General features: G+C 39.2%; 805 protein-coding genes, 2 tRNA genes, 1 other RNA gene, 3 pseudogenes and 3 riboswitches (1 of these 814 only partly in view). Of the genes and pseudogenes, 458 read left to right on the top strand and 353 right to left on the bottom strand.

The genetic code is table 11. The features are described from left to right. From IL355_RS10405 to IL355_RS10360, 10 genes are all read left to right on the top strand, one after another. A protein-coding gene (locus IL355_RS10405; RefSeq protein ID WP_094997570.1) for a hypothetical protein crosses the window boundary here: on the top strand, positions 1 to 700 show its 3' portion. The gene continues 344 nt to the left of window position 1, outside the view; 700 of the gene's 1044 nt are visible here — the last part of the coding sequence; its start codon lies beyond the left edge, outside the window; it ends in the stop codon at positions 698 to 700. Continuing rightward, positions 700 to 1410 carry a hypothetical protein gene (locus IL355_RS10400; protein WP_099545115.1) on the top strand — a complete coding sequence of 237 codons (711 nt, stop codon included), beginning with the start codon at positions 700 to 702 and terminating at the stop codon, positions 1408 to 1410. Before IL355_RS10405 ends, IL355_RS10400 begins: the two co-directional genes overlap by 1 nt. Then, the gene (locus IL355_RS10395) at positions 1400 to 2200 is read left to right on the top strand and encodes a PRTRC system ThiF family protein (protein ID WP_158657149.1); all 801 of its coding nucleotides are present in this window, start codon (positions 1400 to 1402) and stop codon (positions 2198 to 2200) included. The genes IL355_RS10400 and IL355_RS10395 overlap by 11 nt, the downstream gene beginning before the upstream one ends. A 635-nt stretch (positions 2201 to 2835) precedes the next feature. Further along, positions 2836 to 3438, top strand: a complete 603-nt coding sequence (locus tag IL355_RS10390; protein WP_094997573.1) for an AbiEi antitoxin N-terminal domain-containing protein — start codon at positions 2836 to 2838, stop codon at positions 3436 to 3438. 11 nt (positions 3439 to 3449) lie between these two features. Further along, on the top strand, positions 3450 to 4478 hold the full coding sequence (locus IL355_RS10385; RefSeq protein ID WP_225621182.1) for a nucleotidyl transferase AbiEii/AbiGii toxin family protein: 1029 nt from the start codon (positions 3450 to 3452) through the stop codon (positions 4476 to 4478). A gap of 613 nt (positions 4479 to 5091) precedes the next feature. Continuing rightward, a complete protein-coding gene (locus IL355_RS10380) occupies positions 5092 to 5880 on the top strand; it encodes a hypothetical protein (protein WP_099545116.1) in 789 nt (262 codons plus the stop codon). Further along, the gene (locus IL355_RS10375; protein ID WP_099545118.1) at positions 5877 to 6362 is read left to right on the top strand and encodes a hypothetical protein; all 486 of its coding nucleotides are present in this window, start codon (positions 5877 to 5879) and stop codon (positions 6360 to 6362) included. Before IL355_RS10380 ends, IL355_RS10375 begins: the two co-directional genes overlap by 4 nt. A gap of 172 nt (positions 6363 to 6534) precedes the next feature. After that, on the top strand, positions 6535 to 6876 hold the full coding sequence (locus tag IL355_RS10370) for a plasmid mobilization protein (RefSeq protein WP_099545120.1): 342 nt from the start codon (positions 6535 to 6537) through the stop codon (positions 6874 to 6876). Continuing rightward, positions 6873 to 7901, top strand: a complete 1029-nt coding sequence (locus tag IL355_RS10365) for a relaxase/mobilization nuclease domain-containing protein (protein WP_099545121.1) — start codon at positions 6873 to 6875, stop codon at positions 7899 to 7901. Before IL355_RS10370 ends, IL355_RS10365 begins: the two co-directional genes overlap by 4 nt. 6 nt (positions 7902 to 7907) lie before the next feature. Further along, the gene (locus IL355_RS10360) at positions 7908 to 8105 is read left to right on the top strand and encodes a hypothetical protein (protein ID WP_099545123.1); all 198 of its coding nucleotides are present in this window, start codon (positions 7908 to 7910) and stop codon (positions 8103 to 8105) included. Between the two features lie 73 nt (positions 8106 to 8178). Here IL355_RS10360 and IL355_RS10355 read toward each other — a convergent pair whose 3' ends face one another. Together IL355_RS10355 and IL355_RS10350 are read right to left on the bottom strand one after the other, a co-directional pair. Next, positions 8179 to 9459 (bottom strand): tyrosine-type recombinase/integrase, encoded by a 1281-nt coding sequence (locus IL355_RS10355; RefSeq protein ID WP_099545125.1) that lies wholly within the window; start codon positions 9457 to 9459, stop codon positions 8179 to 8181. A 42-nt stretch (positions 9460 to 9501) separates the two neighbouring features. Continuing rightward, positions 9502 to 9574: transfer RNA gene (locus IL355_RS10350), tRNA-Met, on the bottom strand. Between the two features lie 187 nt (positions 9575 to 9761). Here IL355_RS10350 and IL355_RS10345 point away from each other — a divergent pair. The 4 genes from IL355_RS10345 (at position 9762) to IL355_RS10330 (ending at position 14084) form a co-directional block, all read left to right on the top strand. Next, on the top strand, positions 9762 to 11126 hold the full coding sequence (locus tag IL355_RS10345; protein WP_192462067.1) for an alanine/glycine:cation symporter family protein: 1365 nt from the start codon (positions 9762 to 9764) through the stop codon (positions 11124 to 11126). Continuing rightward, a complete protein-coding gene (locus IL355_RS10340; protein WP_192462066.1) occupies positions 11113 to 11583 on the top strand; it encodes an RNA methyltransferase in 471 nt (156 codons plus the stop codon). The genes IL355_RS10345 and IL355_RS10340 overlap by 14 nt, the downstream gene beginning before the upstream one ends. A 3-nt stretch (positions 11584 to 11586) precedes the next feature. Then, positions 11587 to 12474, top strand: coding sequence for a GTPase Era (gene era, locus IL355_RS10335; protein WP_192462065.1), 888 nt, complete (start codon positions 11587 to 11589; stop codon positions 12472 to 12474). A gap of 86 nt (positions 12475 to 12560) precedes the next feature. Further along, a complete protein-coding gene (locus IL355_RS10330) occupies positions 12561 to 14084 on the top strand; it encodes a choice-of-anchor I family protein (protein WP_192462064.1) in 1524 nt (507 codons plus the stop codon). 65 nt (positions 14085 to 14149) lie between these two features. Here the strand turns inward: IL355_RS10330 and IL355_RS10325 are convergent, their stop codons facing one another. Then, the gene (locus IL355_RS10325; protein ID WP_192462063.1) at positions 14150 to 14656 is read right to left on the bottom strand and encodes a GTP-binding protein; all 507 of its coding nucleotides are present in this window, start codon (positions 14654 to 14656) and stop codon (positions 14150 to 14152) included. An 81-nt stretch (positions 14657 to 14737) separates the two neighbouring features. On the opposite strand from IL355_RS10325, the gene der reads away from it, so the two are divergent. Further along, positions 14738 to 16042: a ribosome biogenesis GTPase Der gene (der, locus tag IL355_RS10320; RefSeq protein ID WP_192462062.1), complete on the top strand. Its 1305-nt coding sequence runs from the start codon at positions 14738 to 14740 to the stop codon at positions 16040 to 16042. A gap of 133 nt (positions 16043 to 16175) precedes the next feature. Continuing rightward, the gene (locus tag IL355_RS10315) at positions 16176 to 18935 is read left to right on the top strand and encodes an outer membrane beta-barrel protein (protein ID WP_192462061.1); all 2760 of its coding nucleotides are present in this window, start codon (positions 16176 to 16178) and stop codon (positions 18933 to 18935) included. Positions 18936 to 18941: 6 nt separating this feature from the next. On the opposite strand, the gene IL355_RS10310 is transcribed toward IL355_RS10315, so the two are convergent. Beyond that, on the bottom strand, positions 18942 to 19391 hold the full coding sequence (locus tag IL355_RS10310; protein ID WP_192462060.1) for a hypothetical protein: 450 nt from the start codon (positions 19389 to 19391) through the stop codon (positions 18942 to 18944). Positions 19392 to 19525: 134 nt separating this feature from the next. Between IL355_RS10310 and IL355_RS10305 the strand changes: the two genes are divergently transcribed. Then, positions 19526 to 20002 carry a nucleoside deaminase gene (locus IL355_RS10305; RefSeq protein WP_192462059.1) on the top strand — a complete coding sequence of 159 codons (477 nt, stop codon included), beginning with the start codon at positions 19526 to 19528 and terminating at the stop codon, positions 20000 to 20002. A 143-nt stretch (positions 20003 to 20145) separates the two neighbouring features. Continuing rightward, positions 20146 to 20547, top strand: coding sequence for a DUF4174 domain-containing protein (locus IL355_RS10300; protein WP_192462058.1), 402 nt, complete (start codon positions 20146 to 20148; stop codon positions 20545 to 20547). Positions 20548 to 20565: 18 nt separating this feature from the next. Here IL355_RS10300 and IL355_RS10295 read toward each other — a convergent pair whose 3' ends face one another. From IL355_RS10295 to IL355_RS10285, 3 genes are all read right to left on the bottom strand, one after another. Beyond that, the gene (locus IL355_RS10295) at positions 20566 to 21201 is read right to left on the bottom strand and encodes a hypothetical protein (RefSeq protein WP_192462057.1); all 636 of its coding nucleotides are present in this window, start codon (positions 21199 to 21201) and stop codon (positions 20566 to 20568) included. 476 nt (positions 21202 to 21677) lie between these two features. After that, a complete protein-coding gene (locus IL355_RS10290; protein ID WP_192462056.1) occupies positions 21678 to 23093 on the bottom strand; it encodes a glycoside hydrolase family 71/99-like protein in 1416 nt (471 codons plus the stop codon). 286 nt (positions 23094 to 23379) lie between these two features. After that, positions 23380 to 23820 (bottom strand): hypothetical protein, encoded by a 441-nt coding sequence (locus IL355_RS10285; protein WP_192462055.1) that lies wholly within the window; start codon positions 23818 to 23820, stop codon positions 23380 to 23382. 245 nt (positions 23821 to 24065) lie between these two features. Here IL355_RS10285 and IL355_RS10280 point away from each other — a divergent pair, with 245 nt between their 5' ends. The 6 genes from IL355_RS10280 (at position 24066) to IL355_RS10255 (ending at position 37026) form a co-directional block, all read left to right on the top strand. Further along, positions 24066 to 27389, top strand: coding sequence for a transglutaminase family protein (locus IL355_RS10280; protein WP_192462054.1), 3324 nt, complete (start codon positions 24066 to 24068; stop codon positions 27387 to 27389). A 6-nt stretch (positions 27390 to 27395) separates the two neighbouring features. Beyond that, positions 27396 to 29954 carry a circularly permuted type 2 ATP-grasp protein gene (locus IL355_RS10275; protein ID WP_192462053.1) on the top strand — a complete coding sequence of 853 codons (2559 nt, stop codon included), beginning with the start codon at positions 27396 to 27398 and terminating at the stop codon, positions 29952 to 29954. A 1-nt stretch (position 29955) separates the two neighbouring features. Continuing rightward, complete coding sequence (locus tag IL355_RS10270; RefSeq protein WP_192462052.1) at positions 29956 to 30855, top strand: transglutaminase family protein; 900 nt, start codon at positions 29956 to 29958, stop codon at positions 30853 to 30855. 257 nt (positions 30856 to 31112) lie between these two features. Further along, positions 31113 to 35564, top strand: coding sequence for a chemotaxis protein CheB (locus tag IL355_RS10265; protein ID WP_192462051.1), 4452 nt, complete (start codon positions 31113 to 31115; stop codon positions 35562 to 35564). A 145-nt stretch (positions 35565 to 35709) separates the two neighbouring features. Then, the gene (locus IL355_RS10260; RefSeq protein WP_192462050.1) at positions 35710 to 36591 is read left to right on the top strand and encodes an aldo/keto reductase; all 882 of its coding nucleotides are present in this window, start codon (positions 35710 to 35712) and stop codon (positions 36589 to 36591) included. Between the two features lie 54 nt (positions 36592 to 36645). Next, positions 36646 to 37026 (top strand): DoxX family protein, encoded by a 381-nt coding sequence (locus IL355_RS10255; protein ID WP_192462049.1) that lies wholly within the window; start codon positions 36646 to 36648, stop codon positions 37024 to 37026. Positions 37027 to 37036: 10 nt separating this feature from the next. On the opposite strand, the gene IL355_RS10250 is transcribed toward IL355_RS10255, so the two are convergent. Then, positions 37037 to 37501 carry a response regulator gene (locus tag IL355_RS10250; protein ID WP_192462048.1) on the bottom strand — a complete coding sequence of 155 codons (465 nt, stop codon included), beginning with the start codon at positions 37499 to 37501 and terminating at the stop codon, positions 37037 to 37039. A gap of 314 nt (positions 37502 to 37815) precedes the next feature. Here IL355_RS10250 and IL355_RS10245 point away from each other — a divergent pair, with 314 nt between their 5' ends. From IL355_RS10245 to IL355_RS10225, 5 genes are all read left to right on the top strand, one after another. After that, positions 37816 to 40863: a SusC/RagA family TonB-linked outer membrane protein gene (locus IL355_RS10245; protein ID WP_225621181.1), complete on the top strand. Its 3048-nt coding sequence runs from the start codon at positions 37816 to 37818 to the stop codon at positions 40861 to 40863. A 29-nt stretch (positions 40864 to 40892) separates the two neighbouring features. Next, a complete protein-coding gene (locus tag IL355_RS10240) occupies positions 40893 to 42536 on the top strand; it encodes a RagB/SusD family nutrient uptake outer membrane protein (protein ID WP_192462047.1) in 1644 nt (547 codons plus the stop codon). A 192-nt stretch (positions 42537 to 42728) separates the two neighbouring features. Then, complete coding sequence (locus IL355_RS10235; RefSeq protein WP_192462046.1) at positions 42729 to 45041, top strand: GH92 family glycosyl hydrolase; 2313 nt, start codon at positions 42729 to 42731, stop codon at positions 45039 to 45041. A gap of 1 nt (position 45042) precedes the next feature. Then, a complete protein-coding gene (locus IL355_RS10230) occupies positions 45043 to 46611 on the top strand; it encodes a glycoside hydrolase family 28 protein (protein WP_225621180.1) in 1569 nt (522 codons plus the stop codon). 63 nt (positions 46612 to 46674) lie between these two features. Continuing rightward, positions 46675 to 50709, top strand: a complete 4035-nt coding sequence (locus tag IL355_RS10225) for a hybrid sensor histidine kinase/response regulator transcription factor (RefSeq protein WP_192462045.1) — start codon at positions 46675 to 46677, stop codon at positions 50707 to 50709. 26 nt (positions 50710 to 50735) lie between these two features. On the opposite strand, the gene IL355_RS10220 is transcribed toward IL355_RS10225, so the two are convergent. Then, positions 50736 to 51149 carry a response regulator gene (locus tag IL355_RS10220; RefSeq protein ID WP_192462044.1) on the bottom strand — a complete coding sequence of 138 codons (414 nt, stop codon included), beginning with the start codon at positions 51147 to 51149 and terminating at the stop codon, positions 50736 to 50738. Between the two features lie 668 nt (positions 51150 to 51817). Here IL355_RS10220 and IL355_RS10215 point away from each other — a divergent pair. From IL355_RS10215 to IL355_RS10165, 11 genes are all read left to right on the top strand, one after another. Continuing rightward, positions 51818 to 54925: a SusC/RagA family TonB-linked outer membrane protein gene (locus IL355_RS10215; protein WP_192462043.1), complete on the top strand. Its 3108-nt coding sequence runs from the start codon at positions 51818 to 51820 to the stop codon at positions 54923 to 54925. Between the two features lie 51 nt (positions 54926 to 54976). After that, complete coding sequence (locus IL355_RS10210) at positions 54977 to 56470, top strand: RagB/SusD family nutrient uptake outer membrane protein (RefSeq protein WP_192462042.1); 1494 nt, start codon at positions 54977 to 54979, stop codon at positions 56468 to 56470. A 54-nt stretch (positions 56471 to 56524) separates the two neighbouring features. After that, entirely contained in the window at positions 56525 to 59212 is a 2688-nt protein-coding gene (locus IL355_RS10205) for a c-type cytochrome (RefSeq protein WP_192462041.1), read from the top strand. A gap of 217 nt (positions 59213 to 59429) precedes the next feature. Continuing rightward, entirely contained in the window at positions 59430 to 60236 is an 807-nt protein-coding gene (locus tag IL355_RS10200) for a 3-keto-disaccharide hydrolase (RefSeq protein ID WP_225621179.1), read from the top strand. A gap of 32 nt (positions 60237 to 60268) precedes the next feature. Continuing rightward, entirely contained in the window at positions 60269 to 61336 is a 1068-nt protein-coding gene (locus tag IL355_RS10195) for an aldose 1-epimerase family protein (RefSeq protein ID WP_192462040.1), read from the top strand. 25 nt (positions 61337 to 61361) lie between these two features. Further along, positions 61362 to 62576, top strand: a complete 1215-nt coding sequence (locus IL355_RS10190) for a class I mannose-6-phosphate isomerase (protein WP_192462039.1) — start codon at positions 61362 to 61364, stop codon at positions 62574 to 62576. Between the two features lie 32 nt (positions 62577 to 62608). Beyond that, entirely contained in the window at positions 62609 to 63637 is a 1029-nt protein-coding gene (locus tag IL355_RS10185; protein WP_192462038.1) for a sugar phosphate isomerase/epimerase family protein, read from the top strand. Positions 63638 to 63675: 38 nt separating this feature from the next. Beyond that, on the top strand, positions 63676 to 64482 hold the full coding sequence (locus tag IL355_RS10180; protein ID WP_192462037.1) for an alpha/beta fold hydrolase: 807 nt from the start codon (positions 63676 to 63678) through the stop codon (positions 64480 to 64482). Between the two features lie 20 nt (positions 64483 to 64502). Further along, positions 64503 to 65315 (top strand): sugar phosphate isomerase/epimerase family protein, encoded by an 813-nt coding sequence (locus IL355_RS10175; RefSeq protein ID WP_192462036.1) that lies wholly within the window; start codon positions 64503 to 64505, stop codon positions 65313 to 65315. Positions 65316 to 65354: 39 nt separating this feature from the next. Continuing rightward, positions 65355 to 66503, top strand: coding sequence for a Gfo/Idh/MocA family protein (locus IL355_RS10170; RefSeq protein ID WP_192462035.1), 1149 nt, complete (start codon positions 65355 to 65357; stop codon positions 66501 to 66503). A gap of 397 nt (positions 66504 to 66900) precedes the next feature. After that, on the top strand, positions 66901 to 67161 hold the full coding sequence (locus tag IL355_RS10165; protein ID WP_192462034.1) for a hypothetical protein: 261 nt from the start codon (positions 66901 to 66903) through the stop codon (positions 67159 to 67161). A gap of 55 nt (positions 67162 to 67216) precedes the next feature. Here the strand turns inward: IL355_RS10165 and IL355_RS10160 are convergent, their stop codons facing one another. Continuing rightward, entirely contained in the window at positions 67217 to 67825 is a 609-nt protein-coding gene (locus IL355_RS10160) for an NAD(P)H-dependent oxidoreductase (protein ID WP_192462033.1), read from the bottom strand. 90 nt (positions 67826 to 67915) lie between these two features. Between IL355_RS10160 and IL355_RS10155 the strand changes: the two genes are divergently transcribed. Further along, positions 67916 to 68827, top strand: a complete 912-nt coding sequence (locus IL355_RS10155; protein WP_192462032.1) for a LysR family transcriptional regulator — start codon at positions 67916 to 67918, stop codon at positions 68825 to 68827. An 84-nt stretch (positions 68828 to 68911) separates the two neighbouring features. On the opposite strand, the gene IL355_RS10150 is transcribed toward IL355_RS10155, so the two are convergent. Together IL355_RS10150 and IL355_RS10145 are read right to left on the bottom strand one after the other, a co-directional pair. Then, positions 68912 to 69454, bottom strand: coding sequence for a DinB family protein (locus tag IL355_RS10150; RefSeq protein WP_192462031.1), 543 nt, complete (start codon positions 69452 to 69454; stop codon positions 68912 to 68914). Between the two features lie 56 nt (positions 69455 to 69510). Beyond that, positions 69511 to 70539 (bottom strand): substrate-binding domain-containing protein, encoded by a 1029-nt coding sequence (locus IL355_RS10145; protein ID WP_192462030.1) that lies wholly within the window; start codon positions 70537 to 70539, stop codon positions 69511 to 69513. A gap of 134 nt (positions 70540 to 70673) precedes the next feature. On the opposite strand from IL355_RS10145, the gene IL355_RS10140 reads away from it, so the two are divergent. The 4 genes from IL355_RS10140 to IL355_RS10125 are packed head-to-tail and all read left to right on the top strand — an operon-like array spanning position 70674 to position 76484. Next, on the top strand, positions 70674 to 72500 hold the full coding sequence (locus tag IL355_RS10140; RefSeq protein ID WP_192462029.1) for a sodium:solute symporter family protein: 1827 nt from the start codon (positions 70674 to 70676) through the stop codon (positions 72498 to 72500). Continuing rightward, entirely contained in the window at positions 72500 to 73453 is a 954-nt protein-coding gene (locus IL355_RS10135; protein ID WP_192462028.1) for a DUF4434 domain-containing protein, read from the top strand. The genes IL355_RS10140 and IL355_RS10135 overlap by 1 nt, the downstream gene beginning before the upstream one ends. 1 nt (position 73454) lies before the next feature. Then, on the top strand, positions 73455 to 74621 hold the full coding sequence (locus IL355_RS10130) for an AGE family epimerase/isomerase (RefSeq protein WP_225621199.1): 1167 nt from the start codon (positions 73455 to 73457) through the stop codon (positions 74619 to 74621). Positions 74622 to 74633: 12 nt separating this feature from the next. After that, the gene (locus tag IL355_RS10125; protein ID WP_192462027.1) at positions 74634 to 76484 is read left to right on the top strand and encodes an FAD-dependent oxidoreductase; all 1851 of its coding nucleotides are present in this window, start codon (positions 74634 to 74636) and stop codon (positions 76482 to 76484) included. On the opposite strand, the gene IL355_RS10120 is transcribed toward IL355_RS10125, so the two are convergent. The 4 genes from IL355_RS10120 to IL355_RS10105 are packed head-to-tail and all read right to left on the bottom strand — an operon-like array spanning position 76485 to position 81577. Next, on the bottom strand, positions 76485 to 77882 hold the full coding sequence (locus IL355_RS10120; RefSeq protein ID WP_192462026.1) for a TolC family protein: 1398 nt from the start codon (positions 77880 to 77882) through the stop codon (positions 76485 to 76487). It abuts the gene before it with no gap. Further along, positions 77879 to 79228 carry an HlyD family secretion protein gene (locus IL355_RS10115; RefSeq protein WP_192462025.1) on the bottom strand — a complete coding sequence of 450 codons (1350 nt, stop codon included), beginning with the start codon at positions 79226 to 79228 and terminating at the stop codon, positions 77879 to 77881. Before IL355_RS10115 ends, IL355_RS10120 begins: the two co-directional genes overlap by 4 nt. A 6-nt stretch (positions 79229 to 79234) precedes the next feature. Continuing rightward, complete coding sequence (locus tag IL355_RS10110) at positions 79235 to 80899, bottom strand: peptidase domain-containing ABC transporter (protein WP_192462024.1); 1665 nt, start codon at positions 80897 to 80899, stop codon at positions 79235 to 79237. A 3-nt stretch (positions 80900 to 80902) separates the two neighbouring features. After that, a complete protein-coding gene (locus IL355_RS10105) occupies positions 80903 to 81577 on the bottom strand; it encodes a TetR/AcrR family transcriptional regulator (protein ID WP_192462023.1) in 675 nt (224 codons plus the stop codon). 726 nt (positions 81578 to 82303) lie between these two features. Between IL355_RS10105 and IL355_RS10100 the strand changes: the two genes are divergently transcribed. The 8 genes from IL355_RS10100 (at position 82304) to IL355_RS10065 (ending at position 98358) form a co-directional block, all read left to right on the top strand. After that, the gene (locus tag IL355_RS10100) at positions 82304 to 85285 is read left to right on the top strand and encodes a SusC/RagA family TonB-linked outer membrane protein (protein WP_192462022.1); all 2982 of its coding nucleotides are present in this window, start codon (positions 82304 to 82306) and stop codon (positions 85283 to 85285) included. A 13-nt stretch (positions 85286 to 85298) separates the two neighbouring features. Then, complete coding sequence (locus IL355_RS10095) at positions 85299 to 86858, top strand: RagB/SusD family nutrient uptake outer membrane protein (protein ID WP_192462021.1); 1560 nt, start codon at positions 85299 to 85301, stop codon at positions 86856 to 86858. 12 nt (positions 86859 to 86870) lie between these two features. Further along, positions 86871 to 88184 (top strand): SusF/SusE family outer membrane protein, encoded by a 1314-nt coding sequence (locus tag IL355_RS10090; protein WP_192462020.1) that lies wholly within the window; start codon positions 86871 to 86873, stop codon positions 88182 to 88184. Between the two features lie 11 nt (positions 88185 to 88195). Beyond that, positions 88196 to 90481, top strand: a complete 2286-nt coding sequence (locus IL355_RS10085) for an alpha-amylase domain-containing protein (RefSeq protein WP_192462019.1) — start codon at positions 88196 to 88198, stop codon at positions 90479 to 90481. A gap of 196 nt (positions 90482 to 90677) precedes the next feature. Beyond that, positions 90678 to 92591: a helix-turn-helix domain-containing protein gene (locus tag IL355_RS10080; protein ID WP_192462018.1), complete on the top strand. Its 1914-nt coding sequence runs from the start codon at positions 90678 to 90680 to the stop codon at positions 92589 to 92591. 115 nt (positions 92592 to 92706) lie between these two features. Then, the gene (locus IL355_RS10075) at positions 92707 to 94545 is read left to right on the top strand and encodes a glycoside hydrolase family 13 protein (RefSeq protein WP_192462017.1); all 1839 of its coding nucleotides are present in this window, start codon (positions 92707 to 92709) and stop codon (positions 94543 to 94545) included. A gap of 373 nt (positions 94546 to 94918) precedes the next feature. Next, the gene (locus IL355_RS10070) at positions 94919 to 97660 is read left to right on the top strand and encodes a T9SS type A sorting domain-containing protein (RefSeq protein WP_192462016.1); all 2742 of its coding nucleotides are present in this window, start codon (positions 94919 to 94921) and stop codon (positions 97658 to 97660) included. After that, positions 97657 to 98358, top strand: coding sequence for a hypothetical protein (locus tag IL355_RS10065; protein ID WP_192462015.1), 702 nt, complete (start codon positions 97657 to 97659; stop codon positions 98356 to 98358). Before IL355_RS10070 ends, IL355_RS10065 begins: the two co-directional genes overlap by 4 nt. Positions 98359 to 98423: 65 nt before the next feature. Here IL355_RS10065 and IL355_RS10060 read toward each other — a convergent pair whose 3' ends face one another. After that, complete coding sequence (locus IL355_RS10060; RefSeq protein ID WP_192462014.1) at positions 98424 to 98972, bottom strand: NUMOD4 domain-containing protein; 549 nt, start codon at positions 98970 to 98972, stop codon at positions 98424 to 98426. A 619-nt stretch (positions 98973 to 99591) separates the two neighbouring features. Between IL355_RS10060 and IL355_RS10055 the strand changes: the two genes are divergently transcribed. From IL355_RS10055 to IL355_RS10045, 3 genes are read left to right on the top strand one after another with little or no spacing between them, the layout of a single operon-like run. Beyond that, positions 99592 to 103122 carry an alpha-L-rhamnosidase-related protein gene (locus IL355_RS10055; RefSeq protein ID WP_192462013.1) on the top strand — a complete coding sequence of 1177 codons (3531 nt, stop codon included), beginning with the start codon at positions 99592 to 99594 and terminating at the stop codon, positions 103120 to 103122. Between the two features lie 50 nt (positions 103123 to 103172). Continuing rightward, positions 103173 to 104291 carry a glycoside hydrolase family 88/105 protein gene (locus IL355_RS10050; RefSeq protein ID WP_192462012.1) on the top strand — a complete coding sequence of 373 codons (1119 nt, stop codon included), beginning with the start codon at positions 103173 to 103175 and terminating at the stop codon, positions 104289 to 104291. 17 nt (positions 104292 to 104308) lie between these two features. Next, positions 104309 to 105616, top strand: a complete 1308-nt coding sequence (locus tag IL355_RS10045; protein WP_192462011.1) for a Gfo/Idh/MocA family protein — start codon at positions 104309 to 104311, stop codon at positions 105614 to 105616. Positions 105617 to 105687: 71 nt separating this feature from the next. Here IL355_RS10045 and IL355_RS10040 read toward each other — a convergent pair whose 3' ends face one another. From IL355_RS10040 to IL355_RS10030, 3 genes are all read right to left on the bottom strand, one after another. Then, positions 105688 to 106770, bottom strand: a complete 1083-nt coding sequence (locus IL355_RS10040) for a GDP-L-fucose synthase family protein (RefSeq protein WP_192462010.1) — start codon at positions 106768 to 106770, stop codon at positions 105688 to 105690. Position 106771: 1 nt separating this feature from the next. Further along, entirely contained in the window at positions 106772 to 107884 is a 1113-nt protein-coding gene (gene gmd / locus IL355_RS10035; RefSeq protein WP_187458706.1) for a GDP-mannose 4,6-dehydratase, read from the bottom strand. 238 nt (positions 107885 to 108122) lie between these two features. Next, positions 108123 to 109484, bottom strand: a complete 1362-nt coding sequence (locus IL355_RS10030) for a Gfo/Idh/MocA family protein (protein WP_192462009.1) — start codon at positions 109482 to 109484, stop codon at positions 108123 to 108125. Positions 109485 to 109602: 118 nt separating this feature from the next. Here IL355_RS10030 and IL355_RS10025 point away from each other — a divergent pair, with 118 nt between their 5' ends. From IL355_RS10025 to IL355_RS10000, 6 genes are all read left to right on the top strand, one after another. Further along, complete coding sequence (locus tag IL355_RS10025) at positions 109603 to 110988, top strand: sialate O-acetylesterase (protein ID WP_192462008.1); 1386 nt, start codon at positions 109603 to 109605, stop codon at positions 110986 to 110988. Positions 110989 to 111045: 57 nt separating this feature from the next. Further along, positions 111046 to 113157, top strand: a complete 2112-nt coding sequence (locus IL355_RS10020) for a thioredoxin domain-containing protein (RefSeq protein ID WP_192462007.1) — start codon at positions 111046 to 111048, stop codon at positions 113155 to 113157. Between the two features lie 119 nt (positions 113158 to 113276). Next, positions 113277 to 114995, top strand: a complete 1719-nt coding sequence (locus IL355_RS10015) for a GMC family oxidoreductase (RefSeq protein WP_187458711.1) — start codon at positions 113277 to 113279, stop codon at positions 114993 to 114995. A gap of 2 nt (positions 114996 to 114997) precedes the next feature. Beyond that, on the top strand, positions 114998 to 115723 hold the full coding sequence (locus IL355_RS10010) for a gluconate 2-dehydrogenase subunit 3 family protein (RefSeq protein ID WP_192462135.1): 726 nt from the start codon (positions 114998 to 115000) through the stop codon (positions 115721 to 115723). A 106-nt stretch (positions 115724 to 115829) separates the two neighbouring features. After that, positions 115830 to 116651 carry a sugar phosphate isomerase/epimerase family protein gene (locus IL355_RS10005; protein ID WP_192462006.1) on the top strand — a complete coding sequence of 274 codons (822 nt, stop codon included), beginning with the start codon at positions 115830 to 115832 and terminating at the stop codon, positions 116649 to 116651. A gap of 101 nt (positions 116652 to 116752) precedes the next feature. Next, positions 116753 to 118384: a sulfatase family protein gene (locus tag IL355_RS10000; RefSeq protein WP_192462005.1), complete on the top strand. Its 1632-nt coding sequence runs from the start codon at positions 116753 to 116755 to the stop codon at positions 118382 to 118384. Here the strand turns inward: IL355_RS10000 and IL355_RS09995 are convergent. After that, positions 118381 to 120165: an arylsulfatase gene (locus tag IL355_RS09995; protein ID WP_317175485.1), complete on the bottom strand. Its 1785-nt coding sequence runs from the start codon at positions 120163 to 120165 to the stop codon at positions 118381 to 118383. The genes IL355_RS10000 and IL355_RS09995 overlap by 4 nt on opposite strands. Before the next feature lie 199 nt (positions 120166 to 120364). Here IL355_RS09995 and IL355_RS09990 point away from each other — a divergent pair, with 199 nt between their 5' ends. The 6 genes and pseudogenes from IL355_RS09990 (at position 120365) to IL355_RS19445 (ending at position 124873) form a co-directional block, all read left to right on the top strand. Then, a complete protein-coding gene (locus tag IL355_RS09990) occupies positions 120365 to 121087 on the top strand; it encodes a M15 family metallopeptidase (RefSeq protein WP_192462004.1) in 723 nt (240 codons plus the stop codon). Positions 121088 to 121102: 15 nt separating this feature from the next. Next, positions 121103 to 122017, top strand: coding sequence for an alpha/beta hydrolase (locus IL355_RS09985; protein ID WP_192462003.1), 915 nt, complete (start codon positions 121103 to 121105; stop codon positions 122015 to 122017). 171 nt (positions 122018 to 122188) lie between these two features. Beyond that, positions 122189 to 122262, top strand: a tRNA-Pro gene (locus tag IL355_RS09980). A gap of 290 nt (positions 122263 to 122552) precedes the next feature. Beyond that, positions 122553 to 123743: a site-specific integrase gene (locus IL355_RS09975; RefSeq protein ID WP_192462002.1), complete on the top strand. Its 1191-nt coding sequence runs from the start codon at positions 122553 to 122555 to the stop codon at positions 123741 to 123743. Positions 123744 to 124515: 772 nt separating this feature from the next. Beyond that, positions 124516 to 124665, top strand: a pseudogene (locus IL355_RS09970) (single-stranded DNA-binding protein); the annotation flags it as partial. A gap of 82 nt (positions 124666 to 124747) precedes the next feature. Then, complete coding sequence (locus tag IL355_RS19445; protein WP_380081232.1) at positions 124748 to 124873, top strand: DUF6876 family protein; 126 nt, start codon at positions 124748 to 124750, stop codon at positions 124871 to 124873. A 557-nt stretch (positions 124874 to 125430) separates the two neighbouring features. Here IL355_RS19445 and IL355_RS09965 read toward each other — a convergent pair. Next, positions 125431 to 129375, bottom strand: coding sequence for a hybrid sensor histidine kinase/response regulator (locus IL355_RS09965; RefSeq protein WP_317175484.1), 3945 nt, complete (start codon positions 129373 to 129375; stop codon positions 125431 to 125433). Between the two features lie 206 nt (positions 129376 to 129581). Here IL355_RS09965 and IL355_RS09960 point away from each other — a divergent pair, with 206 nt between their 5' ends. The 15 genes from IL355_RS09960 (at position 129582) to IL355_RS09890 (ending at position 153377) form a co-directional block, all read left to right on the top strand. Beyond that, positions 129582 to 131414, top strand: a complete 1833-nt coding sequence (locus IL355_RS09960) for a glycoside hydrolase family 2 protein (protein ID WP_192462000.1) — start codon at positions 129582 to 129584, stop codon at positions 131412 to 131414. A 43-nt stretch (positions 131415 to 131457) separates the two neighbouring features. Then, positions 131458 to 132564, top strand: a complete 1107-nt coding sequence (locus IL355_RS09955) for a glycoside hydrolase family 43 protein (protein ID WP_192461999.1) — start codon at positions 131458 to 131460, stop codon at positions 132562 to 132564. A gap of 646 nt (positions 132565 to 133210) precedes the next feature. Further along, positions 133211 to 136357: a SusC/RagA family TonB-linked outer membrane protein gene (locus tag IL355_RS09950; RefSeq protein WP_192461998.1), complete on the top strand. Its 3147-nt coding sequence runs from the start codon at positions 133211 to 133213 to the stop codon at positions 136355 to 136357. A 13-nt stretch (positions 136358 to 136370) separates the two neighbouring features. After that, positions 136371 to 138260: a RagB/SusD family nutrient uptake outer membrane protein gene (locus IL355_RS09945; protein WP_192461997.1), complete on the top strand. Its 1890-nt coding sequence runs from the start codon at positions 136371 to 136373 to the stop codon at positions 138258 to 138260. Positions 138261 to 138279: 19 nt separating this feature from the next. Then, entirely contained in the window at positions 138280 to 138969 is a 690-nt protein-coding gene (locus IL355_RS09940; RefSeq protein WP_121847678.1) for a DUF3823 domain-containing protein, read from the top strand. A gap of 228 nt (positions 138970 to 139197) precedes the next feature. Further along, positions 139198 to 140316 carry a glycoside hydrolase family 43 protein gene (locus IL355_RS09935; RefSeq protein WP_225621178.1) on the top strand — a complete coding sequence of 373 codons (1119 nt, stop codon included), beginning with the start codon at positions 139198 to 139200 and terminating at the stop codon, positions 140314 to 140316. Positions 140317 to 140410: 94 nt separating this feature from the next. Then, positions 140411 to 142051 (top strand): arylsulfatase, encoded by a 1641-nt coding sequence (locus IL355_RS09930; protein ID WP_192462131.1) that lies wholly within the window; start codon positions 140411 to 140413, stop codon positions 142049 to 142051. An 11-nt stretch (positions 142052 to 142062) separates the two neighbouring features. Beyond that, positions 142063 to 143235, top strand: coding sequence for an aldose epimerase family protein (locus IL355_RS09925; protein ID WP_192461996.1), 1173 nt, complete (start codon positions 142063 to 142065; stop codon positions 143233 to 143235). Positions 143236 to 143246: 11 nt separating this feature from the next. Then, positions 143247 to 144230: a glycoside hydrolase family 43 protein gene (locus tag IL355_RS09920; RefSeq protein ID WP_192461995.1), complete on the top strand. Its 984-nt coding sequence runs from the start codon at positions 143247 to 143249 to the stop codon at positions 144228 to 144230. Positions 144231 to 144241: 11 nt separating this feature from the next. Continuing rightward, the gene (locus IL355_RS09915) at positions 144242 to 145462 is read left to right on the top strand and encodes a Tm-1-like ATP-binding domain-containing protein (RefSeq protein ID WP_225621177.1); all 1221 of its coding nucleotides are present in this window, start codon (positions 144242 to 144244) and stop codon (positions 145460 to 145462) included. 54 nt (positions 145463 to 145516) lie between these two features. Then, positions 145517 to 146377 (top strand): phosphoenolpyruvate hydrolase family protein, encoded by an 861-nt coding sequence (locus IL355_RS09910; RefSeq protein WP_187458751.1) that lies wholly within the window; start codon positions 145517 to 145519, stop codon positions 146375 to 146377. Between the two features lie 10 nt (positions 146378 to 146387). Continuing rightward, entirely contained in the window at positions 146388 to 146795 is a 408-nt protein-coding gene (locus IL355_RS09905) for a cupin domain-containing protein (RefSeq protein WP_121847683.1), read from the top strand. 49 nt (positions 146796 to 146844) lie between these two features. Continuing rightward, positions 146845 to 149556 carry a PVC-type heme-binding CxxCH protein gene (locus IL355_RS09900; protein WP_192461993.1) on the top strand — a complete coding sequence of 904 codons (2712 nt, stop codon included), beginning with the start codon at positions 146845 to 146847 and terminating at the stop codon, positions 149554 to 149556. Positions 149557 to 149595: 39 nt separating this feature from the next. Beyond that, positions 149596 to 150351, top strand: coding sequence for a ThuA domain-containing protein (locus tag IL355_RS09895; protein WP_192461992.1), 756 nt, complete (start codon positions 149596 to 149598; stop codon positions 150349 to 150351). A 338-nt stretch (positions 150352 to 150689) separates the two neighbouring features. After that, complete coding sequence (locus IL355_RS09890) at positions 150690 to 153377, top strand: DUF7133 domain-containing protein (protein ID WP_225621176.1); 2688 nt, start codon at positions 150690 to 150692, stop codon at positions 153375 to 153377. Between the two features lie 217 nt (positions 153378 to 153594). Here the strand turns inward: IL355_RS09890 and IL355_RS09885 are convergent, their stop codons facing one another. From IL355_RS09885 to IL355_RS09870, 4 genes are all read right to left on the bottom strand, one after another. Continuing rightward, positions 153595 to 154920, bottom strand: coding sequence for a vanadium-dependent haloperoxidase (locus IL355_RS09885; RefSeq protein ID WP_192461991.1), 1326 nt, complete (start codon positions 154918 to 154920; stop codon positions 153595 to 153597). Between the two features lie 73 nt (positions 154921 to 154993). Next, on the bottom strand, positions 154994 to 158509 hold the full coding sequence (locus IL355_RS09880) for a VCBS repeat-containing protein (RefSeq protein WP_225621175.1): 3516 nt from the start codon (positions 158507 to 158509) through the stop codon (positions 154994 to 154996). A gap of 663 nt (positions 158510 to 159172) precedes the next feature. Beyond that, positions 159173 to 161110 (bottom strand): peptide-N-glycosidase F-related protein, encoded by a 1938-nt coding sequence (locus tag IL355_RS09875; RefSeq protein ID WP_192461990.1) that lies wholly within the window; start codon positions 161108 to 161110, stop codon positions 159173 to 159175. A gap of 283 nt (positions 161111 to 161393) precedes the next feature. Continuing rightward, the gene (locus IL355_RS09870) at positions 161394 to 162002 is read right to left on the bottom strand and encodes an RNA polymerase sigma factor (protein ID WP_225621174.1); all 609 of its coding nucleotides are present in this window, start codon (positions 162000 to 162002) and stop codon (positions 161394 to 161396) included. 106 nt (positions 162003 to 162108) lie between these two features. Here IL355_RS09870 and IL355_RS09865 point away from each other — a divergent pair, with 106 nt between their 5' ends. The 6 genes from IL355_RS09865 (at position 162109) to IL355_RS09840 (ending at position 172140) form a co-directional block, all read left to right on the top strand. Further along, positions 162109 to 163299 (top strand): FecR family protein, encoded by a 1191-nt coding sequence (locus tag IL355_RS09865; protein WP_192461989.1) that lies wholly within the window; start codon positions 162109 to 162111, stop codon positions 163297 to 163299. Between the two features lie 86 nt (positions 163300 to 163385). Beyond that, entirely contained in the window at positions 163386 to 167126 is a 3741-nt protein-coding gene (locus tag IL355_RS09860; RefSeq protein WP_192461988.1) for a SusC/RagA family TonB-linked outer membrane protein, read from the top strand. An 18-nt stretch (positions 167127 to 167144) separates the two neighbouring features. Then, the gene (locus tag IL355_RS09855) at positions 167145 to 169001 is read left to right on the top strand and encodes a SusD/RagB family nutrient-binding outer membrane lipoprotein (RefSeq protein ID WP_192461987.1); all 1857 of its coding nucleotides are present in this window, start codon (positions 167145 to 167147) and stop codon (positions 168999 to 169001) included. An 861-nt stretch (positions 169002 to 169862) separates the two neighbouring features. Further along, positions 169863 to 170750: a mechanosensitive ion channel family protein gene (locus IL355_RS09850; RefSeq protein WP_225621173.1), complete on the top strand. Its 888-nt coding sequence runs from the start codon at positions 169863 to 169865 to the stop codon at positions 170748 to 170750. A 115-nt stretch (positions 170751 to 170865) separates the two neighbouring features. After that, positions 170866 to 171885, top strand: coding sequence for an AI-2E family transporter (locus IL355_RS09845; protein ID WP_317175483.1), 1020 nt, complete (start codon positions 170866 to 170868; stop codon positions 171883 to 171885). A gap of 99 nt (positions 171886 to 171984) precedes the next feature. Beyond that, positions 171985 to 172140 carry a lmo0937 family membrane protein gene (locus tag IL355_RS09840; protein WP_192461984.1) on the top strand — a complete coding sequence of 52 codons (156 nt, stop codon included), beginning with the start codon at positions 171985 to 171987 and terminating at the stop codon, positions 172138 to 172140. Between the two features lie 126 nt (positions 172141 to 172266). Here the strand turns inward: IL355_RS09840 and IL355_RS09835 are convergent, their stop codons facing one another. After that, positions 172267 to 172638 (bottom strand): hypothetical protein, encoded by a 372-nt coding sequence (locus IL355_RS09835; RefSeq protein ID WP_192461983.1) that lies wholly within the window; start codon positions 172636 to 172638, stop codon positions 172267 to 172269. 968 nt (positions 172639 to 173606) lie between these two features. Here IL355_RS09835 and IL355_RS09830 point away from each other — a divergent pair. Further along, on the top strand, positions 173607 to 176132 hold the full coding sequence (locus IL355_RS09830; protein WP_192461982.1) for a PAS domain-containing protein: 2526 nt from the start codon (positions 173607 to 173609) through the stop codon (positions 176130 to 176132). A gap of 459 nt (positions 176133 to 176591) precedes the next feature. Here IL355_RS09830 and IL355_RS09825 read toward each other — a convergent pair whose 3' ends face one another. Beyond that, positions 176592 to 177641 carry a helix-turn-helix domain-containing protein gene (locus IL355_RS09825; RefSeq protein ID WP_192461981.1) on the bottom strand — a complete coding sequence of 350 codons (1050 nt, stop codon included), beginning with the start codon at positions 177639 to 177641 and terminating at the stop codon, positions 176592 to 176594. Between the two features lie 272 nt (positions 177642 to 177913). Between IL355_RS09825 and IL355_RS09820 the strand changes: the two genes are divergently transcribed. Together IL355_RS09820 and IL355_RS09815 are read left to right on the top strand one after the other, a co-directional pair. Next, positions 177914 to 179362 (top strand): BLUF domain-containing protein, encoded by a 1449-nt coding sequence (locus IL355_RS09820; RefSeq protein WP_192461980.1) that lies wholly within the window; start codon positions 177914 to 177916, stop codon positions 179360 to 179362. Between the two features lie 468 nt (positions 179363 to 179830). Continuing rightward, on the top strand, positions 179831 to 181972 hold the full coding sequence (locus IL355_RS09815) for a catalase (protein WP_192461979.1): 2142 nt from the start codon (positions 179831 to 179833) through the stop codon (positions 181970 to 181972). Between the two features lie 64 nt (positions 181973 to 182036). On the opposite strand, the gene IL355_RS09810 is transcribed toward IL355_RS09815, so the two are convergent. Next, entirely contained in the window at positions 182037 to 182471 is a 435-nt protein-coding gene (locus IL355_RS09810; RefSeq protein ID WP_192461978.1) for a BLUF domain-containing protein, read from the bottom strand. A 159-nt stretch (positions 182472 to 182630) separates the two neighbouring features. Between IL355_RS09810 and IL355_RS09805 the strand changes: the two genes are divergently transcribed. Beyond that, the gene (locus IL355_RS09805; protein WP_192461977.1) at positions 182631 to 183041 is read left to right on the top strand and encodes a hypothetical protein; all 411 of its coding nucleotides are present in this window, start codon (positions 182631 to 182633) and stop codon (positions 183039 to 183041) included. Between the two features lie 20 nt (positions 183042 to 183061). Then, entirely contained in the window at positions 183062 to 183196 is a 135-nt protein-coding gene (locus IL355_RS19315; protein ID WP_262892182.1) for a hypothetical protein, read from the top strand. Between the two features lie 130 nt (positions 183197 to 183326). Here IL355_RS19315 and IL355_RS09800 read toward each other — a convergent pair whose 3' ends face one another. Then, positions 183327 to 183851 carry a DUF421 domain-containing protein gene (locus IL355_RS09800; protein WP_192461976.1) on the bottom strand — a complete coding sequence of 175 codons (525 nt, stop codon included), beginning with the start codon at positions 183849 to 183851 and terminating at the stop codon, positions 183327 to 183329. A gap of 203 nt (positions 183852 to 184054) precedes the next feature. Here IL355_RS09800 and IL355_RS09795 point away from each other — a divergent pair, with 203 nt between their 5' ends. The 3 genes from IL355_RS09795 to IL355_RS09785 all read left to right on the top strand — a co-directional run bounded on the left by IL355_RS09795 (position 184055) and on the right by IL355_RS09785 (position 185716). Further along, positions 184055 to 184498: a hypothetical protein gene (locus IL355_RS09795; protein WP_192461975.1), complete on the top strand. Its 444-nt coding sequence runs from the start codon at positions 184055 to 184057 to the stop codon at positions 184496 to 184498. An 85-nt stretch (positions 184499 to 184583) separates the two neighbouring features. Continuing rightward, positions 184584 to 185069 carry a YciE/YciF ferroxidase family protein gene (locus IL355_RS09790; protein WP_192461974.1) on the top strand — a complete coding sequence of 162 codons (486 nt, stop codon included), beginning with the start codon at positions 184584 to 184586 and terminating at the stop codon, positions 185067 to 185069. Positions 185070 to 185197: 128 nt separating this feature from the next. Then, on the top strand, positions 185198 to 185716 hold the full coding sequence (locus tag IL355_RS09785; protein ID WP_192461973.1) for a hypothetical protein: 519 nt from the start codon (positions 185198 to 185200) through the stop codon (positions 185714 to 185716). Positions 185717 to 185841: 125 nt separating this feature from the next. Here IL355_RS09785 and IL355_RS09780 read toward each other — a convergent pair whose 3' ends face one another. Together IL355_RS09780 and gntA are read right to left on the bottom strand one after the other, a co-directional pair. Beyond that, positions 185842 to 186435 carry a DUF1989 domain-containing protein gene (locus IL355_RS09780; protein ID WP_192461972.1) on the bottom strand — a complete coding sequence of 198 codons (594 nt, stop codon included), beginning with the start codon at positions 186433 to 186435 and terminating at the stop codon, positions 185842 to 185844. Further along, on the bottom strand, positions 186425 to 187165 hold the full coding sequence (gntA, locus tag IL355_RS09775; protein ID WP_192461971.1) for a guanitoxin biosynthesis heme-dependent pre-guanitoxin N-hydroxylase GntA: 741 nt from the start codon (positions 187163 to 187165) through the stop codon (positions 186425 to 186427). The genes IL355_RS09780 and gntA overlap by 11 nt, the downstream gene beginning before the upstream one ends. Positions 187166 to 187317: 152 nt before the next feature. Here gntA and IL355_RS09770 point away from each other — a divergent pair, with 152 nt between their 5' ends. After that, positions 187318 to 187773 carry a DUF305 domain-containing protein gene (locus IL355_RS09770; RefSeq protein ID WP_192461970.1) on the top strand — a complete coding sequence of 152 codons (456 nt, stop codon included), beginning with the start codon at positions 187318 to 187320 and terminating at the stop codon, positions 187771 to 187773. On the opposite strand, the gene IL355_RS09765 is transcribed toward IL355_RS09770, so the two are convergent. Then, entirely contained in the window at positions 187770 to 188354 is a 585-nt protein-coding gene (locus IL355_RS09765; RefSeq protein ID WP_192461969.1) for a hypothetical protein, read from the bottom strand. The two genes, IL355_RS09770 and IL355_RS09765, sit on opposite strands and share 4 nt — an antisense overlap. Positions 188355 to 188538: 184 nt before the next feature. Here IL355_RS09765 and IL355_RS09760 point away from each other — a divergent pair, with 184 nt between their 5' ends. Then, a complete protein-coding gene (locus IL355_RS09760) occupies positions 188539 to 189396 on the top strand; it encodes an SDR family oxidoreductase (protein WP_225621171.1) in 858 nt (285 codons plus the stop codon). A gap of 105 nt (positions 189397 to 189501) precedes the next feature. On the opposite strand, the gene IL355_RS09755 is transcribed toward IL355_RS09760, so the two are convergent. Beyond that, complete coding sequence (locus IL355_RS09755; RefSeq protein ID WP_192461968.1) at positions 189502 to 189693, bottom strand: hypothetical protein; 192 nt, start codon at positions 189691 to 189693, stop codon at positions 189502 to 189504. Positions 189694 to 190018: 325 nt separating this feature from the next. Between IL355_RS09755 and IL355_RS09750 the strand changes: the two genes are divergently transcribed. Continuing rightward, positions 190019 to 190510: a hypothetical protein gene (locus IL355_RS09750; protein WP_192461967.1), complete on the top strand. Its 492-nt coding sequence runs from the start codon at positions 190019 to 190021 to the stop codon at positions 190508 to 190510. Positions 190511 to 190539: 29 nt separating this feature from the next. Then, positions 190540 to 192360 (top strand): alpha-amylase family glycosyl hydrolase, encoded by a 1821-nt coding sequence (locus IL355_RS09745; protein ID WP_192461966.1) that lies wholly within the window; start codon positions 190540 to 190542, stop codon positions 192358 to 192360. Between the two features lie 66 nt (positions 192361 to 192426). On the opposite strand, the gene IL355_RS09740 is transcribed toward IL355_RS09745, so the two are convergent. The 4 genes from IL355_RS09740 to IL355_RS09725 all read right to left on the bottom strand — a co-directional run bounded on the left by IL355_RS09740 (position 192427) and on the right by IL355_RS09725 (position 194869). Continuing rightward, positions 192427 to 193077 (bottom strand): phosphatase PAP2 family protein, encoded by a 651-nt coding sequence (locus IL355_RS09740; RefSeq protein ID WP_192461965.1) that lies wholly within the window; start codon positions 193075 to 193077, stop codon positions 192427 to 192429. 249 nt (positions 193078 to 193326) lie between these two features. After that, positions 193327 to 193758, bottom strand: coding sequence for a response regulator (locus IL355_RS09735; RefSeq protein ID WP_192461964.1), 432 nt, complete (start codon positions 193756 to 193758; stop codon positions 193327 to 193329). A gap of 267 nt (positions 193759 to 194025) precedes the next feature. Next, complete coding sequence (locus IL355_RS09730; protein WP_192461963.1) at positions 194026 to 194496, bottom strand: DUF4199 domain-containing protein; 471 nt, start codon at positions 194494 to 194496, stop codon at positions 194026 to 194028. A gap of 7 nt (positions 194497 to 194503) precedes the next feature. Further along, positions 194504 to 194869: a DoxX family protein gene (locus IL355_RS09725; protein WP_192461962.1), complete on the bottom strand. Its 366-nt coding sequence runs from the start codon at positions 194867 to 194869 to the stop codon at positions 194504 to 194506. 525 nt (positions 194870 to 195394) lie between these two features. Here IL355_RS09725 and IL355_RS09720 point away from each other — a divergent pair. The 4 genes from IL355_RS09720 (at position 195395) to IL355_RS09705 (ending at position 198443) form a co-directional block, all read left to right on the top strand. Continuing rightward, positions 195395 to 195616 carry a hypothetical protein gene (locus tag IL355_RS09720; RefSeq protein WP_187456022.1) on the top strand — a complete coding sequence of 74 codons (222 nt, stop codon included), beginning with the start codon at positions 195395 to 195397 and terminating at the stop codon, positions 195614 to 195616. 425 nt (positions 195617 to 196041) lie between these two features. Then, positions 196042 to 196296, top strand: a complete 255-nt coding sequence (locus tag IL355_RS09715; RefSeq protein ID WP_192461961.1) for a two-component regulator propeller domain-containing protein — start codon at positions 196042 to 196044, stop codon at positions 196294 to 196296. Positions 196297 to 196752: 456 nt separating this feature from the next. Further along, complete coding sequence (locus IL355_RS09710) at positions 196753 to 197508, top strand: SDR family oxidoreductase (protein WP_192461960.1); 756 nt, start codon at positions 196753 to 196755, stop codon at positions 197506 to 197508. Positions 197509 to 197591: 83 nt separating this feature from the next. Then, positions 197592 to 198443, top strand: coding sequence for an AraC family transcriptional regulator (locus IL355_RS09705; RefSeq protein ID WP_192461959.1), 852 nt, complete (start codon positions 197592 to 197594; stop codon positions 198441 to 198443). Positions 198444 to 198666: 223 nt separating this feature from the next. On the opposite strand, the gene IL355_RS09700 is transcribed toward IL355_RS09705, so the two are convergent. After that, entirely contained in the window at positions 198667 to 199047 is a 381-nt protein-coding gene (locus tag IL355_RS09700) for a Fur family transcriptional regulator (protein WP_192461958.1), read from the bottom strand. 80 nt (positions 199048 to 199127) lie between these two features. Here IL355_RS09700 and IL355_RS09695 point away from each other — a divergent pair, with 80 nt between their 5' ends. The 13 genes from IL355_RS09695 to IL355_RS09645 all read left to right on the top strand — a co-directional run bounded on the left by IL355_RS09695 (position 199128) and on the right by IL355_RS09645 (position 208231). Then, the gene (locus tag IL355_RS09695) at positions 199128 to 199532 is read left to right on the top strand and encodes a MerC domain-containing protein (RefSeq protein ID WP_192461957.1); all 405 of its coding nucleotides are present in this window, start codon (positions 199128 to 199130) and stop codon (positions 199530 to 199532) included. Then, positions 199525 to 200181 carry a GTP cyclohydrolase I FolE gene (folE, locus tag IL355_RS09690; RefSeq protein ID WP_192461956.1) on the top strand — a complete coding sequence of 219 codons (657 nt, stop codon included), beginning with the start codon at positions 199525 to 199527 and terminating at the stop codon, positions 200179 to 200181. The genes IL355_RS09695 and folE (IL355_RS09690) overlap by 8 nt, the downstream gene beginning before the upstream one ends. Positions 200182 to 200222: 41 nt before the next feature. After that, positions 200223 to 200852 (top strand): ABC transporter ATP-binding protein, encoded by a 630-nt coding sequence (locus IL355_RS09685; protein WP_192461955.1) that lies wholly within the window; start codon positions 200223 to 200225, stop codon positions 200850 to 200852. Beyond that, complete coding sequence (locus IL355_RS09680; RefSeq protein ID WP_192461954.1) at positions 200849 to 202153, top strand: ABC transporter permease; 1305 nt, start codon at positions 200849 to 200851, stop codon at positions 202151 to 202153. Before IL355_RS09685 ends, IL355_RS09680 begins: the two co-directional genes overlap by 4 nt. Further along, positions 202143 to 202580, top strand: coding sequence for a hypothetical protein (locus IL355_RS09675; protein WP_192461953.1), 438 nt, complete (start codon positions 202143 to 202145; stop codon positions 202578 to 202580). Before IL355_RS09680 ends, IL355_RS09675 begins: the two co-directional genes overlap by 11 nt. A gap of 73 nt (positions 202581 to 202653) precedes the next feature. Further along, positions 202654 to 202962, top strand: coding sequence for a hypothetical protein (locus IL355_RS09670; RefSeq protein ID WP_192461952.1), 309 nt, complete (start codon positions 202654 to 202656; stop codon positions 202960 to 202962). A 163-nt stretch (positions 202963 to 203125) separates the two neighbouring features. Beyond that, a complete protein-coding gene (locus IL355_RS19200) occupies positions 203126 to 204418 on the top strand; it encodes a TonB-dependent receptor (RefSeq protein WP_225621170.1) in 1293 nt (430 codons plus the stop codon). Next, the gene (locus IL355_RS19195) at positions 204394 to 205104 is read left to right on the top strand and encodes a TonB-dependent receptor domain-containing protein (RefSeq protein WP_380081227.1); all 711 of its coding nucleotides are present in this window, start codon (positions 204394 to 204396) and stop codon (positions 205102 to 205104) included. Before IL355_RS19200 ends, IL355_RS19195 begins: the two co-directional genes overlap by 25 nt. After that, on the top strand, positions 205082 to 205465 hold the full coding sequence (locus IL355_RS19440) for a hypothetical protein (protein ID WP_380081226.1): 384 nt from the start codon (positions 205082 to 205084) through the stop codon (positions 205463 to 205465). The genes IL355_RS19195 and IL355_RS19440 overlap by 23 nt, the downstream gene beginning before the upstream one ends. 35 nt (positions 205466 to 205500) lie before the next feature. Beyond that, complete coding sequence (locus tag IL355_RS09660) at positions 205501 to 206274, top strand: DUF4625 domain-containing protein (RefSeq protein WP_192461951.1); 774 nt, start codon at positions 205501 to 205503, stop codon at positions 206272 to 206274. A 67-nt stretch (positions 206275 to 206341) separates the two neighbouring features. Further along, positions 206342 to 206818, top strand: a complete 477-nt coding sequence (locus IL355_RS09655) for a DUF4625 domain-containing protein (protein ID WP_192461950.1) — start codon at positions 206342 to 206344, stop codon at positions 206816 to 206818. A gap of 129 nt (positions 206819 to 206947) precedes the next feature. Further along, positions 206948 to 207409, top strand: coding sequence for an aminotransferase class V-fold PLP-dependent enzyme (locus IL355_RS09650; RefSeq protein ID WP_192461949.1), 462 nt, complete (start codon positions 206948 to 206950; stop codon positions 207407 to 207409). Positions 207410 to 207412: 3 nt separating this feature from the next. Further along, positions 207413 to 208231 carry an aminotransferase class V-fold PLP-dependent enzyme gene (locus IL355_RS09645; protein ID WP_317175491.1) on the top strand — a complete coding sequence of 273 codons (819 nt, stop codon included), beginning with the start codon at positions 207413 to 207415 and terminating at the stop codon, positions 208229 to 208231. A 243-nt stretch (positions 208232 to 208474) separates the two neighbouring features. On the opposite strand, the gene IL355_RS09640 is transcribed toward IL355_RS09645, so the two are convergent. From IL355_RS09640 to IL355_RS09630, 3 genes are all read right to left on the bottom strand, one after another. Continuing rightward, positions 208475 to 208984 (bottom strand): YybH family protein, encoded by a 510-nt coding sequence (locus IL355_RS09640; RefSeq protein WP_192461947.1) that lies wholly within the window; start codon positions 208982 to 208984, stop codon positions 208475 to 208477. Positions 208985 to 209196: 212 nt separating this feature from the next. Continuing rightward, on the bottom strand, positions 209197 to 209646 hold the full coding sequence (locus tag IL355_RS09635) for a carboxymuconolactone decarboxylase family protein (RefSeq protein WP_192461946.1): 450 nt from the start codon (positions 209644 to 209646) through the stop codon (positions 209197 to 209199). A 64-nt stretch (positions 209647 to 209710) separates the two neighbouring features. Then, positions 209711 to 210286, bottom strand: coding sequence for a Crp/Fnr family transcriptional regulator (locus IL355_RS09630; RefSeq protein WP_192461945.1), 576 nt, complete (start codon positions 210284 to 210286; stop codon positions 209711 to 209713). Between the two features lie 211 nt (positions 210287 to 210497). On the opposite strand from IL355_RS09630, the gene IL355_RS19460 reads away from it, so the two are divergent. Continuing rightward, positions 210498 to 211079 carry a hypothetical protein gene (locus tag IL355_RS19460; RefSeq protein WP_449401711.1) on the top strand — a complete coding sequence of 194 codons (582 nt, stop codon included), beginning with the start codon at positions 210498 to 210500 and terminating at the stop codon, positions 211077 to 211079. Positions 211080 to 211172: 93 nt separating this feature from the next. Beyond that, positions 211173 to 211541 (top strand): succinylglutamate desuccinylase/aspartoacylase family protein, encoded by a 369-nt coding sequence (locus IL355_RS19455; RefSeq protein ID WP_449401710.1) that lies wholly within the window; start codon positions 211173 to 211175, stop codon positions 211539 to 211541. A gap of 388 nt (positions 211542 to 211929) precedes the next feature. Here the strand turns inward: IL355_RS19455 and IL355_RS09620 are convergent, their stop codons facing one another. Beyond that, the gene (locus IL355_RS09620; RefSeq protein WP_192461944.1) at positions 211930 to 213378 is read right to left on the bottom strand and encodes a BLUF domain-containing protein; all 1449 of its coding nucleotides are present in this window, start codon (positions 213376 to 213378) and stop codon (positions 211930 to 211932) included. A 405-nt stretch (positions 213379 to 213783) separates the two neighbouring features. Between IL355_RS09620 and IL355_RS09615 the strand changes: the two genes are divergently transcribed. From IL355_RS09615 to IL355_RS09600, 4 genes are all read left to right on the top strand, one after another. Continuing rightward, a complete protein-coding gene (locus IL355_RS09615) occupies positions 213784 to 216294 on the top strand; it encodes an ATP-binding protein (protein WP_192461943.1) in 2511 nt (836 codons plus the stop codon). Between the two features lie 101 nt (positions 216295 to 216395). Further along, positions 216396 to 216848: a ferritin-like domain-containing protein gene (locus tag IL355_RS09610; protein WP_192461942.1), complete on the top strand. Its 453-nt coding sequence runs from the start codon at positions 216396 to 216398 to the stop codon at positions 216846 to 216848. 676 nt (positions 216849 to 217524) lie between these two features. Beyond that, positions 217525 to 218799, top strand: a complete 1275-nt coding sequence (locus IL355_RS09605; protein ID WP_187455929.1) for a ribonucleotide-diphosphate reductase subunit beta — start codon at positions 217525 to 217527, stop codon at positions 218797 to 218799. A 3-nt stretch (positions 218800 to 218802) separates the two neighbouring features. Further along, positions 218803 to 220587: a ribonucleoside-diphosphate reductase subunit alpha gene (locus IL355_RS09600; RefSeq protein ID WP_192461941.1), complete on the top strand. Its 1785-nt coding sequence runs from the start codon at positions 218803 to 218805 to the stop codon at positions 220585 to 220587. Positions 220588 to 220669: 82 nt separating this feature from the next. Here IL355_RS09600 and IL355_RS09595 read toward each other — a convergent pair whose 3' ends face one another. Next, entirely contained in the window at positions 220670 to 221701 is a 1032-nt protein-coding gene (locus IL355_RS09595; RefSeq protein WP_192461940.1) for a substrate-binding domain-containing protein, read from the bottom strand. Positions 221702 to 221860: 159 nt separating this feature from the next. On the opposite strand from IL355_RS09595, the gene IL355_RS09590 reads away from it, so the two are divergent. Next, on the top strand, positions 221861 to 223546 hold the full coding sequence (locus tag IL355_RS09590; protein WP_192461939.1) for a beta-N-acetylhexosaminidase: 1686 nt from the start codon (positions 221861 to 221863) through the stop codon (positions 223544 to 223546). A gap of 311 nt (positions 223547 to 223857) precedes the next feature. On the opposite strand, the gene IL355_RS19310 is transcribed toward IL355_RS09590, so the two are convergent. Then, positions 223858 to 223986: a hypothetical protein gene (locus IL355_RS19310; protein ID WP_262892181.1), complete on the bottom strand. Its 129-nt coding sequence runs from the start codon at positions 223984 to 223986 to the stop codon at positions 223858 to 223860. 154 nt (positions 223987 to 224140) lie between these two features. Between IL355_RS19310 and IL355_RS09585 the strand changes: the two genes are divergently transcribed. Continuing rightward, the gene (locus tag IL355_RS09585) at positions 224141 to 224299 is read left to right on the top strand and encodes a hypothetical protein (RefSeq protein ID WP_192461938.1); all 159 of its coding nucleotides are present in this window, start codon (positions 224141 to 224143) and stop codon (positions 224297 to 224299) included. Positions 224300 to 224417: 118 nt separating this feature from the next. Here IL355_RS09585 and cydB read toward each other — a convergent pair whose 3' ends face one another. The 12 genes from cydB to IL355_RS09525 all read right to left on the bottom strand — a co-directional run bounded on the left by cydB (position 224418) and on the right by IL355_RS09525 (position 234951). Then, entirely contained in the window at positions 224418 to 225455 is a 1038-nt protein-coding gene (gene cydB / locus IL355_RS09580) for a cytochrome d ubiquinol oxidase subunit II (RefSeq protein WP_192461937.1), read from the bottom strand. A gap of 10 nt (positions 225456 to 225465) precedes the next feature. Beyond that, on the bottom strand, positions 225466 to 226842 hold the full coding sequence (locus IL355_RS09575; protein WP_192461936.1) for a cytochrome ubiquinol oxidase subunit I: 1377 nt from the start codon (positions 226840 to 226842) through the stop codon (positions 225466 to 225468). Positions 226843 to 227070: 228 nt separating this feature from the next. Beyond that, entirely contained in the window at positions 227071 to 227733 is a 663-nt protein-coding gene (locus IL355_RS09570; protein ID WP_192461935.1) for a peroxiredoxin, read from the bottom strand. A 189-nt stretch (positions 227734 to 227922) separates the two neighbouring features. Beyond that, positions 227923 to 229185: an NAD(P)/FAD-dependent oxidoreductase gene (locus tag IL355_RS09565; RefSeq protein ID WP_192461934.1), complete on the bottom strand. Its 1263-nt coding sequence runs from the start codon at positions 229183 to 229185 to the stop codon at positions 227923 to 227925. Positions 229186 to 229280: 95 nt separating this feature from the next. Further along, positions 229281 to 229484, bottom strand: coding sequence for a YgaP family membrane protein (locus IL355_RS09560; protein WP_192461933.1), 204 nt, complete (start codon positions 229482 to 229484; stop codon positions 229281 to 229283). 30 nt (positions 229485 to 229514) lie between these two features. Then, on the bottom strand, positions 229515 to 229808 hold the full coding sequence (gene trxA / locus IL355_RS09555) for a thioredoxin (protein WP_192461932.1): 294 nt from the start codon (positions 229806 to 229808) through the stop codon (positions 229515 to 229517). A gap of 7 nt (positions 229809 to 229815) precedes the next feature. After that, positions 229816 to 230424, bottom strand: a complete 609-nt coding sequence (locus IL355_RS09550) for a Tll0287-like domain-containing protein (RefSeq protein ID WP_225621168.1) — start codon at positions 230422 to 230424, stop codon at positions 229816 to 229818. Between the two features lie 15 nt (positions 230425 to 230439). Further along, positions 230440 to 230706, bottom strand: coding sequence for a heavy-metal-associated domain-containing protein (locus tag IL355_RS09545; RefSeq protein WP_192461930.1), 267 nt, complete (start codon positions 230704 to 230706; stop codon positions 230440 to 230442). 20 nt (positions 230707 to 230726) lie between these two features. After that, positions 230727 to 231071, bottom strand: coding sequence for a rhodanese-like domain-containing protein (locus IL355_RS09540; RefSeq protein WP_192461929.1), 345 nt, complete (start codon positions 231069 to 231071; stop codon positions 230727 to 230729). A gap of 141 nt (positions 231072 to 231212) precedes the next feature. Next, positions 231213 to 232628: an MBL fold metallo-hydrolase gene (locus IL355_RS09535; protein WP_192461928.1), complete on the bottom strand. Its 1416-nt coding sequence runs from the start codon at positions 232626 to 232628 to the stop codon at positions 231213 to 231215. Positions 232629 to 232707: 79 nt separating this feature from the next. Then, positions 232708 to 234429, bottom strand: coding sequence for a SulP family inorganic anion transporter (locus IL355_RS09530; RefSeq protein WP_192461927.1), 1722 nt, complete (start codon positions 234427 to 234429; stop codon positions 232708 to 232710). 120 nt (positions 234430 to 234549) lie between these two features. Beyond that, positions 234550 to 234951, bottom strand: coding sequence for a DUF983 domain-containing protein (locus IL355_RS09525; protein WP_192461926.1), 402 nt, complete (start codon positions 234949 to 234951; stop codon positions 234550 to 234552). Between the two features lie 179 nt (positions 234952 to 235130). Between IL355_RS09525 and IL355_RS09520 the strand changes: the two genes are divergently transcribed. The 6 genes from IL355_RS09520 (at position 235131) to IL355_RS09495 (ending at position 241144) form a co-directional block, all read left to right on the top strand. Beyond that, positions 235131 to 235625 (top strand): hypothetical protein, encoded by a 495-nt coding sequence (locus IL355_RS09520; RefSeq protein ID WP_192461925.1) that lies wholly within the window; start codon positions 235131 to 235133, stop codon positions 235623 to 235625. A 262-nt stretch (positions 235626 to 235887) separates the two neighbouring features. After that, entirely contained in the window at positions 235888 to 237033 is a 1146-nt protein-coding gene (locus tag IL355_RS09515) for a sensor histidine kinase (protein ID WP_192461924.1), read from the top strand. Further along, on the top strand, positions 237033 to 237446 hold the full coding sequence (locus IL355_RS09510) for a response regulator (RefSeq protein ID WP_225621167.1): 414 nt from the start codon (positions 237033 to 237035) through the stop codon (positions 237444 to 237446). The genes IL355_RS09515 and IL355_RS09510 overlap by 1 nt, the downstream gene beginning before the upstream one ends. 366 nt (positions 237447 to 237812) lie before the next feature. Beyond that, positions 237813 to 238115 carry a hypothetical protein gene (locus tag IL355_RS09505; protein WP_192461923.1) on the top strand — a complete coding sequence of 101 codons (303 nt, stop codon included), beginning with the start codon at positions 237813 to 237815 and terminating at the stop codon, positions 238113 to 238115. A gap of 109 nt (positions 238116 to 238224) precedes the next feature. Next, positions 238225 to 240579, top strand: coding sequence for a TonB-dependent receptor (locus IL355_RS09500; protein ID WP_225621166.1), 2355 nt, complete (start codon positions 238225 to 238227; stop codon positions 240577 to 240579). A gap of 10 nt (positions 240580 to 240589) precedes the next feature. Next, the gene (locus tag IL355_RS09495; RefSeq protein ID WP_192461922.1) at positions 240590 to 241144 is read left to right on the top strand and encodes a type 1 periplasmic binding fold superfamily protein; all 555 of its coding nucleotides are present in this window, start codon (positions 240590 to 240592) and stop codon (positions 241142 to 241144) included. Between the two features lie 79 nt (positions 241145 to 241223). On the opposite strand, the gene IL355_RS09490 is transcribed toward IL355_RS09495, so the two are convergent. From IL355_RS09490 to IL355_RS09475, 4 genes are read right to left on the bottom strand one after another with little or no spacing between them, the layout of a single operon-like run. Beyond that, a complete protein-coding gene (locus IL355_RS09490) occupies positions 241224 to 243542 on the bottom strand; it encodes a glycoside hydrolase family 3 protein (RefSeq protein WP_192461921.1) in 2319 nt (772 codons plus the stop codon). Positions 243543 to 243551: 9 nt separating this feature from the next. Beyond that, positions 243552 to 244472 carry a sugar phosphate isomerase/epimerase family protein gene (locus tag IL355_RS09485; protein WP_192461920.1) on the bottom strand — a complete coding sequence of 307 codons (921 nt, stop codon included), beginning with the start codon at positions 244470 to 244472 and terminating at the stop codon, positions 243552 to 243554. Between the two features lie 32 nt (positions 244473 to 244504). Beyond that, positions 244505 to 248116, bottom strand: coding sequence for an alpha-L-rhamnosidase (locus tag IL355_RS09480; RefSeq protein ID WP_192461919.1), 3612 nt, complete (start codon positions 248114 to 248116; stop codon positions 244505 to 244507). A gap of 38 nt (positions 248117 to 248154) precedes the next feature. Further along, positions 248155 to 248859: an NUDIX hydrolase gene (locus IL355_RS09475; protein ID WP_192461918.1), complete on the bottom strand. Its 705-nt coding sequence runs from the start codon at positions 248857 to 248859 to the stop codon at positions 248155 to 248157. Positions 248860 to 248943: 84 nt separating this feature from the next. Between IL355_RS09475 and IL355_RS09470 the strand changes: the two genes are divergently transcribed. Next, positions 248944 to 250572, top strand: a complete 1629-nt coding sequence (locus IL355_RS09470) for a carboxylesterase/lipase family protein (protein WP_192461917.1) — start codon at positions 248944 to 248946, stop codon at positions 250570 to 250572. Between the two features lie 6 nt (positions 250573 to 250578). Here the strand turns inward: IL355_RS09470 and IL355_RS09465 are convergent, their stop codons facing one another. After that, complete coding sequence (locus IL355_RS09465) at positions 250579 to 251430, bottom strand: AraC family transcriptional regulator (protein ID WP_192461916.1); 852 nt, start codon at positions 251428 to 251430, stop codon at positions 250579 to 250581. A gap of 100 nt (positions 251431 to 251530) precedes the next feature. Next, a riboswitch (TPP riboswitch) is annotated at positions 251531 to 251623 on the top strand. A 61-nt stretch (positions 251624 to 251684) separates the two neighbouring features. Here IL355_RS09465 and thiM point away from each other — a divergent pair. From thiM to IL355_RS09440, 5 genes are all read left to right on the top strand, one after another. Beyond that, the gene (gene thiM / locus IL355_RS09460) at positions 251685 to 252482 is read left to right on the top strand and encodes a hydroxyethylthiazole kinase (RefSeq protein ID WP_192461915.1); all 798 of its coding nucleotides are present in this window, start codon (positions 251685 to 251687) and stop codon (positions 252480 to 252482) included. Beyond that, positions 252482 to 253117, top strand: a complete 636-nt coding sequence (gene thiE, locus IL355_RS09455) for a thiamine phosphate synthase (RefSeq protein WP_192461914.1) — start codon at positions 252482 to 252484, stop codon at positions 253115 to 253117. The genes thiM and thiE (IL355_RS09455) overlap by 1 nt, the downstream gene beginning before the upstream one ends. A 54-nt stretch (positions 253118 to 253171) precedes the next feature. Beyond that, entirely contained in the window at positions 253172 to 254005 is an 834-nt protein-coding gene (thiD, locus tag IL355_RS09450; RefSeq protein WP_192461913.1) for a bifunctional hydroxymethylpyrimidine kinase/phosphomethylpyrimidine kinase, read from the top strand. After that, on the top strand, positions 253992 to 254639 hold the full coding sequence (tenA, locus tag IL355_RS09445; RefSeq protein WP_192461912.1) for a thiaminase II: 648 nt from the start codon (positions 253992 to 253994) through the stop codon (positions 254637 to 254639). Before thiD ends, tenA begins: the two co-directional genes overlap by 14 nt. Before the next feature lie 95 nt (positions 254640 to 254734). After that, positions 254735 to 255250, top strand: coding sequence for a DUF5004 domain-containing protein (locus IL355_RS09440; RefSeq protein ID WP_192461911.1), 516 nt, complete (start codon positions 254735 to 254737; stop codon positions 255248 to 255250). 74 nt (positions 255251 to 255324) lie between these two features. On the opposite strand, the gene IL355_RS09435 is transcribed toward IL355_RS09440, so the two are convergent. The 10 genes from IL355_RS09435 to nirB form a co-directional block, all read right to left on the bottom strand. Continuing rightward, positions 255325 to 256548, bottom strand: coding sequence for a glycosyltransferase (locus tag IL355_RS09435; RefSeq protein ID WP_192461910.1), 1224 nt, complete (start codon positions 256546 to 256548; stop codon positions 255325 to 255327). Between the two features lie 288 nt (positions 256549 to 256836). Beyond that, a complete protein-coding gene (locus tag IL355_RS09430) occupies positions 256837 to 257889 on the bottom strand; it encodes an MATE family efflux transporter (RefSeq protein ID WP_192461909.1) in 1053 nt (350 codons plus the stop codon). 403 nt (positions 257890 to 258292) lie between these two features. Continuing rightward, the gene (locus IL355_RS09425) at positions 258293 to 258496 is read right to left on the bottom strand and encodes a hypothetical protein (RefSeq protein ID WP_192461908.1); all 204 of its coding nucleotides are present in this window, start codon (positions 258494 to 258496) and stop codon (positions 258293 to 258295) included. 139 nt (positions 258497 to 258635) lie between these two features. Continuing rightward, positions 258636 to 259352, bottom strand: a complete 717-nt coding sequence (locus tag IL355_RS09420) for a LytR/AlgR family response regulator transcription factor (RefSeq protein ID WP_192461907.1) — start codon at positions 259350 to 259352, stop codon at positions 258636 to 258638. A 281-nt stretch (positions 259353 to 259633) separates the two neighbouring features. Continuing rightward, entirely contained in the window at positions 259634 to 260035 is a 402-nt protein-coding gene (locus IL355_RS09415) for a response regulator (protein WP_192461906.1), read from the bottom strand. Between the two features lie 175 nt (positions 260036 to 260210). Continuing rightward, complete coding sequence (locus IL355_RS09410) at positions 260211 to 260582, bottom strand: DUF7009 family protein (protein ID WP_192461905.1); 372 nt, start codon at positions 260580 to 260582, stop codon at positions 260211 to 260213. After that, entirely contained in the window at positions 260579 to 262354 is a 1776-nt protein-coding gene (locus IL355_RS09405) for an ATP-binding protein (RefSeq protein ID WP_225621165.1), read from the bottom strand. The genes IL355_RS09410 and IL355_RS09405 overlap by 4 nt, the downstream gene beginning before the upstream one ends. Positions 262355 to 262449: 95 nt before the next feature. Continuing rightward, positions 262450 to 263040 (bottom strand): DUF4202 domain-containing protein, encoded by a 591-nt coding sequence (locus IL355_RS09400; RefSeq protein ID WP_192461904.1) that lies wholly within the window; start codon positions 263038 to 263040, stop codon positions 262450 to 262452. Positions 263041 to 263124: 84 nt separating this feature from the next. Beyond that, positions 263125 to 263502 (bottom strand): nitrite reductase small subunit NirD, encoded by a 378-nt coding sequence (gene nirD / locus IL355_RS09395; RefSeq protein ID WP_192461903.1) that lies wholly within the window; start codon positions 263500 to 263502, stop codon positions 263125 to 263127. A gap of 20 nt (positions 263503 to 263522) precedes the next feature. Then, positions 263523 to 266039, bottom strand: coding sequence for a nitrite reductase large subunit NirB (gene nirB, locus IL355_RS09390; RefSeq protein WP_192461902.1), 2517 nt, complete (start codon positions 266037 to 266039; stop codon positions 263523 to 263525). A 125-nt stretch (positions 266040 to 266164) separates the two neighbouring features. On the opposite strand from nirB, the gene cobA reads away from it, so the two are divergent. The 4 genes from cobA to IL355_RS09370 all read left to right on the top strand — a co-directional run bounded on the left by cobA (position 266165) and on the right by IL355_RS09370 (position 270768). Continuing rightward, complete coding sequence (gene cobA, locus IL355_RS09385) at positions 266165 to 266938, top strand: uroporphyrinogen-III C-methyltransferase (protein WP_192461901.1); 774 nt, start codon at positions 266165 to 266167, stop codon at positions 266936 to 266938. 254 nt (positions 266939 to 267192) lie between these two features. Continuing rightward, positions 267193 to 268608 carry an MFS transporter gene (locus IL355_RS09380; protein ID WP_192461900.1) on the top strand — a complete coding sequence of 472 codons (1416 nt, stop codon included), beginning with the start codon at positions 267193 to 267195 and terminating at the stop codon, positions 268606 to 268608. 63 nt (positions 268609 to 268671) lie between these two features. Next, entirely contained in the window at positions 268672 to 269961 is a 1290-nt protein-coding gene (locus tag IL355_RS09375; RefSeq protein ID WP_192461899.1) for an alginate export family protein, read from the top strand. A gap of 135 nt (positions 269962 to 270096) precedes the next feature. Continuing rightward, on the top strand, positions 270097 to 270768 hold the full coding sequence (locus tag IL355_RS09370) for a response regulator transcription factor (protein WP_192461898.1): 672 nt from the start codon (positions 270097 to 270099) through the stop codon (positions 270766 to 270768). Between the two features lie 5 nt (positions 270769 to 270773). Here the strand turns inward: IL355_RS09370 and IL355_RS09365 are convergent, their stop codons facing one another. After that, a complete protein-coding gene (locus IL355_RS09365; RefSeq protein ID WP_192461897.1) occupies positions 270774 to 271379 on the bottom strand; it encodes an ankyrin repeat domain-containing protein in 606 nt (201 codons plus the stop codon). Positions 271380 to 271491: 112 nt separating this feature from the next. On the opposite strand from IL355_RS09365, the gene IL355_RS09360 reads away from it, so the two are divergent. From IL355_RS09360 to IL355_RS09350, 3 genes are read left to right on the top strand one after another with little or no spacing between them, the layout of a single operon-like run. Then, the gene (locus IL355_RS09360; protein WP_192461896.1) at positions 271492 to 272916 is read left to right on the top strand and encodes a DUF1593 domain-containing protein; all 1425 of its coding nucleotides are present in this window, start codon (positions 271492 to 271494) and stop codon (positions 272914 to 272916) included. A gap of 35 nt (positions 272917 to 272951) precedes the next feature. Further along, positions 272952 to 273200 carry a hypothetical protein gene (locus IL355_RS09355; protein WP_192461895.1) on the top strand — a complete coding sequence of 83 codons (249 nt, stop codon included), beginning with the start codon at positions 272952 to 272954 and terminating at the stop codon, positions 273198 to 273200. Positions 273201 to 273250: 50 nt separating this feature from the next. Further along, entirely contained in the window at positions 273251 to 274441 is a 1191-nt protein-coding gene (locus tag IL355_RS09350) for a glycoside hydrolase family 28 protein (protein ID WP_192461894.1), read from the top strand. A 42-nt stretch (positions 274442 to 274483) separates the two neighbouring features. On the opposite strand, the gene IL355_RS09345 is transcribed toward IL355_RS09350, so the two are convergent. Further along, the gene (locus IL355_RS09345; protein WP_192461893.1) at positions 274484 to 275764 is read right to left on the bottom strand and encodes a serine hydrolase domain-containing protein; all 1281 of its coding nucleotides are present in this window, start codon (positions 275762 to 275764) and stop codon (positions 274484 to 274486) included. A 199-nt stretch (positions 275765 to 275963) separates the two neighbouring features. Here IL355_RS09345 and IL355_RS09340 point away from each other — a divergent pair, with 199 nt between their 5' ends. The 3 genes from IL355_RS09340 to IL355_RS09330 all read left to right on the top strand — a co-directional run bounded on the left by IL355_RS09340 (position 275964) and on the right by IL355_RS09330 (position 282440). Next, positions 275964 to 277313, top strand: a complete 1350-nt coding sequence (locus IL355_RS09340) for an alpha-amylase family glycosyl hydrolase (protein ID WP_192461892.1) — start codon at positions 275964 to 275966, stop codon at positions 277311 to 277313. Positions 277314 to 277450: 137 nt separating this feature from the next. Further along, complete coding sequence (locus IL355_RS09335; protein WP_192461891.1) at positions 277451 to 280984, top strand: nitrate reductase; 3534 nt, start codon at positions 277451 to 277453, stop codon at positions 280982 to 280984. Between the two features lie 13 nt (positions 280985 to 280997). After that, positions 280998 to 282440: a rubredoxin gene (locus IL355_RS09330; RefSeq protein WP_192461890.1), complete on the top strand. Its 1443-nt coding sequence runs from the start codon at positions 280998 to 281000 to the stop codon at positions 282438 to 282440. A 56-nt stretch (positions 282441 to 282496) separates the two neighbouring features. Here the strand turns inward: IL355_RS09330 and IL355_RS09325 are convergent, their stop codons facing one another. Further along, positions 282497 to 283765 (bottom strand): MFS transporter, encoded by a 1269-nt coding sequence (locus IL355_RS09325; RefSeq protein WP_192461889.1) that lies wholly within the window; start codon positions 283763 to 283765, stop codon positions 282497 to 282499. 369 nt (positions 283766 to 284134) lie between these two features. Here IL355_RS09325 and IL355_RS09320 point away from each other — a divergent pair, with 369 nt between their 5' ends. Genes IL355_RS09320 through galK form a run of 4 tightly spaced genes read left to right on the top strand, consistent with a single transcriptional unit; the run spans position 284135 to position 289390 of the window. Next, positions 284135 to 285484, top strand: a complete 1350-nt coding sequence (locus IL355_RS09320) for a Gfo/Idh/MocA family protein (protein ID WP_192461888.1) — start codon at positions 284135 to 284137, stop codon at positions 285482 to 285484. Positions 285485 to 285494: 10 nt separating this feature from the next. Next, positions 285495 to 287075: an arylsulfatase gene (locus tag IL355_RS09315; RefSeq protein ID WP_192461887.1), complete on the top strand. Its 1581-nt coding sequence runs from the start codon at positions 285495 to 285497 to the stop codon at positions 287073 to 287075. 25 nt (positions 287076 to 287100) lie between these two features. Continuing rightward, positions 287101 to 288237 (top strand): formylglycine-generating enzyme family protein, encoded by a 1137-nt coding sequence (locus IL355_RS09310; RefSeq protein ID WP_192461886.1) that lies wholly within the window; start codon positions 287101 to 287103, stop codon positions 288235 to 288237. 16 nt (positions 288238 to 288253) lie between these two features. Beyond that, complete coding sequence (galK, locus tag IL355_RS09305; RefSeq protein WP_192461885.1) at positions 288254 to 289390, top strand: galactokinase; 1137 nt, start codon at positions 288254 to 288256, stop codon at positions 289388 to 289390. On the opposite strand, the gene IL355_RS09300 is transcribed toward galK, so the two are convergent. Both IL355_RS09300 and IL355_RS09295 read right to left on the bottom strand, forming a co-directional pair. Further along, positions 289387 to 290091, bottom strand: a complete 705-nt coding sequence (locus tag IL355_RS09300; protein ID WP_192461884.1) for a LytR/AlgR family response regulator transcription factor — start codon at positions 290089 to 290091, stop codon at positions 289387 to 289389. The genes galK and IL355_RS09300 overlap by 4 nt on opposite strands. Before the next feature lie 207 nt (positions 290092 to 290298). Then, on the bottom strand, positions 290299 to 290988 hold the full coding sequence (locus IL355_RS09295) for a LytR/AlgR family response regulator transcription factor (RefSeq protein WP_192461883.1): 690 nt from the start codon (positions 290986 to 290988) through the stop codon (positions 290299 to 290301). Positions 290989 to 291220: 232 nt separating this feature from the next. Between IL355_RS09295 and trxB the strand changes: the two genes are divergently transcribed. Continuing rightward, entirely contained in the window at positions 291221 to 292189 is a 969-nt protein-coding gene (trxB, locus tag IL355_RS09290; RefSeq protein WP_192461882.1) for a thioredoxin-disulfide reductase, read from the top strand. Between the two features lie 76 nt (positions 292190 to 292265). On the opposite strand, the gene IL355_RS09285 is transcribed toward trxB, so the two are convergent. Then, positions 292266 to 292712 (bottom strand): hypothetical protein, encoded by a 447-nt coding sequence (locus tag IL355_RS09285; protein WP_192461881.1) that lies wholly within the window; start codon positions 292710 to 292712, stop codon positions 292266 to 292268. Between the two features lie 272 nt (positions 292713 to 292984). Here IL355_RS09285 and IL355_RS09280 point away from each other — a divergent pair, with 272 nt between their 5' ends. Both IL355_RS09280 and IL355_RS09275 read left to right on the top strand, forming a co-directional pair. Next, a complete protein-coding gene (locus IL355_RS09280) occupies positions 292985 to 296056 on the top strand; it encodes a SusC/RagA family TonB-linked outer membrane protein (protein ID WP_192461880.1) in 3072 nt (1023 codons plus the stop codon). Positions 296057 to 296100: 44 nt separating this feature from the next. Next, a complete protein-coding gene (locus IL355_RS09275) occupies positions 296101 to 297516 on the top strand; it encodes a SusD/RagB family nutrient-binding outer membrane lipoprotein (protein WP_192461879.1) in 1416 nt (471 codons plus the stop codon). Positions 297517 to 297526: 10 nt separating this feature from the next. Here the strand turns inward: IL355_RS09275 and IL355_RS09270 are convergent, their stop codons facing one another. The 6 genes from IL355_RS09270 to IL355_RS09245 all read right to left on the bottom strand — a co-directional run bounded on the left by IL355_RS09270 (position 297527) and on the right by IL355_RS09245 (position 303422). Continuing rightward, complete coding sequence (locus IL355_RS09270) at positions 297527 to 298582, bottom strand: aminotransferase class I/II-fold pyridoxal phosphate-dependent enzyme (protein WP_192461878.1); 1056 nt, start codon at positions 298580 to 298582, stop codon at positions 297527 to 297529. Then, entirely contained in the window at positions 298582 to 299592 is a 1011-nt protein-coding gene (locus IL355_RS09265) for a dipeptide epimerase (protein WP_192461877.1), read from the bottom strand. Before IL355_RS09265 ends, IL355_RS09270 begins: the two co-directional genes overlap by 1 nt. Positions 299593 to 299715: 123 nt before the next feature. Continuing rightward, the gene (locus IL355_RS09260) at positions 299716 to 300447 is read right to left on the bottom strand and encodes a head GIN domain-containing protein (protein WP_192461876.1); all 732 of its coding nucleotides are present in this window, start codon (positions 300445 to 300447) and stop codon (positions 299716 to 299718) included. A gap of 127 nt (positions 300448 to 300574) precedes the next feature. After that, positions 300575 to 302389: a PspC domain-containing protein gene (locus IL355_RS09255; RefSeq protein WP_192461875.1), complete on the bottom strand. Its 1815-nt coding sequence runs from the start codon at positions 302387 to 302389 to the stop codon at positions 300575 to 300577. A gap of 46 nt (positions 302390 to 302435) precedes the next feature. Continuing rightward, a complete protein-coding gene (locus IL355_RS09250; RefSeq protein WP_187456035.1) occupies positions 302436 to 302765 on the bottom strand; it encodes a PadR family transcriptional regulator in 330 nt (109 codons plus the stop codon). 174 nt (positions 302766 to 302939) lie between these two features. Then, a complete protein-coding gene (locus tag IL355_RS09245) occupies positions 302940 to 303422 on the bottom strand; it encodes a DUF4870 domain-containing protein (RefSeq protein WP_192461874.1) in 483 nt (160 codons plus the stop codon). A gap of 133 nt (positions 303423 to 303555) precedes the next feature. On the opposite strand from IL355_RS09245, the gene IL355_RS09240 reads away from it, so the two are divergent. The 3 genes from IL355_RS09240 (at position 303556) to IL355_RS09230 (ending at position 305445) form a co-directional block, all read left to right on the top strand. Further along, positions 303556 to 304017 (top strand): DUF4442 domain-containing protein, encoded by a 462-nt coding sequence (locus IL355_RS09240; RefSeq protein ID WP_192461873.1) that lies wholly within the window; start codon positions 303556 to 303558, stop codon positions 304015 to 304017. Positions 304018 to 304084: 67 nt separating this feature from the next. Beyond that, complete coding sequence (locus IL355_RS09235) at positions 304085 to 304882, top strand: TIGR00266 family protein (protein ID WP_192461872.1); 798 nt, start codon at positions 304085 to 304087, stop codon at positions 304880 to 304882. Between the two features lie 143 nt (positions 304883 to 305025). Further along, entirely contained in the window at positions 305026 to 305445 is a 420-nt protein-coding gene (locus tag IL355_RS09230; protein ID WP_192461871.1) for a response regulator, read from the top strand. Between the two features lie 8 nt (positions 305446 to 305453). Here IL355_RS09230 and IL355_RS09225 read toward each other — a convergent pair whose 3' ends face one another. After that, positions 305454 to 307016 carry a M81 family metallopeptidase gene (locus IL355_RS09225; RefSeq protein ID WP_192461870.1) on the bottom strand — a complete coding sequence of 521 codons (1563 nt, stop codon included), beginning with the start codon at positions 307014 to 307016 and terminating at the stop codon, positions 305454 to 305456. Between the two features lie 161 nt (positions 307017 to 307177). On the opposite strand from IL355_RS09225, the gene IL355_RS09220 reads away from it, so the two are divergent. From IL355_RS09220 to nudK, 3 genes are read left to right on the top strand one after another with little or no spacing between them, the layout of a single operon-like run. Then, complete coding sequence (locus tag IL355_RS09220) at positions 307178 to 308878, top strand: GMC oxidoreductase (protein ID WP_192461869.1); 1701 nt, start codon at positions 307178 to 307180, stop codon at positions 308876 to 308878. Between the two features lie 3 nt (positions 308879 to 308881). After that, positions 308882 to 309475, top strand: a complete 594-nt coding sequence (locus tag IL355_RS09215) for a gluconate 2-dehydrogenase subunit 3 family protein (RefSeq protein ID WP_192461868.1) — start codon at positions 308882 to 308884, stop codon at positions 309473 to 309475. Positions 309476 to 309484: 9 nt separating this feature from the next. Beyond that, positions 309485 to 310081, top strand: a complete 597-nt coding sequence (gene nudK / locus IL355_RS09210) for a GDP-mannose pyrophosphatase NudK (protein ID WP_192461867.1) — start codon at positions 309485 to 309487, stop codon at positions 310079 to 310081. Here nudK and IL355_RS09205 read toward each other — a convergent pair. After that, positions 310078 to 311346, bottom strand: a complete 1269-nt coding sequence (locus IL355_RS09205) for a D-alanyl-D-alanine carboxypeptidase/D-alanyl-D-alanine-endopeptidase (RefSeq protein ID WP_192461866.1) — start codon at positions 311344 to 311346, stop codon at positions 310078 to 310080. The two genes, nudK and IL355_RS09205, sit on opposite strands and share 4 nt — an antisense overlap. A gap of 150 nt (positions 311347 to 311496) precedes the next feature. Between IL355_RS09205 and IL355_RS09200 the strand changes: the two genes are divergently transcribed. After that, on the top strand, positions 311497 to 311694 hold the full coding sequence (locus IL355_RS09200) for a hypothetical protein (protein ID WP_192461865.1): 198 nt from the start codon (positions 311497 to 311499) through the stop codon (positions 311692 to 311694). Between the two features lie 52 nt (positions 311695 to 311746). Here the strand turns inward: IL355_RS09200 and IL355_RS09195 are convergent, their stop codons facing one another. Then, the gene (locus IL355_RS09195; protein ID WP_192461864.1) at positions 311747 to 312685 is read right to left on the bottom strand and encodes a LysR substrate-binding domain-containing protein; all 939 of its coding nucleotides are present in this window, start codon (positions 312683 to 312685) and stop codon (positions 311747 to 311749) included. Positions 312686 to 312792: 107 nt separating this feature from the next. Here IL355_RS09195 and IL355_RS09190 point away from each other — a divergent pair, with 107 nt between their 5' ends. Both IL355_RS09190 and IL355_RS09185 read left to right on the top strand, forming a co-directional pair. Continuing rightward, on the top strand, positions 312793 to 313272 hold the full coding sequence (locus tag IL355_RS09190; RefSeq protein ID WP_187455853.1) for a Dps family protein: 480 nt from the start codon (positions 312793 to 312795) through the stop codon (positions 313270 to 313272). Positions 313273 to 313394: 122 nt separating this feature from the next. Next, entirely contained in the window at positions 313395 to 314450 is a 1056-nt protein-coding gene (locus IL355_RS09185) for an NAD(P)-dependent alcohol dehydrogenase (RefSeq protein WP_192461863.1), read from the top strand. Positions 314451 to 314488: 38 nt separating this feature from the next. Here the strand turns inward: IL355_RS09185 and IL355_RS09180 are convergent, their stop codons facing one another. Beyond that, positions 314489 to 314848, bottom strand: a complete 360-nt coding sequence (locus IL355_RS09180; RefSeq protein WP_192461862.1) for a TfoX/Sxy family protein — start codon at positions 314846 to 314848, stop codon at positions 314489 to 314491. A gap of 107 nt (positions 314849 to 314955) precedes the next feature. Between IL355_RS09180 and IL355_RS09175 the strand changes: the two genes are divergently transcribed. Continuing rightward, on the top strand, positions 314956 to 315786 hold the full coding sequence (locus tag IL355_RS09175; RefSeq protein WP_192461861.1) for an alpha/beta fold hydrolase: 831 nt from the start codon (positions 314956 to 314958) through the stop codon (positions 315784 to 315786). 11 nt (positions 315787 to 315797) lie between these two features. Continuing rightward, positions 315798 to 316982: a M23 family metallopeptidase gene (locus IL355_RS09170; RefSeq protein ID WP_192461860.1), complete on the top strand. Its 1185-nt coding sequence runs from the start codon at positions 315798 to 315800 to the stop codon at positions 316980 to 316982. Here IL355_RS09170 and IL355_RS09165 read toward each other — a convergent pair whose 3' ends face one another. Further along, positions 316983 to 317816, bottom strand: a complete 834-nt coding sequence (locus tag IL355_RS09165; RefSeq protein WP_192461859.1) for an endonuclease/exonuclease/phosphatase family protein — start codon at positions 317814 to 317816, stop codon at positions 316983 to 316985. Positions 317817 to 318017: 201 nt separating this feature from the next. Between IL355_RS09165 and IL355_RS09160 the strand changes: the two genes are divergently transcribed. After that, on the top strand, positions 318018 to 319046 hold the full coding sequence (locus tag IL355_RS09160; protein WP_192461858.1) for an AI-2E family transporter: 1029 nt from the start codon (positions 318018 to 318020) through the stop codon (positions 319044 to 319046). Positions 319047 to 319054: 8 nt separating this feature from the next. Here IL355_RS09160 and IL355_RS09155 read toward each other — a convergent pair whose 3' ends face one another. Genes IL355_RS09155 through IL355_RS09145 form a run of 3 tightly spaced genes read right to left on the bottom strand, consistent with a single transcriptional unit; the run spans position 319055 to position 322877 of the window. Continuing rightward, on the bottom strand, positions 319055 to 320350 hold the full coding sequence (locus tag IL355_RS09155) for a DEAD/DEAH box helicase (protein WP_192461857.1): 1296 nt from the start codon (positions 320348 to 320350) through the stop codon (positions 319055 to 319057). A 53-nt stretch (positions 320351 to 320403) separates the two neighbouring features. Beyond that, entirely contained in the window at positions 320404 to 321954 is a 1551-nt protein-coding gene (locus IL355_RS09150; protein WP_192461856.1) for an NAD(P)/FAD-dependent oxidoreductase, read from the bottom strand. Positions 321955 to 322010: 56 nt separating this feature from the next. Further along, on the bottom strand, positions 322011 to 322877 hold the full coding sequence (locus IL355_RS09145; RefSeq protein ID WP_225621164.1) for an AraC family transcriptional regulator: 867 nt from the start codon (positions 322875 to 322877) through the stop codon (positions 322011 to 322013). A gap of 159 nt (positions 322878 to 323036) precedes the next feature. On the opposite strand from IL355_RS09145, the gene IL355_RS09140 reads away from it, so the two are divergent. From IL355_RS09140 to IL355_RS09130, 3 genes are read left to right on the top strand one after another with little or no spacing between them, the layout of a single operon-like run. Continuing rightward, complete coding sequence (locus IL355_RS09140; protein WP_192461855.1) at positions 323037 to 326534, top strand: PVC-type heme-binding CxxCH protein; 3498 nt, start codon at positions 323037 to 323039, stop codon at positions 326532 to 326534. Positions 326535 to 326559: 25 nt separating this feature from the next. After that, a complete protein-coding gene (locus IL355_RS09135; RefSeq protein WP_192461854.1) occupies positions 326560 to 327417 on the top strand; it encodes a sugar phosphate isomerase/epimerase family protein in 858 nt (285 codons plus the stop codon). Between the two features lie 10 nt (positions 327418 to 327427). After that, positions 327428 to 328555, top strand: coding sequence for a Gfo/Idh/MocA family protein (locus tag IL355_RS09130; protein ID WP_192461853.1), 1128 nt, complete (start codon positions 327428 to 327430; stop codon positions 328553 to 328555). Between the two features lie 4 nt (positions 328556 to 328559). Here IL355_RS09130 and IL355_RS09125 read toward each other — a convergent pair whose 3' ends face one another. Further along, a complete protein-coding gene (locus tag IL355_RS09125) occupies positions 328560 to 329555 on the bottom strand; it encodes a DUF1028 domain-containing protein (RefSeq protein ID WP_192461852.1) in 996 nt (331 codons plus the stop codon). Positions 329556 to 329809: 254 nt separating this feature from the next. Here IL355_RS09125 and IL355_RS09120 point away from each other — a divergent pair, with 254 nt between their 5' ends. From IL355_RS09120 to IL355_RS09100, 5 genes are all read left to right on the top strand, one after another. Then, positions 329810 to 331147: a 2TM domain-containing protein gene (locus IL355_RS09120; protein WP_192461851.1), complete on the top strand. Its 1338-nt coding sequence runs from the start codon at positions 329810 to 329812 to the stop codon at positions 331145 to 331147. 135 nt (positions 331148 to 331282) lie between these two features. Further along, positions 331283 to 331585: a 2TM domain-containing protein gene (locus tag IL355_RS09115; RefSeq protein WP_192461850.1), complete on the top strand. Its 303-nt coding sequence runs from the start codon at positions 331283 to 331285 to the stop codon at positions 331583 to 331585. Between the two features lie 13 nt (positions 331586 to 331598). Then, complete coding sequence (locus IL355_RS09110; protein WP_192461849.1) at positions 331599 to 331922, top strand: 2TM domain-containing protein; 324 nt, start codon at positions 331599 to 331601, stop codon at positions 331920 to 331922. A gap of 29 nt (positions 331923 to 331951) precedes the next feature. Further along, on the top strand, positions 331952 to 332296 hold the full coding sequence (locus tag IL355_RS09105) for a 2TM domain-containing protein (protein ID WP_192461848.1): 345 nt from the start codon (positions 331952 to 331954) through the stop codon (positions 332294 to 332296). Positions 332297 to 332332: 36 nt separating this feature from the next. Beyond that, positions 332333 to 333088 (top strand): LytR/AlgR family response regulator transcription factor, encoded by a 756-nt coding sequence (locus IL355_RS09100; RefSeq protein WP_192461847.1) that lies wholly within the window; start codon positions 332333 to 332335, stop codon positions 333086 to 333088. An 80-nt stretch (positions 333089 to 333168) separates the two neighbouring features. On the opposite strand, the gene IL355_RS09095 is transcribed toward IL355_RS09100, so the two are convergent. After that, positions 333169 to 334356, bottom strand: coding sequence for an LETM1-related biofilm-associated protein (locus IL355_RS09095; protein ID WP_192461846.1), 1188 nt, complete (start codon positions 334354 to 334356; stop codon positions 333169 to 333171). A 296-nt stretch (positions 334357 to 334652) separates the two neighbouring features. Between IL355_RS09095 and IL355_RS09090 the strand changes: the two genes are divergently transcribed. The 4 genes from IL355_RS09090 to IL355_RS09075 all read left to right on the top strand — a co-directional run bounded on the left by IL355_RS09090 (position 334653) and on the right by IL355_RS09075 (position 339318). Continuing rightward, complete coding sequence (locus IL355_RS09090; RefSeq protein ID WP_192461845.1) at positions 334653 to 335333, top strand: DUF4331 family protein; 681 nt, start codon at positions 334653 to 334655, stop codon at positions 335331 to 335333. A gap of 25 nt (positions 335334 to 335358) precedes the next feature. Further along, positions 335359 to 336183 (top strand): DUF4331 family protein, encoded by an 825-nt coding sequence (locus tag IL355_RS09085; protein WP_225621163.1) that lies wholly within the window; start codon positions 335359 to 335361, stop codon positions 336181 to 336183. 138 nt (positions 336184 to 336321) lie between these two features. Further along, positions 336322 to 337599 (top strand): tetratricopeptide repeat protein, encoded by a 1278-nt coding sequence (locus tag IL355_RS09080; RefSeq protein WP_192461844.1) that lies wholly within the window; start codon positions 336322 to 336324, stop codon positions 337597 to 337599. Positions 337600 to 338220: 621 nt separating this feature from the next. Beyond that, positions 338221 to 339318 (top strand): BamA/TamA family outer membrane protein, encoded by a 1098-nt coding sequence (locus IL355_RS09075; protein ID WP_192461843.1) that lies wholly within the window; start codon positions 338221 to 338223, stop codon positions 339316 to 339318. 9 nt (positions 339319 to 339327) lie between these two features. On the opposite strand, the gene IL355_RS09070 is transcribed toward IL355_RS09075, so the two are convergent. Beyond that, positions 339328 to 340116, bottom strand: coding sequence for a DUF547 domain-containing protein (locus tag IL355_RS09070; protein ID WP_192461842.1), 789 nt, complete (start codon positions 340114 to 340116; stop codon positions 339328 to 339330). A 108-nt stretch (positions 340117 to 340224) separates the two neighbouring features. Between IL355_RS09070 and IL355_RS09065 the strand changes: the two genes are divergently transcribed. After that, positions 340225 to 340950 (top strand): TIGR04283 family arsenosugar biosynthesis glycosyltransferase, encoded by a 726-nt coding sequence (locus IL355_RS09065; protein ID WP_192461841.1) that lies wholly within the window; start codon positions 340225 to 340227, stop codon positions 340948 to 340950. A gap of 57 nt (positions 340951 to 341007) precedes the next feature. Here IL355_RS09065 and IL355_RS09060 read toward each other — a convergent pair whose 3' ends face one another. The 6 genes from IL355_RS09060 to IL355_RS09035 form a co-directional block, all read right to left on the bottom strand. Beyond that, positions 341008 to 341811, bottom strand: coding sequence for an anti-sigma factor (locus tag IL355_RS09060; protein WP_192462121.1), 804 nt, complete (start codon positions 341809 to 341811; stop codon positions 341008 to 341010). After that, on the bottom strand, positions 341811 to 342353 hold the full coding sequence (locus IL355_RS09055; protein ID WP_192461840.1) for an RNA polymerase sigma factor: 543 nt from the start codon (positions 342351 to 342353) through the stop codon (positions 341811 to 341813). Before IL355_RS09055 ends, IL355_RS09060 begins: the two co-directional genes overlap by 1 nt. Before the next feature lie 69 nt (positions 342354 to 342422). Beyond that, positions 342423 to 343031: a superoxide dismutase family protein gene (locus IL355_RS09050; protein ID WP_192461839.1), complete on the bottom strand. Its 609-nt coding sequence runs from the start codon at positions 343029 to 343031 to the stop codon at positions 342423 to 342425. Positions 343032 to 343216: 185 nt separating this feature from the next. Next, on the bottom strand, positions 343217 to 343858 hold the full coding sequence (locus tag IL355_RS09045) for a hypothetical protein (RefSeq protein ID WP_192461838.1): 642 nt from the start codon (positions 343856 to 343858) through the stop codon (positions 343217 to 343219). Positions 343859 to 343936: 78 nt separating this feature from the next. After that, complete coding sequence (locus IL355_RS09040; RefSeq protein ID WP_192461837.1) at positions 343937 to 344629, bottom strand: DUF2490 domain-containing protein; 693 nt, start codon at positions 344627 to 344629, stop codon at positions 343937 to 343939. An 85-nt stretch (positions 344630 to 344714) separates the two neighbouring features. Next, positions 344715 to 345305: a YdeI/OmpD-associated family protein gene (locus IL355_RS09035; RefSeq protein ID WP_192461836.1), complete on the bottom strand. Its 591-nt coding sequence runs from the start codon at positions 345303 to 345305 to the stop codon at positions 344715 to 344717. A 121-nt stretch (positions 345306 to 345426) separates the two neighbouring features. Between IL355_RS09035 and IL355_RS09030 the strand changes: the two genes are divergently transcribed. Further along, positions 345427 to 348831 (top strand): ThuA domain-containing protein, encoded by a 3405-nt coding sequence (locus IL355_RS09030; RefSeq protein WP_192461835.1) that lies wholly within the window; start codon positions 345427 to 345429, stop codon positions 348829 to 348831. A gap of 81 nt (positions 348832 to 348912) precedes the next feature. On the opposite strand, the gene IL355_RS09025 is transcribed toward IL355_RS09030, so the two are convergent. The 3 genes from IL355_RS09025 to IL355_RS09015 all read right to left on the bottom strand — a co-directional run bounded on the left by IL355_RS09025 (position 348913) and on the right by IL355_RS09015 (position 354070). Further along, on the bottom strand, positions 348913 to 350535 hold the full coding sequence (locus IL355_RS09025; RefSeq protein ID WP_192461834.1) for a M1 family metallopeptidase: 1623 nt from the start codon (positions 350533 to 350535) through the stop codon (positions 348913 to 348915). Between the two features lie 3 nt (positions 350536 to 350538). Further along, on the bottom strand, positions 350539 to 351732 hold the full coding sequence (locus IL355_RS09020) for an MFS transporter (protein WP_192461833.1): 1194 nt from the start codon (positions 351730 to 351732) through the stop codon (positions 350539 to 350541). Between the two features lie 130 nt (positions 351733 to 351862). Next, the gene (locus tag IL355_RS09015) at positions 351863 to 354070 is read right to left on the bottom strand and encodes a bifunctional alpha,alpha-trehalose-phosphate synthase (UDP-forming)/trehalose-phosphatase (RefSeq protein WP_192461832.1); all 2208 of its coding nucleotides are present in this window, start codon (positions 354068 to 354070) and stop codon (positions 351863 to 351865) included. 102 nt (positions 354071 to 354172) lie between these two features. Here IL355_RS09015 and IL355_RS09010 point away from each other — a divergent pair, with 102 nt between their 5' ends. Next, on the top strand, positions 354173 to 355975 hold the full coding sequence (locus IL355_RS09010) for a glycoside hydrolase family 15 protein (protein ID WP_192461831.1): 1803 nt from the start codon (positions 354173 to 354175) through the stop codon (positions 355973 to 355975). Between the two features lie 81 nt (positions 355976 to 356056). On the opposite strand, the gene IL355_RS09005 is transcribed toward IL355_RS09010, so the two are convergent. The 6 genes from IL355_RS09005 to IL355_RS08980 form a co-directional block, all read right to left on the bottom strand. Continuing rightward, positions 356057 to 357871: an acyl-CoA dehydrogenase family protein gene (locus tag IL355_RS09005; protein WP_192461830.1), complete on the bottom strand. Its 1815-nt coding sequence runs from the start codon at positions 357869 to 357871 to the stop codon at positions 356057 to 356059. Between the two features lie 60 nt (positions 357872 to 357931). Further along, positions 357932 to 359122 (bottom strand): thiolase family protein, encoded by a 1191-nt coding sequence (locus IL355_RS09000; protein WP_192461829.1) that lies wholly within the window; start codon positions 359120 to 359122, stop codon positions 357932 to 357934. A gap of 44 nt (positions 359123 to 359166) precedes the next feature. Continuing rightward, a complete protein-coding gene (locus tag IL355_RS08995) occupies positions 359167 to 359529 on the bottom strand; it encodes a four helix bundle protein (RefSeq protein ID WP_192461828.1) in 363 nt (120 codons plus the stop codon). Between the two features lie 72 nt (positions 359530 to 359601). Then, on the bottom strand, positions 359602 to 362007 hold the full coding sequence (locus IL355_RS08990) for a 3-hydroxyacyl-CoA dehydrogenase/enoyl-CoA hydratase family protein (protein ID WP_192461827.1): 2406 nt from the start codon (positions 362005 to 362007) through the stop codon (positions 359602 to 359604). A gap of 27 nt (positions 362008 to 362034) precedes the next feature. After that, the gene (locus IL355_RS08985; RefSeq protein WP_192461826.1) at positions 362035 to 362502 is read right to left on the bottom strand and encodes a MarR family winged helix-turn-helix transcriptional regulator; all 468 of its coding nucleotides are present in this window, start codon (positions 362500 to 362502) and stop codon (positions 362035 to 362037) included. 132 nt (positions 362503 to 362634) lie between these two features. Continuing rightward, the gene (locus IL355_RS08980; protein ID WP_192461825.1) at positions 362635 to 364407 is read right to left on the bottom strand and encodes an AMP-dependent synthetase/ligase; all 1773 of its coding nucleotides are present in this window, start codon (positions 364405 to 364407) and stop codon (positions 362635 to 362637) included. Between the two features lie 243 nt (positions 364408 to 364650). Between IL355_RS08980 and IL355_RS08975 the strand changes: the two genes are divergently transcribed. After that, positions 364651 to 367251: a T9SS type A sorting domain-containing protein gene (locus IL355_RS08975; RefSeq protein ID WP_192461824.1), complete on the top strand. Its 2601-nt coding sequence runs from the start codon at positions 364651 to 364653 to the stop codon at positions 367249 to 367251. Positions 367252 to 367302: 51 nt separating this feature from the next. Here IL355_RS08975 and IL355_RS08970 read toward each other — a convergent pair whose 3' ends face one another. The 3 genes from IL355_RS08970 to IL355_RS08960 all read right to left on the bottom strand — a co-directional run bounded on the left by IL355_RS08970 (position 367303) and on the right by IL355_RS08960 (position 372896). Beyond that, complete coding sequence (locus IL355_RS08970) at positions 367303 to 367758, bottom strand: GNAT family N-acetyltransferase (protein ID WP_192461823.1); 456 nt, start codon at positions 367756 to 367758, stop codon at positions 367303 to 367305. Positions 367759 to 367761: 3 nt separating this feature from the next. Continuing rightward, complete coding sequence (gene purL, locus IL355_RS08965; RefSeq protein WP_192461822.1) at positions 367762 to 371457, bottom strand: phosphoribosylformylglycinamidine synthase; 3696 nt, start codon at positions 371455 to 371457, stop codon at positions 367762 to 367764. 227 nt (positions 371458 to 371684) lie between these two features. Beyond that, positions 371685 to 372896, bottom strand: coding sequence for an RsmB/NOP family class I SAM-dependent RNA methyltransferase (locus IL355_RS08960; protein ID WP_192462120.1), 1212 nt, complete (start codon positions 372894 to 372896; stop codon positions 371685 to 371687). Positions 372897 to 372975: 79 nt separating this feature from the next. Between IL355_RS08960 and IL355_RS08955 the strand changes: the two genes are divergently transcribed. Next, complete coding sequence (locus IL355_RS08955; RefSeq protein ID WP_192461821.1) at positions 372976 to 374004, top strand: WD40/YVTN/BNR-like repeat-containing protein; 1029 nt, start codon at positions 372976 to 372978, stop codon at positions 374002 to 374004. Positions 374005 to 374052: 48 nt separating this feature from the next. Here IL355_RS08955 and IL355_RS08950 read toward each other — a convergent pair whose 3' ends face one another. From IL355_RS08950 to IL355_RS08915, 8 genes are all read right to left on the bottom strand, one after another. Beyond that, complete coding sequence (locus tag IL355_RS08950) at positions 374053 to 374400, bottom strand: DUF6515 family protein (RefSeq protein WP_192461820.1); 348 nt, start codon at positions 374398 to 374400, stop codon at positions 374053 to 374055. Positions 374401 to 374514: 114 nt separating this feature from the next. Next, positions 374515 to 374850, bottom strand: coding sequence for a hypothetical protein (locus IL355_RS08945; protein ID WP_192461819.1), 336 nt, complete (start codon positions 374848 to 374850; stop codon positions 374515 to 374517). 100 nt (positions 374851 to 374950) lie between these two features. Then, a complete protein-coding gene (locus IL355_RS08940; protein ID WP_192461818.1) occupies positions 374951 to 375466 on the bottom strand; it encodes a hypothetical protein in 516 nt (171 codons plus the stop codon). 33 nt (positions 375467 to 375499) lie between these two features. Then, positions 375500 to 376042 (bottom strand): RNA polymerase sigma factor, encoded by a 543-nt coding sequence (locus IL355_RS08935; protein ID WP_192461817.1) that lies wholly within the window; start codon positions 376040 to 376042, stop codon positions 375500 to 375502. Between the two features lie 72 nt (positions 376043 to 376114). Then, positions 376115 to 377938 (bottom strand): ABC transporter ATP-binding protein, encoded by a 1824-nt coding sequence (locus tag IL355_RS08930; protein WP_192461816.1) that lies wholly within the window; start codon positions 377936 to 377938, stop codon positions 376115 to 376117. Then, positions 377938 to 379647, bottom strand: coding sequence for a phospho-sugar mutase (locus IL355_RS08925; RefSeq protein ID WP_192461815.1), 1710 nt, complete (start codon positions 379645 to 379647; stop codon positions 377938 to 377940). Before IL355_RS08925 ends, IL355_RS08930 begins: the two co-directional genes overlap by 1 nt. A 32-nt stretch (positions 379648 to 379679) precedes the next feature. Beyond that, entirely contained in the window at positions 379680 to 380654 is a 975-nt protein-coding gene (locus tag IL355_RS08920; protein WP_192461814.1) for a glycosyltransferase family 2 protein, read from the bottom strand. 41 nt (positions 380655 to 380695) lie between these two features. Beyond that, positions 380696 to 381217, bottom strand: coding sequence for a DUF4199 domain-containing protein (locus tag IL355_RS08915; RefSeq protein ID WP_192461813.1), 522 nt, complete (start codon positions 381215 to 381217; stop codon positions 380696 to 380698). Positions 381218 to 381393: 176 nt separating this feature from the next. On the opposite strand from IL355_RS08915, the gene IL355_RS08910 reads away from it, so the two are divergent. The 3 genes from IL355_RS08910 (at position 381394) to mtaB (ending at position 384458) form a co-directional block, all read left to right on the top strand. Continuing rightward, entirely contained in the window at positions 381394 to 381666 is a 273-nt protein-coding gene (locus IL355_RS08910) for a type B 50S ribosomal protein L31 (protein ID WP_187455799.1), read from the top strand. 170 nt (positions 381667 to 381836) lie between these two features. Then, positions 381837 to 383012 (top strand): GlmU family protein, encoded by a 1176-nt coding sequence (locus tag IL355_RS08905; RefSeq protein ID WP_192461812.1) that lies wholly within the window; start codon positions 381837 to 381839, stop codon positions 383010 to 383012. A 117-nt stretch (positions 383013 to 383129) separates the two neighbouring features. Continuing rightward, entirely contained in the window at positions 383130 to 384458 is a 1329-nt protein-coding gene (mtaB, locus tag IL355_RS08900; RefSeq protein ID WP_192461811.1) for a tRNA (N(6)-L-threonylcarbamoyladenosine(37)-C(2))-methylthiotransferase MtaB, read from the top strand. 68 nt (positions 384459 to 384526) lie between these two features. Here mtaB and IL355_RS08895 read toward each other — a convergent pair whose 3' ends face one another. Continuing rightward, positions 384527 to 384820, bottom strand: a complete 294-nt coding sequence (locus tag IL355_RS08895; protein ID WP_192461810.1) for a GNAT family N-acetyltransferase — start codon at positions 384818 to 384820, stop codon at positions 384527 to 384529. Positions 384821 to 384985: 165 nt separating this feature from the next. On the opposite strand from IL355_RS08895, the gene IL355_RS08890 reads away from it, so the two are divergent. The 3 genes from IL355_RS08890 to cls all read left to right on the top strand — a co-directional run bounded on the left by IL355_RS08890 (position 384986) and on the right by cls (position 388215). Further along, positions 384986 to 385648, top strand: a complete 663-nt coding sequence (locus IL355_RS08890; RefSeq protein WP_192461809.1) for an alpha/beta hydrolase — start codon at positions 384986 to 384988, stop codon at positions 385646 to 385648. Positions 385649 to 385691: 43 nt separating this feature from the next. Beyond that, positions 385692 to 386651 carry a lytic transglycosylase domain-containing protein gene (locus IL355_RS08885; RefSeq protein ID WP_192461808.1) on the top strand — a complete coding sequence of 320 codons (960 nt, stop codon included), beginning with the start codon at positions 385692 to 385694 and terminating at the stop codon, positions 386649 to 386651. Between the two features lie 91 nt (positions 386652 to 386742). Next, on the top strand, positions 386743 to 388215 hold the full coding sequence (gene cls / locus IL355_RS08880) for a cardiolipin synthase (RefSeq protein ID WP_192461807.1): 1473 nt from the start codon (positions 386743 to 386745) through the stop codon (positions 388213 to 388215). A gap of 55 nt (positions 388216 to 388270) precedes the next feature. Here the strand turns inward: cls and IL355_RS08875 are convergent, their stop codons facing one another. Both IL355_RS08875 and IL355_RS08870 read right to left on the bottom strand, forming a co-directional pair. Then, positions 388271 to 388786 (bottom strand): DUF2892 domain-containing protein, encoded by a 516-nt coding sequence (locus IL355_RS08875; RefSeq protein WP_192461806.1) that lies wholly within the window; start codon positions 388784 to 388786, stop codon positions 388271 to 388273. 8 nt (positions 388787 to 388794) lie between these two features. Continuing rightward, positions 388795 to 389694, bottom strand: a complete 900-nt coding sequence (locus IL355_RS08870; RefSeq protein ID WP_192461805.1) for a DUF6263 family protein — start codon at positions 389692 to 389694, stop codon at positions 388795 to 388797. Between the two features lie 183 nt (positions 389695 to 389877). Here IL355_RS08870 and rpmH point away from each other — a divergent pair, with 183 nt between their 5' ends. Both rpmH and carB read left to right on the top strand, forming a co-directional pair. Further along, the gene (gene rpmH, locus IL355_RS08865) at positions 389878 to 390045 is read left to right on the top strand and encodes a 50S ribosomal protein L34 (protein ID WP_072991142.1); all 168 of its coding nucleotides are present in this window, start codon (positions 389878 to 389880) and stop codon (positions 390043 to 390045) included. Between the two features lie 128 nt (positions 390046 to 390173). After that, a complete protein-coding gene (gene carB, locus IL355_RS08860; protein WP_192461804.1) occupies positions 390174 to 393029 on the top strand; it encodes a carbamoyl-phosphate synthase large subunit in 2856 nt (951 codons plus the stop codon). Between the two features lie 42 nt (positions 393030 to 393071). Here carB and IL355_RS08855 read toward each other — a convergent pair whose 3' ends face one another. The 4 genes from IL355_RS08855 to gndA all read right to left on the bottom strand — a co-directional run bounded on the left by IL355_RS08855 (position 393072) and on the right by gndA (position 397775). Next, positions 393072 to 393413, bottom strand: coding sequence for a GIY-YIG nuclease family protein (locus IL355_RS08855; protein WP_192461803.1), 342 nt, complete (start codon positions 393411 to 393413; stop codon positions 393072 to 393074). A gap of 42 nt (positions 393414 to 393455) precedes the next feature. Further along, complete coding sequence (locus tag IL355_RS08850) at positions 393456 to 395681, bottom strand: tetratricopeptide repeat-containing hybrid sensor histidine kinase/response regulator (RefSeq protein ID WP_192461802.1); 2226 nt, start codon at positions 395679 to 395681, stop codon at positions 393456 to 393458. Between the two features lie 129 nt (positions 395682 to 395810). Then, positions 395811 to 396338 carry a DUF3124 domain-containing protein gene (locus tag IL355_RS08845; protein ID WP_192461801.1) on the bottom strand — a complete coding sequence of 176 codons (528 nt, stop codon included), beginning with the start codon at positions 396336 to 396338 and terminating at the stop codon, positions 395811 to 395813. 24 nt (positions 396339 to 396362) lie between these two features. Beyond that, positions 396363 to 397775 (bottom strand): NADP-dependent phosphogluconate dehydrogenase, encoded by a 1413-nt coding sequence (gndA, locus tag IL355_RS08840; RefSeq protein ID WP_192461800.1) that lies wholly within the window; start codon positions 397773 to 397775, stop codon positions 396363 to 396365. Positions 397776 to 397933: 158 nt separating this feature from the next. Here gndA and zwf point away from each other — a divergent pair, with 158 nt between their 5' ends. Both zwf and pgl read left to right on the top strand, forming a co-directional pair. Continuing rightward, positions 397934 to 399466, top strand: a complete 1533-nt coding sequence (gene zwf, locus IL355_RS08835) for a glucose-6-phosphate dehydrogenase (protein WP_192461799.1) — start codon at positions 397934 to 397936, stop codon at positions 399464 to 399466. 31 nt (positions 399467 to 399497) lie between these two features. Next, on the top strand, positions 399498 to 400211 hold the full coding sequence (gene pgl, locus IL355_RS08830) for a 6-phosphogluconolactonase (RefSeq protein ID WP_192461798.1): 714 nt from the start codon (positions 399498 to 399500) through the stop codon (positions 400209 to 400211). Positions 400212 to 400262: 51 nt separating this feature from the next. Here pgl and IL355_RS08825 read toward each other — a convergent pair whose 3' ends face one another. From IL355_RS08825 to IL355_RS08810, 4 genes are read right to left on the bottom strand one after another with little or no spacing between them, the layout of a single operon-like run. Continuing rightward, positions 400263 to 400808: an acyl-CoA thioesterase gene (locus IL355_RS08825; RefSeq protein ID WP_192461797.1), complete on the bottom strand. Its 546-nt coding sequence runs from the start codon at positions 400806 to 400808 to the stop codon at positions 400263 to 400265. Continuing rightward, positions 400808 to 401173 (bottom strand): 6-phosphogluconate dehydrogenase, encoded by a 366-nt coding sequence (locus IL355_RS08820; RefSeq protein WP_192461796.1) that lies wholly within the window; start codon positions 401171 to 401173, stop codon positions 400808 to 400810. Before IL355_RS08820 ends, IL355_RS08825 begins: the two co-directional genes overlap by 1 nt. Positions 401174 to 401184: 11 nt before the next feature. Further along, a complete protein-coding gene (gene rmuC, locus IL355_RS08815; RefSeq protein ID WP_192461795.1) occupies positions 401185 to 402552 on the bottom strand; it encodes a DNA recombination protein RmuC in 1368 nt (455 codons plus the stop codon). Between the two features lie 50 nt (positions 402553 to 402602). Then, on the bottom strand, positions 402603 to 404093 hold the full coding sequence (locus tag IL355_RS08810; RefSeq protein ID WP_192461794.1) for a reverse transcriptase/maturase family protein: 1491 nt from the start codon (positions 404091 to 404093) through the stop codon (positions 402603 to 402605). A gap of 469 nt (positions 404094 to 404562) precedes the next feature. Between IL355_RS08810 and IL355_RS08805 the strand changes: the two genes are divergently transcribed. Continuing rightward, complete coding sequence (locus IL355_RS08805; protein ID WP_192461793.1) at positions 404563 to 405249, top strand: hypothetical protein; 687 nt, start codon at positions 404563 to 404565, stop codon at positions 405247 to 405249. 35 nt (positions 405250 to 405284) lie between these two features. Here IL355_RS08805 and IL355_RS08800 read toward each other — a convergent pair whose 3' ends face one another. The 3 genes from IL355_RS08800 to IL355_RS08790 are packed head-to-tail and all read right to left on the bottom strand — an operon-like array spanning position 405285 to position 408244. Further along, positions 405285 to 406070, bottom strand: a complete 786-nt coding sequence (locus IL355_RS08800) for an ABC transporter ATP-binding protein (protein ID WP_192461792.1) — start codon at positions 406068 to 406070, stop codon at positions 405285 to 405287. Then, positions 406070 to 407101 carry a FecCD family ABC transporter permease gene (locus IL355_RS08795; protein ID WP_192461791.1) on the bottom strand — a complete coding sequence of 344 codons (1032 nt, stop codon included), beginning with the start codon at positions 407099 to 407101 and terminating at the stop codon, positions 406070 to 406072. The genes IL355_RS08800 and IL355_RS08795 overlap by 1 nt, the downstream gene beginning before the upstream one ends. Further along, positions 407102 to 408244 carry an ABC transporter substrate-binding protein gene (locus tag IL355_RS08790; RefSeq protein ID WP_192461790.1) on the bottom strand — a complete coding sequence of 381 codons (1143 nt, stop codon included), beginning with the start codon at positions 408242 to 408244 and terminating at the stop codon, positions 407102 to 407104. A 68-nt stretch (positions 408245 to 408312) separates the two neighbouring features. Then, positions 408313 to 408535: riboswitch (cobalamin riboswitch) on the top strand. Positions 408536 to 408569: 34 nt separating this feature from the next. Here IL355_RS08790 and IL355_RS08785 point away from each other — a divergent pair. Genes IL355_RS08785 through IL355_RS08775 form a run of 3 tightly spaced genes read left to right on the top strand, consistent with a single transcriptional unit; the run spans position 408570 to position 412437 of the window. Continuing rightward, positions 408570 to 410411 carry a TonB-dependent receptor plug domain-containing protein gene (locus IL355_RS08785; RefSeq protein WP_192461789.1) on the top strand — a complete coding sequence of 614 codons (1842 nt, stop codon included), beginning with the start codon at positions 408570 to 408572 and terminating at the stop codon, positions 410409 to 410411. A gap of 11 nt (positions 410412 to 410422) precedes the next feature. After that, the gene (locus tag IL355_RS08780) at positions 410423 to 411505 is read left to right on the top strand and encodes a YncE family protein (protein ID WP_192461788.1); all 1083 of its coding nucleotides are present in this window, start codon (positions 410423 to 410425) and stop codon (positions 411503 to 411505) included. A gap of 2 nt (positions 411506 to 411507) precedes the next feature. Then, positions 411508 to 412437 (top strand): ABC transporter substrate-binding protein, encoded by a 930-nt coding sequence (locus IL355_RS08775; RefSeq protein WP_317175482.1) that lies wholly within the window; start codon positions 411508 to 411510, stop codon positions 412435 to 412437. 32 nt (positions 412438 to 412469) lie between these two features. Here the strand turns inward: IL355_RS08775 and IL355_RS08770 are convergent, their stop codons facing one another. Beyond that, the gene (locus tag IL355_RS08770) at positions 412470 to 413951 is read right to left on the bottom strand and encodes a S41 family peptidase (RefSeq protein ID WP_192461787.1); all 1482 of its coding nucleotides are present in this window, start codon (positions 413949 to 413951) and stop codon (positions 412470 to 412472) included. 90 nt (positions 413952 to 414041) lie between these two features. Next, positions 414042 to 415559 (bottom strand): S41 family peptidase, encoded by a 1518-nt coding sequence (locus IL355_RS08765; protein ID WP_192461786.1) that lies wholly within the window; start codon positions 415557 to 415559, stop codon positions 414042 to 414044. A gap of 242 nt (positions 415560 to 415801) precedes the next feature. On the opposite strand from IL355_RS08765, the gene IL355_RS08760 reads away from it, so the two are divergent. The 6 genes from IL355_RS08760 to IL355_RS08735 all read left to right on the top strand — a co-directional run bounded on the left by IL355_RS08760 (position 415802) and on the right by IL355_RS08735 (position 419466). Then, a complete protein-coding gene (locus IL355_RS08760) occupies positions 415802 to 416311 on the top strand; it encodes an RNA polymerase sigma factor (protein WP_192461785.1) in 510 nt (169 codons plus the stop codon). Continuing rightward, positions 416298 to 416747, top strand: a complete 450-nt coding sequence (locus IL355_RS08755) for a hypothetical protein (protein ID WP_192461784.1) — start codon at positions 416298 to 416300, stop codon at positions 416745 to 416747. The genes IL355_RS08760 and IL355_RS08755 overlap by 14 nt, the downstream gene beginning before the upstream one ends. A gap of 14 nt (positions 416748 to 416761) precedes the next feature. Next, a complete protein-coding gene (locus IL355_RS08750; protein WP_192461783.1) occupies positions 416762 to 417304 on the top strand; it encodes a DUF4252 domain-containing protein in 543 nt (180 codons plus the stop codon). A 63-nt stretch (positions 417305 to 417367) separates the two neighbouring features. Then, complete coding sequence (locus tag IL355_RS08745) at positions 417368 to 417910, top strand: DUF4252 domain-containing protein (protein WP_192461782.1); 543 nt, start codon at positions 417368 to 417370, stop codon at positions 417908 to 417910. A 37-nt stretch (positions 417911 to 417947) separates the two neighbouring features. Continuing rightward, the gene (locus tag IL355_RS08740; RefSeq protein ID WP_192461781.1) at positions 417948 to 418487 is read left to right on the top strand and encodes a DUF4252 domain-containing protein; all 540 of its coding nucleotides are present in this window, start codon (positions 417948 to 417950) and stop codon (positions 418485 to 418487) included. Positions 418488 to 418650: 163 nt separating this feature from the next. After that, a complete protein-coding gene (locus IL355_RS08735; RefSeq protein ID WP_192461780.1) occupies positions 418651 to 419466 on the top strand; it encodes a mechanosensitive ion channel family protein in 816 nt (271 codons plus the stop codon). An 85-nt stretch (positions 419467 to 419551) separates the two neighbouring features. On the opposite strand, the gene IL355_RS08730 is transcribed toward IL355_RS08735, so the two are convergent. The 4 genes from IL355_RS08730 to IL355_RS08715 all read right to left on the bottom strand — a co-directional run bounded on the left by IL355_RS08730 (position 419552) and on the right by IL355_RS08715 (position 423293). Continuing rightward, positions 419552 to 420460, bottom strand: coding sequence for a mechanosensitive ion channel family protein (locus IL355_RS08730; protein WP_192461779.1), 909 nt, complete (start codon positions 420458 to 420460; stop codon positions 419552 to 419554). A 118-nt stretch (positions 420461 to 420578) separates the two neighbouring features. Next, complete coding sequence (purB, locus tag IL355_RS08725) at positions 420579 to 421922, bottom strand: adenylosuccinate lyase (protein ID WP_192461778.1); 1344 nt, start codon at positions 421920 to 421922, stop codon at positions 420579 to 420581. A gap of 105 nt (positions 421923 to 422027) precedes the next feature. After that, positions 422028 to 422588 (bottom strand): adenylosuccinate lyase, encoded by a 561-nt coding sequence (locus IL355_RS08720; RefSeq protein ID WP_192461777.1) that lies wholly within the window; start codon positions 422586 to 422588, stop codon positions 422028 to 422030. Positions 422589 to 422600: 12 nt separating this feature from the next. Continuing rightward, positions 422601 to 423293, bottom strand: a complete 693-nt coding sequence (locus IL355_RS08715) for an SIR2 family NAD-dependent protein deacylase (protein WP_192461776.1) — start codon at positions 423291 to 423293, stop codon at positions 422601 to 422603. A 35-nt stretch (positions 423294 to 423328) separates the two neighbouring features. Between IL355_RS08715 and IL355_RS08710 the strand changes: the two genes are divergently transcribed. Further along, positions 423329 to 423997, top strand: coding sequence for a TrmH family RNA methyltransferase (locus IL355_RS08710; RefSeq protein ID WP_192461775.1), 669 nt, complete (start codon positions 423329 to 423331; stop codon positions 423995 to 423997). Between the two features lie 102 nt (positions 423998 to 424099). Continuing rightward, positions 424100 to 424582 carry an SRPBCC family protein gene (locus IL355_RS08705; RefSeq protein ID WP_317175481.1) on the top strand — a complete coding sequence of 161 codons (483 nt, stop codon included), beginning with the start codon at positions 424100 to 424102 and terminating at the stop codon, positions 424580 to 424582. A 5-nt stretch (positions 424583 to 424587) separates the two neighbouring features. Here the strand turns inward: IL355_RS08705 and IL355_RS08700 are convergent, their stop codons facing one another. The 5 genes from IL355_RS08700 to IL355_RS08680 all read right to left on the bottom strand — a co-directional run bounded on the left by IL355_RS08700 (position 424588) and on the right by IL355_RS08680 (position 430302). Continuing rightward, a complete protein-coding gene (locus IL355_RS08700) occupies positions 424588 to 426294 on the bottom strand; it encodes an alpha-amylase family glycosyl hydrolase (RefSeq protein ID WP_192461774.1) in 1707 nt (568 codons plus the stop codon). 50 nt (positions 426295 to 426344) lie between these two features. Beyond that, a complete protein-coding gene (locus tag IL355_RS08695) occupies positions 426345 to 427118 on the bottom strand; it encodes a carboxypeptidase-like regulatory domain-containing protein (protein ID WP_192461773.1) in 774 nt (257 codons plus the stop codon). 78 nt (positions 427119 to 427196) lie between these two features. After that, the gene (locus IL355_RS08690; RefSeq protein WP_192461772.1) at positions 427197 to 428960 is read right to left on the bottom strand and encodes a DEAD/DEAH box helicase; all 1764 of its coding nucleotides are present in this window, start codon (positions 428958 to 428960) and stop codon (positions 427197 to 427199) included. Positions 428961 to 429119: 159 nt separating this feature from the next. Next, complete coding sequence (locus IL355_RS08685; protein ID WP_192461771.1) at positions 429120 to 429728, bottom strand: DUF4337 family protein; 609 nt, start codon at positions 429726 to 429728, stop codon at positions 429120 to 429122. Then, positions 429712 to 430302 (bottom strand): non-canonical purine NTP diphosphatase, encoded by a 591-nt coding sequence (locus IL355_RS08680; RefSeq protein ID WP_192461770.1) that lies wholly within the window; start codon positions 430300 to 430302, stop codon positions 429712 to 429714. The genes IL355_RS08685 and IL355_RS08680 overlap by 17 nt, the downstream gene beginning before the upstream one ends. Before the next feature lie 80 nt (positions 430303 to 430382). On the opposite strand from IL355_RS08680, the gene IL355_RS08675 reads away from it, so the two are divergent. The 4 genes from IL355_RS08675 (at position 430383) to serA (ending at position 434296) form a co-directional block, all read left to right on the top strand. Then, the gene (locus IL355_RS08675) at positions 430383 to 430835 is read left to right on the top strand and encodes a methyltransferase family protein (RefSeq protein ID WP_192461769.1); all 453 of its coding nucleotides are present in this window, start codon (positions 430383 to 430385) and stop codon (positions 430833 to 430835) included. Between the two features lie 109 nt (positions 430836 to 430944). After that, positions 430945 to 431553: a SatD family protein gene (locus tag IL355_RS08670; RefSeq protein WP_192461768.1), complete on the top strand. Its 609-nt coding sequence runs from the start codon at positions 430945 to 430947 to the stop codon at positions 431551 to 431553. A gap of 1 nt (position 431554) precedes the next feature. Beyond that, a complete protein-coding gene (locus IL355_RS08665; RefSeq protein ID WP_192461767.1) occupies positions 431555 to 432253 on the top strand; it encodes a DUF3307 domain-containing protein in 699 nt (232 codons plus the stop codon). A gap of 150 nt (positions 432254 to 432403) precedes the next feature. Next, entirely contained in the window at positions 432404 to 434296 is a 1893-nt protein-coding gene (gene serA, locus IL355_RS08660) for a phosphoglycerate dehydrogenase (protein ID WP_192461766.1), read from the top strand. Between the two features lie 70 nt (positions 434297 to 434366). Here the strand turns inward: serA and IL355_RS08655 are convergent, their stop codons facing one another. Together IL355_RS08655 and rlmH are read right to left on the bottom strand one after the other, a co-directional pair. After that, entirely contained in the window at positions 434367 to 435401 is a 1035-nt protein-coding gene (locus IL355_RS08655) for a bestrophin family protein (RefSeq protein ID WP_192461765.1), read from the bottom strand. Positions 435402 to 435478: 77 nt separating this feature from the next. Beyond that, positions 435479 to 435952, bottom strand: a complete 474-nt coding sequence (rlmH, locus tag IL355_RS08650) for a 23S rRNA (pseudouridine(1915)-N(3))-methyltransferase RlmH (RefSeq protein ID WP_192462118.1) — start codon at positions 435950 to 435952, stop codon at positions 435479 to 435481. A 109-nt stretch (positions 435953 to 436061) separates the two neighbouring features. Here rlmH and nadC point away from each other — a divergent pair, with 109 nt between their 5' ends. The 4 genes from nadC to priA are packed head-to-tail and all read left to right on the top strand — an operon-like array spanning position 436062 to position 440796. Beyond that, entirely contained in the window at positions 436062 to 436919 is an 858-nt protein-coding gene (nadC, locus tag IL355_RS08645; RefSeq protein WP_192461764.1) for a carboxylating nicotinate-nucleotide diphosphorylase, read from the top strand. Next, a complete protein-coding gene (locus tag IL355_RS08640; protein WP_192461763.1) occupies positions 436920 to 437888 on the top strand; it encodes a YihY/virulence factor BrkB family protein in 969 nt (322 codons plus the stop codon). Beyond that, positions 437885 to 438325, top strand: coding sequence for a DUF2147 domain-containing protein (locus IL355_RS08635; RefSeq protein WP_192461762.1), 441 nt, complete (start codon positions 437885 to 437887; stop codon positions 438323 to 438325). Before IL355_RS08640 ends, IL355_RS08635 begins: the two co-directional genes overlap by 4 nt. A 14-nt stretch (positions 438326 to 438339) precedes the next feature. Continuing rightward, positions 438340 to 440796 (top strand): replication restart helicase PriA, encoded by a 2457-nt coding sequence (priA, locus tag IL355_RS08630; RefSeq protein ID WP_192461761.1) that lies wholly within the window; start codon positions 438340 to 438342, stop codon positions 440794 to 440796. A gap of 52 nt (positions 440797 to 440848) precedes the next feature. On the opposite strand, the gene IL355_RS08625 is transcribed toward priA, so the two are convergent. Next, a complete protein-coding gene (locus IL355_RS08625; protein ID WP_192461760.1) occupies positions 440849 to 441541 on the bottom strand; it encodes a LytR/AlgR family response regulator transcription factor in 693 nt (230 codons plus the stop codon). Between the two features lie 233 nt (positions 441542 to 441774). Here IL355_RS08625 and rpsF point away from each other — a divergent pair, with 233 nt between their 5' ends. From rpsF to hisS, 6 genes are all read left to right on the top strand, one after another. Beyond that, positions 441775 to 442113, top strand: a complete 339-nt coding sequence (gene rpsF, locus IL355_RS08620; RefSeq protein WP_187457609.1) for a 30S ribosomal protein S6 — start codon at positions 441775 to 441777, stop codon at positions 442111 to 442113. Between the two features lie 5 nt (positions 442114 to 442118). After that, complete coding sequence (gene rpsR / locus IL355_RS08615; protein WP_100868856.1) at positions 442119 to 442415, top strand: 30S ribosomal protein S18; 297 nt, start codon at positions 442119 to 442121, stop codon at positions 442413 to 442415. Positions 442416 to 442427: 12 nt separating this feature from the next. Then, entirely contained in the window at positions 442428 to 442880 is a 453-nt protein-coding gene (gene rplI / locus IL355_RS08610) for a 50S ribosomal protein L9 (protein ID WP_192461759.1), read from the top strand. Positions 442881 to 442976: 96 nt separating this feature from the next. Continuing rightward, the gene (locus IL355_RS08605) at positions 442977 to 446135 is read left to right on the top strand and encodes a TonB-dependent receptor (protein ID WP_192461758.1); all 3159 of its coding nucleotides are present in this window, start codon (positions 442977 to 442979) and stop codon (positions 446133 to 446135) included. Between the two features lie 100 nt (positions 446136 to 446235). After that, complete coding sequence (locus tag IL355_RS08600) at positions 446236 to 446706, top strand: DUF6495 family protein (RefSeq protein ID WP_192461757.1); 471 nt, start codon at positions 446236 to 446238, stop codon at positions 446704 to 446706. A gap of 77 nt (positions 446707 to 446783) precedes the next feature. Then, entirely contained in the window at positions 446784 to 448160 is a 1377-nt protein-coding gene (gene hisS / locus IL355_RS08595; protein WP_192461756.1) for a histidine--tRNA ligase, read from the top strand. Here hisS and IL355_RS08590 read toward each other — a convergent pair. Together IL355_RS08590 and IL355_RS08585 are read right to left on the bottom strand one after the other, a co-directional pair. Next, positions 448155 to 448703, bottom strand: a complete 549-nt coding sequence (locus IL355_RS08590) for an NUDIX hydrolase (RefSeq protein WP_192461755.1) — start codon at positions 448701 to 448703, stop codon at positions 448155 to 448157. The genes hisS and IL355_RS08590 overlap by 6 nt on opposite strands. A gap of 33 nt (positions 448704 to 448736) precedes the next feature. Further along, complete coding sequence (locus tag IL355_RS08585; protein ID WP_192461754.1) at positions 448737 to 449825, bottom strand: M42 family metallopeptidase; 1089 nt, start codon at positions 449823 to 449825, stop codon at positions 448737 to 448739. Between the two features lie 104 nt (positions 449826 to 449929). Between IL355_RS08585 and IL355_RS08580 the strand changes: the two genes are divergently transcribed. After that, complete coding sequence (locus tag IL355_RS08580; RefSeq protein ID WP_192461753.1) at positions 449930 to 450616, top strand: DUF4294 domain-containing protein; 687 nt, start codon at positions 449930 to 449932, stop codon at positions 450614 to 450616. A gap of 1 nt (position 450617) precedes the next feature. Here the strand turns inward: IL355_RS08580 and IL355_RS08575 are convergent, their stop codons facing one another. The 9 genes from IL355_RS08575 to IL355_RS08535 form a co-directional block, all read right to left on the bottom strand. Further along, positions 450618 to 450866 (bottom strand): DUF6095 family protein, encoded by a 249-nt coding sequence (locus IL355_RS08575; protein ID WP_317175490.1) that lies wholly within the window; start codon positions 450864 to 450866, stop codon positions 450618 to 450620. Position 450867: 1 nt separating this feature from the next. Next, positions 450868 to 451704 carry a DUF4249 family protein gene (locus tag IL355_RS08570; RefSeq protein WP_192461752.1) on the bottom strand — a complete coding sequence of 279 codons (837 nt, stop codon included), beginning with the start codon at positions 451702 to 451704 and terminating at the stop codon, positions 450868 to 450870. Between the two features lie 3 nt (positions 451705 to 451707). Next, positions 451708 to 454107, bottom strand: coding sequence for a TonB-dependent receptor (locus IL355_RS08565; RefSeq protein ID WP_192461751.1), 2400 nt, complete (start codon positions 454105 to 454107; stop codon positions 451708 to 451710). Between the two features lie 110 nt (positions 454108 to 454217). Beyond that, positions 454218 to 456437 (bottom strand): NADP-dependent isocitrate dehydrogenase, encoded by a 2220-nt coding sequence (locus tag IL355_RS08560; RefSeq protein ID WP_192461750.1) that lies wholly within the window; start codon positions 456435 to 456437, stop codon positions 454218 to 454220. Between the two features lie 735 nt (positions 456438 to 457172). Further along, on the bottom strand, positions 457173 to 457523 hold the full coding sequence (gene rplS, locus IL355_RS08555; protein WP_187457620.1) for a 50S ribosomal protein L19: 351 nt from the start codon (positions 457521 to 457523) through the stop codon (positions 457173 to 457175). 122 nt (positions 457524 to 457645) lie between these two features. Beyond that, entirely contained in the window at positions 457646 to 458320 is a 675-nt protein-coding gene (gene trmD / locus IL355_RS08550) for a tRNA (guanosine(37)-N1)-methyltransferase TrmD (RefSeq protein ID WP_192461749.1), read from the bottom strand. Between the two features lie 9 nt (positions 458321 to 458329). Next, entirely contained in the window at positions 458330 to 458785 is a 456-nt protein-coding gene (locus tag IL355_RS08545; RefSeq protein WP_192461748.1) for a GNAT family N-acetyltransferase, read from the bottom strand. Between the two features lie 47 nt (positions 458786 to 458832). Next, positions 458833 to 459453: a tRNA (guanine-N1)-methyltransferase gene (locus IL355_RS08540; RefSeq protein ID WP_192461747.1), complete on the bottom strand. Its 621-nt coding sequence runs from the start codon at positions 459451 to 459453 to the stop codon at positions 458833 to 458835. Positions 459454 to 459706: 253 nt separating this feature from the next. Then, on the bottom strand, positions 459707 to 461089 hold the full coding sequence (locus tag IL355_RS08535) for a S1C family serine protease (RefSeq protein ID WP_192461746.1): 1383 nt from the start codon (positions 461087 to 461089) through the stop codon (positions 459707 to 459709). Between the two features lie 193 nt (positions 461090 to 461282). Between IL355_RS08535 and dapF the strand changes: the two genes are divergently transcribed. The 4 genes from dapF to IL355_RS08515 all read left to right on the top strand — a co-directional run bounded on the left by dapF (position 461283) and on the right by IL355_RS08515 (position 464401). Then, the gene (dapF, locus tag IL355_RS08530; RefSeq protein WP_192461745.1) at positions 461283 to 462059 is read left to right on the top strand and encodes a diaminopimelate epimerase; all 777 of its coding nucleotides are present in this window, start codon (positions 461283 to 461285) and stop codon (positions 462057 to 462059) included. Then, entirely contained in the window at positions 462059 to 462592 is a 534-nt protein-coding gene (locus IL355_RS08525) for a GNAT family N-acetyltransferase (RefSeq protein WP_192461744.1), read from the top strand. The genes dapF and IL355_RS08525 overlap by 1 nt, the downstream gene beginning before the upstream one ends. Continuing rightward, positions 462582 to 463625 carry an endolytic transglycosylase MltG gene (gene mltG / locus IL355_RS08520; RefSeq protein ID WP_192461743.1) on the top strand — a complete coding sequence of 348 codons (1044 nt, stop codon included), beginning with the start codon at positions 462582 to 462584 and terminating at the stop codon, positions 463623 to 463625. The genes IL355_RS08525 and mltG overlap by 11 nt, the downstream gene beginning before the upstream one ends. A 146-nt stretch (positions 463626 to 463771) precedes the next feature. Next, positions 463772 to 464401, top strand: coding sequence for a hypothetical protein (locus tag IL355_RS08515; RefSeq protein WP_192461742.1), 630 nt, complete (start codon positions 463772 to 463774; stop codon positions 464399 to 464401). 66 nt (positions 464402 to 464467) lie between these two features. Here IL355_RS08515 and IL355_RS08510 read toward each other — a convergent pair whose 3' ends face one another. From IL355_RS08510 to dnaA, 3 genes are read right to left on the bottom strand one after another with little or no spacing between them, the layout of a single operon-like run. After that, on the bottom strand, positions 464468 to 465190 hold the full coding sequence (locus IL355_RS08510) for an SAM-dependent methyltransferase (RefSeq protein WP_192461741.1): 723 nt from the start codon (positions 465188 to 465190) through the stop codon (positions 464468 to 464470). Between the two features lie 15 nt (positions 465191 to 465205). Then, positions 465206 to 465634 (bottom strand): low molecular weight protein-tyrosine-phosphatase, encoded by a 429-nt coding sequence (locus tag IL355_RS08505; RefSeq protein ID WP_192462116.1) that lies wholly within the window; start codon positions 465632 to 465634, stop codon positions 465206 to 465208. A gap of 26 nt (positions 465635 to 465660) precedes the next feature. Next, entirely contained in the window at positions 465661 to 467085 is a 1425-nt protein-coding gene (gene dnaA, locus IL355_RS08500) for a chromosomal replication initiator protein DnaA (RefSeq protein WP_187457630.1), read from the bottom strand. 205 nt (positions 467086 to 467290) lie between these two features. On the opposite strand from dnaA, the gene IL355_RS08495 reads away from it, so the two are divergent. Continuing rightward, positions 467291 to 467689 (top strand): acyl-CoA thioesterase, encoded by a 399-nt coding sequence (locus IL355_RS08495; RefSeq protein ID WP_192461740.1) that lies wholly within the window; start codon positions 467291 to 467293, stop codon positions 467687 to 467689. 1 nt (position 467690) lies between these two features. On the opposite strand, the gene IL355_RS08490 is transcribed toward IL355_RS08495, so the two are convergent. From IL355_RS08490 to ribD, 4 genes are read right to left on the bottom strand one after another with little or no spacing between them, the layout of a single operon-like run. Continuing rightward, the gene (locus tag IL355_RS08490) at positions 467691 to 468302 is read right to left on the bottom strand and encodes an IMPACT family protein (protein ID WP_192461739.1); all 612 of its coding nucleotides are present in this window, start codon (positions 468300 to 468302) and stop codon (positions 467691 to 467693) included. Next, positions 468302 to 469171 (bottom strand): EamA family transporter, encoded by an 870-nt coding sequence (locus tag IL355_RS08485; protein WP_192461738.1) that lies wholly within the window; start codon positions 469169 to 469171, stop codon positions 468302 to 468304. Before IL355_RS08485 ends, IL355_RS08490 begins: the two co-directional genes overlap by 1 nt. Continuing rightward, positions 469172 to 469777 (bottom strand): HAD family hydrolase, encoded by a 606-nt coding sequence (locus tag IL355_RS08480; RefSeq protein WP_192461737.1) that lies wholly within the window; start codon positions 469775 to 469777, stop codon positions 469172 to 469174. Then, positions 469770 to 470822, bottom strand: coding sequence for a bifunctional diaminohydroxyphosphoribosylaminopyrimidine deaminase/5-amino-6-(5-phosphoribosylamino)uracil reductase RibD (gene ribD, locus IL355_RS08475; protein ID WP_317175480.1), 1053 nt, complete (start codon positions 470820 to 470822; stop codon positions 469770 to 469772). The genes IL355_RS08480 and ribD overlap by 8 nt, the downstream gene beginning before the upstream one ends. Positions 470823 to 470924: 102 nt before the next feature. On the opposite strand from ribD, the gene prmC reads away from it, so the two are divergent. Both prmC and ligA read left to right on the top strand, forming a co-directional pair. Next, positions 470925 to 471773 carry a peptide chain release factor N(5)-glutamine methyltransferase gene (gene prmC, locus IL355_RS08470; protein WP_192461736.1) on the top strand — a complete coding sequence of 283 codons (849 nt, stop codon included), beginning with the start codon at positions 470925 to 470927 and terminating at the stop codon, positions 471771 to 471773. A 10-nt stretch (positions 471774 to 471783) separates the two neighbouring features. Further along, positions 471784 to 473781, top strand: a complete 1998-nt coding sequence (ligA, locus tag IL355_RS08465) for an NAD-dependent DNA ligase LigA (RefSeq protein WP_192461735.1) — start codon at positions 471784 to 471786, stop codon at positions 473779 to 473781. Between the two features lie 43 nt (positions 473782 to 473824). Here the strand turns inward: ligA and IL355_RS08460 are convergent, their stop codons facing one another. Both IL355_RS08460 and IL355_RS08455 read right to left on the bottom strand, forming a co-directional pair. Next, the gene (locus IL355_RS08460) at positions 473825 to 473992 is read right to left on the bottom strand and encodes a lmo0937 family membrane protein (protein WP_192461734.1); all 168 of its coding nucleotides are present in this window, start codon (positions 473990 to 473992) and stop codon (positions 473825 to 473827) included. Positions 473993 to 474074: 82 nt separating this feature from the next. Continuing rightward, positions 474075 to 475289, bottom strand: coding sequence for a hypothetical protein (locus IL355_RS08455; protein ID WP_192461733.1), 1215 nt, complete (start codon positions 475287 to 475289; stop codon positions 474075 to 474077). Positions 475290 to 475377: 88 nt separating this feature from the next. Here IL355_RS08455 and IL355_RS08450 point away from each other — a divergent pair, with 88 nt between their 5' ends. Next, positions 475378 to 475683 (top strand): hypothetical protein, encoded by a 306-nt coding sequence (locus IL355_RS08450; RefSeq protein WP_192461732.1) that lies wholly within the window; start codon positions 475378 to 475380, stop codon positions 475681 to 475683. On the opposite strand, the gene IL355_RS08445 is transcribed toward IL355_RS08450, so the two are convergent. Beyond that, complete coding sequence (locus tag IL355_RS08445; protein WP_192461731.1) at positions 475680 to 476591, bottom strand: bifunctional metallophosphatase/5'-nucleotidase; 912 nt, start codon at positions 476589 to 476591, stop codon at positions 475680 to 475682. The genes IL355_RS08450 and IL355_RS08445 overlap by 4 nt on opposite strands. A 4-nt stretch (positions 476592 to 476595) precedes the next feature. Continuing rightward, positions 476596 to 477363 (bottom strand): 5'-nucleotidase C-terminal domain-containing protein, encoded by a 768-nt coding sequence (locus IL355_RS08440; protein ID WP_192461730.1) that lies wholly within the window; start codon positions 477361 to 477363, stop codon positions 476596 to 476598. Between the two features lie 102 nt (positions 477364 to 477465). Between IL355_RS08440 and IL355_RS08435 the strand changes: the two genes are divergently transcribed. The 13 genes from IL355_RS08435 (at position 477466) to IL355_RS08375 (ending at position 490002) form a co-directional block, all read left to right on the top strand. Beyond that, positions 477466 to 477999 carry a DUF6913 domain-containing protein gene (locus IL355_RS08435; RefSeq protein ID WP_192461729.1) on the top strand — a complete coding sequence of 178 codons (534 nt, stop codon included), beginning with the start codon at positions 477466 to 477468 and terminating at the stop codon, positions 477997 to 477999. Next, entirely contained in the window at positions 477999 to 478892 is an 894-nt protein-coding gene (dapA, locus tag IL355_RS08430) for a 4-hydroxy-tetrahydrodipicolinate synthase (protein ID WP_192462114.1), read from the top strand. Before IL355_RS08435 ends, dapA begins: the two co-directional genes overlap by 1 nt. A gap of 179 nt (positions 478893 to 479071) precedes the next feature. Beyond that, positions 479072 to 479896 carry an outer membrane protein assembly factor BamD gene (locus tag IL355_RS08425; protein WP_225621161.1) on the top strand — a complete coding sequence of 275 codons (825 nt, stop codon included), beginning with the start codon at positions 479072 to 479074 and terminating at the stop codon, positions 479894 to 479896. A gap of 12 nt (positions 479897 to 479908) precedes the next feature. Then, complete coding sequence (locus tag IL355_RS08420) at positions 479909 to 480235, top strand: DNA-directed RNA polymerase subunit omega (protein ID WP_225621160.1); 327 nt, start codon at positions 479909 to 479911, stop codon at positions 480233 to 480235. Positions 480236 to 480244: 9 nt separating this feature from the next. Continuing rightward, complete coding sequence (gene coaBC / locus IL355_RS08415; protein WP_192461727.1) at positions 480245 to 481450, top strand: bifunctional phosphopantothenoylcysteine decarboxylase/phosphopantothenate--cysteine ligase CoaBC; 1206 nt, start codon at positions 480245 to 480247, stop codon at positions 481448 to 481450. Beyond that, on the top strand, positions 481443 to 482330 hold the full coding sequence (gene porD, locus IL355_RS08410; RefSeq protein WP_192461726.1) for a type IX secretion system protein PorD: 888 nt from the start codon (positions 481443 to 481445) through the stop codon (positions 482328 to 482330). Before coaBC ends, porD begins: the two co-directional genes overlap by 8 nt. Before the next feature lie 55 nt (positions 482331 to 482385). Beyond that, positions 482386 to 484038, top strand: a complete 1653-nt coding sequence (gene recN, locus IL355_RS08405; protein ID WP_192461725.1) for a DNA repair protein RecN — start codon at positions 482386 to 482388, stop codon at positions 484036 to 484038. A 114-nt stretch (positions 484039 to 484152) separates the two neighbouring features. Further along, a complete protein-coding gene (locus IL355_RS08400) occupies positions 484153 to 484962 on the top strand; it encodes an enoyl-ACP reductase FabI (protein ID WP_192461724.1) in 810 nt (269 codons plus the stop codon). Between the two features lie 81 nt (positions 484963 to 485043). After that, positions 485044 to 486066: a glycosyltransferase gene (locus IL355_RS08395; protein ID WP_192461723.1), complete on the top strand. Its 1023-nt coding sequence runs from the start codon at positions 485044 to 485046 to the stop codon at positions 486064 to 486066. Positions 486067 to 486185: 119 nt separating this feature from the next. Further along, positions 486186 to 487031 (top strand): CdaR family protein, encoded by an 846-nt coding sequence (locus IL355_RS08390; protein ID WP_192461722.1) that lies wholly within the window; start codon positions 486186 to 486188, stop codon positions 487029 to 487031. Further along, entirely contained in the window at positions 487028 to 487630 is a 603-nt protein-coding gene (gene coaE / locus IL355_RS08385) for a dephospho-CoA kinase (RefSeq protein ID WP_192461721.1), read from the top strand. Before IL355_RS08390 ends, coaE begins: the two co-directional genes overlap by 4 nt. Before the next feature lie 65 nt (positions 487631 to 487695). Continuing rightward, positions 487696 to 489279, top strand: a complete 1584-nt coding sequence (locus IL355_RS08380; RefSeq protein WP_192461720.1) for a sensor histidine kinase — start codon at positions 487696 to 487698, stop codon at positions 489277 to 489279. Positions 489280 to 489288: 9 nt separating this feature from the next. Then, positions 489289 to 490002 carry a response regulator transcription factor gene (locus tag IL355_RS08375; RefSeq protein ID WP_187457653.1) on the top strand — a complete coding sequence of 238 codons (714 nt, stop codon included), beginning with the start codon at positions 489289 to 489291 and terminating at the stop codon, positions 490000 to 490002. 53 nt (positions 490003 to 490055) lie between these two features. Here IL355_RS08375 and IL355_RS08370 read toward each other — a convergent pair whose 3' ends face one another. The 6 genes from IL355_RS08370 to IL355_RS08345 all read right to left on the bottom strand — a co-directional run bounded on the left by IL355_RS08370 (position 490056) and on the right by IL355_RS08345 (position 495392). Further along, the gene (locus tag IL355_RS08370) at positions 490056 to 490553 is read right to left on the bottom strand and encodes a gluconokinase (protein ID WP_192461719.1); all 498 of its coding nucleotides are present in this window, start codon (positions 490551 to 490553) and stop codon (positions 490056 to 490058) included. Continuing rightward, a complete protein-coding gene (miaA, locus tag IL355_RS08365; protein ID WP_192461718.1) occupies positions 490550 to 491452 on the bottom strand; it encodes a tRNA (adenosine(37)-N6)-dimethylallyltransferase MiaA in 903 nt (300 codons plus the stop codon). Before miaA ends, IL355_RS08370 begins: the two co-directional genes overlap by 4 nt. After that, the gene (locus tag IL355_RS08360) at positions 491452 to 492306 is read right to left on the bottom strand and encodes an ion transporter (protein WP_192461717.1); all 855 of its coding nucleotides are present in this window, start codon (positions 492304 to 492306) and stop codon (positions 491452 to 491454) included. The genes miaA and IL355_RS08360 overlap by 1 nt, the downstream gene beginning before the upstream one ends. Position 492307: 1 nt before the next feature. After that, positions 492308 to 493675, bottom strand: a complete 1368-nt coding sequence (locus IL355_RS08355; RefSeq protein ID WP_192461716.1) for an exonuclease domain-containing protein — start codon at positions 493673 to 493675, stop codon at positions 492308 to 492310. Positions 493676 to 493739: 64 nt separating this feature from the next. Continuing rightward, the gene (locus IL355_RS08350; protein WP_192461715.1) at positions 493740 to 494396 is read right to left on the bottom strand and encodes a YggS family pyridoxal phosphate-dependent enzyme; all 657 of its coding nucleotides are present in this window, start codon (positions 494394 to 494396) and stop codon (positions 493740 to 493742) included. Between the two features lie 15 nt (positions 494397 to 494411). After that, on the bottom strand, positions 494412 to 495392 hold the full coding sequence (locus IL355_RS08345; RefSeq protein ID WP_192461714.1) for a Gfo/Idh/MocA family protein: 981 nt from the start codon (positions 495390 to 495392) through the stop codon (positions 494412 to 494414). Positions 495393 to 495554: 162 nt separating this feature from the next. Here IL355_RS08345 and IL355_RS08340 point away from each other — a divergent pair, with 162 nt between their 5' ends. After that, the gene (locus tag IL355_RS08340; RefSeq protein ID WP_192461713.1) at positions 495555 to 496196 is read left to right on the top strand and encodes a protein-L-isoaspartate(D-aspartate) O-methyltransferase; all 642 of its coding nucleotides are present in this window, start codon (positions 495555 to 495557) and stop codon (positions 496194 to 496196) included. Between the two features lie 3 nt (positions 496197 to 496199). Here IL355_RS08340 and smpB read toward each other — a convergent pair whose 3' ends face one another. Both smpB and IL355_RS08330 read right to left on the bottom strand, forming a co-directional pair. Then, on the bottom strand, positions 496200 to 496664 hold the full coding sequence (gene smpB, locus IL355_RS08335; protein WP_192461712.1) for an SsrA-binding protein SmpB: 465 nt from the start codon (positions 496662 to 496664) through the stop codon (positions 496200 to 496202). 80 nt (positions 496665 to 496744) lie between these two features. Continuing rightward, a complete protein-coding gene (locus IL355_RS08330; protein ID WP_225621159.1) occupies positions 496745 to 497338 on the bottom strand; it encodes a SixA phosphatase family protein in 594 nt (197 codons plus the stop codon). A gap of 62 nt (positions 497339 to 497400) precedes the next feature. Here IL355_RS08330 and IL355_RS08325 point away from each other — a divergent pair, with 62 nt between their 5' ends. Beyond that, positions 497401 to 499164: a PorP/SprF family type IX secretion system membrane protein gene (locus tag IL355_RS08325; RefSeq protein ID WP_192461711.1), complete on the top strand. Its 1764-nt coding sequence runs from the start codon at positions 497401 to 497403 to the stop codon at positions 499162 to 499164. A gap of 157 nt (positions 499165 to 499321) precedes the next feature. On the opposite strand, the gene IL355_RS08320 is transcribed toward IL355_RS08325, so the two are convergent. Together IL355_RS08320 and clpB are read right to left on the bottom strand one after the other, a co-directional pair. After that, positions 499322 to 499918, bottom strand: a complete 597-nt coding sequence (locus IL355_RS08320) for a TetR/AcrR family transcriptional regulator (RefSeq protein ID WP_192461710.1) — start codon at positions 499916 to 499918, stop codon at positions 499322 to 499324. A gap of 117 nt (positions 499919 to 500035) precedes the next feature. Beyond that, a complete protein-coding gene (clpB, locus tag IL355_RS08315) occupies positions 500036 to 502633 on the bottom strand; it encodes an ATP-dependent chaperone ClpB (protein WP_192461709.1) in 2598 nt (865 codons plus the stop codon). Positions 502634 to 502786: 153 nt separating this feature from the next. Here clpB and ytxJ point away from each other — a divergent pair, with 153 nt between their 5' ends. Beyond that, entirely contained in the window at positions 502787 to 503182 is a 396-nt protein-coding gene (gene ytxJ, locus IL355_RS08310) for a bacillithiol system redox-active protein YtxJ (RefSeq protein ID WP_192461708.1), read from the top strand. 33 nt (positions 503183 to 503215) lie between these two features. Here ytxJ and IL355_RS08305 read toward each other — a convergent pair whose 3' ends face one another. Together IL355_RS08305 and fahA are read right to left on the bottom strand one after the other, a co-directional pair. Then, positions 503216 to 504403, bottom strand: coding sequence for a hypothetical protein (locus IL355_RS08305; protein ID WP_192461707.1), 1188 nt, complete (start codon positions 504401 to 504403; stop codon positions 503216 to 503218). Between the two features lie 123 nt (positions 504404 to 504526). Further along, positions 504527 to 505804 (bottom strand): fumarylacetoacetase, encoded by a 1278-nt coding sequence (fahA, locus tag IL355_RS08300; protein ID WP_192461706.1) that lies wholly within the window; start codon positions 505802 to 505804, stop codon positions 504527 to 504529. 109 nt (positions 505805 to 505913) lie between these two features. Between fahA and glyA the strand changes: the two genes are divergently transcribed. Next, positions 505914 to 507188, top strand: a complete 1275-nt coding sequence (gene glyA / locus IL355_RS08295) for a serine hydroxymethyltransferase (RefSeq protein ID WP_192461705.1) — start codon at positions 505914 to 505916, stop codon at positions 507186 to 507188. A gap of 60 nt (positions 507189 to 507248) precedes the next feature. On the opposite strand, the gene IL355_RS08290 is transcribed toward glyA, so the two are convergent. The 8 genes from IL355_RS08290 to IL355_RS08260 form a co-directional block, all read right to left on the bottom strand. Next, the gene (locus tag IL355_RS08290; protein WP_192461704.1) at positions 507249 to 507908 is read right to left on the bottom strand and encodes a hypothetical protein; all 660 of its coding nucleotides are present in this window, start codon (positions 507906 to 507908) and stop codon (positions 507249 to 507251) included. 167 nt (positions 507909 to 508075) lie between these two features. Further along, positions 508076 to 508747, bottom strand: a complete 672-nt coding sequence (locus IL355_RS08285) for a response regulator transcription factor (RefSeq protein WP_192461703.1) — start codon at positions 508745 to 508747, stop codon at positions 508076 to 508078. Positions 508748 to 508759: 12 nt separating this feature from the next. Next, positions 508760 to 510502: a tetratricopeptide repeat-containing sensor histidine kinase gene (locus tag IL355_RS08280; RefSeq protein WP_192461702.1), complete on the bottom strand. Its 1743-nt coding sequence runs from the start codon at positions 510500 to 510502 to the stop codon at positions 508760 to 508762. 423 nt (positions 510503 to 510925) lie between these two features. Beyond that, the gene (locus tag IL355_RS19305) at positions 510926 to 511054 is read right to left on the bottom strand and encodes a hypothetical protein (protein WP_262892180.1); all 129 of its coding nucleotides are present in this window, start codon (positions 511052 to 511054) and stop codon (positions 510926 to 510928) included. A gap of 177 nt (positions 511055 to 511231) precedes the next feature. Further along, complete coding sequence (locus tag IL355_RS08275; RefSeq protein ID WP_192461701.1) at positions 511232 to 511963, bottom strand: LytR/AlgR family response regulator transcription factor; 732 nt, start codon at positions 511961 to 511963, stop codon at positions 511232 to 511234. A gap of 261 nt (positions 511964 to 512224) precedes the next feature. Next, positions 512225 to 513721, bottom strand: coding sequence for a hypothetical protein (locus tag IL355_RS08270; RefSeq protein ID WP_192461700.1), 1497 nt, complete (start codon positions 513719 to 513721; stop codon positions 512225 to 512227). 22 nt (positions 513722 to 513743) lie between these two features. Then, positions 513744 to 514142 (bottom strand): acyl-CoA thioesterase, encoded by a 399-nt coding sequence (locus IL355_RS08265; protein WP_192461699.1) that lies wholly within the window; start codon positions 514140 to 514142, stop codon positions 513744 to 513746. Then, positions 514143 to 515195 (bottom strand): glutaminyl-peptide cyclotransferase, encoded by a 1053-nt coding sequence (locus IL355_RS08260; protein WP_192461698.1) that lies wholly within the window; start codon positions 515193 to 515195, stop codon positions 514143 to 514145. Between the two features lie 131 nt (positions 515196 to 515326). Between IL355_RS08260 and ffs the strand changes: the two genes are divergently transcribed. The 3 genes from ffs to fsa all read left to right on the top strand — a co-directional run bounded on the left by ffs (position 515327) and on the right by fsa (position 517071). After that, positions 515327 to 515425, top strand: an RNA gene (gene ffs, locus IL355_RS08255) — signal recognition particle sRNA small type. A 113-nt stretch (positions 515426 to 515538) separates the two neighbouring features. Further along, positions 515539 to 516348 carry an SDR family oxidoreductase gene (locus IL355_RS08250; RefSeq protein WP_192461697.1) on the top strand — a complete coding sequence of 270 codons (810 nt, stop codon included), beginning with the start codon at positions 515539 to 515541 and terminating at the stop codon, positions 516346 to 516348. 66 nt (positions 516349 to 516414) lie between these two features. Next, a complete protein-coding gene (fsa, locus tag IL355_RS08245) occupies positions 516415 to 517071 on the top strand; it encodes a fructose-6-phosphate aldolase (RefSeq protein ID WP_192461696.1) in 657 nt (218 codons plus the stop codon). A gap of 57 nt (positions 517072 to 517128) precedes the next feature. Here fsa and IL355_RS08240 read toward each other — a convergent pair whose 3' ends face one another. After that, positions 517129 to 518511, bottom strand: coding sequence for a transaldolase (locus IL355_RS08240; protein ID WP_192461695.1), 1383 nt, complete (start codon positions 518509 to 518511; stop codon positions 517129 to 517131). 178 nt (positions 518512 to 518689) lie between these two features. Between IL355_RS08240 and IL355_RS08235 the strand changes: the two genes are divergently transcribed. Next, positions 518690 to 520318, top strand: coding sequence for an ABC-F family ATP-binding cassette domain-containing protein (locus IL355_RS08235; protein WP_192461694.1), 1629 nt, complete (start codon positions 518690 to 518692; stop codon positions 520316 to 520318). Between the two features lie 26 nt (positions 520319 to 520344). Next, positions 520345 to 521478: a hypothetical protein gene (locus tag IL355_RS08230; RefSeq protein WP_192461693.1), complete on the top strand. Its 1134-nt coding sequence runs from the start codon at positions 520345 to 520347 to the stop codon at positions 521476 to 521478. Between the two features lie 13 nt (positions 521479 to 521491). On the opposite strand, the gene IL355_RS08225 is transcribed toward IL355_RS08230, so the two are convergent. Further along, positions 521492 to 522208: a hypothetical protein gene (locus IL355_RS08225; protein ID WP_192461692.1), complete on the bottom strand. Its 717-nt coding sequence runs from the start codon at positions 522206 to 522208 to the stop codon at positions 521492 to 521494. Between the two features lie 201 nt (positions 522209 to 522409). Between IL355_RS08225 and IL355_RS08220 the strand changes: the two genes are divergently transcribed. Then, positions 522410 to 522955 (top strand): fasciclin domain-containing protein, encoded by a 546-nt coding sequence (locus tag IL355_RS08220; RefSeq protein ID WP_192461691.1) that lies wholly within the window; start codon positions 522410 to 522412, stop codon positions 522953 to 522955. On the opposite strand, the gene pheT is transcribed toward IL355_RS08220, so the two are convergent. Continuing rightward, the gene (pheT, locus tag IL355_RS08215; protein WP_192461690.1) at positions 522952 to 525378 is read right to left on the bottom strand and encodes a phenylalanine--tRNA ligase subunit beta; all 2427 of its coding nucleotides are present in this window, start codon (positions 525376 to 525378) and stop codon (positions 522952 to 522954) included. The genes IL355_RS08220 and pheT overlap by 4 nt on opposite strands. Positions 525379 to 525497: 119 nt before the next feature. Between pheT and IL355_RS08210 the strand changes: the two genes are divergently transcribed. After that, on the top strand, positions 525498 to 526724 hold the full coding sequence (locus IL355_RS08210; RefSeq protein WP_192461689.1) for a peroxiredoxin family protein: 1227 nt from the start codon (positions 525498 to 525500) through the stop codon (positions 526722 to 526724). Between the two features lie 5 nt (positions 526725 to 526729). Here the strand turns inward: IL355_RS08210 and leuB (IL355_RS08205) are convergent, their stop codons facing one another. Then, positions 526730 to 527848 carry a 3-isopropylmalate dehydrogenase gene (gene leuB / locus IL355_RS08205; RefSeq protein WP_192461688.1) on the bottom strand — a complete coding sequence of 373 codons (1119 nt, stop codon included), beginning with the start codon at positions 527846 to 527848 and terminating at the stop codon, positions 526730 to 526732. A 153-nt stretch (positions 527849 to 528001) separates the two neighbouring features. Then, the gene (locus tag IL355_RS08200) at positions 528002 to 529174 is read right to left on the bottom strand and encodes a 2-isopropylmalate synthase (RefSeq protein WP_192461687.1); all 1173 of its coding nucleotides are present in this window, start codon (positions 529172 to 529174) and stop codon (positions 528002 to 528004) included. Between the two features lie 146 nt (positions 529175 to 529320). Here IL355_RS08200 and IL355_RS08195 point away from each other — a divergent pair, with 146 nt between their 5' ends. Next, on the top strand, positions 529321 to 530865 hold the full coding sequence (locus IL355_RS08195) for a hypothetical protein (RefSeq protein WP_192461686.1): 1545 nt from the start codon (positions 529321 to 529323) through the stop codon (positions 530863 to 530865). A gap of 6 nt (positions 530866 to 530871) precedes the next feature. Next, positions 530872 to 531729 (top strand): DMT family transporter, encoded by an 858-nt coding sequence (locus IL355_RS08190; protein ID WP_192461685.1) that lies wholly within the window; start codon positions 530872 to 530874, stop codon positions 531727 to 531729. 3 nt (positions 531730 to 531732) lie between these two features. On the opposite strand, the gene IL355_RS08185 is transcribed toward IL355_RS08190, so the two are convergent. Genes IL355_RS08185 through panB form a run of 4 tightly spaced genes read right to left on the bottom strand, consistent with a single transcriptional unit; the run spans position 531733 to position 534325 of the window. Next, on the bottom strand, positions 531733 to 532272 hold the full coding sequence (locus IL355_RS08185) for a DUF4252 domain-containing protein (RefSeq protein WP_225621158.1): 540 nt from the start codon (positions 532270 to 532272) through the stop codon (positions 531733 to 531735). Positions 532273 to 532305: 33 nt separating this feature from the next. Continuing rightward, entirely contained in the window at positions 532306 to 533004 is a 699-nt protein-coding gene (locus IL355_RS08180) for an RluA family pseudouridine synthase (RefSeq protein WP_192461684.1), read from the bottom strand. After that, the gene (gene lspA / locus IL355_RS08175; RefSeq protein ID WP_192461683.1) at positions 533004 to 533498 is read right to left on the bottom strand and encodes a signal peptidase II; all 495 of its coding nucleotides are present in this window, start codon (positions 533496 to 533498) and stop codon (positions 533004 to 533006) included. The genes IL355_RS08180 and lspA overlap by 1 nt, the downstream gene beginning before the upstream one ends. An 8-nt stretch (positions 533499 to 533506) precedes the next feature. Next, positions 533507 to 534325 carry a 3-methyl-2-oxobutanoate hydroxymethyltransferase gene (gene panB / locus IL355_RS08170; RefSeq protein ID WP_192461682.1) on the bottom strand — a complete coding sequence of 273 codons (819 nt, stop codon included), beginning with the start codon at positions 534323 to 534325 and terminating at the stop codon, positions 533507 to 533509. Between the two features lie 143 nt (positions 534326 to 534468). Here panB and IL355_RS08165 point away from each other — a divergent pair, with 143 nt between their 5' ends. After that, a complete protein-coding gene (locus IL355_RS08165) occupies positions 534469 to 534924 on the top strand; it encodes a nuclear transport factor 2 family protein (protein WP_192461681.1) in 456 nt (151 codons plus the stop codon). A gap of 54 nt (positions 534925 to 534978) precedes the next feature. On the opposite strand, the gene IL355_RS08160 is transcribed toward IL355_RS08165, so the two are convergent. Then, positions 534979 to 536445 carry a Gfo/Idh/MocA family protein gene (locus tag IL355_RS08160; protein ID WP_192461680.1) on the bottom strand — a complete coding sequence of 489 codons (1467 nt, stop codon included), beginning with the start codon at positions 536443 to 536445 and terminating at the stop codon, positions 534979 to 534981. A gap of 173 nt (positions 536446 to 536618) precedes the next feature. Here IL355_RS08160 and IL355_RS08155 point away from each other — a divergent pair, with 173 nt between their 5' ends. After that, entirely contained in the window at positions 536619 to 537560 is a 942-nt protein-coding gene (locus tag IL355_RS08155) for a 3-keto-disaccharide hydrolase (protein ID WP_192461679.1), read from the top strand. 16 nt (positions 537561 to 537576) lie between these two features. On the opposite strand, the gene IL355_RS08150 is transcribed toward IL355_RS08155, so the two are convergent. From IL355_RS08150 to IL355_RS08140, 3 genes are all read right to left on the bottom strand, one after another. Further along, positions 537577 to 539007, bottom strand: a complete 1431-nt coding sequence (locus tag IL355_RS08150; protein ID WP_192461678.1) for an L-serine ammonia-lyase — start codon at positions 539005 to 539007, stop codon at positions 537577 to 537579. A 69-nt stretch (positions 539008 to 539076) separates the two neighbouring features. Then, positions 539077 to 540447: a glycoside hydrolase family 28 protein gene (locus IL355_RS08145; protein ID WP_192461677.1), complete on the bottom strand. Its 1371-nt coding sequence runs from the start codon at positions 540445 to 540447 to the stop codon at positions 539077 to 539079. A 27-nt stretch (positions 540448 to 540474) separates the two neighbouring features. Continuing rightward, on the bottom strand, positions 540475 to 541647 hold the full coding sequence (locus IL355_RS08140) for a Gfo/Idh/MocA family protein (protein WP_192461676.1): 1173 nt from the start codon (positions 541645 to 541647) through the stop codon (positions 540475 to 540477). Positions 541648 to 541851: 204 nt separating this feature from the next. Between IL355_RS08140 and dnaK the strand changes: the two genes are divergently transcribed. Next, the gene (gene dnaK, locus IL355_RS08135; protein ID WP_187457701.1) at positions 541852 to 543765 is read left to right on the top strand and encodes a molecular chaperone DnaK; all 1914 of its coding nucleotides are present in this window, start codon (positions 541852 to 541854) and stop codon (positions 543763 to 543765) included. A 73-nt stretch (positions 543766 to 543838) separates the two neighbouring features. Here dnaK and IL355_RS08130 read toward each other — a convergent pair whose 3' ends face one another. Beyond that, positions 543839 to 544546, bottom strand: coding sequence for a Bax inhibitor-1/YccA family protein (locus IL355_RS08130; RefSeq protein WP_192461675.1), 708 nt, complete (start codon positions 544544 to 544546; stop codon positions 543839 to 543841). 173 nt (positions 544547 to 544719) lie between these two features. Between IL355_RS08130 and IL355_RS08125 the strand changes: the two genes are divergently transcribed. After that, a complete protein-coding gene (locus IL355_RS08125) occupies positions 544720 to 545661 on the top strand; it encodes a hypothetical protein (protein WP_192461674.1) in 942 nt (313 codons plus the stop codon). A gap of 4 nt (positions 545662 to 545665) precedes the next feature. Here IL355_RS08125 and IL355_RS08120 read toward each other — a convergent pair whose 3' ends face one another. Next, on the bottom strand, positions 545666 to 546100 hold the full coding sequence (locus IL355_RS08120) for a YybH family protein (RefSeq protein ID WP_192461673.1): 435 nt from the start codon (positions 546098 to 546100) through the stop codon (positions 545666 to 545668). A 117-nt stretch (positions 546101 to 546217) separates the two neighbouring features. Between IL355_RS08120 and IL355_RS08115 the strand changes: the two genes are divergently transcribed. Next, positions 546218 to 547789 (top strand): sulfatase family protein, encoded by a 1572-nt coding sequence (locus IL355_RS08115; RefSeq protein ID WP_192461672.1) that lies wholly within the window; start codon positions 546218 to 546220, stop codon positions 547787 to 547789. A gap of 13 nt (positions 547790 to 547802) precedes the next feature. Here IL355_RS08115 and IL355_RS08110 read toward each other — a convergent pair whose 3' ends face one another. After that, positions 547803 to 548402, bottom strand: a complete 600-nt coding sequence (locus tag IL355_RS08110; protein WP_192461671.1) for an RNA polymerase sigma factor — start codon at positions 548400 to 548402, stop codon at positions 547803 to 547805. Between the two features lie 110 nt (positions 548403 to 548512). On the opposite strand from IL355_RS08110, the gene IL355_RS08105 reads away from it, so the two are divergent. From IL355_RS08105 to IL355_RS08065, 9 genes are all read left to right on the top strand, one after another. Then, positions 548513 to 549670, top strand: a complete 1158-nt coding sequence (locus tag IL355_RS08105; RefSeq protein ID WP_192461670.1) for a FecR family protein — start codon at positions 548513 to 548515, stop codon at positions 549668 to 549670. 137 nt (positions 549671 to 549807) lie between these two features. Further along, positions 549808 to 553302 (top strand): SusC/RagA family TonB-linked outer membrane protein, encoded by a 3495-nt coding sequence (locus IL355_RS08100; RefSeq protein WP_225621157.1) that lies wholly within the window; start codon positions 549808 to 549810, stop codon positions 553300 to 553302. 11 nt (positions 553303 to 553313) lie between these two features. Beyond that, positions 553314 to 554846 carry a SusD/RagB family nutrient-binding outer membrane lipoprotein gene (locus IL355_RS08095; RefSeq protein WP_192461669.1) on the top strand — a complete coding sequence of 511 codons (1533 nt, stop codon included), beginning with the start codon at positions 553314 to 553316 and terminating at the stop codon, positions 554844 to 554846. A gap of 28 nt (positions 554847 to 554874) precedes the next feature. After that, positions 554875 to 556374 (top strand): mandelate racemase/muconate lactonizing enzyme family protein, encoded by a 1500-nt coding sequence (locus tag IL355_RS08090; protein ID WP_192461668.1) that lies wholly within the window; start codon positions 554875 to 554877, stop codon positions 556372 to 556374. Between the two features lie 201 nt (positions 556375 to 556575). After that, entirely contained in the window at positions 556576 to 557511 is a 936-nt protein-coding gene (locus IL355_RS08085) for an RraA family protein (protein ID WP_192461667.1), read from the top strand. Between the two features lie 13 nt (positions 557512 to 557524). Continuing rightward, positions 557525 to 557953 carry a nuclear transport factor 2 family protein gene (locus IL355_RS08080; protein ID WP_192461666.1) on the top strand — a complete coding sequence of 143 codons (429 nt, stop codon included), beginning with the start codon at positions 557525 to 557527 and terminating at the stop codon, positions 557951 to 557953. A gap of 6 nt (positions 557954 to 557959) precedes the next feature. Continuing rightward, positions 557960 to 559075 carry a bile acid:sodium symporter family protein gene (locus IL355_RS08075; RefSeq protein ID WP_225621156.1) on the top strand — a complete coding sequence of 372 codons (1116 nt, stop codon included), beginning with the start codon at positions 557960 to 557962 and terminating at the stop codon, positions 559073 to 559075. Positions 559076 to 559228: 153 nt separating this feature from the next. Next, positions 559229 to 560269 (top strand): sugar kinase, encoded by a 1041-nt coding sequence (locus IL355_RS08070; RefSeq protein ID WP_187457712.1) that lies wholly within the window; start codon positions 559229 to 559231, stop codon positions 560267 to 560269. 44 nt (positions 560270 to 560313) lie between these two features. Continuing rightward, complete coding sequence (locus IL355_RS08065) at positions 560314 to 560982, top strand: bifunctional 4-hydroxy-2-oxoglutarate aldolase/2-dehydro-3-deoxy-phosphogluconate aldolase (RefSeq protein ID WP_192461665.1); 669 nt, start codon at positions 560314 to 560316, stop codon at positions 560980 to 560982. Positions 560983 to 560985: 3 nt separating this feature from the next. Here the strand turns inward: IL355_RS08065 and uxuA are convergent, their stop codons facing one another. After that, positions 560986 to 562185, bottom strand: coding sequence for a mannonate dehydratase (uxuA, locus tag IL355_RS08060; protein WP_192461664.1), 1200 nt, complete (start codon positions 562183 to 562185; stop codon positions 560986 to 560988). A 42-nt stretch (positions 562186 to 562227) separates the two neighbouring features. Further along, positions 562228 to 563034, bottom strand: coding sequence for an SDR family oxidoreductase (locus IL355_RS08055; protein WP_192461663.1), 807 nt, complete (start codon positions 563032 to 563034; stop codon positions 562228 to 562230). A gap of 130 nt (positions 563035 to 563164) precedes the next feature. On the opposite strand from IL355_RS08055, the gene IL355_RS08050 reads away from it, so the two are divergent. Next, positions 563165 to 563995: a fumarylacetoacetate hydrolase family protein gene (locus tag IL355_RS08050; RefSeq protein WP_192461662.1), complete on the top strand. Its 831-nt coding sequence runs from the start codon at positions 563165 to 563167 to the stop codon at positions 563993 to 563995. Positions 563996 to 564008: 13 nt separating this feature from the next. On the opposite strand, the gene IL355_RS08045 is transcribed toward IL355_RS08050, so the two are convergent. The 5 genes from IL355_RS08045 to IL355_RS08025 are packed head-to-tail and all read right to left on the bottom strand — an operon-like array spanning position 564009 to position 568409. Further along, positions 564009 to 564356, bottom strand: coding sequence for an L-rhamnose mutarotase (locus tag IL355_RS08045; RefSeq protein WP_192461661.1), 348 nt, complete (start codon positions 564354 to 564356; stop codon positions 564009 to 564011). An 11-nt stretch (positions 564357 to 564367) separates the two neighbouring features. Further along, complete coding sequence (gene fucP / locus IL355_RS08040; RefSeq protein ID WP_192461660.1) at positions 564368 to 565681, bottom strand: L-fucose:H+ symporter permease; 1314 nt, start codon at positions 565679 to 565681, stop codon at positions 564368 to 564370. Positions 565682 to 565715: 34 nt separating this feature from the next. Beyond that, entirely contained in the window at positions 565716 to 566510 is a 795-nt protein-coding gene (locus IL355_RS08035; protein WP_192461659.1) for an SDR family oxidoreductase, read from the bottom strand. Positions 566511 to 566555: 45 nt separating this feature from the next. Then, positions 566556 to 567383: an amidohydrolase family protein gene (locus IL355_RS08030; RefSeq protein WP_192461658.1), complete on the bottom strand. Its 828-nt coding sequence runs from the start codon at positions 567381 to 567383 to the stop codon at positions 566556 to 566558. 9 nt (positions 567384 to 567392) lie between these two features. Continuing rightward, positions 567393 to 568409 carry a zinc-binding alcohol dehydrogenase family protein gene (locus IL355_RS08025; protein WP_192461657.1) on the bottom strand — a complete coding sequence of 339 codons (1017 nt, stop codon included), beginning with the start codon at positions 568407 to 568409 and terminating at the stop codon, positions 567393 to 567395. A 329-nt stretch (positions 568410 to 568738) separates the two neighbouring features. On the opposite strand from IL355_RS08025, the gene IL355_RS08020 reads away from it, so the two are divergent. The 10 genes from IL355_RS08020 (at position 568739) to IL355_RS07975 (ending at position 589166) form a co-directional block, all read left to right on the top strand. After that, the gene (locus IL355_RS08020) at positions 568739 to 569755 is read left to right on the top strand and encodes a zinc-dependent alcohol dehydrogenase (protein ID WP_192461656.1); all 1017 of its coding nucleotides are present in this window, start codon (positions 568739 to 568741) and stop codon (positions 569753 to 569755) included. Positions 569756 to 569791: 36 nt separating this feature from the next. After that, positions 569792 to 570556 carry an SDR family NAD(P)-dependent oxidoreductase gene (locus IL355_RS08015; RefSeq protein WP_192462109.1) on the top strand — a complete coding sequence of 255 codons (765 nt, stop codon included), beginning with the start codon at positions 569792 to 569794 and terminating at the stop codon, positions 570554 to 570556. 287 nt (positions 570557 to 570843) lie between these two features. Further along, positions 570844 to 574968 carry a hybrid sensor histidine kinase/response regulator transcription factor gene (locus IL355_RS08010; protein WP_192461655.1) on the top strand — a complete coding sequence of 1375 codons (4125 nt, stop codon included), beginning with the start codon at positions 570844 to 570846 and terminating at the stop codon, positions 574966 to 574968. 681 nt (positions 574969 to 575649) lie between these two features. Continuing rightward, positions 575650 to 578718: a SusC/RagA family TonB-linked outer membrane protein gene (locus IL355_RS08005; RefSeq protein WP_192461654.1), complete on the top strand. Its 3069-nt coding sequence runs from the start codon at positions 575650 to 575652 to the stop codon at positions 578716 to 578718. Positions 578719 to 578726: 8 nt separating this feature from the next. Then, positions 578727 to 580538: a RagB/SusD family nutrient uptake outer membrane protein gene (locus IL355_RS08000; RefSeq protein ID WP_192461653.1), complete on the top strand. Its 1812-nt coding sequence runs from the start codon at positions 578727 to 578729 to the stop codon at positions 580536 to 580538. Between the two features lie 34 nt (positions 580539 to 580572). Then, positions 580573 to 583425 carry a SusC/RagA family TonB-linked outer membrane protein gene (locus IL355_RS07995; RefSeq protein ID WP_192461652.1) on the top strand — a complete coding sequence of 951 codons (2853 nt, stop codon included), beginning with the start codon at positions 580573 to 580575 and terminating at the stop codon, positions 583423 to 583425. Positions 583426 to 583445: 20 nt separating this feature from the next. After that, entirely contained in the window at positions 583446 to 585173 is a 1728-nt protein-coding gene (locus IL355_RS07990; protein ID WP_192461651.1) for a RagB/SusD family nutrient uptake outer membrane protein, read from the top strand. 42 nt (positions 585174 to 585215) lie between these two features. After that, positions 585216 to 586241, top strand: coding sequence for a DUF5627 domain-containing protein (locus IL355_RS07985; RefSeq protein WP_192461650.1), 1026 nt, complete (start codon positions 585216 to 585218; stop codon positions 586239 to 586241). An 8-nt stretch (positions 586242 to 586249) separates the two neighbouring features. Next, positions 586250 to 587842, top strand: coding sequence for a carbohydrate binding domain-containing protein (locus IL355_RS07980; RefSeq protein WP_192461649.1), 1593 nt, complete (start codon positions 586250 to 586252; stop codon positions 587840 to 587842). Positions 587843 to 587990: 148 nt separating this feature from the next. Next, entirely contained in the window at positions 587991 to 589166 is a 1176-nt protein-coding gene (locus IL355_RS07975; RefSeq protein ID WP_192461648.1) for a glycoside hydrolase family 5 protein, read from the top strand. Positions 589167 to 589200: 34 nt separating this feature from the next. On the opposite strand, the gene IL355_RS07970 is transcribed toward IL355_RS07975, so the two are convergent. The 4 genes from IL355_RS07970 to IL355_RS07955 all read right to left on the bottom strand — a co-directional run bounded on the left by IL355_RS07970 (position 589201) and on the right by IL355_RS07955 (position 593268). After that, positions 589201 to 590922 carry a phytoene desaturase family protein gene (locus IL355_RS07970; RefSeq protein WP_192461647.1) on the bottom strand — a complete coding sequence of 574 codons (1722 nt, stop codon included), beginning with the start codon at positions 590920 to 590922 and terminating at the stop codon, positions 589201 to 589203. A 61-nt stretch (positions 590923 to 590983) separates the two neighbouring features. Beyond that, complete coding sequence (locus IL355_RS07965) at positions 590984 to 592096, bottom strand: Gfo/Idh/MocA family protein (protein WP_192461646.1); 1113 nt, start codon at positions 592094 to 592096, stop codon at positions 590984 to 590986. 1 nt (position 592097) lies between these two features. Beyond that, entirely contained in the window at positions 592098 to 592787 is a 690-nt protein-coding gene (locus IL355_RS07960; RefSeq protein WP_192461645.1) for an SGNH/GDSL hydrolase family protein, read from the bottom strand. 13 nt (positions 592788 to 592800) lie between these two features. Further along, positions 592801 to 593268 (bottom strand): hypothetical protein, encoded by a 468-nt coding sequence (locus IL355_RS07955; protein WP_192461644.1) that lies wholly within the window; start codon positions 593266 to 593268, stop codon positions 592801 to 592803. Positions 593269 to 593583: 315 nt separating this feature from the next. Here IL355_RS07955 and IL355_RS07950 point away from each other — a divergent pair, with 315 nt between their 5' ends. The 3 genes from IL355_RS07950 to IL355_RS07940 all read left to right on the top strand — a co-directional run bounded on the left by IL355_RS07950 (position 593584) and on the right by IL355_RS07940 (position 598257). Then, entirely contained in the window at positions 593584 to 595125 is a 1542-nt protein-coding gene (locus tag IL355_RS07950; RefSeq protein ID WP_192461643.1) for a PhoX family protein, read from the top strand. A gap of 76 nt (positions 595126 to 595201) precedes the next feature. Continuing rightward, positions 595202 to 597061 carry a cytochrome-c peroxidase gene (locus tag IL355_RS07945; protein WP_192461642.1) on the top strand — a complete coding sequence of 620 codons (1860 nt, stop codon included), beginning with the start codon at positions 595202 to 595204 and terminating at the stop codon, positions 597059 to 597061. 95 nt (positions 597062 to 597156) lie between these two features. Continuing rightward, on the top strand, positions 597157 to 598257 hold the full coding sequence (locus IL355_RS07940) for a fasciclin domain-containing protein (RefSeq protein ID WP_192461641.1): 1101 nt from the start codon (positions 597157 to 597159) through the stop codon (positions 598255 to 598257). Between the two features lie 9 nt (positions 598258 to 598266). On the opposite strand, the gene IL355_RS07935 is transcribed toward IL355_RS07940, so the two are convergent. The 4 genes and pseudogenes from IL355_RS07935 to IL355_RS07920 all read right to left on the bottom strand — a co-directional run. After that, a complete protein-coding gene (locus IL355_RS07935) occupies positions 598267 to 598911 on the bottom strand; it encodes a DUF1801 domain-containing protein (protein WP_192461640.1) in 645 nt (214 codons plus the stop codon). Between the two features lie 23 nt (positions 598912 to 598934). Next, on the bottom strand, positions 598935 to 599270 hold the full coding sequence (locus tag IL355_RS07930; protein ID WP_192461639.1) for a n-acetylglutamate synthase: 336 nt from the start codon (positions 599268 to 599270) through the stop codon (positions 598935 to 598937). Beyond that, a complete protein-coding gene (locus IL355_RS07925; protein ID WP_192461638.1) occupies positions 599257 to 600003 on the bottom strand; it encodes a carbon-nitrogen hydrolase family protein in 747 nt (248 codons plus the stop codon). The genes IL355_RS07930 and IL355_RS07925 overlap by 14 nt, the downstream gene beginning before the upstream one ends. Positions 600004 to 600063: 60 nt before the next feature. Then, positions 600064 to 600252: pseudogene (locus IL355_RS07920) on the bottom strand (helix-turn-helix domain-containing protein); the annotation flags it as partial. Between the two features lie 222 nt (positions 600253 to 600474). Between IL355_RS07920 and IL355_RS07915 the strand changes: the two are divergent. The 6 genes from IL355_RS07915 (at position 600475) to IL355_RS07890 (ending at position 603502) form a co-directional block, all read left to right on the top strand. Beyond that, on the top strand, positions 600475 to 600663 hold the full coding sequence (locus IL355_RS07915) for a hypothetical protein (protein ID WP_192461636.1): 189 nt from the start codon (positions 600475 to 600477) through the stop codon (positions 600661 to 600663). 271 nt (positions 600664 to 600934) lie between these two features. Then, positions 600935 to 601555 carry a hypothetical protein gene (locus tag IL355_RS07910; protein WP_192461635.1) on the top strand — a complete coding sequence of 207 codons (621 nt, stop codon included), beginning with the start codon at positions 600935 to 600937 and terminating at the stop codon, positions 601553 to 601555. A gap of 21 nt (positions 601556 to 601576) precedes the next feature. Then, entirely contained in the window at positions 601577 to 601729 is a 153-nt protein-coding gene (locus tag IL355_RS07905) for a hypothetical protein (RefSeq protein ID WP_192461634.1), read from the top strand. 124 nt (positions 601730 to 601853) lie between these two features. After that, complete coding sequence (locus tag IL355_RS07900; protein ID WP_192461633.1) at positions 601854 to 602612, top strand: hypothetical protein; 759 nt, start codon at positions 601854 to 601856, stop codon at positions 602610 to 602612. A 61-nt stretch (positions 602613 to 602673) separates the two neighbouring features. Then, positions 602674 to 602985 (top strand): hypothetical protein, encoded by a 312-nt coding sequence (locus IL355_RS07895; RefSeq protein ID WP_192461632.1) that lies wholly within the window; start codon positions 602674 to 602676, stop codon positions 602983 to 602985. Between the two features lie 25 nt (positions 602986 to 603010). Then, the gene (locus IL355_RS07890) at positions 603011 to 603502 is read left to right on the top strand and encodes a hypothetical protein (RefSeq protein ID WP_192461631.1); all 492 of its coding nucleotides are present in this window, start codon (positions 603011 to 603013) and stop codon (positions 603500 to 603502) included. Positions 603503 to 603506: 4 nt separating this feature from the next. Here IL355_RS07890 and IL355_RS07885 read toward each other — a convergent pair whose 3' ends face one another. The 8 genes from IL355_RS07885 to IL355_RS07850 all read right to left on the bottom strand — a co-directional run bounded on the left by IL355_RS07885 (position 603507) and on the right by IL355_RS07850 (position 609605). Then, positions 603507 to 604421, bottom strand: coding sequence for a helix-turn-helix domain-containing protein (locus IL355_RS07885; protein ID WP_225621154.1), 915 nt, complete (start codon positions 604419 to 604421; stop codon positions 603507 to 603509). A gap of 6 nt (positions 604422 to 604427) precedes the next feature. Further along, positions 604428 to 605186, bottom strand: a complete 759-nt coding sequence (locus IL355_RS07880) for an SDR family NAD(P)-dependent oxidoreductase (RefSeq protein ID WP_192461630.1) — start codon at positions 605184 to 605186, stop codon at positions 604428 to 604430. 76 nt (positions 605187 to 605262) lie between these two features. Further along, positions 605263 to 605682, bottom strand: a complete 420-nt coding sequence (locus tag IL355_RS07875) for a DUF1801 domain-containing protein (RefSeq protein WP_192461629.1) — start codon at positions 605680 to 605682, stop codon at positions 605263 to 605265. A gap of 1 nt (position 605683) precedes the next feature. Then, a complete protein-coding gene (locus IL355_RS07870) occupies positions 605684 to 606145 on the bottom strand; it encodes a GyrI-like domain-containing protein (protein ID WP_192461628.1) in 462 nt (153 codons plus the stop codon). 78 nt (positions 606146 to 606223) lie between these two features. Next, entirely contained in the window at positions 606224 to 607498 is a 1275-nt protein-coding gene (locus IL355_RS07865; RefSeq protein WP_192461627.1) for a hypothetical protein, read from the bottom strand. 104 nt (positions 607499 to 607602) lie between these two features. Then, the gene (locus tag IL355_RS07860; protein ID WP_192461626.1) at positions 607603 to 608367 is read right to left on the bottom strand and encodes a TIGR02757 family protein; all 765 of its coding nucleotides are present in this window, start codon (positions 608365 to 608367) and stop codon (positions 607603 to 607605) included. Beyond that, positions 608364 to 608918 carry a CPBP family intramembrane glutamic endopeptidase gene (locus tag IL355_RS07855; RefSeq protein WP_192461625.1) on the bottom strand — a complete coding sequence of 185 codons (555 nt, stop codon included), beginning with the start codon at positions 608916 to 608918 and terminating at the stop codon, positions 608364 to 608366. Before IL355_RS07855 ends, IL355_RS07860 begins: the two co-directional genes overlap by 4 nt. A 9-nt stretch (positions 608919 to 608927) precedes the next feature. Continuing rightward, positions 608928 to 609605 carry an ABC transporter ATP-binding protein gene (locus tag IL355_RS07850; RefSeq protein WP_192461624.1) on the bottom strand — a complete coding sequence of 226 codons (678 nt, stop codon included), beginning with the start codon at positions 609603 to 609605 and terminating at the stop codon, positions 608928 to 608930. Between the two features lie 176 nt (positions 609606 to 609781). On the opposite strand from IL355_RS07850, the gene folE (IL355_RS07845) reads away from it, so the two are divergent. The 5 genes from folE (IL355_RS07845) (at position 609782) to IL355_RS07825 (ending at position 613757) form a co-directional block, all read left to right on the top strand. Then, complete coding sequence (gene folE / locus IL355_RS07845) at positions 609782 to 610381, top strand: GTP cyclohydrolase I FolE (protein WP_192461623.1); 600 nt, start codon at positions 609782 to 609784, stop codon at positions 610379 to 610381. Positions 610382 to 610449: 68 nt separating this feature from the next. Next, on the top strand, positions 610450 to 610749 hold the full coding sequence (locus tag IL355_RS07840) for a hypothetical protein (protein ID WP_192461622.1): 300 nt from the start codon (positions 610450 to 610452) through the stop codon (positions 610747 to 610749). Positions 610750 to 611127: 378 nt separating this feature from the next. Then, positions 611128 to 612348, top strand: coding sequence for a sulfite oxidase (locus tag IL355_RS07835; RefSeq protein ID WP_192461621.1), 1221 nt, complete (start codon positions 611128 to 611130; stop codon positions 612346 to 612348). Beyond that, on the top strand, positions 612348 to 612833 hold the full coding sequence (locus IL355_RS07830; protein WP_192461620.1) for a monoheme cytochrome C: 486 nt from the start codon (positions 612348 to 612350) through the stop codon (positions 612831 to 612833). Before IL355_RS07835 ends, IL355_RS07830 begins: the two co-directional genes overlap by 1 nt. A 42-nt stretch (positions 612834 to 612875) precedes the next feature. Continuing rightward, the gene (locus tag IL355_RS07825; protein WP_192461619.1) at positions 612876 to 613757 is read left to right on the top strand and encodes a sterol desaturase family protein; all 882 of its coding nucleotides are present in this window, start codon (positions 612876 to 612878) and stop codon (positions 613755 to 613757) included. A gap of 20 nt (positions 613758 to 613777) precedes the next feature. Here the strand turns inward: IL355_RS07825 and IL355_RS07820 are convergent, their stop codons facing one another. The 6 genes from IL355_RS07820 to IL355_RS07795 form a co-directional block, all read right to left on the bottom strand. Beyond that, positions 613778 to 614080: a DUF6787 family protein gene (locus tag IL355_RS07820; RefSeq protein ID WP_192461618.1), complete on the bottom strand. Its 303-nt coding sequence runs from the start codon at positions 614078 to 614080 to the stop codon at positions 613778 to 613780. A gap of 27 nt (positions 614081 to 614107) precedes the next feature. Further along, a complete protein-coding gene (locus tag IL355_RS07815) occupies positions 614108 to 614566 on the bottom strand; it encodes a DUF6146 family protein (RefSeq protein ID WP_192461617.1) in 459 nt (152 codons plus the stop codon). A 97-nt stretch (positions 614567 to 614663) separates the two neighbouring features. Further along, positions 614664 to 615287 carry a DUF937 domain-containing protein gene (locus IL355_RS07810; RefSeq protein WP_192461616.1) on the bottom strand — a complete coding sequence of 208 codons (624 nt, stop codon included), beginning with the start codon at positions 615285 to 615287 and terminating at the stop codon, positions 614664 to 614666. Positions 615288 to 615388: 101 nt separating this feature from the next. Beyond that, positions 615389 to 616339 (bottom strand): D-2-hydroxyacid dehydrogenase, encoded by a 951-nt coding sequence (locus tag IL355_RS07805; protein ID WP_192461615.1) that lies wholly within the window; start codon positions 616337 to 616339, stop codon positions 615389 to 615391. Positions 616340 to 616390: 51 nt separating this feature from the next. Continuing rightward, a complete protein-coding gene (serC, locus tag IL355_RS07800; RefSeq protein WP_192461614.1) occupies positions 616391 to 617455 on the bottom strand; it encodes a 3-phosphoserine/phosphohydroxythreonine transaminase in 1065 nt (354 codons plus the stop codon). A 130-nt stretch (positions 617456 to 617585) separates the two neighbouring features. Continuing rightward, a complete protein-coding gene (locus IL355_RS07795; protein WP_192461613.1) occupies positions 617586 to 618626 on the bottom strand; it encodes an acyl-CoA reductase in 1041 nt (346 codons plus the stop codon). Positions 618627 to 618737: 111 nt separating this feature from the next. Between IL355_RS07795 and IL355_RS07790 the strand changes: the two genes are divergently transcribed. Beyond that, complete coding sequence (locus tag IL355_RS07790) at positions 618738 to 619091, top strand: 4Fe-4S dicluster domain-containing protein (RefSeq protein WP_192461612.1); 354 nt, start codon at positions 618738 to 618740, stop codon at positions 619089 to 619091. Between the two features lie 69 nt (positions 619092 to 619160). On the opposite strand, the gene IL355_RS07785 is transcribed toward IL355_RS07790, so the two are convergent. Continuing rightward, a complete protein-coding gene (locus IL355_RS07785) occupies positions 619161 to 621839 on the bottom strand; it encodes a TonB-dependent receptor (RefSeq protein WP_192461611.1) in 2679 nt (892 codons plus the stop codon). A 122-nt stretch (positions 621840 to 621961) separates the two neighbouring features. On the opposite strand from IL355_RS07785, the gene ychF reads away from it, so the two are divergent. Next, positions 621962 to 623056 (top strand): redox-regulated ATPase YchF, encoded by a 1095-nt coding sequence (ychF, locus tag IL355_RS07780; RefSeq protein WP_192461610.1) that lies wholly within the window; start codon positions 621962 to 621964, stop codon positions 623054 to 623056. Between the two features lie 8 nt (positions 623057 to 623064). Here the strand turns inward: ychF and IL355_RS07775 are convergent, their stop codons facing one another. Then, complete coding sequence (locus tag IL355_RS07775; RefSeq protein WP_192461609.1) at positions 623065 to 623355, bottom strand: chaperone modulator CbpM; 291 nt, start codon at positions 623353 to 623355, stop codon at positions 623065 to 623067. Then, a complete protein-coding gene (locus tag IL355_RS07770; RefSeq protein WP_192461608.1) occupies positions 623355 to 624260 on the bottom strand; it encodes a DnaJ C-terminal domain-containing protein in 906 nt (301 codons plus the stop codon). The genes IL355_RS07775 and IL355_RS07770 overlap by 1 nt, the downstream gene beginning before the upstream one ends. A 222-nt stretch (positions 624261 to 624482) precedes the next feature. Here IL355_RS07770 and IL355_RS07765 point away from each other — a divergent pair, with 222 nt between their 5' ends. The 4 genes from IL355_RS07765 to IL355_RS07750 all read left to right on the top strand — a co-directional run bounded on the left by IL355_RS07765 (position 624483) and on the right by IL355_RS07750 (position 630565). Next, entirely contained in the window at positions 624483 to 626345 is a 1863-nt protein-coding gene (locus tag IL355_RS07765) for a DNA topoisomerase IV subunit B (RefSeq protein WP_192461607.1), read from the top strand. Positions 626346 to 626370: 25 nt separating this feature from the next. Continuing rightward, positions 626371 to 629061 carry a DNA gyrase/topoisomerase IV subunit A gene (locus IL355_RS07760; protein ID WP_192461606.1) on the top strand — a complete coding sequence of 897 codons (2691 nt, stop codon included), beginning with the start codon at positions 626371 to 626373 and terminating at the stop codon, positions 629059 to 629061. 3 nt (positions 629062 to 629064) lie between these two features. Continuing rightward, positions 629065 to 629496 carry a large conductance mechanosensitive channel protein MscL gene (gene mscL / locus IL355_RS07755; protein WP_192461605.1) on the top strand — a complete coding sequence of 144 codons (432 nt, stop codon included), beginning with the start codon at positions 629065 to 629067 and terminating at the stop codon, positions 629494 to 629496. A 112-nt stretch (positions 629497 to 629608) separates the two neighbouring features. Beyond that, on the top strand, positions 629609 to 630565 hold the full coding sequence (locus IL355_RS07750) for a sterol desaturase family protein (RefSeq protein WP_192461604.1): 957 nt from the start codon (positions 629609 to 629611) through the stop codon (positions 630563 to 630565). A 143-nt stretch (positions 630566 to 630708) separates the two neighbouring features. Here IL355_RS07750 and IL355_RS07745 read toward each other — a convergent pair whose 3' ends face one another. Next, positions 630709 to 631047, bottom strand: a complete 339-nt coding sequence (locus tag IL355_RS07745; RefSeq protein ID WP_225621153.1) for a DNA topoisomerase IV — start codon at positions 631045 to 631047, stop codon at positions 630709 to 630711. Positions 631048 to 631183: 136 nt separating this feature from the next. Further along, positions 631184 to 631567, bottom strand: coding sequence for a helix-turn-helix transcriptional regulator (locus IL355_RS07740; protein WP_192461602.1), 384 nt, complete (start codon positions 631565 to 631567; stop codon positions 631184 to 631186). Between the two features lie 284 nt (positions 631568 to 631851). On the opposite strand from IL355_RS07740, the gene IL355_RS07735 reads away from it, so the two are divergent. The 4 genes from IL355_RS07735 to IL355_RS07720 all read left to right on the top strand — a co-directional run bounded on the left by IL355_RS07735 (position 631852) and on the right by IL355_RS07720 (position 635026). Next, entirely contained in the window at positions 631852 to 632973 is a 1122-nt protein-coding gene (locus IL355_RS07735; protein ID WP_225621152.1) for a M14 family metallopeptidase, read from the top strand. 104 nt (positions 632974 to 633077) lie between these two features. After that, positions 633078 to 633557: an Lrp/AsnC family transcriptional regulator gene (locus IL355_RS07730; protein ID WP_187459049.1), complete on the top strand. Its 480-nt coding sequence runs from the start codon at positions 633078 to 633080 to the stop codon at positions 633555 to 633557. Between the two features lie 69 nt (positions 633558 to 633626). Continuing rightward, positions 633627 to 634142 carry a DinB family protein gene (locus tag IL355_RS07725; RefSeq protein WP_192461601.1) on the top strand — a complete coding sequence of 172 codons (516 nt, stop codon included), beginning with the start codon at positions 633627 to 633629 and terminating at the stop codon, positions 634140 to 634142. Further along, entirely contained in the window at positions 634139 to 635026 is an 888-nt protein-coding gene (locus tag IL355_RS07720) for a YihY/virulence factor BrkB family protein (protein WP_192461600.1), read from the top strand. The genes IL355_RS07725 and IL355_RS07720 overlap by 4 nt, the downstream gene beginning before the upstream one ends. 3 nt (positions 635027 to 635029) lie before the next feature. Here IL355_RS07720 and IL355_RS07715 read toward each other — a convergent pair whose 3' ends face one another. After that, positions 635030 to 635359 carry a hypothetical protein gene (locus tag IL355_RS07715; protein WP_192461599.1) on the bottom strand — a complete coding sequence of 110 codons (330 nt, stop codon included), beginning with the start codon at positions 635357 to 635359 and terminating at the stop codon, positions 635030 to 635032. A 116-nt stretch (positions 635360 to 635475) separates the two neighbouring features. After that, positions 635476 to 636540, bottom strand: coding sequence for a 3-dehydroquinate synthase (gene aroB / locus IL355_RS07710; RefSeq protein WP_192461598.1), 1065 nt, complete (start codon positions 636538 to 636540; stop codon positions 635476 to 635478). Positions 636541 to 636667: 127 nt separating this feature from the next. On the opposite strand from aroB, the gene IL355_RS07705 reads away from it, so the two are divergent. Next, positions 636668 to 637834 carry a proline dehydrogenase family protein gene (locus tag IL355_RS07705; protein WP_192461597.1) on the top strand — a complete coding sequence of 389 codons (1167 nt, stop codon included), beginning with the start codon at positions 636668 to 636670 and terminating at the stop codon, positions 637832 to 637834. Between the two features lie 41 nt (positions 637835 to 637875). On the opposite strand, the gene IL355_RS07700 is transcribed toward IL355_RS07705, so the two are convergent. The 6 genes from IL355_RS07700 to porX form a co-directional block, all read right to left on the bottom strand. Beyond that, positions 637876 to 638256, bottom strand: coding sequence for a DUF4258 domain-containing protein (locus IL355_RS07700; RefSeq protein WP_192461596.1), 381 nt, complete (start codon positions 638254 to 638256; stop codon positions 637876 to 637878). A 105-nt stretch (positions 638257 to 638361) separates the two neighbouring features. Then, positions 638362 to 639561: an alanine dehydrogenase gene (locus tag IL355_RS07695; protein WP_192461595.1), complete on the bottom strand. Its 1200-nt coding sequence runs from the start codon at positions 639559 to 639561 to the stop codon at positions 638362 to 638364. A 101-nt stretch (positions 639562 to 639662) separates the two neighbouring features. Continuing rightward, positions 639663 to 640322: a hypothetical protein gene (locus tag IL355_RS07690; protein ID WP_192461594.1), complete on the bottom strand. Its 660-nt coding sequence runs from the start codon at positions 640320 to 640322 to the stop codon at positions 639663 to 639665. A 93-nt stretch (positions 640323 to 640415) separates the two neighbouring features. Beyond that, the gene (locus IL355_RS07685) at positions 640416 to 640571 is read right to left on the bottom strand and encodes a hypothetical protein (RefSeq protein ID WP_192461593.1); all 156 of its coding nucleotides are present in this window, start codon (positions 640569 to 640571) and stop codon (positions 640416 to 640418) included. 202 nt (positions 640572 to 640773) lie between these two features. Continuing rightward, positions 640774 to 641184 (bottom strand): tRNA (adenosine(37)-N6)-threonylcarbamoyltransferase complex ATPase subunit type 1 TsaE, encoded by a 411-nt coding sequence (gene tsaE / locus IL355_RS07680; protein ID WP_192461592.1) that lies wholly within the window; start codon positions 641182 to 641184, stop codon positions 640774 to 640776. Between the two features lie 12 nt (positions 641185 to 641196). After that, a complete protein-coding gene (gene porX / locus IL355_RS07675; RefSeq protein ID WP_192461591.1) occupies positions 641197 to 642738 on the bottom strand; it encodes a T9SS response regulator signal transducer PorX in 1542 nt (513 codons plus the stop codon). Positions 642739 to 642880: 142 nt separating this feature from the next. On the opposite strand from porX, the gene IL355_RS07670 reads away from it, so the two are divergent. The 21 genes from IL355_RS07670 (at position 642881) to hisIE (ending at position 662269) form a co-directional block, all read left to right on the top strand. Further along, positions 642881 to 644110, top strand: a complete 1230-nt coding sequence (locus IL355_RS07670; RefSeq protein ID WP_192461590.1) for an HD domain-containing protein — start codon at positions 642881 to 642883, stop codon at positions 644108 to 644110. Positions 644111 to 644133: 23 nt separating this feature from the next. Then, complete coding sequence (gene lpxD / locus IL355_RS07665; RefSeq protein WP_192462106.1) at positions 644134 to 645183, top strand: UDP-3-O-(3-hydroxymyristoyl)glucosamine N-acyltransferase; 1050 nt, start codon at positions 644134 to 644136, stop codon at positions 645181 to 645183. Continuing rightward, positions 645164 to 646549: a bifunctional UDP-3-O-[3-hydroxymyristoyl] N-acetylglucosamine deacetylase/3-hydroxyacyl-ACP dehydratase gene (locus IL355_RS07660; protein ID WP_192461589.1), complete on the top strand. Its 1386-nt coding sequence runs from the start codon at positions 645164 to 645166 to the stop codon at positions 646547 to 646549. The genes lpxD and IL355_RS07660 overlap by 20 nt, the downstream gene beginning before the upstream one ends. A gap of 1 nt (position 646550) precedes the next feature. Next, on the top strand, positions 646551 to 647336 hold the full coding sequence (lpxA, locus tag IL355_RS07655) for an acyl-ACP--UDP-N-acetylglucosamine O-acyltransferase (RefSeq protein ID WP_187459063.1): 786 nt from the start codon (positions 646551 to 646553) through the stop codon (positions 647334 to 647336). Between the two features lie 49 nt (positions 647337 to 647385). Next, positions 647386 to 647952 (top strand): elongation factor P, encoded by a 567-nt coding sequence (efp, locus tag IL355_RS07650; protein ID WP_192461588.1) that lies wholly within the window; start codon positions 647386 to 647388, stop codon positions 647950 to 647952. A 22-nt stretch (positions 647953 to 647974) separates the two neighbouring features. Continuing rightward, the gene (locus tag IL355_RS07645; protein WP_192461587.1) at positions 647975 to 648907 is read left to right on the top strand and encodes a UDP-3-O-(3-hydroxymyristoyl)glucosamine N-acyltransferase; all 933 of its coding nucleotides are present in this window, start codon (positions 647975 to 647977) and stop codon (positions 648905 to 648907) included. A gap of 95 nt (positions 648908 to 649002) precedes the next feature. Beyond that, entirely contained in the window at positions 649003 to 649875 is an 873-nt protein-coding gene (gene sucD, locus IL355_RS07640) for a succinate--CoA ligase subunit alpha (RefSeq protein ID WP_192461586.1), read from the top strand. 116 nt (positions 649876 to 649991) lie between these two features. After that, the gene (fabG, locus tag IL355_RS07635) at positions 649992 to 650738 is read left to right on the top strand and encodes a 3-oxoacyl-[acyl-carrier-protein] reductase (protein ID WP_192461585.1); all 747 of its coding nucleotides are present in this window, start codon (positions 649992 to 649994) and stop codon (positions 650736 to 650738) included. A gap of 61 nt (positions 650739 to 650799) precedes the next feature. After that, entirely contained in the window at positions 650800 to 652824 is a 2025-nt protein-coding gene (locus IL355_RS07630; protein ID WP_192461584.1) for a vWA domain-containing protein, read from the top strand. Positions 652825 to 652833: 9 nt separating this feature from the next. Then, entirely contained in the window at positions 652834 to 653649 is an 816-nt protein-coding gene (locus IL355_RS07625; protein WP_187459069.1) for a prohibitin family protein, read from the top strand. A 201-nt stretch (positions 653650 to 653850) separates the two neighbouring features. Continuing rightward, the gene (hisG, locus tag IL355_RS07620) at positions 653851 to 654708 is read left to right on the top strand and encodes an ATP phosphoribosyltransferase (protein WP_192461583.1); all 858 of its coding nucleotides are present in this window, start codon (positions 653851 to 653853) and stop codon (positions 654706 to 654708) included. Next, a complete protein-coding gene (locus IL355_RS07615) occupies positions 654708 to 655001 on the top strand; it encodes a hypothetical protein (protein ID WP_225621151.1) in 294 nt (97 codons plus the stop codon). Before hisG ends, IL355_RS07615 begins: the two co-directional genes overlap by 1 nt. After that, entirely contained in the window at positions 654982 to 655131 is a 150-nt protein-coding gene (locus IL355_RS19435; protein WP_225621150.1) for a GNAT family N-acetyltransferase, read from the top strand. Before IL355_RS07615 ends, IL355_RS19435 begins: the two co-directional genes overlap by 20 nt. A gap of 2 nt (positions 655132 to 655133) precedes the next feature. Beyond that, positions 655134 to 656420: a histidinol dehydrogenase gene (gene hisD / locus IL355_RS07610; protein WP_192461582.1), complete on the top strand. Its 1287-nt coding sequence runs from the start codon at positions 655134 to 655136 to the stop codon at positions 656418 to 656420. A 12-nt stretch (positions 656421 to 656432) separates the two neighbouring features. Beyond that, a complete protein-coding gene (gene hisC / locus IL355_RS07605; RefSeq protein WP_192461581.1) occupies positions 656433 to 657479 on the top strand; it encodes a histidinol-phosphate transaminase in 1047 nt (348 codons plus the stop codon). After that, on the top strand, positions 657476 to 658612 hold the full coding sequence (gene hisB, locus IL355_RS07600) for a bifunctional histidinol-phosphatase/imidazoleglycerol-phosphate dehydratase HisB (protein WP_192461580.1): 1137 nt from the start codon (positions 657476 to 657478) through the stop codon (positions 658610 to 658612). The genes hisC and hisB overlap by 4 nt, the downstream gene beginning before the upstream one ends. 81 nt (positions 658613 to 658693) lie before the next feature. Then, entirely contained in the window at positions 658694 to 659284 is a 591-nt protein-coding gene (gene hisH / locus IL355_RS07595) for an imidazole glycerol phosphate synthase subunit HisH (RefSeq protein WP_192461579.1), read from the top strand. Between the two features lie 71 nt (positions 659285 to 659355). Then, positions 659356 to 660081 (top strand): 1-(5-phosphoribosyl)-5-[(5-phosphoribosylamino)methylideneamino]imidazole-4-carboxamide isomerase, encoded by a 726-nt coding sequence (gene hisA, locus IL355_RS07590; RefSeq protein ID WP_192461578.1) that lies wholly within the window; start codon positions 659356 to 659358, stop codon positions 660079 to 660081. Positions 660082 to 660207: 126 nt separating this feature from the next. Beyond that, positions 660208 to 660963 carry an imidazole glycerol phosphate synthase subunit HisF gene (hisF, locus tag IL355_RS07585; RefSeq protein WP_192461577.1) on the top strand — a complete coding sequence of 252 codons (756 nt, stop codon included), beginning with the start codon at positions 660208 to 660210 and terminating at the stop codon, positions 660961 to 660963. 92 nt (positions 660964 to 661055) lie between these two features. Then, positions 661056 to 661655, top strand: a complete 600-nt coding sequence (locus IL355_RS07580) for a GNAT family N-acetyltransferase (RefSeq protein WP_192461576.1) — start codon at positions 661056 to 661058, stop codon at positions 661653 to 661655. Between the two features lie 14 nt (positions 661656 to 661669). Continuing rightward, a complete protein-coding gene (gene hisIE / locus IL355_RS07575; RefSeq protein ID WP_192461575.1) occupies positions 661670 to 662269 on the top strand; it encodes a bifunctional phosphoribosyl-AMP cyclohydrolase/phosphoribosyl-ATP diphosphatase HisIE in 600 nt (199 codons plus the stop codon). A 17-nt stretch (positions 662270 to 662286) separates the two neighbouring features. Here the strand turns inward: hisIE and IL355_RS07570 are convergent, their stop codons facing one another. From IL355_RS07570 to IL355_RS07560, 3 genes are read right to left on the bottom strand one after another with little or no spacing between them, the layout of a single operon-like run. After that, positions 662287 to 663009, bottom strand: a complete 723-nt coding sequence (locus IL355_RS07570; RefSeq protein WP_192461574.1) for a head GIN domain-containing protein — start codon at positions 663007 to 663009, stop codon at positions 662287 to 662289. 52 nt (positions 663010 to 663061) lie between these two features. Beyond that, complete coding sequence (locus tag IL355_RS07565) at positions 663062 to 663244, bottom strand: hypothetical protein (protein ID WP_192461573.1); 183 nt, start codon at positions 663242 to 663244, stop codon at positions 663062 to 663064. Beyond that, positions 663244 to 663903, bottom strand: coding sequence for a hypothetical protein (locus IL355_RS07560; RefSeq protein ID WP_192461572.1), 660 nt, complete (start codon positions 663901 to 663903; stop codon positions 663244 to 663246). Before IL355_RS07560 ends, IL355_RS07565 begins: the two co-directional genes overlap by 1 nt. Positions 663904 to 664326: 423 nt before the next feature. On the opposite strand from IL355_RS07560, the gene IL355_RS07555 reads away from it, so the two are divergent. From IL355_RS07555 to IL355_RS07545, 3 genes are all read left to right on the top strand, one after another. Continuing rightward, positions 664327 to 664842 carry an ester cyclase gene (locus IL355_RS07555; RefSeq protein ID WP_192461571.1) on the top strand — a complete coding sequence of 172 codons (516 nt, stop codon included), beginning with the start codon at positions 664327 to 664329 and terminating at the stop codon, positions 664840 to 664842. 143 nt (positions 664843 to 664985) lie between these two features. After that, the gene (locus IL355_RS07550) at positions 664986 to 665552 is read left to right on the top strand and encodes a Crp/Fnr family transcriptional regulator (RefSeq protein ID WP_192461570.1); all 567 of its coding nucleotides are present in this window, start codon (positions 664986 to 664988) and stop codon (positions 665550 to 665552) included. Between the two features lie 51 nt (positions 665553 to 665603). Next, entirely contained in the window at positions 665604 to 666074 is a 471-nt protein-coding gene (locus IL355_RS07545) for a DoxX family protein (RefSeq protein ID WP_192461569.1), read from the top strand. Here the strand turns inward: IL355_RS07545 and IL355_RS07540 are convergent. The 3 genes from IL355_RS07540 to IL355_RS07530 are packed head-to-tail and all read right to left on the bottom strand — an operon-like array spanning position 666061 to position 668181. Next, entirely contained in the window at positions 666061 to 667149 is a 1089-nt protein-coding gene (locus tag IL355_RS07540; protein WP_192461568.1) for a hypothetical protein, read from the bottom strand. The genes IL355_RS07545 and IL355_RS07540 overlap by 14 nt on opposite strands. Next, entirely contained in the window at positions 667133 to 667675 is a 543-nt protein-coding gene (locus IL355_RS07535) for a hypothetical protein (RefSeq protein ID WP_192461567.1), read from the bottom strand. Before IL355_RS07535 ends, IL355_RS07540 begins: the two co-directional genes overlap by 17 nt. Continuing rightward, positions 667675 to 668181 carry an RNA polymerase sigma factor gene (locus IL355_RS07530; protein ID WP_317175479.1) on the bottom strand — a complete coding sequence of 169 codons (507 nt, stop codon included), beginning with the start codon at positions 668179 to 668181 and terminating at the stop codon, positions 667675 to 667677. Before IL355_RS07530 ends, IL355_RS07535 begins: the two co-directional genes overlap by 1 nt. Positions 668182 to 668439: 258 nt before the next feature. Between IL355_RS07530 and IL355_RS07525 the strand changes: the two genes are divergently transcribed. Together IL355_RS07525 and IL355_RS07520 are read left to right on the top strand one after the other, a co-directional pair. Further along, positions 668440 to 670845, top strand: coding sequence for a TonB-dependent receptor (locus tag IL355_RS07525; RefSeq protein ID WP_192461565.1), 2406 nt, complete (start codon positions 668440 to 668442; stop codon positions 670843 to 670845). Between the two features lie 6 nt (positions 670846 to 670851). After that, positions 670852 to 671700: a DUF4249 domain-containing protein gene (locus IL355_RS07520; protein ID WP_192461564.1), complete on the top strand. Its 849-nt coding sequence runs from the start codon at positions 670852 to 670854 to the stop codon at positions 671698 to 671700. A 17-nt stretch (positions 671701 to 671717) separates the two neighbouring features. Here IL355_RS07520 and IL355_RS07515 read toward each other — a convergent pair whose 3' ends face one another. After that, the gene (locus IL355_RS07515) at positions 671718 to 672524 is read right to left on the bottom strand and encodes a DUF1853 family protein (protein WP_192461563.1); all 807 of its coding nucleotides are present in this window, start codon (positions 672522 to 672524) and stop codon (positions 671718 to 671720) included. A gap of 135 nt (positions 672525 to 672659) precedes the next feature. Here IL355_RS07515 and IL355_RS07510 point away from each other — a divergent pair, with 135 nt between their 5' ends. The 3 genes from IL355_RS07510 to IL355_RS07500 all read left to right on the top strand — a co-directional run bounded on the left by IL355_RS07510 (position 672660) and on the right by IL355_RS07500 (position 676846). Further along, positions 672660 to 674057, top strand: coding sequence for a Gfo/Idh/MocA family protein (locus IL355_RS07510; protein ID WP_192461562.1), 1398 nt, complete (start codon positions 672660 to 672662; stop codon positions 674055 to 674057). Positions 674058 to 674164: 107 nt separating this feature from the next. Continuing rightward, positions 674165 to 675325, top strand: coding sequence for a vWA domain-containing protein (locus tag IL355_RS07505; RefSeq protein ID WP_192461561.1), 1161 nt, complete (start codon positions 674165 to 674167; stop codon positions 675323 to 675325). Positions 675326 to 675376: 51 nt separating this feature from the next. Next, positions 675377 to 676846, top strand: coding sequence for a magnesium chelatase (locus IL355_RS07500; protein ID WP_192461560.1), 1470 nt, complete (start codon positions 675377 to 675379; stop codon positions 676844 to 676846). 80 nt (positions 676847 to 676926) lie between these two features. Here IL355_RS07500 and IL355_RS07495 read toward each other — a convergent pair whose 3' ends face one another. Beyond that, positions 676927 to 678423 carry a sensor histidine kinase gene (locus IL355_RS07495; RefSeq protein ID WP_192461559.1) on the bottom strand — a complete coding sequence of 499 codons (1497 nt, stop codon included), beginning with the start codon at positions 678421 to 678423 and terminating at the stop codon, positions 676927 to 676929. After that, positions 678420 to 679118 carry a response regulator transcription factor gene (locus IL355_RS07490; protein WP_192461558.1) on the bottom strand — a complete coding sequence of 233 codons (699 nt, stop codon included), beginning with the start codon at positions 679116 to 679118 and terminating at the stop codon, positions 678420 to 678422. Before IL355_RS07490 ends, IL355_RS07495 begins: the two co-directional genes overlap by 4 nt. A gap of 234 nt (positions 679119 to 679352) precedes the next feature. On the opposite strand from IL355_RS07490, the gene IL355_RS07485 reads away from it, so the two are divergent. Beyond that, positions 679353 to 680867, top strand: coding sequence for a spondin domain-containing protein (locus IL355_RS07485; RefSeq protein WP_225621149.1), 1515 nt, complete (start codon positions 679353 to 679355; stop codon positions 680865 to 680867). A gap of 83 nt (positions 680868 to 680950) precedes the next feature. Here the strand turns inward: IL355_RS07485 and IL355_RS07480 are convergent, their stop codons facing one another. Then, the gene (locus IL355_RS07480; RefSeq protein ID WP_192461557.1) at positions 680951 to 681433 is read right to left on the bottom strand and encodes a hypothetical protein; all 483 of its coding nucleotides are present in this window, start codon (positions 681431 to 681433) and stop codon (positions 680951 to 680953) included. Positions 681434 to 681613: 180 nt separating this feature from the next. Continuing rightward, positions 681614 to 682048 (bottom strand): hypothetical protein, encoded by a 435-nt coding sequence (locus IL355_RS07475; protein WP_192461556.1) that lies wholly within the window; start codon positions 682046 to 682048, stop codon positions 681614 to 681616. A 67-nt stretch (positions 682049 to 682115) separates the two neighbouring features. Between IL355_RS07475 and IL355_RS07470 the strand changes: the two genes are divergently transcribed. From IL355_RS07470 to IL355_RS07455, 4 genes are all read left to right on the top strand, one after another. Beyond that, a complete protein-coding gene (locus IL355_RS07470; RefSeq protein WP_192461555.1) occupies positions 682116 to 682901 on the top strand; it encodes a tRNA pseudouridine synthase A in 786 nt (261 codons plus the stop codon). Positions 682902 to 682943: 42 nt separating this feature from the next. Then, positions 682944 to 684047 carry a magnesium/cobalt transporter CorA gene (gene corA / locus IL355_RS07465; RefSeq protein ID WP_192461554.1) on the top strand — a complete coding sequence of 368 codons (1104 nt, stop codon included), beginning with the start codon at positions 682944 to 682946 and terminating at the stop codon, positions 684045 to 684047. A 105-nt stretch (positions 684048 to 684152) separates the two neighbouring features. Continuing rightward, positions 684153 to 684656: a hypothetical protein gene (locus IL355_RS07460; protein WP_192461553.1), complete on the top strand. Its 504-nt coding sequence runs from the start codon at positions 684153 to 684155 to the stop codon at positions 684654 to 684656. A 96-nt stretch (positions 684657 to 684752) separates the two neighbouring features. Further along, entirely contained in the window at positions 684753 to 685550 is a 798-nt protein-coding gene (locus tag IL355_RS07455; protein ID WP_192461552.1) for an alpha/beta hydrolase, read from the top strand. A gap of 9 nt (positions 685551 to 685559) precedes the next feature. Here IL355_RS07455 and cysM read toward each other — a convergent pair whose 3' ends face one another. Both cysM and epsC read right to left on the bottom strand, forming a co-directional pair. Beyond that, positions 685560 to 686444 carry a cysteine synthase CysM gene (gene cysM, locus IL355_RS07450; protein WP_192461551.1) on the bottom strand — a complete coding sequence of 295 codons (885 nt, stop codon included), beginning with the start codon at positions 686442 to 686444 and terminating at the stop codon, positions 685560 to 685562. Continuing rightward, positions 686434 to 687228, bottom strand: a complete 795-nt coding sequence (gene epsC, locus IL355_RS07445) for a serine O-acetyltransferase EpsC (protein WP_192461550.1) — start codon at positions 687226 to 687228, stop codon at positions 686434 to 686436. The genes cysM and epsC overlap by 11 nt, the downstream gene beginning before the upstream one ends. A gap of 93 nt (positions 687229 to 687321) precedes the next feature. Here epsC and IL355_RS07440 point away from each other — a divergent pair, with 93 nt between their 5' ends. Then, positions 687322 to 688002 (top strand): DUF2461 domain-containing protein, encoded by a 681-nt coding sequence (locus IL355_RS07440; RefSeq protein ID WP_192461549.1) that lies wholly within the window; start codon positions 687322 to 687324, stop codon positions 688000 to 688002. Here the strand turns inward: IL355_RS07440 and IL355_RS07435 are convergent. Continuing rightward, positions 687999 to 688406 carry a glyoxalase gene (locus tag IL355_RS07435; protein WP_192461548.1) on the bottom strand — a complete coding sequence of 136 codons (408 nt, stop codon included), beginning with the start codon at positions 688404 to 688406 and terminating at the stop codon, positions 687999 to 688001. The two genes, IL355_RS07440 and IL355_RS07435, sit on opposite strands and share 4 nt — an antisense overlap. 219 nt (positions 688407 to 688625) lie before the next feature. Here IL355_RS07435 and IL355_RS07430 point away from each other — a divergent pair, with 219 nt between their 5' ends. From IL355_RS07430 to IL355_RS07420, 3 genes are read left to right on the top strand one after another with little or no spacing between them, the layout of a single operon-like run. After that, on the top strand, positions 688626 to 689981 hold the full coding sequence (locus tag IL355_RS07430) for an NAD-dependent succinate-semialdehyde dehydrogenase (protein WP_192461547.1): 1356 nt from the start codon (positions 688626 to 688628) through the stop codon (positions 689979 to 689981). A gap of 28 nt (positions 689982 to 690009) precedes the next feature. Continuing rightward, on the top strand, positions 690010 to 690906 hold the full coding sequence (locus tag IL355_RS07425) for a DUF72 domain-containing protein (RefSeq protein ID WP_192461546.1): 897 nt from the start codon (positions 690010 to 690012) through the stop codon (positions 690904 to 690906). 55 nt (positions 690907 to 690961) lie between these two features. Next, on the top strand, positions 690962 to 691360 hold the full coding sequence (locus IL355_RS07420; RefSeq protein WP_187458933.1) for an acyl-CoA thioesterase: 399 nt from the start codon (positions 690962 to 690964) through the stop codon (positions 691358 to 691360). Here the strand turns inward: IL355_RS07420 and IL355_RS07415 are convergent. Next, positions 691354 to 692634: a dipeptidase gene (locus tag IL355_RS07415; protein ID WP_192461545.1), complete on the bottom strand. Its 1281-nt coding sequence runs from the start codon at positions 692632 to 692634 to the stop codon at positions 691354 to 691356. The genes IL355_RS07420 and IL355_RS07415 overlap by 7 nt on opposite strands. A 196-nt stretch (positions 692635 to 692830) precedes the next feature. On the opposite strand from IL355_RS07415, the gene IL355_RS07410 reads away from it, so the two are divergent. Genes IL355_RS07410 through IL355_RS07385 form a run of 6 tightly spaced genes read left to right on the top strand, consistent with a single transcriptional unit; the run spans position 692831 to position 702090 of the window. Next, positions 692831 to 693556, top strand: coding sequence for an Hpt domain-containing protein (locus tag IL355_RS07410; RefSeq protein ID WP_192461544.1), 726 nt, complete (start codon positions 692831 to 692833; stop codon positions 693554 to 693556). A 3-nt stretch (positions 693557 to 693559) separates the two neighbouring features. Continuing rightward, positions 693560 to 693931 (top strand): response regulator, encoded by a 372-nt coding sequence (locus IL355_RS07405; protein ID WP_192461543.1) that lies wholly within the window; start codon positions 693560 to 693562, stop codon positions 693929 to 693931. 1 nt (position 693932) lies between these two features. Next, complete coding sequence (locus IL355_RS07400; RefSeq protein ID WP_192461542.1) at positions 693933 to 696944, top strand: HEAT repeat domain-containing protein; 3012 nt, start codon at positions 693933 to 693935, stop codon at positions 696942 to 696944. Positions 696945 to 696947: 3 nt separating this feature from the next. Then, positions 696948 to 698378, top strand: a complete 1431-nt coding sequence (locus IL355_RS07395) for a glycosyltransferase family 2 protein (protein ID WP_192461541.1) — start codon at positions 696948 to 696950, stop codon at positions 698376 to 698378. A gap of 5 nt (positions 698379 to 698383) precedes the next feature. Then, positions 698384 to 700744: a sulfatase-like hydrolase/transferase gene (locus IL355_RS07390; RefSeq protein WP_192461540.1), complete on the top strand. Its 2361-nt coding sequence runs from the start codon at positions 698384 to 698386 to the stop codon at positions 700742 to 700744. Positions 700745 to 700758: 14 nt separating this feature from the next. Further along, on the top strand, positions 700759 to 702090 hold the full coding sequence (locus tag IL355_RS07385) for a YaiO family outer membrane beta-barrel protein (RefSeq protein WP_192461539.1): 1332 nt from the start codon (positions 700759 to 700761) through the stop codon (positions 702088 to 702090). A 22-nt stretch (positions 702091 to 702112) separates the two neighbouring features. Here IL355_RS07385 and IL355_RS07380 read toward each other — a convergent pair whose 3' ends face one another. Together IL355_RS07380 and IL355_RS07375 are read right to left on the bottom strand one after the other, a co-directional pair. After that, positions 702113 to 703390: a PI-PLC domain-containing protein gene (locus tag IL355_RS07380; protein WP_192461538.1), complete on the bottom strand. Its 1278-nt coding sequence runs from the start codon at positions 703388 to 703390 to the stop codon at positions 702113 to 702115. A 672-nt stretch (positions 703391 to 704062) separates the two neighbouring features. Continuing rightward, positions 704063 to 704926, bottom strand: a complete 864-nt coding sequence (locus IL355_RS07375; RefSeq protein ID WP_187458942.1) for a sigma-70 family RNA polymerase sigma factor — start codon at positions 704924 to 704926, stop codon at positions 704063 to 704065. A 172-nt stretch (positions 704927 to 705098) separates the two neighbouring features. Here IL355_RS07375 and IL355_RS07370 point away from each other — a divergent pair, with 172 nt between their 5' ends. The 4 genes from IL355_RS07370 (at position 705099) to IL355_RS07355 (ending at position 709281) form a co-directional block, all read left to right on the top strand. Continuing rightward, positions 705099 to 705611, top strand: a complete 513-nt coding sequence (locus IL355_RS07370) for a DUF6155 family protein (RefSeq protein WP_192461537.1) — start codon at positions 705099 to 705101, stop codon at positions 705609 to 705611. A 179-nt stretch (positions 705612 to 705790) separates the two neighbouring features. Further along, a complete protein-coding gene (locus IL355_RS07365; RefSeq protein ID WP_192461536.1) occupies positions 705791 to 707302 on the top strand; it encodes a DEAD/DEAH box helicase in 1512 nt (503 codons plus the stop codon). Between the two features lie 56 nt (positions 707303 to 707358). Continuing rightward, positions 707359 to 708612 carry a glycosyltransferase gene (locus tag IL355_RS07360; protein ID WP_192461535.1) on the top strand — a complete coding sequence of 418 codons (1254 nt, stop codon included), beginning with the start codon at positions 707359 to 707361 and terminating at the stop codon, positions 708610 to 708612. 129 nt (positions 708613 to 708741) lie between these two features. Further along, positions 708742 to 709281, top strand: a complete 540-nt coding sequence (locus tag IL355_RS07355; protein ID WP_192461534.1) for a hypothetical protein — start codon at positions 708742 to 708744, stop codon at positions 709279 to 709281. Positions 709282 to 709302: 21 nt separating this feature from the next. Here IL355_RS07355 and IL355_RS07350 read toward each other — a convergent pair whose 3' ends face one another. Beyond that, entirely contained in the window at positions 709303 to 711921 is a 2619-nt protein-coding gene (locus IL355_RS07350; RefSeq protein WP_192461533.1) for a PAS domain S-box protein, read from the bottom strand. Between the two features lie 297 nt (positions 711922 to 712218). Between IL355_RS07350 and IL355_RS07345 the strand changes: the two genes are divergently transcribed. After that, a complete protein-coding gene (locus tag IL355_RS07345) occupies positions 712219 to 713061 on the top strand; it encodes a 1,4-dihydroxy-2-naphthoyl-CoA synthase (protein WP_192461532.1) in 843 nt (280 codons plus the stop codon). A 203-nt stretch (positions 713062 to 713264) separates the two neighbouring features. Here the strand turns inward: IL355_RS07345 and IL355_RS07340 are convergent, their stop codons facing one another. Beyond that, positions 713265 to 714593 (bottom strand): serine hydrolase domain-containing protein, encoded by a 1329-nt coding sequence (locus IL355_RS07340; protein WP_192461531.1) that lies wholly within the window; start codon positions 714591 to 714593, stop codon positions 713265 to 713267. 175 nt (positions 714594 to 714768) lie between these two features. On the opposite strand from IL355_RS07340, the gene IL355_RS07335 reads away from it, so the two are divergent. From IL355_RS07335 to IL355_RS07320, 4 genes are read left to right on the top strand one after another with little or no spacing between them, the layout of a single operon-like run. Then, complete coding sequence (locus IL355_RS07335; RefSeq protein WP_192461530.1) at positions 714769 to 716304, top strand: FG-GAP repeat domain-containing protein; 1536 nt, start codon at positions 714769 to 714771, stop codon at positions 716302 to 716304. Beyond that, a complete protein-coding gene (locus tag IL355_RS07330) occupies positions 716294 to 716707 on the top strand; it encodes a 3D domain-containing protein (RefSeq protein ID WP_192461529.1) in 414 nt (137 codons plus the stop codon). The genes IL355_RS07335 and IL355_RS07330 overlap by 11 nt, the downstream gene beginning before the upstream one ends. Positions 716708 to 716711: 4 nt before the next feature. Continuing rightward, complete coding sequence (locus IL355_RS07325; RefSeq protein ID WP_192461528.1) at positions 716712 to 717383, top strand: peptidoglycan recognition protein family protein; 672 nt, start codon at positions 716712 to 716714, stop codon at positions 717381 to 717383. Between the two features lie 3 nt (positions 717384 to 717386). Then, a complete protein-coding gene (locus tag IL355_RS07320) occupies positions 717387 to 718856 on the top strand; it encodes a M14 family metallopeptidase (protein ID WP_192461527.1) in 1470 nt (489 codons plus the stop codon). Positions 718857 to 719245: 389 nt separating this feature from the next. Here the strand turns inward: IL355_RS07320 and IL355_RS07315 are convergent, their stop codons facing one another. Beyond that, positions 719246 to 720073 (bottom strand): OmpA/MotB family protein, encoded by an 828-nt coding sequence (locus IL355_RS07315; protein WP_192461526.1) that lies wholly within the window; start codon positions 720071 to 720073, stop codon positions 719246 to 719248. A gap of 222 nt (positions 720074 to 720295) precedes the next feature. Then, on the bottom strand, positions 720296 to 721387 hold the full coding sequence (locus IL355_RS07310) for a vWA domain-containing protein (protein WP_192461525.1): 1092 nt from the start codon (positions 721385 to 721387) through the stop codon (positions 720296 to 720298). 236 nt (positions 721388 to 721623) lie between these two features. Here IL355_RS07310 and IL355_RS07305 point away from each other — a divergent pair, with 236 nt between their 5' ends. The 4 genes from IL355_RS07305 (at position 721624) to IL355_RS07290 (ending at position 724641) form a co-directional block, all read left to right on the top strand. Continuing rightward, a complete protein-coding gene (locus tag IL355_RS07305; protein WP_192461524.1) occupies positions 721624 to 722634 on the top strand; it encodes an XdhC family protein in 1011 nt (336 codons plus the stop codon). Next, positions 722634 to 723242 carry a nucleotidyltransferase family protein gene (locus IL355_RS07300; protein WP_225621148.1) on the top strand — a complete coding sequence of 203 codons (609 nt, stop codon included), beginning with the start codon at positions 722634 to 722636 and terminating at the stop codon, positions 723240 to 723242. The genes IL355_RS07305 and IL355_RS07300 overlap by 1 nt, the downstream gene beginning before the upstream one ends. Positions 723243 to 723359: 117 nt before the next feature. Further along, a complete protein-coding gene (locus IL355_RS07295; protein ID WP_192461522.1) occupies positions 723360 to 724373 on the top strand; it encodes a M4 family metallopeptidase in 1014 nt (337 codons plus the stop codon). Between the two features lies 1 nt (position 724374). Beyond that, positions 724375 to 724641 (top strand): protealysin inhibitor emfourin, encoded by a 267-nt coding sequence (locus IL355_RS07290; protein ID WP_192461521.1) that lies wholly within the window; start codon positions 724375 to 724377, stop codon positions 724639 to 724641. A 9-nt stretch (positions 724642 to 724650) separates the two neighbouring features. On the opposite strand, the gene IL355_RS07285 is transcribed toward IL355_RS07290, so the two are convergent. Both IL355_RS07285 and IL355_RS07280 read right to left on the bottom strand, forming a co-directional pair. Further along, positions 724651 to 724794 carry a hypothetical protein gene (locus tag IL355_RS07285; protein WP_192461520.1) on the bottom strand — a complete coding sequence of 48 codons (144 nt, stop codon included), beginning with the start codon at positions 724792 to 724794 and terminating at the stop codon, positions 724651 to 724653. 197 nt (positions 724795 to 724991) lie between these two features. Further along, a complete protein-coding gene (locus tag IL355_RS07280; protein ID WP_192461519.1) occupies positions 724992 to 725618 on the bottom strand; it encodes a GntR family transcriptional regulator in 627 nt (208 codons plus the stop codon). A 261-nt stretch (positions 725619 to 725879) separates the two neighbouring features. Here IL355_RS07280 and IL355_RS07275 point away from each other — a divergent pair, with 261 nt between their 5' ends. Then, complete coding sequence (locus IL355_RS07275) at positions 725880 to 726692, top strand: hypothetical protein (RefSeq protein WP_192461518.1); 813 nt, start codon at positions 725880 to 725882, stop codon at positions 726690 to 726692. A 488-nt stretch (positions 726693 to 727180) separates the two neighbouring features. On the opposite strand, the gene IL355_RS07270 is transcribed toward IL355_RS07275, so the two are convergent. Next, entirely contained in the window at positions 727181 to 728656 is a 1476-nt protein-coding gene (locus tag IL355_RS07270; RefSeq protein WP_192461517.1) for a c-type cytochrome, read from the bottom strand. A gap of 293 nt (positions 728657 to 728949) precedes the next feature. Here IL355_RS07270 and IL355_RS07265 point away from each other — a divergent pair, with 293 nt between their 5' ends. After that, positions 728950 to 729156: a hypothetical protein gene (locus IL355_RS07265; protein WP_187458963.1), complete on the top strand. Its 207-nt coding sequence runs from the start codon at positions 728950 to 728952 to the stop codon at positions 729154 to 729156. Between the two features lie 265 nt (positions 729157 to 729421). Here the strand turns inward: IL355_RS07265 and IL355_RS07260 are convergent, their stop codons facing one another. Further along, complete coding sequence (locus IL355_RS07260; protein ID WP_192461516.1) at positions 729422 to 730159, bottom strand: phytanoyl-CoA dioxygenase family protein; 738 nt, start codon at positions 730157 to 730159, stop codon at positions 729422 to 729424. Positions 730160 to 730320: 161 nt separating this feature from the next. Between IL355_RS07260 and IL355_RS07255 the strand changes: the two genes are divergently transcribed. The 5 genes from IL355_RS07255 to IL355_RS07235 all read left to right on the top strand — a co-directional run bounded on the left by IL355_RS07255 (position 730321) and on the right by IL355_RS07235 (position 734991). Continuing rightward, positions 730321 to 730947 (top strand): SDR family oxidoreductase, encoded by a 627-nt coding sequence (locus IL355_RS07255; RefSeq protein ID WP_192461515.1) that lies wholly within the window; start codon positions 730321 to 730323, stop codon positions 730945 to 730947. A 66-nt stretch (positions 730948 to 731013) separates the two neighbouring features. Continuing rightward, entirely contained in the window at positions 731014 to 731580 is a 567-nt protein-coding gene (locus IL355_RS07250) for a DUF4251 domain-containing protein (protein WP_192461514.1), read from the top strand. Between the two features lie 94 nt (positions 731581 to 731674). Further along, complete coding sequence (locus tag IL355_RS07245) at positions 731675 to 732793, top strand: alkene reductase (RefSeq protein WP_192461513.1); 1119 nt, start codon at positions 731675 to 731677, stop codon at positions 732791 to 732793. Positions 732794 to 732803: 10 nt separating this feature from the next. Next, entirely contained in the window at positions 732804 to 734201 is a 1398-nt protein-coding gene (locus IL355_RS07240; protein WP_192461512.1) for an NAD-dependent succinate-semialdehyde dehydrogenase, read from the top strand. Positions 734202 to 734310: 109 nt separating this feature from the next. Next, positions 734311 to 734991, top strand: a complete 681-nt coding sequence (locus IL355_RS07235; RefSeq protein WP_192461511.1) for a metal-dependent hydrolase — start codon at positions 734311 to 734313, stop codon at positions 734989 to 734991. Between the two features lie 93 nt (positions 734992 to 735084). On the opposite strand, the gene IL355_RS07230 is transcribed toward IL355_RS07235, so the two are convergent. Further along, complete coding sequence (locus IL355_RS07230; RefSeq protein WP_192461510.1) at positions 735085 to 735447, bottom strand: DUF779 domain-containing protein; 363 nt, start codon at positions 735445 to 735447, stop codon at positions 735085 to 735087. Position 735448: 1 nt separating this feature from the next. Beyond that, positions 735449 to 736972: an aldehyde dehydrogenase family protein gene (locus IL355_RS07225; RefSeq protein ID WP_187457248.1), complete on the bottom strand. Its 1524-nt coding sequence runs from the start codon at positions 736970 to 736972 to the stop codon at positions 735449 to 735451. Positions 736973 to 737171: 199 nt separating this feature from the next. Here IL355_RS07225 and IL355_RS07220 point away from each other — a divergent pair, with 199 nt between their 5' ends. From IL355_RS07220 to IL355_RS07205, 4 genes are all read left to right on the top strand, one after another. Continuing rightward, on the top strand, positions 737172 to 738077 hold the full coding sequence (locus IL355_RS07220) for an AraC family transcriptional regulator (protein WP_192461509.1): 906 nt from the start codon (positions 737172 to 737174) through the stop codon (positions 738075 to 738077). Between the two features lie 200 nt (positions 738078 to 738277). Next, positions 738278 to 740224: a hypothetical protein gene (locus IL355_RS07215; RefSeq protein WP_192461508.1), complete on the top strand. Its 1947-nt coding sequence runs from the start codon at positions 738278 to 738280 to the stop codon at positions 740222 to 740224. Next, entirely contained in the window at positions 740217 to 741050 is an 834-nt protein-coding gene (locus IL355_RS07210) for a DUF2490 domain-containing protein (protein ID WP_187457251.1), read from the top strand. The genes IL355_RS07215 and IL355_RS07210 overlap by 8 nt, the downstream gene beginning before the upstream one ends. A 32-nt stretch (positions 741051 to 741082) precedes the next feature. Further along, positions 741083 to 741928, top strand: coding sequence for an MORN repeat-containing protein (locus tag IL355_RS07205; protein WP_192461507.1), 846 nt, complete (start codon positions 741083 to 741085; stop codon positions 741926 to 741928). A gap of 16 nt (positions 741929 to 741944) precedes the next feature. Here IL355_RS07205 and IL355_RS07200 read toward each other — a convergent pair whose 3' ends face one another. Further along, complete coding sequence (locus IL355_RS07200; protein ID WP_192461506.1) at positions 741945 to 742841, bottom strand: AraC family transcriptional regulator; 897 nt, start codon at positions 742839 to 742841, stop codon at positions 741945 to 741947. A gap of 158 nt (positions 742842 to 742999) precedes the next feature. On the opposite strand from IL355_RS07200, the gene IL355_RS07195 reads away from it, so the two are divergent. The 12 genes from IL355_RS07195 to IL355_RS07140 all read left to right on the top strand — a co-directional run bounded on the left by IL355_RS07195 (position 743000) and on the right by IL355_RS07140 (position 752845). After that, positions 743000 to 743674: an NAD(P)H-dependent oxidoreductase gene (locus tag IL355_RS07195; RefSeq protein ID WP_192461505.1), complete on the top strand. Its 675-nt coding sequence runs from the start codon at positions 743000 to 743002 to the stop codon at positions 743672 to 743674. Positions 743675 to 743679: 5 nt separating this feature from the next. Continuing rightward, positions 743680 to 744513: a DUF4437 domain-containing protein gene (locus IL355_RS07190; RefSeq protein ID WP_192461504.1), complete on the top strand. Its 834-nt coding sequence runs from the start codon at positions 743680 to 743682 to the stop codon at positions 744511 to 744513. A gap of 221 nt (positions 744514 to 744734) precedes the next feature. After that, the gene (locus tag IL355_RS07185) at positions 744735 to 745187 is read left to right on the top strand and encodes a ferritin-like domain-containing protein (RefSeq protein WP_192461503.1); all 453 of its coding nucleotides are present in this window, start codon (positions 744735 to 744737) and stop codon (positions 745185 to 745187) included. 115 nt (positions 745188 to 745302) lie between these two features. Then, a complete protein-coding gene (locus tag IL355_RS07180) occupies positions 745303 to 745494 on the top strand; it encodes a cold-shock protein (protein WP_192461502.1) in 192 nt (63 codons plus the stop codon). A gap of 111 nt (positions 745495 to 745605) precedes the next feature. After that, a complete protein-coding gene (locus IL355_RS07175; protein WP_192461501.1) occupies positions 745606 to 746067 on the top strand; it encodes a cold-shock protein in 462 nt (153 codons plus the stop codon). 78 nt (positions 746068 to 746145) lie between these two features. Then, a riboswitch (TPP riboswitch) is annotated at positions 746146 to 746239 on the top strand. A 110-nt stretch (positions 746240 to 746349) separates the two neighbouring features. After that, positions 746350 to 746553, top strand: a complete 204-nt coding sequence (gene thiS / locus IL355_RS07170) for a sulfur carrier protein ThiS (RefSeq protein ID WP_225621147.1) — start codon at positions 746350 to 746352, stop codon at positions 746551 to 746553. 52 nt (positions 746554 to 746605) lie between these two features. Then, positions 746606 to 748465, top strand: coding sequence for a phosphomethylpyrimidine synthase ThiC (gene thiC / locus IL355_RS07165; protein WP_192461500.1), 1860 nt, complete (start codon positions 746606 to 746608; stop codon positions 748463 to 748465). Positions 748466 to 748475: 10 nt separating this feature from the next. Continuing rightward, on the top strand, positions 748476 to 749093 hold the full coding sequence (locus IL355_RS07160; protein ID WP_192461499.1) for a thiamine phosphate synthase: 618 nt from the start codon (positions 748476 to 748478) through the stop codon (positions 749091 to 749093). Positions 749094 to 749102: 9 nt separating this feature from the next. Further along, positions 749103 to 749753: a thiamine phosphate synthase gene (gene thiE / locus IL355_RS07155; protein ID WP_192461498.1), complete on the top strand. Its 651-nt coding sequence runs from the start codon at positions 749103 to 749105 to the stop codon at positions 749751 to 749753. A 4-nt stretch (positions 749754 to 749757) separates the two neighbouring features. Next, positions 749758 to 750531: a thiazole synthase gene (locus IL355_RS07150; protein WP_192461497.1), complete on the top strand. Its 774-nt coding sequence runs from the start codon at positions 749758 to 749760 to the stop codon at positions 750529 to 750531. 3 nt (positions 750532 to 750534) lie between these two features. Further along, positions 750535 to 751644, top strand: coding sequence for a 2-iminoacetate synthase ThiH (gene thiH / locus IL355_RS07145; RefSeq protein WP_192461496.1), 1110 nt, complete (start codon positions 750535 to 750537; stop codon positions 751642 to 751644). A 79-nt stretch (positions 751645 to 751723) separates the two neighbouring features. Next, positions 751724 to 752845: a DUF2254 domain-containing protein gene (locus tag IL355_RS07140; protein ID WP_192461495.1), complete on the top strand. Its 1122-nt coding sequence runs from the start codon at positions 751724 to 751726 to the stop codon at positions 752843 to 752845. Between the two features lie 55 nt (positions 752846 to 752900). On the opposite strand, the gene IL355_RS07135 is transcribed toward IL355_RS07140, so the two are convergent. Continuing rightward, positions 752901 to 753467, bottom strand: a complete 567-nt coding sequence (locus IL355_RS07135; RefSeq protein ID WP_192461494.1) for a DUF4494 domain-containing protein — start codon at positions 753465 to 753467, stop codon at positions 752901 to 752903. A 124-nt stretch (positions 753468 to 753591) separates the two neighbouring features. Next, positions 753592 to 755673: a helix-turn-helix domain-containing protein gene (locus IL355_RS07130; RefSeq protein ID WP_192461493.1), complete on the bottom strand. Its 2082-nt coding sequence runs from the start codon at positions 755671 to 755673 to the stop codon at positions 753592 to 753594. A 222-nt stretch (positions 755674 to 755895) separates the two neighbouring features. Here IL355_RS07130 and IL355_RS07125 point away from each other — a divergent pair, with 222 nt between their 5' ends. Together IL355_RS07125 and IL355_RS07120 are read left to right on the top strand one after the other, a co-directional pair. After that, on the top strand, positions 755896 to 756483 hold the full coding sequence (locus tag IL355_RS07125) for an ankyrin repeat domain-containing protein (protein ID WP_192461492.1): 588 nt from the start codon (positions 755896 to 755898) through the stop codon (positions 756481 to 756483). 25 nt (positions 756484 to 756508) lie between these two features. Further along, positions 756509 to 757603 (top strand): acyltransferase family protein, encoded by a 1095-nt coding sequence (locus IL355_RS07120; protein WP_192461491.1) that lies wholly within the window; start codon positions 756509 to 756511, stop codon positions 757601 to 757603. Positions 757604 to 757687: 84 nt separating this feature from the next. On the opposite strand, the gene IL355_RS07115 is transcribed toward IL355_RS07120, so the two are convergent. The 7 genes from IL355_RS07115 to IL355_RS07085 form a co-directional block, all read right to left on the bottom strand. Continuing rightward, positions 757688 to 758149: a hypothetical protein gene (locus IL355_RS07115; protein ID WP_192461490.1), complete on the bottom strand. Its 462-nt coding sequence runs from the start codon at positions 758147 to 758149 to the stop codon at positions 757688 to 757690. Positions 758150 to 759106: 957 nt separating this feature from the next. Beyond that, complete coding sequence (locus IL355_RS07110; protein ID WP_192461489.1) at positions 759107 to 759715, bottom strand: hypothetical protein; 609 nt, start codon at positions 759713 to 759715, stop codon at positions 759107 to 759109. Between the two features lie 248 nt (positions 759716 to 759963). After that, a complete protein-coding gene (locus IL355_RS07105; RefSeq protein WP_192461488.1) occupies positions 759964 to 762516 on the bottom strand; it encodes an HNH endonuclease in 2553 nt (850 codons plus the stop codon). A 685-nt stretch (positions 762517 to 763201) separates the two neighbouring features. Next, complete coding sequence (locus IL355_RS07100) at positions 763202 to 763588, bottom strand: hypothetical protein (RefSeq protein ID WP_192461487.1); 387 nt, start codon at positions 763586 to 763588, stop codon at positions 763202 to 763204. A gap of 793 nt (positions 763589 to 764381) precedes the next feature. Beyond that, complete coding sequence (locus IL355_RS07095; protein WP_192461486.1) at positions 764382 to 765329, bottom strand: hypothetical protein; 948 nt, start codon at positions 765327 to 765329, stop codon at positions 764382 to 764384. A gap of 906 nt (positions 765330 to 766235) precedes the next feature. Next, on the bottom strand, positions 766236 to 767009 hold the full coding sequence (locus IL355_RS07090; RefSeq protein ID WP_192461485.1) for a 3-keto-disaccharide hydrolase: 774 nt from the start codon (positions 767007 to 767009) through the stop codon (positions 766236 to 766238). Positions 767010 to 767154: 145 nt separating this feature from the next. Beyond that, the gene (locus tag IL355_RS07085) at positions 767155 to 768180 is read right to left on the bottom strand and encodes a LacI family DNA-binding transcriptional regulator (protein WP_192461484.1); all 1026 of its coding nucleotides are present in this window, start codon (positions 768178 to 768180) and stop codon (positions 767155 to 767157) included. Between the two features lie 166 nt (positions 768181 to 768346). Between IL355_RS07085 and IL355_RS07080 the strand changes: the two genes are divergently transcribed. From IL355_RS07080 to IL355_RS07055, 6 genes are all read left to right on the top strand, one after another. After that, the gene (locus tag IL355_RS07080) at positions 768347 to 770977 is read left to right on the top strand and encodes a TonB-dependent receptor (RefSeq protein ID WP_192461483.1); all 2631 of its coding nucleotides are present in this window, start codon (positions 768347 to 768349) and stop codon (positions 770975 to 770977) included. An 81-nt stretch (positions 770978 to 771058) separates the two neighbouring features. Next, on the top strand, positions 771059 to 771424 hold the full coding sequence (locus tag IL355_RS07075) for a glutaredoxin family protein (protein WP_192461482.1): 366 nt from the start codon (positions 771059 to 771061) through the stop codon (positions 771422 to 771424). A gap of 9 nt (positions 771425 to 771433) precedes the next feature. Then, positions 771434 to 772729: an MFS transporter gene (locus IL355_RS07070; RefSeq protein WP_192461481.1), complete on the top strand. Its 1296-nt coding sequence runs from the start codon at positions 771434 to 771436 to the stop codon at positions 772727 to 772729. Between the two features lie 32 nt (positions 772730 to 772761). Further along, entirely contained in the window at positions 772762 to 773682 is a 921-nt protein-coding gene (locus tag IL355_RS07065) for a carbohydrate kinase family protein (protein ID WP_192461480.1), read from the top strand. An 18-nt stretch (positions 773683 to 773700) separates the two neighbouring features. Continuing rightward, positions 773701 to 775266, top strand: a complete 1566-nt coding sequence (gtfA, locus tag IL355_RS07060; RefSeq protein ID WP_225621146.1) for a sucrose phosphorylase — start codon at positions 773701 to 773703, stop codon at positions 775264 to 775266. A 141-nt stretch (positions 775267 to 775407) separates the two neighbouring features. Next, positions 775408 to 776274, top strand: a complete 867-nt coding sequence (locus tag IL355_RS07055; protein WP_192461479.1) for a DUF808 domain-containing protein — start codon at positions 775408 to 775410, stop codon at positions 776272 to 776274. A 9-nt stretch (positions 776275 to 776283) separates the two neighbouring features. Here the strand turns inward: IL355_RS07055 and IL355_RS07050 are convergent, their stop codons facing one another. Next, the gene (locus tag IL355_RS07050; protein WP_317175489.1) at positions 776284 to 777024 is read right to left on the bottom strand and encodes a DUF5995 family protein; all 741 of its coding nucleotides are present in this window, start codon (positions 777022 to 777024) and stop codon (positions 776284 to 776286) included. A 199-nt stretch (positions 777025 to 777223) separates the two neighbouring features. On the opposite strand from IL355_RS07050, the gene IL355_RS07045 reads away from it, so the two are divergent. Further along, complete coding sequence (locus IL355_RS07045) at positions 777224 to 778123, top strand: EamA family transporter (RefSeq protein WP_192461477.1); 900 nt, start codon at positions 777224 to 777226, stop codon at positions 778121 to 778123. Between the two features lie 4 nt (positions 778124 to 778127). On the opposite strand, the gene IL355_RS07040 is transcribed toward IL355_RS07045, so the two are convergent. The 4 genes from IL355_RS07040 to IL355_RS07025 form a co-directional block, all read right to left on the bottom strand. After that, positions 778128 to 779432 (bottom strand): sensor histidine kinase, encoded by a 1305-nt coding sequence (locus tag IL355_RS07040; RefSeq protein ID WP_192461476.1) that lies wholly within the window; start codon positions 779430 to 779432, stop codon positions 778128 to 778130. 134 nt (positions 779433 to 779566) lie between these two features. After that, the gene (locus IL355_RS07035; protein ID WP_192461475.1) at positions 779567 to 780631 is read right to left on the bottom strand and encodes a leishmanolysin-related zinc metalloendopeptidase; all 1065 of its coding nucleotides are present in this window, start codon (positions 780629 to 780631) and stop codon (positions 779567 to 779569) included. A gap of 189 nt (positions 780632 to 780820) precedes the next feature. After that, the gene (locus IL355_RS07030) at positions 780821 to 781180 is read right to left on the bottom strand and encodes a hypothetical protein (RefSeq protein WP_192461474.1); all 360 of its coding nucleotides are present in this window, start codon (positions 781178 to 781180) and stop codon (positions 780821 to 780823) included. Positions 781181 to 781340: 160 nt separating this feature from the next. Continuing rightward, on the bottom strand, positions 781341 to 781697 hold the full coding sequence (locus IL355_RS07025) for a hypothetical protein (RefSeq protein ID WP_192461473.1): 357 nt from the start codon (positions 781695 to 781697) through the stop codon (positions 781341 to 781343). Positions 781698 to 781896: 199 nt separating this feature from the next. Here IL355_RS07025 and hpf point away from each other — a divergent pair, with 199 nt between their 5' ends. Beyond that, positions 781897 to 782199, top strand: coding sequence for a ribosome hibernation-promoting factor, HPF/YfiA family (hpf, locus tag IL355_RS07020; protein ID WP_192461472.1), 303 nt, complete (start codon positions 781897 to 781899; stop codon positions 782197 to 782199). A gap of 12 nt (positions 782200 to 782211) precedes the next feature. Next, positions 782212 to 782664, top strand: coding sequence for an arsenate reductase family protein (locus IL355_RS07015; RefSeq protein WP_192461471.1), 453 nt, complete (start codon positions 782212 to 782214; stop codon positions 782662 to 782664). 64 nt (positions 782665 to 782728) lie between these two features. On the opposite strand, the gene IL355_RS07010 is transcribed toward IL355_RS07015, so the two are convergent. Further along, a complete protein-coding gene (locus tag IL355_RS07010) occupies positions 782729 to 783064 on the bottom strand; it encodes a hypothetical protein (protein WP_192461470.1) in 336 nt (111 codons plus the stop codon). 132 nt (positions 783065 to 783196) lie between these two features. Between IL355_RS07010 and IL355_RS07005 the strand changes: the two genes are divergently transcribed. Then, positions 783197 to 783706, top strand: a complete 510-nt coding sequence (locus tag IL355_RS07005; protein WP_192461469.1) for a YceI family protein — start codon at positions 783197 to 783199, stop codon at positions 783704 to 783706. Here IL355_RS07005 and IL355_RS07000 read toward each other — a convergent pair. The 4 genes from IL355_RS07000 to IL355_RS06985 are packed head-to-tail and all read right to left on the bottom strand — an operon-like array spanning position 783703 to position 785932. Beyond that, positions 783703 to 784335, bottom strand: a complete 633-nt coding sequence (locus IL355_RS07000; RefSeq protein WP_192461468.1) for an NADPH-dependent F420 reductase — start codon at positions 784333 to 784335, stop codon at positions 783703 to 783705. The genes IL355_RS07005 and IL355_RS07000 overlap by 4 nt on opposite strands. Before the next feature lie 35 nt (positions 784336 to 784370). Next, complete coding sequence (locus IL355_RS06995) at positions 784371 to 784907, bottom strand: peroxiredoxin-like family protein (RefSeq protein ID WP_192461467.1); 537 nt, start codon at positions 784905 to 784907, stop codon at positions 784371 to 784373. Positions 784908 to 784924: 17 nt separating this feature from the next. Further along, positions 784925 to 785317, bottom strand: a complete 393-nt coding sequence (locus IL355_RS06990; protein WP_192461466.1) for a hypothetical protein — start codon at positions 785315 to 785317, stop codon at positions 784925 to 784927. Between the two features lie 3 nt (positions 785318 to 785320). Then, positions 785321 to 785932 carry a nitroreductase family protein gene (locus tag IL355_RS06985; protein WP_192461465.1) on the bottom strand — a complete coding sequence of 204 codons (612 nt, stop codon included), beginning with the start codon at positions 785930 to 785932 and terminating at the stop codon, positions 785321 to 785323. 176 nt (positions 785933 to 786108) lie between these two features. Here IL355_RS06985 and IL355_RS06980 point away from each other — a divergent pair, with 176 nt between their 5' ends. Continuing rightward, positions 786109 to 787074: a TerC family protein gene (locus IL355_RS06980; RefSeq protein ID WP_192461464.1), complete on the top strand. Its 966-nt coding sequence runs from the start codon at positions 786109 to 786111 to the stop codon at positions 787072 to 787074. A 4-nt stretch (positions 787075 to 787078) separates the two neighbouring features. Here the strand turns inward: IL355_RS06980 and IL355_RS06975 are convergent, their stop codons facing one another. The 11 genes from IL355_RS06975 to IL355_RS06925 all read right to left on the bottom strand — a co-directional run bounded on the left by IL355_RS06975 (position 787079) and on the right by IL355_RS06925 (position 796608). Then, complete coding sequence (locus IL355_RS06975; protein ID WP_192461463.1) at positions 787079 to 787510, bottom strand: hypothetical protein; 432 nt, start codon at positions 787508 to 787510, stop codon at positions 787079 to 787081. A 3-nt stretch (positions 787511 to 787513) separates the two neighbouring features. Beyond that, positions 787514 to 787762, bottom strand: coding sequence for a phosphopantetheine-binding protein (locus IL355_RS06970; RefSeq protein WP_192461462.1), 249 nt, complete (start codon positions 787760 to 787762; stop codon positions 787514 to 787516). 12 nt (positions 787763 to 787774) lie between these two features. Continuing rightward, on the bottom strand, positions 787775 to 789043 hold the full coding sequence (locus tag IL355_RS06965) for a beta-ketoacyl-[acyl-carrier-protein] synthase family protein (RefSeq protein WP_192461461.1): 1269 nt from the start codon (positions 789041 to 789043) through the stop codon (positions 787775 to 787777). Beyond that, positions 789033 to 789491: a 3-hydroxyacyl-ACP dehydratase FabZ family protein gene (locus tag IL355_RS06960; protein WP_192461460.1), complete on the bottom strand. Its 459-nt coding sequence runs from the start codon at positions 789489 to 789491 to the stop codon at positions 789033 to 789035. Before IL355_RS06960 ends, IL355_RS06965 begins: the two co-directional genes overlap by 11 nt. A 10-nt stretch (positions 789492 to 789501) precedes the next feature. Next, entirely contained in the window at positions 789502 to 790293 is a 792-nt protein-coding gene (locus IL355_RS06955; protein ID WP_192461459.1) for an SDR family NAD(P)-dependent oxidoreductase, read from the bottom strand. 14 nt (positions 790294 to 790307) lie between these two features. Then, positions 790308 to 791363 carry a type III polyketide synthase gene (locus IL355_RS06950; protein ID WP_192461458.1) on the bottom strand — a complete coding sequence of 352 codons (1056 nt, stop codon included), beginning with the start codon at positions 791361 to 791363 and terminating at the stop codon, positions 790308 to 790310. Continuing rightward, entirely contained in the window at positions 791360 to 792085 is a 726-nt protein-coding gene (locus IL355_RS06945; RefSeq protein WP_192461457.1) for a methyltransferase domain-containing protein, read from the bottom strand. The genes IL355_RS06950 and IL355_RS06945 overlap by 4 nt, the downstream gene beginning before the upstream one ends. Further along, on the bottom strand, positions 792085 to 793212 hold the full coding sequence (locus IL355_RS06940; protein ID WP_192461456.1) for an NAD(P)/FAD-dependent oxidoreductase: 1128 nt from the start codon (positions 793210 to 793212) through the stop codon (positions 792085 to 792087). The genes IL355_RS06945 and IL355_RS06940 overlap by 1 nt, the downstream gene beginning before the upstream one ends. A gap of 86 nt (positions 793213 to 793298) precedes the next feature. Further along, positions 793299 to 793994 (bottom strand): OmpA family protein, encoded by a 696-nt coding sequence (locus IL355_RS06935; RefSeq protein ID WP_192461455.1) that lies wholly within the window; start codon positions 793992 to 793994, stop codon positions 793299 to 793301. A 13-nt stretch (positions 793995 to 794007) separates the two neighbouring features. Continuing rightward, positions 794008 to 794487, bottom strand: a complete 480-nt coding sequence (locus tag IL355_RS06930; RefSeq protein ID WP_222937304.1) for a lipocalin family protein — start codon at positions 794485 to 794487, stop codon at positions 794008 to 794010. Positions 794488 to 794631: 144 nt separating this feature from the next. After that, positions 794632 to 796608 (bottom strand): alpha-ketoacid dehydrogenase subunit alpha/beta, encoded by a 1977-nt coding sequence (locus tag IL355_RS06925; protein ID WP_192461454.1) that lies wholly within the window; start codon positions 796606 to 796608, stop codon positions 794632 to 794634. A 120-nt stretch (positions 796609 to 796728) separates the two neighbouring features. Here IL355_RS06925 and IL355_RS06920 point away from each other — a divergent pair, with 120 nt between their 5' ends. From IL355_RS06920 to IL355_RS06890, 7 genes are all read left to right on the top strand, one after another. Next, positions 796729 to 797679: an isopenicillin N synthase family dioxygenase gene (locus IL355_RS06920; RefSeq protein ID WP_192461453.1), complete on the top strand. Its 951-nt coding sequence runs from the start codon at positions 796729 to 796731 to the stop codon at positions 797677 to 797679. Positions 797680 to 797686: 7 nt separating this feature from the next. Then, positions 797687 to 798016 carry a translation initiation factor gene (locus IL355_RS06915; protein ID WP_192461452.1) on the top strand — a complete coding sequence of 110 codons (330 nt, stop codon included), beginning with the start codon at positions 797687 to 797689 and terminating at the stop codon, positions 798014 to 798016. Between the two features lie 120 nt (positions 798017 to 798136). Further along, positions 798137 to 799069, top strand: coding sequence for a DUF1835 domain-containing protein (locus IL355_RS06910; RefSeq protein WP_192461451.1), 933 nt, complete (start codon positions 798137 to 798139; stop codon positions 799067 to 799069). A 1-nt stretch (position 799070) separates the two neighbouring features. Next, complete coding sequence (locus IL355_RS06905) at positions 799071 to 799943, top strand: nucleoside phosphorylase (protein ID WP_192461450.1); 873 nt, start codon at positions 799071 to 799073, stop codon at positions 799941 to 799943. Between the two features lie 56 nt (positions 799944 to 799999). Continuing rightward, a complete protein-coding gene (gene ppk1 / locus IL355_RS06900; RefSeq protein ID WP_192461449.1) occupies positions 800000 to 802039 on the top strand; it encodes a polyphosphate kinase 1 in 2040 nt (679 codons plus the stop codon). A gap of 103 nt (positions 802040 to 802142) precedes the next feature. Beyond that, positions 802143 to 802994 (top strand): substrate-binding domain-containing protein, encoded by an 852-nt coding sequence (locus IL355_RS06895; protein ID WP_192461448.1) that lies wholly within the window; start codon positions 802143 to 802145, stop codon positions 802992 to 802994. A gap of 89 nt (positions 802995 to 803083) precedes the next feature. Continuing rightward, the gene (locus IL355_RS06890; protein ID WP_192461447.1) at positions 803084 to 803518 is read left to right on the top strand and encodes a hypothetical protein; all 435 of its coding nucleotides are present in this window, start codon (positions 803084 to 803086) and stop codon (positions 803516 to 803518) included. Here IL355_RS06890 and ung read toward each other — a convergent pair. After that, positions 803508 to 804173 carry a uracil-DNA glycosylase gene (gene ung, locus IL355_RS06885; protein ID WP_192461446.1) on the bottom strand — a complete coding sequence of 222 codons (666 nt, stop codon included), beginning with the start codon at positions 804171 to 804173 and terminating at the stop codon, positions 803508 to 803510. The genes IL355_RS06890 and ung overlap by 11 nt on opposite strands. 1211 nt (positions 804174 to 805384) lie before the next feature. Here ung and IL355_RS06880 point away from each other — a divergent pair. The 6 genes and pseudogenes from IL355_RS06880 to IL355_RS06860 all read left to right on the top strand — a co-directional run bounded on the left by IL355_RS06880 (position 805385) and on the right by IL355_RS06860 (position 809432). Next, on the top strand, positions 805385 to 805588 hold the full coding sequence (locus IL355_RS06880; RefSeq protein ID WP_192461445.1) for a hypothetical protein: 204 nt from the start codon (positions 805385 to 805387) through the stop codon (positions 805586 to 805588). Further along, positions 805582 to 805908: a hypothetical protein gene (locus tag IL355_RS06875; protein ID WP_192461444.1), complete on the top strand. Its 327-nt coding sequence runs from the start codon at positions 805582 to 805584 to the stop codon at positions 805906 to 805908. Before IL355_RS06880 ends, IL355_RS06875 begins: the two co-directional genes overlap by 7 nt. Before the next feature lie 252 nt (positions 805909 to 806160). Then, positions 806161 to 806598, top strand: a pseudogene (locus IL355_RS06870) (transposase); the annotation flags it as partial. Positions 806599 to 806624: 26 nt separating this feature from the next. After that, a complete protein-coding gene (locus IL355_RS19300) occupies positions 806625 to 806750 on the top strand; it encodes a hypothetical protein (protein ID WP_262892179.1) in 126 nt (41 codons plus the stop codon). A gap of 474 nt (positions 806751 to 807224) precedes the next feature. Further along, positions 807225 to 807794, top strand: coding sequence for a hypothetical protein (locus IL355_RS06865; protein WP_192461443.1), 570 nt, complete (start codon positions 807225 to 807227; stop codon positions 807792 to 807794). Positions 807795 to 808190: 396 nt separating this feature from the next. Next, positions 808191 to 809432 carry a glycoside hydrolase family protein gene (locus IL355_RS06860; RefSeq protein ID WP_192461442.1) on the top strand — a complete coding sequence of 414 codons (1242 nt, stop codon included), beginning with the start codon at positions 808191 to 808193 and terminating at the stop codon, positions 809430 to 809432. Positions 809433 to 809947: 515 nt separating this feature from the next. On the opposite strand, the gene IL355_RS06855 is transcribed toward IL355_RS06860, so the two are convergent. Beyond that, complete coding sequence (locus tag IL355_RS06855; RefSeq protein WP_192461441.1) at positions 809948 to 810118, bottom strand: hypothetical protein; 171 nt, start codon at positions 810116 to 810118, stop codon at positions 809948 to 809950. Positions 810119 to 810293: 175 nt separating this feature from the next. Between IL355_RS06855 and IL355_RS06850 the strand changes: the two genes are divergently transcribed. Further along, on the top strand, positions 810294 to 812465 hold the full coding sequence (locus IL355_RS06850) for an endonuclease MutS2 (protein ID WP_192461440.1): 2172 nt from the start codon (positions 810294 to 810296) through the stop codon (positions 812463 to 812465). A gap of 180 nt (positions 812466 to 812645) precedes the next feature. On the opposite strand, the gene IL355_RS06845 is transcribed toward IL355_RS06850, so the two are convergent. Continuing rightward, complete coding sequence (locus IL355_RS06845; RefSeq protein WP_192461439.1) at positions 812646 to 814217, bottom strand: thiol-activated cytolysin family protein; 1572 nt, start codon at positions 814215 to 814217, stop codon at positions 812646 to 812648. A 306-nt stretch (positions 814218 to 814523) separates the two neighbouring features. Here IL355_RS06845 and IL355_RS06840 point away from each other — a divergent pair, with 306 nt between their 5' ends. The 4 genes from IL355_RS06840 (at position 814524) to IL355_RS06825 (ending at position 818621) form a co-directional block, all read left to right on the top strand. Further along, positions 814524 to 816425, top strand: a complete 1902-nt coding sequence (locus IL355_RS06840) for a tetratricopeptide repeat protein (RefSeq protein ID WP_192461438.1) — start codon at positions 814524 to 814526, stop codon at positions 816423 to 816425. An 88-nt stretch (positions 816426 to 816513) separates the two neighbouring features. Beyond that, positions 816514 to 817248: an FRG domain-containing protein gene (locus IL355_RS06835; protein WP_192461437.1), complete on the top strand. Its 735-nt coding sequence runs from the start codon at positions 816514 to 816516 to the stop codon at positions 817246 to 817248. A 102-nt stretch (positions 817249 to 817350) separates the two neighbouring features. Continuing rightward, a complete protein-coding gene (locus IL355_RS06830) occupies positions 817351 to 817755 on the top strand; it encodes a thiol-disulfide oxidoreductase DCC family protein (protein ID WP_192461436.1) in 405 nt (134 codons plus the stop codon). A gap of 83 nt (positions 817756 to 817838) precedes the next feature. Next, entirely contained in the window at positions 817839 to 818621 is a 783-nt protein-coding gene (locus IL355_RS06825; protein WP_192461435.1) for a DUF1206 domain-containing protein, read from the top strand. Here the strand turns inward: IL355_RS06825 and IL355_RS06820 are convergent, their stop codons facing one another. Both IL355_RS06820 and aroC read right to left on the bottom strand, forming a co-directional pair. After that, a complete protein-coding gene (locus IL355_RS06820; RefSeq protein WP_192461434.1) occupies positions 818622 to 819947 on the bottom strand; it encodes a dicarboxylate/amino acid:cation symporter in 1326 nt (441 codons plus the stop codon). Between the two features lie 97 nt (positions 819948 to 820044). Next, on the bottom strand, positions 820045 to 821115 hold the full coding sequence (gene aroC / locus IL355_RS06815) for a chorismate synthase (protein WP_192461433.1): 1071 nt from the start codon (positions 821113 to 821115) through the stop codon (positions 820045 to 820047). 232 nt (positions 821116 to 821347) lie between these two features. Here aroC and IL355_RS06810 point away from each other — a divergent pair, with 232 nt between their 5' ends. Then, positions 821348 to 822205, top strand: coding sequence for a UDP-2,3-diacylglucosamine diphosphatase (locus IL355_RS06810; RefSeq protein ID WP_192461432.1), 858 nt, complete (start codon positions 821348 to 821350; stop codon positions 822203 to 822205). Positions 822206 to 822208: 3 nt separating this feature from the next. Here IL355_RS06810 and IL355_RS06805 read toward each other — a convergent pair whose 3' ends face one another. Next, a complete protein-coding gene (locus IL355_RS06805) occupies positions 822209 to 825121 on the bottom strand; it encodes an FAD-binding and (Fe-S)-binding domain-containing protein (RefSeq protein WP_192461431.1) in 2913 nt (970 codons plus the stop codon). An 86-nt stretch (positions 825122 to 825207) separates the two neighbouring features. Here IL355_RS06805 and IL355_RS06800 point away from each other — a divergent pair, with 86 nt between their 5' ends. Together IL355_RS06800 and IL355_RS06795 are read left to right on the top strand one after the other, a co-directional pair. Beyond that, positions 825208 to 825720: a hypothetical protein gene (locus tag IL355_RS06800; RefSeq protein ID WP_380081217.1), complete on the top strand. Its 513-nt coding sequence runs from the start codon at positions 825208 to 825210 to the stop codon at positions 825718 to 825720. Positions 825721 to 825815: 95 nt separating this feature from the next. Further along, positions 825816 to 826946, top strand: a complete 1131-nt coding sequence (locus tag IL355_RS06795) for a TlpA disulfide reductase family protein (RefSeq protein ID WP_192461430.1) — start codon at positions 825816 to 825818, stop codon at positions 826944 to 826946. Positions 826947 to 827021: 75 nt separating this feature from the next. Here the strand turns inward: IL355_RS06795 and IL355_RS06790 are convergent, their stop codons facing one another. Next, positions 827022 to 828659, bottom strand: a complete 1638-nt coding sequence (locus IL355_RS06790) for an LVIVD repeat-containing protein (RefSeq protein ID WP_192461429.1) — start codon at positions 828657 to 828659, stop codon at positions 827022 to 827024. Between the two features lie 168 nt (positions 828660 to 828827). Continuing rightward, positions 828828 to 829478, bottom strand: a complete 651-nt coding sequence (locus IL355_RS06785) for a rhomboid family intramembrane serine protease (RefSeq protein ID WP_192461428.1) — start codon at positions 829476 to 829478, stop codon at positions 828828 to 828830. A 57-nt stretch (positions 829479 to 829535) separates the two neighbouring features. On the opposite strand from IL355_RS06785, the gene IL355_RS06780 reads away from it, so the two are divergent. After that, entirely contained in the window at positions 829536 to 830423 is an 888-nt protein-coding gene (locus IL355_RS06780; protein WP_192461427.1) for a lysophospholipid acyltransferase family protein, read from the top strand. 66 nt (positions 830424 to 830489) lie between these two features. Further along, the gene (locus IL355_RS06775) at positions 830490 to 831497 is read left to right on the top strand and encodes a sterol desaturase family protein (protein ID WP_192461426.1); all 1008 of its coding nucleotides are present in this window, start codon (positions 830490 to 830492) and stop codon (positions 831495 to 831497) included. Here IL355_RS06775 and IL355_RS06770 read toward each other — a convergent pair. Together IL355_RS06770 and glmM are read right to left on the bottom strand one after the other, a co-directional pair. Then, positions 831475 to 832257, bottom strand: coding sequence for an endonuclease/exonuclease/phosphatase family protein (locus IL355_RS06770; protein WP_192461425.1), 783 nt, complete (start codon positions 832255 to 832257; stop codon positions 831475 to 831477). The two genes, IL355_RS06775 and IL355_RS06770, sit on opposite strands and share 23 nt — an antisense overlap. A gap of 12 nt (positions 832258 to 832269) precedes the next feature. Beyond that, complete coding sequence (glmM, locus tag IL355_RS06765) at positions 832270 to 833658, bottom strand: phosphoglucosamine mutase (RefSeq protein ID WP_192461424.1); 1389 nt, start codon at positions 833656 to 833658, stop codon at positions 832270 to 832272. A gap of 81 nt (positions 833659 to 833739) precedes the next feature. Here glmM and IL355_RS06760 point away from each other — a divergent pair, with 81 nt between their 5' ends. Genes IL355_RS06760 through IL355_RS06750 form a run of 3 tightly spaced genes read left to right on the top strand, consistent with a single transcriptional unit; the run spans position 833740 to position 836502 of the window. Next, positions 833740 to 834330, top strand: coding sequence for an acyl carrier protein phosphodiesterase (locus IL355_RS06760; protein WP_192461423.1), 591 nt, complete (start codon positions 833740 to 833742; stop codon positions 834328 to 834330). Positions 834331 to 834348: 18 nt separating this feature from the next. After that, the gene (ggt, locus tag IL355_RS06755; RefSeq protein WP_192461422.1) at positions 834349 to 836046 is read left to right on the top strand and encodes a gamma-glutamyltransferase; all 1698 of its coding nucleotides are present in this window, start codon (positions 834349 to 834351) and stop codon (positions 836044 to 836046) included. Between the two features lie 21 nt (positions 836047 to 836067). Further along, positions 836068 to 836502, top strand: coding sequence for a GNAT family N-acetyltransferase (locus IL355_RS06750; protein WP_192461421.1), 435 nt, complete (start codon positions 836068 to 836070; stop codon positions 836500 to 836502). A gap of 3 nt (positions 836503 to 836505) precedes the next feature. On the opposite strand, the gene IL355_RS06745 is transcribed toward IL355_RS06750, so the two are convergent. Further along, the gene (locus IL355_RS06745) at positions 836506 to 837270 is read right to left on the bottom strand and encodes an XRE family transcriptional regulator (protein ID WP_192461420.1); all 765 of its coding nucleotides are present in this window, start codon (positions 837268 to 837270) and stop codon (positions 836506 to 836508) included. Positions 837271 to 837436: 166 nt separating this feature from the next. Between IL355_RS06745 and IL355_RS06740 the strand changes: the two genes are divergently transcribed. From IL355_RS06740 to IL355_RS06710, 7 genes are all read left to right on the top strand, one after another. Beyond that, positions 837437 to 838699, top strand: coding sequence for a putative DNA modification/repair radical SAM protein (locus IL355_RS06740; RefSeq protein ID WP_192461419.1), 1263 nt, complete (start codon positions 837437 to 837439; stop codon positions 838697 to 838699). Positions 838700 to 838730: 31 nt separating this feature from the next. Then, on the top strand, positions 838731 to 839507 hold the full coding sequence (locus IL355_RS06735; RefSeq protein WP_192461418.1) for a TIGR03915 family putative DNA repair protein: 777 nt from the start codon (positions 838731 to 838733) through the stop codon (positions 839505 to 839507). A 113-nt stretch (positions 839508 to 839620) separates the two neighbouring features. Continuing rightward, a complete protein-coding gene (gene uvrA / locus IL355_RS06730) occupies positions 839621 to 842458 on the top strand; it encodes an excinuclease ABC subunit UvrA (RefSeq protein WP_192461417.1) in 2838 nt (945 codons plus the stop codon). Positions 842459 to 842537: 79 nt separating this feature from the next. Further along, positions 842538 to 843224 carry an LOG family protein gene (locus IL355_RS06725; RefSeq protein WP_192461416.1) on the top strand — a complete coding sequence of 229 codons (687 nt, stop codon included), beginning with the start codon at positions 842538 to 842540 and terminating at the stop codon, positions 843222 to 843224. A gap of 78 nt (positions 843225 to 843302) precedes the next feature. After that, positions 843303 to 846086, top strand: coding sequence for a gluzincin family metallopeptidase (locus IL355_RS06720; protein WP_192462101.1), 2784 nt, complete (start codon positions 843303 to 843305; stop codon positions 846084 to 846086). 162 nt (positions 846087 to 846248) lie between these two features. Beyond that, positions 846249 to 848660, top strand: coding sequence for an alpha-ketoacid dehydrogenase subunit alpha/beta (locus IL355_RS06715; RefSeq protein WP_192462100.1), 2412 nt, complete (start codon positions 846249 to 846251; stop codon positions 848658 to 848660). A 202-nt stretch (positions 848661 to 848862) separates the two neighbouring features. Next, positions 848863 to 849237, top strand: coding sequence for a DoxX family protein (locus IL355_RS06710; protein ID WP_192461415.1), 375 nt, complete (start codon positions 848863 to 848865; stop codon positions 849235 to 849237). Between the two features lies 1 nt (position 849238). On the opposite strand, the gene holA is transcribed toward IL355_RS06710, so the two are convergent. After that, complete coding sequence (gene holA / locus IL355_RS06705; RefSeq protein WP_192461414.1) at positions 849239 to 850240, bottom strand: DNA polymerase III subunit delta; 1002 nt, start codon at positions 850238 to 850240, stop codon at positions 849239 to 849241. A gap of 81 nt (positions 850241 to 850321) precedes the next feature. Here holA and IL355_RS06700 point away from each other — a divergent pair, with 81 nt between their 5' ends. The 3 genes from IL355_RS06700 to IL355_RS06690 all read left to right on the top strand — a co-directional run bounded on the left by IL355_RS06700 (position 850322) and on the right by IL355_RS06690 (position 852742). Beyond that, complete coding sequence (locus IL355_RS06700; protein WP_192461413.1) at positions 850322 to 850768, top strand: type I restriction enzyme HsdR N-terminal domain-containing protein; 447 nt, start codon at positions 850322 to 850324, stop codon at positions 850766 to 850768. 12 nt (positions 850769 to 850780) lie between these two features. Then, on the top strand, positions 850781 to 851782 hold the full coding sequence (locus IL355_RS06695) for a glycosyltransferase family 2 protein (protein ID WP_192461412.1): 1002 nt from the start codon (positions 850781 to 850783) through the stop codon (positions 851780 to 851782). Between the two features lie 105 nt (positions 851783 to 851887). Next, a complete protein-coding gene (locus tag IL355_RS06690) occupies positions 851888 to 852742 on the top strand; it encodes an OmpA/MotB family protein (RefSeq protein ID WP_187457347.1) in 855 nt (284 codons plus the stop codon). Positions 852743 to 852815: 73 nt separating this feature from the next. Here IL355_RS06690 and IL355_RS06685 read toward each other — a convergent pair whose 3' ends face one another. From IL355_RS06685 to IL355_RS06670, 4 genes are all read right to left on the bottom strand, one after another. Further along, positions 852816 to 853436 carry an L-threonylcarbamoyladenylate synthase gene (locus tag IL355_RS06685; RefSeq protein WP_192461411.1) on the bottom strand — a complete coding sequence of 207 codons (621 nt, stop codon included), beginning with the start codon at positions 853434 to 853436 and terminating at the stop codon, positions 852816 to 852818. Positions 853437 to 853543: 107 nt separating this feature from the next. Next, positions 853544 to 853936 (bottom strand): VOC family protein, encoded by a 393-nt coding sequence (locus IL355_RS06680; protein ID WP_225621145.1) that lies wholly within the window; start codon positions 853934 to 853936, stop codon positions 853544 to 853546. A gap of 77 nt (positions 853937 to 854013) precedes the next feature. Next, entirely contained in the window at positions 854014 to 854589 is a 576-nt protein-coding gene (locus IL355_RS06675; RefSeq protein ID WP_192461410.1) for a Crp/Fnr family transcriptional regulator, read from the bottom strand. Positions 854590 to 854597: 8 nt separating this feature from the next. Further along, positions 854598 to 856925, bottom strand: a complete 2328-nt coding sequence (locus IL355_RS06670) for an ATP-dependent helicase (RefSeq protein WP_192461409.1) — start codon at positions 856923 to 856925, stop codon at positions 854598 to 854600. A 158-nt stretch (positions 856926 to 857083) separates the two neighbouring features. Here IL355_RS06670 and IL355_RS06665 point away from each other — a divergent pair, with 158 nt between their 5' ends. The 3 genes from IL355_RS06665 to IL355_RS06655 all read left to right on the top strand — a co-directional run bounded on the left by IL355_RS06665 (position 857084) and on the right by IL355_RS06655 (position 859912). After that, positions 857084 to 858358, top strand: coding sequence for an amidohydrolase (locus tag IL355_RS06665; RefSeq protein ID WP_192461408.1), 1275 nt, complete (start codon positions 857084 to 857086; stop codon positions 858356 to 858358). Positions 858359 to 858475: 117 nt separating this feature from the next. Next, positions 858476 to 859243 carry an OmpA family protein gene (locus tag IL355_RS06660; RefSeq protein WP_192461407.1) on the top strand — a complete coding sequence of 256 codons (768 nt, stop codon included), beginning with the start codon at positions 858476 to 858478 and terminating at the stop codon, positions 859241 to 859243. 150 nt (positions 859244 to 859393) lie between these two features. Continuing rightward, entirely contained in the window at positions 859394 to 859912 is a 519-nt protein-coding gene (locus IL355_RS06655; RefSeq protein ID WP_192461406.1) for a DUF7935 family protein, read from the top strand. A 36-nt stretch (positions 859913 to 859948) separates the two neighbouring features. On the opposite strand, the gene IL355_RS06650 is transcribed toward IL355_RS06655, so the two are convergent. Together IL355_RS06650 and IL355_RS06645 are read right to left on the bottom strand one after the other, a co-directional pair. After that, the gene (locus tag IL355_RS06650; RefSeq protein WP_192461405.1) at positions 859949 to 860869 is read right to left on the bottom strand and encodes a patatin-like phospholipase family protein; all 921 of its coding nucleotides are present in this window, start codon (positions 860867 to 860869) and stop codon (positions 859949 to 859951) included. Then, positions 860866 to 862926 (bottom strand): M1 family metallopeptidase, encoded by a 2061-nt coding sequence (locus tag IL355_RS06645; RefSeq protein ID WP_192461404.1) that lies wholly within the window; start codon positions 862924 to 862926, stop codon positions 860866 to 860868. The genes IL355_RS06650 and IL355_RS06645 overlap by 4 nt, the downstream gene beginning before the upstream one ends. Positions 862927 to 863037: 111 nt before the next feature. On the opposite strand from IL355_RS06645, the gene recG reads away from it, so the two are divergent. The 5 genes from recG (at position 863038) to leuB (IL355_RS06620) (ending at position 870137) form a co-directional block, all read left to right on the top strand. Further along, positions 863038 to 865182, top strand: coding sequence for an ATP-dependent DNA helicase RecG (gene recG, locus IL355_RS06640; protein WP_192461403.1), 2145 nt, complete (start codon positions 863038 to 863040; stop codon positions 865180 to 865182). A gap of 199 nt (positions 865183 to 865381) precedes the next feature. Continuing rightward, positions 865382 to 866803, top strand: coding sequence for a 3-isopropylmalate dehydratase large subunit (gene leuC / locus IL355_RS06635; protein ID WP_192461402.1), 1422 nt, complete (start codon positions 865382 to 865384; stop codon positions 866801 to 866803). 53 nt (positions 866804 to 866856) lie between these two features. Further along, positions 866857 to 867453, top strand: a complete 597-nt coding sequence (gene leuD, locus IL355_RS06630) for a 3-isopropylmalate dehydratase small subunit (protein WP_192461401.1) — start codon at positions 866857 to 866859, stop codon at positions 867451 to 867453. Between the two features lie 58 nt (positions 867454 to 867511). Continuing rightward, positions 867512 to 869023 (top strand): alpha-isopropylmalate synthase regulatory domain-containing protein, encoded by a 1512-nt coding sequence (locus tag IL355_RS06625; protein ID WP_192461400.1) that lies wholly within the window; start codon positions 867512 to 867514, stop codon positions 869021 to 869023. A gap of 58 nt (positions 869024 to 869081) precedes the next feature. Beyond that, positions 869082 to 870137, top strand: a complete 1056-nt coding sequence (gene leuB, locus IL355_RS06620; protein WP_192461399.1) for a 3-isopropylmalate dehydrogenase — start codon at positions 869082 to 869084, stop codon at positions 870135 to 870137. A gap of 74 nt (positions 870138 to 870211) precedes the next feature. On the opposite strand, the gene IL355_RS06615 is transcribed toward leuB (IL355_RS06620), so the two are convergent. From IL355_RS06615 to pxpA, 12 genes are all read right to left on the bottom strand, one after another. Beyond that, complete coding sequence (locus IL355_RS06615; protein WP_192461398.1) at positions 870212 to 871414, bottom strand: MFS transporter; 1203 nt, start codon at positions 871412 to 871414, stop codon at positions 870212 to 870214. 309 nt (positions 871415 to 871723) lie between these two features. Then, positions 871724 to 873304 carry an NADP-dependent glyceraldehyde-3-phosphate dehydrogenase gene (locus IL355_RS06610; RefSeq protein WP_192461397.1) on the bottom strand — a complete coding sequence of 527 codons (1581 nt, stop codon included), beginning with the start codon at positions 873302 to 873304 and terminating at the stop codon, positions 871724 to 871726. A 118-nt stretch (positions 873305 to 873422) separates the two neighbouring features. Beyond that, positions 873423 to 874673, bottom strand: coding sequence for a threonine ammonia-lyase IlvA (gene ilvA, locus IL355_RS06605; protein WP_192461396.1), 1251 nt, complete (start codon positions 874671 to 874673; stop codon positions 873423 to 873425). A gap of 67 nt (positions 874674 to 874740) precedes the next feature. Then, positions 874741 to 876216 carry a ketol-acid reductoisomerase gene (gene ilvC, locus IL355_RS06600; RefSeq protein ID WP_192461395.1) on the bottom strand — a complete coding sequence of 492 codons (1476 nt, stop codon included), beginning with the start codon at positions 876214 to 876216 and terminating at the stop codon, positions 874741 to 874743. Between the two features lie 106 nt (positions 876217 to 876322). After that, on the bottom strand, positions 876323 to 876853 hold the full coding sequence (gene ilvN / locus IL355_RS06595) for an acetolactate synthase small subunit (protein WP_187457365.1): 531 nt from the start codon (positions 876851 to 876853) through the stop codon (positions 876323 to 876325). Positions 876854 to 876901: 48 nt separating this feature from the next. Then, a complete protein-coding gene (locus IL355_RS06590; RefSeq protein ID WP_192461394.1) occupies positions 876902 to 877675 on the bottom strand; it encodes a class I SAM-dependent methyltransferase in 774 nt (257 codons plus the stop codon). Positions 877676 to 877682: 7 nt separating this feature from the next. Continuing rightward, the gene (locus tag IL355_RS06585) at positions 877683 to 878261 is read right to left on the bottom strand and encodes an O-methyltransferase (RefSeq protein WP_192461393.1); all 579 of its coding nucleotides are present in this window, start codon (positions 878259 to 878261) and stop codon (positions 877683 to 877685) included. 29 nt (positions 878262 to 878290) lie between these two features. Continuing rightward, positions 878291 to 880024, bottom strand: coding sequence for a biosynthetic-type acetolactate synthase large subunit (gene ilvB / locus IL355_RS06580; RefSeq protein ID WP_187457368.1), 1734 nt, complete (start codon positions 880022 to 880024; stop codon positions 878291 to 878293). An 87-nt stretch (positions 880025 to 880111) separates the two neighbouring features. Further along, positions 880112 to 881794, bottom strand: a complete 1683-nt coding sequence (ilvD, locus tag IL355_RS06575) for a dihydroxy-acid dehydratase (protein ID WP_192461392.1) — start codon at positions 881792 to 881794, stop codon at positions 880112 to 880114. Between the two features lie 421 nt (positions 881795 to 882215). Beyond that, entirely contained in the window at positions 882216 to 883058 is an 843-nt protein-coding gene (locus IL355_RS06570) for a 5-oxoprolinase subunit C family protein (protein ID WP_192461391.1), read from the bottom strand. Then, on the bottom strand, positions 883051 to 883788 hold the full coding sequence (gene pxpB, locus IL355_RS06565) for a 5-oxoprolinase subunit PxpB (protein ID WP_192461390.1): 738 nt from the start codon (positions 883786 to 883788) through the stop codon (positions 883051 to 883053). The genes IL355_RS06570 and pxpB overlap by 8 nt, the downstream gene beginning before the upstream one ends. Further along, positions 883789 to 884526 (bottom strand): 5-oxoprolinase subunit PxpA, encoded by a 738-nt coding sequence (gene pxpA / locus IL355_RS06560; RefSeq protein ID WP_192461389.1) that lies wholly within the window; start codon positions 884524 to 884526, stop codon positions 883789 to 883791. It abuts the gene before it with no gap. A 282-nt stretch (positions 884527 to 884808) separates the two neighbouring features. On the opposite strand from pxpA, the gene IL355_RS06555 reads away from it, so the two are divergent. Beyond that, positions 884809 to 885255, top strand: coding sequence for a hypothetical protein (locus tag IL355_RS06555; RefSeq protein WP_192461388.1), 447 nt, complete (start codon positions 884809 to 884811; stop codon positions 885253 to 885255). A gap of 12 nt (positions 885256 to 885267) precedes the next feature. Beyond that, on the top strand, positions 885268 to 885831 hold the full coding sequence (locus IL355_RS06550) for a hypothetical protein (protein WP_192461387.1): 564 nt from the start codon (positions 885268 to 885270) through the stop codon (positions 885829 to 885831). Positions 885832 to 885837: 6 nt separating this feature from the next. Here the strand turns inward: IL355_RS06550 and IL355_RS06545 are convergent, their stop codons facing one another. Next, a complete protein-coding gene (locus IL355_RS06545; RefSeq protein WP_192461386.1) occupies positions 885838 to 886926 on the bottom strand; it encodes a M12 family metallopeptidase in 1089 nt (362 codons plus the stop codon). Positions 886927 to 887473: 547 nt separating this feature from the next. Between IL355_RS06545 and IL355_RS06540 the strand changes: the two genes are divergently transcribed. Next, a complete protein-coding gene (locus IL355_RS06540) occupies positions 887474 to 888559 on the top strand; it encodes a Gfo/Idh/MocA family oxidoreductase (RefSeq protein ID WP_192461385.1) in 1086 nt (361 codons plus the stop codon). Positions 888560 to 889186: 627 nt separating this feature from the next. On the opposite strand, the gene IL355_RS06535 is transcribed toward IL355_RS06540, so the two are convergent. The 6 genes from IL355_RS06535 to IL355_RS06510 all read right to left on the bottom strand — a co-directional run bounded on the left by IL355_RS06535 (position 889187) and on the right by IL355_RS06510 (position 898475). Beyond that, positions 889187 to 890722, bottom strand: coding sequence for a YifB family Mg chelatase-like AAA ATPase (locus IL355_RS06535; protein WP_192461384.1), 1536 nt, complete (start codon positions 890720 to 890722; stop codon positions 889187 to 889189). Positions 890723 to 890755: 33 nt separating this feature from the next. After that, on the bottom strand, positions 890756 to 893137 hold the full coding sequence (locus IL355_RS06530; RefSeq protein ID WP_192461383.1) for a penicillin acylase family protein: 2382 nt from the start codon (positions 893135 to 893137) through the stop codon (positions 890756 to 890758). Between the two features lie 161 nt (positions 893138 to 893298). Beyond that, entirely contained in the window at positions 893299 to 895260 is a 1962-nt protein-coding gene (locus tag IL355_RS06525) for a protein-disulfide reductase DsbD family protein (RefSeq protein ID WP_192461382.1), read from the bottom strand. Beyond that, positions 895260 to 896564: a tRNA lysidine(34) synthetase TilS gene (tilS, locus tag IL355_RS06520; RefSeq protein ID WP_192461381.1), complete on the bottom strand. Its 1305-nt coding sequence runs from the start codon at positions 896562 to 896564 to the stop codon at positions 895260 to 895262. The genes IL355_RS06525 and tilS overlap by 1 nt, the downstream gene beginning before the upstream one ends. Positions 896565 to 896627: 63 nt before the next feature. After that, on the bottom strand, positions 896628 to 897929 hold the full coding sequence (locus IL355_RS06515) for an anthranilate synthase component I family protein (RefSeq protein WP_192461380.1): 1302 nt from the start codon (positions 897927 to 897929) through the stop codon (positions 896628 to 896630). Positions 897930 to 897941: 12 nt separating this feature from the next. After that, positions 897942 to 898475: an NADPH-dependent FMN reductase gene (locus IL355_RS06510; protein WP_192461379.1), complete on the bottom strand. Its 534-nt coding sequence runs from the start codon at positions 898473 to 898475 to the stop codon at positions 897942 to 897944. A 140-nt stretch (positions 898476 to 898615) separates the two neighbouring features. On the opposite strand from IL355_RS06510, the gene IL355_RS06505 reads away from it, so the two are divergent. Beyond that, positions 898616 to 899803 (top strand): acyltransferase family protein, encoded by a 1188-nt coding sequence (locus IL355_RS06505; protein ID WP_192461378.1) that lies wholly within the window; start codon positions 898616 to 898618, stop codon positions 899801 to 899803. Between the two features lie 72 nt (positions 899804 to 899875). Here the strand turns inward: IL355_RS06505 and lpdA are convergent, their stop codons facing one another. After that, positions 899876 to 901282 (bottom strand): dihydrolipoyl dehydrogenase, encoded by a 1407-nt coding sequence (gene lpdA / locus IL355_RS06500; protein ID WP_192461377.1) that lies wholly within the window; start codon positions 901280 to 901282, stop codon positions 899876 to 899878. A 134-nt stretch (positions 901283 to 901416) separates the two neighbouring features. On the opposite strand from lpdA, the gene nhaC reads away from it, so the two are divergent. The 10 genes from nhaC (at position 901417) to ribB (ending at position 911340) form a co-directional block, all read left to right on the top strand. Continuing rightward, complete coding sequence (gene nhaC / locus IL355_RS06495) at positions 901417 to 902904, top strand: Na+/H+ antiporter NhaC (RefSeq protein WP_192461376.1); 1488 nt, start codon at positions 901417 to 901419, stop codon at positions 902902 to 902904. 242 nt (positions 902905 to 903146) lie between these two features. Then, positions 903147 to 903791, top strand: coding sequence for a peroxiredoxin (locus tag IL355_RS06490; RefSeq protein WP_192461375.1), 645 nt, complete (start codon positions 903147 to 903149; stop codon positions 903789 to 903791). Between the two features lie 73 nt (positions 903792 to 903864). Next, the gene (locus IL355_RS06485) at positions 903865 to 904179 is read left to right on the top strand and encodes a thioredoxin family protein (RefSeq protein WP_192462098.1); all 315 of its coding nucleotides are present in this window, start codon (positions 903865 to 903867) and stop codon (positions 904177 to 904179) included. Next, on the top strand, positions 904160 to 904417 hold the full coding sequence (locus IL355_RS06480) for a DUF6952 family protein (protein WP_187457388.1): 258 nt from the start codon (positions 904160 to 904162) through the stop codon (positions 904415 to 904417). The genes IL355_RS06485 and IL355_RS06480 overlap by 20 nt, the downstream gene beginning before the upstream one ends. 130 nt (positions 904418 to 904547) lie before the next feature. Next, on the top strand, positions 904548 to 905054 hold the full coding sequence (tpx, locus tag IL355_RS06475; protein WP_192461374.1) for a thiol peroxidase: 507 nt from the start codon (positions 904548 to 904550) through the stop codon (positions 905052 to 905054). After that, positions 905047 to 905415, top strand: coding sequence for a diacylglycerol kinase (locus IL355_RS06470; RefSeq protein ID WP_192461373.1), 369 nt, complete (start codon positions 905047 to 905049; stop codon positions 905413 to 905415). Before tpx ends, IL355_RS06470 begins: the two co-directional genes overlap by 8 nt. Before the next feature lie 218 nt (positions 905416 to 905633). Next, the gene (locus IL355_RS06465; protein WP_192461372.1) at positions 905634 to 908006 is read left to right on the top strand and encodes a DNA translocase FtsK; all 2373 of its coding nucleotides are present in this window, start codon (positions 905634 to 905636) and stop codon (positions 908004 to 908006) included. A gap of 22 nt (positions 908007 to 908028) precedes the next feature. Then, entirely contained in the window at positions 908029 to 908679 is a 651-nt protein-coding gene (locus IL355_RS06460; protein ID WP_192461371.1) for a LolA family protein, read from the top strand. A gap of 79 nt (positions 908680 to 908758) precedes the next feature. After that, entirely contained in the window at positions 908759 to 910201 is a 1443-nt protein-coding gene (locus IL355_RS06455; protein WP_380081231.1) for an LptF/LptG family permease, read from the top strand. Next, positions 910198 to 911340 carry a 3,4-dihydroxy-2-butanone-4-phosphate synthase gene (gene ribB, locus IL355_RS06450; protein ID WP_192461369.1) on the top strand — a complete coding sequence of 381 codons (1143 nt, stop codon included), beginning with the start codon at positions 910198 to 910200 and terminating at the stop codon, positions 911338 to 911340. Before IL355_RS06455 ends, ribB begins: the two co-directional genes overlap by 4 nt. Before the next feature lie 72 nt (positions 911341 to 911412). On the opposite strand, the gene IL355_RS06445 is transcribed toward ribB, so the two are convergent. The 6 genes from IL355_RS06445 to IL355_RS06420 form a co-directional block, all read right to left on the bottom strand. Next, positions 911413 to 912198 (bottom strand): 3-keto-disaccharide hydrolase, encoded by a 786-nt coding sequence (locus IL355_RS06445; protein WP_192461368.1) that lies wholly within the window; start codon positions 912196 to 912198, stop codon positions 911413 to 911415. An 82-nt stretch (positions 912199 to 912280) separates the two neighbouring features. Next, entirely contained in the window at positions 912281 to 913474 is a 1194-nt protein-coding gene (locus tag IL355_RS06440) for a DegT/DnrJ/EryC1/StrS family aminotransferase (RefSeq protein ID WP_192461367.1), read from the bottom strand. A gap of 24 nt (positions 913475 to 913498) precedes the next feature. After that, positions 913499 to 914134 carry an NAD(P)H-dependent oxidoreductase gene (locus IL355_RS06435; protein ID WP_192461366.1) on the bottom strand — a complete coding sequence of 212 codons (636 nt, stop codon included), beginning with the start codon at positions 914132 to 914134 and terminating at the stop codon, positions 913499 to 913501. A gap of 215 nt (positions 914135 to 914349) precedes the next feature. Then, positions 914350 to 914991 (bottom strand): response regulator transcription factor, encoded by a 642-nt coding sequence (locus tag IL355_RS06430; RefSeq protein ID WP_192461365.1) that lies wholly within the window; start codon positions 914989 to 914991, stop codon positions 914350 to 914352. A 701-nt stretch (positions 914992 to 915692) separates the two neighbouring features. Then, on the bottom strand, positions 915693 to 917606 hold the full coding sequence (locus IL355_RS06425; RefSeq protein ID WP_192461364.1) for a PorP/SprF family type IX secretion system membrane protein: 1914 nt from the start codon (positions 917604 to 917606) through the stop codon (positions 915693 to 915695). Positions 917607 to 917724: 118 nt separating this feature from the next. Then, on the bottom strand, positions 917725 to 918990 hold the full coding sequence (locus tag IL355_RS06420; RefSeq protein WP_192461363.1) for a TolB family protein: 1266 nt from the start codon (positions 918988 to 918990) through the stop codon (positions 917725 to 917727). A 249-nt stretch (positions 918991 to 919239) separates the two neighbouring features. Here IL355_RS06420 and IL355_RS06415 point away from each other — a divergent pair, with 249 nt between their 5' ends. After that, the gene (locus tag IL355_RS06415) at positions 919240 to 920361 is read left to right on the top strand and encodes a glycerate kinase (protein ID WP_192461362.1); all 1122 of its coding nucleotides are present in this window, start codon (positions 919240 to 919242) and stop codon (positions 920359 to 920361) included. An 80-nt stretch (positions 920362 to 920441) separates the two neighbouring features. Here IL355_RS06415 and IL355_RS06410 read toward each other — a convergent pair whose 3' ends face one another. Then, positions 920442 to 921197: a tyrosine-type recombinase/integrase gene (locus IL355_RS06410; RefSeq protein WP_225621144.1), complete on the bottom strand. Its 756-nt coding sequence runs from the start codon at positions 921195 to 921197 to the stop codon at positions 920442 to 920444. Beyond that, complete coding sequence (locus IL355_RS19185) at positions 921198 to 921509, bottom strand: hypothetical protein (protein ID WP_225621143.1); 312 nt, start codon at positions 921507 to 921509, stop codon at positions 921198 to 921200. Positions 921510 to 921926: 417 nt separating this feature from the next. On the opposite strand from IL355_RS19185, the gene IL355_RS06405 reads away from it, so the two are divergent. After that, a complete protein-coding gene (locus IL355_RS06405; protein WP_192461361.1) occupies positions 921927 to 922598 on the top strand; it encodes a hypothetical protein in 672 nt (223 codons plus the stop codon). The last annotated feature ends 148 nt before the right edge of the window (positions 922599 to 922746 follow it).

Here is a 922746-nt window from a genome sequence, read left to right as displayed (position 1 = left end):
AAAGGAGGTATGTACACAAGAGGGAAATGATGGCATCCTTGTCATGAAACCCGTTTTTGAGGCACACCATATTTGGGCGATTCCAATGGCCCCCATATTTTCGCTGCGAATCCGCAGTCCAAAATTGTTCGCTAGCCTGCTGTCCTTTGTGCATTCATTGCCCTTTGACAATGTATTCAAGCGGATGGGCTACCTCTTGGAATGCTTGTTCGAATGGTCGTTGGGGGTTTCGGAATCCGAATCCGACCCCGAGACAGACTGTTGTGCCGAGGGGCCATGCGTCCTGTGCTTTATCGAGGCCCATGCTTCCGATTATGCGGAGTACGAGGATTTCGATTGGCTGGCCTGTATGCGTGGCTACCGTCCAAAGAACACCTTGTTCAAAATGATACGGGATTTGCTTTTGGAAGCCCCTATCATTGATTTCAATGCCTTTGCCAACCTATGTTTTTTGGAAGATGACATGGATATGGAAGTGGACGACCTGATCGTCTTTTTGGATAGGGAGGATTCCCAATTGGAGAATGGCTATATCAACTTTGTAAACGAGATCGCACAGTACGGCTACTCCCATACCATCTACGACACATCCCTTACCCTTGGGAACGATATCAAACCCTTTGTAATGCGAGAGGAAGGGCAGGTAAATGCCGTTTTCAATTTTATGGATCTTTTGAACGAACTCTTAAAAAAACTCTGATGGAAGAATGCACCCTTCACAACCCGAAATTTCATTTTGAACCCAAAATAGCCATCATAGGTTATGAGGCCATAAACGGGTATTACGGACGGGACGAATGTTACTTTTCAAGGCATACCGTTCGAAATGGGAAATTGGGGGTAGGGTCCCCGCTTACCATGGATATGGTAAGGGACATGCTCAAATTGGTCGATGTGGACCAAAGTGAGTTTTCCTTTAAGGGCCGGTTGCCCAAACAGTTGCTCTATTTCAGGGACAAGGGGACGTTGCAGTTGGTCTGGTCTTGCGACCGAACCACGGAAAGGCTTCTTTTTAAGGAGCAATTGGACATACCTACGGGAACATATCCCATACCCAAATTGGTATTTTCCCTTTCGGGGGAATCGCTTTCCGTTTTTGCCATAACACGAAAAAAGCCGATCCATGACGGCACGGAACTCTACCATGCCCCTTTTATGAACGTCTATGCCTCTGGAAAGGTGTGCATGGGCGATGCGATGTTGCAATATCGCCATTTGGACTTTTATGAGGACATCATTGCCTTTGTGGAAAAGCAATTTTTCCTGTCCGTGTTTACCCATACAAACCACGACCATCTGCTCAACGGAAACTACACGGAGTTAATGCTCCAAATGCAGGGAATACAGAATTTCGAGGAGTCCCTTTTACTCGCGAACCACCAACTTTTACAGCATGTCTATGAAAACTGATTTTCACTACGCCCCGAATTATTTTTTCGCTCCCACACATCCCATTACCATTGCATTGGTCGGGGCAGGGGGCAACGGTTCCCTTATATTGGCACGTTTGTCAAGGCTCGACCATGCCTTGGTGCAGTTGGGGCATCCAGGCCTCTATGTGACCGTTTTCGACGGGGACTTGGTACAGCCCTCGAACGTGGGCCGACAGCTCTATGCCCCACAGGACGTTGGGGGCAACAAGGCCATTTGTGCCGTAACCAAGGTCAACCATACCTTCGGACTGCAATGGGATGCCGTTCCCGAACGGATAGGTGCGGACGATAAAAGATTGCACGCCAATTTGATCATTAGCTGTGTGGACGGTGCCGATTTTCGGTTGGAACTGGCAAAGGTTTTGGAACACCCACACTCAAGTTCCTATCCCTATGAGAACCAACATTATTGGTTGGATCTGGGCAACGGAAAATACTTTGGTCAGTATGTCCTCGGAAATCTGCAACACAATGATCGGCCTTCGAATGGGGAGGTGCAAAACCAAAAGTTATATCATATCGTTGATTTGTTCCCCGACCTATTGGCGATGGAAAAAGAGGTCGAACAGGGAATGGGATGTAGCTATGCGGACAAGTTGCAGGAACAATCGCTGTTCATCAATGATGCCCTGTCATCGATGGCCGTCCATTGCCTTTATGAACTACTAACGAACAAAAAAATCAAATATCACGGGGCATTCGTAAACCTTGAAACGGGCAGGACGAATCCGCTTCCCATAAAATCCAATATACATGCTATCGCTTGAAATTCTTTACGAAAAACTTCCCTTTTTGGGATTCATTATTTTTATATGGATTATTTTACAGGGAATTCTCAGGCTCAAACGTTTTTTGGGAATACCGTTTCTACTTTTTCTTTTCATCATGGTCGGCATTCCATTTATAAAAGATCTGGTATGGCTCTTCGGTGCAATGGAACTATCGGTCTGGGGATATTATATCGCTAAAAGATGGCCGAGGCCATATTCCTGATCTTACCATTGGAATGATCGTTCTTATTGGTTCGTCTTTTTCTCTCCCTCCCCATGGTTTCTGCGGGAATTGAAAACCCTCCACCTTCAAGCCTGACCGAGCGAGCACGCTGCGCTGGCTCGCATTCGGTCGTCTTTCCGGCTACTGATTTTCAACCCCCTCGAAACGGGATGCAAAAGTATGGAAGCCCCTATCGGGGTCCCATACCTTTGCGGAACGTGTTTTGTAGTTCCATTCGTATAAGATTTTTGTTCAATGTTTTTACCATCCATTTCTGTGTGTAAGATATTTGGCCGATTTTTTTAGGTAAACAAGTTGGAACGCAATTATGGTAGGAATAGAATAATTATCCCAAAAGTATATTGTAACAAAAATTTACTAAATTTGTTACAGATAAGATGAATGTGTTATGCAGAGTGTTGAGTCCAAAATAAAAAAATCCATTTCCAAAAAGGAGCGGGGAGAATTAGTGTTCCCCGATGATTTTCGGGGATTAGGTTCATCTGAAGCTATACGGTTGGCCCTCCACAGGATTGAAAAAGAAGGTTATATAAAAAGAGTGGCCCAAGGAATCTATGTCCGTCCCAAGATAAGTAAATATGCGGGAGAGGTATTGCCAACGGCAGAGGAGATTGCCATGGCCATAGCCAAAAGGGACAAGATCAGGTTGGTACCTACCGGGGTATATGCTTTAAGTGCATTGGGGCTTAGCACACAGGTACCCATGAAACTTGTCTTTCTTACCGATGGAGCTCCCCGGGAAATAAAATTGGGGAAACGAAGCATAAAACTAAAGAAGACCACTCCCAAGAATTTATCGGCCAAGGGAGAGATAAGCAGACTTGTCATACAGGCCCTTCGCGAGATTGGAAAGGAACAAGTAACGGACGAGGAAGAATCTAAAATAATAGCCCTCTTGAAAAAAGAAGACCAAAAAGACCTGCTTCACGATATAGCACTGGCCCCGGCATGGATTCGGAAAATTATGGAAAAGAGCTTGGACAATGAATAAAAATGAATAAAATGAAATTTTACGATATACCCAAAGAAGATAGGCTTGCCATCTTTAAAAATGTAGAAGGCAAAACGGGAATACCAGATTTTGCGGTTGAAAAGGACTGGTGGGTCGTCAGTACATTGGGAATAATATTTGAAATGGGGATAGCGGAACATTTGGTCTTTAAGGGCGGGACGTCGCTAAGCAAGGCTTGGAAACTGATCGATCGATTTAGCGAAGATATCGACCTTGCCGTTGACCGGGGATTTTTTGGATATTCAGGGGAGCTATCAAAAAAACAGCTGACCAAGCTGAGGAAAGAAACGAGTTCCTATATTTCAGGGAAATTTTATCCAGAGTTGCAGCAGCGATTTAAGAGCAATGGATTTAAGGATGTGGGTTTCAATATCATTCCGGCCGAATCAAGCGACCAAGACCCTCGTATCATAGAAATCTATTATCCATTTCTGACCAAATCCCCCGGATACATCCAACCAAGGGTACAAGTTGAAATTGGCTGTCGTTCTCTAAGGGAACCATTTCAATCAAAACCGATAAGCTCCTTTGTGGACGAAGAATATCCCGATGCCGAATTTGTAGCGCCTCCAGTAAAGGTTCCATCCGTAACCCCTGAAAGGACTTTTTTAGAAAAACTTTTTCTATTGCATGAGGAATTCCAACGTCCCAAGGAAAAGATAAGGGTGGATAGGCTAAGCCGTCATTTGTACGATATTTTCCAATTATCGAAAACGGAATTTGCGGTCAATGCCATCCACGACAAAGGTTTATATGAAACCATTGTAAATCATAGATATGTATTCACAAAACTTGGTGGGGTCGATTATAATCTGCATCGACCTCAGGATATACGGCCCATCCCACCCCCTGAGTATGAGGACGATTGGAAGGCAGATTATAAAACCATGCAAGAGCAAATGATTTATGGGGATTCCCCAGCCTATGAAAATTTGGTCAAGGGAATCCAAGGATTTTTAGAAAAGATGAATGTTTTGGATTGGAGAATGGGAGTGGAATTTCCCTTACCCAAAAGTTGAGATCAATTTGGGCAGGACAACCATATAAACGAATCAAATAGGAATAAAGACTATATAATCGGAATCCATAATGGATGATGTTTGATATGAACACCTAAATTTAATCATCTTTGTTATCGATTAAAGAATCAATGAGTTATGGGAAAAATTAAAAAATTTAATTCGGACACCTTCTTAAGGATATTCGCCCTATTAATGTCCGTGTCGCTGTGTTCTTGGATCGCACCACTTGTTTTTGAATTAGAGGTTAATGAGATTAAAGTGGTCTACATGATAAGAACATTCACTTTCGTTATGATTACTTTAATGATTATTGTTCCGTTAATTTTATTCTCTTTCGAAAAACCAAAAAAGTACAAATAGGCAATTAAAACGAATAGGAATGCCAGAAGACGAATTTTCCATACAGGTAAAGTCAAAATAGCAAGGAGAATACCTTGATGGATTTGTACGGTCTTCCCATTTATAAGGAAGAAGTTATAGACTATCTTTTGGAGGGTAATTGCGATAATCAGTTTCTGCTATTTATGTTCTCTTCAAAAGGGTGGATACGGCCAAGAACGAAGTGATGTATTATTTGAATCTTTTCCGTTACATTGATTAAATTTATACCATGTCGGAAACCCTATATAAAGTACTGGATTTCAGTCGGCCGATAGGCCGACAGTCGTTCAGGGAAGTCATTAGTGAACTGGATGGTCATTCCCCTTCCCACAAAAAGTCTGCGCTTTCAGAAGGGCAACTGAAAACCCTTATCGCGGCCATCTTTACGTATGGACTTCATTATGACGAAGTCCCCAAAGAGCAAAGGGAACTGCTGTTAAAGGCAATTCTGGAAGATAAACAACCGCTGTTTGACCTGTCCCAAACCTTTGGAAGACATCTGATGAACAACCTGGGTAATTCCGCGAAATTACAGCTGGAAGCACTAAAAAATATCGAATATGACTTTAAACGGCCATTGTCCAATGAACCGCTAGTGGATTTTGTAGAAATGGAACTCTTGGATCAGACCACCTCGTACCGGAAATGGGAATATGGCCGATTCTCCGTAGTTTACATGGCCGCTCATTTATCGAAGCATGTCGGATGGGAAAGTATGGAGAAAACCGTGAAAGAAAAGAAGCTCTTTCCCGAAGGTTATCTCAAAAGTCTTGGTAAGGAATTGGAAAATGCCCGCTATGGTCTCGATGCCCACGAACAATTACTGCTACATCTTATCGTAAAGGCCAAGCTCTGGCCAAAAAAGACTACTATGGCCGATTATTTATTGGCGGGTTCGATAACACAACAACACATTTTGGGCCTCTCCCTCCGGTCCGAAAAACTTGCCAAGGCCTTGGTAAATGCCATGGAGCGAACACCAAACATAAACAAACGCAGGGGCGGCCCTAAATTATGATTCCGTCGGAAAAACTGCTCAGCTATCTGGAGGAATTGGCCAAGGAGGAACATCCCGAGGTCAACGGCAAGGAATATTCCCGATCACAGGTCCTATTGGCCGAGCGTTTGGTACGCGAGGTACAAAATGCCATCGGCATCGCTTCGCAGAAACCGAAACTTTCCCGCAGGAGGGCCTTTATCGTAATCTTGGAAGAACTTTATTACAATGTCCCTAAATATCCCAAAGATCTTACCCTTCAAGGTATCCACAGAAGGGCTTCCCAACGGTTCGAATATATGAACAGAGACGTAAAATCCTTTACAACGCCCATGGAGGTGCATCCTAAAGACCCCTGTACTTTTTATGAGGACAACGCACATGGCAAGGCACGCTATAGATCCGCATTAAAGCATCTCGTATTGGAATCCCATAGATACTTTGAGGTTCCTGAAGCGGAGGCTTCGCTTAAAATCCTTTTTGAGGACGTAAAACTCTGCTGAATCGATTTACCGTACAACACTCCGTGTACGGCAAAGCCCTTATTGACTTGCGATATGTTTTAGGTTTGGCCTAAGTTAATCGGAGGTCACGTAGCAAGCCATGTTTTTGCAAGCAAAAACCGCTCACTTTGTTCGCGAGGCTTGTTGGGGATCCTCCCCAAACCCCTGAATTATGGCACGGCCAAAAAAAGATATTGAATCACTCAAGGCGATACGGGTCAATGTACGCATGACCGTCAATGAATACCTAATCGTCTCCGGAAATGCAGCCACGTTGGGCATGGGCATACCGGATTACATCCGGAAAAAAGTTACGGGCAGACCCCTTCCCAGAACCAAGGTTACGCCAGAGGACAGAAGATTGTTCATTGAGTTGAGCCGAATCGGCAACAACATCAACCAACTGACTAAAAATTCCCATTTACGTATGCATTCACCTAAAATCTTATATCGTCAATTGGGAGAGCTACAGCACCTTTTACAGGAACTAAAGTCGAACATTACCAACAAATGATAGCAAAACAGATAAAGGGAAAGGATTTTTACGGACTGTTGGCCTACAACCAAAAAAAGGTGGAGCTGGGCCAGGCCGTTGTGTTGGATGCGAATATTGATTTGGGCAGTTCTGTCGATATGGCCAAGGAGTTCAATTTGGTTCGGCAGTTACGCCCTAGGCTTGGTAAAGCGGTCTATCATGTGTCCTTGAACCTGCCGCCTGGCGATAAGATGCGTGATAGTGAATTCGTTTCGATGGGACTGGACTATCTAAAGGGAATGGGATTCGATGACAACCAATACATTATGTACCGCCATGACGACCAAAGCCACCAACACATCCATATCGTTGCCAATAGGGTAAAACTATCCGGAGCATTGGTCAGCGATAGCAGAGACTATGAGCGCAGCGAACGCTTGGTGCGAAAGCTGGAAAAGAAATATGGTCTTTCACAACTGCCAGACGCAAGCTTGGAAAGAGAGGCGGCACTAACTCAAAAAGAGATAGAGAAATCGCTCAGGACGGGTAACCCACCAATTAAAAGCCTGCTTCAACATCAATTGAGGGAGGCATTAAAACGTTCAGCTACTACAGAGGAATTTCTCAATCAATTGCGTTCAAGAGATATTTGGCCAAAGTTCAATATCAGTAAAACAACGGGACGGGTTTCCGGTATCTCCTTCAAATATGAAGGAGTGATTTATAAGGGCAGCAGCCTAGGCCGAAAATATTCATGGAACAACATCATAAAACAAATCGATTATGAACAAATCAGAGACCGTACAGTTATTCTCGAAAATAATCATGCAGAACAAGGAAATAAAGGAGTTGTTGCTCCGGATTCAGGCCCATCAAGGAACACTATCGGAAAAGCAAAAGATGCTGAGGGAGGGACAGTCCAAATTAGTGAAAAACCAAAATACGATTTGGGAGGCAATCAAAAGGATGGCCTAGATGACGAATCTTTCACTCCGTTCAAGATGGAACTGGAAGATTTCGACCGTTGGGAGCGGAAGAAGAAGAAAAAAGGAATGAGTTTATAATGTATCATGGAAGGAGGCTTGGTCAGCGATAAATTGTTGAATGCCCTGTTGGATAGCTTATCCGTCGAGGATTTGGAATCTATTCTGTCCCAGAAGATAACCAAGGAATGTCCTGACCATAAACCAAAACCAATGACCGAAAGGGAAAAACTAAAAAAACATTATAGAAACCTTTTCATTTCCATGGGCAAGCTTCACTTATAAAAATAGGATTCGTTGTCATTAGCTATACAAAATTCAATTATTACAATAGTAATTTTCATTAGCTAATCCTGAATTAGGTTAAGGATAACAAACCGCTATAATCCTCGGGGAGTTCCGCATCGATATCCTTCAAATAAGATTTAAGTGCCTTCAATGTAGAATGACCCGTAATCAGCATCAATTTATCACAAGTTTCTGTATAGGTAAATTCTTTCCTGAACTTCCTAAAAAGCAATGTTATAAAAGTATGCCTGAAAGAATAGATGGTATATTCACCTCCCAATTGCATCGTTTTTCCTTGTGAAAGAAGATATTCGTTGTATTTCTTTTTAAGTTTCCAAAACCGTTTGGTAAAATAATCCCTTCTACTTGATTCCGTAGCTTCCCATTCTCCAATACCAGCAGGAGTAAACAAAAAGTGATTTTGTACGGAGAAGTCCAAATCCTTGATTTCATGGTGGACGATATCCGGTATAATTTTGGTCTTTTCAGGTTTGTTCTTTGCTTGAACCCGTAATAGCTTTTGAGCAAGAAAAATATCCTTGACTTTTAGCCTGCATACCTCAATTGGGCGTAGAAAATTATAGGAGACAAATTTTATGAAAAGCAACAGAAGTGGGTCGTTTTCTTTGATAAAAGCGAACAGACCTTCCAAGATTTCTAACGAATAGGTCTTATGGCTTACCGATTTTGTATTGAGTACTTTGATATTCTCGATAAAATTTCTTGGGATAATATCGTTGTCTTCAAGCTCACCAAATAGGGAGCTCAATACGATGCGGGTGTTGTTCCTGTTTCTTGCACTGCTTTTTTTGACAATACTTTGTAGATAATTGTTGACGGTCTGTTTGGTAATGCTAAGGATGCTTTTATCGAGCAAGTTCTTTTTATTCAGGTATTTTTTAAACTGATTGTATCGGCTTTTGTAATCTTTAATGGAAGTGTCAGAAAGTTCATTGAGTTTTAGGGTATAGGCATAATCCAATGCGGCTCCGGCCGTATATTCCAAGGATTTTGAATTGAGTTTAAGCTTGTCTTTGTAAGGAGAATACCCTTCTTTCAGCATTTCCAGCAAAACCTCCTTGATTATCCCAAGATGAAATAATCTTTCTTTTTTTGTTTTGTAGTTTTTGTTGACGCTCATTGTTACTGGCGTTTGACGGACCAGCACGGGATTTCCAAGTTTGTCAAAAAGGTCCGGACTGGCATAGTCAAAATAGACGTACCACCTTTTGGAAAGGTCAAAATTGTCCCCGCCATGGTAGATTTTCGGTTCCGTGTATTTTTTCTTCTTCAATCCGTTTTTGTATGCGGTAGCGTATGCGCTTTGCAATATATCAAAAAAAGAACCCATTGACAACAGTTTTAAAAAGCTGTTAATCAATGGGTTATGTAGTAGCGGGGACTGGACTCGAACCAGCGACCTTCGGGTTATGAGCCCGACGAGCTACCTACTGCTCTACCCCGCGATGTGGGTTTCTTCTCACTTGCATTACTGCTGCAGTTCATTACCCTGCCAAGAAGACCGCTACTTTGTTCGTAACGGGCAGCAAATATACAACCGATTTATTGTATTATCAAAACATATTCCAGAATCTTTTTTATCCGCCCATAAAACCCCTAAAATGTATACCTTCGAGACTTGCTACATTGCCTATGGAACTAATTAACGACCTAATTTCGGGAGCGCTACCTTTTACGGAGTGGCCCATGTTTATTCTTTTAATCGGTGGGGGACTGTTCTTAGTCTTCTATTCCAAGTTTTTACCCTATCGCTTTTTTGGTCATGCAATCGCTATAACGGCAGGTAAATATGATGACAAAACAGCACAGGGTGATGTGAGTTCGTTTCAAGCGTTATCGGCTGCAGTTGCTGCAACTGTGGGATTGGGAAATATCTCCGGGGTGGCCATTGCCATTCATGATGGCGGTCCGGGGGTGGTGTTTTGGATCTGGGTCACGGCCCTCATTGGCATGTGTATCAAATTTTACTCATGTAGCTTGGCGGTGATGTACCGTACTACGGATGCCGATGGTAAATTGCAAGGCGGACCCATGTACTACATCTCAAAAGGCCTAGGGGAGAAGGCTCGGCCTCTGGCCCTGTTTTTTGCTGTGTGCGGACTTTTTGGCTTTTTAGGTGTATTTACGGCAAACCAGTTCACCGATACTTTTATGACCGTTATAGAGCCTAATGAGACCATTGCCAATTTCGGAATCTTCAATTGGCAGTTGGGTATTGGTTTTGTGCTTGCCGTGGTAACTTCTTTTGTTATTTTCGGGGGACTCACAAAAATTGCAAAAGTTGCCTCGGCCATAGTTCCCTTTATGGTTTTGGTCTATTTATTGGCTGTTGTGGTGGTGATGGTTTTAAATGCTTCCCAAATAATTCCTTCTTTAAAAATGATCGTTACCGAAGCTTGGAATTTCAAAACGGTGGTTACTGGAGGCTTCTGGGGGCTAGTAATTATCGGCATCCGAAGGGCCATGTTTTCAAACGAGGCCGGTTTGGGGAGTGCCCCCATGTATCACGGCCAGTCAAAAACCGATAGTCCTATCAAAGAAGGGCTCGTGGCCATGCTAGGTCCATTTATTGATACGATTTTGGTATGTACCTTCACCGCGGTCGTCATCATTTTAAGTGGGGCTTATTTAGAGGATGGTAGCGGCATCGTTATGACGCTATCCGCTTTTGAAAAGACCCTTTTTGGTTATGGAGATGATTTATTAATGCTCATCGTTACCGCTTTTGCCTTGTCCACCTTGTTTACCTATTCTTATTACGGGGTGAAGTGTTTGTCCTTTTTAACGAATCCTAAAATAGGTAAGTATTACAACTGGTACTTCGTCATCATGATTGTTTTTGCGGCGGTGGCATCTCTGGAATTGGTAAAGAACCTCATTGATCTTTCCTATGCATTAATGGTAATTCCCAATATGATTGCCGTACTTTTGTTGGCTCCTAAAGTAAATAAGGAAGCTAAAAAGTATTTTCAGAGGTTAAAAGGTGAGCACGGATAATTTTGAACATGAATTTTTTGGAATTGGCATCCAGAACGGAAAAACACCGGAAAATTTAGGGGTGCTTTGGCGAACGGCCCAAAATTTGGGCGCCAGTTTTATTTTTACCATCGGAAACAGGTACGCCAAACAGTCGAGCGATACCCACCATGCGGTAAAGGCCATGCCCTATTTCCACTATGATACATTTGACGATTTTTATGGAAATTTACCAAAAGGAGCCATGTTGGTAGGGGTCGAGATGACCGAGGATGCGGTGGATCTGGAGACCTTTCACCACCCCAGAAGGTGTGTTTACTTATTAGGGGCAGAGGACCACGGGCTCACCGCTCAGGCCTGTAAAAAATCGCACCATTTGATTCGTTTTAAGTCGGTTAAAAGTTTGAATGTAGCCGTGGCTGGAAGTATCGTGATGTACGATAGAAACTTGCCAAAACCAAGGTTTAACAAAAGATAAGGTATGGAGAAGCATAAATCAGGATTTGTAAATATTATAGGAAATCCCAATGTGGGTAAATCTACTTTGATGAATGCCTTTGTGGGCGAAAAACTGTCCATCATTACTTCCAAGGCACAGACCACCAGACACCGAATTCTAGGTATTGTCAATGGAGAAGATTTTCAGGTGATTTTGTCCGATACTCCGGGAATCATCAAACCTGCCTATGAGCTTCAATCCAGTATGATGAACTTTGTGAAAACGGCTTTTGAAGATGCTGATGTACTTATTTATATGGTAGAAATAGGGGAGAAGGCGCTAAAGGACGAAGCTTTTTTTGAAAAAATAAAGAATAGTAAGATTCCGGTACTGTTACTTTTGAACAAAGTGGATACGGCTACCCAAGAATTGTTGGAGGAGCAAGTGCAATACTGGCAAAACCTTTTGCCCACGGTAGAGCTTCATCCTATTTCGGCCTTGAGCAATTTTAATATTAAAAACGTATTTGAGCGGATTATTGAATTGCTTCCCGAAGGGCCGGCCTATTACCCCAAAGACCAGCTGACCGACAAACCGGAGCGTTTTTTTGTCAATGAGACCATCCGTGAGAAAATCCTCCTGAATTATAAAAAAGAGATTCCGTATTCGGTAGAAATTGAAACCGAAGAATTTATGGAGGATGAAGATATCATTCGCATGCGAGCTGTGATTATGGTAGAAAGAGATTCCCAAAAAGGAATTATTATAGGCCATAAAGGCAGCGCTCTAAAAAAGGTAGGGGTAGAAGCCCGTAAAGATTTGGAGCAATTTTTTGGTAAACAAGTTCATATTGAACTCTATGTAAAGGTTAACAAAAATTGGCGTAGTGATGTACGTCAACTCAAGCGTTTTGGGTACAACCAAAACTAAATCATAACATTAGCTTATTATTGAGCTTACTTTTTGGTTACGGTATTTGATCATATTCGTTTTCAGATAAATAACTATACCGTAATATGAAAAAATCACTATTGGTAGCCCTCGTTGCAGGAGCTACACTTTCTTCTTGCATTAAAGATTACATTGGTATGCCTGGTCAGGATAATGACAAGGACGTATCCACCCTTACCTTTGAGAAACTAGGAACCTTTACTAATGGCGAAGGTGACGAGGGCTTTGCCGAAATCAGTGCCTTTGATGCCAAAACGAACAAACTATTTATTGTAAACCCTAATGAAGATGAGGTTTCGGTTTGGGATATTTCAAATCCGGCTATGTCCGTAAAACTTTCGGGTATACCCTTGAATGGTACTCCAAACAGCGTGGCAGTTCACAAAGGCCTATTGGCCGTAGCGGTCGAAGATGCCAACAAGCAGGCAAACGGAAGCATCGTAACCTATGATACCGAAACCCTTCAGATGGTCGAAGCGTATACCGCAGGTGCGCTTCCTGATATGGTTGCCTTCTCACCCAATGGAAACTATATCGTTGCCGCAAACGAAGGGGAGCCTAATGATGATTATACGGTGGATCCTGAGGGGTCTATTTCCGTCATCGATTTAAAAAAGAACGAAGTGGCTACCCTGTACTTTGCCAATTTCAGCCAAGAAGGTATCGGTAACGATTTTAGGGTTTTTGGTCCTGGAGCAAGCTTTGCCCAAGATGTAGAGCCAGAGTTCGTCGCTATTTCTGATGATAGCCGTTATGCTTACATAACCTTACAAGAGAACAACGGAATTGCGGTAGTAGACTTAAAGTCCATGAGCATCACCAATGTATACGGCTTGGGAACAAAAGACCATTCATTACCCATGAACAGTCTGGATGCCAGTAATGAGGATGATATGGTGGGTAACTTCCAGAATTGGCCGGTATACGGTTTCTATATGCCCGATGCCATTGCATTTGCTAAGGTTAAAGGAGGCGAATACTTGATTACCGCAAATGAGGGTGATGCAAGGGATTACGACGGTTATTCTGAAGAAGAAAGGGTAAAAGATTTAGAATTGGATGCCACCGTCTTCCCCAATGCCGAAGAACTTCAAATGGATGAGAATTTAGGAAGGTTAAAAACCACGACAGCCAATGGCGATATCGATGGCGATGGAGATTTTGATAAGATTTATTCTTACGGTGCGCGTTCTTTCACGATATGGGATACTTACGGAACACAGGTATATGATAGTGGTGACGACCTAGGAAGGAAAACTTTTGAATTGAATCCTTCATATTTCAACGCCGATGAAGGAGAAGCTGACGGTCGTAGCGACGATAAAGGTGCTGAGCCGGAAGCGGTCACTACCCTAAAAGTAGGTAGCTCAACCTTATTGTTCGTTGGTTTGGAGCGTACCGGTGGCGTGATGGTGTACGATATTTCCAATCCGTACGCCCCTGAGTTTGTCAATTGGGTATTTGATGCGCAAGATGTAGCTCCCGAAGGTTTGTTGGTAGTGCCAGCAAAAGATAGTCCTACTAAGGAAGATTTGTTGATTATTACCAACGAGGTGAGCAATACTGTTTCTATCTACGAGATTAAATAGTAAATTTTTAGTACACTTTTTTTTGGACAAGAAGCCCTTACCCATTCTGGTAAGGGTTTTTTTATTCAACTGAGATTCATGGAATCGTTAAGTACTCTTTGCATAAAAATGTAAAGCTCATGCATCTGTGGTTTGCCTTTGTGTTTACCCACGCGCCCAAAAGCATAAAGTGCCAACCAAATGATTACCATAAGCACCATTAAACTGAGTTGGAGTACATACGGGCGATTCAATGAGGCGCTGGAATACGCCCAAATACCTAAAATGATAAAAACGGTAGCGACGCCAAAATGCAGGAACATAAAAAAAGTCCATAGGGTAGGGTTGGGACCAAAAAGTCCGTAAAGCTTGCTGTTTCCGTCTTCGGTATCGTTAATTTCCAGATGTAATTGAGGAGACCAAAAGTGTATGTGTTTTGTATTGAATTTAATAAAAACATGGTCGTCCAATCTTTTAATAATAAAGGGTTTTTCTTCGGATTTCTCAAAGGCGGACAGTAGTGTTTCCTTCGTTTGCGCCAGTTCCAATTGAAATCTCGGTCTTAAAACTATGTCGTTGGGCAAGGCTTTCATGGTCAGGGACTTTTAAGATAGAAGAAGATACACAATTCGTTAAAATATTAGTAGTACTTTTGTCGCAAAATTATTGCAGGTATGAGCGCTATCGTTGCTATTGTGGGAAGGCCAAATGTGGGAAAGTCCACTTTTTTTAACCGTTTGATCCAGCGGAGGGAAGCTATTGTTGATGCCGTTAGCGGCGTTACACGAGATAGGCACTATGGTAAGAGTGATTGGAACGGAAAAGAGTTCTCCTTAATTGATACTGGAGGCTACGTAGTGGGTAGTGATGACGTATTTGAGAAGGAAATTGATAAGCAGGTAGAGCTGGCCATTGATGAAGCGGACGCCATTATTTTTATGGTGGATGTAGAAACCGGGGTTACAGGTATGGACGAGGATGTAGCAAAATTGCTCCGTAGAGTGGATAAACCGGTATTCTTGGCAATCAACAAAGTTGATAACGCCATGAGAGAAGAAGATGCTGTGGAGTTCTACGCTCTTGGTCTAGGTGAGTTTTATACACTTTCCAGTATAAATGGTAGTGGAACCGGGGAACTTTTGGATGCCTTAGTGGAAGTGCTCCCAGAGAAAGTGAATGAAGAAAGTGAATTGCCTCGTTTTGCTGTGGTAGGAAGGCCAAATGCGGGTAAATCCTCTTTTATCAATGCCTTGATCGGTGAGGACCGTTACATTGTGACGGATATTGCCGGTACAACGAGGGATAGTATTGATACCAAGTACAACCGATTCGGTTTTGAATTCAATTTGGTGGATACCGCTGGTATTCGCAGAAAAAGAAAGGTAAAAGAAGACCTTGAATTCTATTCGGTTATGCGCTCCGTTAGGGCCATAGAGCACAGTGACGTATGTATTTTGTTATTTGATGCTACCCGTGGTTTTGACGGGCAGGTGGAGAATATTTTTTGGCTTGCACAGCGTAATAATAAGGGCGTTGTAATTTTAGTGAATAAATGGGATTTGGTAGAGGATAAAGAGACCAATACCATTAAGCAGTACACCAAGCAGATTAAAAAAGCCATTGAGCCGTTTGTAGATGTGCCTATTATCTTTATTTCGGCCCTGACCAAACAACGTATTTATAAAGCCATTGAAACAGCGGTGGAGGTATATAAAAATCGTTCCAAAAAAATTAAGACCAGGAAGATAAATGATGTCATGCTCCCCATCATTGAGAAAACTCCACCTCCTGCATACAAAGATAAATACGTGAAAATCAAGTTTATCACCCAATTGCCCACTCCTTATCCGCAGTTTGCCTTTTTCTGTAATTTACCACAGTATGTTCGCGACCCGTACAAGCGTTTCCTAGAAAATAAATTGCGTGAACATTTTGATTTTACCGGCGTTCCCGTTACGGTTTTCATGAGGAAAAAATAGGTGCTGCACTTTTAGCCTTTTCAAACATTTTGTGAAAAACACAAACTTTTGTTAAGTGTACTACATACTGTTAAGGGATTTCTATTTTTGGTCCATACCAAAAAACAACGAAAACCACTAAACAGATATACCCATGAACAAAGCCTTTTTTGCTTTTGTTCTGTGCATTTTTTTATCCCCCTTTTTAACGGCACAAGAATTTAAGATTTCCGGTACGGTCAAAGATGCCAGTACCCAAAACCCGTTGGAAGCAACCACTATTTATGCAGAGTCTCCAAAGGACAGCGTTTTGGTAGCTTATACCATTTCTGATGAGAACGGGTATTTTGAACTGGAAGAGCGTACCTCCTTAAAAAGATTCAACCTTTTTGTCTCTTATAACGGCTACAAACCTTTAACCATGAATTTGGAGGTAAAACCGTCTATTAATTTAGGAACCATTCAAATGGAGCCTCAAGCGCAGGAATTGAAAGGGGTAAATGTGGTTGGCGAACGTGTGCCCATTCAAGTGAAAAAGGATACCCTTGAGTTCAATGCAGATTCGTTCAAAACCAGGCCCGATGCCAATGTAGAGGATGTCTTAAAAAAGCTTCCGGGTGTAGATGTAGATAGTGACGGAAAGATTACCGTAAATGGGAAAGAGGTAAATAAGGTGTTGGTTAATGGGCAGGTGTTCTTTAGCAATGACCCCAAGGTGGCTACCAAAAGCCTTCCAAAGGAAGTAATAGATAAAATCCAGATTACGGATTCCAAGACCAAAACTCAGGAGTTTACCGGAGAAGAGGGAGATGGGGAAACCAAGACTATCAACTTGACAATCAAAAAAGATAAGAATAAAGGTATACTGGGAAGGGCGGCTGCTGGTTACGGAACCAATGAGCGCTACCAACTTAACGGCTTGGTCAACTATTTTAATGATACGGAGCGAATGAGTTTTATTGCCAGTAGCAATAACATCAATAACTCCGGCTTTTCATTTGATGAAATTTATGATATGGTCGGTAATACACGTGGCGGTTATGACGGCGCACGCGAATCTGGACTCATCAATAATTTTGGGAATGGAATTACCACATCCTCCAATATTGGGGGGAGCTATGCCAATGCCAAAAAAGGAAAATACGAAGTAGATGGGAATTATTTTTTTGGTTACAGCGATTCTTTTAATGACCAAAAGACCAACCGGGAAAATATTTTGCCTGACGGGCGCTTCTTTTCGGATAGTGAGAGCAATTTTTTGGGTACTACCAATTCCAATAGAGGTGCGGCCAATTTGGAATTTGACATTGATGAAACCCTACGTATTTCGGTTGAACCTTCTATGAGTATCAATAGGACGGACAGTTATAATTTTAACACATCGGTAACTACGGATGCATCTGGTAATTTGATCAATGAAAACAATAGGACCACCGTTAGTGACGGCTTTCAAAGAAATTTTTCCAACAGATTGGAGATTATTAAAAAGTTGGATACAATAGGCAGGTTTGTAAGTATTCGGTTTTCCAATAACAATAACGAGAACAGAAATAATTCCAACTTGGAATCACTAAGGGAAGTGTATGGGGATAATGCCGAAACACAAGAGCTTAACCAACTGACAGAGGTAAGCAATAAACGTAACAGCTATGAAGTACAGGCAGAGTACCGCCATCCAATTACCGAAAAATTCTTTTTGGATTTGGAGTATTCCTATAGCCATGAAGACCGGGATAATAGCAAGCAAATAAATGATTTTGACGAGGAACAAGGGGATTATATTTTGTTCAACGAAGAATTGAGTTCTAACTTTAATTTTAAAAATATTCAGCAAACACCGGCCATAGGTATTCGCCGAAATGGTGAAAAGCTCAATTTTAGGATTGGAACGGAGTATAAGCTAACGGATTTGAGTAATCAAGATTTTCTGCAAAATTCAAATTTCTCCAAATCGTATAAAAATCTGCTTTTCAATGCTAGGATGCGCTATTCTTTGGGCAGAAATAAGCGGATTTTTGCACGGTATCGTTCTAATTTAAATTTGCCTTCCGTAAATCAATTACAACCGGTTCCCAATGTTAGTAATCCACTCAATGTGGTTATCGGTAATCCAGAACTTTCTCCGGGGGTCAACCATAATGTGAATTTTAATTACAATGATTTTAACTGGAAAGATCGAACCGGTGTGTATGTCTATTTCAATATGAACATTCAAAAAGACCGGGTATCTGCCATCTCCACAACAGATGAAAATTTTCTAAGGACTACCCGTTTTACCAATATTGATGGAAATTACAATGGATGGGCGGGATTTGGTTATTCCAAACAGATCAAGAAAGACAGTGTTTTTACGGCCAAATTCAACTTAAGGCCGGGTATGAGCTTTGGCAAACAGGTAAGTTTTACCAATGGGGTGAGGTTGGAAGCCAAAAGTATGGATGTTTCTCCCAACCTTTCCGTAACTTATAATTACAAGGAGCTTTTGGAGATTGAGCCTGGCTATGGTATTTCTTTTAATAACACCCAGTACAATTTGGAGCGTGTAGAGGATATTAAATTCACTTCTCAGAATGCCAGTCTTAGATTGACGACCTATTGGCCAAAAAATGTGATTTTTGGTAATGATATTCGCTATACCTACAACGGAAATGTAGGCCACGGTTTTAAAAAGGATGCAGTTTTTTGGAATATGAGTCTAGGGCTTGAAATCCTTAATAAGAAAGGAACTGTCAAGGTTCTGGCCTATGACCTTTTGGACCAAAATATCAACACCAGAAGAACTACGGGCGAAGACTTTATCCAAGATTTTCAGGGGACGGTGTTGCAGCGCTATTTTATGGGAAGTTTTACCTATAAATTTGACCAGTTTGGGGGCGCGAAACCACCCCGGGGAGGCAGGTTTAGAAGGCGCTAAATCGTACTAGGGAAGCAAAAGTATACTACCGTTATAAATTTCTTGGATCTCCTTTGTTTCGTCATTTATTTTTAACGAATTTGTCTTTAAGATACCGCCACAGCATCCACCATTAGGTGTTCGGTTTAGTTCTAGGTCTAAATCGTAAATAATAGAATCTTTAATAATGAGTTGGTAAGAAAACATATCTTCCTTCCAATTGCTATCTCTTAGAACGAGCATGTCTGTTTCTATAATATTTTCAATAGAAAGCTGGGCCGAGTTGCTTCCCTCCAAGGTAATATCCTCCAAAGTCAAAATTTCGTTGGTAAGTACATTTTCTTTTGTAGTGCTGTCTCGTAGCTGAAAAAGGAGTTCTGAAATACCACCTTCGCATACAGTGGTGGAACAGTCTACTTCGTCCGACTCGCAAAAGGATAAAAACAATAGGGGGATAATGAATAGGTATTTGATCATAGCTTTTTTTAGAAGGATGCATTTATTTTAATTGGTTGCTTCCAAGAGTATAATTTATCATTTGATGGATAGGGGAAGTATGTAAAAGGCAAGTTCTATCTTTGATAAAAAATAACGAAAATACAATTCATTATATGAACGATTCACATGAGTTTTTTATGAAAAGGGCCATTGAAATGGCGGCTAAAGGAATGAACTCCAATGCGGGAGGTCCCTTTGGAGCGGTAGTGGTCAAAGACGGTGAGATTGTTGCCGAAGGTCATAATAAGGTTACTTCTACCAATGACCCAACAGCCCATGCAGAAGTGGTGGTTATTCGAGAGGCCTGTAAAAAACTAGGTTCGTTTCAACTTACCGATTGTATTCTGTATACCTCCTGTGAGCCCTGTCCCATGTGTTTAGGGGCCATTTATTGGGCGAGGCCTAAGGCTGTTTATTTTGCTTGCACCAAGGAAGATGCCAAGGCCATTGATTTTGATGACCGTTTTATCTATGACGAATTGGAAAAGGATATGGATGCCAGAAAGATGACTTTTGTGCAATTGCTAAGAAAGGAAGCACTACCCGTTTTTCAAAGTTGGGCCGAAAAAAATGACCGAACCGATTACTAAATTTTTGGTATTGGTTTAAAAATGAATTGATTGAGTCATTGTAAAAAGTATACTGTCTTTACTTTTAAGGTAAAATTTTCAAGGTGCGTACTTTTTCCCAAAACATTTTTCTTCCTATTCTATTACTATTTAATTTGGTCGTTATGGCTCCACTTCATTCCCAAAATTTATCTTCCCATCAATGGAAAAATAGAGTTTTGATTATTAAATCTGAAGATAAGAAAAGTGAGCTCTTTAAAAAGCAATTGGGAGAATTTGAAACTACGGATGCGGAATTAAAAGAAAGAAAAATAGCGCTCTATAAGATTGTGGGTGATGACTTTTGGTTAAAGAACTATACCAAGCCAAATGCAAATACCACAGAAAAAATTACTATTAAATTTAAAGATGAAATTTTAGAAGCTTCAAAAAATTTTGAAGTTATCCTAATTGGCTTGGACGGAGGGGTAAAACTTCGTCAATCTTCATTAGTAACTAAGGAACAGCTTTTTCAATTAATAGATTCCATGCCCATGCGGGCGAATGAATTGAAAAGAAATAACTAGCTAGCTCCCCAGAATTAGTTACTTCCTAAAAATCAAATCTTGCTTTTCCATAGCCAAAACAATGAGGTCTACATACCGATCCGTGGTTTTTTCAATATTCTTGGGGTCATTAATATCTATGGCCCCACGCCAGATTAACGAACGCTCCTTGCCCTCGCAGATACAATAAAGCGAGGTTTGGGCGTGGTAAATGGTAAACGGGTCATAATAATCGGCATCGTAGTAAATGGATTGGTTGTCATGATAATCATTTTGAAAGCTCCCACCATACGAGCTCCAAGAAGCTACACTTTCACGAAAACTGGTACGGTCTGTTGCCCCGGTTATTTTGGTGAATAGGATGGCGTCAAACCCTTTGTCCAACAAACTTTGTTCAAAATTATCCAGTTCCTCCTCACTTCTTTTGGAATCAGTAAAGTTAAGGTCAAAAACATCGATACTCCGCATGGCCTCCACCCCGCGCTTATCAAACTCTTTTTTAAGTCGGCTTTCAAAATTTGCACGAGCTTCCTCGTTTTGGGCCATACCAACGATGAGTACTTTATAGGCATCAAAAAGTACAATATCCGGATTTTTATAGTTTTCCACCAAACTGGTATTGGAACAAGCTGCTAGCAAGGAAGTAAAAATTACAAGAAGTCTTTTTAGGTTCATTATTCTCGAGTATTAGAACATCACCCTAGTCTATATGGGTTGGATTAAAATGTAAAAAGGGACAGAATTTATTTTCTGCCCTAAAGTCAATTAGTCCTTAAACAAGGTAACAACTAAAACCAAGTTGCTACTTGTTGCGAGCAATCTCTATTAATGGTAAAAATAAGTTTACTTTATAGCATAGATTATGACTTTCATCAGGTTTCCATAAAATTGAAAAAAGACTTTTTTCCGGTTTGGGGTAATGGTTACAGGCCTATAAACATGGCCTTGTTCTCGAAATGTTTAAAGCAGGTGTAATGGATTTACAAAATGGTTGGAATGCACGATTTCTATGGAGGAATCCAACGATTTTTTTCTCAAATGCATCAATACAAAAGCAACAGAATTACCGTAATCAACTCTTTCTAATTAATGCAGTTTTAATGTTTAAGTGCCAGTCATAAGGTGCTATTGCTTTCTTTTACTAACTACGATTATTGATATAAGCGATCAATAGCAATTAAAATACTTTTTACTCTTTTCACATTTAACTTTTTAAAGTATTTGTAGGATTGGTCCAAGAGTGACATGACCTCTTGGTTATCTCGATAAAGTTGTCTAGCCAAATAAAGATGGGCAGCTAGTTCCAAATCCTTTAAATTGGAATGCACTTTTGTGTAATCCTGAATCTCAATTAGATAATCAAATCCAAACTCCAAGGTGGGCTCGATCATAGTGCCTTCACCAAAATCATTCCATGTAATTAGCTGTACAAATTCCGAGTCTTCGTGATGATTAAGAAAGAGTGTTTCCCGAAATGTTTCTTTTGACGGAGCAATGGTAAAATAATCTGACCCCCAATTCCAGCCACCTTCGGTATAAAAATTATCATATCCAGGATAAGCAGAACCTACTGTGTAATCTAGATTTGGACTGTAGTTGTAATAGCCCTCCATATCATCCAAGTAACCTGGGCTTATCCAAATAAATTCGCCATCTATCACGTTTGGAAGTTTTTCCGTTGACCCCCATAAACTTAAAAATGATATGTTACTTTTCAAGCTTAAATTCTCCAAAGCGGTACTCCAAGTGGACTCTTCCATAAGATAATTTGGACCAAAAACAAAAAATGCAGGTTTATCTTGAACCCTAATGTAGTTCTCCTTTACAAAGTAGGATTCGTTTAATAAGTTCATATCTTCTTGTAACAATTCAACTTCTCCTTTAGAGGTATTTTGAAAAGAATTGTCAGCTACTCGGTCTTCATACATAATGGCAAAATCAAGGTCTATATAATTCAGTTCTTCCATAAAGGTCTCAGTAGCTTCCCTAATTAGCCCATAGTCATTTTCATTTCTACTCCCGTACCAATCAAATATAACCCCATCAATTCCAGCAAGTTTCATTAATAAAAAGTGATATTCCTGTAAATAGGGGTCCCTTGACGAATAAGGTCCAATTAATGGGTAGTAATGACTTGCAATATCCCGTCTGCCATCTTCATCCGTTACGTTGGGATTTTTATTGGCCATGGTCCAGTGTTGACCCCAGTAACCATCATAGGATCTGGATTGGAACCATGGCATATAATGTACATAAACTTTTTTGCTATTATTCTTTCCAACCCACATTGGTGGCGTGTTTTTATCAGAAATAGTACCTTTTTTAAAATTGGAAAGCTCTTCTTCAACAATTTTCTGTAACTCTTTTTTCGAAAAATTTCCCTCTAAAGGGGGTAGTTGGTAATAGGCACTGTTAGATTTTATTTCATTGGAAAATAGGGTTTCTACAGATTCCAATTTTTCGTTGGTAGAGGTTTCCTCTGTAAGTGATTCCTTTTCACATGAGGTCATGGCAATCAATAGGGCGCTCCACAGTAAAAACACTGAATTTCTCGGTATCAGTTTCATAATAAGTAGGTTTAAGAAGGAAAATTAGGTGTTTATGAGTTACAACCTGAGGAAAATCCTGCAACTAACTTCATACTTAAGATGAGTGAAAGATAAGTGTCGACGAATGAATTCCTTATTTCATAGGTTTTAACTGAAAATTAGAACAGCTTTGCTAAATCAAGTTATGGTACCTTTTTCAATAAATAGGATTGATTGCATTACTTGAAGATTGCTAGGATACAGGATGGGGATGTAATCAAATTGTTTGAGTCTTGTTTTTTAGAGGTCGCGCACAACCTAAGTTTCAATATTTTCTAATATAAAAAAGGCCGGGACCATCACAGGCAGCAGAGCCTCCCGCCAATTGATCAGCATTCTTTACCAAGAATTTTTCTATAATTTTTTCGCCAGTACAACTTTCAATTAAAATGGTTTCAGAATCATATACCAAAATTAAAACCGAGCCATTCGTATCTTCTTTAAACCTGAAGGTTCCTTCTCCTGTAACTGTTATTTCTGTGGTTAACCTTGTCTTTAAAAAGCTATTGTCTTCTTTTAAAACCAGTGTTTCTTGATATGGGAGGTCATCTCCAGATACGCTTCCGGGTTGCATGCCCAAGGTCATACTGCTTAGTTCCCATTCTTGTGGTAGTGTTTCTGTAAAATCAGATTCAAGGGTATTTAAATTTTCGCTTGTACAGGAAATCAAACAAAGTAACACAAATAGTGCTGTGTAGAATCGCATAATTGACCATTTTTAAGAATAGATGTGAGATTGTAGGAGGGTTGCGCGAAATAGGAGGTTTTTCTATTAGCTAAAATCAATTGTATCCTCAGATTTTATCAGTTTGTTAAGCCTTAATTTATCATAATTACAAAATAGGGGTGCCATTATTTTATAGAAGCTAAAGTTTTAATTTATCTATTGATATCGATAGGGATTCCTCTTTTTATCGCTTAACTTACATACATTGAAAACTAGCTTTTTATATGGCATTAAAAGTAGCGATTAAGCATAAGACCGTTTATAAATATGACCGCAGGGTTCATCTCTCCCCTCATATCTTTAGGTTAAGGCCTGCTCCCCATAGTAGGACTCCCATTGAAGCCTATTCCATAAAAATTAAACCTGAGAACCATTTTTTTAATTGGCAACAAGATCCTTTTGGTAATTACTTGGCCAGATTGGTATTTCCGGAAAAAACAGATGAACTTTCCATAGATGTGGAAATCATTGCGGATATGAAAACCATCAATCCTTTTGATTTTTTTGTGGAGGAGGCCGTGGAAGATTATCCTTTTACATATTCCGAAGCTTTAAAAAAAGAACTGCGCCCCTATCTGGAAATTATGGAGGACGGTCCGTTGCTTACCCAATGGATATCACAATTAGACCTGAGCAAAAAACGCACTATTGATTTCCTTACCGGGCTTAATCAAAAATTGTACGAGTATTTAAATTATACGGTGCGTTTAGAACCCGGTGTACAAACCTGTGAACAGACCTTGGAAAGAAAGTTGGGTTCTTGTAGGGATTTTGCCTGGCTGTTGGTACAGACCCTTAGACATTTAGGGTTGGCCACGCGTTTTGTTTCCGGATATCTGGTGCAGTTAAAGGCCGATGAAAAATCATTGGACGGCCCGTCTGGACCCGAGGAGGACTTTACGGATCTTCATGCCTGGGCAGAAGTGTATTTGCCGGGTGCCGGTTGGATAGGACTGGACGCTACCTCAGGACTTTTAGCGGGAGAGGGACACATTCCTTTGGCGTGTACCCCGTCTTATGAAAGTGCAGCACCCGTCTACGGTTTAACGGACCCTTGTGAAACCCAATTTGAATTCGAAAACAAGGTCACCCGCATTTTTGAATCTCCTCGTGTTACCAAACCTTATACAGAAGAACATTGGAATGCCATTTACAATTTGGGTTTTAAGGTAGAAGAAGAGTTGCAACAAAACGATGTAAGGCTCACTATGGGCGGCGAACCTACATTTGTATCAGTTGATGATATGGAGGCCGAAGAGTGGAATACCACCGCGGATGGTGCCCACAAAAGAGAATTGGCCTCTCATCTTTCCGGTAGGTTGCTTGAGACTTTCGGAAAAGGAGGGATGCTCCATCATGCTCAAGGAAAATGGTATCCGGGGGAAGCCTTACCACGTTGGCTCATAGGTATTCACTGGCGAAAAGATGGGGAAGCCATCTGGAAAAATCCTGAATGGCTGGCTTCGTTTTCACAGGAATATGAGCTTCCTGAGGCTTGCACGTCCACTTTCTTAAAAAAACTTACGGACAAACTTTTGTGTCCTTCGGATTCTGTGATGCCTGCCTATGAAGATGCCTTTTACTTTTTGTGGGAAGAACGAAAATTACCGGTGGATGTAGATGGAAAAATTTACGACCAAAAGGATTCCGCTTTGCGAAAAAAACTGGGCGAAGTATTGGAGCAGGGCACAGGTGAGGTGGTGGGTCATGTAATACCCTTATCAAAATCTGGAGGTAAATGGATTACCAATCCTTGGGAATTTAGGGGCGGTAACTTGGTGTTGGCACCTGGAAATTCGCCCATAGGATTACGTTTACCTTTGGAATCGCTGCCTAAAAACCCCAAAATACCTTCGGAACCTACCGCTGAGCCTGAATTATTTGAAGCTAAAGATGAACTTCCAGCGTATGGGGAAGCCTTACAAAAAAGGCTGCAAAAGGGTGAAACAAGTCATTCAAAAAATCAGCCCTATGTACGTACCGCTTTGTGTGCAGAGGTTAGGGAAAATAAATTACACCTCTTTTTACCACCTTTGGATTCTGCCGAGGACTTTTTGGATTTGATAGCTTCAATTGAGTCCACCGCTTCAGAATTGGAAATCCCGGTTATTTTAGAAGGTTATGAACCTCCTAGGGACAATAGGTTGGAGGTTTTAAAGATTACCCCCGATCCTGGTGTAATCGAAGTAAATGTCCATCCTGCAAAAAATTGGGAGGAGCTTACCAAAAATACCTTGTTGTTATATGAGGAAGCGAAAAAATCCCGATTGGGAACCGAGAAATTCATGTTGGACGGGAAGCATACTGGTACCGGCGGCGGAAACCACGTTACCTTGGGCGGTATAACCCCGGCCGATAGTCCATTATTACGTAAACCTCAGTTATTACGGAGCTTATTAACTTTTTGGCAGCATCATCCAGGGCTTTCCTATCTTTTTTCCGGAGCTTTTATTGGGCCTACCAGTCAAGCACCCAGGGTGGATGAGGGCCGTTTGGAAAATTTATACGAACTTGAAATTGCTTTTTCGCAGATACCTGAAGATGAGGAAGTACCTTTTTGGCTAACGGATAGGCTGTTTAGGCATCTCTTGACCGATATTACAGGTAATACGCACCGGGCAGAATTTTGTATCGATAAACTGTATTCCCCGGATAGCTCATCTGGCCGCTTGGGAATTTTGGAGCTTAGGGCTTTTGATATGCCACCACATGCCCAAATGAGCCTTATGCAAATGTTGCTGGTAAGAACCTTGGTTTCTTGGTTTTGGAAAAAGCCTTACAAACATGATTTGGTACGTTGGGGAACGGAACTACATGACAAGTTTTTATTGGAGCATTATGTTAAAGAGGATATTGCAGATGTGGTCTCCCAATTAAACGATGCCGGATACCCCTTTAAGTTGGAATGGTTCGATCCCTTTTTTGAATTCCGGTTCCCCTTATATGGGATGGTGGAAATCAATTCCATGCAGTTGGAATTAAGAATGGCTATTGAGCCATGGAACGTTTTAGGCGAAGAAATGTCCGGAAGGGGAACTTCCAGATATGTAGACTCGAGCTTGGAACGGGTACAGATAAAGGTGAAAAATTTTACGGAAGAACGGTACAGCATTACCTGCAATGGGGTTAAAATAGAACTGAGTCCTACAGGAACCAAAGGGGAGTATGTGGCCGGGGTGCGTTACAAAGCTTGGCAGCCATGGTCCGCGTTGCATCCTACAATTGGGGTAGACACTCCATTGGTTTTTGATGTCGTCGATATGTGGAACAAAAAATCCATTGGAGGTTGTACCTATTTTGTTTCACATCCCGGAGGGCGTTCTTATGATACCTATCCCGTAAACAGTTTGGAGGCGGAATCACGAAGAATCAATCGCTTTTGGGAAATTGGCCATACCCAAGATGAGGTTTTACCTGCACAACCTAAAACAAATACAAATTTTGTGGGAAGATTGGTGGAGCCTAAAAATGCTTCCAGTACATTTGTTTTCAAAGAAGTACCCGTGAACCCGGAATACCCACATGTTTTGGATTTACGTAAAAAGTAATTGAAGATGCCGCTAACCACTACCAACTGGATCAATACCTATCATACCCAACACAAGAATGATGAGCTGTTTACGGCTCAGCAGCAAATAAAACCCTATTGGAACCAACTTCTCAAAGAGTTTGAAAAATTTGGACCCGAGGGGCTCATGGCGCGCCAAAAAGATATTGATTGGCTCTTGGGGGAGAATGGGGTTACGTACAATGTATACAACGATCCCAAAGGAATGCACCGTCCTTGGAACCTGAATGTTTTTCCTTTCCTGGTGCAGGAGCAGGAATGGAAAAAGGTAGAAGCAGGTATCATGCAACGAAGCCGCCTTCTGGATTTGGTCTTGAAAGATGTGTATGGTGAAAGAAAATTGATCAAGGAAGGGATAATCCCTAGTGAGGTCATTTATGGTCATAGGGGTTTTTTACGCCAATGTGATGGCATCACCTATCCCAACCACAAATTTCTATCTATATATGCCGCGGATTTGGCCCGTGGCAGCGATGGACGTCTTTGGGTAGTAAATGACCGTACGGAGGCTCCTTCCGGTATGGGCTATGCATTGGAAAATCGTTCTACGGTAAGCAGGATTTTACCCGAAATCTACAGCCAAATGAACGTTAAGCGTTTGTCCGGTTTTTTCTTTGAACTGCACCAAATGCTTATGGAGGCTTCTCCCGTAAAAAAGGAAAATCCGTATATAGTCATTTTAACTCCGGGCTCGCATAACGAGACGTATTTTGAGCATGCTTACCTTTCTTCCTTTTTGGGCTACCCGTTGGTTCAGGGCAATGATTTGGTGGTACGTGATGGATTCCTTTGGATGAAATCCTTACAAGGTTTAAAACGGGTAGATGTTGTTTGGCGTAGGGTAGATGACGCATTTGCAGACCCATTGGAGTTAAGGGAAGATTCCCATTTAGGTGTGGCCGGCCTTTTAGATGTTGTTAGAAGGCAAAATGTGGCCATCGTGAACCCCGTTGGCAGTGCCGTAATGGAAAACCCTGGCTTAATTCCCTTTATGCCCTCCATAAGTAAATATTTCTTGAACGAGGATTTGATGTTGCCGCAAATTGCCTCATGGTGGTGCGGGCAGGAGAAGGAAATGAACTATGTTCTCGAAAACTTGTCGCAGCTGGTCATCAAAAGGATAGACCGTACGAATAGGGAGAGCATTCATTTTGCGGAGTTCTTAAGTGCCGTGGAATTGGAAAAATTAAAGCTCGAAATCAGGCGGACGCCTTATAGGTATGTTGCACAGGAAAAAATCAATTTCTCTACGGCACCCAACCTATCGGGCAATACGGTAGAGCCAAGGCATTTGGTAAGCCGTTCTTTTTGTATTGCCAGTAAGGATGCCTATCATGTTATGCCCGGTGGCCTGGTAAGGGTGGCGCCCAGCAGCGAGACCATTAGAGTTTCCAATCAAAGAGGGGGAACCAGCAAGGATTTTTGGGTCATTCAGGAAAAAGCCTCTGTAGAGGAGGCAAAGCACTGGCAAACTAGAAGCTCCATCGCAATTTCAGGGCTAAATGACCTTCCTAGCCTTACAGCGGAAAATCTGTTCTGGGCAGGGAGATATGTGGGTAGAACCTTGGTGAATGCCCGCTTTTTAAGGATGGTATTTAGGCAAATGGCCTTACTACAGAACAATGACGAGAAACCCAAAACGGAAAAATTGGAGGTTTTGTTCCGCGCGGTTACTAATTTAACGGGCACCTATCCCGGCTTTGTGGGCGAAAAAGGTAAAGAACCAAAAGCCATGGAGCATCCTATGCAAGAAATGCTTTCCGTTCTGCTAGATAGAAATAGACCCGGTAGTTTGGCCCATACTCTGGGGATGTTCAGCAATTCTTACTATTCCATAAGAAACCTTTGGTCTACGGATATGTGGCGGGTTTTTGAGAATATTCAGAACATATGGAAGACTTTTGAAAAAAGTGAGGACCGGTCCATCAACAGGATTTTAAAGGTGCTCAATCAGTTAATTACGAGGTTGATAGCTTTTATGGGACTTATTGAAGAGAGCATATTGGTGCAGCAAGGACTACTTCTGTATTTTATAGGGCTTCAGTTGGAGCAAAGTATTCTTACTATTACCAAATGCAGGTCGTTGCTGACCATCGCATATGATGAGCAGGTAGAATACGAATTACTTGAATATCTGCTAACCAGTCATGAAAGCCTTAATATTTATCGCTATAGTTACCGTTCCTATATTAAACTGGAGCATGTGTTGGATTTGGTGATTTTGGATTTGGAATATCCTAGGTCCTTAACCTTTATGCTTAACAGAATACAAAAGGATATTGTAAGGTTGCCGCATTCAAGGCAGGACAATAACTTGGCCAATTATCAGAAATATATTTTGGAAGCATTTTCCAAACTTCGTTTGGCATCGTCATTAGAATTGATCAAAACGAAATCCAATAAAGATGTCGTGCGTAAAGACCTCGATGCGTTATTTGACGAGCTTTCCACTTTATTATATCAAACCAGTCAATCACTAACCAGTACCTATTTTAACCATACAGATAAGCAAAACCAGTTGGTAGTTCAATCTTTTCCTTTTTAATATGGTCTTTAATGTAACCCACACAACTGCTTACAAGTACAATGCACCGGTTAGCTATTGTCATAATATTGCCACCTTGAGACCGCGTGATTCCCAAGGGCAACAATTATTGGATTTTAAGATAGATATAAGTCCCCTTCCTTCGGAAATTTCTGAAAGGAAGGATTTCTTTGGAAATTTTATCACTAGATTTTCCATCCAAACAGAACATAAGGAGCTTAAAGTAACCACCAAGAGTAAGATAGAAAGGGACTTTACGCCATTCAGAGAACAGATGAATAGCAATAGTTGCAAGGGAGTTACCAACTCGCAAGCAATCTTTGCATTAAAGGGGGCCACCACACCAGAACTTTTGGACGCCAAGCAATACATCTTGGATTCTATATTTATAAGACGGGCCAATGCCCAAATCAGGGAGTATGCACAACTTTCCTTTCTGCCCAACCGCTCGGTTTTTGATTCGGCCTTTGAACTCATGCAGCGTATTTACACAGACTTTGATTTTGTTTCTGGCTTTACCAGTATTTCTACGCCGGTTGAGGAGGTTATGAGGGAGAAAAAAGGGGTCTGCCAAGACTTTGCACAAATTGCCATCTCCTGTATACGTTCTATGGGGTTGCCAGCGAGGTACGTGAGCGGCTATATAGAGACCATTCCTCCAGAAGGCCAGGAAAAATTAGTGGGCGCAGATGCGTCCCATGCTTGGTTCTCTATTTTCATTCCTGGTTTTGGATGGGTAGATTTTGACCCTACCAACAATATGATACCCATGAACCAGCATATAGTTGTGGGTTGGGGAAGGGATTATTATGACGTTCCTCCTTTAAAGGGAGTGGTGTTCGGGAGTGGAAAAAGCAAGCTCAAGGTAATGGTGGATATTAGGGCAACGCAACCGGTCTAATTTCAATTGTAGGTTAAATCTTCTTAACCCTATAGAATTAATTGGGTATAATGTGTGCTCAATCACTTAAAAAAGCTGTAATTTTAACATACTGAAGTTTGTATCGACTAAATTTTGGAATGTAATTATCTGGATTGGTTGATTTTCGTAAGTATAATTTTATAGAAGTATCGATCTTCAAAGGGTTACCTGAGTTTACATGTTTGTTACGTTAACGAGGTCTCTTAGAAAGTCAATCTTGCAAATCTAAACTGATTATGAGCAAAGAACAACCTCAAGACTTTTATGTGGTAGGAATTGGTGCTTCTGCCGGGGGGCTAAAAGCAGTGCGTAGTTTTTTTGATAATATGCCCAGTGATTCAGGTGTAGCCTTTGTCGTTGTGCAACATCTTTCCCCAGATTTTAAAAGCTTAATGCCCGAGCTGTTGTCTTCCCATACGGGAATGGAAGTTTTTACCGCGGATCAGGACCAGGTCATTAAACCCAATTGCATTTACCTTAATCAGCGTAATAAAAATTTGGGTATAAAAGATGGTAAATTTGAGTTGCTTAAAAAAGCACCTAAGGACCACCTGAATTTGCCTATAGATATTTTGTTTAAAATGTTGGGGCAAGAATACCAAGATAAATCCATTGGGGTCATATTATCAGGTACCGGATCAGATGGATCTAGAGGTTTGCGAGATATAAAGGAAGGTGGTGGCACCATCTTTGTCCAAGAACCGGAAACAGCTCAATTTGACGGCATGCCCAAGTCGGCAATTTCTACCAACTTGGTGGATTATGTGTTGTCACCCGGAAGTATAGCGGACAAAATCTTCAATTTTGTCAACAATGAAATTGTTTTGGAAGTAGACGGGGAGGAAGAACCTTACGATGAAAAGAGCTATCAGGCTATTTTGTTCGAAATTCAGAAAAAGACCGGAATCAATTTTAAGAAGTATAAGCCTAATACCTTACTTAGAAGATTGGCCAAGCGTCTGAGCCTTCACAACATCAATTCTTTAGAAGATTATTTGGAGTACCTAAAGAAAAAAGAGGAGGAAATAGATATCATCAAACAAGAATTTTTAATTGGTGTCACTAATTTCTTCAGGGATGTAGAAGCTTTTCAAATTTTAAAGGAAAGCGTAATTCCACAGATTTGTCAGGAAAAGGATAAGTTTGAGGGTATACGAATTTGGGTTTCGGCCTGTTCCAATGGAAAAGAGGTGTATACCATAGCCATGTTGTTTGATGATTATATACACACCAACGGGTTGGATATCGACTTTAAAATCTTTGCAACTGACATTGATAAAAATGCTTTAAGGCAGGCAAGTGCCGGTATTTATAATGGAAACGATGCAGAGGAGATAGATAAACATTATCTAGATCAATATTTCTTAAAAACGGGCAACAGAATCCAAATCATTAAGCGTATTAGGGAAAAAGTAGTTTTCTCCTATCATGATGTGACCAATGATCCCCCTTTTATACAAGTAGATCTAATTACTTGTAGAAACCTTTTGATTTATCTTACGGGAGCAACACAGCAAAATATACTATCCAATTTTCAATTTGCCCTTAATCCGAACGGATTTATGTTCTTGGGAAGTAGTGAATCCTTAGGCAGAATGAACAGCGCTTTTAGAGCTATTGATTCCAAACATCGAATATTTCAGGTTATCAAAAAGGAGAAAAAACAATTTAGAAGAAAATCAATTTATGATAATGATATCTCTAATATGAAATTAGATTTTTATGGAGGGGCAGAGGCTAGGCCTAAAAAAGAAAAAGAACCAACCGCTAATAATGAGTTGTTTTATTATAGGTACCTCAGTAAAAAATACGCCCCGGTAACCGTTTTTGTCGATGAGGATTTTAATGTACAATTCATTCAAGGCGAATTTAAGAGATGGTTTAGCCAGACAGATGGAATGTTCTCTAACAATCTAATGAGTTTAGTTCCACAAGAATTATCTACGGTTATACGCAACGGTGTAAGGCGAACTATGAAATCCAATGGGCCTATCACCATTAAAAATTTGGTAGTTAAAACCGCTGAAGTAGATATAACCACGGATTTATACTTTGAGCAGGTTAACAATGTACAGCATAGTCAAAATATCTTTTTAATACAATTTGGAGAAAGTGTAAAGGTTAGGCCCGCAGAAGAGATTTACCTCTCAAATGACGATGTATCCAATATATCCAAAGAGCGTATTGCAGATTTGGAGTACGAGCTTATGGAAAAAAAGGGTGAGCTTCAAAATGTCATTGAAGAACTGGAAACCAGCAATGAGGAGTTACAGAGTTCCAATGAAGAGTTGATGTCCTCTAATGAGGAGCTGCAGAGTTCCAATGAAGAGCTGCAATCTGTCAATGAAGAATTGTACACCGTAAATACGGAGTTTCAAGAGAAAAACAAGGAATTGGAAGACCTTCATAATGACATGGTCAATCTTCTCAATACCACGGATATTGGCACCTTATTTCTTGATCTGAACCTAAAAATTAGAAAATTTACCCCAGCGGTCAAACGAATTTTCAATTTGGAGGATGGGGACCTGGGCAGGTCTATTGAAAGTTTTGACACCGAATTTGATGATAAAACAAGAGAAATTTTTCTAGAAGATTGCCAAATGGCCTTGGAAGAATTACAGTCTTTTGAAAAGGAAATTTGTGATAGGAAGAAAAAGTGGTATCTAAGTAGGATTACTCCTTTTGTAACTTCTGAGAAAAGGATAGAGGGGGTAGTAGTTACGTTTGTTAGTATAAGCGACCTCAAGGAAAATGAACTGGCCTTACAATTAAAGTCCGAAGAATTGGCCAAAGCCCAACAGGTTGCACGAATGGGTAGTTGGCGTTTAGATGTGGCTACCAACGAGGTATTCTGGACAGAAGAACTCTATAGAATGTACGGCTTTGACCCAAATTTGCCCCCACCTCCCTATACAGAGCACATGAAGCTTTTTACCAAGGAATCGTGGGAAGAACTGAGTAAAGCGGTGGAAAAAACCGCCCAAGATGGAACACCTTATGCTTTGGAATTAAGGATGCTTAAAAGAGACGGTTCCAAAGGATGGATTTTTGCTTCGGGCAATGCCTTCTATGATGAAATGGGAGAAATTACCCATTTACGCGGGATTGCCCAAGATATAACCGAGCGTAAGGAGTTATATGACAACATGCTGCATGAAAAGGAGTTCTCCAATAAAATAGCAGAGCTTTCCCCTTTTGGTATTTATGTCCATAGTTTTGAAAAGGGTATCAACACCTTTATGAATGAACAGTTTGAAAAGATTTTAGGTTACTCGGTTCAAGAAATTATGGAAATGGAACCCGGCGAATTTTGGGAACTTTTTCATCCTGAGGATCGTGAAAAGTTCAGTAGTAACATGAAAAAGCTGATGGCTGGTGAAGAACTGTGTACAACAGAGGCCAGGGTTAAACATAAAGATGGGCATTGGGTCTGGTGTTATTCCATAGATACGCCATTTGAGCATGATAAACATGGAAACGTCACTAGTATTATTGGAGTTTTCATAGACATGACAGAAAAGAAGAAGATAGAAAAGGAACTAAAATTGGCTTTAGAAAAGGCTAACTCCGCCAATATCTACAAAAATCAGTTTTTGGCGAACATGAGCCATGAAATCCGCACCCCACTAAACGGATTGGTGGGCTTTGCAGAGTTCCTAAAGGAAGATGGTTTGGATAAAAGTACTAGGGAAGAATATGTAGGTATCATTGAAAAATGCAGTAAGCAATTGCTAGATCTGGTGAATGATATTTTAGACCTGTCCAAAATAGAAGCCGGCGAGCTAGACCTTAAGTTTGGTGCTTGTAATCTAAACGAGCTTACCACTGAGGTTCATAAAACTTTTGAAGCTATACGTAAGCAACGAAGAAAGGATAAAATTTCTATTGAATGTTATGTTCCGGATGATGGCGAACATATTGTAGAAACAGATTCCTCTAGGTTAAGGCAAGTATTGATCAACTTAGTGGGCAATGCCCTTAAGTTTACGGTAAAGGGAAGCATCAGGTTTGGATTTACAATTGAAGATGGAAGGGTAATTTTTGAGGTGACCGATACGGGCATTGGTATTTCCAAAAAAGATTTGGAAATCGTATTTGACCGCTTTCAACGGGTAGAGCATAAAGACAAAAAACAATACGATGGTACCGGTTTAGGTCTCGCCATCTCCAAAGGGGTTTTAAGTCTTTTGGGAGGTTCTATAAAAGTAGCTTCCAAAAAAGGGGTAGGTACTACATTTACTTTTGATATTCCTTATAAAGCATATCATTCAGAACAAAAAGAGAAGAATGGGAAGACAATCGTTGATACCTCTAAATTTGAAAACAAACATGTTTTAATCGCCGAGGACAACCCTACCAATAAGCATTACCTCAAAAAATTATTTGAACCTTTAAAAATGAAAATTTCTTGGGCCATGGATGGTAAGGAAGCCGTGGAGTTGTTCAAAAATGAATCGGACCTTTCATTGGTATTAATGGATATACGTATGCCGGTAATGGATGGTTATGAAGCGGCAGACGCCATCCTGAAAATCAATCCGGAGGCACGGATTATCGCCCAAACCGCCAATGCCATGACCAGTGATCGTGAGAATTGTCTGGAAAAAGGATTTGTTGACTATGTGGCGAAACCTATTTCAAAGGATGAAATGTTCACTATCCTTTCCAAATGGATTCCTAATTAATTTAGGTGAGCATCAATCAATATGGTTCAAGCAAGAACACCTTAATTTTAGATAGGTTTAAACGAACAAAAATTCATGTTGTTTGCAATAAGGGTTGCAATCTTTAATTCCTATTTTCTAGCATTTTAAATTTCAAATTACATTTATGGACATTACAAAGGACCACAAAATAGAATTTTATACCTTAAATGATGGCAAGACCATTCCCTACATGGGCTTTGGAACGTACCAAGCCACAGAGGAAGAAGGAATTGAGAGCGTTAAATTTGCGTTACAAAACGGATACAGACTATTGGATACGGCCGCTAGGTATGAAAATGAAGAGGCGGTAGGGAAAGGAATAATTCAAAGTGGAATACCTCGTGAAGAAATTATGGTAACCACAAAGGTCTGGAGAGATCGCTTGGGGTATGACGAAACTAAAAAGGCGTTCTTTGAATCTTTGGAAAGGCTCCAATTAGATTATATTGACCTCTACCTGATACACTGGCCGGCAAATGAGAAGAACTTTGGAGCTGATTGGCAGAAAATCAACTCGGAGACCTGGAGAGCCATGGAAGATTTACAGATGGAAGGAAAAATTAAATCGTTGGGGTTGAGTAATTTTTGGCCGGAGCATTTGGAGCCATTATTACAAACGGCGAGAATGAAGCCTGCGGTCAATCAAATAGAATTTCATCCGGGATATTGGCAACCGGAGGTATTTGCCTACTGTAAAGAACGTGATATAAGGGTAGAAGCTTGGTCGCCCTTTGCGAAAGGTGCCGTCTTTAAAAACGGTACAATGAAGGAAATAGCCAAAAAATACAACAAGACCGTAGCACAAATTACCTTACGGTGGATTGTGCAGCATGGTGCGGTGCCCATCCCCAAGTCAACTACCGAGGAAAGGGTTTTGGAGAATATTGATATTTTCAACTTTGAACTTACCGGGGAAGACTTACATACCATTAGTCAACTTCCTAAAATGGGCTTTAGCGGAGAACTTCCAAATGAATGGCCGGATATTATAGGTAAACAAGCGTAAAAGAATGAGGGCAACATAATTAAAATGTTGCTCTTTAACTTTTAAAATTGAACAATGAAGAAAACTACCCTGTTTTATCTACTAAGGTTACCGCTGGCGGTAAGCATGTTCGGTCATGGTACAGTTCGTCTGACAAAACTTGACGGTTTTAGAACGTGGATGGTGGAAACTACGACGGAATCCGCAATACCTACCTTCTTAATAATACCTTTTAGTTATGCCTTGCCCATCGTAGAATTTGGCATTGGGTTACTTATGTTGCTATCCATCCAAGTGAAGTATGCGCTTGTGGCGGGTCTTGTGGTGATGTCCTTGTTAATTTTGGGAAGCTGTTCTATAGAAAATTGGGGTGCAGTAGGGGTGCAGTTGGTGCATGCTGTTTATTTTGGTCTTTTACTTTTTGCTCAGGATTATAGTAATATTCCCAAAAAGTAAATTTACATTATCAAACAACATTAATGATGGCAGTACCACCTAGTTTGTTTCTTTTTACAGAATTAAGCGTTCGCTCCAATGCAGAAATTAAATTGTGAAAGTTGGAGGGTTTATGCAAATAGCGATTGGCACCCATGGCAAACAGATCCTCAATTTTGGTCATGTCCAGCACGGTAGAATAAATGATGACCGGAACTTCGTCAAAACGTTCATTGTCCCTAATATCCTGTAAACACTCCTCACCGTTCATCATTGGCATAAAAAGGTCCAGAAAAATAAGGTCTGGAAGTTTACTTTCAGAATGTAAATCTGCCATAAGGTCAACCCCATTATCGAACATTTTTAACTCAACTTCAGAATCAACCAATTCCAAAGCATCGCAAAAGATTTCTTGATCCTCATGGTCATCATCTACCAAGTACACCAATTTTTTATTTTGACTTATCATATCCTGCCCAAATATTCTTTCTAACAAATCAACTGAAAATTTTAAATACAAAATTAGGGTCTTGCATCTCTATGGGGTGCTTTAAAACCATTTCCTTTTAATGCGAATGCATCAAAAACCTTAACATTTTAAGTTTGAATTCAATAGGGATTGGTTTCAAAACATTAAAAACATAAAAAAAACTTAAAATTTAAAATTCTGTTTAACTAATTGAATATTAGTTTTTTAAGTGGGTTTTGGTTAGTTGGTACCTATATAAATCCATATTTCCTGTTGTTTTGTCCATATGCTCTTGAAGGGTCTGCGATAGTTTAGTGCAGTAAACTACTTAACAAACTACTATGATTAGACTAAAACAACTTTTGTTGGTCATTTGTATGTGTACGGGCACGACGCTTCTGGCACAAGAACAAGTGACAGGTGTTGTCAATGACAATACCAACATGCCCATTCCCGGGGTGAACATTATGATTAAGGGTACTTCTAAGGGTACGGCCACAGACTTTGATGGCAATTATGAAATTAGTGTCGAAAATGGAGACGTATTGGTCTTCTCTTATCTTGGTTTTAAGAATGCCGAAGTAAGTTATAATGGTCAGCAGACCATTGATGTGGTATTGGAAGAAGATGCCGCTAAATTGGACGAAGTGGTGGTCATTGGTTACGGTACCGTTAAAAAGAGTGATTTAACCGGTTCTGTTGCCACCGTTAGTGCCAAACAGATTGAACAGGCCAACAAGGTAGATGCGGTATCTGCCTTACAAGGGCAATCTGCCGGTGTGGTTATTCAACGTGGAGATAATAAGCCAGGGAGTGGTGGATTTAACATCCGTATTAGAGGGGCTAGTACCATTAACCAAAATGACAGTAATGGTTTTAATCCTGGTCAAAACCCTTTATTTATTGTTGATGGAATCTTTGTTGATGATATATCCTTTCTTAACCCGGCGGATATTAGCCGAATGGACATTCTTAAAGATGCTTCTGCTACAGCTATTTACGGTTCTAGAGGTAGTAACGGGGTGGTTCTTATTGAAACAAAGAGAGGTAAGAGCGGAAAATTAAAGGTAGACTATAGCAACTACACGGGCTTTAAACAGGCTTACCACTTGCCAAAAGTTTTTAATACGGAAGGGTATTTACAAATGGTGAAAGAAGCCGTTGTTGGAAATGAGTTTTCCCAGCCTGAAGGCGATTTGACCTACCGTTCCAGTGATGTTCAATTAAGTGAATTTTTGGACGCTGAGGAATTACAAAATGTGGCAGATGGCGTTGACACGGATTGGATAGACCTTATGTTAAAAAACGGACTTCAAGTAAACCACACTATTGGTTTAAGTGGAGGTACTGAAACCACTAGATACTCGGCAGGTTTAGCGTATACCAAGGATGAAGGTACTGCGGACGGTGAAGATTTTACTAGATATAATGTGAGGGCCAGCCTAAGCAGTGATTTGGCAGACTGGGTAAACGTTTCCTTTAGCAATTACATTACAACGGCCATTCAAAATGGAGGTAGTTTTGAGGGTTTCAGGAGTGCGTACAGGTTAAAGCCCATTGGTAGGCCGTACAATGAGGATGGGACCTTACGTTTTTTCCCAACATCTAAAGAAACACAGATAACCAATCCATTGTTTGAAGCGGATAATATTACAAGGGAAGATAAATTTCTTCAATACATTGCGGATTTTGCCGTAAAGTTCAAACCTCTTGACGGTCTAACCTTTACCACCAAGTTTTCGCCAAATATTAAATATAATAGGTATGGAGAATACCGCGGGCTATATTCCAAAAGCGTTAGTGCCAATGAATCCAATAGAAGGGCTCAGGTAAATCACGGTAACTACTTTTCATATGCTTGGGATAATATTCTTAACTACAACTTTAGCAAGGATGTCCATGCCGTTAATTTTACCGGCGTTGTTTCAAGGTTTTTGGAAAGGTCTGAAGGGTATTATAACCAAGTAAGGAACTTTACCACAGATGAGTATAGTTTCTACAATATAGGAGCAGGTTTGGATATCAGGGATGTTTCCAGTGATTTTAGTAAGATGACCTTGGAGTCTTATACTGGTAGATTAAATTATACCTTGGCCGATAAATACCTGTTCACTGTTACAGGTAGATATGATGGAGCTTCCATACTTTCGGAAAAAAATAAATGGGCATTTTTTCCATCGGCTGCCTTTGCCTGGAAAATCATAGATGAAAACTTTATGAAAAATCTTGGTGCGGTTTCCAATGCTAAACTAAGATTGAGTTACGGGCAAACTGGTAATAACGGTCAAGGCGGTGGATTAGCGCCACTTAAATCACAATCTTTATTGGCGGCGAGTGCCACCAATATTGGGGATGCTTCCGTGGCTACTTCCTATATTACGGATTTGGCAAATGAGGACCTTACTTGGGAAACTACTACGGAAATTAACGTAGGGGTAGATTTTGGTTTCTTTAATAACAAGATCAACGGTTCTGTAGATGTATATAAAAGACAGAACAATGATATCATTTTCTTTACTCCATTACCAACAGTAACCGGATTTTCAGGTACATTCAATAATGTAGGAGAATCTAGTAACAAAGGGATTGAGGTAATGTTGAATACGGTAAATGTGGATACAGAGGATTTCCGTTGGTCTACCAACTTCAATTTTGCATCCAATAAAAATACCTTGGAAAAACTATATCAGAATGATGAAATAGTATTCAATGTTGGGGGCACGAACCTAATCCATAGAGTAGGAGAGCCAGTTGGTTCTGTTTATGATTACGAATATGCCGGTATATGGCAAATTGACGAAGCAGCGGAAGCAGCCACTTTTGGACAACGTCCAGGCCAGGTAAAAGTTACCGATGTGAATGGTGATGGACAAATTACTCCGGATGAGGACAGAAAGGTAATTGGTCAAGTTGCTCCTAAATGGACTGGTGGTATTACCAGTAATATGGATTATAAAAACTTTGATTTCTCTTTCTTGATCAACTTTAGCCAAGGAAATACCTACAGAAGTAATTTCCATAGTAACTACTCTTGGGGATGGCAAGACCAACCACAGAGGACATTTAATGGTTATGATGTGAATTATTGGACACCGGATAATCCGATCAATTCATGGTATCAACCAGGTAACCCCGGTCCTTACGGGCATGTAGCGCATTACAAGGATGTATCCTACGCCAAGGTTGGGTTTATCACTTTAGGATATTCCTTAGGTAATAACATATTGGAGAAACTTAACGTAAGTAACCTAAGGTTATATACTACCGTTCAAAATCCGTTCATTTTTACAGATTACGATGGTTGGGATCCTGAAAATGCAGGAAGAAATCAGTGGGGAGCCGCATACATGTCCAGAACTTTTATGGCCGGTCTTAACCTAAGCTTCTAATCAGTTACTAACACATTAAAAAGATTTCAATGAAATATATTAATCGCAAAATAATTGGTGGTTTGTTATTGGCCGGAGTTTTAGGAGCCAGTTGCGACACCTATTTAGAGGAAGAAAATAATTCCTCTTTAAGTATAGAAACCGTAGAATCAGACCCACAGATTTTTAATCAATTGGTAGCTTCCGTATACGAGCGGGCAAGGGAAACCAGCACCTATTATACCTCTGACCTTTACTATGCTTTAGAGGATTTGGGAACGGATATCGTTACAAGGGCTACCGCCATAAACGGTACTAGTGATGTGAATGACTACGTGAACTTTAACTCCTTGAATTGGGCTGTTGGAGTTTTCTGGACCAATCAATATAAAGTAATCTCCGCTGCCAATGTTGTGGCAGATTTGGAGAGCGGTGAAGTTGCAATTCCAGATTTATCGGCGGCCGAATTGGCCAAAGGAGTTGCTGAAGCAAAATTTTTTAGGGCATGGTCCTATTTTAAATTAGTAGTCAATTACGGGGGGGTGCCATTGGTGTTGAACCAAGTAACTACTTCGGATACGGATTATAGCCGTGCAAGCGAGGAAGAAGTGTACTCCCAGATAATTACTGATTTACAAACGTCATTGGCTGGTGTTGATGAAAATCCAGCTGATTATGGTAGGGTTTCAAAGGATGCGGTAAGACATCTTTTATCCAAAGTATTATTGACTAGAGGGTATAAATCATTTGGTTCCGATGCTGATTTTACTGAGGCAATCGGTCTTGCCGAAACGGTAATGGCAAACCATCCATTGGAAGGTTCGTTTGCAGATTTGGTAGCTATAGGTAACCAAAGAAATCAGGAAGTTGTTTTCTCATATTTATTTGGAGGAAACTCGGTAAGTCGTGGTTGGGGTAACTCCAGACACATGATGTACCAGTTCCGTTTTTATGATTATCCCGGGTTGATCAGGACCGTTCAAGGTCTAAGAAATATGCCAACACCTTTCTTTTACGGTTTATTTTCTGATGAGGACCAAAGGGCCGAAGCTACTTTTACCCGTGAGATATATGCGCATGAGGATTATGAAGCTGAGGTAAATGGTTCTACCGTTACGGTTGCTGCAGGAGAATTGGCAATATTGCTTCCAAAAGAGACTTGGACACAAGAAGAAATAGATGCGGTGCCCTATGCGGTTATTAACCCCGGAACCTATTTTACCAATAACGGTACTACTCCTGTACATTTTCCCATCTTTACGAAGTTTGAAGATCCCGGGGTACCTTTTACGCAGCCAGATCAATCTTCTCAAGGAGAAAGAGATATGGTTATGATGCGAGGAGGAGAAGCCTACTTGATTGCAGCTGAAGCCTATCTTCAATTAGGAAATGCAGGTCAAGCGGCGACCCTGCTGAACTCATTGAGAAGCAGAGCCGGAATTACAGAAGAGGTGACCGCCGGTGATGTGGATATCGACTTTATCTTGGATGAAAGGGCAAGAGAGCTCATAGGTGAGGTCAATCGTTGGGCAGACCTTAAAAGAACAGGTAAGTTGTTGGAGCGTGTAAGGGAGCACAACCCGCATGTTGCCTTGAACAATGCATTACAGGAATATCACTTGCTGAGGCCTATTCCTCAGGCAGAAATAGATAATACCGGTGGTAGCATAACGCAAAACCCTAATTACAAATAAAATTTTTGCTTCTGTTAAGTTTAGTTGAGTTGACAGCTGATTGTTTGGTAGGGCGGGCTTAGGCCCGCCCAACTTACATTTACTGTTATGGGGTGACCTGCTAAGCTTCAATAAATTTTTAAAATTTATGGGTATTTTCTATATATTGACCACTATTGTACTCACTTTGCCATCCTTCTTAACTATCTAAAAATGCTTCGCATCAAAGAGTTATTATTTTTTGTTTCTACCCTTAGCCTTTTACTTTTTGTCTCTTGTGAGAAGAAAGTGGAGGTAAAAAAACCATTGGAAATTAACTATGTGGATAGGGTATATCCTTGGTTGGATTCGGAGAATTCCAGATGGTTTTTCTTCAGTTCTGCCAGTAGACCTTTTGGGATGGTCAACCTTAGCCCGGATACGGAGATTGATGGCGCATGGGGAAGTGGTTATCGCTACAAAGTTGACTCTGTAAAAGGATTTAGCCACGTGCATGCTTGGCAAATGAGCGGCCTCTCCGTGATGCCCGTAGTCAATAGGGATTCTATAAATCCATTTACGGATTTCTATTCAAAATTTAGCCATGAATCTGAAAAAGTAACTCCCGGGTATCATTATTTAAAACTTGATAGAAATAATATTGAAGTAGAGCTCACTAGTACTAAAAGGGTTGGTTTTCATAAATACAACTTTAGAGCGGAGGATGGAGAGAAAAGAGCCATTCTATTTAACCTTCATACCCCATTGGGACCCTGTGATAATTCCGAAGGTGTCCTGGAAATGGACGGTAATATGGCACTCTCCGGTAGTCTGGTCATGGAACCTACGTTTAGAAGACCCAAGCCTTTAAAAATGTACTTTAAAGTACTTTTAAATACGCCAATTGCTTCCATTGAACATGATGAAATTACCCAAAATGCTGTAGTGCATTTGAACAAAACGGAAGATGCCGTTTTAATGAAGGTGGGTATTTCCTATACGTCAAAAGAAAATGCGGCCCTAAACTTGGAAAAAGAAATTCCCCATTGGAGTTTTGAACAAGTGGTAAAAGAATCCAAAGAGGAGTGGAACAAGATGCTGTCAAGAATTCAAGTAGAAGGAGGTTCTGACCAAGAGCAGCAAAGATTTTATACCGATTTGTGGCACGCTTTACAAGGTAGAAGAACAATCAGTGATGTAAATGGGGCCTATCCGGACAATACGGGAGAGGATTTCAGAATTGGTCAGCTTCCGTTAAATGAAAAAGAAGAACCTCAATTTAACCATTATAACTCAGATAGTTTTTGGGGTGCGCAATGGACCATTAATACCTTATGGGGGTTGGCATATCCTGAGATAATGCATGAATTTACCCATTCCTTAATGCAATATTATAGAGATGGTGGCTTGGTTCCTAGAGGACCATCCGGGGGCAATTACACCTATGTGATGACAGGAGCTTCCAGTACCCCCTTTGTGGTAACCTCCATTCAAAAGAATATTTATAAAGGAGACTTGCAAGAAGCTTTTTCCGCCCTTAAAAAGAACCACGAAAAAGGAGGTATTATGGGTAGGGCCGGGTATGAACACAAAACTGAAATAGGTGGTGGCCTTGATTATTATTTAGAAAGGGGGTATGTTCCCAATCCTCTTCCGGAGGGCAAATATGGAATACATTTAGATGGCTCTGGCCAAACATTGGAATATGCCTATCAAGATTACACTTTGGCGCAATTGGCAAAGAAATTAAGAAAGTCTTCCGAGGTAGAAATTTTTATGGACCGGTCTAAGAACTATACGAATGTCTTTAATACCGAGGAAGGTTGGATGGGCCCCAGAAATGAAAAAGGGGAATGGAAAGAAGATTTTGACCCCTATGCATATGAAAACGGATTTGTAGAAAGTAATGCCGCACAGGCAACATGGTTTGTACCCCATGATTTGGATGGTTTGGCCAAATTAATGGGGGGAAAGGAAAAAGCAATTGAAAAATTACAGGAACAGTTTACAAAAGCGGAAGAATTAAATTTTACCTCCGGTAGCTCGCACGAAAGTGAATTGCATCCGGAGTACAGAAGAATCCCCATCAATTTAGGAAATCAACCATCGATTCAAACCCCCTTCGTATTCAATAAATTGGGTAGGCCAGACCTAACCCAATATTGGACAAGAAAAGTGGTGGAAAAAGCATTTAGTGGCCTGGCACCGGATACTGGTTATAACGGCGATGAGGACCAGGGTCTCATGGGCAGTTTAAACGTGCTTTACAAGATTGGCCTGTTTCAGATGAACGGGGGTACAGAGGAAAATCCCGAATATCAAATCGGCAGTCCTATTTTCAAAAAGGTAACCATTAAGTTGCATCCAGACTATTATAAAGGCGGAACCTTTGTTATTGATGCTTCCAACAATAGTACAACAAATGTGTACTCGGATGCTCCCGTTTTTAACGGAACCAGCTTAACTGATTTTACCATCAAACACGAGGATATTACCAATGGGGGTACGTTAATTATGAATATGAAATCGGAATCAAAAACCAAATAATATGAAAACTAAAATCTGGTTTTTTTTACCGGTTGTTGCTTTATTAATTGCTATGAACCAGCCTTTTCCCGAATTGGATAAGGGGAAGGTAAAGGAGTTTCTGGTAACGGATTTTGGGGCGGTGCCAGATGGTAAGACCCTAAATACAATAGCCATTCAAAAAGCAATCGACGCCGCACATAAGCGAAAAAATGGAGGAAAGGTTGTATTTCCTTCCGGGAATTACCTATCGGGAAGTATTCAATTAAAAAGCAACGTTCACCTTTATTTTGAGGAGAATGCCCAATTGTTAGGAAGTACCGATCCTGTTGACTACCATAAAATGGAATTTCCAGGTAGGCCCGAAAGTCCCAAAAAGGACGATAATTCCCAAATGGCTTTGATTTTGGCGCACAAGGCCAAAAATATCAAACTAAGTGGTAAGGGCCGTATTGATGGGCAGGGGCTACCATTGGCTTTGCATATTGACAGCCTACACCACGCCGGGGTTGCCATAGACCCTAATTATAACACTAGGAGAAACAGGCCCAATGAGACCATGAGACCTAAATTGTTTCGGTTTTCACAATGTGAAAATATTGAAATAACGGACTTAAAAGTAGGGGAAGCGGCTTGTTGGGGGCTTTCCTTTGAGCTGTGCAATAATTTGATTATAGATAATCTCACGGTTACCAACCGCTCTTATTGGAACAATGACGGGATGGACATTACGGATAGTAAAAACGTTCGTATTACCAACTGTGACGTTAATTCTGCTGATGACGGAATCTGCTTAAAATCCTATTATCCGGGGTATAGTAATGATAGTATCTATATAGCCGATTGTACGATACGTTCCAGTGCAAGTGCCATTAAATTTGGTTCGGCTTCCTTTGGCGGATTTAAAAATGTGACTATAGAGAACATTAAGGTTTTCGATACGTTTCGTTCTGCCATAGCCATAGAATCTGTAGATGGGGCCCACATTGAAAATATCAAAGTGAACAATGTGGTGGCAGAAAATACGGGCAATGCACTTTTTGTAAGATTGGGACATAGAGCTGGAGAAAACCCCGGAGTAGTTAAAAACATTTCTATTACCAATATGAAAGTAGAAGTACCTTTTGGTAGGCCAGATATCGATTATGATTTAAGGGGGCCGGAAGTAAATTTCTTTCATAACCCTTTCCCTTCTTCCATTGCAGGAATAGAAGGGCACCCAATTGAAAATATTACCTTGGAGAATATAGAAATTATATATCCCGGTCGTTCTAGCAAAAGTATGGCTTACATTCCTTTAAGCGATTTGGACAGGGTTCCCGAAGAAAGAAAAGGGTATCCGGAGTTTTCCATGTTCGGTGAATTACCGGCGTACGGGTTATATGTTAGGCATGCCAAGAACGTTAAGATGTCCAATATCAAATTTGGCTTAAAAGAAAAGGATTACAGGCCGGCATTTGTTTTTGATGATGTTCAAGAATTGAATATGGCTTCCATTCAACTTACTGATACCGGTAAAGAAGAAATTGTATTGAAGGATACAGAGCAGTGGCAGTTGGATGCTCATGCCCAAAAATGGTTGAAGAAGTAGTAACTTAGCCCATATATCCATCCTAAGAATAGATATGGATGTAGAATAAACGGTGTTTTTGTAATGAGAATTTTCTACGCTCTTTTAGTATCCTTTTGTGTATGGGGGCCATTGATAGCCCAAGACGTAAAGTTTACCCATTACAATGATAACAATGGTCTTTCCCATAATTCTATTCGGCACATAGTTCAGGATGAAAATGGCTTTTTATGGTTTGGCACCTTTGCGGGACTCAATCGTTTTGATGGCTATCAGTTTAAGTCGTATGTAAGTTCAGATAAGGAGTCCTCTTCTATTTTAAATGATGACATCACCGCGTTGGAGTTTAATGCAAAATCCAACCACCTCTGGATCGGTACACGTGGCGGGCTTACACTACTGGAAACAGATACGCATACTTTTCGAACGTATTTGCCAGATTCTCAAAAAAATACGGCTTTGCCGGAAAGGGAAATCCGATCGGTTTGGGTAGATAAATGGGAAAGAGTCTGGGTAGGAACTAGAACACAAGGACTATCCATTTTAAATGTTGATACGGATTCCTTTGAAAGAATTGAAATACAAGGCTTTGAATACATAAAGGAGATTTTTGAGGACAGTGAGGGTAATATTTGGATCGGTAGTTTTGAGACCGGCGGGGTGGCAAAAGTGCAGTTGAACTCTAAAGGCACGATTGTTCAGATTACCAAATTTGAACTGCCCATACCTAATTCAAATCAGAAAAATCCTTATGTCAATTTCATTTATGAAGATGCCAAAAAAGATATGTTCGTTGGTACGCGTGAAGGACTCTATAAATATGACCGTAATTCCAATTCCTTTGTCAACCTTTTTATTTCCGATAATGAACTTAGAAATAATTTAGGACCTTACTTCCTTTCTGTGGCCCAAGCACCGGACCATAAATATTGGGTAGGCACTTTGGGGGGACTTCTGGTTTGTGATCAATTGGAGGATATTTCCAGTGGTAATTTTCAATTGTTTCAATCTGTTCTTTCGGATGATGCTTCCTTGACGGATAATTTGGTTTCTTCCTTGTTCTTTGATGCTTCTGGTGTATTGTGGATCGGTACCGAAGATGGACTCGATAAATTTGACTCTTTTGAGAACCAGTTTAGCTTGGATAAGGATATTTCCAAGTTTATAGGAAACAAGGCTCCAAGGATAAGGGGTTTTGCCAAAACTTATGATGGTGAAATTTTAATTGCCACTAGACATAATGGCCTGTTTGTCACCGACGAATCCGGGTACAGATCGTTAGCTAATAATCAGGCGGACATTGCTTCTATTTATACTTACGATCAAAAGCTTTTTTACTGTGGATTATGGGACGGTAGACTTCTAGTGTATGATCATGAGCGTAACAGCGCTACCATTTTTGATACGGGCTTTCACAATGCTCCGGTTATAGCCATAGCTAAAATTGATGAGGAGACCATACTTTTGGGGTCTTTTGGGGAAGGCGTAGTTTATTGGAATACCAAAGAAAAAAAACAAGTGGTAGCTAAGGGTAAATTGTTAGATGGGTTTGAAATCAATGCCATTTGTAAAGGAGAAGGAGATATAGTTTGGTTGGCCACGGAAGACGGAGCTGTACAATTAAATACCAAAGAACTTCGCTATAAATTGTATGTAGTAAATAGAGAGGGAATATTTAATAATGCAGATGCCAAAGATGTAAGTGATATTGTTTTAGATAGCCAAGGTTCTGTTTGGGCGGCTTCCAGATACGGACTAAGTAGATTAAATGCGGATAAGGGACTTTTTGAAGTGGTGAAGGAGCCAGAGGAGCTAGTGGGCAAATGGGTGACGGATATGTTATCCGATGCTTCAGGAAATCTATGGTTAAACTTGAACAATAATAGTGTAGCCAAATTGAACAGTGCTTCTGGAAGTTTGAACACCTACCATGTGAATAGTGGGAATAGGTTAGATGTTTTTAGTTCCAGAGGCTTTTATTCCCCCAATGGAACAGAAATTTATCTGGCCGCAAAAAATGGGGTCATACACTTTGAAACAGATAAACTTGAGGCCCATAAAGAAGAAGCTATACCGGTGATTTCTGAATTTAGAATTGCCAATAGGGAAGTTCGACCAGGCATGGAAATCAATGGGCAAGTTCCTCTAAAAAAGGATATTAATTATAGTAAAGAGGTAGAACTTTCATACGCCAATAGAAACTTCGCGTTACAGTTTGCCATTCCGTCCTTCGCAAACGAGAAATTAAATAAGTTTCAATATCAATTGGAGGGTTTTGATAAAGAATGGATTACTACGGATGGTTATGCAAGAAATGTACAGTATACCAATTTATACCCCACAGATTATACATTTAAATTAAGGTCCAGAAATGGGGATGGTCCCTGGAGCGACACGGTGGAATATGATATTAAAATTTTAAAACCTTTTTGGCTTACTTGGGAAGCTTTTGTTCTGTTCTTTGTAATTCTTGGGCTTTCCTTTTATCTCATTAGGCGAGAGCTTGATAAACGACTGAAATTGCGTAGAGAGCTTATGGCAGAAAAGGTGAACAGGGAACATGACGTAAAACTAAACAATGAAAAGCTGCGGTTTTTTACAAATATCTCACATGAACTGAGAACGCCTTTAACCTTAATTTTAGGTCCCATCAAACAGTTAATGGAAGAAAATGGAGGGATGATTACAGATTATCAAAAAAGTAGGTACAAACTTATTCACCAAAACGCAAATAGATTGTTTTCCTTGGTCAATCAGGTATTGGATTTTAGAAAGGCACAAAGTGGTGAGCTCAAATTAAAAACAACCCAAACGGATATTTTGGCATACTCCAAGAATATTTTTGATTCTTACAAAGAGTTGGCCAATAACAAGAACATCACCTTTCAGTTTATTACAGAAAACGAAAGCATTCTTGGATATATAGATACGGACAAGTATGATAAGATTCTCTACAACTTATTGTCCAACGCATTTAAATTTACTCCGGATTTTGGTAATGTGGACCTCTATTTAAGATACAATCAAGAAACAGGATTGCTTACCGCAGAAGTAAGTGATGATGGAATAGGGATACCGGTCAAAAGTCAGGAAAAAATTTTCCATAGGTTTTATCAAGATTCGCCCAACAAGCAAAATAATACAGGTTCCGGTATAGGTTTATCTTTGGTTAAATCCCTGATAAGTTTGCATAAGGGTACAATAACGGTTAAGAGCGCACCCAAAAAGGGGAGCGTATTTACGGTGGAAATACCTATTCAGAAACATTTTTATCATCCCGAGGAGATATTTCAAATTACCGTTCCCAACGAAGTGGTCGATCATCCGCAAGCGAATGAAATCCCCAGAAAAACCATACAGAATACCAATCTAAAACAAAAAGTATTGGTAATTGATGATAACTTGGAATTACGAAAGTACTTGGTTGACTATTTATCTGGGTTTTACAAAGTGTATGAAGCCGAAAATGGAGAAGAAGGCCTTAAGCTGTGTAGACAGATAAAACCCATTGTTTGCGTATCTGACGTGATGATGCCCGTAATGGATGGATTTGAGTTCTGTGAAACCCTTAAGAACGATCAGTTCATAAGCCATATTCCAGTAGTATTGTTGACAGCATTAAGTGACAATAAGGACAAGAAAAAAGGCTATGGTACCGGTGCAGATGGCTATTTGGTTAAACCTTTTGACCCTTCCTTGTTGAAAATGATGATAGAAAATATCATTAAATCACGATTGGACCTTAAAGCAAAGTTTGCTGAAGAAACAGAAAGTGAAGTTAGTTTGTTGACCCATTCCCCAGTAGATGAAAATTTAATGCGTAGAATTACCGAATTAATTGATAAAAATTTGGATAATGCGGATTTGTCTACCAGTTTTTTGTGTCAAGAATTGGGTATGAGTTCTTCCAAACTCTACCAAAAGATAAAGGAGCTTACAGATTTGGCTCCAAAAGAATTTATTAGAACGGTACGTTTAAAGAAATCGGCTGCATTGTTAAAAACCAAAAAATACAATGTTTCGGAAGTAACTACCCTTATTGGTTTCAACGACCCCCTATATTTTAGCCGATGCTTTAAAAAACAATTTGGCTATCCTCCCAGTAAATTGATTAAATAAGAAAATTAGTGAGTGTAGTTTTCTGTCTATACTTTTTCTTTTAAAGCCTGATTGGTAAAAATGATATCCACATTTGCTCTGCTCAAAGGCTTGATAAATCGCCTTTTTACAACTGACTTTACTTCTTCTTCAGCTCTTTCAAGGCAATTGCTATAGGATGAGGCCATATAAATATCCATGTCTTTTAAGGGAATTCCTCTGTCCAAAGCTTCCCCTAAAAATTCAAAACCGTCCATTTTGGGCATTTGCCAGTCCAACAATAGAATATCCGGTAATTGAAGTGCCCCATTGGATGATTTCCAATCTTCAAACCAGCTTAATGCTTCAATAGGGCAATCATAGGACAATATTTCGCACGGCTGTCCGTGACGCTGCAGCTTGATTCTCATATCAAACTGAGATACAAGATCGTCATCGATTAAAAGTATTAAGGGATTCATAGGGTAGGATTTTTATAGTATTATTCTTACATAAATCTAAATTAAAATAAATTTTTATAAGTATCAGCCTCAATAATCAATAAAAATAAAATTTAACTGAAAAATCATTTTTTGAAGTGTTTTTTAATGAAATCAGCAGCTCTAATATTACCTTTTAAAGAGAATTTATAAAACAGGTTATTAAAAAAAGGTTCAGATTTATAGTTAAAACACAATTTAAATTACGTTTTTGAATTAGAAAAATATCTAAAAATCAATCCTTGTAAAATGGGAAAATTAAGTGTTTTAAGCTAAACAAACAGCAAATTCTCATATACTGTAAAATACAATTATTATAGCTTAAACTAATGGAATATTGACATTTTTAATGCAGCTCCTATATAAGTTTTTTTTCTAAAATCATTGGGAGACTGCTGATTAGAAGTCTTGGAGTGAGCTTTTATGTTTATAATTGATTAATTGACACTTAATTTCCTATTTAGGTATGTTTTCAATAATTAAATTATATAAAAACCGGGTTGTTATGAAAATTACATAAGCTAAATTATGATTTTAGCAGGATAGTACAGGATAGCGAAAACGTTTGAGAAAGATAAATTTGGTCATAATCATTTACAAGCTGAACGTATTTGATTACTCAACTTTTCACTAACTAACTATTTATTATTATGAAACACAATCGATTTGGGTTAAAAACCTTGTACTTGGTTTTAGCCTTGTTTCTATCTGTTAACTCCTATTCCCAAAGTTCTTCCGTTTCGGGAAATGTAACTTCTGCTGATGATGGCTACGGTCTTCCTGGAGTTAACGTAATTGAAAAAGGTACTACCAATGGTACCGTAACAGATTTTGACGGTAACTACAGTCTTAATGTAGAGAACAGTAATGCAATCCTGGTCTTTTCCTATATCGGTTTTACCACCCAGGAAATACCGATCAATGGAGCTTCGGTAATCAATGCTACCATGACTGAAGACGCTACAGCTTTGGAAGAAGTAGTCTTGGTAGGGTATGGTACACAAATTAAAAGAGAGGTTACCGGGTCTGTACAAACCGTAAAAGTTGCAGAATTGGCCGATATACCCGTTACTCAGGTAACCCAGAAACTCCAAGGTCAATTGGCAGGGGTTCAAATCAACCAAACTACGGGTAAGCCTGGCGAAGGTATTAATGTTCGAATTAGGGGTCAATTATCAATTTCAGGGGGTAGTGACCCTCTATATGTTGTGGATGGTTTTCCTATAGCAGGGAATATCAATACCCTAAACCCTGCAGAAATTGAAAGTATTTCAGTTTTAAAAGATGCTGCATCCACTTCTTTGTATGGTTCAAGGGCCGCAAATGGAGTTGTATTGGTGACCACTAAGCAAGGTGTTCCCGGGCAGACCAATGTAAGTTTTAATGTTTCCACTGGTATTCAAAACGTACCCGAACGAGGTAGAATAGATATGATGGATGCCGTGGAGTTCGCTCAATTTAAAAAGGAGTACTACGAAGATCAAGGGGATCCCGTTCCCGAAATCTTTCAAAACCCGTCTCAATATGAGGGGCAAACCAACGATTGGTACGATGCCATGCTTCGTACGGCACCTCAATCCATTTATAGCCTTGCGGTTTCCTCGAGTAATGAAAAATTTCGCAGTTCCATGATAGCCGGTTTTACCGATCGTACCGGAGTTGTTTTGGGCAGTGACTGGAGGCAATACACTTTGCGAGCGAATTTAAACTATAATCTATCGGATAAGGTTGAGATAGGTTTGAACGTAGCCCCTAGCTGGGTCATAGATAGAACACCCCGTACTGATGGTACCAGGGGTACAGGTATTTTATTCAATGCCTTACATACTTGGCCCATTATGCCTATTTATAATGAAGATGGTACCAGAACAGAATTCAATAGGTTTCCAGCGGAAACCGGAAATATCTTTGCGTACGCAAACTGGTTAAATTCAGCCGAGCGTATTAAGGATGAGACAAGAAATTTGAATTTATTGTCCAATGCTTATATGGAATGGCGACCAATTGAGGGATTAAGTATTAGATCAAGCTTAAATGCGGAGTTCTACCGGGAGCGCTACGAGTATTTTAGCCCTACCAATGCAACTTCTGCTATCAACCGTCCGGTACCTACCAATAATCAAGGGGTGTGGGACAATAGAGATACCTTCTCTTGGTTGAACGAAAATATTGCCACCTACAACAAATCTTATGGTGAACACAATTTCTCCTTGCTTGGTGGTTTTGCTTTCCAAAAGTTCCGTTTGGATAGAAACAGGCTTGAAGCATCCAATTTTGCCGATGATAGGCTTCCTGTTGTTCAAGGTGCAGCAGATATCAATAGAAATGGCACTTTTGATCAAATTGAGGAAAATACCCTCGTTTCTGCCTTTTCAAGGTTGACCTATAACTATATGGGTAAATATTTATTTACCGCATCTATACGAAGCGATGGTTCTTCTCGATTTGGGTCAGAGAATCGCTGGGGTACCTTTCCATCGGTTTCTGCCGGATGGGTAGTATCCGATGAGTCATTCCTGGAAAATTCCGAGACCATATCCTTAATGAAAATCCGAGGAAGCTATGGTGTTACCGGTAACAATAATATTGGTAATTATACGCAATATGCCTTGGTAGGTAACGAGCAATTTGGTAGAACGGTGAATGGCGTCTTTGGCGATACTTTTGCCCAAGGTGCCGCGGTAAACTCATTGTCCAATCCTAATTTGGGATGGGAGACTACCAAACAATTTGATATTGGACTCGATTTAAGTCTTTTTAATGACCGAGTTTCTTTTATTTACGATTATTACACCAAGAACACTACAAACTTATTGTTTAATATTCAGGTGCCTAGAGAATCCGGCTTTTCAAACTTTAGTGACAACATTGGGGAAATTAAGTTTTGGGGGCATGAATTTTCACTGAACACCGTGAATACGACCGGAAAGTTCAGGTGGACAACAAGTGCGAACATATCGTTTAACAGGAACGAGGTGGTAGCATTGGCCGATGGTATCGATCAGGTATTTGGTCCCAGTGGTTGGCATATTACCCAAGTGGGGCAACCCTTTGCCCAATTTTATGGACACCTATCTGATGGGGTTTATTTAAACCAACAAGATTTGGATAATTCGCCCCAAGTACCGGGTAGATCTACGGTAGGAAGTATAAAACTTATAGATGTGAATGGTGATGGGGTCATCACTAGAGGAGGTATAGATGACGATCGCGCTATTACTGGTAATCCGTTCCCGGACTTTACCTACGGTATTACGAATAGGGTTACTTATGGCAATTGGGATTTTTCAGTAGTCGGAACAGGTTCACAAGGCAACGAGCTATTGGTAAGGCATTTGTACAGTACAACGAACCTTGATGGTGTGTTCAACCTTTTGGATGATGTAAAATACCGTTTTAGATCGGTAGAAAATCCTGGAAGAGGGTTTTATGGTACCACTGTAGGAGGTGGCAATGTTACTGGTATTGAACGAGATTGGATCAACGACCGTTTTGTGGCAGATGCATCTTATTTCAATATCAGAAACATTACCTTAGGTTATACCATACCAAGTTTGGATAAATATTTTAAATCGGCCCGTATTTATGGCTCTATTCAAAATGTGCACATATTCACCAAATATTGGGGGGGACCCAATCCTGAAATTAGCGTACAGAACAATGGTCAGGGAGATGGAGGAAACCTAGAACCTGGTGTTGATATCTCAGGGTATCCCGTACCTCGCATCTTTAACATAGGTCTCAACCTAAATTTTTGATAGATGCTTCAAAAAATTGATTCAATCTCAAGAAATATAAAAACTGATAAAATGAAAAATATACTAATAATGTTCGGTCTTCTTGGCTTCATTTTGATGGGGTGTGAAGATGAGCTTACGGTCTTTCCGGAAGATTCGTTAAGTGTACCTACCTTTTTTCAAACGGAGGAAGATTTTACGCAGGCTATCAACGCTACCTATGAGCCATTGCGGAATATGTACAATCTGTCTAAGAACTATCTAACAGAAATGAGTTCTGATAATACGTACTATGCGCGTAACACTGCTTTTGGTGCTACAGAACAACAGGAAGATATTGCGGATCATGCTATTCCTAGTGACAACGGTATTACTGCCAATGTTCATGTACAAAACGTGTATAGAGACCTCTATTCGATTATTGCCCGCGCCAACCAAATTTTGGTAACTATTGATGAAGCCGATTTTGATGCTGGGGTGAAAGCAAATATCAAGGGGCAGGCACTCTTTTTAAGAGCGTTTTCCTACTTTGACCTGGTACAATTATTTGGTTCCGTGCCAATGCATCTTGAGCCGGTGGTGGACCGTGAAGGCGCAGCATTGCCTCTATCAACTTCTGATGCCATTTATGCGCAGATTATTGAGGATGCCCAAGCGTCCATTCCGTTATTGCCACCAAAATCAGCTCAGCAGCCCGGTCGTGTCACCTCAGGAGCCGCACGTACCTTATTGGCCAATGTTCATATAGTTCGCCAAGAATGGGCCCAAGCAGAAACGCTATTAAAAGAAGTTGTAAGTAGTAATGAATATATGCTAATGCCCAATTACGAGGACGCTTTTTCGGGCAATAGCGTTAATAAGAACAATTCGGAATCTGTTTTTGAAGTTCAGTACCGAGAAGGTTCTGATGGGCTACAGAGTTCTTTTATGTATCAATTTCTTCCACGTCCAATAGAGGCGGACGAAGTGGGTGCTTTATTCGGAACCTCAGATGCCCAACCTATTAATGGGGAAGGAAACAATATTCCAACACCTGATATCATTGCGGCATATGAAGATGGTGATTTAAGGGAAGATGCATCTATCATGTACATAGAGCTAAGGGAAAGTTTTTGGAATGATGGCGTTTACCCCATAATCAAAAAATATGTAGAACAACATGCACTGCATTTTAATCATGGTGTAAACTTTCCGGTTTACAGATATGCAGAGGTCCTATTGTTTTTGGCCGAAGCCCTTCACGAGCAAGGCAAGGATGGTGAAGCTATTACGTATCTAAACCAAGTTCGTACACGTGCCGGTTTAGGAGCTCATACAGGAGATTTAGGAGAAGCGATTTTTAACGAAAGACGCGTAGAATTGGCTTTTGAGAACAAGCGTTGGTTCGATTTGGTGAGAACAGGACGCGCCATTGATGTCATAACGGCATTTGGCAATCGTGTCTTTGCGACTCCCAACGATTATTATTATCCGGTTGGGGCAGAACCTCGAGGCAATGCATTTTCAAATATTACGGAGCTTTATGCCCTTCCTGCTTCTGAATCTGAACTGAACCCTAATTTTTAGTACCTTCAGAGACGTAAAAATCCAAACTGGAAATAATTTTTTAAAAAATACCAAATGATCAAGAATTCTTTTCTGCTCTTAGCTACACTGCTACTAGTGGTTTCCTGTGGCACGGAAACTTCAAATGAGGCAGATTCTACCGAAAATCAGGACCCAAAAATTGCCAAACTAAAACTGCAACCTGGTTTTAAGGCAGAGCTTTTATACAGTCCCGGGGAAGCCGGAACGGGTTCATGGGTTTCCATGGCCTTTGACGATAAGGGAAGATTAATAACATCTGACCAATATGGTTTTTTATATCGGATGGAAATACCTGAAATTGGTTCGGAAAACCTGACTCCAAAGATTGAAAAGCTTAAGATTCAGACAGGGGAGCAAGTGGCAGATTCTGTGGTGCAAATGGGATACGCCCAAGGTCTTCTGTATGCTTTTAATAGTTTGTACGTGATGATTAATCACTGGGGCAATGAAGATTTTGAGAAGAGTAGTGGTCTCTATAGGCTTCAGGATACGGATAATGACGATCAATACGATAAAGTGACCCTTCTTCAAAAACTGGAAGGGGCCGGGGAGCATGGACCACACAGTATTGTGCCCTCTCCGGATGGTAAATCACTGTATGTTATTGCCGGTAACCATACAGACCTGCCCGAAGAAATTGATACCTACAGGTTACCAAATAATTGGGCAAATGATAATCTTTTCCCTCAAATTAAAGATCCACGTGGTCACGCAAACGATAGAGGTGCACCAGGAGGTTGGGTAGCCAAGATTGACCCGGATGGTAAGAATTGGGAATTGGTCGCTGCTGGTTTTAGAAATCCTTATGACTTGGCCTTTAATGAGCTAGGCGATATGTTCGTGTACGATTCTGATATGGAGTGGGATTTGGGCATGCCCTGGTACCGACCCACGCGTATTTGCCATGTTACCAGTGGAGCGGAATTTGGTTGGAGAACAGGTAATGGGAAATGGGCACCTGCCTATCCTGATAATCTGCCACCGTTAATGAACATAGGACAAGGCTCACCTACCAATGTAATGTACGGTAGCAATGCCAAGTTTCCAAGCAAGTACAAACGTAGCGTTTTCGCATTTGATTGGAGTTTTGGAATCATTTACGGTATTGAATTACAGACCCAAGGTTCTTCTTACAAAGGTGTTCGGGAAGAATTTTTGAGCGGATTGCCTTTGCCTCTTACAGATGGTGTCATTGGTCCTGACGGTGCTATGTACTTTATGACTGGGGGTAGAAGATTGGATTCAGACCTGTATAGGGTGTATTATGATGGGGATGCAGATACGGAAACTGCCGTAGCATTGGAGCAAACGGAGGAAAACAAAATCAGAAAAGAATTGGAAACCTACCATTTAGGGCCTAAAGAAGGTGCGGTTGAGGCCGCTTGGCCGCATTTGGATAGTGACGACCGCTTTTTACAGTATGCGGCAAGGGTTGCCTTGGAACATCAACCTGTAAATACTTGGCAGCAAAAGGTGTATGATGAAAAAGGTGCCGTTAAAAAGATTCAAGGAGCCATTGCTTTGGCAAGACAGGGTGATAATGGACAGCAACGTAGGTTGCTTGAAACTTTGACCGGAATAGACTATGCAAATCTTAGTACATCGGAACAGGTAGATTTGGTGCGCGCCATTGAATTGACCCTATCCAGAATGGGTAAACCAAATGCCAGTTCGCAAAAGTTGGTGCGTGATTATTTGGCTTCACATTACCCAACGGAAACAGATGTTCTTAACCAGTTATTAAGTAAGACCTTAGTGTATGTGGAGGAACCGTCCGTGGTTTCAAAAACATTGGCGCTTTTGGAAAATCCCCAAGGTGAAAATGCGGATGTGATGGCCAATTCGGCCACAGATGCAGCAGATTTGATTTTGCGTAATCCACAATATGGTATGGATATCGCCGAAACCCTTAAGAATATGCCTCCGGCACAAAACACCTATTATGGCACAGTATTAAGTGGGGCTACCAATGGGTGGACACCGGAATTAAGGGAGAAGTACTTTAAGTGGTTCTACAAGGCATTTTCTTTCAAAGCGGGAAGAAGCTACATTGGATTCATAGATAAAGCAAGGCAAGGGGCCTTGGCCAATGTTTCTAAAAGTCAGTTTGAACTTTACAATGAAATGAGCGGCGATTCTCTTTTGAGTAGTTCTGGTAATGATTTAGTTTCCAAAGCCGTACAACCAAAGGGTCCGAGGAAAAATTGGTCAGTGGAGGATATAGAGCCTCTTTTGGCGGGCGGACTTGAAAATCGGGATTTTGAACAAGGAAGAAATATGTTTTTGGCAACCAATTGCATCACTTGTCATAGTATGAAGGGAGAAGGACAGAGTATTGGTCCGGATTTGACCAATTTAGGTACCCGTTTCTCTCCTGCAGATATGATGAAGGCGATAATTGATCCCAATGACGTAATTTCAGACCAGTACAATTCCACGGTATTTACCCTTAAGGATGGAAATTCTGTTGTGGGTAGGTTGATTAGTGAGAACGGTTCCGAATATAAAATCAGTCAGAATCCTTACGCTCCTGATGTTATTAGAAGCATACCTAAGGGAGATGTAGTGAACACTAAGATGTCAACCATTTCATTGATGCCTCCAGGAACAATTAATAGATTGGGGCCGGATGAGGTGAAGGACCTTTTGGCCTATTTAGTGGCCGGTGGAGATAAGGATAACCCAATTTTTGCCGGTGCAGATGAGGCCGTTGCGGAATAAGTGATGCAGATGGCTTAGAAATGTCAGATTTAATGAGGAATTTATCTAAATTTTCATTGTGCATTAAAGAATTGATAGTAAGGTGTTTAAAGTCTAAAAACCTGTGCGGTTAGCGTACAGGTTTTATGACATTTAAAGGTCAAGAAATAGCTTTTGAGCTAAATAGTTGAAAATTGCCTAAACATATTATAACTAGTAAATAACCGAATTAACTAAAATGAAAGCATACAATATAAAACAAGTAATTGGGATCCTTTTAATGTCCGTAGTGATGTTCCAGGCCTGTAAGGAGTCCAAAAAGGAGGAAAAAGTAACCAAGGGGACAAAGGATACATCCGCTGATCAAGATGGATTTGTTTCCATTTTTGATGGAGAAACATTGGATGGTTGGGAAGGGGATTCCAATTATTGGAGTGTAAAGAACGGAAACCTAGTTGGTGAAGTTACCCCAGAAACGTTATTGGATAACAACACTTTTATTGTTTGGCAAGGTGGGCAACCCAGTGATTTTGAATTGAAGTTGGAATTTAAAATTGCGGAAGCGGGCAATAGCGGGATCAACTACAGAAGTGATAAAATTGATACCATCCCACATGCACTTAGGGGATATCAGGCAGATATTGATGGTAAGATAAGATATACAGGTCAAAATTATGAGGAGAAAAAGCGGGCCACATTGGCCTATAGGGGGGAGAAAGTTATAATCAATACACAAGATAATCCGAATGAGGAAGGCTCCCTGAGAGCCAATGTGCAAAGAAACTGTTGGCAGAGTAGGGAAGTGGTAGATTCTTTAGGTGAATCTGATTCCTTAAAGACCAAAATAAAATTTGAGGACTGGAACGAAGTGCATTTGGTCATAAAGGGAAATCGCTTACAGCATTATGTAAATGGCGTATTGATGAGTGACGTAACCGATGAAGATGAGGTAAACAGAAAAAGCTCGGGGCACTTGGGAGTACAAGTACATGTTGGGCCGCCAATGAAAGTGGAGTATAGGAATATCCGCCTTAAGGAGCTTTAATTTTTTTAAAATACGGTTACTACAACGTTTTCATGATAGAAAAAAAATCCCTCTTACAAGTTAAAAATAAGGTCGGTAATACGGCTCAAGTTGGAGGTATTGAGACTTCCGTTTTAGACAATGGCCTTGGCAGAGGTTCCCGCATTGCCTGGATCAATACCGGTACAGGGTTGCGTTACAAGGTTCTTTTGGACAGGGCTATGGATATTGCAGATGCATTTTATAACCAGTACAGCCTTTCATGGTTAAGCCATTCCGGCGCCATGCCTGCAGACCGATTTTCTGATCAAGGTATTGGCTGGTTGCGAAATTTTGGTGGTGGATTAGTAACCACTTGTGGACTATCGCATGTAGGTGGCCCAGAAGATGATGAAAATGGACACCGGGGCGTTCATGGTCGCATCAGCAATACACCCGCAGAAATTATTGCTATTGACCAACCCGATTTAAGTACCGGAAAACTTGAAATGAGCATTACCGGTATTATTAGGGAAACCCAAGTTTTTGGTCCGTCTTTGGATTTAAGGCGAACTATTTCGGGTAAACTCGGTGAAGCTAAAATTAAGGTGTCCGACGAGATAATCAACAAAGGAAATACCATCGTCCCACACATGGTTTTATATCACATTAATTTTGGTTGGCCTTTAGTAGATGAAGGAACCCAAATTATTTGGGAAGGTACTTGGGAATCCCCAACACCGGATACCGATAAAAAAGTTTTTAAAGCGGGGAACAATTTCAAGGTTTGCCCGCCTCCCATGAAATCACACTCGGGAACAGGGGAAGATGTTGCATTTATTGATGTTACATCGGATAAGGATGGCAATTCCCAAGGTGCTCTCTATAATGAAAAATTAAACTTGGCGGTACGTGTGCGCTTCAAAAAGGAGCAGCTGCCCTGGTTGGTCAATTGGCAACATTGGGGAGAGGGAGAATATGTTACGGCCTTGGAGCCTGCTACGCATCCGCCCATCGGGCAAAAAAAAGCAAAACAAGATGGAAGTATCATTTATTTGGCTCCTGGAGCTTCTAAAGAGTATGATTTGGAAATCGAGATTTTGCAGAACGAAGAAATACAAGATTTTATTAATTCAATTTAACTAAACCATTTAAACAAAGAGTAATATGGCAACATTGGCTGAAAAAGCACTGGAACAAGGCAAGGGAATTTTGCGCTTGACGCCAACTTGGGTACCTCGATCATTTTGTGTACCAGGAAGAAGAATAAAACTACATCCAGACGATTATTATGTGTTGGGAGGCGAAAGAGGAGGCATAGATGAGCGTTGGTTTTCTTCTACCACTCCGGCCGAAAATGGACCTCTAACGGGAAAAAATGAAGGATTGAGCCATGTGGTCCTTGAAGATGACGGCAAGGAAGTTCAGATTCTGTTAAAGGATGTTATAGATGAGCTTAAAGGGGAAATCATTGGTGATAGATTATGGGACGAATTTAAAAGTTGGCCCATGTACTCCAAATTTTTTGATAATATGGGACCCTTACCACACCATATTCACCACAATGATGAGCATGCCGCCAAGGTAGGGCAGAAAGGGAAACCGGAAGCCTATTACTTTCCGCCACAAGTGAACAATCATGGAGGAGATTTTCCTTATACCTTTTTCGGGATTACGCCGGGTACCACCAAGGAACAGATCAAAGAATGTTTAATGAATTTTGCCAAAGGAGATAACAAGATTACCAATTATTCTTCGGCATTTAAATTGGAGCCGGGAACCGGATGGGACGTACCGCCGGGAATGTTGCACGCACCGGGAAGTATGTGTACGTACGAGCCGCAGAAGGCATCGGATGTATTTGCCATGTATCAATCATTGGTTAATGAAGCTATAATTCCTGAGGAACTACTTTGGAAAGGCACTCCTGAAGATAGAAAAGGAGATTACGATCAGTTAATGGAGGTAATTGATTGGGAATTGAATACAGACCCCAATATGCTAGAAACCCGTTTTATGGCTCCAATTTCTGTAGAACCACTTGAAGAAATGGAAGCAAAAGGGTATATTGACAAATGGATTTGTTATCGTTCCGATGCCTTTAGTGCCAAGGAACTAACTGTACTTCCGGGACAAACGGTTACCATTAAGGATAGCGCTTGTTATGGTATGATCATGATGCAAGGTCATGGTAAAATGGGAGAGTGGGATATAGAAACTCCTTCTTTGATCCGATACGGCCAACTGACCCACGATGAATATTTTGTCACGGAAAAGGCTGCAAAGGAAGGTGTTACCATCACCAACCTTAGTTCATCCGATCCTATCGTCATGTTAAAACACTTTGGACCTGAAAATCCAGATTTACAACTCAACCTGTAGAAAATGAATGTTGAATTCTAAAAAAAGAGAATATGAATACTAATTTTCCAAAACTGCATAACGCCACTTGGCCCGGAATCGTGGGTAAAGGACCCGATTCCCAGCCAGTAATTCCATTTGATAAAATGCTTGAAATGACCGCTGCTGCGGAGGTTAGCGGCAATAAATTTGATGGGGTGGATTTAGGCCTTTTAGACCCACATATTAATATTGATATGTCTGATGATGATATCAAAAGGATTGCGGACAAAATAGCGGGTTACAACTTAAATGTGGGAAGTTTGGTTGCCCCAATTTGGGGCGGACCAACCTTAGGTACAGATGATGACAGAAAAACATTCGTAGAACTGGTCCGCAAAGCTTGCCACTTTGGAAAGGTTTTAAAGGACCATGGGGTTCGCCAATATGGTGTTATACGAATTGATTCTGCTTCCGGACCAGAGGACTGGTCCAAAGACCCTAAAAAAAATACCCAATTAATTGCTGAAACATTTAGGGCGGCCTGTGATGTAGCAGCCGATTATGACGAGAAGTTAGCGGCCGAAGGAGAAATCTGCTGGGGCGGTATGCACAGTTGGAAGTATATGGTAGAAACATTGGAAGCTGTAGATAGACCAAATATTGGGTTCCAGGCAGATATGTCACATACATTATTATACTTGTTGGGGTATAATGCACCGGAGCACAGAATACTACCTGAAAATTACGATTGGTCTGATAGGGCTACTTTAGAAAAAGGACTCAAAACAGTTACAGACGCCTTAAGGCCTTGGACCATAGATTTTCATGTAGCCCAAAATGACGGAACCGTTCATGGTACAGGCTCCCATGATAAAACAGGAAGACATTGTTTGGCAACCGATCCCAACGGAAAACTGGATGTGGCCAAAGACGCCGGTTTTTGGTTAAGGGACCGTACTGGAAACCTAACCAAGAAATTTAAACACATTTGTTGGGATGGCTGTATGTTTGATAATGAGGTAATGTACAAACAACAAACGTGGAACGATATTTTAGCCAAGTTGGTGGAAGTCCGTGATATGCATGGTTGGAGCGAATAACCTATAATTATCTTTTTTAAACTCATACAACTCAACAAATGCCTATCACAACAGTTAACGGAATTAAATTAAACTATCAAGAAAGAGGAAAAGGTAAGCCGTTATTGCTCATCATGGGTATAACGGCAGACCTTTCAGTTTGGGAAAAACATGTTTCTTTCTGGGAACAAAACTATCGATGTATTCTATTTGACAACAGGGGGGTAGGGCTTTCTGATAAGCCAGAAGGTCCTTATACCACAGCTCAAATGGCAGATGACGGTGCTGCGCTTCTAAAGTCCTTGGGAATTGAAAACGCCGCCATTGTGGGTGTTTCTATGGGGGGAGCCATTGCACTACAATTGGCTATCCGGCATCAAGAAATGGTAAACGCGTTGGTACTCATGTGCCCTTGGGCAAGTTGCGATCGCAAGGCCGAGGCCATTTTTACCCACATGATGCACGCAAAGGCCCATTTACGTCCGGAGCATTTTTCCAATTTTGTACAGACTTTAATATTTCATAAATCCACTTGGGATGATGACCAAGAATATGACGGACTTGTACAAGGCCAAAAGGAGGCTGCTTTAGCAGAAATTCAACAACCCTTACACGGTTTGGAAGGTCAGGCGCACGCCTGTATCTCCCATAATGTGGTGGAGCAATTACCCAGCATAAAAGTCCCGGCTTTGATCATTGGTGGAAAAGAAGACCAGTTCATTCCAGAATGGATGGCCAAGGAAGTGGCCCATGGTATTTCAAAAAGTGAACTGCACTTATACGAAGATGCCGGCCATGCCTTCCATTGGGAGAAGTTGGACGACTTTAACACGCGGGTGTTGAATTGGTTAAATATGAATTATTAATTGAAAGAATGCATTAGACAATGGGAAAAATACAAATAGGTTGCGAAACATATACCTGGGCAATGTCCGGGGACACTTATAAAAACAAACTGGAACATATTTTGGGAGTTATGTCCCAATCTGGGTTTAAAAGTATTGAGCCGGACACTGGTTTTATGAACGGTTTTACCGACCCAAAGGTTTTTAGGGAGGCTTTGGACCGAAACAATATTGAACTATCGGTTCTATGTCATGTGGAAGATTGGAGAAACCCTAAAGAAACCGCAGAAGAAAGGCGTAACGCCGATCAGTGGATCGAGTTTATGAAATACTTTCCGGAGGCTATACTTCTCTTGGTACAAATGCCAGGTAAAGACCGAGAAAATCTAATAGAGCGCCAACAAAACCTATTGAGTTGTGTCAATGAAATAGCCAATAGGGCCGCAGGGGAAGGTATTACTTGCTCTTACCACCCTAATTCCCCAATGGGGTCCATTTACCGAACAGAAGAGGATTATAAGATTCTTTTGAACGGATTGGATAGTAAAGTAATTAAGTATACCCCGGATGTAGGGCATATGGCCAAAGGAGGTATGGATCCCTTGAAGGTCATAAAAGAGTACCGTGATATTGTTAATTGTGTACATTATAAGGATATGTTCGAAGATGGTAAATGGGCCCAAATGGGTGAGGGCATCATCGACTTTGAAGGTATTACCAAATACTTGAAGGAGAGCAATTTTGAAGGCTGGATCATTGTAGAAGACGAGTGCGATCGGGCCATTGTAGATCCTGATGGTGTAACAAAACAAGATGGCATATATATCGAAAAGGTATTACGACCGCTGCTTTAACTATTAAAACTACAACTTTAAACTATAAACAGAACTATTATGTCAGACAAGAAAGAACTACGTATTGCAATGATCGGTACGGGGCTCATGGCTAGAACGCATAGCAATGGTTACAACCGAATTAGGGATTTTTTCCCTGAGTTGAAATACAAGCCGGTCATGAAGGCCGTTTGCTCAAGAACGGAGGCGAAGGTAAAAGCTTTCGCGGAACAATGGGGCTATGAATCCTATGAAACGGACTGGAGAGAAATAATCAAAAGGGAGGATATTGATGCAGTGGATATCTGTACTCCTAATGACATGCATGCGGATATTGCCATTGCTGCGGCCGAGGCTGGTAAAATGGTCCTTTGTGAAAAGCCTTTGGCCCGCTCCGTAGCCGAAGCCCAACCAATGGTAGATGCCATTGAAAAGGCAGGGGTACCCAATACAGTTTTCTATAATTACCGGAGAATACCAGCAGTAACTCTTATTAAAAATATTATTGACTCCGGGAAGCTTGGAAAGATTTTCCACTATAGGGCCAATTTCCTTCAAGATTGGACTATAAGTCCAGATCTGCCCCAAGGAGGTGAGGCCCTTTGGCGTTTGGATGTGGATGCCGCCGGATCCGGAGTAACCGGGGATTTATTGGCGCATTGTATTGATGGGGCCATGTGGTTGAACGGACCGATTAAAGATGTTTCTGCTGTTACCGAAACATTTATCAAGGAAAGGGTGCACCAAGGAACAGGTGAGAAACAGAAGGTAGGTATTGATGACGCCTGTATTTTCCATTGCCATTTTGAAAATGGCTCGCTGGGCCTTTTTGAAGCTACTCGCTATGCTCGGGGACATAAGGCTTTGTATACCTTGGAAATAAATGGGGAGCACGCTTCGCTCCGATGGGATTTACACAATATGAATTATCTAGAAATGTTCGATCATGCAGATGATGGCATTGTAAGGGGCTGGAAGCAGATTTTGATTACGGATGGTGATCAACCGTATATGGACCGTTGGTGGATTCCCGGTACCTCCATTGGTTATGAGCACTCCTTTGTTCATCAAGTAGCGGACTTCCTAAAAAGTCTGGAAGAGGGCAAACCTTGTGAGCCTACGTTCAAAAATGCAATGATGACCCAAAAAGTATGTGAAGCGGTCATTAACTCCGCCAACTCCAAAAGCTGGCAAGATACTGGATTATAGTTTTAAGAAGATCCTAAAGTATATAAACTAAAAATCCCGACGTTGAAATGTGGTGAACATTTCTGGTCGGGATTTTTCACTATTTAGGTGGTTGGTTGTCAGATTAACGGTTGGTTTGGTCTGGTTTATATGGAGAAAAAAAGGGACAAAAAACAACATTTGTCCCCTTTACATTAAACTAACTCAAACAACTCAAAAGGGTATCACTCCTTTCGAGTACTATATTACTTTAAATCCGCTGGAATACCATCCTGTACTGTACTGCTCCAACTCATTTTTCTTTATTTGATCCCATATTAAATTTATAACAAGAATTAAAATTGGGACTGGGTGACATTCAATAAATAAGCAAGAAATTTCGTTAACAGATAAACTAGGTGCTAATTACAGTTTAACTATGGACAAAACCTTACGAATTCTATTAATGCTGGCGGTGATTGGCGTAGGAATGATACTGGGAGGTATTCTTGGTTTTTTTGGCTTGTTTTGGGTATGTGAGTATCTTGATGCTCAAGATGCAGAAAGAGCGGCATCCGGAGGTGGTTATGTGGCCGTAGGCTGGATATTTCTTTTTGTCACCATCCCGTTCGGGGCCTTGTTGGGCGGAGTTTCCGGTTTTTTTGGTTTTAGATGGGTAAGTCCCAAATCCAAGAAATAAATTTCATAGAAAATTTAAGAGGGTACAAAAAAACCACCATTTTGGTGGTTATAGATTATAGTAAAACCGCTTCCTCTTCAAAATGCTTCTTCAAAAACGCGGTATACCTCTTAAGCTCTTTTGGTACATCAGCATTCTTTTCCATATCATGAAAGTGTAGCGAATCTAATCTTTCCAAACCAATGAACTGGTTCATTTTGTGAAAGCCAAAAAGTATTCCTTGGTCAACACCGGTTTGGTCAAAAAACTCGCCTTGCCAAGTAAACGCTTCTTCAGGCGCGTTCCAGCTTGTAGTTACTATATATTTTCTTCCTTGTAATCTACCACCGGTACCGTAATTAATTGCAGGATTGCTTCGGGTTCTTCCATCACTATCATAAATACCTTTTTGATGTCCTTCGGTAAGAATTACGTCCAAATACTCCTTAAACTTAAAAGGTAATTGAAACCACCAAATAGGAGTATGGAAAATGATGAGGTCTGCCCACTTTAGTTTTTCTACTTCCTCTTCTGGATTATAGGGTTCCCCAACCTCCGTAGTTTTGATTTTAACGTTTTCAAACTTTTTAAAGTAGTTAACATCAGTTTCTAAAAGGGTTTTGTTAAACTGTCCAGGAGAGTGGGCAAAAGGAAATCCGCCGTTAATTATAAATATTTTCTTCATATCTCGTATTGTTTTACATGACAAAACTATCGTCTCTTTAACCATAAATAAAATAATATAAATTATATCTTTGTATTATAAATATGATAGATGGTAAATTTTGAATGGTATCGAACCTTTGTAGCGATTTATGAGAACCATACGTTGACTAAGGCGGCCAAATCCTTATTCACCTCTCAGCCAGGTGTTAGTTTGCATTTAAATGCCCTAGAATCCTATGTGGGGCGAAAATTGTTTGAGCGTACTTCAAGAAAAATGATTCCGACGGAAGAAGGAAAGCAGCTTTACAATTTTATAACTGATCCCATTCAGAAGCTTGTTAGCGCAGAACAGCACTTTAAAAAGACGTCAAAGGAAAATACAGCATCGGTGCATATAGGTATGTGTACCGAAACTTTTCAAGCCATTTTAGAGCCCGAAATAAGCCAATTTGAGTTCAATCTAGTGGCCAAATTCGGTAACCATCAAGAATTGATTAAGGATTTAAACAATGGATTGTTAGATCTTGTCATTACACCCAAAATGAACAAGAAATCTACCTTGGTGGAATATGAAGCTTTTTCAAAGGAAACTATTGTTCTGGTAGCCGGTAATCAAACAGATGTTCAAAAAATCAATGAAGTTTTGGAAACTAGGGAATTAGGATTGTTTGAAAGCGATTTAAAGAATAAAACTTGGTACAGTGCCTCTAATGAGATGGAGCATTTTGCACGTTTTTGGTTTGATAATTTTAAAAAGCGTCCAGACTTTAAACCTAATTATATTCTGCCAAACATCCGTTCTATTATTAGAAGTCTAAGTGGCAATAATGGTTTGGCCGTAGTGCCAGATTTTTTAGTGGAAAAAGAATTGGACGACAAGCGATTAAAGCTCGTCTGGAAGGGAAACACTAAAGTGGAAAACACACTTTATTTTGCGACTAGGAAAGATTTGCAATTTAAAAAGGAGGTGAGTAGCATTAAAACGATCTTCAAACAAAAAATGGGAGATAAACTTAAATAGAGATTTTGATACTAAAACGAGCCACATAAGTAAGCCTCAATTAGTGGCCACAGCACATTAACTCGAGGCTTCAATGATAAGTAATTACTGGTAAAGAACGTATCTTGGGGGTACAATGTTATTTAAACGAAGGTAGACCAACATCTGTCCACGGTGATGCGTAATATGGTCAGATAATAAAAGAATTATCTGCCTTTTGTTTCTAGTGTGTCCAAAATAATCGAGCTCGTCTCCAAAGTTCTCTGGATTAAACTTTTTAAGGAAGGTAATGGTTTCGTCAAAGGTCTTTTCTATAAGTGTAATCATTTCTTTTTTGGACTTACCATCGGTTTTAAAAATAGTATCTGTCTGCCAATCTTTGGGTGCTCTTTCACCTAATAGCGTTTGTGAATGGAAGTCCATGGCAAAACCAATGTGCAGCAAATTTTCTGCAAAGCTGAGGGATCCGGGAGCAGGTTTAAAATGAAAGGATTCTTCAGGTATCATTTCAGCAACCAAAACCATATATTTCTTGGAGTTTTCCAATCGTACCAAAAAGTCGTCTATAAAGTCATTTTGTTGCCCTTGCATGGTATGGGAGTGGAACGTGGTTAAGATGACCACCAAAATAAAGGTAAGGTACTTCATTTGTTATAATTTCAAGTTAAAGTTTTGATAGAGAATTTTTTATGGAGCGATATAAATTAAGAAAATTCATCCAAATTTTCAGCAACAACAATATCTACTCTCAAGAGATTGCGTTTGGGGATGGATTTGGAATAAAGCAATAACTCAGATAACGAGGTGATTCCTTGATGCCCCTGTAGTTCCGGATTTTGGTTTAAAAGCATCTTTACGGTTCCATTCTTGAGGCAGGTGGTATTTTTCGCCGTAAGGTCATAGCCAATGGCTTGTATATGAGGATGCTTCTTTAGGATACCCTCTAATTGATGAATTTTAGAAGTAGTGACATAAATGCCGGCAATGTGGGAGAGGTCAAAATCAGTATCTACAAAATCTTCTATACTGGTAGAACTTATCGTTTTGATAGTAACATATGGATGATGGGCGGCAAAATAGGATCTAAAACCGTCTTCTTTTTCAGTTAAGTGGCTTGCATGGCCCGATTTTATACCCAAATGCATGACCAATAGTTGCTTATCCTGTTGGGGTGGAGTAAGGTAGCCCATCAGTTGAGCGGCAATTTTACCGCTCTTTTTGTATGCCTGCCCCAAAAAAGTGACCGGTTCCAAGCTTTCTACTTCAGAATTGATCAAGGCAATAGGCTTTTTTAAATCTTCGGCCTTGCGATATAAATCCTTTAAAGGTTCATGAAAAATGGGGACGATCAAAAACGCATCCGGGATTTGTTCTATTGCTTCTGTAAGTTTGGTTTTAAATTCTTTTAGGGTACTCACGTACCTAACATAAGAAATAGAAATACCAAATTGCCTAAGCTCTTCTTCAGCTTTTTGTACTCCCTTAGCACATTGTTGCCAATATTCCCCTTCTGAGTCCTCTGGAATAAGGGCGCATATGGTATAATTTTTATGGGTTTTTAAGGATTTCGCAAATAGATTTGGCTTGTAATCTATCTCCTTTAAAATTTTTTCAACTCTTTTTTGGGCTTCTTCCGAAACTCGGCCCCTCTTATGCAAAACTCGGTCTACCGTTCCCCTTGAAACCTCCGCTAGTTGAGCAATTTCTTTGAGGGTATAATTTTTTTTGGTCATTAATGGTTAGTGTAAAAAATAGTGACTAAAATACAATTTTTGTCTACATTTGTAATGTGTGCTCGTGAACACAGTTGAAAAATTTTACTTTTAATGTTTTTTAATAACACTTTGTTACCTTATTACCGGAGATAATGACCTTGCATTTCATTGATATTGCCATTGTAGCGACCTATGTAATAGGGGTATTGCTACTTGGGTTTTATTTATCCAGAAAAGCTTCCAAAAATTTAGAGTCCTATTTTTTGGGAGGCAATCAATTACCTTGGTATTATTTGGGCTTGAGCAATGCCTCTGGCATGTTCGATATATCTGGTACTATGTGGACGGTGGGTATTCTTTTTGTCTACGGATTAAAAAGTGCTTGGCTCCCTTGGCTCTGGCCCGTATGGAACCAAGTTTTCGTTTTTGTGTATTTAGCCATTTGGATGCGCCGCTCCAATGTAATGACGGGTGCAGAATGGATTACCTTTCGCTTTGGTGATGGGCGCGGAGCAAAACTGTCACACATCATAATCGTTGTTTTTGCCGTCATAAGCGTACTTGGGTTTATTGCTTACTTTTTTGAGGGTATAGGTAAATATAGCACCACCATTTTACCGTGGGACCTTGGTTTTGAGGTATTGGGCTTTGAGGTAGATTCTGCCAAAAGCTACGCTTTGATCATTTGTGGGCTAACCTCGCTCTATACCATAAAGGGAGGTATGCACAGCGTAGTGGCAACGGAGGTAATGCAATTTGTGGTCATGACCATAGCCTGCATTGGTGTAGGTGTCGTAGCTTATCATACGGTTGATGTTACTTCCCTCACCCAAATTGTACCTGCTGGGTGGAAAAACCTCTTTTTTGGTTGGAACCTTGGTTTGGATTGGAGCGGTACGCCCTTTCCGCAAGTAGATTCCAAAATTGCCCAGGATGGGTTTGATTTGTTCGGACTTTTGTTTGTGTTAATGGTATTAAAAGGAATTTTGGCCTCCACCGCCGGTCCTGTTCCCAGTTATGACATGCAACGAATTTTAGCTACTAAAACCCCGGCTGAAGCTGCTAAGATGAGCTTCTTGACCATCTGCGTGCTATACCTTCCCCGCTATTTTATGATTATTGGCTTTGCTGTTTTGGCCTTGGTACATATGGGGCCGGAAATTACGGCTATGGGAGATGTGATAGATTTTGAGCAAGTGTTGCCCATGGCTATCAACAAATTTCTTCCGGTAGGATTAAAAGGACTCATGCTGGCCGGGTTTTTAGCTGCTTTTATGGGTACGTTTGCCGCTTTTGTGAATTCGGCACCGGCCTATATAGTCAATGATATTTATAAGAAATACATCAACCCAAAGGCAACTGATAAACGTCTGGTACAGTATAGCATTCTTTCGTCATTGCTATTAGTGGTAGTAGGAATTGTATTCGGTTTTAATGCTGGGTCGCTTAATCAATTGATTTTGTGGTTAAGCTCTGCTCTTTATGGAGGATATGTGGCGGCCAATGTACTTAAGTGGATTTGGTGGCGATTTACGGGGATGGGGTATTTCTGGGGGATGCTTTTTGGCCTCATTGCTTCTACCATTAAATTGTTCTTTTTTCCTGAATATGTAGACATTTTCGTATTTCCGGTTATCCTCTTGTTTTCTATGTTGGGGTGTATTATCGGTACCTATTTACAACCCTTACCCAATAGGGAACAGGTAAAGGAATTTTATAAAAAGACGAAACCTTGGGGTTTTTGGAAACCCATAAGAGAGGAGATTTTAGCGGTAAATCCAGATTTTATTCCCAACAAGAATTTTAAAAGAGACAGTTTTAATGTAATGGTGGGCGTTGTTTGGCAAATGGCACAGGTGGTCATTCCCATTTATTTTATGCTAAGGGAAAACACTGAAATGATTATTTGGTGCGCCATACTGATTCTCACTTCGGCATTACTTAAAAAATATTGGTGGAACAACCTAAAGAACCTTTAATGAGCATACAACTTCCGCTAAAGATTAGCGGCACTTTTTTAGATGAAATCAGTCACGACATTCCCCACCAGAATTGGGGAAAAAAAGAGTGGGATGCAGATTTCGCGCATATGGCCAAAATGGGAATCGATTCCGTTTTTTTGATACGTTCTGGGTATAAGCGTTTTTTGACCTACCCCTCTAATTATTTAATTGAACAACAGGGTTGTTATGAGCCCCCTACTGACTTAGTGGAAATGTACCTTGTACTGGCCGAAAAATACAGTATGGACTTTTATTTTGGCACCTATGATAGTGGTCTTTACTGGGAAACCGGTAATATGTTACATGAGCTTGATTGTAATAAATATGTAATTGAGGAAGCTTACAAGAAATATGGGCATTACAAAGCTTTCAAGGGTTGGTATTTGAGTTTAGAGCTAAGCCGAAAAACCAAAGGTTCCGTAGAGGCTATTGCCAGTTTGGGAAGGCAATGCAAGGATGTAAGTGGAGGTTTGCCTGTAATGATATCTCCTTGGATAGATGGTAAAAAGGCCGTTTTAGCTGCCGAAGGAAAGCTGGCCAAACAGGATATAGTTTCCCTACAGACACACTATCAGGAATGGGACGAGATTTTTGACGGTATCAAGAACGATGTAGATACGGTAGCCTTCCAAGATGGTCATGTAGATTACCATGAGTTGGAACACTTTTTAAATATCAATAAAGAATTGGCCGATAAATATGGGTTGAATTCTTGGACGAATATTGAATCCTTTGATCGCGATATGCCTATCAAATTTCTTCCCATCAAATTTGAAAAAATGCTTTTGAAGTTGAAAGCGGCACAAAAAGCCGGATGTTCCAAGGCAATTACTTTTGAGTTTTCACACTTTATAAGTCCACAATCGGCCTATCTACAGGCAGGTCATTTATACAACCGCTACATGGAATACTTTAATGAAGAGAATTAAAATGGATATGAAAAAGTACGCCGCATTATATAAAAACGAGTTGTTGAAAGAGGTAGTCCCTTTTTGGGAAAAAAACTCCTTGGATACGGTTCATGGGGGATATTTTACATGCTTGAATGAAAACGGAGAAGTCTTTGATACCGATAAATTTATGTGGTTGCAAGCGCGACAAGCTTGGATGTTTTCAACGCTTTTTACTCAGGTGGAAGCAAAGGAAAATTGGAAGGATGCCGCTAAATTAGGAATTGATTTTATGAAAAAACATGGGCGGGATGCCCAAGGTAACTGGTATTTCTCCTTAACAAAAGAGGGTCGCCCTTTGGTGCAAGCCTATAATATTTTTTCAGATTGTTTTGCGGCCATGGCCTTTGGCGCCTACTATAAATTGGACTCCAAGAAGGAGTACGCCGCGATTGCCAAAGCTACATTTCAAAACATTCTACAAAGACAAGAAAACCCGAAAGGGAAATACAACAAAACCTATCCCGGTACGCGAGAGATGCAAAACTTTGCATTACCCATGATTTTGTGTAATCTGGCCTTGGAGTTGGATCATTTATTGGAAAAAGAGCAAGTCGCTCAGCTTACGGAAGGAATTTCAGACCTGATTTTAAACAAATTCTACCAAGAAGAATCGGGTTTGGTATACGAGAATATTGCATCTAACTGTACGTTGGTAGATAGTTTTGAAGGACGCCTTTTAAATCCTGGCCATGCTATTGAGGCCATGTGGTTCCTCATGGATTTGGGAGCCAAAAATGGGGATAACGCACTTATAGCCAAAGCGGAGAAAATCATGTTTCAGCAATTGGAATACGGCTGGGACAAGGAGCATGAAGGCATTTTTTATTTTTTGGATGCCAAAGGAAATCCGCCTCAACAACTGGAATGGGATCAAAAGTTGTGGTGGGTACATTTAGAGACTTTGGTGGCCTTGTCAAAGTCCATACGACTGACCGGAAACCCCAAGGCAAAAGAATGGTTTGAAAAGGTGCATGATTATACATGGAACCATTTTAGGGATTCGGACAAGGGAGGCGAATGGTTTGGCTATCTGAATAGGAGGGGAGAGCCCCTTCTAAAATTAAAAGGAGGCAAGTGGAAAGGCTGTTTCCATGTGCCCAGAGCACTTTTACAGGTAAGCAACACTCTGAACAATATTATCTAACCCGACGACCAAATGCTTTGTATCCGTTTTTTTCTTTTGATTCTTTGTTTGATATCCCCTGAGCTTCATGCACAAAACCAAGTAGATGTGCTCATCATTGGTGGTGGGGCAGGAGGTACTGCTGCTGGTATTCAAGCTGCCAGAAGTGGGGTTCAGGTACAGATTATGGAGGCAACACCTTGGTTGGGAGGCATGCTCACCTCCGCAGGGGTTTCGGCCATTGATGGCAATCACGATATGCCGTCCGGAATTTGGGGCGAGTTTAGACAAAGGTTGAGAAATCATTATGGGGGTGCTAAAGGCTTGGCAACCGGTTGGGTAAGCCACACGCTATTTGAACCTTCCGTAGGGCAAGAAATTCTAAGAGAAATGGCCCAGTTCCCGAACTTGAAATTGACCTTTAATGCCAACTATACTATCATTAAGAAACGGGCTGATGGCTGGCACGTCACCTACGAGCAAAACAAAAAAACACATATCGTTTTAGCCACCATTTTAATTGACGCCACCGAAACCGGGGAAGTACTTCCCCTAGTAAATGCAGACTTTCGCTATGGAATGGATTCCAAAGTGGATACAGGGGAGAAAGAAGCTCCACAAAACGCAAATGATATCATTCAAGACTTAACCTACGTTGCTATTTTAGAGGATGTGTCCCAAATCTCCTCCGCCTTGTCTAAAAAGGGATTGGTCAAAAAGCCCAAAAATTATGACCCTGAAGCATATGAATGTGCCTGTAAGCGAAAAGGAGGCGAGATGTTCGGGCAAGTTTCAGGATGTGAGCAAATGCTAAATTATGCCAAGCTACCCAATGGTAAATATATGATCAATTGGCCCCATTGTGGTAATGACTTTTATATAGGTTGGAAGGACTTATCGAATAAAGAACTGGAGAACGAAATAGCGAAGGCAAAGGAATTTACCCTTGGTTTTATCTATTACATTCAGCAAGAATTGGGGTTTGACCATTTGCGGTTGGCCAATGAATTCGGAACTAAGGATAAATTGCCCATGATTCCCTACCACAGGGAAGGTAGAAGGGCAAAAGGGAAGGTGTTTTTGACCGTTGATCATTTGGAAAGACCCTATGATTTTAATTTGTACAAAACGGGCGTGGCTGTTGGCGATTATCCTATTGATCACCATCATGACAAGAATGCTAATGCTCCGGTAATCGACTTTATCAATATAAAGGTACCCAGTTACTCCATTCCCATGGGGGCACTTATTCCTATGGATACGGATAACCTTTTGGTGGCCGATAAGAATATCAGTGTGAGTAACATCGTAAACGGCACCACCCGTTTACAACCAGTTGTTTTGGGAATTGGGCAGGCAGCTGGCGCTATAGCCGCTACCGCCATCAAAAAACAAAGGAAGGTTTCCGAGGTTTCCGTTCGTGATGTACAACAACTTTTGTTGGAACATAATGCCTACTTACTACCGCTTTTTGATGTAAAACCGGCGGACATCAATTTTTCCTCCATTCAAAAAATAGCGGCCAGCGGGGTTTTAAAAACTTATGGTATTCCTTATAAATGGGCCAACCAAACCTTTTTCTATCCAGAACGTATTGTTTCAGAGTATGAATTGAAACAGGGGCTACTGCCCTATTTTCCGCAATTGGAAAAGTTACCGGCATCAGGTCACGGGGTGAAAATTTCCTTTTTGGAAAAAATAATGGAAACTATGGACCAATCCTTTTCCCTTGCCTCTTTAGAAAAGGATTGGAACGATTGGGGAATCTTTCAAACCTTCCATCCCGACACCGAATTAAACCGAGAAAGCGTAAGTGTTTTGGTGGATAAGTTGCTTGATCCATTTTCTGTGAACATCGACCTCCAGGGAAACCTACAAAATTGATTATAGGTTCTGCGGAGCCTGACCGATGGAATTAAATAATTTCGCCTTGGCAGAATAGAATTTATTCTGAATTTCATTCCGCTTTAGCGTGGCATCTATTAATTTGCTTTCACGGGAATTTACCAAGAAAAGGGAACTTTCCCCTAGATTGAATTTACGTTCTTCCGCGGAGAGCATCCGTTCGTAATTGTCCACCATATCCAACATCAAATTTTGTTGTTTTTGATAAGAATCCAAGGCCTGGTAGAGTCCTACAATTTTGTTTCTAATTTGAATTTGGGCATTGTCATAATCCAATCGGGCATAGTTAAGCTTGATTTTTGCCAATTTTAAATCACCTCGTTCCTTTCTCAAAAATAGGGGGAGACTAAAAGTAACCCCAGCTTTATAATTTTGGTCTTCAAAGGAATTTAGGTACTCCGGTGTTTCCGTTAAAAAATTGTATTCCACATCAATTTTAGGCAATAGTTTATTGGTCTTCAACCTTTTGTCGATAACCAAACTTTGCACCTTAAAATCAAGCGATTTTAATTTTGGGTGATTTTCCATCGGGAAGCTATCCAAGGGCATTCCGGCAATTTCCAAGGTAGTATCCACAATAGCATCCAAATCAATATCCGGAACCACATTGGCTTGCAATTCTATGGGAACATTGTCCAACCATAAAAAGGAGGAAAGTTCCAAAGAGGCGTTGACCAAATCAATGGTTGATTGCTCCAATCCCAATTGACGGTCCTGAACGGTTATTTTTGCTTCAACAGTATCTATTGCCGCCAATTCTCCCGACTGAGCACTAATTTTTATGCTTTCGAAGCGCATTTGCGCATTGGACAAAAACTGATTGAAGGTTTCTTGATTTCTGTAGGCTTCCAACCATTTAAAATAGGCCATGGAAGCTTCATATAATATTTGGTTAACCTGTAAATCGCGCTCTACCTTTGACTGTTCCCTAAAAATTTTGGCTCGTTTAAGGGTGGCCATACGGTCGTTCATCCAAAGTCCTTGCCCCACGGAAAGAGAAACTCCTGCACTGTACAATCCATCATCGGGTACATTGTCCATCGGGTTCAAGTATTCACCTTCATTGCGATCGTATTTCGCCTTAAAATCCAAACTGTACCAAACAGGAATCTTAAAAGTAGAATTCAACTTTTCGTAGTATTCCGTTCCCTTAAAAAGCTTCTTGTTGTAATCCACCTCCAGCTTGGGGTCAAAGGCTCCACGAGCTTTCATGAGCTCTGCCTGCCCAGAATCAATGGTCAATTCTGCCTGTCTGGCTACGGGATGAAACTTTTTAACGTATGCCAAGTACTCGTTGAACTGCAGCACCGTGGTCGTTTCTTGCCCAAGTACCCAAAAACTACTTAGGAAAAAGATGTAGTATATCAGTTGCCTCATTTCTTTTGAGTGTTTGCTGCCGTTTCCGGTTGGTAATAATTTGGAGGGAAACCACTCAGTTGTCGCCATAGCTCGTACCAGATTGGAACATCGTCCAACAAAGCGATCGTACTTGCTCCGGAACCAACACGTAAGTCTTTGGGCCAATCCCTGTCCTCTGGGTCTGGGGCCAACAAGACCCTGTATTTACCATTGGGACTGATAAAGGTTTCCACAGCAACTACTTCACCACCAAAGGTACCGTAGGAGGTATTGGGCCATCCACTAAAGACAATAGCTGGCCATCCATCAAAAAGTATCCTCACTTTTCCTCCTACATGGATCAACGGCAAATCAATGGGCGATACATAAGTCTCCACCGCTATATCAAAATCAGAAGGCATAATGTTAAGCAACTGTTCGCCCTCTTTAAAAGCTTCGCCCACACCCGCTTTGATCGCTTTGTTGATATACCCGCTTTGGGGAGCCCTTATATAATGCAAGGAACTACGAATATCGTAGTTGGAATATTGATTCTCCAACTTGCTTACCTGGGCCTCCGAATCATATTGGTTGGATTGGGCGGTGAACATATCACTTTCAGATTTCGCTATTTTGTCCGCATAGGATGCCCTAAGCCTATTAATTTCCATTTCTGCATTGATCACTTCATTTCTAGAGGCCAGCAGCTTGTTTTCTTGGGATACCAATTTGGCCTGCGTCTCTTGTAGTTTTAAACGCTTTTCTTCCACATCCTTCACCGCTTTTAAGCCTTCTTCCTGCAATTGAACAGTACGGTTATATTGCCTGTCTGCAATATCAATATTTGTCTCGGCAGCAATTAGATCAATGCTGTCGCTCTTTACCTTTAGTTTTGATTGGGCGAGCTTGTTTTTGGCCTGTTCCAATTTTAGCCCTCTTTCTTGCTGTAGGGCAACAATCTGCTGCTTGAGGGCTTTTACCTTACCTTCATAAGATTGCACAGAAAGACTTTTTGCCTTCAGTTGCGCTCCCGTTCTTTCCACCAGTTTGGGATCCATATATTCATTTTTCACCTCGGAAATGAATAGAACGGTATCTCCTTTTTGTACAAAATCACCTTCGTTCACATACCATTTTTCAATTCTTCCAGGAATGGGTGATTGTATGGTCTGCGGTCTGTGCTCAGGACTTAAAGTGGTAAGGTATCCAGTTCCTCGAACGTTTTGCGTCCATGGCAACAACAGGACAATGAACCCAAAAATAGCCGACCCCAAAAGAAATCTGTTTAAATGCTTGTAATGCCTTTGATGAAAAACCCTTTCCGTGGAGGCATATCCCGTAAGGTGAACGGTTTTGTTCAGCGGATTTTTAGATATATTAAGCATAGTTTATTATTTAGAGGAGACGATTCTTCCTTTGTTCATGGTAATGACCTTGTGGCAATTCTGTTTCCACCTTGGGTCTTGACTAGCCACGATAAGCGTCCATGGTTGATTTTTATCCGTGAGAAATTCCATTATTTTTTGAGATTCCACATCATCAAAAAGGTTCAATGGGTCTTTCAGCAAAAGCACTTTAGGTTTGGTAACAATGCTCCGTGCCAAGACAATCTTTTTGGCTACCGTATGCGGAATCTGCATTCCCTCAGGGTAAATAATGGTTTTTAGACCTAAGGACTGTTCTTTTACAAACTGTAAAAGACCCACACCCTCTAGTGCCCAGTGCAAATCTTTTTGGGAAATTTCCTTGTTGCCAAAAGTGATATTCTCCCAAATGGTACCTTCAAACGGGGTTTCTTCCGTTAATGATTGACCCAAAAAAGAGCGGTAATGATTAAAGTTGATACCGTTTAATGATATGTCGTTTACATATACGTTACCTCCCGTAGGTTCTATTATTCCGGCAATAAGACGTAAAAATGTAGATTTACCCGACCCATTGGGACCCGTAATCAGGTATTTGGAACGGGGCTCTATCTTCATAGAAATCTCATTGAGAATCGTTTTTCCGCTAGGGACCGTTAGAGAAACATTGTTAAGTTCAATGGTCATATCTTCTTGCTCGGTAAATGGCGTATCCCCATCTTGAGCCTCCAACTCCTTATCTACCACTTGCCCCATTTTTTCAAGGGAAGTAAGCAGATCATAAAAAGTTTCCAGTCCACGAATCAATTTCTCCACAGAAGTTATCACCAAAAGAATGATGATTTCCGCCGCTACGAACTGGCCAATATTCATTTCTTGGTTGAGCACTAAGAGACCTCCAATTAAAAGAAGACCGGCAGTAACGAGTACTTTAAAACCAATCATCTGAATGAACTGGAGTAACAGTACCCTAAAATGGCTTTCACGGGCTTTTAAGTAATGCGTAACAAGAGAATCATTCTTGGTCACCGCCAAATTGGTTTTTCCAGAGAGTTTAAAACTTACCAGAGAACGTGCGACTTCCTGGATCCAATGGGCTACTTTATATTTTAATTTGGATTCGTCTAGACTTGTGTCCATTCCCTTCTGTGCGGTATACTTAAATACTACGTAAATAAGTAGTAATAACAGTAGACCGTAGATGATAAAAAAGGGATGGTAAAACGATAATAGAATCAAACCAAAAATAATCTGTAGAATGGATGCTGGAAAATCCAACATGATTTTGGAAAGGCCCTTTTGCACGTTCAAAGTATCAAAGAAACGATTGGCCAGTTCCGGCGGGTAATAGTTTCTTAGTTCACTCATTTTAATTTTAGGAAAGCGGTACGTAAATTCAAAAGAAGCCCTTACAAAGATTTTCTGCTGAAGATTTTCAATGATACGAATCTGCATGATTTGTAAAAGACCTGCAAAGGCCACACCACCCGTAACCAAAACAACAAGTATAATCCAAGATGTACTTATTTGTGCTCCCTGAATTAGGTTGATAATAGCCTGTATGCCAATAGGTAGGGATAAGTTCACCAATCCTGCGAAAATGGCATAATAAAAAGTCTGATAAACATCCCGTTTATCAAGTTTCAGCATGCTTATGAGGCGTTGCCAAGCGGTTAGTACATTTTTAGCCATTCATTAATTATTTAAAGAATTAAAAACCAGGTGTTTGAAAAAGGTGTTAGGACCTTGCTTTTCGCTACAATTGGTGAGCGATGGAAAATGATTTTTTAAAAAACGTTGATGTAAGGAACCTTCCAACACGGTACTTGCCAAACTACTGGGAAATTCAAAAGCGGGATTCACCTCCAAAATCATCTCCTTTAATCTGTTGACCAGTCTTTTATAAATAGCAAAGTACCCTTCTTTGTTCTCCATATCTACCTCTTTGGTCAAATACGATTTAGAATATTCGTTTACAACTATATTATTCAACTTCACCTCATCTATATGGGAATAAGTGGCGTCAAATTTCGTGGGTCGGGTTATGATTTCAATAGCTTTTTTCAATTTGTCCTCTACATTGTTCATATTATTAGTACCAAATACTAGTTGATATTCTAACCAGCCCCAGTGCCATGAAGTAAGGTATAGCAATAGTTTGTGTTTGTTTTCAAAATACCGATAAATGGAGCTTTCGTTACTACCTATTTCAGTACCCAATTTCTTGAAAGTGAAGTGCTCAAAACCAATTTGGTCAATCATTAAGATACTTTCTTTCACAATTCGCCTCCCTAAATCGCTGGTTTCAGGATCTTTAATATAGAGTCCTTCATTGACTTGAATTTTAAGGGATTTTAATAGATGCTCCATAGTTTTAATAATTGAGTCTCGCAAATATAATAGTATTACTATTGACTAATGAAAGATTAACTTTTAATTAGTGTTTTTGTGGAAGCTTTTAAGGTGGTTTTTAAATAGTTGTAAAATTCGTCTATGCCTTATTTTTAAAGGTATTAGGAGAATTTAAACCACTCTTTTGGTAATTGCTAAAAGTTGAACAGAAGTCATTAAACAAGAGAAATATAGGTTCAATTTAAATAGGTAAAATTAGGTTGGAGACAAAGAAAATATGAGATAGCTGTATTGTTTTTAGGTTAAATATGCTGAGTTTATATGAAGCACACTTTGGGTCCGTAGCAGATTATTTTTCCACTTGATTTATATAGCTTCTTGTTTATGTTTCAAGATTGACAAATTCTTTTTTTAACGCCCTTTTATTTGTTTAAATCCGAATTAAGAGGAAATATTTTACGAATACTTAACTAGTCAAATACACTTTTCCTCCTTTAAGAATCAAAATTTAATGTTGTGGGCCTTGTAAGTCCAATCATTTTCTGATTGTCCTTAAAATGGATTTAAATATTTGTTATTCAAATATTTAAATAGTGTCTGTCTGGTCTTTCGAAAAGGTGTCAAATCTGTTTTTATAGGTCATTTTATAATATGAAGCGAACAAGCTGATGTCTTCAAGTAGTTTTAATTCCAATTTATTGGAGACTTTAAATCATAAACTACTAACTTAAATTCAACTCACACATGCGAGGGAAAATTACAATGTTTTTCTTGGTGCTCTTTTGTGCACCAACATTTGCATTGGCGCAGCAAGAGGTGACCGGTACGGTCATCGACGATTTGGGACTACCCTTACCCGGCGCTTCTATTGTTTTAAAGGGAACTACCAACGGTGTTACCACAGATTTTGATGGAAAGTATGTCATACAGGCCAGCGAAGGCGATGTATTGGTATTTTCATACATAGGTCTAAAAACACAAGAGGTAACAGTTACATCTAGCGTAATAGATGTTTCTATGGAAAGTGATATATCACAATTAGATGAAGTGGTTATCATTGGTTACGGCTCCACCACAAAAAAGGATGCCACAGGTGCGGTTCAATTATTGACGGCCGAGGATTTAAACAAGGGCGCTATCACCACGGCAGACCAAATGATTACCGGTAAATCGGCCGGTGTACGGGTGGTCAACAATGGTGGTGACCCCGATGCGGGCATCAACATTCGTATACGAGGAGGCTCTTCTCTTAATGCCAATAACAGTCCGTTGATTGTAATTGACGGGGTGCCGTTATCCAATCAGAATCCTGCGGGGCAGGCCAACCCGTTAACGCTCATCAACCCAAATGATATTGAATCGTTTTCGGTATTAAAAGATGCATCATCTACGGCAATCTATGGTTCTAGAGCATCGAATGGGGTAATCATTATTACCACTAAATCCGGTACCAAGGGGGCACCGCAATTTAACTTTTCCTCCAATGTTCAGGTAGGTACCTTAAGCAATCAGATAGATATTTTTGAATCGGCCGAATATGTTGATTTTATTCAGAACACCTATCCTGAAAGTGCAAATTTTTTGGGCTTGAACGGTACTATCTACGATACCAATTGGCAGGAGGAAATTTATAGAACCTCCTACACCATTAATAATAACTTAACGGCCAGGGGAAATCTTTTCAATAAGATTCCAGTCAGGGCTTCTTTTGGGCATTCAGAAATCGCCGGTATCCTAAAGGAGTCGCAATTAGACAGGTATACGGTCTCTTTGAACATTGCTCCCGAGTTTTTTGACCAGCACTTAAAGGTGACAATCAACGCTAAGGGAATCGCCACGGAAAAAGACCAACCGGATACGGGTGCCATTGGAAGTGCCTTAACCGCCAACCCAACCTTACCAATTTATGACCCCCAGGGAGGCATTTTTGGTGGATTCTACCAATTGACCGATGATCAAGGTATTGTAGGCCCAGCGAATCCATTGGCTTTGCTAAAGCAGCGAGAACGTAACGAAGATGCAGACCGTTTTATTGGTAGTGCCGAGTTTAGGTATAAAATTCATGGCTTTGAAGACTTGACCGCAGTAATTAATACAGGTATTGACTATTCGGAATCCAGCATTAACGAGTATTTCTTGCCAAGCGCCGTTGGGGCATATACTGTATTTGATGGACTACCCATATTTAATAACTTCAGCGAAAGCTTTAGGGAAAATCAGATAAAGAGAGATCATCTTTTAGATGCCTATTTAAATTACGCAAAGGATTTTGAAGGGGCTGTCAATAGATTGGACGTACAGGCAGGTTACGGATACCAGAATTTTACCACCCAAGGAACTACTTTTCCAACGACCACAGAAAACGGTTTTAGAGAGTCTCAGCAGCCTTTTAGATATTATAATATTTTAAATCTGCAATCCTATTTTGCTAGGGCCAACTTAACCCTTTTTGACAGTTTTTTGTTGACCGCCTCTGTAAGGGCAGATGCTTCCTCTTTGTTCGCCAAGGATGATAGATGGGGTTACTTTCCTGCGGCAGCTTTGGCTTGGAAGCTGGATGAAGAGAATTTTCTAAGTGAAACCACTTGGATCGATCAGTTGAAGCTGAGATTGGGATGGGGTCTCACAGGTCAACAAGATATTACAGGTCCCGTAGGCTATTTCCCGTACACCGCCTTATATGATGATGGTGACCCAACGGTGAGTTATATGTTCGGTGATCAATTGATTACCACCTACAGGGCCAACGCCTTCAATCCCAATCTAACTTGGGAAAAGACTTCTACCTATAATGTGGGTATCGATTTCAATTTTTTCTCCAATAAGCTAAGCGGTAGTGTTGATGGTTATATCAGAAATACTACTGATTTATTGGCAGAGGTACCACAATCAGAAGGAGCTTTAAGAAACAGATTCGTAAGTAATGTGGGTGAAACGCAAAGCAAAGGTTTTGAGGGTGCACTTCAGTTTAGGCCGGTACAAACGGATGATTTTACCCTTGAGTTCAATGCCAATGCGGCTTTTAATGAGACCTATGTTACGGATTTAGACAATATCACCCAGTTTTCTAGTGGTGGAGGTATCGGTCGTGGTACCGGTGTTAATATTGGGCAAACTGCGGTAGGTGAACGTAACCGTACCTTCTGGTTGTACGAGCAAGTATATGATGCTAGCGGAAAAGTGATCGAAGATGCTTTTGTAGATCAGAATGACGATGGAATCATCTCCGACGCGGATAGAAGGTTTATTCCTTTTGAGCCTAAATGGACCTACGGCTTCGGAACCTTTGTTCAGTATAAAAACCTTGATTTAACTGCCAATTTAAGGGGGCAGTTGGGAGGCAATATTTACAATGCCAATTTGTTGAATAGAGGTTTTGCCTTGGCGGCGATACCTCAGACCGATTCAGGTTTTATTGACAACACTTTGAACCTTTTTGATGGTGCTCAGTACAATGGTTTCCCAGAGATGCCTTCTGATACACAGGCCCTTTCTGATTTTTACCTATCGGATGCTTCTTTCTTGCGATTGGATAATATCACCCTTGGCTACAATTTTACACCCTTTAAGGATAAAAAGTTAAGCCTGAGATTCTACGGTTCTGCCAATAACCTTTTTGTGATTACGGATTATGACGGTTTGGACCCCGAAAATTTTGACGGTATAGAAACGTCGCCCTATGCGCGACCACGTACCTACACTTTAGGATTAAACCTTGACTTCTAAAAACGAACTACAGATGATTAAAAAAATATTATTCGGACTATTCACAGCTACTGTTTTGGTAGGCTGTACAGACGATTTGGATACCGAGCCTAGAATAGAACAAAGTTTAGATAACTTGTTAGATTCAGACCCAAATGCCACCTTAGGTATTCTTGGTAAATTATACGGTGGTTTGGCCTTGCACGGAATTGGTATTCCGGGTAGTGGTAATCAGCAAGCAGATATTGCTGGCGATGATCCAGGAGAAACGGTATTTTTTAGGGCAATTTGGAACATGCAAGAGCTTACTACGGATATTGCTAAAAATCGTTGGGGAGATGGTGGCCTAGATCCATTAACTACTGCTACCAACTGGGTGCCAACCAACAAATTCTTTGGTTACCTCTACAACAGAAGTTATTTCAATATTGCGCAAATCAATAACTTCATAATTGACGTTCAAAAAACAGATGATGCCAATGCGGAATTGTATGTTGCCGAGGCGCGCTTTTTACGTGCATTGTTCTATTATTATTTGATGGATACCTTCGGAGGTGTTGTAATAGTGACCGAAGCAGATGGTGTAACAGGCGTAAGCCGTGCAAAGAGCACACGTACGGAGGTATTTGATTTTGTGGAAAGCGAATTGTTGGCGGTAGAAGAAACAATACCTGCAAATAACGAATACGGTAGGGCAAATAAAGCAGCCGTACACATGTTGTTGGCAAAGGTGTATTTAAACGCAGCAGTGTATACGGGTACCGATAGATATGCAGATGCATTGACGTATAGTGAAAAGGTAATTTTAGAATCGCCATTTACGTTGGATGATGATTACCAGTCTATTTTTCAGGGTGATAATTTTACCTCTCCAGAAATTATTTTTCCAATTATAGGGGATAGAAATACGGTTCAGTCCTACGGTACAGCAACCTACTTAACCAATGGTAGCTTGGGAGACACCACGATGCCAATAGCAGAATTCGGAAATTCGGACAGCTGGTTTGGTCACCGTTGTACACCGGCCATTTATGGCTTGTTTGGCGATCTGGAGACTACAGCAGATAGCAGAGCTATTTTCTGGACAGAGGGGCATAGTTATGAAATGGACGATTACCGTACCTGGGAAAGTGGTTACCCAACTACCAAATTCCAAAATCAATATTCCGATGGTAGTTCTGGGCAGAGTAGTTTCTCCGATACCGATATACCCTTATTCCGTTTGGCAGATGCTTATTTAATGTACGCAGAAGCTTTCTTTAGAGGTGGCGGTGGTTCTGCAGCACAGGCAGTAGACTATATTAACGCCCTAAGAGAAAGAGCTTACGGCGATACTAGTGGAAATATTACAGAAGCAGATTTAACAGAACAGTTCTTGATAGATGAGCGTGCACGCGAATTGTATTATGAAGGTCATAGAAGACAAGATTTAATTCGTTTTGGTCGCTTTACTGGCGGAACTTATAACTGGCCTTGGAAAGGTAATGTGGCAGATGGTGCTGCTATTCCAGACCATTACAACTTATTTCCATTTCCTTTAGAGGCGTTACAAGCTAACCCGCTATTGGAACAAAACCCAGGCTATACTAACTAAAAACTAAAGACGATGAAGAAATATTTAGCATTTATATATGCATCCATCGTAGCAATGGCACTTTTGGTGACAGGTTGTAGCGATGATGATGAGAACATTAGAGTAAGCAGTGAGGCAAGTACACAGCTTACACTTTCTACTACAGATGCTCTAGAATTAACTAGAGATATGACAGGAGAAACAGTTTTAAGTCTTAATTGGACTGCTCCAGATTTTGGTTTTACTGGTGCAGTGCCTACGTATAACGTGGTTGTAGGGGTAGATGCGGCTACAGAAGCTATGCCAGTCCGTGTAAATGTGGGCAATGTACTAAGCAAAGATTTTTTAGCAGAAGAACTTAATGAGGCTGTTGCAGACGCCGGCGCTTTATCCGGTTTGGAAAATGAGGTTAAGATTTGGGTAGAAGCCATGTTGGGTCAAGAGGTTGTAGTAGCCTCGGCCCCGCAACTTTTAACCATTATAGGGTATGCAACTACATTCGATTTAAGTTCGCCTTGGGGTCTTGTGGGTTCTGCAACACCTAATGGTTGGGATGGTCCAGATGTGCCGGTTTACAGCACGGCTATCGCTAACGAATTTGTGGCTTATGTTACGCTTGTTGATGGAGAACTTAAGATACGAAGAGACAATGATTGGGCCGTTAATTATGGTGATACCGGAGCAGATGGTATTCTTGATGAAGGAGGAGATAACATTCAGGTGACGGCAGGTACCTACAAAGTAATGTTTAGTTTAAACGACTTTACCTACAGCATAGAGCCGTTCACATGGGGATTGGTTGGTGACGCTACACCAAACGGTTGGGATGGTCCAGATACGCCTTTAACGTATGACTCTTCTTCTGACCAATGGAGGGCAGTGGTAACACTTACCGACGGTGAAATGAAGTTTAGACAAAACAATGATTGGACCGTGAACTTTGGTGATACCGGTGAAGATGGTACTATTGAAGCCAATGGAGATAATATTGTTATAGAAGCTGGTAATTATTTGGTTTCGGTAGACTTTACCAATAACCTGTACACTTTAGAACCTATTGATATTTGGGGCCTAGTAGGTGATGCTGCTCCAAATGGTTGGGACGGACCTAATGTTCGTTTTACACCAGATTATGCGAACGAAGGGGTTTGGGTTCTAGAAAATGTTACGTTGTTAGACGGTGAAATTAAATTCCGTACCAATGATGCATGGGATTTTAATTATGGTGACGATGGTAATGATGGTACGTTAGAGGTAGACGGCGCCAACATACCTGTAAGTGCAGGTACGTATACCATAACACTTTATTTGGCAGATGCCGATAACCCAACCTACACTATCGAATAAATTAAGAAATTATGCAAATCAAAAAATATATAAATCTAAGTCTAGCTGCGTTAACCTTTGCGTTCGCAGCTTGTACTAACGATGATTTTTCGCCCTTAAAAGTAAAAGAGGCTAATGACGCAGAAGACTTACCTTCTGGTTCTGCCGCCGGTAGAACAGACGCGTTAGTACCGGGAAATGGTGTTATGATGCAAGCCTTTTATTGGGATGTTACCGAAGGTGGAATATGGTGGAACAATGTGGAGTCTAAACTAGACAGTTGGGCTGCTAATGGTATAGATGCTATCTGGATTCCCCCAATTTCTAAAGGACAAAGTGGTGGTTTTTCTATGGGGTATGACCCTGCAGATTACTTCGATTTTGGTGACTTTCAACAGCACGGAACGGTAGAAACACGTTTTGGTAATCGTGCGGAATTGGAAAATATGATTGGCACTGCACATGAGAATAATATTGCGGTTATTGCAGACATCGTACTAAACCACAATTCTGGTGGACAGTTAGAATACAACGAGTTTAGACAAATTGAAACCTATACCTTGTTTGAGCCCGCTTCTGGATTATTCAATAGAACTTGGTTAAACTACTTGCCTAATGCCGAAAATTTGAAGGATGAAGGTAGATTTGGTGGTTTCCCAGATTTGGATTTGAAGAATGACTATGTGCGCGATTGGTTATGGCAATCCGAAGAATCTGTAGCCAACTACTACATGAATATGTTGAAAATTGATGGTTGGCGTTTTGATTTTGTAAAAGGTTTTTCTCCAGATGTTGTAAAAGATTGGATAGCTACTGTTGGTGGTTATAGCGTAGGGGAAAATTTTGATGGCAATGTAGAAGGTGTAGTTGGCCCATGGGTAGAAGCATCTGGTGCAAATGCCTTTGATTTTCCGAACTTCTTTAACATGCGTAATGCCTTTTTAAATGGTAATTTAAACGAGTTGGTGAAACCTAGCTTAATTTCTACCATGCCGGATAAGGCAGTAACTTTTGTGGGTAACCATGATACCGAAGCAAGAGATGGTGGTAACGAATTTCCGGATGCGTTTGAAACCCATGCTTACGCATATATTATGAGTGCTCCTGGATATCCTTGTGTGTTTTATTCGCATTACGAAGATAGTGGGGAAGAGCAAAAAGCTAAAATTAACCAGTTGATTCAGATTCGTTCAGAATTGGCCGCTGGTGATTGGACGGTGAATCATGTTTCTAATCAAGAGTTTGTGGCTACCCGTGGTGGCGATGCAGAAAAGCCTGGTTTGGTATTGTACATTAACTTAAGTGGAGAAGAAGTATCCAGAGAAATACAAACGCATTGGACTAACGATAATATTAAAGATTACACAGAAGAATATTTAATTTTTGAGCAATCGGATGCTAGTGGTTTGGTTACTTTAAAAGCACCTGCCAATGGTTTTGCTATTTGGGCAGCTACAGAAGACGAGCAATTGGCATTCCCAGAGGTATTATATGTGCCCGGAGGTTACCAAGGATGGGACCCATCATCGGCTCCTGCCTTAAATGCGGTAGAATTACCAAACTTGGCGGGTACATTTAGCGGTCACGTACGTTTTACAGAAGCTAATAACGAATTTAAGTTTACAGATGCTCCTAATTGGGATAATGGTATTTACGCGGATGAAGGAGATGGCACAACGGGTGTTTTAGCTTCACCTGGTAACAACATTGTTTTAGCAGGCCCTCAAGATTATGAAATCAATGTGGATTTGGCCAATAATACTTGGTCTGCCAACACTTGGGCAATTATAGGTAGTGCTACGCCCAACGGTTGGGACGACCCAGATACGGATATGTCTTATGATTTTGATAGAAATGTTTGGACGGTAACGACCACACTTACAGATGGCGAATTAAAATTCCGGGCCAACAACGGTTGGGATGTAAACCTTGGAGATACTGGCGCAGATGGTGTGCTGGATAATGGGGGTGACAATATTGCCGTAACCGCAGGTAGTTATCAAATAGATTTAGATGTGGCAAACAATTCATTTACCCTTGGTAATTGGGGGGTTATAGGTAGTGCTACTCCTAGCGGATGGGATGTCGATACCAACATGACATATGATGCTGCAAACCAAGTTTGGACCATAATCTTGGATTTAGTGGCTGGTGAAATGAAGTTTAGATTTAATGATGATTGGGCTGTTAATTTAGGAGATAACGATGCGGATGGTAGCGTAGAGCAAGATGGAGCTAATATTGCTGTTGCTGCAGCGGGTAATTACACCATTACTTTAAACCTTAAAGCAGATACCTTTAATATCGTTCAGAACTAAAAATAGAAGATAGTTGGTTGTTTATTAGTTTTATTTGAAAGGGGTTGCCGTAATGGCAACCCTTTTTTTGTTTCGTCCTTTTTACTCCAAATTCCGTTGAAAGCTCGGCTGATCGGAGCATAAAACTGATTCTAATTTGTAGCTTTGCAAGCGTACAATCAGAATCATCTTTTAAATTAAAATGGACGCTAAAAGTATGCCTAATAAAGGTAGTATGGTAGGTCTTGAAATCTTCTTTAAGTTTTCGAGAGCTATGTTTTTGGTCGCCATTTTCCTGATGGGTGTGTCCAAATTAGATGCTCAGACTACTTTTGAGGTGGATTACGTACCGCCCGAAACAAGCGTCAATGATACGCTATACCTCACAGGTTCTTTTAATAATTGGAATCCTTCAGATAAAAACTATGCTTTTAAAAGGCAAGCGGATGGAACATATAAGCTTTCGAATAAGCAGTTCTTGAATTCTTGGATTTCCTATAAAATTACTAGGGGCAGCTGGGAAACTGTGGAGGTACAAAAAGATGGACAGCCTCTAAAAGTCAGAAAACTTTCCTTTAATCAAATAGGACCACAGACCGAAACTCTGCAAGTAGCCGGGTGGACGGATAAATTGAATACAGCCGCAGAAAAAAAATGGCTGACCATAGAAGTGGTAGACATTCCTCTAAATACGCCCCCGAATACATCCCTTTACATTTGTGGTAATTTTAATGGTTGGGTGCCCGGTGATGAACGTTATAAATTAAAACCGGTGGGGAATGGTAATTATGAGATTGTAATTCCCGTATACGACGAGCGGTTAGAGTATAAGTTTACGAGAGGAAATTGGTCCACCGTAGAAGGAAATAGTTATGGTAGACCGAGACCCAATAGAATTATTGAACTCTCTGAGGTCAATCCTAATCAGGTGGTTGAGGACACCATTTCTTACTGGGAGGACCAATCGTATGGTATATTCAATCCTTATACCTTACTATTGGTTTTGACCGCACTTCAGGGTTTTTTCCTCATTTTTATCATTAATTCTAATCAAAACAATAACAAATGGGCCAATCAGGCACTGAGTGTGCTTATCTTTGTAATTTCCTTTACGCTCATTGCTAGGGTGGTAATTTATGACCGGGTTATTTATACCAACTATCCAAAACTATCCTTGTTGACCGATTTGGTTTTCTTCCTATATGGGCCAACACTGCTTATTTATATCAAACGATTATTACATCACGCAAAAAAAGCAATTTGGGACTATTGGCCACATTATATACCCTTTTTGCTGCAATGCATAATTTATGTTAGTTTCTTTTTTAAACCTACACATACCTTCATAGAGCAGAATTTATTTCAGTCTATGGATTCTCCTCCCTATTCCGTATATGAGGTAATCGTTGTTCTGGCATTGGTGTTCAATGTTTGGTATTGGTTTCGAATTAGGGGAATTATCAGAAACTATTTTAAAAATATTGAGCATACCTATTCTACAGACCAGAACATTAGGTACCTCAATGCAATTCTGATCATTTTAGGGATTTGCCTGGTATTATGGACGGTCATTATTCTTGTGGATGTGTATGGAACTTTTACGGAGCAACCGGTCAATACTCTTACCAATTTCTTGATTGATGGTATTTGGATAGTTTTCTCAGTAGTGGTGTTCTTTTTGGGGTATTTCGCTATCAAACAACCACAGATTTTTAGGATGGCAGAGCAAGAAGAAGAGGAAGCACCCGAAGCTGAAAAACCACAGATGGAATCTGAAGAGCTTGAGGAGCTAAAGCAAGCATTGCATAAAATTATGACCGAAGATCAGGTCTATTTGAATCCGGAATTAAGTTTACCAGATTTGGCAGACCGGATGAATTCAAATGTTCACACGCTTTCCCGAACCATAAATTCCGGTTTCAATAAAAATTTTAGGGATTTTGTCAATCACTACAGAATTGAAGATTTTATAGAGAGAGCGCAAGATGAAAAATATAAGAACCAAACTTTTTTAGCCATCGCTTTGGCCGTAGGTTTTAATTCTAAATCCTCCTTTAACCGCTCTTTTAAAAAGGTTACGAACAAGTCGCCCCGCGAATATTTTAATGATTTGGAGCAAGCATCCTCCTAGATGTACTTTTAAAAGGTGTCATTTTATGCGTAAGACCGCCCATTTTATAATTTAAGTCGATAGCACGTCAGGTTCTCAGTAGTTTAGCTATCTCAACTTAAATTGAAATACTAAAATGAAAGTTACGTCCACCCTGTTATTGCCATTGGTGTTTTTCTGTACGCACCTTACCGCCCAAAATTCCATAGAACGAGTAGAACCGCCCAATTGGTGGGTGGGTATGGAATACAATACGATAGAATTGTTGGTTTATGGTAAGTCTATAGCATCTTATGATGTCGCTTTAAAGACTTATAAAAACGTACAATTACAAAGCCTTAAAAAAGTAGCCAACCCCAATTATTTATTTGTGACCATTGCAATTGGTGAAAAGGCCCAACCGGGAAATTTGCAATTGGACTTCCGGAAAAATGGCACTTCTGAATTCGTTCAATCCTATGAGTTGAAAGCCCGGGAAAACAATCGTAAAAATATAGAAGGTTTTAATACATCTGATGCTATTTATTTAATAACACCAGACCGTTATGTTAATGGAGACCCTAGTAATGATGCCATTGAAAGAATGTCAGAACAACCCAACCGAAAAGATAAAGGTGGCAGGCATGGCGGGGATGTGCAGGGTATTGTAAATAGTTTGGATGCGATTAAGGATATGGGTTTTACCGCTATTTGGACCAATCCTATTCTCGAAAACAACATGCCAAATTACAGCTATCATGGCTATGCCATTACTGATTTCTATAAAGTAGACCCGCGTTACGGAAGCAATGCGTCTTATAAAGAGATGGTAGAGAAAGCTTCTAAAAAGGGAATGAAGGTAATTATGGATATGATTGCCAACCATTGTGGATTGGAACATTGGTGGATGAAAGATTTACCATCGGAAGATTGGATCAATCAATGGGACACCTACACCCAAACCAATCATAAAAAAACTGTGGTTTTAGACCCCTATGCCACTAAAAAAGATACCAGAGAATTTTTTGATGGCTGGTTTGTGCCTACTATGCCCGATTTAAATCAGCGTAATACATCTATGGCCAAGTATTTAATACAGAATACACTTTGGTGGATAGAATACTCCGGTATCGCCGGTATTCGTATGGATACCTATCCGTATCCAGATATGTATTTTATGCGCGATTGGACCGCCGCAGTGATGAAAGAATATCCAAATTTCAATATCGTAGGGGAAGAGTGGGTGCTACGCCCCACCATTGTATCGTATTGGCAAAAAGGAAAAGAGAATGCTAATGGTTACACTTCAGAATTAAAAAGTGTTATGGATTTTCCGGTACAACATGCATTGACAAAATCTTTGAATGATACCAACTCTTGGAACGCAGTTTATGAGGAATTGGGCCAAGACTACTTATATCCAGACCCAAATAACTTAGTGGTTTTTCCGGATAATCATGATATGAGCCGCATTTACACCCAGCTGAATGAAGATGCTGAGTTGGTAAAGTTAGCATTGACTTATATTGCAACCATTCGTGGTATTCCTCAGATTTATTATGGAACCGAGATTTTAATGGGTAATAAGGGTACGGAAGACCACGGTATTATTAGAAAGGATTATCCTGGCGGATGGGTAAAAGACAAGGTAAATGCTTTTACAGGGAAAGGTTTAACTGCCGAACAAAAAGATACAAAGGCCTATTTAAGCAAACTGTTTAAATGGCGAAAAAATGCTGAGGTTATCCACAACGGGAAGCTTGTCCATTTCGCGCCAAAAGATAACAGTTATGTCTATTTCAGATACAATGAACAGAAAAAGGTGATGGTAATTTTAAATAAAGATTCGAGAGCAAGACAATTAGATGTTGCTGATTATCAGGAAGTATTAAAAGGTCCTTTAAATGGAAAAGATGTACTATCCGGCAAAGGTTTTGAGAATGCCCATACCATTGACATTCCTGCTAAAAAAGCCATGATCATTGAGATAGAATAGAAGGGTAACAGCTGTTTGTTTATAAACAGGGTTAGTTGATTTAGAGTGAAAATCCAGTCGAGGACTGGATTTTTTTTAATTAAATTGTCTATACTCGTAAGAAAAGAATATTTCTCTCTATCTTCTTTCGAAAATGATTATCGTATAACCTTACCTTAATTTTTATTTTAAAAGGATTCTTTTTTAATTAAATTTTAAGGACTCACATTTTATTTCACAGATATAGCCATTAATCATTGGCGAACCACCTTTTCTGCCTTTGGTGGGATAAAATCATTTCAGGTAGCTAAAAAATCATATGCCATAGCGCTTAGAAAAGAATAGCACTAGTTTCGGTTCGGTAAACTTAACGTACTTGCTTAAACCGAAACTTATGTTATTGAAATCAACTTGTTTTTGGGTCTTGGCCCTAATGACTATCTCTTGTAATATTTTTGCCAAGGATATTTATGTGGCTAAGAATGGAGACGATACCAATGATGGCTCCTTGGAAAATCCTTATCTAACCTTAAATAAAGCTGCAAGTGTAGCTGTTGCGGGTGATGTCGTTTTTATTAGGGAGGGTACCTATGAAGAAACTTTGGCACCTTTACATTCTGGAAGTGCCGGCCAACCGATAATTTTTCAGTCATTTCCCGGAGAACGCGTCATTATTTCGGCTATGGAAGCACTTAGTGGTTTCACCCAAGAAGGAGGCGCCATCTACAAGAAGACCATTCCGTTTTCCTCTTTGGGCCAGCAGAATTTTGTGACGCACCAAGAAACTGCCTTGGATTTTGCCCGATGGCCCAATAAAACTAATACCGACCCCTTTGCTCTGGGAAGCATAAGAAATACTGGGGGTAGCGGCGGCGAAGTAGTTAACGATGCCTTCCTTTTAGAAGCCTCTATACCCGGTATCGATTGGACAGGTGGGGCAGTTTGGTTCTACGGTGACAAACCTGGTAGTGGTTGGTTGGCTTGGAAAAGGGAAATAACAAGTAGTTCAGCTGGCAGGGTTAATTTTGATTTAACTACAAACCAAAATGAAAATTGGGTACGAACTTTCCATGCCCCTGCGGATTTGGGTGATTTTTATCTAGAAGGCGTAAAAGGGGCATTGGACTATCAAAATGAATGGTTTTTTGATGAAACATCAAGCACGCTCTATGTGCAACTACCAAATGGTACTGCCCCGGCTGATGGTTCTGTTCAAATGCGCAGACGCCTGGAGACCATCAACTTAAAAGATAAATCATACATAGAAATACGAAATATTGCCGTATTTGGTGGGACCATAAACATGGAGGACAGTAGTACATGGTGGGGAACGAACGCTAATAGTAAAACCACCAATAATATACTTTACGGGGTAACTTCCTTATATGGGGACCATACACAAGCTATCACGAATAGCTCACGTTCCAATAAGGCTAATATAACACTGCAGGGTTCTAACAACAGAATTGAAAAGTGCGAAATAGCTTTTAATTCCTCCGCAGGATTGGTGGTTCGCGGCAACAATCATCAAATATTGGATAACTACATCCACGACTTTAATTTCTATGGATTATATGATGGTCCGTTAGTGGTTAGGGGAATCAACAACAGCCTAATCAAAAATAATACGGTCCTTAGGGGTGGTAGGGATGCCATTCAATATAACGGAACCAATAATGAATTTGCCTTTAATGACGTTTCGCAAAGCAATTTGGTAGCGGATGACTGCGCCTTGTTTTATACCGTGGGCGCCCAATATACTACAGAAATTCACCATAATTGGTTTCATGATACTGCGTCTAGTGGTAAAAAATATAAGGCCGCAGGGGTGTATTTGGATAATGATGCGGCAGGCTTTGTGGTACACCACAATGTTATCTGGAATACGGAATGGACCAATTTGCAAATCAACTGGAACGGTACCGATATTGATATTTTCAACAACACCTTATGGAATGGTTCTGAGGTTATGGGTGCTTGGCACAAAGAAGGAACAGCCTTTAGCAATGTACGGGTTTGGAACAATCTAGGGAAAGATGACAATTGGGAGCCACAATCCAACAAACAAAATAATCTGGTGGTAAATGCGAGTGTTTTTAATGATATTAAAGCAAGCGACTTTTATTTAAAGCCTGGTAGCAACCCCATAGACCAGGGAAGGGAAATTGCCGGAATAACAGAGGGATTTTCAGGTGACAAGCCGGATGTTGGCGCTTACGAGTTTGGAGGTGCGTATTGGACCGCAGGTATATCCTGGAATCCAAAATTCGGGCCATCTGGCATAGGCTGCTACGGTTTACCGGGAGAAGACTGTGTAAAACTTGATCCCAACGATACGGACGGCGATGGGGTAAAAAATGAAGAAGATCAATGTCCGGATACACCTTTGGGTGAAACAGTGAATACTACCGGATGTGTCGTCTTTACATTGCCTGCAGATAATTTTGAGATAAAATCCATTGGCAGTAGCTGTGCTACTAACAAAGATGGGGTAATTGCTTTTACCTCTATTGAAACTAATACCTATTTTACAGCTAGTCTCAAAGAAACCAATGTCAGTCTAAATTTTACTTCAGAAACCAGTTTCAATGATTTGTCAGCGGGCACATACACCGTTTGTATAACTACAGATGTTGATTCCAGTTACGAACAGTGTTTTACGGTGGTTTTAGAAGACCCAGAACAACTTTCTGTAAATGCTGAAGTAAATACCGTCAATGACCAACTTAAATTAAACATGCACGGCGGTCAAAAGTATGTAGTTACACACAACTCCAAGATAATAGAAACAAGTGATGCCAATTTAAAAATCCACTTACAAAGTGGCGAAAACAAAGTTGTTGTAAGGACTGCCAAGGATTGCCAGGGAATTTATGAAGAAACATTTATGGTTTTAGACGATTTTATGGTCTATCCAAACGCTTTTGCAGATAAGTTGACATTGGGCTTTTCTAATCGGCCAGAGAAGAATATCAACGTACAAATTATAGCTATTACCGGAAACGTGGTTCATAAAAGTCAAACAGATTTAAAGCGATATCAAGAACTTGATTTGGGTCATTTGAGTGCTGGGGTGTATTTTTCGGTACTTACGGGAGGCAAGTTTAAAAAACAAACGAAAATTGTAAAGAAGTGAAGTTGAAAGTACGTTTTTTAACAATCATGGTTTTGACCGCTTTACTGGTCAATTGTAGTAATGAAAATGAAGGCAATGAGGAGGTAGTACAAGGGGTGCCACCAGAATCTGCAACTTTGGTCTTTCCTGTGAATGGTGAGGAGTGTTTGGAGGGCGATGTCCTTTCAAGTTCCAAAAGTCGTCTTGTTTTTGAATGGGACACTTCCACAAATACGGATCGGTATACGTTGGTCATCAACAATCTTAACTCTGGCGAAGTGACGGAAACGAACACTTTGGAAAATTCTATTGGTGTTGTTTTAGACCGTAATACTCCCTATGAATGGTATGTTTTATCTAAATCCGATCATGTTGATGGACTAGCATCCAGCGATAAATGGAGATTTTATAACGCAGGAGAAGGCGTAATCAATTATGCTCCTTTTCCAGCGGATATTGTAGAACCTAAAATGGGAAGTACCGCAACGGGGCCGGTCACTTTACGATGGGTAGGTAAGGATGTTGACAGTGAAATACTTTTTTTTAAAGTGTTTTTAAGTACTGAGAATCCGCCCAATACTTTTATTGGCACTACGAGCAATCAGGCTATAGAGTTATCGAACTTAGAGGCCGATTCCATATATTTTTGGAAGGTAGTTAGTGAAGATGACAAGGGGTCGACTTCAGCTTCTCCAATTTTTGAATTTAAAACGGATTAAGAAAATTCTGCGGTTGAATTGGCCACCTTCAATCTATGAACGATAGTGACTGTATTCTGTAAATGTTAATCTTCTGTAACGCTGCCCCAATTCTCACCTGTTTTGATGCGATAAAGTTGCATTTCAGATATGCCAAACTGTTTAGCAATCATTTTCAGGCGGGTTCTGCGGTTGGGGTCGTTGATTTTTCTTTTAATTAGTTTAACCTTTGTCTCCGTAAGCTTGGAATAGGTTCGTTTTCGGGGCTTATTTTTATATTCGGGATTACTGAACTGATGCTCCTCTTTTTCTTTTTTACTGACCCACTTAAGGTTTTCTACCTTATTATCAGTCTTCTTATAGTTAAGGTGGATAACATATTTGGCATCTTTTTGCTCTAAAAAGTGCTCCGCAACAAGTTTATGAACGTAGCGGCATGTCCATTTTCGCTGTTGTTTCAAGCGCAAGCGAATAACTTGATAACCATTTACAAATGATTCCTTGGCTAATTCTTCTTTTTCACCTTTGCAATTGATGACACGGCCGTGACTCGAAATTTTATAGCGTTCGCTTTCCAAAATCTTGTCATCAAATTCGACCGTTTTCCATTGTTCGTTCCAGTAGCTTCTAATCATTTTCTTTGGGGGGTGGTTTTTAAATTGGTTTTACAAAAATAGAATGGATATATTTTCAGACAAGAATATACTAATTTTTGATCGTAAATATGCTGATTTCCAGTAGTTAAACATAGTTTTGTGGCGAAAAATCCTCAATTTGAAATAAAAATCTCACTTCCTTTTTAAAAGGATTACAAGAAGAGGTAAGAAACCGAGGGTTTTCTTATGGTAGAATGGCCCTCGGTTTTAGATTAGTTACTACGTAGGAATTTTATTTTTGATGACCAGGCTCCCATATGAGTCTGAGAAATGAACTAAAACGTGGGTTGATCCAGCGTATGCACATTTCAGCAACTCGACTTCAAGCCCTAATCGGTCTATGGGCGCCCATTCGTATTCTACGGGTTTTTTAAAGAAATTTAGTTACTGGATACTTTCCCATCTTTCCGAACACGCGGGCAAATATACTTTTTCAATGCAATTGGAAAATGTAATAATATTTTTTCAATATCGATGAGTGTTAAATCATTCTCAGGATAGTACAGGATAGCGACAAACACTATTTTGCGTATGTTCGAAAGTTCCTAGTTTTATGGACTTTGCCAAACTTTTGAAAACATCCAAACAATATCGTTATATGATTCTGATTACCAAAGTGGTAAGATATGCCGCTATCGTGTTTTTCATTTTAATTACTATTCCTCTTAGTGCTCAAAAGGAGCAATTGGATAAAAGGCCGAATATAATTTTCATTCTTACTGATGACCAACGCTTTGATGCCATAGGATATGCTGGAAACAAATTGATTTCCACCCCTGAGATGGACCGCTTGGCCAAACAAGGTTCCTATTTCAAAAATGCTATGGTATCTACGCCTATTTGTGCGGCTAGTAGGGCCAGCATTCTTACCGGTTTGTATGAAAGAACTCATGGTTACAATTTTCAGACGGGTAACATTAGAGCCTCCTATATGGCTACATCCTATCCTAGAATATTGAAAGAAAATGGCTATCGCACTGCGTTCTACGGAAAATATGGAGTTAGATATGATTCCTTGGCCAAACAGTTTAATGATTTTGAATCTTATGATAGAAATGGGGCTTATAAAGATAAAGGCGGCTATTACTATAAAACCATTGGTAAAGATACAGTTCATCTAACGAGGTATACGGGGCAACAGGCACTTGATTTTATAGAAAACGCCTCTTCTGAATCCCCATTTTGTCTTTCCCTAAGCTTTAGTGCGCCACACGCCCATGATGCCGCTGAAGATCAGTATTTCTGGCAAAAAGAAAGTGATGAATTACTTGCCGGTACTACCATTCCCGATCCAGAATTAGGCGAGGAAAAGTATTTTTTGGAACAGCCAAAATTTGTAAGGAATGGTTTTAATCGTACCCGTTGGTACTGGCGTTATGACACCCCGGAAAAGTACCAGCATAGCGTGAAAGGCTATTACCGAATGATTTCGGGAATTGACCGTGAGCTGGGTAAAATCAGGACACTTTTAGAGGAAAAAGGCCTAGATGAAAACACCATAATAATTCTGATGGGTGATAATGGATATTTTCTAGGCGAACGCCAACTGGCCGGCAAATGGTTATTGTACGATAATTCGGTTCGGGTGCCTCTAATTGTTTTCGACCCTAGAGAACGAAAACAGAAGGATAACGACGCAATAGCGCTAAATGTGGATGTACCTTCAACAATTTTAGACTTTGCCGGAATTACAGCACCTCAAGAATGGCAAGGAAAAAGTCTAAAGCCTTTGCTTACCGGAGGAAACAGAAATACGCTGCGTGATACCGTTTTAATAGAACACCTATGGGAGTTTGAGAATATTCCGCCCAGCGAAGGTGTCAGAACTAAAGATTGGAAATACTTTAGATACGTAAACGACCAAACCGCTGAAGAACTCTATGACCTAAAAGGTGACCCCAAGGAAACAAAGAACTTGGCTCAAAATCCAAAATATGCCAATAAGCTCTCCGCCTTTCGCAAAAAAACTGATGAACTCATTAAAAAGTACAGCGATGGACTTTTGAGCGGCCCCAATAACTTGACCGTGGAAATGATTAGACAGCCTAGGGAAAGTAATATCTTGGATTTGAATCCGGAATTCGGTTGGGAAGTGCCTACTGCTGCAGGGCTACAATCGGCTTATCAAATTTTATTGGCTTCATCACAGGAAAACATCGATAGGAATATTGGGGATATATGGAATAGCGGACAGGTAAGAAGCGCTCAATCTGCCAATATCGCTTTAGCACAAGAGCCCTTGGAAAGGGAGAAATCTTATTTTTGGAAAGTGCGTATTTGGGATGAGGATAATCGCTTGTCGGCCTACTCAAAAGCACAAAAATTTACCACTTCCAAAAGACCGGATAACGTTATTACAACTGCAAATAAATTTCAGATAGACAGCATCCATCCGAAATTGTTCGAAAAAAGAGATCAGTTTTATTTTATGGATTTTGGCAAAGACGCCTTCGCTACCCTTAATTTCAAATACAGGGCAAAAGAGCCGCACACTTTAACTTTTAGAATTGGAGAGCAATTGGAAAATGGCAACATAAACCGAACTCCGGATAAAAGAAGCCATATACGTTTCCAAGAAATTGAAGTAGCTGTAAGTCCGGAAAAAACGGAATACCAGCTACCAGTTAAAATAAACAAAAGAAACACCCTCCCAGGTAAGGCTTTGCCTTTACCGGAAGGCTTTCCTGTTTTAATGCCATTTAGGTATGCTGAGGTGCAAGGGGCCAAAGAACCTTTAAAAAAAGAGGATTTTACCCAATTGGCTTTCCATAGTTATTGGGAAGATGATACCAGCAGTTTCACCAGTGACGATGCTATTTTAAATCAGGTGTGGGATTTGTGCAAATACTCTATAAAGGCTACCACTTTTAATGGACTGTATGTAGATGGTGATCGTGAAAGAATTCCTTATGAAGCGGACGCCTATCTCAATCAATTGAGTCATTACACCACGGACAGAGAGTATGCCATTGCCCGGCAGACCATTGAATATTTCATGGAAAACCCCACTTGGCCCACAGAGTGGCAGCAGCATGTGGCCTTGATGTTTCATGCGGATTACATGTACACTGGTAATACGGAACTGATCGAAAAATATTATGAACAGCTCAAGTATAAGACTCTTTATAAATTAGCAAGGGAAGACGGACTCATTACTTCAACTAAAATGACTACGGAACTCATGAAAAAACTTGGTTTTCCAGATGACTTGAAAGAAACCTTTAGGGATATTGTTGATTGGCCACCGGCCAACTGGGGAGGTGATCCGAATGTTACCGGCGAGCGGGACGGTTTTGATTTTAAGCCATACAATACGGTCGTGAATAGTTTTTATTATCAGAACATGCTGATAATGGCCGAGTTCGCCACCTTGTTGGGTAAAGACCAAGAAGCTCTTGATTATGAGATGCGGGCATTGAAAGCAAAGAAAGCTATCAATGAAAAGTTATTTAATGCTACAACTGGCGCCTATATTGATGGGGAGGGCTCTAACCACTCCTCAATTCACGCCAATATGCTGCCTTTGGCTTTTGGTATTGTGCCCGAGAAACACAAAAAATCCGTCGTTGACTTTATTAAATCAAGAGGAATGGCCTGTAGCGTTTATGGTGCGCAATATTTGATGGATGGTCTGTACAGGGCTGGTGCTGCCGACTATGCATTGGAGTTGCTTACATCCACCTCTGATCGTAGTTGGTACAATATGATCCGTATCGGCTCGACCATAACTTTGGAAGCTTGGGATATGAAATACAAACCCAATGCCGATTGGAACCATGCTTGGGGGGCTGTTCCTGCCAATAGCATTCCTAGAGGACTTTGGGGAATTCAGCCTTTGGAACCAGGGTTCAAAGTAGCACAGATCAGACCACAACTTTCTAGTTTGACCGAGAGTTCAATTGAAGTACCCACCCTATTGGGAAGTATAAAAGCGGATTATAAAAAGGTGAATCATCGGCTACAACGATACACGATTGAGATTCCGGCAAATATGGTTGCTGAGTTTACTTTGGTAAATACTGAAGGTAAATCGGTTTCCCATAATGGTCAGAAAGTAAATCCGGCATTCACATCCGTAAGACTTGCTCCCGGAAAGCATAAAATTGAACTGGCTATCAATTCCTTTTAAATATTTAATATTTTAACAATCTTCAATTCAACAACTTAATACTCAACTTTATGATTCACATGATTCGTTTGATCAAGTATGTTATCAGACTACTGCCTATTATTTCAATTACTTTTTTGACCGCTCAAAAAATTGATACTAAAAATGTGGAAGTATCTATGGTCAAAGCTATGGAATGGCAAGAACAACATCCTATTTTTACTTCGGCTCCAACTGACTGGACCAATGGAGCCTACTACGTAGGGGTCACTAAAGCCCATGAATCTACCAAAAATCCCATATTTTCTGCTGCTTTAAAAAACATGGGCTACCAAAATGAATGGAAACCTTGGGACCGTTTTTACCATGCAGATGATATAATCATTTCCTATTCTTACCTGTATGTAAACGAAATTAGAAAGGGAATGGTTGACTTAGAGCCTACCGAACGCTTTTTAACGGATCATCTTTATAAGCCGCATCCTTGGAGGGAAGGTATAGAAGGCAAAGACCAACAAATTTTATGGTGGTGGTGTGATGCTCTTTTTATGGCACCACCAGTACTCACCGTATATTCAAAATTGACCAATGACCGCTCGTATTTAGATAAGATGCATGAGTTGTACTTAGAGACCTATGATTTGTTATATGATAAGGAAGAACATTTATTTGCTCGTGATATCCGTTTTTTATGGAAGGGAACCGATAAGGATTTGAAAGAAGAAAATGGAAAAAAGATTTTTTGGTCCCGAGGAAATGGATGGGTAATAGGAGGGCTTGCCTTGATTTTGGAGGATATGCCCAAAGACTACCAGCACCGTGATTTTTATTTGAAACTTTATAAAGAGATGGCGGCCAAAATAAAAGAAGTACAACATTCCGATGGATTATGGAGAACCAGTTTGTTATCTCCAGAATCGTATGACCACGGTGAAGTGAGTGGTAGCGGATTTTACACTTTTGCCCTAACTTGGGGAATCAATAATGGAATCTTGAACAAAAAAGAATATACCCCCGTGGTAACCAAAGCATGGAATGCCTTGCAAAATTGTCAAAAAGAAAATGGCATGGTAGGTTGGGTACAAGATATTGGGGCTAGTCCGGAGCCAGCTTCCGCAGACAGCTGGCAAAATTTTGGAACCGGTGCTTTTTTATTGGCCGGTAGTGAAATCTTAAAATTAGGGAACTAGCGTTAAAATCCACTGAGATGAAAAATGACAAGCAAATTAAAAACCAAAATTCGGGCTTCTCAAGAAGAAAATTTTTAAAGAATACGGCATTTGCAGCGGGTCTGGTCACCATTGTACCCAGGCACGTTTTGGGGCGTGGGTTTATATCCCCAAATAATAAAATTAATTTGGGTTATATCGGGTTGGGTAAACAAGGTGGCATACTTTCTAGATTCTTCACTACTGAGACCCAGGCACAAATAGTTGCCGGAAGTGATGTGTGGACGGCAAAACGTGATGGATTTAAAAAGATAGTTGAAGGTTATTATGCTGAAAAGCGTGGAGTTTCCAATTATAATGGGGTGACCACCTATTTGCAGTACAAGGAAATGCTTGAGGACAAAAATATTGATGGAATTGTGGTGGCAACCCCAGACCATTGGCATGCCATTCAATCGATTGATGCAATGAATGCGGGTAAAGATGTGTACTGTGAGAAACCTTTGACCAATACCATTGTTGAAGGAAGAATGATGGTAGATGCAGCTAAAAAGAATAATACCGTTTTACAGGTAGGGAGTATGCAGCGTTCTTGGGAAAAATTTCAAAAAGCCCAAGAAATAGTAAGTACCGGTAAATTAGGAGAGATTAAAAAAGTTCTGGTAAATGTAGGTGACCCGGCGAGGGCTTACGACCTTCCTGCAGAACCTACGCCCAATGGTATCGATTGGAATTTATGGTGCGGTCCAGCGCCTTTGTTGACCTATCACCATTCTATTGCTCCCGAGGTGGTAGAAAAATACCCTGACTGGAGAGATTTTAAAGAAACCGGTGGCGGAATTTTAACGGACTGGGGTGCCCATATGTTCGATATTGCCCAATGGTGTTTGGGAATGGATAAAACAGGTCCCGTAAAATACATTTCGCCGAAAGACCCTAAGGCAGTTCGAGGTTTGCGAATGTTCTATGAAAACGGAATTGAAATGGTGCATAAAGATTTTGGTAGGGGATGGGCCGTACGCTTTATTGGCTCTGAAGGTACCATGGATGTAAGCAGAGGTTTTATAGAAACCACTCCCGCCAATATTTTAATGCCTAACGGAGGAGACCCTAAAGAAAAATTTAACGATAGGGGCAATCATTACCAAAACTGGCTCACCGCTATGAAAGACCGCAGTAAACCATTGGTAGATGTAGAGACCGGTCATCGTTCTGCGACCGTAGGCAATGTTGCCAATATTGCCTATGAATTGGGAAGGACTCTAGAGTGGGACCCCGTAAAGGAAAAGTTTAAGGGCGATAAAGAAGCCAATAAGCTTAGAAAACGTAAGAATAGAAAGTATTAAGATCAACCAACTACTCTTAACTAAAAATGGCGCCTTTTTATGGGCGCCATTTTTTATCATAATTACTAGAGTTAGCTAGTATACCATTGGTACATTTGTGAGATACCGTCTTCAAGCTCAATATTATGTTTCCAGCCCAATTCGTGCAATTTGCTCACATCGGTAAGCTTTTTCATGGTGCCATCCGGTTTATCGGCATTAAATTGTAAACTTCCGTCAAAACCAACCTGCCTTTTGATTGTTTCTGCCAATTCTTTAATAGAAACATCTTTACCTGTACCAATATTGATATGGGTATTTCTAATTTCCTTTTGACCGGACTCATACGTATCCTCAAAATTTCTGTTTTCCATGATAAAGACACAGGCCTCGGCCATATCCTCAGACCATAGAAATTCGCGCATCGGCTTACCGCTTCCCCAAATCTCAACAGAAACACCATCTTTTCCGGTGGTGACGCCGTACTTCTTAAGTGTTTGAAGAATTGCTTCTTCATTGGCCTTTTCATCTACAGATTCTATGGGGCGGTTCTTTAAATCAGCTCTAATAGCTTCCCAATCATTTTGTTCCAAGGCCTTTCCCAAATGCATTTTCCTGATAAGCGCAGGTAATACATGAGATTTTTCCAGGTCAAAATTATCATTGGGTCCGTACAGATTGGTAGGCATTACAGAGATGTAGTTGGTGCCGTACTGTAAATTATAACTTTCACAAAGTTTGATGCCCGCTATTTTTGCGATGGCATACGGTTCGTTGGTATATTCCAAAACATCGGTAAGAAGATAATCTTCTTTCATCGGCTGCGGACACTCTTTGGGATAGATACAGGTGCTTCCCAAAAACAATAACTTTTTAACTCCGTTCAGGTAACTATGGTGAACCACATTATTCTGAATCATAAGATTCGAGTAAATAAAATCACCACGGTAGGTATTGTTGGCCACAATACCGCCTACCTTGGCAGCAGCCAAGATAACATAGTCCGGTTTTTCTTCAGCAAAGAATTCACCAACGGCGTTGGCATCTACCAAATCCAATTCGGCATGAGTTCTTAATAAAAAATTGGAATAACCTTTCGCTTTGAGTTGTTTTAAAATAGCACTGCCCACCAAACCTCTATGGCCAGCTATATAAATTTTGGAATTTTTATCCATTTTATTCGAAATAGTTCATGATGCGGTAACCACCTTCTTTGAGATACGTGTCTTTCTGCATCAATTTTAAATCGCTGGTCATCATATCCTTGACCAAATCTTGAAGTTGATATTTAGGCACCCAGCCCAATTTGTTATTGGCCTTACTTGGATCACCGATTAATAAATCCACTTCGGTTGGTCTAAAATATCTAGGGTCAACGGCAACAACCTCGGTACCTTTTTCTATCTGGTATTTTGGGTCGTTACAAGCAACAACGTAACCTTTTTCATCTACGCCCTCGCCCTTAAATTCAAGTTCGATACCGGCTTCGGCGAAACTCATTCTTACAAAGTCTCTAACGGTAGTTGTCTTTCCGGTAGCGATTACCCAATCTTCCGCTTCATCGGCCTGAAGAATCATCCACATCATACGTACGTAATCTTTGGCATGGCCCCAATCACGTTTTGCATCCAGGTTACCTAGGTAAACTTTATCCTGTAATCCCAAGGCAATTTTAGAAGCTGCACGGGTAATTTTTCTGGTTACGAAAGTTTCCCCTCTAATAGGCGATTCGTGATTAAATAAAATACCGTTACAAGCGAACATTCCGTAAGCTTCACGATAATTTACGGTTATCCAGTAGGCGTACATTTTGGCCACCGCATAAGGACTGCGAGGATAGAATGGCGTCGTTTCTGATTGAGGTACTTCCTGCACCTTTCCGTACAATTCAGAGGTAGACGCTTGATAGATTCTTGTCTTTTTTTCTAATCCTAAAAGACGAACGGCATCTAAAATCCTCAAGGTACCAATACCATCGGCATTGGCTGTGTATTCTGGTGTTTCAAAAGAAACGGCAACGTGGCTCATGGCGGCCAAGTTGTAAATTTCATCAGGCTGAATTTCCTGAATAAGGCGAATAAGATTGGTGCTATCCGTCATATCGCCATAGTGCAAATGCAAGTTTCTGTTCTCTACATGGGGGTCTTGATAGAGGTGATCGATTCTATCGGTGTTGAACAAAGACGACCTTCTTTTAAGGCCATGCACTTGATAATTCTTTTTTAATAAGAACTCTGCCAGATAAGCTCCATCTTGACCAGTAATTCCTGTAATCAAACACTTTTTCATTTGCTAAAAAGTTTGTTGGTTCCAACTTAATATTTACACAAATATGGATATTATTATTTTTAACAACCTTCTATTTTCTACAAATTTTGAATTATTTAAAGATTACCAATTATGTACTTGGAAAAATTGATGATCTGTAGGAAGCAACAGAAAAGTTTCGACGATTTCATAATATGGAAATCCTCTTTTCTTCTAGTAAATTTTTCTAGATGAAAACTAGACAAATCAGAAAGACGAACTAAGAATTAGGGTGTTGCCACCCTTCTCGGTAACTTCTTTTTAACATTTTTGTTGCTTCGGGGTCGTTCAAAATCAGTTGCTTACCTTGACTGTAAGTGAGTGGCCGTTGTATGGCAAGAGCCATGTTCGCCAATATGCAGCTGGCTGTTGAGATATGCCCCTCTTGAATATTTGCCACGGGAGAAGACCCAGTTTCTATAGCTGATAAAAAATCTAACATGTGACCTCGAGTTGCAGGTGCGGCATGCAGTTCAATATCTTTTTCGGTTAAGTCTTCGGGGTATTTTTCACGTTCGTAAATAACATCTTTATGTATTTTTTTACCATCGCCCACAGGAACAAAATCGTACTGCATTACGCTTCCTGAAAGCGTTCCTTTTTCTCCGAATATTTTAAACGCCCACGGATATTCAGGGTCGGGAGGCGTACCCCAAGAGCGGTGTTTCCAAACGCATTCCATTTCCTCGAACTCAAAAATAGCATTTTGCGTATCCGTAATATTTGCTTTGGCGTCTTTCTGAACATATATGCCTCCAGTGGAGCTAATTCGTTTGGGCCAACCGAGGTCTAGCATCCAGCGAACGGTATCGAGCATATGCACACACATATCGCCAACAATACCATTGCCATATTCCATAAATGCGCGCCAGCGTCTATGTGGGAGTCCATCAAATTCACGCATAGGTGCAGGACCTGTCCACATGTCATAATCAAAGAAGTCGGGAATAGGTTCTACAGGCCTATTTTTTTTATCTCGCATGTGATAATAACAACACATTTCTACATGTGAAACCTTGCCCAGCCGTCCGGCATCAACAATGTTTTTTTTAGCTTCGATTAGGTGTGGGGTACTTTTGCGTTGGGTTCCCACTTGTATGACCTTATTGTATTTTTTACTGGCCGCAACTAAAGCCTCTCCTTCCAAAACATCTACGCAAATAGGTTTTTGTAGGTATACATGAGCACCTGATTTCATGGCTTCAATCCCCTGTAGTGCATGCCAATGGTCGGGTGTGCCCACCAAAACGATATCAAGCTCGCTTTGTGCCAGCATTTTTTTATAATCCGTGTATGTTTTGGGCTTTTTGCCAGATTTCTGCCGTGTACTGACCAACTCAGCCGCCGCTGACAGCATGTGTCTATCAACGTCACAAAGAGAAATAACTTCTACGTTGGTGACTTGAATTAATCTAAATAGGTCACTTTTACCATACCAACCCGTTCCAATGAGTCCCACTCTCAAAGGTTTTTCTCTATAGACCAAGTCGAGACCATATGCTCCAAACGAAGATAAGGCCATGGCAGCGGTTGTAGACTTTAAAAAATTACGTCTGTTGATGTAGAAGTTTTTGGTAGACATTTTTGAAGAGTTTAGGTTGATGTTCTAAAGATATTTAAATCATTTTTAAAATGAACACCAATTTATTGTCAAGAATATAATTTGATATATTTAGCCTACATATTAATTTCTATAACTCATGAAACCAAACCAACTACTATTAATTATTGTTTTATTGACATGTCAATTGGCAGTAGCCAAAATTACCTTACCCAATATATTTGGAGACCATATGGTCTTACAAAGAAACGAAAGCGCTAAAATATGGGGTTGGGCCCAAACCGGAGAAGAACTGACGGTTACCACCAGTTGGGATGGTAAAAAATATAAGGTAAAAACCCCCATAACTGCGGTATGGGAGGTTTTCGTAAATACACCAGAAGCTGGCGGACCGTTCAATATAACCATAGAGGGATTTGAAAATGAAATTGTGCTCAATGACGTGCTTATAGGCGAGGTTTGGTTATGTTCCGGTCAATCAAATATGCAATGGACCGCAACCACAAACGCAGGAATAGACAATGCGGAGGAAGAAATAAAGAAGGCCGACTACCCAAATATTCGTTTTTTTACGGTTGAGCGTAGAACGGCTGAATTTCCGCAAGACGATTTACCGGGTACTTGGGAGGTATGTTCGCCAGAAACGATGAAAGACTTTAGTGCTGTAGCCTACTTTTTTGCTAGAAGAATTCAAGGTGAGATGAATATTCCCATTGGTCTTGTCAATAATGCTTGGGGAGGCTCTCCTGCCGAGGTTTGGGCGACCCGTTCAGTATTTGAAGAAAACGAAGACCTTAAAAAAGATGCCTATTCCTTGAAAGAAACCCCTTGGAGTCCGGTAACCCCTTCCTATTTGTACAATGGGATGGTTCATGCGCTTACCGGTTTTAAAATTGCCGGAACTATTTGGTACCAAGGTGAATCAAATGTGAGCAGACATGGAAATTATACCAAGTTGTTCTCCAAGACGGTCGGTTCTTGGCGAAAAGCTTGGGGATACGAATTTCCCTTTTACTTTGTTCAAATTGCTCCTTACAAATATGATACACCAGAGGTGGGCGCATATCTTCGAAATTCGCAAAGAATAGCTCAAAAAGTCATTCCGAATTCGGGTATGGTGGTGGTTAGTGATATTGCCACCATTAATGATATTCATCCTCCAAATAAACAAGATGTAGGTCTTCGCTTGGCAAACCTTGCCCTTAAAGAGACGTATAAAAAATATGAAGGAGAAGTGCATGGTCCGCTATATAAGTCTCATAAGGTAGACGGAAAAAAGGTGGAGGTTCATTTTGATCATGCAGACGGACTTATGGCAAAGGGAAAAACGATTACTCATTTTGAATTAGCTGCCGGAGATGGAAAATGGTATCCGGCTAAGGCAAAAATAAAAGATGATAGAATTATTCTGACGTCTAAAAAAGTCGCAGAACCGGTAAAGGTACGATTTGGATGGAGCAATACAGCGGAACCAAATCTATTTAATGAGGCCGGTTTGCCTGCTTCCGCCTTTATTTCCGAATAAATATTGGCCCCTAGAATGTAACTAATTGTTGTATTTTCGGCAATAGAATAATTGACTATGAAGCCCAGTACTATTTTCGCTAAGACAACACTTCTTTTGGCATTTTTGATTTCAACTTCCTGTAAAAATAAAGAGGAAAAAGTTGAGGTAGTGGAGAACCACAAATTTACAAATGCCTTGGTAAACGAAAGTAGTCCTTATCTACTGCAACATGCCCATAATCCCGTCAATTGGAGGCCTTGGAGCCAAGAGGCTTTAGAAGATGCCAAAAGGGAAAACAAACTGGTATTGGTAAGCATTGGATATTCATCGTGCCATTGGTGTCACGTAATGGAAGAAGAAACCTTTGAAGATGAGGAGGTTGCCAAGGTCATGAACGAAAATTTTATAAGTATCAAGGTTGATAGGGAAGAAAGACCCGATGTTGATCAAATTTATATGACCGCTTTGCAATTGATTTCAGGTAATGGTGGCTGGCCCTTGAACGTCATCACCCTTCCAAACGGTAAACCTTTGTACGGAGGTACCTATCACACCAAAGACCAATGGACTCAAGTTTTGTCCAAAATCAATGATTTGTATAAAAATGACCCTCAAAAGGCAGAAGAGTACGCCGATATGGTAGCAGCAGGTATTGCAGAAGCTAACACTATTGTACCCAATCAAAAAGATGTCACCTTCGATAAAAAAGAAGTGCAGGCGAACGTTGAGCTTTGGCGACAATATTGGGATTTGGAATATGGAGGAGATATGGGGGAACAAAAATTCATGATTCCCTCTAACCTTATGTTTTTGTTAGACTATGCTATTTTACAAAAAGATGATCAAGCGTTGGCACATGTGAAAAACACCTTGGATAAAATGGCAAAAGGAGGTATTTATGACCATTTGGCGGGAGGTTTTTATCGCTACAGCACAGACTCACGATGGAAGGTACCCCACTTTGAGAAAATGCTCTATGACAATGCTCAGCTGATAAGCCTTTACTCAAAGGCCTATACCGTTTTTGGTGACAGCGAATATCAACGTATTGTTTGGGAAACCATCGATTTTTTAAAAAGAGAGATGAAAAATGAAGAGGGAGGTTACTATGCCGCCCTCGATGCTGATACAGAGGGGGAAGAAGGAAAATTTTACGTGTGGGGGAAACAAGAACTTCAAGAGATTTTAGAGAACGATTTTGAATTGTTTTCTAAATATTACTCCATAAACGAAACGGACCAGTGGGAAGTCGATACCTATGTTTTACATGTGAAAATGGAAGATGCGGATTTCGCCAAATCGGAAGGTATAACAAAAGGCGAACTGCAGAGCAGAAAAGAAAAATGGCATAAGTCTTTGCTAGAAGCACGTTCAAGAAGAATAGCTCCAGGTATTGACGATAAGGTAATTACATCATGGAACGCATTATTGATTACTGGGTTGGTAGATGCTTATAAGGCGTTTCAGCAAGAAAGTTTTTTACAGGAAGCCCAGCATACCTTAGAGTATCTGCTTGAAAATGGTATGTATCGAGGTAATTTGGTACATACTTATAAAGAAGGTAGCAATCAAAAGGAAGGTTTTTTAGAAGATTATACCTATTTAGCCCAGTCAGCACTAGAACTCTATACTGCTAGTTTTGATATCCAGTATTTAGAGATAGCGACGGAGCTGACGGAAAAAGCGGAAGAAAAGTATGCCGATGAGACCACCGGCATGTATTTTTATAATGAAAGTGATGAACTAATCGCCAAGATAATTAAAACTGATGACGGTGTCTTACCCTCTCCCAATGCAATAATGGCATCCAATTTATTTAAGTTGGGTCATATAGACTACAACACCGAATATATGGAAAGGTCCAAAAAAATGCTTGCATCAATAACTCCATTGATCGAAGAAAGTCCCTCCAGCTATTCTAAATGGAATTCTTTACTTTTAAAAAATACTTTTCCGTTTTTTGAAATAGCCGTGGTAGGCTCAAATGTTAAGCCCGTAGTGCAGGGGTTGCAAAAACATTACTTGCCCAACACCCTTATTGTGGGTAGTAAGAAAAACAGTGATTCCCCGTTGTTCAAAGACCGTTTTATTGAGGAAGAGACGTATATCTATGTCTGTCAGAACACAACTTGTAAATTGCCAGTAAAGACGGTTGAGAGGGCCCTTGACCAAATGAATAATTTTTAACGCTTATTATTTGTGTTATCACGGTACAGATCGTGTCATTCTACCATATAGATGCTCCAAATTCGCATAATTTTCATTTTTAATTTTTAAATTGTGCGCTCATTTAAACTAAACTAACTATGCAGATAAAGGAATCTCCTGAAGTCTATGATGTTATCATTGTCGGCTCCGGCGCCGGTGGTGGTATGGCTACCAAACAGCTTGCAGATGCCGGATTAAATGTTGCGGTCGTGGAGGCGGGACCGTTCTTTGACCCCGCAGACCCAAAAACCATGACCCAATTGAAATGGCCTTATGATTCTCCTAGAAGAGGTGCGGGAACCACGCGTGCCTTTGGTGAATGGGATCAGTCTTGGGGCGATTGGGAAGTTGATGGTGAACCTTACACCACGGAAGAAGGAACCACTTTTAAGTGGTGGAGAGCACGTATGCTCGGTGGCCGTACCAACCACTGGGGGCGTATCTCACTCCGCTTTGGTCCAAAAGACTTTAAAGGAAAAACTCGTGACGGACATGGGGAAGATTGGCCTATAGGCTATGAAGACGTAAAGCCTTATTACGATAAGGTAGATAAATTGATTGGCGTTTTTGGAACCAATGAAGGTCGTGAAAATGATCCAGATGGATTTTTCCTTCCTCCTCCAAAACCAAGACTTCATGAACTATTTTATATAAAAGGAGCAAAAAAATCGGGTATTCCTGTAATTCCGGGTCGTCTTTCAATGCTTACGAAGCGAATAAATAATGAGCGTGGTGTTTGCTTTTATTGCGGACAATGCGGTAGGTCATGTCAAGTGTATGCGGATTTCTCCGCAGGTAGTTGTTTGATCTTTCCAGCCCAGAAAAGTGGTGGCAAGGTGCGTTTGTATGTCAATTCCATGGTTCGTGAAATTACCACCAATGAAGAGGGTAAGGCCACTGGAGTTTCTTACGTAAGTAAAGATGACAGAAAGGAATATAAGCTAAAAGCAAAAGTAGTGGTATTGGCAGCATCTGCCTGTTCATCCGCCAGAATATTATTAAACTCCAAAAGTAAGCAACATCCAAACGGATTGGGTAACAGCAGCAATTTGGTAGGTAAGTACTTGCATGATTCTACAGGAAGTAGTGGGGCGGCCTTTGTTCCAGATTTGATGAATCGTGATGTTACCTATAACGAAGATGGTGTGGGAGGTATGCACGTTTACTCACCTTGGTGGGGTGATCATAGTAAACTGGATTTCCCTCGCGGCTACCATATAGAAGTGTGGGGAGGTATGAGCCAACCTAATTACGGTTTTGGTTTTGATCAAGACAATTTTAATAAGCTAATGGGCTTCCCAACCGGCGGATACGGAGACAAACTTCGTGACGAAGTTAAGAGGTACTACGGCGCCGTTATAGGCTTTGGTGGTAGAGGTGAAGGTCTAGCTAGAAAGGAAAATTACTGTGAGATTGACGAAACAACTGTTGATGATTACGGAATTCCGGTGTTGAAATTCAACTATAAATGGTCTGATGTTGAAGTGCGTCAAGCAAAACACATGCAAGACACCTTTGAAGAGATTACCCATAACATGGGAGGCATCTATCTAAATAAACCAGGTAAGGACAGGGACTATGGTCTTCATGCGCCCGGTGAGATAATTCACGAAGTAGGTACCACTAGAATGGGGGATGATCCAAAAACTTCGGTTACCAATAAATTCAATCAATTACATGACGTTGACAATGTATTTATTGTAGATGCAGGACCCTTTGTTTCCCAAGCGGATAAGAACTGTACTTGGACCATTTTGGCACTATCTTGGAGAGCATCGGACTATATTATCGAACAGTTGAAACAACAAAATATCTAATGATGGACAGAAGAAAGAGTATACAGACAATGATTCTTGGTGCTAGTGCTTCTGCATTTGCATTTCACAGTTGTAAAACGGATAAGGGAGAAGCAGCACCCGTAGAAGGAGAAACTGCGGTTAGTACGGATACCAAATATTATGGTAGAACGCCCGCGGAGGCAGAAAGGGATGCCAAGCTAAAGGAAGAACAGCTTTTCAATGAACATGAAATGGAAACGATTGCTGTTTTGAGTGAGGTTATTTTGCCACCTAAAGAACCACATGGAGGTCCGTTAGAAGCAGATGTGCCGGAATTTATTGAGTTTATAGGTAAAGATATGCCACAGATGCAGAATACCTTGTTGGGTGGTTTAATGTGGTTGGACCATAAATCGAATACCGATTACGGATTGGAATTTAAATCGGCTAGTTTAGATCAGCAGAAGGAGATACTTGACCAGATTTGTATTCAAGATATGGAAGTGCCCTTAGATGATCAACCTTTGCAGATTCAGTTTTTCGCATTGATGAAAAACTTGGTCGTAACTGGATACTATACTTCCAAGGTGGGTATTGCAGATTTGGGTTACAAAGGAAACCAACCCAATGTTTGGGACGGTGTACCAGATGATGTTCTCAAGAAACACGGTGTTGAATATGATCCGGAATGGATTGCCAAATGTGTAGATAATAGCAAGAGAAATGTGATTGCCGAGTGGGATGAAGATGGTAATCTTTTGACCTAATTTGGTAATTGCAAGATAATTAGAAACACCTCCTTCAATTTTTAAGGGGGTGTTTTTGTATTACAGCAGTATATATCCTTACTTTTAAGAGCTAAATTAAAATCGAATGAAAAAAATAATTTCAACATTTCTATTGGCCCTTCTTTTCAATATTTCGGGGCAAGGGCAAGAAGTTGGTTTACAGCTTTATAGTTTAAGAAATCAGTTTAAGGAAGATGTTCCCGGAACCTTGAAAATTATCAACGGGTGGGGTATTACCAAGATTGAAGGAGGCGGAACTTACGGTTTATCAATGGGAGAGTTTAAAGACTTACTTAAGAAGAACAATTTAAATGTAGTAAGTGTTGGTGCTAGCTTTGAAGATTTAGAAAATAATGTGCAAAAGGTAATAGACAACGCCAAGGAATTTGGTGCTACTTATGCCATGTGCGCTTGGGTTCCACATGATGATAATAAATGGGATTTGGAGGAAACAGAACATGCCACCAAAGTTTTCAATAAAGCGGGGAAGGAATTGAAAAAAAATGGGATAGCCTTGGCATACCATGCCCATGGTTATGAATTTAGACCTTGGAAAGATGGTACCCTTTTCGACTATATGGCTCAAAACGCAAAAGATTTTACTTTTGAGCTTGATGTTTTTTGGGCACACCATGGAGGAGCGGATCCTTTGGCACTTATGAAAAAATATCCCAAGAAATTCACGCTTATGCATTTAAAGGATATGCAGCACGGAATTGAAGGTAACAATACCGGTCACGAAGATGTTGAGACCAATGTAGTTCTCGGAACTGGGCAGGTAGATATAGCTGGCACCGTTGCAGAGGCCAAAAAATTGGGAATTGAATACATGTTCATAGAGGATGAATCTTCTAGGGTAGTAGAGCAGGTTCCAGAAAGTTTGAAATATTTGGAAAGTTTAGATTAAAAAGTTTTATATCACCTAAAAACCCCTTACCGAAAAATGTAAGGGGTTTTCTTTTTCACATTAAAAAACAGGTATATTTATAGCATACAACCTCCTTGACTATGAAAAGCATGAACCTATTGTTTTTTTTCTCACTTATGATATTTCAGTCATGCGGTGATAGTAAAACCAATGATGAAATTTCCGCAAATGAGACGAGACCAAATATTATTTGGCTTGTAGCCGAAGATCAATCCCCCGAATGGTTCCCTATGTATGGAGATAAAAGTATCTCCTTACCAAATTTGGAAAGTTTGTCGGCAGATGGGGTTACCTTTGATAATGCTGTTGCGCCCGTTCCTGTGTGTGCTCCTGCCCGCAGCTCTCTGATAACGGGTATGTACCCCACCACCTTGGGAACACACAATATGCGCACACATACCCCTTGGAGAGAAATAAACGAACCATTCTTGGATAGTTTGCCCAGTTACTCTCCAGTTGTACCCGAAGGTGTTAGAATGTTTACGGAGTATCTTAGAAAGGAAGGATACTACACCACTAACGGCCCCAAAGAAGATTATAATTTTGAAAAGACAGATGCTGCTTGGGATGAAAGCAGCCCTAAAAGGCACTATCGTAAAAGAGCTGGAAACCAGCCGTTTTTTGCCGTTTTTAATTTTGCTGTCTGTCACGAAAGTCAAATTTGGAAAAGAGGCAAGGACAGTCTTTTTGTAGACCCTATTAAATTGGACGTGCCTCCCTACCTTCCCGATAACGATACAATTCGGCATGACCTTGCGGTCAATTACAGTAATCTAAAAAGGTTGGATAATCAACTAGGTGAAATTTTAAAGGATTTAAAGGAAGACGGCTTGTATGAAAATAGTATTATATTTTTCTACGGAGACCATGGCGGTCCTTTTCCAAGACATAAAAGGGCATTATACGATACGGGTCTAAAGGTTCCGTTGATTATCAAATTTCCTGAAAATGAAGATGGGGGAACCAGGGATGACAGACTTATAAGTTTTATAGATTATGCACCTACAGTCCTTTCTATGGCGGGTATAGAACCTCCAAAGGTAATTCAAGGCAAGGCCATGTTCGGGGAATTTGAGGTAGAGGATAAGCCCGAGTATACCTATCATACTTCTGATCGTTTTGATGAAATTTATGACCGATTAAGAGCCGTGAGGTCCACTGAATATAAGTACATCAAAAATTTTAATACGAACCTGAGCCATGCCCTAAATGTATCATACCGCGAACAAATGCCCATGATGAGGGAGCTTCGTAGAATGTATGCCGAAGGTACACTGAATGAAGTGCAGCAGTTATGGCTACACCCTACAAAACCTGAAGAAGAATTATATGACTTAAAGGAAGATCCCTATGAGTTACATAATTTGGCTTTGGATTCAGATTACCAACAAACGCTAATTGAATATAGACAATTGTTGAACGATTGGATGAAGGAAACCAATGATTTGGGAAGAATGGATGAAAGGATTTTAATGGAACGTTGGTTAATTGATGGGGATCAACCTAGGTTGGACGAGTTGCAACTTGAAGTTACAGAAAGAGGAATTGAACTGATATCCCCTAAAAATGATGCAACAGTTGTCTTTAGACAATCCAAGGATTCCATTTGGCAGGTTTACGCTACTCCATTATCAAAAGAGATTTCTTTTGAGGCCAAGGCCGAACGTATAGGGTATCATGATAGTGAAATATTGGAGTACAGTGCGGATTAATTCAATCGTTTGAAAACCAAAAGGCGGATGTCCGCAACTTCCAATTTCGGTTTTTCCAAAGCTTTTAGGGTCAATGTGCCTTTTCCTTCTTTTAATACCATGGCGCCTAATTTCATGGGTATAAAATCCTTAACGTAGGATTCCATTCTAGGTACCCTGTCCATTTTCTTTCCAATAAGTTTAGAATCATGGGCTTTTGTAATCTTTTTGGCAATTTTGCTATCTCCTAAACTAAGTTCTACGATGGAACCAATATTCTCTTCTGGGCAGGTATAGTACAATTCCACTTCAAATTTACCATCAGCTAGAATTTCCACATCCCATGAAATGGAGTCCTTTATATTTTTCCAATTGGTAAAATAGCTATCATTAGGGTATTTATTGCTTCTTTTTATTTTCCCATGGGGTAAACCGTCTCTAGCAGGTAAGTGGGTAAAGATTTGCTCTGGATGACCCAGCGTAAAACTTCTTTCATCATTTGTTTTGTTTTTTGGCTCCACCATTGATAACCACTCGTTTTTCATTAAAACCAGCGAATCCCGTTTCCCTGGGTACTTTTCCGAAACATCATTGGTTTGCCCTCTATCAGATGGTATGTGGTATAATCTATTGTCGTCATCCAATCTAAATTCTTGGGTTCTTAGACTTGTTTTGCCGTTCCAGTGGTTATAAATCACTCGGTCTTTCCAGTTTTGGTTTTCGTCAAACAACAAGGGAGCCAAGTTTTTGCCGTCAATGGGTTTTGCAGTTATGGGATATACATCTGCCAAACTAGCTAAGGTAGGTAGGAGGTCAACAGCACTTGCAATTTGGTTTATTTTTTTTCCTTCATCCAAAAAGTTGGTCCACTGTATGTACAAAGGGCTACGAACACCACCTTCATCCGTAGAGCCTTTTTTACCTCGCATTCCACCATTCCATCTAAGGCTATTGGGGCCATTATCGCTTAAATAGATCACTATCGTATTATCCTCCAAATAAAGCTTTCTCAATCTGGCCATTAATCGTCCCACGTTATAATCAATGTTTTCAACCAAAGCCAAGGCAGCTTTGGTAAACATCTGGTTTTCATTTGCATCTTGGTTGGATGGCAATTGAAGTTCCTTTTTTTCAAATTTTTGCCAGAGGGAATCCAGAACCTGCATTGGACTATGAGGAGTATTAAAGGGAAGATATAAAAAGAAGGGATTGTCTTTATGTTTTTCAATGAACTCCAGACCATGGTCTGTTAAATCATCCACTAAAAAACCATTTCCTTTTACAATTTTACCATTGTGCTCCAGCATAGGACTAAAATAGTTGCCCCAATGACCCGAAGCAAAACCATAATACTCATCAAAACCTTGTGTATTAGGATGGTAGGGCGCTTGGGTTCCATTGTGCCATTTACCATAAGCTGCAGTTTTATACCCATTGTCCTTAAATAGTTCAGCAAGTGTGGTTTCGTCATAATTCATGCGTTCTCCACCAGAAGACGTACTGTATACTCCTGTTCTGGGAAAATATCTACCGGTAAGAATTTCAGCCCTTGTTGGGGAACAAACCGGTTGCACGTAAAAGTTTTCAAAGGAAATGCCGTAAGTTGCCAAGGCATCAATATGAGGTGTTTCCAAATTGGGGTTTCCGCTACTGCTCAAATCTCCCCATCCTTGATCATCGGCTAAAATGAGGATAATATTAGGCCGTTTATCATCCCTATTAAGAGCAATTTGTTTATCTGTTGCGTTTTTTTCTTTACAGGAAAAGACCAATAGTACCAAAATCGGAAAAAAGTATTTCACCTTAAATTGATTTAATAGTTTAGTGTTCAATGGAGTTATGCCAAGATACTGATATTATAATGGCAAAAGGAAGCCTTTTTTTGATTTTTAGGGTGATAAAATATGCCTATATTGAACATTATGTTGCGCATTGCTCAATCATCCTAACCATGGGTAAACAAGCCTACTTTTTTTAATCTTATAATCATTTTCAACTTCCATGAAGTATTTCTCATTTGCTTTATTATTGTTATGCCTGTCGATTTCCTGCAAAGAATCTCCCGAAGAAAAAAAGAAATTGGAGAAAATTAATTCTGAGGAATCTTTACAATCTGATACCATTAAACAAAAATCGGAACCGCCCAAAATGGTTTTTAAAACCTTTGAAGGTTTAGCGGACACGACCTTTGTACGGTTAGCCGATTTCAGCGATGGGTTTGCTTATGATTTGAGGTATGCCACAGAGAATAATTTTCTGAAGGAGAAAGTTTATGATTGTGCCGAGTGTTATACTCGGGTCAAAACAGTTAAGGCATTGTTAAAGGCCAATGAAGAATTTAAGGAAAAGGGGGTAAGAATCAAATTTTTTGATTGCTACAGACCCAATTCGGTTCAGTATAAAATGTGGGCAATAGTGCCAAATCCTCAATATGTTGCCAATCCCAAAAAAGGTTCTATCCATAATAAGGGAGGTGCTGTTGATATTACCCTGGAAACTTTGGAAGGAGAGGAGCTGAATATGGGTACCGATTTTGATTTTTTTGGAAAAAGGGCCTATCATGATAATTTTGACCTGCCTCAAGAAATATTGGATAACCGCAAACTGTTGAAGGAAACCATGGAAAAACATGGTTTTTGGTCCATAAGAACCGAATGGTGGCATTATAACTTGGGTGCCGGATCCAATGATAAAGTTGCTAATTTTAAATGGCCCTGTAATTAACTCAAAAAATACAAAATGAAATTATTAATAACCACGCTAATATTTGTATTATCCATGTCTACTACCGCCCAAGACACCATTATTCCCCTGTGGCCAAAAAACCAAATTCCTAATCGTATTGCTTCAGAAGAACAGGAAGTACATGTAAAGGAAGGAATTTTAAGAATCAGCAAAGTTCAGGAACCACACCTTGAGGTATACCTGCCGGCGAAACAAAATGCAACGGGACAGGCAATGTTAATTTTCCCGGGAGGGGGGTATCAAATTCTCGCTTATGATTGGGAAGGAACCGATATTGCGAAATTCTTAAATGGCAAAGGTATTGCCGGTATTGTCGTCAAATACAGACTGCCCACATCAGAGTCCTTAAAAGAAAACTATAATGTTCCCTTAATCGATGCCCAAAGGGCCATAAGGTTGGTGAGGTCCAAAGCGGATGAATTTAATATTGCAACAAATCAAATTGGGATCATTGGCTTTTCCGCCGGAGGACATTTGGCTTCTACGCTAGGCACGCATTTTAATGAAAAGGTGTACGAGGCAATTGATGATGCCGATAAACAAAGTGCACGACCAGATTTTATGAGTTTGGTATATCCTGTCATAACATTTAGCCAAAGCACTAAGCACACCGGGTCTCAAAAAGCTTTGTTGGGCGGTTATGAAACGGAAGAGCGTATCAAACATTTTTCCAATGAGCTGCAGGTGACAAAAGAAACTCCTGCAACCTTGCTGGTTCATGCTTCAGACGATAAAGGTGTACCTGTGGAAAATAGCCTCTTGTTTTATCAGGCATTAAAAGATAATGAAGTATCCGCTACCATGCATATTTACCCAGAGGGGGGGCACGGTTTTTCTTTGGCACGGGAAAATGCACATTTAAGAGGATGGACAGAAAGGCTTTTTGAGTGGATGGAAAGTTTGAAATGATTTTCAATAATTAGGTTGTAAATCAATTACTAACAGGAGGTTACCTACAATTAAAGCTAAAATGCAAAATTCGTTTCTTTTTTTTGGTCAAAAATGTTATAAAGTTTTTTATTTTTGCATTCTTGTTTTTAGGATGGCACCTACCAAATACGGTGATGTTCTTAAAGTAATCGGGATGTAGCGCAGCCCGGTAGCGCACACGCCTGGGGGGCGTGGGGTCGCAGGTTCAAATCCTGTCATCCCGACAAAATGGGTTTTAAAGCAATCCATTAAAAAGCCAATCAATTGATTATCAAATAATTACATTTTTTTTGATTTCATTTGATTGGCTTTAATATCAAAACAAAAGTTACCTATTCGGTTACCTATTTTTGGCCGAATTTTTTCACTACATTGGTAACGATTTAGACTTTGGCTTTCGCTTCGATTTGACTTTCGAAAACAAATCGAGTATTCACCTAAAGCGAGAGTCTATGGGAACTTCAAGAACTTTCAGTATTCATTTTTGGCTAAATCTGGCCAAGAAAAAAGGCGAATGGCACCCATTTATGCCCGTGTTACCATTGATGGAAAACGAGCGGAAATCAGTTTACAACGGCAAGTATCGGTTACCTATTGGGATACCAAATCGAAGAAAACCACCTCCAGGACACCTGATGGCAAGGCATTGAACACCTATTTGGACCAAGTGTATGCCAAACTGCTGCTATGTCATAAGCAATTATCATCCGATTTTGAGCTTGTTACGGCAAAATCAATAAAAGCTAGGTTCATCGGGCAGGACGAAACTCATAAAACCCTTTTGGATTTAGTAGCTTACCATAATCAAAATATGAAGGGAGTTCTAAAGCCCGGCACCTTGAAGAATTACTATACTATGGAAAATTATATCAAGAGATTCCTTGTTCAAAAGAAAAGGACAAACGATATATTTTTAAAGCATCTTAAGTATAGCTTTATCATAGATTTTGAACAGTATTTACGTAAAGGGCCTTCGTTGCAGAACTCTAATCCTTTGAACAATAATGGAGTGATGAAACATTTGGAGCGACTGCGAAAACTAATGAACTTTGCTATGGACCTAGAATGGTTGGAAAAGAACCCATTCGCCCGTTATAAGCTGAAATTTAATAGACATAAAAAGGAGTTCTTGTCCAAAGAGGAGCTTAAAATCTTTGAGGAAGCGCAATTGGACGATAAGGGTTATGAGACCGTAAGGGATATTTTTGTGTTTGCCTGTTATACGGGTCTATCCTATTCGGATGTAAGGCAGTTAAACGAAAATAACATTGTGCGGGGTATTGACGGCGATTATTGGATATTTACCCAACGACAGAAGAACGAACAGCCCGTTAAAATCCCTTTATTGGACAGGGCCCTTTATATTTTGGACAAATACAAAACCTATCCGGAATTGAACAATGGAAAACTACTTCCGGTGTATTCCAATCAAAAGATAAACGTTTACCTAAAGGAAATTGCTGCTTCTCTTTATATTTATAAGCATCTGACATTCCACTCCGCCAGACACACATTTGCCACTACGGTAACCCTGTCCAATGGAGTCCCCATAGAAACGGCGTCAAAAATGCTCGGACATACGAAGATTTCGACCACACAGGTTTACGCCAGGGTATTGGAACAGAAAATCAGTAATGATATGGGAGATTTAAGGAGCAAGCTCAATAGGGACAACGATGGACATAAAATTACCGCTGTAAAGTAAGGTTTTAATTACACCATTAGCAGTTTCAATTGATTTCAGCTGGAAATGATAGTCGCTGCATCATATATGAATATCTTTTTAGTTGATAGCTTTTAGCAATGCTCAACCCGTTTCACTTCAACCTAATTCAGTGAAAAGCGCTTCGCGAAATATCTTGGACACCATCCCCGTTTTTAGCCCAACATTCCGCTTACCCTTCCCGCCCCGATAGCTATCGGGACTGGTCAGAAACACTTCATTTATGACCGAAAAAGCGGATGGAGTCCGCTTGCGCAGCGGAAAGCCTCCACTTTGCTTTTTTCACGTGATTTCGGGCAAGGACCTTTCCCGTCCTTGCTGCCGAATCCCTAAAACCGAAGTTCCGTCCTTCACATTTTAAGGGGCCTATAATGCATACAGCCTTTGTTGTTTTTCGGCACATCGAAAAACGGGCAGGGCATAACCGATTCCAACCTAAAACCCGAGGTTCGCCCAGCTTAACTTTCCGTACGCAAGTCTCACCCTCTCCTTTAGGGGAATCCCTAATGCCCTTGTGGAACCTGTCAAGACCAAGGCAGGTTTTCTTAAAAAAATAGGGTTTCTGCTTTTCTCGTTACTAGCCCGTCCATCAAGAGCAGACACTCCCGATTTTTTCGGAAAAGTCTTGACAGAACCCACTTTCTCCATGGTGCGGTGCACAAAGGAAACCAAACAAACGCCCCTTAAAATTCAATGCTCACTGGAAAGGGAAATTATTAACCATGCCTGCTACAGGTAATAAAACAATTTAGATATGAGCACCATTAGAAATTACGTACAGTTGATCGGTAATGTTGGACAGGCACCGACCATTACACAGTTGCAAAACGGAAAGAAAATTGCCCGTTTTTCAATGGCAACCAATGAACCTTACAAAACTAATGAGGGAGAAAAGTGGACTGATTGTAAATTTCAAGACTTTGGACCTGTTCCGCGGAAGATGGGAACCAGCATTACGTTACTGAGATGGTAGTCGATGAAGTGTAATAGTCTGTTGGGACGGGAACAATACTATTTTGATGAAGCAAGAGTACCACATTACCGATTTTACTTTAGATAATTTACGGATGTTCTTTGTAAACGATACCTTTATGTTACCGGGCGAGTACTGATCCTTAGTTTCAGAATTACATTGATAATAAACTATACACATCCTGAAATGTCGGGGCTGTAATTAAGTTTTTCCAAATAGTTATAATCAATATTTTTTATCTACTGAAACCCAGTACCGAATTTCAAACAGGGCTATACAATTTTTGACTTTCGCCGATATTCCCGTACATCGAAAAATAACATATCAGAAAATTATTTTCCCTGAAATGGCAAACCGTTTTTGAACTGATTTGTATGGAATTTTGTCCCGCTTGCGGGACGAAATGGAATAGCAAGAGGGTAACACGCAAAGCGGTGTTAGGTATTTCATTTAAAATTTAACTTATTGATAATTAGAAAGTTGAAAATTGTTACAGTGTTTTGAATTTCAAGTATTTGCGACAAACGGCCTCCAAACTCCCATTTTTAGGAAAGATTTTGCGACAAATCGGCGAAAATGGACTCGTATATTTGCATCGATTTTATCTACCAAATAAATTTTCGAAGCTAACTGTACTTTCCAGATATCTACTGTTTTGTAATATATATAATTCTAGATTGTTTGAGTTCCTCTAATTTAGTCCTTCGAATTCATATACTCCGTCGGACTCATTTCAAATTGTTTCTGAAAGTTGCGGCCAAAACTAGTAGGAGAGTTGTACCCTACGATCTCGGCCACCTCAAAAACACGATAGTTTCCTGTTTTAAGTAGTTCCGCGGATTTTTTAAGCCGAGCAATGTTTATCAGTTCATTAGGGCTTAGGTTGGAAATGTCCTTTATTTTTCTGTATAAAGTTGAGCGACTCATATGCATGATTTCTGCCAGGGTCTCCACATTTAAATCTGCATCTGCCATATGCTCAATAATCACATTATCAAGTTTTTTAATGAAGTTATCGTCCGTTTTGGTGTTGGCAATACTTCGGATATGGGCCAAAGGTGAGCTGGCATAATGATCCATTACATGCCGTCTATTTTCAATTAGATTGGCAATATGGACTTTTAAATGTTTTACGGAAAATGGTTTTTCTATGTACGCCTCGGCACCAGATTCCAAACCTTCCATTTTGGAGGACATGGCACTTTTGGAAGTTAGCAATATTACCGGAATATGGCTTGTTTCCAAGTTGGTCTTAATTTTTTTGCACAGGTCAAACCCATTAATACCGGGCATCATTACGTCACTTATTATGAGTTGAACCTTTTCTTCTTGAAGTATTTTTAAGGCCTTTTCCGCATCGGTAGCTTTTAACACATAGTAATCTTCCCTAAGTTCACGGGCAATAAAGTCTATAAGTTCTATACTGTCTTCTACTACCAATATGGTGTTTTCATTACTTTGGGCAACCGGTTGGTCATTAAGCCCCTCTTCCAATTTATCTTCTTCCCGATTAGGTTTTAGAATAAACTCTTTTTCTTGTTTAAGAGGTAGCGACAATATAAAACTGTTCATTTCCCGATCCGTTGGATCTATATGCAAAGTGCCGTTATGCATTTCAGTTAAAGATCGGGCCAAGGCCAGTCCAATACCCGTTCCTGTTTCATTTTCCAATCCGGACAATCTGTAAAAGGGCTCAAATATTTTTTCCCTTAAATGTGAGGGTATCAAGTTTCCATCGTTCTGGATAACCATTTTAAAATGGGCGTTTTCTTCCTTTAAGAGGACTACAATTTTTGATTCTGCATATTTAATGGCATTACCGAAGAGATTGCTCAATATTTTTTTAAGGGCTTCAGGGTCTACCGATGCATAAACATCGTCCTTTTCGATATTTAACCTAAAGTCAATTTCTTTATCCCTAATGGCTTCGCTAAACCTTGTGGCCGTATTCTGTAATAGCTTGGTAACATTGGTCCGCAAAAAAGTAAGGTCGACTCGTTCAATTTCTGTTTTTCTAAAATCCAATAACTGATTTACCAGGTCTAACAAGCGGTTGGCGTTTCTTTTTACAATATTCAGATTGTCCTTTACGCCCGGTAGGTGGCCAGAAGTACGCAGCACCTTTTCCAACGGACTTTTAATGAGGGTAAGAGGGGTTCTGATTTCATGGGAGATATTGGTGAAAAATTCAATTTTAGCCTCATATATTTCCTTTTCCTTTCTATTGTTTAAGAGTCTTATTTTCCTGGTGTTTTTTAGTTTGATGCGTTGGTGATAGGTTCTAAAACCAAAGAAAATGAGCAATAGGAGGAGACCTGTATACGATAGATAGGCCCAATGGCTTTTGTAAAAGGGAGGCAAAACCTTTATTTGTAACCCGGCCGTTTCTTTGCCCCATACCCCACTGCTATTCATAGACCTTACCTTAAAGTTGTAAGTGCCTGGCGCCAACTCCGTAAAATAGGCTTTATGATTTTTTTGTAAATACACCCATTCCGTGTCCAGTCCCTCCATCTTGTACCAGTATTCGGTATTCTCCGGTGCGGTAAAGCTTAATGCGGCAAACTCCAAACTAAAGGAGGACTGTGAGGGTTTTAAAGTTATTTTCTCCAATGATGTTACGGACTCAATTAACGGAGAGTTTTCTTGATCTACATATACGTCTTCATTGTTAATCTGTATTCCTGTAATGTAAATGGGTGCCTTATAAGTGTTTTTAATAAATTTCTCAGGGTTAAAACTGATCATGCCGTTTACACTTCCAAAGAATAAGGTTCCATCTTCCCTTTTATGTGCGGACATATAATTAAAGTTATCGCTTTGCAGACCGTCCGCTTTTGTATATACTTTTATGTCTTTGGTAACGGAATTGAAAGCGACCAGTCCTTTGGAGGTGGTGATCCATAAAATACCAAAATCGTCTTCCAAAATAGCATAGAAAACGTTGGCCGGAAAACCATCTTGCATACCGTACCTTTTAAAGGAATCATTTTCTGGATTGTAGAGGTTGAGGCCATCTTCCGTACATACCCAAATATTATTCTTTGAATCTTGAAAAAGATAATTGATATGGTTATTGGAAACACTTTTGGGATTATCAATGTCAAAGGAGTAGGTATTATTTTCCTGGCTTTTTGGGTTGTATGAAAAGAGACCTCCAAAATAGGTGCCTGCCCATTGTTTTCCTTCATTATCCTCTAGAAAACAGGTGTATCCTTGATGGTCTGGGAGATTCTCATAGGGTTTAAAGGAATTGGACTGCTTATCAAAGATTTTCATTCCGGAGGTGGTAATAAAGTATAATTCTTCATTTTTATCCTCGTAAATGGCATAAACGAAATCACTGGTCAGACCAGACTCCCTTCCGTAATGGGCAATTTTCTTATTGGTATCTATATCAAGTACATCAATTCCATTTTCAAACATGCCAATGTATAATTTGCCATCATACGGATATAGTGCATGTATGTTGTAATGAGCAAGAATACCTTCACTGTCCTTTTCCTTGGAGGTGAAATTGGAAAAAACCTGGGAATTGGGATCGTATTTGTTTAAGCCCCCGTCTTCGGTTCCTATCCAAATATTACCATTATCATCTTCGCAAATTTCCCTTATGGCATTGCCGTTAAGGGAGTTTTCGGAAGATTTAGGGAAATATTTTTTAAAAGGGGTGTATTGTTTGGGTTGGTAATTAATTCCCCCAAAATAGGTGCCGGCCCAAACACCACCTTCGTTGTCCACAGTTAATGTATAAACCGCATTATCGCTTAGTGCGTAAGGATCATCATAGTTTTTTTTTGGATTGCTATATTGTTGTGTATTTCTATTATATATATGGATACCAGATTCGGAAGCAACCCAAAGTTCGTTTCCCCTTAAGGCAAAGTCCCTTACATGTTGTCTTTCGGAACCCAAGAAATCTGCTTCTTTGGTTTCCTTCGTAATCAAGTCAAACATTAACACGCCATGATTGGGAGTTCCTATAAGTATTGTTCTCTCATCAAGAAAAAAGGTTTCGTTTATGGCAAAGGGTTTGTCCTTTATAGGTTCGGGAGAAAGTTCATAAGGTTCAAAACTGTCGGTACTTGAATTGTACTTATACATATGGGTGTGCGAAGAGGCCCAAACACCTTCGCTGGTATTGATAACGTCAGAGGCGTTAAAAAACTCGTTGGAGGGATACCAATAACAGGTTTGCTCCTTTATATGGTAGCGGCCTAAAGAACCGTTGCCCCTAAACCACAGATTCCCATTGTTGTCTCCTTCTATATCCCAAATCTGACTCTCTTTTGTGGTTTCAATCAGACTGAAACTTTCATCCTGATCATTGTAAATATAGAGGCCATTATCCGTTCCCACCCAAAGTTTGCCTGCATGTTCCTGTAAACTTAAGATGTAATTACTTTGTAAGGTTTTGGTATGGCCTTCCTCCCTTTGAAAAAGTCTAAAAGTATATCCGTCAAATCTGTTAAGCCCATTTTTTGTACCAAACCATAAGAATCCCTTACCATCTTGAACAGAGCTTGTTACCGTATTGTGCGATAAACCATCTTCTACCTGATAGTGGTCAAAGTAATAATCCTGTCCATTAACAAAAGCTATGTGAAATAAAAATAGATATGGAATGAGCTTCATTTGCATAAAAAAACCACCGAATATCGTTAAAAGTTAATGATTAATACTCTACAAAATGTTGCATAAATACTACTATATGTCTCACACAAGTGTGTATAGACCGTTTTAGGTATAATTTGAATTATTTAGACGTTAAAAAAGAATGATATATCTAAATGAACTTATGGATTATAATTTACTTTGAGCTATATAGTCATTCAATAAAAGTGAAAATGAAAAAAATATTACTAATCTTAATCAACGATAGTTTCTGTTCTTTTCTGTTGTTTTTTATGGCGTTAAGTTCGATTAATGCGCAATGGAAGCCGGCCGGCGATAAAATTAAGACCAAATGGGCCGAAAGTTTAGACGTAGAAAATGTTCTTCCTGAGTATCCCAGGCCGATAATGGAGCGTTCAGAATGGAAAAACTTAAACGGTTTGTGGGATTATAGTATCTTGAAAAAGGGTTCTCCACTTCCTGAAAGTTTTGATGGAAAAATTTTAGTTCCCTTTGCGGCCGAATCTAGCTTGTCAGGCGTGATGAAAGAAGTAGGGTCATCAAATGAACTTTGGTACCGCACAAAATTTAATATTCCGGAAGGGTGGAGCGGACAGAACATCTTGTTACACTTTGGGGCTGTCGATTGGAAAGCTGATATCTGGATCAATGATGTAAAAGTAGGTTCGCATACGGGCGGTTATACTCCTTTTTCGTTTGATATAACTCCATTCATACAAAGTTCAGAGCAGGTTTTGACCGTGAAAGTTTGGGATCCGACTGACGAAGGTCCTCAACCTCGTGGCAAACAGGTGAAAAAGCCAGAAGGTATCTGGTATACTCCCGTAACAGGTATTTGGCAAACCGTGTGGATAGAACCTGTGAATACCAAAAGCATTGTTAGTTTAAAGACGGTTCCTGACATTGATAATAATACGGTAAGCATAAAAGTTGAAACAGAAGGTACCTCTTACGGCGATATAGTTGAGATTTTAGCTTTTGACGGTGAAACTGAAATTGCGACCGCAAAGGCAAATGTGAATCAAGAAACTGTTTTAAGTATTCCAAATGCTAAACTGTGGTCGCCGGAATCTCCCTTTCTCTATGATATACAGGTGAGATTGCATAGCCAAAATAATCAGGTTGACGAGGTCAAAAGCTATTTCGGAATGCGAAAAATATCCATGAAAAAAGATGATTACGGTATTGTGCGCATGCAGCTGAATAATAAAGATTACTTTCAATTTGGCCCCTTGGATCAAGGTTGGTGGCCCGATGGTTTGTATACGGCACCTACCGATGAAGCCCTGAAATTTGATATTGTCAAGACCAAAGAACTGGGCTTTAATATGATTAGAAAGCACGTTAAGGTTGAGCCTGCTAGGTGGTATACCCATTGCGATAGACTCGGTATATTGGTTTGGCAAGATATGCCTAGCGGAGATAAAAGTCCGCAGTGGCAAAATCACAACTATTTCACAGGTACAGAATTAAAAAGATCTGCAGAATCTGAAGAAATCTATCGTAAGGAATGGAAGGGTATTATGGATTATCTCTATTCCCAACCTAGTATCGTGGTTTGGGTTCCTTTCAATGAGGCGTGGGGTCAGTTCAAAACAGAAGAGATAACAGAATGGACAAAGAATTACGATCAAAGTAGACTTGTCAACTCAGCCAGTGGGGGTAATTTTTATCGTACAGGTGATATTGTCGATTTACATAATTATCCTGGGCCGGCCATGTACTTGTATGATGCGCAAAGGGTAAATGTCTTAGGTGAGTATGGAGGAATTGGCTTGCCCTTAAAAGGCCATTTATGGAAACCGGATAATAACTGGGGGTACATAAAGTTCAAGAACTCAAAAGAAACTACCGATGAATACATCAAGTATGCGAAAGAGCTCAAGAATTTGGTCAAAGCAGGTTTCTCAGGAGCGGTATATACACAGACGACCGATGTAGAGGGTGAAGTTAATGGTTTTATGACCTATGATAGAAAGGTAGACAAAATGAACATCAAAGAAGTCAAGAAAATTAATCAAGAAATCATCGATGCCTTAAATTAATCCTTTGTTAAACGTAACAATCATTTTTTACAACTAGAATCTTATGAGAGAGGTTTTGCCCTTAGTGTTGCTGTTATTGTTTTTCTCTTGTAAGGAAACCGAAAAGGAATCTGCTGAAAATTCAAATACTGAGCTTGTTCAAGAAGATGAACAATCACTCAGCTTTTTCACAAACCCCCTATTAGATAGTGGTGCGGATCCGTGGACGATTTATCACGAAGGAAATTTTTATTATATAAAATCTGGCGGTAACGCTATTACTTTGTTGCGAACCGAAGATATTACCGATTTAAGAAATGCAGAGTCGAAGGTAATATGGCGCGCACCTGAAACCGGCGATCATTCTAGAAATATCTGGGCCCCCGAAATTCATAATATTAATGGGCACTGGTACATTTATGTGGCGGCAGATGATGGCGATAATCGAAATCACCGCATGTTCGTTATAGATAATAGCTCTCCTGACCCGTTCAAAGGTGATTTTGAAGTGAAGTCTAAACTCAAGACTGACAAAAATGATAATTGGGCCATTGATGGAAGTATTTTTGAGCACCAAAACCAACTCTACTTTATTTGGTCCGGTTGGGAAAATCCTAAGGCAGATGGGGGAGAGGAGACCCAGAACATTTACATCGCTAAAATGTCCAACCCCTATACGATCAGTTCTGATCGGGTACTAATAAGTACTCCAGAACTTGATTGGGAAAGAAATTGGCATTACCCGGGTGTTTGGAAACCGGATGCCCCCGTTTACGTTAACGAAGGGCCCCAGATGTTGGCCCGTGGCGATAAGGTTCATATTGTTTATTCCGCAAGTGGATGTTGGACGCCCTACTACGCCCTTGGCCTTTTAACGATGAATAAGACCGATGATCCCATGAAAAAATCGTCTTGGGTTAAATCGAAAGAACCAATTTTTCAGCAGTCGAAAGAGAAATCTGTGTTCGGAACTGGACATAACTCCTTTTTCAAAAGCCCGGATGGTACCGAAGACTGGATATTATATCATGCAAATGACACTCCTGTCGATGGTTGCGGTAACAAAAGGTCTCCTAGGGCCCAGAAAATTTCTTGGTCTTCAGATAATATGCCCGTTCTTGGTGAGCCGATAGAAACCTCTGAGAAATTGGTTAAACCTTCAGGATTGTAAATAAGAAAATGTAAGATTCAAATTTGGATTGTTTAGAATTTAAGCACGATGCCATCCTTGGATTGGGATGGCATTTTTTATGTACCAGTTCTACCATCTCCTTCTTTGAATTTTCTCAATTTAAACAATACTTCAAGTCAGATAATACTTGGATGGATTTGATTCTTGTTATCGTTTCAGGATAGGAATCTTCTCTAGTCATCTCGCGAAATGTTCTAAACCAACCTGAAATGACAACTTCAGCACAAATTGTACTGATTTCACTTTTATTGATATGAATTGACTTGTTTCATATGGTTGTCAAACCATTTGAAAATCAATTATTTAAACCTTTGTTAATTGATTGGTATACAATCTGTCTCAAACCGCAACAATTTGTATCAATAAAGGCTCTTCTCTTAACCTTCTCTTAAAATTTGAACGATTTGTATGATAGAATGAAACAATCCACAGGGTAATAGGATTCTGAATTCATTTTATTTGATCATTGGCAATTTGTCAATTTTAAAGCTCTATCTCAAATAAATACTCAACTAAAACAACTTAAAATGAAATTATAACACAAACACCTTTCTCAATTTAAGATTCTATCAATTTACTCAACTAGCGAACTAATCTCTAAGCAATCATTCAAAAATGAGAAACAATGAAAAAACCAAAGACTAACATTATCGAGAAGATTCTTGTGTCTGTTTTTCTGGTGTGTGCAGTTATGTACCAAGGATACGGACAAGATGCACCTTCGGTGACGGGTACGGTTACAGCTGCCAGTGATGGGGCTCCGTTACCAGGGGTTTCGATTATTATTAAAAATACAACTACAGGGGTGACCACCGATTTTGATGGTAATTATACTGTTAATGCCCCGGCTGATGCAACTTTGATTTTCAGCTATATCGGTTTTCAAAGACTGGAAGTGCCTGTTAATGGTCAAGCAACGGTCGATGTTCAAATGAACGAAGATGTTGCCGCCCTTGATGAAGTGGTAGTAACGGGTTATTCTACCCAAGACAAAAAGTCTATTACGGCTGCAATATCTACTGTTACCAGTGAAGATTTAGAGAATGTGCACGCAGGTGCATCGGTAAGCTCTGGTCTGGCCGGTAAAATTTCTGGTGTAACGTTTAAAATGCCCGATGGTAGACCTGGTGCCACTGCAACCGTTCAAATACGTAATATGGGTAACCCTCTTTACATTATAGATGGTATTCAATCTGACGTAGGTCAATTTAATAACATTTCTCCCGGCGATATCGAAAGCATTTCGGTACTGAAAGATGCTGCTGCTGCTATTTACGGGGTAAGGGCTGCTAACGGGGTTGTGGTTGTAACAACCAAAAGAGGTAAGAAGAACTCTAAAAACGTTGTGAATGTCAATGCCTATTACGGTGGTCAGAATTGGTCGCGTTTCCCTGATGTTGTGAACGACTCTTATACCTATATGAGCAAAAAAGCGGAAGCGGATTTGAACGAGTTTGGTGAGACACAAATTACTCCTGAAGAATTAGAGCGCTATAGAGTTGGTACAGAACCAGGCTATCAGTCGTTCAATTGGAAGGATTTTATCATTAAGAAAAATGCACCATTGTACAGTGTAAACGTAAGTACAACAGGGGGTTCTGAAAAAATCAACTACTACATATCTGGAACCCACCTTAAACAGGAGGCGGTCTTAGGTCCTGAATTTAATTTTGAAAGAACAAATATTCAAAACAACCTAGACGCAAATATTACCGATCGTTTAAAGGTTGGCATGCAAATCAGCGGTCGTATAGAAACTACCGATAACCCGGGTATTCCAGGGGCCGATGATTATTGGTTGCCAAGGTTCGCCATTTTGCGTAACCGCCCATTTGAGCGTCCTTATGCTAACGATAACCCTGATTATCTGAATGATATAGGGCATAACGAAACCAACTGGGCGCTGCACAATAAAGAAATTGGGGGTTATTCAACCAACATCTTAAGAACTATGCAATCGAACTTTAATGGTGAATACCAATTTGGCGGGGTGTTAGAAGGTCTATCGGTGAGAGGTATGTACTCGTACTATATTCAAGACCAAGTATTGAACGGTCACGAATATACCTATGAAGCATATACCTATGATGCTGAAAATGACGCTTACAACGTGACGGGTGGTAGTACCAACCCATGGCGTGAAAGAAGAAATCGCAAAATTGTTAAAAATGTCTATCAAGGGCAGGCTCAGTATAAAAAGGCTTTTGGTCGTGAGCAAGAGCACAATGTAGAAGGCCTTTTCTTGGTAGAAAGACAAGAAGAGCGTGATCAAAACCAATGGATGCGTTCAGTTCCTGAAAACAATATTCTTCCGTTAATGTACTTTGCCAACTTGGTCGAATTCAATGATTTCGATGGTGAATTAGCCCGAATCGGTTATATCGGTAAGTTCAATTATAACTACAAGCAGAAATATTTTTTGGAGATTTCCGGTCGTCAAGATAAGTCTTGGAAGTTTGCCCCATCAAAAAGAACCGGTTTCTTCCCTTCTGGTTCTATCGGTTGGAGGATGACCGAAGAAGATTGGTATGAGACTATCGCTGGAGAAGATGCTTGGTTGACAGAATTTAAGTTAAGGGCTTCTTACGGTATTTTAGGTGATGATGATATCGGAATCGGTGCTTATGATTATTTACCAGGTTATAACTACAACGTTGGTACTGCCATTTTAAACGGAGAACCTGTAGTAAGTGCCAGAGATAAAGGTCAGATTGTAGATAACCTTACTTGGTTCAAAAGTAAGATAACCGATATCGGTATTGATTTCGCTCTGTTTGATGGCAAGGTAACAGGTTCTTATGATTGGTTCTACCGTTTACGTACCGGTCTTAGAGGCTTTAAGTATGATATACTTATACCAAGTGAATTGGGTTACACCCTTCCTGACGAGAACGTAAATAGTGATTCGCAGGCAGGTTTCGAGGGCGCATTGACCTACAATGATAGTTTTGGTGATTTCAATGTTTCGGTTTCCGCCAACGGATCCTATTCAAGAGGAAAATTTATCGAATCCTATAAACCAAGATTTTCTAATTCATGGCAAGAATACCGAGCTTCAAGTGAAGGCAGGTATAATGATATGCGTTGGGGTTATAATGTAATTGGGGAGTTTCAAACACAAGAGGAAATCAATAACTACACCGTAGATATTGATGGCCAAGGTAACCGTACGCTTCTTCCAGGTGATTTGATTTATGAAGATATCAATGGTGACGGCCGTATTAATGGTTATGACGAGAAGCCTATTGGGTATTCGTTCGGTAAACAACCGAATATCAACTTCGGATTGAATATTAGACTTTCTTATAAAGGTGTCGATATGACAGCAGATTTTTCTGGAGGTTCTGGCTATTCTTGGATTCAGAACTGGGAAACCCGTTGGGCTTTCCAAAACCAAGGGGCACTTAATAAGATATTCTTGGATAGTTGGTCAAGGCAGGACCCTGCAAACCCGAACAGTACTTGGGTTCCAGGAAAGTATCCGGCACTGAGATACAATGCAGGTTATCATAGCAATTATAGGGTTTCTACCTATTGGATGCATAATGTAACTTATTTGCGTGCACGTACTTTAGAACTGGGCTATTCGTTACCAAAACCTTGGTTAGATAAAGTTGGTTTTCAAAAGGCTAGAATTTATGTGAACGGGTACAATCTCTTCTCGTTTGACAATCTTAAGAAATTCGGAATTGACCCAGAGGTAAATGAAGAGAACGGATTGCAGTATCCGCAGAACAAATTTGTTAACGTAGGGGTTAACCTTTCTATCTAAAATTGATCGAAAAATGAAAAAACATATTTATTTACTACTAATTGCGAGTGTAGCAATATGGAGTTGCTCTAAGAATGACGAAGAGTTTTTAGATCGGCCGTCTACCTCGATTTTAACACAAGAACAGATATTCTCTGATCCAAAAACTACACTTTCGGTATTGGCAGACCTCTATAATAGGTATTATGATTTTGGTACGGTTGAAGACTGGGCGTCTCTAGCCGGCTTTAATGTCGCCTATTGGTCTGAAGCGGGTAGATACCCTGAATTTCAGAACGATGGTTGGGGCTACGGAGCTTGGGGCACTTGGGACTATGCGTATATAAGGGAAATCAATTTGTTTCTTGAACGTTGCTCCGAGGCTACCGAACTGACCGAGGAAGACAAGACCAGATTCTTGGCCGAGGCTAGATTCTTGAGAGCTTCCTATTATTTTGAAATGGTAAAAAGAATGGGTGGGGTTCCGCTTATTCTTGAATCGGAAACGTACGATTTCAGCGGTGATGCTTCTTATTTGCAGCATCCACGTGAAACAGAGGCCGCTATTTATGATTTTGTGATCAGTGAAGCTGAAGCATTGAAAGATATATTGCCAAACGACGCCAATACCAAATCAAGGGCTACCAAAGGTGCCGTTCTGGCCATGCAGGCCAGAGCTGCACTATACGCCGCTTCGATTGCCAAGTACGGTGCTACAACACCACAAGTTTCATTGCCTGGTGGTGAGGTGGGTATACCGGCTTCAAGAGCCAACGAATATTACACAAAAGCTTTGGAAGCTTCCGAAGCAATCATCAATGGCGAAGCAGGTGGCTACGGTCTTTATACCAAGAAGCCTGATCTTTCTGAAAACTTCTCCAGCATCTTTTACGATAAGGCGAACAACCCAGAAGCTATTTTTGTTGAAGATTATCTTGTAGGTGGAGGTAAAACCCATGGTTATACCATTGTGAACCAACCAAGATTCGGAGCCGAAGAAGAAGAAGGTGGACGTATCAATCCAAGTCTACAGTTTGTTCAATCATTTGAATTGCTGGATGGTACTTACGCACCACTTGAAAATGAAGTCGGCGGTGCTCCAGTATATTTTGATAATATCGGAGATATCTTTCAAGGTAGGGATGCCCGCCTGGCAGGAACGGTTATTCTTCCAGGAAGCAAGTTCAAGTCTACCGATGTTGATATATGGGCCGGTGTAGTTTTGGCAGATGGTTCTGTTGTTAGCGGTGATTCAAGAGGTCAACAAAAAGAACTTCCTGGAATGACCGGACAAGTGCAGGTGGTAGGTTTTGATGGGCCAATCGATGGACTCGAGTTCACGGCACAGACAGGTTTTTACATTAGAAAATACCAAGATCCGGCAACTGGATCGGGTAGAAGGGGTACTCAAAGTGATGTTTGGTTCATCAGGTATCGTTATGCAGAGGTGTTATTGAACGCTGCTGAAGCTGCTTTTGAGCTTAACCAACCAGAATTGGCTGCCGAGTATTTGAACGATGTTCGCGAAAGGGCAGGTCTTACTGTGCCATTGACCGCTGCTGATGTTACCTTTGATAAAATAGTACATGAGAGATATGTTGAATTAGCTTTTGAGGGCCTTCATTTCTTTGATTTGAAAAGATGGAGACTTGCTCATGTTATTTTGGATGGTAACCCGATTTCCCCCGAAGAGGTTACCGAGAACATCGGTGTTGCCACCAAAAGAGAAACACAACCGTACAACATCTGGCCTTACAAGTACTATAATCCAGGTGACGCTAATGATGGCAAATGGTTGTACAGAATCAATAGACTTTCCCGAATTACTGGATCCGATAGGTTCCGCTTAGGAAACTATTACTCTGAAATCGGTCAGGGATTGATTAACAATAATCCAAAGCTGGTCAGAAATCCTAATCAATAAAACTAGAAAACTAAAGAACATGAAAGTAAAATTCTATATACTGGCCTTACTTGTACTAGCGGTTTCTGCCTCATGTGAATTGGATAACTTCAATGAACCTGATGCCGACTTTACCGGAAATATTGTATATGAGGGTCAAGCGATACCAGTTGCGAGAAACCAGGTAAGGTTTGAATTATGGCAATCGGGCTATGGCAGCCCTGCGCCTATTGACGTGGCTATAGCTCAAGACGGAAGCTTTAGCAGCAGACTTTTTTCCGGAGACTATAAATTGATTTTTCTACCGGGTGAAGGTCCATTCAGGGCTTCCTCCGATACTCTGTATTTTAATCTAAGCGGAAACAAAACTATGGACCTCAATGTTACTCCTTATTACATGATCCGTGGAGCTCAGTTTTCGCAATCTTCCGGAACGGTAAGCGGTACTTGTGGTGTTGATCAAATAATCACTGGAGCAAATGGCAGGGCCGTTGAACGTGTTACCTTGGTAATCAACAGAACCCAGTTTGTCGATACCAACAGTGGGGGTGAAGGAAGCATTGCCCAGGTCGATGCCGATTTAAGTGATTTGAGCAACCTCTCCATGTCGGTAGATATACCCGAGGATGCCAAAAAACCGGATCAAGACTACATCTTTGCCCGTATAGGGGTAAAGGTAGAGGGTATTGAAGATATGATTTATACACCTGTTGAAAAGTTAAACTTGTAATACATTGCTTTTCCCTGTAATGAAGCGAGAGATGGTGCAAATGAATAAAGGGAAGAGTATCTTAATGATTGGCTAATGTTGAGTTGTTAGTAGTCACTTAAATTGAGGTTTTACCGGGCCTTTGTGATAGGGGCCCGGTATTTAAGAAATCAAGGAACAAGCTTTTTATTTATAACTTATAGGCACTTTAATACTATTGATTTGATAAAAAAACACAAATATTGCTTTTTGTTAGTCAACCTCATCTTTTGTTCTTTATTAGGATGTAAGGAGAAGGTTGAAAAGAAACAAGTTAAGGAAGTAGCCGACGAAACGTTTTCTAATCCGATAGATGTTGAATTTGGGGATCCATTTGTGTTGGATAATGGCGATGGCACTTTTTATATGTATGGAACAGGCCAAGTTGAAAATGGCTTTGCTACCTATTCATCAAATGATTTGGTGAACTGGAAGTTCGAAGGCCGTATTTATGAAGGAAATACCGAAGCATCTTGGACTCAAAAGAACTTTTGGGCGCCCGAAGTGTACAAATTTGAAAATCAGTATTTCTTGTTTTTCAGTGCAGATGATAAGGATAATCCCAACAATGAACTTGAAAATTTCAAGATTGGGGTGGCTATTTCCGATAGTCCTAAAGGTCCTTTTACAGATTTGACCGACCAACCTTTATTTGATCCCGGGTATCCTATTATAGACGCGAATGTCTTTAAAGATGACGATGGTAAATTTTACCTTTATTATTCGAGGGTTTGCTACAAACATCCTGTAGAGAGTGAGATTTCTGAATGGGCCAAAAAAGAAGGTCTGTATGACGAAATTGAAGAAAGTTGGGTCTATGGGGTAGAATTGGCAGCTGATTTTAAAAGTGTTATCGGCAAACCCCAATTACTACTTAGGCCACCGCTTGAAATGAACGACCGTAATGCCGAATGGGAAAGTCGTTCGGTTATTTCAAAAGAAGTAAATAGAAGATGGACAGAAGGTTCTTTTACCTTTAAAAATAACGGCACTTATTACATGATGTATTCGGCAAACCACTACGCAGGCCCAAATTATTCTGTGGGTTATGCCACATCTAATTCGCCATTAGGTCCTTATCAAAAGGCAGATAACAACCCTGTTTTACAGAAGAATATAGATAAGGGCGGCGATGTCACCGGAACCGGTCATAATATGGTCTTATCTCTAGTTGGTGGAAAAAAAATGTACACCGTTTATCATGGTCGCACACAGGCAACAGGAGAAAATAGAGTTGTTTTTATTGACCAGATGAATATTGAAGAAGACGGAACTTTGGTGGTCGATGGCCCAACCACTGAACCGATTCCAAAACCATTGCAGAATTAAAAAATACAATCCGAAAGGCAAAAAACTAGTGTTAAAAATTGCAACCTACATATCGATAGTTTTATCAAGCCTTTTGGTCATTACCTTTTTCTCGATGGGTAGTGATGCTAAGTCGCAAACATATAAAGTTCATCCTAAGAAAGGCAATAGACCAAATATTGTAATCATAATGGCCGATGATCTCGGTTTTTCAGATTTAGGTTGTTACGGGGGCGAAATAAATACACCGAACCTAGACCGTCTGGCTGCGACAGGTATAAGGTCTACTTCATTTTATAATACTTCCCGCTGTTGCCCCACAAGGGCTTCTTTGCTCACTGGGTTATATCCACACCAAGCGGGTCTGGGTAGAATGACAATGGATGCAGGTCTGCCGGGTTATCAAGGTACATTGAACGAAAATACCGTTACCATTGCCGAGGTACTCAAAAAAGAAGGGTATCAAACGGGTATGGTAGGTAAATGGCATGTTTCTGAAACGAATGATCTACGGGGTGACAAACAACTCAAATGGTTGGCTCATCAAGAAAATTACGGCCCATTTTCCGATTTAAAATCATACCCGACCGCAAGAGGATTCGATAAATTCTATGGCAATATCTGGGGTGTGGTCGATTATTTTGATCCATTTAGTTTGGTCAATGGCAACCAGCAAGTAGAAAAAGTGCCCGAAGATTATTATCATACGCAAGCTATAGGAGATTCGGCTGTTGCCTATGTAAGCGAGTTTTCTAAAAAAGAAAATCCATTTTTCTTGTACGTGGCCCATTGTGCCCCCCATTGGCCCCTTCAAGCCCCTGATAGTATAATTCAAAAGTATGTTGATAAATACGAGAAGGGCTGGCAAGCCATTAGGGAAGAGCGTTATAAGAATTTGGTAGCAAAGGGATTGATATCTGAAGATACCCAATTGCCAGAATTTATGTTTCCCGAATTAAATTGGGAAAACAATTCCGATAAAGAATGGGATGTACGCGCTATGGCCGTACACGCTGCTATGGTCGATGTTATGGATAGAACAATTGGCGAATTGATGAACAAACTCGAAGAAACCGGCAAACTAGAAAATACGTTGGTACTCTTTCTCTCCGATAACGGAGCGAGTTCAGAAAGACCCTCTAAATATGGGCCTGGTTTCGACAGGGCAGGAAGTACACGAAATGGCGAACAGGTTCAATTTCCTGTTAATAAAGAAGTACTTCCCGGGCCCCAAACGGTTCTTTCAGGTATCGGTCCGCAGTGGGCCCATACCGTAAATACCCCCTTTAGGTTTTGGAAGGCCAAAGTTTTCGAAGGTGGTATCAATACTCCGTTTATAGCTTCGTGGCCCAAAGAATTAAAGAATAATGGGGAGGTTAGAACAGTGCCGGCCCATGTGAGTGATATTATGGCAACCTGTGTAGATGTCTCTGGCGGTACTTATCCAACAGAATTTGATGGAAGGTTAATAACCCCTACTCCTGGCAGCAGTATCATTCCTTTATTGAAAGGCAAGGCCGACCGTCCCACACAAGAAACTTTTTTTTGGGAACATTTCGGTTCTCAAGCACTACGTAAAGGAGATTTAAAATTGGTAAGGTTAGATGCTGGACAACCTTGGGAACTCTATAACCTATCGAACGATAAAACGGAACAGGTCAATTTGGCCGCTACCCATCATAAAGAAGTAAAAGAATTAGCGAAAGAATGGGAAGAACTGGCTAACAAATATAAGGTTTACCCTGCTCCAAATTAAAAAGGATGAATATGAAACTGAAATTATTTGCTTTAAGCACTTTGCTAACGGTAGTTTTTTCATGCAAACAAGAAAAGAAGCAGGATCAACCGGAACAAGAAGAGGCCACTGAGGTGATGGAGGCCAGAGCCGGAAATCTTAATGCCGGGGCTTTTGACACGATTGTCGATGGTAATCAAGTAAAACTCTATTGGCTTAAAAATGATGATATTGAAGTGGCCATCACCAATTATGGTGGAAGAATAGTGGGCCTATTTACGCCGGATACCAAAGGCGATAGGGTAGATGTGGTCATTGGGCGTGGCAGTGTCAAAGAATATATCGATGGTCCGGAATCTTATTTCGGAGCTTTGATAGGAAGAGTGGGCAATCGAATCGCAGGAGGTAAATTCAGCATAGATGGCAAGAACTATTCGGTAGAGACCAATAATGGTGAAAATGCCTTGCATGGGGGTCCGAACGGTTTTCAAGATAAAGTTTGGAAAGTACAGTCTAGTAATGATACTACGTTGGTATTGAATTATTTGTCAGAAGATATGGAAGAAGGTTTTCCTGGGGCTCTAGATGCGAAGGTAACTTACCATTTGATAAAGCCTAACACCCTAAGAATTGAATACGATGCGGTAACCGACAAGCCGACCATTGTTAACCTTACCAATCACGCTTATTTCAATTTGAATGGAGAGGGCAGTGGTAACATTTTAGACCATGAAATGATATTGTATGCCGATAAGTTTACCCCGGTCGATCAAACCTTGATTCCTACGGGAGAGTTAAAAGCGGTAAAGTATACTCCTTTTGATTTTACAGAACCTCATAGAATAGGGGAGCGAATTGAGGCGGAGGATACTCAGATTAAATATGGAGGTGGCTACGATCATAATTTCGTTCTTAGCGATGAAACGAACAATTCTTTAAAGCAGGCCGCTACGGTAGTAGGCGACAAATCAGGTGTGGTTATGGAAGTCTTCACGACCGAACCCGGCGTGCAATTCTATAGTGGTAATTTCATGAATGCAGAGAATAAGTTGAAGTCGGGCGCACGCGATGAGCATCGATCCGCTTTCTGTCTTGAAACCCAGCATTACCCAGATTCGCCCAACCAAAAGAATTTTCCGACCATTAGATTAAACCCGGGAGAAGAGTATCATACGATGACTGAATACCGTTTTTCCACAAAATAATGTACCTACCAATGAGATATAGCATTTCTTTTCTATCCATTTTTATCGGCATTCTTTTTAGCGGTTATGGTCAAGATTCCTCGGTAAATCCTTTGTTGGCCGATCCGACTATTTTTCAGGAAAATGGTACATATTATTTATATGGAACCACCGGAGATCCAAAAATGGGAAAGGATAAAGGTTTCTTGGTCTACACTTCCAAAGATTTAGTTGACTGGCAAGGTCCCTCCGGCCCGTCAAAAAGGTTGGCCATGAGACAGGGAGATGCATTTGGTACAAAGGGCTTTTGGGCTCCACAAATATTTAAGTACGACTCTAAATATTATATGGCCTATACTGCCGATGAGCACATCGCATTGGCTACGTCGAGCCATCCTTCCGGTCCTTTTAAGAATAAAGAAAAGAAAGACTTGCAGGCTCCCGTAAGGCAAATCGATCCCTTTATTTATTTTGATGATGACGGTAAAAAATACCTTTACCATGTAAGGTTGACAGAGGGTAACCGAATTTTTGTAGCTGAACTTGAAGACTCGTTAGAGGCCATAAAACCTGAGACGTTAAAAGAATGTATATCTGGCGAATTGCCTTGGGAAAATACGTGGGATAGCGAATGGCCCGTAACCGAAGGGCCCACTATTTTGAGGAGAAAAGGAATTTATTACATGATTTATTCGGCGAATGATTTTCGTAATCCTGATTATGCCGTTGGCTATGCCACTAGCAATCATCCTTTAGGCCCTTGGACCAAATCTAAAAACGGACCTTTCATTACCAAAGAAATTTTAGGAATCAACGGAACGGGCCACGGCGATGTTCTAGAGCATGAAGACGGTTCTTTGTATTATGTCCTTCATACCCATTTTGATGATTCAAAGGTACAGCCGAGACGCACTGCAATTGTCAAATTAGTATTTAGCGACGGTGACGAAGGACAAGAAGAAATAAGCATTGATAAAAATACATTTAGGTTTTTGCAACTTGAGGGCAAAAAATGATTAATAAGAATATGAGTGAAAAAACTAAGGTGGCGATGGTGGGCTGTTTTGATACCAAAGCAGAAGATTTCGCCTACCTACATAGTTGTTTGACAAAAGGAGGTGCTGAGGTAGTTTCCATTAATACGGGTGTTTTAGGTAGTACCGACCAGTTTCCTGTAAATTTTGAGGCTGATAAGGTTGCTGAGGCTGCAGAACAATACATCACGGCATTGAGGAAGGCGAATGACAGAGGAGAGGCTCTTATTGTCATGGGTAAAGGTGCAGGACAAATTCTGGCGGATCTTTTCCAAAAGAATGAGATTAATGCAGTAATCGGAATGGGCGGTGGCGGTGGTACCTTTGTGGCTATAGAAGCTATGAAAACCCTACCATTCGGTGTACCAAAACTGTGTTTGAGTACCTTGGCCACTAAAGATTTATCAGAAAAGATTGAGGATAAAGATATTGTGCTGATGCCTTCAATTGTTGATGTAGCGGGTCTTAATCGCATAAGTAGGGTGTTGATCAATCAAGCCGCAGGTGCCGTTTTAGGAATGGCCAATATCGTGCCTTTAAAAGATAGCGATACCAAAGGTAGTATAGCCCTCAGTGTATTTGGTAACACCACGGTATGTGCGAATAGGGCTTCTGAAATCTTAAAATCGAAAGGATACGATGTTCTGGCTTTTCATGCCGTAGGTACCGGAGGTAAAACGATGGAGTCTTTAATGGAAGAAGGTGTTTTTGACGCCGTACTTGACCTTACGACCACTGAATTGGCTGATGAGCTGTGCGGGGGAATCTGTAGCGCTGGTCCCCATAGATTAAAATCTGCCTCAAAAATGGGCCTTCCACAAGTGGTGGTTCCCGGGTGTATTGATATGGTGAATTTTGCCGCGAAAAGTACGGTTCCTGAAAAATACCAAGACAGGCATTTGTTCTCATGGGCACCCGACGTAACCCTTATGAGAACGAATAAAGACGAGAACGATATACTGGGTAGGCAAATTGCTGAAAGGTTGAACAGCTCAAAGAATGCGGTTACCGTTGTTCTTCCCTTGAACGGATTATCTAAAATAGGCGCTAAGGGCGAGGTGTTTTATGACGCAGAGGCCGATAAGCAACTTTTTAAGTCTATATGTGAGCATCTAGACTCGAAGATAAAAGTAGTTGAGGTAGATGTAAACGTAAACACTTCGGAATTTGCCGAAGTAATAACCGAAGAGTTGTTGCTATTAATGGATAAATAAAATTGAAAGTAATTCAAACAAAATATAAGTATAACCAAAATTAAATATTGAAGTATGCCTAACAAATGGACGGGAATAGGTAACCCTTATACCAAACAAGAAGTAAGAGACCGTTTAAAAAAGGTTTTAGATCAAAACAAAGCTATTATCGGTGCAGGAGCGGGAACTGGTATCAGTGCTAAATTCATTGAAAAAGGTGGCGCCGACCTTATCATTATTTACAATTCTGGTCGATTTAGAATGAGCGGTCATGGTTCTACCGCAGGTATGATGGCCTATGGTGACGCCAATGCGGTCGCTATGGAAATCGGCGAGTTTGAAGTCTTGCCGGTAGTAGAGGAAGTACCTGTTATCTGTGGGGTTCACGGTAGTGATCCAAGAAGAAGAATGTGGCATTTTCTAGGTCAAGTGAAAGACATGGGCTTTTCCGGAGTTAACAACTTTCCTACCCACTCCATTATCGATGGCCATTTTAGAAACGTTCTGGAAGAAACAGGAATGAGTTTTAAAAAGGAGGTGGCTATGGTCGACTTGGCTACTAGAATGGATATGTTCTCTGTGGTCTATGTGGCCAAACCCGAAGAAGCGGTTCAAATGGCCGACGCAGGTGCAGATGCCATTATTGCCCACGTAGGTACTACTGTCGGTGGTTCGATTGGTGTAACCGATGCAACCGTTTCTATGGATGCTGCTCTTGAACGTACCCAAGAAATAGTAGATGCTGTTAAAAAAGCTAATCACGATACCTTCTTTTTAGCGCACGGCGGCCCAATTAACACTCCTTCTGATGTTAGATATGCCTTAGATCACGTTGACGGTTTACACGGTTTTGTAGGGGCTTCCTCTTTAGAAAGAATGGGGGTTGAAGCTTCATTGACCAATTTGACCAAAGAGTTCAAATCGTTAACCCTTTAGAAAATAGAACATGTCCGATCAATGGAAATTTGTTAAGGAAGAGGATTTAATGTTCGAGGAAACCGTTGGCAGGCTCCATTATTGGCATTACCACCCCGAAACCATGGCAGGCGCACAGTCTTATATGGTCAAGGTGGTAGTGCCCGAGGGCATGGGCCACGATTTTCACCGGCATCCGAATATGCACGAAATACTGTACATACTTAAAGGAAGGGCCGAACAATGGATCGAAGATGAAATGCAATATCTAGAGGTGGGTGATTCTATCTATATAGATAAAGATGTGGTGCATGGCACTTTTAATGCAGGTAAGGGTGATCTTGAGTTTTTGGCTGTATTGTCGCCACCAGAGGGCTGGGAAGCTGGTACACTTGATGTGAGCCAACAAGAACCCTACGCTAGTTACCGAAAAAAATAGACCAAGGGCCTACCTGAATGGCCTACTTACTAATCAAGAATATAGAAGAATGATAAAATTTAGATCTGGCCTTTTTTTGGCCATTTTGGGTATGGGGCTCTATTCCTGTACCGAAACGAAAGAACCGCCACCGCCTCTTACCTACACGGGGGAAAACCCTAAGGTACAAGATCCACTGAGTCCTGAAGATTCACAAAAGCACATTCAGTTACCGGAAGGCTTTAGCGCACATCTTTTTGCGGCCGAACCGAATATTATCAACCCGATAGCCTTTACTTGGGATGAGAAAGGAAGGCTATGGGTAGTGCAGTCAAAAGATTATCCCCACGACTTGGCGAATGATGTGGGCGGTGACCGCATAACCATATGTGAGGACACCGATGGTGACGGCAAGGCGGATAAGTTTACCGACTTTGCTACCGAACAAAGTTTGACCACCGGAATTGTTTTGGTCAAGGGGGGAGCTATTGTTTCCCAAGCTCCTGAAATGGTCTTTTTAGAAGATACCGATGGGGATGATAAAATGGACAAGCGCACCGTGCTTTTTGGTGGTTTCGGTACATTTGATACGCATGCAGGCCCGTCAAGTTTAAGATATGGTCTTGATAATAACTTATGGGGTGCTGTTGGATATTCCGGATTTGAAAATACCTTCGGTGATAAGAATGTCAAGTTTGAAAGAGGTGTTTATCGCTTTGGTCAAGATGGCTCTTTTTTAGAACCGGTGGGTCAGTTTGATAATAATACTTGGGGAATGGGCTATAACGAGAATTTCGAAATTTTCGGTTCTACCGCCAATAATAACCATGCTTGCTATGTAGGTATTCCTTTAAGGCACTACGAATATTTGGAGAAACTTCCTTCTTGGGCTTTAAATGCCGATTTTATTCAAGGCCACTACGAAATTTCTCCCGTTACCGACATCCCCCTGCAACAGGTCGATGTTCGTGGAGGTTTTACCGCGGCTTCCGGGGCTAACTTTTATACGGCAGGCAACTATCCAAAAGAATATAGAAATCAAATGTATGTAGCAGAGCCTACCGGACATTTGGTTCACATTGCCAAAATTGTAAAGGATGGGGCGGGTTATAAAGAGGTCGATGGCGGAAATATCTTTGCCAGTACCGATGCATGGACAGCCCCTGTATTTGCTGAAACCGGGCCCGATGGTAACCTTTGGGTTGCAGATTGGTACAACCCCGTTATTCAGCATAACCCCGATAAAAGGGGAATGGACAATCAAATATGGAATGCCGACAAGGGTGAGGGCAATGCTCACATCAATAAATTAAGAGACTATGGTCATGGTCGTATCTACATTGTAAAATACGATGATAAGATAGATGATTCCATAACATCTTTAGATGCAGGTGATAACGAACCTCTTCTGGCCGCTTTAAAAAGTGATAATCTTTTCTGGCGGATTACGGCGCAACGCTTGATTGTTGAAGAAGGTAAAAAAGAGCTCGTAGGTGAATTAATTACAATGGCCGAAGAAGGTTTAGGGCAGAATGAAGAAATCAACGCTCCTGTTCTGCATGCTTTGTGGACCTTGGATGGTTTGGGAGCTTTTGATGGAGAAGATGCCAATACGCAAGATCTTTTAAAAAAGGCACTTGAAAACGGAAGCTTTGCCGTGAAAAGAGCAGCTATGGCCTTGTTGCCAAACGATACCGCAGGTAGTGAATTACTTGCCGGGTCCAAATTATTGACCGATTCGAATGCCCAAGTGAGGTTGGCGGCGATAGTTAGGGCATCTGAACTTCCTGAATCATCAGGACTTTATGCCGACATGGAAAAGTTGGCCGGTGATGCTTCCAATAGTTCTGATAAGTGGTTGAATGCAGCTACCAAGGTATACTTTAGAGAACTGAATTATGAAACTGTTGACCCTGCCGTGGTAGAAATGATAGTTCCTTCTGCAGAAGACCGTGCCTCGCAATGGTTGTATACCACCTCAGATCCTGGAGGTGATTGGGCATCGGAGCAGTTCGATACCTCTAGCTGGAAAAAGGGAGATGCCTTCTTTGGGGGTAAGGCCATTGAAAAAGCTAAATCACTTTGGGATTCAAATGACATCTGGTTAAGAAAAGAGTTTCAATTGAATGAAGCAATTGAAGAGCCGGTCTTGAAGATTGCCCATGACGATGACTACGAAGTTTTCATCAATGGTGAGAAGTTAATGGCTGAATCGGGCGCTAGCGGTCAGGCCTATAAGTTCATCAAACTTGATGAGGCCAAAAGTCAATTGTTCAAGAAAGGTAAGAATGTAATAGCATTACACTGTATAAATACCGGAGGGGATCAATACATCGATATGGGTATCGGTAAAGTAGGTGAGACCAAGGCCGATGTGGTCTTTGATCTTAAAACGGTTCCTCAAGAGATGGCTTTTGACCAAACCGAACTATTTGCCAAGGCCGGTCAAACCATAGAAATCAAATTGAAGAATATGGATCAGATGCCGCATAACTTGGTGGTTGTAAGACCTGAAAGCCTAGATGCTTTTGGACCTCTAGTAGACGAGTTTGTGGCTACGCCGGAAGCGGAAAAAATGGGTTACGTTCCTAATTCACGTTATGTCTTGGGTGCGACCACTATGCTTGCCCCGAATGAAAGTGATTCCATTATCATCAACTTACCGAACAAGCCAGGCCGATATCCTTTTGTTTGTACATTTCCTGGACACTGGAGGTTTATGCAAGGGGTCATTATTGTAACGCCCAATGGCGAAAAAGAGGTTCAGGTCACAGGGGCATAATTATGTGAGAAAGGTATATAAACAGAAATAAAACAGAAAATGAGAAACATACTATTAGGTCTTGCTACATTGACGATGGCCGTCGGTTGTAAGACGCAAGAACTGCCAAAAGAATATGCTACTGATGCTGCAAAGGGTCATTACATAGCCAATAATAAGAAGGCCAGTAAAATTGCTATTACCGGAGGTGGCGGATCACATGATTTTTTAAAGTTCTTCGGAAAAGCTGATGGAAAAATCTTGAGTGACAACGGTAGCAATACGGTGGTCTATTCCGAAGATATGGCAGAAATAGCTTCTTTGGTTCCAGTTGTTGATGTGCTTATGTTGACCAACAACAAACCCTTGAGTGTCGAGGTTAAGGAATCCATTTTTTCCAATGTAGAAAGTGGTAAGCTTGATATGCTTATTTACCACCCGAGCACATGGTACAATTGGGAAGATTGGCCCAAATACAATAAAGAGTTGGTTGGTGGTGGATCACGCTCACATGAAGAACTGCAAGAGTTTGAGGTGATCGTTACCAAACCGGAACATCCTATTATGAAAGACGTTCCAGCAACTTTTAGAATTGTAGATGAACTTTATCGTTGGGAAAAAGACCCTGCCGGAACAGATGTCGAGGTCTTGGCCATTGGTAAAGGTTTAGAGTCAGGTGAAGAATTTCCTGTAGTTTGGGTAGTGAAACATCCAAAGGCAAAAATTGTAGGCAATACGTTGGGGCATGATGAAAGGGCTCACGATTTACAGGCGTATCAAACTTTATTAAGGAATAGCCTTGATTGGGTTAAATAAGATTAAATCTTTTAACCTTTTTAAGCAATAGTTTTATGAGGGAGGTGAACAAGCTTGATTCTTTAATCCTTCTCGATAAGGATAATTTTATGGTTGGTTTGTTCCTCATAATGGATTAATAGGTGATGAAAATAAGATAGTATAGACTCTTTATTGCTTTGGTTTTCAGATATGGGTATATGTTAAATGGCGAAATATTAAATACTTCCGCGTAAAATAGTATTTTTGATACCTTCACGAAATTATTTTTTTAACGCCAGCTAGGAATATTTTCATTGGAACGATTATTAAAAAGATATCGAATCCAATATATTCCATTACCAAAACAACCAATCTTAATGCTCAAGAAACTACAATTTGTTGCCAAAACATATTTTCAAAATCGAAATAGATATGCAATTTTAATGGCATCTTTAGCTATCGCTGGATGTCAAGACCAAAAGGTAGATTGTACTGTCAGTACCAAGGTTCCCAGTTATCCAACCGACTCTTTGTTAACTTCCCTGAAAGTTCCGGAAGGGTTGGAGATAAGGGCCTTTGCAGGTCCGGATATTACCCCAAGCCCGGCATGTATGGCCGTATCGGCTGTTGGAGAGGTCTTTGTTGGAGTGGATATGATGGGCTCTTTGGGAAAGGAAATGGGCAAGGGTTATATTAAAAGGCTGGTAGACTGCAATAATGATGGCATCATGGATGCTGTTACGGAATTTGCCCAGGTAGATAACCCTAGGGGTGTCTTGCCCGTAGGCGAACAGGTTTTTGTGCTCCATACCCGTTTTTCGGAAACCACCGGTAAGGCCGAGAATATGGATCTGATCGTACTTAATGATACGGATAATGATGGTATTGCTGATGGGCCTGCCAAAGTGCTAATCAAGAATCTTAGTAATCCAAAATATTTAAGAGAAAGAGGTACGGACCACGCAACCAATGGCATTCAAATGGGTATTGATGGTTGGATCTATATAGCTGTTGGCGATTTTGGTTTTAACAACGCTACGGGAACGGATGGCAGACAGCTTACCTGCTTGGGTGGCGGCGTGCTAAGAGTACGCCCAGATGGCACGGAAATGGAAATGTACACCCATGGTCTTCGTAACATTTACGATGTGGCCATCGATCCTTTTATGAATATCTATACCCGGGGGAATACTAATGATGGTGGTGGGTGGAACATAAGGTTTATCCATCAGATACAAAGTGGTGAATATGGCTATCCCGTTCTCTTTAAAAATTTTACCGAAGAAATATTACCGGCCCTTGTGGATGTTGGTGGAGGGTCTGGCGTTGGCGCTCTTTATTTGGATGATAATCGGTGGCCTACCGATTTTAACAAGATTCCTTTAATGGGTGACTGGGGTAGAAACTATCTTTTTGTACATAGGGTAACGGAAGACGGGGCCAGTTTTACGCAGCAGGAAGAAAAGTTTTTAAAGCTGCCCCAAATTACGGATGTGGATATCGATGCTTCGGGGAAAATGTACCTCTCCGCTTGGGACGGGGCAGGTTATTCCGGAAGTCCGGATAAAGGTTTTATTGTTCGCTTGGTGCCCGAAGGGTTAAAATCGGAACCCTTTCCGGATATCAGTAAGTATTATTGGACCGGCAGTGTAGTGGATCTTTTAGAGTCCGGAAGCGCCAAAGTTCGTCAAAGTGCACAGTTGGAACTCCTTAAAAGAGGTGATGGAGCTAGCGATTTGTTGGATATGGCCAAGGATCAAGGCCAGAGTTTGGAAACAAGGGTGGCAGCCATTTTCACATATGCCCAGTTGAAGGGGGGCGAAGCAATCCCGGCATTGGAGAAACTTACCAATGATGCATCCGTTCAGGAGTTTGCCCTACGCGCCTTGGCCGATAGAAAGCCCTATACGGAGCAAGTTTCGGTAGCGCCCTTTGTAAAAGGTTTAAAAGACGGAAGCGATCGTGTAAAAGCGGCCGCCGTAATAGGTTTGGGTAGATTGGGGAAAAAGGAAGTAGCGGAGCACTTGCTGGCCGTTAATGTACCCAATTCCTTTAAAGCGCCCAAATTTGGTACGGAGGGGCCACATGCTACTCCAAATTTAGAAATGATTCTACCACATTTGGCGGTAAAGGCCTTGGTGCAGTTGAAAGCGGTGGATGAATGTATCAAAGCTCTTGGCAGTCCTAATGAAGAACTAGCCTTATGGGCCATGAGGTATATGCACCAGCCCAAGGTGGTTACGGCCCTGATGGAGGCTTATAAACGTAGTTCCGATGCTGGTAAGAAGGAAAAATTGTTGCATTCCTTGGCCAGGATTTACTATAAGGAGGCCCCCTATGATACTTCTTGGTGGTGGGGTACCAGACCGGATACCAGAGGTCCGTACTACAAAACCCAACCATGGGCAGAAACCGAAAGAATCCAAGATTTTTTAATGGAAGAATGGATGGCGACACAAGCGGACGATAAGGAGCTTTACGCACTTTTAAATACAAAATACCGTTTGGATATAGAGGATTTTGGGGTGGTGGATACTTCCGTACAGGCGGAGGAGCCACAACCGGTAGCCGATTTGGAAAAAATAAAAAATAAGAAGGGCCAAGTGGGGGAAGCTTCCATTGAAGATGTTATGATCGCAATGAAGCAAATTCCCGGAGACCCGGAAAAGGGGGCGGAACTGTTTCGTTCACAAGCGTGCAACACTTGTCACAGCCTAAAAACCAGTGAGGTAATGAAGGGGCCGTTTATGGGGCAAATAGGTTCGATTATGAACCGGGAACAGATTACGGAGTCCATATTAAAGCCCAATGCTTCTATCTCCCAAGGTTTTGCTACCGTGCAGGTAAAGACCAAAGAAGGAAAAATGTACATAGGTTTTGTAACCCGAGAATCCGCTGATGACCTTACCTTGACCAATATAGCGGGTATTGCCACCCAGTTAAAAAAGACGGAGATTACAAGTCGAAAGGAATTGGAAAATTCCATGATGCCCACCGGACTCGCCAATGCCTTAAGTTATGAAGAATTGGCTTCTTTAATATCATTTCTAGAAAAACAAAAATAGAAAGGGCAGTGTCAATAGAGATAAAAATGGTGGGGCATGCCCCACCATTTTCATTATAACAAATATGACTGAAAATCCTTAATCCATTTTTATCCACAAAGTACCCTGTTCTTTCCCAACATTTAATACTGTCTTGCTCACTCCATATCCAATTCGATGCAGTTATCAACTTATCCGGTAGGTTAGATCAAGCGATTGGTTTTAATGGTAATTGAACTTATCTTTTCGTCTTAAGTTTAGTCGCATAATACGCACCAATCGCAAAACCTTCATCTTGACCGTTGGCGATAGCTGGCATGTAATGGATACCTCCATAAAAACGACTGATGGCCGCCTCGTTAGCGGCATCCCTAAACGATTTAAAATGACGAATAGGCAGGCCGAACTCTTCTTCTGTAGAATCTGCAAATTCAAAATTCTCTCCGAAAAGTTTGGTCAAAATAATAGCCGCTCCAGAAGACACTACACTGTGACCGCTAGTATATTCAGGAAATGGAGGGGTTTGGAGTACCGGTAACCAGTTCGGGTCGATATATTGATTGATGTAAGTTTCTGGTCTGATGACCGAACTGCGGTATTTTTCATCCCAACAACTGATGAAGCAATCGGCTAGGGTGACCGCCAATGAAGCATAGGCTTCCGCTGATTCTACGGCAGAGGCCTTGGCTTTTTTGCAGACCAAAGATGTGATGTTCATCCAATGTCCGTTAGGCGATATCTTTTTGGTGGCGAACATAACATGCCCGCGCACGTTCATTTTAAAAGGGTTACAGTCCCAAAAATTAGCAATCTCATTCTCTTCGGGCGTATTGTTTTTCACTTGCTCATAAACATCAATTACATCCTTGTAAAACAAACTGGTACTGTCACGAGAAAAAGCTGGGGGAGCTACAGGCTTAAATTGCTCTGCAGAGTCGATCATAAAGGTTCTAAGTTTGTTCCAGTTGGGTTCAATGGCCTTCATGTAAGCAGGGGGCGTGGGTTTCCAGTAGCCTTCGCCACTTTTGACGCTATAATCGGGCATTGACCTAATCTGGGAATATTTATCTTTTGCGGACCATTGAAGAACGTGCTTTGCTACCATGTCTCCATAGGCAATTGAATTGTCGAATATTTTCTGTGGAATACCATTCTCTTTGATTTCCGCTAACAATTCCTTTTCAAAAGTATCAATGCGTTCTTCGGAGATGACAAAGGCCTTACCTGTGGTCAGAACGGCGTGAACGGCTGCTAAGGTAAGATTGTATTTCTTATCCTTATCCAAAGAAGGGAAGGCTTCAAGACCATGAAGTTGGCCGGCCATTGATATGTATTTTTTATTATCCTGAATAAGGGTTTCGTAGGCAGCTACCGAAACATAAGCATACGTTCTGCTGGTCACGGGGGGCGAATATATATCGTACACCATTACATCGGTAACCTGTTTTAGGGCTCGATGTAAATAATCGGCTTCTTCACTGGCAGAAAGTTTCATGTAATTGATCGGAGGTTTGGAAGAAACGGTCAGCATCATTAAAATTGCCAATAAACTAAATCTTTTCATTTATGGGGTTTTGGTTTAAAACCGCCTAAGCGGTGAAACTAGTTCTTTAAAATTGGGTTAATAAGAATACCGACTATAGGGCCTCTCTTTTTTCTCCTTTAAAATTGGTGATGGTAATTTTGGTAGTACCTTCTTCTAAAGGAAGCGTTCTTGAAGACTGCGAAAGGTAGCTAGACCCGTACTGAAATTCTACCCTTCTGCGACGGCCATCTTTAAACCAAATATCGGCAGAAAAATCGTCGGGTTGAATATGTATCCACTTCTTGGTTTTATTTGTATCTTTTTGCAGTACAATAAGCTCATCTTGGTTTTGGGTGGCAACATAAAGGTCTTTCTGGTCGGCTATGTGTACCTTAGCCAACCCTTTGGCATCACCCTTTACATAAAATCCAGAGTTTTGTAACTGCATGGGTTGAAACCCTGAATTTTTTGAACCTAATAAGCAAAGTCCATTAAAGGCATCGTGGCGACCGCTGTAGGGATCCATTCCGTAATCGTTGCCGACCATAAGTATATCTAAATAACCATCTTCATTGATATCTTCGGCCATCATACCATAAATTGGGGCCGTTTGTGCTTCATTGGGCAAGGGAGACATGGCGAATTGACCATTGCCCTTGTTTTCAATAAAGGATGTTCTCATTTCGTTGGCCTCTAAAATGATGGCTCCTTCTTTTTGGGCTTCCGTCCAAAGTTGACCCATGTCGGCCATTCCGTATGAGGTATAGGTAGGAAATTTTTTTCTCATGCTGACTACCTGACCCACCAAATCGTCACGTGATGGTATCGGATAAGGTTTGCGTATTCCGTCATCACCCATCATATAACAAAAAACGGTTCCATCAAAAGATCCATTTTTATCCATGTCTTTGGCAATGATGGTCATCGGTTCTTCTGAGGTAGCTTCGTAATTTGTGTTGAGCCCTAAATTTCCGGCTACATAATCCATGTCACCGTCATTATCAAAATCGCCGGCTACTAAGCTGTTCCACCAGCCTTTGCGGTCTTCGATGCCCGTTTTTATTTCGACCAGCGAGTCTCCTGTGTTTTTGAAAAAGGTAATGGGCATCCACTCACCGGCCAAGATAAGGTCTGGTTTTCCATCCATATCAAAATCGCTCCAAAGAGCATCCGTAACCATTCCAATGCGTTTCAATTTAGGGCTATAAGTCTCGGTAACATCAACAAATTGACCGTTGTCGTTACGGAATAAAAAGCTTTCCGGTGCCTGTGGATAGGCTGCTGAAACGACTCTACCGCCTACAAATAGGTCTAGGTCGCCATCCCCATCAAAATCAGCGGCTTTTACACAAGACCCATTGGTGAAATCTTTAGGAAGGTTGTTGGCCCGTGTAAAGTAACCTTTACCGTCATTAAGAAAAAAGCGGTCATTGCTGATTTCGTGCCTTGCAGGTATTTCATAGCTGCCACTAACTAGGTAAAGGTCAAGGTCGTTGTCGTTTTCAGCATCGAAAAAAAGTACGCCCATATCTTCATAAAGAATGTCTTCTTTTTGCGAGAAACGATTGACATCTTTTGTAAATATACCGTCACTATTTTGCATAAGGAACACTCCTGGGTTATCGGAAGAGCCACCAATATATAGGTCATCATGACCATTACCGTCAATATCGCCCACGGCGATGCCCGGCCCATATTGACTTAATTTATGGGGAATGGTTGGCTGAATATTGAAGTCTGAAAAGTCTGTTTCTTTTGGGGTGTAAACCAATTGATGTTCGGAAGAAGCGTCCGTGAAAATAGAATTGTCAAAAGAAGGCTTACTTTCTTTAGTGGATGTCGCATTCGAATAATTAACTGAAATCTGGTTTTCAACGAGGTTACTTAAAACTTGCGATTTTCCATCGGGCCACTGTACCCGTAAAGAATCAACCTGGGCCGCGTTGCCGATACCTAAATGAATTCTGGAATCATTGGTGGACAGATAACCTCTGATGGGGTAATGCTCAAAATATTGCATTTTACCGTTGGAGTATGCCTTTATGGATGCCCCATAACCATCAGGATTGTTGGCCGGGCCTTTAATGGATACCGATACATGCCCTTCTGAAACGTTCAAGGTATTTTCATAGACAAATGCGGTGTCATTTAAATTGTTTACTAAAACATCAAGGTCACCATCATTATCAAGGTCGGCATAGACCCCACCGTTAGAAAATGACTTTTGATTTAGCCCCCATTTTTTAGAAGTATTTTCAAATCTGGAACCATCAATATTTTTAAAGGAGTAATTGGCCAATTTAACTACGGGTAAGCGGTAGGTCATTTCAAGGGTGTAACTCTGTGCTCCTGCTGTTTGCCCACTTTCATAAGCTATGTAATCAAGATCAGTAACGTCTTTAGGCAAACCATTGGTGATGATGAGGTCTTTATAGCTGTCATTATCAAAATCCGCAGCAAGCGGGCACCAGCTCCAATCGGTTTGGTAAATACCTGACATAAATGCCTGATCAGTAAATACAGGGTGGCCGTTAGGTGTCGGCCCGCTGCTCAACTGAAGCACATTACGAACATATTGGTGGTTGTAGCTGTACTGTTGGTTGTTGATGTAATTGTAATACTCATTACCGCTTAGCATTCGTTTTTTACGAAGATTGTTCTCAGGAAGCATCTCCAACGAAATAACATCAGGAAAGCCGTCATTGTTGAAATCGACTACGTCGGTACCCATGGCATTCCATGCCGTGTGCTTGAAATAGTTGTCTAACTGATTGGTAAAAGTGCCATCTTGATTGTTGATATAAAGCAGGTCGTTCGAGACAAAATCGTTGGCCACATAAATATCGGGCCACCCATCTCCGTTAAAATCACTGATGTTAGCGGCATGTCCCCATCCCTCTATAGTGATTCCTGCATTTTCTGAGACATTGGTGAACGTTTGGTTTCCGTTGTTTCGATAAAGGCGGTCTGTATTTTTTGCAGAACCGTCGGTCAATTTCGCCCGATAGCGAATAGGGGTGCGAGGATCATAAATTTCATTAGTGACGAGATACATGTCTAGATCACCATCTTGATCGTAGTCAAAAAAATAGCCTTGTGTACTATATCCATCATCGGCCAACCCATAAGATTTGGCCGACTCTTCAAAAATGGGAATTCCCTTCTTGTTGGTTCCTTTATTGATGTACAAAAGGTTGGTTCTGCGTTCGGAGTCATTTCTAAATGAAGCTGCGACATAGATGTCTAGCCAGCCATCGCCATTAATATCTACTACTGAAATTCCCGTACTCCAATGCCCTTGCCCATCAACGAGTGCCTCTTTGGTAACATCTTTGAAATTAAAATTCCCTTGGTTGAGGTAGAGTTTGTTTGAAACCATATTGCCAGCAAAATAGGCATCAATAAGTCCGTCATTATTAAAATCGCCCATACCGATTCCACCTCCATTATAAATATTGGCCTGGTTGAGAATATTGAGAGTGTCGCTTTCCGTCAATAAATTATTGAATTCAATTCCGGTACGATTTGCCGAATGCAGTTTGAAAAGTGTGTTCCTGTTTTGGCACCAAATAGAAAAGGGGGCCAGTAACAAGACCATTAATAGTCTGAGTTGATAGTTAGTTTTCATTAGTTTGAGTTTTCTTGACAATAACAGGCAGATTTAAAAATCCTGAATTGGCAAAAATTGGTAGTTCAATTGAGAAAAATAAAAATAGCTTTTGGTATCAATAGGTCCTTTACAAATTGATTCTATTCCTCAACAATTTGATTCATAACGGAGGTGTTACCAGAAGAAATGATTTTTTTTAATTTTTGTAGCCACAATGTTATCCTAGAATTGCCAACTATTTCAATTAATCTTGTAGGGACATTTTGAGAGATTTTTGTTGCAACAGCGTTAACCTCTTTCCCTTGACGTAGTGCAGGAAGCGTAAAGGAGAGAAATAATAAAGGATTCTAAAGATTGTGATGATGGTGGGTGTTAGAGTTCAATTTAGTATTCTATATATTTCGATATTACTTTTATTGTTCTAAAACTGCATAGTCTAATTACTGGTTGTAAGCAGTAAAAAATTAAATGGATTTTTCACTAAACGATAAATAATAAAATTTGGCAATGTGCATTGTTTTCACAATACTATAGGTTTTAAAGAAATTACCTCAAAGAGGTCATTACTTCAAAAATTCCAGAGGAAATAACAACGCAAGTGTAAATAAAAATGTCGTGGAAAACCACGACATTTTTAATAGGACAATTGTTTCGAACAAACGGTTAAATTGTTTTAGTAGGCTAGTTTCTATTATTTTGTTTGGAAATTCTTTGTTTCAATTTGGAGTCTCCATTGACAAAGAGTTCAATTACGTATCTACCATCTTCGTATGAGCTTAAATCTATTTCAAATGTCTTCTCTTTGATATTAGAAAAAGGTATTTTTTCTTGAATGTCACCATCTTTAAGAATGTGTATTTCACCATTGGATTCTGCTTCCAGTTGAACCAATAATTGAGTGGTTTCACGAATTCTTCTAGGATATAACTTTACTAGGCTTTGCTCTACATTTGTATCAATGGTAGGATTATTTTTTATGATAAAATCCAATTGCTCGCCTACACCGCAATCACTCTCGAACCTGTGTAGTACACGACCCTCAAGGTCTGAAATCTGGAGGTATCCGAATCCTTGTTTGGGCATAAACCAAAATTCCAATCCATTATGCTCCGAGTCTTCTAGAGACATTCTATAACTACCATTATTCAGCTTTAAAGTGTCTCTATAAACGGTATCTTTTTTTGCTTTAGAAGGTAGTTTTTCGTAAATAATTTTGTTATCGGTATTTATAATGCGTACGGTATTTTCCTCTGGGTTATTATTTGTTTGATAGGTGACCACCACATTTTGGGGCATTTCTTTAGGTGAATTGAAGTTAGTGGATTTCCTATTGTCGTTAATCCATTCATCCGACTTTCCATTGGGTTTCTCCAAAGCAACATTGAATATGTTTTCACCGAACTTAAAATCAATGATGCCTGGTAAAGTGATGTAAGCTTCCTCATAAAAAGCAAGATTTCCTTTCCAAAGGAATGTCTTTTCTTCGAATCCTTCAGTTCCATATTTTATTTGGACCTCCTTCAAATTTTCCGAACCCAAATTTTTAATGATAATTTTAGGCTCTATTACGGAAGGGTTTAACCGATTTAATTCTGGGGCGTCGTTAGGCACTAGTATTTGCTCCAAAGAAACATCATTTGATTTTGAAGGTTTCTTATATTCAAAAACCATGGCGCTTATACTTTCGTAAGCCTGTATATTTTCTTCTGCTACATATGGTTCCATTTCAAAATCGAGGGTGTGGGTGGGCTTGGTAATTGGAAAATCAATTATATCTGGAGCCTGTAAGTCTCCAGGACACCAATATGCTCTATCAAAAATCCAAGTGCCTCCTTGCGGGTATAGATTGTTATCTCCACATTCTTTCCACATATCCCTATGGTCAATGGTCTTACCATCGACTAAAATCTCCCGCCATCTACTACAGAATTCGCTACAACCTTTGGGCTTGTCCATTCCATGGCCGGTATGTAGAACACGAATTCGTGCGAAATCTGCACCTTCCTTCATTTTGATTTGTTTAGGGGATAGAGATTCTGTAATAGGTTTCTCTGGATTGCCATAACTAAAGCCATCGTCATATAATTTGTGAAAGCCTAAGGGTTGAGCAACAGGATCACCCATTTCAAATTTAAAGTCAATTTTAAGTTTCCAGCCTACATTGGCTCCTTCGTATCCCGTATGGTTATAGGTGATTTCTACGCTGTCTCTAAGTATACTTGAAAAATCTGTTACATCTATTTGCCAGCGCCAGTCCCAATCCTTCTTGAAGTTACTACCGTAGGGTGTCAGCATTTTACCTATTTCCAAATTTAAGGTATCTCCTTTTAGTCCTCCAACCCGATTAATTCGTATAGGGTCCATATAGTCCCAATGCGCAATATCTATGGAATCTGGATGACCTAAAGTAACTTCCATAAAAATTCTTCTAATGGATTCTTGTTGTTTTGGAAAGACTCCCCATGAAGAAAAGAGATTATTTCCTTGACTCGGATCGCAAATAATGGTAACATTTTCGTGGCTAATTACATTTTTTGTAACCCTTTCTTTTTTAGTGGATTGGCAGTTAAAAAGCAGGGTGGTGATTACAGCTAATAAGAAGTGGTGTTTAAGTTTCATTCGGTAAAATGGTTTGGTTTTGATCATTGAAAATATCTTGAAACCATAAAAAGATCAGGTCTGATGGTCAAGATATAATTTGCTTTTCTGGATTTGAAAGCGCTGAAAATAGTTACATACTTTTAGCAGCTAACCTAAGATTTTGTTAAATCTGATTTATGTACATCCAGAACTTTAAGATAGATAGGAATGTTTAAGGACATACTAATATTAAAAAATGAATAGTATTTCCTGAAGTATATACTCCTTTAGGATAGGGAGAAGACAATAAATATCCCCTACTTTACACTTGGCGAACTTTTAAACGAGATTGATTATCCGTAATTCCGAACAGTAAGAAAAGTACAGGTTCAATTTTATGCTGAAGTTTTTTCCTTAAAATTTTAAAAGCTTTGCTCATTTGGTTTTCAACCGTTTTTAAGGATACATTCATAAAGTTTGCTATCTCAATATTGGTTAAACCTTCACCCTTACTAAGCATAAAGGTTTCTCTACATTTAGGAGGTAGATTCTGAATTTCCGTTCTTATGAGAACAATTTGCTTTTCAACTAATTCCTGATCTTCCTCTATTATTTGATAGAGGCGTTCCATATGTTTTTCTTCGATAGTCAGCATTCTTCTTTCGCTTCTCAAATGGTTAAGAAAACCATTATAGACAGATTTATAGAGAAAACTTCTAAGGGATTCAACGTGCATAAGTCGGTCTTTTTGCTCCCAAAGCTTAATAAAAACATTCTGCACTATATCCTTGGCACTATCTTGGTCATGTGTAAGGCTATAGACATAGACGCAAAGCCTGTGGTGATAGCTGTCCATTAGATATTCCAAGGCTTTGTGATCACCTTCTCTTAAGGCCTGCTTTACCTGAAAATCATTATGATATTTGCTCAATACGGTGTAATTAATCTTAAAGAAATGTTATGCAATGTAAAAAAAATATTAAAAAGCATAGGGGTGTTGCAATTCTGATGTGTCTTACAGGTGTAAACTAAAAAGTTTGAACGAAAGAATACAAGATATCATAGTAAAGTATTTTTCTAAATCGGCCTCAGAAAAGGAATTGATTGAATTAACGGAGTGGTTAAAGGAAGAATCTAATATTTTGTTGTTCGAAGAATTCATACGGACCAACTATTTAATTGACCACTGCATGCTTGATTTCGATACTGATAATGAGAAGGGTAAAGTTCTCGATAAAATTAAGTCAGAAGAAAGGAGGAAGCGAAAAATAAGAAGATTGGTCTTTTTAAAATATGCTGCTTTACTCCTTGTACTATTGGGAGGCGTGTTCACCTATGTTTTCAACTCAGGGAAATTTTATAAAAATGAAGAAGAAAAGAAAACAGTTACGGTTCCTGTGGAGGACGTTATGCCTGGTCATGACAAAGCGATTCTTACTCTTGAAAATGGTGATGAGATTGTTTTAGAGAAGGAAAAGGAGGTTCAATTAAAGCAAGCAAATCAAGAGGGTGAGCGCTTGGTGTACAAGCGGAATTCTAATATTGATGAGGAAAAGGAGATTTATAACTTTTTAACCATTCCTAAAGGGGGGCAATTTTTTGTACAACTTTCAGACGGTACAAAGGTGTGGCTCAATTCAGATTCAAAGTTAAAATATCCTGTCAAGTTCTTGAATGGTAGACCTAGGAAGGTGGAATTGTTATACGGGGAAGCCTATTTTGAAGTAACAAAAGGTAAAGGAAGTAGCGAGGGTGACATAGCATCACATTTTTTAGTGCAGAGCAAATCCCAAGAAATTGATGTTTTAGGAACACAGTTTAATATTAAAGCCTACCAAGGTGAGAAGAATATAACTACCACTTTAGTAGAAGGTAGGATTACGATAGCCTCAGGAAATGCTAAAAAAACTTTGAAACCAATGGAGCAGGCCATTATTGACCAAGAATCTCCCGGGTCTTTTTCAATCAAAAAAGTTTCAAAAGTATTCGATGAAATAGCATGGAAGGAGGGCTATTTTAGTTTCCGGCAGAAGTCCATTGAAGATATTATGATGGTATTGTCTAGATGGTATGATGTGGAATACACCTTTCAAGATTCCCAAAAAAGAACAAAAACATTCACTGGTGTCCTAGATCGAGGAAATACAATAAGTCAAATATTAATTAACATCCAAAAAACAAATGAAATAAACTATAAGATTAAAGACAAAACAGTAATTATCGATTAAGGGAAGCAGTACAAAGTGCAAAACCATGTTTCTCAAAAGCAACCAAAGACTAATTTAAAACTATTTACTAATCCAAACTTTTTTGTATGGAAAATAACTCAACTAACTTGTTTCTAAGATTTAGAAACAAAAGTTTCCTAGGGTTACTAAGTGCTCTACTTATTTTGTCCACTTCGACATCCTTTAGCTTTTCCCCCAAGGAATCTTTTTTTCAGAATACTAAAATTCTAATAACTACCAACAAAAAAATTGAACTATCAGAACTATTCGAACTATTAAGAGAGCAGGCAGGCTATAAATTTGTTTATAGTGATGACCTAGTGGTCAATGCACCAAAAGTTCAACTACGTAAGGGTTCTGTTCTAGTAAAAGATTTACTGGAATTGGGACTTTCCTCAGTAGGTCTTACCTATGAATTTACCGATAACAATACCATAATAGTAAAAAGAGGTGTTAAGGCTAACACCGTTACAAACAACAGCACGTACCAATCTTCAATTTCCGGTATTGTTTCAGATGATCAAGGTGTTCCATTGCCTGGGGTGAATGTTGTAGAGAAGGGTACCAGTAATGGTACTTCTACGGACTTTGATGGTAATTATGAAATTCAAGTTGCAGACAACGCTACGTTGGTATTTTCTGCCCTGGGCTTCAAGACCATTGAAAGAGCTGTAAATGGTAATTCCAACGTAAATGTGACCTTAGAGGAAGATACTGAACAACTGGGTGAGGTAGTGGTTACCGCACTTGGAATTAAGCGTGAGCAAAAAGCCTTAGGTTATGCCATGACCGAAGTAAAGGGTGAAGAACTTGCAGAAACCAATACTGTTAACCCGGTTCAGGCGCTACAAGGTAAAGCTGCCGGTGTAAGTATAGGTGGATCAGATGGTGGATTGTTCGGAAACAGTAAAATTCAGATAAGAGGGGTGTCTACCTTAAACTCCAATAACAACCAACCTGTTTTTGTTATCGATGGGGTATTTCTAGACAACAGCGTTTCTAATGAAAGTGCAGATTGGGCTGGTAGTGCCAATGATTATGGTAATATCTTAAAAAACCTGAACCCTGATGATTATAAAAGTGTATCTGTACTTAAAGGTGCGGCAGCTACGGCTCTTTATGGGTCAAGGGGTATTAATGGTGTGGTACTTATTGAGACCAAAGATGGTTCCAATGCCAGAGGTATTGGCGTTTCTATAAAACAATCTATGGGTATTGACCGTGTGTTTAAGCAGCCTGCTTTACAAAATGAATTTGGTCCAGGTACCTTGGCAGGTTATGTAAGTTATGGTGATACCAATGAAAATGGTGAGTTCTATAGATTTGATAATTCTCAGTTTTACTATAATGAGGCCGGTAACCCAACGTTGGTAAACCATGGTGGCGGAGGTTTAAGCTACGGACCTAGGTTTGATGGAAGAATGATTGAGGACTATGATGGAAACCTAATTCCATATACCGCCAATGAAAACAATATGGCTGATGTGTATGATACTGGTTATAATTCCAATACATCGGTAGCTTTGAGCGGAGGTAACGAAAAGGGTAATTTTTACCTTTCCGATTCCTATAATTACAGAACAGGTATTATGCCGGATAATAGTTTTAGGAGAAACTCTTTGATGTTTTCCGGTTCTTATCAATTGGCTCCATGGTTAAATGCAAACGCATCTATTTCTTACGTTACTTCTAGTTCTAAGAACCCAAGAAATGATATATCGCAAGGCTTTTTTGATGGTACTTTTGAAAGATTGTACAATACCGACAAGTATACCCAAAACCAATATTGGCAAGCAGACCACGGGGGGGTTCCTAGCGCTAATTATGGAGATTCTTTTATCAATGTTCCTAATAGAGGTTTGTGGTTTGGATACTATAACAATGATCAAATCAATGAGGAAAAAGTAATCCGTCCTGTAGTTAGGTTAACTGCCAATGTAACGGATTGGTTTACAGTTGCCGCTGAAGGTAACCTGAACCAATACAATACTAGGTTTGAAAACAAAGAACTTGGTAGTGGCTACGCAAACGAGGGAGGTTACTATGAAGTAAGGCATAATGAAGATATCACAAAAATGGGTAAGTTAACCTTTAACTTTACCCCAAAGATTTCTGAAAACCTTACTTCTCAATTCATCGTAGGAGGTGAAATTTGGAATAGGGAGGCTTCCTATACCAGAGTTCGTACCGATGGAGGTTTAATTGTACCAGGTAAATTTTTCTTGGAAAACTCCAAAAGGGTAAAATTGTCCGAAGGCGGTATTAACTCTACAAAGCAAATCAATTCCTTATACTTTTTGTCCAATTTTGGATATAAAGATCAATTGTTCTTGGATATTACCGGTAGAAATGACTGGTCTTCGTCTTTGGTTTATACCAATGGCGAGGGTAACTACTCATATTTTTATCCTTCCGTATCTACCTCATGGGTTTTTAGTGAAACGTTTAATACCAACAACATTTTCACCTTTGGTAAATTGCGTGCATCTTGGGCGCAAGTGGGTAGCGATACTAGCCCCTATACTTTAAATAGAACCTATGGTTTAGGTACTTATCAGTTAGAGGATAGCTTTATCTATTTAAATTCTATTAATACTACCTTAGTTGACAGGGGGGTAGAACCAGAGAAAAAGAATTCTTATGAAATAGGTGCAGACCTTCGTTTCTTCAACAACCGCCTGGGAATCGATGCCGCTTATTATAATGAGACAATCGAGAATCAAATTGGTGAGATTCCAATTCCAAATGTTTCAGGATATAACAACCTGTTTACTAATATTGGAACCTTAAGTAACTATGGTGTTGAGATTTCCCTTAATGGAACCCCGGTTCAAACAGAGGATTTCTCATGGAATACCACTTTCAATTATTGGAGAAATACAACCAAAATCAAAGAATTACACGAAGACGTTGGAGAATTCAAAAACCTTGGAGGTAGTATTACCTATGGTAACTTCCGTATAGGTTCAGTAGGTTTTGAAGACGGAGAGTACGGAGTACTTTACTCGGATAGCAGCCCTAAACTTTACCAAGCTACAGATGAGGCAGGCAATCCTGTTGATAATCCAAACAATGGTAAAAAAGTACTCGTATGGAGTGATTCTAGACGAGGAGCTTATTATGAAAGAAGCTACGAAGCAGAGGAAATTGGTAAAATTCAACCAGACTTTGAAGGTTCTTTTAACAATGAATTTCTTTACAAGGGCTTGAGTCTTTCTGTATTGTTAGATGCTAGATTTGGAGGGCATATCGCCTCTTATTCCAGTAGGTACGGAACGGCTTATGGATACTTGGAAAAATCATTGAGAGGAAGGGATGCAGAATATGGTGGTATTTCTTGGACCTCCCAATACGGGGATACCCAAGGCGACACCTATAATGATGGTATTATTCCAGATGGGGTTTTTGCAGATGGTCAGGAGGTAACCGCACCAGACGGTTCAATAGTAAATGTTGGTGGTTTGACCTATCAAGAAGCGGTTGATCAAGGACACGTTGAGCCCACCCACGCTAGTTTTTATAACTACTTTAGAAATTCTTGGGGTCAAGGTGTTGTTAATGATGACTGGTTTACAGAATTGGAATACATTGCTGTACGAAACATTTCATTTGGTTATCAGTTTCCTAGAGCATTTACCGATAAATTGGGTGCTCGTAACTTCTACATTGGGATCAATGCAAGGAATCTTGGTTACCTGCACAACACCATGCCCAATGACATTAACCCTGAAAGCTTTAGGGGAACTTCAAGTAGTGAATCTTTTAGGGAGCGCTCTTTTAGTCCATATGTGTCAAGTTACACCATGACGATTTCAGTAGACTTTTAATCATAAAAATTGATAAAAATGAAACATATATATAAGATACTATTTAGTGCAGTATTAGTACTCACTATTGGTTGTGATGAGGAGGATTTTGCTGACTTGAACAGCAATCCCGAAGCGGTAGCGGTCGCAGACCTACGTTTTTCAACTGCCCAAGCCATTCAGGATATGTATTCCAACGATTACACTGTTTGGTTCTACAGCAATTTCGATTATATCTTCCCTTGGAGTCAATTAACCACAGCTTCCGTTACAGGAGGGAATTCCGAAGCTTTTGTTGAAATGGGCCCCGCTGGAGGTCAAAGTATTTACCCAAGTCTATACGCCAACGCCCGCGATATTAGAGCTAGAATTGAAGCTCTTCCTGAAGGGGAGGGTGAGGAGTATAGGGCTATGAGTGCCATGACATTTCCTATTGTAATTCACCCGGCCATCACCATTACCGATACGGAGGGATCAATGGTTTATACTGAGGGAGCTTTGGCACCTTATACGTCCCCTCCATTGATTACCCCAAAATATGATAATCAGGAAACCTTGTTCAATACATGGCTATCAGAACTCGATGCTGCTATAGTAGAACTGTCCGCTCCTAATCAATTTAACATTGGTAGCCAGGATATTATCTACAATGGTGATTATCAGAAGTGGGCTAAATTCTGTAATCTACTTAAATTAAAGATTGCAGCTAGGCTGATTAACAAGGATAGGGCAAAGGCGCTATCCATTGCTGAGGAGGTGGCCAGTTCATCTGTGGGGTATATGAATGCCTTAGATGATGATTTTATCTACAGAAGAGATATTAACTATAGGGGAACCGGTAATGGCCAACAGCCAGGGATAGCAGGAAAGAATATAGTGGACTTCATGCTAGCCAACCAGGACCCTCGTTTACGAGTGATTTATACCAAAAATCATTTTAATGCCGAGGTGGTTCAGGCCTTTTTGGAAGCAGATAAGGAGTTGCCTCCATATGTAGAGCAATACGTTACTGTAGACGGTGAAGGTAATTTTGCCGGTTGGTCGGGTCCAGGAGAACCTTGGGTAAGATATGCAGGCGCACCCTTATCACCTGACGAGACATTTGATACCGACAATACCGTTTATTTTAACCAAGGAGAACTATATAGGCTTTCTGCTGGTGATGTTCAAAAACAATATACGGCTACTTCCAGCTATACTGAACGGATTACAAGGACCGGTTTCAATTTTACGTATCCAACAAAACCAGGTGGTAGAGTACTAGAGATTATAGATAATTTTCCTCCTTTAGAGGTTATTTTAGGATCCTCGGCGGAAACCAATCTCTATTTGGCAGAATTTAAGTTATTGGGAGCCAATATACCGGGTACGGCTCAGGACTATTTCAATCAAGGTGTTAGGCTCTCCGTGGAAAGACTTGATCGTCTTGCCAAAAATAGTGGTTTGCCCTATTATGAGGAGGATCCTGTGTATACGGATGAGACCATGGCAGCAATGGCATCAACTAAATTGAAGGCAGGGGAAATTGAGGCTTTGTTGGCTCAACCGGCCTATGATTTAAGTACAGATGGCCTGGAGAAGGTTTACATTCAACAATACATTAATCATGCGGGCACACCCAATGATGTTTGGACAACGGTAAGGCGTTCGGGTATTCCTAAAATCAATAGTATGCACTTACCAAGGGAAATATTCACTTCTTCTGGTAGGGAGCTTACAGTGCCAAGACGCTTCGTTGCCGGTACGCCCACGGAGGACAATAAGAACTTCCCTAACCAAATTCAAGCCGTTGAGGAGCAAGGATTCAGTACGGGAACCAATGATCCTGTCATCTTGAATACCGAAAGACTTTGGTTTGATGAAGAAAATCCGGACTACGGGGCAGGACCTAAATAGTAGTAATTATTTGAGTTGGCATACGTCATTATTAAGGTTAGGCGTATGTTTACAGTTAGTTTGTTAGTGAAAAGGCCATTTTCGAATTTGAAAATGGCCTTTTTTTATGAAATCTAATTTAAAAAGTGTTTCTTTTTGCCAAGGTAAAATGAAAAATAGGTCTACATAAATGATATAAGATTTTATTCAATTTTAAAACAGCTTTGAACTTAACCGTGCAAACAAATACTCTATAATTGATTATTGCAAAAGCCAAAGAACGGCTTTCCACTATCAATTATGTATAGTGATGATCTTTTATACAATGGGTTTGAATACCCTTTGATCTGATATAAAGGTTTAGAGGTTATGCATCCAGGATTATCAAGATTATAGTGACAGCTCTATATGATTAGTAGTATATAACATCAAACTTTACTAAATTTGCTGTAGAGTATCAATCGAAGCTGTCAAAAGTTACCTATTCGATTACCTGATATGAAAATTAACGATTAACTTATTGATATTTAGAATGTTGTGAATTGACTAATAGTTCTGTCATCCCGACATTTCAACATACAATTAGTATGAAACCTGTTAATCTTTTGGTTAGCAGGTTTTTGTTTTTTGGTAGTAACCTATGATTTATTAGGATGATTGGAAGTCCTACCATTTTATACAAAAGGGTTGAACCTATCTTTTCTTATATTTCAAAAAGTCGATTGGTCTTCATATGTGCCTAACACCAACTTTTAGAGTTACCAAAAGAGTCATAATTCTAATGGGGTCAATTTAAAAGTAGTTAGCGTTATTACAAAATTCATTCCTTTTATACATTACTTCAAAAAAAATGGAATGGTGGTCTTACTAATCAATAATAACATGACAACTATATCTGAGGCTTTGCTTAGATATTATAATGATTTTATAGGCCGATTGCCCGGAATAGGAATTGGAATATTAATAATCATTCTTGGAGTTTTGATTGGGTCTTGGATAGGAATGTTCGTAAAAAGAAGATTGTCGGTTAAAACTGGCGACCCATTGATGAGCAAATTTTTAGGGCAAGCCATAAAATATGTTTCAGTTATTATTGCCATAATGTTGGCACTCGAGGTTTCCGGTCTGGGTTCCATTGCAACAGGTATTCTTACAGCGGCTGGGGCTAGTGCCGTGGTACTAGGTTTTGCCTTTAAAGATATTGGGCAAAATTTTATTGCAGGAATTATTATGGCTTTCGGTAGACCTTTCGACATAAACGATACGGTACAAATCGATGATAATTTTGGTAAGGTGAAAGCTCTAGAGTTTAGGTATACAAAACTTAAAACTTTTGATGGTAAAGATGTCTATATTCCTAATAGTGACGTCTTGACTAAACCCGTTACCAACTATACCGAGGATGGGTTTTTTCGCTGGACTTTTACAATAGGTATAGCTTATGAAGACAATATTGACGGGGCCAAAGCCACCGTACTCAGGGCGCTGCGAAAAGAACCAAATGTAATCGAAGACGAGGAACATGAGAATTTCGTTATCGAAGATGAACTTGCAACTAGCACGGTAAATCTTAAAGTGTTTTTTTGGGTAGATACCAAAGATTTTAGAAGAATGGCGTTGATTACCAAGGGAAACGTAGTGAGAAATGTCAAAGAGGCTCTAGAAGAAGCTGGTTATTATATGCCAGCTGATATTCAGGAAATCAAGCTTTATGGGGGTGAGAAGGAATTTCCCGTAAAAATTAGCCCTCAAAAGAATACTCCTGTCTAACTGATAATTTTCCCAAGTATTAATAAAAAGCGTCTTAAATATCATTTGTGCTATTTATTACGGCTAAATAGAATTTCAAAATATAATTAAGAACTAGTTTACCTCAGTACCTGTAATGCTTAAAATGCCAATCTTAAAACCAAAGTTGTTAAAACAATTTTTTCTTTTATCCTTGACTATTGTGCTGCTGGTTTTCATTCTCTGGCAACTATCTCCCTACCTGCCGGGGTTAATGGCCTCAGTTATCTTTTATGTCCATTTGGAATGTAGGATGGAAGAATTGCTGGAAAAAGGCATAGGTCCAAGATGGGCGGCAGTTTTGCTAACAATGCTTACAATTTTAGCTGTTTGTGTGCCTCCCACGGTCCTTCTATTATTGATTTGGCAAAAGATGGACAAGGTAATGGATGGTACTTGGGCCATATCCAATGCTATGGATAAATTGATGTTCATAGTTAAAAAATATATAGGCCGTGATTTTCAATGGGGCTTTGAACCAGAGGTTGTATCCTCATACATGATGGAAGGCTCCGGTATGTTAGCAGATAATATTTTGACCACTGCCATTGCTTTACTTTTAATGGTAAGTTCTCTCTATTACATGTTGCTTTTTAAAGCTGATAAAAACCGGAGATATACTGACTATCTACCTTTTTCAAATAAGGATATTAAGAGAGTTGCTGTACCCATACGGCGGAAAATCCGATCTAATTTTATAGGAATTCCCATAACAGCTTTTACCCAAGCCATTGTAGCAGCTGTCGGCTTCTACTTTTTAGGGGTGGAGGATGTGTTATTTTGGTCCCTAATAGTGGGCTTTGCATCTTTGGTGCCCTTTATTGGTAGTGCTTTGGATTTCATTCCACTTTTTTTATTGCTACTTGGCTCCAATAATGATGATGCGGCGTGGGGAGTTCTACTATACGGAATTTTGGTAGTTTCCACTGTGGATAATCTGATAAGAATGATGTTCCTCAAACATTATGACAACATTCATCCCCTACAAACCCTAATTGGAGTACTAGTTGGTATACCCCTGTTTGGAATCGTTGGAGTGGTCATAGGTCCCATTGTTCTGAGTATGTTGGTCATTATGCAACGCATTTATCGTAAATCTGTCAGAATAGGAGTTTAATAAAAAAATCCGTAAGAGTCATTTATGTCTCTGATTAAGTTATCTGTACCTAACTCCATTATGTAATTTGTCGACCTAATCAATAAAAACACATAAATTATGAAAAGTACATTATGGATTATCATCGTGGTACTGGTCGTAGCTTGGTTACTGGGTTTTACTTTGTTACCAGATGTTGGTAACATTATTCACGCAATTTTGGTAATTGCCGTAGTCTTGTTGATTTACAACTTGGTAAGCGGAAGAAAGATTTAGCATGGAATGGCTGGAATGGTGCTTGGTCCACCGTTCCAGCTTAAGTTTTAAAATTTTAGCTTCAACAGAATATATTGAGTTATAATCTAGCGTAGATAATAAGGCCGAACAAAAAGATTTGAAATATTATTGATTTTTCAGCAATTCTTGAATATTTTCCATATTGGCTTTATGGTATGACAATAAACGATTCAGACATAATTTGAAAGAAAGATTTTTTACACTCTTGCTAAGTTTTTCGTTATCCAATTCACTTATGTTATCAAGCATTTCCTTTGCAACGGAATCAATTGTATTCCCTGGATTTATTCCCAATTCCCTTAAACTTTCAGAAAAGCTCTTTTCATATTTTTGATTCCAATCAAGATAGGCGGTCAATGTCAATTTCGTCCTTTTATCAAGGAATGTATGATCGAAGTTTTCAAAGAGATTGTTTATTTGCTTGGTCAACGCATAGGCATTGCTCAATTCTTTATCCAGTACATCCGTTTTTGTCATTTTGGCTTTATTTTACGGTAAGATATAACGCTATGACATTATTGATTAACGAAACAGAAAAAAATAGTAGTCCATTCAATTTTAAAAGAGAATGCTATACATCAAAAAATTATTTTACTAAAACATCCTTTTCTTAAGATTAAATGGGTTTTAATCAAAATTTAAACATCATTCTAGTAAGAATTAAGAAATAAAAAAATCGTCTTCTTTAAATTATTTTATAGACTTATTAGGAATACGTATCCCGCAAAGCTTAATAAGGGTCTTTCCTATGATTAATAAAACTAACAGGCAAAATAAAGTTGTCATGATGGATAGTCCATATTCGGTAAGCCAATTAGCGAAATTCAAAGTCATGCAAATGTTGAGTATGGAAACAATAATTGGAATTGCGAATATTAATAGGAAATAAGAATAGCTATCTCTTGACAATGGGGGAAATTTGTTTAGGATACAATTTTAGGGGTGTTTTTCTGGGTGTGGTATTCTAATTGCAAAAATTATTGTCTGATTTAATGGCAGTGACAAAGAGGGTGAAATCTTTATTATCGTGATTTTTTCTAGGTATGCAAAATTTGAGTTAGATTTAAAAATATGGAGACAAAAATATACTTCTATTTAGAGCGAGGATGTACTCAAATTACATAAATTGGCCCTTTAGGAATTGTTTCGTTTTAGGTCAATAATTTAAATCCTTTGAATTTGGTTTATTGGGGTGAGGGGCATTTTTTATTCTAAAGATTTTGTTTTAGCTTCTGAATAACTAACAATGGTAAAGAAGTAATATGTGGTTACTTTAAATCGATAATTTAGTTGAGAGATTACTTGCGGATGAAAAAAGAGTAATCTTTATTTGAAAATTTTTTACGCTTGCATAAAAGATATTCCCTAGGTTTTCTAAAGTTAGTTTTATGGTAATAGGTGTAAAGTTCAATAAGCTATCAATTTTATTCTAAATCCACTGAAGGATGCACGGTAAAGAAGGAATGACCCCATCATTTTTGAGGGGTGGAGGTGAAATGAGTGGGCTCATTTGCGATAAAGATTGGAGTGATCACCCATTGGGAACCCCAGAAATTTGGCCCGTTGCCTTCAAAATTTCCTTGAATAATATGCTCAAAACCGCTTTTCCTTCGTTAATATTCTGGGGAGAAGACTTGTTTTGCTTTTACAATGATTCCTATAAACCTATTCTTGGCACAGATGGCAAACATCCCAGAATTTTGGGTGAAAAAGCAGCATTGGCCTATCCTGAAATTTGGGAAACCATTGAACCTATGTTGATGCAGGTCATAACTTCCGGTAAACCCATTTGGAGAGAGAACCAGCTTATACCAATATATAGAAACGGGCGGTTAGAAAATGTCTATTGGACGTTTAGCTATAGTGCACTAATGGGAGATGATGAACAGGTTTCTGGCGTGTTGGTCACCTGCACGGAGACTACTCAAGCGGTTTTGAGCTTACAACGGTTAGAGGAAAGTGAAGATTTGTTGAAGTTTGCGGTGGATGCTGCAGAATTGGGTACTTGGGACTATAACCCAAGGACCGGTAAATTTCATGGCAACCAAAGGCTAAAAAATTGGTTTGGAATTTCTATAAATAGCGAAATTGATCTCGCAATTGCCTTAAATGCAATACTTCCAGAGGACAGGAAACGTGTGGAAAAAAGTATTCAGAATGCATTGGACGGGAATAACAATGGAAAATACGATATCATCTACAGGATTAAAAACGAAAAAAACCATGAGATAAAAATTGTTAGGGCCTTAGGTCGTGCTTGGTTTGATAGTGCAGGGGAAGCCTACCGTTTTAACGGTACATTGCAAGACGTTACCGAACAAGAGAAATCTGCCGAACAACTTAGAACCGCAAATCTCCAGATAAAATTTGAAAAAGAAAGGTTTGAAAATATTGTACGTAATGCTCCTGTGGGAATTGCTATGTTCAAGGGGGATGATATACTGGTTGAAATGGCGAATCCCACTTTCTTAAATATCGTAGATAAACTTTCTGAGGAGTTAATAGGAAGGAAACTTTACGAAGTTTTTCCAGACTTGACGGAACGAATAAAACCGCTATTTGATGATGTTTTCAAAAATGAAAAAGCGGTGGTGGGAAAGGAATTCTATTTACCTCTTAAAAGGCAGGGAAGTATTGTTCATGCCTATTTCAATTTTATTCTTCATCCCACCAAAATAAGCTCTAAGGAGGATTTTGAGATTATGCTGATTGCCAATGAGATTACCGATTACGTGGTATCTCAAAGAATATTGAACGAAAAGGAAAATCAATTCAAGAACCTTGTCTTACAATCACCGGTAGCAAAGGCGATATTTAGGGGGCAAGACTTGGTAATTGAAATGGCAAACCATAAAATGCTGAAGCATTTTTGGGACAAATCTTGGAAAGAAGTTGCCGGTAAAAAGTTGGTTGAGGTATTTCCTGAGTTGGAGGGTCAAAAATATATCAATATTTTAAAAGAGGTAATAAGTACGGGTGAGACCGTTAAAGATTATGATTCCAAGGCCGTGGTCGTAAAAAATGGTGTTGAAAATGTCTTCTACGTTAATTATGTATACCTACCATTACGAGAAATGGATGGAACGGTCTTTGGTGTCATGATAACAGTAACGGATGTTACCAATGAATTTCTAGCTAAGGAAAAACTTATCAACTTTTCCAAGGAGTTGGAAAAGCAAGTGGAGCAACGCACAAGTATGCTTAATAAGGCCAATATAGATTTAAAAAATTCTATTGAACAACTGGAAAAAGCCAATGATGAGCTGGAATCATTCGCTTACGTATCCAGTCATGATTTGCAGGAACCTTTACGGAAAATACAGATGTTCACCTCTAGGATTATTGACCATGATGGAAATAATCTATCGTCAAAAGGAAAGACATATTTTCATAAAATTACAGAATCTGCAAAGAGGATGCGTAATTTGATAAATGATCTCTTAACTTTTTCCAAAGCTGATAATGAGGACTACAAGCTTGAAAATGTAGATTTGGATACTATGCTTCAATTTATATTGGAAGACCGTTCCGAGTATATTGAATCTTTGGGAGCATTGATTCAAAGAGATAAATTACCCACTATAGTAGGGATACCTTTTCAACTAAGACAGGTCTTTGACAATTTAATAGGGAATGCGCTTAAGTTTTCAAAGGAAGGTCAAGCTCCTGTAATAGACATTACGTCAGAAGTATTGGCGGGAGGAGAAAAGGAACTGGAAGGACTTAAAAACGGGATTCCCTATGTCAAAATTAAAATTAAGGATAATGGTATTGGATTTCCCAAAGGGATGGAGGCAAAAATTTTCGAGGTCTTTCAGAGGACACATGATCGAACAAAATATGGTGGTACGGGAATAGGATTGGCTATTGTAAAGAAGATTGTTCATGCCCACAATGGTATTATTAAAGCTACATCTGTAGAGGGTCATGGGTCAGTCTTTACGTTATATTTACCATTAGGTACCTTGTAGAAATTAGTACTTAAAAAAGTGAATACAGGCAAAAATAGTGAGCTATATAAAATCTCTAGTTAATTGCAAACATTCTTAAGTAACTAGCTTAATTTGTTGAAAAACAGATGGTTTTTTACTCAATTAGAGATTTTATATTCTGTGTTCTATAATGACTTCAAATGCTTCTTTCTGAAATCAATTAATGAAAATTTAAAAAGGATTTTAAATAGAGTCAAAAGATTTTACTTTTCAACAATCAACTTTTGTTACACTATGATAGATTAGTGGCAAGTGAAACCATAAATGCACGAAAGTTATGTCTAAATTGAAGAAAATTGTTAAAAAAAGAAAATCGTATAACTTATTGATTGTAGCACTTCTTACTGGTGTGCTGTGTTTTGCGTTGTATATAAGCTATTAACAGCTCCTATTTCTCCCTTGGTATTTACTCACAGATTGCTTCCTCATTTCTTGTAACTATTCTCTAATAGTCCTTATTTTACTGGAAAGGGCCTCCTTATAGTCAACTCTAAACTCTTGGGGAGTCATTCCTGTACGTTCTTTAAAGATTTTTGAGATGTAGCTTTTACTTGAAATCCCAACTAAGTCGGAAATTTCGGAGATCTGTAAATCCGTGTTCACTAAAAGTTCTTGTATTTTTGAATATCGTTTTTCCTTAATGAACTCTTTGACCGTAGTACCAAAAAGATACCTAAAGCCTTCTTGCAGTTTGTTGACATTTAATCCTACTTCTGACGCTATTTCTTGAATGGAGCTTAAATTGGATAAATTTTGTTCTATATGTTTGGCGGTTATCTCAATCTGTTTAACTTCTGACCGTCTCAGTAAAAGCGTATTGTTATTCCCTTTTTGATCATCTAGATATAGTTGTATTTGTTTGGTCAACACCTCATAGGCTTTTCCCTCAAGGAATAACTTACGGATAAAGTTTTCTTCTTTAAAATTTTCCATTTCCTTGAAGATACTTGCAAGTTGAAGACTGTAAAATCCATTATGATAGAAGGCATTTATGGCTTTTACATCGTTAAATAAATCGTAAAGATTGCTTCCCACGTTTTTTAAATCACAATCTATTTTTCTTATAAAAGACTCCCTTGCAATTTCTAAACTGTAGATTTTGGTTTTAATATTCTTTTTGAACTGTAGAACATGTCCATTGTTTCGTTCACTCGCAACTATGGCTTCTTGATATTGTTCAATTTCGTGTTGCGTATTTTCGTTTTCAAATCTGTGGAACAATTTACCTTCAAGACAATAAAGAAACTTCAAAGGGTGAATTTCATTTACGACAAATTTGATTTCCAAATCTTCATTAAATAAACAGTCATAGAGAAGTATTCCCAGACCACCATTAAAATTAATTCCTCTAATTTCTCCCTTGCCAATTTCAGGGGGCAATTTTAGAATATATTCTTCACATCGATCTATATAGGATGTTCCCAGTTGTTTTGAGAGGTTTTGTATGACCTGTCTTAAAGGCAATGATTGCACGCTAATACTTTTCATAGGATAGGGTTGGCTGGCAAAACTTTAATTATTGTTACTAATATAACTAATTCAGTTTTTAAATAAATTTGCAGTGTTATAAACGGTCATTAGTGGGATATATAGATTAAAACTTGTATTGCAATAGTGAAATTTGGAGCAAAACAAAGATAAAAACACCATTTAATTCTTAGTGCTTGCTGGCAATTATGCCATAATTGTTAGGATTTAGATGAATTTTGTTATTTCAATTTTAACATTTGTCTTTATTTTACGGAATTAATTTGATTTGAATGTTAAGAATAAATGAAGAGAGCCCTATGGATCATCTACGGAAATTGTCCGTAGAATTGGGTGCTACATTTAAAGAAGGGGTTGGGGCATCATCTTTAATCCTAAATAATAAGAACGGCAAGGGCTACATCAATTTATATGAACTTTTCCCAGGACTTTTGGTTAGAACCTATAACCTAGAACTGGCAAATGAGCTGGTCCTTTCCCTTACCAAAAACGAATATTCCCCTCTTTATCTAATATTTTGTCTGGAAGGTAGCTATTCCCATAGCTATAACGGCGATGATAGTTTGAAAACAATATCTGAGGGTAGAAATCTTATAAGCTTGACCTCAGAGCATGAAGAACATCTTTTAAAGCTACCCGCTAAAGTGCGATTGAAGCTATCTGTGATTGTTATTTTACGGGAAGATATTAATTCCAACAAACTAAAATTAAAGGGTAACATTAGAACTGTAATGAAGGATATTGTGCTTAAAATGGAGCATGGCGACTCTTACAGGTTCATTGGAGGCTTAAAAAATCCTATTGGTAGGCATGCTAAAATACTGATAGAAAACAAGCGTACCGATCTAGCGGGGAAATTAATAACCGAATCTGCTACGTATGGTACGTTGGCCGCACAATTAGATGATCATGACAATTCTTTTTCTACGGAAGAAAAAATAGGTATTAGAGATGTTGAATTAGAAAGGGTAATCAAGTTATGCTCCTATATCTCCAGTAACATACACAAACCACACACCGTTAAAGAATTGGCATTTAAGAGCGGTATTTATGAAAAGAAGCTACAAGAGGCCTTCAATTTTTTATTCAATCAAAGTGTTGCAGAATGTATTAAAAACATGAGGCTCGAAAAAGGGAAGGAGCTTTTAGAGACTACAAATATTAAAATTGCGAATATCTGTGATGAAATTGGAATCAACAGTCACAGTTATTTTTCTAAAATATTCTATGAAAAATATGGTTTAGGACCTCAGGAGTACCGAGAATCCTTAGAAAGTGCGGAATGGGTCTTTGAGTTGTCTTACAAATCAAAAGCCAAACTCTATTTATCCGACGTTGAAGTTTCAGATTTGGTCAAGAAGGCAGATCGGGTCAATAAAGTCAATTCAATTACTGGTTGTCTCGTTCATTATGAGGATGATTTTTTTCAATTGCTAGAAGGTCCAAAGGCACGGGTGTTGGAATTATTTGAAAAAATTACCGCTGATGGAAGGCATGAAGAAGTAGAACTACTCTGGAAAGGTCCTAGGAAAAGAAGAATTTTCGATAACATTGGATTAATACTAATTAGTGATAGAAAGAAATTTACGGACGATCAATCCGTAGGTGACTTGGGTTTAGATATGCAGACCATCTTAAGCAATACCTCGCCTTCAAGTATAAGAGATTTGCAATTCTGGCAACACGTGAGAAACAGAATCCATTTGATGAATGCCTCTTAGATTATAAGGATTTATTGAGGTAATATCCTAGAATAAGAAATCCTAGAAGAAACAACAAAAGGGAAATAAACCAATATTGGGTTTTTAGTTCAATGTTGAATTTTGGTGTCGCTTTGTTGAATATTTGATTTAGTATTTTTTTCATTTTGGGCCTTCTTCATAGGGTTCACAGTTACGATCGTTTTTTCCACTTTAGGAATTATAAAATTACTGTAACTATACAGGGTACAATTTTAATCTGCGGAAACAATTAACAAATCTGCTTCAAATTGGAAGGACCTTTTAGTGTAACATAAACCTTTATTTTACTGCACCTTCAAGTATTGGACGATAATTGGAAATAGAAATCATTCAAGTCAAATAGCAATCTTTTCAAGCTAATTTAACCGTCTTAACCATTCTAATTTCATGGGCGAATAAATATCCCTTTATTCAGAACCTAATTCAATGAACCTAGAATAGTTAGTTATGTCTGAAAAAAATAAACCCAAAAATGCAACCTCGGATAAGATTGAGCAGTTGGAAAACTACTCTGTAGATTATACCGATAAGCCGTTGACCACACGGCAAGGTCTAAAAGTAAATGACACCAATAATTCTCTTAAAGCCGGGGTTAGAGGTGCTACGTTGTTAGAAGATTTTCTCCTACGCGAAAAGATTCACAGCTTTGATCATGAACGTATTCCTGAGAGGATAGTGCATGCCCGCGGTAGTGCGGCACATGGCTATTTTGAATTGACAAAGAGTATTGAAAAATATTCAAAAGCGGGAATTTTCACTGATACTTCCAGAAAAACACCGGTTTTTGTTCGGTTTTCAACCGTAGCAGGGTCCAAGGGTTCAACTGATTTGGCTCGTGATGTACGCGGTTTTGCGGTAAAATTTTACACCCAGGAGGGAACTTGGGACCTTGTAGGAAATAATATGCCTATTTTCTTTATACAGGACGCCATGAAGTTTCCAGATTTAATCCATTCGGTAAAACCTGAACCCAATAATGAAATTCCGCAAGCGGCTTCGGCTCACGATACCTTTTACGATTTTGTTTCTCGTGCCACGGAAACACTTCACAATCACATTTGGGTCATGAGTGACCGAGGTATACCCAGAAGTTATAGAATGATGGAGGGCTTTGGTATTCATACCTTCCGGTTGATCAATGCCAAAGGCGAAGCGCACTATGTAAAATTTCACTGGAAGCCCAAATTGGGCGTGCATTCCGTTACTTGGGACGAGGCGGTAAAAATTAGCGGTGCGGATAGTGATTTCCATAGAAGGGACCTTTGGGATGCTATCGAATCTGGTAACTATCCTGAGTGGGAATTGGGCATACAGGTAGTTGCCGAAGCGGACGAACATAAATTCGACTTTGATCTATTAGATCCTACAAAACTTATTCCAGAAGAAATGGTGCCTGTGGAGATTATAGGGCGCATGGTTCTTAATAAAAACCCTGAGAATTTCTTTGCGGAAACCGAACAAGTAGCCTTTTTACCTGGAAATATCGTTCCAGGAATCGATTTTACCAACGACCCGCTACTTCAGGGAAGGCTCTTTTCATATAGGGATACCCAGTTATCTCGATTGGGGAGCCCTAATTTTCACCAGATTCCTATTAATAGACCGGTAACGGATGTGCATGTCAATCAACGTGACGGACACATGCAAATGGATGTCCCCAAGGGTCAAACAGCCTACTTCCCAAATGCCCTTAGTGGAGGATGCCCTTATTTGAGCAAAGTTGCCGAGGGTGGTTTTGAGTCGTATCAAGAACGAATTGATGCCAAGAAAATAAGAGGAAGAAGCGAAAGTTTTAGTGACCATTTCTCGCAACCGGCATTATTTTACAGAAGTCTTGTAGATTGGGAAAAAGAGCATGTGATAGCGGCATATTCGTTTGAGTTGGGCAAGTGCAATCATGAGGAAATTAAAAGTCGTATGCTTTACATTATCGCTCAAATTGATACGGATTTGGCGGAGAAAGTGGCAGATAATATCGGAATGAAAGTGCCCAACGATATAGAGAGACCGATGAACCAATCCATAGGGGCAGATGCCGTAGTGGAAGATCATCAGCCGGGAGAAAAGAAGATGTATCTGGAAAAGTCTCCTGTTCTAAGTCAATCCAACACCAAGTTCGATACCATTTCCACGCGGCAAATAGCTGTATTGGTTGCTGATGGATTCCATATGAAATCCTTTGAAGCCATGCAAAAGGCTTTGGAAAAAGAGCAGGCGGTAATTAAGTTGGTTGCACCCCATGGAGGCAAGGTTACTTGTGATGAAGGAATGGAGCATAAGGTAGATGCAGCTATAAGCACAACGGAAAGTGTATTGTTCGATGCTATTTATGTTCCCGGAGGGGAAAAATCGATTGGTAAATTAAAAGAGCAATCAAAATTCATCAAATTTTTAAATGAGGCCTTTTCGCATTGCAAGGCTATTGCCGTTGATGGCGAGGGCGAAGAATTACTAGATGCTTCGGCGATTAAGGATTATAAGGAAGATAAAGCTCTTTTTATCAATGCGGAACCGAAGAGTTTTATAAAAGCAATTTCAAATCATAGGAATTGGGAACGAAGGAAAGTTGCCCAAAAAATTCCCGTATAAAACCAAAACTTCTTTAAACAAAAGCTCCGATGCATTAGCTCATCGGGGCTTTTTTTAATTTATATCATTTTGTAGGCGGTATGGCCAATAAAAATTTCATGCGTTTCCAGAATAGAACGGCGGTCACATTGGTTGGTTTGCTCAAATCTGCCAAAAGCATAAGGTTCCTTTTGAACTGTTCAAATTCCGGAATGCCCATGTGGTCTTCATCAATAGGGTAATAGGCCATGCCCCAATCCGGGAAATTCCTCTCGGTAATCGTATCCTCACTAAAAAGGTTTACTTTCTTGTGCCTTTTATCTTTTTCAATGTTTGAGTAAAGCTCTTTGACCTTTTCTTCGGGCCCTTCCAAAATTTGTATGAATTTGCCCAAATAGTAAATAAGACATCCGGTAATGCCATTATCGGAATTAAATGCCCTAGCGGTTTTAAGAATTTCTTCGATATCCGAATTTTTCAAATCAGGATTTGCCTGTGATTCGTATGTGAGGGTGTACATCCTTGGAGCTATTTATATTCTTGTAAAATTAAATCTTTTTTTAAATTTTGAGAGGCATAATTTGTGCATTTTTTGTCTGAAAGGATTACAACTCATTTCTTTTGGGATACACCTGTTAACAGCCCAGGTTTAATTTAGGCTTTTATTAATTATTGGGGTATGGAATCACAAGATAACTTGGCCCTTCACTTGGGGCTAATATTAAAATACAATGATAAGTCTATCGAAATATATAAGTTGATACATGATCAACTTTCTGATGAAACGGATACTGAATTGACCTATAGAAAATTTAGGGAACGGGATATATTTTCAAAGGAACTGAAGACAAGTTTGGAATTCGCCGGAATTAACGCCACTATAGGCGATGACATCGAAAATCAAAAGACCGAAGTTATTGAGGTTGATGGGAATTTAAAAAAGAAGGCGATGGAGTATGATCGGCTTACGGCAGACCAGTGCGCCATGGCCTTAACCCATGCAGATTTACCCTTTGCGGTATCTACCATCCTCAGAAACCAACTCACTACACTAAGAAATGATGTTGGGGAATCAACGGAACAACTCTAATAATCAAATAAATCAGCGTTATGAAAAATGTATTTAAAAACGTCAGCCCAAGTATCACTTCACAGGAAAGTGATAAGCCTGAAGAAAATATCCTTCCTGTTAGTACGGCAAGAATAGGAAAAGTCTGGTCACTTAATGAGATTTTGGGCAAATAAGCAAATTGATGGTAGTGCTATTTAGGAAGAAAACATTGATTGTGTAGAACTATAAACTTTTGTTCTGAACAAGACGTACTAAGGACAATAGGCATCTCAAAATTTGGTTGGAGTAAAGTCAGAAATATGCTCAAGACCTATTGACTCCTTTCAATAACCAATCATCTAACTGCGTATCTTCATCATTTTTATGAAGTACACTTATGTCTCCTGTACTTTCAAACACAACTGCAAGTACTTCTTCGGTAGAAGCCACATTGGCCTCTCTCAATTTGGAACGTAGGTCGCTTTCGGTCACACGGGCTTTTTTCAGGTTATCATGAATAATTTCCTTCCCATCCATCAAAAGAAGGGGAGAGTTATCCACAATTCTTTTTATGAAGTTTAACCTTCGACCGATGGCGACTGCAATCTGCAAGCAATAGATACTGGCCAACCCAACAATTCCGTCAATTAAGTTCACCGAAGGGGAAAGTATGGTTGAGGCAATTACCGATCCTACGGCCACCGTCATGGCAAAATCAAAACTAGACATTTTCGAGAAACTTCTTTTACCCGCTATTCGAGTAAAAAGTATCACCATGATATAAATACCCACAGCACTTAGGATAATACGATAGGTAGTGGGTATGTTCAATTGTAATAATTCAGTCATTTTTCAAATTTTTAGTAATAGCGTCAAAATAGGCATATTAGATTTTTAAAGGACTCCTTATCACTTAAGAAAATAATACAATAAATTTAGAAATCCTTTAAAGGATAAAAACTCGAATTATAAATAGAGACAACAAAAATCGTAATCAGGTTAATAGGGTTGATAATAGATTATTAATTTTTCCATGACTTAACCTTTTACAAATGAATTTATTGATTGTTCTTCTGGCCACAGGTTTGGCCACTATTGTCATGACTATTTTTAGCCATGTACTATCATGGTACACTGCGTACGTTTTTAATGAAGCCCATCTTTTAAACCTATTGTTCGATAATGCCAAGGAATCAAAAAAAAGAAGGAAAAATATAAATCATATTAATGGTTGGTTGGTTCATATTGCCATTGGTTTAGGAATGGCCATCGGTCTGTATTTTGCGTATCTAACTCCATTTTTAATGAATAATTTATTAAAAGCTATTGCATGGGGAATTCTGGCCGGCGCATTGGGAATCATCGGGTGGTGCTTACTTTTTAATGTGTATGATAAGCCAGAAAAGACTTCATTGAAACCTTTTTTTGTTCAATTGGTTATCGCACATATCCTTTTTGCCCTTACTTGTTTTATAGTTTTTAAATTCTCTCATTGAGAATAATTAATCTTTTTTTTGAATCAATCAATGGTAGTAAATAGGGATAATTTCAACAAAGAATTTAACCCTTAAATATACTGTTATGAAAAATTTGGAACAATTATTTATACATCAATTAAAAGACCTGTTCAGCGCAGAAAGTCAACTAGTAGATGCTCTGCCTAAAATGGCAAAGAAAGCGACAGATAGTAAGTTGAGAAAGGCCTTTGAGGATCACTTGGAGGAAACAAAAGTGCAGAAGAAGAGGATAGAGGAAATTTGCAAGGAGTTCAATGTTTCTCCCAGTGGAGAAAAGTGTAAGGCTATGGAAGGATTGATTAAGGAAGCCGAGCACTTTATGGAGGAAGTACAGGATGAAAACGTAATGGATGCGGGACTCATTGCAGAGGCGCAAAGAGTTGAATATTATGAAATTTCAGGTTATGGAACGGCGGTTAGATATGCCAAAGAGTTAGGTCATAAAGAGGTGGCCAAAAAACTTCAAGAAACGCTTGATGAAGAATATGCGGCCGACAATAAATTAGATAAGTTGGCAGAAACACGGTTAAATAAGGCCGCACTATCGTAAAACCATTTCCACTGAGTTTTGGGGCACCCTTGGGTGCCCTTTTTTTTACTGCAATTTGCACTAAAAGTTTGGTTTTTTCAGTCACTACCAATGACCTAAAATCCTGAATTTTATAAAAAAGAAGAAACATGACACATGATAATAATCCATTGGAGCTGTATGGGTTAGAGAGGTCTCATATACCTTTTGGGAAACTTAAGAACCATACAGATTCATTGAACATTCCAGAAAATTTAAAAGAAAATTTTATTGCCTTTTGCGATAGTCAAAGACAAACCTGTTCCTATTCCATAGGTGTTTTTGATAAAATGGAGATTTGGAGAACTCCTTACGAATTATATTATGCACTCTATGAATTTGCACATAACTCCTGTAAGGACTATAACTGTAGTAAATATTTTGCCTTTTTCAAATATGAGGAAATATTAGAATCTTCAAATCAGGGGGAAACTGCAAAAACGATGCTTGAGAAACTGTATGATTTGGAAAAAAAGGTAGGGGGACAAAAAGTGGATTCTTTTGATGCGGAAAAAGGCAATTCCGTTAACCTAAGGCTGTGGGGAAAAAAGATTATGGTGAGGTTAAATAATTCTTATAAAAACCTAGAGGTAAATTACCCATATCTTGAATTTCACTTAGACCATTAGTCTCATGTAATTGAATTGTTTTCAAAAAAGTTATCAATTTAGAATGGAAGCCCTTAAGGCTCAATAATTTAAAGACCTGATTCCAAAATTGGAATCAGGTCTTTATTTTTTAATTCAAAATTGAATTATTTCAACTTGGATCTAATTTGAAACTGAATCGGTTTGTAAGACCCGTTGTTTGATGAGGCTGCCGAGCAAGCGGTAAGCGCAACTATGCAATCCATATGCGCCTGCAAGATTATATAATCTCCCGGTTTTGCCAACGGGGGCTCTACGCTGATAGCTCCATTTTTTGAGACGGGTACGTTCATAAAAATGTTGAACGCAACGGGGATGTGATTGTTTGAAATATCGTATCGCTTAAGATTCTTATATAAGTTTTTTCTACAGGAGGGGCCATCGCTAAAATCTTGATAAAAATGTTCCATGGTACGATTGCAACAGGGGGCTAGTAAATAATCGTGCGTGCCACAGGTGTCTTCGATAATCTCGAACATTTTATTACTTTCATTACTGTACAAAGAGTTGCCTTTGGTCAAAAATATACTTTCCTCGTAGTCGAATGTTTTTCCATTGAACATATATTCCGAGGTATTATCGGCATTAAATGCAACCATGTCAGACACTTGCTCACCATCAGGACAAATTACTTTTAGATACTCGCCTTTTTTAATTTTGAAGGAGGCCCCACTTTTAGGGGCAATGGTTTTAATGTTCATATGCATATTTTTTCGCCTGTTTTGCTAAAAATGGACATTTCCAGTCAGGTTCAACCTTTCTTCCCGAATATTGTGCGGCCTGAGAACCTTGGCCGAAATCTGCCAGCATCGGGTTAATTGACCCATCAAATTTTATTTCACGGTCCCTGGTAGCCTTTTTCATGATCTCGTATCGACCTTTTTTCCTAAGCTCATCAAACTGCGCTTGCAGGTTAAATGCAATAATAGGATACTTGGATTTTCTTGCTCTGCGACTACTCTTGGGATGCATTCCCACCATAAAAAATGCCTTTCCGCCAAACGAAAACGAAAAATCCGGACTGTTCGCCTCGTAGTCTACGGATGTCGCCCATTCAGAGGTATCGATTTCATGGAGATTTTGTGCCAGGTTCCATAGCTGCTCTTCAAATTCAACTTCATCCGTTATCTGTATGTGCGGAAACACCGCCAAATAGGTTTGTAAATTACTGGCCTTGCCATCCATAAAATCAATATAGTTTTCCAGACCGAGAGCTAACTTTTTGATGTCTTCCTGCCCTTCCATGGTTTTAAAAACACCAATGGAGAAGGTCTTTCCATTAATGGCAGCTTGTGCACCAACGCAGGGATAACCTTCCTGTAAAATAAATTTTTCGATATCCTGAAATATTATACGTTCCTCCTTGGAATAAAAATCTGGTGAGGAATGAATCGATTTGGCATCGACATAGTATGTAGGTGATTTTCTCATAGTTTCAATTTTTGAAACATAAATTTCCGACTAGCAATTTTTGTATTCCAACTCGAAACCATCAATTTGTAGCACGTTCGCATTAACATTCTTCGATTGGGTCATTTACTTTTAAGACACATTTAATGAGATAAAAAATAAAACCGATTGAGATGGAATTATCCAGATATACCAAGTTTTTTCTAATGCTGTTGTGTTCGGCCCTATCTATGTACATAACGATGTACTTTAATACCTATGAGCTCGGTCACGTGTTTTTTAGTGTGACCCGGTTATATATGACCTTAATAGGTGTAGGCGGTATGGCCATTGTAATGTTCCTTTTTATGAGAGGCATGTATACTTCAAAGAGGAAAAATAGGATGATAGTTGGCTTAAGTTTGTTGATAATGGGTGTCTGTACATTTTTGGTAAGGACCCAAAAACCTATTGGGGATTTAGGATGGATGAAAGCCATGATACCCCATCACTCTATAGCCATACTGACCAGTGAAAGGGCAAATATCAAAGACCCTGAAGTGCAAAAATTGTCCAAGGATATCATCGAGGCCCAGAGAAAGGAAATAGCACAGATGAAAAAAATGATCGAAAGATTGGAAGGTGATTAAAATTCCAATAATTCCAGCGGGGTTTTCAAAAGGGTGGCAAGATATTCCGGGTAGCCCATGGATTGCCTTAAGATCAGCTCATGTTTCCTCAAAAGGTTCTTCAATATTTCACAATGGGTTTCGGTTTTTTCTATGGTCCATTCTACGGCAAGGGAAAAACTGATCGAACCGTCAATGGACAGTTCCGTATACTCTATTTGCATACCAGCTGGCTTCTCGCCCTTCTCGGCGAGGGTTAATTGGCCCTCTGCATCAAAATGGACAAGCCTACGACGTTTTTTTACATCATGCCAATGTTCGGGGGAGTGAAGGTCTATTTCTGAATCCACTTGCCATTTGATCCAGTTCTCCAGATACCCGCTGCTCTTGCCAATTTTAATTCGGGACCTGGGGGTAGATGTCCTTTTTTTTATTTCGAGCAGATTGTCCCTTAATTTAAGGTTGATATCCCCACATGGGGTATGTAAATAGGTGTCGATCCTAGTTTCATCGATAACGTAATCCTTAAATTCGTTTTTAAAAGTTTCTTCTATTGATTTTAATCTTGAAGTACTGAACCACCTAATTTCCTGTGTTGTCATTGCCCTTGGATTTTAAACTAAAATTCACGATTTCTTATATGGAAAATGAATGCGAAGAGCAAAATAAATAGCTCAAATTGTACGGGGTCGTAAATATTTCGGGTAGCGTCAATAAAAGTAATTTTCGGAGTCAAATTTAAGGTTGGCCAAGTTTAACTTAGAATGAACGTTAAAATAAAATTCTATGGAAAATATAGGTATGGACAAATCAGAAAGCCAAACTGCCCAACCCGGGATAGAGCAGGTTATGCACCCTGAGCCATTGAATATACGGGCAAACTACCGTGGCAGCGAAAAGCTAAAGGGAAAAACGGCCCTGATAACAGGAGGTGATAGCGGAATCGGTAAAAGTGCGGCACTCCATTTTGCTAGGGAAGGTGCAAATGTTGCCATTGTTTACTTGAACGAGGACCAAGATGCCCGGAATACCCGATCAGAGATTGAAATGGAGAGCCAAAACTGTCTATTATTGAAAGGTGATGTCAAGGATGAGGAATTTTGTAACCGTGCGGTCCAACTTACAATTCAGGAATTTGGAGGTTTGAACATTGTTGTGAACAACGCGGCAATGCAATTTCCCGAGGAGAATTTGGAAGATATTCAAATCGAAAATCTTAAGACTACTTTCGAGACCAACATCTATTCCTATTTCTTTTTGACCAAAGCGGCCATCGGGCATTTAGGTTCGGGAGATGTTATTATCAATACTACATCGGTAACGGCCTATCGTGGATCGGAACATCTCATAGATTATGCAAGTACAAAAGGTGCCATTGTTTCCTTTACAAGAAGTTTGTCGAAATCCTTGGCCAATAAAGGGATACGGGTCAATGCCGTGGCGCCCGGACCTATTTGGACACCGCTGATTCCTGCAACTTTTGAAGGGGAACAATTGGAGAAATTCGGTAAGGATGTGCCCTTGGGCAGACCGGGGCAACCTGCGGACTTGGGACCTGCCTACGTTTATTTGGCATGTGAGGATAGTAGTTATATGACCGGACAGGTGCTACATATCAATGGAGGAGAGATTATTGGAGGTTGATGTAAGGACGTTATAATTAAAAAGTTCCATGTTCATTGAACATGGAACTTTTTAATACTATGATTACGAAAACTAGTAGAAATTATACATTGGCGGCCGTTTTAACTAGACTTCAACAAACATCAAATAAAAAGCGACGATTACAAAGAGTATCGCAACCACTACTATAGTTGTAAGCGGGAATTTATTTTCTGTTTTATTGGTTGTCATATTTTGAACACTTCCATCATTTTTTTGTTTCGTATCAACGGGAGAGCTATCAGTCGCCTTCCATTCCGTTTTATCCATTTTCTCCATACTTTATGCTTTAGCTGTTTTTAATTCTATTACGTAAATTAAAATTTCGCCATTGAGAACATTAACTTCTTTAATCATTTTTTTGGTCACATGACTAAAGCAAGTCTAGTATTTAGAACTTTAACTAAATTTCTGTCATTTTGAAGATAACTGGAATCATTTCAATGAGTTCTGCTTTTTATATAAGGTATATGTAGTTGATAGTCAAAACTTTATCATGAGAATGTTTTCGTCTAATAACTTTTATTCGCTTTAAAATTTTTGTGCTACTAAAAAGGTTTTTAAAGTCAATTTCAGACTTGCAGAGTGCTGAAATTGCACCGCTATGAGAAGCCAATTTTTAGATTTACGAGTATATAATAAGTTACTTCAATTAGTAGATCAATCTTATCTTTTGATTGACGCTCTAGAAGTATTTTTGGTTCGGTTTGATGATCCCTTTGAAAAGAAAAAAGGCATTACTCAAAGAATAAAATTTCAAACGGAATTCTGTAAGTCGCTTGAATTTGAATTGAACCAATCCACAGTGCTACCAAGAAAAAGTGTCTACCGCAAACCCGCTGTCAAATGGCTTGATACAGATCTTTTATTTAGTTGTGTATCCGTTCATGAGGGAAAAGAACTAGTTCTTGAATCAGATCAAAAGCAAATTGATTATTGTATGAATTTAATGCAGCATTTGAAGATGGATATTAAAGTGCATCTTCTCATGATCGAGTATTTAGATTTTTTGGTTGCACTACATACCGAAGGGGAAGTGATGTATTCAACTTCCAATTTAACGCTTGAAAAAAGAAATGAGAAAATAATGGTTTAAGGGGCTAAGGCCTATAAATAAGAATTGCTATGGAAGATATGAATAATTTGACGGCCGAAATGGCCATTGAGAAATCAGCAGGAATGGGGGCTATCCTTAAAGACGGACGGACTACATTCAGGGTTTGGGCTCCACATGCCACCAAAGTTTGTGTTAGTGGTTCGTTTAATGATTGGAGCAGAAAAAGTTTAGATCTTCAACAAGAAGAAAACGGATACTGGGCCGGTGTGTCAGATGAACCCAAAGAAGGGGACGAGTATAAATACATCATCCAAAATGGAAATAAAGTATTGGAAAGAAATGACCCATATGCTTTTGAAGTAACCAATAGCAATGGCAACTCGGTAATCAGAACACTTGATTTTGATTGGGAAGATGGTGATTTTAAGATGCCGTCTTGGAATGAACTGGTTATTTATGAGTTACATGTTGGAACCTTCAATAGAAAAAATCCCGATCAGGTGGGTACTTTTAAGGATGTCATTGAAAAGTTGCCATATTTAAAGAAGTTGGGGGTTAACTGTATAGAGTTGCTTCCTGTGGCGGAATTTGCCGGAGGGATATCTTGGGGGTACAATCCTGCGCATCCTTTTGCCATAGAGCAAGATTATGGCGGACCGAACGGACTTGCCAATTTTGTAAACGAGGCCCATAAGATGGATATTGCCGTTATAATGGATGTGGTGTACAATCATTTTGGGCCTTCCGATGTAGATTTATGGCAGTTTGATGGTTGGCATGAGAATGACAAAGGCGGAATCTACTTTTATAACGATCACCGAAGTGATACGCCTTGGGGCGATACACGTCCCGATTATGGGAGACCCGAGGTACGTCAATATCTGCGCGATAATGCGCTCATGTGGATTGAGAAATACCATTGTGATGGTTTAAGAATGGATGCAACGTCATACATAAGATATGAGGGCGGCGGCCTCGGATATGATACCGAAATTGAAGAAGGTAATATTCTCATGAGGGACATTAATGCCGAGTTGCAGGAGAAGTACCCGCACGTATTAACAATTGCAGAAGATTTAAAGGGAGATCATAGGGTAACCAATGATTTTATGGATGCCGGACTAGGATATGGAACACAATGGGACATGGCATTTGTACATCCAGTACGTGAGGTTTTGCAAGACACCCATGATGAAGGTCGCGATGTTCAAAAAGTGATAGATGCCCTTTGTTTTCAATACAGTGGCGATTATTTCAAAAGAGTGGTCTACACTGAATCTCATGATGAGGTAGCTAACGGAAAAGCCCGTGTACCCGAAGAAATTCAACCTGGGGATGCAGAAAGTGATTTTGCTAAAAAGAGGGCAATACTCGGTATTGTCTTGACCCTTACCGCTCCTGGAATACCAATGCTTTTTCAAGGACAGGAGTTTATTGAAGATGAGTATTTTCAAGATACCGAGCAACTTGACTGGGAAAAATTTGAAAAGCACAAAGGCATATATAAAATGATTTCGGATATCGTTAAATTGAGAACGGGTGAACTTAAGGGCGCCTTTGGCTTACGGGCCCAAGGTATTCAGATAACACATTTTAATCCTGAAAATAAAATTTTAGCTTATATAAGAGATGAAGTTGGAGGCGGTGAGCAGCCAGTTTTAGTCGTTCTTAATTTTAGCAATAAGGAATTTGAGAAGTACCACATTGGCGTTAGCGAGCATCAAAACTGGAAGTTGCGTATAAATGCAACTTGGAACGGGTATGATGAAAGTTTTCAAGGGCTTGAGGTGACATCGCAAATGAAGAAACTAAAAAAAGAAACCGATAATAGCGAATGGACTGGTGAACTGAACATACCTGCCTATGGAGCCCTTATTTACACCTTGTAGCGAAAATTATTAAGAATACGCAAAAAAGGCCCTCAGGGGCCTTTTATATTTTAGGCTAGGATTTACTTAGGTCAAAGGGTCCTTGCGGAAGATTTCGATCAGGTTATAGATCAGGATACAAAAAACAACCCAAATCATACCGGCTATCCAACCACCTAGTACATCAGAAGGAAAATGTACTCCTAAATAAACCCTGCTAGTACCAATACTTAATATTAATAGGAATGATATTGCTATAATAGCCGTTTTCATCCATATCTTCAAGGTAGATTTATAAACAAGGTAAATTAGAAAACCGTAAAAGGCCATGGAGCTCATGGCGTGTCCGCTAGGGTAGCTAAGGGTTTTGACGGTTACCAAATGCTCCAAGTCTGGTCTGGCCCTATCATAGGCTCGCTTAAGTAAAACATTAGAAATGGTTGCCAAAAGTAAAACCGCGGTCACCTCATAAAGAAGCGCCCATCTCTTGGTAGTTAAATAAACTACGAGTGCACAAAGAACAAGAATTACGGCATATCCTTGAATATCACCAATATCTGTCACAAAGACAAAATATGAATTGAGTAGGGGAGTTCTGTAGGAGTGAATTTCATTGAATACAGATTCATCGAAAGTACCCAAAAGATCACCTTTCACCAAGGAAGATAATTCTACGAAAAGATTAATCCCAATAATAAACAAAATAAGGGAAACAGTTGCCGTTATTAGGTAGGGCATCTTTTCTCGGTTCCCAGATTTGAAAAATGCCCGCAGGCTTACAATTAGATTATATAACTTTTCACTGACCATAATATATCTAATGAAAAGGGGACAAATAAATGTCCCCTCTCAGACTTTAATTGTTCCCCACAAACAATTAATGTTTTAGTATAATGCGAATTAACGATTAATTGAAATTAAAGCAGTTCTTTATCAATATTGCCTTTAACTCAAAAAAACTAAGTGTAAAATAGGATAACTAGTTAGTTAAGATAGAATCACAAACTCTTTATCACTATAGGCATGCTCTGGTTCCAAAGATTTTACAGACTGATATAAGAGCGTTTTAAGTACATTGAAAGATGAGGGCTTTTGTAAATACCTATTAGCGCCATCTTCCTCTAATTGCCTAACTTCTCTCTCATGGTAACTAGTAGAGTACACTACAATTTTGATATTAGAAAATTTATTGAAATTTCTGATATCCGTTAGGCACTCAAATCCGTCCATTAAGGGCATTCTTAAATCTAAAAATATGATGTCCGGTAATTTTGAGGAAGAGAATAAATCGTCCATAAGGTCTATTCCATTGGAAAACACCCTGGTGGTGCAACTTAAGGGAATTTCGGCAAGTGCATCCAGAAAGAATTCTCGGTCATCTTCATCATCTTCGGCAATATAAATCAAGTAATCTTTCACAGGCGTTTTTTAGTTCATCCTCTGTTGAAGCAATACAACATTTAGTTCAGTTGCAAAAAAGCATATTAGCATGTATATAAAGGTCTTTTATAAAATAAATTTTAGCTCCATAGGTTCAACTCCCAAGGATACTCATATACAACTATACGTAAAAATAGGTTTATTTCTGAAAACAGCCCTTTCTAACATAAACCAATTAGGTGCAATACAAGAATAAATTATGTAAAAGCATTTGATGAAATCGGACGAAAATAATCCAAGACCGCATTATTCAGTCACTACTTTTAACATGTCTTTCTTTTTACTAGTATTGGAGACTTTAAATAGTTGCATGAAGGCTAATGTCAATACCAAAGAGGTAGCAAATCCCATAATAGCTACGGTAAACGGCACAATACCTTCAAAACTCAAATTTTTAAACCATTTTTGGGACAGAGCTGCTAGAAAATCCGGATTTATCTCAGTAGCGTAAAGGGTGAAGAAAATGGCGAAAATTAAAGTGGCCATAAAACCGGTGATTATTCCTGTTTCAAAACCCTTTCGGTAATTGAAGGACTTACCCTCTTCCAGTTTTCTATACTTTATGGCCTCATAAATTGCAAATCCCGTTATGACAGCATTGAAAATACTATAAGCAATGTTTGTATGCAATTCAAACAATGCCAGAACTAGAAAATAGGCGATTAACGATCCGCTTGTGGCCAGGCCAAACCGGATAGGTAGTGTAAAATTTCTCATAATGTTATTATTGATTTAATATTAAGATTATTGATAGAATTAAAAATGTAATGGCAGGAATAGATTTTTTAAAATCATCCTTTATTTTAATATGCATTGCAATGGCACCCAGCATTAATATGGCCATTGGCGCGGCTCCGTATAAAAGTAAATGGGGAATCCATATAGATATGAAAATTAAAGTGGCCGCTAACAGCTTTAAGCCACCTACCATGTAGAGTATGGGTACGCTCAAACCGTAATTGGCAAACTCTTCTTTCATGGATGAGGCAGCGCCACCACGATAGGGAGTAGGTTTATTAAAACGAAAAATCCAAACATTCACTATACTAATAAAGATGAAAGCCTTGATGACCATAAATAGATATTCCATATCCTTTACTTTAGGTTGTTACAGTAGATTTATTCTGTATTAAAAGAGTACTTGAAAACAGAACTCTATGTTCTAGTCTGATTTCCCACTTCAAACTCTTAGATTTCTTGATATATATCTGATATCTAGGAGTTGTATGTTTTTGCTTTATTGATTTAATAATTTATAATACTTAAGTTTTTAATGACGAATTTCAATACACTAGAACCATAAATCTCTGCAGATATCGCTACTGTCATTTAGTGTTACACTATACCCTTAAAACCATTATTCTCATGGGACCATCAAATTTGTTTAACAAAAACGTAATAAAATTAAACAAAAAATTTTCTTTGAGTGAACTGATTTGAGCAAAAAATTGAAACCTTCGCTAAAATGGTTTGCGTAGAGTGGGGTAGAAAAATGGCGAAATATTAGTCGTTTGACACTTATCAAAATTATTGTTAATTAAATATTAATTGACTAGAACTTCTTTTTAAATTAATTTTTGTTCAATAAATTCATTTTAAAATTAAACAGTTTGTTATGGAGTTACTATTAAGAGCTGACGAATTTGAGAAGAGACCAATGAGTCACATGTCAACAAGTGACCGCATTAATGCCTCAAGGGAGGCTAAGGAGTTAGTATTGGCCATAAATGAAATTTATAAGAAAAGTAAGGATGGTAAATTGATGGAAGTAATGAAGAGGATTACTGCTAAAAAGCGTAAAATTGAAAAACGCTTAAAAGGAAATCCACTTACATAAAATTTAAAGGGGGCTGCTTATTTTCTCTGTTACCCCTTTTATATGCAGCCCCTTTCCTTAAATCGTAACTTTAAAAATGCTAAAAGACTTTTGCTTTTAAGTAACAACTCCATCTCACGGTTGGTTAAAAGTGAAGTTAGGTGTATTGACAATATAGGAACTTGTTTAAATACTTCTTCGACTTAATATTGAGTTTCTACCATCACAATTTCAACACAGTAAAATTACCTGTTTACACTTTCTAATTGTACTTGATTAAAATTTTATAATCCACCTCCTCATTGAATATGGTATTGTAAGTCCAATTTTTTTTCGGCTCTATTTTTTTGTTTTTTGCTTGAAACAAACCAAATATAAAATCATATCTTCTACACATAAAATCATTTAATCCATAGGCCGATTTCGGAAATTGGCATTTTAGTAAGATGAATTCCCTCCACACATACAAGTACATTTTCCAGAGGCAAAAAATCGGTATTTTTCAAATCCGTATTCCAAAAAAATATTCCCTCTCAACTTTCTTATTGGCTTTTGCCATACTTTTTTCCATCCCGGCAAAAAGTCAAGAAAATTTTCATTTTGAACATTTAGGAACAGATGAGGGAATGTCTCAAAGTGATGTCAATTGCATCTATCAAGATTCCTATGGCTTTATGTGGTTCGGTACCCATGAAAATTAGATAGTCTTATAATATGTATTTATTCCTTGACCAAATGACTTGCCTTTAAAATAATCGGCTCCCTTTTTTGGGGTTTGCAAGCAGAAAAAATAAACAATAGGAACAGAGTTAAAGCCAAGAAAATAGCTTTTAGACCTGATTTGAATTCTGGTGAATAGATAGTGGACAAAGTTGTGGTTTCTTCTTTTTTCTGTGGAAAATCCAGGATTTTGAAAATACTAAAATTGTCAACCTACTGCAAATTCATTTAGGGTAATTATGTGTCAATTTATTGATGGAAGATCTATTATAATTCAATTTTTTTTTAGGGAGACTATCCCTCGAGTTTCCGAAAGTTCTTAAAAGATTCCCAATCCGTGATTTGTTTCATTATTTCCCTTTTTTGTGTCAGTCCGGCACTACCGCCTGCCCTTACCTTTGTACCCAAGTTTTAAGTAAATAAATCAAGAACATTTTATGAGTTTAGAAAATAATATTAAAGGAAAAGTAGTAGTAATTACAGGTGCCAGTAGTGGGTTAGGTGAAGCTACCGCACGTCATTTAGCTGCCAAAGGGGCACACGTTGTATTAGGTGCCAGAAGAGAAGATCGTTTACAGAACATTTCGGAAGAAATCAATTCCAAAAACGAAGGTAAGGCGGCATACATTGCAACAGATGTGACCAAAAAAGAAGACGTACAAGCTTTGGTGGACAAGGCGGTAAGTGAATTTGGTAAAATTGATGTAATTGTCAACAACGCTGGTTTGATGGCTATAGCACCCATGAGCGAGGTGAAGGTAGATGAGTGGGACCGTATGATAGACATCAACGTTAAAGGTGTATTGTACGGGGTAGCAGCTGCTCTGCCAATTTTCCAAAAGCAAGGGTCCGGTCACATCATTAACTTATCTTCTGTAGCAGGAGTAAAGGTCTTTAGTCCGGGAGGTACCGTATATAGTGGAACCAAGTTTGCTGTACGTGCCATTTCGGAAGGGTTGCGCCACGAAGTGGGAGGTAAAATTAGGACTACCTCCATTGAGCCAGGGGCCGTTGATTCTGAATTAAAACATGGCAGCTCGCATAAAGAGAGTTTGGAAAATGTAGGAGAGTTCTATAATAATTTGGCCATTCCTTCAGATTCCGTGGCTAGAACTATAGCTTTTGCGATTGAGCAACCAGCAGATGTAGACGTGAACGAAATTATATTAAGGCCAACAGCGCAGGATTTCTAAAATTATCTTAGTTGTAAGTTTAAATAAGAATTGTAGACTGTAGTGCTATATATAGCATTACAGTCTATTTTAGTTTAAAAAGGATGACGCATTTTAAAAGTTTAAGGGAATTCAATCGGTATGTTGGATATATGGCTCCAAAAAAGGACCTAATAGATGTGGTAAAGTATGATGAGTTCCAAAATCTACGTCTAAAAAGTGAACCCATCAGCACAGATTGGTACATGATGGCCTTTAAACGTAATGTGACCGGTCTGCACTGTTTTGGAAGTACGGAGTTCGATAGGGATGCCGCCTTCTTATATTTTGTAAAACCCAACCAAGTTTTTGAATGGAATGCCTTAGAGCCTTGGAAGGGCTATCATATGCTAATTTCTCCTGTGCTCTTACAGGAATACAACATTGATTTTAGCTTTTTTCAGTATGAGATTGGAGAGGCTTTGTTCCTTACCGAAGATGAACAGCAACAGTTAGAAACCCTTTATGAACAAATTCTAACGGAATACAAAAAGGACACCTACGAGATGGATTTGCTCATTGCCTACAGCAACCTCATTTTCACCTATATTGGCAAATGCTATAAAAGACAATTTGAAACGCGGCAACCCTTGTACAATAAAGTAGTGGTGGATTTTAAAAAGGAGCTGAACAGTTATTATGCGGAGGGAAATACCCAATTACCATCCGTCAACTATTTTGCCGAAAAATTGAACCTTTCGGTAAACTATTTTGGTGATTTAATCAAGCACCATACCGGTAAAACGGCATCCGAACTAATACAGGAAAAAATCATAGCCGAAGCCAAACATCAATTACAGGGCTTTGACAAATCCATTGCGGAGATTGGATATAATCTGGGGTTTGAATATCCAACCTACTTTTCCCGATTGTTTAAAAAACATACGGGAGTAACGCCCTCGCAATATAGAAAGTGATTTTGTAGTTGCGTTTTGGCTTTTTTATATTGAAATCTATATCTGGTCGTAGTCTGCACTAATTTGCCTGCTGTTTGTCAAACTCCGCCTAAAAAGTGTGCCATCTAAGATTTTAGTTGATATCGCTTACTTTTTACTCCAAATTGAATAGAACTAAATTAAAATGCGATGTTTTATCCTTAAGAAGTAAGAAATATTGAGGGTAATTACTAAAACAGTAACCTTAAGATGTACATCGTTCACAGGTACCCGTTAAAAGCAATTGGGCTTGCGCTATGTTCTTATTTGGCAGTTTAGGAATGGATATTTCGTAGGATACACACTCTACCTTTCCGCAGGAGGTACACTGAAAATGCGGATGTACGTCTACATGTTCCGTATGGGAACAGTCTTTACATTTGGCATAATGCTTTAAACCGTTTACGCCTAAAAAGGCATGTACTTTACCTTCGTCTTCCAAACGGTCCAATATTCTATAAATAGTAGACTTGTTCATTTGTTCACTAAATTTTTCTACTAGATCAACAACGCCAATAGCTTCTTTGGTGCTGTTAAAAAACTCTGTAACCAACTGAACGGACTTAGTATTTCTAATGACTCCCATATCACAAAATTAGCGCAATATGGTTGCAATAACAATTTTTTAATTTTATTTTTGCAACTGAGTTGCATTAAAAAGTTGTTATGAATTTACTTTTAAAGAAGCCGGATGTTTGGGGTGCTTTTGCCAGTGGTCTGTGCTTGGTGCATTGTGTGGCAACACCTTTGCTATTTGTTTTGCCCACATGTATTGGAGATTGTGAGAGTGTGGCCCCTGTTTGGTGGAAACAATTTGACTATATTTTTCTGGTCATCTCATTTTTGGCCGTATTTCAATCGACAAGAACAACAGGTTCAACCTTTATCAAATTCGGCATGTGGTTCAGTTGGATGTCACTGGTGGGTTTGTTGGTCAATGAAAAGTTTGAAGTTGTTCATTTACCCGAAACCTTCGTGTTCATTGCTTCCATTTCCTTGGTAGTCCTTCACCTGTATAATAGAAAGTTTTGTAAGTGTAAAACTGATAATTGCTGTTCTGTCAATGGATAAGGAAAAAATAGACCTTTTAGGAGATAATCACGTGGCTACAAGTGTTGATACGCCCATGTTGGCTACAGCATTTGATAAGAGCGATGACGAAAAAATTGAGAAAATCCAATTTCATTTTGGCAAGATAATGGAGGAACTAGGTCTTGACCTTACGGACGGTAGTTTGTCCGGAACCCCGTATCGTTTCGCTAAAATGTATGTGAAGGAGTTGTTTTACGGTCCTGACCCAAAGAACAAACCAAAGCTTTCCGTTTTTGAAAATAAGTATGGTTATAAGAAAATGTTGGTGGAGCAGTATATCACCATTGATTCTTCTTGCGAACATCATTTTTTGCCCATTACCGGGCACGCCCACATTGCCTACGTACCTAAAGATAGGGTAGTGGGTCTCTCTAAAATAAATAGGTTAGTTGATTATTACGCCCACCGTCCGCAAGTGGAGGAAAGACTCTCTCTTCAGATTTTAAAGGATTTACAGTCGGTTCTTAAGACCGATGATGTAATCGTCATGATTTCGGCCAAACATCTTTGTGTTTCTTCCAGAGGAATCAAGGACAAGGACAGTTTTACCACTACTTTGGAGTATGGAGGTTGTTTTGAGGAGGCCACTAAGAGAGAAGAATTCTTTAATATTGTTCAAAAAAACTAATACCACTGTTTTAAACTAAAATACGTTTCGTAATTCCTCTTATGATTCAAATCAGGAATCTGGCATATCAATACACCTCGCATACTCAAATTCTAGAATTTCCGGATATTGAGTTAGGTGCTCATGAACATTTACTTGTCTTGGGTAAATCCGGTGTGGGAAAAACCACCTTATTACATTTAATCGCCGGATTGTTACGGTCCCAACAAGGTGAAATCTCCATTGGAGAAACTAAACTAAGTGCCCTATCCAGTAGAAAACTAGATCAATTTAGAGGAAAGGAAATAGGCCTGGTTTTTCAGAATAACCATGCTATCCGTTCCTTAAACGTATTTGAGAATCTAAAAGCTCGTTTGTTTTTTGCCAAAAAACCAATAGATATAGAGCGCATTCAACATTTATTGCACCAATTGGATATTGAGGAATGCATTGCTAAAAAAATAAATCAGCTGAGTGAAGGTCAATTGCAAAGACTGGGCATAGCACTTGCTGTTGTGCACCAACCTCAATTAATTTTGGCAGACGAACCTACATCTAGCTTGGATGATAAAAATTGTGAGTTGGTCATGCAGCTGTTACTGGAACAGGCAAAGAACAATCATGCCAATTTAATGGTAATTACCCATGACCATAGAATAAAGCCAATGTTTAATAACCTTATTACGTTATGAATAATTGGAAAATTAGCCTTCGAAATTTACTTCACAAACCTCTGTACGCTTTTTTGGCTATTTTTTCATTGGCCATAAGTATAGGTTTATTATTGTGTATTCAACAACTTGATGCTTCGGTCAAAAACCAATTCGAGAATGGCCTAGGAAAAGTAGATATGGTTATTGGGGCCAAGGGTAGTCCTTTGCAACTGGTTCTATCCTCGGTTTTGCATATTGATAATCCTACGGGTAATATCCCCTATGCCCAAGCAAAAAAGCTGGCTAAAAACCCCATGGTTAAAAGTGTAGTACCTATTTCCTACGGGGATAATTTTAAAGGCTACAGAATAGTGGGTTCCAGTAACGACTACGGGAGTATTTTTGATGCCGAAATTTTGGAAGGCAGGGAAGTAAAAACCAGCATGGAGGCCGTTCTGGGGGACGAGGTAGCCCAAAAACTTAACCTAAAGCTGGGAGATACTTTTGTAAGTTCGCACGGTCTGACCGAGAATACTATAGAGGAACACGATCAAGAATTTACGGTCGTTGGCATTTATAAACCCACCTATAAAGTCATTGATAGGTTAATTGTAACCCCGCTTGAAAGTATATGGGAGGTACATAATCATGGTCATGAAGAAAATGATGATCATGGAGAAGGCCATATACACGAAGAACATGATCATGCAGGAGACAAACATGATGAATATCATCATGATAAAATTGATCAACATGATGACCATGTGCCTGTAGATAAGAATGAAAACTTGAACAAGGAGGTTACTTCTCTCTTGGTATCTTTTAGAAACCCTATGGGCTACATAGCCATGTCAAGAAACATCAATGAAAATACAGATATGCAGGCAGCCCTACCCAAATTTGAATTGGACCGTCTATTTAAATTCACAGGAGTTGGGGTAAAGGTCGTTTCCTGGATAGCCTACATTATATTGCTTATTTCCTGTTTGACAATTTTTATAGCACTTTATAAAATGGTTAGGGAAAGAGCCTTTGATTTGGCACTAATGCGTACCTATGGTACCAGTAATCTACAATTGTTCGGAATTATAGCTTTTGAAGGTATTTTCATGGTTTTGATATCCATTTTTCTTGGGTTTGTATTCTCACAACTTGGACTGCAATTGATTATAGGCATATTTAAGGTACAGTTTCAACAAGAGATACAATTAACATTTCCAACAATGCAGATGGTCCGGACCCTTGTGATTGTTTTGGTTACTTCTGTTCTGTCCATTTTTATGGCTATGGTACCTTTGTTGCAGATGAATATTTCAAAAATTATAAGTGATGAAAAATAGGATTCTTTGTTTGCTGTTTATGCTAACTACTGGTGGATTGTTTGCGCAAGTAGACCTCACATGGGAAGATTTGGCCAAAATCAGCTATACGGAAAAGTATTTTGCTGCCTATGATTCAAATTTTTTATATCCGGAGTTTAGTAAAGAAATTACCAATTTGGAAGGCAAAGAGGTAACCATTGCCGGATACTTTCTGGATATGGACCCGAACGGACAATTATTAATACTTTCCAAGAATCCTTTGGCATCCTGTTTTTTTTGTGGCAATGGGGGACCGGAGACGGCCATTGAAATACAATTTGATTCCAAACCGGATTTTCAGACAGATGATATTGTATTGATAACCGGAAAGCTAAAACTTAATAAGGATGATATTGAGCATTTTAACTATATCCTTACGGATTGTTCCGGTTTTAAATTAAAATAATTAATTGAACTCTAACTTCGTCCATCCTTTAATGGCCTTAGTTAGAAAAGTAGTAAAAATATAGTCCCAAAACATGACAATAGAAACTAGAAGAACAATCTCCTATTTGTTTCTAGCCTTTTTCCTAATGATGGAACTGGGCAGTCTTCATGTGTTTGCCCATGAGGATGGGGCCTCCATGGAAGATTGCGATATCTGCCATGTTTTGGAACTAAATCACCAAACCCCTGTTGTACCAACAAATACGGCAGAAATCTCTTTTGAAAATCCGGAGATTCCGTTTCAGGAGAAAATTCAATTTTGGTATACTTCCAATCACGGTCTTGGTTATTGTTCTTATAACCAATTTTCACGACCTCCACCCGTACTTTATTCCCTCTGAACACATTGGATTTCACAGTCTGCGGTCAACCTAAATATCAATGGTTGATAGGTTGCGGCTATTCCAATGCTTTATGTGAGTTACTAAATCACAACCTGTACCCATAACTCTCAGGGTACAGTCTACATTTTATTATAAGAGTATGGCTTTTAAAAAGCTCTGTATGCTGCTTAGCATTTGCCATGGCATGTATGCTTTTGCACAAGAACCCCTGAAAATAAGGGGAAAGGTAATGGATTCATTATCCAAGGCACCCCTTGCCGGGGTTACCATTATAGGAAAATATGATTATGCTGTTTCTAACGAAATGGGGGAATTCTCACTTCAAATAAAAAATTCGGAAATGGTAAAGGTATCACATATTGGTTATGCTAGCACCCAAGTACAACTTTCACAGAAAGATACCACCACATGGAACATTTTATTGAGACCATCCAATACAGTGTTGGACGAGGTAACCGTAAGGGGAAAGACAGAACAGCGTGAAGCACAGGAAATGGCAACTGTATCCGTAGAAATAGATGAAGAATTCTTGCACGCTAACAGGGAAAATAGTTTGATGCAGACTTTAAGAAAAATTCCTGGTGTAAGTACCATGACCATTGGTTCCGGTCAATCAAAGCCTACGATTAGGGGGCTTGGTTTTAACCGGGTGAGTGTGGTTCAAAACGGAATCAAGCATGAAGCACAGCAATGGGGCAGTGACCATGGTCTGGAAATTGACCAATACGGCTTGGAGGACATTAGGATAGTCAAAGGCCCCGCCTCACTTATGTACGGGTCTGATGCTATTGCCGGTGTTGTTGATATTTTGCCTCCAAAAGTCCCTGAAATGAATTCCTTTAGTGGGGAGGTAAATCTATTGGGTGAAACCAATAATGACCTTTTGGCCATTTCCGCAGGAGTCCAGAGTCGAAAGGAAAAATGGTACTACAGGGCTCGTTTAACTTATAGGGACTATGCAGATTTTAAAGTGCCTACGAAACGTATCAATTATGAAAATTACATTTTTGAACTACATGAAAACAATCTAAGAAATACAGCGGGGCAAGAGGCAAATGGTAGTTTTAGCATTGGATTTATAGGGGAAAACTTTAAGTCAGAGACTTTTGTTAGTAACGTAAATGCAACGAACGGTTTTTTTCCCAACGCACATGGTTTGGAGGTGCGTTTGTCCAGAATTGATTATGATGCTTCGAGTAGAGATGTAGACCTACCGTTTCATAAAGTGAACCACTTTAAAATTACCCATAATACAACCGCATATTTAGGAGATCACACTTTTCAGTTTGATTTAGGATTTCAAAACAATCAAAGGGAGGAACAATCAGAACCTGTGCCCCACGGATATATGCCTACACCGCCGGATAGTCGTGAGCGTATATTCACAAAAACACCTACACGGCCAATGTACGGGATTTATATAAGACGGTGGGCGGCCACACCCTATCTCTAGGAATTAATTCAGAGTTTCAAAATAACAATATTGGAGGATGGGGATTTTTGATTCCTGCATATGATCGCTTTACTGGAGGCCTATTTGTTTTTGACCATTTTGAGTGGAATGAAAACTTGCATTTGCAAGGAGGTTTGCGATATGACCTAGGGTGGCTAAGGACCAAAAACCATTATGATTGGTTTCAATCGCCGGTGGACAATGCAGATGGAAGTACCTCCAATATATACCTTCAACGTGCAAGCGATACCTCCTTGAACTTTAAGAGTTTTAGCGGCTCTTTAGGTCTAAGTTACATTCATGGCAATACAACTTATAAGATAAATACCGGTAAAAGTTTTAGAATGCCTTTGGCGCATGAACTTGCTTCGGATGGTTTCAACTACCATATGTACAGGTACGAAAGGGGAAATTTAAATTTAAATCCGGAAGCTTCCTACCAATTGGATGCAGAAGTGTCTCATGTAGCCAGTGGTTTTTCCGTTGGAATTAGTCCTTTTGTCAACTTTTTTGATAATTACATATATCTCAACCCTACTTCAGACTATAATGAGACCTTACAAATTTATGAATATACGCAGGCCAGGGTATTTAGGGTAGGGGGAGAAGTCAATCTGGGAGTGGATGTCACTTCTAATTTACACATGGACACTTCTGCGGAGTATGTTTTTTCCAAGACAGAATAGTGGTCCAAAGGAGGGTTTCACCATCCCTTTTTCCCCACCGCTAATAGGAATGGTATCGGCCAATTATTCCATGGGCGATTTTAGCTTTTTTAAAGATTTACATCTGAATGCCGATTTACGGATAGCTGCCGGGCAAAGGGAAATTGTGCCACCAGAGGAAGTAACCCAGGGCTACCAAGTAATCAATTTGTCCGCCATGGGCAAAATAAACCTTTTTAAAAACGAAAATCCGACTCTTTTCAGGATAAAGCTCAATAATATTTTCAATACGGAATATTACGACCACACCAGTTTTTACAGGCTCATAGATGTGCCTGAGGCAGGCCGTAACCTTTCCGTTTCAATCACCTTGAACCTTTAATTAATCATTTATTTACAAACACAAATTCTTATTTTATGAAAACAAGTTTAAAACAATTAGCGCTAATTGCATGCGCAATTACCTTGTATTCCTGTAGTAGTGACGATGATGGAGACATTCAATTGGCTGCTCCTTCCATTACCAATTTTGAATTCGGAGAAGGAAGTACCCACGGAGGGGAATCCGTAGCTTATAAAGGAAGTGATATTCATTTGGAGGCAGAAATAACGGCTGAGGCCACCGTAGCTTCCATTACGCTGGATATTCATGGACACGATTTGGAAGTGGGAGAAGGTGAGGAAGAATGGGATTTTGAACAGACTTTTACGAATGCCTCTTACTTAGTAATCAACCCTGAATTTCATGAGCACGTAGACATTCCAACCACAGCTCCTGCCGGTGAATATCACATTACCCTAACCGTAACCGATGAGAATGGTAATAGTACAGAGGTGGAAGGAGAAATTGAAATAATGGATCCCATTACGGTGAGTGATATGTCTATTGATGAAACCGTTGCTCGTGGAAGTGATTTTCATGTGGAATTCATGATTGAAGCCGTTAATGGTATTCATAATGTTAGCGTTGATATTCACGCACATGATCTCGAATTGGCAGAAGGGGAAGAAGAGTGGGATTTTGAAGAAGTTTATGAAGAGGGTCTTCATGAAGAGACTTCCGCTGAATTTCATAAGCATATAGATGTGCCCGCAACGGCACCTGCAGGTGAATACCATATGCTGATAACCATTGAGGATGAAGATGGGAATACCAAAATGATAGCTACCCATATTGATGTAACTGCTTAAGTTAAAAAAGCCCCATTTCCTAAAATGAAAAGAAAATGGGGCTGTTTTTAATCAAAAAACAGAATAAATGAAAAGATTACAAAAAATATTATATCTGGCGTCTGCTCTATTAATTTTTGCATGTTCATCGGATGATTCATCATCAAAGGATGAGGAAAGGCCAACTATTAGTATTGATTATGCCAATGGATTTCCGCAAGGTTGTGAAGAACTACAAAGAGGGGAGACTTACACTTTTAGGGCCCGGGTTACAGATAATGAAGCTTTGGCTTCCTACAGTCTTGACCTGCATCATAATTTTGACCATCATACCCATGATGATCAAATAGGAGTTTGCGAACTATTGCCCTTAAAATCATCAGTGAATCCATGGATTTTTATGGAAAACTATGCTATAGATGGCGGCGTTCAGGAATATGAGATTGCTATTGAGGTAACCATACCCGAGGACATTGATACTGGTGATTATCATTGTGCGTACGCTATAACAGATGAAACAGGCTGGCAGAGTAGGACCTCCATTGATATTAAAATTGTGGAATAGGAATTGAAAAATCAAGGGTAAGTCCACCACCTACACTTGTAATTCATAACTAGTTAATTATATATTGAAGTATTAAATACAGTAACATTTTTTGGAACCTAATTAATAACCCTTAACAGATAAAATCATATGTCCGACGAATTAAAGAGACGTCATTTCCTTAAAAGTTCAATAGGGGCCATTGCGGGCCTTAGCGCCTATTCTTTTACCAATATGGACTTGCTTGCATCTGCAAATATAAATTGGGAAAGAAAAAATGCTCTAGACCCAAATGCTTTGGCAAAAGATGAAGAATTTTGGAAGGACATCCAAAAATTGTACAAACCATCCAAAGAATTCATAAATCTTGAGAATGGTTATTATAGTATGATGTCAGAACCGGTAAGAGAATCACAGATGACTCATTTAAACCACATTAATGATAACCATTCGTATTTTATGCGTCGGGAAAGAAAAATCGATAAGGAAAAAATATATCAACAGGTTGCAGAATTAGCTGGTTGCTCAACCGAAGAGTTGTTGTTGTGCCGTAATACAACGGAGGCATTGGATACAATTATATTGGGACTTCAATTAAATAAGGGGGATTAGGTTATACTTACGGACGTTGATTACCCCAGCGTTGTGCAATGCTTTGCTATGAGGGCCAGAAGATACGGTTCTGTAAATAAGACTATTAAGATACCTTCCGATCCTAAAAGTGATGAAGAAATTGTAGAAGCTTATGAAAAGGCCATAACAAATAAAACAAAGGTGTTGGTTGTTACCCACATCAACAATTTCACCGGTCAAATATTACCCGTAAGTAAAATTTCAAGAATGGCGCACAAATATGATGTAGAAGTAATTTCAGATTCTGCTCATGCCTTTGCCCATGTAGATTTTAAAATACCGGAATTGGAATGTGATTATCTGGGTACTAGTTTACACAAATGGCTTGGTGCACCATTGGGTACGGGATTATTATATATGAAAAAGGAGAAAATAGGGAAAGTTTGGCCACTTTATGGTGATGATACCTATGATGAAAACGACATACGTAAATTTAGCCATGTGGGTACCCTTCCCTGTCATGATTATTTAGCAATTGAGGATGCTATCAATTTCCATCAAAAAATAGGAGGAAAACTAAAGGAAGAAAGATTACGGTTTTTAAGTACCTATTGGATGGATAAGCTCAGAGATGAAAAAAATATTAAAATTTATTCACCTAGTGATTCTCAAAGGTATGGTGCTATAGGTAATGTAGGAGTTACTGGAATAGACTCTGCTGAATTAGTTGAAATTCTTTATGAGAAATATGGAATATTTACCACCACCAAAAAAACAGGGATTATAGTAACACCTCACCTTTATAACACAATGGAGGAATTGGATACGTTTGTTGCTGCCATGAAAGAGATAGCAAGTTAAAAGTATATTTATTGGTTGAACCTTATACACAGACATAGGGCATAACATGAAATTATTTCAAAGTAAAAAGCCAAAGATGATGTGAAAATGCCAAGTGAAATATTTTAATCTAGGTTGCATAAAAGACCGGTGGTACCGGTCTTTTATGCTTTATAGGTGCCCTTCTATTCTTCAAAGAATAAATTACAGGATTAATAACCCATCATTCCTACTTTGTATATCAAGCTTTACTGGTATTTTTTGTTATTGCGCCCAAGGCGAATGGTGCTCATGAACAATTTTCCAACCATCGTTGGTTTTTACAAATAACAGGGTGGTTTGTTCATTTATAACAACCAAATTATCACCAAATTTTAAATGGAAGTCGGTCTGAAAAGTCACATTGGCGACATCTCCATAAACGGAAACCTTAAAATCTTCGGTGTCAAACTTTACAACCTCGGTAAGGGCCCCAAAGGTGTTGCGTTCAAAAGTTTCATTGGCTTCGGCACCATTTACTGCTTCTCCGTTCTTATACTCCGTAAACTTGGGACTGTATCCGTGAAATGAAATAAGCTTATCAATGTCACCATCTCTAAGGCTTTGCTCAATAGCGTCCCAAGTTTCTATCACTTCCTGTTTCTTCTCCGGATAATCCGTATTGATTAAATCTTCTTGCACCGTATTGACGATTTGATCATCTTCCCCATCATTGCACCCCATTAGTAGTAGGGAAGATATAAAGAGTAACTTGTATATGTTTCTAGTGTTCATAATGTTTTATTAATAAATAATTGACATTGAAATCTTGGAAAACATGATTCCAAAAAACTAGTTGCAACAATGTAAAACTAGAGGCTTGTTAGGATAAGCCATGTAAGTTTTGTACCAAAAACTGATACAAATAGAACACTGATGACGGAATGGAAATGGGTAAGGATTTTAGGAACAAAGCGATTTTAAAACCTCAATACAAGCAATCGTTTTTATGTAACAGAACTGTTAAATTCCAATCGTGTACTGATGGCGATTCGGTTCCAAGAATTTATGGTTGCAATAGCCATGATAATCGAGATGAGACTAGATGTTTCAAATAATTCTGTCGCTATTTGATAGGTTTCCTCCGTAAGTCCATTTTCATGAATATTGGTTATTTCTTCGGTCATCCTTAAAAGTACTTTTTCGTCATTGATAAATTCATTGGAGTCTTTCCAAGCAGCTAGAAGGTGTAGTCTTTCTGGGCTTTCTCCGGCTTTTAGAGCTTCTTTTGAGTGCATGGCTAGGCAATAGGCACATCCGTTTATTTGAGAAGCCCTCATTTTAATGAGTGAAATCTGCTTCTTGTTGAGGGGGCCTTCAGTTAAGAATTTTTCCAAAGCGAACATTCCTTTGAAAGCTTCGGGTTGGGTCTGATAGATGTTGATTCTCTTTGTCATTTTATATCATTTTAGGATTTGATACAAATGTATTGAGGTAGAAATCACATCTTCTTAAGCTAGTTTAAGAACGATTTTTCGCCCTTATTTCACTTACGTACTCCGGTGTCAAACCTAAAAAAGAAGCGATTAAATATTGGGGTACCCGTTGCGCGAACTGTGGGTATCTTTCCACAAACTGAAAATACCTTGCCGCTTTTGAGGCTTCATACATATATTTTATTCGGTGCAGGGCGGCTCCGAACCCTATTTGGTTCATCACCCTAAAATAACGTTCCAATTTTGGTATTTCTGTTAAGAGTAATTCTTGATCACTTTGCGATATGGCTAAAACCGTACTTTTCTCTACTGCTTGTAATTGAAATTCACTTTCTTTTTGGTGACAAAGACTCAAAGGGTCATTGATCCACCAATTTTCAATGGCAAATTGAACTGATTGTTGATCACCTTTTTCTGTCAAGAAATACATATGTAAACATCCTTTGATGACAAAGTAATTATGCTGAAACACAGGCCCTGTGTACATTTCTAAATGGTCCTTTTTACGTACGTGAATTACCTTGAAATAATCGAATAACTCTTCAAATTTATCTACGTTAATATCAATATACTTTGCGATATGATTTTGAAGTGCTTTCATGGACAAACTTTAGAATTCAAGGCAGGTTTGCAAAACTAATTATAGTTTGGTTTTTAATACAAATTCCGAGTGTTCGTTATCTACAATTGGATAAATTATAATCTCAAATTAGCAACTACTTGAAATCATTTTTGACCGATTCTCTTTAATTTTACGGTTTGCTAGGCTTTTACTTAATTTGAGGCCTACACGAAATTTAAATATGTAGGTGATGAGGGTACATTTGAGGGTACTTGTTTTATTTTTCTTCCTAACGATGGGAGCAATAGGTCAAGAATCATTTAAAGATAAGTTTGAGAATACCAAACCGGGGTCTATTTTAAAGTTTAAGGTGTCTTTTAATGATAGTTTAAAAAACGCTACCGAATTGCCCATTGTTATTGTTAAGGGAAAAGAGGAGGGTAAAATTTTAACCATACTGGCCGGTGTTCACGGTTATGAGTATCCCCCAATTATGGCGGTTCAAGAGTTTCTTGGAGAAATTCGCCCTGAGGACTTAAAAGGAAGTCTTATTATAATTCCAATCAGTAGTACCGCTGCTTTTTACGGCCGATCGGTTTTTGTTAATCCCAATGACGGGGTTAATTTAAATAATGCATTCCCGGGTAAAGAGAACGGCACGGTCACTCTGCAGGTGGCGGATTATATTACCAAGAATATTATACCCTTGACCGATGTGTTTTTGGATATCCATGGGGGAGATGCAAGTGAAGACCTATTACCTTTTGCTTGTTACTATAATCGTGAAGGCCAACCTATAGCAACAGCCATGGCGAAAAAACTATCGGAATAAAGCGGATTTTCCAACGTAGTCTCTTATGGTTACACACTCAAGGATACCGAACCTGCTAAATATGCCTTCAAACAGGCCGTTCAAGATGGTAAGGTGGGATTGAGTTTTGAAGCGGGTAAATTAGGAAATGTACAGGCAGATGCGGTTGCCTTGAACAAAAATGGTATCTATCATGTAATGAACGCCCTTCAGATGTACAAAACAGATTTAGATTTACCTTCAGAATTGAAGAAATACAATGACCAAGTGTATATAAAAGCACCTGCAAAAGGTATTTTTTATAGTGACGTAAAGGCTGGTGATTTTGTAAAAGATGAACAGGAGCTAGGTTATATCACCAATGAATTTGGTGAAACTATTGAAACTATAAAAGCTTCGGGTACAGGGGTAGTTCTTTACATGGTGGGCACACCTCCAGTGACCAAAAGTGATACTTTGTTTTGCATTGGGGTGCGAGAATGAAAAAGACCGGCTTAAACCGGTCTCGCTATTAAAAACTTTAATACTGTTAAATTCTTTATTAAGAAACTATAAAGTAGGTAAAAAAAGAAATCTTTATTCAAATTTGTTAAACATTTGTTCGGCATTTTAATGAGTAGTGAATACGTACAGGTAATTTTGATAGGAATAGTTCTAATTATCCCCAAACCCCACAATTAGAATAGTCAAACTCTACATAGAAGGAGTGCGTTGAAAAAATATTTTGCTGCTTATGAAAAAATTAGTCTCACAGTTACAGCTTATAGTAGGAGACCTTTCCTCTAAAAGAAAAGCTTCAAATGTAGTTCTGTACATTTCTATATTGTTTTTTCTCCTAAGTTTTCTCGTTACCCTATTTTTAAGACGATAATTACCCTACAAGGGCCTTGTCAATGATAAGATTCCTTATACGTTGCCAGAATCTAAGATCTTTAATGGCTGTTTTCTTATCACCCCTAAGTAAGGATTGCATAGTAATGCCCAAATCCTTAATGTGGTTGTAGTTAAAATTTTTTCGGTCCGAAACAAAGAACAACCCAGGCTCCTTAAAAATCTTTTTCTTCCTGTAACCTTTCCACAGAATTGTTACTTTTTTATGCCTTTCATCCTCCTTGATTTTTTCAAATAGATTTAAAACATCAGATTTTTTTCCTTCAATTATTTGAAAAAACTCTTCTTCATAATAAATAAGACAACCGGTTATACCTACATCTTTATTGCTTTGTTCTGAAAGGGTTACAATTTTTTCAACCTCAGTATCCGGCAAATACAACCTTGCTTTGGAGCGATAACTTAATTCAAACGAATTCTCACCTTGATTGAAGGATAATCTATATTCAGTAGGTAGATTACCATATTTTTCAGTGAAGATTTTTGAAAAATAACTCTTGCTGTTAATACCAATTTTGTCGCAAATAAGTCCCACGGAAAGATTGGTGTTTTCCAGTAATTCCTTTGATTTCTCCAAACGCATGTTTTTTATGAAAGCGGCAACGCTCTCATTGAATAGATATTGAAAAGCATCCTGAAGTTTTTTAGGATAGAGTCCGCTCGTATAAGCCAGCTCTTTAATAGTGTTGGACTTATCTAGATTGTTGGAGATATAATTACAAAGCGCTATAACCCTATCCAATTCTTTATCCGTTAGCTCTATGTTAGTGCTTTTGGAAAGGTCTTTGTCATGGTCATCCAACTGGGCGGCTAGAGTAGTATATGCGGCGGCTTCGGTAATAAGTTTTCCAGCGAGGTCCGTACGTCTATTTTCAACCAGAATTTTAGCGTGTCTCTCAATATTGTTCCTAAGCCCGCCAATAAATTGATAGGACTCACCCTGGTCCATCTTAAGTACAATATCCCTTATCACATTAACTAAATTTCCCCTTCCTTCATCCTTTAATTTGTTCCGGAGAAGGGCAATAACCGAAATTTTAATGTCCTCATTTGCGGGCAAGGTCAATTCATGTTCCTCGTTAGCTGCAGAAATACTGATCAGGTTTCTTCCTTGAGCTATTTTAGTGGCTCCCTCAGTACTGCTGTAATGATGATAATAACTACCCTCAAGGCAATAAATGAGATAGAGGGGTGAGTATCCGTGATCCTTTAGGTTAAAGGAAAGTTCTTTGCTTAATTTTAAATTGTAGGTCCTAACATTCATTCCTGGAAATGGCTCGTAAAGATTGATATATCCATGCCCAATCTCAGAATTGTCAAGTTTTAGCGAGGAGGCACCTAATCCCTCCTCAAATTCGCCATTAAAGGTTAGGGCTATTTTCCTAATATGTTCCGAGGGTCTATCCTCATCGATTTTAAAAGTGTTCAAACTTATTTTCTTTATCAATAATATGTTAACAAAGAGATAATAAATTTGAGTAAATCAGTGCTAATTTTAAATAAAAAATTGACTCTCAACCAGTTGTGAAAAACAGTTAAAACTGTTAAAAAAAATCTGTCATTTACTTATTAAGAATACAGAATTAAGTTTTATTTGGTTTTCGTCTTTTTTGTAACAAAACACTGGTTTGCAGTGTTTTAGAGGGTGAATCTTAGGGAGCATGAAAGAGTTTATTTGATAGTGCTTTTAGGCTTAGAACGTATACGTTAAATATCACTTTTATTGAGTTAAGAATTCTTTTGTCCATTTAATAAATTCGAGGTCTTTTATCAGCCGATAATAATATTTGAATTCAAGAACGATGGGTTCATCGTCTTAAAATAAATCGACTTAATGGGAAACCTACCAACTGAAGCGGAGCTATCATTCTTACAAGGTGGTGGCACGATGGGGAAAATAACAAGGGAAAAGGATTGGACCAAAACTGCTATGGGCCATCCTAGTACTTGGCCACAAAGCATAAGGCCTATGTTAAGTATGTTACTTAATAGCAAGGTGCCAATGTTTTTATTTTGGGGGAAGGAGCTTCGGTGTTTTTATAACGATGCCTACAGGCTAAGTTTAGGGAATGAAGGAAAGCACCCCAAAATATTAGGACTTCCTGGTGGGGAGGCGTGGCCAGAGATTTGGGATACTATTCATCCACTTCTTCAAAGAGTGATGATAAATAGGGATTCCGTTTATTTGGAAAATCAATTGATACCCATTTATAGGAATGGACGTATTGAAGAGGTCTATTGGACTTTTGGATACACTCCCGTAATTGGAGAGGGAACTAAAGTGGAAGGTGTTTTCGTTACCTGCAGTGAAACAACTGACAGTGTTTTGGCTATGAAAAGATTGGAGGAGAAAACCAATGAACTCCAACTGGCCATTGACGCAGCGGATTTAGGAACGTGGGATTATGTGCATGAAGATTCCACCATAAAAATAAACGATCGAAGTTTAGGATGGTCTGGATTGGGGGAAAGCAATATAAAATCTCCTAATGAACTTTTGTCCATTGTTGAGCCTACAGATAGAGAACGAATTAAGCGTAGTTTACAAAAGGTTCTCACCCCGGAAACCGATGAAGTTTTAGATGTGTCCTTTATAATTAAAAATGAACGCACTCAGAAAAAAAGAGAAATTAGGGCCGTGGGTAGGGCACTCTACACAAAAGAAGGAAAGCTTCAACGCTTTAACGGTACCTTTCAAGATATTACAGAGCAACAGAATACACTTAGAAATTTACGTAAAAAGGAAGAGCGTTTTCGGCAGCTGGTTGAAAATGCCCCTATTGGGATTGTTATTGTGGATGCTGAGGATTATACGGTAAACGTTGTTAATCAAAAGGCACTACAGATGTGGAGCAAAAGTCTTTATGAATGCCAAGATTTTCCTTTATTTGATATTTTGCCCGAAACCCGCAATGGATTGGAACCCATACTTGCCGAAATAAAAAATACCAAGCGGGAACAAACTGGAACGGAATATCCATTGACACTGGAAAAAGAAGGGTTGCTGCAAAGAGGGTTTTACAACTTTATATTTAAACCGGTTATAGAGGACGGTGTTGTGGTAGAAATAGTACTGGTAGCCTATGACGTTACGGACAATGTGCGGGCCAAATTTGGGGTAGAAGAAACGGAGGTGAAGATTAGAAACGTATTTGACCAATTTCCCATAGCCATGGCTATTGTAGAGGGTCCGGATTTGATTGTAGAAACCATGAACGATACCTTTTTAGATGAATTTGTAAAAAGGAAACGTAAGGATGTTGTAGGAAAACGATTGAATGATTTAATGCCCAATCCTCTAAATGTTCAGTTGTTGGATGAGGTTAGAACTTGTACCACCAAAGGGGAGACCCTTAGATTGGGAGATATGCTTTGGTCCTCTGGTAGTAAAGATAAAGACGGACTTTATGTGGATTTCTCCTGTCATCCGTTACGTGAAATAGACAATACAATCCATAAATCCATTATCGTTGTAAATGATACCACGCAGCGCGTACTAAGTAGATTAAAGCTTGAGGACTTTTCAAAAAAACTGGAAAAACAGGTAGAGGAACGAACTTACCAGCTTGAAAGTTCTAATGAGCAATTACAGGACACCGTAAAAAAGCTAAAGTCTACTAATGCAGAACTGGAATCATTTGCCTATATAGCAAGTCATGACCTAAAAGAACCTCTAAGGAAAATTCAAATGTTTATGGAAAGGGTCATTGCTTTTGATGGGGAGAATGTTTCCTCCAGAAGTAAGAGCTATATGGATAGGATAGATAATGCCATAGAGCGCATGCGTACACTCATCAATGAGTTATTGGCCTATTCAAGAACGGGAAGCGAGAATTTTCAGTTTGAGGAAACCGATTTGTCCACCATTCTTGAAAGTGTTCTGGAGAACATTTCTGGAAGTGTAGAGGAATCAAACGCCAAAGTTGAATTTGGTGAACTGGGAGCTTTAAAAGTAATCCCCTTTCAAATGAAACAAGTGTTTCAGAACTTATTGGAGAACTCGATAAAGTTTGGTAAAAAGGACCAAGTACCTATAATTACCATACAAAGTGAGAAGGTACGTGGCAACGAAATAGAAATAGAGGATTACGTACCGGATGAAAACTATTTAAAAATCACTTTTAAGGACAACGGCATTGGCTTTGAGGAAGAGAATGCGGAGAAGATATTTGAGATATTTCAGCGGTTACATGGAAAATTGGAATACCAAGGTACGGGCATTGGTCTCGCCATTGTTAAAAAAATCATTGAGAATCATAAAGGTTACATAAGAGCTACTTCACAGAAGGGGCAAGGTGCTCAATTCATCATATATTTACCCCTAGAGCGTTCAGATTTGGATTAAACGTACTACAGATTCAAAAGCGCTATATTATCTTTTTAATGGATTAACCAGCAGTTGATTTTGTGTCTAATTTCATATTGTACAATTTAAAAATGTATGTTATGGAAACAAAAAATAAAAATTTAGTAGACAGGTTGGGAGATGTTCTTGACCGTAATATCGATGCTCAGAAAGGATATGCCAAAGCTGCGGAGAATGCGGATGGTAGAGCGCTTCAAGCCTTTTTTCAAAGAAAATCCACCGAGCGTGAAAGTTTTAATATGGAATTGGCCACATCTTTGAAAACGGCCTATGGCGTGCTTGATAGGGACGGAAGTGCCAAAGGTACTTTACATAGAGCCTGGATGGACGTAAAAAACATGTTCTCTGCAGATAACGATGAGGCTATGTTGGAAGAATGTATTCGTGGTGATAAAGCCGCTATTGAGGAGTATACGGAATTACTTGAAGAAACTGGGCTTCCCCTTGAGGTCTCCGCAATTGTTAGAAACCACATGCTTAAATTGAGAACAGACCTCAACAAGGTAAAGTCTTTGGAAGACTTGGTAGATTAAATTAGTAAGGAATTTAAATTTTGGATGATGAATTTGATAAGAAAATATGGTTATTTAGATCCCGAAAGAAAAGTGGAGAAATTGGAAGATGAAAAATCGGAAAATTCTTTTAGAGCAAAAATTGTTAGGTATCGTTCAAGTAAAATCAATAAACAGTTGAAATTTAATTAGAACTCAACTGTGAAATTTATAAACGGATGCATGAAAGTGCATCCGTTTTTTATTGGTGTCACTTTTTAGGGCAATTATAACTTACAGATTTCATTTATGGGAAATTTTCTTCCATAAAAATGTTGTACGAAAACGTTATAAGAATTTTTTTGATAGACAAATTTTAAATTTTATTTCATCTTATTATCTGTTTAAAACAATCAACATTCTACCGTTTTGGCCCTAATGTTCCAAGATGTTTTCTGAGGTTGTTTTAGGGTAAGTTTTAGACCATATACTCCTAGTGTAGTGGTGTTTTTGGGTTCTCTTTTTAAGATATACCAGTTGTGATAAAAGTGGGTTTTTACCTGTTAATAAAAATTAAAAAATTGCCGGAAAAATGCTCCAAAAATCTACCTGTTGATAAGAATGTTGAAAAACATCAAGGGTACGGTTTAAATCAAAGTGAATAAAATATGAATTTTACACTACGAGCTTTTTACAACTCCTCCTAATATATTCCGTCATGAAAATAAGTTATATTATCAAGAGAGATTACACCTCTCAACCTTTTGACCTTCACAAGATTACGAATGCGATAGCAAAGGCTATGACCGCCGTTGACCACGGGCAGGTAATTAATGCAGAATCAATTGCCAACCAAGTATATGAGGTACTTCTTGAGCGTACAGCCAGGGATGAATCATATATTCCAACGGTAGAACAGGTACAAGATGTTGTTGAGAACAAACTTATGGAAACGGAGTTCCATGATGTAGCAAAAGCCTACATTATTTATAGGAACAAAAGGGCGCAAATGCGCAAAACGGACATCTTTGAAAAAAGAGTGAACCTAAAGCCGTATGAATACCCTCAATTGTATGAATATGTTTCTGCCATAAGACACTCGTATTGGATTCATACAGAATTCAATTTTACAAGTGATATTCAGGATTTTAAATCGGGACTTGACCCAGTGGAAAAAAGTGCCATTAAGAACACTATGCTGGCCATATCTCAAATTGAGGTAGCTGTAAAGTCTTTTTGGGGAGATATTTATCACAGACTTCCAAAACCGGAAATAGGTTCAGTTGGAGCCACATTTGCCGAAAGTGAGGTGAGACACCACGATGCGTATTCGCACTTACTGGAAATTTTAGGCCTTAATAGAGAATTTGAGACCCTAAAGAAAAAGCCGGTAATCATGAAGCGTGTACATTATTTGGAAAACGCTCTCAAAAATGCCAAAAGTGAGGATAAAAAGGAATATGCAGAGTCCATTCTTTTGTTCTCCTTGTTCATTGAGCATGTTTCATTGTTCTCTCAGTTCTTGATAATAATGGCTTTTAACAAGCACAAGAACCAATTGAAGGGAATTTCCAATGTGGTAGAGGCTACCTCCAAAGAGGAGCAGATCCATGGGGATTTTGGTATTGATCTGATCAATATCATTAAAACGGAAAACCCGGAGTGGTTTAACGATGATTACAAAAAACTTATCCAAGAGGTGTGTGAAGAGGCATTTATTGCCGAAAGCAAAATTGTTAATTGGATTTTTGAAGAGGGAGAATTGGATTTCCTTCCAAAGGCGGTAATCAATGAGTTTATCAAGAATCGCTTCAACAATTCATTGGAAAGCATAGGAATACCTAAAATATTTGAAGTGGACCAAAAACTGTTGGCAGAAACAGAATGGTTTGATGATGAAATTATTGGAACAAAACACGGGGACTTTTTTGTAAAGCGTTCCATCAACTATAGCAAAAGAACACAAAGTATAACCAGCGACGACCTTTTTTAAATTATGGAGAACAAAACAGCAGTACAGAGTACAGATTTAAAAGAAAACAAAACTCAAGAATTGGTCAATGCCAGAAAGAGTGCACTGGCGGAATTGAATTCCCAGGAAGATCAAGGATTTGCATGGCTAAATGAGAACAGCCGTAAGTTCTTGGAATCAGGTTATTTGACAGATGGCGTAACCCCGGAAGGGCGTATAAGGGAAATCGCGGAAAGGGCAGAGGATATACTTGGAATACCTGGTTATGCAGATAAGTTTTATCACTATATGTCCGAAGGTTTCTTTTCCTTGGCGTCACCCGTCTGGTCCAATTTTGGAAAAAGAAGAGGTCTGCCAATTAGTTGCTTTGGTTCGCACATAGATGATGATATGGGGAATATTCTCTATACACAATCTGAAGTTGGTATGATGTCCAAACTAGGAGGTGGTACTTCTGGATACTTTGGTAACATTAGGCATAGGGGATCGGCCGTTAAAAATAACGGTCAGGCGTCAGGTGCCGTGCATATTATGCAGTTGTTCGAGTCTATGGTGGATGTTGTAAGCCAAGGTTCTGTACGCCGCGGTCGCTTTTCGCCATACTTACCTATTGACCATAAGGATATTATGGAATTCTTGGAAATAGGTACGGAAGGAAACCCTATTCAACAGCTCACTCACGGGGTAACCGTAAATAGCCAGTGGATGGAGGAAATGGTTGCCGGTGATGTAGATAAGAGAACCGTTTGGGCAAAAGTGCTTCAAAGAAGGGGAGAAATGGGCTATCCGTATGTATTCTTTACGGATAACGCCAATAATGGTGCTGCGGATGTCTATCAAGATAAAAACAAGCGAATCCATGCCAGTAACCTTTGTACGGAAATCATGTTACCGTCCAATGACAATTGGTCATTTGTATGTGTACTTTCAAGCATCAACCTTTTGCACTATGACAAATGGAAAGATACAGATGCAGTAGAAACCATGGTTCATTTCTTGGATGCGACCATTACGGAGTTTATAGATAAATTAGAGGCCTACAGAGATTCTGATAGTAGGGAAGACAGACAAACCTTCCTTTTCATGGAAAGGGCCTATAACTTCGCAAAAGAAAATAGGGCATTAGGACTTGGAGCTCTTGGGTGGCATTCCTTATTGCAATCCAAAAGATTGGCTTTTGATAGTCAAGAGGCCTATAATCTCAACAGTGAGATTTTCAGGGAAATAAAGGAACGCTCTTACAAGGCTTCAAAGGAATTGGCGGATCGTTTTGGCGAACCCGAAATATTGAAGGGCTACGGGAGAAGAAATGCCACTTTGAACGCTATTGCACCTACAACTTCATCAGCCTTTATTTTAGGTCAGGTATCACAAGGTATTGAGCCTATTTGGTCTAACTGTTATGTGAAGGATATCGCCAAAATCAAAACGACCATCAAGAACCCTTATTTAATGGAGTTATTGGAGGAGAAAGGTATGAACACCTCCGAAGTATGGAAAGACATTAGAGATCATGACGGTTCCGTTCAGCATTTAGAGTTCCTAACGGAAGAAGAAAGAGCTGTTTTCAAAACGTATTCAGAATTAGATCAGATGGATATTGTGTACCAAGCGGGAGCGCGGCAACATCATATTGATCAAGGTCAATCATTGAATATTATTGTACATCCGGAGATGCCGGTCAAAGAAATCAATAAAATACATGTTACCGCATGGAAATTGGGTCTAAAGTCAATGTACTATCAACACAGTATGAACGCGGCCCAAAAGTTTAGGCAAAAGAAAGATTGTGTAAGCTGCGAAGCGTAAACAATCCAAAGTATGATTGATGCAAAAATGCCCTTGCACATGCAAGGGCATTTTTATTATAAAATCAATTTATCGCTTTTGCTTATAAATAGCTATCTACATTCTCTGAGTTGATGATTTCGATTGGTAGAAGCACAGTTTCGGGTAACGGTTTTTTAAATAACAAATGCTCGATTACATTTTTTAAGCTTAAGGATGCCTGTGTTTTTGGTGCCTGATGGATTAAAAAATCAATTCTCCCTTCTTTGAGACAGACTACATTTTCCTTTAAAAGATCATAACCGATCAGCTTTGTTTTCAGACCCAATTCATGAACGGCCATAGCCACAGGGTGAATTTTGGAATTGGTCACAAAAAGGATGTCATACACAAGGGAATCATTCTGTAGCTTTTCTAAGTGATACTTTGATCTACTGGAATCCCAAGTGTGGGTGTACAGTTTGGATGTTGGACAGTTTTCTTCAAAATAGGCTCTAAATCCTTTTTCCTTCTCCTGCATGTGTAGTGCATTATTAAAGGATTCATCTAAATGTAAAATTCCAACATTGGCTTCGGAAGGCAGATGGTCGCAAGCTAATTTGGCTGCTACGCGACCACTTAAAAACAGGTTCTGACCAATAAATTGATGTACCCCACTATTGGAGGGACTATTAAAAGTAGAGGTTAAGGTATTGGAGTTCTTTAGTTTTTCCATTAAAAGCACACTTTCTTTTTCAAAAAGTGGAACAAATAATAATGAATCAGGTTTTTGGTCTAAAATGGCTTCGCCAGCCTCTTTAAACGAGTTTACCTTTACAGGGTCAAAGTAAGATAGCTCTATATCTAGGTCAAACGCTTTGAACTCATCTTTAATTTCATGGATGCCATGTTCACAAGGCACCCAATAGGGGTCAATGCTGGGGTCTGGCAATAAAATTCTTATTTGGTGAACTTTATTGTTCTTAAGGGATTGTGCAACAGGGTTGGGCACGTAATGTAATTCCTTTATAGCCGCTTTAACTCTTTTTTCGGATTCCGCAGAAACCCTACCGCGATTGTGTATAACCCTATCTACTGTTCCAATGGAAACCCCTGCAAGTTTCGCGATATCCTTTAAGACATATTTTTTCTTCATGGGAAGGTCAAAGATAAAATATTTTTCATTTTGTGTTAACCTTAACGCAATTTTTATGTGTACGTACACAAAATTTTATATATTGCAGCACCAAACATTATTTAGTACCAAAAATTAGTTAGTAGTTTAACCGAATCCAAACCAAGCTAACCTTTATTAATGAAAAGGACATTTACCATTTTTTGTCTGGCCATACTATGCGCCTGTACCAACAAGTACAAAGAAATTGAAAACAAAACGGAGGATTATGCCCTAGTACCAAAGCCTGTAGAACTAACTACTGCAAAGGGAAGATTCCCAATTGGTTCAGGAATGTCAATTTTTGCATCTCCTGAACTCCAAAAGGAAGCGGAATGGTTTTCTCAAGGAATTACCAACCTTGGTGGCAAACCATTACAAAAGACGGAAAGTGCTTCTGATGCGGATATTGTTCTTCAATTGGATGCCAGTATAGCCCATAATGAAGGTTATGGATTAAATGTAAGTTATGACAACGTCCGCGTTACGGGAAAGACCGCCACCGGTGTATTCTATGGATTGCAGACGTTGTTACAGCTTGCTGAGGAAAATGAGGCTTCGACCGATCTTACCGTTCCTGCGGTTACCATTAAAGACCATCCCCGTTTTGCTTACAGGGGGATGATGTTGGATGTGGCCCGCCATTACTTTGATGTTGATTTTGTAAAAAAGTATATTGATCTCATTGCTTTGCATAAAATGAATCGTTTGCATTGGCACCTTACCGAGGATCAAGGATGGCGTATAGAAATAAAAAAGTATCCAAAGCTAACGGAATTTGGCGCTTGGAGAAATGGTACTATTGTAGATCATTTTCCGGGAACATCTAATGATAATACCCGTTCTGGTGGCTTTTATACACAGGAACAAGTAAAAGAAATTGTAGCCTATGCGGCGGACAGACATATTGTTGTGGTCCCAGAAATAGAATTGCCAGGTCATTCCGGTGCAGCCATTGCTTCCTATCCTTATCTAAGTTGTTTTCCTGAGGAACCTACATTTGTACCGAATGAAATGATTTCCGATAAATCCAAGGAACTTCAGGCAAGCGGTACACCAAAGATTGTACAAGAATCTTGGGGAGTTTATGATGATGTTTATTGTGCCGGAAAAGAGGAAACCTTTAAGTTCCTGCAAGATGTATTCGATGAGATCATTCCTTTATTTCCTTCGGAATATATCCATATTGGAGGTGATGAATGTCCTAAAAAGAACTGGGAACGTTGTCCACTTTGCCAAAAAAGGATGAAAGAAGAAGGGCTCGCCGATGAACACGAATTACAGAGCTACTTTGTTACACGAATGGAGCGTTACTTGAACAGTAAAGGCAAACAGATTATTGGATGGGATGAAATTCTTGAGGGGGGGCTAGCTCCCAACGCAACGGTGATGTCGTGGAGAGGTGAAGCCGGAGGAATTGAAGCATCGCGTCAAAAGCATGATGTAATCATGACACCCAACAGCTATGTGTATTTTGATTATTACCAAGCTAAAGATACCGAAAATGAGCCCTTGGCAATTGGTGGGTTTCTACCTTTGAGCCATGTATACTCCTACGAACCTCTTTCAAATGAGTTAACAAAAGAAGAGCAGAAGTATATTTTAGGGGCTCAAGCCAATCTATGGACGGAATACATTGCTACTCCCGATTATGCAGAATACATGACATTACCTAGAATGACCGCCTTGTCCGAGGTTGTATGGTCTCCCAAAGAACACAAGAATTGGGATGATTTTAAAACCCGACTGCCATTTATGATTGAAATGTTACAGGACAAAGGTTATAATGTGAGTACGGAACATATAAACGAACCACCTAAAAAGTAATAGAGGGAAGAATTATAGTAGGACCGGAGAGGTCTTTAGGATATATGATTTTGAGTTGATAATTGTTAGTTTTTAAATGCAAAAGCTATCCAGTAATGGGTAGCTTTTTTTGTACCCATAACTTTAATAAAAAACACTACTCAATTACCTTTCAAGTCGCTGAAGGAAAGATGGTTATGTTCCCAGGAATAGGCATGCCAATTCCCTGCTGGAACCTAAAATATTGATTTGGTGTTTTTTTACTTCAAAGTACACCTAAAAAGCGTGCTCTTTAGTTGAACGAGAAATGATAAAACGGCAGTAGTTATAACCTATTTTTTATTTCCATTAATAAAGGACCAAACAACCGTAATTAGAACAACCACCACGGCGGCAAATATTCCTATCATCCAAATCCCGTTTTCCCAAGAAACGAGGGGCAAAAGACGTAACGTATTCATATTATAATATTTTATAGTACGAATTTAGGGGTTGGTAGGTAGACAAAAGATGATTTTTGTCAGCTCAAATGGTCTTTTTCCTGTAAGAGTATAAAATATGCTTTTTTTGATGTAAATCTATTTAGGAAATTAGGTGGCAGATACCAACCATATTGTGAAAGCACTATTGTCCTTTAAAATTTATGTTTCTACGGAAAACAATTCTATGGAAACTCCTGATAGCAAAAAGAAATATACCAGTATAGGAAAAACACCCAAGGCTTCTGGTAATACAACTTTGGCCATAGCATTCATACATGAGCCTACGGAATAAAAGGATGCCACAATGGAAGGCGCGAGGAGAAGCCCAATATTTTACGGACATTCGCGATTACCGTAGAATAACAACAAACAAATCAAATAATAGAAGGGGGAACATTGCTTTCCCTTTTTTAATAGCTGGTTTCATCTAATTGAACTTTACCTTTAAAGGTTTTATACACAAAAAAAGTATAGCCCAGAACCAAGGGCGTACCGATTGCCACAATCGTAAGCATGATACCCATAGATTTTGTAGAGGAGGCCGCTTTATAAATGTCAATGGTGTATTCAGGGCTGATGGATGACAAAAGCAAATCAGGGTACAATTCAACGGCAACCAGCACCAACATTAATGCGATGGTCAAGGAAGAGAAGAAGAAAGCCATTTTGAACTTCTTTTTGTTGGCAAGTCTGGGCACATTGGCAATACATAAAAATACCATTAACGGTACTATAAAAAGGCTCGGGTTCCCCCTAAACTCATCTGAAAGATGTGGAATGTATAAGAGGGTGTAAAGTGTGGTGATGCCAAAGCAAATCATAAAGAAAATCATTCCTTTTTTTAGTAAAATGGTTAGCTTGGCGAACAACCTACCTTCCGTTTTTAGCAAAAGATAAATGGCCCCATGTACCATAAATAGGCTTAAGGTAGTCAGACCTGTCATAAGCGCATAAGGATTTAGGAACTCAAAAAAGCCATCACCTTGATACAAGTAATTTTCTCCTATTTGTATGCCTTGAAGAACATTTCCTAAGACGACGCCCAACAGAAAAGCGAGCATAATACTAGATACGCTATAGCCGACATCCCACAGGTTTTTCCACCACCGCATCGGTTCCTTTCCTCTGAATTCAATGGCGATAGCCCTAAAAATGATGAACATCAAGAATAGCATAAAAGGAATGTATAGCGACGAGAAAAAAGTGGCATACATCAGTGGGAAACCTGCAAAAAGTGCTCCTCCGCCAATTACCAGCCAAACTTCGTTTCCATCCCAAACGGGCCCCACCGCATTCAAGGCAATACGCCTACTCAATTCCTTTCTAAAAAATAGATGCCATGCTCCGGCTCCGAAATCAAACCCGTCTAAAATGGCATATCCTGAAAACAAACCGCCAACAACTAAAAACCACCAAGTTGGATAATCAATTCCTAAAAGTGTGCCCATCTATTACGTTTTATATAGTTATAGCTTCTGTAATTTCTTTTGTTAACGGCCTATCATCAGTTTCCGATTCATCGTAAGGTCCGTGTTTGATTTTCTTGTTCAATAGATACACAAAAAGAATAAAAAGCAGCGTATAAACGAACATGAACAAAATCAATGAAAAGAGAATTTGGTTATCGGTTACGGCCTGGGAAAAGGCTTCCGAAGTTCTCAAATGCCCATAAACCACCCAAGGTTGCCTACCCATTTCTGCGGCAAACCAGCCCACCTGATTGGCAATTTGGGGCAGCAGCGCGGCAAAAACGAATATCTGTAATAGCCACTTTTTTTGGAATAATTTGCCCTTCCACCACATAAACGAGGCGAACAGGGTGAGAAGTATAAGAAACATTCCGATAGCAACCATCAGGTGATAAAACTGAAATACAGCGTTTATCTGCGACGGTATTTCATCTTCTGGAAAGGCATTAAGGCCGGTAACCGGAGTATTGACATCATAATCCAAAAGAAATGAAAGTCCCCCAGGAATTTTTATGCCCGATACTTTCTGGTTTTTTTTGTCTACCCAACCAAGTAGATACATATCAGCCGGTGCCGAGGCTTCAAAATGGCCCTCTAAGGCGGCCAATTTTGCCGGTTGATTATGAGCGACTCCATCAGCTGATTTGTGTCCCGTAGCCAGTTGTCCCAAGGAAAAAAAGGTAGCCACAACTAAGGCTATCTTAAAGGCTTTCTTTGATATTTCAACATATCGGCCCTTAATAAGGTAATAGGCATGTACGCTAAGTACCAAAAAAGAACCTGCTAAAAATGCGCCTAGCCATACATGCAATAGACGGTCAACACTTGACGGATTGAAAACCATCGCCCAAAAATCGGTTATTTCCGCACGGGCATCAAGCCCCTCACCCACAATATGATACCCAGCCGGGGTCTGTTGCCAGCTATTGGCCACCACAATCCAAACGGCAGAGAACATAGACCCGAAGAACACCCCTATGGTAGAAACTAAATGCACCCATGGTTTTACCCGGTTCCAGCCAAATAAAAGAATACCTAAAAATCCACTTTCAAGGGCAAAGGCAAAAATACCTTCCGCGGCAAGAGCGCTTCCGAAAACATCGCCCACGTATCTTGAATATACCGCCCAATTGGTGCCAAATTCAAACTCCATGACAATACCGGTAACCACACCAATACCAAAAGTCAAGGCGAATATTTTCGTCCAAAATTTAGCTAAGGTATGGTACTGCTTATTTTTAGTTCTTATATAAAGGCTTTCAAAAGCTACCATCAACAAACCAAGACCGATACTCAAAGGGGGATAGATGTAGTGAAAGGCAATGGTAAAAGCAAATTGAATTCGGGCAAGAATTTCGGTATCCATAAGAAATGGTTTTACGCTATCAAATTTACTAAAGGATGATTGAACTAGCAGTCATTCAACAGCTTAAAAAATTAAAATTTAATCTTTTTAAAATTTTAAAAGAAAAGTATAATTCATGGACGGTGGCTTAGTGAGCAAGCAGCGAATTTTTTGCTGTTTTTAGAAATATACTATTATCCAATAAGCCTATTAAAAATCAGAAAAAGCGGTCACAAAGACCGCTTTATATTACAAATTTTTCTTTGCTAGATACCAAGTTATTTTTTCAATGCTGTCATCTTCAAGTCGCTCGTTCAAGCTGTCCAAAGTTTTTGGAGGAGGAACAATGGCTTTATCTCCTTTTTTCCAATCTAAGGGCATTGCAACCTTATACTTGTCAGATGTTTGTAGAGCTTCAAGTGCTCTTAAGATCTCATCCATATTTCTACCTACATTAAGGGGATAGTACATAATCAATCTTATTTTTTTTTCGGGATCGATAAAGAAAACCGCTCTCACGGCAGCAGTTTCGCTTTCATTGGGTTGCAACATACCGTATAGCTTAGAAACTTTCATGTCTAAATCGGCAATAATCGGAAAGTCGAAATATACGCCTGTATTTTCCCTTACGTTCTGTACCCAACCCAGATGGGCATGAATACTGTCTATGCTCAAACCTAGTAATTCTGTGTTCAGTGCGTCAAACTCACTTTTTCTATTTGCGAATCCACTCATTTCCGTGGTGCATACAGGGGTGAAGTCTGCGGGGTGACTGAACATTACTACCCACTTATCTTTGGCAAAATCTGAGAATTCAATTTCTCCCTTAGTAGTTTGTGCTTTAAAATTAGGTGCTTTATCACCAATTCTAGGCATGCCCAATGTTTTTTGTGTAGCGCTGTTAACCTCCATTTTTATAGATTTTAATTATTGTTTAATTAATTCTTGATAAAGGTATATTATTGTATTTGTGTGGTCTGTAACATGAGTTACCTAGCTATCTTTTTTGGAGTTTTAAATTTTGTAATTGTAAATTCTGGTAATGATTGACATAAAAAAGGCGGTACCAAGTACCGCCTAAAACAACAAAACCAACCTTACTTATACATCTTTGCCCTTTAGCATTTTGTTCCAGTACAAATAAGGCAAACCAAATTTCTTTAACATCCATAAACGCCAGTGCTCTTTCGCGCTGTTAAAAACGAGCATTTGTTTTAACTTAGGGTCGGGCGTAAAGTTGTTGTCGTAGTCAAATTCTGCCAAGGTCATTTTTCCATATCCGGTTACTAGGGGACAACTAGAATATCCATTGTAAGAAGTATTAGTAGCTTCTTTGTGATTGATTAATCTTAGGATATTATCTACAACTACCGGTACTTGTTTTCTGATTGCTGCACCCGTTTTCGCAGTCGGAAGGCCGGCAACATCACCTAATCCAAAAATGTTTGCAAAATTATGATGCTGTAATGAATGATGGTCTACGTTCAGCCACCCAGCTTCATTAACTAAATTGGAGTTCCTTATGAACTTGGGAGCCGCTTGGGGAGGTGCTATATGGAGCATATCAAAAGGCATTTCAATAACGGTATCCCCAGTCATTTGTTCACCTAGCGAATTGTCTTCTGTAATTACACACTGATTTTCTTCTGGAGCTGTATTTCTGAAATAAACGATTTTCTTGTCGGCATCAATTTTAAAAGGAGCGTAAAATGGTTTAAAGTGAATACCATAACGCTGTATGACCTTCATTAAGGTTTCCCTAATGGGTTTGACGCCAAAGATTACGGTGCCTGGCGTAGCAAACACTACATTGGTTTTATTAGAGATGCCTTTTTTTCTAAAATAGTCTGCCGCTAGATAAGCAATTTTCTGAGGAGCTCCCCCACATTTTATTGGGGTGGTAGGCTGCGTGAAGATGGCGTTACCGCCCTTGAAGTTTTTAATAACCTCCCAAGTGTATTTAGGGTCTGTGTAATTACTGCAAACAATACCTTTTCGCATTGCTTCCGGTAAACCTTCGATCATAGATGGTTCCATAACCAAGCCAGGTGCTATCACTAAATATTCATAGGTAATATTTCCCGACGATTTCGTGCCAACACTATTGTCATTGGCATTGAAAGAAGTTGCATAGTCTTTGATCCATGTAACGCCAGATGGCATTACTTCTTTCATTGGCTTGGCCGTTTTTTCAAAATTATAGGTTCCAGCACCCACCAATGTCCATGCAGGTTGGTAATAGTGTGTTTCAGCTGGTTCAATAATGGCTATATCAAGTTTCTTGTTTTTTTGAAGTAAACTTGCAGCGGTCATTATTCCAGCTGTACCTCCACCAATAATTACAATTTGATAATTTGATTTCATAAGGCTTAAATTTTGTTGACTTTATAAATTTACCCTATGAAAATTGCCTATTTGGTAACTTTGGTTACATAAGGCTGAAACAAATTATTTTGATGCTATTTCGTTTTGCAAGTCTTGATTCCAAAAATATTGTAGAGAGGACATATATTTACCAAACTCGTTAGCACGAAAATTGCGGCCAGGGCCAATAGAATGTAACCAAGGATACCGCTAATTTCTCCTCGCCAGAAAAGGGTGACGATAATAATAGCAGCAATAATTCTGATAATGCGGTCTGTACCGCCCATATTCTTTTTCATGTGAGTTGGTTTTAAATTTAAAGGAATATTTTAATGGCTTTTTATTATTTGAGATAAGCTATTGGCATCCATTACTCCAGATTGCCTCCATTTAATCTCCCCATTTTTAAAAAGTATAAGTGTAGGTACACCACGCACTTGATATTTAGCAGCCATTTGCTGATTTTTATCTACGTCTATTTTAACAATGGTAACATCATCACCTAATTGGTCTTTCACTTCTTTTAGGATAGGGGGCATCATTTTGCACGGGCCGCACCACTCAGCGAAAAAATCTACCAATAAGGGTTTTTCGCTGTTCATCAATTCTGAAAATTTACTCATTCAATATTTACTTAAATGTTATACTCCAAATACCTCTAACTTCGTTAGGGCCATACCCAATTGCCATGTCATCTGGATATAAACCTGCCAATTTATTTAAAGTTTCTGGAGCTATCTCTTCGTTGGGGGTGCCGTGGCATTGCAGACACATGGCGTTTGTAATGATGGGGTAGTAAAATTTGTTTTTATTACCTTCTGAGATAACCACAGGTTCCACTTCTTTTTCTTGTTCTAAAAGTTTTTTGAAATGTTCAATTTGTGCCAGCTCAACTGAGTTGGCCTTGTTATTATTATTTCGAGGGCGATCACTAACTCTTTTAATAATTGCCCCATGCTTTTTGGCGATACTATCGGTTAGCGGAATCGCTTGTACATTACAAAATTCCAGAGCACCTAATACGCCCTTATTTTGTATAGCGCCCACTAGATTTTTACCCAATAGTTTTTGAGTTTCAAGAGCGTATCCTTTCCCAATTTTGGAAGCGTTTGCACTCGTTTCCAAAAGGACTTCATTTTCTTTACTTTCTTCTTTTAAGGTCTGCTTTTCAGATTTTTCCTTACAGCTGAATATGACCAAGAATATACTAAGATATAATAAGACTTTGTAATTTTTCATGTGTACCATATGAATCTATTTTATTTTACCGGATGCACAGCTAATAAAAGATTTGGTTTTATCAACGAGTGAATTAGTATCTGAAATACTAGGGTACCCTAAGCTTTTTAAAGTGCTTTTTGCCAATTGGATATTTTCCGAATCCCTATAACTGAAGGAAACCTTGGAGGACTCAATTTCCACCTCAATATCACTAAGACTTTTTAATTTTCCCAGTTGTGAATGTATGGTTTTAGCACAACCTCCACATTTTAAGTTTTGTACAATGATGCTTGTCTTCATAATGTAGTATTATTTGATTACTAGGTCCAATGCATGAAACCGCCCTTAAGGTCATAGATTTTTTCGAATCCCGAGTCAACTAGTATTCTTGCTGCTTTCTGACTTCTATTGCCGGAACGGCAGTAGAGATAAATGGGTTGTGTTTTATCTAGCTTTTCAATTTCTTCTTTAAACCTGGATTGATTAAAATAGTCAAGATTCCTAGCATTGGCAATGTGGCCATCTAAAAACTCTCTGGGTGTTCTAACATCAATTAATTGTATATTTTTTTCCTTAAGATGTGCTTTAAAAGTGGGTACATCAAGAATATTGATTTTGTCCGAATACTGGGACGAAAAATTGAAAAGGGAACTGAATAGGGCCATGATACATAATTTTGAGTTCTATCAAATTTACTTCTAATGAATAGGACGATCGGTAACCTGTGTTACATAGGCCAAATGTCATTGAAAATAAAAAGTCCCTTTTGTAATTTAAGGGACTTTTCAATCATAAATCAAATATTATTAAAGCATTGTTGTGGGGCAAACGTAATCCGATTTTGCTACCGAGGTATTTTCTGCAACTTCTTCAAAACCACCTACAATATCCACAAAATCATCCCAGCCTCTTTGTTTTAGAATAGACGCGGCAATCATACTTCTATAGCCTCCAGCACAGTGTACCATAAATGGCTTGTCCTTTGGAATTTCAGCTAAATGCTGGTTGATTTCATTTAAAGGAATATTTAAGGCACCAATGATGTGTTCCGAATCAAATTCACTTTTCTTTCTCACGTCTATAACCAATGGCTTTTCCTCGTTGTAAGCTTTTTCAAATTCTTTTGGACCTATACGTTGAATAGTCTCATATTCATTTCCGGAGTTTTTCCAAGATTCAAATCCGCCCTTTAAGAAACCAATGGTATTATCATATCCTACTCTAGATAATCGGGTAATGGCCTCTTCTTCTTTATCAGGATAAGTAACTAAAAGAATCTCTTGTTTTACACTGGGAATCATTTCACCCACCCATTGGGCAAAACTTCCTTCCAGTCCAATATTAATACTGTTGGGTATATAGCCTTTTGCGAAATCCGCAGCATCCCTAGTATCCAATACCAAGGCAGCGGTTTCATTAGCGGCAGCTTCGAAGGCAACAGGATCTAAAGCTTGGGTAGCCCGGTCCATTACACTATCCAAACTTTCGTAACCTTTAATGTTCATAAGTACATTCTGGGGAAAATAACCGGGAGGAGTTGTGAGCCCCTTTAAAAGTGCTTCAATAAATTCATCTTTGGTCATCTCTTGTAAAGCATAGTTCACCTTTTTCTGATTGCCCAGGGTATCTGTTGTTTCTTTGCTCATCATTTTACCACAGGCAGAACCTGCACCATGGTTGGGATATATGATCAAATCATCACTTAACGGTAAAATTTTATTTCGCAGGGAATCATATAAATGACCGGCTAATTTTTCTTCGGTCAAATCTGAAACTACATGCTGCGCAAGATCTGGCCTACCCACATCACCTATAAACAAGGTGTCTCCGGTAATTATACCGTGCTCTTTTCCTTGCTCGTCCATAAGCATATAGGTGGTACTCTCCATAGTATGTCCAGGAGTATGTATGACTTTTACTTTGTAAGAACCTACATTAAAAATCTGATTATCTTCGGCAACAATAGCTTCATAATTTGGTTTGGCGTTTGGGCCGAAAACAATTTCTGAACCTGCCTTTTTCTGTAAATCCAAATGTCCGCTTACAAAGTCGGCATGAAAATGGGTCTCAAAGACATATTTAATTTTGGCATTGTCTTTTTTAGCTCTTTCCAAATAGGGCTCTACTTCCCTTAAGGGGTCAAATACTGCCGCTTCGCCATTATTTTCAATATAATAGGCGGCATGGGCCAAACAACCGGTATAAATCTGTTCTACTTTCATGGTGCTATGTTTTAAGTGATTATGATATAAATTTAGAACCATTTGCCAAGATTATTGGTGACCTTTGTTACACAACGAATTATTTTACCTGAAGTGAAATTTTATCCTGTATTTTGGACTTAGGTGTTTGATTTAAAGCAAAATGGTAGGCATCTATGGTATTTACAAAAAAGTGTTCTTTCCCTATCTTTTCCAATAATCCGGATTTTTGAATGATATCCCTAGTAGGTCCTATGACGTTGGAGAACATTACTTTGATTCCCTGCTCTTTTAACTCCTCGATTAAAATTTCGAGCATGAAAACGGCACTACTATCAATATAGTTAATAGGTTCCGCTTTAATAATGATTGCCTCCGGTTTTATCGGGTTCTTATTAATGGTCTTTAAGAGCTGGCGTTTAAAATAATCCTTGTTTCCAAAGTAAAGTTGCGAATCAAACCTAATAACTACTACTTTTTTATTTTGTTCTACGTCATCCGTAAACCTTGAGACATTTTTGAAGTAATCGGTGTTTTTAATTTTTCCTAGAACAGCCATATGGGGTTTACTGGTTCTGTAGACCAATAGTAATAGGGAAATAAGGACTCCCAAGAGAATACCTTCTTTTATTCCAACGAATAAGGTGATTAAAAAGGTAATCAGCAATAAGAAAAATTCGTCCTTGCGATTTTTATAGAGCTTTAAGGGATATTTTAAGTCAATAAGACCAAAAACGGCTACCATAATTATGGCGCCTAAAATAGCGTTTGGCAGAAAATAAAAAATTGGGGTAAGGAACAGCAATGTTAGCCCCACTATGAAAGCACTGATCAAGGCTGCCACTCCTGTTTTAGCTCCTGATTGGTCATTTACCGCAGTTCTTGAAAGGCCTCCAGTAGTTGGGTAGGACTGAAAAAGGGAACCAATGATGTTTGCTGTGCCCAGGGCTACTAATTCTTGGTTCGCATCTATTTCATATTCTTTGTGATTAACTTCAATGGCTTTCGCCACTGAAATAGCCTCCATAAATGCAATCAAAGATAGGGTAAGGGCCATGGGTAGTAACTCGCTTATTCGGGAAAAGTCCATGGTAGGAAGTACAAAAGTAGGTAAGCCATCAGGGATTTCTTCTACAATTTTAACCCCAAAATCATCAAGTTTAAAAAGATAAACAGAAGCAATGCCCAAGGTTACCACTATTAGAGCGGCGGGAATCTTTCTATTTACTTTCTTTAATATTTTAAGTATTAGTATTGCTATTGCCCCAATTCCTAAAGTGTACCAATTAATTTGGTCAAACAGATAAGTAATATGTTGTAAATAGCCATGGACCTCATTGCTTCTTTCCAAATTAGTTCCCAACAAATGTTTTAGTTGGCTAAAACCAATAATTAATGCTGCTGCAGATGTGAACCCGCTGATAACCGGTTTGGATAAAAAATTGACCAAAAAACCCATTTTTAATACCCCTAACAATAATTGTATCAACCCCATAAAGAGGGCTAAAAAGATGGCCATGGCAATATATTCTTCTATGCCTGAAAGCGCCAGAGCGCCAAGCCCAGAGGCTACAAGCAAAGAATCCATCGCCACGGGTCCAACGGCCAATTGCCTTGAAGTGCCCATTAAGGCATAAATTATTTGAGGTATTAAAGAGGCGTACAATCCAAATACCGGGGGCAGACCGGCAATCATAGCATAAGCCATACCTTGGGGTATGAGCATGATGCCAACAGTAACTCCCGCTGAAATATCACCGGATAAGTATTTTTTTTGATAGGTAGGTAGCCAATCTAGAATGGGAAAATACTTTTTTAACATACGATGGTACTTGATTGTTAGATTGCCACTAATTGGTTGGGATGCCTACTGCTTTTGTTTCCAAAGACCTCCATCTCTCTATGCAACGATTTTATTATAATAACGGTCGTTTTATTGCCTTTAAGTGTTTTGCTCACGTACCTGTTGCGCAACGGAGGCGTCATACTTCATGAATATATTGGCCCAAATAGATTTAGAAACTGCACCAATCCAAGGCATGGCCAGCAGTAAAACACCCACCATTAAGCCAAATAATTGGGCAAGGCCAAGATTTAATTTAAAGAGAACGGTCAATACATAAACGGCCACTGCCACAGCAATGCCAACCCCATAGGAAACATACATAGACCCGTAATAGAAACTGGGTTCAATTTTATATTTAAGTCCGCACTTAGGGCATTCGTCCTTTACCTGATTAAAACTTGACAAGTTGTAAGGATGGGATTCTAAAAATTTCCCTTGGTGGCATCTTGGGCATTTTAACCCTAGTATGCTATGAAGCTTATTCCCTTTATTAATCATATACTTGATTTTGTAAAGTATAAAGGTACAGCAGTGCTTTTGCGTTTTAAGTAACTTGGGTTACATAAGGTCTATTTATGTTTGGTAACCGTCAATCTTTTAATCATTAGGGATATTGCACCATTAGGCTAGTAACTAGATTGCGTGCTCAAACAATAAGTAATCTTAAAACACAGAAAATGAAAAAGTATACCGTAATTCTTGCTCTAGCTTCTATAGGATTAATTTCTTCCTGTGGCTCTACTAAAGCAACTAGCAGCACAAGCGAAACAACCACAGCTTCGGAGAATAGTGAGGCCCAAGCAACACAAGAAACATCAAGCTCTATGCAAACTGAAGAAGATACTTCGGCTGAAGAGTCAACAGAGCAAACTTCCAACGCCATGCAAACCACTAGTGGTACAACAGGGGGTAACGCTAACATAAATACCGGAAGCGCCACTACAAACATGACTGATTCTTTTGATTATAGCGCACTTTATAGTGCATTAAATATGACAAGTGATCAAATATCAACTTTGGAAAGTGCCTTAAAGCAGTTTGAGACCAAAAAAAGAAATAGTGCCAATGGCGATATGCTAGGAACTATAGAAGATGAAAGGGAAAGGCAGTTAGAAAATATCCTGCTGGAGAGCCAGTGGGACCAATACGAAGATTGGAAGGACAATCAGTAATCTCATATCGTATGTAACTAGTTAATGGAAGGGCGCAAGCCCTTCTTTTTTTGCCAAAAAGTGAGGAATGCATTTGGTCGATAAAGTGCTAATATTTAGGTTGATTGCACTTTAGGGTGTGCTTTTTTTCGATGTTAAAATTAACCGTTCATCGATTGTTATTATTTATCCATCCACAGCAACTCCTTCTTTAACCTGTTTTGCCCCCCTTCATATATATCTGGGTATAAATTAGCGACAAATTAACATTTAAACCTTGCTTATGGTACCTAATACAATTGTTACAGAGTATGAACATCAACTGGTGCGCGACCCTCGCAAAATGACATCTCAGGAAATGGCAAAATGCCAGAGAGGAGATTTTTTTGACATTGCACACACTCCTTTTTTAATATTGGATGACAATCTTGTAGTTAAAGACATCAACCAAATTGGTTTGATCCTATTACAGGCCAAAAGAGAAGATGTGGTTGGAAAAAATACATTTTCTGCTTTTCCTACCCGTCACAAGGAAGTTCGTGAGTCTGCTTATAGAAAAGTATTGAAAACCGGTATTCCTATAAATATAGATGGTCTAAAGATAAAAACTAAAACTAAGACCTATACAGTTACCTTAAGGGTTTTTAGGCTGGAAGAGGGGCTAGGTATTGCGGCCCAGGACACCACAGAACTTTTTAAAACAATTGAAGACCTTAGAAAAACCGAGAATGCACTTAAGAAAGCGAATAAAAATATTACCATTAGAAATGAGGAATTAGAAGAATTTTCATATGTGGCTGCACATGACTTAAAGGCACCCATGACCAACTTTGGAGCCTTATTACACTTACTTAAAGAAGATGATAAACTGAATTTGGAAGGACACCCGATCTTTCAGAAGTTAGAGGAGGTCTCCGGTCTTATGAATAGGAGGTTGAATGCCCTAAACCAAGTAATTTCCCTAAAATCCAACTTGGGAAAACAACCGGAAGAATTATGCTTTTATAAAACATTGGAGGAAATTAAAAGTGAATTGTCTATCTCCATTTCAAGGAGCAATTGTCTAATTCTTTTCGATTTTGAAAAATGTCCAACAATCTACATAGACAGGTTGCAGTTGCATAGCATTCTTCAGAATATGATTATGAACGCCATAAAGTACAGGCACCCAGATAGGAATCCGATAATAAAGATTACCACAAAGATTAAAAAGGGAAAGGTTCTTCTTACGGTAAAAGACAATGGTATTGGCTTCAAAGATGATTTTGGTACGGATAAGGTATTCGGGCTCTTTAAAAGAATGCATACGCACGTAGAGGGGCAAGGTGTTGGACTTTATATTGTAAAATCTATTGCCCAATCTAGAGGAGGCAAGGTAAAAGTGAAAACAGAGCTTAATAAAGGAACAGAATTTAAAATTTATCTATAATGGAAAATACAGTCCCAACTATAAACGACAAAAATATGAGCATTTTATTAGTAGAAGATGATGAGGTAACCCTATTCTTAGCCAAATTGCTATTGAACAAAATAGGTTATGATAATGTAGACACATGTCTTAACGGATTAGAGGCAAGTAATTATTTAAAGAACAACTCGCCATCACTTATCTTTCTGGATTTAAATATGCCAATTATGGATGGTTTTGAATTGCTGGAAGAAATGAGAACCAAGAACCTTTGTCCTACAACAAAAGTGGTTATCTTAACATCCTCCTCTAGACCGGATGACCGTTTAAAGGCGGTTGAATTTGCCAATGTAATCGAATTTTTAGAAAAACCTCTTTCCAAAGAGAAGTTTGAAGATATAATGGCTGTATTAAATAGTACTAAGGCAGCTTAATTTTAGGTAAGATGATTATACGACATAAACCAATAAAAATCGACCCCTAAGCAAGGTAAATTTAGATTTATTTTTGGCTATGCTATGGCACATCATTTTACTGTATTAAAACCCATGTGAGAACATGGGTTTTTATTTTATGGTGCCTATTGAAATAAGAGGCATCTAGTTATCCTATTTCAATTATATAACAAATTACTATACATAAAGCTCTTACGAATAAAACCTCCCCGGAATTTTGATTACCCTCCATTAACATTGAATTTTTGTAAAAAAATCAATAATTGTTCAATGGAATAGGCCTTTTGGCAATTATGATTCCATTAACAGGGAGTGGAAACCTAAAATGACTAAGTTTGTGGCCGTATGGGAAAAATTTTGAAAATAGCTGGCTTTGTAGTCCTTACCTGCGTGGTAATGGTCAAAATTTCGGCTTTTCATGTTTTTACCCATGACGAGGATACTACTTCCGTAGAAAATTGTTCTTGGTGCATTCAAGCGGTTGAAAATCAATTGGCAGAATGTACGATAACGGAGTTTGAAAATTTTGTGAATGCGTCTATTATTCAAAACTTCAACAAACCTAATTTAAAACAGGCAGACCTTTTTCCCCGTATTACTTCCAAAGCAGGATTGTTCTTAAGACCTCCGCCGGGCTTTTTAATCTAAAAGCCCCAAAAATTCTTTTTTTTGAGCCCTTAATTGGGTGAAAATGATTTCTCTATTCATGTTTTTGAAGACCCTAATTTCAATCATCTTGTTTGGGTTTATCCCCTTGATGGTTACAGCACAAGATTGTTCCTATTCCCTGAGCGGTACCGTTATGGATTACCATAGCAAAGATGCACTTATTGGCGCTACCGTATCTGTTATAGGTAGTAAAAAGGCCGTTCTTTCTAACTTGAATGGGTCATATAGACTCAATGGCTTATGTGCCGGATATATAGAACTGGAAGTTTTTCACCCAGAATGTCCCACGCTCATCATTCCTTTGACCATTGAAGGAAACCAGGTTTACGACATTAAATTAGAGCATCATTTAGAGGAATTGGATGAGGTTAAGGTGGTAGGAAACAGCATTGCGGAACAAACCAACTCTGCCTTGGAAGAAACGCTGCATTTAGAAGAACTGGAAATCTATAGTGCGGGTACCATTGGCGATGCCCTTAAAGAAATAACTGGGGTTTCCTCCCTGAATACGGGGGCGAATATTGTAAAACCTGCCATTCATGGGCTAAATGGGAGCCGTGTTTTAATTATGAACGATGGGGTTAGAATGCAGGACATGGAATGGGGAGATGAACATGCGCCCAATATAGATGTAAACGCTGCAGGTTCCGTATCCGTTGTTAAGGGGGCGGCAGCCTTACAATACGGTGGAGATGCTATTGGGGGCACCATTGTGGTAGGCCCCGGTCGTATTCCCCAGATAGACAGCCTTTATGGGAAGACCATGCTCACCGGGTCAACCAACGGAAGAGGTGGGAACTTAACATCGGAATTGACAAAATCCTATAAAAATGGTTGGTTTGTTAAAGGCCAAGGTTCCTTTAAAAGATTAGGGGACCATAAAACTCCGGATTATTTGTTGAGCAATACCGGGGTGAAGGAGGCCGCGGCTTCGGTGCAGTTGGGCAAACACCTGTTCACTTCAGGCTGGGACGTACGCTATTCTTTTTTTAATACTGAACTTGCGGTGCTAAGGGCAAGCCATATTGGAAATGTGGATGATTTGATCAGGGCAATCAATAGTGGTGAGCCCCAGACCATAGAACCCTTTACATATGACCTTGAAAACCCACGTCAAAAAGTAACTCATCATTTGGCCAAACTAAAGTATTACAATCGTTTTGAAGGTGTCGGAAAATGGACGGCACAATATGACTTTCAACGAAATAGGCGTTTTGAATATGACATACGAAGGGGAGAAGCCAATAATCAAGCTTCAATAGACCTGTTATTGACCACACATACCTTTTCTACGGATTTTAAATGGGATGCCAAAGAGCAATTCCACCTTCAATTCGGCCTATTAGGTAGATATCAGGAAAATTTTCCAAACCCTGAAACTGAAGTGCGCAGGTTGATACCTGATTACCAAAAATGGGATATAGGCAGCTTCTTACTAGGAGAGTATAGGGTAAATGACGCCTTATTCTTGGACGCAGGAGTTCGCTATGATTTCACAAATGTAGAAGCACAAAAGTTTTTCCAGAAGACCCGTTGGACGGAGCGTGGCTACGATACGGAATTTCAAGATTTGATCATCAGGGATACCGGAAGCCAATATCTTGTAAATCCCGTTTTTGACTTTCACAATGTGACGGCAACGGTAGGGGGCAAATACGCTGTAGCCCAGAACGGGAATATTCGCTTTAATTACACTCTAGCCCAAAGGGCCCCTAATCCTTCGGAGCTTTTTAGCGATGGTCTCCACCATTCCGCTGCGCGTATAGAATTGGGTGATTTGCGTATGAAAAGTGAAACCTCCCATAAAATTTCCGCCTCTTTGGAAAATGATTATGCTGATTGGGGTTGGACGGTGGAACCCTACGCAAACTTTATAAAAGACTTTATTTTCTTAGAACCCACCGGTGCAGAATACACCAATCGGGGGGCATTTCCTGTTTGGGAGTACAATCAAACAGATGCCAGGCTACTCGGGGTGGATGTGATGGCCTTTTCCAATTGGACGGACCAATGGTCCACTGAACATCAATTTTCAATTGTTAAGGGTAAGGATAGGGTAACGGATGCCCCTTTGATTTATATGCCTCCTGCTAATTTCAGGAATAAGCTCGTTTTTAGTAAACCCACTTGGAAATCTTTTGAAACATCGTTGGAAAGTCAGTACGTATTTCAACAAAATGAAGTGCCCGGTAACATTGCCGTCTTTTCCCCAGAGCAACAACAGGAGGTGGAGGTGGCTATCAATTCCGCTCCGGAAGCCTACCACGTAATGGCATTTACTTCAAAACTGGAGTTTCCATTTCATAATGGCACAAAATTGACAACCTCCCTATCCATACATAATCTATTGAATACTTCATTTAGAGATTACCTGAACAGACAGCGATACTTCGCAGATGATTTGGGTAGGAATATCACCTTACAAATAAAATTTAACTATTAAAACTATGTCTATGAAAACAATTAAATTTTTATCGTTAGTGGCTACAGCAGCCATACTAGTTACTTCTTGTTCCGATGATGACGATGCCGGACCGGAGGAAATTAATGAAGAGGAGGTTATTACGACCATGAAAGTTACTTTATCTCCTCAGCAAGGAGCTACCATTACCTTACAGTCCCAAGATTTGGATGGAGATGGACCGGATGCCCCGGTAATTACCGTTTCAGGAAATTTAGCAGCCAATACTACTTATGAAGGAGAGATTGAATTATTGAATGAGACCGAATCTCCTGCTGAAGATATTACCGAAGAAGTAGAGGAAGAAGGACTTGACCATCAGTTTGTTTTTGTATCTACCGGAAGCATAGCAACCGTGGATTATGATGATGTAGATGCGGGCGGAAACCCAGTGGGACTTGAGTTTATTTTGACTACGGGCGATGCTGGTGATGCAACTTTGGCCATTACCTTGAGGCATGAGCCAACAAAACCAAATGATGGTACCTTGAGTGGAGCTGGGGGCGAAACCGACTTTGCACAAACTTTTCCACTTATTGTAGAGTAAAGATATCCGTAGGGATTTGTGAAAAAATGAGTAAGGGGCCGTATTGACAGCCCCTTTTTTAAATACTAAAGAAAGTATCTTATTTAAAATCGGTTACCCGCCCGTCGGAAATGGTCCCATTCCAGTTGAGACCAAAGGCAAAGTCATATAAATTACCATTGGCATCTTGATAGGGTTCCATATCAAAAGGAACATCCTCAGCTTGTTTTTCAACTACGCTCATATTTTTAGGCATTTGCATGGGTAAAAGGGCAGATGGTTCATGCTTTCCTGAAATTACCTCGTACAGGGCTTGGTCCTGTGTACCAAAGTGTACCAATATTCCCGAGGCATGCGGCTCTATTTCAGAAAATACGAACGGATTGGTCGTGTTCACGGTTACTATTACAGGCTTGTCTCCCATAAACTTTTTGGTTTCCTCGACCAATTGTGCATCTGTAACGTTATTACTAACGATAGATTTGTTCTTATAGCTGCGATTGGTAAAATCTTCCATAGGGTCTCCTCCTGCAATGCTTTCTTCCCTGGCATCTACCGCTGTGTAAGGGCCGTACTGCAAACTAATGGGCAAATAACCATTGTTGCCTTTTTCTACTTCCTCTTTGCTATAACCAATTCCAGAAGATGGGTTTTCAATAAAGACCAGGGCAAAATCCGCTTCTTGGGCATTATCGGTTACCTTAAAATATTTCTTGGCCAGCTCTATGTTAACGGGATAATCATTTCTTTCGGGAATGGGCATTCCTAAAAAATTTCTACTGGCCGCTATAAATCTTTTGGGAATGTAAACCGTTGGCATGTCTTTTAAAGGAAGAACGGCATCGGTATTTTTCAGCATTACAATGGAATTCAATTGCGCCTGAAAGCCTTCTTTCATGAATTCTGGTTTGCCCACTAGTGTTTTAGATTTTTCAGGATCTACGTAGGGATTTTCAAAAAGACCTACCCTGAAAATATTCTTCAAAAGGCGTACAGCAGATTCTTCCATACGTGCTGTCATGGCATCTTCACCCATTTCTGCCACGCCCATTTGATAGGCCTCCAAAATAGGACCGGCATCGTTATTTCCTCCAAATTGATCAACCCCAACTTTAATTACACGATAATGTCTTTCAGCTATCGATAAATCCTCTATGCCCCAGGGTTTTCCATCAATAAAGCTATCCATCACCTTATGGTCGCCCGTAATACCCCAATCGGTACAAAGGACTCCATCGTAACCGTACTTGGTTCTAAGCAGGTCTTTTATGATGTATTCATTATAGGCGTTGCCTACATTTTCGCCGTTCTTGGTGTCTTGGTTCCAAGAAATGGTGTAATAGGGCATTACGGCAGAAGCCATCTCCGTACCTCCATCAAGTTTAAATGCACCTTCAAGAAAAGGAACCATATGTTCATCAAAATTGTTTCCTGGATATACCGCAAATTTACCAATACCGTAATGGGCATCCCTTCCGGCTTCTCCAGAACCTCCTCCAGGCCAATGTTTTACCATGGCGTTGACACTATGGTAGCCCCAATTATTAGTAATTTCCTGACTCCCCGTTGAGGTTTGGAAACCATCGGCATACGCCTTTGCCATAGCCGCAGATAATTTGGGGCTTTCACCAAAAGTTCCGCTAAAGCGCATCCACCTTGGTTCTGTAGCGATATCCACTTGTGGGGAAAGCGCAGTGGTGATTCCTAGAGCTCTGTATTCTTGGGAAGCAATTTTACCAAAATTTTCTACTAAGGTAGGATCAAAGGTTGCGGCCATACCCAGAGAACTGGGCCACATGGAAATTTCTCCTCCCGCAGCGGCATCAAATTCCGCCTTTGCTACCGTTCCGTGTCTAGGGTCAGAGCTATTATTAGCGGGAATCCCAAGACCTACCCCTTCACAAAAAGCTTGCATGTGATTGTTCCATTTGGCAGCTACTTCAGGGCTTTGAACGGTGGTAACCAACACATGGCGCAAATTGTCCTCTTTCAAGAATTTCTTTTGCTGATCGGTCAATAAGGTGGGGTCCGTGACCCCTTCTTCGTAGGATTTGCCATCATAAGTACCTGCAAAATATCCATCAGGTCTTGCCGGAATTGATTGGTGTGCAGAATAGAGCATAAGTCCTGCAATTTGCTCTATACTCATTTTTGAAGCAAGGTCTTTTGCCCTTTCGGAGGCCGATATGCGCCAGTCCTCATAAATATCTAGCGTGCCATTCTGGTTTAAATCCTTAAAGGCATAGCCATCTATGGTCAATATTTTAACACCAGAATTAGGGTCGTATCCCAAGGTTTCTCCTTCCTGGTTCTTTACCAAATAAAAATTACCCTTGTTCTCTTCCGTAAATTTAGGTCCAGAACATGCGGTCAATAGGGTTAAACCGCAAACCAGTGCAGATGTAGCAAAAAATTTCATAATCACATTTTATTCGAACCCTATTTCCTTTATTCCCTCATGGCTTATTTTAATGGCTTCAAGGGGTTCAAGTCCATCAAATGTCATGTCTTGTTCTACCATATAATATTCCATGCCGGATTTTTCTTTTTGATCTAATATTCTTTTAAAATCGATTCCTCCCTGACCAACAGGGGCAAACCTACCTTGATCATCCATATCTTTTACGTGCCATATTTTAAACCTCCCGGGATACTTTTCAAAATAGGCGAGCGGGTCCGCTCCGGCTTTGGTTACCCAATAGAGGTCCATCTGAAAGTTGACGTATTTTGGGTCGCTATTTTCCAATAGATAATCAATAGGCACCACTCCGTTCTCATCTTCCATAAACTCAAAGTCATGGTTATGGTACAAAAGTTGGAGTCCTGCAGCATTCGCTTTTTGTCCTAATTCGTTCACCACATCTGATAATTCTTTGGGTGTGGAGGTCATTCCCATGGTACGTGTTTCTGGATCAAATGTAAATGTGCCCATAGGTGGTACGGGAATTACAAAATATTCAAAGCCTGCCGCTTTTACATCTGCCATCATCTGCTCGGCATTTTCCATGGTAACAGAACCTTGATGGGTACTTACGGGGGTTAGGGATATTTCGGTTAAATAGGCTTTGAAATCTTCGGGCGACATACCATAGAACTTTCCATCTTCATATCCGGCAGCCTCAATATTCTTATATCCTGCATCTGCCACGGCTTTTAGGGTCTTTTTGGCATCCTCGCCCATTTCATTTCTTACCGTATAAAGGGCCAAGCCTCCAAATTGATCTTTGGAAACTTCTTCAACAGTCTCATTGGTAGTGGGTTCATCTGTTTTCTTTGGTTGTTCTTTACAGGAAAAGAGAGCAGCTCCTATAAATAAAGCTATAAATTGTTTCCCAATAGTTTTTTTCATGTTGATAGTTTTAGTGTTTGAGATTTGTATTATTATTTTATTTGAATTTGATAAACTCCGGATGTCAATGATAGTCTTACCTCATTTACTTCTGATGTTAGTACTTGTATATTTGGTGATTTGCCCACTTTTTTCCCGTTTACCAAAACTTTTTTTACTGAATCTACTGGCAGTAGTAAAGTTGCTTCGGTATTTGGTGGAACTGTAGCATTATATTCCCATCCTTCATCCAATAAACGCCATTCACTTTTTATCTTGCCGTAAACCGAGTCATAAAAACCCTTTGCCCATATCATTTCAGCTGTGGGGTCCGGAACAGGTTGCAAAACAAATTTTTTGAATCCCGGATGTTCTGGATTTCGCTGTATGCCCAAAGAATAATTGTACATCCAAGCGGCCACCGCACCAAAGGAATAATGGTTAAAGGAATTCATACTGTTATTACCGCTAAAGCCATTTTCTACGGTATAGGAATTCAGGCGTTCCCAAATCGTGGTAGCCCCATTTTTAACGGAGTATAACCAAGAAGGGTAGGAGGTTTGCTGTAATAATCGATAGGCCGTTTCGTGTTCTCCATGATTGGAGAGGGCGTGATTAAGCGAAGCGGTTCCTATGAAGCCTGTCATTAAGGAATATTCAGGTCTATCAACTCCCAATTCATCCATGTTTTCCCGTTGTATACTTGCGACCAAATTGTCAATGGCTTTTTCCTTATTTACTTTGGTCAAGACTTCTAAATGAAGGGGTATGGCATAGGATGCTTGGGTATCTACATAATCTCCCTTTTTCTTCAACATATTTTCCGGAAGGGGAGGGCCAAAACGTAAACTTTGATTCCCAAGGTGAAGGGTTTTTCCGTTTTGCTCATCAAAATAAGTGTTGTTCAAAAATTGTTTTCGTTTTTTGTATTGCTGTTCAAACTCTTGGGCGTCCTGGGTTTTTCCCAACAACCGAGCGCTTTGGGATAGTATTTCCAAACCGTATAAATGATAGGTGGCCCACAGGAGCGTATCGTCGTTCTTATAGCCCTCTGGGCTTAACCAATCCCCTAAAGGACCTTCATTTAGAACACCCGTATCCGGGTCTATTTTACCATTCAAAAAATGTAGGTAGTCTTTCATTGCACCGTAATGCTCCTTTAAAACCTGAAGGTCTCCGTATTGCTGGTACAGTTCCCAAGGGATAACCATTCCGGCACTTCCCCAAAGGGTTCCTCCAAATCCACCGCCCACAGGCGCTACATCTGTAAACCTTCCATCTTCCCTTTGTATATCACGCATGGCCATCAAATGCCTTCTTAAAAACGGTTCTGCATGGGCCAAAAATGTGGAGGCCTTTGAAAAAACATTGATATCCCCGCTCCAGCCCATACGCTCATTTCTAGCAGGCGTATCTGTGGGTATGGAGAGAAAATTACCGCGAAGGGACCAGGTGATATTTTCCCAAAGTTTATTGACCAGCTCGTTGGAAGTCTTGTATTCCGATGCAAGCTCATCTATAGAGCTGATTACCAATCCTTTTACGGAATTCAGGGGGAGGGGAGCCTCTATACCGGATATCTCCAAAAACCGAAAACCGTGGAAGGTGAAATGGGGCTGAATAGTTTCCATACCACCTTTTCTAATATAGAGGTCTTGTGTAAGGGCAGCCCGTATGTTTTCTAGCATAACCATACCTACATTTGGCTCGTATTCCTTAAGGTCAGGGTACGTTACTTCACTGTATCTAAGGGTTATGGTGTCTCCCTTAACACCTTGGGGAAGTTCTATTTCTGGAACGCCCACCATGTTCTGACCCATGTCATACACGAATACGCCAGGCCTTATTTCTTTTACACTTTTGGCTGTCAAAGTCTTTACCAAACTTGGATTAGGCCCTATTTGACCATATAATTGCATTTGGTCAAAACTTAGATTGTCTCCTGTAAAGACATTGTTTTCAAGTGGAACTTCCAAGGCTTTTTTCCAGTTGGAGTCATCGTAATTGCTCTGGGTCCAATCAACGATTTTATCTTCCAATCTGGCATCATATACTTCTCCTTGAAAAAAACTACCAATTTTAATAGGTCCCTCGGTAAACAGTTTCCAATCTTTATCGTTCGAACTTATGGTTTGTTGGGTTCCATCTGCATAGCTAATGACCAATTGCGCCAATAGCGAAGAACGGTCTCCAAAAAAGTTCCAATTTTCCCCAACATAGGTAATGTTCCCACTCCACCAGCCTTCACCAAGCCATGCACCTAGGGCGTTTGCCTCTCCTTTTCTAATATGTGGGGTTACGTCATAGGTTTGGTACATATGGGTCTTATTGTATTGGGTGAGACCAGGTGTAAAGTAATCGTTGCTCACTCTTTGCCCATTTAGGTATACCTCGTAAATCCCTCTTGAAGTAACATAAAGCCGGGCTTTGGAAATGATTTTATTTTCACTGGAGAATTCGGTTCGCAGCATGGGAGCGGCATTTTGGCTGGGGTCTGCAAGCATCAAAACCGGCTCGTTTTTAGATTTAATGGAGTAGCCTTTGTCCGTAGCCGATACGCTCTTATTTTCTTGAAGTATCTTTTTAAAAATACCACTCTCTATTTCTGATTGGATAATACCCGTTTCAAATAAGGTATTGGAAGGTTTTCTATAATTTTTAATGCGGATGTTGGAAAAGGTGGCATGTTGATTCTTTTTCAAATGGAAACCAATATCCGCCACCATAGGATAGCTTATGTAGTCATTACCACGACCAACGGGATTTACGTTGAACCCAATTTTGCCCCGTGGAGGAGGGAACGTATCGTCATTTGTGGAAACCAAATTTGTCTCTTCCGTACCATCTATCCACAATTGAAAGAAACCAAACACACATTCCGAATAAATGGTATGTTTATCGTACTTGTTCTCATTGTTGATAAGGGTCAAGGGAATGTCAAAACTTCTAAAAGCTTGGTTTTTAGAATCATCTGGGGCATAACCAACACGATACACGTTTATTTTTGCCTTACCTTGCTCAGTTCCGTCAACTGAAGTAATATCCAATTCAAACTCCAAATAATTTTCGTCCTTTTGGCTCGCTACTCCTTGAATGTTCAAGTTTTTGTTCATCAGCCTGCGGTCATTACCTCCCATTAGAAAACTCGCCTTCGTACTTTTCTTCTCTAACTGCACATCATATTCAAACCTGAAAACCGATAAATAATGTGAATAAAATACCAAGTCTTCATCACCGCCGCCTATCCATTGGGCTCCTTGCCAAGCATTCCTACTCCCGTTTAGCATGCCTGTTTCAAACCAGGAGGAATTGGCAGTACTCTCTCCTTTCTCGTCCCAAACTGTAACTGTAAAGTCGTACTTTGTTCTAGGCTCCAAGTTTTCTCCCTCATAAGCGATACCTACAGACCGGCTATCCAATACCTTTCCGGAGTCCCAAACAAATTTGCCGTGTTCGTCCATGACCAGCACTCTGTATGCAGTCTGTTGCTGCCCATATACTCCAACTTTAGGAATCATTTGCCAACTGAAATGAGGTTGTTTTACATCCAGGCCCATTGGTGTCGTAAGATATTCCGTCTGTAGATGGTCTATATTTGATTGCCCATGAGCAAGTACGCTGGAAAACAGTAGTATGCCGTATAGTAGTTTTATGTATAACTTCATTTTAGTAATTAAAGTTGATAATCGGTTGGTCAAATTTCTTATTTAAAGCTGTATAGAAAGGGAGCCTTATGGGCCCCGCCTGTAAATAGTTTTTCATGTCTCACGAGGATGTCCTTACCAAGCATTTTTCGTTGGAAAGTAGTTCTTCTTAACTTTTCACCTAAAATAGTTTCGTAAACCGTTTGAAGCGCTTTCATGGTGAACTTTTGAGGTAAAAGATTCATTCCTATGAGTTTTTTGTCCAAGTTCAGCTTTAGTACTTCCAAGGCCTTTATGGCTATCTCTTTATGATCCATCATCAAGGTAGGTAAATCATCAATAGTATACCAATTTATGGACTTGGAAAGTGCATCCGGCTGCGGATTCACTTCATCAAAATTTATGAGGGCGTAGTACGCAATGGACATAAAACGGTCTAGCATCCAATGATTGCCTGAAATACTAATGCCATTTGCCTCTATTATTTTTTTCATTATATCCGGTCGGGAACGTTGAAGGTTGCCAAAGGTGTAGAACTGTTCTAAAAAAATATGATCTAGTCCGGTTCTTTCTTTCAGACCTCTTTTTACGGCCGCATCTAAATCCTCTTCTCTTCGTATAAATCCTCCGGGCAGTGCTTTGTAATCTGTATTCTGATATTCCAAGAGTAAAATCTTGAGCTGCTTGCCGTTAAATCCAAAGATGACCAGATCATAGGCCAAGTGGGGCAGATATTCCTTAATTCCCGGTAGTGGTTGCGCCAATTATCAGTTTTTTTCAAATGAAATGTAAATTTTGCTAAAAACAAAGTATTATTGTAACATATTGAGACAATAATAGAAAGGCATATGAAAAATTACGTTATTCTTAGTTTGGCCCTTTTCGCCATCATTGTACCTGTGAGTTCCCAAGAAACAAATTCATTTTCCGTTCAAACAAAGGTTGAAAATGGACTAATAGAAGGTAATTACAATACCCATACCGGTATTCAAACCTATTTTGGTGTACCCTTTGCAAAACCTCCTGTAGGTGAACTACGTTGGAAAGCCCCACAGCCTTTAGATAATTGGGAGGGTGTTAAGCAAACAAAACAATTTGGTCCTAGACCCATGCAGACCATGGTTTTTGGCGATATGAAATCCCGGTCCAATGGAGTTAGTGAGGATTGTCTCTATTTAAATGTGTGGACACCCGCTAAAAGAAACACCAAAGACCTCCCTGTGTTGGTTTATTTTTATGGTGGCGGAAATGTTGCAGGAGATGCCTCCGAGCCCAGATATGATGGGGAAAGTATGGCCAAAAAAGGAATGGTGGTGGTTACCACCAATTACCGATTGAATATTTTTGGCTTTTTAGCCCATTCCCAGCTTAGCGCAGAAGCACCTTACAAGGCTTCTGGTAATTACGGTATGTTAGATCAGCATGCCGCACTTCAATGGGTGCAGAAAAATATTGCGGCCTTTGGGGGTGATCCCCAAAAAGTGACCATTGCAGGAGAATCCGCAGGGTCCATTGGAGTAAGTGCCCAGATGGCATCGCCCTTGAGCAAAGATTTGATTGCTGGGGCTATTGGAGAGAGTGGGGCAGCCATTCATCCCACTTTGGCACCGGTTCCCTTAGCCGAAGCGGAACAAGAAGGAAACGATTTTTTACAAAAAGCGGGTGTTGAAAGTATAGCTGATTTACGGAAATTAAGCACTAGGGATATTTATGAAATGTACAATGAGTCCGGTCGTTTTGGTTTTCCTATGGTAATTGACGGTTATTTTTTACCCAAATCCCTTCCTGAAATATTTGAGGAACAAAAACAGGCACAAGTTCCCCTTTTGTTGGGTTGGAATTCGGCTGAAATTCCTGGGATGGCCTTTACCCAAGGTCCTTACACTCCCGAAAATTTTAAGGCCAAAGTTAAAGAGGCATATCCCAAAACGTACAAAGAGGTGTTGGAGCTCTACCCTGCGGCAACAGCCAGAGAAGTTGAGTACGCTGCGACCGATTTAGCTTCGGACCGGTTTATTGTATATAGCACTTGGAAATGGTTCGACCTTCATAGAAAAAACAGCCAACAGCCTGTTTATCGCTATTTATACAGCAAATTAAGGCCTCCATTAAAAAATACCAATTTAATATCCGGTTTGGCAGGAGGAACGGTAGAGAGTACGGAAGACTCCCCTAAGCAGCAGGAACCTATTGGAGCACCGCACGCCTGCGAAATTGAATACTGCATGGGGAATTTGCACTTGGTAGATGATTATGCTTGGACGGCAGAAGATTTTAAGGTATCCGAAACCATGCAAAACTATTTCGCCAATTTCATTATTTCCGGAAACCCAAATGGACAAGAGCTCCCGGAATGGCCTAATGCTAAAGCAAATGATGTTACACCCCCAGTTATGGTCATTGACGTAGAAAGCAAGGTTGTTGAAGCCCAGAACGATGCACGTTACCAATTTTTGGATAAGCAATACGGCAATTAAACTGAATTAAATGGAGCGGAATTTGTTTCTGTAAATGGAGGGCGTATCTCCTTTTAAACCTTTAAACTGTCGGTTAAAATTGGAAATATTGAAAAATCCACAATCCAATCCAATTTCAGAAATGGATTTTTCAGGGTGGTTCACCAATTGTTTGCAGGCATTTTCAACTCTAATTTCAATGAGAAACTGAAAGAATGTTTTGTTGGTACGTTTTTTAAAATAACGGCAAAAGGCATTTTTACTCATGTGCGCTTTTTCAGATATGAGGTCCAATGAAATAGGCTCTTGATAGTGGTCCATCACGTACTGCATTACCGTTCCCATGCGTTTTCCCTCTATATCAGAATACCTTTTATCATATACAAAACTGGAAAGCGGTTCTGTTTTGCCGATATTGAAAATATGCAAAAGCTGAAATAAAGTGCCTAGTTGCGCTATTTTGGCCTGATTAGGTAATTGGTCAAAAAGCTGGCTTGCCTCTTCTGTGTGGGTGATTAGTTTAATTCCATAATTCGCTTTCTCAAAAATAGGTTGTACATCTGCCAAATCAGGTAGCTCAAAGAAGGTTTTACCAAAGGAATCCTTTCCAAAAAAGAGGGTGTACATAAGCGATTCTTCAGTGCTATGGGAGTCACTTTTAAAAACATGGGGTACCAAGCTACCAATGAGCAAAATATCTCCTTGCTTGTACTCATTCAAGGTGTCGCCCACCAAAAGGGAGCCGGCCCCCTTTCTTATCTGGCTTAATTGAATTTCGGCATGCTGGTGAAACTGGTCATAAAATACTTGCTCCCGGTCAATTTGAAAGACCAGCGTCTCGTTTTTCGGTTTTGGTATTTTAAAAGGTAGGGGCTTCAAGTAATAATTTTGATACTAAAATACCTTTATTTCCTAATTTTGTTATATCAATTAGATAATTTAATATACTTTTTGGTCTACTTAATTAACGCTACTTTTGTATTGGCTTTAGGGGTATTCTTTTAAGAATTGAGACAGTCCCTTTGAACCTGATTTGGCTTACACCAACGTAGGGAAAAGTTAGCAGACACATTTTACCTTCTTTATCCTCCAAAGGAGAACTTCTATCGCCATTCATTTTTAAAAGCACATTTATGCAAAAAAAACTTTGGCAACATATAGAAAAAGTAAGGCAGACTTCCCCGTTGGTACAGAATATTACCAATTATGTAGTGATGAACAATACGGCCAATGCGCTTCTGGCAGCGGGAGCTTTGCCCATTATGGCACATGCCCATCCGGAGATTGATGAGATGGCGACTATTTGCCAAGCCATTGTTCTTAACATTGGAACGTTGGATAAATACAAAGTAAAGTCAATGCTTTTGGCCATAAAAAAGGCAGGCGAATTAGGAAAACCTACCGTTTTGGACCCCGTAGGAGCAGGGGCTACCAGTTATAGAAATGAAACCCTATCGCAACTGCTGGAATATCGCCCAACGGTTATTCGCGGCAATGCTTCGGAGATATTGGCACTTGCCAAACAAAATACGGAAACAACCAAGGGAGTGGATAGTACTGCGCAAAGCAATGAAGCACTTTCGGCTGCCAAAAGCCTGAACAGGGAATATGGGTCCGTGGTCTGTATTTCTGGAGAAACCGATATTGTGGTGAACGGTGAAAGGGAAATCTATCTTTCCAACGGGCATGCCCTCATGGCCAAGGTAACCGGAATGGGTTGCTCGGCATCGGCACTGATAGGTGCTTTTATTGCGGTGGTGGAAGATAAGAATGAAGCGGTAGCGGCTGCCATGGCGCTGATGGGCGTAGCAGGTGAATTGGCCGAAAAACAATCTGACGGTCCCGGAAGTTTGCAAATGCATTTGTTGGACAAGCTACACACCCTTACGGAAGCTGAATTTATTAGCACTTTAAAAATTTCGGAAAAGTAATGGATAATCCTTTTCCATACCGTCTTTATCTTGTTATTTCAGAAGAAAATTGTGCCGGAAGGCCTTTGGTCGAGGTAGCCGAAAGTGCCGTACGCGGAGGTGTGGATGTGGTGCAATTACGAGAAAAAAATCGCTCTACCAAGGAATTTCTTCAGAAAGCAAACGCTTTAAAGGAGGTATTGGATTCACATCAGGTACCTCTGATCATCAATGACAATCTGGAAGTCGCAAAGCAAGTGGGAGCCTATGGAATGCATGTGGGCAATAGTGATCTGCCACCTTCGGAAATAAGAAAAAAATGGAATACGCCACATTGTTTGGGATATTCCATCGAGTATTTGGAGCAATTGAATTCTCCGGAAGCAGAAGTATCCGATTATTTTGGCGTTAGTCCGGTTTTTGCTACCCCTACCAAAACAGATACGGTTACGGAATGGGGTTTAGAGGGGATTGCCAAAATCAGGTCCCTGACATCGAAACCCTTAGTAGCCATCGGGAGTATGAAAAAGGACAATACCTTTGAGGTTATAAAGGCCGGCGCGGACTGTATCGCAGTGGTATCGGCCATTTGCCAAGCCCAGGACCCACAGAGAGCGGCGGCTGAACTCAGAAATGAAATTGAAAGGGCTATTTAATGACCTTTAGGGCTGGGTTCATTTGAAGGCTTCATTCACCTAAAAAAGAGAACAATGAAAGAATATACCTATCCTTCCGTACTTACCATTGCCGGTTTTGATGGAAGCGGCGGTGCAGGCATACAAGCGGATATAAAAACAACTTCGGCATTAGGTTGTTATTCCACATCGGTTTTAACGGCACTTCCAGTGCAGAATACCCAAGGTGTTAAGAATATTTATACCATTCCGGATTCTGCCATTGAAGACCAAATAGATGCTATTTTCGAGGATATTTATCCTGATGCCATTAAAATTGGAATGGTACATACCAGTGCCTTGGTTAGGATTATCAATAAGGCTTTGAAGAAATCGCCCAAAGTACCCGTGGTGTTTGACCCGGTGATGGTCGCAACCAGTGGTCATAAGCTTATTGAGGAAGAGACCATTGAAACCATCAAGTCTCAATTGATTCCCTTGGCGGATGTCATTACTCCAAATTTGGACGAAGCCGCTATTTTGGCCGATATGAACATTGAAACCGTAGCGGAAATGTACCAAGCGGGTAAATTGATACAAAAATTGGGGGCTACGTCCCTTTTATTGAAGGGAGGACATCTAAAATCAAAGGAGCTAACTTCCTTATATTTTGATGTGGAAGGGAAGGTTCATGAATTTCATCATGAAAAGTTCGATACCAAAAATACCCATGGTTCTGGGTGTAGCCTTTCTTCGGCTATTGCCAGCTATTTGGCTCGGGGAATGAGTTTAGTAGAAGCGGTGCAACATGCTCAGGATTATGTGCACCAAGCTATTTACAACGGAAAAGATGTATTGATAGGCAAGGGCAATGGACCTTTGAACCATTTTTTTAATCCTATAAAACTAATAAAGAATGAACTGGAGTAGTGGAGCGTGGAGCAGAATAGAGGGTATATATGCGCGTATTGAGAGCATGTCCTTTATCAAAGAACTAATGGCGGGAACCTTACCACTTGAAAAGTTTCAATATTACATGGTTCAAGATGCTTTTTATCTCGACCAATTTGGTAGGGCCTTGGCGATTATTGGTGCCCGTGTAGAAAATGTAGAGGATTCCTTGGCGTATATCCGTTTTGCAGAAGGGGCCATAGTTGTTGAAAAAGCTTTGCACGAATCGTATTTTGAAAGCTTTCAGTTAAAGGATAAAGGGCAAATTGAACCTACTTGTCACCATTATGGACATTTCCTAAAAAGCACTGCGGCTCTTGATGGAATAGAAGTGGCCATGGCAGCCGTATTGCCTTGTTTCTGGATTTACAAAAAGGTGGGTGATTACATTTATCAAAATCAACAATCGGGAAATAACCCCTATCAAAAATGGATAGATACCTATGCGGGGGAAGAATTTGGCGAACTCACTCAAAGGGCTATTGATATTACCGATAACATTGCCCGGCAAAGTACTGAAAAACAACAACAGGCTATGACAGAGGCTTTTATTACCGCCAGCCGTCTGGAATATGAATTTTGGAACAGTGCATATTCTTTAAAAACATGGTAAATTTCGTGGTAGGCCAATAAATAAAAATTCATTTCAGAGGCAACCTTTTTTAAAGGACTTCATCTTTTTGTAGAACTTAAAACTTAAACACTTCTATGAAAAGATTATTTTTAAATTATGTGACCTTGGGCAGTGTCTTGCTAATTTTTATTGCCTGTACAACGGATAATGAGGTAGAATGCCCGGAGGACTATGTGGGTGCCTTGGCAAGCGCAGAAGAGAAAATGGTGGGAGAATGGGTATTAACGGCTATTGTAGCCGATAAGGAAATTGATTTGACCGATGATAACGAGGACAATCCTGATACGGATATTTTTGCCCAATATTCGGATTGCCAAAGAGATGGTGCCTATACTTTTAGCAGCTCAAGAGCTTATAGCTTTAAGCAGGGATTAAAAGCTTCCAATTGTGAAAGAACGGTAGATTTAGCAGGTACATGGCAATTGGCCGGTTCTACTTTAAGCCTGGTTGGGTCGTGCAATGTTCAGAACCTACTGCTGGAGTTCAATTCCGATAATACCGAGTTTGTTTTTTCTGAAGATTTTAATGTGACGGATATTCAGGGAGCTACACAGCAGACCAAGGTAAGTTTTACTTATACCCTACAATAAAAATCAATTGTGCCAAAAAAAGGGGAATAGTTGACCAGACTATTCCCCTTCAGCACATGACCTAAATCAAATTTTTAATTATCATTTATTTCTTCCGGCATAGGAAATAGCACCTTGGTATTTTCCATTTTTGCTCTCTTTATCGCCTCGAAATATTCAATATATTGCTCGATAACCTCCTCAATGGGGTTGGCAATGGCAGCCTTGAAATTTGCCATTCCTAAATGAATTCTGTAGGAATTGTATACCAATACATTTTCAATGGCTTCGGAAAGGGATTCAGGACAATCTGGGGTATAAACTTCTGCACGATAATTTCTTTCTTCCACAGCAGCGTTGAGACCATCAAAATAGGGTAGTACCACGGCTTTTCCTTTCGTTGCCGTCATATGAATATCCTTTAGTTTTTCGGTATCTTGAGAATAGGGTAAAACTACCAAAGCACTTTCTTCTATAAGTTTTGGAAATTGGGTTTCATGGGTGTCATGCAAGAAGGTTAGTTGCTTCATATATTTATGGTTTTCTTCTATACGACGCATGTACCCCGGTACTTCCTTAGAATCATTTCCTGCAACCACAACTTCTAGGTTTAATTCAAGGTTTCTGGCCCTAATTCGCTGTATGGCCTCTAAAAAGACCTCCAGTTTCTTCTGGGTGCCAAATGTTCCAAAAACAAGTATCTGTTTCTTGTTACCAGCAATTCTATAATCTGGCTCTTTAAACGTTTCAAAACTCCCGTAGGGCATTTTAGTTATATTCTTCGCTTTCAAGTCTTCTCTTAAAATTTTGGTCATTTTATTGGTGTTGGTTGCCACTATATCAGATGCTAAAATCATTTTGCTAAGGTTACGACCATATTCTTTGTTTTTATTCCTTCCTAAAGAGGGCAAATACCCCTTGTATGCTTTAAAAGGTTGGGGTAGGCTATGTATTAAGGATATGGAAGCCACACCAGTGATTCTGCTAAACAGGGGAATCATAAAGCCCATTGCTGCAGGAATTTGTTTGTTTCCAAAAGTGTGCTTTCCCAGATTGAAAAAAACGGCATCTGGTTTAAATCTCAATACGTGTTGGGTTACTTTTATGAAATTGGACCAACCATTATAACTCCAGCATTGCTCAATGGTAACAGGACTACCTTCTGGACTTAATTCAATTTTTTTATTGGTGCTACGGTCGGTTATCAATAAAATTTCTTCCACTTTAGGGTGATTCCTAAAATGCTTCACCAACTGAAGGCCGTAAAAGGCCAGGTCTGCTTCACTTGGTGGATAAGCGGTTACGATTGCAAGTTTCATAGGTCATATTTTTGGGACGTCATTCTAAATGACTGAAGCAAAGTTCCTTTAAGCGCGTAAAAAATAGCTATGGGAAGAAGGTAGAAGACAAATAGGTATAGCCAAACGGTAGTAAGGAACCGCTCAATAGCTTTTTTAAAAAACATAATTTTTACAGCGTATACCCATTTTATCTTGATTAACAGCCTTTTAACGAGTTTAAAACCTATGCCTCTTAGAATCGGTAAACAAAAAAACCAGAAACCAAAGGTGGCTTCCGGCAAAATGAATGGGTAATCTACCTATGAACTATTTCATTGTTTTTGTGTGAATGTATAGTGTCTGTGCAATTAGAAGAGCTATCATGGCTATTATTTGAAGTTGAACCACTATGCTCAGGCTGTCGTGAAAAAGCATAAATAATAGCATTTGAAATAATCCTACTACGGTCATAAAAAGGGCAGGTATGTAATCTTTTAAAATCATAAAATGATAGGTTACCATGGTGGCAATAATGAACAGGGAAATTACGGTGGCATATTGCCATAGCAGGCCACTAATAGCTAAATAATCGTTGTCAAATAGTACTCCAATAATAGTATTAGGAAATAGGTAACAAATGGCAATTATACTTAGCAACAGGACTCCCAAAATTTTCAGATGTCTCCTTAGTAAGGGAAGGGTCGCTTTTTTGGCTTGATTATATCTCAATGTTTCTATAGATAATTTTAAAATGAACACCCAAGCCAAGATGTATATAACCCTGCCTACAAGTACTAAAGCCGTATATTGATTGGTTTCTTGGTTCTTGAAATAATGGGAAACCATTAGAACGTCACCATTCTTTATTAGTATTTGTATAAACTCGTAGCCGGCTGATAATGCCAGCAGGTACATAAGTTGTTTGGTATGCACTTTTGAACTACCCTCTACCTTACCAAATAAAAAATGATAGATGTTACCGGGCATGATCCGTTTTACCATGCATAAGGGAATGGCTAAACCTATTCCCAATACAGCACCCATTTGTTTGGAGGGAAAATGATGTAATAAATCTGTGGAATAAAAAAGAACACTTACCATAAGTATGGCCATTATTCCAATCCTACAGCTATAGGGCAATGATACGAAACCACTAGTTTTTTTGGCTGGAACAAAAAAATCAAGCTTGGATCCTACAAGTTGAAATATCATTCCCCCAAAAATGAGCGATATCAAGAAAATTATTAGGGTTACTCTATTGGCATACGATTCTGGCCCCATGGTATATCCAAGAAGAAGGTTGTATAGGCAGGCGCCTCCATTGGCAAGAAGCACACTACCTATAATCAACCTTTCGGGGGAAGTTTCCTTAATTTTCATATCAGTTCTTGTTCTCGGGTAATCTTTTAATGGGATGATTTGTGGTCATCGTGAAACAAATATCCCCTGTAAAATGAAAATCAATTGAGCAGAATAGTTGGATGGCGATTTTCTGTAGACGAATGGCTAAAAAATGGCTGTAAAGAATTTTGTTGGTTTGGGTGCTTATAACTAGTTATTAATAGGAAAAGGACAACCGAGTGCGCCAGCTCTCAATTGCCCTTTCGACTTCTCATTTCCTTCAACCCAAAATAAAGAAGGAAATCTACCTATGTTTTTTTGTCCGGTACTGAACCTGTGGTATGATTTTTCGATTGGTTTTACCCACATCCTCGGCTACGAATGTTACCCAAACATTTGCGTTCTCGTCTATGATAACCATATTTTCGTAGCCTGGGAAATTCTATTGTGGGCTTAACTGAGGTACCCGATACCTCTTAGGGAGCACATCGTCAATCATGTTCAAGGATTCGGGGGAAACCATATCTTTTTTATCAAAATATTCTGGGGTACCACCTTGGGTATAAGAACCTAAAAATCGGTACTCTTGAGCAATTGAAAGTTGGATTCCATAAGAAAGGAAGCAAAGCGGTAAGAGTTTATTCATAGCTAATAAGATTAGGAGCTACAAATATCTAATTCATACTGAAGAAAAATGCTTGAAAAGCGGTGGATGGTAGTTTACCGTAGGTAGATGGCAATTACGTGGCGACGCAGTTAAAGTAAGTAAAGTAAAATAGTGTATACTAAACCAAATTAAGACGGCGCATTAATTCCGGGCGATTGGATCGGCTAATGGGCACAACATTCTTTCCGATTAATACACTATTGTCTTCAATGTCTATAATTTTGTTAAAGTTGATTATATATGAACGGTGAATTTGCAGGAAGCTACTATCAGGAAGTTTTTCCTTTATTTTTTTCAAGGTGGTATGTACACGATAGGTATCCTTTTCCAACCGTATTTCAATATAGTCCCCTTTTGCTTCTACAACCAGGATTTCATTGAATTTTAATTTGATTAGCCTTCTATCTATGTTAATGTAAAGATCTGTGGTGGAAGAATTATTACTTTCTGATTTGGGAACAGGAGTTTTGGCCACTGGCTGAGAAGCAACTTTTTTTAATTTTTGAATGGACTTTTCAAAGCGCTCCGGTGTTATTGGTTTTACAATATAATCTACAATAGCTTCATATTCATATGCTTCAATTGCAAATTCTGTATCGGAGGTAGTTAGTACAATATGCGGTGGATTTTTTAAGGTCTGTACAAAATCTACACCAGTGAACCCGGGCATATGAATATCCAGAAAAATGACATCCACTTGTTGTTGGTTCAAAAACTTTATGGCCTCAACCGCGCTTTCAAACTGTTCTACTACATTTAAATCTGAAAAATTGGCACACAACTGAGCAACAATAGCTCTAGCTGTGGCTTCGTCATCGATTATTATACAGTTCATTTTCAGAATATTACCGCTTAAAATTTAATATGAAAATACTTAGAAAATCTGATTTATACATCATTTTTTCGTCTTTCAGCTTATTAAGGTAACGAAAACAATCCTATAGTAATTGTGTTTTTTGTAAATAAAGTCTTATTAAATCATGGCAATCTTTTTAATTTTTGTCAAGACCATAACATTAAAAAGCCCCGCAATACAGCGGGGCTTCTTTCACCTAACTATTAATCAAAAATATGAACTACTGCACCCAAGCGGATGCAACCACCTATTTTTATCGTTTATGCGTTGATCAAATCGTTTACTTCCCAATAAGCAAACACTTTTCTCATTTTCTCAACATAATCCTCATATTTAAGAGGCTTGGTCACGTACCCTGCAATTCCAGAACTGTAGCATTCCAAAAGGTCATCTCTATTTTGAGACGTAGTAAGTACTACCACGGGTATATTTTTTAAATGCTGTACTTTCTTAATGGCAACCAAGAATTCATTTCCGTTCATCCGTGGCATATTCAAATCCAGCAGGATTAAATCTGGAAGCCTTAATGTATTTTTTAAAATATCTAACGCATCTTCTCCATTCTCGGCCATTATAAGCTCATGGTTTAAATGCAGCTTAGAAAGGGTTCTTGTCATTTTCATGGTCTCTACCTGATCATCTTCTATAAAAAGTATTTTCATGGCGCTAATAATTAAGTGAACCCCAAAGTACCTACATTTTGATCGTAAAAAAGTTCAACTGTAGACGAATGGGAATTAAGTGTAGACGAATGGTAGTATTGAAACGGTCAAAGAAAAATGCCGTAAGTGCTGATATTAAAGGGATTTCTTACAAAATGTATGTTCTCGAATGTCTTTACTTTTTTGCCAATAGGGGATTGGGGTAGTTATCACTCTCATCTTCATCCCTCTCATCCAAACAAACAAAATCTTTTTCAACCAAAAGGTTTAATAGGGTACCGTCGTTCAACGTAAACTCATTCTTAAAACCAACCCGTTCATCTTGGTCCCAATTCAAAATTTGCTCTTTAGGAATGAAAATAATGATGGTGTTATCCACAAAATCGGCCTTAAGACAATTAATATCTTCCCTAGAAACTATTTTATAGGTAAATATTTGGGTGTTAAAACGTGTAGTCTCTGAAAATTCTCCCGTTTCACAAAAATTCTCCACTTCCGTTTTGGTCAGCCTCAACCTTACGGAATTACCCCTAATTCGTATTTTCATACCACTAATTCTTTCTGTTCTGTTTTGTAATTTATGGTTACACGTGTTCCTTTTCCTGGTTCTGAATGGATAAATAACCTGCCGTTAATATAGCTAATTCGTTCTTTCATAAAAAAGAGACCCATTCCACCTTCGCTTTGATTGGTGGGTAAGCTCTTCATGATATCAGTATTAAAACCCTTACCATCATCATCTATGACCACGCTTAAAATTTGATTTTTATAATCAATAGTTACCAAAATATAGTTGGCCTCGGCATACTTTATGGCATTGTTTACCGCTTCTTGGGTTACCCTATATATATTGGTTTCGGCCAGGGAATCAAAACGGATGTAATCTTCTGTTTTGTTTTCGAAAAGGATATTTTTACCCGTTAGCTTGGAAAGCTCATTGGTCATTTTATGCAAAGCCGGAAAAATACCATGGTCACTAAGTTCTGGAGGTGTTAAATTAAATGTAGCGGTACGCACCCCTTTAATAAGATCGGCAGTAAGAGCTTTGAGGTATTCAATTTTTTCCGCTGTTTTTGTTTGATTGCCTACATCAATGGATTCTATATTGAACCTTAAAGCCGTAAGCATTTGGCCTATGCCATCATGAATATCTTTTGCAATGCGCTTGCGTTCTTCTTCCTGGCCTTCAACTATTTGACTTGCCTGGAGCTTTTTTTGTTGCATTCTTTCTTCAAAATTCTGCTGGGTAAGCTGCTCTACCTTCAATGCATTTTCTTTACGTTCTGTAATATCTGAACATAATATTAGTACGCTCTGCTGTTGGCTGGATTGATGCATGGGAACAATGGAAACATCCAGCCAATATTCATTCCCTTTTTCCGTAGTAATTTTGATTTCCTCTGTTCTAATGAAGTTTTTTCTGTTGTTTTTTAAAATTTCCTTCAAATATTGCTGCTGTCCCTCCTCTGTTGTTAGCACCTCAGACAAAGGCCTCTTTAAATCCGATGCTTCCAAGCCCAATAGCTGAAGAAATTTTTTGCTCATAAATACAATACTTCCATCCTGGCGGGCACTCGCAAAAAGTGAGGCATTGTCAATTACAAAGTTGAGCTCTTGAAGGTCTTTTAGCGATTTTTCCTTTTCCAAAAATAGCCGTTCTGTTTCCTTGGCCTGATTTTCTGACTGTAGCCTACTTTCCATCAAGTTAAAAATGGTCTTTCTGATTTGTAGGGATAGCGGTCTAAAAATCAAAATAATTTCTAATAATAAAATGAGAATTGATATTATTAAAAGCAGGTACTCCTTTCGTTTTAAGCTTTCAAGTTTTTCTTTACTTCTAGAGTCATACTCGTTTACAATGTGGTCCATTATTTGCAGAAACCCGTCCTCATTTTTGAGAATGGTAGTAGTTAGCTCCGCCAACTGATCGGTTAATAGTTTTTTTTGTTGGTGCAGTTCAACTATTTTTTCTGCTGCGGTTACCATTGCAGTATGGTAGGGCTCTACTTGATTGAATAATTGTAACACCCCTTCATTGGTCTCCTTTGGTAGTGTTAATTCCTCACTGCCCATTTGAAGTCCAACATGTCTACTTTTCCAAGAGTCCAGTGTCTCTTTCATCTTCTGAACTACGTGGTCAATATTCTTTTCTGGGAACAAATCTTTGATAAGTAATACTTCCTTGGTCAATTTCTGACTGTAGGCCCTCTGAAAACCGGCAACATTTATAATTCTTGAGTCACTTAATTGGGAATTAAGATGAGATTGTATTAAGATTTGGGCAATGATGATGGTCAAAGCAATGCCTGCAAATGCCAATAAATACCATTTGCGAATGCGTAAAAAGGTTGCATTATCTAAAGACTGCCTATATTTTGGACTCTTTTTTATAAACCAACTATTTTAGACCGTACTTATTCCTCCAGCGCTTTTGTTATGAGCTGAAGGGAAGTAGGGGACAAAGGCAATTTTAAAGCAGCTTCATGCCCCTTAGGAGACATTTTTCTCCATGTTTTCTGAAGAATATCTATTATTTTTTCTTCCGGATGCTCCTCACTGAAGTATTCAAAATAATATTCCAAAAAAACGAGGCAAATAACATCTTCCAACGTTTGGGTGTCTTCATTTTTTTTGAGTTGTTTCTTTTCTAAAAGAAATGCTACTTTATCAATGGTCGCTTGGTCGTACCCTACTTGTTCCAAAATTTCAGCAGCCGCCTTGGCATGGAATTTCTTTAAATCTTGTCGCCATTTCAAATACCCTACACGGTTCATTTCATAGCTATCTCGCGGTATTTCCCACCGACGAATATGCTGGCAACGGGCCGTTAATCTAAGGGCATCGGAGGCATTGGGTTCAAAATCGTCCAGTTTTTGCGTCATCCTCTGGGCGTACAATACTTCCTTAGGATATGTTTTTCCCTTATATTCTTCGGTATTTGGGTCTTTGCTATTGGCTTCGTCAAACCTTTTAAAGGCTTCCGCTAATTTCTCGGAGGTAGGCATACAATGTAATTTTTAGGAAAGATAGTAATTTCCGTTTCCTTTTTATTAAGATGTCAACTCCAATTCGTTGCTGTTTCCTTTAAATTAATGGGCAAAACCAATGTGAACAAACCCATCAATTATCTTTACAGGGTAGGTGGCCATCGGTTCTAAATCCCCGTTGAGGTTACTGCCGTCCTCTAGCGAAAAAATACGTTTGTGCAAGGGGCAGGCTACCATCGGTATACCTTTATGGTCACCGATCATTCCTCTGCTTAGCACCATTTCTTGTTTTTCTGGGGATAGGTTTTGGGTGGCGTACCACTTATTCAAACGTGTAAAGTTGAAAACGGCTATTTGCAGGTCTTTATATTTGACACAGGCACCTCCATCTTTCGGGAAATCGTTCACCGAGGCCGCTTTGAACCATACGGTCACTTCTTCTGTTTTTACAGTTTCGTATTTTTTGGTTGTTGCAATCATCTCTAGCATTTTTGCATTGATTATTTCCAAGGTTCTGGCATTTTCTGCTCTCTCATGGGAACAAAAACCAGGTTGTCATCTTCTTCTTTGCTGTTCACAAAGTGGTTAAAACGTTTCATCATTTCAGGGTCGTTGACCGCTTGGGTCCACTCACATTCAAATTTGTTGACCAAAGTCTGCATTTCTTCTTCCAAATCTTTGGCGATGCCTAATTTGTCATCAATAACAACTTCCTTTAAATAGTCAATTCCCCCTTCCAATCGCTCTTGCCAGGCCGCTGTACGTTGTAAAGGCTTGGCCGTACGCATGTAGAGCATCAAGTAGCGGTCTAAATATTTAATGACGGTTTCGTTATCTATTTGTTCCGCAAAGAGTTCGGCATGTCGGGGATTTGCCCCTCCGTTACCACCTACGTAAAGGTTCCATCCTCCCTCAACGGCAATCAGTCCGAAATCCTTACCACGGGCTTCTGCACATTCTCGAATACAGCCTGAAACCCCGCCTTTTATTTTATGTGGCGCTCGAATACCTCTGTACCGGTTTTCCAATTCAATCCCAAAGCTGACGCTTTCGTCCATACCATAGCGGCACCAAGTGGAACCTACACAGGTTTTTACCGTACGTAAAGATTTACCATAGGCATGGCCACTTTCAAAACCGTGGGCTATCAGATCTTTCCAGATAAGAGGCAATTGTTTTAAGGTTGCTCCGAACAAATCGACACGTACCCCACCGGTTATTTTCGTGTACAGGTCATATTTTTTGGCGATTTCACCCAGGGCAATCAATTTATCGGGTGTAATTTCTCCTCCAGGAACCCTTGGCACTACTGAATAAGTACCATTACGCTGAATATTGGCCAAAAACCGATCATTTGAATCTTGAATAGCATATTCCTTATTGGCCGTATCCGCATGAATACTTGCCATTAAGGAAGCCACTACAGGTTTGCACAATTCGCAACCATGGCCACCATTACCGTGGTTGTCGAGCACTTCATTAAAAGTAGTATAGCCTTTTACCTGAATGATTTTGTACAAATCTTGTCGGTTATAATCGAAGTGCTCGCAGATGGAGTCTTTTACTTCTATACCCAGCGACTTCAAACTAGCTTCGGTAATATCTTTTACCATGGGCTTACAGCCCCCACAACCGGTTCCTGCTTTGGTACAGGAGACCACATCGGCCAAATCTTTGGCTTCCCCGTTTTCGATCACCCCACAAATTTGTCCCTTGGTGACACTTTCACAGGAACATACTTGGGCTTCGTCCGGTAAATCCATGACATTGCCAAAGGCAGTGGCACCATCAGAACTCGGTAAAATCAATTGTGCGGGTTCTTCGGGAATAGGCATTCCGTTCATATATACTTGGTGAAGCATATTGTAATCGGAAGCATCTCCCACCAAAATACCACCTAAAAGCTTTTTACGGTCATGGCTAACATTAATACGTTTGTAAAGAAATTTGGTTTTGTCTTCATATATAATGGAATGGCCTTTGGAAGCAGGCATAAAGGGCTCTCCAAAACTGGCCACATCAATGCCAATCAGCTTTAGTTTGGTAGACATATCAATATCAGTGGGCATATCGGATTCGGCTTCGCCTAAAATCTGTTTGACGGCCACATCGGCCATGTCATAACCAGGGGCAACCAGTCCGTAAATCATTTGATTCAATAATGCTACCTCGCCAATGGCATAGATATGTTCATCAGCGGTTTGCATTTTATTGTTAACGACGATTCCGCCACGCACACCGACTTCTAAACCGCAGGTTTTCGCAAGTTCGTCTCTAGGTCTAATACCTGCAGATATGATGAGCATGTCGACATATAGCAGGTCATCTTCGCCAAACTCCATACCCTCGATCGAGCCATTTCCTAAAATTTGATTGGTGGCCTTACTTAAGTGGATGTTCAACCCGATGGACTCCAATTTTAATTGTAGCACATTACTACTTCTAGAATCCAGTTGCCTGGGCATTAGTTTTGGGGCGAACTCTACGATATGGGGTTCTAAGCCCATATCCAACACCGCCTTACCGGCTTCGAGTCCGAGCAGGCCACCGCCCAAAACAGCAGCCTTTGCATTGGGTTTTGTTTTCTTAAGGTCTGCGGCATACGCCAACATCCCTTCTAAATCTTCTATGGTTCTATAGACAAAAACACCCTTTTTTTCTACTCCTTTTATTGGAGGTACGAAAGGGGATGAACCCGTAGCAAGAACCAAGTAGTCATAACTGAAGATGCGGTCTTTTGATGTAGAAATGGTTTTTGAATCGCGATTGATATCGAGTACGCGTTCAGAAGTCACCAATTCTATTTGATTTTCTAAGTACCATTCTTTCGGGGCCATTTCAAGCGCTTTGGCGTCTTGGCTCTCAAAATATTCACTTAAATGTACGCGGTCATAAGCTGGTCTTGGTTCTTCGCCAAAAACAACAAGCTTGAAGTTTTCACTTTTTTCATGGGCCACGAATTTCTCACAAAACTTATAGCCTACCATGCCGTTACCGACAACAATTATTGTTTTCATTTCGCTTCGATTTTAAACTACTTAGCAATATTACGTATTAATACGTATTTTATGTCTGTTTTTATGAAAATAATTACGTAGTTTTGTTGAGAAATTGACAATCCTACCTAATTAAAATAAGTATTATGGAATTTGTGATAGAACCAAAAGTTACTTTGGTGGGCGCTGGTCCCGGTGCGTCAGACCTTATTACTGTAAGGGGTTTGAAGGCTTTGAAGGATGCAGATGTGGTTTTGTATGACGCTCTTATTGACGAAGAGCTATTGCAATTGGTAGACGTAAAATCTAAAGTAATATACGTAGGTAAAAGATGCGGCACCCACAGTCGCACTCAAGAACAGATAAATGAAATGATTGTAAAAATGGCTTTGGAATTTGGTCATGTAGTCCGCCTAAAAGGAGGGGATCCTTTTGTGTTTGGTAGGGCCTGTGAAGAAATCGATTATGCAGAGTCTTTTGGTATTCCCGTAACGGTTGTTCCTGGGGTAAGCAGTGCCATAGCGGTACCTTCAAGTCAAGGTATTCCCATGACCTCAAGAGGTTTGAGCAGCAGTTTTTGGGTTATGACCGCCACAAAAAGAGACGGTAACTTCTCAGAAGATTTGCAACATGCCGCTCGTTCTTCCGCCACTTTAGTCATTTTAATGGGAATTAGAAAAGCTGCAGAAATAGTATCTAAGGTCCGTGAATATAGGGATTCTTCAACGCCAGTAGCAATTATTCAAAACGGTACGAAAGCCAATGAGGAATGTTTTTTAGGTACGTTGTCTTCATTTTCTGTAAAACTTCCTGCCATTGATTATGAGAGACCCGGAATTATAGTAATTGGAGATGTAGTAGCGAAGCATCCTCTATATTTCAACGAGGAAGTGCAAAGAATGCTTTTCTCGGCATTTTAGTATACCTTATATATAGAAGTTTCTTTTCTATGGTTCTAAACTCGTAAGATTCAACGTTTAAAAAACTTTCCCTTTATCATATTCCTAATATTACCAACGTACATATTTTGAATATTTCAAATTTCTACTACGCATATCTTCATTCTCGTAAAAATACGTACTAAATCAATCATTTTTTACATAACTACGTATAAGTACGTAATTATAAACGTATGTTTGTCCATAACTAAGTATCACAATTTAAAATATGGACTATGGAAACACAAGCATCAAAAAAAGCTACTTCATTAAAACTTACTAATGTAGGTAGTTTGCCTATTAGAACCTTTTGGATAACCTCAATTGCCTTTTTTATCTGTTTTTTCGCTTGGTTCGGGATTGTTCCCTTTATGCCAGATGTAGTGAGGGATCTGGGTCTTACACCAGCGCAAAAGTGGAACTCTATTATTTTGGCGGTTACGGGCACTGTTTTCGCTAGATTATTGATTGGTAAATTATGCGACAAGTTCGGACCAAGGCTTTGTTATACATTTTTGCTGATAATTGGAGCTATACCGGTAATCTTAATCGGGTTTGTTCAAACACCCTTGCAGTTTTTAATTTGTAGATTATTTATAGGTTTTATTGGGGCATCATTTGTTATCACGCAATTTCATACATCTATAATGTTCGCTCCAAATATTGTGGGTACGGCAAATGCCACTTCTGCTGGGTGGGGAAATTTAGGGGGAGGAGCCAACCGGCTTGGTATGCCTCTAATAGCAGCTGCCGTAGTAAGTTTTGGGGTAGCGGATGAAATAGCTTGGAGGTACTCCATGGTTGTTGCCGGTGTTATTGCCATGCTTATGGGATTGGTTTATTATTTTTTTACAAAAGATACACCTGAAGGTAATTTTGCGGATTTGAGAAAATCTGGTCAAATGCCTGTATTAAAAAAAGACGAGGAGAGTTTTTTAAGTGTGTTGAAAGACTATAGAGTATGGATTTTGTTTATTGTTTATGCGGCTTGTTTTGGTATGGAGCTTACCGTTTATGGAACTATGGATGATTATCTTCAAAATACCTTTGGCTTAACAAGGTCCATGGCGGGAAATATTGTTCTATCCTTTGCCCTTATGAATATTTTTGCACGAACCCTTGGTGGCTTTTTCGGGGATCGTTTTGGAAAGTTAAAAGGACTAAGAGGTAGGGTAATTTTCTTAACCATTATTCTAGCTGCGGAAGGTTTAATGCTTTCTATCTTTTCAATGGCAACAAGTTTAACCATTGGTCTTGTATTCTTAATTGCTTTTAGTCTTACCGTTCAAATGGCCGAGGGAGCAACTTTTTCTGTAGTGCCATTCATCAATAAAAAAGCTATTGGGTCTATTTCTGGAATTGTAGGAGCAGGAGGTAATGTTGGTGCTTTTTTGGCAGCCCTATTTCTAAAGTTAAAGTCTGCCATGGCAGAGACTAATGCCTTGGAAGCCAATTCACATTTAGGTGAAGAAGCAATGAAAGCGGCCCAATCTGTTGCAGCAGCTGGTGCGGTTTCCGGTGGATATTTTGTTATAGGTTTATTTGTTGTAATTACTGCACTTACCACATTGGCTATAAAATTCTCTATGGCAGATGAAAAGGCGGTAGCTGAAGAAATGGAGCGAGAACTTGCCCTCTCTGGAGGCAATTAAATCTTATCTACCCAAGACCTTATCTAGAAAATTGGTTACTCTTTATTGTAAAATCTGTTTTATATGAAATACAGAATATATATTTTATTGTCCTTCTTGGTTTTTCAAACGGCAAATGCTCAATTTATTTTAGATGGAGAATTTAGGCCCCGCACCGAATATCGCAATGGCTTTGGTTCCATCATTCCAGATGCGGCGGACCCTGGCTATGCTATCTCGACGCGAACCCGATTGAACGCGGGTTATAAATTTAGTTCGTACGAATTTTATTTAAGTCTTCAAGATGTAATGGTCTGGGGGGAGAACAGGCAAATTTTACCCTATGATCAAAATAATTCCTTTGCTGTTTTTCAGGCTTGGGCAAAATTGAATCTGGGAAAGGGTTTTTCCACAAAATTAGGACGACAGGTAATTTCGTATGATGACCAACGAATTTTTGGGGGACTTGACTGGGCTCAGCAAGGCCGCAATCACGACGCTGCCCTTATCAGCTATAACAAAGACAGATTTATGCTTGATTTAGGTCTAGCGTTTAATCAAGATTTTAGTAACCCGGCTGGTTTTCAATCCGTGGGAACGACATACAATACTACAGGATTTTTTTCCTATAAAACCATGCAGTACCTCTATTTAAAGCAGAAGTGGGATAGTTTTTCAGGTAGCCTTTTATTGCTTAACAACGGATTTCAAAATTTTACAACAGAGGGTGATGTCCAAGTAGCCGATGGAGTGAGCAATCTAAAGACCTTGGGTACTCATTTAAATTATAGTTCAGGAAAATTTGGTGCGGCTTTAAATGCCTTTTTACAGACTGGCGAAAGGCAAAATGAGGCAAAAGTAAGCGGGGCCTATTTGTTAGGGCTGGATATAACTTATAAGGTTTCCAATAAAATAGGATTGGGTGTCGGTACAGAGCTTATAAGTGGTAACAAGGCCGATACTAGCGGTGAGACCGAAGCTTTTTTTCCGCTTTATGGAACCAATCACAAATTTAATGGCTTCATGGATTATTTCTACGTGGGCAACCACGCAAACTCTGTAGGTCTTTTTGATATACATGCCAGTGCTAATTTAAAAATGGGGGAAAAATCAAGTTTACTCTTAAAAATATTAAAGTTTGCCGGGGAACAAGATTTGCCTAGTGGTGAAGGCAATTTAGGCATTGAAGTTGATTTGGTCTATTCGCAGGCTTTTAATGGTTATGCCCTTAAAATAGGCTACTCTCATATGTTTGCCGCTAGCGGTATGTACGAATTGAAAGGAGTTGCCGAGGATATGGCGGCAAGTAGCCAAAACTGGGCTTGGGCCATGCTGATCATCAAACCAAAATTTTTAAATACGGCTAAGGATTAGTTATTTATAGGATGCTTCGATTGAGCCGTTGTAACCTCTGGGTTATGGCGGTTCATTCATTTTCAATAGTGCCAAAATGAGGTAATTTGTAAAAATTAAAATTCAACTATATTTGTACGTATTAATACGCATGTTTTGAGCAATACTACAAGTATCGTTTTGGTTGATGACCACTCTTTAGTAAGAGATGGGATAAAAGCTTTGCTAGAGAGCGAATCTGATTTAGAAGTTATAGGTGAGGGAGATGATGGCCTTGAAGCCTTGCAGTTAGTGGAGGATAAAAATCCTGAGATTTTGATTATTGACATCAGGATGCCAAATATGACGGGGATTGAGGCGGTTAATGAGCTTAAGAAAAGAAAATCTAGTGTTAAGTGTATCATTCTTTCCATGCATGATTCCGAAGAATACATTTTAAAATCGGTAAATGCCGGTGCCAAAGGATACCTTTTAAAGGATACGGGCAAAGTAGAGTTCATTAAAGCCATTCATACCGTTAGGGAAGGTGGAACCTATTACAGTGGTGATATTTCCAATGTGCTGGTAAACAATCTTTTGAAGCCCTCGAAGGAAATTGTTGAGCAAGTATCCAAGCCAAAGGGGGGGGATAATCCTTTTGATTTGACCAATAAGGAATTGCAGATTCTTGAATTGGTACTGTCCGGACTAACCAATAAGCAGATTTCCGAAAAACTTCAGAATAGCAAAAGAACGGTAGAAACCCATAGGTTTAATCTTATGCGGAAGATGGATGTGAAAAACCTTATTGACCTATCTAAAAAGGCACAGAAATACAATTTGGTTTAGGTCTATTAAAGGTATTTTTCACTTTTCAAAAACCTGACTATTGATGGGGAAAGCTGATGTCTTTCCATTTTTCTAAGAGGTTTGGTTTTTGCTCCAAATTGCACCAATAATTTAATAGCTTCCTTATTACCCGATCTGGCCGCAGCACAGATAGGCGTGTCTAAATAAACTCCAATTTTTGCTTCAACGTTTGCATTCATTTCCAATATAAACCTAAGCAGTAACAAGTTGTTGGATTCAATGGCGGCATGAAGCGGATTACCATAAATTCCACTCATTAAATCAATTTGTGCTCCACGTTGCAATAGGAATTCGGCCATTTCCTTGTCCCCATTATGACAGGCAATAGCAAGCGGTGTCCGGGAAAAAGAAAGAATTTCTGATGATTCAAAATTGATATCGGCCCCAAAATCTAGCAAAAGATCTATCACTGGAAAATGCCGATGGGTAACCGCTGCGTTCAATGGGGTCGTTTTTATAATGCCCTGGCAATTAGGAGACACCCCGCTAAGCAGTAAATCATGGGCAACTTTACCGTATCCCTTGAAGCAGGCGTTGATTAATTGGTCTTCCGCCGTGTTGATTTGGGTGCTTTGGTTTTGATCCGACATAAATTTCGGTTTTTAAAAAGTAAAAATTATAGAAATTAACTTCGGCCAATGTTATATCCTTTTAAAACAAGGATTTTTTATCTTGCATGAATGCCAAAATGTACCATTTAATATGAGAACGTTTCTGTTTGCCTTATTCTTATTTGCTGTTGCGCCTCTTTTTGCACAATCGATAACAAAAGAAAGGGTGGTTGTTCTAACGGATATAGAAGCTGATCCGGATGACACCCAATCCTTGGTTAGATTGTTGCTGTACTCCAATGAACTGGATATTATGGGTTTGGTGGCTACTACTTCGTGTTGGCTCACTTCTTCCGTTCACCCAGTATCCATTAAAAAGGTCTTAAGCGCGTATGGAAAAGTGCATGGCAATTTGCTAAAACACCAAAAAGGTTACCCTACTGAAAACCAACTTCTTTCAATCGTAAAAAGTGGCTTGCCAGTATATGGTATGAAGGGGGTAGGCAAAGGTAAGGATTCAGAAGGCTCTAATTGGATCATTTCAGAATTGGAGAAGGAAGATTCTAGACCTTTGTGGATTTCTGTTTGGGGAGGGGTAAACACCTTGGCGCAGTCCTTGTACACGCTGAGGGAAACAAAATCGCCCAAGGAATTGAAAAAAATGGTTGCTAAACTTAGGGTTTACACCATTTCCGATCAAGATGATAGTGGTATTTGGATTCGGAACAATTTTCCTGACCTTTTTTATATAGTTTCTCCTGGTGATCATTATAGTAGTGCTACGTGGACGGGCATCAACTCTTACATTAAGGGCATAGACAATAGCACTATTGGCAATACTTGGTTGGCGGAAAACATTCAACAAGGCCATGGGCCATTGGGAGCAGCCTACCCCGATGTAGCCTGGGGCATGGAAGGGGATACTCCAGCTTTTTTGGGAATCTTACCCAACGGACTAAATGTTCCCGAACATCCCGAATGGGGCGGTTGGGGCGGTCGTTATGAGTTGGATTTACCGGAATTTGACCCCTCCAAAAAAGGTAGCTCCATAGTAACAATTGAGCCGGAGACCAGACCTATTTGGACCAATGCTGTGGATAGTTTAAATGGCTATATACCGAATGAATACGGTAGGTCCGTAACACAGGACTCCATCAGTTTTAAGGGATATAAAGAAACGCTATGGCGCTGGCGTGACGATTTTCAAAATGATTTTGCCGCTAGAATGGATTGGACAATAAAGACCTATGAAGGGGCCAACCATCCACCCGTTCCCAAATTGACACATGCAGATGAAATAACTGTAAAATCGGGGGAGAATTTTACCCTGGATGCTTTTGATAGCATGGACCCGGATGGTGACAATCTCAGTTTTCTTTGGTTCCATTATTTAGAAGCGGGTACCTACAAAAATGTGATTCCCGTTAATGGAGCGGAAAACGCCCACCAAGCTTACTTTACGGCACCAAAGGTTAAAAAGAAGGAGACCGTCCATTTTATCGTAAAAGTAACGGACAAGGGAAGTCCACGGCTTAGTAGGTACAAACGCGTAATAGTTACCGTTACGCCAAAATAGAACAGAAAAACTTCAGCTAAAACTACTAATAGATTATGAACAGAATTTTTGCAATCTTAATTTTTACGCTCACGACCCTTGGTGGGTGGGCTCAGTTTACAACACCCTCTTCGGGGAAAGATTTTTTAACCAAGGAGCAGGTTGGAGCGCATGCCCTACCAAACAAAATTGCGCCCATAAAAGCCCCTTTTGAGATGCCTCAATTAAAGAAGCCGGTTTTTCCTGCATATAGTGTTAATATAAATGATTTGGGGGCTAGACCGGGAGAAAAGTCCCTAAAATAATACAGAAGGCTATTGATCGCACTTCCAAGCGAGGAGGAGGTACCGTAGTAGTGCCCTCCGGGATTTGGCATACTTCGCGATTAGAACTTAAAAGCAATATTAATCTAGATCTTAAAGAAGGTGCCGAACTGCATGTTGGAGGGGAAATTGAGGATTTTCTCCCAGCGGTCTTTACAAGGGTAGAAGGCATAGAGGTAATGTCTAGCGGAGGTTTTATATATGCCTATAAAGCAGAAAATATAGCCCTAACCGGTAAAGGGAAAATTATTGGTCCTCCTGGGGATGCACCGGTTAGAAGTGCGCCAGGTCCAAAAGGAGTTGTGGAAAATGCCATTGATCAAGATGCACCGGTTAAGGAAAGGGTGTATGATGGGCACAAAGGAAGGTTTTTTTACAAACCTAAATCCATTTGCCTGGTGGAGAGTAAAAATATACTTATTGAGGGCATAAACATTGAGAACAGTGTAACCTGGAACGTAACGCCTATTTATTGCGATGGAGTGATTATTAGGGGAATTACTGTAAACTCCGTAGGTATTCCCACTGGGGATGGTATTGACATTGAGTCTTCTAGGAACGTTCTTATTGAGTATGCCACCCTGAATAATGGCGATGATTGTTTTACTATGAAATCCGGTAGGGACAAAGATGGCATAAGGGTAGATAGGCCTACAGAAAATATTGTAGTAAGGTATTGTATCTCAGAAGCGGGACATGGGGCAATAACAACTGGAAGCGAAACCGCTGGATGGATACGTAATGTTTATTTGCATGATTGCATATTTGATGGAACAGACCGCGGTTTTAGATTCAAGACTAGAAGACCTAGAGGTGGGGGAGTGGAAAATATATATTATGAAAGGGTGAAAATGAATATTAAGAGGCATGCCTTGGAATGGGATCTTTTGGGAAGCCGAACCTATGTAGGGGAATTGGCAGACCGTTTGCCAAAGCGCCCTATAACCGATCTTACCCCGGTATATAGAAATCTTTTTTTTAGGGATGTTGAAATTACTACCCAAGAACATTTTATCAGGGCAAAATGTATTCCAGAAGTACCATTGACCAATGTTGTAATGGAAAATTTAGACATTACTTCCGGTCATACTATTTTATTGCGAGACGTAAAGGATTTCGTAATCAAGAATTCGGTAATTAGAAGTAAGAACCAAAATATAGAAATTTTAGAAGGTGAGAATGAACGATTTGAAAATGTTGAAATGCTCTATTTGAAAGAGTAGGTAAAATCAATTTATAGGGGGAAGAGCATGAGAATAATGAACTTACATCTTCTGTGCTGGCATCTCTACGTCTTTGTCATAAACCTGTTTTACTAGCTCATAAAGGTCAGGAATTACCGTTTTAGATATTTTAGAATTACTGTTCAATAGCACACAGATGCCAAGGTCCTTTTCTGGGTACATGGCTATTTCGTTTCTGTAATTGTTTACACTACCGCCATGATGCCAAATAGTTTTTTCAACCGAGGAGCCCTTCTCTACAAACTTGTGAATTCTCCACCCAAATCCATAATAGGACTTTTGATGTCCGGGCCATTTGTGATAATATTTATGACTTCCCGAAATTTCAATAAATGGGGTAAAGGCTTCCTCTAGCGCTTCTTTTTTCATTATCTCAGGGTTGTGTCCCAAAAGAAAACGCATCCATCTCCCCATATCGTGGGCACTTGCATTAATGCCTCCAGCGGCAATGGCATTGTAATATTTGTTGGTAAGTTGTAGGGTTTTATAACCGCTACGCCATTTAGAGTGTGGCAGCGCTACATTGATTGTTTTGTTCAAGGTCTTATGGTCCATGGAGGTGCTGCACATTCCCAATGGGGTGAAGAACCTGTTTTGTAGGGAAGTGGAAATTTCGTCCCCCGTGGCTTTTTTCATTATTTCTCCGCACAAGGCAAAAATGGCGTTTTGATAGCTATACATGGCGCCTGGCTTGCTAATAGGGGCCACTTCCTTAAATCGTTCCGCAATCGTTTCCAATGGTAGGTTGGCTTCTACCAAATTGGTGAAACTGTGATAGGGAGTACCTGAGGTATGGCTCATGATGTTTGCTAAAGTGATTTCAGAAGTATTGCTGTCATCCCCCAACTTAAATTGTGGCAAATAGTCAATTACGCGATCTCTCCAATTTAAATAGCCGTCATTTTTAAGGTTGGCCGCAAGTACACCTGCAAATCCCTTACTTAAGGAACCTAATCTAAAGACGGTTTCCCCATCTACTTTATCGTTGTAGTTTACATTCCTCTTGCCAAATCCATTTGAAACGATAATGCTATCCCCTTGCACGATACTTACTCCCGCCCCTACAATATCTCCATTTTTGATTGCCCTATCAAAATAATGGCTCAAGGCCTTTTGTAATTCCTCTTTATTGGAATTGTATTCCCTTAGGTCGATTTTGGACAAAGGCTCATTTTCATTTTCCAAAACAATTTCGGAGGAAGGGTTCGTTTCTATTGGTTCTTCGCTTTTAATGCCAGAAGTGGCCAAAAACAATGTGAGGGTAAGTAGGGCGAAAATGGCAAGTACTTTAAATGTACGCATGGGGCTAGTGGATTGACTTTTGGGTTATAGGGCTTGAATATAGGATGAATTACTTAAATAACGGATGAAATGCACTAATTCTTATACTAATTGTTATTTTTTAACACTTCGTTTTTTCTACAATCTTTTATTCTAATTTGATAGTTTCATTTCTTTTAAGACGTGCATTGATTAAATTTAGAATACCAACGGCAAGTAGATGTTCAACCGAATTTTTTATCAGATATATCCTTTAGGTCTTTTGGGTACACCGGAAAGCAATTCTTTCGATTTTGAGCCTACCTCAAAAATTTCAAAATTAAAGGTATGGCTTGACCATATGTTGGATTTGGGTTGTGATGCGCTTTATTTGGGACCTGTATTTGAAAGTGTATCCCATGGATATGATACCGTAGATTTTTTTCGTGTTGATCGGCGATTAGGCTCCAATAAACTTTTAAGGGAATTAATAGATGTGGCGCATTCTAAAGGAATTGTTGTAGTGTTGGATGCGGTTTTCAATCATGTGGGAAGGGAGTTCTGGGCCTTTAAGGATTTGCTTAAGAATAAAAATAATTCAAGATATAAGGATTGGTTTAAAAACGTTGATTTTTCTAAAGAAGGGCTGTTTTCAGATGGATTTTCGTATTCCGGTTGGCAAGGCCATTATCAATTGGTAGAATTAAATCTTGAAAACCCAGAAGTAAGAGTACATCTTTTGGAAGCGGTAAGATTTTGGATTCACTTTTTTAATATTGACGGTTTACGTCTGGATACGGCAGATATTCTTGACATACCATTCCTAAAAGAACTTTTAACTTTTACTAAAACCTTACATCCAGAATTCTGGTTACTGGGAGAGACGGTATCAGGTAATTATTTAACCTGGGCGAATGATAAAATGTTGGACTCGGTAACCAATTATGAATTGCATTCGCCTTTGTACGAATGTTTTAATAAGCACGATTTTAACCTTTTGGGTCCTTTACTACAAAGACAATTTGGTCCACATGGTAAGTATAGAAATGTACAGTTGTACACGTTTGTAGATAATCACGATGTTAATAGGGCGTTTAGTAGCCTAGTCAATAAACAGCATTTACCTCTATTGTACGCCTTACTTTTTACCCTTCCCGGTGTACCTTCTATTTATTACGGTAGTGAATTTGGGTATGCGGGTACTAGGCAGGGATTTAACGATGCAGAATTAAGGCCTGCCATTACTTATTCTAAAAGGTGGGAGGAATCAAAATATCCTGAAATTTTCCACACCATTAAACAGTTGATCACTTTAATAAAAAAATTTCCTTCTCTGGTCCATGGTAATTTTATTCTAATTGAATTGAGTAAGGAAGTTTTGGTTTTTGCCAGGGAGTTTAAAAATAATAGTGTAGTGGTAGCCTTTAATCTTGGAATTGTACGAACTGAATTAAAAACAGTATATACGGCCTTAGGAACTGTTGTGATAAAAGATGTTCTGGATAGCAACTTTAGTACAAATGTGAAGAGCGGAAATTTTGTATTAAACCTTCCACCTGTAAGTTTTAGGCTGCTAACTCCTTCAAAATGAATATTTCTTTGTATTTCTTGTAATATTTTTCGGTACCCATAAATAATCGTTCAATTTTTACGAATTAAAAACTACGTATATATACGTAATTTTATAATTTGCAAGTATAAATTATTGTTGTCAAGAACCCTTAGTTTATGCAAAGAGAAACTGAACATAAGACCATTTGCTCCTATTGCGGCGTTGGCTGTGGTATAAAGGTTAAAGTAGATGCCAAGGGTACTATTGGCGTTGAAGGTGATGAGGATTATCCCGTGAACAAGGGAATGCTTTGTTCCAAAGGAAAAAACCTAAACTACGTAGCGCAGGATACCACTGATAGAATTCTATACCCCCAAATGAGGTGGAGCAGAAACCATCCTATGCAAAGTGTTTCGTGGGATACCGCATTTGATCGCGCTGCTGCAGTTTTTAAGAGCATTATTAATAAACATGGGCCGGATAGTGTGGGCTTTTATGTTTCGGGCCAATGCCTTACTGAGGAATATTATTTGGTCAATAAACTAACCAAAGGCTTTATTGGTACCAATAATATAGATACCAATTCTAGGCTATGTATGAGCTCGGCCGTTGTGGGGTACAAAAAAATGCTGGGCGAAGATTCCGTTCCTATTTCCTATGCCGATATTGAATTGGCAGACTGTTTTCTGATTGCAGGAGCCAACCCTGCTTGGTGTCATCCCATTCTTTTTAGGCGAATTGAAAAACACAAGGAAGAGAATCCAGATGTTAAAATAATTGTAGTGGACCCCAGAAAGACACAGACCTGTGCTCTTGCAGACCTACATTTACAAATATTACCAGGTACGGATGTTATTTTATTCAACGCTATGGCCAGGTGGCTCATAGAAAAGAAAAAAATAGATCGAAAATTCATAAAACAACATACGGTCAATTTTGAAGCCTGTAGAGAAAGCGCTTTTCAGTTGAGTTTACGAAAAGCAGCGGAACTTTGCGGAATTACCGTGGAAGAAATTCGTACTGCTGCAAGTTATATCGGCAATGCGAAAGCTTTCATTTCTATGTGGACCATGGGCCTTAACCAGAGCGTAATTGGGGTTAGTAAAAATTTGGCCCTACTAAACCTCTCCTTATTAACGGGGCAGATTGGTAAACCTGGGGCTGGCCCCTTTTCTTTAACGGGTCAACCCAACGCCATGGGCGGTAGAGAGGTAGGAGGTATGGCCAGTTTGTTGGCGGCGCATAGGGATTTGGGAAATTCTAATCATAGGAAAGAAGTATCTAACTTTTGGGGAGGAAAGGAAATTTCAGGTGAAGCGGGGTATACAGCAACGGAGATGTTCGATGCTTTGGAGTCTGGTAAAATGAAAGCCATTTGGATAATCTGTACGAATCCCATTGTGAGTCTCCCCAATGTGCATAAAGTAGAGAAAGCATTGGAAAACGCCAGTTTTGTAGTGGTTCAGGATATTTCACATAATGCAGAAACTACCAAATATGCCGATTTATTATTGCCGGCAGCCGCATGGTTAGAGAAAGAAGGTACCATGACCAATTCGGAACGTCGTATCAGTTACCTTCCAAAAGCCATAGACCCACCAGGGGAAGCCATGGCAGATGTGGAAATTTTATGGCGGTTTGCCCAGAAAATGGGGTATAAAGGATTTGATTACTCCAGTGCGAGTGAAGTGTATGATGAGCATTGTCTATTGACCAAAGGAACCAATATTGATATTTCAGGACTATCCTATGAACGTCTTCAAAATGAGGGAAGTTTTCAATGGCCTGTTCCTCATAAAGAGCATATGGGTACTCCAAGATTGTTCACTGATCTTAAGTTTTTTACCAATGATGAAAAGTCCCATTTTAATGCCCCGCCCAAATTGTATAATCAGTCTGAGAAAACAGATGGGCGATATCCACTTATTTTAAATACCGGCCGGGTTAGAGACCAATGGCATACCCGAACCAAAACGGGAAAGGTGAAAAGATTGCTCACGCACATTCCCGAACCCTACTTGGAAATGAACAAAGTAGATGCCTATATAAGGGGGCTAAAAGAGGGTGATGTGGCTATGGTAAAGAGCCGTAGGGGAGAAGTAAAGGTAAAGGTCAAGGTAAATTATGATATAAGGGAGCAGGTGGTTTTCTTGCCCATGCATTGGGGCAAGGTTTTGAACAATGATTTTGGTCGTGCCAATAACGTGACAAATGATTTAGTAGACCCCATTTCTAAGGAGCCGGATTTTAAATACTGTGCCGTTCAGGTCACGAAATACGTAAAACCGAAACAAAAAGTAGTAGTTATAGGAGCGGGAGCCGCTGCCTATAGGTTCGTTCAAACCTACCGTTCAAAAAATAAGATTGACGAAATCCATGTATTCTCCAAAGAAAATGATCCATTCTATAATAGGGTTTTATTGCCTGAATATGTGAGTGAAGAGCTTTCGTGGGAAGCTTTGGAAAAACTTAAGAAGGGAGAAGTACAAAAGCTGGGTATCAGTTTACATTCCGGGGTGGGAATAAGTAAGTTGGATAAGGATAACCAAGAAGTGGTGGATGATTTGGGTGTGACGCATACCTATGATATTTTGGTAATGGCCACGGGAAGTCGTGCTTTTGTACCTAGTGATGTGCCTATAAATTTACCAGGAAGGTTTACTATGAGGGAGCGTGGTGATGCGGATAGACTTCGAACCTACCTCCAAAAAACAGGCTTACCAGAAGAGGAACAGCACGTGGTCATAGTTGGGGGCGGACTTCTGGGACTGGAATTGGCTGCAGCACTCAAAAAGCGTAGAGTACAGATAAGCATTATACAGCGTGCGCCACGATTAATGGAAAGACAATTAGATCGTGTGGCCAGTAACCTACTGGCACAAGATGTGATGGAACGTGGAATTAAAGTATATTTTGATAATGAAGTAAGTACCGTTTTTGAAGAAAAGGACAGTAAGAATTATTTGTCCGTTACCCTTAAGACCGGGAGAACGATAAAGTGCAATGCCATTGTTTACGCCATAGGTACAAGACCTAATATTGAGTTGGCCAAATCATCAAATTTGTTGACCAGCAGGGGTGTAATTGTCAATGAGTATTTACAGACAGATCAACCCAATATTTTTGCTTTGGGGGAAATAGCCGAATTTAAAAATTCCCTTTTTGGAATAACCTCTGCCGCCGAACAACAGGCAGATATTGCTGCCAGATTTATCTTGGGGGATTATGGTAGCTACTACAATGGGTCCATCCTTATGAACATTTTAAAATTTGAGGATTTAGACCTTTGTAGTTTGGGTATGGTAAATGCACCTTCCTCTGATACTTCTTTTGAGGAAATAATATTTATGGATGTAAGCAAGAGGTATTATAAAAAATGTATCGTGCAGAATGACATCCTAAAAGGAGCCATTTTGATGGGTGATAAGAACGAATTCGCAGAATTTAAAAGGCTCATTGAAGAAGAAATTGAACTAAGTGAAAAAAGGGAGGAATTACTAAGGGGCAATAGTGTTTCAGTGCCCTTAAAGGGTAAAATGGTATGTTCCTGCAGTCAGGTAGGGGAAGGAAATATTATCGATACCATTAGAGGAGGATGCGATGATTTTGGTCAGTTGTGTTCGCAAACAGGTGCCGGACTCGGTTGTGGTAGTTGTAAACCGGAAGTACAGGAAATTTTATCGGCACAGTTGAAAACTGCGGTCAATTAAAACTATAGGTGATATGACAAATGATAATCTGCATAGAATAATGCTCAAGGGAGGGGTCACCTCGCCGGGTGAACTAAAAGATTGTATTGCCATGCTGGAGGCCGCAGGTCTTAAAGAAGTTCATTTTGGTTCTAGACAAGACTTATTGTTTCCATTAAATTCTACTGAGGATTGCAAGGAAATAACGTCTAAATTCAATGTTAAAATAGAAGCGAACAGAGGTTATCAAAATATAGTTTGTTCTTATGTTTCCGCAGATATTTTTGATATGACGCATTGGCTTAAGGGGTCTACCTATCTCTACATTTTGGAAGGGTTTGATTTTAAGCCCCAGCTTAAAATTAATATTACCGACCCTAAACAAAGATTAGTTCCCTTGTTCAGTGGTAACCTAAATTTTATTGCTTCGGAATATGAAGATTATTGGTACTTGCATATCAAATTACCCCATTGGAAAGATTCGGAGTACTATCCTGTTTTAATTTATAGTTGGGATATTGTAAAAGTCTCCAAAGCCATAGAAGAGTTTGAAGAAGAGGTGGATAATGTAGAGGAGCTGTCTTTTTATATTCACAAACAGTTGGACACCAACAGTAGGACCATAGATAAACCTCTGGAGATTCCTTACATAAAATTTCCCTATTACGAAGGGATGAATCGAATGGGACTTGATCAATACTGGTTAGGTCTCTATTGGCGAAACAATAAGTACGACCTTCATTTTTTGAGGGAGCTATGTGGATTTTGTTTAAATAATAGCATTGGTAAAATTTGTATCACCCCATGGAAATCCTTTATAATTAAAGGCATAAAAAAAGAATCAAGACCGGAATTGGAAAGGTTCTTAGGGCAAAGGGGTATTAACATTAGGCATTCTCAACTAGAGATGAACTGGCATCTTCCGGTGGATGATGAGGAGGCTATGGAATTGAAAAAGTTTTTGGTGAGGAGTTTTGACCAAAATGACATTAGTACCTATGGTTTAACCTTTGGTATAAGCAACGATGTGGGCAAACGTTCCCATTTTGCATCGGTCATCATCGAAAAGAATGCTCCGCCATCCATTGTTAAGGATTTTGAAGTGAGGCCAACATATAATGTACTTCATTTTGAAAATTTTGACCCAAATTCGCTAAAATATCAGGCGTTGGCCCAAGATGTGGACAAGATTGAATTACCGGGGTTGTTAATGGAGTTAAGCAAGAAATACTTTGAGCAGTTGGGCTTTGCTACTAAAATTTCTGCAACTTTGGAAAACAAAAATGAAAAGGGCAAGGAAGCCCGTACAGTGCATCAATGCTCAGAATGTCTTACCATTTTTGATGAATCCTATGGGGATGAAAAATCAGGGGTCCCTGCTGGAACATCCTTTGAAGATTTACCTAGTGACTACATGTGTCCCGTTTGCGAGGCGCCCAAAAGTAATTTTGTAAGTGTTAGCCTCGAGATTGCATAAAAAAAGCGGCCCCATAAATACTGGAACCGCTTCATGATTAAGTTGAGTGTATAAATTTACATCGCCGTATTCTCGGAAGGTGATTGAGCTTCCGCCGTTGTATTTGCCTTTATTTTTCTAACCCAGAAGAATAAAATTGTAAATAGTACAATTAGTATAATTGGGAAAATAGTAAGTGTTTGCATCGTTTGCTGTCCGGCCACTAATTCCAATTCGTCTCCAGTAAGACCTCTAGCAGCTACTTCCTTAAGGTCGTTATCAATCCATCTTCCCGTAATTGGTTGGAAAATAGTTTGGGAAAACATTCCAACACCCCCCATAATAGATAGTCCCAATGCTCCACTTTTTGGAATTTTATCTGCAACAAAACCAAGCATATTTGGCCAGAAATAAGCAACACCCAAAGCAAAAAAGATTGCGGCAACATAGGCCATAGCCCCGGTTTGTGTACTAAATAGATATATCCCTACAGCGGCTAGTACTGCTGATCCCAATAAAACCCCCGTTTGGTCAAATTTATGTACCATTTCTCCACCAAAATAACGGGCAACCGCCATAATTCCAGTTACCAAGGCCAAAATTAACATGGGTTGGGCCCCACTTTTAGCTAGGATGATGCTGGACCATTGTTGCGGTACAAATTCCGAAGCGGCAGTTAAAGCCATACATACTACCATGAACAGGAATAAGGGCGAAAGCATTGCCTTGAAGTTTCCTGAAAGGGTAGCGCCTTCTTCCACTTTTGCCTTTGGCCAGGCTTGACCAAAATATAAATATGCGTAAATCAAGGTAGGAATCATAATGATCCAAATTTGGGTTTCCCAACTCATGCCCCAATCGGTCATAAATTTAGAAATTAAACTACCAATTACGATACCTCCTGGGAACCACATGTGAAAGCGGTTCATCATTTTACTCATTCGGGTACCTTGGTACGCATCTGCAATCATAGGGTTACAAGCGGCTTCAGTACATCCATTACCTAGCCCTATTAACAAAGTGGATATTAGAAGGCCTGTATAACTTCCTGAATAAATTGTAAGGATGATACCTATGGCATGGGCAAAGAAGGCAAATTGCATAATTGCTTTACCGCCCACTTTATGATAAATCAATCCACCGATGACCATTGATATAGGGAAGCCTAAAAACCACATAGAGTTAATAAACCCTAATTGTTCTGCAGTTAAACTTAATTCTTCTCCTAATTGAGGTAAAATACCAGCCCGTATACTAAAGGAAAAGGCTGTGGTAATCAATGCAAAGCAACTTGCATAAAAGAGTCTGTTGGCATTGGTTGCCGACACATTACTTGATGTTTCCATAAGGTTTTATTTGGTTTATTGTTTTAAGTGTTCTCTTTCCGAATTGCATCCAATAAACAGGATTTTTTACGAAAATTGCAACGAAAGATAATTCAAAAATCCTTAATTGATAAAAAAAAAGCGCTTTAACCGATAAAATAACCAAGTGCTATCAAAGTGATAAGGACAATTTTTAAAGGTCTGTAGTAGTCCATTCTTTTCATAAAAAACTCAATTGCAGAACATAAGCGTTTCATAGCTGTTTTATTTTCATAACCTAAGGGAGGAGAAATGTAAAAACCCAATATCTCAAACGATTGAGTGCGATATTATTTATATATTCACATCATTATTGTCTAAAATCCAAATTCAACTAAACAAAGCTGAGAAATGAAAAATTCTAATGAGAAAAAACAAAAATCCCAACTTCTTTCCAATACCAGAAGAGGTTTCGTGAAAAATACAGCCCTTTTTACCGGAGGCGCCATGCTTTTGCCCAATTTGCAAATGAACGCAATGGTCAATGTCCTAAATGATAAAAAGCTTAAAATAGCCTTGGTAGGTTGTGGAGGTAGGGGAACGGGAGCTGCCGTGCAGGCCTTGAACGCTGATGATAATGTGGAATTGGTAGCAATGGCCGATGCTTTTGAAGACCGACTTAAAAGTAGCCTTATGAACATCACCAAAGCTATGGGGGAGTCCAAAAAAGTTAAGGTAAAGGAGAAGAATCAGTTTGTAGGTTTTGACGCTGCCCAAAAAGCTATAGATTTGGCAGATGTGGTGATTTTGGCGACTCCTCCAGGGTTCCGCCCCCAGCATTTTGAATATGCCATTAACAATGGTAAGCACGTCTTTATGGAAAAACCGGTAGCTACAGATGTTCCCGGGGTTCGTAAAGTCTTGGCTGCGGCAAAAAAGGCCAAGGAGAATAAATTAAATGTAGTTGTAGGTCTTCAGCGCCATTATCAAGACAACTATCTTGCAGCCTTGGACCATTTAAAAAAGGATGCCATAGGTTCCATAGTTTCCGGTCAGGTTTATTGGAACAGTGGTGGGGTTTGGGTTCGTGAAAGACAACCGGGCCAAACGGAATTGGAGTACCAAATGCGTAACTGGTATTATTTTAATTGGTTGTGCGGCGATCATATATTGGAACAGCATATTCATAACATTGATGTAGCCAACTGGTTTATTGGTGAATACCCTATTTCTGCCCAAGGTATGGGAGGTAGACAGGTTAGGACAGGTAAGGACCACGGTGAAATTTATGATCATCATTTTGTGGAATTCACTTATCCTAGCGGGGCGGTAATCGCAAGCCAGTGTAGACATATGCCTGAAACAATGAGCAGGGTTTCGGAGTTTTTCCAAGGAACCAAGGGAACTGTATCCACTGAGGGTGATAATGCTACTCTAAAAGATTGGAGCGGTAAAACTATTTTTGAACACCGAGGAAAAGATGACCCAAATCCCTATCAGGTAGAGCATATAAAACTTTTTGAATCCATAAGAAACGGAGGAGTTATTGCAGATGCCGAAAACGGTGCCAAAAGTACCATGAGTGCCATAATAGGAAGAATGGCAACTTATAGCGGTAAGGTAATTAAGTGGGATGAGGCCATGCAGTCCAATTTGGCTTTGGTACCGGATATTCTAACTTGGGATTCCCAAGCACCGGTACAACCAAACGCAGATGGAATGTATGATATTCCTACTCCAGGAAAAACTACTGTAATATAAATCGCCTTCCATGCAATTAAATAAAGTCTTAGGGTCCCTGCTTCTGGCGGGGACACTTTTTTTGTCCTGTAAGCAAGATAAAAAAGTTGAAGAAAATACGGCCGAACTAGATAAACCCAATATCATTTACATATTGGCAGATGATTTAGGCTACGCGGAATTGGGCGTTTATGGTCAAGAAAAAATTGAAACACCCAATATAGACTTGTTGGCCAAAAATGGAATGATGTTTACACAACATTATAGCAGTGCACCAGTTTGCGCTCCAGCAAGGTATATGATGCTCACCGGAAAGCATGCTGGTCATGCCTATATTCGTAGCAATTCTGAATGGAAAGAAAGAGGCGCGGTGTGGGATTATAAAGCCATGGCAAAAGATTCTACTTTAGAAGGTCAAGGTCCCATGCCAAAGAACACCGTAACGCTCGCGCATAAGTTTAAAGATGTGGGTTACACCACCGGCATTGTTGGAAAATGGGGACTGGGTGCTCCACATACCCATTCTGTTCCCAATGATATGGGTTTTGATTTTTTCTATGGTTTTAATTGTCAACGCCAAGCCCATACCTACTATCCCCTACATTTATATAAAAATAGGGAACGGGTTCATTTGGCAAATGATACTATTGCGCCTAACACAAAACTGGTAAAAGGGGCCGATCCCAACGACCCTCAAAGTTATGCAAATTATAACCTTACGGATTATGCGCCGGACTTAATGTTCAATGAGATTACCAATTTTGTGGCTACTAATAAAGAAAAACCCTTTTATTTGTACTGGGCTACACCCATTCCGCATGTGGCCTTACAGGCACCCAAGAGATGGGTAGATTATTATGAAAAGAAATTTGGAGATGAAGAGCCTTATTTAGGGGAGAGAGGCTACTTTCCACATAAAAATCCACATGCGGCCTATGCGGCCATGGTATCTTATTTGGATGAAAATATTGGCAAATTGGTTCGGCAACTAAAAGAAGAAGGAATCTATGACAATACATTGATTGTCTTTACCTCGGATAACGGACCCAGTTACGCGGGTGGGGCAGACCCCGAGTTTTTTGAGAGTGCCAAGCCATTTCGTGGGGAACATGGGAGAGGTAAAGGTTATTTGTACGAGGGAGGAATTCGAGTTCCTATGATTGCCACCTGGCCCAATAAAATTGAAGGCGGTACTAAAAGTGATTTGCCATCTGCCCATTATGATATGTTGGCCACCTTTGCCGAAATTACGGGATATGATACACCTGAAGTATCCAATGGAATAAGCATGTTGCCAACAATGATAGGTAAAAAGGGTCAGCAGATGCACGATTTTATGTATTGGGAATTCCCCAGCTACGGTGGGCAAGTTGCCATACGTATGGGCGACTGGAAGGTGGTGAGGCAAAATTTGTCCAATGACAAACCTGCTACATTGGAATTGTATGATTTAAAGAACGATCCTACAGAAGAGCATAATGTGGCAAGTGAACATCCCGAAATCATTAAAAAAGCAGCCAATATTTACGAACGAGAGCGACAAACCCCTGAATTGGAACACTTTAAAATTCCTTTAATTGAGGATGGACTCATTGCAGAAAATAACGACTAAATTTGTATCTCAATAAAGATAAAGTATGAAGGTTTTGTTTCGTTTAGCAATGGCATTTGTGGCTGCTTTGCTTTTTGTTCAATGCAAGGATAACCTCAAAAATAAAATTGCTAAAAAGACAGGTATAGAAGAGAGAAAGGCCGTTGAACCGGAGCAAATGGATACTACCGTAATAAAGCACATACCAGAGGGCATTGAGACTCCTCCCGGCATGGTTTGGATATCGGGTGAGGTTTTTAAGCAAGGGGCGGTTCCGCAGGACCAAATGGCTATGGGCCATGAAAAGCCGTCACATAAAGTTGCGGTAGACGGTTTCTTCATTGATGCTACAGAGGTCACCAATAATGCTTTTAAAAAATTTGTGGACGAAACTGGCTATATTACGGTGGCCGAAAGGGAAATTGATTGGGAAGAAATGAAAAAACAGCTTCCTGAAGGTACCCCAAGACCCCATGATTCCATTATGCAACCTGGATCTTTAACTTTTAAAAAGGCCAAATCTTCCGTAGCCAATCTCTATGACTTTTCGCAATGGTGGAAATGGACCATAGGAGCTAATTGGCGTCATCCCAATGGACCCGAAAGTGATATAAAGGGAAAAGGCAATTATCCCGTAGTACATATCGCTTATGAAGATGCACTAGCTTACTGTGAATGGGCCAATAGAAGATTACCTACGGAAGCGGAATGGGAATTGGCCGCAAGGGGAAATCATAAGAACACCACCTATTTTTGGGGTGATGAAGACAAGTCTTTAGATGAGCAGGCCAATACTTGGGAAGGCGAATTTCCCGTTATCAATACCAAAGCAGACGGTTATGAAGATAGGGCTCCCGTTAAATCGTATCCACCTAACGATAATGGTTTATACGATATGGCCGGGAATGTCTGGGAATGGACACAGGATTGGTATAATACCAATTACTATCAAGAGGTTAAAAGTCAAGGAGTAGTGCCTAAAAATCCACAGGGCGCAGCATCGGCATATAATGAGCGTGACCCGTATGCAAGGGAAAAGGTAATGAAAGGCGGTTCTTTTCTATGTAATGCCTCCTATTGCGCCAGTTATAGGATATCTTCAAGAATGGCAACCAGTTTGGACTCCTCCTTAGAGCATTTGGGATTCAGGACGGTAGCCTCCGCTGAAATGATTAAGAATTAGTAACAGTATTAGTTTAATGGAGTTTTTAGATAGTTTTAAATCTGAACTGGAAGTGGTTTCCCCCGGGAGAATCAATTTGATAGGTGAGCATACAGACTATAATATGGGATATGTGTTGCCCACCGCCATAGAGAAGAACATTACCTTCAATTTTAAAAAAAATGGCACTCCGGATACCTGCAGCGTCTACAGTAAAACCTTTGATACTGGTTTTGAGTTCAATTTAAAGGAGGTAGCCAGAAGTGAAGTTGAATGGCGAAACTATATTCTTGGGGTGGTCAATGAAATCCAAAAGCGTACAGACCAGCTCCAAGGGTTTGATTGTATCTTGGAGAGTAATTTGCCTACCGGTTCCGGATTAAGTTCTTCCGCAGCTTTGGAATGTGGTTTGGCATTTGGTTTGAACGAGCTCTTCAACTTAGGGCTTACCAAATTGGAGATGGTTCAGCTTTCCCAGACAGCTGAACATACTTATGCGGGAACGCAGTGCGGAATCATGGACCAATTTGCTTCCGTTATGAGCAAGGAAGGCCATGTAATTCTATTGGATTGTCAATCCTTGGAAAGTAATTATATACCCATCAACCTGCAGCCCTATAAAATCATACTTCTGAATACCAAGGTTTCCCATAATTTGGCTACTAGTGAATATAATGTCCGAAAAAAAGAGTGTGAGGAAGGAGTGGAAATTATTCAAAGGAAATATCCAAAAGTAAGGTCGTTGCGTGAAGTTACACCCGAGATTTTGGATGCCTGTAAAATAGACTTGCCAGAGGTAATTTATAAGAGGTGTTCTTTTATTGTTGCTGAAAACAAACGAGTGCTAGATATGACCGAGCACTTGAAAAAGAATAAACTTGAGCAAGTTGGGAAGTTGCTCTATGAAGCACATGAAGGCATTAGCTCCTACTATGAGGTAAGTTGTCCTGAATCTGACTTTCTAGTAGATTTTTCAAAAAAATATGATGCTGTACTTGGCGCTAGACAGACCGGTGGAGGATTTGGGGGCTGTACATTGAATATCGTTCACCAAAATGGAGTTGAAGCTTTTATAAAAGAAGCGTCTGCGGCCTATAAAAGTAAATTTGATATAGAACTGGAACCTTTTGAAGTAAAACCTACGGGAGGAACTTCGGCTAAAGAACTTGTTTAATTGACGGAGGCGTTTAAAAGCGCCTCTTCCAGTTCAGCCTTTTTATGCCTACTAAGAGGAATCTTTTCTCCACAAACCTCTACATGTTGGCTGTTATATCTCTCCACCCTATTGAGGTTAATAATGTAGGATTTATGAATTCGCATAAATTCATCCTCCGGAAGTTGCGTCAAAAAGCTTTTCATGGTACTTAATACCAAAAGCGAAGTGTCATCGGTAATTATCTTTAAATAATCTCCTAGGCCTTCAATCCATTTAATGTCTTTAAGGAATACTTTTATACGTTTAAGCTTGCTATTAACGTAGATATGCTTTTCCTCATCACTGGTAACCCCAATGGTACGGAACAAGGCTTTTTGGACTGAAGTATTAAAACGGTCTCCATTGATGGGCTTCATCAAATAATCTGTGACATCATAATCAAAGGCCTGCATGGCATACTCAGGTTTTGAGGTAATGAGAATGATTTGTGGCCTGTTTCCTAATGTTTCTATAAACTGAAACCCGTTGATTACGGGCATTTCGATATCTAGAAAAATAAGGTCGATATCATCCTTGGGAAGTCCTTTCTGAGCTTTAATTCCGTTTTCATATTCAGAAACCAAAATTAAATTCTTGTGGTTGTTAATCAGTTTGTTTACGGCAGTCCTTTGCATTTTGGAATCGTCTATGACTGCACATTTTAAGGTTTGGATACTCATAATATAAATTCATGGATAGATGGAAGTAATACCTGAGTACACTGAAATGTTGACCGAAGTAACGAGTTTCCCCCTATCGCTCGCCTTGTAATACAAATATAAGACTTTAAGTACATCTTTTGGATGTTATCTTAAGTAAGCTAAGGTAAGGGGTAATTGGTTAAATAGATCTTTTTGATTTGGACATCAACCAACATTTTTTTTTAGTTAAATTCCGAGCGCATTCATTAATGATGGTCTTCTTTTTCTACTTATAGGCATTTGTTTGCCGTCTACCTCTACGATTGCATGGTTTAGATTTTCCACTCGGTCTACATTTATAATATAGGATTTATGTATTCGAATGAACTGTTCTGTAGGTAATTGTTTTTCAAAAGCTTTCATAGAACTTAAAACCACATGGTTGGAAGTTTTAGTGACTAGCTTTATATAGTCTCCCAAGGCTTCTATCCACTTAATATCACTAAAATTAATTTTTACTTTTCTAAAGTTACTTTTTACAAAAAGGTGGGCATTGTTTTGAGAATCTGCTTTAAGCTTCAAATTGTTTTTTACTCTTGTAATCGCTCGGGTAAAGCGTTCCTTGTTTAAAGGTTTAAGGAGATAGTCCGTAACGTTGTACTCAAATGCTTTTACGGCGTGTTCCGCTTTATCGCTTATGAGAATAATTTCTGGTGTGTCCTTATAAAAATCCAGTAAATCAAACCCATTGATCAAAGGCATCTCTACATCCAAGAATATCAAATCTGCTATCTGGTTTATATGTTCGCCCTTTGCTTGTATGGCATTTCTGTAACTTCCTATTAACTCTAAACTGCTGTTATTTTTAATTAATTTCTCTAGTTGGTATCTATGTGTTTCGGAAGCGTCTACTACGGCTATTTTTAGTTTTTCCATTTTTGAGGTATTTAGGTCTTTCTGGTACCTACGAAATTGGAACGGCAAGGTTTGTTTTTAACAAAATTTTATGAAATACAAATTCAAAATTCCCACGCTCTGTATGCAAGTTGTTATTCTGTAAGTATTGAAAATAAATATCGACCTATTGCTATAACTTTTAATAACTTTTAGGGAATGTTTTTTCAAAAAAGTTACATTTGTTTTTTAATCTAAAAATGAGCTTTTGATTATGGCTGAGAAGATAGAAAGAGTAAAGACTTTAATAGTTGGTTCTGGCCCCGCGGGATACACAGCGGCTATTTACGCATCTAGGGCAGATTTGAAACCAGTTCTTTACACAGGTATGGAACCTGGTGGCCAGTTGACCACCACTACGGAGGTTGATAACTTTCCAGGATATCCGGAAGGGATTGATGGGCCAACTATGATGGTTCAGCTGCAGCAGCAAGCAGAAAGATTTGGTACTGATGTACGTATAGGTCTGGTGACAGGAGTAGAGTTAAGCGATGAAATAGGTGGTATACACAAATTGACCATAGATAATAGCAAGGAAATTGAGGCAGAAACAGTTATTATTTCAACAGGGGCGTCTGCCAAATACTTAAATATTCCAAGTGAACAGCGTTTAAGAGGTGGCGGGGTATCTGCCTGTGCGGTTTGTGATGGCTTCTTCTATAAAGGTCAAGATGTGGCCATAGTGGGTGCTGGGGATACCGCTGCGGAAGAGGCTTCTTATTTAGCCAATATTTGTAATAAGGTTACCATGTTGGTGAGAAAGGATTATATGAGAGCTTCAAAAGCAATGCAGCATAGGGTAAATAGCCTAGAAAATATAGAAATCAAATATAACACCGAAGTTGATGAGGTTTTGGGAGATCAAGTAGTAGAAGGCTTACGAGTTGTAAATAACCAAACAGGCGAAAAGGAGGACATTTCTATCACGGGACTTTTTATAGCTATTGGTCATAAACCAAACACCGATATTTTTAAAGGGCAGTTGGATATGGATGAAACTGGCTATATCATTACCAAGGGAAAATCTACCAAGACCAATAGACCTGGTGTTTTTGCTAGTGGTGATGCCCAAGACAAGGAATATAGACAAGCCGTTACTGCCGCCGGTACCGGATGTATGGCTGCTTTGGATGCCGAAAGATATCTTGCTACGGTAGAAACCGAAAAGGAAGTGGTTTCTTAAATTTGAAACCGATATAAAATAAGAAATCCGGCCCTGCGGCCGGATTTTCTATTTTTGGTTCATTTGGGTTATTGCCCTAATCAATTCTTTTATAGTTCTCTGAGAATATTCTATTGCCGTCTTGATCAAGTGATATTTGGCTGTAGGAATCATCATCCAACACAAGTTCAAATTTAAAGGAGTCTATGGTGTCTTGGATGCTCATCATTACTTTTGAACCATATTCCAAGCGCTCTTCCAAGCTATTGGCAGAAGTTTTGTAGGAACCGTAACCAAACCATTCGTTGGGGTCGTCCGGTGAATAGCGCGTCCACATAACTTTACCTTTACTGTAAATTTTTACTTGTTGATAACCATTGGTATTATGAATGGTATCCAATACGCTACCGTCTTCCCAATTGTAACGGTTAATAAGTTCCCAAGTGCCCTCTAAAGTGGGGGCCGTTTGAGGTTTTGAAGATGTGTATAAAGTGGCCGAGACCAAAAATAACATCAAGAAAACCAATCCGAATAGTTTTTTCATAATCTAGTGTTTTTAGAGGATTGATATTCATTTTATCATTATTAAGTTACAATATTTTTTTCAATTTATTAACGAAACAGGCTTTTTTGTTGTAAATCAATAATATGATATTCAGGTATTTGGTTTTATAAGGAATACAACCAAAGGAGAAAAAATCATAATTAAAACAATAATCGCTCTCTAAAATTTATGTTTTCCTAATTTTTCTTAAAAATGATAGGTTTCATTAACGTTTTGTTATATTTATTTTAAACTAATTAACTAAAAGTTATATGAGAAACATTTTCATTGCCATTATTGCCATCATGTGCATTCAGGCTTCATGGGGGCAAATGATTTCTGGAACCGTATCGGATACTAATGGAGAGCCCTTGCCGGGAGTTACCATTGTGGTGTCTGGAACAAGTAGGGGAGCAACCACTAATTTTGATGGGGAGTACTCCATTAGTGCAAGTAGTGGAGACATTTTACAGTTTACCTATATTGGTATGAAAGCCAAAACAGTTACTGTAAGTAATCAATCCGTCATTAATATTGTATTGGAAGAGGATTCCGAGCAATTGGATGAGGTTATCGTAACCGCCTTTGGTATTTCACAGGAAAAGAAAGCCTTGGGTTATGCCGCTCAGAGCATTGATGCCGAAGCAATTACCCAAACCAAGCAAACCAATATTGTTAACGCTTTACAAGGACAGGTTGCTGGGGTACAAATTACCAATTCAGGCGGTGCTCCTGGGCAAAGCGCGCGGATTATTATTAGGGGAATTAACTCCTTAGACCCGTCAGCAGATAACCAACCGCTGTTTGTGGTGGATGGTGTTCCCATTGATAACTCTACAGTTGAATCTGGGGGTACACCCCGCGGACTATCAAATAGGGCATCTGACATCAACCCAAATGATATTGAATCTATGTCCGTTCTTAAAGGAGCTGCAGCCACTGCTCTCTATGGGGTGCGGGCCGCTAATGGTGCTGTTATCATTACCACCAAAAAAGGTAAGGCCGGTCAAGTGAATATAAATGTAAATACATCCGTTGGTTTTGAGGAATTAAACAGACTTCCAGAATTGCAGGGTCAATACGGGCAAGGCTTTAGCGGAGAGTACGATCCTACCAGTTTTTGGCCGTCTTGGGGTGCGCCAATTTCCGAAGTTGCTGCCAGTGAACCAGGGCATAAATATCAAGATAACTGGAACAGGGCATTTGATACCGGTGTTCAGACCGATCATAGTATAAGCGTGTCCGGAGGTAGTGAAAACGCCACATTCTACGGGTCTTTTGGTAGATTTGACCAAAAAGGTATTATTCCTTTTAGTGATTGGGCCAGAACGTCCGCCAAAATTTCTGGTAATGTCAAATTAAATGAGAAGTTCGATTTTAATGGTTCTATAAACTATACCAATTCAGGCGGTAACAGGGTTCCGCACGATAGATTTATGGAGCGGATGATGTATTGGGCAGAAACTCAAGATGTACGTGATTATATCAATGAGGACGGTACCATGAGAACTTATGGGAATACCAATCCAATATATGATGCACGTTTTAGTACTTATGAGGATGATGTTAATAGGGTAATAGGAAACTTAAACTTCAATTATAGTCCATGGGAATGGATAACGCTATCTTATCGTATAGGAACGGATTTTTATAGCGATATGCGAACGGAAATCACTCCTGGCCCAAAGGGAATTGATGGGGAAAACGCATTAAGTTCAACTGGTTTTATTGAAGAAACTAGAATCAATAGTAAAGATATTACTTCAAACTTCTATATCACTTTACAAAAAGATTGGTCAGAAGACTTGAATACGACATTACGACTTGGTAACGACATTTTCCAGAGAAAGTATGATAGAGTTACCTTAAGGGGTGAAGATTATGTAATTCCTGATTTTTTTAACGTAAATAATACTAGACAGGTTTTTAACAGTCAAGGAAAGAGTATTAGAAGATTAGTAGGTTTTTATGGCGATTTAATGGTGAATTATAAAGACTATCTTTATCTAAATGTCACCGGAAGGAACGATATCTCATCAACCTTACCTAAAGACAATAATTCATTCTTTTATCCTTCGGTCAATTTAGGATATGTCTTCAGTGAAAATTTTGATATGCCAACTTGGTTTACATTTGGTAAGTTAAGAGCTTCATGGGCACAGGTAGGTAAAGATACCAATCCCCATATCTTAGGATCAACATTCGTTTCTCCAGATGTATTTCCACTAAATGGGGAGGTAGGCTTTAGCCGAAACAGTACGTTTGGTGATCCTGCATTAAAACCAGAGTTAACAACATCTATTGAGGTTGGGGCGCAACTGTCATTTTTTCAAAGCCGTTTGGATTTAGACGTAACCTATTATAAATCCAATGCTGAGGACCAGATAATACCGGTTCCAATTTCTGATGGTACTGGTTTTTCATCTTACATTACCAACGCCGGTGAAATTGAGAACAGCGGATTTGAATTTGTACTTGGAGGTGATATTATAAAGAATGAAAACTTCCAATGGACTGCTACTGCCAACTTATCTATGAACGATAATGAAATTAAGTCCATTCGTGAAGGTATAGATGAAATTGTGGTGGGTACACAATTTGGGTATGCAGGAAGTACTACGACCATGAAACTGATAGAGGGTGATGCCTACGGAAATCTATACGGTACCAGTTACCAACGTTTTGGAGCTGCAGAAGATGCCACAACCTTGGATAGAAATTTGCCGCTGGTCATAGGTTCAAATGGTTTCCCAGAGAGAAATGCAGAGCAGCTAATTTTAGGTAATGCAGTGCCCAAATGGATTGGTGGACTACGAAATATGTTTTCATACAAGAATTTTGAACTTAGTTTCTTGGTTGATTTTAGGGCAGATGTAGAGCAATACAATCAATTTGATAACTTCTTATCTGCGTTCGGTAAGAACGATTACACCTTGGCCAGAAATGATTTCCGTGTATTTGATGGGGTTTTGGCTGATGGTTCCGTAAATACTCAAGAAGTTTGGTTAGGGCAAGGTACTGGTCCGGATGGAGAAGATTATGGTGCTGGTTTCTGGAGAAATTATTATCGAGGTGTTACGGAAAATTTTGTTCAGGACGCCAGTTACGTGAAGCTTAGAAATATTTCATTGGCTTATAATTTGAGTAGTAATACTTTGGATAGGTTACCTTTTAAATCATTTAGGGTTTCTTTGGCAGCCAATAACATCATTTTGTACTCTCCTTGGGATGGATTTGATCCTGAATCATTTTCCGCTGGAGCGGGAGGAAATGCCGTTGGCTTTACTGGACTTGGTTTCCCCGGTACTCAGAGCTATTACTTGACTTTTAATTTTGGACTATAAACGAAGGCAGTTCTAAAATGAATTGATTTCAAAAAAAAGATAATATGAGAATTTCAAATAACTTAAAACGATTATTCGGGATGGGTCTGGTTTTGATTTTATCCGCTTGCGATTCATATCTTGACGTAAACGAAAATCCAAACAATCCGGAAGATGCACCCATTTCGGGCTTGATGATTAATGGCACCTACGAATCGGCCTATAATGTTTATAGAATTGGAGATATCGCTGCCAACTATGTTCAATACTTGGCATCCCCCAATCAGGCAAGTGCTTCCGATACCATGGAACCAATAAGTAACAACACTGCTTGGTTCAGATTATATAATGTAATGACGGATTTGGTGGTTTTGGTAGAAAAAGCGGAAGAACAGGGCGCCACTCATTATCAAGGTGCTGCACAGGTTTTAATAGCGCTCAACTTGGGTATGGGTGTTGATATTTTTGGGGATATGCCTTTCTCTGAGAGTTTCAATTTTGAAACCGTTACACCAGCCTATGATTCGGATTCCTCCTTGTATGATATCATTATGATTAATTTAGACCAAGGTATTGCCAATTTGCAAACTTCTACCACTGCAAGTCTTGGGTCCGATGATTTTATTTATGGAGGGGATGTAGACAAATGGTTGGCCTTTGCTAATTTTCTAAAGGCACGATTTATGATTCATTTAAAGGATGTAGACGGGTATAATGCAAGTGAAATACTTTCTTCAATTGACAACGCTTTTACATCAAACGATGATAATGCAAAGGTTGATTTTTTCGAACAATCTATTAACCCGTGGTCACAGGTTGCCAGAAACAATGCCAATTTGGTGTTGGGCGGTTGGATTTCTGAACAGTTCATTGAAGCGTTGGATGGAACGTCATATAGCACTGTTGACCCTAGATTGCCATTAATGGTTGGAGCCACGGACGATGGTGAATATATTGGAACCGTAAATGGAGCGGGTAGAGGCGATGCTCCGGAACAGGGTGCAAGAAGTACCTTGGTAGAGGGCCAGTACTACACGAGCCCTGGCTCTCCGGTACTCATAGGTACCTTTAGCGAAATGAAGTTTATAGAGGCAGAGGCTGCATTTGACGTGAACAAGTCAAGATCCTATCAGGCCTATTTAGATGGAATCGTTGCGCATATGGAAATGTTAGAGGTGCCCCAAGAAGAAATTGATGCTTATTTGGCCAGTACTGAAGTTTCTATGGGGGAAGGAGCGTTTACCATTGATGATATTTTCAAGGAAAAGTGGATCGCTCTTTTTTTACATCCAGAGACATGGAACGATGCCAGAAGGTATGACTATCAGTATAAAAACATGACCTTACCCGCCAATTTAAACCCCAATTTAAATGGTGAATACATCAGAAGGTTGCCTTATCCAGATAGTGAAACTAGCCGAAATGGGAATAATGTACCTTCGGTAACACTATTGGACCGTATTTTCTGGGACACAGAATAGGACCGTTTACTTATAACTTAGGGAGGATATTGATACATTCCAAGAGATGGTCAATATCCTCTTTTTTATGGCCTGCACTCAAAACAATTCTACTCATTAATTGTGCATCTTCATCTGGATAAGGAAAACTCGTCACAATAATTTTTTGACTTTCCAAGTACTCCGTAAACTGAGGGTCTGCAAAGGTGTAAGCAGGATGCTCCTTCATGGTATGGAATTTTTTTGGTCTTTTTAGAAGGGTAGAGAAATAGGCAATGTGGTTACGTAATTCCATTCTTTTTTGGTCATACAATTCTTGCGCATCTAAAAACGTAGCCAAAGAAGCCGGGGTTGCCGGACTGGCCCCACCGAAAAATGCTGTGTTCTTTAGCTTTTTAATGCGTTCCTCATTTCCAAAAATAGCTCCGCCCTGTATTGCAAACCCCTTTCCTAAGGAACAACAAATGATAAGCTCTTTGCAATTAAGCTTTTTTAGCAGATTAAAAACGCCACCACCATTTTCACCAACTACTCCAATTCCGTGGGAATCATCGACCACCAAAATAATCTCTTCCAATGGAAGTGTTTTTAACGCATTGAAATTGGGGTAATTACATCCTGAAAAGTCAATGGAGTCCAAAAAAACCACTGGGGTTTCTTTATTGTTCTTGGTTTCCAAATGCTCCCTGACCGCAATGTTCAAAGCCGTAAAAGTGGTAAATGGCTTAATTTTTCTTTGAAATAGGGCTGCATGGGTGTTTGGAGCGTAGAATAGGTGATGGTATTTATCATCCAACGTTTGGGCCAATAATTGTCCGGCCAAATAACCAGATGAGAGGGTAAGGGCCGCTTCACTGCCAACCAAATGGCATAAAACGTGTTCCGTTTTTCGGTAAACGTCTATTCGTATGTTCGATTTAGGCGACGCCCCATAGTTGGTGCCGTATTTCTGTACGTTTTTAATAAAAAGGTTTTGAAATAGCGCATCCGTTTGAAGGCCCAAGTAACCGGTACCTCCAAAATAGAGGTGTGGTTCTCCATTAATTGAGACCGTTCTCCCGGGGAATGTGTCTATTTCATATGCCATTATCGTAAGGTTATACCCGACCCGGCCAGTTCAGGATAGATAAGTTGACCATTATCCAAAATTTTAATGCCGTCTGCAATGTCATTTTTTAACAACAAAGGGCCGTCCATATCAACATAATCCAATTGCGGAAGCAACTGTGCAATGGCAGAAATACCAACCGTAGATTCTGTCATGCAACCTACCATTACTTTGAGTCCCATTTTCTTGGCCTTTTTGATCATACGTAGGGCAGGGGTAAGGCCTCCGCACTTGGTCAACTTAATATTGATGCCATTAAAATGCAATCCACATTTTTCTACGTCTTGCTCTACAATACAACTTTCATCTGCAATAACCGGTAAAACACTGCTGTGAGCTACTTTTTCCATGCCTTCCCAATCATCGGCTTTTAGCGGTTGTTCTAAAAACTCTACCCCCAATTCTTTAAGCTGTGGGGCATTGTTAATAGTTTCTTCGGCCGTCCAGGCACAATTGGCATCGATTCGGAAAAGGGCATCGCTATGTTTTCGTAATTCCCGAACAATAGCCACATCATCTTCCGTACCCAGTTTGATTTTGTAAATGGGCCATGGCATTTCTTTCATTTTTTCGACCATTTTATCAATGGGAGCTATGCCTATAGTATAATTGGTAATGGGATATTTTTCATTGGATGTTCCCCAAACTTCGTATAAAGGTTGGTCGTTCAACCTACCATACAAATCCCAAGCGGCTAGGTCCAAAGCACAAATTGCAAAATTGGTAAGCCCCATTTCAGTCAAGAATTTATGAAAATCTTCTGGTTTGTTAAAATCGAAGGTTTCAATGTCAGAACGAATATCCTCAATTTCGGCCATCATGCTTTCGACGGTTATTTTGTAATAGGGATTGGAGGTACTCTCCCCAAAACCAGTTTTTCCATCGAGCGTAAGACTTAAAATTAAAGTGTCCTGAAAATCGTGCGATTCACGTGAAATACTAAAGGTGTGCTTTAGCTGTAGCACCTTTTTCTGTAAAGTTAGCTGCATACGTTAGTTTAGTTTGCACGAAGATATAAAGACCTTTTCACGCATTTAAATGTCTTTGGTCTTTTTTAAAAAAAATACCCGTTGTAGAAACAACGGGTAGGAATATGTGTTCAATGATGGTGGTTAGTACTGATGCACGCTACCTGATACGGACTTTTTTTGAGAAACTTCGGGGTCGCCCGAGTATGAAATATTACCTCCACTACTGGCCTCTGCAACAAGATTTTTGGTTACCATAATTTTTACGTTGCCTCCACTACTGGCCTCTGCATTGCAAGATTGTACCTGTAGATCTTTTGCATTGATGTTTCCACCTGAGCTAACGTCTACATTGCTTTGGTCCGCTTCCCCTGAAATAGTCAAATGGGCACCACTACTGGCATCTATCATTACGGATGCCGCATCTAGTTCAACGACCATTCGAGCCCCGCTACTGCCGTCGATCTCCAAATCACCGGAGGTAATGGAATTCTCCGCTTTTAAATAACTTCCGCTGGATGCTTTGAGCACTTCAATTTCGGGTAGGGAAACATATATTTTTTTGGTGGCTCGCCCAATATTCTCCCTCGCATGAATTTTCAGTTTACCGTCCTTGATATCCGTGGCAATCAAATCGATGATATTTTCATCGGCCTCTACCTTTATTTTGTAGTTGTCTTCTTGAGAAATAATAACTTCCAGCCCTTCTGAGGAGGCTATTTCGCTAAAATCACCCGATATTTCACGGTTTTCCGTTACTACGTTTCCATCTCCCGGTGTGCCGGAACCAAAATCTCCAATGTTAATATCAAAGCCGCATGAGGATAGGAATATGGCGACGATGAATGCAATTGCTGAGCGTACTAAAGTTGTCATGACTGTTGGTTTTTTGATTGTTGTTTTTTGATGTTCGTTTTATTGATATGACAAAGATGTATGTTAAAGACGATTGACTTAATTAATTGTTACTGAAATGTTCTTTTTATGATCTGAATTGTCATTTTTAGTCTTGAATGATGGTTTTAGTAATAGTTTTTTCCCCATCTTCCGCTTCTATTTTAATTTGATTGCCTTCTCCGCCAATATTAATGTCAACATTATCTTCTTGGTCCCTGGCCTTTATCTGAACTTGTTCGTTGCCAATTTTCATCTTGAAAGATTCTCCGTTCTCATCTTTTATATTGATATCAATCCCATTTTCGTTGATTCGAATCCTGTTTTCATCATTGGATTCGTTCATGATTTCTTCTGGGCAATTCTGACATTTAAGTTCACCATCATTTCCCATCTGCCAAAGGTAGTCTTCAGGTTCATCTACTTCAGGGTCGTGTTCTGCCCTAATAGTCCAATTACGTGAGTTTGCAGGGGAGTACTTTAAGAATTGTCCTTCGGGTAAATAAAGGTTAACCCTAACTTCTTGGTCGTTAAACTTGCTTTTATCGGTAGTGGTTAGAAAACTGTTTAAAAGAAGAGTTTGACCTCTAAGCTCGTATTGGTAATCTATGGTTTCTGCAGTTGCCCTTGCTTCGTCAAATGAAGGTCCGTTGGCTTCCTTTCTAATAGTGATTTTAGCAACGGAATCGGTCGCTTTTCTAATATTGAAACGCACATCCTCTGATTGTAACATAGGGTTGCCCTCATTATCGTATACAAGAATCATATCGTTCATACGAACATATTCTCCATCATCATAAAATTCCGATGCCACTAATTGTAAATTGAGGGTATCCGTTTCTGAACTAATATTAAGCTCATAATCATCCTTAACGCTACCGGTAAAGGCGTGCGATGCAGCTTCCCTGACACCTAAAACAATCAATGAAATGATACAGATGAGCCATAGCCCTAGCAAAGAAAATTTGGCTACGTTACCTATGGATTTTAAGTTGTTGACCAAGATTTTTAGTCCTAAGTACATCAAGAAAAAGAAGGGAATACCTATTGCAAAGAAGAGCAAAAGAGAAAATACCCAGATTAGAGCACCTGTTATGTTGTTCAGAAAGCCATCCATTCCGGGTAAGTCTACCCAACCTAAGGTGCCCATGGTTAGCATGCCAATGAACATTCCAATAATGGTAGCGGCTCCTATGACTACGAGAATAATACCTATGAACTTCCCGAAAATCTTAAAGCAAAACATGATAATATCACCTAGGGTATCAAAAAACGACTTTCCGCCATTTTTTACCTTTTGGGTAACACCTTCGTAATCGACGCTCTTAATTTTTTGGGCAACATCATCAAAGCCTTCCTTGACCTTGCGTTCTATATTGCTGATGTTGATATCCTCTCCCCGCATATCCAATTTTTGCGAAGTTGTTCTTGCCTCCGGTATCAATAACCACAGAAGGGCATAGATGAAAATGAAGGCTCCAGTAGAACCGATGGTGAGTATAATCCAAATGAGACGAATCCAAAGTGGGTCTATATTAAAATAGTGGCCCAAGCCCGAAGAAACCCCGGCAATATATTTATGCTCCGTATCCCTATAGAATTTTTTAGGTTTTCTAGACTTTGAATGGGTCGATTTTGGTTCGTCTTCAAACATATCTTCATCTACCATGTAGTCTTCTGGCTGTCCCATAATGGCTATCACGGCATCAACTTCTTTGGTAGTGATGACCTGGCGTTCATTCTCGAGTTTTTCACTAAAAAGTTCCGCGATGCGCGCCTCGATATCAGCTATGATTTCTTCGCTGCCCGGGGTATTGGCAAAAGAACGCTTGACCGATTCTAGGTAGCGTTGCATTTTGTTATATGCTTCCTCATCCATATGAAAAAGCATGTTGGCTAGGTTTATATTTATCGTTTTGTTCATTGTCTTTATGTTTAGGCGGTGTGCCGTTGGCCTTTTTTCTTTTAAATTATTTGTTGCTGGTTACCAAATTGGTGGCGGTTCTAAGCTCGTCCCAAGTGGCATCAAGTTCTTTTAGAAAAAGTTTGCCGGTCTCTGTTAGGGCGTAGTATTTTCTTGGTGGGCCAGAGGTAGACTCTTCCCATCTATAGCTCAATAGTCCCGCATTTTTCAATCGGGTCAGTAGGGGGTAAATAGTACCCTCCACTACGAGCATTTTTGCGTCTTTTAGGGTTTGAAGTATCTCAGAGGCATACTTGTCCTTTCCATTAAGAATGGACAGGATGCAGTACTCCAAAACCCCTTTGCGCATCTGCGCTTTTGTATTCTCTACATTCATAATTTCGTTTCGCTTTTTATGCAGTTCCTTCGCATTGGGGGAACGCGTTTTTTCTGTAAATGTCTTCTGCATGGGTTGACTGTTCGTTTTTTGATCGATGAATAAACATTCTGATGATGATTGATTGATGAATAAACTCTACTAGGATTAAGGGCTGATGAGACCCTGGTATTTCTATTTGATAAATTTTATGGACAGCGGATACTCAAAATAATGTCCTTCATTGGTTTTGATGGTTGCTAGAATGCTATAAACCACATTTAGTAAGAATAAAGCCGCTTGCACTAAACCGGCTAGGCTTAATGGAATGAGCCATGAACCAAAGTGAAAATTGTCGGGATTTAGCTGAATCGAAAAGTTGTTATAATTGTTCAGCCTATCGAAACCAAAGAGACCAAAGTCAAAAATATCAGGAAAGAATCCAATGAAAAACGGTATACTAATAGCTGCTAAAATAACCGAGTATAACAAAAGGCTAATTTGAAAATTAAGGGCCTGCTTTCCGTTGTAGTCTACAAACTCATATTCATTTTTATTGGCGGTCCATAATACCAATGGAATGATAAAGTTGCCAAAGGGAACCACAAACTTCGAAAAGGTAGAAGCATGTATGATGGCCGATAAATTTCGTTCGTGTTTGGTGATTGTACTTTCCATGACTTAGTAATTTCTTATGCAAATATATTTCTAAAAAAAGGTACTATGCAAAACAAAGTACTAAAATTTAAGAATTAATTAACAATTTGAAATTCGGTTATTTTGCATATTTTTGAGGAAAACCTTAATGAATATGGGCGTTACCGCACAAAAGTTTAATCAATTCACTTTTTTAAAGTTACCTGCCGCTTGGTGGACAGGAGTTCGTGTTAAATCGATAAATGAGGGTAGCTGCGTGGTTACCGTCAAACATTCGTGGCGTAATCAGAACCCTTTCAAGAGTATGTTTTGGGCCGTGCAGGGTATGGCGGCGGAGCTCAGTACGGGGGCCATGGTCATCAATCAAATTCGCCAAAGCGGAAAAAAAATAAGCATGTTGGTAGCCAATAATAATGCGAACTTCTCTAAAAAAGCCACAGGAAGAATCACCTTTACCTGTAATGATGGGCATTTGATAAAAGAGGCCATTGATAAAACGGTAGCGACTGGAGAAGGGCAAACCTTTTGGATGAAATCTGTGGGGGTAAATGAAGATGGGATAGTGGTATCTACTTTTAATTTTGAATGGACGGTAAAGGTGAAGAGTTCGAAATAAGAATTTTTTTGTAACAAACCGGCTCTTTTAGACTACTAATAGGCATCATAATAAATCAATCAAAAAAATGAATGCACACGAAATAGATTACCAGATTTACGGCGAAGAGATGCAATACGTTGAAATTGAACTCGACCCTCAAGAAGCAGTGGTTGCCGAAGCCGGAAGCTTTATGATGATGGATTCCGATATAAAAATGGATACCATTTTTGGAGATGGTTCCAATCAAGAAAAAGGAGTTTTAGGAAAGATTTTTTCCGCCGGAAAGCGAATTCTAACCGGAGAAAGTCTTTTTATGACGGCTTTTTTAAACGTTGGAATGGGGAAAAAACAAGTGAGTTTTGCATCGCCTTATCCCGGTAAAATAGTACCCATTGATCTTTCCGAAAAAAATGGAAAATTTATCTGTCAGAAAGATGCTTTTTTATGTGCCGCTAAAGGTGTTTCAGTTGGTATTGAATTTTCAAGAAAGTTAGGTCGTGGGCTTTTTGGAGGTGAAGGTTTCATCATGCAAAAACTGGAAGGGGATGGTCTTGCCTTTGTCCATGCAGGCGGTACCTTGGCCAAAAAAGTATTGGCACCCGGTGAAGTACTCAAAGTAGATACCGGTTGTATCGTTGGTTTCTCTCAAGAAGTGGATTACGACATTGAATTTGTAGGTGGGATCAAAAATACGGTATTTGGCGGCGAAGGGCTATTTTTTGCCACTTTACGTGGTCCCGGAACCGTTTATATACAATCCTTGCCTTTCAGCCGTTTGGCAGGTAGGGTACTGGCTTCTATTCCCCGTGGTGGAAAAGACAAAGGCGAAGGTAGTATTTTAGGCACCCTTGGAGATATTGTAGGTGGCGATAACCGATTTTAAGGAGTTATAAGGGCTATGTATAAACTTAAAATGTGTTGTAACTTATTTAATTAAGTATTTAATTACCTCTTTTACCTATATTTACCGGCAAACACACTAACCATTATGCCCCTAAAATTAGTTTTGTTAGAACTTGAATGCTTATGGATTCTAAACAAGTAGCCAAAGCCCCCTTGGTTGTTTGGGTCATTGATGATGATTTTGTTTCCCTTTTTGCCACTCGCTATGGTATTGAGCAGTGGAATGGAAACTGTCATGTGGTTGATTTTGATAATGCCGAAACGGCTCTAGGAATATACTCGGATTCTCTTGATAATGAGGAAGAAAAGCCCGACATCATTCTTTTGGATTTGATTATGCCCGGTATGGATGGCTGGACGTTTCTCGCGAATTTTGATAAAATGACAAAGGGAAAATCTTCCACAGATGTTTACATTCTTTCGGCCTTTACCAATTCTAAAGACCGAAAGAAAGCAAAAGAACACCCTTCCGTAAAAGGGCATTTTGATAAGCCTTTATCCAAACCACTATTGGAAGAGACTTTTAATGCCAATTATCTTTAATAAGGTTTTTATTGGTTGGCCAACGGAATTAACTGTGCCTTTAGATTAGGAGTCTCCATGTCCGCATCCAACGGGAACATAGGTCTCTTAATATTTTGGTAGCCTAATCTTTCCAAATCTTGGTCTACTCCACCAGGAGTGAGGGCCATGATCCAATCACTTCGCATGTCGTATAGCTCAGGTACCAAATAACCAATTTTCACCACTACAATATCCGAGTTTTCCGGGTCGAGCTGTAAATCCGTAAAATCCTTTTTATGGTGGTAAGGCTTTCGTTTTTTTGTCACAATAACATGGATGCTACCCACCTTTACGACCACTTCAACTTCTGCATCTCGGTCACCTTCCTTGATTGCGGTAATGGTACCCTCCAATTCAATAGGAGGGGCAAACCGGTCATCAACCTGGGCACCTACCATTCCCTTCACTCTTTTACCAACACCAACTACCAACGCCTTTTCGATTAAGTCAGGTCCGGGTAAAGAAGCATAAATAGTGGAGGGGCCGTTTTCTTTTTTAAACTCCGGTCTTTTTAATAACTCATTTAAGGTCCATGTAACATCGCCCGCGCCACCAGCAGTTGGGTTGTCGCCCATATCACTTATCATAAATGGCTTTTTGTTACTTGAAAGTGCTTTTGCAAGACTCTCGTCCAAAGTGGCAGTAGGGGCTACAAACTCAAACTGATTGCGTACTTCCCAGAAAGAATTGGCCAAATATTCGGCTCCTTTTTTAACAGCTTCTTCATCATCTCCATACGTCATGACAACCGCATGGTTTCTGAGTTCGTCTGCCCAAGCATAACCGATCCAAATTGCGGCATCAATAACTCCATCTTCATCAGCAACGTCCGGTACTTTTGCATACAGACTCTTTCCTGGTTCTATGCGGGTACTTGTTTTTTCGCCTGGAAGTAAAATAGGAACTGGAACATACGCTTTGTAGGCCGGTTTGCCCTTACCACTTTCCAAACGATCCAATAAATTGGTAATCGCCCTTTGTTTGGATTCCAGGGCATCTTCATGAGGGGCCATTCTATAGCAGGTAATTAAATCGGAATGTTTGGCAAGATCATAGGAAACATTTCCATGAAGATCCATGGAGGTAGAAATCATGACTTCTGGCCCTACAACTTCTCGAATTCTTTTGATGAGGTCTCCCTCTGCATCAGGAATACCTTGAACACTCATGGCGCCGTGTATATCAAAAAACAATCCGTCATAAGGTGCATTTGCCTCAAGCATCTTTAAGGTTTTTTCTACCAAGGACTCGTAGGCCTCGCGGGTTACAATCCCTCCGGGTATTGATTTTCCCAATACGGTGGGTATCCATTCGGCCCTTTGGCGAATACTAGTGGTATCCGCAAAAAAATGATAGCGTCCAAAAATGGAATCTCCAATACGCGCATGAAAGGCGGCCTCATCCGTCGTAGCTGGTGAAAAAGTACTGGATTCGATACCTATTCCCGCAATGGCCACCCGGGGAAGTTTGTCTTTTGTTTTTTTATCGGCGGGACTATTACATCCAAAAAGAAAGGATAATACCGAAAATAGAGCAATAAATTTTTTCATTAGAAATTTTTGTTTGGTTTAGTTTGGAGCAGTAAAAGGTACAACTTTTGGAATCTTTAGCATCTTGAGAAGGGAGAAGTACAAGACTTTTTGATATATCGTATTTTTTTGTGGACTCCTTGAAATATCCCTATCTTGGGAGGGTAAATTTTAAATTATTTATGGCCAATTATAATATTGATGCGAAAAAGGAAATGACCTATGATGCCATTGTCATAGGGTCTGGAATTAGCGGTGGATGGGCAGCCAAAGAACTTTGTGAAAAAGGATTAAAAACCTTGGTGTTGGAACGTGGCCCTTTAGTGGAACACGTTATAGATTATCCTACCATGAACTTGGATCCATGGGATATGGACTATAGGGGCGGACTCACCCCTGAACAGAAAAAAAAGCACTACAAAAATATACGTTCTGGCTGGGTAGGTCAGGATACAGAGCACTTCTGGGCAGATGATGAATCAAATCCATATACTGAAGAAAAGCCATTTCTTTGGCTGAGAGGGCATCAAATGGGTGGAAAATCCTTGTTATGGGGAAAACAAACCTATCGATGGAGCGATTTGGATTTTGAGGCCAATGCCAAAGATGGCCATGGAATAGATTGGCCCATTAGATATAAGGATTTAGAATCTTGGTATACGTATGTGGAAAAATTTGCGGGAATTAGCGGAGAGGCCTTGGGACTTCCGCAATTGCCAGACAGCCATTTTTTACCTCCAATGGAACTTAACTGTGTTGAGAAACACGTAAAGTCTAGAATTGAAAAGAACTTTCCCGGACGAAACATGACCATAGGGCGTGTAGCCCACTTAACACAACCGCATAATGGAAGAGGGCAATGCCAGTATAGGAACAGATGTAGCCGTGGATGTCCGTTTGGTGCATATTTTAGTAGTAATGCAGTTACCTTGCCAGCCGCCAATGCAACCGGAAATCTTACCATTAGGCCTTTCTCGATTGTACAATCGGTTATATATGATGACAAAAAAGGAAAAGCGACAGGCGTGAGAATTATTGATGCGGAAACAAGCGAGGATATGGAGTTTTCCGCTAAAATTATCTTCGTAAACGCTTCCGCACTCAGTACCGCCCATATTTTAATGAACTCCGTTTCCGATAGATTTGAAAACGGTTTAGGAAATGATAGCGGCGAATTGGGTCATAACCTAATGGACCATACCTATAGGGTTGGGGCCATTGGAAAAGTGGAAGGCTTTGAAGATACCTATTATAAAGGCCGAAGACCCAACGGAATTTACATTCCCCGCTATTGGAATATTGATGAAAACAGTAAATCGGACAAATTTTTAAGAGGATTTGGTTATCAGGGAGGAGCCTACAGAGGCGGGAATGCTGCCAATAAGGAAGAGTTTGGAGCCGACTTTAAAGACGAACTTCTAAAACCAGGTCCGTGGGAGTTTTTCATTACCGGTTTTGCCGAATGCTTGCCTTACCATGAGAACAAAATTTCCCTTAATAAGGATGTATTGGATAAGTGGGGCCAACCAACGCTTACCATTGATGCGGAATTTAAGGAGAACGAAAAGGCACTCAATAAACAAATCCAGGAAGATGCCGTGGAAATGCTGGAAAAGGCAGGCGTCAAGGATGTCTTAGGTTTTGATAAGGAGCATCCCCCAGGATATGGTGTACATGAAATGGGAACGGCCAGAATGGGTCGTGATCCAAAAACCTCCGTGTTAAATGAATTTAACCAGGTACATGGTGCCAAGAATGTTTTTGTAACGGATGGAGCTTGTATGACATCATCATCATGCGTGAACCCTTCACTTACTTATATGGCGATTACGGCCCGGGCGGCAGACCATGCGGTATCAGAATTGAAAAAAATGAATTTATAGGTTATGAATAGGAGAAAAGCATTAAAAAGAACGGGTTTGTTGGCAGGAGCTACAGTGATGGCTCCGTCTTTATTTTCATTGTTTCAAGCTTGTAAAGAGGAAAAAAGAGTAGACTGGCAGCCTGAGTTTTTCACGCAGGATGAAGCGGTAACCATTGCATCACTTTTAGATACCATTCTGCCTAGAACCCAAACTCCGGGAGCTCTAGATGTTAAAGCGGATATATTTATTGACAAGGTGATAGCGCATACCTATGATGAAGAAGGTCAAAAATCGATGAGAGCGGATATTGCCACTTTTAACCAACAAAGTAACAAAGCGTATGGCTCTAATTTTGCAGATTTGAATAACGAGAACAAAATTGCTTTTCTGAAGGAACAAGAGGCCAACTCTGGGAAATTCAATCCTGGAATATGGGGAACCACCGTTGGTGACCAACAACCTATAGGATTTTACAGGTCAATGAAATCAATGGCTATTTGGGCCTATACCACCTCCGAAGAAATTGGCGAAAATGTGTTGAGTTATGACCCTGTCCCAGGGGTATATGAACCTTGTAAACCCCTATCTGAAGTGGGGAATAAATGGAGTTTGTAAAAAGCCTAGATGAACAATTCCCGAATAAAGAATATCACCAAGGAAGTACTATCGGACAACTGGTATACCTTAAATAAATACACGTACGATTATCAAAAAGACGACGGTTCGTGGGAGACCCAAGAGCGTGAAGCATACGACCGGGGTAACGGAGCTGCTATTTTATTATATAACAAAAAGAAAGGCTCCGTAGTATTGACCAAACAGTTCAGGATGCCTACGTACGTGAACGGTAATGAAGACGGTATGATGGTGGAAGTATGTGCAGGACTGTTGGACGGATTGAACCCGGAAGAATGCGTAAAAAAAGAGGTAGAAGAAGAAACCGGATATCAAATAGATAAGGTTAGGAAGGTCTTTGAGAGTTATATGTCTCCAGGGTCGGTAACGGAAATACTTCATTTTTTCGTAGGCGAATACGAAGCCGGAATGAAAGTGAACGAGGGCGGCGGTGCGGCAGATGAAACCGAAAATATTGAAGTTCTGGAGATGCCTTTTACAACAGCTATGACGATGATTTCAAATGGTGAAATCAAAGACTCCAAATCCATTATGCTTTTGCAATATGCACAAATACATGGACTTGTAGAGAGCCAACAACACTAATAAGTGTCTCTAACGGTTTCTAGAATCGTCTGCATACGTTTTTTTATTTCAGAGGAAGGCTTCCTGAAATGATTGTTCATAAAGCTGAAAATTAGGGTCTTTCCAGATTTTGTTTTTATAAAGCCGCTCAGGCAATGGTTATTGCTCAAACTTCCGGTTTTGGCGTAAACATAAGGTTCTGGGTCGCCAGGATACCATCTTTTTAAAGTTCCGGAAGCTCCCCCAGCTGGAAAGAAGCTTAAAAGTCGCTCCCTTTCTATGTCCCTGTACATTTCATGTAAAACATGAACAATTGATTTTGGGCTGATGAGGTTATATCTTGAAAGGCCGGAACCATCTACCCAGCGAGGTTCTTGCTTCAAATCATTTAAAAAATTTTCCAGCACATATTTTTGAGCCTTATGGATGCTGAGTGTATCAGATAGGGTGGAAGAGGCTAATATAAGTAGTTGGTCGGCAATAAAATTATCGCTAACATGCATCATCCGCTTTAACACCGTGTCCTTGGGCATGCTATAAAAAACTGATTTTGGGCCCACAGGAAAATCATCACTTAGTACAATGTCCTTTCCCAGCTCAGATTCCAGAATAGATTTGGAAAGCATTTCACTGGTTCTAAAAGGTACTTCTAAAGTGTCTTTCCTATTGGAGTCAAAGTAGAAGATATTTTTTTCCTGCTCTCGGTTATCACGAGAATTAATAGCTAGAATACTATCCTTAAAAATGGAAGGCTGAACCTTAGGTTCTGTACTATTGGTCATCGTTAAGACATTTCCGTAAAGCGGTAAAGCGCTTCGCTCAACTTGATAATAATATTGGTAATCGCCCCACGACCAACCAGGGCCTAATTTTTCATCCCTAAGATTGTTCATTTTAAATTTAAGATTAGGCTGACCTTTTAGAAATTCCAATACTTTGTCACTATTGAAATAAGGATGCAGTAGGGTAGGATCACCGGTACCTTGAATGTACGTAGTATCATTTTCTTTGATGTACGTGAATGCCGGAATACTGTCCGGAAGCATTTTTAATGAAGCGTATAGGCTAAATATTTTAGTGTTGCTTGCTGGTATAAAATATTTCTCGCTATCGTAGTCCAATAGGGTGTCATTGGTGGAGGGGTCAATAATAAGCATGCCGGTAAAATGATTATCGTAAAACTCCGTTTGTAATAATTCTTTAGACGTTTTGTTAATGATCTTGGAACTACTGGCACAAGCCGAAAGTAAAACGATAAGTAGGATGGAAAGAAATATTCTATTCATATGAATTTGCTTGGTGTACCAAAAATAGGGTATTTAACAAGAAATTAGCTAAGATTTAACAGCGGAATTACACTAAAAAAGGACGTTTAATGTTTAACTTTAGGTTGACTAAAAAAGTCCCCAAAGAACAATTAACTAAATAAAAAGTCAATGGCAAAAGGTATGCTTGAGTACACTAAAACTGTATTGAAAAAAGTTAGTTTCGATTCTAGGTTATTTTTGAAAGAGCTTAAAAAGGCAGTAGAGAGATTGTTGCCAGAAGAAGTGGAAGAGCTTAAATTATGGTTACAGCAATACTTAACTGATAAGCCAGAATTACAACAAAGTTTAATTTATCTAAAAGCATAAAACTAACCGCCCTCCAAATCTGGAGGGCGGTTTGCTTTTGTATATTTCAAGTCTATTTATTTAAAGGGCTTACTATTTTTACGTCTTGAAAGGCAATGGCGCCTCTCACAATGCCTAAAATTACGTCTCGTAATGCTTCTGTAATTTGAATTTTTAATTCGCTTTTGTGGTAGATAAGACTCACTTCCCTAGCAGGAGAAGGGGCTTCAAAGTATTTCAATTTTTCTTTTTTCTGCTCGTCCAATTCCAAAGTATTAAGGTAGGGAAGTAAGGTCATTCCCAAATCCTCATCAGCTAAATTGACCAAGGTTTCAAAACTTCCACTCTGTAACCTAAAATGTTCTTCCTGAAAATTTCTAGGTGCCTTGCAAAGATTGATTACTCCATCCCTAAAACAATGACCGTCTTGCAATAGAAGAACATCTTGTATATCCAAATCTTCGGGTTTAAGTTTTGGTTGCTGATAAAGCCTATGACCGGGAGGAACATAGCCCACAAAAGGTTCATAGTACAAGGGGCGCTCCTTTAGGTATTCAATTTCCAAAGGCGTGGCTGCTATTCCTGCATCCAAATGACCGTCTTGAAGATTTTTAATGAGATTTTCCGTGCTTTGTTCCTTAATAATAAGGTTGACCTTTGGATACCTTTTTATAAAGGTCTTAAGAAACATGGGCAGTAGGGTGGGCATTACAGTGGGTATAATACCCAGCGTATAATCCCCGCCAATAAATCCTTTTTCTTGGTCTACAATGTCCTGAATACGGTTGGCCTCGTTGACAATATTCTTGGCTTGGTTAACAATTTTTTTTCCCACCTCAGTAATGGTAATCGGTTTTTTGCTTCGGTCAAAAATGAGTATATCAAGTTCATCCTCCAATTTTTGGACCTGCATACTCAGAGTAGGTTGGGTAACAAAGCTCTTTTGTGCAGCCAAGGTAAAATTTTTATGTTCTGCGACCGCCAAAACATATTGCAATTGCGTTATTGTCATTGTAAATAAATTAAAGCGATAAAGTTATAAAAACTATCAATAAAACTTATTATTTAAGCCTCTGATATTTTATAATTTTATGGTGTAATCAAAAATATAGAAACGAAATGAAATTGAATAGCATAGGATTAAGTGAAAAAGATTCTAAAACAGTAAGCGAGGATTTGAATGAGCTTTTGGCCAATTTTCAAAGGTATTATCAGAATTTAAGAGGAATCCATTGGAATGTTAAAGGGAAGCGTTTTTTTGAGCTTCACCCAAAATTCGAGGAGCTTTATGATGACGCCAATGAAAAGGTAGACATGATTGCCGAGCGTATTTTAACTTTGGGAGGCGTACCACTACATACCTTTGAAGACTATATAAAAACATCAAAGGTTCCTGTGGGAAAGAATGTCTCCAATGATGAGGACTCCATTAGATTGATAGTGGATTCCCTAAAGGAATTATTGGTCATTGAACGTCGTATTTTAGATGCTACGGATAAATCCGGGGATGAAGGTACCAATGCCATGATGAGCGATTTTATCACAGAACAGGAGAAAACGGTTTGGATGATGAAAGCATGGTTGGCCGAGGAAATTTAATGCACTAAAGTTTAAAGATTTGCTCAAGCCCCGCCATCTGGTGGGGCTTTGTGTTCAATAATTAACTGTATTGAACAAATAGTGAATTTTTTAATAAGCTAGATTGAGCTAAAATTAAATGTATGTCAAAAGAAACTAAAGCATATGCTGCCTCATCAAAAGAAGCAGATTTAGAACCATTCGAAATTAATAGAAGAAAACCTACTGCAGAAGACGTTGAAATTGAGATATTGTATTGTGGCGTTTGCCATAGCGATTTGCATCAAGTTCGAAATGACTGGAAGAACTCTAAATATCCGGTAGTGCCTGGACATGAAATTATTGGAAAAGTAGTGTCAGTAGGTGAAAACGTAGAAAATTTTAAAGCAAATGATTTGGTTGGGGTTGGTTGTATGGTCGACTCTTGCCAGACATGCAGTGCTTGCGAGGATGATTTAGAACAGTATTGCGAAAATGGTGCTGTGATGACTTATAATGGACCGGACAAGCATCTGGACGGACATACTTTTGGTGGCTATTCCGAAAAAATAGTGGTAGACCAAAATTTTGTACTTCATATACCTCCAAATCTGGATCCCAAGGCAGCTGCACCTTTGCTTTGCGCCGGAATTACTACTTGGTCTCCTTTGTCTCACTGGAATGTTAAAAAAGGAGATAAGGTTGGCGTGATCGGTCTGGGAGGATTGGGCCACATGGGTATCAAATTTGCCCATGCCATGGGAGCACATACCGTAATGATAACCACCTCTCCCAATAAAAGTGAGGACGCAAAAAAACTGGGGGCAGATGAGGTTTTAATTTCTAAAGATGAGCAACAAATGAAAGAACACGCCGGTTCCTTTGATTTCTTATTGAACACTATTCCGGTGGGACATGATATGAACCCCTATGTATCCCTTTTAAAAAGAGATGCGACGATGGTGCTTGTTGGAGCTGTAGAACCTCTTGAGTCATTGCATGGTGGCGGAATTATTATGGGAAGAAAGAGAATTGCGGGTTCTATGATCGGTGGTATTAAAGAGACCCAAGAAATGCTCGATTTTTGCGGGGAGAACGATGTAGTCTCTGAGATTGAAATGATTAATATCCAGAATATTAATGAAGCCTATGATAGATTGGTGAAGTCAGATGTGAAATACCGATTTGTAATTGATATGCAATCATTAAAAGATAGCTGATATCTATAAAGAACCCTTCTTAACGGAAGGGTTTTTTCTTATCTCATTTTACTTTTCTTGGCGAGAGGATTATAATCCAAACAAGGCTGAACCCACTCTTCCAAATCTTTTTCGGTATCCAATCCTTCGGCAGAAACAAAAACAAAGCCTTTCATCGCACGTCCGGTAAAGTTCATTTTAGAACAATGTGGCTTTTGTAGGGCACTCTCATAATTTTCGGGTCCTACGCGGCACATCAATAGGGACGTATCAGCATATTTATCGCTCATGAGACCGAAGCACATTTTCTCATCGACCATAAAACAAAGTCCGCCCATCATTTTCTTTTCTTCAAAATAGATGGATTTTTCCCTTAATAAATTCCGTAGCCTATCGGCCATATAATTATCGTACGCCATATACTTAAAGCTAACTTAAATCTTTGTTCAAAGCAACAAGTTTATGGTTTGCATCAATGATAAGTTAGAAATGGTCCTACATTTCGCTGAACTAAAAATAAATTTATATGCCATTTATAACAAATACAACAGGAAAGGAATCCGTAGATATATTTTATGAGGATCACGGCGAAGGGCAACCGGTAATTTTAATTCATGGTTGGCCCTTAAGCAACAAATCTTGGGAACAACAGGTCTGGAAAATAGTTGAATCTGGATATAGGTGTATCACTTATGATCGTAGAGGCTTCGGCATTTCCTCGGTTTCATGGGATGGATACGACTATTCTTCCTTGGCTAGCGACTTACATACCTTAATTGAAGGTCTCAAGCTTGAAGATGCCATTATTGTCGGGTTTTCCATGGGCGGTGGTGAGGTAGTTAGATATTTAACCGATTATGGACCTAACAAAATATCTAAAGCAGCCTTGGTAAGTTCGATTATTCCTTTGGTCAAGAAGAAGGATGATAATCCGGACGGGGTGCCGGAATCGGCCTTGGACGATATTAAAAATGCCCTGCAAAAAGATAGGGTAGGATTTTTAAAGGACTTCCATAAAGGATTCTATAACTATGAGAGTAATAAGGATAAAGTTAGCCAAGCACAGTTGGACTATGATTTTATTATTGCCAGTCACGCTTCTCCAAGAGCTACCATTCAGGCGGCCCTTGCTTGGATGCAGACAGATTTTCGGTCTGAGCTAAAGAATGTCACTGTACCTACACTAATAGTTCATGGTGATGCCGATGAAACGGTACCCATTGCTACTTCTGCAGAACAGGCGGCAAAAGGTATAAAGGATAATACTTATAAGATTATAAAAGGTGCACCACACGGTCTTAATATTACTCATGCCGAAGAGTTAAACGAGCTACTTATAGACTTTATAAGCAAGTAAAAACAGATAGTTTGAAAAAGCCACGTCTACACTTGGCTTTTTCATTTTTTTCTTTCGATTGTATGGGGTCAAAGTCAATATTAGTAATTATTTTCTGTTGTTTGGTACCGGGGTGTAATCAAGTTAGAAAGGTTACCGATATAATCACACAACCAACGGCACGCGAATTATATGAAAGGAATTTTCAAAGGGACAGCCTTTTATTTACAAGTTGGAAAAATGATTTTGAACTCAGTCTTCTAGATAGTTTAGAAGTACCTTTACCGTATGTGGAGACCGGATATTTTTATACAAAAAGTACCGTTGCACGTAGCTATAATCTGGAGTTGCAAAGAGGGGAAATTTTGAAAATTAAAATTCTAACAGATACCCTGGATAAAAAATTCTTTATTAACCTTTTTGAAGAAGATGAAAGTTCTAATGCCATCCTTGCCAATGATAAGGGAGAGCGGTCTTTGTCCTATGAAGTAGAAAAAAATGGCATTTATAAACTGGTTGTACAGCCAGAAATTTATGGAACTACATCATTTCAGTTGGAACTATATACGGAGCCATCTTTTGCTTTTCCAGTACTTGGAAAGAGCAATAAAGCAATTTTAAGTTTTTGGGGCGCTACTCGGGATGGAGGAAGAAGGTCTCACGAGGGAATTGATGTTTTTGCGGAACGCGGAACTCCAGTTTTAGCCGTGACGTCGGGGAGGGTAAGTTCTGTAGCGAATAAAGGTCTAGGAGGAAAACAAGTTTGGCAACGAACGGGGGTTTTGGGTCTTTCACTTTACTATGCCCACTTGGATAGTATTCTAGTAAAGACAGGTGAGCGTTTAAAACTTGGAGATACCCTAGGTTTAGTTGGGAATACAGGAAATGCTAGAACCACTGCTCCCCATTTACACTTTGGAATCTATGAAGGTTACAGAGGAGCAATTGACCCTTTGCCATTCGTTAAAATGAGAGAACGGCCGGATAGTACGGAACTGAAGAGTAGTCCGAATGAAAAATGGGCCATAATTTCAGCATCCAGAGCCAATTTAAGGCAAGGACCCCATACAGCATATAAAAAAATTGGTGAGGTAGCATTACAGGACTCCCTCCAAGTATTGGGTTTGTCTGGAAATTGGGTACATATTAAGTTCAAGAAACAAAGGGCTTTTGTGGACCAAAGCCTGCTGTCTATAGGCCAGTCAATTTCTAAATAATCACCTTACCAAATCAGCAACTACCGGTAGATGATCGGAAATATGTTTGTCATTATCTAATCGTTCGTCTATGTGCTGGTAATTGTTAACAGAAAAGCCTCGGGTAAAAATATAGTCTATTCTATTACTGATAGGGTCCTCCAGGTTAAATCCGTTAAAAGTGCCATGCGGACCTTCATTCTTTTTTCTGGAAGTTATTAGACCGTCACTCATTCTCTTGCTCAAATATTGAATGGGCGCTTGTTCCGGTAGCAGATTAAGGTCTCCGGTCAATACTACCGGCAGATTTTCAGAGTTTATTTCATCCATCTTTTTAAGAATTAAACGAACCGATTTTTTCCGTGCCTTATCGCCCCTATGGTCAAAATGCGTATTGAACATCCAAAACTCTTTCTGGCTCTTTTTTTCCTTAAATTTTGCGTAGGTACAAATTCTCTCCATAGAAGCATCCCAACCTACGGAAACCTTTTCGGGTGATCTAGACAACCAAAACGTGTTGGATTCCAAAACCTCATATTCGCTAGAGTTGTAAAAGATAGGGGAGTACTCACCCTTTTCCCTTCCATCATCCCTGCCCACTCCCACATAGGCATAATTCTCTAAGCCCTTATCCAAAAATTCTAATTGCCTATGAAGAACCTCTTGCATACCAATGACATCAGGTTGGTGATTGACAATTAAATCCAACATGGCTTCCTTTCTAAAATTCCAATTGTTGACCTTATCTTCCTTATTGTCATATTTTATATTGTAGGTCATCACAATTGGACTTTGACCTAAAGTGATGGTAAGGGTAAAAAACAAAAGACTGGAAAGTAACAGATTCTTTTTCATTTTGAATGGGTAGTTTGATATCCGGCAATTTAGCAATTTCCCTATCAAAAGAATATTCAATTAAAAGTTAAAATCTTCACTTTACTTTTAAGTAATGATTGTTCGGATACAGTCAAAAAAAGGTGTGTAAAGGATAGCGGTTGTCCTTAAGAGAGTATACATTTCGTCTTGCAAAAAGCAATCTTATATACTTCCTATTTTATGAAATCTATCCACCCAAATATCATAAGACAAATATTTGTCCTACTTCTCATTTTAGTAATTGGAGGGCTTATTTTTTGGGAAATTGTACCCTATTTAACAGGTGTTCTAGGAGCTGTAACGCTCTATGTCATTTTTCGTAAGTGGATGATTAAACTAATTAAAAAAGGATGGAACCCTAATATTGCCGCGGGTTTATTGATGGTGGTGTCATTTATAGGAATTTTGATTCCGGTAGGTGGTCTCATTGCCATGTTGGGGAGTAAAATGGGCAAGGCCGTAGAAAAATCTGAAAGTGTTATTGAAATTATCAAAGACCAACTTTTTGTAGTGGAAAAAACGGTGGATTACGATGTAAGTTCACAGATAGACCCATCTGGGGCATCTGCTTGGCTAACGGAAAGTGTTTCCGCTTTTGCAGGCAGCACTTTTAACCTATTCATTTCTATTGCTATCATGTACTTCTTGTTGTACTATATGTTGACCAATAGAAAGGAATTAAAAGAGTCTTTGTTTGAATATATTCCCATTAGTAAAATGAACTTACGGATAATTGGTAAGGAAGTACAGGCAATGGTGCGTTCCAATGCCTTGGGCATTCCTTTGGTAGCTGTGGCCCAGGGCCTAGTGGCTCTTGTAGGTTTTTTTATTTTTGGCATTGAGAACCCTTTCTTTTGGTTCGCCATAGTGGCAGTTGGATCCATGATTCCCTTTATAGGAACTTTGGTAGGAATTCTACCTGTATTTATTCTTACCCTGGCCAGCGGAAATGATGTTCAGGCATGGGGAATTCTCATATACGGATTGATTGTGGTGGGCTCAACGGATAATATTATCCGACTTTACATTTTACAGAAATTGGATGATGTGCACCCCTTGATTACGCTTATTGGTGTCATTGTAGGGGTTCCGTTATTTGGGTTCATAGGACTTATATTCGGTCCGTTGTTGATTAGCCTTTTCCTGATTATAGTGAAAATTTATAAGAAAGAATATGGCAAAGCCGATGCGCAAGAACAGCGGTTATAGTCTAGGGGTTAATTTTTGTCTTTAGAATTGCCTCCCTGTCTTCTATTTCTTCGATTTTTGTTTCTACCTCTGTAATTGGAATTTCTTCGCCGATGTCCCTGACCTTTTTTTGCGCTATTGGTCTTGTTGGCGGGTTTTTTTTCAGAAGCTTTTTCCTGCTCAGGTTCATCATCAACAAATTGGTGCTCAGGCATTAAAGGTACACGTTGCTTGATCAACATTTCTATATCTTTCAAATAGGGTCGCTCATCCTTATCACAGAAAGAAAGGGCGATACCACTGGCACTTGCCCGCCCGGTTCTACCAATACGGTGCACGTAGGTTTCCGGTACATTAGGTAAATCAAAATTAATGACCAAGGCCAATTCTTCCACATCAATGCCCCTTGCAGCGATATCCGTTGCCACCAACACTTTCAATTTTCCTTCTTTGAAGGCTCCAAGAGCTTTTTGTCTGGCCGTTTGCGATTTGTTGCCGTGTATGGCCGCAGCCTTGATTCCCGCCTGGTCCAATTTTTTTACAATTTTATTGGCTCCGTGTTTGGTTCGGGAGAATACCAATGTAGAATCTTTTGGGCGTTCCTTTAATAAATGGATCAACAAACGGGTCTTGTTTCTTTTGCTTACGTAGTAAACACCCTGTTCCACGCGCTCGGCAGTGGCTTGCTGGGGCTTTATGGTTACCCTTTCAAAATCACCCAACATTTTTTTGGAAAGCTCCACGATATCCTTTGGCATAGTAGCCGAAAAAAAGAGCGACTGGCGTTTTGGGGGTAATGCTGCGATTATTTTTTTAATATCATGAATGAAGCCCATATCCAACATTTGGTCCGCTTCATCTAAGACTACATATTCCAAATCTTTAAAAGACACAAAACCTTGTCCCATTAAATCCAATAATCTACCTGGGGTAGCGATTAGGATTTCCACTCCTTTTTCCAATGCTTTTACCTGTTTTCCTTGCTTTACCCCGCCAAAGATGACAGTGTTTCTTAAACCGGTAAATCTGGAATAGGCAGTAATGCTTTCCCCAATTTGAAGGGCCAATTCCCTTGTAGGGGTAACAATCAATGCCTTTACTTTTTTATAGGAGGTAGATGCTTCTTTTTGTTCTAAAAGCAACTGGATAATAGGAATACTAAAAGCGGCGGTTTTACCTGTTCCCGTTTGGGCCACTCCCAATAAGTCCTTTCCCTTTAACAAAATGGGTATGGCTTGTTCTTGGATAGGGGTAGGAGTTGTATACCCCTCTGCATCAAGGGCTTTTAAAATGGGTTGGGCGAGGCCAAGTTCTTTAAAGTTCATACTTGAAAATAAGGCGCGAAGGTACGCTTATTTAAGTAAGTGGTAGAAATTAATTACAATCCTACAATGGCGGCCTCTGCGCACCGTTCACCATCCATGGCAGCGGAAACGATACCTCCGGCATAGCCGCCTCCTTCCCCACAAGGGAACAGACCTTTAATGGTGGGGTGCTCCAATGTATCATTTCTAGGGATGGTCACGGGTGATGAGGTGCGTGATTCTACACCTACTATATTGGCTTCTTCGGTATAGTAGCCTCTCATTTTTTTTCCAAATTCTTCAAATCCTTTTCGTAGTCTGCTACCTATTAGTTTGGGCAGCAAGGAATGGAGCGGGGCACTTTTCAATCCAGGTTGATAGGATGTATCGTTTAAGGTTTCGGAAAGCTTGCCTTCCACAAAATCGGTCATTCGTTGAGAAGGTGCTGTTTGCGTTCTTCCACCGGCTGTAAAGGCCAGCCGTTCCAAATCCTTCTGAAATTCCAGACCTCTTAAAGCACCAAATTTTTCGTATCGTTTTAAATCCTCATCAATATTTATTTCTACGACAATGCCGGAATTGGCGAATTTATTATTTCTCTTGGAGGGAGACATGCCATTGACAACCACCTCGCCGGGTGCAGTAGCTGCGGGAACTATAAACCCTCCAGGGCACATGCAAAAGGAATAAACGCCCCTACCTTTTACTTGGTGTACCAGACTGTACGATGCTGCAGGAAGCAATTCATTTCGGTTTCCATCACAATGATATTGAATGGAATCGATAATGTGCTGGGGGTGTTCTGCCCGTACGCCCATGGCAAAGGATTTGGCCTGAATGTCAATTTTTTTCTTATCCAAAAGTTGAAAAACGTCCCTTGCCGAATGTCCCGTGGCCAAAATAACCCGTTGAACCGGTAGTTCCTCGGAATCATTGAGTACAACGGCCTGTATGGTTTTATTTTTAATGATTAAATCGGTTAGTTGAACATTAAAATGAACTTCCCCGCCGTACTCAATTATGGTCTCTCTAATGTTTTTGACCACTTTGGGAAGTTTATTGGTACCAATATGGGGGTGGGCATCAATTAAAATTTGTTCCGTGGCCCCGTGATGCACCAAACTGTGAAAGATTCTCTTTACATCACCTCTTTTTAGGCTTCGGGTGTAAAGTTTGCCATCTGAGTAGGTACCCGCCCCGCCTTCTCCAAAACAATAATTGGAGTTTTCATTAACACTATGCTGTTGGTTGATGGCCCTTAAATCTCGCCTACGTTCCCGAACATCTTTTCCTCTTTCAAAAACAATTGGCTTATAGCCAAGTTCCAAACAACGCAATGCGGCCCACATACCGGCAGGCCCAAATCCAATGATGTGTATTTCAGGTGCACTGGAAACATCCTTATAGTCAAAAGTATAATCGGTTTTGGGAGCATTTTCTCCCACGTAAGCAGCCAGCTTATAGTTGAAGACCACTTCCGGTTTTCGGGCGTCTATAGATTTTCTAAGAATAGCCAGTTCAAATTCGGCCTCATTCAGACCTAAATAGGTGGCCGCCCTTCTTTTCAATTGACCTTCTATGGCTTCTTCCTCAAGGGTAAGACGTATTTGTAACGTTTTTAACATGTCGCAAAATTAGCTGATTTCATTAACTAAACAGGATTTTATTGCGTGCTGCTTTCTTACAATCCGTATTCCTTTTTGTATTGCCTTGGAGTCCTCTTGGTGATGGTCTTGAATTGCTTGTTGAAATTGCTCAGGGTTTGAAATCCACTCTCATAGCAGGCAGAGGAAATATTTTTCTTTTTCTCGATCAAAAGTTTGCAAGCGTGTCCTATTCTAATTTCACTTACAAATTGGGTAAATGATTTGTTGGCATGCACTTTAAAATATCTGCTGAACGATGTGGGTGTCATATTGGTCATTTCCGCTACTTTTGAAAGGGCGATTTTATTTTTAAAATTTTTCATCACGTAGGCGTACACCATATACATACGTTCTGTGTCTGCCTCTCTAAGTGTGTTGGTATATCCTGGGCTAGCCAATAAATTGTAATCTTCGGTTTGGCTAATGGTTTTTAATATATTTAACAGGTGTAATATACCGTCCAATCCTTCAAGTGTTATCAGTTCTAGAATCATTTTTTGAAGTTTCATTGCGGTTTGTCCTGTAAACTCCATTCCGCGCAAGCTTTTGTCAAAAAGGTTTTTAAGTCTTATAGCTTCTTGCGTTCTAAGAAAATTATCACCTAAAAAGTCCTCCTTAAAATAGATGACCACCCCTTTGCTCCATGCAATGTTTTGATCCTGTTCCTGTTCTTGGTCGCTACGCCAAAGGTGCGGCAGGTTAGAGCCGGTAAAGGTGATATCACCTGTTTTAAAAGGTTTTACACTATCGCCTATAAATCGGGTGCCGTTACCCTTTAAGACCATAAATATTTGGTATTCGCTGTGAAAGTGCCAATGGGGGTCAAAGACGGGCTCGTTTAATAGTTTGGCAACATATGCGCGGGAAACGGGAATGGGCGATTTTTCTAAAGCTGCTTTCAAAATATGGTTTAAGGTGCATTCTTGTAGTTCAACAACTAAATTATCATTAAAATTCCATTAATTCTATTTTTATGATATAAAACAGTCAGTATGTGATATTAGAGGGTAAATTTTAAGTGTGTATTATCACTATTATTGATAACTGAAAATTAACACCCTATGAAACTCAATTTCTCAACGCTTGGAACCCTCGTTTTTTTACTCATTTTGGTAAGTTGTGGTTCCAAAGAAAAAAAGCAGGCTTGGAAGGATGATCAACCCAGAAGAATAGAAATGCTCTTTTTAGGTCATGAAATAGAACATCATAATTCAAAGGCATACTTCCCCATTTTGGCATCTGCATTAACAAAAGACGGAATAAATATTACCTATACAGAGGATGTAAATGATTTAAATGCCGAGAACCTATCCTTGTACGATGGTCTCATTATTTACGCCAATCATGAAGAAATTACCCCAAGCCAAGAAGAGGCATTGCTTTCATACGTAAAAGAGGGGCACGCTTTTGTTCCCTTACACTGTGCAAGTTTCTGTTTTAAGAACTCTCCTGAATATATTAATATGGTAGGAGCCCAGTTCAAGGAGCATGGTATGGGGACATTTACAACGGAAATTATCAAAAAAGAGCATCCCATAATGCAAAATATAGAGTCATTTTCTACTTGGGATGAAACTTATGTACATGATAAGATTGCAGATGATATTGAGGTTCTAATGGAGAGAGTAGAGGGAGGCCATCACGAACCATGGACTTGGGTGAAAAACTATGGAGAGGGAAAAGTGTTTTATACCGCATACGGGCATGATGAGCGCACATGGACCCATCCTGGATTTCAAAATTTGGTAAAAGAGGGCATTCTATGGGCAGTGGACGATACCGCCAAAAAAAATTGGGAAGCTTTTGCATCGACCATACCTGTGCTTCAATATGAAGAAAGGGCCAATATCCCCAATTATGAAAAAAGAGATCCAGCTCCTAAATATCAGTTGCCTTTATCTCCAGAAGAATCTGAAAAACTTATCCAAGTCCCGGCAGGATTTAAATTGGAGCTTTTTGCTTCTGAACCGGATATTATCAATCCCATAGCCATTAATTGGGATGAAAAAGGTAGGCTTTGGGTCATTGAAACCGTTGATTACCCCAATACAGTAAGAAATGACAATGGAGTGGGGGATGACAGAATTAAAATTTGCGAGGATACGGATGGCGATGGAAAGGCCGATAAGTTTACCATTTTTGCCGAAAACCTCAATATTCCTACTAGTTTTTCATTCTATGATGGCGGAATCGTAGTCTCTCAGGCACCTCATTTCTTATACTTAAAAGATACCGATGGGGATGACAAAGCAGATGTTCGCGAAGTAATGATAGACGGCTGGGGCACTTTTGATACCCATGCTGGACCATCCAATTTACAATACGGAATAGACAATCAATTGTATGGAGTAGTTGGGTATTCCGGGTTTGAAGGTCAAATTTTTGGTGATGATTTTAAGTTCAATCAGAATGTATACAGATTCCATCCTAAAAAGGAAACTTTTGAGGTATTGACCAATACCAGCAACAATACTTGGGGCTTGGGACTTATGGAAGACAATTCAATCTTTGCGTCCACCGCCAACAATACCCATAGTGTTTATGTTGGTATACCCAACGCTTTAATGGATGACATAAAAGGAATACCCGCAACCGGAAGTCTGAAAATAGATGGTCACTATTCCATGCAGCCTATAACCGATAATATAAGGCAAGTAGATGTCTTTGGAGGATTTACGGCTGCTGCAGGGCACCATTTTTATACGGCTAGAAATTATCCTAGCAAGTATTGGAATAAAATGGCCTTTGTTTGTGAACCCACCGGAAATTTGGTCCACATCAACAAAATTAAAAAAGTTGGTGCCGGGTACGAGGAAGTGGACGGTGGTAACCTGTTCGCAAGTTCAGATGAGTGGGTGTCACCGGTAGAAGCAAAAGTAGGTCCTGATGGTAATGTTTGGGTGGCAGATTGGTACAATTTCATTATTCAGCACAACCCAACCCCGAGTGAGGAAAGAGGCGGTTACAAAGCCGAGAATGGTGATGGAAACGCTTATGTAAACCCATTACGTGACAAATCTAGAGGTCGTATCTGGAGAATTGTTCCCAAGGGTGAGGGGCAAATGGAAAGTTTGGTTTTGGATGCTTCAGATTCAGATGAACTATTGGAGCAGTTGCAAAATACCAATATGTTCTGGAGAATAACGGCCCAGCGTTTATTGGTAGAAAGCGGTAATACTAAAATACTTCCGGAGCTTTTTGAATTAGTTCAAAACCAATCACAAGACGAAACGGGAATGAATGTTGGGGCTTTCCACGCATTGTGGACCATTGATGGTCTTGTGTCCTTGGATGCCAATAAAGAAGCTAGGGAAGTAGTGCAAGGAGCGCTTCGTCATCCATCGGCAGCGGTTCGTAAGGCGGCATTACAAATGTTACCAAGAACAGAAGCTTCGGATAAGGTTGTAGAAGAATCAAAAGTACTGTATGACAAGGATGCCTCTGTGCGCATGGCGGCCATCCTTTATTTGGCGGAAAGAGGACCTTCCGATGCGATTGGAAAACTATTGTTCGATTTAAGTGAGGACGACACTATTTTGGAAGACAGTTGGTTGTCCAAGGCAGTTTATGCGGCTGCGGCGAAACATAAGGAAGGATTTAACTCGGCCTACTTTGCGGATAATCCCAATTTTAGCGTGGAAAAAGTGGAAGTGGCCAAGCGCGAAGCGACAGACTTTGATGATAGCAATTGGAAAACCATGGAATTGCCACAATTCATTGAAGATGCCGGTTTGAACATAGACGGAATCATTTGGTTTAGAAAGTCATTTGAATTTGATCCCGTAGGAAGAACCTATATTTCCTTGGGGCCTATTGACGATTCTGATATTATCTATTTAAACGGAACGCAAATAGGGGTTACCGAAGGGGAATATGATAGAAACAGGTATTACCAGATAGATAATTCCCTGTTCAAAAAAGGAAAAAATGTTTTGGCCATACGTGTAGAGGATACAGGTGGCGGCGGTGGTGTTTATGGGAAACCAGATCAGTTATATCTGCGTTCCGATAAAAAGAATTTGCCGCTTGCGGGCACTTGGAAGTATGAGGTAGAAACCGATTTTTCGGCAAGTGCCAAAAACTCTTTTGGAGGCAGTACGATTGCCGAAGTGTTTGTGAAAAATTATGCTTCCGAGGGTACGGCTAATGGCTTGGGAGAAGAGGAAGATGATTCGGAAAGGGTAGTCATCAACATGAAAGTGGTCAAAAATGAAATGAAGTTTGATTTGACCGAATTTGTAGTTGGAACCGGTGAAAAAGTAGAGCTGGTGCTGGACAATGTTGATTTTATGCAGCACAACTTGGTTATCGTAAAACCGGGAACTAAGGACAAGGTAGGGGCCGCGGCTGATAAAATGGCGGCAGACCCTGACGGGGCTTCAAAAAACTATGTACCTGAAATGTCCGAAGTGCTATTTGCCACTGCCTTGATAAATCCGGAGGAGAAGGTATCCTTAAAATTCACGGCGCCATCAGAACCTGGAGAGTACCCTTATATCTGTACCTTCCCTGGGCATTGGAGAATCATGCAAGGGGTAATGAAAGTGGTTACCAATTAATAAATAGGAATTAAAAAATATAAACGTGTCAAACGCATACAAATTTGGGGTGAGTACTTGGTTATGGCAATCCCCTTTTACTACGGAATCGGTTTCCCTATTTCCTAAAATAAAAGAATTGGGATATGATCTGGTGGAAATACCGGTAGAGGACCCTAGTTTGATCGATGGGAAAGTAGTAAAGGAAGAATTACAGAAAAATGGTTTGGAACCCTCAGTTTGTGGGGTTTTTGGTCCCACCAAAGACCTGACTAGTGAAGACGAGACCCTACATAAAAATTGTTTCACATATGTTGAGCAGTGTTTTGAGCTCTGCAATCTGTTGGAGGTAGATTTTCTTGCCGGCCCTATGTATAGTATGGTGGGTAAGGCAAGAATGATACCTGAAGAACAGCGAAAGGCAGAGTGGGAATTAGCGGTAAAAAATCTAAGAAGGGTTTGTGAGATTGCTAAAGATCAAGGACAGAACATTGCGTTGGAACCACTTAACCGTTTTGAGTCGGACATGGTGAATACCGCTTCGGATGTAGTTCGACTAACTTGTGACATCAATGAAAGCAACGCAAAGGTACTTTTAGATGGTTTTCATATGACTATTGAGGAAAAGAACATTCGGGAAGCTATCAATACCGTTGGGGATAAATTGATACACGTTCAGGTTTCCGAAAATCATAGGGGAATTCCCGGTACCGGATTGACCCCATGGCAAGACTTTCAATTAGGACTTACAGATATTGGGTACAAAGGTGCCATCGTAATTGAAAGCTTCACGCCTGAAATAAAGGAATTGGCGGGTGCGGTTTGTATCTGGAAAACCATAGCGAACAGTCAAGATCAATTTGCATCGGAAGGATTAAAATTTTTAAAGCAAACATTTAAATAATTACATATAAATGAGTGATAAAAAAATAAATGTAGCAATAGTTGGATTAGGTTTTGGAGCGGAATTTATACCGATTTATTTAAAACACCCCAATGCCAATCTAGTAGCTATTTCACAGCGAAATGAATCTAAATTGAACGAATTGGCCGATGCCTTTGGCATTGAAAAACGCTATACGGACTATGATGAGCTTTTAAAAGATCCGGATATTGATGCCGTTCATATCAATACGCCTATTCCCGATCATGGCATTCAATCCATTAAAGCGTTAAAAGCGGGTAAACATGTGGCGTGTACAGTACCTATGGCTACTACTGTTGAAGAATGCGAAGAAATTGTGCGATTGACGGAAGAAACGGGACTCACCTACATGATGATGGAAACCGTAGTCTATGCCCGCGAATTTTTGTACATGAAAGAATTGTATGATAATGGTGAGTTAGGAAAGGTTCAGTTTTTAAAGGCGAGTCATCAACAGGATATGGATGGGTGGCCCAATTACTGGCCAGGATTACCGCCTATGCATTACGCAACTCACTGTGTAGGACCTGTATTGGCTTTAACCAGAGGTGAGGCAGAATATGTTTCCTGCTTTGGCTCCGGAACTATCCGTGAAGAGCTGATTGGACATTACAATTCTCCTTTTGCTGTAGAAACCACCCATATTAAATTCAAGGATTCAGATTTAAGCGCCCAAGTGTACCGTTCCCTTTTTGATGTTGCTAGACAGTACAGGGAGAGTTTTGAAGTTTATGGTTCAAAAAAGTCCGTGGAATGGCCATTAATTGAAGGAAAGCCTTTGGTGGTACATACGGCAAAGAAACCGGAACCAGAAATACCAGAAGAAATTGAAAGTCCTGATTTTGCCAAATTGTTACCAGAAGAAATCCAGCGTTTTACCACTCAGGGAGTATATGATACAGATGATAACCAGCATTTGTCTTTTACCCAAGGGGCAGGTCATGGTGGGTCTCACCCCCATTTGGTCCACGTTTTTGTGGATGCTTTGGTAAAAGATACATCACCTTATCCCAATGCCAAGCAATCTGCCAACATCACTTGTGTGGGTATTTTGGCCCATGAATCGGCGTTGAAAGGTGGAGAAATCATTAAATTGCCAGAATTTACATTATCCTAGGCATTTAAAGCTTTAAAATTTTATCCAAATCGCCTTCTGAAACGGTCAAAAGACCAGATTTTGGAAGGCGTTTTGTTAAGGTCTTCCAATTGGCATCCTTTTCAAAAACTGATTTGAAAATGGGTAGTGATTTTTTTAATTGTCCGCTATTTGCAAGGGCAATGGCAGTCCAATATTTCATTTCAAGATTGTCTGGAAACATCTTTTGTGCGGCACCATATTCGGCCAATGCAGTACTCATATCATTTGCCTCTACCGCTAAATCCCCTTTGTTCATATGCTCATACGCCCTATGTACTTTTAGAAGCCTGTCTAGCTCTTTGAGGGGTTCAGTACTATCATCTACACGTAAATCTACTTTTTTGTCCTCCCACACATTCTTTGTAGGCTCGGCTCCCACAACTATTAAGACTGCGGATTGTTTTCCCCTAATATCACCGCCACTTTTTTGAGCAGCCAACATGGTAAGTACCACTCTTTCTGCTAGTGGAAGAGTAGCATTTTCCTCAAAAGCCTTCGTCATGGCAGGTATTACATCGTCATTGAGCATCATATTGGCCTGTACGGCAAAATTCTCCCCAACGTAATGACTTGCAGAGGCTACACAATTTTCTCCTGTGAAGGATGCAGCATTACCTTGTGCGTCCAAAAAGCCTAATTGTCTAAAGGCTTTGCCTTCGTCTTTGGCAGTGAGCGTGGTTAGCGCCTCTTTAGCACTCATTCCTTTTGACATTAAATCCAATCCCTGCGGTCCATAGGCTGGGTTGACAAAAGACTGTGTGGCTACCACTCCCACGCCAGATTTGCCCCAAGCAACAATGGTTCCTACTGAAAACCAATGGCTTTGCACCCCAACGGCCATTTCCCCAGTAGCCGTATCCTTGGCTACAATGGAAAAAGTATGGGCAAATTGGTCTTTATAAACACCTTGTGCAGTGAGTTCTTTTGAGCTAAATACTACTAGTATTAAAACAATAAGGAAAGGAAGCAATTTTTTCATAGGACTGTTTTTGTTTTCCAAGATAGTCAAAATGTAGGTTACGGAGGAAAAGGTCTGCTAAATGCAATTCGGTAGAGGAATATTACAGTTGGGAAAGCTATTTTATAAGTTATGATAGGTTGTATGGATTTTTGTAAGGAATTGTAATTTGGAATCTATTAGGTGGTAGTTTAAGTAAAAAAAGCAGCAGCCTGTCTTTTCCTTATATTTAACCATAGATGAAAAAAATCCTCACTTAAACAGAGGTTTGAATTATGCAGAAATTTATTAAAGATGTAGCCTTTGCCATTCTTATTGGCACCGTTATTTATTTGGTGGTCCTTGCCAGTTTCTACTTTACGGGTAGATTTAGCAACGGGTTTGATTTGGCTGTAATTTGGCGAAGGTATTATGAGAATCTAATTTTCTCCATCATATTATACTTGGCCAATGTGTACATGTGGCGGTTTCTAGACCAGAAAATAGGCAGCAATTTTAAGTCTATTAGAAGATTGTTCCTGGGGTTGTTGGCTAATTTTGGAATTTCAGTAGTCGGTATTTTTATAGCAAGGACAATTGTCGTGGTTGTTTTGCATCAACAAGACTTTTGGCAGTTTTTGATTGATGAGAGACCGGGAGACTACTATTATTCTCTTTTTATTTCCGGAATTGTCCTGGTACTCTTTTACGGATTTTACTATTACAAGTACCGGCAGGAAACCAAGGTCAAGGAACAGAAGATAATTGCGGGTACGGCATCGGCTCAATTTGATGCTTTGAAGAACCAGTTAGACCCACATTTTTTGTTCAATAGCTTAAATGTATTGACCAGTTTGATTGAAGAAGACCCAGTGCAAGCACAAAAATTTACCACCTCTTTATCAAAAGTTTATAGGTATGTACTTGAACAAAAGAATAAAGACCTAATTTCTGTAGATGAGGAGTTGGCCTTTGCAAAAACCTATGTTCAACTCTTAAAGATGAGGTTTGAAGATAGTATTGTTTTTGAAATTCCGGAGCGTAGCTCAAACCCCGAGGCAAAGATAATTCCGCTCTCGTTACAGCTCTTGTTAGAGAATGCAGTAAAGCATAATATTGTTACCTCTGGCCAGCCATTGCATATTCGGGTTTTTGAGAAGGAAGGTATGTTGGTGGTTTCCAATAACCTTCAAGAAAAGAAGGTGGTTAAAAAAAGTACGGGCGTGGGGTTGCAGAACATTAGGCAGCGATATGCCGTTTTGACGGACCGTACGGTGAGAATTGATAAAAACAAGAATCAATTTAAAGTATATCTGCCTATGCTATCAAGGCAAGTGTCCGTTATGGAAAACCAACAAGAATATATAGATGAGAAACGATATGAGAAGGCAAAAAAGCGAGTTGAGAATATTAAGTCGTTCTATGGAAATTTATTGGCCTATCTCATTGTTATTCCGTTTTTGGCCTATTTAAACATGAAAACAACTTCTTTTCCTTGGGTACTATTTCCAATCTGTGGGTGGGGTATAGGTCTAACTATTCACGGACTAGCGGCTTATGGTATCAATCCCTTATGGGGAAAACGCTGGGAAGAGAAGAAGATGCGTGAATTGATGGGAGATGACAAATTTTAAATGATTGGTATACATATAGATTTTAAAAGGGATTTCAATTCATCCTTTAAAATCAACAATTGGGGAATATAGGTTTTAAAACATGGGTTTGAAACCCCAAATTTGTAAAAGAAACAACAACTAAAACCAAACAAAATGGAAGAATTAGAGAAAGAGAACAGATATATTAGGGCAAAGGAACGTGTGGCCGAAATAAAGAAATTTTATACGAGCCTTATCTCCTATATTGTCATTATTAGCATGTTGGCAGGCTTAAATTATTATGTAGACCAATGGAGTTACCCTTGGTTTCTTTGGGCGGCATTTGGCTGGGGAATAGGATTGGTGTTCCAGTGGTTTAAGGTATACGGCATGAGTCCATTTTTTGGAAGAAATTGGGAAGAGCGCAAAATAAGGGAGTTCATGCAAGAAGACGACCAGGTTAAGCGCTGGGAATAGTAAAACAGAAATTATGGAAGATAGAAGATCAAAGAAATCAAGAGCAAAAAAAAGAGTGGCAGAATTAAAAGGTTTTTACACTCATGCTACCGTATTTACGCTGGTTAATCTGTTTGTAATGACGGTAACCGTATCCGCTAGAATTAGTGGGGGGGAGAGTTTTAATGAGGCATTCTTCAGTATAGCTACGTTTAGTACTCCCTTCTTTTGGGGTATTGGACTTGTTTTTCATGCGGCCAAAGTTTTTAATTGGAACCCGATTTTCACTGAAAGTTGGGAGAAACGCCAAATTGAAAAGTTTATGGAAGAAGATAGGGAGGAAGCTAAAAAATATTAAGAGTTTATTTATCAATCAAAAAAAGAGTAATGACCAAATCAAAATTAGGATATAAAGAAGCTAGAACAAAAGTAGACCGTATCAGGGATTTTTATGAGCACGCAGCCATATACTTTATCGCCAATGTATTGCTTTTTGCTTTCAAGGGCAAGATTTATGGGTTTTTTGAAGCAAAAGAGGTTTTGACTGCTGACTTTCAGTATTTTTTATGGTTGAACATTATATTAACGCCCATTATTTGGGGTGTCATTTTAACGGTTCACGGTTGGCTGGCATTTAAGGGGAAAATATTTTCATGGAAAAATCTAAAACCCAACTGGTTAAAACGTTGGGAGGAAGTCCAGTTGCAGAAATTCATGAACGAAGACCAGTAATATATTCAATACCAACATAAAGACGAACCGACCCTTATGCAGACCCTGATTATTGAAGATGAAAAACCTTCCGCACGAAGACTCTCTAGGCTTTTACAGAAAATGGGCATGGATGCCGCCGTATTGCTGCACTCTGTGAAAGAATCCATTGAGTGGTTTCAGAATAACGACCATCCTGATTTGATATTTTTGGATATTCAACTTTCTGATGGACTTTCCTTTGAGATTTTTGAGCACGTAAAGGTTAAAAGTGCTATTATTTTTACCACGGCTTATGATGAGTATGCCCTACAGGCATTCAAGCTTAACAGTATAGATTACTTGCTAAAACCTATTGACGAAGAAGAATTGGAGGTGGCTGTAGCCAAATACAAAACGCTTCGCCCTAAAAAGGAAGAGCTTACACTTGATTTTGATGATATCAAAAAACTATTGGTCAACCCATTGGAAAGGGAATTCAAAAAGCGGTTTACCGCCAAAGTTGGGCAACATCTTAAAATCTTGAATGCGGAAGAGATTGAATGTTTTTACAGCAAGAACAAAGGTACGTATGCCGCTACTTCCGATGGTAGAAATTACCTGTTGGATACCACCCTTGAAAACTTGGAAGAGGATTTGGAGCCTAAAGACTTTTTTAGGGTGAGCAGAAAATTCTACGTCAACATAAACCACATTAAAGATATCATTTCCTATACCAATTCAAGGTTGAAAATTAAGCTTTCCCACTTCTCGGAGCAGGAAATTATTGTTAGTAGGGAACGAGTAAAAGACTTTAAGTTATGGTTAGAGTAATAGTGTTTAAAATATTGAATTAAAAATACTTAAATCTTTAAATAGATATTTCTTATAGTTGTAAAAGTATCGGAAAAAAGTTACTTTTCAATACGATTGTCATCAAAAGCGGAGGGAAGCAATTTAGGAATGAGCTTGATAAAAATAGGTAGTAAAACAGCCCCTCCGGGAAGTAAAAAAATTGCCAAAGACGGTATACTTTTAAATATATCCAACAACTGATTTTGCACTTTTTTCTTCTCTTCAGAAGTTAAATCTTTGACGGTCGATTTGGATAACAGATAGACCAGTTCTTTACTTTGGGAAAGTTCTTTTTGAAGTCGCTTGCTATTTCTTAAAATAAGCTTGTTGACCACCTTCGCCATACTGTCGTAAAATTGAACGGCTAGATTGTGATCCTTTAAAAAGGGTACCGATCTAGAATTAATTTTGAAAAATTCTTGTACCTCAAAAAGTGACTTTTTAATGTCCGTTTCCCCAAAACCTAAATCCTTTCCGAATCCGAAAACGAATTCCGATTCCTGATAATCCAATGAATGATCTTCCCAAACCGTGAGGCAGGCGATATCTAAAAAATATTGGTTTTCCCAAGGCGATTTGTTGCCCACCAACTGTTTGCGGTAATGCCCATCAAATGATTTTTCGTTTACTTCAATAAAAGTGAGAGAAGAAGCGAACAATTGCTCCAAACGTACATCACTTCTGTTCTTTTTTTTGGAATTAAGAGCGTGGTAGGTAATGTTAATGGTCAAATATTCCAATCGCTGAGCTTGCTTTCTAATTTCGCTGGCATCCTCCAAGTATTGTTTGTATAGAAGAACATCTATAAATAATAGCGAATTGGTTATAAAACTGCTAAATGTTTTTCCGATTAGATTCTCTTCAAGAAAAGCACGCGAGTCTATAAGTTGCTCTAATTGGGCAGATGTATTTTTTCCTATCAGCAATCGGTTAAGTAAGGAACTATTTCCAATTTTAAGCTCTTTGTAAAATTTAAAAACAGAAGAGGTAAAATCCTTAAAATTAGTGCTGTTACTTTCTAATCTAAAGGTGCCATAAAGAGCCGTTATAAGATTAATTTTAGCCTTTTCGTCTTCAGAAAGTTCATGCTCCGTGGGAATGAAATTAGGAATCGCAACATTAATACCGTATACAAATCCTAACTTCTTTAGTAGTATGTAGAAGGTAGAAAAATCTTGAAATGCATCATGTTGGTCCGCAATCAAAGAACCGAACTTATCTATCCAACCGCTTGCTGAAGGGTTCATATCAACCTCAGTTTAAAGGGCCAAATTACTATAAAATTCAGTTTAAACTTAATGAAGCAAGGTTATATTTTGATTTCCTAACGTGGTCAAACTAAGGAAATTTCAATGGAATAGAGCGGTTTTTGTGAATCTGCGGCATCTCACCAATTATTATTGTATTTACTAAAAGTTGCGTGGCTCAACACAATAAAAACCGAAATACATTAACATTACTTTAACATTTGAAACCAAACCCTCCAATAAATATGCCGTACGTAAGGTTGAAATAATTAATCACAATCTTTAAAAAATTAGAAATGAAAAAAACAAAACTTTTAATTGGTCTGGGAATGCTGGCCGCGATTGGTATTGTATTAGTAGCAGCCGATCACATTGATGCTCCCAGTACCACGGGAAACACCGCAGATATTGCGGATTTTTATGGATTTGAATCGCCTAGCAATCCGGATAATACCGTTTTCGTGGTAGACTTACAAACAGATGTTGTTCCAGATTTGGCCTATGGTACTTTTGATGAAGATGTCTTAACAGAGATTAACATAGATACGGACAATGACCTTATTGAGGATTTGGTCATCCAAGCTATACCAAGAAATGGTAACATGTATTTCTTTGGCCCTGTAGAACCTTCAATGTTGGGTAAAACCAGTGAAGTAATGGTAGATATGCCTCTTGGCAAGGTGGCAATTTCAGATGAAAACGCCATCGTAACTACTACTGAAGATGGAGTTTCATTATTCGCTGGTCCACGTCAAGACGCTTTCTTTTTTGACTTCAATCAGTTTAACAAAGTAATTGGTGGAGAGGCACCGGAAGGTTTTTTACCAGAGGGAGAAGCCGTAGATACATTTGATGGTGCCAATACCATGGCATTGGTTGTAGAGATCCCAAATAGTATTCTTGGAGAGACTACCGCTACCAATGTTTTGGGACTTGAGGTCTATAAAACATGGGTAACCACTAACGGAAAACAATAATTAACAAACTTATAAATAGAAAAGAATGAAACTTATTAATTTAAAATATATGCTGATGTCTCTTTGCTTTGTCACTGTATTTGTGGCGTGTAGTGAGGATGATGATAATGCCATTGTACAGGCCACTTGTAGTGATGGTATCATGAACGGAACTGAAACAGGCGTGGATTGTGGAGGAACATCCTGTCAACCATGTGAAGATATGATGGAACCGGACGAGGAAATGATGGAGCCTGATGACGATATGGAGGAAGAGGAAATGCCTGATTTCTCCGGTACTTATGCACAAGTTGATTTTATGGGTAGGCCAGGAATAAACACTGTTTTGAGTATTCAGGATTTTAAAGATCCTTACAATCAAGCAGAGCCGCACAGAATAGCAGAGTTTTATCAAAAAGACTTTGAAAACCGCTTGGAAGGCTTGCACGATGTATATGCCAATTTGTTGGGGCTAAACGAAGAGGATGTTAATTACCAACCAAATATTTTAGGGGATATCTTAAATGGTCCTGAGAAGGATGGTTTTACGGATAATCCTGTTTCCGCAGAGGTTTTGACCACTGTTTTGGCAAATGATGTTTTGGAAGTGGCTCCTAATTTACCTACCACATATTTCAATCCCGGTTCCGGAGCTCCAAATTACGAGGGTGCCATTGGACTGACCGGAAGAACACTGCAAGATGATGTAATTGATGTTTCCTTGATCTTGTTGTTCGGTGGAGGAGACGGCGCACGTTTCAACGGTCAAGAGGTAGAAGGTGTAGGTACCTTTCCCATATTGGTATCAGATGGGGTATCGTTTACCGCATCTCCTACAGTTACCTTTCCATACTTGGACATGCCTGAATAAGATATTTATCTATGAAGAAGAACTGGGAGGGTGCGAACCATCCTCCCTTTCCTTTATCCTAAAGGATGTTGTTGATTTTTAAGAGTTAACTCAGGGTAATGGCGGAAAACATCTTGAAAAAACCAAAATACTAATAAAATGAAGAATTTACTTTACGGGTTGGTACTTCTATTGTTCGCATCTTGTTCCAGTGAGAATAATAACCAAATTACCCAAAAGGAAGACTATGACATTTATTTGGCATCTGAGCCAAGGAGTAACACTTCCAAATATTTTGAGCTGTGGGATTCTAAAATCAAAAAGGATAGTTCCCAGCTAATGAGCTTTGGAATCGTAGGAAGTGAATACAGTCGCTTCTTTCAGAATACCGGAAAAATAGCTTATTTAAAAAAAGCCGAGCAGGTATTGGAAAAAGCTGTAGAGATTGCAGCTGTAGGCAAGGCAGGTTATTATAGGGCCTTGGCCAGAAATTATATTTCCCAACATAGGTTTATGGAGGCTTTGCAGATGGCAGATTCCGCTAGGGCAACAAACAACGGTATTAACCAAAGCCAATGTCTTCTGTTTGATGTACATATGGAATTGGGCAATTATGATACGGCAAGGGCACAATTGGATAGTATCAAGGATATGACAGATTTTGGGTATTTGATACGATTGGCAAAATGGAATGATTATAAGGGCGATTTAGATGCTACCATTCGTTTTATGGAAAAAGCTATGAAGAAAGTCGAAACTGCCAAAAATGAATCCTTGAAACTTTGGTCCTATACCAATTTGGCAGATTATTATGGGCATGCAGGCAGAATTAAAGACTCGTATAACCATTACCTAAAAGCATTGGAAATTGATCCTGGTAATGCCTACGCCAAAAAAGGAATTGCTTGGATTGTATTCTCCCATGAAAATAGACCAAAAGAGGCTATGAGAATATTGGATTCCGTTACCAAGAATTATAAATCACCCGATTATTATTTGTTAAAGGCGGAAATTGCCGGTTATATGGGCGATGATTTAAAAAGCCTGAACAACTTGGAAAAATATTTTCAGCATGTAAGTAATCCAGATTACGGAGATATGTACAATGCCCATAACGTATCACTTTATCTAACGGAAACAGAGGAATATGCAAAAGCGCTTAGGTTGGCAAAAAAGGAGGTTGCCAATAGGCCTACACCAGAATCCTATAGTCTACTAGCCTATAGTTATTTCAAAATGGGTAATGTGGAAAAGGCCTTGGAAATTGTGGAATCCCAAATTGAGGGAAAGACTTTTGAACCCGGAATACTACTGAACGCTGCGGAAATTTATAAGGCTGCCGGATATGATAAGAAAGTTATAGATTTAAAACAAGAGCTATTGAGCGCTGTCTATGAACTAGGACCTGGCACTAAGCAAGATATTGTGAATCTTTAGAAAATTCGGAAAGAACATCTCAATTATTTTAGGTGTGTTGGTTTTTTCTAAGTGCTCCAATTAACCTTGGAGCACTTTTTTTCCACAATTTTTGTTAATAAATTTTACATTTTTAACTTTTTTGTAGGAAAGTTTAAATAGGTTTTCTAAGTTTATATCTCCAAAACTTAAATTGCTATACTGAAATTATAGAAAATTTCAATTTTAAAAGAAACGTTAACCTAGTAGTTCCCCTAAATTAATAGTGTTATGGAGTATGTTTTTTTTGTGATATGGCTATCATTCATGATGTGGTTGTGTTTAAAGGTAGTCACCGCACATAGAGGTTTGAGAAAATTGCTCAAATCAAAAAAATAGTACTTAATTAAAGTTTTTGTTACTTATTCAAAATCAAACATTTATATGTTAGGGCAATTATCATTGCGCCAATGCCCCAATATGGAGAATGTTAATCAGCGAGTCATTAGGCTAGTTGGTAACATCTTCCTTTGTCAGTGTATAAAAAAGTAATTTTTCTAAGCAATTTTTAATTTCAATTGGGCCTTTTTTTTCGAGCAAATACATGTATTTTCTTCACTTTGTAGAAAAAGTATTTTATCTCTAGAAATTTAGAACAAGTGCATGTTTAAAAAAGGTCAAATTATCCTTCTTCTTTGTATAGTTATTACGCAAAGCATATTTTCCCAGAATAACAAAAATTCCTCAAACGATTCCATAGTTAAGAATCTTAAGATTTCGGCTTTTCCCGTGGCATTTTATACGCCTGAAACCGCTTTTGGTTTTGGAGGTTTGGGTATTGGTAATTTTTGGTTAAGAGGTGAAGACAACGAGACCAGGCCGTCTTCTGTGCAATTAGGTGCAAGTTATACTACCAAAAGTCAAATTCTCGTTTATGCCCCTTTTGAATTTTATAAGGATAATGAAAGGTGGCGGTTATTGGGAGAGGTTGGGTTTTATAAATATTTCTATAATTTCTATGGGGTTGGTATCAATGCCTTGGAGGAAGACGAAGAAACGTATGAAGTAACATTCCCGAGGGTTCGTTTATCCTTGCTAAGAGAAATTGTACCCAACTTTTCTATAGGTGTAGGATATGAATTGGATGTTTTTACCAATTTAAAGGTGGAAGAGGGGGGTATTCTGGAAGCTTCAAATGTATCTGGAAAAAAAGACGGAACTGTCAGTAATATAGGTTTGCAGGCCATTTATGATACGAGGGACAACATCTTTTTTCCTACCAAAGGTTTTTATTTGCAGGGAAACTTTTTTACCTCCGCTAAATTTTTAGGTTCCTCTTTTAATTATTCCAAATTTGAATTGGATAATAGATACTACCAAAAGGTAGGCAAGAAGCAGGTGATTGCCGCTAACTTTTTTATAGCGAGCAGCACGGAAAATACTCCTTTCTATGATTTGTATTATTTAGGTTCAAAACGCACAAGAGGGTTTAATAATAGAAGGTTTCAAGATAATGCAGAACTAACTTTGGCAATGGAGTACCGTTTTCCAATTGCTGGAAGATTTGGGGGCGTTGCTTTTGGGTCTACGGCAACCGTGGCTCCTAACTTGGGGGAAACCTTTAGCTCCCAATATAAGCCGGCAGCTGGCGTGGGTCTAAGGTATGTCATCAATAAACGCGATGGCGTGCGGTTAAGAGTTGATTATGGAATGTCTGCAGAAGGCGGTAACTTTTACTTTACCATTAAAGAAGCTTTTTAAATTAATGTATTATAGTTTGGTCCAATTGTCAAGATCCAACGTCCAATCATAATTTTTGTAAATCAAATCAATATGCTTTGTACGTGGAATAACATGGTATTTCTTTAAAATCTTTTTAATACCACGCTTACATCCAAAATCGCCTCTAAACCAACTAAAAAGAGGAGTTACCGTAACTTCGCCCGTAGTCTCATTGAATTCCGTTGTTTTCTTAAGATAATTTTCCGATCCTTTAGCTAACTGATTTTCAATTTCAGCTGCCTTATATATGGCTACTGGAGGGCAATCTTTTGCTCCACAGTTTAGGGCAAAATGTATTCTAAAATCCCTATTATCCACCCTAAGTTTTCTTTCAAATTTGTTTGGAAACCATTTCCTCACAAGTCCAAGCCCTAATGGCCATTGTGATTTTCTTATGATACCGTGCTCAATTTTTTCAAACGAAACCATTCTTCCGGCAATAGGTATTTGCTCTGCCTTAAAGAAATTGGACCGGTCTTGATATTTTTCTGGACTTTTGGATAGGATTTCTTGGATGTATGCATTGTAAATATTGATCCAGAACGCCAGTTTTTTTTTATCCGTGTCCAAGGAGGTTTCTAATTCCTGTAGTGTAGTGTTATAAAGTTGCGTTCGTATATCTGCCGTACTTTTTCCATCTCGGATATTTTTCAAAAAATTTTCAGAGACTTTGTTCCAATCAGTATCTTGATTTGTGGAAAAATCCATGTCGTTGGCCCAAACGGTTGAAATAGTAAAAAGCGAAAAGCATAGAAATTTATATAGGATAGGGTTCATTCTTGTAATTTAAGTATTGTAACTTTATTTACGTAAAAATCATACTATGGTTTGGTCGAACGGATAGAAATAACCTTTCCGTTTAATCATAAGTCCATATTTATCTATTTGAAAACAAACAAAAAGTTCAATTTAAGCGTGGTCATTCCTGCGCATAACGAAAAGGATAATCTAAAATTACTTGTTCCCAAACTAGTGAATGAGGGGGGGGATTTGCTCATGGAGGTAATCGTTGTTCTTTCCGGTTTAAATTCCGATGGTTCGGAAGAACTAAAATTTGGGCCAAAGGTGAAGTGGATTAGGGCTAATGAAAAGGGTAGGGCGGTACAAATGAATATGGGGGCTCAACATTCACAGAGCTCTATTTTGGCGTTTTTACATGCAGATGTACTACCACCCTCAGACTTTGCCAAGAATATTGTAGATACTATTGCATCTGGATTTGATGCTGGGTTCTTTTCATATCAGTTTGATAAGAAAAGTATCTTATTAAGCATCAATGCCTATTTTACAGCAAAAGATGGATTGTTTACAGGAGGAGGTGACCAATGTCTATTTATTGAAAAGAACCAATTCCAAAAATTGAATGGTTTTGACGAGTCACAGGTATTAATGGAGGATTTTGAGTTTTTTAAACGTATGAAAAAGTCCAATATCAAGTATACCATCATTAAAAATGATATGTTGGTATCCGCTAGAAAATATGAAAAAAACTCTTATTTACGTGTTAATTTAAGCAACTTGCTCCTAGTAATTTTGTTCAAGTCTGGTTACTCCGCTGAAAAACTTAAAAAGTTGCATAACAAGTTGTTGCATTTATCTTATAGTGAATGAAATCAAAAAACCTTGGTGTGATGCCAAGGTTTTTTGATTGTTGTCCTTATGTTTTTTTTAAGAGGTTACCGCTCCCAGGGTATAGAGCTGTTCCAAAGTTGGAGATTCACTACCACCTGCAGGCTCTAAGGTAATCCCAAATGCTTCGGTTTCGTTAGGATTGTTCAAGACAAAAACTTTATTCTCATCCATGGTAAAATCCTCCAACAATCCCATACTTGTTGGTGTCAAAGGGTCCAGTTTAAGAGACCATACTTGGTATACCATTCCATCTGGTGGTTCTGGTAATCCCTGTGCATCTATAAACACTTTGTTTTCCCTTTTGTTCCAATAAGCTTTGGCATAAGATTCTGGTGAAACTTCTTGTCCACCCAAAGAAACTACGGCTACATCCTTATCCCTAAGATCATTGAGTAACTCTTGGGTATTGGTCAAGGAACCGCGAGCTTCAAATATTTGTTGCTCTAGTACCTCATTTTGCTGTTCAACAACTTTTATATCTGATTGCAACTCATTATTTTGGTTATAGAACCAGAACAATCCAAGTCCTAGCAATATGGCAGCGGCCCAACCAGAATAGGCTGTCCAATTTGTTTTTTCTTCTTTAGGTAGCTGAACAACTTTAGGCTCTTTCTTAATGCCTATTCTAGAGCGAATATCATCAAATCCTTTTCTAAGAACCAAATCTGGATAAGATGCTTTGGTCAATTGCAGAATTGCTTTTTCTATTTCCAAAATCTCTTTCCTGATTTCTGGATATTTCTGAGCATTCTGATATACTTCAAAGTTTTCCTCTTCACTTAGAAGACCAGCTACATACAGCTCCAGTATACCTGATTCTATGTACTTCTCTACTTCCATCACACATTCATATTTTCCCTCAATTTGGAAATACAGCTTCTATTTCTAGTTTTAACTGTACCAATTGGAATATCCAGTTGTTGAGATGCTTCTTTTTGGGTATACCCTTTAAAATAGAGCATTTCAATTATTTCTAGACACTTTTCCTTGAGGTTTAAAACCATCTTTTTAAGTGCGGTTAAATCTACAGGAGCATCATCTTGATGATTATCTGTATCCGCTCTGTTCAAAATACCTACGAAGTAGTCTGCAGAAAGGTTCTTTTTTTGATCTTTATAGGATTTTGAGCGCACTTTATCGATAGCAGCATTACGCGCTATATTCAATGTCCATGTGAAAAACCTACCTTTTGAAGGGTTATAGGTTTCTGCATTGTGCCAGATTTTTGTAAATACATCTTGGCAGATTTCTTCTGCCATATATTTATTCTTGACAATAATATTAATGGCCCCGCATATATTCTCCCAGTACATGCCGTACAATTGTTCAAATGCGAGCACGTCTTTTTTCTGGAATCGTTTTACTAATTCATCTAAATCCATAGAGGAGTTTAAGGTGGGAATAAATATATGAATAAAACACCTAATTGGTGTTTTATTCAATATGGAGAATTATTTAATGATGGCGGTACAAGCTACTCTAGCGCCGGCATCACCGCTGGGTTGTGAAGTAAAGTCATCTTTTCCTTGGTGCACAATTACGGCTCTACCTACAATATTCTTGGTATCGTCATCACAATCCATACACCATTCGTCAGTAGAAAATTCTACACTGGCATTACCGTCTTCATCTGCAACAAAATTACCGATATCACCTTTGTGGTAGCCTTCTTCATCTCCCCATTTACCGTGTATCTCATTTGTTGGGTTCCAATGGCCTCCGGCAGATTTACCATCATGGGCAGAACAATCGGCTGTTTCATGCAAGTGAATAGCATGATTTCCGGCTTGCAGTCCCGTAAATTTGGCCATCATCATTACTTCTTCCCCATTTTGGGTAAATGTAACATCACCTTTTACACCACTATCACTTGCGGAATTCATAGCTAAAGTAATTGTTTGGTCCATGGTACTTTCCTCCATCTCCTTGGCGGTCTCTTCCATGTTTTCCATTTCTTTTTCCATTGAATCCACAGCACTGTCAGCATTTTTTTTAGTTTCCTTACATCCTGTAAAGGCCAGTATACTTGCAGTTACTATAATAAAATAAATCTTTCTCATTGTTCTAGTTTTTAGATTTGACGAAATGTAAAAATTAGAATTATACTTCTCAAGTATTTAAGGTTTCTGAGATAGGATTAGATTTCTTTGCGCTAAAAAAAGATAGGAACACAAAAAAACATCCATGGAATGCCTTCCAATGGATGTTTTTTGTACAAAAGCTATAAAAGAAACTGTTTACTTATTTAGTTTTTTTCAACTACAACTTCTGCGTGTACGGCTACTTCGCTCCAAGTTTTACTTACGCCGTCTTTTCCTGTATGTAAAGCTTCACAAGCTTTGTTGATGGAGGAAACGGCTGCGAGTGCATCCCAGTTTTCTAAATTCATGACGCCATCAAAGGCCAAAGCTGTTTCAGAAACTTTCTTTTGCGTCAATGGAATGGTGGAAGTTTCGCCATTAAGCGTCACGTCTATGGAGCTTTCACCACTCTCATTAACATTAAAAACTCCAGAAATCAATTCGGTGTCATTCATGGCTCCAAAGAAAAATTCCAAGATTTTGGGGTCTCTAGTACCTGTTGCGTCATTGGTAAAAAGACTGCTGACCGGAATACTAAATTCAACTCCATTTAAAGTTTCTAATGGCGTTGCCCCACCGTTGGAATTGGTGATTTTAATTTCCTTAAACTGACCTCCAACAGGTAGTTTTTCTGTTGTTTTATAGGCCGTAAAACTTACTTTTACAGAGTCTTGGACCAGACGATACTGTTCTGTGGAAGATTCCACCTCCGCCTCGGCATTTGCCTTTTCTTCTTTTTTGGTTTCTTTACAGCTCACGGTAAATAGTAGTATTAAGCAAGCCGCAATGGATGTTAATTGTCTCATTGTATTTAGGATTTAGTTGTTGCCAAATTTAGATATATAAAAAAGGTATGACAAAGGAGAGGTCAATTAATTCTTATGTTAGCTTTGTTCTTTTTTTGAGAACAGTTTTCTTAAATCAGGATTATAGAAAACACCAATTTGTAGACGGTCATAATGTGCCGTTGGAAAATGGTTTTTTAAATACCCTAATTGGGTGCTAAGGTTATGGGTGACATTGATGCCCAGGGCACCATACAAACGATTTTGGCCAAATACTTGGTCCTGTAGGTTTAGGAATATTTCGTCATAGAAATTTAAGAAAAAGATATCGGTAAGCGGTAGTGTTACCTGTAGCCGGTACCGCGCTCGATGTTGGGTGTCGTTTCGATCACCAAAATCGATAAAACGTTGTTCTAGGCGGTAACGGTGCTCAAAATTAAATTCCCAAACTTTATTCTTTAAAATGAACTGCTCAAAAATTCGATGTTCAATGGAATTTGTCTCATTGGGGAATTCCTCAAAACTTCCGTCCGTTGTAATATGACCATAGCCGAGGGTTGCAATGGCATTGGGATTAATATGATAGTTGATACCGGTTCTAAGCAATAGCTGATTAAAGTTTTTCCCATTCTCATAATACCTGAGTTGTGCCTCGGTATGAAGACTATATTTATCTGATAATTTATTGGTTCCAAAGTACATGTGCCAAGAACCTAGTTGGTCTTCTCCATTATCTTGTGCCGTTAAAACAAGGGTAGAAATAAAAAGTAAAAAGAGGAGTCTAAATTTCATAGTGGTCAGATAGGCTTAAAGTGGATAAAAATAGGAAAATCGACCTTGTTATGAGAAATTTATGATGTTAAGGAAAACCAAATTTCTAGTTTTGGCCCCAAGAGCCTGTAATTCTATACTTAATATTTTCTGAGCTAAGTTGAATTATTTCTAAAATTCTCTTTTGCCGTGTTGCTTCTCGTTTGGCAATAAAAAGCCAATATAAGTAACTTTTTCTCTGGCTGTGGGTAAAATTTATAAAATTTTTATGGGCTATGGGATGTTGGCTGAAAGCTTGTTGTAAGTCCTTGGGTATTATGGCGTTTTCAACATCATCAAGTTGTGACCATGAGCCGTTCTTTTTGGCAATTTTAATTGATTCAAACCCTGAAGCATGGATCTTTCCGGCAGCGGTTAGTTCTTCAATATAGGTTTTGTTTACCTTGCTCCAAACACTCTTAGGATTTCTTGGGCAGAAATATTGTCTTCTTTTACCATTGCCCAAACTTTTTACCGTACTATCAATCCATCCAAAACAAAGTTCCACCTGCACTGCTTCCTCCCATCTCATGCTTTCTTTAGGGTGGTCAACCTTATAAAAAATGAGATAGATGCCTTGAGACGCTGTATGGTTTTCCAGCAACCAATTTCTCCATTCTATTTCAGTGGGAAAGTAATATTCTTCAATATTTTTCATCGTTTTGCAAGATTCTCAATAGAACATTTAAAAATAGCGTTTTACATTAAAAAACTTGGGCTAATAAGGCATGAATCCTTACTTTTAGCAATTGTATTAAACTATCAAACTCAACATCAACATGAAAAAATTTACGTTGGCCCTAATGGTCATCTTAGGTTTGGTGCTTACCAATTGTGACAACAAAAGGGAAGGACAACCAAAAGTATTGGTCTTCTCCAAGACCATGGGTTTTAAACATGCTTCCATACCTGATGGAATTGCAGCACTTCAAAAGCTTGGCTCCGAAAACGGATTTGAAGTGGATACCACCAAAAATGCCGAACTTTTTAATGAAGAAAATTTAAAGCAGTATTCGGCCATTATTTTCTTGAGTACCACCATGAACGTGCTTGACCATAAGCAAGAAGCTGCCTTTGAAAGATATATTCAAGCGGGCGGTGGTTTTGTTGGAATTCATGCCGCAACCGATACGGAATACGATTGGGGTTGGTATACTAAATTGGTTGGGGCCCAGTTTCTTTCGCATCCGGCAGGCACTCCAGAAGCCGATTTTATTATCAAGGACAAAAATTTCATTGCCAACCAACATTTTAAGGATTCGGTTTGGCACCGTAACGATGAAATTTACAATTATAAGAACATCAATCCAGATGTGAATGTAATCATGACCGTTGATGAATCTACCTACGAAGGTGGTAAAAATGGCGATAACCATCCTTTTGCATGGTACCACGAATATGATGGGGGAAGGGCCTTTTACACTGGTGCCGGCCACACATCGGAAAGTTATCAGGAGGATGCATTTTTAAAGCACGTCTTGGGAGGTATCAAATACGCTATTGGCGAAAATAACAATTTGGATTATACGAAGGCCACCACCCAACTTCCGCCTGATTCCAATAGGTTTAGTAAAGTACAATTGGTTGGAGGTGAGTTTTTTGAGCCCACTGAAATGACAATTCTGCCTAATCACGATGTATTAATTGCCCAAAGAAGGGGAGAAGTCTTGCATTTTAATGCGGAAACCGAAGAAATGAAAGAGGTGGCGAAATTGGATGTCTATTTCAAGACGCTTAATACACCTGGTGTTAACGCAGAAGAAGGTTTGATGGGACTACAAAAAGACCCAGATTATGTTAATAACCATTGGGTATACGCATATTACGCCCCAACAGGAGATAAGTGGGTCAACAGACTTTCTCGCTTCAAATTTCAAGATGGCGTTTTTGATATGGAGTCCGAACAAGTTATTATAGATGTGGATTCCCAACGTGAAATTTGCTGCCATACGGGTGGTTCCATCGCCTTTGGGGGAGATGGGTTACTATATCTTTCTACCGGGGATAATTCTACACCCTTCAATGAAAAAGGAGTAAAATATATTAACAGTGGCTTTGCTCCCTTGAACGATTTACCAGACCATGAACAATATGATGCGCGACGATCTTCTGGTAATACCAATGATTTACGCGGTAAGATTTTAAGAATTAAGGTAAAAGAAGACGGTACATATGAGATACCGGAAGGGAACCTATTTCCAGAGGGAACCGAAAAAACAAGACCGGAAATTTATACAATGGGCCATAGAAACCCCTATCGTATTTCTGTAGATCCTAAAAATGGAAACCTTTTTTGGGGTGAAGTTGGGCCGGATGCTGCTAATGATAGTTTGGAAACCCGTGGCCCTAGAGGTTATGATGAAATGAATATGGCCACGGAGGCCGGTAATTTTGGATGGCCTTTGTTTATTGGAAATAATTACGCCTATCGCGATTATGATTATGCTACCGGTAAGAGTGGAGAGGCGTTCAATCCCGAAAAACCAATCAACGATTCTAAATTCAATACTGGTCTGAGAGAATTGCCACCAACCAAACCTGCCTATATTTATTATCCGTATGCTGAAACTTCCTTATTTCCGCAAGTAGGTAGTGGCGGAAGAAATGCCATGGCCGGACCAACGTACTATTCAGATATGTATACCGATGGCGGCGGATTGCCATCATATTATGATGGAAAGACCATTATTTATGAATGGATGCGAGGTTGGATGATGGCTGTAAGTCTTTTTGAAGATGGTACTTTCAATAAAATGGAACCTTTTGCCTCCGATATTCAGTTAAGAAACCTGATTGATATGGAATTAGGGCCTGACGGTAAGATTTACCTTTTGGAATATGGTAGCGGTTGGTTCTCCGCAAATGATGATTCAGGCTTAAGTTATATTGAATATAATGGAGGCAACCGTCCACCAATGATCGATCAATTGATTGTTGAAAAACACACAGGGAAATTACCGTTCGAGGTAACCGCCGAGGTTAAAGCGGAAGATTTAGAAGGTGATGCCGTCAGTTATATTTGGGATTTAGGGAATGGAGAAACTAAGGAAACTTCCGAACCTAAATTGAGTTATACCTATGAGAAAAACGGTGAATTTAAGCTTTCGGTAGAAGTGAAAGACGATAAAGGAGCCAGTTCCAAAAGTAATGCAGAAACCATAGTGGCCGGTAATTCAAGACCTGAAATTACCATCGACTTGCAGGGAGGTAATTCGACCTTCTTTATAGCTGGAACACCTGTAAATTATAAGGTTATGGTTTCCGACCCTGATGGAGATGAAGATATTGATCTAGATAATGTTTTTGTTTCCGTAGACTATATGGAAGGTCTAGACCAAGTGAATCAATCATTGGGACACCAAGAAGTATCTGCTGCGGTAACAGGTAAGGCGTTAACGCAGGGTATGGACTGTAAAGCCTGCCATAAAGAAGCGGAAAAGTCCATTGGACCTAGTTACAGCGAAATCGCAGCTAAGTATATAAAGGACCGTGGAGCGGCAAAGTACATACAGAAGAAAATCGTTTCAGGAGGTTCCGGGGTCTGGGGAGAAGCGGCCATGGCGGCTCACCCTAATATTACCGATGATGAAACAAGGCAGATTGCTGCCTACATCCTGTCCTTGGCAGATACGGATAAAAAAGAGAAGTCATTACCTCTAGAGGGGACTATTGTTCCAAATCCATCACCAAGCGACAATGCTATGATTATTACGGCCAGTTATACGGATAAAGGTAAAAATGGCGTAAAACCTTTAACGGGAGTACAATCTATTGCTTTGCAAGGAAGCACTGTTCCTTTTAAAGAATCAACAAAAGCACAAGGCTTTTCTCCTGTTTCCTTTAACGGAATGGACATGCTGTTATTACCGGATGGAGAAGGATGGTTTGCTCTGGAAAATATTGATTTAAATGGGGTTTCAATGGCAATGGTGACAGCGGGTTGGCAAGAGGCGCCCAAAGATGGTATAGATATGGAGGTAAGACTCAATGCCCCAGATGGTGAATTATTGGGGCAAGGAAGTATGGATGCCCCTGCGGCAGGACAACCGGGTGGCGCAGTAGCCATTCCCTTGAACAAGCCCGTAGATGCCAAAACGGAACAACTATATTTTGTGTATAAACCACGAGAAGGTGTTGCTACCCCTCAAATGGCCATTACAGGCGTAAAATTTACGGGAAAGTAAATTCAATACAATCGCAGAGAATAAAAAAGGGCCGATTTATTTTAAATCGGCCCTTTTTTAATAGATTTTTATAATATCTGATTAATTCCACTTTTTGGATTCCACATAGTAATTTCGATCCACCTCAAGATTGGATATTTTTTCATTGTTAACTTTCATTTCCGCCCATTGGGCAGTAGGTTTTAATTCTAACTCTTTATTTCCAACTTTTATTTTTAGAGGCATTTCAAAGCCATCCACCACATTGTTATATCTATATCTAAAGCCGTTATGGGTGATTTGATATTCTAAAACAGGAATTTTGGTGGTTCTTAAATACTGGTCGAAAACCTTAGATAAATCCAATCCTGAATGCTCGGTAAGGTAGTTTTCAATCTCTTCGGTAGTTACAGTTTTATGATAAAACTCTTTGTTGAGCCCGCGTAAAATTTGCCTCCATTTTTCATCGTCACCTATTAAATATCTAATGGTATGAAGCATATTGGCTCCTTTATAGTACATATCGCCACTGCCTCTTTGGTTGACTCCGTAGGGACCAATTATAGGTTTGTCGTTCTGAATATTGGCTCGGGTGCCTATCACGTAATCCGCAGCGGCTTCTTTACCATGGTAGTAATCGATAAAAATATTTTCGGAGTAGGCCGTAAATCCCTCATGTACCCACATGTCCGCAATGTCTTTGTAGGTAATATTATTCGCAAACCACTCATGACCGGCTTCATGAATGATGATAAAATCAAACTTAAGTCCCCAACCCGTCCCAGAGAGGTCTCTGCCCAAATACCCTTTTTTATATTGATTTCCGTAAGTGACAGAACTTTGGTGTTCCATTCCTAAATAAGGCACCTCCACTAATTTAAAACCATCTTCATAAAAAGGGTAGGGGCCAAACCAATGTTCAAAAGCTTTCATCATTTTAGGAGCATCCTTAAAATGTTCTTTCGCCTTTTCCAAATTATAGGAGAACACGTAATAGTCCATTTGTAAATCTCCTTTTTCGCCTTCAAAAGTTTCCTCAAAATGAACATAGTCGCCAATATTAATATTTACTCCGTAATTGTTGATAGGGTTGACAACTGACCAATGGTAGGTATTTGAATTTTCATCTACTTTGATTAATTGGCCATTGGACACATCCATAAGCCCTTTAGGAGCTTTGATGCGAATGTTCATACTGTCCACTTCATCGTACATATGGTCTTTATTAGGCCACCAAACGCTAGCGCCTAAACCTTGATTGGAGGTGGCTATAAAATGCTTCCCATTCTTATCTTTTTTCCAAGAAAAACCACCGTCCCAAGGTGCTCTTACCGCTTCTTTAGGCTTTCCGGAAAAATGGACTTTTATTTCATTTTCGTCCCCTTTGTTATGTTTTTCGATTAATTCCACGAAATGCGCATTTCCGTTGGAAACCACATTTAAGGACTTCCCGTTCTGAGTTACTTTTTCAATTTTCATGGGAGGTTGTAAATCAACCTGAAGTTTTTGGTGTGGTTCAAGTACTTTATACCGAATAATGTTGCTTCCTGAAATAAATTTTTCATCCGCATCTACATCTACGTATAAATCGTAAAAAGTAAGGTCCCACCAAGCGCGTTCAGGGGTGATGCTGCCCCTTAGGGTATCTTGCTCTGTAAATTCCTGTGCTTGATGTGAAAAGTAAATCAAGGCGAAGGCGGAAAAGAGGGTTAGTTTCAGTTTCATAAATTAGTTCGTTTGCATTTTTCTAAATTGAAGCAGCCCGAAAATAGGACCTAGGGCCAAGACCAAAAATACGAAGTATGCGGGAATGACCGTGGTAAGGTAAGATAGTAGTTCAATACTGAAGATGCTGATGGCAAAGCCGATACAATTGACCAATACCAAGGCGGTTCCCTTCATTTCTGAAGTTACCGTAGAGGCTACCATACTTGAAAACTGGGGAGAGTCTGCCGTAACGGCCATGCCCCAAATACCGAAGAACAGCATAAAAATCCATGTGGGTAAAAAGAAAATAAACGGCGAAAGCAAACAACATAATCCCGATATCCATAAAGAAAAATAGGCTACTTTTTTGCTGGAATAACTTTGGGAAAGATATCCTCCAAAAATGCAGGATACGCCACCAATAGCAATGGCAACGGCAGATAAAACGGATACGGGCAATGTAATTTGATTCATTTTGAGATAGGAATACATGGCGAACGGAATAAAAGCCCAGAAAGCATACAGTTCCCACATGTGCCCAAAATAACCAAAGGCCGCCTTTCGGTAGGATGTAATTTTAAATAAATCAGGTCCAGCCTTTAAATTCAACTTTTTACTCTGTTTTCTAAAAGGTCCGTCAGGGACCAAGGCCCAGAGGAGAATTCCTCCAGCTACCGTGAACCCAGAGGTATATTGTACTACCGAAGTATAGCTAGCTAAATCTAGACTTTTTATAAAGTAGGGTAGGGATTTACCAAAAACTAGCGCACCAACCAAATATCCTAGAGCCTTGCCCAGCCCACTCTCATAGTAGTCCGTAGCAATTTTCATTCCTATGGGATAAATGCCTGCTAAGAAAAAACCTGTTCCAAATCGGGCGCTTAGCAACACCATTTTTGAAAGTTCAGGAAGCAATAGCGATACGTTGCATAAAGCAGCTAGAAGGGCGGAAAACAAGAACACCCTGGAAGGCGAAAATCGGTCGGCAATCATTAGAAGGGCAAAAGTGAGTGTTCCCAATATGAATCCGAATTGCACCGAAGAAAGTATATAACCTTTAAGTTCTTCCCCAAAACCCGTTGCCTGTGCCAATTCCGTCACAATGGAATTACCTGCAAACCAGACGGAGGTGCAGGCAAATTGGGCAATAATTATGATGGGAAGAATGTATGGTTTGGGTTTCAAGTGGTAATTTTTTAGCAGTACTGATTTCATACAAGGGGTTTGTCCCCTTTTGATGGATATTTGGTCGCAATCTGCTGAATATATTACAATATGAAACCTTTCAATTTAAAAAAATAGCCTTCCATTTTTCGGAAGGCTATTTGCATCAAGTTTTTAGTGTCTAATAAACAAATCGGCTTAATAAAGCCCGAACGTTTTTAATACTATCTACATAGTAACGCGCATTGGTTTTTTGTCTACCTACCTTCACGGTAATAGAATCTTCCGGTAGTTCCATAAACATAAATTCATCGGTCCAATCATCTCCAATGGCGAATACAAACTCGTATTGTTCTTCGGCATACATTCTCATGGCAGCCCTACCTTTGTTCACATTGCTGCTTTTGATTTCCATTACCTTATTACCGTTAAGCACACTAAGGTCATCCGTTCCTATAAGACTCGTAAGTACCGTATTGAGTTCTGAAGCTCTTTTTTGGCCAAAATCAGGATCGGTATTACGGTAATGCCAGGCCAAGGAGTAATTTTTTTCTTCGATAAAACTTCCTGGGGTGCGATCCACAAAAGATTCCAATACTGGAAGAATTTTTTCCATCCAGTCTTTTTTAACGTTTTCGAGCATCTTAAACTCTTCCCCATCTCTTGAAATCCATACTCCGTGCTCCACAATCATATTATACTTCTTGTGCAAGAACCATTTGGTAAAGGTCTCCTTGTCCCTACCACTGATTAAGAACATTTCGGTATCTTTTTGATTATTGAGGTTATCCAACAATTCGTAGAGTTCTTCGTCGGGAGCTGCTTTTTGTGGGTCCTTGTGAAAACCGGCAAGGGTACCATCGTAATCAATAAATAGTAACCTCTTACTGGATGATTTATAGGAGTCGATAATGGTATCCATCAAATCTACTGAAAGTCTTCTGGCTACGTGGCTGTGATCCTTGCTTTTCTGGTCTAACAGTGAACTCATAAAATCATTGGCCCATTTTTCAACGTTATAGCGCTCCAACCTTTTTTGCAGAATGGAATTGCGCTCTATCTGTTCTTCTTTCGGCATGTTAATGGCCTCTTTTAGAGCATCTGCCGTTTGCTCAAAATTGTTTGGGTTTACGAGCATCGCTTCGTTCATCTCATTGGCGGAACCTGCCATCTCACTAAGAATAAGCACTCCCGTTTTATCCGTTCTTGTAGCAATATATTCTTTGGCAACTAGGTTCATACCATCGCGAATTGGCGTTAACCACGCAATATCGCAAGTGGTATAGAGGTCGATAAGATTTTCAAACGGCATGGAACGATAAAAGTACCAAATGGGCGTCCAGCTCACTGTAGAAAACTCTCCATTGATACGGCCTACCAATTCATCTACTTCTCTTTTCAATAATTGATATTGAGGTACATTGGAACGGGAAGGTACAGCCAAGATAATCAGTCTTACTTTCTCCTTGTATTCCGGATATTTATTGAGGAAATATTCAAAAGCATTCAGCCTTTTTGCAATTCCCTTAGTATAATCCAAACGGTCTATGGATAGGAAAAATTTGGCGTCTGCCGTTGATTCTTTATGATTATACAAACGGCGTTGCAATTCTGAGAGGTCTTCAGGTGCGGTATCTTCGTTCTTTTTCGCCGCCTCACTGAATTTTTTGTAATCGATACCCATAGGAAACGAATCTACCTTAATAACCCGCTCATCAGAATAAATATCATTAAAACTAACATCGAGCCCCAAAAGTCTGCGTACCGAACTTAAAAAGTGACGCTCATAGTCATAGGTGTGAAAACCTATTAAATCTGATCCTAATAGACCTTCCAGGATTTTTTCCCTCCAGGGTAACGTCCTAAAAATCTCAAAGGAAGGGAATGGAATGTGTAAAAAGAATCCTATAGAAATATCAGGTTTCTGTTCCCGGACCATCTGCGGTACCAACATTAGTTGGTAGTCATGGATCCAAATGGTATCATCATCATCGGCAGCCTCAATAATGGCATCCGCAAATTTTTGGTTTACACTTTTATAAATCTCCCAGTTCTGTAATTCAAACTCGGAATACTCTAAAAAATAATGAAAAAGGGGCCATATGGTTCGATTGCTAAATCCATAGTAAAAGCCATCTACTTCTTTTTCTGTTAGGTTTACCCTTGAAGAGCCGTGTTCTTTTAAGGCAGCATCTATTTTTGGCGATAATTCTTTGGGTATTTCCTCATTGGTAAGTCCGCTCCAACCTATCCATAAACTATCGCCTCCAGAATGCACAGATTTCATTCCGGTAGCTAGACCTCCTACACTTGGAATTGCGGTTATATCTCCGTTGCTAATTTGTAACTGAACGGGTAGTCTATTTGAGATTATGATAGTTTTGCCCATAAATTGGTTTTTTTGCTTTGTTTTGATGTTTATTTCTCTAAATTTCGTGAAAAAGAAGGGCAATAACAATTCAATGCCCATATGAATCAACAATTTTATTGAATGGATAATTTAGACTATGGAATTATAGGGAATTGTAGGAGTGCAGCAGTAATTTCAAAAATGGGAAGTGTTGATTGGTGCTGTTTGCCAGAATTTGATTCTTCATCTGTTTTTGCCAAGTTATTGGACGAAAAAATAGGTGGAAGTTTCGGTTTTGAAGTAGACGAAGCTTACGAAATTACCCAAACCTACGTTGAAAACACGGCCATCTTATGTACCAAATATGAAAATGGGGAGGATGTGTTTGAAGTGTATGATTTTATGCCCCGTTACCATCTTACCGCCGGAGGTTATCATTCACCTCCCGAAATCGTACGGTTCATAAAATATATCTCCGGAAAGCCTAAGGTTAAAGTTCTATATGACCCCAAATTGGAATATGCCATAGGGGAGACCAAAACTTACGTAAAACATAACTTTATTGCGAGCCTTACCCACGCGGAGAAATTCGACACAGTTTTTTTATATACTTCCTTCAACAAAAATGCGGTTGTAGAAGGTCGCGAAATTGAAATTACCGAGGATGGCTATTTTTTATTGGGCTACAATGAAAAAATACTTCTTCCCAATACCGAAAAGGTATATCTAGACTTGGAAAGAACCAAGGTGTATTGGTTGAACTGGAGCAATAACACCCCAAATTACAGGAAGTACAATGCTGAAATTAGTAGGAGTGCCATTACCCTAAAACTCCTCAGTTACGATAAAACAGGGGCCGTTCTTGCGGCAGCGACTACTTCATTACCCGAAACCATAGGTGAGGTACGTAATTGGGATTATCGTTTTTGTTGGATTAGGGATGCCTCTATGGTCGTAAAGGTGGTTAGCGAATTGGGACATAAAAATGTGGCCAAAAGATACCTTCAGTTTATTATTGATTTGATTCCGGATAAGGATGAAAAGCTACAGATTATGTACGGAATCAATAAAGAGAAAAAACTGACCGAAGAAACCCTTGACCATTTAAGTGGATACGAAGGCTCAAAGCCCGTAAGAGTAGGTAATGCAGCCTATATCCAAAGGCAAAATGATATTTACGGTATTCTTATGGATGTCATTTATGAAAATCTACATAAGTTCAGTACAGATATTGCCAATGGAGAGGATATTTGGAGTATTACCAAAGGCATTGTTTGGATTGTTGATAAGCATTGGAAAGAAGCTGATAAAGGTATTTGGGAATTTAGGTCCGAAGATCGCCATTTCACCTTTTCGAAGGTTTTATGCTGGACGGCCATTGATAGGGCAATAAAAGTGGCCAAAATTTTCAACAAACACCATAAAATTGAAAAATGGAAGCCTTTAAGGGATGAAATTTGGGCAGATATTTATGAAAATGCTTGGAATGAAGAAGTACAGGCCTTTACGCAGTCTTATGGGTCCAAACACTTAGATGCATCGGTGTTATTGATGGAGTCGTACGGTTGTATTGATGCCAAACACGAAAAATATGTAAGTACGGTAGAAGCTATTGAACGGGAGTTGAGTAACGACGGATTGTTATACAGATATAAAAATGAAGATGACTTTGGACTTCCGTCCTCATCATTCACCGTTTGTACTTTTTGGTTTGTGAACAGTCTTTTTAAGATAGGTCAAGAAGAAAAGGCGATGGAGTATTTTGATAGACTTTTGAGTTACAGCAATCATCTTGGTCTTTTCAGTGAAGACATTGATTTTAAGACCAAGCGTTTATTGGGTAATTTCCCACAGGCATATTCGCATTTGGCCCTTATTGAATGCGCCATTAATTTCTCGAATAAGCATAGTGACGAAAAGATTTTAGAATCTATGAGAGAGTAAGTAACTAGCGATTATGAATGAACAAATAAAAAAAGCGTCCTTAATTAGGACGCTTTTTTGTGTGATGTACACTTATTTGAATTAGTCAAAAGTATATCCATTGTCTGCTGCCACTTTATCGGCAATTTGATTGCGCAGTGCCACTACATTTGGATTGTTGGTGTACTTGGTAAATCTCTTTAGACCCATCAACATCATGCGTTGCTCATCTCCTTCCGCAAACGAAATGATAGCTTCTTTTCCTTTTCTTATGATAGTTTCGGTGGCATTGTACAAGTATAGCTGTGCCATAGCAATTTGCGGCCCCTGATTTTCTTCACCAAAGCGCTTCGCATTCTTTTCAGTTCGTAGCAAAGTACTTTCTGCCATATAAATTTCAATCAAAATGTCAGCTGCTGATAACATCAATTGTTGGTGTTGCTCTAATTCTGGACCAAATTTCTGAACGGCACTTCCGGCAACCATTAAAAATACTTTCTTTAGGCGGCCCAAAAGGTCTTTTTCTTCGGAAAACAATTCTGAAAAATCTGGCGTGTCAAATGAAGGAATTCCCATTAACTCATCAGCAACGGCGGTAGCCGGCCCTAATAAGTCAACGTGGCCTTTCATGGCTTTTTTAACCAACATGCCTACGGAGAGCATTCTGTTGATTTCATTGGTTCCTTCGTAAATTCTAGCAATTCGGGCATCTCTCCATGCCTTTTCCATTGGCGCATCGGCACTGAAGCCCATTCCTCCAAAGATTTGAACCCCTTCATCAGTAGTCTGTTGTACATCTTCAGAAACGGCAACTTTCAAGATAGAGCATTCAATGGCATATTCCTCAACACCTTTTAACTCCGCCTCTTGGTGACTGTTTCCATCCGCTTGGCGAATGGCAATACGGTCTTCAATATTTTTAGCGGCCCTGTAACAAGCAGATTCACCTGCGTAGGTATTAACGGCCATATCGGCAATTTTTGCCTTAATGGCGCCAAAGTTGATAATCGGAGTTTTAAACTGAACTCTTTCGTTCGCATATTTCACACCCTCGGTTACAACCCGTCTTTGGGCTTCCAAACAAGCGGCAGCTAGTTTAATTCTACCTACATTCAATGCGTTCATGGCTATTTTAAAACCATTGCCACGCTCCGAAAGCATGTTTTCTACAGGTACCTTGGTTTCGTTGAAAAATACCTGTCGGGTAGAAGAGGAGTGAATACCTAATTTTTTTTCCTCGTCGCCAAGGCTAATGCCGTTACTAGGGTCATTTTCAACAATGAAACCGGTGATATTTTTATCGTCTTCAATTCTAGCAAAAACAATAAATAGGTTACAGAATCCCGCATTGGAAATCCACATCTTTTGTCCGGTGATGGAGTAATGCTTGCCATCTTCAGACAACACGGCTTTGGTTTTACCAGAATTGGCATCCGATCCCGCTCCCGGCTCCGTTAAGCAATAAGCCCCGAACCACTCTCCAGAAGCCAATTTAGGCACGTACTTCATTTTTTGTTCTTCAGAACCATAAAGGGTAATTGGCATGGTTCCAATTCCTGTGTGTGCGCCAAATGCGGTACTGAAGGAACCCGTAGCTCCAGAGATATAATCACAAACCAACATGGTGGAAACAAATCCCATGCCCATTCCCTCATATTTTTCAGGAACGGCCACACTTAGAAGCCCCAATTCTCCGGCTTCCCGCATACACTCTTCGGTATAAGCGTAGTCTTTCTTCTCAAAGCGTTCCCAATGCGCCCAAAGTTTTCGGTCTACAAACTCTTTGGTACTATCGCGCATCATGCGTTGCTCTTCGTTGAGGTCTTCCAAAGTAAAAATATCCTCACACTTGGTTTCCTTGACCAAGAATTGTCCACCTCGTAATAAATTGTCTTGTTGTATTGTTTCCGTACTCATCTTATTAGTTTTAGTAGTTCTTTAAATCTTAAGATTAATTGTAATATCTCTCCTAAATCCTTAAGAAAGAAACTCAAAAATACCAGCGGCTCCTTGTCCAGTTCCAACGCACATGGTAACCAAACCGTGTTTGCCTTGCATGTTCCTTTTTCGCATTTCATCGAATAATTGAACGGAAAGCTTTCCTCCGGTGCACCCTAAAGGGTGACCCAATGCAATCGCACCACCATTTACATTAACGATGTCATTATTAAGGCCTAATTCCCTAATAACGGCAATGGACTGAGAAGCAAATGCTTCGTTTAGTTCTATCAATTCGATATCTTCCTGCTTAAGGCCTGCTTGTTTTAATGCCTTTGGAACTGCCTTTACAGGACCAATTCCCATAATTCTGGGTTCCACACCGGCAGCGGCGTAACTTACCAAACGGGCTTCAGGCTCTAGGTTCAATTCTTTTACCATTTCCTCACTCATCACCATCACAAAGGCGGCACCGTCACTGGTTTGGGAAGAGTTTCCGGCCGTAACACTACCATTGGCTGCGAATACCGGTCTTAGTTTGGCCAAAGCTTCTAGAGAAGTTCCTTTTCTAGGCCCCTCATCCTTAGTAACCGTATATTTTTTAGTGGCTTTTTTACCGTTGTTGTCAATATATGTCTGTTCCACTTCTATAGGAACAATTTGATCCTGAAAACGGTCTTCGGCCTGAGCTTTTAAGGCTTTCATATGGGAATTAAAAGCAAATTTATCTTGGTCTTCCCGAGAAACTTTAAACTCCTGTGCTACCGCTTCAGCGGTATTTCCCATTCCCCAATAATAATCTTCATGCCCAGATTTCACCAAATCATAATTCAGTTCTGTTTTAAAGCCGGTCATAGGAACCGAGCTCATACTTTCCACCCCTCCGGCAATGATACAATCGGCCATTCCAGATTGAATTTTAGCGGTAGCGATACCGATGGTTTCCAGTCCCGAGGAACAAAAACGGTTAACCGTCACTCCTGGGACATCCACAATATCCAATCCCATTAGGGAAATTAACCGACCCATATTGAGCCCTTGAGAACCTTCTGGCATGGCGTTACCTACGATGACATCATCGATTCTCTTTTTATCGAAATCGGGCAATTTGCCCATAAGATATTCAATTGTCTCTGCCGCTAGTTCATCGGCTCTTTTAAAACGGAATCCGCCTCTTCCAGATTTACCGACCGCTGTTCTATATCCTTTAACTATATATGCTGTTTTCATTATCTTTTATTTTGACTTAGGACGATTTGACGTAAGACTTATGACTAGTTATTCAAGCTTTCCATAAAACGTGAAATCATTCCTTGTAATGATTGAATTTTTTGTTCAAGAATTATAAAGTTATCATCGGGTACGTAATTAACCTCATTTGCAATTATCAATTGAGTTTTCCATTCAAATGCTGAGCCCAAAGCTGTTTCCAAATATTGTAAAAAGTGTTTTGTAGATTTTCTACTTGTCCCCTCAGCGATGTTAGAAGGAATTGAAACGGAACATCTCTGTATTTGACTGGCTAATGCAAACATTTCTGATTTAGGAAATTGATTTGTCAATTTGTATGTTTCCTTGACAACATCCATTCCTTCGCTCCAGATTTTAAGTTTTCTAAAATTATGATTAGCTGCCATAGTCTTACGTCCTACGTCTTAAGTCCTTTTTAAACTAAATTATTCACATCTAACAACTCACTACTGTTGTTATCAATTCCTCAAAGGTTTACCGGTTTTTAGCATGTGCTGTATACGCTCCAAGGTCTTTCTTTCAGTGCAAAGTGACAAAAAGGCCTCCCTTTCCAAATCAAGAAGGTATTGCTCGCTAACATAACTAGGCTCTGACAAGTCCCCACCAGCCATTACATAGGCCAATTTGTTGGCAATTTTCTTATCGTGCTCACTAATATATCTGCTGGCTTCCATAGAATCTGTTCCTACCAAGAACATACCCAAGGCCTGCTTTCCTAAAACCTTAATATCCTTTCGTTTAACAGGTTTGGTATATCCTGACTCCGCCATAAGCTTTGCGTGCGCTTTGGCAGTAGCAATTTGCCTGTCTTTGTTTACGACTACAATATCCTTTCCATGTTGAAGAATACCTAAATCATAGGCTTCATAGGCAGAGGTAGAAACTTTGGCCATACCAATGGTCAAAAAGTACTCTTGTAGCACATTCAACTCCACATCATTTTTCTTGAAAGTATCTTGAGCTCGTAATGCAAACTCTTTGGAGCCTCCACCACCAGGAATTACCCCTACGCCAAATTCAACCAAACCAATATAAGTTTCGGCGGCAGCAACCACTTTATCGGCGTGTAGCGAAAGTTCGCATCCGCCCCCTAAAGTCATTCCGTGGGGTGCCGATACCGTTGGTATGGATGAATATCTCATGCGCATCATCGTGTCCTGAAACATCTTAATGGCCATGTTCAATTCATCGTACTCCTGTTCAACGGCCATCATAAATATCATTCCGATATTGGCTCCTACAGAAAAATTGGCTGCTTGGTTACCCACTACAAGACCCTGATAGTCTTTTTCGGCAAGGTCGATTGCCTTGTTCAGTCCGCTAAGGACATCCCCACCAATGGTATTCATCTTGGACTGAAATTCCACATTCAAAATGCCGTCTCCCAAATCCTCTACAACTACACCACTATTTTTAAAAACTTCCTTGCTTTTACGAATGTTATCAAGAATAATGAAAGCGTCTTGACCTGGCACCTTTTCCATGGACTTTTTGGAAATATCATAGAAATAAGTGGCTCCATCTTTCACGGAGTAAAACGAGGTAATTCCTGCCGATTGCATTTCTGAAACCCAGTTGGCGGCGTCTAAATTCTCTGCTTTTATAAATTCGAGCCCTTTTTCGAGTCCAACGGCATCCCAAATTTGAAAGGGACCGTGTTCCCAGCCAAAGCCGGCTTTCATCGCATCGTCAATTTTGTATAGGTCATCCGAGATTTCAGGAATACGGTGAGATACGTAGGCGAACAATTGACCAAAGCTCTTACGATAAAACTCACCCGCTTTGTCTTTTCCGCCGGTTAAAATGGCAAAACGATCAATTACCTTATCTACCGTTTTGGTCAGTTCTAAGGTTGCAAACTTGGCACTTTTTTTAGACCTATAGTCCATAGTATCTAAATCCAAGGTCAAGATTTCACTTTTACCTTTATCGTCTTTCACTTTTTTATAGAAACCTTGCCCGGTTTTACTTCCCAACCATTTGTTTTCCATCATTGTTTTGATGAAATCTGGAAGTTTGAACAAATCATGACGTTCGTCGTTCGGGCAGTTATCATAGATGCCATTGGCTACGTGAACCAAGGTATCCAAACCTACGACATCAACCGTTCTGAAGGTAGCCGATTTAGGTCTGCCAATGACGGGACCTGTAAGCTTATCTACCTCCTCTACGGTCATTCCCATTTCCTTCACCATGTGGAAAAGACTTTGGATGCTGAAAATACCTATTCGGTTCCCTATAAATGCTGGGGTATCTTTGGCGACCACTGAAGTCTTTCCAAGAAATTTTTCCCCGTAACCGTTCAGAAAATCGAGCACTTCGGGTGAAGTATTTGGTCCCGGAATTATTTCAAAAAGCTTGAGATACCGGGCAGGATTGAAAAAGTGCGTACCACAGAAGTGTTTTTGAAAATCTTCACTTCGTCCTTCGGACATAAATTTAATGGGAATTCCGGAAGTATTTGAAGTAATCAATGTTCCCGGAGTTCTGTGCTTTTCCAGGTTTTCAAAAACCTGTTTTTTTATGTCCAACCTTTCTACTACCACTTCAATGATCCAATCTACTTTGGAGACTTTAGCAATGTCATCTTCCAAATTTCCTGTAGTAATCCTAGAGGCAAATTTCTGATGGTAGATAGGGGAGGGCTTAGATTTTAAAGCCGCATTTAGTGAATCATTGACCAATCTGTTACGGACTACCTTATCGTCTAAAGTGAGTCCTTTAGCCTTTTCGGCCTCGGTAAGTTCGCGAGGTACGATATCGAGAAGTAAGACTTCAACCCCAATATTGGCAAAATGACAAGCAATTCCGCTTCCCATAATACCGGATCCGATAACCGCTACTTTATTAATGTGTTTGTTCACTTTTAAAAATGTTTATAGGTTAAGAGGTCATTTAGGTTGATGACCATTAATAGTTTTGTCGTTGTCCTGCATATTTTTTTCCACAATCATTTCATTGATGGAATTCATCACTTCAAAAAAACCGTTCAGCTTTTCTTGGGAAACTTTTGAGCGTACGGATTCATTAAATCGAAGCACAACATTTTTTGAGTCGTTTCTTTTCTCCAACCCAAAATCCGTAAGATGAATTAACACACCACGACCGTCTTTAGGGTTGGGTTTGCGTTCTATTAAGCCCTGTTCTTCCATTCTCTTGAGTATGCGTGACAGACTGGTGGCTTCCATTCCCATTTTAGGTCCTAAGGAGGTGGAGGGAGTTCCAGTTTTTGGGTCAATACTCAAAAGCGTAAAACCAACTGCCATGGTAGAACCAAATTTCTTTGCCTCCTCATTGTACATTCTGGCCACTGCTTGCCAGGTTGCACGAAGTGCATAATCAATTGTAATTTCTTTCATTGGTTGGACTTAGGTTGTTCAAATATAGAAAAATTTATTATGCATGCATAATAAATTTGTAAAAAAATAGCTTCCCTTGAATCAAAAAAATACTTTTTTATTAAGAGGTAAGTAGCTTACTTCTAGAAGTGTCTAGTGACCGTAAATATCATTGTAAAGAGTGTGATACTTCTCTTTTATTATTTTTCGACGGAGTTTCATGGTGGGGGTGAGATGACCTTCGCTAATGCTCCATACATCTGGTGTTAGCCTAAATTGTTTTACTTTTTCCCATTTGGCAAACTTTTCGTTGGCATCATCCACTTCTTTTTGGAATTGCTCCAGAACCTTTTCATTTAAAATAATATCCGAATTTTCAGGAATGGTAATATTATTGTTCTTTGCCCACTCGTTTAAATATTCAAAATCTGGTTGAATTAGGGCTGCAGGCATTTTTTCGCCCTCACCAACTACCATGATCTGTTCTATGAAACGAGATTGCTTGAAGCGGTTTTCCAATAGTTGGGGTGCCACATATTTTCCACCTGAAGTTTTGAACATTTCTTTCTTACGGTCGGTAATCTTCAAAAAACCTTGGCTGTCCACTTCTCCAATGTCGCCTGTGTGAAAATAGCCATCAATTAGAACTTCAGCTGTTTTTTCCGGGTCTTTGTAATAACCCATCATGACCTGTGGACCCTTTATGCAGATTTCGCCATCTTCGGCAATCTTAACTTCGGTTTGGCCTATAGGTTTGCCAACGGTGCCAATCTTAAATCCACCGTCACGCATGTCATTTACCGCAATAACGGGAGAGGTTTCGGTTAATCCGTATCCTTCCATCAATCCAAATTCGGCTGCATTGAAAATTCTGGCCAGTCTGGGTTGTAAGGCGGCACTACCAGATGCAATCAAATGGAGGTTGCCACCAAGTCCTTCCTTCCATTTTTTAAATATTAACTTTCTGGCAATGGCAAGTTTTTGTTCGTACCACCAGCCATTTTCTCCATAAGGTTGATACTGTAATCCTATTTCAATGGCCCAGAAGAAGAGTTTCTTTTTGATACCGGTTAGCTCGGTGCCCTTCGCCAATATCTTGTCGTATACTTTTTCAAGTAGACGGGGTACCGCTGTCATTACATGCGGACCGGTTTCCTTTAGGTTTTCACTAATTTTATCAAGTGATTCGGCGTAATAAATAGTAACCGCACGATATTGATATAGATAAATAAGCATGCGCTCATACACATGGCACAAGGGCAAAAAGCTCAATGATTTAGTTTTGCCATCTTCAATGGGAAACCGTTTAGAGCTTTCTATGGCGTTGCTAACAAGGTTCTGATGCGAAAGCATTACACCTTTAGGTCTTCCGGTAGTTCCCGAGGTATAAATTAGGGTAGCTAAATCTGTAGGCTTAACGGCATCCTTCAATTTTTCAACTTCATCTTGATTGGATTTATCCGCTCCCATTTCTAAAACCTCTTTCCAGTTTTTACAATTGGACAATTCATCAAAAGAGAATACTTCTTTCAAGTGCGGCACTTGATCTCGAATGGCACTAACCTTTTGATGTACTTCATCGCATGATATAAAACAATACTTTGCTTCAGAATGGTTAAGGACATAAGCGTAGTCCTCTTCTGAAATAGTGGGATAGATAGGTACGTTTTGCGCCCCAAGTTGCAAAATTCCTATATCCATAATGTTCCACTCTGTTCTGTTGGTCATGCTAATGACCGCAATTTTGTCATTGGGGCCTATACCCATTTTTAATAATGCCCTACTCATGGCGTTGGCCTGATCAATATAATCTTTGGTAGATGTAGACTTCCATACACCGTTAACTTTGGTTACCAATGATTTTTCCAAGTTGAACTTCTCCAACTGATAGTAAGGAAAGTCAAATAGTCGAGTGATTTCTTTCATAGTAGGCTTGAGTTAAGCTGTTGCAAATTATGAAAAGCGAACGGTATTTTAAAATGATATTTTCAATAGAGATGCAATTATAATGAATAATCCATATTTCAGGTGGTGCTAAAATTCCATTACTCGTTGAAAACCACTTATCCATAGATAGTTGGCATTCACCTACAAAAATATTCATTTCACAACAAAGTAGGAAAATACATATATAATAGTAGTAATTTCGTACTTTATATAATGATAATTATGAAGAACCTTTACCTACTTAAAACAAGGTCTAACATCCTTACCCAACTAATTTTAGTAGTTACAACATTTAGTTTGCAAGCACAATCGGAACCTTTCCTCTGTGACTACAATGCCTATTTATTCCAATATAACGACATCTATGCAGTTGATTTGGCATCCGGTAGTGCCTATATGGTTGCAGAAAATGTAACTTCTGGAAACATAAACGCAGCGGCTTATAATTCTGCTGACGGCTATATCTGGGGATATCTTTCTTCTCCAAGTAAGTCCATTGTTAGAATTGGTAAAAATTTTACCACTGATATTTATAACATTCCCGAATTACCGGACAGTAACAATAAATATGTAGGTGATATTTCCATTGACGGAATCTACTACTTCAGGTCAGGTTCCTCTACATTTTATGCGGTGGATTTAAATCCAGAATCCAATAATTACTTGGAATATGTGGGTGCCACCACCTTAAGCCAGAACATAAATATACATGATTGGGCCTTTAATGCTGTGGATGGTATGCTGTATTCTGTGGAGAAAGGATCTAACATTCTTTACCGTATCAATGTGGAAACAGGAGCGGTTTTACCTTTAGGGATTGTACCCATCTTATCTGGATTGAATTACACATTTGGAGCCGTATATTTTGATGTGGACGGTAATTTTTATGTTTCCGCAAATCAAACAGGATCTGTATATAAGATCAATGAGGTACATAACATATTGGTTGACGGAGTTATGCAATCCAACATTTTTGCTTTTGGACCGGCTTCCTCATTAAACGATGGAGCAAGGTGTCCAACCGCTCCTGTTCCTCAAGAAGATTGTTTAAATGGATTGGATGATGATGGAGACGGATTGACCGATTGTGACGATCCCGCTTGTTCAGGTATTGCCGCCTGTCCGGAAATAACACTCACTTCCGGTGCCAATGATGGTGGTTTGGAAAGTAACGATAGGTTATCGTCCTTAATTAATCAAAGAAATTACAATAGGGCTTCCACGAATTATAAATTCGACAAGTTAAGTGCCAAGGTCCTAAAGAAAGGCACGTTGTACGGGAAAACCGGGAAAAATAGTGCTGATGCCATTCCTCTTGCTGATCTGGTTCCTTTGGACATCATTGGCGAAACCAGTACCATAGAATCCTCCCCCGCAGATTTATTGAATCTTACCAATGCTTCGGATATTTATTCAGTTGATTATTTAAAGGACACAAATAATATTGGAGCGCTAATGGTCATTAAGACCGAGAATAAAGTTTATGAACACAGTAAATTTATTTGTGACCGTTTCTTGGGAGCTCAACTACTTTCTGTATCCAATATTCAATTAAGGGAAAAAGATTTCATAAAATCAATCATAAAACAGCCTGATGGAAATACAGAATTTGCTTTGTCCTTTTCCGCTAGGTTGAATGGGGATAATGAATTTGTCATTGAATCCCATTGGAATATTGATATGTACCCGAGCGATACCGCATATTATAATTTTCAAATCTGGTCCAATACCGTGGATGACCTATTGGCGTTGGCCGATGAAATCCTCAATCTATTGGAAGCCAATGCGGCCATAAATGTTTACAAAGGATCTACACCACCTCCCGTTTTTGTAAAATCTGCAAAATATGCCAAAGGTGAAGTTATTTTAAGTTTGGTGAATAACAATAGAGCAGGAGGAATAGACTTGGAAGGTGGAATCAAGAGGACCGAAACTATGGGTACGGAAACTATGTCTTTTGCAACACCTATTGAGGGGTATTTGGATTCCGTTTCTTTGAAAACGGGTAATATTTTTGATTTTGGATTTAGGATAAGCAACGTTAAAGGAGGCACCCCGGATGATTTGTTTGTAGCGGATGCTCCCTGGGGGCTAGATGCTTCGGCCGTAGGTACTACTGTAAGTGAGTACGAGGTAAAAGAAAGTACCGATCCCTATATGGAAGATGGCTATCCCATAGAAAGAAATATTTCCTTGAGCGGCAAGACTTCTAGCTATATTGGGGTATATAGGGCTCTAAGTCCAAGATTTGCAGCAGTTGATCTTTCCAATTATTCCAAACTCTCATTTGATGCACAGGGAACGGGTACTTTAGAGGTCAAGATTACCAAAGGTAATGGTCAAATTTTTGAAACCGAGGTTGCGTTGACTTCCGAGACTGAAAATTATCTCTTGGCGGCAGCAGACTTTACCGGTGATTCTGGAAGTACTGACTTTAGTAATATTAAAGTAATCAACTTTAATTTGGTGGCCAAAAATGGTGTTGAGGAAAATAAGGAAATGGAACTTTCCAATGTTACCTTTAATAATAAAGAAAAAGAAGCTCTTTTTGTACTAGAAGACACTAATGAGTCCTTATTATATCCAAACCCGGTAAAAGAAGAAGCAAGCCTTTATTTCTTTGAGGATAACGCTGGTACGTATACTTTAGAAATATTTGATCTTACAGGTAAGAAAATGTCTCAATGCAATCAAACAGGAGACACTCAAAAAGGTCAAAATAGAATAACAATTAAAAAGAATAGCCTTTCCCCTGGACTGTACCTTTATAAGCTTAGTAGTTCCAATGAAAAGATTTGGAGCAATAAGATTATGATTAAGTAAATTGGGCCCACACCCCTGTAAAGCATAGGGAATGGAACTGTATTTGGGGCATTAAAAATGCAGTTTCATTCCCTCATGACTTGCAGTAAAACCTAATTCTTTATAGAACGCTAGTGCTTCAGGTCTTTTTTTATCTGTGGTAAGTTGTATTAAGTGCGCCCCATTTTTTTCGGCAAACTCAATGGCCCATTCAAAAAGTTGTCTTCCTAATCCTTTTCCACGGTGATGGGGATGTACTCTAACCGCTTCAATTTGCGATCTTATACCGCCTTGATAAGTCAAATATTGTAAAAAGCTTAATTGAAGTGTTCCGATAACGGAACCTTTTGCATCCGCCAAAACCATTAGATGTTGATTTGCATCTGCCTGTATCTTTTCAAAAGCAGTATAATAGGTTTCGGGTAGCGGGTCCTTAAAATTTTCCCGTAATTCTCCTAGTTTGTCATTGGCTAAAAGAGCTATAATTTCAGGAACATCTTTTCGGGTGGCACGCCTAATTTTATACACTTCTTACTTTTTATTTTGCTTATCTACCCATTTTCTGGCATTTACAAAAGCCTCTAACCAAGGACTCACCTTATCCTTTCTATGTCTGGAATAATGCGCCCAGTTCCATGGGAAGATAGAACGTTCTATATGTGGCATGGTTACCAAATGCCTCCCCGTTTTGTCACAGAGCATAGCGGTATTAAAATCGCTACCATTAGGATTGGAAGGATAGCCTTCATAACCGTATTTTGCCACAATGGCGTATTGATTTTCAGATTGTGGAAGGCTAAATTTACCCTCTCCGTGAGAAATCCACACCCCCAAAGTAGTGCCTGCCAAGCTGGAAAGCATAACCGAATTATTCTCTTGAATTTTTACCGATGTAAAGCTACTTTCGTGTTTATGGCTCTCATTGTAGGTCATTCTTCCGTGTTTGTCATGTTCTGGATTGATAAGGTCCAATTCCATGAACAATTGACAACCGTTGCAGATTCCAATGGACAGCGTATCCGGTCTTTCAAAGAACTTTTTAATGGCCGTATTGGCCTTTTCGTTGTATTTGATGGCGCCGGCCCAACCCTTGGCGCTGCCTAAAACATCAGAATTTGAGAATCCACCTACGGCTCCAATAAACTGAATATCCTCTAAGGTTTCCCTACCGGATATTAAATCGGTCATGTGTACGTCTTTGACATCAAAACCCGCCAAGTACATTGCATTCGCCATTTCTCTTTCAGAATTACTTCCTTTTTCCCTGAGGATTGCGGCCTTTGGTCTTTCCCCGGTAAAGGAGGTGTAGTTTTCTAGGTCAATGCTTGTAGTAGCCGGGAATTTATAGGATAATGGCTGATTTTTATAGTTGTCAAAACGTTCTTGGGCGAGACCATTGGCAGTTTGTTGTTGATCTAAAAGGAAGGATGTTTTGTACCACGTATCCCTTAAGGAAGAAATGTTAAGTCCCATTTCCATGCCGTTGTTACGGATGGTCAACGTACCTTCGGAAACCACATGTCCAATTTTTTGTACCTGAATGTCCAAGTCTTTCAAGTAAGCTTCCACACTATCATCTTCGGCCTGAAAAACGATACTCGCATTTTCCGAAAACAATAATTTTATGGAATCATGTTCTCCTAAGTCCGTTAAGTCAATTTGTGCTCCTAAATCGGTATCGGCAAAACACATTTCCAATAAAGTGGTGATCAGTCCCCCAGAAGCCACATCGTGGCCCGCAATAATTTTTCTGTCCCTTATCAATTGCTGTACGGCATTAAAGGCCTTTTTAAAATTGGCCGCATCCGCTATGCTAGGGGCTTGGTTTCCAATCGTGTTTTTGACTTGAGCAAAAGAGGAGCCCCCTAATTTATAGGCATCTTGGGATAAATTGATGTAGTAAATGGCACCACCGTCTTTTTGAAGAACAGGTTCTACCACCTTATTAATATCATTGCAATGACCTGCTGCCGAAATAATTACGGTTCCCGGAGAAATAACATCCCCATCTTTATATTTCTGTTTCATGGAAAGCGAATCCTTACCCGTTGGCACATTGATGCCCAATTCAATAGCAAACTCTGAAACAGCCTTTACAGCTTTGTATAAACGGGCATCTTCGCCCTCGTTTTTACAGGGCCACATCCAGTTGGCAGAAAGGGAAATGGAATTTAAGCCTTCTCTTAGGGGAGCCCAGATAATATTGGTCAAAGCTTCGGCAATACTGTTTTTACTCCCCGCTGCGGGATCAATAAGCCCGGAAATAGGGGAGTGGCCAATACTAGTGGCAATCCCTTCCTTTCCTTTAAAATCCAAAGCCATTACGGCTACATTGTTTAAAGGTAGCTGTAAAGGACCGGCGCATTGCTGTTTGGCTACACGCCCACCTACACAACGGTCTACCTTATTTGTTAACCAGTCTTTACAGGCGACAGCTTCTAACTGAAGCACTTGATCTAGGTAATCATGAAAGAATTCCAATGAATATGTTGGCTCTGTGTAGCTTCGGCTAACGGTAGTATCTTCCAAAGTGGTTTTTGGCGAGCTTCCAAAAATATCGGAAAGATTTACGTCCATTGGCTTTTCGCTTGTGGTGCTGGATTCAAAGGTAAAACGGTCGTCACCAGTAACATCTCCCACTTCATACATAGGTGAGCGTTCCCTTTCCGCTATTCGTTGAAGCAAATCCGCATCTTTTTTGCCGATAACCAATCCCATACGTTCTTGTGATTCGTTACCAATAATTTCCTTGGCAGATAGGGTAGGGTCGCCCACTGGCAATTTGTCCAAATCTATTTTTCCACCGGTTTCCTCAACCAATTCCGACAAGCAGTTGAGGTGACCTCCTGCACCATGGTCATGAATGGAAACAATGGGGTTTTTATCGCTTTCCACCATCCCACGAATAGCATTGGCGGCCCTTTTTTGCATTTCAGGATTGGAACGTTGTACGGCGTTCAGCTCTATGGCAGAACTAAATTCTCCCGTATCCGCGCTGGAAACGGCTGCTCCGCCCATTCCTATTCTGTAATTGTCACCACCAAGAATAACAATTTTGTCCCCTTCTTTGGGTTGGTCCTTAATAGCCTGCTCCGTTTTTCCATACCCAATTCCACCGGCTTGCATAATTACCTTATCATACCCCAATCTTCTGGCTTTTTCTACCGTTGGGTCCGTATTCTCATCATGCTCAAAAGTAAGAACGGATCCAGCAATTAAGGGTTGCCCAAATTTGTTTCCAAAGTCTGATGCACCGTTGGATGCCTTAATAAGTATGTCCATTGGGGTTTGGTATAACCAGTCACGTTCCGGCATCGCTTTTTCCCAAGGCCTTTCTTTTTCCAAACGGGAATAAGCGGTCATGTAAACGGCGGTGCCTGCCAAGGGGAGGGAGCCTTTTCCTCCGGCAAGTCGATCCCTGATTTCTCCTCCAGAACCGGTGGCAGCTCCGTTAAAAGGTTCAACGGTGGTTGGGAAATTATGGGTTTCTGCCTTTAAGGAAATAACCGATTCAAACTCTTTTTCTTCGTAAAAATCGGGCTTATCGGCTGTTTTGGGCGCGAATTGGATGGCTTTAGGACCTTTTAAGAAGGCCACATTGTCCTTATAGGCCGAAACAATATCATTAGGGTTTTCCTGTGATGTTTTCTTTATCAGCTTAAATAGGGAAGAAGGCATTTCTTCTCCGTCTACAATAAAAGTACCATTGAATATTTTATGTCTACAATGCTCGGAATTCACCTGACTGAAACCAAAAACTTCGGAATCCGTTAGTTTTCTGCCCATTTTCTGTGAAAGATCGTTGAGGTAGGCTACCTCTTCATCGCTAAGCGCCAAACCTTCTTGGTCATTGTAGGCGGCAATGTCCTTAATCTCTAAAATGGGTTTTGGCGTAACATTAATAGTGTAAATTTCTTGACCCAACCCATTGTATTTTTGTGACAGCATAGGGTCAAAATCACTAAAGTTTTCCGCTACTGCCTGAAATTCCTCAATACGGATAACTCCATTCACACCCATGTTTTGGGTAATTTCCGAGGCATTGGTACTCCATGGGGTAATCATGGCAGCCCTAGGGCCAACAAAAAAGGCGTCTACAGACGCCGTTTGTATAAGGGGTTGGTTGCCAAACAACCAAACTAATTTGTTTATGTCTTCTTGATTGAGTTCGCTGGAAGTCTGAACAGCAAAAATCTTGGTACTGGAATCACCGAAAAAAAGAACCATTGATTATCTAGATTGATAGGTTTTTGAAAAGCACAAATTTACAGCTTTTCATCAAATTTAGCGCAGAGAATAATTAACAGAATAAGCCCTTTATTGTTGATTACTTTGGGCAGGCGGCTTTGTCCGCTTATGTGTTATACGCAGCAAGGGATTGCCATTGGACGTATATCTGCTATAACGCATGATTTAGTTAACCCCAAATAAAGCCAAGAGCAATAACCTAAATACTAGTTTTTTTCCAATAGGGCCATATAAAACCCGTCAAAACCACTTTTGGAGGCGAAAATGTTCTTTTCTTGAGTCAATTTAAAGTCTTTGCCCGCCTCTGAATTTAAAAATGACTGTATTTGATTGCTATTTTCTTGTGGCAATATGGAACAGGTGGCGTATACCATCTTTCCTTTGGGTTTTACTATGCGACTGTAGCTTTCCAGAATTTCGGATTGTGTTTTTACTATTTTATCCAAAAAATCTGGTTGCAATTTCCATTTAGTGTCCGGGTTTCTTCTAATAACTCCTAAGCCTGTACAAGGGGCATCTATCAAAACCCGGTCCGCGCTTCCATAAAGCTTTTTAATCACCTTGGTGGAATCTATCTCACGGGTTTCAATGTTGTGGGCGCCGTTTCTACGGGCCCTTCGTTTCAATTCCTTTAACTTACTTACGTAAATATCCATAGAGATCAATTGCCCCTTGTTTTCCATCAAAGAGGCCAAATGAAGCGATTTACCACCGGCGCCGGCACAGGTGTCTACCACGCGTTGCCCTGGTTGTACATCCAAAAGTTCAGAAACCAGTTGCGAAGAGGCATCCTGAACCTCAAAATAGCCTTTTTTAAAGGATTCGGTTACGAATACATTGGCTCGCTCCGGTAGTCTTAGAGCTAGGGGATACCCCTTAATAGGTTCTGCAACAATGCCTTCGTTCAATAGTTCCTTGCGCAGTTTTTCCTTTGTAATCTTTAAGGTATTGGTCCTTAGGATAACTTCCGCTTGCTCATTTAGGGCTGCTATTTCCTTGGTCCAAAGTTTATCTCCAAGAGCTTTTTCGCATATATCGTCTATCCAGTCCGGCACGGCCTCCCTAAATTTCCTGATTTTAGAAAGCTCATCGAACTTTCCTTTTATACGCCTTTCTGGAGTGGGTTCTATTTGCTTCCAATCGGGCAAGGTAATACCTTTTAAAACGGCCCAAACAGCCCACATTCTAAAAAGTTCCGGTCTGTTGTAGGGGGCTTTTACACCGGCAATCTCTGCGTACAACCTTTTATAACGGACCATTTCATAAGTGGTTTCCGCTATAAATCCACGGTCCCTTGATCCCCAACGCTTGTCAAACTTTAGTACTTTCTGTACTACTTTATCCGCATATTCCCCTTCATTGAAAATTAGATTAAGCGCATCGATTACTGCGAAGACAAGATTTCTGTGTAGTCTCATGGTGTACGGTTCTAAAAAGATGGGTGCAAAGGTATTGTATTCGTGCGGAATCCCTGTATTTTTGAGAAATTTTATGTTCATGCGAATACGAATCGTTTTAATCCTGCTTTTATGTTTGGTTTCCTGTTCTCAAAAGGAAGAGAGAACTCCGTTTTCATCCGTCACGGTTTCTAATCTATATCAAGACTCTATAAGTGTGAGGGCCATAGAAATTATGGGAAACAGTTTGGCTTTTGCAGCAAACAAAGGTGTTTTTGGAACTGTGGATTTACGAAATGGCAACGTGAGGACCAATGTGATGCAGGAAGATAGCCTTTTGCCTGAGTTTAGGGCAATAGCCCATACAACTACCGATTTTTTTATGCTTTCCGTTTCCAATCCGGCTTTGTTGTACAAAACGGGTAACAAGGGAAAGATGGAATTGATGTACAAGGAAGAGGGAGCGTCGGTATTTTATGATGCCATGCAGTTTTGGAACGATTTGGAAGGTATTGCCATAGGCGATAGTATGGATGGCTGTTTAAGTATAATCATTACTAGGGATGGCGGAGAAACTTGGAAGAAATTGAATTGTGATTTGCTACCAAAGGCAATAGAGGGGGAAGGAGCCTTTGCGGCCAGTAATACAAATATTGCTATTTGGGGAAATACTACCTGGGTTGCTACAACGGCAGGAAGAATTTATTTTTCTCCGGATAAGGGTAAAACTTGGAACATTCAAACTACTCCGATAGCCGCTGAGGAGCCAACTCAGGGAATTTACAGCATGGACTTTTACAATGAAAAACTGGGCATTGCCTTTGGGGGAGATTACACCAAACCTGAAGGTGACCAGGCAAATAAGGCCATTACGTTTGATGGAGGTACAACTTGGGAATCAATGGCTAATGGAGAGGAGCCGCCGTACAAAAGCTGTGTGCAATTTGTACCTAATTCTGACGGTAAGGAGATGGTGGCTCTTGGTTTTACCGGTATCAGCTATACATCCGATCAAGGGAAGCATTGGAAAAAACTCTCCAATGAAGAGTTGTATACCCTACGGTTTTTAAATGATTCTGTGGCCTATGCGGCAGGAAAAAATAGAATAGCCAAATTGGTTTTCAAATAAAAGGGACAAGCAGCGTACTACTTGTCCCAGAATCTATAACCTGTCTTATTAGATTTTGACAACTACAAAGTTTCTTCCTCTTTTCTTGTAGTAGATACCATTGGATAGATAGCGTTTTTTTCCTTTTACCAAAACAACTCTATGTGTTCTGGGTAATGTTCTTACCTTTATTCCTATTGGTGGCCGAACCACCACCAACTTTCTTCCTCTGGTTACATACCAATTTCCATTTTTAAATTGATATTTTTTCCCTTTGAATACAATTATATTAGTAGTACTTCTAGGGCTTACCCTAGTAATTACATTTTCAACGCTTGTGGCGGTTGAATTAGCAAAAGATTGATTACTCATAGTTAAAATCAATGCCAACAGTAGTAAAAATTTAAGATTTCTCATAGTCTCTAATTTTAAAGGTTTCTATAAATAAGACTTTGAAATAGGCTAGTGGTTTAATGAAAAAAGAGGCTTAAAGCCTCTTTTTACGTGTTGTTTATCGAAATTTTTTTCTCGCTATCTATTGCCTCTGCGCTCGTGGTACCTTTTTATCAGTTCTTTTTTAAACTCTTCTTCTGAGCGTAACAAAAGCATTGTTTTACGGGCAGATATTACTTTGCTAACCGATTCCAAAAATTGCTTTTCTACTTTTTCTTCATCTTGTTCATACTTCAAATACCGATCCAGCAATTCTTTGGCTTCCTTTTCGGAAATGTCGTTTACGTTCCTAATTTTCGTTCTAATTTCTTCGTGTTGCTTTCTTCTTAAGTCATTTCGGTCTTCCTCATATTTATTGTACAAGGGCCAAAATTCTTGTGCCTCCTTACTGCTAAGGTCAAGTCTTTCTGTCATAAAAGCCACTTTTAAAGATTTGATCTTGTCCTTTTTAGATTGACCAAAAGTGAGGCTACTGACTAAGATAAAAGCAGTAAATAGAACTTTGATTATACTTTTATTCATCATATTCGAGATTAAGTGATTCAAAATCCTCAATATTTTCATTGAGGTAATCTACCATTTGTTCATCGCCCCATTGATCTTCAACAATATCATAAACTTCCAATTGGTCTACGGGTATTACTTCGGCCAGTTCATAACTGGTAATGCCAATATCATTGTTTTGAAAATAGGCTTCTATTTCAGAGTGCGCCAAATCATCAAAAGTAGGTTGCTTCTTGTTCAGACCTAAGTTGATGGCCAAGGCAACAATTAGAACGGCGGCAATGGAAGCTCCCAAATAATAGTAGTTTTTAAAAAGAGGAAGCTTAACGACTTTAGGATCAGAAACTTCCATCTTCTCTATGACCCGCGAATGAATGTCATTAAAATAACCCTTGGGTACACCAAAACCCTCCTCCACGGGAAAGTTAGGCTGGCCTTCTGAAATTTTTTCTTTAAGGCGGTCTTCAAAACTCCCAAAATAGTTTTCGGGCGTTTTAAAAGGATTATTTTTTGAGTTCTGGTCCATTGCTTTTATTTGACATTCAAAACCTTAAAAGGTTTAATCGGTTTTTAAAAAAGCTTCAATTTTTTTAACCGCTAAATGATAGCTTGCCTTGAGGCCTCCTACAGAAGTTTCTAGAATTTCAGAAATTTCCTCGTATTTCATTTCCTGAAAATATTTCATATTGAAAACCAATTTTTGCTTTTCGGGCAAAGTGGCCAAGGCTTGTTGTAATTTTAACTGTATTTCGTCTCCTTCAAAATATACGTCCGCCTCTAAATTTTGGACGATTTGCTCCTGAAGCTCCCCATCCGTTAAACCGCCGCGGCGGGCTTTCTTTTTTAAGAATGACAAGGCCTCATTGGTAGCTATCCTGTACATCCAAGAATAAAGTTTGCTTTCGCCCTTAAATCCGTCAATATTCCTATACACCTTTATAAAAGTATTCTGTAGCACATCATCCGCATCATCATGATTCATTACAATTTGCCTAATATGCCAATACAATTGGGTCTTATAGGTATTTACCAAGACCTCAAAAGCTTCTGATAGGCTTTCTTTTTGTTGTAATTGATGCACTAAGGTTTCTTCCGTAACCAAATTAAAAGGCTTAATTATATAGGTTGGACTTTTTTTAAAAGCAAAGGTTTAATGGGCGGGTCGAATTTTATTCTAACCCAATGACTGCATGGCCACCAGTTTTTTGTAGACCCCTTCTTTTTCCATGAGCTGCTGATGCGTGCCCTGTTCCACAATTTCACCCTTTTGAAGCACTACAATGGTATTGGCATTTTGAATCGTTGACAAACGATGGGCTATTACAATGGATGTTCTGTTCTGCATCATTTTTTCCAACGCGTCCTGTACCAATCGCTCACTTTCTGTATCAAGGGCCGATGTAGCCTCGTCCAGAATCATAATCGGTGGGTTTTTAAGAACGGCACGGGCTATGGAAAGGCGTTGCTTTTGCCCACCGCTCAATTTATTGCCACTATCCCCAATGTTGGTATTATACCCGTTTGGAAGTTCCATAATGAAATCATGGGCATTGGCAATTTTTGCCGCTTCCATAATTTCGGCCTCAGAGGCATTTTCCTTTCCTAAGGAGATATTTTTGGCTACGGTATCATTAAATAGAATAGAATCTTGTGTGACAAGGCCAAGTAATGAGCGCAAGGACTTTTTGGTAATGTCTTTGATATTTTGATCATCCAGAGAAATCTCCCCTTCATTTACGTCGTAAAAACGGGTTACCAAATTGGCAATGGTACTTTTTCCACTGCCCGATTGACCTACCAAGGCTATCGTATGCCCCTTGGGAATGGTAAGGTTAAAATTCTTAAGAACGAATTCATCCTCGTATTTAAAGGAAACATTTTTAAGATGTAGGCCCTTCTCAAATGAACTTTTCTCAATTGCGTTGGGTCGATCTGAAATGGGGTTTTCTGTTTCCAGAATCTCCAATACCCTTTCTGCAGCGGCGTTTCCTTTTTTAACACCATAGGAAGCCTTGCTGATAGCCTTTGCAGGAGTGAGAATATTGTACGCCAAACCCATATAGGCAATAAAGGACGAAGGATCCAGTGTTTTTTCTACCAACACCATTTTTCCCCCGAACCACAATAAGACCCCTATTACCAATATTCCCAAAAATTCACCGGTTGGGGAGGCCAAATTTTGACGGTTCAATAACGTATTTGAAAATCTAAAAAAGCGCGTGGTAGATTTATCAAAAAGACGGTAAAAGTAGGATTCTGAATTAAAGGCTTTGATTACTCTGAGACCTCCTAGGGTTTCTTCCACAATGGATAGGAATTCACCTTGCTCCCTTTGGACCCTATCCGATTTCTTTTTTAAAGATTTTCCAATTCTGGAAATTATAGCCCCGGCAATAGGTATGAAAATGAAAACGAAAAGGGTGAGTTTGGTACTTATACCAAACATAATTAATATGGTGAAAAGGATGGTCAAGGGTTCTCTCACTATGAGTTCCAAAATGGACAAAAATGAATGCTGAATCTCCAGAACATCCGAAGTTATCCTGGCAATCACATCACCTTTACGTTTTTCAGAATAAAATGAAATAGGAAGTTCAACTATCTTACTGTACATTTTGTTCCTAATGTCCTTTAAAACCCCATTCCTAAGAAAGGTTATAAAGTACATTGCCAAATAGTTAAAGAAATTCTTTAGTAAAAAAAGCACCAAAACCAGTCCAATTACCAATATCAAACCTTTCATTTCATCATCACCGGAATACTCCGTGACCCTAAAGTTGATATAGGCTTGTAGATAGTCCTTAATATCACTGAAGCCCGTATAAACGGGCTCTACAGTGACTCTATTTTCAGGCTTGAACAACACGTCTAGCATTGGAATCAGTGCAGCAAAAGAAAGTGCACTAAACAAGGCATATAGGATGTTGAAAAAAATGTTTAAATACCCGTATTTGCTGTAAGGTTTTGCAAACCGAAGGATTTTTTTAAAATACTCCATCAACCGAGGTTCAATTCTCCCAATATGGTATTGATTTTATCATCCAGAGTAGCGGAAACCCTTTTAAAATTGGCCGCTTGGACCAATTTTGCATTCGTGCTAATGTAAAATTTCACTTTAGGTTCCGTTCCACTAGGTCTGGCAGCGATTCGGGTACCATCTTCCGTTTCATAAATAAGCACATTTGATTTTGGAATGTCTATGGATTTTTCCTCTCCCGTAAGCACATTTTTGGCAATACTGGTATTATAATCCTCGATCCATTTTACCTTGGAACCTGCCACGCTGGAAACGGGATTTTCTTTAAAGTCCTTCAACATCTGCTTAATTTCCTCGGCACCGCTCATACCTTTTTTGGTGATGGATATCAACTTTTCTTTGTAAAAACCGTAATCAACATAGCATTGAATAAGGTCTTTATAGAATGAACTACCATTTGCCTTAGCTTGGGAGGCTATTTCACAGGCCAATAGGGTAGAGGTAACGGCATCTTTATCCCTGACAAAATCGCCTACCATATAACCAAAACTTTCCTCTCCACCTCCAATAAAATGTGATTGTGGAAAATCCTTGATCATTTTACCGATCCATTTAAATCCGGTCAGGGCCGTTTTAAATTCTACACCATAGGCCTTTGCCATGGCTTCCATCATAGGGGTTGAAACAATCGTAGTCGCTACAAATTCATTACCCTTAAATCCTTTGTTTTTTTGTTGTTCCAAAAGAAATTTGGTCATCAGTATCATGGCTTGGTTGCCATTCACAATTTCCATTTCTCCGTCCAAATTTCTTACGGCAATTCCTAAACGGTCACTATCAGGGTCGGTACCTACAACCATATCCGCACCAATCTCTTCGGCTTTTTTAATGGCCATGGATAATGCTTCCGACTCTTCAGGGTTAGGAGATTTCACCGTTGGAAAATTACCATTGGGTTCCGCTTGTTCTTCAATAATAGTTACATTTTTATAACCGGCACGTTTTAAAACTTCCGGTATAGCGGTAATAGATGTTCCGTGTAGCGATGTGAAAACGATTTTAAATTCATCTTTTCCTGGGGCATTGAAATTTCCGTTTTTTACCGAGGCTTCAAAAAAAGCTTCGTCTACCTCTTTATCTATTAATTGAATCAAGGAATCGTTGGCGTTGAAGTTGATATCTTCATAGGCCAACGCATTGATTTCAGAAATTATTTCGCCATCCTGTGGGGGTACAATTTGCCCTCCATCAGTCCAATACACTTTATAGCCGTTATATTCCGGTGGATTGTGGGATGCCGTCAACACTATTCCCGCATGGCAACCAAGGTGTCTCACGGCAAAAGATAATTCTGGGGTGGTTCTTAAACTTGAGAATAGGTACACATTAATACCGTTGGCAGATAACACCTCTGCAACAGTTCTTGCCAAGGTGTCACTATTATTACGGCAATCAAAAGCGATTACCACTTTAATATCTTCTCCCTCATACACTTTCTTAAGGTAATTGCTTAGCCCTTGTGTACTTTTGCCTAAGGTATATTTATTGATTCTATTGGTGCCAACGCCCATTATACCGCGCATACCACCAGTTCCAAACTCCATATTTTTATAGAAACGGTCTTTTAGCTCTTCGGTATCGTTTGCAATAAGATCTTGAATTTCCTGTTTTACTTCAGGGTCAAAGAAGTCTGTAAGCCAACTTTTGGCAGTGTTTAAAATGGCATCCATAGTATATAGTTCGTGATTTTTAGTATCTAAATTTAAGAAGAATATTGATTTTCCTTGGGCTGAAAGTTAATTTCTTCGGAAACATTATACCGGCTCTCGTATTTCTTGGAACGGATTAACATTTCACCCAAAAAACCTGCTAAAAATAATTGTGTTCCTAAAATCATGGCGGTCAAGGAAATGAAAAATTGTGGACGGTCTGTTATCAATCTTCCCGTGGGATTTATAAAAAGCTTATCGATACCCAAATAGAGAGCAAAGCCAAACCCAACAATGAACATAAGTACACCTAGGGCACCAAATAGGTGCATGGGTTGCTTTCCAAATTTGGATACGAACCAAATGGTAAGTAAATCTAAAAATCCATTAATAAATCGCTCCATACCAAACTTGGTCTTTCCATATTTTCTAGCCTGGTGCTGCACTATTTTTTCCCCAATTTTACTGAAGCCTGCATTTTTGGCCAATACTGGAATATACCTGTGCATTTCTCCCGAAACTTCAATGCTTTTAATTACTCGTTGATCAAAGGCCTTCAATCCACAATTGAAATCATTGAGTTGCACACCAGAGGTTTGTCTGGCCGCCCAATTGAATAGTTTGGAAGGTAAATTTTTAGATAAAACGGAATCAAATCTTTTCTTTTTCCACCCTGAAACCAAATCGTAATTTTCTTCGTTTATGAGGCGGTACAACTCAGGTATTTCTTCCGGATTGTCCTGTAGATCGGCATCCATGGTGATAACGACCCTGCCCTTGGCCGCTTTAAAACCGGCGTGCAAGGCTTGCGATTTGCCAAAATTCTTTACAAATCTAATACCTTTAACTTGTGAATCTTGTAAAGAAATTTCAGCTATTTTAGCCCAAGAACTATCCGTACTCCCATCATCAATAAAAATTATTTCATAGGAATACCCGTTAGATCGCATCACTTTTGCAATCCAGTCATAAAGTTCAATAAGTGATTCTTCCTCGTTAAGGAGAGGTATGATTATGGACAGATCCATGCAATTATTCTATAGGTCTGCCCAAAAGTACAACTTTGCAGTTAATACGCAGGCTTTTGTTTTTTAAGAATTAGACCCGTAATTAAACCTATGACCAAACCAATGATGACATTGAAAATGATAATGATCGGGTAGGATATCCATGCAAACTTCTTCTGCATTTCTATGCCTTGGTCTATCTGCTCTGGGGTAAGTTTAGGATTGTCTGCCAAGGCTTGTTGTTTACCAATCTCATACATATTGTCCATAAAATCTGGCTCAACATAGTTTGAAAAAACAAAAAAGTAGATAATACCCAAAATTCCGGAAATTAAAGCAACACCAGCGCCAATTTTTAGGGCTTCGGATAACGTTAAAAAAGTTAGGTTCGCTTTCTTGAATTGAACAATGGCTAGGATGACACCGGCAGCAAGTATGGCTATTTGGGTTCCTTGAACGGCCATGCCTCTCTCATAGTGCATGTCCATAGTGTATAACATGATGCCAAAAATAATTCCTATTCCTCCAGTGATCAATCCATAATTTAGGGAGAATTTAGCTGGCTTGGGTAGATTTTCTTCCATTTTACTTTTTATTTAGGTTGTTTTCCGTTTGTAGGGGAGTTTAGATTTTTGTTACATTTAAAGATAGACTTTTTTATTTCTTTTTTTGGAAATAAATTGTTGGTTATTCAAAAATGTCTAAATTTGCAGCCTTAAAATGAGTGCCTGTCGGAATGGGTGCGTAAAATTTTAATAAGATGAAAAAAGACATACACCCAGAAAATTATAGGTTGGTAGCCTTTAAAGACATGTCAAACGATGACGTGTTCCTAACCAAATCTACAGCTAATACCAAAGAGACCATTGAAGTTGATGGTGTTGAATATCCTTTGGTAAAATTAGAAATTTCCAGAACTTCTCATCCGTTCTACACTGGTAAGGCCAAATTCTTGGATACTGCAGGACGTATTGATAAGTTCAAAAGCAAATACGAGAAATTTAAGAAAAAGCCAGCTGCTGAAAAGAAATAAGCTTGCTTTCCTAGATAAACAGAACGCCTCCATTATTGGGGGCGTTTTTGTTTTCTATATTACATATGCCCTAATTTAAATCAGGATAGCTTAATAATTTTTGTACAGATAACAATAATTTAAAAAGTTCATCGTGATTAGATTACTTAATTTTATCGAAAATAAAACGAATGAACTACATACTTTTTGATGGTACAGTAAGGGATAATCTGCTTCCCTTTACCTTTACAAGACCGGTTGCCGATATTAGAATCGGTATTCTTACCATACGGGAAAAGTGGGAAAAGTATTTGGGTTATACCACTACTACCATTACGGAAGATTATCTCTCGGAAAAGTATCCAATGGTTGAAATGGAGGAAAATATTTTGATCAACTCTTCTTTTTTGCCCAATGGAGAATTGGTAGAATTGGTCAAAGGTTTAAAAGAAGGAGAGGCCATTTTTCAAGGTGAGGAGGTCATTGCATTTTTTACAAAGGATACGCAGGATGATGTTGATTTAGCATCTTATAAGGCAATAGAATATGAAGGCGATTCCTTACGAGTTATTAATACGTGGGATATTTTTTCTAAAAACGCCGAAGCAATCCAGGAAGATTTTGACCTGTTGACCGAGGATAGGGAAAGTGCTCCTATAAGTACTACAAACGTTCTAATACATCCAGAACGAATATTTGCGGAGGAAGGTGCCCAAGTTGAACATAGCATTCTTAATGCCACTGACGGTCCTATCTATTTAGGGAAAGATTCCCAAATCTGGGAAGGAAACCTTATACGTGGTGCTTTTGCCCTTGGAAACAATGCCGTTGTTAAAATGGGCGCAAAAATTTATGGGGCTACCACGGTGGGCCCCTACGGAAAGGTGTGTGGGGAAATAAGTAATTCGGTCATTTTTGGGTATTCCAGTAAAGGGCATGAAGGTTATTTAGGAAATGCAGTTCTAGGCGAGTGGTGCAATATTGGGGCGGACAGTAACAATTCCAATTTAAAGAATAATTATGCTAAAGTCCGGTTATGGAATTATGCCTCCGAAAGGTTTGAGCAAACAGGTTTGCAATTTTGTGGCTTAATGATGGGAGACCATAGTAAAACCGCCATTAATACCATGTTTAATACAGGAACGGTCATTGGGGTAAACTGTAATATTTACGTACCCGGGTTTCCTCGTAATTTTGTTCCTAGTTTTAGTTGGGGCGGAGCCTCTGGTTTTACTACATACAGTACAAAGAAGGCCTTTGAAGCCGCCAAAGTCATGATGGCTAGGAGAAATGTTGAATTTACCGTTGAGGATGCCAATATATTGGAGCACGTTTTTGAACTTACTAAAAAGTGGAGAAATTATTGATTTAAACGTACTTCGAAATAACCGAGGTTTCTATGTTTTGGTCTATATGGTACCCGATGTTTGGGGTTAAACATTTATTCTGATTATATTTGCAGCCCTTTTTAGGAAATTGGACCTATGAAGAAAAAAGTAGCTTTTTATACATTGGGCTGTAAGTTGAACTTCTCTGAAACCTCCACAATCGCAAGGGGTTTTACAGAGGAAGGGTTTGATCGTGTCGATTTTTCGGAAAAAGCGGACATGTACGTTATCAACACTTGTTCCGTTACGGAAAATGCGGATAAACGCTTCAAAACGATTGTAAAACAGGCTCAAAAAGTAAATCCCGAAGCTTTTGTTGCTGCCATTGGGTGCTACGCCCAATTAAAGCCCGAAGAACTTGCTGCCGTAGATGGGGTGGACCTAGTTTTGGGCGCTACTGAAAAGTTCAAGATTACCGACTATATCAATGATTTGTCCAAGAATGATTTTGGAGAGGTCCATTCCTGTGAAATTGAAGATGCGGATTTCTATGTAGGAAGTTATGCCATTGGGGATCGTACCAGGGCTTTTCTAAAGGTACAGGATGGTTGTGATTACAAATGCACTTATTGTACCATTCCTTTGGCAAGAGGTATCTCAAGAAGTGATACCTTATCCAATGTTCTAAAAAACGCTTCTGAGATTTCGGAAAAAGGTATCAAGGAAATCGTGCTTACCGGAGTCAATATAGGAGATTACGGAAAGGGAGAATTTGGAAACAAAAAGCATGAACATACCTTTTTAGAATTGGTACAGGCCCTTGATCAAGTGGAGGGAATCCATAGATTGCGAATTTCAAGCATAGAACCAAACCTGTTAAAAAACGAAACAATCGATTTTGTTTCCAATAGTGATTCTTTTGTTCCCCATTTTCATATCCCGTTGCAAAGTGGTAGTGATGACATTTTAAAGAAAATGCGTCGTAGATATCTAAGTGGCCTTTATGTAGATCGCGTAGAAAGGATAAAGGAGACCATGCCGCATGCCTGTATTGGGGTAGATGTTATTGTTGGTTTTCCAGGGGAAACGGAAGAGGATTTTTTGGAGACGTACCATTTTCTCAATGATCTGGATATTTCTTACCTCCATGTTTTTACGTATTCAGAAAGAGAAAATACCCCGGCAGCCATTATGGAAGGTGCTGTGCCTAAAAAAGTAAGACAAAAGAGAAGTAAGATGTTACGAGGTCTTTCTGCTAAAAAACGCAGGGCTTTTTACGAAAGTCAGATAGGTACAAAAAGAACCGTACTTTTTGAAGGTGAAAATAAGGAAGGTTATATTCATGGCTTCACGGAAAACTATGTGAAGGTTATGGCCCCTTGGAACCCGGAATTGGTCAATACCCTTCACGAGGTAGAGCTTACTGAGATTGATGAAAGTGGTCTAGTGAGGTTTAATTTTATTAGGGAAGCACTATTCGCCTAAAAGAAATTGAGATTAAGAACATAAAAAAACCCGCTTTTAGCGGGTTTTTTTAATAAGGTTCTAGCCTGTTAGATTCTAATGCCTACCGGCAACATTTCTTTGTACTGTCTGTTTTTTCTCAAAAATCCTGCAATTTGTGGGCTAGTAGGAACAACTCTTAGGTTTTGCTCCTGAATGTGGTTAAGAACGGACTTAATAAAATCTTCCTTAAAACCGTCTTCGGTAATTTCTTCAGGGATTACCAATTTTGTCAAGAACACTTTTCTTTCTTGAGAAGAGTATTCAATTTTGGCCAATTGACCATTGACTTTAGTTTCGAACTGGCGCAGGAAACTATTGTCGTTAATTTCTACTTCATTCATATAGTTTGATTTTTGTAGTTGCAGTAGATAAAAAAATCACGATATGAACCATCGTAATTTTATTTACATTTGCTTTTGTTACGTAAACGTTTGAGTTACCCCAAAGACAGTGACAAAAGTAGTGAAATATATGTTAAAATCCTAATAATTCGTTGATTAAAGCAAATGATAGATGAAATAACACATATTTACTGCATGCCGGGTATGGCAGCCAATCCATCTATTTTTAAGAATATTTCATTGCCATCGGAAAAGTTCAAACTTCATCTTTTGGAGTGGTTCGTACCAGAAAAAAATATGTCATTAGAGGCATATGCTAAAAAGATGAACGAACAAATAATTCATCAAAACCCAGTTTTGTTGGGAGTGTCATTTGGTGGCATGTTGGTACAGGAAATGGCAAGATTTCAACCGGTGAAAATGGTGGTGGTAGTTTCTAGCGTTAAATCGGCACGGGAACTTCCCAGAAGAATGAGGTGGGCAAAATATACCGGAGCCCATAAAATATTGCCTACGGGATTAGTGAACAATGTGGAATTAATGGCCAAATATGCCTTTGGGGAGAAGGTAACTGAACGGTTGAAATTATATGAAGAATATTTATCCGTTCGCGATAAATATTATATAGATTGGTCATTGGATAAAATCGTTCATTGGCGGGCAAAGGATTTTCCAGCTGAAATGGTGCATATCCATGGAGAGAAAGATCCGGTGTTTCCCATCAAGAACATTAAAAACTGCATAAAGGTCAAAAATGGGACCCATACCATGATTATTCATAGGGCCAAGTGGTTTAATGAGAACTTGCCTACAATTATTTTGCAATAAAAGAGTTGTAAGTAGTAACTTTGATAAACAATCAATTAGAAAAATGAAGATATTAAAGAACGCTTTGATGCTGCTAGGGGTATTTTTTGTGGTTAGCACATTAATTTTTGCAGTACAAAGCAATGTAGAGCCTCAAAGGGATGCGGGCCAAGATGTGGTCGAAAACGATGTGGATAAGAATGTAGCTGATTCCTATAGGATATCTGCTATTGATATTCCCGAAGATTTGAACTTTGCCGGTGAGGTAGTCCCTCAAGATGACCCGGAAATTATGGAACGAATTGATCGTGAATTTTTAGTAAACACCTATTGGCAATCCAATGCTTTGTTACTAATAAAAAGAGCCCATAAATACTTTCCCATAATTGAACCTATTTTGGCCAAAAATGGCATACCTGATGATTTTAAGTATCTGGCAGTTGCCGAAAGCGGTCTTCAAAACGTTGTTTCCCATGCAGGAGCCACCGGTTTTTGGCAGATTATGAAAGCTACGGGTAGGGAATATGGATTAGAGGTCAATTCTAACGTGGATGAAAGATACCATTTAGAAAAGGCAACTGAGGTAGCTTGTGAGTATTTAAACAGGCATTATAAAAAATATGGTAGCTGGACGTTAACGGCGGCTTCCTATAATGCTGGGGCTGGCGCTATTAGCAAGTATCTAGGTATACAGCAGGTAGAGGACTACTATGATTTGCTTTTGGGGCAAGAGACCGGTAGATACGTTTTTAGAATCATGGCTATCAAAGAGATTTTGAGCCATCCGGAGAAATATGGTTTTGTAGTTGAGGAGAAGGATATGTATAAGGCTGTGCCAACTTTTAAGGTGCAGGTTGATGAGCCCGTATTAAGTTTTGCAGATTTTGCCCAGAAATATGAAATCAATTATAAAATATTAAAACGCCATAATCCATGGCTTAGGGAACCTCACTTGAATAATAGTTCCCGTAAAAAGTATACGGTAGAAATACCATATAAAGGATATTACAAGGGTGCAAAATAAGTTTAATATTGTTTGCATTCATTTATAAGCTAAAAGGGCTCTCATTTGAGGGTCCTTTTTTGCATTTTAGAGAACTTCAGTAATTTTAGGAATGGATGCAGTTGTAACTTATGGTAAAGATAACCTGTGGTGGATACTCTTGGGAGTCAACTACCTTCTGGTCATCTTCCTGTGCTTTATCATCCTTCTTAAGAATAAAAACCCCGTTAAAACGCTTTCTTTTCTATTTGCGCTGGCCGTTCTTCCTTTTTTAGGCCTTATTGTGTATTACTTTTTTGGCCAGGATTATAGGAAATCTAAAATCTTTGAGAAGAAATATATTCTCGATAACAAGCGTATAAAAGAGTGGAGAAAAAACTTTAAGCTGGACAGGGAAGAACGTGAGGATTTTGAAGAGACTTTTGGTGAAGGAATATTTAAAATATACAAGCTCCTCAGAAATAACGAAAAGGCGGTACTTACATTTGATAACGATGTACAGATTTTAATCAATGGCGAGCAGAAGTTTAAAAAACTTCGGGAAGATTTAGATAAGGCAAAGAATCATATTCATATGGAGTACTTTGTTCTTTTTGATGATGAGTTGGGAGAGGAGCTTATTGATATTCTTTGTAAAAAAGCTAAGGAAGGTGTTACGGTAAGACTTATGTATGATGATGTGGGAAGCGATTTATCTAAAAAAGCGAAGCGAAAATTAAAGGCTTCCAAAGTGGAACATTATGCCTTCATGCCCGTTTTGTTCAGTAACTCTACTAGTAAGTTGAATTATAGGGACCATAGAAAAATAGTCGTTATCGATGGAAGCATTGGTTATGTGGGAGGTATAAATTTGGACCAAAAATATGACAACTCCTATGACAATGAACGTTATTGGAGAGATACGCATTTAAGATTAGAGGGAGGTGCTGTTGGGGCCTTGCAAAGTTCTTTTCTGTTAAGTTGGAATTTTGCATCCAAGAAAGAGTTGGAAATAGCAGGGGATTTGTTTCCCAATACTAAACCGGAAACGCAAGAACCAGTGGCGGTACAAATGGCTGCCAGTGGGCCGGATACCGATTGGGCCAATATCATGGAGGCTATTTTTTGTGCCATAAATACGGCCAAATCCAGAATTTACCTTACTACACCATATTTTATGCCCAATAGTGCCATATTAACAGCATTGACCACCGCTGCTAGAAGTGGCGTTGACGTAAAGGTAATTGTTCCTTATGAGTCAGATTCTTGGGCTGCACAGTATGCTTCGGATTCCTATATTGAACAGTGTTTGGAGTCTGGAATTCAGATTTTTAGGTATTGTAAAGGGTTCGTTCATGCAAAAACGATGGTGGTAGATTCTATGTTGTCCACCGTTGGTACAGCCAATTTGGATTATAGAAGTTTTGCGCTCAATTTTGAAATTAATGCCCTCATTTACAACGAACACGTTAATTCAAAGCTTGCTGATGTATTCCTGAAAGATCTGGAAGATTGTGAGGAAGTGGACTTGGAAAGGTGGCGTAACCGCGGTGTTATTCGTAAGTTAAAGGAGTCCTTTAGTAGACTTTGGGCACCATTGTTGTAAAAAAAAAATGCCCTTTAAAGGGCATTCTGTATTTTAACATTGGCTAGACAGCAGGTTAAATACGCTTCATCTGTTGTTGCATCATTTTAATCTGCTCCGTTAGCATATTGTTTTTATCCAACTTTTTTGCTTCGTTCAATAAAGTGGTGGCTTCTCGCTTACGCCTTTTTTGCATGGCAATGCCAGCCAAGCTTAATTTTGCCATGGCCACATCATAATCCATATTAAGACCAAGCTTAAGGGCCTTTCTAAAATATTTCTCTGCCTGCGTTAGGTTTTTTTGTGAATAAATTATTCCGTGGAGGTAATTATAGTACCCCTGCTGTTTGGTCACTAAAGAGGCTTTTGGATTTTTAATTTTGTCCAACCAGTTTTTAGTTCCTTCCAAGTCTTGTTTTCTCATCTTAAAGAAAGCCAAAAGAAGAATTTCGTTTCTAAAATAGAGAAATATAAAAATGGACGATAGTAATAAAAGGAAAATTCCATTACCAATATTACCTTCTATAAATTGATAAACAGCGTAAGCGATTATTAGTCCTGCAATGACTAGTTTAATGTTTTTATGGAACATTTATATAATTATTTGGTTTCTAGTTGAGGGTCTATAAGCTCATAGGTTATGAGCGATTCTATCGTGGTAGGTATTTCTTGGTCTCCCATTTGTGCCATGGTAGATGCCCCTTTTGAAAGACCTTCCACAATCATTTTTTGTATAAATCCTGAAGTGATGTCCGTGGTTATTTTAGTGGTTTGTGACCCTTTAAGTTTCATAGTAGTTGTGGGCTCTTGAACATCCATGGTAACATCTGCTTTACCTGAAATATTGGCGTTTTTGTTAGTAACTTGGTCCAAGGTCCACAAATTCTTTGCCTGCAGTTTACCGCTATATTCATTTTTCCAATGGGCGCCAACTTTTACTTTTTGTTTCGGATAGATAAAAGTCATCTGCTTATAGCTATTGGAGAGTGCTTCTGAGCCAAATTCCTTTTGCAAGGATTTTTTCATCATGTTCAGGGAGAATTCGTCTTCCAATCCGGAAGCCTCTGCCATTTGTGCCACTAACTTATCGCCTCCCTTTACTTCAAGAATATCCCCGTTTTTGGCAAGTACCATTTTAACGGGCTTGTTCAAAAGACTATTAAAAATCTGCGATTGCATGTCTTCCTCGTTCACTTCCTTTGCCTTTACGTTCATTAATTCCCCTTGAATGCTCGAGGTCATCAATAGGTTCAAGTCTTTAAAAGTAAGCGCAATGTCGTAAAGACTGTCTCTTTCGGCCAAAACCTTAAACTCTAAAACACCATCAATCTTATTGGTAAGCTCATGAGTGGCCCCATCAAGTTCTTGTGTTATGATTTGTTGTGCCTCTTGTTTAACGGTAAAGACGGCATCTTTCTTAAGGTTATATGCTAAGGAAGTTTGCCCAAAACAAGCGGTCGTAAAAAAAAGGACGGCCAACGAGCTAAAAATGTGTCTCATAGGTTGATTTTGTTACTAAAATCAGATTTTGGCAAAAGTAATAAAAACCTATTTCTGGGCGGTAACCAAATACTGAAAATATTTTTTTAATTGTATTTGCCAAAGAAAAAACTCTTTGTATATTTGCGCCCAGATTTTTGCGAGAGGAATCGCGAACAAAGCAAACAAGAAAAGGATAATACAATGCCCGGACAGAAAAGAACATATCAGCCATCAAAGCGTAAAAGAAGGAACAAACACGGTTTTAGGGAGCGAATGGCCTCTGTAAACGGTAGAAAGGTTTTAGCTAGGAGAAGAGCTAAAGGTAGAAAGAAATTATCTGTATCTTCTGAGCCGAGACACAAGAAATAAATGATATTAGTTACAAAACTAAATATTAGGTGTTACTTTTTTAAAGTAGCACCTTTTTTTTGACCAATAGAGAGATAAACCCTTATCTTGAACAATTAATTTCCCAAGCGTAAAAAAGAACACGAAACATGCCCAAAAGACAAGACTTAAAATCGATTTTAATCATTGGCTCAGGTCCAATCATCATTGGCCAGGCCTGCGAATTTGACTATTCCGGTTCACAAGCTCTAAGAAGTTTACGAGAAGATGGTATCGAAACCATTCTTATCAATAGCAATCCTGCTACTATTATGACCGATCCTGCCATGGCAGATCACGTGTACCTTAAGCCGTTAAATACAAAATCGATAGTTGAAATCCTTAAGGAACACCCCCAAATTGACGCCGTTTTACCTACCATGGGAGGGCAGACGGCTTTAAACCTTTGTATTGAGGCTGATGAAAAAGGAATTTGGGAAGATTTTAATGTAGAAATTATAGGGGTAGATATTAATGCCATCAACATCACGGAAGACCGCGAAAAGTTCCGTGAGCTTATGTTGAAAATAGGGGTGGGTATGGCACCTCAAGCAACCGCAACTTCATTTTTAAAAGGGAAGGAGATTGCTCAAGAATTTGGTTTTCCCTTGGTGATTAGAGCTTCTTATACCTTAGGTGGAGCTGGAGCCTCTATCGTGTATAGACCAGAGGATTTTGATGAACTTTTAAGTAGAGGGTTGGAAATTTCCCCGATTCATGAGGTTATGATCGATAAGGCCATGATGGGCTGGAAAGAATATGAATTGGAACTTCTAAGGGATAAAAATGATAACGTAGTTATTATCTGTACCATTGAAAATATGGATCCAATGGGGATTCACACGGGAGACTCCATTACGGTGGCGCCTGCAATGACCCTTTCGGATAGAACTTTCCAGAAAATGAGGGATATGGCTATCCATATGATGCGAAGCATTGGTGATTTTGCGGGTGGCTGTAACGTTCAGTTTGCCGTGAGCCCAGATGATGAGGAAGAAATTATTGCCATTGAAATCAATCCTAGGGTTTCACGTTCTTCGGCATTGGCATCTAAAGCAACAGGATATCCAATCGCTAAAATAGCCTCTAAATTGGCCATTGGTTACCACTTGAACGAGTTGGATAACCAGATTACAAAATCAACATCGGCACTGTTCGAGCCAACATTGGATTATGTTATCGTAAAAATACCTAGATGGAATTTTGATAAGTTCGAAGGTTCTGATAGAACTTTGGGACTTCAAATGAAATCCGTTGGGGAAGTAATGGGTATAGGTCGTTCTTTTCAGGAGGCCTTACACAAAGCCACCCAATCCCTGGAAATTAAACGAAATGGACTGGGAGCTGATGGAAAAGGGTATAAGAACTACGATCAGATCATTCAAAAACTTACCGTACCAAGCTGGGATCGCGTATTTGTGTTATATGATGCCATACAATTAGGTATTCCTTTGAGCAGGATTCATGAGATTACCAAAATTGACATGTGGTTCTTAAAGCAATACGAGGAATTACATTTGTTGGAAAAGGAAATTTCAACCTACACTATTGCCACGCTTACTAAGGAGTTGATGTTGGAGGCAAAACAAAAGGGTTTTGCAGATAGGCAGATTGCGCATATGTTGGATTGCTACGAAAGCGAAGTGCATAAGAAGCGTACAGAGGAAATGAATATCAATAGGGTATATAAATTGGTGGACACATGTGCTGCTGAATTTAAGGCGATGACACCTTATTACTATTCCACCTTTGAGGAAGAAATTGAAAAACCGGACGGTACCCGTTTTGTTGAGAATGATAGTGTAGTGACCGATAAGAAGAAGATTGTAGTTCTTGGATCGGGACCTAACCGTATTGGTCAAGGAATTGAGTTCGATTACTGTTGTGTACATGGTGTTTTGGCTGCTGCTGAGTGTGGTTATGAAACCATTATGATCAATTGTAATCCTGAAACCGTTTCCACTGATTTTGATACGGCGGACAAACTTTATTTTGAGCCGGTATTCTGGGAGCATATCTATGACATTATCCGTCATGAAAAACCAGAAGGTGTCATTGTTCAGTTAGGTGGTCAAACGGCTTTAAAGCTTGCTGAAAAGCTTTCCAAGTATGGCGTTAAGATTGTAGGAACAAGTTTTGAATCCTTGGATTTGGCAGAGGATAGAGGTAGTTTCTCAGATTTATTGAAAGCGAACGATATTCCTTACCCACAATTTGGGGTAGCGGAAACAGCTGATGAAGCCCTTCAATTAGCAGATGATTTAAAATTCCCCTTATTAGTGAGGCCTTCCTACGTATTAGGTGGTCAGGGAATGAAAATCGTCATCAATAAAGCTGAGTTGGAAGAGCATGTAGTGGACCTACTTAGAAAAATACCTAACAACAAATTGTTGTTAGACCATTATTTGGATGGTGCCATTGAAGCGGAAGCAGACGCCATTTGTGATGGGGAAGATGTTTACATCATCGGTATAATGGAGCATATTGAACCATGTGGGATCCACTCCGGGGATTCTAACGCTACCTTACCGCCGTTCAATCTAGGTGAATTTGTTCTTCAGCAAATAAAGGACCACACTAGAAAAATTGCCTTGGCCCTTAATACGGTAGGCCTGATTAATATTCAGTTTGCGATTAAAGATGATAAAGTATACATTATTGAGGCCAACCCCAGAGCTTCTAGAACGGTACCCTTCATTGCAAAAGCTTACAAAGAACCGTATGTGAACTTTGCGACCAAGGTGATGTTGGGAGAGAAGAAAATCAAGGACTTTAAATTCAATCCACAGCTAGAAGGATTCGCAATTAAACAGCCAGTCTTTTCATTTAATAAGTTTCCTAATGTAAATAAGAATTTAGGTCCGGAAATGAAAAGTACCGGTGAAAGTATCTTGTTTATTGATAGCCTAAAGGATGATCAATTCTATGATTTATATGGAAGACGAAAAATGTATCTTTCTAAATAGAAAAGTATAATTATAATTAAAGGGAGCCAATGGCTCCCTTTTTTAATTGAACCAAACTGCATATTTTTTTCGCCGTAATTCCAAAGCTAGTATGCGTTCCATTTCTAAGGCTTCTTTTCTGGTTTTTAGTGGAGCTATATGATTGTAAAGGCTAGGTCGTAAAATAGTTCCATATTTTTCAACCAAAAAAGCGGATAATTTAATCCCTTTCTTGCTTAGTGAACCGTTTTTGTGTTGTTCCAAGCGCTCTTTTGGGGTTTTGCTAGTCATACCCACATACAAACATTCCGATACACCATTGAATTGAGGATTGGCTTCTCGAAATTTTCTGTTCTCCGAGAATACTTTTTTGGTGAGCTCTACAACATAAATTTGATAGGGCATGAATACGTTTTACTGTAAAACTAAAAATACCTTGAAATGATCTTATGGTAGGGAAGTGGGTTCTTTTTTCTCCAAGTATTTAGAAATCATTTTTATAAACACAGGCAGATTGTAAGGTTTGTGTATGATATCGTCAATGCCGGAGTTTAGTATATCAGATTTGTTTTCATCCAACTCAACTGCAGTCAAGGCAAGAATGGGTACCTCTTTGTTAAAACCGCGAATGATTTTAGTAGCCTCCATTCCGTTCATGACCGGCATGTGAATGTCCATAAGAATAAGATCAAAATTGGTCTCCTTGCACATGGCAATGGCCATTTTTCCGTCATCTGCCAAACTTGATTTTATTTGATGTTTTTCTAGCGTTTTTTGAGTTACTTTTTGATTGATTCTATTATCGTCTACAATTAAAATATGCTTTGTTTCCAGTTGATTGGTTACGGGTGACAGGCGTAAGGAATCGTTAACATCTTCTTCTATTTTTGAGGTATCGTAAGGAGTTAGATTGATTACAAAGCTAAATTGCGCACCCTTTCCTGGAGAACTTTCAAGTTCAATTCTACTATTGTAGGCCTTTAAAATTCGTTTAACGATGGTAAGTCCAAGGCCGGTTCCCTTGTAACCATGATTTTTGTTGTCTATTTGGGTAAATTCCTTAAAGATGAGTTTTTGCTTGTCTTGCGGTATACCGGGACCATCGTCAGCTACCATAAATTGGATTTTTATGGTGCTGTCCTCCTCTTTTTCAAGTGGCTTTAGTTTTAACCAGATGTTTCCGTTCTCAGTAAATTTGATGGCATTACCAATTAAGTTGATCAGTACTTGCGAGAGCCGTACCGGGTCGCCAATAAAATTATTGGGTAAGGACGAATCAATTTCCAAGTGAAGTTGATTGTTGTTTTCTTTTAACCTGCTGTCAAATGATTTGGTAATGTTCTTTAGCAGGGTGTCCATTTCGTATGGAATTCTAGATAATTTCACACCTGCTGCATCCATTTTACTTAATAAGAGCACATCGTTAATCAAAGCGAGTAGATAATCGGCAGAAAATTTAAGGGCATCCAAATCCTCGGTAAAATCCTTGAGTCGTTCATCCTCCTTTAACAGGGTAGAAATCCCGATAACTCCATATAATGGCGTACGAAGTTCATGGCTTACCGTAGAAAGAAACTTGGTTTTAACTTTGGACAACTTCTCCGCATCTTCCCTGGCCTGAATCAGTTCTTTGTTTTTGGCCTGAAGGTTGCTGATATATAGTTTACGAGTTCTAAAGAAAAAATAAATTCCGATTAGCGATAAAATTAAAAATACCACAAGCGCGATCAGGGTAGTGGTCAGGGATTTTGATTTTGATATCAATTCTTCGGTATAGGCTTGCTCTTTTAAGGCGGACTGTAGGTTTTCTTGCGCTTGTTCCAACTCAAATTTTACTCGGGCCTTTTCTGATTCCTCTAGTTTTTTAAGGGTATAAGCTTTTTGTTTGTATTCGTGAAACTTATCCAAATTGGTAAAGGCATCTTTATAATTATAGGTGGCACTATGCAGTTCCGCTAAATACTCATAGGCCTCCAAAGCAAGGTCTGTATTGTTTTCTTTATCCGCAATGGCCGCTATTTTTTCCAGTTTCGCCTGTGCTGCACTAAAGTTTTTTTGTGTTAACAGGTACCTGCCATGTAGCATGTCTAAATAGACCTTGTTTAATGTGTCTATTTCAATGTTAGGTAGTGTTCTTGCTTTTTTTAATACCTCATATGCCTTCTTGGGTTGGTCATTATCCAAAAGTGTCCAAATAAGGTTAATGTAGGTGAGGTATACCTCATTATGGTCCTCTAACTTTTTATTAATGGAGATACTTTCTTCAAAATGTTCGATTGCCTTATCATAGGTATTCTCATTTTCTGAATATAAAATACCCAGATTAAGGGCTCCCCATGCTACTAAACTATCGGCTTTTAATGTTCTGGCTATGGAAAGTGCCTTTTCCGAATAGATTTTTCCCTGGATACTATCATCGGTTTCAATATAAATACCACCTAAAATATCATATCCTAAAAATTCATAGTATCCCAATTCATACTCCTTGCCTTTTTCAATGAGGAGCGAGGCATATTTTATCGCGTCTTTGTACTGGTAATTGTCATACGCTATGTTAGATTTGTCAACGTACGATTGCAGGGTGTCTTTCTGCCAAGAAGTATCAGTTTGGGCAATAGCAACCGTAGACCATATGAATAAAATATAAAGTATTGGTTTCCTTAAAACGGTCATAAGTTGGTGAGGGCCGTATAGGTTAAGGGGAGACCCTAAGTTCAACCAACGAATATAAGAATAAGTAGCATAAACAACGAAAACGATGGAGAATATTCTATGTACTGCAATCTATGTAAAATGGCAGAATCATTTGGATACAGGAATGCCTTCCGTAGTAAAAGAAAAGGCCTGTGACCCCAAACCGCCAACCATTACAGCTTGAAATAAAGGATTAAGGCTACTTTTACCGTACCAGTGAATGATGAAATTAGCACCTGATCCTCCTTCCTTATCTTGCTCTTCAATTACATAATCAATGGTTTCCAGAGGCTTCAAATAAATGCTGTTGTTCAAGTAGCTTCGCACCAAATCTCCTTGGGTGTTGAAGTAATCGATCTTATTAATAAAGAGACTATCCTTACTACTAGTGTTCCTTATGCTAAGAGTAGCGGTTAGCAAGGTTCTACTATCTCGCGTCTGGTTGTAGATATCAGAATAAATAGGCACATATACCTCATTTACGGCATTATTGGGGGTATTGTCTTTCACTGCCCTTTCTATGGCATGTTCGTCTAAAATCTCGACCGGGGAATTTCCCGTATTGGGATTTTTACAAGCGAAGCCTAAAAAGCATAAAATAACTATCCAAACCGTATTTTTACGTAATGTGCCCATCTAATAGGGGTTAATCGCTTTTATTTATTCCCACTCTGTATGAAAAATACCTTCTTTGTCCAGTCTTTCATAGGTATGCGAGCCAAAGAAATCCCTCTGTGCCTGAATAAGGTTTAAAGGAAGTCTTTCAGAGGTATACGCATCAAAATAGGTCAAAGAATTGGTAAGTCCCGGTAAAGGAATCCCATTCTGTGCGGCATGGGCTACTAGCTTTCTTGCGGAAGCTAAAGTTCCTTTTACTTTTTCTACAAAATTGGGAGAAACCAATAGGTTGGGCAAATTAGGTTCTGCTTGGAATGCTTCTGTGATATCTGCCAATAAACCGGCCCTGATGATACAACCAGCTCTCCAAATCTTGGTTATGGTAGCTATATCCAAATTATAACCGTATTCTTTTGAAGCATCTGCCAATTGGTGTAAACCTTGGGCATAGGTCATAATAAACGAGAAATAAAGGGCCTCTTCGGCCATTTTCTCAAGTTCGGCCTTATCTATTTTTTTAACCTCGGGCTTATCATAAAGAGCATCGGCGGCTGTTCTTTCCACCTTTAGGGCAGAAATTTCACGCATACTAACGGCAATATCTATCGATGGAACCGGTATGCCCAAATCCATGGCATTCTGGCTGGTCCATTTACCGGTACCTTTCTGTTTGGCTTTGTCCGATATCTGATCAAGCAATCCTAATTTACTAAGGTTTAAATCGTCCTTCTGAATAAATATTTTTGAGGTGATTTCCACTAAAAATGATTGTAACCTACCCTCGTTCCATTTCGAATAGACCTCATGCAATTCTTGGTTCGAGAAATCTCCCACCTTCTTTAACAAGTCATAAATTTCGGAGGTCAACTGCATCAACCCGTATTCAATGCCGTTGTGAACCATTTTTACATAATTTCCCGAAGATTTAGGGCCTAAATAAGCCACACAAGGTTCGCCCTTATATTTAGCGCTAACGGCCTCAAAAATTGGTTTTATATGCGTGTAGGCAGATTTTGACCCACCTGGCATAATGCTGGGCCCCAATCTGGCTCCTTTTGCCCCTCCGGATACGCCTGCCCCAAAGAAGTTAATGGCTTTGGCCTGTAAATAGTCCTCACGTCTGTCCGTATCCGTAAAAAAGGAGTTACCGCCATCTATAATTATGTCTCCACGATCTATATGTGGCAAAAGACTTTCAATTACCGAATCAACAATTTTACCCGCCGGTACCAACAACATAATCTTCCTTGGCTGCTTTAAAGCCTTAACAAATGTTTTGATACTGGTTGAAGCATTTACCTTGGCATGATCGCCACCCTCTTCTTGTAGGGCTTTTACCTTTTCGGCATCCAAATCATGTCCGAAAGCGGTAAAACCATTATCTGCGACATTCAATATAAAGTTGCGCCCCATGACACCTAGGCCAACCAATCCAAAATCATATGTATCCTCCATATTCAATATTTGTGTTATTTCAGTGGGTTTTTAATTCTTATGTTAGAACCATCCCAAAATTAAATGAAAATTATGAGACAACGGATTAAGTTAGGGTAAACTCGTTGCTATTGCTCATTCTTTTAAATACTTTTACGCCTTAAATTTTTTCAACAGGTATGAATAAAACAGAAAATCAAATTCTTGTGATATTTGGCGCCTCTGGTGACCTTACAGCAAGAAAACTAGTACCCGCTTTGTTCAATCTATACGTGGCGGAGCAACTACCGGACAATTTTGTGGTTCTGGGTGCTAGTAGAAGTGATATGACAGATACTCAATTTAGGAACAGAGTGGTTCTGGAAAGCTCATATCTAAAAGAAAAAATCAAGGATAAGGACGAGTCATACATAAAAGATTTTGCCAATAAATTCTTTTATGAGGATTTGGGCGGCAGTTATGATACAGATTATAGCAGATTGCGCACTAGGGTAGAGGACCTTAAAAATAAATACAATACCTCAGGGAACATTATTTATTACCTCTCCACGCCCCCTACGCTTTATGAAACCATAGCCCAACGCTTGGCAGATGCAGGTATGAGCACCCAGAATAACGGTTGGAAACGTCTAGTAGTGGAAAAACCCTTCGGCTATAGTTTGGATACGGCCATTGAACTTAATAAGGGGTTACAACAGTTTTTTAAGGAGCACCAGATTTATAGAATTGACCACTATCTAGGTAAAGAAACGGTTCAAAATCTACTGGTAACGCGTTTTGCCAACAGTATTTTTGAACCACTTTGGAACAGAAATTACATTCACCATGTAGAAATTACTAATGCCGAGGAAGTTGGAGTGGAGAAGCGAGGTGGTTACTATGATAAGTCCGGAGCGTTGAGAGATATGTTTCAAAACCACTTGTTACAGATTGTTTCATTGGTTGTTATGGAACCACCGATTAGCGATGCACCCGAAGATATTAGGGATGAAAAGGTGAAGGCCCTGAAATCACTTCGAATCATGAAGGACGATCAAACCCTATATGACAATACTATAAGGGCTCAGTATACCAAATCGATTATAGATGGAAATGAAGTAAAGGGTTATCGAGAGGAGGATGGTGTTGATGAAAATTCCACCACGGAGACCTATGCGGCCATTAAGTTTTTTGTGGATAACTGGCGATGGAAAGACACCCCTTTTTATGTGAGAACCGCCAAAAGGATGCCTACAAAAGTAACCGAGGTGGTCATTCATTTTAAAACGCCCCATCATCAAATCTTTAAGGATTCTGGAGTACATGATAAGGATAACAAGTTGATTATTAGAATTCAGCCAGATGAGGGTATCTTGGTGAAGTTTGGTGTAAAAGTACCGGGTCAAGGATTTAAAGTGGAGCGCGCAAATTTGGATTTTTACTATTCCAACTTGGTAGAAACCCACGTTATGGACGCCTATGAGAGGTTGCTTTTAGATGCTATGCAAGGTGATGCCACTCTTTATTCAAGGGCAGACGAAGTGGAAGCGGCTTGGGAGTTTGTAGATCCTATCCTAAAATATTGGGAAGATGGCAAAGATGTGCGAATGTATGGTTATGCTGCCGGTGTTTGGGGACCTGAGAACGCAGACGAATTGATTGAAGGAATTGGTGAGTGGAGAAATCCTGGGCCAAATCTGACCGATGACCCTGGTTTTTGCGTTATCTGCTAGGCGAAAGAAGATTGATAATAAAAATTGTAGCATGGAATTAAAAATATATAAAGACAAACAGGAAGTAGCCGAACAATTTTCAAGCTTTTTTGCTGACAAAGTAAAGAGTGGAGAGTTGTTTCATGTGGCGCTTTCCGGGGGTAGTACCCCTAAAATAGTATTTGATGTCCTCGCGGAAAAGTTCGGTTCGAGCATCAACTGGAAGCAAATTCATTTTTATTGGGGAGACGAGCGTTGTGTTCCTCCTACGGATGCGGACAGTAATTTTAAAATGACCGTAGAGCATTTACTTGCCAAGATAGATATCCCTTATGAGAACATTCATAGAATTAAAGGAGAAGATGAGCCACAAAAAGAGGCACTAAGGTATTCAGAAATTTTAGCTGAAAACCTGCCGGCAGTTGATGGGATGCCACAGTTTGATTTGGTTATTTTAGGGATGGGTGATGATGGGCATACAGCTTCTGTTTTTCCGCATGAAATTCATTTGTGGCATTCAGAAAAATCATGTGAAGTGGCCGTACATCCGGGTTCGGGACAAAAAAGAGTGTCCATCACTGGTAAAATCATTAATGGGGCAAAGGAAGTCGCCTTTTTGGTTACCGGTGCCGGAAAAGCCCCGAAGGTGAGTGAAATTATCAATAAAACTGGGGATTACGAAAATTACCCCGCTTCTTTGGTCAACCCAAAATCCAAAAAACTGTACTGGTTTTTAGATGAGGATGCGGCGGCCAATTTATCTTAGCAGCATCAATAAGGTACAAAAAACTCCCTGTAAGAAATTATAGGGAGTTTTTTATTTAAGATTGACCTGTACGTTTTCACCGGATAAACTATCCACATGGTCAGCCATTTTAAAATGGGAGCTTTCAAATTGGGTATCCCTGATAAACGCCTCTTCTTTTCTTTTTTTACTTCGGGCAAAACGTCTTATTCCTTGTTCGGTTTCGAGAATCAATCCGGGCACCGGAATGCTGTTACCGTTTTCGTCTTTCGCCACCATGGTGAAATAAGAAGAGTTACAATGTCTTTTCGTTCCCTTGGTAATATTTTCAGATTCTACCCGCACACCAACAACCATAGAAGTTCTACCTGTATAATTGATGGATGCTTTAAGGGTCAACAATTCACCTACTTCTACAGGATGTAAAAAATCGACCCGATTGACCGATGCCGTTACACAATAGCACTGCGAGTGTTTAGAGGCACAGGCAAAGGCAATTTGGTCCATAAGGTTGAGAATATGGCCACCGTGTACCTTTCCGCCAAAATTGGAATGGGAGGGAAGCATCAACTCTGTAATGGAAACCCTTGATTCTTTGGAACTTTTAAATTCTTCCATTAATTTCTAAAATGAGGGGATTGCTCCTTTTGAACATCGGTTATAAAATATTTGGTATCGCCAAGCCAGAAAAATGTGGCAAAACGCTCTGTGTAATGAAGTTTTACGTACTGGCCTTGGTACTGCTGTAATTTCTCAATCACATCTTTGTCCTTGTCCAAAACCGAAAATGAGAAAATCTGTGCCCCGGAAATCCCTTGACTAATCTGCCCTTCCCAAGTTTTAATTATGACTCCCTTGTGACTTATTTTTATGAGTTCTCCGGAACGGATACCATCGCTATAGGGAACAAAATAGATAAAGGCGTAAATAAGGGCGAAAACTGCTACAATGATGCCCAGGGTTATAAACAATGGTTTTTTCATAGGAATACTTGTTAAAGGTTGAGTCTGCCGCTATTGGAGGTGTCGGCTTCCAAATCTTCAAAATCGTCCGCTTGGGCTCTTTTCATAATAGGCTCGGGAAGTGTTTTTTTCGCTTTGGCACCCATTTTTTTCAACTTTTCTATACTGATGATAATATTGCCGCGCCCTTCAAAAAGCTTGTTCATAGCGCCTTTGTATTCAGATTTGGCCTCGTCCATTTTTTTGCCCACCTTGGTGAGGTCGGTAACGAATCCTTCAAATTTATCGTAAAGCGCTCCTGCTTGTCGCGCAATTTCAATAGCATTACGCTGTTGTTTTTCATTGTTCCACATGCTGTCAATGGTACGCAGAGTGGCCAAAAGGGTTGAAGGGGTCACGATGACAATATTCTTTTCAAAGGCCTTGTTGTAAAGGGTGTTGTCATTATTTATAGCGATAGCAAAAGCCGGTTCTATAGGTACGAACATCAATACAAAATCCGGACTTTCCATTTCGTAGAGGTCCTCATACTTTTTAGCGGACAATTGGTCTACGTGCTTTCGTAGGGAGTTGATGTGGTCTTTTAGGTACTTGTCCCTTAACTCGTCTTCCGCATTCACAAAACGCTCATAATCCGTAAGGGATACCTTTGAGTCCACAATCATTTTTTTGCCGTCAGGAAGATTGATGATCACATCGGGAAGTACCCTTGAGCCATCTTCTCTAGTAAAGCTTTGCTGCACGGAATATTCGCGGTCTTTTTCCAAACCTGATTTCTCCAAGACGCGCTCTAGTACCAATTCGCCCCAATTTCCTTGCATTTTACTATCTCCTTTTAGGGCTTTGGTGAGATTTTCTGCCTCTTGGGTTATTTTTAAGTTCTGCGTTTGCAGGTTCAATAACTGCTCTTTTAAGGCCGAATGTATACTGATATTTTCCTTTTGACTCTCTTCTACCTTCTTTTCAAAAAGTTGAATTTTTTCATTAAGTGGCGTAAGTATATCTTTAATATTCTTTTCATTACGCTCCGTAAATTTCAGACTTTTTTCTTCTAAAATTTTATTGGCAAGGTTTTCAAACTCCTTGGTGAACTTTTCCTGAAGTTTTTCTACTTCCTCTTTTTGTTCGTTGTTTTTGGCTTGGAGATTTTCGAGGTCTGCCTGATAGCGAATGATTTGGTTGCTCAATTGCGATTTTTCATCCTGTAGATGTATTTTATGCTCCTCGGCATGCCGCAACCGTTGTTCCAAAGAAGATAGGTTGGCATGCAATTGCTGTTCACGTTCTTCCAAGGCGCTTTGGTTAGATTTTGTTTTCAATTGCTGTATGTAGTTGCCTAAAAAATAGCCGATGGCTAGACAGGCAAGTCCCACCAATAAATAAATAAGGTATTCGTTCATTTTGGAATTGTTTCTTGTGGCTAAAATTAACCAAATAAAATTGACCTAACTTAATCTTTTACATTGCTGAAATCATACTTCTTCATAGTACGCTGAAGAATTTTCCAGTGATTTCTAAGCTGTCTTTTTATTTCAGGAGCTTCGAGCTCATTTGCGGCTTTATGCAAATACTTGAAATAATTACCTTGAAATTTCTTTGGTTTTATATTATTGGTTTTAGTTTTTAAGTGATTATTTAAAGTTCTACTTTTTCTACCTCTATAAGAGTATAAGCGATAAATTTTGGTTTTGAAAATGGGAGTACTGTCAAGTAGATGTTTTTCCTTGATCTTTTCAGAAAATCGGTGTTTACGAGAAATACTTTGTTTCATTTCCCTGTAAAAAGCAGATATGTTTGAAGCCTTAATTAAGGTGCGGTTACCATAAAATTCAAACCCTAAGTAAGTAAAGGGAACATTAAGTTTTATAGTTTGGTTACACTTTTTGTAACTTATCAACTCATTGTTGATACTCTTAAAAAATGTTCTTTCAGTTTTTTCTTCAGAAATAGTAAGCCTAACTTCTGAAATCTTCTCATCAACAAACTCTTCTACCTTTTTGATTTGGTTTTTATTGCAGATAAATACTATATCGTCTGAGTATCTCCGATAAAATACATTATACTTCTTGACCAATTTGGCGATGATTTTTTCGTCGAAAGGAGACATATAAATGTTGGCTAATAAAGCGCTAATAGGTAATCCCTGAGGTATTCCAATTAGAGATTTACTTTCGTTAATTTTTTGGTTTTTATGAATTATCACGTTAGAGTTTACTAATTCTTTTATGTTGTAAAAAAAGGTATGACGACCTTTTCTTTTATTTAGACTTATTTTCTTTTCATCAAAGTTATGTCCTAGGGTTCTCAAATCATTTAGTTTGACGTATGAGAATCGAGTGATAGATTTATAAATATTAAAGTGATCTTTTGGTAATGACTTTGATTTTAAAATTTTTGACCAAGTCCTCTTTAAGATGTGATGGTCAAGACTAGGAAAGAAATTTTTTATGTCCATTGCCAAAGCAACACACTCTTTTCGCTTTTTTATTTCATTAAAGACGTCTCTTGCAAAATGAACATTATTTTTTCCGAAATCTGAGCTTTCTTCCTTGATACTTCTGTAAGCTGTAACGGCTTCATACAAATGTGGGTCTCTTGCTAAATAATCCTCATACATAGGTGATAATACCTTCTGGCTGTAATATGAATATATTTGAGAATCTAAATGTGTAGCATAAAGAATTGTTCTAATCTTTCGATTTGAAACATATTGACCTTTTTCATATGATTTATGTGATCTTCTATAATTACCACCGGAGTCAAAAGAAAATTTGTATCGTCGATTGGATAAGCTTTTTTGGATAAGAGGAGAGAAGCTGTGTCTACTAATATTTTTTGGTTTAGAAAGAAACTTTTCAATCCCTTTTTTCGCTCCTCCTGGTGTTCTATTAGTGAAATGTATATATTTCCTATCCTTGAACCAATCTTTTTTTTTAGTCATAATAAAATGAAGTAAGAGGCGTCGCACGCTGATTTTTATGAAAGGGCATAACCCCCAATATAGGGTGGACCGTAAGCCGAATTCTCGACGCCAGCGAATCTTTTACGTTGACTTTGCCTTGGTGGCAAGTCTTAGTGTACGTGTTAAACTCAAACTCTTTACGAATGACAGTAAGGTTCACCCATAAGTTTCGTCTAATAAACATATCTTGTAAGTACGCTCTGGAAATTTCGGAGCTGCTGATGAATTCAGCACTTATATCGATATATTTGCTGAATACATCAGCGGATACACCATTCCTAAACACTTATTTATTTTCCCATAATGGTTTGTTTAGGTGATTGTTAAATAAAATTATATTAACAATACAATAGTCCTACCAAACGCTCCTTTCTTAATTATTTAATTGAACATCCTCCTACTTCATTGTAAAGATAAATATTATTATGTTTATTGAAAATTTTTACAATTGGAGAGTTTAGAACATTTTTCATTAGGGGATTTGGTGGTATTTAAAACGCATCCATTAATTTTTGATTTTAGAATTAAAGGTGATGGCAAGCTCGTACCTCCAATATTATTGATTTGTGAAGTAATTTTTGAGAGGGCTGAAAAAGTGATTAGAGATGAAATGGGCAATAGAGTTGCGGATAAAATTAAATATAAATGTAAGTATTTTGATGATGCCAAAAGTGAATTCGTTGAAGTTATTCTATATCATTCTTTGCTGGTTTCATTTGATAAGCTTAAGATTGAGAAATTAAGTAAAGAAGGAGAAACGTACAGAAATGATCAAAGTTTGATAGAAGAGATAAAGGGGTATAAAATTCCTGAATATAAATATGGAAAAATCGTGCTTTTAAAAAGCAAGAAAATTGAAATGTACAAAAAAAGAGAGCTAAGAAAGTTTACAAGAATAGATGACGGAGTAGAATCTTTTGATGTAGAAGTCTCCGTACAGTATTCCGTTAACTATACATCTCCTGATTTTGTTCTATGTGGATATAAGAGTAATGAGAGCCAAAAAGTTGCTAAAAATAGCAGTAAATCACAAAATTTGCGGACAAATGTCCTTTATAAAGTAAAGTGGTTTAATCCTTTTAAACAAAAATTTTCTGAGGAATTTCTCCCCAAAGAATGTCTTACAGATTGTTAATTTTTCCTCTCAAATTAATCAAAAGCTTTGAAACTTTATTTTTTAATTTTAAAAGTTCCGCTAGTGGCATCAAATGTGACTGTGTCTTTGGGGAACAAACTTTCAAAAACGCCTTGTTCTATTAATTCATAGGGCTCCCCAAAAGGATTCTCTTTTTTGTTCAGCAACAGAATTTTATCACATAGTTGAATAGCCATTTCTATTTCGTGGGTGGTGTAGACAATGGTCTTGTTCCTGTTTTTTGCGATGGATTTCAGCAATTTTAGAATTTGAACTTTATGGTAAAGGTCTAAATGGGAGGTAGGCTCGTCCAATAGGATAATGTTCGTATCCTGCGCCAGGGCCCTGGCGATGAGTACTCGTTGTAGCTGACCGTCACTTAGCTCGTAGCATTTTTTATGCTGAATTTCCACTAAATCCAAATCTTGAATGGCTCCTTGAACGATTTTTTTGTCCTCTTGCTTCAAGCTTCCTAACCAATTGGTGTAGGGTTGTCTTCCTAGGGCAATCAATTCCAGCACAGAAAGGTCCTTGGAAGCCAATCCATCCGTAAGCACAACACTGATAAGAGATGCCAACTCTATGGGTGGATAGTGCTCCAATTCCTTTTGCTGCACCCCAACCGCTCCCGAAAGTTTGGGAAGCATTTGTGCCAAGGTTTTAAGAAGGGTAGATTTGCCCACGCCATTGACACCTATGATGGCTATCAGGTCCCTTTCTTTCCCTGAAAACGTAATATTTTCAACAATGGTTTTATTCTTATATCCAATAGATAAGTTTTTGATATGTAGATTGATATGTATTTTATTTAAATCAATCATTAAAATACCATTTTACGTTTTTTTAAAAGCAGCCATATTACCACAGGAGCACCCAAAATGCTGGTTATGGCATTGATGGGAAGTACGTTTTCTGAATTGGGAAGCTGCGCCACCGTGTCGCAAAGTAGCATTAAAATAGCACCGCAAAGTAGCACGGCCGGTAACAGAATCTTATGGTCGGTGGTTTTGAATAACTGTCTGGCCAAATGCGGTACCGCCAAACCTACGAAGGCAATGGGGCCAGCCAAGGCAGTGACGCTTCCGGCGAGCAAGCCTGTTGCTAAAATGATGAGGAAGCGTGATTTTTTAAGAGGAATGCCCAGACTTTGTGCATAGTTTTCGCCTAACAGAAAGGTGTTGAGCGGTTTAATGCACAGAATACATAAAACCGTTCCAATCAGGAAAATAACAAATAACAGTCCCACCTGGTTCCATGAAAGGTTGCCCACGGACCCGAAGGACCAGTACACGAACTGCTGCAATTTTTCGGCCTGTGTAAAATAGGACAAAACGCTTACGATAGCCCCGGTAATGCTCCCGAACATCAAACCAATAATCAGTAAAGCCATGGTGTCCTTCACTTTATGGGCCACCGCCACCACTGCCATTAGCACCATAAAGCTTCCCAAGCTGGCTGCAACTGCCAAGGAAACATCGGTCATGAGTCCTGTCGAGAAAAAACCACCCAAAAATGCACTACCCATAATCAGAAGAGCCGCTCCTAAGCTTGCCCCTGAGCTAATTCCTAAAACAAAAGGTCCTGCTAACGGATTTCTAAAAAACGTTTGCATCAACAGGCCGCTTAGAGAAAGTGCTGCCCCCGAAATAATGGCGGTGAGAGCCTTTGGTAAACGGTAATTGAGTACGATGTATTCCCAAGATGGGTTGGAAATGGTTCCGCCAAAGAATGAGCTAAAAGTGGCTTTTAAGGGGATGTGTACTGACCCCAAGCTTACATTAAGAAAGAAGCAGCCAATCAAGAACAAGGTCAGAACTATAAAAGAAAGGCCGTATGTTCTTCGAGTGCTCAATTAATTCAAAGGTTTAAAGAAAAATAATTGGTGATTGGGTAAAAGTTCTGGGTGAAAAATATGAATGAGGTCTTTCAATACCAAATCTGGCCGGTTGGGAGCCAATTCATAAAATAGCAAACCGCCCGTTTCCCCCGTGGCAAGGGTATTGGCGAAAATCTTTTTATTCGCAAAGGCGTCAAATTGCGTGTAGTGTGCATTGGCAGATTGTACATCTTGGTAAGTGGTAAGCATAGAGGGATTCAGCCAGAAATCGGCATTTTGGCCCTTTGCCAAAACGGATTCGATACTTAAGGACAAACCGCCGGAATCCGCATTGTCTTCCCATAAATATTGACCTCCGGCATCTTTGATGAACTGAGCCATCCAACTGTCACCGCCTGCAACGTGCCAAACATCTTTGTAGAGTCCGCCAGTTAAAACCGTGGGTTTTTTGGTGGAGGTTTGTACAAGTTCTTTGGCTTTTAGGTAATTTGTTTCTATTTCTTCAAAGAGGGAATCCGCTTTTTTTTCCATTCTGAAAAAAGGCGCAAAAAACTTGATCCATTCCGCCTTTCCCAACGGGGATTTTTCTGTCCATTCCCCGTTGTACACTACCGGAATATTCGCTTTTTGAATGGTGTTATAAGCCTTGTTTTGGTCGTTGATACCAAAACCTATAAGCACATCAGGTTGTAGTTCAATCACCATTTCAGTGTTGATGGCTTCATTGTTTCCTAATTCTTTAATTTGCTTCCTATCAATACGTTTTCGTGCTTTACTTGAAGAAATAAAATCAGTACTAGGGAAACCTGTCAGTTTATCCAAAACCCCTAAACTTTCCAAGGAAGGTATATGAGTGGTAGACGTTACCACCATGCTTTCTACAGGTACCGGAATGATAGCGTCGAACTCATCTTTATTTAACGTAATGACCGCTAATTTTTCTTTAGGAATCAAAGCGTATTTATAAGGCTCGTTCGCATTGGGCCAAGGTGAAGAAACGCTAATGATAGTTAAATCTCCTGAAGCTTGAATGTCAAAGCCACTGGCGTAATCTATGGAAGATGTTTCCGTTACTGAAATAGGTAAGGCTTCTTTTTTCTTTTCCGTTTTACAGGCAAGAAAATAAAGGCAGCATCCAAAGACAATCAGATTTTTCAAAGCATGGCAATTTAGGGTCAAAAGTAGTATTATTTAATCTTTGCAATGAAAGATTAAACAAAATGTTTATTTTCGCCGAGAATTTCGGTTGCTGATTTTTCCATTTTGGAAAAGCAGCATTAAATGGGAATCCGGTGAGAATCCGGAGCTGTTCCCGCAACTGTAAACTCTCTCCAGATTTCATACTGGAGCCAAAAGGATGTTATTTTCTTAAAACCACTGTCTTTATAGGATGGGAAGGTAAAGTAGCATAGAGCAAGTCAGGATACCTGCCAAAATTTAGAACCCTAAAATTGAGACCTTCGGGTAAAAGGTCTTTGTTGGTATGAGAAATTTCAGGTTTTTATTTGCCCTTGCGGTACTTTTATCATTCGACGCCTTTTCGCAAAAAGATAGCGTAACCGTACTTGATGAAGTCATTTTGACCGATGTGCGCCTATTGTATTTTTCGAACCATCAGGTCGAAGTTTTAAAGGATTCCGTTTTAAAACGAAATGGTCGTTCACTGACCGATTTACTTCAATTCAACTCTGGAATTTATTTAAAGGAAAATGGACTAGGAATGGTCTCTTCTCCCTCTTTTAGGGGAACCAATGCCTCTCAAACCGCCGTAATCTGGAACGGCATCAACATCAATTCGCAATTGACGGGCCAGGTAGATTTTAATACCGTTGTTCCAAGAAATTACGGTATTGTGCAGGTCAGAAAGGGAGGGGGAAGCGTTCAATTTGGGAGTGGTGCCATTGGAGGCAGTATCCATCTGCAGGACGAAATGCGATTTAATTCAAAATTTGAGAATGAACTGGAGCTTTCTTATGGCAGTTTTGATACTCGCGGCCTTGATCACAGGGTTTCTCAAGGCTCCGATGAATTCACCTTTGGTTTTGGCGTAAACTATAGGTCTTCCGAGAATGATTATGATTATTTGGGAACGGACCTTGAAAATGAAAACGGCGATTTTGAAACCCTCAATTTGAACGCGAATGTGGGGTATAAGCTTTCCGAAAAGCAACTATTAAAGTTCTACCACCAAAGTTTTTTAGGTGATCGTAATTTTTCGGGAACACTGACGGCGCCTTCCATGTCCAAATACAAAGACTACAACGCTAGAAATCTTTTGGAATGGAACCATTTTAAGAACAACCGCATTCACCGGGTGAAATTGGGATACTTGTATGAAAAGTACAAGTATTTTGCCAATAAGGAACGCCCTGACTTTAGCTTTGGTGAGACCAATACGTTCTTAGGAAACTATGACTACAAAATTTCCTTTGATAAAATAATTATCGATGCTATTGTCGATATTAATCATACCACTGGGGATGGTTCTTCTGTAATGCAAGCCAATAGAAATACCGTTGCCGGAACGATGCTTTTCAAACATCAGCTTGCTGAATATATCAGCTATGACCTTAGTTTGAGAAAGGAATATGTCAATGATTATGACAGTCCTTTTGTATACGCCCTTAATGTGGAATATCAACCTAATGAACAACATATTATTCACTTGAACGGGTCCAAAAATTATCGGGTACCCACTTTTAATGAGATTTATTGGATAACCGGTGCGGGTTCGAGCGGTAATCCTGATGTGTTACCCGAGTCTTCGTATCAATTTGAGTTGGGGCATGGCATACAATTTACCAAATGGAATTTTAACTGGGCTGCCTTTTATATTTCTTCGGAAGACATGATTCAATGGCGACCGAACGTTACAGGCGTTTGGACGCCTATGAATATTAGTGAGGCCATTAACTATGGATTGGAAACTTCTTTAATGTTCAAGGAAAAATGGGGAGAACATGAGCTGGTTTGGCATGGCGGTTATTTCTATACACGAGCTAAAAACGAAGAAATAAACAAAGATTTAATGTACGTGCCAAGGCATAAGGCAACTGGTAATCTGAGCTATGCTTATAGTACTTGGCAATGCTATTATCAAGTATTTTATAATGGGAAGGTTTTTACTACTTCCGATAATTCTGAAGAGTTGCCCGCCTATGCCGTCTCAAATTTTGGCATTTCTAAAAAAATTCAATTAGGGGGAAACGTTGCCTGCACTCCTAAAATTCAACTTAACAATATATGGAACAAAAACTACCAAAACGTAGCCTTTAGACCTATGCCCGGTAGAAATATACAATTGAACGTAAATCTAAACTTTTAAATAATTCCTTTATGAAATTTAATAATCTATCGCTCTTATTGGTTATGTTCGCAATGTTCTTTGTTGGTTGTTCCAATGATGACAATGCTCCAGATATCGACCAAACACCTGTAGAAGAAGAAACCACTGACCCATACGAAGATGGTTTGTTGGTGGTTAATGAAGGTCCGTTTCAAAACGGTTCCGGTACCGTTACTTTTATTTCGGAGGATTTAACAGAAACCCAACAGGCGATTTTTGAGGAAGTAAATGAGGAGGATTTGGGCAATATAGTGCAGTCCATGACCTTTAAGGATACCATCGCTTATATTGTGGTAAACAATTCTCATAAGATACAAGTAGTGAACAGGTATACTTTTGAAAGAGTTGCTGTTATTGATACCGATTTGCTCAACCCACGATATATGGCGATTGCGAATGGAAAAGGGTATGTAACCAATTGGGGCTATACTGTCGATGAGCAAGACGATTTTCTTGCCATTGTAGATTTAGAAACCAACTCGGTTATAGGGACATTGCCTGTAGAACTAGGTCCTGAAGCAATTTTAGCCAATGATGAATATGTGTATGTGGCACATCAGGGAGCTTGGGGCCAAAATAATAAGGTTTCCGTAATTGACCCAACAAGTGATACGGTGTTAAAGACCATAGAGGTAGGTGATTTGCCCAATACCATGCAGTGGGATGCTTCCGGAAACCTATGGGTGCTTTGTAGCGGTGCACCTTCTTATGCAGCGATGGAAACTAATGGGTCTTTAGTGCAAATAGACGTCACGGACAATGAGGTAAGCCAAACCCTTGATTTTAAAACGGAACAACATCCCGGAGGATTAAATATAGATGGAGACGAGCTTTATTTTGGATTGGATGGCGGCGTATATGAATTCAATATAGATGCCACCGAATTGCCATCAGCACCTTATCTAGAGAATGCTTCCTTTTATACGATGACCGTAAAAGACGGGAAATTATATGGTACAGATGCCAAAGACTATGCGAGCCAGGGAGATTTGTTGATTTACGATTTAGAAACCAAAGAGCTAACCAATACTCTAACTGTAGGAGTTGTTCCTAGAGGAGTTTATTTTAACTAGCCGTGTCAATTAAAGTCTGTTCCTTTCTCCCAGCCGTTACCCAGATGATCTATGATATGGGGCTTCAGGAGAATTTGTTGGGTGTTACTTTTGAATGCCCTAGTATCGCATTACGCGAAAAGAAGCCCGTGGTTAGGTGTATTTTGGAGGAAAAGGAGTATTCGAGTGTTGAAATTGATACTTTTTTTACTGAAAGTAAAAGAGAAGGGAAAGAACTTTATTATGTAGATGAAAAGCTGTTGGAGGAAATAGCTCCGGATATCATCTTTACTCAAGATGTTTGCGATGTTTGCCAGATAGATATGGAGTGTACCATGGCTGCTGTCGCACATTTGCCCAAGGAGCCGGAACTTATTTCTATCAGTCCGGCAGGGTTTTCCGATGTGTTTGAAAATGCCCTTACCATTGCCAAAACCTTAGGTCAGGAAGAAAGAGCCTATCAGTATCTGGCAGCTTTACAAAAACGAATAGATAAGGTAGTAAATGAGCTGCGAGAGCGAAAGGTAGAACCCAGAAGGGTTTCTCTATTGGAATGGCTGGACCCCATCTATAACTGCGGACACTGGATTCCCCATCAAATTGAACTTGCAGGAGGAGTAGATATGCTCTCCCATCCATCTGGAAACAGTATCGCCATATCTTGGGATAAGATTCGGATGTATGACCCGGAAATTATTATTGTGGCCCCTTGTGGTTTTGATACCCAACGTACCTTAAAGGAAATATCCCATTTATTGACAAAAGAAGGGTGGACTTCCTTAAAAGCAGTAAAAAATAAGAGGGTCTTTATTGCCGACTTTGAACTTTTTACCCAATCGTCCGCGGGAACTCTAGTGGACGGTATAGAATTGCTGGCGGGATTGTTCCATCCAGATTACTTAACTGTTCCCTCTAGATTACAAACAAGATTTCAACCATTTTTTGAGGTATAAAAAAGGCCCCAATTCGGGGCCTTTATAAGATGTTACCAAACCACAGGTGGGTCTAGAACATACATATTATCCTTAAGAGGGGTAAACATCTTGGAATCGGTTATTTTTTTAGCCGGAAACTGTACTTCAAAACTCATTTTGGCCGTGCTGCCAGTGATTTCGTTTAATGCTCTGGCCAGTAAGGGTTCATTAACGTCACCTAGAATACCAAGGTTTCTAATATCCTCATCCAGCGCTATATCTGGTGCCAGACCGTTGGTGAAATCTGAAAATCCATCAGCATTTTCATTTCTACCCAATAGGGGTTGTATGGCCCATTTATTACTGGATTTAATCTTACCCGTTCTTTCGGGGCTGTAGAGGTAGTTATTGTCCCTGTCATCCACTAAAGTAGTGGAAAATTCATTTTTACCTCGAGTGGTTTCCCCTATTTGTACAACATCAACATAAGGTGTAAGACCGTTTATGACCAGTTCGCTCGCAGATGCAGAACTAGATGTAGTAAGAATATAAACCTTATTTAAATTAAGAGTATTAACCGCAGAACCCTTTTTAGTTTCTTTGGCAAAATAACGTCTCAGATCCGTGCCGCTATCCTCCAGAACTTTTTGGTATTTGTCATTATATCTAGCCTTTAGAAATACTTCGTCAGTATTGGTACCGTAAATCATACTTGAAAGTAGAATAGCTGTATTTACCGATCCTCCAGAATTATAGCGTAAGTCAAGGATCAGTTCGGTGATACCATCGTTCTTAAATCTACCAAAAGTATCATTTAATTGTTCATCATATTCATCGGTAAAGCCATTGTAGATTAGATAGCCCACTTTTATCCCATTGATTTCAATGACTTCATTAAGATATATCGGGTTTTCTTGTAAACCAACTTCTTTGGTTAACGAAATCTCTTGATCCGTTGAAACAATTTCGCCATTTTCAATGGCTGCCATATTAAGAGTGTAGGTGTCGCTATCGGAAAACAACAAGGAAGAGTAATTGGTGTCAGTTAAAACTGTTCCGTTTACGGCGTTAAAAAGGTCTCCCCGTTTGATATCTTTTGTTGAGGCGTCAGAGTTGGGTACTACATATTCTACATATCCGAAGATATTATTGGAATCTGCAATCCGCACCAGGCCAAACATAAGTCCGTTACTTTTGGTTATACCGGACAAAGATTGCGTTAAGGTTACATAATCGTCTGAATAAAAACTGAAACGATCTTCCGTAAATAATAGCTGATTGTCAAAAAAACTACCCGGTTCTGGATGGGCGGCCAAAAAGTTGGTATACGCTTCTGAACCTTCCGAAGTGTTGGGAAACTTGGTGTCGGATAAATTTTCTACGTCCGGCTGCCAAAAGTACCAGAAGTTCATAGCTTTCCACATAAAATCCTGGACCTGAACCCCTGCACTAGGGTCTGGGTCAACCGTATCAGGGATGGTGAAATCATCATCCTGTACACAGGAAAAAAACAATAGCAGGGGAATTGCCAGTCCCCAGACGAACTTCTTCATCAATTATAGTTTTTAGGTAAGATTTAAATAAGTAGGTTGCCCTCCATAAGCTTCAACGTAAAAGCAACTGTATTATTTTCAATGATTTAGTTAAAGTGGTTTTAATAATCCATCCATAAACATATTGTTCTTTCCTGGCTCGAACATTTTGGAATGCGTCAATAAGTCTGCAGGAAAGGGTTGTGATGGACTAAACTTAGCCGTACTTCCAGAAATAACCGATAATGTTAGTTGTAAAAGAGGTTCGTTTTCATCACCTAACACGCCTAAATTTTCAATATCCTCCCCTAAAATATGGTCGGGAACCAACCCGGTGGTATAATCTGAAAAACCATCTGCATTTTCATTTCTTCCCAGTAAAGGTTGAATTGCCCAGCTATTATTTGGGTTAATTTGATCAATACGGTCTGGGTCGTATAAAAAGGAATTTTCCGGATCGTCTACAAAAGTATTTGAAAACTCATTTTTTCCGGTGGTTGTGGTACCTACTTGCACTACATCTACATAGGGTTCCAAACCATTAATAACGAGTTCGCTGGCAGAGGCACTATTATCTGTAGTAATCACATAAACTCTAGATAGCTCCAAGGTATTCAAAGGGGTTTCGGAATCAAAGGTTACATCCGTAAAATTGTCAGGAACTCCAAATTGTGATTGTAGCTTATCATTAAACCGAGGTCTAATAAAAACTTCGTCTGTGTTGGTTCCATAAACGGAACTGGCAATTTGAATAGCGGAAGAGACACGCCCCCCTGGATTGTAACGGAAATCTAAAATCAACTCATCTATGTTTTCAGATTTAAAAGTTCCGAATACGTCGTTTAAGTCCTCATCATAAGCAGCTAGAAAGCCGTTGTACATTAAATAACCGATTTTGATACCGTTTTGCTCAATGATTTTATTCACCAAAATAGGATTTTCAGAAAAATTTTCAATCTTGGTAAGGCTAACCGTTTTATTGTTGCTAACTATACTTTGGTCTATAATGTCTGCCATATTTAGGGTATAACTGGCATTTTCCCCAAATAGTAAATCTACATAATTATTGACGGTCAAATCTTGACCATCTACTCCGTTAAATAATTCGCCCCTTGATATATCTTGTTCAGATGCATTGGAATCAGGCATGATATAGGTCACTACTCCGTATACATTGAAGCCATTTTCATTTAAGTAAAGATTAAATTCCAAACCGTTGCTCCTAGAAATCCCTTGAAGTGAATTGAGCAAGTCTTGGTAATTTTCTACAACAGCACTAAAACGATCCACTGCATTTGCCTCGCCCACTGCATCCACATGATTATTACAAAGGTCTTCAAAAAAGAAGGATGCGGGATTTTCCTTTGATGCCAAAAACTCAATATATGCCGGATCTGTAGGACCGGTAAATTTGGAGTCGCTCAAATTTGCTACATCTTGTTGCCAGAAATAGAAAATATTCATGGCTTGCCACATAAAATTCTGGGCTGGATAATCTTCAGCCGTAGCGCCTGCGGGCTGTTCTACCGGCTCTTCCAATACATTGTCCGGAATGATATTGTCATCATTGGAGCAGCTGTTGAAAAGTAAGGATAGACCAAGAAAACAAAGGGGAAAATATTTACTCATAGCTTTTTATTGTAGTTGTGGGAAAGCAAATCAATTATTGTTCCAAAAAAAAAGGAAAGTATCTATATTTCGGGGCGTTTGTATTATTTATAGTTGTTAAAGATACGTAAATGAAATAACTAGGGTTTGGTAAATTCCCTTACATTAAGAGAACATTAATATTTAGTTGTAACAAAAAAGAAGGTGGTTCGTCTTCCTTTTGTAGACACCTAATAAGGGCTACAAAAACAACCGATCAAAAAATGCAACAGTCAGATTTTTTAAAAATTGTGACACCTTTTCAAGATAAGCTCTATCGTTTGGCCAAGCGCCTATTGGTATCTAGGGAGGAAGCTGAAGATGCTACCCAAGAGATATTAATGAAACTTTGGTCCAAAAGTAAAAAAATAGGCAGCTATAATAATGTGGAAGCTTTTGCAATGACCATGACCAAGAATTTTTGCCTGGACCGATTAAAATCCAAACAAGCGGGAAATTTAAAATTGGTTCATAGCAATTATAGGGAAGAAGGCAGCTCTTTACAGAAACAGGTAGAAGCCAATGACAGTGTAACTTGGGTACAACGGATTATGGAAGATTTACCCGAACAACAAAAAATGGTATTACAATTGAGAGATGTTGAGGAATATGATTTTGACGAAATATGTGAAATGTTAGAAATGAAACCCACTGCGGTAAGAGTGGCTCTCTCCAGAGCAAGAAAAGCGGTACGGGAAAAATTAATGGAAAAACATAACTATGGAATTGGATAGGATAGAAAAGTTGTTGAGCAAATACTTTGAAGGGAGTACTTCACTCCCTGAGGAGGCAGAATTAAAGGCTTTCTTCTTACAGGATGATATCCCTGCTCACCTTGCAGAATACCGGCCCATGTTTACGTACTTTAAAAAAACCAAGCAGGAAAGGTTCACTAAAGTATTGCCTTTACAAGAAGAAAAAAAACTGAATTCAAAAAAATGGATTCCTTGGTTGTCCGTTGCGGCATCTGTACTCATAATGGTCGGTCTATTTTTTGGAAAAGGGTACTATGACCAAAAGCAATTAGAAAAAGAAAAAGCGCAATATGCTTATAAGGAAACTAAAAAAGCCTTGGACATGTTAGCGGAAAACTTTAGTAGGGGAACAGAAAAGGTGGCTTACTTAAACGAGTTTGTGGAAGCAAAAGAAAAAATTTACAATAAAAACTAAATTATAATAGAAGCATGAAAAAGATATTGTTTGTTATGGTAACGGTACTAGCTCCCCTTTGGGCGCAATCCCAATCCTTGTTCGATAAATATGAGGATTTGGATAAAGTGAGTGCTGTGGTGGTCAATAGAAGTATGTTCAACCTTTTAAGCAAAATTGATGTGGATGTGGATGACCCCGAAGCACGGGAGTTTATGGACATTGCCAAAAGTCTTAACAACTTAAAAGTGTTTATTACAGAAGACCCTAAAATTGGGGCAGATATGAAATCTTCCGTTAATAAATACCTTAATAGTGCCAAGTTAGAAGAGCTTATGAGGGTGAAGGATAAAGATGCCAACGTAAAGTTCTACATACGTGAAGGCAAGGATGAAGATCATGTAAGCGAATTGTTAATGCTGGTTTCCGGTGTAGATAACATTAATGTTGAAATGAACGGAAGGAAATTTGAAACGGTCTTACTTTCTCTAACAGGAGATATCGATTTAAATAAAATTGGCTCCTTGACCAAAAAAATGAACCTGCCGGAAGAATTGAATGACGCAGGCAAAAATTAAACAAAACTGGTTTCATCAACCGGAATCAAATTAAATATTCATCAATCATAAAAATTAACAGTCATGAAAAAACTTAGTTTAGTAATTACAATTGCACTTTTGCCTTTATTTGGCGTTTCCCAGTCCATTTTTGATAAGTATGAAGATATGGATAATGTTACCTCGGTAACCGTAAACAAGGGTCTCATTAAGTTGGCCGGCAGTATGGCTGCCTTGGATAAGGACAACCAAGAAGCCCAGGATTTTGCCGAAATATCCAAAGGTATAACAGGTATAAAAGTTTTTGTAACAGAAGACTATGGTATTTCCAGGGATATGCAAAAAACGGTCAAAAGATACCTCAAGTCTTCTTCCATGGAAGAATTGATGCGAATTAAGGATAAGGAGGCCAATGTAAAGTTTTATATAAAAGAAGGCAGGGATGAAGACCACGTGCGGGAATTACTACTTTTTGTTTCGGACATTAATAATGAACATATAGAAATAGGTAACCGAAAATTTGAAAGTGTGCTGGTTTCCTTGACTGGTGATATTGATCTGAATAAAATTGCTGCCCTTACTAACCAAATGGATTTACCCCACGAGTTGAACGAGGCGGGGAGGTAGGATACCCAGTTATTGTTTGTCCATTAAAATTTTAAATATGAAATTGAAAAAAGTAATTACAGGCCTCTTATCTGTTTTGGTATTGGTTGCCTGTTCCTCTACCCAAAGTTTGCAGGAATATATTGTGGAAAATTCTGAGAACCCAAATTTCCTTTCTATTGATTTACCGGCTAGTCTATTAAATTTAGATGAGGCCAATTTATCGGCTGATGACAAGAAAAGCTTGGATTCACTTAGAAAGCTTAATGTTCTTGCCTTTAAAAAGGATGATGCCAATGATGCAGAATTTCAGATGGAAAAAACCAAAGTAAGGGCCATTCTTAAAGGGGATAAGTTTACCGAACTCATGAAAATTAATACAGCCTATGGAAAAGCCTCCATTAAATACTTAGGTGAAGAAGACGCTATAGATGAAGTGGTAATATATGGCGACAATGAAGAGAAAGGCTTTTTACTGGTACGAGTTTTGGGCGATGATATGAACCCGGCCAAAATGATGAATTTTATACAGCTTTTGCAAAAATCTGAATTTAAGGGAGGAGGCATGGATCAGTTAGAGTCATTGTTCAAAGGCTAAAATTCCAAATTATTGAATTAAGATCCAGTCAATTGACTGGATTTTTTTATAACGAACCTTAAATAATTGAAATAACGCACACTTAACATTTTATTTGTTTTACCTCATTCAATGATTTTTTTAACTTCGTAGCACACACTAACATATATAATTTATATTAACTATGGAACAAGCAGAAGTTTGGTTTGAAAAAGGAGTAGAATTTGTTGTAGAATACGGACCCAAGGTTTTGGGGGCTATTTTAATTTACATCATTGGTTCATGGATTATTAAGAGCATGCTCAAAGGCGTGCGAAAAATGATGGCCAAAGGAACCTATGATGAATCTTTACAGCGATTTTTGGTAAATATGCTCGCTTGGGCATTAAAAGCCCTGCTGGTAATCATTGTAATTTCTACCTTAGGGGTCAACGTTACTACGTTCGCTGCTATTATTGGAGCAGCTGGTTTGGCAGTAGGTCTGGCATTACAAGGTTCTCTGGCAAATTTTGCGGGAGGCGTTTTGATTATGATTTTTAAGCCCTACAGAATTGGGGATTTAATTGAAGCGCAAGGGGTTTTGGGCTCAGTAAAGGAAATAGAGATATTTACCACCAAACTGATAACCCCTCAGAATAAATTGGCTATTGTGCCAAATGGGGCCATGGCCAATGGAAATATTGTCAATTACACCACAGAGGGTAAAATGCGGGTAGACACCGTAGTTGGTGTTGGGTATGATGAGGATATAAAGAAAACAAAAGAAGTTCTTCTTGACGTGTTGACCTCTAATCCAAAGGTATTAAAAGACCCGGCTCCATCCGTAAATGTTTCGGAATTGGGAGATAGTTCCGTAAATTTTGCCGTTAGACCATTCTGTAAACCTGAGGACTATTGGGATGTATATTTTGGTACGATTGAAGGATGCAAATTAGCCTTGGATAAGGCTGGAATCGAGATTCCTTACCCACATCAAGTGGAAATTCAGAAAAAAGGATAGATTTCATTAAACGTATAATGAAAAAGCTTCCCGGAGTAGGGAAGCTTTTTTTATTGATTCAACATTAATCCAATGTTAGGTTATTTTAGTTGACCGATGCGGTATCTTGATTTTGGATGGTACGCATGGTTAAATTGTTTTTTCCAAAATCCAAAGTTCTTATTGGGAATGGAATATTGATATCTTCTGCATCAAAGTGTGCTTTGATGAGTTTTACCGCTTTGTGCCTAGCGGCATGTTCTTGAGCTTTGGTTTTAACATCTGCCCAAAACCGAACCATAAAATTGATAGAGCTGTCACCAAACTCCGTAAAGAAAAACTCTACATCTTCATTTCCATTTTGATCAAAATTGTCTTTGATGACACGCACGGTCAAATCTTCTACCATTTGCAAATCACTTTCATAGCCTACACCGCAATGTACAAACACTTTACCTCTTTCCGTTAGGGAGTAATTGGTAAAAGCCCCATCAACAAAATTGGAATTGGGGATGACCACTGTGTTGTTTTCTGGGGTTCTTATGACAATATTCCTTAGGCTTATTTCTTCTACACGACCTGAAGCATCCCCATTTTGAATGAAGTCATTGATTTTTATATTGGGCATAAAAGAAAGAAGGAGTCCGCCAAACGTGTTGCTTAGTGTTCCTTGTAAAGCTAGACCAACGGCCAGACCAATAACTCCGGCACCCGCCAAAATACTTGTGAGCACTTTATCAAGTTCCAATACCCCTAAGGCAATAAAAAAACCGATTAAAAGCACTGTAACAAAGACTGTTTTGCTAATGATTTCTTGAATGGAAACCTGACTAATTCTCTTTAACAGAATATTCCTGAATAGCTTTCTAAGCCCTCTTGCAATAAAATAGAAAATTATCATTACCACGATGGCCATGGCTATGTTGGGTAGTTTTAAAATGATGGCATCTAGCCACCCGTCTAGTTTGTCCCATAACTTTCCTATTGAATCTTGTACCGAAAATTTCTCCTCCATATATCTGGTTTAAAGTTGATTAAACTGATTATTTTCAACAATAAAATGCTAAAAATTAATGGAGTAAAATTACCAAATACCCTTATAGGGGCTTAATTCAAACCAATTAAAGCTTGACTTAAATACCCGTGTAATTACTAGGAGTAATTGCTTTTAATTCGCTTTTGATGGCATCGGAAACCTCCAATGTCTCAATAAAATTGGCAATGGATTGTTGGTTGATAGCCTCGTTCGTCCGAGTCAATCCTTTTAGGGCTTCATAAGGATTTGAATAGGCCTCCCTTCGTAAGATGGTCTGTATGGCTTCTGCAACCACCGCCCAGTTGTTCTCCAAATCCTGTTCAAACTTATCTTGGTTAAGCAATAATTTGTTCAAGCCTTTAAGTGTTGCTTGAAATGCAATGATGGTATGTGCAAAAGGAACTCCAACATTTCTCAGAACAGTACTATCCGTAAGGTCTCTCTGCAACCTTGAAACAGGTAGCTTTGCAGACAGATGTTCAAAAAGGGCATTGGCAATACCTAGGTTTCCTTCGGAATTTTCAAAGTCGATTGGGTTTACCTTATGAGGCATGGCAGAAGACCCTACCTCACCTTTTTTAATTTTTTGTTTGAAGTAATCCATGGAAACGTACGTCCAGAAATCCCTGTCCAAATCAAGGATAATGGTGTTGATTCTTTTGAGTCCATCAAAAAGAGATGCCATATGGTCATAATGCTCAATTTGCGTGGTAGGGAAGGAGTGGTGTAGACCTAATTTTTCCTGCACGAACTTTTTACCAAAGGCTTTCCAGTCTATATTGGGATATGCCACTTTATGGGCATTGTAATTTCCGGTAGCACCTCCAAACTTGGCCGCACTTGGAATGTCGTTTAGTAAATTGAACTGCTCTTTTAACCTTTCTACAAAAACATCTACTTCTTTGCCCAAACGGGTTGGAGAGGCGGGCTGACCATGGGTTCTGGCCAACATGGGTACTGAAGCCCACTCTTTTGCCAATTCCTTTAATTTGTCAACGAGCTCCAAATAGCCAGGAACATAGACTTCGTTCATCGCTTCCTTTATGGAAAGTGGAATGGCGGTGTTGTTGATATCTTGAGAGGTCAATCCAAAATGGATGAACTCTTTATGTTCTGCCAAACCTAGTTTGTCAAAAGCCTTTTTAATAAAATATTCAACAGCTTTCACGTCATGGTTGGTCACTTTTTCAATATCCTTGATATCCTGTGCATCTTGGATATCAAAATTTTGATACAACTCCCTTAAGGCTGCGTATTTAGATGTGTCAAAAGACTTCAGTTGAGGTAGGGGTTCTTCGCAAAGTGCGATAAAATATTCTACTTCAACAAGTACCCTGTATTTTATGAGGGCTTCTTCTGAAAAGAAGTTGGACAATGCTTCGGCTTTATTTCTATAGCGCCCGTCTATGGGCGAAATGGCGTTTAAGGAAGTAAGCGACATAACGTAACTTTCTGGTTGGAAATTAAAACGGCAAAGATACCATATCATAATCGTTTATGATATTTTTTGCCAATGAAATATTGCTAAAAAAGGGTGGTCTAAGGGTTATTTCAATTTTGCCAAGGTGTGTCTGGCCCGTGCCTTATAAGCTGCACTTCCTGATGGGTAATTTTGCTCCAAAACCATTTTTAGTTCCGGATTGATCCAATCAAACTTACGGCCCAAAAGCAGCAAACAGGTCATGGAATAGGCCTGAGCCGCCACCTTGTGGTCGCCTATCAACCAATCAAAGCAACTGGATGCAATTTTTTCTAAATGGGAAGTGTTGAGCGTTTGTTGAACCGGATTGGAAGTTTTTGAAAAATAGGCAAGAGTAAGAAACTCACAGATTTTGGCAATGGGCCGCACCGCCGAATCTTGATGAACACGATGAATGTTTTTAATGAACATGTTTATATGTGGAAGCAAATAATCCAAATGTTCTTTGGCCGTAAATTCCATAACCCAGCATGCTCTGTTGGAAATAGGATCATCAACGTCAAACGCAATTTGCAAGAGTGGCCTCACCAAATTTGGATTTTGAAGGATGAGTTGCGCCATTTCTGACCGCTTTTCACGGGAGTGGTTCACATAATTGAGGCTATCATAAAGAGCTTCTTTTGTCAATTTTACAATTATTTAATTGCTTGAGAGCAATTTTTGAACTAATTCCGGAACGCCTTCCGCCGCTTTTTTGGGGATAATGGTCAAGTGATTAAAATCTCTTTCTGAAACCGCTGGCATAGGGTCAATGAAATATATTGGGGTGGATGGGTTGACATAATTGACCAATCCGGCAGCCGGGTATACCTGCATAGAAGTACCGATGATAAGTAAAATATCTGATTCCGAGGTGATTTCAACCGCCTTTTCAAGCATAGGTACTTGTTCTCCGAACCAAACAATGTGTGGTCTCAATTGATGACCTGCAGAACAGAGGTCGCCTATGTTTAAATCTTTACTCCAAGGTAGAACATCATTTTCGTTTCCGGTACTACGTGCCTTTAAGAGTTCGCCGTGTAGGTGTACTATATGGCTGCTTCCGGCCCTTTCATGTAGGTCATCTACATTTTGGGTAACGATAGTTACATCGTATTGCGACTCCAGATCTACCAAAGCCAAATGGGCTTTATTGGGGCTTACTTGCGGCAATTGTCTTCTTCTTTGGTTGTAAAAATCAAGTACTAATTCGGGGTTAGCATAAAAGCCTTGGGGCGAGGCCACTTCCATCACGTCGTGCCCTTCCCATAATCCACCGGAATCCCTGAAGGTGTTGATGCCACTCTCTGCACTTACTCCCGCGCCGGTCAAAACAGTAATTTTTTTCTTCATCGATATAAAAATAGAGTTTTTATTAATTTAGACGGATGGACCAAAAACAACTTCTTGAATTTTTAGAGGGTTTTATTTCGGAAGAACGAAAGCAACGTTTCATTGATATTTTACAAGAGCGCACCAAATTGATTACGGTAGCCATGGAAGATGTTTACCAATTGCACAACACCAGCGCCGTTATTAGAAGTTGCGATATTTTTGGGGTTCAAGAGGCGCATGTAATCGAAAATAGGTTTGGTAAACGTTTGGATAAGAAAATTGCCATGGGAGCCCAAAAATGGGTAGATGTACATCGGTATAAAACGACGACCGAATGTATCGATAGTTTAAAAACTAAGGGTTATAAGGTCATTGCTACTTCTCCCCATTATGATTCTTGCGATTTAAATGATTTTGAAATAACGGAAAAAACTGCTTTTTTCTTTGGTACGGAAAGGGAAGGACTCACCGATGAGGTGCTCGAAAAGAGTGATGGCTTTTTAAAGATTCCAATGCTTGGTTTTACCGAAAGTCTTAACATTTCAGTGGCTGTAGCCATTATTTTACATCAGTTATCTGCCCAATTAAGAACTACCAATTTGAATTGGAAACTAACAGAAGAAGAAATTCTGGATAAGCGGATTGATTGGACAAAGAAATCCATAAGGAGCATTGATAGTATCATGGAGAGATTGCAGAAGGAAGGTCTGACGGAGTTGTGATTTATAAAATTCCAAATGTAATTTTCGCTATCTTTAATTCATCAACCAACTAAAAAACAAATGTATATAGCACTTTAGATCCTAGTAGGTATTATAGCGCTGGTGATCTTATTGGCGTTAATAGCTCCCAAAACCTATCACGTTTCTCGCTCTGTAGTCATTGAAAAGCCCAGAAGTGAGGTGTTTAGTTATTTGAGGTCTTTAAAAAATATGGACGATTGGTCGCCTTGGGTCAAAAAAGACCCGAATATGGAAAAGAAAATTACAGGAACTGACGGAGAGGTTGGTGCGGTTAGTTATTGGAACGGGAATAAAGAAGTAGGTGAGGGGGAACAGGAAATTACTAAAATCATTCCTGAAGAGCGAATTGAGTCTGAGTTACGCTTTCTAAAGCCATTTGCTTCTACATCCGATGCTTATCTTCAAATTGATGAAGTTGATGTAACAAACTCCAAGGTCACATGGGGTTTTTCGGGTAAGAACAAATTTCCCATGAGCATCATGATGCTTTTTATGAGCATGGATAAAATGGTGGGTAAAGATTTTGAATCGGGATTAAGTGATTTAAAGTCCAAATTGCAGTAGATTATTTATTGGGCCAATTCCAATAACGCCACCTCATAGTCATTATCTAAACTTATTTCTCCGTTTTCAACTATCAATTCGGTGTTCGAATAGGTGTCGCGTAATTTTGTGCCATCGCCGAAAAAGCCTTTAACTGTCAGTGATTTTTTTCCTTTGGGAAGGTCCAGACCTATAATCACTTTATCCTTAAAATCATCTTTTACATACGCCCTACTAAATACATAAGGTGTTTTAGATAGTCTATTATGCCTTCCGGCCCCAACGGCCAAATGGTTATTTCTAAAACATCCTAATTTTTGCCAGTGTGACAGTATGTCCTTTTTTTCCGGAAGACTATCCAATTCATCCCAATTCATAAAGGAACGTAGATTGGCATCACCTATAACCGGATTGCCATCTGTACTATCCATAGATAGACTTCTTGCCGTTTCATCACCATAATAGATTTGGGAAGCCCCTGGTGTAAGCAGTAGAATATTGGCCGCTTTTTTTGGATTGGTTCTCTCACGGTCAAACGGATTTCCATCATCATGGGAAGATAGGTAATTGACCACTCCTTGATTTTCTAGTTTAGTATGTAACAGTTGATGGTATTTTTTAAAGATGTTTTCGTAATCTTTTTGGGCATCGTTCTTTAGTTCAAAATTGATAAGGCTTTTAAAACCATGATTAAAATAATCCACTTTTTTATCGCCAAAGTCATATTCCCTTCCACTAGAAATTCCATAGCCATAAACTTCGCCCATCATAAAAAATGGGGTGTTGTCCAAGACCTTATCAGGATTCATTTTTTTCCAATTCTCAAAAGCTTTGGAGGCCTCTGTATAAAGTTCGCTCCATGCTTTTTCATCGGCATGTTTTACAGTGTCTACCCTAAAGCCATCAATTCCCAATTGGTTTACATAGTCCGTTAGCCATTTTATGATATAAAATCTGGGAGCCCTAGGGTAGCCGGTTCGTTCAAAAAAAAGCTGTAGTTCATCCAATTCTTGACTGAGCCTGCCTTCCTCTTTCCATTTGGCCAATAAGGCATCTGGCAGTTCCACATCGGTATTAGAATCCGTATAAATATCCGGAAGATTCTCCACCAAAGTACATGCGGTAGTACCTTCATAATTGCTAAAATTACAAGGAGGAGTGGTTCGTACCCATTCTTCTGGCCACACAGGGTCTAATTCCGTAACAGGACCGGTATGGTTAAGCACTACATCCATTAGAATTCGAATACCGTTTTCATGTGCCGTCTTAACTAACTTTTGCAGATCTTTCCTATCACCAAAATTGGGGTCTAGAGCAGTCCAGTCTTTGGTCCAATAACCATGATAGGCGTAGGTATTGCCCGTTCCTTCATCTGTGGCCCCATGAATTTGCTCTACAACAGGAGTGAACCAAATGGCATTGACACCTAAATCAGAAAAATATCCTTCCTCAATTTTTTGGGTTATCCCTTGTATATCACCTCCCATAAAACCTCTTAAAGGCCCCGTGGGTTCCGTACGATTAAAGTTTAGGTCATTATCAGTGTTTTCATTATTGAAGCGGTCTGTCAATAAGAAATAAATATTGGCAGCTTCCCAGAGAAATGGTTTAGTAATGACGCTGTCTTCAATGTTCTCGCTTACAATGGTAGGTTCTTTGCTTTGTTCCTTTTTTTGTTCAACACATGAGTAAGCGAATAACAAAAGAAAGCACACGGCGAGTAGGTTCTTCATGGACATCTATTTTGTCTAAAGCTATAAAATGCCCGGAGGAAATCAAAGAATTATTTTTTGCGATTGAGGACTTTAAATTCCTCGTAGCAACTACTTACAGCATCCAAAATTTGAAGGTCGTTTGCCGTAGTGATAAATGATTTGGAATAATTACAGTTGTTAAGAATGTCTTCAATGTCTACCTTCTCTATTTGTAGAAGCTCCGTTAAGGTCTCGCGATCAAATTTGGAAGCCAATAAATCCCTGATTTGATCATCTTCCTTCATTTTGCGAAGTTTACGCATCTGGTTGGGTTGTTTTCCAAACAAATTTCGAAGAAGATCCGCTGGATTGAGGATGGCACCCAATACTTTGGTTACCGCACTGGGGTTTTTGTTCCCTCCTTCGTAACTCACAGAAAGACCGGAAATACTATATTGGTAGGAGTTGTTTATGGGGTAGTTCTTTACGTCTATTTCCAAATAACCGGTAAGTTGATAGGGTTTTACAATCACTTCTTCTAGTGCATATGCCAATTCTGTTAGGGCAATTTGAGTATTTTCAAACTTGAACATATCATTCGTTACCCTAATTTTCTGAGATTTGAAACCTAAAAACGAAAAGTAAATAATATCATCTACCGCTGCCGAAACGGTAAACTCACCATTTTGATCCGTAATAGTGCCAATGACCTGGGTAAGGTTGACCACGTGAACGCTTTCCATGGCTTTTTCGGTTTGGGCATTTACAACTACCGCTTTCAATGGCTGCAGTTCCGGTTCTTCATCTTGGGCAAAAATGGCGGTAGTAGATATTAACAGGAAAAGGGTAAGGAGTGCTCTCATTAACTTATAAATGGAAATTTAAAAGTACTAAACAAAACGAAAAAATACGCCGAAGCGTATTTTTTAATATATGATTAACTAAAAGAAGTCACTTCTGTTTTTCTTGCTACGCCTTTTTCCGGAGAAGCTTGAGCCTTTCTTAGAACTACTGTTGTCATTTCTTCTACCTCGGTTACCTCCGCGATCTCTATCCCGGCCTCTTCTTTTGGATTTGCCCTTTCTACCTCGTAAGCCATCGCCACCAGGATTTTTGGAAATCTCCACATTTATAAACCTTCCTTCCAGTTTAAAATCCGTAAAGAATTGTAAAATGGCTTCGGTGTGTGCCTCATCTGTGTTAAAGAATGAAAAGGTATCTTTGGTATCCACCTTGTAAACATCTTCTTTTCCTAGGTTGAGCGTATCCCTTAAAAAGTCTTTTAAACTCATCCAGTCATAACCATCCTTTTCACCTACATTAATAAAGTAGCGAACAGAACCATTATTTGAACCACCTCTATCAGAACCTCGGTCGTTACCTCCACTATTGAGGTCCTTGGTCTTGTTGTAGTAGTTGGAGAATCTTGTAAACTCTACCGAAACGATTTTTTTGATTAGTTCGTCCCTGTCAATACCTTCCAAAACCTCATTGATGGCAGGTAAATAGTTCTCTACATCCTTATTGATTTTGGTCTCCTTTATTTTGTTGGCCAAGTGGTACAACTGAATTTCACAAATTTCAATTCCTGTTGGAATATTTTTGCTGATAAAGTTTTGCTTAACTATTTTTTCTATAGAGCGAATTTTACGCAATTCGCTTTTGGTAACGATTACCATTGAAATACCAGATTTACCGGCCCTACCTGTTCTACCGCTACGGTGGGTGTAGGTTTCAATTTCATCTGGTAATTGATAATTGATAACATGGGTTATGTCATCAACATCTATTCCACGGGCGGCCACATCTGTTGCCACCAGCATTTGTATTTGTTTTTTACGGAAGGCGTTCATAACCAAATCTCTTTGGTTTTGGCTTAAATCTCCGTGCAAGGCCCCGGCATTGTAACCGTCTTCTATTAATTTTTCGGCAACCTTTTGAGTATCCCTTTTAGTTCTACAGAATACCACCGAAAAAATATCTGGATTGGCATCTGCCAAACGCTTAAGTGCGGGGTACCTGTCCCTTCCGCTTACTACATAATATTCGTGGTCCACATTGGTAGAACCGGCATTTTTGGTGCCAACTGTAATTTCAGTTGGGTTATGCATGAATTTTTTGGCAATAACGGAAACCTCCTTGGGCATAGTAGCGCTAAACAACCATGTAGATTTATCTTGCGGAGTGTTGGATAAAATATCCTTGATATCCTCATAAAAGCCCATGTTGAGCATTTCATCTGCTTCATCTAGAATACAATAGTCAATTTTGGAAATATCTACCAAACCACGGCCAATCATATCCTTCATTCTACCAGGAGTGGCCACCACTATCTGGGCTCCTCTTTTAATTTGTCTGGCCTGTTCCGTTATACTGGCTCCACCATAGATGGCAACCGTGCTTAAACCCTTCACATATTTGGAATATGCTTGCATTTCTGTGGTAATCTGTAAGCACAATTCTCGGGTAGGGGATAAAATAAGCCCTTGAGTGGTCCTGCTATTGACATCCAGCTTTTGAATAAGTGGGAAACCAAATGCTGCAGTTTTACCTGTTCCGGTCTGGGCCAGAGCCACTAGATCGGACTCGTTTTCCAATAAAATTGGGATTGCTTTTTCTTGCACTTCGGACGGACTCTCAAAGCCCATATCCTTAATAGCATTCAATAGGGCATCATTTAGCCCCAATGCTTCAAATTTTGTCATATAAGTTATACTTAAATCGCTAATAGGTGTGTTGCTTAGAGCGATTATCGTGTATAACCCTAGTACTCAGTGCAACACCTGCCATACCGGCGGCGTTAAAAATAAGCGGCAAAGGTAAGCTTATTTATTTAGAAATGAAGATCTTTTATTATTATCCGATTAAAGGGACAATATATACCCGTATAAGGACAAAGCAATACCTATAAAGCCAGACCCGATCATTAGCCAAGTAAAGGTCTGTTGCAATTTGGGGTTTTCTTGAATGATTAGACATACCACTCCAAAAACAACGCTTATTTGTAGAAAAAGAATGCCCATATTAATTTTTCCTACGGTCTCTTTCAAGGTTTTTGCTTTCTCTCGCCACTCACGAAGACCAATGATTTTACCCATTTCCCCGTCTAAATCCTGTGCCCAAGAGCTTGGAGGAATATTTGCGGAACCCATTAAGATTTCTGTTTTTTCCGCCTCGTATTTAATTACCAGTTGTTTGGTCTTTTCAATTTTTTCCTTCATGGCCGCGGATCGTTCCCTGTCTATCATCCCTGTACTTAACAGGGCAATTAAAAAATCGCGTTCATTTTCCTTCATTACCTGCTTAATACTTTTGGCGTTGTACCAATCTGAATAGCTTACTTCATTATTATCTGCATCTGTAATTTTCTTTTCAAAAGAGTTGTTGATTACTTCCATAATGGCCAGTAGGGCAACAAAAAATATAATCAGTACTCCCCCGCGCTCCTCTATTTTTCTACTTTGTGATGACATGATTGTTTTTTAAGAATTGTACAAGTTGGTCTATGGCTTTTCCTCGATGGCTAATTTTATTTTTTACATCGATCGTTAATTGAGCAAAAGTTTGGTCATATCCTAAGGGTTTGAAAATAGGGTCATATCCAAAACCCTTTTCACCTTGCTTGCCTATGGTAATTTCGCCGTGGGCCTCTCCTTTAAATAGGTAGTTTTGTTCTGGTAAATTTAAAGCTATAACGGTTTTAAAATAGGCTCGTCTATCATTTTCATCTTTAAGTTCATGAAGCAATTTGGCCATATTGTCTTCAGAATTTTTATGATTTCCTGCATATCTGGCAGAATAAACACCAGGTTTACCATTTAGAGCGTTAACTAAAAGCCCCGTATCATCAGAAAAACAAGGTAGATCATACTTTTTGGTAACATAGTTTGCTTTAATTTGGGCATTTTCTTCCAAGGTAGTGCCTGTTTCCTCAATTTCGTCAAAACAAGAAATGTCCGTTAGTGAAAGAAGAACTATGTAATCTGGCATTAATAGCTTTACTTCTTGAAATTTGTTTTGGTTATGTGTGGCGAAGACAAGTTTCATTTGGAGGATATATGTATTATACGTTTGGGATGCTTCTTATGGACGTAAAATAGTTAATTTTGTTTGTGAAATTTCCATTTATGCAGTTAAAAGTACCTCCTGTTATAGTTTTTCTTTTCTTCAGTGCTTTGATGTTTCTTTTGGCCAAGGTCTTGCCTGTTGGCTATTTTGATTTTTTTGGGAGGACCTATTTAATGATTGGGCTGTTGGTGATGGCATCTATTGTGGTTATATGGGCCTTGTTTCAGTTTTATAGTAGGAAAACAACTGTAGATCCACGTGACCCGTCAAAAACAACCACTTTGGTAGATAGTGGAGTTTATGCCTACTCCAGAAACCCCATGTATTTGGCTATGCTCATGGTGCTTTTGGCTTTTGGGCTTTGGTTGGGCAATGCTTTCAATACATTGTTAGCAGCTGGTTTTGTGGGGTATATGAACAGGTTTCAGATAGAACCTGAAGAAAGGTCTCTTGAGTCAATTTTTGGCAAGGAGTATAGACAATACTGTCTCAAAGTTAGAAGATGGTTTTAGTTTATAAGGATACTAGCTTCTATTTCAATAAATAAGCTTTTTAGCTTATTTTTTTATTTATTAGCTTTTTAGTTAATATTTTAATAAATTAGCTTATAAACTAATAACAATGGTAGCGGTAATAACAGGAGATATCATAGGTTCTGGAAATCACAGCTCGTCTACATGGCTTCCGATATTAAAAAAGCATTTATCCAAATTAGGTAAATCTCCCCATGATTGGGAAGTGTACAGAGGAGATGAATTTCAACTTAAAATAACTGCCAAGGAAGCACTGGTGCAAGCTATATATATAAAGGCCTTGTTAAAAACAATAAAAGGACTGGATGCCCGGATAGGAGTAGGTCTAGGCGGGGAAGACTATCAAGGTCAGGGAGTAAGTGAGTCCAATGGAACGGCATATCAAAGATCGGGCAGAACATTTGAGCATCTAAAAGAGGATAAAATAAATTTGAGTATTGCAACGGGAAACAAAAATCATGACCGTATTTTTAACCTCATGCTCAAATTTGCGTTGCATATTATGGATGATTGGAGTCCGGTTTCAGCAGAAATAGTGGTTTTGGCGCTAGATTATCCAGATGCATCTCAGCAAGAAATAGCAAACCGTTTAGGTATTCAACAATCGGCCGTAAGCCAAAGACAAAAAAGGGCGCGGTTGGATTTAGTGTTAGAATTATTGGAGTTTTATAGAGAGAATCTTAAAGAAGTGAACTAATATGATTTTGTTTACCAAATTGTTCTTGGCCCATTTAATTGGGGATTTTTTATTGCAGCCCGGTCGTTGGGTCATACACAAAGAGGCGAATAAAATAAAATCAAAATACCTATATGTTCATGTACTTGTACATTTTTTGATTTCAATGGTATTACTATGGGATTTAGATTACTTACTTCCAGTAGCCATTATTACCTTCTCCCATTACTTGATAGACCTTGCCAAATTATACGCCACACCATACTTTAAATTAAAAAGTGTGCCTTTTTTTATAGACCAGGTATTACATTTAATTGTAATATACATGGTGGTCTATTACCAAAATTTGTCGCCTCATACAGCAATGCTCTTTTCTAAAATTGATTGGGGTCTGGTAACAGCAATCGTCTTTGTGAGTTTTCCTTCTTCCATTATCATGGGAAAACTGTTGGAAGCCATGTCCGATAAAATAGAACTAGACCATAAATCCCTGCCAAACGCAGGAAAGTACATTGGCATCATTGAGCGCCTTTTTGTTCTTATGTTCATTATTATGGGTAGGTGGGAGGCCATTGGACTTTTGATCGGAGCAAAATCGGTCTTTAGGTTCAATGATTTAAAAGAAAGTAATAACCGTAAATTAACGGAATACATCCTCATAGGTACCCTGTTAAGTTTTGGGCTGGCCATAATATCCGGTATAGTTTACCAAGCATTTTAATTGTTTGGAAAATTAAAGTTTTCAAGAGCTTGTAATTTTAAAATAAGTGTCAATGCGAACGGATTAGTTATAAGAGTAACTTTTCATGACTTTACTAAAAATCACTCGTAATTAATCTTTATTTTTGTGCCTTAATTTTTCAATGAGGCAATGGTAGCAACAAACAGAAAATATGTTTTTGATTTTGATAGCACCTTAACTAGGGTAGAGGCACTGGATGTACTGGCCGAAATGACCCTTAAGGACAAATCGAACAAAGAAGAGATTATCAATCAAATTCAGGAAATTACCAACTTAGGAATCGATGGGGATATTTCCTTTACCGAGTCCTTGGAGCGCCGTATTAAATTGCTAAAAGCCCACAAAGATGATTTAGGTCCTTTAGTTGATGAGCTCCGACAAAAAATTTCCAAGTCCATTGCTGCCAACAAAGAGTTTTTTGAAAAATTTTCCGATGATATTTATGTGATTTCATGCGGATTTAAAGAGTTTATAGACCCTATAGTAGAAGAATACCAAATTCCTTCCAATAGGGTTTATGCCAATACCTTTAAGTTTGATGAACAAGGAAATATTATTGGTTTTGATGAAGAAAATGTACTATCTCAGCACAACGGTAAAATTGCCTGTTTGCGAGATATGGATTTAGAAGGCGAAGTTCAGGTAATTGGTGATGGTTACAGTGATTATGTAATGAAAGAAGCCGGAATTGCCGATAAGTTTTTTGCCTACACTGAAAATGTGCACCGTGAGAAAGCCGCTAGTAAGGCAGACCATGTGGCCCCTAACCTAGATGAATTTTTATTTGTGAACGATTTACCAAGAAATTACTCGTACCCTAAGAACAGAATTAAAATCTTACTGTTGGAAAATGTACATCCGGCGGCACTTGAAAACCTTTCTAAAGATGGTTTCTCTGTAGAGCTGGTCAAAAACAGTCTTCCAGAAGAGGAGTTAATTGAAAAAATTAAAGGTGTTCACGTTTTAGGGATCCGCTCCAAAACCCAGGTGACCCAAAAAGTTTTGGATGCCGGCAATAAACTATTGGTGGTAGGTGCTTTTTGTATTGGAACCACCCAAATAGATTTGGATTATGCCCGTAAAAAAGGGGTGGCCGTCTTTAATGCTCCTTACAGTAATACTCGTTCCGTAGTAGAATTGGCCATTGGTGAAATCATTATGTTAATGCGTAGCGTGGTTGCCAGAAGTGCTGAAATCCATAGCGGACAATGGCAAAAAACCGCTGTAGGTTCACGCGAAGTAAGAGGTAAGAACCTTGGTATTGTTGGTTATGGTAATATTGGAAAACAACTTTCCATACTTGCCGAAGCCATTGGTATGCGGGTGTATTATTACGATGTAGAGGATAAACTGTCTTTGGGTAATACCAAAAAATGTAATTCCTTAGAAGACCTTTTAAATGTTTCGGATGTGGTAACGCTCCACGTAGATGACAACAAGGCCAACAAAAACTTTATTGGAGAAAGGGAAATTAATCAAATGCGCGATGGTGCTATGTTAATCAATCTTTCTAGAGGATTTGTGGTGGATATTGAAGCGTTGGCAGAAGCTTTAAAAAGTGGTAAACTTGGCGGAGCTGCTATAGATGTATATCCAGAGGAACCCAGAAGTAACGGTGAGTTTTACACTGCTCTACAGGGTATCCCCAATGTAATTTTAACGCCGCATGTTGGCGGTAGTACAGAAGAAGCCCAAAGAGATATTGCAGATTTCGTTCCTAATAAAATCATGGATTATATCAATACAGGTAACTCTGTAGATGCGGTAAACTTCCCTAATATACGTTTGCCAAAACAGCAAAAAGCGCATAGGTTCCTACATATTCACAAGAACGTACCTGGTATTATGGCTAAGATCAACGAGGTATTGGCTTCCTATGAATTGAATATCCTGGGTCAATATCTTTCTACAGATAGTGATGTAGGATATGTAATTACTGATGTTGATAGAGAATATGATAAGGATGTTATCAAGGCATTGAAAAGAGTAGATAACACTATTAAATTTAGAGTGCTTTACTAGTAGTATAGAATAAAGGAAGTAAAAAAGCCCTCGTTTGAGGGCTTTTTTCATGCTGTGTTTGGTAGCTAGTTTACATAAGTACTCCTTTTTCTGCCTTAACCGGAGGAGGAAGTTCCGTTTCACCCAAAATCTCCCTTAAATCAATTTCTATGGTTCTGCAAAGGGATAACATTGGAATGTCATTTGACATCCTCTGAAATGGATTTTCAGAATAGTCTCCAACCAATTCCATCATAATATAAACCCAACCTAAAAGGACGCAGATGGGAACGGCCAGCCAAAAATTAATTTTTTGGGCATCTAAAACTTCGGGCATCATGCTAAAAGGAAGTAGAAAAATAAATATCCCTACAAAATAATAGCTCATATTGGCATACTGACGCGGAAAAGGAAACTTTTTTATCCGCTCGTTTTTTCCTTGTAATTCAAAAAATGTTCTTAGTATTTCCTGCATTTTAATATGCCTAAAATCGTCTATCAAACCTTCTTCCCTCAAATCCCTTAAATCCCTTGATTGTTCATTGATGATTTGTGTGGCGGTATTTGCTTTCGATTTCAACCTTATATACTCTTCTTCGCCAAGAAAATTTTTCAGTTCCCTAAACTCCTCTTTATCACTTATTAAACCTACTCCAAAACTTTCTTCCAGCCTTTCTGCATGCCTAGTGGTAAGTCCACCTTGGCTAACATGCTCCCAAGGAGTGGGTACCAACAATTGCTCTCTATGTGTGTAAAGCCAACCTATGTGCCTATAGATCAATCTTTTTTTTATGGACTGTAGTTCCGTTTCACTTCGTTTAGTTCGGGTATTTAGATTGGTAATATAACCATCTACGTGCATGGCCCAAGCCCTACTGTCATTTACAATACCGCCCCAAATTTTTCGGGCTTCCCACATTCTACCATATGATTGGTTGTTCTTGAAACCTACGTAAAACGCCACAGCGGTACCGATTACGGAAACAGGAAGCCATGGAATTTTAAAGGAAATTATGTTGAAGCGATATAAAACAGCTACTCCACCCATAAAAAGAAAAAGCCAAACAATATGATGAAAAGACCAATTAAAGAGTTTTTTAAGGGGTATGCCCTTGGATACGATCATAGTCCGTTATTTAGTTAGACTACTAAAGTAGAAAAGTTGATAGGCTTTTAGGAATTGTAATAGTGGTTTTTTTAAAACTATCGATGATGGTAAGGCTCGTTTCGTAAAATGGTAAAGGCCCTATAAATCTGTTCTGTGACAAACAAACGTACCATTTGGTGGGAGAAGGTCATTTTGGATAAGCTAATTTTTCCTTGTGCCGCGGTATATACCTCGTCACTAAAGCCGTAGGGTCCTCCAATGACCAAAACCAGTTGCTTGATCCCGGCGTTCATTTTTTTCTGCAGGTATTCTGAAAAGCCTACCGATGAAAGGTGTTTTCCACTTTCGTCCAAAAGAACTAAGACATCCGTGGGAACCAATTTTTTAAGAATCAATTCGCCTTCTTTTTCCTTTTGCTGGGTTTCCGAAAGGTTTTTGACGTTTTTTATATCCGGAATAAGCTCAATTTCAAATTTGATATAATGTTTTAGTCTTTTCTCGTATTCCGAAATAAGGCTTTGTAACGGTTTGCTGTCCGTTTTTCCTATGGCGAGCAATTTTATGGTCATGCGCAAATATAATTCCATTTTGGAAAACCAAGGTTGTCAATAATTACTCTGGCAAGTCCTCATTTTACCCTTAACATTTCTTAATTTAGCCCAAAGCATACTTCTATTTATGATTTCAAAAGACGCATTCCAAAAAGAATTAGACTTAATAATTGCCAATGCCATTCGGGAAGACGTGGGCGATGGAGACCATAGCTCATTGGCCTGTATTCCTGATTCCGCAACAGGAAAGGCTAAACTTTTAGTAAAAGATGAGGGCATAATTGCCGGTATTGAATTTGCAAAACAGGTTTTTGCGTATGTTGATGAAGGATTAGAGGTAGAGACTTTAATCGAAGATGGTTCACAAGTGCAGCATGGAGATATTGCTTTTTATGTGAGTGGCAGTTCTCAGAGTATTTTAAAGGCAGAGCGACTTGTTTTGAACGCCATGCAACGTATGAGTGCTATAGCTACCAAAACCACTTTTTTTGTAAAACTTTTGGAGGGAACCGGAACCAAGATTCTCGATACCCGTAAAACCACACCGGGGATCAGGGCATTAGAAAAATGGGCGGTAAAAATAGGAGGAGGTGAAAATCATCGGTTTGCGCTGTACGATATGATTATGCTGAAGGATAACCATATCGATTTTGCAGGTGGCATTACCCAGGCAATTAAAAAGACCCAAGACTATTTAAAAGAAACGGGGCGTGACCTTAAAATAATCGTGGAGGCCCGTGATTTAAATGAAATTAAAGAAATTCTTAGGTCTGATGGAGTATACCGAATTCTCATCGATAATTTTAATTATGAAGATACGCGTACTGCGGTGAACTTAATTGGCGAAAAATGCCTCACGGAATCCTCAGGGGGAATTAACGAAGAGACCATTCGTCAATATGCAGAATGTGGTGTGGATTATATTTCTTCAGGGGCTTTAACGCATTCGGTCTACAATATGGATTTGAGTTTAAAAGCGGTGTAAATGTCGCAGGAGATTGAGGAGAAAATAGCCAAAATTCCTATTATCAATAAACTGGCCTTGCTCTTAAAAGAGGTGAAGTTACCGGCTTTTGAAGGGCTTTCTCTTTATGACCTAATGGAAATGTACATTTTTGGCATTTTTAAAGGGGCAATCTCCACAAGGGCTAGTGCCATTGCATTTAGTCTGTTTTTGGCGCTTTTTCCCTTACTTATTTTTCTAATAACCTTGGTTCCGTTTATCATACCCTATGTAAGCATAGGCAATGCGAATTTCGATTCTCAGTTCTTGGTATTTTTAGAGTCCTTTTTACCATCTGCAACGAGTGATTATTTTGGGGATATCTATCAGCAGATAAAGGACCAGAAACGGGGCGGATTGCTGTCTTCAGCCTTTTTATTTTCTATTTTTTTAATGGCGAATGGCGTAAACGCTATTTTTGGAGGTTTTGAAAATTCGTATCACGTAGAACTTACCAGAAGTTTTTTCCGTCAGTATTTATATGCCCTAATGGTAGGCTTGATTTTATCCATTCTATTGATTGTGGGTGCAGTGGCCTATGTCTATGTAGAATTTTATATACTGGACTATCTAAGTGTTTGGGCTGCCAAAACCAGAGGATATGACCTTACGGAAAACGATATTGTGGGCGCTCAGATCGGCAAAGTGGTATTCTTTGTATTGTTGTCTTACTTTACCACGGCCATTCTTTACTATTTTGGCACTTTAGAAGGGAAGCATGCCAAATTTTTTTCCATAGGCGCCTTGATGACCACCTTGTTATTCATGCTTACTTCTTATCTTTTTGGGGTTTATGTTGAGAAATTCGCAAGATATAACGAATTATATGGTGCCTTGGGCGGTTTGTTGATTCTAATGGTATATATCTGGTTAAATTCCAATATATTGTTGCTAGGGTTTGAGCTAAACGCTTCCTTAAATTCCCTAAGAAAAACCTATAAAAAGGAATGATAAAACCATTTAATTGTATTCTATTCGCATTCTTATTCTTCACAATTCAGCTAATTCAATCTCAAAGTGTTTTCGGAACATGGAAAACAATTGATGACCGTACTGGTAAACCTAAGGCCATCATCGATATATATGAAAAAGACGGCCTTATGTACGGCAAGGTGATTGAGATTGTGGAGGAAGGAAAAGAAAACTTCATCTGTGAAAAATGCGAGGGCGACCGCAAAGATAAGCCCGTTCTAGGGATGCATATTATTGAGGAAGCAGAACATGTAGGGGATGGGGTCTACAAGGGAGATACGCTATTTGACCCTCAACAGGCCATGACTTTTAGATGTAAAATATGGTTAAATCCGGATAATCACGATGAATTAAAAGTTAGGGGCTATCTTGCATTTATTTACCGCACCCAAACCTGGCAGCGCGTAGATGGCTAGATTCTAAATATTGTATGGAATATTTTATTGATGTTGTCTTACCTATTCCTTTAGAGAAGCTTTTTACCTATAGTATAACCCAAGCCGAGGGCGAAAATTTGAAGCCTGGCATGCGGGTGGCTGTTCCCTTTGGAAAATCAAAAATCTATACAGGCCTCGTACATCGGGTGCATAATGAGCCTCCACAGGCCTATGAAGCCAAGGAAATAGATAGAATTCTTGACGAACATCCTATTGTAAATCCTTTCCAGCTAAAGCATTGGCAGTGGATAGCCGAATACTACATGTGTACTTTTGGTGAGGTCTTTCGTAGTGCCGTACCCAGTGCCTTTCTTTTGGAAAGTGAAACTTTGATTTTATTGAGTACCGAAGCCGTTATTGAGGAATCCGCTTTGGAAGACGATGAGTTTTTGGTGTTTGAAGCACTACAGCACCAATCTAGCTTAAAAGTACATGAAGTCAGTTCTATTGTGGACAGGAAAAATATACTTCCAGTATTGAATAGGCTTATTGAAAAGAATGTCATTCTGCTGAAGGAAGAAATCTATGAGCAGTACAAACCCAAATTGGTGAAGTATGTACAATTGGGAAAGGAATATCTATCTGAAGAAAAACTGGAAGCCCTTCTAACCGATTTGAGTCGAGCACCAAAACAAAGTCAGGTGGTGCTGGCGCTTTTTCAACTACAGGCTGTTTCTCAAAAGCCGATTAAAGTCACTGAATTGGAACAGGAAAGCGGTGCTTCCAAAGCGGTCATCAAAGCTTTGGTCGATAAGCAGATTTTAGAGGAATATTATATACGTAGAGATCGGGTGGATTATGAAGGGGATGGTGGGGATGAAGAAGTAAAATCATTAAATGAGTATCAAGAAAAAGCCTTATCCGATATTCATAAAGGTTTTGAAAATAAAAAACCCGTTTTATTGCATGGCGTTACCTCATCCGGAAAAACGGAAGTCTACGTTCAACTTATTGAAGATTGTATCAATAAGGGAAAGCAAGCGCTTTACTTGCTTCCCGAAATTGCATTGACAACCCAATTGATAGGTCGCTTGCAAGAATATTTCGGGGAAAAAGTTTCCGTTTATCATTCTAAATACAATGTACAGGAAAGGGTAGAGGTGTGGAACAATGTGCTGCATCAAAAAAGTAAGGCCCAGGTGGTCATTGGTGCCCGTTCCTCTTTGTTTCTTCCTTTTTCCAAATTAGGATTGATTATCATTGATGAAGAGCATGAAGGCTCCTTTAAACAATTTGATCCTGCCCCACGTTATCATGCCAGGGATGCCGCCATCGTTTTGGGAAATTTACACGGCAGCCAAGTTTTGTTGGGTTCGGCAACTCCGAGTATTGAAAGTTACCTGAACGCCAAGACCGGAAAATATGGCTTTGCTGAAATCAAAAGACGTTTTGGGAATGTACTAATGCCAGAAATAGAACTGGTGGACCTTAAGGAGCAATCCCGAAAAAAACTAATGAAGGGTCATTTTTCTGAGCGATTATTTTTGAAAATAGAAGAAGCTCTAAAGGAAGGGGAACAAATCATCCTTTTTCAAAATAGAAGGGGCTATGCGCCCATTGTGGAGTGTACTACTTGTGGTGTTTCGCCCCAATGCCCTAATTGTGATGTAAGTTTGACCTATCATCAATACAAAAAACAGCTTCGCTGCCATTATTGTGGGTACCACACCGCTTTGCCCGAAAGTTGTCAAGCCTGCGGAAGTCCTACACTGGACACCAAAGGTTTTGGTACTGAACAGGTAGAAAAAGAACTGGAAACCTTATTTCCAGATGCCAAGACTTGGCGAATGGATCTAGATACCACTCGTGGGAAACATGGGTATGAAAAAATTATTACTGCCTTTGAGCAACAGGAAATAGATATTTTGGTGGGTACCCAAATGCTTACCAAAGGCCTCGATTTTAGAAATGTAAGTTTGGTGGGAATTATGAATGCAGATTCCTTATTAAACTTCCCTGACTATAGGGCTCATGAACGCTGTTTTCAATTATTGACGCAAGTTGCCGGTAGGGCAGGGCGTACCCAAAAACGAGGAAAGGTCATTGTTCAAAGCTATAATCCATACCATCAGATATTGACTCAAATGTCTACCAATGACTATGAAGGTATGTTTAAAGAACAATTATATGAGCGAGAACAATACAAGTATCCGCCAAAGAATAGAATTATAAAAATTACTTTTAAGCATAAGGATTACAATAGACTTAATGAGGCGGCGGAGTGGTTTGCGAAAGGACTAAGGAACAGCTTGGCGGGTAATGTCTTGGGACCGGAATACCCTCCCGTGGCACGAATTAGAAACCAGTATCTAAAAAATGTATTGGTAAAAATACCTAAAAGTACATCGGTGGGCGGGGTTAAAAAGGGTATTAGAAGATTGGAGAAGTCATTTAATGCCATTGCTCCTTATAGAAGTGTACGTATCATATACAATGTAGACCATGTATAAAAAAAGCCCCGTTTAAGAAACGGAGCTTGCGTATTTTTAAAGAAGTAGAAGTTTAGACGTTGCTAAGTGCTTCGGCCAACTCTGTTTTCTTGTTCCTGCTTAAAGGAATGGATCTACCGCTAACCTCAACATTTTTACTGTTGAACTTTTCAATTTTTTCCAGGTTAACGATATAGGATTTATGTATTCTAAGGAACTTGTCCTCCGGCAGTTGCTTCTCAAAAGACTTCATGGTGGACAGAATAACAATGTTGGCTTCATCGGTTACCAACTTAATATAATCTCCGAGAGCTTCGATCCACTTGATATCATTTAAAATAACCTTTCTTTTCTTAAGATTACTTTTAACAAAGATATGCTCCTCATCTTCTTGAACTTTGTGCAATTGCTCATATTTAGCCACAGCTCTTTTTACAGATGCATCAAACCTTGCCATAGTAATAGGTTTGTGTAGGTAATCTGTCACATCGTAGTCAAAAGCTTTAAGGGCATAATCCGGTTTTCCGGTAATGAGAATTACTTGTGGTCTGTTTTCTAATGATTCCAAAAGATCAAAACCACTAATGATGGGCATTTCAACATCAAGAAAAATAAGATCAATCTCGTTGTTCTTGATTCCATTTTTTGCTTCGATCGCATTGCTGTATTCGGCTACCATAGCTAAATTGGGATGACTGTTGACCAGCTTTGCTACTGCCATCCGCTGCATGGACGAATCGTCGACAATAATACTTCTTAATTTCATAAATGGGTCGATTTGTGGGGTTAAATCATCGACAAAATACTAAAAATTGACGTTTATCTGCAAGTAATCTTGTAAAGTTCGTCAGGTTTCCTGTGTAATTTGCAATGACCATAGGTTAAGATTTGGTTAAGTTCGATTTTTTATGGTTTACCAATCTATAACGAAGAATATTCGGATTTCTTGTGAAGTGTAAGAAATATTATTACTTTTGCGCTCCTAAAAAATATACATTTATGAACCATTACGAAACTGTTTTCATTTTGAATCCCGTGCTTTCTGATGATCAGATAGCGGAAACAGTTAAGAAATTTGAGGATTTCTTAATTAACAATGGCGCCAAAATGGTCTCTAAAGAAAACTGGGGACTTAAGAAATTGGCATATGCCATACAACACAAGAAAAGTGGTTTTTACCATTTGTTCGAGTTCACCGCTCCTGGAAGCGTAATTGCTCCTTACGAGCAAGAGTTCAAGAGAGATGAACGTATTATGCGGTTTTTAACCGTAAAATTAGACAAGCACGCTATTGAGTGGGCAGAGAAAAGAAGAACAAGGTTAAAAGCTAAAGCGTAAGTATCATGGCAACATTACAACAGCAAGCAAAAGGAAAGAAGGATGGGGAAATCCGTTATTTGACCCCATTGAACATTGAGACCAATACGAAAAAGAAGTATTGCCGTTTTAAAAAATCCGGAATTAAGTACATTGATTACAAAGACCCGGATTTCTTGATGAAATTGGTAAACGAGCAAGGTAAACTTTTACCTAGAAGACTTACCGGAACTTCTTTGAAGTACCAACGCAAAGTGGCCCAAGCGGTAAAGAGGGCACGTCATTTGGCTCTAATGCCATACGTAGGCGATCTACTAAAATAAATTTAAGGCAAGATGGAACTTATATTAAAACAAGACGTAGAGCATTTGGGCTTTAAAGATGATATCGTAACAGTAAAGAACGGTTACGGTAGAAATTATTTAATACCAAGGGGCATGGCCACTATGGCTACCTCTTCTGCTAAAAAAGTTCTTGAGGAGAACTTGAAGCAAAGAGCCCATAAAGAGAAGAAGATTGTTGATGCCGCAAAATCCACAGCAGAAGCCTTAAGTACATTGGAAGTTAAGATTCCTGCTAAAGTTGGTGCTGGTGATAAACTTTTTGGTTCTGTAACTTCTGCAGATTTAGCAGGTGTATTGGCCAAACAAGGGCATGAAATCGATAAGAAATATATCAGTATTAAAGGTGGTGCCATTAAAAGAGCAGGACCTTACACTGCAGATATAAGATTACACCGTGAGGTTAACGTTCAATTTGATTTTGAAGTTATTGCCGACCAGAAATAAACGGTTGATAATCATTGATAACTTTAAAGAGCTATGCGTGCATAGCTCTTTTTTTTTTACTTTATTTTTGCAAAAAATTAACACAAACTCATTATTATGAAGAAGTTTCACCTTTTTGCATTTTTGACGTTTTTTACCCTTTGCCTCACCGCGCAGGTTACCACGTCCAACATGTCAGGTTCTGTTACTGACGATCAAAACGAACCTTTACTAGGGGCCAATGTGGTTGCTGTGCACACGCCCACGGGTACTACCTACGGTGCAATTACCAATGAAGACGGTCTTTTTAAGATCTTAAACATGAGGGTTGGAGGCCCCTATGAAATTAAGGTTTCTTACATTGGATTTAAAGAACAAACTATAAATGATGCGTATCTATCTCTTGGTAAAACTTTTACGATCGATGTGATATTGATTACTGAAAGCCAAGCTTTGGACGAGGTTGTTGTGATTTCAGATAGGGGTGGAACTTTTGGCAGTGACCGTACGGGTGCCGAGACCAGCGTTGGCAGAAGAGAGCTAACTCGCTTGCCTACCATTTCTAGGTCCGCTCAAGATTTCACTCGATTGGAACCTTCTTCCACAGGTAATTCATTTGGAGGTAGAAACGATCAGTACAATAACTTTTCTTTAGATGGCGCTATTTTTAATAACCCTTTTGGTTTGGATGCGCCTACGCCTGGTGGACAAACAGATTCGCAGCCTATTTCCTTAGATGCTATCGACCAGATTCAGGTATCCTTGGCGCCTTATGACGTGACCCAGTCTGGGTTTACAGGTGCAACGGTTAATGCCGTTACCAAAAGTGGAACCAATGAATTTCATGGTACGGTTTATGGCTTTTTTAGAAATGAGGATTTGACCGGTGGAAAGATCAAAGGGGAAGATGTGGTAAAACCGGATTTAAAGCAAAATCAATACGGTCTTAGCATTGGTGGACCTATCGTTAAAAACAAACTTTTCTTCTTTGCTAATTTTGAAAGAGATCAAAGAGATGATTTAGGAACAAATGGTTGGGTGCCTAATACAGGTTCTGGAGCTATCAATGAATCTCGAGTTTTGGAAAGCGACTTGATGGGAGTACAAAATGCCTTATCAGGACTTGGATATAATACGGGAAGGTACCAAGATTTTACCTATGGTGCAGAATCTACAAAAGGTATAGTTAAATTGGATTGGAACGTAAACGATGACCATCGGTTGGCGTTAATCTATAATTTCTTGAGTGCTTCCAAAGAGAAGCCAGCTCACCCTACCGCCTTGGGTATTCGTGGCCCTAGTGCACAAGTTTTACAATTTGAGAATAGTGGCTACGAAATCAATAATAACATCCAGTCGCTTCAACTAGAATTGAACTCAACCTTTGGTGATAATGCCACCAACAAATTGCAGGTGGGCTACACCCATTTTGATGATTATCGTGATGCGCTTTCATCTCCAATCCCTGCAATTACTATTCAAGATGGTGCTGGTAGTAACTATATCATTGCGGGGCATGAACCTTTTTCTATTAACAACAGATTGGATCAAAAGGTTTTTCAGGTGACCAACAATTTCAACTACTTTGTAGGAAACCACACTTTTACCGTTGGTGCTTCTTTTGAGAAATTCCAGTTTGACAATTCCTTTAACCTTGGTGCTTACGGATATGACGAAAACGGGGATTTTGTTCAGGAAATTGGGGCTTTTGCAGCTTACCCAAGCTTGGCCGAGTTCTATGACGATATCAACGATGGCTCCATGGCAATAGCCATTGCCAATGCCGAAGCTCTTTTTACGAATAGTAATGCCGCTGGTGAAGGTAACGATGGCGGTTGGGCCTTGGCCGAAACCAATGTGGGGCAGTTTTCCTTTTATGTGCAGGATGATTGGAGCGTAACTCCAGATTTTAAATTGACTTACGGGGTTCGATTTGACAAGCCTCTTTATTTTGATACTCAAGATAAAATTCAAGAGAACATCGCCAGAAAGCCATTTACTTTTGACCCTACCATTTCCTATTTCAATCCGCAAACAGATCAAGAAACCTTGCTGGATTCAGAAACCTTACCAAGCAATGATTTCTTGATTTCGCCAAGAGTAGGCTTCAACTGGGATGTAAATGGTAACCAAAGAACACAAATACGTGGTGGTAGTGGTGTATTTACAGGCCGCTTTCCTTTTGTTTGGTTAGGTAATCAGGTTCAGGGCTTAGATTCTTTCTTTTATCAGATTGTAGACCCTGATTTCAAATGGCCACAGGTTTGGAGAACAAATATTGGTGGAGACCACCGTTTTGAAAGTGGTGTGATAGTAACGGCAGATGTGTCCTACACCAAAGATATCAATGGTGCTCATGTTCAAAACTGGGGACTCAGAAACCCTTCTGGAACTTTGAACGCCCCGGGTGATAACCGTCCGGTGTATGCAGCAGGTGATAAAGGAAACAATGCCTATGTATTCACTAATTCCGATAAAGGTAGAATATGGAACGCTTCTTTAAAAGCTCAGAAAAACTTTGATAACGGACTATACGCTAGTTTTGCATATAACTATTTGAATGCAAAAGATGTAAATTCCATTGAAGCTGAAATCACAGGTGATGCCTTTGATTTTAATCCCAATTATGGCGATGCCAACGCAGATGTATTATCCTATTCAAAGTATGGGGATACTCACCGTTTTATTGGGGTAGGTTCAAAGCAATTCAATTATGGTAATGACAAATGGTCTACCACTATTTCTACTTTCTTTGAGTACGCACAGGGTGGACGTTTCAATTATACCTATGCTGGCGATATCAATAATGACGGTTCTTTTCAGAACAACGATTTGTTTTATATTCCCACCGAGGCAGAAGTTCAGCAGATGCAGTTTTCTGGAGCTGGGCAGGCAGAGGCCTACGAGCGTTTCATTCAACAAGATGATTATATGAGTGACAACCGTGGGGAATATTTTGATCGCTACGGGGCTTTGTCTCCTTGGAGAGGAAAATGGGATGTGAAGCTACTTCAAGATTATAGGTTAACCGTTGCGGAAGACAAGGTTCATACCATTCAGTTCAGTATGGATATTTTGAATTTCGGTAACTTATTGAACAGTGATTGGGGCTTGGTACAACAGCCAAATGCATTAAATCCTATATCCGTAAGTGTAGACCCCAATACCAATACACCTACCTATACTTTTAATCAAGGGCTCACTGAAAGTTTTGTTTACGACGCGAGTTTGTTGTCTCGTTGGCAAATTCAATTCGGATTGAGATACATTTTCTAAGAAAAAAGATATTTATTGGGAAAGGCCGTGCTTTTAGCATGGCCTTTTTTTATTTTTGCCCGATAATTCAAAGGACGATTAGTTACCGAAAAGAAAAGGTTTGAAATACACGAGGCTTACAAAACAACAGTTGGAAGAATTACATCCAGAATTTATTAATTTTCTGGCTACCCAATCGATTACCGCCGATGAGTGGAAAGATATCAAAGAAAATAAACCAGAAGTTGCCGAAGAGGAAATCGATGTTTTTAGCGATTTGATTTGGGAAGGGGTATTGGCAAAAGTCAATTACTTGGAAAATGTCTCCTCACAACAAATGCACCTTTTTCATTTGACCGAAAAGGAAATGAAATTACTTTCGGTCAAGGTAATGAATCCAAAAATAGATTTGACCACTACTGAAGGTTTTGCATGGTTTAAAAAAAATTGGCAATCGGATTTTGTGGAGTACCTTACGGCATCAAAAGCATACTCAGAGGATAAGAACTTAGATAAGTTTGAGCTTATCCAACAAGGTGCCGTTATCACCAAAGGCGATTTGTACCAATGGTTTGATAACATTATCAATTAAATACAAATTTCAATCAGTTTTCATTTAGGGCTTTTTTAAATAGACATGATATAGCCCTCTACTCATAATATTTTAAAATGGCCCAGAAACCAGGAATACCAAAAGGAACAAGGGATTTTTCTCCCTCTGAAGTACAAAAGCGTAACTATATTTTCGGTATTGTACGCAAGCATTTTGAAACTTTTGGATTTCAACCTATTGAGACGCCCTCTTTTGAAAATTCCGAAACCCTAATGGGTAAGTACGGGGATGAAGGTGACCGATTGATTTTTAAAATACTGAATTCTGGAGATTATCTAAAAAAGGTAGATGAAGCCACTTACGTGGCCAAGGATACAGGAAAAATGACTCCCAAAATTTCCGAAAAAGCCCTTCGTTATGATCTCACCGTACCCTTTGCGCGTTATGTGGTCATGCACCAAAATGAAATTGATTTTCCTTTTAAGCGTTACCAAATTCAACCCGTTTGGAGGGCAGACAGGCCGCAAAAAGGTAGGTTTAGGGAGTTTTTTCAGTGTGATGCTGATGTGGTCGGGGCCAATTCCCTATTACAAGAAGTGGAATTGGTACAGTTGTACGATGCTGTTTTTACCAATTTAAAATTGGAAGGTGCTACCATTAAAATGAACAACCGTAAGATTCTTTCCGGGATTGCGGAAGTTATTGGAGCTCACGACCTCTTAATTGATTTTACCGTTGCCTTGGATAAGTTGGACAAAATTGGGGAAGAAGGCGTAAAAAAGGAAATGTCAGAAAGAGGGTTGACTGCTCAGGCAATTGCCAAGGTAGAACCCTTGTTTTCTTTATCCGGAAGTAACCTGGAGCAACTTCAGGCCCTCAAAAAAATGCTGCAAGATTCCGAAATTGGAACTAAAGGTGTAAAAGAGTTGCAATTTATTATAGAAACCGTTGAAGAATTAGGTCTTCAGTCCGCCAATCTGGCTATTGACGTCACCCTCGCTAGAGGATTGAATTACTATACCGGAGCCATTTTTGAAGTCGCAGCTCCCAAAGGTGTAAAAATGGGATCTATTGGCGGCGGCGGAAGATACGATGACCTCACCGGTATTTTTGGATTGAAGGATGTGAGTGGTGTAGGCATTTCTTTTGGATTGGACCGTATCTATCTGGTACTTGAGGAACTGAATTTATTCCCTCAAGAAATTGAGCAATCCCTTCAGGTATTATGCCTCAATTTTGGCGAAAAAGAATCCCAAGCAGCACTGAAATTAGTTACTGAGCTGCGTAAAAATGGCATTAAAGCCGATTTATATCCTTCATCGGCCAAAATAAACAAGCAATTTAAGTACGCCAACAATAGAAATGTGCCCTACGTAATTTCGATTGGGTCTCAAGAATTGCAAAATGGGGAATTCACAGTAAAAAATATGCAAAGTGGGGAGCAAGTAAATTACGCGCTATCTACACCTAAGGACTTTATTGAAAATCTATAAGCGTTTTTTTATTTCAGTAGTAATAGTTTTGTAATAATCGAGGGAGTGTGCTACATATTTCTTTAGATTGGCCATGCCCCAAGTTTCTTGAGCGAAAGTGATAAGTGGTATTAATGCTAAATCGTTTACTTCACTTTCTTGCTTAGTGAGCTTATTTAAAGGAACTGTGAGTTTACAAATAAAAACGTGGTTAAACTCCTTGTCGATAAGAGTCTCCGAGTGTTGATGGAATGATTTGAATATCCCAATTTTCTCAAGGTCATTTCTCTCAATGGTCAAACCTATTTCTTCTTGCACTTCCCTAACTGCTGAATCTAGCAAATTTTCTCCGGCTCCAATATGGCCAGCCACAGAAACATCCCAGAGTAGGGGATGTGTGTCTTTATTGGCCGCTCTTTGCTGTATGAGCACCTGTCCGTTTTCGGTATAAAACCAAATATGAACTGATTGGTGGTACCAGCCGTTTTTATGCGCTTCCGATTTCATGGCTGTTTTGCCGGTCAATTTTCCCTCAGAATCTAAAATATCTATGAGTTCATCCATATAAAAAACCCTCCAAAAAGGAGGGCGATTTGATTAATCAAAATAGCTGAAGGTTTCTCCTTCTTCAATATTGAGCAAGGTTTCGTAAATAAGTCTGATAACATTTTCCACATCATCTTTATGTACCGTCTCCACGGTGGTATGCATATATCTAAGAGGCAAAGAAATCAAAGCAGAAGCTACACCGCCATTACTATAGGCAAAGGCATCGGTATCAGTTCCAGTAGACCTAGAAGCGGCCATCCGTTGAAAAGGAATTTTATTGGCTTCGGCCGTTTCAATAATACGTTCCCTTAGTTTATTTTGAACGGCAGGAGCGTACGAAATAACAGGTCCAGCACCAATTTCAGTATGCCCTTGCGTTTTTTGCTCGATCATTGGGGTAGTGGTATCATGACAAACGTCTGTAATGATAGCCACATTGGGTTTTATGGTCTGGGTAATCATCTCCGCTCCACGAAGGCCTATTTCCTCTTGCACCGCATTGGTAATATATAATCCAAAAGGCAATTTTTTCTTGTTCTCGTGCAATAGTCGGGCAACTTCGGCCACCATAAATCCACCAGCTCTGTTATCTATGGCTCTACAAACAAACTTGTCCTTGTTTAGAATTTTGAATTCATCTGGGTAAGTAATAACACAGCCTACATGAACACCCATTTTTTCAACTTCTTCTTTGTCCTTGGCGCCTATATCGATAAAAATATTGTCCAGTTTTGGGGGTTCTTCCTTGGACTTATCACGGGTGTGGATGGCCGGCCATCCAAAAATGCCCTTGACAACGCCGTTTTTTGTATGAATGTTTACCCACTTGGAGGGTGCAATTTGATGGTCACTACCACCATTTCTAATTACATACAGAAGTCCGTTATCAGTAATGTAATTAACATACCAAGAGATTTCATCAGAATGCCCTTCAATAACCACCTTATACTTGGCATCTGGGTTAATGACACCCACAGCGGAACCATAGGTGTCTGTGATGAATGTATCTACGTACGGTTTTAGATAATCCATCCAGATTTTCTGTCCCTCCCATTCATAACCGGTAGGGGACGCATTGTTAAGATATTTTTCAAAAAACTCGAGCGACTTTTTTGTTATTATTTTCTTATTAGCCATTTAAATTAGATTTACCTACAAACTTAGCAATATTCACTTTTAATTAATAATAAGCGTTCTTAATTATCGTTAATTTTGGCAAGGCTTTTGCACTTTTACGCGCTATGAAAAACATTTTGTTTTATTTTTTTTTGGTCGGATTTCCATTTTTTGGCGTTGCTCAAATTGTAGAACAGCCAATAGATTCCCTTACTGAAAAAATGATAATTGTTGAAGGAGATTCTATCTTTAGGAGTTCTATTGATCTAGATGAAGTATATCTTTTTGGAAGGCTGGAATTTGGTTCCTATAAGGAGAAACTCAGATATTACATTCTAAGAAGAAAGACAATTAAAGTGTATCCTTATGCAAAGTTGGCAGCGGAAAGGTTGGTAGAACTCAATGACAGCATTTCTCAAATTACTAAAAAAAGACACCAAAAGAAGTATACCAAAAAGGTTCAAAAATTTATAGAGGAGGAGTTTTCAGAAGAACTTAAAAAACTGACCCGTACCGAGGGCCAAATTTTGGTAAAGCTCATTTACAGGCAGACTGGAGAAACAGCCTTTGACCTAGTGAAAGAACTACGAAGCGGTTGGCGGGCATTTTGGTACAATACTACGGCAAGTATGTTCGATATAAGTCTTAAGGAAGAATTTCACCCAGACCAAGTCCATGAAGATTACCTCATTGAAGATATACTACAGAGGGCTTTTGCCTCGTACCGTTTAGATAGGCAAGAATCCGTTTTGGATTATGACTATGCACAATTGAGCAACAAATGGTCTTTAAGCGGCAAACGTGAGAAGTAATTTATCTCTTTTTAGTACCAAACAGGGAATCCAATAGAACCTTTAAACTATAAAAACCCATGGCAATGGCGGCTACCCCCAGAATTAGCCCTATGATCAGGACTGGCCAAAAAAGAATATTCTCTTGATTTTTAAAAGCTTGGTATAAAACTATAGGTGCTAAAAACATGAGTGCTACGGTATATGCTAAGAACTTTATACCTTTAATCAACAAGTCTTTGTCCGTATGTCTTTGCTCGTTTTTCCCCACCTTATTCAATAGTTATTGATTGGGAATAGGTTTGGCATACGGCGAAATATCCTAAAGCAAAATTTTCGCGTGGATCGCTATTGTCCGAAATATTCAGGATGTTACCTCTTACCGTAGCAGAAGGGGTTTGAAAAGGCCCTTGGTCACCCCCAGCTTGCACAATAACTTGATTCATATAATTGAAAAAAGTCTCGTCTACCCCTAAAAGACTGATATCTACCTCTCGGCCAGCTTCTACGTCATCGTCATAAAAATAGGAAAACTCAAAAGTTTGCCCTTGGTAAAACTCATCTTCGGAAACCAAATATTCATTAAAGTCAAAATCGAACAAATAATAATCATCCCTATTTCCGTTATCGGTAAATGAAATAACTATTTCTGTTTCGTCACCGGAAAAAAGGCTTCCTTCCCCTTGAATTAAATTGTCTATGGGTACTGCGGGAACGTAATTGGTAACAGCCCTAAAGTTCTCTCCTTGAAATGAAATGGAGAGTACAAGTTCTCCTCCATTCGTAAAAAAATTAGTGTCTTTAGAGCCTTCATATCTCCCAGAAGGGGATTGAACCAGATCCAAAAAATTATCTTCCGATGGATTTTCCGGAATGTAGGAATCATTGGTAATTCTTATTTCATCTAAATTGGCGGTTTGGGTATCATCGAAAAAATTATTGGTAAGACCTACCTGAAATGAAACATTGGTACTACTACTGCTTTCATCTATCCTAATGACGCCATCTACAAAAAGCCGTGGACTTTCCGTTGGAGTATCAATTTCAACCACATCTTCACAGGAAGCAAGAAATAAAAGTATGGCGAGCTTAAAATAAACCTTCCTCATCTTCTAAAATTTGAAATTATAGGTTACGGCCGGTACAAAACCAAAAATACTGGTTCTAACAGCTTCGTTTTGCCTAGTGTCCGGATTGCGGCTAAAATTGATGGAAGCTGCATTTCTTCGGTTATAGACGTTATATAAACTAAATACCCACTCGCCCTTAAAGTTTCTGTCATTGTTCTTTCTTGGTGTCATTGTGGCCGATAAATCCAATCGATGATAGGCCGGTAGACGCTCCTCATTTCTTAAGCCATAAAAAGGTACTGATAGACCTTGAAATTCAAATTGACCAACGGGATAATTGGTAGGCTGACCCGTTTGATATACAAAATTGGAATTGAAACTCCATTTACTATTGAGCTCATAACTGCCATAAAGAGAAATGTCATGGGTCTTGTCATAGGGAGTGTTGTACCATTCCCCGAAATTTATTCCGGTTTCATTGGGCGAAATGCCGTTGTTAGTCGTTGCTTCCCTGCCAGGGGTGCGTTGTTCGGATTTGGACAAAGTGTATGCTAACCATCCTTGGAACCGGCCTTCATTCTTTTTAAGTAGTAACTCCCACCCATAGGCACGTGCTTCCCCATTTAGAATAACCTGTTCAATGGCATCATTTGCAATAAGGTTGGCACCGTCAATGTAATCTATTCGGTTTTGGATTTCTTTATAAAAGAGCTCTGTTTCCAAGGAGTATTCTCCTTCCTTTAAATTTCTAAAATAGCCCACGGCATATTGGTCTAGCTTTTGAGGTTCAATAAAAGGTCCGCTAGGTGTCCAAACATCCAAAGGGGTAGGGGAGCTGGTGTTGCTTAATAAATGAAGGTATTGAGCTAGTCTCGTATAACTGGCCTTGAATGAATTAGCATCGTTTAAGGTATATGCCAAAGAAACACGGGGTTCAAAATTAGAATAGGTAGCCAAACTTGAACTTCTTTCAGGATTGGAAACTGAAATAGGTTCAGCTTCTTGGTAAATTAATAACTCGGGATCAAAGGAAACGGGATTGTTATTGGCATATTCATTTATTTCATCTTGTCCCAAGCGCACGAAGTTGCTAAAACGCAGTCCGTAATTAAGGCTTAGTTTATTGGTAATATCCTGTTCCACGTCAATATAGGCAGCAAATTCATTGGCGTATTTCTGTATTAATTGATCTTCTACAATTCCAGAATTGTCATTACTTGGTTCAATTTTTCCAGGATTGAATCTATAGTAAATATTGTTTAATCCGTAGTTGACCTGTAGCTTATCGTTAACATAATGCTTGAGGTCATATTTTATATTGAAATTCTGAATACCGGAGTTCCAATTGAAGCCTACAAAATCTAATTTTAGTCCGTAATAGTAATCCGAATAAATCAAAGAAAGATTGGAGAACAATTTATCAGAAAACAAATGGTTCCACCTAAAGTTTCCAACGGCGTTTCCGTAGGTATTTACAAAGCTATCACTTATGCCAAAGACATCCCTTCCAAAATAGCCGGATAGGAAAATGCTATTTCGGTCATTAATATTGTAATTAAGTTTCGTATTTAGGTCATAGAAGTATGCGGTGTTGTCAACATCGAACAAGGGTAGGAATAAATGAGCATAGGAAGCACGGCCTCCCACTAAAAAAGCCGCCTTGTTTTCAATTATCGGACCCTCTACCAGTAACCTACTAGCAACCGCACCAATACCGCCATTGACCTTTATTTCCTTACTGTTTCCCTCTTTTTGAAAAATATCAAGAACAGATGAAACCCTACCTCCGTAGCGAGCGGGAATTCCACCTTTATAAAGTTTTAAATCCTTAATGGCATCTGGGTTGAATACCGAAAAGAAACCGAATAAGTGCGATGAGTTAAAAATTGTAGCCTCGTCAAGTAGAATAAGATTTTGGTCTACCGCACCACCACGAACGTTAAAACCGGAGGCGCCCTCCCCAGCATTAGTAACCCCCGGAAGCAAAAGGATAGATTTAATAACATCTGCTTCTCCAAGAATGACTGGAATTTTTTTGATAGTTTCAACGGACATAGCGTTAACACTCATTTGAGGCTTTCTAATATCGATTTTTTCAACGTCTTCCGTAATAACAACTTCATCCAATTGTTCGGCAGCCTCCGTCATCTGAAAATTGAGTTTTTGATTTTCAGAAAGGTCAATAGTTTTTACAATATCTTGAAAGCCCAAGTAACTCACTTGAACCTTGTATTCACCTGCTGGTAAGCTAATGGAGTAAAAGCCGTATTCATTGGTGGTTACACCCGTTCTTAGTTCTGGAACGGCTATGGTAACGCCTATCAATGTTTCATTACTGGAATCTTCAGAAACAGTTCCACTAAGTGTAAATCGTTGTTGTGCAAAGGAATGGTGTAGGACCAAGAACAATAGAGGAAGGAGAAACTTAATCTTGTGGGGCATTCAAAATCTTTTTATAAAAATAGTTAGAAATGGCATGTCCTTAGGGATAATGTCAAAAAAAAAGCCCTCTATAACTTGATAGAGAGCCTTTTTAATTTATATGAGCCATTTTAGATAGCGTCTAAAATGGAGTTTAGCGTCTGACTTGGTCTCATTGCCGCAGCAGCTTTATCAGAATCTGGAAGGTAGTAACCGCCCACATCTTTTGTGCTTCCTTGACTTTCAATAAGTTCTTTTGCTATTTGCTCCTCTTTGGAACGTAATTCTCCATAAACTTTTTCAAAAGTAGCTTTTAGCTCGGCACTTTTGTCTTGATTAACCAACGCCTCTGCCCAATAAAGTGCTAGGTAGAAATGGCTTCCGCGGGTATCAATTTCCATCACTTTTCGAGAAGGTGATTTATCATTGATAAGGAATTTCTCGGTTGCGCTGTCCAATGCATCGCCTAAAATTCTCGCTTTGGCATTATTGTTCTTCTCTCCGTAGAAATCAAGGGAAACGCCCAAAGCCAAGAATTCCCCTAGGGAATCCCAACGAAGGTGACCTTCTTCCATAAATTGTTCCACGTGTTTTGGGGCAGAACCTCCCGCACCTGTTTCAAACAATCCGCCACCGTTCATCAATGGAACTATGGATAGCATTTTGGCACTCGTACCAACTTCAAGAATAGGGAATAGATCTGTTAAGTAATCCCTAAGTACATTTCCGGTTACAGAAATGGTATCCTTTCCTTCTTTCATTCTTTGCAAAGAGAACTCGGTAGCCTCTTTAGGAGCAAGAATTTTAATCTCCAGACCAATTGTTTCATGATCATTTAGATAAAGATTTACCTTTTTGATCAATTCAGCATCATGTGCGCGATTTTCATCTAGCCAGAATACCGCAGGTACTTGCGTAGCCTTAGCTCTGGAAACCGCCAATTTAACCCAGTCTTGGATAGGAGCATCTTTTACTTGGCACATACGCCAAATGTCCCCTTTTTCTACTGCATGCTCAATAAGTGTAGCATTGCTGTTTATATCTATAACCTTTACACTACCGGAATTGGCAATTTCAAAGGTCTTGTCATGCGATCCGTATTCCTCCGCTTTTTGGGCCATTAAGCCAACATTGGGTACAGTTCCCATAGTAGTAGGATCAAAAGCACCGTGTTTTTTACAAAAGTCTATGGTAGCTGTATATACATCTGCATAACTGCTATCTGGAATGATGGCCTTGGTATCTTGTGTATTACCTTGGGCATTCCACATTTTACCTGAATTACGGATCATTGCAGGCATAGAGGCATCAATAATGATATCACTGGGCACATGTAAATTGGTAATACCCTTATCTGAATTTACCATAGCCAGATCGGGACCGTTCTCAATGGTCTGTTCAATATCTTTTTCTATTTCGGCTTTTTTAGCGGCAGGAAGGTCGTTCAACTTTGAAAAGAGATTTTCCAAACCATCATTGGAGCTAATACCTACAGAAGCAAAGGTTTCTGCATGCTTGGTAAAAACATCTTCAAAATAAGCCTCTACGGCATGACCAAAGATAATGGGATCCGATACCTTCATCATGGTAGCTTTCATATGAAGCGAGAATAGAACGCCTTTGTCCTTGGCATCTTTCACTTGCTCCTTAAGGAAAGCCATAAGGGCAGCTTTTCTCATTACGGTAGCATCAATAATCTCACCGGCCAAAAGGGCAATATTGTCCTTGAGAATCTTTACCGAACCATCTTCTTGGCTAAGTTCAATTCTAACCTTCGTAGCTGCATCAATCGTAAGGGACTTTTCATTGCTTTTAAAGTCTTCCTTACCCATAGTGGCAACGTGGGTTTTGCTGTCCTTGCTCCACGCCCCCATGGAATGAGGATTTTGTTTGGCATAATTCTTAACGGCACGGGGAGCTCTTCTATCCGAGTTTCCTTCACGTAATACCGGGTTCACCGCACTACCTTTTATTTTATCATACCTAGACTTTACATCCTGCTCTTTTTCGTTGCTAGGGTTATCTGGGTAATTGGGCAACGCATAGCCTTTTTCCTGTAACTCCGCTATAGCTTCTTTCAATTGCGGAATGGAAGCACTAATGTTTGGGAGCTTGATAATGTTAGCTTCTGGTTTCTTGGCTAACTCACCCAGTTCTTCCAAATCATTGGATATTCTTTGCTCTTCTTTAAGATAATCCGGGAAATTGGCGATTATTCTTCCGGCAAGGGATATATCTTTGGTTTCAAGGGTTACATCGGCAGTTTTAGAGAAAGCTTTTACAATTGGCAAAAATGACTGAGTTGCCAAAGCTGGGGCTTCATCGGTCTTCGTATAAAATATCTTAGACATGTATAGTTAGGAGTTTAATTTAAAGCGGAGCAAATATACAATTTTATGTTTTGTTACTAACTATATCAGAAAAGCCTTTAAACAGGAGAAATTATTTAACGAATATTATTTATTTAGTGCAGAAATATTAAGGAAAATCCAAAGAAAGGTGAGTAGAAAATACCCGGCATAAAAAAAGCCATATCATTGTATTAATACATTGATATGGCTTTTAGAAATAGTTGTCAAACTTTCGTGTCTACTTTCTGTAGATCGGCAACCATTGATTGCGTTTGCATGGCTATTTCAAACGTTTGATAAATTCTTTTGAACAGGTATCACCCAATTCTACTTGAATTTTTCTTCTTGTTGTCCAAATGATCTTAAGAGCAACTGTATAAACTCTAAGTTTAAATACAAGTTGGTAAGTACATCCACATAGTATATCCAAAAAACGACAGTTTTAAGGACAAATGCTCGCCATCTTTGCGTCCGTTTACAAATGCCTTCATAAATACGCTAGGTTAAACAACAATATAAAGAACGTTAACTCTATACCGATTGCTAAAATTTTCCATCGACAGGTTCATTTCTCAATCGCATTACTAATATACAAAGAATATGAACATATCAATTTTTTTTAACACTTTAAAAATCAACCATTTATAAACATTGGTTATGAACAATTGTTGACAACAAAAAATCCCTGCCAAATCATATGATTTAACAGGGATTAATTTATGTAGGTAAATTAGCTTAGGAACGTACTTCCTTAATACGAGCTTTTTTACCGGTAAGACCTCTAAAGTAGAAAATACGTGCTCTACGAACCTTACCTTTTTTGTTTACTTCTATTTTCTGCAAGGCTGGCATATTAATAGGGAAGATACGCTCTACACCTACGGTACCAGACATTTTACGAATAGTAAAGGTTTCTGTTGCCCCTGTACCTCTTCTTTGGATAACAACTCCTCTAAAGAACTGGGTTCTGGTTTTTTCACCTTCCTTAATTTCGTAATAAACTGTGATAGTATCACCTGCTGAAAATGCAGGGAACTCCTTTTTTGGAACAAACTCGTCCTCAACGAATTTTAACAATGCTTCCATGATTGTAATTTATGGTTTAATATAAAGCAACATTCACGATTTTCGTCAGAGGTTGATTTAACAGGTTGCAAAATTACGTTATATTCTAAAACCTACAAGAAAATTTTAAATTTTTGAAGAATTTATTTTAAAAGATCGGGTCTCAGACGCTGTGTTCTCTCCAATGCTTGTTCTTCACGCCACTTTTCTATTTTTGGGAAATTCCCACTTAGCAGTAAGTCCGGGACTTTCATTCCTTTATAATCTGCCGGTCTTGTATAAACTGGCGGGGCCAACAAATTATCCTGAAATGAATCTGTAAGTGCCGATGTTTCATCATTCAACACACCGGGAAGCAAGCGTATTACAGCATCGCAAAGTACCGCGGCACCCAATTCACCACCGGACAACACATAATCGCCAATGGAGATTTCCTTGGTAATAAACTTGTCCCTTACACGTTGGTCCACTCCTTTATAATGACCACAAAGGATAATGATGTTTTCGTGCAAGGATAGTTGATTTGCCAATTTTTGGTCCAACGTGGTTCCATCGGGCGTCATGTATATGATTTCATCGTACTGCCGCTCCTTTTGTAGCCCTGAAATGCATTTGTCTATGGGCTCGATCATAAGAACCATACCGGCTCCGCCACCGTATTGGTAGTCATCAACCTGTTTGTAGGTGTTATCCGTATAGTCCCTAAGATTGTGGAAATAAACTTCTACAATGCCCTTTTCTTTGGCCCTGCTTAGGATTGAAGCGTTGAAAGGACTCTCCATTAATTCTGGCAAGACGGTAATAATGTCTATTCGCATAGCAGAACTTTAATTGGTAACTTGTTTGGATGTCCAAAAATAATGAAAGTAGCCAGAATCCTTTTCCCAACCCAATTTTTCATATAGCCTTTGGGCGGGATTGTCGTGTGCCGTTTCTAGGGAAATACCTTTAAATTTTTTTTCGCCACATAGTTTTTGAGCTTGAAGCAAAAGAGCTTCTCCCACACCCTTTTTTCTATATTCAGGATTCACAAATAAGTCGTTTAAAATGTAGGCAGTTTTTAGACTTACAGATGAAAAGGTGGTGTAAAGCTGGGTAAAACCTACGGCTTTATCATTGTCATAGGCCATAAAAATAACGGACTCGTCATTTAAAAAACGTTCCGTTAGAAATTCCAAAGCTTTAACTTGGTCGGATTCTTGCTCATAGAAAACCCTGTAGGCGTCAAAAAGGGGGGCTACATCTTCTAGGTGTTCCCTTTCTGCTCTAATAATCTTAAACATAGAGTAATGCGGTGTTTAAAAGAAAAAAGCTCCGTGAGGAGCTTTTGTTATTTTTGTTTTTTGTATCTGTTGATTTCGTCCTGTAGCTGCCTGCTTATTCTCTGTTCCCTTTCTAAAGCTCTGCGCCTATGGTCCTCATATTCGGTTTCCAGCTCCGCCAGATTGGTTTTGGCCTCTTGTGTCAACACATTGCTATTCCTGAACTTATATATAAAGAATAACAAGAACACCAGTAAACATCCCATAACGGACCATAAAATGGTGTTATACGTACTTTTGGAAACCATAATTCCCAAAAATGACATGCTATCTTTTTCTTCGGTAACAGAAGTAAGGTTATTGGTCGTTTCCTCCAATTTCTCGTTCAAGGAGGCTATAGTGGATTCATGACCTGCTATAGTCTGTTTTAACTCTGCAGCTCTTTTATTGTATCCGCTTAGCGTGTCAAGTACATTTTGTCTTAATTTATCCAAGGAAATGGTTCTCACCACTTCATATCGCTTGCCATCTGCACGGTAATTACCGGATTTGGTAAACACAAATTCAAATTGGCTATCAATAGGACCTTTGTCCAGTGATAGTTCATCCTGTTGTTCCTCTTCTTGGGCAAATTGTAGGTTGAAAGTAAATAAGGCCGCTATAATTAACAGTAGTCTAAAACCTTTCATGTTCTAATGAGTCTTTGGAGTTATTTTATTAGAGGGAGCTAAAGTAATTGAATAATATCAATTAAGAAAAAAATTTGCGAATAAGCTTTTGTCCCGGTTATCGCTCAAAACTGGTGTTGTCATATAATACGATTAAAATGAGCTAAAAAGATTATGACCACAAGTATATTTTTTTGTTCATGAAAAATTTTTATGTTCATAGAAGTAATTCCAACAAAAAAACGCTCCCTAAACGGAAGCGTTTATTTTTTAATTATTGGAATATGAGTCGTTCCCTTTCGCCTTTTTCATTGATCATGGTTATGATAGTTCTTCCTCTTTTGGAAATTCTACCAAAAAGAACTTTTGCCTCCTCAATATCATTAATTTCTTCGTCATCTAGAGAGAGAAGAACCTTCCCATCTAGACCGTAGCCTCTATAAATTTCAGGAACCCCAACCACTTTTACACCTTTTCTGGTCCTGAATTTTTTCATGTCCTCTTTAGAGAGATTTTTAATTTCAAGACCCATGTTGGGAACTGTAATGACCTGTCGCTTCTTTAAAACCACTGGTACAGTCAATAGTTCCTCATTTCTATTGATGGTTACTTGTACCGTGTCCGAAGGTCTTTTGGAAGACAGGTAGCCTGTTAAATCTGCAAATTTTCTAATTTTAATATCATCAATTTGTTTTATAACGTCACCTTCCCTTAAGTCCGCTTCTTGAGCGCCCGTATCCTCTTCCACTCCGGAAATATAAACGCCCTCAATTTGGTTGATCCCTTTTTCTACGGCATAAGGTGTGTTAGCCCTAGCAGCATTAATTCCTAAAATTCCCTTTTGAACATTGCCGTACTCCAATATATCATCCACAACCTTTTTGGCAATATTACTAGGTACGGCAAAAGAATAACCAACATAAGATCCGGTTTGTGAGGTAATAGCTGTATTGATACCTACCAAATCACCATTGGTATTAACCAAAGCTCCACCACTATTTCCCGGGTTTACAGCAGCATCTGTCTGAATAAAGGACTGGTCTATCTTACCTAAGTTCCTAGCCTTGGCACTTACAATGCCTGCGGTAACCGTAGAAGTTAAACTAAAAGGATTACCTACGGCCAATACCCATTCTCCCACACGCACATTATCAGAATCTCCAAAAGCTAGATAAGGTAAATTCCCATCGGCTTCAATTTTTAACAAGGCAATGTCGGAATTGGGGTCGGTACCTATCAATTCTGCATTATAAACCTTATTATTATTGAGCATCACCTGTAATTGGTCCGCATTATCAATTACATGGTTATTGGTTACAATGTACCCATCTTGGGAGATAATAACACCCGATCCCGTACCTACTTGGGGTCTTGAGCTACTACCATGGCCGTAGAAGAAATCCAAATAGCTACTTCCTCCTCGGTTTATGGATACATTTTTTACATGAACTACCGCATTTACCGTCGTTTCGGCGGCAGAAGTAAAATCCACCTCATTAATTCCTGTTGTAGGATTGTAACTGGTCTGAAATACCGATCCCTGGTCATTCTCTGAAACAATGGTGTAATTGGGTTTTTCAAAAAATACTTTATATGCTCCTAGGGTCAATGCCCCCGCAAAAAGAGCCGTAAGAAATGTACTTGCTATTTTCTTCATCTTAATGCACTTGTTTTTTGGTTTGCTTTAAATGTTAAAATTAGTTCTTTCACCAATGTGGTATAAAGCCTTTAACTACTTTTTAACTGCTAAAATAATCTTAATCAGCAGGTTGTAAAATGGTTCAACTCTCTATATATAAGCCAGAAACTGAATGGTTTAAAAGCTTATATTTGTTGCCTCATTTTATGCTATGTTACTTACCTTTTATAAATATCAAGGAACGGGAAATGATTTTGTAATGATCGATAATCGTTCGCTTAATTTCCCCAAAAAAGATACCAAATTAGTTGCTTCGCTTTGCGACCGTAGATTTGGCATAGGAGCAGATGGCCTTATTTTGTTGGAAAATGACGAAATGTCAGATTTTAATATGGTCTACTACAATGCCGATGGTAACGAGGGGTCTTTATGTGGAAATGGTGGTAGATGTACCATTGCCTTTGCAAAGTATCTGGGCATTATTGAAAATGAAACAACTTTTAATGCCGTAGATGGCTTGCACAATGCCTCTATTGATAATGAACTCGTGAGCTTGCAAATGCAGGATTTGTCCGATATTAAAATGAAACCTAACTATGTGTTTCTAAATACCGGTTCTCCCCATCACGTGCAGATGGTTAAGAACATTCAATCTTTTGATGTGTTCTCGGAAGGGAAAAAACTTAGATATGGTTTGTATGGACAGTCCGGTAGTAATATCAATTTTGTTGAATCAATTTCTGACGATGAGTTTGCCGTAAGAACTTATGAGCGTGGAGTGGAAGATGAGACACTTTCATGTGGAACTGGGGTTACGGCTGCGGCTCTAGCCATGCACCATCAACAAAAAACAACATCTAGTGAAGTGAAAATTAAGGCCCAAGGCGGTAACCTTAAAGTGAAATTTTCCAAAGATGGCGATACCTACAGGAACATTTATCTAACAGGCCCAGCAAAGCAGGTATTTAAGGGGGAAATAACCATTTAATGCTTCTACTTAAAGGTGACACTATATTCTTAAGGGCACTTGAGCCAACCGATTTGGATTTTCTGTACCATCTAGAGAACAATCCTGACGTTTGGGAAATTAGTGGTACCACATCCCCGTTTTCCAAGTTTGTTTTAAAGGAATATCTTGAAAATGCCCATAGGGATATCTACGAGGTTAAACAATTACGACTATGTATTTGTAATTTGAACGAGGAAGTTTTGGGCTTGGTTGACTTGTTTGATTTTGACCCAAAAAATAAACGAGTAGGTTTGGGTATCATCGTGTTAAATACAATAGATAGGAATAAAGGTGTAGGAGGGCAGGTGATAGGTTTAATCTGTGATTACGCCTATAAGGTTTTGGATGTTAAACAGTTGTATGTCAATGTGCTTGAAGAGAACGAAATAAGTTTGCATTTATTTAAAAAAATGGGGTTCCAAGTGGTTGGAGTAAAAGAAGACTGGATATATTCCAACGGTAAGTATAAAAATGAAGTGTTGTTGCAAAAAATAAAGGATAATGTACATTAAAAAGATTCTGCTTATAATAGTATTGATAGGATTGGTTGTTGGAGGGGTTTTCTCCTATTTTATTTATAACGCCATTTTTGTATCCAACACCTCATTTAATAATGAGGAGGCTTATTTGTATATACCTTCGGATGCCAATTTTAAGGAGGTGAAGAGTCTTGCGGCACCTTTGTTGGAAAATTTGGAAACTTTTGAACAGGTTGCCAAACGAAAGGGGTATGCTTCCAACGTGAAACCGGGAAAATATGCTATTAAAAAAGGAATGAACAACAATGATATTATCAATACCCTAAGGGTAAATAATATCCCGGTGCGCGTTTCCTTTAATAATCAAGAAACTATAGAGGACTTGGCAGGAAGGATTTCTGAGCAAATAGAAGCGGATAGTCTTTCTTTGTTAAAAGCTATGAACGATAGAGAGTTTCTAAAAACAAATGGATTTAACCAAGAGACCAAATTGGGGATGTACCTTCCCAACAGTTATGAGTTCTTTTGGAATACCTCCGGAGAAGAATTTAGGGAGCGTATGGCAAAGGAATACCAAAAGTTCTGGACACCGGAGAGAAAAACAAAGGCGGAGAAAATGAACTTAACACCGGAAGAAGTCATAACCTTGGCGTCTCTGGTACATAAAGAAACGGCAAAGGTGGATGAGCGACCTAAGGTGGCCGGACTTTATTTAAATAGGATAAGAAGAGGTATGCTATTGCAGGCCGATCCAACCGTTATCTACGCTCTTAAAAAAGAAGCGAATGATTTTGATATGGTAATCAAAAGGGTCTTGTACAGGGATTTGGAGTTGGATTCTCCCTATAACACCTATAAGTATGCAGGTCTTCCTCCTGGTCCAATAGCTATGCCAGATATTTCTGCAATTGAGGCGGTGCTGAATTCTGAAAGTCATGATTATCTATATTTTGTTGCCGACGTGGAGAATTTTGGCTACCACAAGTTTGCCAAAACCTTGGCTCAACATAACCGAAACAAAGTGCAGTACGTCCAGTGGATCAACGCACAAAAAATCAACCGATAATCTTTTTGTCGGAATTTTAAGACTTTTTAACTAATTCGCTGTCTTTTTAACGAAGATTTCTAAACAATAACTTAAAACTGGGGTAACTTTGCCGGCTGTGAAATCTATGCAGGGATTTTTCTCGTAAGTCATAGGAAAAGCAAGATATGAGAAAGTGGCTAAGTTATTCAAGCCCCCTGATCATTACCGCTGTTTTAATGAGTTTTGCATTTAAGCCAAAAATGGCCAAGGTGCCCGAAACTCTTAAAGTGACCGAACCTACTTTGGTTTTGTTCCCCAAAAACAAAACCATACCTAAGAGCATGCTAATGGCACCTCCCTTTTTAGGGAGTACGTACATTGGCTTTAAAGAAGCCTTGGCATTCAAGGAATCCCAAGGTAATTATTTTACCACCAATACCTTAGGGTATTTAGGTAAATATCAATTTGGTATTGGTACCCTGCAATTAATGGGAGTTTATAATGCTACGCGCTTTTTAAACGATCCTATATTACAGGAAAAAGTGTTCCATACCAATATTTCTAGAAACAAGTGGATTCTTAGAAGAGACATCCCACGTTTTGTTGGAAAAGAGATCAATGGAACCGTGATTACGGAATCTGGAATATTGGCTGCCGCCCATTTGGCGGGAGCGGGTAATGTAAAGAAGTACCTTCGTTCTTGGGGTGCATATGATGTGGCGGACAGTTATGGTACTAGTATAGCCAAATATATGCGCAAGTTTTCAGGTTATGATGTGTCTCACATTATTCCCAAGCGAAATCCTAAAGTTTAGTTTTCGCGAAAAAACATACAATTATATATGAATGTGGTAAAACCCTGGCTTTAAGCTAGGGTTTTTTTATGCTTGGATTATAAAAATAGCAGGTCTTTTATGAAGGTCTATGGATTCCTTGGTCCATTGTGCAACGGATAGCGTTTTGATGAATTCTGTAGCTAGGGTAATATCGCAGGCAATGCAAAGTTGGGACGTAGGTCTCAGGGTCTTTAAAAGTTCTGTCAATAATTTATCGTTTCTGTAGGGTGTTTCAATGAAAACTTGGGATTGGTTCTTTTCAGCTGATGTTCTTTCAAAACTTTTAATTGCCTTTTTTCTTTCAACTTTGTCGATTGGCAAGTATCCGTTAAAAGCAAAACTTTGACCATTCGTTCCACTTGCCATTAAAGCTAGAAAAATAGAGGAGGGGCCCACCAATGGTACTGGCGTTATGCCCTTGTCATGAGCTAATTTTACCACATCGGCACCGGGATCGGCTATACCGGGGCAACCGGCCTCGGACAAAACACCCACATCCTTTCCTGATAAACAAGCTTCCAACATCAGTGGAATTTCTTCGGGTTCCGTGTATTTGTTTAGAACATGAATGGTCAAGCCGGGTTGGGATTTGCGCGGACTTATTTTTTTTATAAAATGTCTGGCCGTCTTTTCATTCTCAACAATGTAGTGCTCTATTTTCTCAATGGCCTGTTTAACGGAAAGCGGCAATACTTCCAAAGGTTCATTGTCACCTAGGGTTGTTGGGATCAGGTATAATTTTCCAAAAATTGATTTTGTGCTTTCCATTCGCTAAAAAAGATTTTAAAGCTTTTTGGCAATGGCTTCACATGCGGTGTCTATGAGGTCGTAAACATTCTGAAATCCATTGTCATCCCAATAAGGGTCAGGAACTTCCTGAACAGAGAGATTTACTTCAGAAAGCAATAATTTTACCTTTTGTTGGTCAGCTTTGGTTTTGGCTTTTGCAATAATGTTTCCATAATTGCTCTTATCCATGGCATAAATTACATCAAAATTTTCAAAATCTGTTTCAGTAAATTGCCGACAACGTTGATTTTCAATATGAATTCCGTGAGACCGGGCAACTGCAATGGACCTTGGGTCAGGAGCATTTCCAATATGGTAACCACCCGTTCCAGCAGAATCTACAAAAACTCTGTCCGGATCAACTTTGTTCTGTAAAATACCTTCGGCCAAAGGGGAGCGGCAAATATTGCCCAAGCAAATCATTAGCACCTTGGTCTTCGTACTCAAAATCAGGTAAATTTTTTGGTGAGGTCTTCAATGTACTTCCTGAACTGCTTGTCAGTTTCGGCAAGATTATCTACCGTTTTGCAAGCGTGCAGTACCGTAGCGTGATCTCTTTTTCCAATTTGAGAACCTATACTGGCCAAGGAAGCCTTGGTAAATTTCTTGGCAAAAAACATGGCCAGCTGCCTTGCTTGTACAATATGTCTTTTACGGGTTTTTGATTGCAAGGTAGCCACGTCCATTTCAAAGTAATCAGAAACTACTTTTTGAATGTAATCGATTGAAACTTCGCGTTTTGTATTTTTTACGAACTTTTCAACTACCTGTTGGGCGAGCTCCAGTGTTACCTCTTTTTTGTTAAAGGAGGACTGTGCTATTAACGAAATAATAGCGCCTTCCAATTCCCTTACATTGGTCTTGATGTGCTTTGCTACATGGTCAATAATTTCTTCCGGCATTTCAACACCATCACGATACAATTTATTCTTTACAATGGAAACACGTGTTTCGTAATCAGGACTTTGTAGTTCTGCACTAAGTCCCCATTTGAATCTAGACAGCAGACGCTGTTCTATATCCTGCATATCTACAGGAGCTTTGTCAGAAGTAAGAATAACTTGCTTTCCATTTTGGTGCAAATGGTTGAAAATATGGAAGAACACATCTTGGGTACCGGATTTTCCGCTCAGAAATTGAACATCATCAATAATCAACACATCTATCAATTGGTAGAAGTGGATAAAATCATTTCTAGTGTTCTTTTTTACGGATTCAATATACTGTTGTGTAAACTTTTCCGCAGAAATATAAAGTACGGTACGCTCAGGATATTTGTCCTTTATCTCCACACCAATGGCATGTGCCAAGTGAGTTTTTCCCAATCCAACGCCCCCAAAGACCAATAGCGGATTAAAAGAAGTACCTCCAGGTTTGTTGGCAACCGCCATACCGGCGGATCTGGCCAATCTGTTGGAGTCTCCTTCCAGAAAGTTGTCAAAATTGTAGTTGGGATTAAGCTGGGATTCTATCTTGATATTTCTAATTCCCGGAATAACAAAGGGGTTTTTTAGTTCAGGGTTTTTGGATTTAATTGGAACATCCATTTCCTGAGGTCCCATATTGCCTCTGTTGGTACTTGGAATTTTTTCGGTAAAAGGTTCTTTGTTTCCGTAGGTGTTTTCCATACGGATTATGTAGACCAATTTTGCGGTTTCACCCAGTTCTTTTGTAAGGGCCACTTTGAGAAGCTTTACATAATGCTCCTCTAACCATTCGTAAAAAAATTTACTGGGTACTTGTATGCTCAAGGCATTTTCCGCTAACTTAATTGGTTTAATTGGTTCAAACCACGTTTTATATGCTTGGGGTTGAATATTATCTTTAATGAACGCCAAACAATTTTTCCATACGGAATTAGCCGTAATACCCATCTTAAAGTTTCTCTTATTTTGTCGGTTAGTGATTTCGCAAGTCGGTGGAAAATACAAGGGGGATACCGTACTTTCTAGTGGGGCAAATATGTGAACAAAAAAGCTAAAAAAAAAATGGTAAGTCTATTGAATTTGACCTTTTTTTTTCGCATGTTCAGTGACACATTCGAAATCAATTAAATATATAGTTTTTACTTTAAAGTCAATGAAATTTAACAGAATATCTTTCCGGGTACGATACGGCGAAACCGATCAGATGGGAATAGTATACCACGGGAATTATGCGCAATATATGGAGATGGGAAGGGTTGAATGGTTACGTGGGTTAGGAATTTCCTACAAAACAATGGAAGAAAACGGAATTATTCTGCCAGTTATTTCGCTTTCTGTTGATTTTAAAAAATCTGCCTATTACGATGATTACATAACGGTGGAAACCACATTGTTAAAAGAGCCTCTGGTTAAGATAGAATTTGACTATGTTTTAACCAATCAACATAAAGAAATTATTGCTACCGGAAATACAGTTTTGGCATTCTTAAATTCTGAATCTAGAAGACCTATAAAATGCCCTGATGAGATTTTGAGCAAGATAAGGTCCTAATCTAAATTTCCCTGATTTTTACTTGATGGATACCTCCAAAAGTTTGAAGTGTAACAGAGGCGTCACGTTGTCTAACTGATATTATCAATTTGCAGTCTAGGTTCATTTCTTGAGAGAGAATTTCCAATTGCTTCTGTTTAATAGTTCGCATAACTATGTCCATTTTATCATAGGCAAAGGTTAATTCAAATTGTGACTGTAGTGTTTTTTCAATGATTTTAGAGGCTTCCAATGCGGTCTGCGCAGCTGTTTTATAAGCAGAAATCAATCCGCCAACTCCTAGCTTTGTGCCACCAAAAATTCGTGCTACCGCTACCAGAACATTCGTAACTTCAAAAGATTGAATTTGCCCATAGATAGGCATCCCGGCAGAATTATTGGGTTCCCCATCATCATTGGCCCTATATCTCGTTTCCTGTGTTCCAATTTGCCAGGCATAACATATATGTCCGGCCGATGGATGTTTTTTACGGAGTTCTTCAATGATTTGCTTAACTTCTTCTTCCGTATCAATGGGAAATACTGAACCGTAAAACTTGCTTTTTTTCTCTTTAAAGAGGATTTCTTCTGAGGCTTTTTCAACTGTTCTAAAGATATCGCTGCTGGGTTCCATTAGAACAAAGCTACAAGTAATATACTAACTACGGCTAAAGCAACACCAAGCCAGTTTTTGGCACTTAATCTTTCTTTGAATAGAAGAATGCCCAATAAGGTAGAAAACAGCACAATGGCTACATTATTAATGGTAAAAATAGAAGCACTATTCAAACCATTGCTTTTAAGCGCCTTCAATAAAAAGTAAATGGAGAAATAATTTAGGGTTCCCAAAGCTACTCCAGCAATGATATTCTTAACTGAAAATTGAAAGGGTTGCCTTTTTATTTTTTTAACTAAAGTGATAATAAATCCAATGAATGCCGCCGCCCCAAATACCGTTGCCGAGAATATGGGGAAATCGTTTTCATGCACCATTCTCTCTTGGATAAATTTTAAACTTGTGTCAATAATACCAGAACCTAAAAAAACTCCTAAGGGAAAAAGCCACGAAATTTTTTGAACTTTTTCTATGCTGTTTTCCTTTGCGGAGGTGTAATATACAGCAAGTAAGGCAATTAAAATACCAACTACTTTTAGGGTACCCAGTACTTCGTTGTACATTAGGACTCCAAACACCACAGGAACCACTAAGGACATTTTGGTAGCAACGGAAGTTACGCTTACCCCCATTTTTTGAGTAGTGGCAGCCATAAGATTAAAGATGGCGATAAAAAGAACGCCCAAGGCAAGTGTACCCAAAAACCAAGGTTTGCCGGGAAGCTGATCAAGGGTTATATCGCCCTTGTAAAATATAATACCGCAGGTACAGGCTACCGCGTAATTGAAAATAATGGCCTGTAAGGTGTTGATACCAAAGGTTTCAAAAAGTTTGAATACCACAAAAATGAGGCTTGCACATAAAATGCTAAAGAGTAAATAAAGCATTTAGAGCTTAGAGTTAAGTTCCAAAATTGTTTCTTTACCCACCTGCATGTTCCAGCAGTGGATTCCCAGTTCGGTGGCCGCATCGGTATTCTCTTTGGTATCGTCAATAAAAAAAGTCTCCTCCGCCACAAGGTTATTTTGGTCTAATACGAACTGATAGATTTCCGCATTGGGTTTACGTAAGTTGATTTCGTGCGATAAATAGAATTTTTCAAAGGAGTTTTGAAAACGATGGTATTTTTCCGTTCCCATGATTTTCTCTACATGTTCAATATGAAGGGCGTTTGTATTACTTAACAGAAAGGTTCTGTAGTTACCTTCTTGACTGATTTTTTCAATGAACTGGAGTCGTTCCTCAGGGAAATCCAACAACATACCGTTCCAAATGTTTTTTATTTGTTCTTTACTGGCTTGAGGATAAACTTCGGCAAGACCTGAAAGAAACTCATCTGAAGTAATCTTTCCTACCTCATACTGGTTGTTAAGTTGAAGTAGTTCAGGAGTAAGGGTCAGTTCTCCTCCAAACTTTTCCATCTCACGAAAGATAATTTGCTTGTCTAAATTGATAAATACATCTCCAAAATCAAAAATGATGTTCTTAATCATTATGGTATGTTTTTAGTTGGTCTCCCGCTATATTTCTTGTTTCAACTAGTCGTCCTGATATAAAAGGAGCTTTGACACCTTCTTTGAAAGTAGTATTTCCTATAAAAATGTGAGCTTCGTCCCATAAATTGGCATCAATAAAACATTTCAGGGTTTGAGCACCACCTTCGATCAATACGCTGTTGATGTTGTTCCTAAAAAGAATTTCGCAGATTTGTTCTGCCAAATTTTCATTAAAGTCGATTCGCTGGTAACTCACGTTTTCAGATGTATTCTCCTCAACAATCTGTTCGGTAAAAACAATAGTAGGAATGGTGCCATCCAATAAATTGGATTTTTTGCCCAATTTCAGCTGGCGATCTAATACCACCCGGATTGGGTTCTTTCCATGCCACTGCCTTACATCTAATTTAGGGTTGTCTTCCAAAGCTGTTTTGGTGCCTACCAGAATACTCTGTTCTTGGCTGCGCCACTGGTGAACCAATTGCCTTGAAAATTTGTTGGTAATCCAGTAGGGTTTAGGTTCATCGTCTCTTTTGTCTTTTAGGGGAGCTATAAAACCATCGGAGGTTTGTGCCCACTTTAAAATGATATAGGGCCTCCTCTTTTCTTGAAAGGTCAAAAAGCGCTTATGGTGTTCGCGGCATTCGTTTTCCATAATTTGAAAACTAACTTCCACACCGGCATCTTTTAATTTGGAAATACCTTTACCGGCTACTTTTTCATGTGGGTCCAAAAGACCTATGACCACTTTCGGTATTTGGTGTTTGATAATCATGTCGGCACAAGGGGGCGTCTTACCATAATGACTGCAAGGCTCTAAGGTAACATACAATGTTGATTCACTTAATAATGCCTTGTTTTTTACAGAATTAACAGCGTTGACCTCTGCATGCGGACCTCCATACGGACTGGTAAAACCTTCTCCAATGATTTTGGAATCATAGACAATTACGCAGCCCACCATGGGATTGGGAGCTGTAGTTCCCAGTCCGTTCTTTGCAATCTGCAAGCACCGCAACATGTATTTTCTGTGTATCTTCACCCCGTAAAAATAGTATAATAATTCCTGCTCAAAAGACTCTTTGCGGTCAGTTAGGTTTTTGCTTTCCAGACCGATTGAAAATGAGATGATTCCTTCAAACAGATGCAGCTAAAAGAGATCAAACAAATATTTCATAGGGAGTTGGAGGGGATGTATCCTTCGGAGGAAATCAACAGTTTTTTTTACATTCTTATTGAACATTACCTAAATCTGGAAAGGTTTGTTTTGGCGCTTCAGCCAAATATAACTATTACAAAGGATGAAGAGCAGCCTCTTTTTGAAGCTTTAAGCAGTTTGATATTAAATAAGCCCATTCAGCATATCATTGGAACAGCCCATTTTATGGATTTGGATTTTGACGTGAATGAACATGTACTGATTCCTAGGCCGGAAACGGAAGAATTGGTACACTGGATTCTAAAGGATTTTGAAAATAATGAAGAATCTCTTCGAATTCTGGATATGGGCACAGGAAGTGGTTGTATTCCTATTTCCTTGGGGAAAAACTTAAAAAACGCTAATATCCATGCACTTGATATTTCTAAAGAAGCTTTAAAGGTCGCCAAGAAAAATGCAGAACTCCATCAAGTTGAAGTTCAATTTATAGAGGCCGACATGTTGGTCAACCCCAATATTGAATTGGAGTTTGACCTTGTAGTTTCAAACCCTCCATACGTTCGTAACTTAGAAAAGAAGGAAATGCATGGCAATGTATTAAATCATGAGCCTCACTTGGCCTTATTTGTTTCGGATGATGATCCCTTGATTTTTTATAGAAATATCGTGTTGTTTTGCGAGAGGCATTTAAAAATGAGTGGCTGTCTGTATTTGGAAATCAATCAATATTTAGGAAAAGAAATGGTAGCCCTTTTGCAAGAACACAATTTTTCAGAAATTGAACTGCGAAAAGATATGTTCGGTAATGACCGCATGGTCAAGGCTGTCAAATAAAAAAATGGCAATGAGTAAAAAGGAGCAAATAGAGGCTTTACGGCAAGAGTTGAGGGAGCACAATTATAATTATTATGTGTTGGATTCGCCTACGATATCAGATTATGATTTTGATATGAAGCTCAAAGAGCTGCAGAACCTAGAGGCTAAATTTCCTGAATTTTATGACGCAACTTCGCCAACCTTGCGAGTGGGCGGAGAAATCACCAAAAATTTTGATACGGTGGTTCACAACAACCGAATGTATTCTTTGGATAATTCCTATTCCAAGGAAGATTTAGAGGATTGGGAGAAGCGTATTCAGCGGATTTTGGGTGATGATCAAGTGGAGTTCACCTGTGAGCTAAAGTATGACGGGGCTTCCATTAGCCTTACCTACGAAAACGGTCATTTGGCAAGGGCGGTTACCCGTGGCGACGGTTTTCAGGGCGATGATGTAACCACGAACGTAAAGACCATTAAATCGGTTCCTTTAAAACTGAAAGGCAACTATCCCGAAAAATTCGACATCAGGGGGGAAATTGTGCTGCCATTTGAAGGTTTTGCCCAAATGAATGCTGAAAGAATAGAAAATGGGGAAGAACCCTATATGAACCCCAGAAATACAGCTTCTGGTAGTTTAAAGCTTCAAGATAGTTCAGTGGTCGCCTCTAGGCCCTTGGATTGCCTGCTTTATGGAATAGTTGGTGAGGGAACCGACATCAACAGCCAATGGGAAATGTTGGAAAAAGCACGTGAATGGGGCTTTAAAGTGCCTTCCGTGGCCAAATTGTGCAAGTCTACGGCAGAAGTAATGGATTTTGTGAACCAATGGGACTCGCAACGGCACAGTTTGCCTTACGAAACAGATGGGGTAGTGGTCAAGGTCAATAGTCTACAACAACAAGAAGAACTGGGTTATACGGCAAAAGCGCCACGTTGGGCCATGGCCTATAAATTTAAGGCGGAGCAGGTTTCAACAGTGCTTCATGAAATTACATATCAAGTGGGGAGGACAGGGTCTATAACCCCGGTGGCGAATTTAGAACCCGTTCTTTTGGCAGGAACAACCGTAAAAAGGGCCTCTCTGCATAATGCTGATCAGATTGCGAAATTCGACATTAGGGAACGGGATACCGTTTTCGTGGAAAAGGGTGGAGAAATTATTCCAAAAATCGTCGGAGTTGATTTTACCAAACGTCCGCAAGATTCGGAGCCTACACGATACATTGAAAATTGCCCAGAATGTGGAACGCCTCTATTGAGAACCGAAGGCGACGCGAAGCACTACTGTACCAATTACTATGGTTGTCCGCCACAAATTACCGGTAGAATTCAGCATTACATTTCTAGAAAGGGCATGGATATTGAAGGCTTGGGTGGAGAAACTGTGGAGTTGCTTTATAAAGAAGGTTTGATTACCAATTATGCCGATTTATACGAGCTGACCAAAGAGCAGATTTTGCCCTTGGAGCGTATGGCGGAAAAGTCTGCCGAGAATTTGGTAAACGGAGTGAAAGCTTCGGTGCAAATTCCGTTTGAACGAGTATTGTTTGCTTTGGGAATAAGGTTTGTTGGTGAGACCGTTGCCAAAAAACTGGCGAAAGCCTATAAAAATATCGATGCCTTAATGGCGGCTTCGGCGGAAGAACTAATGGCGATCAACGAAATTGGAGAGCGAATTGCGCATTCGGTAGTGGAGTTTTTTGCCAACGAGAGCAATTTGGAAATCGTTTCCCGATTAAAGAGTTACGGAGTACAATTTTCCCTTTCTGAAGAACAGCTGCAAAACCAAACGGATAAATTAAAGGGGCTGACAGTGGTAGTCTCAGGGGTGTTCGAAACGGTAAGCCGAACAGAATTAAAAAAACTAATTGAAGATAATGGAGGAAAGGTTGGCTCTAGTATTTCCTCTAAAACGTCTTATCTGGTGGCGGGCGATAAAATGGGGCCTAGCAAAAGAACCAAGGCCGAATCATTATCGGTTCCCATTATAACGGAAAAGGAATTTCTGGAAATGGTGCAATAAAAAAGTCGGACGAAAGTCCGACTTTTTTTATTTCAGGGAGAAGTTATAAAGGCTTTCGTCCTGAAATAATATTATATAGAATTACCACGACGGCAATCACGATTAAAATATGAACCAAACTGTTTGTTCCAATACCAGGTACTACACCCAGCATTCCTAGAAGCCATACTACAATACAAATAACAGCAACTAGCCATAAAAGACCTCTCATAATTGTGTGTTTTAGGATTAGGACAGCAATGTATTGAGTGTGAAGCGTTAAATGGAGTGCAATTCAATTTATAAGTAACCCATTAGGAAAGAAAAAAATATGCCCCTGTACTCTTTTTGGTAAAAGAAAGTAAGACTAAAATGAGAATTAAAAAGTTCAGTAAAAAAAGGTATTCGGTAAAAAAGTTGTTATCTCCCAATCCAAAATCCGAATAGATTTTATAACAGAAATAATAATTTCCGAAGAAGCACAAAACGAATAGTGTGGCCATAAAGGTTTTATAGGAAAGAGGGCGGGAAAGAAAGTTTTTCCAATTCTGAACTAAAGAGGGGTAAAAAAACTGGGCAAAGATTGGCCAAATAAATAGCAGGGGTAAGGCAAACAATCTTGATTCCCGGGCAAAGGCCGATAAGATAACAATGGGGGTGTTGATAAGTGCGGTTATCCAAAAAGCGATTACCAGGTTCGAAAACTGGTGCTTTTTCTTCTTAGGGAATAAGGTAATTAAAGCAAAAAAACTTAAGGTAAAATGTATGGACACAACAGATTCCAAAATGTTTTTCTCACTTTCAAAATTCTCTAAAAAACAGGACCATCTTCGGGTCATTTCTGTACTGGCATCTCCAAAAAGGTTATTGGCATACATGAAAATGGCTAAGTAGATAGTGTAAAACAGTACTGGTGTAAATACGAGGTAATTCCTTTTGATAAAAATTGATGCTGACAGCCATTTTACTCTTCTGTTTTCTAAGTAGAGTAGGGCCGGAAGCAATAAAATGGACGTTTCCCTTGCTATCAGGGCTAAACTGAAAAAGAGAACAAATCGGAATCGATTACCAGAGAAATAATAATTTAAAGCAATAAAAAGAAAGCAGTATTGTAAAGGTTCATCATAGGTGAAAACAGGTGGAAAAAAGGCGAAAAGAATGGAGAACGAACCAAAATACATTAGCATATTTATAATCGCCTGCCTTCGGCTTGCTTTCAAGGTCAACGAAAGTCGATACAATAGGTAGCCACTTAAGGCCAACAAGGAAAAATTTACAAAGATGAAAGCATAGCCCGCTTTTAATCCCAAAAGACCTATAAAGCCATACATCAATAGTGTAGTTAACGGTCTTCGGGCAAAAGGAGGCAGCTCCGCATGATAATCTATTTGTGACCTTAAAAAATGATGGGAGATTTTCAAGTTGTTTTCGTTTAGCATGCTATCCACTGCAGGCAGCATATGCAGACCGAAAATTAGACCACAAACCATAATTGCCAAGACCATAGGGGTGTAGGGGTGCTGGTACAAAGAAGGTAATTTTGACAATTCGAGCGCTTCTAAATTCTAAGTGAAATTAGCTAATTTTACAGTTTAAAATAAAGAAACCTGCTCAATAATGAACAAGCCGAAGACTTACCATGATTTTGAAATTACCTTAAATGATGAAAATCCACCAGAAAATTGGTTGCCCGAGTTAAAGGCGCTATGGTACGCAGGAAATGGTGAATGGGAAGCATCCCATGATATTGCACAGGATTTACATACGCAGGTAGGAAGTTGGATCCATGCCCATTTACATCGTGAAGAGGGAGATAAGTTCAATGCCGGATACTGGTACCGCATGGCCAACAAGCCGTTCTGTAAACTTTCTTTAAAAGAAGAAATCAAGCAGATTGCAGAATTTGTAATTGCTGAATCTTAGACAGTAATCGAGACTCCTTCCGCTTTGCCGTTCATGGCAGCATTAAAATAGAAATCTATTCGGCCTAAGTTAATACCAAAACAGCCGACTTGGTTCACTAAAATTTCCCGCTCCAGCTTGTTTTTTACAATAGTTGGCTTGTCTAAAAAAGTATGGGTGTGTCCGCCAATGATCAAATCGGTATATCGGGTGTTGGCAGCTAAGCTTAAGTCGCTTGGTTTAGACTCCCTTTTGTACTCGTACCCCAAATGCGAAAGGCAGATAACCAAATCACATGCTTCGGCTTCTTTTAAAGTGGTTTCGGTATCTTGGGCAATTTCAAAAGGATCTAAATATTCCGTTTCCTTGTAAAGTCTCTTGGTGACCAGGCCATTCAATTCAATTCCAAGTCCGTACACCCCAATTTTAATTCCGTCAAGCAAAAAAACCTTATACGGCTTTACGTGTTCGGCCATTACCGTATTCGTAAAATCATAATTGGCCGATAGCAGTTCAAAATTAGCATGCGGAATTTGGGCAAAAAGTCCGTCAAGTCCATTATCAAAATCATGGTTTCCAATGGTTGCCGCATCATACTTGAGCATGCTCATGAGTTTGAATTCCAATTCACCTCCGTAAAAGTTGAAGTATGGCGTACCTTGAAAAATATCGCCTGCATCCAATAATAAGGTATTTGGGTTTTCGTTTCTAATGCTATCAACTAACGTAGCTCTTTTGGCCACGCCACCTAAATTGGCATATCTGGAATGATCGGTTGGAAAGGTGTCGATATGACTGTGTACATCATTCGTATGTAGTATAGTGATATGTTTTTTTGCGTTAGAGCCGCAGGCGTTTAATGAAAGACCGCCCAAACCAATAAGTGCGGCAGAGGCACTGGTGTTTTTTATGAAACTTCTTCTTTTCATAGCGCTAGTTTTTCAATTTTATAAAACGGTCATCAACTTTTGGAGCTACGGTATCAACTTTTTTAAAGTAGTCGATCATCGCATTTCGAATAAGATAATCGGTATTTACCGAATTTACAGCATCCTTAAAAAACCCCATTCGGTCTCCGCCATTGAGCAAATAATTAGAAGTAGCAACATGGTATGTTTCAGTATCGTTCAGGGGCTTGCCTTGAACCTTTACGCTTTTAACATTGTTTTGGGCGTCTAAAATGATTTGCAGTCCAGCAACTGGGTGGGCACGTCCTGAATCGCGCAAGTAATTAACCATTTCTTGAACTGATTTTCCTGATAATTCAGCCACCACAATGGTGTTTTCAAAAGGCATTACTTCGTAAGCGGTTCTCGAGGAAATAGTTCCCTTGGAGATAATAGAGCGAATCCCTCCGTGGTTGAGAAGCACAAAGTCTATATTGTTTCCGGTTCTGGATTTGTAAATGGGGTTGGCCTCTGAAAGCACTACATCCGCCATAAGATTTCCAGCGGTCGTATTAAGTTCCCCGTCACTTTTTGAAATAGTAAATGGAGCAAAAGCCAGGGTACTGTCCAAAACTTCGTTGACCCTATTTCTATAGGGGGTTACAAAGTCTTCTATTTGTGCATTATTGGCGAGTACGGAATCTATCAGCACCTCTTTTCCTCTAATTTTAGAGAGTTCAATTTTACTATCCTTACAGCTAAAAAAAACGATGAAAGTTACAATTGTAACAAAATGTTGTATTTTTAAACCCATATTTCGTTCTATCTTCGCACAATAATATGCAAGGAGATTCTTTACATTTGTAGAGCACATCCCAATTTTGAAAAGTTGTGATCTAAAAAAATGTAAAAGTACATGTTTAAAGGAATAAAAGATAAGTTCAAGTACAATTCCGGCGTTAAATTTTTAAAGCAGGAATTGGCAAAAGAACTACCAACTGTTAACCGAAGTAGAGGTATAAGTTCTGTAGGCTGTATTGTGGATCTAGACGAATTTGAGGATGCCAGTGTTTTTTTTGAATTTGTTGAAGATTATAACCTAAGGCCAAATGCTGTTAAGATAATAGGGTATAAAAGTTTCTATGATAAAAACTCGCCATATTCCACACCTGTATTTTCCGATAAGGATTTGGGGTGGAACGGGGCTATTGAAAATAGTTACGCCCTAGAATTTTTGAGTAGGGAATATGATTTGTTGATCAATTACTATACTAAAGAAAATCTTTTGGTACAGTTAATGAGCATTAAGACCAAGGCTAGGTTCAGGGCAGGATTTAAAGATGTGGATATGGTTTACAATGACTTGATTCTAGATCTTCCTTTAAAAGACTTTAAAACCTTTAGAGCAGAGTTAAAGAAATACCTTGGTGTTTTAAACGAAATTGAATGATGAAAGAGCTAATTGGAACAGGAGTGGCGTTAATTACGCCTTTTAAATCAGATTTGTCGGTTGATATCGATGCCCTTCATAAAATCGTTAATTATTGTATTGACGGTGGGGTAGAATATTTGGTGGTTTTAGGCACCACTGGTGAATCTGTAACCCTGACCAAGGAAGAAAAACAATTGGTAATGGATACGGTTACCATAGCAAATGCGGGAAGAGTACCATTGGTGGTAGGAGTAGGAGGAAACAATACCTATGCAGTTATCGAGGAATTAAAAACTCTTGACTTAACCAATTATGAGGCTATCCTATCCGTTTCACCATATTATAACAAACCCACTCAAGAAGGGATTTTTCAACATTTTATGGCTATTGCAGAAGCATCGCCCAAACCTATCATTTTATACAATGTACCTGGTAGAACGGGTAGCAATATGTTGCCGGCCACGGTAGCCAGATTGGCCAACGCATCAGAAAAAATCGTTGCGATAAAGGAGGCTTCAGGCAGCATGGTTCAGGTACAAGAATTGATAAAGACTTGTCCTAAAGGTTTTCAAATCATTTCCGGAGATGACATCACAGCGTTACCCACCGTACTGGCTGGGGGCTCAGGGGTAATTTCGGTAATTGGACAAGGACTACCCTCAGAGTTTTCTGAAATGATCAGAGCAGGTCTTAAAGGTGAAGCGGAAGAAGCATATGCGTTGCACTACACCATGCAAGAAGGTATGGAACTCATCTTTCAAGAAGGAAACCCTGCAGGTATCAAAGCAATTTTTGAAGCACTTCAACTTTCAAGAGCATCCGTTAGATTGCCATTAATGGAAGCAACAGCTGGCTTAAAACAAAAAATACAGCATTTTATTAAGCCCTTTGTTAGGGTTACAGCTGGTTAAGGTCGCTACATCTTGTCAATTTTAACTTTTTTGATGAAATGGTAAAGGCTTTCTTTACGTTTGGTTGTTAAATCTTCTACAAAACCATTGCCTTGAAGATTCAATTACCCTACTTTCGGTATTTATTTTTGTTTTTTAAATCCGATAGGAATCCGTAATTTTGCAAAATGTTTTTTAAAATGAGACTGTTAGCCCCTATTTTACTTTTGACCATTGCCTTACAATCTTGTAGTGAGTATCAAAAAGTACTTAAAAATGAAGATGTAAAGGCAAAATATGATTTGGCACAAAAGTTCTATGAAGAGGGCGATATGAAGCGTGCTAACAGATTGTTTGAGCAAATTGCTCCCAAATACGTGGGCAAGCCTCAAGGGGAGAGAGTTATGTACTTTTTAGCCGACACCTATTTCCAAAGAAAGGATTTTAACATGGCAGGCTATCAGTTTGAGCGTTTTGTAAAATCATACCCTAAAAGTGAAAAGGTAGCAGAGGCTTCTTTTTATGGTGCCAAAAGTTACTTTGAATTGAGTCCTTCTTATTCCCTAGATCAAACGGATACGGATAAGGCATTAGCAAAACTGCAAAATTTTATAAATGCTTATCCTGATTCTGAATATTTTGATGAGGCGAATGCCATGGCCAAGGAATTGACCACCAAGAAGGAGAAAAAGGCGTACGAAATCGCGAAGCAATTTAATAAGTTAGGGGAATTCGATTTTAGTTTTTTGACCCCAGCGGTAGCCGCTTTTGATAATTTTATATCTGATTATCCTGGCTCCATTTACCGCGAAGACGCTATGTACTATAGGTTTGAATCGGCAACCCAATATGCTTTAAACAGTTTTCAGGTATTACAGAAGCCAAGGTTAAAGGAAGCGCAAGAGCACTATGCTACCTTGAAAAAGCAATACCCAAATACCAAGTACGCCAAAAAGGCAGATGATCTTATAGAAAAAGTAAATAACGAGTTAGAGGGGTCTACCCAACAATTAGAAGCAAAATAAATTTGTGCCACCATGAATATGAACGACTTGAAAAACTCCAGTGCATCCGTTTCTACTACTACTGTAAATAGAAACGAATTTGACGAAAAGACCGAAAATATCTACGAGGCTATTTCCATAACGGCCAAACGTGCCATTCAAATCAATTCTGAAATCAAAAAGGAGTTGTTGGAAAAATTGGAAGAGTTCGCTACATATAGCGATAGTTTAGAAGAGGTTTTTGAGAATAAGGAGCAGATTGAAGTTTCTAAATTCTACGAGAAACTTCCTAAGCCACATGCCTTGGCAGTAGAGGAGTGGTTGAACGATAAAATTTACCATAGAAATACCGAAAAATAGAACTGTTGAATGTTAGGCGGTAAAAACATCCTTTTAGGCATTACCGGAGGGATTGCCGCTTATAAGACTACATTTCTAGTTCGGTTAATGATTAAAGCTGGCGCTAACGTTAAAGTAATAGTAACGGATAGCGCCAGTTCTTTTGTATCGCCTCTTACTTTGGCTACCCTCTCAAAAAATCCTGTCCTTTCCTCTTTTGTACATGAAGAAAATGAAGAAACGGATTGGAACAATCATGTGGAGCTGGGATTGTGGGCAGATTTGATGGTGATAGCTCCTGCTACGGCAAACACCTTGTCAAAGATGTCTAACGGAATTTGTGATAATTTACTGTTGGCAACCTACCTTTCTGCAAAATGTCCTGTATTTTTCGCTCCGGCCATGGACTTGGACATGTACCAACATCCATCTACAAAAGCTTCCTTAGAAAAGTTGCAATCTTTTGGAAATATATTGATTCCCGTTGGTTCAGGTGAATTGGCCAGTGGACTCCATGGGGAAGGTAGAATGGCAGAGCCTGAAGAAATTTTACGTTCCATCAAACAGTTTCTTTTAGAAGGTCTTCCTTTAAAGGGAAAAAAGGTTTTGATAACCGCGGGACCAACCTATGAGGCCATCGATCCAGTGAGGTTTATAGGTAATCACGCTTCTGGTTTAATGGGGTATGAGTTGGCTAAGAGGGCTGCGCTGTTGGGAGCTTCGGTTATATTGGTTTCTGGTCCCACACATATTTCGGTTTCGAATGAGTTGATTAAGGTCCTGCGGGTCGTATCCTCGGCAGAAATGTATGAGGAAGTTCATGAGCACTATGCAGAAATTGACATTGCCATTGCAGCCGCGGCTGTTGCGGATTATCGACCAAAATATGTAGCGGATCAAAAAATTAAAAAGAAAGATGCTTCGTTGACGATTGAATTAGAGAAAACACAGGATATTCTCTTATCAATGGGCGAAAAAAAGAAAAATCAGTATTTGGTAGGTTTTGCCCTTGAAACTGAAAATGAGGTAGAAAATGCCAAAGGAAAACTTAAAAGAAAGAACCTAGATGCCATTGTCCTAAACTCTTTGAACGATAAGGGGGCAGGTTTTGGGCACGCAACGAATAAAGTAAGCTTTATTGATAACAATTACCAGATTAATTCGTTTGAACTAAAAAGCAAGACGGCGGTGGCCGAAGATATATTTGCCGAAATTTTGAAACGATACCATGCGTAATATTCTTTCTTTTTTTCTCTTTTTACTTATAGGGCTTACTTCCTATGCCCAAGAAATGAACTGTGTTATTACGGTAAATGCCGATCAGGTATCACAAACCAATCAGCAAATTTTCAAAACCTTGGAACGTTCCTTGAACGATTTTGTCAATAAAAACAAATGGACCAATAGAAAGTTCAAGGAGAATGAGCGTATCAATGCCCAGATGTTCATTACCATTACAAATTTTGAAAGCAATAGATTTGAAGGAAATATTCAAATTCAATCCTCCAGACCCGTCTTTAATACTTCTTATGATAGTCCGGTCTTTAATTATAAGGACGGACAATTTAATTTTGAATATATAGAGTATCAGCCATTGGTATTCAACGAAAATGTTTTTGATTCCAATTTGGTGGGGGTTATCTCATATTATGTTTATGTTATTTTAGGATTGGACGCGGACACCTTTTCTTTGGAAGGCGGTACAGAACATTTTAGAAAGGCGCAGCAGATAGTTACCCAGGCCCAAGGCACCAATTACGCTGGTTGGGACCAAAATACCGATCGTAGTCGTTTTGAGCTAATTGATAACTTATTGTCAAATACCTATAGGGAATATCGTATTGCCATGTATAATTACCATAGAAAGGGATTGGATATTCTTGGGGACAATAATAGTACTGGTAAACAGGTGATTGCAGGTTCCATGAAATTGTTTGAAACTATGATAAAACGCAGGCCCAATGCTTTTTTGATTCAGACATTTTTTGATGCCAAATCCGAGGAAATCCAGAATATTTTTTCCGATGGGCCCAAGGTGGACATCGTGCAATTAAAGGAAACACTTAATAATGTGGCTCCTTTATATTCCAGTACTTGGAACGACATTACATACTAATTCTTTCCGTTCACTTTTATGAATTATCTTTGCGTCAAGCAATGAAAATTTATACGTGCTAGCAAAACTTTCAATTAAAAATTACGCCCTGATCAATAATCTAAACGTGTCGTTTGGTGAAGGGTTTACATGTATCACAGGAGAGACCGGCGCCGGTAAATCCATTTTATTAGGTGGCCTTTCATTGGTTTTGGGTAACAGGGCCGATCTAAGTTCCTTAAGGGATAAGAACTCCAAATGTATCATTGAGGCGGAATTTCAGATTGCCAAGTATGACCTATCTTCTTTTTTTGAAAAGAACGAGTTGGAATATGATGACCTTACAATTATAAGAAGGGAAATTCATCCCAGCGGAAAATCCAGGGCCTTTATTAATGATTCTCCGGTTACTTTAAATATCCTATCCGATTTGGGCAGTAGTTTGATCGATGTGCATTCGCAACATCAGACCATGCAATTAACGGAAGCGGATTTTCAGCTAAGGGTTATTGATGCGCTTGCCGAAAACGGGTCGTTACTATCGGATTATAAACAACAGCTTAAGACCTATAAAAGATATGAAAAAGAACTGAGCGCCTTGCTAGAGCAGCAGCGAGAAGCTATAAAAGAACATGATTACAATACTTTTCTGTTAGAAGAACTCCAGTCCATTTCTTTAAAGCAGGGAATGCAAGAAGCCCTTGAAGAGGAATTTGAGCAATTGAACAATGTTGAAAATATCTTGGAACATCTTTCCAACGGGCATCAACTTTTAAATGATGAACAAGTGGGGCTGGTTAATTTACTTACGGAACTCAAGCAAATTTCAGGAAAATTAGCTGCCTTTGGTTCCCAATATTCGGAAATCAATTCTAGGATTCAATCCCTTTTTATAGAGGCCGATGATATTGCTACGGAATTTCAGAACCTACAGGAGGGTGCAGAGGCCAATCCGCAATTGTTGGAGGAAGTAAATGGAAAGCTTCAGCAATTATATGATTTGCAAAAGAAGCATGGAGTGCAAGAGGTTTCTGAATTGATAGACATCCGGAATTCTTTGGCTGAAAAAGTAGAAATTACCGAAAATTTGGATTCAGATATTCAGACCAAGGAAAAGAAGCTGCAAGAAAGTAAGGGTAAATTACAGTCATTGGCCAACGAATTATTGAAAAATAGGAATAAAGTAATTCCCCAATTGAAAAAACAATTGGAAAGTAGCCTTAAACCACTGGGCATGCCCAGTGCAACCTTTCAAATTGAACTCAAGGAAAGTAAAGAATTTAAATCAACCGGTAAGGATGAGTTGACTTTTCTCTTTTCCGCGAATAAAGGAGGTTCCTATGGAGAATTGAAAAAAGTGGCTTCAGGAGGAGAGCTTTCTAGGATAATGCTTACGATTAAGGCCATTTTGGCCAAGTATGAAAACCTTCCAACAATGATGTTCGATGAAATTGACACGGGAGTTTCCGGAGAAATTTCCAATAGAATGGGAGAGATTATGCAGGATATGAGTAAGACCATGCAGGTATTTTCAATTACCCACCTGCCGCAGGTAGCATCCAAAGGAAACCACCATTATAAAGTATTTAAGGAGGAGGATAGCGAGGGAACACAGACACAAATGAGAAAATTGACGGCAGAAGAAAGAGTGTCTGAACTTGCTGAGATGTTAGGAGGGAAGGATATTTCAGATTCGGCAATGGCCCACGCCAGACAGCTTTTGGCTTAAATATCTTTGGGTTTTTCCTATTTCATTTTTCTTAATGGAATACCTATTGGAAATTTCTACCTTTGTCAACTTATAAATAACTTTGAAAAATAACCTAGTCAAATCCTAACACATATGTCATTTAACTTACTTAAAGGAAAGAGAGGAATTATTTTTGGAGCTTTGGATGAAAACTCCATTGCCTGGAAAACAGCAGAAAGAGTGCATGAAGAAGGCGGAAGCTTTGTTCTTACCAATGCCCCGGTAGCCATGCGCCTTGGTCAAATTAAGGATTTGGCCGAAAAAACAGGCTCTGAAATTATTCCTGCCGATGCTACAAGTGAGGAAGATTTAGAGAATTTGATTACCAAATCCATGGAAATTCTTGGAGGTAAGATAGACTTTGTTTTGCATGCCATTGGTATGTCCATCAACGTTCGAAAAGGAAGGCATTATACAGATGAGAAGTATGATTTTACCACTAAGGGTTGGGATGTTTCCGCTCTTTCTTTTCATAAAGTATTGCAATCATTGTACAAGGCTGATGCCATGAGCGAGTGGGGAAGTATCGTAGCCCTAACCTATATGGCCGCCCAAAGAACCTTTCCGGATTATAATGATATGGCGGATAATAAGGCGTATTTGGAATCTGTAGCTAGGAGTTTTGGCTATTTCTTTGGAAAGGAAAAAAAGGTAAGGGTCAACACTATTAGCCAATCCCCAACCCCAACTACTGCAGGTCAAGGGGTAAAAGGTTTTGATGGCTTTATAAGTTATGCCGATAAAATGTCGCCTTTAGGCAATGCCACTGCTCTGGAGTGCGCAGATTATACCGTTACGTTGTTTTCAGATTTGACAAAAAAGGTGACTATGCAGAACCTTTTCCACGATGGAGGATTCTCTAATACAGGAGTAAGCCAAGAGGTTATTGAGCAGTTCTCTTAAGAATAAATTCTATTTTTTAATACCGCTGGCCCTAGGTTGGCGGTATTGTTTTTAAAGGACTTTTAGTAATACAATTTTTAGATGAATCCATCCTTCTCATTTGTTGTTCCCGTTTATAATAGGCCAGAAGAGGTCCGGGAATTAATGGAAAGTTTGGTAAGTCAATCCTATCAAAAAGCCTTTGAAATAGTCATTGTAGAAGATGGTTCTACCGTAAGTTCGGAAAACATCGTTCGTTCATTTCAAGAAGAGTTGGATGCAACAAGTTCCATAACCATTTCCTATTATTTTAAAAAAAATAGCGGGCCAGGAGATTCACGAAATTATGGAATGTCCATGGCAAAGGGCAATTATTTTATCATACTAGATTCAGATTGCATACTTCCGCCAAACTACTTGGAGGAAGTGGAGAAATCCTTGACCAAAGACTTTGTCCATTGCTATGGTGGCCCAGATGCCGCGCATTCGTCTTTTAGTCTTATTCAAAAATCGATTAATTACGCGATGACTTCGGTTTTGACCACTGGTGGAATCCGTGGGAATAAGAAGGCCATTGGTAAATTTCAGCCTAGAAGTTTTAACATGGGTATTTCTAAAGAAGCATTTGAGTCTACCAAAGGTTTTGGGTTTATTCATCCAGGGGAGGACCCAGACCTAACCTTTAGAATTTGGCAAGAAGGGTATTCAACAAAATTAATTCCTGAGGCCTATGTATTTCATAAACGCAGAATTGATTGGAGTAAGTTTTTTAAACAGGTTTCCAAGTTTGGGAAAGTAAGACCTATTTTAAATAAATGGCATCCCGGTACGGCAAAGATTACGTATTGGTTTCCAACTATTTTCACCTTAGGTCTTTTTGTTTCGCTACTTTTATTCGCATTGGGAATATCATTGCCGCTCTACCTGTATCTATTTTATTATATTCTTATTTTTCTAGATTCTTTATTGAAAAACCGAAATTTAGTCATTGCATTGTGGTCCTTGCTGGCAGTAAGTATACAGTTTTTTGGTTACGGATTTAGTTTTCTTAAATCCAGTATCTTGGTTAACTTTAGCAATAGAAAACCGGAACAGTTGTTTCCAGAACTTTTTTTTAAGCCCTGAAAAATACCGTATTACAAAAGATAGAGAGTGGACTCAAAAAGAGAAAAGTAAAAGTATTTCTAGTATTTTTTCTTTGCTCGGGTCTTATTTGGTTTATAAACAAACTTTCCAGAACGTACGTGAGCACAGCTCAATTTGATTTGGAGTTTGTAAATGTACCGGACAACTACCTTTTTGAAAAAGCCTCAAAAACCTCGGTTGATGTTAGGTTACGTGCAATAGGTTTTCAATTCTTAAGATTCAATTTTAAAAATAAGCAGGTATTTATAGATCTTTCTGAGTTGGAGGAAACATCCGCAAAATTTTTTGCATCCCCGGATATTTATAAAAAACAGATAGAAAGCCAATTGCCCGGAACCATGGCCTTGATGGATATTGATAATGATACGCTATATTTTGACATGTTGGCCGTTACTACCAAAAAAGTACCAGTTAAGGCCAAGGTAGAACTGGATTTGGCCAAAAATTATCTTTTGGACGGGAAAATGAAGATTTTACCTGATTCTGTTGAAATTACCGGTCCCAAAGATGAAATAGATACCATAGATTTTGTGAGCAGTGCCAAGCTTAGGTTGCCGGATTTGGCCTCGGGCTTTTCTGAAAGTGTGGATTTATTGCAATCACCTGAATTGGAAAATACAAGCTATTCCACGTATAAAGTTCAAGTACAGGGAGAAATCGCCAGATTTTCTGAAAAGGTGTATAAGCTTCCTATAAAAAAAATCAACTTTCCAAAGGGAGTTCAAGTGAGGACGTTTCCAGAAAATGTTTCGGTTTTATGCAAAGCTAAAATAAAGGTCTTAAAGGAAATCTCAGAGGAAGATTTCCAAGTAGTTGCAGATTTTCGCTCTCTAGAGGCGACTAATAGTAATTTTATTACTGTAATGTTGACCAAGACACCAGAAGGCCTACATAGTTCAAAATTACTTGAAAATGAGGTAGAATTTATCCTAAAACGAGAATGATAACCGTAGGTTTAACAGGAGGAATCGGTAGTGGAAAGACCACCGTCGCCAAAATGTTTCAAGAACTTGGCGTTCCGGTATATAACTCTGACAAAGAAGCTAAAACCTTGATGATTTCTAATGGCGAAGTCAAAGAACAAATCATTCAGTTACTAGGGGAGGAAGCGTATGTAGAAGGTATCTTGAATCGTGAATTTATATCTAAAAAAATCTTTAATGACCCCAAACTATTACGTTCAATGAACGCTATAGTCCATCCTTCGGTTAGAAAAGATTTTATTCTATGGAGAGAGGAAAAGGAAACCCCCTATGTTATTCAAGAATCCGCTCTCATATTTGAAACTGGTTCCCAGGAATTCTATGATCAAATTGTCTTTGTAACCGCTCCACAGGAAGAACGAATAAACAGAGTGATGTTGCGCGACCCCAACTCAAATAGAAAGAAGGTGGAAGAGAGAATAAGCAATCAATTGCCGGATTCTAAAAAAGCCCCTTTTTCTCATTTTGTCATTGAAAATCTTGATTTGAAAAACACTTACAAACAAGTGGAAGATATTCATTTAAAACTACTTACCAAGGCTAAAAAGACCGAATTTTAACATTTTTGTTAAGGTTTGGTTAAACGTACAAATTGCTAAATGTTAAATTTTTAATTTTATGACCAATGAATAAGAGGTTGTTTGTTGTTCTGGTGATTTTGATGAGCCTCTCCTTGATCGGAATTATATTCGTTCAAAGTTTTTGGATCAAACAGTCAGTAGACGATAAGGAAGAGCAGTTTTCCAATGCGGTTATAGACATACTGAATGAGGTAACGGAGAAGATAGAAAGGCGTGAACGTCGGGACTATTCAGAACGTTATCTTAGTCAAATAGACAGTATGGGAGTTGAGCCAAAAACCACTCCCATCCGTAATTTCTTATTTATAGACAAAGACTTGAATTCCAATGAAATACGCACGTATTCTCATGGAATTCTTGAAGAAGATTACAACATTGCATCAACGTTCTTTGACAGCAGCGACAGTGGGGATACTACTACAATTAAAAACTTTACCAGTAAGCGTACAAGCATGGTTTTCAAGGAAAACTTTGATTTGGACGGAAAAAATATATCACTAACTCCAATTGAGAAAATTGAAAAAATTGGAGGGCTTACATCTTTGGAAAAGGCTGCTTTTGATGATGTTTTTATGGAATATGCCAAAAAAGTGCCTATCCATAAACGGGTTTCAAAGCAGGAAATAGAACTTTTGCTCAATAGGGAGTTAAAGAACAGAGGATTGGATATTGAATATGAGTATGGTGTTTATAGTAGGGGGTTGCCCACTAAGGTAAAATCCAAGCGGTTTAAATTTGCTGAAAGCACTATATACGAGGCGCCTATTTTTAAGGATAGTGAGGGGGACACCAATTTTTCCCTTCTTATAAATTTTCCAAAGAAAAAGCGGTTTTTGATTAGTTCTATAATGGGAATGGCCTTTTTGTCTTTGCTTTTTATCTTGGTAATTGTGGCATCTTATTCAGGGGCCATTTATCAATTGATAAGGCAAAAGCAGATATCGGAGATAAAGTCCGACTTTATAAACAACATGACCCATGAGTTCAAGACCCCTATTGCCACTATTAATTTGGCAGTAGAGGCTATCCGGAACCCTAAAATAATTGGAGATAAAGAAAAGGTTGAGCGGTATTTAGGCATGATTCGTGATGAAAATAAGCGTATGCATGCACAAGTGGAAAACGTTCTACGGATATCCAAACTGGAGAAAAATCAGTTGGATATAAGTAAGGATAGGGTAGACCTTCACGACATAATACAGGACGCCATTGCCCACGTAGAGCTTATTGTTGCTGATAGGGGCGGCTTTATTGAAGCACATTTAGATGCTCCTAGAAGTGAAGTTCTTGCAAATGAAATGCATTTTACCAATGTTGTTGTCAATATTCTTGATAATGCCATCAAATATTCCCCTGAGGCGCCGGAAGTAAAAATTTTTACAGAAGTTGCCAAGAATTTTATCATTTTGAAAATTCAGGATAATGGTGCCGGTATGAGTAAAGCTGTACTAAAAAAGGTATTTGAAAAATTCTATCGGGAACATACCGGAGACCTGCACAATGTTAAGGGTCATGGTTTAGGTTTAGCATACGTAAAAAATATTGTAGATGACCATCAAGGTGAGGTCTACGCAGAAAGTGAAAAAGGAAAGGGAAGTACTTTCTATATAAAATTGCCTTTAATTTAACTTAAAATTATGGAAACAGTCAATAAAAAGATACTACTGGTTGAAGATGATCCGAATTTCGGAATCGTGCTGAAAGATTATTTATCTATGAACGAATTTGACGTTACGTTGGCAAAAAACGGAATGGAAGGTTTTGAAAAGTTCAAGAAAGATAATTATGATGTGTGCATTTTGGATGTTATGATGCCTTACAAGGACGGGTTTACCTTGGCAAAGGAAATTCGTGAAAAAAACGAAAATGTGCCTATCGTCTTTCTTACGGCAAAAACTATGAAGGAAGATGTTCTTAAAGGATATAAGGCAGGTGCAGATGATTATTTGAACAAGCCTTTTGATTCTGAAGTTTTACTAATGAAGCTTAAAGCAATACTTCAAAGAAAAGCGTCTAATACACTTGCAGATAGTAAGAAATTTGAATTTCAGATTGGTAATTTTCATTTAAATTCCAAATTGAGGTTTTTGAAATATAAAGATGAGGAGTCCATTAAATTGTCTCCAAAAGAAAATGAGCTTTTGCGTCTTTTGGCACTTCATGAAAATGATTTAATGCCAAGGGAACTCGCTTTGACAAAAATTTGGAGGGATGATAATTATTTTACTTCTAGAAGTATGGATGTTTACATCGCTAAATTACGTAAGTATTTGAAGCGTGATGATACGGTAGAAATATTGAATATTCATGGCGAGGGCTTCCGCTTGGTAGTAAAAGAAGAGGAGGTTTAATTTTCTCGTTAAAAAAATAAGCTCAAAAGGTTCTGGATATTCCAGAGCCTTTTTTATTTACCAGTCAATTTTGTCAAAATTGTATCCACAATCATTTCAGGGCTATGTTCAATGGAAACCGTAAGGGCCGCTTTTGGAATTTCTAAAGCTTCAAATTGTGAACGCAATAACTCAGGAGGCATAAAATGCCCTTTTCTAGCATTTAGTCTTTCTGATACCAACTCAAAAGAGCCTTTAAGAAATACGAATTCCATTTGTTCCTCAAGTCCATCCCTTAGGAGCTTTCTGTAGGAATGTTTTAATGCGCTACATGCAATTACGGCGCCTGTTTCTTTGTTTTCATGGGACAATTGGTTCAAGCGGATGAGCCACCCTTTGCGGTCGTCATCGGTCAAAGGAGTGCCCATGGCCATTTTCTCTACATTTTCCTTTGGGTGGTAATCATCACCGTCAAAAAAATCCAAATTCAATTTTTGAGCTAAAAGTTTGCCAATAGTGCTTTTGCCGGAGCCGGAAACCCCCATTACAAAAATGATTGGATTATTTTTCATATATCTTTCTTAATTGCTTCAATTATGGTGCTAAGGGGTGTGCGATAGTTGAACCACAATGTTTTTTCATTCCTTTTGAACCATGTAAGTTGCCGTTTTGCAAATCTACGGGTGTTCTTTTTTATCTCGGAAATGGCAAAGTCTTTATTCCAAATTCCTTCAAAATAGTTGAACAATTCTTTGTAGCCTACCGTTTGTAATGCATTTAGGTCTTTGTTTTCAAAAAGTTGCTTCGCCTCTTTTATCAATCCTTCAGTAATCATTACATCAACCCTATGGTTGATCCGATTATAAATTTCTTCCCTTTCCGCGGTGAGGCCAACCGTAAGGGTCTTAAAAGGTCTTTCTTTGTCCTTGTTTTTAAGAAATGAAGAATAGGGTTGTCCAGAACCAAGTGATACTTCAAGGGCTCTTATTAAGCGGTGTGGGTTATTAAGGTCTACTTTCTCGTAGTATTCGGGGTCTTTGACTTTTAATTCTTTTTGAAGCGTTTCAAGCCCTTCTTCTTCCAATTTTTTGTTTAATTCTTCCCTAATTAAAGGGGGTATCTGGGGAAAATTATCCAACCCTTTAGTTACTGCATCTACATACAGGCCACTACCGCCTACCATGACAACAATGTCTTTCTCTTTAAATAAGCGATTTAACAAAGTAATAACCTCCTTTTCAAAATCTCCTACGGAATACTCTTCAAAAATGGATTTATGATGGATAAAATGGTGCGGGGCTTGAGAAAGTTCTTGGGCTGTTGGTGCGGCCGTTCCAATGGACATTTCCTTGAAAAACTGCCTTGAATCCGCAGAAATAATCTCCGTTTCAAAATACTGCGCCAAGGCTATTGCCAATCTTGTTTTGCCAATGGCTGTAGGGCCAACTACTGAAATAAGTATTTTCTCCATTAAAGTTTACCTCCACATTTATAGCAAAAATCGGCATCATCCCTATGTCCTTCTTTTGCACAAGTGGGACAGGATTGGGTATTTACATGCACAAAATGATTATTACCATCTGGTTGTTTAGGTTTTCCTTGTCCTTGTCTGCCAAATTCCACAGTGACAATTCCAGTTGGTACGGCAATCACTCCATAACCTACCAGCATGATAATGGTAGCTATCAATTGGCCTTGAGGAGTAATAGGGGCTATGTCTCCATAACCTACAGTCGTTAAGGTAACAATGGTCCAGTAGATACTGGTAGGTATGCTGGTAAATCCTGCTTCATCTCCCTCAACCAAATACATAAGAGTGCCCAAAATAACGGAAAGTATAAGTACGGCAAATAGAAAAACGGTTATTTTGGCACGGCTGGCCTTTAAGGCTCTTCTTAGTTGGGAGGCTTCTCCTAAAAATCGAACCAGTTTTAATATCCTAAAAACGCGTAACAGTCTAAACGCCCTTATGGCCAATAACACTTGCGATCCAGCAAAAATATAGGATAAGTAAAGAGGGATAGTGGACAAGAAGTCTATAATTCCATAGAAACTAAAAATATATTTGAAAGGCTTTTTTATGCAGACAATCCTGGCAATATATTCAATGGTGAACAGCACGGTCACAATCCATTCCAGCACAAAAAGGGTACGATGGTATTTAGCGTCAATCCATTTAACGCTTTCCAACATTACTAAAAGAACACTTATGATAATAAGTAGAAACAAAAGGAGGTCGAACCATTTACCTATAGGGGTATCGGCCTCGTAAATAATTTCGTGGACTTTGCTTTTCCAGCCCTTTTCCGGTTTGTGTTCTCTCAAACTATTTGTCTAATTCCATAATTTTATGAACGCGCCGCTTTCTTAAATAGGTTTCAATAATATGGGTCGTGTTTTCATTACCGTTCATAGGTGTAATGATGGATTCCAAGATCTTTAAATTGTTAATCTGATGATTTAAGTCATAGTATCCAAACCCTTGAAATTGACCTTTTTTTACTAAGAATGCAATGTATTCGCCTATCTCCCTTCCTTTGTCTACAACGACTATATTTTTTTGGTTGATGGAGTATTTATCCAAGACTTCCAAAACTCGCTTGTTATAGGTTTCGGCCGATTCTTGATTGATACAAGCCCCCTTGCATTCTCCATTTTCGTACGAGGAACAGTTCTGTTTTGCCTCTGAAATTCCATTCAACTTAGGGCAAAGTTCAAAGTCTTTGGTTACTTTGAATATAAAATTTTTAGCACCGGCCAAACTGTTAAATGAGGCAAAGGCATCTATTCTTAAGGATGATTTTTCAGCCACTAACTGCATATAGCCATTTTCGTTATCAACTGTTTTTACCACATAGGAAAAGTTTTTCCTAGGAGGTCTTGAATTATACTTAGGCTTGTTTCTTCTGAGTTCTTCGTTCTCCTTCAGTAAAGCAGCTAAGTCACTTCCGGTTTTCTCAAAAGAAACTTTTTTGGTGGCCTTTTGAAGCTGTCTTGATTTTTTTCCTCCGTTCGTAAAGTGCTGGTTTACCCTTTTCTTAATATTACTGCTCTTTCCTAGGAAAAGGATTTCCCCGTCCTTGTCGTGCATATAATATACGCCTGTTTCTGAAGGTAGTGATTCAACAATATCCAATTGTCTATCGGATAGCTCTCCATGCTCCTTGTCGCGAATTATGCCTTTGAGTATCTCTTTGTCCGAGTCTTTTGAAAGTAAAACTTTGAATAATTTAAGTGTTGCCAGCGCATCACCGTTCGCTCGGTGCCTATCGCTAACAGGTATGCCCAGCGATCGTACCAATTTTCCTAAACTATGCGATTCCGCTTCAGGAATCAACTTTTTGGACAAATCTACCGTACAAAGCGTTTTTCGTTCAAAATTATATCCCAAACGCCTAAATTCTGTTCTTAAAATACGATAGTCAAACTGTGCATTATGGGCCACGAGCACCGTGGAATCCGTAATCTCTACAATTCTTTTGGCAACTTCATGAAATTTAGGGGCGGTACGGAGCATTTTATTGTTGATACCGGTCAAATTCACCACAAATGGCTGAATGGGCTTTTCCGGATTCACCAGACTTATAAATTTGTCTACCACTTGATGCCCATCAAACTTATGAATGGCAATTTCGGTTATTCCTTCTTCATTGAATTTTCCGCCGGTAGTTTCTATGTCTAGTATTGCGTACATTAAAAATATTCTGCTAAAGATACATTAAGGCTTTGGTAGTGCTGTTCTGTTTTTATGTGATTGGCTAGTAGTTTCGGCTTCCAAAAATACTACTACCAATTCTAACCATGGTACTACCTTCTTCAATGGCCAGCATATAGTCGCCGCTCATACCCATGGAAAGAATATCGCATTCTGGCAAAAGTTGCTTTACCTCATTAAAAGTTTTCTTTAAAGATTGAAATTCCCTTTTTATTTGAACTTCGTTATCCGTAAAAGTAGCCATTCCCATTAGCCCTTTAATACAAATATTTTCCATGCTTTTAAAAGCCTCCGAATTTAAAAGATGGTTTAGTTCATCTTGATCAAGACCAAATTTAGTGTCTTCCTCTGCAATGTGCATTTGCAATAGGCAATTGATAACTCTATCACATGCTTTTGCACGTTTATCAATCTCTTTCAATAGCCTAAGACTGTCAACCCCGTGGATAAGTGAAACAAAATCGGCCATATATTTTACCTTGTTTCTTTGAAGGTGGCCAATCATGTGCCATTCAATATCTTTAGGCAAGGTTTCCCATTTTTCAACCATTTCCTGCACCTTATTCTCCCCAAATATTCGTTGCCCCGTTTCATATGCTTCCATAATATCTTCGTTGGGCTTTGTTTTGGAAACCGCAACCAAGGTAATGTTAGTGGGTATTTGTGATCTTATACTTTGTAGGTTGTCTTTTATGGGCATGTAATGAAAGAGATTTTAGATTACTTCTGTTTTGTTATTAAAGGACGAAATAACCTCTAAGGCCACTTTAAGTGCATTTGAGCCTTGTTCTAAGGTTACTACAGGTTCCGAATCATTAATAATGGCAGCGGCAAAGGTTTCTAGCTCATCAAGAATGGCGTTATTCTGATGTACCTCAGGGTTTTCAAAATAAATCTGTTTTTTCTCCCCCTCCGCATTTTGCAAAATCATATCAAAATCGCCTGCCACCTCGGGAGCATCTTTCATTTTTACAACCTCTACTTTCTTTTCTAGAAAATCAACCGAAATGTAGGCGTCTTTTTGAAAGAACCTGGATTTCCTCATATTTTTAAGGGAAATGCGACTTGCGGTTAAATTGGCAACACAGCCGTTTTCAAATTCTATTCTCGCATTGGCAATGTCTGGAGACTTACTAATAACAGAAACACCGCTGGCGTTTATTTGCTTTACCTTAGAATCAACAACACTTAGAATGGCATCGATATCGTGAATCATTAAATCCAAAACTACAGGAACATCTGTGCCACGTGGATTGAACTCTGCCAACCTATGTGTTTCAATGAACATGGGATTTTTAATTTGATGTTTAACCGAAGAAAAAGCTGGATTAAACCGTTCTACGTGACCTACTTGACCTTTTACCTTAAATTCAGCAGCCAAACGTTGTAATTCCTCCGCTTCTTCCAGAGTGTTGGTGATAGGTTTTTCAATAAAAACATGCTTTCCTTTTTGAATGGCTTTTTTGGCGCAATCAAAATGAGAAAGGGTTGGGGTTACAATATCTACCACCTCAACAGCATCTATAAGTGTATTGATATTATCAAAATACCGATAACCGAATTCCTCAGAAACCTTTTTGCCATTGATGGCATCGGCATCATAAAAACCCACCAACTCATATTTTTTGGACTCATTGAGCAATCTTAGGTGTATTTTACCCAAATGTCCAGCGCCTAAAACACCTACTTTTAACATTTAAATCAATTTGCATCAAAAATACATATTATTTTAAGCAATGGTCATTTCATATTCCTTTGGATTTTAGCGTAAAAAAGGAAAATGTGAATTCTTAGTTGATAACTGCACTTGTGATTTGGCGTTATAGAAAGTAAATTTACCTTGCAAAAACCAAACCTTTTGAAAGATACCTTTAAACATAGGGGAATGCGAAACAAGTTGGCCGATGTCCTCGTTGAAAAAGGAATTACGGACAAGAATGTGCTGGGAGCCATTAAAACCATTCCAAGGCATTTTTTTATGGATAGCAGTTTTGAGGGGCATGCCTACCAGGACAAAGCTTTTCCAATTGCCGCCGACCAGACTATTTCTCAGCCCTACACCGTGGCTTTTCAGTCCCAATTGTTACATGTAAAACCCGGACATAAAATTTTGGAAATTGGAACAGGTAGTGGTTATCAAACCGCGGTTTTGTTACATTTAAAGGCAAAGGTCTACACTATAGAAAGACAGCAGGAACTTTTTAAGAAAACCAAGTTGTTTTTTGGTAAGATGGGATACCGGCCCAAAAAGACCATTTTTGGAGATGGTTATAAAGGTCTTCCGGAAGAAGCGCCCTTTGATTCCATTATTGTTACGGCAGGAGCGCCTGAAGTTCCTAGGGCCTTAATGGCGCAGCTAAAAGTAGGGGGTAGGCTTGTAATCCCCGTAGGTGCCCAAGATCAGATAATGACTCTTTTTTATAGAAAATCTTTGAAAGAATTTGAAAAAAAAGAATTTGGGTCCTTTAGATTTGTTCCGCTTTTGGAGAATAAAAACTAAAAATCAATTATTGAAGCTCTTTTTAATACGGGCTAAATTTCTCTTATTATCTCGATCTTTAATAGTTTCCCTTTTGTCATAGAGCTTTTTACCCTTGGCAAGGGCCACCTTCATTTTTGCCAACCCCCGGTCGTTTATAAACAAACGCAGTGGGACAATGGTATGCCCGCTAGTGGTAACTTCCTTTCTTAATTTTCTAAGCTCTCCGCGATTCAATAAAAGTTTTCTCTCCGCTTTGGGCCTATGGTTAAAATGTGAGGCGTGGGAATATTCATCTACTTGCATATTGATTACAAATAGTTCACCCCTATCATTAAACTCACAGAAGCTCTGTGAAATGGAAGCTTTGCCTTCCCGGATGGATTTAATTTCTGTACCGGCCAATACAATACCAGCAACGTAGGTATCTAAAAGTTCATATTCGAACTTTGCCCTTTTGTTTTTTATGTTGATGTTCTTTTGAACCATTCCACAAAATTAGTGAAGTAAAATCAATTTTATGGAATAACTTAGATTTGCTTGTCTATATTGGTGTGTTCTATGAAGAATTACTCTCGTTCTTTTGGGCAATTACAATTAAAATGTAAGCGCTGGGAAGTGGCAACTTCGTTAACCAAATTCACTATAAACAGACTTCCGTTATCTGAGGTGTCCATTTCATAATACTTGCTTTCCCCAATCATTTTATTTACAAGTTCTGGAGTGGTATTACTATGTCCCACCACTAAAACGTTCTTGTTTAGGTTATCTGCTTTAAACTGTTCCAAATCAATGGTCTGTGGGTCATAGTGTTGAACGGTTAAATCTTTTTTTACGGAAACTGGAGCCGCTGTCATATACGTTCTTTGGTAGTCTGTGGTATAGATGGCATCTAGATCTACCTTGTCCAAAATTTCGGCCCAATGCATGGCCCGTCCTAGTCCACTTTGATTTAGCTCGGGATCGGCATCTTCAGGATTTGATATATCTTTTTCAGCATGTCTTATAAAATAAAAGGTAGAAACGTTGGTTTCCGTGTTTACCGGATCAACAATTTTTTCTTTATCTTTACAACCCACAATAAATAAGAAAAATACTACAAATTGAATTAATTGTATGTTTTTCATGGATTCAGTCTCTTTTCTGGTTGAAAACTCTTGCATAAATGTTAACTAAAATTAGTTGAAAAAAGTATGTTCAGCTTCTTGTTTTTGTTTTTTTGTGTATGCTAAGAAATGCGCCCCTCCTTATATTAATTTTCCTTGTCACAGGTCTTTTCGCACAGCGGGAAGAAAGACTGCCTGCAGATTTAAGGCAACATAATCTCACCACCTATAATGCCAGCTTGTTCAACCCAGCTTTTTCCTTGGATAGGAACAATGCACAATCCATCGCATTTTGGTCTCGTTGGCAGTGGCAAAGTATAGATGCGGACCCTACTACGATATTTCTCAATTATACACGTAGGCTTAATTCCAATTCGGCCGCCGGAGTGGCATTTTTACAACAAAACACAGGTGTTTATTTTAATACTGGGGGAGCTTTAAATTATGCTCATCAATTTCAACTGAACGAGCTTGTTCAACTTAGTGTGGGAATCAATGTTTTTGCGTTTCAGCAAGAATTGGCCGATAACCGATTTGTTCCTGATCCAAATTTTCCCCTGCCTCAAGAATCCATAGGTAATGATTTTATTGTACAAATGGCTCCCGGAATGAGTTTATCCGTTGAACGCCTTACCTTAGGATTGGCATCTGAAAATCTCATTGATTATAATTTTAATGAAAAGGAAGGTAACACAGCAAAAGAGGATAAAATCTTCATGGGAATTCTTTCCTATGACTTTCCACTTGTTTTGGGTGATGCACCCAATGCCTTTTTAAGGCCAAGTATGTATCTAAGGACCATTCCGGGCCAATCTAACCAAGTGGGTTTTTATACCTTGTTGAATACGGATAATTATTGGGGCCAAGTTGGATATAACAACTTTTATGGGTATGCCATAGGTGCAGGTGTTACCCTCTTCAAACATCTTTCCTTGGGAGCTTTGGTTGAATTAGGAACAAATTCCAACATAACTAATGAGGCTTCTTTTGAACTCATGGCAGCTTACTTTTTGGGTAAGCCTAGTGAGCGGCATAAAATGGTAGGTTTTGAACCGGAAGAAGATGAAAATGGAATATTGGAGTTGGACGAAGATCAGAACGAACGAATTCAAGAAGAGTTGGACAAGGCTGAAGAATTGGCTAAGTCTGAGAGGGCGGAAGAACAAACAAGTAGGAAAGAATTAAGAGCACAGGAAAAAGAACAAAAAAGAAGGGATAAAATAGTAAGGGATTCCATTGCCAATGTAGAAAAGGAAGCAGCCCTGGCAGCTAAGAAATTAAAGAAGAAACAGGAAGAAGAAGAAAAGGCCCGACAAAGGGAATTGATAGGTTTAACGGATTCCGAGACGGAAGTGGCGGAAGAACAGCCTGATGAGAAACTTTCCCGTAAAGAAAGGAAAGCAGCGGAAGCCATTGCCATGGCTCAAGAAGAGCAGGAAAGAAAATTGGATTCCATCAACGAAGTAAAACGGCAGGAGGCCTTAGCTCAGGCAAAACAAATTGCTGAACAAAAAAGATTGGATTCAATTGCAAAAGTAGAGGAAGAGAAGCAAAAAGCGGCTCTTGCCAAGGCTCGCCAACAGGAAAAAGTAGTGCCGGAAAAAGGAGAGAAGTATGAGGAAGTTAAAACCGAGGAAGGATTGGCACCCGGTTACTACCTTATTGCCAATGTATTTGGTACTAAAAAGTATTTTGATGCCTTCATGGCCGATTTACGCAAAAAGGGCATGAACCCAGGCTCATTTGTTAGAAGTACCAATAAATACAATTATGCGTATTTAGAGCGATTTGACACCATTTCTGAGGCGCGACAAGCTAGAAACAGTAATTACGGAGGTAAATACCCTGGTAAGACCTGGATATTTAGAGTGGTTGGTGAGTAATACTCGTTTGCATTGTATTAACCGAATAAAAGTAGTATACTATAGAGCCAACGGAAGACTTTACCTAACCGAAAATAACTACGTCCAGAGCAATTTTAATTGGGGCTAGTTAGCTACCAAGTTGAATGGTAAATCTTTAGGGAAATAAAATTGGAGACTACTTTTTTAGCTCCTTTTTGACCAAAACCTCCAAATAAGCTATTGTATTTACCAAGTACTTTCGGTCTCTGGTGATTGTGGACATGGCAACTGCACCTTGTATCATGGTGTAGAACTGTTTTGCAAATTGTAAAGGAGTTACAGGAAGCTTAAGTTCATTACTATTGGCGCCGTTTTCGAGTACCAAGGCAATTTTACCTTCAATTTCCTTAATAGCCTCCTTAGAAGCTGCCGCTAACAATTTATTATTGTTCTGTGCATCCACACCGGTATTTAAAATGGGGCATCCTCCTAGATCTTTAGTAAACTCGTCGTAATGTCTGTAGAAGTCTGTTAATGCAAAAATTTTATCCAAAGCACTACCTTCAATAGATAAAATCTCATCCAGTTTTTGAAGTAGCTTTTTACTACTGTATTCAAAAGCGGAAAGAGCTAAGGCTTCCTTGTTCTCAAAATTCCCGTAAATGGCGCCTTTGGTTAGACCAGTTGCATCTGTTAAGTCACTCATACTGGTGCCTATATAACCAAGTTTAGTGAAGATAGGGGCAACGGTTTCAATAATATAGGCGGTAGTTCTTTCGGCTTTGGTGGTCATTTGCATGCAGTTTAATACGAAGATAGAAAAATTATATACTGTATGGTATCTACAATTATCAAAAATAGGGCACCTTTTTTAAAGATGCCCTAATCTTACTTTATCATATGGTAAATCTTACACCAATTCTTCTTGATTCCTAAAAACCAGCTCGTCTTCAAAGGAATCTATAAGTACTATGCTTTCAGCGGAAATAGTACCTTTTAACAGCTCTTTTGAAAGTTTGTTGAGAACTTCTTTTTGTATGACCCTTTTAATAGGCCTTGCCCCAAATTGTGGGTCATAACCCCTTTCTGCCAAATATGTAATTGCTTCATTGGTGGCATCAATGGTAATATTTTGTTTAGAAACTATCTTTTTTAACTGGTCCAATTGCAAGCGCACTATTTGAGAGATATCATCCTTGCTCAACGGGGTGAACATTATAATGTCATCTATTCGGTTTAAAAATTCCGGTCTAACCGTTTTCTTTAATAAACCTAAGACCTCTACCCGAGCGGCTTCGGTTGCGCTGTACACATCTTGGGAATTCTCAAATTTCTCCTGTATTATATGGCTTCCCATATTACTGGTCATAATAATGATGGTGTTCTTGAAATCTGCTACCCGACCTTTATTATCTGTCAATCGGCCTTCGTCCAATACTTGTAATAGAATATTGAATGTATCTGGATGGGCTTTTTCAATTTCATCCAGTAGTACTACGGAATAGGGCCTTCTTCTAACAGCTTCCGTAAGTTGTCCGCCTTCATCATATCCAACATATCCTGGAGGTGCACCTACCAATCTACTTACGGAGTGTCTTTCTTGATATTCACTCATATCAATTCTGGTCATGGCATTCTCATCATCAAAAAGGTAGGATGCCAAGGTTTTTGCCAACTCGGTCTTCCCGACGCCGGTCGTACCGAGAAACAAGAAGGAGCCAATAGGTCTTTTGGTATCCTGTAAACCGGCCCTACTTCTTCTTATGGCGTCTGAAACTGCTTGTATGGCCTCTTCTTGTCCAACCACGCGTTTGTGGAGCACATCTTCCAATTTTAGCAATTTCTCCCTCTCGCTTTGAAGCATTTTAGTAACCGGAATACCTGTCCATTTGGCAACAACTTCGGCTATATCCTCATTGGTGACCTCTTCTTTGATCAGGGTTTCATTTTCTTGCTGCGCTTTTAATTCTTCCTGAAGTTTTTCAAGATGTTCTTGGGCTTCTTTGATTTTGCCGTATCTAATTTCGGCTACCTTACCGTAATCACCATTACGTTCGGCCCTTTCAGCTTCCTGTTTAAATTCCTCAATATCATGTTTTGTTTTCTGGATGTTATCCACCACCGATTTTTCACCTTCCCATTTGGCAAAAATTTCATTTCGCTCTTCTTTTAGGTTGGCCAAATCCACATTTAAGGAATTTAATTTTGCCTTATCGTTCTCACGTTTTATAGCCTCAATCTCAATTTCTAGCTGCATTATCTTTCGGTCTAGCACATCCAGTTCTTCTGGTTTGGAATTAATTTCCATTCGCAACTTGGATGCCGCCTCATCCATAAGGTCAATGGCCTTGTCTGGTAAAAATCTATTGGTGATATAGCGTTGGCTTAGCTCTACCGCTGCAATTACGGCGTCATCTTTAATTCTTACCTTGTGATGTGCTTCATACTTTTCTTTGATTCCCCTTAAAATTGAAATGGCACTTTCCGTATCAGGTTCGTTGACCGTAACTTTCTGAAATCGCCTTTCCAATGCTTTATCTTTCTCAAAGTATTTTTGATATTCATCTAATGTGGTTGCACCAATGGCTCTTAATTCACCACGTGCGAGAGCAGGTTTTAAAATATTGGCCGCATCCATTGCTCCCTGTCCGCCACCTGCACCAACTAGGGTATGAATTTCATCAATAAAAAGTACAATGTTACCATCTGATGAAGTAACTTCCTTGATAACGGACTTTAAACGCTCCTCAAATTCGCCTTTGTATTTTGCGCCGGCGATCAATGCCCCCATATCAAGGGAATAAATAATCTTGTCTTTTAGGTTCTCAGGTACATCACCTTGGATAATTCTGTGGGCCAACCCTTCTGCAATAGCTGTTTTACCTGTACCTGGTTCCCCTACCAACATGGGATTGTTTTTGGTTCTTCTAGAAAGTATTTGCAATATCCTTCTAATTTCTTCATCCCTGCCAATAACTGGATCCAACTTTCCACTATCTGCCAGTTCATTCAGGTTCTTGGCATATTTGTCCAAAGAATTATAGTTGTCTTCTGCACTGGCAGAAGTTACTTTTTCTCCCCCCCTAAGTTCAGAAATTGCCGCCTTTAGGTGCTTTTCAGTAGCCCCTTGGTCTTTTAAAATTTGGGCAATTTTACTTTTAGAGGTGAAGATGGCTAGAATAAGATGTTCAATGGAAACAAAATCATCCTCCATTTTCTTGGCTATTACACTGGCTTCGGTTACGGTTTTACCGGCCTCTCTTGAAAGCATGATGTCTCCACCTGAAACTTTAGGAAAGCTTTCCAGTTCTTTATCAAGAATTTGTTTAATAATCGCCACGTTCATATTTAATTTTTTTAATATGAACGGAAGTACATTTTCGTCGATCTCCCAAATGGCTTTAAAGAGATGTTCATTTTCTATTTGTTGGTGACCCAAACCTTGTGCAATCTGTTGCGCTTGTTGTATGGCCTCCTGAGATTTTATGGTATAATTATTAAAGTTCATATGTCTATATTTTAGTGCTTTGTTTACTTTTGATTTGATTATGTCAATAATCCTACCATAGAAATAGGCAGGACAAAATGTCTGCTATTTTCAATTATAGCAGGACATTTAGGCAGTTTTTGAAGTTGATTATTTGAATTAAGTTACAATCGAATGGGAATATTTGGAAATTTATTTGGAGGAAACGGGAGTGGGGAAAAAGAGAAAAGCTCAAAGATTCCTTGGATACCCCTTACAGATGAAAATCAATTGGAAGAAATTAAGTCAAAATCCAATTCTAAGGCGCAGTTTATATTTAAGCACAGTACTACATGTGGAATTAGTAGAATGACGCTAAATATGTTCACCCAAAACTATACTTTAGAAGAGGAGGAAGCGGATTTTTATTTTCTAGACCTTCACCAGAATAGAAATGTGAGTAATTTGGTAAGCGAGGTATTTCAAATACGACATGAGTCTCCACAATTATTAATAGTCAAAGAAGGGCAAGTGGTTATGCACGATTCCCATGGTGCCATTGCAGATGTTAAATTGGAAGATTATATCTAAAAAACAAACCCCGGAGTATCCGGGGTTTGTTTTTTAATTGAAGCGCTGTCTTTTTAATATGGATTTTAATCTGTTCTTTATATCCTCTCCAGCGTCATAGACCATTTGTTCATTGGAAGGAAAAGGTACTGCTCCCAATTTCAATAAGGGTGTTAGGTCATTATCAATAGCCCTTTTATCGCCATCATGCCTTGCGTAAACATGTTCAAAAATAAACTCACTACTTATAGGATAGGAATCTATTTGTTGTCGTGTTGTTAAATCGGTAAACCGTACAAATCCATCTACCTTGGCGGACTTCAGCTGGGTGAATTGATAAAAATTACACTTTACCGTCTTAAACTTGTCTACCTTAATTTTGTTACCTAGACTATCCTTTAGAATGTTTCCCTTTCTATCCGTTGCATATTTGTAACCGTCTTTTATTTGTCTTTCCTTTATTAGTTGCTTTTCACTAACATGTTCCGGAGAAATGTTGATATTTATTAAGGAAAGCTGCATGTGATAATCATAATCAATATTTGGTTGAGGGTTGCTATGATATTTGGTCCATAATTGATCAAGGCCATACACATCAAAGTTTAGAAGCTCCTCTTCCAAGCGAGCAGGAATAATGACATTGGAATTGTTGACCAAATCAACGCTTACAAAATCCAATCCTTTTTCATAGGCTTCCGAAATTTTATTGGCGGTGTCATCATAGCCGGGATTAATTTCTTCCAAATAGGTGAAATCATCATAAGCCTTGCGGTAATCCTGTTTTGAGTTTGCTTCTAAAAGCAAAGAACTGGCATTTTCATATAGAAATTCTGCAAGGTCGTCTTTGCTATCAATAATATCATCTTGGTAATCCTTGAAAATAAAACGAGCTTTTCTATTTTCACCCTCTACATACAGTGGAAGTAAAGGCTTGATTTTTTCCTGTATCTGGTGAAGATTTACGTAGGATTCGTATATTTCTTCAAAATGGGCAGGATTCTCATCGCTTTCAAGAAATTCAATATGTTTTAATTCGCGCTCCGTATTTTTCTTGTACGCTTCTTCAAGCATGAGTATATACGGTTGACTTGATTTTTTCCCTTTATTTTGGGCGAGGGTGTTTACTGAGGTCTGTATGGCGTTGCCATAGTCCCCAACATTTAAAGCTTTTTGGGTTTTTTTAACTCCGCTACAGGCCGCCGCCAAACATAATACTGAAATAAAAAAAATGGTATTCTTCATAACATATGGCTATTATGGTTCAAGATGTTAATTTCAACTCCTGTGCCAAAATACATATGTTAACTAACGCAAAACGATATGTAATCGTATGCATTCGATGAAATGTCGTTCTTTTGTGTGGTGCTAGCTGCCTAAGGAGGGTAAAAGTTTGGTTGAGACCTCTCCAAAACCAATTCTATAATTGGAGTTTTTACAAAAGCCTCTAAGAATTACGGTGTCATTATCTTCAATAAAGGTGCGTTGAGAGCCGTCATTGAGTGTTACGGGGTTTTTGCCGGCCCATGAAAGCTCGAGCATTGAACCTAGGCTATCTGGGTTTGGACCGGAAATGGTACCGCTCCCCATCATATCACCACTATTGACTTTACAACCGTTTATGGTATGATGCGCCAATTGTTGCGCCATGGTCCAGTACATATATTTAAAATTAGATTTGGAAACTGTAGTACTGCTTGCCTCTGTTTTAATATCCACTTCCAACTGTATATCAAAACTATGGTTGCCACTTAATTTTAAATAGGGTAGGGGTTCCGGGTTCTGCTTTGGGCTCTCCGTCCTATAAGGTTCAAGCGCATCTAAGGTCACGATCCATGGTGAAATGGACGATGCGAAACTTTTTGCTAAAAATGGCCCTAGAGGAACATATTCCCATTTTTGAATGTCCCTGGCACTCCAATCATTAAAAAGGACCATTCCAAAGATGTAATCTTCGGCTTCATTCACGGGGATTGGTTCTCCCAACGCATTGGCATCGGTAGTAATAAAAGCCATTTCCAATTCAAAATCAACCAATTTGGACGGACCAAAACCGGGTTTGCCATTTTCTTTAGGGCTTGTTTGTCCCTTGGGTCTTCTTACAGGAGTTCCACTGGGGATTATAGTAGAGCTTCTGCCGTGATATCCCACGGGGAGATGTAGCCAATTGGGGAGTAGGGCATTATCAGGATCTCTAAACATAGTTCCCACATTGGTTGCATGTTCCTTGCTAGAATAGAAATCTGTATAATCCCCAATTTGTACGGGTAGTTGCATTTCTATTTCATCCATGGAAAACAGAACCACTTCCTTATGATCTTCCCTATTCTTTAATTCTTCATTAGAGACCTCAAAAATCTCACTGATCCTGTTTCTTACCGCACGCCAGGTCTTTTGTCCATCTGAGATAAAATCATTGAGGGTGTCCTGAAGGAAAATATCATCCGTTAATGGAATATCCTTAAAGTACCCAAGTTGGTGCAAGGCTCCAAGGTCAATGGCATGGTCGCCAATTCGTGTTCCAATGGTTATAATATCATCCCTGGTTAAAAAAACACCAAATGGGATATTCTGTATTGGAAAATCTGAATTTTCGGGCACAGGAAGCCATGTTTTTTTTGTAGGGTCGTTCGCTGGTATGGGCATGTCTATTGTTAATTTTTATTTGATAAAATGCTAATCAAAGTTATTATTTTATGGGTGATAGCAAGGAGTAATTTGTATTTTTGCACCTCATTTAACACAATATTGACGTATGCAACGCGATAGCCAAATTTTTGATTTGATTGCCGAGGAAAAAGAAAGGCAACTAAGTGGTATTGAGCTAATAGCCTCAGAAAATTTTACCAGTCCGCAGGTAATGGAAGCTGCCGGTTCTGTTTTGACCAACAAATATGCTGAGGGCTATCCCGGCAAACGTTATTATGGCGGTTGTGAGGTAGTGGACAAAGTAGAGCAATTGGCCATAGATAGAGCTAAAGAACTTTTTGGCGCGGCTTACGCCAATGTACAACCTCATTCCGGTTCACAGGCAAACGCTTCGGTTTACCATGCATGCCTACAACCGGGCGATACCATTTTAGGTTTTGACCTTTCCCATGGTGGTCACCTTACACATGGTTCTCCAGTGAATTTCTCCGGAAGGCTATATAATCCAGTCTTTTATGGAGTAGACAAGGAAACAGGGGAGTTGGATTATGATAAAATTCAGGAAATAGCTGAAAAGGAAAATCCAAAAATGATTGTTGCAGGTGCTTCTGCATATTCTAGGGATATGGACTTTGCCCGTTTTCGAGAAATAGCCGATAGCGTTGGAGCTTTGCTGTTGGCCGATATTTCACACCCGGCCGGACTTATAGCTAAAGGATTGTTGAACGATCCAATTCCACATTGTCATATCGTTACCACCACCACCCACAAAACATTAAGAGGACCAAGAGGAGGTTTGATTTTGATGGGGGAGGATTTTGACAATCCTTTTGGAATAAAGTTGAAGAACGGCAATCTTAGAAAAATGTCCGCATTGCTAGATTTAGCAGTGTTTCCGGGTAACCAAGGAGGTCCTTTGGAGCATATCATAGCGGCTAAAGCAGTAGCTTTTGGTGAGGCATTGACAGATAATTTCCTTCACTACGTAATACAGGTTAAGAAAAACGCAGAGGCATTGGCAGCGGCCTTTGTTGCTAAAGATTACGATATTATTTCTGGAGGTACCGATAATCACATGATGTTGATCGATCTTAGGAATAAGGATATCACGGGGAAAGATGCTGAAAAAGTATTAGTTGGGGCAGACATTACGGCCAATAAGAATATGGTTCCTTTTGATGATAAATCACCCTTTGTTACATCTGGAATTAGATTTGGTACCGCTGCAATAACCACACGTGGTCTTAAAGAAGAAGATATGGCCACCATTGTTGAGTTAGTAGATGAAGTTCTTACCAACGCAGAAGATGATAGCAAAATAAAAGCAGTGAAAGAAAAAGTGAACAACCTAATGAAAGGAAGAGCGTTGTTTAATTTCTAGGTAGATTAAAATATAATAGTATTTGCAAGGAGAGGTTGGTTTTTGTAATCAACCTCTTTTTTAATCGTCTGAACTCAACATAAAAAGATCACCATTCTCTAGATGGGACCCTTTTAGATCATAAATAACAGCATCATCTTCAGATTCAAAGTAAAGTCCCCAAAAATTAAAGTAATCCTTCTGTGTATGATTGGAAACTTCAAGACTTCCCAGGATAATTTCGTCCGCAGAATGTTCTTCCTCAAATACTGGTACATAAATTTCATATGGGGTTTCTGAAAGCCCTTTACTGAAATGGACATAATGCCTACCCATTTCCTTGAATATATTGTCCAGTTGTTCCGGGATACTTTTTGAATATATTTTGTTGATAATCAAACGGGTATCCGTGAAGAGAATAGAAATTTCCTCAATATCTAGGTTTACAGGATTTGCTTTCTTGAAATTCTCTAATGTCCCTACAAAGGATGTGCTACCTTGGGAAAAGTTGCCCCAGGTACCACGATTGAAGTGGAATAGCATCTCCACTAAACTCATATTGCATTCCAATTCAATAGCGAGGTTGATATGGCTATTGTTTGAAGTTGAATGTCTTATGGTAGCAATAGAAAAAAAGAATTTTTCTAAACTTTTCTTAAATTTTTCAATTCCCTCCAGCCGCAAACCTATGTTGTAACCTCCGGAAGAATTGTATTCGAAATTTTCTGGGAATGAAGGCATAAACGTATAGTGTAATTCAATTGACTTTCAAATGTAAATTGAGAAGCCATTATTTAGACAAAGAAAAACCCCAGTTTTTATGGGGGTTTTATTTGATTGTATTACAATATATCGTAAATGCTTATACAGCAACGGTTTGAGCTGTTTTTGCCATTAAAACTGGAATGTTAAATAAACCCTCTTTTTCTGGCTTCTTCTATTAAAGCGAAGTCATTTCCGTTTTCGACACCAAAAATAACTTTTAAATGACGTTTTCTATTCTCTACAGTTGTGCTGGCAGCAGCTACTATAGAAGAAATGTCCTTGGTCTTTGTACCAATGGAAAGCTGATAAAGAATTTTTTTATCACGTTCATCAATTTGATCTTCATTGGCCATTTTTCTTCTAATGGCCTGTAGGGCGGCAGCTGTATAATATGGCGGTTGATCTAAAACAGTTTTCACCATTTCCTGTAAGGTTCTTTCATCTACTTCAGATTTCACCATGTACCCATCCGGATTCACCGTTTTTAACAAGTGATTAATTCGGTAACTATCGCTAAACGAAGACAAAAACACAATTTTAGAAGTTGGCGAAATTTCTTTGGCCAATAAACCTAAATCTTCGCCGCTACGCTCTTCTTTTGCACTGTCCGGAAACATAGAAATATCCAGTAGAATAATGTCATAGGGAATTCTATTGGCAGCACTTTCAATTTCTGCCTTGCCCTTTTCATAACTGGGGGCTGTATTTACAACTACTTTGTAATTTTCAAAATCGGTACCTTCTAAGGTGTATTTGTACCCTAGAACAATCATTTCGTGGTCATCTACAGCGAGAATTCGCACAATCTTATCCATACTTCTGCTTCCTTAAACTTGTATAGGTTCTTTTGAACCGTTAGTAGTAATTTTCTTCAAAGGTACAGTAAAAGTCACAGTTGTGCCTTTTCCTATTTCACTTTTTATGTTCCAATTACCATTAAGTTTTTCAATTCTGGAAGCCATATTTCGCATGCCAATTCCTTTTTTTCCTTTTTTGCTTTTGAAGCCCTTGCCGTCATCTTTTACCTCTGCCACTACTGCATTCTTTTTTATTTGAAGATTTAATGAGACATTCTTGCAATTGGCGTGCTTTACTGAGTTTTGAAGACTTTCTTGTAGGAGTCTGTATAAATTGATTTTAGTATTTCCTTGGATACCATCCCAGTTAAAACTTCGGTCATAATCAAAAGCGTAATTGAATCCGGCAGTCGCCTGCACTGTTTCTAGCAAATCTTCGACCGAATGAATAAAATTGTTGATTTTTTGATAGGCGGCATGGCTTAGTTCATGTGAGATGGCTCTAATTTCCTTTTCAACGTTTTGTAGTGCATCTATGGCCTTCTTTCTTTCAATTTCGGCAGTTTCGTCATGTTTTTTGTTAAGCCCGGTCAGTACCATTCTTGCACCTAACATTTTGCCCAAGACGCCGTCATGAAGTTCTTCGGAAATTCTTTTTTGTTCTATTTTTTTTCCTTCTTCCTTCTTTTGGTTTTGAGCCAACATTAGGTTAAAAATTTCTTGGTTGGCAGCTTGTTGCTGTTGTTGAAACCGTAGTTTTTGATTTTTTACACGCTGGTCTAAAATAAAATAGGACATAACACCTAGTAGCAGAACGGCAATGGCAATACCGGACCATAGTTGTTTTTGCCTGGCAAGAAGTAAGTTTTCTGCGATAAATTCATCGGTCTCAAAGCGAATTCTTGCAAATTTATTTCTCACCTGTCGCTCCTCTTGTTGCAAGCTATCATTGAGCGAAATATAGTTACGGTTATGATAGGCAGACTTTTCTGGCTCCAACTTGGTAAGTAATTGCAAGGTAGAAAGTGTTCGGTCATTATTATTACTTTCCCTTGAATAGGCGAGAGCCTTTTGCGCTTCGGTAATAGCTTGGGTCGTATCTTGCTGTGCTAAATAAAACTCGGAAAGATTGTAATAGGCTCTAGCAAGCCCAGGTAGATTTTTGACACTATCCAAAACCTGAATAGACTTTCTAAGGTCGCTTTCCACATTTTTTTTCTGTTTTGCCTTCAAACGGCTATAAGCCAAATGATTAAGGGCTAGGCCATAAACCTTTGGATTTTCTTCTTGTAAATTTGGGGTACGTAAAACTCTTTGGAAATAAGGTATGGATTCTTGGTATTTTCCTTGCTCTTGGTAAACCACTCCCATATTATTTTGTAAGCTTACTTCAAAGTCATTGGTTGAATTCAATTTTACCAAATATTCTCCAGCCTCTTGGTAATATTCTATGGCCCGGTCAAATTCCTTTAATTCTTTAGTAACAGAGCCTAAATTACTGTAGCAGTAATAAAGTTGCTTATATTCATTCAAGGGTTTTAATATCTCTATAGCCCTTATGGTATTTATTTCACTTCCGGTATAGTCCCTGACCAAGGCTTGGGTTCTTGCCATATTATAGAGCATTCTGGCATTTTCAAAGTCTTTATTAAGGTTCTCGTACAGTTTTTGCGCCTTGGCATAATGGAAATAGGAGCTATCAGGAACTGAATTGGAGTTAAAGAACATAGCCAAGTCCCAGTGGGCTTCTGCCAATCTCAAAGAATCTTTCACTTCATTAGCCCTATTTAAAACTATTCCGTTAGTTCTTCTAAAGTTTTGCGAATCGGAGCTATTTAAATATGAATACGAAATTCGAGAAATCAGTCTTATTTTAATCGAGTCGCTTGCAAATTTTTCATAGGAATTTTCAGCTTTCTTTAAAAACAACTTTTTGTCATTAATTGTTAGATTACTGTTCCTACTTTTTTGAATCCAAGAGTTAATAGAATCCAGCAGTTGTTTTTCAGTTGAATTTAAATTGCCCTTTGTCGTTTTGTCTTTGCATGCTAGGTTCAACACGGCAAAAATCAAGGGAATATAAAATATTTTATATGTACTACGCTTTGTAAGCATTGGGGTTTACTTGTATACAAGGTAAAAAAAAAGCCTTAATTTTCATTAAGGCCTTTCTAATTTATATTTACGAAAGCAATTTTATCCGTTATCTCTTCCGTCGGCTGGAATATCGTCACCATCTACAGAAGCATCAATGTTTAAGTCATAAACGGCATCTGTATCTTGAACATTGTTCTCAGCTTCACAAGAGAACATTCCGATTGACATAACTACTACTGCGAAAATACTAACTACTTTTTTCATAATAAAGTGGGATTTTTAGGGGTTATTGTTTTTTCTTGATGCTAAACTACTACCAGGCTAGTCGAAAAATAGTACAGAAATAAAAACAATAGTAATTAACCGCAGTTTGTGAGTGAATGACCTAATTCTATGAGAATTTAATCAATTTAAGGCAGAAATGGTGTTTTTTGATAGCGCTTGTTTGAGGTAGTCAATATTCTTCTTATACGATTTGGAGAAGGGTAGTTGCTGTTTGTTCTGTTTTAAGGTGCACACGGACTTACCATAGCTGATTCTAGAAATAAAATTGACATTTACAATATAGCTTTGGTGTATGCGTATAAAATTTTTAGGTAATTGATTTTCGAAGGTCTTTAACGTTTTAAAGGCATTGTTTATTGTACCATCCTTCATTACAAACTCGGTAGCATTGTTATCTGCCTTTAAATAAAGAATTTCATCTGTATTGATATATTGAAAATCTTTATAGGAACTTAAACACAATGTTTGTGGTTCTCTCTCCAAAGGCATTTGTTTCTTTAATCTCAAAAGTGACTTTCTAATATCGAACTCATTATAGGGCATTAACCAATAATCAAAAAAACCGCTCTTAATTGCATCGTACGCATGTTGCTTTCCTTTGGCTATACCAATTAAGATGGGTAATGTATTTAGATATTGATGAAGCTCCATAACCATTTGAAAATACTCGTGGGCCTTATGGTTCAAATTGATGAAAACAATTTGTGGAGAATATTTTAGAATGAAGTTGATTCCCTCATTGCTATCCTTTGCAATAGAAGCGCAAGTAAAATCGCCATAGTCTTCCAAATAATGCTGTAATTGCAAATTGGAAGTTGCATCTGAGTCTATTATGGTATAGGTGTACTCCAAGAGGTAGACGATTTTAATTGCAAATTAGCAATTGTAAAAAGCTCTTAATGCAAGGATTACCCCATAATATTTGGGGATTTTGTTTTTAAATTACTGGAAATTAAGCAGTTTGAAAGAATTTACTGTCAATATATTTAGTAATTGTAAGAAAATTTAGATTTCGTTAAAAATGAGGGGGCATTTAATAGAATTATATAAAGTATTGATAGTTATTAAAAGGATATGTAACCTTTTTGCAATACACCTTAATTAAGCCTAAGGTTATAATTCAAATGCGCCCAAGTCCGGAATCTCTCCTCTTTTATTACCCATAATGTCCAGTGGGACTTGTTCTAGAATTTCTGGGGTACCCTTATCAATTACAAAAGATTCAATACCTAAATTAAAATTATTTGACAAAGGTCCTTTAAAGAATGGGTCTTTGTTAAAAAAAATATTTCGGTAATGGTCTTCATTTGTGAAGTCATAGGGAAATTCATTTAAATCTTCCTTACTAAATTGAATCAAGCAATTCTCAAAAAAGAATTGATTTAGTCCAGTATCTTCCAGTTCCAAGTGTATTTCATCCAAGCCATTTCCTGTTATAATGGAATTTTTAAAAGACAGGCTACATAAATTTGTTGACTGGGTATTTTTGTTTATTTCTAGGGCAAATCCTGTTCTTAAGCTAAAGCTCCAATAATTGGCAATGGTTGCATGTAGAAAGGCATAATTACCTCCTTCTTTTATATAAACAGATGATTTTCCGGAGTTACCTGAAATTAGATTTTCACTGTTTATGGAACAATTTTCGGCTAAAATATTGTAATTAGTGCTATTGTAAATTCTGGAATCGGTAAGTGATAATGTCGTTTTATCTAAAGTATCGGATTTTTTTATCGAAATACCGTTGATGGCATTTTTTAATGTTAAATGGTTAATGGTGCTACTTCCGCTATTCTCTTCAAAATAGATACCTCCCCATTGGCCAGGTATATTTTTAAAATCAGGCTCTAAACGGTCCCCTTCAAGAATTACTTCATTTTCCAACAATAGCGTGTCCGAACTAATCTCACCCAAAATTTCCAAACTAGAATTTGTAGTGATATATAACCCACTATTTTCATGAAAATATAGACGGGCCCCAGCTTCAATTCGTAATTTTTTTCCTTGAGGCACCATTGCGTAACCATAGAAAATATAGGGTCTATCATTGTTTAAATTCAAATGCTCATCCGTAAGAAAAAAAGATGTAACCAATAGTTCCTCGGCTGTTTCATCAAAACTTAAGGGAATAGATTTTAAAGGGCTTTCCAAATCCTTTTCTGGAAAAATGAAAATGGCATCCTTTACCAAGGTTACTAGCGGTATTTTTTGTTGGTGGGCACCTTCATCAAAAAAAAGCACATCTGTATGCAAAAACTCCTTTTCGGAATTTTGAATGGAATAGGTGGTTTCAATAAAAATGAAAAGACTATCATTTGCTCCCAAAGGGATATTATTAAAACTAGTACCAGCTATACCATCTACATTGATACGGTAGTTGCTATTATTTCCGTTTTCAAGTTTTATAGATGGGATCTCTATATCTTCATTTTGGTCATTATAAACTTTTAGAGTATAAGTACTACTTCCTATTCCTGTAAAAATGGTATCCAAAAAAACAGTATCCTTTGAAAACCTAAGTTTACCATTACTTGGGGCGTAATTGAATTCTTTACGGCAAGAGATTACGGAAACAAAAACTAGCGCAATTAAAACCGAGAAGAACAATCGCATGGTTAAGACTATTAAATGAGAATCAAGACTTCTTTTCAAACAACTTCATTACATCGTCTGTAATACGCATAGGGCGCTTGGTTTTGGAGTTGAGCATACACCAATCTGTTACGGACCGTACAAGCAATTGGCCCGTTTTCTCGTTATGCATTTCTACCACCCGTTGGGACTTGGCCCCTTTACTTTTATTGATAAAGGTACTTAAGATTATGGGGTCGTTTAATTTGGCAGGAAACTTATAAGTGATGTGATGAGTCATAACCACCCAAATAATTCCTTTTTTTATAGATTCCGGAACGGTCTCTTGCCAATGTTCCTTGGCAATATCTTGAATCCATTGTACGTACCTTACGTTGTTTACATGTTCTAGCTCGTCTAAATCATCCGCGCTAACTATAAGGGACTTTTTGTATGTATGCATTTATTTTTTTTCGATAGATACTTCAAACATTTTATCCCATTCCTTTCCGGTTACGAAAAATGTTTTTCTTTCAGGATGATAAGCAATCCCGTTCAAAACGTTGTCCATGTCATTCCAGGTATCGTGGTGCGTAACCTTATTACTGAGTCCGCCAAAGTTTATAACGCCCTCTATAGCACCACTTTTGGCATCAATGATCATAACACTGGGCTTTTGATAAACGTTGGCATAGATTTTACCATCTACATATTCCAATTCATTGGCACTTTTGTTAATGGATTTATTGGTAACGGTTTCCATGTATCCTTCTTCTACCAGCGTTTCGGAATTCAAGAACCAAATTTTTTCCGTACCATCGCTTTTAAATAACTTCTTTCCGTCATTTGTAAGCCCCCATCCTTCTTTACTTTGTCCAAACTTAAATGAATCTATTCTCTCTAACGTCTGTAGGTCATATACAAATCCAGTACCACTTCGCCATGTGAGCATATAGATTTTGTTATTTAAGATAGTTATGCCCTCTCCAAAATAGGTGGCTTCCAAATCTACTGTTTGTATTTTCTCCCCAGTTTTCCAATTTACTTTCCTAAGTGAAGAACGACCCTTTTTTCCCGTACTTTCATAGAGGGTGTCATTATGGAACTCCAAGCCTTGCGTATAAGCTTTTGGGTCATGGGGATATTCATTTATAATCTTATAGGTGTATATAGATGGGGCACTAGGCGCCAACAATTGTATATTTTTAGAAACTTCAACGCTACCATCTTCATAGTTTACAGTGGCGTTTAACGTTTTATCGCCTAAGGTTTGTGGATTTAATGTGACTTTTCCATTTTTAACATCAAGAGTTTTACCATCAAGGGTATAGTTTACCTCTTTGATTTCCATATTTTTTTTATTCTTAATGGAAATACCGACCGTTTGATTTTGTTGAAATTTCTTTCCACTACTTTCCAACTCAATTTCAAACATAGAGGCTGGCGATTTTTCACCTCCACAAGCAAGAAACAGGAGTAAAAGAAAGCTCGATGAAAAAAATCTAAAAATGTTCATCTATTGTATTTTATTGGCCCTTAATGAGCTATGATAATTTTCGGGCAAAGATAAATACTTTGAACAGATATATAAATTTAAATTATGTGGCAAAGAATTGCGAAAGCTGCAAAAGGTTGTATATTTGCAGTCGGCAAGTCCTACACGACCAGCTCCTGTAGAATCCCCCAGGGTGGGAACGCAGCAAGGGTATACGGTCGTAGCGGTGCGATGTAGGTAGCTTGCCTTTTTTTGTGCCCTAAAGTCAGCTACAAGGCTTAAATAAATCTTCTTTTTAAACTCTTTTGTCAAATTCTTTTTTTCCTTTCCTTATCCCTCAATTTATTTATTAATTTGCAGGCTTATGGAGAAAAAAGTGGTGCTGATTACCGGGGGTTCTTCGGGAATTGGCAAATCTATCGGTCTATATTTAAAATCAAAGGGGTTCAAGGTATATGGTACCACACGTAACCTAGAAAAGTATCCTGATTTTGAGTTGTTCAACTTATTGGAATTGGACGTAACAAGACCAGAAACGGTAGAAAAAGCGGTACAACAGGTGGTTTCCAAGGAGAATAGACTGGATATCGTTATAAATAATGCGGGAGTTGGAATAACAGGGCCTATTGAAGAAACTCCACATGAAGAAGTTTTAAAGGTTTTTAATACCAATTTTCATGGTCCTTTGCATGTGGCCAAAGCTGTACTGCCACAAATGCGTAATCAGGGTAGTGGTTTAATTATCAACGTAACTTCTATTGCCGGGTATATGGGCTTGCCTTTTAGGGGTGTTTATTCTGCTACCAAAGGCGCGTTGGGTATAGTGACAGAAGCACTGCGGATGGAAACTAAGAACTCCAACATAAAAGTATGTACGCTCGCTCCCGGAGATTTTAGCACCAATATTGCTGCCGGTAGGTACCATGCGCCGGTTTTGGAAAATTCACCGTACAAAAAACCGTATGGAGACACTTTAAAAATGATCGATGAAGATGTCGATAACGGTGGAGACCCAATTGCCGTGGCCAAACAGGTTTTAAAAATTATTGAGTCGAAGAACCCAAAAGTTCATTATAAAGTGGGGGAACCATTACAAAAATTCTCAACCGTTCTCAAGGGTATTCTATCTGATAAACTGTATGAGAAACTGTTACTTAAGCATTATAAATTGTAAATTCGTATCGGCCTTTAAAAGGCCACATAACTTTAGCTATAAATTTAAACCCAATAAAACAATACAATGAAATTTTTTATAGACACTGCAAATTTAGACCAGATTCGTGAAGCTCAACAACTAGGCGTGTTGGATGGTGTTACCACTAATCCTTCCCTAATGGCTAAAGAAGGAATCACCGGTCGTAACAACATATTAAGGCATTATGTGGATATCTGTGAAATAGTTGACGGCGATGTCTCTGCAGAGGTAATTGCTACAGATTTTGAAAATATCATTAAGGAAGGTGAGGAGCTAGCAGAACTACACGAACAAATTGTGGTAAAAGTTCCAATGATCAAAGATGGCGTTAAGGCGTTAAAGTACTTTTCCGATAAAGGAATCCGTACCAATTGTACTTTAGTTTTTTCTGCAGGCCAAGCATTATTGGCAGCTAAAGCGGGAGCAACTTATGTTTCGCCGTTTATTGGAAGATTGGATGATATTTCTACTGATGGATTGAACCTTATTGCAGAAATCCGTCATATTTATGACAATTACGGTTATGAAACCCAAATTTTGGCTGCGTCTGTTCGTCATACCATGCATGTACTGGAATGTGCTAAAATAGGTGCAGATGTGATGACAGGAGGTTTAGGAGCCATTACAGGTTTGCTAAATCATCCTTTAACCGATATTGGTTTAGAAAAATTCTTGGCCGATTACAAAAAGGGCAATGAATAATATTTTTCAGTAAGGAAGATTAAAAAAGGAGGGTTGGCAACAATCCTCTTTTTTTATTTACAAAGGGCCGTAAACATTGGCAAAGGCATCCACAATTACGTCATCATTAGTGATAATGCATTTGTTTAGCGGATATAAAATTAGAGCTTTGGTAAGTTCTTCAAAGTTGGTGGCCCTGTATTGGGTTTCCGGATTAAGTTGAGAACCTTCCAACAAGGCTTTCCAATGGCCTTCTTCAGTTTTAAAGTTAATGCCAACGTATTTATAATGAGGTTTTTCCTTGCTAAGCTTGGCAATTCTTTCCTTGATATTATCAAAATGACTTCTATCCACGCCGGACCAAAAATAGAAAACGGTTTTATTTTCTTTGGCAATTTCCGGTAGGGAAACGGTCTGCCCGTTATAATCCAATACTTGAATACCGGGAATCTTTTTGTTTGGCTGAATATTTCTTATACCCTCATATAAGGTATTTATCTCCTCAATATGTCTATTGTTGCTAGACAATTCGTGAAAACCTTGAATGAATTCTTCGTTGTTTTTTTCGCTATCGTGAACTTTCAAAAGATAATCAAAAGCAACATTCCTAAAAAGGTTGTCCTTTAATTCCTTTTCAACTACCAAACTGTCAATTATATGTAATTTGTGTTTATTAAAATGTAGGTGATTACGAACCACTTTGCCTTCTGTATCGCAATTTTGCAAACAGCTCATATAGCTGATATTGCCTATGTGGTTTTTTACAAAATTATAATAGGGCCTTAAGTAAACAAGGTCCTTATCATTAAAGGTTATTTCGTTTCTATAGTTATAAAAACTTGGGGGTAACTCCTCTACCTTTTTTTCCTTAGTACGTCTTTTGTGTCTAAAAGGATAGCTTTCTTTATACGTACTGTAGGTATAAAAAATACTTGCCTCGGCAATTTTTAATTCCTTTTCAGAAAGATCGGACTCTGTAGATAGTTCGGATAATAAAGCTAACTTTTCATCCATTAAGGAGTCGATCTTATCATTGAATTCCTCAGGATTAAAAAGGTAATAATCGCGTATTTGATCGGTTTCCTCTTCTCCGGCCAAAAAAAGCTCCAATAAAAAATTATTGACCTCTTCACCCTTTCCGGAGAAAATCAAGGATTCATCAAAATCTACCGTATTTAAACGAATGACCAAACTATCTCCGCCTTCAAGGTATACATATTGCACCTCTGGGTCATGATTAAAGTGATAAAGGCCTTGCGGAAGGGTATCAAAGTTGAAGCTAAACCTATTGTTGTTGTCCAGTTTAGCGCTATCTATTACAGCGTCACCTTTTAAAAGAACAATATGTTCACTTGTAGGATTAACAATTTCACCGGCAAAATAGACTTTGTTGCTAGTTTTTTCTGTACTTCCACAAGAAGCAAAAAGAATAAGAAAAAGATAGAGTAAATGTTTATTCATATAGATCACCTCCAATACCTTAAACAAAATTAATGAACCCCGTTAGCTACGCTGTTAATGGGGAGTTAAAAATTAAGGTGATACGTTAATTGTGAGGATGAAAGGTATTGAATTCAAGATTATTGGTAAGGCATAGAAATTTATCTATTTTTGCACGGATTTTAAAAAGAGGAAGGCTATGTTATCTGTATCTAATTTATCGGTTCAATTTGGGAAAAGAGTATTGTTTGATGAAGTAAACGTTAGTTTTACAGAGGGCAATTGTTATGGGGTAATTGGGGCTAATGGAGCTGGTAAGTCGACCTTCTTAAAAGTTCTTTCAGGAAAAATTGAACCTACGTCCGGGCGAGTTCACCTTGAGCCCGGTAAAAGGATGTCAATTCTAGAGCAGAACCATAACGCTTATGATGAAAATACGGTCTTGGAGACCGTAGTGATGGGTAACAAGCCACTATTTGAAATCAAGAAGGAAATTGATGCCCTTTATGCCGATTATTCTGATGAGAATGCAGATAGGATAGGAGAGCTACAAGTTCAGTTTGAGGAAATGAACGGATGGAATGCAGATAGTGATGCGGCGGCTCTTTTGTCCAATTTGGGTATTTCTGAGGATATGCATTACACCCTTATGTCCGATATGGATTCTAAAATGAAAGTAAGGGTATTATTGGCACAGGCTCTTTTTGGAAGTCCAGATGTTCTCATCATGGATGAGCCTACCAATGACCTGGATTATGAGACCATCAATTGGTTGGAAAACTTTTTGGCAGATTATGAGAACACCGTAATCGTAGTTTCCCACGATAGGCACTTTTTAGATACCGTTTGTACACATATTGGAGATATAGATTTTGGAAAGATGAATTTATATTCCGGTAATTATACATTCTGGTATGAGAGCAGTCAGTTGGCGGCAAGACAACGTGCACAGCAAAATAAAAAGGCAGAGGAAAAGGCCAAAGAGCTTCAAGAGTTTATCTCACGTTTCAGTGCCAACGTTGCTAAAAGTAAGCAGGCTACTTCCAGAAAAAAGATGTTGTCCAAATTAAAGGTAGAGGATATTAAACCCTCTAGCCGAAGGTATCCTGCCATTATTTTTGAAAGGGAAAGAGAGGCAGGTGACCAGATTTTAAATGTAGAAGGCCTGGCTGCCAATTCGGAAGATGGGGATTTACTTTTTAACAACGTTAACCTAAATTTGGCCAAAGGTGATAAGGTGGCCGTTATTTCCAAGGATAGTAGGGCAACTTCAGCATTTTATGAAATCATCAATAACAAAAGAAAGGCTGATGCTGGTGAATTTCAATGGGGTGTAACAACCACTCAATCATATCTTCCCGCAGATAATGCCGAATATTTTACCGAAAATATCAACTTGGTAGATTGGTTAAGGCAATGGGCCAAAACCGAAGAGGAGAGGGAAGAAGTTTATATCCGCGGTTTTTTGGGCAAAATGTTGTTCAGTGGTGAAGAGGCACTTAAAAAGTGTACGGTGCTTTCCGGGGGTGAGAAGGTGCGTTGTATGCTAAGTAGGATGATGATGCTACGTGCCAATGTTCTTATGTTGGATGAACCTACCAACCACTTGGACCTAGAGAGTATTACAGCCTTTAACAATAGCTTAAAGAACTTTAAGGGTACTGTTTTGTTTACAACCCATGATCATGAGTTTGCGCAAACTGTGGCCAATAGAATTGTAGAATTAACACCTAAAGGCAACATCGACAGGTATTTATCGTTTGAGGAGTATATGTCTGATAAAGTGTTAAAGGAACAACGGGAAAAAATGTATCCCGTGATTGCCTAGCGCCATCAGTCCCAAACTCTTAACATATGAAAACCTACCGTTGGTACCCCATCTTATGGGTACTGTTATTTGTTGCCTGCTCCAAATCCGGGGAAACTGGAGAAGATTCAACGGAATTACAACATTCAGGAAAGTCCAATTATACCATGTTATTGGATAGGGGGGAGGCCATTTCCTCCATTGACTTGGAAGCAAACGGGGAGTTACTTTACGTACATACGCAAGCTTCAAAGGTTTCTACCTCGTCAAAGCCGGAAATTGAATTTTTTGGAGATAATAAGTGGAGTGCCTTTACTACAAACGGGGATTGTAATGGGGAATTACAAATTTTTGATATGGAGGGCAATGGCCCTGCTCAACTGAATCCATTAAAGGATTTAAACGCTTGTAATGTTAGCGTTCATGCCGTATTGCATACAAATTCAAAAGTATATGTAGGTTACGAGTATAGAGAGACGCCCAAAAAGACATATTATTATATAAGGTCTTTCAATTATAACGATAAGTTATCTGGGTATCTGGATATTTCTTTGGACAAAAAGCCGGTTGGTATGGCAATGGCCAACCAAAGGTTATTCGTTCTAACGTTGGATTTAGAGCAAACTGGTAAAAATGCATTGACAATTTTGGATAGTACCACTGATTTGCCTGTTCATTCTACCGACTTAGATAGTGGTGCCAGAAAAATTTTTAAGGGGCCACAGGATCAGATTATTGTAAGCTATGATGACCATCATACAGCTATTGATTCCCAAACCTTGGCAGAAAGTTTAACAAAATATGGAACCGGAACAGAACCAAATTTTAATTCGGCCACTACTATAAATTTTGATACCTCTTGTAAGATGTATTATGATATGCCAGGAGGGCAGCATAGTATTTATCCAACCATTTCTGCCGTTTATGATTTTGAAAAAAATAGCGCAGTCTTATATGCCTATGAAAATTTTATGACCGAAGCGGAAAGACAGTTTGAATATCAAATTGAAAATACTACAATGGTTTCGTATGATTCCACTAATGATTTAATACTAATCGGTTATAAAAAATCCATCCACGGCCATAAAGGCGGTTTAATTCGTATAAAACCAGCTCCTCAACCCAAATTTGTGGACAATACCGATACTGATGGTATACCTTATGCCATTTTTGTCAATTAAAAGCAACCTCCTTTTAGGCATTAAAGTATTTACTATTCCAGATGGCAGGATTAAAATTCTTTCCTAAGGCAAAGCCATAAAATATGACAACGGAGGCCAAGCATTTGAACATAAAAAAGAAAATTATCCAAAACTGAGCATTGGTACTGTTTTTTGAAAATAGCCCGTCGGGTACCAATAGCGTCATGAGGTAACTAATTAAAACTACTATAACGGTAAGGTTAACAATGCTTTTAAAAGGCCACATAAGTGTTTTTCTAAGAGGGTGCAGGTCATTACCCCATTTGTGTACCAAATAATAATAACCATTGCCTATAGGAGCAAAGAGTAAGGGGTCATCTTTGTCCTCCAATTTAAACAGTTTGGAGGGAGCTAGAATTTTAAGGCCGTTTAAAGTCGTATGGTGTTTATTTTCCAATTCCCTTATTTGAGAAATAGCCTCCTCTGGAATTTCCCCTTTAAAGTACCTTGAGTCCAAGAACCGCAATCTGTAATTTATACAGATATCCTTAATATGGTTTAAGTGATAAATCCTATTACTCTCTAGGAGGTCAATATCAAAGCTATTGGAATTCGCTTTTTGATGGGTAGATAGACGATTATGAATCAGCTGTCTATCATTTTGATTCTTGTTTAGAATCTCTTGTACTTGGGCCAAAATTTCAAGGGAAGAAGTCTCCTTGTTTCTTTTTTTGCTCAGTACTTCTTGAATATTCGTTCTACTCAGCATTTCTTTCTTTTTATAGCAATCCTAACAAAGTTAAGAATTAAGATTGGCTATTAAAATGAGAAATGTGACGCAAATTAGTTAAGTAAATGTTAAATAATGCGTCTTTGGTCGATAATTTTTGTAAAAAATTAAACAATAGTTGTTATTTGTCGATGAAGTTTACCGTTCATCGGATCCTAACCTAAATTTTACCCCCAAATTATGAAGTTAACTGTCAAGTCCATCATTGTTGTTCTTTTGTTCGCTGGTGTAAGCGTTTCGGCACAATCCAAAATCCAAGAGAATAAAAATAAATCCATTGTAAAAACAACGGCGAGTTCTGACCATCATAAAACCTTATTGGCGGCAATGAGAGCTACTGATTTAGAGCAATTATTGGACAAATCTGGGCCTTTTACCGTTTTTGCTCCTTCTGATTCGGCCTTTGAGAATATTTCGGGTAAATCAATTGAGTATCTTTTGGATCCACAAAATAGAAAAGAACTTAAGGAATTGGTCACTTACCACATAGTTGCCGGTAAATTATCCGCATCAAAAATTTTAAAGGCAATGTGCCAAGGCCGTGGTAGAGCTACTTTTACTACCGTTCATGGAGACAAGATAGTTGCTACCATGAACGGAATTGACATAGTCCTTACAGATAGCCACGGAAATAAAGCGACCATAGTGGTTGCTGATTCCAATCAACTAAATGGGGTTATTCACGAAATAGATAGCGTCATTCAACCTGCTTACGTTAGATCTTAACGCAACTCTGCTCCCAACTCTTCTTCATAACGTCTTTGTAGCTTGGCCATAATTTTGTCAATCTGCTTATCCGTTAATGTTTTTTGTTCATCTTGTAGGGTGAAGCTAACTGCATATGATTTTTTGCCTTCAGGTAGCTTGTCTCCTGTATAGACATCAAATAGATTAATTGTCTTAAGAAGCTTTTTTTCACTTTGAAAACCTATCTGGTGTATTTCATTAAAGGTCACAGAATCATTTAAAAGAAGGGCAAAGTCCCTTCTAACTTCCGGATTCTTTGGTATTTCCTTATATTGAATACTGTTTTTACTGGCCAAGGAAATAATATGGTCCCAGTTAAAATCTGCATATAGAACATCTTGTTTAATATCCAGTTTCTTAAGAATACTTTTTTTGACAAGTCCGATAGATACCAATTCCTTTTTGCTTCCTCTCAGCATAATACCTTCGGAAAAAATAGTATTCACCAATGGGAAGGGTTGCAAGTTAGTTATACCCAAACGTTCCAGTAAGTTGGTCGCAACGGATTTTAGGTAGAAAAAATCAGATTGTTTTTCATGAACAGACCAACTTTCTTGATGTCTATTTCCGGTTACAAAAAGGCTTAAGTGCTTGTTTTCAATTTTTTTCCCGTTTTGCTGATGATAGGTTTTGCCAAACTCGAATAACTTAAGATTAGGTTTTCTTCTGTTCAAGTTATAAGAAATAGCTTCAAGTCCGCTAAATAACATGGATTGCCGCATTACGGACAAATCGTTGCTAAGCGGGTTCAGCATTTTTACCGGCTCATGGACAAGTGAGGCGTCCAACAACTCCGTGTAATTCGCAGAGGTTAAGCTATTTGCCATAATCTCATAGAAACCTATGGAAGCTAATTGATCGCCTAGTTTTTGCTGCAGTTTATAATCATCAAACTTGGATATGGGTGCTACGGAAGCGTTTAATTTGGTCTTAAAATCAATATTATTATAGCCGTATACACGTAAAATCTCTTCAATTACATCTACTTCGCGATACACATCAACGCGATAGGAGGGAATGGACAGACCTAAGCCGGTTTCTGTTACGTTTTTTACTTTAATGTCCAAAGAAGCCAGGATGGATTTTATGGTATCTTGAGGTATTTCTTGTCCAATTAGACTGTACGTCTTTTCAAAGGTTAGAAATACTTGTTGCTCTTCTATCTTTTTTGGATAGAAGTCCTCAATATCCGAGGTGATATCTCCACCGGCGATCTCTTTTATCAATAGGGCCGCACGTTTAAGGGCATATTCAACATTTTCAATATCTATCCCACGTTCAAATCTAAACGAGGCGTCCGTATTCAAACCATGTCTTTTGGCGGTTTTTCTAATACTTACCGGGTCAAAATAGGCACTCTCCAAGAAAATGGAGGTTGTTGATTCCGTTACCCCCGTGTTTATACCACCAAAAATACCGGCCAGACACATAGGTTTTTCGGTATCACAAATCATTAGATCATCTTCATGTAGACTGCGTTCCTCCCCATCTAAAGTCATGAATTTGGTGCCGGCAGGCAATGTTTTTACAAGCACCTTTCTGCCATGAATACGGTCTGCATCAAAAGCGTGCAATGGTTGGCCCAATTCATGTAGCACATAATTGGTGGCATCAACTACGTTATTGATTGGTTTTAATCCAATTGCTTTTAACCTATTCTTTAACCAATCCGGTGAAGTTTGTACTACCAAATTACTAATGGTAACCCCACAATATCTTGGCGCCAATTTACTGTCCTCCACTTCAACAAGCATTTTCAAAGAACGATTGTCTACGTTAAAATTGCTTACAGAAGGTGTTATTAGCTCCTTATTGATTTCTTTTTGTCTAAACCCTGCTTTTAGATCCCTGGCTACACCATAATGACTCATGGCATCTGCTCGGTTAGGGGTTAGGCCAATTTCAAAAACCTCATCGAGTTCTACCGAGAAAATTTCCGAAGCTGGTGTACCCACTGGAATTTTGCTGTCAAGAACCATAATTCCATCATGGTTAGAGCCAAGTCCCAATTCGTCCTCAGCACATATCATACCTTCACTAACCTCACCTCGTATTTTTCCCTTTTTTATTTTCCATGCTTCACCTTCGGGCGTATATAGAGTAGTGCCAATGGTAGCAACTGGTACTTTTTGTCCTTTATCAACATTGGGTGCCCCGCAAACAATTTGTAATGGCGCCTCTGCACCAACGTTTACGGTAGTCAGTTTAAGTTTGTCTGCATTGGGGTGCTTTATACAGCTGAGTACTTCTCCAACGACTATTCCTTTAAGACCACCCTTTACGGATTCAAAGGAGGTAACTCCTTCTACTTCGAGTCCTAAATCTGTTAAAAGTTCTGCTGTTTTTTCGGCTTCCCAGTCCAGTTTTAAGAACTGCTTCAACCAGTTGTATGATATTTGCATTGGTCAATTTTATTGGGCGCTAATATAAAACAATGCTATAAGACATTCAATAAGCAGTCTTATTGATTTCTTTAATTTTTTACTTAGTAGTTTTGCAAATTCTAAAGTCAGAATAATATATGATCAGATTTGTAATTAGCTTCGTTGTTATCACTTTCTGTTTCTCTTGTAAACAGAATAAAAGACAAACTCTATTAAATGATGGAATGTGGAGGGCACAGTTAGAAACTAAAAATGGAGATGCACTTCCATTTAATTTTAGGGTAATCAAATCAGAAACGGATAGTATTTCATTGGAAATATTTAATGCCGAAGAAGTGATTACAGTTGATGATGTTGAAATAAAAGCAGACTCCATTCGTATTCAACCTCCTATTTTTGAAGGTTATATTGCCGGAATTTTCACAGAAAATAGTATCAACGGAAAGTTTATAAAAGAAAGCTTGGACCGTGCCGTTTCCTTTTCTGCTAAATATGGAGAAAATCAGCGTTTTTTAAATACGTCTTCAGTCAACTTTGATGTGAACGGTACTTGGGAAACCGTTTTTGCGGATAGCACTGAAAGTAGGTATGTGGCAAAGGGAATTTTTAAGCAAAATGGTTCAAAGGTTACTGGTACTTTTGAAACGCCAACCGGTGATTATCGGTTTTTAGAAGGAGTTGTATCGGGAGATTCCTTGAAATTATCGGCTTTTGACGGTGCACACGCCTTCCTATTTCTTGCTTCTTACAAGGATAGCATTCTGGATGGAATTTTTTATTCTGACAATCATTTTGAAGAACCATTTCAAGCCAAACGAAACGACAGTTTTACCTTACCTGATGCAGATTCGCTTACATTTTTGAAAGAAGGATATGAAGAATTTAATTTTTCATTTCCGGATAAGGAAGGAAGAATGGTCTCTTTAAAGGATGAGAAATTCGAGAACAAAGTAGTTTTGGTGCAGATTATGGGTTCTTGGTGTCCTAATTGTTTGGATGAGACCAAATTTTATATGGACTATTTGACAAATGAACAACCTAAGGATTTAGAAATAGTGGCTTTGGCCTTTGAATATGCCAAAACACAAGAGACCGCATTTAAAAGCATTGAAAGGTTGAAGAATAGGATGGAAATACCTTATCCTATTTTGCTTGCTCAGTATGGAACCTCCAACAAGGTTGAAGCACAAAAAAAGTTGCCCATGCTTAATCATGTATTATCCTATCCAACAACTATTTTTATAGATAAAAGGGGTAAAGTTCGTAAGATTCATACAGGGTTCAATGGTCCGGCAACTGGAGAAAAATTTACGCAATTCAGGAAGGAATTTCAGGAGTTTACTCTGATGCTCAGGAACGAGTAGCTGACTTAAATAATGGTGGATTTTCCTAATCCTATATTTTCATCATTAATATTCAGGTTTTCTTCGGAATCCACAATATGTTCCGAAATAAAATCGCCTACATAGTCCGTTCCATATTTACTGCTTCCCAGTATATCTGGAGTTACCACTTTTCGGCTCAGGGATTCATGAACCGCCTTCACTATGGAATTGGCTTCCTCCTCCAATCCAAAATGTTGAAGCATCATAACGGTACTAAATATAGAGGCTACAGGATTGGCAATGTTTTTTCCTTTTGCCTGTGGATAAGAGCCATGAAATGGTTCAAACATGGCATTTTCAGTACCAATGGAGGCAGATGGCAATAAACCAACGGAGCCAATGATAACACTGCCCTGATCGGATAAAATATCCCCGAACATATTATCGGTAAGTATAACATCAAATTGTGTTGGCTTCAACATCATCTGCACAGCTGCGTTGTCTATGAACATAGCTTCCCAAGTAACATCTGGATAGCTTTTGGCAATTTCTGTAACTGTTTTTCTCCAAAGTCGGGAAGATTCAAGAACATTGGCCTTGTCTACCAGTGTTAATTTCTTTCGGCGTCTCTTTGCAGCTTTGAAGGCCATGTGTGCGATTCTGCTGATTTCCTTCTCAGAGTATTCACATACGTCAGAGGCCTTTGTTCCATCTGCACTAATATTCTTTTCACCAAAATAAATGCCTCCGGTAAGTTCCCTAAAAATTACAAGGTCCGTTCCTAAAACAATAGATTCTTTTAAAGGGGAGTTTTTAAGTAGGGTAGGAAACATCTTCACCGGGCGTACGTTGGCAAAAAGCCCTAATTCCTTTCTTAAACTAAGAAGGCCCTGTTCCGGTCTCACTTTGGCTTCCGGATTGTTGTCGTATTCCAAAGCACCGATGGCACCAAATAGTATGGCATCAGACTCACGGCATAATTTAAGCGTCTCATTTGGTAAAGGTTTACCTGAGCCGGACATGGCGATAGCACCTACCGGAGCTTCTACATACTCAAATTTGTGATTAAAGGTTTCCTCTATGGCTTTCAAACATTTAACTGATTGAGCCAAAACCTCAGGACCAATACCATCTCCACCCAGAAGAGCTATTTTTAACTGCATAGAACACTATTTACTCCTTAAAGCGCGTAAAAAACTGAATTTTATACACACATCCTTCGCTTATGTAAAGCATAACGAAGGTTAAAAAAAATAGCGACATTTCAGCAAAAAGCTGTGTAATTTTTAAAAAATGAAATTAAGAGGAAACGTTTACTAGGATACGCTTTCTATATTTAAATTGGTAGCCTCGATAATTTTTGGAATGTCCTCATCGGTAATTTCCTTATGCTCATCAGCAAATTTCAAAAACTCTTGGTAGACATCATCCAATTGAAGTTTGGTAAGCTCAAAACCTACCAATTTGGCTCGGTACGCCAATGCGGCCCTTCCACTACGTGCTGTTAACACAATGGAAGATTCGTTCACGCCAACATCCGATGGGTCTATAATTTCATACGTTTCCCTATTTTTAATTACCCCATCTTGGTGAATACCCGAACTATGGGCAAAAGCATTGGCGCCAACAATAGCTTTGTTCGGTTGTACGATCATGCCCATTTTTTGGGAAACCATTTGGCTAGTGCTATACAACAGTTTACTATTGATATTGGTGTCCAAATTTAAGGAAGGGTGCTGTCTTAAAATCATCACTACTTCCTCCAAAGAAGTATTTCCGGCACGTTCGCCAATTCCGTTGATGGTGCATTCTATTTGTCTGGCACCGTTGATAACGCCCGCAATGGAATTGGCAGTGGCCAACCCTAGGTCATTATGACAATGGCAGGAAAGGGTCGCTTTATCAATACCCTTTACATTCTCTCTAAGGTATTTCATTTTAGCTCCGTATTCATCTGGAAGGCAATATCCAGTGGTGTCCGGTATATTTAGTACGGTAGCACCAGCCTTAACTACAGCTTCGCAGACACGAGCCAAAAATTCATTGTCCGTTCTTCCTGCATCCTCGGCATAAAATTCAACATCTTCCACAAAAGTTTTGGCATAGCTAACCGCTGATACGGCACGTTCTATAATTGCATCCCTATTGGAGTTGAATTTATATTTTATATGAGAGTCCGATGTGCCAATACCTGTGTGAATACGAGGTCTTTTGGCCGATTTTAAAGCTTCGGCAGCTACCTCAATATCCTTTTTGACTGCGCGGGTCAGACCACACACCGTAGCATTTTTTACTAAATCCGATATTTCTGCAACAGACTTAAAATCCCCGGGACTTGAAATGGGAAACCCAGCTTCAATAATATCCACACCTAGTTCATCCAGTCTTTCGGCGATGACCAATTTTTGCTCGGCATCCAATTTGCAGCCGGGCACTTGTTCACCATCTCTTAGCGTTGTATCAAAAATCTGTACCTTATCTTTGCTCATTATAATTATGTAGTTTAGCTAACCATTACGAAGATATGACCCTTAGGTTAAAACACCTAGACCCTATATAAAATAGTACAACGTTAAATTAGATTTTCAATTATGTAAAAAATTGAAAATCAGTAAAATAAACTATACTTTTTACGATGACAAATGCGCACCGAGATGCTTTGTTCGTGCTTGTAAAATCACTTTCCAAATCAGAGAAACGACAGTTTAAGCTGTATGTTGGGCGTTTGGGAGTAAATACGGATGCCAAGTTTTTGGCCCTTTTTAATTTATTGGACCGCTTGAAGAAGTACGATGAGAAAGCAATACTTGAATCTGGAATCGTAAAAAAAGCACAGCTTTCCAATTTAAAAGCACATTTGTACAAGCAGATTTTAGTAAGCTTACGCTTAAATCCCGTTAACCAGACCATTCGGGTTCAAATACGGGAACAACTGGATTTTGCAACCATCCTCTATCAAAAAGGATTGTACAAGCAAAGTTTAAAGATTTTGGATAAGGCCAAGGCAGTGGCCATTGAGAATGAGGAAAAGAACATTGCCTACGAAATTGTTGAGCTTGAGAAAATAATTGAAACACAGTATATTACCCGTAGTATTCCTGACAGGGCAGATGAATTAGCCGTTCAAGCAAAGGAACTTTCTGCACATAATGTTATTACCAGTAAGCTATCCAACCTTTCTTTACAACTCTACGGACAGATGCTAAAAGTTGGGTATGTACGTAGTGATGAGGATTACAGAAGGGTCAAGGACTATTTTGACAGGCATTTGCCCAAATATCAGATAGAAAATTTAGGTTTTAGGGAAAAATTATGGCTTTACAAAGCGCATTTGTGGTACAGTTTTTTGACGCAAGATTTTTTATCCACCTATAAGTACGCTAATAAATGGGTGGATTTGTTTTACGAGCACGATGAACAAATAGCGCTAAACCCGGTATTCTTTTTAAAGGGGAACCATTACTTGCTTGAATCTCTTTTTTACGTGAAGTATGGCAGTCAGTTTAGGCAAACCTTGGAAAAACTGGAGGAAAAAGTTGAAAGCAAAAGTTTTCCTAAAAACGATAACATCGCATCCTTAACGTTTTTATACCTAAATGCCAATAAGTTGAACCTTCATTTCTTGGAAGGTACTTTTCAGCAAGGGCTGTATTTGGTAAAAATTGTTGAATACGGTATTAACAAACACAAAGATCGTATAGATGCCCATCACATAATGGTGCTATATTACAAGATTGCTTGTTTGTATTTTGGAATAGGTGATAACAAGACCTGCATTCAATACCTCAAAAAAATAATTAATAACAAGAATTTGAAAATGCGCGAAGACCTTATGTGTTTTGCGCGCGTGCTTAGCTTGGTGGCCCATTATGAGGCGGGCATGGATTACCATTTAGAAGTTCAGCTAAAGAGTACGTATAAGTTTCTACTTAAGATGAACGACCTTCATGCCGTGCAAAAGGAGATGATCAAATTCTTAAGGAACCTTGGAAATATTTACCCGAACGAACTTAGAAACGAGTTTGAAAAATTACATACGGAGCTTAAGAAATATGAAGACCACCCCTACGAAAAACGTTCGTTTCTCTATTTGGATATTATTTCTTGGCTTGAAAGCCATTTAGAGAATAGACCAGTTGCAGAAATTATTAGAGAAAAGGCTCTTGCCGTTAGAAGATAAAATTTAATGCCCCTCACCGCCCAAACAAGAAATTTTCTTGAATTAAACCTTACCGTATTTTTTATGTCAACCTCAGGGCCCTTTGGCAAGTTTATAGAACTGCCTGCTCCGTTGACAATTGAACTTAGAGCTCTTTTTGCGTTTCTTTTTTTACTGATCTATTGTAGAATCAGAAAAATATCTTTCCGTATTAGCAGAAGAGATATTTGGCCAGTTCTTCTAACAGGAATTTTAATGGGAGTTCATTTGGTGAGTTACTTTCATGCATTGCAATTGAGCAATGTGGCCATAGGTATGTTGTCATTATTTACGTACCCCATCATGACCGCTTTTTTAGAACCATTATTCTTGAAAACCACTTTTAGAAAAAGCCATTTATTTTTAGGCTTCTTGGTACTTTTAGGAATTTATTTTTTGGTGCCCGATTTTGGTTTGGAGAATGATAGTACCATTGCTATAGGTTTCGGGCTGTTTTCTGCTTTTACGTACGCCTTGCGAAATTTAATATTAAAAACAAAAGTAGATCGCTATCAAGGTTCCACTTTAATGACCTATCAGATGGGGATTATAGGTGTCATTTTATTACCCACTTATGTAGCTTATGATATTTCTGAAATTCCCCAATTTATTCCAGCACTTTTAGGGCTCATACTTATAACAACCGTTATTGGCCACACGATGTTCATTAATTGTTTCAAGAATTTCTCAATTACCACCGTGAGCATTCTAAGCAGTGTTCAGCCAGTATACGGCATTTTGATAGGAGCTCTTTTTCTCAAGGAAATTCCCGGTTGGTCCACAATTTTAGGAGGAGGATTGATTTTGACTTCCGTGATATTGGAAAGTGCCAGGTCATTTAAATAATGCTTAATTATCTGGAGATATCGGGGTTGGAGTAGTGCTATTTGCTTTTAACTGCTCCATAAGACCTTCGCCCATTTTTTGAAATTCTTCGTTCTGGGCCATTTGACGCACCTTCACAGGATCAAAATCACCATTGAAATATAGAAAAGAGCCTGTGGTGTTATTGTTGTTGTAAATGAGAATTTCCTTTACGGCATCCCGTTTTTCCCGAATGGAAACCACATTTCGTTTCAACTGATCGTTTTTACGATATACTTCAATAAAGGAGCTACCGGTAATTCCGTTCATTTGCTGATTCAAAAAGCGCGTTCTGTCTTCTGTAGCGCTAGGAAATTGCATGTACCTTAAATCTTTGGTATTCCCAACTAAAGATTTCATTTCAGGAGAGATATTGCCTATTATGGATAGCATGAACCTAGGAACCCTAATTGCGGTAACCTGGTTATCTTCTTTATGTGCGTTGTAAAAAGCATCAATGGAGTTGTAGGTGTTGCAGCTACCTAAAATCAATAGGCAGCCCATAAAGAGTAATTTTTTCATCATGGTGTAGTGTTTATATTGCTAAATATAAAGTATTTAGCAACAAACGTTCCAAAGTGGTTCTGAAGGCGGTGGCGCAACAAAGGTCATTTTTTCTTTTTTTACCGGATGGATAAATGATAGTTTGCGAGCGTGAAGATGTATGCTCGCGTCTTTGTTACTGCGATCAAAGCCGTACTTTAAATCTCCTTTTATAGGACTTCCAATGCCGGCCAATTGGGCTCTGATCTGATGATGACGGCCCGTTTGCAAATCTACTTGCAGTAAAAAATAGGTATCCAATTTTTTTAGGACCTTATAGGACAAAATGGCTTTTTTACTGTTATCCGTCTGTTTAGTGGACGGATATGATTTGTTCTGCTTTGGGTTTCTAGTGAGCCAATGCACTAGGGTATCCTCTTCTTTTTCAGGTGCATTCTTTACTATTGCCCAATAGGTTTTTTGAGCCTCTTTTTCAGCAAAAAGTTTATTTAGCCTTGGCAATGCTTTTGATGTTTTTGCGAAGACTACGATACCGGAAGTAGGCCTATCTAAACGGTGTGTAACGCCCAAATACACATTACCCGGCTTATTATATTTTTGCTTTAAGTAGCGCTTTACCACCTCGCTCAGGGGCATATCACCGGTCTTATCTCCTTGAACAATATCTCCTGGCCTTTTGTTGATAACGATTAGATGATTGTCTTCATAAATAACTTGAAGGTTTTCGGGGGTGGAAAGGATTTTTTTTGACACTAGAACAAGCTTTTTTCTTTGGAGAATGATAAGGCCAGTAACAATAGAACCCCCAAAGTTACGGATACATCCGCCATGTTAAATATTCCTGTTTTAAAAATGCCGATTTGAATCTGAAAGAAATCGGTAACGGAGCCGTAGGCAATGCGGTCCACTAAATTTCCTATTCCACCTCCTATAACACAGGCAAAGGCAAAAATAGACCAACGACCCAAATGCTCTTTGTTCAAAATTCGATACAAGAGAATCAGTAAAACGATGATAGGTAGGGCTTGGAACAACATAAGTTTTATCCAAAAAGGAAATTGCTGCCCAAAACCGAGCATAGCCCCCGTATTTTCAACATTAGTGAGTATAAACCTATCACCAATAAGCTGAATATATTCTCTGGGATTCACATGTGCGCGTACCGCTTCTTTTGAAATTTGATCGCAACCAAAATTCAATAATACGATTAGAACAATGGCTATTTTTCTAAAAAGGCCCTTATTCATAGTTGAAATTAGTATTGTTCTTGATCATTTGGGAAGTCTTTGCTCTTTACATCGGTCACATACTGACCAATGGCTTTTCCCATATCTTCATAAAGGTTCATATACCTGCGCAAAAACCGGGGATTGAACTCATGGGTCATCCCTAAAAGGTCATGAATTACCAGAACTTGACCATCGGCATGTTTACCACCGCCAATACCAATGGTGGGTATACTTATACTTTCTGAAACTTTCTTGGTCAAATCCGCAGGGATTTTTTCTAGAACAATACTAAAACATCCTAGCTTTTCAAGAAGTTTAGCGTCTTCCATAAGTTTCTCGGCTTCTTCCTCTTCCTTGGCGCGTACGGTATAGGTTCCAAATTTGTAAATGGATTGTGGCGTAAGTCCTAAATGCCCCATTACTGGAATACCCGCATTTAAGATACGTTTCACCGATTCTTTTATCTCTTCCCCACCTTCCAACTTCACAGCATGCGCGCCACTTTCCTTCATAATTCGTATGGCACTTCGTAAAGCTTCTTTGGGGTCACTTTGATAGCTTCCAAAAGGAATGTCAACTACGACCAAGGCTCTCTCCACAGCACGTATTACCGAAGTGGCATGATAAATCATTTGGTCTAGGGTAATAGGCAGGGTAGTTTCATGGCCGGCCATAACGTTACTGGCAGAATCGCCAACCAAGATTACGTCCACATTCGCCGAGTCTACAATTTTTGCCATGGAGTAGTCATAAGCGGTAAGCATGGAGATTTTCTCACCATTCTTTTTCATATCTACCAAGGACTTTACCGTTACTCTCTTGTACTCTTTTTTTGCTGTTGACATTTATTTAGTTGTTTTTGAAGGGTTAAAAGTAAGGAAATTGTTTCAGCAGTTAGTAGGGTAGTGCTGCTTTCTGCTTTCTCTGAAATAATATTTTATTAATTACCTTGTGATTTTATTTTACTTTTAAAATTAAGTCCGGTCCTATGTTAAGAATACTATCAATCCTATTTGTTTTATTAGGTTCACAGGTAATGGCTCAAAATGAACAAGAAGCCGTAAAGAAAACTATTGAAGACTTTTTTGAAGGATTTCATGCACAAGATTCACTATTGATGAAACATGAAGTATCTGAATCTGTAATTCTTCAGACCATTGGCAAGGATGAAACTGGCAATTCAATTGTGAAAAACCAGCCTTTTAATGAATTTTTAAAATCCATTGTAAGTATTCCTGCCACTACTAAATTTAAAGAAGTTATTACTAACTATTCCATTAAAGTAGATGGGCCCATGGCCAATGCGTGGACGGATTACGAGTTTATGCTAAACAATGAATTTCACCACTGCGGCGTAAATTCCTTTCAACTGGTAAAAGATGCCAATAAAGGCTGGCAGATTATTTATTTGATCGATACGCGCCGAAAAGAGGACTGTAACTAAAAAAGCGGGAAAACCCAAAAGGTTTTCCCGCTTTGAAAAATAGTTTTGTGAGAACTACATCTCCCAACCTTTTCTATATGTTCTGCCAACATATTGGTTGGCTTCTTCAAGATTGGTAATACGCATGTTTTCTCCGTCCCATAATAATTTTTTACGGGCGAAAAAATCCATTTTTCCTTTTTCATTCTCTTTTCTCAACAAATAACTTCTGATAGCTAAATTACCCATGAGTACGGTCTCTGTCATTGGCCCGGCATAATCGAATGATGATGTAAGTGCTTTGTGTTCTTCACTTCCAAAACCTGCTTTACAAGCATCGATCCATTTGCGTTGGTGACCGTATTCCGGTTCATCATTCGGTTCGGTTTCAGGGCCAAAATCGGTAGTTCCGTCGTTCAAATATAATTTTGGCGTGAGCGGACTACTGTCATTAATATTGGTTGAAATAATTCCCTTTTCACCAATAATGAGTACCCCGTTTTGGCTGTCCGGTCCGCCTATATCATTATTAGCTGGAATGATATCTGGGTGGGCAGGACGTATACCTCCGTCGCTCCATGTCATCTCAATAGGTGATTTTGATTTTTCGGTCTCATCAAAATGTAGGGTGATGAAAGAGCTGGCAGGGCATCCATCTGGGTGATAATCTGCATTCCACATTTGGGAATAAACAGCTCCCACACTACACTCGGCATCCGTAGGGTATTTTAAACCTAAAGTCCTAAAAGGAATATCGATTAAGTGACAACCAACATCTCCTAGGGCTCCTGTGCCATAATCCCACCAACCTCTCCAGTTGAATGGATGCAAGTTAGGGGTGTATGGTTTCTCTTCGGCAGGGCCCAACCACAGGTCCCAGTTCAAGCTGTCCGGTTTCATGGAAGGGTTTGGTTCAGGAAAAGCACCACCTTGAGGCCAAACAGGTCTGTTGGTCCAAACCTGTACTTTGTTAACGGCACCAATGGCGTCATCATCAATCCATTTTTGAACCATTCCCAATAAAGGATTGGAACCACCTTGATTACCCATTTGGGTTACAATTTTCTTGTCCCTGGCCATTTGGGTCAGCATTCGTGCTTCCCTAATGTTGTGGGTCATTGGTTTCTGAACGTACACATGAACGCCACGGTTCATGGCAAAAGCCGCTGCCGGCCCGTGTACGTGATCGGGCGTGGAAATGGTAACGGCATCAATGCCTTTTTCCTTATCCAACATTTCCCTAAAATCTGCATACAGTTTTGCTTTTGGAAAACGCTCTACCGATTTTTTGGCAGAACCAGCAAAATCTACGTCGCAGAGGGCAACTACTTTTTCACGTCCGTTAACGGATGCATTGGCAATGTCACTGGCACCTTTTCCTCCGGCACCAATAGCGGCAATGTTCAAACGATCACTAGGGGCCAAGTAGCCCACTCCTCCCAGTACATGTCTTGGTACAATAAATACGGATGAGGCAATGGCTCCTTTCTTGAGGAAAGACCGCCTAGAGTTTTTTGAAGATGGAGTCTTCTTGTTTTTCATTTTCTTTTGATATAGTTAGGATTTGAATGAGCTTCTAAAGGTAGCAAAATATGTGAAAGCACTAATAAATGCGTCAAATATTAATCATTTTCTAAAGTTTGCTTTGCCGTTTGTAAAAATTTAATGGGTTTTTCTATATTAGCCAACTTTAAAACCAAAACCCCTAACTCATAATGAAAAGAACTACATCGTTACTCAATCTACTTTTATTTATATTCTTAGTTGGCTTTCCTTCCACAACGCATGCTCAAGATGCTAAATTTTTTGAGGGAAAGTGGGATATGACCATACAAATGGACGGAAAAGAAGCTCCATCATGGTTAGAAATTAAACATTCTGGAGTTCAGACCTTGGTAGGTCGCTTTGTGTATGCCAGTGGTAGTGCACGACCTATTTCAGAAATTGTTGTAGAAAATGGCAGTTTCTCATTTACAATACCCCCACAATGGGAGCAAGATTTGGGAGATATTACCATAAAAGGTACAAAAGAGGGTGAAGGTCTCAAAGGAACCTTGTCTTTTGAAAACGGCAAAACCCACGAATTTACAGCGGATAGGGCACCCAAGTTGGCTTATACCGAAAAGGTGAAATGGGGAAAAACTAAAGATCTCTTTAACGGAAAAAATTTGGATGGTTGGAAAGCCATGGGTGAAAACCAATGGGTCGTTGAAAACGGCATTCTTAAAAGTCCGAAATCGGGTGCGAATTTAGTTTCTGAGGAAAAATTCAACGATTTTAAAATTCATGTAGAGTTTAAGGTTCCTGAAGGAAGTAACAGCGGTATTTACCTTCGTGGTCGTTATGAGGTTCAAATCACAGATGACTATGGTAGCGACCCGAGCAACGTTCTGTTTGGTGGCGTTTATGGCTTCTTGACACCTAACGAAATGGCAGCTAACCCTGCTACTGAATGGCAAACCTATGACATTACTTTAATCGGTAGAAGGGTAACAATTGTGGCAAATGGCAAAACTATTATTAGCGAGCAGAATATTCCAGGAATAACGGGTGGTGCTTTAGATAGTAAAGAAGGCGAGCCCGGACCTTTCTATATTCAAGGAGACCACGGTCCGATTTCATTCAGAAAATTTACGGTGACTCCTAGAGTTAATTAATTTGATAAAACAGTGATTAACAATCACTCATATTGATACCTACAGCGAGACCTCCTTCGGAGGTTTCTTTGTATTTGGAGCTCATATCCTTGGCCGTTTCCCACATGGTCTCCACCACCTTGTCCAAGGGGACTTTCGCATCCTTTGGATTGGATTCCAAAGCCAATTCTGCCGCAGTAATAGCTTTGATGGCACCCATGGAATTTCTTTCAATACAGGGTATTTGAACCAAACCGCCAATAGGATCGCAGGTGAGTCCTAAATGATGTTCCATGGCAATTTCGGCAGCCATTAATACTTGACCTGGAGAACCGCCCAAAAGTTCGGTAAGCGCGCCGGCTGCCATGGCCGAAGAAACACCTATTTCTGCCTGGCAACCACCCATAGCGGCAGAAATGGTAGCTCCCTTTTTAAATATGCTGCCAATTTCACCTGCCACTAGCAGAAATTGTTTGATCTGTTTAAAATCGGCTTTATGGTTTTCAATTACCAAGTAGTACATCAATACAGAAGGAATTACCCCTGCGCTACCATTAGTCGGTGCGGTAACAACTCGGCCTAAAGATGCATTTACTTCGTTGACCGCTAACGCAAAACAACTAACCCACTTAAAAATTTGTCTGAATTTTACTTTGGTCTTTCGGATAGTTTCCAACCAACTTTGTCCATTTTTATACTTCTTGTAGTTGTCGCCTAACAAACTCTTGTTCAGGTCTGCAGCCCTACGTGTCACATTGAGGCCTCCCGGAAGTTTTCCATGAGTATGGCATCCATTGTGCATGCAGTCTAACATGGTGTTCCAGACACTACGTATACCGGTGTCTATTTCCTTGTCCGTTCTTAGGGAACGTTCATTTTTAAGCACAAGACTTGAAATGGAACTACCTTGTGCCTCACAATGTGCTAAAAGTTGCTTTCCGTTTTCCACCGGATATGGAAACTTGTGAAAATCGGCCATTTTTTTCTTGGCATTTTTTCTTTCCTTGACTACTACGAAACCACCGCCTATGGAATAGTAGGTTTTGGACTTTTTATCACCGGTTTCTACCACCGCTTCAAACTTCAATCCGTTGGCATGAAACTCTAGAAATTTCTTATGAAAACAAATGTCCTCTAGAGGCGAAAAAGGAATTTCCATTTGTGCTCCTAAATGGATTCTTTTTGTCTCTTGGATTTTATGAACGGTAGGAAGAATGTCTTTTTCAGGAATAGTTACCGGGTCTGCCCCGGAAAGGCCCAACATTATGGCATAATCCGTGGCGTGTCCTTTTCCTGTCAGGGAAAGTGATCCGTACACATGTACTTTTACTTGCCTAACCTTGGTAAAAAGTTCCTTATCCTGAAGTTCTTGAATCCACCTTTCAGCGGCTCTCCAAGGCCCCAGGGTATGGGAACTTGATGGGCCAACGCCAATTTTAAGCATGTCAAAAATGCTGATGCATTCCATAAACTTTACTTCGTTTAGGGTAAAGGTAGTAGAATTTTTTTGGCTTTATCTTAGGTAGTGTTAAGGAGGTTATTCTATTTTAAAACCAATTACATTTTCATGAATCTGTTCTTCGCCCAAAAGGGAATCGACCTGAACATTGATAAGGGATATGTTCTTAACTGGTTCTTCTTCCTGACCCATAATTTTGGAAATAAACTCCCCTTTTTTCAATTGAACATTTTTCAGATTAATATCTGAAATAGGGGTAAGTCTTTTTTCATAAGTTGGTACCAGATCCCGCCATTGGTATAGTACATCGGTTTCAATGCCTAAAACTCCGTTTCTAACCTCGTTGGCCTTTATATTGTTCATGAAAATATTCTTGACATAGCCGCCACGACGCTCATTCGTTTTTATAAACAATAGGTGAAATAAAGAAGCTTCATCTTCCACTATACAATTATCGATCAAGATATTCTCAATGCCTCCCGAAAGTTCGCTTCCTACAGCCAATAATTGGTGTCCGTTTTTGACCGTACAGTTCCTGATGACCATATTTTTAGAAGGGGTATTCAGGCGCCAGGCATCTTGATTTCTACCCGATTTCACGGCAATGGCATCATCACCTTGATCAAAGACACAATCTTCAATCAGTACATTTTGACTCATTTCTGGATCCACCCCATCATTGTTGTGACCATGGGCAGTGACTTTTACCCTACGTATTGTTACATCGTTGGATAGATATGGGTGGATGACCCAAAAGGGACTGTTGGTGATGGTGATATCTTCCATTAAAATATTCTTGCTTCTATTGAATTGAATAAAATGGGGGCGAAGGTTGGCGCTATCGTTAACCATTTGGCGCTCTTCCACATTATCGCTTTTGGCCGCCAAATTGTATAATCTCTTTAGGCTGTTCATATGTCCTGGAGGTCTACCGAACCATTTCTCCCATGTACCCATTTTAGCCCTGAGTTCACCTTTTCCGGTAATGGCTACATTTTCACACTCATAGGCATAGATTAAAGGCGAATAGTTATAACACTCCATTCCTTCCCAAGTGGTATGCACTGCGGGGAGGTAATCTTTAGGATTATCTGAAAATAAAAGAATAGCACCTTCCTCTAGATGAAGGTTGACATTGCTTTTTAGATGTAATTTACCGGTAAGCCATTCTCCCTTAGGAATCACTACAGTGCCACAACCCGAAGCATTTGCCTCAATAATGGCGGCCTGAATGGCTTGTTCCGTTGCTTGTTGATTTCCTTTTTCAGCACCTTTGTCCACTATAGAAATGGTTGGACAATTACTAAAGTCCGGAGATTTAATGGGAGGCATTTCAAAAGGTGCTTCCACATTTTGTTCTATTATGGCTAATTGCGCTTTTTCTTTTTTACAGGAAAAGGACAAAAGCGATATCAAAGCAATGAGATATACCTTTTTTAATAGGGTCATAGCTTAGTTTTAGAAATTGAGGATTTTTTAAGATGCAGTATTCAACCTAAATGCTTCCTTTTGGGCAGTTAGGGCAAGCTCGGTAGCTAAGAAACAATGATCTTGGCTCATGGCCGTTTCCGTACGGTTAACTACATCGTTGACCAATTGTTCCCCATATGGCATATGCACTTCGTTGCAATCAAAATATTTGGTTTCTTTTTGATCTACCAAAAAGAGGTGGTTTCCTTTAGGTCTTCCGGCTATATCAATGTACTTACGCATTTCAATGTAACCTTCCGTTCCTAAAATAAAAGTTCTACCATCGCCCCAGGTGCCCAAACCTTTAGGTGTGAACCAATCGATTCGTATATAGCCTGTAGCATGGTCACTGCGTACCATCATATCACCAAAATCTTGGTAATTGGGATATTCTGGAGTGCCAAAATTTCCTATTTGGGAAGTGCTTACCTCGGCCTTGGTAGAATTGGTATAATATAAGAATTGGTCACATTGATGGGACCCAATGTCGCATAGGATTCCACCCGCTTTTTCCGGATAAAAGAACCAATCAGGCCTACTTTCCGGTCGCATGATATGCGGGCCCAAACCAATGGTTTGAATAACCTTTCCAATAGCTCCTTCGTTTACTAGTTTTCCGGCCATGACCGATGCCGGATTGGCCAATCTTTCACTGTACGTAATGGAATAAATTCTTCCTGTTTCCTTCTGGACCTTTTTTACCTCGTGAAATTGCTCAAAAGTGAGAATACCGGGCTTATCTGTCATGTAATCTTTTCCAGATTTCATCACTTTTATTCCAATGGGAGCACGCTCAATAGGAATGGCCGCACTGGCCACCAATTGAATGGTGTTGTCTTCAATAATCTCTTCTTCGCTTTTGGCGATTTTTACATTAGGATATCTTTTGGTGAAATTTTTTAATAAATTTTCTTCCTTGGCATAAACCGCCACTAAGGTACCTCCTCCATTAATTAGGGAATCTACCATTCCGTAAATATGGCCGTGATTGATACCGATTACTGAAAATTTAATACTGTTTTTTGGCGGGGCCAAGTTGGTTTTTGGGACTATTATTTCCCTTATCTTGTTGGTATCTAAGTTCTTGGCGTACATATCCATTGGTACCATGGCGGCAGCGGCCATACCAGCGGCGGAAGTAGCTCCTTTGCGTAAAAAATCCCTTCTATTAAAATCCATAATTAAGTTGAATATTGAGTTAGCGCAAATTAGAAAATTTACGACATTATGTGTGCTTGGTACAATTAAATTATTACAAAAGGGCAGTCGTATTACTTATTTAGGATACTATAATGACATCATGTCATGTTGCTTTGACTTGGCATATTGTTTGTCATTTTGATACCGAAAAAAATCAAGCACTAATATTTAATAACATATATAATGAGCAAAATTATAGGTATAGATTTGGGTACGACCAACTCCTGCGTCTCCGTAATGGAGGGTAATGAGCCCGTTGTAATCCCAAATGCTGAAGGTAAGAGAACAACTCCTTCCGTTATCGCTTTTGTTGACGGTGGTGAGATCAAAGTTGGGGATCCTGCAAAAAGACAGGCGGTAACCAACCCAAATAAAACTATTTATTCCATTAAGCGTTTTATGGGGAACAAGTTTTCCGAGTCTAGCAAAGAAGCGGAAAGAGTACCTTACAACGTGGTTAAGGGTGACAATGACACCCCAAGAGTAGATATTGAAGGGCGTTTGTATACACCTCAAGAACTTTCTGCCATGATTCTTCAAAAAATGAAGAAAACGGCCGAAGATTACTTAGGTCAAGATGTAAGCCGTGCGGTAATTACCGTACCCGCTTATTTTAACGATGCGCAACGTCAGGCCACTAAAGAAGCCGGTGAAATTGCAGGTCTTACGGTAGAAAGAATTATCAATGAGCCTACTGCCGCTTCTTTGGCATATGGTCTTGATAAAAAAGATACCGACCAAAAGATTGTGGTATTTGACTTTGGTGGTGGTACACATGACGTTTCCATTCTTGAATTGGGAGATGGTGTTTTTGAAGTACTTTCTACTGATGGGGATACCCACTTGGGTGGTGATGATGTTGACCAAAAAATCATTGATTGGTTGGCCGAAGAATTCAAGAGCGAGGAAGATATCGATTTGCGTAAAGATGCCATGGCTTTGCAACGTTTGCGTGAAGCTGCTGAAAAGGCAAAAATTGAATTGTCATCTTCTGCACAAACTGAAATCAACTTGCCATATGTAACGGCTACCGCTACAGGACCAAAACACTTGGTAAGAACGTTGAGCCGTTCTAAATTTGAGCAATTGATCGAAGATTTGGTAAGAAGAACTATAGAACCATGTGAGGCCGCTCTTAAAGCCGCTGGTCTATCAAAAAGCGATATCGACGAGATTATCTTGGTGGGTGGTTCTACGAGAATTCCTGCGGTACAAGAAGCTGTTGAGAAGTTCTTTGGTAAGAAGCCATCTAAAGGTGTAAACCCTGATGAAGTAGTAGCCGTTGGTGCTGCCATTCAAGGTGGTGTATTGACCGGTGATGTGAAGGATGTACTTTTATTGGATGTTACTCCTCTATCCTTGGGTATTGAAACCATGGGAAGTGTGATGACCAAGTTGATCGAGGCCAATACCACTATCCCAACAAAAAAATCACAGGTTTTCTCCACGGCAGCTGACAATCAGCCATCTGTTGAAATTCATGTGTTGCAAGGTGAGCGCCCAATGGCAGGAGACAACAAAACCATTGGTAGGTTCCATTTAGACGGAATTCCACCAGCACCTAGAGGTACACCTCAAATTGAAGTTACTTTTGATATTGATGCCAACGGGATCATCAAAGTATCGGCTACCGATAAGGCTACTGGAAAATCACAGGATATTAGAATTGAGGCTTCTTCAGGATTGACCGAAGAGGAAATCAAGAAAATGAAGGCCGAAGCGGAAGCAAATGCTGAAGCGGATAAAAAAGCCAAGGAAACTGCCGATAAGCTGAACGAGGCTGACGGGATGATTTTCCAAACCGAAAAGCAATTGAAAGAGTTTGGCGATAAACTTTCTGCAGATAAGAAAAAGCCAATCGAAGATAGCTTGGAAGAATTGAAGAAGGCGTACGAAAGCAAAGACTTGGCTGTTATAGCTCCTGCTTTGGACAAAATCAACGAAGCTTGGAAAGCAGCTTCTGAAGAGATGTACAAGGCTCAAGCAGAAGCACAACAAGGAGGAGGACCATCAGCTGATGCTGGTGCCGACACTGCCAGTGCAGACGCCAAAGAAGGTGATAACGTAGAAGACGTAGACTTTGAAGAGGTGAAGTAATCTTCCCTTGATATATAAATTAAAGCCCCTGATGATTTTTCATCAGGGGCTTTTTAGTTTTTAAGTATTGGAACTAGTCCCTAGAAAGAATGCTCAAGATGTACCAGAAGAGTAACATTAATGAAGCAAACAGTCCTAAGGAAGCGGCTACATATTGATTTTCATTGTATTTGTGAATCAAATTGGAAGTTTGATATAGAATAGAGCCAGAAGCCAAAACAACCATTCCAACACTGAACCAAAGTCCCAAATCAAATCCGAACAAGGTTCCCGCAATAATCAATCCCAAAGCGATACAAAATCCTATGGTTAAAATAGATTTCAAAAAAGAAAAATCCTTTTTAGTGAGAAAAACTACCGCAGATAGCCCTGTGAACAGCGATAAGGTAAGAACGGCCGCCTGATTTAAAATTTGGAAAGCGCCACCCTCTGCCATGGTTATGGCAATAAAAATCAAGGGAATAAAAATAAATGCTTCCGCCACCACATACAGTACTAATCCCGCATAGTGCATATTCTTATCGTTACTTCGTAAGGCCAATCTTTCTGCATAATTGGTCACAAGCATAAATCCTCCTAAAAGCAACAACCAACTTATTCCACCGGTCAAGGATAGGGCTAGATTTAGTATGGCATCAGATTGAAAAAATGCGGTTTCTACCAGAATGAAAAGTAAAACAGCACCAGCCAAATGGGCGTATGTTTTTTTGTAGAAAGCTACGCGAGCTTGATCATCTAATTGTCCAACAAAGGGTTGGATTGGGTTAGGTTGTGTATCCATAAATTTTGATTAAGGTGTTTGTACTGTTCACCAAGGAAACACTTTTAAAGAAAGTGAAGGTATTTAAATCGATGCTGTGAAGAGAAAAATAGTTAAACTACCCGAATCATTCTTTTTAATGAAATGCTATGGCTTTTATTTTCAGTTGTAGGAATAACCATTAATTTTGCAATATGTCACGAACAAGTCCCCTTCTTTGTTTATGCCTCTTGTTTATTTTGGTTTCCAAACTTTCTGCGCAAGAAATCGAAATATTTAAAGTATCTGATTTTGATTTAGTAGGCCCGGTAAAAACTTGTTTGGTTATAACCGATTATGGAAAAGAAGAGTATCATTTTGATGAAAAGGGGAGGCTTACCAAATCTGTAACCATTTATAGTGAAAGTGATTATGAGACTACCTATTATAAATACAAAGATGGTTATATAAGCGAACGTAGAATAGAGAATTATTTAGACGATACCTTTGATCGTGCTACTTCTTTAGCTAATTTCTATACCTTGGAGACCTTACCGCAGCGAGTGGTGACAGAGAAAATCATTAGCTATGAAAAGGAATTGTTGGAACAAAATAGGTACTACTATAATGAAGACCATAAGGTTATACGAATGGTTCGTGTAGGTACTGATGGTACCGATGAAATTACTTTTGAGTATGAGAATACTGATGAAGGAGAAGTGCTAAAACAAAGCTTGAACGGGGTTCTGGACAAAACGGTTGAAATCAACATTGTAGAAATACAGAACGATTCATTGGGACAAAAAACCGAAGTAAGCAAGAATTACATCAATGGCGAATTAACCTCTAGAAACAAAAAAGTCATTAATTCCAAAGGGAAACCACTTTATACCAGTTCTTCAATTTTCGACGCCAGTACCGATAAGTGGATACCGCAGCAGGAAGTAACTTTTGAATACACGGCAGACGGCGTTTTAAGTAAAACCACTGAAAAAAATAAGGGTTCACTTTCTACAAAAGAATATATTTATCAATTTGATGGCCATCTGCCAAAAAATTGGGTAAAGGAAATCATTACTCCCAACAACTCCTATACTACTAGAAAAATAACCTATTATAAGCCTGACGGGACTAAAATCCCTGAGAAGAAAGATTAGGGAATTAGCAGGAGCTGTCCGCCACAATTTTCCATTCTCCATTTATTTTCTTGAAGATAATCATAAAAGTACCATTGACATCGCCTACCTTTCTGTTAAGATGGTATTGCCCCATCACATAATAAGCACCTTCATTTATTTGGGTGATTTGATCAATGGTAAATTTTAAGGTGCCCGTGTAATCTTGATTCGGATATCCCTTTTTATAATTGTCCAGTGTGGTGTGCCAGCCTTTTGTTATTCGTGCTCCACTATAATAAATAAGGGAATCAGATTGCCAATATCCCTGCATAAAACCTTCTAGATCGCCATTGCTCCAAGCGGTCTCCTGTTGTTTCATAAGTTCGATAATGGCATTTTCATCATCGTTTTGGGCAAAGGCCAAAGAAGTTCCTCCAAATAAAAGAGTAAATAGTAGTAGTAGAAATTTATTTTTCATTGTCACGAGTATTGGTTGTCTAGGATATAGCCCTAAAATAGGTATTTTAAATTAGAATCAATCAGCATGACTTCTATCAATGTTTGCTATATTGCCCATCCAAACCAAACCTAAAAAATGATTTCTATACCAAAATACTCGCTATCTCTTGCTATTGTATGCATTCTATTTTCTTTAAAGGCATTTTGTCAAAACACGGATGACAGGCCCAATATACTTTTTATTCTTTCCGATGATCATACTTCACAGGCTTGGGGTATTTACGGAGGTATTTTAAAGGACCATGTTAAAAATGATAATATAAAAAGATTGGCTTCCGAAGGTGTGGTACTCGAAAATGCATTCTGTACCAATAGCATATGTACGCCAAGTCGTGGCAGCATCCTTACCGGTCAGTATAGCCATATTAATCAAGTGTATACTTTGAGCGAACCTCTGCCTAATGGTCACCCTAATATTGCACGTACCTTTTCTAAAAACGGATATCATACGGCCATTATAGGTAAATGGCACTTGGTAGGCCAGCCTCAAGGCTTTGATTATTTTAATGTCTTGCCGGGCCAAGGCCGATACTGGAATCCGATTCTAAAAACGAAAGAAGATTGGAAAGATGGTTATAATAGTTCAGGAGGAAAGGAGTATCAAGGATTTTCAACAGATGTAATTACTGATTTAACTATAGAACATTTAGAGAAAAGAGATGAAAATAAGCCCTTTTTAATGTTTTGCAATTTTAAGGCCACACATGAGCCTTTTGATTATCCGGAAAGATTTAAAGATTTAAATGCCAACGTTGATTTACCCGAACCAGCCTCTCTTTATGATTTTGGAAAGGAAACTACAGGCAGGACTTTTAAAGGGCAAAAGCTGGAAAACTTAGGGCAGCGCTGGCATAATGCCACGGTGGACCCTGATAATTGGTGGACTACCTATCCCGGACTTCCATATCCTTTAGAAGGGTTGGATAGCATCCAAAAACGAAAAAAAATCTATCAGAAACTAGCCAAAGATTTTATTCGTTCCGGGGCTGCCATTGATGACAACATTGGTAAATTGCTCGATTATCTAGAGGAGGAAGGTATAGCCGATAATACTATTGTCATTTATACAGCGGACCAAGGTTATTTTTTAGGGGAACACGGTTTTTTTGATAAGAGAATGATTTACGAAGAATCGTTACGTATGCCCTTTGTTATCCGTTACCCGAAGAAAATTAAAGGCGGCAAACGTATTGATGATATCATTTTAAACATTGATTTTGCAGCGCTCATGGCGGATTATGCAGGTATAAAAAAGCCTGATTATATCCAAGGAGAGAGTTTTAGAAAAAACTTGGAAGAGAAAACACCCAAAAATTGGCGTAAGCAAATGTACTATAGATATTGGCTGCATCACCCAGATAGACCGGCCCATTTTGGAATTAGAAACGAGCGTTTTAAACTTATTTTCTTTTATGGGCAGCCATTAGACAAAAAAGGAACTTCTAAAGAAACCACTGAACCCGCTTGGGAATTTTATGATTTAGAGAAGGACCCTAAAGAATTGCACAATGCCATAAACGATTTAGAGTATGAGGTAGTTATAGCGCAAATGAAAAAGAACTTGGTGAAAGAAAGAAAAAAATATACCGATCAAGATATGGACTCCTATAAGATGCAAGAAATTTTAAAAGAGCATAGCTTACGCTAAAGCCCCATCTAGTTTAAGCATTTAATTTTTTGGTACGCTTGTAGCCAAATAGCAAAAATAAAATAGGCTCCATATCCTTATTGGCTTTTTTCCTTAAAATGGCGAAGGCCTTGGTGATATGATATTCAATTGTTTTAATAGAAACATTTAGATGCTCCGCAATTTCTATGTTGCTAAAACCTTCCTGTTTGCTCATCAGGAATATCTTTTTGCATTTAGGAGGTAGGTTCTGTATTTCTTTCTGGACCAACGACAACAACTTTTCAAAGAACACTTCATCTTTGTCCACAATTCTATCCAATTCCTCAATGTATTTCTTTTCTAGAGCGGTAACGGACTTTTGTTTTCTGTATTGATCTATAAACTCGTTGTGTACAGAACGATAAAGAAAGCTTTTAATGGTAAAATCACTTTTAAGGTTTTGTCTGCGTTCCCATGTCCTTATAAATACGTTCTGTACAATATCTTCTGCTTGGTCCTTATCATTTACCAAACTGTTCGCATAAACGCAAAGTGGGTGATGGTATTCCTCTACTAAATATTCGTAGGCCTTTTCGTTACCATTTTTAAGATTTTGTACAAGGAATTGGTTGTTGTTAAAATCTGTTTTCATAAAAAGGGTTAGGTTGTTAATTAGTACGGATTTTAAAATTATGAAAAAAAAATACAAATAAAGTTTAGGGTTGCGTAAAAAATACACGTATTAGTAACAGATATCGCAATATGAGTTTTTCGGACTTTGAACTAAATACAGCAAAATTCTTGAGCCGTTCCATTTCTTCAACCGAGCTTGATGCCTTGCAAAAAGCTATGGAGAACGAAGTAAACCATAATGTGTTTAAATCATTTACAGAGATAGAATTTGTTACAAGACATCTGATGAGCAAATACGATAAGAAAGCCGCTAAAAAAAACTTATTAAAAAAAATAAAGTCCGATAAAAGGGAGGTAAAAGTTTTGTTTATCAAGAGGCTTTTAAATTATGCGGCTATTATCCTCCTGGGTCTTGGGTTAGGATACTTCTATTGGAATCACAATTTTGCCAATTCTACTAAAATCAAACCACAGAACTTGGAGGGCGAAATAACCCTTACTTTATCAGATGGTTCCGTCAAGTCCATTTCGGAGGCCAGTGAGGCTTCCGTTTTCAATCAAAAGGGTGATAGGGTAGGCCTTCAGCAGGGAAATCAATTAGTTTATAAAAAAGGGAATACCGCGGAGGAACTTATTTATAACACCCTTACAGTTCCATATGGTAAAAAGTTTGCCTTAGTTTTGTCAGATGGCACTAAAGTGCATCTTAATTCTGGCAGTTCCATTAAATATCCGGTAGAGTTTCAAAATAATCATGAAAGAAAAATTCATTTGATCGGTGAAGGATATTTTGATGTCGCTAAAAATGAATCTCCTTTTGTTATCACTGCCAATCATCTAAATATACGTGTACTTGGTACTCAATTTAATTTAACTGCCTACCCGGAGGATGAAACGGTGCGTACCGTACTAGTGGAAGGATCCGTTGGTTTTTTTGAGGAACGTGAAAAGTTTACGGGTGAATCGCCTGTATTAGACCCTGGTTACATGGCCATTTGGGAGAGAAATATAAAAACAATGGAATTCAAGGAGGTGAATACAGAGTTGTATACGGATTGGATGAATGGCCGAATAATTTTTAGTCATATGCCCTTTGAAGATATACTTAAAAAACTGGAGCGAATTTATAATGTAGAAATCACTAATAGCTATGAACAACTTAATCAAGTAAAGTTCAATGCCAGTTTTGATACGGAGACCATTAACCAAGTATTTGAAGCATTCAATAAAAATTACCCATTAAAATTTACAATTGATGGGCGGAAAATAGAAATAACCCAACCCTAAATTATAGGCCTATGATGTAAAACATTTGAGAACAACTACACTCTAAGCATAAAAAAATCGGAAAATGCTGGCACATTTCCCGATTGGGATTTAGAGTGATATACGCAATCGTTAACCATCTAAATTTGAACAAATATATGAAAAACCCAATCATATGGATTAGGGAGAATATGTCCTATCCATTGAAGTTACGGCTAAAAATGAAATTTAGTATTTGCCTTTTCGCCATCATTTTTTTTCAGGCTCAGGGAAACACGTCTTCGGCTGATACGGAAATTACGCTACAGCTAAAGAATGTGTCCTTGGAAAAGGTATTTCAAGAAATTGAATCTCTTACTAGCTTTAAAGTTCTTTACAATGACAACCAAGTCAATTATAACAGAAAAGTTAGTGTTAGTTATGTAAAGGCCCCATTAAAAGGGGTACTCACCGATTTATTCCAGGACACTTCCATTACGTTTGAAATCTTGGACACACAGATAATTCTAACAAGAAGTTTGCCTTCGTCAATAATTAAAGACACTGAAGCTAAGGTTCAACAAGATATTTCAGGGGTTGTTACGGATACTAATGGAATGCCTCTTCCGGGGGTTTCCGTTGTTGAAAAAGGGACCTCCAACGGAACGGCAACAGATTTTGATGGAAATTATTCCTTGGCTACCCAAAATGCAAATGCCGTTTTGGTGTTTAGCTCCATAGGTTTTGCGACCAAGGAAGTTTCGGTAAATCAGTCGGCCACCATCAACGTTCAATTAGTGGAAGATTCCGAAGCATTGGATGAAGTGGTGGTTACTGCTTTGGGCATCAAACAAGAAACGAGAAAATTAGGCTATTCCGTAGCTAAGGTGGATGCGGAGGAAGTGAACGTAAACCGTTCTTCCAATTTCATGAATACCCTTCAAGGTAAAGTGGCGGGGGTAAATGTTTCGGCCCTTGGTACCGGTCCTGGTGGATCTTCCAAAGTACGTATACGTGGTCAATCCTCCATTTCGGGTACAAACAACCCCCTAATAGTTGTGAATGGGGTACCTATAGACAATACCAGCTTTGGTACTAATATTGGTAGTTCTGGAGGAAGTGGGGAACCCGGTACCAGTAGTGGGGGTGTGTATTCTGATGGTGGGGATGGTTTTTCCAGTATCAATCCGGATGACATTGAAAGTATGACCATTTTAAAGGGGGCAACCGGTGCCGCACTCTATGGTTCCAGGGCCAAGGATGGGGTGATAATGATAACCACCAAAACCCGAGGCACCGGACAGGGAATTGGTGTAAATTATACCTTAAGTATTGCCAATCAAACTCCTTTGGATTTTACGGATTATCAATATGAATATGGGCAAGGGGAAAACGGCGTGCGGCCTACTTCGGCAAATCCTACCTCTGGGCAATGGTCTTTTGGAGAACGCTTTCAGCCCGGAATGACCCAAATTCTTTTTGATGGGGTAGAGGTTCCTTATGAACCGGTTTATGATCGTATTAAGGAATTTTATAGAAATGGCCTGGATATCACTAATTCTATAGGCCTGTCCGGAAATAGTGAAAAAGGTGGCTTCAATTTATCGCTCTCCAATCTTGAAAGTAAGGGTATAACACCCAATAATGAGTTTAAACGTATCAATGTTGGCTTAGGGGCTAGTTACCTCCTTTCAAAAAACCTGTCCTTTACAACCAACATCAATTATTCCAATGAAGAGAATACTAATCCGCCCAATGTGGGGCAGCAGGATAACACCATCCCAGTAGCTTTGTTCAATATGGCGAATTCGATGCCTTTAGATTTATTGGATCAAAAGAAATTTGATGAAAATGGTAACGAGTTTGTGTATTCTAGATTTAGGAATAGGACCAATCCTTATTTCACTTTAAGTGAGCAGTTCAATAATATTGAAAGGGACCGGATTTTTGGTAATGCATCCCTAAAGTATAATTTCTTGCCTTGGCTTTTTGGTCAGGTAAGGGTAGGACAGGATTATTGGTCCAGAGATCAAGAATATAATGGCTATCCTACAGGTCAGGCCTCTAGGCCACCAGCACCTGAAGGATTTGTGAACGGGACCTATACTCAGGAGGTAAGAAGGTTTAGGGAAACCAATGTGGACTTCCTTCTTTCAGCCGATAAGGATTTTGGTGATGATTTTAGTTTAGGTGTCAATTTTGGTGGAAACAAAATGAGGAGACAAGCTGATGTTTATCAAACGAATGTAACCGATTTTATTATTAGGGATTTATACACCGTACAGAACGGCAGAATAAAAAATCCGAATTATAGTTTTGCCGATAGATCGACAAATTCTCTATACGGGGCGTTAAATTTATCGTTTAAAGACACTTATTTCTTAAGTGCCACTGCTAGAAACGATTGGTTTTCTACATTATCTTCAGAAAATCGAGGTATTTTATATCCGTCTGTTTCGGCAAGCTACGTTTTTTCCAATGCTTTGGATAATATGGAATGGTTAACATTTGGAAAACTACGAGCTGCTTATGCCGAGGTGGGAAGTGATACGGATGTCCTCCCATATTCTGACGCCTTATTCTATAATATCAATGCAAATTTATTTGCAAACTCCAATGGACAATTTCAGCCTGTAGGTGCTCCAAATACGAATACGCTTCCAAATCCGAATTTAAGACCCATGCGTGTAAGTGAGACAGAATTTGGCTTGGATTTGAGAATGTTCAATTCCCGGGTAAATTTAGATTTGAGTGTCTACAGGAAATCTACTTTTGATCAAATTATACCGGCACAAATCTCAAATGCCTCCGGTTTTCTAAGCACCCTAATAAATAGCGGTGAAAACAGGAATCAAGGTGTAGAAGCCCTATTGACGCTCGTACCCATACAAAATGAGGATATTAGGTATGACATTACCCTTAACGCATCATACAACAAAACCAAGGTTGTTTCTTTGTTGACAGATACTCCGGGGGAAAGTATTGTAGTAGGCACCCATGCTTTTAATGGTTTTCTTTATCAGGTAGTGGGGGAGGAAATTGGTCAATTGGCCGGTTTTGGCTATAAATTTGATGAGCAAGGAAGACAAATTTTTGCGGATGATGGGAGACCCCTGCGCTCAGATGATATTGTATTTTTTGGCAGTGCCTTACCTAAATGGGTGGGTGGTATTACTAATAGTTTTAGGTATAAGAATTTTAATGCCTCTTTCCTTATAGATTTTAAACTGGGTGGAAAAATGATTTCCGGTACCAACTTTAATGCTACCAGGCACGGACTCCATAAAATGACTTTGGAAGGTAGGGAAGGCGGAGTTATTGGTGATGGTGTCAACCAAGCAGGTCAACCCAATACAGTTGCTACACCGGCACAGACCTACTGGGAAGTGGTGCGTTCTCAGCAGCTTATTGAACCAATTGTATATGATAGTGGTTATTGGAAATTTAGACAACTAAACCTAGGTTATGATTTAACAGATTTGGTTCAGGATAGTACTTTTTTCCAAGGCTTGACGGTAAGTCTCTTTGCCAACAACCTCTTTATCATTAAAAAGTGGGTCCCGAATATCGATCCGGATTCATTTGGCTATAGTTCCGATAATGTATCGGGATTGGAATCTACTGGCGTACCTACTACTAGAAGTATTGGCTTAAACCTTAATTGTAAATTTTAAAGGAAAGCATCATGAAAAATAAACTATATAGATTTTTGATTTTTGGATTGATTTTCATGGGCTTATCATGTGATAAGAATTTTGATGAAATCAACACCAATAATGTAGACCCAACAAGTGAAAGTGTCGATCCCATTTTTCTTCTTAACAATGCCATCATAAATACATCATTTTCAAATGCGCAGCTTATTTATGATTTAGGTGTGGTTCAGCAGATTATTTCTCCCAATTCAGGAGTACTGACAGGTGCCAATTACAATCAAGACAATAGGGATGTTACAGATGACCATTGGGTAAAGTATTATGAAAATGTCATTAAAAATACCGGAGATATATTGGGGCAGTTACAAGCTGAGGATGCCCCAGACCGGCCCAATCTATTGCAGATGACCAGATTGGTACAGGCATTGACTTTTATGATTCTAACTGATGAGTACGGTGATATACCTTATTCCGAGGCAGGTAAAGGGGTGTCTGACCAAATTGTATTACCGGCATATGATTCCCAAGAAGCCATTTATGCCGATTTAATTAATGAGGTCAAAGAAGCAACAGCCGGACTAAGTGCTTCTGCTCCATCCGAAAATGGAGAGGTACTTTATTCTGGCGATATCGCTAAGTGGAAAAAATTTGGGAACTCTTTGCTCCTTAGATTGGGAATGCACATTTCTGAAGTAAACCCTACATTGGCAGAGCAAACGGTGTCTGACGCCTTTGAAGCAGGGCTTATGGAGTCTAATGAAGACAATTATGTAATTAGGCATGACAACAATTTTACCAATAATGCAGGCTCATTATTGAACTCAACCGAAGCCAATAACTTTTACATGGTATCTACTTTTGTAGATTTCCTATCAAGTACCAATGACCCTAGGTTGCAGTCCCTGGCCCTACGTTTTGTGGGGGCTACCTCCGGACCGGAACAAACCGTGGAGGCAGGTGTAAAAGACGCCGAGGAACAGGTGGGCATGCCCATGGGCTATGACAACGGCACCATTGGAGGGGTAGCAAGTGATTTGGGCCTGGCTAGTTTTTACGATTTTACTCAAGTTGATAGATTTCTCGTAGCCAAGCAAACGGCACCTATGTATATAATTACCTATAGCCAGACTCAATTATTATTGGCAGAGGCAGCAACCCGTGGTTGGATAGGTGGAGATGCTGAAACATTTTATAACGAAGGGGTTAGGGCCCATATGCAGTTAATGGCTAGCTATGATGAGTCTGTTGCTATAATGGAAGAAGAAATAGACACCTATTTAACCGAAAATCCGTTTGACACAGCTAACGCCTTGGAACAAATAGGAAACCAATATTGGATCTCTTGCTTTTTGAACGGACCGGAGGCATTTGCCAATTTTAGGCGAACCGGTTTTCCAGATTTAGACTCCAATCCTTATCCTGCTCAAGACATTAGCACAGAATTTATCAACAGACTGACTTATCCCAATTCCGAAGTGGCCACCAATAATGAAAATTTGGGTGCCGCAGTTTCCAGAATGGGTGCAGATAATCTGGATACCAATGTATGGTGGGATCAATAAATAACAAATCCAAACATAGATACAGAAAATGAAGAACACTTTAAAACAGCTTATTGCTAAAAGTAGGGCAGAAGACAAAGCATATGCGCAACAGCGCAAAGCTGAAATGATGAGTCCTAGAACAGGAGACGATCGTAGAAATTTTCTCAAAAAGACTGCTCTTGGTGGTATTGCCCTTTCAAGTTTCATGGGCTATTCTTTTGAGGATACCATAGCCGAGACAACTTCTAAAGTTAAAAGGGCCTCTGCTCCGTCAGAATTGAAAATTACGGACATGCGGTACGTGGTAACTAACGTAATGGGGGGTACGCCTATTATCAAAATCGAGACCAACCAAGGTATTCATGGTTTGGGCGAAGTAAGGGATGCTGCAGATGTACGATATGCATTGATGCTTAAAAGCAGAATTTTAGGAGAAAATCCGTGTAATGTAGAGAAAGTGTTTAAAAGCATAAAGCAGTTTGGAGGACCTGCTCGCCAAGCGGGTGGTGTCTGTGCTGTTGAAATGGCCCTGTGGGATCTTTGCGGGAAAGCTTATAATGTACCTGCGTGGCAGCTGCTAGGGGGGCGTTATCGCGATAAAGTCCGTTTATATGCCGATACCCCTGAAGCCAACTCTCCAGAAGAACAACAACGTCTCATTAATTTTAGGGTGAAGGAACAAGGGTATACTTGGCTTAAAATGGATGTGTCCATCGGAGAATTAAAGGGTAAAAAAGATACCGTGGTCAACGGTAAATTCTGGGAAGATTCCAAAGGAAGCCTTTCTCAATGGGGAGATCAAAGAAACTTTATGTCTTATGGCAATACCATGCATCCTTTCACACAAATTCAAATTACGGAAAAGGGTTTGGAGCATCTGCAACAAGTAGTAGAAGATGTAAGGAATATGGTTGGTTATGAAATTCCTATTTCAACGGACCATTACGGCCATTTTGATATGAACAACAATATTCGTCTGGCAAAGGCTTTAGAGAAATATCGCTTAGCTTGGTTTGAGGATATGGTACCTTGGCAATACACGGAGCAATGGAAGGAAATAACGAGAAGTATAGACACGCCAACAACTACTGGAGAGGATATTTATCTGTTAAAAGATTTCCTTCCTCTCATTCATGAACGAGCGGTAGATATCGTACATCCTGATTTGGCATCCTCGGGCGGGTTACTGGAAACTAAACGAATAGCCGATTACGCCGAAGAATTTGGTATAGCCATGGCCATGCACCAAGCAGGAACCCCTGTTTCCTTTATGGCGAATGTACATTGTGCTGCCGCCTCACAGAATTTCTTGGCTTTGGAGCACCACTCTGTCGATTTACCTTGGTGGGAAGATTTAGTGACTACCGTAGGTGGATTTAAAATGATAGATAAAGGTTTTGCTACAGTACCTCTTACCGCCCCAGGTTTGGGAATTGAGCTAAATGAGGAAGTGCTAAAGAAACATGTACATCCAAAAGACAAAAGTTATTTTGAACCTACGGATCAGTGGAACAAACTAATGTCCCATGACCGTACCTACAGTTAAAATCGAAATTCATATTTATATGATTTTTCAAACCATAACAGAGTGTTAGTCAATTTTGTTTGAGTTAGTTTGGTTGCCGTTGGACTCCCCGAAGCCTTAATTCGGGGAGGTTCAACAACATTGGCAATAACGAACAAAATTGTTACATTGTTAAAAAATTAAAACAACATTGAACTACCTAATAATAATGAACAATAAAAAATGATAAAAAGACTATTTTTTGGAGTATTGATTTTCCTTTTAAATGTACCTATGCATGGCCAAGGGGTTATGGCTACTTCAGACTTCGTTAAGGAACTTACGTCCAATTGGGAAGGAGAACGTTTTGAAGATGGCAGACCCAAAGTTTCGGATGCATTGCTAAAAAGACTTAAAAATATCCAAATTGAGGAAGCTTGGGGCTATCTTAAAAATAAGGGCTATAACAATCAATATGATGGCGGTTGGAAAATTTTGCATCCAGAACAAGTAATGACCGGTAGGGTATTGACATCACAATACATGCCTCTAAGACCTGATTATCAGCAGGTGGTCAAAGAAAAAGGAGGAAAGGAAAAAAGGGATACCATTGGGGGCAGTAATTCGTGGCCCATTGAAATTTTAAAGCCCGGAGATATTTATGTGGCAGATGGCTACGGAAGGATAATTGATGGTACATTGATTGGTTCCAACTTAGGAAATGCCATTTATACCAACTCCCAAAATGGGGTTATATTTGATGGAGGCGTACGTGATGTTGCAGGTTTGTTGGATATTAAGGGATTTAATGGTTGGTTTAGGGGAGATGATCCTTCTTATCTGAAGGAACAGATGCTTACTTCAATCAATAATCCAATAAGAATTGGTAGGGCTATCGTTCTGCCTGGGGATGTAGTTTTGGCCAATCAACACGGGGTAGTATTTATCCCTTCGCATTTAGTAGCAGAATTGGTTATTTCTTCTGAAGTTGTGGGATTGCGTGATGTTTTTGGGTTTCAGCGTCTACGTGAGAAGACCTATACCCCGGGACAAATAGATACCAAATGGACAGATGCCATTAAGGCCGATTTTCTAAAATGGATTAAAAAGTATCCCGATGAGAAATTACCCATGACAAGAACGGAATTGAATACTTATTTAGAAAAGCACTATAATTAATTCCAATAAACAAATGATGAACATCAAAAAGTCTCTGTCACTATTTCTTCTGTTAGCTTTTTTGCAGTTAAACGCACAAACAGACGCGCAAAGAATTGAAAAAGGTGTAGAGAAGCTCTACGAGGCAATGGTAAATAAAGATAAAAAAGGCTTGATGCACCTTACTTCAAAGCAACTAACTTATGGGCATTCAAGTGGTACTATAGAAAATAGGGAGGAATACGTAGAGGCCGTTTTAACTGGTTCTTTCGATTTTTTCTCCATTATTCCGGAAGATCAAACTATTTACATTTCAAATGATACAGGGATTGCAAGACATATTTTTGTGGCTACTGGTACTAATAATGGCGAAAAGGCAGATGTTAGGATCGGGGTACTAATGACCTGGCAAAAACAAGGTGATAATTGGCAATTGTTGGCTCGTCAAGCATATAAACTTTAAGTTATTTTGAAAAAGCTTTCCTTATATTCCGTAAGCCTGATTTTGTCAGGTATGCTTCTTTTGGTAATTCTCTACATGATTCTTACAGGAAAAATTGACCAAGCTGGATTATTGTTCCTGTTGTTCTTTGGGTCGTTGGCCTTTGGCTTCAGCGTGTATAAATCCCTTAATAGTTTGGTCTTTACCATAACCATATTTGCAGGTGTGGCAGCAGCTTTGTACTATCCACACTATTTTACCTATATAGGAGATTTCAAGTTAACCGCCTTGATTATTCCCTTAATTCAAATTATTATGTTTGGTATGGGTACCTCCATGAGTATCAAGGATTTTGCAGGAGTGTTTAAAACACCTCGAGGTGTATTTATTGGAGTAGCCGCTCAATTATTGATAATGCCCTTAGTGGGTTTTGCACTTGCCAAATCCAGTAATTTTCCACCTGAAATTGCCGCAGGAATTGTGTTGATTGGCTGCTCGCCAAGCGGTGTGGCCTCTAATGTCATGGCCTATTTGGCAAAGGCCAATTTGGCCCTGTCCATTACCATAACGTCCATAGCAACTTTACTTGCTCCATTTCTCACCCCTCTTTTAATGAAATTACTTGCCGGAGAATTTATAGAAATTAACGTACTGGACATGATGTGGAGCATCACAAAAATGATTATTCTACCTATTGGTGCAGGTCTAATATTTAATAAACTTTTTAAAACGGATTGGCTGGATAAAGCCATGCCATTAGTTTCCATGTCAGCCATATTTTTAATTATAACCATTATCACTGCCGCGGGAAGAGACAGTCTCTTGGATATAGGCGGAATCTTGATGCTATTGGTATTCATACACAATCTTTTCGGTTACGGTCTTGGTTACGGTTTTGCCAAACTCTTTAAGATGGAAGAGCAAGATGCGAGGACTATTGCAATTGAGGTAGGAATGCAAAATGGTGGCTTGGCCTCCGGAATTGCCAATTCCTTGGGAAAGATTGCTACCATGGGGCTAGCCCCCGCCGTTTTTGGTCCGTTAATGAACATAACAGGTTCAATTTTGGCGTCTTACTGGCATAAAAGGCCTCCTAAGATTGTTGGCAGTGTTAAAGCATCCATTGCAGATTCACAGAAATAAATATCTCATTTACACTTTATATTGTTAAGCGGGAGTAAATACTAGTTTTTGAGCTTTATTTACTCCTGTTTTTTATGTTTAATATTTAATTTCGGCCCATGGGGATAATTACTGTTATCTTCGTAATTAACAAACAAGTTTAATCAACTCACAATGAAAAAAGTAGTGACCTTTGGGGAAATCATGTTACGATTATCTCCTCCAGGATTTTTAAGATTTTCGCAAACAACAAGTTTTGATGTCGTTTATGGTGGCGGCGAAAGTAATGTGGCCGTATCCTTGGCAAACTATGGGGTGCCGGTAGATTTCGTTACACGTTTGCCTAAAAATGATATTGGGGAATGTGCCTTAATGGAAATGCGCAAAAGAGGCGTTGGAACAGATAAAATTGTTTATGGGGGAGACCGTTTGGGTATCTATTTTTTAGAAACGGGAGCGGTAAGTCGTGGTAGTAAGGTTGTTTATGACCGTGCACATTCCGCTATTGCAGAGATTGAAAAGGGCATGATTGATTGGGATGCCGTTTTTGATGGAGTAGAATGGTTTCATTGGACAGGTATTACACCTGCTATCTCTCAAGGTGCGGCGGATGTCTGCCTAGAGGCCGTAAAAGCTGCCAGTGAAAAGGGTATTACTATTTCAACCGATTTGAACTACCGTGCCAAATTATGGAAATATGGAGGAGATAGGGAAGCTATCATGACCGAACTTACCTCATATTGTGATATTATTTTGGGTAACGAGGAGGATGCGGAAAAACATTTTGGAATTCACCCAGAAGGATTGGATGTTCACAAACATGGGCATGACGTAAAGGCGGAAGCATTCCTGTCTGTTTGTAAGCAAATGATGAAGAAGTTTCCAAGGGCCAAAAAGGTGATTACCACATTGAGAGGTTCTATTTCTGCTTCTCATAACACTTGGGCCGGCGTTCTATACGATGGTGAAAAAATGTACGAGACCCGTCAATACCAAATTACTGATATCGTAGATAGAGTAGGAGGAGGAGATTCCTTTATGGGCGGTTTGATTTATGGATTGCTTAAATACCCGGAGGATGATCAAAATGCACTTGACTTTGCCGTGGCGGCTTCCTGCTTAAAGCATACCATTAAGGGAGATGCCAACTTGGTAACCGTTGATGAAGTTGAAAAATTAATGGGTGGTGATGCTTCCGGAAGGGTCGCCAGATAAATTCATACATCAGCAATAATAACTACTAACAAATTATAATTTAAATGGCTAAATATTCAAGATTGGAAGTGGCGGAAGTTATGAAGGAAACCGGAATGGTTCCTCTATTCTACCACCCAGATATAGAATTAGGGAAAAAAGTTTTAAAGGCTTGTTACGATGGCGGTGCTCGCTTGATCGAGTTTACGGCTCGTGGAGACTTCGCTTATGAGGTCTTTTTGGAACTGAACAAATTTGCTTTAAAAGAATTACCGGGAATGATTATGGGTGTTGGTTCCATTACCGATGCCGCTGCCGCTAGTTTATTTATGCAAATGGGGGCGAACTTTATCGTTACCCCAACCTTGCGAGAAGATATCGCAATTGTTTGTAACCGTAGAAAAGTACTTTGGTCCCCTGGTTGCGGAACTCTTACAGAAATCAATAGGGCAGAGGAACTTGGTTGTGAAATTATCAAATTATTCCCTGGTTCTACGTACGGCCCCGGTTTTGTAAAGGCAATTAAAGGACCTCAACCTTGGACGAGTATTATGCCTACAGGCGGTGTTAGTACTGAGGAATCCAATTTAAGGGGCTGGTTCAGTGCTGGAGTTACCTGTGTAGGTATGGGGTCTCAGTTGATAAGTAAGGATATCTTGGCCAATAAGGACTATGCTGGTCTTGAAGCCAAGGTAAAGGATACCTTGGCTTTGATCAAGAGTATTAGAAGCTAAATTTTAATAGAAAGCTTTACGTATTCCCAATTCCAATCCCCGTAATTCTGCCAAACCGCGTAATCGGCCAATAGCGGAATAACCGGGGTTGGTTTTTTTATGTAGATCATCCAACATTTGGTGTCCGTGATCAGGTCTCATAGGTATTTCCCAGTCTTGCCTACCTTCTTCTTTTCTCCTTTTTTCTTCTTTAAGAATCAGTTTGATAAGCTCATACATAGGTACATCGCCTTCCAAATGATTGGCTTCGTAGAAATTGCCTTTTCCATCCCTTTGAGTACTTCTTAAATGCAGAAAATGAACTCGATCGGCGAACCTTTCAAACATTTGTGGAATGTTATTGTCCTCTCTGGCACCCAAGGAACCAGTGCAAAAAGTAATTCCATTGTGAATGGAAGGCACTTTTTCAAAGATATAAGCGTAATCCGCCTCGGTTCCCATAATTCTAGGAAGTCCTAAAATGGAGAATGGTGGATCATCCGGGTGAATACAAAGCATTACTCCAACCTCTTCGGCAACAGGCACCACTTGCTCCAAAAAGTAAACAATGCTATTTCTCATTTCATCTTCCCCAATGGTATCATAGGTATCCAAAATGGTTTGGAACTTAGACAGGTCAAATCCTTTTTCGGGAACAGGATAGCCCTCTGATGATCCCGGCAAACCGGCGATAATCGTCTTTACCAACTCCCAAATATCATTTTCAGACATTTCTTCATGCCTTTTTTTAGCGGCATCAATTTGTTCTTGGGTATAGGTTGCTTCGGCATTGGGCCTTTTTAAAATAAACAGATCAAAGGCAGCCAAAGCAATAAATTCAAAAGACAAGGCCTTGGAGCCATCTTCCATTTCCAAGTCAAGACTGGTACGCGTCCAATCCAGGACCGGCATAAAATTATAGCATACCGTAGTAACCCCGCACGAGGCCAAATTTCTAAGACTTACCTTGTAGTTTTCTATGTGCTGTTTATAATCGCCCTGTTGGGTTTTTATATTTTCATGAATAGGCAGGGATTCCACCACGGACCAAACCAAACCGTTTTCCTCTAGGTGGTTTTTCCTTTTATTGATTTCTTCAACAGACCATACTTCACCATTGGGAATATGATGTAAAGCAGTAACTATACCGGTAGCCCCGGCCTGTTTAATGTCCTGTAGGCTTACGGGGTCACTGGGCCCGTACCAACGCCATGTTTGTTCCATAATTATTGTAAGTGTATTAAGTTGTTTTTGAGTTTTAAAGGATTATACACCACTAAAGGCACTGAAGCCTCCATCAATTGGTAGAACAATACCGGTAATGAATTTTGCGGCATCACTGCAAAGAAATTGCACAGCACCATTAAGTTCTTCTACCTCCCCAAAACGTTTCATAGGTGTATTTCTAATAATATCTTCTCCTCTTTGGGTATAAGAGCCATCTTCATTGGTTAAAAGTGCTCTATTTTGTTTACCGATAAAGAATCCTGGTGCAATAGCATTTACGCGTACACCTTCGCCAAATTTAAGGGCCATTTCAACCGCCATCCATCGGGTAAAGTTTTCCATTGCCGCTTTGGATGCGGAATAGCCTGCAACACGGGTAATAACCCTCTCTACGGCCATGGAAGAATAATTAAGGATAACGCCGGACTTCTGCTCACTCATGGCCTTACCAAAAACTATGGATGGTATCACGGTACCGTTCAAGTTAAGATCGGTAACGGTCTTGAAGGCATCAATGGAAAGATCAAAAATGGTCTTGTCAACGCCAATGGTCGCTCCCGGTAAATTACCACCGGCAATATTCAGAAGAATATCTATTCTACCGTAATCGGCCAAAATTTTGTCTTTGACTCCAGTAAGTGATTCCTCGTCCAAAATATCGGATTCATATGCTTTGGCCGTACCGCCTAGCTTTTCAATTTCTTGAATTAAATCGATTAACGACGATTCTTTTCTGGATAGTAAGGCCAATTTAGCCCCGGCTTTGGCAAAGCTAATGGCGATGCTTCCTGCCATAGAGCCACTGGCTCCGGTTATAATGGCAATCTTGTCTTTGATGCCGTACATAGTTTTATGTTTTAAGGTTGAACGCCGAAGATAAAACAATATCCCATAAAAACTAAAAGTGTATGGTAATCACTTAAAAAAGCAACAAAAAAACTTTACTTTTAAACAAACAAAACTTCCAACTACTACAATGAAAATCTACAAAACAAAGAATGCCGCAATTTTGGAATATGAAGGAAAATTCTACACCAAAAGGGTGTCTGATTGGGACCAATTTTTAAATAGGACGCATCTATTTTCCTCCCTAAAGGAAGAACTGACCACTTTTGAAACTTATAACGGGAATATCGAAGATGAGTCCTTATTAAAACCTATGGGAAGCCAAGAAATTTGGGCTTCAGGGGTTACCTATATGCGCAGTAAGACTGCACGAATGGAAGAATCTAAAAAAGCTGGTGGTGGCACTTTTTATGATCGAGTGTACGATGCGGATAGGCCTGAACTATTTTTTAAGGCGACCGCACAAAGAACGGCCGACCCACTAGGAAAAGTGAGAATTAGAAAAGATTCCGGATGGGATGTTCCTGAACCTGAATTGGCCCTTTTAATAAGCTCCAACGGTACAATTGAAGGTTATACTGTGGGTAACGATATGAGTTCCAGAAGTATTGAGGGTGAAAATCCTTTATACCTACCGCAGGCAAAAACCTATGAAGGTTGTGCGGCCCTTGGCCCCTGTATTTATCTTACAGATGAACCCATTTCACCTGAAACGACGATTGAACTCCAAATTTTTAGGAATGGAAAGGTCGCATTTAATGATACTATCGCTATCAATCAAATGAAAAGAAAGCATCAGGATTTGGTAGATTATCTTTTTAGGGAATGTAATTTTCCCAACGGATGTTTTTTAATGACCGGCACGGGAATTATTCCTCCGGATGAATTCACATTACAATCAGGTGATGAAATTAGTATTTCCATTGAACACATTGGCGTCCTCACCAATACGGTTGCCTAAAATTATTCCAAAACTAAGGAAGTTGAAAAATTTGATCTAAAGGAATCCATTTTTCACCTTCCTTGGCCCATGGAAGGGCTTGTTGAAATTTCCACATTAATTTTTCCCATTTTTGAACTTCCGGATTTTCCGCATCCATTTCCGCCTTTCTGGCTGGATCAAAAGAATCATCAACTTCCATGATCATAAACATTCTATTGCCAGTTAAATAAATCTGCATATCCAATATTCCGGCGTCCTTGATGCTCTTTATAATTTCTTTGGGTACGGAACCCGGGGCATGATATTCTTTATATTCTTCAATGAGTTGAGCATCGTCCTTTAAATCACAGGAGTAGCAGTATCTCTTTGTTTGGCTCATGTAAGTGTTTTTTAATGATAGCTTTTATAAACTTTTCTTCCGTAAAGTGCGACTACAAGGAAGCATAATAGCGATAAAATAAAGGAGAAGCGCATTTCTGATACTCCCAAGAAGGTGACATCTTCGTATCCAAAACCTCCCAAATCTAGGATATAGCCCTGTAAATAGGGGAGCAGCGCACCACCAACAATGGCCATTACCAAAAATGCCGCGCCAAATTTGGCATCTTCACCCTGGCCTTCCAAGGCAATTCCGTAAATGGTGGGGAACATAATACTCATAAAGAAAGAGGTGAACACTAAGGAATAGATTCCTAACATTCCTGGTAAAAATATGGCTCCCAGAAGGGTAAGCATTGCTCCAAAACCAAAATACATAAGGAGCTTTCCAGAATCAATTTTGGCCATAAGAGCAGTTCCTATGGTTCTACCCACTAGAAATACAATGTAACCCGCCAGTCCGTACCAAACCGCAGATTGGGCGTCAATTTGTAAAGTTTCGGCGTATTGATATACGTAGGTCCAGCACATAATTTGGGCACCCACATAAAATATTTGTGCTATCACGCCATAGGCAAATTTAGGCTGTTTCCAAAGTCGCTTTACAGAATCGGAGAAATTTACCTTTGCCTCCTGACTTTTGTTCTGGGGCATTTTAACAAAACTGATCAGTAGAAAGAAAATAATGACCACCACGCCAAGAATCACGTAAGGATTTCTAATAATCTCTAGGTCACTAGTTCTAATCGCTGCCTTTCCAGCCTCCGTTAGGGTGTCGTAGATTGGGATTCCCTCTTCGGTCACATCATCTGATTGAAGGGCTCCCAACACAAAATTCTGGGCAATGAGCAGACCAAGTATGGACCCCATAGGGTTGAACATTTGAGCGAAATTAAGTCTGCGGGTTGCCGTCTCCTCAGACCCCATGGATAAAATATAGGGGTTTGCAGTAGTTTCCAAAAAAGCAAGTCCAAACGTTAGTATATATAATGCCGCCAAGAAAAAGCCATAGCTCTCTTTTGCCGCTGCAGGCCAAAACAAGAGTGCTCCAGTGGCGTAAAGGGCCAGGCCTAACAGTACCCCTTTTTTGTAAGAAAATTTATTTACAAACAGGGCCGCTGGTATGGCCATGGTAAAATATCCACCATAAAATGCCAATTGCACTAAAGATGCCTGGGTATTGCTTAACTCCAAAACTTTTTGAAATCCTCTAACCATAGGGTTGGTCATATCATTGGCCAAGCCCCATAAGGCAAATAGGGAGGTAATTAAAATGAAAGGTACAAGTACGTTTTTGGATACTACTGGAGAACGGGATTCTTCCATACTATTTAAATGTTGGTTTGGATTTGATATTGGTTTAATTTTCTGTTAGAACGGCTCGATCTAGATGAACATACCCACCATCTACATGTATAAACTGTCCTGTAGTATGGGAAGACCTATCGGAAATGGTAAACAAGCACGTACTTGCTATTTCTTCCGTAGTAGTCATTCTATTTTCAAATGGTATCTTTTTAATAATGGATTTGAGCTTTTCCTCTCCGTTGGGAACTGTTTTGATCCAATCATCATAGGCAGGAGTCCAGCTTTCTGCAATGATGATGGCATTTGAACGTATTCCAAAGGGAACCAGGTCTACCGCCCATTCTCTCGTAAGACCCAAAACACCGCCTTTGGCCGCAGCATAACCAGAAGTTCTTCCTTGTCCGGTCAAGGCAACCTTAGACCCAATATTCAGGATATTTCCTTTGGACTTTTTTAAATAGGGTAGGGCATGTTTCACTATTAGAAAATAGCTCACCAAATTTAACTTTAAGCTATTCATAAATTCTTCGTAGCTGGCATCCAAACCAACCCCATCATTTACTCCCACATTGTTGAGTACCACATCTATGCGGCCGTATTTTGAAATTATCTCATTCATGGCGCTTTCAATTTGGCCGGGCTCCGTAACATCGGTTTTACAAAAAAGGGCGTCTATACCTTGCTTCTTTATTTCATCTACATATGTAAAGCCCCTGTCATTCCTGTCAATAACTGCAGGAATTGCGCCTTCGTCAACCAATCTTCTCAAAATGGTTTCGCCAATACTTCCTTTTTTACCTGCGGCACCGCAGATAACCACTATTTTATCTTCTAAGTTTAAGTCCATAACGGATGTAGTTAGGTTTGGGTGTTATCCCGTTTTTGGTTGTTATTATAAATTATAGAATGCTATCGCATTCTTTCCCATTATTTTTTCTTGTTCAATTGTGCTTAAATCTTGAATAAATTCCTTAACAAGATTTTTTACTTGCGGATAGGTTCCTGCTACCAAACAAACAGGCCAATCTGAGCCGTACATTACTCTATTGGGACCAAAAGCTTCCAAAATTAAGCTCATATAGGGAAAAATTTCATCCCTGCTCCAATTTTCATAATCGGCTTCGGTAATCATTCCGGATATCTTACAGAATACGTTTTCGTGTTTCGCAATTTCCGTTATTAAAACGGACCATCCATCAAAAAAACCATCCTTGATATAGGGCTTGGCAATATGATCAATTACAAAAGGCTGATTTGGGAATTTCTTTACGAACTCCAAAACAGCACCCAACTGATGCGGAAAAACAAGAATATCATAGGTGTGATTATATTTTTCTAGAAGGGAAATACCACTTAAAAAACTATTCCTTAATAAAAAATTGTGATCAGCTTCTCCTTGAACAATATGTCTCCAACCTTTTAAGTCCGTATTTTCTTGGTACTTTTCCAACTGCTCCGATAAATTGGGAGAACGTAAATCTACCCAACCAACAACCCCTTTAACGAAATCGTTTTCGTTTGCAATTTTTAATAGAAATTCCGTTTCCTCCAAGGTTTGATCTGCTTGTACCGCTACACAGCCATCAACCCCATGGTTGTCATAAACCGGTTTGAGGTCTTGGGGAAGAAAGTCGCGTCTAATTATGGCCATTTGGTCATCTATCCAAGCATGCTTACGCTCGTCATAAACCCAAAAATGTTGATGGCTATCGATTATCATCCAATAAATTTAAGAAAAGCTAACGGTAGCTTTGATTACCCCATTTTTAGGGTCTAGCCAGCTATCAAAATTAGAAATCATTTCGGTATAGGGTACGGAGTGGGTAATAAAGGAGTCCGTTGGAAATTGTTTACTTCGCATTTTCTCCATTACATATTCAAAATCAACCAACGCCGCATTTCTACTACACAAAATAGAGGTTTCCTTTGCATGAATTTTTGGGTGGGCAAAAGTAAGGTCTCCTTTAGAAAGCCCCACTAAAATATATCGGCCTCCATGTGCCATATAATCTATTCCAGATTCTAAAGCTCCTTTATGACCCGTAGCATCAAAAACGGCTGTGGCCAAATCTCCATTAGTGATTTCAGTAACCTTTTCAACAGCTTTAGCGCCACCGAGTACTGTATGTTCAATACCTATTTCGTTTTTCACATAATCCATTCTACCCTGATCCATATCAATGGCAATGACATTGGCTCCTTCAATCTGTGCGAATTTCATGATTCCAATTCCTATAGGACCACAACCTACCACTACTACATTTTCACCTTTCCTTATTTGTGATCTTCGAATGGCATGGGCCCCTATGCCCAAACATTCCACAATGGCAATTTCATCATCCCTTAAATCATTGGCCGGTAATAACACAGTATGAGGTAACGTAATCTGTTCCTGCATTCCACCATCTGTGTGAACTCCTAAAACGGCAATATTGGTGCAACAATTGGTTTTACCGTTTCTACAGGCTACACATTTTCCACAACTTAAATAGGGCATGATAACCACTTTTTCACCTGCTTTTATATTTTGTGGGTTTTCATCTATTTCTACAACTTCTGCGGCAAGCTCATGCCCCAAAATTCTTGGATAGGTGAAAAAAGCTTGATTTCCGGCGTAGGCGTGTAAGTCCGTACCGCAGATACCTACTTTGGTAATCTTTAAAAGAGCCTCTCCTTTTTTTCTTATTGGCATTTCCTTTTCCTTCATTAGGAATTCACCCGGCTTTTCACACACTATGTATTTCATGTTAAGTTTTTGTTGAGTCTAACAATTATTTATTGACCAGCGCCTAAATTAGGAAAATCCCACCGATTGGGAATACGAATTACCCATAAGTGTTATAGTTCTAACGATAGTTATCGCAATTAAAATAAAAGGGTAACTAAAATTAGCCGAATTTAAGAAAGTCATATCTTTTAAGTATTGATGTTTTTTATAAACTTTGAGACATACTTAAGAAGCTATAATCCTAACTATAATTCAATGGTTTGAATGAATATTTGTTATAAAATAAAAATAACCTTTGCTATTACTAATTTTAATGCCACATTTGTAATACAATCGATTACGCAACTATGAAGGCAGCTGTTTACAAGGGAAATAAAACTTTTTCCATAATTGAAAGGGAACTAATGGAGCCCCATGCAGAAGAAGTAAGGATTAAAGTTGCCTATACGGGAGTTTGTGGTACGGATGTTCATATTTACCATGGAATGATGGATAAACGTGTGGCCATTCCGGAAACCATTGGCCATGAGATGAGTGGAACAATAGATGCAGTAGGTGAGAAAGTTTCTGATTTTAAGATAGGGGATAAGGTAGTTGTAAGACCATTGGATGACCGAAAGGTAAAACCTTCTGATAAGGGATTTAACCATATCTGCGAAGAACTTAAATTTATTGGAATTGATAGTTCTGGTTCCATGCAGCAATTTTGGAACGTACCGGCGTTCACACTTCATAAATTAAAGCCTGAGACCAATTTGCGGTTGGCCGCTTTAATAGAACCGCTTTCCGTGGCGGTCCATGATGTAAGGTTAAGCGGTTTAAAAGCAGGAGAAACTGCTGTAATTTTAGGTGGTGGACCAATTGGTCTGTTGGTAGCTCTAGTAGCAAAGCAAACTGGAGCACAGGTGGTTGTTTCAGAAGTAAACGATACCAGAATTGCAAAAGCAGAGGAATTGGGCTTAACGGCCATTAACCCGTTAAAAATGGATCTTGTTGGCTATGTAAAATCCATAACCGAAAATAGGAAGGCAGATGTAGTTTTTGAAGTGGCAGGTGTTCAAGCAACCTTGGATATGATGACAGAGGTGGCCGGGATAAGAGGTAGAATTGTAATGGTGGCCATTCACGGTCAAAAAAAGGAAGTTGACCTATTTCAGTTTTTCTGGAAAGAATTAAAGCTCATTGGTGTTCGTGTATACGAAAAAGAAGATTATGAAAAGGCCATAGAATTGGTCACTGAGAATAAGCTGAAATTTGAAAAATTGATCACGGAGGTACGACCGTTAAGCGATATTCAACAAGTTTTTGAAGATATAGACAAACAACCGGACGGTATGAAAATACTTATGGATTGTCAGCAATAAAAGAACAACAAGTAAACAATAAATAAAACAATGAGCATACTCAACAATTTTAGTCTAGAAGGGAAAATTGCCTTGGTTACAGGCTGCAAACGAGGTATTGGTAAAGCCATGGCCATAGGCCTAGCCGAGGCAGGTGCAGATATTATAGGTGTGAGCGCTACCCTGGAAAAGCATGGAAGCATTGTAGAGCAAGAGGTAGAAGGAATTGGCAGAAAATTCAAAGCGTATACCTGTGATTTTAGTAAAAGGGAATCCCTTTATGCATTTATCGAACAAGTGAAGGACGATTTTCCAAAAATTGACATTCTTGTAAACAACGCGGGTACCATACTCAGGGCTCCTGCAGTGGAGCATTCAGATGAATATTGGGATAAGGTCATTGAAGTAAATCAAACGGCACAGTTTGTACTTACTCGTGAGATTGGTAAGGAAATGGTTAGAAGAGGTTCTGGAAAGATTGTTTTTACGGCCTCTCTTTTAACTTTTCAAGGAGGTATTACCGTACCAGGATATGCTGCAAGTAAGGGAGCAATTGGCCAAATAACTATGGCTTTCGCTAATGAGTGGGCCGGTAAAGGGGTGAATGTAAACGCTATAGCCCCGGGCTATATTAGCACAGATAATACCGAAGCTTTGCGAAATAATCCGGAGAGGGCAGATTCTATCCTGGCCAGGATTCCGGCCGGTAGGTGGGGACAACCGGAAGATTTTAAGGGACCCATTGTTTTTCTTTGCTCCAAAGCTTCCAATTATATGCACGGTGAAACTATGCTTGTTGATGGAGGTTGGATGGGAAGATAATATTTTCAACAAATATTTTATTGAAAAAGAACTTGATAGCTCTATCAAGTTCTTTTTTTATTTCCAATGTATTTTTAAAACTGTTTGATATAGGTTTTAATGCCTGACTTAGCCTTTAAAAATATAATTCTTTTAAAATCAGTAACATAGACTAAGATAAATAGTTCCATCGCCTAATGGTATTTTAATTTTAACAATATACTTTCTCAAATTACCCTATTTTAGAGCACTTCGATATTTATTGGTATGTAATAATTATCTGAATCACAGGATATCTATAGGTGTATATGATTAAGAAACTTTCCTTTATAATCAGTTTTATCTGTCTCTTAAATGTTCAATCTCAAGTAAATGAAGAGCTTTTACATTTTAATGGAATAAAGGATGGAATATCCAAAACAGGAATTCATTTCATCAATCAAGACCATGAAGGTTTTATCTGGATCGGCACTCATGGATCAGGATTATATAGATATGACGGTATCAACTATAATAGCTACAGGCCTAAGGTTCAAAATGATCATAGGGGCAACAGTAGTTTTGTATATAGCTCTTTTGAAGATGAGGATAATAACCTTTGGGTGAGCACCAATCTAGGTATAGCCATTTATGATAGGGACCAGGATGAGTTTAATCACGTACCGCTTATTGATAAAAATGGCCAGCATATGGGCAATGTGGGCATTAATAGTATTTATGGTGATGGTATGGGCCGTTTGTATCTAGGAACCTCTTATCAAGGCATTTTTGTATTTGATTTAGAGGATTACAAACTGGAAAAGTTGACTTTGGCAAATGCAGACCCGTTTGTATTCCTGGCCATAAATGAAATTAAAGCGAACTCAAAAGGTACTATTTATGCAGCCAGTAGCAGTGGTCTTTTAGAGGTTAACCTACAGGCCAAAGAACTTGATTTGGCCATGTTAAGAAATGGCTCAAATGCGAAAACCATCACCACTCCGTTGGAGTCTATGCTCATTGATAAAAATAATACCTTATGGTTGGGGTCTATAAATAAAGGTATTTATAGAATTAAGGAAAGTGGCGATGAGGAACCACCTTCCGTTATTAATTATCAAATAACATTGAATAATATTTTTTCGTTGTCCGAAGCCCCTCGTAATGGCATTCTAATAGGTACAGAAAACGATGGTCTTTACCATGTAGATGAAAAGGGTAAAATTATTCACCATTATTTGTTCGATAAAACAAATGAAAACAGTATTCTGTCCAATTCCATTTGGGCCTTATATAAGGACAACAATGAAAGATTATGGATGGGTTATTACAATAAAGGAGTAGCGGTTCATGACAAGTATTTTAACAAGTTTAATTCTATTAAGAGCGTATATAATAAGAATAACTCATTACAAACTAGCTCTGTTACTTCTATAGTAAGTGACCGTGACCAAAATTTATGGGTATCCATGGAAGGCGGGGGCATCGATCTAATTGACCGTAATACAGGCGAATACACGCATATCAATTCCCTTAAAAAGTCCTCATACCAAGGTCTGAGCAGTGATTATATTCAAACACTGTTTATAGATAGCCAAAACAATATGTGGGTAGGTAGCTGGGACAAAGGTATTTTCTTCCTAAAAAACGGCAGTAAACGTTTTGTGAACTACCAGTTTCCAATCCTATTGGATAGAAAAGGGGCTTCTGCGGTCATGAGTTTTACAGAAGATTCTAACGGTAGGATTTGGATTAGTACCTTCAATCAAGGACTCTATAGTTGTGATTTAAATACTGTTACAAACGGTAATTTATCAAAGAATTCATTTCAATTTAGGGGGCTTGAGGGTAAATACATCAATAAATTAGTTGCGGGAGAGAACAATACTATTTGGGTAGGAACTACTAACGAGCTCTTAAAACTTGAACAACAAGGACCTAATAGTTATATAAGTACCAGTCTTAATTTAGCTCTGGCAGGAGATGGGAGTGACCCCAATGCCTATTATTCATTTGATATAGTAAGCATTTTAAAAGATAAGAAGGGCCATTTATGGTTAGGTACCCGAGGGCTGGGAGCCGTAAAATTGGATGTTAACACTAATAAGGTGCAGTGGTATGATTCCGATAACGGTTTGCAGATGCCCAATATAAATGGAATATTAGAAGATGATAAGGGACATATTTGGTTAGCAGGGAATTCTGGATTAATTATGTTTAATCATCTTACTGGGGAATTCTCGGAATTCTCTAAAAATGATGGTCTTCTCTCCATGGATTTTAATAAAAATGCAGTTTTTAAAGAGGAAAGTGGAAAGCTCTTTTTCGGAGGAACCGAAGGAATAGATCATTTTGACCCTTATCAGATAAAGAGATTAAAATCCCCTCCAAACGTCTATTTAAAAAACCTTAAGGTTTTCAACATAGATGTAGAACCAAGTCAGGAGAATGCACCGTTAAACAAATCGTTATCGCAAACAGATAGTATTGTTTTTACAAGTGCTCAGTCTGTATTCACTATAGAATATTCAGGAATTAACTTTACACGACCGGAAGAGAATAGTTATGCATATTATTTGGAAGGATATGAGGATGACTATAATTATGTAGAGAATTCACGAAGTGCTACCTATACAAACTTGGACACGGGTGAATATATTTTTAAGGTAAAGGCCGCCAATAATGATGGTTTTTGGAACGAAACACCCAGAACACTTCACATTAAAGTTTTGCCACCCTGGTGGAAAACCCCTTGGGCCATTATTTGTTACGGACTTGTATTTTTGGGAATTTTAAGTTTATGGATACAATTTGAGAAAAATAGATTATCGCAAAAACAACAAGTAGAAAATGAACGGCAGGAGAGGGAGCGAAAAGAATTGTTACATGAAGAACGTATACAATTTTTTACTAATGTAGCCCATGAATTTAGCTCCCCATTGACACTTATTATAAATCCTATAAGGGATTTGATTTCTTCAAACAACCCAAATCTTCCTGAAAGAGTAAAACAGAAACATTTTACGATTTACAAAAATGCTGACCGTTTGTATAGGCTGATAAATGAATTATTGGATTTTAGTAAACTGGAGTCGGATAAAGTCAAGGTAGGAGCAACTCGGTTCGCCGTAATACCCTTCGTTAAAAAGTTAATCAGCCATTTTGAAGAAGAGTCGCAATCAAACGATATCAATCTAGTTCTAAATACCCCGCAGGAAGAAATTTGGATATGGGCGGATAAAGGAATGTTAGAAAAGATACTTTTCAATTTGTTATCCAATGCGTTTAAGGTTACTCCTCAAGGCGGAACCATACTACTGGATTTACAGAAAGAAAATGAAAATTTAGAGCTGGTCGTAAATGATACGGGAGTTGGGCTGGATGAAACAGAACTCAAGAAATTGTTCCATAGGTTTTATCAAGCCCAACCAATAAATAACGGCTTTTTCTCAGGAACCGGTATAGGATTGCAATTGGTACATAGCTATGTGACTCTACATGGCGGAAAGATTACGGTTCAAAGTGCAAAGGGGAAGGGCTCTTCTTTTAAAGTGGTTTTACCATTAGAGAACAAAAAACTTAAAGGTGCTAGTAAAATTCAAAAGGGAAATAATCTCAGTGACATAAGTGTTTCTATTGAAAAAAACACGAATGAAAGTTCAGATATTTCAATTGCTCCTAAAAATCATAGAACAAAAACGTTGTTGATTGTAGAGGATGATACAGAATTACGTAATTATTTAAAAAGCGAGTTTAAATCTTTGTATAAATGTGTGTTGGCTAAAAATGGCAATGAGGGGTTTGAATTGGCCTACGAGTTATTACCAGATGTTATTATGACGGACGTTTTAATGCCCGAAATGAGCGGATTTGATTTTTGCGAAAAAATAAGAAAAGATATTAGAACTAGCCACATACCCATAATGATGCTAACAGCTAAGTCCGGCATGTTAGATAAAATTACCGGTATAGACAAAGGTGCAGATGTCTATTTAAATAAACCTTTTGACATGAACCTAGTTATCAAGCATCTAGCACAGCTAATTCAAAGTAGAGAGGTCATCTATAATAAATTTTTGAGGTCTATGGGTGATATAAAGGAAGATTTGCCAATCACCTCTCTTGACAAATTATTTTTGGAAAAGGTAATTTCTTATGTTCAAGAAAACCTTAGCAATCCAAACTTAGGGGTAGAGTCTTTGGCAGACCATGTAAACCTTAGTAGAAGTCAATTATACCGAAAGATTAAGGGGCTTACCAACCAAACAGCAAACGAATTCATTAGAAACCAACGATTACAGAATGCCAAAAACCTATTGGAAAAAGGAGCCACAGACCTTGGTGTAATTTGCAACCATGTAGGTTTTTCTTCAACTTCCTATTTTACGCTAAGGTTTAAGGATTATTATGGCATCTCCCCACAGGAGGTGGTTTCCCAAGTAAAGTCATCCTAACCAAACCAGGAGGAAAAGTCCTTATAGGGATACGGGATTTTATAATGCCCTTTGCTATAGGCAAAAAACACTTCGTAAAGGTCCATCTAAAAAAAGCGATGCCTACCGTAAAATGTTGCTTATCCTTTAGAACTGCCAATAGCCTTCCAAGAGGTAATTTCTACTCCATTAATAACTCAGACATTGTATTTAAAGTAGGAAACCTTCACTTTTTCTTTAGGATGTATTATTCTTATTTTAATGGACTTTCGTTTACTAAATTGGTAAATAATGTGTTTTATTTTGATTTTTTTTCATTTTGCCTCTGTGCTAATGTTGCATAATTATTCTCAAATGTTGCAAAACGCATCAAATGCATTCAATTTGCATCAAATGAAATTGAAGGAGCATCATTCAGGTTTTTGTCTATTTGATTTTTTTTTAACATTTACCACAGGAAATCAATGATCATCCAATTGGTAAACTATCTAATAGCAAGTTTAGAATGGGTAATTAAGAATTCCAATATCTGAAGAGGTTTAATGTATGAATTTACAATTACCGTTTTCTTCGGGTTACAACTCAACAAAGAATAACAACCCAGACTACTGAAGTATGATTATAAGGCTTCCTATTTCAGTACATCTCAAACGATGTATTGAGCTTACAGTTAAAATTAGATTACTAAGCTTTTTGTGCTTTATGCTTCCGGCATTGATGTGGGCCAATGGAGTACAACAAGACTTGATTACGGTATCAGGTACTATAACGGAGGCAGATACCAATCAACCTATTATTGGGGCAAGCATATTGGTGCAGGGGTCCACTAGGGGGGTAATGTCAGATTTTGATGGAAACTATAGCATAGATATACCAGAAGACGGTACGTTAATAATAAGCTACATTGGTTATGCAAAGCAAACGATTAAAGTAAATTCTAGAACACAAATTGATATAGTCATGACCGCTGAGGCTTCGGAACTGGATGAAGTCGTAGTAGTAGGTTATGGAACTCAAACCAAGGAAAGTGTTGTGGGTTCAATTTCTCAAGTATCCGGTGATGCCTTAATGCAGTCCGGTGGTGTTTCCACAGTAGGTCAAGCCTTAACAGGGCGTATTCCTGGGGTAACCACTATTTCCTCTACAGGTAGACCGGGAGATGAGTCGCCCCAAATATTTATAAGGGGACAAAGTTCTTGGAACGGTGGAGGCCAACCTTTAATCTTAGTTGATGGTATTGAACGTACCATGAACGATATTGACCCAGGTGATATAGAAAGTCTTTCAGTTCTTAAGGATGCTTCTGCCACCGCGGTATTTGGGGTAAAAGGAGCTAACGGAGTTATTTTGATTACAACCAAAAGAGGTAGGGAAGGAAAAGCTCAACTATCACTAACTGCCAGTTCTGCAGTTAAAACACTATCCAAAATACCTGAAAAGTTTGATTCCTATAACAGTCTTCTTGTTGCCAACGAGGCTATTGAAAGGACCGTGCCGGTAAGGGAAGAAGCGTGGCGAAATTACACACCAATTGATATAATTGAAAAATATAGAAATCCGGCCAACGAGCAGGAAAGTTATGTGTATCCCAATATTGACTGGGTAGATGCAATGCAAAAGGACTTTGCCATGGATTACAGAGTGAATCTTTCCGTGGCCGGCGGTACAAAATCCGTAAAATACTTTGGTGCTTTATCCTATCAACATGTAGGTGATATTTTCGATGCCGGAGGTTTTGATAACGGACGTGATTATAAGACAAATTTCAATTATAACCGCTTTAATTATAGAAGTAATATAGATTTTGATATTACCCCAACTACCAGACTTTCAGTAAATCTATCAGGATACTATGGTTTACAGAATACCAATCAGGCAGATCCGCAGCTCTTGTACAGTAGCATTTATTCTTTAGCCCCCAGTTTATATACTCCACTCTATGATGATGGTGTTTATGGTAGGGCGCTCACGGAGAATTTTGAACTAAGTAATCCCGCTGTCATTCTAACCGCAAAGGGATTTATGCAAAATCATAGGGTACAGGTAAACAGTGATTTTGTTCTTGATCAGAAATTGGATTTTATTCTTGATGGGTTGAGTTTTACAGGTCGTTTATCTTATGATAATAACTTTAGGGGGCAAGGAGGAGTTGTTGAAGACAATCCGGGAGGTTTGGACAATGTTGTCTATAGAATTTATGATCAAGATGGTTCTGAACAATTGGTCTCCCCGGTGGGTACCAACCAATTTGATTTTGTACTGAATCCTTGGGAGCGTAACGGCCTTGCCATACAGGATTGGGAAACGAGTAGAAGGTTATTCTATCAGTTGTCCCTTAACTACGGAAAAACCTTTGCAGAAAAACATAATACCACTGTTTTGGCCTTAATGAACCGTGAAGAGTATGCCATAGGGAGCATGTTTCCTAGATATCGTGAAGATTGGGTTGCAAGGGTGACCTACAATTATGACACCCGTTATTTTTTGGATGTGAACGGTGCTTATAACGGTTCTGAAAAATACGGCCCTGGGTATAAATTTGAGCTCTTTCCATCAGTAGCTCTTGGTTGGATGATAAGTAATGAATCATTCTTGGAATCTGCTGAATGGTTGGATAAATTAAAAATTAGAGGTTCCTACGGAGTTGTAGGTGATGATAGTGCAGGGGAAAGATGGGCCTATCTTTCGCAATGGTCCAGTGGAGGAAGTGCATTTATGAACAATGTAGCACCATATGGGCAACGATCTCCATACATTTTTAGAAGTGAAAGTATAATAGGTAACCCAAGCTTACAATGGGAGACCTCAGAAAAAGCAAACATAGGTTTTGAGTTGACCGTACTCAAAAATAGCCTTTCTATGGAGCTTGATCTTTTTAAAGAAGACAGACATGACATTATAGTACCCGCAAACGATAGAAGCGTACCAAGTTTTTATGGTTTCCGTCCCGCAGATGTCAACATTGGTGAGACAACTGTAGAGGGCTTGGAAGTTTCCTTGGATTATAAAAAGCAATTGACCCAAAACTGGGACGTTTGGGGGAATTTTGCCTATACCAAGGCAAAGGATGAAATCCTTTTTAAGGAGGATCCTCTTTTAAAACCGGATTATCAAAAGGAGGAAGGCTTTGCCATAGGACAACCCAGGGTTAATATTCGTGGAGATATTCTAACATCATGGGATGATGTGTATGGCGCTACCCCACAAGACAACGCCCAAGAAACTCGTAGACCTGGTTATTATGATGAAATTGATTATAACGGGGATGGGGTTATAAACGCCAATGATGCAGTGCCTTTTGGGTACACCACAAGACCTCAAAATACCTATAACCTTACGTTAGGTTCCGGCTATAAGAACTTTTCCTTCATGATTCAATTCTACGGGGTAAGTAATGCCACGAAATATTTTGCGGATAGATCATTTATGATAGAAACACCTTTGTTTTTTGAATTTCAATCGGATTATTGGAGCGTTGACAATCCTGATGGCGAAGAAATTTTGCCTGCTTGGTTAGGTACAGGAGGCGCTACGGACCCGTATAGAAGCTGGCATGACGCTTCATTTGTAAGACTTAAGAATGTGGAGCTTGCCTATACGTTCAAAACAAAGAATAGCAGTAGTTACAGACTGTTTATAAGCGGTAACGATTTGGCATTTTGGTCTGATCTACCAGATGATAGGCAGGATAATACAGGTGCAGGTTCAGAGTTTAGGGGAGATTATCCAACATTTAAAAGATTCAATTTAGGGTTGAACATCAATTTTTAATAAAGTTCATGATGAAGAATTTATACAACTTACTTGGAGGACTTTGTTTAATAGCTATCATAGCTTCTTGCGAAGATTATTTGGACAGGTCCATAGAAACAGAACTCACAGAAGAAGATGTTTTCAAGAACTTTGACAGTGCTCAAGGGTTTGTCGAAGAAATGTACGCTATGATTGTGGATTATAGTACTGCCGCCCATTGGCAGCACTTCCATTGCTATGCCGAAGATGCCGTAGGAATAGACACATGGCAATTTGACTATGCTATTGATGAAGGTCGTTATTGGGAATGGCAGAGGAATGGCACGGGCAGTATGTTCGATGGGCCTACCAACACCAATGCAGACTTGCCTTTTGACCGTGCCAAGCTTTGGCCAAGTAGCTGGGCAGGCATCAGAAAATCGAACATTGTTATTGCCGATGCCGATAGTTTAATGACTGATGCAACCCAGATAGAAAAGGATGCAGTATTAGGTCAAGCCTATTTTTTTAGGGCTTTCTTTCATCACGAAATTATGAAATTTTGGGGAAGTATTCCGTATATAGATCAAGTCTTGGAAAATGACTGGCAGTTGCCAAGACCTTTGGAATGGTCCGAAACGGCGCTTAAAATTGACGAGGATTTTCAAAGAGCGGCAGACTTGTTACCTGAAGATTGGGATGATCCTGCATGGACCCCCGGACAAAAATCACAAGGTCAGAACATGTTTAGAATAACCAAAGGGGCTGCCCTTTCCCTAAAAGCTAAGAACCTACTCTATGCAGCCAGTCCGTTGATGCAAAACAGTGCAGGTACCTATGATTACGACCAGGAATTGGCTAAACGTGCAGCGGACACCTTTGCGGAAGTAATAAAAATGCCTCAATACAGTCTTGTTCCTTGGGATGAGTACGAAACTGTTTTTTATTCCACTCAAGGCAGGTATCCGAACACTTCGGAACATATTTTTAGTCAATCTGGCAGTGTTGGCTGGTTTCAATCCTTTTTACCTACCAATTGGCAGTTAGGTGCCATTGGTCAGAACAATTTGGCTTCCTTTCCCACGCATAATTACATTCAGCACAATTTTGGTATGAACGATGGCCTGTCTTGCGAGGACAGTCCGTCGTACGATCCCGCAAACCCATGGGACAATAGGGATCCTAGACTTTATAAATGGTTGGTGTTGGACGGTGACCAAATGGTGCAGAATCTAGGTGCGGCCACTGGTGAGAATGAAGTGCATAGATATGCCCAATTCCATTCCTCGGGAGAACATAGATACCCTAACAAGGGTAATGGATCTAGAACTGGCTATGTAGCCAAAAAGTGGTTTCCAATTGGTTTCAACAATTTTGATAATCAAGGGGTTTTTGCTTGGAGACTTCATGTAAGACTTACTGATGTTTATTTGATGTACGCAGAGGCCGCTTTGGTCGCTTACGGGATAAATGGGAAACCAGATGGTTTTGATCTTTCTGCCCTAGACGCCATAAATAGGATCAGGGAGCGTGCAGTTCCGGACGGTAGTCTAAATGTACAGCCTCAATATTTGACCGGCACGGATGCTTTTATGGATGAAATTAGAAGGGAACGGGCGGTGGAGCTTTCTTATGAGTCACATAGATGGATGGATATTAGAAGATGGAAACTTGGAACTCAGGAGAAGTATAAGCTTAAAACCGAATTGGTTTTTGATCGTAACTCAGAAGGTAAGGCCATCAATTTTGTAGAACGGGTTTTGAGAACCAAAGTTTTTGAGGAAAAGCACTATTGGTTGCCCTTTCCTAAAAATGATACGGAATTATATGAAGGATTCCCTCAAAACCCAGGATGGTAACAAAATGAATAGAGTACTAGCCAATCAACAATTTATGAAACAATTCAACTTAGTATTTCAACTCTTGTGCTTCCTGTGTATTATTCCAGGTATTGCAACAATCGGTTATTCACAAGCGGTTGATTCTACTCAAACCGTTATTTTACAAGATAATTTGGCTCCCTTGGAGTCTGATTTACAAGAGGAAATACATTTGGGTTTTCAAACAAAGGAAAAAAAGGACATTGTAGGATCATCGGCAACTGTAGAGCCTAAAGATTTTTTAAAGTTTGATACAACCCAATGGGTACAAGACGCGCTTTCTGGACGTATGACCGGATTACGAGGAAGTTCCAATATTAGAGGTGTGGGCAATGCCCTCATAGTTGTAGATGGTATTCCGGGAAGAAGTATAGACCTCCTAAATATGGAGGAAATAGAGGAAATAACTATCCTTAAAGATGCCAACGTTGCCGCTTTATACGGGTCTATGGCGCGCGATGGAGTAATAGTGGTAACCACTAAAAGAGGTTCTACTAAAAAACAGTTCAATGTTAGCGCTAGCACCGGTGTGCGTACCCCGGTAAGTATGCCGGAGTATCTTGGTTCTGCAGAATACATGCAATTGTTCAACGAAGCAAGAATAAATGACGGATTGGCTGAAATTTACACAGAAGAACAAATTAATAATTATAAAAGTGGTACCAATCCCTATAGATATCCTGATGTAGACTTTTATCAAGACGGTAATTTCAACCCAATTACTCCGTATGCCAATGTTACTGCGGATTTTGCTGGCGGAACTGAAAATACCAAATTTTACATTAACCTAGGATTTAAGTCAGATGGAAGTTTTCAATCTGTTAATCCTGATAATGATAAAGGAAACAATCGCTTTAATGTGAGGGGAAATATTGACTTTAAGGTAAACGATTGGATTAATAGTAGTTTAGATGTCGTTGCTATAATTGACAAGAACAAAACATCTTTAAACAACCTATATGCCGCCGGTGCCACGTTTAGACCCAACTTGTACGCCCCGCTTTTACCTATTAATAGTATTGATTTTGATGCCAACCCTGGGCTTAGGGGCATAGTAGATGCCGCCAACCAATTTGATGGGTTTTTATTGGGTGGCACGCAGGCCTTTAGCGGTAATGTACCTGTCGCGGATATTTATGCTGGTGGCTACCAAAACAACCTGAGCAGAATTAGCCAGGTAAATAATTCTATAGATTTTGATTTAAGCGCGATTACCGAAGGCCTGAGCGCAAAATCCTACGTTAGTTTCGATTTTTATAATATCTATAATCTAAGTGTTACAAATCAATTTGCTGTCTATCAACCAACTTGGAGCGAGGATGGTAAAATTATTGATTTAGTGAATGTTAAAGACAATGACCTAAAGGGACAGGTGGAAAATGTGAATACAAATTTCTTTGCTATCAGATATGGATTTTATGGCCTCCTCAATTACGACAAGAAATTTAATGAAAATCATAACATTAATGCAACGTTAATAGGTTTTGCTAACAATACCTATGTTAAGGACGAGAAACAATCAGATAAAAACACACATGTGGCAATCGGTCTTGATTACAATTACAAGGATAAAATATTTGCCAATTTTAGCGGAGCCTATGTAAATTCTGTTAAGTTGGCAGAAAACAATAGAGCTAAATTTGCTCCTACATTGGGTCTTGCCTATGTACTAAGTGAAGAACCTACATTAAAAAACCATAGTTGGTTGGATTATTTTAAATTGCGCTCTTCCGCAGGTATTGTATATTCAGACTTAAGCATTCAGGATTATTTTCTGTACAATGCAATTTATCAACAAGAAGGAGGGGGGTATAGCTGGGGAGATACCAATGGCTCTGGTTACAACAATGCATCTACAAAAATTCTCAGAGGGCAAAATTTAGGCTTGGGCTTTGAAAAAAGAACGGATTACACCCTTGGCTTTGAAACCTTACTTTTTAAAAAGTTATTTGTTGAAAGTAATGTTTTTCAATCCGTCTACGGGGAGCAGGTTATTAGGCCCTCTACGATTTACCCAGATTATTATAACTCATTTAGACCTTATAGTAATTTCAATAAAGACCAATATTCGGGTTTTGAATTTGGAATGAATTATAGAACGGAGTCAGATAATTGCTTTTTTAATTTAGGAGTAAGGGCGCTTTATACCCAATCTAAGAGAACAAAAGTAGATGAGATTTATCAAGACGATTATCAAAACCGACAAGGAAAACCTGTTGATGCTATATGGGGCTTAGAGGCTTTAGGGTTGTTTAGTTCTAATGACTTTAACGAAGATGGCAGTTTAAGAGTTGGTTTGCCAACCCAGTATGGGACTGTTAGACCTGGTGATATTAAATATGTAGATCAAAATGGCGATAATATGGTCAATGATCAAGATTTTGTTCAAATTGGCAGGTATGGAGCCCCTTGGAGCTTTGGGTCTGATCTCACTTGGTCTTACAAAGCATTTACCATATTTGCCCTTTTTACGGCACAATTAGGGGGAGATGCCGTTTTGGATGGGGATTATTATAGGCCACAGGGAGATGATAAATATTCTGAGGTGGTAAGAGGCCGTTGGACGGCATCCAATTCAAATGATGCCACTTTTCCAAGATTATCCTCCATTGGTAACACCAACAATTTTGAAAAAACCTCAACATACTGGCTCTATAACAATGACTATTTTAGAATCCAAAGGGTGCAGTTGACATTTGATTTACCAGAGCAACTAGTTTCAAAATTTGCAATGAATGACATAAGCTTATTTGCCTCGGGCTCCAACTTAACAGAGTTTTCAAAAAACAGGAAGGTAAGGCAGTTACAATTAGGAGGCAACCCCATGTTTCGCTATTTCTCGTTCGGAGCTAGAATGAAGTTTTAATGCTCAAAATTATGAAAGAAATGAAAACCAACATTTTATATATATTCTTTGCCATAGTAAGTTTTATAACGGTTTCATGTAGTCTGGTGGAACCGGTCGATGAAAATCTTTTGGGAGAAGAAAGACTGAATTTTGACCCAGCTTTTGCTGAAGGAGTACTATTGAACGCTTATGAAGATTTAGTGAACCAACTCTCGTTCAATGATGCTGCCACGGATGATGCGGTAAACAACTTTTTAAGCAGTTATAGAAGAATGGCCATTGGTGAGTGGAATGCTCAAAACGCATTTACCAGTAGGTGGTGGCAGTATGAACATGTGCTTTACGCCAATAAATTTATCTCTTTGATCGATGAAGTTGTCTGGAAAAGGGATGAGGAAACCAACGAACTTTTTAAGCAAAGATTATATGGCGAAGCGGTTGCGCTAAGGGCTTTAAGACATTTCTGGATACTACAGGAACATGGCGGTAAAGGGCAGTCCGGGCAATTATTGGGAATCCCCTATATAACTGAATTTTTGGAGTTCGATGCCGATTTTAATACCTCAAGATTGGGCTTTGAAGAGACAGTTTCTAGAATTGCGGCCGATTTTGATGAGGCTTTGGAGTATTTACCGTTGGATTACGATGGTGACTTATCTAAAAAACCCGCACGTTACAATGCCGTAAATGATGAGAAATATCAGTTTGTATTTGGGGCCGACCAAGACAATAGAATTAGCGGAAGAACAGTAAAAGCATTTAAGACCAAACTTTATTTGTTAGCGGCAAGCCCGGCTTTTATGGATGGTCAAGGTAATTATTATGAAGAAGCTGCCAATATTTTAGCAGAATTATTAAACGATATTGGGGGAATTGGAGGTTTAGATCCTGAAGGTCATTATAATTTTTACCAGTTTGCTATTGGTACTAGAAATTTTCCAGAAGTTCTATGGCGCGGTAATGCCTCAACGTTTCAGACATGGGTAGAAAGTCAACAATTTCCTCCCTCCTTAAATGGTGAGGGTAGGTTGAATCCTTCTCAAAACCTGGTAGAAGCATTTCCAATGCTTGATGGGCAACCATTTAGTATTTCCCATCCAGATTATAATCCCAATAACCCTTTTGAAAATAGGGATCCTAGATTGAGCAGGTATATTCTTTACAATGGCAACGATTTAAATGGTAGGGTAGTAAACACCGGAAACGATGGTGGTATAGATGGTATAGATCAAGTAGCACAAAGGTCTACGAGATCAGGTCATTACCTCAAAAAATTACTTGATCAAAACGTCATCATTAGTGCAGACGGTACCATTACGGGTTCTGAAAAAATTAGCGTCTACGTCAGATATACAGACCTGTTCTTAATGATGGCAGAAGTAACCAATGAATTGGGTGGCCCTGACCAAGCTATTGAAGGTCTTTCTGCAAGAAATATTATTGCTGCCATTAGGCAACGGGCGGGTATTGGCCTTAATAATTCTGATGCTTATTTAAGCTCGGTTACTTCACAGGAGGCCATGAGAGAATTGATTAGAAATGAACGTAGATTGGAGCTTTGTTTTGAAGGGCATCGTCTTTATGACCTGAGAAGATGGGGGATTTTTGACCAAACCGTGGATGTGGATGGGTTGCAATTTAATGGGAGTACCTATTCCAAATTTTCGGTAGAACCCCGGTTATATGGCTCCAACGCCAACTATGGACCTATACCACAGAATGAGGTAGTTAGGTTTGGTGCTATTGAACAGAACCAAGGCTGGTAAGTAACGATTAAAGTAAGATATTAAGTAACTTTTTCTGAATATATGAAGATTAATAATTTCATTCCGGTATTGATGGTTTTCTTCTTGATTTCGTGTAGTAATGCGGAACAGGATTTTAATGATTTTGAAACTCAATCGGTATATTTTCCATACCAGACGCCGGCCAGGACCTTAATTTTAGGTAATTATGATCAGGGAATTAATGAAAACGACAATGATTATCGATTTGAAATAACGGCTCTTATGACCGGGGTTTATTCCAATGAAGAAGAGCGTAAGGTACATTTTGAAGTAGATAACGGTCTGCTTGCTAATGTAGATAATGTAAAAGCCCTTCCTCCGGATTATTATACACTTGAAACTTTGAGTCCGGTGAGTATTGTTTCTGGAGAAACCAAGGCTAGAATTCAAGTACAATTGTATGAGGATTTTTTTAACGATACCTTGTCATTTGGTGAAGAGAATACTACCAATTACGTGATTCCTTTACGAATTACCCAAGTAGAAAATATTGATAGTGTTTTGGTAGGCCGCAGTTTTGAAACCATTAGCGATCCGGACCCAGTAAATGAGGCACATTGGGATATACTACCCAAAGACTACACCCTATTTGGAATTAAGTTTATGAACCGTTTTCATGGAAATTATCTAAGAAGAGGTACAGATATGATAATGACAGACCCATCTACATTGGGTAGGGAATACAATGCCCAATATACAGTTGATGATGAAGTGGTGTTTGTTGCTACTAGTGGATTTAATAAGGTGTATTTACAAAATATAATAGGAAGAGGAGAGAACTCGAGTCCAGGCAATGTGACCATGGAACTTACTTTTAATGATAATACATGTTCTGTTTCAAGTTATAAAGATGACCCCTATGACATTAGTGGAACGGGGGAATTTGTTGAAGAAGGTGATGAGTGGGGCGGGAAGCCTAGAGATGTTCTATATCTAGACTACACCTATACAGATGCTGATAATTCAGAAACCCACTCGGTCAAGGATACTTTGGTCATTAGGGATAGGACGGCTGTTTTTGAAGAATTTGAAATTGAACTAAAATAATGTACGCGATGGTCAACCATATAAAATATAGAAAATTAGGTGTTATCGCTTATATGCTTTTAATGACCGGCCTACTGGTGTCGTCTTGCGAAAGCGATGATGATTCTTCTACTGAGAGAATATCATCCACTGTACACATGAAAACCTTGCCGAAAGTAAAATATGTGCTTGGTGATGAGCTAGACCTTTCAGAAATTGTTTTAACTATCGATAAAGAGGGTAGCTCTGTAGACGTGCCTTTTTCATCCTTTTCTTCAGAAAACATTTCTGTTGAACCGGCTAATGGTACGGTGCTTGATTTTTCACATGAGCAAGTAACCATAAAAGTTGGCGACTCTGGCCAAGGTATTATTCAAGCCATAAGTGTTACCAATAATGTGGTAGCGATAGAGGTAAAGACGAAAGCAACAGAAAATTATATCAACGGTCAAATGCTAGATCTGAACGATTTGGTTGTTACCTTAATCCGTGAAGATGGGGCCACTACCGATGTGGCCTATTCCGATTTTGATGCCGATATAGAAACAAGTCCGGTAAACGGTGATATTCTAGAAATTAGCAATTCGGAAATAGACATAACATACATTGCTACCAATGTAAAAGTGGCCCAAAATATTCAGGTAGTTCCCTTTTCCCCCGCTACAGGTACCATTGTTTCAATGCCCACCAAGGGGGAATATAAGGTCGGTGAACTTCTAGAGTTGGAAGGTACGAGCATACATTTTACCATGGAGGATGGTCAAGAAATAGATATTCCTTTTGAGAATTTTGAAGATTTTGGACTAACGGCGACTCCTGCCCACGAATCCAAACTAAAATTATCCGATTCCGAGGTTGAAATTATGCATTCAAACGGAACTTCTATAGTAGTACCCATCACCGTCAATGCTTTGGATGTTGTTGGTATGACTATGGAAATGAAACCAGAAAAAACCTTATACAAAGACGGGGAAGCTATCGATTTAAAAGGACTCATATTGCGCTTGGAAGTAAACGGACAGGAAGACTTACTGATTGCAAATGATGATTTTGATATATATGGAATCAACTCTTCACCGGCCCAAGAAGCTATTTATACCGATGGTACCAGTGAAATTGTAGTTTCATATCCAGACCTTGCGGACACCGTTGTCATCTCCTTAGGCTCAGAGATTATTTATGAATCTGACTTTTCGGCCGATGTCGATGGTTGGCAAGTCAACCAGAATGGCGGTGGGGCAGCCAATGTGCTGATTGAAGATGGAATTTTGGTAGCTAAAGATATTGTGGTAGGTACCAACCCATGGGATGTACAGCTTTTTAAACCATCGCTTCTTTTAGAAAAAGATGCCAAGTATAAATTGACCGTTCACGTGAAGGCCTATCCTGGTAATGGCGATTTCTGGTTCTCCATGTCCGTGGGAGATGGAACGGGAAGAGATGGCTGGCAGGCATATGACGGCGGCGGCGGTGTGTGGCTGGCCGGTGATACGGAATATCAGACCTATGAAAAAGAGTTTGTGATGGGCCTCGATACTACCAATGGCGCTCGAATTTTATTGGATATTGGTAATCAGACGAATGCCATAATGGTTCAATTTGTAAAATTGGAAAAATTATAATGTTTACTTTATGTTAGTTGCTAGTAACCTCTGATAAGTTCAGGCTTTTGTACCTACCAACAAAAGCACAATAGATTTTTTGAGTTAAGTTATCCGTTGATTCAGAGGTTACTTTTTACGTTTCTATTTATAATCCAAATAGTTTAAAATGAAAAAGACATATTCTATTTCACTATTCTTCTTTTGCCTGAACCTAAGTTTGGTTACGGCCTGTTCAAATGACAAGCCATTGTCTAACAAGGAGATGAAAGAAGACCCTGTAGTTAGCAAAGAACAAAATGAAACTCCTGAAAATGAAGAAGAAACAGATATGAAGGAGATTTCCCTCGAAGAAATGACAAATCAAGAATTTGTGGTTGCTATGGGTGCTGGTTGGAATTTAGGAAATGCTATGGATACCAAAAGTTCAGATGAGACTGCATGGGGCAACCCTATCACTACTAAGGCCATGATAGATGAAATAGCGGATATGGGGTTTAAAACGTTGCGGGTGCCCGTAACGTGGCAATTTCATATGGGCGAAGGTCCAAATTTTGAAATAGAACCGGTGTGGCTCGATAAAGTGGAAAACATTGTCAATTTTGGGCTCGAGAATCAAATGTTTGTTATTATCAACATACATCATGACGAAGAGTGGATAGTTCCGGTCTACGAAAATGCGGAAGCTACCAAAAATCAGGTTTCAAAGGTTTGGAGCCAAATCGCAGAACGGTTTAAAGATTATGACCACCATCTAATTTTTGAAACATTAAATGAACCTAGGCACAAAGAAACACCGGAAGAATGGACAGGAGGTACTGACGAAGGTAGAGATATGGTCAATCAATTCCATAAAGTAGGTTTAGAAGCCATAAGGGCTACTGGATCTAAAAATGAAACTCGTAAAATTATGGTTTCAACTTATGCCGCTAGTACAGACAACCGGGCTTTGGACCAATATTTGATTCCAAATAATGATAAGAATGTCTTGGTTTCCGTTCATAGTTACTTTCCGTATCAATTTGCCTTGGAAGGCAGTGATCCCAAATGGGGAACCTCTCAAGACCAACAGGACTTGACCGCTGAGTTTGAGAAGATTGAAAATATGTTGATTACGAACAACAGAGCAGTGGTGATGGGAGAATGGGGCTCTACTTTTAATGACAACCCCGAAGACCGGTTGGCCCATGCTAAATTTTATGCCAAGGGATGTGCAGATAGAGGAATCTGTCCAATTTGGTGGGATAATGGAAACAAGGATGAATTTGCCATTTTTGACCGAAGAAATCTCACTTGGATTTACCCTGAAATTGCTGAAGCTTTAGTGAACGCCGTCAAAAAATAAAAGGGAAACCAGAAAGACCCGTACCATTTTCTTCTTAAACCGATGTTTTTGCAGCTTTTTGTGCTCTTAACTTTTTAGCCGCAATTTTCTTTTTGAGCCATTCTGGATAGTTGGAATCGTCTTCTGCTTCGTAAATCCTAATTTTTTGATCCGGTCTAGGTTTTTTTAACTCGTCCGCTGTACAGCCTAAAATCCTAGCGGCCGTGTCTACTCCGGAATGTGCGGCACCCGCCACTCCGTGGGATAATATACTGGAGCCACACAAGAATAAATTCTCAATCTCGCTCTTTGCCCTATAGGCAAACGGACCAATGTGTTTCATCCGCTTCTCTGTACCATAAACATTACCTTTAGTGGTATTGATATAGTATTTATTGGTTAGAGGGGTTCCTAATTCCTTGTGTACAATGTGGTCTTTGATACCGGGAATAGCCTTATTGACACCATTGACCATTTTTTCCATCAACCTTTCCTTTAGGTCCAAATAGGCCTGAGAGCGTTCTTTCCCGTTCGTTTCAAACTTTTCAAAGGTTTTATAGTCCACAAAGGTAACCACCTCTAGAGTATGATGTTTTCCATCATAGCCAGTAGGATCCTTTAAGGTGGTACAGCTTATGAACAAACCGTCAAAGGATTCACCTTTGGTGATGTCCTCCGCATGAATTTCGTCGTAGAAATCATTGGGGCCTCGGTCCGGCATTTGCCAAATATTTCCAGAATCTACCCCATGCTTCCTCAAATCCATATCAACCGTTAGAAAAAGCATGATAGAAGTGCAGGAATAGGTAGTATTCTGCAATTTTATCTGAAGTCGTTTGCTTAAGTTTTCCGTTCCTACTAACTGGTTATAAGTTATACCTACATCGGCATTGGAAATGATATGTTGTGCGAAGAGCTGTTCGCCATTTTCCAATTGAACACCAATAGCTTTTTTTTGCTTTTCACCCTGTAATAGTATTTGAGATACCGCGGTGCTCGTACGAATCTCTCCGCCGTGGTTCTTTATAACCTTCGTCATAGATTTTATAAGCGCGCCACCACCGCCCATAGGGTAGTAGGCTCCATGAATATAGTGGTACATAACCGCGCTATGAAGTAGAAAAGGTACTTTCTGGGGTGCAGTACCGTGATCACCACACTGAATGTTCAATATTTTTCTTAATAAGGGGTCTTTCACATGCCAACCTACAACCCGGCTTAAGCTAAATAAGGCATACTTTCCAAAATACTTGGTTTTGTACGGCATGATCAACTTCTGCCAAAAACCCTTAAAATAGGGGATGGAGTATAACTCCCGGCTTACAGTTCTCGTAAGCTTGAGATATTTGGCAATGTTCTTTTTTTCCTTTGGAAATTTCTTTGAAAGCCGATCAATAAGGGAATCTAGGCTGTCCGGATAATCAAAACGATCATCCCCAATTTTCACATGTTCATATCCATTAGGGTTCATCCTAAAAAAGACTAGGTCATTGGCCATTTCCAATCCTCGGTAAAGGTCATTGGTGGTCTGGCCTTCAGCTAATCTACCAATGTAATGTACTCCAGGTGTAAAACGGTGACCATTTAAATAAAAACTGTGGCACCAACCACCTGGAACATCATGCTGTTCTAAAACCAGAACTTTCTTACCTTCCCTGGCAAGACAAATGGCACAGGCCAGTCCACCAGCTCCAGAACCTATAATAATGGCGTCATATTCAGCCTGTGAAGAAAGGTCTTTTTTTGATGAATTTTGTGAGATGGTTTTTTCCTGCATTCCCTTCAAAGATAGGCGAAGTTTGTAATAAATATTCTTTTATTGAACTTTCTCCAATAATTTAAGGATATAATTCTTCCCAAGATATGGTTTTACCCTGTTCAGAAGATTTTTTTGCAGCGTTTAGAATTTTTGAAACCATTTCTGCATTTTCAAGCGAGGACAATCCATATTTCTCAATTTCGTAGCCTTCGTGCACCACTTTTTTAAATAGTGCAAAAGGGTCATTAAATCCGGGTTCCCTGGGAGAAGCCATGGCAGGTGAGGATCCTACTTTTTCATTGGTCATAATCATCATGTCACTACTATTAAGACATTTAATGTAACCATTAGCACCAAATACTTCCATATCCTTAACGTGGTGAGGCCAGTTCCAAGAGGCTTGTATAACCACCTCTGTACCTGGGTAGGTTAAGATTATGGTAGCATCATCCTCTACTTTAGGATATATTTCAGGTTTCATTTGCTGTACGGTGGCGGTTACCGCAATGGGAGCTTCGCCCTTCATTAACCACGTTGTAATATTGGCGCCGTAACATCCAAAATCCATCAACGCACCACCGCCATTAAGTTTGGGGTCTGTAAGCCATTCTAAAAACTCTTTATCACAACCTATTTCCTTGGGTCCAAAATGACCCGTGTGAAAAGTTAATTTTCGCATGGTGCCAATAGCATTGTCATTGTGTATTAGATCATAAGCTTTTTGATTGCTGCCGTACCATGTGGTTTCATAATTGGTAAGAAGGTGGATATTGTGTTTCTTGGCCAATGCAATCATTTCTTTGGCATGTTCCCAACTAACCGCTAAGGGTTTTTCAACCATGACATGTATTCCTCTTGGAGCGCAAAATCTTACGGTCTCTAGATGGTCAAAAGTACTGTTGAAGGCATTGACCGCTTCGGGTTGCGTTTCTTTGACCATTTCTTCAATGGAATCAAAAACAATATCCATTGAAAGGCCATATTGTTTGGTAAGTCTTTTTGCTAGTTCCTCGTTCGGTTCTACAATGCCTACAATTTCTATATTACTTTTCTTTTCGTTGTTCAGGATCCAATGAACATGACCATGAACCAAACCTACCACTCCTACCCGTAATGGTTGAGATTTTTTGATTTTCTGGGCAAAACCAAAGGTTTGTAATCCAAGAACAAGAATTAGTAATAGATGCTTCATGCTATTTAGCTAATGCTTTTTCAATAGCTTTTTCAACCAGAGGTTCCATTACTTTATAACCTTCTACGGTAGGGTGTACCTCGTCATTGGCATATTTTTTAGGTAGCCCGTTGCGTTCATCTGCCATTGCGGAAAAATAGTCCAGATAAACATGGCCTTTATCATCCGCATAGGATTTTATCATTTTATTGAGTTCAACAATCTTTTCTGCAGGTTCTACTTCAGGCTTCCAAGGGTATTTATAGGCGGGAAGAGTAGAGGCCAATACGACCTTTATACTATTAGCATGGGCAATTTCTGCCATGGATTTGATATTGTCCATGATCATTTCTAAGGTGGAAGGCCCCGTATTTCCCGCAATATCATTGGTACCCGCCAAAATCACCACCACTTTTGGCTGTAAATCAATCACATCTTGACGAAAGCGAATAAGCATTTGGGGAGTGGTTTGCCCGCTAATACCTCTGTTTATATAAGGTTTCCCCTCAAAAAATTCAGGTCTATTGTTCAACCACCCTATAGTAATGGAGTTTCCCATGAAAACTACACGATTCTCATCTATGCTGGGGGCGCTATATGTATCATTATCCTTTTGAAACTGTTTTAGATTAGGCCAGTCTTGTGCTAACATAGTGGTAGTAAAGCCTGATAAAAGGAAAGCAAGGGTTAGTGTTCCTATTAATTTTTTCATATGCAGGGGTATTTTAGTTTTCTAGTTCTCTAATTTCTTCTGGAGTTAATGGAATTTGTTCCTTTAGTTTTGGTATGGTAGGTCTTTGGACCATCAAATAAGCGGTCATACAAAGGGCTATGACCAAAAATAAGGCGCCGCCGGATAGAAAATAACTTATAAAGCCAAAAAGCGCCGGAGCCTCTATGCAGGCATATTTTGTAATAGAAGCACTTTGATAAGCAGTAAGTTTTTCTTTAAGGTTCTGACTCCTTTCAATTTTTGAAGTTCTTAACCTAAAAACATACAGACTGGCAAAGTATCCAATAATTGCTACTATAGGTACAATGAATGTGAACGGATTACTTTGGTCAAATTCCGCAATAAATTCACCTTTATCTTGATAAACAAATATTCCGAAAACAACTAGACCTATGACCAAGGCCATATGTATAATTTTTAGACTTTTAAAAATGGAAGCAGTAGAAATGGGAGCAGGCATAAACGTATTTAAGTACTATTCTTCATGGTCTAAGATAAGGAATCTATTCTTTGGGTAAATAGAAAAGCTTTCTAATAGTTGATTTTATATTACCGGAAAATGCTACTGCAAACCTATATAGAAGTCATCATGAATCTCATTATCAAATCCCAAAAATGAAAATTTTGTTTAGAATTATACTAATTAATAACATTAATCTAACAATTTAACTTAAAATTATACTTCTCTTTAATTTATGACCACAGTGGGTTAACGGTTCTAGGAGTTCACCTAAATACTTTTGTTAAAGAACTTTTAAAATAAACCTAGAACAAAATGAGAACACTTAAAAAATTGCTTTTTTGCGCAGGTGTAGTTGCTACTGCTACCTCTTGTGATAAGCTAGATGATTTCCTTGGTCACGGAGGTGGTGAGGAGAAAAAGGGAACCATCTTTGAGAATAAATCTGAATTAGAACCATTGGTGGATGTAAAGCCCCAATTTAACTTTGTAAAGGCCTATTCCTTAATAAGCTCTACGGATGTTTTAGAAGACGGATTTCGTTTGGTAGGAGCCCAGGATGGAGCCGGTTTCCTTAAAGATGGGGATGGTTATAAATATATTGTAAATGCTGAGGACGATTATGCCGTTAGCAGAATCCATTTCGATAAATATATGAACCCAACCGGTGGTGAGTGGTTGTTGAACTCTGGTGTTGCAGATTTTGCAAGACAGTGCTCCGGTACTATGTGGGAAGCTAGTATTCACGGCGGGGCCAAAGATTTGTTTCTTTCCGCTTCCGAAAGCTTTCACTATGATGTAAAAGGAATTGATCCTCATGTTGAAACTCCAACGCCTACGGCAGACTTTGGTTTAGATGCTTTAGGAGAATTTTCTTGGGAAAACGCTGTTCCCCTTCCACGTGATGCGTATCCTGGTAAGACGGTAATTATTGGTGGTGACGATGATTCAAGCGGTTCTGAAGGACAGATTACCCTTTATATGTCCGAAAACGGAAATGCCGATTTTAACAACGGTAAAATCTATGTGTTGAGACTGAAGGAAATAGCTTCAGGTTCTACCGATGCTGATGGTAACCCCATCAATCCAGCCGCTGTGGAAGCTGGTGTAACTTACAACGAAGGAGACCTTGCTTTCGGCGAGACCTACGAATTCGAATTCGTTGAAATCGAAAACGGTGCTGCCATGACCAAAAATGAAATGGAAGATGCCTGTGTGGCAGTTAATGCATCTGCTTTTATGCGTGTGGAAGATGTTGATTACCAAAAAGGTTCTGCAGCCAATAATCGTAATGTATTTGTTGCCGTAACCGGAAGAGGTCCTGGTAGAGGTACTTACAACGATTGGGGTACGGCTTACAAATTGGAATTGGATGAAGATTCTCCTTTGACCGGTAAACTGACCCAAATTGTAAGTGGTAATACAGATTCTAACAATATGGATGGTAATATCGCTGAACTTCAGAGTCCTGATAACATCTGCGTAACCGAAAACTTTGTTTACCTTCAAGAAGATCCTAACTCTTTCGATAGAGGTCACGGAGCTTACATTTATCAAACTGATTTGAACGGTAATAACGCCAAAGTGGTTATGGAATTGATCGTTAGAAACGATTTAGACCCAGCTGGTGGTTCTGGTTTTAGTGGAGAGTATGGTGCCCTAGAAGATATTTCTGAAAAAATCGGAGAGCCTAATACATTTCTTCTGAACCTTCAGCCACATTACTGGCAAAGTGAGGACTTCAAAAGTGTTGATGGTCACGATATGGAATCTGATCGTCCTGATGCTATCGCTGCAGGGGCACGTGAAGATAACCAAGGAGGTCAAATTCTTATCCTTAAAGGATTACCAAGATAATTCTACTTCACATTCTGTTTTTAAAGGCCTCCGTAACACGGAGGTCTTTCCCTATTTTATTAATACATCTTTAGTTATGTTTAAAAACCTTCTCTTCATTGCCGTCTTTTTATGTATTCTTTCCTGTAAAGACGGAAAAAACCAAATGGCCGAAGTTGTACCGGAGCAACCTCAAATAGACTGGGAACCTGCTCAAAAGTTTTACCATAAACACATTACCAAAGCAGTAGAACTAATTGATTCGTTGGCTCAAATGGACGCAGAAAGTCCTCAGGCTAAAAAACTATTTAAAAAATTAAGGGTCAGTTTCAAGAAATCAGAACCCTATGCAGCTTATTTAAACCCAGCCGTGGGGCACCGTGCCAACGGTCCGGCATTGCCTATTTTTGTGGAGGATACGGAGCGTGTTTTATCTCCCATGGGGCTTCAAAAAATGGAGGAGTCTATTTTTGAAGGGGGTGAAGACCCCGCCGTTTTTAAACGTGAAACGGAATTGACCAAAGGACTGTTGGTCAATCTAATGGAGAATACCGGAGAAAGACCACTGGACGCCCAGAGATTTTTTATCGCTACACACCAACAATTATTACGGATTATTAGTTTGGGAATTTCCGGCTTTGATACACCTGTTAGTCAATTAGGACTCGAAGAGAGCATCGTTTCCCTTGAGGCTCTTTATACCGTTTATGAGCTTTCCATTCAAGAATTGGTACAAGAAAAAAATGCGCAGTTAGATGCCGAGTTCAAAACGAATGTTGACAAAGCAATTAAATATCTGAGTGAGCATACCGATTTTGAAACCTTTGACCGGTATACATTTATAAGGGACTTTATGCATCCTATCACTAGAAATTGGGTATCGATACGTAAAGAAAGTGGTCTTTGGGAAGGTGTCAATAACAAACCTTTCAATTTTGATGCTCCTACTTTTTTTGAAAAAGATGCTTTTAATCTTACCTATTTTACGCCTCCGGTCAATAGAAATACCAACTATAAGCAAATTGCCCTAGGTGAGAAATTGTTTTTTGAACCGCGTTTGGCAAAAAATGGCACCATGGCCTGCGCTACCTGTCATATTCCCGAAAAAGCATATGCCGATAACCGAGTAGCCAATTTAGATAATACGGGAAATCCTTTGCAACGAAATTCACCTACCTTAATTAATGTAGCCTTTCAAAAAAGTTTCTTTTGGGATGGTCGTGCCGAAAATCTTCTTGACCAAATTTCCTCGGTATTTACCAATGAACAAGAATTTGCCAGTGGAGTTCACGAGTTTTCTACGGAAATCTTGAATGATTCCGTCTATACCGAAATGTTCAAGGATGCTTACGGAAAGGTTTCCACAAGAAATACTGATGTGATCCGTGCCATTTCCTCCTATATTTCTACCCTAAACGGGTTTGATTCTAAATTCGACCGAAATATGAGAGGTGAGGAAGCTAATTTTACGGACGAGGAGAAATTAGGAATGAACCTTTTTATGGGTAAGGCTTTATGTGCAACTTGTCACTTTATGCCCTTGACCAATGGTACCGTTCCGCCATTTTATGCTGAAACTGAAAAAGAGGTTATCGGCGTTCCCGAAACCGCGGCTAATAAAGCACTAGACGATGATCTGGGCTTCTACTGGCGCTATGAAAAGGAGGTTCATTACGGTATGTTCAAAACGCCAACGGTTAGAAACGTGGCGTTGACAGCTCCCTACATGCATAATGGAGTATACGCAACCCTAGAACAGGTAATGGATTTCTATAACCAAGGCGGTGGCGGCGGATTAGGATTTGAACTGGAGCATCAAACCCTACCTTTTGATAATCTAGAGCTAACACAAAAAGAGCAAAAAGCTATAATTGCCTTCATGAAAACGCTTACGGATACCAACGTTGATCATAAAGAAAAGCAAAAAAGTAACTTGGTAGCAGGTACCCAACCATAAGCCTTCTTTTCATATTTAACCTTGGCATAACACACAAAATGTTCGTTGTTGACACCTTGTGATTTATCTTTTGAGCTTCAAAAAATTACGTGAAAATGAAAAATAAAAATTTATTCTCCACATCTATAATTAAAATGGCCCTATTAACCATTGTTTTGGTTTTTGCCGCCTGTTCTTCTAGTGATGATGGGCCCAAGATAAATGAAGAACCAAAACAAGAAATACCGGATGAAGAGGAACCTGAAGGTCAGGACAACTCCGAAAATACAGAACCAAACGCCTTGGAGTTTATTTTGACTGAGGACAATTTTAGCGTGCTCGCCGCGGCTATTGAGGCTTTGGATGATGATGTAAAAGATTTGCTTCAAGAGGATGATATTACAGTTTTGGCACCTTCCGATGAAGCATTTAATGAGTTGTTCGAACTTTTGGAAGGTTATTCGACCATTTCCGATTTTGATGAGGATGAAGAACTTGCGCTATTACAGGAGATTCTCCAATTTCATATTGTACAATCCAACGCTATCCTAGCAGATGAATTCGCCGAGGGACAAGAAATAGTTACCTCCGTTGCTGAAAATCTGGAAGTATTAATTGATGGTGGCATTTTTTTTCAAGCAGATAATGATTTGTTGGCGCAATTGATTGAAATTGAAGGAAAGGTGTCCAACGGGGTAGTGCATCAAATAGATGAAGTATTGTTGCCCCATACTGTTTTTGATGCATTCTTTCCGAAACCTACACTTTCTGAAATTATTGTTGAAAACGATGACTTGCACATGTTCGAAGATGCCTTGACCAAAGGGGGTTTGTTCAATAAGTTGGAAGGCGATGCAATGACCGTTTTTGCCCCTAACAATGAGGCGGTAGGCTTGCTATTTGATTTATTGGGAGAGGACTATGATGATTTTGATGATTTTCAGAATTTTTTAGAGCTTCAGGTGCTTAACGACATTCTTTTGGGTCATTTGGTAGAAGAAGAAATTACTTCGGATAACTTTGAACCACAAATCATAGAGACCCTTTTAACCAACGATTCTATAGAATTGGTATTGGAAAATGAGGAAATTGTCATTAGGGATGCTTCTGAAATTCGAGCGAAATTTGTGCTGAAAGATGTGGAAGCTTCCAATGGGGTCATCCATATAATAGATAAAATATTGATTCCCCAGAAAGCCCTGCAATTTGTAGAGTAAGTTGGGGACTTATTTTTGAAGTTGTTTGTGACTGCCGTCGCAGCGGGGCATTTTTTTGGAAAGCCCACAAACGCAATCGTGAAAACCAAAGCCTTTTAAGATGCGGTCTGTGTATTTGTCAATTCTGGCTTCTCTGGTCGTGGCTTGTTTGGCAGCGGAGAAATAGATATTATAGGCGCGTTGCCTACCCGGGGTAAGCGCTGTAAAAGCCGTCGCAAATTTTTGGTCGGTAGATAGACGATTCTGTAGCTCCTTCACAAAATCCTGTATGTTTTCCGCTTGTTTTTCAACCTTCAAGCCCGTGTTTTCAATTTCTATGGCTTCAAAAATATAGGATTTGAGAACATCCCATCGTTCGGATATTTCGCTTAGTTGAGTAAATTTGATGATGCGAGCAATTCGGGAATTTTCTCCGGCTTTTTCAAGAATTCCGGCAGGGTCGTTCAACAACACGCCCTTAAAAAAACTGATAGTACAGAAATCCTTAAAATTACCCAATAATAGAACGTTAGCCCCTTTATGGGTGTAACAGGGTTGTCCCCATTTCAAGGTCTCCTCGAGTCCGCATTCCAATGCCAGCTCCCGTAACCTTGTAAGTTCCGACTTCCAATGGGTCATTTTTTCTAAAAATTGGTCTACTCCCGAGGTTTTCATGACTATAGATTTTGGTATTGAATTTACAATTCTTCTAGAATACTGCAACCCTTGGAGTAATCACCGGAGGTCCATTGCCATTCTTCATGCAACCGTATTTTTCCATTAGCCATCTTTTCAGGGGTAGATGTACAGGTGCCGGTCATCAATTCCCCTTTCAAATTTATTTGATGGTAGCGCATATTTATAACTCCATTTTCATCTACCAAGCCCAAAAGGTGGCCTTCTATGATATTCCCTCCGGAATAGTTGCAAATCAGCCTATTTTCTTCCTGTTGGTAATGGAATACAGTTTCTTCGGTCGTTTCCGCGTTTTTCGTATTGCTTACGGGCCTAAATTTTCGGTTATGATAATTCATTTTGAAGTATAGAAATAGTTTCACAAGTATTGCTTCCGGTATCAAAAATCAATAGCTCTTGTTTGTATTTTGTCAGTTCTGCTAGTAGTTTACCCTCGGCACTCCAAACCGCAGAAGAACCAGCACCTATAAAATCATCAACTGGCCCCACGCTGTTACAAAATAGTACGCTGAGTTGGTTTTCCTTTGAAATTCTTTTAAAATGTTCTCGGGCTTTATCGACACCCTTTTGGGCTTTTGCCGTACAGGCCAAATAAAAATCAGGCTGGTGTAGTAATGCCTGTTGCAGATGTTGGTTCCTCAAAGATTCATAGCAAATGGCGAGGGAAATATGCTTATGGTTCAACTTAATATAGCCATAATCGCGTCCTGGTTTAAAAAAAGGTTTTTCATCATCGTGAAGCCATTGTTTTGCATAAACCGAAATAGCCGTATTTGGCCGAAAAATGAATAAGGCAATCTGTACTTGATTGATATAAACTAGAGGAGCTCCCAGTCCTATGGTCATATTATGGCAATCGCTCAATTTTTGAATAGGAAGTAATCGTTGGTCTTTAGGCTTAATTTTTAAGTCTTTGGCAAGTGTTGGTTCATATCCGGTGAGGGAAAGCTCAGGAAAGAAGATCGCATCAGCCCCGTTTTTGGAGGCAAGTTCAATCCATCGAGAATGCAGCTCTATATTCTTTTCGATAGAGCCTTTGTGAGACTGTATTTGGGCCAGAGCGATTTTCAAAACTATTAACTTTAATAGAAAGGTACAAAACTTAGTTTTTTAAATAGTTGTTATCAAATTCTAATTAAAAGAAGCCCTAAACTCGGTTGGGGAAAGTTGCGTTTTAGATTTAAAGAATTTGCTAAAAGATTGCGAATGTTTAAAACCGCAGCTAAAGGCAATTTCGCTAATGCTTAGCTCAGATGTGGATAAGCGTTCTTTTGCCTTTTCGAGTAATTTCTCTTGTATAAATTGCTGGGTGTTTAATCCCCAGCTAGCGCGAGCATCATGGTCGTGCAGTACCATTTAAGAAAAATGATAAACCTCTCCTTAATAAATGCTTAAACCTAGTTCTGCTTTGCTCAATAGCCTTTAATGGGAGACCATGCATTTGTAGCGTTCCGTGCTACCCCGCCCCTTTTTCGGCACTGTTTGATTTCTGCTTATCTTGATGTTTTATATTGAAGGTTCAATTAAACGATTATCAAAAACATGAAATATAAAGTTGCTAAATGCATAATGAGCTTTATTATTCTAGTATTAGTCGGTTGTACAAAGGATGAAGATTACACTCGGATTGACAAAATTGGTGGTGGGTTATTGCCAGAACAGGAAATTGAAGTCCCATGCGATTTTCCAGAGCCCAAACCCTTAGGAACGATTCCAAATCTAAAAATCTAAATAAGGGTTATGTAATCCCATAATCAAAGTCTAAAGAAACGATTGCAAGGATTACTGAATTTGGCACTTGCAAATTATCTTAAATTAGTTCTGCGCATAAAAGATGTATAGATAATATGATTCATTCGAAACCGTTATCTGTAAGCTGAATTGTAATAAGAAAAAAATCCATGTTTTTTAGGTTTTACCTATTCTAGCTCAGTTGACCGAACTTAAAAAACTATATCTTACATAAACCGAAAAGAATTTAATCTTCACGAATCTTTAAAAATTGGACTTATCATTTATAATACTTGTTATTACCCTAGGAGGACTATTCGTGGTATTTTACAAAGACATCAAGACCCTCCGAAAAAGAAAAAATTTTTTAAAAAACCCTGAACTGCACGATATTCCAAAATTTATAATTAGCTCAAAAAAAATGAACTTTTTGGACAAAAGACTTAGTGTTAATCCTGGAAGTATTGATGTGAGCTCCAACAACAAAATAGTCCTTCATTTGAATAATGAAAAAGGATATCTTGAAGTTAAAAAATCGCTTAGAAGAAAAATTGTGAATTTCAGCGAAATCAAATTTATATTGCTCGAATATGAACAATACGAAGAATTATTCACTTTAAAGGAATTGCTTGGCGGCACAGTAGCTTATAACAAAGAAATATGGAGCATTAGAATGATTGCAGTTTTAAAGAATGGTAGAGAATTGAATCTCCTAAATGCGAAGTTCCACGAGTCCCAATTAGAAAAGTGGGAAGAACAAAGAATTACCGGGGGATATCAGGAAAAGTCATTCTTAGGCCATGGGAAAGCCATAATTCGATTGTTAAGCAACTTCATTGATAAAAAATACCTGATTATTGACTACAACGACGGAAATGTAAGGAGATATTAAGACCTAATAATTAGATTATAAATGGAATTGTCAGACGGCCAGATTAAATCTTTGATTGTACTTGGAATTTGCGTAGTAGTTTTAATTTTATTGAATGTTTTGCGCAACCGCGGTTCAGGTTCAGATTCCAATAGTATGTCTGATTGGGATGTTGATGACTTTGACATTGATTAACAATAAAGTTCAAAAAAAGGATTATAAAATACCGGACTTTGTTCTAAATTAGATGAATAAAGATGTGTATTATGACTAAATAATCGAATTCAAAGGTGGGATTAGGAACTATTGAAATTAATGTATGGAAACAGAACAAACTAAAGCGTGTAATTTCAAACCAATGGAGTTTCAGTACACCAGACTTACATGTGAAGTTTGGACTTTAAAACAAGTTGCTGTTCTTGATCCTGACCCAATTACGAACGAAACCATAAAAATAAAGCAATGTTTCAAATGCAAATCGTATTGGAAAGTGTTCGAAGAATACGATAGTCATCATGGTACGGCTAGAGTATGCCTCAAAGTGAATGAAAAAATTAATATTTTCAATAGAAATTACAGCTTTGATTCTAGCGAACTTATAGATTTAGAAAAAGAGACGACGAACTTAAATAGCACTTACAACCACAAAACTGAACTTCTAACATCAAACAAAGTTCCTTTAATACAATCAGATAATAAATTTAAAATTTTATTGCTTATTGCATTAATAACTAGCCCTATTTGGGTTCTTTTGTTTTTCCACTTTATACCAGATAAAATATCTGAAAATAATCTTTATGAGGATGGAATAAAAACAGTTGCAAAAATTAAATTCTATACTATCGAAAGAGAAGCTGGAAGTGGAAAATTAGGAGTACTAAATAAGCATGATGTAAAAATTGCTAATTACATTTATCAAGATAATCAAAACAATGAGTTTAAGGGCAAAGTAAAATCGGAACTAGTTCCCATTTCGCTTGATAGTACTTTGCAGGTACTGTATATGGAAAATAATCCGAGGGATCATTTGGTAATTAAAAGAGATGGTGATGGAATATTAGGCAAGCCCAGAGAATAATAAAAATTGCACAAGAAAGCATTTTATTGAAAGCCTTAGTTCTTATTTAAAGTTCAAATAAATGATGAGTAGCATTAATATACCCAATAACTATCCAGAAGGATGTTCTGATGATACAATCAAAGAGGTAGTTGCAAAATGTCAAAATAAAATCAACAAGTATGATTGTGCTTCGAATGTTGTTTTAGGAACTTCTTATTATGCAGCGGTAGCAGAACAAGGAAATACTGAGCTGGACCATAGACTTACTGAAAAACTAATCTTAAACCTTGAACAGTCCTCTAAAAGACAAAGAGAATTGACCTGGGCTATTATAACAATTGGTGGACTAAATCTAATTGCTGCATTTTTAAAATTAATTGATGTTGTTTAATTAAATTTCAAAAAAAGGATTTAATATGAAGGTATTTCTATTCCTATTTTTAGTTAGCACCTCTGTCTTTTCCCAACTTGAAAATGACCAAGGACAGATTATATGGAGAAGTGTAAAACAATATAATGGCTCTGCCGAAGTATTGTTCAAAAAATTTAAATCGTCCGGAAAGTTTAGTTCGTTGGAGATACTTGATGAATCAATTATTGGAAACTTCACCGATGTACCAATAAGATATAAGGGAGCCGCTAGCATGTATTTAATGGCTTCTAATTTGAATGGTAGTTTTGTAGTTGAATTCAAGGAGAACAGATATCGAATTACAGCAAAGAACTTAAAATTTGAGAGTCAGACCAGTGCTGGCGTTTTTGATCAAGGAAGTCAGGAGGCGATAGAAAAATACGCCTTGAATTCAAAAGGAGAACTTAGAAAACGATTCAAGTCAAAAGACACCCCAATTATTGAAGACAGTTTATCAAATGCTTTTGATTTCCGGTCTGGAGATGATGACTGGTAAAAGTTCAATTAAAAGATGCCCTAAACTCGGTGGGGGAAAGCTGGGTCTTGGCCTTAAAGAACTTGCTAAAAGATTGCGAATGTTCAAAACCGCAGCTAAAGGCAATTTCGCTAATGCTTAGCTCAGATGTGGATAAGCGTTCTTTTGCCTTTTCGAGTAATTTCTCTTGTATAAATTGCTGGGTATTGAGCCCAGTACTACTTTTTAACAATGAACTTAAGTAATTTGGGGAGAGGTTTAAATGTTTGGATACTTCAACAACCGAAGGAACCCCATTTTTTATTAACTCCTCATCTGAAAAGAATTGTAAAAGATAATCTTCCAATTGAACCAATAACTGATGATTTCCCTTTTTTCGGGTGATAAATTGCCTTTGGTAAAAGCGTTCGGCATATTGCAACAAAAGCTCAATTTGTGCAATAATAATGTTTTGGCTAAAGGAATCGATATTACTGGCAATTTCCTGTTGGATGTTTTGAAAAATACCTTCAATTGTTTGCTCCTCGCTAGGAGACATAAAAAGTGCTTCGTTTATGGCGTATTGAAAAAACTCATATTGTTTAATATTTTTCGCCAAAGAAGAATTCCAGAGATAATCTGGATGGATCAATAGCAGCCAACCCTCGGGAGTTACATTTTTTCTAGAGTTGGGTTCAATATGCAACAATTGCCCCGGAGCGATAAAAGACATAAGCCCTTCGTCAAAATCATATTGCTGCTGCCCATATCTCAAAGTTCCCACATTGCGCTTTACGCCTATGGAGTAAAATCCTATATTCCATCGATCTCCCAAATGTTCGGGAAGAATTTTGGTCATCCCATAATCTATAAGGCTTACCAAAGGGTGAAGGGGACTTTCCAGTCCCCGCAACCGGTGCATTTCCTTTATAGATGCTATTTTTCGAATACTGTTTTTCAAAAGCGATCAAAGTAAAATTCCTCCGGATACTTCAATACGTTGACCGTTGATCCAACGGGCATCATCGGAACATAAAAAAGCGACTACACCACCAATATCTTCCGGTTCTCCCACACGCCCAAGGGCAGTAAGGTTAGAAATGGTCTTGATTTTTTGTTCATTGGTCTTATTCTCGCCACCACCAAAATCAGTTCCCACTGCGCCCGGGGCCACCACATTAGCGGCAATTTTTTTATCTGCCAATTCTTTGGCCAAATATCGGGTAAACACTTCAACGCCCCCTTTTGCCGAAGCATAGGCGCTGGATTTAGGAAGTGAAAATCGCGCCAACCCAGAAGAAATATTGATAATACGGCCCCCTTCGTTCAAAGAAGGAACTGCTTTTTGCGATAAAAAATAAACGCCTTTTAAATGAATATTCAACATTTCATCAAAGTCTTCCTCGGTAGTTTCCAAGAAGGGCTTGTATATTCCAGTACCGGCATTGTTAACCAAATAATCAAATTTTGCCGTTCCGTATTCTCCCTCTAAATAATTTTGAAGCTGTAGAAAAAAGGCGTCGAATTGAGAAATATCGCTGGTGTCCAATTGAAAAGCTTTTACTTTTCTTCCTTTTTCTTCAATCTCCTTGGTTACCTTGTTCGCTGCTTCTTCATTGGAGTGATAGGTGAAAATTATATCAACGCCTTTAGCTGCTACGCTTAGGGCCATATCCCTTCCTAATCCTCGGCTTCCTCCAGTTATCAATGCTATTTTTGTGCTCATTTGTTGTTTTTAGTTGTTGATACAAAATTGCATAAAATTGGATTGGCAAATGTAGCTGTATCCAAGGTAATTGTGTTCAAATCCCCAAAGTGGGCAGATTTTTTACTTTGTGATAGGTAAGGCAGGCCCTTATACACGCCATCAACTCCTTTTGGGGTATGGATTGGTCAAGATCAAAGATGATGGCCCTATTGCCTTCAAAATTAAAAATGTTGCCAAAAACCAATTTAAACGTACTTACCAGTTTGCTTGTACACTGGAAGTAAATAGCATATTGATGCGGGGCTTTGGCCTTCCAGTCCATGCGCAAAGTGCTTCCACAGTTGGTTACAAAACTAGGTTCGTTCCATTTTAAGGTTTCATGCAGGTAAGTTATTTCCGGACAATCCTTTGCGGTTTCATGAACCAACCTTCTTAGGTACGTCAACCTATCTTGAGCCTTAAAAGGATAGATTTCAAAAATTTCATCCCACCGATGCTCCTTTATCAATTCCATTCTATGAATTTACACCAATATAAAAATCTACTTCGGCATTTTCAGCATTTGATGCTCGGTGGTCATAAACTTCATAATCAGATTGGTAGTTTCTGTCCATCTCCGTTTCCCAAAGCTGGTACCAATGATTTCCGATAAGTCCTTTGCTCAAATCGCCTTTGGCGGAAGATTTCAAATAGGCGCCTTTGATGATGGTCTTGGCCACCATACCTGAAGGAACTTCATCAATAGAACTCACCTCACAACCTATTACCGTGGTATAGGGCTGTAAATGGTCTCCTTCATAATCTGTGTATAGACAATAAATGGTGGAATTTACTTTGTTCGGAATCTTTTCCAATATACCCTGTTGTATAAATTTTCCCCACAACGCTCCAATATCATTGATAGCTTGGCTGTTCTGGTTGGTAGTTCTTACCTCAATGCCAATGATTTGAAATGAGGCTACGTCTAATTTTTCCATTTGCTTACTTTTGATTTGAACCAAAAGTAAGAATGGTCAATGACGAATGATGTCAGGGGTATTAAGCTGATTTGAATTTTATTGGCATTCAAAACATTTTAAGAGATTTGAAGAAAGTTCAAGGTCTTTTGAACCTTTGAGGGGTTCATTTAAAAATTCCTTTTTGTCTATTTCTTGTTTGAATTTGAGAGCATCTTCTATTAATCGATTTTTTCTAGCCATTAATTTTTCCATTATCTCGGGGGCATTCAAATCATAAATGGCCTTCGGCCAAACCTGAAAGGCCTCTTTTATATTAGCCTCTGTAAGTTGTTGCTGTAAATATTTGGCTTCTTCCTCAAAGATGTTAGCATCAATGGTTTTTAAGAAGTAGACATCAAAATCCATAACTAGACCGGGCATATAATCAATTTCCTTTTCAAAATTTTGAAGATCAGGGGTGATGGATTTTTGGGAAATAATAGAAGGCAAAACCCCTTCAATATTAAAAAAGGCATTATCTCGATCACAGGGCAACGGCACGGCCAACGTTTGGTCTTGTTCAGTTTTCAACACCCAACCCCATTGTTTGGTATGGCGGTCCCAATCGCCAATGAGCAAATCGAATAGTCGCGCACGAACTACTAAATTTTCGTCTATTTGTATTTGCCTCCCTTTCTCCAGTTTTAATTCTTGAAGGTCTTCGGTGTCCATAATTTCAGTAGCACCTTTTATTTTTGTCCATTGGGCGTTTCCTTTATCCTCATGTTCAAGCAGGAAAATTCGATTACCGAATTTATGATTTAGAGAATCTAAAGTTTGCTGTTTTGGAACAAATAATAACTGGGGATGAGTGGATAATAGTCCCGTTTTTTTGGCAAGTTCGGCCACGGCTAAGGCCGCATAAGGGTGTTGTGCAGAAATACCGTCAACCACGATGTTCTCAAGACCTAATTTTTTCGCAAATTCAGGAATTAAGGGTTCCGGATTTTTGGTAACACTGCGCAAGGTGTAGACCTGTCCGTTTTTGATCTTTATCTTTAAAGAATGCGTTTGTTGGCCACCACCTTCTTCCAAAATTTCAACTCCTCCCATCAGGGTATCTAAGAATACAATAGGCACTTTCACCGGGGTTTCCCATGCTTTTCGGTATTGTTCGCCCTGCATTAGATGTTTTAAGGGATTTCCTTTGTAGAGCGTGCTAGCTGCCACCAATACGGAATCATGTTCTTTAAAGTCGATTTCTTCCAGTTGAGCAAAATCCAAGATTTCACAGGTGCTGAATTCTTTGTTGGTGGAACTTAGGGATATGTATACTAAAACAACAAAAACTATAATAATTAATAAAACGGAGATAAGGATTTTCTTTAACATTTGGTCATAGCTGATTCAACCTTGTAAAGCTATCCATATTCAAAAGTAGCAAAAGCCCCTAATAAACGAAATTTTAATGCAATTGGTAGATGGTTGGTAGCTGACTAAAACTTTTCAAAAACTCCTAACCCGAAGAGTGCAAAATCATATTTGACGGGGTCTGTAGGGTCCAATTTGCGTAGATTTTTATCCAGTTCGGCAAGAGCTTTCGAATCATTTTGCTTTCTTCTTAGCAATTTTAGTTTTCGTGCCACGTTTCCGGAATGTACGTCTAACGGGCAGGAAAGTTGAGACGGTTGAATACTTTTCCATATTCCAAAATCAACGTTTGCATTGGCGTCACGAACCATCCAACGTAAAAACATATTGATCCTTTTGGCGGCGGAACCTTTAAGCGGATCGCTCACATGTTTGGTACTGCGTTTTGGATGTTCTATGGAGAAAAATACTTTTTTGAATTCAGATATGGCCAATTGTAGACTATTCTTTTCAGCATGCTTGGCAAATACGGACTCCAGACCACCATGATGTTGGTAGATATTCTTCAGACTACTTATAAAATAGCTCAAATCTTCGCCATTAAAAGTACGGTGCACAAAGCTGTTTAGTATAGCCAAATCATCTTCTGTATGATTAATGACAAAGTCATACGGCGCATTATGCAATAAGGTCATCATCTTATGGGCATTGTTGATAATGCTTTTTCGGTTTCCCCAAGCGATAGTGGCCGTAAGAAACCCGCTGATTTCGATATCCTCTTTTTGGGAAAATAAATGGGGTATCTGAATGGGGTCTGTTTCCAAAAACTGTGGATGCTCATACTCCAAAACTTTGGCATTTAAAAACTCCTTTAACTCTGTTCGCTTCATTTGATAGGTATTTCCAAAAATTTAAATAATAATAGGGGAGCCATAAGTATGAAATTATACAGTGAGTGAAAGGCAATGGCCCATAATAAACTGAACCGTACGCGAACAAAACCTAAAAAAACACCTACACTAATTTGAGGGGCTACCAATAAAGGGGAAAACAATAGAGTAGTGGTGGTCAATTCAAAATTTAAAATATGATAAAAGCCAAATAGTAAAGTGACTACATAAAATATAGTTTTGAAATAAGGACTTTCTTTCAAGAAAACTAGCGGACCTCTAAAAATAAGTTCTTCCATAATGGGAGCCAGAATAACAGCCATACCAAAAAGATAAATGGCAGGTCCATTTATGAATTCCTCACTAGCGTGGTCACCAATATCCAAATTAAATACTGATTGTAATGTACTGTTAAAAATTCCAAATCCGTAGCTAAAAATCAAGGCATAGCCTAGCAATGGAACAAATTTTGGAAGTAGAAAATTTAAATCTTTTCGAGGATATTTTCGATATACCGGATTGTTTAAAAATTTCCAGACTTCCTTTAACATAATTGTTCTTTACACTACCACCTCTTTGTTTACAATGAGTCCGTCTACCATGGTCAATTTTCTATCGGCCATGTCCGCCAATTGCTGATTATGGGTAACGATTACAAAGGTTTGTCCAAATTGGTCGCGAAGATCAAAGAATAATTTGTGAAGATTATCTGCACTTTCAGAATCTAGATTTCCGCTAGGTTCGTCTGCAAAAACGATAGAAGGTTCATTTATCAATGCCCTGGCCACGGCCACTCTTTGTTGTTCACCCCCTGAAAGTTCGTTCGGTTTATGATCATAACGCTGAGAAAGACCTAAAAAATCCAACAGTTCCTTGGCCCGTTTTTCAGCTTGAGCCTTGGGTGTTTTTTTTATAAAGGCAGGAATGCAAACATTCTCCAAAGCGGTAAATTCAGGAAGCAATTGGTGAAATTGAAAGATAAAACCAATATGCTCATTTCTGAATTTAGCCAATTGTTTTTCAGAAAGTTGGGTAACATTGGTGCCGTGAATCAGAAGTTCGCTATCCTTGGGATTACTTTGTACATCTAGGGTTCCCAAAATTTGCAACAAAGTAGTTTTTCCTGCTCCAGATGAGCCAACTATAGAAATAACTTCCTCTTTTTTTATATGGAGGTCTACACCTTTAAGTACCTGCAAATCACCATAAAACTTTTGAATATTGGAGGCTCTGATCATTCTATAGGATAATTTTATTTGTAAATAGGTCCTTGAATGGATAAAAGTAAGGAAATTTGGCTGTAGCGACTTAAACTTTTATAGGCTAACTATATTTACGGAAGAGTTCAGTGGGTTTGAGGAGAAAAACTTACTTTTGTTTAATAATTATAAAAAATAGGTAAACAAAAAGAATTATGGCTCCATATAGAAATTTAGAAGAATACAATTTAGAGGTAACAGGGGAGGTTAAGGATAGGTACTCCAAAATAATAAAAGAAATTGGAGAAGATGTGGACAGGGAAGGACTTCTTAAAACACCAGAAAGAGCCGCCAAAGCCATGCTGTTTTTGACCCAAGGGTACAAACAGGACGCCGTAGAAATCTTAAAAAGTGCTATGTTCAAAGAGGATTATGACGACATGGTCATTATTAAGGACATTGAGTTGTATTCGCTTTGCGAGCATCATATGCTTCCTTTCTTTGGGAAGGCCCATGTTGCCTATATTCCCAACGGGCATATTGTTGGATTGAGTAAAATACCACGAGTTGTGGATGTTTTTGCCAGAAGATTGCAGGTTCAAGAGCGTTTGACCCATGATATATTGGAGTGCATCAACAACACGTTAAAACCAAAAGGTGTAGCAGTAGTCATTGAAGCTTCCCACATGTGTATGATGATGCGTGGAGTACAAAAACAGAATTCCGTTACTACAACCTCTGGTTTTAGGGGACAGTTTGAAAAAATTGAAACACGCAACGAGTTTTTAAAATTGATTAGTTCAGATTTATCGTAGAATACGGAATGCTAAAAAATTTGGCATTCTTATTGTTATTTTAGAATTGAATTTAAAATTCATTCATCATGACAAAAACAAAAGACAATAAATACCGGAAGCTTTTCTTAGGGTTATTATTTGATGCCATAGGAATGCTATCCTTTACCGTTCCACTTATTGGGGATTTCTCGGATATTATCTGGGCTCCTTTGGCGGGTTGGTTAATGACAAGAATGTACAAAGGCAAGATAGGACAGGGAGCCGGTCTGTTTACCTTTCTGGAGGAAATTATTCCCGGACTTGATATTATACCCACCTTTACCCTCATGTGGATTTATACCTACGTGTTAAATAAAGCTCCAAAGAAAACGACCATTGAAGTCTAAAATAGATCAGAAAAGCACTTTTATTAGGTGCTTTTCTAATCTTAAAAATTAAATTTTTGTTAGTAAAAGATCCTTTTTAAAAGGATTTAATCATAAAATTTTCATAATTTTTTAGATATTACAAATTATTTAAACCCTTTGTTGCTTTATAAAACCTATCGCTTTTATAGGAAATAATCTTACTATTTCACTTTTAAGGTATTAGAGGTAAGATGCTGTTTACAAGTTTTCTTTTTGAGGGATTACTTTCTATAGTTTTTGGAATTTTCAGTTTGGAATTTTTTCGGTTTAGGAAGAATATTTCTAAAGTGTGCCTCCATTCCCACTTCAATTTTAATCTTATTATCGATAATTTTGGTTCTTATCAAACCATACCTAATGAACAGAAGAAAATTTATAGAACGAACCACACTAGCTACCATAACAGGGTTGATAGGCACAGAAATCGTTTATGGATTAAAAATTCCCAGAGGATATGCTCCTCTCGCTCTTCAAGACCCAGACCCATTTAAATTGTTCGGGAAAGACAAGGAAATGGTGGTTTTAAATGATAAACCTTGGAATATGGAGGCTCAGGCACATTTGTTGAACGATAAGGTGACGCCAAGTTCTAAAATGTTCATAAGGAATAATGGTTTGATTCCTGAGGAGATCGATACGGATAGTTGGACATTGACTATTAACGGAGAATCAGTTCAAAAAGAAAAGTCCTACACCCTTAAGGAGCTCAAATCTAAGTTCAATACCCATACATATCAATTAACTCTCGAATGCGGAGGTAATGGACGTAGTGAATTTAATCCTCCCGCAAAGGGTAATCAATGGACCATTGGTGCAGTATCCTGTGCGGAATGGACGGGTGTTCGTTTACGCGATGTTTTGGAGGACGCTGGAATTAAGGATGATGCTGTCTATATTGGTTACCACGCAGCGGATATTCATCTAAGTAGAAATCCTGAAAAAGAACCTATTTCAAGAGGAGCACCCATGGCAAAGGCCCTACAGGACGAAACCCTAATAGCTTTTAAAATGAATGGTCAAGATATCCCGTTGGCTCATGGCTACCCGCTTCGTTTGGTGGCTGGTGGCTGGCCTGCTTCCGTTTCCGGAAAATGGCTAACAGAAATCAGCATTCGTAATAAAGTTCATGACGGACCTAAAATGGGGGGTACCTCTTATCGTGTTCCCTGTGAAACGGTGGCTCCTGGAGAAAAAGTGGCAGATGAAGATATGTGCATCATAGAATCCATGCCTGTAAAATCGTTGATTACAAGTCCCAAAACGGGTGCTATCCTAAAGAAAGGCCAAAAACTTCAAATCAAAGGTCATGCTTGGGCAGGGGAACTGGAGGTAACAAAAATGGAATACTCTATAGATTTTGGTTCCACATGGCAATCCTGTACGCTTGAAAAACCTGTTAATAGGTTGGCATGGCAACATTTTAGCGCAGAAGTAAGTTTTCCCAAAAAAGGTTATTACGAAATTTGGGCAAGGGCTACGGACTCCCGTGGTAAATCGCAACCTATGTTATTACCCGGCTGGAACCCCAAGGGGTATCTAAATAATGCATGTCATAGAATTGCTGTAAAACTTACCTAATGAAAAACGGAAGTAAGCTTAAAAACGAATTTAAAAAAGTGTTTCGTATGGTGGTGGTTACCGTCATAATTGTAGCCGTATTTTCTCTTCTATTGGGATATTTGCTAATCAATCCCAAATTTTTTGATAATGAAAACCACAGCCCTAAAGGTGCTGTGGAAACTATTCTGGAAAAGGATGGGGATGAATATGTAAAAATTGAAAATGGTATTCATGTTGCCACAGGATTTGTAGACGCACCAGGTATGCAAGAAACCATTCAAAATTGTACCAATTGCCATTCATCAAAACTGGTCATACAAAATAGAATGACCAAAGAACGTTGGAAAACAACTATAAAATGGATGCAAGAGACCCAAAACTTATGGGATCTTGGTAAGAATGAAGATATCATTATAGATTATTTGGTTACCAATTATCCCCCCAAAGAAAAGGGGAGGAGAGAAAATTTGACCAACATTGAGTGGTATCAACTTAAGGATTGATTGGTTTTACCGACTTAGTAAAAGAATAGTAATTTCAATGGCGTGGAAAAGTATATAGAAGCATTTTTAAAAGGTTTCAACGGTACGGTAAACTGGACCTGGAAATCCATACTTTTTGAGGTGCCTTGGTACACCAATTATTTTTACGGAATTATCTTTCTATCATTAGCGGTATGGATTCTGGAAATTTTATTTCCATGGAGAAAAGAGCAACGTATTTTTAGAAAAGATTTTTGGTTGGATACTTTTTATATTTTCTTCAATTTTTTTCTATTCGCTATCGTCATTAGTGGATTTTATAAACTGCTGGAAACGTTATTTTTAGAGTTTGGTATTTCAATAGAAAGTTTATCCCTCATAGATATGGGAAATTGGCCCATGTGGGTTCAACTCATCGTTTTCTTTTTGGTATTGGATTTTGTACAGTGGTTTACCCACATTTTATTGCACAGGTATGATGTACTGTGGCAGTTTCATAAAATTCATCACAGTGTAAAAGAAATGGGTTTTGCGGCCCATATGCGATTTCATTGGATGGAAAATGTTCTCTATAAACCCCTAAAGACCTTTGGGGTTATGATTTTGGGCGGATTTGAACCGGAGCAAGCCTATATAGTTCATTTTATGGCAATAACCATTGGGCACCTAAATCATTCCAATATAAAAATTACTTGGGGGCCCTTTAAGTACATATTTAATAATTCTGTAATGCACCTATATCATCACGCCTATACCTTACCAGAAAATCATAGATACGGGGTCAACTTTGGAATAAGCCTTAGCTTGTGGGACTATATTTTTAAAACCAATTATATACCCGAAGAAAGTGGAAAGGTCGCTTTAGGTTTTCAAGGTGATGATGAAATACCAGAAAGCTTTTGTGGACAACTATTTTATGGGTTTAAAAGGAACAAAACCCAATAAGCAACTTATTAGCGAGCAGTCTATTTAAATAGAAAACCTAAACCCATGCGGTTGAGCATTTTTTTCTCAAAATTCCAAAAGAATTTGAATTGACCGAACAACCAACCGAAAAATACAAGAAGTACTTGATAAATAGGGAAAATAAGTAATATTCTGGCGGTCCAGTATAGCCATCCCGCCGTAGATTCCCTATGCAGACCAATGAACTCACAAAGGGGAGCTGCCAGTTTAGCAGCAGTTGAGCCGGTAATTGCAAAAACAATAAATACAACTGCTAATTGAAAATTGGAGTCAATACCCCAGCGTTTCTTAAGTTTTTCCATAACTTTTCAATGCGGCAAATATACTAATCAAATCCGTGGTATAAAAGGCCCTAATCGTTGATTGTATTTTCTTTGGAAGTAGATAAAATAATTATAGAGTTTGTAGTTTACCTCATATCCGTAGTCTATATTGGGGTCATAATCAATCTGCCATTCATATAACCCAGCGGAATACCTATTGGGCTGTAACACCCTTTGATTGTAGTTAATTACAAAAATCTGGTTTCTATTTTCCAAAAATGATTGAGAATAATACCCTTCCGGTCTGGCAATGCTTTGAAGCCAAAAGTTAAAGCCCGGTTCTATGATAATTATCTCGTATTCCGAACTATCACTAGAAATGGAAATGGTATCACCTTTGGTTTGATCAAAAGCCATTTTCTCCTTATCCGTTATATCTACTGCTTGTTTGCTGCCAGTGCAACTAGACACCATCAAAAAACAGAAGCAAATACTTACCCCACAATATGTCAACCACTTTTTCATTTTCTTTTTTCTATTTCTGTGCAATTTTTATACCATTTAAGGTACAAAAAAAGGCCGTTTGGATACAAACGACCTTTGATATACAGTAATAACTAGTTTATTTTCCGAATAGCCCCCCTAAAAGACCGCCAATTCCTCCTTTTTTACCTCCAAGAGCCATGGAAGCCACATCATCAAGAATGCTACCATCCCCATCTGAATCCAAAAAGGACTCAATCAAGGATTGTTGCTGGTTTCCACCTCCCATTAGGCCTCCTAAAAGATTACCCAATCCATTGGAATCACTTATGTTTTGTTGACGGGTCTGGCTTCCCAAATATCCCATTAACAAAGGTGCGGCCATTTTTAAAATGGTTCCTACAGAACCCGCATCCATACCAGATTTTGCACTTAAGGCAGACTCTACCTGTGATTGTTTTCCTCCAAGAACATGACCTAAAATTCCGGCTCCGTCGTTCATCACGGAATCATCCACTCCACCACCAAAAAGTCCGCCCAAATCATTAAGAATACTTCCGTCATGTTTACCGGAAAGGGCATTCATAAGTCCTTGTGCGCCCTCTGGGGAAGAGGCATTTTTTTTCATGGCACCCATTAACAAAGGTAGGGCCATACTTAAAACGCTACCTGTTTGATCGGTAGATTGGCCAGTTTGTGAGGCGGCACCATTAATGAGTTGTTTGCCCATAGGGCTGTTAAGTAAGTCTAATAATCCAGACATGTGTTTAGTTTTATAATTAATGAGTTTACAAGGTACAAAAAAAGTACCTTTTTACAGGTACTTTTTTGTGATAGTAGTACGGTGTGAAAGGGCTCAGCACCTTATTTCATTAAAGTTATGATTTGTTCTGCCAATTCTACCGCAATTCTTTTTTGCGCTTCTCCCGTAGCCGCACCAATATGGGGGGTTAAGGATATATTTGGGTGCATTAGTATTCTTATTTCCGGTGAGGGCTCTGATTCAAATACATCCAATCCTGCAAAGGCCACTTTTCCACTCTCTAGAGCATCAACAAGTGCTACTTCGTCCAAAATACCTCCCCTTGCGGCATTGACTATACCAACACCATCTTTCATCAAGTTAAATTCACTTTTTCCAATGACATACGCTTTTTGTGAGGGTACGTGCAGGGAAATAAAATCTGATGAAGAAATAACTTCTTCCTTGGTTTTGGAAGTTAGATGAAATGAAACGGATTGTCCATCAAAGAAATCCAATTCTAAATTGGCTTCAGTGATAACGGGATCATAAAACTCCACTTTCATACCTACCCCTATGGCTAATTTTGCAGTTGCCTGACCAATTCTGCCAAATCCGATAATACCTAAGGTCTTACCTCTGAGTTCGCTTCCGCGGGCATAGGATTTTTTGAGTTCGTTGAATTTACTGTCCCCATCCAAAGGCATATTTCTATTGGCGTCATAAAGGAAACGAACCCCGCCGTACAAATGGGCAAAAACCAATTCCGCAACAGACCCGGAGGAAGCTGCAGGCGTATTGATTACGTGTAAACCTTTGTTTTTTGCATAGTCTACATCAATATTGTCCATACCAACACCGCCACGACCAATCAATTTTAAATTGGGACAGGCATCAATAAGTTCCTTCCTTACTTTGGTGGCACTGCGAACCAAAAGTGCCTCAACATCATTTTCGTTTATATAATTTTGAAGTTGCTCTTGGGCTACCCTGGTAACCAGTACTTCAAATCCTGATTTCTCCAGCTTATCAATCCCAGCTTGGGCAATTCCGTCATTAGCTAAAACCTTCATATTGTTGGTTTTTAATTAATTGAGTACAACTCTTTAAGTAAAACTTTAAGTTTATCCTTTTCTTTCCAACTCGCTCATGACATCTACCAGAATACCCACACTCTCAAGGCTTAAGGCGTTGTACATAGATGCCCTGTATCCTCCTACGGAACGGTGACCGTTAATTCCATTGATTCCGGCTTCCTTCACCATTGTATCAAAAGTCTCTTTTAATCGGTCGTCTACCAAGTTAAAAGTTGCATTCATATGAGAGCGGTCTTCTTTCTTCGCAAAACCTTCAAACAAGGGATTCAGGTCAATTTCTGAATATACCAATTGCGACTTCTTTTCATTAACTTCTTCAATGGCAGAAATTCCGCCCTTAGATTTAAGCCACTCTAAAGTAAGCATGGAGGTATACACTGCAAAAACCGGTGGTGTATTGAACATACTATCCTTTGAAATATGAACCGCATAATCCAACATGGATGGAATTTGACGGTTAACCTTTCCTAAAATATCTTCTTTAATCACCACTAAGGTTGCACCTGCGGGTCCCATGTTCTTTTGTGCACCCGCGTAGATTAAATCGAACTGAGAAAAATCCAATTGTCTTGAGAAAATATCGGAACTCATATCGCATACCAAAGGAGCATCGGTTTTTGGAAACTTCTTTATCTGCGTGCCAAAAATAGTATTGTTGCTAGTGAGGTGAAGATAATCCAAACCTTCTGGAACTGAATATCCTTTTGGGATATAGTTGAAATTCTCGTCCTTGGAAGAGCCTACTTCTACAACATCCCCAAAAAGTTTGGCTTCTTTTATAGCCTTGGAGCTCCATGTACCTGTGTTTAAATATCCCGATTTTTTGTCCAAAAGGTTGTAGGCCGTCATTAAAAACTGCATACTTGCACCTCCTTGAAGAAATAAGGCCTTGTAACCTTTATTTTCCAAACCAAGAATTTCCAGGGCAAGGCTTCTGGCATTCTCCATCACTTCTACAAAATCTTTGCTACGATGAGAAATTTCTATTAGCGAAAGACCGGATCCGTTAAAGTCCATTACGGCTTCAGAAGCCTTAAGAAGTACTTCTTGCGGTAAAATACATGGGCCTGCACTAAAATTATGTTTTTTCATTGGGTGTTGATTTTAGTTGTTGTTTATTCAAAAATGACCATTGCAAACGTCTAAACAGCATTTTTGAAAATAGGACGTTAAAGGTCTTGAATTAAATGCAATTTTCCATATGGGAAGGAAAAAAATAAACTTAGGTTCTCAACAGGAAGTCAACAGTATCTATATTATCTGCATAATCTGTTAAACTAGGTTTTTGAGTTTGGCCAAAGGCTACTTCATCTTCCATAAAACCATGAGATACAACACACTGTAATTGCTCTTTATCCGCAGCTAATCTGTTTTTTAATTCTTCCGGTTCATCATAAAACTCGTAAAAAAGGGAAGCGATGGGAGAGGAGTAACCTTCATCTTCTTTTAGAATAAGAAAGCCATTATCTAAAATTTTAAATTCGCTCATAAGATAGACGGCCTTATTATAATCGTAGTTGTTGGCATATTTATTCTGCTCAATAAGGGAATTAAAATCATAGATGGACTTAAAAAATAGGTCAAAATCATAATTCCTTGGTACGAAAATCTTAGACACACTGCGGCAGCCTAATCCAAAATATCTAAATATATCCTCTCCTAAGGCCTTTAGGGCTTCGGGTGATTCCTTTCCAGAAATAATGGCAACCGAACTTCTGTTTTTTCTAATAATATGTGGTCCTTTACCGAAATAATGTTCAAAATAGCGGGAAGTGTTGTTACTTCCCGTGGCAATCACAGCATCAAATTCTTTAAGCTGCTCTTTTTCAAACACAATTAAATCCTTAAAAATTGGCTCTAAGAAGGTAAGATACGATGTTATGAATTTAATAAGTGCCTCGTCATTACTGGAAAGTTTTGCCAATACTTTATTCCCGGTCAAGAGAACACATAAAAAATCATGAAATCCTACTAAAGGTATATTTCCGGCTAAAATCAAGGCGACAGTCTTTGGTCGGTTTTCGGATAGGGAATATTTGGATAGCCAAGCTTGTAAATTATTTTCGGTAAGTAGCTCTCCCCAATTTTCTAGGGCGAACATCACGTTTTCTCTAGTAAACCAACCATTCTTATGTTTACTTAGCTCAATGGCTTCATTTAGTTTTACTGACCATTCGTCCTCATTTTGTAGTGAATTACAAAATTCTCGTAAAAACGTTCCAAGTTTAACGAAAGCAATAAATGTTTTAGGATGCTCGTTCATATATTTGCTATAATTAGGACTAGACTGTACCTTTGTTTTTTAAATGATTGCAAAAGTAAGCATACCTGATTTAAATGGGATGCTGAATTTAACCAGAACAAGTAAATTACTATGGCTATAATAATTACCGATGAATGTATAAATTGTGGGGCTTGTGAACCAGAATGCCCTAATACAGCAATTTATGAAGGTGCCGATGAATGGCGTTATGCAGACGGAACCTCTTTAGAGGGGGATGTTGTTTTGCCTAGCGGTAAGGCTGTAAATGCAGAAGAGGCCCAAGAGCCTATAAGCGACGAGTTTTATTATATTTCACCGGACAAATGTACCGAATGTATGGGCTTTCATGAAGAACCACAATGTGCGGCAGTATGTCCTGTAGATTGTTGTGTTCCTGACGAGGATCATGAAGAAAGCGAAGAAACCCTTTTAGCTAAGCAAGCATTTATGCACCCGGAAGGCTAAAATGTAAAAACACAAAAAGTAAAAAACCGGACAATTGTCCGGTTTTTTTATGGCTATAGGTTTCATTAATTAAAAGGAAAATGCCAATTGTGTATAGTAATAGGCTCCGCCAAAACCCATTTGAACGGCATCCCAAACACCACCGCCTTCTACCCAGTCATCTTGCGGACTTGGATATTCATTGAATAAGTTATTGGCCCCAATTTGAAGTTTTACATCTTCGTAAATTTGATAGCCTAAAACTAAATCAGTGACCACTTTAGGTGTATAGCTGTCCGTGGCAGCAGCAATTTTATTGGCTAGGCTTCCGTAATCAGCAGTAGGTTCCAACATCTGAAAATCCAGAAGCTCAATGCTGCTAAATCTTGTAAAGGCAAGGCCTGCATCAAACTTATTGTGGGAGTAATTTAAATTGAGCGCCAATTTACTTTCAGGTGCAGAAGCCAACAAGAAAGCCTTGTCCCTTTCTCCAAAAAATGTTTCAGCATCTAAATTGCGGTTGTTGACACTCGTAATATCCATATTGTTTAAGTTACCAGTGAAAGTGGCCGACAAGCTTCCGTTTTCCAATGGCTTTCTCCACGAGAGAACGATGTCGAGACCTGTAGTTTCGGTATCGACCCCGTTTACGAAAAATTGTGCCGCCGATACTCCGGGAATAGCTGTGGTGCCAAAGTTTCCTGTGAGTACGATACGGTCTTTTACGTTGATGTAGTAACCATCCACTGTCGCGGTGAAGTTTCCGAAAGTTCCTGTAAAACCTAAACCGGCATTCACGGCTTTTTCCTCGTTTAGCTGGTCGATTCCAAAAGAGGCCGTGACGGGACTGTTATTTGGGCTCAACAACTGGTCAATGGCATCGCCCCCAATAAAATTGGTGAACCGCAAATTATAATAAATCTGGGCTAGGGAAGGAGCTCTAAATCCTGTGCTGACAGAACCTCTAATGTTTATATTCTCCGAAGCCTTTAACCTAGCGGCCAATTTACCGTTAAGGGTACTGCCAAAATCGCTATAATTTTCAAACCTTGCCGCGGCGCTCAGCAAAAATGCCTCGCTTAGGTCAAATTCACCATCGGCATATAATGAAAAATTACTTCTGCTTCGGTCTACCTCGTTTGCCGGTCCATATCCCGGGAAGCCTTGAGAACCTCCTGGTCTTGGTACTTCTTCGCCATCAATTAGAATTGTTGGCTGGGTTTGATTGGCGGGATCCGTGATTATAATTCCGTTTTCATCAAAGGTTCCATACGAACCAGGTTCCCCAGAAAAAATGATAAAGTTTTCGGTGCGATACTCGGCACCAAAAGCAAGGTTCATTCCCTCCATAACGTCATCGTAATATTTAGAGAAATCTAGATTTACGGTATTTTGGCTCAAGCTATGTCCACCCGCATCGAAATCGGTTGGCGAGGCTTCTTCCAAGGAAGCATTTAAGGTTCCTTTGATATAATAATGAAAGTTGTTCTTTCCGTAGGTGTTACTAACATCTAATTTCCAACCATTATCAAGTTCTGTTCTTAAACCGGCAGAAATAGAGTTGTCTATGATATTGGAAGTAATACGTGGGTTGAATCCATCTGGATAAATGGCCTTAACCACACGTTCGCCGCCGTTTCGGGTGAAGGCATAAGCGTCCGTATCTCTAAAATTTCTACCACCGAAGGCATAGATTTCCGTATTATCGGATACGGAATAAGCCCCGTTGACCATAAAATTGAATCCTTGAATAGCAGCTTCCCCAAAACCTCTTCTGAAATCGAATCCCGGGCGTAAGGTTTTGTTTTTATTGATGTATTCGGTAGTGAAATTAAGATAGCCGTTTTCACCTAATCCCGCACCGTAATTGATAGCTGCCTTTACCGAGCCACCGTCAAAATTCTGGTCATCACCTATCTGGTTACCGTCAACGTCGGTATCCAGTCTATTGCCTTCGGTATTAGGAAAGCCATCTGGAAAATCGCCCTGAGTATTGGCATTATAGGCTCCGTAGCTAATATTTCCGCTAACGCCATCGGTCTTGTCCTTTAAAACAATATTGATGACCCCGGCAATGGCATCGGAACCGTACTGAGCTGCTGCCCCATCCCTAAGAATTTCAATTCGCTTAATGGCCGCTACGGGGATGGTATTTAAATCAGTACCTGTATTACCACGTCCTTTGGTTCCAAAAATATTTATCAAGGATGATTGGTGTCTTCTTTTCCCGTTGACCAGTACCAAGGTTTGATCGGGCCCAAGTCCTCTTAGGGTAGCAGGGGTGATATGGTCCGCCCCATCTGACCCGGACTGTTTATTGGCGTTAAAGGAAGGAGCGGCATATTGCAATAGCTCGTTCACCTCAATTTTACCGCTCTGTGTAGCTACCTCGGCAATATCGATGACATCCACTGGTACCGCCGTATCGGTAGAAGTTCGTTTAGGGCTTCTGGAACCAACTAGCATTACTTCGTCCAACAAAACGCCTTCGGACATGCTTAGGTTGATAACGGTTTTACCTTCCGTACTTAATTCTTCGGTATTAAATCCAATATAACTGAAAACCAAAATGGCATCACCGTCAATTTCTAAAGAATAATTTCCATCAAAATCGGTGACGGTCCCGTTTGTGGAGCCCTTTTCTAAAATGTTTACCCCAGGCAGTGGTTCGCCCTCGGAGTCGGTTACCGTTCCGGTAATCGTATTTTGAGCAAAGCCAAAAGAGGTTAAAAGCAATGCACAAATGGTTAAAAATAGCTGTGTTCTCATAGTTTTAATGTTAGGAGTTCTTTAACCAAAGTAATAATAGTGTTAAAACAAAGCATTGAGATTTTAAATTTTTTAAACACTATCTTTGCGCCCGAATTAAAAAACATCCCTAATACACCGTTATGAAAGCAGGTATCGTAGGATTGCCAAATGTGGGCAAATCAACCCTTTTTAATTGCCTTTCCAATGCAAAGGCACAGAGCGCCAACTTCCCCTTTTGTACTATAGAACCGAACATAGGCGTGGTAAATGTACCAGATGCCCGTTTGGAGAAATTGGAATCTTTGGTGAACCCGGAAAGGGTAATTCCCGCAACGGTAGAAATCGTTGATATCGCCGGTTTGGTAAAAGGAGCCAGTAAAGGTGAAGGATTGGGAAACCAGTTTTTAGGAAATATTAGGGAAACTGATGCCATTATTCATGTATTGCGCTGCTTTGATAATGATAATATTGTGCATGTTGATGGTTCTGTAAACCCCATTAGAGATAAGGAAACCATAGATATGGAGCTTCAATTGAAAGATTTGGAGACCGTAGAAAAAAAGCTAGATAAGGTAAAACGCGCTGCAAAGACTGGCAATAAGGAAGCTCAGAAAGAGGAATCCGTCTTATTAAAGCTGAAAGAAGCCTTGGAGAGCGGTGTTTCGGTCAGGGCCGTTGCTATTGAAAAGGAACTGCGTTTAGAATATGTGAAGCCGTTACAGTTTATTACGGACAAGCCGGTCATGTATGTTTGTAATGTGGACGAGGGTGCTGCCGCTACTGGAAATGCATACGTTGAAGAAGTGAAAAAGGCGGTAGCGAACGAAAATGCGGAAGTAGTGGTCTTGGCCGTAGGTACGGAAGCCGACATTACGGAACTGGAATCCTACGAAGAGCGCCAAATGTTTTTGGAGGATTTGGGACTGGAAGAGCCGGGTTCAGCAAAATTAATACGAGGGGCGTACAAATTACTTGACCTGGAAACCTATTTTACAGCCGGTGAGAAGGAAGTTAGGGCATGGACCATTCCCGTTGGTGCTACGGCACCACAGGCGGCCGGAGTTATCCATACAGATTTTGAGAAGGGTTTTATACGTGCCGAAGTCATTGCTTATAATGACTATGTGGCTTTAGGAAGTGAGGCCAAGGTTAAAGAAGCAGGTAAAATGCGAGTAGAAGGTAAGGAGTATATTGTTAAGGACGGTGATGTAATGCACTTTCGTTTTAATGTCTAACTTTCTGGTCATTCATAAATTCTAAGCCTGTTTCTCAAATTTTTTAACTCTTTTTCCATTTGCTGCATTCGTTGCATCATATGGGTGATGGCATCTATGCCCTCAAGGTTAATTCCTAATTCGTGATGCAACCTATTTAGTTTTTCTATATGGGGAATGTCATCTGTAAACAGGTAAACCTCAGTTTCAATTGGTTTGCAATCAATTAGGCCGTATTCCCACAAAGAGTCAATAAATGAATGGGGTATGTTTGTCTTTTCGCAGTAGTGTCTGACTAAAATATATTTTTCTGAATCCATTATTTTCTGATTTTGGATAATTCTTGAAAAAGTTCTTTTTCTCTTTCACTTAAATTTTGGGGCATTTTTACTTTGTAGGTCACATACAAATCACCAAATTCACCCTCTTTTTTATATTTGGGCATACCCTTGCCGCTAAGTTTGATTTTGTAATCATTTTGGGTTTCAGGCTTAATTTTGAGTTTCACCTTTCCGGTCAACGTACTTATTTCCAATTCGCCTCCCAGCAAGGCCTTGTACAAACTAATTTCTTCTGTTTTGTATAAATCGTTACCCACTCTTTGAAATTGTGTATTGTTTATAACTTCAAAAGTAAGGTACAAATGACCCTTTGGACCTCCATTGCTACCTTCGCCACCATAACCCTTTATCTTTATAGTTTGACCATCTTCTACTCCTGCCGGAATAGTAATTCTTATTTTCTTTGACCCAAGATCAATTGTTTGTTTTTGAGTCGATAGAATATCTGTTAAATTAAGCCGAAGCGTGGCGTTATAATCCTGACCTTTAAACTGATACCTGTTTCTACCACTAGTTCTACTATAACCGCTACCGCCAAACATAGATTCAAAGAAATCCGAAAAATCACTTTCAGAATATTGTTGGTCTTCAAAAGGGCCTCCCCCGGCATAACCTCCTGCACCACTTTGATTTCTTTTAGCCTCCTCAAAGGCATCGGCATGTTGCCAGTCCTTACCGTATTTATCGTATTTTTTTCGTTTCTCAGGGTCGCTTAGGACTTCGTTTGCCTCATTGATCTGTTGAAATTTTTGTTGCGCTTCCTTGTTATCGGGATTTAGATCCGGATGGTATTTGCGGGCCAGTTTTCTATAAGCCTTTTTTATTTCGGCCTCTGAGGCATTTTCGGCAATTTCTAATATTTTATAGTAATCTATAAATTCCATTTTCTTTTTCTAAATATGGATAAAAGATAGGAACTTATTCAATTAAAATCCAGTCAAAAAATTGCTTTAATACAATCATTTTTGGTCGCAAAAGGAGCTTTGAAATACCGATTATATCAACAAAGACGCTTTTTTTATTGTTAATTACTTTAACGGTTTAGGGTTTTATCTTTTTAATAGTCGTATTATCTTTAGCGGTAGTATTGACCCAAACCCCGCATTATGTCCGACAACTCACAATATACCGAAGACAATATAAGATCGTTAGACTGGAAAGAGCATATTAGGCTCCGTCCAGGTATGTATATTGGAAAGTTAGGTGATGGTTCTTCCGCAGATGACGGTATCTATATCCTTTTAAAAGAGACTATTGACAACTGTATTGATGAGTTTGTAATGGGTGCTGGTAAGACTATTGAGATTTCCGTACAGGGCAACAGGGTCATTGTGCGTGATTATGGTAGGGGTATTCCTTTGGGAAAAGTTGTTGATGTTGTCTCCAAAATGAATACTGGGGGTAAATATGACACCAGGGCCTTTAAAAAATCGGTGGGACTAAATGGCGTGGGTACTAAAGCGGTCAATGCCTTGTCCAGTTATTTTAGGGTGGAGAGCACCAGGGATGGAAAATCAAAGGCGGCAGAGTTTGAAATCGGTGAGCTCACCAATGAAGAATTTCTGGAAGAAACCACCCGAAGAAGAGGTACCAAGGTTACCTTTATTCCAGATGAAACCATCTTTAAAAAATACAAATATCGCAACGAGTATATTGAGCGAATGCTCAAAAACTACGTTTATCTCAATCCGGGACTGACCATTGTTTTTAACGGCGAAAAATTCTACTCTGAAAACGGACTTAAAGATTTGCTGGAAGACAATAACAATGCAGAAAACCTTCTGTACCCGGTCATTCATTTAAAAGGGAATGATATTGAGGTGGCCATGACCCATAGCAAAACGCAATATAGTGAAGAATACCACTCCTTTGTTAATGGCCAGCACACCACACAAGGAGGTACCCACCAAGCGGCGTTTAGGGAGGCCATTGTAAAAACGGTGAGGGATTTTTATGGTAAGAACTACGATGCTTCCGATATTAGAAAATCCATCATCAGTGCTATTTCCATCAAGGTTATGGAACCTGTTTTTGAAAGTCAGACCAAAACAAAATTGGGTTCTACGGATATGGGCGGAGATTTACCTACTGTAAGAACCTACATTAATGATTTTATTGGGAAATACCTGGATAATTACCTGCATAAAAATCCGGAAACGGCTGAAAAACTACAACGTAAAATAATCTTGGCCGAAAAAGAGCGTAAAGAACTTTCAGGAATTAGAAAACTGGCACGCGACCGGGCCAAGAAGGCAAATCTGCATAATAAAAAACTGAGGGATTGCAGGGTGCATCTGGGTGATATGAAAGATGATCGTCGTTTGGATAGTACGCTCTTTATCACTGAGGGTGATTCCGCTTCCGGCTCCATAACCAAATCAAGGAATGTAAATACCCAGGCAGTCTTTAGTCTGCGTGGTAAGCCCTTGAATTCTTTTGGGATGAGCAAAAAAATTGTTTACGAGAACGAAGAATTCAATTTGTTACAGGCAGCCTTGAATATTGAGGAGTCCATGGAAGATTTACGTTATAATAATATTGTAATTGCCACGGATGCCGATGTAGACGGAATGCACATTCGCCTACTTCTCATCACGTTTTTTCTACAGTTTTTTCCTGAATTGATCAAGGAAGGTCATTTGTTTATTTTACAAACTCCCCTTTTCAGGGTAAGAAATAAAAAGGAAACCATCTATTGTTATAGTGACGAGGAACGAAGAAACGCTATAGATAAGTTGCGGGGAAAACCTGAAATCACCCGATTTAAGGGATTGGGTGAAATTTCTCCGGATGAATTCAAACACTTCATTGGTGATGATATCCGTTTAGAGCCAGTAATGCTGGATAAGGCCATGTCCATTGAAGAATTACTCCGGTTCTACATGGGTAAAAATACTCCGGACCGTCAGGAATTCATTATTGAAAATCTTAAAGTAGAGGTCGACCTAGTTGAAGAAAACCAATTATAAATTATAGAGATACGTATTTTTCTGAATGGAAGAAAATGACGATTTGAACGATTCCCAAGAGCACAATCCATCCAATGAAGGTGGAGAAGGTTTGGGAGGTGAGCAGGAACAAAACAACCATAGTTCTGCGGAAAATATAGAGGACCAAGGGGAAGCGCTGACCCGAGTAACGGGAATGTATAAGGATTGGTTCCTGGATTATGCTTCTTACGTAATCTTAGAGCGTGCCGTGCCGGCAATCGAAGATGGTTTTAAGCCGGTACAGCGCCGTATCATGCACTCCTTAAGGGAGTTGGATGATGGCAGGTACAATAAGGTTGCCAATGTGGTAGGGCACACCATGCAATATCACCCCCATGGTGATGCCAGTATTGCAGATGCCATGGTACAGATAGGTCAAAAAGACCTATTGATAGACACCCAGGGAAACTGGGGTAATATTCTAACCGGAGATAGTGCCGCTGCTTCGAGATATATTGAAGCGCGTTTGTCAAAGTTTGCCTTAGAAGTTGTTTTTAGTCCAAAAATTACGGAATGGCAACTCTCCTATGATGGTCGAAAAAAAGAGCCTGTTCAGTTACCGGTTAAGTTCCCATTGTTATTGGCACAAGGTGCAGAAGGTATAGCAGTTGGGCTTTCCACTAAAATTATGCCACATAACTTTGTGGAGCTCATAGATGCCTCCATAAAGCATCTGCAAGGAAAACGGTTTAAGCTTTTTCCAGATTTTCCTACCGCAGGAATTATAGACGTAAGCAATTACAATGATGGGCTTAGGGGAGGTAAAATAAGGGTGCGTGCAAAAATTTCCCAACACAGCAAGAATACGCTGGTAATAAGCGAGATACCCTATGGAACCAACACTTCTTCTTTAATTGATTCTATTTTAAAAGCCAATGACAAGGGCAAGATTAAAATCAAAAAAATTGAGGATAACACAGCTGCTGATGTAGAGATTTTAGTACATCTCCCAACTGGGATCTCCCCTGATAAAACCATTGATGCGCTCTACGCTTTTACGGCCTGCGAATCATCCATTTCGCCCTTGGCATGTATTATTGAAGACAATAAACCTTTATTTATTGGGGTCTCGGAAATGTTACGTCGTTCTACGGATGCTACGGTTGATTTGCTAAAGCAAGAATTGGAGATACAGCTGGGCGAACTAGAAGAACAATGGCATTTTGCTTCCTTGGAGCGAATATTCATAGAGAACCGTATTTATAGGGACATTGAAGAGCAGGAAACTTGGGAGGGCGTTATCAAGGCGATAGATGAAGGATTAAAGCCATTTACCAAGAATTTAAAAAGGGCCGTTACAGAAGAAGATATTGTAAGATTGACGGAAATCAGGATAAAGAGAATATCAAAATTCGACCTTGATAAAGCTCAGGAAAACCTCGATAATCTTGAAAAGAAGATTGCTGAAATAAAACACCATTTAGAGCATTTGGTAGAATTCGCCATCGATTATTTTCAAAATCTAAAGGAAAAATACGCGGCGGGAAGAGAGCGCAAATCAGAAATTAAACTCTTCGAAGATATTGAGGCTACGAAAGTTGTCATACGTAATACAAAGCTGTACGTTAACAGGGAGGAGGGCTTTGTAGGCACCTCTTTAAGGCGAGATGAGTATGTTACGGACTGTAGCGATATTGATGATATAATCGCTTTTACAAGAGATGGGCAAATGATGGTCTTTAAAGTAGATTCTAAAACCTTTGTTGGTAAAGGCATTGTTCATGTTGCCGTCTTCAAGAAAAAGGACAAGCGCACTATCTACAATATGATTTATCGCGATGGAAAAGGTGGTGCTACCTACATCAAGCGGTTTAACGTAACCAGTGTAACCCGGGATAAGATTTATGAAATGGGCCAGGGAAAACCTGGAACTTCGGTTTACTATTTTTCTGCCAACCCCAATGGGGAAGCAGAAACAGTGACCATTAACCTGCGCAATGTAGGGAGCATTAAAAAGCTTAAATGGGATGTGGATTTTGCCGATGTACGCATCAAAGGCCGAAGTAGCAAGGGCAACATCGTCACCAAATATTCCGTAAAGCGGGTAGAGCTAAAGGAAAAAGGGCTTTCAACCTTAAAACCTCGAAAACTCTGGTTTGACGAGACGGTACAACGCTTGAATATAGATGATAGAGGTGAGTTTTTAGGCGAGTTTACCAGTGAGGATAGGTTGTTGATCGTTACCCAGACCGGACAGGTGAAAACGGTAATACCTGAACTTACCTTACATTTTGAAGATGATATTATCGTCCTTGAAAAGTGGAATCCTAAAAAGCCATTATCGCTGGTCTACTGGGAAGGGGAAAAAGAATTATTCTATGTCAAACGCTTTTTGATCGACAATCCTGACAAGGAAGAGAATGTGTTAACGGACCATCCAAAATCAAGATTGGAGGTTTTTTCAACAGATTTTAGACCGGTGGTGGAAGTGGTGTTTGCTAAAAAGCGTGGCCAGGACAGAAAGGACAATTGGGAGGTAGATTTGGAAGAATTCATTTCCATCAAGGGCATTACCGCTATGGGCAACCAGCTCACCAAAGAAAAAGTATTGGAAATCAATCCTTTGGAGCCCTTACCTTATGAACATCCAGAACCGCCAAAGACCGAGGAAATTGAGGTGATTGATGAAGAGAATATTGGAAATGACAAGAAAGAGGATGGGGACGATAAGCCCCAAGGCACTTTATTCGATTAATTCATGAGGAATTTTTATCAGGAGTTTAAAGATTTTGCCATCAAAGGCAACATGATAGACATGGCCATTGGTATCATAATAGGTACGGCCTTCAATGAAGTCATCAACACTTTGGTGAAGAAGATTATTATGCCGCCTTTATCTTTGCTGACGGATGACGTTCAACTTTCTAATAGAAAATATGTTCTAAGGGAAGCTTCCGAAGGAGTAGAAGAGGTAGCACTTGGCTATGGCGAAATGTTCGAAGTCTTAATAGATTTTTTGATAATAGCATTCACTATTTTTGTGGTGGTAAAAGGCATTAATCGATTTAAGTCAAAATCCGAAGACCCTGAAAACAAGGAAGTTGTAACTCCAAAAAACATTGAGATACTTTCCAATTTAGAGAAGTTGATGCAAGAACAGAATGAAATTCTTAAGTCAAAAGAGAAATAGTATATTCTGTAGCACCTATCGATAAAACCTATCTTATTATCGAGCTAACCCCTGCAGTTTTTACCAATAAGTCTTTAATATCATTATCTTAGCCCTCCGAAACACTAATTAAATGGATTTTACAAACCCCCTGGTTTACGGCGTTCCATGTTTTATCGCCTTTATACTTTTAGAATTGACCTATAGTAAGACACATGGTCATGATGAGCTTTATGTTTGGAAAGATTTAATGGCCAGTGGTGCAATGGGTATCGGTTCCGCTATTTTAGGGCCTTTGCTTAAGGTAACCGTTTTAATTGTCGTATTTGAATTTACGTATGAACTGTTCAATCCTATAGTTGATGGTGTTCGTACCAACATCATGGGGTATAAATCTTTTGGGTACGCCTGGTATGTTTGGTTGCTTTGTCAATTGGCAGATGATTTTACCTATTATTGGTTCCACCGGGCCAATCATGAAATTAGAATTTTGTGGGCGGCACATATTGTGCACCACTCTTCGGACAATTTTAACTTGGGCACAGCAGTGAGAAACGGTTGGTTTACGCTTCTTTATAAGCCATTTTTCTATATGTGGATGCCTGCCATTGGTTTTCCCGTAGAAATGGTAATAGTGTGTTTGGCAATAGAATCCTTATGGCAGTTTCAATTACATTCCCAATACGTGCCAAAAATGGGGTGGATCGAAAAGATTTTTAATACGCATACCATGCACCAGGTGCACCATAGCCAGAATGTGGAGTACTTGGATAAGAACCACGGGGGGTTTTTAAATATTTTCGATAAGATATTTGGAACTTGGAAAGAGTTGGATGACGATATAGAAGTGAAATTTGGTGTCATCCATGCCCCAAACTCCTATAATCCTATAGTTATATTGACCCATGAGTTCAAGGATATTTGGGCCGATGTAAAAAAAGCCAAAAAATTCTCGCACAAACTTATGTACATATTTGGACCTCCAGGATGGAGTCCTGATGGCAGTACATTAACAGTAAAGCAACAACAGCGTTTATTTAGGGAGCATAAATCGCAAAATCCTGAAGCGGCTTTTAGTAGACCTAATTAAATCTCAACCGTGGTTCATGGGTTTTCTGGCTTTAAACAAATGCTCGTGGAAAATAAATAAGTATTTTCTTTTTAATAAAAGGGCGGTTTTTTTTATAGCTAAGAAGTAATAATCAGAAAATCTATTGGTAAAACAAAGAATAGCTATTCCTTTTTAAACGCTGTGCCTCTAGATTTTTGGCTCTCTCCAACAATATTATATTCAAAGGTATAGGAGTCCTCCGTAGTGGAAAGAATCTTCATGTGAATTGATTTTTCTTCAGCTCGGCTCTGGGGATTTAATTTTTTAACAATGTATTCACAATCATTTATCCATCTTATGGAGGCCGAGTCCGCCTTACCCTCAAAATAATCCACTTCTAAGTCCCCATTCCTAACAAAAGTGGTAGTCTGTTCTTCACCGTCAATAGTGCTCGTAAATGTAAACGTACCGTTCTTAAAATCCTTGCAATTACGTTCTGGTTGGTAACACGAGGTTATCATTAGCAAAAGGACTGCGATAAATATGCTTCGTAGTATCATCAGAGCAAAAATAACCAAATTCTAAATGAGCTTCATGTTTAAAATTGAAAACATAAAAAGATAGGTTCCGTGTAACTTTTGTATGGATTAATTTAAATTAACTAGGGTCAAAGGACTCAAAGCTACCATCGGAGTAAAACAGAACAATCCTTTCTATCTTCTTTTGTTTTGTGGATAAATCCGAGGGCACTTCTTTTGGTTGGATTTTTTCCTGTTCAAAAGAAGGAGGAGAGGTTTTATCCATTAATTTTTCATTTTGCGGAAATGACCCTTTACCATTAAGGAGCCAATACAGATTAACTTCAGGAAATGCCTTTATAACCTTTAGAACAAATTCTAAACTTGGCTTGTTTCTGCCTGAAAGCAAATGTGAAATACTGGAGCGTTGTACATCTACTTTATCTGCGAAAGCAGAAGCGCTTAGGTCATAATACGTCAATAGTATCTCGAGCCTTTCTATGAATTCACTTGTGTTTACCAATGTAATTAATGTTATGCCATTTTCATTGACGCAAAATTACAAATAATTCTATAAGCCCAGTTTTTACCTCTTTATTGTTTCAAGTTAATATTGATAATTTTTTGTTTAAAGTATTGATATTGTGTTTTTTAAATTAATTATACGACTTCTAAATATTTTTTGTTTTAAAATGTATACAATTGTAAAATATTTAATTATTTAACCATTCCTGAAGAATAAAATCTAGAAACTAACTTGTTACAATTGTAAATTATCTAAATCTTATTTTTGTGCTCCTATAAAAAATGAGCATGATTTTACCCTTGACCAGCTACGAAGAAATAAAAGAGAAATCGGTTTACGGAAGGTACCTTTCCCACGAGATGGTTGCCAAGTATCTTGAATCTATAAAACAAGAGTTTGAAATTAAGGAGGTGGGTTTGTCTGTGCGGCAAAAAAAGATCCATACCATTACCTTGGGTACAGGAAAAACCAAAATTCTAATGTGGTCCCAAATGCATGGGAACGAATCTACCACCACAAAAGCCGTATTCGATTTTATTAATTTTCTAAGAACTGATGCAGAGTCATCTCGGCAGATTCTAGAAAATTGTACTATAAAAATTATTCCCATGTTAAACCCGGATGGGGCAGATGCCTACACCAGGGTGAATGCAAATGAAGTGGATTTGAATAGGGATGCTCAAAACCGTACACAACCGGAGAGCATTGTACTAAGAAAAGTGTATGAAGGGTTTTCTCCGGATTTTTGCTTCAATCTACATGATCAAAGAACCATTTTTAATGTGGGAACCACTCCAAAACCGGCCACAGTTTCTTTTTTAGCGCCAGCATATAATGAAGAAAGGAGTATTTCGCCTTCCCGCGCAATAAGTATGAAGCTTATTGTTGCCATGAACGATACATTACAGAAGTTAATACCTGACCAAGTTGGTAGGTATGATGATAGTTTTAATGCTAATTGTGTGGGCGATACTTTTCAAATGATGAATACTCCAACCATTTTATTCGAATCTGGTCACTATCCTAATGATTACGAAAGGGAAGAAACCAGATGGTATATATTTCAAGCACTTTTAAAAGGGGTTGCGGTAATTTCTGAAAATAAAGTAAATCAATTTGACTTGGAATCTTATCAGCAGATTCCTGAAAACCAAAAACTATTTTTAGATCTTTTATTGAAAAATGTACAAAGTTTGACAGGGAAAAAAAATACGCCAAATTCCTGTGCCTTTCACTTTAAGGAAACATTAATTGATGGTAAAATAGAATTTGTACCTGAACTGCAAGAAGAAATTGATTTAAGGAAATTTTATTTTCATGCTACTTATGATTGCGCAGTAACGAGTGATTTACAAGCCCTTAAAAGCCAAATTTATTATCCTGATATTTCTTCCAGTTTTTAAAATTTATCTTAAAAAATCGTTTTCGTTACGTTTTTATTATAAAAAACAAAGTTTTAGTGCATTTTATTTTATAATTTTTTATTTTTGCTGAAATTCTAACCATTATGGGAAAAGTAAAATTAGACGAAATTGATCACCAGATTCTGGATATGTTAATTGACAACACCAGAACTCCTTTTACGGACATTGCAAAAAAACTTTTAATTTCAGCTGGTACCGTTCACGTACGAGTTAAAAAAATGGAAGAGGCTGGGATTATTAGGGGGTCGTCCCTAACCCTTGATTATGTAAAGCTAGGTTATGCGTTTATAGCCTATGTTGGAATTTTCTTGGAGAAAACCCACCAGACCAAATTTGTTCTTGAAAGACTAGAGGAAATACCGAACGTTACCGTAGCGCATATCACCACCGGTAAATTCAATATTTTCTGTAAAATAAGGGCAAAAGATACCAATCATGCCAAAAACATCATCTTTAAAATCGATGATATTGATGGTATAAGCAGAACAGAGACCATGATTTCATTGGAGGAAAGCATTAATGACAAAAAACGCTTAATGCATACCATTTTTAATGAACTCTAATAACAATAACGTTCTTTATTAACTTAATCCCGAACATGACCGTTCGGGATTTTTTTTAGCTTAGATTTTATGAAACCATCGGAATTGCAATTTTCGGAACCTTATCCTTTCTATAAAAAGTATATTGATACCCTCAAGGATGAAGAATTATTGGAAACAATGAAAAATCAACTTCAGAACTTTCCTCAATTTATCAATAGCATACCTGAAGAAAAGATGGGATTCAGGTACGGGCCGGACAAATGGATCATTGCAGAAGTACTTTTACATATTATTGATTCTGAAAGAGTCTTTCAATATAGGGCCTTGCGGTTTTCTAGAGGAGACCAAACGCCATTGCCAGGTTTTGAACAGGATGATTATGTTCCCTTTTCAAATGCAGTATCTAGAAATAAACAAAGTATCATAGAGGAATACACAACTGTTAGAAAAGCTACTATTACCCTTTTTTCCCATCTAGACGAGGAAACTCTCTTAAGAACAGGTACTGCTAGCAGTTTGCCTTGGTCTGTAGCATCTGTTGGTTTTGCCATTTGTGGTCATCAAAGACATCACAGAAATATTTTGCGAGAACGATATTTATGATAGTAAGCAGACTTAAGACATTTTTTATACTCGTTAAAAAAACGGCATTGGCCTGGGTAGATAATGACCCATTTGGCAAAAGTGCCGTTGTAGCTTACTATGCCCTGTTTTCACTACCATCTTTATTAATGATGGTAGCATGGATTGCTGGCTCCATTTATGGGGTTGAAGCTGTAAAAGGTAAAATAGTGGATAAAATTGGCGGTCTTATAGGCGAAGGGGTTTCCGAGGCCATTGAGGGAATGATTGCCAATGCTTCTGTAAGTGAAGGTTCTACTATTACAGTTATCCTGGGGGTAGGAATGCTTCTATTTGGTGCAACGGGGGTTTTTGTAAGATTAAAAATGGCTATGAACGACATTTGGGGGGTAGAGTCCAAAAAGAAAGTGTGGATACAAATGTTTTTGGATAGAATGATTTCCTTTGGGATGGTTTTGGTCCTAGGATTTCTTTTTTTAATATCCCTTGTACTTTCCGTTTTTCTTAAAACCTTAAGTACCTACATATCCAGCTTTGCACCGGATATTGCTGTTGTTATTGCCAATTTTTTTAGTCTTTTACTGCCTTTTCTGGTCATTACAGGCCTTTTTGCCGCTCTTTTTAGATTACTTCCGGATGTTCACATTCGCTGGAAGACAACTTTTTGGGGTGCTGGTCTTACTACGGCTTTATTCCTAGTGGGGGAATATCTATTGGGCTATTACTTTACTCAAAGCGACCCCACTTCCGTTTATGGAGGGGCATCTTCAGTGGTATTAATATTGTTATGGGTCTACTACACCTGTATCATTATGTTTTTTGGTGCAGAGTTCACCTTTCAATACGCTAATTTCATTCAGGAAAAAGTAGAACCCAATGAAAATGGATTAACTAAGAGCAAATAAATTTTAATCAAAGTCTTCGTCGTATTCCAAATCAGTTTCCAGCTCACCCTTATATTCTCTTGAATCTTCTTCTTTAGAGCTTTTATTAGGTTTAGATGCTAGCTCCTTTTCTATGGTTTCGTCAAAATTTGCGATAAATTCTGAAAGACTTTTACTTATTTTGACCAAGTAGATGGTGTCTGTTGTTCTTAATTCTACAGCTTCTACCGTTTCACCCTTCAGATTTTTAAAAACGATAATATCGTCATCTCCATATCCATCTGGATAACTTTCTATCAAGAGGGCGGCCAAAGTGTGATCCAGTTTTTTGTAGTCAATCAATTTACGTAACATATTAGTAAGGATTAAATGAGAAAAATATTTTAGTTAATCATATCTCAACCTAAAATATTCAATTTTCCCCTGTAAACTTACAAAGAGTTGTCAACCGCAAATTTCAGTATATCAACTTAGGATTCAGCGTAGTAAGCGAATGCTTTATTGTATAATTCATCAGGTACCCTTACATCGATTTCAGGATTTCCTAAACTGTTTAAAAGAACATAGTTAATGTTACCGTGTGAGTTCTTTTTATCAAATTTTAAAAGCCCCAAGATACTCTTTATGTCCTCATTACTAAAAGCAACTTTGGTATAGCGGCTCAAAAAGGTTGTTTTAATATCTTCCAACGCACTATCTGGTAATTGTCTAAGTTCATTGGAGAGATAGGCTTCTAAAATCATTCCCACGGCAATGGCTTCACCATGTAATAAAGTATCTTTCTGTGGATGTTCTAAGCAATATGATTCTATGGCGTGCCCTAGTGTGTGACCATAATTAAGTATTTTCCTAAGATTTTGTTCCGTAGGATCTTTTAGGACCACCTCGTTTTTAATGACCACGGATTGGTAGATAAGCTCATCTAGATTATTGAAATCGTCTACCTTTTTAAGGTCATTCCAATAAGTTTCACTTTTTATAAGTCCGTGCTTTAACATTTCCGCAAAACCACTGTGCAATTGTCGTTCTTCCAGCGTTTTTAAAAAATCTGTAATGATAAGTACCATTTCAGGTTGGTTAATAACCCCAATTTGGTTTTTTAAAGCCCCAAGATCTACTCCGGTCTTTCCTCCTACAGAAGCATCAACCATGGATAATAGGGTAGTGGGAACATTAATAAAAGCGATGCCTCTTTTAAAGCAGGAAGCAACAAAGCCACCTAAATCCGTTAGAACGCCTCCGCCCAAATTAATTAGAATACTTTTTCTGTCGCCGTCCAATTCAGAAAGAACATGCCAAACCTGGGTGCAGGTTTCAATGGTTTTATTTATTTCCCCAGATTCAATTTCTATAATCTCATAATCGTATTCACCTGCAATATTGGTCATAAAGGGAGCCAAACAATGCTCGTGCGTATTTTCATCTACCATGATAAATACTTTGGAGTACCCTTTTTGGGAAAGGTGATCGTTTAAGGCTTCGTATGCTTTATTGTTAAAATGTACAGCGTAGGAATCTGAGGTGATAGATTGCATTATGTTAAAAATAGATTGGTTTTTAAGCCCAAAGGCCAATAAAATGTTAAGTGCAAAATAAAGGATATTTTTTGGCCTAGGAATATGATTTGTGTTTTTATATTTGCCACCATTTTAATACTTGGGAATGAAGCGAATATTTGAAGATACAGCTACTGCTTTCGCGTTGAAGACAGATTCTGAACTTGAACGTGCTTACTTTATTTTTAAGATGATTGCCAACGAACCTTTGGTTCGTATTGGTAAGGCCATAACAAACTTTGCCATTAAATCTCATCTTCCAGTAGAGAAATTGATAAGGGCAACCGTATTCGATCACTTTTGCGGTGGGGTCAATGAATTTGACTGTTTGCCAACGGTTGATCGTATGTACGAGAAAAATGTATGCTCGGTTCTTGATTATTCTGTGGAAGGAAAAGATTCTGAAGATCCTTTGGATGATGCCTTGTCCATGGTTCTAAAAGTATTGGATTTTGTAAAAGAAAAAGATGCCATTCCTTTCGCGGTTTTCAAACCAACCGGATATGGTAGATTTTCGCTTTTTCATAAAGTGAATGAAGGCATATCCCTGACCGATGAAGAAAAAGCCGAATGGGGTAGGGTCGTTGCCCGTTTTGATAAAACTTGCAAAAAGGCGCATGAATTGGGAGTTTCCCTATTAATCGATGCGGAAGAAAGCTGGATTCAAGATGCTGCAGATTTGTTGGTTGAAGACATGATGAGAAAATACAATAAGGAAAAGGCCATTGTGTTCAATACGCTGCAGATGTACCGATGGGACCGATTGGATTACCTAAAAAAACTCCATAAAAAAGCAAAAGAAGAAAACTTTAAAATGGGCTTTAAAGTAGTTCGGGGTGCGTATATGGAAAAAGAAAATGAACGTGCCGAAGAAAAAGGGTATCCAACACCTATTTGTGCTTCCAAACAAGAAGCGGATATCAATTTTGACAATGCCATAGACTATATGATAGATCATTTGGAGGACATGGAAGTTTTTGCCGGCACCCATAATGAAAATAGTTCGTATAGATTAATGGAGCTTATGCAGGAAAGGGGGGTAGAAGCCAATGATAGTAGAGTTTGGTTTGGGCAATTATATGGAATGAGCGACCATATTTCCTTTAATCTGGCTAACCAAAACTATAATGTAGCTAAATATTTGCCATTTGGCCCCGTACGCGACGTAATGCCATATCTTATTAGAAGGGCCGATGAGAATACATCCGTTGCAGGGCAGACCAGTAGGGAATTGGATTTATTGGAAAAGGAAAGAAAACGTAGAAAAATTTAATTTTAAAGTCGCCGAACCTAATATAAGGATAGGCCGATGAATTAACGATTTATTTCTTCCAAGACTACCTTGTTAGCGCAGTTCTTAAACTTTAAGATTGCCTCGGAATCTTTAAGCTCTCCTTCTACAATATAGGTTTTACAGGGTTTGGATTTGGTATCGCTTTGACCAAAATCTACCTCTCCATCCTTTAAAAAATTGGTAATGTGAAGGGTATCCAAGCCATTGACTTTCATTATTTCATTTACTTGGTCTGAAAATGAAATGGGTTTGCTTCTCAAATCTTTTAAAGCTCTACAATTGGGGAAGTAACAGAATTCACTATTGGTTTCTTCAGACTTATTTTTGAGAAAAAAGGTGAGAAACACTATTCCAATGGATAAGCCTACCAAATAATATCCCAATCGTTTTATAAAAGCCATACTTCTTGTTTCTTACGCCTAAAGGCGTGTTTTAATAAGAGGGCACAAAAATACAAATCCGCCTTTTATTTCTATATAAAAAGGGTTTCATATATGACCTTTGATCTAAAAAATGAGAAAGTTGATATCACTGTATTGCAGATCGAACCATTCACCAACAGATTTATTGGTAAGTATACCATGATACATATAAAGTCCGTTTCTAAGTCCTTTATTAAAACGTAATGAATTTTCCATTCCTCCATTTTCTCCCAATTCCAAAAGGTAAGGAGTGAAAATATTACTTATGGAAAGTGTTGCCGTTTTTGGGTATCTAGAAGGGATATTGGGAACCCCATAATGAATAACCCCATATTTTTCAATGGTTGGTTTGGAGTGCGTAGTAACCTCACTGGTCTCAAAGCAGCCCCCCATATCAATACTAACATCTATAATTACAGCACCCTTTTTCATATGCTCAACCATAGAGTTGGTAACTACGACCGGAGATCGGTCTTTACCTCTGGTAGCACCTATGGCAACATCGCATCGTTTTAATGCTTTGATTAAGTTTTTTGGTTGAATGGTTGAAGTATAAACCGTTTGTCTTAGACAAGCCTGTATGTTTCTAAGCTTAGTAATGGAATTATCAAAGATTTTCACATTAGCTCCCAGCCCTAAAGCCGATCTGGCGGCAAATTCGCCTACAGTGCCAGCACCAATGATGACAACTTCAACGGGAGGTACCCCACTTATATTTCCAAACATGAGTCCGTTACCATCATTGGTAGCAGCCATAAGTTCAGAAGCAATTAAAACTGAAGAAATACCGGCAATCTCACTAAGGGATCGTACAGCCGGATATTTTCCATCTTCATCCCTAATATATTCAAATGCAATGGCGGTCACCCGCTTTTTGGCCATTTTTTCAAAATAGGCTTTGTGCTGTGTTTTAATCTGTAGAGCCGAAATTACGGTTGCCTGCGGATTTAGCATTTCAATTTCCGAGAAAGTAGGTGGTTCAACCTTTAATAAGATAGGGCAGGAGAATACTTTTTTGGTATCCCGGGTTATTTCGGCTCCCGCATTGGTATAATCTAAATCAGAATAGTGCGCCCCTTCTCCGGCACCGGACTCTATTAAAACTCTGTGTCCGTTGGAGGTAATGGCGTTAACAGCATCTGGCGTTAGGCAAACACGTTGTTCTTGGTATTGGTTTTCCTTGGGAATACCAATGAACAAATCTCTTTTCTGCTTTAAAACTTCAAGGGTTTCTTCCTGAGGTAGCAATTGTTGTTTGCTGAAAGGTGAAGTAGGTTGGTTCATTGTTAATCGTCACGTTTCGATTAACAGTAAAAATACGACAATTTAGGGAAAAATAGAGGTATTAAACTTTGAATTAAAGGAGGAAAGTCTAACTATGAATTTCAGAACTTAAGATGAAGCCAATTATTTAACTGGCCTTGAAAGCGCTTGAACTTAGAGTTTATGTTATGCGTGGAAAGTCGCTCATCAATTTCTTCAGAAATGGAAGGAGGAATAACCTCGCCCTTAGATTCTGAGCTAAAATCACTTTTCTTTAATTTTTTAGCCTGATCCTCTGCTTGCTTCAGTTTCAATTCGTGAAGTTCGGCCTCCATAGCCTCTAAATCAATGCCATGAACATATTTATCTACCAATTTAATTCTAATAAAGTATACTATTGGTATGACGACCATGCATACTCCTAAGAGATACATAATTTCATTCTCATCAATTTTTGTTATATCCTCACTTAAAACACTGTAGAGTTGAAAGCTGTACATAGCAATGGGAATAAGGATTGCATGATACCACCATTGCTTACACGTAATGAACCAAATGATTAATAGCGATAACGGAACTAGCTTACCAACATAAAAATAGAAAGCTGTTGCTACATCTTTGTAACCATTGTCCGTAAATTCTAACCACAAAACTGTCCATGTCCCTTGTGGAGTAGTAGGTATATATTTATAAAAATAGAATATCAAAGGTGTAACAGCTAAAAAAAAAGCGATTAGCCCTTCAATGATTAATCTAGTACGAATTTTTCTCTTTTCTGACATAGTCAGTATTCAAACTCAAAATTTGTCAAATTATTGCAATAAAAAAAGACACTTTAAGAAAAGTGTCTTTTAAAAATAAAGAAATAATTTTATTTATTTTTTATTTCTTCGCCCACCATCAATTTCGGCAGTTTTTTTGTCAATTGAATTGGTCTCATAGATGTTATCATCATCAGCAGTAGAACTGGTTTCACAAGATACGGCTAACAAAGTTACACATGCCAAAAGGCCAAATACGAATTTTTTCATTTTCGAGGGTTTTTTTCGGTTAAAAAATAGGTTTCTTTTCATCAAAAGTAGGAAAAAAACCACTAACGAAATGTTATTTATCCATAAAATTTTACAGTTTATCGTAAAAAAATAGCCTTTTATCGAATTTAACGGCATTCACACAATAATCCTTTAACCGTTACGATGTGCTCGAACCTTTTTGGACAGTTTTATGAAGGATTCAGGAAAGCATCAATCGTCTAGTGTCGAAATCTACAATTTCAATACTAACATTTTGAATATCAGAAGGTAATAAGGAAGAAATCTTCTCCGGCCATTCTATAAACACAAAACAGTCTTGGTTTAGATAGTCATCGAGGCCCATATCCAAAGCTTCCATTTCATCATTCAGTCTGTAAAAATCAAAATGATAGCCTAATATTTCACCAACCTTACTGTGATATTCATTAACAATACCAAAAGTTGGGCTGCTACCGGAATCCGAGGCACCCAATTCTTTTACTATGGCCTTGATCAATGTTGTTTTCCCTGCTCCCATAGGTGCATAAAAAGCAAAGGTTTTATACTTCGCCTTCTCTAAAACCAACTTTGCGATACGGTTTAACTCTGTTTTTTTAAATTCTACTTCCATACAAAAAAGTACTTATTTTGGCGAAAGTACAACAAAAGGAATGATCATTTCTTCCAAGGAGACTCCTCCGTGTTGGTAGGTGTTCCGGTAATAACTTACATAATGGTAGTAGTTATTGGGATAGGCAAAAAACATATCGTTTTTTGCAAAAATGAAGGAGCTACTTACGTTGATTCGTGGTAAGTGAATCTGTTCAGGGTTTTTCGCCGCCAATACTTCTTTTTCTTCATAGGTAAGGCTTTTCCCTGTTTTATATCGTAAATTCAAGCTAGTTTCTTTATCACCAATGACTCGGCTAGGTTGCTTAACATTTATGGTACCATGGTCAGTAGTGATAATTAATTTCATACTTAGGGACTGCGCTTGTTGTATAATATCAAGTAGCGGAGAGTTTTTGAACCAACTTTGGGTCAAGGAACGGTAGGCTTTATCATTGCTGGCCAATTCCTTTATGACTTCCATTTCCGTTTTGGCATGCGAAAGCATATCTACAAAATTGTAAACAATTACCGTAAGATCATTCTCTTTTTGCGACCTGAAATTTTGTGATAATTGCTTACCCTGTTTAAGGCTACTGATTTTATGATACTCCCATTTTATGGTTAGCCCCAAACGTTTTATTTGCGCTTCAAGAAAGTCTTTTTCATGCAGGTTTTTGCCTCCTTCATCTATGTCGTTTTTCCACCACTGAGGAAATTTTTTCTCCATATCCAAAGGCATTAAACCTGAAAAAATGGCATTTCTAGCATATTGGGTGGCCGTAGGTAGTATACTGAAATAAGAGTTCTCCTTGGTTTTTTTGTAGAAGTTTGAAACAATATCCTCAAACGCGTACCACTGATCGTATCTTAAATTATCAATAACAACAAGTAGGGTAGGTGTTTCACCCAGTTCTGGCTCTATGCATTGTTTAAATAGTGTATGGGACATTACAGGTCCATCTCCCTGAAACCAATCCATATAATTGCGGTCTACAAATTTTCCAAAATGGTTGTTGGCTTCCGTTTTTTGAGACTCTAGAATTTCAAACATACTGTTGTCTTCAATATCTTCGAGTCGCATTTCCCAGTAGATTAACTTTTTATAAAGTTCTACCCATTCTTCAAAGGTATTTATCATGCTCAGGTCCATGGCAATTTTCCTGAATTCCTGCTGGTAATTGGCCGTAGTTTTTTCTGATACCAATCTGGAATGATCAAGGTTCTTTTTTAGGGATAACAGAATTTGATTGGGGTTAACCGGTTTGATCAAATAGTCTGCAATTTTGGAACCAATGGCTTCCTCCATAATAAACTCCTCTTCACTTTTGGTAATCATTACCACGGGAAGCGAAGAATCTATCACTTTAATTTCGCTTAAAGTTTCCAATCCCGAAATTCCAGGCATATTCTCGTCCAAGAAGACAATGTCTACGCTGGTGGTTTTTAAAAAATCCAAAGCTTCTTGACCGCTCTTGCAAGTAGTTACTTTATAATTTTTTCCTTCAAGAAATATGATATGTGGTTTTAGTAGATCTACTTCGTCATCTACCCAAAGAATGGATATCTTGTTCATTCTGTTTTTAACTTTATACGATAATAGTATGGTAAATCGATTAAAATATACCTTAAAATTATCTTATAAAAATGATATTCCCACTGATTATTGTTGGTTCTTTACCTAACTTTGGCTACCGATACGGCAAACGAATACTATTTTGACAAGCTCTAGGAAATTGAAAATCTTCAATGATCCAATTTACGGATTTATCTCTATCCCCAATCCTCTCATTTTTGATTTAATAGCCCATCCTTATTTTCAAAGGTTGCGCAGAATTTCGCAAATGGGGCTTTCTTATTTGGTGTATCCAGGTGCCCATCATACGCGATTTCATCATGCTTTGGGTAGCATGCATCTCATGCAAAAGGCCGTACAGGTTTTAAGGTTAAAAGGTGTAAAGATTACCAAAAAAGAAGAAAATGGACTCTATTGTGCCATTTTACTTCATGATATTGGCCATGGTCCATTTTCCCATGCCATGGAGCACAGTATTGTAGAAGGTACCTCGCATGAATATATCTCCCTACAGTTTATGGAAGAGTTGAATGCCGAGTTTAAAGGGAAGTTAAAAACGGCTATCACCATTTTTAAAGGGGAACATTCCAAAAGATTTTTGGTACAATTGGTCTCTAGTCAATTGGATATGGACCGATTGGATTATTTAAAGAGAGATAGCTTCTATACCGGCGTGGCGGAAGGAAATATTAATTCCGAAAGATTGATATCCATGCTAAATGTTGTCGATGGTAATCTAGTCGTAGAAGAGAAGGCTATCTACTCCGTAGAAAAATTTTTGATAGCCAGAAGGTTTATGTACTGGCAAGTATATCTACACAAAACAAGTATAGTTGCAGAACAGCTTTTGATTAGGATATTAAAAAGGGCAAAGGAAATATTGAAGGAAGAAGATTTAAAGGCTTGTAACAGACCCCTGCAATACTTTTTGGAAAATAAAATAAGAGGAGCACATTTTGACCATAAAATTCTTGACATGTTCGCTCAACTTGATGATGTAGATATCTTGTCGGCCGTTAAAACATGGAAATACAGTAGTGATTTTGTTCTTTCAGAACTGTGCAACATGTTACTCAATAGAAAATTGTTAAAGGTTAAGTTGAAGAGTAAACCAATTGACGGTGAACGCTTAAAAAGATACACTGAAAAAATTATGGGAAGACATGGATTAAGCGAGCATGAAACCTCCTACTTTGTCTTTTCCGGGGAAATAGAGAATAAGGCCTATGATCAGGAAAAACAGCATATAAATATCCTAAAGAAGAACGGTAAATTGATAGATGTGGCCAAGGCCAGCGACCAATTGAATTTAACGGCTCTTTCAAATACCGTAACAAAATATTATATCTGTTACCCCAAAGAATCTGTTTGACAATTTTTCTTACTTTTGTGCTCATGGTATTCACGGCAGGTCAGATTGCGGGAATTTTAGAGGGCGAACTCGAGGGAAATCCAGAGATAGCCGTTCATAAACTCGCTAAAATAGAAGAAGGTGAAAAAGGAGCTTTAACCTTCCTTGCAAACCCTAAGTATACTTCACATATTTATACAACTAGGGCCTCTATAACTATTGTAAATAAGGATTTTAAACCAGACCAAGAGCTGGAAACCACTTTAATAAAAGTAGAAGATGCCTATGAAGCGTTTTCAAAGGTCCTGGAGTTTTACAATCAGGTAAAAAACAATAAAACAGGTATTGAAGAACCTGTTTTTATTTCCGAAACGGCCACCTATGGAGACGACTTCTATATGGGCGCCTTTTCATATTTGGGCACAAATGTGACCATTGGGAATAATGTCAAGATTCATCCAAACGTATATATAGGGGACAATGTAAGAATTGCAGATAATGTTACCATTTTTGCCGGTGCAAAAGTGCAGTCAGAATCTGTAATTGGCAACAATTGTGTTATACATAGCGGGGTGGTTATTGGCGCAGATGGTTTTGGCTTTAGCCCCAATAAAGATGGGGAGTTTCAAAAGGTACCACAAACCGGTAATGTTATCTTGGAGGATAATGTAGATGTTGGTGCAGGTACTACCATCGATAGGGCTACACTGGGATCTACCATATTAAGAAAGGGGGTTAAGCTGGACAATCAAATACAGATTGCCCATAACGTTGAAATTGGGGAGCATACCGTAATTGCGGCCCAAACCGGTATTGCAGGTTCTACCAAAATAGGAAAGAGATGCATGATAGGTGGTCAAGTGGGCATTGTGGGTCACATTACCATCGGTAATAATGTAAAAATTCAAGCACAGTCCGGCATAGGGAGAAATGTTCAGGACAATGAAGTACTTCAGGGCTCACCAGCTTTAAATTATGGTGATTATAATAAATCCTACGTGTACTTTAAAAACTTACCGAAAATTTCAAATAGAATTGACGAACTGGAAAAAAAATACAGCGAGCAATACAAGAATGAGACAGAGAACCATTAAGAAAGAGGTTATTCTTAAAGGTGTGGGGCTACACACCGGTGCCGAGGTGACCATGAAATTTGTACCAGCACCAGAAAATCACGGATACGCATTTAAGAGGGTGGATTTAGAAGGCGAGCCTATTGTGGAGGCAGATGCCAGCTATGTCGTAAATACTCAAAGAGGTACCAATCTTGAGAAAAGAGGAGTTAAAATCCAGACATCAGAGCATGTTTTGGCCGCGCTAACAGGTCTAGAAATAGATAATGTACTCATTGAGCTTGATGCCCCGGAACCTCCCATTATGGATGGTTCGGCAAAGTTTTTTGTAGAGTCTTTGGAAGAAGCCGGAGTTGTTGAGCAGGAAGCTGAACGTGAGGAATACGTTGTAAAAGACGTAATTACTTATAAGGATGAAGCTACCGGAAGTGAAATAACTGTGATTCCATCAGAGACCTATCAAGTGACCACTATGGTAGATTTTGGAACCAAAGTATTGGGTACCCAAAATGCAACGTTGGAGAAACTATCGGATTTTAAATCCGAAATAGCTTCTGCAAGAACCTTTAGCTTTCTTCATGAATTGGAAATGTTGTTGGAGAACGGGCTTATAAAAGGTGGTGACCTTAACAATGCTATTGTTTATGTGGACAAGGAAATTTCTTCGGAAACAATGCAGAAGTTGGAAAAAGCTTTTGATAAGAAGAAATTATCGGTTAAACCAAACGGCATTCTAGATAATCTTACCCTGCATCAGCCTAATGAGGCGGCCAGACATAAATTATTGGATGTTGTAGGTGACCTTGCATTGGCAGGAACAAGAATTAAGGGTAAGGTCATTGCCAATAAGCCAGGCCACTATGTCAATACCCAATTTGCGAAAAAGTTGGCCAAGATTATTAAAATGGAAAAAAGAAATCGTATTCCTAAATATGATTTGGACCAACCACCACTGATGGATGTTCATAAAATCATGTCCATGCTCCCTCATCGACCTCCATTTTTATTGGTGGACCGTATTTTGGAATTGTCCGATACGCATGTAGTTGGAATGAAAAATGTGACCATGAACGAGCCCTTTTTTGTTGGGCATTTTCCAGGGGCACCGGTTATGCCAGGAGTTCTACAAGTAGAGGCAATGGCGCAAACAGGTGGTATTCTTGTGTTAAGCACGGTTCCCGATCCAGAAAACTACCTCACATTCTTTATGAAAATGGACAATGTAAAGTTCAAACAAAAAGTACTTCCGGGAGACACCTTAATTTTCCATTGTAGTTTAATTTCACCAATAAGAAGGGGTATATGTCATATGCAAGCCTATGCATATGCCAATAATAAATTAGTATGCGAAGCGGAATTAATGGCGCAAATCTCTAAAGTAAAATAGCATGAACCAACCCCTCGCTTACATACATCCAGGTGCTAAAATTGCCAAAAATGTGGTAGTAGAGCCTTTTACCACCATTCATAACAACGTAACCATCGGAGAAGGCACTTGGATCGGTTCTAATGTTACCATTATGGAAGGCGCTAGAATTGGAAAGAACTGCAATATTTTTCCTGGCGCAGTAATTTCGGCGCCTCCGCAAGATTTAAAATATAAAGGTGAAGAGACAACTGTAAATATTGGGAATGGAACCACTATTAGGGAGTGCGCTACCATTCATAAAGGAACATCGGACAGAAATAAAACCGTGATAGGAAAAAATTGCCTTATCATGGCCTATTGCCATGTTGCCCATGACTGTTTAGTGGGGGATAATTGTATTTTCTCCAACAACTCCACCTTGGCTGGGCATGTAACTATTGGGGACAATGTTATATTGGCCGGGTTGGTTGCTGTGCATCAATTTGTGTCCGTTGGTCAGCATGCCTTTGTAACCGGTGGGTCCTTAGTTCGTAAGGATGTACCTCCCTTCGTAAAAGCGGCACGTGAACCGCTATCCTATGTGGGGATTAATTCTGTTGGATTGAGACGAAGAGGGTTTGAATCGGAAAAAATAAGGGAAATTCAGAATATCTACAGAATTCTGTATCAAAAGAATTATAATAATACTCAGGCCACGCAAATTATTGAGGCCGAAATGGAAGCCACTCCGGAGCGAGACGAAATTCTTCAATTTATTCGTGATTCGCAACGTGGTATAATGAAAGGGTATTTTAGCAATAATTAATTTTAGGTACGATAAAGGGCCTAATAAAACAACTTAGACTAAAGAATATATGGCATCAACATCAGACATCAGAAAAGGACTTTGTATTAGATACAATAACGACATCTATAAAATTATTGAGTTTCTTCACGTTAAACCCGGAAAGGGACCAGCTTTTGTAAGAACAAAATTGAAAAGTGTGAGTAACGGGAAGGTTTTGGATAATACTTTTTCTGCTGGTCATAAAATTGAAGATGTACGCGTTGAAACCCGTTCTTATCAATTTTTATATGCGGAAGGGGAAACCTACCACTTTATGAATACGGATGACTATAACCAAATAACCCTTCAAGAAAATGCTTTGGATAACCCGGGTCTTTTAAAAGAGGGAGAAGTGGTAACCATACTTTTCAATACTGAGGATAGTATGCCCTTATCGGTTGATATGCCTGCAAGTGTAGTTCTTGAAGTAACCTATACGGAACCCGGTGTAAAAGGAAATACTGCTACCAACGCCACGAAACCTGCCAAAGTGGAAACCGGTGCAGAGGTAAATGTACCTTTATTCATTAATGAGGGAGACAAAATTAAAATAGACACTTCCAGTAGCTCTTACATGGAGCGTGTAAAGGAATAATTTCAAGCAAAACGTAATTTCATTGAAATTTCCTGTAGCCCATACCTTAAAGCAAATTGCTGCTATCATTGACTGTACTCATGTGGGTGCCGATGATTTTCCTGTTCTGGGTATGAATGAAATACATGTAGTGGAGCAGGGGGATATTGTTTTTGTGGATCATCCAAAATACTATGACAAAGCCTTGGGAAGCACGGCGACCATTATTCTTATCAATAAGGAGGTGGATTGTCCTAATGGCAAGGCACTGCTTATTTCCGATGACCCTTTTAGGGATTTCAATAAGCTTACCAATTATTTCAAACCTTTTGAAAAGGCATTGAATTCAATTGCTTCCTCTGCCAAAATTGGATTGAACACTATCGTACAACCTAATGTTTTTATAGGGAACAATGTGTCCATAGGAGATAATTGTCTTATCCATCCTAATGTAACTATCTATGATAATTGCGTCATTGGAAACAATGTGATTATCCACGCCGGAACGGTTCTGGGTGGTGATGCTTTTTACTACAAGAAGAGGGAAACAGGTTTTGATAAATTAATTTCCGGGGGAAGAGTCGTAATTGAGGACAATGTAGAGCTAGGTGCTTTATGTACCATAGACAAAGGAGTAACGGGAGATACTACCATTAAGAGAGGCTCCAAACTGGACAATCAAGTACATGTAGGTCACGATACGGTAATTGGAGAAAAGTGCCTGATTGCTTCCCAAACGGGTATTGCTGGCTGTGTAATCATCGAGGACGAAGTGACCCTATGGGGGCAAGTGGGGACTAACAGTGGAATAACCATTGGGAAAAAAGCCGTCATCATGGGGCAAACGGGAGTAACAAAATCAGTTGCGGGAGGCAAAAGTTATTTTGGAACACCCATAGAGGAATCACGAGATAAACTTAAGCAACTTGCCTACGTTAAGAAGATTCCTGAAATATTAAAGAAATTAGACGGGTAATCCTTTAGAAATCGAAGCCAATCCCATATTTTTGTTGGCATCCATTTGAATGATTATAACAAAAGAATAATAACGATTAACGAATTCCATAAAACATGAGCGTTTTAGTAAATAAAGATTCCAAAATCATAGTACAGGGTTTTACCGGTAGTGAAGGTACTTTTCACGCGGGTCAAATGATTGATTACGGCACCAACGTAGTAGGAGGTGTAACTCCTGGTAAAGGTGGTCAGGAACATTTGGGTAAGCCTGTTTTTAACACAGTTGCGGAGGCTGTAGAAAAAGTTGGTGCGGACACCACCATCATTTTTGTTCCACCCGCATTTGCCGCTGATGCTATTATGGAAGCTGCTAATGCAGGAATTAAAGTAATTATTACGATTACCGAGGGTATTCCTGTGGCAGATATGGTTAAGGCCTATGATTATATTCAAGATAAGGATTGCCGTTTGGTAGGACCTAACTGTCCGGGTGTAATTACTCCAGGTGAGGCTAAGGTAGGTATTATGCCGGGATTTGTTTTCAAGCAAGGAAATGTGGGTATTGTATCCAAGTCAGGTACGTTAACCTATGAGGCCGCAGACCAAGTTGTACGTCAAGGGTTAGGTATTACTACTGCCATTGGTATTGGTGGAGACCCAATTATAGGTACAACAACAAAAGAAGCTTTGGAATTGTTGATTAATGATCCGGATACCGAATGTGTGGTGATGATCGGCGAAATTGGTGGTCAGCTAGAGGCGGACGCAGCCAAGTGGTACAAAGAAAGTAGAAGTAAAAAGCCAGTTGTAGGCTTTATTGCCGGTGAAACCGCACCTGCCGGAAGAACTATGGGGCATGCCGGAGCCATTGTTGGAGGTAGTGATGATACCGCTCAAGCTAAAAAGAAAATTATGAGTGAGCATGGTATACACGTAGTAGATTCCCCTGCTGAGATCGGTAAAAAAGTAAAAGAGGTTTTGGGTTAATCCCTTCTCTTGCAAAATAGGTCCCGTTTTCGAAATATCGGAAACGGGATTTTTTTATCGTTCTTGCACAAACAAGACTTATATTTGATACTAAGACCTAGAAAATATTAATTAGCATGAAATTATTAGATGGAAAAGTGGCTATTGTTACTGGAGCAAGTAGAGGAATAGGCACGGGTATAGCCAAAGTATTTGCCGAGCAAGGTGCCAATGTAGCTTTTACCTATAGCTCTAGCGAGGCTCCTGCAATGGCTTTGGAAAAGGAATTAAATGAGTTGGGCGTAAAAGCCAAGGCGTATAAAAGTAATGCCGCCAGTTTTGAAGCTGCTGAAAAGTTAGTGGCGGATGTGCTTGCAGATTTTGGTTCCATTGATGTGCTTGTAAATAACGCCGGTATTACCAAAGACAATCTTTTGATGAGAATGTCAGAGGCTGATTTTGATAGCGTAATCGAAATTAACTTGAAATCGGTTTTTAACATGACCAAGGCTGTGCAGCGTACGATGTTAAAACAACGCAAGGGATCAATTATAAACATGAGCAGTGTAGTTGGTGTTAAGGGAAATGCCGGACAAACCAATTATGCCGCTTCCAAGGCAGGTATGATAGGGTTTACAAAATCTGTTGCATTGGAGTTAGGCTCAAGAAACATACGATGCAATGCCATTGCCCCCGGTTTTATTGAAACTGAAATGACCGAAAAATTGGATGAAAAAACCGTTCAAGGGTGGAGAGATGGTATTCCGCTTAAGAGAGGTGGGTCTCCAGAGGATATCGCCAACGCCTGTTTGTTTTTTGCATCGGATTTGTCCGCCTATGTAACAGGTCAGGTCTTGAATGTAGACGGCGGTATGCTAACCTAAAACAAGAGTAATAGATTTCTAAAAAAGCGCATCGGCCTATAACTGAAAAACTGATTATTTCATGCAGATTCAAACAGTTCTTCTTATTCTTCTGGCCGTTAGTATTGCTTTAGGAATCGTTCTTTTCCAGTATTTTAAGATTCAAAAAAAAAGAGGGCAAACCGGTTGGGTGCTCTCTTTTTTGCGTTTTATATCTATTTTTGGAGTTCTCCTTTTACTGATCAACCCCAAAGTGGTAAAAAACCAATATACCGCGGAGAAAGCTAATCTAATTCTTTTGGTAGATGAAAGTACTTCAATTGCCAATGATTCTTCATTTCTAAAGCAATCTGTAACAACATTTGGGAATGATGATAGAATTTCCAAAAGATTTAATCTCCACACATACGGTTTTGGAAAGGACCTTTCATCAGACAGTTTAAAATTTGACCAAAGCGAAACCAATATTTCCCAGGCCCTGGAGTCCATTAAGGAAATTTTTGCCAATAGTAACGCGGTTACGGTTTTACTTTCAGACGGCAACCAGACTGTTGGTCAAGATTTCGACTATTTTAAAGCGGGTAAGCAAATGTCACTGTTTTCCGTTGCGGTGGGAGATACAACAACATATGAGGATTTGGCCATTTCACAGGTAAATGCCAATAAATTTGCCTTTTTAAACAACCAGTTTCCTGTTGAGATTTTCGTTGATTATTCAGGAGAAAAAGCTATTAACGCAGAATTATTGATCTCTGTAGATGGAAACACGGTGAAAAGACAACAATTAAAATTAGATGGTATTTCCAATAGTAAGGTAGTTACCAATCTGATTAAAGCCAATTCCATAGGGTTGAAAAATGTGGTTGCTTCGGTACAAGAGCTTCCCAATGAAAAAAACACCTCCAATAATAGGAGGGAAGTGGCCGTAGAGGTGGTTGATGAAAAAACAAATATCCTATTAGTTTCTGATTTGGTTCATCCGGATATCGCCGCCCTTAAAAAAGCCATAGAAAGTAATGAGCAACGCTCAGTTTCTTTAGTTTCATCTTCCGTAAGTTCGGAAATAATGCAAAACGTAGATTTGTTCATACTTTATCAGCCTACATCTCAATTTAAGTCCATTTACGAGTTTATTGAAAAGTCGAACACCAGTGTTTTCACCATTACCGGTAGTGAAGCAGATTGGGATTTTATCAATCAAGCCCAAAACTCTTTTTCGAAAAATAGTTATGATCAAACTGAGGAAGTGAGCCCCGTATTAAATTCAGGGTTTACTCTGTTTAATTTAGATGATTTTTCGGTAGACGACTTTCCTCCTATAAAGAGTAACTTGGGCGAAGTGGTGGACTTTACGGATTCTGAAACGTTAATTGGGCAAATGGTAAAGGGAGTGGAAATTGATGAGCCACTATTGACTCTAATGTACGAAGGAAAAAAAAGACAGGCAGTTTTTTATGGTGAGGGACTTTGGAAATGGCGAATGCAAACGTACCGAGCAGATAAAAACTTTGAACGCTTTGACCAGTTTATTGGAAAGCTTGTTCTTTTCTTAGCCAGTAATGAGGCCAAGGAGCGTCTTACCTTGGACTATGAAACAGTTTTTGCAGGAAGTAGGGAGGCTAAAATTGGAGCATCTTATTTTGATAATACATTTGTCTTTAATGCTGATGCGGAGCTGATTCTTTCATTAAAGAATGCAGATGGAAAATTCAAGCAGGAAATTCCCATGTTTCTCAATAATAATTATTACGACGCGGATTTAAGTAATTTAAAACCAGGAAAGTATAATTTTACCGTTTCAGTGAAAAATGAAAATTTAAGCAAATCCGGTAGTTTTACCATTTTGGATTTTGATATAGAAAAGCAGTTTCTGTCTACCAATTATAAAAAGCTAAAAAGACTTTCTGAACGTAACAATGGGAATCTTTATTTTCCAAAAGAATTGGAGGCTTTAAAAGATTCCTTAAGTAATGACCAGCGCTTGGTGCCCACTCAAGTTAGCAGTCAAAATATCGTATCTTTGATAGATTTTCAAATTCTACTGGCTATCATAGCTATTTCCTTGGCGGCAGAGTGGTTCATAAGAAAATATATAGGATTAATCTAAACTTGACACATGGATAAATTACCAAAAATCGCCCTTCCGGCGATATTCGCATTAATTGTACTTGTAATCATCATATCTAAATCTGCGGTAACCATAGGTTCCGGGGAGGCGGGCGTGCTGTACAAAACGTTTTCGGGCGGTGTGGTTACCGATGAACCTCCCTTGGGAGAAGGTTTTCATATTGTAGCGCCTTGGAACAAAGTATTCGTTTACGAGGTACGCCAACAAGAAGTATATGAAAAAATGAAAGTGCTTTCAAGCAACGGACTTGATATACAATTAGAAGCCTCAACCTGGTTTCAGCCCAAATACGAGGATTTGGGTAGACTGCATAAAGAGAAAAGTGAGATGTACAAAGAGCGCATTTTGCTACCTGCAATTCGTTCGGCGGCACGTAGTGTAGTGGGGCGGTATACTCCGGAACAATTGTATTCTAGTAAAAGGGATGCCATTCAACGTGAGATTTTTGAAGAGACCAAAAAAATTGTGGATGGCCAATACATTCAATTAAACGAAATTTTGGTGAGAGATGTAACTCTGCCTACCACCATAAAGGAAGCTATTGAGCGTAAATTAAAGCAAGAGCAAGAATCTTTGGAATACGAATTCCGATTGGTGACGGCAGAAAAAGAAGCGGAAAAAGTACGTATAGAAGCCCAAGGTAAGGCAGATGCCAACCGTATTTTAAGTGCTTCGTTGACGGATAAAATTTTACAGGACAAAGGTATTGATGCAACATTAGAACTTTCAAAATCGCCCAATGCCAAAGTGGTAGTGGTTGGTTCTGGGGAAAGTGGACTTCCATTGATTTTGGGAAATAACTAAAATAAATTTGTACGGTAAAAATTAAGTTTTAATTTTACGAGCGTAATGAAAAACAGAAACACACATCATCATTTTTGCACTTGCTCTCAAGCGAGGTAATAATGTATTGTAGTGTTACAACATATTTACGACCCGTTTGAGAAATCAAACGGGTTTTCTTTTTAGAAGAAGTGACAAAATTTGAACACAACAGAGTAGAAAATGACAAAACTTAGAATTGCTATACAGAAATCGGGAAGGTTGAATGAAGATTCCCTGCTTATTTTGAAAAACTGTGGTATCTCCATAGATAATGGGAAGGATCAGTTGAAGGCTTCCGCTCGTAATTTTCCTATGGAGGTTTTCTATTTACGTAATGGGGATATTCCACAATACCTGCGAGATGGGGTAGTTGATATTGCCATTATTGGTGAAAACGTTCTTATTGAAAAAGGGGAGGATATCGATATTGCAGAAAAATTAGGTTTTTCTAAATGCAAGGTGAGTTTGGCGGTACCAAAATCTGTCAAATATAAATCGGTTTACGATTTTGAAGGGAAGCGTATTGCTACCTCGTATCCCAACACCGTAAACATGTATTTGGATAAACACGGGGTTAAGGCTGATTTGCATATCATCAACGGATCTGTGGAAATTGCTCCAAATATTGGTCTTGCCGATGCCATTTGTGATATAGTTTCCAGTGGAAGTACGCTTTTCAAAAACAACCTCAAAGAAGTAGAGGTGATGTTGACCAGCGAAGCGGTTTTGGCCGTAAGTCCTCAAATTTCCCAAGAACGAAAAGAAATCCTTAAGAAATTGCAATTTAGGATTCAATCGGTTTTACAGGCGCGCCAGTCCAAATATGTACTTTTAAACGCTCCCAATGATAAATTAGATGCTATTTTAGCGCTTTTACCGGGCATGCGCAGTCCTACCGTCTTGCCCTTGGCGGAAAAAGGTTGGAGCTCTGTTCATACCGTTATCAACAAAGAGAAATTTTGGGATGTGATCGGTGAGTTGAAAGAAGCCGGAGCTGAAGGTATATTGGTGTGCCCCATTGAGAAAATGGTCTTATAGTGTATCAAATCCGAATCATACCAGAAGACCAATTGGAAGTAACCATTCCACTCTTGCGAGAATTGAATCCGCATATTTCGGAGGATCTTCTACGAAGCCGTCAAAAGGAAATGATAGGCCATAATTATCATTGTGCCGGAATATATGACGGGGAAAAGTTAATTGGTATTTCTGGAATTTGGATATTGATCAAGTACTACGTTGGCAAACATGTAGAATTGGACAATGTGTATTTAAAAAAGGGAATATCAGGGCCAGGGCCTAGGAAATCAATTGGTAGAATGGATTCTTAAATACGCTAAGAAGCAAGGCTGTGAGGCTTCAGAGCTTAATTGTTATATAGAGAATGAAGGAGGAAATAAATTTTGGTCCAATTTGGGTTACAAACCCATTGGTTATCACTACCAAAAAAAATTGAGTTAAAAATGAACAAGATATATAATCCGGACCGGAGTACTTGGGGTGAAGTTTTAAAAAGACCCACGCAGACCTTAGCGGATATTGAAGGTACCGTAGAAGCTATTTTTAAGGAAGTAAAAGAAAATGGTGATCAAACACTTCAAAAATATACCGAGAAGTTCGATGGAGTTTTGGTTGATAACCTAATGGTTATAAAAGAAGAGATTACGGAGGCAAGTACTGTTATTTCTGAAGACCTAAAAAATGCCATTCAACTGGCGAAAAAGAACATTGAGGCTTTTCATCAAGCACAGGCTACCAACAAAGTTTCTTTAGAAACGGCTCCCGGTGTTCAATGTTGGCAGGAAAAAAGACCGATACAAAAAGTGGGGCTTTACATTCCTGGAGGTACGGCTCCTTTGTTCTCAACAATTTTGATGCTGGCCATTCCTGCAAAAATTGCAGGTTGCAAGGAAATTGTTTTGTGTTCTCCTCCAAATAAAGAAGGAAAAATTCACCCTGCAATTCTTTATACGGCCAACCTTTGTGGGGTTACCCAAATTTTTAAGGTTGGTGGTATCCAAGCGATTGCCGGGATGACTTTTGGTACGGAAAGCATTCCCCAAGTCTATAAAATTTTCGGACCTGGTAATCAATATGTTACCGTTGCTAAGCAATTGGCCACCAAATATGGCGTGGCTATAGATATGCCTGCAGGTCCCAGCGAGTTATTGGTATTGGCAGATGATAGTGCCAATGCTTCATTTGTTGCTTCTGATCTATTGAGCCAAGCGGAGCATGGCGTAGACAGTCAGGTGATTTTGGTCTCTACTTCGAAAAAAATGATTGAAATGGTGGAGAAAGAGGTGGCTCTACAATTAGAAAAACTTCCGAGGAAGGACATTGCCCAAAAAGCCATTGACAATAGCAGACTTATCTATGTTTCCGATGATGAAACGGCTGCAAAACTTATTAACGAATACGGGCCAGAGCATTATATCGTGTGCGTAGAAAATGAGAATTATTTTATTGATCAAATTCATAATGCCGGTTCGGTCTTTATTGGTAATTATACTCCTGAAAGTGCGGGAGATTATGCTTCGGGCACCAATCACACCTTGCCTACCAACGGGTATGCCAAACAGTATAGTGGAGTAAATTTGGATAGTTTTATGAAGAGTATGACTTTTCAAAAAATATCGGCAGAGGGTATACAAGAAATTGGCGAGGCTATAGAATTAATGGCAGCTGCCGAAGGTTTGGAAGCGCATAAAAATGCCGTAACCTTGCGACTAAAAAGTCTAGCAAAATAATTAGAAAGGCAAATGAGCTTTAGTTTAGAAAATATCACAAGGGAAAACGTAAAAGGTCTAAAACCCTATTCCTCTGCACGTGATGAATACGTGAGCGATGGCTCGCGAATGATTTTTTTGGATGCCAATGAGAATCCGTTCGAGAATGGCGTAAACCGGTATCCCGATCCGCAGCAACGCAACTTAAAATCCGTGTTGGCAGAACAAAAAAAGATCCGTACGGACCAAGTTCTCTTAGGAAATGGTAGCGATGAAGTTTTGGACCTGTTGTTCCGCGCATTTTGTGAGCCCGGTGAGGACAATATCATCACTTTGCCACCCACTTACGGTATGTATAAGGTACTGGCGGATATCAATAATATTGAAAATAGGGAAGTACTACTAACTGCCGATTTTCAACCACATGTTTCGGAAATCTTGAACAAGGTAGATGAGAACACAAAGATGATTTTTATCTGTTCTCCCAACAACCCAACGGGGAATAGTTTTAAGACCGAAGCCATCGAAGCATTGCTAAAGAATTTTGACGGTTTGGTAGTTGTGGATGAGGCCTATATTGATTTTTCCAATCAGATGTCGTGGACAAGCAGATTGGAGGATTTCGGGAATTTAGTCGTAACCCAGACCCTTTCAAAAGCCTATGGAATGGCAGGTATTCGCTTGGGAATAAGTATTTCTTCCAAAGAAATCATTTCTGTTCTGAACAAAATTAAGCCCCCTTATAATGTCAATGAGCTTACCCAGGCACATGCCTTGAAACGGGTTTCCAATCCCGCAAGAATTCTATCCGAAGTAAATGAAATTTTGGAGCAGAAAAGGTTGTTATTGAGCGTACTGCCCAAAATTGATTTTGTAACGGAAATCTATCCTTCTGACGCCAACTTTATACTTGCAAAAGTTGATGACGCCACCAAGCGCTATAATGAATTGTTGCAATTAGGTGTTGTTGTTAGAAACAGAAGTACGCAACCACTTTGTGAGAATACATTAAGGTTTACTATTGGGACAAAAGATGAAAATATTAAGCTGGTAACAGCACTAAAAAGTTTGAGTAAATGAAGAAAAAAGTACTCTTTATTGACCGTGACGGTACCATCATAAAAGAGACGGTAGACGAACAAATAGATGCCTTTGACAAGATGGTGTTCTACCCCAAGGTTTTTACTTGGTTGGGTAAAATTGCCAAAGAACTGGATTATGAGTTGGCCATGATAACCAATCAAGACGGTTTAGGTACCGATGCCTTTCCTGAAGATACTTTTTGGCCCGTACATAACTTTATAATGAAAGCCTTTGAAAACGAGGGGGTTGTTTTTGACAAAGTTTTTATAGATAAGACCTTTCCTCATGAGAATGCCAATACAAGAAAACCAGGTACTGGCTTGCTAACGGGTTATTTTTCAGATGAATACGATTTGGAAAACTCTTTTGTCATTGGCGACCGGTTGACCGATATAGAATTGGCCAAAAACTTGGGCGGAAAAGGAATATTTATCAATGACGAAACCCATTTGGGAACAGGTGAAATCACCGTAAAACGTGAGGAGCTGAATGATTATATCGCCTTGGAAAGTAATGATTGGCAGAAGATTTATGAGTTCTTAAAACTGAAGGACCGCACGGGAAGCATCCGAAGAAAAACCAATGAAACCGATATTTTCATTGACCTTAACCTAGATGGTACCGGAAAAAGCGATATCAAAACGGGGCTCGCATTTTTTGATCATATGTTAGATCAATTGGCCAGACACGGACAAATGGATTTGACCATTAAGGTAGATGGCGATTTAGAGGTAGATGAACACCACACTATTGAGGATACAGGAATTGCCCTTGGTGAGGTTTTTGCCCAAGCTCTTGGCAATAAATTAGGTATTGAAAGATATGGTTTTTGCTTGCCCATGGATGATTGCCTTGCCCAAGTGGCTATTGATTTTGGAGGAAGAAATTGGTTGGTTTGGGAAGCTCAATTTAACCGTGAAATGGTGGGGGACATGCCTACTGAAATGTTTCATCATTTCTTTAAATCGTTCACTGATGGGGCCAAGGCCAATCTTAATGTAAAAGCCGAAGGCACTAATGAACACCACAAAATAGAAGCGATTTTTAAGGCTTTCGCCAAGTCCATAAAAATGGCCGTTAAAAGAGATACTGAAAAAATGGTGCTTCCCAGTACCAAGGGAATGCTTTAAACAGTTGTGAGCATTGCGTACAAAGTATTTGGTTTATAATATTTGCTCTGTACTCATTACTCGATACTCAATACCAAATAAATGAAGATTGTAATTATCAATTACGGCGCTGGAAATATTCAAAGTATAAAATTTGCCATTCAACGCCTAGGTTATACGGCCGTTTTGAGTGATGATCCAGAAGAAATTAAAAGCGCGGACAAGGTCATTTTTCCAGGTGTGGGGGAGGCCAGCAGTGCCATGAAAATGTTGAACGCTAGTGGTTTGCAAACCTTGATTCCCGAATTAAAACAGCCTGTTTTAGGCATTTGTTTAGGAATGCAGCTTATGTGTAATAAATCTGAAGAAGGCAACACCACCGGATTAGGTATTTTTGATGTGGATGTAGTTCGCTTTTCAAAAAATGTAAAAGTTCCACAAATTGGTTGGAACCAAATAACCTCATTAAAAAGTGGACTTTTCGATAAAGTTGACGATAAAGAACACATTTACTTGGTACATAGTTTTTATGCTCCGCTCTGTGATGAAACCATTGCCACTTCGGAATATGATGTGGCCTATAGCGCCGCTTTAAAAAAGGACAACTTTTATGGGGTTCAGTTTCATCCAGAAAAAAGTAGCGAAGTGGGCGCTCAGATATTAAAAAACTTTTTAAGCCTAGAATCGAATTAGTGTTTTCATAATCAATTTCTTGCATTTCACAGTTTAACTAGAAGCAACGAACAACGAAAAAGTACCAAAACATGAGAATAATCCCGGCCATAGATATCATCGAAGGTAAATGTGTTAGACTTTCCAAAGGAGATTATGATACGAAAAAAGTATATAATGAAAACCCTTTGGAAGTGGCAAAAGCCTATGAAGACCATGGCATTGAGTATTTGCACTTGGTAGATTTAGATGGTGCAAAGTCCAAACATATTGTCAATCATAGAATTCTGGAACAGATTGCTGCCAAAACCAGTTTGAAAATTGATTTTGGGGGCGGGCTAAAATCCGATGAAGACTTACGAATAGCATTTGAGAGCGGTGCCAATCAGATAACTGGTGGCAGTATAGCCGTTAAAGATCGTAGCACTTTTGTCAATTGGTTACAAAAATACGGAGCGGATAAAATTATCTTGGGCGCCGATGCCATGGACGAAAAAATTGCCGTTTCGGGTTGGCAAGAAGAATCCAAAGAAGAACTTATTCCCTTTATTCAAAGCTATCAAAAAGAAGGAGTTTCCTATGTTATTTGTACCGATATTTCTAAGGATGGGATGCTTCAAGGTCCGTCTTTTGAACTCTACAAAAGAATTTTGGGCGAGTGTGAAGAGGTGAAATTGATTGCTTCTGGTGGAATTTCAACTTTTGATGAACTTCCAAAATTGGCGAAAATGGGTTGTGAGGGCACTATTATCGGGAAGGCCATCTATGAAAATAAAATTTCTTTGAAGCAATTGGAAGGATTTGTTTTGGAGCATTAAGCTTAAAAATGAAGAAAAAACACTTTAGGTGTGCGACTAGATTTCAAATTTGTTATTAATTTGGGGGCTTTTGGATTAAAAATCGGTTGTTAAAACCATCCCTCTCCATAAATTAGAAGAGAAACAATGCTGGCAAAGAGAATTGTACCTTGCTTGGATATTAAAGACGGAAGAACGGTAAAAGGAGTCAATTTTGTTGACCTTCGTGATGCAGGTGACCCCGTAGAACTTGCTGAAATCTATAGCAAAGAGGGAGCGGACGAGTTGGTTTTTCTAGATATTTCCGCTACTGAGCAAAAACGAAAAACCTTGGCAGACCTTGTTTATAGGGTCGCAGAAAAAATAAACATTCCTTTTACCGTAGGTGGTGGAATTTCATCTGTGGAAGATGTAGATGTCCTGCTTCAAAATGGAGCCGATAAAGTTTCCATCAATTCATCGGCAGTAAAAAATCCGAAATTGATCAATGATTTGGTGGCTAAATTTGGTTCGCAATGTATTGTGGTGGCCATTGATGCCAAGCAAATAGAGGGGGAATGGATTGTGCACTTGGTTGGAGGAAAGGTACCCACGGAACGCAAGTTGTTTGAATGGGCAAAAGAAGTGGAAGAGCGTGGAGCCGGAGAAATTTTGTTTACATCCATGGACCACGATGGTACCAAAGATGGTTTTGCAAATGAGGCCTTGGCCAAACTTTCCCAGGAGTTGAATATACCAATAATAGCTTCGGGAGGAGCAGGGAAAGTAGTGCATTTTACAGATACATTTAAAGAAGGAAAGGCAGATGCGGCATTGGCTGCCAGCGTTTTTCATTTTAAGGAAATAGGTATTGGAGATTTAAAAAAGGAATTACAGGAAGAAGGAATTCCCGTTAGGATATAACCTTAATTCCCAAGCCAGATGCACTTTTTAAAAGTGGTAACTTGAGCATTATTGGGAAAGTTTATCCTGATGATTAAGTAAAAAGAATACAATTGATAAAAGCAACCAAAGAAGACAGAGACTTAGTGGTAGACATCTTAATGGACGCCTTTGAACCCATTCATGATGACAGTTCTATCAATTTTGTAGTAAAGCAAGATGCCAAGCGAAAGCAACGTATGCGTGTTTTGATGGAATATTTATTTGATAAGTCATATCGTACTGGCTACGTGTGTATTTCCGATAATAGGGCCAGCTGTCTTTTACTGACCTATAGTAACCGAGACACATTTTCATTTAGCAAATTATTCTCTACGTTACGGTTAGCTTTTAAATGTATAGGTATTGAAAGGGTATCAAAGGTATTGGAAAGGCAAAAGGTCATTCAAAGAAATTATCCGAAAACTCCGTACATCCGCCCCATGATTTTTGCGGTTAAACAAGAATACAAAGGAGGGGTCACCGCTCCCAAATTAATATTGCAGGTTTATAAGGAGTTTAGGGATACCAAACTTCCGGTAATTGTGGATGCCGCCAATGAAAATAATGTAAAGCTGTACCAAAAATTCGGACTCAGCATTTTTAATAAAGAAGAGAGTTTGGGCTTTCCCATTTATCTTATGAAAATGGAAGGTGTACCCCAACATATTTAAAAGAGAAGATTGTAATGAAGATAGATTTTGACAAGGATGCCAATGGATTGGTACCCGCCATTATTCAAGATGCACAGACCAAAAGTGTTTTGATGTTGGGGTATATGAATGAGGAAGCTTACAAGAAAACCATTGAAACCAAAAAAGTCACTTTTTATAGCCGAAGCAAAGAAAGATTGTGGACCAAAGGGGAGGAAAGCGGTAACTTTTTAAACCTTGTTGACATTAAGGTGGATTGTGATAACGATACCCTTAAAGTGATGGTCAACCCAGTAGGGCCTACTTGCCACACAGGTACGGATACCTGCTGGCACGAAGAAAATGAAGCCAGCTTTGGTTTCTTTTCTAAATTGGAAAATGTTATCGCCCAAAGAAGAACTTCGGCAGATTCTGAAAAGTCTTATGTGGCTTCATTATTCAAAAAGGGCATTAACAAAATAGCCCAAAAAGTAGGGGAAGAAGCTGTAGAAACGGTCATTGAGGCCAAAGACGATAATGACGATTTGTTTTTATACGAAAGTGCCGATTTGCTTTTCCATTATCTAATACTCTTGCAAGCCAAAGGGTTCAGCTTAAAAGATATAGAGGCAGAATTGCAAAAACGGCACAAATAGTTATAAAGAGTCTATTTTTAGTTTCGGTTTTTTAACCTTGAAGCCCCTTTAAGTTCCTTGTGATACGTAACTGCATCGCCCTTGTAGTTGAGTACACTTGCTCCAGATGCTTCAATATCTATGGATTCTGAAACCGTTAAAAAAGCCTCGCTTGCCCCACTGAGGTCTATATTTAGTCGTTTTGCAATAAGATCATAGTCCCTCATATCACTTGCGCCTGACAAGTCTACATATAGTGATTCAATATTACCAAAAAGGTCTGCCTTGGATGCGCCTTTCATATCTACTTCAAAATGGTTGGATAGGATTTCGCCCCTAATTTCAGAAGAACCTGAAAGGTCTATCTTGGCCCTATCCACTTCCCAAGCATTTTCCATGATTACTGTAGAGGCCCCTTTTAAATCCATATCATCTAAATAGCTGGTGGTTATATAGGCCTTTAACGTGGCATTTCCTTTAATGGTGGTAAACTTTTTGAGTTTTATACTTAATTGGTCGCCTTCCCTAGTAACAATAATTCGGTCATGCAAATTGTCATTTGCTTCAATAATAACCTGCTCTTCCGTATCCGAAAAAGTGATGTAAACATCAAACGCATTACCTACTTCCAATCCGTTAAAACCAGACATGGTTAGATTCCTTGTGGTGATTTCATCGTCTGCCCGAACATGTTCATAATCACATGAAGAGAAGGTCAATAAAACTCCGAACGCTAATAAAATAATTGATTTTGTTTTCATTTTTTTTGATTGATTTATAATTTCTTGAACAGAAATGAAGGTGATTAAATTTTTAAGGAGTATCCAATTGTTCCCGCATTTTAAGGACTGGAATCCATTGAAAGTTAATTGGCGACCAATCGTTTGATAATAAATCGGTTGATTTCAAAAACACCTGATTGTTTTTACTGAAGACATGTCTAGTTTCAATTACATCATGGCAGTGTACGCATCTTTTACTAAATTTAGTTTTCATTATATTTTCTTTTTATACCGATTTCTACCCATATTAAAAATTCCCATTTTTATACCTATGTTGGCCGTAAAACCATTAATTCTATCGATGGGACTGGGTTCTAATTCAATTATACTGCTGAACCTATAAGTTACGCCCGCCTCTAATTGAACATACCTACTAAGATTGAACAAGGCACTAACTCCAGGCTCAATAACAAAAACAGCATCTATGTCTTCTTCCGATATCTCTGGGTCATAATCTTCATCGTAGTCATTTTCAATATATCCTACCGCACCTCCACCTATGAGTACCGGAAAAGAAAGGCTAACGATGCTCTTACTAAAGAAAATAGGCTCTAAATGTAAACCTCCATAAACAGCAAAAAGATCTTGTCTTCTATTATTTCCAGTAAAAATCAGGTCTTGACGTGAATAAATAGTATTTGCTGCAAAACCAACCTCAAATTGTTGATTGGCAACATAGGCAAGTTTTAATCCTGCAGCATAGGTAGGCTCATCCTCAATTTCTCCAACACCTAGATTAAAACCTAGATATATACCATGAACTATATTATTACGATCATTGAACTCTATATAATTATCCTCTTGATCCTGAGAAAAGAGTTGTTGGTTGCCAACAAGTAAAAGAAGTAGAAGGGAATATTTAAAAAATTTCATAATTGACTATTATTTTGATTGATCAGTTTAATAGACAACATACATTCTAAAAAGTTGCACCTAGAGGAATATTTTTTTTTAATTTCGAAGAAATAGTTATACAAGGTGATTTTTTTACATAAATAGTTTGAACGATTTTCAGTGATAATAAAATTTTAAGTTCTCGAGCACATTTACGAATTAATAAGTTTTTTATTACATTTATTTTAGCTTAATTTTACGATAGAAACCGACTATTCTTAATGAATGTACAAAATGGTGTATTTCACACATTTATTTATACTAAACTACCTGAGAAACACGTTTTTATGCTAACTTGAATAACGTTTGGTATAAATACCGAATGTATTTAATGGCAAAAGTTCCCTACCTTCATTTCCCCCAGAACAGTTTGCCGGCTAACCAACTTGCAAACCCTCTGATATGAAACCATGTTTTTGGCTTTACGGCCTATTAACTGTAATCCTATTTTCCTGCAAAGAAGAACCTCAAAATAACGGTTCACTTGTTATGAATTCAACATCTCCAAATTTGGAGCGGATCATAAACGATTACGAACAATGCTGGAACAACAACCAAACAGAATCCTTCAAATGTCTTTTAGCAAAAGACTTTAAGCGTTTTTCAAATGGAAAACTAGAAGCAACTAATTATGAAGAGCTTACGGCGCTTGTAAATTCTTTACATGATATTATTCCTGATTTTCATACAGAAGTAAAGGATTTGGTCATTCAAGACAATAAGGCTTTTTATAGGTGGGAGTGTACAGGGAGTTTTGATGAAAATGGAACCACTAACCGTAAAAACACAATCAACGGTTTTGCTGTTATCACATTTAGTGAGGATGGCCTTATACATAGGCATGAAAATTTTTATGATTCAATAGAGGCATTTTTGAGGCTAAAAACTCCAACAAAAGGAGAAATGTTATTGCATTAAAGTAATCTGAATTTCAATTTTAAAGATCTTACCCTGTCAACGAAATTATCTACAGAACAACCATGAATTGGTTATAAATTCATAAAACAAACCATATTTGCTAGTTATACAAGTAAGTAAACATATTACTAAGTGTTTGGCGGATGTGGAGAATTAAAGAATTGTTTGAAAAAATATCAGAAGTGCCCGATGAAGATTGGGCTTTTTTTATGACTAGGGTAGAAAAGAAAACGTTCTCAAAGAAAGCCGCCATTATAAAAAAAGGAGAAATTGAGAACTATATCACCTATATAGAAAAAGGATCTATGAGGTACTATATTCCAAAAGAGACAGACGATATCACCTTTGGGTTCAGACATCAAGATCAGTTTTCCAGTGCATACGATTCTTTTGTTACAAGACGCCCAAGTAAATATACCATTGAGGCTATGGAAGATTGTATTTTATGGTGTGTTGATTACCATAGTCTACAACAAGTATATGATAGGACCAGAGTGGGTAATACTATTGGCAGGCTAATTGCCGAACACAATCTCGTTCTAAAATGGAACCGAGAACTATCTTTTCTAGACCAATCTGCTGAGGAAAGGTATTTGGACATATTTAATAACAGACCTGAATTAATCCAAAAAGTTCCACTAAAATATTTAGCGTCCTATATAGGTGTAACACCTCAAGCTTTAAGCAGAATCAGGAAACGTATTTCTTAACCGAGGTTCATTGTTGTGGCCAAATTAGATTACGAAATTTGTGCTCACTATATGAAACCATTAATTGTTTTACTTTCTGTTTTTATCATCACTGTTCTTATCCTTAAAATGATTCATGGAACAGACAATTTTCCTCTAGCGGGTAGAATTGCTATGTCCGTAATGCTGATTTTTACCGCTATTGGTCATCATGTGTATACGAAAGGAATGGTGATGATGATTCCTAACCCCATACCTTATAAAGTAGAATTGATATACCTTACTGCAGGCCTACAAATACTTGCGGCCGTAACCCTTATAATACCAAGGTTTACAGTGATTACCGGTTGGTTGCTTATAGCATTTTTCTTGCTTCTTTTTCCTGCCAACATAAAGGCTGCTTTTGAACACATTAATTACGAAACGGCACAGTATGATGGAAAAGGACCTGAATACCTTTGGATTAGAATTCCTTTACAAATTCTGTTTATTATTTGGGTCTATATATGCGCCATTAAACCATTTTCCATTAGAATTCCTTGATAAGAACCAATCCTTTTTTTCCGGTAATATTGATCTCTCCTTGAATATTGCTACCATAACTTGCACTAATTTCCCTTAGTTTTTTTCCTTTGTCCAACATATTGGAAGAGACATTCTCAAAGGACTTGGGCAATCTGACCAAGCCTTCTTCTAAGACTGCCTTAAATGAATGCGAAAAGTTATTTACGTTTATGTTTACCTCGGAAGATTCTTGATCTACGTTAATTTGAGTTTCGGGTGCAATTACTTCATCTACTCTTAAATCTGCAACCCGCATATTTAAGTCTGCATAGGTCCTTAATCTCGTTAATTGCAGATTGGTAAATTTTAAGGTACCGTACAGGCTTCCAACTTCAGAAATAACAACTTCGTCCTTATTGGAATGAAGCTCCATTGAAGTTATTTTTTGAACATCAATTTCACTGCCATTGGATTTAACATGTAGACTTTTGGAATCTTCCATGTCCAAGGACCCGTTGGTAAGTTCAAAATTTCCGTAATTAATATTTCTTGCTTTTATTTCGCCATATTGAATGCTAAGGTCGGCCTTATTTAAGTCATCGTTCAACCACATATCTCCGTGTTCAACTTTAGCCTTTAAAACGCCTTTCCAGCTTTCCACAAATACATCCCCAAATTTATTGGAAATATCAAGTTCCGCTTTTGTAGGCAAATACACCTTAAAGTCTATTTTGATGGTACTTTTATCCATATCAAAAGGATTGGCCTTCTCAAAAAGTTGATTGAAAAAACCGGTATCCTTTTCTAAAACTTGATAGGAAACGGAAACATAATTTTCACTATTTCTCAAAACCGGTTTTATTCTTTTGAGCATCTCCCTAGCTTCTTCCTTCTTTTTGTTTTCTACTGTTATATCCATGGAAATGAACAGCTCTTCTTTTTCCCAACCATAGACCTTTATGTCCCCATACTTGTTCTCAATATTAAGCGCCCCAGAATTGGTAAAACTGTACGTTTTTTCCAATTTCTTAGTGACTTTTTGTTGGGCGAAAGTAATTCCCATGATTCCAAAAATGGCAACAAAAACCCAAATTTCCCTATAACGTGTAGCCATACTCCTCTTCTTTAATTTTGGTATCGTTCAATTGCTTCAATAGATTTTCAATAAGCTCAATTCGCTTTTTATAATTGGCAACAATTGCCTCTAATATCAACTGATTATCTAAATTATGCTGCATTTCTTTTCGCAGTTCATTATACTCTTGGTCCAATTCATCCATAAAGGATAAAAACTCCTGTTTTTCTCTATCTGTAAGTTGACCGTTTTTTTCAATAAGTTGTACTTGATAAGAAACAAGGCCTTGGTAATGACGATCAATATCCTGCAGCTCCTTGGAGGCGTACATGGCGCTCTCACTACTGGTACCTTTCATAAATGAAATTCCCAAAAGGGCACCTGCTCCCAAAAGAATACATATGCTTGCGGCAACCTTAAATATGGATTTTCTCCAAAGAGGTATCACCTTTGGTTTTGAATCCGGAAGGCGAGATTCTATATTCGCCCATATTTTGGAGCGATCTGCCACATGTACATCAAACTCCTTTCTTCTTTCTTTTATATTTTTTTCAAAACTGTCCATCACAAATTTTTTATGATATCAATTAATTTTTTTTTCGCCCTGTGGTATTGGGATTTGGATGTAGAAGAACTAATCCCCAGTACTTCACCAATTTCCATATGGTCATAGCCTTCCAATAAATAGAGGTTAATAATTTGCCTATACCCGTCAGGCAGCTTATCTATCCCTAATTTTACCTTGGTAACTTCTACCGCTTCCATCACTTCCTCCGGCGCATCATCCGATAGATGAAATTCATGCTCATCCATTGGTGTTACTGGAATTCGTTTCAACTTTAAATGGTTAATGGACTTATTGATTACTATACGTTTAAGCCATGCGCCAAAAGTACTCTCATACTTGAAGCTCTCTAAATTCTTAAAAGCTTCCACAAAGCTGTCCTGTACTACATCTTCCGCATCTTCCTTAATTTTCAAAAACCGCATACCAACATTGTACATGGCATCTATGTAGAGCTCGTACAGTTGATACTGCGAGTTTCTATCACCTTGCTTGCTTTTCTCCACAAGAGATTTATGTGTAAAACGAATATTGGTTTCCAACTAAAACAGAATGGCTGTTAGTACAAAAGTTACTGTTCTCTCTTAAAGACAATACTAAATTTTAAAGGTTGCACTGCCCACAAAAAAAAATGTAATGAATATAAACTTACTAAAACCAACTCGCTATGATCACTGAATTATTCTATAAAAATTTGTCCTTCATGCAACCTGTGAAAATTTCATCTGTCCATAAGGGTGTTCATTAATCAAAAAAGTATAAGCATGAAAACAAACAACAAAGAAGGGTTTTTTGACCAAATCAAAAGATACCTTCTTCTCTTTTCTTTTTTAATAGCGTATATCTCCTATGGTCAAGAGAGTTTTACCTTAAACGGAAGTATTACGGATAGTACAAATGGCGAAACCCTATTTGGTGCTTCCGTGTTTTTAGAGGGAACTACCATTGGCGCCATTACCAATGAATATGGCTTTTATTCTTTAACCGCACCAAAGGGTAACTATACGCTATTAATAAGTTATATGGGGTACAATAGTAATAAGAGGGAATTAATTTTAGATAGTAATCAAAAACTGGACTTTGAATTAGTGGAGTATTCCACAGAGCTGAAGGAAGTTGTTGTGACGGCTGATGAACCCGAAATGGCCGTTTTGAGAAAACCTGAAATGAGTGTTTCCAAAATGAACATTGCTACGGTTAAACAAATGCCCGTAGTATTGGGTGAAGTAGATATTCTAAAATCGCTACAGATGCTACCCGGGGTCACCAACAATGGGGAAGGAAGTGGTGGTCTGCATGTTAGGGGAGGGGCCCAAGATCAAAATTTAGTCCTACTGGACGAGGCGATAATTTATAATACGTCACATCTTTTTGGGTTTTTCTCTGTTTTTAATGCAGATGCCATTAAGGATATGAAATTATACAAGGGAGGTATACCTGCGCGATTTGGCGGCAGGGTCTCTTCTGTATTGGATGTACGGCAAAAGGACGGCAACAATAAAAACTTTGCTTTAACAGGGGGAATTGGAGCCATATCAAGCAGATTAGCGGCTGAAGGTCCTATTTTTAATGACAAAGGTTCCTTTTTAGTAGCTGGAAGAACTTCCTATGCCCATTTGTTTTTAATGCTTGCGGGCGAGAAAAATAGGGCAAGTTTTTACGACTTAAACCTCAAGACCAATTATGAAATAAATGAAAATAACAAACTCTTCCTTTCGGGATATTTTGGAAGGGATGTTCTAAAGTTTGGGGATGTTTTTGATAGCAGTTATGGCAACTCTTCCGGAAACCTTCGATGGAACCACATTTTTAACGAAAGGCTATTTTCCAATATGTCCGCTATTTATGGTAGATATGATTACAATATTGGTTTTAACAGTGAGGATTTCGAATGGTTGGCATCTATTGACAATTACAATTTAAAGTACGACCTCAAGTATTATTTCAACGATAGCTTTAAGTTGGACTTTGGTGCCAGTGCTATATACTATGAATTTGATCCTGGCAGGTTGGAGCCTACTTCAAATGAATCGGCTATCAATCCGTTAAAATTAGACATGAAAAAAGCACTGGAGAGCGGCTTGTATGTAAATGCGGAACATAAGTTAACCGATAAATTATCTGCCCAATATGGACTTCGTTTTAGCCTTTTTAATAGAATGGGCGGTCAAGCACTAAATGACTATGAAAATAACCTTCCCGTTGTATACAACTCTAGGCTGGGAATTTACGAAGAGGGAAATGTTTTAGGGGAAACCAATTATGAAAAGGGAAATTCAATTGAAACATTTCATAATTGGGAGCCTAGGGCATCTTTAGCGTATCAGCTAAATGAAAATTCTTCAGTAAAGGCCGGGTTTTCTAGGGCTGCCCAATATATTCATCTTCTCTCAAATACAACCTCTGTTACTCCGGTAGACGTTTGGACCCCCAGCGGCAGATATGTAAAACCACAATTATCCAATCAATATGCCTTGGGATATTTTAGAAACTTTAAGGATAAAAAATACTCCATGGAAGTGGAGGGGTATTATAAAACCGTAGATAATAGAATTGATTATATAGATGGTTCTGAACTCATTGGACAAGAAGCTATTGAAACGCAAATATTAAATGGCGAATCCCGAGCTTATGGATTGGAATTATTGGTGCGAAAAAATGAGGGCAAGCTTACCGGATGGTTGGCGTATACCTTGTCCAAATCTGAGCAAAGAACTCTTGGAGGTAGCGCTGGAGGATTGGGAATCAATGCTGGAGAATGGTACAGGACACCTTATGATCGCACTCATGATATTTCTCTTGCCGCTAGTTACTATTTAAACGAAAAATGGAGTTTTGGCGGTAATTTGGTTTTTCAAACGGGTAGACCGGTTACATATCCTAATGGTCAGTATACCTATGAAGATATTTCCGTGGCCAGTTACGCCCCTAGGAATTCGGACCGTTTGCCCGCCTATCATCGTTTGGACCTTTCTTTAAATTATAAACCGAACAAAAAACCTGACGCCGCTTGGAAAGGGGAATGGGTTTTAGGTATTTACAATGTTTATAACAGAAAAAACGCCGCGTCCATTTCATTTGGTCAAAACCGGGAAACAGGTGCTAATGAAGCTACCAGAACTGCCATTTTCGGAATAGTTCCATCCCTTACTTACAACTTCAAATTCTAAAACATTATGAAAAATATCAAATTTGTTATACTGCTTTATAGTTCCTTGATTCTTACAATATCTTGCGAGGATGTTATTGATGTTGATGTTCAAAATGCCAATACGAGGTTGGTTGTGGAAGCGTCATTGGACTGGGAAAAAGGCACCACTGGAAATACACAGACCATTCATCTTAGAACTTCCACTCCCTTTTTTGAAAGTGATTCCAATACCTCTGTAACAGGTGCCATTGTAAACGTTACAGATATGGACTCCGGCACCGAATTTTTATTTGTAGATGAGAACAATGGTAGTTACACGACCAACGAATTCGAGCCCATCCTAGGACACACCTATGAGCTAGAAATCGCTTATAACGGGGAAATTATTACAGCACAGGAAACCCTAAATGCAGTTCCGGATTTAAACATCATTGGGCAAAGTAGGGAGGATGGCTTTAATGAGGACGACCTAGAGGTAAATATGAAAATTCAAGATCCTGCTGGAGAAGGAAACAGCTATTTGTTTAAGTTTAGGAAACAAGGCGAATTACTGCCCTATTTTGAGGAATTTGATGATGAATTCGTTAATGGTAATGAAGTTGATTGGTATTTTGAAATTGGTGAAGATGAGGAAACTGAAAAAAAAGAAGCATTTCAACCTGGGGATACCGTGGAAATAAATTTTTATGCTATCTCTCCGGAATACCTATCCTATTTGCGAATTTTGATCAACCAAATTGGAGGTGTGGGTATATTTGATTCTATTCCCGTAGAGGTTAAAGGAAATTGTGTTAATGAAACCAATCCGGAGAACTATGCTTATGGATACTTTAGAGTAACCCAGGTGGTAAAAGCCAGTTATTCATTTGAGTAGTTGATTTTTTAGTTCATCTACCACCAAACTACAAACATTTTTGTAAAAGTTCCATTCTCCTTTTTCATCCATAGCATGGGGGAGTTTTCTTTTAATAATCTAATATTTATTTCCAAAAGACACTCGTAATGGGTCAACCAATCTACATTTTTGTGTGGCTCAATGACCCATTGCGATTTATAAGGAATATAGTACTGATGTTCATTAAATTCGGTAGTGTTAAATTCATCAAAAGGAATCCAAAATCCAGCAATACAAGATTTGTTCAAAGGCCGTATATGAACCTTTGGATTCCAATAGGGTACAAATAATTGTGCCTTAAAACAGCACTGATGCACTAACCCATCGCTTACAATTCCATTATTTTTTAGTACTGTGATGCCCTCAGGCTCATGTAACAATTGAAACTGTTGATTCTTAATCTTCTCCATTTTGGTAAAGAACATATCCCTTCTATTAGGACCCATCAATTGATGGATTGGTTCGCTAATAGATGGGTCTATGACATAGAATTTATAAGTGAGCTCTACATGAAGGAGCCTAGAATTTTGCAGGTCTTCTAAAATAAAATCAATTTCACCTATGGTTCGTTTTTCCCTTAAAACAGGAAGATTGTGTAGTCTAACCTTTAATATTTTAGAATAGTTAATCAATTGTAGAAAGACACTCTCCATTTGATGGCCCAACCTCATTTTGGTAGAAATTGGTTGGGTCTCCAAACCCTCAAAATCAATCTTCGGAAATTGGAATTGCGCCATTCCAAATTGTTCATGCACCCAAAGGGGAGGGGTATTGTAAAATCCGATAAATTGAGAATTGGGCATGAATAATGTGGTTTTTGGATTTTTAAAGTTGAAAGTTTCAAAATACAGGATGTAAAGTAAAAATCATCATAATTTCTCTATCTTGTACAACTACCAATAGATATAATACTTATTAATTAAACTAAACTACCAAAAATGAAATCGAACCGAAGAAATTTTATTAAAAAGACGAGTATGGTGGGAGCTGGAATAACCTTGTCTCCTGCTATTGCCAAAGCTAGTTTTTTTGGAACTGAGAGAGCCTTCAATGCCGAATACATGGGAGATTTTTCAGCACCTAAATTAGATACCGTACGTTTTGCATTCATTGGTGTTGGAGCCAGAGGTTCGGGCCACGCTAAACAAATTGCCGCTATTGAAGGAACTGAGATCGTTGCTATTTCCGACTTGTATGAGGATTTGGCAAAAAAATCTGCCGAGGCCTGCAAAGAGCAAGGTAAAGGGGAACGCCACAAGAAAATAAAGCTGTATACCGATGGCGAAAACGACTGGAAAAAAATGTTGGCTAAAGAAAAACCTGATGCGGTCATAATTGCCACTCCATGGAAACTTCACGCACCAATGGCTATAGAGACTATGAACGCGGGAGCGCACGCTTTCGTAGAAGTCCCATTAGCATTGACCATTGATGAAATGTGGCAACTGGTAGATGCTTCCGAGAAGACCAAAAAGCATTGCATGATGATGGAGAATGTGAATTATGGCAGGGAAGAACTTCTTTATTTAAATATGTGCAGGCAGGGTGTTTTAGGCGAGTTGCTACATGGCGAAGCTTCCTATATTCATGAATTAAGGGGGCAAATGAATCAAGTGGATAGAGGTACGGGATCTTGGCGAACCTACCATTATGCCAAAAGAGACGGAAATCTGTATCCTACCCATGGCCTAGGACCTGTAGCGCAGTATATGAACGTGGGCAGGGGAGACGATAATTTTAAGTTTATAAATTCTTTCTCCTCTCCTGCAAAGGGAAGACCCCTATATGCTAAAAAGAACTTTCAGGCAGACCACCAATGGAATCAATTGGATTACAAAGGAGGCGATATGAATACCTCTATTATCAAAACCACTTTAGGAAGAACCATTATGGTCCAGTGGGATGAAACTAGCCCTAGGCCTTACAGTCGTCATAATTTAATTCAGGGTACCAAAGGAACTTTAGCTGGCTTCCCAACAAGAGTGGCATTGGAAGGTGGTGTGGAAGGAGCCACTGAAAACCACCATCAATGGGCTCAGGGAGAACAGTTGGCAGAAATCTATGAAAAATATGAACACCCGCTCTATAAAAGATTAGGAGAGTTATCCGTAAAAATGGGAGGCCATGGCGGTATGGATTTTATGATGTTGTATCGTGTGGTTGAATGTCTTAGAAAAGGACTTCCTTTAGATCAGAACTTATACGAAGGTTGTTTTTGGAGTGCCGTTGCACCATTAAGCGAAGCTTCTGTGGCAACCAACGGCGCTCCTCAAGAGTTTCCGGATTTTACCAGGGGTAATTGGAAAAGTACCAAGGCCCTGGCTGTGGTGGATTAAAAACCTATTTTGGGAGTGAGCTTCTTGACAAAGTTTCTCACTCCCTATTACCGTTAACATTTCCTAAAAACAGCGGTATTCAAAGCTAAAAACACTAATTTTATGTAATGGCTATGAATACTAGAAACGGATTTCGCTTCACTCCCTATGAAGCACCCGAACAAACTCCATTTGAAAGACTTTTTGAAATTTTTCAAGAACTTATCACGCACACGTCCGGTGATTTTGATGAGGCTATCGATTGGTTACGGGAATTGGATAAAGAATATGAACTAACGGATGATGATTATACCATTGATGACTTTATTGAAGAGTTAAAGGCGAAAGGTTACATTAGAGAAGAGTTTGAAAATGGAGGCGATGAATCAGGAAATGGAAAAGAAGGTGAAGACAGAGATGGAAAAGGCCAAATTTCCATTACGGCAAAATTAGAACGTCTTATAAGACAAAGAGCCTTAGATCAAATTTTTGGTAAACTTAAACGACATGGTGCCGGTAACCACAAAACCGGTAAATCTGGGCAAGGAGATGAGCATACCGGAGACTTAAGGGAGTACCGTTATGGAGATGGTCTAGAAAATATTTCTATGACCGAAAGTCTTAAAAATGCCCAAGTCAATCATGGCATAGGTAGTTTCTCCCTAAGCGAAGACGACTTGGTGGTAGAAGATACCCAATACAAGGCCCAAATGAGCACGGTACTCATGATCGATATAAGCCATAGCATGATTTTATATGGCGAGGATCGTATCACACCTGCCAAAAAAGTGGCGATGGCCCTAGCGGAACTTATTACCACTAGATACCCCAAGGATACTTTGGACATTTTGGTTTTTGGTAATGACGCTTGGCCCATTACCATAAAGGAATTACCGTATTTAAAGGTAGGTCCGTACCATACCAATACGGTCGCAGGATTGCGTCTTGCAATGGATTTGCTTAGGCGTAAACGAAATACCAATAAGCAGATATTTATGATTACGGACGGTAAGCCTAGTTGTTTAAGGCTCCCAGATGGCAATTATTACAAAAACAGTGTAGGATTGGATGATTACATTGTTGAAAAATGCTATAATATGGCCAGACAGGCCAGAAAACTTCATATTCCCATTACCACCTTTATGATAGCTCAAGACCCCTACTTAATGAGGTTTGTACGTCATTTTACCGAAGCTAATAAAGGAAAAGCTTTTTTTACCGGATTAAAGAACTTGGGGGAAATGATTTTTGAGGATTATGAGACCAACAGAAGAAAAAGAATGAAATAATTGCGAAATTGGTAAGTAACTTATCAATTGTATCTAACTGAAAAAGAGAACATGAATAACGATTATTTAAAGATTAAAACACTTGGTGAGCTCAAGGCCACTGGGTACCAGACTAAAAGTATTAAGGATGAATTAAGGGATAACCTAAGGAATAATATAAAGGAAGGGAAAAATAGTTTTGAAGGCGTTTGGGGTTATGAAAACTCCGTAATCCCACAATTGGAAAGAGCCATTTTATCTCGTCATAATATCAATTTATTAGGTTTAAGAGGGCAGGCAAAGACCCGATTGGCGCGTTTAATGGTAAATCTATTGGATGAATGGGTTCCCGTTGTACTAGGTTCGGAAATAAACGATGATCCGCTTCAACCCATGTCCCGTTTTGCCATGGAACTCCTAAAGGAAAAAGGAGACGATACTCCTATTTCTTGGTTACACCGAGAGGAACGTTTTTCTGAAAAATTGGCTACTCCAGATGTAACGGTAGCAGATTTAATTGGAGATGTGGACCCCATAAAGGCGGCCAACCTTAAACTTAGCTATGCAGATGACCGGGTAATTCACTATGGAATGATTCCACGTGCCAATCGTTGTATATTTGTTATCAATGAATTGCCAGATTTACAGGCCAGAATACAAGTTTCACTTTTTAATATTTTAGAGGAAGGTGATATTCAAATTAGAGGGTTTAAACTTCGATTGCCTCTGGATATACAATTTGTATTTACCGCCAACCCGGAAGATTATACCAATAGGGGAAGCATAGTTACCCCTCTAAAAGACCGTATTGGTTCACAAATACTAACACATTATCCTGAAACCGTAGAAATTGCCAGAAAAATTACCGCTCAGGAGGCTAAATTAGATGAGAGACAATCAGGTGCCGTGTATGTACCGGAACTTGCCAAAGACCTGTTGGAACAAATAGGCTTTGAGGCAAGAAAAAGTGAGTATGTAGATGCGAAAAGCGGCGTGAGTGCACGAACTAGCATTACAGCGTATGAAAATCTCTTAAGCACTGCGGAAAGAAGGGCATTGACCACAGGAGCAGATAGTACCATTGTAAGGCTCAGTGATTTTCTGGGCGTCATACCTGCCATTACAGGAAAAATTGAATTGGTGTACGAAGGGGAACAAGAGGGAGCGGATTCCGTTGCAGAGATTTTAATAGACGATGCAGTAAAAAGTCTGTTTCCGGAGTATTTTCCTAAAATCAACAAACTTGAAAAGAAAGATGCGGTAACCCCTTATGATGAATTGGTATCATGGTTTTTTCAAGGAGAAGGTTTTGAACTTTTGGATGATTTTACGGATGAAGAATACAAAAGGGCCTTGGATGGTATTCCAGCGCTAAATCAATTAATAAAGGAGTATCAGCCAGATTTCCCAAAAGAGGATGTCTATTTCCTAAAGGAATTAGTGCTTTGGGGATTGGTTTCCCATAAAGAACTGAGCAAAAGTCGCTTTTCGGAAGGTTATCAGTTTAAGGATTTATACGGTAGCTTTATTAGCGGACTTTAAAATATTCTAAATTCTATTTAATAAAAAAAGCCCCAGCCATGTCTCTATGGTTGGGGTATTCTTTGTCATAACAATCGTTGTTACAATTGGTATGCAGGAAGGTTAAATATAAAGGAACTGCCTTCCTTAGGTTTACTCAATACAGTAATGGTAGTATCATGTAAATCCATTATTTTCTTCACAATGGCCAAGCCTAGTCCATGCCCCTGTTTTTTTGAATCGACACTTTTGTCCACTTGTTTGTGACGGTCAAAAATATAGGGCTGTTCATTAACAGGTATTCCTGTTCCGGTATCGGTAATATTGATTTCAACATTTTTTCCCTTTTTATGAAGGGCCAAGGTTACCTTTCCTTTTGGTTCCGTATATTTTATGGCATTTTCAATTAAATTTTGTAAAGCCCTTTCCACCAGACTAACATCGGCAAAAACCAAGCAATTTTCCTCTGGGTTGTCCAATTCCAATTCTATTTCCTTTTTTTGGGCAATAACCTTGAATTTTGCTATTAGATCATGCGAAAGTTCGGTAATGGAAAATGGCTCCTTTACGGGTACTACCTGTTCTGCCTCTAACTTGGAATATTCAAAAAGCTGATTGATCAAGTTGGAAAGCTTATCCACATTGTCATGCGTAATTTGTAGATATTCGTCCTTTTCTTCTTCCGTTAACGAATCTCGCTTTATCTGTAATGTTTCAATATATCCCTTAAGAACGGCCAAAGGCGTTCTAAGGTCATGGGAAACATTGGCTATAAGTTCCCGTCTTAATTGGTCTACGGACTGCATTTTGTCCATATTACTTACAATGCTATCCGCCATTTCATTAAAGGACTTGGCAAAAACCTCAATATCCGATTTTTCTGGCTGGGCAATTCTAGCCTTAAGATCACCATCGTGGAATTTTCTAACCGTATGTGTGATAAGACGCAGGTTTTTTGTAATGAACCAAATTGCCAATAGACCTATTATTACAGAAAACAACATGGTCAACAGAGTCGCGCCCACGCCAAGTCTGGTAAAATACTGACTCATTAAATTATCGCTTACCTCCTGAAACTTTTTTCCTGCAAGGACGATATAGATGTATCCTTCATGACCGTCAACGTTGTAGGGTGCCGCAGAAAAAATCTTCTTCTCTCCAGGGTTTCTAGGATCATCGCCCAAAATAAATCGTTTACCCCCATCGGCAATAAAAGATTCAATAGGTATTAAATCCACATTTTTGGCGGCATCCTTATCTTCGGGGTCCAAAACAACCGAGTACAGTATCTCTCCAGATTTACCCAGTAAGTACACCTCAATACTTTGGTTAACCGCCATCATATCGTGCATTAAGTCGCCAAAAAGCGCCTTGTTAACACTACCGTCTTCCATAAATGGGGAGGCGCCACTAAATTTTTCCGCAATGACATGGTTTGCAACCTCGGCATTAAGCCTTTGAGTAGTTTCTTGACTATGCTTGTTTGCAAAGTAACCGGTGATAAATATGTAGGATGCCCCCATAAGTAGTACCAAACCAATAAAGGCCAGCCACAATTTTTTTACCAGTTTTGGGGTTAACGTCTTTTCACTTTTCATAGAACAATATCTTCATTAAACTTATAACCTACGCCCCAAGTGGTAAGTATATAGGAAGGGTTGGCCATATCCGACTCTATTTTGGCCCTAAGCCTATTGATGTGTGAATTGACCGTATGCTCATAGCCGTCAAAATTATAGCCCCAAATAATGTTCAGTAGTTCCGTTCTACTATAATTTCTACCTGGGTTGGATGCCATAAGTACCAAAAGTTCAAACTCTTTTGGGGAAAGTTCCACCTTATTCCCTTGAAGTAAAACCTTTCTTTTATCGATATTGATCTGCAGCCCTTCAAATTCAATAGTAGAAGATTCCTCCGCTACAGGTTGCTTGCTGTTCGTACGTCTCAAAACAGCTTTAATTCTCGCCAAAAGTTCTCTAATGCTAAAGGGTTTGGTTATATAATCATCCGCTCCAATCTCGAGTCCTAAAACACGGTCAATTTCTTCAGATTTTGCGGTAAGCATAATAACTGGGGTCTGTTTATGTTCCCTTAACCTTTTACATACTTCCACACCGTCCATAGAGGGAAGGGTTAAATCCAAAAGGACCAGGTCATATTCCTTTTCCAAAGCCATTTCTAATCCTTGTTTTCCATCCATAGCCTTGGAGGTGGAATAAATCAAGTCTGTAAGGTGAATTTCCAAAAGTTTGATGATTTCTAGATCATCTTCTATTATCAGTATATCTTTCATAATATATTACATACGAATGACGCTAAAAAGTATCACACAATTATCACAAGGCCGATTATATCCTAAATCATGAGAGCTGCAAGGCTATAAATAATCATCTGGATATAGGTTTGGTCGTATTTTTAGTTAAAAACTCACAGAATTATTACATAATTAATAAGAAAGTTTAAGTTTTTGTGATTTTGTCATGATGTGGCTGTAGTTAGTTTGCTATGAATCTAAAACAGCATTATTATGAAAACAAAAAAACTACTATTATTGATGGCCGGCGTTTTTCTGCTCGCTTTTGCTTCCTGCGAAGAGGACAATGAAATACCTGTAGTGGAAAATACCAATGAATCCAGTAATCCTACTACCGAACCCGAAGCTTCTGAAGAAGGCGAGGAGGAAGTGGAAGAGGAGATGGCTGCCATGGCAGACTTTACCGTAACTGTAGAAAACGTAGTTACTCCAAAACCCATTTTTGAAAGCGGCGTTTTTGCGGTTCCCGTAGGTAAAAGTGGGCCGGCTCCTTTATTTCCGGGAGATGCCTATGAATTTGAAGTCAATGCTGGGCAACATGTTCTTCCTGGAGATGGTGGCACAAGGTTATCATTTGTAACCATGTTTGTACAATCAAACGATTTGTTTTTTGCACCTAACGAAGAAGGTATTGCTTTGTATGAAGAAAATGGAGCTCCAATCTATGGTGATGGACCGGTAGATGTTACCGACCAAGTGTTGTTGTGGGATGCAGGTACGGAGGTAAACGAACAGACGGGCGGCCCCAACCAAAAACCACAACAAGCCCCTGATGCCATGGATCAAGGAGAAGATGAAAATGGCGTGGTAACGGAGGTTAAAGACAATAGCTGTGCTTTTGGAAACGAATTGCCAACCGTGGCAGAAGTTATTAAAGTGACTATAGAATTGGTTGCGCCTGCCAGGTTCAAGGTGAAAATCAAAAATGTTTCCACCGCCACTACCATTTCAGTTCCAGCACAAGGGGGAGATGCTAGGGCCGCTGTGCCCATCTCTCCAGGAGTTTATGCTGTTCACACGGCACCGGCGCCATTTTTTGTGGAGGGAGAAACTGCCACAGGTGCAGGATTGATCGCTAGTGAAACGGGAGTAGAGGACGTGGCCGAAGACGGATTTTTGGATGCCCTTTATATGGATACCAAGGCGGCAACGGGTCTAATTGTTCCTTTGTCTCCAGGAGCTTGGGCCGTACATATGGAAGGAACTATGCCTTTGTTCGAAAAAAACATGCCAGATTTTGGTGAAGGTTTAGAAGGTCTTGCAGAAGATGGTAATGTGGCTATGTTAGGTGAGTCGCTTATGAACAAAGAGGGAATTATGGAGTCGGGAATTTTTAATACCCCAGTTGGAGCTTCCGCACCAGGACCCATTGGACCAGGAGGTAAATACCAGTTTTCCTTTACGGCCGAGGAAGGCTACCAATTATCTTTAGCTACTATGTTTGTACAAAGTAATGATTGGTTTTACAGTTTTAAACCTGAAGGATTGCCATTGTTTAAAGATGGTGAAGCCATGATGGGCGATGTTACGGAATACGTTTATCTCTTTGATGCAGGAACAGAAATTGATGAGTACCCTGGAGCCGGTATTGCCCAAGTGATACGACAAGGGGAGATGGATGCAGGGGAGATAGACTCCAATTCAAATGTAAGAGTAGTGACCGGTGAGGAATTTGATAACATTCCGGCCAACTCCTATGTCCTAAAAGTTTCCATAGAAGCCAATTAAAAATGCTTTAAGGAAGAATTGCTATGAAAAATAAAGAGCCCTAATATTGGTTAGGGCTCTTTAGTATTATTTTGAGAATAGGTTTATTCCCAAGAATCTATATGTTGATTTTCTTCGTCCATATTATAGTGTCCTACCAAGGTTTTCCTAAAATGAATGGCCATAAAACCAAGTGCTACCAATGATATTTGCAAAATAAACAGTAAAATTCCAACGGGCCAGAACGTATTTGGAATTACATGGGACGCAAAATCAAACGAAGATAATAAGGTGGTCAAAGTTTGGAAAGCATAGAACAGGTATAAGAGTATAACCGCATATAGCAAATACTCGGTTATTTTCATTTGTGGATCGGTATGTTCATATTCCTTTATCTTAAACCAGAGTACATATAAAAACAATAAGTGTATTAGACTAAAAAATGGAAATGCAAAATTTTCCCAATTTAAAACAGGAAAACTATTGGTGTACAATCCGTAAAAATTTAAGATGGATAAAACTATTATGAGAACAATAGTTGTATAAATAGTCCTTTTCCAAGGCAGTAGGGTTTCTAAAATCTTCATACCAAATGCAATTATCAAGAATGAACTAAAAACAAGTTCAACGCATCTTGAAAATGGTTTATTTAAAATATTCGATAAACCGCATTTTAAATCAGCCATGCCAACCTATTGTGCGGGGGAACTTAAAAGTTCATGGTGAAAGTAAATATTTTATTGACAACTACTTATAAATTTCGATGATTAGCTAAGAATCCCTTTTTCATGTAATTTTTTTGAATAGAGAACCAATAGAATGCTTATAATAATAATGATTACGGGAAAAATCATGGCGCTTTTACCAAATACCTCAAAGGTATTACTTAGAAAAAATTGGTAAACGTTTTGGACTATGACACCCAAAAATGAAATTATAAATAAAGTTTTTGCCCATTTTTTTCTAAGCAATAGTACTATACTTCCCACAAGACCTGCCCAAACGGCTATGGCAAATGCTCCCGTTACCCAAGCTGGTCTAATTGCATATAATTTTTGTTGATCTTCAGGTAATTGAGCCAAATCATCTAAACTCATAAAGGCGTCTGCCAAATAGGAAAGAACACCTACAAGATTCCATAATAGGGCTAATACGGCAATGACCCAAAACACCGTGCTTGGTTTTTTAACAGCGTTATCCATAATTATAAATGATTGGTTGTCTTTACAAAGTACAAAAAAATGCCTAGTTTGCCCTATTTTAATTTGGATGCAAAAGCAACGCTATTATTACTTGATACAGTTACAATACCTTGGTTTTAGGTACAGCGGATGGCAACATCAGCCAAGGCAAAAAACCATTGAATCCATGTTGCAAAAAACCTTGAAATTTATTCTTCCGAGAAGAAGTGCCAAAGTTTTGGGTGCCGGTAGAACTGATGCCAAGGTTTCGGCCTTGGATATGAAATTCGAGCTATTTTTGGAAGATGAGCCTCTTGAGGATTTATTTGGATTTCAAGAGCTGTTCAATAAAAATCTTCCGCCAGATATTAGAATATTAAATATTAGAAAAACCAATTCCCAATTCAATATTATACAAGATGCCAAAGAGAAAGAGTATCTCTATTTATTTTCCTTTGGTGAAAAAAACCATCCTTTTTGTGCTCCTTTTCTAGCAAATATCATTGATGACCTAGATATTGAACTGATGATCAAAGCTGCCAGATTGTTTGAAGGAACCCATGATTTTTTAGCGTATACCGCTAGATTGCGGGAAGGTACCCGTACCCTCAGAACAATTACGCATTGTTCGCTCTCTGAAAACACCCTTTTAAAAGCCAATTTTTTTCCTAAAAAAAGCTATGTGTTTGCAGTAAGGGGAAATGGGTTTATGAGGTACCAAATTAGAATGATGATGGGAGCTCTAATACAATTGGGTAGGGGAGAACTTACCTTTGCCGATATTGAAAACTCCCTTTTACCTAATTCCAACATTGAACTTAACTTTGTGGCTCCTGGCTCAGGGCTCCTTTTAAATAGGCTTGACTTTAATTAAGATAATTGCCAACTGGTTATCTTTATAAAAACGAAACTACAAATGGCAAAACCCAGAAAAAGAAGATTACTCTCCAAATTAAAGCCCCGCAAACAATCAAAGTTTGAGCGTAAAATGGGAAAGGCTCCCGGTACCATTACCTATATGGGTAAAAGGGAAGACTCTGAGAGTGTCGTCAATATTATGGAATATAACCAGGATGAACTCAATACGAGTAACCCTAGTGATATCAATAGCATAGTGGCCCATAGAGATCCTCCATTAACTTCTTGGGTAGATATTATAGGTTTAGCAGATGAAAACTTCATAGAATTGGTGGGTAAGAGGTTTGGGTTGAATTCCTTGGTAATGGAAGATATTGTTGATACAACCCAACGCCCAAAAATTGATGAGTATGATGATTACTTATTCGGTGTCTTTAAGATGTTATACATTGATGAGGAAACCAGTGAAATTGTATATGAGCACGTTGCTTTGGTATTGCTAGAAAATTGTGTGTTGGTTTTTCAAGAATTAGAGGACGATGTTTTTTCGGGGGTTCGTAATCGGGTCAAAAACCAGTCCGGCAGAATACGTACTCGTGGTGCAGATTATCTATTTTTCGCTTTGCTTGATGCCATTGTGGATAACTATTTTGTGGTTCTTGAATACTTAAACCACCGAATAGAAACCCTTGACGAACTCGTTTACCAAAACCCTACCCAAGAAATTGTTCAGGACATTCAAGATCTAAAAAAACAGGTCTTAAAAGTTAGAAGGTGGATTTCTCCTGTGCGAGAATTGGTAGGTAGGTTGATAGATTCAGAAAATCCGTTGATTACAAAAGATACTAAGGTATTTTTAAGGGATATTCTAGACCACTCCCTAGAAATCAATGAAAGCTTGCAGATTTACAGGGAGATGTCCATGAGTTTGATGGAAATGTACATGAGCAACATGAGTAACAAGATGAACGAGGTCATGAAAGTGTTGACCATTATGGCCTCTATTTTTATTCCCCTCACCTTTATTGCGGGTATTTACGGAATGAATTTTGACCATATGCCAGAGCTTCATTGGGAACATGGTTATCTCATGGTATGGATCATTATGATTGTTCTTTTTATTGGGATGATGGTCTATTTTAAACGTAAGAATTGGCTGTAAACCTGTATGATACCCTCTTTTTTGCTTCCTTATTTTTTTCTATTGAACAAAACCTAAGTGTACTTCAACCGTAATTTTGTATTTATAATTTTAAAAATTATAGAAATGAAAAAAGCAAAACTACTATTGTTCTCCTTATTGTTATTAACCTCAGGAATGGTTTTGGCACAAGGAACGGACAGGGAAATATCTGAAGAAACTACGGAGAAAAAATATGAAATGTACGAAGATGGGCAATTGGTAAAAAAATCAGTTAAGATTCATACGGTGGTAAAACAGGACATTAAATTTGCCGAAGAGGATGAAGATAAAATAGATGCCAGAAGGATCATCACTCCTAAAAAAATAATGAAAACCGTTAGTATTGATAACGATGCGGACGAGGAGTACGATGAAATGATTAAATTTAGTTATATCTCCGGTGCCAATAAAGATTTTCTTTTTGGAACTAATGATGACGAGATTTTTAAGGCTTTGGAAAACAGTAGATATTTGAAATTGGACAACAATGAAAATATGTCCGATGAGAACCTAAATTCTTTAATTGTCATTACGGATGATGACGGACAGGTGGTAGAATTGGTTCTAGAAAAGCACAATGAAATGTAATTTATATAAATCTTGTAGCAGAGAAGCGCTTTAGGGCGCTTCTTTTTTTACGGATTAGTAATAATCCATAAATTCAACTTCAATTAAATTTCGGACATGAAAAAACTGAAAAGGTGGGCAATTGTTCTATCTATCCTATACATTTCGGTAACAATTTTTGCCTATTTTTTTCAGGAGAGGCTTATTTTCTTTCCATCAAAAATGCCTAAAAACCATGTGTATGATTTCTGCCAGCCATACGAGGAGTTTAATCTAGAAGCAGAAGACGGTGCCGTACTAAATGCCGTCCACATTAAACAGGATGTACCCAAGGGCGTAATACTCTACTTTCACGGTAATTCCGGAAATATCTCCCATTTGATCCATGTAGCCAATATGTTTAGTAGAAAAGGATATGAGAGCATATTGGTAGATTATAGAACCTATGGCAAGAGCACGGGTGAGCTAAGCGAAAATGCGCTTTATAGCGATGCTCAACTATTTTATGATTATGCAAAAGAACTGTACAATGAAGACCAGATAATTGTATATGGAAGGTCTTTTGGAACAGGTATTGCAAGTTATTTAGCCTCAGAAAACACACCTAATAAAATAGTTTTAGAGTCGCCCTTTTACAGCGCCGTCAATTTAGGAAAACACCGCTTTCCATTTCTTGCTATCAATTGGTTATCGAATTTTAGATTCCCCTCCAACGAATATTTAAAAAATGTATCTTGTGAAATCCATATATTTCACGGTACGGAAGATGTTGTAATACCGTTTGAATCTGCAAAAAGACTATTCGAATCCATAGAGGGAAAAAACAAACATCTGTATGCTGTTGAAAATGCCGGCCACAATTATCTTCAGGATTTTCAAACCTTTAAGGACGGCATGCAAAAGGCATTGGATTGATTACTGAATTTAATCAAATAAATCTGACGAAAGGTAACGGTCTCCTCGATCGCAAACAATGGATACAATAATACCCTCCTCTAAAGTACTAGCTAATCGCAATGCGGCAGTTGCGGCACCTCCACTACTCATTCCTGAAAAAATACCCTCTTCTTTGGCTAGACGAATAGCCATTTGTTTCGCTTCTTCTTGGCTAACTTCTAAAGTTTGGTCTACTTTTTTAGAATTGAATATTTTGGGTAGGTATTCTTTAGGCCACTTTCTAATACCCGGAATGCTGGATTCATCAGTAGGTTGCACCCCAACAATTTGAACGTTTTCATTTTGTTCCTTCAGGTAAGTAGATGTGCCCATAATGGTTCCCGTCGTTCCCATTGCAGAAACAAAATGAGTAATTTCGCCTTGGGTATCCCTCCATATTTCTGGGCCGGTGGTTTTATAATGGGCTTTCCAATTGTCATCATTCGCGAACTGGTTAATCATAAAAAAACCATCGTTTTTTACTTTGGCTTCGGCATAATCACGCGCTCCTTCAATTCCCACATCAGAAGGAGTTAAGATTACCTTGGCTCCATAAGCCCTCATGGTCTGTACGCGTTCTTTGGTGGCATTTTCGGGCATCACCAGTTCTATGTCCAAACCGTAAATTCCGGCTATCATCGCCAACGCAATTCCGGTATTGCCACTGGTGGCTTCAATGAGTTTTGTGTTTGGGTCAAAATCGCCCCTTTCCAAGGCACTTTTAATCATATTATAAGCCGCTCGGTCTTTTACACTACCGCCTGGATTATGGCCTTCAAGCTTAAAATATAATTCAACTTTTGGATTTGTATTCAGTACTCTGGATTTCACCAATGGCGTATTGCCAATTAAATCGAGTATATTATGAGACATTAGGTGCTGTTTTTATTTTAATTTCCGGGGTATGGAAAACAGTTGAATTTGGTGGTACCGAAGCTGTTAACCATGCATTACCGCCTATCACGGAATTCTCCCCAATAACTGTTTCACCACCTAAAATAGTGGCATTGGCATAAATGGTTACGTTATCCTCTATAGTTGGATGTCTTTTGGTCTGCTGCAAGTGCTTTGCCACATAAAGTCCTCCTAGGGTTACCCCTTGATAGATTTTTACGTGATTCTTAATAATGGCAGTTTCACCAATAACAACACCTGTACCATGGTCTATATGAAAAGAATCGCCAATTTGTGCCCCTGGATTGATATCAACACCGGTCTGCCTGTGGGCATACTCCGTCATTAGTCTGGGAACCAATGGAAAACCCTCTAAATAAAGCTCATGCGCCAATCTATAAATAGCAATGGCATAGAAGCCTGGGTAAGCCATATATACTTCTTCAATGGAAAGAGAAGCTGGGTCACAATTAACAGTGGCTTCGGCATCCAGATTCAAACGTTCCAAAATTTTAGGAAGCTTTGAAACGTAATTGTACCATACTGCCTTGCATGATTTATCAACATCCCAACATGCTAAATCTACCAGCCCATCAAACTGTTCTTCCAATTGGCTCAAATTGCCTTCCACTTCGGTATCGATATCAAATAGAGTATAGAAAAGCAAGTTGGTAAAAACCTCTGTTTTTTCTTTTAGCGCATACCTTAAATTGGGTTGTTTTTTGTGTTTTTTTATTTGGTCGATGATTGATATCCTGTCCATAAGAATCTACTAGGTCTCAAAAATAGGCAATAATCAGTAAGCCGATTTCTGAAATAAGGTTAACTTTAGCATAAATAACAACCTTTTGGTCGTATGTTACAACCCGCAATTACAAAGGAAACACTACAGTTTCTAAATCTTCTTAAAGAAAACAATAACCGAGAGTGGTTCACAGAAAATAAAAAAGAATTTAAAGCACACGAGAAACAAGTAAAGGAGTTTTTCTTATCCGTTCAGGAATTGCTTCAAAATCATGACGATATAGAAAAGATGAAGATGTTTCGAATTTATAGGGATGTGCGTTTCTCCAAAGACAAAACTCCCTACAAGGCCCATTTTGCCGGTTCCTTTTCTAGGCTAGGGGCACATTTGAGAGGAGGTTATTATATACAGATCAAACCGGGAGAGTCTTTCATTGCCACGGGTTTCTGGGCTCCAAATAAAGAAGATTTATTAAGAATACGTAAAGAGTTTGAACAGGATGCCTCTGAGATGCGCGATATATTGGCCCATCCCAATTTCAAAAAAATTTGGGGTAACTTAGAAGGAGAATCGGTAAAAACGGCTCCTAAGGGTTTTGATAAAAATCATGAGAATATTGATTTGATCAAGTACAAACAATTTGTTTTTACCAGAAAATTCTCGGACAAAGAAGTACTTTCTACTAATTTTATTAAGCAAGTAGATGAATCTTTTAAGGCTATTAGACCTTATTTCAATTATATGAGCGATGTGCTTACCACCAATCTTAACGGTGAAAGCTTATTGAACTAAACCAAGGCTAACTCTTCAAAAACCTGTATTTGGTCTTTGAGTCGGTTAATGACCATATTCATCATACGCTTGTTCAGGGCGGAGGAATTTTGGATGTAGGTTTCGTACTCTAGGGTCGTAAATTGCCCTATAACCATTCCCTTTAAAGAGTTTCTAAATTTAATATCCTTTTGAATAGCGTTTTCAACATATTGCAATCGCCTGTCCAAGGTAAGCTCATGAAAGGCGTTTTTATGCTTTTTGATGTAGTTCTTGAACGCCGCTATGAACAAGTCGTTCTGTAACTTAATAATGGGCCTCAAGGTTCCATTTTGAAATTGCTCATCTGCACTCATTCCATCATGTACAAGGGCGGAAGGTATTTCTGGGCGAATGCGCAGTAGACTCTGTGTTCGATCGCTCATTTTACATGTTTTTATAAAGGTAGGGATTAAGTAGGTGGTTCCTTAAATGGGCCTTATTACTTTTTAACCAGTTTATGAACATTATAGGTCCATTAGCATGGTAGAATGACCAAACTTGAATACTATCACTTTAAATATGAGTGGTATCGGATTTATTTACAAGAACCTTTTCTCTTATGAGAAACACATTCTTAATTTTACGCTATATCAAAAGCAATTATGAAAGAGTCCATAAACCCATATACCGGTGAAAAAATATTTGAATTTCAAGAATTAACAAGTAGTGAATTGGATGAAAAAGTTCAGGAAGCCAACGACTCCTTTTTTGCTTGGAAAAAAACTACATTTCAGGAACGCAGTAAGCTCTTAAAGGCTGCGGCAAAGGAGTTACGGGAACATACGGATGAATATGCGAAGGTTATCTCCCAAGAAATGGGAAAACCAATCGCGCAGAGTAGGGCCGAGGTTGATAAATGTGCATGGGTATGTGAATATTATGCGGAAAATGGTGAAAGCCAATTAGCATCCAAAACTATTGAGACAGATGCGGATACAAGTTATGTAAGCTATGAGCCTCTTGGGGTTATTCTGGCCGTAATGCCTTGGAATTACCCGTTTTGGCAGGTGTTCAGGTTTGCTGCTCCCAATATTATGGCCGGGAATGTTGGGGTACTCAAGCACGCCAGTAACGTCATGAAATCTGCTCAATTGATCGAGCAGGTTTTCCTTAGGGCCGGTTTTCCTAAAGGATGTTTTCAAAATTTGATAATCGGAAGTGACAAAATAGAGGAATTGCTAAAAAATCCAGTTATTAAAGCGGCAACTTTAACCGGCAGTAAACCCGCTGGGTCTTCGGTTGCTTCCATTGCTGGGCAAGAAATAAAAAAAACAGTATTGGAACTTGGGGGTAACAATGCCTTGATTGTATTTGAAGATGCAGACTTGGATGCTACTGTGGAGATTTGCGTTAAGGCCAGATATCAAAACACCGGTCAAAGCTGTATTGCCGGTAAACGATTATTGGTTCATGAATCCATTGCGGATGCCTTTATTAAAAAATTCCTAAACCAGGTAAAATCTTTAAATAGTGGTGACCCCATGAAGGAGGACACCTTTATTGGCCCTATGGCACGAGTAGATTTAGCCAAGGAACTGGAAAAACAATTGCAGGATTCCGTGAAAATGGGGGCTAAAATTCTAATAGGAGGAAAAAGGGACCAAGCTTATTTTGAGCCCACCGTAGTCACTGATATTTCTTATGATATGCCGGTTTTTAAGGAGGAGACTTTTGGCCCGGTCATTGGCATTGTTACGTTTAAAAATGATGCCGAAGCAGTGGAAATCTCCAATAATTCTGAATTTGGCTTGGGAGTTAGTCTTTTTACTTCCAACAAGGAACGGGTAAATAAACTTGCTCCTCTTTTCAATGAAGGAGCTGTATTTGTAAATGAGTTGGTAAAAAGTGACCCTAGATTACCTTTTGGTGGGGTTAAAATTTCTGGGTACGGAAGGGAACTTTCCGAAGATGGTATTAAAGAGTTTGTAAACGAAAAGACGGTTTATATCAAATTATAGCCAAACTTTAAATTAAAAATACAAGCGAATGAAGTTTGGTAAAGTAGACCGCCCAGACCTTATTGATTTTAGTTTACCAGAAGATCACCTGGATACCTCGGTAATATTGAAAGAAACCAATACCCCGGAACCTGTAGAAATATATGTGGGATGTGCCAAATGGAATAGACAGGATTTAAAGAATTTTTATCCCAGAGGTACTAAAGATGAACTTTCATATTACGCTTCCCAGTTTAATTCCATAGAATTAAATGCCACCTTTTACAGGATTTTTCCAAAAGAACAATACATAAAATGGTATGAAAGAACTCCTGATAATTTCAAATTCTTTCCTAAAGTAACTAATGAAATAAGTCACCTAAGACGCTTAAACGATGCAATTTACCCAATTATAGACCGTTATTTAGAGGCAACCAGCAATCTTAAAGATAAGCTTGGCACCATGTTTCTTCAGATGCATACCAACTTTGGTCCAAAAAATTGGGACCGGGTAGTTCGCTTTATTGAATTTTGGCCAAAGGAATTTCCGTTATCCATGGAATTTAGGCATACAGATTGGTTCAATGATACGAAAGTAGCAGACGAACTGTATTATCTATTGAAAGAAAATGATATTGCCAATACGCTGGTTGATACCGCAGGTAGAAGAGATATTCTACACATGAGACTTTCCAATAACGAGGGCTTTATTAGGTATGTTGGAGCCAACCACGAAAGTGATTATGAACGATTGGATGATTGGGTTAACCGACTGTTTAATTGGAAGGAAATGGGATTAAGAAAGATTCATTTTTTTGTACATCAAAATATGGAATTGGAATCTCCACTAATTTCTGCTTCCTTTATTGAGAAGTTGAACAAAAAGTTTGGTACAGATTTACATATTCCAAAAACCCTTCTTAAAACAAATAAAACGTTATTTTAAAGACGTTATGTTATGTAATTTTGCACCTAAAATTCCGCAATAAAAAAAGATAGATATGAGGTTTCATACAAGAAAATGGGTAAAACCGGAAGATTTAAATGCGAACGAAACACTCTTTGGAGGTCGCGTACTTGCATGGATAGATGAAGAGGCGGCGCTATACAGCATTATTCAGCTGGAGAACAAAAAAGTGGTCACCAAGTATATGTCTGAAATCAACTTTACCAGTACCGCCGTGAAAGGTGATATTATAGAAATTGGTATTGAGGTAGTCAAATTTGGCAAATCGTCCTTAACGTTAAATTGCGAGGTGCGTAACAAAATGACACGTGAGACCATAGTTACCGTTGATAATATCATCATGGTCAACCTTGGCGATAATGGCAAACCAAAACCACACGGAAAGAAGAAAGTAGAATACGTACGTGACAGGCTGGCAGCAGAAGATCAATAGGTCTCCGCATGCGCTTGTACTTCATCCAGCACGCGTAATAGATTTTCACCCCAAAGCTTGGCTATTTCTTCTTCGGAATAGCCTCTTTTTACCAGTTCCAAGGTTGCATTAAAGGTTTCGGAAGCGTCTGACCAACCTTCAATACCACCTCCTCCGTCAAAATCCGAACTAATCCCAACATGGTCAATGCCTATGAGGTTTACCATATAATCTATATGGTCAATAAAATCACCCACATTAACAGCTGGTGGAGCATCTACTAGCTTATTGGCTTTATTCTCACCTATCTTCTTTATAGTTCTATAATTTTTAAAAAATTCTTTACGTTCGTCTGCGCTAAGTTGTGCAAATTGAGTTCTTTCATACCATGGCACTTGTAAGGAATCTGCAATTTGTTTGTAGATACCCCTCATATAATTGTTTCTTACGGTGTCCTTCTTCGTATTTAGGTAAGCACTAAAAGCAACTGTCTGCACGACACCTCCATTTTTCTTTAATTTCATTAATTGCTCATCATCTAGATTTCTGCTATGGTCGCATAATGCCCTTGCTGATGAATGGGAAGCAATGATCGGAGCTTTTGATAAATTGATCATTTGGTTAAAAGCTTCTTTAGAAGGGTGTGAAACATCAATCATAATGCCATTTCTATTCATTTGTCTTACAGCATCTTTACCTAATTCACTTAAACCATTATTTAACCATTGACCATCTTCTTCACCGGTGTGGGAATCACTAAACTGGTTATGTCCGTTGTGAGCTAAAGAAACGTATAGGGCGCCCATCTCCCTATATTTTTCAATGTTTTTAAGGTTGGTGGACATAGGGTAGGCATTCTCCACACCGATCATGGCCACCTTTTTTCCGGTAGCATGAATTCTTCTAACATCTTTTGAGCTGGTTGCAAGTTCAATCTTATCCGGTGCATATTCTTCACAAAGTCTATGGATGGCCTCAAATTTATCCATGGCATTTTTTTTAGCAGCTTTGTAACCCCTTAAGTGTAGGGAATCTTGCCCCGTGTAGACAATTAACCAAGTGACATCTAGGCCCCCTTCATCCATTTTTGGAAGATTGACCTGCGTATCCAACCTTTGGGAATAATTTTTATGGGAAGTAAAGTTGCTGACGTTAAAGTCGTTATGGGTATCTATCGTTATAATATTCTCATGTATTTTTCTCGCCTTTAATACCAAAGAATCTTTTTCTTGCGCTTCAGAATTTTTACAAAACAACAGGACCGTTAATCCAAATAAACAAGCAATTTGTCTCATACTGTAGGAATTTATACCTACAAATAAAGCATTTTGACAACACATATAGGGTCATAGAGAACATTTAATTGTACCGGCAGAAGTAATTAAGGAATTTTAGCATTATAAACAGGAAAAACTGTTGAAACCGCAAGTTTTTGCACAATAAGAATTCCTGTTTTGTCCCAAAAATTACTAACAAAACAAAAACCCCGATTTGAAACCGAAAAACCTACTGGACCATCTGTGTGAAATGGAATCTCAACTTGGTGATTTCTCCTATGAGAATTTCACAATGAGCGAGGCAGAAGAGGTAAAGCAAGCATTTTTAGCTTTCAAGAACACTCTTTTTGAAAAAATAAATCCGGCCAATCCTCAAAAGACAGATTACAATTATCTAAAATCTTTCAATGAAACCGAAAAGGCCTTGCGAGATTTTGATATGCAAACCTACGATGCTGTAATTACGCATTACCAATCCTATACAAACGTTCTCAAATCCCTAAAAATCGAAACCCCCATGAAAAGCGAAAAATATAACTCTATTCCTTCAGATAGGGTAACCATTTCAACGCTTCAGTCCAATGCAACAGTTGACCTATATCCTTTATTGGAGGACTGTATGGGCGAAATGGAGCTTCTGGAAGAACTCATAAAACTGTACGAAAAAAATGCCTTGGAGTTTATTGGTCACGCCAAAATTTATTTAAAAAATGAGGACTATGACCGCCTAAGATTATCCGCGCATAAAATTAAAGCAGGTTTGGCAATGCTAAAGACCAATGATTTGTATTCCATAGTCTTACAAATTGAACAAACTTGCAAAACCGATAAGGATTATAAGCATTTACAATTTTTGTTCAACTGTTTTTTAAATGAATTTCCGTTAGTACAGAACGCTTTACAGCTTTCCTACAATGAGTTGAAGAAATCAAATTACTAAACTATGGCAAAAAAGAGCTTATTACTGGCAGAAGATGATGAATTATTGGCCTCCTTGCTCAACTTTCGTTTGAAAAAAGGAGGTTATGACGTCGTACACAGTGGTGATGGCAAGCAAGTTAAGGAATACTTGGCGCAGCGTATGCCAGATATTATTGTTAGCGATATTATGATGCCCTATTTCTCAGGGATGGAGCTTATTGACTATGTGCGTAACGAACTTAAAAGTACGATTCCGATTATAATTATCTCTTCTGCAGGTAACGAAGAAAATGTAATCAACGCCTTTGAACTGGGCGCCAATGATTTTATTTCAAAACCTGTAAGCCCCTCAGAACTGTTGGTAAGGGTAGCTAGGGAATTAAACAAAAATTAGATTGCTAATACGGGCGATACATACCATTTTTCTTTTTGTAACTGCACCAAAAATCGATACTGATTCGTTGTGGATACTTACCATTGTATTCATTTCCTTAGCGGCACTTTATTTTGTTTCGGTATTTATCTTTAGAAACAATATTTCCTATAAATCTTCCAAAACCAAAAAGCGCAAAATGGAGCTTTCCCCAATGGTTAGTGAATTTTTGTTCTACGAGGAAAATGCCGATAAAGAGGAGAAATCAAATTATATAGATCTTAAAATACAGATAAGGGAACTGATTAAGAACGATTTCAACCGAAAAATTCTTACCGAGGTATTACTGGATTTACGGAAGGATGTTTCTGGGGATACCAAACAAAGACTTTTTAAATTATATCAAGACCTGGGACTTGACCAAGATGCCTACGAAAAGCTAAAAAGTTGGAAATGGGAAGTTATTGCAAAAGGTATTTCTCATTTGACTCAAATGCAGGTAGAACCTGCCTATAGTTTTATTATCAAGTTTATAAATGATCGTAGACATACCGTTAGAAAACAAGCAGAAATAGCTGCTGTAACCCTCAAACCGGAGGGAATCAACTATTTTTTGGACACTACTCGCTACAAAATTTCTGAGTGGCAACAACTGAAACTACTAGATGTACTAAGAAATAGAGAAAATTTTGAACCTCCTCGTTTTAAATATTGGCTTACCAGTACCAATAAACATGTAGTGCTATTTGCCATTCGCCTTATAAAACATTACAACCAGAACGATGCCAACGCGGCCCTTATTGAATTGGTAAAGCACAGAAATAACCAAATCAAAACAGAGGCCATACAATGCATTCAGGAATTCTATGTTACCGATGCCATCCCAATGCTAAAACAGGTTTTCCCAAAATGTAATGTGGATATTAAAGTAAGTATTTTGGGAACCATTGGTGAATTAGGTAGTGATACGGATATAGCATTCTTGGAAAAAGTAGCGGACAGCGAAGGAAATTTTGCAGTTAAAAGCAAGGCTTTTGGTGCTATAAATATGATTTCACCAGATACCATTATGCCTACGGAGGGATTGGACAACAAGGGCATACAACCTCTTCTTTCTAATTTGCCGATAGAAAAACCAAAAGAATTAGAACCTCAAGAAACCAATGAGCAAAACACAGAACAAGTAGAAGATCAAGAAGAAGTTTTATCTCAAGAAGCCATTGAAGCAATCAAAAATAGAATGTCTGCTAAAAAAATGGAAGATGTATCTTCTGAAGACCATCAAACAAGTTCCTTGACTACAGAAAATGAATCTTCAATAGGGACGAGCAATGAAATCAAATCGCCTTCAAATCTGGAAAAGGAAAAAGAGATAAAGGATAATGAAATGCCCATAGGGCAAACGGAAAGTGAAACAACAGAAGAGAACCCTATTGTTGTTGTTGAACAGCAATTAGAAATTGCTCAAGAAAAACCTGAGGAAAAAGAAGAAACCGATGTTTCTAGGGAACCCTCAAAGGAAGAAGTGCCAATTAACGATGAACATAAAGAGCAATCCGTTATTGAATCCGAGAAGTATTCCTTTACCACAGCGTCTTTAGGTTCTATTGAACTTACGGAAGATTATAGCGATCAACCTTCATCATCAATAGACCTTGACTTTAATTTTTTGCCCATTGTTATCCAAGAATCAAATGACTTATACCACCAAAACAATTCAATCATGAATGATTCACACCAACCTGAGAAAGATATCCGTCAAATAGAGGTAGCGTACGAGGTAATAAAGGTGGAGGATATTCCAAATCCCATTGAAAATGTTGATTTTGATTTAGACATCAGTGATTTTCAATTTCTTCCCATTGTAATTGATAGCGAAGAAGAATCGCAAGCAATAGATAACAGTGAAGTTGAAAATTCACCGGAGGAAATAGAGGACTTAAATTTTCTACCATTGGTAACCGATGGTAGTTTTGAGCCTACAAAGGAGGAGCAAGAACTAGAATTACCTAGTGAGGAAGCAAAGGAACCAAATCTGACTACCTTGGAAGGTTACACGCTATCTGATTTTGAAATAGATTTTGAACAATCCGGCAAAACCCCAATAGAATCTACAGAGCCGGTCTTTGAACTGGAGGAAGAGCCAATGGCAAAAGTTAGTATTGATGCGGATAGTTCTAATGCAGATGATGTTATTTCTTGGTTGATGGAGCAAAATGAGTTGGGGCAAATAGAAGTAGAATATGAGGAAATAAACAACTCCTCATCTGATGATAAAAGCTACTCAAACCTTATTCCAGAACCTATTTATTATGATGAGCACGAGACCTATATGATGGGCCTATTAGATGACCTTCAGGAATTAGGAGACCATAGGGAAATACCGTTACTAGAAGAGTTATTGGAAGGTGAAACCAAAACGTTCATTAAAGACAGAATAAGTCAACTGATTGCTTCATTTTCACAACATATTACTGAAAACAAAAAGACCAAAAAAGAAGAATCGGCACCCCTAAACCTACCAAACTTCAGTGTTTTTGCAGACTTATTCAAAAGTATAGACACAGAGGCCAAATTAATTCTTTTAGATGAAGTGGTGGCTGTAGGGGACGAAAAGGAAATTGAGTTTTTGGACAATCTTTTGGAAGACCCCGATCCTCAGATTAGAAAAAAGGCCCAAACTGTTCTTAAAACTTTGGTGGCAAAGGTTTCAAATAAATCAGATACCAAAAGTTTTAAAAAAAAAGTAGATGATGAAGTGCTTACCAAAGAACTTTTTGATCATCAAATGGCCAAGGAAAACCCAAGTGTTACCTATACCACGGAAGAATACCAAGAGGTAATTAGCGAGATTGATGGGAATGAATACTTTGATGAAGAGCTTTTTACTATTGACTTTGAAGTTTCTGAAGTTCTTGATAAAACCTATCCCAAGAAAATATTGGAATTACCAGTGGAGGCCGTAGAAATTACCCCCAACGGGGCCTCGTTAATGTTCCAAATTTATCAGTTCACAAAGGCCTTCCATAGATAAAATATGGATACAACTTTTTTTGATATAGCCCTAGAATACATAAACATTGTTTTCTTAATGTTTACGGTCATTCTATTTACCCTTTTTACCATTATGGGCTATCTATCAACAAGAAATTCCATCCATTATAGAAAGAAAAATAGTTTTGGAGACCTATCTAAAATTATGGCTTCGCCACTTTCACCCAGTATCACCATAATTGCACCTGCCTACAATGAAGGACTTACCATAGTTGAAAATATACGGTCTTTAATGTCCCTTAGGTATGTGAATTATGAGGTGATGGTGGTAAACGATGGGAGCAAGGATGATACCCTCCAAAAAATGATTGATGCCTATGACCTTGAGAAAATTGATTTTGAAATTGATCCTAATTGGAAGAACAAACTCATAAGAGGGGTTTACAAATCACCTCACAGGGCATTTGCAAAATTAACGGTAATCGATAAGGAAAACGGAGGAAAATCAGATGCATTAAATACCGGGATGGCCTTGTCTACCAGTAGGTATGTAGGTTGTATAGATGTAGATTGTCTTTTACTTCCTGATGCGTTATTACATGTGGTCAAGTCTTTTTATCAACGTTCCGAAAAAAGGGTTATAGCCGTAGGAGGTGTCATAAGAGTAGCTAATTCCTGTGTGATAGAAGGAGGTCAATTAGAAGAAATACGGTTGCCCAAAAGCTGGTTGGCCCGCTTTCAATTACTGGAATATACACGCTCTTTTATTCTTGGAAGAATGGCTTGGGGGCGTATTGACAGTTTGTTGATCATCTCAGGTGCTTTCGGTTTTTTTGACAGGGAAATTGCTTTGGAGGTGGGAGGTTATGATACAGGCACAGTGGGCGAGGACATGGAAATTGTCTTTAAGATGAGGAGATATATGCATGATAAGCGGGAACCCTATACCATCGAGTATATTCCTGACCCTTTATGTTGGACGGAAGTTCCGGAAGACATGAAAATTTTGATTAATCAGAGAGATCGCTGGGCTAGGGGTAATTTGGAGACCCTTTTTAAGCACAAGGATATGTTCTTTAATTCCCGTTATGGGCGCTTGGGACTACTAAGTTATCCTTATTGGTTTTTTTATGAATGGCTCGCTCCATTAATGGAATTTTTTGGGTTCTTCACCATTATTCTCTTTATGTATTTGGGAATACTAAATTGGGATTTTTTCATTGCCATTACCGTCATGGTCTATGTGTTCTCCGTTATGTTCTCCTTTTATGCCATCCTTTGGGATGTGTATAGCTACAATGAGTATAAAAAGACGAAAGACATTTTAATATTGATGTTCTGCGCAATAATAGAACCAATTGCTTTTCATCCCATCGTAGTATGGTCCGCAGTGAGGGGTAATTATAAGAAACTGTTTAAAATTAAATCCGGGTGGGGGTCACAAGTTAGAAAAGGTTTTGCAAAAGCAACCTAAAGAATATGAATACCAGTAAAATTGATAGATACAGTTTAAAGCACTACACCAGAATGATCATTTCATTTTTTGGTAGTCTTTTGGTGCTTACCCTTTATCAATACGCTACCCTGTACTTAAAGGGGGTTGTGGACACAATTATTGGCACCAGTTTCTTAATTGCGGCCGTACATCAAATAGGATATGCTTCCATTGTTGGTGTATTACTTGTATTCCCGTTTAACTTTTGGGAGAATCTTAGACCAAAGTATGGCTTCAACCTCATATTTGTATTGCTCATTATTTTGTTGATCATAGAGGCCATGCTAATTAGTTATTTCTGTACAGCTTTGGTGCCACTTGGTTCAGATTTACTAGGGTATAGTTTTGAGGATATAAGAATGACGATTGCCAATTCTGGAGGTCTTTCCTTCTCTTTAATAATTGGGGTCGCGGTAATAATCGGCCTATTTTTCGGACTATATAAGCTTACGAGTAAGCACTACCACTACATAAGCAGAATGTATCCTTTCACGATCATTTTGTTCAGTATGTTCATTATGACACTCTTTTTGGAAGGTAAGCCCATTGACCACAATAAAACGCAATATCTAGCACTTAATATTTACGAGTCTTCCACGGAGGACACTTCCTATAATTCCGAAGTAGAGTATCCGCTTATAAAAACCAAAAAAACTGAAAATGTATTAGGCCCCTATTTTGATCTTAAAAAGGAAAAACCCCATATAGTTTTCATCATGATTGAAGGCCTTGGTAGGGACTTTGTTGGTGAAGGTGCGGAATTTGGGGGCTATACGCCCTTCCTTGATAAGTTGACCACAAAATCCCTCTATTGGGAGAATTGTTTGAGTAATACCGGTAGAACTTTTGGAGTACTACCATCTTTAATGGGATCGCTTCCCTTTGGAAAAAGTGGTTTTATGGAACTTGAGAAATATCCAAATAAGCTTACCCTTTATGGGGTACTTAAAAATAATGGATATAGCACAGCTTTCTATCAAGGAACCAATAGTGCGTTTGACAATGTAGACCGCTTTTTAAATAGCGAAAATGTAGACTTTGTATTGGACAAATCAGGCTTTGGAAGTAAATATACCATGCAGGCCGAAGATGCCGCAGGTTCCTCTTGGGGCTATCCGGATAAGGAACTGTTTAAAAAGAGTATGAGTCTTCCCAGAAATGAGGAAGCCCCAAGAATGGAGGTATATATGACCATAAGTACGCATGAGCCTTTTATTCCACCGCAACCGGAAGTTTATGAGAAGAAGGCCCAGAAAATTCTATCACAAGGCCCGTACGAGGGGAAAACCAAAAAAATTATAGAAAAAAACAGCAATGTTTTTGCAACCTTGCTATATACGGATGAAGCCTTGGAATATGTATTTGAAGAATACAAAAAACAACCGGGGTACGATAATACCATTTTTGTGATTACCGGAGACCATAGGCTTATACCTATTCCGCAAAGAAATAATTTAAGCCGCTTCCACGTTCCTCTTATTATTTATAGTCCTCTGCTAAAAGAAACTAAAAAAATTAGTGCCATAAATTCACATTTTGATGTAACTCCAAGCCTACTGGCACTTCTGGATGCTGAGTATGAAATGAAAATGCCTAAAAAAGTTGCTTGGATGGGAGATGCCTTGGATATGAACCAAGATTTTAGGGGTACTAAGGAAATTCCGTTAATGAGGAACAAAAATGAGCTGAAGGAATACATTAGTGGAGAAAAATTCTACTCCAATGGTAATGTCTTTAATCTTGATGAAAATTTAGATGTTCATAGTGCTTTTGGAGGTTCTAATTTGGAAACAAAATTGAGGTCTTTTAAGTCAATGAACTCCTATGTTACCAACAACAACAAAATTATACCGGACAGCCTCGCAATTTTTAGCGTAAAAAAGGAAAAATTTACGGATAGCGAAATTATCTGGATCAACAGCGTCTATAACGGTGAGAATTTTGATAAAGTTTATATGAAAGCCAGAGCTTTAGCGTTTAAAAAAGAGTATGATAAAGCATTGTTGCTCTGTAGGTATATTTTATCAGAATCTCCAAGCCATATAGATACAAAAGTGCTCATGGGCAGGGTTAGTGTATGGAGCGGTGATTATGCCTCCTCCATCAAAATTTTAAAGGAATGCATAAAAATGAACCCTAATTACATTGACTCTTATTCGGCCTTATTTGATGTGTACTATTGGTCCGATCGTTTTAAAGAGGGCTTGGAACTGATAGATATGGTTGAGGAGAACAGCTCTAGTGCCCATGAAATAAAAGACAAAATAAACAGAGCTAAAATTTTGGCCAGGAAAAATGGTATTGCTCTTAATAAAAGATTAAAATCAGAAGAATCCCCAATTTAAAGATGAAGCTTCATATGCCATATATTATCCTTTTTTGCCTGCTAACATTAAATTGGAGCGTAGCACAGGATTTGGCTTTTAACAACGCTATACAAGACAGCTATGATGAAGCATATGAACTTGCATATAAAGGGGAACACGGCAAGGCAAAGGCTCTATTGATATCATTTTTAGAAAAGCAACCCAATCATGCAGATGCCCGAACCCTATTGGCCAATACCTACAGTTGGGACAGACAATATGATGCGGCCCGTAGAGAGTATAATACAGTAACTACCAATAATAGAAACCATAAAGCCGCATGGATAGGTGCTATTAAAAATGAACTCTACGCTAAAAATGAGAGTATTGCCCTAGGACTGGCAAATAAGGCCTTGTCCTATTTAGATAAAGAAAATGAAATAGAGCGATTAAAGTTAATTTCTAAGAGCAGGGTGGAGTCTAAGGAATATTCGGAAAACGGATGGTATAATTTGGAATCTGCCATTTCGTCAAAAAACAAAAAGAGTCTTAAGGAAGCAAAAGAAAAAATTATAGAAGAAGAGGATGAAGGAGGCAAAGAAGAAGAACAAGTAGCGTCCTCTATTATAAAAACGCCTGTTGAAAAGGACAAATTCAATAATAGAATTGATATACGAAACGCGGTTACTGTTTTTGATCAGCGTTATGACCCCATGATCTATACCAGTATATCCTACCGAAGACAAACCATGGCCGGAGCTTTAATTCCAAGACTAAATTATAGCAATAGGTTAGGAAAAAACGGAATACAGTATGATTTGGATTTTTATCCTAAATTTTCCAAACGTTTCTATGCGTATTTAAATTACGGATATTCCAATTCTTCCATTTATCCTGAGCATAAGTTTGGGGGAGACCTTTATGTGAATCTTCCGGGAGCTATTGAATTTTCAGCTGGGGGCAGGCATATTACTTTTGAAAGTGGAGACGTCAACGTAATTACTAATTCCTTAGGGCACTACAGAGGCAATTATTACTTTTCACTACGTTCATACATTACACCAAAACCCGACAATCTTACGCGCTTTGCGGGTAATCTTTTAGTTAGAAAATATTTAAAGGATGCAGAAAATTTCTTTGGGGTAAATGTAGGAATGGGCTATTCCCCAGAATTGAGACAAATAATATCAGGTGATGAGTTGCTCGCGGAAACCCTACTATACGTAGAATCTCAACGATTAAGCCTAGAGTACCAATTTACAGGCAAGAACAATCAAAATGCCTACAGAGCCAATCTTGGTGCCACACGACAGGAGTTGGCATTTGCGGCGGGCAAATTTTTCTATGGAATTTCAGCTGGAATTACCTATCAGGTTAAATTCTGATGTATCAATTTTGGTTTCCCGTTTATTTGGTGGGTTCGTCTTTGGTTTTTCCGGAATCAAAAGCCCATCTATCGGCATACATGCCATAAACCAAGCCTAATTCATTTTCATACACATATTTTTCATCCTTGCCAGGATCAAAGTTTACGTTAAAGACATATACTTTGATTCCCTTCTCCTTTAATTGAAGCATCAATTTCTTCTTGCTTGAAATTATTCTTCTGGATACTGCCACGTGCTCAATGTTGTTAATGGTCAAATAGTCCGCTTTATCGCCTTTTAACCTCAATAAGGGTTCTTGGGACATCATCACTTTTATTCCATGTTGAGTAGCCTCTTCAATGGATAATTGACTGAACAATTCCATAATCAATCGGTCCTTATCCACAAATGCATTGGCAAACTTTACAGGTTCATTTATTTTATCTGTTACAAGAATCGCATCTTTATGATTTGAAAACCAATGGTTGATATCGTTTATGTCCATGGTATGATAATCTCCATAAATAGTGTGCTTTTTAAACTCCGCAAGGGTAGGGGGCAGTTCACCCGTATAATCCGTAAACCTGCTCCACATTTCCCAATCATGGGCAGCTACCCACTCACCATCCGAAGTTTCTATAATATCTAGTTCAAATAGCCTGAAACCCTTCTTGTAATTTACATCCAATGCCTCTATGGTGTTGGTATACCGTACTTTGTCAATTTCTCCACCCGCATGCGCTATATAGCGATCGACGCTGGGTTCAAATTCGTAGGTTTCTTTAGGGAAATAAACTTTGCCATCATTTATGGTGTTAGGGATTGATAAGGTTACATTTAACGAGACATCATGAATTGCCTCTGAGGTTTCGCCATTTAGATTATGAAGAATATAGGCCTGTCTGCCTTTGAGTTCTAAAAGCTTAAGAAAACCAAGGGAGTTAAGTTCCTGTGAATTTGATAAAGTTTCATTTGCAGCAGAATCATGTGCCAAGACTATGTAACGTGCTTGGTCCTTTTCCATTTTTCCAATTACTTCAACAAACTCTTTGCAAGCCTCTGCACTACCGTAGGTATCAAAAGATTTGAATTCATACCTAGTTTCACCCATGAGGTGAATTATTGTTAATCCTCTTTCCACATATTCTTCTGCACCCAGTATTGCAAAATTGCTTTTTTGTTGGGCATTAAAACTAAAGCTATTGATTTTAATCTCCCCATTCCCTTGCGCCGATATCAGAAAAGTATTTAGAAAGAATAAAGAAAATAATAGGCGACCCAAGGCTTTGGCAATAGGCTGTGAAGTATAGGTTTGCATCCGTAATTATTTTAGCCAAGTAAAAGCGGTTCTTTAATATGTAAAAAACGAAAAGGAGGGCTTGTTATTGTCAATTTTAGCGCTAATTGAATAAGGTACCAAAAAGTGCTTATATGATGACCCATAGCGAATAAGTTCTGTAGAAAATATCCATCCAATCAAAAAATCAACTTTTACAACAAAAAAGCATCCTTTTTAATGTCAAGTTTTGTAAAAAACAGGTTTTACAACAAAAAAAAGGCCTTACACCACAATTTGTTGTAGGGCTAAGGGCTTATGAATAGTTTTACTATAGAAAATTAAGCGACCCAAATCGCTGAAAGCAATAAAAGTCTAACTTAACCTATAATATCATGCTTTACGACACTTACGGAGAAGAATACCTTTCTTTCTTACAAGAACTAAACGAAATCTTAAGCGTAAATGAGTTGGTAGAATTGGATTATATGTAATCCCCCAAAACCAAGTCCTAATTCTTAATTTAAAACCTACTACTATGGCACAGAATCCAGACAATGCAGCGTACATGAGCTTTATTGAAAGTCTAAACGAAATTCTTAAAAGTCAAGAAATAAGCAAATTAAACTATTCATAGTGTTTTTTAGTTAATTACTTAGTTGTACAAAAAAGGCTCCATTTATTGGAGCCTTTTGTTTTTTGGAGGGCAACGTATTATCCCAAGTAAGCCTTCAATAATTTACTTCTTGAATTATGGCGTAATTTACGAATGGCCTTTTCCCTTATTTGTCTTACCCTTTCTCGGGTCAAATCAAAAGTCTGACCTATTTCTGCCAACGTCATTGATTGTTGGTCTCCTATTCCGTAATACAATTTAACCACATCTGCCTCTCTGGGAGAAAGCGTTTCCAAAGCACGGTTGATTTCCGTGTTTAGGGACTGTTGCATTAAGGTTTTATCGGGTTTTGGAGATTCTCCTGAACGCAAAACATCGTACAAGTTAGAATCTTCCCCTTCGCGTAAGGGGGCATCCATGGATACATGTCTTCCAGAATTTTTCATGGATTGCTTCACTTCACTAACGGTCATTTCCAACTCTTTGGCAATTTCTTCAGCGGAAGGCGGACGCTCGTGCGCCTGTTCCAAATAAGAAAATGTCTTTTTTATTTTGTTGATGGACCCAATTTTATTCAACGGTAGCCTAACAACCCTTGATTGTTCTGCAAGCGCTTGTAGGATAGATTGTCTGATCCACCAAACGGCATAGGAAATAAACTTAAATCCACGTGTTTCATCAAATCTTTTGGCGGCCTTTACAAGACCCAAATTACCCTCATTGATCAAATCCGGGAGTTTAAGACCTTGATTTTGATATTGCTTGGCAACCGAAACCACAAATCGTAGGTTGGCAGTGGTCAATCTTTCCAGTGCTATCTGATCGCCGGCACGAATTCTCTGTGCAAGTTCAACCTCCTCGGCTGCATTGATCAGGTCTATTTTACTGATATCCTGCAAGTATTTATCCAATGATTTTGATTCTCTATTGGTTACCTGCTTGATTATCTTAAGTTGCCTCATATATTTTGCTTATGTTTATAATTACTACAAGTTCTCATAATACACTTTTATTTGGTCTTTTCCAAAGAATTGTCAGTATTGTTATACATAATTTATGAGAAGTTTAAGATTTACCTACAAAATGAATTTGTGTTACAAATTGGAATCATACCTTTGAAGTTTAAATAAATTAATGAGTAAGAGAGCCCTTAAGAAGTACTTAAAAGAAGTACCAAAAACAGCGTTGGAGGAACAGGTATTGGATTTATATGAGCGCTTTCCTGTCGTTAAGGAGTACTATAACTTTATCTTTAATCCAAGAGAGGATAAACTTGTTCAAGAAGCTAAAACCAAAATCAGCAATGAATATTTTCCGGTGAAAAGAAAAAGGCCCCGGGCCAGAAGATCGGTTGCTCAAAAATATATCAAACACTTTATAAAATTGGGAGTGAACCCTCCTTTGATAGCAGATGTAATGCTTTATAACTTGGAAATAGCCCAACTGTTCGCCCAAGAACGAAATGTGAACGAAGCTTTTTTTAAAAGTATGCTCAATTCCTTTAAAGAAGTCCTTCAATTTGTTTCTATAAATGCCCTTTTACCTCAATTTAAAGACCGAATAATTAAAATTTATAAGGAAAGTCAAGAAAAAAATTGGATGTATTCAGAAGGTTTTTCCAGAGCTTTGGATATCATTGATAATTAGACCACTAATTAAAAAAACTGTTTTGTTTTTAGCTTCTGAATAGCATTTTTATTGCAATCCCAAGTCACCTATTCAAGATATTCATTTCATCCACACACAATTTTCCTTTAGTTTTGCAAATTGAGGTTGGGCCTAAATCTCAGAGTAAACAAAGTATTAAATTAAATACGACCACCTACTTGGAAGTTAAATCGAACAAAGCGGAAAAGAAACTCTACGATTACCAAATTCAGGATCTCCACAAGATTTTTGAACATCTGGAAGACGAAGAATCCAAGGGCAACTTGTTATACCAATTACCCACTGGAGGCGGAAAAACGGTGGTCTTTTCTGAGATTGCACGCAGGTACATTCAGCAAACTGGGAAAAAAGTGGTCGTTTTGACCCACCGTATTGAATTAAGTGTTCAAACCTCCAAAATGCTAAAAGGCTTTGGGGTCAGGAATAAAATCATAAATAGTGAGGTAAAAGAACTTACCGATCAAGATGATTACATGTGCTTTGTGGCCATGGTAGAAACCCTGAACAATAGATTGCAGGAAGAAAAGGTTGAAATTAATAACATTGGGCTTGTAATTATTGATGAGGCCCATTACAATTCTTTCCGTAAACTTTTCAAGTACTTCAACAAATCTACTATTCTTGGAGTTACAGCTACGCCCTTAAGCTCCAACATAAAGCTCCCGATGAAGGACAACTATCAAAAGTTGATCGTAGGGGAGTCCATTGGTTCTTTGATTAAGAAAAACTTCTTGGCCAAGGCCAATGTGTATAATTACGACGTAAGCTTACAAAGCCTAAAACTGGGAATAAGTGGTGATTATACGGTGAAGTCATCAGATGAGCTTTATAGCAATCATGGTATGCTTACCAAATTGCTTTCAGCCTATAAAGAAATAGCGGAAGGAACCAAAACCCTTATTTTCAATAACGGAATAAACACATCCCATTACGTTTATGAGACCTTTAAGAAAGCGGGCTACAATGTACGCCACTTGGATAATAAAAATACGGCAAGTGAGCGTAAGGAAATATTGGATTGGTTTTCCAATACTCCGGATGCCATATTGTCCTCTGTAAGCATTCTAACAACCGGATTTGATGAACCAACTGTGGAAACAATTATCCTTAATCGCGCTACCAGATCATTGACGCTGTATTTTCAAATGATAGGAAGGGGTAGCCGTATTTTGCCCAACAAAGATGAATTTACTGTAGTTGATCTGGGCAATAATGTGGCTCGTTTTGGCATGTGGGACGCTCCCATAGATTGGCAGGAAATTTTTCACTTCCCGGATTTCTATTTGGAAAATATTAAAAATGACGAGGAAATAGAGCGGGATTTTGTTTATGAAATGCCTCCTGATTTGAGGGCGAAATTCAGTAAGTCTTCTGAAATACAATATGATATTAAGGCCGAATACAAAAAAGTATTCGCCCAAGGGCAAAAATCTAAAATCGTTATCCAGAAAAGTATTGAACAACACGCCAAAATCTGTGTAGAAAACGCTGAAGATGTATTTGATGCCCGTATTTTGGCCAAAGAGCTTAAGGATGAAATCGCATATCGTGTGAGACAGTACTCCTATTGCATAATGAACAATACCAAAAACTATAAGGAGTGGTTGGAAGAAGATTATGAGCGTAAACTGCGGTCTGCCATTTCCAGAATGTTCGCTGAAAAAATGTAGCCTACAATTACTAGTTCCCTAAATTGCCTTTATTTTGTGCCATTAAAGAAAATGGCATGCAATTAGCAAACTCCACCGTTTTATTTATTGGTTATAACTGGCCGGAGCCCAAGACCACGGCTGCAGGAAACCGAATAATGCAGCTCTTACATTTTTTTTTGGACCATAAGTGTCAAATCACATTTGCTTCCACGGCCAAAATGGACATACATTCAACCGATTTGACCGATTTAGGAATTCAGATGTCTGAAATTGAACTCAACAACAGCAATTTCGATGAATATATAAAAACATTGCGCCCAAATGTTGTGGTTTTTGACCGGTTCTTAACGGAAGAACAATTTGGGTGGCGGGTAACGGAGCACACGCCTGAAGCCCTTAAAATATTGGATACCGAAGATTTACACTCCTTACGTAAAACTAGGGAGATAGCTTTAAAGAAAGGGGAGGAGTTTACCTTGGCCAACTGGTATCTCAATGATCTTACAAAGCGTGAAGTGGCCAGTATTTATAGATGTGACCTTTCATTGATTATTAGCTCCTATGAGTTTGACCTACTTAAAGGCATCCTCAAAACCTCTTCGAATCTGTTAATGCATTTACCATTTATGCTTCCTGAGATAAGCAAGAGATATATAAATTCATGGCCTAATTTTAATGAGCGAAAAGATTTTATCTGTATTGGTACCGGTAAACATCTTCCTAATGTAGATGGTATTTTATGGTTAAAAAATGAAATTTGGCCTAAGATCAGAAAAGCGCTGCCCAATGCTCAAGTACATATATACGGAGCCTATTTTCCACAACAACTATTGGAAATTCATCAACCAAAGCAAGGATTTTTAATCAAAGGTTGGATAGAGGATGCGGGCTTGGAAATGAGTACTAAAAAAGTAAATATTGCCCCACTACGGTACGGAGCAGGAATTAAAGGAAAGCTCATCATGGGGATGCAAAAGGGTACTCCAAACGTTACTACATCCAGTGGTGCAGAAGGAATGCATGATAACATGGATTGGAACGGTTTTATAGCGGATTCTGCGGACGATTTCGCCCAGAGATGCATAGAAATATATTCAGACGAACAATTATGGAGTAAAGCTCAAATAGCAGGAAGTAGAATTATCAATGAATTTTATGAAGAAAATCGATTGATGAATAACTTAGTTCAAAAGCTGAATTTTCTATTTTCAAATTTAAAGGAACATAGAAGCAGCAATTTTACCGGATCCTTGTTGCACCATCAAAGTATGCAGGCCACAAAATTTATGGCCAAATGGATTGAAGAAAAAACTCAGAACAGAACGTAAAAAGAAGATTGTTTTACTTCCCTAACTTTTTGAATTTCAATTTTTAATGGCATCCTCAATAAATTCTTTAACAAAAAAATATATATTACAGCCAAATATAAATGTAGCATTAACCAACCTTTATTTAAAATGAAAAAATTCACCCCTCATTTAATTAGTCTTGCTGTTTTTCTTTATTCCTCAATCTCCTTTGCGCAAACCACTACGGATATTGCGGTGGTAGATAGTACGGGAGTGGTAAATAAAAAACTCACTTTTGGGTGCGGTTTTGGATTGAGTTTTGTTGGAGGCACCAACATTGGTCTTTCACCTAATTTAATGTATGCCGTGAGTGATAAAGTAAGTTTTGGAGCTGGCTTGCAGGGTAATTATACGGCCATAAAAGATGTACAGAGCACAACCACATTTGGTATTAACTTATTAACTCAGTATAGCCCGGTTAAAAAATTGATCACCTTGGTAGAATTTGCGGAGTTAAACGTCAATACGAAACAAGAAACTTTGAACGGAGATATAAAGGATAATTTTTGGGAATCCATTCTATTTGTAGGTGCCGGATTAAATGTCACCAATAAAATAGCTTTGGGAGTTAAATACAATGTGCTTTACAAAGAGGATGAAAGCGTTTATACGAGTCCAATAATACCTTTTGTGAACATTTCTTTTTAAATGAATCTACCAGGGCTTTACTTACTGTACCAATTCAATAGTAAAGGTAGAGCCCTCATTCACCTTACTTATGGCAGAAATTTTACCACCTAAGGATTCAATTTGGGTCTTGGTCATATATAGCCCAACACCTTTTGCTTCTGGGTGCTTATGAAATACCTTGTTCATCTTGAACAACTTATCACCATATCGTTCCAAGTTCATTCCCAGACCATTATCCTTAAAAATCAAGTGAATATGATCACCCTTTATTTTTGAGGTTATCTCAATCACAGGTTTTCTGTCCGGATGCTTATACTTTAAGGCATTCCCTATGAGATTTTGAAAAATACTGTCCATGTAAATTGGGTTGTAGACTATGGAATCTATTTGTGAGAAATCAGCAGAAATAGTAGCTCCCGTTTTTTCGATTTCAGCCGTTAAAATTTCCTGTGTTTTACTAAGTACGCTAGAAAAAGACAGTTCTTTTAGAAGTACTGTATCTTCTGTTTGCACCTTCAAAGTATCCACAAGGGTGTCAAGTGTCAACGTTAAATGGTCAATAACCTTCTCAAATTTTTCAAATAAAATACCTTTTTCCCCTTCCGGTTTTGAAATTTTATAAAGCGATAATAGCGCATTTAGATTATTTACGGGGGCTCTCAAGTTATGAGTGGTTATATGGGAAAAATCTTCCAGTTGATGGTTTTGAGCTTTGAGCTCATCTGCCAACGCTTCTAATTCTTTTTTAGATGCTAGAATTTTTTCTTCGTCTTCTATTTCTTTGGTTACATCCCTTGCCACCCAAGCGCCTAAAACACCTTCATTGGTAAATACAGGCCCCACCGTAACCTCTACAGGAATTTCCTTGCCTTTCTTGGACTTCATGAACAACTGTTCAGCTACATTGACCGACACTATCCGTGGATTGTCAAAGAAATCTTCTCTTAGCAGTATTCCAGAGCTGTAAAATCTTTCCGGAATCAACAGTTTTATGTTCTGTCCAATCAACTCCTTATTGGAATAACCAAACATTCTTTGGGCCTCATTATTGACCATTTCAATAATTCCGTCCTTATTTAAAATCAGATTGGGGTAGGGGGCAGAATCCAAAATATTTCTGATTTTTGCTTCCTCCTTAAACTGAAGCGTAATATCCTGGCAGACGCCAATTACGTCCTCTATCTCTCCATTTTCATTGGTATAAACGGTTTGTTTGACTTTAAGCGTTTTTTCCGATCCGTCCTTTAAAATAATGCGATGGATAAAATCTTCAAATGTTCCTGTCCGGTCACCCGTTTTTCTATGCTCTAAAAGAATTTTTTTATCATCCGGATGCACGTAGCTCAGCATTTCTTCAAAGGAAACTTTGGAGTCTTTGGTATCCATACCGTACATGGCCAATAAATTAGTTGACCAAGTGGTATATCTATTCCCTAATTTTAGATGCCAATGGCCCATTAGCGCCTTTTCTTCAGCAAGGTTTAATAGATTATTTTTTTTGAGAATTTCGGTTTCAAACGTCTTTTGCTCAGTTATATCTTGAAAAATCCCTAAAATCTCTTTGATTCTTCCGCTATCCTTGTCCTCATATACTTCTCCGGTGACCATCAACGTACGAATCTCGTTGTTAACAAGAATGATCCTGAACACAAGTTGGTCTAACTTTCTTTCTTTTAAGGCCCTTGATCTATATTCCTCTACTTTTTTTAAATCTTTGGGATGAACAAATTTTAATAGGGATTTTATGGGGGCTTTTTCTTCTTCAAATTCAATTCCAAAAAGCTTAAATAGATTCCAAGAGCCTAAAATATAATCTGTTTGGTCTTGCCAATACCAATGGCCCATATGTGCTTTTTGTTCCGCTACGTTGAGCAAATGGTTTTTTCTAAGAATTTCGTTCTCAAAATTCTTCTGTTCCGTTATATCCTGGGAAATACCCAATACGCTGACAATGTTTCCATTTTCATCTGTATTTACTTCCCCAATAACCTTTATGTAGCGAACGTGGCCATTAAATACAATTCTATGGGTAAAGGACTTGTACACCTTTGTTTGCATAGAAATGGCTAAGCTAGCCTGCACATCCTCCAAATCGTCTGGATGTACATCTTTCAATAAAGTTTCAAGGGGTACTTCTGAGCCTTTTTCAATTCCCAATAATTCGCACATATTGTCGGAGCAAGTCGCCAATTTAGTTTTAGCGTCCCATAACCAATGTCCTAATTGGGCCTTTTCTTGAGCCACATTAAAAAGTTGATTGCTCGTACTCAATTCAACTTGCAATTTCTTTTGAGCCGTTATATCCATGGTGAGCCCCTTGATAAGTTTGCATTTACCTTCTATCATTTCGGCAGAGGCTGCTAACATGACCCAGATGATATTTTTCTTAGGCGTTTGTAGTTGAACTTCTTCTGTAAATGCACCACCAGACTGCATAATATCCCTTAGTTTGGAATTGATACGTTGGTGATCCGCATCATTCACATAGAAGATTTTGCTGTGATCAAGAGTTGTGGTAGAGTTTAAAGGAACTTCTAGAATACTGCAAGTGACATCGTCAAGGGAAGAGGTCTGGTTTTCAAAGTTCAAATACCAATGACCAATTCTTGCAACACTGTATAACTTATCTTCCGATGGAAAATTATTGTTTTCCTTCACTACTTAATTTTGTATTCTATAAACGTATAAAATGAAGTTTTCTTACAAAAACTATATTAAAATACAATCGGTTACATTTCGCTAATTTAATACAATTAACTGAATATATGAAAGGAAGGTGTAAGGTTTTAGACCACTTGATGATAAATATCGGCAAAGGCATTATAATTTATGGACTGTTAACAAAGTAATTTATTTCTTGTTAATTATTTATTAAAACAAATACGAGCTTTAAATAATATTAAAAAAGAGCATATTATATTACTTTGCATCTTATTTTATCTTAAAACCATTATTATGCGTAAAGCAAATTGGCAAACAGCCATAGAATTTGAAGATATTACCTATAAGAAAAGTAATGGCGTAGCACGTATAGCTTTCAATAGACCTGATGTACGAAATGCTTTTAGACCCAAAACTACAAGTGAACTTTACAAAGCGTTTTATGATGCCCAAGAAGATACCTCTATAGGTGTGGTTCTATTATCAGCGGAAGGTCCATCCACAAAAGATGGCGTTTATTCATTTTGCAGTGGGGGCGACCAAAAGGCTAGGGGAGAGCAGGGCTATGTAGGCGATGATGGAATGCACAGACTCAATATCTTGGAAGTACAAAGGCAAATCAGGTTTATGCCAAAGGTAGTTATTGCCGTAGTACCAGGATGGGCCGTTGGTGGCGGACATAGTCTGCATGTAGTTTGCGATATGACACTTGCTAGCAAGGAACATGCTATTTTTAAGCAAACCGATGCGGATGTCACCAGTTTTGATGCAGGTTACGGTTCTGCGTATCTAGCTAAAATGGTGGGACAAAAAAAAGCACGTGAGATTTTCTTTTTAGGGAGAAATTATTCTGCCCAAGAGGCTTATGAGATGGGAATGGTGAATGCGGTAGTACCTCATGAGCAACTGGAAGAAACGGCCTATCAATGGGCTCAAGAGGTATTGGAGAAATCTCCAACCTCCATTAAAATGCTCAAATTTGCCATGAATTTAACGGATGATGGCATGGTGGGCCAGCAAGTTTTTGCAGGCGAAGCAACTAGACTCGCCTATGGCACAGAAGAAGCAAAAGAAGGCCGAAATGCCTTTTTGGAAAAAAGAAAACCCAATTTTGGTAAAAATAAATGGATTCCTTAATGCTTCTACAAAGATATTTCATGAAAAAAGCCTTCTTAATTGAAGGCTTTTTTACGAGAACACACTATATGAAAAAATTAACTCCTGCATTAATTCTTTTATAAACTTATAGTAACTGTTCCAAACTTTAAAAGATATGTTGCCAGTTTAAGTATAATTGTTGTGAATAGGACATTTTTATAAATCAAACTAGCTTGAAAAACTTATTCGAATGCCGCAAGGACATTTTTAAGAAAGTAATTGAAATCAAAATCCGGACTTTCTGCTAACCCGGTTCTCACAATTACCAAATCCTTAGAGGGGATGATAAAAACTCTTTGACCTTGATAACCGTTTGCCGAATACATATCTGCAGGTGCATCTGGAAACTTTTTCTCTGCATTGAGCCAAAAATGTCCACCATACGTTCCATTTGAATGTTCCGTTGGCCTGGTAATGTATTTTATCCAGTTTTCATCAAATAATTGTTCCCCATTCCAATTTCCATTGTTTAAATATAATAGTCCAAATTTTGCCCAGTCCCTGGTATTTGCCCACGCATAGGATGAACCTACATAATTCCCTGCTTGGTCAGTTTCAATTATCATCGAATTCATACCAATTTTATCAATAAGGCTGGCATATGGAAAATCCATGTATTCTTGGTGTGACTTAAATTGCTTCCTTAAAATGCCGGATAACAGATTGGAGGTTCCAGAAGAGTAATTCCATATTTCCGTGGGTGGTGCCAAAGATTTCTTTTTTGCCTGGCCAACCGTCATATCCGTATCTAAAAAGAGCATTTTGGTAACATCGGAAATACTGGTATAATCCTCTTCCCATTCCAATCCGCTCTGCATTCTTAACAAATGGTTCAAGGTTATGTTCTTGCGTTCATCACTTTGCCATTCTGAGATGGGGGCAGCATGATTAAGGTCAATTTTATTCTCATATTCCAGAATACCGTATAAAGTAGCCATAACGCTTTTGGTCATGCTCCAGCCAAGAATAGGAGTTTGGTGGTCAAAACCTTTGGTATAACGCTCTGCCACAATCTGATTTTTATAAGCCACAAGAACCGTCCTTGTTTTTTGAACATCCGGGTTTTCAAAAGCCTTGTCCAAAGCGTAGTCCAAAAGTCCGTAATCTACATTATTAAATATTGTATCCTTTGGTGGTCCATCACCATAAGGAAAAGGCATTCGGTTGGCTTTTTTACTTCTCCGTGGGACTGTAATTTTAGAATTTTCATCAAACTCTTCATTGATCAACATGCATCCGATACCATCAAAACAAACTGCTTCCCTGTTCATTAGACCAAAAACCGAAGCTCTTGCTCTGGCATCCTCCACATCTACCGTAGCCAGTTTAATTAGGGGCACATTATTATCATTTACCGTAACGGATGCCGGAGTTCTATCTGTCAAAAAAACGGTAGATGCCATATTTTTAGAGGCATACCCAGATATGATATTTAGCTTAGGATATTGCGTGTAAACTACAATTGCCACTAGAATGACAAGAACCAATAATATTCGTTTGAATAACTTCATGAGAAATTAAAAGAAAAGGTTTGATTAGGTAAAAATAGAAATTTGAGCATTTAAATATCTATTTAAATTCCTGACCAGTACAATTACCTCGAAATAATTTATGCTGTTTTGAACCTTTGGTAGTACAACCTCCAAAAATAAAATAGGTACCTTTCCATTTACTAAAGAGATGTATATGGCTACTGTGTATAGGTGGGTTTTAATGTTAATTCCGTTATTGTTTATATCCCTTTCATGTAAAAAAACAACAGAAGAAAAACAACAGGCCCTTTATCAAAATTATTGTGCAAGCTGCCATATGCTACCTAGTTTAGAAGCCCTTCCAAAACATCTTTGGGAACAAGAGGTACTCCCTGATATGGCGGCACGACTGGGAATAAGGGATTCTATCAATGACCCTTACAAAAACCTTTCTTTGGTGGAACAAGGGGCCATATTGAAAACCAATGTGTACCCAACGGACCCACTGTTGCCAATGGAAGATTGGGAAATGCTAAAACAATACATAATTGAAAATGCACCCAAAGAACTTCCTAATATTAAAAAGAGAGAATTAAAGGAATTAACACAATTTTCGGTTAAGAATATCGCAATTGACTCATTAAATGGAAGTGCAATTTCATATTTAAAATATGACTCCACAGACCATAAAATTTTCATGGGAACCATGCGAGGAAAGCTATCAAAATATAACCCAAGAAAAGATTCCTTAGAACTTATATTGCGTGCCGGCAGTACAATAACCCATTTTTCACAAAATGTGGATACCACTTATTTAACTACCATTGGTTTTCTATTACCTTCTGAAATACCAACTGGGGACTTGGGAATTAAACAAGGAAATAAGATTAGGAGCTTGCCCCAAAAGCTTCATAGACCCGTTCATACACTAATTCATGATTTTAATTCTGATGGTAAAGATGAAATTTTAATAAGTGAATTTGGAGATTTAAAAGGGCAATTATCATTATGGAAAAAAAATGAGCAGGGGCATTTTATAGAATCTATTCTACTACATCAACCAGGAGTGATCAAGACAATTGCTAAGGATTTGAACAGGGACGGCAAAGATGATATTATAGTATTAACATCTCAAGGAGAGGAGGGGATATCCATTTTTTATCAGTCAAAGGATTTAACTTTTAAATCTGAACAAGTACTTCGATTTCCTCCCAATTACGGCTCCAGTTGGTTTGAATTGGTTGATTTTGACAACGATGGGGATTTGGACATACTTACCGCTCATGGAGACAATGCGGATAAAACCTACACCATGAAACCTTATCATGGAATGAGAATTCATTTAAATAACGGGCAAAATCAATTTAAAGAATCGTTTTTCTACCCCATGAATGGATGCACCCGCATATTAGCAGAAGATTTTGATGGTGACAATGATATAGATATTGCCCTCCTTTCTACGTTTCCGGATTATAAGGACCACTCAGATGAATCCTTTATCTACTTAGAAACAATGGATGCTAAAAATTTTAAATTTGAAGCCTACAAATTGCCAGAGCCTAATGATGGCCGGTGGTTTCTGATGGATGTGGGAGATATTGATAAGGATGGAGATGAAGATTTGATGATAAGCTCGCTAACTTATGCCTATAGTCCTATTCCTGAAAGTCTTGAAAATAAGTGGAAAAACGAGAATGTTGATCTAATTCTTTTAGAAAATAACTATGTAAATAAGAAAGATGAGAACTAGGCTCCACATATATGTAGTTCTGGCAGTATTCATTTATTCCTGTAGTTCTACGGATAAAGGGTACATCTGGAAAACAAAAGAGGTAATGGTTTCAGCTTATAATTCCACTAAAGCACAAACAGATGGGCAACCCAATATTGCGGCATGGGGAGATACTTTAAAACCAGACCAAAAATCCATAGCCGTTTCAAGAAATTTGATTCCCCTAGGCTTTAATTACAATACTCAGGTTAAGATAGATGGATTAGAAGGGATATATTTGGTCAAGGATAAAATGCATTATAGATGGCGAAATAAGATTGATGTATTTATGGGCTTGGACGTGGAAAAAGCACGAAACTGGGGAAAAAAGAAACTAAAAGTTCAGTATAGAGTAAAAAAAGATAGTATCGAAAATGAATAGAAAAATGAAAATAGGGGCAATTGTCATTATAATGGTTATCAGCAATATGGTGGTATCATGTTCCTCTTCCAATAAAGTTGTGGACAGGCCAATTGTCTTTAATGAGCAAAGAATGCAATTGACTTCAGAATATATGCAAAACCGATATGGCCTGGAACAAGAACAGCCTATTATTGACCCAAAGATGATTGTTTTGCATTGGACGGCCATACCTACCTTAGAGGGTTCTTTTGATGCTTTTAATGAACCTACGCTTCCCAATTGGCGCCCGGATATCAATTCTGTTAGCGGTCTTAATGTCTCCTCCCATTTTCTTGTGGATCAAGATGGTACCATTTATAGGCTTATGCCAGAGAATATCATGGGCAGGCATGTTATTGGTCTTAACCATACGGCTTTGGGCGTAGAAAACGTAGGAGGTACCAAGGACACCCCTTTAACGGAAGCACAACTTCAAGCCAATATTTGGTTGGTAAGACACTTGGCAAAGAAATATGATATTGAATATGTCATTGGTCACTATGAATATACCCATTTTGAGGGACATCCGTTATGGCTAGAAGTAGACGACAGTTACCGCACAACAAAGACAGATCCAGGCGAAGACTTTATGGAAAAAGTTAGAGCCGCTACCCAAAATTTAAATTTTAAACCTGTACCTAAAAAAATCAAGTAATACATGAAACTAGTAGTTTTTACCATCCTTTTTTTTAGTCTGAATCTTATTTTCTCCCAAAACAACGATATTACGGAGAGCCTATATGATACTTACGAAAAGTACAAGGAACCCAGCCTAAAGAAACGTAGAATAAAACACCAGCAAGTAGTAAGTTTAATTGAAAAGTTCAAGAACAAAAATGGATTTACAGTTAAAAAAGTAGGCGAATCTATAGAAGGGAGGTCCCTAAACTTAGTTTCTATAGGAACGGGAGAGACCAGTGTATTTTTGTGGTCTCAAATGCATGGGGATGAACCCACTGCCACCCAAGCTATTTTTGATATTTTTAATTTTTTGGATAGTGAGGATTTTACGCAGCAGAAACAAGCAATTTTAGAGAATTGTACCCTCCATTTTCTACCCATGCTAAATCCTGACGGGGCAGAAGTCTATCAAAGGCGCAACAAATTGGGCATAGATATTAATCGCGATGCCTTAAGATTGCAATCTCCAGAAGGACGGACTTTAAAAAGAGTGCGAGATAGCTTAGATGCGGATTTTGGTTTTAACCTTCATGACCAGAGTACCTATTACAATGCCGAAAGAACCGAAAAGCCTGCTACCATTTCATATTTGGCTCCGGCTTACAACTATGAGAAAGAAATAAATAAAGTGCGTGCAAATGCAATGAGGGTCATTGTTTTTATGAATGACATCATACAAAAATATGCTCCCGGACAAGTGGGAAGGTACAACGATGATTTTGAACCTAGGGCATTTGGGGATAATATACAGAAATGGGGTACAAGTGCCATTTTAATTGAATCTGGCGGATATCCCAATGATGTGGAAAAACAAGAAATTAGAAAGCTTAATTACGTTTCTATACTTTCGGCCATCTATACCATTGCCAATGCCAGTTATCAAGATATTGATACTAAGAGATATGAGGATATCCCGGAAAACGACCGCAAACTATTCGATTTAAAAATCAGTAATGCCACACTTCCCCTGTTAGGAAAAAAATATATAATTGATGTAGCCGCTAACCGTTTGGAAGTGGACAAGGACAAGCATGATGATTTTTGGTATAGCAGTAGAATTTTAGAGGTGGGCGATCTATCTACCTACTATGGGTACGAGTCCTTTGATGCAAGCGGGTACACCATAGTTCCGGGGAAAATTTATCCAGAGACTCAAAAGTCCATTGAAAGTGTTGAAAATCTTGATCTTCAATTTTTACTTAAATCAGGCTATACTTATGTTAAGTTAGGTACCATTGATAAACAAAAACTATCTTCTCCCTTTCCGGTACATTTAGTTTCTGAAAATTATAAACTGCCCGAGTTTAAAATTGAAATAGGTGCCAACCCAACCTTTTTACTACAAAAGAACAATGCGATTGAATTCGCGATTATTAACGGGTTTCTCATTGACCTTAATAATTTTAAGACAGCGAAACAACTTAAGAACGCAATGATATATAGGTAAATATATTAGTAAGAGAATTGCACATTTAAATTTGAACCCTTAAAAAGTAGAAGGTAGTAGCTTATAAAAACGGTAATGGTTATGCAAATAAACAGTATCAATGTTCCTATTTGGTACCATTTGGGCATTCCGTTTAAAGAACTGTTTTTTATTATAGTGTTCAATACATCCATAGTTTTAAATTTTAAATTAAAACATAGCTTATTCTTTTTGGATGTAGGCCTTTGAAATGTAGAAATGGGGGTTTCTAATTATTAAACAATTAGTCAAAAGAAAACCCTAATCGATTCTTCAAATTATCGAAAATAAAAACAAGAAAAAAGGGAGAACCGCTAAGTTCTCCCTTTTCCCAGATTATTAACACTGGTTATTAAACCAATTTAATGCAATTATAAGGTTTCTGCATCTAATAATGCAAAAAATTTGTCCAAATTTGGTAAAATAACAATTTTAGTACGACGGTTTTTTGCCATATTCTCTCTAGAATCATTCTCAACTAAAGGCATATAGCTACTTCTACCGGCAGCAATCATTTTTGCAGGATCCACGTTGTATTTGCTCTGTAAAATATCAACCACAGAAGTAGCTCTCTTTACACTTAGGTCCCAATTGTTGCGAAACATAGCTGTATTGATGGTTCTAGAATCTGTATGACCTTCTACCATTACTTCCATACTTTCTTCAGAATTGATTACCTCTGCAAGTTTTTCAAGGATTTTATGGGCCTTACTGCTAACTCTATAGCTTCCGCTGTTAAAAAGTAACTTATCTGAAATGTTGATCATAACAACCGTCTTGTCGATATCTACATCAATATCATCCTCATCATCAGAAATTGATTTTTTAAGATTGTAAGAAACAGCAAGGTTCATGGAATCTTGTAGTGTCTTAGCTTCGGCCAATTTTGCTGGATCTACATTTTTTAATGTAGCTCTCATTTTCTTTTTGGTATTGTTGCTCATGACCGCAACATCATCCACACTGGTATATTGACTATCATTAACTTCTTTTAAAGAGCTAATCTTGTTGTTGTACTCTTCTACGCGTGCTTCAATTTTTGCCATTTTACCCTCCAACTCCTCTTTTTCTACCTGAGTTTTGGTCAATGCACTTTGGGTTTCAGAAAGATCGGTTTCCAAAGCAGTATATTTTTTCTTGGAAACACAAGATGCTAAAACAGCCATGGAAAGTGTACCTACAATAATTGATTTCTTCATTTTGTATTATTTAAATTATATGGTTCTCATTCAGGACTTAAATACGGGGAAGAAATAATTTTAGATGTTAAAGAGGTATTAACACCCAACGTTTCCTTCTAATCATTTCATTAAAAATTATTTTAATTTTCTGATTTACAAGTTTATAAATTCAAAATTGTCATAAATAAAAAAAGTGCCCCTAAGGACACTTTTTCATACATTTTATAAAGCTAATGTTGCTTATTCACATCCACCTGTGAAGCCATTTGCACTAAATTTTGTTTGAACGGCTCCTTGCAAACTTCCATTTTTTACTTGTATGGCAAGGTTACTTTCACCACTTCCATCCCTTTTTGGGCTGCAATATTCAAAAAGATAAAAACTATTGGCCCTTTCCGAAACCTTATCCGAGATATTTTTAAAGGTATTTTCCAAATCCTCCTTATTAGTCGCGAATTCGCTAGACGTTTTTCCGAGGTCTGTAAGCACTTGCGTATCAATCTCAGTTCCCAATCCAATCGTAAAGAAAGAGATATTAGGGTTGGCATTATCTACACGCTTTTGAGCATCTTCTTTTTTATACCTGGAAGCCTGATCGGTACCGTCCGTAAAAATAACCAAGGAAGCCGCACCAATTTTATCACCTTCAGTACTTTCGTTAAGTAAATCGTTGGCAATTTCACTTGATTTTATAACTGCTCCGTACAAGTCTGTAGACGGGTCATTGCTAATATCTTCCGTAATCCCCTCGATAGAAGTGGTCAGTTCCTCTTTAGAAGGTGTCAATTCATTCAACACATGTAGTTTGTTCTCCCCATTAAACCAATAAATGGCCATTTTATAGGATTCTTGGGCCGGAGTTGGCATAACCGTATTTACAAAACTAATACTAGCAGTTTTAAGTTCTTCCAAACTCGTTTCCAAAACACTGGCACTAAGATCGAGAACCAGAATAGTATTATTGGTGAAAATTTGGGAATTAGGTGAAATTCTTGCTTTGGACTCAGAAGTTGAAATTGTACCAAAGCACTCATCATTTCTACCTTGTTCATAGATGGTAAACTGATCGGCACTTAGTCCAGAAACAGGGTTTCCATTAGAATCGGATACTTTAAAAAATACAGAAACTTTACCTGGGGGAGTGGTGTACTGATCCTGAATGGAAAGAACAAGGTCGTTCTCGCCAAGATCAAGACACTCATCCACCGGTTTTCCTTCACCAAGGCCATCACCCGGGTCTATGGCAAAATTTACATCGTCATCAGCATTTCCACAAGAAACAACAGTTGCAACAGACAAGAATAAAAGGAAAAACTTGTATGGGATTTTCATTTTCAATTATTTTATGGTTCAACCAACAGAACGGCGAAAATTCATTTAAAGTATGGGACTACAAAAATTCTAGTGTTAAACATTGTTAAGGTTTTTTCAACAAATACGTTATCTCAAAACCGTACGGAAAGAAAACAAAAAAATCTCGTACATTCCCGAATTCTTGGAATCCTATTAATTTTCATATCTTTTTTAAAGTTTTCAGGAGAATAAGAAAATCTTTTAAACCTCAGTAAATGACGCATGAACTAAAAGGCATTTTAGAAGCGTACCAAACCGCTACAACCAGTGGTTTAAAAGGTGTATTGGCTACTGTAGTACATCTTAAAGGTTCTTCCTATAGAAGACCAGGGGTGCGGATGTTTATTTTAGAAGATAATACTATGATCGGAGCAGTTAGCGGCGGTTGTGTGGAAAAGGAAATTCTTAGGCAATCACAATCTGTATTTAAAGCTGGAATTCCTAAAATGATGACCTATGACGGTAGATACCGCTTAGGATGCGAAGGGGTTTTGTACATCTTAATTGAACCTTTTCAACCTAACAAAGAACTTCTCTCAATTTTAAATCAATGCATGGCCTCAAGAATGGATTTTAGCCTCGTATGTTCTTATACAAAGGAAGAGGGCGAAAGCTCCCAATTGGGTTCTTTTCTAAAATTGAACGACAAACTATATCCTTTTCAACCTAATAATAAAGTTGCTAGTGACATTTCCCTTTTTGAACAAAAGATGTCCTCCTGTTTTCAACTGATTATTGTTGGTGCGGAACATGATGCCGTACAATTGTGTACGGTTGCTTCTATGACAGGGTGGGAGGTGACTATTGTTGCTTCGGCTACGGAAGAAAAAGACATTTCTTATTTCCCCGGTGCAAAAGAGTTGATTTCGGCAGAACCTGAAATGTTGACTATAAATTCTATTGATAACCAAACCGCCGTAGTTTTGATGACACATAGTTATGTAAAGGATTTAAAATATCTATTAAGGTTGAAGGATGAAAGGCCAGCATATCTTGGATTACTAGGGCCTGCCGATCGTAGGGAGAAATTATTAAATGAGCTTATGGAATATGCTCCTGAAGTTGAGGATAGTTTTTTTGACGCCATTCATGGTCCAGCAGGTTTGAACATAGGCGCTGAAACAGCGCAGGAAATTGCTATTTCTATTGTTTCTGAGGTTTTATCGGTAATTCGCTCAAGAAACCCCATAAAACTTAAGGACAAAATCGGAAGAATCCATAATTAATGGATAATCCGAAGAAAAAAATAGCACTTTTGATTTTAGCGGCGGGTAATTCCTCCCGCATGGGTACAATCAAACAGCTCCTGCCTTGGAAAAAGACCACACTACTTGGCATTGCAATCGAGAATGCCGTGGCGAGCAACAGCGAAAATATCTATGTAGTTTTGGGTGCCTACGAACCTGAAATACGAATACATATACCGGAAAACGGGTTTAGATATGTAGTGAATCCAGATTGGGAATCAGGTATGGGCGGTTCTATAGCAACGGGAGTTGAACATATTTTGAACGAGCAGAAAGGGACAACCGGAATTCTTATCATGCTGGCGGATCAACCCATGGTAGATACCTTACTTTTAAATCAGCTTATGGAGAAGTTTTTCAATTCTTCAAAAAACATCATAGCCTGTGAATACGATAAAAATGTGGGTGTTCCCGCCCTTTTTGGAAGGGAATTCTTTGAACAACTTTCCAATTTAGGAACCAAGACAGGAGCCCAAACCATCATTTCACTAAACCCGCAAGAAGTCTGTTCCATAAAATTACATCAAAAAGCCATGGACATCGATACCCAAGAGGAATACCTGCAGCTTCTAAAAAGGATGAATTAAACAAGGCCATCAGTTTGCTACCACAGCTAGCAAATATTAACTAAAAGGTTAACTAACAATATTTGTTTTAAATATGAAAAGGGCCGAACTTGTAGTTACTATCCCTAAATCAATAGTATGTGCTCAACCAAATGCTTTATAATTCCCCCACATATATTAGAAGAACTTGCGAAGCGGGGAAACAGCAGTTGTAAAAAAACATTGAATGATACCGCTAGAATCACCGAAAAAAGGCAAACGGCTCTAAATCACTTATTACAGAGGGAACACCAAGAAAGCAGGGGTGACCGGTATATTTATGATTGCAAAAACACCTATCAACAGCGGGTAGAACTTATAATAGAGGAAGGCGGCGAATTTATTAAGGATGAAACGGCCAACGAGGCCTATAAAACCTCTGGCTTTGTAAGAGACTATTTTAAAAATGCTTTTGGTCTTAATTCGATAGATGGTAACGGTTTGGACATCATTTCTAACATTCATTACGGAGAGAACTATAACAACGCCTATTGGGACGGTGATGAAATGACCTATGGAGATGGTGACGGAAAAGAATTTACAGATTTTGCAAGCGCAATTGATGTAGTGGCCCATGAGCTTGCCCACGGGGTAACGCAATTTCTTTCGAATCTAGAATACCAGAGCCAGCCTGGGGCCTTAAATGAACATTTTTCAGATGTTTTTGGGACAGTAATTAAGCAAAAGTATCTAAATCAAACCGTAGAAGAGGCCGATTGGTTAATTGGAGATAGCGTAGTTACCGAAGAATTCCCTGGGGTGGCCATTAGGTCAATGAAAGCGCCCGGCACCGCCAATGAATTCGACAGCCAACCAGATCATATGGACAACTATTATAATGGTATGGCGGATAATCAAGGTGTCCATATTAATTCAGGTATACCCAATAAGGCATTTTATTTAAGCTGTATGGAGTTGGGACTGGATGATTGCGCTCTAATTTGGTTTCAAACGCTCAAAGCACTTTGGCGAACGGCTAATTTTAATGATATGTTGGAAACTATATTGGCAACGGCCCAAAACTTAACGGAAGAAGGTAACGTTTCTGAGAGGTCTGTAGAGGTCCTAAGTAAAAGCTTTTCAGCAGTTGGCATAATTTCAATAGTCGTATAGAATGCGGTATAGAATAGAAATATCGGGTGGATTTTCGGGCATTCCCAAAACCTATGAGGGAAGGGCCAATATTGAAAAAGAGCAATTGGAAAAGATAATCCATTACTTGGAAGAGAATACCAACGAATCAAACCCTGATCTAAGGGATGGACAGCAGTATTCGTTTCAAATAGAAGAGGGTACTCAAAGTCATTCCGCGTTATTTACGGAAAAAAGTCTTCCAACCGAGTTAAGACAACTATTGGAACAACTTGCGCACCCAAATTAAGGACAAGCGCTATTTTTGGCTTGCAGTTTGAGTGCTTTCAGTATGACCGTAATCCTGAAAAATTCCACAAGAAATTTCCTTTTTTAACAAAGATTTTTCTTCGCTCGATTTCTTTTTAGCTAGGATTTCGATTTGTGGTGATAAATAACCCATAACCTCATTTTTAAATTGACATTCAAATAACGTCTAGTATCAACTTTTGTTATAAAAATTTCGATGTACTACTAAATCACGGGGTAAAATTACGGAAGTTTTGAATATCACATAACATTTTACAAATTGTTTGTGAAAAATTAATGCAAAACCAAATTTAAAGTTAAATATTTAACTGATTCTATAGAAATCAATCTTCATATTACAACAAGTTGTTTTTCCAAGTAATTTTGAATTAACATCCAATTCATTTTAAGGACCAGAATTGCAGAAGGAATATTATCATCTTCAATAGCGGAGATAATGGCATCATGCTGGTCATTAGAGTTATAGTGAAAAGAGTCATTGGCCATGAAGGCCCTTTCATAAAAGAATACACGGGTTTTTAGGTCTTTTAGAATTTGTTGAAAAACATCATTTTTATAATTCTTGGTAAGTAGCCTATGAAATTCCATATAAGCGTTAACCCGGTCAATAGAAGTTTTGGAGTGGGCTATTAAATCTCTCTGGGTCTTTAATTTTTCAATGGATTTAGCATCAAATTGCGATTCCTCCAATGCCAAAACCTCTAGATGGGCAACAAGCTCATAAAGATTTTTAGCTTCTTCAGGACTTACCTTAGAAATAACAAAGCCCCTGTTTTTAATCGATTTAACAATATTTGATTGTTGTAGTTGGGTAAGCGCTTCCCTAATTGGGGTAACACTAATTTTTAATTTACGCGAAACTGAGGCCAAATTGATATTTTGACCAGGCTGTAAGTTTCCTTTTTGCATTTCACTTAATAAATGTTCACGTACCCTATCCCTATAATTAATGACCATTTTCTTTATTTCTATGAACTATCGTATACGATTTAATTGGTATAAAGAAAAGGGTTTTATTTGGAATACAATAGGACCTATTTAAATAATAATGCTTGTACAAAATTTAAAGTTCGATATTAACTTTTAAAGAAAGAAGGTAAATTCTTACTTATAAGGACCTTTCTGGAATAAAGTAGTGCACTTCATCTAAAAAAAGAAATACCCAGTACTATACTGAAATAACCAACGTTTGTAGGGTATAAACCTAAAATTTTAAATATGAGCAATGTATTTTCCAATACTCGAAATGTTCTTTTGGCAACTGCCAGTGTAGCGCTTTTATTTAGTTGTAGTGATGAAGCAAAGGAAAGCATAGAAGAATTTCAAGAGGAACAAAAAGTCTCTAAGACAGAATTACAGACCATTCTAGAAACGGTTAATGTATCTGGAGAAGTAGATGAATTAGTATCTGAGTTATATGATATGGATAAATCCGGTAGCGCTGCCAAAGTAGAAGAAGAGTGTTACATTGTTGATTATTCGGATACTGGCTTTACCCTTAGTTTTGATGATTGCAGTGCCAAGGAAGATGGTGAACTACTAAATGGAACCATAAGTGTTGTTTATGGAGGAGATAATGAAAATTATGCCTTCACCGTAACATATAATGATTTAATGGTGGGCGATGTTTCAATAGATGGCACGCGAAGCTTTAAAATAAACAGTTCAGAAGAGGAGCAGTCTATAAGCTGGACGGTTTATAGTGATATGGATATTGTATTGGCAGATGGGGCCGAAGTTGCCGAGGAAGGTGAAAAAACAGTAGGCTTTGTCTTTGGTGAGGAATTTGGGAGCGGAGCCTTGACCTTAGATGGAGAGTGGATTTTGAAATCCGAAGGAAATACGTATATAGTTGATATTACCGAGATTCTGGAAGCCCAATTTGGATGTGAGCATTTTGGAAAAGGTGTTATGGCATTAAGCAAAAACGGACTTGAAGTATCCGTAAATTTTGGTGATGGCACATGCGATGATGTGGCTACTTTAATCTACCCTAACGAGGCTGAAGAAGAAATTTCTTTAAAGGACTAAGCTTCCTATGGACGTTAAAAAAGAAAGGGGCCCGCAAACGCGGGCCCCTTTCTTTTGTTGCTAATTTTATCGAGTGAAATTCCTATATTCGGCTCATTTCACCCGCTTGGTCACTCTAAAACTTGAAAAGTAGTTGAATGTTTTTGATTCCGTTGCTGTTTTTCTCATTGATGCTTTCATGATATTCGTTTTTTTGATGATGATTGATGAGTAAATAATTAATAAGAATTGGAGTGATTAGTTTCTTTTTTTAATTTTTTGGTCATACCAATAATCGGTATTCCAACAAAATCCAATGTTGTAATAAATTCGAGGTCGTCGCTGATGTGGATGTAATTTTCTCATGGTCGTTCGTTTTATAGATTGTTGTGATTGATTTCTATTTAAATGACGAACAATTGAAAAATTTGTTACAGCTGCAATTTTTAAAATTAAATTTTATGCTTTGTTTTACCTATTGAAATTTAATAATTTAAATCTCTAACACCCTATAAAGTCTTTAGGTACTCCAGAAGCGCTGCTCTTTCATCTGCTGTGAGAATATCGCCAAAAGTATGTCCTTCATTTCCATAGCCCTTTAAAGTGGTATCGTAGGTATATTTATCCTTTTTTGAAGCCTCTACCACATAATTCCAACCCAATTCATTGGTATTGTAATCACTACTATCAAAAGTACGACTCCAATAAATAGGTCTAGCGGTACTGTTTAAAACCAACTCCAATGTGGGTACAGAACCGTTGTGGAAATAAGGAGCCGTAGCCCAAATACCATCCAAAGGAGGAGCAATATACCCACCCTCTGCCTTAAATTCCAAAGGGTTCTCGTCTGTACCAAACCATCCGTTATTGAACCAGTCCAAGAAGTAATCGTTTATTTGAGATGGACCGGAATATCTATTGGAAAGAGCAGGGTCCGTTCCAATTGTATTTAGAGAAACCAGTAGATTAGGGTAGCTTTCGTTTTCACCATAAGTACCATGACACTTAACGCAGTGCTCAGCAAAAACAAGCGAACCTACACCGGCCAAATCAGTATCTATATCATTAGGGTAAGAAGGTGCCTCTATACTATAAATATAGGCCAAAACATCTGGCATTTTTTCATTTACTTCCTCGGCCTTTTCTTTTTCCGTAAGGGTCAATAAAGAAGAACCAATAAACGATTTACAAAAGTCTTTTCTTCCCAAACCATGGTAGAACATGGCATTTTTTTTCTTTAACAGCCACCAAGCGGGCACATCGGTAGGAATGATATCCTCATCTAAGGCCACGTAAGGGGAATCGGACCACTCCAAAGTATTCTTATCCCTATGGGATGCCAATACCTGAGTTATCCTATCCGCAGGATTCGCCCCTACAACTTCGGTTGTTGTGGTAGCTCCAATAGCTAATATACCTTTTCTAAATTGATCAAAAGCCTCCCATTCATCACTACCCTGTCCATATAAAAGGGATACACCCGTACTTACCATTTCAATATCGTTCGCCCGATTGATGGTAAAATCACCAGAGTGGTTACCAAGCCCCACCATTAGTTCATCATCTAAAAACCCAGAATGGCAAGACATACAATTGGGAGAAACTATTCTCACACCATTAGTTGCGGTAGCAGCAGTATAGTCATGGGGAATTATGGCGTTATCGCCATTACGGTCCAGAAGGTTTTGGTTATTTTCCCCGTTACCTGCTACAAAAACATCGTAAGGTACTCCAGAACTCATATATTCCCCGGATATCAAATATTCATATCCCAACGAAGCGTTACCTATACGTTGTGCTGAAGCTGGTATGGCATTGACCTCGATAATGGGCTCCTCTGGAGTATGTGACTCCGTACCTGGGTCTGGTGATGGAGATTCCGCTGTAGGATTTTCAATATCAGGATTACTTCCTTCACTTGAACATGAACTAAAAAAAACAAAACATACTAAAATTGCTACGTATACGGATCTGTTCAAATTCATTAATATTTTATTAAATTACACTGGAGTAGTAGACTTTATGAGTCTAATTTACAAATTAAAGAAGCTTATTTTTGCAAACATCGTGCTATTGAATAAATTATCGATAAATCACCTTCAACAAATACAATTCAAACATTTTACTCGGGCGTCATCGATTACAAATGATAGTTTGTTGTCAACATATTTAAACATTTGTTAAAGATATTAATTGAGAAAATGTCAATTTGTACCTTGCATTTTTATTAAAAGCATGTACTAAAATTTTGTATACGCACATTAAAACGACTACGCATATGGACTTACTTAACAGAGCTGCAGATTTTGAAAACAGAAAGTGGTCTGGTATGACCACCAGTGATAGAATTAATGCATCTCGTGAGGCCAAAGAATTAATTCTTTCCATCAATGAAGTTTACAAAAATACTAAAGATGAAACCTTAATGGATGTCATGAAAAGACTTACTGCCATTAAGAAAAAAATTGAAAAGAGACTTAGGTAACTCAAATTGGGAATTGAATTCCCATTTCACTTACTTTATTGCCGATTTTATTAAAGACTTTTTACTTTAGTAAAATATCAGTAAAAAAAATAAGTATTTTTAGTGAATGTGATTGATTTCATATCCACTGAAAATACTTTTTCTTTTTTACAGCAATATCTATTTTTTAGACTGAGGGACTCAAAAGACTAGAACTCCGCATTCCGGCGTATATGGCCAATGATAATTAGATTCATATTAAGGTGAGACTTAGAAAAGGATAGTATTAAACATTCAATATCTCCAAGGCCCTTTTACTAATTCTGTTTTTGGTTTCTTGAGTCAAATACCTACTCTGGTCTACCTGTTGCGGTTGATCGTCGGCACAGAAGTAACTATGAATGCTCCTCCTATCCTTGTCAGTTGTATTGGTAGTTCCCCCATGCCATACATGAGAGTTAAAAATTACCACAGAACCTGCAGGGGCGTTGATAATCAATTCTTCAGGATGAGTATCAAACGGGTTTTTCATAACCTCATCGGGTAATTGGCTGTGTTTATGGGTTCCGGGAACAATTCTTGTTGCACCGTTAAAATTTGTGAAGTCATCCAAAAGCCAAATGGAATTACAAACCTTATATCCTCCTTCGGCTACGGCATTTTTAAAATCAACATGCAATTTTTGAAGCCCCTTTCCTGGTTTGGCGGCTCGGTAATTCAACGATGAAAGTTTGTACTCTTGTCCCAGAACGGCCTCCATAGCGGCTAAAACTTTGGGATGCGTATAAAACACATCAAATACTTCTCCTTTGTTTACCAGATCGGCCAGTCTATCGGCTCCTTCTTCCTTCGGGTGCCTAATATATTTGGAATCGGCTAATTCACTTCCCGCATTTTCACCTTCGTCGGTCAATAATTCAGTAATTCTATTATTGACGGCTATTACTTCCTCTGGGGTTAACAATGGTCCCAAATTCAAATAACCGTTTTTTTCTAGGAAATCAATTTCTTCACTGGTCAGCATTGGTTTGAATTTTTTATAGGAAGATAAGCTATTGGTATAAATTATCAAATAAAACCATCATCCGGCAAACAATCTTTCGCATCCGTTAAGATTTATTTTTTCTGTGGCATTGAAGCCATTTTTCTCGGCTTAGCTTTGTAAATAATAAATATTAAAAGATAATGGAAAAAGTACTAGTAGCTGGTGCTCACGGTACCACAGGACAAAAAATAATAAGTTTATTAAAAGAATCCCAATATTTCACACCAATAGCCATGGTGAGAAATCAGGAACAGGCAGAAAGATTTAAGAGTAAGGGGGTCACATCGGTAGTGGCAGACCTCGAAAATGACCTAACGCACGCAACAAAGGGTGTGGACAAGGTAATTTTTGCAGCAGGTTCCAAGGGTAAAAATTTAAAGGCGGTTGACCAAGAAGGTGCCAAAAGATTAATTGACGCCTCAAAAACAAATGAAGTGAAAAAATTTGTGATGTTGAGTTCCATTGGAGCAGAACATCCCGAAAAGTCGGATCAACTGGTTGATTACCTGAAAGCCAAGCATAATGCAGATGAATACTTAAAGGATAGTGGCTTGAAATATGCGATTGTTAGGCCGGGAACCTTGAATAATGAAACAGGTAACGGTAAGATAAAATTAGCCGAGATTCTTGAAAGTAGAGGTGATATCCCAAGAGAAGATGTTGCACAGACGTTAGTACGTGCACTTCATGACGATACTGCCAATGATGCCGTATTTGAAATTATTACAGGCGAAGTACTCATTGGTGAAGCCTTAGATCAACTATAATAAATTTCAATAGTGATAATCCACCAGCTTTTGAACTGGTGGATTTTTTATTTGTATCTTAATAGTATGCTTCGGATACCGTATTTTTTAAGCTTTTTAGGAGTTTTACTATCATTTCTTTGTTTCAGTTGTACAACCTCAAAATCTACTATTGCCCAACAATCTATAAGTGCACAGCTTTTGGATAGTTTGATTGCAGAAAAACGTTTTGTGATAACTCTTGATAGAGCAATGCCCATGATGACAAATAGTATGCAAAGCCTTGCAAATGCGGGATTATTCCCTCCGGGCAGTTCCCCTAGCCAAATTTATTTATCCGGTGGAAATAATCAACTAGAAATTAAAGGGGATAGTGCTATTGCCAACTTATCTTATTTTGGGGAGCGCCAAATGGGTGGAGGCTATAACAATAATGATGGAGGCATCGTATTTAAGGACGTGGCTAAAGATTGGGAATATGAAAGAGATGACTCAAAAGGAGTTCACACCTATAATTTTGAAATCCGAAACAAATCAGAGACATATCAAGTAACCGTTCGTTTATTTCCCAATTTAAGAACAACGGTTCAGGTTATGAGCAATCAAAGATTTAACATTGATTACCAGGGCAATGTAGCTGCATTGGAAAAATAACGCTTGTATACAATTACAATAACGTCAAAAAGCTTCTTTTTAGAGGCTTTTCTTCTTACATACTTCGGCTAACTTGTTCTTAAAATAAAATAATATGAAAGAGCAAGTTATATTGAATGATTATTTAATGGGCGAATTAAAACTACCAAATAGAGTAGTGATGGCCCCAATGACCCGTAGCCGGGCAAACAACGAGCACAACGCCCCAACCGAAGATTTACATGCACCATATTATACCCAAAGGGCTACTGCAGGCTTGATCATTACAGAAGGTCTTCAGGTATCTAAAAGAGGTATAGGATACATCAATACGCCGGGAATACATAGTCGAGAACAAGTAAATGGTTGGAAAAAGGTAACAAAATCTGTTCATCGTGCCGGAGGTAGAATTTTTGCACAATTATGGCACGTAGGTAGAATATCCCATCCAGATTTTCACAACGGGGATTTACCCTTGGCACCATCTGCTATTAATCCGGAAGCAGAAGTTTTTACCCCTGAGGGCAACAAACAGACCGTGACTCCAAAAGAAATGTCCATTGAAGAAATCAAAGAGACGCAAAAAGAATTTGTACAGGCGGCAATTAATGCGATAGAAGCAGGCTTTGATGGAGTGGAAATACACTCTTCCAACGGATACCTTTTTCATCAATTTTTTAATAAAACCAGTAATATAAGAACGGATGAATATGGGGGCTCCATTGAAAATAGGGCCCGTTTTTTCTTTGAAGTGTTGGATGCAATAATCAATGAAATACCCCAGAGTAAAGTTGGGGCAAGGTTCAATCCGTCACTCCATAATATTTTTGGAATGACCATGGACGAGGAGACCATACCTACTTTCGACTATATAATTCAAAAGCTTAGTTCTGACTATCAATTGGCTTATATACACTTGTCGGAACCTTTTAATGACGTATCAGATATCGAATACGCCGAAACTGAAATTGCTAAACGCTATAGACCAATGTATGATGGTACACTCATGATCAATGCAGGATTCGACCAAGAAAAGGCCAATAGGGTAGTGGAGTCCGGTGATGCCGATTTAGTTGCTTTCGGTAAACTATATATTTCCAATCCGGACTTGGTTGGTAGATTTAGACAAAATGTAGAGACAAGTCCATGGAATGAAGATACCTTTTATACTCCCGGAAAGGAAGGCTATTTAGATTATGAAGCAAAAACCAGGGAGCTAATTCCAAATAAATAATACACAAAATATGAGCACAGATACACTAGTGAACGGTTTTACTTTGTTAAACCCAACTACAGAAGATGAAATAAAAGAGTACGAATATATGACGATGTTGGAAGCTGAAAAGGCCGTGGCGAATTGCCACGGGGCATTTAGGGATTGGCGATTGCAATCCTTGGAACATCGAGCCGAAATCATCAAAAATATTGGTGCCAAATTAGGAGAACACAAAGATGAATTTGTTCGCTTAATGACCGATGAAATGGGAAAAACACGCAAACAGGGAGCACAGGAAATAGACTTGTGTATTGCTATTTGCAAATATACGGCTCAAAAAGGTCAGGAAATTTTAAAGGATGAAGAAAGAGATTTGCCGGAAGGGGGCAAGGGAGTCATCAGTTATTCACCTACTGGGGTTATTTATGGTATACAGCCGTGGAACTTTCCTGCATATCAAGCCGTGCGTTATTCCATTGCTAACCTAATGGCCGGAAATGGGGTTTTGCTTAAACATGCAGAAAATGTTACGGGTTCTGCCCTACTGCTTCAAAAAATTTATGAGGAAGCTGGCTTGCCTAAAAATCTTTTTAGCGTATTGATAATTGACCATGAACAATCCGATGAGATTATCAAAAACGATTTGGTAAGGGGTGTAACGCTTACAGGTAGCCCCAAAGCAGGTAAAATCGTTGCAGAAAAGGCTGCCGCAGTTCTTAAAAAAACGGTGTTGGAGCTTGGAAGTAATGATGCTTATATTGTTTTTGACGATGCAGATTTAGAGTTGGCGGTACAAGCATGTGTAACTGGCAGGATTTATAACAACGGGGAAACCTGTGTAGCGGCCAAACGATTTATAGTGGTAGAGGAACTTTACGATGATTTTAAAAAGGCCTTCATAAAAGCAATGAGGGATGTAAAAATGGGAGACCCGACCGATGAGTCTACAGATCTTGGGCCCATGGCAAGAAAGGATTTACGGGATAAACTACACGATCAAGTAGTTGAAAGTGTTGAGAAAGGAGCGACTGTTTTGTTGGGAGGTACTATTCCAGAAAAAAAAGGATTCTTTTATCCTGCAACCATTTTGGAAAATATTGAACCTGGTCAGCCCGCTTATGATGATGAACTTTTTGGTCCGGTGGCATCCTTGATTAAAGCGAAAAATAATCACGATGCCCTAAAAATTGCCAATGACAGCAAATACGGCTTGGGCGGGGGCATTTTTTCCAAGAATGAGGAAAAAGCCTTTGAAATGGCTAAAAAGTATTTTGACACGGGAATGGTCTTTATTAATTCTTTTGGGTTGGCACAACCCAACATGCCTTTTGGTGGCACAAAAGAATCCGGTTACGGTAGGGAACACGGCGGATTCGGGATTCGAGAATTTGTAAATGCAAAATCCGTGATGAAAGTAAAGATGTAATTACTATAACTAGTTTTTAAAAAAGGTTTTGGGAAGAAGATTTCTTTTTCTCAAAACCTTTGTAATTTAAAAGCGGTATTAAATTCCTTAAAACATTAAATTAAGTAAAATGAAAATAACACATTACGGTCAAAATACATTGGCAATTGAAATAGGGGAAACCCATATCATAGTGGATCCTTTTATCACTGAAAACGAACTTTCTAAAGACAAAATAGACATCAATAGTGTTAAGGCCGATTTTATATTCTTGACCCATGCCCATTTTGACCACACCTTAGATGCCGAAGCCATTGCAAAAAACACAGGTGCCACTATAGTAAGTAACTTTGAAATTTATAGCCATTATGCCTCAAAGGACTTAAATGCCATGCCCATGAACCAAGGCGGCATTAGAACATTTGATTTTGGTGAAGTCAAATACGTAAATGCTATTCATACGAGCAGTTTTCCTGATGGAAGCTATGGTGGCAACCCTGGAGGTTTTGTTATAACGGCAAATGGCAAGAGTATTTATATTTCAGGGGATACCGCTCTAACTATGGATATGAAACTTATTCCGCTGTATAAAAAAATAGATTTGGCGATTCTACCTCTTGGAGATGTGGTAACTATGGGAATTGATGACGCAATACACGCCAGCAATTTTGTAGAATGTGATAGAGTTTTAGGAGTACATTACGATGTTTTTCCTTTCACCAAAATTGATAAAACTTCAGCTAAGGACACCTTCTCAAAGGCCCAGAAAGAATTGATATTACTAGATGTGGGCGAGTCCATATCCATTTAAAGAATTTATTAAAAAGCGAAAGGTCCGGAAAAAATCCCGGACCTTTTTGCAACTGTTTTTACAAACAATCAACTAACAGTATTCTAATGGTGATCAAGACAACGCTTCAAGTTGAGTCAGTTCTTCTTCCTTAAAAATCCTAGATTTGATGACAAATCGTAAACCTAAAGGAATTTCAAGGGAAAAACTGGAACCTCTACCTGTAACCACATCTACGGTCAATTGGGTATGTTTCCAATACTCAAATTGATCTCTGCTCATATGAAAATCGCAGCCATGGATTTCCCCTAGAAGCACATCGCTCGAGTCAAGCATAAGTTCTCCTTTTGGGTAACACATGGGGGAAGACCCATCACAACATCCACCACTTTGGTGAAACATGAGTTCCCCATGTTGTTCCTTTAACTGATCAACCACCTTTTTCGCGGCCTCTGTTATTAGTACCCTTTCTACCATATTAAAAGAATCCTAATGCATTCTTATCATGTGAGATAAGCATGTTCTTAGTCTGTCTGTAATGGTCCAACATCATTTTGTGGTTTTCACGACCAATTCCAGATTTTTTGTATCCTCCAAACGGTGCGTGGGCAGGATATAAGTGGTAGCAATTGACCCAAACACGTCCGGCTTTTACCTGTCTTGAAATTTGATAGGCTTGGTGGGTATCCCTCGTCCAAACACCAGCACCTAGTCCGTAAAGCGTATCATTGGCAATTTCCAATGCCTCGGCTTCATCTTTAAAAGTAGTTACACAAGCTACAGGCCCAAAAATTTCTTCTTGAAATACCCGCATCTTATTATTTCCTTTTAAAAGGGTAGGCTGAATATAAAAACCACCTTCTAGTCCTTCATTGTACGCAGCTTCACCACCTGCCAGTACCTCACAACCTTCTTCCTTACCTATAGAAATGTAGTTAAGGATTTTTTCGTACTGGTCGTTGGAGGCTTGTGCACCCATCATAGTGGTTGTGTCCAAGGGATGCCCCATTTTAATGGCTTTCACCCTCTCAATCACTCTTTCTATAAATTGATCATAAATGCTCTCTTGAATTAAGATTCTTGAGGGACATGTGCAAACTTCCCCTTGATTTAAAGCGAACATGACCGCACCTTCCAGACATTTATCAAAGAAATCATCATCGGCATCCATAATACTTTCAAAGAAAATATTAGGGCTCTTGCCGCCTAACTCCAGAGTTACCGGAACAATATTCTTAGAAGCATATTGCATAATTAGCTGCCCGGTAGTAGTTTCTCCCGTAAATGCCACCTTGTTTATTCTAGGATTGGAGGCCAATGGCTTGCCTGCTTCTACACCAAAACCATTGACTACGTTCAATACCCCATCCGGTAGGATACCATCAATAAGTTCCATCAATAACATAATCCCCACCGGAGTTTGCTCTGCGGGCTTTAAAACCACGCAATTACCGGCCGCAAGAGCAGGAGCAATTTTCCAAGTAGCCATTAGAAGTGGAAAATTCCAAGGAATTATCTGCCCTACCACGCCCAGGGGCTCTTTTACGTTCATTGAAATGGTGGTGGAATCCAATTCACTAACACTGCCTTCCTCAGCTCGAATGACCCCTGCAAAATATCTAAAGTGGTCCACTGCCAAGGGTAAATCCGCCGCCAGTGTTTCCCTAAGGGCTTTTCCGTTATCCCATGTTTCTGCTCGGGCCAAGTTTTCTAAATTCTTTTCAATGACATCCGCTATTTTTAATAATGCATTGCTTCGTTCCGTTGCAGAACTGTTGTTCCAGGCAGGAGCCGCTTTCCATGCGGCATCTACGGCAAGGTTTATATCCTCTTCCGTAGAACGGGCCACCTTGGTAAAACTGTTTCCGTCCACCGGAGAAACATTATCAAAATACTGCCCTTTTACAGGTGCTACCCATTTACCACCTATAAAATTGTCATACTTGCTCTTAAAACTAGGTTTTACCAGTTCTTCTTTCTTAATAGTGCTTACGTCGCTCATATTCTGTAAATTTAAGTTGATGAATTAATAAATAACTGAGCTCCAAGTTACTAGGATTCAAGTAGGTTTTGATAGTACAATTCTATCAATCAAATGAACTATCCTATCAAAATTTATGAATTTCGTAAATTGAAGCAACCAATTTCATTAAATTACAAAAAATATCACTCGATTATGTTGATTTAGAAATATTTAACCTATGGAATTACCTAAGTCATTTTATGCCACCAGGAAACTTGTTGATGTGGTGGAGAATAAAACCACCTATGAGCTAAAGGACTCTGCGGTTCATATCTTTGAAACACATGAAAAAGCAGAACTGGTACAGTTAAAATTTGGGTCTCCCGTTTTGGCAAGTATGTTAGAGGGAAAGAAAATCATGCATTTAAAGGATATGCAGTCCTTTGATTTTCTCCCGGGTGAATCCCTTATTTTACCGGCAGATGAACTTATGTCCATAGACTTTCCCGATTCCACTAAAAAATCTCCTACCCGGTGCTTGGCTTTGGAGATAGGGGAGGACCGTATTCAAAGGGTAGCGCAATTGATGAATGAACAAATGGGCAAGGTAGAAGGGGACGAATGGGATTTGCTGGACTATAATTTTCATTTCACCAACGACCCCGGTCTTCATAAAATAATTCAAAGAATTGTCTATCTGTATGCAGAAAAACACCCTTCCAAGGACTTTTTTGTATCCAATATGTTACAGGAGTTGATTATTAGAATTTTACAGGCCAATACAAGAAAGGCCTATGCAAACAATTCCAAGGAATTGTCAAGCCATAATCGCTTTGCTTACATTATTGAATATATCAAACAAAACCTAGTTCAATCCTTAACAGTTAAAGAGCTTAGTGACAAGGCGTATATGAGCGAAAGTAACTTTTATAAAAAGTTCAAACAGGAAATGGGACAATCACCGGTAGATTTTATCAATCAAGAACGTATTGCCAAGGCAAGCGAGCTCTTAAGCAACGATGAAATGAACCTAACGGACGTATTTCTATCCTGCGGATTTAAAAATCGTTCCTATTTTAACAGAATGTTCAAACGGATTAAGGGAACCAGTCCCAGTCAATACCAGCAACGATTTAAAGATTAAGTACGTCAACAATTCAACTTTTCTCACAAAAGTCATCTGCTAGATTTCTAACTTAGTATCAAAATATTACTTCCCCTAACAAATCCTCAAATTTCATTCAAAAGCCTTCCTGATATCATAAAAACAGTGTTTTAGAAATCCATAAGGGACTGATTTGCGTATGTTAAAGCAAATACAAAACATCATATACCCCTTGCCGGATGAATTATTTTCCAAAACGGCTTTCACCCATTTTTTTGTTGCTCTTCTTAGGTTGTATTTTATATGCTCAGGAAAAGGAACAATACCTAGGTCCCTTTAACTTAGGTGACTACGAAGGCCAAGCCACCTTTGAATACATTACTAACGAACAGGATACCATTTACCATGGCCCTTTTGAACTTACCAGCACCAATCTAGGAGCACTTTTGAACGAAGCCGATACTTCCTTTAATTTTTCGGGAGCCTTTGAACAGAACAAGGCCAACGGACCTTGGCAGTTTCAGTTCGGTAAGTTTAAATCCAATAGTGAAAGTACTTTGGTTGGCTATGAATACCGGGTGCTGATCAGTGGTACCCAAGAGCAGGGTAGTGGCACCTTGCAAAGTGGAGTGCCAGATGGCCCTTGGGAATACCGAATTGATGTTATAAAGGATTCAGAAATAGAACAGACCTTGTTCAAAAGCAACATCAACTTTAAAAAGGGCACTCCCCAACAAAGTTTTCAGATGGAAAACAAGGCAACCGCCTTGGTAGGTAGAACCTTAAGAAACGGTTTGGCGCACGATGAATGGGAGTCGTATGAATCTCTGGAAATTGAGAATACAGAACGTTGGATTTTTGAGGAAGGCGTACTAAAATCAATTATTTTTTCCTCTGAAGGAAATACTTATGAAATTCCGGTATTTGAAAATAAGGGGGTACTTAAAACCATTCCCTTAGATGCATCGTTTATAGAGGTGCTTAGGGTCACCATTCCAGAAGAACATGTTAAAAGATTGCAAACGGGAATAGGAGCCCTGATTAGGGAGAATGCGGGGTATTACAAAAAAATGAACCATCTTCTCAATGAATTGGGTGAAGCCAATCTAGCACCAGGAATTCTTGCAAAAGTACCTCACTACCCTTTGGATTCCGTTCAACAAGGGTACCTGGCTCAAATGCAGAAAGATTATGAGGTTGCCAAAGAAATTGCTGATGAACTTCTTAAAAACAGCCATCTTAATATCATTAAACGTTCTGATGCGGATGCCCTTTACAAGTTTAAGGTGACAGAAAGAATCAACTCCCAGTATTTAAAGCCGCTGGGGAAAGTGAACAAAATGTACAAGCAGGGAATTGTAGGCAATATACCTACGGAACAACTGCTCGCCTCCTTATGGAAAGAGGGAATACCTACAAAAGAAATAACGGTAAGCGTAGATAGTCTCAATACTACAAGAACATTTGAACCCACCAATGCTTCCACATTTAATTTTAAGGAGCCTACTACCGAAACACTTCAGCAATTAGCAGCGTTTTCAAAACAAAGCTTAACGGAAATTAAAAGTTCCCTTTCAGATAGACTTACCAATGAGGCAAGGTTACAAGCGTTAAACGGGTTGGAAGAAGACCTCATTCAACTAAATGATAGCCTCGTTAGTAAAATTGACGCAAGTAGGGACAGTCTTCCAAAAAAATACCTTCCATCGCTCAAACATATAAAGAAATTGGCGGATGATTCTTTAGCCGAATATGCTGCACTTGGCAACGCAGAAGAAAAATTGGCTTTTGGTAATGACCTAAAGGCTTGTATAGGTACACTGCACATACTTTCGGACAAGTTGATCACCCTACCATCAGCCAGGGAAGATATTGAAAGATTATATCAAGATGCAGTTTGGAATCCCTTTATGGCTACGGTGATGGAGGAAGATGTGAAAAAAAGAATTACATCGGCCTACAAAAATGAACTTATTCCCTTTTTTATAAAAAGTGCTGAAAAAATCCAATGTACGAATGCGGAAGAATTGATGTCCCAAATAGAAGTTGTGAACCATAGAATGGAAATTTTAAGGGCAGGAAACACTAAAAAACTAGAAAGAAAATTAAAGCGCGAAAAGGACCCGCTCAAAATCATTCAATTATTACAACAGGAAGTAACCTCCAAAGATTCAACGCATGAATAGTAAGATACGCAGTAGCATTTGGTCCGTATGTCTTATTTGCCTTGCCGTTGGTAACTTATGGGCGCAGGAAGACGAAGAAAAAGTAGAATTACCTCCATATTCCAAATACAAGGACCCAACTACCAAAGTTTGGTTCAACACGTATGGAAATATTAGGATTGGAAAGCGCTTTTTCTGGGATGCGCAAACACATTTTAGATTTCAGGAAACGGAAAACACGCCCTTTATTGGCCAAGTAGGACAAATATATAACCGTCATGCCATAGGGTACATTTACTCCAAGAAGACCAATTTTAGTCTCGGTGGGGTTGTACGTATCAATTTTAATACTGATGAGGATTCTGAAGATAGAAATGTAGTACCGGAATGGCGTATTTGGCACCAATACCAATTTGCACAACCGCTATACACGGCCATGATTTACCACAGAATTCGTATTGAACACCGGTGGACACAGGGTTTTGAGGAAAACAGTAAATATATCTTTAGAAACAGGTGGCGTTATATGTTCCGTGCCAAAGTACCATTGAACAGCCACAAACTTAAGCCGCATACCATTTATGTTTCCCCAGAGGCAGAACTGATTATGCAAAGTGGTAAAGCGGTGGTGGATAGCCCCATGGAAGACTTACGTTTAACTACCACGTTGGGATATATTGCCACTCCAAGACTAACCTTTGCTGCAGGTTTAATGTACTCCCAAGGTCAGGATTTGGCGAACGGGGGATATTACAAACAATCATGGACCATGCGTTTTCATATGTACTATTCGCCGGACTTTAGAAGGGTTAAAAACAAGCTTCCGGACGTCCATTTAGATGATTAACACGTATCTAAGAACGTAACATTACCATACCTATGAAACTAAAATACCCAATTTTTTTCTTGGCATTGGCCGTAACAACTGCTTGTTCCGTTTACTTTTTCACAAAATCCAACAGTCTTAACAAGCAATTGAAAGACTCGAAGGAACAACAGGAAGTTGCCGTTTCCAAACTTATGGAATATGAGAAATTAGCTCAATTGGATTCCATTCTTCTTGAAGGCGATTATGATACCGCTATAAAGTCCTATTCCGAAAACCTGAGTGCCGAAAAGGAGAACAAAATGAGAATCCCTTTACGAATTGCATTAGCTGAAAAACTTGCCAAGGTACAAAGAAGCCCTTCAAGAAAAGAAGATTCCCTTAAGGCTGCATTGGACAGTTTGCCCAATCAGCAATTGACTTCATCCGAAGAACTCCGTAGATATGATTCCATCAACTTTACCTTGGAAAAGACCCGTGTTCAATTAGCTAGATTAAAGAGTCAGTTCCAAAACAAGGCGTATGGTGAATACTTAAAATTTAAAAGTAAAAAAGGAAATTTCATGCATTATGTAGGCCAAGTAAAAAACGGAAAGGCCAACGGTTTTGGAATTGCCGTTTTGGACAGTGGAAGTAGGTACGAAGGGGAGTGGAAAGACAATGAAAGACAGGGAGAGGGTACTTTTTATTGGCCTGATGGCGAATATTATGTAGGTACCTATCAAAACGATAAGCGTAGCGGTTTCGGTACCTATTATTGGCCAAATGGAGAAAAATACACCGGTCAATGGAAAGAAGACAAGCGTAGTGGAAACGGTCAATTCTTTGATGCCGATGGGGATTTAGTTGCCGGTGGGGAATGGAGCGAGGATAAACTTGTTGAAATCAACGATAGGTAAAATCGCGCAAACCTATTTATGCAGTGGCCGCAGCGGTGCAAACATTTCGCGTTAGCATGCGGTATTCCCCCTCTTTTTTGAAATCCCTAATAGAAATCCCAACATATTTTTTAAAGGTTTTGGATAGGTGACTAACATCTGTAAAACCTAATTCATCTGCAATTTCCGTAAGCGTTTTATCGCTATGTAATAGCCTAATTTCTACCAATTTTAATTTTGCCTTAATAATATATTCCCTGAGGGACATATTCACCTGTTTTCTAAAGTATTCGCTCACATAGGTGTGCGACATAGAAAAGAGGTCCGCCAAAATCTCTACTTTTAATTGATCGGGCTCTCCAATATGTTCATTCAAATATTGAAGCATCCTTACAATCCGGTCGTCCGTTTGATCTTTGATGGATTCAAAATAGATAGTCTTTTTAATATTGCGCATCAATAGTTCCAAAATGCCGGTCATAAGGCTGGTGATAAGCCCGTTAATAGTTTCCGTCTGGTTCCTGGCTTCCTGGAGGATTATATCTATCAGACGTTCCATGTGTTGCCTATCAATTTCAGACTGAATAACACTCCCGGGCAGTTGGTTGTAATTGGATAGAATATAAGAAGCCTCATCAAACCAAGCATTTCTATCTATAGAGCTTCCACCCACTTGCTTAAAAAAGGAATCGGAAAACTTGAGAAAGACAAAAGTCGTAGGCTCTTCCACGGTAAAAGAATGACATTTTAAGGGTGGATGTAGAAATATATCTCCTTTAGAATAGGCTTGTTCATTATAATTAATACACTGTGTTCCAGTCCCATTTCGGACCCACACCAGCTCAAAAAAATTATTTTTTACAGGCCTTTGTTTCCACTCGGCCAATCTCAACTCTTGTATTTCAAAAGGTTTATAAGTGTGAATAACATTCATTTTACTTAAAATTTATATCAAAGATAAATCAATTACTGCAAAATCAACATATTATGGTGAATCAAAACCTTTAAAAATACATCATTTACCATTTTTCATACCAAATATACCCGCTTAGGTACATGTACCTTTGTATCAAATTAAAAATTAACTATCTAATGGAAGAAACACAAATAGCAAAAGAAGACATTTTACAAGCATTTAATTTTCGTCATGCCACCAAAGAGTTTGATGCCACTAAGAAAATATCAGATGCAGATTTTGAATTTATTTTAGATACGGCACATTTATCACCCAGTTCTTTTGGTTTTGAGCCTTGGCATTTTGTAGTGGTACAAGACAAAGAATTGCGAGAATCACTTAAACCTTTTGCTTGGGGTGCGCCTTTAAAATTAGATACGGCAAGCCACTTTGTGTTAGGGTTGGCAATGAAAGCCCCTATGGTAAAACACGATGCAGAGTATATAGATGATATGATGCATAAAGTGAAGCAATTTCCAGCAGATGTGGTAGAAATGTATTCCAAGTTCTACAGAGAATTTCAGGAGCGCGATTTTAACTTGGATACCGATAAAAAATTATTCGATTGGTCCACCAAGCAAACCTACATCGCCTTGGCTAATATGATGACATCTGCTGCTTTGGTAGGTATAGATAGTTGCCCAATAGAAGGGTTTCATCAAACGGATATAGAACCCTTACTAAAAGACAAATTTGGTATTGATACGGACAAATATGGTTTAGCATTTATGGCCGCCTTTGGTTATAGAAAAGCAGACCCGGAATTTCCCAAAGTAAGAAGGGAAAAGACAGATATAATAACATGGAAATAGAAAAAATGAAAAAGTTCATATCAGGTGTTTTTGCCTTGGCTTTAGCAATAACGGCTACTGCACAAACCCCCACAACAGACACCGCAAAAAGTAAAAACGAGGTAGTAACCCAAGACCAAATAGATTGGGGATGGTTAAATCCTGCCAGAGGCGATAAAAGTCCGGCTGCAGGGCAATTATGGGGCGACCGTACCAAGAATGAACCTTCTGGTTTTTTGGTGAAGTTCAACAAAGGTTTTTCCTCACCACCACATATTCATAATATAACTTACCGTGCTGTAGTGATTAAAGGATTGTTGCATAATGATGACCCAAAAGCTGAAGAAATGTGGTTGCCTGCAGGGAGCTATTGGCAGCAGCCTGCTGGTGAAGGACACGTAACCGCTGCAGATGGGGAAGAAAATATGGCTTTTTTAGATATTCAAGAAGGTCCGTATTTAGTGAAACCTACAGAAGAGGCATTTGACAATGGGGAGCGACCAATCAATATAGATGAATCTAACCTTGTATGGTTGCATGCCAAGGATATGGAGTGGGTTTCAGAAAAGAGTAAGGTAGAAATTGCCTTTTTATGGGGAAGCCATAATGCCAATCAGTTACGAGCAACCCTATTAAAATTACCAGCTGGTTTTAAAGGAAGTATTAAAAATTTAAGTCCAAACTTTAGAGCTGTGGTTATTTCTGGTAAAGTAACCCATCAGTTTTCTAAAAAAGATGCTAAAAATGTATTGGAAGCCGGGTCTTATTTTGGTGCAGAATATGACGCTTCACCACGTTTAAGTACAGATACAGAAACGGTTATTTACATTCGCTCTAATGGTGATTTTGAAGTGCAATAAGTCCAAAAGGTTTTCGTGAAAGGAACCATAAGAAGCTAAACTAACCAAATCATGCATTTTATGCATAGTGAAGTCTCAATTGATTTAAAAACTGATATAATTTCCGTAAAATTCCCAAGCCTTCTATTCTCGTCAATCATTTCTGCTATTGCATCCATCATTCTCTTTGTGATAGAGTAATTTGCCTAAAACGAATTACAAATTTAATACCAGATAATAGAATGAATGCAGATGTAAAAAGTATTGAACAAAGCTTACAGGAAGTAGTAGATAAAAATGAGGATGCTATTAAGGGATTTGAGAAAGCCGCTGAAAACTCTAAGGAAAGAAGTACTAAAAGTTATTTCTTAGGCCGCATAGAAAATAGAAAGCAGTTTTTAAAGCAATTAAAAAATGCGGTACCCGAATTAAAATTGGGAAATGAAAAAATTGAAGGAACTACTTCTGGTGCTGTCCACAGGTCTTGGATGGATGTAAAAGCCTTCTTTTCAGGGGATAATGATGAAGCCATGCTTGAGGAAGCTGTAAGAGGTGATAAAAGTGCCCTTAAGGAATATAACGAAGTTTTGGCTGAAACTATGGTTCCAGCAAGGGTAAGGGTAATTTTACGCGAGCAAAAAAGTACGATTCAAAACGATTTGGAAACCTCCGATATTTTGGAAGATTTTAGATAATATATTTTATGCTTGTTCTATTAATTTTAAATAATTGAAAATAAGTAAAATAAAAGGTTGTTTATCCAAAAATTAGCATCACCTTTGCCACTTATTAATTAATTAAAATAGTATAATGAGTAAAGGAACTGTAAAATTCTTCAATGATTCTAAAGGTTATGGATTCATAACTGAAGACGGAGTAAATGAAGATCATTTTGTACACGTTTCTGGATTGATTGACGAGGTTCGCGAAGGTGACCAAGTTGAATTTAATTTAGAGCAAGGTAAAAAAGGTTTGAATGCTGTAGACGTAAAAGTCGTTTAACCAGTATTTTATATAATATCTTTGGGCCTATCCGTATTGGATAGGCTTTTTTATTGCAACAAATTCGGAGTTTGCAATAATTTATCCTACATTATAGACTTAATTATATATATGGCAAAATCGCAACAGACTTATAATAAAAGAGAGAAAGAAAAAAAACGCCTTAAGAAGCGTGAAGAAAAGCTAAAAAAGAAAGAGGCCAGAAAGGCCGAAGCCAAAGAAGGGGACGGAGGCATTCCTTTTGCCTACGTTGATAAATTTGGTAATCTTACCGATACCCCTCCCGAAAAAACCGAAGAAGAGGAAATTGATGCTTCGGAAATAGTATTGGGCATTCCTAAAAAGGAAGAAACGGACGAAGATAAATTTGACCCTATTAGAAATGGGAAAGTTTCCTTTTTTGATCATTCCAAGGGATTTGGGTTTATCATCGATTCAGAAAATAACGAGAAATATTTCTGTCATATCAGCCAAGTGCAATCCGCTGAAATGAACGAAAACGAAAAAGTTACTTTTGAATTGGAAAAAGGCCAACGCGGAATGAACGCCGTCCGGGTCAATAAGGCGGAGTAATTTCCCACTAATTTGAGCTTTTTATAGAAGAAACGTATATTCTTCTTACTATTCAAAACAAAGTTGCTACATTTGTAACGTAAACTTTAGGGGTGTTCCTGTTCGGAACTGAGACATACCCTTTGAACCTGATGCGGTTAGTACCGCCGAAGGGAAAAGTTGAAAAACATTCTGTAATGGGTGTTTACGACCTTTTCATTTAAGTGACCTCTTTTTCTACACGGTCGCTTTTAGTTCAAAGATATTTTCAAGCCCTTATCGTTACAACAAAATCTATACTGTATGATAACGATAACAATGAACCTACAGAAGTTGGAAGTGCCTGAAAATACGAGCCTTCAACAAGTTTTGGAAAATTCGCGCACGCCTTCCTCCGGCATAGCCGTGGCCATCAACGAGCAAATTATTCCGAAATCTGAATGGTCTTCCCAATTGTTGAAAAATAATGACCAATTATTGGTTATTCAAGCAGTTCAGGGCGGATAATATCCTAGTCAACAGTTGATTGAACAAGTTTTCCAATCCCAATACTATAAATATGAAAAGCAAAGATACAGCACCTAAGAAGGATGTCATCTCTAGACAACCATTCCCTAATTCCAAAAAAATATATGTTCAGGGAAAATTGCATCCACAGGTCAAAGTGGCCATGCGAGAAATAAACTTGAGCGACACCAAAGATTCCCTTACCGGAAAGCTGGTACCTAATGAACCGGTTACGGTGTATGATACTTCCGGACCGTATACGGACCCCAATCAAGAAATTGATGTTCACAAAGGACTGGAACGCTTAAAACTTCCTTGGATATTAGAACGGGGGGACGTAGAACAATTGGACAGTTTTACCTCAGAATTTTGTAACAAGCGCTTGAACGATTCTGAGTTAAATCATATGCGTTTTGCCCATTTAAAAAAACCGTTTCGTGCAAAAAAAGGTAAAAACGTGACCCAGCTTCACTATGCCAAAAAAGGAATTATCACCCCGGAAATGGAGTACATCGCCATTCGTGAAAACCAACGCATTGATGAAATGACCGAAATATCCCAACAACACCAAGGCGAAAGTTTTGGTGCTGCCATTCCATCGAAAATAACTCCGGAATTTGTTCGGGAAGAAGTTGCCCGTGGTCGTGCGGTAATTCCCTCCAACATCAACCACCCAGAAGCGGAGCCAATGATTTTAGGCCGCAATTTCTTGGTAAAGATCAATGCGAACATTGGAAATTCCGCCACCACATCTTCCATTGAAGAGGAGGTGGAAAAGGCGGTTTGGGCCTGTAGGTGGGGTGCAGATAATATTATGGATCTATCCACAGGCAAGAATATTCACGAAACCAGGGAATGGATTATTAGAAATTCCCCTGTTCCCGTAGGTACCGTGCCTATTTATCAAGCCTTGGAAAAGGTAAACGGAGTTGCTGAAGACCTTACTTGGGAACTATTTAAAGATACCCTTATTGAACAAGCAGAGCAGGGCGTAGACTATTTTACGCTTCACGCTGGGGTACTTTTGCGTTATGTGCCCATGACGGCCAAACGGGTAACGGGTATCGTTTCCCGAGGCGGTTCCATTATGGCTAAATGGTGTTTGGCGCACCATAAAGAAAACTTTATTTACACCCATTTTGAGGAAATTTGCGAAGTAATGAAACAGTATGATGTTTCCTTTTCGCTTGGGGATGGCCTGCGGCCCGGTTCGGTAGCGGATGCCAATGACGAAGCACAATTTGCCGAACTTGAAACGCTGGGCGAATTGACGCAAATTGCCCGAAGGCACGAGGTGCAGTGCTTTATTGAAGGTCCCGGTCACGTACCTATGCACATGATCAAAGAAAATATGGACAAGCAGATCGAAGTATGTGACGAAGCTCCATTTTACACGTTGGGCCCCTTAACTACGGACATTGCCCCCGGTTATGACCATATTACTTCAGGTATAGGTGCCGCCATGATTGGCTGGTATGGCTGTGCCATGTTGTGCTATGTAACACCCAAGGAGCATTTGGGCTTACCCAACAAAGAAGACGTGCGAACAGGGGTGGTCACCTATAAATTGGCGGCCCATGCAGCAGATTTGGCCAAGGGTCACCCTGGTGCACAGCACCGGGACAATGCTTTGAGCAAGGCCCGATTCGAATTTCGATGGGAAGACCAATTCAATTTAGGACTGGATCCGGAATTGGCGAGGGAATACCATGACGAAACCTTACCGGCGGACGGAGCCAAAATTGCACATTTCTGTTCCATGTGCGGACCCAAATTCTGTTCCATGAAAATATCACAGGAAGTGAGGGATTTCGCAGCTAAAAACAAGGTGAATGAAGAAACGGTTGTTGAAATGGGGATGGAGGAAAAATCACAGGAATTTAGGGACAAAGGCTCGGAAGTGTACCTCTAATTAAATCAAAATGATTGTACTGATTTCTCCAGAAAATGATATACCGAATGAGCTGCCACTCCTTCACCAACTATTTGAGGAAGGTCTGCAGTGCTTCCACCTTCGGAAACCAAAAAGGAGTATAGGAGACTATGAAAAATACCTCTCCCAACTAGATGAAAAATATCATCATAAGGTAGTTATACATGAACACTACCAATTGCTTAATAAGTTTGATTTAAAGGGAATCCATTTTCCGGAACGAACGCGGAATCAGTTGCTATCCGATAACAAAATACATTTGAATTATAGGTTTGTAAAAACGACTGAAACAATTGATTTTCAAATAGATAAAAATAAAACATCAAGCACTTCATTTCATGATATTTCGGTGCTTGAGCAATGTCCAATTGCATTCGATTATCAATTTTTAAGTCCGGTATTTACTTCCATTTCGAAGGAAAATTATAGAGGAAAACAGTTTGACGTAAACTCTATTTCTAAGAAGGTCATCGGTCTTGGTGGTATCGATAAATCGAATATTGGTAAGCTACAAAAATTAGGTTATTCCGGAGCGGCATTAATGGGAGGAATATGGAAAAGTCCTTCTCCCATGGCCGATTTTAAAGAAATGCAGCAACACTTTTAAAACCAAAAAATGCCTTTACCCCAACTCCATTATATTTCTCAAGGAAACAATCCCGAGGAGCACTTACAAAACATTCAAAAAGCCTGTACCTACGGTGCGGAATTGGTTCAGCTCCGTATGAAAAATGAATCCGAAGAATCCGTTTTAAAAATAGCTCATGAAGCGAGAGCAATTACGGCCCATTTTCAAACCCGATTGATTATCAACGATTATTATAAAATCGCCAAAGAAGTGAAAGCGGATGGCGTACATCTAGGTCAAATGGATGAAGACCCGGCCAAGGTACGAGAACATCTAGGAAACGCATTTACCATCGGCGGTACGGCCAATACCTTGGAAGACTGTCAGTCATTACTAAAAAAACAAGTGGATTACATCGGGCTGGGGCCTTTTAGCTTCACCACTACCAAAAAGAACCTGAGTCCCATTATTCCGCTAGAGGAATATCAAAGAATAGTTAATGAAATCAACGGAAAAGTACTGGTAATTGGCATAGGCGGAATTACCCTCGAGGATGCCCCAAAAATCCTTAAAACTGGAGTATATGGCTTGGCGGTTTCCGGTGAGATTACCAAAGATTTTTCAAAAATTCAGCATTTCCATCGACTTTTAAAAGGTTCTGATGTACAGGAACAGGTCTGGAATGCCCCCAAAAATTAATTAAATGAACGATACCTTACAAATAGCAAACAAAACCTTTCACTCAAGATTATTTACCGGCACCGGAAAATTTTCGAGTGTACAGACCATGAAAGAAGCGGTGTTTGCATCAGAAAGTGAATTGGTAACGGTAGCCCTCAAAAGGGTAGAGGTAAGCAATCATGCAGATGATATGCTGGTGCATCTGAATGCCCCCCACTTGCATCTACTGCCCAATACCTCGGGCGTACGCATGGCAAAGGAGGCGGTATTTGCAGCTCAATTAGCCCGTGAAGCCCTCGAAACCAATTGGGTAAAGCTGGAAATCCACCCGGACCCTAAGTATTTACTACCCGACTCCATAGAGACCTTGGCGGCCGCTGAAGAATTGGTAAAACTAGGCTTCGTAGTGATGCCTTATATTCATGCGGACCCCGTACTTTGCAAACGTCTTGAGGAAGTGGGCGCCCAATGCGTGATGCCATTGGGGGCACCCATTGGTAGTAATAAGGGACTTAAAACATCCGATTTTCTTGAAATTATCATTGAACAAAGCAATGTTCCCGTCATAGTGGATGCTGGTATTGGCGCTCCCTCACATGCAGCACATGCCATGGAATTGGGTGCCGACGCCGTTCTGGTCAACACCGCCATTGCGGTTTCACAAAATCCAGTGGAAATGGCAAAAGCCTTTAAAATGGCAGTAGAAGCCGGTAGAATAGCCTACAAAGCAAAATTGGCTCCTGAAAGAAAACATGCCGAAGCCAGTAGTCCCTTGACCTCCTTTTTAAACACCTAATAAATGTCTTTTAGAAACACTTTTGACAATTACGATTGGGATAGCCTAGAAAGCGACATTTACAAAATAACGGAGCGGGAAGTAGCGGCTGTTTTAAGGAAAGAGAAAATGGACCTGCACGATTTTAAAGCCCTGATTTCGCCCGCTGCGGCTCCCTTTTTAGAGGAAATGGCCCAACGAAGTCACGAGCTCACCAAAAAACGCTTTGGCAATACCTTGCAGATGTACCTGCCACTTTACCTTTCCAATGAATGCCAGAATATCTGTACTTACTGCGGATTTAGCATGACCAATAAAATCCCCAGAAAAACCCTTACTGATCAGGAAATTATTCAAGAAGCGGAACATATTAAAAAGTTGGGCTACGACCATGTTCTATTGGTGACCGGGGAGGCGAATAAAAAGGTTGGGGTTTCCTTTATCAAAAATGCCATTGAGCTATTGAAACCCTATTTTTCCAATATTTCCATGGAAGTGCAGCCATTGGACCAAGAAGAATACGAATTATTGGCCAATGCCGGATTGTATGCTGTGCTGGTGTACCAAGAAACCTATCACGAAGCCACGTATAAAATCCATCATCCCAAGGGAAAAAAATCCAATTTCAATTATCGGTTGGATACGCCAGACCGACTAGGAAAGGCCGGAATACATAAAATTGGTATTGGCGCCCTTTACGGATTGGAAGATTGGCGAGTGGATAGTTTTTACACAGCGCTTCACCTTAAATATTTGCAAAAAACCTATTGGAAAACCAAGTACAGCATCTCCTTCCCCAGACTCCGGCCACATCAAGGAGAGGTACAACCAAAATTGGAAATGACCGATGCCGATTTGGTGCAGCTCATTTGTGCATACCGACTTTTAGATGAAGATGTAGAACTTTCGATGAGTACCCGTGAAAGTGAAAACTTCCGAAACAACATCATCAAACTGGGTATTACAAGTATTTCTGCGGAAAGTAAGACCAATCCCGGAGGGTATAGTGTAGCGCCACAATCATTGGAACAATTTGAAATTTCCGATGAACGGCCCACCCAAACTATAGCCGATGTCATAAGGAAACAAGGCTATGAACCTGTTTTTAAGGATTGGGAGGCATTTCAGAAGTAAGTGATTCCGTTAATCAATAATCGCTTTGAGGTATCTTGACTGCCCATGATGGCGTAATCTTGTTCTCTAAGTTTAGAACATGGTCCGCATTTTGTCCATCATCAGAAGGGTAATCAACAGCATCTCCTTTCTAACTTTTTGCATTGCCTTCGCCTTTGGTCTATTGGCCGTGCTTTTGGTCGCTTTTAATCCAGATTTCTTGGACGACTATCCTTCCTTGGCAATCTCGGATGTGGAGAGCATCAAATTCATTTTATCCTTCACTATTGGAGGTATTTTCACCTTGACCATTTTCAGCTATACCATGGTGATGGACGTTCTAAATAGGAGTATTAGCAACTATTCGCCCCGATTGATACCGTTGATTCTGCGGGAAAAACACCATCAAGTAATTTTGGGCGTCACCAGTGGAACTATAGTGTATTGCTTGGTAATGGCAGCCTTTATCTCCAGTGATAATCACGACAAATTTCCATCCGTTGCAGCTCCATTGGCCATTTTGATGGGAATTATCAGCATACTATTATTTATCTATTTCATTCACAGTGTCTCGCAGACTATTCATGTGAATTATGTTTTACGTAAATCCTTTTTAAATACTAAAAATAGAATGCAGCACTTAATAGATCTTCCTTTTGAAAAAATTAAGGAATTACGACCCGAAAGTTTTTGGAAGGAACATATTTGCTTTCCGCAATGTGGCTATTTGAACAGCATCCGTACCCAAAAATTAATATCCCTTTCCGAAGAGCACAAAATAGAACTGAAGTTGCTGAAAAACATGGGTAGTTTTGTACTGGAGGGAGAACCTGTTTTGGCCGTATCTAGGGAGGTAGGTGATAAAATTAGAAAAGAGCTGATGCGCTGTATTAGCATCGATAGGGCGGAAGCTATTGAGGTTATTGAAGTAGGCTTCAAGCATTTGGTAGAAGTAGGGGTAAAGGCCAGTTCTCCCGCAGTTAACGACCCGGGAACTGCATTGATGTCCATTGATTATCTTACGCAACTCCTCATACATCGAAAAAATATAGAGGAATTTACAGCAATGAAATCTGATAAAGGCGGTATCCTCTTTTTTAGCTTGGTACCTATTGAAACACTTAAGGAGTTGTGCTTTGCAGAAATGGAACACTTTATGGGCGAGGACCCTATTTTACACCGAAAATTGGCTTGGAGTAAAAAAATACTCAAAAACTTATAATTAAAAAGCCACCTATTTTATGGTAGGCAGCTTTTATTTATCGAAAGCAATTTTTTTATTCCTCTTCCTCCGCAATGGCTAAAACATCGGCCAATTCCAATTTTTCATCCATTTCTAAAGATTCCGGAACAGAATCTTTCAATGCATTGAACTTTTCCAATTTTTCCAATTCGTCCTCTTCACCTGTAAAATAAGGGAACACGTCCATAATGGGACTTTCGCTAATGGCCGGTATGGTATAATCGCCCATGGTATCTTTCATCACTTCCACAGTATGATCATACGCTTCCTTCACATCATTGGCCTGTACCAATAAATACTGATTGGTCTTACGCTCCTTACCGCTTTCCTCATCAAAGGCGATCAGGGAAATTTTTGATTTGAACCATCGGTCTGTATTCTCAAAAGGATGAATCTCTGCGTAATTGGCCACCTTAATATTGGTAATTTTAATTTCTTCGGTTTCGGCTAGGTAGGCCTGCATTTCTTCAGTAATCCTACTTTCTGCTTCCGTATAGGAAATGGCGTCTACCAAAAAGGGTTCTGTTTTTACCTTAAGGGTTCCGGAAGCCTCGTCCAGTTTTCTATATTTTACTTTGCATTCGTACCAAGTTGCACTCATAATCTTTGTTTTTGGGCTGCCAAAGATAGGAGGAAGCATAGGGCTCAAAAGACAAAAATCAGAAATAGATATTCACAATTTCAATTTTAAAATTACCCGCACCTGATTGTGAGACAATTACCTTTTAAAGTAGTTCCTGTTCCTGAAGGGTTTCTTTTAAATCGTTATGATTGTCCCAAAATCGGTTTTCTATTTCCCGAAATACGGACTCATATTCCGGATGGGAAGTAAGGGAATCCATAACCGGGTCTATTCTCATAAAAAGTATGATCCAATATTGAAAATGGTCCTTAGTGGCAAACTTTTTATATTGCTCAATGGCCTTATCCAACTGTCCTTCATACACCAATTTTACCGCCATGCTTGCTGGTTGGTAAATAGATTCGTCCTTTTCACAATAGGCGGAGTAGGATTGAAATAATTTTTTGGCCTCAACTTCTTGCCCCATTTCCCTGTAGACCCAACTGATCTTTATGTCTTCATGAGGGTAGATTTTAAGTCCGTTTGTAGTTCTAAATTCATGAAAACGCTTGTAATAGTGATACGCACTGTCGTATTTTCTTTGGAAATAATACAGTTTTGCCGTTTCCTGAAGAAGGTCCAATCGTGTAGTATCCTTCATCAATTCCCTTTTTATGGAAGTTAAGGTCTTCTGAAGGTCTTTATGCTGGGCATACTCAATATAGGCTTTTAAATAAGGTGTGTATTCATTCGCCGGATTCTGTTGCAAGGATAAATTGGCATATTCAAGTGCTTCCTCAATAAAACCTGATTGCGCCAGGGCATTACTAAGATTGAGATAAATATAACTTTTGGCAATGGAGTCATTGGCGGCAATATCCAATTGAATTCCTTTTAGTGCGTTCTCCAAATATTTTCCCGTATTGGGAATGTAACCGGAATAAAGAGCCGATAACAACTGTACTACTGCAGAAGAGTTGGGATTATACTCCAAAGCTTTCTGCAAATGGGGCAAGGCCAATCTATAGTCTCCCGTATGTTGATAATACAAGGCTTTGGCTATGAGGCTTTCCGTTAGTTTGGAATCATAAAGCAACGCTTTGTCCGCATTGTTATTGATTTGCTCCGTATACTGTTTTTCCCTTTTATGCTGATCCAAATAAAAATAGGCTATGGCCAAGTTCGCATAGGCCAAAGCAAATTGTGAATCTTCCTCCAAGGCCTTTTCATAAAGAGGAATAGCCGCTTCCAAACCCTCCTTGTTACTTTTACTTACTTGCTCTTGGGCTTGTAGAAAGAAATCATAGGCCACTAGGTTTTCGGTAGGTTTTTTGTCAATTCGGGCTATCTCCAAAGGGGTGACCTTCGCCTTAATGGCATCCGCTATTTTTTTTTTGGCAACTTCATTTTGTAGGGCAAAAATATCCTCGACCTCGTGCGTATACTGTTCACCCCAAATTCTGGAATCCGTAGTGGCATCTATCAATTGAATATTCAATAGCACTTGATTACCCATTTTTTGACCACTACCTTCCACTACATAGCTCACGTTCAATTCTTTGGCAATTTCACCAATGTTCTGCTGTGTATTTCGATATTTTTCTACGGATGTTCTGCTGATAACCCGTAAATCCTCAATTTTTTGGAGGTTGCCCAATGATGCCTCCATTAATCCGTTTACAAAATAGAGGTTGCTAGCGTCGTTACTTTCATTTTTGAAAGGCAGTACCGCAATTGATTTTTCAACTTCAGAAATTGAGGGTATCGGAGAATCTTCGGTGTTTATTTTTGAATAAAAGAAATAGCTAATGCCGATGAGTACAACTATACCGGCCATTAAAAGCCACTTATTTTTCCCTAAAAAAGAAGGTCGATGAATAATTTCCTCAGATGTCGATAATATTTTGGCTGACCCTTTTCCAACTTCACCGGGAGGATAGCCGTATAATTCCCTAAAGCACTTGATAAAATAGGAACTACTACCAAATCCCACTTGGTAGGATACCTCAGAGACGGTAAGTTCCGATTCCTTCAGCAGCTCCATAGCTTCCTCCAATCTAATTTTTCGAATAAACTGGCTAGCGGATAGTGCAGTATGCTTTTTACATTTTCTAAGAAGATTGGACCGGCTCATGTGCATGGCATCGGCCAATTCTGAAACCCCAAAATTCTCATTGGACAAATGCTCTAGGATAATCGCCTTTGCCTGATCGGTAAATTTTAGCCCTGTCGGTTGCTCTTGCATGCTGGTTGATTGCTAGTTGGGGGCATCATCAAGACAAATATAAACCATTCCTTTTCTTCATAAAAATGCGGGGCTTGCCGCATAATTTATATGCCTGCGCCATAATTTATAAAGGCTCCGCAGGGCTTATACACTTGGCTTCATAGCTAATTGGTGCTGCATCACCGTTTGCGGCACCTTTGTCCTGTAAAATTAATCGTAAAACTCTTTAAAAATTTAATTATGAGAAATCCCGTTAACAAACCCGCAAGACAATTCAGTTATGTACTCTTGATCATTGCTGTTTTTATGGCCGCTTGTGGAGAGTCCAATGTTAAGAACAAAAACCAAGAAACAGCTCAGAAAGTGCTTCAGACTCCGGACATGCCCCTTATTCAGGCAGTGGTTACCGGTAATTTGGAAGCTGTTCGCCAACATATAGAAGCAGGTACGGATCTTAACGAGAAGGATGCCTTGAGCGGAGCGACCCCTTTAATGTCCTCCATTACGTTTGACCATCTTGAAATTTCATCCGCCTTGGTAGACGCCGGAGCCGATTTAGAAATAACCAACAATGATGGGTCTACCGCCCTGCACGTAGCCGCATTTTTTGGTAGGGTAGAGGCCGTACAACTGCTGTTGGATGCCAAGGCCGATAAGACCGTTAAAAATAATTACGGCGCCACGGCAAGGGAAAGTGTGTTGGTACCTTTTGAGGATATGAAACCCATTTACGAAATGATGCAACTGCAGTTGGGGTCACTAGGCCTTCAATTGGATATGACCGAACTGGAAAAAACGCGTCCTGTCATCGCCATCATGTTACAATAATCACGCACCTAAAAAACAACGAATTATGAAAGCTGCCAGACATTACGATATAGACGCCCTTAGGGTCCTAACCATAGCCTTATTACTGATCTACCATATTGCCATTGTGTTTCAACCATGGGCCTTGTTCGTGGGCTTCATTAAAAGTGACGTTTCTTGGGAAAGTCTTTGGGTCCCCATGAGTCTATTGAATGTTTGGCGAATTCCCATTCTATTTTTTGTCTCCGGTATGGGGGTGTATTTCGCCATGCGCAAACGCTCATGGAAAACCCTGATAGGGGAGCGCGTGCAACGTATCTTGATTCCCTTTCTGTTCGGGATTCTTGCCATTGCTCCCTTACATATCTTTATCTTCCAGGAATTTTATGGGCAATCCCTTAATTATTATGCCCATATGGGCCACTTATGGTTCTTAGGAAACATTTTTGTCTATGTCGTGTGCTTTCTGCCTATTTTCTATGTTCTTAAGAGGAGGGAAGGGGGCATTTTTAAAAGGAGGGCGGTTCAACTAATGTCACAACCGGTAGGGCCTTTGGTCATTGCCCTATTCTTTATGTTGGAAGCCTTACTTGTAAAACCTCAGATCTATTCACTTTACGCCCAAACCTGGCACGGATTCTTTTTAGGGGCATTGGCTTTTTTCTTTGGATATCTTTTAATGTATTGTGGACCTACCATCTGGAAAACGGTAGGGAAATGGAAGTGGATGTATCTTTTGTTGGGCCTTGTATTGTTTACCCTTCGGTATGTATATTATCAGCTTGAAGCCCCGGGCTATTTGATGGCACTGGAATCTATCAACTGGATTTTTGGGGTATTTGGATTGTGCCACCAATTTTTAAACAAGCCAAGTAAACTATTGTCCTATGCAAGCGAAGCCGCCTATCCCGTTTATATTATTCATATGGTGGTGTTGTACCTAGGCTGCCTTTGGATTTTGCCCTTACCAGTTCCGGTATACCTACAGTTTGTCCTATTGGTAGTCTTTACTTTTGTGGGATGCTACGCCTTCTATGAATTTTTGATAAAAAGAATATGGTTTTTAAGACCGCTATTTGGGCTTAAATTTGGCCGGAAACGGGGACTGAAATCTACAAAAATCATTTCGCAGGATATCTAATGCTTGAAAATAGAATACAATCCATAAAAAAACGGGCGATGTAACATTGCCCGTTTTTGTTTTTTATGGTAGAAGTTGTAATGATCAATCCGCGTTGTAGCCAATGTTGGCATAGGCAACAATCACGTCAAGTTCTTCATCAGAAGAAGAAATACTAACGTGCCCGTTGAACTTGAGCAATCCATCAAAATCGATGGCTGTACCGTTGTCCAACTCGGTAACCACGGTATGGCTAACCTTACAAGTACATTCGTGAAGGGTAAGGGCCACTGAACCACCTTCTGCGCCTGAATTTATACGGATAAAAGCGGGATGCGCTTCTGTACTGGAGCCTTCCAATTCAATCAATACCTCCGTCGTATCTTCGGTATCACGCGTAAAAGTAACTTTTCCGGTAACACCCGAATCATTTAAAGCTACTAGCGGATATTCTATGCTATCAACAATTTCTGATTTTTCCGAATTGGCATCATCATCATTGGAGCATGAAGCGAGTAGAAAAAGAAAAACAAAAGAAAATCTCAAAAAATTAGGGATGTAATTCATTGGTTATAATCAGATTAATTTTTTAAATTCTAGTTAAGAAAACGCGAAGATATGTTTATTTTTTTCACAAAAATTATAATTCGGATGATCAACATTTATATACTTCCAAGAGATTGAAGAAGGCTAAATCAAAATGCTATTCTAGTGATTGGGAACAGGTTATCATTTTTTCTATTTGACATAATATAAATTATAGTACAAATGTAGTGGTTTCGTGTATAGCGCATTTCATCGCTATTTTACATAGTTGCGTTATAAGCCCTGCAAGTGGATTATAACAAAGCAATTATGTAAAAACGAAACTACGGTATGTTCAACTATATTCTGTTTAAGGCAGCCGCTTCATCTCGCCGTCAAATAAAATCATCTACTAGATAATTTTATTCGCCACGTATGTCAAGCCGTTTTACTGGAAAATAACTTAACGTCTGTAAGATATAATTATTCATGATGCTTCCTTATTGTTTTTCAAAGGAGTTCATCGGCGCTTCGCGGGTCTATTATGTAAAATATCCCTAACGTTTATAGCTATTAAGAGAATTACCAACAGGGTCATCAACCTTTTTTATTTACGTAGCTTGAATATTTCTACCCAGAGAAAAACTTTTTAGAAAATTTCAAATTCTTAGAAAACCCAGCGAGAAACCTTTCGGCTGTATCTATAATTTGCTCCCGATAACCATCGGGATAAAATAGCCGCTCGGCCAACAGCATATTGCTTTCATAAAAAGTAAATGCCCTTGCATTTATTTTTATACGCAATTCTCAGCCACTTGGCCAGCGCCATTAAAAGCTCAGCTTTTCGTTTTTATTGAAACCTTTGGTTTTACTTGAAAATTTGGAGAAGAAAAATTTCACAGGCTTTTTCGTCTGCTTGCCGCAAAAGCTTAAAATTTAGCAAAGCATAAATTTCTAAGCACTTGCTTATTTTAAGTTTCTCAATTAAATTTATGTTAGTTATATGTTATCCCAAAATTCTGGTCCCTGTTGATCCATATCTAATTGGTCATTATAATAATCCCAACCATCTGAATTGTAACATGAATCATCATTTAGATAACTATTATCTGAAAAATTATCAGTTTTATTTTCTATTGCAGCACTGCTTCGCTCAGCAATCCAATTCCTTAATTCACTGTAATTATTATGAAACTCTACCATACCGTCTTTTGAAAACCTGGTTGCACCCGCTTCACTGCCCATCATTTCCAAAAACATAATTCTAGGCATAAATGAACCTGTCTTGTAAATTACAGTTTTCAAACCTTCATTTTTTGTTGCAATAAACTTTGCAAAAGTATTATTAGGAAGCTGTTCACCTAAAGATTTAAAACGCTCATATGTTTTGTTGTACATAATTCCCTCTCGTAAATCTAGCTCACCATTTTCAAAATTCAGACATTCAAATTCAACAAAAATCTCATCTGCAGCCCCGAACAATAAATCAGTTCTTTTCTCCACTTTGATGATTCTACAAGGAAACTGAAAGCACTCCCTTCCATAAATATCTATTTCTAAAACAGGCTTACAGGTTCGCCATTCTCTCAGTAATTCATTTATTTCCATTGAATTCAGGTTGAAGTATATGAGTTTAAAATAAGTAATCCTGCCGCTAAATCATAAATTCCTTTTCTTTTGTCTTGAAACAAAAGAAACAAAAATTCAAGAAGAAAATATGCTTCCGCGCGCCCTTTGTGTCTTAATAGCTTCGCTATCTCGGCGTTTCACGCCCTTACACAAAGCCGAGGGCAATCGCTCTTTGTGTTAGCCACAAATTCACTCCCCCACCGGCCCGCATTTTCTTCTGTTCCAATCTATTCTAATTCAACATAGGATGCTCTATTCTGTTTTAACCAATCATTGAATATTTGTTTTTGTCCAGGTAGTATTTTGTCTAGCAACAAAATCGATTCTTGCACTCCACTAAACTCCTTTAAATTACCTATTTTTTGTTTCAATACTGACTGGTTCTGTTTATCTAATTCATTTACAAAACCTCTCATATCAAAATAATTAGACATGATGAATAGAACTCTTGAATACTGGTTAAAATCTAAACAGCTTCTTACCCTAGTCATATTTTCAATCATGTCATGGACCAATACAGAAGTAGCTTCTTCTATTTGTTTATAATGTGCTCCTATTAAAAGAACTACTATATGTTTGTATGATTTATTACTGAATTTTATGATTTTTTTCGACCATGAAATGTAAACTTCAGGTCTAATTTGCATTAATATCTTAAAACTCGAAATTGGATATAACTTATAATATAGATGAAAGCTATTTAGAAAAAATTTAATGTTTCTTTCGTTTATTCCCTCTGCCATTTTAAACGAATCTAAATGGTATTTTTTGGAAAAAACCCACAATAAGTCGTTTTTGAACCGATCAATAGCTTCTAATAGTTCTGATAAATTGACACTACTTATTATCATTTCGTTCAATTTCAAATAGAATTCACTTGAATTAATAAGAGTCTTCAATAAGTTCAGCCCCCGTAGTTCATTCTTTTTGTGTATGTAATTAAAAAAATGACTTATTTCCGAAATGTTTGAATTATATATTTTGCCAAGAATAAGGCTATCATCACAATCTCGCAATAGATTTAGAGCTAGACTTTTTTCCCCGATATTGTATAAAAATGCTACTCCCTGTTTAAAACCTGTCAAATTAGCGTTCTTAAAAAAATCTCTTATTTCTTCATAATTAAACAAGTTTATGATGTAAGAGTCATTTCCGCTAGGTTTTAAATTTCTTCTAAAACTAGCATAGAAAAACGCAAACATGTCATTTGAGAGATATTTCTTTGAAACCCCACTGCTGAGTATTAGTTCATTGAAATATTGTGTGAAGAGTTTGGGTGCATAAATAGAAATGCGGTTGAGAAAAACCAATGTTTCACTTACCGTACATCGGGAATAATATTTAAGAATAATATTTTCAATACCTTTATTTGATAAGAGGTCTTTATGAGCTTTTCCTCTTGAAAGAAAATATGTTATGATGTGATGAGTATTGTCTGGGTACTGATTGTCCTCAAATAATTTTAAATATTCTTTTAGGTTTGAATCTATAAAAGATGGTAGTGTATCAAATTCTTTATCTACCCTTTTTACAGAGAATTTATAATAAGACTCTAAGTAAAGGTTAGTCGTTTTTGAATGTTCAAAATACAACGTATGGTTGTACCTAAAAATGATTCCGTTTCTCTCTAATACCAAAGTTTCTTTTTCGTATTCTGGTATTACCTCAAAAGGTATTTCATGAGAATATAGGGAAAGATAAATGTTCAAACATTTTATAGTAGCGTCATCAAGTTTATGATACTGCTTTTTATAAAATTCTCTTAGCATCTTTTCCTTTCCAATTTTACTTAGCGTCTCTTCATATTCCCATAAATCCAAATATGCTTTTAAGGCGATTAAATTATCTCCAACATGTCTAACTATTTTGGCGTTACTACCAACATAAAAAGGTCTTGAGTACTTTTTTGAATAATACCTTTGGTATTTCTTTATGATGTTTTCAATTTTTTTTGAAAACTTGATTACCTCGAGGTTGGCATTATTTTCTTCAAATTCATCAAAAAAACTATTATTAAACATGCTAGTGAAATCTAGATGGTCGGAAATATTTCTTGACAAGAATAAAAAACTACATGGCGAATAATTATCTACGAAATAATACTTGATTTTCGAAGCTGTTTCCAAATCCAGATGGGAATCATCTATTATAAATAATATATTTTCATCCCGCATATTATTTAGAGAGTTGATAATATCATTTGAACTGAACCTGTGATATTTGAAGCTGTGGTATAAGACAGTATAATTAACATCTCGAAATCGCTCAGCAATTTTGATAGCAAATACCGTCTTGCCGATTGCTGGATTCCCTTTAATTAGAGAGAACCTGTTCAAAATCAAATTATTGAAAACTCTATCAATTTCTTTTTCCTCTGATTGGTTGAAAGAGATTAAGTCATTCGATAACAAATAAGAATACCCCCTCTCAACTACCTTGTTCATTTCTTGGAAGACTGGTAAATGTCTTTTGTTGTATTCTTCAACATCAAAGTATTTAACCTTGCCTGCAGAAACGATTTTGTACCAATTGTCCCTATGCTTTCGAAGTTCTTGGGGAGAATATTTATTTCCTTTTGGTTCATTATTATTGTAGTGACTAGCTTGATCATGGCAATCATAGCATAGTGGTATGGCGTTTTCAAAACTATTATCCTTCGAAATTGCATAAGGAACAATATGATGCACTTCTATTTTCCTCCTAGCAGCCTTATGGCATGCGCAGCAATGTCTTGCCGAAGCGACTAGTGCTTGAACTTTTATTTTTGGTGGAAAACCCATTATAACAAGGAAATTAATATAAGTATGTGTAATAAAAAAACATTCCACACACATTACCCTCCCCTCCTCCCAATAGCTATCGGGACAGGTCGTGTAAAAAGTGTTTATTCATTACTTGTTTATTGTTTTTATCGGTATTCATGAACCTCCTTCGTCGGTTTCATTACCTTTTATGAATAAAGTTTTTAGAAAGAAAAAATCAAGTAAGAAGTAACAACTTGGCCAACGCACCAACTCGCTCAAAAAAAGAAAAGATCTGCAATACATTCCCTTTTTATGACGTACCAAAGCTCAAGTTATCCCGAACTTAATTCGGGACAGGCTATAATGCGGAACATTATGATACACGCGACGATATGGAAAGCCCAGTGGGCTTTTTATATTGGCGACGAGACTATGCGGCTGGCATTGGTGTAAAACGGCGCTGAATTTCTGTATAGCTATGCTATTTGAACATAAAATCAGTTCTGACTTTTTTAGGCACAGAACGTTACCGATTTTATGTCAAAAGAAATTCTGCCATTAACGCCAATGCCCCATCTCGGCTAAAAAAATAATCACCCACTGGGTAATCATTATCTACCAGCAGATACATTCACGGAATTGGAGAGGCAAAATATTTTTTATGTTTTAATAGGTTTAAAAGAGGCAGTTATGGAGATTTATTATACTAATTATAGGGTCATTACCCAAGAATAGAATCGTAGTACTCTACTAGAATCTTAAAAAGGCTTGCAAAAGTAAAATTATTTGGGTCTTCATCTGTTAACACCTTAAATAAGGTAAAAGCTAGATTTAGGATGCCAAAAACTGCAATTCCCATTCTAAAGTATTTTAAGAAAAGACCGTCTCCGTTTCTATATTTTTTTATTCCAAATGAAATCAAATAGGGAAAAAACAAAGGGATAACCACAAGCAGTGATAAAAAGAACCCTATGGTATATAAATCGTATTCCTCATTTCTATTGATATTCAACAATATTCCCTTAGAAATAATCATTGTAATTAAAATGGAAATAAAAATTGGAGAAAAGACAACTACAGTTTGCAGATAAAAATAAAATTTGCTCAAGTTCTCCGTTTTTAACTTTAACTCAGAATAAGATTGGCTCAGTATTTCAAGATATTTGTACCCCACAAACAATACTAGTAGTAAAAATATTATTGATGTTACTGTGAATTGTAGAATACTTGTTCCATGCCATAAAAGGCGAACAAATCCTGCCTTTTGTGTTCCAGTATAAATAATATATTCAGGAGTTTTGTTGTAAATATATACAGGAACTATTTGTTTTTTCTCAAACTTATCGAATTGAAATTGCCTCCAAATTGGTAATTCATAACCCTCATACTCTTCAAAAATGATTTTATAATTCGTGTAACTACCCCTAAAACCTTGGGTTAATTCCTTTTTTTTCTCACTTATAGTTAAATGTTCTATTTCTCCATATTGGTAGACCTTAAATACTTTAAAGACATCTCCACTAAAACCAATTACAGCAAAAAAAAATCAACAAGGGAACCAAAATGACGGACAAATAATCGAAAAGATTAAAAAAATTGTCTTTTACATCGTTTTTAAAAGAATTCAGCATAATGAAAACTGGTTGAAAATCTATTATTGTAAGCTACCCTTGATTAGAACTGTTGGTTTTTACAAAGGTATCTTTCGGTCAGTTAATAGGTGTTTATTCACAAGGATTAAATTGTTTTCTAAAGGAGTTCATGAACCTCGTACCTCGGTTTCATTAGCTTTTGGGAAGTTGTTTTTTAGAAGAATAAAGAAAATAATCGATCAGTTTAGGTTTACTCTCTTTTCAATTACGCAGCTCTCTTTCCTAATTCTGGAAAATGCATTTCTTACTTTATATTTTTAATAAAGAATAGCCTATAGCTAGACCTAGCCATGCCCTGTTATTATAATTCCATTTATCGGCATTTTCTCCAACACTCTTGTCCCAACCCGTAAAAACACCAAAATTCAATTTATTAAATGAAAAATTAACACCAAATCCATATGACGCTAAACCTTCTGTTATTTCAGTGTCCTCCATAATAGGTTCATTGGCCAAGTTAGTATTACTGTTATTTAATTTTATTGTGGATGCACCAACGAAAGTCCCAGCAGTTACTTTGAAATTGTTACTTTTATTACCAACATCTTTTCTATAAAAGAAACTTCGTCTTCCATAAAAGGTGTAGCCAATAAAAACATTTGCATTGAAAGAAGCGTTAAATTGCTCTTTTAATAAGTCGTTTTTGTCTCGGAATCTGTACTTCAATGGTATAGTTAATCCTGATAAAGTAATTTCACTAAAGTTTAAATACACTTTTTGCCTGTTTTCCAACTTATAATAATATACATCTCTTATAAGTTCTCCTTTTTCATCTTTTACCAACCATGGGTTTACAATTATCGAATCCTTAGAAAACTTCACATAACTATATCTTTTACCTTTCAAAACTACCTGTTCTGGGTTGTCAAACTTCAAATCTTTCAAAAAATCTGAATAATTAATGTTACCCTCTAAAGGTATTTTAATCGTTTTTTTTATTGATCCAGAACCTAACCTGGCCTCATAGCTAAACTCCCCTCCCCTATTCTTCTCCAACAGGTTGATGTACACTTGTTTTTTCTCTGCGGACAAGCTAAAAAATGGAACTTTCTCATTTTTCATTAAATACGTAAACACCTGAGGATTTATTTTCAACTCATCCTTAATACGAAATTTTGTAAAGTAGGTTTCAGAATCTTGCGAGAATGCGAATCCCCAAATACAGGTAATGTTAATTAAAAATATTAGTTTTTTCATTTCCTATGTAGATTTAATAATTCACAATAAAATTGGTAATAACAATACCGGAAACAATAAATTTTGTTGGGGGAAGTAAAATGTAGGAAGTCAGTACTTTGGTAACCAATATTCAATTTATAAAGCCCACCAAAATTGGGCGATTTCAATGCACTAATCTTACCACGACTGATCCTACTACTGATGATAAAAACTAAAAATTTTTACCATTAAAGCTCAGAGCAAAACTATCTATTACTAAAGCTTTACCATTACATTTTTAATACAACAAAAAGGGGAATAATTCTGGGGGAGTAATCTCGAGGGAATGCTTAAAATTACAAACTCTTTTTTATCCTACACTATAAAACTTACAAAAATATCTGTTTCTTATTACGGTAACCGTTTAATTAACAGTTTGGTAACTTTAAAAGGGCTAAATGGCAATTGGAACGAATACCATGCATTGAAAGTCGCTCATAGCGAAATTAAGTAGCCTTATCAAAGACGAGAAAGACACAAGCTATTTGAAAAAAGAAATAAATAACCTTCAATCATAAGACAGACCAGCCCCTAATTAAAATGAAACTTTCCTTGGCAGATGAAATGTGAATAAATGGGAGACAACTTGTTTTCTTGTGGGTGGTAGATTTTTCCCTTAATGGTAATGGTATCGAAAAACAGGGGGTACAGCTCGCGGGTCAGCGCTTCAATTTTATGATTTAAGTAAAAAGAAAGAAGTAACTCTTGATAGTGATGATTATCCCAAAACTGCAAGTCCTTTTTTTGTGCTTCAATTTGGGCGTACAACTCATACAATCCCCTAATATCCCTAAAATATTGACTCTACAGCGCATCCCATACAATTTTGTTATCGCTGGAGAGTATAAAAAAGATGCTACCGATTTTTCATAAAATATCACCCACCTACAACTCCCTCAACTTGATATTCCGGAACTTGGATTCAAAATACCAGTTCTGTAGGGCTATCTTGCCTTTGGTAGCTTTTCCAAAATGGGGGCGGTCCTTGAAATTGGAATTGGCTACCAATTGTGACCATTCGGGAGAATTGAAGTCGGCCTCGGCGGTCTTCTTTCCATTTAAGTAAAATGTAATCTTTCCGTCTTGCTGTACAATTTTGGTCTGGTTCCACTGCCCTGCCGGTTTGGCTTCTACCTCCGTTAGTTGCGGTGCAAGCCCCCAAAGGCAGCCCGGTCTTTTTAATGGGGTTTTGGTATCCATATGGGCGGGCTCCAACAATTGGTATTCCGGTCCGGTTTCGTAGGTGGCTTTAAATTGGGGCGTTTCCTGTACATTCACAAAAACCCCACCGTTGCCCCTCAGTGCCATTTGCCATTCAAAAACCAGTTCGTAGTTTTCAAATTCCGTATCGGTGACCAAGTCCCCAAAAACTTTGCTTTCATCCGTAGCATTGCAGAAAATATACCCGTCCCGTACTTCCCAAGCGGAAAACTGGGTAGAATCCGGTTGATTAAAAAGATGCCAGCCATTAAGGGTTTCCCCATCAAAAAGCAACTTCCACCCCTGCTCCTTTTCAATATCCAACAATTGGTTGTGCACCTTGTTTTTAAGGGCCAGTTCCTTGGAACGCTTTAATTCAAATTTCTTTTTTTCCTCCTCCTTACAGGAAACGGTTATCAATAAGCAAAATAAAAGGAGAAAGGAGAAATTTCGTAACATACTTTTTGTTTTGGTGGTTTGGTTTAGAGGTCCGTATACGGGAATAGGACCAAAAATTTTCTAAAGATATTAAGTTTTTAGCAGTGGAGCGTAACTGAGACTTAAAGTCAAGGTACCATTACCGAACTGATAATGAACCAACTCTTTATTTGGTAGATTCTCTTTTTATCAACTCCGTTTCAAGCGTAATTACCTTGGGATTTATGGGCTTGTTCTTTTTAATGGCCTTTATTTCCTTGTATAGTTGTTTGAAGGCTCTTTTACCCATTTCTACCCCAGGTTGGTTGATGGTTGTTAAACTGGGGGATATAACTGAGGACATGAACCAGTTACTAAAACCCACTACGGCCATATCATTAGGTACCGCTACCCCTTGCTTGGCCAGTTCGGTCATGGCGCCAATGGCCACCAAATCCGTATTAATAAAAATCCCGTCCACATCATCATGATCGTTCAACAGTTTTTTGGCATTATCTAGCCCCTCTTCAAAACTTCTATCGTCACATTCACATATATACACCAAAGACGGATCATATGGCAAATCATTATCCAAAAGCGCCTTTTTATATCCCAAAAAGCGATCAATGGAGTTTTGTGGTAAAAGCGCTCCCCTAAAATGGGCAATGCGGGTACAACCGGTATCTATTAAATGTTGGGTAGCCAAATAAGCGGCCTTTCTGTCATCAATGACCACCTTAGAACAAGGAACAATCTTAGCGATTTTATCAAACATTACCAATGGTTTCCCTAATTCCAGTACTTGCTTTAAATGCGAAAAATCTGCGGTGCCATTGGCCAAGGAAATCATGATACCATCTACCCGTTGATTCAACAAAAGGTCAATTTGTTTTTTCTCCAATTCGTAGGATTCATTGGACTGTAAAATAATGACCAGGTATCCCTTTTTCTCTGCCTGTGCTACAATCCCCTTAATCACATTGGAAAAAAAGTGATGGACAATTACCGGTATGACCAGGCCTATGGTCTTGGACTCTCTGGTACGAAGATTGACCGCAAAGGTGTTGGGTTTATAGTTCAATGTTTTTGCAAGCTCTTTTACCAAGGCCTTGGTCTTCTTACTAACATCAGGGTAATCTTTTAAGGCTTTTGAAACAGTGGCAACGGAAATATTTAGTTCTTCTGCAATCTGTTTAAGCGTAACTGGCTCCATAAAGTAAAATCTAAAAGCTCAATATAGCCAAAATTTGCAAATCGAAATTGTTTTCGGTGATTTCGAAAACCATTTCGAATAATTATTTCACATTTTGATTGTGCCTAAAAAATAGATTCGTGAAAAATTAAGTGTTGAAATTATCGAATAATTAAAATGAAGACCAATGAGTTCAATTAAAAACAATGCAATTTTATTGATCTTGCTCGTACTTTCCGCGGGCATGGCATCAGCTCAATCCATTTCAGGTAAGGTAATAGACCAAGCAGGAGTGCCTTTGGGCGGTGTAAATCTTATCATAGACGGAACCACCAACGGTACGGTTACCGATTTTGATGGAAATTACGCTATAACAGATTTGGAGGATGGCTCCTATACCCTAACGGCATCCTATTTAGGATTTAAAACGGTATCACAATCTGTTGAAATAAATGGTACGGACCAAACCTTGGATTTTATCATGCAGGAAGATGCGGAATCTCTTGATGAAGTAGTGATTACAGGTGTTGTGAACCCAAAATCCAAATTGGAGTCCAGTATTTCCGTTTCTACCATGGGTACCAAACGTATTGAAAATGCTGCCCCAAGAAGTGCTGGGGAACTTTTTAGAAATATACCCGGTATTCGTGCAGAATCTTCTGGTGGTGAAGGTAACGCCAACTTCAACGTTCGCGGGGTTCCGGTTTCTTCAGGTGGTTCAAGGTACTTTCAAATTCAAGAAGATGGTTTGCCCCTTAATTTGTTTGGTGATACCTCATTTGGTAACGCCGATAACTTTTTGCGAATCGATTCCAACATTGGAAGGGTCGAAGCCATTAGAGGGGGTTCTGCCTCAACACAGACTTCAAATGGGCCGGCCGGTATCATAAATATGATCAGTAAAACTGGGGAAAACGAAGGAGGTTCCTTGGCAACTACCTTTGGGTTGGATTACCAAACCAGTAGACTTGATTTTGAATATGGTTCTCCTATTGGCAATGGCCTATCCTTTCATATGGGAGGTTTTATGAGAACAGGTGAAGGCCCTAGAAATATTGGCTACCAAGGAAATAAAGGTGGACAGTTCAAAGCGAACATTACCAAAAAATTTAACAGCGGTTATGTGCGTGTTTACGCTAAATTTTTAAACGACCGATCCGTTATGTACCTACCTATGCCTATGCTTTTGGAGGGTAGCAATGATGATCCTACTTACTCTAATTTGCCCGGTTTTGATATTACAGGTGATGCCACACAATCCGCGTACTTGCAACAAAGTGCAGGCACCAATCCGTTTGATGGTGGTGGAAGGCATGTAAACGATGTAAGAAATGGAAATAATCCGATTTCAAAATCTTTAGGTGCCGAGTTTTCCTTTGATTTAGGAAATGATTGGAAAATAGCCGGAAAGGCAAGATATTCCAATAATAGTGGGCAGTGGGTAGCTCCTTTTACCGCTGCCGTGGGTACGGTTGCCGAAATTGATGCAACTGCCAGGGCCGCTGCCGGAGCCGGAACTGAAGCATTGGTGTATGCCGATGGGGCCAGGGAAGCCTTTAATCCAGAAAATGGATTGGCACAGATCATACATATGTTCGACGTTACCGTAGATGACTTAAGCAACTTTTTTAGCGATACAAAAATTACCAAAAGACTTGGTGATAATATTGGCCTTACCGCTGGTCTTTTTACAGCCACCCAGAACACAAAAATTGGATGGCAATGGAGTTCTTTCCTTTCTGAAGTTAAAGGTGACGGAGAGGCAAGATTGGCAGATTTTGACGGGTTCTCCAGAAATGGCCAATACTCCTATGGTACTCCGGTTTGGGGTAACTGTTGTCAGCGTAAATACAATACCGTACATAATGTAAACTCTCCTTATGTGGGAATTGACGCCAGCATCACCGAAAAATTAAATTTTGATGGTAGTGTGCGTTTTGAGAACGTAAACGTGAACGGTACCATACAAGGAGGCCCAACAAGCCAAGGTCCCTACGATTACGATGCTGATGGAACTATCCAAGGAATAGAGCAAGTGGTTCCGTTGATTGCCGGAAATGCCGGTCAGATTGTAAATGACAGCTATAACTTTGTCTCTTACTCCGCCGGTCTTAACTACAAGATCAACGATGGTGCCGCTGTTTTTACAAGGTATAGCAAAGGTGCATCCGGTAGGGCCGCAGATAGAAATAGCTATGGCGCAGATGGTTTGGCAGATGTACAATTTGATGAGCTATCCCAATTGGAAATAGGTATGAAGAAAAGACTTAAAAACGGAACCCTTAACCTTACCGGTTTTATGAGTAATACCGATGAAGGTATCAGTAACGAACTGAACAGAACAGTAGGTAATCCATTTAAAGCATTGGGTATAGAAGCAGAAACCGCTATGGCCTTTGGAGAGAACTTCTCCGTTAACGGTTCCCTTACTTGGACCAAAGCTGAAATTGACGGAGGAGACAATGAAGGCAATACTCCTAGAAGACAAGCAGATTTTGTGTATAACCTCTCCCCTTCGTACAATTTTGGCGCAACAAATCAACACGCTGTGGTATTAAGCGTTTTGGGAACCTCAAAATCCTACGCTCAAGATGACAATGATTTAGTTATGCCCGGTTATGCCTATTTCAACCTAATAGGAAGGGCCGGACTTACAAAAGGACTTTCCTTGGTATTGAGCATGAACAATATTTTTGATACGGTTGGTATTACAGAAGTTGAAGGAAATGGTGATGGTGCCTTTGGCTCCAATCGCTTGGTAAGAGCTAGATCCATAAGTGGTAGGTCTTCCACTTTGGCCTTACAATATAAGTTCTAAGTAGTTTAGAGTTTAGTTTGGTTGACAAAAAGAGTTGGGAATTTTTAAAGGACCAACTCTTTTTTCTTAATCATTAACAAGATGAAAAATTATCTTTTTACCCTTTGTTTAACCGTTGTTATAGCTTTTTCCTCTTGGGGGCAGGATTCTGTTTCCCTAATGAAAAAAGATATGGCAACACAAGATGTTAGGGAAACTATCATTGTTTATGGCAGTGACACCTGTCATTATTGTTTGGATACCAAATCATATCTTACAAGTAAACAAATAGCATTTACGTATTATGATGTAGATGTAAATCTTACAAAACAACGGGAGATGGTTTTAAAAATTCAATTAGCAGGATTGCCTGCGGAGTCCATATCCCTACCGGTCATTGATAAAAATGGGACCCTATTCATGAACGATAGTGATTTTGATGTCTTTTTAAACCGAATTACAAACTAGATAAGAACCATGTTTAAAAAACCGAAATTAAGTTTTTGGCAAATACTGAATATGAATGTTGGTTTTTTTGGCATTCAATATAGTTTTGGTCTTCAACAAAGTGCCGTTACTCCTATTTATGATTTTTTAGGAGCCAGTCCCGATCAAATACCAATTTTACATTTGGCCGGTCCGGTAACCGGCTTATTGGTACAACCAATTATCGGGGCATTAAGTGATAAGACCTGGAGTCCAACTTTTGGTAGGCGCAAACCCTATTTCCTCATTGGTGCCATTTTATGTAGCCTTACTTTATTTGCGTTCCCCTATAGTAGCTCCCTTTGGATGGCTGCCGGACTTTTGTGGATTTTAGATGTGGGAAACAATACGGCAATGGAACCCTACAGAGCCTTAATTGCAGACCAATTAGATGAGGCCCAACGCCCCTTGGGATTTCAAATGCAAAGTTTTTTTACGGGGTTGGGCCAAGTTCTTGCCAATTTGTCCTTGTTTATTTTCCCTTTGATTTTTATTGGTACCACAGGCTCCCTTCCCACTTGGGTCTACGCCTCATTTTTCTTAGGGGCTTTCTGCTCCCTTGCTACCATAGTATGGAGTATGAGCAAAACCAAGGAGTATCCTCCCACGGAGGAAGAATTAAAAATTATAAGGAAAGGCGGAAATGTCTTGGAACCCTTAATGGAAATTTTTAGGGCTATCAAAGAAATGCCCAAGGTTATGTGGCAACTGGCCCTTGTCTATCTATTTCAGTGGTATGCCCTTTTCTGCTATTGGCAAAATTCATCTAAAAGTGTAGCACTGTCTGTATGGAACGCCACGCCTCAGAATAAAGAGGCATACAGTGAAGCTGTAAGCTGGACAGGTTTGGTAAATGGTTGGTACAATGTTGTTACTTTTTTGGTGGCATTCGCCCTAGCAGGATATGCTAAAAAATACAGCGCCAAATATGTACATGTCTTTTGTCTCGTGGTTGCTGCCTTAGGATTTTTGGCATTTCCCCGCATAGAGGATAAAAATCTATTGTTTATAGCAATTTCGGGCTTTGGAATAGGTTGGGCCAGTATGATGGGTATTCCTTATCTTATAGTGGTTAAGGACATACCTAAAGAACGGTATGGCGTTTATATGGGCATTATCAATATGATGATTGTTATTCCTATGATCATACAAACAGTGTCCTTCGGTTTTATCTTGAAGAACCTATTGGGCAATGACCCAAGAAACGCTATCACTTTTGCCGGTGTACTATTGCTTATTAGTGCAGTATGCACCCTATGGATCAAAGAAAATAAAAAACAAACGTAGACCCATATCTAAAATAAAAAAAGTTGAATAACATGATAGATATATTATGTGTAGGAGAGGTCCTTATTGATTTCATAGGTCATCAAGAAGGTGTACTCATTAATCAAACCAGGGATTATCATAGATACCTGGGAGGATCAGCAACCAATGTTGCAATGAACTGTGCCAGGTTGGGCTTAAACTCATCATTGGTAGCCACCGTAGGAAATGATGGCTTTGGTGAATACATTTACCAAAGATTGGCCGAAGTCAATATTGAAACTAAAAACATGAACAAACTGGAAGATAAATCTACCAGTGTAATTTTCGTATCACGATCACAGGGAACTCCAGATTTTATCCCATATCGCCAAGCGGATAAATGTATTGAAGAGGCACAAATTTCAAATACCACCCTTTCCAAAACCAAAATTTTTCATACCACCTGCTTTGCTTTAAGTAAGAATCCGGCTCAAAAAAGTATTCTCAACAAGGCCAAAGAGGCTTATGAAATGGGCTGTAAATTGAGTATTGACATCAATTACGCGAAAAAATTATGGTCGAGCCAGGAACAAGCAATGGAAGTCATAAAGGCGTACTGTAAATTCAATCCGCTTATTAAAATAAGTGAAGACGATATGCTACGGTTATTTGAAAAACAATTGCCCCATGAAGAAATATTTAATTTTTTTCATTCCCAAGGGGTAGATACGGTCTGTTTAACATTGGGCAGCAAAGGCGTAAAGCTCTCACAAAGAGAAGAAGGCGTCATTGAACTGCCGGCCATAAAAGTAGAAAAAGTTCAAGATACCACAGGTGCGGGAGATGCTTTCTGGTCCGGTTTTCTTTTTGCCTTTATCAAAGAAAAATCTACAAAAGAATGTCTTCAAGTGGCTTTGAAGTTGGCTGCCTTAAAGCTGCAAAATGTTGGACGATTGCCAGATAATATCGATATTTTATCTAAACTTTTATAATTAATTTCAAGTAGGGATATGAAACTAAAGGGTTCAATTTCAAATGGAGTAATGTTTAATGCCTACCCAGATAGTATAGGCACTAAATTGAGTGATACCGTTGCAATGCTCCAAATGCCGGAGTTTAAGGAGGTATTTTCATTATTTTACGTGCTTCCCACTTTTTTTAATAGTGACCTGGATAGAGGTTTTTCAATTATAGATTACAACATTAATGAGGAGCTGGTTTCCAAAGATGACATACAGGCGTTGGACGAACTGGGAATCATGTTGAAATTTGATATCGTTCTTAACCACCTTTCGGTAGCATCACCACAATTCAAGGACTTGCTGAAAAATGGAGAAAATTCCAAGTATAAAGACTTTTTTATCAATTGGAATTCCTTTTGGAAAGGAAATGGCTCAATGGATGAGAATGGCATTATAATCCCAAAGAAAGAATATCTTGATAAATTGTTCATGAGAAAAGTAGGGTTACCCATACTAAAGGTACCCTTTCCAGATGGTAGTGAACAACCCTATTGGAACACTTTTTATCAAAAAATCGACAAAGAAAGTAATACTATTTTAGGGCAGATGGATGTCAATGCCAAATCACCGTTAGTTTGGGATTTTTACGAAGAAACATTGGCTAAGGTAAAAAGCTATGGTTGCTCCATATTAAGGTTGGATGCTTTTGCCTATCTGCACAAGGAAGTTGGACAATCTAATTTTTTTAATAAACCCGGAACTTGGGAGTATCTTCAGAGAATAAAAAAAATAGCGGAAAAAAATGGCCTGACCCTCTTACCGGAGATACATGCAGAATATGGTCTTCACCTTCATGACGAAGTTGCAAATGAAGGATATCAAATTTATGATTTCTTCCTGCCGGGTTTAATGATACATACATTGGAAACGGCAAATCATACGGCATTGTTCACTTGGGCAAGAGAAATAGTGAACAAGGGGTATAAAACCGTGAACATGTTGGGTTGTCACGATGGTATTCCCGTTTTGGACTTAAAAGGAAAAGAGGTTTCGGGGACCTATAATCAGGGTCTTTTGGAGAATGATGAGATTGAATCCATTATGAATATTATCATGGAAAGAGGGGGGCGCGTCAAAAATTTGTACGGTCCCTCAGGAAAGAAAATTTCCTATTATCAGGTAAATGCTACTTTCTTTAGTGCTCTGGGTGAGAATGAACAAAAACTGCTCTTGGCCAGGGCCATTCAAATGTTTATGCCTGGAATTCCACAGGTTTGGTATTTGGATATTTTTGCCGGAAAAAATGACTATGAGGCTGCGGATAAAGCAGGTAGTGGGGGCCATAAAGAAATTAATAGGTCTACCTTGACAAAAGAAGAAATATTATCTGGATTACAAAGAAAAGTAGTGCGTGATCAACTTGAGATAATGAGGTTGCGAAATACATCAAACGCCTTTTTGGGTCAAATGAAAATAAATGATTCAAAGGAAGACGAAATTGATTTAGTCTGGAAAAATGGTGCCGATTTTGTACAACTAACCGCCAACCTAAAAACGTTCAATTTTGCCATTAAGCAAAGGGAATTGGGTAAAATAAGCAAAAAAGAATTTTAATAGGTTTTTAGTGAATTTAATCACAAGTGGAATCTTAGTAACTGAACGATAAAAAGAATTTCATTATATCAAGTTCACTTTTTCGCCAAATGAATACCTATATCTAAACGGCATGCTCTATTTTTGACCAAAACAAAATTTATGGCCTCCGGTTTTTTCGCAATTTTAGATGATGTAGCAACGCTATTGGATGACGTTGCCTCCATGAGTAAAATAGCCACCAAGAAAACCGCAGGCATCCTGGGAGATGACTTAGCGGTAAATGCGGAAAAAGCTTCTGGGTTTGTGTCCAAAAGGGAAATACCGGTACTTTGGGCCATTACCAAAGGTTCCTTGATCAATAAGATTATCATTCTGCCCGTAGCTTTTTTGCTAAGTGCCTTTTTACCGGTAGCGGTTACTATTATTTTGGTGCTTGGCGGACTCTATCTTGCGTATGAAGGTGCCGAAAAAATATATGAATACTTTGTTCCCCACGACCACAAGGAAGTGCATGTAAAGGCCGAAGCTCCCTCCAAGGAAGATGTGCTGGAACTTGAAAAAGAGAAAATTAAATCGGCCATTCTTACGGATTTTATCCTTTCGGTAGAAATCGTCATCATTGCTTTGGGTACGGTTATTCAAGAACCGCTGGTCAATCAGATTATGGTGGTCTCCGTGGTGGCCTTACTGGCAACGGTCGGGGTCTATGGAATTGTGGCCCTTATTGTACGCATGGACGAGTTTGGGGTACGGCTCATCAACCTCAACGAGGAAGACAACAGCTTCTCCGATAAGGTGGGGCGGTTTTTTGTAAATGCACTTCCCGTAGTAATTAAAAGCTTGGGAATCATTGGTACTATTGCCCTCTTATTGGTTTCTGGCGGAATCTTTTCCCATAACGTACCGTTTCTGCACCACCTGTTTCCTTCGTTACCGGCCATGTTGGTGGAATTTCTATTGGGTCTTGTCATAGGTTTCGTAGTACTGTTAATTGTTATGGGAGTGAAAAAAATCATTAAGAAGTAAGTTTACCCACTAGGAATCCTCGCGTAGCTTGGAAATAACCTTGCCCACTTGCTTAGCTTCAAACATGGCTATAAAGTTAAGGGCATACCCAATGAATTTTGATTTTGGGTTCTTGATAAACATACCCAAGTTCAGCACCGCCCTATCCATTTCCTTAATGGCACTCATTTGGTGGTCGCTACCCATGCCCCAAAGCAAATTGGCGTGCGCCCACGAAAACTCCCGGGCTTTCTCCAGACTAAAATTGATGATTTTCTCATCGGTATTCTTTCCGAGCACATCCAATAAAAACAACATTGGCGAAACCTTGCTCAATCGGTCCTGCATTTCGTTCACTATTGCCCCCAAAATGGCATTCACCTTCATAAAATCACTTTCGATCAAGTTTATTTGGGTATCCTTCATCACGGTAGTTGCGGTCAATGCCAAATCAAGGTTGATATGTACATTGACTCCCAGTAACAAATGTTGTAAGATAGTCAGCGATTCCGTTTTACTATTGAAAGCGTAATCCCACGCCACGCCAATTTCGGTATGGTGGGTATGTGCGTGGTAGGCATCGAGATAGTAATTGGCAAAGGCTACGTCAAAGAATTCCATCCGCTCATTGTCCTCAAAATTTCCCAACTGCACTTCTTTCAATATTTCAGCAGTCACCCTTCGGTATAAATAGGCAAAATAACCTGTACGATCATTCATGGCGATGGAACGGTCTATAATAATGTCCAATTGCTCAAGTACCTGCTGTATGGTGGTGGGCCGGCCGATAGTTTTTTGTTTTTTGCTGAAGTGAAATTCATATAGGATATTTCGGATTGAAATCCTTTTCTAAATTACACATTAAATCGATGTAAAATCACCAGTTAGAAAAGTAAACTTTTCGCTAGAGGTTTTTAAACCGTTTTTGATGCCCATCAACTAAATTCATCTTTTTATCTTCGCGCCCATTATGTGGATGTATCTTGGGCTTCTGGCAGCCTTATTTTTGGGAATACACAATCTGTGTAAAAAACATGCGGTTCAAAACAACGAAACCTATACCGTACTTCTAGGAACCTTGGTAGCCGGATTTTTAATGTTGCTTCCGGTGTTTTTAGGATCTTGGTACCTACCAGAAACCATGCAGGAATGGCATTTGTTCGTGCAGCCCCTCTCCCCTTCCGATCACGGCTTTATCTTAATCAAGTCTGCCATTATGGCCACGTCTTGGGTACTTGCCTATCAAGCCTTAAAACACTTGCCCATAACCATTGTTACGCCCATACGGTCTGCAGGTCCGTTCTTCACCTTCATTGGTGCCTTACTTATTTATCAGGAGCGACCGAACGTTGCTCAATGGACCGGCTTTTTTCTGATAATTATTTCGGTTTTTCTGTATTCCCGAATCGGAAAGAAAGAGGGTATCCATTTTAAAAGCAATAAATGGATCTATGCCATTGTAGCGGCTACTTTTTTGGGTGCTAGCAGCGGATTGTATGATAAGTTTTTGATTCAGAACCTGACCCTCACCCCTTCTACCCTACAATTTTGGTTCTGTACCTATACTATGCTGATAATTCTGGTCATTGTTCTTTATAAAAGAAGGAAAAGCGAAGCGGTACGCAAAGGCTTTAGTTGGCGGTGGTCCATTCCTTTGGTGGGTATTCTTTTGCAATTGGCGGACTATTTCTATTTTAGGGCCCTACAGGACCCGGAAGCCTTGATCATGCTACTTTCGGCCATTAAAAGAAGTCAGATTTTAATAGCCGTTCTGTTGGGTGGGATTCTTTTTAAGGAACAGAACAAGCGCAAGAAATTGGTACCCCTTTTCGGGATTTTAGCAGGCGTATTTTTAATTCTTTACAGTTAATCTACTACCCTTCTTTGGCCACCACTTCTTTTGGTAGGCTAAAATAGAAGGTGGTACCCTTACCCTCCTCACTTTCCAACCAGATTTCACCTTGATAGTAGGTGACAATCTTTTTAACGATGGAAAGACCAATGCCCGAAGAGCTAGCCGTATTGTCCAATTTGGTAAATATCTTGAAAATGCGGTCAAAGTAAATGGGGTTGATGCCCCTACCGTTGTCCTCCACAAAAAATTCATAAGCATCTGCCTTATCGGTGTAACAAACCGTTACCCTACTCTCCTCTTTATCACAATACTTAAGGGCATTCTGTAGTAGGTTTTGAAACAACTGTTTAAAACGCCAGGTGTTTCCGTACAACTTTGGAAGGTCCTCTTGGATCTGGATATCCACCGCATCAGGAACCATGGTGGTCTGTAGAATTTCTGTCATAAGCTGGTTGGTATCTACCCAACTGTTCTCGGACTCCATGAGGCCCACAGTGGAATAATCCAAAATTCCCTTGATCAAACTATCCATTTTTTCCACGTGGTATAAGACCTCGTTCATCGTTTGCATTTGACCTTCATTCAATCGTTCCTTATGATCTTCCAAAAACCAACCAATTAGGGTATGAATACCGATCAAAGGAGCCTTTAAATCATGGGATACCATATGGGCATAGTCATTCAAAGCTTCGTTTTGCTTGGATAAATGCTGAAGCAACTCTTCCTTTTTAGCTTCTTGCTCCTTAATTTTTGCCTCCTGCTCCTTACGTTGAATGACATTTACGAGCATATTGGCATAAACAAAGAGAATCTCCTTCTCATTGTCATTGTACTTGTTTATTTGGCGAACGGAATCAAAGCCTATAAACCCAATAAGTTCATTGTTCTTGATTTTTGGAATGGTAATGAGGCTTTTTATTCCTTGAGGTTCTAGAATGGCCCTAAGTCCTTGTTCCCCGTCTTCTGGAAGTTCACTTACATCCTCAACAAAAAAGGCCTTTCCAGCTCGGTGGGCCTCTAACCACTGGGGTATAAAATCTACTGGAATATTTTGAAGATTCTCTATTTCAGGGGTAATCCCTTCTGAACACCACTCATAGGTGTTGGACGTAGTATTATTTTCTAAATCATAGGAAAAAATATAACTCCTGTCAGATTCCACAAACTCCCCAATTTGTTTTAGCGAACGATTGATCAGTTGATCAATATCAGTTAAATCCGAGTTGATGTAAGTGGTAGAAATACTAATCAATAATTCTTGAAAACGCACTTGGCGTTCTATAATCTGGTCTTTTTCTAGCTGAGATAAGGTGGGTTTCTTCATGTAGCTATATAAAGATATTTAACCATTTCAATTTACTATTTATTTTCCATTTAAAAAGCCTGTAGTTCTCATTTTGGAGAACTACAGGCTTTTTTCTTATTTCAATTCCCCAAAATAGGGAGAACTGAATTTTCTTATTTTTTCATATTGACAAAACCTACCGGAGATAATAACGTCTCCATGCTACCAATATGTATACCGTCTCCAGGTGCAGTTCCCTTGGCGGCTACCCCTGGGGTCCCTTTGGGTAAATCATAGGATTCGCCTACTGAAGCCGACCCATAACCAAGATCTTTCATGGACCCGGCGGTAATACGGCTTAAAGGATTTTCTCCCAAATTAAGGAAACCAGTCATCAGCTCATTATCCAAAGCTTCTTCATCCCAATGTCCTAAAGCGGTACCCGGTCCAAAATCGCCTTCAACAGGTAATTCTAGAGTTCCACCTTCCGCATTCCAGAATACATTGGCTTTTTTACCTAAGAAGTAAGGATTGCTATCAGGGCCACCACGTAAGGTTCTATCAAAACCAAAAGGAGCTACGTTCCAAAGGGTACCTATACCTAAAACGTGTCCCATCTCATGTACAATAACTTCCTCGAATAGGTCCAATTCTTCTAAGAAATCCAAATCGTCCACATCAAAGAACATCACCCCTGAAAGAGTAAGAAAATCGTCCGTACGAACAAATTGCGGGCCCGCCTGTCCCAAAACCTGACCTGGACCATCAATAGGTGCCAAAGCTACCTCGATGATAATATCATCAACCACTCCCTCATCTACAAGCGGTGGAAAACCTTCGAAAGCTGAGGGTAACGTACCTATAAAAGAAGGTTCGTCCTTAATAATGATACGTTCCCAGCGGGCGGCTGCAGCTTCAAAAACTTCTACTTGCCTTTCCGTTGGTGGTAATAAATATTTAAGGGTAATGTTAAAGCGCCCCCTATCCACGCCAGGTGCCTCCGTAGTTTTTAAGGCATCCGACCCGAGGTCATCGATGATAATGGGGTCTGAAGGGGCTGATTTTAAGGCAAAAACAATATCTTCTTTGGCTCCATCATCTGTAGTCTCTATAATTGAAACCTCTGGTTTATCCGTATCTGGTGATACGCTGTCTTGCGTACAAGAACTAAGTACGCCGGCACTAATTAAGCATGTACAAGCCAGTAAACGACTTGATTTAAAAAATGTGTTTTTCATACAATGTTACTGTGTTAAGAGTTAGAGACCGATAAAGTCTTCCGGTCCTTTAATATCCTGTTAAACTTAACACAATAATCATGCAGTTGCAACATTTTTTTAACATTTGCGTAATTAAAATTAACTCAAACGTTATTTGTTAATAAGGAAATATTGGTAAGGTATTTATTCAGGAAATGGAATTGGTACTTAGGAAGTTCCTAAACTCCGTTCCATTTTAACATCCGATAGATAGCCCACTACCTTTTTGGCAAACTCCTGAAAGCGCCGTAAATGTTTGGAGAGTAATAGAGCACTTTGAGAACTAACATCTACTTGATTCCGTATATCTGCCAGTATCACTTCATTTTCATTTTGCAGCTCTCGAGCATCGTTCTTTAATTCCGTAAACTTTTGAAATTGCAAGGGTGTTTTTGGTTCGCTGAGATAAGAAGCCAACTTCTCATTAAATTGTTTGATATCGCGTTGGTTGCGGTCCAAACACCTTAATTGCACATTTCTATCCTTTATGCGAGAAGATTCTAGAGTGAATTCATTTTTAATTGACATAAGTTACCCCCGTTACTTAATTGATACTGCAAAATTACGCTTCAAAATATCATATTTCCTACAAAGTAGAACGATTTAACCCAAATTTCACATCAATTTTACCAATATGCATCATTCTGAGGGCAAATTTTAATAACACCTTAAAAAAGAACAAGTTATATTACAAGATGGGAACCTTGTAAGCGGAGCATTTGGTAAGATATTCCTCCACATGCGATTGCAATTGCCTAAACGTGCTCAATTGTTTCTTTGCCTGTGCCACATAAGCACTATGCGGTATTTTTTCGCCTTTAAGAGCTGCTATAACCTCTTTGTTGTTTCTATTGCAGAGGTCCATAGCCTTGCGGAGTTGGTTGAGACGTTCAAATAACGTATAGGTATTGGGCTCTGAACGATACGAGTTAAGCTGTACACGTAATTGAAGAAGATTGCGCTGATCACGTTCTAAACGTAACAACAGGGCGTCCTTATTTTCCGATTCCCAGTTGAGGTAGCGATTTTGCTTAAATTTTTCCATAGCGTTTAAGATTTAGAGTTGAGAATAGTAGGATTTTAACAAGGGAACTTCTTAAAGTTACAAAAAATACGACTACAACGATTTAGTTAGATGTTTAAAATTCAGAGTTTAACATATTCTAACAGTCCTATATTTTCGATGTGGCAATAAATTTATTATTTGAACACTCCTAGCCCTTATACTGTACCTAACTTGCAGTATGGAAATAAATTTTGAATACGACAATGTAACTGCTAGTGACCGATTGGAAGAATTGGCCACCGATAAAATTAATAAACTTTTTGAACGGTATGACTTTCTGGTACGTGCCGATGTATTTTTTAAACAGGAGAATACCTCAAGTCCAGAGACAGGGCTTATCTGTAATATACGACTAAGTGCTCCGGGACCTAGACTTTTTGCAGAGGCCAGCAACGAGAATTTCGAAGCCTCTATTCGGGAGTCCGTATCCGATTTAGAAAGACAATTGAAGAAACGAAAGGAAAAATTGAAAAGTCACTAAATTATGGATGATATGAGCGTTATAAGCACAGATGAAAACTTACTGACCTTGGTGTACAGCTCCAAGTCCCACCTAGGAAAACAGGTTTTGGGCTATGTGCAGGGTGTAGGTGATGATTTAAGGAGTATTGATATTGCCGAAACCAAGCTCGGTCATGCCATGTGGGTAACCTTGGCCGATGGCGTTGGGAAGGACTTGGGGGAGCTTTTTAGTTTGGAAAACACCGAAACGCTGGACATAGAGAATAGTGATTCTTTTGATACAGACGATTGGTTGAAACTTATTGACAACAATCCTGAATTGTTACAAAACCCCATAGCGATTAAAGGCAAGACTTTTAAACAAGTTACTAGCCGCTCAGAGGTATTACAGTTCTTTGGAGTAGATTCTGCAGGGTTGGAGAAAAAAAATATGGGAGAAGAGCCTACAACTTCGTCTACCACCAAAGGTGAATCCTTTATCTAATATAAAAACGAAGACCACCTAAATAAAAAAGCCACCTTTTCAAGTGGCTTTTTCGTGTTGTTGGTTATTCCTCATCCTCAAACTCCAATTTGGCCATGGTTTTGGACAAACGGCTGGAATAAGGCTGGTCTATAATATCTTGAAGCAAGCGCTCCCTCTTTCTTTCGGAAATATCCAAGGTATCCACAATGGTACGGGTTTGTTCTATTTCAGCGACTCTATTTTCCTTTAATTGAATGCGCTCTTGAGGGCTTAAGATCATTTCCGGCTCAAAGCGTTCCATTACTGTATACTTGGTTACCTCGTGCTTTTTCTTGTAACTTTCCTGTGCCTGTAAGGCAGCAGTGCCAGCAGTACATGCCAAAACTAGGCACATACCCTTAAAAAATAATTTTCTCATAGGGGTTTTCATATAGTCTCTAGAGCTAATTTATCAATAGGTCTTTTCTATCGTATGTTTGCTGGGTGAACTGCAAAACAAATCGATAAACCGACCAATTATTCTTCTATCTTTGAATAAACCAACGATCCAATGAAACGTTTTCTCGTTATCCTTTTCGTTCTTATCGGCTGTCAACCATCCCTTTGGGGCCAGGAGATACGTGTGCAATCTGCCGAAATTACCTTTCACTTCACATCAAAGGATGTAAAAGGAAGCATTGGAGGTTTTAACTCCAGTTCTATAATCGATTTGGGAAATCTTACTGAAAGTAAATTTTCAGGCTCCGTGCAGGTCGAAACACTGAAAACAGGTAATTTTATACGGGATTGGTCACTTAAAGGCGGAAAATATTTTGATGCCGACGCCTATCCGTCCATTCTTTTTAAAAGTACCAAAATTTCCGGAAATATGGTGGATACCTTTCAAGTGACCGGAAATCTAACCCTCAAAGGAAAAACTAAACCGATTACCTTCACGTTTACCCGTAAAGATAATCGGCTTATAGGTTTGGCATCCTTATTCACTTCAGATTTCGGCATTCAAATTAAAGATGAACGGGAAGAAAATGAAGTGGATGTTACCATTGTTCTTAATTTCTAGGACATTTGTAAAAGTGAACGCATTTCTTGCTCGTCCGTACTTACACCATATAGTTTTTCGTCAACTTCCATCACATTGGTGGCTCCCAAATCCCCCACATATAGAGGGACGAACCCAATATCTGAAATTAATTGTTCCGTCACTTCTCTGCTTTTGGCATCTTGTGCAGCAAAAGGTACTGCCATAGGATTAGCCTCATCAAAGGCTCTATTCTTTAAGTCCTTATGATGTATGGTATTAAAAGCCTTCGCGGTAACGGCAGTGTTGAATTTTAAGGCCGTATACTCAGATGCATTTCGGTTATTGTCCCTAACTTCTTGGGCAACCTCCCCATCCCTTTCCGGATAAGGATTGGTGGCATCAATGATTACTTTATTGCCATACTCCCCGGCAAAAACTTCTGCAGTTTCGTTTATAGCCTTAAATGGGGTTGCTAAAAGGTAAACATCCGCATTGGCCTCAAAGGCTTCCGCCACACTTACCGCTTTGGCATTCTTCCCGCTTTCGCGAGCCATATCATTTAGTTCATTGGGATGTCTGGAACTGAACAGGACTTCATGACCTGCCTTGGACCAATGTTTGCCCAAGGTTCCTCCAATTTTTCCACTTCCTATAATTCCAATTTTCATTTTGTTCTCTCTTTTAAAATTAATTAATTTCTGTCCTACGCCATTTCAGTTATCATGGCCACTTCCGCCTCGCCCCTTGCAGGATAATCATTTTTGGTGACGTAGTCAACCATGTTAAGAATATCATCAAAACCCGGTCTCGCAAAGGGCATGGTTTGTATAGACGCCGCGTACAGGGTATTATCCGGTTTTACAAAGAAAAGCCCTGGCTCGGTAAATTGGTCCGGTTCTTTATCGCTAATTCCGTTTGAAACGTACAATCCCCACTCTCTTGCCTGACTGATTGTGAGTCCGTAAGCCAATGGTAACTCTGGAATATCCCACTTTTCGGCTGTTTTTTTAGCTAGCTCTTCGGTATTACTACTTATAGCTACAACATTAACACCGCGCTTGCTAAACTCATCCAACTTGCCGGCCAATTCTTCCAATTGCTTTTTACAAACAGGACAATGAATTCCTCTGTAAAAGACCATCATGGTAAAGCTTTCGCTTTCTTGGGCCTGTAAGCTCCAACGTGTACCATTTATTAAATTCAGTTCTATTTGGGGTACTTCTTTTCTTGGTATTAACATATATTATGAATTTTATTTTAGTGATTTAAGGTATCTACAACCACCGCTATGGGTTGTATTTCATTTCGTACCTTTCTATATTTTCTCAATTGCGGTTTTGTAAGGATGTTCGACATTTCTGCGCGTTGTTGACGGGCCAGTTCTGATAACAAAGCCATTTTATCCTCAGGGGTCATATTCGCTTTTTGAATTTTATTCTCCCTGATGAGAAACTCCTCTAACTTTTGCTGAAATTGCAAAATTTGTTTACCGTCCATAACCAATTCTGGTTGGTACGCTTGCGTGAGCGTCTTGGCCCATGTTTCGCTGCTTTTGTTCCCCTCCTGAAAATAGATGTCCTGTCCTCGTAAACTAGTAACCAGTCCAAAACCGGATATCATCAGTGCCCAAAATGTTGAATTCCTTTTCATCATCTATACTTTAGCGTTCCAATTATTCTCAAAGGCAAAATCCGTCTGTGGAATTCTTTCGCGCTCACTCTGTTCCTGTTCTTGAAGGTCTTCCGGTAGTTTTTCGAGTTCACCCCCAAAATATCCAATGGCCACGGCCGTGGAAAAGTGATAGCCTTCCGGTACATCAAATACTTCTTGCGCCTTTTTCCAGTCAAAGCCAGCCATGTGGTGCAGGGCTATTCCCTTATACTGTGCTTGTACGGTCATGTTTCCCATAGCAAGGCCCAAATCGTGCAGGGCATGAAAGTTATCCTTGCCATCTGGGGTCTTTTCTTTATAGGCAGTTAACATGAGTACAGGTGCATTGTCTGCCCAACTCTGATTGAACTCATCTAGGCAATCGTAAATCTTATCGTATCCATCTTCGCCCTTAAACCCATATATAAACCTCCACGGTTGCCAATTGTTGCAACTTGCTGCCCACCTAGCGGCTTCAAACAATTGTTTCATATCTTGTTTTCCTATAGGCTCTTCAGAAAAAACCCTAGGACTATATCGTTGCTTTAGTAGCGCATAGATTTCGTGCTCGTGGTCGGCAATTTTATCCAATGCTATTTGTTCATATTCTGTCATAGCTAATTTATTTTTAAATGATAATGTCCAATATAGCTTTGAAAAAACAAGTAGGTTAACGCTACACATTCATTTTTTGATGTTAAAGCATTCATACTTTTTGCGTCTATCTAGAAACTATTTGCATCAACTTAAATGGGGATTTTAGTTAACTTCGCGGCTTAAAATTCAAGTGTATGTGGGTATGGATTTTGTTTATTGCACTGGTCGTGGTCTTTTTGGCATTGGACCTTGGAGTTTTTAATAAAAACGACCATGTAATCAAGAGTAAGGAAGCAGGAATATGGACGGCCGTGTGGGTTACCGTCGCACTTGGTTTTAGTGGGGTCATTTATTGGCTCTTTTCAAGCGGAATGGTAGAAAACCCCACAAATCTTACCCCCAACAATGCCGTTTTAAAATATGTTACGGGCTATCTCATAGAACTATCCTTAAGTATAGACAACGTCTTTGTTATTGCCGTCATTTTCACCTCTTTTAATATTCCCCCTATATATCAACATAGGGTATTGTTCTGGGGGATACTGGGGGCCATTATTTTTAGGGGTTTAATGATTGTCTTTGGTGTAGCCTTGATATCAAAATTCGAGTGGATTATATATGTTTTTGGGGTCTTTTTGCTTTATACGGCCTATAAGATGCTGAAATCCGATGATAGCGAGTTTGACCCAAAAAAATCATGGATCTTTAGGCAGGTAAAGAAGGTGTTTCCGGTTACGCATCAAATTCAAGGGCATGATTTTTTTGTAAAGAGAATGGGCGTACGGGCGGCTACCCCCTTGTTTATGGCCCTTATTGTTATTGAGTTGACCGATGTTCTTTTTGCCTTGGATAGCATTCCGGCAATTTTGGCCATTACGGCCGACCCATTTATCGTTTTCAGTTCCAATATCTTGGCAATTTTAGGTTTGCGCTCCATGTATTTCCTTATCTCGAGAATGCTGGAGAAATTCAGGTACATCAACTACAGCTTGGTAGTCATACTTGCCTTTGTAGGGCTTAAGATGTTATTCTCCCACAACATTGAGTTACCGGAGTGGGTTTCCCTTACCGTAATCACCGTTTCTTTGTTAGCGGGAATAATTGCCTCCTTGGCCATTCCTCAAAAAGAGGATGAAGAAGTAATTTCGGCAGAAGAGTAAGCTTCTAAGCAACCTTTTTAAATAGAGCCTGATAAATTTTAGCAACTGCCCAATTTCCTGCAGGAAAATACAAGGCGAAGAAAAGCGCCATTCCCAAGGAAAAATTTCGGATACCAAAAAACTGGTCCAATAAGTTATTGGGATAGGCGTACGAGGTTTGCAAGCCATAACCTGCAAACTCCAACACTCCCATTGCAATTAGTCCGTACGCATACTGCATATGAAAAGGAAGCCCTCTCAACAAAAGTGAGATTGGAACCATATATAAAACATAACAAGTTATGACCTGCCACCAGTAGGTGAATTGGGCAATTTCTACCGTGGCACCAAACCAGTTCATAGCAAGCCCCCATAGAAAATATAGCACACAATATATTATTAGAAGACGATAATCTACTTGCAACTTGGCTTTGCCCCAGCGTAAAAATTCCTTCATGGATTAGGCCAATTTGGTGTTGATTATCTGAATGGCATCTTCTACGGTCTGCATTTTATCCATGTCCTCGTTTTCTAGCATAATATCAAATTCGTCCTCGACATCGAGAACAATATCTACTAAGTTGGCGGAATTAATATTCAGGCCGTTTATAAAGTGACTGTTCATTTCAATATCATTAACCGAAACGTCTTCAGGCAGATACGTTTTTATGATATTTTTTAATTTATCGTATTTAGTATGTTCATCCATTTACCAGTAATTTTAATACGTTCTAAAAATAGCACAAGCATTTACATCGCCAAAGCCGAAGCTTGCTTTTGCTAAAACTTGAAAATCCGTCTTCATTGATTTATGTGGTACACAGTCACTAGAAATGATTTTATCTATTTCCGGATGCAAATCTTCACAATTGAGATTTCCGAAAACCATTTGCTCCTTTAATTGCAAAACACAAGCTACCAGCTCAATACTTCCGGCTGCGGAAAGGCAATGGCCAAAATGCCCTTTAAACGAATTGATAAGAGGAAAATTACCACCTTTTCGCTTGAGGGCCCTACTCCAATTTTCAATTTCCAAAGCATCTTTGGAGGTCGCCGTTAAATGTCCATTGACGACATCTACCTCTGAGGCCTGTACCTTACTATTTTCCAATGCCGACAGAATGCATCGTTGTACCGATTCACTATTGGGAGCGGTCATGGTACCTCCACCTCTTTGACCTCCACTATTGATATTACCGCCTAAAACTTCCGCATAAATGTTTGCTCCCCTTGCCTTGGCACTATCCAAGGATTCCAAAACCAAGGCACCTGCCCCGCTTCCGGGAACAAACCCCTGCGCCGAAGCACTCATAGGCCTGCTGGCACTTTCCGGTCGGTCATTAAAGTTTCTCGGAAGAATACGCATGGCATCAAAGCCACCCCAGACATAAGGTCCGCTATCACTGCAACTCCCAACCAACATTCGTTCTGCTTGTCCGTTTTTAATTCGATCATACCCCATCAATAAAGCTTCCGTGCCGGTAGTACATGCCGAAGAATTCGTAGTTACTTGATTTCCACACCCTATTTTACCACCCAAATAGGCGCTCACACCGCTGGCCATAGTCTGAATAACGGTAGTACTCCCTAAACGACGCACGTTACCTACATCCACTAAGTTCATGGCTTCATTGAACTTGGCGACTCCCAAGGTACCGGAACCGAAAACAATACCACTATCCCAATCCGGAGTATTTTCTGCCGCTAGTGGTAACGCGGCATCCTTCCAAGCATCCAAACCGGCCATGACACCATATATGATTCCTGTGGCCTTAAGACCTCGTTGCTCCAAGGATGTAAAATAAGAATGAAGTTGTTCCTGAGAAATTTGCGGAGCACCTGCTACCTGACATCCAAAATTTAATTCTTCCAGTTCCGGAAAATGCCTAATCCCACTTACACCCATTTGCATAGATTCGTAAAAAGAATTGAGTCCCACTCCATTGGGAGCACAAACCCCCAAACCTGTAACCACCACTCTACTCCCCATTAGAATCCACTTTAAGCATCCCTGCAATCAAACCTTTACAAACTAATTGATTATCAGAATTATACATTTTAACCTCACATTTTAATTTATGAAATCTAAAATAGTGTTTGCGCGATACCACTGAAACCTTCTCACCAGGTAAAACAGGTATTAAAAATTCCATCTCACTACTGCTCATCCCTATTTTAAAAGAGGATTTACCCTCTAACTCCTGTTCTCTTTGCAGTAAGTATAACCCCAAGGAAACCACACCAATCTGCGCGCAACATTCCGTAAGAATGACCCCCGGGGTCACTGGATAGTTTTTAAAATGTCCTTGATAAAAAAAGGAATCCTCTGGAAATGTATATTCACCTTTCACCCCATCCTCATTCACATGTAACAGTTGATCAACGAACAAGAAGGGCTTAGAATATGGAAGTTGCTCAATTAGATGCTGCCAGGTCATAAAAGATAATTTATCGTAGACTTTCGCCCCCATCCACCTTGATAACAGATCCCGTTATCCATTGGGCCTCCGGGGTAGTTAAAAGATACACCACATTGGCCACGTCCTCAGGAGAAGTTAGCCGACCTTGGGGATTCCGTTGTAGGGCATTTTCCTTAATACGTTTATGACCAGGTATCATTTTAAAGGATTTGGTTTCGGTAACCCCAGCCTGTATACAGTTCACCTTTAATCCTAAAGAAGCAAACTCCAACGCCATATTTCTAGTTAAGGACTCCAAGGTGGCCTTTGCTGCCGAAACGGCCGCATAGCCTTCCCAGGCCCTAGAATTTCCTTCGCTAGTAAAGGAAATGATTCGAGCATCTTTTGAAAACAAATCTACCTTTATTAAATCCTTTGTCCAATCGTACAAACTAATAGCCATGGCATTAAGGGTTATTTGGAAATCTACATTCTCCAGTTCCTTTTCGGTTTGGGAGTTCATAGGTTTTAAATTTCCTTTGGCAATACTATGAACCAATACTTTTAATTTTCCTTGGGCTCCTAATTTAGTTTTGATTTCCTTTAGCACCTGCTGACGTTTATCCGTTTTAACCAAATCTACATTGTACGAAACCAAATCCACACCACTTGAAGTAATTTCTTGAAAATTAAATTTAACCTCTTCTAAATCAGCTCTCCTATCTCTATGAATAATAAAAATGGAATAGCCGTTCGCGGCCAGTTTTTTTGCTGTAGCCAAGCCCAATCCACTACTACCACCTAGAATAAGCGCCCATTGTTTTTTTGTTAGATTCTTCATGACTTATGAGGCATTTACCATTCCAACAATATTCTTTGTCCCGAGAATCCCGGACCAAAACTCAGCATTAACCCTTGCTCCCCTTGTTTCAAATTGCGCTGCATAAAACGCTCCAATACGTAAAGCACCGTTGCACTGCTCATATTACCAAATTGCCGCAAAACCTCTTTCGTATCGTCCACATTTTTGTCCATTTCCCCAAATAATTGTTCTACGGTCTGCACTATTTTCTTTCCTCCCGGATGAAAAATAAAGTGATTCACTTTTTTGATATTAGACCCAAATTTCTCCAAAAACGGATGAATGATTTTTGGAAAGTGCTCCTGGATAACATGGGGCACTTCAATATCCAATACCATTTTTAATCCGCCATTGGTGAGATCAAAACCCATCATATGGGTGGCATTTTCAAAATGGTACATTTCAGCCCCCAGAATTTTGGGCCCGGAGGCATTTTCTTCTGAGGACAATAAAACACAGGCCGCCCCATCCCCAAAAATAGCAGCGCTAACCATATTGGCCATGGAAAAATCATTCAGCTGAAAGGTTGCCGTTGGACTTTCTACCGCTACCACGGCAACTCGCTTTCCAGGGTTTGATTTGAGAAAGTTATAGGCGTATATCATACCCGATACTCCTGCCGCGCAGCCCATCTCCGTAACCGGAAGGCGCACCACATCCTGGCGAAGCCCCAACGCTTCAATTAAAAAGGCGTCCAAGGAAGGAATCATAATTCCCGTACAGCTAACGGTAATGATATAATCCAAAGAAGAAGCCTCCCATTCTTGTTGAAGCAAGGCTTTTCTAAGCACCTCAGTACCCAGTTTTTTACTTTCCCTAACGTAAATAGCATTCTTTTCCTCAAAAGAAGTGGCGGTAAAAACCTCATCGGGACTCATGATACTGTAGCGGGTATCTACCGCTGCTCCCTCAAAAATTTTAATCACTTTTCGCCTAAACCGCTCGTCTTGACCTTGAAGCCAGGATTCGACTAAGGGGATAATATCTTTTGTATTTCGGCTATACTCCGGAAGTTCCTTAGAAACCCCGGCAACCCTTACTTCATTCATAAATCGTATACGTTTCTTTTAGGCCTTATGACCCAAATATATCTAAAGGCCCATTGCCAGCTAATGGCATGATTTGCTTGAGGCAGCGATTCCGCAAGTTTCCTTAAATCCTGCTTAACAAAACCTCTCCTAATGGATACCTTTCCATCATGCTTGGCCATCTTCGTCTTCATAAAAATAGTGCTAAACCAACCAAATAACACATAGGCAAGCTTACTTCTTTGCAAATCATTGATGATTACCGCCCTACGTGACAATTCCTGAAGCGTGTTCAAGAATTGCTTTTGTTGCGCATCTTCTATATGGTGAAGCGTTAGTGTGCACAAAATTATATCTACGGGCATATCGTTAGCATCCCAATCATTAACGTTCCGGTTTAAATAGGTAATCTCTGGGTAAGAACGGGATTTCTCTTGCGCTAGTTCCAAGCTAACCGGATTTAAATCTACCCCGTAACATTTAAGCTGAACACTGTGATCTCTTGCCCACTTTACCACTCTTCTTAGCATTTCCCCATCACCACAACCCACATCTAAAATCGTATATGATTCTCTCATATTTCTTTTAAATATAGTATCTAGCACCTGTAACGTTGACTTAAATCCCCCCAGTAGGCGATTCACCAGGTTGATATCCGAAAAAGTAGCCTCCAACTCTTTTTTGGGCACATCGGGAGCATCCATCAACTCCAATCCTTGGTATCTAGTTACAAACTCAAACATTATAGAAGAGGTTTACCATGGGTAGCAGCTATTGTAGCTTTCAAAAGCTTGGGGCTTTTGCCCACTAACGACATTATAGAATTGGACAATGCAGGCCTTAGAAGTATGCGCTGTAATTGCCTGCCCCAATACAAACGTGTTTTAAATGCCCTTTTCCATTCCTGTTGGTAATTTTTTTCCAACCGACTTCTATTTTCTTGCCCGGATTTTAAATAGGGCACTACCAGTTCCGAAGCAATTTTTGCACTGTGTATGGCCATTGCCATTCCATTACCACAAAGAGGGTGTATGAGTCCTGCAGTATCACCGATCATCAACACATGGTCTTCAACGGCTTTCTTTGGCCTGAATGAAATTTGTGCAATGGTCAACGGTTGCTCAAAAACGGGTTCTGCTTCTTGCAAAAAGACTTTTAAAAATTTGTTCTTAGCAATGATTTGCTCATTAAAATCTTCTACCTTCCTAAACTTCTGAAAACTATGGTAATGCGCCATATAGCAAAAATTGACCTCTCCGGACTCCGTTTTGGATAGTCCGCCATACCCTCCATGAAAATTATGCAGGGCCACTACGTCATCGGGAAAGACATCCCATTTATAATGATTTTTGACCGCTACCCATGCCGATTTTTCAGTAATAAAATCGCGATTCAACTTCTTATCCAAAGTACTACGCTTTCCGTAAGCACCCAAGACCACCCTTGAAGTAAATTTTTCACCATTCGATATAACTACCTCAAAACTAGATTCTTTGAATAAAATACCCGTAACTTTCTCGAATTGAATTTCTACCCCAACCTCCAAAGCTCTTTTGTACAACAGTTCATCAAAAGCATAGCGACTAACCCCAAATCCGCCTAAGGGCAATTCGGCCTCCAATACCTTACCATTCACTTGGCTCAATTGAAATTTTGAAATAGCTGGTGCACCGGCTCCTTGCAATGAAACTCCCAATTTTTGAAGGTAGGGAAGCACCTCATTGGAAACATATTCCCCGCATACTTTGTGATGCGGATAGGTATTTTTCTCCAATACCAAGACAGAAACCCCTTCTAAACTTAAATGAATGGCGGCTGTGAGTCCCGCAAGACCACCGCCCACCACTACCACATCATAATCGTGTTTCACTTTTGGAAGATACACATTAAAAAAAAGAATCCCGATCAAAAAACTGAACGGGATTCATGGTTGAATTTCTCTTTTTCAAAATTCCTTTATCCTTTTACTTGCTGCTTAGCTTCTTGTTTGAGTGCCTCACTAGCCACAATGGCCAATTCCACACGTCTGTTTTTAGCTTTACCTTCTTTGGTTTCGTTATCGGCTACGGGCTGATTTTCTCCATACCACTTGGTGGTCAATCTACTCGCATCAATTCCCTGGGATTTCAAATAATTGCTCACCGAAGTTGCCCTCGATTTTGAAAGGGTCATATTATAATCGTCCGGTCCGGCACTATCTGTATGTCCTTCCACCAACACATTGGATTTAGGATATTCCTTTAAAATTTCGGCCAAACTGTTCAAGGTAGTTACAGATGTTCCCTTTACTTCAGATTTGTTCGTATCAAAATAGACGCCTGCATCCTCATTGAAGGTAACGTTAATTCCTTCGCCTACTCGGGTAACTTTCGCTCCAGGAATTTCTTCTTCAATACGCTCGGCCTGTCTATCCATTCGGTCACCTATATAACCTCCAGCAACACCACCAACGGCAGCCCCTAAAATGGCTCCGAGAACGGTATTGTTGCCGCTACCGACGTTATTTCCAATAACACCGCCAATAGCGGCACCACTTCCGGCACCAATGACAGCCCCTTTCTGCTTATTATTGGCGTTCTGGACAGTTTTACAACCTACGACCATGGATATGGCCATGAATATATAAATTGATTTTATTGCAATCTTTTTCATCTATTATCTGATTTTATTGTTTGTTGAAAGAATAAATGACAGAAACCATTTCGCCATTGGCGTTCACATTGGATTTTAAGGTCATACTGCCACTTGATAAAGAAACGATATCCATACCATAACCGGTACGCCCATAAAGGTCATTTTTCTTTTCGTCAATGTATTTGAACTGTAATCTATTGGCCCCGGAAGGGTCTTCCTGAACGGACCAACGAATATTTCGGGTTCCCGTTGGGCAGGCTCCAGAATTTCCATTAATGGTATAGCTTCCCGTACTGTTGTTTTCAAAAAAGTACCACGAACTACCCTCAAAACAGAAGGCATCCGCATCATTGAACAATTTTGCCTTAAAGTCACCTTCTTGTTCAAAGGAAACATCCTGCAAAATCCAAGTACCGTTTATGGTATCTCTTTGTTCCCTAATTTCTTTGCTTAGGGAGCAGGAGGCCAACATTAAAAATAGTGCGCCCAGCACAATGCTGTTCTTCATCATAAATTTAGTTTTTAGTTATCGTATATACGAGAGTAGAATGCCATTTGTTGCGTGGTATTCGTTAATCTCTCGTTAAGATGATGGCAAGATGCAGCTATAAATCTGCAAACCTGAATGTTAAAAAATAAGATATTTGCTCAATTGCTAGTAAGCCGCAAGTTTAAGAAGTTCTTCAAGAAATCGGTTTTTAGGTAAGTAATTGTCTTCCAGAGATTTTGCAAAAGGTATGGGAGTTTGTAAACTGGCCACTCTTTTAATGGGAGCGTCTAGAAATTCGAATCGGTTTTCCGAGACCATGGCCGAAATATCACTGGCAATCCCCCCAAAAATAGTGTCCTCTTGCAGAATGATGAGTTTTCCCGTCTTTTCTACGGATGAATAAATAGATTCCATATCCAGAGGCATCAAAGTGCGCAAATCGATCAGGTCCGCGTCTATACCAGGATTCTCTTCCAAAGTTTTTAAAGCCCAATGCACTCCCGCCCCGTAGGATACAATAGTTACCTCCGCCCCCTCCTTCAATAAGGCCGCCTTGCCAAAGGGCAACGTATAATAACCTTCCGGCACCTGTTGATACACACTACGGTATAGGGCCTTATGCTCAAAAAACAGCACTGGGTTAGGGTCGTTTATGGCCGTGGACAACAAGCCTTTGGCATCTGCGGGAAAAGCAGGGTACACTACCTTTAAACCCGCAGTCTTGGTAAACCAAGCTTCGTTGGTCTGTGAGTGAAAAGGACCCGCACCCACATCGCCTCCGCAGGGCATGCGGATGACCACATCAGCCGGTTCGCCCCATCGATAGTGAGATTTTGCCAAATAATTTACTACCGGATTAAAGCCGGAAGAGACAAAATCTGCAAACTGCATTTCCACCACCGCTTTCATCCCATTAATGGACAGGCCCATGGCAGCTTCAATAATTCCGGACTCACAAATAGGAGTGTTGCGCACCCTTTCCTTACCAAATTCGGTTACGAAATCCTCCGTAACTTTAAAAACCCCACCATATTCGGCAATATCCTGACCCATGATCACCAAATTATCATGCCTTTTCATCAACTCCTTAAGTCCGGCAGAAACAGCATCTACAAAACGTATGTTCTCCGTTTTGGTAGCAGGCTCCATTTCCTCTTGCTGAAACGGATGATACACGTCTGCCAACTCCTTCTCAGTATTCACTTCTATCGATCCCTCCTCGAAAGCCAAATTCAAATGTTGACTAATTTCTTTCTCGATTCCGGTCCGTATTTTTTGAACAGTAACTTTGGTCAAGAGTCCTTCTGCAATTAAAAAGCGTTCATAATTTTCTATGGGGTCTTTCTCCGCCCAGGACTCAAGTAAATCTTCGGGTACATATTTAGTACCGCTCGCTTCTTCATGTCCGCGCATTCTAAAAGTCTCAAACTCCAATAGGATGGGCCTTGGATTGTTCCGTACAGACTTCACCAAGTCCTTCATTCTCCGGTAAATTTCCAGAATATTGTTCCCTTTAATCGTATACGATTCTATCCCGTAGCCAATACCCTTATCGGATAATCGTTTGCAAGCATATTGCTCATTAACCGGAGTAGATAATCCGTACCCGTTATTTTCAATACAGAATATGACCGGTAAATTCCATACGGAAGCTACATTAAGGGCCTCATGAAAATCGCCCTCGCTGGTGCCACCGTCACCTGTAAAAACAGCCGTCACTTTTTTTTCTCCTTTAAGCAAATATCCCAAGGCAATTCCATTGGCTACGCCCATTTGCGGACCCAAATGGGAAATCATCCCAATGATCTTATATTCTTGGGTTCCAAAATGAAAACTTCGGTCCCTGCCTTTTGTGAAACCACTTGCCTTTCCCTGCCATTGGGCAAACAATCGGAATAAGGGAATATCCCTCGTGGTAAATACACCTAAATTTCGATGCATAGGAAGGATGTACTCCTCATTGGTAAGCGCACTGGCAACGCCCACAGAAATAGCTTCTTGCCCAATTCCGCTGAACCACTTGCTCACTTTCCCCTGCCGCAACAGAACCAACATGCGCTCCTCCACCATTCGAGGTTTAAGCATGCGCTCATACAGCAGTCCCAACATTTGATTACTAATTCCCTCCTTGCTAAATTCCATATGGCAATTACGTCTTCTAATTTTATATAAATGTAGAAAAAAGGAATATCACGGCTAAAATTACCTGTCACAGTTTATTTACAATATTTAGTACCTTTGCTCCACTAAAATTTAATCGCTATGAGTGCCATACCCAGTGTAGATTTACAGGATTTTGTTTCAGGAAATCCGGAGAGAAAAGAGAAGTTTATCAAGGAAATAGGGTCAGCTTTTGAAAATATAGGTTTCGTGGCCCTAAGCGGGCATTTTTTATCCGATGAGTTGGTTGAGAACCTGTATTCGGAAATCAAGAAATTTTTTGACCTTCCGCAAGAAACCAAGGACAAATATGAAATTGAGGGTATAGGCGGACAAAGAGGCTACACCTCTTTTGGGAAGGAACACGCCAAAGGTAGAAAAGAAGGGGATTTAAAGGAATTCTGGCACTTTGGGCAGTATGTAGAGGACAATCCGAAACTAAAAGAAGAATATCCAGACAATGTGATGGTCTCTGAATTACCGGAATTCAATAAAGTGGGGAAGGAAACCTACCAGATGTTGGAAAAAACGGCCCAATACGTTTTACGGGCACTGGCGCTTCATTTGGATTTAGAAGAAACCTATTTTGATTCGTATATCAAAAATGGAAATTCTATTCTTCGTCCCATACATTACCCACCTATCACCACAGAACCTAAAAATGCGGTAAGAGCGGCCGCTCATGGCGACATTAACCTTATTACTTTATTAATGGGTGCTCATGGCAGAGGGCTACAGGTTCAAAACCATGAAGGCGAATGGGTAGACGCCATTGCCAGGCCGGACCAGTTAATGATCAATGTGGGCGATATGTTATCTAGACTTTCCAATAACAAGTTAAAATCCACCATTCACCAGGTGGTCAACCCGCCCAAGGAGCTTTGGGGCACTTCCCGATATTCCATTCCGTTTTTTATGCATCCCATTAGTGAGATGCCGTTAAACTGCTTGGACAATTGTATTGATGAAGATAACCCAAAACAATTTGAGGATATCACTGCTGGAGAATTTCTACACGAACGCTTGATTGAATTGGGATTGATTAAAGGATAGTATTCTTATGGATTTGAAAGACCAATTAAAAAACCTTTTTCCAGATCACGAACCGCCGGAAGAAGAACCAACAGCGCAGGAGAAAAGCGATGTGTGGTTGCAAGATGACCCCATTATCTGTAAGTACGAAAAACGTAAGGGAAAACCAATTACCATTTTGGAAGGGTACAACGGTGCCGATAGCGACTTTAAGAAATTGGCCAAGGAAATAAAGACCAGATTAAGTGTGGGCGGTAGTTTTAAGAATGAGCAAATCATTATTCAAGGAGATTACCGCGATAAGATCATGGAAATCCTTAAAGAAAAAGGTTTTTCTGTTAAACGCGTAGGAGGTTAATTACGTTACCTCATTTTTGACGTTACAAACGACAGCGATTAGTGATTTCTGTTAATTATTTTTTGTTTTTTTCGATTAAATAGTACTTTTAATCGTCAAACCCTAATCCACCAAAAATTCATGAGTTCTCTTTTACACATCACCAATGGAGATAGCTTTACGGAAAAACTAAAATCCTTAAAGTTAAAAGGAGATATTATTACATGGCGTGAAATGCTGTGTGAAGGCAAGACATTGACCAACGTTGGAAGCGAATCCTTCTGGAAAACCCGCTTTGAATTCCTAAATAAAAATTACAAAGTTTCAAAATCTTGGTTCATTGAAAAAACATTAAAAGAATACCGTTCTCTTTGCAACCACAAACAACAAGATGAGATCGTACTCTGGTTTGAGTACGATCTTTTTTGTCAAATTAACATGATTGCGGTATTAAGTTGGTTAAAGGCCAACCGAAAATATGCCCAAGTATATTTGGTCTGTAGCGGAAAAGAGGACAATTCCGGTAAATATTATGGTTTAGGGGAGCTTGGCGATGAAAAGCTATTGGAACTTTACAATAATAAAATTGAACTTACACAGGATGATATTGAGTATGCGGATTATGTTTGGCAATTGTATTGCAGTGATAATCCCATTCGCTTGGAAAACCTTTCCGATTTCTCCCAGTTTCAATTTGAATACCTGCCCGATGCCCTTCATACGCATTTACAGCGCTTTCCAAGTATCAAGAACGGTTTGAACGCCATGGAGAACAACATTCTCCAAATTGGGGCGAACAAAAAGCCGAAATCCAAAAAGGAATTTATCTCGGAAATTTTGCAGAACCAAGGCTTCTTAGGCTTTGGAAATTCACAATATGACCGTGCCTTAACTCGAATGAAACCCCTATTCACAGCTCTAAACCCCGTTAGACTGAGCAAAAAGGGCAAAGAGGTGCTGGACAATCAAACAAGTTATTATGCCCGCATACAGGACACGGATGTATATCTGGGAGGTGCGCTCAAATACAATTACCTCTACAATACCGATTCTAGAAGGATTTTAAAACTTTAGTATGCAATTAAGCCCTTCGGAGCTTATTTTAAATGCAGATAAAAGCATTTACCATCTTAATCTCCTCCCCCAAGACATTGCCCATACCGTTATTACAGTGGGTGATCCGGATCGTGTTGCCGACGTTTCCAAACATTTTGATACCATTGAAGTAAAAAAAGGTAAAAGGGAATTTCACACCCATACCGGAAGCTTTAAAGGAAAACGAATGACCGTGATTTCCACAGGAATTGGTACGGACAATATCGATATTGTTTTGAATGAGCTGGATGCCTTGGTGAACATTGATTTTGAAAGGCGCATCTTAAAGGAGAACAAAACCAGCTTGGAAATAGCTAGAATTGGTACTTCCGGCGCCATTCAGCCAGATATTGAGGTGGACAGTTTTCTAATGAGTGAAATGGCCATGGGTTTCGATGGCCTCATGCATTTTTATGATGGTGAAGCTCACTTGGACAAAGCATTTTCCAAAGCCTTTATGGAACATGCCAATTGGTCTGCTGAAAAATCAAGTCCGTATGTGGTTACATATAACGCAGATTTGGGAGAAAAACTGTTGTCAAATCGTATACGATTAGGTATTACCGTAACCAACATAGGGTTTTATGGTCCGCAGGGAAGAAAGTTGCGTTTGGAAACGAGCGACGCGTCCCTAAACGATAAATTAAGAAGCTTTGTCCACGAGGGCAGACAAATCACCAACTTGGAAATGGAAACTTCCGGTATTTACGCACTCTCCAAACTTTTAGGGCATAAGGCCGTTTCCATGAATTGTATTCTTGCGAACAGAGCCACGGGCCAATTCAGTGAAAAACCAGGTAAAAGCGTGGAAGAGTTAATTATTTATACCCTAGAAAAGCTTACCCAAGGTTAACACCTTAACTATTCCTTTAAACAAAAAGCTTTCTCTTTTCCTATTTTTGACTTTCTATGAGAGAGAGACTATACCAACACCGAGACCTAAGCTGGCTTAGTTTTAACGGGCGTGTACTTCAAGAAGCCCAAGATAAGCGTAATCCACTTTATGAACGCATTAAATTCTTAGCTATATTTTCATCTAACCTGGACGAATTCTTTCGGGTAAGGGTGTCTAAATTGCGGCAGATAAAGAATGTGGATAAGCAGATTCGCAAGAAATTGAAATTACGCCCCACCAAAACCTTAAAGGAGATTATCAACAGGGTAGAAACCCAACAGGAAATCTTTGGAAGTATTTTTAAGGATGAAATTATTCCAGAATTACAGGATAATGGAATTCATTTGATTTCCAAAGAAGAATTTTCAAAACACCAACAGCAAGAAGCAAGGATGTTTTTTAATTCTGAAGTAAAAGAACATTTAGAAATTGTACCGGTTTCTGAAGAGGAGATTCCCTTTTTGGCCAATAACGCCTTGTACTTTTACCTCCGGTTTACAGATGGCAGCTCTAGCTTCGTTTCCATTCCTTCGGACAAGGTATCTAGGTTTGTGACCCTCCCTGCAACTGACCAAAAACACTTTATCACATTTCTAGATGACATCATTGCACAAGAGTCACATAATATATTTAAAAATAAGGAAATACAATGTTTATTTGAAGTAAAACTTTCACGTGATGCCGAACTGTATTGGGAGGATAATTTTGACGGGGACATTGCCCGCCAGATAGAAGAATCACTTTCGCAGAGAAAAGTAGGGCAGCCAACCCGACTACTTTATGATTTTCGTATGCCGGAAACTGACCGCAAAGCCCTTCGAAATATTTTGGGTCTGGGCAAGGTAGATATGTTCCCGGGAGGAAAATATCATAATTACAGTGATTTTATGTCCTTTCCGGACCCCTCCAATAATCCGGAACTCCATTTTAAACCTCTGCCTCCCCTTCCCCATCCTGTTTTAAGCCACAGTCAAGATATATTTGCCTCCATTCGCCTTGCCGATCAGATGGTGCATTTTCCGTATCACTCATTTGACCCCGTATTGGAATTTATAGAAAAGGCTTCGGTAGACCGCCTTATAGAAAGCATAAAGATATCACTATACCGTATTGCAAAGGACTCCAAATTGGCACTAGCGTTACTAAAGGCTCTTAAAAATGGAAAAAAGGTAATGGTGTTCGTAGAACCCAAAGCCCGTTTTGATGAAGCCAACAATCTGGAATGGAGCAAAAAACTCAAAGAACATGGGGCCGAAGTGCATCACAGCGACCTTGAAATTAAGGTGCATAGCAAAATTATGATGGTGGAGCGACGGGAAGAAGACAACTTACAGCGCTACGCATATATCAGCACTGGCAATTTTAATCGTAAAACCTCTAAGATTTATGCCGACCACGGACTCTTTACTGCCGATTCAAGAATTACAGGGGAGTTGGCACAGGTCTTTGAGGTATTGGAACGAAAACGACTCGCCCCTATCACCAAGCACTTAATGGTTTCGCCTTTCTCAACACGTACCAAGTTTTATCAATTGATAGACCAGGAGGTAAAAAATGCTAAGGCGGGTCTCCCGGCAGGCATGAAAATTAAAATGAACAGCCTTCAGGACAAGGATATGATCGCTAAGATTTATGAAGCGGCGGAGTCCGGTGTATCCGTTCGGTTGTTAGTTCGAGGATTTTGCTCTCTCCATATGGGCAACGAAAAAGCGGCTAAAAACATACAAGTTACAAGTATTGTGGACCGATTTCTGGAACATGGCAGAATCTATTGGTTCGAAAATAACGGTGACCCAAAAATGTATACAGGTTCAGCCGATTGGATGACCCGAAACCTTGACCGTAGAATAGAAGTTCTTACTCCAATTTACGATAGTGAAATTTTCAAGGAACTATCACATATTTTGAAGCTGCAATTAAATGACAATGTTAAAGCAAGAAACGTTGATGCTCAAGAAAGCAACTCCTATTTCAGCAATAATAAAAAGCCGTGCCGTTCTCAATATGAGATTTATCGTTTTCTAAAGGAAAAAGTGAGCGTACCTACCAATTAATAAAGATGTATAAGTAGTTTCGTATACGATATTTTAGGTGTGGTATTTCATTTTCTCAGGAGTCAAATTAGCTTAAATTTGCAAATAGATTAAATCCACTTGCATGAAAGAAGTAAGAATTGTAGGCGTACCGGAACATTTTAATCTACCATGGCATATGGCCATGGAGGACCGCATGTTCGAAGATCGAGGAATAGATCTGCAATGGACCGATGTGCCCGAAGGTACCGGTAGAATGTGCCAAATGCTGAAAGATGGGGAAGCCGATCTGGCCATTATCCTGACCGAAGGGGTGGTCAAAAGCATTTCAGAAGGTAATCCCGCAAAAATCATCCAAGAATTTATTGCTACTCCCTTACAATGGGGTATTCATGTGGGCTCAAAAAGCGATTTTAAAGCGATTTCCGAGCTTCAATCGGCAAAAGCTGCCATCAGTCGGTTTGGAAGCGGAAGTCACCTTATGGCGTATGTAAACGCCCAAAATGAGGGCTGGAGCACCGATCAGTTACAATTTGAAGTCATTAACAATCTTGGCGGTGCCGTAGAAGCCCTTACTTCCGGCACGGCCGATTATTTTATGTGGGAGCATTTTACCACCAAACCTTTGGTGGATAATGGTACCTTTCGCCGTTTGGGCGACTGCCCTACCCCTTGGCCCTGCTTTGTTATTGCGGCCACGGACCGTTTTTTAGCGGAACAACCCAGTGCTGCCCAGCATATCTTGGAGGTAATCAACGATTACACACTCGAGTTCAAGCAAATTCCCAGTATAGACCGCACCTTGGCCAATGAGTACGGACAACAATTGGAGGATATCCAGGAATGGCTTTCCATTACCCAATGGAGCCAAAAACAATTACCCTCATCATCCCTAAAAAAAGTACAGGAAACGCTACATAGCTTGGGATTAGTAAAAAGCATTCTCCCGGAAGAGCAAATTCTTAAGAATTTTTAAGAATTCAGTACTTGACAAACACCTTTTTTGTTATTTAATTTTAGGCTGTTTTTATTGATGTAACCGTTTAGAACAAATAGCTTAACAAAATGAAAAACAGAAACTTTGGCGTTTTTGTGTTTTTGATGGGAATGCTATTTTTTGGAACTACCGCTCCCATTAAAGCACAGACCTATTACGCTTTGCAAATTGACAGAAATATCCGCTTACAGGCGGTTGATATTACCGCGGAATACCAACCTTATCTGGTTATGGGTACCGACCAAGCATTGGATTTTCAGCAGACCGTTGCCCGGTTTTTGGTGAAGAAAAAATCGGTAGAGGAAGACCCTACCCTTTCCTACGGGGCCAAATATAGTCTGCTCAAAAAACTCTCCAATCGTGAAACTGCAGAGATGGGCCAAGTGCTGGAAGATTACCGGTGGCGTGAATACATGCGCGTAAAACCAAATATTCAACCCTTACCGGAACCCCCATCCCAAAAATCTTATGATGCCATTGCGGATGTGGATGCTACCAATTAATGGGCTCTTGCCCAGCTTGCTTCAAAATTTCATTGGCTTGGCTAAAATGCCGGTTGCCGAACCAATACCCCCGATTAGCACTTAAAGGCGAAGGATGCCCAGAAGTGAGTATATGGTGCTTCTTTTTGTCGATGAGCGATGCCTTTTTCTTGGCAAATCCGCCCCAGAGCATAAAGATTAGGCCTTCCCGTTGGTCGGACAGCCTTTTGATAACGGCATCCGTAAAGGTTTCCCAGCCCCTTTTTTGGTGGCTGCCTGCTTCGTGCGCCCTTACGGTCAAGGTGGCGTTCAATAAGAGCACCCTTTGGGCCGCCCAACGTTCTAAATTGCCACTTTCCGGATAGGGCTTGCCCAGATCCGTTTCAATTTCCTTAAAAATATTGATGAGGGAAGGTGGATGCGCGATGCCGTCCTTTACCGAAAAACAGAGTCCGTTCGCCTGCTCGGGACCATGATAGGGGTCCTGCCCAATGATTACTACCTTAGTCTCATTAAACGGACTATGGTCAAAAGCCGCAAAAACATCCTTTCCCTTGGGGTAGCAGGTGTACAGGGCATATTCCGCTTTAATGAATTGGGAGAGCTGTTTAAAATACGGTTGCTCAAACTCACTTTTCAACTGTTGTTTCCAACTTTCTTCTATGGTGACGGCCATGGGCTGTTTTTCGTTTTCTATTATTAAATTCTGAGCATAAAATTACTTAAAATGGAGGATTTGGCTTTATTAATTGGTCGAGATAAGACGCAGATAAAATAGAAATGGAAATATGTTGTTATATATCTTAGCTATAAACTAATTGGTGTTCAGTAGTTGATATAGGCTGCGGACACTTTTATTTTTAGCAAGAAATTGCAATGTTTACTTGAACCTTGTGCAAATGGAATTCTAGAAGGAGCGATAAACAATTTAACAAAGGGCACGAGCGTGACCCTCACGCCAGCGAGGGACTTTTGACCTAAGATTTATTTGCTGATTTTAAAACAAGCAAAAAATCATAATATTAGTTTCTATGAAATAATAAACGAAATGAAAATTGATGGCGCCAATAATCAAGAGATTATAGAACGATTGAAAACAGATTTAAGACAGTTTTTCACGAATAGATTGATAGAAAATCTACCAGATTTTTGATTATGAGAGAGGAAAAAAACAAACTTGGTATAACAGAATGGGTTGTGGTATTTCTGCTTTCTTCTTTACTATTATATACAGCGGACTATACTGAAAATGTGGGTAGCTATAAGTCTCGTATTTTCAATCTTATACTTACGTTTCTAAATTCAAATGTTATTACTTATTGGGCTATCAGGGTGTTTTTCATTTTCGCTATGTGTTTTTCCTTATATAAAATTGTTAAATTATTATTGAAGAAAAGATGAAGGTATTACGTTTTTTTCTAATTCCCTCGCTGGCGCGAGCATCCCCTCGCTGGCGCGAGCATCCTTGCTCGTGTCAACAGTAGTAAAAAGTAAATGTAGGATAATATAATGCGTATAAGACAACAGAAAAACACTTCTGGCCAAGGTTGCAGCTTGCCCACAGTTGGCATTGGGTCGTCCTCAAGGGGACAACTCGCGCGGCCTTATATAGATGATAGCACGGTGTTGAAAATAGATAATGCCATATACATTGGGATTAATGAAATGATAAAAGATTGATAGACAAATTAATAAGGGGCACGAGCGTGACGCTCGCGCTAGCGGGGGCGGCCTTATATAGATGATAGCACGGTGTTGAAAATAGATAATGCCATATACATTTGGGATTAATGAAATGATAAAAGATTTGATAGACAAATTAATAAGGGGCACGAGCGTGACGCTCGCGCTAGCGGGGGTACTGCTGTTCAACCAGAATGGAATAGCATGACTAAAATTATTGAAGTAGAAGTTCCTCCTCAAGGAATTTATGTATGGAGAGGAAAAGCAGCAAAACAACCTTTATCAAATAATGAAAATATCTCGAATTATTTTTTACAAGGAGGCACCGAGCAACTGATTTTTGATATTAATCAAAATAACATAAATATTCCATCAATCACTAATAGCATAACAAATACACCGTGGTAAACGACTTTAATTTACATAAAATAGAATCCATTTCAGAAGATTTATTGGAAATGACTCAAGTGTTCGATAAAAGCCTTTCACATATAGATATTAAGGAAAGATTTAAAATAAGGGCAAAGAGTGCATTCTATCAGACTTTATCATCTTTGATGACAGAAGTTACAAGTTTCAAGCAGTACACTACTATTAATAGCAGTCAGCTTAAGGATTTGAAAAGAAAAATTAATAATCTATTACGTTTAGCTGATGAAACAGGTATTGACAAGAGTAATGAAAAGCTTCTAAATCGTATTCAAGTAAACAGCAATTTTCAATTCTAAAACCTAGTCCCCCCCGCTGGCGCGAGCGTCACGCTCGTGCCAACAGCAGAAAAAGTAAAGGCAATGACAATTATAATTAGTGAAAAACAACAGAAAAACACCCCTGTTTTGGCATAGCCAAAACTGTCCCCTCAAAGGGGACAATAACACGCAGCAATTCCCCCCGCTAGCGCGAGCATCCGTGCTCGTGCCGTCAAGAATAAGCAGGGCATAAGAAACAGAAAAAGTGAAAGAATAAAGAAACAATGAGCAGAAAAAGGTATGGAAGTATTTGCTTATTGTTTTATGCCGAGCCACGTTCACTTTGTCTTTAGGTCGGAAAATGAAGACCCATCAGGGTTGCTAAGAGATTTCAAGGGCTATACACCTAGAAAATTGATAAAAGAAATTGAAGAAAACCCTCAGGAAAGGAGAAAAGAATGGCTTTTATGGATGATGGAACGGGCAGGGAAAAGAAAAAGCAATGTTAAAAACAGGCAGTTCTGGCAGCAGCATAACAAACCTGTTGAATTATGGAGCGGAAAGGCCATAAAGCAAAAAATAGATTACGTTCACAACAATCCTGTGGAACAAGGTTTTGTAACCGATCCCATTGATTGGAAATATAGCAGTGCACGGAACTATGCCGATGATGAAACGGTTTTAAAGATAGATAACGAAGGTATGCATTTAGGTATAATGGAACTATGAGAGACAATGTTATGAACAGCAGCTGCATGGGCACGAGCGTGACGCTCGCGCCAGCGGGGGTTAATGCGGTAAAACTAAATGATGGTTCTACATTAAATTTAGAGGATATTGATTTAAGTGAAATGGATTGGATTACTAAATGGAATTATTGAGTGATGAATATTGTCGGCAAAAGATATAGAAGTATTAATGAAGTTGATTTATTAAGCGAGGTAGGTTTCAGAAATCAATACTAAAAGCACAAAGGATATATGTTCATATATATAATTCAAATCTATTATTCACTTCTTCAAAAGATTTAGACCAAGCTATAAGAATGGGATCTTTTGGAAAAGCAAATCATAATCTTGCTAAACAATAGAAATCAATTTAAAAAAAAGACTAAAAAACAACAACCATCCGGCTGGAAATCATTATACAGTAAAGGATAGAAAATATCTTTTAGTTGAACACAAAAACAAATCTCAATCCGGGTACTATTTTAAAGGAGAAATTTTATTCAATGGAGATGCATTAAGAGGAACATTTTATAATAATGAAGAAGTTACTATTTCAGAGCAAATTTATTACAATCTTGAAAAGCCGATACCCAACCCGTTAATTCCAGAAAACAAGAATATTGATTAATGACAAAGAACAATGAACATAAAGTTTTATACCCCCGATACTGGGCCTTCCGCACCTTGATATTTTCTGTAATAGGTTTAGTTCCATTGGTCGTTGGCTTTATGTTTGTCTTTCACTCATTTAATCTGAAAGAAGAAAAACTAAAAATTAGTAGCTGCCAAATTGGCTTCAATGAAATACCCACCACCGGTTTTAATCCAGAATTTGAATTGGTCTTGAAATTAAAAAATAGAGTTGTCAATGACACCCTTAATTATAAAGAAGGCTGGTATAATTTGTTGACCCATTATGGGCCTCCTATTCCTAAAAAACGAGTCGTCAACCCATCTAATATTAGACATGCGATTGATGAACTACAAACTGACAAACCACGACTTAAGTTGTACATAAATGAACGAACCAATAAAATAACCGGTTTGAAAATTGGTGGTAAAACCATAGTTAAGCATACTAATTTTCTATTGTTGGGAGCCATATTTTTAATTGGGGGTGTCTTTATGGTTGGCGGGTCCATGTATATAATACTAAAGGATCCTAACAATTGGTATAGAAAAGCAGGCAAAAATTAAAAATTCGTGCAATGGTATATCCATCACTGGCGCGAGCGTCACGCTCGTGCCAGCAGTAGAAAAAAGCAAAGACAAGGATTTATAATGAGTAGAAAACAATAACCAAACACCCCTAAAGTCCCCTTAAGAGGACAACCGGCCTCATAAAATAGGGCATTAAGAAAGCAAAGAACGGAAGCGTTTAAATTATCCGTTTGTTTGAATTGAAACGAAGTTTCAAGAAGTTAGGAGAATTTAGCGACCGGGCACAGCGTTCAGGCCTATTTTATGCAGCCTTGAATTTTTGCTTCGTTTTGCTTCAAGGCAAAATGAAGGGAACAATTGATGAAAACATGAATTTTATATAATTTAAGTATTTTCCTAATTTTCCAGTACCAAAACTAAACTGGCAAATCCATGTTTAAGAATCAACCATCAACCTACCTTTCAATTGTCATACTATTTACAACTTTGTTAGTAGAAGCCCAAAAATCAAATTTACAAGTTGAACCACATCCCATTGATGCAGTGGAAAAAGACTCTTTGCTTATGGGCCCTTCCGTGCTGAACGATCCTCACCGCTTTATTTGGGGGGCGAGCGTGCTAAAAGGTAATGACGAAAAATATCATATGCTGTACAACACTTGGCATAGCGGAGATTCCATTCCAAAATTTTCAGATTCGTGGGTGCTATATTCCGAGATCGCCTATGCGGTCTCCGATTATCCGGATCGGGACTTTAAATTTCAAAAAATTGTACTGAAAGGTCGTAAGGCCGTTGGCGATACCTTGGCCTGGGATGCCCAGGTCGTAACCAATCCCCACTTAAAAGAGTTCAATGGCACCTATTACCTCTACTATGTGGGCGGAAGAGACCCGGGAAACGGCCCCGAAATAGTCAAAGGTCAACTTAATAAACGAAACAGGGTGCAACAAACTCTCCGAATTGGTGTGATAGCCTTCGATAGTTTTGAAGATTTAACCTTCGGCAATTTTAGAAGACCCCAAAATCCGCTACTAGCCCCTAGAACACGTGTAAAAGCTGACAATATTGTCATGCCCTCTCCTGAAGGTACCGTTGCTTTACCTGATAATGTAATTGTAGTAAATCCTTCCGTCGTCTATCGCGAAACTGACGGTAAATATCTGATGTATTTTAAGGGTAATTTGTATGACCCGCACTGGCGTGGTGTTCACGGCTTAGCCCTTTCTGATCACCCAGAAGGCCCTTTCACCCCATTAGACGATTTCGTTTTCGATTTTCGCCAGCAAGACGGCCGTATCGCTTCCGCAGAAGATCCATATGTATGGTACCATAAAAGTACCGCACGTTTCTATGCCATTGTAAAAGATTTCTCAGGAAAAATAACAGGAAAGGAACCGGGGCTTGCCTTGATTATTTCCGATAACGGACTACATTGGCAAAAGGCCGAACAGCCATTATTTATGAAAAAGCAGGTGGGTTTGATTTCCGGGGAAACGATTACGCTAAATAGACTGGAGCGCCCCCAATTACTTATTGACGAAAATGACGTACCCTTTGTGCTCTATGCGGCTGCCTCTATAGTTAATATAAACCCCAGAACAGACGGTAAATCATTTAACCTGCAGATTCCCCTTAAAGTGGAACACGACAATATGCTCTTAAAAAAACAATAGAGGTGATAGCCACGCTTGTGCTAACAGTAATATAAGGTAAAGACAAGGATTTATAATGAGTGGAAAGTAACAAAAAAAAACACCCCTGTAAAGTAATGTACCCATTACTTTACCGTCCCCTCTCCCTCCCGATAGTTATCGGGAGCTATAGGGAGGGACAATTCCGTAAAGAAAACCGGCCTCATAAAATAGGGCATTAAGAAAGCAAAGAACGGAAGCGTTCAAATTATCCGTTTGTGAGGAATTGAAACGAAGTTTTATTGAGTTAGGAGTTAGGAGTTAGGAAAATATGAAAAACGATATAAGTTGCAGGACATAGGACGTAAGACCATTAAAGCTTCCAACATTCATTTCTCCCTCATAAGTAAAAATTCCTCTTCCGATAGTTACAGTACGAAGCGTTCAGGCCTATTTCAGGAAGCCTTGAGCTTTTGCTTCGTTTTGCTTCAAGGCAAAATGAAGGGAGGTAATACATTGTTCCCGATCTTAGAAACACTGGGATTTTCCATAATATCTTATATGTTCATTTTTTGCATCGCCCAAAAAACGAACCAAAAAACGCTAGGCTGATTGATGCTTTTTTGAAATCTACACTTTTTCACCTCCCCAACGCCCAGACCGCTTTTACCAGGGCAAAAAGCTCTTTGGACGCCTTCCTTGGCAGGCAAGCCTGCTTTCCCTTCCATGAAAACAGTTTGATTTGCTATAAAAGCCTTAATAGGCCATGGCCTTTTACGTGAATCCTTTATTTTATGCAGCCTTGAACTTTTGGTTGGTTATCATTAATGCAAGCGGCAATTACTGAATGAGGATTTACATTTCCCCATCAATCCCTACCTTTGCGCCCTATTTTTATGGCAAATGGCAGGTATTCACCCAAAAACGTTACAAGATTTAGAGTTTCCCACGGTTTTACAGCAGGTTTCGGCCCGCTGTCGTACCGAGCATGGCAAAGCCTTGGCTTTAGAAATCGCTCCCTTCACCGATGAAGAGCACATACGGGAGCAATTGGGACAAACGGCCGAGTACCTATCTTCCTTTGTGAGTGAAAACCGCATTCCGCCCCACTCTTTTGAGGGAATAGACAAGGAATTGCAATTGCTGGAGATTGAAAATACGGTTTTGGAGGTTCAGGGATTCAAAAAGATTTCCAGCATCTGTACCAATGTCACCACCCTAAAAAAGTTCTTTAAAAAATTCAAGGAATACTACCCCCTCTTACAATCTGCCAACGAAGAAATTGAGGAAAATAAAGAGATTCCAGCCTTAGTGGATGCCGTCATTGACCGTTTTGGGGAAGTGCGGGACAAGGCTTCGGACAAGCTTTTTACCCTCCGAAGGGAAATTCAGCAGGTAAAGGGTAAAATAGGACAAAGCTTTTCATCGGCCCTTAATCTATATAATGGGTCGGATTATTTGGATGATATTCGGGAATCGGTTGTTGAGAACAGGCGGGTTTTGGCGGTAAAAGCCATGTACCGAAGAAAGGTAAAGGGTACGGTTATGGGTACTTCAAAAACCGGAAGCATAGTTTACATTGAACCGGAAGCCACCCTCAAATATAGCCGTGAGCTAAACAATCTGGAGTTTGATGAGCAAGAAGAAGTACAACGAATCTTAAAGGAACTTACCAATCAAATTCGCCCGTTTGCCTACCTCCTATCCGTATACCAGGAGTATTTGGCCCATTTGGATATCGTGGGAGCCAAGGCCAAATATGCAGAGGACACCAATTCCCTATTGCCGGAAATCAATACGGAAGAGCGACTTTTTCTTCGGGAGGCCTACCACCCCTTGTTGTATTTGAGCAATAAACTTAAAAACGAAAAGACCTATCCGCAAACCATAGAACTACATCCTGAGAACAGGATAATCGTCATTTCAGGACCTAATGCGGGTGGAAAAAGTATCACTCTAAAGACGATTGGGTTACTTCAAGTAATGCTTCAATCAGGGCTTCTAGTTCCCGTTCACGAAAGGAGTTCCGTCTCTTTCTTTAAAACTATTTTAACGGATATTGGCGATAATCAGTCCATAGAAAACCACTTGAGTACGTACAGCTACCGCCTCAAGAACATGAACAACTTTTTGCGCCTTTGCAATGACAATACCCTCTTCTTGATCGATGAATTTGGTACCGGTAGTGACCCGGAACTTGGGGGCGCCCTGGCGGAAGCTTTTTTAGAGGTGTTCTACGAGCGTAATTCCTATGGTGTCATTACCACCCACTATGCCAATCTAAAAGCCTTGGCGAACGAACTACCGCACGCTACCAATGCCAACATGCTTTTTGATGGCCGCACCCTTGAACCTACCTTTCAACTTGTTTTAGGGCAAGCGGGAAGCTCCTTTACCTTTGAGGTAGCCCAAAAGAACGGTATCCCCTATTCCTTGATCAACAAAGCGAAGAAAAAGATAGAGCGTGGCAAGGTCCGGTTTGATGCCACTATTGCCAAACTGCAAAAAGAAAGAAGTAAAATGGCCCGTACGGGCAACAGATTGCAGGAAGAGGAAACCAAGGCCAAAGAGGAAGCGGCGCGTTTGGAAAAACTGAACGCCAAAATCAAAAGCAAATTGGAAAATTACCAGGAGCTTTACGACCATGACCAGCGGATGATCCAATTGGGAAACAAGGTGAACAAGGCGGCGGACAAATATTTCAGGGATAAAAAGAAAAGACCGTTGGTCTCCGAACTGTTGCGCATTGTAGAAACCGAAAATAGCAAACGCAAGAAACAATCGGCCAAACAAGCCAAAGCGGAACGTGAAAAAAAGGCCCAAGTTGCCCAAGAAGTACAAAAAGAGGTCAAAGTTATTCGCCAAAATAAAAAGGTAGAAAAGCAAAAGGCCATTGTGAAGGAAAAGAACAAACCTAGACCTGTTTTTAAGGTGGGAGACCGGGTACGTATGCAAGACGGAAAAGCGGTAGGTAGTATCGATTCCCTGGAAAAAGGAAAGGCTATTGTCAACTACGGAATGTTCACCACCAATGTGAGCGTAGACCAATTGGAATTGGTGCAGAAAGCTAAATAAAGGCGGTCGGTGATAGGGCAAATATTGTATACGGTTTTTTTGAAACCTCTTATTTTAAATTCATTTAGGTGATAAATTTCAATGATTAAAACAAAAAACAGCCGACACCAAGTTGTTGAATCGCAACTTAAGGTGCCGGACTGTCCGTTCTAAAAAATGTTCCCCCAAAAATTTTAGAATTTAATCTTCCTTTACACTAATAGTCTTACAGAACCCTAGAAAATCTTTTTCAGAGCAATAGACCTTAAAGTCCCGTTCGCTACTCAAGTAGTTCAGGTGAAATTCTCCCATCCGGTCCCATTGCAAGAGTGCATTTTGCAAGTCAAACTGCACGTACACATCATGAGCTCCGTTTGGCGGACTTTTGGCCACCCTTTTATCATTGTTAACCGTGTAATATCCCGTTTGGGTCACATTATTGGTTCCCGCGCTTTTATAAATAAATCGGAATCTGGTATCATAGTTAGAATCGTTTACGACTACAATATTCTCATGATCAAATTTAAAAGTTCCGCAGGTTTCGATATTATAATCTGTCTGGTAACCCATTTTGGCAATGGTATTATCCTTTAGGTATTTTACGGTATAACCCACGGGCGCCCCAGGGTTTTCCCTATTGTATTCGGCACTTTCCTCAATCACGTAGTACAGGCCGCCTTCCCCTTCTTCCAAACTATTTCCGGTGATGACCTTGGTGGCCACTTTGGCATTTCCACCAATGGTCACCACGTTAAAGGTCGATTCACGAATAACTTTTTCATAGCTCGCATCAATTTCACCCTTGATTGATTTGACTTTGGTGGCGTAGTCCAGCACAGCCTCCAGGTTGACATCAGTAGTGGTATCAGTGGTTTCCATCCGTATCATAATAATCCGACCATATTGCACGGAACTAACATAGGCTGGCGGATTATCCTCCGAAATCAGGGATTGGAGTCCGCTCGCAGTCGCCTTACTGCCAAATACGGCCGCAGGGCTGTCCGGTATTTCTGCCACCACATCATAGTAGACCTGCCGGTATAGTGCCGCTGCCACTCTTTTTTCGGTACTCTTTGAATAATCGAACTGGGATTCAAAGGAAGACCCCGTGGCCCAATCGGCACTTACTTTTAAGGATAAGCTCATTTGTTCACTGGTATAGACCGATGTTTTCTCAAAATAAGTGTCGGCATCAATGGCATAACCTTGTGTGGCGATATCGGAATTCCAATATTCCAAAGCCTTGTCAATTTCCGCTTGGGTATTTTGGTAATTGGGCTTCTCTATGGTCAGATTTCCGCCCTCTCCTATTCCCGGTAATTCTACCCTTATTTTTACGGGCGCCTTATCTACCTGTAAGGGTTGCGGTGCCCCTTCTATCAGTACTTTATTACCAAGCACCAAAGCACCCGGATAAATGACCCCTAAGGTAGGGTCGAACATCACCACATTTTCGAAATTGGAACGGATGTCATGATAAACTGTTTTGCACTCCGTTATATAGCCCTTATCGGTATTTTTTTGAGGATTTCCCTCATTGGAAGTACTTCCTGTAGAGGATTGCACATTTAAAAGTTCGCTGGGGTCGTAATTTAAGCCCTTGATAAAATCGTTGATCTTCGCGGTTTCTTCTTCACTTAAAGTGTCTTTTGCCACAGGTTTCTCTATGGATGGCTCATCGGTGTCGGAACCTTCGTCTTTACTACATCCGACAATAAAGAGAACAAAAAGGATTACGAATAACTGTCTGAAATGGAATGGTCTTTTTTTCATTGTATAAGGTTATTTAGGATTCAACAGGCCTAAACTACCTCATTATCAGCGTGAAGCATAAAAAATGGCATGGACAAAGCATGGACAGACACGAAAAAATGTCTCAAATAATTTCAAAGGGGGCATTTAAATATAATTACAATCTATAATTTAAATAATTGATAAACAGCAATTTAAATCATTAAGATTATGGAGCTCGTTCCAAAAATATATAGACTGGACATGGACAAACGTATTTTGGGGATGGACAAATGCTAATTGGTAAGCTCTTTTCTTTCTATCTTTCCCATACCTAATCCAACCGATATGAAACTGAATATCAAACTCTTCCTTTTTTTCTGCCTTTATTATTTCGTTTGTTTTGCACAAAGCAGACAACAAGAATTGGATAGCCTCATCCAACGTGCCGATCATTTACCTGATAATATTGAAAAGGCACAGGTACTTTCACGTATTCATGAGCGAATGATGTTCATGGATAACGAGCGCGCTTTGTTATATGCCCGTGAAGCATTTGACCTCTCCAACCGAATAGATTATGAAAAGGGCATTGCCAATGGATATTTACAGTTCGGCAATTACTATTACAATCAATCTAAAAATGACTCTGCATCCTTTTTTCACCATAAGGCCTTGAAAGCCTTTAAGGATATGAATTCGGTCAAGGGACAGATTTTCGCCCTGCATTCCCTTGCAACCATTCAACGAGAGGCAGGTGATTTTGACAAAGCCATTGAGACCACCCAATTCATTTTACAGATGTATACCGAAGAAAATAGGAGTAATTCCGATTTGGGAAATTTTGATTTAAGAGGTTCAGAGTATGAAGTCTTGGGAGGAATCCATTTTGAAAAGGGTAACTATCTGATTGCCTTGGAACAGACTTTAAAAGCCCTAAGGTTTTTTGAGAATAAGGGAGATGAAGTACGAAAGGCCGATGCTCTAAAGCAATTGGCAGATATTGAATTTCAGCAGGAAAATTTCGCTTCCAGCCTAGATTATGCTATGAAGGCCATTGTCATCTATAAGGAGAACGATGATAAAATTTATGCTAGTTATGCTTTAAACACCGCAGGTTTAGCTTCTGAAAAACTGGCAAATACAGAAAAAGCAAACAGTTTACTGGAAGAATCTTTTGAGCTTGCCAAAGAAATTAACGTGCAGACCATGATGGCCACCAACTTAAAAGATTTGGGCAGGTTACAATACAAACAAGGTGATATTGCACGGGCTCGTTCCCTGTTAGAGGAATCAATCGAAATCGCCAAAAAAGAAGATATTAAATTAAACCTTACGGCCGCCCTACACGAAATGGCCAATTTAAAAATGGTTCAGAAAGATTATCAAAGTGCTTTGACCGATATTAACAAGGTGATCGCCATTTCAGAAGAAATAGAAGCTTTACCCACTTTAAGGGATGCCCTAAAAACAAGAGCTGAATTACAAAAACTAATGGGCAACACCAATGATGCCTATACCAACTTTAATAGATACGCACTAATTAACGATAGCCTCTACTCCACCCGAAAAGCGCAACAAATAGCAGAACTCAAAACCATTTACGAAACCGAAAAAAAAGAGGCTGCCTTGGCGCTACAGGAGGAAGAAATAGCCGTACTCAATGAAAAGGCAAAGGTGGACCAGCTCACCAAGGGACTATATGCGGGGGGAATGGCGGCCTTTGTTCTTGTTTCGGGATTGTTGTATTTCGGGTTTCGGCAGCGCATAAAGAAGAATAGCATTGCCCGTGAAAAACAGGAAGCCATTTACCAGCAGGAAATTGAGCATAAACAAAAGGAATTGGCGAGCCAGACCCTCCATTTAGTACAAAAGAATACGTTTATTCAAGAATTAATGGAGAATCTGGAGAACGTAAAAAACTTGCCGGACAAGTTTAAAACCGAATTCAGGCGCATGGTTATGCTGTTAAAAAAGGAGAATGCCTCGGATAAGGATTGGGAAGTCTTTAAAACCTATTTTTCTGAAGTACACAACGATTTTGACCAAAAACTAAAGACCATTTATGCCGATATCAGTGAAAAGGAAATACGATTGGCGGCCTTTTTACGTATGAACCTGACCACCAAAGAAATTGCGGCCACCCTCAATGTCTTGCCCGATAGCATTCTAAAGTCTAAATACCGTTTAAAAAAGAAATTGGGACTGGGCAAAGAGCAGGATTTAAATACTTTTTTGAATGGGTTGTAGTTTTTTTAACTAAGTTCAATTTCTTTTAGGTATACATGATTAATTTTGAATACTTACTTTTTACCAATTAATCGAAAGGTTAGAATTAATGAAAATAATAAACATCGATAGTTTTATAGACTTCCATAAAACCATAGAGAACTATTCTACATCAAATTTTATTTACAGAGGACAGAAAAATTTTAATTGGAAACTTATACCTAAAATTGGTAGACCAGATTACTCCGAAAATGTACCAAAGTATATCAAAGAAAAAGTAATAATTAGTTCTTGGATGAGATATGCAGGTCATTTATTGCCAATCCAACCTGTTGACCAATGGGATGAACTAACTTTGGCTCAACACCATGGTTTGGCCACAAGACTACTAGATTGGACGAAAAACCCGTTGGTTGCCCTCTATTTTGCGACATATGATTCAAATGAAAACCAAGATGCTTCTGTATACATTATGGATTTTAAAAATCGTCTTCTTATGACAAATGATTTTGGTCCATTTTGTCCGGAAACGTCCGTTTCAGGTATTTTTTTTCCAAAAGGTATATCGGCTAGAGTCATCAACCAGAGAGGTGTTTTTTCTATATCCAACAATCCAAAGATGAGTTTGGACGAATTATTAAAGCAAAACACATTTATTAAACTTCGAATCAAAGGAAGTTCTAAAAAGTCAATCTTAAGAAACTTAGAACAATATGGGATAAACGAATTTTCCATTTATCAGGACTTGGATAACCTTTCAAATTATTTAAACCGATTTGTTATAAACAAAGCATTTGACCAATTAAATGATAACCAAAATGAAAATTTTGACCAGTCGTTTTAAGTGATTTTAACAATATATGTTCATGATTTATTAGACCCTAAATTGGCTACAATAAAATATCTATACAACTACCTATATTTGTAGCCAATAAGCACTTTCTCTATGGAAACAACCAAACAAATCATTCTTTTCGACGGCGTTTGCAATCTTTGCAACAATGCCGTGCAGTTTGTTATCAAAAGGGATAAAAAAGATGTGTTTCGCTATGCAGCCCTACAAAGCGAGGTGGGTCAGCAATTGACCAAAGAGCGGGGTATCGATACTTCAAAGGTAGATTCCATTATATTGATTGACCCCGGAACGGCCTACTACACCAAATCGACCGCTGCCCTGGAAATTGGCAAAAAATTGCGAGGATATAGAGGTCTATCTTCCATTTTACTATGGATACCGAGCACTATCCGTGATATCGTATACGATTTTATTGCCAAAAATCGCTACAAGTGGTATGGTAAAAAAGACCAATGTATGATTCCCACCCCGGAATTAAAAGCAAAATTTCTTTGATAATTCTTCATTGGGTTTAAAGTCCGTTTGATAGGGTTAACCCTCACACCTTCAATTTGCTACCATTGTAGAAAACATTTGCAATGGACGATAAGATTAAAAAAGTAGCCTATACCGGCTTCATAGCCAAGGGAGCCGTTTATGGCATTACAGGAATATTGGCTTTTTTGGCTGCCTTTAATTTAGGAGGTTCCAAGGCAGGAAAATTTCAGGTGATAGAATTCTTGGAAAAACAACCCTTTGGAAAGGTGCTTTTGGCGCTTTTAGGTATCGGTCTTATCTGTTATGCCCTATGGCGCTTTATTCAAAGCATTCAAGACCCGGAAAACATAGGTACGGATAACAAAGGGCTGGTTAAGCGGGTTTCCTTTTTCATTAGCGGACTCATTTATTTGGGGCTCGGCATTTTTTCGATAGTAGATATATTTTATGAGCCTTCCTCTGGCGGCGGTGGCGGAGGCGGTTCTTTTTTAGGTCCGCAACTAAAGACCTACCTTTTTATCGCCATAGGATTGGCATTGGCAGGGAAGGGTATTTATCAATTTATAAAAGCATACAAAGGCGATTTTCTTCAGAAGTTTGAGATTGGCAGTATTTCCGATAGTAAGAAAAGAAGGGCCATTAAGACTTTTGGCTACGGCGGACTCATTTCACGAGGTATCCTCACGTGCATCATTTCCTATTTTTTCTTAAAAGCAGGCTTTTCGTTTTCAGCCGATGATTCCATAAAAGGTACCAAAGAAGCGTTTTCCTTTCTTCAGGAAACTTCTTCCGGTCCGTGGTTAATGGGAATCGTTGCTGCGGGATTGGTATGCTACGGACTTTACATGTTTGCCCAAGCACGCTATCGTAAGTTTAATGGTTAGTTATTTGACCTCATCAAAATTGTCGTCCCAATTCTTCACTTTAGGTTTCATGCTCTTACCAACGGATTTCGCTACCATCATAGACACGCAGGCATCTCCAGTGATGTTTACTACAGTACGCAACATATCCAAGGGTCTATCTACCGCAAAAATCAAGGCCAGACCAATGGCCAGTTTGTCCGCAGGAAAACCGATAGCTTCCAACACAATTACCAACATCACCATACCCGCTCCAGGTACGGCAGCTGAACCAATGGACGCCAAAAGGGCGGTCAGTACAATGGTTAACTGTCCGCTAAAGCTCAAATCAAAACTTAATGCTTGGGCAATAAAAACGGCGGCTACCCCTTGATAAAGACTGGTGCCATCCATATTGATGGTAGCGCCTACCGGAAGCACAAAACTGGAAATTTCCTTATCTACCCCAATGTGCTCCTCTACCCTTTCCATAGTTACCGGAAGGGTCGCCGCACTGGAACTGGTACTAAAGGCTAATAACTGCGCCGGACTTATTTTCTGAAGGAAGGTCCACGGATTGTACTTTGTAAACGTTCCAACCACCAAACTGTAGAAAACAATCATTAAAAGAAGACCTAAAACCACAACTCCGGCATACTTCAAAAGTGCCAAAAGAATATCAGGGTCTCCCGATGAAACTACCACATTTGCCAAAAGGGCAAAAACGGCAATGGGTGCCGTTAGCATGATCAAATCCACCATTTTAAGCACCACCTCGTTCAAGGAATCAAAAAACTTTTTAAGCGGCTTGGCGTTCTTTTCTCCGATCAAAAGCATGGAAATACCCAAAAAGATGGTAAAAAATATCACCTGCAGCATGGAACTGTTGTCCCCTAATGCCTTAAAGGCATTGTCGGGAACCATGTCTTCTAAGAACTGTAACGGTCCGCTTTCCTTTTGGCGGGAGGCTTCCTCTAGCTTAGAAGTAACCCCGCTGTCATTGGAATAGGTTTCGGTAAGTTGGGCAATGGTGTCTTCGGAAATACCATTTCCGGGCTTTATGGTATTTACCAATAAAAGTCCAATAGTAATCGCTACCACCGTAGTACCAATGTAAATGGCAATCGTCCTGAGACCTATATTTCGGAATTTTGAAATATCCTTTAAATCGGATATCCCTTTTACCAGCGAAGCAAGAATTAACGGAATGGCAATTAATTTGAGTAGCTTAACGAAGATACTCCCAAAGGGATTGATCCAATCTTGTACAAATTTGGGTCCCCATTCAAAATTGGTCATTAAAAAGCCAAAGGCGATTCCCAACAGCATTCCTATGAGAATCTTCCAGTGTAATTCCAGTTTTCGCATGCATTTAAAGTTTAAGCAAGTAATATACAGTTTTTGCTCAGAAAGCCGAAAAACAACATTCCAATGAACATAGAAAATATCAATTTCCTAAAAATTCTTATTCTTTTCCCTTGATGGTACGATTTAGCAAGGTGTAATCTGCCAATACCAAAGCGGTCATCGCCTCAACAATGGGTACGGCCCTGGGAACTACACAGGGGTCATGCCTTCCTTTTCCTTGGGTCTGCACGGTATTCCCGTCTTTATCGATAGTTTCATAAGGCTGAATTAGCGTGGCCACGGGTTTAAAAGCAACGTTAAAGTAAATATCCATCCCGTTGCTGATACCTCCTTGAATTCCGCCACTGTGGTTGGTTTTGGTACTGCCGTCTTGGTTAAATTGATCGTTGTGCTGGCTACCCTTCATTTGTACGCCTTCAAAACCGCTGCCGTATTCAAAGCCTTTTACGGCATTGATGGATAGCATCGCTTTGCCCAATTCGGCATGAAGTTTATCAAAAACAGGTTCCCCAAGTCCGATCGGTACATTTTTGGCCACACAAGTGATAACACCGCCAATGGTATCACCTTCTTTTCGAATCTCTTTGATGTAATCTTCCATTCGGGAAGCCATTTCCATATCTGCACAGCGAACGGGATTTTTCTCGATATTGGAAAAATCCAATTCCTGATAAGGGGTTTCCAATTTCATGGTTCCTACTTGCGATACAAAGGCGTTGATTTCAATTTCCGATAAAAATTGCTTGGCAATAGCCCCTGCCACTACCCTACTGGCCGTTTCACGTGCCGAACTACGCCCGCCTCCACGATAATCCCGAAATCCGTATTTCTGATCGTATACGTAATCAGCGTGCGAAGGACGATAAGAATCTTTAATGTGGGAGTAATCTTTGGATTTTTGATTGGTGTTATGAATGGCAAAGCCGATGGGCGTACCTGTGGTCTTTCCCTCAAAAATACCGGAATAAAACTCAACAGTGTCCGGTTCCTTCCTTTGAGTTACGATGGCCGATTGCCCTGGTTTACGGCGGTCCAATTCTTTTTGAATGGCCTCAAGGTTTATTTCGATACCTGAAGGGCATCCATCTAGAACCCCGCCAATGGCTGCACCGTGAGATTCGCCAAAAGTGCTTAGTTTAAATATATTTCCAAATGAATTTCCCGCCATAGAATTCCCTTAAAATTAGCTAACCGAACAAGGTTATGATATAAATAAAGCCGATATCCACCATCGGCCGTTCTTAGATTTTTAATCTATTTAAAGACCTCAAAGTTAAATTTTAATTAACAGTCTTGCAAAGTAAAAGACAAGGGTTTGAAGCAGAACATAATACATTGTTATTGGCTAGTTTACCTTTAATTTATATAAAAGTTCTTTTTTGGAGGAAAATTCCATCAATTTGAAAAAGCGTAAACTAGAAGTCGTTGTCATTTCAGATGTTCACCTAGGTTCTTTGAACTGCCATGCAGATGAACTGAATACGTATTTACATAGCATTGAGCCTAAAAAACTCATTTTAAACGGTGATATTCTTGATGTAGGGCAGTTTAATAAACGGTATTTTCCAAAATCACATATGAAGGTCATTCGTAAAATCATGGCCTTGGCCTCCAAAGGTACACAAGTCTTTTTCATTACCGGCAATAGGGATGAAGTCCTACGAAAGCTTTCCGGCACTTCAATGGGCAATATTCACATTGTGGACAAACTGGTCCTTCAACTGGATGGTAAAAAAGCATGGTTCTTTCATGGCGATGTATTTGACAATCCTTTTCTGAATATCAACTGGCTGGCGAAATTGGGCTCTTTTGGCTATCAACTTCTATTTTCCTTTAATAAGTTCACCAATTACATTTATTACAAGAGCGGCAAAAAGCGTCCCACCTTATCCTTAACGAGTAAAGAAAATGCCATTACCACCTATATCAATGATTTTGAGGAATTTTCGGTAAAAATGGCCGTTAGAAAGCATTATGATTATGTGGTATGCGGTCACCTGCACCACCCCAAAAAAGAACGGTACAAAATTAGGGACAGTCATTGTACCTACCTGAATTCGGGAGATTGGGTAAAAAACCTAACCTCATTGGAGTACAACTTTAAGCGATGGAAAATTTACCGGTACCAGCATGATAAATTGTCTCCCTTTTTTATGGACATGGAACTACGTGAAATGGATATACAGGAACTTTTTGAACAGTTAGCTACCCACACCGAAACAAGAAGATTAAAAAAGAAGAAAGACCAGCGCGATTAACCTCTACTTTATTAAAGCATTTTTTAAAATAGTAACCGGGTGCAAAGCCTTTCTTTTGGTTCCGTCATAAATTTGATGCCTGCAACTCGTTCCATTTGCTGAAATTATGGAATCCTCAGGGCTCTTTCTTACCGCTGGAAACAATTTAAGCTCCCCTATTTGCATGCTTACTTCATAGTGTTCTTTCTCATATCCAAAGGACCCCGCCATGCCGCAACAACCAGAGCTAATAATGGACACCGAATAATTTTCCGGTAGATTGAGCACATCAAACGTTACTTTTTGGTTGCTCAATGATTTTTGATGGCAATGACTGTGAATTTTAACCGTTTTGGCCTCTTTGGTAAACAGGTCTGAGGTAAGTTCCCCTTTTTGTATTTCCTGCGCCAAGAACTCCTCTAACAAGTAGGAGTTTAATGCAATGGCGTTGGTAGTTTCCGTATCATTAACAAACCTTTTGTATTCATCCCTAAAAGTCAAGACTGCGGAAGGTTCCAACCCAATGACCGGCAACTGATCGTCCGCGAATTTTTTAAGCTTTGGAATATTTTCCAATGCCAATATTTTGGCCTGTTTTAAAAAGCCTTTTGAAAGATAGGTACGTCCGCTTTCAGCATAAAATAGCTGCACATCATAACCCAGTTTAACTAAAAGTTCTATGGCATCCTTGCCCAGTTCAATATCTAAATAATGACTGAACTCATCAATATAAAGAACAACTTTTCTTTTATTTGTAGTGTTTTGCTCTTTAAATAGTTGCAAGTGTTTATCAAAATTGAAACTTGAAACTTTTGGAAGACTTCTTTGAGGTGCTACATTGGCCGTTTTCTTAAGCAACCCACCAATTAACGAAGAGTCGTACATGGCATTGGTCAACCCAGATACCTTACTTCCTAATTTGTTGAGTTTGGTATTATGGGCAAACAATTTACTGCGCAGGGAATACCCGTTTTCCTCTTGGTATTGATATAGAAATTCCGCTTTTAAAGTAGCAATATCCACATTGCTAGGACATTCGCTGGAGCAAGCTTTACAGCTAAGGCAATAATCAAAGACCTCTTTTAGTTCCTTTTGATCAAACTTATTTACCTTATCGGAATTGGTCAAAAACTCACGTAATGCGTTCGCTCTCCCTCTTGTGGTATGCTGCTCATTTCGGGTGGCATGATAACTAGGGCACATGGCGCCCTTCATACTTTCCGTTTTTCTGCAGTCACCACTACCGTTGCACTTCTCCGCAGCTCTTAAAATACCCTGACTATCCGAGAAATCCAACAAAGTCTCCACTTCCGGTTCTTCCCTATCGATTTCATAGCGAAGGGATTCATCCATTGGGTATGCATCCACAATCTTGCCTGGATTGAAAATGTTTTTAGGGTCAAAATAGGACTTCACTCTTTTCAGGAGCTCATAATTCTTTTCCCCGATCATCAATGGTATGAATTCTGCCCGTACAATTCCATCGCCATGCTCACCGCTAAAAGAACCTTTGTATTTTTTAGTAAGTTTTGCTACATCAGTAGTAATATCCCTAAAAAGGCCTACATCGGTTTTTTTCTTAAGATCAAGGATGGGTCGCAAATGCAATTCCCCCGCACCGGCGTGCGCATAATACACCGCGCTTTGGTTATATCCCTTCATAATTGCGGTAAATTCCGCTATAAAAGCACTGAGGTCTTCCACAGCCACAGCCGTATCCTCAATACAGGCAACGGCTTTCTTGTCCCCTACCATATTACCCAAAAGCCCTAATCCGGCCTTCCTTAATTCGATGGCCTTGTTAATATCCGCCCCGTACAACACTGGGTTGGCATAAGATAACCCAGATTTATCAACAGTAGCTTGTAAGGAAGCAATTTGGGCATCCAAGTCTTCTTGGGAATTGGCCTTTAGTTCCAGCATAAGCAACGCCGCAGGGTCTCCTTCAACAAAGAATCTATTTTTTAATTGCTCCCGGTTGTTTTTGGTGCAGTCCAAAATTACCTTGTCCATCATCTCACATAGATGTAGCGAGTGTTCCATAACCGGCGCCACATCCAACAAACAATCTTCCAGCGTGTGATAATGGGTCACTACCATTGCCGCGTATGCAGGGGGCAAATCATCCAATTGAAGAGTGATTTCTGTTGTAAACGCTAAAGTACCCTCGCTACCGCTCAGCAATTGGCACATATTAAAATCAGCACTATTTTCACTAAAAACCGAATTGTGCAATAGTTCATCTACGGCATAACCGGTATTTCTCCTGTGTATTTCCGGCTTCGGAAACTGCTCTAAAATTTCTTCCTTTATCTCTTTATCAGAAAGCTCTTTATATATGTTTTTATAAATAGAAGATTCAAGATTATCGCCTTCTAACTTTTTTTGGAATTCATCTACTGAAAGGGACGTAAATTCGGCATCGCTACCATCCGATAAGATGGTCTTCATTGAAATAATCTTATCTCTGGTTACCCCATACTGTATGGAGGTAGTACCGGAAGAATTATTACCTACCATTCCCCCGATCATGCATCTATTGGCAGTGGACGTATTGGGCCCAAAAAATAATCCGTGTGGTGCCAGGTACTGATTAAGCTCGTCCCTAATTACCCCTGGTTGAACCGTAATCTGCTTTTTGTCCACATCCAAAGAAAGAATTTTGGTGAAGTTTCTAGAAACGTCTACCACAATACCATCACCTACACATTGCCCTGCCAATGATGTACCGGCCGTCCTAGGAATGATACCCACTTCGTTCTCATTGGCAAAACGAATGATTTTTTTAATATCGTCCTTCGTTTCTGGAAAGGTAACCGCTAAAGGAATTTTTCGGTATACGGAGGCATCTGTAGCGTATAATGCCTTGGTTAATTCATCAGATAACAGCTGGCCTTGAAGGGATGCTCCCAATCCCTCGAGTAAATTTTTATTCAATGGTAGACAATTTTGCACGCTAAATTAAGTTTTTATGCTTGAACGGGACCCCTTAAATCTATTTTTAGACAAAATTGTATATGATTATGAAAAAAATGAAGTTACTGGCCTTTTTGGCCTTTTTTGCAGCCCTTAGCAACCTATATTCACAAGAAATATCCGATCATGCCCTAGGTCTAAGGCTAGGTGATAGTGATGGCTTTGGCGCTGAAATATCTTATCAAAAGCTCATAGGAAGATACACCCGGGCAGAAATTGACCTGGGCTGGAGGGACAGTAGGGAATTTGACGCCCTTAAACTTACCGGTATTTACCAATGGGTCTATAATATTGACCGTGGTTTTAACTGGTTTTATGGCGTAGGGGGCGGTGCTGGAAGTGTAGATTTTGCCCCTAAACTAAACAACAATGGCATACCCTACGACCCGGATGGCGGTCTATTTGTCTTTGTGGCCGGCGACGTGGGTGTGGAATATAATTTTGATTTTCCATTATTGGTTTCCTTGGATTTTAGACCGGAATTAGGACTAATTGGATATAGTGAATTTGACAATACCTTTAATTTTGATATTGCCCTTGGGGTACGATATCAATTTTAAACCAAAATCACTCAAAACAAGCCTTTAACAGCAAATGTTAAGGGCTTTTTTTATTTTAACTATATGACTATTTTTACCGCAACTAAAATCACATAATGAAAAAAATAGTAGCGACCTTATCCATTTTAATTGGCCTTAGCGCTTGTAATCAAAAACCGGAAGGGTATACCGTTGACGGGAACATTAGAGGAGAAGTTGAAAACGGCACCAACGTTTATCTGAGAGCTGTAGGAGAGAATGGGCAACCTGTAGATGTTGATACCACTACGGTAGAAAACGGAAAATTCTCCTTTACCGGTAAAATGGATGCGCCTGAAATGCATTACCTTTTTGTGGAAAACCTAATGGGATACGCCCCAGTAATTCTTGAAAACGGCTCTATCCAATTATCTGCACAAAAGGACAGTCTTGGTATGGCAGAAGTAAAAGGTACACCACAAAACGAAATCTTCACGGATTATATGGAGCAATCCAAGGAACTAACCCTAAGAGCCCAGTCCATACAACAAGATATGCAACAGGCCAATGTAAGTAGGGATACGGCAACAGCCATTTCTTTACGGGACGAAATGCAAGAGCTTCAGGAGACTTACAAGAATTTTGAGCTGGATTACATCAAACAACATCCGGACGCTTTGATTACCGCGCTGTTGATAGATCGAGCGGTGGGCACCAGGACCGTAACGGCAGAGGAAGCCCAGAGCATGTATGATGCCCTTTCCCCTGAAATCAAAAATACCAAGATTGCCAAAAGTATCATGGAAAAACTGGAAGCCCAGAAAAAAGCCGAGGAAAATGAGAAGAATACATCCATTGGCGCAAAGGCACCTGAATTTACCGCTCCTAACCCAGATGGCAAGGATGTGGCACTGGCCGATGTTTTAGGAAAGGTTACTTTAATCGATTTTTGGGCGGCCTGGTGCAAGCCATGTAGAGCGGAAAACCCTAATGTAGTATCCGTTTATAACAAGTACCACGAAAAGGGATTAAATATTATTGGAGTTTCTTTGGATAGAACTGCCGACGCATGGAAAAAGGCTATTGAAGACGATGGACTCACATGGAACCATGTTTCGCATGTTGCCTATTTTAATGATCCAATCGCCAAGCTATACAATGTTAACGCTATTCCAGCTGCATTTCTTTTGGACGAAAACGGCGTTATTATTGCCAAGAATTTACGTGGCCCAGCTTTAGAAGCAAAGGTTGCCGAGCTTCTTAATTAAGAAGAAAACTGATTTTACAGAATTAAAAAACCCCGAACATAGCTGTTCGGGGTTTTTGGTTTGAACTATTTCGAGTTAAAATTTATTTCTTACATCATTGAATTCACCTTTAACGGTAACATTTCCAAGTTTTTTAACCTCTCCAAAAATGTTGACCTCAGAATCACTTCCTATAAATTCAATGGTTGAACCTTCATTTAAGACTAAGTCTCCATAAATAGTTAGGTTACCTTCAACCCTAAAGGTTGCCCCTTGGTTTACGGTAATATCCCTACGTCTGTTGTTTCTACCAATGACGAAGGTCCCGTTCATTTCAAAAAGTCCATCACTATTAATATAGGAGTTATTTGTTACCGTCCATGATCCACAAAGTAATAAGGAACCGTTAACGGTAATCCTATTAAACCTTTTTGCACCGCGATAGGCTTTTGTCTCTCCGGAGTTAACAGATAAACTACTGCTACCCCAATAAATTGGCAAATCCTCACAGCGAGCAGCTAGACTGGTATCAGGTCTGTTTAATTTTACAATTTGAAGACCGGATTTTCCAGAGGCCGCAAAAATATAATCACCTTTAGACTCTACGTAATTAATGGAGCCATCAAGGTCAATAATACCCACTAAATTGGTATTGTCCTGTTGCGTTTCAGATAAACACAATCCTGCACCACCGTTGGCCATTAACAATACTTCTTCGTTGGTGGCAACTGCATTGGTAACAATGTTTACCTGCTCTGTTCCTTCCGGATTAAGCATAATAGGAACATACTCTTTTAAAGTTCCACTTGAGCGATCGTAAATTCCGGCACCTTTGGCACCTTCAGAAACTACAATTCTGTTATCGTCTATGTCCAACGTACGCTTACTGAAATTACCAAAATCCGAATCAATAGCGATTTCCTTACTAACGTTCAATCCTTGGTCCAAGAGAACAATTCCCGTACTGCCATCCAAAACTGCAATAGTTTCGTTATGCAAAGCAACGCTGCGTAAATCTGCAAAAGAAGCATCCGTTACAACGCTAAGGTCTGATTTATTGTAAGCGGTAATCAATCCATCTTTTCCACTTGTCACAAACACTTTGTTACCGGAAACCTCTACATCAGTGGCATTGAAACCTTCTTGAAAACCATAAGTAAGTCCGGCACCTGTATCCATTTTTCCTCCAGAAACAGGAATTTTAACTACAAATGAATTGGAAGTGGCCCTTACGGATTTTTCGGCATCTACACCACCAACCGCATAGACATAGCCATCATTATATTCTATAGAATTGATATCTGCATTGGTATAGTATAGCCTCGAAGTTACTTGAGGATCGTTAGGGTTGCTAACATTAACGATATCAATTGCACCGGCATAACCGTCCTCTACCGTGTTGTAGGACACATAAGCATAATCATTGTCCACGTGCACGTGAGATGCTGTCAGATTCTCACCTCCTGAATAGGAAGGCGGGTCCACGCGAGCTACCAAGGTAAGCGGATAATCTCCGGCTTCCTCTTCTGCCCCTTTGGCAAATTTGCCTGAAAGCGAAGCTTCACTGGCAATTTCCAGCACACCGGCATCATCAAATAAAATACTGCTTTTTAAAACGGATTCGCTTTTTTCCACGGCAACATCCTCAGATGGATCGTTATACACCGTAGTTTCGTCGCTACACGATACAGCGAACAAGAGTGCCGCAATAGCGGTTAGGGAAACTCTTTTCATTATAAGTAGGTTTAAACAAATTAGATTTGGATTCTAATCTAACGCCAAAATTAGGGCAAGTGTATATTTTCGTACAAGTTTTTTCGATGAACGGCTGGAAATAGAGCCATGAGATGCCCCAAAGTTTCGATAAATGGTAGAAAAGTATCTTCTTGAAAAGAAGTGAAATTATATTTTACCCATCTTTTCCATTACAAATAATACGATGATGGGTACCGCCAATAATAAGACCATAAAAGTTTCCTGTACTAGCAATTGCGGAAGAAATAACAGGGTTGAAACATACCCTCCTACCGCACCACCAAAGTGGGCCGTATGACCAATATTACCTATTCTACTTCGCATCCCATAAATGGAATAAAGTAAATACCCAATTCCAAAAACATAGGCAGGTAAGGGTATTGGAATAAACATGAAGCCTAAGCGCATATCAGGCTGAAGCAAGATAGCGGCGTACAAAACACCAGTTACGGCGCCACTAGCACCTACAGCACTATAATAAGGTTCATCTTTATGGAAGAACATGGCCAAGAGACTACCAGCCAACAAGCTAATGAAATAGACCACTAAAAACTTTCCCGTACCAAGCCAGCCGATAACCACAGGTGCAAAAAAGTACAAGGTGAACATATTAAAAAAAAGATGTGCCCAATCTACATGCAAAAACCCAGAGGTAAGCATTCTGTCTTTCTGGCCGGCATTTATGGCAGAAATATTGAACTTATACCTTTCAAAAAAAGAAGTATCATTAAACCCTTTTAAGGAAACCAGTATATTGGCAGCGATGACCGCTATTGTGGCCAAATCCATATTGTACATGCAACGCAACTTATAATCGGTTCAAATATAGCTATATTTGCCAATTAAAACCGAACCATGCAATTGCTTGTTTTTGTTCTGGCCTATCCCCTACTTTGGCTTGTTTCCAGATTACCATACAGACTATTTTATGCCTTTTCGGACTTTATTTATTTAATAGTTTATAGAATTGCCGGATATAGGACCAAAGTGGTTAGGGATAATCTTAAAATGGCGCTACCGGATAAATCCGATGAAGAACTAAAAACCATTGAAAAAAAGTTCTACAGACATCTTTGCGATACTTTCCTAGAAATGGTGAAAACCATGGGGCTTTCTAAAGAAGAAGTAAAGAAACGATACAACGTAGTTAATCCCAATGTGGTCCATGAGCTAGAAAAATCTAAAACAATTCTCGTAGTTTGCTCCCATTATGCCAATTGGGAATGGAACGTGAGCATTAATAACTATTACAGTTCCAAATGCTATGCAGTTTATCAAAAAATAAGTAACAAGTATTTTGATAACTGGGTCAAAAAAGTACGCTCCAAGTGGAACACTACCTTAATCACACAAAAACAGGTAGTTCCAACGGTAGTTAAAAATCATCGTGACCATATCAGGGGAATTTTTGGAATGGTGAGCGACCAATCTCCCCAAAAGCACTTGGCCCATTACTGGACAGAATTTATGGGCATAAAAGTTCCTGTAGTGAACGGCGCAGAGATAATGGCACGCAAAATGGACCTTGCCGTGGTGTTTCTAAAGGTATCCAAAGTAAAAAGAGGCTATTACAATGCTGAATTTATACCCATCACCGCTTCTGGAAAACAAACTGAGAAGAATGAAATTACAGATACCTTCTTAAGATTGGCAGAACAACAAATCAACGAGAGACCGGAACATTACTTATGGACCCATAGGCGATGGAAACACAGAAATAGCGTTCCTCAAGAGTTTTTATAGAATTCTAAGAAGTTCTTTTTATATTTCAGGACCAAACCATTTTTACAACCAAAAATTCTAGTGTCCATGGAAATTCTTGAAACCCTCTATGAAGAGCTGGTCGGCTTTTTTGGAATCACCCAAGCATGGGAAATCCTTAAATCTGGCAACTATGAAGTCCTTCGAACGTATGAAGGCATTACTTCTTTTATTATTCCCATAATTCCTTTATTGGTTTTTTTAGAACTAATTTTAGGGTTGGCCTATAAAAAACCCCAAACACGGGTTTATAAGGTCAATTTTTTAATTTATGTTTTTAACCGATTTGTGGGGAGATTCATTGCCATTGCCGTGGTTACCCTCTGCATTGGTTGGTTTCAGCCTTTGGCCTTGTTTCAAACCAGCCCTACCTGGTACTGGTTCATTTACGCCTATATTATTTGGGAATTTGGACATTTTATTTACCATTATCTTGGCCATAAGGTCCGTTTGTTCTGGTGCCTACATTCTACGCACCATGCGCCGGAGGACATGAACCTATCGGTAACCTACGCCCATTTCTTTTTGGAAGCGCCGTATGCAGACACCATTAGAACCACTATTTGTATCCTAGCAGGGGTACAACCCGAAATGCTTTTTGTTATCATGTTCATTGACGGTACCTACGGGGCATTTATACACGTTGGGGAAAACGTAATGAAAAAAGCCAATTTTGGATTTTTAGGCAAGTATATTTTGACTCCCTCCCATCACAGGGTACATCATGCTAAAAATCCTTTATATATGGATACCAACTTCTGCAACCTATTGAATATTTGGGACCGCGCCTTTGGCACCTATCAAGAGGAAAAGGAATATGAAAAAATACGTTACGGGATTACCCGTGAAATGGATTCGGGCAATTTTATGGACGTCTATTTTGGAGAATTTGTTGCGCTCGGAAAAGACATTTGGAACGCTCCAGGCATCAAAAATAAATTAATGTATGTCATCATGCCTCCGGGATGGAACCACACAGGCGCCCATATGACTTCAAAAGTGGTACGAAGCGAATATTTCAATACGCAAAAAGCTAAGGATAAAGCAGCAGCGTAGCCATTACAATACAATGATCACTAGCATAGTTTTCGCATAAAATCTGATAATCCAACAACTTCCAACGCCCTGACCGATCAAAAAGAATGTAATCTATTTTTTTAGTCGGGGCTTTTGATGGATAAGTGGGCTGTTTCACCTCCTCCAAAGCACCTTGTTCAAAAACATTTTTGAGAATTGAAATGGTTTCACTGTTGGATTCGGCATTCAAATCGCCCAATAACAGCGTGGGAATGGTATCCTTATGAAATCGCTCTACCAAAGCCCTTGCCTGCATTTCCCTGTCTTTGCTATCATTTTGATGGTCTAAATGCGTGCCTACAAACTGAACGAGATTCTTGTTGGCGGTTTCTACCTGTACGATTGCGGCAGCCCTTGGTTCGGAATCAGGCAAATGTGGCAAGGCCAAATTCTCTGAGGAAACAAAACTGAATTTAGAGAGAATAGCTTCTCCATATTCGCCACCATCATAATACATGGCGCGAGCAAATAATGGTGCCATTTTAGTACGATAGCCCAACTCTGTAGGCAGGTCATAATTTTTGGCCCGCTTGGTTTTAAAATCTACTTCCTGCAATGCGACCAGGTGCGGATTGTATGATTTTATAATCCTCGCAAGGGAATCCAAATTAAAATCATTTTTAACGGTAGCTCCATGAAGTATATTAAAACTCATGACCCTAAGGGTGTCCTGAGCATAGTTCATACTTCCGAATAGAACTAAAAACAATAAAACCAGTACCCCCCTAAAGTTGTTCATAAACGGTGAAGTTTAAATACCGGCCACGGTCTTGATTTCACCAATAATACGATCGGCCAGTTCATCCGCTGCTTGCTGACTTCCTGCTTCGGTATAAATTCGTATAATAGGTTCGGTATTGGATTTTCTCAAATGGACCCAATTGTCCTGAAAATCGATTTTAACCCCATCAATGGTGGAGATTTCCTCATCCTTGTATTTTTCGGCCATGGCCTTTAAAATACCGTCCACATCCAACTCCGGGGTCAATTGTATTTTTTTCTTACTCATAAAATAAGCTGGATAACTGGCCCTTAGTTCAGCAACCGTTCCACCTCTTTCGGACATCAACATTAAAAATAAAGCCGTACCTACCAAGGCGTCTCGACCATAATGACTTTCCGGGTAGATAATACCGCCATTACCTTCTCCTCCAATGATGGCCTCGTTCGCCTTCATTTTGGTCACAACATTTACTTCTCCAACGGCAGCGGCCTCATAGGTGCCACCATGTTTCTGTGTGACATCTCGCAAAGCCCTTGAAGAAGACAGATTAGAAACGGTATTCCCTTTGGTTTTACCCAACACATAATCGGCACAGGCCACCAAAGTATATTCCTCACCGAACATTTCACCTGTATTGTCAATAAATGCCAACCGGTCCACATCCGGATCTACTACAATTCCGAAATCAGCTTCTTCCTCTACCACCAACTTACAAATATCACCTAGATGTTCTTTTAACGGTTCCGGGTTATGAGGAAAATGCCCTGTGGGCTCACAATAAAGCTTAACGACCTCTACCCCTAGTTCTTGCAATAATTTAGGAATGGCAATGCCACCGGTAGAATTAACGCCATCAACCACCACTTTGAATTTTGATTTTCTGATTACATCGGCATCGACCAAATTTAAATTTAGCACTTCGTCAATGTGAATATCTATGTATGAGTCGTTTTTAACGATGCTTCCCAAATCATCCACTCCTGAAAAAGCAAACTCTTCATCTTCGGCTATTTTCAAGATTTTAGCTCCTTGCTCGGCATCTAAAAACTCTCCCTTTTCATTAAGCAACTTTAGGGCATTCCACTGTTTTGGATTGTGACTGGCGGTTAGAATAATTCCCCCGTCCGCTTTTTCTAAAGGCACCGCAATTTCTACGGTAGGGGTCGTGGATAGGTCAAGGTCCACCACATCTATTCCCAACCCCACCAAAGTAGAAACGACCAAATTCTGTATCATCTCACCAGATAGACGGGCATCGCGACCAATGACCACTGTTAATTTCTCTTTTTTGGAATAGTCTTTTAACCATGTGCCGTAAGCCGCCGCAAATTTTACCGCATCTATAGGTGTTAAATTATCGCCAGGATTGCCTCCAATGGTTCCTCTAATTCCAGAAATTGATTTTATCAGTGTCATATTTTAAAAATCTAGTAAAAGTTTTAGCAAATATAGTGGTCTGCATCAAAACCTACGTAAGCAATTTGTAAATTCGAGGCAATGAATTTTCTTGCACACATCTACCTTTCTTTTGACGATGAAGAAATCACCATTGGTAACTTTATTGCCGATAGTATAAGGGGAAACAAATTTGACCACCTGCCTGAAAAAGTTCAAAAAGGAATTTTGCTACACCGTGAAATCGATACGTTTACAGATTCACATCAAATCCCTAAAATCAGCAGCAAACGCCTGCATAAGAACTATAGCCACTATAGCCGTGTCATCGTAGATATTTTTTACGATCACTTTTTGGCAAAAAACTGGCAAAATTATAGCGATATTCCGCTGGCTTCCTACGTGGAAAGTTTTTACGACCTTTTGGAAACCCACTATCCTATATTGCCCACGGGTACCAAAAGAATGATGCCCTATATGATTGCCGATAATTGGATCTATAACTATTCTAAAATGGAGGGTATAGGCAAGGTACTGAACGGTATGAACCGGCGCACCCAAAATCGTTCAAAAATGAATTTTGCCATTGTAGACCTTGAAAAGCATTACGACGATTTTGAAAAGGAATTCACAGATTTTTTTGAAGAGCTAATTGTCTTTTCAAAACACAAATATGTATCCCTAATTGACTAACAAAACAACCGACCGAATATGAAAAAAAGTCCTTTAGTAAAAATCTTATTTTTTCTTTCTCTTTTAGCAATTGTCAACTGTCGTACCAAACCAGCAGTTCCCACAGGCGTGGTAGCCGAAAAAGCGATGGTGGTTTCGGCTAGGGAAGAAGCATCTAAAATTGGTGTTGAAATCTTAAAAAAAGGAGGTAACGCCTTTGACGCCATGGTGGCTACAGAAATGGCTTTAGTGGTAGCCTACCCTTTTGCGGGTAATTTAGGCGGCGGTGGGTTTTTGGTTTACCGCAAAGCAGATGGTGATGTAGGCGGATTGGATTACCGTGAAAAAGCGCCTCTTTCCGCTCATAAGGATATGTATTTGGATTCCCTTGGAAATGTCATTCCCAATATGAGCACCAAGGGAGCTACCGCAGTTGGCGTACCAGGGACGGTAGCCGGCGTGATGGCGGTTCATAAAAAATTCGGTTCCCTGCCCTTGGAAGAAATTTTTGCTCCGGTTATCGAATTGGCCGAAAAAGGCATTGTTGTTACTGAAAATCAGGCCAAACGATTCGAGTGGGCCAAAGAACTAATTTTAGAAGTGAACGATAGCTCCACCACCTTCCCCATTAATAGTAAGGTGAACGATATGGTTACTTATCCGGCACTGGCCAAAACCATGCGTGTCATCTCACAAAAAGGACATGATGGGTTTTACAAGGGTGAAGTAGCCCAAACCTTGGCCGCCTTTATTCAAGATAAAGGAGGTTTCGTAACCGAAGAAGATCTGGCCAAGTACGAAGCTGTATGGCGACAGCCCATTATTTTTAATTATAAAGATTTACGGATTATTTCTATGAGTCCCCCAAGTAGCGGTGGGGTTACCATTAATCAGATTTTTAAAATGATCGAGCCTTACGATATTGGGCAGTTTGGGCCGAATTCGGAAAAAGCGATTCAATTATTTACGGAAGCTTCACGCCGCGCCTATGCGGATAGGAACTATTATTTAGGAGATCCAGATTTTACGGATATTCCTCTGGACGTCCTCTTGAGCAGAACATATTTAGAAGAACGTATGGCCGATTTTTATTTTGAAAAGGCTTCGAAATCCGAGGAGGTAAAAGAGGGAAACATCCAAATGGCCGAAAGTATGGAAACCACCCACTACTCCATTGTTGACGCAGAAGGAAATGCGGTATCTGTCACCACCACCCTCAACGGTGCTTATGGGTCCAAATTATATAGTGATGAACTGGGTTTCTTTCTAAATAATGAAATGGATGATTTTAGCGCTAAAGCCGGGGTGCCCAATATGTTCGGACTCATAGGTGCCGAGGCCAATAGCATCGCCCCAGAAAAAAGAATGCTGAGTAGCATGACTCCCACCATTGTAGAAAAGGAAGGCAAACTTTGGATGGTGGTAGGTACACCCGGAGGTTCCACTATTATTACTGCCGTGGCTCAGACCATTTTAAACGGATATGAATTTAATATGAGCATGCAGGAGGCGGTAAATGCCCCCAGATTTCATCACCAATGGTTGCCGGATGTTGTTATCTTTGAACCGGAAGGTTTCTCCCGAGAACTGAAGGATAATTTAAAAGCCAAAGGCTATAACATTAATGAAGAGCGCACTCCTATTATTGGAAAAGTAGACGCTATTCGAGTGTTGGAAGATGGCCGATTGGAAGGTGGTGCCGATAAACGGGGAGACGATACCGCCGTAGGTTTTTAATCATAAAATGAAAAAGTTACCATGACGATAGAGGTTTTGCACAAATTTGAACTTAACGATAAAAATCAGGAACGGATTCGAACCCTGTACAAACAACTGAACGATACCATAATCCCCCGCCCCTTACATCAAGTACTACAAGAAGACAACCATGTCATTTTCATGGTCTGTAAAGATGAAAAGGAAGAAATTGTAGGGATTGCCCTAATGGCCACCTATAAAGTTGTTTCCGGGTTTAGGGGATTGGTAGAAGACGTTGTAGTTGATGAGGCCTACCGAGGAAAGGGAATTGGCCGTATGCTTATGGAAAGCCTGCTTGAGGAAGCAAAAAGAAAAAGCATAGACGAAGTTATGTTGTTCACAGGCCACCATAGAACTCCTGCCATCAACCTTTACAAAAGTCTCGGATTTAAAATCAGGGAAAGTGGTGTCTATAATCTAAGCTTTAGAAAGTAAGAATTAGACTTTCTTTACATGCTTGAGTTGCCCTTTAAGCTCCTCCATGGATTCCTGTAATTGTTTGAGAAGGCCTTTTTCGGTGCTTGCGTCTTCCCCAAAGGTAATACGACTGCTCACCTGCCATAGTTCCTGAACCTGAAAAGGCTTTATTTCATACGGTGGATAGGATTCATTGAGCGAAACCAAGGTTATATTATTGGAATTGGGCCTACGTTCTATTCTTTTGACCAAAACGGCATCTTGAAGCACCACCACATACATTTTATTGGGACTCACATCGTCAATATGCTCAACGGCTTTTGCCAAAACCCACTCCCCCGGCCTTAAATTGGGCAGCATACTGTCTCCCTCTACTTGAAAACCTCGGTAGGTGGCATTTCTAAATTCCGGTATGGGAAGGTCAAAAGCTGGTAATTGTTGATACCAACTGGTATCCTGGATATTTTGAGGATAGCCGGCAGCAGCTTTCGCATTTACCAGCACCATATTCTCACGGTCTTCGGCATCTACAGTGACCACTTTAGGAATAACACTGGTATGCGAGGTTTCCAAATGTTTGTTCTCACTTTCACCAAACAACCACAACGGATTTATTTTAAATTGCTTTAAAAGCTCGGCCACCACTTTTCCAGAGAGTTTGGTACGTCCCCTTTCAATATCCGCAGTTGTGTTTTTAACTCCGATTAAATTGGCAAATTCCGCCTGGGTGTACCCTAACTCCCTTCGTACATCAGTAAATCGTTTTAAGGTTAGCTCGTTCTCCATACTTCAAAACTTATTGATTGTTAATTCCATACCCCATAAAAAAGCTGATTAACTTTTCTGAGCAGCATTCAAATATACATTTTTTGGACATATTCCAATATATTTTTTGGATTATTTCCATAATTAGGATTTAATCCATAATTTTGGAATAATTACACTTTATGCTATGTCATTCGAAAGAATTAAGGAAAAATTGAACATTCTGGCAGATGCTGCCAAATACGATGTTAGCTGCGCCAGTAGCGGTAGTAACAGGACAAACAAGAATAAAGGGCTTGGTAATAGTACGGGCATGGGAATCTGCCATAGCTATACGGAGGACGGGCGCTGCGTATCCCTATTAAAAATATTAATGACCAACTATTGCATTTATGATTGCGCTTATTGCGTAACCCGCAAAAGCAATGATATTAAAAGGGCCGCTTTTAAAATTCAGGAAGTGGTTGACCTTACCATCAACTTCTATCGCAGAAATTATATTGAAGGTCTCTTTTTAAGTTCAGGAATCTTCAAAAATGCCGATTATACCATGGAACGTTTGGTGGCGGTAGCCAAAAAGCTTCGGGAAGAAGAAAATTTTAATGGCTATATTCATCTAAAATCCATACCCGGTGCAAGTGATGAGCTTATGCGAGAAGCGGGGTTATACGCGGATCGTCTTTCGGTAAATATTGAAGTTCCTACGGTATCAGGGTTAAAATTACTGGCTCCCGATAAAAACTATGAAGATTTCACCAAACCTATGCTCAAGGTCAAGAATGAAATCATTCAATACAAGGCGGAGAAAAAAATAATCAAGAGCACACCCAAATACGCGCCAGCAGGCCAAAGTACCCAAATGATAATTGGCGCAACAGGGGAATCGGATAAGGACATCATGTATTCTGCCACCCATTACTACAAAAATTACCATATGAAACGGGTGTATTACTCCGGTTACGTACCCGTTGCGGAAGACAAAAGATTGCCGGCCATAGGGTCTCAAGTACCCTTATTGAGGGAAAACAGACTGTACCAGACCGATTGGTTGTTACGCTTTTACGGTTTTCACGTGAAAGAAATTTTAAATGCCGATTTTCCAAACTTGGATATGGATGTGGACCCTAAACTGGGTTGGGCCTTAAGAAACATGCATCATTTCCCAGTGGATGTCAACCGGGCCGATAGAGCCATGTTAGCTAGAATTCCGGGAATTGGGATGCAATCCGTTCATAAGATTATAAACGCCCGGAAATTTAGAAAACTCAACTGGGAACACCTTAAAAACATTGGAATTGCCTTGAACAGGGCAAAATATTTTATGGTCTGTGATTCTAGCAAATGGGAAAACAGAGATTTGGAACCTGATAGAATAAAAGGCCTCATTCTTCAAAATTCTTCCGGTAAATTTCGAAAAGAATATTCCAACCAATTGCAACTCTTTTCATGATAGATTAAATGAACATTAAAGCACTTAGAAGATGATCAATTCAAAAATTTTAGTTTATGATGGTAGTTTCAACGGCTTTTTAACTGCGGTTTTTACAGCCTTTGATGAAAAAGTATCCGTAAGCGATATTCAAAGGGAGGACGAATACCAAAGTGGATTGTTTTCTGAATCGGAAACGGTCATCACGGACAGTGAAAAAGCGAAACGGGTGTGGTACGGTATTGACAAAAAAAGCCATACAGCCATCAAGCAAATCTATTTTGCCTTTTTAAGTGAAAGCAGGGGTATAGAGATGCTTTTGTACCGTTATATTAGAAAATTGTTTTCAAAACAAGATGCTTCCCCTTCTGATTATTCTGATGGAATAGTCCTAAAAACTTCCCAACTGGCAAAATCCGTGGGTCGGGAAAAACATCGAATGGAAGCTTTTGTGCGCTTTCAGCTTACCAAAGACGGTATTTATTTTGCGAACATAGAACCAGATTTTAATGTACTCCCACTGATTTCAAAACACTTTAGAAGTAGATATGCGGACCAGTATTGGTTGATTTATGATGTAAAGCGTAAATACGGACTCTATTACGATTTAAAAAAAGTAGAGATTGTCACCATGGATTTAAAAGAATTACTGACCAATAGCATTCATAAAAGTGAAACGCTCACCGCTGCCGAATATGACTTTCAAGATCTTTGGAACAATTACTTTAAAAGCACCAATATCAAAAGTAGGATCAATCTAAAATTGCATCAACAGCATGTACCCAAAAGGTATTGGAAATACCTTAGCGAAAAAAGGGAAGTTGTATAGCAGAATATGGTGTTGATTGCCTTAAAATCTAAAGCTTTAGAGCGCTAGAAATAGATAAGGTCAGCTTCAAGATTCGTGCTTAAAACCGTACCTTTGCAGCTTTGCTATCGAAAATGATTAATTACGAAGAAAATATAGAGGTAAAGGGCGCCCGCGTTCACAACCTCAAGAATATAGATGTTACCATCCCCCGAGAAAAACTGGTTGTAATAACAGGGCTTTCCGGTAGTGGAAAATCCTCTTTGGCTTTTGATACTATTTATGCCGAGGGCCAGCGTCGTTATATAGAAACCTTTTCAGCCTATGCAAGGCAATTTCTTGGTGGCCTGGAACGGCCCGATGTAGATAAAATTGATGGCCTTTCCCCTGTGATAGCCATTGAACAGAAGACCACTTCCAAATCGCCTCGGTCTACCGTAGGAACCATTACAGAAATTTATGATTTTTTGCGCTTGCTATTCGCTCGTGCAGCGGATGCCTATAGTTACAATACCGGGGAAAAAATGGTGAGCTATAGCGATGAACAAATCCAAGAGCTCATTAAAGAATACTACAATGGCAAAAAAATAAATGTACTGGCTCCCGCTATTAAATCCAGAAAGGGTCACTATCGGGAACTTTTTGAACAGATTGGCAAGCAAGGTTTTGTAAAAGTTAGGGTAGACGGGGAAATCAAGGATATTGTAAAGGGTATGAAAGTAGACCGTTACAAGACCCATGATATTGAAATTGTAATCGATCGCCTAAAAGTGAACGATTCCGAGGAAATGGACAAGCGCTTAACAGAAACCATTAATACGGCCATGTACAGCGGAGATAATGTGCTCATGATTTTGGAAGAAGGCGAATCGGAAGCCCGTTATTTCAGTAGAGACCTCATGTGTCCAACAACGGGGATTTCCTACCCTGTTCCTGAACCCAATACTTTTTCGTTCAATTCCCCAAAAGGAATGTGTCCCAATTGCAATGGCTTGGGACATGTTCATGAGGTTAACGAAAATAAAATCTTTCCGAATAAAAAGCTCAGTATTAAATCAGGGGGCATTGCACCTCTGGGTGATTATAAAAAATCATGGGCTTTTAAGCAGGTAGAAACTATTGCACAGCGATATGAATTTGAATTGACCGACCCCATTGAAAAAATACCGGCGGAAGCAATGAAAGTCTTGTTGCACGGGGGTAATGAAAGTTTTGAAGTCAATTCCAAAACCCTAGGCGTAAAGCGCAACTACAAAATTGATTATGAAGGCATCGCCAATTTTATAAAGAATCAGTACGAAGAGGCTGGCACCACCTCCTTGAAGCGGTGGGCGAAGGACTTTATGGACAAGATTACCTGTCCCGTTTGTGAAGGTTCTCGATTGCGCAAAGAATCCCTTAATTTCAAGATTGGTGAGAAGAACATCGCTGAGCTGGCCCATATGGATATTACGGACCTCTCGAAATTTTTTGAAAATCTAGAAAGTAGTCTTTCTGGAAACCAAAAGAAAATAGCCGAAGAGATCATCAAGGAAATTAAGGCTAGAATTAATTTTTTATTGGATGTTGGTCTTGATTATCTTTCCTTGAACCGCAGCTCAAAATCCTTATCGGGTGGAGAAGCACAACGAATTCGTTTGGCAACACAGATTGGTTCCCAGTTGGTGGGAGTGCTCTATATTTTGGACGAGCCCAGTATAGGCTTGCACCAAAGGGACAATACCCGTTTGATACAATCTTTGGAGTCCTTACGAGATATTGGCAACTCTGTGATTGTCGTGGAGCATGATCGCGATATGATAGAACGTGCAGACCATGTAATCGATATTGGTCCTAAAGCAGGAAAGCACGGCGGGCAGATTATTTCAGAAGGTACTCCAGCGGAATTAAAAAATCACGATACGCTAACCGCAGGCTACATGACGGGAGCCAAGGAAATTGCCGTTCCGGAAAAACGTCGTGATGGAAACGGAAAAAAAATTGTCCTAACTGGCTGCACGGGCAATAATCTCAAAAACGTCACCGTAGAATTTCCATTAGGTAAAATGATTGGAGTTACCGGGGTTTCTGGTAGTGGTAAATCCACTTTAATCAATGAGACCCTCTACCCCATCATGAACGCCCACTATTTCAATGGAGTCAAAAAACCCATGCCCTATAAAAAGATTAAAGGGCTAGAACATATAGATAAAGTTATTGACATTAACCAATCGCCCATTGGAAGAACACCGCGGTCCAATCCTGCCACTTACACCGGCGTTTTCAGTGAGATTCGATCACTTTTCGCCAAAACTCCAGAGGCAGCTATCAGAGGTTACAAACCGGGTAGGTTCAGTTTCAATGTAAAGGGCGGTAGATGTGAAACATGTCAAGGAGGCGGACTTCGGGTAATAGAGATGAACTTTTTGCCGGACGTTTATGTTGATTGCGAAACCTGTAATGGTAAACGATTTAATAGGGAAACCCTAGAAATACGCTACAAAGGAAAATCCATTGCAGATGTCTTGGAAATGACCATTAATGAAGCGGTAGACTTCTTTGAAAATATTCCTAAAATCCACAGAAAACTAAAAACCATTAAAGATGTGGGCCTTGGGTACATCTCCTTAGGGCAACAATCCACCACCCTTTCAGGAGGGGAAGCACAACGAATAAAATTAGCCACTGAACTATCAAAAAGGGACACGGGCAATACCTTTTATATCTTAGACGAACCTACAACCGGGCTTCATTTTGAAGATATTCGTGTTCTTATGGAAGTTTTGAACAGATTGGTAAACAAAGGAAACACCATTTTGGTCATTGAGCACAATATGGACGTTATTAAAATGGCGGATTATATCATTGATATTGGTTATGAAGGTGGACGCGGAGGTGGCATGGTAGTTGCAAAAGGAACACCGGAAGAAGTAGCGAAGGACAACAAGAGTTACACGGCAAAGTTTCTTAAAAAGGAATTGCCCCATTTCTAGAATACGCTTCATCAAGACTTGTTAGAAGTATAAAATAAAACTTAAATTCGGCATCGCTGAATATTGAAATTGCACATATATGCGTAAGGAACAACATCATAAAGGATGGAATGAAATAAAAACAAACGATTCTTGGGCCATTTTCAAGATAATGGGAGAGTTTGTGAACGGATTTGAAAAAATGGGAACCATAGGCCCGTGTGTTTCAATTTTTGGGTCGGCAAGAACCAAGCCTGGAGCCAAGTACTATGAATTATCGGTAACTATTGCCGAAAAAATTGCGGAAGCTGGTTACGGTATAATTACGGGAGGCGGACCCGGTATTATGGAGGCAGGAAACAAAGGTGCACATCAAGCCGGTGGTACTTCAGTAGGGCTAAACATAGATTTGCCTTTTGAGCAACATGACAATCCGTTCATTGACCCGGATAAAAGTCTTGACTTTGATTATTTCTTTGTTCGTAAGGTAATGTTCGTGAAGTACTCCCAAGGTTTTGTAGTAATGCCCGGTGGTTTTGGTACATTGGATGAACTTTTTGAAGCCATCACCTTGATTCAAACCAATAAAATTGAAAAATTCCCTATTATACTCGTGGGCACTGAATTTTGGTCCGGATTAATGGATTGGGTAAAGAATACCATGTTGGAGGTCAAGAATATTAGTCCGCATGATTTGGACCTGATCAAAATGGTAGACACGGCAGATGAAGTGGTAGAAATTATTGACGCATTCTACAAAGGGCACACCCTAAGCCCTAATTTCTAATTCTATTTTTTGGTACATAAATTCCCCATAACGGCTGCGCTATTTCTAGCCCTATTTTTTACGGCTATTGGTGTAACCATGGCTCAGCATGCCAATACTTTAACGGCCAGTTTAGATGGGAAAACCAAGCAAATTAACGTACAACAGGAGTTTATTTATAAAAATGACTCCGATGTAATTTTAAACATTCTGTATTTTAACGATTGGGCCCATGCCTATTCCGATAAGAATACAGGACTAGCCAAAAGGTTTGATGAAGAGTTTAAAAAGAGTCTTCATTTGGCAAAAGATGAGGAAAGGGGGTTTACCACCATTTTAAGTGCGGTTGATGATAATTACAGAGGATTGCGTTGGAAACGAACCACTGAGAAGGACATCATTAGAATTGAACTAAATTCGCCTTTACGTCCCGGCGAGACCGCAAAACTTTTTCTTACCTATACGGTACAATTGCCGGAAAATAAATTTACAGCCTACGGTTACGATAAAAGAAATAATTATTACTTGAAGGATTGGTACCTTACCCCATCCTATTTTGATGGGTCTTGGCATCTCTACAGCAACAAGAATCTAGAGGATATCCATACGGAAGTAACGCATACCAATGTAAACTTTACTTTCCCAAGAAATTTAAATTTAGTCTCAAATTTTGAGGTTTTGGGCAGCAGCCATTTCTCAAATGGACAAATTGCACAGTTAAGGGCTTTACAGCAAAAGAACTGTGAAATCATACTAACGCAAGAAAGACGCTTCCTTACCCACGTAACCCCTCAAATGACAGTAGTAACGGATATTGAGGCGCCCAAATACAATGTGGTAGGTAAAGGTTTGTCCATTAATAGGGTAACCGAATTTATCAGTCAAAATCTAGGTAAATACCCCCATGCCCATTTGTTGGTAAGCGAGTTGGATTATAAAAAGAACCCACTTTATGGCATCAATCAATTACCATCATTTATAAGACCCTATGAAGAACAATTTCAATATGAAATGAAGTTCTTAAAAACGGCCTTGATCAATATTTTGGAAGAAACTCTTTTTCTGGATGCCAGAAAGGATCAATGGTTAACGGATGCAATAGCCAACTACTTAATGATCGAATATGTAAATCAATACTATCCCAACCAAAAGCTGCTTGGCAAACTTTCAAGAATATGGGGTGTTAGAAGTTTTAATTTGGCAAAAATGCATTTTAATGAGCAGTACCCCTTTCTTTATATGCTCACCTCTCGCAAAAACTTGGACCAACCCCTACTTACCTCCAATGATAGCCTCATTAGGTTCAACCAAAAAATAGCCAATAAATATAAAGCAGGCCTAGGCCTCTCCTATTTAGCAAGTTACGTAGGAAAGGAAAAAATTGACGAAGGCATTAAATCGTTCTACAAACACTATCAACTGAGCAAGGTAAAAACCTTGGATTTTGAATCCATCATGAAGCGTATGACGGATAAAAATATTGATTGGTTTTTTCAAGACTATGTTTCAACAGATCGTAAAATCGATTTCAAAATTAAAAATGTTGAAAAGACCAAAGATTCCCTTCATATAACCATAAAGAATAAAAAAGGAACCAATGTTCCCATTTCACTCTTTGGCTTAAAAAACGATAGTGTGTTATCCAAATATTGGTTTTCCAATATTGACGATCAAAAGGTAGTAAGTATCCCTAGAAACGATGAAAAACGGTTGGTACTAAACTACGATCAGAAAATTCCAGAATTCAATCAGAGAGACAACTGGAAATCCCTAGGAGGTTTCTTCTCCAGTAACAAAAAACTTAAATTCACTTTTTTTAAAGATTCAGAAAACCCTTATTACAACCAGGTTTTTTATGTGCCGGTATTAAATTTTAATATTTACGATGGATGGACTCCCGGTTTAAGATTATATAATAAAACATTCTTGGAAAGGCCATTTGTTTATGATGTTGCTCCCAGCTATTCTTTTCGCGAACAATCTTTTGTAGGATCTGGAAGCATTAGTTACCGCAAATATCTTAGCAAGAGCGGGCTTTATGTGGCCAATTATGCTTTAGGAGCCTCTACCTACCATTTTCAGGAAAATTCCAGATATACCAAAATAACCCCTTCTTTTTCCTTAGGCTGGCGACCCGATCACTTGATTTCCAACAAAAGGGAATTTCTGTCCTTTAGGTTCATCAATGTTCTAAGAAACAAAGATGAAAATTTAATCGATTTTGAAACCCCTCCGGATTATAGTGTTTTCAATGTAAGATATACCAATCACAACCCAGGGATCATCAACTATTTATCGTGGTTTGCAGATGGTCAACACGCAAAGGATTTCTCCAAGCTATCCTTTGAAATGGAATACCGGCAACTATTTGAAAGTAATAGGCAATTGAACCTTCGGTTTTTTGCAGGGAAATTTTTGAGAAATAAAACAACGGATTATAGAGACCCTAACTTTTTTAGCTTTGCTTTGGACAGGCCTACGGATTATCTATTTGACTATGGCTATTTAGGACGTTCTGAAGATTCTGGTATTTATAGTCAGCAAATTATAATCGCAGAAGGTGGGTTCAAATCCTTTATGCCAGAACGATTTCGTTTTGCCAATGATTGGATGGCCACTGTGAACAGTAGCGTTAATCTATGGAGGTGGATCGAGGTTTACGGGGATTTGGGCTATGTTAAGAACAAAGGTATACCCGCCAAATTTGTATACGATTCTGGCGTTAGGCTTAATCTACTCACTGATTATTTTGAACTTTATTTCCCTGTTTATTCCAATAATGGCTGGGAAATTTCCCAACCTAACTACGGAGAAAAAATTAGATTTATCATCACTGTGAGCCCCAAAACCTTAACCGGTTTGTTTACAAGAAAGTGGTTTTAATTGATTAAAAAATCCTCAGTTAATCGATGTTTTTTTATCTATAATTCTAAAATCGATAGGTTTTCTGAAATTTATTTTGAAAATCGGTAAATTTTTTAAGAATTTTTGTGATTGTAAAAATGTATAGTATTTGCTATTTTTGTGGAAACCGAAAAGACTTCAATGGATATTTCGCCCAAAACCAGTAATGATATTTCTTTCGACGATTTTAAAACTCAAATTCTCAGCGATTACAAAATTGCCGTATTAAGCAGAACTTGCAGTTTATTAGGAAGGAAAGAAGTACTTACAGGAAAGGCTAAATTCGGCATTTTTGGTGATGGAAAAGAGCTTCCTCAGTTGGCAATGGCCAAAGCCTTTAAAAATGGCGACTGGCGTAGTGGTTATTATAGAGATCAAACTTTTATGATGGCACTGGGATTGCTCACTCCAAAAGACCTTTTCCATTCCCTTTACGCCACTACGGATATTGAAATGGAGCCCATGAGCGCCGGTAGGCAAATGGGTGGCCACTATGTGACCTATAGCCTCAATGAAGATGGTAGCTGGAAAAACCTTACCCAACAAAAGAACAGCAGTGCCGATATTTCGTGTACAGCCGGGCAAATGCCCCGTCTATTGGGTCTGGCCCAAGCCTCTAAAATGTATAGGAAGCTTAAAAACGTGGATGCTTCCAAATTTTCCGATAATGGAAATGAGGTTGCTTGGGGAACCATTGGCAACGCGAGTACGAGTGAAGGCATGTTCTTGGAAACCATAAATGCCGCAGGTGTTTTGCAGGTTCCCATGGTCATAAGTATATGGGACGATGATTATGGTATTTCCGTTCCGGCAGAATATCATGCTACAAAGGAGGACATCTCAGAAATGCTTGCCGGTTTTGAAAGAACTTCAGAAAAGCCTGGGTTTGAAATGCTCAAGGTAAAAGGTTGGGATTATACCGCATTGATGCACGCTTACGAAAATGCATCCGATATTGCACGTGAAGAACATGTGCCCGTTGTGATACATGTTACGGAACTTACCCAACCCCAAGGACATTCATCGTCCGGTTCACATGAACGGTACAAAAGCAAGGAACGTCTGAATTGGGAGCGAGAAAATGATTGCAATAAGCGTTTTAGGGAATGGATTCTAGAAACTGGAATAACTTCTGAAGAAGAGCTTAGCGCCTTAGAAAAAAATATCACCAAGCAGGTAAGGTTGGCCAAAAAAGAAGCTTGGGCAGAATATCTTTCTACCCACGGGCCACATAGAAAAAAGTTGATAGCTCTTTTAGAAGCTGCGGCTCATAAGAGTCCAAACAAAAACTTTATCAGTAAAATCAAAAATGACCTTATCGCCAATGAAGAACCTTTAAAAAAGGAGATGGCACAAGCTGCCAGAAAGGCAATACGGTATTTAATTGGTGAAGCCCATCCAGAAAAGGAGGAGCTTGTTAATTGGACCAAAAACTTTTTACTAGAAACGCAGCCAAAATATAGTGCCGACCTTTACAATGAGGGACCAAATAGAGCCACCAACATTCCTGAGGTCAAGCCTGTTTATGATGATGGTACAGAAGATGTGGACGGACGTATCATTTTAAGGGACAACTTTGAAAAGTTGTTTGAGAACAATCCAAATGCTCTTGTGTTTGGAGAGGATACCGGTAATATTGGGGACGTGAACCAGGGCCTTGAAGGATTACAGAAAAAATTTGGTAAGGATAGAATTGCAGATACCGGAATAAGGGAAACTACCATTATTGGGCAAGGTACCGGTATGGCGTTGAGAGGTCTAAGACCTATTGCGGAGATACAATATCTGGATTACATCTTTTATGCATTGGCAACTCTAACAGATGACGTTGCCTGCCTGCGATACCGTACCTTTGGCAAACAAAAAGTACCGTTAATCGTTCGGACCAGAGGTCACAGGCTAGAAGGAATTTGGCATTCAGGTTCCCCCATGGGGGCTTTGATCCATTCCTTAAGGGGCATGTACATTCTTTCCCCAAGAAATATGACCCAAGCTGCCGGTTTCTATAACACCCTTATGAAAACCGATGAACCTGCCCTGGTTATAGAAAGCTTAAACGGTTACCGACTTAAGGAGAAAAAACCACAGAATCTAGGCGATTTTTGTACTCCAATAGGAAAAGTAGAAACTGTTAAATCAGGAACGGATATTACATTGGTATCCTATGGATCTACCCTCAGGATTGTTGAACAAGCGGCCAAAGAGTTATTGGAAGTTGGTATTGATGCCGAAGTTATAGACGCACAAACCTTGCTCCCTTTCGATATTTATCATGATACCGTAAAAAGCGTTGAAAAAACCAATCGTCTAGTAGTAATTGATGAAGATGTCCCAGGAGGTTGCTCTGCCTATATTCTTACCGAAATATTGGAAAAACAAGGAGCCTATCAATTCTTGGATAGTGCACCGCATACTATTAGCGCAAAAGCGCATAGACCCGCCTATGGTAGTGATGGGGATTATTTTTCAAAACCTAACACAGAAGATGTTTTTGAGAAAGTTTATGCAATAATGCACGAAAGTGATCCGGATAGCTTCCCAAAACTTCTTTAAGCCGTAAGGTTCATACTGTATTGATTTTCAAATAAATAACCCTAATCGGTTGATTACATGGTTAAAAACCACCTGATAATTTTTGGTGTACTTCTTGCTTTAAATATACCGATTGCCTTAATTTAGTGTTTGGTGTGTAGGTATCGCTCCTATTATCACACAAAATTTCAATACATTTATACCATTCTAAACAACTACAAAGATGAACAACTCCCTTTTAAAGGACATAGGTTTGGCCGTTCTTAGAATAGGCGCCTCAGCTTTTATGCTCACACACGGGTACGGTAAACTTCAAATGCTCATTAATGGAGCGGAATTTGGCAATCCTTTAGGTATTGGGTCTACCCCTTCCCTATTTTTAGCAATGATTGGAGAATTCGTTTGTCCTATTTTAATCATCTTTGGTTTTAAAACGCGTTGGGCGGCAATTCCTGTCATCATTACTATGGCCGTAGCTGCTTTTATTGTACATGGCTCGGACCCTTTCCAAAGAAAGGAGATGGCGCTTCTTTACTTGGTTGCCTTTGTTACCATCGCCTTGGTAGGTCCCGGAAAATTTAGCGCAGATAGAAGATAGTTTAGAAAATCTTTACCAAAAGTTCTTTAAGTAAATCTGCTTGTGTAATGGAGTTGGCACCAACCCCTTTACCCTTCACATCTATCTCCCTTAAATGTGCTACTATGGCACTTACCTTTTTCATGGGATAGTTTTTTGCTGCGGTTTGATATTCGTTTACGAAAAAAGGACTGATCTTTAACGTACTGGCTACACTTTTGGGTGAATGATCCCGAAGTCCATGGTACTGTAAAAGCTGGGCAAAAAAGGTATGCAATAACGAAACTGTTAACACTAAGGGATTGTCTTTGGGGTTCTGGGAAAAGTAATTGATTATTCGCGTGGCTTTTACCACATTGCGCTCTCCAATAGCCTTTTTAAGCTCAAAATTATTGTAATCCTTACTGATTCCTATATGCGTTTCAATATCTGCCGGGGTAATTTCAGATTTTGGGGGAAGTACAAATTGTAGCTTTTCAAGTTCATTGTTGATCCGGCTTAAATCCGTACCTAAAAATTCTGTCAATAAGATGGCCGCCTTATGAGAAATACCGTATCCTTTGCCTTGTAGGTTTTTCCTGATCCACTCAGAAACCTGATTTTCATAAAGTTTTTTACTTTCAAAAAGCACGCCATTGGCTTTTACGGCCTTATAAAGCTTTTTACGTTTGTCCAGTTTCTTGTACTTGTAGCAAATGACCAATACGGTAGTGGGTTGCGGATTGTTTACATAATCCGTTAATTGTTCAATGGTCCTAGAAAGATGTTGCGCCTCTTTTACTATGACAACTTGCCTTTCGGCCATCATGGGATACCGTTTGGCATTCCCTACAATGTCATCAATAGTAACGTCCTTCCCGTACAATACCATTTGATTAAAACCCTTCTCCTCTTCCGCAAGGACATTTTTTTCTATATAGGAAGAAATGGCGTCTATATAATAGGGTTCTTCCCCAAATAAAAAATAAACCGGTTTAAGCGTCCCGTTCTTGACATTTTTTACAATCTCCCTAACTTCATCCATAAATACTTACCCTACTTAATATTTCGCTTTACTTTAGAAATAGAAATTATATTTTTACCCTAGAAAACGTAGATATTTTTAATGCACCCATTAAACTTTCCAGAATACAACTTTCGGTTCAAAAATAGCGAAAATAACTACCTTATTTTTGATGACATTCGCAAAAAGTTCGTCGTTTTACAGCCCGAAGAATGGGTAAGGCAGCACGCTGTTAAATATTTGATGCATCAAAAAAAATATCCAAAAAGCTTGATAAATGTTGAGAAACAGCTAAGCGTCAATGGCTTGACCAAGAGATATGATATTGTCATTTTTCATCCTAATGGAAATATAAACGTACTTATTGAATGTAAAGCTCCTAAAATAGTTATTGACCAAACCACGTTTGATCAAATTGCCCGTTACAATTTACAGTTGCAAGCAGACTATTTGATGGTAACCAACGGATTGGACCATTATTACTGTAAAATGGATTTCGAAGCAGAAAAGTATAGCTTTTTAAGGGATATTCCTGATTTTAGCCGTTAATTTGCCTTCGTTTTGCGTATAGCTGTTGTCATACTTAACTGGAACGGAGAGGTGCTTTTAGAAAGATACCTTAAATCTGTAGTAGATTATTCTGACAACGCTAAAATTTATGTCGTGGACAATGCTTCTACTGATGGATCCGTGGCATATGTTAAAAAGAACTTTCCCCAAGTTTCGGTAATTGTAAACCCGGAAAATGGAGGTTTTACGACTGGGTATAACCAGGGCTTAAAACATATTGATGCAGATATTTACTGTCTTCTAAATTCGGATATTGAGGTTACCCCTAATTGGCTTGAACCTATAGCCGAACTTTTTAATACCAATAAAGAGGTAGCCATTGTACAACCTAAAATACTGGACATGCTCAAAAAAGACCATTTTGAGTACGCTGGTGCTGCAGGCGGATTTATTGACCGACTTGGTTATCCTTTTTGCCGTGGGAGGATATTTCAAGCACTGGAAAAAGATACTGGCCAGTATGATGATACCGTTGAAATTTTTTGGGCGACTGGGGCATGCATGTTCATAAAAAAAGAGGTTTTTTGGGAATTGAACGGCTTTGACGAGACCTATTTTGCACACCAAGAAGAGGTAGATCTTTGTTGGAGGGCCAAGAACAGGGGTTACAAAGTTTTTTATACCGGTAAATCCAAGGTGTATCATTTAGGAGGTTCCACACTTAGTAACATGAACCCTAAAAAAACCTTTTTAAATTTTAGAAACTCCCTGTTTTCCATTACGAAAAACTTACCCAGAAGAAGGGCACTTATCCTAATTTTTACACGACTAATTCTGGATGCCGTGGCGGCTTTTAGGTTTATAATGCAATTTAAGTTTAGGCATTTCCTTGCTATTTTACAGGCTCACCTAAGCTTTTACATCCGTTTTTGGAAAATGTATAGGAAAAGGGAAAAGGTGAAATTTACAAAGAATTACTACCGAACAAAATCCATTGTTTGGTCCCATTTCGTAAATGATATAAAGGATTTTAACAATTTAGTAAAAGATTAACGTAAATAGCAAATGCTAAATTTGGCGTTTATATAATTTTGTCGCTTATTGTCGATGCAAAATCAAATAACAAAAATTAATACTTAGTAACCCACATCACACATTATGAAAAAAATGATTTTAGGTTGTTTAGGTGCAACCCTGCTTTTAGGCTCATGCGTATCTTCTAAAAAATACAATGATCTGGAGGCAAAACACAAAGAAGCTCAAGATTTATTAAATTCCGCAACTGTTAAGTTGAACGACTGTTTGGAAGAGAAAGCAACTGCTGATTCCAGAAATAAAACGTTGGCCGATCAAAATGCTTTCTTAAAAGCAAACAATCAAGAGTTGATCAACAACATGGGTAACCTTACCACTCTAACCACCAAAGGTGCCGAGAACTTGGAAAAATCTTTGGAAAGCTTAAAAGAGAAGGATCTTACAATTCGTAAGTTACAAGATGCCATCACAAGAAGAGATTCCGTGAACTTGGCATTGGTACAAAGCTTGAAAGGAGTTTTGGGTAATTTAGATGATGAAGACATTGAAATTAGTGTTGAAAAAGGAGTTGTTTTCGTTTCTATCTCAGACAAATTGTTATTTAGCAGCGGAAGCTACAACGTAACTAGAAAGGCTAGAGAAGTATTGGGTAAAGTTGCTCAAGTTGTTAATAACAAGCCAGATTTCGAATTTATGGTAGAAGGTCACACAGATGACGTACCTTACGGAAGACACGGAAACCTTTTGGATAACTGGGATTTGAGTGTTAAGCGTGCAACTTCTGTCGTGAGAATACTTCAGAACGACTTTAACGTAGATCCTAAGCGTATGACCGCTGCAGGTAGATCGGAATACATTCCTGTTTCTCCAACCGAGAAATCTAAAAACAGAAGAACAAGAATCGTTGTTCTACCTAAAATCGATCAATTCTATAGTATGATCGAAGAAGGAATGAAAGATCCAGCTATCAATAACTAAGATAGTTTCTGAAAAAATAAATAAAGCCGTAACCTTAAAAGTTGCGGCTTTTTTGTTTTCCAAATTTTAAAATTTAAAAAATATCTAGGCTTCCCTTTCCTTCCCTTACCACAAAAGGCTCACTTTCAGATAAGTCAATTACCGTGGAGGCCACATTGTCCCCGTAACCTCCATCAATTACCATATCCACTAGGTTTTGCCATTTTTCAAAAATGAGCTCTGGATCGGTAGTATACTCCAAAACTTCATCTTCATCCCTAATGGAAGTGGAAACAATGGGATTTCCAAGCCCTTCAACCAATGCTTTGGCTATGTTGTTGTTTGGAACCCTAATACCTACCGTCTTTTTCTTTTTAAAATCCTTGGGTAAGTTATTGTTTCCTGGCAAGATAAAGGTATAAGGGCCCGGGAGGGCCCTTTTTAATATTTTAAATGTTCCGGTATCTATTTGCCTTACATAATCTGAAAGGTTACTTAAATCAGCACATATAAAGGACCAATTGGCCTTTGCCAGTTTAATTCCTTTAATTCTTGCTATTTTCTCCAAGGCCCTAGAATTGGTGATATCGCAACCGAGACCATAAACCGTATCCGTTGGGTATATAATAAGTCCACCCTTTCGCAATACCTCTACAACTTTGGCTACTTCCTTTGGGTTTGGGTTTTCTTCGTATATCCTGATGAGTTCCGCCATGGAAATGCTTATTAAATTCCATACCAAAATAAAACTTTTTACGATTATATAAATCGCTAAAAGATTTACTATTAGCCCAATTCAATAAGGACACCATAGTTTTTGCCCTATTTTAGAGAATGTAGCCCAAACATATTACCTTCCGTATCACTACCAAGACTAATAAAACCATATTCACCAATGCTCATTTTAGTTTTAAAAACTTTTCCTCCGGCAGCCTCAATCCGTCCTTCTTCCACCGAGCAATCTTCACACGAGAAATAGACCAAGGTGCTATTTCCCCCTGCCTTTAATCCATCCATATATACCAAAGCACCTGAAGCACCGTATTGTTGCATATCGGATGGAAAAGAACGCATCATAATTTTCTCCTCAGAGTCTTTAGCGGGATCCGCTAGGATTTCCAGATTTACCTGAAGGATATTCTCATAAAATTTTTGTGCTCGGTCCATATCATCAACATAGATTTCGAACCAGCCTACGGGATTTTTAATTTCCATTTTTTTAGGTTTTAAATTATGGAAACAAGGTAGGCCATTAAAAAAGTGAAATACTTGACCTAGGGCAAGAAATGAAATTACCGTACTTTTCTAATTCTACTTAGTGTACTGTCCGTAATTCCCAAGTAGGAAGCAATATGTTTTAAGGGAGCCATTTTACCAACGGTGGGCTTTTCCTTTAAAAGACGTTCATACCTTTCCCTAGCGCTTTCTACCCTCATTAGGGTTGAACGGTTTTTAAAGGAAAAAAGGCTGCTGGACATCCAGGAACGGCCCCATTCACTAAATCCTCCCAACTTATGAAAAAGCTCTTGAAAATCTGTAAAATCAATTTTATAGGCGACACTATCGGTAAGTGCTTCAATATTTTCTTGTGTAGGTATTCGTTGAAACAAGGAAGAAACCTCAATAAGAATATCATTTTCGCTAAAAAAATCGATCGTTATATCGTTCCCTTGATAATCATGCACAAAAGAACGGAAAAGTCCCTTTTCTAAAATGTAATATTCATTGAGAATTTCGCCTTTTTGGAGTATGAAATCCCCTTTTTTAAATGAAACCTTTTCATGAACTGCAGCCAGTTTTTGAATATCTTCAATACCTAAATCCGGATGTTGATAGATTCTACTTAAGTACCGAACCTTTTCTTCCATAGCAGTCCCTATCCAACAACCTCCAATTTGGCAAAGCGAAGCAAAAGCTTTTTAATATCTCCTTGATCAAATTGAATTTCGGCTTTCTTATCATTGCCTACGCCTTCAATCTTTAGCACCTTGCCCCTACCAAATCTGGTATGGTTTACCAATGATCCTTCTTCAAGATTGGGATCTATTTTGTTGGTGTTACCCACAGGATTCGATAATTCCGGCTTTAATTTTCTCAATTTTCTCAATTGAGATTCATTAGGTTTTTTAGTAGTTGGAGGTGTGCCAGCTACTGGTTTTGTTTGGCGCAATCTACTTTTATCTACCTCTCCAAAAATATCGGAATCCACTAAAGGCTTGTAGCGATAACCGGTATCGATAGGCGTTAGATTTTCCACATATTTTTCATCAATCTCCTCCAAAAACCTGCTCGGCTCGGCATCGATCAATTTTCCCCAACGATATCGGTTCTGTGTATAAGTGAGGTATGCCTGCTTTTCGGCACGGGTAAGTGCCACGTAAAAAAGTCTTCTTTCCTCTTCCAGTTCACTGCGGGTATTCATACTCATGGCAGAGGGAAAAAGATCTTCTTCCATACCAACGATATAGACATAAGGAAATTCCAGTCCTTTTGCCAAATGAATGGTCATTAGGGCTACGCGGTCATCATCTCCTGTATCATTGTCCAAATCGGTCGCAAGCGCCACATCTTCCAAGAATTCCGAAAGGTCTCCGGTTGCATCGGCAATTTCCTTCTGGCCTTCTACAAAATCCTTAATACCGTTTAAAAGTTCTTCTATGTTTTCCATTCGGGCAATACCCTCAGGGGTTCCATCTTTTTTAAACTCTAGAAGAAGTCCGGTTTTTTTTGACACATGCTCTGCCAACGCAAAAGCATCGGCCCCCTCGTTCATGATCTGAAAGCTTTTGATCATGGTCACAAAATCTTCCAATTTGCGTCTGGTACCGGCATTAATGTTTAAATTGAGTTTCCCCAAATGTTCCATTACTTCAAAAATGGAACGGTTATAATGATTGGCCGCTACGGTCAACTTATCTACCGTAGTCTGGCCTATTCCCCTAGCCGGAAAATTGATGACCCGCTTCAAGGCTTCCTCATCCTTTGGGTTCACTATCAACCTCAAGTAACTAAGAACATCCTTTATTTCCTTACGCTGGTAAAAAGAAAGGCCACCATAAATTCTATAAGGAATGTCGCGCTTCCTTAAGGCATCTTCAATTGCCCTTGATTGGGAGTTGGTGCGATAAAGAACGGCAAAATCGCCATTGGGCACGTGTTGGTTCATACGGGTATCCCAAATACCACTTGCTACATACCGGCCTTCTTCCGCATCTGTAGAGCTTCTATGCACCTTTATCAAAGGACCGTCATCATTATCTGTCCAAACCGATTTTTCCAATTGGTTCTTATTCTTTGCGATAATTGAATTAGCCGCATTTACAATATTCCGGGTAGAACGATAATTTTGCTCCAAACGGTACATGGCCACATTATCGTAATCTCTTTGAAAATTCAGGATATTACTAATATTGGCGCCCCTAAAGGAATAAATACTCTGTGCATCATCCCCCACCACACAAATATTTTGGTAGCGATCGGCCAAGGCCTTTACTATTAAGTACTGGGAGTGGTTGGTATCTTGGTACTCATCTACCAAAATATATTTAAACCGCTCTTGGTACTTCATCAGTACTTCCGGAAAACGATTTAAAAGCTCGTTGGTTCTCAATAATAAATCATCAAAATCCATGGCACCGGCCTTAAAGCAGCGATCTACATAATTCTGATATATCTCCCCCAATCTGGGTCTTTTGGCCATTGCATCGGCCTCCATTAATTCGGGATTCTGAAAATAGGCCTTAACCGTAATAAGGCTGTTTTTATAGGACGATATCCTATTTTGAACTTGTTTGTACTTATAAACGTCCTTGTCCAATCCCATTTCCTTGATTATGGAAGCGATCAACCTTTGGGAGTCTTGGGTATCATAGATGGTGAAATTGCTAGGAAAGCCCAAATGGCTACCATCAAATCGTAATAATTTGGCGAATACAGAGTGAAAAGTACCCATCCACAGGTTTTTTGCCTCGGAATTACCAACTATCTGGGCAATACGGGCTTTCATTTCACGAGCCGCCTTATTGGTAAAGGTCAGGGCCAATATATTGAAGGAATCTACCCCTTGTGCCATGAGATGGGCAATACGATACGTTAATACACGTGTTTTTCCAGATCCAGCACCGGCAATTACCATTAACGGACCATCTTTATGAAGTACCGGAGCCTTTTGGGCATCATTTAACTCATCAACAAAATTCTTCAAACCTAAACCTTCTTTTTAGCGTTGTGAATTTAGCCATTATTGGGCTTATGGTAAAATCTACAGCTTAATTCTAAGGATATTCTTATCAACACCTAAAATTGTCTTCGGGAATAGGTCAATCGCCCATCAGTATGTATATTTAAGTAACTTTTTTAATTATGAGAATACTTTTAATTACCATTTTGACCTTCTGTGGTGGATCGTTATTTGCGCAAAATCTGAGATTTGAAAAAGACTATAAAAAGATTGAGTCTAAAGTGATCGAATGGCGAAGGGAAATCCATAAAAACCCAGAACTGTCCAACAGGGAGTTTAAAACTGCTGAAAAGATAGCCAAACACTTGGAGTCCTTGGGAATGGAAGTACATACAGGTATTGCACATACAGGTGTGGTAGGGATTTTAAAAGGCAAAAAAAATGGAAAAACCATTGCCCTAAGAGCGGATATGGATGCTTTGCCGGTTCCTGAGCGCAACAACTTGCCTTTTAAATCTACAGTAAAAGCCGAGTTTAAAGGGGAGATGGTTCCTGTGATGCATGCCTGCGGACATGATTCACATGTGGCCATCTTAATGGGGGTAGCCGAGATTTTATCGAAACACAAAGACCAAATTAACGGTACTATTAAATTTATTTTTCAACCCGCGGAAGAAGGCCCACCACCGGGAGAAGAAGGCGGTGCTTCCCTTATGATCAAAGAAGGGGTATTAAAAAATCCGGATGTGGAAGCCATTTTCGGACTCCATATTAATTCTCAAACCCCGGTTGGTGTTATTAGGTACAAGCCTGGCGGTACCATGGCTGCTGTTCAGCACTTCACAATAAACGTTAAGGGCAAACAAAGTCACGGTTCGCAACCTTGGTCGGGCATCGACCCCATACTCATCAGTGCAAAGATTATTGATGGTCTGCAGACCATTATTAGTCGTGAAGCAGAACTTACCAACGAGGCCGCCGTCATTACAGTGGGTAAAATAACCAGCGGCGTGCGCTTTAACATTATTCCCGAAACAGCAGAAATGATCGGAACAGTACGTACGTTGGACTATGATATGAAAGAACAAATTACCAGACGCATGCAAGAAATGGTCCCTACGATAGCCAAGGCTTATGGCGGAAACGCCTCCATCATCTTTAAGGATAATACGGATATTACCTATAATGATCTTTCCTTAACGGAACGGGTAATTCCTTCCTTAAAAAAAGTAGCCGGAGATAGAAATGTACAGCTTCAAAAGGCGGTAACCGGCGGTGAGGATTTTTCATACTACCAAAATAAAATTCCTGGTTTTTTCTTCTTTTTAGGGGGAATGACTCCGGGAAATACAGAATCTTTTCCGCACCACACACCGGATTTCATGATTGATGATAGCGGACTCTTATTGGGAGTGAAAGCTTTGACCGAAATGAGTTTGGATTATTTGGAGAACTAATCATAAATGCCGATCACCGATTTTATTTAAGGTATTTTCACAGGAAAGGAATAAAATATATTTTTGTGCCCAATAAATTGTAACGAACCTTAGAAGGTTCATAATTAATCCCCATCAATGAAAAATTATTTTCTAGCGATATTTTTACTTGCTTTTTCACTTACTAGCCTTCATGCTCAACGCAAGAGTGATCTGATTGCTGAAATTGACGAATTAAAATCACAATTGGATAGCGTAAACAGTGAATTGCTGGAGTCCAAAAAAACGGAGCGTATTGCAACGGACAAAGCCAACTCTTATGAAAGTCAGGTAACGGAACTTCAAGATGCCAATAATACACTAATGCAGAATATGAAAAGTTTTGCTGAGGTATCTAACAAGAACAGTAATATAGTTACCAGCGCGATGGCCAGTTTAGAGGCCAAGGAAAATCAGCTAAAAGCCATAAAGGATGCCATTAGCAGTAATGATTCTACGGCGATTGTCATTTTGACCAATGTAAAGCAAACCATGGGAGAAAATGCCAAAATATCCGTGGCCAATGGAGGCGTAGTTGTTTCAAATACCCTAAACGGACTTTTTGGAAGCGATACGGGAGACCAACTTACCGCTGAAGGAGCTTCTTGGGCGGAGAAAATCGCACAAATTTTAGCAGCCAATCCAAAAGCGAATGTGACGGTTGAAGGTTTAAGTATGACGGGAGATATCCATATTCCCGCTCAGCAAGCCTTATCGGTAGCCCGAAAACTAAAGGAAGCCGGTGTAGAAGCGGAACGTGTGGCCAGTTTAGGACGTGACGGTAACTTAAAAGAAGGGATTCAGGTAATCATCCATCCAGCCTATGGTGCTTTTTATGATATGGTGCGTGAGGAGATGAAGAAGTAAATTAGATTGAAATTTATAATGTATAAGGCCGTATTTTTAATGCGGCCTTACTTTTTTCTATATTTTTCATCATACTTTTTTTAAAAATCAATCGTTCTCTAAACAAAGTAATCGGCCTTAATCTTTTTCGGCCTAAAACCACCCAAAATCATGTCTGGAGAAACTATTTTACAATTTTTCGGTTTTCTATTACCCGCTGTAGTCACCGGTTTGGTGGCCTTCTACTTTTTTAGGCTTCACACACGTAATGAAGAAGGGAGAAGACGTTTTCTTTTACATAAGGATACCCAAAAAAACACCTTACCTATTCGTCTACAAGCCTATGAACGAATGGCCTTGTTTTTAGAACGTATTGCTATTCCCAGCTTGGTAGTGCGTGTAGCACCCAAATCAGGTAATAAAAACGACTATGAGCAACTTTTGATCAGAACCATTGAAACGGAATTTGACCATAACCTATCGCAACAAATCTACATGACAGATGAATGTTGGAACGTTATCAAAGCGGCCAAAAGCGCTACGGTGCAAATGATCAGAAAAGCTGCTATGAGCGAAACGGATGCTGCGGACAAACTCCGGGAAGATATCCTTACAGAAACTATGGATAAAGAGTCCCCATCTGCTACTGCACTTTCCTTTGTGAAAAAGGAAGTTGGCGAGCTCTGGTAAAACCCTGAAAATAAAATATAAAATAGGCGGAGTATTTTAGAGTACTTCGCCTTTTTCTGGTTCTATCTGATTGAGTTCCGTATTCTTGAATTTAGCAAAGTTATAGCCTCTCTCCCACCATGCGGTCATTTTTTCCTTGTCAAAGACCAAAGAATTGGTCGTAAGAACCGTGGGGGTATAGTAAAAATTGATAATAGCCTCATTATGGCCGGCTGCGTACTTTCCTATTTTAATATTCTGAAATTCAATCCGGTCCAACATAAACTCGAACATAGTTGTTAAAAGGGAAAATGCGTTTTTAGAGGGCAACCTATTTAAATGGGTCACTTCGGTTTGCAATACGATCACATCAATTTCTTTGGCGCCCCTTCTCACCGCTTCCTCAATAGGTACCATGTTCCCCAAGCCGCCATCGGCATATTCACATCCGTTTTTTCGAACCAAGCTCATAAAGGGAGTGTAATTACAGGAAATCCACACCCATTCTACAAAATCTTCATATGAAAAATCATTGATGGACTTATATTCCACTTGGTTCAGGGATAAATTGGAAACGGTAACAATTATATTTTTAGGACCGTTTTTTAAAGCTTGAAACTCCTCCTTAGTAAGCGTATTCTTGATAAGTGTATGCAGGTTCTTACTCTCCCCAAAAGTTTTTCGGCCTCGGTAAAAGTTTTTTAAAACATTCCAGTGATTGATACCAATATTATGGACTCCGTGCTTCTTTTGGATGGTAAAAGGACAATTACTAAAAATACTATCCTGATTGACAGAAGTATAAATCTCCCTTATTTTGTCTATTTTCTGAAGCGCCAAATGACTAATGAGCAAGCTACCCGTCGAGGTTCCTAAAAAAAGGTCATAATCGTGCTTTTTTTCTTGCATAAGATATTGGGCGACACCGCCCGCAAAAGCGCCCTTGCTTCCTCCTCCCGAAATGACCAAAGCTCTCATTTTGTATCCAATTTGCTTTTCATATAACGTAATTCCCCGCTATTTAGTTTTTTAAAAACCATCGATATTCTCTTCTCGTAAGTATCTTCTTTAAGAAGCTGTTCTATTAAATTTCGGGCATATTTTTTAAACTGCCAACTGTGATGCTCAGTGGACATTATTAGATGCTCCAAGGATTTTTCGGTAAAACCTAATTCAGAAAAGTACTGAAACGCCCCAAGACGTATTTCCCAAGTATAGGCCTGAGAAGTATACTCTTCTAATTCAGCAATAAATTTTGGGGTGTTTTGAGGTTCAAAATCGGGTGTTATAATCGCTAAAGTCAACCATAGCAAGCGTACATTTTTATTGGGAAGACCCTCTATATCTTTGGTGGCTTCCAAGTACTTTTTTCGATTTTCAGGAAATTGGGACCATAATTTATAAATTGCCAATTCTTTGGTAATATAACTATCGTCCGCTAGATAGGTGACCAACGACGTTTCCAGTTTCTGAGGAATGTTTTCTAAAAGTTGTATTGCTTTTTGACGGGTAAGCACGTCCACTTTTTTGGTGAGCTCCAGAAGTTCTTCACTCGAAAGTTCCGATTTAAACTTCTCCAAAAGGGCTATTTTCAATTGATGGGGGTGTTCTTCTTCCAAAAAGCTACCTAAGCTTTCCTTTTTAATTTCTTCGGAATAAAACAACCTTATTGAAGGACACTTAGCAATAAGTAAAGTCCGTGCTTCTTCCCACAAAAACTCCGTGCCGTTTAACCAGCTACTCTTAAAGTCTGATAAGTCGGTTTGACCGGCATTTTCAATTTCAGTTAGAAAATCATCAACCGTCACATTCCTGAAGGCATATTTTTCCAAATAATTGGCTACCCCTTTTTTTAATACCTCTTCCCCTACTCTTTCCCTTAAAATCACCAATGCCCAAGCTCCTTTTTCATAAAACGTAAGGCTACTCGCTTTTGGGTCGGTCAATGCTTGCCCTACGTCAGCATCCGATATCCGTTGAAGTTCTTGTGCGGTTACCCACAATTTCCAATAAAAATAATCGTCTCCAAAAATCTCCCTTTCTGCTAAATAGGCGTAAAAAGTGGCAAATCCTTCATGTAGCCAATGGTGATTACCATCTTTTTCGGTTACCAGATTCCCAAACCACTGATGGGCCAATTCATGAGCATTTACATTTACATAGTTTTTATCGACAAAGGCGATAGAATCGATCATATAGCCATCGGAAAAAATAGTCGTTCCCGTATTTTCCATTCCCGCATATAAAAAATCACGTACTGGTACCTGCTTATAATTTTGCCATGGATAAGCGACACCTATTTCCTCCTCTAAAAAATTGAAAATTTCTTGGGTGTAACGGTAGGTAGGTTCTACTCTTACACTATCTTTTGGTAGGTGAAAATTTTCGATAGCCACACCACTGTTGGAGGTCAGTTCTTGCTTTTGATATTTTCCAGCGGCAAAAGCCAAGAGATAACTACTCATGGGGTTTTGCATATCAAACTTCCATAGGGTCTTATTAAGGCTATCTTTTTGAGAGAGGAGTTTGCCATTTGCAATCACCTTATAACCTTTAGGAACCAAAATTTTCAGGTCAAAAATTACTTTTTCCTGCATCTCATCAAAACTAGGCAACCAATGCCGGGTGTACTTTCCCTGACCTTGGGTCCAGATTTGCTCATTATCTTTAATATCATCGTCCCATCCCAAAAAATAAAGTGTCTGCTTAGGCTGCGCCGAATAGGTTGTGGTCAATTGATAAGTACGACCCTTTCTAAATTTATACGGAATGATTAATTTTTCTTCTGTAGCCCGAAACTTTATTTTCTTATTATTCAAGAGAACCTTAAAAAATTGCATTTGATGCGCATCCAAAAAGACTGAATCCACATTTGCCAATACCGTAAACTGATAGGTAACCGTACCTTTTACGGCCTTCTCAAAAGGAAGAGGCTCCACCAAAACTTTGGCTTCAGTAAAGTTTACTTTATCTTGATTCTGAGCATAAAGAGAGCTCACCAATAATAAAAAAAACGGAAAAAAAATTCGGGTCATATAGAGTTTAACTCAAAAGCTGAACCAAATTTAACCTTTTTAATAAGGTAAAGAAGAAACCCTCGTCCACATAGTGTTGCTAATCTTTTACCGAACTCCTATTTTAGTCGCATGAATATACCAAACCTGCAAACTCCCATTGTTTACCTAAAAGGGGTTGGCCCCAACCGGGCGGAAACCCTGCAGTCAGAATTGGGTATTCACACCTATCAAGATCTACTTAATCTATTTCCCAACCGGTATCTTGATAAAACCCAGTACTACAAAATTGGCCAGCTACAGCGTAGCAATGCCGATGTTCAAATAGCAGGTAAAATCGTCAACATAAAAACGGTAGAACAAAAAAGGGGCAAGAGATTGGTGGCCACCTTTGTGGATGATACCGGTGATATGGAACTGGTATGGTTCCGTGGACAAAAATGGATTCGCGAAAACCTGAAATTGAATACTGCGTATGTCATTTTTGGTCGCTGTAATTGGTTCAATGGGAAATTTTCGATGCCCCACCCGGACATGGAACTGCTTACCGAACACCAAAAAGGATTAAAAGTGGGTATGCAACCTATTTATCCCTCCACCGAAAAACTAAGCAATAAGGGCATTACAAATAGGGTCGTCAGTAAAATGATGCAGCAATTGTTTTTGGAGACGAAAGCCAGGTTTTCCGAACCCCTTTCAGATAACATCCTTCAAGAATTACATCTTTTACCAAAAGCTGAATCGCTTTTAAATATTCATTTCCCTAAAAACCAAGAGTTACTGGCAAAAGCGCAATTCCGTTTAAAATTTGAAGAGCTCTTCTTTATACAATTACAATTGCTCACCAAAAAGGCCTTGAGGCAGCAAAAAATTAAGGGACTGCCTTTTGATCAGGTGGGTGAGTATTTTAAAGAATTTTACGACCATCACTTGCCTTTTGAGCTGACAGGAGCCCAAAAACGAGTTATTAAAGAAATAAGACATGATTTGGGCAGCAATGCCCAAATGAACCGACTGTTGCAAGGCGACGTTGGTTCTGGTAAAACGATTGTTGGGGTAATGACCATGCTATTGGCTATCGACAACGGCTACCAAGCTTGTTTAATGGCCCCGACAGAAATTTTGGCAAACCAGCATTATTCGGGCATCAAGGAACTTTTGGATAAAGTAGGACTCCATTGTGCCTTGTTGACAGGCTCTACGAAAAAATCGGAACGGACCGTAATTCATTCCAATTTAGAAAACGGCAGCCTGCATATTTTGGTCGGCACCCATGCGCTATTGGAAGACAAGGTCCAATTTCAAAACCTAGGCTTGGCCATTATTGACGAACAACACCGTTTTGGGGTAGCACAAAGAGCCAAACTATGGCACAAAGGCGGCACTCCTCAAAACACGGATAATGAAACTTCAGCAGGGTCCCTACCCCCACATATTTTGGTGATGACCGCCACTCCTATTCCAAGAACATTGGCCATGAGCTTGTACGGAGATTTGGACATTTCGGTAATTGATGAGCTTCCGCCAGGTAGAAAACCGGTAAAAACAGTGCATCGGTTTGATTCCAATCGCTTAAAAGTTTTTGGTTTCGTAAGGGACGAAATCAAAAAAGGCCGTCAGGTATACGTGGTTTATCCACTCATACAGGAATCCGAAGCATTGGATTACAAAGATTTAATGGACGGTTATGAAAGCATTGCTCGTGATTTTCCCATGCCCAATTATCAAATTTCCATTGTACATGGGCAGATGAAACCCGCCGATAAAGATTATGAGATGGACCGCTTCGTACGGGGGGAAACTCAAATCATGGTGGCTACAACCGTAATAGAAGTTGGTGTAAACGTACCCAACGCCTCCGTGATGATTATTGAAAGTGCCGAAAGATTCGGGCTTTCACAATTACATCAATTAAGGGGACGTGTAGGTCGTGGTGCGGACCAGAGTTACTGTATTTTAATGACCGGACATAAACTTTCCGAAGAAAGCAAAACACGGTTACATACCATGACACAAACCAACGATGGATTTGAAATTGCCGAAGTTGATTTGAAACTAAGGGGGCCAGGAGATATTATGGGAACCCAACAAAGCGGTGTCCTTAATCTTAAAATTGCCGATATTGTCAAAGACAACGATATCTTAAAAACTGCAAGGCATTACGCCATTCAAATACTTAAGGCCGACCCTAGATTGGAAAAACCGGAAAATTTACCGATTCGTCACGCCTATTCACAAATTGTGAAACATAAAAATATTTGGAATTATATTAGTTAGAATTCATTAAATAGAGCTAAGCTTATAAATAAAGAACCTCGCACATTTCCACGCAACTACCACATCTTTAGATAAAAAGAAAGTAAAATATAAATACGAAAATAGCTTGATTTGAGTTTGAACATCGTAATTTTTAGAGGTTATAATTTCTAAAAAACGAGGTGTTTCATTAGATTTGTTAGCTTAGAATTGAAAGACTATGAGTGCTAAAAAAACATTGTTTGATAAAGTGTGGGATTCCCATGTGGTCCACCAAATAGAAGACGGCCCAGATGTGCTGTTCATAGACCGCCATATGGTACACGAGGTTACCAGCCCCGTTGCCTTTCTTGGTTTAAAAAATAGAAGTATCGGGGTTATGCACCCTGAAAAAACATTTGCCACCGCAGATCATAACACGCCTACCCTTAACCAACACCTTCCGGTGGAGGATCCACTTTCGGCCAACCAGCTTAAAATGTTGGAAGAAAATGCCAATGAGCATGGTATTTCTTATTGGGGACTGGGACACCAAAAAAATGGTATTGTTCACGTAGTTGGTCCTGAATACGGTATTACCGTTCCTGGGGCTACCATCGTTTGTGGAGATTCACACACCTCTACCCACGGTGCTTTTGGCGCCATAGCATTTGGTATAGGAACTTCAGAAGTAGAAATGGTATTGGCCACCCAATGTATCATGCAGCCAAAACCAAAAAGAATGCGCATCAATATCACGGGAGAACTTCAGTACGGGGTTACACCTAAGGATGTTGCTTTGTTCATCATTTCACAATTGACTACTTCCGGTGCAACCGGATATTTTGTAGAATATGCGGGGGATGTGTTCAAAAACATGAGCATGGAAGGCCGTATGACGGTCTGTAACCTGAGTATAGAAATGGGTGCCCGTGGAGGGATGATTGCTCCTGACCAGACTACTTTTGATTATATCAAGGGAAGGGAATTTACTCCTGAAGGAGCTGCCTGGGATACCGCAATGGAATATTGGGAAACCCTTTATACCGATGCCGATGCCATTTTTGATAAGGAACTGACTTTTGACGGAACCCTAATAGAGCCTATGATTACCTACGGTACCAATCCGGGTATGGGCATGGGCATAAGCAAATCGATTCCTACCTTCGACGAAACCCAAGGAGGTGCCGCAACCTATAAGAAGTCTTTGGATTACATGAAATTTGGTGAGGGCGATGCCATGATCGGGAAACCTATCGACTATGTTTTCATAGGAAGTTGCACTAACGGTAGAATAGAGGATTTCCGCGCTTTCGCCTCGATTGTGAAAGGAAGAAAAATAGCGGACAATGTTACGGCATGGTTGGTTCCCGGAAGTCACAAAGTGGAAGCCGCTATAAAAGAAGAAGGTCTATTGGATATTTTTACTGAAGCCGGTTTTGAGCTCAGAGAGCCTGGTTGTTCCGCCTGTTTGGCAATGAACGACGATAAGATTCCCGCCGGTAAATTGGCCGTGAGTACTTCCAATAGAAATTTTGAGGGAAGACAAGGTCCAGGGTCCAGAACGCTTTTGGCCAGTCCGTTGGTGGCAGCCGCCGCAGCGGTTACCGGAAAAGTAACGGACCCTAGAGAATTATTACAAGAAGAAGCAATAGCTGGTTAATAACCAAATGTCGGTGGTCATTTTACAAACCATCGACCCAAACAAAAAGAAAAATGGCTTACGATAAATTTAATGTTTTAACCTCCTCAGCGGTACCGCTACCCATTGAAAATGTGGATACGGACCAGATAATTCCTGCACGCTTTTTAAAGGCGACGGAAAGAAAAGGTTTTGGAGATAATTTATTTAGAGACTGGAGGTACAATCAAGATAATACTCCTAAAAAAGACTTCATCCTCAACAACCCTATTTATAGCGGACAAATTTTGGTGGGTGGTAAGAACTTCGGTTCTGGTTCTTCCCGTGAACACGCTGCTTGGGCAGTGTATGATTATGGATTCCGCTGTGTAATTTCCAGCTTTTTCGCGGATATCTTTAGAAACAACTGCTTGAACATTGGTGTTCTACCCGTACAAGTTAGTGCCGCTTTTCTACAGAAAATCTTCGGGGAAATTGAAAAAGACCCCAATGCCCAGTTTGAAGTAAATCTTCCTGAGCAAAAAGTGACCATTTTGGCCACGGGCGAAAGCGAGTCTTTTGACATCAACAAATACAAAAAAGGCAATATGACCAATGGTTTCGATGATATTGACTATCTATTGAACATTAAGGGGGATATTGAAAAATTTGCTGAACAAAGACCGTTTTAAGAGCTTAGATATTTAAGGATTCTAAGAAATAGGGAGACCTAATAACCGCTAGGTGAAAATGAAAAGACACTTGGAAATAATGGACACCACCCTCCGTGATGGGGAACAAACAAGTGGTGTCTCATTTACTTCTTCTGAAAAGCTAACGCTTGCCAAACTTTTACTGGAAGAGTTAAAAGTAGACCGTATTGAAGTGGCTTCGGCCAGGGTATCTGAAGGTGAACTAGATGCTGTAAAACAGATTACCCAATGGGCCGGTGAGCAACAGTTTTTAGAAAAAGTGGAAGTGCTCACTTTTGTAGACGGCGGAGTTTCATTGGATTGGATGCAAAAAGCAGGGGCAATTACCCAAAATCTGCTCACCAAAGGTTCTATGAACCACTTAAAATATCAGCTTAAAAAAACGCCCAAAGAGCATTTTAAAGATATAGCCGATATTTTTACCCAAGCGACCGAACGCGGTTTTGTAACCAATATTTATTTAGAAGATTGGAGCAATGGTATGCGCAACTCCAAGGGTTATGTAATGGAATTTCTTGAATTCCTTACCACGCAGCCCGTAAAAAGGGTTTTGTTGCCAGATACCTTGGGCATATTGACCCACACGGAAACCAAGGAATTCCTTTCTGAGATTATTGAAAAATTCCCGCAATTACATATCGATTTTCACGGTCATAACGACTACGATTTAGGTGTTGCCAATATTATGGAAGCCGTAAAAGCAGGTTGCCATGGCTTACACCTTACCGTCAACGGAATGGGAGAACGAGCTGGAAACGCACCCATGGCGAGCGCCATTGCCGTAATTAATGATTTTCTTCCTGAGGTTAGCATACAAGTAAACGAGAAAGCCTTATACAGGGTTAGTAAGTTGGTTTCTGCCTTTACCGGGGTGGGCATCCCCGCCAATAAACCTATTGTTGGAGAAAATGTATTCACACAAACTGCTGGTATTCATGCTGATGGTGACAGTAAAAAGAACCTCTACTTTAGTGATTTAATGCCTGAGCGTTTTGGCAGAAAACGCAAATACGCCCTAGGTAAAATGTCCGGAAAGGCAAATATTCAAAAGAATTTGCAAGAACTGGGCCTTACATTAAACGATGAGGAACTAAAAAAGGTAACGGCAAGAATCATTGAATTAGGTGATAAAAAAGAAAAGGTCACCAAGGAAGATCTGCCCTATATAATTTCCGATGTACTGGATACGGACTATCAACAAAAGGTCTTTGTAAAATCGTATGTGCTTACCCATTCCAAAGGCCTTCGCCCCTCCACTACCCTATCGGTAGAAATCAATGGAAAATCATTTGAAGAAAATGCATCTGGAGATGGGCAGTATGATGCTTTTATGAATGCCTTGCGGAAAATTTATAGCACCCAAAAAATGGAACTGCCCAAATTGGTAGATTATTCAGTAAGAATACCTCCCGGTAGTAATTCCGATGCCCTTTGTGAAACCATCATCACGTGGAACGCCAATGGGAAGGAATTTACATCCCGAGGTCTGGATTCCGATCAAACGGTATCTGCCATTAAGGCCACTGAAAAAATGTTGAATATAATTTAATTAAACACTTCGCCCCACTTGCAAGAAGCGAATGGCGCGCGGCATAAAGCTAAAATAGATGAAGCTAAATATTGCTCTTTTGGCCGGAGACGGAATAGGCCCAGAAGTTATTGATCAAGCCGTAAAGGTAAGTGATGCCATTGCAAAAAAATACAACCATGAAATCAGTTGGAAGCCTGCCTTGACCGGTGCAGCGGCCATTGATAAAGTTGGTGAGCCCTACCCTGATGATACGCACGAAATCTGTGCTACCTCCGATGCCGTCCTTTTCGGGGCTATTGGGCATCCTCGTTTTGATAACGACCCATCAGCAAAAGTTCGTCCTGAGCAAGGTTTATTAAAAATGCGTCAGAAATTAGGCCTTTTTGCCAATGTGAGACCCACATTTACTTTTCCATCCTTGATTGACAAGTCCCCTTTAAAAAGGGAAAGAATCGAAGGTACCGATTTAATTATTCTACGTGAATTGACAGGTGGCGTCTATTTTGGAAAACGCGGTAGAGAAGATGACGGTAACACCGCTTATGATACCATGACCTATACACGTTCGGAAATTCAGCGCTTGGCTAAAAAAGGGTTTGAAATGGCCATGACCAGAGGTAAAAAACTTTGTTGTGTTGATAAGGCAAACGTATTGGAATCTTCCCGTTTGTGGAGGGAAACGGTACAAGCCATGGAAAAAGACTACCCTGAAGTAGAAGTTTCCTATGAGTTTGTAGACGCGGTTGCCATGCGTTTGGTACAATGGCCCAAGGCCTATGATGTAATTATTACTGAAAATCTTTTTGGTGATATTTTAACGGATGAAGCTTCCGTTATTTCAGGATCTATGGGACTAATGCCTTCGGCCTCAGTAGGAAGTGAAGTTTCCTTATACGAACCCATTCATGGGTCCTATCCGCAAGCGGCCGGTAAAGATATCGCGAACCCATTGGCAACGGTACTTTCAGCAGCCATGATGTTTGAAGATTTAGGGCTTCAGCAAGAAGCAGATGATATTAGAAGAGTGGTGAACAAATCCCTTTCTGAAGGGGTGGTAACCGAAGACTTGTCCGAAGGTGGAAAATCTTATAAAACAAGTGAGGTTGGCAATTGGCTGGCAGAAAATATCTAATGCATTGTATAATCATTAATAAAAAAGACCGGCTTTTGCCGGTCTTTTTAGTTTGCGTTAATAATCTTTATTTCCTAATTCCCAAAGGCCATTTTTTTAAGGCTATAGCCTGCTTTGTGCCTCCTGTAAAGGATAATTCCAACAGCTATCATTACCCCTAATCCAGCTAAAACAGAACCTACGATCCCTGCATAAACTACGCTTAAGCCAAAGGTCATTGGTAATCCTGCCAAATAGGCCCCAGAGGCATTCCCCATGTTAAAGGCACTTTGGTTCATTGAGGAGCCTAACATTTCGTTTCCTTTTGACGTATTAATAATAGCCATCTGAATAGGCGTCGACACCGTAAAGGCAGCCATACCAACCAAAAAGGTCATTACCAATACCACGTAAGGGTTAAAGGCCAAGACGGAATTGATCAGCAAAAGAATTACCATCAGAGATAAACTTATGGCTACTGCCCTCAAAGGAGAAAATAGTTCCGCCATTTTGGCTCCGATAAAATTTCCGAACACCATTCCGAGACCGGCCAAAATCATGGCATAACCTACCATATGTTCGCCCCATCCGGCAACATCGGTAATTAACGGGGCTATGTAGCTATACCACGCGAAAAATCCGCCAGTACCAATAGTCGTTAGAGCAATCAAAGCCCATAACTCACCATTCTTGAGTCCTTTATTCTCTTTTGAATAAGGTTGCGGCTTTTGGGGTTCAAACTTCGGCATCCATAATAAAATACTGCTGACCGCCATCAGACCAACGATACCAACCATGTAGAAAGAAATACTCCAATCGTAGTGGTGACCTATATAGGTGCCTGCCGGTACACCGATGACGTTCGCAATGGTCAACCCGCTAAACATAACGGCTATAGCCCTTGCCGCCTTACCTTCACGAGCCAATTTTCCGGCTACAACAGCGCCTATACCGAAAAAGGCACCATGTGGCAACCCTGACAAGAATCGCATTATCAATAAGGTCGTATAATTAGGTGCCAAACCTGATAAGGTATTGAACAAGGTAAACCACCCCATTAACATTAACAGTATGATTCGCGAATTCATTTTGGTACTAAAACGCGATAATAGGGGCGCTCCGACCACAACTCCCAAGGCATAAGCCGCTATAAAATGACCAGCCTCCGGAATGGTAATATTCAATCCTTTGGCAACATCAGGGAGAATCCCCATGATTACAAATTCCGTAAGTCCAATTCCAAAGCCGCCCACTGCTAATGCAAATAAGGCTTTACTGTTATTTATTTTTGTATCCATAATATTCCAAATTGTAGGTTCAACTTTAATTCCATCTCATCCATCAATTGAATCAACGGCATCTTTGTCTAATTTGTTGGTACAAAATTACAGTGCATGGTTGGAATACGGATTTACGCATTTATCCAATATATATGCTATATTATCCCACTATACTTCAAAAATTAAAATACAACGTTAATATTTAACACAAACCTAACATCAACCTCCTCTTTTAATACATTTCACATTTATCTGATTATTACGGACCAAAGCATAAAAAAAGCCTTTGTTCCTCAACAAAGGCTTTTCAGTTTTCTAGCAATGTACTTAAAGAATATAATCCGTACTTACAAAATTTGACAGCTTGGCTTCCAACAACTGCTGAATAGTCTCATTGTTCAACTCGTTGTCCTTAAAGGCTACAAAGGTTCTTATTGAAAAAGAACGCAAGGCATCGTGAACACTTAAGGTTGCTTGTGCGGAATCTTTTCTTCCCGTAAACGGATACACGTCCGGTCCTCTCTGACAAGAACTGTTCAGGTTTACTCTACAAACTAAATTTACCAAAGTATCAATTAGCGGCGAAAGCGTATACACATCTTTCCCGAACAGACTTACTTGCTGCCCGTAATTGCTTTCCGCCATATCGTTCAATGGCTCTTCAATATCTGAGAAGGAAACCACGGGAATTATGGGACCAAATTGTTCTTCTTGGTATACCCTCATTTCTTTGTTTACGGGATACAGCACTGCTGGCCATATGTAGTTATCAAAGTGTTGTCCCCCTTTTTTATTCTTGACCTTAGCACCTTTTTCCAAAGCATCATCGATCAGTTCTTGTATGTAGGCCGGCTTACCAGGTTCCGGAAGCGGAGTCAATTTCACCCCATCATCCCACGGATTACCGAACTTTAAGGAATCTACTCGTTTAGTAAAACGCTTCATAAATTCATCTCGCACCTGCTCGTGTACGTATATGACTTTTAATGCCGTACATCGTTGACCGTTAAAAGAAAGGGTTCCTGCAATACATTCGTCAATCGTTAAATCTAAATCGGCATCAGGAAGTATAATCGCCGGGTTTTTAGCCTCAAGGCCCAACACCAGTCGCAAGCGGTTGCTTTTTGGGTGTTGCTCTTGCAAAGCATTGGCCGACTTACTATTACCGATCAAAGCCAACACATCTACCTTACCAGTTTGCATAATGGGTGCCGCTACGGCCCTGCCCCTACCGAATAAGATATTGACTACACCTTTTGGAAAACAGCTTTGAAAGGCTTCCAGAAGTGGTGTAATTAAAAGAACCCCGTGTTTTGCTGGTTTAAAAATGGTGGTATTCCCCATTATAATAGCCGGAATAAGCAAAGCAAAAGTTTCATTCAACGGATAGTTATAAGGTCCCAAACAAAGAACAACCCCTAGCGGACCTCTTTTGATATGGGCATATACGCCATCGTGTTTTTGAAATTTGGCCGAATTTCGGTCCAGTTCTTTGTACTCCTCAATAGTATCATAAATATACTCTACGGTACGATCAAACTCTTTTTGCGAATCAGGAAGCGATTTACCAATCTCCCACATTAACAGTTTTACAACTTCATTACGTTTGGTTTCCATTTTGCGCACAAAATTCTCCATGCACTCAATTCTATCCTTTACGTGCATGGTAGGCCATACCCCTTGCCCTTTGCCATAAGCTGCTAAAGCGCCATCCAAAGCGGCCATTGCTTCAGGTTCGCCCATATCCGGGATACTTCCTAACAAAGTTGGTTTGTACGCTTCTGTGGATGAAATACTCGAAAAAACCTCCGTGGTATTTCCGCTCCAAGCTTTCAATTCTCCGTTAACCAAATATTTCTTCTGCTCAATGAGTTCCGTAATCTGAAACTCTTCAGGTATACTTTTCATTTTCGTCCAATAAATTGAATTGTCAAATTCGTTATCTAACGAAAATACGGAATAAAAACCTCAGAAATATTACGAAATGGTTGTGGTTTTCATTAAATCACAATCCGGTATCATAATTTTATATAAGATACTGAAAGAGGTCGGGCTTATCGTTCAAATAATCACCGAAAAAATTATTGTCCTTCATTCTTTTAATCAATGGCTGAAGGTCTTCGGGACTCTTTAATTCTATGCCCACAATGGCCGGCGCATTTTCCCTACTTGATTTTTTGGAATATTCAAAATGGGTAATATCATCCGTAGGGCCCAAAATTTCTGCCACAAATTGTTTTAAAGCACCTGGTCTTTGCGGAAAACGTACGATAAAATAATGCTTTAAACGGGCATATAACAGGGCTCGCTCCTTAATTTCCGCAGTTCGGGTAATATCGTTGTTGCTGCCGCTGAGTATGCAGACCACATTTTTCCCCTTAATCTCCTGGGCGTAAGCATCCAAAGCAGCAATCGTTAAAGCTCCTGCTGGTTCCACTACAATGGCATCACGGTTGTAAAGGTCTAAAATTGTTTGGCATACTTTACCTTCGGCCACCAATGACATGTTATAGAGGTTTTCTTTGCATATCTCAAAGGTGAGGTCTCCCACTTTTTGTACTGCCGCCCCATCAATAAACTTATCAATTTGCTCCAGCTCGGTATTCTTATTATTGTCGATGGATGTTTTCATCGAAGGTGCTCCTTCTGGCTCTACACCAATAATCTTTGTTCCTGGAGACAATGTTTTAAAAACTCCCAAGAGTCCTGATGCCAAACCTCCTCCGCCAATGGCCACAAAAATATAATCAATGGGTTTTTGAAATTGTTGAAGTAATTCCAGTCCTACGGTCCCCTGCCCTTCAATGACTTTAGGGTCATCAAAAGGATGAATAAAGGTCTTATTGTTCTGGTTGCAAAACTGCATGGCACTTTTAAAGGAATCATCAAAAGTATCTCCCTCCAAAACCACATCTACCCATTCCCCACCGAACATTTGGGTCTGTTCAATCTTCTGTTTGGGGGTTACGGAAGGCATATAGACCGTACCTTTGATGCCTAAATGGTTACAGGCAAAGGCCACACCTTGTGCATGGTTGCCGGCACTGGCACAAACAATTCCGTTTTCCCTTTCCTCTGACGTTAAGGAGCTAATCTTGTTAAAGGCACCCCTAATTTTATACGAGCGTACCTGATGCAAGTCTTCCCTTTTCAATAAAATATTAGCTTCGTAACTATCGGATAGCCGATTGCTTTTAGTCAATGGAGTTACTGAAGCTACCTGACTAATGGTTTCGGAAGCACTCCTTATGGCTGCTATGGAAGGAAAATAACTCATACAAAAAACCCTGTTCATTACGAACTACCAAAGGTAGAATAAATAAGGAACAGGGTCTGAAAATATATTATACAATAGGCTTCATGTCCGTCATAGAAGCACGTAATCTGGCTCCTACAACTTCAACAGGGTGCTCGCGTAAAGCTTTGTTCACAGCAATCAACTTGGCATTATCAACACCATTACCTTCGCCTTCACCAAACTTTTTACCAACTACGTCAACATCAATTTTCTTCATAAAATCGGCCAAAAGGGGCTTACACGCGTGATCGAACAAATAACAACCGTACTCTGCCGTATCTGAAATTACTCGATTCATTTCGAACAACTTCTTTCTGGCAATGGTATTGGCAATTAACGGAGTTTCATGAAGTGACTCATAATAAGCGGACTCGCCGATAATACCTGATTCGGTCATACTCTCGTAGGCCAATTCAACCCCTGCACGAACCATAGCTACCATAAGAACACCATTGTCATAGAATTCCTGTTCCGAAATTACTACGTCCCCCGCTGGAGTTTTTTCAAAAGCGGTCTCGCCGGTTTCGGCCCTCCATGACAAAAGGTTTTTATCATCATTGGCCCAATCTTCCATCATTGTTTTGGAAAAATGACCGGTCATGATGTCGTCCATATGTTTTTGGAACAAAGGACGCATGATATCTTTTAACTCTTCCGAAAGTTCAAAAGCCTTAATTTTTGCAGGATTGGATAGACGGTCCATCATATTGGTGATACCACCGTACTTCATTCCTTCGGTGATGGTTTCCCAACCGTATTGAATCAATTTGGAGGCGTAACCGGCATCTACCCCTTTTTCGATCATTTTATCAAAACAAAGGATGCTTCCTGTTTGAAGAAGACCACAAAGAATGGTCTGCTCCCCCATAAGGTCAGACTTTACTTCGGCAACAAAAGAAGATTCCAAAACGCCCGCTCTATGTCCGCCAGTGGCCACGGCATACGCTTTGGCCTGCTCTAAACCTTTGTCCTGAGGATCGTTATCAGGGTGAACTGCGATCAAAGTTGGAACACCAAAACCTCTCTTATATTCTTCCCGAACCTCGGAACCAGGACATTTAGGAGCCACCATGATAACCGTAAGGTCTTCACGAATCTGCATGCCTTCTTCCACTATATTAAAACCGTGCGAATAAGAAAGGGTAGCACCTTCTTTCATTAAAGGCATTACTGCATTGATAACGCTCGTATGTTGCTTGTCTGGTGTAAGATTGATTACCAAATCTGCGCTAGGCACCAATTCTTCATAAGTACCCACATTAAAACCGTTCTCAGAGGCGTTGATAAATGATTGACGCTTTTCTTTAATAGCACCTTCACGAAGGGTATATGAAATATCCAATCCGGAATCTCTCATGTTCAATCCTTGGTTCAAACCTTGGGCACCACATCCTACGATGACTATTTTTTTACCTTTCAATGCCGATACACCATCGGAAAATTCAGAAGACTCCATGAATCTACATTTACCCAATTGGGTAAGTTGATCTCTAAGCGATAGTGTATTAAAATAATTTGCCATAGTTACTTTTTCTTTTCATCCTGCCCCGCAGGAAAATGTTCAATTATTGGTTTTAATCTTTCGACGAGCGAAAATATAGATATTAATAGATTACTTACTCTTTTTATTAAGCCTCTTCATAAAATTCTTCAAGAAGTGCGGAAATTTGCATTTCTGACTTGGTCACAGAAATACGCCCCGAACGAACAAACTGCATAATACCAAAAGGCTTTAATTGTTCATGCATTTCATCAATTTCATTTCTTCTTCCTGATTTTGCAATCACAAAAAATTCACGTGCCACCGTTACTATTTGTGAGTTGTTCTCTTTGATGATATTTTGAATTTGACGCTCATCAAACAAAAGATTGGAGGCAATTTTAAACAGGGCCGATTCTTGGTAAATGGTCTCATCATCCGTGTGATAGAACGCTTTGATTACCTCAATCTGCTTTTCTACCTGACCTACAATATTACGTACCCATTTTTCAGTAGTGTGTACTACAATTGTAAATTTTGAAACACCATCAATCTCTGACTTAGAGACATTTAAACTCTCTATATTGATATGACGCTTTAAGAATATTCCTGATATTCTATTTAAAAGTCCCACGTTGTTTTCGGAATAAACCGAAATGGTAAACCATTGTTTCTTCATCCTTATCTAAAATTCACATACTTCCATTTATGGCGGAAGAGTCCGTTATCAATTCTTTTGGGCCACTACCCTAATTCTTTTATAATCTGCAAACCATTTTCCCTTTCTAAAAAGAGCCGGTTTCACTTTTTGTTCTACTTCTGCAATAATTGATTTTACCTTTTCCGCTTCCACACCCTCAAAAAATGGTAGGGCGAACATATTTATCCAGTCTTGTAAACCCGTTTCTACATCAACCAATTCAGTAGGTCTTTCATACCATTGCGCATAGGTCACTTGAAAGCCCGCTTTTTCCAACACCCAAGAATATTCACTCACCGAAGGAAAATACCATAATTGTCTTTGGGCCTGTTCTATAAAATCATTCATGAATAGACTTTCCTTTAGGGCAGAAATAATCGTTTCAATATTACCTTGACCACCAAACTCAGCAACCAACCTGCCACCTTGCTTCAAATTATGGAACATACAACCTACAGCATTTTCATAATCCGTTATCCAATGAAGGGCGGCATTACTGAATATGGCATCGAATTTTTCCTCGGTTTTAAAAGTGGCCGCATCCCCCACTTGAAAATTTAAATTGGGATACGAGCTTTCTGCCTTTTCAATCATTTCCGGGGAATTGTCCACTCCCAGTACATCACACCCAAATCCAGCAATTTCGTTTGTTAATTGACCTGCTCCACAACCTAAATCCAATATACGCTCATTGGCCTGTGGTCTCAACAACTCTATAAGCCCTTTCCCGTAATCGTATACGAAAGCATGCTTATCATTATAAAGACCAGCGTTCCATGTATGATTTAACTGTTGCGTCATATCCTTCTCATTTTTTGGAGGCAATAATCAATCCGGTTGACCAATTCATTTTGGTCAAAACCAAATCTTCACGTTTTTCAAGCTCCGCAACCAAGGCTTTAGCCTTTTTATTATGACCTTCGGGCCAATTGGGCTGCTCATCCATATCATCGATAATATAGAAGCCGCCTACTTTTAACAAAGCCAAAGTTTCATCCAGAAGGTCATACTTTCCTGGCCACGCATCGGCAAAAATTAAATCAAATTCTTTCCCCCTATATCCTCTAATCCATTCCGCACCATCCGTACACTGCAAAACAACCCGTTTATCATCCTTTAAAAAGGGCTTTACGACATTTACTAGCTCTTGGTCATTATCTACGCTAATGAGACTTGAGTTGGCATCCATACCATCCAACATCCAAGAAAGACTTAAACCCATACCCGTACCTAATTCCAAAAACATTCCTCCAGGCTTTGACGCCACCAAGGTTTTTAGCAAGGTGCCTATCAAAATATCAGAAGGCATTGAAAATCCGAGTGCTTCGGACTTCTGCAATAGTTTCTGATAGGTTTTCGGTTCATTATGGATAATGGAATCGACCATGATGGTATTGAAGGAACTATATATACCTTTTATTTTAAACGGATATCTGAAACCGAGGCTCCGGTAGGAATCATCGGGAATACGTTATCCTCTTTTTCAACTTTAACCTCCAAGAAATAGGGTTTGTCAGAAGCAATCATTTCTTGAACAGCTGCTTCTAAATCCTCCCGTTTGCTAACTCTTTTGGCTTCAATGTGATAGCCTTCCGCAATTTTTACAAAATCTGGATTTGTCATCACCGTAGAGGCATATCTTCTATCAAAAAACAATTCTTGCCATTGCCTAACCATCCCCAAGTGATCATTGTTCAGAACAACAATTTTTACTGGTAAATTCAATTGGTAAATAACACCCAATTCTTGAATGGTCATTTGGTAGCCTCCATCTCCAATAACGGCCACCACTTCCCTATCCATAGCACCCATTTTGGCACCAATAGCTGCTGGAAGTGCGAAGCCCATAGTTCCCAAACCTCCGGAGGTAATGTTACTTTTTGATTTTTTAAACTTGGCATAGCGACAACCGATCATCTGGTGCTGACCCACATCAGTTACCAAGACGGCTTCATTATTGGCCGCATTATTAATTTCCTTGATGACCTCGCCCATGGTCAAACCCTCCTTAGTGGGATAAATATCTTTTTCAATTACCTCACCATACTCGATAGCATAGCGCTTTTTGAACTCGTTATGCCACTCTTCGTGGCTATTTTCTTTAATAAGAGGCAACATTAGGCCCAACGTTTCTTTGGAATTCCCCAATACGGCAACATCGGCGTATACATTCTTATTTACCTCAGCCTTATCGATTTCAAAATGGATAACTTTAGCCTGTTTCGCATAGGTTTCCAAGTTTCCGGTAACACGGTCATCAAAACGCATACCTATGGCAATCAACAAATCGCATTCATTGGTAAGAATGTTTGGACCATAATTTCCGTGCATTCCCACCATACCAACATTTAACGGATGATCGGTGTCGATGGCCGAAGCCCCCATAATAGTCCATGCCGCAGGTATTCCCGCTTTTTCGACCAATGCTTTCAACTCTTCCTCCGCTTGACCAAGAATAACACCCTGACCCCAAACAATCATAGGCTTTTTAGCCTGGTTGATTAAATCCGCCGCAGCTTCAATTGCCTTGATATCCGGCTTAGGTACGGGGGTATAACTACGTACGGCAGTACATTTCTCATAACTGAACTCAAACTCATCAAATTGAGCATTCTTGGTAATATCTACCAATACCGGACCAGGGCGACCTGATTTAGCAATATAAAACGCCTTGGCCATTATTTCCGGAATTTCTTCCGCTCTGGTAATCTGGTAATTCCATTTGGTAACTGGGGTAGAAATACCGATTATATCAGTCTCTTGAAAGGCATCCGAACCCAAAAGCGAACGGGTTACCTGACCTGTAATACATACCATTGGGGTAGAATCGATCATGGCATCTGCCAATCCTGTAACCAAGTTGGTAGCTCCTGGACCAGAAGTAGCCATGGCCACACCTACCCTACCGGAAACTCGTGCATAACCTTGAGCTGCATGAGTTGCTCCTTGTTCATGACGTGTTAGCACGTGGTGCAATTTGTCTTGAAATTTATAAAGTTCATCATATACGGGCATAATTGCACCGCCTGGATAACCATAAAGAGTGTCCACACCCTCTGCCAACAAACAATGTATAATAGCTTCCGCTCCTGTAATTTTCAATTTGGCCTTGTTTTTGGTTTCCTCTGTTTTCATTTTAACTGCTTCCATCTGTGCGTTTAAGTTCCAGTCATTCGCAAGCAATTTTGCGATTAGGACTATTTAAACAATAAGAAATCTAAATTTCCGCTCTAATTACTAAAATTCATCGGTAACACAACCTTGGGAGGCCGATGAAACCGTTTTTGCATATTTGTATAGTACCCCACGCTCAAATTTAAGCTTGGGCTCTTGCCATTTGGCTCTTCTTTTTTCTAATTCCTCATCGGTAATATCAATATCAATTGTATTGTTTACAGCGTCAATAGTAATGATATCCCCGTTCTCTACCAAGGCTATATTACCTCCCACCTGCGCTTCCGGTGCTACGTGCCCCACTACAAAACCATGGGAACCACCTGAAAACCTTCCGTCCGTAATCAAGGCTACATCTTTTCCAAGACCTGCCCCCATAATGGAAGAAGTTGGTTTTAACATTTCTGGCATACCGGGACCTCCCTTAGGCCCTTCATAGCGAATGATAACAACATCGCCCTTTTTTACCTTTCCACTCTTAATACCTACGTTCACCTCAGCTTCGCTGTCAAAAACGTTTGCCGGACCTTGAAAGGACAATCCTTCTTTTCCGGTAATTTTTGCAACCGCACCTTCCGTAGCCAAGTTTCCAAACAATATTCTAATATGACCCGATTCTTTGATAGGTTTCTCTACTGTTCTGATGATATCTTGACCTTCATCCAATTCTGGGGCTTCAGCTAAATTTTCGGCCAACGTCTTTCCGGTAACCGTGAGACAATCACCATGAAGCATGCCCAACTTCAACATATATTTTAAAACACCGGGCACACCACCCACCCCATGAAGATCTTCCATGGAATATCTACCACTTGGCTTTAAATCTGCCAATAAAGGTGTAGAATCACTTATTCTTCTAAAATCTTCTAGGGTAAATTCAACCTTTGCCGCCTTGGCAATTGCCAAAAAGTGCAGTACCGCATTGGTAGAACCTCCAAGTATGGTCACCAATCGAATGGCATTTTCCAAAGATTTTTTGGTTACAATGTCCGAAGGCTTAATATCTTTCTCCAGTAAATTCCTTAAAGCTTCACCCGCCTTTACACATTCTTTCTCCTTTAAATTGCCACCGCTTACCGCTGGATTGGAAGAATTGAACGGTAAAGACATCCCCAACGCCTCTATAGCCGAAGCCATGGTATTGGCCGTATACATACCGCCACAAGCACCTGCACCAGGACAAGCCTTATGAATCACTTCTTTGTACTCCTCCTCATCAATAGTTCCGGCCACTTTTTGACCGAAAGCTTCAAACGCAGAAATAATATCCAACTTTTTTCCATTATGGCAGCCTGAGGCAATGGTACCACCATACACCAAAATAGAAGGTCTGTTCAATCTCAATTGAGCCATGAGTGCTCCCGGCATGTTCTTATCACAACCCACAACCGTTACAAGCCCATCATATCCCATAGCTTCCATTACGGTTTCCATGGAGTCTGCGATCAAATCCCTGGAGGGAAGTGAAAAACGCATTCCCGGCGTACCGTTGGATATACCGTCACTTACCCCAATTGTATTAAAAATAAGACCGACCAAATCGGCATTTTCAGTACCTTTTTTAACATGCGTGGCCAAATCGTTCAAGTGCATATTACAAGGATTTCCCTCGTAACCTGTACTGGCGATACCGATTAAAGGTTTTTTCAAATCTTCATCCGTTAGACCAATGGCATGAAGCATGGCTTGTGCGGCTGGCAAAGAAGGGTCTTGGGTTACGCTATGACTGTATTTTTTCAAATCCATTTATGAAAATAATGTTGCTAGGTTTAAATTGGTTTATGTACTACTATTTCAAAAGTATTTAATTCTTTATTCCTTAATTTTTTCTAAGAAATCGCTTTCTAAAGTCAATGAAGGAATAATTTTTATAAATATATGATTATAAGTTTTTTAGGTTAATATTTTTATCATATTCAATAGTTAAATAATTGTTCTTCAATGCCATTTTTTGTCCTGTTTTTATCGAATTGGCCAAACAAAAAAGCCTGTATCAATTTTAATTTTGATACAGGCTTCTTGAAATCCACAGCAATCTGTATCACTCCCTTATGGGAACGACCAAAATATCTAGGACTTCAATACTTTTGTATTTCATACGAACAATATTACTGAAATTAGCTGAAACAAGGCTTATCTTTTAGAGGGAAATGACTAAAAAATCAATCTATCTAAGTAGTTTGAACTTCACCTTGTCTCCAAACTTTTTTTGCGTAATGATGTTTATGGCATCATCAGACAATTGCAGTATTCTAGGGTACCCTCCTGTGGTCTGACCGTCTTTCATCAAGACAATTAACTTTCCTGCGGGTGTAAATTGAACCGTACCAGGCAGCGTAGCGGATGTTAGCATTGAAATTTCATGCCCAGGAATCATCTCTTCTAATTGGTATGCCATTCTATTGTTCTCATTGGAAATGGTAAAACCCTTTGCGAACAGGTACTCCAATTGTTTGTCCGATAGCATTTCATATTCAGGACCGGGCGTAACGCCCAATTGTGTTTGATCAAAAGTGGAATTCACCTTCATTTCCATAATCTTTGGCTGAAAACCGGTGTCCTCCGAATAGGGAATGATATCACCGTCCGATACATGATTCTTTTTTGTTATGCCCTTAAAATAGGATCGACTTCCTAAAACAACCGGGGTTTCAAATCCGTTTCTAACAGCCAGATAGGCCCTAAAACCATTTTGCAATTTTCCATAGGTAAGGATATCGCCTTTGGCCACTTTCACCAAAGTATAGTTGACAATTGGCTGTTCATTTAGTTTAGCAGAAATTTCAGCTCCTCCCAAGCAGATGTAAGTAGGCGCCTCAAATTTCAATTTTGGTCCTGTCATTGTTATTTCAATAACAGCCGCATTTTTAGGGTTGCCCAATAAATTATTGACCTTTACAGCTGAAAATTGATCCATATATCCGGCCACCGGCACTCCTTTGTTCAAATAACCGTACCGACCCTTATCTTGAACAGTGGTAAACAGTCCCGCCTTTAACACTTTAAGCATGCCACACCTCCTTTTCCAGCTTATAAATGCCTACTTCCTCCTCTATTTTATACAAATCATGCTCCGCCTTCTCGATTTCATAAAATTGCACCTTGTCCCCTACCTTAATAAAACACGGCTCTTCTTTTTTTACGTTGAACATATTAATGGGGCAATTACCTATGATATTCCATCCACCTGGAGATAGTTGCGGGTAAATTCCCGTCTGCTTACCAGCCAAACCCACTGATCCCTTTTCCACTTTGGCCCTAGGCTGAGACCTTCTGGGTATTTCAAGTTGGGTGGGTAGACCGCCCAAATACATAAAACCAGGCAAAAAACCGATTCCATATAAGGTATAATTCTGAGAAGTATGTTGTTGAATGATTTCCTTTGGCGTCAAATTTAATTTTTCGCTTACCAAATCTAGGTCTATTCCAAATTCCCTATGATAACAAACAGGAAGTTTCCATACTATTCTTTGTTGTGGCTGTACTTCCCAAACGTCTGCATACCACTCGATCAACATGGCCTTAAATTTTTTGAAATCTATGGGAGCATCCCTGTAAATTAAGGTTACGGAATTATACGCCGGGACCATTTCCCAATTATCTTCTTTGAGTTTTACTTCCTTTAAATAATTTGTAAAGTGAAGAATATTTTCCAAAATGGCTTCTTCTACCCGGTTAGGCCATTCTATTAAAATGGCATGTGGCCCGTAGGACCTTATTGAAATAGAGTACAGATTCACTTAATTGGGGGTATTATGGTTCGGTATCATTTGCCTAATATACGATACAATTTCTAATGCGCTTTTGGTATCTCCATGCACACAGAACGTATCCGCTTTCAACTTTTGTTTAGTGCCTTCTACCGTAACCACTGTTTTATTTTTAGCAATTTGCAAAACATGGTCCAATACTTTTTCCGGCTCCAGTATTAATGAATTTTTGTGTTTCCTACTCACCAAAGACAAGTCATCATTGTAATTCCTATCTGCAAAAGCCTCATATTTTATTTTAAAACCTTGTTCCAATGCCATATTGGCCACTACCGAATTGTAAGGAACATATAAAAAAGTAGAGTCTCTATATTCTGTAATGCCTGCGAGATATACGGCAGCAATCGTTGGATCCTTGGCCATATCATTATATAGAGCCCCATGGGCCTTTATATGATGCAATTTAATACCCTTTGTTCCTAGTACCGTTTCCAAATTCTTTAGCTGATGTAATATGGAACTCTGTAAGTTTTTGGGGGATAATTTCATACTTACCCTCCCAAAATTATCTTTATCAGGGTACGATGGGTGGGCCCCAATTTTCAAGTTGTTCTTCAAGGCGAGCTCCACTGATTTTGTCATAGTTGACAAACTGCCCGCATGACCTCCACAGGCAATACTACAGGAATTTATAAAGGGAAATATCCTTTTTTCATCGGCAATTCCTTCCCCCGCATCACAATTTATCTCAACCTGAATGTTATTCATAAATTTTACCTACAGTGCGATTCGACCATGAAAACTACGAAATAAATAGAAGACGGAAGTAAATGTCTTGAAATTTTAAATTACCAGCAAAATACAGGAGTACCAGATGATTTTCACAACAGTTTTAACATTTTTTAATGCCGTTTATCTAAAAAAATGCAGTTCATCTAAAAACAGGGTGCGGTACATCGATACTGCATACTATTAAAAAAAATCTACGGTTATTATTATCCCAAATCGAACTAAGTGGGTTTATTCCCCCCAAAATAAATTAGCCTATTTATGACTTGTTTAGAATGCAGTAAACAACTAGACCCTTCCGAAGAAAAAGCTTCTATGGAAGTATTAGGTGTACAACTCTGCCACGCACACAAAAAGAGAATGGCGAGACTTATGGAAAGCCATGGCACCCCCAAAGAAGCGGTTCAACTGTATTACGGATTAAAAGAAGCCGGTGTTACGGCCATGTTGGAGTGGTGGGATGGTACCAAATCAATAGACATAGCCATTTCCCGAGTAAAGCTCAATATTGAAATTGACACCGAGTACCATATGCTTACCCATGAACAGGCTATTAACGATCTAGAGGAAGCAATGCACTCCTTTAGAAATGGCTTTACTACCATTAGAATACCACATGTACTTATCAAATATTACTTAAAAGAAACCGTTAACAATATCCTTGGGATTATGGAAGGGCTACGTGTGCACATCAAAGCTATCAACTAAAAATCCTCTGTCATGCCTAAAAAAGATAAAATACTTAAAATTCCCCTTAGAATTTCATTAACGATCATTTTGTTGGGTATGCTCCTTAAGGTTCTGTTATGGCCCTATGCAAAGGAGATTGTATTGTTTGGGTTTGCCAATACAGGTATCTTATATGTATTCCGACATTTTAATAAGCCCCAAAGAAAATTTATAGACACCGTAAAACTAGTGCTAGTTTTAAGTTGGACGATAAATGGAATTGTAAGGGTGCTAGATTTTCAGCATACCTTATTCCTTCAAATTATTGTGGGCATTGCATTTATGACCTGGTTTGTAATGGAAGGAACGGCCTATTTTTTAGATGAGGATAAAAAAGCAAAAAACCAGAAACTACAAGTTATCTGGAATTTTGCCATTGTCATTGGGGCATTGGCCATCATTGCCGGGAGCTTATTGAATGTATTGAATTGGCCTTACGCTATACCTCTTCTGGTTTTGGGAATAGCCCTGATTGCCGGATACATTCTAAAAGACCTGTTTATTAAGGATAAAATCCAAAATAAAGACGGAAGTAACGAAGAGTTTCAATTGTAGAAAACTCTAATACACCATCACACAGGTATCGCCCGCACTGGTTTTATAGTATAAACGAATATTAATTAGGTATTTTTTTCCTTTTATCAATTTTTGGGTGATTACAGAATTTCTGTCTTCCCCGCTATCGTCATCCCCTGCTATATACACACTTTCATTTTCCATAACCTCAGAAAGTACCATTACCGTATCCATAGCGCCAAAAGTACGAATGGTAAAATTTCGCGTTTCATCCGGAGTAAACTCTAAATTTATCTGCCCTCCGGCAGCAAGTGAAATAATCTCAGAATGAAAAGCTTTTAATTCTAAGAAAGTCCTACGGTCCAATTTAGGATAAAACTGTTTGACCCAGGCTATATCCCTATCCGATAGGCCGTCTTCCGGTGATAGTCCTTCCTGAAATTCCTCTGGAGACAAAATCATATTTGGGCCGAACGGATAATGCATGATGGAGTTGGGGTCCCAACTGGAACCTTGTACCTCATCCGGAGCAATTTTTCTAATGATGTTATGAAAAGTTTTGTCTCGTGACCAAAAATTAGGAGGTCCAGCCAATGAATTATAAACCGCCTCTTCATCCCATACTATTCCTGCCTTTGGGTTTTGGTGCTCGTGCGGAAACCCCATAGCATGTCCTATTTCATGAAGAATGGTATCTTCTTCCGAAACAATATCCCATCCAAAATTCATGGTTCTTTGTTCTTTTGGAATATCCCAACAATCCCTACCTACATAAGACCATGAACCTTCACCTTTTGCAAATCCTATACGAATGATGGAATCTAAAATATCCTCGGTCTCTTCAAACTCAAGACCTATTTGGAGTGATTTCCATTTTGCAAAAGCATTTCTAACCGCTTGTTTTTCTTCATCCGTGCCTCTCCAAAATACCTTGGTCTGATTGCCTGTATTGTCAGTCAACGTAGTAAAAAAATTATCTCTTTCAAAAAAGGCGTACTTCAAGACAGTGCCATTAACCCATTTCTTTGCCATAATTAAAATAGCTTCCATTCTCATAGGCCCCACGGGCACGGCAAATTCTCTTTCGGGCATTTTTGGAAGATTGCAATACCTATTTTTCACTTGATCATTCATACGTTTAATTTTTTTCCAATTCCGGTATATGAAGTTACCATTAGATTTAATTAGTAAGAATAAAAATTGTACGCTACGTAAGAATTTATGTATAAACTACGGTAAGCAGTGCTATTTAACACTTCATCAAGCTTAAAAAAATTCAGTTTACAAACATAAGTAAGTGGTTAATTTTCAGAATCATAAAATTAAATAAGGTCTAAGAGTGCAAATCACTGAAACAGCATATCAATTATACACCTTCAACGAAATAAAAGACCTTTGCACGATTTTTTGTAAAGCCCCTCCTCTTTAAGACGTTATACTAAAAAGAAGCCGTTATGAAGGAAAATACAACCCCTAACGATTACATAGTTTATATTCTTTGTGCCGCCTGTTTTGTTTGGTCTATTTACATCATTTTTTTTAAGACAGTCCCCTAAGCATCATCTACAAAGGCTTCTCAATTAATGTATTAAAAGTGATAAGCCTCTTATTATATTGTTGGTTTATTAAATTTCTTGTTGTAATTTCTTCCCTTCATTAAACAGAACTTTAAACTATACAAATGAAAAATAGACGCTCTTTTTTAAAAGCAACAGGACTCGTCGCTGCCTCTACGGCATTTGCACCCAGCACCCTATGGTCCGCCACCCATCCACAAAACAAGAAATTAGGTGTTGCCCTTGTAGGTCTGGGTTACTATAGTACAGATTTACTTGGACCTGCACTTCAAATGACCCAGCATTGTGAATTAAGGGGAATAGTCACGGGAAGTCCTGAAAAAATTCCTGTTTGGCAAGAGAAATATGGCATAAAGGACACAAATATATACAACTATGACAATTTTGATCAAATTGCAAATAACAAGGACATAGATGTTGTCTACGTAGTATTACCTCCTTCCATGCACGCAGAATATACCATAAGGGCCGCCAAAGCGGGTAAACATGTATGGTGTGAAAAACCCATGGCCCCAACGGTTGCTGAATGTGAATCTATGATAAAGGCCTGTAAAGACAACAATGTTAAACTGGCCATTGGTTATAGATGTCAGCATGACCCCAATATCCAAGCCTATATGAAAGCTGCCAAGGAAAAAACTTTTGGGAAAGTTAAGATGATTACCTCTGCAGCGGGCTATTTTGATGGAAGGACCGATCATTGGAAGCAAAACAAAGCGTTAGGTGGAGGAGTTATGGGAGACATGGGCGTTTATGCCTTACAAGGGGCCCGATTGGCTACCGGTGAAGAGCCTATATCCGTATTGGCACAAACATTTACGACCCGACCCGAAATCTACCATGAAGTGGAAGAGACGGCTATGTTTCAGTTAGAGTTCCCAAGTGGAGCAAGAGCTTCTTGCCATACAAGCTTTGGAATCAACATGAATTACCTAAATATTAATTATGAAAAAGGGTGGATTAGAATGAAGCCTCACTCTTCTTACAATGGCAACAATGGAGAGATGTCCAACGGAACGATTATTAATTTCCCCATAGAGAATCAACAAGCAACGCAAATGGATGATGATGCGCTTTCCCTTATCAACGGGACCGATTTATTAGTTCCGGGTGAAGAAGGATTAAGGGATATACGGGTAGTAGAAGCAGTTTATAAATCGGCCAAAAATAATGAATTGATAAAAATATAAACGCAAATATCTGAATTTCAGTTTTTTATATTAATATTTTTGTAAAACCCCAATATATTTAGGATTATTCCCTCAAAATAATGGGGTTTTTCTATGTGTCACAATAAAAGTTAGTAGGTAAATTCGTTACTGAAAATGAGACATTAGACATGAAATTTAAAGACAAACTTACCTACATCTACGTGGCATTTAATATTGTGTTTATTATTGCGATGACTGTTTTTCTAATTTACAGTTATCCTTTTTAAAGTAGTTATGGCAGTCGTATTTCGGTAAATACAATTGCACCTGGTGTAGGGTGATACCGTAGTTAGGAAATACCACTGTTTTACACTTAGTCTTTTAATCATGACCGCGGCCTTATGGGCTGCGGTTTTTTTGTTATCGAAACTTTATGATGCATTTCATCGAAAAAAAATGTATTTTATCTAGATATTTAAACTAACACCTTATATTTGGGACACATCTAAAACCCGAACTAAGATGAAAGTTATCCTTCAGGCACTACGAAGATTAGAAGAAGAACGCCAGTTGTTCATTAGAATCATGAAAGATATTGAACGTTAATACTAGCGTAATAAAAAATTTAGAACCCACTTTGTCAAAAAAGTGGGTTTTTTATTGGGTCTACCCCAACCAGCCCTCCCTATCCAAGCTCCTATATTGAATGGCCTCTGCTATATGACTGCCAATAACAACCTCGGAATTATCCAAGTCCGCTATAGTTCTAGCCACCTTCAATATTCTGTCGTACGCCCTTGCGGAAAGATTGAGTCGCTCCATGGCGTTTTTCAGTAATTCCTTTGAAGGCTCATCCAATTTGCAGTACTCCCTAATTTGCTTGGTATTCATTTGGGCATTGTAATGAACATTTTCAAGCTCTTGAAATCTTAGGGTCTGTAGCTCCCGTGCTGCTGTTACCCTTTTTCTAATATCCACACTGCTCTCCCCTTTTCTATCCTCGGATAATTTTTCAAAGGGTACAGGGGTTACTTCAATATGTATATCGATACGGTCCAGCAGAGGCCCTGAAATTTTGCTTAAATACCGTTGCATTTCTGCCGGTGAAGAAGTAACCGGAGCATCAGGGTCATTAAAATAGCCACCCGGACTGGGATTCATACTTGCCACCAGCATAAAACTACTGGGGTAGGTAACCGTAAACCTAGCCCTTGATATTGTTACTTCCCTATCTTCCATAGGTTGGCGCATCACCTCCAAAACCCTACGTTCAAATTCCGGAAGTTCATCCAAGAACAAAACTCCATTGTGCGATAAGGAAATTTCTCCCGGTTGTGGATAACTACCGCCACCTACTAATGCAGCACTACTTATGGTGTGATGGGGACTTCTAAAAGGTCTTTGGCTCATCAATCCCAAATTTTTCAGTTTACCTACCACACTATGGATTTTTGTAGTCTCCAAGGCCTCATGCAAGGTCATAGGTGGTAAGATTGAAGGCAGCCGTTTGGCCAGCATGGTCTTTCCCGCACCGGGAGGTCCTATTAAAATGATGTTATGCCCACCTGCAGCGGCAATTTCCATGCACCGTTTTATACTTTCCTGACCCTTCACATCCGCAAAATCAAACTCCGGGAAGTCCAGATTTTTATAAAACTCCTCCCTAGTATCCACAATAGTCTGTTCCAAAGGCTCTCCTTTGTCAAAAAAATTAATGACTTCCGAAATATTCTCCACCCCGTAAACCTTCACATCTGATACAATGGCGGCCTCCTTAGCGTTCTCCCTTGGCAAAATAAAACCTTCAAAGCCCTCTTCCCTAGCTTTTATAGCGATTGGCAAAGCCCCTTTTATGGGATGAAGACTTCCGTCTAAGGAAAGCTCCCCCATGATAATATATTTTTCTATATGCTCGCATTTGATCTGTCCGGAAGCTGCCAAAATTCCCATGGCCAATGTAAGGTCATAGGAAGACCCCTCTTTTCGCAAATCTGCGGGCGCTAGATTAAGCGTTATTTTCTTTCCCGGTATTCTATAGCCGTTATTTAGTAAAGCGGCAGCAATACGGTAGTTACTTTCCTTGATTGCATTATCGGGCAGCCCCACCAAATGGTAGCCAACGCCCGTATCTACATTTACTTCACAGGTAATAGTTGTGGCTTCCACTCCAAACACAGCGCTCCCATAAACTTTTATAAGCATATTAATTTATTTAAACGGTTGGATTTCGAAATTTTACTCAGGTTTTAGAACCAAGACGGACTTGGATGTTGTTTCAATTTCCTCTTTGTTCATCATCATTTTTCTAAATTCTCCGTTGATATACATTTCAGCCTGATCCTTATAGTGTTCGCTTAACGGGTTTCCGGATTGTCCCGTAGGCAATATACTTTTACTATTTTCAATATCGGAAAAATCGATAATCCTTCTAGTTGAAGGTCCGGAGCTTATCTTATAATTTTCCTCATCGGTATACGGGAAGAATAAATTATTAATAACCTCCCTAGAACCTTTTACGGCAAAGGGCCCCACGTTGAAATAACTTCGTAAAGCCTCTACCTGACCAATTGGGTGACCATGTTCAAGCAGATGAAATTTATCCCAGGTCCATTCCTCTATATTTTCACCGTGTGTTTCTACTAAATCTCGGTACGACTGTTCAAAAGCAGTGTTTATTAATTGGCCGGCAGTTTCCTTTTCTTCCGTCTCAATATTATCCCACCAAACCGATTTAGGATTTGAAAAAAGCGGCGCTATACTTCTTTTAATTAAATGAGTGGACATCAATCCATCAAAAGAGTCTTGACCCAATTCATCTAAAAAAATTGCCTTAAGCAGATTATATGTCCACCGATGGTATAAAATGGCATTGGTACTATTTAAATCATAGGTTCCATCCCACTCCTTAAGCTGATTAATCGCCTTTTGTTGTTTTTCTGACAAATTAGAAATCTCTAAATTACCTAGCAAAGTCTCTAAAATCCCTTTATCAACCGGAGAGGTTACATCATTGATCATGGTCTGAACATTTTCTGCACTCCAGTCATTTTTGGCATCCAATAACTCTGTTATCCTACGCGCCCTGTCTTCTGGCAGGTAATACCCCGGATATAACATCCCGGCAATACTATCCGGTTGATTGTTGGCCGAATAGACATAACCGGCCGGTGGATTTTCCGATTGCGGATTTTGGTTAAAATCCAAATATTGTTTCTCATCATCCAAATAATTATCTCCCGTGTACACCATTTTAGTATTTACAGAATCCGGTATGTGATACAATTGAGCGCTGGCCCACCAGGCCACATTATCTTGTGCATCTCCATACATAATGTTCAATCCCGGAGCATGAATATCCTTAAGCCCGTCCCTAAAATCGTCTATGTTGTTTGAATGGGACAAACTGTACAGAGCGTCCATAATCTTGTTCTCCCCTTGCGTATATACCCACCACATTGAAATGGACTCATTTCCCTTTATCTGATCGGCAATACCATTTAAAATGGGACCACGTTTAGTTACCTTATATGAAAAATCGATGGTCGCCGAGTCCTTGACCTTTATGCTTTTTTTCACTCTTTTAAATGACTGCCAAGAGCCCTTGTACAGGTATTTGGTGCTGTCCGTTGGATGGATTTTCTCTTTATAAAAATCGACATCATCATTTTCAAACATGGTCATACCATAAGCCAAATTTCTATCGTGACCCAAAAGAGGAAAGGGTAGCCCGGCGATATGGTATCCATATTTTTCATACTCCGGAGAAACCACATGAGCTTCATACCAAACTGAGGGTTGGGAAAATCCAATATGCGGATCATTCGCAAAAATAACTTTACCGTTTTTAGTTTTTTTAGGCCCCAAAACCCAGCTATTACTTCCTTCAAAAAGGGGAATACTGAGTTTTTTCAAGGATTTAAAAACTTTGGCTGTCATGTTATCCGATGCAATATCGTAAGATTGATGCGGGTTATTTTGTAACCAAACCGTAGAAGTATCACTATGGACAGCTAAATCCTTTAAATATTCAGGCCCTAAGCGATTATTGATTTCTGACAATAAAGGATCCGTCTTGTGAGCCATGGCAAAACTAAAGGCCATATACCCCATGATATTATATACATCCTTAATTTCAAAAGGGCGTTTCTCAATTCCAGTAAGGTAAAACTCAATAGGTGTAGGCCCTTTATCCAAAAACTGGTTGATGCCATCCAAATAGGCCTGGGTTAGTTGCACCCCAATATTTTGAGAGTTTAATTGGGAAACTACCTCTTTGGAGGCGTCGTCAATTCCCAATGCGAGAAAAAATTTATCCGTTCCTATCAAATCTTTACCAAATAGTTCCGACAGACCACCGCTACCAATTCTACGCAATAATTCCATTTGCCAAAGTCGGTCTTGGGCATGTACATAACCTAAGGCCTTAAAAGCATCTTTTTCGTTAGCTCCATATATATGCGGAATTCCATAGGAATCATAATGCACGGTAACCTCCTGCGAAAGCCCTGACAGGTTTTGGTTACCACTATAGTTAGGCTTAAGGCTATAGCCGAAAATCAAAAAAGCAAACAACAAGAAAATTATCAGGCCTAAGAAAATCCAAATAAATTTTTTCAAGGGAAAGAGTTTAAACTTACTTGGTTGAAGTTACTCTTTAAGTGGAAATAATAAAAATACCTTACAACTTTTGTTTTCTACCCATTCAAAAAAAAGAATGCTCAACAACCCTATTTGTTCAGCTTGTACAGTTTAATTATTTGTAATATTTGAGCCTGTAATCAAGGCAGTTTGGCCAGCCCTTGTTTCAACCATTTTTCATAGGTTTCGGCATCTGTATATTGCACGGCCTCATTTAAAATTTCCATATTTGGCGAAAGCAAAACATAATAGGGTTGCGATGCCGCATTAAAATTAATGGTCTGGAACGTACCCCATTTCTGCCCTATGGTCTCTATACTTTTTACCCTTCCTGATTCAAACTTAAAATTGAATTGCTGATCTTCCGGAAGTTCTTTTCGGTCATCCACATAAAGTGAAATTAAAATGTAATCTTCATTGATGATAGAAAAAATATTGGGTTCGCTCCAAACGTTTTCTTCCATCTTACGGCAGTTGACACAGGCCCAACCCGTAAAATCCAATAGAATAGGTTTATTTGTTTTCTTAGCCACTTCCCACCCGGTATTAAAATCTTTATAGCATTCCAAACCAAGCGGGCAGTCGCTTTCCGTTTCAAAAACACTATAAAAAGAAGGTGGTGGAAAACCGCTCAACATTTTTAAGTTTGAAATAGTAAACAAGCCAAGTATTAGATACACTGAAATTCCCGCACTGGCTACACCAAGGGTTATTCTAGGTACAGAAAGTTTTTGCTTTGGCCCGTCATGCGGAAAACGAAAAATTCCAAAGAGATACAAGGTCATCAATACGAACAACACAACCCAAATTCCTAAAAAGATTTCCCTTTTTAAAATTCCCCAGTTGCCTACCATATCGGCATTGCTTAAAAATTTTAGGGCCAAGGCCAATTCCAAAAATCCAAGAACCACTTTTACGGTATTCATCCAGCCACCTGACTTAGGTAACGAATTGAGCCAAGCCGGAAAGAGGGCGAACAATGCGAAGGGCAGCGCCAATGCCAAGCCAAATCCGGTCATACCAGCGCTCAGGTTAAAAGCCACATCGCCTTCTTCCAAAACTGTACTCCCCAGCAAACCGCCCAATATAGGCCCGGTACATGAAAAGGATACAATAGCCAAGGTAACCGCCATAAAAAAGATTCCAATTCCTCCACCTATTTTTGCGGAAGCTGCATCCATTTTATTGGCCCAAGAACTTGGTAAGGTCAACTCATAGTACCCAAAAAATGAAAACGCAAAAAAGATAAAAACCAGAAAGAAAACTAGGTTCAACCAAATGTTTGTAGCTATCGTGTTAAGTATTTGTGAATCAACCGAATCGAACAAGTGAAAAGGCAGGCTTAACAAAAAATAGATAAGCACGATAAAGAAACCGTACAAAAGTGCATTTGCTATACCTTTTGAACGCTTTTCCGAGTGTTTGGTAAAGAAAGACACGGTCAACGGAATCATTGGAAATACGCACGGAGTCAACAGGGCGATAAGACCACCAAGAAAACCCAATCCAAAAACCATCCATAAACCTGAACCTGATTCTGAAACTTCCCCAGCCCCCCTTAAAAGCTCTTTGTTTTTTAAATCTAGCTGAAGTGAGGAAGCCAATCCTTTGCTTCTATCATCTATTACCTTTTCTTCTTTAACAGCTACCCCCCCATCCAGAACAAAGGTAAAATCATGGTCCACGGGAATACAAACCTCCTTACAGACCTGATAAAACAGATTGACATCAATTTGATTAACTCCGGGGTCAAGTAGTTTGATTTTTTGAGTAAAAACCGCCTTTTCCTTAAAAAACGTCTCATCTACCTCAAATATGTCACTATACTCTGTAATGGTTTCACTTTCAGTGGTTGGCCCCACCAATTCATAGTCCGTACCAGCCTTTTTATAGATAAACTCACTGGGAAGGGAACCACCCTCGGCTGTATTTTGAGAATATACATGCCAACCTTCATAAATAATCGCTTTAATGATAAGCTCATATTCAGTTTCTGACATCTTGTTTACCTCCGTTTCAAAAGCAACTGGCTTCTCATCCGTTTGAGAAAAAACAGGTAAAAAACTAAATAACAATGAAATAAATATCAATATCTTATGCATTAATTTAAACTAAATTTTAAAATTTCCGTAGTTGAATCTGTAACTTTAAATCGGTCATCCCCCCTTAAACCTACTATCCAAACTACCTTATTGCCGGAGCAAAGAAGCCACTGTTTTTCCTTTTCAAACCGACTTAACTTTTCATCCTTAAAAAATTTGGATACTTTTTTCTTTCCCTTCATCCCGAACGGATAAAAATAGTCGCCATTTTTCCATCGCCTTACTTCCAAGGGATACTTTAACGAATTTTTATCGACATAAAGTATGTTAGCATCTCTCTCCTGTATTTCCCTTACTAATTCCATCTTCAAGGATATCGGCTCGGAGATTAAATGCACACCCTCATGTATCAAATAGCTATTACTCCCTTTGTCATCTATTTTAGTCAAAATAAGATGCTCCCGATCCCTTAATAAACGATGGGATTTAGATTGTAGTTCTTTACCGGAACCCGACTTTGTAAGTTGAACTAAATCCCTGATTGTGGTAAAACCATATTCGTTAAAAAGATGGTACAAATACCCTTCTAAGGGATGTAAATTAAGTAAATTCTCTACTTTTATTTTGACATCTTCCCGTTCCACTATAAATAACTTTTTCTTTAGATAAGATATCCTATCGTTCAATATATCAGCAGATTGATTTAAAAAAAATTGAGTCTTTTTAAAATTCTCCAAAAAGGAAGGGTTAAGGTCTTTTAACAAGGGGGCCAAATCATGCCTTATTTGGTTGCGCAGGTATTTGGTCTCTTTATTACTGGCATCTTCCCTCCAAGAAATAGCGTATTGTTTTGCAAATTCTAAAATTTCAATTCTAGAAAAAGGAAGTAGTGGTCTAGATATTGATTCCGTTTTCTCAGGAATTCCAGTTAGACCTTCCAAACCTGTACCCCGAGAAAGATTGATTAAAAAGGTCTCAAGGTTATCGTCTGCATGATGAGCCGTTACCAAGGTTTCCAAGCGCTCTTCTTCCATAACCTTTGCAAACCAATTGTACCTCAACTCTCTAGCACCTACTTGAAGTGATACTTTATTTTTATTTATATAACCAATTGTATCAAAACTAGTTGAAATAAATTTTATTTTATTTGAGGTAGCAAAATCCCTTACCAGTTTTTCATCCCCATCACTAGCCTCTCCTCTAAGTTTAAAATTGCAGTGGGCCAATACAAAAGGTAATCTTAATTTGTAGAATAAAGAGGCCAAGACCATACTATCCACACCACCACTGCAAGCCAACAAGGAAGACTTATTTTTTAAATGCGGAAAGTTAATTTCAATATGATTTTTGAAGGCCTCGAACATGGCGGCAAAGATACAAAAGATAGCAGAGCCTAATTTTTTATTTAGCTTTTGAAGATTGCTGGATCAGCCATTTTCCAATACATGTCTCATTGCCTTCGCTTTCAATAAACATTCTTCATACTCTTTTTCAGGTATGGCCTTTGCGGTTATGGCACTACCTACTGAAAAAGACACGTATTTTTTGGAATCCTGGTAGACAATACTCCGTATTACTACATTGAAATCAAAATTTCCATCCGGATCAAAATAACCTACGGCACCGCTGTACAATCCCCTTTTAAAGTTTTCATGGGACTCAATCAGTTTCATTGCGGATATTTTTGGGGCTCCCGTCATACTCCCCATGGGAAAAGAATCCCTAAGAATGGCTACGGGACTTCCCCCTTTTTTCATTTGAGCTGATACCGTAGAGACCATTTGATGCACTTGCTCGTAGGTATATATTTCGCAAAGTTCCTCTACCGTCACCCCTCCCTTTACGGCATGTTTGGCCAAATCATTACGCACTAGATCAACGATCATTATGTTTTCGGCACGCTCTTTTTCATCCTCTCGTAATTTTCTTTTAAGCTCTTCATCTTCCAAAAAATCCTTGGAGCGTTTGGCAGTACCCTTTATGGGTTGGGAAATTACCTCATCACCTCTCTTTCTCAGATATCTTTCCGGAGAAGCACTAAGTAAATAGTTGTCCCAAATTTTTAAATAACAGGCAAAAGGAGCTTTAGAAATGCTATTGAGACGCTTGTAAGTTGATAAAGCATCTAAATGGGTATTTTCAGCAAAGAACTCCTGACAAAAGTTGGCCTCGTAAATATCTCCTCGGTGAATGTGACTTAGAAGCGAACTGACTTGCTTAAAATATTCATCTTTGAACATTCTAAGTTTTATATGAACATCATTTTTGACCTCCAAAGCTTTATCCTTCTCAAGCCGAATTCCACTAATTACCTCAAAATCGGAAAGAAGTTCATCTTCCACAACCTTTAAGTAACTAAAATGGATTTGGCCCGCTTTGACCCAAATGAGCTTTTTGGGCTGAAAAAAGCACATCTCTGGAAAACCTGCACCGTCATGGTTTTTTGAGCAAAGATTTTCTTGGTCGTTTTTTAAATCATAGGAAAGATATCCAAAAATCCAATCGTTGGTTTCCCTTCTATATTCTTCCAGCTTCTGAAATGCGTTTTCATAATCGGTTTTTATAGATGTTAGGGCGTCCGCAGCCATTAGGACCTCAAAAGAACTATAATCAGATACATGATTATTGCTATCCAACCAAAGTACCTCCTCATATTGTCTGGACCAATGAAGAAGTTGATCCTTGAATTCTTGCGTTTTCTTTAGCGAGAATGTTCTGGTACTACGCAAAAAAGGAAATTTTTATAATTTACCAAGAAAGGATTCTAGGGCCTCTTTGTGTTTCTGTGCCAAATCCGAATCCAAAATTTTCTTCCCATCGCCTAAATTTTCTTTAAAAAGCGGGAGTGTAAAAGTAGATACCACCTCAGCACCAAAACGGGGCAATAGATTCTGAATAACAGCAATGGCGCCAATACCTCCACGCTTGCCAGAGGCTGTAGACATCAAAAGAACCGGTTTGTCCTGCATAAAATTACGCTCTAACCTCGAAAGCCAATCCAAAAGATTTTTAAAGTAAGCTGAGGGATTACCGTTATGTTCGTTTACGGAGATAATTAGTCCATCAGCGGCACTAATATCATCTTTGAGCTCGATCATGGAGTTGGAATATCCATTCTCCTTTTCAAAATCCTCGCTGTACATGGGAAACGGAAAATTGGCCAAGTTCAATAACTGTACATCATGGTCTTTTATATCCTCAACCGTGTGTTTTACTAATTTGTAATTAATGGATCGGGAAGAATTGCTTCCCGCAAATGCTAAAATCTTAGCCATAATGAAGGTAAATATGTGATTTAGCGAAAATATAGCAAATACAATTGATTTGCGAGTATTTTATCTAATTTTGCTCAAGTAAACATCCGAAATAACTGTTTTACAAGTATATAGGATGTTATATAAATCAACATAACTAAGTGCAAAACAAAAAAAACAGACTCTATTTTATTGACGCCATAAGGGCTTGGGCCATACTTATGATGCTACAAGGCCATTTTGTGGACGGGTTACTTTCTATTGATTTTAGAGACGATTCCAATGTTGTTTATTCCATTTGGAAATATTTTAGGGGTATTACGGCCCCTGTATTTTTTACGGTATCTGGGTTTATTTTTACGTACCTACTCATTAAAAGTGATCAAAAAGGTATTCAAAATCCCCGGGTAAAAAAGGGAATTAAACGAGGTTTGGAGCTCCTGTTCTTAGGATATTTGTTACGTACCAACTTTATGGGCTTGTTGCAGGGGCAAATTTATAGTTCCTTTTATCTGGTAGACGTCTTGCATTGCATTGGTCTATCCTTACTTGGGATTATTGGTATCTATCTGCTAACGATCAAAAGAAAACCTTATGTCTTAGGTACCGTTTTGACAGTTATCACTCTCCTGCTATTCCTGTTTGAGCCTTTATATAAACAATTTGGTTTTAGCTTGTTACCAGATGCCATTGCCAATTATTTCACTAAAGCAAATGGTTCTGTTTTTACCATTATACCATGGTTTGGCTATGCCTCAATTGGCGCGGCCCTTTCTTTGGTCTTTACCAGATTTAAATCGGCTACATACTTCTATCAGATAGCTATTCCCTGTTTTGCGATAGTTGGATGGACACTCATTTCGTACTCCTCCCCCTTATTTTTGACTATTTCGGAAATTACAGGTATCACCCTATTTGCCGATGTCTATTACAACAACTATCTATTTATACGACTTGGGGATGTATTTTTGGTGCTGGCCCTATTTATGTTAATGAGAAGATGGATGCAAAACAGCACTATTTTGAAAATAGGTCAGAGTACCTTATCCATTTATGTGATTCATTTTATTGTCCTTTACGGTAGTTTTACTGGCCTAGGACTTTATCGGTTTTTTCACCACGAACTAAATCCTATCATAGTCATACCCGGAGCTGTAGCTTTTATGTTCATCTGTACCTATAGCGCACTTCAATATGAAAAAAACAAAGCCGAGATTCAACTGCAGATTGTAAAGGGATTCCAATTTGCTTTTAACCAGATTGAAATAGGCTCTAAAAGCCTATACGAATCTGCCAAACCGCGATTTAAGCGATTTCTAAGAAGATTTGGCTTGGCTAAATCCAGATGATAAAACCAAATGATATAAAAAACCCCGGCCATGCCGGGGTTTTAAGTTTTAGACCATCTTTATATTTTTGACTTACACATGCAATGCACGGTCTTCCGTTGCAGCTAATGCCGCTTCTTTAACGGCTTCGGCAAAGGTTGGATGCGCATGGCTCATTCTAGAAATATCTTCGGCAGAAGCCCTAAATTCCATGGCAGTAACAGCCTCTGCTATTAAGTCCGCACAACGGGCTCCTATCATATGTACTCCCAAGACTTCGTCCGTTTCTTTATCCGCAAGAATTTTAACAAATCCATCCAAATCCATACTCGCCCTGGACCTACCTAGAGCTCTCATTGGAAATTGACCTGATTTATAGGCAACTCCAGCCTCTTTAAGTTCCTCTTCGGTTTTACCAACTGCCGCCACTTCTGGCCAAGTATAAACTACTCCGGGAATCAAATTGTAATCTATATGAGGTTTTTGCCCTGCCAATTGCTCGGCAACCAAAGTACCTTCTTCCTCTGCCTTATGGGCAAGCATGGCTCCCCGTATGACATCCCCAATAGCATATATATTGGAAGCGGAAGTCTGCAAATGGTCATTGACCTCGATTTTACCTCTTTCATCAATTTTAACACCGGCAGCTTCGGCATTTAAACCTTCAGTAAAAGGTCTTCGGCCAACGGCAACCAAACAATAATCTCCCTTAAACTCAACCTCCTGACCCTTTTTGTCATCGGCCTTCACAATAACTTCGTCACCAATTCTTTCAACGGATTTTACCTTATGTGACAATGCGAATTTTACTTTTTGTTTTTTAAGGACTTTGGTCAACTCTTTGCTCAACGCACCGTCCATGGTTGGGATAATACGGTCCATATACTCCACAACCGTAACATCTGCACCTAACCTCTTGTATACTTGGCCCAGTTCCAAACCAATTACACCACCTCCAATAATGATTAGATGTTTAGGAACTTCCTTAAGTTTTAAAGCTTCAGTAGAAGTGATGATTTTTTCCTTGTCCAACTTTATGAACGGAAGTGTAGACGGCTTACTGCCAGTAGCAATAATGGTATTTTTGGCTTCAATCGTATCAGTAGATTCGTCGGCTTTTTTAATATTGATATGTGTGGCATCCTTAAAACTTCCCACACCTTCAAAGACTTCAATCTTATTTTTGTCCATCAAAAACTCGATACCTTTGGTAGTTTGGTCCACTACGCCCTGTTTACGGGCAATCATTTTCTCCAAATCCACTTTTACCTCTCCCGAAATTTCAATTCCATGGGCATCAAAATGTTTTACGGCATCCTCAAAATGGTGAGAAGAGTCCAAAAGGGCTTTCGATGGAATACAGCCAACATTTAGACATGTACCCCCCAAGGTGCTATATTTTTCGATTATTGCGGTTTTCATACCCAATTGGGCACATCTAATGGCCGCTACATATCCTCCAGGTCCTGAACCGATAATGGCCACATCATATTGACTCATAAGTTTTTCTTTGTTTTAAGATAACAAAATTAAGACTTATTTCTTTTTTGGCGAACCATAAGCCCAATAATACAATCTAGTTGCACAAAGCTGGCTAAAATTGTAATATTACGCTTTAGCAAAAGTTAATATACATGCAGCAAAGTACCGGAGAAGACCACAGAGAGAACGAGAATATAGTAGCAAACAAGGAGTTAAGTATTCTAGAGGCCCTCATTCCCGTAATCGCACTGGTGGCCATGCTGGCATATAATGTGTATGTTTTTGGGGACGATGCGCTGAGTGGATCCAATCAGTTCATTTTATTATTAGGGGGAACGGTCGCTGCCATTGTAGGTTTTTTGAATAAAATCACCTACAAACAGATGATAGCCGAAGTGGCAGAAAATATCCGTTCTACAACGGGCGCCCTGCTTATACTTTTAATGGTAGGTGCGCTGGCAGGTACATGGCTGGTAAGCGGTATTATCCCTGCAATGATCTATTACGGCCTACAAATATTGAATCCGACGATTTTCTTGGCCGCCTGCGTCATCATTTGCGCAATTATTTCGGTAGCTACGGGAAGTAGCTGGACAACTTCCGCCACCGTGGGCATTGCCCTTATTGGTATTGGCGAAGCCTTAGGCGTTTCTTTGGGAATGACCGCAGGGGCCGTGCTTTCAGGGGCTTATTTTGGAGATAAGCTTTCGCCTTTGAGCGATACGACCAATCTAGCACCTGCTATGGCCGGTGGTGAACTGTTCGAGCATATAAAATACATGCTCTACACTACGGTACCAACAATTTTGGTCACCCTTTTGGTTTTTGTAATTATAGGACTGAACATAGAAACCAGTGGAGCGGCAGAGGTAGATTCCCTCCTAAATTCTATTGATGCCACCTTTAACATTAATGGCTGGTTATTTATTGTTCCAATAATTGTCATTTTCCTGATCGTAAAAAAAACCCCTCCCCTAGGTGCATTAATGATTGGCACCCTGTTGGGAGGTTTGTTCGCTTTGATTTTTCAACCGGACATTGTTGCCGGAATAACCAATGCTGACACATTGAATCTGGAATCTGGCTATAAAGGAATAATGAAAGCAATAACCGTAGATATTGCAATACCAACTGACAACGAAGCTCTCAACGACCTATTTTCGGCCAGTGGAATGGCCGGTATGCTTGGAACTATATGGTTGATTGTCTGTGCCATGGTCTTTGGTGGCATTATGGACGGTATTGGTGCCTTGGACCGTATAACCAAATCTTTATTGAGTTTGGCGAAATCTACTTTTGGCTTATTTGCAAGTACCGTTGGTAGTTGTCTGGCATTAAATGTCACGGCATCAGACCAATATCTAGCTATTGTTGTTCCTGGTAAAATGTTCTCAAAGGCCTATGAGGACAAAGGGTTGGCCCCCGAAAATTTGAGCAGAACCTTGGAAGACTCGGGTACGGTAACTTCCGTTTTAATTCCGTGGAATACCTGTGGAGCTTATCATAGCGGTGTTTTGGGAGTTGGCACTGCCGAGTATGCCCTCTATGCTATTTTTAACTGGCTTAGCCCCATAACCACTCTTCTATTTGCGGCACTGGGAATAAAAATCAAACAATTGGCCACCAAAATTTCGCCCTAAAATTATTTCCTGAATTTTTCTTAAAACCTGATTTAGCAAATTGATTTTTTACACCCTATTAAATTATCAATACGGCAAATTACAACACTAATAAATACGTCTTTTTTAACATTCTCCATGTTAGGCTCGCAGCATTCATAAATACTATCTACATATAGGTTTTATTAATGTTTTCAATCATTGCTTATCGGCAATATCCATGTAATTTTGGCTCAAATAGAAATCACAAAAAATTAACTGATATGGCAGTAGTAGGAAAAAAATTTCCAAACCTTAGCGTAAATGCAATGAACGATTTGGGAGACACTTTCAAAATCAATGTTTTGGAAGAAGCCCAAAAAAACAATAAAAAAGTGGTATTGTTCTGGTACCCAAAAGATTTCACATTTGTTTGCCCAACTGAACTTCACGCTTTTCAAGCGGCCTTAGGAGAGTTTGAAAAAAGAAATACCATGGTAATCGGTGCTTCTTGTGACACTGCCGAAGTTCACTTTGCTTGGTTGAACACCGATAAGGACAATGGAGGAATTGAAGGAGTAACTTATCCACTTATTGCAGATAGCAATAGAAACTTGGCCTCAACTTTGGGTATTTTGGATATCACCAATGAAGAGTACGATGAAGAAACGGGCGTAGTTACCGTAGAGGGAGACAACGTAACGTACCGCGCTACCTATCTTATAGATGAGGAAGGTACCGTTTTCCACGAAGGTATCAACCACATGCCTTTAGGTAGAAACGTAAATGAGTACTTACGATTGATCGATGCGTACACGCACGTTCAGGAAAAAGGCGAGGTTTGTCCGGCAAACTGGGAAGAAGGTAAAGAAGCAATGACCGCTGATAGAAAAGGAGTTGCAGAATACCTTGCTACGCACGCCAACTAATTAGAACAACTATTTTAAAAACGCCTTGGTCTTTAGGCCAAGGCGCATTTTACCAATCCTAAACACTTAAATGATGGTAGTTGAATTAGAAAAAGACAATCTACAGGAAATTATAGCCGAGAAAAAAAATGTAGTGGTACAATACTCTGCCGGTTGGTGTGGTAATTGTAGGATCATGAAACCTAAATTCAAGAAGGAAGCAGCGGCTCATGAAGATTTTACTTTTGTTATTGCCGATGCCGAAAAATTTCCAGAAAGTAGAAAGTTAGCTACGGTTGATAACTTGCCTACATTTGCCACCTTTTCCAATGGTGAATTTAAGAATCAGGTTCAGACCAATAAATATGATGTTTTAAAAGACTTGATCAATGAAGTTGCCAGTAATTAAGCATTTGACAAATTTCATTCAAGAAAATGACGAGGACTACGTTATTGAAACGATAGAAACCTTGGAAGCTCTTACGGAAGTATCTTCTTTAAAGGACGAAGAGCTAGATACTATCGGAGAACTTATTTCCAATATGTACGGGGCTATTGAGGTCAACAATTCCATAAAACAAGGAAAACCTCAAAAAGAAGCCTTAAATGAATTTATGCAAAGAGTCATGGGCTCTATAGATTCGTAAAATACATACTATAAAAGATAAAATGGCCGGTAGTTTACAAATTACCGGTCATTGCTATTTTATAACATTATCTTATACCTATTCATCGGTAATTTTTATAATTTCACCATCAATTTAAATTTTATAACAAATGGCTACAGTAACCTTAAAAGGAAACGAAATACATACCCTAGGTAATTTACCTGAAAATGGCAGCGCTGCTCCCGCCTTTAATTTGGTAAAAAGTGATCTTTCTACCGCTTCTTTATCTGATTATGCAGGAAAAAGAGTGGTACTGAACATTTTTCCAAGTGTTGACACCGGTACTTGCGCGCAATCCGTTAGACAATTTAACGAAGAGGCTGCTGAATTGGAGAATACCGTCGTTCTATGTGTTTCTAAAGACTTGCCCTTTGCCCAAGCCAGATTTTGTGGGGCCGAAGGAATTGACAATGTAGAAATGTTAAGCGACTTTAGGGACGGAAGTTTTGGTGAGGCCTATAAGCTTTCTTTTACGGACGGACCTTTGCAGGCATTACTTTCTAGATCAGTGGTGGTATTGGATGAAAATGGGAAGGTCATCTACTCGGAACAAGTTCCAGAAACAGTTGATGCACCCAATTACAAAGCCGCTTTAGAGGCATTGGCCGATGCATAAAGAAGAATCCTTTGTAGAAAACAGAATAAAAAGTGTGGGCTTCGCTTTGCGTGGAGCCCTTCTTTTAATTCGAACGGAAGCTAGCATAAAAATTCAAGTGGGCCTTGCCATACTGGTTACCATTGCCGGATTTTACTTTCAAATATCCCCTACGGAATGGATTCTTCAAGTACTGGCCATTAGTATGGTAGTTGGTGTAGAAGGCGCCAATACGGCCATAGAAAAAATATGCGATTTTGTTCATCCGGAATTTGATAAGCGGATCGGTTTCATCAAGGATGTTTCTGCAGGTGCCGTAATGTTGGTGTCCATTGGGGCCATCATTGTTGGACTTATCATTTATCTTCCAAAAATCTTTTGATAAGATACCTTCACTAAAAACAATATTTCTTTTTCGTTGCAGTTTCTAATTTAAAGATGCCTTTTTTAAATAGAACACCGTATGCACTTTTATTTTCCTAGCGTATTCACAGCTATCGCCTTGATTATACTTCACTTAACATTCGTTGAAAAGACTTTGAGGATTCTTCTTTTCAGAATGTCCGTAATACGTATTTTTGCACCCAGCGTAAAACACTAATGGCGAAGAAGAAAACAACAACCAAGAAAAAACCGGCTTCTAAGAAGGTGAGCTTAAAGCCATCTAAGCAGAATACCATAATTCTGGGCAGTCTTTTGATACTGTTCAGTATGGCTTTGTTCTTTTCCTTTGTATCCTACTATTTTACATGGCAAGATGACCAAAGTCTTTTATCGGAAATTGGGAACCGCAATGAACAGGCCAAGAACCTATTGAATAAATTTGGCGCCGCCGTTAGTCACTTTTTTGTGTATAAAGGTTTTGGATTGGCATCTCTTATCTTTACGGTGCTGCTTTGCATAACAGGCCTTTATCTCTTTTTGAACATGGATAAAAAGGGTCTTCTCAAAAAGTGGATATGGGGGCTTGTTTTTATGATTTGGATTTCGTTGGCACTAGGGTTCGTTGCTGAGACCCAGCCCCTACTAGGTGGTCTGATAGGCTACGAAATGAACGATTTTCTTCAGGATTATACCGGAACCATAGGAACGGTGCTTATACTGCTTTTTGGACTGGTCTTTATTTTGGTTCGTTTCTTTAAACTTACCCCGGAAGGTATAGCAAACGTATTTGCCAAAAAAGAAAAATCGGCACAGAAAAGTACCAAATCCACCTCTTCAAAAGAAAACACAGAAGAAGAAATTCTTTTGGAACCTGAGGACGAAACTCCGGTGGTCATAGATACCTATACCCATAAAAAAGATATTCCCGCACTTAAAAAGGAGGAGCCTGCAACCGATGATTTTGAAGTGACCGTTCCCGTAGAGGAAGAAGAGGAACAGTTGAGTATGGAGGTGGAGAAAATAGTAGAGGAAAAAGAGGAAAAGGATAACATAGCCGACAAACTCGTAGAGGATTTTGGAGAATTCGACCCTACCTTGGAATTGGGCAACTATAAATTCCCAACCATAGAATTGTTGGATCAACATGGTGTTACTGGTGGTATCACCATCAACCAAGAGGAACTAGAGGAAAATAAGAACAAAATTGTAGAGACCCTTAAAAACTACAAAATTGGGATTTCACAGATAAAGGCTACTATTGGGCCAACCGTCACTCTTTATGAAATTGTTCCAGAGGCAGGTATCAGAATTTCAAAAATCAAAAATTTGGAAGATGATATCGCTCTGTCCTTGGCCGCCCTTGGTATCAGGATTATTGCTCCCATTCCTGGAAAAGGAACCATTGGTATAGAAGTACCCAACAAAAACGCAAGCATTGTTTCTATGCGTTCCGTTATTGCTTCCAGTAAGTTCCAAAAAGCCGAGATGCAGTTACCTATTGCTTTTGGAAAAACCATTAGCAACGAGACTTTTGTGGTTGATTTGGCAAAAATGCCCCACCTTTTGATGGCGGGTGCCACGGGACAAGGTAAATCCGTTGGACTCAATGCCGTATTAACTTCCTTACTATATAAAAAACACCCTGCAGAAGTTAAGTTTATCTTAGTTGACCCCAAGAAGGTAGAACTTTCCATCTACAATAAAATAGAGCGGCACTTTTTGGCAAAGCTTCCGGATAGTGAAGAGGCCATTATTACGGACAATGCCAAGGTAATCAATACGCTCAACAGCCTGTGTATTGAAATGGATAACCGCTATGAGTTGCTAAAAACGGCCATGGTTCGTAATCTTAAGGAATACAATGCCAAATTTAAGGCTCGCAAATTAAATCCTAATGACGGTCATAAGTACCTTCCTTATATTGTTCTGGTCATTGATGAGTTTGCAGATTTAATTATGACCGCAGGTAAAGAGGTAGAAACACCTATTGCCCGTTTGGCGCAATTGGCCCGTGCCATTGGTATTCACTTAATTATAGCCACCCAAAGACCTTCAGTAAACGTAATTACGGGTATTATAAAGGCAAACTTCCCGGCACGAATTGCATTCAGGGTAACCTCTAAAATCGATTCAAGAACCATTTTGGATGCTCAAGGTGCGGACCAATTAATTGGACGGGGTGACATGCTTTACACACAAGGAAATGATGTGACACGTATACAATGTGCCTTTGTAGACACCCCAGAAGTTGACAAAATTACCGAATATATAGGCTCTCAGCGAGCATATCCACAGGCGCATGAACTTCCGGAGTACTCTGGGGAAGAGTCTGGCACAAGTATTGATTATGAAATAGCCGATAGGGATGCTATGTTCCGTGAGGCTGCAGAAGTTATTGTTACTGCACAGCAAGGTTCCGCCTCTCTCATCCAAAGAAAATTAAAGCTAGGTTATAACAGGGCCGGAAGAATTATAGACCAATTGGAGGCAGCAGGTATCGTTGGACCTTTTGAAGGCAGCAAAGCCCGTCAAGTATTGGTTTCGGACTTGGTAGCCTTGGACCATTTATTAAGTAATGAAGGATCATAACAAAAAGAATAAGCATTTTAAAATGAAAAGATTTTTACTCGCATTAACACTTATAATAGGCATCAATACCATAACTGTACACGCACAGAACTCACAAAAGGCAAAGGCTCTTTTAGAAGATGTATACAACAAAGTTAAGGGCTATGATAACATTGAAGTCGACTTTAAGTATGTTCTCAATAACTCCGAAGCAGGAATCAACCAAGAAACCAGGGGGAATGTAACCTTGGAAGGAGAAAAATACATTGGCAACTTTTTTGGTGCTACCCAACTTTACGATGGGTCTAAAGTTTATACCATTGTTCCCGAGAATGAGGAGGTGACCATTGAAGATAAGTCAGACGATGCCAATGCCCTTACTCCTGCCAAGATGCTCACCTTTTACAGGGATGGCCATAATTACGAAATGGACATACTACAAAATGTAAACGGTAGAAAAATCCAGTTTATCAAGTTAACCCCTATTGATTCCAATTCTGAGATAAAGGATATTTTATTGGGTGTAGATGCCGAGACAAAACATATCTATAAGGTTATTGAGAACGGGAAAAACGGCACGACCACTACAATTACAGTTAATACTTTCAAAACAAATCAGCCTTTGTCAAAAACCTTGTTTACTTTTGACGAAGCCAAGTACGAAAACGACGGCTACTACATTATAAGAAACTAAGCCAGCTGCATTGAAACTTCTAGACCGATATATTCTATCGCGATTTCTTTATAATTTCTTGAGCTCGTTTGTGATTTTGATGTTCATCTTCATCTTCCAAACGATTTGGCTTTTTATTGATGATTTTGCAGGGAAGGGTCTGGATATCATGATCATTGGGAAGTTCTTTTTCTATATGATGCCCAGTCTTACGGAAAAGGTACTGCCATTGACCGTCTTACTAGCTTCCATTCTCACCTTTGGGACCTTTGCGGAAAATTATGAATTCGCTGCTATGAAGGCTTCGGGCATATCCTTACAAAGGGCCATGCTCAGCCTTATTATTTTTATGGTGTTTTTGGGTGGGGTCACGTTTTATTTTGCCAACAATGTAATTCCCGCATCGGAACAAAAAATCTATAATATGCGTCGCAATATTGCCAAGGTAAAACCTGCGGCCGCCATTGAAAAAGGGGTTTTTAGTGATTTTGAGGGAATGAGCATCAAGGTTGATGATAAATATGGCGAAAAAGACCGCTTTCTAAAGAACGTTATCATCCATCAAAAAACAGCTACCAACGTCAATAGTACGGTCATCAAAGCAAAAACCGGGGAATTGATCAGTAGTGAGGATTCGGAACTCATACAATTGGTTTTGAAAGACGGCCATTACTACCGGGATGTTATTGATAAAAACAGTGATTCCAAACGTAAGTATCCTTTTGCCAAATCAAAATTTGATATTTACCGAATGAACATTGAGGTTCCTGAAATGGAACAAGATTTGGAAGAAGAGAACGTTTCCAACAGGGAGAAAATGAAAAATGTTTCCCGATTGTTAAAGGATATGGATTCCCTTGAGCAGGATAACAAACGGATCGTTACCGCATTTTCCAAAAATATAGTCAATAGAATGGGCGCTTTTAGTAAAATACCCAGAATTGATTCTGCGGTAGTGAAAAAAGTGCAGCAACGTACCAGGGACACCGCCAAAACACTGGAATTGACAAATTCTTCCACTACAACCGACACTGTTCCCGAGGAGTTCTCTGGAGACATTATGGACCTTTTTAAGGAATACCAGCAGGGACAAATAATCAATGCCGCAAAAAATTCGGTTTCCAACATCATGACCTCCATAGACGGTAAGAAAATTGAGATGGATAAACGCTATGAAATTCATAGAAGGCATATTTTTTCCTTGCATGATAAGTACGCCTTGGCGCTATCCTGTATCATTCTATTTTTTGTAGGAGCTCCCTTGGGGGCCATTATAAGAAAAGGAGGAATTGGTCTGCCCATGGTAGTGGCCATCCTGTTGTTTTTAGTGTATTATTTCTTAGGGGTGTTTGCAGAGAACTACTCTTACAAAGGAAATATCCACCCTATTTTAGGGGCATGGCTTTCTTCTATGATAATGTTACCTTTGGGCATCTATCTAACCCAACGCGCCACTGCAGATAGAGGCATGATGAGTTTTGGAGGCGGTTTTGACCGAATCAAAAAATTATTTAAGAAAAAGAATAAAGACGAAGAACAATGATGACCGATACGGACAACCAATTAAAGTTGCACACCATTGAGGAGGCCATTGAGGATATAAGGAACGGGAAGGTCATTATTGTTGTGGATGACGAAAACCGTGAGAATGAAGGCGATTTTTTGGCGGCTGCCGAATTGGCCACCCCAGAAACCGTCAATTTTATGGCAACCCATGGCAAAGGCCTTATATGCGCGCCATTGACCGAAGGCCGTTGTAAAGAATTAGGCCTTCACATGATGGTCACCAATAATACGGACCCCATGGAAACTGCATTTACCGTTTCCGTGGATTTACGTGGTAAGGGAGTGACCACGGGTATATCTGCGTCCGATCGTTCCAAAACGGTCTGTTCTTTGGTAGACCCTGAAACCAAACCCCATGATTTGGCCAGACCTGGGCATATATTTCCTCTGATTGCAAAGGAAGGTGGTGTATTAAGACGAACCGGACATACCGAAGCTGCTATTGATTTTGCGCGCCTTGCCGGATTGCAACCTGCCGGTATCATCGTGGAAATTATGAATGAGGATGGTTCCATGGCCAGACTGCCCCAGTTATTTGAGGTAGCCAAAAAGTTCGGTTTAAAAATTGTCTCCATAGAAGATTTGATTGCCTACCGAATGGAGCATGACAGTCTTATTTCAAAAAAGGAGGATTTTAATCTTACTACCCGTTTTGGTGAGTTTAGGTTGCGAGCATACCAACAGACCACCAACAATCATGTGCATTTAGCGTTGACCAAAGGTACTTGGTCCAAAGAAGACAAGGTGCTTACCCGCATTAACTCCACTATGGTGAACAATGATATCTTGGGAACCTTGACCAATAACATAGATGCCAAACTTGAGGATATGTTCAAGGCTATTGAAAAAGAAGGTAAAGGGGCTATTGTCTTTATTAATCAGAACCCGGAATCCCTTAATCTATTGGGCCGCTTGGCAGAACTTAAGGAATTACAGAAAAAAGGAGTTTATAAAGCTCCCAAAGTGGAAATGGATGCCAAGGACTTTGGTATTGGAGCCCAGATTCTTCATGACTTGGGAATTGTAAAATTAAAGGTACTTTCCAATTCTCCGGAAACCAAGCGTGTGGGAATTGTGGGTTACGGTCTTGAAATTGTAGAATATATTTCCTACTGATTAGGGTAACTTATAATCATAAAAAAACGGCAAGCTCTCACTTGCCGTTTATTATTTTTTGTTTTGAAACCCTTATAGTTTTCGCAACCAAATATTTTTAAACTGTGTTTTATTCCCGTGATCTTGTAGGGAAATAACATCATCCCCATGTGCTTCCGGGTAGTTGTGCAAACCTATATAAAAGGTAGTTCCGTTAATATCCACATTGTTTTGAACCAACACGCCATTGTGCAATACGGTGATGGTAGCTTTTGTATCAATGGTCCCATCCTCCTTAAAACGGGGAGCCCTATAAATAACATCGTAGGTGTTCCATTCTAGCGGACTTCTCATGGCATTTACCAATGGTGCATGGTCTTTGTAAATACTACCGGCCTGTCCGTTTCTATAGGTACGGTTGTTATAGGAATCCAATACTTGTAGCTCATATCTATTTTGTAGAAATACACCGCTATTCCCCCTTCCTTGACTTTCAGATTCTACCTTGTCCGGCGCACTGAACTCCACATGTAGCTGGCAGTCCCCAAACTTCATTTTGGTACTGATTCCGCCAGAACCCGGTACCACTTCCATATGGTCATTGTTAACAATTTTCCAAGGGGCAGGTTTGCTCGGGTCCTTTTGGCTCACCCAGTGGTCTAGATTGCTGCCATCAAATAGGATAATGGCATCTGAAGGTGCGTCTCCCAATTGTTTTCCAGGCGTTACCACTTTAACCTCCGGTTCCCAAATTTCGGTCATTTCGGGTTTCATGGGCATTGGCGATTCTTTTGGTGGAACACTGGAATAATCCTGCGCCTGCATTTGTAACCCTAAGCCTAAGGCCATCAATAAAATAGGAGATTTTATAGATTTCATTTTTTTCATTGTGTTTATATGGATACTCATTTAAGTCTCTAAATATACTTAATTAAATTTAGTGCTTTCCTTAAAATACATACTAGACCAAGGCCGAAAGTACTTCTACCATGGTTTTCGCGCGCTTTTTAACTTCATCATTGGACCAACCCAATTTAATCAAGCAAGAAATATTCCTGCCCACCCATTGGTCTGAAAGTGAAAAATCTGCTTTAGTATAATCCGGAAGTAGTTCAAGCACGTCAAAAGGCAATTTGGACAATGACTTCTTATGGGTTAAATGCTCCCATTTACGATAATAGTGCCAATTGTTATGGTACCAGTAAAAACAGGCGTCTACACCAGCCTCACTTAAAGCTTTATGGGCATTTTCGGCCTTTAATTGATCCGGCATAAAGAAACTTAAAAAAGCATAGCTTTCCTCCCCTCCTGTTGGCACTTTTCTAAACACTATTTCCGGAATTTCAGAAAGCGCATTCCTGAGAATGGTGTAGTTCTTTTTCTGAATATCCAAAAATTCATCCAATCGGATTAATTGAGCCAGCCCCACGGCCGCGTGCATTTCCGAAATTCTATAATTATACCCCATAAACGGGTGAGCTTCCGCTCCCCTATCGCTTCCTATATGGTCGTGACCATGATCGGAATAATGGTCCGCATTCTTTTTAAACTCTTCATTATCGGTAATTACGGCCCCACCTTCCCCACAGGTAATGGTCTTTACATAATCAAAAGAAAAGCAACCCAAATCTCCATAACTGCCTAAAGGCTTTCCTTCAAAACTTCCACCAATAGCTTGGCAGGCATCCTCCAACAACAGAAGGGAATGTTTGTCACAAATATCCTTAAGAGCCCTTAAATTGGCCATTGACCCGCACATATGTACCGGCATTACCACCTTGGTCCTCCTGGTTATTGCCTTTTCTACCGAGGCGGGATGTAAGGTTAAGGTATCATCCACATCTACTAAAATAGGAATGGCCCCCAAGGCCAAAATAGATTCAAAACTGGCCACAAAAGTAAACGTGGGCATAATGACCTCATCTCCTGCACCTATACCTGCACTGGCCAAGGCAACAGTCAAAGCTGCGGTACCACTACTTACCACCTGGGCGTGCTTACTGCCCATTTTTTTGGCCAAGGCCCCTTCAAGCTCCAAGGCTTTATAATGACCGTTTCTCATGGCATCAAAACCGTAGCGCATAAGCACTCCAGATTGCAAAACGTCTTCTACTTGGGCCCGTTCTGCCTGCCCAAAAAGTTCAAATCCCGGCATGTATTCTAGTAAAGTTTAAAATGATTAGTTGATATCTACCACACTATCTGTGAGTTCCTTACGCACTTTTTTGAAGTTGGAGAAAATATCGTCCTTAGATCGATAACCCACCGGAAGTACCAAAACCGGTTGAAGCCCCTTATCCGCTAATTGAAGGGTTTGTTCATATGCTTCCGGGCGAAAACCTTCCATAGGGCAACTATCAATTTTTTCCATTGCACATACCGCCAAAAGATTTCCTAAGGCCAAATACGCTTGATTTTTGGCCCACTGCATAATTTCTACCACTTCCTTTTTTGAAAAATCGTTTACCAAGGCCTCCCGAAAAGGATTCAATATTTTATCTTCCGTACCCCTGACCTTTTTCACTTGGTCAAAATACTTTTGAATATATTTTTCGTCTATTTCATTATGGGTACAGATAACCAAAAGGTGTGAGGCCTGGGCCACCTGTTTTTGCCCGTAGGAATGGCCCACCAATTGCTCTTGAATTTCCTTGTTCTTGATTACCAATAACGTTATAGGCTGCAGTCCGTACGAAGTAGCCGTTAAATTAAACGCCTTTTTCAATCTCAACACCTTCTCTTCTGGCAATAATCTGTTGGCATCAAACTTTTTAACCGCATAACGCCACTCCAAATCCTTTATACTATCTGTCATATTCATTTCTACTAACCCAGTATATGCAACTGATGAAAAACCTTTAAATTATTTCAAAAATAGCCATATTAATTGGTAACACCTTCCCTTATTGCTTTCTCTCTTTGCAGTTATTTCAGGATAGTCTTAAAAAAGAAAAGGGACCGTTGTTATAACGATCCCTTTGCAGGAGTAATGGCACTCGCAAAAAAGAGTACACCAAATCATATTGTATACTAAATCAAGGCCCGGGAGAATTCCATTTCCTGAAGTTTTCTAAGTGCTTCGGATTTTGAATTCACATTTAGCTTGAGATAGATATTCTGTATGTGAAAATTAACCGCGCTGGCGGTTACGAACAGTTTTTCTGCAATAGTTTTGTAGGTAGCCCCTTGGCTCAAGTATTCTACCACCTGGTTTTCCCTTTCGGAAAAAAGGCTATAGGATTTACCTTGAAACTTAGAAATGATCTGACTCACAATATCATTGCTCATAGTTGACCCATTGCTTTTAATGGAATCCAACGCATTGTAAAGGGTACGTTCATTCACCGGTTTGGATAAATAGCCGTTTGCAGATTTTTTAAAGGCTTTCTTTACCATGTCAAAATCCTTGATGGTACTCAACATGATAATCTTCACATCTTGGTCTTTCTTTCTCAAAAGCTGAATGCCCTCAATGCCGGAGACATCGGGCAATTCAACTTCAGAAAAAATAATGTCTGGCCTTGCCTCATCGTAATTGTCCAAAGCTTCCTTGACGGTACGATAAATACCCATAAGGGAATACTCTAAAAACGATTCGAAATAATTTTGGTAGGCTTCGTGGTAATTTACATCGTCATCTATAACAATGATCCTTGATAAATTGGCAAACATGGTAGTGGGGTTTTAAGTAAGTATAAATTGCTGATTTACAAATACTTACTTTGGTTTAACTTATTAAATTAAAGTCAACAAGCCCCCTTGCCCAGTGTACGCTAATTAAAAATTAGGCGTATGTAGGTCTTTCTCCGTAGATGGTTATTTCTAGAAGCGACAATTAGCGACACTGTTTCAAAGATGGGATTTATGGTAGGTAACCTAGAATCCTTTCCTTAAAATGGCAACTGAAATAAAGGCTTGTGATGTGTTTACACCAAAAATGTTAGGTTAACACTTTGGCTTCAACTGCAAATTTTCATCTCTCAAGAAAGGAGAGGTTCTGTACTAAGCTTTAGGTTCTTGTTTGTACTTTTTGCTTGGTAATGCTTTTGGTAGTACTTCATGGTAAATGGGATTTGGGGGTTCATAAATAGGTTAATTCGATTTGGTTTATCAAACATAGTAATTTTTAAAACCGAGGCAGATTTAGAAGCGGCGTTTTCGTTCAATTACACCAGTGACCTCCTAAAAATTGTCATTCATCGGAATAAATTAACCACTTATCGAAGCCCGTTTACCTGTTAAAAATGCCCGTTCACCTAAGAAAATACTTTTTGAAAAGTTAAAAAACAAAAAAACAGCGGAGCCTCCCCCGCTGTTTTTGCCTAATTTTCTACCAAAAAAATCAGGTCCCACTAACCATAAGTTAATATTGTTTAGTCTACATAACTGTTAAGAACGATTGCCGACTGGTCATCTACCTGCATGATCCATTTTTCATCTTGGTATTTACCGTTCATATTAGATATGTAAGCTGTTTTTGCGTCTTCTTTAAAATTGTAGTCTGCCAAGTACACGTAGTACAATCCGTTTTCCTTGTTATAGAATTGGCCGGCCTTGAGTCCTTTTTTCTCCAAATCTGCCATAAAGGCGTTCATATATTTTTTATTGCTGTATACATTGGCTATCACGTAGTAACCGGAATTAACCCCTACAATATCTGCCTGGTTCAATACCCTTATTGGTAAGTCCGCTTCTTTTACAGCTACTTTTTGAGCCTCTGTAGCGGTCACCGGCTTAGCTTGGGCCGAAGCCACACGCTGTTGTCTCTGTCTTTCCATTGCCTCCTGTCTTTGATCAAAGTAAGCGTCTACAGATTTGTGTATTTCGTTCTCTACCACGGCACTCTCCATCATATCATTGGAAGCTGCCACTACATTGGTTTCTTTTGCTTGTTGGGTTTTTACAGCTTGCTTTTCTGTTACCTGCTGTTCAATAACCGGTTCTTTCACTGCATTGGAAGCAAAAGCCGTGTTGTATTTGGCCATTTTCTTCTTCTCTTCCTCAAGACCGGGGCTGGTATCCCTTGATTGACGGATTTCTTGCTTCAATACATTTACTATACTCTCCAGGCGGGCCTGAAAGGCGGCATCCCGTGCAGCTTCAATAGAGTCCTGTCTCAAAATCATTTCATCCAATATCAATCTATTTTCATACGCCAAGGAGTTAGGGTCGTCCATTTTTGTTAGGGCATCCTGAGCCTGTTCGTTAAAATCTTTTCTATAGTTGTTCTTGTTCTTTTCATTTTCGGCCGTAAGCCTCATGATCTGTTCCTCGTAGTTTCTTACAATTCGGTCTATTTGGGCATCATTGGAGGCATCTACCAAACTGTTGATGTTATCGCCCCTATCCTCAAAGTTATAGGCCAAGGACACTTCGTGGTTCCATCCTAAATCTGCATCGTCCTGATTTAAATCCTTTTCAAGAAGGTATCCCAAAGACATTCTTTTACTTAGGTTAAAGCCCAATCCTGCACTTACCCCATAGGTATCATCGTAATTTGCCTGAAACCATCCAAAGGTGGGCATATCCAATAAAACAGATCCTACATAATCCAAACTACCATCTACGTTCTGCCCTATTTGAACCAATGGCATTAACCTAGCATCTTCAAAGAACCCCCTGCTAGCCATAAAATGATGGCTATACTGTAGGGAAGCCCTAACACTTTTTGAATTTAAGTTGGTTACAAATTCATTTGTGGTCTGGTTGTATTTCAATAAATCCGTGGCATAAAGTCCAAAGTCAAAGTTTCCTAAAGAAAGGGTCATCCCTGGTTGAACGGCCACTTTGCTTTCTTTTTGCGACTCTAAAATCTTATTATCGTTCTCTACGGCTACAATTCTATTACGGTCCAACCCTTCATTATAATAGGTTACGTTGGTACCAAAAGCCAGCTGGTTCTTTTCTCCCAATTTAACGGCGGTGGCGTAGTTGGCATTGAAACCAAACTCCTGGACCACACCGGACCATTGGCTGTACACGCTAATACCTACAGCGGTATTGTTGTTCATACGGCTACTAAAGCCCAAGAAATAATTTTGATCGTTGTCTTCAAACGTAGCATACTGGTTTCTGTGCAGTATGTTGATGTAAGATTTGTTCTCCCTTACTAATGAAAAGGTAGGGTTGATCAAAAAGCGGTTATAGAACAGTTGGTTGTGGTACGTACTTTTAGAGTTTATCTGCGTAGGAGCTGTTTCCTGTGCCTGTCCCATTTGTGTTGAAAACAGACCGCAGAACAGTAAAAGTAGTGCCCATCTTTTGGTAGTGTTGCTATTGTAGCTCATGGTAGTGATATTTGGGATTAACTGGTTGGCCCTTGAAGGCCGGAAAATGGTCTATAGCTTTTTTAGGTAGGCCGAAGGCGGTAACCGAACGGCCTACACTATTTAACCATTTTATTTCTTACTCATCTTCAAAAAGGGATGAAGTATAACGTATCTGTGATTCTGAATTTAAAGCTTCCATGAGGTTGTCCCCATACTTTTCATCGGTGAGGTCTTGGGTTTCATCGGCATAGGTAAAAGCGATTCTTTCCACGTTGTTCTTACCTTTTCCTCTGTTGCTCATAACGTAGGCCTTTCCGTTCTGACTGGTAAATGCCAGGGCAAAATCATCATCCATACTGTTGATGTCGCTACCAAGGTTTACGGCCAAATCTACTTGTTGCTTGCCCACTTGGGTCATGTATACATCCAATCCGCCATAGCCACGTCTTCCTGCCGAAGCAAAGAACAGGGTTCTGTTGCCTACAACCTTAGGATACACATCATTTTCCTTGGTATTTACTTTACGACCTAAGTTTTTGGCAGTACCTAGGCTTCCATCGCCATTAATATCGGATACATAGATATCATACGCTCCAAAACTTCCGGGCATGTTACTGGCAAAGAACAACCTCTTACCGTCTGCGGAAATAGCAGGGTGTTTGGCAGAAGCATGTTTAGGTGCGGCAGCAATCTCCTGTACATTGGTCCACTTACCGTTTACCTTTTCTGCACGGTAGATTTTATGCACCTGTTCCTTTTTGGAGAATATACCGGTACCCGGTTTTTGCTTAACGGTCATACTAAAGTAGGCCGCATTGCCATCTGGAGTTACTGCAACGGGAAGTTTGTAAGGGTGTTCCTTATCAAAATCATCACCTATTATAGGTTTAAGGCCTCTTTCTGCCTCGTCCTGGTCACTGACCACAAAGGAGCCATTGCTACTTTGAAAGTCCAGTTCCCTATATTTCTCCGTTACGGGACGGTCTAAAAAACTGGCCACGGAGTTCTTTTTTATTTGATAGTCGCTAGCAACTTCTGCAAGCCAATCATTCTGCTCCGTGGTACCGGCATCTGCGGTGGCACCGCTCATTTTAAGCGCATAATGATAACGCTTTTGGTAGCTTTTGCTCATGGGAGCCCCTTTTTTGGACTCCTTTAATTTTTGATACCAAAAGGAAGCAGCAGCGTAATTTTCATTTAAGAAGTTGGCGTTACCAAGATCTTCAAAAATTTCTTGGTCCTTAAAGCCTTGTTCCTTTAAAATCCTGTAATGTTCCATCTTTCTTTCCACTTGATGGTCTGCCACAGTATTAGATTTGGTAGTGTACTGTGCTGTAGCGGTACTACAGTAACAAGCGATCAAACATGCAAAAAACATGTTAGAGGTTAGCGAATTTTTCATAACTAATTCGATTAGGGGTTTATATCTGATGACAAAGTTCCCTAAAAGCACTCTACCTCTACTTAATAAAAATTCATAGGTTTCCCTTAAATTTCCCTTAAATTATGTTAAAATTGGTATTTCAACGCATAATTTTGACATTTAAACCAAGAAATTTGACCTAAATACCTATGAAGAACTGTTAGTATTATCTCCTTCCAAATAGGATTTCCTTTTATTATTATTTAACTCAACCAAACAAACATACCCATGAAATTTGTAATTGCCCCTGATAAATTTAAAGGGTCCCTAACGGGATTTGAATTCTGTAATGCCGTAGAAAACGGAATTAGACAGGTCATACCATCGGCAGAAATCATAAAAATGCCCTTGGCCGATGGAGGCGATGGAACCATAGATGTGGTACAACATTATATAAAGGGAGAAAAAACGATGGTGCGGGTACAAGATCCTTTGCAACGACCTATAGATGCTCCCTACCTCTACTCCCGCGAAAGCCGAATTGCCTATATTGAAATGGCCGAAGCCTCCGGACTTTGGCTTTTATCTCCCAATGAACGCAACTGTATGCACACCACTACCTTTGGTACAGGCCAATTAATTGCCCATGCCCTAGAACTGGGAGCACAAGAACTTATTCTGGGTATTGGTGGCAGTGCTACCAATGACGGCGGTATGGGGATGGCCATGGCCTTGGGGTACCGTTTTTTGGATGTAAAAGGGAAAGAGCTGGAACCCATTGGCGCCAACCTTATACATGTGCATACTATAGAGGAGGACCAAAAAGCCAAGGAATTGGAGAAAGTAAGCGTAAAAATAGCCTGCGATGTGAGCAATCCGTTCTATGGGCCAAACGGGGCCGCTTATATATATGGTGCACAAAAAGGAGCTTCCGCAGCAGAAATTGAACTTTTGGACCAAGGATTACGAAATTTTGCCCATGTCATTGAGCGTACCTTTAACACCCCAATTCATGAGGTTGCCGGTGCCGGTGCCGCCGGGGGCATTGGTGGTGGGGCCCTGGTATTCTTAAATGCAAGTATGGCCAGCGGAATTGACCTAATAAAGGAACTGGCAGACTTTGACAACGCCATTAAAGGAGCGGATTGGATTCTTACGGGTGAAGGACAGTTAGATGGCCAAACCCTATCCGGTAAGACAATTGATGGTGTTATGAAAGCCGCCAAGGCTGTAAAAATTCCCGTAGCGGCATTTTGCGGTTCTTTGGCCATAGACAGAGAACTACAAGAAGCATTGGGAATTACCTATGCTACCTCCATTATCAAAGGTATCGTAAATTTAGAAGAGGCCATGGAAGAAAGTTTCATTAATTTGGAATTTGCCGCTTACAATTTTGCTCAATTACTTTAGTACCTTGCTATCCTTTTCCCTGAGGAAACTTTATTGAGGAGTGGTTCTATATGTATACCTATATATAAGGACCAATTTACCTATAAAGAATCTAGGGGACTGGGTACTTTTGAGAGGCTTCTAGGAGTTACTTTGGTATAGACTTGGGTGGTTAGGACACTGTTATGCCCCAATAGTTCCTGAATGAACCTCATATCTGCCCCTGCTTCCAAAAGATGAGTGGCATAACTATGGCGAAGACCGTGCACTCCAATTCGTTTGTTGATCTGGGCCTTTTTCATGGCATTTTTAAATATGTGCTGCACGCTGGCTATGGCATAGGGTCCGCCATACTGCCCTTCCAATAGAAATTCCTTTGGGCGGTATTGAATATAGTATTTTCTTAGTTTGGCTATCAAGGTTTGCGGTAAAGGAACATAACGGTCCTTTTTGCCCTTGGCCCCACTAATATGCACTACCATTCTTTTGCTATCAATATCGGTCAATTTTAGACCTACCACTTCTGAGACGCGCAACCCCATGCCATACGAAAGTTGAAGTGCTACGGAATGTTTTAGGTTGGTAGTGACCTCCAATAGGCGTTTTACCTCTTCTTTGCTCAACATCTTTGGCAGGGTCTGTGGCTTTTTAGGGCGGGGAATATCAAAAAACATCTTGGGCCTATGCAATACTTGCTCAAAGTAAAATTTGATGGCGTTGATCTTACCGTTCATTTTTCGTTCCTTGAGACCTTCGTTTTTTAAACAGTATAGAAAATAGTCCTTTAGACGTTTTGGCGTGAGGTCATCTATGGAATACGTACCCAACAATATTAATAGATGCTTAAGCTCTGCCAATTAGGTTCTCACCGTATGCGGACTATAGCCTTTGAGCATAAGCTGTTCTTGCATGGACACATAAGCTTGTTGATTGGTTTTATGAATTTGGATGAGGTGTGTATGTATGGCCGGCTTCTGATCCAATTGTAATTCTCGCCGCACGGCCGGCAAATCTGGTAAGTACCATGATTTTTTAGATTGGCTCCACTTTGCAGAGGGAAATCTTTTTCTTAGCTGCTGCTGCAGTATTTTATTATATTTAAACTTTACAAGTATGACTTTTTTGTTGCGATGCGAGTCTGGCAGGAAGTTGTACTGAGCGAAATTCATCTTTGGTAATTTGTATATCAATTTACAACAATTATTTATGTGATATACGTTTTACCGAAGTTTAATTTTTATAAACTATTAAAAATAAGGCATGTAGGTATTTTGGAGTTCCATATATTTATGTGGATGATGCACAATTCACCTAAAGGTGAACCCAAATCGCTACATTGTCGCTCCGCTCCAATTCCCGCACTTTGGGATTTGTGCATCATCGCAGGGCTATGTCAGATTGCAAAGGCCGTAGGATGAGGGACCATCGATTTTATCACCTTTAGGCGCCATCGATGATAACTGTGCATATCAACCGCTATATGCAATCTGGTGTGCTCCTTTGTATTTTTCTTTTTTACGTACCTTTCGGTACGACAAATAAAAATCCAAACGCACGACTACACATAGCCCTGCGTTACCCACAATATGAAAAAAACACTATTACTGATATTGACAATTTGCACAATCGGAATACTAAAAGCAGATACAGCTCTCACTGCTCAATATCCTGATAAAATTAAATTCAAAGGAAAAGAATACAATTTAAATTCAAATCCACTCGAACCTTATTTTGAAAAATATCCTGATAAAAGACCAAAAGGTGGAATTATGTCGACAGCTTTGTGGCGTGGATATGTCGCCCATTTTGAGATTATTGATGAACAACTATTTGTGATCGACATTGAAATTGAAGTACCGGATAAAGATTCGGAAAAAAGTTACCCGTACAAATGGGTTTCTGCTTTTAAGCAAGTTTTTCCAGATGGAAAAAAGGTCAAAATCGAATGGTATACTGGAATTCTGATTCTACCTCACGGAAAAATGGTTGAGTATGTTCATATGGGATATGCTTCGACTTATAGCAAATATTGGCTACTCGAAATTGAAAATGGAGATTTTAACGAAGCAAGGAAATTCAAAAACAAAGAATTTGTTCGATTTAAAAAGCGCCAATTTGAGGAATTTCAAAAAACGGAGGAATACAAAAATTTATATGCTGATTTAAGGGAAAATGACCAGTATGGAGATGAAAGTTTTATAAAATCGTTTATTGCTGATTTTGTAATTAACTATACATCCAAATTTTTAACCGATTAAAATACTGTGGGTAACAATGTATCCTATGAAAAGCCCTAGTCCAGTTCTCTAAAGTTACTATTTAATTTTTTAATTACTTCATATTGTTGATTTTGGGGTGTTGAATCGTTGATAATTCCGATAGGATTATCAATCATTCAATACCAAT

The sequence above is a fragment of the Euzebyella saccharophila genome (assembly GCF_014855495.1).
Classification (GTDB): Bacteria; Bacteroidota; Bacteroidia; order Flavobacteriales; family Flavobacteriaceae; genus Euzebyella; species Euzebyella saccharophila.
This window is presented reverse-complemented; position numbering and strand designations above follow the sequence as displayed.

What these genes read in the sequence shown, in the direction of transcription:
- IL355_RS10400 (WP_099545115.1), top strand. Translation starts at nt 700, where the DNA reads ATGGAAGAATGCACCCTTCACAACCCGAAATTTCATTTTGAACCCAAA.
- IL355_RS10395 (WP_158657149.1), top strand. Translation starts at nt 1,400, where the DNA reads ATGAAAACTGATTTTCACTACGCCCCGAATTATTTTTTCGCTCCCACA.
- IL355_RS10390 (WP_094997573.1), top strand. Translation starts at nt 2,836, where the DNA reads ATGCAGAGTGTTGAGTCCAAAATAAAAAAATCCATTTCCAAAAAGGAG.
- IL355_RS10385 (WP_225621182.1), top strand. Translation starts at nt 3,450, where the DNA reads ATGAAATTTTACGATATACCCAAAGAAGATAGGCTTGCCATCTTTAAA.
- IL355_RS10380 (WP_099545116.1), top strand. Translation starts at nt 5,092, where the DNA reads ATGTCGGAAACCCTATATAAAGTACTGGATTTCAGTCGGCCGATAGGC.
- IL355_RS10375 (WP_099545118.1), top strand. Translation starts at nt 5,877, where the DNA reads ATGATTCCGTCGGAAAAACTGCTCAGCTATCTGGAGGAATTGGCCAAG.
- IL355_RS10370 (WP_099545120.1), top strand. Translation starts at nt 6,535, where the DNA reads ATGGCACGGCCAAAAAAAGATATTGAATCACTCAAGGCGATACGGGTC.
- IL355_RS10365 (WP_099545121.1), top strand. Translation starts at nt 6,873, where the DNA reads ATGATAGCAAAACAGATAAAGGGAAAGGATTTTTACGGACTGTTGGCC.
- IL355_RS10360 (WP_099545123.1), top strand. Translation starts at nt 7,908, where the DNA reads ATGGAAGGAGGCTTGGTCAGCGATAAATTGTTGAATGCCCTGTTGGAT.
- IL355_RS10355 (WP_099545125.1), bottom strand. Translation starts at nt 9,459, where the DNA reads ATGGGTTCTTTTTTTGATATATTGCAAAGCGCATACGCTACCGCATAC.
- IL355_RS10345 (WP_192462067.1), top strand. Translation starts at nt 9,762, where the DNA reads ATGGAACTAATTAACGACCTAATTTCGGGAGCGCTACCTTTTACGGAG.
- era (WP_192462065.1), top strand. Translation starts at nt 11,587, where the DNA reads ATGGAGAAGCATAAATCAGGATTTGTAAATATTATAGGAAATCCCAAT.
- IL355_RS10330 (WP_192462064.1), top strand. Translation starts at nt 12,561, where the DNA reads ATGAAAAAATCACTATTGGTAGCCCTCGTTGCAGGAGCTACACTTTCT.
- IL355_RS10325 (WP_192462063.1), bottom strand. Translation starts at nt 14,656, where the DNA reads ATGAAAGCCTTGCCCAACGACATAGTTTTAAGACCGAGATTTCAATTG.
- der (WP_192462062.1), top strand. Translation starts at nt 14,738, where the DNA reads ATGAGCGCTATCGTTGCTATTGTGGGAAGGCCAAATGTGGGAAAGTCC.
- IL355_RS10315 (WP_192462061.1), top strand. Translation starts at nt 16,176, where the DNA reads ATGAACAAAGCCTTTTTTGCTTTTGTTCTGTGCATTTTTTTATCCCCC.
- IL355_RS10310 (WP_192462060.1), bottom strand. Translation starts at nt 19,391, where the DNA reads ATGATCAAATACCTATTCATTATCCCCCTATTGTTTTTATCCTTTTGC.
- IL355_RS10305 (WP_192462059.1), top strand. Translation starts at nt 19,526, where the DNA reads ATGAACGATTCACATGAGTTTTTTATGAAAAGGGCCATTGAAATGGCG.
- IL355_RS10300 (WP_192462058.1), top strand. Translation starts at nt 20,146, where the DNA reads ATGGCTCCACTTCATTCCCAAAATTTATCTTCCCATCAATGGAAAAAT.
- IL355_RS10295 (WP_192462057.1), bottom strand. Translation starts at nt 21,201, where the DNA reads ATGAACCTAAAAAGACTTCTTGTAATTTTTACTTCCTTGCTAGCAGCT.
- IL355_RS10290 (WP_192462056.1), bottom strand. Translation starts at nt 23,093, where the DNA reads ATGAAACTGATACCGAGAAATTCAGTGTTTTTACTGTGGAGCGCCCTA.
- IL355_RS10285 (WP_192462055.1), bottom strand. Translation starts at nt 23,820, where the DNA reads ATGCGATTCTACACAGCACTATTTGTGTTACTTTGTTTGATTTCCTGT.
- IL355_RS10280 (WP_192462054.1), top strand. Translation starts at nt 24,066, where the DNA reads ATGGCATTAAAAGTAGCGATTAAGCATAAGACCGTTTATAAATATGAC.
- IL355_RS10275 (WP_192462053.1), top strand. Translation starts at nt 27,396, where the DNA reads ATGCCGCTAACCACTACCAACTGGATCAATACCTATCATACCCAACAC.
- IL355_RS10270 (WP_192462052.1), top strand. Translation starts at nt 29,956, where the DNA reads ATGGTCTTTAATGTAACCCACACAACTGCTTACAAGTACAATGCACCG.
- IL355_RS10265 (WP_192462051.1), top strand. Translation starts at nt 31,113, where the DNA reads ATGAGCAAAGAACAACCTCAAGACTTTTATGTGGTAGGAATTGGTGCT.
- IL355_RS10260 (WP_192462050.1), top strand. Translation starts at nt 35,710, where the DNA reads ATGGACATTACAAAGGACCACAAAATAGAATTTTATACCTTAAATGAT.
- IL355_RS10255 (WP_192462049.1), top strand. Translation starts at nt 36,646, where the DNA reads ATGAAGAAAACTACCCTGTTTTATCTACTAAGGTTACCGCTGGCGGTA.
- IL355_RS10245 (WP_225621181.1), top strand. Translation starts at nt 37,816, where the DNA reads ATGATTAGACTAAAACAACTTTTGTTGGTCATTTGTATGTGTACGGGC.
- IL355_RS10240 (WP_192462047.1), top strand. Translation starts at nt 40,893, where the DNA reads ATGAAATATATTAATCGCAAAATAATTGGTGGTTTGTTATTGGCCGGA.
- IL355_RS10235 (WP_192462046.1), top strand. Translation starts at nt 42,729, where the DNA reads ATGCTTCGCATCAAAGAGTTATTATTTTTTGTTTCTACCCTTAGCCTT.
- IL355_RS10230 (WP_225621180.1), top strand. Translation starts at nt 45,043, where the DNA reads ATGAAAACTAAAATCTGGTTTTTTTTACCGGTTGTTGCTTTATTAATT.
- IL355_RS10225 (WP_192462045.1), top strand. Translation starts at nt 46,675, where the DNA reads ATGAGAATTTTCTACGCTCTTTTAGTATCCTTTTGTGTATGGGGGCCA.
- IL355_RS10220 (WP_192462044.1), bottom strand. Translation starts at nt 51,149, where the DNA reads ATGAATCCCTTAATACTTTTAATCGATGACGATCTTGTATCTCAGTTT.
- IL355_RS10215 (WP_192462043.1), top strand. Translation starts at nt 51,818, where the DNA reads ATGAAACACAATCGATTTGGGTTAAAAACCTTGTACTTGGTTTTAGCC.
- IL355_RS10210 (WP_192462042.1), top strand. Translation starts at nt 54,977, where the DNA reads ATGAAAAATATACTAATAATGTTCGGTCTTCTTGGCTTCATTTTGATG.
- IL355_RS10205 (WP_192462041.1), top strand. Translation starts at nt 56,525, where the DNA reads ATGATCAAGAATTCTTTTCTGCTCTTAGCTACACTGCTACTAGTGGTT.
- IL355_RS10200 (WP_225621179.1), top strand. Translation starts at nt 59,430, where the DNA reads ATGAAAGCATACAATATAAAACAAGTAATTGGGATCCTTTTAATGTCC.
- IL355_RS10195 (WP_192462040.1), top strand. Translation starts at nt 60,269, where the DNA reads ATGATAGAAAAAAAATCCCTCTTACAAGTTAAAAATAAGGTCGGTAAT.
- IL355_RS10190 (WP_192462039.1), top strand. Translation starts at nt 61,362, where the DNA reads ATGGCAACATTGGCTGAAAAAGCACTGGAACAAGGCAAGGGAATTTTG.
- IL355_RS10185 (WP_192462038.1), top strand. Translation starts at nt 62,609, where the DNA reads ATGAATACTAATTTTCCAAAACTGCATAACGCCACTTGGCCCGGAATC.
- IL355_RS10180 (WP_192462037.1), top strand. Translation starts at nt 63,676, where the DNA reads ATGCCTATCACAACAGTTAACGGAATTAAATTAAACTATCAAGAAAGA.
- IL355_RS10175 (WP_192462036.1), top strand. Translation starts at nt 64,503, where the DNA reads ATGGGAAAAATACAAATAGGTTGCGAAACATATACCTGGGCAATGTCC.
- IL355_RS10170 (WP_192462035.1), top strand. Translation starts at nt 65,355, where the DNA reads ATGTCAGACAAGAAAGAACTACGTATTGCAATGATCGGTACGGGGCTC.
- IL355_RS10165 (WP_192462034.1), top strand. Translation starts at nt 66,901, where the DNA reads ATGGACAAAACCTTACGAATTCTATTAATGCTGGCGGTGATTGGCGTA.
- IL355_RS10160 (WP_192462033.1), bottom strand. Translation starts at nt 67,825, where the DNA reads ATGAAGAAAATATTTATAATTAACGGCGGATTTCCTTTTGCCCACTCT.
- IL355_RS10155 (WP_192462032.1), top strand. Translation starts at nt 67,916, where the DNA reads ATGGTAAATTTTGAATGGTATCGAACCTTTGTAGCGATTTATGAGAAC.
- IL355_RS10150 (WP_192462031.1), bottom strand. Translation starts at nt 69,454, where the DNA reads ATGAAGTACCTTACCTTTATTTTGGTGGTCATCTTAACCACGTTCCAC.
- IL355_RS10145 (WP_192462030.1), bottom strand. Translation starts at nt 70,539, where the DNA reads ATGACCAAAAAAAATTATACCCTCAAAGAAATTGCTCAACTAGCGGAG.
- IL355_RS10140 (WP_192462029.1), top strand. Translation starts at nt 70,674, where the DNA reads ATGACCTTGCATTTCATTGATATTGCCATTGTAGCGACCTATGTAATA.
- IL355_RS10135 (WP_192462028.1), top strand. Translation starts at nt 72,500, where the DNA reads ATGAGCATACAACTTCCGCTAAAGATTAGCGGCACTTTTTTAGATGAA.
- IL355_RS10130 (WP_225621199.1), top strand. Translation starts at nt 73,455, where the DNA reads ATGGATATGAAAAAGTACGCCGCATTATATAAAAACGAGTTGTTGAAA.
- IL355_RS10125 (WP_192462027.1), top strand. Translation starts at nt 74,634, where the DNA reads ATGCTTTGTATCCGTTTTTTTCTTTTGATTCTTTGTTTGATATCCCCT.
- IL355_RS10120 (WP_192462026.1), bottom strand. Translation starts at nt 77,882, where the DNA reads ATGAGGCAACTGATATACTACATCTTTTTCCTAAGTAGTTTTTGGGTA.
- IL355_RS10115 (WP_192462025.1), bottom strand. Translation starts at nt 79,228, where the DNA reads ATGCTTAATATATCTAAAAATCCGCTGAACAAAACCGTTCACCTTACG.
- IL355_RS10110 (WP_192462024.1), bottom strand. Translation starts at nt 80,899, where the DNA reads ATGGCTAAAAATGTACTAACCGCTTGGCAACGCCTCATAAGCATGCTG.
- IL355_RS10105 (WP_192462023.1), bottom strand. Translation starts at nt 81,577, where the DNA reads ATGGAGCATCTATTAAAATCCCTTAAAATTCAAGTCAATGAAGGACTC.
- IL355_RS10100 (WP_192462022.1), top strand. Translation starts at nt 82,304, where the DNA reads ATGCGAGGGAAAATTACAATGTTTTTCTTGGTGCTCTTTTGTGCACCA.
- IL355_RS10095 (WP_192462021.1), top strand. Translation starts at nt 85,299, where the DNA reads ATGATTAAAAAAATATTATTCGGACTATTCACAGCTACTGTTTTGGTA.
- IL355_RS10090 (WP_192462020.1), top strand. Translation starts at nt 86,871, where the DNA reads ATGAAGAAATATTTAGCATTTATATATGCATCCATCGTAGCAATGGCA.
- IL355_RS10085 (WP_192462019.1), top strand. Translation starts at nt 88,196, where the DNA reads ATGCAAATCAAAAAATATATAAATCTAAGTCTAGCTGCGTTAACCTTT.
- IL355_RS10080 (WP_192462018.1), top strand. Translation starts at nt 90,678, where the DNA reads ATGCCTAATAAAGGTAGTATGGTAGGTCTTGAAATCTTCTTTAAGTTT.
- IL355_RS10075 (WP_192462017.1), top strand. Translation starts at nt 92,707, where the DNA reads ATGAAAGTTACGTCCACCCTGTTATTGCCATTGGTGTTTTTCTGTACG.
- IL355_RS10070 (WP_192462016.1), top strand. Translation starts at nt 94,919, where the DNA reads ATGTTATTGAAATCAACTTGTTTTTGGGTCTTGGCCCTAATGACTATC.
- IL355_RS10060 (WP_192462014.1), bottom strand. Translation starts at nt 98,972, where the DNA reads ATGATTAGAAGCTACTGGAACGAACAATGGAAAACGGTCGAATTTGAT.
- IL355_RS10055 (WP_192462013.1), top strand. Translation starts at nt 99,592, where the DNA reads ATGATTCTGATTACCAAAGTGGTAAGATATGCCGCTATCGTGTTTTTC.
- IL355_RS10050 (WP_192462012.1), top strand. Translation starts at nt 103,173, where the DNA reads ATGATTCACATGATTCGTTTGATCAAGTATGTTATCAGACTACTGCCT.
- IL355_RS10045 (WP_192462011.1), top strand. Translation starts at nt 104,309, where the DNA reads ATGAAAAATGACAAGCAAATTAAAAACCAAAATTCGGGCTTCTCAAGA.
- IL355_RS10040 (WP_192462010.1), bottom strand. Translation starts at nt 106,770, where the DNA reads ATGGATAAAAATTCCAAAATTTATATAGCTGGCCATAGAGGTTTGGTG.
- gmd (WP_187458706.1), bottom strand. Translation starts at nt 107,884, where the DNA reads ATGAAAAAGTGTTTGATTACAGGAATTACTGGTCAAGATGGAGCTTAT.
- IL355_RS10030 (WP_192462009.1), bottom strand. Translation starts at nt 109,484, where the DNA reads ATGTCTACCAAAAACTTCTACATCAACAGACGTAATTTTTTAAAGTCT.
- IL355_RS10025 (WP_192462008.1), top strand. Translation starts at nt 109,603, where the DNA reads ATGAAACCAAACCAACTACTATTAATTATTGTTTTATTGACATGTCAA.
- IL355_RS10020 (WP_192462007.1), top strand. Translation starts at nt 111,046, where the DNA reads ATGAAGCCCAGTACTATTTTCGCTAAGACAACACTTCTTTTGGCATTT.
- IL355_RS10015 (WP_187458711.1), top strand. Translation starts at nt 113,277, where the DNA reads ATGCAGATAAAGGAATCTCCTGAAGTCTATGATGTTATCATTGTCGGC.
- IL355_RS10010 (WP_192462135.1), top strand. Translation starts at nt 114,998, where the DNA reads ATGGACAGAAGAAAGAGTATACAGACAATGATTCTTGGTGCTAGTGCT.
- IL355_RS10005 (WP_192462006.1), top strand. Translation starts at nt 115,830, where the DNA reads ATGAAAAAAATAATTTCAACATTTCTATTGGCCCTTCTTTTCAATATT.
- IL355_RS10000 (WP_192462005.1), top strand. Translation starts at nt 116,753, where the DNA reads ATGAAAAGCATGAACCTATTGTTTTTTTTCTCACTTATGATATTTCAG.
- IL355_RS09990 (WP_192462004.1), top strand. Translation starts at nt 120,365, where the DNA reads ATGAAGTATTTCTCATTTGCTTTATTATTGTTATGCCTGTCGATTTCC.
- IL355_RS09985 (WP_192462003.1), top strand. Translation starts at nt 121,103, where the DNA reads ATGAAATTATTAATAACCACGCTAATATTTGTATTATCCATGTCTACT.
- IL355_RS09975 (WP_192462002.1), top strand. Translation starts at nt 122,553, where the DNA reads ATGGCACCCATTTATGCCCGTGTTACCATTGATGGAAAACGAGCGGAA.
- IL355_RS09965 (WP_317175484.1), bottom strand. Translation starts at nt 129,375, where the DNA reads ATGCAAATGAAGCTCATTCCATATCTATTTTTATTTCACATAGCTTTT.
- IL355_RS09960 (WP_192462000.1), top strand. Translation starts at nt 129,582, where the DNA reads ATGAAAAAAATATTACTAATCTTAATCAACGATAGTTTCTGTTCTTTT.
- IL355_RS09955 (WP_192461999.1), top strand. Translation starts at nt 131,458, where the DNA reads ATGAGAGAGGTTTTGCCCTTAGTGTTGCTGTTATTGTTTTTCTCTTGT.
- IL355_RS09950 (WP_192461998.1), top strand. Translation starts at nt 133,211, where the DNA reads ATGAAAAAACCAAAGACTAACATTATCGAGAAGATTCTTGTGTCTGTT.
- IL355_RS09945 (WP_192461997.1), top strand. Translation starts at nt 136,371, where the DNA reads ATGAAAAAACATATTTATTTACTACTAATTGCGAGTGTAGCAATATGG.
- IL355_RS09940 (WP_121847678.1), top strand. Translation starts at nt 138,280, where the DNA reads ATGAAAGTAAAATTCTATATACTGGCCTTACTTGTACTAGCGGTTTCT.
- IL355_RS09930 (WP_192462131.1), top strand. Translation starts at nt 140,411, where the DNA reads ATGGGTAGTGATGCTAAGTCGCAAACATATAAAGTTCATCCTAAGAAA.
- IL355_RS09925 (WP_192461996.1), top strand. Translation starts at nt 142,063, where the DNA reads ATGAAACTGAAATTATTTGCTTTAAGCACTTTGCTAACGGTAGTTTTT.
- IL355_RS09920 (WP_192461995.1), top strand. Translation starts at nt 143,247, where the DNA reads ATGAGATATAGCATTTCTTTTCTATCCATTTTTATCGGCATTCTTTTT.
- IL355_RS09915 (WP_225621177.1), top strand. Translation starts at nt 144,242, where the DNA reads ATGAGTGAAAAAACTAAGGTGGCGATGGTGGGCTGTTTTGATACCAAA.
- IL355_RS09910 (WP_187458751.1), top strand. Translation starts at nt 145,517, where the DNA reads ATGCCTAACAAATGGACGGGAATAGGTAACCCTTATACCAAACAAGAA.
- IL355_RS09905 (WP_121847683.1), top strand. Translation starts at nt 146,388, where the DNA reads ATGTCCGATCAATGGAAATTTGTTAAGGAAGAGGATTTAATGTTCGAG.
- IL355_RS09900 (WP_192461993.1), top strand. Translation starts at nt 146,845, where the DNA reads ATGATAAAATTTAGATCTGGCCTTTTTTTGGCCATTTTGGGTATGGGG.
- IL355_RS09895 (WP_192461992.1), top strand. Translation starts at nt 149,596, where the DNA reads ATGAGAAACATACTATTAGGTCTTGCTACATTGACGATGGCCGTCGGT.
- IL355_RS09890 (WP_225621176.1), top strand. Translation starts at nt 150,690, where the DNA reads ATGCTCAAGAAACTACAATTTGTTGCCAAAACATATTTTCAAAATCGA.
- IL355_RS09885 (WP_192461991.1), bottom strand. Translation starts at nt 154,920, where the DNA reads ATGAAAAGATTTAGTTTATTGGCAATTTTAATGATGCTGACCGTTTCT.
- IL355_RS09880 (WP_225621175.1), bottom strand. Translation starts at nt 158,509, where the DNA reads ATGAAAACTAACTATCAACTCAGACTATTAATGGTCTTGTTACTGGCC.
- IL355_RS09875 (WP_192461990.1), bottom strand. Translation starts at nt 161,110, where the DNA reads ATGAAACTTAAACACCACTTCTTATTAGCTGTAATCACCACCCTGCTT.
- IL355_RS09860 (WP_192461988.1), top strand. Translation starts at nt 163,386, where the DNA reads ATGGAAAATAACTCAACTAACTTGTTTCTAAGATTTAGAAACAAAAGT.
- IL355_RS09855 (WP_192461987.1), top strand. Translation starts at nt 167,145, where the DNA reads ATGAAACATATATATAAGATACTATTTAGTGCAGTATTAGTACTCACT.
- IL355_RS09850 (WP_225621173.1), top strand. Translation starts at nt 169,863, where the DNA reads ATGACAACTATATCTGAGGCTTTGCTTAGATATTATAATGATTTTATA.
- IL355_RS09845 (WP_317175483.1), top strand. Translation starts at nt 170,866, where the DNA reads ATGCTTAAAATGCCAATCTTAAAACCAAAGTTGTTAAAACAATTTTTT.
- IL355_RS09840 (WP_192461984.1), top strand. Translation starts at nt 171,985, where the DNA reads ATGAAAAGTACATTATGGATTATCATCGTGGTACTGGTCGTAGCTTGG.
- IL355_RS09835 (WP_192461983.1), bottom strand. Translation starts at nt 172,638, where the DNA reads ATGACAAAAACGGATGTACTGGATAAAGAATTGAGCAATGCCTATGCG.
- IL355_RS09830 (WP_192461982.1), top strand. Translation starts at nt 173,607, where the DNA reads ATGCACGGTAAAGAAGGAATGACCCCATCATTTTTGAGGGGTGGAGGT.
- IL355_RS09825 (WP_192461981.1), bottom strand. Translation starts at nt 177,641, where the DNA reads ATGAAAAGTATTAGCGTGCAATCATTGCCTTTAAGACAGGTCATACAA.
- IL355_RS09820 (WP_192461980.1), top strand. Translation starts at nt 177,914, where the DNA reads ATGTTAAGAATAAATGAAGAGAGCCCTATGGATCATCTACGGAAATTG.
- IL355_RS09815 (WP_192461979.1), top strand. Translation starts at nt 179,831, where the DNA reads ATGTCTGAAAAAAATAAACCCAAAAATGCAACCTCGGATAAGATTGAG.
- IL355_RS09810 (WP_192461978.1), bottom strand. Translation starts at nt 182,471, where the DNA reads ATGTACACCCTCACATACGAATCACAGGCAAATCCTGATTTGAAAAAT.
- IL355_RS09805 (WP_192461977.1), top strand. Translation starts at nt 182,631, where the DNA reads ATGGAATCACAAGATAACTTGGCCCTTCACTTGGGGCTAATATTAAAA.
- IL355_RS19315 (WP_262892182.1), top strand. Translation starts at nt 183,062, where the DNA reads ATGAAAAATGTATTTAAAAACGTCAGCCCAAGTATCACTTCACAGGAA.
- IL355_RS09800 (WP_192461976.1), bottom strand. Translation starts at nt 183,851, where the DNA reads ATGACTGAATTATTACAATTGAACATACCCACTACCTATCGTATTATC.
- IL355_RS09795 (WP_192461975.1), top strand. Translation starts at nt 184,055, where the DNA reads ATGAATTTATTGATTGTTCTTCTGGCCACAGGTTTGGCCACTATTGTC.
- IL355_RS09790 (WP_192461974.1), top strand. Translation starts at nt 184,584, where the DNA reads ATGAAAAATTTGGAACAATTATTTATACATCAATTAAAAGACCTGTTC.
- IL355_RS09785 (WP_192461973.1), top strand. Translation starts at nt 185,198, where the DNA reads ATGACACATGATAATAATCCATTGGAGCTGTATGGGTTAGAGAGGTCT.
- IL355_RS09780 (WP_192461972.1), bottom strand. Translation starts at nt 186,435, where the DNA reads ATGAACATTAAAACCATTGCCCCTAAAAGTGGGGCCTCCTTCAAAATT.
- gntA (WP_192461971.1), bottom strand. Translation starts at nt 187,165, where the DNA reads ATGAGAAAATCACCTACATACTATGTCGATGCCAAATCGATTCATTCC.
- IL355_RS09770 (WP_192461970.1), top strand. Translation starts at nt 187,318, where the DNA reads ATGGAATTATCCAGATATACCAAGTTTTTTCTAATGCTGTTGTGTTCG.
- IL355_RS09765 (WP_192461969.1), bottom strand. Translation starts at nt 188,354, where the DNA reads ATGACAACACAGGAAATTAGGTGGTTCAGTACTTCAAGATTAAAATCA.
- IL355_RS09760 (WP_225621171.1), top strand. Translation starts at nt 188,539, where the DNA reads ATGGAAAATATAGGTATGGACAAATCAGAAAGCCAAACTGCCCAACCC.
- IL355_RS09755 (WP_192461968.1), bottom strand. Translation starts at nt 189,693, where the DNA reads ATGGAGAAAATGGATAAAACGGAATGGAAGGCGACTGATAGCTCTCCC.
- IL355_RS09750 (WP_192461967.1), top strand. Translation starts at nt 190,019, where the DNA reads ATGAGAAGCCAATTTTTAGATTTACGAGTATATAATAAGTTACTTCAA.
- IL355_RS09745 (WP_192461966.1), top strand. Translation starts at nt 190,540, where the DNA reads ATGGAAGATATGAATAATTTGACGGCCGAAATGGCCATTGAGAAATCA.
- IL355_RS09740 (WP_192461965.1), bottom strand. Translation starts at nt 193,077, where the DNA reads ATGCCCTACCTAATAACGGCAACTGTTTCCCTTATTTTGTTTATTATT.
- IL355_RS09730 (WP_192461963.1), bottom strand. Translation starts at nt 194,496, where the DNA reads ATGAGAAATTTTACACTACCTATCCGGTTTGGCCTGGCCACAAGCGGA.
- IL355_RS09725 (WP_192461962.1), bottom strand. Translation starts at nt 194,869, where the DNA reads ATGGAATATCTATTTATGGTCATCAAGGCTTTCATCTTTATTAGTATA.
- IL355_RS09720 (WP_187456022.1), top strand. Translation starts at nt 195,395, where the DNA reads ATGGAGTTACTATTAAGAGCTGACGAATTTGAGAAGAGACCAATGAGT.
- IL355_RS09715 (WP_192461961.1), top strand. Translation starts at nt 196,042, where the DNA reads ATGAATTCCCTCCACACATACAAGTACATTTTCCAGAGGCAAAAAATC.
- IL355_RS09710 (WP_192461960.1), top strand. Translation starts at nt 196,753, where the DNA reads ATGAGTTTAGAAAATAATATTAAAGGAAAAGTAGTAGTAATTACAGGT.
- IL355_RS09705 (WP_192461959.1), top strand. Translation starts at nt 197,592, where the DNA reads ATGACGCATTTTAAAAGTTTAAGGGAATTCAATCGGTATGTTGGATAT.
- IL355_RS09700 (WP_192461958.1), bottom strand. Translation starts at nt 199,047, where the DNA reads ATGGGAGTCATTAGAAATACTAAGTCCGTTCAGTTGGTTACAGAGTTT.
- IL355_RS09695 (WP_192461957.1), top strand. Translation starts at nt 199,128, where the DNA reads ATGAATTTACTTTTAAAGAAGCCGGATGTTTGGGGTGCTTTTGCCAGT.
- folE (WP_192461956.1), top strand. Translation starts at nt 199,525, where the DNA reads ATGGATAAGGAAAAAATAGACCTTTTAGGAGATAATCACGTGGCTACA.
- IL355_RS09685 (WP_192461955.1), top strand. Translation starts at nt 200,223, where the DNA reads ATGATTCAAATCAGGAATCTGGCATATCAATACACCTCGCATACTCAA.
- IL355_RS09680 (WP_192461954.1), top strand. Translation starts at nt 200,849, where the DNA reads ATGAATAATTGGAAAATTAGCCTTCGAAATTTACTTCACAAACCTCTG.
- IL355_RS09675 (WP_192461953.1), top strand. Translation starts at nt 202,143, where the DNA reads ATGAAAAATAGGATTCTTTGTTTGCTGTTTATGCTAACTACTGGTGGA.
- IL355_RS09670 (WP_192461952.1), top strand. Translation starts at nt 202,654, where the DNA reads ATGACAATAGAAACTAGAAGAACAATCTCCTATTTGTTTCTAGCCTTT.
- IL355_RS19200 (WP_225621170.1), top strand. Translation starts at nt 203,126, where the DNA reads ATGCTGCTTAGCATTTGCCATGGCATGTATGCTTTTGCACAAGAACCC.
- IL355_RS19440 (WP_380081226.1), top strand. Translation starts at nt 205,082, where the DNA reads ATGTTTTTTCCAAGACAGAATAGTGGTCCAAAGGAGGGTTTCACCATC.
- IL355_RS09660 (WP_192461951.1), top strand. Translation starts at nt 205,501, where the DNA reads ATGAAAACAAGTTTAAAACAATTAGCGCTAATTGCATGCGCAATTACC.
- IL355_RS09655 (WP_192461950.1), top strand. Translation starts at nt 206,342, where the DNA reads ATGAAAAGATTACAAAAAATATTATATCTGGCGTCTGCTCTATTAATT.
- IL355_RS09650 (WP_192461949.1), top strand. Translation starts at nt 206,948, where the DNA reads ATGTCCGACGAATTAAAGAGACGTCATTTCCTTAAAAGTTCAATAGGG.
- IL355_RS09640 (WP_192461947.1), bottom strand. Translation starts at nt 208,984, where the DNA reads ATGAACACTAGAAACATATACAAGTTACTCTTTATATCTTCCCTACTA.
- IL355_RS09635 (WP_192461946.1), bottom strand. Translation starts at nt 209,646, where the DNA reads ATGACAAAGAGAATCAACATCTATCAGACCCAACCCGAAGCTTTCAAA.
- IL355_RS09630 (WP_192461945.1), bottom strand. Translation starts at nt 210,286, where the DNA reads ATGAAAGCACTTCAAAATCATATCGCAAAGTATATTGATATTAACGTA.
- IL355_RS19460 (WP_449401711.1), top strand. Translation starts at nt 210,498, where the DNA reads ATGAGGGTACATTTGAGGGTACTTGTTTTATTTTTCTTCCTAACGATG.
- IL355_RS09615 (WP_192461943.1), top strand. Translation starts at nt 213,784, where the DNA reads ATGGGAAACCTACCAACTGAAGCGGAGCTATCATTCTTACAAGGTGGT.
- IL355_RS09610 (WP_192461942.1), top strand. Translation starts at nt 216,396, where the DNA reads ATGGAAACAAAAAATAAAAATTTAGTAGACAGGTTGGGAGATGTTCTT.
- IL355_RS09605 (WP_187455929.1), top strand. Translation starts at nt 217,525, where the DNA reads ATGAAAATAAGTTATATTATCAAGAGAGATTACACCTCTCAACCTTTT.
- IL355_RS09600 (WP_192461941.1), top strand. Translation starts at nt 218,803, where the DNA reads ATGGAGAACAAAACAGCAGTACAGAGTACAGATTTAAAAGAAAACAAA.
- IL355_RS09595 (WP_192461940.1), bottom strand. Translation starts at nt 221,701, where the DNA reads ATGAAGAAAAAATATGTCTTAAAGGATATCGCGAAACTTGCAGGGGTT.
- IL355_RS09590 (WP_192461939.1), top strand. Translation starts at nt 221,861, where the DNA reads ATGAAAAGGACATTTACCATTTTTTGTCTGGCCATACTATGCGCCTGT.
- IL355_RS19310 (WP_262892181.1), bottom strand. Translation starts at nt 223,986, where the DNA reads ATGAATACGTTACGTCTTTTGCCCCTCGTTTCTTGGGAAAACGGGATT.
- cydB (WP_192461937.1), bottom strand. Translation starts at nt 225,455, where the DNA reads ATGGGCACACTTTTAGGAATTGATTATCCAACTTGGTGGTTTTTAGTT.
- IL355_RS09575 (WP_192461936.1), bottom strand. Translation starts at nt 226,842, where the DNA reads ATGGATACCGAAATTCTTGCCCGAATTCAATTTGCTTTTACCATTGCC.
- IL355_RS09570 (WP_192461935.1), bottom strand. Translation starts at nt 227,733, where the DNA reads ATGGAGGTTAACAGCGCTACACAAAAAACATTGGGCATGCCTAGAATT.
- IL355_RS09565 (WP_192461934.1), bottom strand. Translation starts at nt 229,185, where the DNA reads ATGAAATCAAATTATCAAATTGTAATTATTGGTGGAGGTACAGCTGGA.
- IL355_RS09560 (WP_192461933.1), bottom strand. Translation starts at nt 229,484, where the DNA reads ATGAAAAAGAATATGGGCGGTACAGACCGCATTATCAGAATTATTGCT.
- trxA (WP_192461932.1), bottom strand. Translation starts at nt 229,808, where the DNA reads ATGAGTAAATTTTCAGAATTGATGAACAGCGAAAAACCCTTATTGGTA.
- IL355_RS09550 (WP_225621168.1), bottom strand. Translation starts at nt 230,424, where the DNA reads ATGAAAAATTACAAAGTCTTATTATATCTTAGTATATTCTTGGTCATA.
- IL355_RS09545 (WP_192461930.1), bottom strand. Translation starts at nt 230,706, where the DNA reads ATGAAGACAAGCATCATTGTACAAAACTTAAAATGTGGAGGTTGTGCT.
- IL355_RS09540 (WP_192461929.1), bottom strand. Translation starts at nt 231,071, where the DNA reads ATGGCCCTATTCAGTTCCCTTTTCAATTTTTCGTCCCAGTATTCGGAC.
- IL355_RS09535 (WP_192461928.1), bottom strand. Translation starts at nt 232,628, where the DNA reads ATGAAAGTAGAACAGATTTATACCGGTTGTTTGGCCCATGCCGCCTAT.
- IL355_RS09530 (WP_192461927.1), bottom strand. Translation starts at nt 234,429, where the DNA reads ATGTTAAAAAAGTATTTTCCCATTCTAGATTGGCTACCTACCTATCAA.
- IL355_RS09525 (WP_192461926.1), bottom strand. Translation starts at nt 234,951, where the DNA reads ATGATTAATAAAGGGAATAAGCTTCATAGCATACTAGGGTTAAAATGC.
- IL355_RS09520 (WP_192461925.1), top strand. Translation starts at nt 235,131, where the DNA reads ATGAAAAAGTATACCGTAATTCTTGCTCTAGCTTCTATAGGATTAATT.
- IL355_RS09515 (WP_192461924.1), top strand. Translation starts at nt 235,888, where the DNA reads ATGGTACCTAATACAATTGTTACAGAGTATGAACATCAACTGGTGCGC.
- IL355_RS09510 (WP_225621167.1), top strand. Translation starts at nt 237,033, where the DNA reads ATGGAAAATACAGTCCCAACTATAAACGACAAAAATATGAGCATTTTA.
- IL355_RS09505 (WP_192461923.1), top strand. Translation starts at nt 237,813, where the DNA reads ATGGGAAAAATTTTGAAAATAGCTGGCTTTGTAGTCCTTACCTGCGTG.
- IL355_RS09500 (WP_225621166.1), top strand. Translation starts at nt 238,225, where the DNA reads ATGGTTACAGCACAAGATTGTTCCTATTCCCTGAGCGGTACCGTTATG.
- IL355_RS09495 (WP_192461922.1), top strand. Translation starts at nt 240,590, where the DNA reads ATGAAAACAATTAAATTTTTATCGTTAGTGGCTACAGCAGCCATACTA.
- IL355_RS09490 (WP_192461921.1), bottom strand. Translation starts at nt 243,542, where the DNA reads ATGAAATTTTTTGCTACATCTGCACTGGTTTGCGGTTTAACCCTATTG.
- IL355_RS09485 (WP_192461920.1), bottom strand. Translation starts at nt 244,472, where the DNA reads ATGAAAAAAACTATTGGGAAACAATTTATAGCTTTATTTATAGGAGCT.
- IL355_RS09480 (WP_192461919.1), bottom strand. Translation starts at nt 248,116, where the DNA reads ATGAAGTTATACATAAAACTACTATACGGCATACTACTGTTTTCCAGC.
- IL355_RS09470 (WP_192461917.1), top strand. Translation starts at nt 248,944, where the DNA reads ATGAAAAATTACGTTATTCTTAGTTTGGCCCTTTTCGCCATCATTGTA.
- thiM (WP_192461915.1), top strand. Translation starts at nt 251,685, where the DNA reads ATGCAAAAAAAACTTTGGCAACATATAGAAAAAGTAAGGCAGACTTCC.
- thiE (WP_192461914.1), top strand. Translation starts at nt 252,482, where the DNA reads ATGGATAATCCTTTTCCATACCGTCTTTATCTTGTTATTTCAGAAGAA.
- thiD (WP_192461913.1), top strand. Translation starts at nt 253,172, where the DNA reads ATGAAAGAATATACCTATCCTTCCGTACTTACCATTGCCGGTTTTGAT.
- tenA (WP_192461912.1), top strand. Translation starts at nt 253,992, where the DNA reads ATGAACTGGAGTAGTGGAGCGTGGAGCAGAATAGAGGGTATATATGCG.
- IL355_RS09440 (WP_192461911.1), top strand. Translation starts at nt 254,735, where the DNA reads ATGAAAAGATTATTTTTAAATTATGTGACCTTGGGCAGTGTCTTGCTA.
- IL355_RS09435 (WP_192461910.1), bottom strand. Translation starts at nt 256,548, where the DNA reads ATGAAACTTGCAATCGTAACCGCTTATCCACCAAGTGAAGCAGACCTG.
- IL355_RS09430 (WP_192461909.1), bottom strand. Translation starts at nt 257,889, where the DNA reads ATGAAAATTAAGGAAACTTCCCCCGAAAGGTTGATTATAGGTAGTGTG.
- IL355_RS09425 (WP_192461908.1), bottom strand. Translation starts at nt 258,496, where the DNA reads ATGAATAAACTCTTACCGCTTTGCTTCCTTTCTTATGGAATCCAACTT.
- IL355_RS09420 (WP_192461907.1), bottom strand. Translation starts at nt 259,352, where the DNA reads ATGAACTGTATAATAATCGATGACGAAGCCACAGCTAGAGCTATTGTT.
- IL355_RS09415 (WP_192461906.1), bottom strand. Translation starts at nt 260,035, where the DNA reads ATGAAAATACTTTTTATAGAAGATGATCAGGTAGAGACCATGAAAATG.
- IL355_RS09410 (WP_192461905.1), bottom strand. Translation starts at nt 260,582, where the DNA reads ATGAAAATACGAATTAGGGGTAATTCCGTAAGGTTGAGGCTGACCAAA.
- IL355_RS09400 (WP_192461904.1), bottom strand. Translation starts at nt 263,040, where the DNA reads ATGCCTACCTCCGAGAAATTAGCGGAAGCCTTTAAAAGGTTTGACGAA.
- nirD (WP_192461903.1), bottom strand. Translation starts at nt 263,502, where the DNA reads ATGATTGCAACAACCAAAAAATACGAAACTGTAAAAACAGAAGAAGTG.
- nirB (WP_192461902.1), bottom strand. Translation starts at nt 266,039, where the DNA reads ATGAAAACAATAATTGTTGTCGGTAACGGCATGGTAGGCTATAAGTTT.
- cobA (WP_192461901.1), top strand. Translation starts at nt 266,165, where the DNA reads ATGGAATTTGTGATAGAACCAAAAGTTACTTTGGTGGGCGCTGGTCCC.
- IL355_RS09380 (WP_192461900.1), top strand. Translation starts at nt 267,193, where the DNA reads ATGGAAACACAAGCATCAAAAAAAGCTACTTCATTAAAACTTACTAAT.
- IL355_RS09375 (WP_192461899.1), top strand. Translation starts at nt 268,672, where the DNA reads ATGAAATACAGAATATATATTTTATTGTCCTTCTTGGTTTTTCAAACG.
- IL355_RS09365 (WP_192461897.1), bottom strand. Translation starts at nt 271,379, where the DNA reads ATGTCGGATCAAAACCAAAGCACCCAAATCAACACGGCGGAAGACCAA.
- IL355_RS09360 (WP_192461896.1), top strand. Translation starts at nt 271,492, where the DNA reads ATGAGAACGTTTCTGTTTGCCTTATTCTTATTTGCTGTTGCGCCTCTT.
- IL355_RS09355 (WP_192461895.1), top strand. Translation starts at nt 272,952, where the DNA reads ATGAACAGAATTTTTGCAATCTTAATTTTTACGCTCACGACCCTTGGT.
- IL355_RS09345 (WP_192461893.1), bottom strand. Translation starts at nt 275,764, where the DNA reads ATGCGTACATTTAAAGTACTTGCCATTTTCGCCCTACTTACCCTCACA.
- IL355_RS09340 (WP_192461892.1), top strand. Translation starts at nt 275,964, where the DNA reads ATGTTCAACCGAATTTTTTATCAGATATATCCTTTAGGTCTTTTGGGT.
- IL355_RS09335 (WP_192461891.1), top strand. Translation starts at nt 277,451, where the DNA reads ATGCAAAGAGAAACTGAACATAAGACCATTTGCTCCTATTGCGGCGTT.
- IL355_RS09330 (WP_192461890.1), top strand. Translation starts at nt 280,998, where the DNA reads ATGACAAATGATAATCTGCATAGAATAATGCTCAAGGGAGGGGTCACC.
- IL355_RS09325 (WP_192461889.1), bottom strand. Translation starts at nt 283,765, where the DNA reads ATGGAAACATCAAGTAATGTGTCGGCAACCAATGCCAACAGACTCTTT.
- IL355_RS09320 (WP_192461888.1), top strand. Translation starts at nt 284,135, where the DNA reads ATGAAAAATTCTAATGAGAAAAAACAAAAATCCCAACTTCTTTCCAAT.
- IL355_RS09315 (WP_192461887.1), top strand. Translation starts at nt 285,495, where the DNA reads ATGCAATTAAATAAAGTCTTAGGGTCCCTGCTTCTGGCGGGGACACTT.
- IL355_RS09310 (WP_192461886.1), top strand. Translation starts at nt 287,101, where the DNA reads ATGAAGGTTTTGTTTCGTTTAGCAATGGCATTTGTGGCTGCTTTGCTT.
- galK (WP_192461885.1), top strand. Translation starts at nt 288,254, where the DNA reads ATGGAGTTTTTAGATAGTTTTAAATCTGAACTGGAAGTGGTTTCCCCC.
- IL355_RS09300 (WP_192461884.1), bottom strand. Translation starts at nt 290,091, where the DNA reads ATGAGTATCCAAACCTTAAAATGTGCAGTCATAGACGATTCCAAAATG.
- IL355_RS09295 (WP_192461883.1), bottom strand. Translation starts at nt 290,988, where the DNA reads ATGGAAAAACTAAAAATAGCCGTAGTAGACGCTTCCGAAACACATAGA.
- trxB (WP_192461882.1), top strand. Translation starts at nt 291,221, where the DNA reads ATGGCTGAGAAGATAGAAAGAGTAAAGACTTTAATAGTTGGTTCTGGC.
- IL355_RS09285 (WP_192461881.1), bottom strand. Translation starts at nt 292,712, where the DNA reads ATGAAAAAACTATTCGGATTGGTTTTCTTGATGTTATTTTTGGTCTCG.
- IL355_RS09280 (WP_192461880.1), top strand. Translation starts at nt 292,985, where the DNA reads ATGAGAAACATTTTCATTGCCATTATTGCCATCATGTGCATTCAGGCT.
- IL355_RS09275 (WP_192461879.1), top strand. Translation starts at nt 296,101, where the DNA reads ATGAGAATTTCAAATAACTTAAAACGATTATTCGGGATGGGTCTGGTT.
- IL355_RS09270 (WP_192461878.1), bottom strand. Translation starts at nt 298,582, where the DNA reads ATGGCATATGAAATAGACACATTCCCCGGGAGAACGGTCTCAATTAAT.
- IL355_RS09265 (WP_192461877.1), bottom strand. Translation starts at nt 299,592, where the DNA reads ATGCAGCTAACTTTACAGAAAAAGGTGCTACAGCTAAAGCACACCTTT.
- IL355_RS09260 (WP_192461876.1), bottom strand. Translation starts at nt 300,447, where the DNA reads ATGACAACTTTAGTACGCTCAGCAATTGCATTCATCGTCGCCATATTC.
- IL355_RS09255 (WP_192461875.1), bottom strand. Translation starts at nt 302,389, where the DNA reads ATGAACAAAACGATAAATATAAACCTAGCCAACATGCTTTTTCATATG.
- IL355_RS09250 (WP_187456035.1), bottom strand. Translation starts at nt 302,765, where the DNA reads ATGAATGTAGAGAATACAAAAGCGCAGATGCGCAAAGGGGTTTTGGAG.
- IL355_RS09245 (WP_192461874.1), bottom strand. Translation starts at nt 303,422, where the DNA reads ATGGAAAGTACAATCACCAAACACGAACGAAATTTATCGGCCATCATA.
- IL355_RS09240 (WP_192461873.1), top strand. Translation starts at nt 303,556, where the DNA reads ATGGGCGTTACCGCACAAAAGTTTAATCAATTCACTTTTTTAAAGTTA.
- IL355_RS09235 (WP_192461872.1), top strand. Translation starts at nt 304,085, where the DNA reads ATGAATGCACACGAAATAGATTACCAGATTTACGGCGAAGAGATGCAA.
- IL355_RS09230 (WP_192461871.1), top strand. Translation starts at nt 305,026, where the DNA reads ATGGATTCTAAACAAGTAGCCAAAGCCCCCTTGGTTGTTTGGGTCATT.
- IL355_RS09225 (WP_192461870.1), bottom strand. Translation starts at nt 307,016, where the DNA reads ATGAAAAAATTTATTGCTCTATTTTCGGTATTATCCTTTCTTTTTGGA.
- IL355_RS09220 (WP_192461869.1), top strand. Translation starts at nt 307,178, where the DNA reads ATGGCCAATTATAATATTGATGCGAAAAAGGAAATGACCTATGATGCC.
- IL355_RS09215 (WP_192461868.1), top strand. Translation starts at nt 308,882, where the DNA reads ATGAATAGGAGAAAAGCATTAAAAAGAACGGGTTTGTTGGCAGGAGCT.
- nudK (WP_192461867.1), top strand. Translation starts at nt 309,485, where the DNA reads ATGAACAATTCCCGAATAAAGAATATCACCAAGGAAGTACTATCGGAC.
- IL355_RS09205 (WP_192461866.1), bottom strand. Translation starts at nt 311,346, where the DNA reads ATGAATAGAATATTTCTTTCCATCCTACTTATCGTTTTACTTTCGGCT.
- IL355_RS09200 (WP_192461865.1), top strand. Translation starts at nt 311,497, where the DNA reads ATGGCAAAAGGTATGCTTGAGTACACTAAAACTGTATTGAAAAAAGTT.
- IL355_RS09195 (WP_192461864.1), bottom strand. Translation starts at nt 312,685, where the DNA reads ATGACAATAACGCAATTGCAATATGTTTTGGCGGTCGCAGAACATAAA.
- IL355_RS09190 (WP_187455853.1), top strand. Translation starts at nt 312,793, where the DNA reads ATGAAATTGAATAGCATAGGATTAAGTGAAAAAGATTCTAAAACAGTA.
- IL355_RS09185 (WP_192461863.1), top strand. Translation starts at nt 313,395, where the DNA reads ATGTCAAAAGAAACTAAAGCATATGCTGCCTCATCAAAAGAAGCAGAT.
- IL355_RS09180 (WP_192461862.1), bottom strand. Translation starts at nt 314,848, where the DNA reads ATGGCGTACGATAATTATATGGCCGATAGGCTACGGAATTTATTAAGG.
- IL355_RS09175 (WP_192461861.1), top strand. Translation starts at nt 314,956, where the DNA reads ATGCCATTTATAACAAATACAACAGGAAAGGAATCCGTAGATATATTT.
- IL355_RS09165 (WP_192461859.1), bottom strand. Translation starts at nt 317,816, where the DNA reads ATGAAAAAGAATCTGTTACTTTCCAGTCTTTTGTTTTTTACCCTTACC.
- IL355_RS09160 (WP_192461858.1), top strand. Translation starts at nt 318,018, where the DNA reads ATGAAATCTATCCACCCAAATATCATAAGACAAATATTTGTCCTACTT.
- IL355_RS09155 (WP_192461857.1), bottom strand. Translation starts at nt 320,350, where the DNA reads ATGAACTTTAAAGAACTTGGCCTCGCCCAACCCATTTTAAAAGCCCTT.
- IL355_RS09150 (WP_192461856.1), bottom strand. Translation starts at nt 321,954, where the DNA reads ATGTTAAAAACGTTACAAATACGTCTTACCCTTGAGGAAGAAGCCATA.
- IL355_RS09140 (WP_192461855.1), top strand. Translation starts at nt 323,037, where the DNA reads ATGAAACTCAATTTCTCAACGCTTGGAACCCTCGTTTTTTTACTCATT.
- IL355_RS09130 (WP_192461853.1), top strand. Translation starts at nt 327,428, where the DNA reads ATGAGTGATAAAAAAATAAATGTAGCAATAGTTGGATTAGGTTTTGGA.
- IL355_RS09125 (WP_192461852.1), bottom strand. Translation starts at nt 329,555, where the DNA reads ATGAAAAAATTGCTTCCTTTCCTTATTGTTTTAATACTAGTAGTATTT.
- IL355_RS09120 (WP_192461851.1), top strand. Translation starts at nt 329,810, where the DNA reads ATGCAGAAATTTATTAAAGATGTAGCCTTTGCCATTCTTATTGGCACC.
- IL355_RS09115 (WP_192461850.1), top strand. Translation starts at nt 331,283, where the DNA reads ATGGAAGAATTAGAGAAAGAGAACAGATATATTAGGGCAAAGGAACGT.
- IL355_RS09110 (WP_192461849.1), top strand. Translation starts at nt 331,599, where the DNA reads ATGGAAGATAGAAGATCAAAGAAATCAAGAGCAAAAAAAAGAGTGGCA.
- IL355_RS09105 (WP_192461848.1), top strand. Translation starts at nt 331,952, where the DNA reads ATGACCAAATCAAAATTAGGATATAAAGAAGCTAGAACAAAAGTAGAC.
- IL355_RS09100 (WP_192461847.1), top strand. Translation starts at nt 332,333, where the DNA reads ATGCAGACCCTGATTATTGAAGATGAAAAACCTTCCGCACGAAGACTC.
- IL355_RS09095 (WP_192461846.1), bottom strand. Translation starts at nt 334,356, where the DNA reads ATGAACCCTTCAGCAAGCGGTTGGATAGATAAGTTCGGTTCTTTGATT.
- IL355_RS09090 (WP_192461845.1), top strand. Translation starts at nt 334,653, where the DNA reads ATGAAAAAAACAAAACTTTTAATTGGTCTGGGAATGCTGGCCGCGATT.
- IL355_RS09085 (WP_225621163.1), top strand. Translation starts at nt 335,359, where the DNA reads ATGAAACTTATTAATTTAAAATATATGCTGATGTCTCTTTGCTTTGTC.
- IL355_RS09080 (WP_192461844.1), top strand. Translation starts at nt 336,322, where the DNA reads ATGAAGAATTTACTTTACGGGTTGGTACTTCTATTGTTCGCATCTTGT.
- IL355_RS09075 (WP_192461843.1), top strand. Translation starts at nt 338,221, where the DNA reads ATGTTTAAAAAAGGTCAAATTATCCTTCTTCTTTGTATAGTTATTACG.
- IL355_RS09070 (WP_192461842.1), bottom strand. Translation starts at nt 340,116, where the DNA reads ATGAACCCTATCCTATATAAATTTCTATGCTTTTCGCTTTTTACTATT.
- IL355_RS09060 (WP_192462121.1), bottom strand. Translation starts at nt 341,811, where the DNA reads ATGGAAGTAGAGAAGTACATAGAATCAGGTATACTGGAGCTGTATGTA.
- IL355_RS09055 (WP_192461840.1), bottom strand. Translation starts at nt 342,353, where the DNA reads ATGGATTTAGATGAATTAGTAAAACGATTCCAGAAAAAAGACGTGCTC.
- IL355_RS09050 (WP_192461839.1), bottom strand. Translation starts at nt 343,031, where the DNA reads ATGAGAAAGATTTATTTTATTATAGTAACTGCAAGTATACTGGCCTTT.
- IL355_RS09045 (WP_192461838.1), bottom strand. Translation starts at nt 343,858, where the DNA reads ATGAGACAATTAACATCCATTGCGGCTTGCTTAATACTACTATTTACC.
- IL355_RS09040 (WP_192461837.1), bottom strand. Translation starts at nt 344,629, where the DNA reads ATGAAATTTAGACTCCTCTTTTTACTTTTTATTTCTACCCTTGTTTTA.
- IL355_RS09035 (WP_192461836.1), bottom strand. Translation starts at nt 345,305, where the DNA reads ATGAAAAATATTGAAGAATATTACTTTCCCACTGAAATAGAATGGAGA.
- IL355_RS09030 (WP_192461835.1), top strand. Translation starts at nt 345,427, where the DNA reads ATGAAAAAATTTACGTTGGCCCTAATGGTCATCTTAGGTTTGGTGCTT.
- IL355_RS09025 (WP_192461834.1), bottom strand. Translation starts at nt 350,535, where the DNA reads ATGAAACTGAAACTAACCCTCTTTTCCGCCTTCGCCTTGATTTACTTT.
- IL355_RS09020 (WP_192461833.1), bottom strand. Translation starts at nt 351,732, where the DNA reads ATGAAATCAGTACTGCTAAAAAATTACCACTTGAAACCCAAACCATAC.
- IL355_RS09015 (WP_192461832.1), bottom strand. Translation starts at nt 354,070, where the DNA reads ATGGGCAAAACTATCATAATCTCAAATAGACTACCCGTTCAGTTACAA.
- IL355_RS09010 (WP_192461831.1), top strand. Translation starts at nt 354,173, where the DNA reads ATGGATAATTTAGACTATGGAATTATAGGGAATTGTAGGAGTGCAGCA.
- IL355_RS09005 (WP_192461830.1), bottom strand. Translation starts at nt 357,871, where the DNA reads ATGAGTACGGAAACAATACAACAAGACAATTTATTACGAGGTGGACAA.
- IL355_RS09000 (WP_192461829.1), bottom strand. Translation starts at nt 359,122, where the DNA reads ATGAAAACAGCATATATAGTTAAAGGATATAGAACAGCGGTCGGTAAA.
- IL355_RS08995 (WP_192461828.1), bottom strand. Translation starts at nt 359,529, where the DNA reads ATGGCAGCTAATCATAATTTTAGAAAACTTAAAATCTGGAGCGAAGGA.
- IL355_RS08985 (WP_192461826.1), bottom strand. Translation starts at nt 362,502, where the DNA reads ATGAAAGAAATTACAATTGATTATGCACTTCGTGCAACCTGGCAAGCA.
- IL355_RS08980 (WP_192461825.1), bottom strand. Translation starts at nt 364,407, where the DNA reads ATGAAAGAAATCACTCGACTATTTGACTTTCCTTACTATCAGTTGGAG.
- IL355_RS08975 (WP_192461824.1), top strand. Translation starts at nt 364,651, where the DNA reads ATGAAGAACCTTTACCTACTTAAAACAAGGTCTAACATCCTTACCCAA.
- purL (WP_192461822.1), bottom strand. Translation starts at nt 371,457, where the DNA reads ATGGTTCTTTTTTTCGGTGATTCCAGTACCAAGATTTTTGCTGTTCAG.
- IL355_RS08960 (WP_192462120.1), bottom strand. Translation starts at nt 372,896, where the DNA reads ATGAGACTACACAGAAATCTTGTCTTCGCAGTAATCGATGCGCTTAAT.
- IL355_RS08955 (WP_192461821.1), top strand. Translation starts at nt 372,976, where the DNA reads ATGCGAATACGAATCGTTTTAATCCTGCTTTTATGTTTGGTTTCCTGT.
- IL355_RS08950 (WP_192461820.1), bottom strand. Translation starts at nt 374,400, where the DNA reads ATGAGAAATCTTAAATTTTTACTACTGTTGGCATTGATTTTAACTATG.
- IL355_RS08945 (WP_192461819.1), bottom strand. Translation starts at nt 374,850, where the DNA reads ATGACAGAAAGACTTGACCTTAGCAGTAAGGAGGCACAAGAATTTTGG.
- IL355_RS08940 (WP_192461818.1), bottom strand. Translation starts at nt 375,466, where the DNA reads ATGGACCAGAACTCAAAAAATAATCCTTTTAAAACGCCCGAAAACTAT.
- IL355_RS08930 (WP_192461816.1), bottom strand. Translation starts at nt 377,938, where the DNA reads ATGGAGTATTTTAAAAAAATCCTTCGGTTTGCAAAACCTTACAGCAAA.
- IL355_RS08925 (WP_192461815.1), bottom strand. Translation starts at nt 379,647, where the DNA reads ATGGATGCCATTTTAAACACTGCCAAAAGTTGGCTTACAGACTTCTTT.
- IL355_RS08920 (WP_192461814.1), bottom strand. Translation starts at nt 380,654, where the DNA reads ATGGATCTGTCCATAATCATACCTCTCCTTAACGAGGAAGAATCACTT.
- IL355_RS08915 (WP_192461813.1), bottom strand. Translation starts at nt 381,217, where the DNA reads ATGGAAGAAAATCTACCCAAGCCAGCTAAATTCTCCCTAAATTATGGA.
- IL355_RS08910 (WP_187455799.1), top strand. Translation starts at nt 381,394, where the DNA reads ATGAAAAAAGACATACACCCAGAAAATTATAGGTTGGTAGCCTTTAAA.
- IL355_RS08905 (WP_192461812.1), top strand. Translation starts at nt 381,837, where the DNA reads ATGAACTACATACTTTTTGATGGTACAGTAAGGGATAATCTGCTTCCC.
- mtaB (WP_192461811.1), top strand. Translation starts at nt 383,130, where the DNA reads ATGAAGAAAAAAGTAGCTTTTTATACATTGGGCTGTAAGTTGAACTTC.
- IL355_RS08895 (WP_192461810.1), bottom strand. Translation starts at nt 384,820, where the DNA reads ATGAATGAAGTAGAAATTAACGACAATAGTTTCCTGCGCCAGTTCGAA.
- IL355_RS08890 (WP_192461809.1), top strand. Translation starts at nt 384,986, where the DNA reads ATGATAGATGAAATAACACATATTTACTGCATGCCGGGTATGGCAGCC.
- IL355_RS08885 (WP_192461808.1), top strand. Translation starts at nt 385,692, where the DNA reads ATGAAGATATTAAAGAACGCTTTGATGCTGCTAGGGGTATTTTTTGTG.
- cls (WP_192461807.1), top strand. Translation starts at nt 386,743, where the DNA reads ATGGATGCAGTTGTAACTTATGGTAAAGATAACCTGTGGTGGATACTC.
- IL355_RS08875 (WP_192461806.1), bottom strand. Translation starts at nt 388,786, where the DNA reads ATGTTCCATAAAAACATTAAACTAGTCATTGCAGGACTAATAATCGCT.
- IL355_RS08870 (WP_192461805.1), bottom strand. Translation starts at nt 389,694, where the DNA reads ATGAGACACATTTTTAGCTCGTTGGCCGTCCTTTTTTTTACGACCGCT.
- rpmH (WP_072991142.1), top strand. Translation starts at nt 389,878, where the DNA reads ATGCCCGGACAGAAAAGAACATATCAGCCATCAAAGCGTAAAAGAAGG.
- carB (WP_192461804.1), top strand. Translation starts at nt 390,174, where the DNA reads ATGCCCAAAAGACAAGACTTAAAATCGATTTTAATCATTGGCTCAGGT.
- IL355_RS08855 (WP_192461803.1), bottom strand. Translation starts at nt 393,413, where the DNA reads ATGCCCTATCAAATTTATGTTGTAGAGCTCACCAAAAAAGTATTCTCG.
- IL355_RS08850 (WP_192461802.1), bottom strand. Translation starts at nt 395,681, where the DNA reads ATGACCGTTTTAAGGAAACCAATACTTTATATTTTATTCATATGGTCT.
- IL355_RS08845 (WP_192461801.1), bottom strand. Translation starts at nt 396,338, where the DNA reads ATGGGCACATTACGTAAAAATACGGTTTGGATAGTTATTTTATGCTTT.
- gndA (WP_192461800.1), bottom strand. Translation starts at nt 397,775, where the DNA reads ATGGAGGATACATATGATTTTGGATTGGTTGGCCTAGGTGTCATGGGG.
- zwf (WP_192461799.1), top strand. Translation starts at nt 397,934, where the DNA reads ATGAATAAAACAGAAAATCAAATTCTTGTGATATTTGGCGCCTCTGGT.
- pgl (WP_192461798.1), top strand. Translation starts at nt 399,498, where the DNA reads ATGGAATTAAAAATATATAAAGACAAACAGGAAGTAGCCGAACAATTT.
- IL355_RS08825 (WP_192461797.1), bottom strand. Translation starts at nt 400,808, where the DNA reads ATGGAAGAATTTAAAAGTTCCAAAGAATCAAGGGTTTCCATTACAGAG.
- IL355_RS08820 (WP_192461796.1), bottom strand. Translation starts at nt 401,173, where the DNA reads ATGAAAAAACCATTGTTTATAACCCTGGGCATCATTGTAGCAGTTTTC.
- rmuC (WP_192461795.1), bottom strand. Translation starts at nt 402,552, where the DNA reads ATGAACGAATACCTTATTTATTTATTGGTGGGACTTGCCTGTCTAGCC.
- IL355_RS08810 (WP_192461794.1), bottom strand. Translation starts at nt 404,093, where the DNA reads ATGACTAAAAAAAAAGATTGGTTCAAGGATAGGAAATATATACATTTC.
- IL355_RS08800 (WP_192461792.1), bottom strand. Translation starts at nt 406,070, where the DNA reads ATGATTGATTTAAATAAAATACATATCAATCTACATATCAAAAACTTA.
- IL355_RS08785 (WP_192461789.1), top strand. Translation starts at nt 408,570, where the DNA reads ATGAGAAATTTCAGGTTTTTATTTGCCCTTGCGGTACTTTTATCATTC.
- IL355_RS08780 (WP_192461788.1), top strand. Translation starts at nt 410,423, where the DNA reads ATGAAATTTAATAATCTATCGCTCTTATTGGTTATGTTCGCAATGTTC.
- IL355_RS08770 (WP_192461787.1), bottom strand. Translation starts at nt 413,951, where the DNA reads ATGAAGAAGTTCGTCTGGGGACTGGCAATTCCCCTGCTATTGTTTTTT.
- IL355_RS08765 (WP_192461786.1), bottom strand. Translation starts at nt 415,559, where the DNA reads ATGAGTAAATATTTTCCCCTTTGTTTTCTTGGTCTATCCTTACTTTTC.
- IL355_RS08760 (WP_192461785.1), top strand. Translation starts at nt 415,802, where the DNA reads ATGCAACAGTCAGATTTTTTAAAAATTGTGACACCTTTTCAAGATAAG.
- IL355_RS08755 (WP_192461784.1), top strand. Translation starts at nt 416,298, where the DNA reads ATGGAATTGGATAGGATAGAAAAGTTGTTGAGCAAATACTTTGAAGGG.
- IL355_RS08750 (WP_192461783.1), top strand. Translation starts at nt 416,762, where the DNA reads ATGAAAAAGATATTGTTTGTTATGGTAACGGTACTAGCTCCCCTTTGG.
- IL355_RS08745 (WP_192461782.1), top strand. Translation starts at nt 417,368, where the DNA reads ATGAAAAAACTTAGTTTAGTAATTACAATTGCACTTTTGCCTTTATTT.
- IL355_RS08740 (WP_192461781.1), top strand. Translation starts at nt 417,948, where the DNA reads ATGAAATTGAAAAAAGTAATTACAGGCCTCTTATCTGTTTTGGTATTG.
- IL355_RS08735 (WP_192461780.1), top strand. Translation starts at nt 418,651, where the DNA reads ATGGAACAAGCAGAAGTTTGGTTTGAAAAAGGAGTAGAATTTGTTGTA.
- IL355_RS08730 (WP_192461779.1), bottom strand. Translation starts at nt 420,460, where the DNA reads ATGGAGGAGAAATTTTCGGTACAAGATTCAATAGGAAAGTTATGGGAC.
- purB (WP_192461778.1), bottom strand. Translation starts at nt 421,922, where the DNA reads ATGTCGCTTACTTCCTTAAACGCCATTTCGCCCATAGACGGGCGCTAT.
- IL355_RS08715 (WP_192461776.1), bottom strand. Translation starts at nt 423,293, where the DNA reads ATGAAGAAAAAAATTACTGTTTTGACCGGCGCGGGAGTAAGTGCAGAG.
- IL355_RS08710 (WP_192461775.1), top strand. Translation starts at nt 423,329, where the DNA reads ATGGACCAAAAACAACTTCTTGAATTTTTAGAGGGTTTTATTTCGGAA.
- IL355_RS08700 (WP_192461774.1), bottom strand. Translation starts at nt 426,294, where the DNA reads ATGAAGAACCTACTCGCCGTGTGCTTTCTTTTGTTATTCGCTTACTCA.
- IL355_RS08695 (WP_192461773.1), bottom strand. Translation starts at nt 427,118, where the DNA reads ATGAGAGCACTCCTTACCCTTTTCCTGTTAATATCTACTACCGCCATT.
- IL355_RS08690 (WP_192461772.1), bottom strand. Translation starts at nt 428,960, where the DNA reads ATGACAAAATTTGAAGCATTGGGGCTAAATGATGCCCTATTGAATGCT.
- IL355_RS08685 (WP_192461771.1), bottom strand. Translation starts at nt 429,728, where the DNA reads ATGTCATCACAAAGTAGAAAAATAGAGGAGCGCGGGGGAGTACTGATT.
- IL355_RS08680 (WP_192461770.1), bottom strand. Translation starts at nt 430,302, where the DNA reads ATGAAACTTGTCTTCGCCACACATAACCAAAACAAATTTCAAGAAGTA.
- IL355_RS08675 (WP_192461769.1), top strand. Translation starts at nt 430,383, where the DNA reads ATGCAGTTAAAAGTACCTCCTGTTATAGTTTTTCTTTTCTTCAGTGCT.
- IL355_RS08670 (WP_192461768.1), top strand. Translation starts at nt 430,945, where the DNA reads ATGGTAGCGGTAATAACAGGAGATATCATAGGTTCTGGAAATCACAGC.
- IL355_RS08665 (WP_192461767.1), top strand. Translation starts at nt 431,555, where the DNA reads ATGATTTTGTTTACCAAATTGTTCTTGGCCCATTTAATTGGGGATTTT.
- serA (WP_192461766.1), top strand. Translation starts at nt 432,404, where the DNA reads ATGGTAGCAACAAACAGAAAATATGTTTTTGATTTTGATAGCACCTTA.
- IL355_RS08655 (WP_192461765.1), bottom strand. Translation starts at nt 435,401, where the DNA reads ATGATCGTATCCAAGGGCATACCCCTTAAAAAACTCTTTAATTGGTCT.
- rlmH (WP_192462118.1), bottom strand. Translation starts at nt 435,952, where the DNA reads ATGACCATAAAATTGCTCGCCATAGGAAAAACGGACAGCAAACCGTTA.
- nadC (WP_192461764.1), top strand. Translation starts at nt 436,062, where the DNA reads ATGATTTCAAAAGACGCATTCCAAAAAGAATTAGACTTAATAATTGCC.
- IL355_RS08640 (WP_192461763.1), top strand. Translation starts at nt 436,920, where the DNA reads ATGTCGCAGGAGATTGAGGAGAAAATAGCCAAAATTCCTATTATCAAT.
- IL355_RS08635 (WP_192461762.1), top strand. Translation starts at nt 437,885, where the DNA reads ATGATAAAACCATTTAATTGTATTCTATTCGCATTCTTATTCTTCACA.
- priA (WP_192461761.1), top strand. Translation starts at nt 438,340, where the DNA reads ATGGAATATTTTATTGATGTTGTCTTACCTATTCCTTTAGAGAAGCTT.
- IL355_RS08625 (WP_192461760.1), bottom strand. Translation starts at nt 441,541, where the DNA reads ATGAAATTAAGAAGTATTATTGTCGACGATTCGTCCATGCAGCGGATG.
- rpsF (WP_187457609.1), top strand. Translation starts at nt 441,775, where the DNA reads ATGAACCATTACGAAACTGTTTTCATTTTGAATCCCGTGCTTTCTGAT.
- rpsR (WP_100868856.1), top strand. Translation starts at nt 442,119, where the DNA reads ATGGCAACATTACAACAGCAAGCAAAAGGAAAGAAGGATGGGGAAATC.
- rplI (WP_192461759.1), top strand. Translation starts at nt 442,428, where the DNA reads ATGGAACTTATATTAAAACAAGACGTAGAGCATTTGGGCTTTAAAGAT.
- IL355_RS08605 (WP_192461758.1), top strand. Translation starts at nt 442,977, where the DNA reads ATGAAGAAGTTTCACCTTTTTGCATTTTTGACGTTTTTTACCCTTTGC.
- hisS (WP_192461756.1), top strand. Translation starts at nt 446,784, where the DNA reads ATGGCCCAGAAACCAGGAATACCAAAAGGAACAAGGGATTTTTCTCCC.
- IL355_RS08590 (WP_192461755.1), bottom strand. Translation starts at nt 448,703, where the DNA reads ATGGATGAACTCATAGATATTTTAGATTCTGAGGGAAAATTGACCGGC.
- IL355_RS08585 (WP_192461754.1), bottom strand. Translation starts at nt 449,825, where the DNA reads ATGGCTAATAAGAAAATAATAACAAAAAAGTCGCTCGAGTTTTTTGAA.
- IL355_RS08580 (WP_192461753.1), top strand. Translation starts at nt 449,930, where the DNA reads ATGAAAAACATTTTGTTTTATTTTTTTTTGGTCGGATTTCCATTTTTT.
- IL355_RS08570 (WP_192461752.1), bottom strand. Translation starts at nt 451,704, where the DNA reads ATGAGGAAGGTTTATTTTAAGCTCGCCATACTTTTATTTCTTGCTTCC.
- IL355_RS08565 (WP_192461751.1), bottom strand. Translation starts at nt 454,107, where the DNA reads ATGCCCCACAAGATTAAGTTTCTCCTTCCTCTATTGTTCTTGGTCCTA.
- IL355_RS08560 (WP_192461750.1), bottom strand. Translation starts at nt 456,437, where the DNA reads ATGTCTAAGATATTTTATACGAAGACCGATGAAGCCCCAGCTTTGGCA.
- rplS (WP_187457620.1), bottom strand. Translation starts at nt 457,523, where the DNA reads ATGGAAGCATTGTTAAAATTCGTTGAGGACGAGTTTGTTCCAAAAAAG.
- trmD (WP_192461749.1), bottom strand. Translation starts at nt 458,320, where the DNA reads ATGCGAATAGACATTATTACCGTCTTGCCAGAATTAATGGAGAGTCCT.
- IL355_RS08545 (WP_192461748.1), bottom strand. Translation starts at nt 458,785, where the DNA reads ATGTTTAAGATTATTAGAGCAGAAAGGGAACACCTAGAAGATGTAGCC.
- IL355_RS08540 (WP_192461747.1), bottom strand. Translation starts at nt 459,453, where the DNA reads ATGAAAGGTTTTAGACTACTGTTAATTATAGCGGCCTTATTTACTTTC.
- IL355_RS08535 (WP_192461746.1), bottom strand. Translation starts at nt 461,089, where the DNA reads ATGAAGAAAATAGCAAGTACATTTCTTACGGCTCTTTTTGCGGGGGCA.
- dapF (WP_192461745.1), top strand. Translation starts at nt 461,283, where the DNA reads ATGTTACTTACCTTTTATAAATATCAAGGAACGGGAAATGATTTTGTA.
- IL355_RS08525 (WP_192461744.1), top strand. Translation starts at nt 462,059, where the DNA reads ATGCTTCTACTTAAAGGTGACACTATATTCTTAAGGGCACTTGAGCCA.
- mltG (WP_192461743.1), top strand. Translation starts at nt 462,582, where the DNA reads ATGTACATTAAAAAGATTCTGCTTATAATAGTATTGATAGGATTGGTT.
- IL355_RS08515 (WP_192461742.1), top strand. Translation starts at nt 463,772, where the DNA reads ATGAGAAAGTGGCTAAGTTATTCAAGCCCCCTGATCATTACCGCTGTT.
- IL355_RS08510 (WP_192461741.1), bottom strand. Translation starts at nt 465,190, where the DNA reads ATGGAAAGCACAAAATCAATTTTTGGAAAATTATACCTGATCCCAACA.
- IL355_RS08505 (WP_192462116.1), bottom strand. Translation starts at nt 465,634, where the DNA reads ATGATTTGCTTGGGCAATATTTGCCGCTCCCCTTTGGCCGAAGGTATT.
- dnaA (WP_187457630.1), bottom strand. Translation starts at nt 467,085, where the DNA reads ATGGGTATTACGGCTAATTCCGTATGGAAAAATTGTTTGGCGTTCATT.
- IL355_RS08495 (WP_192461740.1), top strand. Translation starts at nt 467,291, where the DNA reads ATGAAATTTAACAGAATATCTTTCCGGGTACGATACGGCGAAACCGAT.
- IL355_RS08490 (WP_192461739.1), bottom strand. Translation starts at nt 468,302, where the DNA reads ATGGAACCCAGCAGCGATATCTTTAGAACAGTTGAAAAAGCCTCAGAA.
- IL355_RS08485 (WP_192461738.1), bottom strand. Translation starts at nt 469,171, where the DNA reads ATGCTTTATTTACTCTTTAGCATTTTATGTGCAAGCCTCATTTTTGTG.
- IL355_RS08480 (WP_192461737.1), bottom strand. Translation starts at nt 469,777, where the DNA reads ATGATTAAGAACATCATTTTTGATTTTGGAGATGTATTTATCAATTTA.
- prmC (WP_192461736.1), top strand. Translation starts at nt 470,925, where the DNA reads ATGCAGCTAAAAGAGATCAAACAAATATTTCATAGGGAGTTGGAGGGG.
- ligA (WP_192461735.1), top strand. Translation starts at nt 471,784, where the DNA reads ATGAGTAAAAAGGAGCAAATAGAGGCTTTACGGCAAGAGTTGAGGGAG.
- IL355_RS08460 (WP_192461734.1), bottom strand. Translation starts at nt 473,992, where the DNA reads ATGAGAGGTCTTTTATGGCTAGTTGCTGTTATTTGTATTGTAGTATGG.
- IL355_RS08450 (WP_192461732.1), top strand. Translation starts at nt 475,378, where the DNA reads ATGAACAAGCCGAAGACTTACCATGATTTTGAAATTACCTTAAATGAT.
- IL355_RS08445 (WP_192461731.1), bottom strand. Translation starts at nt 476,591, where the DNA reads ATGAAAAGAAGAAGTTTCATAAAAAACACCAGTGCCTCTGCCGCACTT.
- IL355_RS08440 (WP_192461730.1), bottom strand. Translation starts at nt 477,363, where the DNA reads ATGGGTTTAAAAATACAACATTTTGTTACAATTGTAACTTTCATCGTT.
- IL355_RS08435 (WP_192461729.1), top strand. Translation starts at nt 477,466, where the DNA reads ATGTTTAAAGGAATAAAAGATAAGTTCAAGTACAATTCCGGCGTTAAA.
- dapA (WP_192462114.1), top strand. Translation starts at nt 477,999, where the DNA reads ATGAAAGAGCTAATTGGAACAGGAGTGGCGTTAATTACGCCTTTTAAA.
- IL355_RS08425 (WP_225621161.1), top strand. Translation starts at nt 479,072, where the DNA reads ATGAGACTGTTAGCCCCTATTTTACTTTTGACCATTGCCTTACAATCT.
- IL355_RS08420 (WP_225621160.1), top strand. Translation starts at nt 479,909, where the DNA reads ATGAATATGAACGACTTGAAAAACTCCAGTGCATCCGTTTCTACTACT.
- coaBC (WP_192461727.1), top strand. Translation starts at nt 480,245, where the DNA reads ATGTTAGGCGGTAAAAACATCCTTTTAGGCATTACCGGAGGGATTGCC.
- porD (WP_192461726.1), top strand. Translation starts at nt 481,443, where the DNA reads ATGCGTAATATTCTTTCTTTTTTTCTCTTTTTACTTATAGGGCTTACT.
- IL355_RS08400 (WP_192461724.1), top strand. Translation starts at nt 484,153, where the DNA reads ATGTCATTTAACTTACTTAAAGGAAAGAGAGGAATTATTTTTGGAGCT.
- IL355_RS08395 (WP_192461723.1), top strand. Translation starts at nt 485,044, where the DNA reads ATGAATCCATCCTTCTCATTTGTTGTTCCCGTTTATAATAGGCCAGAA.
- coaE (WP_192461721.1), top strand. Translation starts at nt 487,028, where the DNA reads ATGATAACCGTAGGTTTAACAGGAGGAATCGGTAGTGGAAAGACCACC.
- IL355_RS08380 (WP_192461720.1), top strand. Translation starts at nt 487,696, where the DNA reads ATGAATAAGAGGTTGTTTGTTGTTCTGGTGATTTTGATGAGCCTCTCC.
- IL355_RS08375 (WP_187457653.1), top strand. Translation starts at nt 489,289, where the DNA reads ATGGAAACAGTCAATAAAAAGATACTACTGGTTGAAGATGATCCGAAT.
- IL355_RS08370 (WP_192461719.1), bottom strand. Translation starts at nt 490,553, where the DNA reads ATGAAAAATAATCCAATCATTTTTGTAATGGGGGTTTCCGGCTCCGGC.
- miaA (WP_192461718.1), bottom strand. Translation starts at nt 491,452, where the DNA reads ATGGAGAAAATACTTATTTCAGTAGTTGGCCCTACAGCCATTGGCAAA.
- IL355_RS08355 (WP_192461716.1), bottom strand. Translation starts at nt 493,675, where the DNA reads ATGTACGCAATACTAGACATAGAAACTACCGGCGGAAAATTCAATGAA.
- IL355_RS08350 (WP_192461715.1), bottom strand. Translation starts at nt 494,396, where the DNA reads ATGCCCATAAAAGACAACCTACAAAGTATAAGATCACAAATACCCACT.
- IL355_RS08345 (WP_192461714.1), bottom strand. Translation starts at nt 495,392, where the DNA reads ATGTTAAAAGTAGGTGTTTTAGGCGCTGGACATTTGGGTAAAATACAC.
- smpB (WP_192461712.1), bottom strand. Translation starts at nt 496,664, where the DNA reads ATGGTTCAAAAGAACATCAACATAAAAAACAAAAGGGCAAAGTTCGAA.
- IL355_RS08330 (WP_225621159.1), bottom strand. Translation starts at nt 497,338, where the DNA reads ATGCAAGAGTTTTCAACCAGAAAAGAGACTGAATCCATGAAAAACATA.
- IL355_RS08325 (WP_192461711.1), top strand. Translation starts at nt 497,401, where the DNA reads ATGCTAAGAAATGCGCCCCTCCTTATATTAATTTTCCTTGTCACAGGT.
- IL355_RS08320 (WP_192461710.1), bottom strand. Translation starts at nt 499,918, where the DNA reads ATGACCACCAAAGCCGAAAGAACTACCGCCTATATTATTGAAACCGTT.
- clpB (WP_192461709.1), bottom strand. Translation starts at nt 502,633, where the DNA reads ATGAACTTTAATAATTATACCATAAAATCTCAGGAGGCCATACAACAA.
- ytxJ (WP_192461708.1), top strand. Translation starts at nt 502,787, where the DNA reads ATGGGAATATTTGGAAATTTATTTGGAGGAAACGGGAGTGGGGAAAAA.
- IL355_RS08305 (WP_192461707.1), bottom strand. Translation starts at nt 504,403, where the DNA reads ATGAAGAATACCATTTTTTTTATTTCAGTATTATGTTTGGCGGCGGCC.
- fahA (WP_192461706.1), bottom strand. Translation starts at nt 505,804, where the DNA reads ATGCCCATACCAGCGAACGACCCTACAAAAAAAACATGGCTTCCTGTG.
- glyA (WP_192461705.1), top strand. Translation starts at nt 505,914, where the DNA reads ATGCAACGCGATAGCCAAATTTTTGATTTGATTGCCGAGGAAAAAGAA.
- IL355_RS08290 (WP_192461704.1), bottom strand. Translation starts at nt 507,908, where the DNA reads ATGCCTTCATTCCCAGAAAATTTCGAATACAATTCTTCCGGAGGTTAC.
- IL355_RS08285 (WP_192461703.1), bottom strand. Translation starts at nt 508,747, where the DNA reads ATGGATAAGATTGTGCGAATTCTCGCTGTAGATGACCACGAAATGATT.
- IL355_RS19305 (WP_262892180.1), bottom strand. Translation starts at nt 511,054, where the DNA reads ATGTCAATCGGAATGTTCTCTTGTGAAGCTGAGAACAATGTTCAAGAT.
- IL355_RS08270 (WP_192461700.1), bottom strand. Translation starts at nt 513,721, where the DNA reads ATGCGATTGTTCTTCTCGGTTTTAATTGCGCTAGTTTTTGTTTCCGTA.
- IL355_RS08265 (WP_192461699.1), bottom strand. Translation starts at nt 514,142, where the DNA reads ATGCATACATACAAAAAGTCCCTTATAGTTAGCGCGGATGATTTAGAC.
- IL355_RS08260 (WP_192461698.1), bottom strand. Translation starts at nt 515,195, where the DNA reads ATGAACATTTTTAGATTTTTTTCATCGAGCTTTCTTTTACTCCTGTTT.
- IL355_RS08250 (WP_192461697.1), top strand. Translation starts at nt 515,539, where the DNA reads ATGGAGAAAAAAGTGGTGCTGATTACCGGGGGTTCTTCGGGAATTGGC.
- fsa (WP_192461696.1), top strand. Translation starts at nt 516,415, where the DNA reads ATGAAATTTTTTATAGACACTGCAAATTTAGACCAGATTCGTGAAGCT.
- IL355_RS08240 (WP_192461695.1), bottom strand. Translation starts at nt 518,511, where the DNA reads ATGAATAAACATTTACTCTATCTTTTTCTTATTCTTTTTGCTTCTTGT.
- IL355_RS08235 (WP_192461694.1), top strand. Translation starts at nt 518,690, where the DNA reads ATGTTATCTGTATCTAATTTATCGGTTCAATTTGGGAAAAGAGTATTG.
- IL355_RS08230 (WP_192461693.1), top strand. Translation starts at nt 520,345, where the DNA reads ATGAAAACCTACCGTTGGTACCCCATCTTATGGGTACTGTTATTTGTT.
- IL355_RS08225 (WP_192461692.1), bottom strand. Translation starts at nt 522,208, where the DNA reads ATGCTGAGTAGAACGAATATTCAAGAAGTACTGAGCAAAAAAAGAAAC.
- IL355_RS08220 (WP_192461691.1), top strand. Translation starts at nt 522,410, where the DNA reads ATGAAGTTAACTGTCAAGTCCATCATTGTTGTTCTTTTGTTCGCTGGT.
- pheT (WP_192461690.1), bottom strand. Translation starts at nt 525,378, where the DNA reads ATGCAAATATCATACAACTGGTTGAAGCAGTTCTTAAAACTGGACTGG.
- IL355_RS08210 (WP_192461689.1), top strand. Translation starts at nt 525,498, where the DNA reads ATGATCAGATTTGTAATTAGCTTCGTTGTTATCACTTTCTGTTTCTCT.
- leuB (WP_192461688.1), bottom strand. Translation starts at nt 527,848, where the DNA reads ATGCAGTTAAAAATAGCTCTTCTGGGTGGAGATGGTATTGGTCCTGAG.
- IL355_RS08200 (WP_192461687.1), bottom strand. Translation starts at nt 529,174, where the DNA reads ATGAGCAAAGATAAGGTACAGATTTTTGATACAACGCTAAGAGATGGT.
- IL355_RS08195 (WP_192461686.1), top strand. Translation starts at nt 529,321, where the DNA reads ATGACAAATGCGCACCGAGATGCTTTGTTCGTGCTTGTAAAATCACTT.
- IL355_RS08190 (WP_192461685.1), top strand. Translation starts at nt 530,872, where the DNA reads ATGCCCCTCACCGCCCAAACAAGAAATTTTCTTGAATTAAACCTTACC.
- IL355_RS08185 (WP_225621158.1), bottom strand. Translation starts at nt 532,272, where the DNA reads ATGATGAAAAAATTACTCTTTATGGGCTGCCTATTGATTTTAGGTAGC.
- lspA (WP_192461683.1), bottom strand. Translation starts at nt 533,498, where the DNA reads ATGAATAAGGGCCTTTTTAGAAAAATAGCCATTGTTCTAATCGTATTA.
- panB (WP_192461682.1), bottom strand. Translation starts at nt 534,325, where the DNA reads ATGTCAACAGCAAAAAAAGAGTACAAGAGAGTAACGGTAAAGTCCTTG.
- IL355_RS08165 (WP_192461681.1), top strand. Translation starts at nt 534,469, where the DNA reads ATGTTAAGAATACTATCAATCCTATTTGTTTTATTAGGTTCACAGGTA.
- IL355_RS08160 (WP_192461680.1), bottom strand. Translation starts at nt 536,445, where the DNA reads ATGAAAAACAAGAAGACTCCATCTTCAAAAAACTCTAGGCGGTCTTTC.
- IL355_RS08155 (WP_192461679.1), top strand. Translation starts at nt 536,619, where the DNA reads ATGAAAAGAACTACATCGTTACTCAATCTACTTTTATTTATATTCTTA.
- IL355_RS08150 (WP_192461678.1), bottom strand. Translation starts at nt 539,007, where the DNA reads ATGGAATGCATCAGCATTTTTGACATGCTTAAAATTGGCGTTGGCCCA.
- IL355_RS08145 (WP_192461677.1), bottom strand. Translation starts at nt 540,447, where the DNA reads ATGACCCTATTAAAAAAGGTATATCTCATTGCTTTGATATCGCTTTTG.
- IL355_RS08140 (WP_192461676.1), bottom strand. Translation starts at nt 541,647, where the DNA reads ATGGATTTTAATAGAAGGGATTTTTTACGCAAAGGAGCTACTTCCGCC.
- dnaK (WP_187457701.1), top strand. Translation starts at nt 541,852, where the DNA reads ATGAGCAAAATTATAGGTATAGATTTGGGTACGACCAACTCCTGCGTC.
- IL355_RS08130 (WP_192461675.1), bottom strand. Translation starts at nt 544,546, where the DNA reads ATGGATACACAACCTAACCCAATCCAACCCTTTGTTGGACAATTAGAT.
- IL355_RS08125 (WP_192461674.1), top strand. Translation starts at nt 544,720, where the DNA reads ATGTCACGAACAAGTCCCCTTCTTTGTTTATGCCTCTTGTTTATTTTG.
- IL355_RS08120 (WP_192461673.1), bottom strand. Translation starts at nt 546,100, where the DNA reads ATGAAAAATAAATTTCTACTACTACTATTTACTCTTTTATTTGGAGGA.
- IL355_RS08115 (WP_192461672.1), top strand. Translation starts at nt 546,218, where the DNA reads ATGATTTCTATACCAAAATACTCGCTATCTCTTGCTATTGTATGCATT.
- IL355_RS08110 (WP_192461671.1), bottom strand. Translation starts at nt 548,402, where the DNA reads ATGAAAACAGATTTTAACAACAACCAATTCCTTGTACAAAATCTTAAA.
- IL355_RS08105 (WP_192461670.1), top strand. Translation starts at nt 548,513, where the DNA reads ATGAGTTTTTCGGACTTTGAACTAAATACAGCAAAATTCTTGAGCCGT.
- IL355_RS08100 (WP_225621157.1), top strand. Translation starts at nt 549,808, where the DNA reads ATGAAAAACCCAATCATATGGATTAGGGAGAATATGTCCTATCCATTG.
- IL355_RS08095 (WP_192461669.1), top strand. Translation starts at nt 553,314, where the DNA reads ATGAAAAATAAACTATATAGATTTTTGATTTTTGGATTGATTTTCATG.
- IL355_RS08090 (WP_192461668.1), top strand. Translation starts at nt 554,875, where the DNA reads ATGAAGAACACTTTAAAACAGCTTATTGCTAAAAGTAGGGCAGAAGAC.
- IL355_RS08085 (WP_192461667.1), top strand. Translation starts at nt 556,576, where the DNA reads ATGATAAAAAGACTATTTTTTGGAGTATTGATTTTCCTTTTAAATGTA.
- IL355_RS08080 (WP_192461666.1), top strand. Translation starts at nt 557,525, where the DNA reads ATGATGAACATCAAAAAGTCTCTGTCACTATTTCTTCTGTTAGCTTTT.
- IL355_RS08070 (WP_187457712.1), top strand. Translation starts at nt 559,229, where the DNA reads ATGAAAAAAGTAGTGACCTTTGGGGAAATCATGTTACGATTATCTCCT.
- IL355_RS08065 (WP_192461665.1), top strand. Translation starts at nt 560,314, where the DNA reads ATGGCTAAATATTCAAGATTGGAAGTGGCGGAAGTTATGAAGGAAACC.
- uxuA (WP_192461664.1), bottom strand. Translation starts at nt 562,185, where the DNA reads ATGGAACAAACATGGCGTTGGTACGGGCCCAGTGACCCCGTAAGCCTA.
- IL355_RS08055 (WP_192461663.1), bottom strand. Translation starts at nt 563,034, where the DNA reads ATGTACGGCATCAAAGACAAGATTGCCATTATAACCGGAGCCAGTGGC.
- IL355_RS08050 (WP_192461662.1), top strand. Translation starts at nt 563,165, where the DNA reads ATGAAAATCTACAAAACAAAGAATGCCGCAATTTTGGAATATGAAGGA.
- IL355_RS08045 (WP_192461661.1), bottom strand. Translation starts at nt 564,356, where the DNA reads ATGAGCCAAACAAAGAGATACTGCTACTCCTGTGATTTAAAGGACGAT.
- fucP (WP_192461660.1), bottom strand. Translation starts at nt 565,681, where the DNA reads ATGGAAGAATCCCGTTCTCCAGTAGTATCCAAAAACGTACTTGTACCT.
- IL355_RS08035 (WP_192461659.1), bottom strand. Translation starts at nt 566,510, where the DNA reads ATGGACTTAAACTTAGAAGATAAAATAGTGGTTATCTGCGGTGCCGCA.
- IL355_RS08030 (WP_192461658.1), bottom strand. Translation starts at nt 567,383, where the DNA reads ATGATAATCGATAGCCATCAACATTTTTGGGTTTATGACGAGCGTAAG.
- IL355_RS08025 (WP_192461657.1), bottom strand. Translation starts at nt 568,409, where the DNA reads ATGAAATACATAGTGTGTGAAAAGCCGGGTGAATTCCTAATGAAGGAA.
- IL355_RS08020 (WP_192461656.1), top strand. Translation starts at nt 568,739, where the DNA reads ATGAAGGCAGCTGTTTACAAGGGAAATAAAACTTTTTCCATAATTGAA.
- IL355_RS08010 (WP_192461655.1), top strand. Translation starts at nt 570,844, where the DNA reads ATGATTAAGAAACTTTCCTTTATAATCAGTTTTATCTGTCTCTTAAAT.
- IL355_RS08005 (WP_192461654.1), top strand. Translation starts at nt 575,650, where the DNA reads ATGCTTCCGGCATTGATGTGGGCCAATGGAGTACAACAAGACTTGATT.
- IL355_RS08000 (WP_192461653.1), top strand. Translation starts at nt 578,727, where the DNA reads ATGATGAAGAATTTATACAACTTACTTGGAGGACTTTGTTTAATAGCT.
- IL355_RS07995 (WP_192461652.1), top strand. Translation starts at nt 580,573, where the DNA reads ATGAAACAATTCAACTTAGTATTTCAACTCTTGTGCTTCCTGTGTATT.
- IL355_RS07990 (WP_192461651.1), top strand. Translation starts at nt 583,446, where the DNA reads ATGAAAACCAACATTTTATATATATTCTTTGCCATAGTAAGTTTTATA.
- IL355_RS07985 (WP_192461650.1), top strand. Translation starts at nt 585,216, where the DNA reads ATGAAGATTAATAATTTCATTCCGGTATTGATGGTTTTCTTCTTGATT.
- IL355_RS07980 (WP_192461649.1), top strand. Translation starts at nt 586,250, where the DNA reads ATGGTCAACCATATAAAATATAGAAAATTAGGTGTTATCGCTTATATG.
- IL355_RS07975 (WP_192461648.1), top strand. Translation starts at nt 587,991, where the DNA reads ATGAAAAAGACATATTCTATTTCACTATTCTTCTTTTGCCTGAACCTA.
- IL355_RS07970 (WP_192461647.1), bottom strand. Translation starts at nt 590,922, where the DNA reads ATGCAGGAAAAAACCATCTCACAAAATTCATCAAAAAAAGACCTTTCT.
- IL355_RS07965 (WP_192461646.1), bottom strand. Translation starts at nt 592,096, where the DNA reads ATGAAGCATCTATTACTAATTCTTGTTCTTGGATTACAAACCTTTGGT.
- IL355_RS07960 (WP_192461645.1), bottom strand. Translation starts at nt 592,787, where the DNA reads ATGAAAAAATTAATAGGAACACTAACCCTTGCTTTCCTTTTATCAGGC.
- IL355_RS07955 (WP_192461644.1), bottom strand. Translation starts at nt 593,268, where the DNA reads ATGCCTGCTCCCATTTCTACTGCTTCCATTTTTAAAAGTCTAAAAATT.
- IL355_RS07950 (WP_192461643.1), top strand. Translation starts at nt 593,584, where the DNA reads ATGAGAACACTTAAAAAATTGCTTTTTTGCGCAGGTGTAGTTGCTACT.
- IL355_RS07945 (WP_192461642.1), top strand. Translation starts at nt 595,202, where the DNA reads ATGTTTAAAAACCTTCTCTTCATTGCCGTCTTTTTATGTATTCTTTCC.
- IL355_RS07940 (WP_192461641.1), top strand. Translation starts at nt 597,157, where the DNA reads ATGAAAAATAAAAATTTATTCTCCACATCTATAATTAAAATGGCCCTA.
- IL355_RS07935 (WP_192461640.1), bottom strand. Translation starts at nt 598,911, where the DNA reads ATGAAAACCTCGGGAGTAGACCAATTTTTAGAAAAAATGACCCATTGG.
- IL355_RS07930 (WP_192461639.1), bottom strand. Translation starts at nt 599,270, where the DNA reads ATGAATTATCATAACCGAAAATTTAGGCCCGTAAGCAATACGAAAAAC.
- IL355_RS07915 (WP_192461636.1), top strand. Translation starts at nt 600,475, where the DNA reads ATGAAATATAAAGTTGCTAAATGCATAATGAGCTTTATTATTCTAGTA.
- IL355_RS07905 (WP_192461634.1), top strand. Translation starts at nt 601,577, where the DNA reads ATGGAATTGTCAGACGGCCAGATTAAATCTTTGATTGTACTTGGAATT.
- IL355_RS07900 (WP_192461633.1), top strand. Translation starts at nt 601,854, where the DNA reads ATGGAAACAGAACAAACTAAAGCGTGTAATTTCAAACCAATGGAGTTT.
- IL355_RS07895 (WP_192461632.1), top strand. Translation starts at nt 602,674, where the DNA reads ATGATGAGTAGCATTAATATACCCAATAACTATCCAGAAGGATGTTCT.
- IL355_RS07890 (WP_192461631.1), top strand. Translation starts at nt 603,011, where the DNA reads ATGAAGGTATTTCTATTCCTATTTTTAGTTAGCACCTCTGTCTTTTCC.
- IL355_RS07880 (WP_192461630.1), bottom strand. Translation starts at nt 605,186, where the DNA reads ATGAGCACAAAAATAGCATTGATAACTGGAGGAAGCCGAGGATTAGGA.
- IL355_RS07875 (WP_192461629.1), bottom strand. Translation starts at nt 605,682, where the DNA reads ATGGAATTGATAAAGGAGCATCGGTGGGATGAAATTTTTGAAATCTAT.
- IL355_RS07870 (WP_192461628.1), bottom strand. Translation starts at nt 606,145, where the DNA reads ATGGAAAAATTAGACGTAGCCTCATTTCAAATCATTGGCATTGAGGTA.
- IL355_RS07865 (WP_192461627.1), bottom strand. Translation starts at nt 607,498, where the DNA reads ATGTTAAAGAAAATCCTTATCTCCGTTTTATTAATTATTATAGTTTTT.
- IL355_RS07860 (WP_192461626.1), bottom strand. Translation starts at nt 608,367, where the DNA reads ATGAAGCGAACAGAGTTAAAGGAGTTTTTAAATGCCAAAGTTTTGGAG.
- IL355_RS07855 (WP_192461625.1), bottom strand. Translation starts at nt 608,918, where the DNA reads ATGTTAAAGGAAGTCTGGAAATTTTTAAACAATCCGGTATATCGAAAA.
- IL355_RS07850 (WP_192461624.1), bottom strand. Translation starts at nt 609,605, where the DNA reads ATGATCAGAGCCTCCAATATTCAAAAGTTTTATGGTGATTTGCAGGTA.
- folE (WP_192461623.1), top strand. Translation starts at nt 609,782, where the DNA reads ATGGCTCCATATAGAAATTTAGAAGAATACAATTTAGAGGTAACAGGG.
- IL355_RS07840 (WP_192461622.1), top strand. Translation starts at nt 610,450, where the DNA reads ATGACAAAAACAAAAGACAATAAATACCGGAAGCTTTTCTTAGGGTTA.
- IL355_RS07835 (WP_192461621.1), top strand. Translation starts at nt 611,128, where the DNA reads ATGAACAGAAGAAAATTTATAGAACGAACCACACTAGCTACCATAACA.
- IL355_RS07830 (WP_192461620.1), top strand. Translation starts at nt 612,348, where the DNA reads ATGAAAAACGGAAGTAAGCTTAAAAACGAATTTAAAAAAGTGTTTCGT.
- IL355_RS07820 (WP_192461618.1), bottom strand. Translation starts at nt 614,080, where the DNA reads ATGGAAAAACTTAAGAAACGCTGGGGTATTGACTCCAATTTTCAATTA.
- IL355_RS07815 (WP_192461617.1), bottom strand. Translation starts at nt 614,566, where the DNA reads ATGAAAAAGTGGTTGACATATTGTGGGGTAAGTATTTGCTTCTGTTTT.
- IL355_RS07810 (WP_192461616.1), bottom strand. Translation starts at nt 615,287, where the DNA reads ATGTCTGGATTATTAGACTTACTTAACAGCCCTATGGGCAAACAACTC.
- IL355_RS07805 (WP_192461615.1), bottom strand. Translation starts at nt 616,339, where the DNA reads ATGAAGGTTTTAGCTAATGACGGAATTGCCCAAGCTGGGATTGATAAG.
- serC (WP_192461614.1), bottom strand. Translation starts at nt 617,455, where the DNA reads ATGAAAAAACATAATTTTAGTGCAGGCCCATGTATTTTACCGCAAGAA.
- IL355_RS07795 (WP_192461613.1), bottom strand. Translation starts at nt 618,626, where the DNA reads ATGAACGAGCATCCTAAAACATTTATTGCTTTCGTTAAACTTGGAACG.
- IL355_RS07790 (WP_192461612.1), top strand. Translation starts at nt 618,738, where the DNA reads ATGGCTATAATAATTACCGATGAATGTATAAATTGTGGGGCTTGTGAA.
- IL355_RS07785 (WP_192461611.1), bottom strand. Translation starts at nt 621,839, where the DNA reads ATGAGAACACAGCTATTTTTAACCATTTGTGCATTGCTTTTAACCTCT.
- ychF (WP_192461610.1), top strand. Translation starts at nt 621,962, where the DNA reads ATGAAAGCAGGTATCGTAGGATTGCCAAATGTGGGCAAATCAACCCTT.
- IL355_RS07775 (WP_192461609.1), bottom strand. Translation starts at nt 623,355, where the DNA reads ATGGATTCAGAAAAATATATTTTAGTCAGACACTACTGCGAAAAGACA.
- IL355_RS07770 (WP_192461608.1), bottom strand. Translation starts at nt 624,260, where the DNA reads ATGGAATTTATAGATTACTATAAAATATTAGAAATTGCCGAAAATGCC.
- IL355_RS07765 (WP_192461607.1), top strand. Translation starts at nt 624,483, where the DNA reads ATGTCCGACAACTCACAATATACCGAAGACAATATAAGATCGTTAGAC.
- IL355_RS07760 (WP_192461606.1), top strand. Translation starts at nt 626,371, where the DNA reads ATGGAAGAAAATGACGATTTGAACGATTCCCAAGAGCACAATCCATCC.
- mscL (WP_192461605.1), top strand. Translation starts at nt 629,065, where the DNA reads ATGAGGAATTTTTATCAGGAGTTTAAAGATTTTGCCATCAAAGGCAAC.
- IL355_RS07750 (WP_192461604.1), top strand. Translation starts at nt 629,609, where the DNA reads ATGGATTTTACAAACCCCCTGGTTTACGGCGTTCCATGTTTTATCGCC.
- IL355_RS07745 (WP_225621153.1), bottom strand. Translation starts at nt 631,047, where the DNA reads ATGATAACCTCGTGTTACCAACCAGAACGTAATTGCAAGGATTTTAAG.
- IL355_RS07735 (WP_225621152.1), top strand. Translation starts at nt 631,852, where the DNA reads ATGAGCATGATTTTACCCTTGACCAGCTACGAAGAAATAAAAGAGAAA.
- IL355_RS07730 (WP_187459049.1), top strand. Translation starts at nt 633,078, where the DNA reads ATGGGAAAAGTAAAATTAGACGAAATTGATCACCAGATTCTGGATATG.
- IL355_RS07725 (WP_192461601.1), top strand. Translation starts at nt 633,627, where the DNA reads ATGAAACCATCGGAATTGCAATTTTCGGAACCTTATCCTTTCTATAAA.
- IL355_RS07720 (WP_192461600.1), top strand. Translation starts at nt 634,139, where the DNA reads ATGATAGTAAGCAGACTTAAGACATTTTTTATACTCGTTAAAAAAACG.
- IL355_RS07715 (WP_192461599.1), bottom strand. Translation starts at nt 635,359, where the DNA reads ATGTTACGTAAATTGATTGACTACAAAAAACTGGATCACACTTTGGCC.
- aroB (WP_192461598.1), bottom strand. Translation starts at nt 636,540, where the DNA reads ATGCAATCTATCACCTCAGATTCCTACGCTGTACATTTTAACAATAAA.
- IL355_RS07705 (WP_192461597.1), top strand. Translation starts at nt 636,668, where the DNA reads ATGAAGCGAATATTTGAAGATACAGCTACTGCTTTCGCGTTGAAGACA.
- IL355_RS07700 (WP_192461596.1), bottom strand. Translation starts at nt 638,256, where the DNA reads ATGGCTTTTATAAAACGATTGGGATATTATTTGGTAGGCTTATCCATT.
- IL355_RS07695 (WP_192461595.1), bottom strand. Translation starts at nt 639,561, where the DNA reads ATGAACCAACCTACTTCACCTTTCAGCAAACAACAATTGCTACCTCAG.
- IL355_RS07690 (WP_192461594.1), bottom strand. Translation starts at nt 640,322, where the DNA reads ATGTCAGAAAAGAGAAAAATTCGTACTAGATTAATCATTGAAGGGCTA.
- IL355_RS07685 (WP_192461593.1), bottom strand. Translation starts at nt 640,571, where the DNA reads ATGAAAAAATTCGTATTTGGCCTTTTGGCATGTGTAACTTTGTTAGCC.
- tsaE (WP_192461592.1), bottom strand. Translation starts at nt 641,184, where the DNA reads ATGGAAGTAGAATTTAAAAAAACAGAGTTAAACCGTATCGCAAAGTTG.
- porX (WP_192461591.1), bottom strand. Translation starts at nt 642,738, where the DNA reads ATGAACAAGATATCCATTCTTTGGGTAGATGACGAAGTAGATCTACTA.
- lpxD (WP_192462106.1), top strand. Translation starts at nt 644,134, where the DNA reads ATGGTATTCACGGCAGGTCAGATTGCGGGAATTTTAGAGGGCGAACTC.
- IL355_RS07660 (WP_192461589.1), top strand. Translation starts at nt 645,164, where the DNA reads ATGAGACAGAGAACCATTAAGAAAGAGGTTATTCTTAAAGGTGTGGGG.
- lpxA (WP_187459063.1), top strand. Translation starts at nt 646,551, where the DNA reads ATGAACCAACCCCTCGCTTACATACATCCAGGTGCTAAAATTGCCAAA.
- efp (WP_192461588.1), top strand. Translation starts at nt 647,386, where the DNA reads ATGGCATCAACATCAGACATCAGAAAAGGACTTTGTATTAGATACAAT.
- sucD (WP_192461586.1), top strand. Translation starts at nt 649,003, where the DNA reads ATGAGCGTTTTAGTAAATAAAGATTCCAAAATCATAGTACAGGGTTTT.
- fabG (WP_192461585.1), top strand. Translation starts at nt 649,992, where the DNA reads ATGAAATTATTAGATGGAAAAGTGGCTATTGTTACTGGAGCAAGTAGA.
- IL355_RS07630 (WP_192461584.1), top strand. Translation starts at nt 650,800, where the DNA reads ATGCAGATTCAAACAGTTCTTCTTATTCTTCTGGCCGTTAGTATTGCT.
- IL355_RS07625 (WP_187459069.1), top strand. Translation starts at nt 652,834, where the DNA reads ATGGATAAATTACCAAAAATCGCCCTTCCGGCGATATTCGCATTAATT.
- hisG (WP_192461583.1), top strand. Translation starts at nt 653,851, where the DNA reads ATGACAAAACTTAGAATTGCTATACAGAAATCGGGAAGGTTGAATGAA.
- hisD (WP_192461582.1), top strand. Translation starts at nt 655,134, where the DNA reads ATGAACAAGATATATAATCCGGACCGGAGTACTTGGGGTGAAGTTTTA.
- hisC (WP_192461581.1), top strand. Translation starts at nt 656,433, where the DNA reads ATGAGCTTTAGTTTAGAAAATATCACAAGGGAAAACGTAAAAGGTCTA.
- hisB (WP_192461580.1), top strand. Translation starts at nt 657,476, where the DNA reads ATGAAGAAAAAAGTACTCTTTATTGACCGTGACGGTACCATCATAAAA.
- hisH (WP_192461579.1), top strand. Translation starts at nt 658,694, where the DNA reads ATGAAGATTGTAATTATCAATTACGGCGCTGGAAATATTCAAAGTATA.
- hisA (WP_192461578.1), top strand. Translation starts at nt 659,356, where the DNA reads ATGAGAATAATCCCGGCCATAGATATCATCGAAGGTAAATGTGTTAGA.
- hisF (WP_192461577.1), top strand. Translation starts at nt 660,208, where the DNA reads ATGCTGGCAAAGAGAATTGTACCTTGCTTGGATATTAAAGACGGAAGA.
- hisIE (WP_192461575.1), top strand. Translation starts at nt 661,670, where the DNA reads ATGAAGATAGATTTTGACAAGGATGCCAATGGATTGGTACCCGCCATT.
- IL355_RS07570 (WP_192461574.1), bottom strand. Translation starts at nt 663,009, where the DNA reads ATGAAAACAAAATCAATTATTTTATTAGCGTTCGGAGTTTTATTGACC.
- IL355_RS07565 (WP_192461573.1), bottom strand. Translation starts at nt 663,244, where the DNA reads ATGAAAACTAAATTTAGTAAAAGATGCGTACACTGCCATGATGTAATT.
- IL355_RS07560 (WP_192461572.1), bottom strand. Translation starts at nt 663,903, where the DNA reads ATGAAATTTTTTAAATATTCCCTTCTACTTCTTTTACTTGTTGGCAAC.
- IL355_RS07555 (WP_192461571.1), top strand. Translation starts at nt 664,327, where the DNA reads ATGAAACCATGTTTTTGGCTTTACGGCCTATTAACTGTAATCCTATTT.
- IL355_RS07550 (WP_192461570.1), top strand. Translation starts at nt 664,986, where the DNA reads ATGTGGAGAATTAAAGAATTGTTTGAAAAAATATCAGAAGTGCCCGAT.
- IL355_RS07545 (WP_192461569.1), top strand. Translation starts at nt 665,604, where the DNA reads ATGAAACCATTAATTGTTTTACTTTCTGTTTTTATCATCACTGTTCTT.
- IL355_RS07540 (WP_192461568.1), bottom strand. Translation starts at nt 667,149, where the DNA reads ATGGCTACACGTTATAGGGAAATTTGGGTTTTTGTTGCCATTTTTGGA.
- IL355_RS07535 (WP_192461567.1), bottom strand. Translation starts at nt 667,675, where the DNA reads ATGGACAGTTTTGAAAAAAATATAAAAGAAAGAAGAAAGGAGTTTGAT.
- IL355_RS07525 (WP_192461565.1), top strand. Translation starts at nt 668,440, where the DNA reads ATGAAAACAAACAACAAAGAAGGGTTTTTTGACCAAATCAAAAGATAC.
- IL355_RS07520 (WP_192461564.1), top strand. Translation starts at nt 670,852, where the DNA reads ATGAAAAATATCAAATTTGTTATACTGCTTTATAGTTCCTTGATTCTT.
- IL355_RS07515 (WP_192461563.1), bottom strand. Translation starts at nt 672,524, where the DNA reads ATGCCCAATTCTCAATTTATCGGATTTTACAATACCCCTCCCCTTTGG.
- IL355_RS07510 (WP_192461562.1), top strand. Translation starts at nt 672,660, where the DNA reads ATGAAATCGAACCGAAGAAATTTTATTAAAAAGACGAGTATGGTGGGA.
- IL355_RS07505 (WP_192461561.1), top strand. Translation starts at nt 674,165, where the DNA reads ATGGCTATGAATACTAGAAACGGATTTCGCTTCACTCCCTATGAAGCA.
- IL355_RS07500 (WP_192461560.1), top strand. Translation starts at nt 675,377, where the DNA reads ATGAATAACGATTATTTAAAGATTAAAACACTTGGTGAGCTCAAGGCC.
- IL355_RS07495 (WP_192461559.1), bottom strand. Translation starts at nt 678,423, where the DNA reads ATGAAAAGTGAAAAGACGTTAACCCCAAAACTGGTAAAAAAATTGTGG.
- IL355_RS07490 (WP_192461558.1), bottom strand. Translation starts at nt 679,118, where the DNA reads ATGAAAGATATACTGATAATAGAAGATGATCTAGAAATCATCAAACTT.
- IL355_RS07485 (WP_225621149.1), top strand. Translation starts at nt 679,353, where the DNA reads ATGAAAACAAAAAAACTACTATTATTGATGGCCGGCGTTTTTCTGCTC.
- IL355_RS07480 (WP_192461557.1), bottom strand. Translation starts at nt 681,433, where the DNA reads ATGAAGATTTTAGAAACCCTACTGCCTTGGAAAAGGACTATTTATACA.
- IL355_RS07475 (WP_192461556.1), bottom strand. Translation starts at nt 682,048, where the DNA reads ATGGATAACGCTGTTAAAAAACCAAGCACGGTGTTTTGGGTCATTGCC.
- IL355_RS07470 (WP_192461555.1), top strand. Translation starts at nt 682,116, where the DNA reads ATGCAAAAGCAACGCTATTATTACTTGATACAGTTACAATACCTTGGT.
- corA (WP_192461554.1), top strand. Translation starts at nt 682,944, where the DNA reads ATGGCAAAACCCAGAAAAAGAAGATTACTCTCCAAATTAAAGCCCCGC.
- IL355_RS07460 (WP_192461553.1), top strand. Translation starts at nt 684,153, where the DNA reads ATGAAAAAAGCAAAACTACTATTGTTCTCCTTATTGTTATTAACCTCA.
- IL355_RS07455 (WP_192461552.1), top strand. Translation starts at nt 684,753, where the DNA reads ATGAAAAAACTGAAAAGGTGGGCAATTGTTCTATCTATCCTATACATT.
- cysM (WP_192461551.1), bottom strand. Translation starts at nt 686,444, where the DNA reads ATGTCTCATAATATACTCGATTTAATTGGCAATACGCCATTGGTGAAA.
- epsC (WP_192461550.1), bottom strand. Translation starts at nt 687,228, where the DNA reads ATGGACAGGATATCAATCATCGACCAAATAAAAAAACACAAAAAACAA.
- IL355_RS07440 (WP_192461549.1), top strand. Translation starts at nt 687,322, where the DNA reads ATGTTACAACCCGCAATTACAAAGGAAACACTACAGTTTCTAAATCTT.
- IL355_RS07435 (WP_192461548.1), bottom strand. Translation starts at nt 688,406, where the DNA reads ATGAGCGATCGAACACAGAGTCTACTGCGCATTCGCCCAGAAATACCT.
- IL355_RS07430 (WP_192461547.1), top strand. Translation starts at nt 688,626, where the DNA reads ATGAAAGAGTCCATAAACCCATATACCGGTGAAAAAATATTTGAATTT.
- IL355_RS07425 (WP_192461546.1), top strand. Translation starts at nt 690,010, where the DNA reads ATGAAGTTTGGTAAAGTAGACCGCCCAGACCTTATTGATTTTAGTTTA.
- IL355_RS07420 (WP_187458933.1), top strand. Translation starts at nt 690,962, where the DNA reads ATGAGGTTTCATACAAGAAAATGGGTAAAACCGGAAGATTTAAATGCG.
- IL355_RS07415 (WP_192461545.1), bottom strand. Translation starts at nt 692,634, where the DNA reads ATGAGACAAATTGCTTGTTTATTTGGATTAACGGTCCTGTTGTTTTGT.
- IL355_RS07405 (WP_192461543.1), top strand. Translation starts at nt 693,560, where the DNA reads ATGGCAAAAAAGAGCTTATTACTGGCAGAAGATGATGAATTATTGGCC.
- IL355_RS07395 (WP_192461541.1), top strand. Translation starts at nt 696,948, where the DNA reads ATGGATACAACTTTTTTTGATATAGCCCTAGAATACATAAACATTGTT.
- IL355_RS07390 (WP_192461540.1), top strand. Translation starts at nt 698,384, where the DNA reads ATGAATACCAGTAAAATTGATAGATACAGTTTAAAGCACTACACCAGA.
- IL355_RS07385 (WP_192461539.1), top strand. Translation starts at nt 700,759, where the DNA reads ATGCCATATATTATCCTTTTTTGCCTGCTAACATTAAATTGGAGCGTA.
- IL355_RS07380 (WP_192461538.1), bottom strand. Translation starts at nt 703,390, where the DNA reads ATGCAAACCTATACTTCACAGCCTATTGCCAAAGCCTTGGGTCGCCTA.
- IL355_RS07375 (WP_187458942.1), bottom strand. Translation starts at nt 704,926, where the DNA reads ATGAGGCAACTTAAGATAATCAAGCAGGTAACCAATAGAGAATCAAAA.
- IL355_RS07370 (WP_192461537.1), top strand. Translation starts at nt 705,099, where the DNA reads ATGAGTAAGAGAGCCCTTAAGAAGTACTTAAAAGAAGTACCAAAAACA.
- IL355_RS07360 (WP_192461535.1), top strand. Translation starts at nt 707,359, where the DNA reads ATGCAATTAGCAAACTCCACCGTTTTATTTATTGGTTATAACTGGCCG.
- IL355_RS07355 (WP_192461534.1), top strand. Translation starts at nt 708,742, where the DNA reads ATGAAAAAATTCACCCCTCATTTAATTAGTCTTGCTGTTTTTCTTTAT.
- IL355_RS07345 (WP_192461532.1), top strand. Translation starts at nt 712,219, where the DNA reads ATGCGTAAAGCAAATTGGCAAACAGCCATAGAATTTGAAGATATTACC.
- IL355_RS07340 (WP_192461531.1), bottom strand. Translation starts at nt 714,593, where the DNA reads ATGAAGTTATTCAAACGAATATTATTGGTTCTTGTCATTCTAGTGGCA.
- IL355_RS07335 (WP_192461530.1), top strand. Translation starts at nt 714,769, where the DNA reads ATGGCTACTGTGTATAGGTGGGTTTTAATGTTAATTCCGTTATTGTTT.
- IL355_RS07330 (WP_192461529.1), top strand. Translation starts at nt 716,294, where the DNA reads ATGAGAACTAGGCTCCACATATATGTAGTTCTGGCAGTATTCATTTAT.
- IL355_RS07325 (WP_192461528.1), top strand. Translation starts at nt 716,712, where the DNA reads ATGAAAATAGGGGCAATTGTCATTATAATGGTTATCAGCAATATGGTG.
- IL355_RS07320 (WP_192461527.1), top strand. Translation starts at nt 717,387, where the DNA reads ATGAAACTAGTAGTTTTTACCATCCTTTTTTTTAGTCTGAATCTTATT.
- IL355_RS07315 (WP_192461526.1), bottom strand. Translation starts at nt 720,073, where the DNA reads ATGAAGAAATCAATTATTGTAGGTACACTTTCCATGGCTGTTTTAGCA.
- IL355_RS07310 (WP_192461525.1), bottom strand. Translation starts at nt 721,387, where the DNA reads ATGAAAATCCCATACAAGTTTTTCCTTTTATTCTTGTCTGTTGCAACT.
- IL355_RS07305 (WP_192461524.1), top strand. Translation starts at nt 721,624, where the DNA reads ATGACGCATGAACTAAAAGGCATTTTAGAAGCGTACCAAACCGCTACA.
- IL355_RS07300 (WP_225621148.1), top strand. Translation starts at nt 722,634, where the DNA reads ATGGATAATCCGAAGAAAAAAATAGCACTTTTGATTTTAGCGGCGGGT.
- IL355_RS07295 (WP_192461522.1), top strand. Translation starts at nt 723,360, where the DNA reads ATGTGCTCAACCAAATGCTTTATAATTCCCCCACATATATTAGAAGAA.
- IL355_RS07290 (WP_192461521.1), top strand. Translation starts at nt 724,375, where the DNA reads ATGCGGTATAGAATAGAAATATCGGGTGGATTTTCGGGCATTCCCAAA.
- IL355_RS07285 (WP_192461520.1), bottom strand. Translation starts at nt 724,794, where the DNA reads ATGGGTTATTTATCACCACAAATCGAAATCCTAGCTAAAAAGAAATCG.
- IL355_RS07280 (WP_192461519.1), bottom strand. Translation starts at nt 725,618, where the DNA reads ATGGTCATTAATTATAGGGATAGGGTACGTGAACATTTATTAAGTGAA.
- IL355_RS07275 (WP_192461518.1), top strand. Translation starts at nt 725,880, where the DNA reads ATGAGCAATGTATTTTCCAATACTCGAAATGTTCTTTTGGCAACTGCC.
- IL355_RS07270 (WP_192461517.1), bottom strand. Translation starts at nt 728,656, where the DNA reads ATGAATTTGAACAGATCCGTATACGTAGCAATTTTAGTATGTTTTGTT.
- IL355_RS07265 (WP_187458963.1), top strand. Translation starts at nt 728,950, where the DNA reads ATGGACTTACTTAACAGAGCTGCAGATTTTGAAAACAGAAAGTGGTCT.
- IL355_RS07260 (WP_192461516.1), bottom strand. Translation starts at nt 730,159, where the DNA reads ATGCTGACCAGTGAAGAAATTGATTTCCTAGAAAAAAACGGTTATTTG.
- IL355_RS07255 (WP_192461515.1), top strand. Translation starts at nt 730,321, where the DNA reads ATGGAAAAAGTACTAGTAGCTGGTGCTCACGGTACCACAGGACAAAAA.
- IL355_RS07250 (WP_192461514.1), top strand. Translation starts at nt 731,014, where the DNA reads ATGCTTCGGATACCGTATTTTTTAAGCTTTTTAGGAGTTTTACTATCA.
- IL355_RS07245 (WP_192461513.1), top strand. Translation starts at nt 731,675, where the DNA reads ATGAAAGAGCAAGTTATATTGAATGATTATTTAATGGGCGAATTAAAA.
- IL355_RS07240 (WP_192461512.1), top strand. Translation starts at nt 732,804, where the DNA reads ATGAGCACAGATACACTAGTGAACGGTTTTACTTTGTTAAACCCAACT.
- IL355_RS07235 (WP_192461511.1), top strand. Translation starts at nt 734,311, where the DNA reads ATGAAAATAACACATTACGGTCAAAATACATTGGCAATTGAAATAGGG.
- IL355_RS07230 (WP_192461510.1), bottom strand. Translation starts at nt 735,447, where the DNA reads ATGGTAGAAAGGGTACTAATAACAGAGGCCGCGAAAAAGGTGGTTGAT.
- IL355_RS07225 (WP_187457248.1), bottom strand. Translation starts at nt 736,972, where the DNA reads ATGAGCGACGTAAGCACTATTAAGAAAGAAGAACTGGTAAAACCTAGT.
- IL355_RS07220 (WP_192461509.1), top strand. Translation starts at nt 737,172, where the DNA reads ATGGAATTACCTAAGTCATTTTATGCCACCAGGAAACTTGTTGATGTG.
- IL355_RS07215 (WP_192461508.1), top strand. Translation starts at nt 738,278, where the DNA reads ATGAATTATTTTCCAAAACGGCTTTCACCCATTTTTTTGTTGCTCTTC.
- IL355_RS07210 (WP_187457251.1), top strand. Translation starts at nt 740,217, where the DNA reads ATGAATAGTAAGATACGCAGTAGCATTTGGTCCGTATGTCTTATTTGC.
- IL355_RS07205 (WP_192461507.1), top strand. Translation starts at nt 741,083, where the DNA reads ATGAAACTAAAATACCCAATTTTTTTCTTGGCATTGGCCGTAACAACT.
- IL355_RS07200 (WP_192461506.1), bottom strand. Translation starts at nt 742,841, where the DNA reads ATGAATGTTATTCACACTTATAAACCTTTTGAAATACAAGAGTTGAGA.
- IL355_RS07195 (WP_192461505.1), top strand. Translation starts at nt 743,000, where the DNA reads ATGGAAGAAACACAAATAGCAAAAGAAGACATTTTACAAGCATTTAAT.
- IL355_RS07190 (WP_192461504.1), top strand. Translation starts at nt 743,680, where the DNA reads ATGAAAAAGTTCATATCAGGTGTTTTTGCCTTGGCTTTAGCAATAACG.
- IL355_RS07185 (WP_192461503.1), top strand. Translation starts at nt 744,735, where the DNA reads ATGAATGCAGATGTAAAAAGTATTGAACAAAGCTTACAGGAAGTAGTA.
- IL355_RS07180 (WP_192461502.1), top strand. Translation starts at nt 745,303, where the DNA reads ATGAGTAAAGGAACTGTAAAATTCTTCAATGATTCTAAAGGTTATGGA.
- IL355_RS07175 (WP_192461501.1), top strand. Translation starts at nt 745,606, where the DNA reads ATGGCAAAATCGCAACAGACTTATAATAAAAGAGAGAAAGAAAAAAAA.
- thiS (WP_225621147.1), top strand. Translation starts at nt 746,350, where the DNA reads ATGATAACGATAACAATGAACCTACAGAAGTTGGAAGTGCCTGAAAAT.
- thiC (WP_192461500.1), top strand. Translation starts at nt 746,606, where the DNA reads ATGAAAAGCAAAGATACAGCACCTAAGAAGGATGTCATCTCTAGACAA.
- IL355_RS07160 (WP_192461499.1), top strand. Translation starts at nt 748,476, where the DNA reads ATGATTGTACTGATTTCTCCAGAAAATGATATACCGAATGAGCTGCCA.
- thiE (WP_192461498.1), top strand. Translation starts at nt 749,103, where the DNA reads ATGCCTTTACCCCAACTCCATTATATTTCTCAAGGAAACAATCCCGAG.
- IL355_RS07150 (WP_192461497.1), top strand. Translation starts at nt 749,758, where the DNA reads ATGAACGATACCTTACAAATAGCAAACAAAACCTTTCACTCAAGATTA.
- thiH (WP_192461496.1), top strand. Translation starts at nt 750,535, where the DNA reads ATGTCTTTTAGAAACACTTTTGACAATTACGATTGGGATAGCCTAGAA.
- IL355_RS07140 (WP_192461495.1), top strand. Translation starts at nt 751,724, where the DNA reads ATGGTCCGCATTTTGTCCATCATCAGAAGGGTAATCAACAGCATCTCC.
- IL355_RS07135 (WP_192461494.1), bottom strand. Translation starts at nt 753,467, where the DNA reads ATGAGTGCAACTTGGTACGAATGCAAAGTAAAATATAGAAAACTGGAC.
- IL355_RS07130 (WP_192461493.1), bottom strand. Translation starts at nt 755,673, where the DNA reads ATGCAAGAGCAACCGACAGGGCTAAAATTTACCGATCAGGCAAAGGCG.
- IL355_RS07125 (WP_192461492.1), top strand. Translation starts at nt 755,896, where the DNA reads ATGAGAAATCCCGTTAACAAACCCGCAAGACAATTCAGTTATGTACTC.
- IL355_RS07120 (WP_192461491.1), top strand. Translation starts at nt 756,509, where the DNA reads ATGAAAGCTGCCAGACATTACGATATAGACGCCCTTAGGGTCCTAACC.
- IL355_RS07115 (WP_192461490.1), bottom strand. Translation starts at nt 758,149, where the DNA reads ATGAATTACATCCCTAATTTTTTGAGATTTTCTTTTGTTTTTCTTTTT.
- IL355_RS07110 (WP_192461489.1), bottom strand. Translation starts at nt 759,715, where the DNA reads ATGGAAATAAATGAATTACTGAGAGAATGGCGAACCTGTAAGCCTGTT.
- IL355_RS07105 (WP_192461488.1), bottom strand. Translation starts at nt 762,516, where the DNA reads ATGGGTTTTCCACCAAAAATAAAAGTTCAAGCACTAGTCGCTTCGGCA.
- IL355_RS07095 (WP_192461486.1), bottom strand. Translation starts at nt 765,329, where the DNA reads ATGAAAAAACTAATATTTTTAATTAACATTACCTGTATTTGGGGATTC.
- IL355_RS07090 (WP_192461485.1), bottom strand. Translation starts at nt 767,009, where the DNA reads ATGTTACGAAATTTCTCCTTTCTCCTTTTATTTTGCTTATTGATAACC.
- IL355_RS07085 (WP_192461484.1), bottom strand. Translation starts at nt 768,180, where the DNA reads ATGGAGCCAGTTACGCTTAAACAGATTGCAGAAGAACTAAATATTTCC.
- IL355_RS07080 (WP_192461483.1), top strand. Translation starts at nt 768,347, where the DNA reads ATGAGTTCAATTAAAAACAATGCAATTTTATTGATCTTGCTCGTACTT.
- IL355_RS07075 (WP_192461482.1), top strand. Translation starts at nt 771,059, where the DNA reads ATGAAAAATTATCTTTTTACCCTTTGTTTAACCGTTGTTATAGCTTTT.
- IL355_RS07070 (WP_192461481.1), top strand. Translation starts at nt 771,434, where the DNA reads ATGTTTAAAAAACCGAAATTAAGTTTTTGGCAAATACTGAATATGAAT.
- IL355_RS07065 (WP_192461480.1), top strand. Translation starts at nt 772,762, where the DNA reads ATGATAGATATATTATGTGTAGGAGAGGTCCTTATTGATTTCATAGGT.
- gtfA (WP_225621146.1), top strand. Translation starts at nt 773,701, where the DNA reads ATGAAACTAAAGGGTTCAATTTCAAATGGAGTAATGTTTAATGCCTAC.
- IL355_RS07055 (WP_192461479.1), top strand. Translation starts at nt 775,408, where the DNA reads ATGGCCTCCGGTTTTTTCGCAATTTTAGATGATGTAGCAACGCTATTG.
- IL355_RS07045 (WP_192461477.1), top strand. Translation starts at nt 777,224, where the DNA reads ATGTGGATGTATCTTGGGCTTCTGGCAGCCTTATTTTTGGGAATACAC.
- IL355_RS07040 (WP_192461476.1), bottom strand. Translation starts at nt 779,432, where the DNA reads ATGAAGAAACCCACCTTATCTCAGCTAGAAAAAGACCAGATTATAGAA.
- IL355_RS07035 (WP_192461475.1), bottom strand. Translation starts at nt 780,631, where the DNA reads ATGAAAAACACATTTTTTAAATCAAGTCGTTTACTGGCTTGTACATGC.
- IL355_RS07030 (WP_192461474.1), bottom strand. Translation starts at nt 781,180, where the DNA reads ATGTCAATTAAAAATGAATTCACTCTAGAATCTTCTCGCATAAAGGAT.
- IL355_RS07025 (WP_192461473.1), bottom strand. Translation starts at nt 781,697, where the DNA reads ATGGAAAAATTTAAGCAAAATCGCTACCTCAACTGGGAATCGGAAAAT.
- hpf (WP_192461472.1), top strand. Translation starts at nt 781,897, where the DNA reads ATGGAAATAAATTTTGAATACGACAATGTAACTGCTAGTGACCGATTG.
- IL355_RS07015 (WP_192461471.1), top strand. Translation starts at nt 782,212, where the DNA reads ATGAGCGTTATAAGCACAGATGAAAACTTACTGACCTTGGTGTACAGC.
- IL355_RS07010 (WP_192461470.1), bottom strand. Translation starts at nt 783,064, where the DNA reads ATGAGAAAATTATTTTTTAAGGGTATGTGCCTAGTTTTGGCATGTACT.
- IL355_RS07005 (WP_192461469.1), top strand. Translation starts at nt 783,197, where the DNA reads ATGAAACGTTTTCTCGTTATCCTTTTCGTTCTTATCGGCTGTCAACCA.
- IL355_RS07000 (WP_192461468.1), bottom strand. Translation starts at nt 784,335, where the DNA reads ATGAAAATTGGAATTATAGGAAGTGGAAAAATTGGAGGAACCTTGGGC.
- IL355_RS06995 (WP_192461467.1), bottom strand. Translation starts at nt 784,907, where the DNA reads ATGTTAATACCAAGAAAAGAAGTACCCCAAATAGAACTGAATTTAATA.
- IL355_RS06990 (WP_192461466.1), bottom strand. Translation starts at nt 785,317, where the DNA reads ATGAAAAGGAATTCAACATTTTGGGCACTGATGATATCCGGTTTTGGA.
- IL355_RS06985 (WP_192461465.1), bottom strand. Translation starts at nt 785,932, where the DNA reads ATGACAGAATATGAACAAATAGCATTGGATAAAATTGCCGACCACGAG.
- IL355_RS06980 (WP_192461464.1), top strand. Translation starts at nt 786,109, where the DNA reads ATGTGGGTATGGATTTTGTTTATTGCACTGGTCGTGGTCTTTTTGGCA.
- IL355_RS06975 (WP_192461463.1), bottom strand. Translation starts at nt 787,510, where the DNA reads ATGAAGGAATTTTTACGCTGGGGCAAAGCCAAGTTGCAAGTAGATTAT.
- IL355_RS06970 (WP_192461462.1), bottom strand. Translation starts at nt 787,762, where the DNA reads ATGGATGAACATACTAAATACGATAAATTAAAAAATATCATAAAAACG.
- IL355_RS06965 (WP_192461461.1), bottom strand. Translation starts at nt 789,043, where the DNA reads ATGGGGAGTAGAGTGGTGGTTACAGGTTTGGGGGTTTGTGCTCCCAAT.
- IL355_RS06960 (WP_192461460.1), bottom strand. Translation starts at nt 789,491, where the DNA reads ATGACCTGGCAGCATCTAATTGAGCAACTTCCATATTCTAAGCCCTTC.
- IL355_RS06955 (WP_192461459.1), bottom strand. Translation starts at nt 790,293, where the DNA reads ATGAAGAATCTAACAAAAAAACAATGGGCGCTTATTCTAGGTGGTAGT.
- IL355_RS06950 (WP_192461458.1), bottom strand. Translation starts at nt 791,363, where the DNA reads ATGAATGAAGTAAGGGTTGCCGGGGTTTCTAAGGAACTTCCGGAGTAT.
- IL355_RS06945 (WP_192461457.1), bottom strand. Translation starts at nt 792,085, where the DNA reads ATGTTTGAGTTTGTAACTAGATACCAAGGATTGGAGTTGATGGATGCT.
- IL355_RS06935 (WP_192461455.1), bottom strand. Translation starts at nt 793,994, where the DNA reads ATGAAAAAGATTGCAATAAAATCAATTTATATATTCATGGCCATATCC.
- IL355_RS06930 (WP_222937304.1), bottom strand. Translation starts at nt 794,487, where the DNA reads ATGATGAAGAACAGCATTGTGCTGGGCGCACTATTTTTAATGTTGGCC.
- IL355_RS06925 (WP_192461454.1), bottom strand. Translation starts at nt 796,608, where the DNA reads ATGGAATTTAGCAAGGAGGGAATTAGTAATCAAATGTTGGGACTGCTG.
- IL355_RS06920 (WP_192461453.1), top strand. Translation starts at nt 796,729, where the DNA reads ATGAGTGCCATACCCAGTGTAGATTTACAGGATTTTGTTTCAGGAAAT.
- IL355_RS06915 (WP_192461452.1), top strand. Translation starts at nt 797,687, where the DNA reads ATGGATTTGAAAGACCAATTAAAAAACCTTTTTCCAGATCACGAACCG.
- IL355_RS06910 (WP_192461451.1), top strand. Translation starts at nt 798,137, where the DNA reads ATGAGTTCTCTTTTACACATCACCAATGGAGATAGCTTTACGGAAAAA.
- IL355_RS06905 (WP_192461450.1), top strand. Translation starts at nt 799,071, where the DNA reads ATGCAATTAAGCCCTTCGGAGCTTATTTTAAATGCAGATAAAAGCATT.
- ppk1 (WP_192461449.1), top strand. Translation starts at nt 800,000, where the DNA reads ATGAGAGAGAGACTATACCAACACCGAGACCTAAGCTGGCTTAGTTTT.
- IL355_RS06895 (WP_192461448.1), top strand. Translation starts at nt 802,143, where the DNA reads ATGAAAGAAGTAAGAATTGTAGGCGTACCGGAACATTTTAATCTACCA.
- IL355_RS06890 (WP_192461447.1), top strand. Translation starts at nt 803,084, where the DNA reads ATGAAAAACAGAAACTTTGGCGTTTTTGTGTTTTTGATGGGAATGCTA.
- ung (WP_192461446.1), bottom strand. Translation starts at nt 804,173, where the DNA reads ATGGCCGTCACCATAGAAGAAAGTTGGAAACAACAGTTGAAAAGTGAG.
- IL355_RS06880 (WP_192461445.1), top strand. Translation starts at nt 805,385, where the DNA reads ATGACTAAAATTATTGAAGTAGAAGTTCCTCCTCAAGGAATTTATGTA.
- IL355_RS19300 (WP_262892179.1), top strand. Translation starts at nt 806,625, where the DNA reads ATGGGCACGAGCGTGACGCTCGCGCCAGCGGGGGTTAATGCGGTAAAA.
- IL355_RS06865 (WP_192461443.1), top strand. Translation starts at nt 807,225, where the DNA reads ATGACAAAGAACAATGAACATAAAGTTTTATACCCCCGATACTGGGCC.
- IL355_RS06860 (WP_192461442.1), top strand. Translation starts at nt 808,191, where the DNA reads ATGTTTAAGAATCAACCATCAACCTACCTTTCAATTGTCATACTATTT.
- IL355_RS06855 (WP_192461441.1), bottom strand. Translation starts at nt 810,118, where the DNA reads ATGGAAGGGAAAGCAGGCTTGCCTGCCAAGGAAGGCGTCCAAAGAGCT.
- IL355_RS06850 (WP_192461440.1), top strand. Translation starts at nt 810,294, where the DNA reads ATGGCAGGTATTCACCCAAAAACGTTACAAGATTTAGAGTTTCCCACG.
- IL355_RS06845 (WP_192461439.1), bottom strand. Translation starts at nt 814,217, where the DNA reads ATGAAAAAAAGACCATTCCATTTCAGACAGTTATTCGTAATCCTTTTT.
- IL355_RS06840 (WP_192461438.1), top strand. Translation starts at nt 814,524, where the DNA reads ATGAAACTGAATATCAAACTCTTCCTTTTTTTCTGCCTTTATTATTTC.
- IL355_RS06835 (WP_192461437.1), top strand. Translation starts at nt 816,514, where the DNA reads ATGAAAATAATAAACATCGATAGTTTTATAGACTTCCATAAAACCATA.
- IL355_RS06830 (WP_192461436.1), top strand. Translation starts at nt 817,351, where the DNA reads ATGGAAACAACCAAACAAATCATTCTTTTCGACGGCGTTTGCAATCTT.
- IL355_RS06825 (WP_192461435.1), top strand. Translation starts at nt 817,839, where the DNA reads ATGGACGATAAGATTAAAAAAGTAGCCTATACCGGCTTCATAGCCAAG.
- IL355_RS06820 (WP_192461434.1), bottom strand. Translation starts at nt 819,947, where the DNA reads ATGCGAAAACTGGAATTACACTGGAAGATTCTCATAGGAATGCTGTTG.
- aroC (WP_192461433.1), bottom strand. Translation starts at nt 821,115, where the DNA reads ATGGCGGGAAATTCATTTGGAAATATATTTAAACTAAGCACTTTTGGC.
- IL355_RS06800 (WP_380081217.1), top strand. Translation starts at nt 825,208, where the DNA reads ATGAAAAAAATGAAGTTACTGGCCTTTTTGGCCTTTTTTGCAGCCCTT.
- IL355_RS06795 (WP_192461430.1), top strand. Translation starts at nt 825,816, where the DNA reads ATGAAAAAAATAGTAGCGACCTTATCCATTTTAATTGGCCTTAGCGCT.
- IL355_RS06790 (WP_192461429.1), bottom strand. Translation starts at nt 828,659, where the DNA reads ATGAAAAGAGTTTCCCTAACCGCTATTGCGGCACTCTTGTTCGCTGTA.
- IL355_RS06785 (WP_192461428.1), bottom strand. Translation starts at nt 829,478, where the DNA reads ATGTACAATATGGATTTGGCCACAATAGCGGTCATCGCTGCCAATATA.
- IL355_RS06780 (WP_192461427.1), top strand. Translation starts at nt 829,536, where the DNA reads ATGCAATTGCTTGTTTTTGTTCTGGCCTATCCCCTACTTTGGCTTGTT.
- IL355_RS06775 (WP_192461426.1), top strand. Translation starts at nt 830,490, where the DNA reads ATGGAAATTCTTGAAACCCTCTATGAAGAGCTGGTCGGCTTTTTTGGA.
- IL355_RS06770 (WP_192461425.1), bottom strand. Translation starts at nt 832,257, where the DNA reads ATGAACAACTTTAGGGGGGTACTGGTTTTATTGTTTTTAGTTCTATTC.
- glmM (WP_192461424.1), bottom strand. Translation starts at nt 833,658, where the DNA reads ATGACACTGATAAAATCAATTTCTGGAATTAGAGGAACCATTGGAGGC.
- IL355_RS06760 (WP_192461423.1), top strand. Translation starts at nt 833,740, where the DNA reads ATGAATTTTCTTGCACACATCTACCTTTCTTTTGACGATGAAGAAATC.
- ggt (WP_192461422.1), top strand. Translation starts at nt 834,349, where the DNA reads ATGAAAAAAAGTCCTTTAGTAAAAATCTTATTTTTTCTTTCTCTTTTA.
- IL355_RS06750 (WP_192461421.1), top strand. Translation starts at nt 836,068, where the DNA reads ATGACGATAGAGGTTTTGCACAAATTTGAACTTAACGATAAAAATCAG.
- IL355_RS06745 (WP_192461420.1), bottom strand. Translation starts at nt 837,270, where the DNA reads ATGGAGAACGAGCTAACCTTAAAACGATTTACTGATGTACGAAGGGAG.
- IL355_RS06740 (WP_192461419.1), top strand. Translation starts at nt 837,437, where the DNA reads ATGTCATTCGAAAGAATTAAGGAAAAATTGAACATTCTGGCAGATGCT.
- IL355_RS06735 (WP_192461418.1), top strand. Translation starts at nt 838,731, where the DNA reads ATGATCAATTCAAAAATTTTAGTTTATGATGGTAGTTTCAACGGCTTT.
- uvrA (WP_192461417.1), top strand. Translation starts at nt 839,621, where the DNA reads ATGATTAATTACGAAGAAAATATAGAGGTAAAGGGCGCCCGCGTTCAC.
- IL355_RS06725 (WP_192461416.1), top strand. Translation starts at nt 842,538, where the DNA reads ATGCGTAAGGAACAACATCATAAAGGATGGAATGAAATAAAAACAAAC.
- IL355_RS06720 (WP_192462101.1), top strand. Translation starts at nt 843,303, where the DNA reads ATGGCTCAGCATGCCAATACTTTAACGGCCAGTTTAGATGGGAAAACC.
- IL355_RS06715 (WP_192462100.1), top strand. Translation starts at nt 846,249, where the DNA reads ATGGATATTTCGCCCAAAACCAGTAATGATATTTCTTTCGACGATTTT.
- IL355_RS06710 (WP_192461415.1), top strand. Translation starts at nt 848,863, where the DNA reads ATGAACAACTCCCTTTTAAAGGACATAGGTTTGGCCGTTCTTAGAATA.
- holA (WP_192461414.1), bottom strand. Translation starts at nt 850,240, where the DNA reads ATGGATGAAGTTAGGGAGATTGTAAAAAATGTCAAGAACGGGACGCTT.
- IL355_RS06700 (WP_192461413.1), top strand. Translation starts at nt 850,322, where the DNA reads ATGCACCCATTAAACTTTCCAGAATACAACTTTCGGTTCAAAAATAGC.
- IL355_RS06690 (WP_187457347.1), top strand. Translation starts at nt 851,888, where the DNA reads ATGAAAAAAATGATTTTAGGTTGTTTAGGTGCAACCCTGCTTTTAGGC.
- IL355_RS06685 (WP_192461411.1), bottom strand. Translation starts at nt 853,436, where the DNA reads ATGGCGGAACTCATCAGGATATACGAAGAAAACCCAAACCCAAAGGAA.
- IL355_RS06680 (WP_225621145.1), bottom strand. Translation starts at nt 853,936, where the DNA reads ATGGAAATTAAAAATCCCGTAGGCTGGTTCGAAATCTATGTTGATGAT.
- IL355_RS06675 (WP_192461410.1), bottom strand. Translation starts at nt 854,589, where the DNA reads ATGGAAGAAAAGGTTCGGTACTTAAGTAGAATCTATCAACATCCGGAT.
- IL355_RS06665 (WP_192461408.1), top strand. Translation starts at nt 857,084, where the DNA reads ATGAGAATACTTTTAATTACCATTTTGACCTTCTGTGGTGGATCGTTA.
- IL355_RS06660 (WP_192461407.1), top strand. Translation starts at nt 858,476, where the DNA reads ATGAAAAATTATTTTCTAGCGATATTTTTACTTGCTTTTTCACTTACT.
- IL355_RS06655 (WP_192461406.1), top strand. Translation starts at nt 859,394, where the DNA reads ATGTCTGGAGAAACTATTTTACAATTTTTCGGTTTTCTATTACCCGCT.
- IL355_RS06650 (WP_192461405.1), bottom strand. Translation starts at nt 860,869, where the DNA reads ATGAGAGCTTTGGTCATTTCGGGAGGAGGAAGCAAGGGCGCTTTTGCG.
- IL355_RS06645 (WP_192461404.1), bottom strand. Translation starts at nt 862,926, where the DNA reads ATGACCCGAATTTTTTTTCCGTTTTTTTTATTATTGGTGAGCTCTCTT.
- recG (WP_192461403.1), top strand. Translation starts at nt 863,038, where the DNA reads ATGAATATACCAAACCTGCAAACTCCCATTGTTTACCTAAAAGGGGTT.
- leuC (WP_192461402.1), top strand. Translation starts at nt 865,382, where the DNA reads ATGAGTGCTAAAAAAACATTGTTTGATAAAGTGTGGGATTCCCATGTG.
- leuD (WP_192461401.1), top strand. Translation starts at nt 866,857, where the DNA reads ATGGCTTACGATAAATTTAATGTTTTAACCTCCTCAGCGGTACCGCTA.
- IL355_RS06625 (WP_192461400.1), top strand. Translation starts at nt 867,512, where the DNA reads ATGAAAAGACACTTGGAAATAATGGACACCACCCTCCGTGATGGGGAA.
- leuB (WP_192461399.1), top strand. Translation starts at nt 869,082, where the DNA reads ATGAAGCTAAATATTGCTCTTTTGGCCGGAGACGGAATAGGCCCAGAA.
- IL355_RS06615 (WP_192461398.1), bottom strand. Translation starts at nt 871,414, where the DNA reads ATGGATACAAAAATAAATAACAGTAAAGCCTTATTTGCATTAGCAGTG.
- IL355_RS06610 (WP_192461397.1), bottom strand. Translation starts at nt 873,304, where the DNA reads ATGAAAAGTATACCTGAAGAGTTTCAGATTACGGAACTCATTGAGCAG.
- ilvA (WP_192461396.1), bottom strand. Translation starts at nt 874,673, where the DNA reads ATGAGTTATTTTCCTTCCATAGCAGCCATAAGGAGTGCTTCCGAAACC.
- ilvC (WP_192461395.1), bottom strand. Translation starts at nt 876,216, where the DNA reads ATGGCAAATTATTTTAATACACTATCGCTTAGAGATCAACTTACCCAA.
- ilvN (WP_187457365.1), bottom strand. Translation starts at nt 876,853, where the DNA reads ATGAAGAAACAATGGTTTACCATTTCGGTTTATTCCGAAAACAACGTG.
- IL355_RS06590 (WP_192461394.1), bottom strand. Translation starts at nt 877,675, where the DNA reads ATGACGCAACAGTTAAATCATACATGGAACGCTGGTCTTTATAATGAT.
- IL355_RS06585 (WP_192461393.1), bottom strand. Translation starts at nt 878,261, where the DNA reads ATGGTCGATTCCATTATCCATAATGAACCGAAAACCTATCAGAAACTA.
- ilvB (WP_187457368.1), bottom strand. Translation starts at nt 880,024, where the DNA reads ATGGAAGCAGTTAAAATGAAAACAGAGGAAACCAAAAACAAGGCCAAA.
- ilvD (WP_192461392.1), bottom strand. Translation starts at nt 881,794, where the DNA reads ATGGATTTGAAAAAATACAGTCATAGCGTAACCCAAGACCCTTCTTTG.
- IL355_RS06570 (WP_192461391.1), bottom strand. Translation starts at nt 883,058, where the DNA reads ATGCTTAAAGTGTTAAAGGCGGGACTGTTTACCACTGTTCAAGATAAG.
- pxpA (WP_192461389.1), bottom strand. Translation starts at nt 884,526, where the DNA reads ATGAATAACATTCAGGTTGAGATAAATTGTGATGCGGGGGAAGGAATT.
- IL355_RS06555 (WP_192461388.1), top strand. Translation starts at nt 884,809, where the DNA reads ATGACTTGTTTAGAATGCAGTAAACAACTAGACCCTTCCGAAGAAAAA.
- IL355_RS06550 (WP_192461387.1), top strand. Translation starts at nt 885,268, where the DNA reads ATGCCTAAAAAAGATAAAATACTTAAAATTCCCCTTAGAATTTCATTA.
- IL355_RS06545 (WP_192461386.1), bottom strand. Translation starts at nt 886,926, where the DNA reads ATGAATGATCAAGTGAAAAATAGGTATTGCAATCTTCCAAAAATGCCC.
- IL355_RS06540 (WP_192461385.1), top strand. Translation starts at nt 887,474, where the DNA reads ATGAAAAATAGACGCTCTTTTTTAAAAGCAACAGGACTCGTCGCTGCC.
- IL355_RS06535 (WP_192461384.1), bottom strand. Translation starts at nt 890,722, where the DNA reads ATGCTTATAAAAGTTTATGGGAGCGCTGTGTTTGGAGTGGAAGCCACA.
- IL355_RS06525 (WP_192461382.1), bottom strand. Translation starts at nt 895,260, where the DNA reads ATGCATAAGATATTGATATTTATTTCATTGTTATTTAGTTTTTTACCT.
- tilS (WP_192461381.1), bottom strand. Translation starts at nt 896,564, where the DNA reads ATGTTCGAGGCCTTCAAAAATCATATTGAAATTAACTTTCCGCATTTA.
- IL355_RS06510 (WP_192461379.1), bottom strand. Translation starts at nt 898,475, where the DNA reads ATGGCTAAGATTTTAGCATTTGCGGGAAGCAATTCTTCCCGATCCATT.
- lpdA (WP_192461377.1), bottom strand. Translation starts at nt 901,282, where the DNA reads ATGAGTCAATATGATGTGGCCATTATCGGTTCAGGACCTGGAGGATAT.
- nhaC (WP_192461376.1), top strand. Translation starts at nt 901,417, where the DNA reads ATGCAGCAAAGTACCGGAGAAGACCACAGAGAGAACGAGAATATAGTA.
- IL355_RS06490 (WP_192461375.1), top strand. Translation starts at nt 903,147, where the DNA reads ATGGCAGTAGTAGGAAAAAAATTTCCAAACCTTAGCGTAAATGCAATG.
- IL355_RS06485 (WP_192462098.1), top strand. Translation starts at nt 903,865, where the DNA reads ATGGTAGTTGAATTAGAAAAAGACAATCTACAGGAAATTATAGCCGAG.
- IL355_RS06480 (WP_187457388.1), top strand. Translation starts at nt 904,160, where the DNA reads ATGAAGTTGCCAGTAATTAAGCATTTGACAAATTTCATTCAAGAAAAT.
- tpx (WP_192461374.1), top strand. Translation starts at nt 904,548, where the DNA reads ATGGCTACAGTAACCTTAAAAGGAAACGAAATACATACCCTAGGTAAT.
- IL355_RS06470 (WP_192461373.1), top strand. Translation starts at nt 905,047, where the DNA reads ATGCATAAAGAAGAATCCTTTGTAGAAAACAGAATAAAAAGTGTGGGC.
- IL355_RS06465 (WP_192461372.1), top strand. Translation starts at nt 905,634, where the DNA reads ATGGCGAAGAAGAAAACAACAACCAAGAAAAAACCGGCTTCTAAGAAG.
- IL355_RS06460 (WP_192461371.1), top strand. Translation starts at nt 908,029, where the DNA reads ATGAAAAGATTTTTACTCGCATTAACACTTATAATAGGCATCAATACC.
- IL355_RS06455 (WP_380081231.1), top strand. Translation starts at nt 908,759, where the DNA reads ATGTTCATCTTCATCTTCCAAACGATTTGGCTTTTTATTGATGATTTT.
- ribB (WP_192461369.1), top strand. Translation starts at nt 910,198, where the DNA reads ATGATGACCGATACGGACAACCAATTAAAGTTGCACACCATTGAGGAG.
- IL355_RS06445 (WP_192461368.1), bottom strand. Translation starts at nt 912,198, where the DNA reads ATGAAATCTATAAAATCTCCTATTTTATTGATGGCCTTAGGCTTAGGG.
- IL355_RS06440 (WP_192461367.1), bottom strand. Translation starts at nt 913,474, where the DNA reads ATGCCGGGATTTGAACTTTTTGGGCAGGCAGAACGGGCCCAAGTAGAA.
- IL355_RS06435 (WP_192461366.1), bottom strand. Translation starts at nt 914,134, where the DNA reads ATGACAGATAGTATAAAGGATTTGGAGTGGCGTTATGCGGTTAAAAAG.
- IL355_RS06430 (WP_192461365.1), bottom strand. Translation starts at nt 914,991, where the DNA reads ATGTTTGCCAATTTATCAAGGATCATTGTTATAGATGACGATGTAAAT.
- IL355_RS06425 (WP_192461364.1), bottom strand. Translation starts at nt 917,606, where the DNA reads ATGAGCTACAATAGCAACACTACCAAAAGATGGGCACTACTTTTACTG.
- IL355_RS06420 (WP_192461363.1), bottom strand. Translation starts at nt 918,990, where the DNA reads ATGAAAAATTCGCTAACCTCTAACATGTTTTTTGCATGTTTGATCGCT.
- IL355_RS06415 (WP_192461362.1), top strand. Translation starts at nt 919,240, where the DNA reads ATGAAATTTGTAATTGCCCCTGATAAATTTAAAGGGTCCCTAACGGGA.
- IL355_RS19185 (WP_225621143.1), bottom strand. Translation starts at nt 921,509, where the DNA reads ATGAATTTCGCTCAGTACAACTTCCTGCCAGACTCGCATCGCAACAAA.
- IL355_RS06405 (WP_192461361.1), top strand. Translation starts at nt 921,927, where the DNA reads ATGAAAAAAACACTATTACTGATATTGACAATTTGCACAATCGGAATA.